Raw genomic sequence first — 820,135 nt, 5'->3', positions numbered from 1 at the left:
CGTTAGTTACCGCACCAGTTCTGCCTGCAACAGTCGTTACCGGGAATGCAATCGCTGCATTTGATGCCGCAGTCAAACGACCTTGAGCATCCACCGTGAAGGTACCAACTGCAGTCGTTGAACCATAGACGGCTGGAGTAACAGTCGTATTAGCTAAAGAAATAGTTCCAGTTGCAGTGATCGGACCACCACTTAAACCAGTACCGGTCGCGATGTTCGTCACAGTACCGCCACCGTTCGTGTCGGTATCATTCGCACACTCCCAACGAGAGTTGGCATTCACCCACTTTATCACTTGGCCATCAGAACAAGCCACGTTGTTGGGTTTATAAGTTAAATATTTCGCAGCCCCGTTATTGATATCACCATAATCTAAAGTCACAGCACCGGTTTTAGTTGCCACCGAAGTTACCGGGAAAGCGATGGCTGCATTTGAAGCCGCCGTCAAACGACCTTGAGCATCCACCGTGAAGGTACCAACTGCAGTCGTTGAACCATAGACTGCTGGAGTAACAGAGGTGTTCGCTAAAGAAATAGTTCCAGTCGTGGTGATTGGACCACCACTTAAACCAGTGCCCGTCGCGATGTTCGTAACTGTACCACCAGTATTACTATCTGCAGCTGGGGCCCAACTAGTTCCGTTGAATTTTAAAACTTGGCCGCTTGTTGGTGCCGTTGCATCAACAGCGACACCCTTAATTTTATCAACGACTGTCGCACCCTGCGTACCGCTGACGTCGCCGGCTAAACTTCCTAAAAAGTTTGTTGCATTCGTGGCACTGCCTACTGCAAGACTTGTTGCATTCGTGCATTGCCAACCCGTTGCCACGTTCCAAGTTAACAACTGCCCGGCTGTACATGAAAGCGGAGCTAGCGTATCTCCGGTTGACGAGTCCGTCATTACCAGTCTGTTAATGCCAGGATTTGCAAATAATTTAGAAGTGGTCACTGCTGTGTCACCGATCTTTGCTGTTGATACAGCTCCGTCAGCTAAACCTGGATTAGGATATGTGCCGGTTAAGGCTCCACCCGCAGAACCATTTGGTGGACGGGAGTTTGTGAAGCGCGCATCATCACCGGCAGCCACAGTGCCAGCCACTGTGCCGACATTTAAAGTGACTACGGGGTTCACTGTATCTGCGGAAACAGACAAGTACGGATTGCTTCCAGCACTCGCCGCTACTGATTGCACGGTACCACCACTAGCGCCAGCCACCCCGGCACAACCGAATTTTTTTAAAGTTGCATCCCAAGTTAAAAAACTTCCGCTACCGCAATTTAAGTTATCATTCACTTCATTTTTTAAAACGAAGTCTGTAGACACATGGGTTCCTAACGTCGCTGCTGAAGATGCAAACCCCGCGTAAGGAACGGTGCGGATTTCGTTGTCTGGAGAAATAGTTTGCCAAGAAACTCCATCATGAAATTTTACGCGTAAAAAACGACCGTCAGTCAGGCCTGGATTGTATGGTGATCCACCATCACACACCAATGCTGTTGCATTACTAAATGAATCAAGAATCGTGAAAGTCGGAGCTGCAGGATAGTTGTGAGAAGCACCAATTTTTACGTCAAACACTCCGCCTGAGTTCGTCATGTCGATATGATTTAATTGTTCGCGATAAAGAACGCAGACTTTATTGGGCGCGAGTATTTCAAATTGAAACGCCACCGCGTTGTATTCAAGCGGTTCACCAGAGCTTTTCACAATGCGACCTTGATAAGTTAAAGCAGCTGGTGCCGCCATGACTTGGCCAGATATGAAGAGCGATAATAAAAGAGTTAACGTTCCAACGATCCTCATAAAAGCTTTATCGGATGATATAAACTAGAACTTTAATTAATTTACTGAATACCTTAGGGCATTCGAATACTTACATTTGTAGGAGGCTAAGTTTTAAGCACCTTTTTTAGGTAAATACTTAATATTCCTTAATTTCATAAGGACAAGCTGACACCAAGCAAATTGGTATATACCTTGCTTTTCCCAGGACCTGGAACGAAATCAAAATTTTGGGGGAACAAAATGCACCGCTTTTCTTTACCTGCTGCACTTTTAAGTGTGCTGTTGATCGCGAATACCGTCTTTGCTGAAACGACTCAAGTCGTCTTAAACCGAAACAGTCAGTCGCAGTTAAGTCTGAATGCGTCCCTGACTAAAGACGTCTATCGTCAGGAACCACACCAGGTTCCTTACACGGTTCAAGAACCTTACGAAACTACTGAAACTTATTATGTTGATGTGCCCTACCAACACCAAGAATTTTATACTGACTATGAAGATTATTGGGATCAGGAATATCGCTGTCACACTCGCACCCGTCATGAGCGTGTGTGCCGAGATAAAGAAGACTGCCATATCGTACCCGGCAACGGGCCAGGAGGAGGTCCTCGCCGAGAATGCACTCGAGTGCCTGTCTGCGAAACCGTACCAAGAACAGAAAGAGAATGTCACTGGGAGCAAGTTCGTAAAACTCGTCCTGTTACAAAATCCCGCTGGGTGACTCGTTATCGCCAGGAAGCTCGCACAAGAACTGTCACCCGTTACCGCGATAAAGAAGTTTGCTGCAAGACTGTTTACCGCGACGTCTTTGATCACACTTACACAGTACCAGTAACAGTGAACTTCCCTGCAGAAACCCAGTTAACCGGACAAGAAAAAGAAACTTTCCAAATCGTGCTAAGTGGTACTGAAGCAAATCCACAAGTCAGCTTTACGGTGAAACAAAGTATTTTTGGATATCAGGTTGACAGCCAAGAAAATCATGGCGGCGGAATTATTATCACTTTAAAAGCAGTTCCTCTTTACAGCGTCGAGCAATTAGGACGAGTTTCAATTAAAGGTCTTGCGCTTGAAGAAACCATCAATGGTTCAATCATCCGTTTCGTTGACCAAGGTTTAAAGCCAAGAGTTTTAAGTCGTTATGCTTATCAAATTCGGGAAGTGGGATCGAATGAATTAATCGTTGCTGGGGAACTTGCTGCATCTTTGGAACAAGTGGAAATTCGTTTAGACCAAGCTCTTGAAGACAATAAAGAATACCAATTGGATTTGCGTCTTCAGCGTCAAGGTTTGCCGTTATCTGGAACTGTGGATGAATTTCTTTCGGCAATAAAAAAAGTGACACCGTTAAAGAACGCAGAACTTCATATGCGCAAAGATCAAATTAACACTTTTGAAATTCGCGGTGAAACTACAGACGCTAAACTTCTTTTCCGTGACCAATCACCTGCAGATGAAGGTGTACATACGATTTATAAGATTGAGATCTTAATTGGTGATGCTAATGGAACCGTTGTAGCCACAAAGGAATTCCTGCGTGAAAGTGCTCCGATGGCGACCAAAGGATTTTTCAAAATTCATTTAGCGCAAGATTTAGGTGTGCCAACTTCCATCTTAAATGAAAAAGTTCGTCACAGAAAACTGGTTACAGCGCGAGTGACAACGACTAGAACAAACCCAAGACTTAATCAGGGCGTGCCAGTGGTTTTGAAACACGTGCATGTTCAAGAAATTGTTCGTTAGAAGAATTTTTAAGTTTTTATTTGTAAGGGGGAATGGACTCCCCTTTTTTATTTCAGCCTTGATTTGGCATCTTCGTATGACACATATTTCGTCAAAATTTTTAAAAGCGTCCCATCGGCTTTAATTTCATCTAAGATAAGCTTCATATATCTTCTTTCATCGTCATTCATTCGTCGCGTTGAAAGTATAGCGCCGACCTCCACCTTATCGGTGCGGTCATAGACCCGGGCACTGTGATTTTCCATTTCTAGTTTTTTAATAAAATAAGAATTTACAATTCCTGTAAAAAGAAGCGCTTGAACCCTTTTTTCTTTAAGCAGACCAAAAGCTTCCTCTGGGCCAGGAATTCCTATCATTCGATTTGCTTTTATAAGTTTGGTTTCTTTTTCGTGATCTAGCGTACTCCACGCACCGATCAGGTGTGCAAATTTTATTCTTGGATCATCGATGTAGTCATTGATGGTTTTATTGGGAACGAAAACACTTTTAGCAACTACGATTTCACGCGTGTTCGTATAAAGAGGAACAAAGAAGTTTGTGGCAGCGATGTCAGATTTTTTTGCCGCAAGTAAAACGATATCTGACTTCCCCCGAACAAGCTTGTCGGCGATTTCAGGCAGGCTGAATTCAGATTCAATAAAAATGCAGCCGGTTTTAGATCTTAATGCGCTAATCAAATCCGGAGCAATTCCTGTGAGCTTCCCTTTAGTGCGAATCACTATAGGCGCAAAGTCAGTCATGTCGACAATATAGCGACGCTCGCAACCCTCTTTCTTTTTTCTTTGTGCAAAAGCAAAGTCAGTTGCAATGCTAAAAATAATAACTAAGACAAGACTGAACTGCGCCATCACTTCAGTGTTAGCGCAATTAGCTGGTTCATTGAAGGAACAACTCTACTCTTGCGAACGTTTAAGTCTGTGGTTCTTAAAAGCTAAATGCTCCAACTAGCGCCCAATTATTTACATAGTCGTGGTAGATATTAAGTTGTCCAAGGGAACCCTTAATTGCTACGCCAAACCACACATCATCTTCATAGACTTTACTTTCATCATTTAAGTACATGTCATATGAAATCGATACGGCGATTTTGCTAATATCTACTAATAATCCTGGAGTCACCATAACCACATCGTTACTTGTTCCACCCGACTCATCATCGCGCTTAGAAGCATCAACGACAAAGGTGAACGAACTTCCCTGGTAGGCATAACCCACACCCATGGTGCGTAAGTCTTGACCTTCTTCTTCGACATCTTCAAAGTCAGCGGTGACACCAAAACGGTGGGTTCCCGACTGATTAAATAACAAACCTGCGGAGTAATTATTCTCTTCGCGATATCCGATACCGAACGCGAATGAAGATGTGCCGACACCTAGTATACCGCCGGCGCGACCTTCACACCCTTCGCAGTCTCTTTTATAATAGCCTGCCATAGCTCCGGCATTGCCGTTTCCATAACCAAGCTCTACGCCAAGACCTGATTGATTGTTTTCATCATTATCTTTTCCAGTGTCATATTCTAACGACAATTGTCCACCCGACAACGTCGCTGCCACTGCCGGGTTTTCATGAGTGAAGCCATTTGAATAGTTTATCGGTGAAGTCACCGCCGGAGCTGCAATCCCCTGCCCAACGGCCAAAGTGTTAGCATCTGATTTTGCGAAAGCACGAGTTGATAAAAGCAATAGTACAGTCACTAAATGATAAATGCGCATGAAGCCTCCTGCCGCACGTTTCTTTAAGTATTCTAACAGTCCGTTTTTTGAAAGTGACTAAATCCGTTTATGCATTTTAAAATGGCACATCTCAAAAATGGTATGTTTGATGAAGTGAAAAACTTTTTAACATATTCACTTCGTCCAAAAGTTAGGAGCCTTCGTGCAAAGTAAAGCCATTCGTTTCCACAGCACTGGTGATGTTGAGGTTCTAAAGTATGAATCTGTTGAAGTTCCTGAACCGAAAGATAATGAAGTCACAATTCGCCACGAAGCCATCGGACTAAACTTCATCGACACTTATTATCGCGGTGGGCTTTACCCAGTCTCCTTACCAAGCGGCTTAGGAAACGAAGCCGCCGGAGTGATAGAGAAAGTAGGAAGTGCCGTTAATCACCTAAAAGTCGGCGATCGCGTGGCCTATGGACAAGGTCCTTTGGGAGCGTATTCGCAAAAGCGCACTATGCCAGCTCATCATTTAGTAAAAATCCCCGAAGGCATTTCTTTTGAAGAAGCCGCAGCAGTTATGTTGAAGGGTTTAACTGTTCAGTACCTCTTTCGCCAAACTTATAAAATCAAAGAGGGTGAAACGATTTTATTCCACGCGGCTGCGGGAGGCGTGGGATTGATTGCGTGCCAATGGGCAAAAGCTTTAGGAGTAAAACTTATTGGCACGGTTTCTTCCGAAGAAAAAGCGGCAATAGCAAAAAGCCACGGAGCCTGGGCCACAATCAACTACTCAAAAGAAAACGTCGCCGAAAAAGTAAAAGTGCTAACAGAAGGAAAAAAAGTTCCGGTCGTGTACGATGGTGTCGGCAAAGACACTTGGGAAACTTCTTTAGATTGCCTAAGCCCACGCGGACTCATGGTAAGCTTCGGCAACGCCTCAGGCCCTGTGACTGGAATCAACCTCGGCATTCTATCACAAAAAGGATCGTTGTATGTCACCCGCCCCAGCCTTGGCGGCTACATAGACACCCCAGAAAAACTTCAGGCCGCATCAGAAGAAGTTTTCGAAATGGTCCTGACTAAAAAAATAAAAATAGAAATCAACCAACACTACCCACTAAAAGAGGCAGCAAAAGCCCACGAAGCCCTAACATCACGGAAGACCACGGGAGCCACTATCCTCATTCCATAAAAAAAACCCACTCCTGAAGGTGCCTGCTTCTTTTTACGGTTGCACCGCAGCAAGCTATAGGGAAATGGCACGCCGCAACCGTAAAAAGAAGCAGGCACCTAGAGGGATTTGGCCGTGGTTCGGAAGGTTAGTGGGGTTTTTTTGGTTTTGGTTTTGAAGAATCTTGAAAAGTAATTGGCGTCTTCGTAGCCGAGTTGGCTTGCGATTTCTGCTACCGTGAAATCGGAATAGGCTAGCAATCTTTTTGCTTCTAGTAGCAATCGATCTTGGATTAAATGTCTTGCTGATTTTCTTGTTCTTCGTGACATCTTCATCGTCAAGGCTTTGGCGGTGATGTTTAGTTTCTTGGCGTAGAATTCGACATCGTGGTGTGTGCGGAAGTTCGCCTCAAGTAAGTTATTGAATCGGGATTCGAATGATTCAATGGGTGATACCAGGGGTTCACTTATTTTGTTAATCTTTGAAAAACTAAAGAGCATTAAAAAGAGACTTAATAAAGTCGACTCTTCAAAATACTCCTCTTTGTCTTGGTATGTCGTCAGCATCTTGTCACAATCGGTTTTTATCTTATTCAAATTTGCCGTAGGGATCAAAAAACTGTCAGGCAAAGTTTCAACTAGGTTTTTTATTTTTCCGTAAAGTGTGGGATGACTTTTCAGAACGTCTTCTTCAAATTCGATAACATAACCAGAAGCGCCTTTTTCTAAAACCCATGAATGCACTTGCGCTGGTTTCATCAAGAACACCCGGCCTTTTTCAAAATTATACTTATGGAAATCGATCTCGTGCCATCCTTTGGCCTTCATCACAATGACTAGATGATAGAAGCTGTGCTTGTGAGGAAACGGAACCAGGGGCTTTAAACGATCCTCCAGCTTTTGGATTCTTAGTGGCGAATGAAGACTGGGCACAACGCCAAAATCTTGCATGGGATGGAGTTTTTCGAGGTTCTTATCAGGCATGATGTTTCTCCTGGGGGGTATACTAGCAACGATGTCTGCAAATTCAAAGGATTCGGGAAGTTTGTGCTATAAGTTAAGAACTGGGTCTCTATGCTCTAAGTGCCAAAGAAGTTAGAATTAAACAAAAGAAAGGACACAATTTTTATGAGCACTTGGTTATTTTTTGGAATGGGCATCGTATCGTTAGTTTCGATAATGGTTTATGTGGCCTTTATGTTCTTCCTGCCTGAATGGGTCGGCATCACGGGTAAAGTCGCTAAAAAGGCTATTGAAAGCCACGTGGAACCCTCAAAAGACGTTTAAAGCTGTTTAAACAGTAGACGATCTTTTACTTTATTCTAAGAGTTTCGTGACATAAGGATCATTTCCCTAGTTTCACGGAAAACCTCAACAGCTTCTGGTATATTCGCCCCATTAAATAAATGGAGCTATCTATGAAGCTTAAGCTTTCTTTCCTGTTGTCTGTTGTTGCATTAGCGCTGTCTGCTTGCGCCCCATCTAGCGACTTCAGTTCTTTTGATCTTGAAAATTCAAGTGGCATTATTAATGGCGAAAAAATCACTGAAAGAACTACGAAGGCCGCACGAAGCGTGGTTCTACTTGAATTCTACAATGGCGTTGGCTCTACGATATCTATCTGTTCTGGCACACTGATTTCTGAGCGCAGCGTTCTTACAGCGGCTCACTGTTTAGATAAAACTAAAAATCCGAACATTGCGGGCTTTCGTATCAACTTCACTAATAAGAAAAATGCACTTGGTGTCAGCATGGGTGAAAAAAGAATCGGAACCGTCTTTGTCGGTCACCCCGATTATAAGATGACTAAGATTTCTATTCACAACGATATCGCCATTGCCTTTTTCTCTGGCGGCATCCCGGCTGGTTACAACACGATGGCTTATGATAGTGACATCTATGCTAACCATGGAAATAAAACAGTTTATGTCTATGGGTACGGCAAAACTAAAGAACACGGTAAAGGTATCGTGACTGGCGGAGCAGGAACTCTTCACAGAGGTGTGATTAAGTTAGCTGACAACTGGAATGCAGCTCCGGATCGCTATTTCACAAGCCCAAAAGATAATAAATCATTCATCTGCAGTGGTGATTCTGGTGGCCCGCAGTTCCTTGATGAAAATGGTTCCGTGAAAGTGATCGGCGTTGTGTCTGGAGTTGTGGGACAATATTCTTGGAATGGAAAAGTAAAGTGCATCAGCACTTCGATGGCGGCAAAGGTGGGAGTCTTCTCTCCGTGGATTGCAGAACAACATCGCCTTCACTAAGCTTGTCTACACTCCTGCTTCGCAGGAGTATTTTATCTACACTCCTGCTTCGCAGGAGTATTTCATCTACATTCTTGCGAAGCAGGGATATTTCAAATGCGAGTCCGCGATCACTCGCATTTTTTCCTAATTTTCTCTCTACTTTCCTCTGTAATTTTCTTTAAATTCTCCTCTGAAAAACTAGGTTTTAACCTGAGAATCCTCTCTATTTTTTAAGCCCTTCGATTAGCATTTTGAGTAAGTCATGAGTGATCTTTTTCTTTCTTAAGAACTAAGTCCTATTTTTAACGCTAGAGTAACGATTTTTTCCTGCGTGTAATTTTTCTTGGATAGTCTTTGTTCATCGCACAACGAATTCCAATGGAGGATTAATGCAAGTTAACGATACGAAAAAAAATGTCTTCTCACGTTTCGCCTCTGTAGTACTAGTTTCTTCTTTCTTAGCGCTTGGTGCATGCGCACAAAACTCAGATGATATGGCTCTTCCTGACGACACGACTCAAGAGCAAGTAGTTCCAAACGATGAGTCAACAATGGCTCCCCTTGAAGCAGATGCTTCAGCAAACTTAACAGCAACTCAACGTGAAGGTGTTTTAGCTAAGTACAACTACGTTGATCCCACAAGAATTGTTCCTACGAAAGCTCTTGCTGACACTTTAGTTTATTTCGATGCGAACAAATCTAAATTTAAAAACCAAGATTATGTAGCAGTTATTAACTTCTCATCATCTTCAAAACAAAAACGATTCTTCATCATCAACATGAAAACAGGTTCTGTTTGGGCCATCCACGTAGCCCACGGTGCAGGTTCTGACCGTGATCATGATGGTATCGCAGAAAGATTCAGCAACACATCTGGAGCTCACGCAAGTTCTCTAGGTTACTACCGCACTGCTGAAACTTATTATGGTAGCAAAGGGTTCTCGTTAAGACTTGACGGTCTTTCTACAACAAACTCAAGAGCACGCTCTAGAGCTGTAGTAATCCATGCTGCGAAATATGTTCAAGATAAAGACGTAAAACAAGGTCGTAGCTGGGGTTGCCCTGCGGTATCCGTAGCTAACAACAAAACGCTGATCAACCTTATTAAAGGTGGCGCTCTGATCAACGCGGTTCTCACGAAATAGTTCTAAATAAGATAGTAAAATCTAGAAACCCGGCTGACAAAGCCGGGTTTTTTTGTTATTTCCAGGCCCATGAAAACCACGATCTCAGTCATTTTATTTCTATTATTCTGGGCCTTAAATACTCAAGCTGCGGTGGTGCATTTTTACTCCCACCCTCAGGTCCCACAGAAATGGTTTCACGTGGCTTTGGAATATAAGGGTTATTTGTATGAAGCTGACACCCGCGTAGGTGGTCGCCGTTTGCCGATCTCTCAAGTTAAAAAGAAAAGCGACGAAACAATTGTTATTTCTGACAGCTTAGTCAGCGAAGAAGGTCTGCTAACTCAAATGGGCCTGCCTTTTGATTATGAATTCATTTGGAATAACCAAAAGACCTATTGCTCAAAGTTAGTGGGTATTGCCTTAAATATGGAACCGACACCAATGACTTTTGCTGGGACTCATTACGTGAAGTATTATCCGCATTGGATTCATCGCAATGATCCGGGTCTTTCACCGGATCAAGTTTATGATTTTGCAAAAAATGTGGAATTAGATAGTAACGAATATTGGTACTAGCGAAGCTTCAATTCGCTGATTTGCTTATTTCCGTTATCACGAAGTTCGATCTTAACGGTGTCTTTTTTCCAGTCAAAATTAATCAAACCAAAATTAATATTTTCTGAAGGCTTGCCAATATAGTGGCTATCTTTTTCAGCTTTTTCAGCGTCACCATTGATCGGACCTGATGTGATGTCATAAAGTGGACCGAATCTTTTTAAATCCACCTTTGCGATGGCGCCGAATCGACGATTGCCTGAAACGAACACGATGTTTTTAACTTTAAGATCACGGATCATATTGAAAAGATTTTGACGTTCTAAGGGATAAAGACCCCATCTTTCACCAAGGTATGAATTAGCACCCAACTGCAGTGGTGAAACTACGATTCTAAAATCAGCTGGCCTAGATAATTCCTCTTTAAGCCACTTCCACTGCTGCGAACCAATCAATGATGCTTTGCTGTTCCAATTCTTCTTGAAACTGCCATCACCATTTGAACGAAGCGCGCTTGAATAATAACGGGTATCTAACATGATGATTTGAACTCGCTTGCCTTCCGGCCCAACAATCACGGAATGTTCAACACCTTTGGCTTCTTTAGCTTGATGCTTAGGAATGTAATTCCAGTATTTTAAAAAAGCAGCTTTAGCGTCATCTTTATCATGATATTCGCCATCCCCGTTTTTAATTCCGTAATCTTGTTCATCCCAGGTTGCCATGAAAGGAACAGCCTGACGAATTTTTTGATAAGAAGAAACTTGATCAAGTTTTTGATACTGCGCCATCAATGGTTTTTCATCGAACCGCACAGAATCCACCGTGTTCCCGGCAAACAAGAAAAGATCTGGTTTTGCTTGCGCAACTTGTTCCCACAAATCTTGCGCTTGGCTTTGGTGAGCACAGCACCCGAAAGCAATAGTATTTACTTGTTTAACAGAAGTAAGATCTTTTAGAGGTAAAGTCGGCGTGTAAGCGACAGATTCGCTTTTTGCTTTTATCATCTTTAACGCCAATGATGGTGGACGTGTTTTCTGAGCGCAGCCACTTAATACAATCAACAAGCAGATCAAACTACGATGCATGGTACCTCTCAAGCTGAGTCTTTATTTTTAGGCAGCAAAATTAGATTGGCAAGAAGCAATAAAAATCCCACCAAAGTCCAGATGCCCTCCCAGCATTACAATCCCCACTTAAGCGAACCGTAATTTGTGTTTTGCACCTCGCCCCTGGTATTTCAAAGAAGCCGTTGCGGAGGTGCGCTTTGAGCATAATTGAAACCTTATTATCTCCTTTATCATTGGAAGATTTCAGTAAGAACTACTTTGATAAAGAGCCCTTTGCAGCGCCATTTAAAGCGGCCACAATGGAAAACTTGGTTTCTTGGTATCTGTTAAGTGAGATTCTGCAAAGTGGACATAATAACTGCTGGCTCCCCCACCAAGGTCGTTTGCCTTCAGAGCCATCTCTGTCATCGGGAACCTTATCGTATCAACAAGCCTTAAAGGGATTTCAAGAAGGGCGAACAGTTTTAGTTCGTCACGCTGAACAAGCTCACCCCATTATGCAAAACATCGCACGGGATTTTCATAATTGCTTTAAAGCACCTATTGATATTCAACTTTACTGCACACCTGCAGGACAAGAAGGCTTTGACTGGCATTATGATGTCGAACAAGTGTTCGTAATTCAAACTGCCGGGGAAAAAGAATTCCGTCTTAGAAAAAACACCGTGAGTGCCCGTCCCTTAAGTATGAAAACTTCGCAAAAAGAAGATTTTTATAAAGAACCACCGGGACCGGAAATCCGTTGTTGGCTTAAAGCCGGAGACTGGCTATATATTCCAGCAGGTTACTGGCATAAAGCGCAGGCACTCACTAACTCGTGCCACATGTCTGTGGGCGTTTTGACCGGTGGAAACGAAATCAATAACGAGGCAAGAACTTTCTATACTGGTGAAGCCTGTAGGGGCACTTGCCCCGTTATTGAAAAGCGCAATCTATTTGAAACCTAAGGATGGCGGTTTGAATCACGATTTTTAAAGTTATCGCTCACCGTCGGCGGCATTAAGTTTGAAATCATCTCTAACGTCGTGCCCATGAAACCTTTGTCTTTAATTTCTTGTTTTTGTTTTTCAAAGGCTTCAGCCATAGCCACCGCTTCTTCATTTGTGAATAAAGCTTGCGCTACAGAGAAAAGCTGGCTTTCTTCTTCATAAATGTGGTGTTCAATCGCTGTGCGAAGTTTACCGGCTGTTTCACGCCACTTGATGTGGGTTTTATCCTGAACTTGCAGCATACGTAATAGGGATTCTGCTTCTAAGTGTTCACGATAAGAATGCATTGCGATTTTTTTCGTATTGTCCATTAAGCGTAGGGAATTATAAAAAACGGATTCCTCAGCACGAGCATGGGGAATAAGCCCATCACGGATCAGTTCAACCAAGCGATGTCTTTGTTCTACATCGTCATCACTTAATTCCATAAGCTGAGAGAAAAGAACTTTTAATTCATTATGATCATTACGAAGAGCTTCGTAAATTAACATGACTGCCTCCCGATTTATGTGCTCATGATTGGAGGATTAAACCGGATGCGCAAGTCAGCGGAGGTCCTAAATGAAAAGAAACAAAAGAATCAGGATTTAGAAATGGACTTACGTCTTTTTAAATCAAAAACTTCATTTTCAGCTAACACATGTAAACGCACATCATGAATGGACATGGTTTGGTCGGCAGAAGCCTCAGAGATGTTGGAATAGGTCACTCCGCGCCCGTCAAGAATGTAAACCGCGTTTTCACCGATGATGGTGAAGTGATCGTTTTCAACAATGACGGCTGTGCCTTCATCAATACCGATTCCTAGAACGCCAGGGTTTAATGCGATGGCCCCTAAGAGGCGACCGATGCGCCCCCGTTGGGCAAAATGCTGATCGATGATAATACTTTCCATAAAACGCATGCCTGGGGCCATCATCCAGTTGCCAACTTTATGGCTATCACTATCACCGCCACCGACAAGCATGATTTCACCCATAACAGAAGCTCCGGCTGAAGTTCCCGCCAAGGTGCCACCCGCTTTATAGACATCTAAAACATAATCCATCAGCAAGGTGCCGCCTAATTTACTGGAAAGTTTTAATTGATCACCGCCGGTGAAAAAAACCACTTTCGCACCAGCAAAGATTTTATTTAACTGCAGACGTCTGACTTCTTCGGGTTGATTGATATGCAGGTGATGCAGCTGTTTTACAGCGATGCCTAAACCTTTAAAAAGTTCTTTGTATTCAGGCCACACTTCATGGGGCAGATCACTGGCAGAGGTGATGATAATGATCTTACCTTTTCCTGCGCGACGAGCGATCTCTTTAAGGATCTTCTTTTCGCCATGTTTGTCTTCTTTACCACCAATAATTATTAATGTTCCTTGAGGATTGATGGCCTTTACATGACGAGCTTCTGATTTATTATTAAGGTGCTTCTTTACTACGGATGCCATAAATGTCGAAGTCCCTTCTTGTGTCTTTAGGTCTATTAGGGAAGTTTAATTTTCCCTCTTTCATCAACACCTGTCCCCGGGAAATAACATGTATCATCTCAAGGTTTTTTTGATCAAAGATAGCCATGTCAGCATCACAGCCTGGTTCAAGCCGGCCTTTGTTATTTAACTTAAGGGCACGGGCCGTGTTCGACGTGAAGTGCGGCAGGATTTCTTCAAGAGTAAAACCATCTTTAATAACTGCAGACCTTAGTTCATAGAAAAGCTCTGCGGGCTCTCCCCACCCGGCATCGGATGAAACTGTGAGCTGTGACATCGGACCATCAAATTCACGGTAAGCTTTATACCAATAAGCAAAATCCTGATCCCACAAATCTAAATCAACAAAACATCCGCGTTTGGCTAGCTCAATGGCTTCTTTTATCAGCTCGCGACTTCGCCCAATATGGGTGATATGAAAGTTCGCCGGAAAAACCGTATGATGAGTGAATAGATCACGCAATGTTTGCAGTCTTCGTTCACCACCGCCTGCGTGAATATGGGTGATGCCTGGTTTATTTGCTAACAAACCCCCAACATAGGAATCAACACAGGCGCGAGCTAAGTCTTTAAGTTCAGGCTCTGGCGCACGACGGTCGGCGATGGCAACCTCTCCGACACCGATAATTTCTGGAATATATAAGATGTCGTTGCGAACTGAATCAGTGATGGTCTTTGGTGGAATGTCATATCCCCCAGTATAACAGTAGGCCGTTACACCCATCTCGGTAAAGCCGCGGGCTTTAGCGACAAGATCTGGCATATTCTTGGTAGTGGTATCAACACCTAAAGTACCAACTAAAGTAGTAACTCCCCCGACCACACATTCTGAAAGAAGAATTTCCAAGGCTTGAGTGTGAAATCCACCCCGCTCCCCACTGCCTCCAGACAAATGCAGATGGGGATCGATAAGCCCCGGAACGATGTAACAACCACGGCAATCAATGATTTCAGCGTCAAACTCTCTTAAGGCACTTGCCGATATCATTCCCAACTTCACAATTTTTTGATCGACCACCAAAACATTGGCGTCGACAAACTTAGTTCCGTCAAAAAGGCGACCATCGACAAGGTATTTTATCATCACTGCCACGCTGCCTGTTCAGGCTGCTGAAAAGTTGGAGTTTCCTTAAATGGCAACACAGACACAGGAACAGGATCAAACTCCCGCATAGCCCGCATCACCATTTGGTGATTTTCATACATGATGACACAGATCTCTTGGCCTTGAAGTTCCGTTAAAGCCTGCATCACCGCGGCATCTTCGTTAAGAATTTCTTCCACAGTTATTCCTGGATATTTCTTAGCGTATAAATCAGCAAGTAACGCTGGAACTTCCCCTGGCTTTCTGCCGCGCAGATCTTCATCATCACGCAGAATCACCTTGTCATAATACTGAGCGATTTTTTCAGCGCTTTGAAGAAGTAAGTCCGTGCTTCTGTCGCCAGGCAATCCCATGACCACAGTCTTTTTGAAATTTGGCAAAGACTGCAGAAGCTTTCCAAGATTATTGATGGCTTCTGCATTATGTCCGTAATCAAGAATGACATAACCCTGATTCACTTTATAAAGATTCATGCGACCCTGATTTTCCAAAGTCGGATTGAAATCTAAAAGTACATCCATCACGGTTTCTGGCGATGCACCTAAACCGACCGCACCCGCGAGTGCTGCCAGCACATTCGCGACTTGGAATTCCGCACGACCTGACACAGTCATTGGAATGTCTTCCACTGATCCTAGATTTCTTACCCGACCATTAAACGACATGATGATATGACGACCCTCAAGCCAACAAGCATTGTAGCCTTTATCTAAAAGCTCCGTGAACTTTTCGCCATCAGGGTTCGTTGAGAACAGCATGATTTTGCATTCATGTTTTTTTACTCGGTTGTTATCAATAAGACGAAGGCAGTTTTCATCATCAGCATTAATTACCAATGTCCCACCCTTTTTCACTCGCTCAGCGATTAAAGATTTAATCCAATACAGATCATCTATGGTTTCAATTCCATCTTGCCCGATGTGATCAGCACTAATATTAGTGATAATACCAACATCAGACCAATCATAGGCTAATCCCCCGCGCAATAATCCACCCCTAGCACATTCTAAGATCGCACAATCAATTGCCGGATCATGCAGAACGACTTCAGCAGATGCAGGGCCTGAACAATCTCCGGCAAAAATCTTTTTATCGTTTATCCAAATACCTTCGGTGCTGGTCATCCCCACATTTGCTTTCCCCGATGCCATCATAATTTTTTGCAGCAATCGTACTACAGTGGTTTTACCGTTTGTTCCAGTGACTGAAGCAATAGGAATTCTGGCTTGTTCAGGATTTTTATAAAGCATGTCGATGATCTTGCTTCCCACATCCTGATTCTCTGGGGTTTTTTGCTGCAAATGCATGCGAAGGCCTGGCCCCGCATTGACTTCAATCACAACAACTTGGCTTTCTTTAATGGACTTGGTTACATCTTTGGCAATTAAATCGATTCCACAAATATCAAGACCTACGATGCGAGCTACACGTTCGCACATGTCTTTGATTTCTTCAGAAGTGATAAAGGTTACGTCCTTAGCAATACCACCGCTTGAAAGGTTGGCGTTCGCACGAAGAGTGATTCGTTCTTCTGGCAAAGGGACTGATCTTAATGACAGTCCTTGTTTTGCAAGATGCTGCATTAAAATCTCATCCACGACAATTTTAGTAAGGAACGCTTCATGACCATCACCGCGCAGGGGATCGGTATTTAGATCAGCGATAAGCTGATCAATCGTCTTAGTCCCATCACCAATCACAAAAGGTGGAACGCGTTCAGCTGCCGCAGTGAACTTGCCATCGATAACTAGAACACGGTAGTCCCGGCCCAGATGCATTTCTTCTAAAACGAAAGTGGAAGAATATTGACTTGCTTGTTGTAACGCCAATCTAACTTCATTTTCATTTTGCAGATTTAAATTCACTCCTTCACCGTGGTGACCATCGATTGGCTTTAAGGCCAACGGGAGAGTTAAAGATTTCATCGCCTCGGCAATTTCACCTTCTTCAGTGATCACTACTCCATGGGGCACCGGAATCATGGCTTTTTTCAGAACAGATTTAGTTAAGGATTTATCTTGAACTAAATCAGCAGCAATCAAACTAGTACTATCAGAAATAGCGGATTGAACGCGACGTGAATTTTTTCCGTAGCCAAGTTGCAACAAACTTTCAGTACCAATTCTGGTAATTGGAATATTTCGCTTCTTCGCGGCTTGATAAAGTGCTTTTGCACTTGGCCCCAATTCGGATTTTTTGATGGCGGCTTTGATTTTCGAAATAGAATTACCAATATCCACTGGTTGATTTTTTAACAAATTGGAAATTGTTAACAAAGATTGCTTAAGACACTCTTTCATTCCAGTTTCGTTAGTAAACCTTGTGACAATGTCATACAAACCCGGTCTGCCTGCGTACCGTGACTTTCCATAAGTGACATCCATGCCCGTAAGGATGCTGAATTCTAAGGCAACATGTTCTAAAATGTGGGCAAGGTAAGTTCCCTTTTCTAATCTTTCATAGAAACCTCCTGGAACACCTGGTGAGCAATGATGATCAGCCATACCTGGCAATTCTCTTTTTAATCCCGCAACAAGTTCAGGCAACTCATCGCTGGGAACGTCAGTCCAGTCTTGCAAATCTATTCTCATTATGATGACAGGGTGATGATGATAGACATTGGGGCCGTTGAGAGTTTTTAAACCAATCACGTGCATACTCGAAGACTCCTCATTGAAGAGTATTAACGGTAACAGTAGATATTTTTTTCTGTTACTATCTAACAAAGCATGATGTGATTTTAATTAATCTTTTGTCGTTCCTTCTTTAGTCTTCCAAATAAGTACGCACTGTTGCGTCTCAAAAAAATATGGCGAAATTGAAATTAGGGACCGCAAAGTAATCTATGTATAGTTACACAAAAACAAAGGATGGTTATGATTATCGCTGCTCACTACTGTGTTTACAAAGAGCTGTTAAGTCAGCAACCTCTCAATAAGGTTGAGGCACAAAGCTATATAAAAAGTCAGTTAAAGGCGCACTTCCTTAACTTAGATTCAAATGCCGTAAAAGCACTGAGCATAATGGGTCTTGAATCCTATGCTTACGCAATTCAGATTCAGTTACTGTCTTTACAATATAAAGTCGTATTACATCCCGTCGGGAGTTATGAATTTATTGGAATTTTAAAAGATTTGGTAACTCAGACATTTCCAGAACTAACAGTCTAGTGTCAGAGAGGGAATGGCCCTCTGACACCGTCGAATTATAAACTTCTTTGAATATTTTGAACTCGTCCTTTTTTAGCAATCGGATTCATTAGAATAGCGATGTCTTCAGCAAGGGCAGCATCCACCATTCCTTTATATCTTTCTTTGAGCTCTTGGAAATTTCGGCCAATCTCTTCAGCTTCTTTATTACTAAATACTTTTTTTGCTTCAGGAAAGATTTCACCTTCTTCCTCTTCCACGTGGTGATCCACTAGCTCACAAAGAACTTTAATTTTAGATTTGTATTCTTCTTCATCAGCTTCAGCTCTAAGACGAGAAAGTTCATTCAGCATAAGTGCGACAACATGATGTTCTTGCTCGCCTTCCCATGCCAAATCTTCACCTTCATCGTTCTTAGCTACCATTTTAAGTGGTTGATAGAAAACTTCGGCCTCTGCTTTAGAGTGAGCAGTCAGTTCTGTTCGAAGGGTGTCAAATAAAGATTCTGCTTGATCGAATTCCTCTTCATCCATGCACTCTTCGATTTGTTTGAAAAGTTTTTCGACTTCGCGATGGTCTTTTTTTAAGAGTTCATAAATTGTCATAAAAACCCCCTTGCTGCCATTTTACCCTTGGGCAACGATCACCCACACACCGAACTTCCTTTAATTTGGCAGTGTATTAATGATCGTTAATATTCTGAGCGAAGGTATAAAAAGCACTGGCCGTCCCTTGAGACACAGACACGCATTTCTTAAAATGTACGTATCTGCGAAAGGAGTCGATATGCCTACTCAAAGAGAACAAGACAAAGGCCATATTAAGGACACTGAGCGGGATAAAAAATCCGATAGTTATCAATCCACCGGGGAACGCCAAAACATGCGGCAAACCCCAGAGAAAAACAACCATAACTATAAACGCGAGGATCTAGGTTTTACCAACCGAGACACCCGCGGTTACGATAAGCAGCACAAAGGAAATTATTAAATTTCCATTTCTGGTGGAGGCAATGGCGGCGGTTGAGGTGCGGAGGTGAGTTCTCCGCGACCGATGCCAGCGCCTCTTGTTGCTCTTGTCATTGCATTGATTGAAAACTTTGGTTTTCGGTCAGCAGTAAATAGTCCATTCGCTTCCTGGAAAGTATCTGTAAATTGCGTGTAACAAAATCCACAGAAAATATCGATGCGGTTGATGGCATCCATCAGCTTCTCGTATCGATCACGGAATTCTTTTGAAGTCCCCGCCGAAGAGTAACCCCACACCTTTGATCTTTCAGAAGGATCAACAAACGTGATTCCACCAAACTCTGTGATCATAACAGGTTTCGTGCCGTGCTCATAACCTTCAATCGCCAGCACCCTGCCCCCAGGACGATACTTGGTTAAGACATCGCCAATATTTTGATGGGTCGTATACTTCTTAATTAATCGATCTGGCTGATCATCATAATCATGAATGCCTAATAAGTCTGTCGCAGTACTTTCCCACCCGTCGTTACCAATACACGGTCTTGTGGGATCTAAAGTCTTAGTAATATGGTAAAGCGCCTGCACACAGTGTTGGTGACTTTCCTTTTCAGCCAAATCCGGCACACCCCATGATTCATTAAACGGCACCCACATCACAATACTTGGATGATTGATGTCGCGGTCAATGACCTCGGTCCATTCCTTTAATATTCTTTCAACCGATTCATGGGTAAATCGATAGGCACTGGGCATCTCTTCCCAAACCAATAAACCTAAAACGTCGGCCCAATAGTAAAAGTCTGGGTCTTCGATCTTTTGATGCTTACGAACGCCGTTAAATCCAGCCGCCTTTACCAACTCAATATCTTTCTTTAAAGCATCTGAATTAGGGGGAGTCATGAATGTATCGGGCCAATAACCTTGATCTAAAAGCAAGCGCATATAGTAAGGTCGGCCGTTAAGTAAAAAGCGGTCGGCATGGAAGGTCGCACTTCTTAATGCCGTGTATGAAGATGCCTGATCTAACAGAATCTCGTTGTGCCAAAGTTCAAGTTCAACATTTATTAGTGTCGGCTTTTCAGGACTCCATAAAAGTTCATTACGATAGTCTTCAATGCCAGGATCTGAAAGAGCAATGCGACGATGAACTTCGTTATGAACCACTTCATAAGTATCGCACGCTAAAACTGTTTCGCCGACTTTCATTAAACAGCGAAGCTGTAAGCCTTTAATATTAGGACCGGCGATGAAGGCTTCAACACCCACTTCCCATCTTTCAATTAGTGGAGCTAAGCGAAGTTTTTTAATATGGATTTCTGAGACTTCCTCCAACCACACTGTTTGCCAGATCCCAGTAGTACGTGGATACCAAATGCTGTGGGGATCCTTTTGCCAGTCTTGCTTTCCTCGGGGCTTAGCAAGATCCAGTGGATCGTCATCCGCGCAGACGATAACGATTTGTTCTCCACTTTCTGACATCACATCAGTGATATCAAAACTAAACGGAGTGTGACCGCCTTCGTGGCTTCCAATGAATTGAGAATTCACCCACACTTTGGCCTCATAATCAACGGCGCCAAAATGCAAGATCACTCGTTTAGAACCTTTCTGAAGTGAAAAGCTTCGACGGTACCAACATCGTGGATGATAATTCGTATCTTCGATACCACTGGCTTTTGTTTCAGGTGCAAAGGGAACCATAATAGTTAAAGGCCACTTTGTTACAGTATCTGGATGAAGATGTTCTTGTTTGTCATCGAACGCAAATGACCACGAACCGTTTAGCGACATCCAATTACTTCGTTGAAAGTTTTTACGTGGATATGAATTCATCAAGTCACCTAATCATTTTTGCAAAAAAAGTTTCCATTATATGAAGGCAAGAGAATGATTTAATCACTATGTATTTATTCAGCCAGACTTTGAAAATTTTGAACATTGAATGATTTCTAGAGTTCAATAACTTTCGCTTCCACATTGCAAATGCAGTTGAAAGGATCTTCTAGCATGAATAACCTATGTGAATCTTCAGACCTTCTTGTGTTTTCTCATTTAAGATGGAACTTTGTTTTTCAAAGACCACAACATTTGATGTCTCGTTTTGCCAATTTCCGACGAGTGTATTTTATCGAAGAGCCTGTGATCGGCAAACTTAGCAATGAACAACTGGATCTGGCCGAAACTCCCGAAGGCGTGACAGTTGTCACTCCAAGAATTCCAGAACACATTCCTGCGAACGAGCGTGATAACGTATTAGCGTTACTCGTAGATCAATTGCTTTCGCAAGAAGCGATCGAAGAATTCTGCGCTTGGTACTATACGCCAATGGCTTTGAATTTCTCTCGCCACTTGCGCCCTGACTTTATCATCTATGACTGCATGGATGAGTTATCCCACTTTAAAGGTGCGCCAGAAGAAATCGTTGAAAGAGAAATGGAGCTTTTAGAAAGAGCGGAACTGGTCTTTACCGGTGGACAATCTTTATTTGAAGCAAAACGCCACCTTCATCACAACATCCATCCGTTTCCAAGTGGAATCGATGTAGAGCATTTCAAAAAAGCTCGTACAAACGCCGAAGAACCTGAAGACCAAAAGCATATTCCACATCCCCGTTTAGGTTATGTTGGCGTCATTGATGAACGCATGGACATTGAACTTCTTAGGGCCATGGCAAGCTTAAAACCAGAATGGCAATTTGTGATGATCGGACCTATCGTAAAAATCGATCCTGCTTCGTTACCTCAGGCACCGAACATTCATTATTTAGGTATGAAGAACTATGCAACTCTTCCTTCTTATTTATCAGGATGGGACTGTGCTTTGATGCCGTTTGCGAAAAATGATTCTACACGTTTCATTAGTCCAACTAAAACTCCAGAGTATTTGGCAGCGGGTTGCCCCGTGGTTTCAACATCCATTCGTGATGTGGTGGAACCTTACGGCAGCCGTCAAATGGTTGCGATCGCGGATGATCCTAAAGATTTTGTGATCCAGGCTGAGCAAGTTATTAAAAAGAATAAAAACAACCAAGCTTGGCAGAAAAAGGTGGATCACTTCCTAAGTCAGCTTTCATGGGATGAGACTTGGAAAAGAATGTCTACTTTAGAAAGCAATATCCTAAAACAGAAAAGAGCGGACGTACGTCCTTCAAAAGTAGATTACAATCTAACTGACAGGATGTAATTCGTGGCTGATCTTAAGCTTTGGGTCGGACTAGAGTGCACCTACAACCGTGTAGGTGCAGTCTATCATAGTCAATTGCATAAAAGCGGACATCATAAGCGTCTGGATGATCTGGATAAGTTTGCGAGCCTCGGGGCTGAACGCATTCGTTATCCTTGTATCTGGGAACTTAATGTCAAAGGTGCCGAAGGCGTCTATGATTGGTCATGGCTTGATGAGCGCCTTCATCGTTTGCGCAAGCTTAATCTAAAACCTATCGCGGGCTTTCTTCACCATGGAAGCGGGCCCAAATTTACTGATTTAATAGATCCGCAGTTCCCGGAAAAGTTAGCACGATACGCCGGGGATTTTGCGCGTCGCTATCCGTGGATTGAAGACTATACGCCGGTGAATGAAATTTTAACCACCGCGCGCTTTAGCTGTCTTTATGGCTATTGGTATCCACACAAAAAAGATGACGTTAGCTTTTTGCAAGCCCTTTACAATCAATGTAAAGGCACCGTCTTAGCTATGCGTGCGATACGCGAAGTAACCCCTAAAGCACGTTTGATTCAAACTGAAGATTTAGGGAAAGCCCAAAGCACCCCGACCGTTGCGTATCAAGCCGACTTTGAAAATCATCGGCGGTGGATTGCCTTGGATTTATTGTGCGGAAAAGTAACCAAGGATCATCCAATCTATGATTTTCTAAAAATCGGTATCACCGATGATCAACTTACCTGGCTTGTCGAAAATCCCTGCCCGCCAGATGTGTTCGGTATGAACCACTATTTATTAAGCAATCGTTTTTTGGATGAAGAACTTGAATTATACCCAGAATTTTTACGAAACACGGGAAATCGTTTCCATCGCTATGTCGATGTCGGCGCCATTGATACCGGAAGAGCTGACACCATTCCACCTGAGGACGTATTTAGAGAAGCTTGGGAAAGATACAAAATTCCCTTGGCAGTCACCGAAGTTCATATACGGGGTCATCGCGAAGATCAAATTCGATGGTTTCATGATATTTGGAAAGCCGCCGAGGACTTAAAAAAAGAAGGTGTCGAGTTTGAAGCCGTCACCTCTTGGAGTTTGCTAGGTAGCTTTGATTGGGACAGTCTGTGCACAGAGCGACATGGCTTTTATGAACCAGGTGTTTTTGATTTACGCTCGCCCAAATTGCAACCGCGACCTACCGCCTTAAGTTCCACAATTAAAAAACTCGCGCTAGGAAACTGGGATAATCATCCGATCTTTGACGAACCAGGGTGGTGGAATAAAGGCCAAAGAAAAATCTTTGCACTGCAAGGGCATGCCCCTGCACAAAAACTTAGACCGCGTCCAGGCAAAGCGCTATTAATCACAGGAGCCAATGGAACTTTAGCAAAAGCCTTTGCAAGAATCTGTGAATTTCGCAATATCCCCTATTACAGCCTTTCACGAACCGAAATGGATACAGCCAATAAAGAAAACGTTAAAAAGGTTTTAAAAGAACTTCGCCCGTGGGCCGTGGTCAATGCAGCTGGTTACGTCAAAGTCGATCTGGCAGAAACTGAAATTGAAAAATGCTTCCGCGAAAATGTGGAAGCTCCCGCAAATCTTGCTGAAGAGTGTGCGTTAGCTAAGATTCCGTTAGTCACCTTTTCAAGCGATCTTGTTTTTGACGGCGCCCAGGATCACCCCTATGTGGAAAGCGATCCCGTATCGCCGCTAAATATTTACGGAACATCCAAAGCCCAAGCCGAAGAAAAGGTTTTAGCCAGTCATAGTGAGGCCTTAGTGATTCGCACGAGTTCCTTTTTTGGTCCGTGGGATCAACATAACTTTGTCTTTCATGCCCTGCGCGCTGTCAGCAATGAAGAACAGTTCGCTGCACTTCAAGATATTAAAATCACGCCGACCTATGTGCCGGATCTTGTGCACTCGACACTTGATTTGCTAATCGATAAAGAGCAAGGAATCATTCACCTTACTAACGAGGCCGACATCACTTGGGCTGATTTAGCGACGTTGGCTGTGGAAGCCAAAGTGCCTGAAAAAAAATCTTTAATACAAAGGTGCACCCTTGAATCCCTGCCGCAAATCGCCCCGCTGCCTAGAAACAGCGCGCTGGTGAGTGAGCGGTGTAAACTTCTTCCGCCCCTGGAAGATGCATTATTTAGATATTTTAAAGAACTTGAAGTGACTATCTAAGGAAAGGACAGTCCATGAAAACCCAAATCGGTATCGCCGGTGCAGGATTTGCCGGCGCCGTGATCGCCCGTGAACTTGCAGAAACAAACCGCTATGAAATTCATGTCTATGATGAAAGAGATCATATCGCCGGGAACTGCCACACCACCCGCGACGATGATACCGGAATCATGGTTCATCACTATGGCCCGCACATTTTTAATACCAGCCGCCAGGATGTCTGGGAGTATGTGCAACGCTGGTCGCAGTTTATGCCTTTTACTAACAGAGTTAAGGCGGTCACCGCTGCCGGAGTTTTTTCACTTCCCGTCAATCTTTTGACAATCAATCAGTTCTTTCAAAAAAAACTGACACCTCTGGAAGCAGAATCTTTTATTAAGGAACTTGCCGACAACAAAATTCAGGAACCTCAAACTTTTGAAGAGCAAGCTTTAAAGTTCCTGGGCTCTGCCTTGTATAAAAACTTTTTCTACGGTTATACGAAAAAGCAATGGGGTGTTGAACCGACCGAGTTGCCAGCCTCCATCTTAAAACGTCTGCCGGTGCGTTTTAATTATGACGACAACTACTATAATCAAAAATACCAAGGTATTCCCGTTGAAGGATACACTAAAATCGTCGAAAGGATTTTGGACCACCCTAATATTAATGTGAAATTAAAAAGTCGCTTAAATCCAGATGATAAGAAAAACTTTTCCCACATCTTCTGGAGTGGCCCTATGGATGGATACTTTCAATACAAATTGGGTCGTTTGCGCTATCGCACTTTAAAATTTGAACGTTTTGTCCAAGACGGCGACTTCCAAGGAAATCCTGTTATTAACTATTGCGAAGAACACGTCCCTTACACGCGTATCACAGAGCATAAGCACTTTGCCCCATGGGAAACCCATGAAAAGACTGTGTGTTTTAAAGAGTACAGCGCGCTTTGTGAGGAAAAGGACACGCCTTACTATCCCCTAAGGCTTAAAAATGATTTGGAACTTTTAAAACAGTACGTCGAACTTGCACAAAGTGAAAACAACACGACGTTCATTGGTCGCTTGGGAACTTACCGTTACCTCGACATGCATGTTGTGATTGGTGAGTCTTTAGACCTCGTTCGCAATTATCTAGGAAAAGAAAACAGTCAATGGCCACGCTTTAGTCAAAATCCACTCTAGGAAGGAGTCGTAACATGAAGGTCTTAGTTACCGGCGGAGCCGGCTATATCGGCAGTCACGCTGTGCGCGAACTTATTTTAGCTGGACACCAAGTGATCGTCCTAGATGATTTATCCCAAGGGCATCGCAGGGCTGTGCACCCGGATGCTATTTTCATTCGCGGCAGCACTTCAAATCCTGAAATGCTTGCGCGCACCATGGGTCTTTATGGTATTGAAGCGGTCATGCACTTTGCCGCACATATCGAAGTCGCAGAAAGTGTGGCGCACCCGAAAAAGTATTACCAAAACAATCTTTCTAACACCCTGAATTTGCTGCAAGCCATGGTGGATTTAAAAATACGCAAACTGGTGTTTTCATCAACCGCTGCCGTTTACGGGGAACCACAAACGGAGCTGCTTGAAGAAGATCATCCTCGTTCACCTTTAAATCCCTATGGCCGTTCAAAAATGATGAGCGAAATGGTCATTGAAGATTTCTGTAAATCCTATGGCATGCACGCCACAGTACTAAGATACTTTAATGTTGCTGGTGCGACCCCGAGTGCAGTGATCGGCGAAGATCATCGACCTGAAACCCATTTGATTCCAAAGATTTTGAAAGCGGCTTTGACGAGCAATCCGGAAGTAAAGATCTACGGCACTGATTATCCTACCTTCGATGGCACCTGCGTGCGTGATTATGTTCACGTTGTAGATTTAGCACGTGCTCATGTCTGCGCACTTGAAGGATTAAATAACGGAATTTCCGGAACCTTCAACATTGGCAGCGAAAAAGGATTTTCCGTCAGACAAGTTATTCAGTCTTGCGAAAAGATCACCGGCAAAAAATTGATCGTGAAAGAAGAAGGCCGACGTCCAGGGGATCCTGCGATCTTAGTTGCCAGCAGTCAAAAAACTGAAAAGGTCCTGGGTTGGGAACGTTTGTATCCTGACTTAGACACTATAATTAAACATGCATGGCAATGGCACAGCAGTCATCCTGAAGGCTACGCTGATATTCTTCCTGAACAGGAATTTCAGTTTTACCAAATTTCTAACTAGGAGTTATGTATGCCACGGAAGTCTACGACGGAAAAAATTCGTTATGCTGTGGTGGGGTTAGGTCATATTGCTCAAGATGCCGTGCTCCCCGCTTTTAAGAACACAAAGAATTGCGAGCTTACGGCCTTAATATCAGGCGATCCAAAAAAACTGAAAGTGCTTGGGAAAAAGTATAAGGTTAAAAATCTTTTTAGCTATGACCAATTCGATGAGTGCATGCAAAGCGGATTGATTGATGCAGTTTACATCGCGACCCCGAACATCAATCATCGCGAATTTACCGAGCGCGCGGCAAGGCAGGGCGTCCACGTCCTTACGGAAAAACCCATGGCCATCGGCGAACAGGATGGTCTTGCCATGGTTCGGGCGGCAAAAAGAGAAGACATCAAACTGATGGTGGCTTACCGCCTTCACTTTGATCCTGCAAATTTGCGCGCCATTGAGATCGCACAAAACGGCAAATTAGGCGATCTAAGAATTTTCAATTCCGTTTTTACTTTTCAAGTGACCGACAAAGAAAACATCCGACTTCAGTACGACATGGGTGGCGGGCCCCTCTACGATATCGGAATCTATTGCCTGAATGCCTCCCGCTACTTATTTCGGGACGAGCCGATTGAAGCTTTTGCCATGGCAGCAAGCACTGAGGATGAAAGATTTAGTGAAGTCGAAGAAATGATGGCTGTGACTTTAAGATATCCCAAGTCTCGCTTAGCAACTTTTGTGATCAGCTTTGGGGCTGCGGCAAACTCCACTTATGATTTGCTGGGGACAGAAGGCACCTTACGTCTAGAAAATTGTTACGACTATGTAGAAGAGATGCATTTAACAACAACAATCAACGACAAAAAAGCCAAACGCACTTTCAAAAAGCACGACCAGTTTGCCCCAGAGCTTGAATACTTCGCTGAATGTATCTTGAAAGATCAGCAGCCAGAGCCTTCCGCTGAGGAGGGTCTATTAGATATAAAGATAATTGAGGCAATATATGATTCTGTACGAACTCGACGACCAGTCAGAATAGACTCGTTTAAAAAAATGACTCGGCCATCACTTCGCCAAGAAATCAGAAAGCCTGCGCACCGAAAACCCGAGACGGTGCACGTGCGTGGACCGCACGATTAACCCAAATACACAGGAGGTTGTATGGCAGCTAGATCAGGGCAACAACGGAGTAGTTCAGATCGTGGAATGGGCGGAGGCCGCTCGCGGTCATCGTCATCACAATATGGTGCTTCAGGATATGGTTCGCAGAGCTATGGCTCACAAAGCTATGGTCCTCGTTCCAATCAAGGAACGCTGGGCACGCAGGGTCGCGCTAGCACTTCTTCTTCTCGTCGCGGCGGCAGCTACAACGAAGATCAAGATCTAGATTGGGAAAGCGGACGGGGCTCTAGCCGCCGCGGTATGCAAAGCCAACGCGGCAGCAGTGGTGGCGGATACCAAGGCTATAGAGATGATGAATATCAATCAAGCAGCCGTGGCGGCGGATCTCGAGGATCCCGCGGTGGAAGCGCTTATGATGAAGACTATTATTCATCATCCAGCCAGTCCACTGGTGGCTATGGCAGTGATAGAGGCACTTCCCGGGGCGGCGGCAGAGGATATGATGATGAATACTATCAGTCCAGCCAAAGCCGTGGCGGAGGCCGTGGTCGCAATTACAATGAAGAAGAATATGGTCAACAAGGATCATCTCGCGGTGGTCGCGGTGGCTACAATGAAGACTATGGTAGCCAAAGCCGTGGCGGCAGCAGCGGTGGTGGTCGTTATGACACTCGCTATCGCGATGACATGAACCAAGACCAAAGAAGAACATCTGGTCGCGGCGGTCGCTCAGGTGGACAAAACTGGGAAAACGAAGATCTTTATTCTGAACAGGATCAAGATTACTACGATGACTCTATTCGCGCGAGAGGCACTTCATGGAGTGACGAGGATGAAGACTCCTATGAAGATGATTTATCAGATCGCAGTAGCAGTTATCGCCATCGCCCAGGTATGTACTACTAGTTGAAATCATCGCAACAAATCTTTAAAGCCAGGTAAGAAATTTTCTTCCTGGCTTTTTTTATACCTCCGGACAGTTCCAATTTATCACTGGTCCTTTGTTCTAAAAAAATTGAATTCTCCTCTTATAACATCCGCACTTAGTCTTATTTTTGGCTTATCCGTAATGAAAAAATCGCGAGGTGAAATTTTCTTCCATTAGAGTTTGTTAACGCACAAATTTCTATGGAGGAATAATGCAAATTGAAAAAAATAAAAGCACATTATTCTCACGTTTTAGTACCGCGCTTCTTATAGCTTCATTTTTGACTCTAGGTGCTTGCGCCGGAGCCGATGAAGTACGTCTTCCCGATGAACTCACTGATGAGCCCGCAGCAGCTCCGGATAACGATACATCTACTACACCAGTAGCTCCGGTTCACACGGTTCCAGAAAACCAAAGAGAGGCTATTCTTAAAAACTACGATTACGTAGATCCTACGCACATCGTGCCTTATAAAGCTTTGTCCGATGCCTTGGTTTACTTTCACGAAAATAAATCTAAGTTCACCAATCAAGACTATGTATCGGTCATCAACTTTGCAGAAAGTTCAAAAAACAAACGCTTCTTCATTATCAACATGAAAACAGGAAGCGTCTGGGCTATCCGTACGTCCCATGGAAAAGGTTCCGATTCTGATCACGATGGTTACGCAGAAAAGTTCAGTAACGTGTCTGGTTCTAATGCTTCTTCATTGGGCTTTTACAAAGCAGCTGAATCATATTATGGCTCAAACGGTCTTTCACTTCGAATGGACGGTCTTTCATCTACGAATTCACGTGCGCGCTCAAGAGCGATTGTGATCCACGGTGCTTCCTATGTTAGAGAAGAAAACGTGATTCAAGGTCGCAGCTGGGGTTGTCCCGCGGTATCAAACTCGAATCGTGATGCCGTTGTTAAGTTCCTTAAAGGCGGAAGCTTAGTTTACGCCGTTCTTGATAAAGGTGGAACGAAGCGTCCTGAGGTTCAACCATCAGAGCCTTCGGTTCCTTCTGTACCAAGTACTCCAACAACTCCGCCAGACACATCTTACAAGATGCTGCCTTTAGCTTGGGAATCACCAAATTATCCGGAACGCACAAAATGGTCTGAGTTCTTGATGAAGGACATCCTTGAAAGCTGGCCGTCATTATTGAACGGTGCCAATGATATGAGAGACTTCTGCCCTCGTTACAACACATTGGATAACAATCAAAAAGCAAATGTGTGGGCGCAGCTTTTCGTAGCCATGGCTAAGTATGAAAGTGCTTACAGCCCGGTTTCAAGAATGCATGAAACAACCATGGGAACAGATCCGGTAACAAAAAAGCCAGTGTACTCTGAAGGTTTGTTGCAACTTTCTTATCAAGATATCCAGTGGGCCCCGTTCTGTAAGTTTGACTGGAGCAAAGATAAATATCTTGCTGCAAAAGATCCTAAGAAAACAATCTTAGATCCTTACATCAATCTTCACTGCGGCGTTGGGATTATGGCTTTACAAGTTAAAAACAAAAGAGCCATCAAGGTTTCTAGCGGTACATACTGGGCTGTGATTAAGCCTGGGGGCCGTTACCAACAGATTTCTGCAATCACCTCAATGGTGAAGTCATTGAAGATCTGTCAGTAAATTGATTGCTTTTCAATTTTGCGAAAGGGATCGTACCAACGGTGCGGTCTCTTTTATTATTTTAGACACTTTTAAGATTGAGAAGTGATTTCACTAATTGAGTTACCCCCACAGGCTTTCCCACGAACAAATTGAATCCTTGGTGAAGAGCTTTCTTTTCATTGCCCTTATCAGCAAAGGCAGAAAGAGCCATCATTGGAATTTTAGATTCAAAGCGGGTCTTCCCGTGTCTAATTTTATCCACGAAAGAAAAACCATCTTCATCGGGCATGCTTAAGTCACACACGATCATTTGTGGCTTATATTCTTGGGGTAAGTTTAAGGCGCCTTGAACCGAATCCGCGCATTGCACATCAGCGCCATGCATTCTTAGCGCCGTCGCCACCACTGTTAGACAATCTTCATCATCATCAATCACTAAAATATTTGTACCCGCCAACGGTTTTGCTGGGCTAGATGACAAAGCTTTAGTAACGCCATCAACCTGCGTGGTGGTTGCCTCTAAAAGTGGTAATGAGATGATGAATGTGCTGCCTAAACCTTTACCCGGGCTTTCCACCTGCAAATTACCCTTGTGGGCTTCTGACAAATACCGGGCTATGGACAATCCCAAACCTAGCCCCCCATATTTTCTGGTCAAAGAACTGTCAGCCTGACGGAAACGATCAAATATCAAAGGTATGAGTTCGGCTTCAATGCCCTCGCCAAAATCTTTGCAACTGATTTTTAGGGTAGGACCTTTAACTGAAATATCAACTATGATGATATTTTGCGGTGGTGAAAATTTGATTCCATTCACCAAAATATTATTAACAACTTGTTTTATTCTTTCTGGATCCGCAAAGACCAAGGCACAATCAATTTCACTATTAAAGACGATCGAAAGTTTTTTACGTTGCGCTTGCACCGAAATATCATTGATCACTTCTTTAACTATTTTAACGATATCGACCGGAACTTTTTCTAAGTGGAAATTCCCTGAAACAATTCTTGATGAATCAAGCAAGTCTTCTACGATGCGCATTTGGTTTTTTGCGTTTCGTTCAATTGTTTCTAGTCCTAGTTTGTTTTCAGCAGGATCGCTATTTGCTTCTAATAAAATTTCAGACCAACCTAAAATCGCATTCAATGGCGTACGCAGCTCATGGGAAACCGTCATTAAAAATTCATCTTTCGCACGATTTGCCGTCTTAAGATCTTCAATCCGAGATTGCAAAGATGAATACAGATTAAGATTTTCAAGAGCTACTGATACCGAGTCCGCTAAAGCTTGTAAAAGCTCTAACTGTTCTGCACTTGGTTTTCGTTGATCTTTCCAATAAGTACCAATAACTCCGATCGGCGATTCTTTTCTAATAGGCGTGATCGCCAAACTTTTTACGAAGGTCGGACGATAAGCATCATGGGGAATACGCGGATCTTTATAAATATCTTCGATGATCACCGCTTGTTTATTGAGCATCGACCAACCGCTGATACAGTTGATCATAGGAAAGCGTTGGCCCTTCCACAGCGGAGCGATGGCGTCTTCATCAGCATAAAAACACATGTCATTATCACGCAGAACGAAAGTGGCGCCGTCAGCTTGCGCAAAATCCCTTGCAGCTGTGCGAACAATCGCCATGACCTCATCAAGAGTGCGTACCGCTGATAGGTCTTGAATGACTTGAACCAGTTTTTTAATACTGCCGTCATACATAACAAAGCGCTCCTTGGTATCCCACTATACATCTTACGGTTTATTAGATCTAATTACGAGCAATGTTGTGTGTAAAGACATGTTTTCTTTTGCAAAGAATTTTGGTACCGAAAGATCTTTTATTACATTCTGAAAATCCGCTGTTAAAATAAAAATTGCGACTCATCCAGAGACTCTATATTTTCAGATTCCATCTTAAATATTCTTAAATTCGCTATGAACCAGGAGTGAACTATGAAGTGCTTACGTGCGTTTATCTTATGTCTTTTCTGCGTTAGCTTTTTGTCCCTAGCAGAAGCGGCCCCCTCTGATTTCGTAGGAACTTGGATCAACGTCAACCCCCACAGTCGTGGAGTTGTTCGCATCGTCGTTTCACCGAACATGAAAATGCGTATGTTCGGAGCTTGCACGCCAAGTGCTTGTGATATCGGCCTAGCGCCCTTATACACCTATGGAAAAAGCGTTGAAGATGCCGATCACCGCCAAGGCACCGCCCACTACACTTTAGATTTTAAAGAAATTGATGCAAAATTAACGTTGGTCAGCCGTCAGCGGATTGACTTAGAACACTTCAATCGTTTTACCGACAATAGCAATCGTCAAAACTATTTGATGAAAGAACGTTTCCGCAAGGCTACGAATTTTGAAATTATGAATATGCCTTTATCACCAGAAGACTTTGAGAACTAAAATTTTTGCTTAGAGCGAATCCACAGCCGTAAAGGAGAAAGTTCTTTTTCGGTTAATCCCACAAACTGCGCTTGGATTTTATATGTGGGTTCGCTCCCTCCCCCTTCTTCGCAAGAATCAATTCTTAGCGGCAAAGACGGAATTCCAATATCATCAAAGACTGTGCTTTTAATTTTCAGGATTTTCCCCACCGGCATGGGGAAGTTGGAATTTAATTGCAATCCTAATTCTGAAACAGAAGTGATTTCTGTTTTACTTTCCCATTCTGCCTTGATGGAAACGGCGGTTGAGGCAAATTGCACTGAATCTTCCGGTTTCGTGACAAGTAAGTTTTTTATTTTTGCGGATAATAGTTCCGGGTCTAAGGGTTTCACCACGTAATCACTGACACCGGATTCAATCCCTTTTTCGATATCGCTTTTTTCACGTTTACCAGTTAGCAGAATAACTGGAAGTTTTTGTAAAGCAGGTTGCTTGCGAATGGTGCGAGTCAACGAATATCCATCACTGCCCCCGGGCATGATGGCGTCCGTGATGACTAAATCCACTTTTTCAGTTGCTAATACCCGTGTGGCATCCACCGCATTCGAACACGCCACGACCGAATGACCTTCTTGGGTAAGTAGGGCTTCTAAAGTCATCAGCACACTTTTTTGGTCATCGACGATGAGGATCTTAGCCATATATTGCCACTTACGCCACTTGTTTGCGGGTTTTATATAGTTTCAACTCTTGCAGGCTTGCGGTAAATTGTTTTTCAATTTCAGTAATTAAAACATCAACTCCGCTAATATCGTTGATTGATTCTACCTTGGCGCAAAGTTCTGACAGTTTTTTTGCACCTAGGGTCGCGCTGGCAGATTTTAAGGCATGGGCTGCTTCAGAGATTCCTTGAAGGTTGATTTCGTTAAAGGCTTCTCTCATCGCTTCAATCAACTGCGGCGCTGAAGATTCTAAATCTTCAATAAGGGCTTCAATCAAACTTTGGTCATTCACCATCAGCTTTTCAAGCTTCCCCAACATTGCCGTGTCTAATAGCAATCCGCTATTAGCAGGCATCCACTGAGTTAAACACGCCATCAGCTCATTAAGTTCCAAAGGTTTGGTTAAACAAGCATCCATCCCGGACGACTGATAGTTCTTGCTGTCGTTTTGAGTCGAATCAGCCGTTAGTGCGACGATAGGTGTTCTTTTGCCACCGGCTTTTTCCATAGCTCTGATTTTTTTGGTCGCTTCAAAGCCATCTAAAATCGGCATCTGACAATCCATAAAAATCAGATCAAAATTTTTGCTTTGATATTTTTCAACGGCAACAAGACCGTTGTTAGCCACTTCCACATTTAGACCCAATTTTTTTAAGTAACTTACTGCCACCCTTTGGTTCACGATCTGATCTTCAACTAAAAGGACAGTTCCAGAAAAGACTTCAGCGAACTTAGATTCTTTCACTGGTGTTAATGCTTGGCCTTCAGCAACGGGAACAGAAATTGTAAACCAGAAAGTAGAGCCTAGGCCTACAACACTTTCTACACCGATTTCACCCTGCATTAGATCGACAAGCTGTTTGGAAATAGATAAGCCTAAACCTGTGCCACCAAATTTCATTCCCGTTTTTGTTTGGAAATATTTTTGGAACAGGTTTCTGCGCTCTTCTTCTTTTAAACCAGGACCGGTATCTTTGATTTCAAACTTAAGCAACAATTCCTTGCTGGATTTTTGTAGGCACGATACGTCTAAGGATACAGTGCCTTTTTCGGTAAACTTCACGGCATTACCAATCAAGTTCACAAGTATTTGGCGCAGACGTCCTGAATCACCGACCACGAATGGTTTTTCACCGATGTCAAAATTCAGACGAAGACCGACATTTTTTTCAGCCACCGTCGCTTTGAAAATCTCAATCACATCTTGGGTAAGGAACTTTAAATCAAAAGGCTGGGGATCTAAAACGATCTTACCTGCTTCGATTTTTGAATAATCCAAAATATCATTAATCAGCATCAATAAAGATTCAGCAGAACGTTTGACCGTTCCAACATATTCTTTTTGTTCATCATCTAGACGAGTATCAGCTAACAAAGTTGTCATACCAATAACGCCGTTCATAGGCGTTCTGATCTCGTGGCTCATGGCCGCTAGGAAGTCCGACTTTTTAACCGAGGCTTCTAAGGCGGCTTCCCTAGCTTTAATCCACTCTTGTTCGATCATCTTACGGCGAGTGATGTCTTTAAAGACCACCAAGGTCCCAGAAATACCGCCATCAATATCGCCGATACTGCGACTGCTTAAAGTGATATAGACACCTTCGGGATGGGTTTCGTTTTGTACGAAGATTTCTAGGTCTTCGACTTCTTCCCCACGCAAAGCTCGAATCAATGGCAAAGTGGATTTGCTATAGGCCTCACCATTTTGCATGTTGAAAAAGCCCAGTTGTTGAATCGTGATATCAGCGGCAACTTCTTTAATTTTGGTACCGATGATTCGCTGGGCAGCTGCATTGTAGTGAGTGAAAAATCCGTCTTTGTCGATCACGATCAATGCTTCACCCATGCTATTTAAAATCGTATCTAGAAGGATCGAACGGTTTTGTAAGTTGTAGGATTTTTTTCTTTGCGCTCGTAAGTACTGACCTTGCCAGTAGCGACTGAATGCTACTAACAGCGCTAACGCTATGCTTAGTCCAAGGATCAGCTCAAAAGAAACTTTCGCAGCAGCAGGAACAGTTTTGAAATCATAAAAGGCTTTAGCCAACTGATCTTCTTGAGCCGGATTTCTAGATTTAACTACCACGCCCTGCTGTCTTTGCATTAAAGCCTGGTTCACAGAATCAAAATGCGCTTTTAGCAAATGGTTCAACTGAGTGATTTGATTTGCGTAGGTTGTATCGTAGGCAGCAAGTTTGTTTAACTGGCCCATCTGTAAATTCAGGTTTTGAACTTGCTTATTGTATTCCTGAAGATCACGTTCCTGTTTACTTTTTAGAAAAGCTTTTTCAGCAACGCTTGCATCATTCACAGTCTTTTTGATATTTGCAACAGCGGCAGTGATGCGTTTGAAGTTTTCGGATTCAACCCGCGAAGCAATTCTTCCTGGATCTTTAAAAATATAAAAACCTAAAGCAATGGCCACGATCAACGCGACCTCTGCCCCGAAACGTGACACTAGGTTTTTAAATAAGGATGCCGAATTCATAAGTATTTATTCGGCATTTCATTCGGGGATTTGTATCTTATGTTTAGTGTTTTGGACGATGGTCAGAGCCGATTCTTAACTTTCCGCTAGACCTTGTTACTGACGAGGCCCACTTGGACAAGCTTGGGGTTTAAAACTCGTACGATTTCCTGAGGTTTCATTGAAACAAGAAAGCCGCGTTTACCCCCATTTATATAGATCAAATCCAAATCAAGAATGGTCTTTTCCATATAAACTGGCATTTTTCTTTTCGTCCCAAACGGCGAAGTTCCACCCACTTGGTAACCCGTGTGCTTATCGGCAACCTCAGGCTTGCACGGTGAAATCGATTTCACGCCCAAGTCCCGCGCTAGCTGCTTGGTTGAAACCTGTAAATTCCCATGCATTAAAATCACGATCGGAGATTTATCATCTGTTTCCATGATGAGCGTTTTAATAACAGCGTGTTCATTGACGCCCAACTCTTTAGAAGAATGGGCCGTTCCGCCTTTTTCTTGGTAAGTAAACACATGCGCAGCAAAAGAGACTTTTTGATTCTCAAGCTCACGCACGGCCATGGTCATTGGATAATCAGACTTTTGCGACATGCTTGCAGCCTAGCAGTGTCGCTTTGACGTGGCAATTACTTGGCGCACAAGACTTGCGGAAGACTTCCTGCAGGCTCAACGCGATATTTTGTTCCAAACATTTTTGCGGTATGGGCCAGGATCTCTTTAGAATTGGTAGAGCCGATGGGATACACCACCGTGCCGTCACGGTAGGTCGGTGTATAAGCGACACCAACAATCTTAGCCTTTTGATAACCTTCTTTAGATAAACCCATATAAGCCACCGTCCCCGTCTTTCTTGGAAGACCGGCTTGCCCCGCTACAAAATTTCCCAAAGAGTAAATAATGAAAGTTTCGCGACCATCACTAGTCACATATTTTTGCCAAGGTTGCAAAACGTGGGGATGGGAACCGACAACCGCTGTCGCTCCCGCTTCTAAGTATTTCTTAGCAAAGTTTTTTTGACTATTATCTGGGTTGTGCGTGTATTCCGAACCCCAGTGAGGCAATACGATAATCGCATCGATCTTTGGATTCTGCGCCAATTCTTTAATGATAGTTAAGATGCGATCTGGGTTTTTATAGCAGAATAGAACTTGGTCTTTCTTATCTTCTTTCCCATTGGTCATTTCCGTGCAGCCAAGAAAAGCGATCTTCATGTTTTTCACTGTCACGACCTGATGGAAAGGGGCATTTCGTTCGTGGGCCATGCGAGTTCCCACGATTGGCAGATTTATTTTACGAGCCGCTTCGTGGGTGCGATCGACACCAATAGCGTATCGATCCAACGTGTGATTGTTAGCCACAGTCAAAAGATCGTAACCAGAATTTTTTAGGTCAAATAAGATGCGTGGATGATAATTAAATTTAAAGTTCGTTCCGGAATAAACTTCGCCATCATAGACAAAACCAATGTCACCACGGTCTTTGCCATCCATATCAATCCCTAAAGCGGCGGGCCCCTCTAAATTGCCAACTGAAAAATCAGCTTTTTGAATAAGGCTGTCTGATTTTCTCCAGATCTGGGCAAAGTTTTTTGTTTCACGTGCGACAGCTTCATAAAGCATTTTGTGAACAAGGATATCGCCGACAAAAGAGATGGTCGCGATTTGATTACGACTATCACAAGCCGTGGAATAAGAAATGTCCAAAGCGCCGGGAACGGTGCTTCTAATAATCGGATCGCCATAATATTCTTGTGAAAAGGCAGTAACAGAGAACACCAGTGTGATTGATGCTAAAAATGTTTTCATGGGCCCATTGTTAAGAGCCCTAATTAGATAATCAACTTAAGATAAGGGTGCGATAAAAAATTACAGGGACCTGTCGACTGTAGGCTTGATGCCAGTCTTCAGTTTTTCGGCGTATTTTAAGAACAAGCTTTCATCCCCCAAGGCATTTTGTAAATGTTGCTGGGCTTTGATCGGATCGATGTTTTTGGATTTTAACCATAAATCCTCAAACATGCTTTCGGTAGCTGCCATATTCAACGACGGAAAGCTTGAATCATTCACCTCGCCATAGCCTACCAGGAATAAATAATTCCATAGCGGCTTCATGGCGCGGTTATAGTGGCTTTCCATAAGCTTTCCCTGCCAGCCAAGGTTCTCTTTAATAATCTTCGTTGATTGCGGGGAATCCATTAAAAAACTCTCCAAAGCTTCGCGGGACGCCGATGGCAATTGGATTTGATCTCTTGATGAACCAAAGAACGCTAAAAGATTTGTAAACACGTCTTTTGAAAAAAATGTCGCGCGATTGCGGAACCATTTCGCATAAACCACATCCCCACTACGGGAAAGTTCTTCGCGCATGATCCACATTTCAGCCACGCGATTGTCCGCTCCTTGATCCCACTCCCAGCGCATTTTGGTGCGCGGGTAAAGCTCTGACCATAAGCTTGGTGGCTCTTTCTTATTTTCAAGCGGATACACCAACAAAGCCCCACGGTTGTTGATGGCGTCGATCATTTTTTTCTTTTTTGCTTTAGAACTCATTGTACATAGATTCTAGCTCTTCCCACTCTGGAGATCCAGCTTCTAACCAGGCCTTTAAAAGATTGTATTGTCTGGTGGTCAAAGTATCATTCTTAGGCATTCGCTTTTCTAAGATGGCTGCTTGATAGATCTTGGCTGAATTTGCGCGAACTTCGATCAAGGTGTCTAAGCCGATACCGCCGTTGGTGACACCATTAGCGCGGTTATGACACTTATAACACTTTGGTGTAAAGACTTCGTTAGTGACAGTTGTAAAGTGTAAGTCCTCGGGACCCACAGGTTTTGATGGCAAGTTGACTGGCGGATTATTGGGATTGGAGCTTCCACCTGAATCTCCGCAACCGTTAAGCAGCGCTAAAAAGACCATGACGACAAGCAAGAGGCGCCCACTCATAAAACCTCCTTTTAACGATCCTATGTTAGAATCGCTGACGGAAGGGTCAATCTGTAGTTCTGCAGCTATTCTTCGTCTTCAGAATCAAACTTCAAATCAAGGAAATCTAACAAGGATGCATCGGCGGACTTAGGAATTTCAGGTGCCACACGATTTAAAATTCGGCGCTGTCTAGCCATGACATAGATCGAGGGACGATCGATACGAAAGCGGCGCGGGTTCGGCAATACAGCTGCAATCAACGATGCCTGGTGCGGAGTTAAATTCTTAGCGCTTTTCTTGAAAAACTTTTTTGAAGCCGCTTCAACACCGTAAACGCCGGGACCCATTTCTATGACGTTCAGATAAACTTCTAAAATGCGTTCTTTTGGCCATACAAATTCAATTAAAACCGTGAAGTAAGCTTCAAAACCTTTACGAACCCAGTCTCTTCGCGGCCACAAAAAGACGTTTTTGGCTGTTTGCTGGCTGATGGTGCTAGCACCCTTTTTTCTTTTGTGGGTTTGATTGTACTTCATCGCTTTTTGGATGGCTTCATAATCAAACCCATTGTGTTCAAAGAAACGATAGTCTTCGGCTTTAAGAACAGCTCTTTGGATGGAAGGTGACATCTCTTCCAAGGGCACCCAATCTTTTTCGATACCAACGAACTTATCGCCCCACAAGGATTCCACCGATCTTAAGACCATCAGAGGTGTAATAAAAACGGGAACGAAACGATAGACTAAAACCCCACCTATACTGCTTACGAAAAACAGTAAGATAAACTGCAGAATCCATTTGCGAATGCGGGACCACTTTTGGTTTTTCATTGAGTCCTAAGAGATACCACGATTTTTACTGCACTTCAAAGTTCGGATGAATAAAAACTTAGAGAATTATTGAGTCTACCCTGTAAGCCTTATACAGTGGCCTTCATGGGAAAAGCTTTTTGGAGATCGTGGATAGCTCAAACCGCATTAGTGGCAGTTGCCTACTATGTGGCGGGTTATTTAAGTCTTTTTCTCGCTTTACCTCCTGGGTATGCCTCTCCTGTTTGGCCATCAACGGGCCTATGTATAGCCGCTTTACTAGTATTTGGTTTAAATAGATTCCCTGGAATTTTTATTGGGGCACTATTAATCAACCTGCGCACGCCTGTAGATTTTGCCGATTATATTCCACCGACCCTTATTGCGACCGGGACCGCGTTCAGTGTGTGGTTGGCAGCCTACCTAATCAAACGTTGGGTGAACTACCCCCGCTCTTTTTATCGTGAAAAGGATATTTTCTTATTCCTTTTTATCGCGGGGCCTTTGGCAGCCACCATTTCTGCAACCACCGGTTCACTTTCTCTTTACAGCTTTGATTTGGTCAGCGCCCAGAATTTAGCGCTAAACTGGATATATTGGTTTATCGGGGACGCCACAGGAAACATTTTATTCAGTCCCTTGGCTTTGATATTTGCAATCCCTTCTAGAAAGTACTGGATTCGTTCGACTAAAACAATTTTAGCTCCGTTATTAATCCTTTTATCGTTGATCGTCTTTGCCTTGAATTATGTCGGGCGCACAGAACGTGATAAAATCGTCAGTGAGTTCCACCGTCGATCCGAGCTTGTTTCGAATTTGTTTGAAAAGGATTTGCAGGCTTACCAGTCCATGATGGTGACGCTGAAAAGCTTTTATGAAAGCTCTCAGGATGTCACAGAAAAAGAGTTCAAGGATTTCACCCAGAGCTTTTACATCAATTATCCTGAGGTACTTACCGTCGGCTGGATTTCGGTTTCGCCAAATTCTTTTGAGTATCCCCTGGTCTATGCTGAACCGCGAGATAAAAACCGCTCGCTGATAGGACAGAATTTTGCCATTCCACCGTTAAAACAAATCGTGGATTCTGCGATGACAGGGCCGCACATCGTTGTCGCAAATGCCGGTGACTTAGGAAGTTTAAAAGTTCCTCCGAAAAGTTTAGTCTTTGCTTTGTTAGGCCAAGGTGGACGAGGCGTCTTGATTGAAATTATCGAGCTCGATCACGTCATCGCGAATTTAAATAGATATCTTAATGATGCCAGTTACCGCTTTATCCTAAGAAACGTGACGGATCGTAATGCTCCGAAAGATTTAGCTGATACTTGGAAAGATTCCCCGTTTAATTCGCAAATGCAGCGGTCCTACATTCTAAAAGTTGCGAATCAGAAATGGCAGCTTTCAGTTTATCAAGATCCAAGTTTAAGTCAGGGTGTTTCAACTAATGCCAGTATTTTGCTTATTACAACCTTAGTGTTCACTTATTTGATTTGTTCGTTGTTGCTGATTATTGCTAATCGCATTTTAAGTATTGAAGATGCCGTCAACGAAAAGACCACCCACTTAAATGACGTTAATAGACAGCTGCAAAAAGCTTCCCAGGCTAAATCAGAGTTCTTAGCGAACATGAGTCACGAAATTCGCACTCCATTAAACGTTCTTGTAGGGATGACCGACCTGCTTGAAGACACCCAAATTGACGACGAACAAAGACACTATATTGAAATTTCTAAAAAGGCCGGTCATAACCTTTTAAGTATTATCAATGACATCCTTGATATTTCAAAAATTGAAGCAGGCCTGATCAGCCTTGAAAAAACCGAAGTGGACATGCCTGAATTGGTCAGTGATTTAAGTGCGATGTTCAAATTAAAAGCTCAAGAAAAGGGCCTTGATTTAAAAGTCGAGATCGCAACGGAAGTTAATAATATTTATGAAGGCGACCCAACCCGCATTCGTCAGATTTTGACCAATCTTTTATCAAACGCTTTAAAATTCACCTTCCAGGGCGAGATCACTTTAACTGTCACTGCTAATGATAGCTCTACACGCCCAGGAAATATTTTATTTGAAGTCTCTGACACGGGGATTGGAATTCCACAAGATAAACTGAGCCAGTTGTTTCAGCCCTTCACGCAAGCTGATTCAACGATCACTAGAAAATTCGGCGGCACGGGTTTAGGGCTTTCGATTTGTAAGCGTTTAACTGAAATGATGAACGGAGATATTAAAGTAGAAAGCACGGAAGGACGCGGCAGTATTTTTAGCTTCACTTTAACATTAACGCAGCTTCGACCGATTGAATTCAATCTGCGCCCGTATGCGGTGGAAGTTCCTACGACTGCGAGTCACACTGATTCTGCTATAAAAATTCTTATCGTGGACGATGTCGAAGACAATCGTGTTTTAATCAAAGCTTATTTAAAAGATTCGCTTCATGATGTGCAAGAAGCTGAAAACGGCATTCAAGCTTTGCAGTTAGCAAAGGAAAAAAACTTCGATATTATCTTAATGGATATGCAGATGCCGATCATGGATGGCTTCACTGCGACCCAGGAAATTCGCCGCTGGGAAAAGGAGCACGATAAAAACCCTGTTGAAATTTGGGCGCTAACGGCCTACGCCTTAAAAAATGAAATTCAAAAAAGCATTGAGGTGGGTTGCGATTTGCATTTAATCAAACCCATCCGTCGCAATGATTTGATCAATCACATAAACGCGTTCGTCCAAGCGCAGCAAAAAAATCCATAGGCGTTCGGTCCCAACTCGGCACCAAATTCGTTGGCACCCCTCTTGCTTTACCCTCTTTCGTGTTCAACAGCGGTGACAATGTCACCAGAGTTAACGAAGGATTTATTATGTGGCGTAATATTGCTCAACTCAGTTTTGCGACTCTTATGTTTGCGGGTTTAAACGCAAATGCACAAACTCCACCGGGCGTGCGAGTGCAATCACTGCAAGCATTAGGCAGCGGCTGCCCAGCGGGATCTTACAGCGCCAATATCTCTCCTGACGGACAATCCTTTTCACTTCTTTTAGATAATTATGTTGCTAGTTCGACAATGCAAAATCCAATTTCACGATTGATGTGTGAATTGCGTGTGAATTTCCACGTGCCTCGCGGTTGGTCTTTCGCAGTGGTGTCTGCTGACTACCGCGGTTATGCCTATGCAGAGGCTGGCACTTATGCTGTTCATCAAGCCTTGTATTCTTTTGATGGCAGCAAGCCTCGCAACGAACGTCCGGGTTATGAAAACGGCAGCACTTACAACTTCCGCCAACAAGAATTCCGTGGGCCTTACAATGACAACTACTACATCCGTCATGACATCGATCCACGCTTAGCGCACTGGTCACCTTGCCGTAACGATGATACGCAAACTCTTTTCTTAACAACGTTCTTAATGAGCCGAAATTTAAATCTTTCATCTCTAGTTCAAGCGCAAATCACATTGGACAGCGTGGATGGCAGAGTTCAATCGCAAAATTATAGATTCGCTTGGAAACGCTGCACACCGGGTAATGGTGGTGGTTACAATCCAAATCCAGGCCCGGTAGATCCTGGCAACGGTCGACAGCCGCGCAATCCGGGAAGACCTCCGCGCTTCCCGTAAAAGAAAATAGAACTGAAAATTGAAAATAGATTTTAAGACAACAGAATTTTAGAAACGTAAACATAAACAAATAACGGTTTAATATAATTAGACCAAAAAACCAAACCATAAGGGGGAACCACATGAAATCAAAAATGCTTTTAGCAATCCTAGGAATGTTGACTGCAATCAGCTTCGAAGCGAATGCGAACCAACTAAGACTTGGTCAACCAGCATACGGCGGAACAGGCTGCCCTGCAGGATCAGCGAGTGTCACTTTAAGTCCTGACCAACAAGCGGTCAGTATCTTATTCGATAGCTATGTTACTGAAGCCGGCGGTGGTCGTCGTGTGGATCGTAAATCTTGTAACATTTCTGTTCCTGTTCACGTGCCACAAGGTTACAGCGTTGCTGTATTCCAAGTAGACTATCGCGGTTTCGTGTCTGTACCTCGCGGCGCTATGTCACGCTTTGACGCTGAGTACTTCTGGGCAGGCGCTAGAGGACCTCGCGTTTCTAGAACTTTCTCTGGTCCAATCAGCGACGTTTACACAGTGTCTGATGGTCTTTTGGCTTCAGCTCTGGTTTGGACTCCGTGCGGTGCTAACGTGAACCTTCGCGTAAACACTTCTATGATGGCGCAAACAAACGCTCGTAACGAACAAACTCTTGCGACTGTGGATAGCGCAGATATCTCTTCAGGTCTGATCTACCACATTCAATGGAGACGTTGCCACTAAGCTAAACGCCCTTTTCCACCTACTTCGGCGCGGTGCCGCAGTAGGTGGTTTTTCATTTGGGCCTCTGGTAAGCTCCATTTTGACAACGCCAGGAGCCCTTATGACCCAATCACCGCATCAATCAAATTCCTTAGTAGTTCGCCAAGCCCTTTGGGCCCTGCAAAAAGAAGTTCTTAATTCTTTAAAACAACAATTTGATCGTGAAGTGGGTTACAACGCGGCCCCGACGGAATGGTTCCAAGTTCTGATGACTGCGGAAAGATATGTTTGGTTAAGAGAGTTAACCTCCTTGATGGCCGATATCGACATCATGACTGAACTTGAATTCATCACTGAACAACATGCTGGAACTGCGAAATCTGAAATTGAAAGAATGCTTTTTGAACAACATTCCAGTGATAGTTTCAATAAGCACTATCGGGACTTGATCATGGTCGATTCTTCACTTTTGCCTTTGCACAACACTTTGCGTGCCGCTTTACAAAACTTGCCGCAGATGAGTTTGACTAAAGAGCAGGCCCTTGCGGAAAGAAAATCTTGGCAGGAAGAACACCGCCAACAGTCCCGTAAGAAAAGAAACTAATCACGGATGGCTGGCCATACCCTGGCCCCGCAAATGAAATTGCCAGCCAAAAACTATCCGAATTTAAATTAAACATTTAAGCGAAATGGAAATATCCTATTGCGGAAACGCGGTTGCTTTGACGGATCCAAAGCACAGACCGCTCACGGAGGAGTTATGTTTCGCGGGCTATTCTTTACAGCCTTACTAGTTGGCGGGTCTTTAGTTATCTTCACTGCGATGAATGTAATTCGGTAAGAATGTATGGTACCACCGCTTCGGTGGTGGGTATTGTATGGATTCCATGTCCGCTTGTTTGAAACTGTGACGCCCTACCAAGCCTGGCTCAGCAATAGTTTGATACTTAATTCCGGTATGCAGTTCTCAACGGCAAAGCCAATATTTTGAGAAAGTGAAGCAAAATCTCACCGGGCTTTCAAAGCGGGTAAAAATGAGGGCGGGATATTCTTATCCACTTAGAATGGGTGCAGCAGGATTAACCGGACAAAGCCTGACAATGTTACGTTAAGGCATTTCCCTAAATCTAAGATTTACCTCTCTTCTATATTTTTCACGATTATGTTGCCCACATAATAGCTGAAGATTTTCATGGTGATTTCTTCCTCCAGCCCACTTTGATATTTTGTGATCAACTTGCAAAGCAAAAGTGCTGGTGCATTTATGCCCTGTTTTCAAATCGATAAACTGACAGCTTTTATCTCTGTTGAAAATAAATCGGCGCAATTTTGGAGTTACTGATTTACGTTCTACCACCGCATCGGTGGTAACTATTGCAAGATTTAAATCTTTAAGATGGTCAGGTTTATTTTCGTTTTTCACTAACGAGTTCTTTTTCGCCATAGGTTCATTCAATAAAAGCTTATTGCTATGACTAGCTTTAACATTTTTCTCGGCGACTTTTTCGGAGGTGTGATTTCCAACCTTCTTATTTCTTCCAAATTTTTCGTCCAAATATTGATTCGCAATAAATTCGATTACTTCACTTAAAGAAACTGTTCCATTTTCTTGCAACAAAATATGCGCTGCCAAATCTTTGCATTGCATAAGCTTTTCATATTGTTCTTTAGATAGCGTAAGTTCCAATCGAACAGACTCGTCTTTTTGAACTTTTTGAGTGTCATATTCCTTAATAGGTAAATCCAGAACACGGGCCAATTCATGTTGCGTTTGTTTTATGGTTTTACCTGACACAACCGAGACCAATTCCTGCTTTTGAAAAGCAGTAACCTTTTGCCCACTGACCTTTTCTTTTTCTTTGATCGCACGAGACAATTCACCAATTTGTGAAAGATTCAATGCACCTTCTTGGATTCTTTCAGCCACCACCGGAACTTCATGAATAAGACGAGCAGCTTCAAGTCGTCGCATGGCCGCCGATCCAGAATAACCAAGCTCTTTAGTAAGATATTCGTAAATAGAAGAATAAGCTTTTCCCAGATAAAGTTTGCGCACTTCAATTTCACGGATATGTTCCAGAATCACATGCAAAAGTTTTCTTTCCTTTTGCACAAGATCCTTCAAACGAAATTCCAACTCTTGATTCGATAAACGCGAAAGGGAATTCATGAAAAACCTCCTAAAGAATGAAGAAGGTATACCACAGTTTTTTAAATCGGATTTTTCAGGGGATGCGAAGACCAAACATAAAAAAGCACTGAAAGGCTCAAATCTGACCTACACAAAGAGATAAATTGAAAAACGAATTTTAGAAATTAGAATGTAGATTCGGTTAACACAATCAATTCAATCGCATCAAAAAACTCGTCAATTAAATATCAGATGACATTTTTGATATGACATATTGAGCAACCGAAGCGGTGGTAAATTTTTAAATCAGAAGACTTTAGTTTTAATTCCTCATTCAGAAATTACATGAGGACTACACATTCCCTGTTTCTGGTTCTGGATCAAAGGCCAAGCAACCCGGGCAAATTTTTTGGCTCTTAATGTTTCGCTTCAGGGTTGACTTCCCCCTTACCCCTTCACACAAAGCACCTGTTTTAAAATCGCAACCACTTCGACCAGATCATTCTGATTTTCCATAACTTTATCGATATCCTTGTAAGCGCTAGGTATCTCATCAATAACACCCGCATCTTTTCTACATTCAACACCGGCAGTTTGTTCGCGTAGATCATTGATCGTAAAACGACGTTTGGCTTCCGAGCGAGACATTCTGCGCCCGGCACCATGGGCGCAAGAATTAAAAGATTCTGGATTGCCTTTGCCTCGCACGATGTAGGATCTAGCTCCCATAGAGCCAGGGATGATTCCCATATCTCCACGCTGTGCGCGCACTGCACCTTTACGAGTCACTAAAACGTTTTCGCCATAGTGAACTTCGCGCGTCGCATAGTTATGGTGACAGTTCACCTTCAAGGAATAAGGAAGTGGTGCTCCTTTTAATCCCACATGAAGTGAAACTGCATGCAACACTCGTCTTAACATTTCTTCACGATTTTCCAGGGCATAACTTTGCGCCCATTCTAAATCGCGCATATAGTTTTGGTACTCGTCTGTCCCTTCCACGTAATAAGCAAGATCCGGATCTGGAAGTTTTGTAGCCAGTCGTGCTAAATCACTTTTCGCGTGGCGAATGTGTTCTTCAGCTAAACTTTTACCGACATTGCGCGAACCAGAGTGAAGCATCACCCACACCGAACCATCCTCGTCCGTGCAGATTTCAATAAAGTGGTTCCCACCGCCCAGTGTTCCAAGCTGGTGGGCCGCTTTATCTTTTAAACGCATCAAAGACACTTGTTCAGGCATAGTTTTCCAGCCCGCCCAGTCTTTCACTGATTGCGTAAGGTGGTCATTGGATTCAGTACCAACGGGAATTTCTCTTTCAATTAAAGTTCTTAAGCGATCAAGGTCATGAAGGATTCTTGCAGGTTCAATGTTTAAGCGCGCAGCGATCATACCGCAGCCGATATCAACACCTACGGCAGCAGGGATCACAGCCCCTTTCGTTGCAACGACAGACCCCACAGTAGCGCCAATACCTAAATGCACATCCGGCATGGCAGCCACGTGTTTAAATACGAAGGGCAATGAGGCTACGTTTTTTAGTTGTTGCAGAGCCTGAACTTCAACTTCTTGTTCAGGCGACCAGATTTTTACAGGCACATGGGGCGAGGTCACACTTGTGAGCACTGGCATATTATTCCCTCCATCGATCAAGCAGTTCAGTATACCACGCATCGACGCAAGAGCTGCAATTTCACGCCTTTTTCAGGACTAATGTTCTAAAAACCCGATGTATTTAGGATTTAACAGATTTTCAGTCGAGAAGATTTCATCAAGTTGTTCTTGCGTCACTACACCACGCTCTAACGCCACTTCTGCGACGTTGCGGCCTGTGGCAGCGCAGATCTTTCCTATCTTATCACCTTCTTCATGACCAATAATTGGATCAAGGTAAGTGACGATACCAATACTGTTCATCACGTAATTGCGACAACGTTCTTTATTCGCCGTGATTCCTGTTACACACTTCGTAGTTAAAGTGTTGCAAGCATTTGTCAGTAGACTGATGGATTCAAAAATAGAAGAAGCAATCACTGGTTCCATGACATTCAACTGAAGCTGTCCTGCTTCAGCGGCCAGGGTGATCGCCAAGTCATTACCTATAATTTTAAAACAAACTTCGTTTACGACTTCAGGAATTACGGGATTTACCTTCGCAGGCATAATGGAAGAACCGGCCTGCATCGCTGGAAGATTGATTTCTTTTAAACCTGCGCGAGGACCAGAACTTAAAAGTCTTAGGTCATTACAAATTTTCGAAACCTTAACAGCCGTGCGCTTCAGAGCACTTGATATAATGATGTAAGCACCGCAATCGCTGGTAGCTTCAATCAGATCTTCAGTTTCTACAAAAGGATGACCTGTGACTTGCACCAGACGTTTGACGACGGTCTTTGGGTAACCCTCAGGCGCATTGACTCCAGTTCCAATCGCCGTCGCCCCCAAGTTCACTTCAAGAATTAGTTTTTGCACAGAGGCTATAAGCTTCACATCCTCTTTTAACAAAGTAGCAAAGGCATTAAACTCTTGGCCTAAAGACATAGGAACCGCATCTTGCAACTGCGTGCGCCCCATTTTCAAAACGTCAGAAAATTCTTTCCCCTTGGCTTCAAAAACCTTCGCCAAATCCGAAACGGCTTTAATCACCACATCAAGGCTTTCATACAAAGCCACACGAAAAGCTGTCGGATAAACGTCGTTGGTAGATTGGCATTTATTCACGTCATCGTTAGGATTGATAACGTCGTAAGTCCCTTTCACCAGACCTTTTTTCTCTAAAGCAATATTGGCGATAACTTCATTGGCATTCATGTTAACCGAAGTTCCCGCCCCGCCTTGATAGACATCGGAAGGAAACTGTTTTCCCCATTTTTTTGGATCGTTGATGATTTCGTCACAGGCATCAACAATGGCATCGACAGTTTCTTTAGATAACGTTTTTAAATCACGGTTGGCTAAAGCACAGGCTTTTTTAACTAAAGCCAAGCCACGAATGAATAAAGCATTGTCGCCGATGGTTTGGTTTGAAATCTGAAAGTTATCGATGGCGCGTACCGTATGAATTCCATAATAGGCTTCGGCAGGGACTTTCATTTCGCCAAGCAGGTCTTTTTCAATTCTATAGTTTTCCATTTGCGCTTCTTTCCCTTATTTCGACGAAGTCGGCGTGTAGATCAATATTTCACCGTGCTTCATAACACGGAATTCAGAAGGCTTCACATTTTTATGCGCCAGGGCTTTTTCTAAATCCTGCGGCGGAGCAGCCATCGCCTCATCACTAAGTCTAAAGGTTCCCCAATGACCACCGATGGAAAGCTTCGCTTTAACGTCTAAGTGGATTTGCACAGCCTCTTCAGGATTAACGTGCTGCTGCTTCATAAACCAGCGTGGTTCATAGGCACCAATGGGAATAAAGGCAATATCAACAGCGCCCAACTTTTCTGCAATATCCAGGAAGTCTTTTGAATAGCCCGTGTCCCCGGTATAAAGAAAACTGAAATTCGCGGAACGAACATACCAGCCACCCCATAAAGTTTGGTTGCGATCAAACAGCGAACGCGCTGACCAATGTTGTGCCGGAGTGAAAGTGATCGTCAAACCTTTGACCGTCACGTTTTCCCACCAATCCAATTCTTTGACGTTCTTTATGCCTTCACCTTGCAAAAGTTCTGCGTTTCCTAAGGGAACTAAAAACAATGTTTGGGGATTTCTTTTCGCTAATTCTTTCAAAGTTGGTAAATCCAAATGATCATAATGACCATGGGAAACAACTACGGCGTCTATCGGCGGCAAATCTTCCATCTGCATCGGAAGCTTCACGACGCGGCTAGGACCGGCAAAAGAAACCGGTGAAACTCGTTCACTGAAAACAGGATCGGTTAAAACATTAGCACCCCCGGCTTGCAGCAAGGCTGTCGCATGACCAATCCAGGTGAAAGTGTTTTGGGACTGATTTGATTTTAAAAAGGCCGAATCTGTTTTTAAAATTTCGGGTTCAAACTCAGGTTCTTTTGGTTTGTCTTTAATGAATCGTTCCCACTGCCACTTCCAAAAGCTTTGTTTTTCAGAATTGTCGTAGTTATTTAAAAAAGACTTTTCGCCATGATGAGGCTTCGCTGGGTCGTAATATTTAAAACTTTGGCAGCCCGATGTCACAAATAATCCCGCTAGTGCTATTAAGATCGCTTTCATGACCTGGAGGTTCTCACCAGCAAAGCTTAGTGGCAAGAAGCCTAGAAATTACACATTCTGTCATTAGCGGGAAATGTGCTATGTTCCTGCCAATTGCCAATGAAACTAAGGATGCAACAGTGATTCGCGATTTTTGGAAACAGCAAAATCTTTCGCAAAAAGTTACGATCTTATTTATTCTAACTATTTTTTTTAGAGCCTTTTTTTCTTTAAACATCGGTCTGATCGATGATGAGGCTTACCACTGGTCTTGGGCAAAGTGGTTGGAACTTTCTTATTTCGATCACCCGGCAATGATCGCATGGATGGAAGCCATCACCACGCAAATTTTCGGCGACACCTATTTAGGGGTCCGCCTGCCTGGCTTCCTATGTTTCATCGGAACAGTCGTTTTACTTTATAAACTTACTAAAGATCTTTTTGATGAATGGGCTGCGATCTTTGTCGGCTTCATTCTGCTGTGGTCCCCGTTCTGGGGCTTTGGCGGTTATGTCGCATCACCTGAACCACCTTTCATGCTGACTTGGGTGGCTGCGGCTTACGTATTCTGGCAAGGCGTTCGTGAAGATCATAAAGCTTGGACGATCAAAAAAACTTGGCTGTATCTAGGTGTGATCATGGGTCTTGGATTAAATTCCAAGTTTATCATCGCACTTCTGGCGCCGGGTTTTGCGCTTTATTTGCTAAGCACGCCCGGTCACCGTAAGGATCTTTTAAGCCCGTGGCCATGGATTGGATTCTTAATCGCGACAGCGATCTCAATGCCCATCTTTGTTTGGAATCACTTGCATGAATGGCCAGGGTTTAAATACCAATTCCACGATCGCCACCAAGGCAGCACTTTTAGTCTGAATCGCTGGTCGGTGTTCTTTGCTGCACAGCTATTATTCTATACTCCGTTTTTATACGTATTAGTTGGATTAACCTTCATCACTTCATTCTTAAGATTCAAAGATCCGCGCTGGAGATTTCTATTCTGCTTAGCGGCTCCATCTATCTTCATATTCTATCCACAGCCATTATTTGCTGAATATAAACCTCACTGGAGTGGCGCTGCAGTGACGCTTTTATTGATGGGAGCTGGTCACATTTGGTCGCAGGGTTTAACCTGGGGGCAACGCCAGATCGTAAAAGCACGAAGCAAAGTTTACACTTACGGAATTTTGGCTTTCTTTGTTCCATTGGCGCTAATCACTTACACGCCATTTGCTTATCCGTGGATTCCAAAAGCGTACAAACTTTTTAATCCTAACGGTGAATGGAAAACCACTTATGACTTCAGTAATGAATTTACGGGCTGGGAGGAATTAGGAACTTACCTAAATCGCCGTCAAAGAGAAATCCACGCTGAAAGTGGAAGAAAGCCCTTCTTAGCAGCTCATCGTTATGAAACAACAGCTCAGACAACCTGGGGAACAAAACAAAAAGTGTACATGCTCAGCTCAACAGTGAGCCACTACACTGTGATGCAAACTCCAGAAGAGATGAATAATCTTAAAGGCCAAGACGCAATTTTTATCAGCACAGAAAAATATCCTGCCATTGCAACCGAATGGGCGGCCTGGGATTCCTGTGAAAAGGAAGAATTAAAAACCTTCCGTCACGGCATTCACGCCCGAACGTTTAACATTTATTACTGCAAAAACTTCCAGGGCATCATCCAGTAGCGGTTGTTCAAAAGTGGCAATATACAAGGCGGAGGTGCTTCCCGCAGAGGAGGCGTGGCAGCGCCACGTCGGATCGAGGACAAGCGCCGACAACGCAGTCAGATTGCCGCTTTTCAACAACCGTTTAATTTAAGACGTATTCGATAGGTACTGTGATGGACCAACTGCCGCGTTGGATTTCTTTCGGGAAGGGCTTCATGCCGTCGATGCCTTTTACTAATTCAACGGCGGCTTGATTTAAAGTATCAAATGGTGATTTTTCAATGATCTCACTTGCAGACAAAGACCCGTCAGCATTCAAAGTAAATCGCATCGTTACTTTTCCTGATTGGCCCATTCTTTTTGCCATCATGGGATAACGTTTGCGACGCTCTAACAATTTTTTTAGTTCATACAAGTAACGATCTTCAGGACTGACTTCTGCACCATCTGCTACACCTTCACGACCCGATACAGCTCCTTTTGAAGAACTTCCTTCAGCACTGCCTGCTGTTTGTGATGCTTGAACCGGTTGAACCGCAACTGGTTTCACTTCTTCTTTAATCGCAGGGCCATCGGAATTATCAACCACCGTCGTCGTTTGTGCTTGTTCAATCTGTGGAGCAGCGACAGGTGCCGAAGATTTGGGAGCTGCGGAATCGCCCATCATCAGTTCAACCCCAATTGGCGCTTTGATAATTTGCGGAGCTGTAAGTGTGAAAGCCAATAGTAAAAGCCCTGCGTGCAGAAATGCAGACAGACTTACGGAGCTTTTAGAATTGAGAGATAACTCACTTATTTTCATCGGCTTTGGCTTTCAAGATTGTTTATAAGAGTTTCAGAGGGAAAATTCAACCCGGGCTCGACGAAAACTGCTTAAGTGGGATAGGTTTGAGATCAAATCGAAATAAGAGGTAATTGATACGACAAAGGGGCCTTAGAGGCCCCTTTGTTTTGAAAATTTTCTTTAAAAACCAGAGCTGCTTCAGTTCCGCGGCCCGAGGCCGCTGCACTCTGCGCGCCTCCGCGCCTTAAACGTAGCTTCCGCGTTTGATCTTCTCAAGAATCAACTTTTCAGTCTTAATTGGATCGTTAGGATCTACTGAGAAGAACGACTGTTGCTCGCAACGTACTTTTTCTTTGATCAACCAGCGCAAAATATCCGCCAAGTTTTTGTTCTTTTTATCCAAGAAGAACGGATCGTTTTCTAAGGCATCCTTGGCTTTTTTCAAAGCGCGGGCTTCAGCTGGATCTGATTCTTTCACTTTGTAGTGAGGCAAATCGTATTTCTTAACGTCTTCAGGCAATACGCCCAAGAATTTTACTTCTGGTGCAGAGAAATCGGCATTTCTTACCAAAGAAGCTGCAGATCCCGCTTTCAACGTACGATAGATATTTTGCATCGTGTACGCATCCAGATCCCCGAAGAAGTACAAAGGCACATCTAATTCGTTTTGGATCAGTTTACACCATCCACGAACACCATTTGATGGAACGCCCCCGGCACCCATTAGGATACAGTTGTTACGTTTTGTGAAACCCATGCTCACAAGCGTATTTGCTGTACCTTCTGATTCCACGATCAAGCAGAAATCGATTTTCTTTTTAGCTTTCAATTTCAAAGCTTGAGGTCTGTTTTTCGGTTGGAAAGCAGCCGTACCTAAAGTTGAAAGATCAACAGTGGCTTTATCACCATCCGGCATCGTTTCAGTTACGATCAATTGTTGAGAATAAGTCTGTCCACCACGTTCATTGGCAAAACAGTTTAATTCTTCACGATACACTTCAAGCATATCGCCGATGAAATCGATGATCGCATCAGATTCTGGCTGATCTTCAAAATCCAAAGGCTTTAAACGAGAGTTCCCTTTAATCAAGCCCTTACAGATATAGTACAACTCCCTTTTTGTATTCACGGAACCGATGTCCATGTTACGCAAAAGGATTTCAAGCATGAACACCACACGCGCCAGCTTTTGTACCGAAGACACGTTCAACTCTGTACGAACGACTTTATCACCAGGAGTCAGGTAACCCACTTTGGCGTTATAAAGAGAGTTGTCTAAAGAAGTTTTTACCGCTTCTAAAACCGGGCGTTTTGAGTTTTCAAGGTCCTTCAACATCTTGTCAGCCAAGATGCGGGCCTCTTTTGGGATATCAATTTTTAATTCACGGATACTTAAAAGTTTTGCCATCTACACACCAGCCTATTTCTTTTTACCGGTTGTTTTTTTAGTCGTTGTTTTCTTAGTTCCTTGGGGAACTGAGGCTTCTTCGACCAGGTCTTCACTGCGAATGACATCTTCTTCGATATCATCGTGATCAATACCTTTTTTCTTTTCACGTTTCTTCTGCTCTAAAAGCTTCGTTTCCGCTGCTTCTAGATCTGCCATCGCCTCTTCAGAATCACGGCCTAGAAGTTTTCTTAAACCTTCTTCGGCTTTTTTCTTACGAGAATCCGGAGCTTTGATAATTCTTGCTAAACCTTCAACAAGGATTGGACCGAATTGTTCGATGTGCGCTAGTTTTCTTTCTAGATCTGCCTCTTTCACTTCTTTTTTGATGTGACGAGAAAGTTTTTGACCCGCTTGGATCAAAGCTAGACGAATTTCAGCTACTAGCTCTTCAGAAGCATCGATTGTTTCTTTAGAAGCATTTTTAAACTTAATGAATGGACTGACGATAGACACCGCGAAGACATATTGGCCTAGTGGCAAGCTGTCTTTCGGTTGTGCTAAACCGTAAGATTTCCAGTTTACAGACTCAATCGCCCACGTGATCGCGCAACCTGATTTATCAAATTGCAAAGGAACACGGTTTGCAAAACGAAGTAAAGTCACTGGAGAATCTGCTTCTTGATTGCGATCTTTAAAACGGGCCAGTGCAACTTCAACCACAACAGGTTTAAAGTCACAAATAGTCGGTTTACGAGTCACAACAGCGAAGAAGTCGATCTCACCCAAACGAGTGATGGATTTGGATAAAGATTCCTCACCCACAGTTAAAACTGACTTCGTCGAAGGCGCCATAAGCTGAGTATTTTGAACCGCCATGAACGCTTTTTTGAAATCATCTTCATTCAGTGAAGTGATTGGCTTTTCAAGCAGGGATTTTGGCAATCCTTGCTTAGTAAAATCACTGATAGATTGATCAGAAATACGGGAAAAACCCGTTTTTAAGAACTTAGAAAGGCTGATTTTACCGAATAAAGTCGAGTGAGTGATGAACTCACCGAGTTTAAACGTATGAGGATGTGGCAAAGAAGCTTCCGGAATTTGCGGCACTTCTTGGCTAACACGATTCACTGTGACGAAATCATTTTCCATCAACTTGTAAGTGATGGTCATGTGCGGATTTACAAGGATAGTTCCTTCTAAATAAGTCACTAAACCACCGTCACCATTTAACTGGATACGGCCGTCTAAAACGAATTCAACGCGAGTTCCGTGATCGCGATCCCAATCAAAAGTCTCTTTGTTTTTAAGAATACCTGTGTTGGATTTGATATCGACGTCGACTTGCGCCGAGATCGCTTTACGCATCTTTTTAGTCTTAGAAACAACGTTTACACCGCGGGCATTGGTCATTTGTGCCCAAGTAGTTGCTGCAGAGATACCGATACCTTGTTGACCGCGTGAACACTGACCACGACCGAATTTAGAGGAAGCTAGATACTCCCCGTAAACCTTCGCTAAGTCTTCACCTTCGATACCAGGGCCGTTATCTTCAACAACGATGCGAATTAAATCAGTATTTTTGGTTGAACCCGTTCCTACTTTAGAAACTTCAACTAAAAGGTCAGGAAGAATTCCCGCCTGCTCACAGGCATCTAAAGAGTTGTCCACAGCCTCTTTTAAAGTCGTTAAAACGGCCTTTAAAGGCGAAGAAAAACCCACCTGTTGCAGGTTCTTCGCAAAATATTCAGCGGTACTACTTTTAGTAATCTTACTCACGGTCGCTTACCTTCACGAGATGTTAACTAATTTTAATGAATAACTTTGATAGGTTAACGCGAACGCATAGAGTCAAAGCAAGACTAAAGGCTCAACGCTGCTTGGCGTAAAAGTGAATATGAGAAAGTTCAAATTGTTTCAAATGGCGCCATCATCCCTTTACAACTCCACTTTTACAGCATTTTGACTGATACTTTTGGATATGAGTCTGAACGTATGTGGATCATTAAAAGCGTCTCATTATAAGGCGGCCACCGGTGAATAGCCAACGCCCCGAAGACCTATTTAAACACTATAGCCATAAAATCTGCGGCTTAATTGAAAACGAAGGCGTTATCATTCGCCCCTATGCAAACGCGTCTTTATCCTACTTCAATGTGCTGACTGAAGGTGAAAAAGCCGAAGTCCTGCACAATTTAGAAAGTTACTACCAGATTTGCTTAGACGTAAAAAAAGCGTCGCGCAGTTTGCGTGATACCCGCTATTTCACCGAATGTGCCCTTAAGAACCTGGGTTATACAGTAGATCCAAAGATGCTAGATGAAATCGAAGATCACCATCTAGTAGAAATATATAGTTATTCCCAGACGCAGATGTTCCGCAGCCTTTTATTTTTTGATGTCTGCAGCTACACGCTTGAAGATCTGTACTGTCGCAAATGGTATTCACTTTATGAGCGCACTCCGGAAGACCATAAACTTGTCGAAAATTTAGTTGTTAAGTACATGGGTGCTGAAAAGAAAGTGCCTATAGAGGTAGAAAATCCCCAGCACGTAATCAAAGAAAAAGACTCTTTAGAGCGACTTTCAATCATTAATAAAATGCTATGGCTGGTGCCTTTATATAAGGATCAAAAAGACGTAGCGATGCTACTTATCTCTACTGTGGTGCTGCCTTAATTAATCGCCTGAATCTTCGCTATTATCTGTGGTCAATGGATCTTCGCTGACAGCCGTTGAACTGGTTAATTCTTCTAAAGCCATTTCAGCCCGGGTTTTATAACCCTTTTTAGAATTGCAGTCCTTGCAAGACGTAACGCAGTTATTTTTATTAGATTTTCCCCCGCGAGCGATGGGAATTAAATGGTCCATTGTTAGTTCTGCCGGCTTAAAGCGCAAACCACAGTGGTAACAAAGTCCTTTTCCTAGCTCTTGCTTCCACCACTGGCTTAAGCGTAATTCGCGAGCCTTGGCTTTTTCGCGCTTTTGGTGTTCTGAAGAAGCTGGGGAAAAGAAGTAATCCATAGGGGAGTTATAGCTTAAAACCCGCGGAAAAGTCCAGTTTGCCAGACCAAAGCTTAGGAATCTCGTCGCTGAAATTGATTAAAGCTGTAAAAGAACCACGCCAAAGCATTAAAAACCCCGGCTTTTTAACCGATAAAGCGTTGAGAAAATCAATTCAGAGCGAGGGCTTTTCATGTCGGTAAAAACCTTTAAAAAAGGCGAAGTTATCTTTAAAGACGGAGACAAAATCACTTCCGTTTTCCTGATTCAATCCGGCGGTGCCAATCAGTGTCTAATTCGCGGTAAGAAGACCATCGATTTATATCAATTGGGAGCTTCCCACATCCTTGGCGATCAAGTGATCTTAGGACAAAGCACCCACCCGACCTCTGCGATTGCCACGACTGAAACTAAGGTTCTTGAAATCCCCGTGGATGCTTTAAAACAGCAGTACGAAGGGGCCCCGCAAATGCTAAAGGTGATTATTAAGTCGCTAGCAGATCGTTTGCGTTTGGCGATGAATGATGTGCGTTCTGGTAAGTTAGAAAAAGATTCTTCACCGTGTCCTGAGGACCAAGTTGCTAAAACTTTTGGTGCTGTTTTCCATACTGCAAATCACAAAGGCGATCGCTCGCAAGCGGGTCGCGTGATTTTAGAATGGAGCATGATGAAACAGTACTCTCAACGTGTGTTTGGCGAATCACCAAAGCGCATGGAGCAAGCGATTAACATTCTGGTGAAACTTAAAATGGCCCTGTATGAAATGGGTAAAGCTCCAGATAATCCAGATGGACCAGACGAGATTCAAAGAGTGCACTTCTTAGATCTTCCTTTGGTGGAAAGCTTTTTTGAATTCTATCAATATTATTATTTTAAAAGTGGGCGCTCTGAAATCCTTAAAGTGGATGAACTTTGCAGTCAGATGTTGGATTGCCTGTTAAAACTGGCTGAAACCGAGCAACCGGATCGCTTTGGCATTGTCAGCGTCGACTTCACGAAATTTTCTGAAATGTGCAAAAACGAAATCGGTCTTAATATGAATAATGACCATTTCAACCGCCTTGAATCTAAAGGCGTGTTAATGAAAAGAAAAAATGCAGGAACTGGCGTTTTACTTCAGTTTGAAGTGAAAGAGTTCCGTTCCATCTTCCAAAGCTGGAAGATGATTAAAGAAATCGACAAGTGGAATGAAAAAGGCTTTGTCGATATGGATGAAAAAGAAGAAAAACCTAAGAAAAAATCTGGTGGCCCGTGCTGCCCTGGCTGCGCTGTTGAAGTGCAAGCCGGCGCTAAATTCTGTCATGAATGCGGGCATAAACTAGTTATGGCGGCGTAATGAGTGAAGCATTAGTTATCTTTAAGTCCATAAACGACAGTGCTGAACAAGAAAAACTTCTTCAGCGTTTGCTGCAATCAAAAGAATGCATCACGCTTAAGGATAAATATGATCGCTTGATTATACTAAAAGCTGTCACAACCAATGGCACCAGCCTTACTTGTGAATTTTCAGAAGAAGCTGCCATGAATCTTCCTGGCACTGAACTTTTCATGGGAAGCTTTCAATTCGGTGGCGACAAATACATTTTTGAAACACGCCCCGTGGCCCACGGTAAAGAGGTCATAGTTTCGCTTTTAAATCTTTTCCACTTACAGAAACGTCTTAACTATCGTTACGTTCTTCCGTCTGACTACCCTGCTGCGTTTGCGCTTTCATTTGTAAATGAAACCGCCTGCCAGGTTCATTGCCGATTATTGGATCTAAGCACCGAGGGGTGCGCGGTGGAGGTGACTCACGATGCCCTTAGCTGCAATTTGGAAGATGAAATTAAAGCCTTCGTACACTTAGGTGATCGTGAACCGATTCTAGTACAGGGCTTAATTAAAAATATTCGCCTTAAAAGCGATAATTCATTGGTATTAGGTGTGAAATTCAATCATATGGCCGCAGCCAGTGAAGATAAGATTGTGTCTTCCATAACCGACCTGCAACGGGAAGTTTATTTCCGTAAAGCGGCTTAGTTTATCTGGTGGGATAATAAAGTTTATTGTCCCACATCCCTTCATTAAAATATTGAACCGTGGCTTTAAGCTTGCTTGTAAGTTCTGACTTACGCACTCCGTTTTCAATAATTTCTTTTGTGCTTTCACGATCATTGATAGCGTACATCTTTGCTTCAGGCTCCCCGGGGACCCAACGCAGGTAATGGTCCTTTGCAAAAAGCAGATAGCGGCCATCGTTAAAATTCACCGCCACTTTGTCGGCGACCGCAAACAAAGAGCTGCCTAGATAGTTCTTTTCTTTTTCGGGGATACCTAAAAAGTCTAAAACCGTCGGCAGAATATCAATTTGTTGAACGATCATTTCAGTGTCGGTTTCAGGGAATTTGAATGTCGGATGATAAAGCATTAACGGAATGCGGTAAGAACCAATATCGTTCTTATACTCCTCACGATAATGCATTGATGCGTGGTCCGCGGTGATTATGAATAAAGTGTCCTTAAACCACGGCTTTTTTTCAGCCTCTTCAAAGAATTTTTTTAAAGCAAAGTCCGTATAAGAAACAGTTTTCAGAATTTCAATTGGACCTTCTGGGAACTGCGCTTTGTACTTTTCCGGAATTTTGTAGGGCTGATGGGACGTTAAAGTGAAGACCGAAGTCATGAATGGCTGTGGTATTGAATCCATCTGCGCCACCATCCATTGTAAGAACGGCTCGTCCCAAATTCCCCAAACACCGTCATCATCAGCGCTGTTACCGTACTCTTTAGAACCAAAATACTTTTCAACCCCAGCACTTTGCATGAAGGAGTCAAAGAACATCGTGCCGTTATGCCCGCCATGGAAAAAGGCTGAGGAATAATTTTTTTGATCAAGCAATGTTCCCAAACCCACGAAATAGTTTGCGGTAAAGTGGGACGAGATAAAAGGCTCTGCCATTAATGCAGGAATTCCTGCCATTACGGCCCCCACCCCTTCAATAGATCGGCGTCCGTTGGCGTAGGCATTTTTAAAGTTCAAAGATCTTTGCTGAAGCGAATCTAAAAACGGCGTGTAGGAAGGCTTCCCCGCCACCGGTCCCAGATATTCTTCGCCAAAGCTTTCAAGGATGATGATCACGACGTTTTGGGGTTTAATAGGACGCCTACCATCTAAAGAAGATGTTTTATTGACGCCATTCAGGTTTTTAAGCATCTCGTTTTTATCCGAGAAATACTGGGCACGTACTAATTTTTCTGTTCCAAAACTTTTCACAAAAGTGAAAGTGGAATTAAGGATCAGGTTGTTTAAAAGTGGCACGGTGAAGACATTGGCATTTACAAAGCTGATCGGCTTACCTTGCAAACCGCCGCGAATTCCAACGACCGCTAGAACTAAGGCAACAAAGCACAGGAAACCGTGGGCGAACCACAGCTTTAAACGCTTCCCTTTTTCCGACCACTGCAGGGTCTGAGTCTGCAAGGTCTTTTTCATCATCCAACGAACAGAGAAAATAAAAAGACCCACGATGATGGTGTTCGCTACAAATAAAATCCAGTAGCTGGTGAAGAAATTAAGGAACTTTCCTTGGGCTTCATTTACCACGAACAAACTGTCATAGGTCGTTCTACGCCCTACGAAGTTAATAAACTCTGTGTCGATCAGATTTAAAATTAAAAATGGCGTCTGCAGCACGCTGAATAAAATCCAAGTTGTTGTTGAATAGTATTTTTCCCAGGCCTTGGGCCACGGTAAAAAAGAAAGAAGTAAAAGCGGAGACGCCATCATCAGGATGGCTGAAATGTCAAAGCGCCAGCCCACCACGAAGGACCACAAAATATCAGCGAAGGGCTTTGTGCTAAATAGGTTCCAGTTCCAAGCTAAAAACTCCACCCGCGCAAGGGTGTAAAAAACCATAGCAACCAAAATCAGGGCACAAAGCTTTACTAAACGAAACGAGGGTCCAAACATGGGATCATACTACAGCGACTACTTGCGTCATTCAAGTCGACTTCCGGTGCATGATCTGATAATTTCCGCGCCTATGACAGCAGAACAAATGAAAGAACGTTTAGAGCAGAATTATTCCGAGGCTAAGATCGAAGTTTACGATCTGACCGGCACTCAAGATCACTGGGAAGTTTACGTAGAAAGCCCGGTGTTTGCGGGAATGACTCGTATTCAACAACACCAGCATGTGATGGCTTGCTTTGGTCCAGAATTAAAGACCGGCGAGGTTCACGCTCTCTCAATTAAGACTAAAATCAAAGCCTAAGTAAGAGGTATCCATAATGACTACACACGAAAAAATTGATTCCATCGTCACTACAAATAAAGTTGTTCTTTTCATGAAAGGAACTCAACAGTTCCCTATGTGCGGATTTTCAGCTCGCGCTTGCGCTATCTTGCAAGACATCGGCGTAAAATTCCATGACGTGAATGTTCTTGATGATGAAGGCATCCGCCAAGGCATCAAAGATTACGGCAACTGGCCGACGATTCCACAACTTTACGTTAACAAGCAACTTGTTGGCGGCAGCGACATCATGATGGAAATGTATCAATCTGGTGAACTTCAAGAATTGTTAAAAGCATAATATGAGATGCAACGTAGCCCTGTGGGATCGCATTTTACGGTTTATTTTGGGTGTGGGTTTAACCGCCTACGCTTTTGCCGGCGGTCCTTTTTGGGCCTACGTTGGTATTTATGGCCTCATCACTTCAGCTTGGGGCTTGTGTCCTGTTTATGGGTTCTTTAGAATCAGAACTCTGAAAGATTATCATCGCGCGACTCACAACGAATAAGGTTTAAAAAATGTCGAACCAACTCCTCGAACTTGAAAGCTTTTTACAAAAAGACCAAATCAAAACTGACGAGGAAAGCCTCAAATACTGGGGTAAGGATTGGACGACTTATTTTGATATCAAAGCCTCTGCGATTGTTTTTCCAAGATCCACTGAAGATGTTGTCGCTTTAGTAAAATGGGCGCGCAAAAATAAAATCGCCCTTGTGCCTTCAGGGGGGCGCACGGGTCTTTCGGGATCTGCAGCTGCGACTCAAGGTGAAGTTGTTGTGTCGTTTGATCAAATGAATAAGATCAAAGATTTCAGTCCCATCGATCAAAGTGTCATCATTGAACCAGGCGTTGTGACTGAAGCCTTGCAAGAGTTTGCGCACAAAAATCAACTTTTCTATCCCGTAGACTTTGCTGCTACGGGCTCTTCGCAAATGGGCGGAAATATCGCAACGAATGCGGGCGGTATTAAAGTGGTTCGTTATGGTTTAACTCGCGACTGGGTTGCGGGTCTTAAAGTGGTTACTGGAACTGGTGAAGTTTTAGAATTGAACAACGGTCTTGTTAAAAATGCCACTGGTTACGATCTACGCCACTTGTTCATCGGGTCTGAAGGTACTTTAGGTTTCATCACTGAAGCGACTATCAAACTTGCGCCAGTGCCGCCGCCGATGAAAGTGTTGGTCATGGCAGTGAGTGGTTTAGATGCCGTCATGAAAATCTTTGCAGAGTTTAAAACCAAAACCTCGCTTGTCGCATTTGAAATGTTTTCTGATAAAGCCTTAGCAAAAGTTTTAGAAAATACAGGCTTGCCTGCTCCTTTGGAAACTCAATCTCCATTTTATGTTCTATCTGAAGTTGAAACTAGAAACGAACAAGATGAAGAACATGTTTTAGGTGTGTTTGAAAAATGTTTGGAAGAAGGTTGGGTTGTTGACGGTGTTCTTAGCCAGTCCGACGTGCAAGCGACAACTTTCTGGCGCTATCGCGAAGACATCTCTGAATCTTTAGCTAAGTATTCCCCGTACAAAAACGATATTGCGGTGACTATTTCTAAAGTTCCACCATTCATGGCGGATCTTGATAAAGTTCTTTCGACAGCCTACCCTACTTGGGAAGTGGTGTGGTTCGGGCATATCGGTGATGGCAACTTGCACATCAATATCTTGCGCCCAGAAGGCATGAGCAAAGAAGAGTTCGTCAAAGAATGCCGCAAAGTGGACGTGATGGTTTTTGATACTGTGAAAAAATATAAAGGCAGTATTTCTGCTGAACACGGTGTGGGTTTAACGAAAAAGTCATTCCTAACCTACACCCGATCTGAAGCAGAAATCGGCTTGATGAAACAAATCAAAGCGGCCTTCGATCCTGATAACATTATGAATCCTGGAAAAGTGATTTAAAAAAAAGCCCGGCGCCCGGGCTTTTTTTAGTACACCACTCGAGTTCGGATCGATCGTTTCAGTTGACCTATGTCAGCCGCAAGTTCTTTGGCATGATCAGAATGAACGTCCATGATCAGATAACCGATCTTTTCGTCTGTTGATAAATATTGACCTTCGATGTTGGCACCCGCCTTAGAGATAAGGCTGTTGATTTCTCCAAGCACACCGGGCTCATTTTTATGCACATTTAAGATGCGTGAAGCGCCTTGTTTTACCGGTAAATCCACATTCGGAAAATTCACGGCTCCTGAAGAAGACCCAATTTTTAAGTATCTTCTGAAACTTTCGGCAACCTCCATCCCGATAGCGTACTGAGCTTCCTCCGTACTGCCACCAATATGCGGAGTCAAAATGACATTAGAAAGTCCTTGAAGGGGACTTTTAAACTTTTCTTTATTTGATGCTGGTTCTTCGGGAAAGACGTCAATGGCACAACCGGCGATGTGTTTGGACTTCAAAGCCTCTACTAAATCTTCAATCACGACCACAGAACCGCGACTGGCATTGATTAAGTAGCTGCCTTTTTTCATCGCCTGTAGTTCTTTTTTAGTGATCATATCTTTGGTTTCAAGTGTTTCAGGCACGTGCAGGGTAACAAAGTCTGACACTTTTAAAAGTTCTTCTAACGAAGATTTTACCACCGCATTTCCCAGCGGAAGTTTTTTAATCACATCGTAAAATACAACTTTCAAACCAAGGGCTTCAGCAAGAACGCTGACTTGGCTTCCGATATGACCGTAGCCCACAATGCCCACTGTTTTTCCACGCACTTCGCGGGATCCATCGGCTGACTTAATCCACTCCCCGACATGGGCTTTGGTGTTTCTATCGCCTAGCTGACGAGATAGGGAAATCATCTCTGCAATCACAAGTTCCGCGACAGACCGGGTATTTGAGTGAGGAGCATTGAATACGGGGATTCCCATTTCTCTTGCAGTCACTAAATCAACTTGATTTGTACCGATACAAAAACAGCCCACCGAAGTGAGATGAGGATTGTTTTTTAAAACGTTCGCCGTCAGTTCCGTTTTAGAGCGAATGCCTAAGACATCATAGTTCGGAAGAAGCTTAAGAAGCTCGTCTTCAGAGGGAGCGTGGGTGATCAGATCCACTTGGAACCCTTCACTTAGCAACGTTTCTTTGGCTACGGGATGAATGTTTTCAACAAGAAGAATTCGTAGTGCACTCAAAGGCACCTCCAGCTTCTTAAAGCTTAAACATAAACTTTGTATTCGTCACTACTGACTATGCGCACCAATCCTAGTCAAAGAAGAAGCTAAGAGAGAGACTTAAAGCCTATGAAAAACACTCGAGTATTTTCTCTATTAATCGTCGACGATGATCAACTTGTGCACCAAGCTCTAAAAATGAGTCTTCCGAATCACTGGAAGGTGTTTTCAGCTTCTAAATTAGAAGCCATCCAATATGAAAGATTCTATCACGCCGCTTTCGTAGATATGCATCTAGAGCCAGGCGCTAAAGCCGTTGGTCCACAGATCATTGAAAAACTGGTTAAGCACAACAACCAACTTGAAGTCGTTGCGATGTCGGGTGATTTAAGCCGCGCTTTAATGGAAAGCTGTCTTAAAGCCGGTGCGCAAAGATTTTTAGCAAAGCCATTGATGCCTGAAGAAATTCTTTTGATCTTAGAAAAGATTGAAGCGCTTTGGGATTTACGCAGCGTTGATCCTGCTTCCAATCGCGGAACTATTCGCTGGGTTGGAAATTCTTCAGCTTCGCAAAAAATTAAAAAACGTATCGCGGATCTTCGTGGCGAAACAAATCCTGTTTTAATCGAAGGCGAAACGGGCTGTGGTAAAGAAGTTGCGGCCCGCCTTTTACATGAACAAGAAGGTGACCGTCCTTTTATCGCCGTGAATTTAGCCAGCATCCCTGAAAATCTTTTTGAGTCAGAAATGTTTGGTCATATTAAGGGTGCGTTCACTGGCGCTGATCAAAACAAGGTCGGTCTAACTGAAGCGGCCCACGGTGGTGATTTGTTCTTGGATGAAATCGAGGCTTTGCCACTTTCGCAACAAGCAAAACTTCTTCGTTTCCTAGAAACTGGCGAAGTACGTCGCGTAGGGGCTAAAGAAAGCACCCAAGTAAAAACCCGCGTGATCGTTGCCAGTAATAAGCCGCTAGACAAAATGGTCGCCGCTGGGGAATTCCGTGAAGACTTATTGTACCGTCTGGCTTCTCAGCGCATTGAACTGACTCCGTTAAGAGATCGTCTTGAAGATATCGACGAGTTAGCAAAACATTTCTTGGCAGCGGAAAGACCTCGTCGCAATAAGTCCATTGCTGACGATGGCTTAGAAGCGCTAAAAAAATACAACTGGCCCGGAAACGTGCGTGAACTGAAACGCGTATGTGAACAACTTAGCTTAACTTCGCCTTTACCGTTTATTCGCGAAGAAGACGTGAACTCTTGGCTTAAACCGGCAGCGACACCCGCAGGAGCCCCCTCATACACAATGATTGATTTCAACAAGGGCTTAAACACATTGGTGGAAGATTTTGAGGCCCATGTGATTCGCACGTGTTTAAAGGAAACCGCTGACATCGAGCAGGCCGCTAAGGTTTTGCAAATCTCTCGCTCTAATCTTTATAAAAAGATTAAAGACTATAAATTGGACGAGGACGTACCTTAATGGATTTTTTTGATTTTACTTTTCCCATTCGCATCGCGATGCCTACGGCGTGGGAAAGTCATATTTATCGCCAGACCGTTTTGATTGTTCTTTCTATCATCTTTGTTTCTGGCGCCATCGTTTTCTTTTTTAGAAATAAGAACTATTACTTCGTTCAATCTTGGGCGAGCATTAAAAGCTGGCTGATTGCCGCCCCGTTGATGTTTATCGTGATGGGGATGCCAGAGCCTTGGCCTTTAGTATTTCTAACTTTGCTGGCGATTCTGGGAGCGAAAATCTTCTTTCAGATCATGGGAATGTTTCATCGCAGTTACTTTGTTTTGATCTGTTATGCCGGGATCGTGGGTTTGGGGGTTGCGACTTGGTATGACCGCTTAGATATTTATAACTTCATGCCGATGATCGTTTTAGGCGCAGCGTGCTTAGTACCGCTGATTCGTAATTCCTATAAGCGCATGATTCAATATATGTCCTTAACCCTTTTAGGATTTATCTTCTTGGGTTGGTCGTTCATGCATTTGGGTTTGATTTTAAAATTCCCGAATGGCGTTTACCAAGTGATGTATTTGATCATCTTGACTGAGTTTTGCGATAACACGAACTTAGCCGTGGGTCGTTATGTCGGCGGCTGGAAGTTGTTCCCTGGAATCAATCCTCGCCGTACTGTCGGAAGTACGGCTGTTGCTGCCGCTTTGACTATCTTCCTTGCGGGCTCAATGCGTTTCCTTTTGCCAGATGGATCTGACAAGTACTGGTTAGCATCGGGATTAGTGGCTTCATTGGGTGGTTTCTTGGGCGATCTAATCATGACAGTTTTACGTCGTGATGCGGGCATGAAAACTGTCGGTCCGTTCATTCTAGGCCGCGGGGACTTTTTAAATCGCGTGGATAGAATGATCTTTGCTGCCCCGATTTATTATTATGTCATGACGGTTATTCTATGAAGGATTGGAACTACGATAACGAGCAGTGGACCAAACTGCCGACGTATTTGAAACACCTGCCCCTTTTTACCCGCCACATTGATCTGTTCAGCGTGGCCATGCGTTTTGTGTGGTCGGTGTTTTTAAAGAATATCGTTTTTAAGTTTTATATTCGCCTTAAAGTAAAAGGCACGCCGTTTAAAGAAATTTATCGCACGCAACCTAAGTTGATTATTATCAGTAACCACGCAAGCCACTTAGATGCCGTATCCATTGCGGCTTCAATCCCTCGTCGCTTTTGGTTAAGTCTTTATATTGCTGCTGCCAAAGACTATTTCTTTACGAATGCGCTGTTCACATTCTTTTCAAAGCACTGCCTAGGTGCTATTCCCATTGATCGTAAAGATCGCAAAGGCGAAGCGATCAACCTGATTTTGAAATTACTTACCGAACTTCCACGCATGTGGTTAATTATTTTTCCAGAAGGCACACGGTCTAAAGACGGAAAAATTCAGGAATTTAAGCGAGGCGTTTCTATATTTTCAGAGCGCACGCAAACCCCGCTTTTATTCACCTACCTAGAGGGAAATGCGGAACTTTGGCCTAAGGGTCAGCCGATTCCGTTACCAGGGAAATTAGTTTTGCACGTAGGTCCTGTGCACCCGCCAGGTCCGATTCAACAGGTGTATGCTGCTTATAAAGAGTGGGTGGTTACGATCAATCCTGATGCTTTCCAAGCCATTCCAAGTGAGCCATCAAATGAGCAAGAATAATTTTGAAGTCGAAAAAACTCACCTAAGAATTGGTAGCTTTGAAGTCTGCCCTATTCCTACTGGAATATTTGGTTTAGATGGTGGCGCGATGTTTGGGACTGTTCCTAAGGTTCTTTGGGAAAAATCAAATCCTACCGACGATAAAAATCGCATCGAAATGGAAGCTCGCGCTTTGTTATTAAAGTCTTCTGGTTGCAACATTTTGATCGACACAGGGAACGGTAAAGATTTTATTGCGAAGTACGGCGATAAGCTGGGTGGCAAGTTTGCTGAGCTTTACAATATTCATGATAAAGGACCTTCGTTATTAGGCTCTTTAGATAGAAACGGTATTAAGCCCGAAGACATCCACCACGTGATCTTGACTCATTTGCATTTTGATCATGCGGGCGGAGCGACGACGGAAAAAGATGGCAAGATCGTTCCGACTTTCCCGAATGCACAGTACTGGGTTCAGAAAAACAATCTTGAAACGGCAAGTAAACCCAACTTGCGTGAACGCGCAAGCTACCTACCTGCTAATTATCAGCCTTTATTAGATAGCGGTGTATTGAAAGTGATCGATGGTCCCCAAGAAATCCTGCCAGGCGTTTTTGCCGAGATTTCGAATGGTCACACCCAAGGTCAACAAGTGATTCGCGTGACTGACGGTACGAACACATTGTTGTATTGCGGAGACATGGTGCCAACCAGCTCCCACGTGAAAGTTCCTTGGTTGATGGGTTACGACTTACATCCATTGATGTTGATGGAAGAAAAACAGAAATTTCTAAGCCAAGCTGCTGACCAAAAATGGTATTTGTTTTTTGAGCACGATCCTTATTGTGATGCTGCTTTGATTGAACGAAGTGGACACGATTTCAGCGTGCAAAAAAGATTCTGGTTATAAAAGCTTCAACCATGGTATGTTCGAACCATGGCTTGGCGATTCAGCGGCAAAATTCGTTTTGAAAAATTAAAAAGCGTTACCAAAGATACTCTTCAGCAGATGAATGATGGAGAGTTGCAATTGGTAGCGGCTTCTTTGGCTTTTTCTACGGCCATTGCCTTAGTCCCCTTTTTAGCCGTGGTACTGGCAACTTTTCAGTCCATCGGCGGCTTAGAAGTTCTTTATCCCAAAGTGGAAGCATTGTTGCTACGAAACATGCGCGAGGCCGCCGGCAGTGATGTAACAAAATTCATGCGCATCTTTTTACAGAACATCAACGCCGGTCGCATGGGTGGAACGGGCGCGGTGTTTTTATTCATCACTTCTTTGCGTCTTTTGCATGATATGGAAGTGGGTATTCATCGCGTGTGGAATCAGCGCAATACCCGTCCGTTTTATAAGCGTTTGATTTATCAATGGGCTTTGATTTTGGCGATCCCGGTGTTCTTAGCAATTTACGTCGGTATTATGACGTTGGATCAATTTCAGTTTGTGGTGCTACTATTGCCGGCGGGATTTGCGAACTCGACTGTTTTGATTGGCTCGCTTTTCTTAATTTACAAATTTGTTCCGGATGTGAAGGTTCACTCGAAGGCGGCGTTTATTAGTGCGCTGGTTGCTTATGTTGCCTTGTATGGAGTGCATAAGACCTATGCAGCCATGGCTTTGCGGTTTTTCAATTACTCGAAAATCTATGGTTCCTTCGCCGCTTTACCGCTATTGCTGCTTTGGATTTTGACTCTTTGGTATGTGATCCTGGGTGGCGTCGCTCTTTGCGCCTCCCTTCAGAAACGACACGTTGCGTAATTTAACTTTTTCGGACGCGCAGTCTTGGAATTTTGAATTAGATTTGCTAGTTTGTGCCTCTTCTAAGATACTTTCTTGCAGTGGTCGCGTAGCTCAGCTGGATAGAGCAATTGCCTTCTAAGCAATAGGTCGTACGTTCGAGTCGTACCGCGATCACCATTTCCTTCTCTTTTGCTTCAGACAGTCCTCGCTCTTTGTTTACAAATTCAGTTAAGTTGATTTCGTGGTTCGATGGGGATTCTTGCCTTCGTATCTGTTGATCATTCCTGTGGAACTCGCAAAAGAGAAGGAAATGGTGACTGGGCTTGGGGGGTCTGGTCGCTAGGCGACGCTACGAGGCTGGTCGCTTTGCGACTTCGCTGACAGAGTATTGTTGGGTTGCAGTCTGGTGTTGGTGTGGGGGGCTTTTTAGAAAAGGCTTTTCTAGATGGTTGGGGTCCTGTAAAGATTTATTGTGGAATTTGATTATTCGGTAAATCCATTTGGTGAGCTTGCTCGGACCAGTTTTATGGTTCAAACCACTTTGAAATTTGATTGGTCGCAAACTGAGTTGGGTCCTATTGAAAATTGGGATATTGGTTTAATCAATTCTTTACGTCTTGTTTTTAGTTGTCCGATTGGAATGTATTGTACTTGGGGTCCCCAGCGTCGTGTCTTTTATAATGATGCCTATATTCCTATTTTAAAACATCGTCATCCTCGAGCGCTTGGGTCTAAGCTTTCTGAAGTTTGGCCTGAGGTTTGGGATCAGGTAGATGCTATTGCTTCGAAGGTTGAAGCTGGTGGTGTGGTTCGTGAGGCTGACGTGCAGTTCGACATTGATGTCGATGGGAAGCCTCAAGGGAATTATTTTACTTACGGAAATTCCCCGCTATTTAATGCTGAAGGAAAAATTTCGGGGATGCTTTGTACAATCCTAGATACGACGACTTCGGTTCTTCGCAATCGGGCGGCTGAAGAAAGTTTGGCTCGCTCTAATGAAATTGTGAAAGCAGAGCGCAGAAAACTTCGTATGATTTTAGAAAAAGCTCCTATTGCCATGGCGGTTCTTGATGGGCCTGAACATCGTTTTTCAATGGTGAATGATCTTTATCGTGGACTTTTCCTTGGCAGTACCGATGTAAGCGGACAACGAATTAAGGACGTTTTTCCGATCATGGAAAAGATTGGCATGCTTGCTGACCTTGATGACATCTATCGTACCGGCAAAACATTTGAAGGCAAAAATTTTGAGGTGCATGATCGTCGCGCTGACGGTGTCACCTATTCAGCTTTTCTAGATTTTGTTTATCAGCCCGTTTACGACGTCAATGATCAGATCGAGGGTATCGTTATTGCAATTAATGATGTCACCGACCGCGTGAAGGCAGAGCGAGCTTTGCAATCCGCTAAAGACGCTGCTGAAAATGCCAATCATGCTAAATCGAACTTCCTTGCAAATATGTCCCATGAGATTCGCACTCCCCTTGGGGCCATTCTTGGCTTTTCTGAAATGATCGGGACCCAAGAACTAGAATCTTCGGAAAGAGAAAAATATCTTGAGATAGTTCGTCGCAACGGTGTTTCGCTTACTCGTATCATTGATGACATCTTGGATTTATCAAAAATTGAAGCTGGTAAATTCCAAACAGAGTTGGCCCCGGTCCGACTTAAGATTCTGCTTCAGGAAGTTGTGGCCATGTATTTGGATCACGCTGCGGAAAAAAATATTCAACTGAAATATGATCTAAACGGAATCGCTGACCTAAGTGTTGTGACCGATGCCGTTCGTATTCGCCAGGTTTTGTTAAATCTTATTGGCAACGCGGTTAAATTTACTTCTGAAGGCCTTGTGAAGATTTCTTCGCGGGCGGAACAAGTGACTGGAGCACGCATGAATGTAACTTTTAGAATTGAAGATACTGGTATAGGCATGACTGCTGAGCAAGCAGAACGATTGTTTAAACCGTTTACTCAGGCAGATGTTACCTCCACTCGCCGCTTTGGTGGTACGGGCTTAGGCTTAGCACTTTCAAAAAATCTCGCCCACGCTTTAGGTGGCGATGTTCGCATCGTTCACTGTGAACCGGATAAGGGCTGTATCTTTGAATTTTCATTTGAAGCGGAAGATGCCAACAAACTTGCGGCACCTACGTCGACAGAAACTGCGACCGTTGAAAAGCAAAATCCTTTTGCTGGTTTTAGCGTACTAGCTGTTGATGATGCCCCTGATAACCGCGAACTCATTAAGGCGATTTTGAAAAAAGCCGGTCTTGATGTGACAGTGGTTGATAGTGGTGAAGAAGCTTTAAACCTGGCAAAGCAAAAACACTTCGATCTTGTCCTAATGGATATCCAAATGCCTGGTCTTGATGGCTATGGGACTTTGTCTGAGCTTCGCAAAAGCGGTTTTGAAGAACCGATCTTGGCCTTAACGGCCCATGCCATGAAAGAAGATAAAGCGAAGGCATTGGCTGCTGGCTTTGCTGATCATCTAACCAAACCTATTAATTCAAAAGTTCTTCTGCAAACCATTCAGTCTTATTTGCAGCATTAAAAAAGGCCATTTAAGTGGTTTGAATGAAAATGTCCAAAAGATTGCCATTTTAATGATAATTGCGGAACGGCACAGTCTTTAATCGTGTCAGCGTATCATGGTGGCATTCTTAAAACTGGTCTGGTGAATTCAACTGTTCATTCGTATCTGCATTTCTATAATAAGTTCTATGGAATATTCACGACAGCTTTGGGTCTTCTTTGTTTTCTTCCTAGGACTAACTTCTTTTGGACGTGCGGAATGGAGTTCGCGAAATAGGTTGGAAGTCGGGATGACGGACAATGCACAACGGACAGATGCAAATAAAGAGAGTGATTTCTTTTTCGCTCTGGGTACTTCAAATCGCTTCACTATGCCCGGTCATGTGTTGGGTTTGAGATTAAAATATCAGGATTATAGTAATGAAAATCCCAACGACGTTTTGTCCTATGGAATTTCTGACGAAATGAAATGTCTTGGTGATAAGACCTGTGAGTTTGAATTTAAGGGTCAAGAGTATGTTTATGGCGAACCTGCGACCACGGACTATTCTTTTACTAATTATGCTTTAGCGGGTGCTGTGACTAAAACTCAGGGTCTTAAAAGAAACATGGATCTTGATTTAACGGCGGCTGCGGAAGTGCGAAACTACCCCTCTTTAAATCGCTTAGACACCACCGCTTATTTCCGTGCGACTTTGGGTTACGATGCGACGACATTGCTTTACTTAGAAGCCAATGGCGAAAGTGGTTTGGTGATTTCATCTGCCAGTGAATACAGCCTGATGTATTTCGATATTTCGGGTATGGCAGAATACGCAGTTGATAGAAATTGGACAATGACGGGCGAGCTTGGGGTAAAACAAACGGTCTTCTTAAACCGTGACTTAACAACGGAAACCACAGTGACTCGCCGAAATGGCAGAACTGTGAGCTTGGTGGATACTTCTAAAGAAACGTATAATGCTTTGTATTTATCTTTCGAGGGCAATTACACCGTTTCCTTAGATCATACTGCGGGTATTGGTTTGCGATCTTTTAAACAGAACTCGCGCAGCGGTTATCAAGATTATACCGAAAACGAAATTATAGCGAAGTGGTTGGTCACTTTCTAACGAAGGAGTGTTAAATGAACAAGAAATTAGTTCTTTCCGTCTTACTAGTAGCTTTGACGAATCCCCTGCTTGCCAAAGCTGAGGATGAAATCACAGCAGCAGAAACGCAGATTACGGAAGAAGCAACCAAGCCGGACTATGAAGCGCGCTTAAAAGAAAAATACAGTCTGACTGATGAACAGCTTCAGGCGATGAAAGATTCTAAAATCTCGGAGTCGCAATTTGCTGTGGTCGGAGCCTTAAGTAAAGCTTCTGGCAAAACCGTGGATGAAATTTTAAAGATGCGCACTGAAGATAAAATGGGTTGGGGTAAAATCGCCAAAGAACTGGGTGTAGCCCCGAAAGAAATCGGCCAGGCCGTGTCAGGCATGCACCGCCAAGACGAAAAAGCCCATGAAAAGCATGCAGAGAAAAAAGAAATGCGCGAAGCCAGAAAGGAAGAGCGTAAGCAAATGCGTGCTGAAAAAAAGCAAGACCGTAAAGAGGCACGCAAAGAATCTCGCTCTCAGAAAAAAGATAAAAAAGTGCAATAGCCTCTTTGGGGCGGCCTTCGGGCCGCCTGTCTATTTCTTAAACAGCCTAATTCTGTATAAATCCCTTAAATTCGCATTGATCGACTTAGAAAATGGCACTTCCTTCGCAGTTAAAACACCTGCGGAGGACTATGAAGATCAAAGCCTGTTTTTCATTCTTAATATCAGCCTTGCTGATCACAATGGCTTCAGTGGCCTTTGCCTCCCCCACTGCACCTATTGATATCGTTTTTGATATCGATTGGACGACCTTTTATACCGCTCATCCAGACAAACCAAATCAAGGTGATGACAAAGTTATTATTGTCGAAGGCAAAGCCTATCGTCCCACAGATCATTTAGGTGAAGTGCTTGAAAAGATTTCTTCACGTCCCGATGTTCGCATTAGTTTTTTTAGCGGTGGCGAGCGCTCGCGCAATGAAACTTTATTGAAAGCCTTCAAATTGCCATCGGGTCGCAGCGCTTATGACATCGCTTACAAAGTATTGTCGAAGGAAAACTTAACCACTGTTTCTGAAGATGCTTCTTTGGGGTTTTCTGAAAGATATAAGAAATCCATGGCTGGCATTTTGCCTGGAGCCACGGCTGAAAGAACCATTTTAGTAGATGACCAGGTGAACTTTAGTGTGAAACCGTGGAAAGCCGTTGCATCCCTGGGGGTCTTTAATTTTCAAAAAGAATTTGATGCTTCTAAAGCCAATGAAGCCTATTTCCCGAAGTCTAAGGAAGAGTGGCGCGCAGAACGGGATAAAGCTTTGATGTGGCAGGCATTGCTTGAAGAAGCTCTATCATCCAGCAATGCCCATAAGAAACAGTCCTTTGCCCAAATCGCGGAGGATCTGTGGGCACAGAAATCCCATCGCGGACTTTGCAAGAACATTTTTGCTGACTAGAACTGGTATTGGAATCCGACCCCAATACTTTCACCGGTATAACGAAGTCCCGCTGCCCAATGCCAGTTCTTGCCATACATCAGATTCACAGAATATTCATTTCCTAACTCTTCATCCTGGCGCCAGATATATTCAGCCTCGGTGAATAGAGTGCTGGTCCATTGGAAGCGTTTTTCTAGGTCAATTCTTAGCTTGCCTTTTGAGTCCACCAATAATTTGGATTCAAGAAGCATAGGCAATAAATAACCAACACCCAATTCCGCACGATAATCGTGGTGAACTGCCGAAGCACCTACGATTAGGTTTAGATAGTTATTGAACCAGCGATGATAGAATAGATCACCTGAACCGTCCCACTCTTCATCTTTGCGGGCTTCCGCTTTGAATGTAAGTTCATTCCAAGTTTGGGTAAGGCGATACTTTGCTTCAACAATATTAGTCGCCGCTTGCAAGCTTCCTGCTTGATACCAGTGATCATGCAAGTGAGGATCTTGCTTATCCCAAACCGCCATCTTAGGGCTTGGCTTATAGGTCATATACTTCACCACTCGCGCCATACCGGTTTTCATATGGTACAAGTTATGGCAATGAAGCATCCATTGACCGGGTTCATTTGCATAGAATTCGATAGTACGAGTTCCCATTGGCGGAACATCGACCGTGTGTTTTAGTGGTGAGTATTCGCCGTGTTTGTTTAAGACGCGGAAGAAATGACCATGCAGATGCATCGGATGATGCATCATCGTATCATTCACGAAGGTAAAGCGAACCACATCATTTTCGTTAATAATGATGTTTCTATCTTCGTGTATGGCTTTCCCATTGATGTGCCAAACATAGCGTTCCATGTCGCCACCAAGTACTAGTTTTAAATCTACAACTTTTCCTTTTGGTAGCGTGGTGGGCGCAGGAGATTTAAACTCATCCACTGTCAAAGTTTCGACATCAGCACTTTGTACTTTAGGAGCAGCAGCATGGGCCGCATGACCATGATGAGCGTGATACTCCTCAGTTTTTGCGGTTTGATGATTTTGATGCGTTCCATGGTTTGAATGATCATTGTGATTTGCATGTTCACCATGAGCTGGGTGATCTACCTTACCATGCTCACCGTGCCCACTATGCGCACTATGATCCATGGGGGCATATAGGTCCGGGAGTGGTTTGTCTTTAGCATGTACTTTTTCTCCCATTCCAATCCAAGCAGAAGCATACCCAGTCACGTCTTGAACTGTCGCACGCAATTCATAATTCTTATGTTCAGGTACGGTGAAAAGAACGTCATAGGTTTCTGCCATGCCCATCAAAATTTCATTCGTATGAATGGGCGCAATATCCAACCCGTCCGCTGAAATAACTTTCATCGGTAAACCCGCTAGCGAAACATAGAAATAGCTGGAAGCCGCTGCATTAATGATACGCAGGCGAATGGTTTCACCCGGGTGCGCTTCAATTAATTGCAGATTCTTTTTACCATTAATAAGAAAGGCATCATAACCTACATCCGATAAGTCCATGCCACCCATGCGGTCCCACTCATTTTTAAAATAAGTTTTCAGCTCGCCGGCTTTTGCAGCACCGACGATAGAACGAATGGAATTTTTCTTATAAAGATAATAGTCACCGTCTTTGCGCAAATTCTTAATAATCTGATCCGCATCTTCATCGGACCAATCACTTAAAACTAAAACGGCCTCTTTATCAGCCTTAACCGTTGGCTTTTTCGGGTGAATGATTAGACCACCATAGACACCCTTTTGTTCCTGCACCATGGTGTGGGAGTGATACCAATACGTACCACTTTGTCTTAAGCGAAATTTAAAGGTATGGGACTTACCCGGAAAGATGGGCGGAGTATTTACATAAGCAACACCGTCTTCTTCAGGCGGAAGCAAGATACCATGCCAATGCAAGGACACTTCTTCGTCAGAAAGTTTATTGTGAACCGTGATTTCAGCATCGTCACCTTCCGTGAATTCTAAAGTCGGCGCGGGAATACCGCCGTTCACCGTCAAAGAAAAGTCCACTTCCTTGCCAGTGATATTTACTTTTTTATTTTCAATAACCAGCTCATAGCGAACAGTTTTTGCGTGAACAGTGCTTAATAACAAGAAAGCTGTGAACGCTGCAATAAGTGAAAACAGTTTTAAATTCTTAGATTCCATATATCCTCTTAGTACCACGATAAACCTTCCCATATTTGGAAGGTCAACTAGTGTCCCGCTAAATCATCTAAAATTGGACAGTCGGGGCGGCCATCACCGTGACAGTGACGCGCTAAATGCTTGAGGGTCTTAACCATTTCCTCAAGCTCTTTAATTTTCTGTTCCATTTCTTCGATATGCTTCGTAGCCAGAGCTTTTACTTCTCCACTGGCGCGGTTTTTATTGCGCCATAGACTAACCAGCTTCTTTATTTCCTTCATAGAAAATCCGAGGGTTCGTGATCTTTTTACGAATGATAGGATATGAACATCGTTTTCAGAATAAATTCTATAACCTGATTCACTTCTTTGCGCTTTAGGTATGATGCCTATGGATTCATAATGTCGAATCAATTTGTCGCTGACTCCAGAAATTTTGGCGGCATCGCCGATACTCATTTGTTTCATCTTATTTTTCCACCCTTTTCTGACTGGCTGGTTTCCATCGACGCAATAATAATGCATTTGAGATAACACTCACGCTGCTAAAGGCCATGGCTGCACCCGCAAGCACTGGACTTAAATATCCGGCCGCCGCCAATGGAATTCCAATAATATTATAAATAAAGGCCCAGAATAAGTTCTGTTTAATTTTGCTATAGGTTCTTCGTGAAATCTCGATGGCATCAGCAATCAGTAATGGATTACCTCGCATCAAAGTAATTCCCGCAGTGTGCATGGCTACGTCAGTTCCAGTAGCCATGGCGATTCCAACATGGGCCGCAGCAAGCGCCGGAGCATCATTAACACCGTCCCCCACCATAGCCACTCTTTCGCCTTGGACTTTTAAACTTTCCACCACCTGGGCTTTTTCACCAGGCAAGACTTGGGCTTTAACTTCATCAATACCAAGAGCTTTTGCTACTTTTAAAGCACTTCCTTCGTTATCTCCGGTTACCATCATGGTTTTGATGTTAAGCTCATGAAGCTTCGCGATACTTTCTTTACTTTCAGCTTTAGGTTGATCGCTGAAAGAAATCATACCTAAAATTTTTCCGCTGCTGGTATTGGCGATAAACGATACAGTTTCGCCTTCATTCATTCGCTGTTCAAAACGCTGCTGTAACGAACCTAAATCAATATTTCGTTCTGCCATTAATTTGAAAGTTCCTACAATGATGTTTTCACCATTCACGACACCTTCTAAACCTTTGCCTGGAATTGCTTTGATGTTTTGCGCAGGTTCATATTTTATTCCATGATTTTTCGCCCAAGCTAAAGTCACTTTAGCCAAAGGATGTTCACTTCCTGATTGCACACTTGCTAACTGAGCAAACACGGCACTGTCACTACCCTCAACACTAACGAAATTGCTGACTTGAGGCTTTCCTTCAGTCAACGTACCCGTTTTATCAAAAGCAATTTTAGTTACTGAGTGAGCAATCTCTAAAGCCTCCGCATCCTTGATTAAGATACCCACCTTAGCGGCCACGCCCGTACCCACAATAATGGCGGCGGGAGTTGCAAGCCCCAAAGCACACGGACATGCTATTACTAGGACAGCAACACCATTAATAATGGCTTGCTCCCAATTCCCCGTAGAGAGTCCCCAAGCAAGAATAGTAATTAAAGCTAAAAGCATCACTACCGGCACAAAGACAGCGCTTACTTTATCAACAAGTCGCTCTACCGGGGCTTTTGCGGCTTGGGCATTTTCAACCAAACGAACGATTCTTTCCAAAGTACTTTCTGCGCCAATGGCCGTGGTTTTAACATGCAACACCCCAAAGGAGTTTATAGACCCACCAATAACTTTACTGTCAGGTGTTTTAGCAACAGGCAGACTTTCACCTGTTAACAATGACTCATCGACTTCACTGTTTCCGTGAAGGACTGTTCCATCTGTGGGGATTTTTTCCCCAGGCCGGACGATGACGACATCGCCCACTTTAACTGCGTTAATTGGTATTTCTTTTTCTTCTTCAGCCGTTTTAATTCGCGCCGTTTCCGGCCGAATCGATTGTAGGGCACGAATGGCTTCAGAAGTTTGCAGTTTTGCTTTAGCTTCTAAATATTTCCCGAAAAGGACTAAAGTGACGATGACCGCCGCAGCTTCAAAATAAAGTTTTTCCGCGACGTGTTCGCTTCCTGAGAACAACCATATATAAAGACTTAGACCAAACGCTGCAGAAGTTCCCAAAGCAACTAACAAATCCATGTTGCCGGAAAAATTCTTAATAGCTTTTAGGCCCGTTCCGTAAAATCTTGCGCCTAACCAAAATTGAATTGGTGCTGCCAATATAAATTGAACAAACGGTGACCAATGAAACGAAATTCCGAAGGGTTGCAAAATCATAGGCAAAACCAAGGGCGCCACTAGGCCAAAAGCAATAAGAACTTTTAGTCCCTGACGGCGCAAACTTTTTTGTTTGTCTTCACCTGGCACTTCGCCATGGTGCATGTGATTTTCTGTATGACGATCTTCATTTTTAAACTTTACTGAATAGCCCGCTTTTTTAACGGCCTCAGACAGATCTTTATGCCCAGGTCCATGCCCTTTAAAAGTGACTTTAGCTTTTTCAGTGGCAAGATTGACAGCAACGTCTTCTACGCCGTCGACAGATTTTAGCGCCTTTTGAACTTTATTAACACAAGAGGCACAGTTCATTCCTTCGATTTCTAAATGAAGTTCCTTAGAGTGTTCCTGGCTTCCGTGATTGTGGTGGTTATGTTCGTTTGTATTCATACTGGCCTTCCTATAAGACTATCCTAAACCCTCCAATCATTGGAGGGTCAAGACTTTCAACACAGATTTATAGTCTGGCAACGCAACTAAACTAAAACCCAACGACCCACATTCGCTAAGTAATTAATTTCTCTGCACAAATACAGCTCGCCTAAAACCAGCTTGCTATTGGTACCAAATAATAAAAGTCTATTTAGGTGAAAAAACCTATTATACGTGTTCGATTTTATGTGGGGTTCTTAATAGCGAGTTTGCTGGTTGCGTTCATCACTATAAGTTCAGACCGTAGTACAAAAAAGCTTTTAGAAAGCTCCCACGGGATTGTTTCCTCTTATCATATCCAACGGGAAATAGAACGACTGGCCTTAAACATCTCCAATGCACAAACCCATACTCGCGGTTATTACATTACTCACCAATCGGCTTTTCTTGACGAATACCAGGCAGAAAAAAGAAAGCTATCTACTAACATTCGCCGCTTAGAGGAATTAATTAAAAGTAACCCACAACAAATTGCACAGTTGCGAGAATTAGAAACAGTTCTATATGTGCGAATTGGTCAATTGGATTCCGTAGTCAAACACGTGTCACAGAAAAAAGAAGGTGACATCTTTACTGCTGAAAACGTGAAAATTTTTAAAAGCCATGAGCATAAAATTCAGACCCTGTTTGCGGGCATGTTACAAACCGAAGAAAATATACTTGCTGCGCGTATGGAAGAATCAAACCGCCTTAGCACCCGCACCTTTTCAATCGTAACTGCCGGTGGAACTTTGGTTTTAGTTTTAATGAATATCGCAGCTTACGTAGTCTACCGCGATAGCACTCGCAGACAGCGCGCTGAAAATGAACTGGACAAATTTTTTGAATTTTCACTGGATCTGCATGTCTTAGCTGACATGAATGGCAACTTTACAAAAGTAAATCCGGCATTTGAAAGATTGCTAGGATATTCAGCGTTTGAACTGACTTCAAAAACTTTCTTTAACTTTATCCATCCGGACGATCTTGAATCGACTCGCATAGAAGCGAACAAACTTGCAACAGGGGAACCTGTGATCCATTTTGAAAATCGCTACATCGCCAAAGATGGCAAAGTGATTTGGCTAAGTTGGATTGCCGCGCCCGTGGGTCACAGCATTTATGCAACGGCCAGGGACGTATCGGATCTGCATAAGACACAACCTAAAGTTATGACCGACGACGAACGTCCCCCTGAGACTAACGTTTAAATCTTACTTCGCGATATAGAAAACGCCATCTTCTGGCCAACGGCACTCGTCTTTAAATAATCGACTGTGGGAAGGCACTAGATAAACTCGATACCAGGTGTAGCCGTCTTTAGTCACTGTTGCATTCGCACGCGGATCAATTGAAATAATATCACCAGATAATAGCTGACCACATACTTTCCCTTGGGTACCCGGAACCTGGCGAACATTGCGTTTTTCTTTTAAGGTAAATCTGCTGTGGATACTTTCAATATTTGCTGGCAACAGGTTCAGCCACTTTTCAACAATCTTATTTAAACGCACCCCTTCCGCTGTTCCGAAAAACTGGGGTTTATCTGCTGGAGGCATTGGAGTGTAACCCTCTATGCGTGCGATGGAGCCATAAAGTTTACTATGCTCTAGGTTTTTAGGCACAACCCATTCATTCTTAACTAAGAAATCCAAAGTGCTAAAACGATCTTGAACGATGTCGTTACTTTGCACATTGCCGTGACAACCCATGCAGTTTTTTTGAATAACTTCAGAAACCACTTCTTTATAGCCTTGCTCTAAAGCCGGCTGACTGCGCACGATGGATCGCCATGCTAACAATTGCACTTGGGGATCCACGGCATCTGCTCTTGAGTCACAACTTTCTTTGTAATTCGCTTTTTGACTTCTGGCCAAACGTAAGATCGTGCGACTTTCGCGATCTTCAACAATCCAGATAGATCCATCTTCCGCTTCGGTAAATCCCACCGGCGCCCCTTTAGGTCGAACGCCTTTGACTTCATTCCATTTCGAAATGATTTCTAAATATTCCCCGTGACGATCCATCCCGCCATGGGGTTGGAAAGGTTTCTTCACCGGACATGCTCCAGCGACATTGAAATTATATGTCGATGACGTTGCTGACTTCTGCTCTAAGGGTAAACCTTTTTCATCAACGGAATAAGCCACAAGTCTTTGCCCTGCGGGTTGATAACCATGCCAGCTAACGATCAACCGACCGCCAAAAAGGTCTTTAAACAAGGACCCTTTATAGTAGGCCATATGTAAAGGCGCCACATGCGGGGGCATCAACAACCAAGGTGCTTGATATTCCCCCACGGTTGAAGGATTTTTTAAATTACAATCAACGGGTTTAGTGAATTGCTTATGCAAAGGAAGATCTTTGTTTTCAGGAAACAACCATTCTGGCGAAGTCGCATGAAAATCATAGCAGTAGGGCCAACCGTAGTGGAAACCACGATGCTGATCTAAATGAATGACGTTCATTTCTTCATAGGGTTCATCAAGTTCAGGGAAGTCGCGGCTATTTTCACCTTGCACTAAAACACCTGCATCGGAAACAGCCATGGCCATGGAATTCCTAAGACCTAAAGCAGACACTTCAAAATACTTGATCCCCCCTGGCGGAACTTTTTTTAGAAGCTGAGCTGGAATGCGATAAATGGCGCCATTACCTTGGGCAGAATCCTCGGGACAAGTTTTATATGCGCCCGTTCCTTGAACTACGCAATGATCACTGGGTGACCCGGAGTTAATATAAAGATCGCCATTCCGGGGATCAAAAACGAATTGAGATAAGGGATGCATGTACCCTTCTTTTCGCACTAGGTTCCCAATCACGAGCTGCCAGTCCGCGGGTTGCAAATTTGCATTTAATTGGAATTTTGAAATCTGGGTACGCTCGCCGATGTAAAAGTATTTATCCGGCCCTAAAGCCAAACCATGGGGCGTTTCAAGTTGTGCTTTTAACAACTGAATTTCATAGGGACCTTTTGCTGATTTTTTTAACAAAAACAACCGACCGTTTTTAGGGGACCATCCGCCCATATCCACCACTAAAAAATTCGGTGTCCCAGGAATTTGCACAATCGTGCGAGGTTTAATAAATCCTTTATCAGTTGCCCGGTCTAAGGCGCGTTCTCGTGGCAGCACCAAGCCCAAACATGTACCAGGCATTGTTTCCACCTGCACCCTAGGATATCCATCACATGAAGTATCTAAGGGATCATAAAGATATCCGCTTTTATCTAAAACCAAATTACTTCCAGCCGTAGTACGCACCGCTGGAAAATTTTTGATAGAAGGGCTTGTACACTGAACCAAGAACAACGAGCTAAAAATTAAAATTAAACGCATACCCCATGTTGACAGTTAGATCTTAGTGGTGCAAGTCCCCGTCCTGCCGTTGGATGCTATCAAAGTTTGAAATCAACTTTTCATCAAACACAGGTAAACTTAATAGGAACTTAGAGCCTCTGTTTAAACCTTCGCTGTGGGCTGAAATAGTGCCACCATGAAGTTGCACCAAATGTTGGACGATGGAAAGTCCCAGTCCTAAGCCTGTATGGGATCTAGCCAACGTAGAGTTCTGCTGCGTAAACGGCTTAAAAATGTGGGGTAAGTAATCTGGAGTGATTCCTTCGCCGTCATCAATCACAGAGACATTAATAAAACCTTTATTCTGAACTGCTTCTATTAGGATGTGTCCCCCAGGATGGGTAAATTTAATAGCGTTAGAAATCAAGTTGCCTAAAATCTGTGACAGCCGCACTGGGTCGGCCCATATCGGTGGCAAGGCTGGACCCGTTTTAAATTTAAGCTCCACGCCTTTTTCTTTTGCAAAATAGTTTTGTGACTGCAGCACTTCTTGAAGCACGTCTTCAAAAAGTATCTTTTCTCGAGCCAGGGAAATTTTTCCTTTCATACTACGAGCGATATCAAGCAAATCAGACACTAAGCGAAGCTGCATTTTGGCGTTACGATTCACAGCCTCGATTGCTTCTATCATAAATTCACTTTCTAATTCTTCTTCTTTTAACATTTCTGAATAACTGAAAATGATACTTGCCGGAGTTCTAAGCTCATGGGACAGGGTCGCCAAGAATTCATCCTTCATTTTACTAAGACGTTTTAGTTCCTGATTGGCAGAGGCCAGTTCACGCACCATTTCGTCTAGGTCTTCACCTTGCATTTCAAGTTCTGTTTGCAAAAGTCTTTTAGCACGATAATAACTGACATGATTACGCACGCGCACAAGCAGCTCTTCAGGCGGAAATGGTTTTAAAAGATAATCAGCAGCCCCGCGGGATAATAGATCCATTCTTAACTTATCATCTGCGCGTGCGGTAAGCACGATGACGGGAATATCTTTAATCTCTTGATCCAAACGCAGATGATCAATTAAGTAGGTTCCATCGTATTTAGGCATCATTAAGTCCGTCAGGATTAAATCAGGCTTAATCAATTGCGCTTGCCGATAGCCTTCAAGGCCATCGCCCGCAGTGACGCAGCGAAATTCCGCACTTAAGCAGCTCGCGACAAAATTTCTAAGGGCTGAATTATCTTCGACCACTAAAATCACGGCCTGATCAGATTCTTCATCCTTATAGAATTCAGGAGTCGTTTCTGATTTTTCTTCAATTAATTCTGAAATCATTTGTTGCTGAGTCAGTTCTTGGCTGCCTTCATGAATCGAAGTAAAGACTTCAGTTTTTTCAGGGGCAATCATTGGAATTTCAATGATAAATTGAGCCCCACCTTCCTGGGCTTGGGACACTTCGACCTTACCTTGTAAAAGGTCGGTGAAGTCTTTAACAATAGAAAGGCCCAACCCAGTTCCACCTTTTTGCCGTACCTTTGAATCCTCAATTTGAAAGAATCGTTCAAAAATATTTTTACGCTGATTTTCAGGAATCCCTGGTCCGCTATCCGCCACGCTTAATACAAAATACGGTCGACCTTCCTTCACCTTGTTTTCAAGCGAAATACGAATTTTACCGTTAGCAGGAGTGAACTTAAAAGCATTACCCAATAAATTCATCACTATTTTTTGCAGCTTATCTGGATCCACTTCGACTTTTAACTCTTCCGGAAGATCCAAAGTAAACTGAATATTTTTTTCCTGAGCTAAGACGCTAAAGTTATCAGCAATACGTTTTACGAATTCATTAAGTTGAATTTGTTCATAATGGGCCGCTAACTCCCCAGCATCAAATTTCGCTATATCCAGCAAGTCATTAACTTGCCTTAAAAGAGCCATGGCATTTTTACGAATCAGTTCTAAAAGTTCTTTAGTCTTGGCGGTTATTTCTGGCGACTTTAAAAGCTGGTCCACAGGGCCAATTATTAGTGTCAGCGGGGTTCGTAGTTCGTGACTGACGTTTGCAAAAAATTGCGTTTTCTGACGATCAAGCTCTGTCAGTTTTTCATATAATTTGCGCAGCTCCCGTTCTTTTGCCGCCAATTCTTTATTGGCTTTTTGTATCTCTTGAGCTCGCTCATAAATGTCAGACTCAACTTGAATGGCACGACTGCGCCACTGCTCGGACTCTTGGGTGCGCCACTGCTCTTGTTTTTTTAGGTTGATAAAGTCAGTAACATCTTGCGCTTTATGAAGAAGATAAATGACCTCGCCCTGTTCATTTAAGATTGGCGTGTTGACAGGGCTCCAGTATCGCTCTTCAAAACCACCGCCTTCTTCTTGAGGTCGGCGGATGTCATATTTTTGCACCGCCATCGAATCAGGTTGTTTTGTACGTAAGGCCGTTTCTAATGAATGGCGAAGATTCGTGACGCCTGTAGCGTTCGGATCATCGGGATTATCTGGAAAAACTTCGAACATGGTTTTTCCGATCATTTCCTCACGACGGGTTTTAGTAGCGCGATTGTAGGCATCCGAAACAGCAATGACGGTAAAATCAGGAAGAAGTACACAGTATAAATCTGGTGCCTGTTCAAACAGAGTTTTAAAGTCCACTCTTTCATCTCCTGCCAACTAAGGTAGTTAACATAGATTAGTTTAAGATAGAGCGGCCATCACAGGCGATATTTGAATTCTCGAAATGTAATTATGCAGGATGGAACTAGCACTTCCAGTCTTCGATAGTAAGAGCAGCCTCTAGACGTCCTTGGCGTGTCAGGGCACTTAAAGTTTTGATCTTATAATCAAACGATAGCTTTTGTCGGGAGTTTACTTCGGTCACCCGATGATAAGGAAAGTCTAAGCGGATCTTGGTGAACTTAATAAGCTTTAAAGCCGTCGTCGCTAAGCCATAAAGAGCGTAATAAAAAAGGCTTTCGCGTTCCCATAGATCATACCAGGGACGTGTAGTTAGCTGTTCTAATGTAAATGAACACTTATCAAAGCAATTCAGGCTGCGGAAGACTTGGAACTGTTCGCGATTAAATATCTGGATGTACTTTTCATTGCTAACAGTTTCAGAAACTTCATCAGAAGGCACTAGTCCAATACGGAATAGAAACTGCACGACAAAACGTTCATTTGAAAAATCTTTGCCTAAGTATTCGGATTTCAAGGTTTGTGCGTAGGCAGTTAAAGTCCGAAGAACTTCAGCTTTTTGTTCGACGGTCAATTTTTGAAACTCTGGCAAAGAGGCATGGTGGTACGGGATTACATTATAACCATAGCAGCTTAAAAGACCTGCAAGCTCTTCTAATTGATTTCTAAATAGATGCAACTGAGCATCTGTACTGGCTAATACAACTTCCATACGACGTCCTGAATATCCCTCTGTTGTAATGGAAGCCGGATTTTTTTTAAAGTTCGACCGGCAAAATAAAAAAAATTTCCCGTAAAAACTTTTGACAGTTCGCTCTTACGGGATTGCTCGGAGGCACTCGGAGCAGAAGTTAGCTACCTAAGAAAGACGATAAATACGGCTTTCAAACGGCTTAAGCTCAATAATCTGTAAAATTCCATGTTTGGGAACTGGGTGGTTAGCTAATAGCAGGTTGTCACCATTCAACTCCATCCCCGATTCTTTAAAGAACGCTGATTTGTTAGAAAGGTTGCTTATCACTAGCATCTTCTTACCTTGATAAGAGCGAGTATAGGCATAAACTTGCGGATCTTCAGCCATTAAAAGGTCGTAGCTGCCATAGATAAAAACCGGGTTGTCTTTTCTAAGCTGAATTAGCTTTTTATAAAACTGAAAAATAGAGCTTTGATCTTCGATTTGAGACTGCACATTGATCTTCGCAAAGTTAGGATTCACCTTCAACCAGGGTTTGCCTGTGGTAAACCCTGCATTGGTTTCACCATTCCACTGCATCGGAGTCCTTGCATTGTCACGGCTTAGAGGCGTGAGTTCCGCAGTGATCGCGGCATCGCTGACCCCCTGTTTACGTTTAATTGTGAAAGTGTTTTTAGCAGACACATCGTTAAAATCCTCTGGGCCACCGAAGACTGTATTGGTCATTCCGATTTCTTGGCCTTGATAGATAAACGGAGTTCCTTGCATCATAAAATACATAGTCGCTATAGAGGTGGCGCTTTCTTTCCAGAAGGTACCGACATCTCCCCATTTAGAAATAATTCTTGGAACGTCGTGGTTTTCAACGAACAACGCATTCCATCCGCGATTTTCTAAACCTTTTTGCCAACGAGTGAAGACTTCTTTCACCTTTGATAGATCAATGCGTTTTTCGGGATTCGTATCCCAAAGACCGACGTGTTCAAACTGAATGATCATATTCAGTTTCTTTTGATCCTCCCCCACCCACTGATAAGCATCTTTTGTAGAAACTCCGTTCGCCTCACCCACCGTCATGATGTCGTATTTCACGAAAGTGTTCTTACAGATGTCAGTCAGATATTCCATGATACCAGGGACATTCATGTGTTTATCATAGGAAGGAACGTACTCAAGGTTCTGAGGGTTCGGCATATCGGCCAATCCCGGCTCTTTTTTCATGTGGCTGATAGCATCGATACGGAAGCCATCAATCCCCTTATCCATCCACCAATTGATCATGGAATAAACGGACTTTCGCATGTCCAAGTTTTCCCAGTTCAGATCAGGCTGGCGGCTTGAAAAGACGTGCATAAAATATTGCTTCGTCAATTCATCGTACTTCCAAGCAGAACCGCCGAAAATACTTTCCCAGTTGTTGGGCTCTTTGCCGTCTTTTCCATCGCGCCAGATATACCAATCACGTTTTGGATTGTTTAATGAACTGCGGGACTCAATAAACCATGGATGTTCATCGCTGGTGTGGTTGATCACTAGATCGATAATCAGTTTCATTCCACGGCGGTGAACTTCGGTTAACAATTGGTCAAAGTCTGCCATCGTTCCGAATTCATCGTGGATATCTTGGTAGTCACTGATGTCATAGCCGTTATCATCCTGAGGAGATTTGTACATAGGACAAATCCAGATAACATTGATCCCTAGGTTTTTGAGATAATCCAATTTCGAAATGATGCCTTGAAGATCACCCACTCCATCGCCGTTTGAATCCATAAAACTGCGGGGATAAATTTGATAAACGACGGCTTCTTTCCACCAGATGTGGGAATTCATGGGACCTCCAAGAAACGTTGACAGAATTTAAAGCCCAATTTTGCCAAACGTCAAGGCAACCAGTGATAACAAACATACCGACAGCAGAACAGAACATGATAAAATTGCAATAAAGGATCAATAAAAGAAGGAGCTTTTATGGGGAATCGTTCATCGCAGGTTCAAGGAAGACAAGTTCGAACGGAAGAGATGGCTTCAACCATCATGCAAGAATGTATTAAAAACTGTATGGAGTGCTTTCAAACCTGCACATCACTTGTTCAGCATTGCTTAGGAATGGGCGGCGAACATGCCGAGCCATTTCATATTGGCGTGCTTCAGGCCTGCTCCTACGTCTGCGAAACAAGCTCCAAACTTATGCTTATCAATTCAGAATTTCATAGCGACATGTGCCGCATTTGTGCAGATATTTGCATCGCCTGCGCTGTGGATTGCGAAAAACTGGGGCCCAACGACCCGATGATGAAACACTGTGCAGAAGTTTGCCGTCGCTGTGCGGAAAGCTGCAGCAAAATGGCAGCTCATTAATTAAAAATCCGGAATCCGGAAAAACAATGTTAAAAGAGCGTTCATAATAAGGGACGCTCTGTAAATATTCAGTCAACCCTGTTTTGCTTTGTCGCTGAAACCGCAAGGTCGGTATAAAAAATCACGACAAACCAACGGAGGGTTCTATGAAATCATTATTAGCAAGTGCACTTATTCTATTTTCGACTTCTCAAGTTTTTGCAGCGCCAATCACTCCAGAGAATCTGATCGGAAAATATAAAGTAGAAGCTCGTGCGGGCTTCCAAAAAATCTATGTCAATTTTCGTGTCGTCAGCACTTCGGAATTCGAATTGCAGCGCACTTATACGGATGGACGAGTTGATGAGCTTTGCAACGGCAAATACACTATCAACCCCACTCTGCTATGGACGGACTTTGAGACCTTGGCTGCCGGGAAAACTTTTAGCGGCTTAGTAAGCTGTCCGAGCGACCGTTCACGCACGCAAAGCTTTAATATCGAATTTATTAATAAGACGACAGAGGATCTTGTTCGCGGAACCAACGTAACCGTAGAAGCTCGCGGGATGCGTTTAAATGCTTATGTGAAAAAGCAGTAGATCAAACTTGAAATGAGTAAAAGAAAAAGCCCCTAAGTTTTCTTAGGGGCTTTTTGCTTTTTAAAGATGAGGTGTCTTAGTAAGCAGAGATGTGTAATCCGTCAATGCCCACTTGCACGCCGAAGCCTTTAAGTAATTGCAAAGACACGTTGGCTGCGATTTGTGGAACTCCGACTTTTACAGCCGTGAATGCGCCCACACCACCGATGATGGCTGCTTCGCCTTGAGCAACAAGGTATTTACCTAGAATTGCTTCTGGATGTTTATTGAAGAGGCTGATTTCAGATGAAACCCCTGCCATTTTGAAATAGCCGATACCTGCTGTTGGGCCAATCCAGTGATGGCCGATGCTGACCATAACTCTTTGAGAATAAGTTTTGCCTAGTAAGCCCTTACATTTCAAATGGCCGTAAGCGACAGTTTTGAAATGTCCCACGATGATTTTTAAACCTTTCGATGTGCCTTTGAAAGCAAGGCCGCAGACCCAAGTTCTTCCGGCAGCGGAAACTTCATCTTGGTTTGTTTGTAAATCAGTTGTGTCTGCATGGGCAAACATGCCCACAAAGCTGAACGCTAAAATGAGTGCTAACTTCTTCATAGGTGACTCCTTTTGGTAAAATGGTCCTTGTCATTAATGACGAACCATTCACTTCCTAGAGGCAAGTCATCGGTTGAAAGACATACAAGGGACGTTCCACGATGTTACTTTTTCCTGACATAGTTGGTAACGTGTGAAATGACTTTGCTAAGGAGCAGCTAAGGAATCTAGCGTTTCCCCGACATAAGAACTATCAATCCCACAATCATAATTCCTACACCCGTAAGATTTGAAATCGACGGAATCGATTTGTTCGAAAAAGAATCCCACAACATACTGAACACAAGTTGCGTGATGATCACGGCGGCGAAAGTTAAATTCGCACCTAAAAAATTAATCGCTAGTGGAGTACACAACACAATCACAAAACCACAAATGCCCGGAAGAAATTGCCACCATTGCAAATCAGTGAATGACTTTGCGGACAATGAAGCGAACTCTGGGAGATACTCATATTTAAAGGCAATCCAGAGGATTCCCGATAGCACAGAAAACACAATAGCATTTAAAAAAATGGCGGAAACAAGACCAATGTGGAAGGAAGAATTTCTGTTTAAAACACCCTGCAAGACAATGGAACAACCAGCTAAAATCGGAAGAAATAAATTAAGTACCATAGTCTCAAGCTAACTGAATAAGTCTAGTATTGATAGTCATTTTATGATAGCAATTTAAAATGACTCACTCGACAGAACGCCAATCAATTCATATCTTTATCAACGGCCGCCAGCACCAGATTTCCGGGGATGATGCTTTTCTTCCTCTGGCTCAATATCTGCGCTTAAAAGCGGACCTTCCGGGAACAAAAGTAGTTTGCGCTGAAGGCGACTGTGGGGCTTGTACGGCCCTCGTAGCAAAGTGGAATAAAAATAATTGGTCTGCTTTTCAAACTTTAAATTCCTGCATCGCGCCAGTTTATCTTTTTGATTTAGCTTCTGTAGTAACCGTTGAAGGTTTGACCTTCGAAGACGAGTTGAATGAAGTTCAAACAAAGATGCAGCAGTTCCACGGTGGCCAATGCGGTTACTGCACTCCGGGAATGGTTTGCGCCCTTTCAGGCCTTGCTGAAAGTTGCTCTAAGAGTGGCCAACAGATCACAGAGAAAAAAGCTCGCAATCACTTAACTGGAAACCTGTGCCGTTGTACGGGCTATGAGCCGATCTTAAATGCAGCAATCAATGTTGATTTAACCAAATGGATTTCTTTAGCTGAAAGATATCTAACTACTTCGAATAAAGAAGTGTGCCTGCAGTTAGCTGCTGATAGCATCGCGATTCAAGGCACTAACAAGGAACTGCACGTTCCTACTGAGCTTGCTAAAGCCTTAACACTTAAAAAACAATCTCCCGGCATTCGCATTGTTTCTGGCGCCACTGATCTTGGAGTTTTGCATAATAAGGGAAAATTCTTTCTTGATAAGGTTTTGGTGTTAAACCGCATCCCTGAATTATCTAAATTAGAAATGAATGCGCAAACAATCGAAGTTGGAGCAGGTGTTTCTTTAACACAATTTGAAAACTTCACAGAAAATCATCACGCGGAACTAAGCCGCTTATTGCGTGTGTTTGCTTCGCCGCAAATTAAAAACCAAGGGACTTTAGCTGGGAATGTTTTAAATGGCTCTCCGATTGGTGATTCGATTCCTGCTTTATTGGTTTTAAATGCGCAGTTAAATTTAGCGTCGACGCAAGGTCAGCGTCAGGTCCCACTTACTAGCTTTTACAAAGCTTATAAAACTTTTGATTTAATGCCTGATGAAATTGCCACGCATATTTCGGTTCCGCTTTTAGATAAAAGTTGGCTTACGAAATACTATAAAGTTTCTTTACGTAAGGACTTGGATATTTCTGCTGTCACCTTTGCAGCGGCAATTAAGCTAAAAGACGGTCTTATCACAGAAGCTAGAATTGCTTTAGGGGGCGTAGGCCCAACGGTTGTGCGCATGCCAGAAATCGAAAAGATGTTAACAGGCCAAGCGATGACTGAAGCCTTATTTAAAACTGCGGGGCAAAAAGCTCGCGCTTTGATTAAGCCCTTGTCTGATCTAAGAGCCACCGACGAATACCGCTTAAAGGTTGTCGAAAATCTTTTCCATAAATTCTTTATTGAATATCGCAACGAAAATGAAACAGCCGTATCTAGTTCTGAGGAGCAAGCCTATGTCGGTCGGTAAGAATATTCCCCACGATTCTTCCCGCGGTCATGTGACCGGGGGAAGCGTTTTTATTGACGACCGTGGTCTGACGCAAAAAGAAGTTTTCGTTTTGCCAATTGGTGTTCCTGCAGCTGCCGGAACTTTGATGGCCATTGATGCTAGCAAAGCCTTAGAATGCCCCGGCGTTCTTGCCGCTTTCACCGCTAAGGATTTCCACCACAACCACTGGGGAACGATCATCCCTGAGCAACCTATTTTGGTTCAAGATAAGATTGGTTATTACGATGAGCCCGCAGTGATTCTAGTGGGCACCTCGATGGATGCTTTGTTTCGTGCAAAGCCCTTCGTAAAAATGGAGATTGAAAAAGCTCCGGCAATCCTAAGCATTGATGAAGCCATTGCAAAAAATAGTTTTATTTATAAAGCTAACGCCTTCCGCGTCGGGGATGCTGATTCTGCGTTAAGCCAAGCTAAGCATAAACTTTCTGGTGCCTTTGAATGTGGGGGCCAAGAACACTTCTATATGGAATCGCAAGCTTGTGTCGTTTACCCGATGGAAGACGGCCAAGTTGAGGTTCACTCGAGCTCTCAACATCCTAGCGAAACCCAACACGTCGTAGCCGAAGCTTTAGGTCTGCACCTGCATGAAGTTGTGTGCGTGGTAAAAAGAATGGGCGGAGGTTTTGGTGGTAAAGAAAGTCAGGCGGCACCTTTTGCTGCTATGGCTGCTTTGGTTGCCCAAAAAATGCAACGCCCTGCTCGCTTGTGTTTAACTAAAGATGACGACATGGTGATGACTGGGAAACGGCATCCCTTTAAAAACTTCTATGAAGTCGGCTTTGATGACGACGGTCGTATCTTAGCTTTAAAAGCACAACTTTATGCCGATGGTGGAGCTTACGCCGATCTTTCAAGTTCGATTCTAGATCGAGCGATGTTTCATATTGACGGCGCTTACTATTTGGCAAATGCCCATATTGAGGGTTTTGCCTGCCGTACGAACTTTCATTCAAATACGGCCTTCCGTGGTTTTGGTGGCCCCCAGGGAACCATGACTATTGAAAGCATTATCGAGGATATCGCGGCTTATCTTAAAAAAGATGCCTACGAAATCCGCCAGTTGAACTGTTATGGCAAAGAAAAAAACAACGTGACCCACTATGGTCAGAAATTAGATCACAATCCGTTGCCGGAACTTTTTGCGCGTTTAAAAAATGATTCTGCTTATGACAGTCGTCGCAAAGAAATTGATCAGTTCAATTTAAATCATCAATCCACTGGGAAACTAAAAGGTCTTTCTGTCACCGCTACCAAATTTGGTATTGCCTTTACGGCCCGCTTTTTAAATCAAGGTAACGCCTTGGTGAATGTTCATAAAGACGGAACCGTACAAGTTTCAACGGGCGCTACTGAAATGGGTCAAGGGATCAACACCAAGATTCAACAGATTGTTGCCCACGCGTTTGGCATTAACCCGCAAGACGTTAAAGTGATGGCGACTTCAACAGAAAAAAACCATAACACCTCACCAACGGCAGCTTCAAGTGGTAGTGATATCAACGGAGCCGCGGCTTTAAAAGCTTGCGTGGAGCTTCAATACCGTATCGCCTGGTTGTTCCATCACATCATTATGGGTACGACGATGAACGATATCGCCGAATGCCCGCCGCTAGAAAAAGATAAATTAAAATTAGAAGAGTATCTTTTTGAAAACGGCCAAGTGACCCATTTGCCATCTAAAAAATCTTTGCCTTTTGCAGACCTAGTGAAGCGCGCCTACCTAAATCGTATGTCTTTAGGTGAATACGCCCACTTTAAAACCGAGGGCCTGGGTTTTGATAAAGCCCGCAGCATGGGAACTCCATTTAATTACTTCACCAATGGTGTGGCTTTAAGCGAAGTGCAAATTGATATCTGGACTGGCGAATACAAAGTTCTAAGAACAGATATTCTTATGGATCTTGGACGACCCTTAAATCCTGGCATCGATAAGGGCCAAGTGACTGGCGCCTTCGTTCAAGGTATGGGCTGGGTGACGTCTGAAAAACTTTATTACAATAAAGACGGTCGTTTACTAAGCCATTCACCGACCACTTATAAAATCCCGAATGTTCAAGATACGCCAAGGGTGTTCAATGTCGAATTTATTGAAAACCACGAAAACACCCAAAACGTTCATCGCAGCAAAGCTGTGGGTGAACCACCCTTCTTATTAGGGATTAGCGTATGGACGGCGTTAAAAGATGCCCTTCGTTATAAAGCACCTAACACTGTAGATATCAAATCACCCGCAACACCCGAAGAAGTTCTTATGGAGCTTTCAAGTTATGAGTAAAGGCAACTTTGAAGATTTCTTATCCGCGATCACTCAACTGAAATCCGGCAGCAAAAATTTTGTTGTCGTGACTTTGGTTAAACAAATTGGTTCTTCCCCGCAGGATGTAGGGGCACGGGCGATTGTCACTGACACAGGCCTTGTCTATGGAACTGTCGGGGGTGGCAAGGTAGAAAATCGCGCCATTCAAGAAGCACAAAAAATGCTGCAAGAAAAAAGACATCACGAGCTGGTCGACTGGAATCTGCAAAAAGATATCGGCATGACCTGCGGTGGGGTTGTCAGTTTCTTTTTTGAACTTTTTGAAGTCGATCATCCCTTTCATGTAGCTGTATTTGGTGCTGGCCACATCGCCCAGGAATTCGTTCCGCTCTTGTTAAAACTTGATTGTCGCATTTCTTGTTTTGATTCACGCCAGGAATGGTTAGAAAAAATGCCTAGCTCTTACAAGCTTAAGACCATGTGTACTGAAGACATGGCGGGGCAAGTAAGCAAACTTCCAAACAACACTTATGTCACAGTCATGACAATGGGGCACGGGACGGACCTGCCAATTTTAACTGAAACTATGAAGCAGCGTCATCGCTTTAGCTATGTCGGCAATATCGGCAGCGATCAGAAACATGTGCGCTTAAAAAATGATTTACGAAGTGCAGGTCTAAGTGATGAAACCATTGCGCAATTTCATTGTCCGATGGGGGAAAGCTTTGGCAGCAATTCACCCGTAGAAATTGCATTTAGCATCATTGCACAGCTTTTAAGAACAAAAGACGAAATTTCTGCTAAGACCGAGTAACTAAAGGAAATCACCATGGCAGCCCTGGGCAATAAAAAGACTCAAAAAATTTCTTCTTTGGAACTTCCACAACGTTTAGCCCAAGCCCGTGGCGATGCCGAGTTAGATCTTCTGATCACAAATGTTCAGTTGCTGGATGTTATCACTGGCGAAATTTACCCGACGGCGATTGCGGTTGGTGGCCAATACATTGTCGGTGTTGGGTTAGAATATCTAGACAGCCCAGCAAAAAGAATGATCGATGGTGAAGGTGCTTTCGTAACGCCTGGATTTATCGACGGCCACCTGCACATTGAGTCATCTATGATGTCGCCATTTGAATTTGAAAAAGCGACTTTGCCATTAGGAACAACCACAGCGATTTGTGATCCCCATGAAATCACGAACGTGCTTGGCGCTAAAGGATTTTCCTGGTTTCTGCGTTCGGCTGAACTGATGGAACAAAACCTTTTTGTTCAGATGTCTTCGTGTGTTCCAGCTTTGCCTGGTTTTGAAACCACCGGCAGTGATTTTACTTTAGACGAGATGAAATCATTTAAAGATCATCCTTCTGTTTTAGGCTTAGCCGAAATGATGAACTTCCCAGGTGTCATCTACGCTGACAAAAATGTTTTAGCTAAAGTGGAAGCCTTTGATGATTTAAACCTTGATGGGCATGCTCCCCTTTTGCGCGGCAAACAGCTTAATGCTTATCTGCTAGCCGGGATACAGAACTGCCATGAAACTGTGACCTTGGATGAAGGAAAAGAAAAACTTCAAAAAGGCATGGGGCTTATTATTCGCGAGGGCAGCGTTGCGAAGAATTTAAAAACTCTGGCTCCGCTTGTGAATGATTTTTCTTCAGCTCAATGCCTATTGTGCACTGATGATCGTAATCCCTTTGAAATTTCCCATGAAGGTCACATTAACTTTCTGATCAAAGAACTTATAAACAAGCACAGTGTCCCCGTGCACGTGGCTTACCGACTTGCCACTTACTCTGCAGCGAAACACTTTGGTTTGAAACGCTTGGGTTTGGTCGCCCCTGGAAAAAAAGCAGACATCGTGTTGCTTAAAAATCTTGAGCAGGTCGCAATCAAAGATGTTCTTATTGGTGGGAAGTTTGTTTCTGAATTGAAGTTAGAAAACCATATTCAGGAAAAACTAACAAAATCCCAGCCGCCTTTAGAAAACACCATGAAACGAAAACCGCTGGTATCGACAGATCTGCAATACGATCTGAAAAAAGGAAGCTACAACGTCATTGAAATCGTTCCTAATGAGATTATCACAAAGCATTTGTTAGTGGGCTTTGATGGACAGAATTTTTCAGAAACTGATGTGCTATTCATGGCCAACATTGAACGCTACGGAAAAAATCTGCCGGCGGGCTTAGGATTGGTTAAAGGTTTGGGCCTTCAATCAGGGGCGATTGCAAGTTCCGTAGCCCATGATTCCCACAACTTGATGGTGATCGGTACCAATGCTGCTGATATGGCCTTTGCCGCTAATACTTTGATTGAATGTGGTGGTGGTTTTGTTGTCGTTGATCAGGGAAAAATCCAAGCCCTTGTCAAACTACCGATCGCAGGACTTTTAAGCTTAGACAGTGCTGAAGAAATCAAATCAGGCATTGAAAAGCTAAAGGTGGCATTCCGTGCTCAAGGCGTTGTTTTGGATGAACCATTTATTCAAATGGCATTCTTAGCATTACCCGTCATTCCGACCTTGAAGCTGACTGATCGTGGATTGGTGGACGTAAGCAAGTTTCAGTTCATTTCGCTTTTTCAAGAAGCTTAAAATAGCCCTCCCCGGGCTATTTTCCTGTTTTCTATCACTTTGTTTTCTTCAAAAATGCTTTCCCCATTCGGGCCCTCCATAATCAAAGGACACGAAAGAGGAGCCCTATGGAACTTGAAAGAGAACCCAGAAGAAAACCGACTATTCCTCCCCAAGCTCAACGCCCTGAACCTTCGATATCCCGCGCTTACAAACCTGCTGCTTCCACTCAGGTGGCAGCACCAACGAAAAAATCCTATGCTCAGGAAGTCTGCGTGGTCCTTGGAGCTTCTTCTGTGGTGATAGGTTTAATTGGTTTTGTGGCTGATAACTTTTTAGGCGCGCACTTAAGCTACACCCACAATGTGATTCACGTTGTATCAGGGGCTGCGGCGATGTGGTTTGGCTTTGATAGCTTAGCTAATGCTCGCCGTTTCAGTGTTATTTTCGGTGCGATCTATGGTGCTTTAGGCCTTTTAGGTTTTATTATTGGAACTTCCGGAATTCCTAGTCATGGCGCCATCCACCCAGATCGCTTTCTTTGGAAGCCAGCGCCAGAGGTGCTTGAGTTCGGCACTTCAGATCACATTCTGCATTTACTTATTGCCGGGGCATTTTTGATTGGAGCCATGGTTAGCTTTAAACGACGCATCCCGAAGACATAATGAAGAAATAAAAAAAGGACCCCTTAGGGTCCTTTTTAATTTTAAAGTCCTTTTTTAAGAACTTCTGTCACCCAAGGGACATAAGTTGCAACGTTGGTGTAAACACCCGTTGTATCGCAAAGGATACTTCCTCTGCTTGTGATACCGGCCAAGAATAATTGACCGTTTACTTTCACGTAAGCCGGACCACCAGAATCGCCAGAGCAAGTGCCATGACCTTTTGATTCATCAAGGCGGAATTCAGTTTCTTGAACTGAACCCACTGGCGCTTGCGTTTCTCTTAACTCTCCGTCCCCGGACATTTCGATTTGCAGACAATTTTTTAAGTCATCGTCACAGATAACTTCGCCATATTCCATGGCCTCTTCTAGGTTTTTAACTTTGCGAGCTTCAACTGGTTCAGCGTGAACAAGGGAAACACCGTAACCAGCCACCATCACAGAAAGACCGCGACGAATAATGCTGTCATCTTTCAACATTGGAACTGCCTTAAATCCTGGAGGCAAAGCACCTGAGAACTTAAGGATAGCGATATCGCCCCAATCTGTTTCTTTAGTTTCTTGCTCTTCAGGTTTCCAGTTTTTGTGGATTTGGATGTGAGTCACTGTACGCGTGTACATTTGAAGAACGTCTGGCTCGCGAGTCGCCATAACTTCGTCGATATTAAGACCGAATACCAATTTTAACTTTGATGGCTTGGTTTGCACACAGTGAGCTGCAGTTAAAATATAGTTTTCTGCGATGATTGAACCAGTGCAGATAGCGTTATCTTGAGTGTCATAGATACCGACGATCACAGAAGCAATCTGAGATTCTTCAGCAACCATGGTGCCACCCATGATACCTGTCGTAGATTTTTTAATTGCGATTTGCGTACCAGTTTTAGGTGCGCAAGAAACCAATAAACCAAGGCTCAAAATCAAAGCAAAACGGATCAAGATCCCTCCCTGTAAAACGAGGGGGTCTTATAGATATAAGCTTACAAAACAGCAAGACTTTTTTCTAAAAAGGCGAGTCGATTGACATATTGTTGTCCTGGCCCCTCTGAAAGCCTAAACTCAGGGGTATGAAAAACTTTTATCAAGAGGGCCCCGTCCTCACGAACACTTTCCGCTCTGATGAAACACTTCAAAAAGTTTTAAAAAAACTTTTACCTGAAGAGGCGCAAAAAACTGCACTTTCCCATCTTGACCATCTCGGCGAAAGAGCAGTGACGGACATGCTCATTTGGGCCCAAGAGGCAGAGGCAAATCCTCCTCGCCATATTCCCTTTGATCCTTGGGGCCGTCGCATTGACGAAATCGCCACTTCGAATGGTTGGAAAGAACTTGAAAAAGTAGCAGCAGAAGAAGGTATCGTAGCTACGGCCTATGATCGTAAGCTAGGGGCCTTTTCCCGCGTTTATCAAATGTCTTTGCTGTATTTATATTCCCCAAGCTCAGCGATCTTTTCTTGCCCGTTAGCGATGACCGATGGTGCAGCAAGAGCCTTAGAACTTTATGCGCCAGATGATTTAAAAGCCCGCGCCCTTCCCCACCTACTTTCCCGTAAATCCGGTCAGTTTTGGACCGCAGGACAATGGATGACGGAAAGAACTGGCGGATCAGACGTCAGCGGCACTTCGACCGATGCTCATCCATTCACGGGAAGCAGCCCATTTGGCGCCACCCATGCCCTTCATGGGACGAAGTGGTTTACATCGGCAACGACATCACAGATGGCGCTGACCTTGGCTAGACCGGATGGTGCACCGGCAGGTTCACGGGGTTTAAGCTTGTTTTACCTTGAACTTCGTAACGACCAACAACAGCTTAACAATATCCAAATTCACCGCCTAAAGGACAAGCTGGGAACAAAAGCCCTTCCAACTGCTGAGCTAAGTTTGCAAGGCACCCCTGCCCGCATGATCGGCGGCGAAGGTGAAGGAATTAAAAGAATCGCGAGCGTTCTAAATATCACTCGCATTTACAATTCAATCTGCGCCGTAGGCCACATGCGCCGAGCACTTGATTTAGCAACCGACTATTCAAAGAAAAGAAAAGCCTTCGGCAAAATCCTAATGGATCACCCTTTACACCGAGTGACTTTGGCAGAACTAGAAGAAGACTTCCGCAGATCTTTTACTTTCTGCATGTACGTATCCCACTTACTAGGGAAAGAAGAAGTCGGCGAGATTTCAGCTTCTCAAAAAATATTGTTAAGAGCACTTACACCGATCCTAAAACTATACACAGCTAAAAAAGCCATCCAAATTTCAAGCGAAGTAGTAGAAATGTTCGGTGGCGCAGGCTATGTCGAAGACACAGGCCTACCAAGATTGCTAAGAGATGCCCAGGTCTTTTCAATCTGGGAAGGAACAACAAACGTTTTATCTTTAGACATGCTAAGAGCTTTCGAAAAAGAACAAGCTCTTCCCGTCTTGATGGAGTATTTCAAAACCTGCAAATCAATGAAGGATAATAATCCGGCATTTGTTGAGAAATTCACTAACCTGCAAAACATATTAAGCAAACTATCAAAGGGAACTCCCGAAGACTGGGAAACCCATGCAAGAAAACTAGCATTCGCAGTAGCCGACCTAATCTCAGAAAACTTAATGTACGAATACGCAATTTAAAATAAAAGCCTACTTCTAAAACTCCCCCGAACAACCGGGAAAACCCGGGTTGGCGAGAAGCGGGCATATGCAAGGCGGAGGATCCCGAGCGAAACGCAGGCGTACCCGTAGGGTACGTCGGAGAGAAGCACGGGACCGCACAACGCAGTCAGATGCCCGCTTATCGACGACCCAGGTAAAAAAAAGGCCGCTGTACACCAGCGGCCTTCTCTTCCTTTAAGGACAAAAGGATTAGTAGTTCACAGTAGTCAGATGAGGAACTTTGCCAGCATCTGAGTTACCGATGATCATACCACGCACTCTTGAGTGGCGAGTTGCAGGTTCAAATGGCAAGCCTTTGTATTTAGGCGCCACAACTGCAGGAACCCAGCGACCTTTAGAGTCTACGTTCCATTCACGGAAGTACATAGATACGTGAGTACCTTCAATTAGGTAGTCAACACCCACGTTCGGACCAGCAAGTTTCATCGCTGCTCTGAATGTGAATAAGTTTTCTGCCATACCTTCACCGAACGCACCGTATGCAGCAGCGAATGCTTTAGCATCTGAAGTCATGTGTCTGTGCATGCTTCTTAGAGCGTAGTACATTTTGCTTGCAGCGTTTGCAGTCGCTCTAGTCACTCTGCTTACGCATGGGCCAGCATCGATCATGCAAAGTTTGTATGGATCGTTGTTCGCGAAGTAACCGCTGATTTGATCAGTAGATACGTCGATGAACTCGTCTTGCGACATACGTTGAGCCGCAGACATCAATCTCATAGTGTTTTCTTCGCTGAAGTTCACGTTGAACTCTAAACCAGCGTAGCCAAGATCACGGTCAGGGACACCAACCATCAAAGTAGATAGACCTGTTTTTCTAACAAGTTCTGCCATACCTTTTCTTAGTTTGCTGCCGTTCGCTTTCTCATGTCTGAATGAGTAGCTGTAAGTACCGAACATGCTTTCTAAGTGAGATTTAGTATCCCAGTTATCAACAGAGTACTTAGCACCGTAGAACATAGTCGCCATTTCTTTATGAGTCGTCCAGAAGCGAGAATCTACGCTGTCTGAGAAGATACCATAATGAACGCGAGCTGTGTTGCGATCCAAGTGAATGTCAGATGAAGTAAACGAGTTGATACGTCCTTTGCTGTAAGTCTTATCCCAAAGAATTGGAATTGCTAAAGACTTGCTGACGATTCTGCCCGTAGATACGTTTCTGAATGTCTCTACTTTCACTACCGGAGCTCTTTCAACCAAGTTCATTGGTTTGTTAGCTGCGAATTGTTCTGAAGAGTACACGTTACCACGAATCATGTCTTCGTATGCCTTACGACCCGTATCCGTAGATAGATCGAATAGGAATGAGAATCCATCGTCCGCGTATTTGAACTCGTTCATGTTCAAAGTAAGGATTGAAACGTTTGTGAATAGGCTAAGGCTGCTTAGTTTACCTTTAGACATTTTCACGTACGCTTTATCAGAACCTACTTTTTCAACATAAGTTTCCCAAGTACCTTGAGCAAGTTTAGCTACACCCACACCGATTGGACCAACACCTGCACCAGCAGAGAAGATGATACCACCGTGACCGATGTATGTGATGCTGTCACCTGGATCCCATCCATCAAGAGTGCCTGCATCTTTAGGTACGCTCCAACGGCCACCGATAGCATAAGCTTTATCTAGGCTGCTGACATAGCGAACAGACTCAGTGTCTTTACCAAGAATTGGTAATACACCAACGTATGCCCAGAAGTGATCTGCAAGTCCGCTGGCGTTTTCGAACCAGAATTGAACTTGAGCTCCAATACCTACTTCGATGCTACCGTAAACAGTTTTTTGGAAACCATCTGTGTAGTCGCCGTAGACCAATGAATCCGAAGATGCCAATGGTTTAACGTCGTATTTCACCATAGAAGAAGGCTGAACGTCTCTAAACTGAGGAGTTAAGTTCACGATATAAGAACCGTAGTCGAACTTAAGGTGGAATAGAGGTTTCAACTTAGCTTTTAATTTTTTACCGTCGTCGTCATCGTCGCCAGTAGTAGATGTTGAGCTTGTTGAAGTTGAAGTACTTGTAGACGTTGTATCGCCTTCAGTAGTTTCTTCGCCTGTTGAGGAACTGGAAGATGTTGAAACTGTGTCAGTACCTTGAGTAGTCTCGAAGGTCGTTGCAGTGTCGTCCCCGGCAGTAGTTTCAGTGGTAGTCGTATCACCGAAAGTAGTGTCGCCGAATGTTGTGTCACCGAACGTGGTATCACCGTGAGTAGTGGATCCGCGGGTTCCATGGGTACCGTTATTTCCGTTGTTCCCATTGTTGCCGTTGTTTCCATTATTTCCGTTGTTACCATTGTTGCCGTTATTCCCATTGTTCCCGTTGTTGCCGTGAGTACCGTGGGTGCCGTTGTTGCCGTTGTTTCCGTTATTTCCGTTATTTCCGTTATTTCCGTTGTTGCCGTTGTTACCGTTGTTGCCGTTATTACCGTTATTTCCGTTGTTACCGTTATTTCCGTTGTTACCGTTATTTCCGTTGTTACCGTTATTTCCGTTGTTACCGTTATTTCCGTTATTACCGTTATTACCGTTATTACCGTTATTACCGTTATTACCGTTATTACCGTTATTACCGTTGTTTACGTTATTACCGTTGTTACCGTTGTTACCGTTGTTGCCGTTATTAACGTTATTTCCGTTATTACCGTTGTTGCCGTTATTAACGTTATTTCCGTTATTTCCGTTATTTCCGTTATTTCCGTTGTTTACGTTATTTCCGTTATTACCGTTATTGGTGTTGTTACCATTGTTACCGTTATTAACGTTGTTTCCGTTATTTCCGTTATTGGTATTGTTACCGTTGTTACCGTTATTAACGTTGTTTCCGTTATTACCGTTATTGGTATTGTTACCATTGTTGCCGTTAATTACGTTGTTACCGTTATTACCGTTGTTGGTATTGTTACCGTTGTTACCGTTATTAACGTTGTTTCCGTTATTACCGTTATTGGTATTGTTACCGTTGTTGCCGTTAATAACGTTATTTCCGTTACTACCGCTGCTACCATTACCGCTAACTACGTTGTTACCGTTATTGCCGTTATTGGTATTGTTTCCATTGTTACCGTTATTAACGTTGTTTCCGTTATTGCCGCTACTGCCGTTGCTAGAGCTGCCGCTAATAACGTTATTTCCGTTATTACCGTTATTAGTGTTATTGCCGTTGTTGCCGTTAATAACGTTGTTTCCGTTATTGCCGCTGTTTCCAGCGAATGGCTTGCTACCTTTAAGGTCCGCACACTTCACTAATTGTTTGTTAATCAAACACATGCCGTCGGCACGTTGCTCAGCAGAATTCAGATTAATAAATCCGCCTTTTCCGCCTAGATCTACTATTGGTTTCTTCCCAGAGCCCGATGGATTATTCGCGAATGCGAGATTTGCCACCAATGAGACCCCAGCCAAGAAAACCATCTTTCTTGACATCCCTACCATTGTGATTCTCCTTTGTTGTGTACCTCAAGAACTGATGAATTCAGAAAAAGAAGTACTTAAGTTTTTGTTCAAATTTTTATTTGCAGATCAAAATTTGATTGGATGGTGAGAACGATGGCACCTTACATTAACAACAGTTTCTTTCTTTTAATTGACACTGGGCTGAATCCTAACATTTTCTGCGAAATGACATTAGTTGGCGTGCGGATCGACAAACAATTGTAAAAACATTCTTTCCGGCAAGAAATCATCAATCAAAAACACTTCACGTTAGTTTCACATCAGTAAAGAAACTTCCCTTAAGTCTTATGTTAATAACCATAAAGAACAAAAATTAAGGAGGATCACCGTGATAAAAAACGAAAATGCCATTCGTTATTGTTCGCTCGGAAAAAAAATCGTGATTACTGCATTCTTCACTCTGAATGTTTCGATCATGATCGTAGATGGACTTCCAGATAAAAGTCTTCTGGGCAGTCGCTTTTTAAAATCGGTCGCGCAATATCAGGCATGGTCTATGTTATACCAGCCATGGGCGATGTTCGCTCCTAACCCGATGAACACGACAGCTTTCGTGGAAGCGCAAGTAGAGTTCACTGATGGAACTTTCGACACTTGGCAAATACCTCGCCCGCAAAATGCAAAGGGATGGCAGCGACTTGTAGCAGATCGCTATCGTATATTAGGACAGGAAACACTACTTCCTAATACCAATGAACTTGTCTGGTTCGACTTTTCTAAATTCGTGACCAATCAAGTTCAGCTAAAAGAAAAAGAAGGAAAGAACAGAACTGTAAAGAATCTTTCTTTCCATCGCAAATTCAGCCGCGTGATTCCACCTCCACAAGGGCCGCTGATTCCGCACGGCCAATTGTCGACTTCGTTTGAATCAGAACCTGTTTTCGCATACCAACCAAACCTGGAGACGCAACGATATGAAGCTAACAACTCTAATTAAATACATTGATGATTTTTTATTTAAGCCAACCCCCGTGCACAACGTTGCTTTCTTAAGAATTGGGTTCGGGATTTTACTTTTATTTAATTGGTTCATGATCTTTGCCGATATGGATACCTTCTTCGGTCCCAATGGATTGATCTCATTATCCACGGCTCAGCAGTACGGAAATCAACTGCGCTTCTCGCTATTTGATTATTTACCCCATACTGAAAAGGTCACTACTACACTGGCTATTATAAATCTAATTGCGGTCGTAGGTATGACTATTGGCTTTTGGACAAAGACATCTATCGCCGTGGCATTTATCACGTTGATTTCGTTCCACCACCGTAATGGCTTTATCCTTAATAGTGCCGATTCAGTCCTGCGTGTATTTTTGTTTCTTATGTTTTTCACTCATTGCGCTGATATGTTTTCAGTGGATCGATGGATGAAACTTCAAAAAGGCAAAGCTGCGCTTGTGCCAGAAGAAAAAAGTCCTTGGGCATTACGCATGATTCAAATCCAGTTCTGCATCATTTATATTGCTACGGTGATGTTTAAGCTGAAAGGTGAACGGTGGATTGATGGATCTGCAATCTATGTAGCGACCCGCCTTGATGATTTTGTTCGCTTCGAGTTTCCCCTGTTGAATAACTTAATATTAGTAAAATGGATGACCTGGGGAACATTGGCCGTTGAGATTGCCCTGGGAACCTTGGTTTGGATCAAGGAACTTCGCTATTGGGTTTTACTAGCCGGGATTGGACTGCACTTAGGCATCGAATACACGATGGCCATTCCAGTTTTTGAATGGGCGATGATCGTCTTAATGATCAGCATGGTAGATCCCCACGATTTAAAGAAAGTCTGGGAGTCATTTAAAGACAAACAACTGCAAAGACTTTCCCGCAAGCAAGTGACTGTTTAAATAAGATAGTTCAGAAAAATAAAAAACCACGGTTTCCTCAACCGTGGTTTTTTTTATTTTCAACATTTGAAAAAATCATTAAGCCTGAGCAGGTCGATTCCATTTCATGCGATAAATTCTCGCTGCCTCTATGACTTTTTGAATATCTCGTGAATCCACCATAACAATCATTGTCACGATCATGATCCACTCAAACAGCGGAATATGCATCGTAATTTCAATCCCTAGATGAAGCCCCAGGCCGGCTAATAGAACCCAATAGCGAAGCTCTTTGATCCAAATAAGCGTCCCTAAAGCAAACTCCACTACCAGGGTTGACCAAGTAAGAAGCTTAATCACCAGTATACTATTAAGAATACTTAGCGGAACTCTGACAAACTCGTCCAAGCGAGTCGCAATGTAAATGGCCGTACCATCAGCCCACAAATTTCCCTTCATCTTGAACATCACAGTCGAAATATAAATGATGGAAAACTGGATCTGCATAAGGCGTAAAGCCCATGGACTACACTCTAACGACTTTTCTTTCTTGCGGTTTAACCACGCATCAACGGAAAAGATCTCTCCACTGGGGCTAAAAAACAGCAAGAATAGAAAGTTTCTCATCACCACGTCCGCACTGTTTAAAATAAAGTGGTTACGACTATGGAAAGAAACCAGGGTGAAAAACGCCAGCACAATCGAAGTTCGGGTGTATAGACCTAAAGTCATCCCCACAATGCCCACTAAGTGAATCACTGCAATCAATGCCACAATCTTAGGGTCATTTGGCAGCAACTCAAATATATTGAAACGTAACGGGTTCCCCATCTTGACGGCAGTTTCTAAGGAAACAATGGCATCGACACCCCAGAAGAATTCCAGGTGCTTCCAGATCGAAAACCAATTCAGTAAAAGAATAATGCCAAGGCCGATACGCAAAAGTGCGACCGAATGAATCGGTTGCGGCAGAAAAAAGAAATCATTAACTGATTTAGTAATTGTTTTTAGCTTCATGTCTTACTCCGTCTGCGGCTTGGTATTTAAAAACTGATTCGGTCTGATAGTTGTTACTTGGTTTTCCGTGTTCCAGGAAAACTTCTGTCGGTGGCTTCACAATGTTGTGATGACGGAAGAACTGGACACTTTCCAAAACCCGGCCTCGCCCCCCCTGCTTTTCAAGTTTAGTTATTTCTCTTTCTAAAAAGCGTGAAAGATCAAACCATAAATCTTGGCGTTCCAATGAACGAAGATTTTCTTGTTGATACTTGCGCATTCTTTCACCCGAAGTAAAACGATCCCAACTGGACATGTGCGATGAGCGTGGAAAGGTCCACTTTTCTGACGTTCCATCTTTGAAGGTGATAGTGGCATCAAGATAAGAATTCACGGCAGATGGATTGGGCGCAAACATACTCCACGTCTGATCCAAACCAAAAAATATCTGGTACCATGCTATTGATTTCAGGATGCGCTTTCCTACCGCACTCTTATCGGGCAGTCCCGCCGTCACCATCACCGTGACATGCAAGGCGATAAACATTGAAATCAGTATCTTCTTAAATACTCCCATAAAGTTGTCTCCTGTTGGCTAACAAGCATAAAAACGTACTAAGGGAGTTTTAGAGCGGCAACGCGATTTCCCTCTGTGGAGATTAAATAAAGAGAACAAAGATTTCCGGCGCTTAAGAAATTCCCGTGTCCTAAGAGGTGTCGAAGTTGTCACCAGAGTGCCACGCACGGGCACCGATCCCACCCTAAGAACCAATATATTCAAGGACGTCTCAAAAAGAGCTGGCACATGCCTTGTATACCAAGGACTCGGAACTAAAAGACATTGGAGCCCTTCATGAAAGCTGTTTTGAGTGCAGTACTGACTACTCTGTTGAGCGTATCAAGCTTTGCTGGATCTTTATATGATGTGAAAATCAAAGATGTCTCTTTATATGATGTCTTTAAAGAACAAGGCGTTCCTGAAGCTGCTTTACAACGAAGTTTTGAATTCCTGGATGTGAATGCCGGCAAAACCATTCGCGTAAACGCAAAGTTCCGTACCAAAACTAAGACTTATATGGATGAACGTGAAATCACTATTAAAGAAGATTCAATGGCTATCATTGACTTTTCAAAACCATCCAATGAGCGTCGTCTTTATATTTTGAATTTAAAAACTGGCGCTGTTTCAAAACATTTCGTTGCTCACGGAAAAGGTTCTGGCGTGCGCGTAGCTGCGAAGTTTTCAAACATTGATGGCTCTAAGATGACTAGCTTAGGCTTGTACATTGCGGGAAACACTTATTACGGAGGTCATGGAGAGTCTTTGAATCTGCATGGACTTGAAACTTCAAACAACAATGCAGCTTCCCGTGATATCGTTATCCATGCAGCGAGCTATGTTTCTGAAGATTACGTTAAAAGCCAAGGCCGCCTAGGACGCAGCTGGGGCTGCCCGGCGGTAGCCCCTGGGATTATCAAAAAAGTTATCACCACCTTTAAAGAAGGCGGCTTGATTTATGCGTATCACAAAGATTTGATTTCATCGGCGGTTAAAAATCCGGATCTTCAAGAAGTCCAACCTGAAAATGACGATGAAGATATCGATTTACCGGAAGAAGAAGAATCCGTTCGCAAAGCTGCGAAATAGAAAAAGGGATGCTTGAAGCATCCCTTTTTCTTTTTAATTTCTTTTATAATCGTCTTGATATCGAACGATATCATCTTCACCGAAATAAGTGCCTAGTTGCACTTCCACGAACTCTAGCATTTCATTGCTAGTGTTGCGCATACGATGTTTTGCTCCGAGTGGGATATGAATATGCGTCCCGGCCGAAACAGGAATGACTTCATCGTTTAAAACCACTTCGCCAGAGCCTTTTGTGATGGTCCAATGCTCTTCACGTTTGGCGTGGGACTGATAAGACAATTGCGACTGTGGGTTTACGCGAATCACTTTTGATTTAAATGTCTCTGTATCTTTTAAAATCTCAAAATATCCCCAAGGGCGGTATTCGAAAACATGGTCTTTGACCAACGCTGATTTTTGTTGGTTCAAGGCATCCACCACATGGCGCACATCCTGGGAAAGACCTTTTTTAATCAGCATCAAGGCATCTTTGGTGTCCACGACAATCACGTCTTCCATGCCGATCATAGAGTAGTGTTTACCCTGCTCCCCAAACACAAAGTTTTCTTGGCCAAGAACATTCAAAACATCTTTTCCCTTCTGCAGTGAAGACACTGCATCCCAGGAACCTACGTCACTCCAGCCGAATTCTGCAGGAATACATGCTAGCTCTTCGCCATTTAATTTTTCCATGATCGCATAGTCGATGGAAATGCTTTGCACTTTGCTATAGATTTCGCCCAAATTTGAAGAGTCTTCTTTAAGATTAGAAATCTGCTTCCACATTTCGGGCTGATGCTTTTCAAACAGACTGATCATGTGTGAAACTTTGAAAACAAAAATTCCGGCATTCCAACTGAAACTGCCTTGAGAAATAAACTCTTTGGCTTTTTGTAAATCTGGTTTTTCGTGAAACTTTACCACCGAGTACGCTTTTAAAGTTCCGTTTTCTTTTAGACCCACGGCACGAGTTTGGATATAGCCATACCCAGTTTCCGGGTAAGAAGGCGTGATGCCCAAAGTAACAACGCGATTTTCAGCTGCCACTTCTGCCGCAAAGTGAACAACCTTCAAAAAGGCTTCTTCTTCTTTGATAAGATGGTCCGATGGAAAAATAGCGACGATCTCGTCATTGTGACCTTGCGACTGCAAAAGCTTACACAAAGCTGCAATGGCAGGCGCGGTGTTTTTACCAACAGGCTCATAAACAACTCTGACTTGTTGGGCTTGATTTTGTTTTAAATTAAGCTCTGTCAGCGTTTCTAGCGCCTTCGATGTCACAATCCACGGTTGACCCAGCTTTAGCGAGCGTTGCAGGGTCAATGTTTGCAAGGGCTGACCGAAAATATCGCAAAATTGTTTAGGCATGTTTTGGCGCGAAACGGGCCATAGTCTTGTGCCGCTGCCACCTGATAAAATAACTGGTATCAAAACAACCTCCGAATGAAGTTCGTATCTCTAGCACTTTCGCTTGTGAGGGTGTAATTAATGTCACAGCATGGCTCGAGTCGTCAAAAAAAATGAGGCTTTTTGTAAACATCTTCCGTGTTACTTTAACCACACTGGCCCTAAAAGGTTTCGACCCAAAGCCGTAAAAGCGTGTGTAGATGGACTTTTCATATGCAAAAGTTCATACTTTGCCCATTAGTAATCAACTACTGGAGGCCTTCACAATGTCCATTCCTTTTATCGATCTTAAAGCGCAATACAAAGCCCTAAAAACTTCAATCGATTCCCGCATTCATCAAGTTCTTGAACATGGTGTTTACGTCAATGGACCTGAGGTTGTTGAATTAGAAAAAGCTCTTGCTGCTTATGTCGGCACAAAACATTGTTTAACTATCGCCAATGGAACAGATGCATTGTGGGTTCCGTTGATGGCTTTGGGAATCGGCCAAGGTGATGAAGTTATCACAACTGCTTTTTCTTTCATCGCAACTGCGGAAGTGATCGTGCTTGCTGGCGCAAAACCAGTTTACGTAGATATCGATCCTAAAACTTTCAACATCGACGTTAACAAAATTGAAGCAGCCATCACTCCAAAAACTAAAGCGATCATGCCGGTGTCTTTGTACGGTCAAATGGCTGACATGGATAAAATCAATGCTATCGCGAAAAAGCACAACCTTCACGTGATTGAAGATGCTGCACAAAGCTTCGGTGCTAAATACAACAACAATCGCAGCGGCAGCATGTCTATCGCAACTGGTACAAGCTTCTTCCCTGCTAAGCCTCTTGGTTGCTATGGTGACGGCGGTGCGATCTTCACAAACGACGACAACTTGGTAAAAGTAATCAAAGAAATTCGTGAACACGGTTCTGAATCTCGTTACTATCACACTCGTCTAGGCATCAACGGTCGTCTTGATACTATCCAATGCGCGATCCTTCTTGCCAAAATGGACAGATACGATTGGGAATTGGATCAACGTCAACGCGTTGCTGATCGTTACAACGACGCGTTTTCTTCAATCAAAGCTGATGGCTTCTCGACTCCGTTTGTTGCTACTAACTGCAATTCTGCTTGGGCTCAGTACACATTGACTGTAAAAGACCGCGCAGCCTTCCAAAAGAAAATGACGGATGCTGGTGTTCCAACATCGATCCACTACCCGCGCATCATGCCAGATCAACCTTGGTACAAAACTCACACAGCGGATCCAAACCAAGAACTTCCAGTTGCTCGTTGGGCTGCTGAACATGTTATCAGCTTGCCGATTTATCCTGACATGGATGATGCAACTCAAGATAAAGTGATCGCTGCAGTTAAAGGGGCATTTTAATGAATACAGGATTCGGTCCTTTAGCAAAACCCGTCGTTCTTAAAAACGGCAACGAAACCATCACCTGGGGTGATGGCAAAAATTTCGTTCTTTTTGCGGGACCAGATATTATCGAAGACGAAGGCATGGTGCTTGAGACTGGTAAAGAAATCCAGCGCATCACGAAAGCTTTGGGCATTCCTTGGATCTTGAAATGTTCTTTCGATAAAGCCAACCGCCAAAGTGCCGCAAGCTTCCGCGGCCCTGGTGTAAATTCAGCGCTGAAAAGTTTAGAAAAAATCAAAGGCGAGCTGGGTTGTGCTTTATTGACAGACGTTCACGAAACAATCCAAGTAAAAGAGACTGCGGAAGTTGCAGATGTTTTGCAAATCCCAGCCTTCCTTTCACGCCAAACAGATCTTTTGGTTGAGACAGCTAAAACTGGCAAAGTGATTCACATTAAAAAAGGTCAATTCCTTGCACCTTGGGATATGAAAGCTATTGCCGCTAAAGCTGTGAACGCTGGCAACGACAAAATCTTGCTTTGTGAACGCGGAACTACATTCGGCTACAACCGCCTTATCAATGATATGACGGGTTTAGTTGAAATGCGTCGCCTGGGCTTCCCAGTGATCATGGATTGCACTCACTCAACACAGCTTCCAGGTGCCACTGGCGAAAGCAGTGGTGGTCGTGGTGACATGGTATGGCCGTTGGCTCGTGCTGCTATGGCTGTGGGTGTTGATGGTATTTTCTTAGAGACTCATCCAAATCCTGAAAAGGCACTTTGTGATGGTCCTACTTCATTGCCACTAAAAAATCTTGAAACAGTTTTAACGAACTTAAAAAAGATTTGGACAACCCATTTCTAGTAGAGTTCCCGCGCAATTTCATATAAGACTGAACCATGGTTAAGCATTCAAAAAAGCTCCTGGTTCAGTCTTTAAAACTGCTGGTTTCAGCAGGCATCATCTTCTGGCTGATCCAATCTGGTAAACTTAATTTCGCAGCTTTAAAAAACTTGCTGGCCCCGGGGCCGGCTTGTCTTGCTTTGATCTTGGTTTTTTTAAATTTGTACTTTGCTAGCGAACGCTGGCGCATTCTTATTCGCTCACAAGGATTACCAGCTTATTCTTGGCCCGTTTACAAGCTAAGCCTTATCGGAGCTTTTTTTAACTTCGCTATGCCCGGAGGCGTGGGTGGCGACGTGATTAAGGCGTATTACTTCACACGCGAAAATCCTGGCAGCAAAGTGGTGGCAGTGACAAGTGTCTTGATGGACCGTGTTCTGGGACTTTTTGCAATGCTATTAATGGCTTTGCTTGTGATGATTTACGATATAAAGCACATCCTTAATATTCCTGTTCTTCTGACTTTGTTTTACATTATCGCCGGTCTTAGCTTTGGCTTTTTAATAGCGCTTTCTTTGATTTTTTCACAAAAAATTTATGCAAACGGAATGCTTACTAAGATTATTAACAAGCTTCCCCTATCGCATAAATTTTCAAAGCTTTATGAAAGCATGCACCTTTACGGTCGCGATGGAAAAAGATTCGCCCAAGTCATCTTCTTAAGCTTTTTTGGCCAACTATGTTCTATTATGTTTTTGTATCTGGCAGGAACCATGGCCGGTTTTTCTGCGGTTCCTTTAAAGACTTATTTCCTTGTCGCACCTTTGGGATTCATGGCGACGGCCATCCCGATTTCTCCTGCAGGCATTGGCGTCGGACAAGCTGCTTTTTATTTTCTATTTAATCTTTATACGGGTACTGAAAGTGAATTAGGTCCCACGGTCATCACGGCTTTCCAAGTAGGAATTTTTCTAGTCAGTCTTTTGGGCGCTTTCTTTTACCTGCGCCGAAAAGATAAAATTGAACCCGCTAAGATTGAAGAAGCAGGCTAAAGCGAAACGTCGCTGAACTTTTCAGCGACAGAAAACTTAAACTTTTCAAATTGTTTTTGAAATTTCGCTAGCTCTGCTTTTTCTTGATCAAGTTTTGCTGAAGACAACAAATACAAGCCTTTCACGCCCGAGGCGTAGGCCGCGATTAAATCCGAAGCACTGTCCCCAACCATAATTGATCTTGAAAGATTAGGTCTTAGTTTTTCTTCGACCAGTTGAAACATGCCATTACGTGGCTTTCTAAGGCTTGCCATGCGTTCCCCGGCTGGCACTCCGCCCTCGTAGAAGGCTGCCCAAACCCACTCATCAATCCAACACCCTTGTTCTGCTAACAACTTAAGAATGCGTTGGTGTACCGCTTGATATTCAGGCCAGGTAATCCAGCCCCTGCCAAGGCCTGATTGGTTAGTGACAACGGCTACCCAATATCCCAACTGATGGGCCTTGTTAATCAACTCTGTTATGCCTGGAAAAAGCTCTACCTTTTCAGGATCTTTATTATAAGGAACGTTCTTCACCACGACATCATCTCGGTCTAAGAACAGACAGGGAGCCTGGGATGAACTTGCAAACTCTTGCAGTGGCTGGACTTGGTTCCACTTCGCAGACAGATTACTTACAAGATGCTTCCATTCATTCAGACTTGCACTCGTCCAGATATAATCAGTGTGCAGGACCTTATCCATCTTATCAGACTGGGCAATCACCCATCGCTGCCCTTGCACGAAAGGATTCAGCTCTTCAATCAGAGTTTGTTGGGATTCAAAGAATATAACAAGGTCCTGGGATTTAGTTTGAAAGGCACGGCGGCAAAGTTGTTCTTTGGAACGCACCACAAAGGGCACCATTCCATGGCAATTTTCTGTAAGCGCTTGAATCCACCCGCCTTGAAAAGAAGGGGCCTTATCGGAAATAAACACCAGGCTGCCGCCGATTTGTGTGGTTTGCAGAATTAATGTTTCCCACTGCATCATCTTACTTCCTTAAAAGCTAGTGTCATAAACCAGAACCAGTGCCCTCAATTTACGTCAACTTGCTTGACCTGTCCTCGGGTTTCTACTTGCCGCCTTGCATTTATACTTATTAGAATTTTGTTCGTAGATGGAGGAAACCCATGACCCTTTTGCTGAAGCAAATTTTCGCGTTCTTTCGACTTCTTAATTCCGATACTGGAACTAATCAATTGGCAGCGGGACTTTCCCTTGGATTGATTTTAGGCTTTGCACCGTTCTTTTCGATCCAAACCCTTTTAGTGTTTGCGATCATTTTCATTTTCAGGGTGCAATTGGGTGCAGCTTTTCTGGCTGCTTTCTTTTTTAAATTCGTCGCTTTTTTATTCGATACTCCGGCACACTACCTGGGAAAGTCCGTTTTAGAAAACGAATCCCTGCGCCCCCTTTTCACGACAATGTACAATATGCCTTTAGTACCTATGACCCGTTTTAATAACTCGATCGCCATGGGTTCAATGATTGTTTCTTTAATCCTGCTTCCTTTTGCTTACTTTGGTTTCAAAGTGGCGATCATTAAGTACCGCGCCACTGTTGTTGCACGCTTTAAAAGTTCAAAATTCTGGAAAGCCTTCACCGCTACTAAATTTTATAACTGGTATCTTACTTACGAAAAACTTTACGGCTAGATTTTGCCCGACTTTGACTTAGCAGCTTTGAATAAAAATTTTTCGAGGAAACTTTCATGACGACAACCAACCAAGAAAACAGCAGCAAACCGCAAAAGAAAAAAGGCATCATCCGGTGGGAAGCAATCATCCCATTTACAATCATCTGTGCGATCATTGGCCTTTATTTCCATTTCTTTTTTGATGCACATTTAAAAGCAGGAATGGAATGGGTGGGTTACAAAGCCGTTGGCGCTGAAGTCAACATCGCTAAAGTAGAAACCAGTTTCTTTAATGCAAGTTTGCGCATCCAAGGCATTGAAGTAACGAATGCAGAACAGCCTACCCACAACTCGATCAACATCGGTGACATTCGCTTTTCAATGTTATGGGATGCCTTGTTACGCGCCAAAGCCGTTATCAATGAAGCTGCCGTGGAACAAATCGCGTTTGGCGTAAAAAGAAAATATCCAGGCAAAGTGAAACCGCCGGAACCTCCATCCTCCGAACCCGGCATGGCAGAGCAATTAAAAGAACAGGCCTTAAAAGAAGCCCAACAACAGACCGGGGAAAATATTCTTGGCGATATTATTGCGATGTTGGGTGGAAGTGATTCCCAAGCCCAAGTTGATAAGTTGCAAGCGAAACTTGCTTCAAAAGCGATGATCGAAAAATTCCAAGTCGATCTTACTGCAAAACAAAAAGTGTGGGACCAAAAGATTAAAGCGCTTCCGCAAGAAAAAGATGTTCGTGCTTTGAATGAACGTTTGAATAAAATTAAATATCAAGACTTTAAAACTCCGCAAGAGCTTCAAACGTCTTTACAGGCCCTAGACAAAGTTCGTAACGATGGCGACGCCATGGTCAAACAGGTTCAGGCCACTTCTACCGAACTGCAAGCCGATCTAAAAGCTTTCGAGCTGCAATATAAAGAGATCGACAAGCAAGTGAAGGCCGACATCAAAGCCTTAGAACAGCACTTCCGCATTCCTAAGTTTGATGCCAAGGCGATTACTATGGGTGTTTTTAATCATTACCTTGGACCCTATAAAGCGAAGTTTTACAGGTACAAAGCTATGGCGGATCGCTACATCCCGCCTGGATTAAAAAAGAAAGATCCCGCGGATGATGCGATTCCTATTCAACCTCATCCTCGCGAAAAAGGTATTTCTTATGAGTTTGGTCGCTTAAATGCTTATCCATTATTCTGGATTAAAAGAACGGCTGTAAGCTCTCAAGCTGGTACGACGCCTGAAGCTGGGAATATTAAAGGTGAGATCCTGGATATCACCTCTAATCAAAAGGTCACGGGTCGTCCGACAGTGGCTTCTTTATCGGGCGATTTCCCGGGTAAAGAGATCTTTGGCTTCCTTGTGAAAGTTTCCTTGAACAATATCAAGCCCGAAAGCGAAATCGACTATGTGTTCAAAGTCGGTTCTTATTCCATCTTAGCAAGACAGCTTGTTAACTCTCCGGACGTACAGATCGGGTTTAACCGTGCGACTGGAAGCCTAGGAGTTGAAGGAAAAATCGTGGGCCTGAAACAGGTTTCCGTTAGCATGAATAACACGTTTAATAAGATTGATTACTTGGTTTCTTCTAAAAATGAAATTGCTGATCAAATTTTGAAAGCGGTTTTTGCCGGAATCCCAGAAGTGAATCTGACAGTTACTGGTGAAGGCGTGATTCCTAATGTTCCACTTTCCATCAATTCTAATTTAGGACTGGAACTGCAAAAGGGCTTTGAAAAACAGATACAAGCCAAGATAGACGAGGCTCGTAAGAAAATCGAGCTGATGGTTGAAGAAGAGATCGGCAAACAAAAGAAACAAATCGATGCGCAGATGGCTCAACTGCGCACCCAACTAGATGGCGAAGTTAAAAAAGTTCAAGCGCAGCTAGAAGATGAAAAGAAAAAAGCTGAAGCCCGCGCAGACCAAGCTAAGAAAGATGCTGAAAGCCGCGGCAAAAAACAACTTGAAGGCGAAGCGAAGAAAGCTGCTGAAGAGTTAAAGAAAAAATTTGGTTTCTAGAAATTGCCTGAAGGCCTCTGAGTAAGAGGCCTTTTTTATTTCCTCGTTTCATTTTTTAAAAATACGTCTACTTCTAGTTTTTTAAAATCTGTAAAACTTGTTCTAAACGAAATGTCGAAGCTCTTTGCAGGACCTGCTTAATTCTTCGACATATTATCTAACTTACTGTTATCACTTCAAAATTTTCGTCGCTTTTTGGGTCCTGCCTCTTTTTTTTGCAAAGGTTTTCATGTTAGCCTGACGATGAGGTGTATATGAAAGCTTTAATTCTAAATTCCAAATTAGTTTTAAGCTGTGTGATTGCCACCCTTTCCACGGCTTGTGCGAAGATTGAATTCGCACCCGTTCCAGAGCAAGAAGCAGCTTCTGTGGTTCCTGCTCCCGCCCCGGCTCCGTCGAAAACAATTTCTTCGACAGAGGTTGTTGCCTATGGGAACAAGCAAGTGGATTTCCTATTAGTCTTAGATGATTCCAACTCGATGCTACCTGAACTCAAAAAACTCGCAGCTAGAATGTCCAGCTTTGTGAACTCTTTAGATGCAAGCAACATTGATTGGCAAATGTGTTTGACGACAACCAGAGGTTCCACATCAAACGGTTCTCTAATCTATGGAGAACCTCAGCCATGGAAGAACTACAACGCAGCGGCAGGGACGCCGTCTTATTTACTTAAAAAAGGTACGGCGAACTTAAACCAGATTTTTACTTCAACGGTTGATACTTTAGCTATCGGTGGAAATAATTCGGGCGACGAACGCGCTATTAAGGCGACTTACGAAAACTTTGGTGAGCTTGCAAGCCACAGCTGTTACCGCCCGGGTGCTGCGATTTCTGTCATTGTTATTTCTGACGAAGACGAAAGATCTTTGGGTGGAGATGTTCGCAACAAAAAACCAAATGATACGGATTCAGCTTTTCAGCCCCTTGAAGAGGAAGATAAGCCAGCAAATCTGATCGCGAAGGCAAAGTCGACGTTCGGTGAAGATGTGCGTTTCACTTTCAGCTCTATCATTGTGAAACCTGGTGATAAAGTCTGTGAAGCTGAACAAGATAAAGATCCATCACCAAGCCACGCCGGCAACGTTTATGCTGAAATGTCCCGTTTGTCTGACGGTGGCATTGGAAGTATTTGTGATGCTGATTACAGCGGGAACTTGAATACTTTTAAAGACAAAATCGTAAATTCACTATCTTCATTGAACTTGGCCTGTGAACCAGACCCGAAAACTTTAAAAGTCAAAGTGGATGGAATCCCAGTTCCTGGTATCAAAGTCGACGGCGCAATTTTGAAGTTCACGTATGCTTTGGTTGAAGGCACGCAGATCGACTTGATGTACGACTGTAAGGATTAGTCTTTCCGCAGACGGCGACATGCCGTCTATACAATCTTGAGTATTTAATGAAAATCCCGGTTGCTACCGCATCGGTGGTGACTAATGTAGTTTCAGCAGGATTTACCACCGCTCCGGTGGTAACCATTGCAGAATTCACAGACTCACTACCGCTCCGGTAGTAACCATTGCAGAATCCCCAGATTCACCACCGCTCCGGTGGTAACCATTGCAGGTTCCGCAGACTCAACACCGCTCCGGTGGTAACCATTGCAGAGTTCACAGACTCACCACCACCCCGGTGGCAACTATTGAAGAATCCACGAACTCACCAGCAGATATCGTGGTCGTATCATTATCTAATATTACCGCTAGATCGGAACATTGCCTGCCTGCGGATATTTCCCTGGCTTTCACAATAGTGGTTCGATGGACTCTGAACCTTACTTGGCGATAAGAGCTTTCATATAATCGATAGAATCTTTATTGTACCAATCAATGGTTCCCACGATCTTTTTCACGAGCTTCTGATCTTTTCCAACCACTAAAGATTCCGGCAGGCGCGCCACCTCGAATCGTTTCATCAGACTGCGGTCTTCATCGTACACGATTTTGATGTTTTCGGTCTTAAGCTCTGGGAAAGACTTTAAGAACACATCAATGTCTTCCCTGCTGCTATCCCCAGAAATCGCAATGAGTTGAACGTCACCTTTAAATTCTTTTACTAGCTTAATCAAAGAGGGAACCTCTTCAATACAAGGTGTGCACCAAGAGGCCCAAAAATTAAGAATAACCACTTTGCCGGTAAGCGCTTTGAAATCCACTTCGTTACCATCAAGATCTTTAGTAACAAACGAAGGGACGCCTTCAGTCTCCATAGCCGCGACTGAAGCCACTGTTGAATTTGCACTTGTGCTCTTCTTACCAAATAAAGCGTTATAACCAGCTACCAAAATGACAGCCACTACTAGAACGATAATCAAAGCTTTTACGTGCAATTTCATTAAACCCTCTTCAGTCCGTGAGTACTAAAATGACTACTCAGACTAGCTAATGTCAATGGAAGCATAGTCAAATCCTGATACAAATGGATCACTGGAACCTTATTTAGAATTGAAAGTTAGAAAGAAGACTGGAGAGTTAGAGCTATGAGCCAAGAACTTGGAACTTGGTGTTTAGAACTTAGAGTTTAAAGTTTAAAGTTCAGAGTTCAAAGTTCTGAGTTCAGAGTTCTTAGTTCAGACCCGACAGCTAAGAATAAGAATAAGAATAAGAATAAGAATAAGAATAAGAATAAGAATAAGAATAAGAATAAGAATCAAGCATCAAGCATCAAGCATCAAGCATCAAGCATCAAGCATCAAGCATCAAGCATCAAGCATAAGAAACAGAAACTAAGAATATAAAGTAAAGGTTCAAGAAACATATAAAAGTTACCAGATACAAAAAGAAAAAGGGCCCTGGTTTCCCAGAGCCCTTTTTTTTAATTTTACTATTTTAAAAACCCGGAAGATTAAGCGCGTGAAGCAGCTCTATCTTTCTTTTGGATTTTCTTAACAGCTTTTTTCTTAGCAGCTACTAGTTTAGTAGAAGCTTTTTTAGCTGTTTTTTCTGCTTTAGGAGCTTTGTCAGCTGCTTTACCTTTTGCTGCTTTAGCAGGTTTAGCAGTTTCTTTAGCTTGTCCTTTAGCTTCGAAATCATAGTCTACGAACTCAAGGAATGCCATCTCAGCAGTGTCACCTGGGCGACGACCGATTTTGATGATACGAGTGTAACCACCTGGGCGGTTAGCAAAACGTGGAGCAAGGTCCTTCATGATAGTTTGAACTGCTTCTTTGTTTGGGTAACGAGAAAGCAACAAACGAGTTGTAGCCAAATCACCTTTTTTACCAAGAGTGATAGCTTTTTCAACGTGACGGCGAGTTTCTTTCGCACGGTCAACAGTTGTAGTGATACGGCCGTGCTCGATAAGAGAAGTAACTAAACCTCTCAAAAGAGCTTTTCTAGGGCCAGATTTACGATCGAAATGTTTTACTCTTCTTCTGTGTGAACTCATTTTGTTCTCCGGTTTTTACACACTGACCGTATTAGGTATCAGTACATAGGACACTATGATCAGTGTCACATTTTAAAGGCTCCGTGCCTCTGCAACCCTTGTGGGCCGCGTGAACTACCATTCTGGTATAAAAAGCCCTTTCGGGCTTTTTTTGTTTCGGGTCTTTCTTTTGGAAAGACCCTATTCAATTACTGTTGGGTCTCTCTTTTTTGAGGTGGTTGGCTTGGATCCCAACCAGCTGGAGGCCAGCCTTCGATTTTCATACCGAGGCCAAGTCCCATCTCACCCAAAATCTCTTTGATTTCGTTAAGTGACTTACGACCAAAGTTTTTCGTTTTAAGCATCTCTGCTTCAGAACGAACAACTAATTCACCGATGTAACGGATGTTAGCGTTTTTCAAGCAGTTAGCTGAACGAACAGAAAGCTCAAGGTCATCCACAGAGCGGAAAAGGTTCTCGTTCAAAGAAGGAGATCCGATTTCGCGTGCTTCTTCCGCAGGCTCCATTGTTTCGTCGAAAGTTAAGAAGATTTGTAGTTGTTCTTTCATGATTTTAGATGAAAGAGCTACAGATTCTTCTGGCTTAAGAGAACCATCTGTCCAAACTTCAAGAGTCAAAGCATCGTAGTCAGTTCTTTGACCAACGCGTGCATTTGAAACGTTGTAGTTAACTTTTCTGATTGGGCTATAAAGAGCGTCAACGCCGATAAAGCCAACAGGAAGGTCAGTTTCTCTATTCTCAACAGGTACATATCCACGACCGAAACTTACAACGATTTCGGCGTTAAAATTCGCGTTACCACCCAAAGTAGCGATATGTAGATCTGGGTTCAAAACTTCGATCTTATCAGTAGTTTGAATATCTGCTGCAGTTACTTTACCTGGACCTTTTTTGTTGATCTTCAAAGTAACAGCGTCAGAAGTGTATTGTTTAAAGCGAACTTCTTTAAGGTTCAAGATGATGTCAGTAACATCTTCCAAAACGTCAGGGATAGTTGTGAACTCATGCAACACGCCTTCGAATTTAACAGCTGTAATTGCAGAACCCATCATTGAACTAAGAAGAATTCTTCTTAGGGAGTTACCAAGAGTAACCCCGAAACCTCTTTCGAGGGGACGGATAATGAATTTAGCGTAGTCATCACGAAGAGTGTCACGATCAACCTCAAATCCCTTTGGTTTGATCATTTCTCTCCAAAACTTATAATAATGCTCTTGCATGGCGGCTCCCCCGAGAAGTTAAATTATCTTGAGTAGTATTCAACGATCATGTTCTCTTCAACTGCTACAGTTACGTCTTCACGTGCTGGAAGATCTTTAACAGTACCAGAGAATTTCGCATGATCAGCTTCAAGCCATGCTGGAACAGAGCGTCTAGCAACAGATTGAATTGCTGCTTGGATCTGAACTAGTCCACGGCTCGCTTCCGCAACTTGTACAACGTCACCTTTGTTAACAATGATGCTTGGAATGTTAGCTCTCTTACCATTCAACAAGAAATGATTGTGTTTAACAAGCTGCCTTGCTTCACGACGAGAGTTAGCATACCCCAAAGAGTAGACAACGTTATCAAGTCTTGTCTCGAGGAACTTAAGAAGCGCAGTACCAGTCAATTCTTTTGAACGGTTGGCTTCAGATACATATTTTACAAATTGTTTTTCAGAAACACCGTAGTATCTCTTAGTTTTTTGTTTTTCACGCAATTGAAGTGCAAATTCAGAGAACTTCAAACGAGATTGACCATGTTGTCCTGGAGGATAAGGTCTTCTTTCGAAAGAACACTTATCAGTGTAACAACGGTCACCCTTCAAGAAAAGTTTTACGTTTTCGCGACGGCAAAGCTTACAAACGGATTCGTTAATGCAGCTCACGATATACTCCTATTAAATTCTTCTACGCTTAGGTGGACGGCAACCGTTGTGAGGTACTGGAGTGATGTCTTTAAGAGACAAAATTCTCATACCTGTAGCAGCTAGTGCACGGATTGCAGGTTCACGACCAGCGCCTGGACCTTTAAGATAAACGTCCACAGATTTCATTCCTGCTTCCATTGCTTTTTTTGCAGCGTCTTCTGCCGCAACTTGAGCTGCAAATGGAGTACCTTTACGGCTTCCTTTGAAACCAAGGTGACCCGCAGATGACCAAGAGACTGTAGCTCCGTTTGGATCAGTCATAGTAACGATAACGTTACCGAATCCAGCAGAGATGTAGCAGTTCCCTTGAGGAACGTTTCTTTTAACTTTTTTCTTAGCAACAACTTTTTTATTATCAGTGTTCATTTGCTACCTACCGATTAAACGGCTTTTTTCTTGTTAGCTACCGTCTTCTTAGGACCTTTACGAGTACGAGCGTTAGAACGAGTGTTCTGACCACGTACAGGCAAGCCTTTACGATGACGGATACCGCGGAAGCAGTTTAGATCCATAAGACGTTTGATCGACAATCCGATTTCACGACGCAAATCACCTTCAACTTTGAAGCTTTGCTCGACGATGCCACGGATTTTAGCGATATGCTCATCAGTAAGACCTTCAGTTCTTAGCTCATGAGAAATGCCAACTTGCTTACAGATCATCGCCGCGCGAGCGCGTCCGATGCCATAGATGTAAGTCAAAGCGATTTCAACTCTCTTATTTCTAGGTAAGTCGACACCAAGAATACGTGCCATGATTAACCCTGCCTTTGCTTATGTTTAGGGTTTTCGCAGATTACGCGAATAACGCCTTTTCTTTTAATAACTTTGCATTTGTTACAAATTTTCTTAACTGATGGTCTTACTTTCATAATGTCTTCCCATACGCTTAGTTTCACCCCCAAAAAAGGGATGAAAATTCAGCAAAAACACGAACGCGGTTCGGCACGCTAACACCGATAAACATTAAAGTCTAGAGATAAAAATAATACAGCCGTCTTATTTTATTATTTTTTCGATCTCTGTATAGACTTCTTCGGTGCCTCTATTGCCGTCCACTTCAATGAACTTGCCTGCTTTTTTATAATACTCTTTTAAAGGGCTTGTGAATTCTTGGTACGTTTTAAGGCGGGTTCCAATAACCTCTTCCTTATCGTCATTTCGTTGAATGACTTCCGAACCGCAAACATCACATTCGCCTTCCTTCTTGGTAGGCTTTCCGACGATATGGTAAACGGCTCCGCAATTTTTACAGACCCGTCTGCCCGTCAATCGATCCATCAAAACCTGCATTGGAACTTCTAAAAAGATAGCTTTTCCAATTGATAGGTTCATTTTTTTAAGCAATTCCTCTAAAGCCTCAGCTTGCGCTACTGTTCTAGGGAAACCATCTAAAATAATATCTTTAACACCCTTAGCAAGAACCTCTTCTACCATGCGGATAACAACGCTATCCGGCACAAGTTGTCCTTTATCCATATATCCTTGGGCTTCTTTTCCTAGGGCAGTCTGACCTTTAATCGCCGCTCTAAATAAATCACCAGTGCTGATTTGTGTCATGTTCTGGCGTTTAATAAGCAATTCAGACTGAGTACCTTTACCGGCCCCTGGGGCACCAAAGAGGATCAAATTCATTAGAACTGAACCCTTCTGCTACGGATCTTAGCTCCTTTTAGGAAGCCCTCATATTTTTGGGTGATCATATGAGATTGAATTTGCTGTGCTGTGTCTAAAGCAACCCCAACCAAGATCAACAAGCTTGTTCCACCGAAGAAGAACGGAAGGTTGAATTGGCTAGAAAGAATACCTGGAAGGATACAGATCGTAGAAAGATAGATACAACCAAGTACGTTTACGCGCTCAAGAACCTTTTGGATGTAATCAGCAGTTGTTTTACCAGCACGAACGCCAGGAATGAAACCACCGTACTTTTTAAGGTTTTCAGCAACATCGTTCGGGTTGAAAACGATTTCTGTATAGAAGAAAGAGAAGAATACAATCAAAGCAACAAACAAGATGTTGAAGATTGTGCCTGAAGGATTCAAAGAGTCCTGAAGGGCTTTCAACCAAGGAACGTTTACGAACTGAGCCATGGTCGCTGGGAACATAAGCAAAGAGCTCGCAAAGATTGGCGGGATAACGCCAGAAAAATTGATCTTGATTGGCAAGTGGCTAGAAGGAGTTTGCATAGATTGCATTCCGCCGCCGCCTTGTCTTTGTGAATACTGAACAGTGATACGACGTTGTGCCACTTCCATGTAGATAACAGCCGCGATGATCGCAACCATGAATGCAACTAGAAGAAGAACCAACGCAAATTTCATCTCACCCGTGCGCACTAGTTCGAAAAGTTGTTGTGCGCCACCAGGAATCGCCGCTGCGATACCAGTGAAGATGATCAAAGAAGAACCGTTACCGATGCCTCTTTCAGTGATTTGTTCACCCAACCACATGATAAAGCAAGTACCTGCAGTCAAAGTGATGATCGTCATGATTTGGAATGGGAGGAATGCCACAGTCGGAGCCGTAACAAGAGCACGGCCATCTGGGCTTGTCGAATTCATCAACCATGTGCTGATACCGTACCCTTGGATAACTGCCAAAGCCACAGTCGCATAACGAGTGTATTGGTTGATTTTGCGACGACCTTGTTCACCTTCTTTTTTCAAAGATTCCAAGTAAGGAATCGCTGAAGTTAGAAGTTGGAAAATGATCGATGCAGAGATGTAGGGCATGATTCCCAATGCAAAGATAGAGAACTGAGACAAAGCACCACCGGTAAATGTATTAAATAGACCGAAGATGCCTTGGCTTTGTGCTTGGAAAAATGAGAGGACCGCAGAACCGTCAACCCCAGGAGTCGGAACATGCACCCCAATTCTGTACACTGCTAACAAGGCTAGAGTGATTAGAATACGTTTACGAAGATCGGAATTCTTTGCGATACTCTCAATTGCAGACACTACTTGATTACCTCGACTTTGCCGCCAGCAGCTTCAATAGCTTTCTTAGCGCTTTCTGAAAATTTATGAGCTTTTACAGTCAAAGCTGCTTTTAGCTCACCTTTTCCCAAAATCTTAACAGCGCCTTTGGATACAAGTCCAGCAGCGTGTAGAGTTTCAGGAGTTACTTCTCCAGAAAATTTAGCAAGTTGTTCAAGATTAACAATCTCAAATTTGTTAGCAAACGCGACGTTGCTAAAACCAAACTTAGGAAGACGACGGTGCATAGGTGTTTGACCACCCTCGAAGCCTCTACGCACAGTACCACCGGTACGAGCCAATTGACCCTTGTGACCTTTGGTAGAAGTGCCACCCATACCAGAACCGATACCACGACCGATTCTTTTTGGGCTGTGCTTAGATCCCGCTTTTGGAGCTAGAGTTTTAAGCAAGCTCATGGATTACCCCTTAACTTCAACATCAATAAGATGTTGAACTTTCATAATATTGCCACGGGCTGCTGGAGAATCTTTCACTTCAGCAGTGCTACGAATCTTTCTTAGCCCTAGGCATCTAACTGCATCCTTTTGGTCTTGGGTGCATTTGTTAGTTGATCTTTTTAATGTAAGTACAAATGTTTTAGCCATTTTTGCCACCGTTCCGATTAAAGCTGTTGTTTCAACTGCTTTAAGCCGTCGATTGTTGCTCTTACAGCATTGTGAGGGTTACGAGTACCAACACATTTAGTAAGAATGTCTTTTACGCCAACAGACTCTAGAACCGCACGAACCGCACCACCGGCGATAACACCAGTACCAGGAGCAGCAGGTCTCATGATGACTTTTGCAGCGCCAAATTTACCGATTACTTCGTGAGGAATAGTGCGACCGTCTTTAAGAGCTACGGATTTAGCAGATTTCTTTGCAGATCTGCTAGCTTTACCGATAGCCTCAGGAACTTCGCCTGCTTTACCAGAGCCAAAACCTACGTCACCAGCCTTATTTCCAACAACTACTAGAGCTGCGAAAGAAAAGCGACGACCACCCTTAACAACTTTCGTTACGCGGTTGATCGCAACTACACGCTCTTCTAATTCAGCTGCTTGAGCTTGAACTTTCTCCACAGATCACTCCTTAGAAATTGAGGCCGCCCTCACGAGCGCCTTCAGCTAGAGATTTAACACGGCCATGGTATAGATATCCGTTTCTATCGAAAACCACGTTAGTGATGTTCTTAGAAGTAGCTGCTTTAGCTGCTTCAATACCAACAAGTTTCGCCATTTCGATACCAGATTTGTCGTCTTTACCAATAGAAGAAACTGCAACTAGTGTCGTGCCTTCTACGTCATTGATGATTTGCGCGTACATGTGCTTACCGCTACGGAATACGCAAAGACGAGGTCTTTCCGCAGTACCATTTACGGTTTTGCGGATTCTGATTTTCTTTTTGAGGCGATTTACTTTTCTATCGCTTGTATGTTTACTAAACTTTAATTTCATATCTTACCTCAATTATTTACCAGCCGACTTACCAGCTTTACGTCTGATATGCTCACCTGCGTAGCGAACACCTTTAGCAAGATAAGGCTCTGGTGGACGGAATGAGCGAATTTTCGCTGCAACTTGTCCAACTAGCTCTCTGCTTGCGCCAGTGACCGAAATGTTAGTTTGCTTGTCAACTTTGATTTCGATTCCTTCAGGGATATCGAAGATCACTGGGTGAGAGAAACCTAGAGAAAGCTCTAGCTTCTTGCCAGTTACGTTTGCACGGTAACCAACCCCATGAAGTTCAAGGCCCTTAGTGAAACCTTTTGTTACGCCAGTTACGGCATTTTGAATAAGCGCTCTGTAAAGACCATGCAACGCACGGCTTTCTTTAGAGTCATCTTTGCGAGTCAAAACAACTTTGCCGCCTTCTACTTTCGCAGAAATAGCTGGTTGCATACCGATTTTCAAAGAAGACTTTGCACCTTTAACGACAACTTCGTTAGCAGGTGAAACGCTTACTTGTACTGTGTTATCAAAAACAACGGGTGCTTTTCCAATACGTGACATTTTTCACCTACCAAAGTGTAGCTAGCAATTCGCCACCAAGTTTTTGGTCAGCTGCTTGCTTGCCGCTCATGATACCTTTGCTAGTGCTAAGAAGGGTCATACCCATTCCAGAACGAACAGTCGGAATCTTATCAGATTTAACATAAACTCTGCGACCTGGACGAGATACACGGTCGATAGAGCTGATTACATGGTTTCCAGCTTCGTCGTATTTCAAGTAAACACGCATGATGCCTTGTTTGCTATCTTTAGCGACTTTAAAGCTTCTGATCAAACCCTCGTTTGCAAGGATTTGAGCAATACCCGCTCTTACTTTTGAAGCAGGAAGATCCACTTTTTCGTGTTTCGCTGCTCCAGCATTTCTAATCATTGTAAGGAACTGAGAAATTGTATCCATTGTGTCCTCTACCAGCTAGCTTTCGTTACGCCTGGCAATTTACCGTCAAGCGCAAGTTGTCTGAAGGCGATACGAGATAGTCCAAACTTTCTGTAGTTACCACGAGGGCGACCAGTGATTTCACAACGAGTGATCACGCGGTTTGGATTTGTATCTTTAGGAAGAGCTTGAAGCTTTTTACGAGCTTCAAATCTTGCTTCATCAGAAAGCTTCATGTCGACAGCTTTAGCTCTAAGTTCCGCTCTGTATGCAACATACTTTGCAGATTTAGCTTTACGTTTATTATTTTTTTCAATACTTGCTTTACGAGCCAATTTACACCCCTCTTACTTTCTGAAGGGCATGCCAAGTGCTTCAAGAAGCGCTCTGCCCGCAGCGTCGTTAGTAGCAGTTGTACAGATAGTGATGTTCATACCACGAACTTTATCTACTTTATCGTAGTTAATTTCCGGGAACACGATCTGCTCTTTCAAGCCCATGTTGTAGTTACCACGGCCGTCGAAACCTTTATTTGGCAAACCACGGAAGTCTCTTACGCGAGGTAATGCCAAAGTGTTCAAACGATCCATGAATGACCACATTTTTTCTCTTCTCAAAGTCACGCGAACACCCAATGGGATGCCAGCACGCAATTTGAAGTTAGAAATAGCTTTTTTAGCTTTAGTGATAACAGCTTTTTGACCAGTGATCGAAGTGATCTCGTCAACAACAGTGTTCAAAATTTTTGGATTTTGAACTGCTTCGCTCAAGCACACGCTAAGAGTGATTTTCTCTAAGCGAGGAACTTGCATCACGTTTTTTGCGCCCAATTCTTTTTGAAGAGCGGGAGCGATCTCTTTTTTGTATTTTTCATGTAAGCGATTCATCTCATAACCCCTTATAGAACTTCCGGAGCCAAAGATACGATCTTAACGAACGACTTTGCTCTCAATTCTCTGGCAACTGGGCCAAAGATACGTGTTCCAATTGGTTCCTTAGAAGCATTGATAAGAACAGCAGAATTGTCATCGAAACGGATGTAAGATCCATCAGGACGACGAAGTTTAGCTACAGTTCTAACAACTACTGCTTTAGCAACATCACCTTTTTTAACTTTAGCGTTTGGCAAAGCTTCTTTGATAGAAACAACGATAACATCACCGATAGATGCTACACGACGTTTAGAACCACCAAGAACTTTTACGCACATAACTTCTTTAGCGCCAGAGTTGTCAGCTACATTTAGTCTAGTTTGCATTTGAATCATGACAATCCCCTACGCCTTCGCCGTTTCAACAACAGCTTCTAAAGTCCAGCGCTTAGTTTTGCTAAGAGGGCGTGTTTCACGGATCTTAACGATGTCACCAACTTTTGCTTGGTTCTTTTCGTCGTGAGCCTTGAATACAGATGTCTTCTTAACATACTTGCCGTATTTAGCGTGTTTAACCATGCGGTAGATTAGGACAGAGATGGTTTTATCCATCTTGTCACTGATAACTTCACCTACGACTTCAATTTTACGTCCTCTAGTATTAGTTTCAGTACTCATTTCCTACCTCTATCTCGCCACTTTTTTAACAATCGCTGTGTTGATTTTAGCGATGCTGCGACGAAGATCACGAATTTCAAGTGGGTTCGAAAGTTGACCAATTGAATTCTTGATACGTGCTTGGAACAACTCTTCAGAAAGAGTTGCTCTTTTCTTTTTCAATTCAGTTACAGAAAGATCTTTAACTTCATTAAATTTCATATAACTACTCCCTTACCAAGAAACGAGTTTTGAAAGGAAGTTTGTGAGCTGCACGTTCGAAAGCTTCTTTAGCTTGTTCACGTGTCACACCGTTCATTTCGAAAAGTACTTTTCCAGGAAGAACACGAGCAACCCATAATTCAGGGTTACCTTTACCGCTACCCATACGTGTTTCAGCTGGCTTTTTAGTTACAGGTACATTTGGAAACACACGGCACCAAATTTTACCACCACGCTTAACAGAACGAGAGATAGCAATACGACCAGCTTCTAACTGACGAGCAGTCAGACGACCTTCCTCGATTGCTTGAAGACCGTAGTCTCCGAAATCAAGGTTAGCGCCTCTTACTGCAAAACCAGTAGCGCGGCCTACAAATTGTTTACGCCATTTTACTCTTTTAGGACTTAACACGACCTGCCTCCTCAACTTCGCGAGCAGATAAGATATCGCCTTTATAGATCCATACTTTTAGACCGATGATACCGTATGCAGTTAGAGCTTCAGCAGTACCGTAGTCGATATCTGCACGCAATGTATGAAGAGGAACGCTCTTCTCATTGTACCACTCTGAACGAGCAATCTCTGCACCATCAAGACGCCCTGAAACACGGATCTTGATACCTCTCACGCCGCCTTTGATCGCAGCTGCAATAGATTTTTTAAGAGCTCTTCTCCAAGAGATACGTTTCTCAAGTTGTTGAGCAATGCTCTCAGCAACGAGCTGAGCATCGAGGTCTGGTTTGCGCACTTCTTGGATGCTCAAGAAAACTTCGTTGGGTGTAAGTTTTTGAACTTCCGCTTTAAGTGAATCAATACCAGTACCTTTTTTACCAATAACAACACCTGGGCGCGCAGTAGAGATGATGATTTTAATCTTCTTCGCTGCACGTTCCATTTCGATTTTTGCGACACCAGCATGTTTAAGCTTAGTTTTTAAATACTTTCTTAAACGGATGTCTTCGTGAAGATTGTCAAAATAGTTTTGACCTTTCGCATACCAGCGAGAATCCCACGTTCTGATCACACCTACTCTAAGACCAATTGGATTAACCTTTTGTCCCACGACTATTTCTCCTCGAGTACTACGTTAATGTGGCTGGTCTTTTTACGAACGCCGAACGCGCGACCTTGAGCACGTGGACGGAATCTTTTAAGAACAGGACCTTGATCAACCCAGATAGATTTAACATAAAGATTATCTACATCCATAACCTTTTTGTACTCTGCGTTAGCAACAGCTGATTCGATTAACTTTTTTACCATTCCTGCAGTTTTTTTGTTCAGGAAAGTAAGAGTTTTAACTGCCTCGTTCACGTCTTTACCGCGAACTAGGTCAACTACCAATCTAGCTTTCTGTGCGCCTACTCTTGCATATTTCAAGCTTGCTTTAACTTCCATAATCAACCTCTATTACTTCTTAGCAGCAGCAGGAGCAGCTGCTTTCTTCTCGGCGTGACCGTGGAAAGTTCTTGTTGGAGCAAACTCACCGAGTTTGTGACCAATCATGTTCTCAGTAATGTAAACTGGAACGAACTTTCTTCCGTTGTGAACCGCGAACGTTAGTCCGATAGCCTCTGGAAGAATTGTTGAGCGGCGAGACCAAGTTTTAATAACTTTTTTATCATTTTTTTCGATCGCATTATCGATTTTCTTTTGAACATGTAAATCGACGAATGGACCCTTTTTAATCGAGCGTGCCACCTTATACTCCTACTTACGTCTCTTGATGATTGAAGAGTTGGTTCTCTTATTGTTTCTAGTTTTGTAACCTTTACATGGTTGACCCCATGGAGTTACAGGATGATGACCCTTACCAACGCCTTCACCACCACCCAATGGATGGTCAACTGGATTCATGTGCATACCGCGAACTGAAGGGCGAATACCTCTCCAGCGAGAACGACCTGCTTTACCAAGTTTGATGTTTTCGTTGTCAGTGTTACCAACTTGACCAATTGAAGCCTTGCACACAGACAAGATTTGTTTCAATTCGCCAGATGGCATACGTACTTGGCAGTACTGTTCATCTTTACCAGCCAAAGTAGCGGAAGCACCAGCTCCACGGCATACTTGACCACCTTTACCAGGACGCATTTCGATATTGTGAATTACTGTCCCAACCGGGATCGCTGCTAGAGATAAGCAGTTACCTGGTTTGATATCGGCTTTATCAGAAGAAACAACTGTATCACCAACGTTTAAACCAACAGGAGCAAGGATATAAGCCTTAGCGCCATCAACGTAAGAGATTAGAGCGATACGGCAAGTTCTGTTTGGATCGTATTCGATCGCAATAACTTTTGCTGTAACGTCAACTTTAGTTCTTTTGAAATCAACCAAACGGTATTTTCTCTTATGACCGCCACCTTGGTGACGGATAGTGATTTGACCGTGATTGTTACGAGCTGCTTGTTTTTTAAGAGGAGCAAGTAAAGACTTCTCTGGAGATGTCTTTGTGATTTCTTTGAAATCGAAACCAGTCATTCCTCTACGACCATGAGAGCGTGGGGCAAATGTTTTAATACCCATCTTTATACTCCCTCAAAAAGAGCGATCTTCTCACCTTCAACAAGCTTAACGTAAGCTTTTTTCCAGTAAGGGATCTTTGTTAATCCGAATTTAGTGTACTTAGAGTGACCGCGGCAAACGCTAGTTCTAACGTTGTCTACTTTCACTTTAAAGTTCTTCTCTACCGCAGCTTTGATATCTGTTTTTGTAGACTTAAGATCTACTTCGAACACATATACGCCAGCAGCGTTATGATAAGTATTTTTCTCTGTAATAAGAGGAGCTTTAATTACTTGTTTCATTACGCTTTCTCCAATGAGCAACGATCTACGATTTTTGCTACTGAATCTTTAGTGATTACAGCTGCGTCGTATTTCAATAGATCGAACACATTCAAACCTTCTACTGGGAAGTATTTGAATGATGCTAAGTTTTTAGAAGCTTGGTTGAATTTGTCATTAACAGTTGAATCAACCAAAACAGCCTTAGTTAGACCGAAAGCTTTCAAGCGTTTGTTAAGCTCAGCAGTTTTACCTTCAGATTGCATGCTGTCTACGATGAACAACTTGCCTTCAGCTTGAAGGTGAGAAAGAGCCATGCTCAAACCTAAACGACGAACTTTTTTAGGTAGAACGAAAGCGTAGCTGCGAGGTTGTGGACCAAACATAGTACCACCGCCAGGCATAAGAGGAGAACGAGAAGAACCTTGACGAGCTCCACCAGTTCCTTTTTGTTTGAATGGCTTTTTACCGCCACCAGACACAAGACCTTTTGTTTTAGTCATGTGTGTACCTTGACGACGAGCCGCCAATTGCCATTGAACTACAGTGTGAAGAACTTCCTTTTTAACGGCAGTTTCAAACACGTCAGCAGCCAACTCAACTGATCCAACTTTTTCTTTTTTCCAGTTTAATACGTTTACAGTTGCCATACTATTCTCTCACCAACTTAACCAAAGTGTTTCTTGCACCTGGAACTGGTCCCTTAACCATAAGAACGTTTTCGTCAGCAAGGACTTGAACGATCTCAACGTTACGAACTGTTACATTCTCAGCGCCTAAGTGACCTGGGAATTTCTTACCTGGCATTACGCGACCTGGCCAAGTTCTGTTACCAGAAGAACCAGGGCGACGGTGGAATTTAGATCCGTGAGAAGCAGGGCCTCCCGCGAAATTCCAACGCTTCATTGAACCCGCAAAACCTTTACCTTTTGATTTAGAAGTGATTTTTACAACATCACCTTTAGCCAAAGAGTCGATAGATACTTGCGCGCCAACTGCAACGCCTTCTGGGATAGCTTGACGAAGTTCTTTTACGAACTGAGCGCCATTTTCAAAGCCAGCTTTTTCAAGGTGACCTTTTTCAGCTTTATTTGAGTTTTTAGCTTTTTTAGGATGACAAGCAACTTGAACTGCTTCGTATCCGTCAGCTTCGTTTGTCTTGATTTGTGATACAAACCAAGGCTCATAACGAAGAACTGTTACAGGAATGGCTTCGCCCTGCTCATTATAGATTGTAGCCATGCCTTCTTTGAACGCGAACAGGCCGTTCAGCTTAAGGCCCTGCTCTGTAGTATTTGTAGTTTGTGTAGTTTCGCTCACTTGTTACTCCTAGATAGCTGAAAGCTTGATTTCAACATCAACACCAGCAGAGAGGTCGAGTTTCATGAGCTGATCGACAGTCTGTTGAGTGGGTTCTAAAATATCGAGCATACGCTTATGTGTTCTCACTTCGAATTGTTCACGAGATTTTTTATCTACGTGTGGAGAACGCAATACCGTGTAGCGATTGATGCGAGTAGGCAAGGGAATTGGACCCGCAACTTTTGCGCCTGTACGACGAGCAGTCTCAACGATTTCTTTCGTCGACTGATCAAGCAATTTATGATCGAATGCCTTCAATCTGATTCTAATCTTCTGACTTTGCATATGGACACTCTTCTTCTTTTTTGTAAAGTATCGTAATTACTAGCAAATTTGTTAAAAACTGCAACTTCATCCCATCGAAAACTTACTCCGAAATAGCCCTTGCGGCTGCGATGTCGCTTCTACGCGGAGAGTTTTTTGTAAATTTAGTTGCTACGAGTGCGCGAGTATGCGCACGGGTAAACTCTTTGTCAAAGGGAAATTATTATTTTTTTAATATCTTCCCATTTTATGGAGAATTTCGGTTTTTACCTTCGCAGGCACCACCGCATATTCTAAAAATTCCATGCTAAAACTTGCACGGCCTTGGCTAAGGCTGCGGACGTTTGTGGCATAACCAAACAGGCTCGCTAGAGGGGCTTCGGCAGAAATAACCTGGCCGCCGCCGACCTTCGCGTTCATAGTAAGGATTTTTCCACGGCGAGCATTTAAGTCCCCGACGACGTTTCCTACGAATTCGTCAGGGCAGCTCACTTCGACCTTAAACATCGGCTCCATCAGATTTACGGAAGCATTTTTTACAGCCTCACGGAAAGCTAACGAAGTAGCCGCTTTAAATGCCATTTCACTAGAGGCATCCGGGCGGGTTTCTACCGAGTTTAGAGTACCGCGGATTCCGATCATGGAGTAACTAGCTAGAGGACCCACTTCAGACGCTTCTTTAAAGCCATTTTCGATGGCCTTTAGGAAGCTTGCAGGGAACTCCTTCGTCACTGACACTTTGGATTGGAATTGGATTCCGTCATGTTGAGAGATTGGGTCAATCGTCAAATTAACTTTGGCGTATTGAGCTTCTCCACCAACTTCACGCTCATAAACATATTCAACAGTCGCTGGAGCAGAAATCGCTTCACGGTAAGAAACCTGAGGGTTACCCACGTTAGCTTGCACTTTGTGTTCGCGTAAAAGGCGATCCACAAGGATTTCCAAATGCAGCTCCCCCATACCCGACAATAAGATTTGCCCAGTCTCAGGGTCATTTCTTAGACGGCATGAAGGATCTTCTTTACCCAGCTTATCTAACCCTTGAAGCATCTTTTCTTGGTCAGCTGAAGACTTCGCTTCGATAGCCACCGAGATAACCGGCTCAGGGAAAGTAATAGATTCTAGAACTACAGGATGAGAAGTTTCACAAAGAGTATCGCCCGTCGCTGTGAACTTAAGCCCAACCACCGCTCCGATATCACCTGCTTTAAGGGAAGTGATTTCTTCACGAGAGTTCGCATGCATTTTCACTAGCTTTTGGATGCGTTCTTTTTTCTCTGTGCGAGGATTTAATAATTGATCACCAACCTTTACTTCACCCGAATAAACACGGATGTAAGTCAAAGTACCTGCGAATGGATCATTGGCAATTTTGAACGCCAAAGATGCGACGTGGCCTTCGAAATCTGTTTTACAAACGATCTCTTTTTCTGGTTTTGCAGGATCATGTCCCACGATAGCAGGAACTTCGATTGGAGAAGGAAGGTAGTCAATCACACCATCAAGTAGCGGTTGAACACCTTTGTTTTTGAAAGCAGCTCCGCAGAAAACTGGGAATGCTTTTAGTTCAAGAGTTCCTTTACGAAGAGCACGCTTTAATTCGGCAACAGTTACTTCTTCGCCGTTAAGGTACTTCTCCATAAGTTCGTCTTCAAACTCAACGATCTTCTCAATGACTTCGATGCGGAAGCGATTTACTTCTTCCTTCATGTCATTGGGAACATCGGCAACTTCGAAATGGTCACCCATTCCTGATTGATCCCAATAGTAAGCGCGGTTTTCGATTAAATCGACAACGCCGCGGAAGGTATCTTCCATACCAATTGGAACTTGAACAGGGATTGGGTTTGCATTGAGTTTGTCTTTGATTGTCCCGTAAGACATCACAAAGTCAGCACCCACGCGGTCCATTTTGTTAACGAAACAGATTCTTGGAACTTTATATTTATCAGCTTGTTTCCAAACGGTTTCAGACTGAGGCTCTACACCGTTTACACCGTCAAATACAGCGATTGCGCCGTCAAGAACGCGCAATGAACGTTCAACTTCGATTGTGAAGTCAACGTGTCCTGGAGTATCGATGATGTTAATTCTGTGATCTTTCCAGAACGCCATGGTCGCGGCAGAAGTGATTGTGATACCACGTTCTTGCTCTTGAACCATCCAATCCATGGTGGCATCGCCATCATGGACTTCTCCGATTTTATGACTTTTACCTGTGTAGTAAAGAATGCGTTCGGTGGTGGTCGTCTTACCGGCATCGATGTGAGCCATGATGCCGATATTACGAGTGAACTTAAGATCAGCTATTGTTTTAGGATCTTTAGCTGACATGTAACTAGATTACCAATTGTAGTGAGAGAAAGCCTTGTTCGATTCAGCCATTCTGTGAACATCGTCTTTCTTCTTAATAGAGTTACCTCTATTGTTGTAAGCATCGATGAATTCACCAGCCAAACGCTTAGCCATATCTTTTTCACCGCGCTCGCGAGAGTACTCAACCAACCAACGCATAGCTAGAGCTAGACGACGAGAAGGACGAACATCTACAGGAACTTGGTAAGTAGCTCCACCTACGCGGCGAGAGCGAACTTCGATAGAAGGCTTAACATTCTCAAGAGCTTTTTTGAAAACAGCCATTGGTTCTTCACCTTGGATTTTGCCTTCAAGCTCTTTCAATGCTCCGTAGAAAAGCTTCTGTGCAGTAGCTTTTTTACCTTGGATCATCATTTTATTAACGAATTTAGCAATTACTAGATCCTTGAAAACTGGATCTGGAATAATTTCTCTTTTAAAGGTCTTTTTACGACGTGACATCTCTCAATCCTTATTTCTTAGGTCTCTTAGTACCGTACTTAGAACGAGCGCGTAGACGGCCATTCACACCTTGAAGATCCAATACACCACGAACGATATGGTAACGAACACCCGGCAAGTCCTTAACACGACCGCCACGGATCAAGACAACGCTATGCTCTTGAAGATTGTGACCGATACCTGGGATGTAAGAGATAACTTCAAAACCGTTAGAAAGACGTACTTTTGCTACTTTACGAAGAGCTGAGTTCGGTTTCTTTGGAGTTGTCGTATAAACACGAGTACAAACACCACGGCGCTGAGGGCAAGATGCCAAAGCTGGTGACTTTGTTTGGTTCTTTTGAACTTTACGCTCACTTTTGATGAGCTGGTTAATTGTAGGCACTTTAAAACCCCTTAAACAATATTTTCGAATCCAAGGACGATGGAAATTACTTACCAAAACCGCCCTGGTCAAGACTTTGTTGTTAATTTTTCATTTCATAAAGGGGTGTGAGCTCCCCTTTATGTTCTTTTTACAGTTTTCCGCCCCGGGTTAGCGGGGCAGAGTTCGTTTTAGCCCTGGTGAGGTTGAGCTGAAGCACCCATTCCTGGCAATGCCACGAATGAAGTATCATCGTCTTCAGCTACAGACACTTTCCAGCGTTTGTACGAAGTCAAACCTGTTCCGGCAGGAATCAAGCGACCCATGATGATGTTCTCTTTCAGGCCACGTAAATGGTCTGTGCGAGAATTGATCGCTGCTTCCGTAAGAACTTTAGTAGTCTCTTGGAATGACGCTGCAGAAATCCAGCTGTCAGTGCTCAAAGAAACTTTCGTAATACCTAGAAGAAGTGGGTTGCATGTAGCAGGTTGTCCACCTTCACGGTTGATACGTTCGTTTTCTTGATCGAAAGCATATCTTTCAACTTGTTCACCCGCCAAGAAACGGCTGTCGCCAGCGTCCTTGATTTCTACTTTACGTAGCATTTGGCGAACGATCACTTCGATGTGCTTATCGTTGATACCAACACCTTGAAGTCTATAAACTTCTTGGATTTCGTTTACAAGGTATGCAGAAAGGGCTTTAGCACCTAGAACCGCCAGAATGTCATGAGGATTTGTTGGACCATCCATCAACGCCTCACCGGCTCTTACGTACTCACCTTCTCTTACAGCAACGTGCTTACCTTTAGGGATGAGGTATTCTTTTTGCTCACCCACTTCAGGAGTAACGATCACACGTTGTTTACCTTTTACGTCTTTACCGAATGTCACATAACCATCGATCTCAGAGATGATAGCTGCTTCTTTCGGTTTACGAGCTTCAAATAATTCGGCAACGCGCGGAAGACCGCCCGTGATGTCTCTTGTTTTAGAGGCTTCACGATGCATTTTCGCGATAACGTCACCGGCATGAACTTCCTGCTGGTCAGCAACTAGAAGTTGCGCACCCACTGGGATCAAATATCTCGCAGGGATGTCACGGCCAGGAAGATTCAATGTTTTACCATTGGCATCGACTAGGAACACAGTTGGCTTAATGTCAGAAGACTTAGACTCCATGATAACTTTGGTCGCGAAACCAGTTACCGCGTCGACTTGTTCCTGCATTGTCGAACCTTCTTCGATATCGTGGTATTGGATCTTCGCAGAAACCTCTGCAATGATCGGATTCGAATATGGATCCCACTCAGCTACTGTTTGTCCTTTAGCTACTTTGTCACCTTCTTTGAAGTTCAAAACAGCACCGTAAACTAGTTTGAAATTTTCTCTTTCACGACCAGTTTCGTCGATAACAAGGGCATTACCGTTACGATTCATCACAGTTAACTTACCGTTACGGTTTGTCACTGCATGAACGTTTTGTAGTTTAATTGTACCATCATAACGAGTTGTATGAACTGATTGCTCAACCGCACGAGAAGCCGCACCACCCAAGTGGAACGTTCTCATCGTCAACTGAGTACCCGGCTCACCGATGGATTGAGCTGCGATAATACCTACGGTTTCACCAAGGTTCACAGTCGCGCCACGAGAAAGATCACGGCCATAACATTTTACGCAAACGCCACGGTCAGATTCACACACAAGCGCAGAACGGATTTCAACTTTGTCGATACCCAATTCTTCAACGCGCTTAACGTCGTTTTCAGTGATTTCGTGACCCGCTTTTAGGATCACAGTGTTTGTCATTGGATCAACAACTTCTTTAAGAGTTGTACGGCCCAGGATACGGTCACCGATGTTTTGGATGATTTCACCAGCTTCGTAAACTGGAGTGATTTCCAAACCGTCGTCAGTTCCGCAATCTACTTCTGAAACAACCACGTCTTGAGCAACGTCAACCAAACGACGAGTCAAGTAACCAGAGTTCGCTGTTTTCAATGCGGTATCGGCCAAACCTTTACGCGCACCATGCGTAGAAATGAAGTACTGGATGACTGTCAAACCTTCACGGAAGTTCGCAGTGATCGGTGTTTCGATGATTTCACCAGAAGGTTTCGCCATCAAACCACGCATACCACCAAGCTGACGGATCTGAGCTGCGGAACCACGGGCTCCGGAGTCAGCCATGATGAAGATCGGATTGAATGAAGGTCCAACCGTCTCTTTGCCATCAACTACGAATTTTTGTTTTTCGATCGCGTTCATACCTTCTTTTGCGATCTTGTCACCCGTCTGAGCCCAGATATCCACCACTTTATTGTATCGCTCACCATCTGTGATCAAACCTTCATCGTACTGAGATTGGATCTCTGTAACTTGTTTCTCTGCGTCTGCGATCATTGTCGCTTTCGCTGCAGGGATTACCATGTCGTCGATACCGATCGACATACCCGCTGCTGTAGAATATTTGAAACCAAATTCCATGATCTTGTCAGCCAAGATACAAGTCGCTTTAGCGCCCGCAAGACGGAAAGTCTTATCGATCAACGCTGCGATTTGTTTCTTATTCATGTTCACGTTCACTTCATTGAAAGGAACTTCTTTAGGTACGATGTCTGAAAGAATCGCACGACCTACTGAAGTCTCTTGAAGCTTACCGTTGATACGTACTTTACAAGCTGCTTGAAGGTCTACTAGGCCTGTTTCATAAGCGTAGTTCGCTTCTGCAACAGTAGAGAATGCCTTGCCAGATCCTTTTGCGCCAGGACGGATACGAGTCAACCAGTACAGACCCAACACGATATCTTGTGATGGATTGATGATTGGCTTACCGTTCGCTGGAGAAAGGATGTTGTTCGTAGACATCATCAATACGCGAGCTTCAACTTGTGATTCCACAGAAAGTGGAACGTGAACCGCCATTTGGTCACCGTCGAAGTCGGCATTGAACGCCGTACACACTAGAGGATGCAATTGGATTGCTTTACCTTCGTGAAGTACCGGTTCGAAAGCTTGGATACCAAGTCTGTGAAGAGTTGGCGCACGGTTTAGAAGAACTGGATGTTCTTTTACTACGTCAGCCAAGATATCCCAAACTTCTACTGTCTCTTGATCGACTAAGCGCTTAGCTTGCTTAATCGTCGTCGCCAAACCTTTTTCTTCAAGTTTGTTGTAAACGAATGGTTTGAAAAGTTCCAAAGCCATCTTCTTAGGAAGACCGCACTGGTGAAGTTTCAATGTAGGACCAACTACGATAACCGAACGGCCAGAGTAGTCTACACGTTTACCAAGAAGGTTTTGACGGAAACGACCTTGCTTACCTTTAAGCATGTCAGAAAGAGAACGTAGAGGACGTTTGTTAGGACCAGTGAAGGTCTTACCACGACGACCGTTGTCCAACAATGCATCAACCGCTTCTTGCAACATACGTTTTTCGTTGCGGATGATGATGTCTGGAGCATTAAGCTCCTGAAGACGTTTCAAACGGTTGTTACGGTTGATAACACGACGGTATAGATCATTTAGATCTGAAGTCGCGAAACGACCGCCATCAAGTGGAACCAACGGACGAAGATCAGGAGGCAATACAGGTAGTGCTTCCAACATCATCCATTCAGGTTTGTTGATAGAGCCTTTGAAAGCTTCAACAACGCGAAGGCGTTTAGTTAATTTTTTGATCCCTGCTTCTGATTTTGTGTCTTTAACTTCTAGACGAAGTTTACGAGACAAATATTCAGGGTCAATTTTGCGAAGTAGATCGCGAACCGCTTCACCGCCCATACCGGCTTTGAAACTTGGGCCGAACTCATTAAGAGCGGCTTGGTAAGCTTCTTCAGTCAAAATTTGACCTTCTTCCAATGTAGTTTCCATTGGATCGATTACAACGTGCGCTTCACAGTAAAGGACCTTTTCAACGTCTTTCAAAGAAAGATTCAAAAGGTTACCGATACGAGAAGGCAATGAGCGCAAGAACCAAATGTGCGCTACTGGCGTTGCCAATTCGATATGACCAAGGCGCTCACGGCGAACCTTAGTTTGTGTCACTTCAACGCCGCACTTTTCACACACGACGCCACGGTACTTCATACGTTTATACTTACCGCACAAGCACTCGTAATCCTTAATAGGACCGAAGATTTTCGCACAGAACAAGCCATCACGCTCAGGCTTGAATGTACGATAGTTGATAGTTTCAGGCTTCTTAACCTCACCAAATGACCAATCACGAATCATTTCAGGTGACGCCAACGATACTCGTACGGCGTCAAACGAAAGTGGATCTTTTGGTTTATCGAAAAAATTCAACAAGTCTCTCAAAGAACACCCCTGTTGTTAAAAATTAATTAGTGTTGTCCAGATTCGTCAGTTGAAGCTGACGGAGTCGGAACAATTGCTTCTTCAACCTCGAAACCTTCGTCGCCAAGATCTTCATCTTGGTCACGTAGGATGTCAGATTCCATCAACTCTACGTTAAGTGCTAGAGACTGAAGCTCTTTCACTAGAACGTTGAATGATTCTGGAAGACCTGGTTCAAGGATGTTCTCACCTTTCACGATGCTCTCATACATACGTGTTCTACCTGCTACGTCATCTGACTTAACAGTTAAGAACTCTTGTAGTGAGTAAGCAGCACCGTAAGCCTCGATCGCCCAAACTTCCATCTCCCCTAGACGCTGACCACCGAATTGAGCTTTACCGCCCAAAGGTTGTTGCGAAACGAGAGAGTAAGGTCCGATAGAACGAGCGTGGATCTTTTCTTCCACTAGATGGTGAAGCTTCAGCATGTACATGATACCGACAGTAACTGGGTTCGTGAACGGTTCACCTGTACGGCCGTCGAATAGGATCGACTTACCAGATGTAGGAACTTGAGCTTTTTCAAGCAAGCCCTTCACGTCAGATTCACGAGCACCGTCGAATACCGGAGTACCCACGTGGATACCGTTCTTCATACGAGTTACCATTTGTTTCAATGAACCATCGTCTGCTTTATCAAGTTTCGCAGAGATGTCAGCGTCATTGAAAATGTCTTTCATGTCTTTACGAGCATTTTCAGCATTCCACTTATCAAGGTACGCACCTAATTGCTTACCAAGATTGTGCGCAGCCCAACCCAAATGCACCTCGAGGATCTGCCCGATGTTCATACGAGAAGGAACGCCCAGTGGATTCAGAACCATGTCTACTGGAGAACCGTCCGCTAGGTACGGCATATCTTCAGCAGGCAATACTTTAGAAACGACACCTTTATTTCCGTGGCGGCCGGCGAACTTGTCACCGACTTGCATTTTACGTTTGATAGCAACGTAAACTTTAACCATTTTGATAACGCCTGGAGGAAGCTCGTCACCTTTACGAAGGCGATCGATCTTCTCGTTGAATACCAATTTAACTGCGTCAAGTTGGTTACGAGCGTTGTCGATGATTTTGTTCACTTGGAACTCAAGGTCTTGTTCAAGAGGGATATAGTTCAACAATTCAAATGGAATTGTTTCTAGATCCGCCTCAGTGATGATTTGACCTTTGTTCAATAGTTTTTGGCTACCATCTTCGTTCAATAGAACGCCAGTAGTTGTTTTACCAACCAAGATGTCGCGAAGTTTTGTGATCGCGTTGTTGCGGATAACGTTTTGCTCAACTGCCAAGTCTTTTTCAAGCTTGCGTTTTTTCTCTTCGATGATTGAAGACAAACGCTCATCGCGGTCTGCGCCTTCACGAGAGTAAACTTGAGCATCGATAACTGTTCCGTAAACGCCAGACGGCGCACGAAGTGAAGTATCACGAACGTCACCAGCTTTTTCACCGAAGATCGCTCTTAAAAGCTTTTCTTCAGGAGAAAGTTGAGTTTCACCTTTTGGAGTTACTTTACCAACTAGGATGAAGCCAGGGCGAACTTCCGCACCGATGCGGATGATACCAGAGCTATCAAGGTCTTTAAGAGCCTCTTCACCTACGTTAGCGATATCGCGAGTGATCTCTTCTTTACCTAATTTCGTGTCACGCGCTACACACTCGAACTCTTCGATGTGGATAGAAGTGTAAACGTCGTCTTTCAACAAACGCTCAGAAATAAGGATCGAGTCCTCGAAGTTGTAACCTTGCCAAGGAGTGAACGCTACCAGGATGTTTTGTCCAAGAGCTAACTCACCAAGTTCTGTAGAAGGTCCGTCAGCAATGATATCCGACTTAGAAACCTTATCACCTACAGTGACGATTGGTTTTTGATTGAAGCAAGTGTTTTGATTTGTACGTTGGTACTTAGTCAAATTGTAGATGTCTACGTTTGCACCAAGTTCGCCACCTTTTGCGAAACGACGGATAACGATACGAGAAGCATCAACTTCTTCAACGATACCATCGTTTTGCGCAACGATTGACGTACCAGAGTCGCGCGCAACCAAACGCTCAACGCCTGTTCCAACTAGTGGAGCGCGTGAACGAAGAAGCGGTACTGCTTGACGTTGCATGTTCGATCCCATCAAGGCACGGTTGGCGTCATCGTGCTCTAGGAATGGAATCAATGAAGCTGCGATAGAAACTAGCTGAGATGGAGAAACGTCCATCAATGCTACTTTTTCTTTATCTACGATTTCGTACTCACCATCACGACGAGTGATTGTAGTCGCAGTTTGGATTTCTTTGTTACCAGCTTCGTCACGTGCCGCAGGAGCGATGTAGTGACCAGCCTCTTCCAAAGCAGACAAGTAGTTGATGTCTTTGGAAATAGAACCAGCTTCAACTTTACGGTATGGAGTCTCAATGAAACCATAGTTGTTAATGCGAGCGTAAGTAGCTAATGAGGCGATCAAACCGATGTTTGGTCCCTCTGGAGTTTCAATTGGGCAGATACGACCGTAGTGCGTAGGATGTACGTCACGTACTTCGAAACCTGCACGGTCACGAGTCAAACCACCAGGTCCAAGAGCAGACAAACGACGTTTGTGCGTGATCTCAGAAAGTGGATTTGTTTGATCCATGAACTGTGACAATTGAGAAGATCCGAAGAATTCTTTAACAACCGCGTTCACTGGTTTCGCGTTTACTAGATCGTGAGGCATCATTGTTTCTACGTCTTGTAGAGACATACGTTCACGGATCGCGCGTTCCATACGAACTAGACCGATACGGTATTGGTTCTCAAGCAACTCACCAACGGAACGAACACGACGGTTACCCAAGTGATCGATGTCATCGATGATTCCACGACCGTTTTTAAGGTCGATCAAAGTTTTAATAGTGCTTAAGATATCTTTGTGAGTAAGTGTTCTGTGCGATGGAGGACACTCATCCATAGAAATACCGAATCTGTGGTTGATCTTAATACGACCAACTTCAGAAAGATCATAAGTCTCTGGATCAAAGAACAAACGACCGAAGAATGTCGTAGCAGCTTCCAAAGTTGGAGGCTCACCAGGACGAAGACGTTTGTAGATTTCGATGAGTGATTCTTCTTTGTTAGTTACTTTATCAACCAACAATGTGTTGCGAAGGTAAGGACCTACAGTCAAACCGTCGAAGAAGATCATGAAGAAACGATCGATACCAGATTCAACAGCGCGTTTGATGATTGCAGAGTTCAACTCAGCATTCGCATCCGCGATGATTTCACCAGTAGATTCATCGATAAGAGGTTTCGCCAAAACTTTACCTTCAAGGTCTTTTGGCTCAACTTCAAGTTCAGTGATATCAAGGTCTTTGATTTTCTTAACGATCGCGCGAGTGATACGACGGCCAGCTTTAACTAGCGCCTCACCAGACTTTGGATCAACGATGTCAGCCAATGCTCTTTGACCAGACATTCTTTCGATATCAAGCTTACGGTAAAGCTTTCCATCGCGAGCATAAACTTCATCAAGATCGTAGAAGTACTCAAGAAGTTGTTCCGCATTGTAACCAAGAGCTTTCAAAAGAATAGTTACAGGGAACTTACGGCGACGATCGATACGTACGTGGATTAGATCTTTTTGGTCAAACTCAGCATCCAACCAAGAACCACGGTAAGGAATCACACGTGCAGAGTAAATTAATTTACCAGAAGCATTGTTTTTACCACCGTCGTGATCGAAGAACACGCCCGGAGAACGATGCAACTGAGATACGACAACGCGCTCAGTACCGTTGATGATGAAAGAACCGTTTGCAGTCATCAATGGGATTTCGCCCAAATAAACTTCTTGTTCTTTTACGTCACGGATAGAACGTGCTTCAGTTTCTTCATCAACATCAAACACGATCAAACGAAGAGTAACTTTGATTGGCGCAGCGAAAGTCATACCACGCTGACGGCACTCATCTACGTCGTATTTTGCTGGCTCAAGAGTGTATGATACGAACTCTAAGCTTGCTGTGTTGTTGAAATCTGTGATTGGGAAAACAGATTTGAAAACGCCATTGAGACCAGCTTCGCCACGGCGATCTGGATCCATATCTTTTTGAATGAAAGCTTCGTAAGAAGATTTCTGCAATTCAATCAAGTTTGGAATATCAATGACTTGCTTATTTTTAGCGAAAGACTTTCTAACTCGAATGTTAGAAGCCGTAACTGGAGTTTTTTCCAATGTACATATCTCCGTAATAAGAAAATCGGAACTTCACTTCGGGGGGAAATTTCCAAGGCCCACATTAAATAAAAGGGTAAGCAGTTTAACCTACCCTATGTTTTGGGAAAAGCAAGTGATTATAAGGGTTTTTGTATGGGTTTCTACTGTGAGTTCCACTTGGAGTTTTTTCGCGAAATGCCTTCGAATTAAGCAGGAATTTTGAACGAATGACCCACGATGGAGGATGATGCGAAGAAATAGCGGAAAGGATTGTTCGAAAAAATTTTGGGAAAATAAAAATATGAAACCGAATAGTTCAAAAATTCAGTTTAAATTTTGCGAAGACTTTGGGGACCAAGGCAAAAATTTTTGTTCGCAATACCGGAACAAAAAATAAAAATCCAAAAATATTCTTCGAATCCAGGAAAATCGTGACTAAAAAACAACAAAACTACGCCTTTAACATCTGACACGGAGAATAAAGGTTCCATTCATACTCAGAAAAAATACCAACTCCCCGACCGAGTCAGCAAAGCTGACGAGCAGCCTGCGGCCTTTGACGCGGTGAAACCGCAAAAAGAAGCAGGCACCCCCAAACGAGGCAGCGAAGCTGACGAGCGCCCGGCGGCCCTTTGACGCGGTGAAACCGCAAAAAGAAGCAGGCACCTTTAAGCGCCGGAGGCGCCAGTCCTTAGAAAAAGGTTTAGTAGTTGGAGTCTCTAAGATTCCCAAAGCGAGTAGATTCCCAGGCTTTTTGCATTTCTGAGCAAGTTTATAAACAGGAGCCTTGAAGGCAGAAGTGGGGGTGGGCTCCTTGCCTATGTTGCAAGTTCCGCAGCTATTGCTAATCAAGAAGAAAGCAAAAGAAAAACATCGAACCAAAAACCATCTTAACCAACAAAAACAAAAGAGAGCGAGGACTGTCCGAAGCAACACAGGCAAGGAGCCCACCCCCACTTCTGCCTTCAAGGCGGCCCGGTTTAGAAACAGGGCCCAGAAAAGCAAAAAGCCCCTGGAATAAACCAGAGGCTTTCGGCAAGAACTCGTAAGAGTTAGGGGAAAACTACTTAACAGTAACTTTCGCGCCTGCTGCTTCAAGAGCTTTTTTGATTTTTTCAGCGTCTTCTTTAGTAGCGCCTTCTTTAACAGCTTTGTTACCAGCTTCAACAAGGGCTTTTGCTTCAGCAAGACCAAGACCAGTCAAGCCACGTACTTCTTTAATAACGTTGATTTTGTTCGCACCAGCGTCAACAAGGATAACGTCGAAAGCAGTTTTTTCTTCAACAGCAGCAGCAGGGCCAGCGCCAGCAGCAGCTACAGGAGCAGCAGCAGAAACGCCCCATTTTTCTTCAAGCATTTTTACAAGTTCAGCGATCTCAAGAACAGTTTTTTGAGACAACGCATCAACTAATTGATCGTTTGTTAGAGACATTTTGAAATCCTCCAAAGGATAAAAAAAATTTATTTAATAATTCATTTGTGTCTACGTTAAGTAGACGGCACCAAAAACGTAACTACTACGCTTGTGGAGCTTCTTCAGTACTAGCAGCACCGCCACCAAGTTTCTCGGCGTAAGCGTTCAAGCATCTTGCAAGTGCAGATCCTGAAGCCAATAGCGTACCAAGGAACATAGCGCGTAACTGATCTTTGCCCGGAAGTGTAGCTAGGAACTTGATTTTAGCATCGTCCAAAGCTTCGCCATCCATAACACCAGACTTAATTTGCAGAACTTCAACGTCCTTAGCAAAATCAGCCAATGTTTTAGCAGTCGCGTTCACTTCACCGTATGAGAATACGATGGCGTTAGTACCTTTCATTGAATTAGCAAATGCCTTTTCAATAGCTGGGTGATCTTTGAACGCTCTTTTTGCAAGAGTGTTGCGGACAACCTTCATCTCTGATTCAGCAGTATTAAGTTTTTTACGCAAGTTAGTAACTTGCTCAACTTTGATACCTTTGAAGTCAACGATGAAAGCTCCTTTAGCTTTTCCGAATTTCTCCGTGATTAGCTTAATCTCTTGCTCTTTATCTGCGCGAGTGATCATAAGTGAGCCTCCTTTCGTTAGAATAAGTGCGAATCAGGTTGGTTTGGAGTCATCTCCGAAGAGAAAAAACTTTTTGCCTTATCTCGGTAGGCCCTGCTCATATGCAGGATTAGATCCACAAAAGAAAACCTACTGTCTCTGATCGCAAGAAAAATAATTTAAAAACAAAAGCTCTGATCAATTAAGACCAGAGCTATAAAAAATCTAGTTCAAACCAGCTGCAGAAGCTGCTGCGTTTGGCTCGATCTTAATACCAGGACCCATAGTTGAAGCTACGGCGATAGTTTTAAGATAGATACCTTTAGAAGAAGCTGGTTTCGCTTTAACGATCGCGCCCAAAAGGGTCATGAAGTTATCACGAAGTTTAGCGTCTCCCATAGATTTCTTACCGATACCAGCGTGAACGATACCTGCTTTATCAACGCGGAAATCCAACTTACCTTTTTTCTCGGCAGTTACAGCTTCACCAACGTTCATAGTTACAGTACCGATTTTTGGATTCGGCATTAAACCACGAGGCCCCAAGATCTTAGCAACTTTAGAAACAGTCGCCATCATATCTGGAGTTGCGATACATTTATCGAAATCTAACCAGCCACCTTGGATTTTAGCTACTAGGTCGTCAGCGCCAACAAAGTCAGCACCAGCAGCTTTCGCTTCAGCCTCTTTCGGACCTTTTGCGAAAACAACAACTTTCACTTCTTTACCAAGACCGTGCGGAAGAGCGATAGCTCCACGTACTTGTTGATCAGATTGTTTTGGATCGATACCCAAGCGCAATGCTACGTCGATAGATTCATCAAATTTAGCTGGAGCAGCGTCCACCACAAGTTTGAATGCTTCTTCAACAGAGTATTTTTTTGTAGAATCAACCTTCTTAGAGGCTGCTTCAAATTTTTTACCTGCCATACATCACCCCTATGCGATATCGATGCCCATGCTCTTAGCTGTACCAGCAACTTGTGACATTGCGGATTCAACTTTCAAGCAGTTCAAATCAGGCAATTTCGTTGTAGCGATTGCTTTGATTTGATCGTTATTGATTTTGCCTACTTTGTCTTTTTGCGGTTGTTTTGAACCAGAGTCCAATTTCAACGCTTTTTTGATCAAAGAAGACACCGGAGGTGTTTTCGTAATGAAAGTAAACGATCTGTCCTGATAAACAGTGATGATGATAGGGATGATGCTATCACCCAACGCTTGTGTACGAGCGTTGAACTGCTTACAGAATTCCATGATGTTTACCCCGTGCTGTCCAAGTGCCGGTCCAACGGGAGGAGCTGGATTAGCTTTCCCTGCCGGTATTTGCAGCTTGATCATTCCTGTAACTTTTTTTGCCATGACCCACTCCTGCAAGAGGTTTGTTAATAAGAAACGGAACCCCTCGGGTCCCGTTTATGTTTAAAGTGCCACTTATGTAGCGCTAAAATTAATTTTTTTCAACCTGAATGTAGTCCAATTCCACAGGAGTTGGTCTACCGAAGATGCTAACAAGAACTTTAAGTTTACCTTTGTCCTCGTTCACTTCTTCTACGTTCCCTTGGAAGTTGCTGAATGGACCGTCAATAACAGTCACATTTTCGCCAACTGCGAATTTAACCTTAGGCTTCGGTTTTTCTGCAACGCCAGCCATTTGCTGAGTTACACGAAGAACTTCGGCTTCAGGAACTTCCGGAGGACGTGTTTTTGTTCCACCTACGAAGCCCGTCACCTTAGACGAGTTACGTACTAAATGCCAAGTCTCATCATTCAAAAACATTTGAACGAAGATATAGCCCGGGAAAAATTTACGTGATTTGGTCTGTTTTTGACCCTTTACTAGCTCCACTACGCTTTCCGCAGGGATTAGGATCTCACCGAAGAACTCCTCCATTTTATTGGATTTGATTTTTTCTTCGATAGCTTTTTTCGCCGTGTTTTCACAGCTAGTTTGAACGTTAACGATGTACCATTTTTTATCCATGTTTTACGTCCTTACTTCATTAGAAAGTTGATGAAAAAGCCTGAGATCAAATCAAAAGAGCTGATGATCACGCTAGAGATAAGAACCATAACTACGCAAGCGATAGTCATAGCAGTTGTGTCCTTACGAGAAGGCCATACTACTTTACGCACTTCAGTTACTACATCTTCACCCCAAGCCAAAACTTTTGGATTGAATTGAAGAACCGCAAATACCACGAAGCCTACTGCCACTGGTAATCCGTGTCTTACGATGTCGGAGTCAGCAAATCTCGCAACGATACCAAATGCACCCGCAAATGCTTTGATAAGAAGAGAGATCGTCAAACCGGCCAAGAAAGCTGCTACTGCAAAGCTGATAGTCAAGATCTTAGAGTTGGTTTTTTCCATAGTTCCCCGTCTAATGAAGATCAAAATTGGCAGGGGCGGAGGGATTCGAACCCACGACCTAACGATTTGGAGTCGTTCGCTCTACCACTGGAGCTACACCCCTGCACTTTTTCATGATGACAATTGGCCAACTGACTTCGTCGGCTGCGTCGGCGGCCTACAATAGTAGGGCCTTCTCCTTGCTCCTCGCATTTGACCAATTCTCATCATGAAAAAACCGTGTTATTCACTTTGGTTTTGGACATGTCAAGAAACACCGAGGGGGACCCTTTTGTCAAGGAGTCCCCCGGGTGATTATACTTAGCAGTTACGCTGCGTTACTACTCAAGGATTTCAGTAACAACACCCGCTCCAACTGTACGACCGCCTTCACGGATCGCAAAGCGAAGCTCTTTTTCCATAGCGATTGGCGCGATAAGTTCAACAGAAACTTCTACGCGGTCGCCAGGCATAACCATCTCAGTTCCAGCTTTCAAAGTACAAACGCCTGTTACGTCAGTTGTACGGAAGTAGAATTGAGGACGGTAACCGTTAAAGAATGGAGTATGACGTCCACCTTCTTCTTTAGTAAGGATGTAAGCCTCAGCTTTGAATTTTTTGTGAGGTTTAACTGAACCTGGTTTAGCCAAAACTTGACCACGTTCAACTTCTTCTTTTTTAGTACCACGAAGAAGAACACCGCAGTTATCTCCAGCGCGACCTTCATCAAGAAGTTTACGGAACATTTCGATACCAGTAACAGTCGTTTTTTGAGTTGGACGGATACCGATGATTTCGATCTCGTCACCAACTTTAACGATACCACGCTCAACACGGCCAGTAACAACTGTACCACGACCAGAGATAGAGAATACGTCCTCTACAGGCATCAAGAAAGTTTTGTCAGTTGCACGAACTGGTTCTGGAATGTAAGTGTCGCAAGCTTCCATCAAACGCATGATTGAAGGACGACCGATTTCAGATTGGTCACCTTCCAAAGCTTTAAGAGCAGAACCCTTAACTATTGGAATCTCGTCACCAGGGAATTCGTATTTAGAAAGAAGTTCGCGAACTTCAAGCTCAACAAGCTCAAGAAGTTCTTTATCGTCAACCATGTCTACTTTGTTCATGAAAACAACTAGAGCAGGTACACCTACTTGACGAGCAAGAAGGATGTGTTCACGAGTTTGTGGCATTGGACCGTCAGCAGAAGAAACTACTAGAATAGCTCCGTCCATTTGAGCAGCACCAGTGATCATGTTTTTTACGTAGTCAGCATGGCCTGGGCAGTCAACGTGAGCGTAGTGACGATTGTCAGTTTCGTACTCAACGTGAGTTGTAGAGATCGTGATACCACGTTCTCTTTCTTCAGGAGACTTATCGATTTGATCGTAAGACATCGCCTGAGCTTTACCAGCCGCTGCAAGAGTTGTAGTGATCGCAGCAGTCAAAGTTGTTTTACCATGGTCAACGTGACCGATTGTGCCGATGTTCACATGCGGCTTATTACGGTTAAATTTCTCTTTAGACATTATTCCTCCTGCAGAGATTTTTTATTTAAAGTCTTAAAACTCGTTTTCAAAATTCAAATCAAAAATATAACTAAATAAGTGGAGCCCATGATCGGAGCCGAACCGACGACCTCACCCTTACCAAGGGTGTGCTCTACCACTGAGCTACATGGGCCCATGGGGCACCAGATAAACCCTCTCTGCGTCGCTCAGTCGTCGGCGTATAATATACGCTTTCCTCCATCGCTCCTTGATAGGCTTTATCTCGTGCCCCATGCGAAGTTCTGATTATTTGGAGCGGGAGACGGGTCTCGAACCCGCAACCCTCTGCTTGGAAGGCAGATACTCTAGCCAATTGAGCTACTCCCGCCCATCAGAACGCCCGAAAAAAGTTATTCTGGAAAAACCAAAACAAAGCTTTTTTCCCAAATTCTCAGAGTAGAAATTTAAATGGTGGGTAGGGAAGGATTCGAACCTTCGTAGACATAAGCCAACGGATTTACAGTCCGTCCCCTTTAGCCACTCGGGCACCTACCCATTACTTAAATGTCTACTCAGAAAATTTGGAGCTGGTTATGGGACTCGAACCCGCAACCTGCTGATTACAAATCAGCTGCTCTACCAATTGAGCTAAACCAGCCTTACTGAGATAACCGGAATGTTTTACGGAGAAAATCTTGATCGGTCAAAGACAATTATTCGACAGATTACGATTTTTTACGATTTCCGCGCGCCGCGTGCTGCCTCAAAGTTTCAGTTAACGCCATCGCTGTTGCAACGGACGCATTGTAACTAGCGCTTGAACTTGCCTGCGGAATGAAAACTAATTCATCACAGAGTCTTTCTGTTGTCACTCTTAATCCTTTATCTTCTGAACCCACCGCCCAAACAACTTTTTCGGGAAGGTCTAATTCAAAGATGGATTTGGTGCCTCGCGGACTTAATCCGAAGATCCAGTAACCCTGTTTCTTTAGTTCTTCTGCGTACTTACCAAAATTTGTAGTTTCCTCAACCGGGACATGTTCAACGCCCCCGCAAGCAACTTTGTGAACTGTCGGAGTTAGACCCACCGCGCGGTCTTCTGGAATTAGGACCCCGTGGGCGCCAATCAACCAAGAAGTTCTTAGGATCGCACCTAGGTTATGAGGGTCTTCGATACCGTCTAACATCAATACGACGGATTTCTCGAATTTTTCTAGCGAGGCGATATCTAAATCAGGAGCTCCATCGACAAACACGGCAGCACCTTGCTGAGAGGGACCGAATTTTTCGATCACCTGGTCTGCTTTAATGTCGATTTTAATGCGAGCCTTTTCGGCTAGGGCCTGCATATCGCGCAAGTCATTGGAATTTTCCCAACCTTGGCGCAACCACATGCCTTTTACTTCGCGGGGACGTACTTTTAAAACTTCATTGATAGCGTGAGTGCCGATAACGATGCGCCATTCACGAGGTATATGATTTTCAGAGCGGGAAACCTGATTTTGCTGAGGACGACCACCCGCCTGAGGTCGTTGTTGGCGACCTTGTGAAGGACGTTGTTGCGATTGAGATTTACCAGAAGGACGAGAATTATTTTTCTTCATATACTGCCATCACAAAATCAGTTGCTGTTTCCTTGATGTCTTTTGCTTCAAGGATAGGGCGACCTACTACTAACGCTGAAGCCCCTTTTCTTAGAGCTTCTTTAGGATCCATAATGCGTTTTTGATCGCCAGAATCCTGCATACTAAAGCGAATTCCCGGAGTGACAAGGTAAAGATCCTGGTTTTGTAAAAGGTCTAATTCATGAGGGGAACAAACCACGCTGGTTAGTCCCGCTGACTTTACTAAACTTACTAGTTCAGTTACGTGCTGTGCGATCGGTTGAGTCTTCATATTCCCAGGTAAAGAGTTTTGATCCCAAGAAGTCAGAATAGTCACCGCAAGAATTTTAAAGGGGCGAATTTGGTTCAGCTCTTTTTCTACGGCGGCCATTCTTTTTAGGGCTTCAAGGCCACTCAAAGCATGAACCGTTACAAGGGAGGCGCCTGCATCGAAGCTTGCGCGAACGGCAGCTTCCATTGTTGAAGGGATATCAAAGTGTTTATTGTCTAGAAAAATGGGCCCTCGCTGGGCGACCTCTTTTACAAATTCCATTCCGTAGCGCAGGCACAGACGTGGCCCTAATTTAAATCCGCCTACAATCTCTCTGAGGTCGTCGGCAATTTTTAATGCCTGATCACGAGTGTCGACATCAAGAGCTAGAATGATCGGATTTTTCATGGGGCTGGCGCGGTGGTTTTTATTCATAGGGCACTCCGAGCGATTATGTTCGCCAGCTTCTCATTGACTTTGGAAAGTGGCAAGGCACCTCACTGTGCAAAACGGAATTTTCAGTATGACTTAAAAGCCATCAAGCTTAATCAAAAACAATTCTAAAAAGACAGAGCTTCACAAATACCAAGGCTTGCATCTAGATGAGATCACGTTTGACAGCGTTCCGGACCTTACTTTCTATTGCAACCTTTGAATGCTTGGAAAAATATTTTGATACTCATTTTGCATTCCTAAAAAATGAAGACAACAAGGAGGTGCTCATGAAATATTTCCTTTTAGCTCTACTAACTCTTTCGCTGTCGGCGCCGGCACTGGGGAATGAATCCCCTACTGAAGCGTCAGGCCCGTCGCCCCTGAGTGCTAATCAAACGTTAGAAATTAATGGCATTGAAGAAGAAGATGATGTTTCGGCGCAAGTCCGATACCTTTTCTACAACTTCGGGCGGGTTCAACTTTATGATTCAGAATCTCAAAGATTCTATATCAGGAATACGGGGCGATTACCTGTATATATCAACGACATCGACGTCAATGGCAGCGGTTTTTGGGCAAATGAAAACTGTCCTAGTCTGCTTTGGCCCGGCTTTCGATGTTCTATTCGGGTGACTTTCCGACCTAACCATATCGGCATTCACAACGGCCGTCTAAACATCTGGCTTACCGGAGCCGAAGACGTAGTCATTTACTTACGAGGCCGAGGTGTCTGGGGATTCTAAAAATTAAATACATAAAAAAGAAGGAAGGTGATTCCCCTTCCTTCTTTTGAACTTAATTTAGTTTCCATTCCACGTTCATGTTTAGTTGGCCACTCCCCGATTTGATGTCACCCAGAGTCCACGCTTTGATTCTGTTTTCGTGGAGGTGATTTAAAACTTCTGTCGCTACTTCTTTTTTCACTAGGATTGTTAAACCGATTCCCATGTTGAAAGTTCTAAATAACTCTTCCTGACTTAAATCTACTCTTTGCAAAATAGGCTTAAATACCGGAGCAAGCTCTGTGACTGCGGGCCAGAAGTTCACGTTGAAATCGAAGTTTTCGCTCATGCGTGGGATGTTTTCAACCCCTCCGCCGGTCATGTGGGCTGCGCCTAAAAAGCCCTGGGGGAATTTTTTGCGAAGCTGGCTGTAGGTTTCTACGTAAATCTTTGTTGGGACTAAGAGCTGTTCTTGCAGTTCTGTTTCGCTGTCGTCGACGAGCGTTCTTAATAGTGAATAGCCGTTCGAGTGGAAGCCGCTAGAGGCGATACCGATTAGAACGTCACCTTCCGACATATTTTTATCATTGAACATTTCTTGTGGAGTTAAGTCGCCAACGCTGAATCCAGCTAAGTCGTATTCGCCGTCTTGGTAAACCCCTGGCATTTCTGCAGTTTCGCCACCGATCAAGGCCATACCCGACTGACGGCAACCATCGACCATGCCCGCAATCAGTTCTTCACTGACTTTGGTGTCGAGTTTTCCGAAGGCCATGTAATCTAAAAAGAACAAAGGCTTTGCGCCTACACATAAAAGGTCATTCACGCACATCGCGACTAGATCAATACCGATGCCGTGATGTTTGTTTAATTTCTGCGCTAGTTTAAGCTTGGTTCCTACGCCATCAGTACATGAAGCCAAGTATCTGTCTTCGCTTAGTTTGTAAACTGCAGCAAAGCCACCGATGCCTTGTAGGACTTGGTCATTGAAGGTTGTTGGCACTAGGTTTTTAATTCTTTCAACGAAGGCGTCCGCTTTTGTGATATCGACGCCAGCTTCTTTATAGTCTACGGATTTCATAGGCATTTTCCTTTAGTGTAAAAAGTGACGGCGACCTGTGAACATCATGGCGATACCTAAGCGGTCTGCTTCGGCTATGACTTCTGAATCCTTCACGGAACCACCTGGTTGAATGATGTATTTTACCCCCAGTTTTGCTGCTACTTGGACCGAGTCAGCAAAAGGGAAAAAAGCGTCAGAGGCTAGAACCACCTCTGAAACGTCTGTGATCTTTTTATCTTCTAAGCGCGAAGTGATTAGCTTTTCGATGCAATCGATACGATTGGTTTGGCCTGAACCCATGGTGGTTAATTCGAACTCTGGTCCGTCTTGGCTGCAAATTGCGATGGCATTGCTTTTAAGGTTTTTCACTGCAAGCATCGCGAAAGAAGCCAGGCGCTTTTTATCGTCAGCGAACGTTTTCGCAGTAACGACTTTCATATTTGAAAGATCGAAGGTGTCTTGCTGTTGAACTAAAAGTCCGCCTTCGATGCTTCTTACTTGCCATGAATTCTTAGCTTGGGTGCCGACTTCCATGATTCGGCAGTTCTTTTTAAGTTTTTCGCGGGCGCTGTCGGTGAATGACGGAGCTAGGATCACTTCCACGAATTTTTCGGAGAAGAATGCTGCCAGTTCGTCAGTCACTGGGAAATTTAAAGCTATGATACCACCGAACGAGCTTTTCTCGTCACCTTTCCAGGCTTTTTCTAAAGCGCGCAACGGAGTTTCAGCTAAAGCCAATCCGCAAGGCGTATTATGTTTCACCACGACCGCAGTTGGTAAAGCCTTTCCACCTTGCCAGCTATGCACGTCTTGCAAAGTCTTTAAAGCAAAGTCGGCATCAAGGTAATTATTGTAAGACATTTCCTTACCTTGTAACGAGCGACTGTGGGCAAGGCCCTCTTGGAATGGATCTTTTAGAACAAAAGCTTTTTGGTGAGGATTTTCGCCATAGCGAAGCCCGGCTCCCGCTTGCTGGTTTAAGTATCCGGCGATAGCTAGATCATAGAATGCCGTCATTGTGTAAACTTGAGCAGCGCATTTTTGGCGGAATTCAAAAGTTGTTGCGCCTTTGCTTTCAGTGAACTCACTAATAAATTGAGGATACTGAGCGGGTTCGCAAAGTACTGTGACAGAGCGGAAGTTTTTCGCCCCGGCTCTAAGCAATGTTGGTCCGCCGATATCGATGTTTTCAATGCATTCTTGGAAGCCGCCTTGTTTTGCCAAGGTTTCATGGAATGGATAAAGATTTACCACCAACAAATCAATCGGCTCGATATTTAAATCTTTTGCTTGGGCGATGTCTTGGGGGTCTTCTCTTCTGAAAAGTAAGGAAGAAGCGATTTCAAAGCTGATGGTTTTCATGCGGCCTTGGAAGGCTTCGCCTTTGCCGCTTAGATTTTCTACGGGAGTAACTTGGTAACCAGCTTCTTGCAAAGTTTTGGCAGTTCCTCCACTGGCGATAAGCTCTACGTTTTGTGCAGCTAAGGCTTTTGCTAAATCTAGTAAGCCTGTTTTATCAGAGACGCTTAAAAGGGCGCGACGGATTTGAGCCATTATTTACTCCTTAAAAATTCAACAGCACTTTTAAAAAATTCTAAGCCCCAAGCTTTACCTGCGAAGGGCAGGTGCCAGTCGTGAAGGGCCGCTTCCGGGTGAGGCATCAAAGCGAAGACAAGACCTGAACTATCGCAGACGCCGGCAATTTGGGCTTGGGCTCCGTTTACGTTTTCGGTGTATTTCAAAACGGCTTGATGTTTTTCTAGAAGGCGCTTTAAAGTGCTTTCTTCTTTGCAGATAAAGCGGCCTTCACCGTGGCGAATTGGCAAAACGAAATTTTTAGGTAAAGACTTCGTCCATACACACGAGGACTTTTCATCCCTTTCCATTTCCACCCAACGATCGATAAAATGACCTTGTTCGTTTTTTACCAGCGCGCAGGTTCTTTGAAAGTCAGCATCAGGCAAAAGGCCAAGACGAATCAAAGTTTGAAAGCCGTTGCAGATTCCTAGAACGGGTTGCGTTTTTACGAACTTTTGCAATTCTTCTTTTAAAGTGTTTTCTAGTTTTAAAGATAAAATTTGTCCGCTGCCTAGGTGATCTCCGAAGGAAAATCCCCCGGGGAAAACCATCGCTTGATAGTCGTGCAGACTTTTTGGATTTTTCAGAAGTTCATTGACGTGAACCTTGCAAGCTTCCCCACCCGCTAGATCGATAGCGCGCGCAGTTTCATTTTCACAATTAATTCCATCACCCCAAAGGACTAAAAACTTAGGCTTCATAGACATTTTCTACCCCCTTAGACCAAATATTTCTTAATTCGGAAATCGATACTTGTGCTGATGTATTTGCGAAATTCCATTCAAGGTTTGCCGTGTTTGTGACTTCACCCAGTTTTAGACAAATCCCTGCGAAATGCTGTTCAAAGGCCGCTTTGTTTTCAGGTGCAACGCTCATAACAAACAATGAACCTGTTTCAGACCATAAATGATTCCATTTTAAGTTTTGCAGGTTCAACTTTGCGCCTAGATTATTTCCGAAGCAGGATTCAGCTATTGCTGTCATCAATCCGCCTTCAGAGATGTCGTGGCAGGATTTAATTAGAGTTTTTGAATTTGCTTGGAATATCTTTTTGTAGAGTTCTTGATTTGCGTTCAGATCAGGATACTCAGGATTGGTTTCTTGAGTTTTATATTCCTGAGCCAGCGCAGAAGCGTACAAACTTTGTGTCAATTTTCCGACAAGGTAGATTTCATCGCCTGCCTCTTGGAAAAATCCGGGAGTTACTTTTTTAGCGTCAGGAATTTGACCGATGGCTGTTACTAATAACGTCGGTGGCACCGAAATTTTGACAGTGTTGCCGTCTTTGGTTTTACCAATGAAATCGTTTTTCATACTGTCTTTGCCGCTGACAAATGGAGCTTTGAAAGACTGAGCCGCATCGTAAAGTCCGGCGCACGCGCGCACTAACTGCGCCATTTTGTGTTGGGCATCGGGATTGCTTGCTTTGCCAATGGGATCTGGCCAGCAGAAATTATCCACCAAGGCCATTTTTTCTGGATTTACTCCAGTCGCCACAAGATTTCTTACTGACTCATCCACAGCTTTTTGCGCCATAAGATAAGTGTCGTAATAGGAAAACTGAGGGCAAAGACCATTTGAAACTGCTACGGCATTATTTTCTTCACCGCCGTGTACACCTAGATCAATAACACCCGCATCGTTGGCACCTTGTTGGGTCAAGCCGCCGTAGGGTTTTAATCTTGTAGCACCTTGAACTTCGTGATCGTAGTATCTGACCAATGGTTCGCGGGAAGCTACGTTTGGTGAAGCTAGAACTGTTTTTAAAGCTGTGACAAGTCCTTCACTATCCTGTGCTGGAATTTCTTTTTTCGGGGTCGCTCTAAAGTACTCTTTATATTCTTTCGCACCCTCGAAGTGCGCTGGTACTTTCATGCGACTTAAACCTTCATGCAAGAAGTGTAAGTCTAAGGAAGCTAGCATGGTTGACCCGTGATGAACTTCGAAGCTGCCAGAGTTTGTAAATTCACCTAAAACGCTGGCTTCCACACCCATGTCATGGGCAAGCTGCATGAAGGCTTTTAGATCAGTGGGTTTGATAGCGTAGGACATTCGCTCTTGGGATTCGCTCACTAGCATTTCCCAGTATTCTAGACCGTTATATTTTAGGGGATGCTGACTAAGATCTAATTTTGCCCCGCCAGAGAATTGGGCCATTTCACCGATAGAGGAACTTACGCCACCAGCGCCGTTGTCTGTGATGGCTTGGATATAACCTTTATCACGAGCCTGTAGTGTGAAATCTAAAAGACGCTTTTGAGTGATGCTATCGCCGATTTGTACGACGTTTGATGAAACTTGATCGTGAAGTGCAAGGGAACTGAAGGTTGCACCATGAACGCCGTCTTTGCCAAGACGACCACCAGCTACGACGATAAGATCACCAGCTTCAATTCTTTTTTCTTCTGAAGGACGGTTGTCCACTTTCTTCGGCATGATTCCTAAAGAGCCCACGAAGATTAAGGGTTTTGCCGCGAATTCAGAGGCGAAATAGAAGCTGCCGTTGACAGTCGGAATACCGCTTTGATTTCCGCCTTCTTCAACACCTTGATGGACACCGCGGAAAATAACGCCTGGATCTTTTAGAAGTTCAGGACGTTGTGAGGCCTCCGTTCCTGGGAATAAATCTTTTTTAGAAAGACAGAACACGTCGGTGTTAGCGATGGGTTTTGCACCAAGGCCGCAACCAAGAATGTCGCGGTTGACGCCTAAGATTCCGGTAAGTGCCCCACCGAAAGGATCAAGGGCCGAAGGACTGTTGTGGGTTTCGACTTTCACACATACGTTAAGGTTTTTGTCGAAATCTACGATGCCGGCATTGTCTTTAAAAACAGAAACTAGATAACCGCAGCTTTCAAGGTCCTTAGTCGCTTTTTGAATATAGCTTTTATAAAGACTCGTGATCTTTTTGGCTCCTAGGGCTGGGAAGTCCCCCTTTTCTTCTGTGTAGTCCACTTCTGCAGCAAAAATTTTGTGTTTACAGTGTTCGCTCCAGGTTTGCGCCAGGCACTCTAATTCCACTTCGGTAACTTTATTGGCCCAGCCTAGGGCTTGGCGTGACTTGGTTAATTCTGGATTAGTGAAATGAGCGATGATGGTTTGAATTTCTTCATCGCTAAGGGCTAGGCCGCGCTCTGAATTGATTTTGTTTAAAACCTCTTCAGTTAGATCAAAAAGCTCTAACTTACGGTTTTCGATCTTTGGCGAGTTCCAGAAATTAGTGAAGTTTTGCCAAGGATTGTTTTTTTGAAGGTCACCACCTCGGGCGATTTCAAGTTTATTTAATAAGGGATTTGCCAGGGATTGAAACATGATCTTTTCAATTTGAGCTTTCGAGTAATCCCCCTGGATTTCCACTTGCCAGCCGCTATGGGCTTCAATTCCAAACTCTTGCCATGAGTTTGCAGTATTGGGCGCAAACAGCATTAAGGCTTCTGTGGCAGAGCGAGCCAGGTTGTCAGTGACCCCGGCTAAGAAGCGAATTTCTACATATGTAGCTGCTGGGTTGAATTCTTGAAAACCGTGTTCGATTTCTTCAGCAACCGGATCAAAGAAAATTTTATCCATTAACGTTTCAAGTTTTAGTTCTTTAGCAAACCCAGGATTTTTTTCTACGAGCCAGTATACGCGTCTAAGGCGTAAATCACTTAGTGGAGCTTCTTTTTCGAAAGCCTTTTTAAGGGCGTTTTCAGTGCTGTGGTCGTAAAGACTTCGGACTGAGATTCTTTTCATTTAATAAGTCTCCTGAAAATGATTTGTCGGATGTTTTTTAAAGGCAAGATCCTGTAAAAACCTGGTGTACATTTTATGTTCTAGACGATGAATTTCTTCAGCCCATGTTTGCAGTGGATGGTGTGGATTTAAAAATAGGGCTTCTTGTAAAAGAATGCTTCCGGTATCCATGCCTTCATCAACGAGATGAATGGTTACGCCTGTTTTTTCTGCTTTATCTGTGTGGGCACGGGCTATGGAGTCTTTGCCTGGATACTCTGGAAGCAAAGAGGGATGAATGTTCACAACTTGCGAATGACCGTCATGCCACTGGCTAAGTTGCTTTAAAAAAGAGCCAGAAACCAGGCGCATATATCCCGCTAACAAAACCCAATCAACATGGTGTTCGCGAAGAACGCCAAGAATTTCTGCTTCATGTTGTTCGCGGGTTTGCTTTTTTTCGATCAGATAGGTTCTTACACCCGCATTTTTAGCTTTTTCCAAAACAGGAGCATTTAATTTATCGGAAAGGACGAACTCGATCGTCAAAGACGAATTCGGAAGCTCTTTTGCTTTATTAATTAAGGCCATGGCATTGGAACCAGTACCCGAAGCAAAGATAGCTACACGAACTGGATTCATTGACCGATGTCCTTTCTGAAGTACATGCCTTCATAGGCAATTTTTTGGATATCATCATAGGCTTGAGTGCGCGCGGTTTCTTTAGATGAAGCAAGGGCTGTGACCCCTAGGACGCGGCCGCCCGAATTCACAAGCTTCTGATCTTTCTCGCTGACGCCTGCAAAGTACAATTGAGTATTAAGGGTTTGAGGAAGATTCAACTCCGCGCCTAAAAGCATTTTTGCTTCTGGATAACCCTTACTGACTGCAACTACATGAACAGACACTTCTTCTGAAAGTTTGCATTGTTTGCCAGCCAACTCATGCTTTGTCGCTGCCGAAATCAGCTCTAACAAATCACTTTGGATTCTTGGCACCAACGCTTGGGTCTCTGGGTCCCCCATGCGCACATTGTATTCAAGAACATAAAGCCCTTTTGCGGTTTTCATTAATCCCGCAAATAAGAAGCCTTGGTAAGAAAGATTTTTTTCGTGCAGACAGTTTAAAGTTTTAACAAAAATCTGATGGATGGTTTCTGTATCTTCCTGGGTAATAAAATCACAAGGACTGAAGGCACCCATGCCCCCGGTATTGGCACTGAAAAGATCTGGTGTAATGCGCTTATAATCACAAGCAGTACCCAAGATCACAAAGTCTTTGCCATCGCAAAGAGCGAAAGCAGAGAGTTCTTTGCCGATCAGGCATTCTTCAATTAACAGCGGAAAGCCAAACTGAGTGGTCAAATTTGTTAGACCCTCTAGAGCCTGTGCTTTGTTTTCACAAACCCAGACACCCTTGCCTGCCGCGAGTCCGTCGGCCTTTAGAACCAAAGGACTTGCGAAATTATGGGCTTCAATTGCGGCCATTGCTTCATCGATGGCATGGGTGACAAGCACTTTTGCCGTGGGAACATCGGCATCATGAAGAATATTTTTACAGAAAAGTTTTGAAGATTCTAATTGGGCTACATTTTTTGTCGGAGCAAAACAAGGAATGCCCTGCATTTCTAGGCGAGCTTTTAAGTCTGAAAGAATTAAGGCCTCTGGTCCGATGACGACTAAAGATACATTATTTTCTAGACAGAAAGCTTCTATAGCTTCAGCAGTTTCCACTGGCGCGCAGTTGATACCAGCTTTGGCCATGCCCGGGTTACCGGGACAAACCCACAATTCCGATAGCAGGTTTGATTCCTTGATTTTCTGGGCTAACGCGTGTTCGCGTCCGCCCTTACCGACAACAACGACTCTCATTAAACTAACTCCAAAGCTTTCTGAGCTTTTTGATGCCACAGTTTTAAATTCAATTCAGAGGCAAATGGTTTTGTTCTGCCAACAACGCCTGCAACTTCATTTGCTAAGGCTTTATAAAGCAAAGAACTAACTTCAATATGTTCAGTAGAAAGCGTTTGCGGGTGCTGTCCAAGCTCATCTTTGCAGATGGCTTTCCAATCCTGGGACTTACGTTCTTGCGCAAGTTCCTTTGATTTTTTAACGGCATCGTTCCACGGAGTATTCGCATAAAGTTGGCGAAGGAATTCTTTTGATAAAGGCAAACCTTCGTAAGTTAAACGAAGTTCATCTGGTCCGATAGAATCGACTAATAAAAGCTCGCGGTCGCCGTTAGCTTTTCTAGCCCCGAAAGCAAATTCTAGTTTGCCGTCCCAAAGCTTCACACCGAAAGAAGCAAATAGCTTTTCAAGTTCAGAACTGATGATTTGCGTTTGCTCCCTAAGAGCTTGCAATTCAGTTTCAGAAAGAATGTTCATTTCTGAAATTTCTTGGCGACTTAAGTAGCGATCAGAAGTTTCAAGCTTTGTAGAAAACTCAACAAGAGCCGGAGTGAAAGTTGTTTCACCATTTGGCACTTCGTTTAAACCTAAGTCTTTAAGATACGCCGGATTCTTTTTTAAACGGCCCTCTAAAGAGTTTCCTTGCCCCAAGTGTTTACGGAAGATGACTTCCAAAGGAACCAGACAATGAGTTGGGTTGTCTTGATAAATCGTATAGTCGTACTGACCTTCGACCCATTCAGGTCTTAACACGTTCACAGATTGAACTTCAATTGAGGTCGGGCTTGCCGCAGCTACGTAGTGAGAAGAGTAACCCTTCTTAGCTAAATATTCGAAAAACGAAGCCGCCATGGAAGCTAACGCCTCCCCTTTTTGCGGGATTTCATTGGGCATTTCACCCCAATCAAAAATGGAATATCGGTTGCTGTATTCAAAAACTAGATTGTCAGAGTTTTTCTTATAAAGATCTTTGACTGAACCTTTGTAAATTAGTTCCATGCAGAAGCTCCCATTTCAGTCAGTTTTTTCCATTGAAGTACGAAGTTACCGATATTGTTCGCGCCCACCCACATGCCGCCTTGTCTTGCTTTATTGAAGAAGTCCAGTGCCATTTGGGTGCTTGCCAGTTGTTCTTTTTCGCAAAGGAATAGGTTCAACCCCGTAACCTTTGGAATTTCAAAAGGGCTTACGATTTCACCGACGCATTGAGGGTTTGAGCTTTCAGCCCATTGAACATCTACACCACTTTGCGTACGGATATCTTCAAGTGCCTTTTGAATTGGTGAATAAGACTCTAGATCTTTATTCCAGTGCATAAGGATTTTATCTGTTGGCATGTTTTTCCAACGCAAAAGATAGTCAGAGATTTTATGTGCGTTTTCTTCTGTTACGCACATCACCGGAACACCTTTTGGCATTTGCACGATAGCTAAGAAAGCATCAAGTCCTGAGAAAGCGCCATTCACTGCAACACCGAACACAGGTTTTTGCGTTAAGGAAGCAACAACTCCTGGTAAGTGAGCTGCCAGGCCTGCGCCCGCGACAAACACGTCGGCCCCACCGGTTGTTACGATTTCACGAACACGGTCTGGATTGCGATGAGCTGAGGCCACTTCCATTTTCACATCGCCGGATTTTTCTAATGAGCGACATAGGGGGCCGTAAACTCTTTCATCACTGGCGCTGCCAAAAAGAACTTGGATTTTCATAGTGCGTTCTCCTTTTTTCCATCTCCGCCGATATTGACCTGGCGAGTTTTAAGAAAGTTTTCGGTTGAAACAGGAACTGGGTAATCACCGTCTAAGCAAGCACTGCAAAGACTTTCTAAACCCAATCCTTCTTTTAATCTGTTCAAAGGTAAGAATACGAGGCCGTCGACCTCGAGGACTTTAGCCACTTCTTCTTCTGTTTTTTGAAAGGCCACTAAAGATTCCCCTTCAGGGAAATCGATGCCATAAAAACAAGGATGACGAATGGGCGGACAGGTGCTGGCAAGATAAACTTTTTCAGCACCCGCTTCGCGAAGTAACCTAATAATGCGAGCTGATGTAGTTCCGCGCACGATACTGTCGTCTACTAGAAGAATTTTTTTACCGCGAATTTCACTTTCAACCGGGGAAAGTTTTAAATTCACCATCATCTTGCGCAGCTCTGGCTGATTGACGATGAAACTGCGTTGCACGTAGCGATTTTTAATTAAAACTTCGCGGTATGGTTTTTCTAAGACTTCGGCAAGTCTGCAAGCAGCCGCTCTTGAAGTGTCAGGCACCGGAGCCACCACATCTATATCCAAGCCTTTTTTCATGCACTCTTCAGCCAAGATGCGCCCTAAATTTAATCGCACCTCATAAACAGGGCGACCGTGCCATTCTGTTTCTGAGCCAGCAAAATAAACCCATTCAAACATGCACGGACGGGCCTTTTTTTCGCTGAGGAGGAAAGAATGCAAATTTAAATCTTTATCGACGAATACTAGCTCCCCCGGTTTTAGATCACGCCAGTATTCATAACCTAAACCAAAGAAAACCTGTTTTTCAGAGGCAAAGCAGTAACTGTATTTGTTTCCGTTTTTTCTGCGGCCTACAAGCAAAGGTCTGATTCCGTTTTTATCACAGAAAGCAAACATGCCTTGATCGGCCAACATAGCGATAGCGCTGTAAGCGCCATGAACTTGTTCTAACAATTCTTTAATCGAAGCTGCTAGATTTTCAGATAACGAAGCCGTGTCTTTGCGTGAAGCCAAACCCACAGCCGTCATGTGCAAAAGAATTTCTAAATCATTGCGGGAGAATGTCCAACGCAATTTGCGGTTGCGAAGGTAGTCGACAACTTCGTCATAATTAGTAACGTTCCCGTTATGGATCATTCCCATCCCGTAGGGATAACTTAGAAACAAGGGCTGAAGGTCTTCTTTGTCGACAGTACCGATGGTTGAATAGCGGGTGTGTCCCAACGCCATAGAACCCTTCAGTCTTAGACGGCGTTCCGTACTGAACACGTCTTCGACCAGTCCCAAATCTTTTTCTAAATGAAACTGCGAGCGATCAAAGTCGTAACTTAAGATTCCCGCGGCATCCTGCCCACGATGTTGTAACGCGAATAGCGCGGGATAAAGTTTTTCTCCGGCACTGTCTTCTCCGATAAGGCCAACAACTCCACACATGGGCTATTCTCCAAAAAAAAACGGAGTCATATAGACTCCGTTTTCAAAAATAATATTCAAATTTTGCTGACACTTCGGGTATCCGAGCGCATTTCTCTTGGCACGCCCTTTCGAGGGCCAATGGACCGGCTTATCGTTATCAAACAATCTGTGTAACAGTCGTTGAGTCATGGATACTCTTTTAAAAAAATGTTTGGTGAGTCCAGAAATTATCGAGACGTACAGAGTTTGGTCAATACCCCTAACAGAATCCTGACAAATCTGTTCAACACAGCAAGCCACAACTATGTTTTTTTGACCAGAATTACTGCGATAAATGAAGTGGTTATACCGATTAAAACCAAACTTGAAAGAGTGGTAGCGTTGATTAAACCTGCATTATAGGCAAAGTTTGCAGCAATAATTTCCATGGCTCCGCGGGCATTTAAAAGAGATGCTAAGTTAAGGGCCTCTCGGTGGCTTTCACCGCTCCATCTTGCAGTGACATAAGTTCCAACTAATTTTACAAAAATGGCTACCAAAAATAGACTCGCAAATTCTTTAAAGGAAAATGAAGATTTAAGATCTATTTGCCATCCTAAGGCCGCAAAAAACAAGGGTGCGAGAAGCCATTTCTGCAATGAGATTGCTCGCATATTTTTTGCGCGATTAAAGAAATGCCCTAGGATGATCCCGGCGAAAAATGCCAAAACCACCCAGTGAGATAATATCCAAGAACGAAGGTCGCTTGCGGGGATTAAAAAAGCCATCCCGGCCCAGGCACAAATATCAACGAGGCTTGCTAGTGTGACGGTTTTTCTTGCAAGGTCAGTTTCATACAGATCTTTTTCTTTAAGAATTTGAATCGTTATAGGTAGGGCCGAAATCGCTAAAGCAAGGCCAATGAAATAATTTTGCTGAAAACAAAAATAAGAAAAAAAGAAAGGAAAAATAAAAGTGCCAACGAAAACCTTTGCATAGAAGTTTTTGTTGTTCTTGAAATCTAGAAACCGCAGTTCCCAACCAGCCAATGCTAAGAACAATGCACCGGCTAAGGATGATAAGGGCTTAAAGAAGGCAGGCATGGTTATACCAAGCAGCGAGGGACCTAATACCAAACCCACCACTAGCCACAACACCAATTGCATTCTTTAGTCCTTGTGATTTTTCCGGTATTTTCGATAGCCGAACCAACTTAGTGATACCACTGAAAATATCAGTGCTAAAGTCACATAGATCTGACCTTCGCTGGTTCCTTCTTCAGCGGCTTTAATTCCCAAATAAAAAACAGCAGTCTTGGTGATGAGCATCGCTTGAATCAAAATCCAGATGTAGGAAAACAGCTCCCAAAAAATTTTTTGTTCTTCGGTCTTGGGTTTTATTTCCTTTTTTATAAGTCGTTTTTCACCCCAGCACTGTTGACTGTGAAAATCGCGCACAACGGATTGCCACGCCTCTGGAAAGCTTTGGCCAGCACTTTCACTGACCCCCATAGAAAGTTTCGCCATGGCTGTTTTACGGAAAAATTCGATGGACTGAGAACTCCAGTGCCCTCCGGCACTTTCCCAAAGATCCTGGGCAATGGATTTTTCTAAATGCTTTAGAAAATCCTGACCTTCAGCGGATAACTGTTGATGGGATTGAAATTCAGCAGCAAGGGACTTTGACATGTTCCCTTTTTATTACAGATCAGGTGGACAAACAAGAAGTAGAAAGATGCAGGCCCTATAATTAAAAGGCCCTGCTTTAAAGATTTATTCGTTAATAACTACGATAAGGGTTTTCCACTTAATCGCACGAACTGGATTGCCCCAACGATCTTTTGAAACAGTGCCGTCTCTTTTAATCACAGGCATGAGACCCTTCCCGTGGGCTTCAATTTGTCTATAGAAGTATTCTGCATTTTCCTTCAATAGTCTTACGCAGCCGCCAGAAGCTCGGGTGCCTAATTCTTTATAGTGATCAGGAGTTGTCGCATGCACTGCCACCCCACCATTAAAGAATACAGAAAATTCCATATTGGCTTTCCAGGTGTGGGAATAGTGATTACGCACTAATTGGTAAGGATAGAAATAACCCACTGGAGTTGCACTAAAGTATCTTCTGCCACTCTTAGCCAGTTCCCATCTTTCGCGGCCGGTTGAAACCTGCCATACACTAGTTTGGAAACCATTTTCATACATAACCAAAGTTTGCGCCGTTGGCCCACGGTTTGATTTATTAATAATCACAACCAGCGGGTATTCAGAAATAAAGTCAGCGGCCTCTGATTTATAGAAATCGTCATATGACAGGACATCAACGCCCATCTCTGTACGCGGGAAACCTAACTCTTCTGCGATTTCATCAGGTGAGATTAAATCGTCAAGTTGTGGCTGCGAAGACAACTCCTCAGCATTTGCACCCAATGTTGAAACCAGCAGTAAAGATAACAAGAAGAACTTTTTCATTGGACCCTCCTCCGTGAAAGGTAGCTATTTATAATCGTAGACCTGTCGTAATTGTGGTCAACTGGGCTTGACTGCACAGAAGACAAATCACTTCTTACGATCGACGTTAACCAACACCAGCCTAGAACTTCATGACGGAAAATAGATTACCAATTCAGGAATTTTCCAAACCATCGTTGTGAAAAAGGAGTTTCATATGAAAGGGATCACAAAGACAACGGTGTTTAGTCTGTATCTTTTCAGTTTTATTTTGTGAATTAAAAGTAGGCGCAAGCACAAAGGATCTTAATAAAAAAAGGAGAGTCGATGACTCCCCTTTTTAAATTTCAATTAACAGTTTCTTACTACTTAACACCAAGAAGTGATTTTAATTCTGACATCAAGTTATCAGGATGAACCTTCTTCATTTCTTTGGTTTTTCTTTCTACGACTTCGATCTCGTTATTATCAAGACCGCGCTTACCAAGAACCATACGAACAGGCATACCTAACAAATCAGCGTCTTTAAACTTCACACCCGGACGCTCGTCTCTGTCATCCATCAATACTTCGATACCTTGGGCGTTTAACTGATTATAGAATTCGTCAGCTTTCGCCATGATCTGGGCATCTTTTGGATCAAGCACACACATGTGCACATGGAATGGAGCAATCGATTTTGGCCAGATGATTCCATCTGCATCATGGGACTGTTCGATAGCCGCTTGAACCGTACGAGTCACACCGATACCGTAGCAACCCATTTCAAAGGGTTGAACTTTACCTTGTTGATCAAGGAAGGTAGCACCCATTTTCTGTGAATACTTTTTACCCAAATAGAAGACGTGACCCACTTCGATACCGCGGTAAGATTTCAAACGACCGCCGGATTGAGGGTCTTTGTCCCCAGCTTTAGCCATTCTAAGATCGCCAATTTTTGTGATATTGAAATCACGTCCATGGTTTACGTTCTTTAAGTGGAAACCGTCTTCATTGGCACCCACGATGAAATTCTTAAGACCTTCAACCCCGTTATCCATGTAAACAGGAATATGCAAGCCCACAGGTCCACAGGAGCCCGGTGAAGCCCCCGTTACTTCTTTAACTTCATCGTCAGTCAACATCAGCGGAGGATTTGTCATACCCAGCATGTTTTTAACTTTAACTGGATTTACTTCATCAGAACCGCGCAACAAGACTGCAAAGGCTTTGAGGGATTTGTCTTTAGGATCAAAACCTTCGTTGCCGCTGAAGTATAAAGTTTTAACCAGCTCTTTCGCTGCAATGCCTGTTAGCTTTTCTAGATCCGCAATTGTTTTTGCGCCCGGAGTTGCAAACTTTTCTAGCGGTTTTAATTCAGTCTCTTTGCTAACGTGTGGCTCAGCATCGATCGCTGGGCACACTTCCACGTTGGCCGCAAAGTCTGTCGTATCAGATACTAAAAGCGCATCCTCGCCCGCGTCCGCCAACAACTGGAATTCATGGGTTTGTGATCCACCGATATTACCCGCATCCGCTTGTACGATGCGATAATTTAAGTTCAAACGATCAAAAATCGCCTTGTAAGCATCATACATTGAATCGTAAGCCTTCAGAGCGCCGGCTTGGTCAGCATCGAAGCTGTAAGCGTCTTTCATGATGAACTCACGACCGCGCATCAAACCAAAACGTGGACGGATTTCATCGCGGTACTTCGTTTGGATTTGATAAATATTTTTTGGCAAATCACGGTAAGATTTTAGATCGTTACGAACATAATCTGTGATTGCTTCTTCGTGGGTTGCACCCAAGCAGAACCAATGTTTATTGCGGTTTTGGAATTTCAAAAGACCATCGCCCATTTCATTCCAACGGCCGGTTTCTTCCCACAATTCGCGCGGGTGAACCATAGGCATTAGAACTTCCAGGCAGTTTCTTTTATTAAGCTCATCACGGATGATGTTTTCAAATTTACGAATCGCACGCAAACCCAAGTTGCCATAGGTAAAAATACCGGGCGCTAGCTTCTTCATGAATCCGCCACGGATCAATAATTTGTGGCTGATGATTTCAGCATCAGAAGGAGCTTCTTTCATAGTATAGATATGGGATTTGGACCATTTCATAGCTGTCTATTTCCGTTCTTTTAGTTGTCTTTTGTATCAATTCCGTAGGCTTTGATTTTTCTATGAAGATAACTTCTTTCTAAACCAATCACTTCAGCTGTTTTACTGATGTTGCCGCTATTTTCGGAAATTTTACGTAATAAATAATCTTTTTCAAATTGCGCACGAGCTTCGCGGAAAGTGGAAAGATCCTGCATTTCTACGGCCTTTTCATCTTCCTTATCGATAAGACCCGCAAAGCGCACATCGTGCACATCTACAAACTCGCCAGGAGTTAGAATGTATACACGCTCAATAAAGTTTTTAAGTTCGCGCACATTGCCTGTCCACTGATACGCGAGCAACTTTTCAATGGCTTGTTCAGAGAAGGCCTTTTTCGGATAACCGCTTTCACGGGATACGTTGTCCGAGAAGAAAGACACCAATACTGGAATGTCTTCTGGGTGTTCACGTAAGGCAGGAATGCGGAAAGGAATCACGTTCAAGCGATAGTAAAGATCTTCGCGGAAGCGGCCTTCTTTAACTTCTTTTTCTAAGTCTTTAGAAGAGGCTGCAATCACGCGCACGTCGTTTTCAATGAACTCTGCACCACCGACGCGAGTGTATTTTTTGTCGTCAAGGAAACTTAGAAGCTTTGTTTGCGTCGCCATATTCATATCCGCGATTTCTGCGATATATAAAGTTCCGCCTTGGGCTAAATCAAGCTTCCCTTTTTTCGTGCGGTCCACACCTGGCATAGCGCCCTTTTCGATTCCGAATACTTCGCTATCAAGCAAATCTTCAGGAATACCGCCGCAGTTGATTTCAACGAACGGACGGCTGGCCCTAGCGCTCATATAGTGAATGTTTTGGGCTACGAGCTCTTTTCCAGTGCCCGCTTCACCTTGGATTAAAATCCAAGAATTGGTTGGTGCCACACGCGCGATGATTTGTTTTGTTTGCACAATCGAAGACGCTTCACCGATAAGGGCGATGGATTTTCTAAGTTTATTTAACAACAAAACTTTTTCTTCTTTTTGTTGTTGGTAGCTGATGATGTTTGAAATCACAATCAGGATCTTATCCATTGAAAGCGGCTTTTCAATAAAGTCCCAAGCGCCAAGTTTTGTCGCCTTCACCGCAGTTTCAATAGTCCCGTGACCAGAAATCATCACAAATTCCACGTGGGGAAACTCTTGTCTTGCGCGAGTAAGAACTTCGATACCGTCGTACTTACCTGGCATCCAGATATCTAAAAACACAACATCCGGTTGCACATCGCGAACAGCTGCTAAACCTGACTCTCCGTCATGAGCTAATGAAACTTGATAGCCTTCGTCCTTTAAAGCCGCAGACATCACATCACGGATGGGAGCTTCATCATCAATAATTAGAATTTTAGTTTCGTGAGTCATGATGACCTCTTTCTATTCACCTGCGGGTTTCCACGCATCGACTTCGTTCACTGGCATTTCGATGACCATTTTTACGCCTCTAGGTTCGTTGGCGGTGGCGCGGATAAAACCACTGTGATCTTCAATGATCCGTTTAACGATCGCTAAGCCTAGCCCAGTTCCGCCATCTTTTGTAGAGTAGTATGGCTCAAAAATACGACTTCTATCCGCCGCAGGGATACCTTCCCCATTATCAGCCACCGTCAGGCGCACGGTTTTGATGTCTCTGTCGTACTGAGTCATGATTTTCACGGCCGGTTGTTGCTCTTTAGCCACAGCAGACACCGAGTTATCCACAAGATTTACTAAAACCCGTTGGATTTGTTCGGGGTCAAATTTGAAATCAGGAAGCTCTTCATCTTTGGCAAAATCAAAGCGGATGTTCGGGTGGGCTTGGCGATAAAGACGTAATGATTCATCAACCACACCGTTAAGATTTGCAACCACCGGGCGAGCTTGCGGTAAGCGCGCAAAGTTGCTGAACTCGTTCACTAGATTTTTTAATCCATCCACTTGTTTTACTATCATCGTCGTACATTCACTGAATGCCGGATCCGTGATGCTTGTACCGAACTTTCTTTGCAGCCGTTCTGCAGAAAGTTTAATGGGTGTTAAAGGATTTTTAATTTCATGGGCAATACGACGAGCCACCTCAGTCCAAGCTGCCGCACGTTGGGCATTCACGATCGGAGTCATATCGTCGAACACCAAGATCTTACCGATCTCTTGGCCTTTTTCATCCTTCAGCAAAGAAAGATTCATCATTAAAGGCACGGCCTCACCTTGAACGTTTAGGCGCATTTCTTTTTGAATACTTTCGATCTTGTGATCAACCATGGTCTTTTGCAACTCTGCAAAAGTTCTGAAGTATTCCAAGGTCAGAAGTTCACGCACGGACTTACCGATGAATTTTTCAGGGTCAATTTTTAATAACTGAGCCGCGTGACGATTAATAGTGGTGACAATCCCGTGTTCATCGACCGAAATAACGCCAGCACTGACGTTACGAAGAACAGTGTCAGTATAGCGGGCGTGTTGATCCAGCTCTTGCAATGTTTTTTCCAAGGTGACGGTCATGGAGTTAAAACTTGTAATCAAATCATTGATTTCTTCAGAACCCGCTTGAATCTGCAATGGAGTATAATCCCCGCCTGCGACCCGTCTGGTGGCGCGACCTAACTGCACGATGGGAATTGAAAGCTGTTTAGCTAGATAGAATCCAAACCACGTCGCTGCTAACAAGATCACGAAAGTCATCAAAACCAGAATATAAAGATAAATCGACTTTAACGGATACTCGAGCGGATTGATGTCGCGGAATTCATCGTAGGCTGTTGAGATATCATTCATCTTGGTGATGAGTGACAACGGCAGGAAGCTTGATACGACGATGGCGCCTTTTTCGTTACCCTCTTGAACCGGAACGATAACTCGAACCAGGTTACCATCACCGAATTGATGGATGATACTGGCCTCAGCTTGCAACTTAATTCCTTTTTGCAAGAACTCTAAGCTAACTGGCGGAACTGTTGGCACTGTTTCATCTTCAGCAGAAACCACCACGCGTTTTCCGAACAGCGATGGATAGTATTCAACTGAATCTAAGCTAAATTCTTTACGAAGTCGTGTAACACGATTTTTTATTTCCGCCTGATTGTTTAAAGGTCTTACCGCATCCGCAATCTGATGGGCGAAGTGATAATTCTTTTTCTTCGCATTGAAGTAATAAGCATTGGTAACTTCAATGGAGCTTTTTAAAACCCCTGCCATCTTCGCACTGAACCACTTATCAAAACTGGAGTTGATGTAAAACACCGAAATGATGAACATCAATACCGTGGGAACGAAACTGAAAGTGACAAACGCGGCGATCAGTTTTGCTTTAAGACTGCTACCAAAGACTTTCCCTTGGCGTTCTACGAAAACCTTCACGACGTTGCGGAAGATCATAAACAGAAGCAATAACAAAAGAATGATATTGAAATTTACAAGACCGAAGAAAAAGATACTGTGAACAAAAGGAAGCTGTTGGCTAGTCGCAAAAAGCCTGATTTCAAACCAGGTTAATAATCCAAACAAAAACGACACCACAAGAACCAAAAAGATCTCACGGCGTCGTTTTCTGAATTCCTGATCATCGGCAGGAACAAAATCATCTTTTAAAGGCGGTGTATTTTCCATCACGGCCTATGCTAGTTTACTTTCTAGCTTTTTTCTTCTTTTTTTGTGTTTTATTTGCAGCTTTCGCGGCCTTGACTGGCTTTTGCTTTGCCATCATCGCAGCGGTTCTTAAAGCCGCTCCGATTTCTTGATTAAGGCCGATCATCTCCATAACAACTTGCGCAGCTTCTGCACCTTTGTTGCCATGCTTGCCCCCGGCGCGGTCCAAAGCTTGTTCGTCACTTTCAGTCGTTAATACACCAAAACCCACAGGCTTTTTGTAATCAAGCATAAGACGAGTCAAACCATCCGTCACCGAGTTGCAAACGTAATCATAGTGAGAAGTCTCACCACGGATAACAGCACCCAATGCAACCACTCCATCACAGCCAGCATCAAAGAATGCTTGAACTGCCAATGGGATTTCCACTGCACCCGGAACTAGGGCTGCAAAGATTTCAACGCCTTCACAAGACTCAAGATAGCTGATCGCTCCCTCTTCAAGTTTTTCAGTAACTTCGTTATTCCAACGAGCTGTGACTACGCCAATTCTAATTGCCATTTTTGTGCCCCTTTACATTCTCAATTGCCACGATTTCTAAAATCTCAATACCGAAAGCTTTTAAGCCCACTTTTTTCTCTGGCTTATTCGTCAATAGACGAATTCTGTGGGCACCAATTTCGCGCAGGATTTGCGCGCCGATACCGTAATCACGTTCATCCATAATCGGAGACGTCGGTCTTACATCATCCATGCCCATTAGAACTTGGATTTCTTGCGCTAATCCGTGAACGCGGTTGTTACCGCGAAGTAAAACGAAAGCTCCGCTTTTTTGTTGGTTGATAAGCTTTAAGCTTTCTGCAACGGTTGAAGCACCTCTTTGCAACACAGCCATAAAGTCACGGGTGAAATTATCGACATGCACGCGCACCAAAGTTTCCTGGTCCGGGGTGATCTCGCCTTTTTGAATTACCAAGTGCTCTAGTCCGTCAACAGTGCTGCGGAATACGCGCGCCTTTAAACCTTCACCGAAAGACGCTGGCAACGGAATGTTCGCAAGCTCTTCCACCAATGTTTCATTCGCCAAACGGTAAGCGATCAAATCAACGATTGTGCCAATCTTGATATTATGTTTTTTTGCGAATTCTTTAAGATCACCCACGCGAGCCATTGAACCATCTGGGTTCATTACTTCACAAATAACTGCGGCAGGATTAAGTCCCGCAAGACGAGCTAAGTCGACGCTCGCTTCAGTGTGACCCGCGCGCTTTAGGACTCCGCCTTGTTGAGCACGGATTGGGAAAATATGTCCTGGCATGTGAATATCAGAAGGTTTCGCGTGGGGATTCGCAGCCACTTTTAAAGTGTGCGCACGATCTGCAGCAGAAATACCTGTTGAGATTCCTTCAGCCGCTTCGATACTTACAGTGAAAGCTGTTTTGTTAGGCGCAAAGTTCATGTCATCACGAACCATCAGCGGTAACTGCAAGCGCTCAATTTGTTGGGCAGTTACAGTTAAGCACACTAAACCGCGGGCTTCCGTGATCATAAAATTGATGGCTTGTGTGGTGACGTGATCCGTAGCAAGAATCAGGTCACCTTCATTTTCACGATCTTCGTCATCAACTAGGATCACCATTTTACCGGCGCGGATATCATCGATAATTTCAGGAATTGTATTGAATGACATTTTAATCTTTCCTCACTTCAAGGGAACGCTGAATCGCTCGAGCCATATAATCAGGTTCGACGTTGATCATCGATCCTGGTTTTAAATCTCCAAGGTTAGTTCGCTTCAGAGTTTCAGGAATTAAACAAACAGATACGATATCGCCCTCAAGAGCGTTCACAGTCAGGCTCACTCCATTAAGGGTGACGCTGCCCTTTTTCCACACAAAGGGAAGAACTGTTTCAGCCACTTTAACGTCTAAGAAAAAAGATTCCCCGAGCAGTTCGGCGCGGGTTACTTTTCCTAAGCTGTCGACATGCCCCGTCACTAAATGACCATGGATGCGATCGCCGAAACGCAAAGATCTCTCTAGATTGACCTTTTTACCCAGCCAAGTTTGTGGATTCCACTGCAGAACTTGAATGGTTTCGGCCGCCAAAGCAAAGGTCATTGTAACTTCGTCGAAGGCTTCTACGGTCAGACAAACGCCGTCGCAAGCGATGCTGTCGCCAAGCTTTATATCATTGAATTCGCTAGGTTTTTTGATTTCAATACGATAGGCATTATGCAGCTCTTTTGAGCTTATAATGGGCATCACGGACTCAACGATTCCAGAAAACATAAGGGCCTCAGGTTTAATGGCCGAGAACCTACACTTTTGACCTTGGAATGGCAAGTTTAGTGGTACTTTTACAGAGAGATACTCCGGCGACGCCGGAGTGAAGGAAAGTTATTTTACCCAGAGCTCCACTCGCGGAACCCCTACGCCGGAACCGGCCACTGTGTCAGAGGCAGGGATACCAACCGGAGTTCCCCAGGTGGCCTCTTTCATCCCGATTGCGTAAAACCAGTTTCCGCTTCCTACAGAACCTTCCGCTAAACTAGGAGTGCCATTGTATTCAAGCCCTCCCCAATAGTTCGAAGTCGAATCAATTGCTACGGCTACGTATCCTGCCGCTGGCTGGCTGGTGAAGTTACTTGTCTGAGTCCACCAGTTACGTAAGCTGCTGGTGCCCGGCCAATTGATTTTAAGTTCGTACTTTCCGTTTCTTAAAAAACCCGAAAGACGACTTAAGATTGAATATTTTGTCGCGCGCGGATCTGAAGTGTTCACACTAAGAGCTTCCGCATTGCTTGCAAAAACACCGGCCGCTGCGTAGTCATGAACAAAGATACGAGTCCATCCTCCACCATCTGTCGTCATGTCACAGTAAACTGGAATTGCGCCAGTCCCTCCGGGATTGATTGTGTAAAGGCCTGTTCCGATGGAAGCACCGCTATCAAGAATGTCTTTGCAGGAATCGTAAGTGGTGTAAGTATTGTCTTCTTTTATCCAAAGATTTACTTCCGCAACGCCTGCACTTGGTCCTAAAATTGCGCCATCAGCAGGGATACCCGCAGGAGTTCCGTAGGAAACTATCGTACCGACTGCGTACCACCAATCCGTTTTTTGCACCGAACCATCAAGTAAAGAATTACTACTTGTTGGACCATGGGTTCCGCTGGACAATTCAAGTCCACCCCAACTATTTGTGATTGAGTTCACCTTGATTGGAATAACCCCCGCAGTTACGACGTCACTAAGTGGGTTCGTCGACTGAATCCAAATATTTTTATTCGTGTAGCCTGGCCAAGTTTGGCGGAATCGATACACGCCCCCTACGGCGAAATCAGGAATTTTATTTAAAACTGAATACAGGTTTCCTGTCGGCGCACTGGTGTTTTTAGTAAGCGCATCGGCTGTACTTGCAAAGTAACCGCCGGCAATATTGTGACGGAAGATTCTTGTCCATCCACCGCCATCAGTGGTCATATCACAGTAGGTTTGGTATTGGGCATTCCCACCCACTCCGTCAGAATCGATGGTGTAAGAACCATCACTAGGACTTCCCATCATGTTTTTAATTTCAAGACATGATTTTGGATAACAAATTGTTTGAACGATGAAAGCTGGCTTTGAAGCTCCTGTAAAGCTCGTCCACTCCGTCGCTGTTTTAGTAGGAACAAAAAGATCACTGCTAGCGTGATTGTTCTGAATAGAATAACACGACCCTTGACCACCACCGTGAGGAACGTAAATTCTCATGCTGGTTGATTTTGGAACTCGATACCCTTCAGATAGGGTGTTGATTCCAAGGAGGAATGGAAGAGTCGTCAGCAGTAATAAAGAGGCGATTTTACGAAGACGTACCATACGTTTCTTAATGATACTCTACTGGTTTGTATTTAGGGAAATTAGAAATTATCCGGTCTAGATGTGAGACGTAAAAAGGGCCTAAAGCTTCTGTTTTAGACCCTTACTTTTGTTACATGCTCGTGTTTTTAATTATCTTCTGCCTGGCTTGGAAGGATTTGCCGGAACAGGAGTTGTTGGCGCAGGCTCCGAAGGATTTGAAGGTTGCACACCTGGATCCGCTGGTTTGTAAGAAGCATCTTTAAACTTAAAGAGTTTTACTTTCGCACCAACAACCGCGTTTTCATCATTTTGTTCGATCACTTTACCGCGGGAAATTTCGTCACCCACCCAGTCGATCTCGATTTTTGCTACTGCTGAACTCGCTTGAGCTCCACCGCCAAGGTATCTTGAATCACAGGGCTCACCTTCCCAGTAGTATTCTTCGTTATAAACTAAAAGCTGATCGCCCACTTCTAATTTCACGTCTGTACCACCCACCACGATTAAGTGAGTGTCGTGATTTGCCATCACGCGCGTGTACCATTCTTCAGTCTTAAGTTGTTCGTTCAAAGAAGAAACTGATTTCACCAAAGCGTTTTTAGTAACTTGCGCCAGCGGAGTTTGGTAGTAAGCGCTTGGGCCCACCGACCACACACCGAAGTTGATGCTCATGTTCACTTTTGTTTTTGTCTGCTTTGATGTTACGTTCGCTGCTGCCATTACTTTGTCAGTCAATGGGCGAGTTGCCACCATCGATAGATCTAGCTGAGCCCACTCTGCATTAAATCCTGCAGTGCCAGAAACTGAATGAGTTCCTGCTGGAGTATAACCTAAAGTCAAACCACCGCCGCCGATCAATTCAAACGCATTCACCGCGCCAGAGATTTTTGCCTGCGGCAAATTCACCATACACCAAGCTGTTTTTGCATATTGCAGATTATAGTTATCTTTACCCGCCGCTTGAGCGAAGGCCTTCATGGCAACACCGTCAGCTTTAGTAAGATTAAAGAAGTTATTATCACCAGAGCGTACTTGTTCAGGCGGCACCGCGATGGGCGGATTATATTTTAAAGTGAATTCAGAACTTTCAAGAAGGACACCATATACTTGTTGATTCGCTACGAATCTAAAATCAAATGCACTTCCACCCGGAAAAGCAATGGGGCTAGCTGCGATAGAGCCTAACTCAACAATCTTTTTAAGTGTGCGAGTTTGTTCTTGTGGTTTTTGTTCACACTTTTGATTTCCCATGGTCATCGCTGCCCCAGCAATCAGAACCGCGATTTTCAAAATCTTCCTTGACCAAATTTTTCCGTGCAATTTCATGAATAATCCCTTCATCGTCGCGTTCAGTATACGGAGAGAAAGTTGGGATGCTGAAATTTCAGCTAAGTGTTTAAACTCGTTTAAGAAACCAAAACAGGTCTTACTATGAGACACGCTAAGTGTTTGATTTTATAAGAAAGAAGAAAAATCAGCACATTCGAAAAAAAATCGTCCTGTAAAAACATTAGACTCTTTGAAAAAAACTTTAGACAGTCGGAAGGCTAGCGTTCGTCGTGCGTGTAAAAATATTTTTCAGAAAAATTTAGATTTGGAAACTGAAAGCGATTGATAGCCTTCTTCCATGCGACCTCCCGGCAGCACCAATAAATTCTATCTTTTCATCTGAAGGTTAGTTTCTCTTCTATATTTTTCACGGTTGTGTTCGGCACAAAGAAGCTGCAAATTGTTTAGTGCATTGCCACCACCGTTCCATTTAGGTATTTTGTGATCAACTTGAAGAGCAAAAGCACTGTTGCATTTCTCTCCTGTATTACGATGAATAAACTGACAGCGTTCATCTCGAGCAAATACCAATCGGCGCAGTTTTGGTGTGACTGACTTTCTTTCCACCGCCGCATCGGTGGTAAGTATTGCTGGCTTTTCATCAGAAGCGTTAGCCGAATCCAACCTCCCTTCTATTTCCCCGACTTCTTCCTCATTCAAGAGTTTTTTTGCAGACGACTTTTTTTTGAACTTTTCATCTAGATAACGTCCAGCTAAAAACTCAATGACTTCAGGGAAACTTATAGTGCCGTTTTCTTGTAACAAGATGTGCGCCGCTAAATCTTTACAACGTAAAAGTTTTTCGAACTGTTCTTTTGATAAAGTAAGCTCCAGTCTGACCGATTCATCTTTTTGCAAGCGATGAGCATCGTGTTGTTTAAGGGGCAAATCGAGGCAGCGAGACTCATGCTGTGTAGACTGCGTTGTTTTACCGAGTACTACTTCTACCAGTTCCCGCTTTTGCTTTGGCGAAACTTTATCCCCACTTAATTTTTCTTTTTCCTTAATTGCTCGCGCAAGCTCACCGATTTGAGAAAGATTTAATAAGCCTTCCTGAATTCTACTAGCTACTTGGGGTACATCGTGAATCAAACGAGCTGCCTCAAGTCGGCGCATGGCTGCTGAGCCAGAATACCCAAGCTCTTTAGTAAGGTATTCATAAATGGAAGAATATGCTTTTTCTAAAAACAGTCTGCGGGAATCAATTTCGCGAATGTGTTCTAAAATCACATGCAGAAGCTTTCTTTCCTTTTGCACAAGGTTCTTTAAATTCGCTTCAAGTTCGGAATTTGATAGGCGCGAAAGTGGATTCATAAAATCTCCTCATTAATGAGGAAGTTATAACATGGGTTTTAACCTAAAAATTTTGAGCGACCTTCAGACATATAAGTTTATACTGTTTAAACGCGCTAAAATGAGTTTTACGAATAGAAGAAAGTAGAAACCTCAATTTGAAATTTCAAACCCAAATTCGTCAACTAAACCGCAAGCTGGAAACGACTAAAATCCGTCAATATTTTTACGAATGACAAATTAGACATGACGACATGAGTAACCGAAGCGGATGTAAAAGTTTGTTGATTCTAAATTAGACTCGCCCGCCCTAGACTTAGAACGAACCGCCACCGGAAATGGTGATGAAGGTTTGAGTTTCGTCTTTATTTAATGTGTTACCGTCTTCATCTACGCGATCTTCTAAATAGTGGAATGTCTGAACACCGCCACCCAAGCGGATTCCAGCCAGAGCAAACGTCACGCCCGCTTTACCGAAAGCGGCGTTGGATTTTTCACTAGCTAAGCGCACACCGGGACCGGCGAAGAATTCAATTCCGAGGCCACGACCTTCTGTGTAGGCTTGAAAATTAAATAAAGCTGCAGAATCCAAACCATTCACCGTCTTCATTTTTGATCCGAACTGTGTAAAGACAGAGTTTCTCCAGTTAAACCAATCCGAAACATGCCAGTTTAAGCCCAAGTGAACTTCACTAAATGATTCCCCATCACGAGTACCAGAAGATCCTGTTACGTCGTAAGTAACGTCTGCTAGGGAAGTGTTTGATAATGAAAGAAGAGAAACCAAGGCTAATAAAGAGATTTGTTTTTTCATAAACATATTCTGAAAACTTAAAAGAACCCGGTCAAGAAAAAGTCCCCTGACTTTTTGTCAGAGGACCTTAACATTTTTAGAATACTAGTCTGCCGCCTTCGGCACGTACGCTAATTAAATCCCCGGCTTTGATTTTGCCCGAGATGATTTCTTTAGAAAGCGGATTAAGCAATTCTGTTTGAATCACGCGTTTTAAAGGTCTTGCTCCATAAATGGGGTCATAACCTTTTTTCGCCAAAAATTCGACAGCGGAATCAGCAAATTCGATCGCGATTTTTTTCGCTTTCAATCTTTGCAGAACTTGCTCGATTTGCACTTTCACGATGCCAGTGATTTGATCCTCTTTTAAAGAGTTGAACATCACGACCTCGTCGATGCGGTTTAAGAATTCTGGACGGAAGCGTTCCTTCAAAGCATCCTGCACAGCTTCGCGTTTTTCCTCCTCTGACATATTGGCATCAAGGATGGAAACAGATCCAACGTTTGAAGTCATGATAAGAACAGTGTTTTTAAAGTCCACTGTGCGACCTTGCCCATCCGTCAGACGACCATCATCCAACACCTGCAATAGAATATTGAATACGTCATTGTGGGCTTTTTCAACTTCGTCTAAAAGCACCACGCTGTAAGGACGACGGCGAACGGCCTCAGTTAACTGACCACCTTCTTCATAACCAACGTATCCCGGAGGCGCCCCGATTAAGCGAGAAACGGAATGTTTTTCCATGTACTCACTCATATCAATACGCACTACCGCATGATCATCGTCGAATAAAAATTCAGCCAAAGCTTTTACCGTTTCGGTTTTACCAACCCCGGTTGGACCTAGGAACATAAACGTTCCGATCGGACGATTCGGGTCTGAAATTTCCGCACGAGCTCTGCGAATAGCATCCGCTACTGTCGTTAAAGCATGATCTTGACCGACAACGCGTTTTTTCAAAGCATCTTCCATGTTTAAAAGTTTTTGTGATTCACTTTCAAGCATTTTGCTAACAGGAATTCGGGTCCACTTCGCGACAACCTCTGCAACGTCTTCAGGACCGACTTCCTCTTTTAGCATGCGGTTTTCTTCTGTAGACTTTTGTTCCTTACTGCGCTCTTCAAGTTGTTTTAACTTTCTTTCGCTTTCAGGAAGTTTTCCGTATTTTAGTTCCGCTGCCTTACCTAAGTCCCCGTCGCGTTCCGCTCTGGAAATAGCGAGTTTCAAATCTTCGATATCTGATTTCAGACGTTTGATTTGATCAATGCCGCCTTTTTCAAATTCCCATTGTTCACGTAACAATTGGTTTTTGGCGTTCAATTCACCCAGTTCTTTTTCAATGACGGTCAAACGCTCTTGCGAAGATTCGTCCTTTTCTTTTTTCAAAGCTTCTTTTTCAATACGAAGCTGCATCATCTGACGTTCAATTTGATCGATCTCTTCAGGAACTGAACGAGCTTCAATTCCAAGTTTACTTGCGGCTTCGTCGATTAAGTCGATGGCTTTATCTGGCAAGAAACGATTGGTGATGTAGCGATGTGACAACTTCACCGCCGACACTAAGGCTGCATCGGTGATACGCACCCCGTGATGCACTTCATATTTTTCTTTTAATCCACGCAAGATTGTGATCGCATCATCAACACTTGGCTCTTCGACCATGACTTGTTGAAAACGACGCTCTAACGCCGCATCTTTTTCAATGTACTTGCGGTACTCATCTAGGGTCGTAGCACCAATACAGTGCAACTCACCACGCGCTAGGGCGGGTTTTAGAAGCTGACCTGCATCCATAGCGCCCTCAGTTTTACCGGCACCAATCAAAGTATGAAGTTCGTCGATGAAAAGAATCACTTTGCCGTCACTGTTAATGACTTCTTTGATCACCGCTTTCAGGCGGTCTTCAAATTCACCACGGTATTTGGCACCAGCAATCAAAGCACCCATATCTAACGAGATTAATTTTTTATTTACTAAATTGTCTGGCACGTCGTGCTTGATAATTCTTAAGGCCATACCTTCGGCAATGGCAGTTTTACCTACGCCGGGCTCACCGATAAGCACTGGATTATTTTTGGTACGGCGGGAAAGAACCTGCATCACGCGACGAATTTCTTCATCACGGCCTATCACCGGATCAAGCTTTCCTTCAGCAGCTAAAGCCGTCAGATCGCGACCGTATTTATTCAAAACTTCGTATTTATTTTCGGGATCTTCATCTGTCACTTTTTGTGAACCCCGGATTTCTTCAAGAGCCAGTTTTACAGAGTCCGCAGAGATTTTATATTTTTTAAAAATAGCACCAAGTTCAGAGTCATTGGACTTAACCATGGCCATGAAAAAGTGCTCAGTGGAAATAAAAGAATCTCCCCACTGTTGAACTTCATCTTCAGCTAACTTAAAAACTTTTTCTAAGCGCGGGCTGGCGAAAAGTTTTTGGTTGTCGCCGGTGACTTGCGGGAATTTATCTACGCGGGCTCTAAGGTCCGCTAAAAATTGAGCTTGGGGTACCTTCATTTTATCAAGAATGCGGGGAACGATACCCTCTTCCTGTTGCACTAGTTCTAAAAGAACGTGTTCAGGCTCCACGGAAGGACTGCCCTTGCGCTCCGCAAATTTGGCGGCGGCCTGCATAGCTTCCTGGCTTTTTCGCGTCATTTTTTCAATATCATTGCCCATAGGAACTCCTTGAAATAAGGATGAGGCTTATATTGCTATTGTCAACGTCCCAGAAAGCAGTTTTAGAAGGTTATGGCAGGAATTTTAAATCCTAAAGGCAAAGGAAAAACACCACCGCGCATTACACCGTCGATTAAAAAAGAAACGGTGAAAGCCCGTGATTTTCTGAGCTATGACACTCGCTTTTCCTGCGAAGATTGTTCCCACTTTGATAGCGAAAAAGTCGTTTGCACTATCGGCTACAACCCGCGCCACCACTTAAAATCCGAACAAGAGCATCAATTTTATTTGGGCGGAACCATGGCCTTTTGTCGCTTCATAGAAATTGACTGAGCTTCCGTCTAGAGAATTTTAAATTTTCAATCTAAAGGTATTGTATCCAAGTGATTCAGGACAATCTTACGTCTTGAAATCAAGATCCGTCATTGGGCCAGTAATATAAATGTTCTAGAAAACTCGCCTCATGTCCTGTCAAGACATCGTCCCAAATCCCGATCAATTCACTATCAATGATTCACTCAGAAGGAGTCAAGAGAGATGGTCACTCTCTTGCTAGAACCGAAAGGAGGGCCTTCAAGGATGACATAAAGAACAACAGATTGTTCACTGCTGAGCACGGGAACATTCAATAAAACAGCTCAGCAATTTTGCTCTTAGGTTTATAAGACAAAGGCCATTAACAGCACAGACTCGGATGTCAGTGCCGGCTAAAGCGAAAGTAGGTTTCGCTTCTAGCCAAAAAAACAAATCAAGGAAGGTAATGAATATGAAAAATAAATTTTAACGGAGGATTTTGAAATGGGAATGAGAGTAACAACAAACGTAGCAGCACTTAACGCACAAAGAAACCTAGTTGGTTCACAAAGACAAATCAACGATTCTATGGCGAAACTTGCTTCTGGTAGCCGTATCAATAAAGCAGCTGACGACGCAGCTGGTTTGGCGATCTCTGAAGGCTTGAAAGCTCAAATCCGCTCTGCGGCTCAAGCTTCAAGAAATGCGAACGATGGTATTTCAATGGTTCAAACTGCTGAGGGTGGCTTGAACGAAATCGGTAACATCGTAGTTCGTCTTCGTGAGTTGGGTATCCAGGCTGCTTCTGATACAGTTGGTGAAAACGAGCGTGGCATGTTGAATAAAGAGGTTCAGCAATTGAAATCTGAAGTTCAACGTATCGCTTCTGTTACTACATGGGGTACTACTAAATTGTTGGATGGTTCTTCTCCACAATTTGATTTCCAAGTTGGTTTGTTCAATAACGCTGAAGAAGATCGTATCTCTTTCAACGCTTCTGAGAACGTAGCTACTTTGGATTCTTTGGGAATTGGCGGTATTGACTTCTCTACTAAAGAGGGAGCTCAAGAAGCTTTGAGCATGTTAGACAGCGCTCAAACTTCAATCTCTGGTACTCGCGCAAACCTTGGTGCCCTTCAGAACAGATTGACTTCAACTGTAGACAACTTAGGTGTTGCTCAAGAGAACATGTCTGCTGCTAACAGCCGTATCCGTGATACTGACGTTGCACAGGCTTCTTCTGAGATGACTCGTAACAACATCTTGTTACAAGCTGGTACATCTACTTTGGCTCAAGCTAATGCTTCTAACCAACTTGCTCTTAAGTTGATTGGTTAATCGCTAAGCTAGTACAAAAAAGTTAAATAACTTTAGAACCCAGGAAGCAATTCCTGGGTTCTGTTTTTTGTTCTGCATTGGGCTTCCGCCTTCGCCCTTTGGGCTTCGGCGTGACAAGTCGGCGTGACAGGCCTCCTTCGCATTTTTCGATCCTTTCTTTTTTTAAAATTATCGATCAGTCCTTTTACACTCCCCTGACCAAACTTTATCTTCCTTCAAAAAGTGTATAACTTTTTTACCAATAATTTCAAATATTTAGCTAAAGATGCCTGATAATTAAGCCGAAATATTATGTATGAATTATGGAGGATATTTTATGATCACAGCGAAAACCACGAGTCTAATGATAGCAATCCTTAGCTCGGCTTTGCTTGTAGGTTGCAGTAAAGGCGGATTCGAAGCTGCATCGACAACATCGACTTCAAATAATAGTGGGCAAAGCACGACGACGCCTGATGAACCAACTCCGACGACTCCTAAAGAACCAACTGCGTATGACAAAATGGACATGAATGCGTTCGTTGCTTCGGGCAGCTACGAAAACGAACAGGTCATAAGCATTGATAAAGCTAATAACGCGTTACTGCTGTTCTTACCTATGCCCCCGGGACTTCCTTTTAGTGGCATCAATATAGATGTGCCCCAAGCAAAAGGGGTCAAGCTAGCGACGGTTCTGGACTCTCAACAAAAAGCGCGAGTGGCTGTTAGCATTCCCTTGAATCTTATTATTAAAGGTGGAGTTTCTTTGCCTGCAGCAGGCACCCTTCCTGGGGGGCGCCCCCTACCGATGATGCCTAGTGGAGAGTTCCCATCCCTAGCACTAGGGCTTAATCAAAATTCGGACAATAAGATCTATATGTATTTTGGGGTGAATGCGGCCGGTTTATTTATCGAAAGCAGCTATTTCCCCCAATTTTTCGGCATCACTGCACCGATTCGCAACAAAGCTAAGACCCGCACACTTGGGTACTTCACAATCGTCCCCAAACAAGGCGTAAATAATGGTGGCTTGTTCCTTTCCTTCATTCTTCCTAACGATCTTGCAAAGATCATCGACGATCACTTAAGTGGGATCATCAACTAAGCAAGACCTCGATAAACTCATTTCATTTTGATTTGCCTGCCCCCTTAAATCTCGCTAGTCTAAGGGGGCATTCATTTTTGAACCAGGACATTCCAGGGAGCGAATCATGGCTAAGAAAAAAGCAAAAGCAAAAGCGACTAAGAAGGTAGCAAAAAAAGCAGCTAAACCTGCTAAAAAATCAACTGCGAAAAAAGCGACTAAAAAAGCTGCGCCAAAAAAAGCAGCTAAGAAAGCCGCTAAGCCAGCTAAAAAAGCGGCTGCTAAAAAAACGACAGCTAAAAAAGCTGCTCCGAAAAAAGCCGCTCCTAAAAAAGCTGCTAAAAAAGCAACAAAACCTGCTGCGAAAAAAACGCCAGCTCCGAAAGCTGAAAAAGCACCAAAATCAACTGAAACTAAAAAAGCTCAAGTTGCTCCAGTAGTAGACGAAGACATTTCTTCTGATTTCGAAGATGAAGCTGAAATGGACAACATGATCGACATCGAAGAAGAAGGCGCTGAAGACGACGAGTGGGGCGCAGAAGACGACGAAGAAGGTTCTGAGTCTGAAGTTTCTGAAGATGAAGAGGAAGAAGAAGATCAGATCGGTTCAGCTGAAGTTGATAACGATGATGATGACGAAGATGATGAAGATGAAGACTTCGGTGATGACGAAGGTTACTTCTAATTCTAAGATTCTTTGAATAGAATTTAAAAGCGCTCTTCCTTGAAGGGCGCTTTTTTTTTGCTTATACTCTGGACCATGTATAAGCACCTTTATTCCCGCTTCTTAAACGCCCATCCGAATGAATACCACTTTGCTTGCCACAGCCATCACTATTGGCCCGATGTAAGCCGTGAAGCACATTTACAATACTGGGATGATTCCTGCCAGTACGTTGATGATAAATGGGGGCATATTTTTTCTAAGAAAATTCCGGCAGCGCAAAAGCTGATTGCTGAAACCTTGGGGATTTCCCATTCTGAGCAGATCGTTTTTGCACCGAATACCCATGAGTTGGTGTTTCGCCTGTTAAGTTCTTTAGATTGGAATAAGAAGATCCGCGTTCTTACGACGGATTCGGAATTCTATAGCTTTGATAGACAGATTAACCGTCTTTCTGAATTTGCGAATTTTGAGATAGTCAAAATCCCCACACTGCCCTTTGCAACTTTCAATGAACGCTTTGCTTCGGCGATGGATCAGGCCGAGTTTGATCTGATCTTTTTAAGCCATGTGTTTTTTAATTCCGGCGTAGTCAGTGATGTGGTGGGACTTGCGAAGAAAGCTCCCACAGATACGATGTTTGTTATTGATGGGTACCATAGCTTTATGGCAGTGCCTGTGGACCTTTCGAGCATTCAGGATAGAGCCTTTTACGTCGCGGGGGCGTACAAATATGCCCAAGGTGGGGAAGGCGCATGTTTTCTTTATGTGCCACCCGCTACCCGCCATCGTCCTTTTCATACGGGATGGTTTGCTGAACTATCGCACCTGTCTGCTGTAGGAAATCAAGTGGGTTACCCCACCGATGCCCTTCAATATGCTGGCAGCACCATGGACTTTTCTGCGCTTTATAGACTGATTGCAGTTTTTGAAAAATTTAAGTCGGAAAATTTAAGTCCTGAAAAAATCCACGCGGTTGTGCAGAAAAATCAGACGCTGTTTTTGGAACTCCTAAAAAAGAAAAACTCTAAAACTGTAAACGCCCATAAGCTGCTTGCGAATTCTTTGGATTTACACGGACACTTTTTGACGTTTGATCTTGGATCAACAGAGGCAACACAGAAAGCCGTAAAGGATCTGCAGCAAGCGGGAATCAAAACGGATTCCCGCGGCAGTCGTTTGCGTTTTGGCTTTGGTCTTTATCATGATGCTAAAGACCTAGAGAAAGTCACAGATCTAGTTTCACAAATATAAAGGGGAGCCAAGCTCCCCTTCTTTTTAGGCTTCAGTTTCAGCCAGTTCCATTTCGTTTTCTTTTTTGTCGTTAGAGATTTTAACTTCCACGTGGCGATCTTTATGCTCTTTTTTGTGAGAAGTAAATCTTGCGCCAAGATCATTGGCCCAGAGGCGGAAACGATCTACGTAGGTGAAAACCGCTGGCACTACGATCAGGGTTAGGATTGTCGAAGTGATCATACCACCGATAATTACCACACCCATTGCTGTGCGGGATTTAGAAGCTTCATTTAGACCTATAGCAACTGGAATTGTACCAGCGATTAAGGCAAACGAAGTCATCAAGATCGGGCGAAGACGAGTTTTACCAGCTTCTACCAAGGCATCAGCGCGGCTTTTTCCTTCAGCCATCAGCTGTCTTGTGTAGTCTACTAGTAAGATACCGTTTTTACCGGCCACCCCGATAAGCATGAATAGACCAAAGATCGCGAAGATTGTGATCGTTTCATTCATCAAGTAAAGCCCTAAGAAACCTCCACAGAGAGCCAATGGCATCGCGATCATGATCGTGATTGGCGTGATGAAGGATTCATAAAGACTTGCTAGGATCAGGTAAATAAACAGAATCGCAAAGCCCAAGGCAAGAACCGTGGAAGTCACAAGTTCTTGCATATTTTCGGCGTCACCAGCGAAAGCATAGCGCACACTTGGAGGCAATGCGCTTTCACCTGCTGTCATTGCTTTTACAGCGTCGTTAACAACATCACTTAAGCCCGCCCCTGGCGCAAGGCCAGCGGTGATTTGGATGTAACGACCACGATCTTGACGTTCAATAGATGCAGGGCCCGTTGTCTCATCGCCTTTAGCGATGTCAGAAAGTCTTACTAGTTTTCTATTCACGTTCGGAACGTAAACGGCGTTGAAGTTTTCTTTTAAGTCCCTTTGTTCAGGAAGCAAGCGCACGCGAACGTTATACTCTCTGCCTTTTTCACGGAACTTCGCTGGGGTATAGCCTTCGATTTGGGCACGTAATTCGCCGCCCATAGTTGAAGTATTCACACCGTACTGTCTTGCTGCACCTGGTTTTAAGATGACCTGCATTTCAGGTTTGCCAGGGCGATAGTTCGAGTTGAGGTCTTTTAGGCGTGGATCTGTTTTTAAAACAGCCATTAATTTTTCAGCGGAAGCATTTAATGCCTCTGGATCAGCTGATACCAAATTCAACGTGAATGGCTGAGCACCCATACCACCTGAAGCATCATACTTTTTAACCACTGGATTAGCAGTCGCTGCAAATGGAGTCAGTTGTTGTCTGACTTTATCGCGGAATTGTTCCGTCGTTAAACCACCGCGCTCTTTTTTAAGGCGAACATAGTAACTTGCTTTGTTCGATTCACCGTACTGGGTTCCGATAATCATCGTTGTGTAGTCAACTTCGCTATTAGCGCGAATGATCTTATCAACTTCATCACCGACCTTATTCATGCCATTTAAGCTTGTTCCTGGGGACATTTCTAAGGTCACGGTGAATTCACCAGCATCATCGTCTGTGATAAAGGCACCTGGCACCTTGGTAACTGTATAGATACTTAGAACAAACACTAAGAACGTAGCACCGATTGTTTTAAGAGGATGGTTTAAAGTCACTCTTAAGAATTTTTCAAAAACCGTTTCAAGACTTGCCTGGAAGCGGTCAAAACCACGGACCATGCGACCTAGGGTTTTATCGTAAAGCGAGTTTGATACTGGCTTGTGCGTGCTATGACCTTCACCACCGAAATAAGCCGTCAGCATTGGGATGATGGTCATCGCGACAAACCAACTGATCGCCATTGAAAACACCACAGTCATACCGAATTGTTTTAAGAACTGACCAATAGTTCCTGACATGGTTCCTACTGGAACGAACACGGCAATAACCACCAGTGTGATAGCCATAACGGCCATTTGGATTTCGCTCGTTCCTTTTTCAGCGGCGGTTAATGAATCTTCACCCAACTCCATACGGCGATAGATGTTTTCAATAACCACGATGGCATCGTCGATCAGAAGACCCACTGCCAGGGTTAAGGCTAACATTGAAACGATGTTGATTGAAAAGCCTGCAAGCTTCATGACCATGAACGAGCCAATTAAGGAAATTGGCAAAGAAAAGGCAGTGATTAATGTAGAACGTGCGCTTCCTAAAAAGAAGAACACTGTGATCACTGTCAGAATAATACCAATGATGATGGTTTCATTTACGTCGTAAATATTGTTTTTAATTTTAGTGGAAGCATTTGTTACCAGTTGAACTTGAGGTGCACCTTGCATCTTTTCAAGTTCAGGTTTTAATTTTTCCATTTGTTTTAAAACGTCATCGGCAACTTTGACGGTGTTAGAACCCGATTGACGGTACACTTGTAAGAAAATGGCTTTTTGCCCGTTCACGTAGGCGCGGGATTTTTCATCTTCTAAAGTATCAACGACTTTACCAAGATCGGCAACTCGGGTTGGGACTTCGTTACCATAAAGGTTCACTAAGGTGTCGCCGATTTCAGAAACAGTTTTAAATTCACCCAAACCTCGGAAAACAAGTTCTTTGCCACCCTGTTCAACTTTACCACTTGGAATGTTTTCACCGGAAGCGCCAACTTGACCTGCAACCTGACTTACTGAAATTTCACGGGGACGAAGTTTATTGCGATCCAAGATGACATGGATTTCTCTTTCACGACCACCGAAGATTTCAATGGCTCCGACGTTACTAACCTGCTCTAGGCGCGGCTTGATGTACTGATCGGCAATATCAAACAATTGCGCATCACCCATGTCTTTCGCCGTTAACGACAGCATTAGGATTGGGGTGTCTGAAGGGTCGAATTTTTTAATAACCGAATCTTCAACTTCATCAGGAAGTTTAGCCTTCGCAATATTCACTTTGTCGCGAACTTGTTGTTCAGCGTCCTTAGAATCAACCGTACTGTTAAATTCAACGATAACTTGCGAAACACCTTCTAAACTTTTTGAAGTCAGACGTTTGATCCCAGCGATGGTACTAACTTCTTCTTCGATGGGACGGCTTACTAGGGTTTCAATTTCAGAAGGACCAGCACCTGGATAGACAGTTTGAACTGATACCACCGGGACGCTGACATCTGGGAATAAATCCACACTCATGGATTTGAATGAAGCCCAACCCACCACGATGATCGCAATGGTGATGCAGGTAATGAAAATTGGACGGCTAATGGAAATCTTTGGCAGACTCATACTATTTCCCACCTTCTAAAGAAGCTTGGTAAAGTTTAATTTGTGAATTTAATCCTAAAATCAAAGAGGCAGCCTGAACGCGGTTCACTTCAGACTGCGAAAAATCCTGTTCAAACAAAAGAACCTGGTAAGTCGTCGTACGACCCTGCTTCAGACGAGTTCTTTCATTTTCAAGTTTGGCTTTTTGTGCATTAACGATATTTGTCGCAAGCTTCAGGTTTTCTTTTGCTTCGGATAGTTGTTGAACCAGATTGTTCCAATCTTGTTCTTGCAAGAACTTTTTATTTTCATAAGCAAGCTCGGCAGCCCGTTCTGCCTTTAAAGCACCGGCCTTAACGTCGGATGTGACAGAAAAGTTCAACGGAATATTTAGTCTTACGCCAACAAAGGCTGTGTCCTTTTCAGGTTGGCCCGCATTGCTCATCGCCTCATTTAATTCTTCGTCGCGTCCATTGAATGCATAGGACCCGTAAAGATCTAAGTTAGGTTTGTTTCTTTCAGCAACCACTTTAGCAGAGGCTTGCGCCAATTTAGATTGTGCTTCCGCAGCTAAAACGTCTGAACGATTTCCTGGACGCTGAGTTGGCACTGCCACACTATTTAAATATTCAAAATTGAAACCTTCTAACTTTGCGACGGGTTCTTCAGCATTTTTATGAATATATGTATTGAAATTTCTGCGAGCTGCCTTTTCTTGATTTTTCGCTAGCTGCAATTGAAACGTTGTCGCTTCAACCATGGCCTTTGCCTGAAGGACGTCGGCATTTTCCCCTAAATTCATGCGCGCTTTTCGACTGACATATTCCAAAATACTTTGTGCTTGGGTCAGCGCGCGACTTTGAACTTCAACGATTTGTTGAGAGCTGACTAGTTTCCAGTAAGCGGCTTCTGCCTCTACTAATAAAGCTTTTGCTTGCGCTTCAGAGGCAAATCTTTCAGCGATATTTTGCTGACGGGATAATTCTTGATTCGCACGGGCTGTTCTACCAAAACCGTTGGCCCACAACGGTAAAGACAACTCTAAAGTCGGCGTTGCTGTCCAAAAGCTGTTACCAACACCCGCCGGTAATGTTGCGCCTTCGATTTCTGTACGATCAAGGGCGTAACTAAGTTTGGTTTGTAAACCAAAGTTGAAATCTTGGGAAACTCCTAAAGAATAATTTTGCAAGTTCAATCGATCGTAGGTCAAAGTGGATCCAAAGGACTCTTTACCATCATGCCCTACGCGAGCGTTCGCGAAAAATCGTGGAGCAAAAATTAGATCTGCCTCGCGCGATTTTAAATGAGCCGCTTCTGATTGAGTTTCACTTGCTTCGTAACCGGTATTTTCTTTTTTAACTTCTTCTAAGTAATCTTGAAGGTTCGTGGCCTTGGCATAACTTCCCGCTAATAGCGTGAAAAACAAGGCGCTTAGAGTGATCAATTCCCAAACATCAAATCGCTTCATATCAGACTCCAATAAGTAATCGCTTACATACTTAATCTAAACCAACCCTGATAAGTATGCAATCAATTACTTTATTGAATTTCTAGAGTCTTTATGTTAGGCTTGATTTATGTAGTGGTTTCGGATATTTACCATTTCAGACCGAGGAGGTCTTAATGAGCGAAGTATCTCATACAAAAGTTCTAAATGAGACTGATGGGGTCCCAAGCAAACCAAAAAAGAGGGATCGTTCTGCTTCAGAAGAAAAGCTAATGAATGCCGGGCTCGAGATATTTTCTAAGCACGGTTTTGATGGTGCGACTACCAAGATGATCGCAAAAAAAGCCGACGTGAATGAGTCACTTATCGGTCGTTACTTCGAAGGCAAATCAGGCTTGTTAGTTGCCATCGTCACGAAGTTCATTGAAGAGATGTCACAACTAAGTCTTCCCTACGCTCCGCAAGCAAACTTGGCTGATGAACTTACAGAGTACGTGAAATTTCGTTTGCATAACGGCTGCATTCGCGAGGAATTTGCGCGCATTATTTTTGTTCAGTCATTAGTTGATAAAAAATTTAAAAAGCAATTGCGTGAATCAGTGACATTGCAACTAGATCCAAATCTTGTAGAGCGTGTTCAACGTTTAAGTGACTTAAAAAAACTAAAACCTGGCACTGACGTGCAGAGACTTTGTCAGCATGTTGATACTTACCTTGACGGTGTTTTCTTCTTTGATCGCATTCTGATCGAAGAAAAACAAGAAGTCATGCTTGCCGATACAGAAGGCTTTGTGCGCACCTACGCAAAACTTTTTGACGTCTAATTTTTTAAGCGAGCCCACAGCATTGTCGGAAAATATTTGTAGATAGCTGCGTGCTCGCGAAAGATATAAAACCAGCTTCTTTCCTTTTCTTCCAATTCTTCAGAAAATGAATAAGCATCAATTCCTAGTGATCTAGCCATCGCCAGTGATCTGCGGCGATGAAATGATGAAGTCACGATTAACACTGAAGCCTGTGCCGGAATCATCTTTTGACTAAAGCGCAGGTTGTTCCAAGTTGTTGTGCTTTGCGGTTCTTCAATATAATCGGTGATACCTTTTTGATTTAGCATACTTTTATAAGTGGAAATCTCTCCGCGCTTTTCATTTCCCGACAACAACAGGGGCGCCTTAGGATACTTACTCTTCGCAAGCACCGCCATTTCAATTCGATCTATCACCATCAACACCTGGCTGTCTCCGGCGGCTCCTAAAACTAAGATATAGCCTACAGAAGCTGGCACTTTGTCAGAGCTGATCGCCGACACATAGACTTCGGCTGCAACGATATATAGAGCTAATAAAGTCATTAAAACCAACAGCATGCCTTTTCCTTTATTATTCTTAAAATACATATTTTATTCATGTCTATGCATTTGGGCGATCTTGACTGCTATGTTAACTTGCCGCCATCAATAAAACATTAAACCAGAAACCGGAGCTTTCAATGACTAAAATGCTTACTTTGACTATGACTCTTTTTCTTTCTTTTGGCGCTTACGCACAAGTTCCCCAACACGTGGAATTATGCGAATTAGAAATCTGGGACGAGCGTGAAGCGGCTTTCGCTCAAGAAGACCTTCTAAACATTAAACAAGAAGCAAACCCTTCAGCGATCTTCGCTAAACTTGTAGAGCAGCACTTTGCAACTCAGTACGAACAAACACTTCCTTACGCTGAAATTAGACAGCAATTTCTTGATGGTGGCGACAACGATTACAATGACCTTTACATCCACCGACTGACTCACAAAGCGTCTGGCAAAGTGTATTTAGAAGTTAAAAGCTATCCAGGTGATAACCCCTACGGAGCGATCTACACAGCTGACGGATACAAAATGCTTGCGACGAATTCAGATTCAAGCATTGATCTGATCACTAAAAATGGAACGTTTTCTTGCTACGAAATTAATAAAGATAAGTACGAATAGTCTTCTTATTAGCTCCGAATATTCGGAGTATTTTAGACAAGAAAAAAGCCGCGGATTCCGCGGCTTTTTTTATGCCTGAGCTTTACTAAGCATTGATAAATTCTGTATCATTTTGCCCATGAGCTGATTCATTCCACTCATCTCTTCTTGGGAAAATGTGTTCCAGAATGCCGCCACTTCGGGCGCCCATTGTGGAAGAATGTGCTTAATTAAATTCTCACCTTTATCGGTGATCTTAATTACAAATGATCTTCTGTCATTCTGGTGCTCTTCACGACGGATAAGCTCTGCCTTTTCAAGACCATTTAATAAGCCTGACATAGTCGCTTGAGTGATACCCACTCTGCTAGCAAGTTCCGTTGGAACAATTCCTTCGGGGGTCGACGAAAGTAACGCCAGCACTGTAAAACGACCGAACGATAAGTTGTGGGGCAACAGGAAGTTATCGAAATGATTTTCCAAAGCCGTTGCAATCTTTAAGAAAACCAAATTGGAATACATGGCTTTGGAGTCAGCGCCCTCGAACAACTTCTGGAATGAGGTATGAAGTTCTTCTTGAGACGGTAGAGACTGCACAAATAACTTAGCCATAAAATCTCCTTCGCACCGCTATTGGATATAAACATGAATACATTTGTCTAATGTAAGCGATTGCATACTATAAGTTACCATTAAGGACCCTAAGGAACAATTGAAAAAATTAAGGTGACCATGTTAGTCTTAAAAGGTAAGTGATCCTATAGATTTATAACTCTAACGGGAGAGTCTCATGAAGACGGAAACCCCCGAAGTTACTGCGAAAAGACCCAAACGCAAGGATCGCTTAGCATCCGAAGAAGCCTTATTAGAGGCGGCCTTAGGTCTCTTTTCTAGTCAGGGTTTCGAAGTGACTACGACAAAAATGATCGCGCAAAAGGCTGACGTGAACGAAGCTCTTATCACTCGTTATTTTGGCGGCAAACAGGGTCTTTTCATTAGTTTGGTTGATAGATTCATCACGGGGATTTCAACAAGACAACTTCCCTACCCTCCTCAAAGTACTCTGACCCGCGAACTTGAGCGCTACGTGATTGATCGTATCCAGCAGTACCGTTCAAGATCTGAGTTTTCAAAGGCCTACTATGCCCAGGCACTTATTGATAAGAAATTTAAAAAGAAGTTTTATCAAACGGTATCCGTCAATTTAGAACGCAATCTTTTAGAGCGTTTGCAGATACTTAATAAGGAAGAAAAAATTCGCGGTGGTTGTGTCGAAGAAATCCGCCAGGATATTTCTACTTACATGAGTGGATTATTTTTGCAGGATCGTCTTTTGCGCGAAACTCCTGAAGAAGAAACGATAAGAAAAGCTCTGCGGTTTGTTCGGAAATACGCCGTAGCGTTTGAGACATAAAAAAAGCCGCGGTTATCGCGGCTTTTTTCGTTTTAACTTTTAGAAGTTAGGAAGATCCGTGATTTCGCCATCCACTGGTGGTGGAGTATTTCTTCTACGTTCTTCTTCTTTTTTACGTTCTTCTTCTTTCTTGCGAGCTTCTTCGGCTTTTTTACGAGCCTCTTCTTGTTTTCTTAGCTCTTCTTGCTTTTTCGCTTCTTCTTGTTTTCTAGCTTCTTCAGCTTTTTTAGCTGCATCTTGAGAAGCCTTTCCGTCGTTTTGTTTCTTAGCTGCTTCTTGCTGACGGCGAAGTTCTTCTTGTTTGCGGGCTTCTTCTTGCTTACGTAACTCTTCTTGGCGGCGGCGGTATTCTTCCGCTGCTTGTTGTCCTTGTTTAGCACGAGCTTCATCAGCGCGTCGGATCTCTTCAAGTCTGCGCTCGTCGGCGCGTCTGATTTCTTCTAGACGACGTTGATCTGCAGCTCTGATTTCTTCAAGACGTTTTTGTTCAGCCGTTTGCTGAGACTGGCGGCGAAGTTCTTCTTGACGACGAATTTCAGCTTGGCGTCTTTGCTCTGCAGCTTGGATTTCTTGACGACGAAGCTCTTCTTGACGGCGGATTTCAGCCTGACGTCTTGCTTCTGCTTCTTGGCGAGGGTTTCTGCCATAAGCATCAAGTTCACCGCGATTAAACTGAGCGTAACAATCTTGAACTAAAACTTCGTTGTTTTTTCTAGTTGCTGGATTTTGGTAATTTAAAACCACGCACTGTATGATTTGACGATTCGTAGTCCACTCACACAACTGAGTCGCGCGAGTTTCATTGAATGCTGCTTTCTTAAGGTCAGCGATACAAGTTCTTTCTTCTAAGGATTGGGCTGGAACAGCCATGCAGCTTTCAACGGCGTCTTCATGGGAATAACGTTCCCAGCGATAACGGTCCGTCACGCAACGAACATAATTTTCGTCACTGCGCTTTTTACAGATCTTGGCAGCCTGTCTTTGTCCACGAGGACCCCATTCAGTACCACCTTCAGTATAGATGCGCATTTCGCATTCCTGGATAGGAAGTTGTTTCGCGACGGCTATACCCGAAGTTAATAATGTTGAAGCAACTAATAGCATGATTTTTTTCATAAAATCCTCGTCCTAAAACGTAAGAAAATCCCGGAGTGGTAGAAGAGAGGAAACCACTCCGGGTGCTAGTACTATTTCATTGGTTTTGTGTGTACCGCGAATTTTTCGAACTCACCGTACTCATGAAGTTTGTTATAAAGAGTCTTGATCGTAATACCCAAGTTGTTAGCAGCTTGCGTTTTATTACCACCAAAGTGCGCTAAAGCCTTAAGGATGTAGCGCTTCTCTAGATCGTGCAAAGTCATTGTTGGATCGTATTCGATCACGTCTTTTTCTTGTTCGCCGTTACGGATGTTTTCTGGAACATCGTTAAGCATAATCATGTGACCTTCAGAAAGGATCTGAAGTCTTTCGCACACGTTTTGAAGTTCACGGATATTTCCTGGCCAGTCATAACGAACCAAGGCTTTCATCGCTTCTTCATTCACAGTACGGCCACGGTTTAAGTAAGCGTGCTGAGAGTTATTCAAGAAATGGTTGATAAGTGCTGGGATGTCTTCTTTACGACGGCGTAAAGGCGGAGCGCTTACAACGATTGTGTTGATTCTATAGAAAAGGTCTTCACGGAAGTTACCTTTTACTACTTCTTGGTCCAACTCGCGGTTCGTAGCACAGATCAAACGAATATCAACTTTGATTGGCTCTTTACCACCTACACGGTACATCTCGCCTTCTTGGATGAAGCGAAGAAGTTTAGCTTGGATAGCTGGATCAAGTTCACCGATTTCATCAAGGAACAATGTTCCGCCGTTAGCAGCTTCAGCCAAACCGATTTTGCGAGTGTAAGCGCCAGTGAAAGAACCTTTTTCGTGACCGAAAAGTTCTGACTCTAACAAGGTTTCACGAAGAGCACCGCAGTTGATCGCGATGAAAGGTTTGTTCTTACGGCCTGAACGCTCATGGATTGAACGAGCGATAAGCTCTTTACCTGTTCCAGATTCACCAAGAACCAGGATGTTTGCAGAAGATGGAGCCACACGGTCGATCATCTTCATCAAGCTGCCCATAACTTCAGATTGGTAGACGATGGTCTTGTTTTCGACTACTTTTGAAGTTGTGTTTGTGTTCCACATAATTTGGTTTGCATTCTGTGAAGAGGGCAAAACAGTTGTTGAGTTGTTATCGTTCATCGGGGGCCACCTTTCGGCACAACGTGCTTCAATTTTTAAACTTGGGTGGGCGTCTCAATTTGATTATCTCGCTTTGATACGCCGCAGCAACGCATTGAGTTATAACCTTGGTCGTGTAGGATTTGCAAGATAAATTTTGCATGGCGTTAAATTATTTTTAGGGCATTTTGGGGAAATCGGACGATGGGTAAAACCTTTAAGCTTTCCGAAAATATCGATAAGTACCTGAATTTCATGACTTTTATTAAGTCAGCATCCCCACTTACAATAAAGCACTATAGGCTCGATTTAGCCCAGGCTTTTAAAGATGATAATGATTCGCAATTTAAAAGCTCCTTAAACGAGGTCGAGGTCCTAGCCATTGCGCGGGCCGCTTTCAACCGCTGGGCCCACCTATCCTTGGCTTCTAGAAATCGCAAAGCTGCCACTCTTAAGAGCTTCTTTTCCTGGGCCTTTGACGAGGGGTTGACTGAGAAGGACCTCTCTATTCAGATCACTTGCCCAAAAGTTCCTAAGAAGCTTCCACACTTTTTAAGCGTGGATGAGGTGCTATCGGTACTAAAAAGCTTCGATGAGGAAACCCCGCCGCGTGAAAAGATCCTGTTTCTGCTTTTATATGGTGGTGGTCTTCGTATTAGCGAAGCCTGTGGTCTGCAGTGGAAAGATGTTTTGCTTGAACAGAAGGTCCTGCGCGTAAAAGGAAAGGGTTCGCAAGAGCGCCTTATTGCAATTCCCGATATAACTTTGAAGGCATTAAAAGCTTGGAAGAAAGAAGCTTCCTTTAATGATTTTGTTTTTGGAGAAGCTGCCCTTAACACCCGAACAGCTTATGAAATGGTTCGCCAAAGTGGCTTGCGTGCGGGATTATTGAAACCACTTCACCCCCATGCTCTTCGCCATAGCTTTGCGACTCATTTATTATCTAGCGGGGCTAACTTAAGAACACTGCAAGAGCTATTAGGTCATAAAAGCTTGCAGGCGACTGAGAAATACACCCATTTGGGAATTGATCAGTTGGCGCGAACGATGGAAGGTATTCACCCGTTAGGAAAGGGCAAGTAGTCCTTTACCCTTTTTCTTCGTTGCTAACGACTTTTTCTTCGTTGGAATGTTTTAGACGTGTTGAAAGAGTTTTAACCAGCGCCTTTGACCAAGCTGGTTTCGAGAATAAAACCGTATCAAGACAGTCATTGGGAATTTCAATCAACTCACAATCAGTTAAGCTCATCACGTGGGCGTTGCGGTCTTCACCGTTGATGTAAGCCATTTCGCCAACGAACTCTCCTGCCCTGATCATTCCTAATAGAACTTCATTTGATGAATCATCTAACCTGAAAGCTTTAAGTTCGCCTCTTTTAACTAGGTAAACGCATTTTGCCTTTTCGCCTTCGCGAATAAGAAGTTCATTCGGAGTTAAAAAGCACATGCGGTAACCAGAGTTATCGCCATGGGCAATCCAGTTCATCGCCCGAGTCATATGTTGCAAGAATGTTTTTTCGTCCGTTGGACGAGTTAAGATATGCACTTGCCCCGTTACGACTTCATTAACGAAGGACTCATTGTCCGGAAGCGGAGATACAATGATCACCGCAATACGTTCTTTGCGATGGATCAGTTTTTCAGTCACTTCAACCGCAGAAAGCTTTTGAACTTCAGCATCAAGAATCACAATATGTGGCGGAACGTTTTCAGATTTGAATAAAGCTTCTTGCCCATCAGCCGCAGTGAAAATAGTTGCACCGGGAACAGAGCGTTCTACCAGGCTGACCATCGCCTGCATTTCTTCAGGTTTGCCAGATACAATCAGAAATACTCTTTTATTTTCTAATTCTGCCATTGGATTCTCTCTTAATTTGCTAACCTAAATAATAAATTTTGAAGAAGCAAATTTGCAATAAGACTCCGAGAGAAATTCGAAGTCTCGACTATGGGAGAGTTGTTTTGAGAATTTTAAAGCCCGGCATGCTCTAGGTAATGTTTTACCATCTGCTCTACGTTTTGAAGCTCGTCATCCACGGTCTGGCGATAGGATGTGAGCTGATTTGTGTCCGCAATATTAGTACGTAAGAATGGCGTCATCCAGGGTTCTGCGTTCACGACCCCTTGTTGCAGTAAGAATTTTAAATAAAAATGCATTTTCAAAACCAAGGGATCACTTGCAGTTTCGATGGCTTTTAGCGTGTGGCCAAGAAGATTAAACAAAAACTCAGAGTTCTTATCTCCCTCTTGGCTGACCTTGCTTACACATTCTAAAGCATGCAGGGCTAACTCGAGATGTTCATAATCCTTGCGAATGCCAGCAAAGTCGTTAACAAGTGTGGCTTCTTGCAAGATATTTAGCTGTCCTTCGCTTGATGACATCTTGTAGGTGAAGGTCACAAAGTGAGTGGGCTCTAAAACTCCCCCGCCAAAGCGTTTTTTACTTTTTAGGGCACCCCTTGCAATGAACGACAGTTTTTCACCTTGCGGTGAAAGAGCATGAAGAATTAAATCGGCTTCCCCGTATTTGATTTTTCTTAAGATGATGAAACGATCTTTACCTTGGGTCACAGACTCCAACTTTGTTCGGCTTTGATTTCTTCATACGAAGTAATCACAAGCTTGGCAAAGTCTTTATTTTGAAGGACCTCGGGGGTGAAAATCAGCATGCCGCGCAGCTGTTCTAAGCTTGGTGTTGGATCCCACCAATGACGGAACATTTTAATCACAGACCAGTGACACATATTTGGGGTGAGGATTTTTTGATAACCCTCTTTTTTGGAAATCTGAAGTTTTGCAAAGATCTTTTCAGCCAGGGCTTCAGCACTGACGTCATTAAAAATGCAAACGGCACGATCAAAGAGACGGCTTTGACTTTTGGTGAAAAACGAAGTGGCGATTGTCGAAATTTCTTTTTCAAAATTTTCAATCAGAAGCGGATCCACTGCAGTTTTGGTAACTAGATTTTCTAGGAACGTTTCCTCATCCCAACTTTGACTGTGGGCCAAAAGTGACGGGGATCTGAAACGCTCGCCTAAAATTGCTACGGCCGTATTGGGATCAAACGAACAAAGTCTAACACTGTAAGGCCTTACTTCGTTTGTCGAATGCAGATGATTTGCGTGGGAAACTTTGAAAGAAAAAATGCGCTTTTCATTTAGCAGTTTATCTAATTCATCGGCGAAGGGATAAACCTCACCTGTCACTGGGTGATCTTCGGCGAATAGGACAAAGCACGTTTCTTTTTTTAAACCGTCAACCCACTCTTTTACATTATCTAATTGAGTGTGGGACAACGTCGCGACTTCGTAAGTTTCTTTATAATAGTATGGTAGCAACCCCTCAAAGGCAGCGGTTTGGCCTTGAATGACTCCGATGGCTTTTTTGTGGGACATGAACTGCGCTGTTCCTTGGGAAATTTCAAACACCGCTTGATTGATGCCATTAAAACATCGGGCGCGGATTTTCGCGGAAAGCCCTAAGGAAGTTTTAACTTTATCATTTAATTCTTCCCAGTTTTCCGGGCGCACAACATCGATGAACATACTTATAAGAATCTATCAGATTTGTTTTTAAATAGGGCTCGGACTTTGGTCTTAATTTACGCACCGAATTGTTTCTGATCATCGAACTGTTAAACTTTAAGAAAACTTTTGGGAGATTTCATGCACAGGATTTTAAGGTTTTCGGTTTTGGCTTTATCTCTTTTAGCTTTCAGCAAACCTGCTGTTGCTCTTGTTGAAGCCCGTGTTTCTTATGGTCTACTTGCAACCACCGCAGATCTGGGACCACTGTGCCCCACTTGTACGGCAGATGCTCCGGCGATTGTGCCAACAATTGGTTTGGGTGCAGATGTCATCGTGACATTACCTGTTCCACTAGTTCCTGGGATCGGTCTTCGTTATGAAAAAATGGGGCTGTCTGCGTCAAGTAACGGTGTTGAATTTGATGCTGAATATACTCGCACTGCGATTCTTTTTAACTGGCGCCCGATTGATACCATCTTGTATTTAGGGCCGATTTTCAGTTACGGAATTTCTCACAGCACTAGTCTGAAGGCTGTGGAAAACGGTACCACAAGAGCTGATTTTTCTGCTGACAGTGTTACGTCTTACAGTGCTGGTTTAGAGGCTGGCATCAAACTTATCGGCTTCCAAGTTGGAGCTGAGCTAGGCTACATGGACTTTCAGTGGAAAGATGCAAAAGACAAAGCTGGTAACGCGCCTATTCAAGACATCAATATGAGCGGAACTTACACCAAAATTCTTGTCGGAATTTCTATTTAATTATTGATATTTGGTCACCTCTGTTAGACTTATTAGCACGAGGTGCCCATGACTAAAAAACGTATCGAATGGCCGGTGGCTTTATTCCTCACCATCAATCCCCTGGTCACGCTAATTTTGACTCCGGTTTATTTTTATTACTACGGGTTTCAATTAGACATTTTGCTTTTCGCTTTGATCTTTGCTGCGGCTACAAATCTTAGTATCACTGCGGGTTATCACCGTTTATTTTCTCACAAAAGTTATGATGCTCATCCGGTTGCGAAGGCGCTTTTCTTGTTAGTAGGCGCTTCAGGCTTTCAAGGTTCAGCTTTGAAATGGTCTTCAGATCACCGCAAACATCATACGCACATTGATGGCGAAAAAGATCCTTACAACATCAATGAAGGCTTCTGGTATGCCCACATGGGTTGGTTGTTCTTTAAAGATTCTGTGGATCAAAAAATCGTCGCTCCAGATCTTGAAAAAGATTGGATGGTTCAGTTTCAACATAAGTACTATGTCGCACTTGCGATATTAACTGGTTTTGCTGTTCCAACTTTGATTGGCTGGATGATGGGCTCTGCACTTGGTGGTTTAGTGATCGCTGGCGGACTCCGCATCGCTTTAACTCAACAAAGCACTTTCTTTGTGAACTCGCTTTGCCACACTTTGGGTAAACAGACTTATTCAAAAGAAATTTCTGCACGTGATTCTTGGTTCGTAGCGGTTTTGACTCATGGTGAAGGTTACCATAACTTCCATCATAAATTTCAAATCGACTATCGTAACGGCATTAAGTGGTACCACTGGGATCCAACTAAATGGGTTATTAAGACTTTGAACATGATGGGTCTTGCGACAAAGCTTCGTCAGATTTCAAATACTGAGATTTTGAAAGCTCGCTTACAGACGGAAGCTGCTGAGCTTTGCAACAAGGGTCTTTGTGCAGACAAGCTAACTGCAGTCAGAGAAAAAATCATCGAAGCGCAAAACAAAATGAAGAAGCTTCGTGACGATTATGAACAGTTCAAAGTCGACGCTGGCAAAAAGCGTGCGGAACTGCGTGAAGCTTATGACTTGAAGCTTATCGAGATCAAGCGTGAGATGGAAATCGCTAAGCTTGAATTCCACATGGGAATGAAGCAGTGGCGTGTTTACGCTCGATCTGTGTAGTTTGAAATTACATTAAAATTGAAAGGGAGCTTTTAGCTCCCTTTTTTTATTTTTGGACTGAGACGACTTTAAGGCGCTTTTCTTTGCCGTTGGGTAAAGGCCAATTGATGACCTGCCCTACTCTTAATCCGATCAATGCTGAGCCTACTGGGGCAAGTACTGAGACTTTGTTTTCGTTGATATTGGCTTCGTGGGGATATACGAGCGTTACCGATAGCTCTTTGCCGCTATCGATATCTTGAAAGCTTACTTTTGAATTCATGGCTACTACATCGGCGGGCAGCACTTCGTTTGGGACGACAGATGCACGGCTCAGTTCTTCTTGCAGCAGTTCTGCTAATTCGCCTTGGGCCGCGTTTAGTAACGTAGAGATTTTGTGAAAGTCGTCGCTTGCAATAATTAAGTTGCTTTGGTTTTCCATAAAGGAACTCCTTTGTTCTTGGATTCCCAAGAATGGATTCATGACTTAGCCTTCGGCTAAGTGCGGTTTCATTTAGTGTGTGTGGAGAATTTGAATGTGTGTGGGCGGCTGAAGTCAGTAGAAGATCTTAATCCTCAACCGCCAATAGAAATAAACTTCAAACTCAATAGCACTGTATTGAAGCGCGCGAAGTTTTTTGAAATGAAATGGCGGTATGATCTTTTCACTGAATAAATAGTACCAAAGGGTTTATGATTTTTCAATTTGATCTTGTTTGCGGTCCGAACGGTCTTGCTTACTTACAGAAATCTTTATCTTTCTTGCAAAGCGCCTTCTTAAGCATTTGATTTTCTTCTTTTAGCGAAGCGATGTCGCGTTCTTGCTTTTGCAGCTGGGCGCGGACTTCTTTTGATTCGCCTTTGAACTGTTGTTGCAGTTCTTTAATAGCTTCAATGATTGGCGCAACAAGGTTTTGGTAGGCTACTGATTTATAACCTTGGTTGTCCGTGTTCACAGCTTCTGGGAAAACTTTTTCGACGTCTTGGGCGATAAGACCGATCTGTTTCTTTTGGTCTTTTTCTTTGTCTTTCCAATAGTAAGTCACAGGTTGAATTTTGGTGATGGCATCAAGAGCATTTAAGATGGGTTGAATGTCTTTCTTTAAACGGATGTCTGAAGATTGAGTTAAGGTACCTGCTAAAGTCGCATTGCCTGAGGAATAAAGACTGAAGTAACAAACGCCTAAGGCAAAACACATTGAGTTTGCGCCTAGTGGGGCTGCGGTTGATGAAGACAACCATCTCCACGCCTGGCCGCCAGCTGAAGTGTTTGTATTGTAAATCATAGTGTAGCCAGCTACGGATGAGGATACTTCTAAGTTACCGTTCGTAGCCGCAGTACCAATACCTACTTTTCCGTCAGCACCGATACGCATGGCCTCCACTGCACTGACTGTATTATTCGGTGTCGTAAGAAAGCGGATACCCGATCCATGCGCGGTACTTGTCCAAGCTTGAGTAGCTAATGCGCTTATTCCCGTTGGATAGCTTTGTGCTGAAAAGGCAGTTCCATCGTGGCCAGCAAATACAAACCATCCAAAGACGTCGCCAGAATTTAAAGCGGCTGGTGAGGCTGGAGTTCCGCGCGCTCCTCGAGTCTGTACCAGACCCGCTGGATTGGTTGAATACGTGGTTGACGTAATCCCGCGACTTGTGACACCTGTGCTGTCTGAAACTTCTAGAAGTGTGACCGGCGCAGAGGTTCCAATACCCACAAAACCATCATCGCCGATCGACATTCTTTCGAAAGTATTAGTCGTACCTGATGCAGTTGTTGCAAATGCAATCCGCGAACCTTGTGCCGTCGCCGATAAGTTTTCGGCAGCATGAAAATTAATTGCTGTACGACCGCCTGTTTGAAACGCGGAGCCCAAATAACCCATGGCAGTTATTTGACCAATCAACTCCCCTGACAAAATAGCTGTGGGCGCTGCTTTTGTTCCTCTAGAACGAAGTAAAGATAAAGTCGGAAGTTCTGTATCTGAATACGTGACTGCATTTACACGACCGGAAACGGAAGTGCCTTCACCTTCTACTAAAATACCTCCGCGATAAGGCCATACAGCAGAGGAAGAAACAGAAGAGGTGATATGAAGTGGAACTTGTGGGGAAGTATTGCCAACACCAATATATCCGCCTGTAGGTGCGATGATTATATTTCCCTTTGTAGAATTCGAAGTAGAATCAAGAGTTAAATTATTACTAGCGGCAGTTCCACCGTTCAGTGTTTGCCCGCCCGAGCGACCTGCAAGAAGAGCATATTGCGTGAATGTGTCGCCAGAAATTGCCGACCAAGATGGAACTCCAGCCCCATTGGTCACTAACATTGAACTATTGGCAGTTGCTAGTCCGCCGACAACGTTGTTAGCAGACGAATATAGTAATTGATTTGCCGTCGTTGTTGCTGGGAAAGTTGCAGTACTCCAAACTGGGCCGGTCGCGCTGTGCTGCAGAACCGTTCCGGCAGTAGAACCCGATACTGCAGTTAAGTTTCCTGAGTTGTTTGATGCAATTACTGAGTAGTTAGCAAATGAAGAGGCTCCAGTACCTCCGTTTGCTACTGGCAAAACGCCTGTTGCATCGGCTGTTAGACTGATTTGATTTCCGCCAGATAAAACACCTGAAGCATTATTCTTAACAATTCCGGCTGAATTCATACCTGATAAAGTTAAGCCAGTGAAAGTCGGACTTGCTCCTGAATGGATATTTTGTGGAGTTGAGAATGTGACTGTGCCTGCACCGTGAGCCACGTTGACTTGGTTTGTAGTGCCGCTGATAGACTTGTATTCATAAGCTGTTGCACCGTTATTCATTCCAAGGATTTGGTTAGCTGTACCTAATCCTGTTAATCCCGCAAGTGAAATAGCCGGTGTCGCACCACCTGAGGAACTTAATGGTGAAGTAGCCGTTACAGATGTCACTGTCCCGGCATTCACCGAGTCAGCCGCCGGTGCCCAGTTCGTACCGTTGAATTTTAAAACCTGACCAGTGGTTGGTGTTGTAGCGTCAACAGTAACGCCTTTAATTTTATTTACTGTCGTCGCACCTTGAGTTCCTGAAACGTCACCAGCCAATGAACCCGTGAATCCCGCAGCGTTGCCAGAAATATTACCGCTTATTTTTGAACCCGCAATCGTTCCTGAAATCTGTGATTCAGTGATTGAAATGTTATAACAATCAAAGGTGTTCGATGGAGTTACAAAGACCAACGATTGTCCCGCAGTACAGCTCGTCGGGAACATAGAAGCATTTAATTTATTAGATAACTGGGTAGAAAGGCCCGTTATATCAGCAATGGCTAATGAAGCTGGGATGTAAGCGGTACTGCCATCATACTTCAGAACTTGACCCGTCGTTGGTGCGGTCGCATCCACTGCCACATTTTGAATTTTTGTGGCATTACCAAAGCGCGAATCGTTACCAGCAGCAACGGTTCCTGCAGCAGAACCCACACTGATACCCAGTACCGGAACAGAAACTGTTCCGCCTTTAGTAAGTGGAGCGGTCACATTCACATCACTCACCATTCCTGCACCACCGGCATCGGTCGCACAGCTAAAAGTCGTTCCATCAAACGTTAAATATTGACCCACAGAACATGTGGTCAGTGCTGTCTTTAGAACGAAGTCTGCAGGCACATTGTTACCTAAGCGACCTGCGGAATAAGAGAAAGTTGCAAAAGGCACAGAGCGGATTTCATTATTCGGCGTGATCGCCTTCCAGCCTGTACCGTCATAGAATTGAACTTTTAAAAGTCGTGTTTCATTTTCAGCAGCCGTGTGGGTACCACCACCCGCGCAGGGTAATGCGATAGAGTTTTTAAACGCATCACGAATGTCAGCACCAGCGCCGGTTGGGAAAAGACGGGTTCCTGATCCAATCGGAACGTCAAACACACCCTTTGATCCCTGCATATTCACGCTGTCTTTTTGTTCACGATAAAATACGCAGTTCCCGGCAGGATTTGTAATCTCAAAAGCAAAGCTAACATTGTTATGCTCAAGCGGAGTTCCGTCGCTACGAATGATGCGCCCTTGATAAGTGAATGAGTCAGGCGAAGCTGAAGCAAAGCTAGCGGAAAAAACCGCAAGTATGATTAGAATATACGTTCCTAAACTCATACCTCTTTATCGGTCGATCCTTAGGAAATCTAAAGACAATGATGTTTCAAATTGAGACGATATGAAGATAAAAAAAGGGAGCTTTTAGCCCCCCGTTTTTACTCACAAGATTTTGAATCGTTGTGAAAGAAGAAATGGAATTTCGAATCATTAAACGGAGGTGGTTCATCACGCACATGATCTCTTTGTGCTTTGATCCACTCTTTTTGTTTGATGCAGTCTTCTTTGCGGAACTGTTCGTTAATGGCAAGCATGTCTTGGAAGCTTGGAAGGTAGCCCTTCTTTTTATAGAATTCAGCTTCTTTGGCGTAGATGTTTTTTTCCAATAACGCCGCCACTGCTTCAAACTGCACTGTCGTTTTGATTGCTTGCACTGGCATATATTTCGGCAAAGTCTCTTTTGCTAGACCGAACTGACGCACCAATTTTGCAAAGTAGGACTTAATCGAGTGTTGTGGGGTCCAGTGAAAATCATATTTCTTTTCAATCATCCAGCCATAGACACTTTGTAAAACAGCGTCTTGCATACGCACTTGTCTTAATAATGGGTTGTAACGGTGTTCTGCGATGAAATCAAAACGCGGGTCCACTTCGATATCATAAGGAGCGAATAAAGAAGTCTTCGTCACACCCAAACTTTTTGGATATTCGTTATTCTTAAATTTAGAAACGGAGCTGCGGTATTTTGGAACTAAGAACTGACCGTCAGAAGCCATGTCATAAGCATAACGGATCACTTCAGAGCAGAACAATGTCGAATAGTCCGAATCATCCATGGCAAAGTCATACTTAATACCTTTTTTAGCATCTAACGCTTGGCGGGCTTTGTCGTAAATTCGGCGTGCCGCTTTCTTAGCTAAAGCCTCATCAGGTTGACGGTATAAAGCCACCCGCGCATCAGCTTCTTTACGCCATTTTTCTAGTGGAGTAATAATAGTTCCGTACTGGATTAACGCCTCAACAACGTATTTCTTACCTAACTTGTCTTCAGCAACAATGGCTAAGTGAGAGAAGTTTCCTTCTTCATCAGCAATACGCGCGATCATTGCAGACACATAGGACTTACCGCGCACAAGCATCACGTCACCACTTTTAAGTGCAAAGCCTGTGTATTTAGGATTTGTCCAAGTATTGGGTTTTTCATTAGACATGAGCGGCGTTTGCTTAAACTCAAAGACTTTTTGCGAATACAGCCATTCTAATAGATATTCCTCTGAAAAACGCGCGTATTGAAAGCCTTCGCGGATTTCCTGGATACAGTCTTTGCTTAAATCTTTTTTAGCATCAAACTCTTGCAGCTTTTCGTGCAACACCACGCGAATTTGGAAGATCGTATCCATCACTTCAGAACCACGGGTTCTTAAAGCTTCAACCTCTATCGGCGTTTTCGGCACAAAGTGGTCCGCCGGAAGATTGTATAAATAATCCGTCACTTTGTTGATGAACTGAGTACAGGTTTTCGGGTTGAAAACTTGAGGATTTGATAAATCATTTAAGACCTGTTGGCTTCCCGCAATCAACTCTTCTGTGTTTGCTGGACGGCGATAAGATTCCAACGTTTGTGGTTGAGGTTGAGGGCTCACGCAGCCAGAAAGAAACATCAATGCTGAAACGCTACCAAGTAAGATCTTCTTCATAATGTGAAACTCCTGAGTATTCATACCTTTCGGCTAGAAAGTTCCAAGACATTACCCAGACGAAAGCCTTATATTTCACCCAACAAAATTTTGTTAAAAGAGATCTGAACTAATCTTTGGTCCATAAACTTCCAAAGGACCGCAGTCGATAAGGAAATGCTATTATTCATCACTTTAAATAAACAGGAGCCACCATGAGCCGCGATTCCGCAATGAAACAAGAATTTTTTCACATCGACGAAAATAGTCGTAAAAAAGTCGTTCGTCAGGATCGAACAGATGTGGAACCTCGTTCTTGCTTTATTGATTTCAATGGAAAACAACTTGAAGTTCTTAACATCAGCTCGTTTGGTTGCGCAGTGCTCGTAAGCCCTGAAGAATTCACAGAATTAAAAAACTGGTTTGATAAAAACAATCACGTCGAAGCCAATGTTCTTTATAAAGACATCCAAACTCAACACGTAGCCTTGCGTTGGGCTCGCGCCGTAGAGCACACGAAATCCGTGACTGGCGAAATGATCGTAGGTTTCGAAGTTCTTGGCGAACCGTTAAAAATCGAACGCATCAAAGCGTTGGAAGTTTCTGCCCAAGTTATCAATGACCAAACAAAGTATGCAATGGATCTAGGAATGTTGCCTGCAGAGTTTAAAACCTTCGTTTACGAAATGAAGGACTGGTTAGAAAAACTTAAAAATCGCATCGATGCTTTGGAAGCAAACTCCCCGGTGGATAACTGGAAGGAAGCTCAAGACTATCGCATGACGATTGCAGATACGGTTTCAGAATACTTAGGTCAGGTGATTCCAGCTAAATATTCAGATGTTCCAAGATTAGTTAAAAACTTTACTCCGGAACAAATGAAATGGGCGACTCAGTTTGCCCGAGAACAAGTAGGTCACCTAGTTTACGGCGCTCCATTTGCAAATCGTGCTTACTTTAAACCTCGCGGCTATGCCGGTGATTATGAAATGATGAATCACCTTTACCGTGATGAACTTGTTGGTAAAACTCTTTTTGATCAATGCATGCACAAATACTTTATCGATGAGCCAGCAGGCGTCGCAGTAAAAAACCGTGGTCAGTATTTATTTGAAAAGATCACACAACTTTTTAATGCAACTTCACCGACTCAACCACTGAAAGTTTTATCTGTGGCCAGCGGTCCGGCAATGGAACAGCAAATCTTTTTGCAAAACAGTAAACCGTTCCACGGTCGTAATGTCGAATTCACTTGCTTAGATCAAGATGAAGAGTCTTTAAAACACGCCCAACGCCAATTGCACTCTGTTGAGCGCTTTGTGAAATCCGGTTTCAAGTTCAAATTTAACAACATGGCGATCCGTAACGTGATTGCTGGTGGTTGCCCAGAGCAAGATTATGATCTGATTTATTCAGCGGGCCTTTTTGATTATTTCACAGAGCCGGTGGCGCAAATGGCTGCTAATAAAATGTTAGCTTCAGTTAAACCAGGTGGCGTTGTTGTCATTGGGAACTTCAGTAAAGACAACCCAAGCGTTCCTTTCATGGAGCTAGTTTTAGATTGGCATTTGATCTATCGCTCTGAAGAAGATCTTTTAAGAATCTTTAAAGGCCTGGGATCAAAAATCTGGGTTGAAAAAGAACCTCTTGGTGTAAACCTTTTTGTTTGCATCCAAAAATAGGAAGCCTTGATTGAAATTTCCAGGAAATGAGATCTCGAGCGCTCACCTTCGTGAGTCCGAGATCCTAGAAGAAATTAGATCTGTATTAAAGGTGATCGCCAATTGGATGGCGGTGCCATTATTTATGGCGTTCTGGCTTGCAGATCTTATGTATGTGCCGCAGTTTAAGTGGCCGTTCCTGGCATTGCGCCTAACAATCATTCCCGTGTGTTTGTTAGCCCAACATGAAATTAAAAAAGAACAGACTCCCCGACGGGCGCAGGTATTTGCGGCCCTTTACTGTGGGCTTGTGGCGCTGCCGATCAATATCATGATTGCGCTGATTCCTGACGTGGGCACCTCTTATTATGCAGGATTAAATCTGGTGGCCATCGGCGGACTGTCATTCATTCCATTTTCATTTGCATTCTTTATTTGTACCGCTCTAGCTATTTATTTTCCGTATTACGCTATCGTTTTATCTAAGGCGCAAGGCTTAGATGACTTTAAATCCATCGCCTTAAACTCTTTTTTTATCGTTGGTGCCATTGTAATTTGTTTTTTGATCCGTTTCTTCCATGAAAAACTTAGAGTTCGCGAAATCAACAGCCGCTTGGCTTTAAAGACTGAAATTTCGAATCGCGACGTCATGATTCGCTCGAAAACCGAGGAAGCTGTTCGTTTAAATTCTTTAAGTACTCAGTTCAGCCCCCAGGTTGTTCAAGCTATCCGCGATGGCCGCGTGGACTTAGAAAAAGGCGTCCGTCGTGCGCAGATTTGTGCGATCTTTGTCGACATTGTAGGCTCAACAGAAAGAGTCGTTCGCTTAGACCAAGCCAAAGTGGATCTGGTTCTAGCTCGATTCATGGATACTGTAGTGACGATATTTTTAAAATACGACATCACCATTGATAAGTTCCAAGGCGATGGTATTCTTGCCTTTGCCAACGATCCTATCCGCTATTCCGATTATATTCAGCGCACTTGCTTAGCTGCGATGGAAGTTCGTACGGCTTTGGCCCAAGACCGTGAGTTCTACTTGATGAACTGGAAAAAAGAAATGCAGATTCGCATCGGAATTTCTGCGGGCTACGCAAACGTTGGTTTTTACGGAAACAAAAAGTTCTTCCGGTCTTACACAGCCATCGGTGCGCCACTGCCATTTGCTTCCCGCTTAACCAACTTAGCAGAGCCAAATCAAATTTTGATCGATTCAGACATCGCCATGTGCTTGATGGCTGAAAAATATTCGGTTAGTAGCATTGGCGAAAAAGTGATCAAGGGGTTTGAAGGCGATCAGCATATCGTTTTTGAACTTGTCCAAGCGCCACTGACGAAGCAAGAGACCGGTACCAACCACTGCCCTACTTGTGCGGATTCAGTTCTTTATTTAGATACAAATGCCCAAGGTATTTACGTCGTGAAATGCCGTCAATGCGGCTATGAATTAGACGATGCAGCCGTTTCACCAGCTGCATCAGCGTAATAATATTTAAGGATTTTCTGGAGCAATTAACGGAAGATCCTCTTTTAAGGTGTATTCCGCACCGATTAGATCGCTTTTCTTCACTTTGCCTTCTAAGCCAATTGCTTTAAACAAAGCTTTACGGGTCGCGATGTTAGGTCCGACTTCTCTTTCAGTGGTAATGACGACTGAAAAAGTATCAGACTCTGTGTAATACTCTTCGATCTCAATGACAGCGCCTTTTTTTATGGGTGGTTCAGAGCGTACTTTATTCGCGGCTTTCTGGCCGTTTGCATTTAGAGAAAAAATCAGAATAAAACCTATTAAATATTTCATATTAAATCCCGCCTCCATCAATTCCAACATCATCATCTTCAGTTGCTTCAACCGGTGCTCGTCGTTCAGTTCTTTCTTCTTCAACAACCACTTTTTCTGTTTTTTCAGGAGCTGGCGTTACCTTTTTCTCTGCTGGCGGGGATGATAAAACAAACTCTTTAGATCGAGGTACTTCTTTACCTCCCCCGGAATTTCTCAAGGCTTCGCTAGCTCTTTGTTCTGGGTCACAAGTGTGCTTAACCCCGGCAGGATTGCTACAATCGCTTTGCTGACGGTCGCCTGAATAATTATACACTAGCGAACCATGACCAAGTAGGGATTTAATATCTTGTAGTTCGGCATCGGGAACTCCAATGCAACCATACGTGTTGGCTCCATCAGTATACCATTTACCATGAAGTAAGATTCCACGGCCCAAACTGTCTTGGCCCGACAATCCTCCCAAACCTAAACTGTTAGAATTATCATACTTAACACCACTGTAAGGAGTCGTGATGTGGAATCCTGGCGGCGTCTTAAGCGAACCATACTTGCTGCACATATTTATAGAGTCTCTGCGAGGAATTCCACGTCCCCAGGAAATTCCTGTCGCTCTTTTACAATTGCCTTGAAGATCGAAAATATAAATCATGGGTTTATTCACACCAGAAAAGTCATTTATGGCGACCATCTTGTTACTTGCGATTCGCGCTGCACTACATGACTTAGTAAAAGCTATCGATTCATTAAACGCTTTTTTAATATGAGCAGGAACATTGCCACAACTGCCAGAAGGAAGATCGTTATACTGAGAGTTTCCTCCCCCACCGCCTCCGCCAATACGTCCGTTTAGTGTCAGAAGTTTCGTAGCGCTACTTTTTGAAAAAGCGAAGGCCTCAAAACCTATCAACAGCGATAACAAAATTATTTTTTTCATAAGTCTCTTTTTGGTGAACAATTGCATGTTTATAATGAACGCACAAAAAATCCCAACCGAAGCTGGGACTCTAAAAAATTATTTCTTTCTAGCCGCTGCTTCTTCCTCAGTAAGCAACTTCAATTCTTCTTTCAGTTTAAAAGTCGAACCGACTAAATCCTTATTCTTTTTATTTTCTGGATCGATCCCGGTAGCTTTAAAAAGATCATCGCTGGTGGCGATATTGGGTCCCACACCAGGCTCTTTCACAATAACGACTTCAAACGTGTCAGTGGGCGCATCATAGGAATCAACTTCGATATCTGTGCCTTTAATAATAGGCGGTTCTGTTTCAGCTTCCACCACTGCAGCTTTTGGTTTTTCAGCAACAACTGATTTTTCATTTTCAGCTGCGAACGCGCTCATTGAAAAAAATAAAGTTAGTATTAATAGTGCTTTCATTAGCGGGCTCCTCTTTTGCCACGGCCACTTCCATTCGCCCTGCCACTTGATGAACCGCGGTATTCACGTGAAACGCCCCCACCATGGGATTCATTGGCGGCTTGGTAAGCCAAAGCTTCTGGTTCACAACGCGGCTCAAATCCCGATGGATCACTACAGTTATTCTGTCCCTTACTGCCGAAATAGTTATATACCAACGAGCCAACGCCTAAGAGCTGATTGACTTCACTGAAGTTTGGTACGCCTGTACAACCCCATGAAGATCCACGGCCGACCCCGCGCGATCCGTGAATTAAGATTCCACGCTCTCCTAAACTGTTCTGGCCACAAAGACCTGCTAAGCCTAAAGAATTATATTGGTTATATTTAGCGCCGTTCCTGTGTGCCGCTGTGATATGAAATCCTGGTGGAGTTTTACGTGAATTTTCAGTACTGCAGGCTTCCATTCTTCCCGTGCGCGGATTACCACCACCCCAAGAAATTGGAATCGCTTTGATACAAGATCCATTTTGATCGAATATGTACATCAACGAATGTCCTTGGCCTGAATAATCATTGATGGCAATTTTTTTACCCGGAGCCAATCTAGCAGCTCCGCAGGATTTAGAAAAATCCACGGCTTCAGAGAATGCTTTTCTTACTTGAGTAGGTACATGATCACAGCTTCCTTCTTGCGCGAAAGCATTTCTGAAGGGTTCATATCTATTAAGTTCATCATAAATGCCAGGACCTGTGCTCCCGCTTCCGCCGCCACCACTTGTTGCTGCCGGTTTTGAAGTATAGTTAGAAGTGTAATCCGTTCCATCATCATCAAGCATGCTGATCGAATTACTGCGTGTAAAAGCGTAAGCACTACTACTAGATACAATAACGATAAAAAGTATTAGTTTTTTCATGTTTTTTAATTGTAGAAAAATTGTGGAATTTAGCAAGTGACACAGAAAATACTGAAGATACTTAGGGATTTAAGTCTAAGTCTGTATAAAGGATCTGCATCAGGAAGAATAAGATATATCAGGGACTTGTCATATTATTGATAAGTCTATGAACACCCGCCTCCATATATTAGTCAGAAATTTAAATGTCTCATTTTGAAATCATCAGAACGAAATTCATGTCTAGACCTTGATCAGGACAGTGACACTTTTCCGTTTCAGGGCTGTTAGAGGTGTTTTCAGATTTTGCAGTTAATCAGCTTAAGCCGATGAAAACAAAGGCGAAACGTAAAATCGAAAGATCTGTATCAAAGCTTGCATAGTCTTTTTCTTATGATGAGCAAAAAGATTATTAAACCCATTATTTCAAGCCTGCTTTGCACGGTTTTTCTGGCAGGATTTACCGGCAAAGAAAAGTACGTTGAACTTGAAGGCGCCGTGAATGCCCGAAGCTCTGCTAATTTTGTTGGTTCAAACAATGTGCGCACAGTTTTAAATAAAGGCACTCGCGGGGAAATCCTTGCTTACACAAAACTTCCTTCAGGAAATTACGGCATTAAGATGAAAGTAAGCGCGGGCCCTCGCGCTGGTGAAGTTTTTTGGGTTTATCACAAAGTCGGAAATTCTGAGTTAGCACTTTTTGAAGAGGTTCCGAATGGGAAAGGCCCATCACGCAGCACTTCATCTATTGAGAAAGCAAAAGGTGCGGAAACTAGAAAAGATGTTCCTGCGACACAGGTTCCAGTTCCCAGCCCTGCCCCGCGCGGCGAAGTCAGTGACGCTATTGATTTAATAAATAACACCAACAGCCGTGTGAATGGCCAAGGTCAGAATTGCACGCAGTGCTCTTCGAATACAACAACTGGTGCTCGCTCCACTTTAAATGGTTATGGCGTAGCCAGAGCTTGCAGTGCTCTTATGAATTCACAAGGTCAGCTGGGTGAACATGGTCAAAGTTTAGTTTCTATTATGGCAGAACCTAATTACGCTCGTCACTTTTTAGGAAGTAACGCCTTAGGCAGCTTCTGCCCGAAGTTTAATACTTTATCGACAGCGCAAAAACTAAATGCATGGGCTTGGTTTTGGACTGTCCTTGCTCACGAAGAATCGAGCTGTAACGTCACGCAACTGCATGGCACACACATTTGGAGAAACGGAAAATTAAGTCGTTTAAATCCCTACCAAGGTTACGGCTTATGGGCGTTAGAAAAAGATGCGAACGTGCGCGCTTGGCGAGGAGCTGCTTGCCGCAGCATCAACACCGCTGCGAAACAGGCCCGCTGTGCGGTTGACATCCTTGCTTCGACTTCGCTAAGTAAAGGCCGCACTGGGGTCAGTTCATCAAGTTACTGGGGTCCGGTAAGAAGAGGTGCTGACCAAATCAGACCACAAATGAGGAGATTTGCTTTATGTTTCTAAGAAATATAGTTTTAGCTTTATCTTTGTTCATGGGTTTTTCAGCGCAAGCGCAAACATTGACTTTACTTGAAGCTGGCAGATACGAACTTGTTGCTGGCGAAAAAGACCTTTGCGCTGATGAATTAAACTTTAGCGCAAAAGCGGTTTCACAAAAATATTTAGCCTTGGGTGGTTCCTACCGCTTTGATGCTAAGAACTCACAAAAAGTTGTAGAGTCTGATTTAGATGCGAACTGTGAGTTCCGCGAACAAACAATTCACGAAAAGAATTCTGCTGATGAAACGACTTTAGTAAGAATCAATCAAGAAGTTTGCAGTGGTAAGATTACATCCAACATTAAATCTACTGCGACGGTCAGCAAATTGAAGCTAGAACTAACACACGATATTCAAGGTTCTTTGCCTTACACTTGTGTTTGGAAAAAAGCTGATCGATAGTCTGGCGCAAGTGTTAAAGATCCTTTTTTAAAAAAACCTAAAAGTCCCTACACTGTTGTGATGGAGGACTTTTGGTGGACCAAGCCCCTTTGTTATTTCCCATAAATGATTACTGGTGGTTTTACGCAGCCTTCATTGGCTTCGTGCTGCTAATGCTCGTCATTGACTTAGGTATTTTCCACAAAGACTCCCACACCGTTTCATTTAAAGAAGCCGGTTTATGGTCGATTGCTTGGGTTACTTTAGCCATGGGTTTTTGTGGCATTCTTTACTACTACACCCTTCATAAATTTCAGGATGCAAGCGTTGCTAAAGAAGTCAGTTTACAATTTCTGACCGGCTACGTGATTGAAAAGTCTTTATCCGTGGATAATATCTTCGTCTTCGTGGTCGTCTTTGGATTTTTTGGCATCCCCCCGAAATACCAACATCGTGTGCTGTTCTTTGGGATTTTAGGTGCGTTGATTTTCCGCGCGATCTTTATCAGTTTGGGTGCTTTGTTAATGCAATATAAAGCCGTGGTTTGGATCTTCGGTGCTTTTTTAATTTTTACCGGAATCAAGATGATGATCAGTGAAGAAAAAGCTATTGATCCAGAACAGAACTGGTTAATTAAGTTTTTAAAAAAACATCTGCGGGTCACTCATCAATTTCACGAACATCATTTTTTTGTTAAGGAAGGGGATTTAGTTTTTGCCACTCCTTTGTTTATTGCCTTGGTGTTTTTGGAGTTTACCGACGTGATCTTTGCGGTGGATTCAGTGCCAGCGATCTTTGCTATCACCAATGAACCGTTATTAGTCTTCACTTCCAACATCTTTGCGATTCTGGGCTTACGGTCCCTTTATTTTCTGTTAGCTGGAGTCGTTGATAAGTTTTATTTGCTCAAATATGGTCTAGCTGCGGTTTTAATCTTTGTTGGTTTAAAAATGGTTTGGCTTAATGATCTTTACGATGGCCACTTCCCGATATTGCTTTCGCTTGCGATCATCACGGTATTTATTGGTAGCTCCATTGTAGCTTCTTTAGTTTTTCCCGCAAAGAAGACATGACAAAGCCTTCTTCCCAGTAAATACTAACTTTAGGGGGCTTCTATGACGACGCGCAGATTGTTCCTGGCTCTGAATGCAACCGATCCCTTGTCCCAGTCTTTTCTTCCGACCTATAAGAAAATAAAAATCAATTTTGATAAAAGAGAAATCGATGTGAAGTGGGTGCCGATTGATAACTTCCACGTCACGGTTACTTTCTTCGGGGATACGCCAGAACAAAACATTCCGCGCATCGAAGAAGTTTTAAATCAAGTGTGCGCGAATTTCGCACCATTTGATTTAAAGATCGATGATGTCGGAGCCTTTTCAAATGAACACGACGCCAGAGTTTTATGGTTGGGTGTTCAGAAAAAACGCCGCTTTCAGGAGCTCAAAGAAGAACTTGAACACACCTTCTTAGAAGCTGGGTTATTAAAGCACAAAGAAGAAAGAGATTTCTCGCCCCACTTAACCTTCGGTCGCTTACGTAATCCACGAAGTGTGAAAGATATGATTTCGCCATTTAAAAGAAAAAGCTTCGGCAAGATTCACGTGAACGAAATAGTTTTGTACGAATCAAAACTGCAAGGCCACTACCCGGTTTACATTCCGATTTATCGAGCAAAACTAACCGGAGAAGAAAAGCCCCTTGAAGAAGAGGCTTATTCGACAAATGATTTTCAAATCTAGTTAGCGAATAGCGTTCGCAAACAAACGAACGTAGATATTCTTATTATACAAGTGGAAGATCAGGTCGCCATGGTGGTGACCGGTAAAGCTCGGTCTAAAATAAACACGAGCAGTACAGAACTGACCCGGGAACAGAGTCGGAGGACAGTTAGTCTCCCCCCAGAATCCATTTCCATACAATGCTACGCCACGAATTTGTGTTGGTTCGGGCCCTTCCGCACGAAGTTGGAAATCCACAAACTTAGTTGAATGCACAAATGAAGTACCAAAGTTGTAGTGAAGATATTCATCACGGCTATCACCTGGAACCGGAGTTACCGACAAAGTCTGAACCGGTTCAGCAAAAGATACAGCCGAAACCAAAAGCATCATGATGACTAAAAGTGATTTCATAAAAGTCCCCCTCATAACTAAAGTCTGGGAGACGAACCGGAATTGCTCAAGAAAAAAGCATAACGCACCATGGGCCTAAAAAAGAAGCAGGCACCTTAAAGGCGTCGACGGAGCGAAGCGACCGTCCAGCCCTAACGAACAAAAAAATAAAGGAGCCTCGAAGGCTCCTTTATTTTTCCCGATCATAGCAATGAATAAGGGTTGGCGAGAACGGTTCAAATGCAAGGCGGAAGGTTCTTCGCGAAACGCAGGCGTACCTGTAAGGTACGTCGGAGAGAAGCGAAGGTTCTTCCAACGCAGCAGTTGGGCCGTTATCGACGACCCGACGGCCTTTAGATACCGCTCTTGTTGCGTTCCTCATCATCCACGTGTGTCTGAATACCGCCCTTTAGGTTCGGGCGATATGCCAGATGGTTGATGTCATAGATGAAATTTCCACCGTTAACTGCTGGCGTTTGCCATTCAGGGCCTAAGCGGATTGCATCCACTGGGCAGGCTTCTTCGCAGTAACCGCAGAATACGCAGCGTAGGATATCGATTTCGTAGCTGATTGGGTATTTTTCAACGTGCGGATCGTTATGTTCCGCTGCCGTGATTTTAATACATTCAGCTGGGCAGTTCGTCGCGCACAACATACAAGCTGTGCAACGAAGTGAGCCGTCTTTTTTCACAGTCAGAACGTGATTCCCTTTGAAACGTGGAGAGTATTCATACTTCTCCTCTGGATAGTTCAAGGTCATCATCTTCTTACGGTTAAGAAGGTTCTTCACCAAGTGCTTCATGGTGATACCCATACCACCAAGGATACCCGGCAAATACCACTTCGCCTTTTCGGAGTTATTTTGCATTACGCTCATAAGCTACCTCTTCTAAATACAAACTCGTTCTTTTTACGAGCTTCCAAAGTCACTTGGTCAGAGCGCTGATTTGTCGGCATGAACGGAGTCGGAGTTGGCATCACAAGGTTTTTACCTGCAAGCAACAACGCCGCTTCAGTCAAAGTCAGAGCTTCAGACACCACTGTCGTCACTTTTTTGAACTTTTGTTCAAGACCTGCGTGGTTGATGAAAGTTCCGTCTTTTTCAACGTAAGACTTCGTTGGGATGATCCAAACGTTGCCAGTCAAACCAGATAAAGCTTCGTTCTTACCCGCTTGCATCCAGATGACGTTTTGAGCTTTTGAAATCTCTCTTACGCGATCTGCGAAGTCAGGGAACACCACTTGGTTTTCAGGACCTGCAACAACCACAGTTTTAACTGCACCGCTTGAAAGACCTGAAGACAGATCGTTCCAAGTTGCTGTGATACCGTGTTTTTCAAGAACTTTAAGAAGACCTTTTGTGTTCGGATTTTTATCTCCACGAAGAAGAAGTCCGTCGAAAGAATCAAAGTTCTCTTTGTTGTTAATCCAGAAATAGATTTTCTTAGATTTGAATTCATTTACGAATGTAGAAACAATCGCATCGAACTCTTCAACTGTGTATTGAGCTGTAAGAACTAGTGCCAAAGAATCTGCAGAAGCGGATTTAAGCACTTCGTTAGCAGCCTTCGCAGCAGCTCCCGCAGTCATTTCAGTTTGAACACCATTTACGCGAACAGTGGCTTTCAAGATACGTGCATCTTTGTTCACGAACTTATAAAGATCGCGACCTTCATCACACATCCAGTAACCGTTAACTTGTTCGTTATAAACCGGCTTAACGCGGAAGAAACCTTCCTTGTTATAGTAAGTTTTTACAGAACAACCCGTAGAACAACCGTTACAAACTGTTTCAGCATCTTTTAGATACCAAACGCGCTGACGGAAGCGGAAGTCTTTAGAAGTCAAAGCTCCCACCGGGCAGATGTCTACGGTGTTCATAGAATATTTATTATTAAGCTCAACACCTTCATGGGTGCCGATTTCAGAGCGGTCACCACGGTTGAAGATACCAAGTTCATTCGTTTTAGAAACTTCTTCAGTGAAACGAACACAGCGAGAGCAAAGAATGCAACGCTCAGAATCCAACACCACTGTTGGTCCAAGATCTACAACCTTGTGCTTTTTAACTTTCGCTTCAGCCATTTCTGGATCGTACTTACCGTACTCCATGTATTGGTCTTGAAGTCCGCACTCACCGGCTTGGTCACAGATAGGGCAATCCAAAGGATGGTTGATCAAATGGAAGTCTAGACCCCATTTAACTGCATCACGCACTTTTTCAGACGTGTTGTTAACCTTCATGCCTTCCGTGCACATAGTGTTACAAGCGATCTGTACACGTGGATTTCCTTCGATTTCCACCATGCAAAGACGACAAACACCGGCAACGCTCAAACCTGGATGCCAGCAATAGTGAGCGATACGATCGCCAGACTGTTGCATGGCTTCGATGATCGAAGTGCCTTCTTTTACTTCGATTTCTTTGCCATTAATGGTGACTTTCATATGTCGCTCCTTTTACTTTCGAGCGTCCTTCACGAACGTAAAACTCAAATTCATCTCTATATTTTGTTACAAAGCTAAGAACTGGCAACGCTGCTGCATCTGAAAGGGCACAAATAGTTTTACCCTTCATGTTGTCAGCAACTTTGATCAATAGATCGATGTCTTGCAAACGACCGCGGCCTTCTAGGATTGAATGAAGTACTTTATCCAACCAACCAGTACCTTCACGGCATGGAGTACACTGACCACAAGATTCATGGGCATAGAAGTGAGTTAGAACTCCCAACATATCCACCATACATTGTGAATCATCTAGTACGATAACCGCACCAGAACCCAACATCGTGCCAAGACCTGCCAAAGATTCATAATCAAGATTTGCTTTCGCAACTTCTTCAGCTGTTAACACCGGAGCAGAAGATCCACCCGGGATACAAGCTTTCAACTTACGGCCAGGTTTCATCCCGCCGCCTTCTTTCATGATGAGATCCATCAATGGGTAACCCAATGGAACTTCATAGTTACCTGGCTTCATCACGTTACCAGATAAAGAGAACAATTTAGTTCCCGCTGATTTTTCAGTTCCATGTTTACGGTAAGTAGCTGCGCCATCTTTAACGATGTAAGTAACAGCTGCCAAAGTTTCTACGTTATTTACGATTGTCGGTTTTCTTAAGTAACCCTGAACCGCTGGGAATGGAGGTTTCAATTTTGGTTGGCCTTTAAGACCTTCCAAAGAAGAAATCATGCCTGTTTCTTCCCCGCAGATATAGGCGCCGGCACCACGGTAAACATCAAGGTCAAAGTCAAAGCCTGAACCCAAGATGTTTTTACCTAACAAGCCTGCTGCGTAAGCTTCTTTGATCGCTTTATATAGACATTCAATTGGGAAAACATATTCACCACGAACGTAGATATAACCTTTATTAGAACCGATCGCGAAAGCAGAGATGATCATACCTTCGATCAATTGGTGAGGAGCACGCTCCATCATCATACGGTCTTTAAATGTACCTGGCTCACCTTCATCGGCGTTGCACAGAAGGTAACGAGGTTCTCCGTTTTTAGGAAGGAAGCCCCATTTCATACCCGTTGGGAATCCCGCACCACCACGACCGCGAAGACCCGAAGCCTTCACTTCATCGATGATTTGTTGAGGTTGCATTTTAAAGGCTTTGTGCAAAGTCTCGTAACCACCCTTTGCTTTGTAACCAGCAAGAGTTTGGTACTCATCTAAATGATAGAATTCTGTAAGTACTTTTACTTCAGCCATTATTTCATACCTCTAAGAAGATTCATCGCAGTCTCTGGAGAAAGCTTTTCGTAGTAAGTGTCATTCACTTGCATCATTGGAGCTGTTCCGCATGAACCAAGGCATTCCACTTTGCTTACTGTGAAACGACCATCTGCGCTGACTTCGTTGAACTTAACGCCCACTTCGTGGCAGATGTGTTTTGCCAACTCACGGCCGCCTTCAAGAGCGCAAGAGATATTCGTGCACACTTGAACGTGGTATTTACCCACCGGCTTTTGGTTGAACATAGTATAAAACTTAAATACTTCGTTAATGCGCGCTTCAGGAAGCTCCATCACTTGCGAAAGATATGAAATCATACCTGGAGTGATGAAACCGTTGTTTTCTTTTTGCGCGATATAAAGGCTTGGGATGATAGCAGACTCACGCGCTTCGTAACGAGCGAGTTCTTTTTTTACTTCTGCCAAACCTTGGTCACTCAGTTTAAACATTGTCGCTTCCTCTTAACGATCTAATTCGCCGGCAATAAGGTTCATGGATGCAATCGTCGCAATCGCATCCGCAAGCATCGCGCCTTTAACTACAGTCGGATAAGACTGATAGATCGCAAAGCATGGTGGACGAACTTTCAAACGATATGGATTTGCAGAGCCGTCAGACACTAGATAGAAGCCCAACTCTCCGTTAGCCGCTTCAGTCGCATCGTAAACTTCACCTACTGGTGGACGAAGACCTTTAATGATCAACATAAAGTGATTCATCAAACCTTCAATGTTTCCGTAAACGTCTTTTTTCTCTGGAAGAACAATGCCTTTGTCACGGATGGTGTAATCACCACCTGGAACGTTTTTACAAACTTGTTCGATGATACGAATAGATTGGCGCATTTCTTCGAAGCGAACTAGATAACGATCATAGATGTCACCGCTAGTTCCAACTGGAACGTCAAAATCAAGAGCGTCGTAACCATAGTAAGGTTTTGCTTTACGCAAATCCAAGTTCACGCCCGATGCACGAAGCATTGGACCCGTGTAACCCCATTGGATCGCATCAGCTGCAGAAACCGGGCACACGCCACGAGTACGTTGGATGAAGATTTTATTATCTACAACCATTGCTGCCATTTCGTCAGTACCACGGCGAAGTTCTTTACAAAGTGCAAGAACTTCATCGAACCAACCTTCAGGCGCATCTTGAGCCATACCACCAACGCGAGTCATGGATACAGTCAAACGAGCTCCGCAAAGTTTTTCGAATAGACCGTAAACTTCTTCACGAAGTCCGAACATATAGAAGAAAGATGTCAATGCACCCAAGTCCATCGCGCCAGTACCGATTGAAATCGTATGGTCGATGATACGAGAAAGTTCCGCCAAGATAACACGCATTGCTTGTGCTTTTGGTGGGATTTCAACGCCCAAGATTCTTTCAACCGCTTTACAGTAACCAATGTTATTCATTGGCGCTGAACAGTAGTTCAAACGATCTGTGTACGGGATCACTTGGTTGTATGGGTGAGTTTCCGCCATTTTTTCAAAGCAGCGGTGAAGATAACCGATTTCGCAGTTCGCGCGAACGATCGTCTCCCCGTCCATTTCAGCCATTACACGCAAAGTTCCGTGCATCGCTGTATGGGCAGGACCGATGTTCAATGGAACATACTTGTCATTCAATACATCCCCAGGAGAGCCGGGCTCATTTAGGAAATGGATTGGCAATGAAGTCGTGCACGACTGTTGGTGATCAGCTTCATAGTCTTTACGAAGCGGATGACCTACGAATTGGTGGTGAGTCAAAATCTTGCGAAGATTCGGGTGACCATCAAAGATGATACCGAACATGTCGTAAGCTTCACGCTCAAACCAGTCTGCGCCTTTGTAAGCGTTGATCGCAGTGCCGATAGATTCGCCTTCACCGACTTGCGCTTTGATACGCAAACGAGAAGCGTCTTTAGAAGAAAATAAATTGTAAACAACGTCGAAACGTCTTTCGCGAGCTGGGTAATCAACACCGCAAACGTCCATCAAGAAATCAAATGCGCCACTTTCACGTAAGTGCATCAAAAGCGCTGGCACGTCTTCTTTAGGAACTTCAAGAACATCATCGCCCACAGCGTGGATGAACTTGTAGTTTTCGATTTTAAATTTGCCGCTTAAGGCCTGTTTTAAATTCTCAAGCTTGTTCATATGGGTTTTTCCAATTGTCCTTCCAAGGACGTGGAGTGTTTGTCGCAATCATACGTTGCAATGCCATGATACCGTCCATCACCGCCTCTGGAGTCGGAGGGCAACCTGGAATGTAAACATCCACTGGGATTACTTTGTCGACGCCTTGAAGAACGTGATACGCGCGGTAAAAACCACCAGAGCTTGCACAAGCTCCCATGGAGATAACGTATTTTGGTTCAAGCATTTGTTGATAAATACGAGTGATAACGGGAGCCATCTTTTCAGTGATAGTTCCGGCAACAACCAATAAGTCAGCTTGGCGAGGAGAGAAACGTGCCACTTCGGCACCGAAGCGAGCCAAGTCATATTTGGGTCCCATCACTGACATGAACTCGATACCGCAACAAGCAGTACCATAAGGCATTGGCCACAAAGAGTTCTTACGTCCCCACGCTACCAAAGCATCGAGCTTCGACGTGAAGGCGAAGTCTCTAGACATGTCATCTACAGCTTGAGTTCCTGATGCGCCTTCATGGGACGCGGAACCCTGCACTTGATTCTTGTGCATAAATACACCTCTGTAATTTCAATTAGCTATCATTAAGTGTTTAATGAAAATCCATAATCCTGACAACTAGATATGTATTATAGGCGCGGCGGAAGAATTCTACAACGCGGCTTTCCATAAATGGGCAAATGAAATTGATTCTCTAGTCTCGTCACTTCACACTAAAAGTTCACTCAACATCAGTCGAGGAAAGGTTTTGCAGGCATCCCTGTTTGCATTTCCACGAGGGGCCTCGAAAGGAGAAACAATATGAATAAAGTGATGAACAAGATGTCCTTGTTCCTGGGAATGACTGTCATTTCCCTAAGCTTCGGAGCGCAAGCAAACTCTAAAAAACAAGATTTGCTCATTAAACTAGCACCTGGAGTGATGGAATTCCAAATGCAAGGCGCGAAAGTTGAAAAACTTAACGATTCTTGGGTTCGCGTTCAGACTTCTTCAAAAGTGAGCGTACAAAGTTTAGAAAAAAATCCTGCTGTTGAGTACGTTCAGCCAAACTATAAAATCACTTTGATTGAAGATTATAAAATCCAAGATCCATTGCGCAGAGCTGCTTTGGCAAAAATGCTAAGCCGCAACCCACAATTCGTAAGTCTTGCTCGCCCAGACAACCCGGCTATTCCTGACGCCCCGCAATCGGTTTCTGGCGCGGATCCATTATTCAACAAACAATGGGGCATGTTGGATATCGGCGTGGTTGAAGCCTGGAAAGTGACTCGCGGAAATCCAGAAATGGTTGTTGCTGTGATCGACACAGGTGTTGATTACACTCACGAAGATCTTTTGCCAAACATGTGGAGAAATCCAAAAGAAATCGCTAACAACAACATCGACGACGATAACAACGGATACGTTGATGACATCGTTGGTTGGGATTTCGTTACTAACGATAACAAACCTTACGATCTTTCTTTTGACAGCATCAATCAGCTTTTCAAAGGTGGAAACCCAGGTCACGGAACTCACGTTGCGGGTTGTGTAGCAGCTGCGGGTAACAACTCTAAAGGGGTTGCAGGTGTGGCTCCGAATGTAAAAATCATGGCTTTACGTTTCATCGCAGAACGTGGTGGCGGTACAACAGCTGATGCCATCAAATCCATCACTTACGCTGTTGATAACGGCGCTAAAGTTATGAACAACTCTTGGGGTTCTGAAGGTGAAGAGCCAGGTGCTCCAGAAAATAAAGCACTTCGCGATGCAGTTCAGTACGCACAAGACAAAGGTGTTTTGTTCATCGCCGCTGCGGGTAATGGCCACAAAGGTGTGGGATATGACAACGACACTGACAAGTTGCCTGCTTATCCAGCATCTTATGATCACGATATTATCATTTCTGTTGCTGCTTTAGATGTTAAAGATCAATTGGGATCTTTTTCGAACTGGGGCGCTAGAGGTGTCGATATCGGTGCTCCTGGCGTGAAGGTTTTCTCTACAACTGTTGGCAACAACTATAGCGATACAGTGATTGATAAATTCGGTATCAAAGCTACGTGGGATGGCACTTCTATGGCGGCCCCTCACGTTGCAGGTGCTGCTGCTCTTTACTGGTCAGCAAACCCAACGAAGTCATGGCAAGATGTGAAAGCTGCACTTCTTGGTTCAGTTAAAAAAGTGAACTCTCTTGCGAATAAATCAGTGTCAGGCGGCAAGCTTGATGTTGAAGCTTTGATGAAATACTAATCTTTCAGAACCTTAATTTGTAAAAGTTTAGTACATAAAAAAAAGTAGAACATGCAACACCCACGGAGGGACTATGCGTGTTCTACTTTTTTCATTTTTAGCATCTTCTATTTGTCTTTCTGCTCAAGCGACAAAATTCGAACTCGATAAAGCCCATACAGACGTGACCTTTAAAGCCCCCCACTTAATGGTTTCAAAGGTCAAAGGTCGCTTCAATGAATTCTCTGGCAGCTTTGAATTCGATGAAAAAACCATGAAGGTGGATAACGTCATGGTGACTATCAAAGCCAACTCCATCGACACCAATGAAAAAGACCGCGACAAACATTTGCGCAGTAAAGATTTTCTTGATGCCGACAAGTTTCCTGAACTGACTTTCAAGGGAACTAAAACAATCTATGAAAAAGACAAGCCAGATAAAATCGAAGGTGATCTAACCATTCGCGGAATCACTAAAAAGGTGATTTTGGATGTCGATTACAATGGTGCTGTCACAGATCCCATGGGTAACAGAATCATCTCTTTCGATGCTGAAACCAAAATCAACCGTAAAGATTTCGGACTTAATTGGAACAAATCTTTAGATAAAGGCGGATGGGTTGTCGGCGACGATTTAGAAATTGAAATCGACGGCGAAGCCAAAGAAGTCAAAGCTGCTAAGGCTTCTGAACCAGCTAAAAAATAAATCGGTTACAAAAGGGATCACAAATGCCATCAAAATCTTTTTCGCACAAGGTGGGCTTAGGCCTTAGGCCACCCCATTTTCCGTATTTAGAACAACGTCCTTCAACAGAGGTGGCCTGGTTTGAAGCCATTTCAGAAAACTATATGGATACGCGCGGGCGTCCGTTAGAAATGCTGCAAATGATTCGTCAGGACTACCCGCTGGCTCTGCACGGTGTTTCTATGAACATTGGCTCCCCTGGTGGAGTTCGTGTGGATTACTTGCAAAAACTGCGTGAACTGATTGAACAAGTAGAACCCTTCATCGTTTCAGATCATCTTTCTTGGACCGGCGTTGAAGAACAAAACCTGCACGGGTTGCTGCCATTGCCATTCACGGAAGACAGCATTGAAACCCTTGTTCACAATATTGATTTCGTACAAAACTTTTTAAAGCGCCCGCTGATTCTTGAAAACGTCTCCACTTACATCAGCTATCGCCGCAATGAAATGAACGAATGGGACTTCGTTGCTGAAGTCAGCCGCCGATCTGGTTGCGGAATTCTTTTAGATTTAAACAACGTGTATGTGAATTCCTATAATCACGGCTTTGATCCTCGCTATTTCCTAAATCACATTCCGATGGAACGTGTGGCACAGGTTCATATGTCAGGTCCTGCCGATTACGGGGATTTCTTGTTTGATACACACTCTAAAGAAATTCCTGAACCGGTTTGGAATTTATTTAAGATGACGGCGCCACAAATTCGCCATTTGCCAATCTTGATTGAGCGAGATGAAGACATTCCTGATTTTAACGAACTAGAAACTGAAGTCGCAAAAGCTGTCAGCATATTGGAGAGTTCATATGAATCTGAACGAAGCACAGAAGCTGTTTAAAGATGGAATGCTAAACGCCAAAGCCGATCCGAAAACGGTGGAAGAACTAAAACCGGTCGGAAAACTTTCTTTGGATGCAGCCTTTGAAGTTTACAATCGCGGTTATATCGCCCGTCTGACAGAAGCTTTGGGTGAAACATTTGAAGCTGTTCGATGGGTAGTCGGCAAAGATCTTTTCAACGATCTGTGCCGTGGATTTATCGAAAGCGAGCCTTCGATTTCCTACAACCTGGCTGATCATGGCAGAACGTTTCCGGAATTTGTGAAAAACTCCCATGCGTCGAAAGGCATTCCTTTCTTGTACGATCTTGCACGCTTTGAATGGTCCTATAAAAAAATGAACGATGCACCGACGCCGCATCCGTTGCCAGCAGAACAAATCAAAGAGCTTTTACATTCTGACGATTTCAAAATTCAATTCATCGAAGGTATGGATATTTTTGATAGCCCTTATGCAGTTTACGAATTGTGGAGTCGTCGCAAAGAACCTGCCTATGAGTTTGAAGACATCAACTGGAACCACGCAGAAAGTCTTTTGTTTTACAAAAAGCAGTCCAAGATTTTCGTGCAAAGAATAGATGTGGTTGAAGCCCAAGTGATCATGGAATTAAAAGAAGGTTTGTCAGTGAATACTTCCTTGGCGGATTTTTCTACTTCGATGACCCCGGATAAAATTGCTCAATTATTTGAGATGATGATGAAGGCCGGAATCATTGAAGATGTTTTGGTATTGGAAACCTAAAAAATCCACGCCACCGCCTTCACCCGGCACTCGCTGTTGATTCACACCCGCAGGAATATACTCATCACCAAGAAGAGCCTGTTCCTGTGGGTTACGGCGCGCATATTTCATCAAATCCTTATGATACGATAGAATCAAACTTCCAGTCTGTAAGGCTGTAACTATGTAATTTAAATGTTCAATGCTGACAGCAAAACAGCCTTCGCTCCAGCCCAGGCGACCGTTTTGTCGAATGAAATCTTCACTGACATATTTGGCGCCATGTAAAACGATGTTTCTAACACGAGCGTTGTCGTTGGATGCATCAACCCCATCTAGATACAAAGAAAGTCCATTCTTTTTTCCGATGAAAGTGCCTTTAGCAAAATAAAAACCTAAAGAGCTTTTCCAGGTTTCAGAAAGATTTGAAAAGTTGCGCGCCTCTAAAATTCCAGAACGAATGCCATGGGCGACATAAAAAGATTCGAAGGTACCTTCCACTAAGTTCAGTAAATAAAGTCGTTTAACAGTAGAAGGTTTTGAATAATCAACGATCACTGCGGAATCGATGTTGGGAATAATCCCTTCGTTATAATCAAACATTCGAAACAGAAGATCCAAAGCTTCATGGGGAAGTCCTTGTTCAACAAGAGAATCAAAAACCAAACGGCCGTCAGAAGTGCGACGATCGAACATGCCTGCATAGGTGTAATTTAAAAATCCCAAGTTCAATAAAATTGGGAATGAGATTTTAAGAAAAGTTAAGAAAGGCATCTCTTAACTCTTCACTCTTAAAATAGCTTCAGCAAATTAATATTAGGAAATTAAGGAACGGGAATGAAAGGAACATCCTGACATACAATTTGAATTCCATCTGCTTGCATTGGTGCTGCAAGCACATCAATTTCAGAAGACGTATCAAGCATGTTTATGTGGTTTCTCAAAACGATCTTTGAAAGAGTGATCGACGGAATTTTGATTCTTTTTTTAGCTAAAGCATTGTGGCGCGGAGCTAAAATCGCCATACGCCGAATGGATTCTAAAACGTGTTTCACCATGCAATTGTATCTTGGATTCTTATCCATCTCTTTTATTTGCTCGTCAGCATAATTCGCAATAGAGGTATAAAAGTTGTTATCTAGTAGATAATCAAGATCTTGGATGATCGGCTTCACATCTACGGCTTTAAAGTTAGCGACATTATCTTTGCCATCAGGATTCATCGTTTTAAAAGCCGGCGTTTCAGACATATCGATGAAGTCATCACACAAAATATTTACGCCTGCTTTTTGATAAGGAAGTGCCCAACCATCAGCAAAAGGCACTGCGAACATGAGCCAAGTTTCCATACGAATCAGCTTTTTTGAAACCGCTTTGCTTTGACCGTGGGTCAATTGATCATAAACGACGGCACGTTTTTTATTTAACTGGATGGCATCTTTGATGTGCGCAGTTAAACAAGCCTTTGCAGAAGAAACTGCAGGTATGAAGCTAACCAGGACTGCTAGAAGCAAGGCTTGAAAAAAAGATTTCATAGGGCCTATTAATACCACAAAAGTTCTTAGTCCCCTGGACCTTCCTGAAATCCTTGGAAAAATCTAAAGAACTGTCTAACAGTTCGACAAAAAATCCAACATCCCCCGCGAACTTAAGTAGGGGTTCCCGGTATCATCGCGGAACACTATCATTAAGAATCCCTAAGGACCTCTCTTTTTGGGAGTTCTTTCTGCCGATAAATACCTCATGAAAACGCAAATTTATCACGGAATGTTCTTGGTTGTTTGTTTGCTACTTGTTCCCCAACTTTCGTTGGCGGCACCAGCCTCGCTGACCTATCAAGGTCGAATCATAAAATCAGATGGGATACCTTTAGAACATTCCAATGTGAGTTTTCAATTTGAAATCACAAACCCTAATGGTCAGTGCATTATCTATCGCGAACAAATCGATAATATCGACCTGACCAATTCTAACGGTGTGTTTGATGTTCCCATTGGTGGTGGCACGCAGACCCATCCTAATAACGGCACTTTTACTTTAACTGATTCATTCAATAACTCTGATACTTTCAACTGTGCTGGCGGTGCGACTTACAATGCTGCTTCTGGGGATCTTCGTCGCCTGCGCGTGCGCTTTCATGATGGCACCGGATGGAAAACCATTGAGCCTGATAACGTGATTCGCTCTGTGCCTTATGCTTCTTATGCAAAGTCTTCAGAAAAGTTAGGAACTCACACTGCTTCTGAATTCGTTTTGAAAAATACGGTTTCAGCCTGTGCGGCTAGTGAGTTTTTAACTTTCGATGGCACCGCATTTACCTGCGCCGCTGTTTCTGGTGCAAGCGGTGGTACCGTTACGAATGTTACTTCAGCAAATGCTTATTTATCAGTAGCTAGCGGAACTTCGACGCCGCAACTGACTTTGAATGTTGGTACGGCTGCAAATACCGTGGCCGCGGGTGATGATGCTCGTTTCACTGATTCTCGTGCACCGAATGGAAATGCAGGTGGCGACCTTACTGGAACTTATCCTAATCCTGGTGTTGCAAAAATTCGTGGCGTGGATGTGGCAAGCTCTGCACCAACCACGGGTCAGTATATGAAATACGATGGCACTCAGTGGGTTGGTTCTGCCGTGGGTATTTCTGATGTCACAGGGCTATCTGCGAATCTAGCAACTTATCAGACGACAGCGGCATTCAATGCGGCTGTTGGTAGCGGAAACTGCGCCGCTCATCAAACTCCTTATTGGAATTCTGTTTCTGGATCCTTCCAGTGTCAGGCCATCAACGTTTCGGTTGCTGGTGATATCAGTGGAACCATTGGTGCTGTCAGTGTTGATAAAATCAAAGGTGTAGCGGTTGATGGAACAGCGCCGACAAGTGGGCAAGTGTTAAAATATGATGGCACTAAGTGGATAGCATCGGCAGATTCAAATGCGGGCGGAACAATCACTGGTGTTACTGCTGGAACTGGTTTAACGGGCGGTGGTACGACGGGGGCTGTGACTTTGAACGTGAACGTTGGTACGGGCAATAATCAGATCGTTCAGCTTGATGGCACAGCAAAGTTGCCTGCGGTTGATGGTTCTGCTTTAACAAATTTAAATCCTGCGAATTTATCAACAGTTGTTGCTGTTAATAAAGGTGGTACCGGTCAGTCCTCATATACCGATGGTCAAATTCTCATTGGTAACTCTTCTGGAAACACTTTAACGAAGTCTACTTTGACCGCGGGAACTGGTGTTACGATTACGAATGGCAATGGCTCAATTACCATCGCTACATCTGGTGCTGCGCCGACGGGTTCAGCGGGTGGAGATTTAAGCAGTACCTATCCAAATCCAACCGTGGCGAAAATCCGTGGAGTGGGTGTTGATGCGACTGCGCCTACCAATGGACAAGTTCTTAAGTATAACGGCACAAACTGGGCGCCAGCTGCTGATACAGATACAAATGCTGGTGGTACTGTTACTAACGTAACAGCTTCCGCTCCATTGTCTGTGGCGACGGGTTCAACGACGCCAGCGATTTCCATTTCTCAAGCGACCACTTCAACAAATGGTTACTTGTCTTCGACTGATTGGAATACGTTTAATAATAAACAAGCTGCAGGCAACTACATGTTGAATGCAGGGGGCACTCCTTCAGTGCAAACGGGCCTGGATGCAAGTAAACCCGCCTCCCCTACTGCAGGTGCGATTTATTTTGCGACGGATACAAAAGTTATCTATCAATATAATTCGGGTGCTTGGGTTGGTATCGCTTCTTCTGCAGGTTCTGGTGGTACGATCACTGGCGTAACTGCGGGTACAGGTCTTACTGGTGGCGGCACAACCGGTGCCGTGACTTTAAACGTGAACGTAGGTACGGGAAATAATCAAATTCTACAACTTGATGGAACCGCAAAAATTCCTGCGGTGAATGGTTCTTTAATCACGAATTTAACCCCAGCGAATTTAGCCAGTGCTGTCCCTGTAAATAAAGGTGGTACGGGTCAAACTTCCTATGTGAACGGTGAGCTTTTAATTGGTAATACCACCGGAAATACATTAACCAAAGCGACACTAACAGCGGGCACAGGTATCTCGATCGCGAATGGCACTGGTTCAATCACAATTGCAACAACAGGTGCCGCTCCGACTGGATCAGCCAGTGGTGATTTAAGTGGATCTTATCCTGGTCCTGCAGTCGCAAAACTGCAAGGTTATGCGGTTGATACTGCCGCTCCGACTGCAAATAAAGTTTTGAAATGGGATAACACTGCCAGTAAATGGACTGCGAACTTTGTAAAATTAAGTGAGCTTGTGAACTCTACCGGTGGCAGTGCCTTTGACGTGGCTTCATGTACGGCGGGTCAAACAATGAACTGGAGCGCCATCACAGACAAATTTCAGTGTCAGACGATCGCTATCGCAAACACTCAAGTTTCTGGTCTTGGAACGGCTTCGACAAAGGCAGCAGGGACAGCCGCTGGCGAAGTATTGCTACTTGATGGCAACGGCAGAATTCCAGCTTCCGCTTTACCTGCAGGCACAAGCAATCCCGTGGTCCTTGGCGGGAATACGACGGGCGCTGCTATGTCTGTCGGTGCGGCCGATGCTTATAGCTTGAACCTTATCACCAATAATACAGCTAAGATGACGATTCTTTCTACGGGCCAAGTGGGCGTTGGCACAACGTCGCCACTAGCAAAGCTTGATGTCAGAGGTGAAATCGTCACTGGCGTACCAGGCAACTGTTGGACGTTTAATAATGCAGTGATGTCGCACAGTACTTTGGCTTCACCAACGATGTTGTTGGGAAGTGAGGTTGATTGCGGATCTATCAACGTGACAATCGGTGGACAACCTACTTTTGGACCGACTTCAACTAAGATTCCTGCGCAAAATATTTTATTCTATACCGGTGCTGCCTCTGCGGGTAACGGTACGGAGCGTATGCGTATAGATACCAATGGTAACGTCGGTATTGGTTTCAACGCCCCAACAGAAAAATTACATGTGGTTGGTTCAGCGACGTTAGGTACTTATACGACGACAACTTCAAGTGTTGTGAAGGTGGGCTCTAATGCTGCTGATAACAAACCTGCCCTTGTGGTTGATGGCGGTGGTGATGGTGGTGCCGGTGAAGACGTTTTAGTTGCAACCGGAAGACATGCCTCAGCCTTCATTGGCGATGTTATTCGTGCGGCTGTTAATAGAACCTCAGCTACGACATTTAAGCTTATCAATACCGTGGTTGATGCTGACGGTACGCCAAGTTATCCATTTGTCGTGCGCGGTGATGGTTACGTTGGTGTTAACACATCAGCACCTGCTGCCCAGGTTCATATCGTAGAAAAAGATGATTCTTGGCTAAGTGCCTTTACGATGTCTAGATCTTGGGAATCCACTGTCGATTATTTCCAAATGATGTATGACTATCAAGGTCTTAAAATCCGTACGATGGCCGATGATGCTGATGAAGCCCACATCATCTTTAAACCTAAAGATACAGAAGCTGTGCGTATCACAGAGACTGGGAAATTAGGTGTTGGTGTGACGGCTCCGGTAGAAAAAATGGAAGTCAGCGGTAACTTAAAAGTGACTGGTGAAATTTATGGACAGAAAAGTTGGGGCATGAAAGAAGGTCCTACATCTTGGGTGTCTAACTATAAAAATGCCTGGGATCACGGTCACCACGTGGGTACTAGTATTGATTGTACGAGCAATGCCAATGGTTGCATCATTTTAAAAGCAGGTACCTATGAGATCCGTTGTGTACAACGGGGTTCTGGCACTGGTTCTTCCTATGTTGGTATTGGTGTAGATGGTGACCGTTCAGTCTTAGATAGCAGAACGGATGCTATGTGGAATCATGACCACGTCACGACCGCTGCCTCTTTTACTGAATCTAATTTCATGGGCACGTTATCAGTCGGCAATTTGATTACCTGCGGGCCTCCGACAGGCGTTGAAACTTATCTTCAGTACGCTACTGTCGGTTATGCTGGTTCTTTAAGTATCAAACGCATCGACTAATTCACTCCGGCATCGCCGGAGTGAGCCCGGAACAAAGTTAGTCTTTTTTCTTAATCGCACCCATGTACGAATATTGCCATGGGCGGAACGAAAGCAGTACGCCCGTTTCAACTACTGGCACATTATGCTCCCCTTCAAACCTAGATTCTTCTTGCAACTCTAAAAGCAGTCTTTCTAACTTGGCTTTGTATTTAGCTAAAGTTGGAGGACTGACTTTTAAGAATGAAAAACGAATATAGTCTTCAGGACGAAAATCGTAATTTAAATAGCTTGATTTAGTTTGTTCAAACAAAGCCTTACCAACGGGCCCATCACGATGGAAGCGTAGGAAGCCAGTTTTTTTAAATTTCACTTTATCACGTGGGTGCAGTTCTAAAAGTTTGAGGCGATCCAACTGGAACAAATACTTTTTAGATTCAGCCGGAGTGATCTGATATTCACGTTCGATTTTTTGCGGCGTCTTTCCTTCATGCAACATCATATAGTAATGCAGTAAGCGGATGTTTTCAGCTAAGGCGCGCTCTTGGTCGTCCGTTAAGATGACGACCTGGTTGGCCTCTTCTAGATTGGCTGACTTCACTACTTCTGAAAAACTGATATCAGCAACTCGACAGATTTCTTCTAAACGCTCTAGGCTTAAGCTTTTGCTAGAAAGAATTCTTTTGACGCTGGATTCGCTCAGATCCAGGGCCTTAGCAAGATCGCGGTACAAAACATTTTTGGCCTTCAAAGCTCTTTTTAGCGCGTTAAGGAATTGATCTATTTGCGACATTCCACACCTCAAAACGAGAGTATTACTAAATGCTACTTTAAGCAAGGGTATTGAAATATGCACCCGCAATGCCGATCTTAGAGTCTAAGGATTGAAGGAGCACACTATGGGCTTACTAAGATTTTTAATAGAGCGTTTTAACAATAAAAGACCCTTTTATTACCTGTGGGAAGAAAGAGCCTTCGAGCGCCGCCTAGAACGACGCTTTGAACAACAACATGAATCTTATTCAGGCCAAAGTACTTGCAGGATCAAGTGGGATTAACTAGAGTTTGCGGGAATGCAAAGTTCATCAGATAACACTATTCTTTATAAGCGTCCCCTTTGGTACTACATCAAAAACAACCCTCGAGCTTTCAGCTTGGGTATGCTGTTTTTGCTGGTCACAAATATTTTGGACGGCGTCTATCCGCTGATCATGAAGATAGCCATCGATCAGATTGAAACCATGGCGCCGTTAAGTGCCATTGGCAAAACCTGTGCAATGTTTTTTGCAATTATGGCAGGACTTGCATTCACTCGTTATGGCTGGAGAACCAACTTCGGTCGCTTCCATACTTTTGCAGCTGAACACATTCGCCAAAAGTTATTCCGTCATGTCACTTCATTGGGCCCGAACTTCTTCCACAAAAACCAAGTGGGCGAATTGATGAGCTTAATGACCAATGACGTTCAATCCTTCCGTCAAGCAATTGGCCCAGGATTATTAATTCTTGCCGATGGTATCATTATCATCGCCGTGGTTTTACCAATTATGGTTGGATTAAACTGGGAATGGACTTGGAAGACATTGGTGTTCTTGCCTTTAGTTCCGTTTTTAATTTGGAAGGTCATGCGCTTGATCCATTCCAATTACAAAGTTCAGCAAGATAAGTTTTCTGAACTTACCGGTGTTGCCCAAGAAACCGTGGGTGGTATTCGCGTTATCAAAAGTTTCGCTCAGGAAGATAACAGAACTTCTTTGTTCAACGCTGTCAGCTCGGCTTTTGAAAAAGCTTGTAACAAAGTGGCGCGCATTGATGCGTTCTTTGTTCCGGTGATGGAGTTCGGTGTTACCTCAGGCAGTGTGATTCTTTTATTCATCGCTAAAGATGATATTTATTCCGGTGCGGTGACTATTGGTACTTTCGTAGCCTTTCATCGCTATATTCAAAAGATGGTTTGGCCAATGACTGCTTTGGGAATGGGCTTTTCATATTTTCAAAAAGGTTATGCTTCCTTTGATCGTATTAAGGATGTGTTGAAAACAAACAGTGACATTCCTGATGATGGAACGATTGAAATTCAAAAATTCGAAAGTCTTGAGTTTAAAAATGTATCCTACAAACACCAAGACAGCACTGTTTACGTTTTAAAAGACGTTTCATTCACTTTGCATGCAGGTGAAAGTCTTGGAATCATGGGACCTGTGGGCGCAGGAAAAACAACGCTATTGCATCTGTTGTCGCGTATGTATCCTTTGAAAGAAGGTCAAATTTTAGTAAATGGAATTTCCATTGAAAAGATCAAACAAGAATCTTTGCGCAAAACTTTCTTACTAGTTCCCCAGGAAGCTTTCTTATTCAGTGACTCTATTTCTGAAAACGTCAGCTTCGGCTTGCATGCTCGCGCTACTGAAGGCGAAATCATGCGCATGGTGGGGATCGTGGATCTGAATAAAGAAATCGATGCCCTTCCGCACAAATATGACTCTCAACTTGGTGAACGAGGCGTGAATCTTTCTGGTGGCCAAAAGCAACGCCTGACAATTGCCCGTGGCTTGATTATGAAAACCCCGGTCCTAGTTTTAGATGACTCGCTCAGTGCGGTTGATACAAGAACTGAAAAAGCGATTGAGGCGGAGCTTTCAAAAAGCGATTCGACGACGACTCGAATTATCGTAGCTCACCGCCTGTCTTCTTTAAAAGGCGTTAATAAGCTGCTTATTTTAAAAGATGGACAAGTAGAGGCTTTAGGCTCTTACATGGATGTCTTTAGAACCAGCCCGACCTTCCAAAAAATTGTGCATATTCAAGGAAAGGGGGAACATCATGAGTGATAATTTCATGCATGAGGATCTGGTTAAGACTAAGATCACTTACCCTGGATTATTTAGACGTCTTTGGCCCTACGCTAGAAAAGAAAAGGGACTTTTGTTCGCGGCGATCTTTGCTGTTGCCGGTGGAGCCATTGTTGCCCGTCTTGTGCCTTTCCTGATCGGTTATGCTATTGATCACGGTGTAAAACAAAAAGACTATCAAATCTTCACGAACGTTGCGATTGCGTACCTGATCCTTGAGATCATGCGTTCTATTTTCTCGTTTGCGAATGCTTACCTGTTCCAGCTTTTCGGCAACCGCATGTTATTCCATTTGCGCGAAGCTTTGATGTCTCACGTACAGCACTTGCCGATGCAGTTTTTCAACAAAACGCCCACAGGTCGTATTGTTACTCGCTTAACCAACGATGTGGCTTCATTGGGTGAGTTGTTCTCTGAAGGCGTGATCTCTGTATTTACCAATGCAGTTATCATCTGCTCGGTCGTTATTGCGCTTGCAGTGATTTCTTGGAAGCTGACTTTGGTTTCTTTGATCTTGGCGCCGATCTTTATCGGGGCTTCGTTTTACCTGAGTAACAAAATCCGTGAAATCCTAAGTGAGCAAAAAAAGAAGTTATCGTTGATCAACGCTTTCTTGGCTGAAAACTTAAACGGCATCAAGGTCGTTCAACTTTATAACCGCTTAAACCGCAACCGCGAAAAATTCGGTGGTCTGTCGGTTGATTACCGCGACACAAACATGCGCTCAATCCGTGCTTATGCACTGATGCAGCCTATTATGAACTTGTTTAATGCAACCACAATCACCTCAGCTTTGTACTTCGGTGGTATGTTAAGCGCTGAAAACGCCATCGGCATCGGTGCCTTGATTGCGTTTTTAATGAACATTCAAGATTTCATCCCACCTTTAAGAGAAATCTTAGAGAAGTATCAGCAGTTCCAAAACTCGTTAACCAGCGCGGAACGTATTTTCACACTGATGGATGAGCAAGTGGAACAAGAATTCCAAGATCTATCTAAACCAGAAGGCCTGCATGGCGAAATTAAGATTCATAATCTTAACTTCCGCTATGAGGACAACCTGCCGCTAGTTCTTAAAAACATCAACCTGCACATCAAAGCCGGTGAATCCGTAGCTTTGGTAGGCCGAACTGGCAGTGGTAAATCGACGTTTATTTCTTTGCTCCAGCGTTTTTACGATGCTCCTGAAAAAACGGTGTTCGTTGACGGTATGGCTTTAGAACAGATTCCTCGTGGTGAAATCCGTCACCATGTGGGCGTAGTTCAACAGGACAACTTTATTTTCAGAGGCACCATTGCTGATAATATCGGGCTTGGTGACCCGGCCGTCAGTGCTGAACAAATTGAAAAGGCCTGCGCGAAAACAGGATACATGGAATTACTTAAACGCACCGGCCGCAACTTACAAAGCCCTGTGGCTGAGCGGGGTTCCAACCTTTCTGTGGGTGAACGCCAGTTGATCGCCTTTGCGCGTATCCTAGCGTTTAATCCAGACATCCTGATTTTGGATGAAGCAACAGCGAATATCGATTCTGAAAGCGAACACATCATTCAGGAAGCGACGAAAGAAATCACCCGTGGCCGCACAAGCATCATCATCGCCCATCGTCTTTCAACGATTGAGCAGTGCGATCGTATTATTGTTTTAGATCATGGCGAAGTGCTTGAGATGGGCTCTCATTCTGAGTTGATGAAAGCCCAGGGACTTTATTATCAGTTTGCTTCTCTAGGTTTGAAATCCACTTTGATGGATGCATCTGCTGCGGGAACCGCGGATCCGTAGAAGCGGATCAAATTCCCTGCTTCGATATAATCCCAACCGTCAGTTTGATTGCGTGGGACTGAAACTCCATTGATTTTAACCGTGATTGATTCTACTACCGGCTTTTTCGTCAGTTTAAAGTCGGTAAGAATTTGATATATGCGCGCGCGGATATTGCCCACGGCCATTGAAAGATTTGTGCTGCAAATTGATTCCTGCACACCTTTAGATTCAGCGACGATATCCATGAACGTCAGACCTGATTCAGCATAATCATTAAATGTCTTACAGTTAATGCTTGAAGGAATCACACCAATAAAATTGAACACCCAAGATCGCGTGCCATCCACCCATGGGGCTTTGATGCTATCTAAGAAATTTGTGTAATAGCTTGCTGGACTAGATACAGCACTCTTGTCGTTTTCATCTGATAAAGCGATCACCACTAACAAAGCATCGTTACGGAAAAAACCTTTTCCTTCGTTGGCAAGGTAGCTTGGTGATAGGGCGGTTTGCATCGACTCTAGGCCGCGCTCGTTGTTACTGCCCGCTTCGCCCACGATCATGCGGCTTTTTAAACTATTCACAAGGTCTGGCGTTTTAGAAGTCACATATTTTGGCGAACCGATAAACTTACCCCCATCAGGCAATGCTCCACCCATGCTGGTAGTCACTACGGCCATATGGTAATCCATTTTTAATGAATTCAGTTTTGCGACAAGATCAGGGACTTGGGCACTTAAGTTTTGCTGATGCTTCAACATCGATGAAGAGTTGTCGACGATCCAAAGTATATCCACTTTGTTGTTGTATGTAATATTTTGATCGAAGTTGTCTGAAGTGGCCGGAAGATCAAACTTAACATCTTGAGCGCAAGCCATGAGCAATGTTGATAAAGTCATGGCTGCGATTAACTTCGGAAATTCCATCTTCGGTCCTTCAGGGCTTCTTCGCCCAAAAAAGCGCCCGGAATTTCCGGGCCTTATGATTATGCTGCTTTGCTAGTAAAATTCTTAATTGATTCGCGCACTGATTGGCTAAGGTTCGTAAACTTAACGCCATATTTTACAGATTCGTTTTCTCCTGAAGAAGCGACGAACTGCTTACTTACGACCTGGCAAACAGCATTAAACGGAGGAACACCGTTGCCTGGTTGAAAGTGCAAGAATAATGACTGACCCGGTTGCAAATTTGCTGAATCAATCAGTACACCCGCCCCACCTGCGCTGATTTCCAAAGCCTGGCCACGGAAAACAGTTTTATTATTGTGAACGATCAAAGAAGCACCATAGGCTGCACGGGCATGACGACGACGGAAAAAGATTTCTGAAAGATCGGCATCTTTTGAATTCTTTAATGCACGGATCGATGTGGCAGAAAAATCTTCCACTTCAGCAACTCGCTTCCAAGCCGGAAGTTTTGCGTGCCAAATATAGTCGTATTCAAACAATGCTTTTTCTTGAAGCATCTGAATCAGCTCTGCCTGGCTAAAAGGTCCGTAGTTGTTACCCTCTTTAAGGATGAACCACTCTTTGTCTTTTACTTGGCTTTTTAATTCTGTCGGAGCTGTTTGAGGCGCGGTCGCGGGTTTTTGTGCAAGCTTCACTGAAAACTCGGGATGCTCTAATAGCATCAACCATTCGCCAATAGACTCATCAAAAATATAATCAGTCCACTGATGCTCTTTGTTTTCGATCTTTTTTAGGATCGTCTCAAACCCGAAAGGTCCAATATGAGTGCCGTTGTTTGAAAGATAGTATTGTTTCATCATGGTCCTATCTGCTCCTCTTATTTGAGACTATCGGCACAAACAAGACCTGACTTAACTGTAGGAAATTAAACGTTTTATTGCGAAAAAACCGTGTTTTTTCGTCGAACTTTTAGGCAAAAAAAGCAGGAAAAAAGACCTGGACGAATATATACTTGTTAACAGGCCCGCAGTTGTTTCCTATTATAAATGTTCTAGATACAAAAGCGAGTTTATGACCACTACAATAAAAGCAACAACTCCGAAGGTCAGAAAAAACATCCTCTTAGTTGATAACAAGACTGAGCTTGAAAAATCCCTGCGTGAGCCTTTATTTGATCATTTAGAAGCTTCAGGCTTCACCCCTATCATGGTTCGAGCGAAAGACGGTGCGGAAGCCGCAATGAAATCAGAGAACCAGAAATTTGATATGGTTCTAATTGATACAGATGTCCCGCGCTTAATGGATGGCGGTTTCGTTTACGGTATTAATACTTTCAGAAATACTCAGGACGCTAATTTGATTGTGATGTCGAATAAAGACATCGATGAAATTCCTGAACAACTTCGTCGTTCCCGCTTTTTTAAAAAACCAGTTAATGCTGAAGAGCTAATGAGTACGATGGTTACGTTGATCAATACTCAACACCACGGTGGAAAACCTATTCCTCCCCCGCCGCCGAAGTTCGCGGTGGACGTGCGAGTGATCAATGCTCTTCTAGCTTCAACCACAAAAGTAATGGCTGAGCTTGGAATGACTTCCATGAAAATGGAAAAAGCAGGTCCACGGTCTCCGCAAGAGCCAATTCTAGGTGAAGTCTCTTCAATCATTGATATTAAGAGCGCTTCTTTCCAAGGCTATCTTTGTGTTTCTTTTGATAAAGCTTGTTATTTGGATTTAATTTCTAAAATGTTTGGTGAAGTTCAAGAAGATTTCACCCCTGACAATCAAGACGCTGTTGGTGAAATTAACAATATTATTTTAGGAAATGCTAAAGCGGATCTTGAGGCCTATGGTGTTGAGATGACCGTTCCCCGTGTGATCATGGGCGCAAATCAATTAATCCTGAGCCCGCAAGGGGCCGCTGGGATGATGATTCCTTTTGCTACTGAAAAAGGACGATTCTATCTTCAGGTGGTAGGTTATCCAGTACCGAAAAAAGGCTTAAATTCCTAAAGCTTTTTTCCATTTTTCTGTGGGCTCGATTAGCTTTCGAGCCTTCATATCAAAAAGTCCAAAAGTAAAAACCGCTTCACTGGCTACTGTGCCATCTTCTTTCATCATCTTTTGTAAGAGTTGTCCGACCTTGCCTTTGTAGTTCATCACTTCTGTGGTGACATCGATCTTTGATCTAAGTGGGATTTCTTTAAAGAATTTTACGTTCACTTCTAAAATCACGGGGCCTTGTTGCAACTGATGCACTTCATGAAATCCATAACCCTTTGAAGTGATAAGTTCCCAGCGCGCCTCTTCGTAAATTTGCAAATAGGTGGCGTTGTTCACGTGTCCATAAGAGTCGACGTGATATTCTTTAATGGTGATATTGTAGTGGCTTACATCTGACATTTTTGCCCCCTGGGACATTATAAAAAATCACAAGACAGCGGCAACAAAAGTCTTTGATTTCACTAGACTTGTAAAGTCTGGCAGAGTAATTTTCCCCTATGCTAAGCCAAATTATTGTTAACATTCAGGCCCTATCCGAACGTGGTCTTAAAAGCCTGGTGGTTTTCGATTTGGACTCCACATTATTCGATGTTAGTCCTCGTTTAGAACGCATCCTTTTGGACTTTGCTGCCTCCCCGTTGAATCAAAAAAAATTTCCTGAACAGGTGGCTTTGCTTAAGAACATTAAAACCTTGCGCACGGACTGGGGCATTCAAGGTGCTTTGCAAAGAGCAGGACTTGATGGCCACCATCCTGAATTTCAAGAAGCCATTCGCATCTATTGGCAAAAAAACTTTTTTTCCAATCACTATCTTCAGTTCGATGACTTGTACGAAGGTGCCTTGGAATTTGTTTTAGCTTTAGAAAAAGCGGGCGCCGAACTTGCTTATCTTACGGGGCGTGATGTGGAAAGAATGGGTGTTGGCTCTGCAGAAATTCTTCGTCAGTGGGATTTCCCTTTGCACGAAAAAGCGACCTTGGTGTTAAAGCCCCATCGCAGTATGGATGATGCCCAATTTAAAACCGATTGGTTTATTGAAGCCGACAAAAAGGGTTACGAAAAAATTTATTTCTTTGAAAACGAGCCGGTGAACCTAGTTCATCTTTCACAATTCTGCCCCCATGTTGAAATGATTTTCTTTGAAAGCACCCACGCAGGCAAAGCACAACCACCGGAAGCTTTGCCGCGAATCATGAATTTCTTGTTAAACCAAAAGGAATCCTAATGCTTTATCTGGTAGCGACCCCTATTGGCGATACAACTGAAATCACCCTGCGTGCTTTAGAAATTCTAAAAACCTGTGATGTGGTCATTTGCGAAAGTACGAAGGAAGCATCCAAACTTCTTCGCGCCCATGGCATTACTGGCAAGACCTATGAAACTTTGGATGAACACTCTACCCCTGATGATAAAGCGGCCTTAGTGCCGATCTGTGCGGAAAAAACCGTGGCGCTGGTAACGGACTGCGGGACTCCGGGATTTTGTGATCCAGGTGCTGACTTAGTTCGTCTTTGTCGCCAAAAGAATATTAAAGTTAAATCTGTCTTAGGTGCTTCTGCTTTAATGGGTTTGCTTTCATTAAGTGGCCAGCGCATTGATGAGTTTTTATTTCGCGGTTTTGTTCCTGCTGAAAGCGAAGCCCGCGCGAAGGCTTTAAAAGACCTTACTAAAGAAAAGCGTGCCATTATCTTGATGGATACCCCTTACCGACTTAAAAAAACCTTGGGCGATATGAAAGAGCACTTTTCTAATCGCAAGTTTCTGCTAACACTAAATCTTTCCCAAGAAGATGAAACCATCCTTGAAGGGAATATCGATAAACTAATTTCGGGTCTTCCCTATGATAAGGCCGAGTTCATGTTGTTAATTTATCCGGCATAATATGGCAGAGCTTGTTCATCTTCCCATTGATGATTTTATTCCCGAGATTAAGAGCAAGCTTCAAATTAGCAACAATTTAGTTATTACCGCCGCACCGGGTGCCGGTAAAACCACACGACTTCCACCCGCATTGCTTTCTGAAGTTAAGAAAAAAATCATCGTGCTTGAGCCACGAAGAATGGCCGCTATTGCCGCTGCCCACCGCATCGCTGAAGAGCAAGGCTGGGAAGTGGGCAAAGAAATTGGCTATCAGGTGCGCTTTGCAAATAAGACGTCAAAAGAAACACGTCTGGTTTTTATGACGGAAGCATTGCTTGCACGGCAGATGATTGATGATCCAGAGCTTAAAGACGTTGATCTAATTGTTCTAGATGAGTTCCATGAACGTTCTATGCATGTCGATGTAGCCTTAGGGTTACTAAAGGAACTGCAAGAGCTAGGACGAGAAATTAAAATCGTCATTATGTCCGCAACCCTTGAGGCAGAAAAGATTTCTAGTTACTTAAGCGATTGTCCTATTGTTAGCGTGCCTGGAAAACTTTTTGAGCTTGAGGTCAAGTATCAAAAGTCTTCTCAGAGCTTACAAACATTCCCTGCTTTCTATGAAAACCTTTTTCAGACCGTGAAGGAAGCACAAGCTGCGACCCAGAAAGATCTTTTGGTTTTTTTGCCTGGTGTAGGTGAAATCGACAGAGCAATTTCTACGTTGCAGATTTGGGCGGACGTAAAAAATATTGAACTTGTGCCTTTGCATGGGTCCTTAAATTTAGAAGATCAAAGAAGAGCTTTGCAGAAATCAAATAGGCAAAGAATTGTGCTTTCGACGAATATCGCAGAAAGCTCGGTGACCTTAGATGGCGTGAATACAGTAATCGATTCAGGCTTAGCGAAAAGCATGAAGCAAGATCATCGCACGGGCTTTTCTCGCCTTGAATTAGGTCGTATAAGTCTTTCTAGCGCCATTCAGCGCTCTGGCCGTGCTGCCCGTCAATACCCCGGTGTTTCTTACCGTATGTGGAATAAAATGGATGAACTGTCTTTCGCAAAAAGCGAGACAGCAGAAATCCAGCGTGTGGATCTTTCAGAAACTCTATTGTTTCTGAGCGCCCAGGGTGTAACAGATTTTAATTCCTTTAGCTGGTTTGAAAAACCACCAGCAGTCGCCCTAAAAAATGCAGAAAGATTTCTTCAGCTATCAGGTGCCATTGATTCCCAAAATAAAATTACTTCATTGGGAAAAAAGATTCTGCACTTCCCATTGCCAGTGCGTTTAGCAAAACTGATGTTGGTGTCCTTAGAAATGAAAGCGCCAGAACTGGGATCAGAGATCGCAGCATTGCTTCAAGATCGCGATATCTTAAGACGAGATGCGGTTTCGGCGTTCATTGGCGACAACCTAGAATGCGATTTATCTGCCCGCCTTTATGTATTAACTCAGTTCCGCAGGGATAAGCGCGCACCTAAAGAGGCTTCTTTCATTGCTTTACAAACAGTCGATCAAGGCGCAAGGCAAATTGCTGAACTTGCTAATCGCTTAAAAGATTCAAATAGCGATAAATCGTTATCAAAAGCGGAACAGCATGACCTAACCAAACACATCCTAGCTTTATCTTACGCAGATCGCCTGTGCCGCCGTCGTGGAAAATCAGATCGCGCGCTCATGGTGGGTGGACGCGGCGTAAAGCTGCAATCCGAAAGTTTAGTTAAGACTTCTGAATTCTTCGTCGCTTTAAGTGGTGTTGAAGGAAGTTCTGATGCAGAAACAGTGGTAGGCCTTGCATGCGGTTTTGAAAAGGATTTCGTCGTGCAGGTCTTCAAAGACCAAATTCAAAAGGTTCGCGATGTTGTCTTTATTGAAGAAAAGGGACAGTTTTTCACTCGAGAATACCGAGCTTTGCATGGACTTCCCTTGGATGAACCTTCATTAGTTCCAGCGACAGCAGCAGAAATTTCCGAAAAGCTTCCGCAAATCATGACAGATCGTTTTGATTTTGTATTAAAGAATAACGAAGTCCTGGCTGATTGGTGGACTCGTCTGCAATTCCTGGAAAGACTAGAATCACTGAATCTAGATTTTGAAAAAGTAAAACTAGGAGCATTCACCCAAGCTTGTATGGGCGAAACCAAAATGGCTGCTGTAATGGAAAAAGACTTAGTCTATTTTTTCGAAACCGCATTACCACAAGTCCAAGTGCAAATCTTACGCAAAGAAGTCCCAGATAAAATTCAAGTCCCAAGCGGAAGTAAAATCAAAGTCATCTACCCACAAGACAAAGCACCGTACTTAGAAGTTAGAATCCAAGAAGTCTTCGGAATGATGGAAACTCCGAAAGTCTATTTCGGAAAAATCCCATTAACATTCCATTTATTAGGTCCTAACTTCAGACCCGTTCAAGTAACAGCAAATTTGGAAAGCTTTTGGAAAAACGGATACCCAGAAGTAAGAAAAGAACTAAGAATCAAATACCCAAAACATCAATGGCCAGAAGACCCCGCGGAGGGCACTCCAGAAGCCAAGGGAAGAAGAAGACAATAACTAGAGAGAATCAAAACGGTTCATATGCAAGGCAGAAGCCTCTGCCCGCAACGCAGGCGTACTTGTAAGGTACGTCGGAGAGAGGACCAGAGGATTCCAACGCAGTCAGAGGGACCGTTTTCATTCGCTCGGGTCATAAAACAATCCCCTCCATCGTTATAAGACGCTGCATTCGTCTCGCATGATTTCGGGGACTTTAAAAATTAATGTACGTTTTCTTTTTGGCAAAGGCATTGAGCTTCGCCAGCTTCGATTGCTGCCATTTGCTCTTCTTCTTTGCCTTCTAAGAAAGCTAGAAAAGCGGCACTTCTAAAAGCTAGATCATACAAAGTGTCCATATCGAAAACGAATTTCTCGTCGTTCAATTTCATAGACACTAGATTTTCTGCAACTTCTTCGAAAGCAATGTTTTCTGCTTCTACAAATTTAGTCTTCATTTGAAGTACTAGCCTCTCATTGAGTAGTAACCGATGACCAAGCCTGGTTCGAAGGCAAATGGTACGGCTTCAAGATTTGGTTCATCAGTCAAACGACCCATTTCAGCGCCAGCAGCTTCTTCTTTCACCATGAAAGTTGGAAGTGGCAAGCGTGGAGTTTGTTTTGCCTGAAGGTAAACTTGGTTCGTGTAAGCTTCTGGTTTCAAAGTGATCTTTTCGCCAACTTTAATGATTTGCGAACCGATGTTTACTTTTTTACCGTTCACTAGAACTTTCCCGTGGGAAATCATTTGTCTAGCTGCTGGAATGCTTGGTGCAAAACCAAGACGGAAAACAACGTTGTCCAAACGCTTTTCAAGAAGGTTCACCAAAGCTTCTACCCAATTGGTAGCTTTTGATTTTTTTGCTTTAGCGATCATGCGGCGGAATTGTTCTTCGTGCAGACCGTAGTGGAAACGAAGTTTTTGTTTTTCTTCTAGTTGCAACGCGAACTCAGAGTATTTGCGACGTTGTAAACCGTGTTGACCTGGAGGATATGGACGGCGCTCTAAAGCTCCCGCTTTGCCCATTCCAGGAAGTTCCGTCAAAAGTCTGCGCTGTCTTTTAAATCTTGGCGTTTTGCCTTCTCTATTCATAATTACTCTCTATGGTAATAAGTTTAAAGTCGTCTATTCTGGTTCAACTACCCGATGAATCCCTTAACGACCGTTGCAAAGCTATTTAAAAGCAGTCTTGAACAAACTCCAGCGAATCAAAAAAAATCATACGAACTGAAAATATGAAGAAAGTCCCTTGAAAAGGAATTGAGAACGAAAACTTATTGATAGTGAAACGTGGCTTTGCTATCTAAAGCCCTCGAATACAAAAGGAGTATTTCTTATGAAAGCAATTCTTGCTCTTCCTGTTTTGTTTTTCGGCCTTCAATCAGTCGCTGCGACTGAAATCGTTCTTAACTGCACATCATTGGGTCTAGATGATATCTCAACGGCGATCGTGCGCACTTACGAAGACTCTGCTAAACGATTCTCTTATGAGATGGTTTTGACTTCGGCAAAAGGTGAAGTGTCTTCTTTTGAAATTGAAACTGAAGATTATTCTGAAGGTTACATTCAACTTCCACACGACGGAATGACTGAACGTTATTTGAATCGTGAACAAGATGGCTGGTTTGTTGTGAACTATCTTGGGGATTCTGGCTTTGTTACGAAAGCTCAGTGTGAAGAGGCCCCCCTATACTAGGAGGGCCCGCTTAATCACCTACCATCCGGCAAGGTGACGACGGCGACTTCTTTTACGAACGGGAGCAGCCGTTTTGCTGCTCTCGCCTGGATGAGTGCTCGAAGTTGGCACCGTCTGAATCGTTTCTGTCTGCTTCATAGCCGAACTCCTTTCGAACTAGATTAAGAACATGATCATTCTCTCAGAGATGCGGCGCGACACGCGACCACTTAATTGTTAGTTTTAATTCATGCAAACCCGATGAGAAAACCGGCGCAATAGCCAACCAATAGCTTTTTATCTCAATTTTACGATTCTATGACGCGGCGTAGACTGAAATAAGTGCCAGCCACCTTAATGCCAACCTAGGAGCGGTCAAAAACGGACAGATGCGAGGCGGGAAGGCCTGACAACGAAGTCAGCTGGCCGTTTTTCACCGCTCCGTCGCGATGGGGCCTACCATTGTGGTTCCTGGGGGGACGTCTCTCATGACGACGGCGTTGGCGCCGATCAAGGCACGATCACCGATGGTGATGGGACCTAGGACTTTAGCTCCTGTGCCGATCATGACTTTGTTGCCTACTGTGGGATGGCGTTTTACTGGGTCGAATTTAACTCCGCCTAAAGTAACTCCGTGAAAGATGATGCAATCGTCGCCGATCACTGCGGTTTCACCGATGACGGAGCCCATGCCGTGGTCGATCACCAAGCGTTTGCCAATAGTTGCGCCAGGGTGGATTTCAATCCCCGTTAACAAGCGAGAGATTTCTGCTACCAAGCGCGCTAAGAAAAACATATGTGCTTTATAAAGTCCGTTAGCGATGCGGTGAAAAAGAATGGCTTTGGGACCTGGATATAATAAGCCGATTTCCCACAATGATTTCGCTGCGGGGTCGTAGTTTTTGTAGGTCTTTAAAAGTTCTAGGACTTTGTTGATCATTAATATTTCTCGTTTAAATCTTCGAGCAAAAAGTAACGATCAAAGAGGTCATTATAGCGGGACCATTTTTCACCGGATCCTCTTTCGCTATCAATCACTGTTTTAAGTGTGGCTACTTTGCTATCGAAGTCATCAATCATCGCGACCACCATCGCTTCCAAAAATTTTGGACGCTTTGGAGAGCCGTACTCCAACTTGCCATGATGACTTAAAATAATATGCTTACAGATGTCACGCAGTTCTTCGTTAAATCCTAGTATGCGAGATGATTTCTTATCAATCAATTCACAGGCAATTTGCATGTGCCCGATCAATCGACCGCGGTCCGTGTAAGAAATTCCGTTATCGTAAGAAAGCTCCCACAGCTTACCAATGTCATGGAAGATTCCACCGAAAAGCAAAAGATCGCGATTTAAGAACGGGTAATGAGTCCCCATGAAGTCCATGATTTTGCAAATAGACAAGATATGCTCTAGCAAACCACCCAGCCACGCATGGTGAATGGTTTTAGCCGCTGGAGCTTTTAAAACCATCGGTCTTATTTCGGGGTCCTCAAGTGTATCTAAAGTTAGCTGGCGTAAATGATCGTTCTTCATGGTGCGAACCATCTGCAACAATTCAACGTACATGTCTTCGACGTTCTTAGAGGCTTTAGGAATGTACTCTTCAAAGTTCACGGTGCTGGAATCGACTTTTTCTAAACGGTGTACGATCAACTGTTTGCGATTTTGAAAAAGCTGAACCAGCCCCTTCACACGAATCACATCACCCACATCAAATTCACGGGAAAGTTCATCGACTCGGTCCCATAATCTTGCGTCAATAGAGCCTGTCGCATCACCTAACTGCAAACCCATAAAAGGCCGGCCGTTTTTTCCAACTGCTACGTGCTTTTCTTTTACTAAGAAAAGGGAATCAACATTTTCTTTATCTTGAAGGGCCTGAATGTTTTGACGTTCCATCAGTTTTCCTCGCAGAAAAGGTGGTTGTATTTAGAGTTCTTAAAGGTGACAGCAGCGACCTGCACATCTTTATTAATTTCTGCGGAAAATAAAAAGGTTCCGCCTAAAACACTAAGATATCTTTCTTGAGTGGTGTTGACCTTTAAGCCCTCACCTTGCATGTTTTTTAAAAACGAATCCGTGATGTCGACGAATTGATTGCAACCGGCACCAATAACCTTATCACCCAGTTTTCTTTTTTTAGCACCGCTGACAAATAGAACTTTTTTACTGACAGCTTCAGCAAGGCCAGGAACTTCAAATCCCACGTAAAAGGACCCCTGTTTGTCAGTAATAAACTGTGCTAAATCAATGGTGCCCCCGCCTTTCGGAAGAAGGATTTTAACAGCTTCGCTTTTTACGATGCCATCATTTTTTTGCACCAGAAAGACAGCGACATCACCGAAGATAATATTTTTTGCTGCAGGTGTCGCTTCACCCGCCGCAGCACCATGGTCGCCCCCACCTTCACCGTGGGCCGCCGCTGGAGCTTTCAGCTCTAGCAGATCCCAAGCCTTCGTCGGAATTTTTACATCTACTGGAAGGTCAGAGAATTTAACTTCGTGGTATTTTTCAACGTGATACCCTGGGGACTGTGTGCATGCTCCCAAGGCTAAAGGCATCCAAATTAAAACAACCTGGACGAATCTTTTCATCACTCTGACTCCAACTGATCCCGCAGTTCTAACAGTGGAAGGAACGTGGGTTCTGATTGCAATCCAGCTCTGACATAATCATAGGCGGCCGCGCGATCCTGACTGCGCATCATCACCCATGCTAAACCAAACAGTGCTGTCGCACTTTTTGGATCTTGTTTGAAAGCTTGATTGTAAGCCGCTCGTGCGCAATTCAAGTCTTGGGTGTTAATACAGATATCACCCATTAAAAGGTTTTTCACCGATAACACGGAAAGCTCTGGCATCTTTAAAATCACTAAAGCTTCTGGCAAGCGTCCGCTTTTAGCTAAGTAACTTGCTTGAGTCGAAAGCACATACGGATCTTTTGGAGCTTCCGCAACCGCCTCTTGTAAAAGCTTTGAAGCTTCACCATCGCGGTTTACTTCCATCAAACAAATAGCCCTTAAGGCTTTTAACTCAGGATGCGGAATCTGTTTTTGATAGATCTCGGCACAGTATTTTTCTAAATAATCCCACTGTGTAAAACGCCATTCGACATTCAAAGGATGAATATAGTTTCTTGCCAATCCAGGAACTTGATTTAAAAACTGAACCACAGCTTGGTTTACGCCATCCACATCGCCAAGAAGGTTGTGGGCGTAAATAACAAAAAGGCTTAATTCTTGACGAAGGTAACCATTTTTTTGGTTGTGGGATTTAATATCGCGAATCAAGGACTGCAAATTGTTTTCATCCGGCGTTTGTTTTGCTTGCTCTACCGTTGCAAGAGCACGCCCGTATAATGCCAATGATGAATTTGGATTCTTTTTGTAGATGGCATCAAACTCTCGTGAAGCTTCGGTGTAGTTTCCTTTTTTAAGCTGAATGATCGCAAGATTTAAAAGAGCAGATAAATTAAACGGTTCATGGCCGATGGCTTTTTGCAAAGTATCTTCAGCCTGCTTTAAATCCCCGTCCATAATATAAGAAACTGCTATACCCAAATAAGCTTCAACGACTTCAGTGCGGCTGCGACCTTCTTGGACTAAGGCTCTTTCAAGAATGCGACGGCCTAACAAACTTTGACGGTCTTCAGAAATAAGAACTGGCGCCATTTGAATTTGCGCTTCTTCATCAGGCTCTTTTAATTTTGCAGCTTTCATATAGGTCTGCAATGAACGCTCGTAAAGACCTAAGTTTTTATAGCGCACAGCCTGACTGATCATTTCGCTGTAGCCGATATTTTTCTTTTTATCTTTTTGCGTCAGTGAAAAGGCGACAAAACCCACAATAGCCACAGCACCGGCAATCATTCCCCAACGAATCAGACTTGATTTTTGCTGAAGCTGGGCACGCAATCTTGAATCATCCGCAGTGCCATAACTTTTTGAAACCGTCGCGGCACCGGGATTATAAGACTTATCTGCGGAAGGAGTGATATCTTTAAAAGTTTCACGCACCGGCGGCGGAGTAATATCCATACGGTGTGGAGCTGGTGTCGGCGTCAAAGTCATTTCATCAGAAACAGGCAACACATCCGTTTTAGTCATCGTGTGATGAGCAATCGACTGAGTCATGGTCTGCTCTGAATGAGAGTCCTGTTCATCGCGAATATTGCGAACGACTTCCATGAACAACTGATTTTCGCGGATATAACTCCAACGGCCTTCAGGCTGTCGGACTTCATCAATGATGGAAACCTGCTTGGATTTTAAAAGCTCTGTAACTTCAGACAATGTGAACGGCCCCAGGATCCTTGTTGAGGATTTTACGAGCCAATTTTTTTCGTTTTTGTTCACATTTTCTGTATTCATAAGGGATTAAAACGGAGCCTTAGTTAAGAGCAGTTTCAAGTCATCATTAGTTAAGAATAGACCTGCTCCAAGGTAACCAGTTTGCGCGTTGCCTTTGTTCAAAGCATCGTTCACACCACCTGTGACGTAAATTCCGCGATACAAGGTATAAGTTAAAGAGCTACGAATATTCGTTTTGCTGAAATCAAATGCTTCCACAGAGAACTTCAACTTACGACGGAAAAAGTGGTAATCAACCCCAAACCCGCCCGAGTTTTCAATCAAACCACCCTTGATCGTAAGATCCCAAAAATTCTTAGCAAACAAAACCGTGAATTTGATTTTGTTTTGGTAGGTTTTCTTTTCTGTGTAATCGGCTGGTGAACTTGGGTTGGTGCTGTCACCGCTAACTTCAGTTCTTGTTGTTTCAACCACCCCTGCCGGATCATCAACGACGGCGATATAATAGTAACGATCAAGGCCCGGTTGAATTTGCACCCCGATATATGATTTTGTCGCCTGGGCATCACTTAAGTATTCGGCACGGTAATCAAAGGCTGTTTGAATACGGCTTGCAGTATCAACCAGGCCACTTAAACCATCGATCGCGGAAGTCACATTTTCAGCAGTGGCTTCATCGCTGACAAGTTTACCAATGGCACCTTCACCTTTGTTAATTTTGCTTGTGATTTCATCTAGGTTTTTAACTGAATTAGACAGACGCTTCCAAGTTTCCTTTAAGCCTGTATCACTTTTATCGTTCATGACTTCACGCAAAGAGGCTGTCACTTCGTGAACGTCATCAACGATATCACCGATTTTATCTCTGTTTTCGGTGGTCATGTGGGCAAGGTCTTCGGTCAGTGTTTCGATATTTTTAACAATTCTTCCTAAGACATGGGCGCGTGTGCCGTCCGCTGAAGTCGCTTCTTGCAAGTTCTTAGCAACCTCTTTTAACGAGCCGGTCACTTCAGAGATCTGGCCCACGACATTATCTAACGATCCAGAATCTTTAACGGTTAAAATTTGTGCATTATCTTCTAACGGCGGATCAGTTGGGGAGCCTGGGTAAACTTCAACGTGCTTATCACCTAAAATACCTTGGGATTTAATTTCTACTGACGCTGATGTCGTTAACGGCACATCCGATTTAACAGTGATTTCAATGCGGGCTTTCCCGTCTTGCAAGGTGATGTTTTTAATCACACCCACAGGGATACCAGCGGAACGAACTGCCGAGTTTTTTACTAAACCACCTGCATTTGGAAGTAAGAACCAGGCTTTTTTAGAACGACCTAGATAAGAAGGGTCATCGCTTACTTGCATAGACATGACGGCGATCAACGATCCCACCACAATCACTAACATTCCTACTTTAAATTCGGCAGCGCGAAGCCAATTCATTGATGTTTCATCCCTTTATTCACGAACTTTTTAACCAGTTCAATTTCGGTTTTAAAAAAGTCCTCCGGAGTACCAAACAGAAGAACCCGGCCACTATCTAACATTGCAATATGGTCTGCAATCCTGAACGCGGCGGACAAATCGTGGGACACCATGATAGAAGTCACACCTTCTCTCAACTTATGCGTACTCAGAATCAAATTATCCACCATTTCCGTTAGAATGGGATCTAATCCCGTCGTCGGCTCATCGTAGATCAAGATTTCTGGATCTAGGGCGAGAGCCCGAGCTAAGCCTGTTCTTTTCTGCATTCCACCGCTAATTTGGCTTGGCAATTTATTAAAGTGTTTTGGATCAAGTCCTACTTGCTGCAGTTTTTCTTCAGCTATACGAAGGACCTGGGCCTGCTTTAATTCTCGGCGATGTTCAAACAGTGGAAAACAAACATTTTCCATTACTGTCATATCGTCGAACAAAGCTGCTGATTGAAAAAGCACGCCGAATTTTTGGCGCAACTTTGTAAGTTCGTCTTCAGACAAAGTGGAAAGATCTGTTCCCAAAACTTCAATTTTACCAGACGTCGGCTTGAACAATCCTAAAAGATGTTTCAACACCACACTTTTTCCAGTTCCAGAAAATCCAATGATCGCAGTTAAACTGCCCTTAGGAATTTCAAGATCAATTCCTTTTAAGACGAATTCTTTTCCGTCAAACGTCTTTTTTACATCAGTTAAGCGAACAGCAGCTTCTTGTTTCATTAGGAAATCCCCATAACGTTGTAAAAGAAGCGAATCAAATTAGACACGAAGTAATCTAAGATAATAATACCAACCATACTTTGTACGACGCCTTCATTGGTGGCATCACCCACTCCTTTGGCGCCACCCTTAGTATAGAAACCGCGATAGGTGCAAATAGTAGCAAAATAAATTCCGAAGATCATGCCTTTTACAAGGCCCTCGTTGATGTGTTTAACTTCGATAAAATCAGATATCTTTTGCCAGAAGATCGCTTCATCTAACTGAACTAACTTTACACAAAGGAAGTAACTTCCCATCATCGCCACGAAGTCAAACACGGCAACAAGTAACGGCATACAAATAAAAGCGGCCACGATACGCGGGGAAATCAAATACTGCTTGGTATTGACTCCCATCACATCAAGGGCATCGATTTGTTCGTTCACTCGCATCGTGCCAAGGCGAGCTGCCATCGCACCACCCGCTCTTGCGGCCACGATCAAACCGGTTAAGACCGGGCCTAATTCACGAGTGATCCCTAAGGCTACAGTGGGTCCCACCATATTTACGGCATTAAAAAGTTTAAAACCAAGATAAAGTTGAAACGACAGTGCAAGACCAGTGAAAACTCCGGTCAAACAAATGATACCGACAGATTGATTGCCGATGAATTCCATATGGCGAATGATTTCAGGAAACCTTGATGGCTGGGCAAAAATCAAACGAACGCTTTCGTTAAAAAAGATAACGATATTACCCGTTTCGCCGATTAACCTTTTAAGAGAGTTAATAACAAACGCACCCAGATTTGAAATCCATCGGTAAAGTTTTTGGGTCAAATTCATTATTGCCCTCCAATTTCTTCGGCAATAAAGCTTGCATCAAGGCCAGTATAAACTCGCGGAACCCGTTCACCGACGCTGGTAAGCATTTCCCAAGTAATACTTTTTGCAAGTTTAGCAAGCTCTTCCGGAGATAAAAAACTGCCGTCAGATCCGTAACCAAACAATGTGACTTCGGCATCTTTGAAATCAGCAAGGTCTTTACCTTGAACAAATTCAGTCACATCTAACATGAGATAATCCATGCACACATTTCCAATCACTCGCGCTCTTTGGCCAGCAAATACGGCAGAGCTTTGATTGGATAAAATACGGTGATAACCATCCGCATATCCCACTGGGACAACAGCTATAACAGAATCTTTTTCTGCTTTCCAAGTGCCGCCGTAGGAAACGGTTTCACCCGCTTTAAGATGCCGGTAGGTGCCGACGTGGGATTTAAAACTCATCACCGGTAAAAGATCTAATGGATTATCCTGAGGTAGCGGATTATACCCGTAAATCATCAAACCTGGGCGCAGACCCCAGTTTTGCAAAAACAGCGGATGATCTTTGCTGACACCTTTTTTCAGTAAAGCTGCCTTACTTAAAATCCCCGCACTATTTAAAGCGTGGCAGAAAATATTGAAAGGCTTAAAGATCTTGCTGATTTGATCTAAGGTTTTAAGCTGCCTTGCACTTTGCCCGTTAGGATCAACACCGTCTTCACCATTAAACAGGTGTGTCGCAATAGCCTTTAAACGAATGTATTTATTCTGCCAAAGACGATCAAAAACTTTCTGCGCTTCTTCGGGTCTGAAACCAAGACGGTTCATGCCCGTATCAAACTTTAAATGGATGGAAACCGGTGAAGAAGCCACGGATTCAAGATGCTCAATATGATCCCAGCTACTTACCACCGGAGTCATATTGTATTGGATGATTTTTTCAGCACCCTCACGATCAAAGCCACGGAATACAAGAATCTCTGCTTTAACGCCAAAGTTTCTTAATAGCAGACCTTCTTCGATAAGACAGACACCCAGGTGTTGAATTCCTAGGGTTTCAAGAAATCTTGCTAATTGAACGTCACCATGGCCATAGGCATTAGCCTTCACCATAGGACATAAAAACGGCGCATCTGGAAATGTCGTCTGCAAGACACGAATATTGTGCCTAAGATTATCTAAGTTAATTTCCGCAAAGGTTCGTCGGTACATTTCCATTATTTTTTTAATCCAATGTCACTTCAAATTCGGGTTTGTGACTGTCTGGCGCTTTATAAAGGCAAATTTTATTTCCACCCTTGTCAGCAATATGCATAAGCGCCTTGCTTGCTGACTCGTCCAAAGTTTTCGCGGAATCACATAGCGAAGGATATTCACTAATACCTAAGCTAACGGAAACCTTCATGCCGTTATCTAGGAAGCTTGTCGCTTCGATGATACGACGTAAACGTTCTGCCCTAAGGGCCGCCCCTTTTTTAGAACAGTGAGGTAAAACCATGGCCATTTCGTTAGCGGCCGTTCGGCAAGTCACATCGTTACTGCGACTTGTTTTTACAATCACAGTTGCTACGGATTTTAAAAGTTCATCACGAACTGCTTCGCCTAAAGAAGTTTCAATCTCGTAGAAGTCGTCTAACGCCACTTTAACCACGGAAACGGGCTGCTTCACACGGCGAGATCTTGAAACTTCATCGGTAATAATCTTTGAGTAATAATTACGGTTGTAAAGCTCTGTAACGAAGTCTTGAACTTCTAAAGAGTCTACTTTCTTTTCTAATGCGAAGTTCGTGTAGCATACAGACATCAAAGAAAACTCTTCGCCTAAAAGCGCAGCTTCTTCTGGTTGGATATTACCAGAGTAAACGAAGATACCCTCTAAATTATGATGAGCGTATAACGGCAATGCTTTCGGTGGATTTAAATGAAAAGCTTCAACCAGCATTTCGTTAAAACGTGCTGGCAATAATCCCATTGCAAGCTGCGAACCCAACTCTTTCATGTCGTTAGATTCTAATTGCACTCCGACACCTTGGATATCGGACGCCGGAATTCCTTGGGCATGGGTTGCTACAAACGAGCGAACCGATGGTAAAAATTTAAAGAACACGCAAAGCACCGGCGGGATATGAGTCAGATACTTCTGAATCAAGTCTTCTTTACTAGCCGCCGAACGGTATTCACCGATGCGCATTGAGATATTTACTATCGGCGCTTTTTCTTCTGCTTTTTTCATCGCCGAAAGAGCAGCGGTGTGAACTTCTTCTTTTTCAGCAGTAGTTTTTTGAAGGTCGTCAAAAAGTTGTTCGTTTTGGTAAGTCAGATACAACTTTTCACAGGCCCGGTCCACCGACCACACGATGCGGGATTCTAAGGCTGCGACTTCATCAGAAATAACATCCACGAAACCGTGGTTGTTGTACTGAGCTAATATATCGAACTGGGAAATAGAAGTGATCGCGATAAATTTGATATCATCATTGTGCCCATGGATCTTTTCAACGAAATCACTTAAAGCACCCGAAAGCGCGGACGTCGCAAACACGATAAAGTGCGGAGCATTTTCTTTCACTCGCTCTTCTAGGGTTTGGACGTCTTGAAAGAAATAAGCATCATAACCGGCTTGAGAAAGATAAACTTTCGCCGACGCCCCCAGATCCACACCTGTGGTAAAAACAAAAACTGAAAACTGAGAGCTATGATCACGAATATTCAATTAAAGCCTCTTTCCAGGACGACGAATTTCAACATGATATGAATCAAGCTTAGAAACCTTTTGTCGCATTGCCATTTTCGGAGGATTGATTAGGTTCACTGGAGTTAATTCATCATCCATAGTCGCAAGTTCTGCACCCGTTGGTCCTGAAGCGCCAACTTCGGCAGTTTCAAGCACTGGAGCTTGAACTGGTGCCGCTGCTTTTGCTGGTTCATTAAAACCATCGATGAAAGAAAACTCATCATCGTTGAAGCTTGAAGAATTTGCTGGCGGCGGAGGAATTGGTTTTTTTGTTTCTGCAACTTCCGAAGCCGCAGCCACAGGTTCAGAAGGTTCAACTGGCGCAGCCACTTCGTGGGCCTCGGGGAACTCGAGCATTTTATCAATGTTCACATCTAACGGTGAAGCAGGAGCTGGCGTTGATGGCGCCAACTGCACTTGTGCGAATTCTTCTTCGGCTTCAACGCGCGCTGGGGATTCGTCTTTAAGCTGTGGTAACTCAGTCGCAATAATCACTTCGTCTTCCTTCACTTCTGGAGCTTTCAATACGCTTGCCGTTTGCACCTTTTTAAAGATCACGCTCATCTTTGTGCCTTGGCCCTTTTTCGATTCAACTTTGACGTCAGCGCCGTGTTCTTTGAAAATCCCGAATGCGACTGAAAGTCCCAAGCCCATGTGATTATGGAATGAGCGTGTAGTGAAAAACGGATCAAAGATTTTTTCTAGGTTTTGGGCTTCAATGCCTTCGCCTGAATCTTCTATTTCTAAATGAACGCCATCGTTTTCTTCAAACAAGCTGACTTTGATTTCTTTGTTGGCCATTCGTTCCATGGCTTCAACCGAATTGTGCAGGATATTTGAGATCGCGCGAATGATGGCGTCAGCGTGCAAGTCCAACGCGGAAGTGTCTTGAATGTTCTTAGTAAGCTTCACCCCTTTTTGTGATAGCAAGCCTTCAACAGACTTTAACGCTTTCACTAAAGGGCCTTCGACTTTTAAAGAATTTTTTTCTTTTACTTCTTCACCAGCAAAACCAAGCAGTTTATCAAGGACACCGCGGGCGGCTCTGGTTTCACGCAAAATGGAATCTGTGCTTTGCACGATGTCTGATTCCGGAGTCTTCGCCAGAATCATTTGTGAGTAACCTAAGATTGAAGCCAATGGTCCACGCATTTCATGGGCTAAAGCTGAAGCCACACGCATTGAGGCTTCGACTTTTTCTTTTTGCACAAGTTCTGGATCGTGGGTCATTACTTTTTCTTGTACAGGTGCCGGCATTGGTTTTGCTTTTAAAGCCTGCAGTTGCGCTTGCAGATCTTCAGATTCTTTATCTGCTGAAGAAGTCACAAATAAAATCGCAGCAACACCCACAGCGACAAGACCAAGTCCCATCAGTAGGTATTGCCACCACAAGCCACTGCGACCCTTCATGGTTTCAGTTAATGGCGCTGAACTTAAAACCACCAAGTTTGTTGCTGGGATTTTTTCGTACATGCCATAAAGTTCGCCAGATTTTAACTTGAAAGTGTTGCTTCCATGGGACGCTCCGCTTTTCTGCGCGTCTCTAAAAACAGGATCATCGCGCATCACCGTGCCTAGGTATTCTGGAACAGAGTGGCCTACAGTAAGACCCGTCGTTGTAACGATGGAAAAAGAACTGAGGGCGCCTCTTTGGGCATCAATCAAACTTTGAAAAATTTCACCAGAACCAAAAAGACCGTAAGCGCGATTGCCTTCGATGAAAATCAAAGCAACATAACGACCTTGTTGAGAATCTTGAAAAGGTTTTACAAAGAATCGAAGATCCGCGGTTCTTTCAGGAATCGTTCCGACAGCGGCCTTTACAAATTCAGGTGTCCAGTTTGCTGCTTTGGAATTTTCTTTTGCTAAAATAGTTTGGGGTTCTAATTCAGAACCATTCAATGAAAACGAAGCGGCTGCATAGTAAGGTGAAAGCGAACTGAAATTCAGTTTTCCTTTTTGAAAATTTTCCGCATTGAAGGTGGTGATCACTCTTTGCAGGGATTTAAATTCAGCTGCAAGGGAGTTATTGATCGAACCAAGTTGAGTGCGCGTTTGCGCCTCGACCCAGCTTAAGCGATCCCCATAAACGAAACTGTCGGTTCGCCATAAAACAGCGCCAATAAATACCGTCGCAATAGCAACGAGAACGGCGATAAGTTTTACTTTCATTAAGACCTTCCCTGCACAAAAAATTGCCGACCTTCCGAAGCCGACATCCCTGATTTTATTGTAGTTTTAGAAACTAGTAAGAATCAAGCAAAGGTGCTTTGCAAATGTGAACAAAAGGAGTAGAAGAGTCAGCATATGAGTACTCATCGTTGTGACGTTTTGATTGTCGGCTCTGGCACTGCGGGCCTTGCCCTGGCACTGAAGCTTTCCTCATTCGGAAAAGTGATTGTCCTCGCAAAAGAATCTGCGGGTGGCACTAATAGCGCCATGGCCCAGGGGGGCATTTCTGCCGTCATGTCTGAGGAAGACAGCTTTGATTCTCACATCCAAGATACGATCATCGCCGGCGCTGGCCTTTGCAAAGAAACTGTCGTCACCAATTATGTTAAGCAAGCCCCTGAACGCATTCACGATTTGATAAACTGGGGCGTGAATTTCGACGTCCGTAAAAAAGGCTCTGAAGAAAGCAATGAGATCGATTTGACGCGCGAAGGCGGACACAGCTTCCGTCGTATTTTGCACTTCGAAGACCAAACTGGTTTAGAAATTCACCGCACTCTTTTAGCTCGTGTTCAAGAAAATCCCAACATCCAGATGATGGAGCGTTTTTACGCCATCGACTTGATCGTTAATAAAGAAGTAGATCCTGACGACATGAGCCCTGTGACCTGTATCGGCTGTTATGCTTTGAACAAAGAAACCGGCGAAGTGCACACTTTCTTAGCAAAAAATACCGCATTAGCTACTGGTGGAGCGGGCAAAGTTTATCTTTACACTTCCAACTGGGCTGGCGCTTCGGGCGATGGAATTGCCATGGCTTACCGAGTGGGTGCGCGCATTTCAAATCTTGAATTCATGCAGTTCCACCCCACTTGCCTTTATCATCGTGAATCTAGAAATTTTCTAATTTCTGAAGCTTTGCGCGGTGAAGGAGGCGAACTGATTGATTCCCAAGGGCACGCTTTCATGCACAAGTATCATCGCCTTGGGTCCCTTGCCCCGCGCGATGTTGTCGCTCGTGGCATCGATAACGAAATGAAAAAAACCGGTGCCCCGTGCGTGTATCTGGATATGACGAAATTGGATCGCGAGTTTTTAAAAAGCCGCTTTCCGACGATATTCAATAAGTGCTTAGAGTTCGGCATCGACATGAGCACTCAACCGATTCCAGTCGTTCCCGCTGCCCACTATCTTTGCGGCGGCGTCGTGACAGACTTAAATGGCCAGACGGATATTCCGGGTTTATGGGCCGTTGGCGAGACTGCGTGCACAGGCTTACATGGTGCTAACCGTTTAGCTTCCAATTCTTTACTTGAATGTCTGACTACAGCCCATAACTGTTCTGAACATTTAAAGCAGCATTGGGATGAATATCATTTCTTTGAAAAAGAGCCGAAGGCGTGGACCCATCCGCAAGAGGCCAATGATGACGAGATGATCGTGATCAACCACATGTGGGATGAAATTCGGCGCTTGATGTGGAACTACATGGGGATTGTTCGCTCTAACAAACGTCTGGCACGGGCCCAACACCGTCTTAAAAATATTTTAGCGGAAACCAAAGAATACTATTCCAACATGAAAATCCATTCTGACATCTTAGAGCTGCGCAATATTGCGACAGTCGCTGATTTATCAGTAGAATGCGCGCTTCGCCGTCATGAATCCCGCGGTATTCATTACAACATCGACTATCCAGAAACTTCATCCTACGCACACGATACAATCGTGGTCCGGGGCTTGATTTGAACTTGCCCCGTAGTTGCTCTCGCGGCAATCTAATGGGGTATGTACAATCGATCTGAAGGTTTTTTTAAAGGCTATAAAGATATCAACTTGTTCTTCCAGGTTTGGAACAATCCAGAAGCCATCGGCACTGTGATTGTGACCCATGGACATGGCGAACATTCCGAATCCTATCACCGCTTGATTAAAGCATTTGAAAACGACAAATGGAATTTCTATGGCTGGGACTTACGCGGCCATGGACGCTCTGAAGGTCGTCGCGGATTTGTCGCAAACTTTGATGACTATTGCGAAGATTATAAAATCTTTTTAGAGATGGTTTTAAAAAATGAAAAGATCAAAAATGGTCCGGTGATTCTTTTTGCCCATTCTATGGGTGGATTGATTCAACTAAAAACTTTGATCCGCAATCCTGACATCAGATGTGATGCGATTGTCATCAGCTCTCCGTTGTTAGGAGTTTCTGTTCCAGTACCTTTATTTAAATCTAAAGGCGCGGGCTTACTGAATGCGCTAATTCCGCAAATCACCATGAGTAACGAACTTACTAACGACATGCTGACTCGCGATCCAGACGTGATTCGTGAATATGAACAAGATGCTTTAAGACATGGGCGTATTTCACCTGGATCATTCCTTGGAATGTTAGAGTCTTTTGATTTTGTTCGTCCGCGCGGAAGCCATATCACGAAGCCGGCGTTATTTATCTTAGCTGAAAATGATCCGGTGGTAAGCACTGCTGAAGCGAAGAAGTTTTACGATGCCTTGGGAAGTTCTAAAAAAGAATTGTACGTCTATCCTGATGCCAAGCATGAACTTGTGAATGATATCATTCGCAACACTGTTTTTGCTGATATTAAAAAATTCATGGATGGTTTTTTGGAGTCTAAATAATGAAATATCTTTTGTTAGCTTTACTTTTTCTATCAGCTTGTGCGACTAATTACGAAGTGACTCCTTCGGGCCACACTATCAAAACCACGGGCGATTATGCTTCGGTCATTGATAAAAATTCTGATAAAGTTCGACGTTATTCAGGTTTTTACAATACCCTAGAAATGGAAGGCACCGTTTTAAATTCGGCCGTTTCCCAAGCGCAACTTGAACAAGGTGCGATGTTATATCAATGGGATGAAAAAAAGTTCGCTGAAGAAAAAGCGAAAGTCGAAGATCGTTTAAGCAAACAAACGGATTTCTTTTTAAGCTTTTATACGCCTGAACGTAAAAACGATGATCTTTCTAAGCCCAACACGATGTGGAAGGTTTTTTTGGATGTAGAAGGTCGTCGCTATGAAGGCAAAGTGACTAAACTGAAGTTGCAGCTAGCAGAAATCGAAGGACTTTATCCATATCACAACCGGTTTTATTCGCCATATTCCGTGGTCTTCCCTGTGACGATGAGATCTATCGAGGGAAAGCCTTTAAAACTGACTGTGACTGGCGCCGTCGGTTCTGGGGTTTTAGAATTTAATCCTTAGTTTCTTTTAAATCTTCTTGCGACTTCGATTTCAAAAAGTGGCTTAACAAACTTAGCCACTTTTAATCCCACACCAGTCAATCCTGACGGCTCAAGCACCGGCAAATCATGCAACACAGCTTCACGAATCATCTGCGCATACTTATGGGGCGAAATGGTGTCTTCTGGAATTTGGAAGTTCTTGCCAAAGACTGTTTCAACTTCATCAAACATGCGGGTGCGAATGCCTGGTGTAATTAACAATAATGTGGTCACGCCGGTTTCTTTTAGTTCAATGCGAATGCAGTCAGTGAAAGCTGCCACCGCGGCTTTACTTGCGGCATAGGTCGAAGCACAAGGGAAATGCATATACGCTGAAACGCTAGAATTATTGATGATCTTACCGCGCTTGCGGGCAATCATCCCTGGCAATACACCATGGGTCAGTTGAATTAAGGAATTCACATTCACTTGCAACATTTGATAGATGTGCTCAATGTTTTGTTCCTCAATCAAGCCGCCGGTTAAAATTCCAGCGTTGTTAAAAAGAATATCTACGGGGATTTCTTTAAGCTGCTCAATCAACGCAGTGACAGCCTCGCGGCTGCGCAGATCGGTTTCAAAAACCTTCACCGATTTCGCGCCGGCCTGCTGCAGTTCCTTGACGATCTCTTCGTCGTTTTTTCGCAAGATCAAATAAAGATTGGCTTTATCTTCAGCACACATTTTTGCGAAGGCTTTGCCAATTCCGCGACTGGCACCAGTGACTAGGATGTGGCGGTTTGCAATTTCCATTTGCTATCCCTCTTTAATTTCTGTGGCGGGACTTAATCCCCAGGCTTTTAAAATCTCAAACTCTTCTGCTTGGGACATGGCTTTTTTAAATTTTGCACCGGATTGACCGCTCACTCTTTTCTGACAAGAAGGCCAATTTCTATGGCGATACACCAATCCACCCAAATTGCTCAAATAACTGAACGCTTCTTTTTTCGCAGCTCCAGCTTGACGCATTTCTGGTAAAGAGTGATCGCCAGGGACATCCAGCAGATTTACTGAATAAGTATTGTAAGGCCCTGTGTACAACTGCACATGATCGTTTTTAGAAAAACCAACGGCGATACGATCACAACGTTCATTACCCGGGGTTCCAATGTGACCACGGGAATATCGCCAGTCAATTTTTCCCATGGCGCTGCGAGCTTGAACGACTTTGGCGATTTCTTCCCACAGGTCCCGGTTAGAAACGTCTTCGCCGTCTGCAGTTTTCCAGTTGCGCTTGCGCCAGCCCCAGATCCACTGGGTGATTCCGCGAATCAGGTAAGTAGAATCCGTGTAGAAGTGAATGGGCTCTGCGCGGTGGGAAACTTGTCGTAATGCCTCAAGGGCGGCCATCATCTCCATGCGATTGTTGGTTGTGGAATATTCACCACCACCCAGTTCGATAACTGAATTTTCTGGAAGCAGGATCACACTCCCCCACCCACCAGGGCCAGGATTACCAGAGCAAGCTCCGTCAGAATAAATCAGCAAATAGTTTCGATGTTGGTTTTCCACGGGGTTATCCTCGCGAGGGATGGCAGTGGTGTCAATGCTCAAAGCGGCGATGTGGCCATCTGCAAATATAGGAACAAACTTGGTCCCTTGATCAATTCTTAAACACCAGTATTACAAACTGGTGCGCAAAAGCCCTGGCACTTTCCCTGCAACCTTTTTGTCTGAAGGAGTTTGCAATGGCCCTACGATCAATACTTGGATTTTTAGTGACCCTTAGCTTAGCGGCTCCTGCATTGGCTAATACTTCTAAAAAGGAAGCCAAAGCCCCACCCAGTTCTTGGAGCGGTTTTGTGAACGTCAGTCGGTCTACAAGCCTTTATGATTTTCAAGATGGCACCAAACGTGACGGCATCGATTACATGGGCCGCGTGTCCTATCGTATTTCAGAAAACTATTCGACACGTGCCCAGATTGGATATAGCCAAGATCTTATCGATTATGAAAATGATGATGTATCAAATCTTTCATTCAACTTTTCTAGAGCCGCGGTTTCAGTCGGAAAATACCTTAAAGGTGGATATTTATTGGGCTTAGGCCTTCCCACGTCCCGTGATGCAAGCAAGTTCCAAAGCTTGCAAGCAAGCGTTTCTGGGGGCGTAACTGCGGCTATCAATCCTGATCTTTTACTAACAGGTTTTTCGATCAGCGGCAGTGCCATTTTTGTTCGAAATTTCCATCAATATATCACTCGCGCTGATGGGCCGGTGAACACGGAATATGCTGCGAATCAAAGCTTAAGTTTTGCCTACAACTTTAGCTCTGGCGTGTATATTTCTGCTAGTTTTGCGTATGTTTCGGTGTTTTCTTATCAAAATGTGATGCGCAATTCTTTTGAAATCAGTCAGGATATTGGATACCAAGTTCACGACCACTTATCGCTTTCCGTGGGCCACACTAATGGCGGATCAGCTTTAAAGGCCAATGGAACTGATTCCAATATCCAAATCCTGAATGAAAATGACTCTACCGTTTACGCTTCTGCTACGGTCTTATTTTGATTCCGTATTCTTCATAGTGACATAGTAAACTTTTTCGATGCTGTTAAACGTAACGCTGTAAGAAGTTGGATAAATTCCATTCTTCGCATAGTGCAACGGCGTCGGAATATTCGCGTGGTGGGATTTTTTAGACAAGAAAAAATCTCGGGTGATCATTGGTTCCACGAAGTTCATATCGCCTGCATAAAATCCATAAATCATGGTTGATGTGAATTTTCCGCCGTTTAATTCTGGAGATCTGCTATCCACCCAATGCCAGCCCATACCAGGTACTCCTTCGGGAGTCGGCACGTAGAAGGGCGGGATTTCTTCAGGTGATGGCTGAGTCAAACAAACCGCTCTATCATCTCCCATGCAAGTAATAGCCTTTTGCACTTCCGGTGGAATAAAGAAAAAATGAAAATCAAAGTGAGGCACGTTATAAACGCCATCAGGCTCATGCCCGTGGGGATTCCAATCAATGTTCATATGCGAATAGGGCGGAATGTTTAAAACCGATGGCAAGAACAACTCAAGGATAAACATATCAGGGGGTAACCCCTGCAATGCGCCTTCTGTAAATGCCATGCCTATGGCTTTAGGGAAGCCATCGCTGGTGATATCTGCAAAGGCCCAGGCCGAACCATTGCCGATACTTTTTTCTTCGCCGTTGATTATGAATGCTTGGGCATTAAAGCCGGCGAATAACAAACAAAGAAATAATACGAACTCCTTCATGAACCCTCCGTGGTCTTTTTTTATGCATGATTCTTTTAAAATTTCTGACGGACAAGAACTTGTAAAGATGGCTGCGTGAATACAACTGTTTCGTTTTGAGACGCTTTCCCTTAATTGTCCTGTGTTAAAAGTTTAAACGCATTTCTAACCTGAAATGGAACCTATTCAACATGAGAGTTCTCTACAGATGGCACCGTCAGTGCATTTATAACCTATTAGGAGAGAGTCACTGTTCCATAGCCTATATATTAGATATGGGTTTTGGGTGGTGACAAAAAGGGATCGGAGAACTCAATGACACCTAAGTCTCAATACGCAAAAGCCTTCATGGCCTTAGTTGCTTTGACACTGTTCGTATCAGGTTGTACGAAAAAACGTGATGCCTCGTTGTCTGAAAGCGAAGAGGAAACAATCTTTGCGATCTCTGAGTTTGGGCAGTTAAACCTTGATAACAGCTCACAAAAAGTTCAAACCGACGAGCGTTTGACTGAGTTGTCTTTAGGCGAAGCTTCAAAAGCGACAGCTGAAAAAGGCATGGTTGCAGTTACTGACGTTGAAGTTCCAAAAAGACTTAAATTCATGTTCAAAGGCTTGCAAATCACGGGTCAAGCAAACCGTTCTTACCCGGTTGTATTCTCTGTAGATAAAAAATATGTTACTGCTTATAAAATTGTTTCTGACACGACAGAACTTTCTATTTTGGAAAAGGAACTTGCAGTTTCTAAAAATGAAGTTCAGTTGCAAAAACAACTGCAAAAAACGTCTGACAACAAAAAAGTAAAATCATTGTTAGCTAGCCTTAAAGAGGCCCGCGCTCAAAAACAAGCGAAAAAGCAGGCATTGCTAGTTCCAATTTTTAAATACTCTGTAAAAGATTTCGGTACTTTGAACCGCACTAAAAATCAGTTGGGTGAAGAGACTTCTTCTTTAAGACTTAAATCCTCTGAGTGGGCTGAAGCAACACATATTCAAATTTCTAATACTTCGACAGATCGTTTGGCTGTTGGTGTAGATCCTAAAACACGTGGAAGCGAGTTAGACCGCACTTTTGTTATGAATAACATCAATAACAAAATCATGACGGCTGAAACTTTGAAAGAAGAATTCCAAATCTCTGTGAACCTTGCAAAAGACACAAAGATTCGTACCCTTCTTGACGTGGACGCTCTTCATATTTTTGAAATCGGTCAACTTGGCAAAACTGTTTTGACTGATTCACAATTGCAACAACTTAAACTAGGTTCTAACAAATCTAACATTCGCCAATGTCCTGCTGACATCGTGCAAGTTCTTCCAAAAGAAGAACAAGCAAACTGCATCATGATCTTGCGTTTTGATATTCCTGTGAAATACGTTCGCCCAGAACTTCCAGTTGCCGACCAAGACGGCAACCAAGATGCAGAAGTGACTTTCCGTGATACTACAGCCAGCAAAAATGTAGGTTTAGTGCAAATTTCTGCTAACGTTGAGCCAAAGAAAATTGAAAGCAACAATGAAATGGATCCTCGCACAATGATCCGCATTGCTGATATCAAAGATAAAGAATTCTTCTTTAAACGCACCCTTGAAGACGCGCCTGTAACTACGATGTTTGCCCCAGGTATGGCTGGCCAATTAACTATTGTGAAGTTCGAATTCCGCGAAACTCGTTTGATCGTACGCAAAGCTGATAAGCTTGTTGAATTCAAATCTGGATCAAATGATACAGATTACGAAGAGCTTATGAACATTCCAGTGAAGTACTTTAAGCATGACACTAAAACCGCGGATGGTTCTGACTATTCTGTAGTACGCCTTGTGCCTGCAACACGTGTGGATGCAGAAATTGTTGAACTTGACTGGACAAACAACTCACTAAGTTCTGATTACTCTCCATTCAGCTCACTTCAGGAAGCTTGCTTCCGTTCCGTTTCAAACACAGAAATTTCTGATGTTGATATGAGACTTGATAAAGGTGTTCTGAACTTTACCCAAGGATACTCTACGGGCCTAGTTGGTGAGTGTATTGCTGAATCAGCATTACCAATCAATGATTACAATGGTGTTGCTGGTTACCAAACAACTGCACGAATTAAGGAACGCATTTCCTTTAAACTAGTAGACCCTGCTACGAACGTGGCTTTTGCGCCGCAAGTTCCATTCCGCGCACAAAATGAACTTGGTTATGGTGTTTGGACAATCGGTAAAATGAACCCAACTGAAACTGGTATGTTGGGACGCGAAGGTCAAGAAACCAACTACTCTGTTGTTCATGATCTACGCGACGGTAAAAAGATCATGTACACTGTGACTGGTCTTGAACCTTCTGTGGACCTAGATCCAAAGATTCGCCAGATTTACAAAGAAACAGCTCGCAAGGTAGTTGATGCATGGGACTTCGCTTATAAACAAGCCTTTGCAGTAAAAAATGAAAAACGTGACGGTCGATATGTAGACATCCAATTCGCTGGTGAAAATGGAATTGAAGCTAAAGTCGGCGACTTAGATAAAAACATCATCCACTTTGAAAACAAGTTTAACGATAACCACGGTGTTCTAGGTGTTTCAATGGTGGGTTACAATCCCCGCTCTGGTATCGTTGTCGCTGACTCGTTAATTATTTACGCAGGTAACTTGCAGCAGTTCGTTGCAGGTTTCCAGCACACCTTAAGAAATAGTCTACAATGGAATGCAATGAAGGCTCACCTGCGCGACACAAAGGCTGCAGAGCTAAAAGCCAAAGATAAGTCTTCTAAAGAAGCGAAGACTGTGGGCGCTGTTGCTGTAGAAAAAGCCAAAGCAGCAAATCAGTTCACTCAAGGAGTTAATGGCTTACTAAAAGGAATTCGTTTGAACGGTAGCTCCTTTGTAAGTGCTAGCAAAGCGAACTTAGTTTCATCAGACATTCAAGCTGCGGTTAAGAATATGCAAGTTGCTGGTGCAGGCACATTTAAATATGCTCCACCACAAATGGAAAGCGCATGGATTGACCGTGTGCTAAGAAAACTTGCTGAAAACAGAAACATGGACGAACAAGAGCTGCAAGGTGTTGTAGCTGCAGAAATGCTTGCATCGAAAGAAGGCACTCTTACATCTGCCCAACGCCTGGATCTTCAGCGCGCGGTTCATACTGGTAAATTGCGTTCTAAAATGAATGCCTTGTTTAAGAATGCGCCTGGCTGTCTGTTAACGTCGACAGCAGATATTGGCCGCGATTTTGCCAATAAAAAATTCGAAGATGCATTAAGAGATATTCTTTACTTCGATCTGGGTCATGAAATGGGTCACTCTCAGGGTCTGACTCACAATTTCATCGCTTCTTTCGATAAAGAAAACTTCAAAAACATGGATGGAACAGATTCAAACAGAAACTATTCATCCATCATGGATTACATGCAACCAGGTAAATTTAACTGGGATGGCATCGGTACTTACGACATCCATGCACTTCGTGCTGCCCATGAAGGTTTGTTAGAGCTAAGTCCAAATGTCATTGAGAATTTGAAAAAACAAAACAAAGGTGGACTTATTGTTCAGGATAAGTTTATCAAAATCGATACTATTAAATCGAGTTTTGCACCTACTGGATGGAACAACTTCAGCAGCCACCAAATCAAGGGCATCTTGAAGCCATACAAATATTGCACTGATGTGCACGTTGGGTACGAACCACAATGTCAACGCTTTGACCACGGTACAAGCGCGACTGAAATCGTAGAAAATATCATTGAAGACTACGAACAAAACTATATCAACGGTTACCACGCTTGGGACAGAAACAACTTCGGCTTAGGCGCTGCGGGTAGAGCTATCGGTTCAAGCGCTTACAAGATGTTCACAATGCGCCAATTCTTTGATGAATTGTACTACAGGGAACAAGTAGGCCCTCACGATGCAGCAGAACTTGCCGATCTAGAGAACGCTGCTACGAAAGTGTATTTATTCTATAACCAAGTATTAAGAACGCCAGATGCAAATCTTGCTTTTAAAAATACAGATCGCTTCCAAGCAATAACTTATTCTTACCCAGAATTAGACAAGAATGGGAATGAGACTGGCGAGATGATTCCTGATGTGGCCCTTGTTGAAACTCGTGCCATTCAAACTCTTTCGGTTAATGAACACCGAATTGATACTGTTGGATACGAAAACGACAAAATCGCTGCGCTTAACTTCTTAACGATGAAAGGTTTCCCGCAGTATAAATACCGGTCTCAAAACATCATTTTCTCGTTCCTTGATTTTGAAAAGTACACTTTAGGAAAGCGTCCTGAAGAAAGCTTGTATGTGAATACTGTGACAGGAATGATGCTAGATGAATTGCAACCAACCTTTACAAACGACAAGGTTGCCTTGCATCCTATCGAAGGAGCAACCTCTACGATCACTCCTGCTATGACAACATATGCAGCAATTTACTCTATCTTTAATCTGGAGGCGGCAACGTTAAGAGATCAAGATAACTTTGCATCCTTGTTTAAAGTCGGCAGCAGTATCGGAAGTGCGCCTACTGATAGAATTGCTCTAAGCCAACTTGGCGTATCCGAAAGCAGCACGACTCGTCTTAGCTTCTGGGCCTTGGATAATGCGACTTCTTCAAATGCAATCCTATCGGTTGCAGCAGCTAAGAACTTCTTCATCCAGTCAGGTAAGGTTCTTGAACCACTTTTTGCGAAACTTTTCATAGCGCAGGTTCAAAGCTCTTTCGGTGGAGAAAAATTTAACGAGATGGTTGCAAAGGAAAAAGCAGTATTGATCGAAAAGTTGAACGAGTTAAATAAAGACGGCAAAATTGTTTCAGCAGACGTGGTAAAAGCGAATCCTGAATTGGCAATTGAAAAACAAATTGAATACATCATCGCTGAAAATAAGGAAGTGATTGCTTTAGCTATCGATTTACAAAATGCAACTGATAAAAAGCAGAATATGAAACCGCATCTAGAAAAATCTCGCTCTTTGAGAACTAAAACTTACTTAGCGGGTCAGGCCCTGCCTCTTCACTCGTTAAGCCAAAAAGCAGTTAAAGCTACTGGCGCGCAACTTGGTGCAGCCTTGGCGGAGCAATCCAAAAATCCATCCTTCAAAGGCTGGGGAAATTGGGCTTCGCAACTGGTGAATGGAATGCAGCTTGATGTTAGCTATGGTGTGATCATGAAAAACATCGAATTCCTAAGCAAGCTTACTTTGATGACGAACCCTGAATACAACAGATAGTCTGAAGCAGAATTAGGAAAAAAAAAGGAGAGCCGTAACAAGCTCTCCTTTTTTTTTAACTTAAGCAAACTAGCTATTCGCGATAGCTGCGATAGTAAACTTTCGCATCCGTGCCTAATACGAACACTAATTCTCTGCCATTGGCGCTGGATGTAGCACCCGGTCCGGATATAAGAGTTCCACCTAAAGAATCCCAACCAGACCAAGAAGATCCGTTCCACCACTTGTGCCAAAGAGCATTGTTACCGCCGCGAGCAAATACATCTATGTGATTAGGTCTCATTGAAGCCGCATCCGGGGACGAAGTTAAGGTTCCACCCAAAGATTCCCAGCCTGACCATGAACCGTTCCACCATTTGTGCCAAAGACCGTTATCAGTTCCACGCACAAACACATCGATGCGATTTGGTCCCCACGAGACAGCGCCCGGATCGGAAGTTAAAGTCCCGCCCAAAGATTCCCATGACCGCCATGAACCGCCAGCATACCAAAGGTGCCATAAGGCGTTGTCAGTGCCGCGAACAAAAACATCCAAGCGTCCGCCAGCCCAAGAAGCCACCGCAGGACCGGAAGTTAACGTTCCTCCTCTGGAAACCCATGCTGACCATGTTCCATGGCGCATTGTACGATGCCATAAAGCATTGTCAGTTCCACGTGCGAAAACGTCGATACGATTTGGACCCCAGCAAGCAGCTGCAGGTGAAGACGTTATAGTTCCACCCAAAGAAACCCAAGCCGACCACGAAAATCCATTCCAATGTTTATACCAAAGAGCATTGTCTGTTCCGCGCACAAAAACATCGGTGCGATAATTAGATCGTGAACAGGCTGCAGGATCTGAGGTTCCCGTCCCACCAATGTGGGCCCATTCATTCCAACCAGGATAGCTTGGGTCATCGTGGAGTGTTGATAAATCTGGCGGGCCCGCCACCACAAAAGCACTTTCATTTGCATCAGCCATCCGTGGCGCCACCGAGGCGACAGCGAACAATGCAAGCATCAATAAACCGAATCTAATACGCATAGCTCCTCCTTATTATTAGCGTAGGAATCATCGCTAAAAGTAACGAAGGAGCTAGTGATCAGCTAGGTTTAACTAAATCTTTGCTAAAAGCTTTTTGATTGTCTGTTATCTGAAATTGCCGTGTTAATTACCCGCGAAATTTCGGGAATAAACCTTCACCTTTAGTGAAAAGTTTTTTGCACCAAGTGACAAAGCTGTCTTCTGGCCCAGGCAAACGTTCAACTACGATCAAACCTTTTTGATGAAGTTTGCTGATCACAAGTTTAGTTTGTTTTTGTGTTTCAGGGCTGTGATCAAAACGAACGCCCACACCTTGTGGACCCTTGTAAACAGCAAGGCCGCTTACTTTGCATTCTTGATTTTCATAATTCCAAGCGACCTCAACCTTGTCGCCCTCATTTAATTGAGGGCCCGAAGTCATGAACATGCCACCTTGGGAAAGGTTTTTAATAAAAGCCGCTTGTCCATTCACAGTGCCTTCATGATTGAAGTTGTATCTTGGCGCCGCTTCCCACCAACGCATTCTTGGATCGAAATAAATTTTTTGAACCGAGGGCACAACGAAGTACGCCACAATTAAAATGTCCACTACAAGAACTGCAACTAAAGCAATCAGAGTTGGCCAGTTCATGCTTGTCCAATAACTATATAAGTTCGAAACAAAGATAAGTGCGATACATCCTAGGTACGCCCAGTAACTCCAACGACGGCACATATAAATGAATATACCTGCTAGAATCGGCAGGCCGATATAGACGAACAATAAATATTTCGGAAGAACATCAAACCAGTAATGCCATTGCTGAGGCAAAGTGCGCCCGGATCGCAAAGCATTTACAAGCATATTTCCGAATGGTGCTAGGATGTGAAGAAGCGCTAGGATGACAAGTGTCCATGGTTTTGTTTTCATACCTAAAATGATAGGTAACACTTAATAACTACACAAGGGAAAAGAGTCGTAAAGTCTCTAACATCCTTAGATCCAATTGTTCTAAACTGTCTAGAGTCTTGACCTTGACCACTTCATCCATTGGATAAACAACGGCCAACCTAATTTCCTGAACTCCTTCAAGGCGATTCATTTTGTAAAGAGCCCAAGCATAGGCTTCAAGCTGTTTAAAGGCAGTTTCTGAATATTTTTGTGACCCCGTTTTGTAATCCACCATCCACAGGCAACCATCGACGATTCCCCAAAGGTCGATTTGCCCCTGCATCAGAGAGTCATCCACCGTCAACGCAAAACCATACTCAACAAAACCTTGTTCAATGATTTTCAAAAGAGGAATCTGTTCGGAGCTGTTCAGGAACTGCAAAGGCTTTTTCAAATCTTCTTCGCAAATTCCCAATAAATCTTCATAGCTCGTATACTTCAAAGCTTCAAACAAACGATGGGCGTTTGTACCCTGTTGAGCGCGGGCCAAGCTTGGGCCAAGTTGTGACGCCTTCGGACTGTAAGCTGCTGCCGATGATTCCTTTTCTAGCGGAGACACCAATTCAGTGACCGAGATGTATTTACGTCTTTCAACCGTTTCTGAGGGCTGCCAAGCAGGACGCAAATCTTTATTGCTGATGCTTTCTTCCTGCATTTTTTCTGGGTGCAAGTTGTCGACGCGAACAACATAGGAAAAATCTTTTTCCTGATGAAAGCCTTCTTCTAAGTTCAAAGGACATTGTGAAGCCCAAGATTTCTTTCCGATATCTTTATCCCACAAAAGTGTCACTCCGGATTTAGCCCGGGTCAGCGCCACGTAAAGAACGCGGTTAAACTCTTCACTTTCACGTTCGCGAAGTTCTTCGGTGATTTGTTCAGATAGGATACTACCTGACATGCTTTGCGTTTCTGGGTCACGAACTTTTAAGGTCCATAGTCCATCAGTTTCGCGAATACTTAAAACAGGTGCGTGGCTAGCGCGGGGATCCTGCCCCATGCCCGGCAAAATCACATGTTCAAACTGCAAACCTTTTGAGGCATGCACGGTCATCAAATTAACCCTTTTAGGTTCAATCACCGGAGTCGCATCAGCATCTTCGCCACCTTCATCCGTAGAAAGAGCATCAAGACTTGAATCCAAGAAATCTAAATAATTAAATCCAGGACGACGTTCTTCCTGGCTTAACATCGCTACGACTTTCCAAAGGTTGGCTTCGCGACGGCCGGTGCCGTCGATGCGCGCGGAATAGTCAAAGAATCCAAGATCAATAAGCGCGCGTTTTAAAGTCCAGGAAAGACCTTTGGTTTCACTAAGAACTAATAGACCTTTCAGGATTTTTAACGGATGCAGATCTGGTAAAGTTTCAATGGTTTTTTGTGCTTCCTTCCAGAACGAGTGGCGATAACTATGGCAGTAAGATGCAATTTCACTATCTGAAAGTGCTAACCACGGCGAACGTAAAAGAGCGATAAAGTTTCCATTGTCATGGGGATTTACTAGAAATTTTAAAATTGCTAGAGCATCCATCACTTCCCGACGTTCATAAAATCCGCTGCCACTATGAAGTTGCACAGGAACACCATGGTCCTGGGCAACACGAGCGATTTGTTCTAAAGTCTTATGGGTTCTGCCAAGAATACAAATTTGCTCGGGGCTGAGGCCTTCTTTTAAAAGTTCTTGCGCGCGGGCCACCGCATTTAAAACTTCAGCAGAAATGTCATCTTCATCGCCCGTTTCTGACAAAAGCACTTGAACGACAGGATCCGCATTCCCTTTGCGCACTTTATCCGGAGCCGGCGTCATCGCCGCAAACTGACCTGAAAGTCGAGTGAAGTAGTGATTGAAGAATTCTAAAACTTCAGGGGATGAACGGTAGTTGGTTAACTTAACCTGAACATCACCTTTTTGGTTTTGAATCGTTTCGACTTTTTCTTGGAACACTTCCGAACGGGCCCCACGGAATAGATAAATACTTTGTTGTGGGTCCCCAACTACGAATAATGGCTTATCACCGATAAGATGATTTAACAGTTCCACCTGAACCGGGCTGGTATCTTGATATTCGTCGACCATCCAGAAATCCCACTCTTGGGAAAACTTTGTGGCTGCTTCAGGCGCGTCTTTTATAATTTTGAAAGACAAAGTTTCAAGGTCACTCATAGACAGCAAGCCTTTTTCAAGTTTGCTTTGCAAGAAATCCTGGCAGAAGTTTTTAGCCAGCTCTTGAAACAAAGCACAGTTTTGCTGATGCTTTTCCCAATATTCCGGGCGATAGCAGGCTTTTTCAGAAAACTTTTTAATTTGTTTTCTGATTTCTTCTAATTCGTCATTTAAATTTGCAGCAAACGGAGGTGTTGCTTTTCTGAATTGCGGCTTTGTTGGCGCATGTTCTAAAAAGCTATCTAAATGCTCAAAGAACTTTTGCCATTGACCGTCTTGAACCTGCCAAGGGAACGCTGCTAAAGATTGGCAGTATTCGATCCATTTATCATTCGTCGTTTCTTGTTGGATTTCAGTACATACCCGTCGCAATCGCGAACTTAAATCAGCAAGAGCTTTTTTAGCTTCTACTTCTTGATCGCCAGCTTCGATAAACTTCATGTCTGGGAAGATAACATTTTCCCCAAAATACTTTAATAAGGCTCCTTCAAGTACGGGGAAGTCATATTCTTCTAACAGCTCTTGAAGCTGCGGATTTTCAACTAGATATTTGCGCATAATCTTACGCGCGTTTTTTCTAATTTCGGATTCGCTAAGGATTTTATAATCAGGCGTCAGACCAATCGAAGCGCCGTAACGAGATAGGAACAGACTTAAAACCCCGTGGATCGTTGAAATCTGTACTTGGGATTTAGAGCTGACGAATTGAAACAAATCATCACGCTTTTCATCTAAGGCTTTTTTAAGCAAACGTTCTTTAAGCTCTTGGGTGGCCTTACGGGTAAAAGTGGTCACCACAATGCGCGGGAACTTTTTGTTTTGTTCTTTAAAGTCGCTTGCGAACTTTAAAAAAGTAGCCGTCAATGTGGTGGTTTTACCTGCACCAGCACCGGCACGCAGAATCGTATTTTTTAAGATAGATGTGGTGCCCGACATTGGCGCCTCCACTCACAGGATGTGCATTGGGTGTGTTCGACAGGTTTTGCTTCACACTCCCCGGCTTTGATTCGTTCTAAGGTTGCCATCATTAACTGGCTGAATTCTGAAAGGTAAGCTTCTTTGGTTTCAGCATTGGCATTTTTATCAGCACGTTTTGAATTCGGGTATAAAAGACCGGCGCGGTCTTCAAGTTTAAAACCCTTCTTACGATCAAACGTTTTAAAGACATAATAGAACAGACCAATGACTTCACCACTGACGTCTTCCATCAAGCCTTTTTCAATCACCCACATATAAAAAAGCAATTGCAGTTCACGGTTTTTAAACCACGAACCAGGTGCAGAGGTTCCACCTGCCGAACTTTTATAATCAATGACCACTAGATCATTTTCATGACCGTCAATGCGATCCACAGAACCAGAAATACAGAAGGCATTTTCTTTAGACTCTTTGGTGATTTCTTGAGTTTGGGGATCAATATAAAACTTAAACTGTTTTTCGCGACCCAGGGTTTTTGTTTTATTAAACTCTTGGCGCCATTTCTTTTCAAAATCCAAAAAGCGTAAGCCCAAAGATAAATGCTTTTTCTTTTGCGGAATCCACAGACGTTCATCAGCAAAGATTAATTTCTTTTCTTTACGAACGTCTTCTAGAATTTTATCTAGCTCTTCAGCGGTCCAATCAAAGCGCATGGGTTCCACTGTCAGCTTTTCAAATAATCCGTGGGCTAGCTGTCCACGCGTACGATGATCAACATCCAAATCTACTTCTGGAAGATCTTTTAGTTTAAAATATCTTTGCGCTGCAAAGACAAATGGACATTCTAAGAATGTTTTTAAAGAAGAGGCTGAAATTCGCGGAAGTTCTTTAGGACTGATTAAATCCTGGGGAAGCTTGCCTAGATCTTGCTGAATGCGCTTTTCAATGATTTCTTTTCGCGGCAACACCAAAGAACGCAAGCCCGGATCCACAGCGTACTGCAGTTCATCCCAGCGGGTTTCAGCAGGAACGGAAAGCACTTCATGCTCGCCTTCTAAGCTCATCCAAAAAGTCGCCGGTGAACATAGGGTTCCACTCAGATCCGTCGCCCCAAAGCAGTACACATCATGGGTGCTATCCGCTTCTGCTAACAGACGAAGTTCAAATGCCAAGTCACTTTGATCAGGGTTATCCAAGTAAAAACCAATATCCTTTGCGAGGTCAAAATAGTCCTGACCAGATAATTGGGTCTTATTGCGACTGCGCAGGGCTTCGTCGGTCATGCCTAAAAAAATTCGATATTGAACCTTGTCGCTGTAAGCAGACATTAGCTTCGTCACCATTAAACCTTGGGGATTGCCTTTTTCTAAAGTGTATTCTTTAGCAGCGACGATACTTTCTAAGTAACTAAGCCATTCTTTCCACACAAGTTTGTTAGAGCTTGTCGCATTCTGCAGAAGTTCGCGCAAAATCACCTGCACGATATCTGTTTCCTGGGAATGCCAATGCATAAGCGCTTTAGCGACAAATTCATCGCGTCCTAAAAGACCGCTCATATCTAGCTGATCATGGAAAACTTTTTGCACGATTTCGTTACGAGCTAAATCTTCATTCACATAAAGACTTTTAAACAAGGCTTTGAATTCTTCATAACGAAGCTGTTGCGCTTCTTCACGTTCAAAAAACGAAATCTCTAGGTCAGAACTTGAAAGGCGACCACTCTTAGAGCGTAAATACGCCAACCACCTTGTTACAGCTGGCAAGCTTTGCGCTTTGTGGGTGATATCTTTTTGAACAGGAATGCCTTCTTCTTCTAAGTAAGCTTGTAAAACGGGCCAATATGTTTCGATATCAGGCGCAATGATAGCGATCGATTCGGCTTTAATACCTGAATCCAACCATTGGCGACTTAGCCCAACGGCATTTTTTATTTCTGCCAACATCCCAGAAAATCTTAAGACTTCCTTACGCTTTTCTTTTTTAGAAACAGGCTTTAACGGTACAGGTTTTGGACTTTGCGCACGCAAGTCTTCGTAGGGCTTAAGAAGAAAATGAAAGTCTTCTTTCCACTCAGGGCTTGGTTCAAGAACAATGACATCCACAGAACGGGAAAGAATTCTTAAGATCTCAGCTTCTACTCTAGAGATCTCGCCACTTAGATCCACGATCAGGGGAATATTCCATACTCTTTCAAGATCATTGAAATTTTGCAAATAAGCCGTAATCCAATCGGCCGTGATGACTCGATGATCTTGCAAAAGTTTGATCGCGCAGAACCGGGCGCGAAGATACCATTCCTTCCAGCGATTCATAGCTTCAGGATGGTTTTCAAACCACTCTTCTAAGCGCTGTGTGCCTTCAGGGTGAAAAATCACTGCCGCCATTTGATCGATGTATGAAAAAACAGTGTCTTCGGCAGACGAATTGACACCCAGGATTTCAGCATGTTCATCCATGATCGTACGCAAAAGTGATCTTGCAAAAGGATCACTTACTAAACGCAAACCCGGATCCAAACGTTTTAAAAGAATTTTCCAAAGATCACTGGCGCGAAGAACGGATTCATCGATGTAGTGGCCTTCGCGATTTAAGATTTTCTGTTGCAGTTCAAATTTAGTGCGCAAGTCAGAAACAAGCCACGACTGAGTCTGTGGACTGTAATTTGCGAAGATCTCCGAAATCTGAGATCGACTCTGAATTGGAATGACTTGCAACATGAACGTACTCCAGCGACGCCGGAGTGTTTTAGCACGTTCTACCGACGCTGTTTAAGCTTTCTTTTCTTACCGCTATTATCAGTGAAATTAAAGTTAGCATCAAAGCCTAAATCGATGCTAAGACCGATCATAACTCGATTATCCGCTGTTTGCCCGGGATAGATGCCAAGCTCTTCTGTGTAACTTGCAGCATCAAGACGGAAAATTAAGAAATCAAAGCCTACACCATAAGTCATGTAACCTTGGTTGATACCCGCTCTTAAATCCAAAAATGGGATTGAGATTTCGGTACCAATGTGAACCTTTTTACCAATCTGCACTTCAGGCTCTAACAAGTGGCGACCTTCCATCGCAAACACCCAATCTAAACCGGGCAAATCCAGGCCTAAGCTGACACCGGCAGAAAGATTCTGGGGAACATGCGGAGGAGCATCCGCCCCACCGGTTTTTGTGAAAGCGGTACTACCCACATCTTGCCACACGACGGTCAGCACAGGACTTAATGGAGCGGGAACCTCCGTTAACAAGGCAAGGTCAATACCATAACCTTGGCCTTTGTTTTCAAATTCATCCATCACACCTTGAATATCACCGGCGTTGGCAACGGTAGTTAAACCTAATTCTTGAGTCTCTCCACCCCAACGAGTCATACGTTTCAGTGCCATACCAATGTATGATTTAGGACCGACGGGATAAGCCGCTCCAATTGAAACTGCCGAATCATTTTTAAAGTAAGTTGTGAATTCGGGATAACCTGGATTGTGCAGTTCTAATGAAAGATCATAATCCGTGTAATAGCCAACCCCGAAGTATGGCAAAGCAAGCCCCAAGGCCCCATTAGCTTTAAAATTTAAGCGCGTTCCAAAAAGATCGTTGTAGGTCGACGGGTCATCACTATCGATACCTTCAATGGCAGCAAGATCTTCTGGAGACAACATTCTTCCGCCCAGACCCAATTCTAAAAGATGGATATTTAATCCCTCTACTCGTCCTAAAGCGGCCGGATTATGAAAGACAGCTTCTGCATCGTTGACGATACTAATGACAACTCCACCCATGCCCAGGGAACGAATTCCGCGGAAGGGTTCGTAGAGTTCCTGGGTATGGCCTACGACTGGACTTAATAAAATAACAAGTACTACATAAATCAATCCCATGGGTTATCAAATCCTGGAGGTAAAGTAGATGGACAGCATAAGCCAGTAACGTCTACATCAACGTCGTCATCTGCAGTATCGGGTTCAGGATCGTCGTCGGCATCACTGCCGCTAAGATAATCATCTACCAAATCTGCAATGTCATCGACTGGCAACGGTGTACTCAACGAACAGGTTCCGAATCCCACATCCGAAGTATCCATGAATACTCTGAACGCATATTTCATCAAAGCATCATCAACATCGTCCGGATCCGTGATGTCGCAAGCAACATCCCCGGAAGCCTCCTGACAATCCGCTTTAAAATCATCTAAAGCGGTGATAGTGTCGCTGTCATTTCCAATTGCAGCGGTTAGAGCAGCGAGATTCTCTATAATCAATCCAAATCCTGAGACTATTTTTCTCATATCAGCATCATTTAAATAATGCGCCGGCACTGGAGTTTGTCGAGGCATGAACTGATATACTGGCATCGGCCAAGGCGAAAGTTGACCTCCAGAATGATCGTTACATACATTGGAATTTGCATCCATCTGCCCGTCATGATCCACTTGATCTAACTTATAACTTAAAGTCACACCCAAACGAGCAATCCCAAGAATCGCTAAAAATAAATTTTGATCTTGAGTTCGTTGCGATACAGTTCCCAAGCCTTGAATGATTTCAATCGCAGTTTCACAGTGTTCAGGTTCTAATTCCATATCTTTAAAAATACCCATGAAGTATTCAAAAAGATTTGAAGATGGAGCATCCGTCATTCCGCTAACGATTTCTAAGAAAGTTAAGCCACATTTGCCAACATAAGCTCCAGCTAAACCCTCTTTCACATCGATACGCTCTTGATATCCCGCGCTCAATTGATTTTCGATAATATCAATCGCGGAATCCCACTCAAGATCATCAATGTGTTTTTTGGCGTCGACCCATAAAGCTTCGTCAGAATCTGTTTCTGAAAATTCAGTCAATAGATTCGGATCACCACACGAGGTGGTTAAAACAGCACTTAAGAAAATGATAAAAATTCTTTTAACACTCTTCATACATCGTCCTTAAAATCTATAGGCAAATTTGAAAGTGTATCTGCGATCTTCGACGGGCGCATCCACAGTTCCGACCTCTTCACCATAAGAAGAGACTTGCCACTGAAAACGTTCTGATGAAAGCTCCATGCCTGCTGTCCAATACCTTTGATTATAACCGGCACGAAAAAAGAACACATCCCCGAAGTTGACCTCATATCCTGCGTGTAACAATTTGGCTTTATCCGGTTCATCTTCTGAGGTTAATAAGCCACGGTATTCCACCGTCCATGTACTGCGAATATTATTTGAATGAATCGGGAAAATCGCCATAGCGACGTCTAAATCTTGTTTTACCATATTGGGACGAGTGGCTGTGTCCATTCGTACACCCTCTGCTGAATCAAAAGTAGTCGTTCCAACGTCTCGAGCTACAGCAGAAATTGTAGGTAATAAAGCCCATGGGGCAGTCAAAATGAGACCCACATCATTTGATAATCCCAGTCCTTCGGCAGCTATGGATTCATAATCCAATGGACCTGTGGCACTTAATAAAGGATCATCCACTTCAATACGACTTACGATCTTCGTCGCTAAACCAATCTTGATTCGTCCATCCCATAAGCGGAAATTGAAACCCAGGGCAAAGGCAAGGTCGTTACGATAAAATGCATCGACAGTACTTCCATCGTCTGCCATCTTCGCATCAAGAATATAATTACTAAAAATACCAACGCCAAAGTTTCTGCCAACAAAGGAAGGAAAGACTTGGGCTTTCGCGTGATAGTGGGCGCCGCGCTTCACGTTCAGTGCAGGAACGATATCGCTTAAAGTGTATGGGTTTGAAAAATTGTGATCTTGATAAATACCTTGAGTTTCAAATCCGAATTCTAATTCCGGATCGAAGATAGTTCCGTAAAAATCACGTAATTTTCCAAGCGCTGCGGGATTCACCAACAGAGCTGTTTCGTCATTCGTGACGGCGATGCACGCCCCGCCCATGGCTTGGCATCGGGCACCACTATAAAAACTGCGACGCTCTCTTGCGCTGACATTGAAGCTCAACGCCGTAAGAAAAATAAATTGTAAGAGCGCGATCCATAAAATCCTTTTCACAGACTACCTCGCTGAAAATTTAGAACCACTTTATATATCGGCAGAATTCGGGCTCAGTTTGAGACATTTCCAATAAATAAGGTCAAAAGTACAGGTTCCCCGTCTCATTTTTAGAGAACCTCGACCTCCGCCGTTAAGGCCCAAGAAGCAATTCCGATAAGTTATATATAAAAGACTCTATGGAGGAGATCTCGATGCGATTCTCTAAACTTACCGCAACCTTGCTTGCACTTAGCTGCACATCACTTTTACTCACAGGATGTGAGGCTGAACAAACTGAAAAAGACATGTTAGCCGAAGCTCAGTATTGCTTGGACGATGCACAAAGCGAATCCGAAGCAGATACATGCATGACTAAAATATCTGGCTTGAATTCTGAAAGAGCTAACGAATTAAGATGTGCTGCAGGGTTTTACCAAGTTGCTAGTCCCGCGAATCTTTCCCAGGCTTTAAATACTATGAATGAGTCTGGCGGAAGTTCTGCTGGTGTTCTTGGGGTTTTAGCTTTTGATACAAGAGAGCGTGCGAATACTACATTTGAATATTGTCAAGATTCAGGAAGCGAAGGTTTACAGTTACTTGGTGCGATGGCTAAAACTGCCACAATTCTAAATGAATATGGTGGAGTTTTAGGTTCAGGCGGTGATCCTGAAGCGCAACTAGCAGCAATCCTACAACAGCTTTCAACTGTCCCAGATGGCCAAGTTGCAGAGGACGTTGGTTCGACTATTCAGGCAGTCTATACAGCTTCTTGCGCGTTGACTGTTTCTAACGAAGACATGTGCGGTTCGATTGATGAAGCCTTAGCACAAGATGGAACTATTGATATCAATGATCCAGCTGATGCTGAAACAATCGGTCAACTTCTTCTTGAACACTGGAATGAAAATTAATTTTCCGATTTGACTGGGAAGAAAATAAAAACGGAGTCTAAAGACTCCGTTTTTTTTATCTTTGAACTTTAAGCTGCTCCAGCTTCCACGCCGGCCGGCGTTCCAGCTCTGCCCGCGACCGCGGATTAAAAATCCAAGCTCAATTTCGTAGCATAGAAACGACTTTCAACCGGCGTATTGCGAGTTCCAACGTCATCAGCATAACTCACTAGATCCAAGTTGAAGATTCCAAGTTCCGCAGAAAGACCCGCGGTCCAGAATCCCTGACTCATACCAAAGCGGTAGTGTCCTTTCCACCATGAAGTCATTGTCCAGTCGAACTCAAAACCTAAGTGAAGACCTTTTCTCCAGCTAAATTCAGGGTGGTTGATGTCTCTGATATCAAGAACACCGCGCCCCCCAAAGATCCACATGCTTGGATATTCCCAGCGGCTTCCTAAATCCACCACGCGGTACAATTTTTCAGGAGTATCGTTTTGCGTTTCTTTGTTAATTAAACCAAGACTTTGACCAAATCCTACTTCACCGACGTTACGAACGACCGCACCGAAAGTGGGGCGAGCCAAACGAAGCACAGACCACATTCCCGAGTCAGGAAGTTCCGGTGTCCACAACGCCCCGATATCAGCGTCAAGAGTATAACCCTCTAAAAGATCGGAAGTCTGAATGACTTCATCTTGAGAAGCGAAATCAGAAGCTGCCACTGACTTACTGAAGAATGCACGATTGACGAATTTTCCTGTGATACCTACAGAAAGACGGCCATGGCTTACAGATTTAATATCATCCGCATAAGAAAGTGCCAATGTCGTATCAGCATACAGAGTCGTATCAATCGCTGGTCCTACTTGGCGATGCATAGCAAAGTCCAAGCTAACGTCAGCAGGAATTAAAGCGATACCCCAGTTAGGACGAACCCACACACCTTCCAGAGGTTGCAGGCGGAATTGCATAGATTCACCGTAATGGTCGTCAATCAATTGCAAAATAGCTTGAGTTTTATCAGACTCAGATTGGCCCGACGATTCAATTTCAGAAAACTCATTGTAAAAATCCATCACACCAGGCGTACCAGCAAAAGACATAGACATGTTGATCTGCCCGTCTTCTCTGCGTGCTAAACCCGCAGGGTTATAAAACATGGCTGTGTAATCATTTGCAACGGCAACGAAAGCGTCTCCCATCCCCAACGCTCGCGGCGCCTGGTAAGAGTGATGGATGGTTGTACTGATGCTTTCAGCAGCCAAAGAAATCGGTCCCGCAAGAAGAGTCATCAATCCTGCTAGAACGACGGTTCCTTTTTTTGACATAAAATCTGCCTCCAAAAAAATTAGGGCAAAGGAGCCCTCGACATTGATTGTAGACATAATTTATACTTTGTCGTATGCGAGTTTTTCTTTCTCTACTTTTTTTGACCTTCGTCTTGAGCACCCCTTACACAATGGCGGCGCCTCAAACAAAAACAACACTAGAAACGACTCCATTATCGACGGAACCAGACCCGAACTTAGTACCCATTGATCCTGAACTCCGAGAGGAAAGTCCGACTTACCTATTAAATACTTCGCTGGGATTTTCGGGTGGAAATTATCTAGAAGCGGATGAAGTTTCTCAAGGGCCCTATCTAGCAATTCGCTATCTTCCCTTGTGGAGTGAGTTTCCGACTTGGGATTATCAAGTTGAAGTGAATTCAAGCAACCTCATTGGCCTTTCTGCAGGACGCCGCTTTTACTGCTGTCCTGAATACGATTACATTCCGTACTTAAGATTATCAGGTGCCTTATTTCTTGAAGGCGCTGGAGAGTTAGCCGGGTTCGTTGAAATACGCCGTTGGCGATTCCGAGCATCAGCGGGCGTGGGTGATACTTTCACCACGGAAGTTGGCATTGGTTACGCCATCACTGGCCCTGATATCTTTGCGCAATTTGGTTACAACTGGGGATTCTAGGTTTGTTTTTTCTGTTCTTCCAACCAGGCTAACAAGCGATGGAATTCCTTCAGCAGATGCTGTTCATCGCGGTTGTTCTCTAGAATAAAATCAGCTTCTTTTTCTTTAAACTGAGTGGGAATTTGCGAGGCAATGCGCATATCGATTTCGTCTTCGCTCCACCCGTTTTTACGGCGCAGTCGCTCTTTTTGTTGTTCTTTAGTGCAAGTTACTACCACAATGGCATCAAACTGATCTTGAGCGTGGGTTTCAAACAGTAACGGAATATCGTAAATCGCTAAAGGCGCGTTCATATCCAGCAGTACTTGGCGACGACGTTGGGTTTCAGCCCGAATAAGTGGATGAAGAATAGATTCTAAGGCTTTCAATTTTTCGGGATGACCGAACACCAATTGGCCAAGCTTGCGTCGATTTAACGATCCGTCTTCATTCAAAACTTCATTTCCGAAGTGATGAACAACCGACTTAAGTCCAGGCGAAGCAGGCCGCACGACTTCGTGAGCAATCTCGTCAGCGTCTATAATCGGAATGGAGTGATTTTTGAGCAGACGGCTTACGGTGCTCTTACCACAAGCTATACCTCCGGTCAGTCCTATCCATCTCATAGACAAATCTCCTTAAGGATTCATTTTATTTTACCGATAGTCCTCACAAAGGGGAATCAGTTTTCATGTCTCAACCTGTAGAGCAGTTTGGTAAATACATCCTTCTGGAACGTCTCGCCGCGGGCGGTATGGCCGAAGTGTATCTAGCAAAGTCTACGGGAGCCGTAGGTGTCAATAAGTTCGTCGCTATCAAGCGAATTCTTCCCCAATATTCGGATCACCAAGAATTTATTGATATGTTTAAAGAAGAAGCAAAGATTGCTGTAAATCTCAATCATGGAAACGTGGTTTCCATTTATGATTTCGGGGTTGAGCGAGGGCAATTTTACTTGGTGATGGAATACGTCGAAGGACGCAATCTTCGCCAGATCTTGAATGAACTAAAAAAATCAAATACGCAATTCACACCAGAACAAGTTGTCTTCATGATCAAAGAGGTGGCAGCAGGTCTTGACCATGCTCACCGTTGTATTGATGGCACCACTGGTAAACCTTTAAATATCGTTCACCGTGATATGAGTCCGCAAAACATCATGGTCAGCTTTGAAGGTGAAGTGAAGATCATCGATTTTGGTATCGCCAAAGCAGAAACTCAATTGGAAGCTACTAAAGCCGGAACCCTTAAAGGGAAATACGGTTACATGAGCCCAGAGCAAGCTGATGGCCAGCACATTGATAACACCACAGATATTTTCTCTTTAGCGATTGTTCTTTGGGAGCTTTTAGCTAACGACCGTCTTTTCACTTCAAACAGTGAAGCGGCGATCTTAAGAAAAATCCGTGAATGCCAAATCCCTTCGATTCGCAAAATCAATCCTTCTATTCCGCCGGAATTAGAAAGAATCGTAAATAAGGGCTTAGCGAAAGATAAAAGCCTGCGCTATCAAAAAGCCGCAGACTTGCATCGTGATTTAAATCGTTTCCTAAATACTCAATATCCTGACTTCTCTCCACACGACTTTAGCGTGTTCATGAAAAACGCATTTTCTGCTGCTTTCTTGGATCAACGCCGTAAACTTGTGGAGTTTGCAAAAGTTCAAGCGTCAACGGCAGATGATAAAACTGTCGTGACTCAAACGGATCTGCGCGCTCCTCCTCGCCCGGGTGCTATGCCAGCCCCTATGCCGATGGAAGATGAAGCAAATGAAAAACTAGATCTAGATACTTCAACTGATATTCGTGTGAACTTGGACGGTCTGAAAGCTCCTCCGAAACCTCCGGGAATGGGTGGGCAAACAAATACTCAGACGAACACCAATATCACGCAAACTCGCACCCATGCGACGGGTATTAGTAACAGCAATGGCACAATGACAAGAACACCTAACGGTCTTCCAACGAATCCCTACCCTTCTTCAAGAAATGGCGGGTCTTCTTCTATCGAAGACATCACCGGTCTTGCGATGAAGGCTGTGATTGGTTTGGTTTTAGTTGTTGGTGGCTGGTGGTTTTATAATAACTTCCTTGGTAAAAAACAACCCAACCGTACTCCGTCAGCGGGCCTTTCGACAGTGACAGCAACCACGGCGACTGGAACTGCAACAGCGGACCCATCTTCACAACAAGTGGATATGGCGGCTACGGCTCCAGCCTACACCGTCACAATCTACTCGACTCCAGAGCGTGCGCGCGTAGTGATCGATGGCGTAGATACAGGCGAATTCACTCCTGTTAGAAAAACTGTAAAAGCAAACACTCCGTTTGGACTTCGTTTGGTTAAAGAAGGTTACACAGACCTTGTAACTACGATTACTCCAACCTATGAGGCTTATTCATTCACAGGAACTATGCAAAGACTTCCGCGTGTGGCTTCGGTGATGGTTAACATCATTAATGGCGGAGCGAATCCTGAGTTAAGAATTGCAGGGGTTCCTGTATCCATCAAACCTTCAGGCGATGCTTATCTTATTCAAGCTGAAGTGGGTGTAAAAATCCAAGCCCTGAATAAGACCACCGGTCTTTCAGCAGAAACGACAGTCACTGTTCCTGCCGACCAAAGAAAAATGATAGATTTATTTTTAAAATAATTTTTCTTCGTTAAGAAATTTGCAACCTTGAGGAGCCACCATGACGAAGTTAGACACCCTGGGCCCATCTATTCTAAGCATGACCAAAAGAAATCCTCATGCCGATGCTGTTCGCTTTAAAGCAGATGGCCAATGGCACAGCAAATCTTGGTCTGAATACTTTCAAGATATTGAAAAAGTGGGGGCAGCACTTCTATCGCTAGGTGTGCAGGCTGGGGACCGCGTTGCCATCATGGCTAATACTCGTTATGAATGGTCTGTTTCTGATTACGCTATCCTTGGGATCAAAGCTGTAACAGTTCCTATTTACCAAAACAACACAGCTGAAGATGTTGAATACATTCTTAACAACTGTGGCGCAAAGATCCTTATTTGCGAAACCCGAGGTCCTTTAAAAGTTTTTAATAGCATCAAAGATAAATGCCCCTTGGTTGAAAAAGTCATTGTTTTTGAAGATAACGCTTCTAACCCCGACGTGATCACTTGGAAACATTTAAACGCGCTTGGTTTTGCTTATCTAAAAGAACATGCAGATTGCTATACTTCAAGAGTTTCAACACTAAAACCTGATGATATGGCAAGCTTGCTTTACACTTCAGGCACGACCGGAAAACCTAAGGGTGTGGTTCTTACTCACCTTCAGGCTTTCAGCGAAGTTTCTGAAGCTTTCCCTTTATGCGGGGTCAATGAAAAAGACGTTTCATTAAGTTTTCTTCCCTATGCCCACATCCTGGGACGCATCGAGCACTGGGGCCATATGTACATTGGTTTTACTATGGCCTATGCAGAAAGCATCGAAAAAATCAGAGGGAACTTGGGCGAAGTTCGCCCGACTATCTTAGTTTCAGTACCGCGCATCTTTGAAAAAATCTATGCGGCTATCTGGGCGCAAGTACAAACCCAACCTTTGAAAATGAAACTTTTCAAGTGGGCTTTGGATGTTGGTCAAAAGGTTGGCGAATATAAATTAAGCGGTCAGATCTTGCCCCTTGATTTGCTTGTGAAGTATGAACTGGCTAGAAAGCTTGTACTTTCTAAGATCACTGAAGCCTTTGGCGGACGTCTGCGTTTTTCCATCAGTGGTGGCGCGCCGATTTCAAAAGATATTGCTTTATTCTTCCACTCTGCAGGAATCTTAATTCTTGAGGGTTATGGTCTTACTGAAACTACAGCGGCTGTGTGCGTGAATACGCCATTCAACTATCGCTTTGGCAGCGTGGGACGTCCTATTGGTGATGTGAAAATTAAAATCGCTGAAGACGGCGAGATTTTAATTAAAAGTAATAAGGTTATGAAAGAATACTTTCATAACGAGCAAGCCACCAAAGAAGTTTTCACTGATGGCTGGTTTCATACCGGCGACATCGGCGAAATCATGCCTGGCGGAGATTTAAAAATCACGGATCGTAAAAAAGACTTGATTAAAACTGCTGGTGGTAAATACGTAGCGCCACAGCGCCTTGATGGATTGTTAAAGATGAATCCATTTGTATCCCATGTGCACATTCATGGCGATCAACGTAAATATATTATCGCTTTAGTGACCTTGGATCGTCCATCGGTTGAAAGCCTGGCAAAAGAAAAACAGGTTTCATTCAGCGATTGGAATTCGCTGGTGCAAACTCCATTTGCCCAAGACCTAGTAAGAAAAGCCATTGCTGATGCTAATGCCCAGCTTGCAAGCTTTGAAAGCATCAAAAAGTATGCAGTCCTTCCCAATGAATTTTCTGTGGAAGGTGGCGAGCTTACGCCGTCTTTAAAAGTAAAAAGAAAAGTATTGGATCAAAAGTTTAAGGATAAAATCGAAGAGCTTTATTTATGAACGCATGGCTTGTCACCTCAGCGGTGACATTTGTCCCAAAGAACTATGATGGCCTGGTTTTACCGCTGGCAAACGATCCACGGATCCAAGGCCTTATCGTCATAGACAACCGCTCTTGGGATATCGTGCTAAAGGCTCTGCTTCTTTTCCTTTCAGGAGCCGCCCCTTTCATGGGACTGCAGCTTCTTAAAAATCAATTTGATAATTCCTTAAAAAGAAAAATCCAAGCGTATCAAGCGGCTGGCAAAAAAATTCTTGTCGTTAAAGACATCAACTCCCCTGAAAGCTTAGAACTTTTAAAATCTTTAAAGTTAGATTTAATTGTAAATGCAAGAACTCGTTCTTTCTTTAAAAAGAACCTGCTAAGCATTCCCAAAATGGGATGCATTAACATCCATCACGGATTACTGCCTGATCAACGCGGTTTAATGTGTGATTTTTGGGCTCATCTTCATAAGACCGAGGCGGGATTTTCCATTCATGAGATGACCTCAAAACTTGATGATGGTGCCTTGTTAAAGGTCGAGGTCGTTCCCTCCGATAAAAAAGACTACTTAGCCTCTTTGGAAATGGGTGCGGCCTTAGAAGCCAAAGCCATCTCGAACGTGTTGGCAGAACTTGAAAATACGGGAAAGATCCAGGGCCAAGAGAACTTAAAAACAACAAGTACCGTGTATCGGAGCAATCCGAAGATCACAGACTTCTATAGATTACGACTTAGAGGAACCAAAATATGAAAACCATCCTGGCACTTCACGGCAATCCTGGTCATTCTGAAGATTGGTCCATCTTGAAAAAGAAACTTGAAGGCCAAGGATATGATTTGCAAGCTGTTGATGCTTATAGTGATCAATGGTTGGAACTTCTAAAAAAAGATAAAACTAAAAAAATTCTTTTAGGCCATTCTTGGGGTGCTTACCGCATTCTTAAAAATCTTCCGCAGTTCAAAGACTATGTCGAACACGTGGTTCTAGTGACCCCTTATATCAAGCCAGAGCGTGAGCTTAGTGGTCTTGCGCAAACCCTGCTTGGATTGCCAGTTCTTGGTGACAAAATCATTCAAGGCAACCATGCAAAAAGCAAAGACAGCTTTTTTGCGGACCTTATTCATCCTTTGCAAGAAGGACATGATAAGTATCTTTCTGAAGTTAAAGAACGGCTGCAGGATTGGAAGTTTTGGCAGAAGACGGCGCAAAACAAAATTCTTATGCAGAAAAATCCATGGTCCAAATCCGATGTGTGCGACATTCCAGTGACAGCGCTATTTGGTACACAAGATAAGATTTCAGCGACCGCTTTTCAAAGTGAAATTTTAAAGCATTATCCAAAGTTTAAATCCGTGGAAATCAAAGATGCGGGTCATGGCCTTTTATGGTCCCACCCCGAAGAGGTGATTAAAGCTATGTCTTCTTCGCAAGGAAATAATAAAATCGGTTATTATCCAGGTTCTGACGAACGCAACAACGTCATCGGCTATATGGAAAAGCATTTGCGTGAGTTCCCTGATCGCATTGCCTTAACCTGGGCAAATCGCGAAGCTTTGCAAAAATGGGATGGCAATCCGCACACGCCTATTGCCCACGATAAAATTACCTTCGCGCAGTTTGCGACAAGAATTAATTCCTTCGCCCGCGGACTATTAGATATCGGCATTCAAAAAGGCGATCGCGTCATCATCTTTTTACCTATGAGTCTTGATATGTACACGGCTATGTTTGCCGTGCAAAGAATTGGCGCCATCGCCGTGTTCTTGGATTCATGGGCACGAAGCCATCACCTTGGTGCTTCAGCTGAATGCGTAAATCCTAAAGCCATGATCAGCTTCAAAATGGCGTTTGATCTTGTTGATCAAGTTCCCGAATTTAAATCAATGCCGATCCGTATTTTATATGGACCGGGTGACAAGTTCACTCACCGCTTTGAAGAGCTTCTTAAAAAAGATCCTTCACCAGTAGCTGCGGTTGAAAGTGAATTCACAGCTCTTATCACTTTCACTACGGGATCAACTGGTAAACCTAAGGGAGCAAACCGCACCCATAGATTCTTGTCTGCGCAACATCATGCCCTTTCCCATGTTATCCCCTATACAGAAGTGGATAAGGACATGCCGGCATTCCCTATTTTCAGTTTAAACAACCTAGCATCGGGTGTAACAACAGTTCTGCCGGCACTGGATTTAGCAGCGCCCTCAGAAAAAGATCCCGCCATCCTAGCTAATCAAATCATCAATGAAAATATCAACTGCACGACATTATCGCCAAGCATGCTTGTGGGCCTTGCTAAATTCTGTAAAGAAAAAGGCATTCAGCTTACAAAACTGCGCCGTGTAGTCACCGGTGGCGCGCCGATTTCTAAAGATGACGTAAAAGCCTTCTATGAGATTGCCCCGCAAACAGATCTTTGGATTTTGTATGGTTCTACCGAGGCTGAGCCGATGGCCCACATTGAAGGCCGTGATATGCTAAAAGAAAGTACGATCACAGACAATGAAATCATCGAAGAAGGTGTGAACGTGGGTCATATCAGCGAAGACATCGACTTTAAGTTTATCCGCATTAAAGATGGCCCCGTGGAACTTCAAAATGGTGATTGGTCAAAAGTAGAATTGCCAGAAGGTGAAGTTGGTGAGTTCATCTGTACAGGTGACCACGTTTGCCGAGATTACTATAATAATCCAGACGCCTTTAAAACCACTAAAATCATGGATGCACAAAACCGCGTCTGGCATCGCACGGGTGACCTTGCTTACATTGATAAGAATAAAGACCTGTGGATCGTAGGCCGTGTTAACAATGCAATTGAACGAGCTGGAAAATACTTTTTCCCGGTGCGCGCGGAAGTCTTATTAAAACGCATGGACTTTACTTATCGCTGCGCTTTCTTGGGTGTTGATCATAGGGATTTAGGTCAGGCAACTTATGCCTGTATCGAGCTTAAAGCTGAAATTTCTAAAGACGGTTTTGATTATGAGGCTGCTAAAAAAGAAATTCGCCGTGTGTTTGATAAAAACAAAATCCCAGTGGACGAAATTAAGTTTGTCCATAAGATACCTATGGATCCGCGTCATCACTCGAAAGTTGAATACAAAGTGCTGCGTGATCAATTAAAAGACCCGGCGGTGATTATTGCGTAATTGGTGGATTCTCATCCAAGAGAGATTCAGTCCTGCTGCCTACGTGCCCATGATCCTATTATTTTCATGGGCTAATGGCCTTTATTTGGTCAAACTTACTAGTGGCACGTGGGATTGGTTGCGTTTTGCTGGAGTCTTCCTGTTAATGCTTTCTTTCTTTTTCCGCATGCGCTTGTTTGATGAGATCAAAGACTATGAAGTGGATTTGAAGGTCAATCCCACTCGTCCCCTGGCTCGCGGTATCTTAAGCGTTATCCAAGTAAAAAAAGCACTGATTGGATTAATCATCTTCGAACTTGTTTTAGCGGCTTGCTTTGGGCGAAATGCTTTTTTGATTCATGCAATGGCTATTGGTTATAGTCTGTTAATGTATGAAGAGTTTTTTATTGGCGAAATTCTTCGTCCTCACCTCACCACTTATGCAGTTACTCACACCTTCGTCAGCGTGCTTTTAGGTCTTTCAAGTGCCGTGGCTATGAGTGGCGTTGATATTACACTCTTATCGCCCGCTATTTTATTTTTCTTTCTAATGAACTGGGCCTTTTTTAACCTCTTTGAATTTGCGCGAAAAACTTTCGCACCGACCGAGGAAAGACCCCACGTTCCAAGCTATTCAAATATTTTTGGCTGCCATGGGGCTTGGGCCCTTTCGATCAGTCAAGTGATACTGGGTGTAGGAATAATTGCCTGGTATTTTTCGCTTCCGCTTTTTGCGGTGGCCGCTGGAATTTATATCTTAATAAGCCTGGGATACCTGCTTAAGAAAACAAACAAAACCGCGAATCTTTTTAGAAATATTTCCGGCGTTTATTTACTTTTGCATTACCTCATTCTTATTTACGTCGTGGGAGCTTAAGCTATGTTAGTAACACCCAAGTCCACCCTGTTTTTTGCTAAGAATGAAGCCGGAGGAAAAGGTTTCAACCTTTTCCTAATGTCGCAAGCAGGACTTCCTGTACCTGAATGGGTGGTGTTTGGGAAACGCTACTTTCATGAATTCTTGCAATCCCCTGGCGTAAAATCAGCACTTGAAATTTCGTTAGATAAATTGCAGCAGGGATCTTTAACGGCAGCGCAAGCTGAACAAGAAATCGTAGCTTTATTTGATAAGACAGCCATACCCACTTCCGTTGAAAAATCTTTGATCGAAGCATTAAAAACTTTAGGTGAAGACAAAGTTTTTTCCGTACGCTCGTCAGCGGCGGATGAGGATAGCTTAGCCCATTCCTTTGCGGGTCAACTTTCTAGCTTCCTTTACGTGAACGGTAAGGATGATATCTTAAAATATATCAAGGGCTGTTGGGCTTCCGCTTTTTCAGAGCGTGGTTTAGTTTATCGCCTTGAAAACAAGATCGACCTAAAAAAGATTTCAGTTTCTGTCGTTCTTCAACGAATGATAGACCCAGATAAATCCGGAGTTCTTTTTACCTGTGATCCGGTGGCGAAGAAAACCGACACCTATGTCGCTTCTGCGGTGTATGGCGTGGGTGAAGGACTGGTTTCAGGCGCCCTTGATGCCGATTCTTTCTGGTTAGACGCAAATCACGGAAAGTTGCTTCGTCAGGAAGTCGTAGAGAAAAAAGAAATGATGAAGAAGTCATCATCAGGGCACTGTGAACTTAAAGTTGTAGCAGAACCTTTAGTAAATACGGCTTCACTGAGTGAGCAAGAATTAAATCAGCTTCATCAGCTGGGCCAACTGATTCACAAGCAATATCACCGTCCACAGGATATCGAGTGGGCCATTGAAAATGGCAAACTTTATGTTTTACAAACGCGTCCTGTGACAAGTTTAGATCAGGATCTTATTGGCTATCCGAACTTATGGGACAATTCGAACATCATTGAATCCTATGGCGGCTTGACTTCACCACTCAGCTTTAGTTTTGCCCTTCGCAATTATAAAGCCGTCTACGTGCAGTTTTGTGAAGTCCTAGGTGTTCCAAACGAGATCATTAAGGACATGGATTCTTACCTTGGCAACATGCTGGGATCGGTAAACGGTCGCGTTTATTATAACCTATTTAACTGGTACAAGCTTGTTGGGGTTCTTCCGGGCTTTAAACAAAATCGTGAGTTCATGGAAACCATGATGGGTGTATCTGAAGCGCTCAGCGATGAAATTGCTAATCGCATTAAACCCCATCCTTCGTGGGATACGCCCATGGGTCGTATCCGCAAAATCGTGACTGGATTTAACTTCATAAAGTATCACTTCACTATTCAAAGTGTGGTTGATGATTTCTTGCAAACCTTCCACCGTGACTATGACCGCTTCCGCACCATGGATTTAAAACGCATGCGCGGCGACCAGTTAGTTCGCGTTTATCTTGATATGGAAAGAAATATGATGGGTCGCTGGAAGGCGCCGATCATCAATGACTTCCTATGCATGGTGCATTTTGGATTATTGCGAAAACTGACTTTGACGTGGCTAAAAGAACTAGATTCAACAATTCAAAATGACCTTTTAGCTGGTGAAGGTGGTTTAGAAAGTGCTGAACCAACTAAAGCCCTCTTGCGACTTGCAAATAAAGCCTCTAAAAATGAAGGCCTTCGCCAATTAATTGAGTCCGTGGACCCGAAAGATGGTTTAGAAGCCATCAGCCAGTCCCCGTACCAAGAATTTTATAAGTCTGTTTTAGATTATTTAGATCGCTTCGGCTTCCGTTGCATGAGCGAGATGAAGTTAGAAGAAATTGATCTATTAACAGATCCAAGCTATCTGTTCGTTTGCCTTAAAAACTACTTAAAATCAGGACAAACTGAAATCCACGATGACACCCATGAAAAGTCACTGCGCAATGGGGCTGAAGAAAAAGTAGCGGCACACTTGACCGGCTTTAAAAAGAAGGTTTATTTCTGGGTGCTTAAGCATGCTAGAAAAGCGGTTAAAAACCGCGAGAACACTCGTTTCGCACGAACTCGCATTTATGGTATCGCGCGCACGATCTTCCAAACCGTTGGTGAAGATTTAGCCTCTGTCGGTGCCATCGAAAACCCGCGGGACGTATTCTGGCTGACAATCGAAGAAGTCTTTGGGATCTATGATGGAACTTTACCGTCGCCGAACTTAAAGGCCTTTATTGATATCCGCAAAAAAGATTATGAACGCTTCCAAGAAGACACCGACCCACGCATTATGACCCGTGGAGCCGTCTACTGGAATAATACGTTTATTAAAGAAGAAGATCTGTCGCAGATTTCTAGCGAAACTGGCGATTGGGATCTAAAGGGTCTGCCATGCTGCCCAGGAATTTTAGAAGGCACCGTGAAGGTGATCTTAAATCCTACAGATAACTTAGAACTCAACGGCGAAATTCTGGTGACAGCGAGAACCGATCCAGGATGGGTACCTCTTTATCCTGCGATTTCGGGGCTTTTAGTAGAGCGCGGAAGTCTGCTTTCCCATTCAGCCATCGTGGCCCGGGAAATGGGAATCCCAGCTATCGTCAGCATTCCTGGTTTAACGAAGAAAATTAAAACCGGAATGAGAGTACGAATCGATGCTAAAGCTGGAACCATCAAGATTCTTTCAGAAGAATAAAATAAAAAACCGGAGTCAAAGCTCCGGTTTTTTTGTTTTCAATCGTTAGCTCAAACTATCTAATTCTTAATTGACCCGCTTCAAGCTGATCTAAACCAATAAAGAAATATCTTAATTGATCACTAAAGCTTGTTGAAACAGCGCTTGAAAGATCCTCTGTCTTACAAGGTGTCGCGCCAAAGATTTTCTTTAAAGCTTTACACTTAATCACCGTTTGGCAGCTGGTATTACCGCAAGCCACCGCAGTACCATTAAAGAACGACATGGTTCTGTTAGATAGGAACGACTTCGTTTCAATCGCCTGCTTACAAGCATTATGTTTCACACTGTTCTTATCACTTGGGCACATCCAATCAACCACAGCTTCAGTAAATTCCGCACGAGAAGATTGAAGAGACAGTTGTTTTATTGAAGGTAACAACAATGTGTAGTGGATTAAAGCCTGTGGGATAAGGGCTTCTTGTGTAGAGAACACTTTATAAAAACCCAGTCCTTTGTCAAATTGACCGAAATCATCGCGGTAAGGAATGTTAGCTGGCTTTAAACGCAGGCACTTCTTAGTCGTGCACTCTTCTGAACTGCGAGTGAATAAAGTGGTCGTACCGATTCTAGTTAAATTTTCTGGGTAATATCCAACGTCGTGGAAATACCATTTTCCGTCAGTCATAGGTTCTTGGAAATCAGAAGAACCTAAGCTGCCAAACACGGGACGATTCCAAAGTTTGGCGCCAGTGATTGCTAAAAACCAACCCGAGTTGCAAGAGTTAAAAACAACGAAAGCAGTAGGAGCCAAGAAGGCACCCAATTGCGCGAACTCTGGATCATCATGCTTTAAACGCTTCATTTTAGATTGAAGACGGAAACCATTATAAGTGTTGGCGTGACCAAAGAAATGCAAAGAAGAAACTGGAGAAGATAAATACTGAATCGCAAGAACCAAGCGTTCCGCTGTTAAATCATCGTCGTCGGCTTTACGAAAGCCAAAACCTGCTTTGGCTAAGGCCGCTTTTTCCATGTGGAAGTCTTCGCTGACTGCACTGATAATAACTCTTTGACGCCCCGGGAAGCGATCACGGGAAACTTTTGCTCCGATAATTGCAGAATGCAGGAATTGTGTTCCTTGGTCACTACCAAATCCAGCAACGAAAACATCTGTAGGCACTCCGGCACGAATTTGCGCTGGCTCTGAAGCGATAAAGTAAGCTTCACCATTTAACGACCACGTAAAGGCAGATAAAAACAAGACCCCTAAAAGAACTCTTAAATTCATAGGTACCCCACTAAAAGAATGGGGAAGTATTTAACACGACTTTATAGGGATCTGAAGGCTGTGGTTCTAATCCACGAATTCGTAATGAAAAGACTTCAGCGGGCGACGAGTTCTGTCTACTTCTTTGACATTCGCGAATGAAAAACGGGGCTATTACACCCCGTTTATTACTGCATTGTTAGGCTTGCTGGTTATGGATATATTTCAATAAACCCGCTGCGAATCGATCGACCATGGGCATCCTTGCTGATAGCTTGAACAAGATAGTACACCCCAGACTGTAAACCACTAATATCTGCAGTGTGCTCGTTCACAAGGGTTTTATCTTCGGTAAGGAATGCTTCCTCGCCAGTGTATAGGTTCACAATTCTAATTTGACTGGTCGCGGGAAGATTTGTTTTCCAAGTCAAGGTGGCATTAGGAATATTAAGATTCGTCATCTGATAATCAGATATGACCAGATCTTCTACCGTACAAGGATTCTGTTTCTGTTCTGGCATCTTGAAATTTGCAGTAGAAATAGCTTTCCATCCCATTTTTTCTAAGATGTCCATAACCGAGATTCTTTTTTTGTGAACCTCGCTGCCAAAGAAACTGTTTGAAGTCATGCCGCAAAATGCTTTTCCGGCTTGGTCTTTCCAGTCTTTCGCTTTTGCATTGGGCTTATGTTTCCAGATTAAAACATTGGCAACATGATAACGTGGCCCTTGGAAATACAAGATCTTTAAAGGTATTTTGCTTTGTTTTGTTAATTCGATGGATCTAAAACCGCAGGCCAATCTGGTTGGATGGTTGCCATCATTATTAATGATCTCGTTCCACTTATCACCTTCTTTTATGAATACGCGGGCACCGTCATCAGATATAGAAGCTAGTTCGTACATCCCCTCTTTATCATCGGCGCCTAACTGAAGTACAGACGTGTATTCAATTCCAAAATTTTCTACGAGCTTATTGCCTTGAGCATCCACTAATTGCTGACCACTTTGGGTAACAAAACCATCAGTGAAAGGTCGTGTAGGCACGTTCACGTCAAAGAAATAAAGATTCTGATCTAAACGTTGACCATGATTGTAGTAATCAAGAGCGGTGCTTTTAGCTGGCATTGCCGGTGTTTTTAAAAAAAGCTTACCTAACAAACCATTTTCTGGTTGGGAGGATGGGGCGCTAAAAAACGGCACACAAACTGATTCGTCAGGATCGGCGAAATCGAAAGTTCCTACATTCGCAGGAGTTTCAGTTTTTATACCTTTAAAGCTGCAAGAAATACCTTTTAACAACCCACGCTTATAGCGAACATCCGTGCTGTTGTTTTTAGCCTGCGCCGTCAGCGAAAAAGCCACAGCTAGAATAATTAGTGATTTACCCATACACGTCCCTCATTAGTTTTTTGCTCTAGATATAAGTTTAACAAATGTGGGAGATTTTAAAAGGGAAGCTATGAATTCGAATTGTTATGAGATGCGAAAAGAAAAAATTAGGACCGAACTGAGATTCTTTTACAGTCCTAATTTTTTCTTTATTAGAATGAGATCCTTTTTTAAATCAGCATTTTCGTTTTCTAATTTTTTAATGCGATCATTCTGTGCTGATTTAGATTCTTCTAAAGAGGCTACTTTACGCTCAAGAAGTTTGATCTGTTCTTGGGAAGCTAGGCACACACCGTAAAGCTCTCGGGTTGACTGAATAAGAGGTGATACTAATTTATTATACGACACGCTCTTAAAACCTTGGCTATCGGTAGTGACCACTTCTGGAAAAACAGTTTCAACTTCCTGTGCGATCAAACCAATATCTTTTCGCAAACTAAAATTTCGGTCGGGAAATTCATCTGTGCGCCAATCGTAAGATACACCACGTAGTTTTAAGATATTCGTTAAAGCATTCGGCAAAGTCTGAATGTTCTTCTTAAAACGTCGATCTGAATTTATATCCCAGCTAGTAGCTACAGCCGTTCCGCCTACAGTTAACTTATGTGCATTACTCGGCGATGTGGTATGGATTCCTACATAACCACCGCTGTTGATACTTATCGGAATTGTATTAAAATCGGTAATTGTGAACGATCCAGCTGCACCATTGAATCCGGCTGCAGACGATCCACCAGTTAATATACTCCATGACTTAGGTGTCCCGGAATTGTTGGTTAGTTTAATAGCTGTCGATGCAGCAGATGCAGAAGTGGCCTCGATCGCTGCACCGTTAGTATCAAATACCGTCAATTTGCTAATGCCGCTTGAGGTACCAACATACACACGACTATTGTGATCGATCGTCATTCCCAAATTGGCCGTGGTAGTAGTATTTTGAATCGTACTAAATTCCAAACGAGTTCCTAAAGCAGACCCGGAATGATTTTCTGACGCCACAACAGACATTCCGGAAAAAATCGCGGTTCCCGCGGATGTCTGGTCTGCACCATAAAAGCCAGCCAACTTATCGCCCGAAGATGCGACTACTGGCGAAGCCTGTGTACCGCGTCCACGTACGCCTACAAAGCTTGGATGATGTAATGAGCTGCCCGATGAATACACACGATTATAAACAGAAGAACTATTGTTATCAGTCGAAATATCGACTCGGGCTAATGGATTCATTGAACCCACTGATAAAGCTCCGCCTGTGATATGCACATCACCGCTAGAAGACACCGTCATACGGTTGGTGCTGTTGGTTTTAATATTAATATCGAAGTTATCGTTGGTACCAAATACAGCTGTAGCCCCAAAGTTATTACCACCATTATTGAACGAATTTGGCGCATTGGCACAAACTGGGATTCCACTGGCATCAAATGAAATGAGCTGACCCATTCCGCAGTTCATGAAGCTCACGGCACTGCCTGAGCCATTCGTAGTTAGAAGTCTGTTTGGTGAAAAAGTAGTAACACCCGTACCACCTTTGCTTACTGGAACTGCAGACGGAAAGTTAGCAGGATCAGCAGCAATAGTACCGGAAACCACAGAGATACCAGCACCCACTTGCACAGCACCTTTAGAAGATGTTGTTGCATCATTTATTGAAATGGACGGAGTCGACGATCCCGTTGCAACTATAATCGGAAGTGTACCACTCACGTTCGTCACCGTCCCACTTGGCAATGACGCCCATTGCAGACCCGATGCTTGCGCAGAGTTTGCAGTAAGAACCTGACCATTAGTTCCTACGGGCAGACGAATGTCGTTCGTTCCATCATTAACAACCAAATCACCTTTGGTGGTTAAAGGTGATAATCCATTAAAGGCAGCTAATGCAGTTGATTGCCCAGTTCCACCATTAGCTAAAGGTAGGGTGCCTGTCACATCGGCGGTTAAAGAAATAGCTGGACCATTATTTGCCGCAGTCAAACGACCTTGAGCATCCACGGTGATTGAAGCACGAGTGTAAGAACCAGCTGTAACAGCCGTGTTATCTAATGAAATTGTTCCGCTGGATGTAATCGGGCCACCACTTAAACCAGTGCCCGTTGCAACGTTAGTAACAGTGCCGCCGCCACCGCCGCCGCCACTGTTATCATCATTCGCAGCAGCCCATTTCGTACCGTCATATTTTAAAACTTGGCCCGCAATCAACCCAGTAGTGTCAACAGCAACACCTTTGATTTTATTAACACTCACGGCACCAATAGTTCCACTTATGTCACCTGCTACAGAAACGTTGATCGCCTGACATTGAAAGGAACTAGAAACACTATTCCAGTATGGTGTTTGGTGGGCTGCACAGTTCGCACTTCCCACAGCCGTATTAAAAGCAGCATTTGTATGATAGGTAGCTAGAGTTGAATTAAGATTTGTAACATCCGTCATTGCAATAGCTGATGGTATCCAGGATGCTCCGTCATATTTTAAAAATTGACCTGAATTCGGTGCCACTGCAGAAACACTCACACCTTGAAGCTTTGAAACCGTAGGATTCGGGAAAGTTCCCGATAAATCCCCACCCGCATTACCGGTTGGAGTTCTTGCGTCAGTGAAACGAGCATCATTACCCGCAGCCACAGTGCCAGCAGTCGTACCTACTGAAATCCCAATAACAGGAATAGAAGCTGTACCACCTTTAGTAAGTGGCGTTGTCACATTCACATCAGAAACCATTCCGGCGCCGCCAGAGTCGTTTTGACAAGAAAAACTTACGCCATCAAAACTGAGATACTGACCGACTGCGCAAGTGGTGACTGAACTTTTCAAAACAAAATCTGAAGCCGCTTTGTCTTCAAGACGATAAGCATTTAGGGCTAATGGAACGTTACCCAACGTCACATCAGGAGATAAATCCGTAGATCCAACTTTGATGTGCAAAGAACGAATCGCCTGACCCGCTGGATTGACAGTGGTCCCATCCTGACAGGCGACGCTACCACTGGTCGCAAAAATTCTGTCAATCGCGTTGGCTGTCGTGTCCGTGCGCGAACCTGTTCCTACGATAACGCTGAACTCCCCATCTGTTCCCGGGGTTACAGATTGAGTTTCTGAATAAACCACGCAAGTTGGTGAATAAAGAATTTGAAAAGTCACTGTTTGCGTTGAAGCAATCGGTGTTCCTGAAGAATCAGTCAGCACACCTTCATAGGTAAAGAGTGAACCAATGGCCGCAGAGGCTGGAAGCGAAAATAAAAATGCGAATAAAGTAAAAATCAGCTTCATTGCTTGATCCTTCCTGTTATCGCAAAACCACCGCCACTAGCGGTAAATTGGCTTTGGGCGCGGGCACGACCGCGCAAAATCATGTTAGTACCACTTTGAATTTGCGAACCCGCCAGTAATTCCTGGCGAATCACTGTCGATGCAGAATACTTCAACGAAACAGATCTATAGATCCAAGATCCCACTTTAGGCATTGCTCGGAATTTGATTTTAATAAGCTGCCCATTTCCAATGGTCATTGCATTTAAAGGGCTAGACGAATTTGAGATATTCATAGTGAAAGAACCATTAGCGCATTCTGATTTCGCCGAAACGTCATGGGCACCGGGATTAATCCACGTCACACCGTCATCAAAACTCATTTCAATCTTGCCAACGTAAGAAGAACACTTTGCCGAAAGCGGAACTGCGGAAAGATTGCTGGTCACGATGCTAGTTTCGTTAAAATCAAAACCTTCTAATGATCGCAATAAGGCAACGGTCGGTGCCGCATCTGAACAACCAACCATAAACAAAAAAATACCTAAGATATTGAAATTACGAACGTCCCTTTTGCTCATCGAAGTATTTATCGGCGAAAAAATGGACAGTCTTAAGACTCAAAACGAGACGAGGAACCCTAGGTCGATGGTGGCTCATTACAATTAATGACGCCAAACTATTTGATCGACCTAGACTCAGAAAACAATAGCTGCCTTAGGATTTTGTATAAATATGAAACTGATAAACACCCGTTCCGTCCTTATGCTGAGCCCACTCATTTTTACCTTTAGCATCAGCCCAGCCCTTGGTATCAACAGCCGTAGGGGCACGCATGAAAGAGCGAATCACCATATAGCTTCCTGGCTTAGTTCCCGCATTCAATCTTTGTAAGATCTGATTGGCATCGTCCGCCGGCAAATAAGAAATAGTGTCTGACAAAGAAATAAAATCGTAGGCGTGCAATGGAAGGTGTTCTAACAAATTACCATGTAAATAGCGCACTTCAGTTTTTGAATTCTTCACAGCTTCAAAAATGTGGCGTTGCGCTTCCAGTGGCAAGCCTTCTTCAAAAGCAATTCGACCTAAAAACAAAATCTGCATGAAATAGTTTTTGCGAACTAGTTGGGTGCGGAAGATTCTATCAAACTCTTCCATGATAAATTGCGAAGGACCACGTTGCTCTGTTTTATGATCGGCCTTACCGCTGAAATGGCCCTTATATAAAAACTTATTAAATACATATTCACTTGCAGCAATACGGATAAAACTATTCCAACGCAGCGTGGGCCAATGTTTTTTATGAAGAGCCACTTGTTCTTCCAACGACTGGGCGGCAAAGATCGGCGTGAAATCACACTTTAAAACGTCTCTGAATAAGGATCCGAGTTTTTGAAAGTGGGATTCCCAACGACCTAATAAAATAAATCCATGGGATTTCCACCCATCAATTCTTTCTGTCCAATATTTGGTGGCTTCTTCAGAAAGTTTCAACTTTCCGAACAAAGCTACACGGTCATCACCCGTATCATCGCCCTCTGGTAAAGCTCCGCGATATCCTAAAAGGAATAAGTATTCTTCATAGGTCAGCGTCTTCATGGACTGCAAGCGAAGTTCACACAAATAAAGTTGGCTAACCGACATATCAATGACATCGAGATATTTTGGATTTTTTGCTATCAAAGGCAAGCAGCGAGCACCGGAGCCTGCAATACTGAAAACGCGATCAGCATTGTTCTGCAGAAGCTCAAATTCAATACGCGTATCTTCGTTTGCTAACGTGTAGTTCAAGTCCGAAAAATACTCTTTAGCCATGATGTCCCCTTAAAATGCCAAGTTGCCTGAAAGTTCCATGCGTAAACCAAACACAGGTCCGCCGGTGATTTCTTCATAAATCTTATAAAGTCCACTTTGCCCGGAATAATTTTGCACAAAGCCTAAGATAGTAAAGTAGTCAGTCCAATTATAACCATAACTTATGCTGCCAAAGGAATCTTCCGTTGTGGTATTGGTAAAAACCTGTACCTGAATGTCATGACGGTTAGGGTTCCATTGCGCTGACAAATAATAAGACGTCTGTTCTTCAAAGATTTCACTGGATGAGTCTGCTTTAAACATACTGATCTGAGGTAACAAAATCCAATTTCCTAAAAAGATATCGCAACCCACGGTTTGGTAATCGCTGTATTTAACAAAGGGACTTAAGATGCTAGAGTTGACCGTGCGCCCTAGTTCAATCTTAGGAACGGCTGTTTCAAAGGCATAATTTGCGGTCGCTCCAAACGTATTTTTCTGAAGAACTTGAGCACTCATGGCAGAAAAGCCAAAGCCGCCCAGGGTCCATTTTGCTCTTGCCCCAAAGCTAGTGTTCTTTTCGTTTTCAACTTGAGGAAGTGGAATAGGATATGTCGTTTCAGCGACTTCACCAATTCCCGCAAGTTCTAATGAAAAGGTATCAGCAGCATAAGTGAAGGTCGCTCCGGTGGGATGGGTCAATTGATCTGCAAGCGGATCAAAGAACAAACGATTAAAGCGTCTTCCCGTCCACACATCAAGCGATGGCAATGTCCAAGATTCACTCCAACGTAAAGCTTGTCTTCCGACCCGTACGTAAAAAGATTCTAACTTAAATTCTAAATAAGCTTCTTGCAGATAGCCTTTAGTTGGCGAGCGGCGAATAAAGGCTTGATCTTCATTACCTTCGACTTCGCCGAAACCTTCAATAAAAATTCCAAAAGGCCCCAGGTTCGAATTCAGTTTTGATTTAACTAATAAGCGATGCGCTAGCTCTTCTTCAGAACCGCGGATGTATTCATAGCGGGCAGCGCCTGTTAGGTCAGCCCGAGCTATGACACTGGATAAAACAAAAATCAGGAAAAGACCAAATCTCACTTCATGCTTTCCATATTACGTACTGTGAAAAACGAATCGGAATAATCCCTTTTTCCCATCGACAGAATACGAATATGGCTGACTTGTTTGTTGGTGTCTTCAATTTTTAAAGTCGTTGGGCGAAGGGCGCCAGCAACGTTTTTATAGTCTTCAAAGAAAGCGCGCTTTAAAACTGTTTTACCATTCAATCCTAAATATTCAGCACGTTGTGGTTGAAAGCTGCCTTTTTTTAGCCATAAACGAATCCAAGCATAAGTAAGATTGTCTTTATTCCCTTTTAACAAAAGCTGAACTTCGTCTGCAGTTTCACTTTCTTTAGTCACAGTGTAATCACCGTACCAGCGGGTTCTAGAGATATCCCCGTTTGCCACTTGACCTGAAAGCTTTTGCGCTAAGGATAATCGCATGGAGCGCTTTAAGTTCGGCACGTAAGCATGGAAGTCGCGATCAAGCATCAACATGTTGCGGCCCTTATCGCGAGCAGGTTCTTGCGTTACAATCAACGTTTTATCTTGGCCTTTTAAATGAACTTGAAATACCGACGTGTTTTCAGGTGTTTCAACTTTGATTTTCATTTCATAAGTCGCTGCGGGATTACGAATATTATCTGCTTTTTTAACCCACTCTGCTGGGTCTTCAGCTTTTGCAGTCAGTGAAAAAGTCAAAAATGAAATCGCCAAAAGTGTCTTCATGACAGCCTCTCTGTTCTGATCTATGCGCCGGCTTTACCAGCTTCATATTACGTTCTACGTTTAGATAATGCCAATTGTCGTGTGAGCTCAATTTCTTTATCAGTAATAATTCCTGTATGACCTTGAATTGCCGCCAACTGAACACCGTGGCGCTGGGCCATTTTATAAATCTGTTTAACCTTGTTCCACTCAATATCACGCCCCATGGTGAAGGCTTCATATTGTCTTTCTAAAGTTAAAAGAGCTGTCTCTGCCAAACAAGCATAGACCGTATTGCCAGGAAGACCCAGATCAAAATCAATTTCCACAGGGCCCGGCAGATTCACTTCACCAGATTCAATTATTAAAACATCCGGTCTTTTCTTAGCGTCTTCAATGTCAAAATCCAAGGGACGAGAACAATCACAGACCACAGCACCTGGTTTTAATCGCATCACATCTACGATCTTATGATCAAAGGCAGACGTCGCAGTGACTAATACGTCAGCTTGTTCAGCCAGTTCATTAGCATCGGTTGCTACCATCACCTGACAGTTTGGCGACATCGCCTCAATGGTTTGTTTTAGTTCTAACAAACGATTCATTCGTGGTGCCACGATGCAAAGTTTATTGAAAGCTAATGATAATAATTTAGCTGAAACCTGGCCGATGGAACCTGTCGCACCAATCACCATGGCCATCCCGTTCACTAAACCGGTATTAGGATCATGATTTAATAAACGCATTTTTTTAACAACGTCATTAAGTGCCCATAAAGTCGCCGAAGCACTTAAACTATTTCCAGTAGTGACTGGAATAGGACTGTTTTGATTAATTGTAATACCTTGGTCACCAACAATCTTAGTGTAGGCACCAAGACCAATCATTTTTGCACCGCGATTGGCGGCATCATAACAAATGCCTTCAATTTTGCGATATATGACTTCGGGATCTGCTTCTTTTAAAACCTTTGGGGTCGCAGGAATGGCATAAATCAAACCATTAATCTCTTCCCCCGTCTGCTGACTGATGATGTGTTTGATCCGCCCATGGGCAAATGGCGGAACCTTTGCAGCTAGACGATCAAAGGGATCGTTCCATTCTTTAGGCATGTGCTTAAGAACAGAAAAACCAGGCAGTCTTAAAAAGTCATTATGGGAAAGGGCGTGAATAACAAAGGCAAAGTCAGGCTTATCTTCTTTAAAGACTTTGTTCTTAACACTGTTAATACCCTTCGAAATTTTTGCTTGCGTAGACACGTTACGAGTCATCACATATTTACGCGTGATCTGACGAAGCTCAACATCATCAGTGATAAGCTGTTCCCATTCTTCAATGGATAAGGGTGCGGTTCTTTCGCGCGATAATCTTAAAGTCGCATCCAAAACAGAATAATTCATGTAAGGATGAATGCGATAATTTTCTGGGAAAAGATTGATCACGCTGCGCGGATTGTATTTCTTAGCTTCTTCTTCCATCAACGGATGGGAAGACCAAATCACCAAGTCCTTACCGCGCACAAAGTCCACGGCGGAATCAAACAAAAGTAAAAACGGCAAATCGCAGAAAACATACTGGATGTTTTCAACTTGCGCCGCTAGCGAGGAACGACTGATCTTTTGCAGCTTCGTTTCAGCCAGGGGCGTGTTATTACGTAGATCTTTAAAGTTAGCGACATTCAGCACCAACTTCGAAAGGGTCATCAATCCCGGAAAAGGTTGAATCAACCATGGCACACCCAAAAGTGAATAAGCATCGCCGATATAAACGGATTTACGATAGCGTTCGCGGATGTATTCTTCTAGTTCTGTTGAAAATACAGCTGAAGGAAAGAAAGTTCCCCGTTCCGGCTGAATGATTCCTGAATCGATATTTTTAATTAATGAATTGATATTGGCAATTTCGCGAAGCCCGGTTCCATCACACAATGGAACTGGACAAGGAATGCCCATGATTTCTAAGTACTGGCGATGCACATAACTTTTCTGATCTAGTTTAATCACTGGCGGCAAACTAGTTAAAGCAAACGCATCCACTTGGTTTCTTAAAGTTTCAATATAGCGACGAACAGCATCCACTGAAAAATTCGCACCAAAGCGTTGCACTTCAAAGTGATTGCCCTCGAATTCAAACTCATAGGCCACGTCCCAGTGCGGTCGGCCAAAGCTGATCTCAGCGATGCGATACGAATGCTTCATAGCCGCTCCAGAAAGTGGATTCATATTCTTTAAATTCAGGGCACCAGTTTTCGCCTAAAACTTTTCTAGTGTCATTGGTTTCATACACTGGAAAGTTCATCAGGTAATACAGTTCTTCTTCAGGAAATTTAGCAACCAAATTTGAAGCTTTTAAAATCAACGCTTCATGAATCTGATCGACTAAGACAATCCCATTATGGGGAATAGCCTGATACTTCAGGGCTGAAATATAGAAGTCCTTCACTCCTAACCCATAGGTCGGCGTGATGTGATAGCTGTGGTAACCTTGGGGTTTTGTGATTAAAGACCATTCAGCAAATTTCACAATGGCTTCAGCGGCTTTATCCACGGGCACTATTGGCAAACGCGTGTCTTCTTTGCCAGGCAAAATCAAAGCCGTCGGAATACTTTCAATCAGTCTGCGGATCTTTTTAAAGGCTTCTGGCGCATGATAAGGTCCATCGACCCTTTCAATAGTACCTTGCTTTGTATCACCAACTAAGACACCAAGACGTAAATTAATTCTGCCTTGAATGGATTTTGCTGCCCAATTATTTAAAAGCTGTTCACCTAAGGCTTTGGACTCTGAATAAGGATCTGGAAAAGGCTTAGAAAAATTTCGATCGTTGGGTTTTACAGAAGTTAGACTAGAATTCACCCCGGCGGCGACAGTGCTGGTATTTAAGAAAAAGGGAATTCCCAAAGCATCGGCTACTTTTAAGGCCGTTCCCATACTAGCGATGTTGTGCTGAAAACAATCCACGTAAGAGGCGGTCAAATCATACAGACCTGCCATATGGATAAACATTTGGTAGTTCTTATCTCTAAGGGAATTAAAATCTAAACCCGCATTCCAATGAGTCAGATCGCCCTGGACTTCCGTCTTGCCAGAACGAGACAACACGTCCACTTCGAATTTTTCACGAAGTAATGGGATAACTCGTTTGCCAAGAAATCCGGTGCCCCCTGTGACGAGGATGCGCGGTTTGGTCACAAAGGACCTCCAAAAATTACCAGTGGTTTCTTATTGTCTGACCATCACAGGCAGCCCTCTGTGAATACAGCGGACTGATAGTTCCTGAACGTCTTTTAGAAGGATCTCGCCATCCCCAAAAAAAGTCAAAGCGCGGCGGGGATTCTGGCTCTTTAGTCTGAACTCTTTAAGTTCAAATGTTTTAAAGGCTGAGTACTTATCAACACTTCCCTTACGAATATGGTAAGCGGCCAATGTGTGCTCAGGAATATTTCTTGTCTCAGAAAGAAGCAGGTTCACTGTTCCATCGGTGTTCGAAGTGTATGGAGCAGGTGTGAAACTTCCTCCGATACTTTGCTGGTTATTGATCAACACTATGGGCGAATTTGTTTCAACGTTCACTTTACCTGGAATTTCAACTTCAAGTCCCCAGCCTTCAGGATTCCACGTGCGAATCGCTTCTGCTGTCATCATTGAATATACACCTGGACCCATGCGCTTCACGGCGTGATAGCTTTTTTGTGCAAGGAATTTATAAGCGGCGGCGGACTTGGGATTGTTTGCAAGCTTTTGCAAATTCGCGCGGAACTTATTTGCTAACTCTGCTGCCATGGCCGGCATGCCTAGGCCACCGTTAGTTAACATAAATCTTTTTTGATCACCGGAACTGATTTCAACAACATCAATATTTTTGATTGTGCCTTCAAAGATATTTCGAACTGCATAATCAATACGTGTAGAAACACCGATTTCGTGGGCAAGATCATTCGCAGTTCCTGAACGAACAATCGCTATCGGTGGAATTGTTAAATGATCACGACACTTCATCAAACATTGTAAAGCCACATTGATGGTGCCATCACCGCCACAAATAATAATGTAATCAGTCTTCTGAGAGCGCTCTTCATGCAAAAAGTCACACATCGCCTCTAATGTCTCTGGCCGACAGAAGCGCAAATCGCAGCGAAACAAAGCTTCGCGCACCTTGGCTTCAACTAGATCTGCATTCACAGATCCAGCTTTAGAGTTAATAAGGACTGACACTCTCATGTTTTGGATTCTCCTAAAAAATTTAGAGAGCAAGTCTTATACCGAGACAGAACTTGTGTGAAATACATTTAGATTGCATTTGAGCGAGTGAAAAGGTGCGTAAAACGTCACTTTGGCACCATTGACTAAAAACTGAACAAATACTCTGGTGTCACCTATCGTATTTGCTAAAACCCATGTGCCCAAGTTCTGAGATCTCGTAATACCATTATGACAAAACGACAAGGATGGTGTTCATGGATCGAGCCCTTACTTATCTTCTTTCTCTGTTTCTTTTATTCGCGCTGACCGGTTGCTGGGGTAGCAGCTCTAACAACGGAAACCTTTTAAATCCTGGTAACCAAAAGCCCGGCGAAGAAAATACCGGCCCATTTCCTTTAGGTGACCCGGGATTCACGGCTCAATACAAAACCTTCTTGCGCTCTACGTCCTTTGACCGCTTTATTTTCGCTGCAAATGGAAATGAAATCCACATCGTCAATGCCAAGGGAATACGCGTACGCTCTTTCATTCCAGAAAAAGTTCACAGTATTTCTGGTTTGTGGGCCGATAATGGTGGCGCCATTTATGTAACGGGACAAGAAAGTGACCCACCAACAAAACAGTTCCTGCGCAAATACGATTTCAATGGAACTTTTTTAGGCGAGCTTGTCAGCTTTGCAGGACCTAATTGGGCTATGCCCATGAATCCGATGGTTGGTGGTGATGGGTTTATTTATTTGTATGAAGCCGCCAATAGTAAAATTCGCAAGTTTGATCTGACGGGAAATCCCGTTTCGTCAGTGGGTGGGAAAGAAGTCATTTCAGGGCCTGCTTCCTATACGGTCGATCGCGACGGTAATATTTATGTCGTCGACATGAAAACGGAAAGTCTGCAAAAATTTGATTCCAAAGGAAATTTCGTTAATAAATTTGATTGGCCTCGCCAAATAAAAGGTTCTGCTGTCAGTGACATGGTCTTAACCGACAATGGATTTATCGTGGCAGAACGAATGGGCTCGAAGGGCCGAGTCACAAGTTTTAGTCACACCGGAACATTAAGCTGGAGTCGCGACGGCAGCGAACATCGCTCCCCTTACTTGGGAAATTTAATGTCTTTAACGTTAAATAAAGGCCGACTATTTCTGGGGGTACAGGATTCTTTAATCGTATATAAAGTGGATGATGGAAGTTACATCACCAAATACGTGAAACGAATGAATTCACCGAAATGTGTAGTGCGTGGTCCATTAGGACAATTCTATGTGGGATCTAACAACGGCATTCATATGTTTGATAGTGCCGGTACTTACGTGAAAACTTTTGGGCCTTCGAACACTCCGATTATGGGACTGGCAATTGATTCGCGTAAAAATCTTTATGCTATCGATTTAAGTGAATCAAACGTAGTTCTGCGCTTTGATTTGAACGGAACACCCTTAGATCCTTTGCGCGTTAAGAACTTATCAAGTCCTTATGCGATGTCTATTGATCGCGACGATTCCCTTTTCATCGCCGACGCTGATGGTGGCGTTGTCAAAGTAAACACGGTCGGCAAAAGTGCGACCGAGTTTAGCTCTGGCAATAACTTTACCTCTCCTGCGGGAATTACAGTGGCAAAAGATGGCAGTGTGATTGTGATGGATTTAGAAAATGGCGTGACCGTCGGAAAAAAATTCAGTTCTTCAGGACAACTTATAAGCACTTTCGGTAAGAACCAACTTTCTACGGCCCTAGGTGTTGCGACTTCAAGAACTGGAAAAATCTTTGTTCCCGATGCCACTAATCACAAAGTCATGGTCTATGATAAAGACGGCACCTTCCTGACAAGTTTTGGCAGCAAAGGGGAAGGTTTAGATAAACTAAATCAGCCCTTAGGAATCTATATTGATCCAGAGGACAATATCTTTGTTGCTGACGGCGCTAATCATGTCGTGAAGAAGTATAGAGAAAACGGGTCACCGATGATGTGGTGACCCGCGACTAAAGAACTTTAGGTAGATCGCAAAAGTTCTGGGATGGATTTTTTAAGTAGCTTAATCATCGGCCACAAGCTTGCTAGAACTGTTGCTATCATCGGCAATAATAATGCTTGAATGTAATGGCCTGGCAGAATTTCTAAAAACACAAAGAACTGACGGGTGATCCCTGGAGCCGGTGGCATAGGGACACCTTTCACCAATAATGTTTTATCTACTAAGATCGCTAGACAGATTCCCAAAAAACCACCCAGCACACCTAACAAACTATTTTCGATTAATAAAATCTTAAACAGGCGACTGCGTTTTTCACCGTTCGCTCTAAGCGCACCCATTTCACCGGCACGTTCAAGCAAGCCCACAGAAATCACATTAAAGATACCCATGGCGACAATGACTAAGATGATGGATCTAATAAAAGCAAACTGAGCATTTAAGAAATCCACCGAGTTTTGGTAATAGTTCTTATCTAGGATTTCAAACGGCACAGCCTCTAAAGTCGCATTGGCCTTACGAATGTCTTTTTCTACCTGAGGCCATGCTTCAACACCCTTTGTTGCTAAGGCAAACATCTCGATTCGATTGGTATCTAAAAGAGCTTGGGCTTGTTTAAGATCTACGCGATAAAAAGAATCATCGATGATTTTTTTACCAGTATAAAAGATCCCCGCGACCGTTAAATCAGCCCCATTAAGTTGCCCATTCACTGTCTGAGTCAAAAGTGTCACTGTATCGCCGACTTTGGCATCCACACTTTCTGCCAAACCTTTACCCAAGATAATCTGATCCTGGCCTTGCAGATCATGACCGGAAATAAAATTCATTTCGGTGAAAAAAGTATTTTCCCTTTCAGGAATGACCCCCTCCCCTTTTCCACCTAAGGTGATACCACCTTTAACAATGAATGAATAAAAAGACACGCGGGGAAAAACTTGGGTGACGGCGGCAGAAGAACGAATTTCTTGTTCCACCTTTTCGCCATCTTCAAACCACAACTTCCAAGGTTGTTCATGAACTTTACCAAAATAGTTGGGTGGGAAAACTTGACCAAACCCGTAATAACCGTGAATCACATTTTCACGGTACTGATTCATAACTCCGGTATTAAATCCTTGGTAAATCAACAGTCCCGCAGATCCTAAAGCGACAGTACAAAGACTGGCCCAAGTGCGGCGCGGGTTTCGAAATAAATTTCTCCAGGCAATTTTTAATAATTCCATCTTAATTGCTTCCTACAATGTGCCCGTCTTTCATGTGATAGACAGACTTAGCAAAACTGACCAGGTGGGAATCGTGAGTCGAAAAAATAAAACTGGTGTTTTCAGTTTTCTGTAATTCTTTAAATGCATTGATTGTCATTTCTGCTGTTTTTGAATCTAGGTTCGCGGTGGGTTCGTCAGCTAGAACCACGGCTGGCTTTTTCGCAATCGCTCGCGCAATAGCGACCCGTTGGCGTTGTCCACCAGAAAGCTCTAAGGGTTTTTTCTTTGCATGATCAGCCAGTCCCAACAGCGCTAAGGTTTCTAATGCTGTTTTGTGGGCTTCATTCGTATTGTATCCAAGTGAAGGTAAAAAATAGGCCGTATTTTCAAGGACTGTTAAGGTCGGAATCAAATAGAAGCTTTGAAAGATGAATCCTACCTTGTGCAATCGCACTTCTTCTTTATCGGATTCTTTTAAGTGGGTCACATCTTCACCAGAAAATTCGATATGACCGCTAGATGGCGTATCGATCAATCCAAGAAGATTTAATAAAGTTGTCTTCCCCGTACCACTAGGACCCACGATACAAGAAAAACATCCTTTTTCTAATTCCAGATCAATGCCTTTTAAAACGGGAACCTGCTGCTTATTCCAAAGATAAGAATACTCAAGGGCCTTGAGTCGGTATAACAAGGTGCTCATCAGTGGTGACTCCTTACATGTAAAAACGGAAGCCGATAGAAATAAACCCGCCAGTAAAATCAAATTCTCTTTTTTCGCCGTCGACCTTTAAGACTTCACTGCCGCTGGTTTTTGCGCCTGAAAACGTGGCTACATCTTTGCTGTATTTCATATTATCGAAATTCAATTGGCGATACCCGAACTCAACTAAAATGGTCGTTGTATCAGTCATAAAGCCTTCATATCCTAACGAGGCGGCTAATAAAGGCGCAGTTCCTTTTGCTTCCACAGAATGATCGGTGACGCCGGCATAGGCAGCACTTCCCGCTGCTGTTAAAGTATAGTCGTTCTTCATGGTCAAATTGGCTGTTCCTGCCGATACTGAAAGAAAAGAGCGATAGGTGTTGGTCCCTTGCAGATTGATTTCGGCAGTCACCTTAGGAATATAACCAAGCAAGTCCACTTTTGCCGTATAAAGATCATCGGTTCCGTTATTGGCTTTAGTTTCTAAAACCCATGGACGAAGGATTTCAAAACCAAAACGCAAGCTTAACCATGGACGAGAATACACAAGACCAAACTCGCCAGTAAAATTATAATTGGTTTCATCATCAAAGGTGACTGTCTGTGATGATTCATCATCCACAGCGCTAGTCCCGATGTTTGAGGCCCCCGTGGTTCCTAAAAAGTAAGCTGCAAAATTTTCTTTATTAATATTAAAAACCCGCGCCTGAGCTAATGGACTTAAAAATATCAATAAAAGAAATAAACTGCTTTTCATGATTTATTTACTCCACCCAAAAATCGACCACGACTTTGCTGGTCTGTTTTTTACCGGCCACTTGATAAACGCGCACCTTCGTATTTTGTTTTAAGTCCAAGGTCAGATTTAAAGAACTATCCACCGGATCTAATGACATCGTCGAAGTTTTTACGGCGAGGGAATTTTTCATGATGTTTTTGATTTTGCCTTGATCAATATGGGCATTTGGCATCTGCGCAAAGTCGATCACTAATCGTGAGGGATTCTTTTTTAGTTCCGCAAAATAATATCCCGGCCAACCACGCAAAGGGGCGCCGTTCATATCACCCACATCAATCACAACGCGTTCGACTTTTTTCTTTGTATCAGAAGTCCGGCGCAAATCTAAAAGAGTAAACCCTGTGCCGGCAAGCCCCCCAAAGGAAATACCCTGGCCAGAAAGAACTTTTGAAACAGTGGCTTTTTTCGATTCTGCGGGAACGGCAGCAAATGAAAATGAATTCCATAGCAGAGCTACGGACACAACACATCCCATGTATTTCATAATCGACTCCCTTCGATTGATCCTTTAAGGGTAAATAAGAAGGTCTTGAATTGGAACAATTTTGCGGCGCAAGGTGACTAAATTCGGCACCCTTTTTGGAGTTTTTTCTTCTCAGCTCAAATATAGGAGCCAACCTCCCCCCTCCCCTGGGGCACGAAACTTGGAACATCTGTCCATGTTGATGAATTTTTTAAAGTGGAGACCCTTATGAAACACTTGGTTTATTTCATTTTTGCTCTGTGCCTGGTTGCCTGTGCAGACGATGGCGGAGGCGGCGGCGGAAAAGTTGCTACGGCTCCGTTGGGATTGAATTGTATTAATGGCCAAGCCAACTGCGACACCACCCAATACAATCAGTATCACCAATATGGCTGGAGACCTTATCCAGGCTTCGTATATGGATATGACTATTCGACTGTGTTCGCGCAGAGTGGTTTTTGTAACTGCCCTACGGGAACAATGCCTGTGTATAACAGCACATTCGGTTTAGGTTGCGTTGAACAATATTGGTTAGAACCTTTCGCGAATGCATTTTTCTATTTTAACTTCAGCATCGGCTCGTTTGTCGGTGGTGGATATGTTGGTGGATACACGGCTCCTCAGTATCCAACAAATTGGCCTCAATACTCAAATGTTGGTGGATCCGGAAATTCGTGCTCGAGAACCCTCACTCAGAGCTGCTTTTTAAACCAAGCTAATTCGTGCGGCGTCGGGGCGACGTGCCGTCCGATTAACAACGGCCCATTAGGTATTTGCAGTAATTAAAAAGAGAGGGCGGCCTCTCTAGTCTTAACGACACATAATATGCCGCATTAAACTCAAGGGCCCTATGGGAGATAACCATAGGGCCTTTTCCACCTTTCCGCCTTTCCACCTACGCTGAAGCTTCGGCGGACAAGCGCCGCGTAACCTTAAAAACCTCTCCCCGTAAGGCTCACATCGCTGTATATTCTGGGTTCTTTAAACACCCCCAGGAGGCACTACTATGAGCACGAATCCTCTTTTACAACCCTTCACAAATAAAGATCAGGCCGTTCCTTTTGATTTGATCAAAGTTGAACATTATCTTCCGGCCCTTGATGAAGCGGTGAAAGTCGCGAAGGAAAATATCGCGAAGATTAAAGCAAACACAGCATCACCCGATTTTGAAAACACCATCGTTGCTTTAGAATCGGCTTCAGAGCTTTCTGATAAAATCGCATCGATCTATAGCAACCTTGAAGTGGCAAACGCGGATGAGCCTTTGCAAGCTTTGGCAAAAGAGATCTACCCTAAACTAACCGCTCTTTCGTCTGATATTTCTTTGGATGACGAAATTTTTAAACGCGTAAAAGCTGTTTACGATAAGCGTACATCTTTGAATTTGAACAAAGAGCAGACTCGTTTGCTTGAAAAAACTTACCTAGCGTTCACTCGCAATGGTGCTTTGTTATCAGCCCAAGACAAAGAAACCCTTCGCCAAATCGACCAAGAACTTTCTGTGCTTGGACCGAAGTATTCTGAAAACGTTTTGAAAGCGACCAATGCTTTTGAAATGGTTTTAGATAAAAAAGATGACGTTGATGGCCTTCCTGAAGGCGTGCTTGAAGGTGCTGCTGCCATGGCTGAATCTAAAGGTCACAAAGGTAAATGGTTATTCAATTTGCAAATCCCAAGCTATTTGCCATTCATGACTTATGCCCACAACCGCCCTTTGCGCGAAAAAATGTGGAGAGCTTTTTCTTCTCGCGCTTACAAAGGCGAGTTTGATAACCAAGAGACAGTTTTAAAAATCGTTGAGCTTCGTAACAAGCGCGCGAAACTTTTGGGCTTTGAAAGCCATGCTGATTTCGTTTTAGCTGAACGTATGGCTAAAGATCCAAAAACGGTGAAAGAGTTTTTAAATAAACTTTTATCAGCTTCAAAAGCCGCGGGCCAAAAAGACGTGGCAGAAATTGCTGATTTTGCAAACAAACTAGACGGTTTAGTTGAAATCAAGCCTTGGGACTTTGGTTATTACTCTGAAAAATTAAAAGAAGACAAATACGCTTTCAATGAAGAAGATTTGCGTCCGTTCTTTAAACTGGAAAACGTAGTTGAAGGTGTGTTTGCCCACGCGAGAAAACTTTACGGTTTGACGTTTAAGGAAAATAAAAACATTCCCGTTTATCATCCAGAAGTAAAAGCTTATGAAATTTACGAAGAACAATCTGGTAAATACATGGGCTTGTTCTATACAGACTACTTCCCGCGCGAAACTAAAAAAGGCGGCGCATGGATGACGCAATTCCGTGGTCAGGGCTTGATTGAAAATGAAATGAAGCGCCCGCATGTCAGCATCGTTTGTAACTTCACGAAGCCGACGCCAACGAAGCCATCACTTTTGACTTATGATGAAGTGCGCACGTTATTCCATGAATTCGGTCACGCTCTTCATGGCATTTTGTCTGAGTGCACGTACCAATCTTTAAGCGGTACAAGCGTTTACTGGGACTTCGTAGAACTTCCATCCCAAATCATGGAAAACTGGGTGGGGGAAAAAGAAGGTTTAGATCTTTTTGCTCGTCACTATGAAACAAATCAACCTATGCCAGCAGACTTGATTGAAAAGCTTAAAGCTTCGCAAAAATTCCAAGCAGGCTACATGTCTTGCCGTCAGTTGCAATTTGGTATGTTGGATATGGCATGGCATTCAACGGATCCAGGTGCGATCAAGGACGTTGATTCTTTCGAAGATAAAGCGACGGCCGAAACTCGTTTGTTCCCAAGAGTTGAAGGGGCGAATTCTTCATGCAGCTTCAGCCATATTTTTGCAGGCGGATATTCTGCAGGTTACTATTCTTACAAATGGGCTGAAGTTTTAGATGCGGATGCATTTGAATATTTCAAAGAAGAAGGCTTATTTAGTCCGGAAGTGGCTAAGAAATTTAAAGACAATATCCTAAGCCGCGGTGGCACTGAACATCCGATGGAATTGTACAAAAAATTCCGCGGTCGTGAACCAGATCCAAATGCATTGCTAAGAAGAGACGGATTGATTTAATGGCTAAGGGACTTGTAAGTAAAAATAAGTTAGTACTGAAGGACAATTGCAATATAGCCTTAGTCTATCGCTTAGAGACAGCAGCCGCTGTCTCTTTGTCTAAAAAAGTTGCTGACCATCTTAAAGAACGCGGCTTTCAAATTTTTACCGCGCCAGAACAAAAGCTTATTCCTGGAACAAAATCTGCGAAAACAAAAAAGCAGATGGATACCATGGATCTTATTATCGTTCTTGGTGGCGACGGAACTTACTTACGCGCCGTGCGTTTGCTTGAGGGACGTAGCGTTCCTATTCTTGGTTTTAATATGGGGTCTCTGGGCTTTTTAACCGCCCACAATGCCGACACAGTTTTTGATATCATTGAAAAAACTTTGTTAGGAAAGATGATCTTAAGCCCGCGCACTATGATCGTGGCAAAGATCTTGCGCAAAGGTCGCCAACGGGCTGAATTCCATGCTCTGAATGATGTGGTGATTGAAAGAGGCGGAATGTCTCAATTAATCAATACAGCGATTTATTCTGAAAAGTTTTTGGTGAGCGAAGTAAAGGCCGATGGTTTCATCGTAGCAAGCCCCTCTGGTTCGACAGCTTATAACTTAGCTGCGGGGGGACCGATTCTTCACCCTGAATCGAAAGTGTTTGTGGTAACACCTGTGGCACCGCACAGTTTGACTTCCCGTCCGCTTATTTTCCCTGATGACAGAGAGCTTTCTTTCCGTCTTGAAGGTAAAACGCAGACAGCGCACTTTATCGTTGATGGCCAGAAGATGACAGAGATCACTGCTGATGATGAAGTGATCTTAACTCGCTCGCATTATGATCATTGGATTGTGCGCGAACAGAACCACAACTACTTTCATTTGTTACGAGAGAAATTAAAATTCGGGGATCGCAGCTGATCTACACTCCGGCTTCGCCGGAGTAAATTGCCTTTCTTCACTCCAGCTTCGCTGGAGTATTGTTTGGAGATATTATGTTACTAGAATTAAAAGTATCGAATTTTGCCATTATCGAAAATCTGCACCTTTCTTTCAAAGATGGATTGAACATCCTCAGTGGTGAAACTGGTGCCGGGAAATCCGTACTTTTAAAAAGCTTAAGCCTTCTGATGGGCGGTAAAGGCTCTAGTGACACGATCAGAACAGGGGCAAGCCAGGCAACCATCGAAGGATCCTTTGATATTTCAAAGCGCGCTGACATCATTCAAAACTTAAAAGACATGGGTATTGAAGTGGATGAAGATCTATTGATCGTCAGACGTGTCTTAAGTGCTGGTGATAAATCAAAAGTTTATCTGAATGGTAGCTTAAGCACGTTAAACAGCTTGCGCGATATCGTGGCCCCTCTAGTTGAATTAGCGGGTCATTCCGCTCCGTTAATTGAAATGACGGGGCAGCATGAAAACCGCAATTTGATGTCTAAGAATTATCATTTGGACCTTTTAGATCAGTACGCTGGGACTTGGGATAAACGTTTATTATTCACTGAAAAATTCAATCGCTATCACGGTATTTTTGCTGAAATTAAGAAACTAGAAAGCGATGCCAAACAAAAAGCGCAGCGCCTGGATTTTTTAGTTTACCAACGTGATGAAATTGCGAACTTGGATTTATCACCTGGTGAAGATCAAGAATTAGAAATCGAAGTTAAAAAACTTAAAAATGCTTCGCGTATTGGCAGCTTCGTGGACCAAGCCGAAGAAGCTTTGTACACCGATGATGATTCTGCGATCAGCCGCCTTAATGCCGTTCTAAAAAAAGGGGCCGATTTAGCAGCTTTAGATCCGCAGATCGCAAGCAAGCTTGAAAACTTAGAACAAGCCAAAGCTTTGATCGATGAAAGCATTTACGAATTCCGTCAGTATGCTGCAAAGATCGATGCGGATCCGCAACGTTTGGAAGAAGCTGAAGGTCGCTTAAGTGATATGCGTAAGCTTCAGAAAAAATACGGTCCTACGGTCAATGATATTTTAAAAGCCTTAACCGACATGGAAACAGAAATTTCCAATCTTCAAAATTCTGAAACCAAAATTGAGAGCCTTAAAAAAGAAGCCACTATCTTGCTTAAGGAACTTGAAAGCCTGGGACAAGATCTTCACAAACGCCGCCAGAAGGGGGCCGAACTTTTAACTCAATCTGTGAATTCAGAGTTGTTAGAGCTAAATATGAAGGGTGTGACCTTCCACGTGATGGTTGAAAAACTTCAGGACTTAAATTCAACAGGTTTAAGCGATGTCGAGTTCCTAAGCCAAACTTCTGCAAAAGATGTCAAACGTCCGTTAGCAAAATTTGCATCTGGCGGTGAGCTGAGCCGTATTCTTCTTTCTTTAAAACGTGTGGTGGGATCTTCAAATCAACCGCGCACTTACTTGTTTGATGAAGTCGACACCGGTGTTTCTGGTGAAACGGCAGAAAAAGTCGGAAGAAAACTAAAGACGATTGCCAAGGGACAGCAAGTGATTTGTGTCACTCATCTGCCACAGGTCGCTGCTTTTGGTGATATCCACTTCTTTATTCAGAAATCTCCACAGAAAGATTCGGTAGCAATGCTTGTGTCAGAACTCAGAACAAAAGATCGAGTTCAGGAACTTGCCCGTCTTATCAGCGGCGAAAAGATTTCTAAAACATCCGTAGCCCATGCCGAACAGTTGCTAGCAGAAGCTCAAGCCTAATTGCTCACTTGTAAGTACGACCTCCTGTTGTGAATTAGTTACGATGAGTAATTCACAAATAGGGGGTTTTTTATGATTCTGGTGATGGGAGCAACAGGAAACATCGGCTCCAAAATTACGACTCATCTGTTGGCCCACGGTCAAAAAGTTCGTTGCGTGGCTCGACACTTTCCAAACAAAGAAGCCTTTCGTGGTGCAGAACTGCTGCAAGGGGATGCGAATAACGTCGGCTTTCTAACTGATGCCATGCGCGGCTGTTCAGTGGCGTTCACCATGATTCCCTCTAATGTTAAAGCTGCCGAAATGCGCTTTTATCAAAATAAATTCGGTGAAGTGACGGCTGAAGCCATCGAAGAATCAGGCATCAAAAAAATCGTCAACTTAAGTTCTGTCGGTGCCGACTTAGAAGGTGGAACAGGTCCCATTTTAGGTTTGCATGATCAAGAAGAACGCTTAAACGATATCTCTGGCTTAGATATCATGCACTTGCGTCCTACTTATTTTATGGAAAATCTATTAGCAGGTATTCCTACGATCATCAGCATGAGTCGTTATTTTGGTACTATCCCAGGGGATTTAGAAATGCCGATGATCGCAACCCGTGATATTGCAGCTCGCGCCGCATTCCTATTAATGAATCCGACCTTTAAAGGTCACAACGTGGAACATCTTTTAGGCGAAAGAAATATTTGCCACGACGAAGTTATCAGAGTTCTTGGTGACGCTATCAATTGGCCAAATCTAGAATATGTGGAAGTGCCACCTGCTGAAATGAAAAATTATTTTGTTGGTGCGGGCTTAAGTGAAGATTGGGCCAACGGGTATAACGAACTTTCAGATGCATTTACCAATGGCAGCATGAAAGCTTCTTTTCAGCGCGATAAAACAAACACGACGGCGACATCGATAGAAGAGTTTGCACGTACGACTTTTCAAGACGCCTACAGTAAGGCCCTTGTTGGTGCTAACAAAAGCCGTCCTCAACCTGAAGGTGAAGCTCGCATTTAATTATCAACTTGCCCTTTGGTGCAATGCCAAAGGGCTTTTGACTAGTTTTCCATTTCTTCGAGTGCTAACGTCCTTTTCATGAAAAAGCTTATACCCTTAGTTGCTTTGCTCGGAGTTTCTTGTATGCATAAGATGCCAATCGATTATCCTCATCCCAAAAAACAACCTGTGACGTTCACTAAACACGGCGATACCCGCGTGGATGAATATTTCTGGATGAAAGAACGAGAAAACCCGGAAGTTATCTCCCACTTAAAAAAAGAAAATGACTATACCGCAGAAGCGATGAAGTCAGTGAAGAAGTTAGAAGAAAAGCTATTCACCGAGCTTAAATCACGCATTAAAGAAGATGAATCGTCAGTGCCTGCTAAAAAAGGGAACTATTATTATTCTGTTCGTTATGAAGCTGGACAACAGTATCCCCTTTTCGTGCGCATGATGGATTCCGAAAAAGGGCCTGAAGAAATTTTGGTCAACGTTCCTGAATTGGCAAAAGGACATTCTTTTTATCAAGGCAGCTCTCCACGAGTAAGTCCTGACCAATCACTGCTGGCATTCGGAGCCGACACTGTCGGTCGCCGTTTTTATACTTTTTATTTTAAAGATCTGAAAACTGGCAAAATGCTGCCGGATAAACTTGAAAACATCACGCCCAACTTAGTCTGGGCGAATGACAACGAAACGGTTTTTTATTCTCAGCAAAATCCAGAGACATTAAGAAACGAAAAAGTATACCGCTATAACCTGCGCACGAAAAAGAAAGATCTGATTTACGAAGAAAAGGACGAAACTTTTTCAGCCTACGTTCATGGTTCTTTGTCGCAGAAGTTTATTTACATTATGTCACGCAGTACATTGACGTCGGAAGTTCGCTATATCAGTGCGGACCACCCCGAAGCTACATTCAAAGTATTTAACCCACGTAAGCGTGAGCATGAATATTCTGTGACCGATGATGGTCGTCGTTTTTATATCCTTACAAATAAAAACGCTAAGAATTTCCGTGTCATGACAGCAGAGCTTCAACATACAGACGATAAGAACTGGAAAGAGCTTATTCCTCATCGGGAAGACACCTATGTCGAAGATGTCACTGTCTTCAAAAATCACGTCGTGCTTGAAGAAAGAAAAAACGGCCTTACACAAATTGAAATCACCGGTTTTGACGGGAAAAATTCGCACTTTATTCCATTTGCTGATGAAAGCTATTTGGCGTCTGTGGGTGACAATCGCGAATTTGATACTGAATGGTTGCGCTTTGATTATGAGTCTATGCGTCTGCCGCCCTCAGTTTATGATTTCAATATGAAAAGCCACCAACAGGTGCTTAAGAAAATCCATGAAGTCCCAAACTATAATCCGGAAAAATATAAAACAGCTCGCGTTTTTGTTACGGTTCGTGATGGCACCAAGGTTCCTGTATCTTTGATTATGCCCAAAGATCACAAGCAAGATGCTTCAGCTTCAATGCTGGTTTATGGATATGGATCTTACGGGGCCAACATGGACCCGTGGTTTAACAGTGATATTTTCAGTCTTGTGGATCGCGGTTTTGTTTTCGCAAAGGCCCATATCCGCGGTGGATCTGAAATGGGTCGTGAATGGTATGACAATGGCAGAACAAACCATAAGAAAAATACATTTTATGATTTTATCGACGTGACTGAATACTTGGTTAAAGAAAAGTATTCTTCAGCGAAGAACGTGTACGCTATGGGTGGAAGTGCCGGGGGCCTATTGATGGGATCCGTGATGAACTTGCGTCCTGACCTTTATAAAGGCATTGTGGCGCAAGTTCCTTTTGTTGATGTAATCACGACGATGCTAGATCCAAGTATTCCGTTAACAACCGGAGAATACGACGAATGGGGTGACCCTAATCAACCAGAGGCATACAAATACATTCGTACCTACTCCCCTTATGATAATGTTGAAAAGAAATCCTATCCGAACTTGTTGGCAACCACGGGCTTGCATGATTCCCAAGTGCAATACTGGGAGCCAGCTAAGTGGGTGGCTAAACTTCGCGACCACAACTTAAGCGATAATTTGATCCTTTTAAAAACGGATATGGATGCGGGTCACGGCGGCGCTTCAGGACGCTTTGATCAATTGAAAGATACAGCGACGGAATATGCATTCATCTTAATGTTGGATGAAAAAGACTAGATTTTAAAGCGCAGAAAAAACAAACCCCTTTTGTGTTATCAAAAGGGGTTTTTTATTTTTAAACTGACAGGAAGACCAACTAGTTATCTTCTACGATGATCAAAGTACCGAATGTATTAAACTTAACAGCCTCACCCGTTCTTGGATTCACCCAAGTTTGTTGAGAGATATATTTAACATTCCCTGATTCATCTAAAACCGGTGTCCCATCAACATTGATTTCTGGAATCATAGCGTACTCAGTCGACTTGACCGCATTAAATACGAACTCTGCGGTCCCAGCATCTTGACGAACGCAACCACCAGAAGCTCTGCCACCTAGATAGTCTTTATATTTCGAATAAACTTCGTGCAACGCTAAACCATTTTCAACATCAAAGAACACCGCAAATGGCATGCTTGAATCCCAAGAGCTTGATTTGTGGTCTTTCGATAAAAACTTCGGAGTGTAATAACCTGTCGGTGTTTGCGACCAATAAGATTTTGGCGGGGCCCCCGTGCACTCTTTATTTTTACGTTTAAGTTCTAGGTTTTCGCGCCCCGTAGATACCTTGGCTGTGTGAATTAGAATACCGTGATCATAGATGCGCAAAGTTTGCCCGTAAAGACCACCTTCGCCTTTGTTCACAACCAGCACGTATTTAAAGTCTCTCATCCAAGGCTTCGTATTAAAGTCGGATTCAGAGAAGCGACCTGCGAAATGTTCCGGCAGTTTGTTGGTAATAGATTTTTCGTACTGATAAATAAGTGGATAATCTTTTTCATCATACTTACAGTCATTAAAGGCGTTTTTCACCTTACCCCAAAAAGAGGCTGATGCCATAGGGCCTGCAAGAAGGCTTAGAACGATCACTCCGTACTTCAATGCTTTCATAAACTCTCCGACTTAATTGGATTATGGGAAGCTTTAAAGCAAGATCCCGGCCAGGGGTTTTAAAGCCGGTAGTTGGGCTATAAACAAATATAGGCACTATGAACGGGGGCGACAGGGGGAGTAATGAAAAAAATGCTGTCTAAAGCATAACTTGGCCATTATTTGACCTTGAAATGAGTGGATTGGCTCCATGGGGATTGTTGGGTGGGGCTTCTGCCGCGCACGCGATAATACCAGGTGCCCTTATCTAATCCCGGTCGCATGGTGTAATCGCGGGCTTCTACTTTGTGTAAAGTGGATTTCGTAAAATCAGCACTGCGCGATAATTCTAATTCATACCAAGCAGCCCCTAGAACTTGCCCCCACGAAAAGCGCACTTGCGGATCGGTGAAACTTTCGCCGGTGCCTGGTTGTTCAAGGGCAGCAATGCTTAATCCTTTTTCTTTGCGATATTCAATTCCGTACACCTGCGAAGGCGCTTCAAAGAATTCTGCAGAGTTTGAAATAGGACGAAGACGGAAGTAATACCAGCCTTCAACTTGCACGGGTTTAAAGAATTCGATGTTCACAGTTTCGAATTTTTCTGCATCTTTTAAGTCTTCGCGACGGCCAATTTCAACGATATATTTTTTGGCGTTCTTACGATGCGACCATAGAATATGAACCTTATCTGAGTCTCCTTTTTCATCAAGCTTTCCATAAGAAATTTCATAGCGGTCTACTTTAGGGCCGGGCAAAAGACCTTTGATTTTATAGATTTTTGATGGCGGTGAGATTTCGCCTTCTGCGGATTTTGCCATGATACGCAGATAAGCCGGTTCAAGGGTTCCGTGTTGAACTGTGTATTTCTGATCACGCACTAAGAAAGACTTCTGCACGTTACCAAACACAGCCGTATCATCAATTTCAAGAATATATTCTTTGGCGTTTTTTACTTCACCCCAAGAAAGGGTTAAATTGATGGATGTTGAACTTGCTAATATTTCTTCATCTTTACCTAATACGGGTGTGTCTAAAGGTGGGCGAATGAATTGGGTCGCCACGTTAGACCATTTAGAAATATCCTTCCCTTCCGCTGTTCTTTTGGCGCGGATAAAGAAAGTTCCTTGCTGATCCACGGCTAGGCCTTCAGAAAGATTTCCTAAAACTTCAACGGCTTGAGCAAAGTCAGAAGACTTACCGATTTGCACCCGAAAGACTTCGCCTGGCTTAGCCCCTTGGATGCGAGGATGGATTTTCCACTTACCACGTTCGACAAATTTAAGATCCACACTTTCAATTAAGATATCTGACTTTGGCAGTACGCTGAGGGATCTTGAAGGCGCAGTGTTTTGTTTCTTGTGGACCACTCGCCAGAAAAATTTTGTTGGGTTTTTGAAAGTGGTTTCATAGGTGTTTTTACCTTTGACGTTAAAACTTTGCACGTCCTGGGAAAAATTTGAAACCGACGACATTTGCAGGAAATCCGCCGTTCCTTCCCAAGTGAAGACAATTTTTTGTTCAGTATAAAAAATCGCCTTGTCAGCCGGGGCTTGGTTTGCAATCGGCGATGCTTTTTCTTCTACAATAGCTTTAGGTGCTTTGATCGCTGGCGCTTCTTTCGCTGAGGCAGCTAACTTCTGAGCAATTAATTTTGAACCTTTAATCACTACAGAGTTCGAGGCCAGCGACATTTCACCTTCCGGCGATTGCGCCAGGACGCGGTAATAGATTTGGTTTGATAAGTTATTGTTTAAAATAAAATCTTTTTTTCCATCCACGACTTGGGATTGAAACGAAGTGAAATCTGCAAATTTAGAACTGTGTAATATAAAGACTGTTGCTGCAGGATCGGCTTCCCAAGATATTTGAGCTACAACCACACCTTGAAGAGATTCCTCTTGGGAGTCCAATTTTAGCACAGGGGTACTTAATGGAGGTCTTACCTGTACTGTTTTAGGTGAAGACCAAGCAGAGACAAGACCACTGTCATACACGCGACGAACACGCACAAAAAGGTCGCCGCTCACATCCACCATGGACTGCATTGGTTGTTTTCCTAAATATGCATCATAGGTTTCTTTAAAATCCGCCGCCTGGCTTACTTGAAATTCATAATTATTTTCTTGTTCTTCTTTAACACTTGCGGTGAGCTGCCATTTTCCTTTTGAAATAAAGTTCAGGGCCACCTGGTCAATAGCTACTTCGTTGATGTCAGCGACTTTAAAAAAGCCCGCAGTTGAATACTGCGGAAGACCTTTATAGTAAGAAACAATTCGCCAGAATACTTCCCCACGAAGCGCCGCTGGAATTGTATATAGATTAGCACCCGTGACATCCACCTCTTGATATTCAGCGAAATCCAGCATGTAAGAATATTGTACTAAGGTTCTTTCATTAGAACCCCCACTCCACTGGAATAACTGAGGCTGCTTACTTTGGTAAACGATTTGATTATTAGAAGGATGAATAAGTTTTACCGAAGAATCTAAAGTTTGTTCGATATAAAATTCAACTTTTTCGCTAGCTTGGTTAACCGCGAACTGGCTATTGCGTTCTTTAACAACGATGGTTTCACCTTCTTTAAGATCTTGCTTTTCGCTGACCCCGCCTATGCCAAGATTGCCTGAAGCCATGGCAAGTCCAAGTCCCCCTTCACGTTTTTTTACGAAAAGGTCAAAACGTTTATCCGTTCCAATATTTAACCCAGCTTCATCCACCTTAAGAATGAAACTGACCTGACCGTCATCGCCGTTACGAAGATTGAAAGAACCATCATCTAAAGCTAAGACCAGCGATTTGCTATCATTAGGATCCAACGAGAGTTTTAATAGTGTGTTTGCAGCAAGGCGAGCCCGACGGTTTCCCGAAAAATAAAGGGCCGCGCGCGAAGCTTCATCAACGAAAACTTCAGACTTGTTATAAAGTTTTTGGCCATCAGTTCCCGTTTGCCAGAAGATATCACCAGGGTTTTTATAACGAACTTGGTTTTTGATTTCACGCAAGACTGCTAACGGAGGGCCTAATGCAGTTTCGTCCATAAGGCTTGCGCTTCTGTGCCTTTGTAAATACAAAAGCACTGCGGAAGCAGCTAGACCTATAATGCATAAAGCGACAAAAATGCGTTTCATCATTTGGTGTATCGAATGTTTTATCGTGAAGCTAAAGTATTCAGTCCTGTTTAGTACCTTGGTCTAACAAAAGTCTAAATGATTTAAATCAGGCAAGTTTTGCACTTCCCTGATTTAAAAGGGGAAAGTTGTGGAACAAATATTTTGTCGCCCACACTAATATATATATATATAGGGAACAGGTCTAGTTACATCAGCTTACGCAAGACATAGTGAAGTATTCCACCATTCTTATAGTACTCAAGCTCAACAGCAGTATCGATTCTAGAGCGAACTTTGATTTCATGCTTATGGCCATCTTTGTTTGTAATCACTAATTTCAAGTCTTGTTGCGCTTGCATTCCTTCTTCGATTCCCACTAGGTCAATGGTTTCTGTGCCATCGATTTTTAAACTCTTACGATCTACGCCGGAATGAAATTGCAATGGCAATACGCCCATCCCAATTAGATTGGAACGATGAATGCGCTCAAAACTTTCGGCGATGACCGCTTTGACTCCTAAAAGCCGCGTACCCTTGGCAGCCCAGTCCCGCGAAGAGCCGGTTCCATATTCTTTTCCTGCAACCACTACCAGAGGAGTATTTTCCTTTTGATATTTCATCGCAGCATCATAGATAGACACGACTTCGCCAGAACTATCTTTGGTTAAGCCACCTTCAACCCCGTGAAGCATTTCGTTTTTAATTCGGATGTTAGCAAAAGTTCCGCGCACCATGACTTCATCGTTTCCTCGGCGGGCTCCGTAAGAATTGAAGTCAACGGGATCCACACCTTTGCCAATGAGGTATCTGCCGGCGGGGGAATCTTTTTTAATACTTCCTGCTGGGGAGATATGATCCGTCGTTATGGAATCACCAAGCACTGCTAAAATCCGCGCGGACTTGATATTACTCATGCTTCCTGGCTGTTTTTGCATACCCTTAAAGTAAGGCGGATTTTTTATATAAGTACTTTCATCCCAAGAATATGTTTGTGATGTGGTTGTTTCGATTTTCTTCCAATCCTCGGTACCGTCAAAAACATTCCCATAGCGAGAATCAAACATTTTTGTTTCAACGGTTTTGTTGACGAGTTCTTGGATTTCTAAAGTGCTTGGCCAAATATCTTTTAAATAAACATCATTTCCATCAGCACCTTTGCCTAAAGAATCTTTAGTAATGTCTATCTGCATACTGCCCGCTAAAGCATGGGCGACCACCAACATGGGGGACGCTAAGTAATTTGCTTTTACATGGGGATTGATACGACCTTCAAAGTTGCGGTTGCCAGAAAGAACCGAAGCGACGACTAGATTTCCACGCTCTACGGCATTGGCGATCGGCTGCGGCAGCGGTCCTGAATTTCCAATGCATGTTGTGCAGCCATATCCCACAAGATTAAAACCGATTTGATCTAGATACTTTTGCACACCAGATTTTTCTAAATAATCAGTCACGACTTGGGATCCTGGCGCTAAGGAGGTCTTTACCCAAGGCTTCACTTTTAAACCTTTTTCGACCGCCTTCTTTGCCACCAGCCCCGCACCAATCATCACGGATGGATTTGAGGTGTTCGTGCAACTGGTGATTGCCGCAATGACGACATCGCCATGGCCTAAGCTATAGTTACTGCCATCCACTGAAACAGCAGAAGAATCTTTTGAAGTTTTTTCTGCAAGAATCTGAAAACCAGACACTAACTGCTGGTTAAAATCCTGCGCCGCTTTTTTTAGCACCACACGATCTTGGGGACGCTTAGGCCCGGCTAAAGCTGGTTCTACTTGCGAAAGATCTAGCGAAAGGGTGTCTTGATAAAGATAATGCTTTTCACTTTCTTCAGAGCGCCATAGCCCTGTTTCTTTAGCGTATTTTTCTACTAAGGCCACTGTGGCAGAATCCCTGCCAGAAAGTCGCAGGTATTTGAGGGTTTCATCATCAACCGGGAAAAACCCACAAGTCGCCCCATATTCCGGAGCCATGTTAGCAATAGTCGCCCGATCGGCTAAGGACATGGAAGCAAGGCCGTGACCGTAGAATTCAACGAACTTTCCGACAACACCTTTTTTTCTTAGCATCTGGGTGATCACTAAAACTAGGTCCGTCGCTGTGACGCCTTCAGAAAGTTTACCTTCGATTTTAAACCCAATCACCTCTGGCACTAACATGCTTAAAGGCTGTCCTAACATCACTGCTTCAGCTTCGATACCACCTACTCCCCAACCAAGAACCGAAAGTCCATTGATCATCGTGGTATGACTGTCAGTTCCTACTAACGTATCTGGGAAAGCGTAACTGCCAGAATCAACTTCCTTAGTCCAAACTGTTTTACCCAAATATTCTAGATTTACTTGGTGGCATATTCCAGTTCCGGGTGGAACTACTTTAAAGTTCTGAAAAGCCTTCTGACCCCACTTTAAAAACACATAACGTTCGTGGTTTCTTTGAAACTCCATCTTAACGTTTTCATCAAAGGCTTGAGGCGTCCCGAAAGAATCCACCATCACCGAGTGATCAATAACTAAGTCGACAGGAACCAGAGGGTTGATTTTTTTGGGATCCCCTTGCAAGGACGCCATGGCATCTCGCATGGCTGCTAAATCTACGACCGCAGGAACACCCGTAAAGTCTTGCATCAGGACTCGCGCCGGAAAAAATGAAATCTCGCGGGTGAAGGTGGCCTTATCTAAATTTAAAAAAGCTTGGATGTCTTCAGCCGTGACGTGCAAACCATCTTCGTGTCGCAAAAGATTTTCTAAGAGCACTTTTAATGACACCGGCAAGCGACGAATATTGGGATGGGAAATTTTCTGTAAGTTAAAAATCGTATAATCACGATCGCCGGATTTAAGAGAGCCTTTAGTTTTAAAACTGTCGTTAGATTGAATATGCATTGAGAGGATCCTCCCCTCAATAATTCCACTCCCCGCGAATTATTTTATCAAGCCAAAAAGCCCCGATTTGGGTCTTCACATCGCTGACTTGTCCTGCAGCAACCTTTTGCATTAGTTCTGCTGGAGTAAGTTCTACAACTTCTAGAAACTCACCATGATCCAGAGTTTGCTTTGTCAAAGTTAGATCCTTGGCCAAATACAAATCAATATGTTCATTGGAATACCCGATCACTGGATGAATGGTTGTCAGAAATTTCCATTCTTTAGCTTCATACCCGGTTTCTTCTTTAAGCTCGCGCTTTGCTGTCAAAAGACTGTCTTCATTGTGATCGCGTTTTCCGGCGGGAAACTCTAAAAAGACTTGGCGAGGAGCATGGCGATACTGGTGGACCATAACCACTTTTCCATTGGGTAAAAGCGGAATCATCATCGCAGCGCCCGGATGCAAAATGTATTCACGGGTATAGATTTTTCCGTCGGGAGCTTGGACTTGGTCCCGTTCTACCTTAAGAAAACGTCCTTTAAATATCTGCTCACTAGACAAAGTTTTTTCTTCTAAATGCTTCATGACTTACAGAATCGCATAGGGAATTAACTTTGTCTTGTCTGGACAAAAGCTAGGTTAGGCCAAAGTCTATGGTAACGAATGTTAGTTGCCGATTATTTGGGAATCAAAGAACCTATGAGAGGTAAAAAAAGCAGTATTATTTATGGCCCATGATCAGGAGGATCTTGCTATGAAAAACTTCAACCGTTGGGGGTTCTTTGTCTCAACAACCCTACTTGCTTCGTTTCTTTTAATACAAGACGCCAATGCCGCTCGTGGCGGTGGAATGTCTGGCGACATGTCGTTAGGAATCGGCATTTCAACTGTGTCTTCTTCCCAGGATGACATGAATGGCGCTATTGATGACGCTAACACGACAGCGAATGCCACAACAAAAAATCTTGGCAGCGCTTGGGAATTTTATGCTAACTGGGGCTGGAGATTTTCTGGCACTTCTTACGCTATTCTTTTCCGTCCTTCATACTTTACCCAAAAAGCAGAAGGCTCTGGCACGGGCGGAAGCTTTGATTATTCATTGTCAGGTTATACGGTTTTCCCGATCTTCCGTCTTTATCCCTTAGAAAATGATTTCATCAAATTTTATATGCAAACAGGACTAGGTTATGGAAGCTTAAGTGGGGATATCACGGCGGCCTCTAAAACACTTGCGTTTAAAGGCAGTGCTTTTGGTGCTATGGGTGGTATTGGTGTGGACTTCTGTTTTACTGCAAGCCATTGCGTATCTATTGAAGGCAATATCCGCTACATGCCGATTGAAAGAAATCTTTCAACGGGTGGTAACTGTACTGCTTCCGGAGATATTCCAGGCATCAGTCAATGCGGTGGTACAAGCGAAGTTGAAACCGGCGGTTCAGATTTAAGAACCACGATGTCAGGTGTCCAAGGCCTTCTTGGTTACACTATGAATTTCTAAGCAGCTACTGCACGATATTCACGAAGGTGCGAAAGAAATCTGCACCGCAGTTCTGAACATCTTGATACATTTTAGAAGCCTGTCGAGCCCTATAATCGACAGGCTTTTCTTTTGCTGCCTCAACTGCAGGGGACTCGTTATTTGACACAACTTTATTTTCTGCGGCACTTGAGGAAGGCTTTTCAGGGACCTCTGATTTTGCAGACTTGTCCTGTTTGCTTGTTTCATCAGACTTATTCGTAGTCTCTGCCTTTTCTTCTTTTTTCTTTTCTGTTTTAGAAAATTCCTCTGGCTGCCACTTTTTCCAAGCGCTTTCTTGCGGTTTAGCTGTCGGCTGCTGTTGTGGTGAAGGTTTGCTAGCAGGTTTGGTTTTTAAATTTGCATCATATCTTTGCCGCGAAGATGAATCTAATAAAGTATCTCGGGTCGTATTAAGTTTCTTCATAACTTCAGTTGCAACACGCAACTTTTGCGGCTCATTCAGATAGCGATCCGGATGAAACGCCTTCATCAATTTGCGATAAGAACCACGAATTTCAGCTTCCGAAGCATTTTGACTTACACCAAGCACTTCATAAAGACTGTTGTTTGAATTCATGATTCGACGGATTTCATCTGTCGTTTGGGCTTGGGTGTGCAAACTGAACAAGAATGAAAGAATCAAAATGGATTTCATCGGCAGACTCCCGCTTTTGACGATTCACGGATGGCTTCTGGAACTTTCTCGGGCTTTTTCTTAATAAGTTCCATCACCTTTTCACGCTCCCCTTTTGGTAAGTGAGAAAGGTAACCTAAGAACATGCCCATCTCTTCGGAATCCACTTGTTTCTGACTATGCTCTAAAACTTTTAAAACATCTTTATCAGCGGAAACTTCTTTTAAGGAAACCGCTAAACCCTTCACACTCTCTGCTTCGACTTTGGAACCTTCTTTAGCTACGCGTGAAGCAGATCCCAAGCGTGAAGCTTGAGCAGAACTTTTCATAACCTTTAAGCCCGCACCAAAAGGAATAATCGAGGCGGCTGAAAACCCTGCATCGGCTAAGTCTGAGTACGCTGCTTCTTTTGCCTTATCAGCTTTAGTAAATGATTCTTGCGAACTGCCTTCAGCGAATGCCGAAGCCCTTAATTGGCGAGCTTCATTAAACGATTCATAGGCCCTGGTTGATGAATATATTGCTTCACCACCACCGGCAACCGTTCCTGCTAAGGCAGCACTTGCTGCCACCGTCGTCAAAGTTCCGGCCGTCGCTGTTCCTGATAAAACCATAGCACCAACTCCAGCACCGATTCCAGTGGCTAACAATACCCCACCCACAACAAGACCGCCCCAAAACATTGCCTTATCAACAAAGTCTTTGTTCTGTGCTTTTTTGTCATAGTCTTGCAAGGTCCGGCAGATTAAGTCCAAAGATCCTGGGTTTTCCATCAGGTAATGGGCTGCAGCTGCAGGATTCGTCACTATAAGTTTTTGTAAAGCTTCTTCTGCGTTTTCGTCGCTTACGTCCTTAAGATAGTCTTCATGGGCTTGCAGTTCGCTTTGCACTTCGGTGAACGCTTTTTTCACGTCGGCTATGCGAATGACTTGCTTATTTCTTCTGTCACGCAAAGCTTTGGTGTAAAGCAAAAGCTCAGTCCCCGTTTGCGGAGGCTTAGATTTCATTTCCCGTTCGCGGTCTGTAAGTTCAACCGCTAGATCCAAAGGATCTTTTTCCGTCTGAGCCTTTTTCCAGTAAGAACGCGTTTGCCCAAGCTGTTTCGTCGCTAAATCTAAAATTTTCTTTTTAGCGTCATCTTTGAAACTGTTTTCTAAGTCCTTAGCGAAGTTCTGCATTTTCTTAGTTTCATCAACGCTGACTACGCAAATATCCGCATCCATGACTTTCGAGTTCATAGCGCCAGTCAAAGACGTCACAGCTTCTTTGGCCGAAGCGTGCTTAAGAACACACTTATCAAGACGTTCTTTTAGCTGAACCACACCCAGCAAGTTAGTACCTTGCTGCAGAAGTTTTTTACCCTCCGCGGTTTGCAATTGTGCGACTTTGTTCTTATCAGCTAACAGGTTTTGAAACGATTCACGAAATGCTGAAACGACTTTGGGATCATCGATATTGGCCGCAGTCCATGCGATTTGCTTACCATAAAGCAGTTCAATATCGGTTGAACCGAATGCGATTACTGGAGATATAAAAATAAGCGCTAGGACTAAAAAACTCATAGCAGCCGTATCGGCAAATTTCGTGAACTTCATTCCCGACTTAAGGGAAGTTTGTGAAATAAAAGTCCGCATAGACGGGTTAGAAAAAAGCAAAAAAGCAGTGGCACTTTCAGCAGGCGATCGTAAGATATTTTCATATAGTGATCAACCCATAGGCGCTTAATGAAGAATCCAGGTTTAATTAAAGCAAATATCTTTCGCATCCCTGAAAAGGTCGAGTTAGCAGCCATCTCAACTGCGGGTCACTATATTCTGGCGGCGCATTTAGTTGTGACTCTGACCAAGCTTGATAGTTCTGGAAATGTGGAACCCGGTCTGGCTATTAAGTGGAGTCACACTGAAGATTATAAGCAGTGGCATTTATGGCTGAAGCAAGAAAGTTTTTCAAACGGCGCTGCGATTAAACCATCAGACGTGGTCGCATCCATCCAACGACAGACTGAATTAAAAACGGGCGTACATTTTCCTTTTGCAGAAATTGAAAAGGTCTATGTTGATGGTGAAGATTCCGTAGTCTTCCACTTAAAAAATTCCCGTACCGGATTTTTATATGACCTATCCAAACCTGAATTTGGTGTTTTACATGAATCGGATGTGATCTCAAAAAAGGGTGAGTCTAAATTTTCTGTCTCATCAGGACCATATTTTTTAGACAGAAAAGATAACAATACCTACTTCCTTAAAAGAAACCTGTTTTATAAATCTAATGTAGAGAATGAACATGACCTTATTTTGGAAGGATCAATCGACGAACTTTCATTGAAGAATCTTTTAAATGGATCTATTGATTTTTTAGCGACCCAACAAAACCTGTCCTTAGAAGCTCATCAGCAGATCGAAAGTAATGATTCGCTTTTGGCGGCGAAGCCGCAAATTTCCTTTAGTTATTGGCTTTCGATAAATCCCAATAGCGATTACTTTCAGAATCTACAAAACCGTGCGAAATTTCAGGTAATAACAAAAAGTTTTACCAGTGCCGAATTGAATGGTCATATTTGGGAAAAGGCGGATCAGCTTTATCATCCTATTGGTGACGGCAGACCTACTATTGAAGATTTGAAAAGCATATGGTTCACAATTTTAGCTAATGCCTCAAAATCTACAGGTATTGAGAAAAGAAAACTTAAAATTGTTCCTTTAAAGATATCAAATTCATTAATTGTAGATTTTCTGAAATATTTGAATGGCTTTTATCAAGTGGAAATTGTTTCTTATGAAACGGAAGAACAACTGATTGAAATACTTCAATGTAATAAATTTGACATCAAGATATCCTCAAATGATTTTTCTTCAAACGACCTTTCAGGAAGTTTAATAACCACTTTCAATACCAGCAGGCCGTATATCTTCTTAGATTCTAAAAGCCGCATTAACGATCTAATGCATGAAGCGGCGTCATCAACAGATACGAAATTAAAATCGAATATCTTTAAAACAATTGGCATAAACTTACTTGAAGAAGGCTTAATCGCCCCCCTCGCCTACCAAACAGTTTGGTTTTATCATAAAAAAACTTTAGATATTTCTCAATGGTCGAAAGTATTCCCGGAAATTTCATTCTGGAAGGCAATAATAAATGATTAGGCTTACTTACACATGAAAGCAAACTACACCTTTACTTCGAATGAAAATACTATCAACTTAAATGACTTTCAGCCCCGTAAAGATGAAGTTTTAACTTCTTTCATAAACCAACATTCCAACAAAAAAATATTCTATCTGCAAAAGTTCAAAGAAGGCTTCATGCATGGTTCCCTGTTTTCATATATCCTTTATTCTCCAGCAATAAATTTTTTCTTAGACGAATCAGCAAGTCTTTCTGAAAATGTTACCCTTGAAAATGGGCAACCTAAAGATATAGAAAAAATTAAAAATCTTCTAATCAAACACAATACTGACAACATTATTTTTCAGCCGGAAGCCTTGGTAAATTTTGAAAAATATACCGCTGAAATCACAAAAAATGGCTTTAGCTTCCAGGTTTACATTCAGGATAACCTTATTGCTCATGCATCAGTTGCTAAAATAAAGGACACTATTTTTTGGAATCAGGAGATTTATGTACTTTTAAGATTTATTGTCGATGAAAAACATAGGAAAGAAGGAATTCAAAATTTCCTAATGAACAAAATTAAGGAACAAATTCCACCCAATTCACCTTTGTGCCTTCAGGTCTTTCCCAATAATAGTTCCGCGTTGAAGTATTTCTTAAGAAACATGAACGTACAAATAGCTTTTGAAAAGTGGATGGTGAACTAACTTTCTAACTCGATCATTTCAAAAGGCAGTGAAAATAACCCCATTTGATGATCGGGAATCACTTTTATCCGTGGGGACCAAAACGCGGCGTTTTTACCACGAGCGAAAAGAGGAATGAAGACCTTTTCTTCTAAAATTATTTTTTGAATTTCAGCAGATATAAGTACATGTCTTTCAGTATCTGACGCTTTTAAAAGATCATCTAAAAGTCCGTCAATTTTTCTATTGTTTACGAAGAACCTATTTGCTTCAAAACCAGAACGAAAATAAGAAAGCATACCGTAAGCATCAGGATAATCGATAACCTTAGGAACAAGTCTAATATCGAAATCTTCGTTTTGTGATAGCTGAATAAGGTCCCTAATTTCTTTTTCCTCAAGAATTAGATTTATTTGCTGTTCGTCTAAAAGCTTTTTACAAACTGGGGCCAGGACCTGGGAATAGAGGGAATCCTTGGTGCAAAGTATCTTGTATGTTCCGGGCACATTGTTTTTTGAAGTTTCAGCAGGGAAATACAATGGCTTTTGAAGTGCGCCCTCAACCACAGGAGGCACCACCCCATAGGCACTAAGCAAGTTGTGTTCACTTAAATTTACCAGTTTGCCGTAGAAATATTCAAAAATAATACTTCGATGTAGAAAGGGGATTCTGCTGGGATTCATCGATAGGCCAAAAATATTAGCACTTCCGGTTCCCTTGTCCTTCCATCCGGCCTGTTTGAATTCTTCTAAAAGTTGTGAATCCAAGAAAGATTCATCAACCCTGTCGACATTTCTCGAAATGCTATCGAATGAATGACCCACGTCTTCATTTTTTAGAAAGACGATTTTTTGAGGAGCATTAGATAACGCTACTGCTTGAACTCGTTGAAGTACAACTTCGCATTCATTGAAAGACTGCAGTTGGTATGGCCCTGAGAATACATTTGGAATAAGATTTAGATTCTCATCCAATTTTAGGATGCTTGCATCGACAGTGGCGATCTGCTTAAAAAATAAACTGCATGGGTGACGCAACTTAAAAAGTACTGAATTCGTAGAGTGAGCTTTAATTTGCAAAACAGAGAGATCATTTTCTTCAGCACCCACAATATAGCTAAGATCAGCAGCTATGGTAGTTTTATCCTTAAAGATACGTTGAAAGCTTTTTACAACATCATCGGCCGTTATTGAGGTTCCATCACTGAATTTACGTTTTTCATCTAATAAAAAAAGAATTTCAGTGCCGTTCTTCGATGTTTTAAAATCTTTTGCTATGTCGAATGTGGCATCTGATGAAGAAGAAAATCTTAATAAACTTCGATGAAGCTGAAGGTTTGCGATCATCGAATATGTATCAGACATGTTATGTGGGTCAAAGTTCGAAGGTAAGCCTTTCAAGGGAATTCGTAATACAGACATCACTTCTAACCTCGGCTTACTTACAATTTTAATCTAATATTACCCAACTACCCTGGCCGTTTTGAATACGAAACACTTTCACAGTTTCTTCAAACCACGACCCCAAGTTCACCGATCTTACCGGGCGGCCATTCACGTTCACCACATGGTCATCAAAAACATGCATGTGACCTGAAATAATATAATCAAAAGGTGCTTGCTTATAAGCGACCTCGATGTGATCGCGAATCATCGTGATCAAAAAGTCTTCATTTTTTACGCGGTAATGGGCGCTGATAGAGCGACTTTTTTTACTAGCCTTTTCCCCGATATAGTTCCAAAAGCGTCCAGGTAGATGGATCGCTAATTGTTTTACCAAAGGATTACGCACGAACGCACGATAGCGTTTATAAGCGATATCATTCTGATTGATCTTATCACCATGTTCGCAACGAACTGTGATGCCATCAAATTTAAAGTATTGAGCTTCGACAAACACATCAATCCCCAACTTCTTTTGAAAGAAGTTTTCGATGTGCATATCATGGTTGCCTTCAATGAAAGTGATCGAGGCGCCGGCAGTTTTTAAATCTTTAAGTGCGCCGACCAGGTCTTTAAACTTTTCGGCGAAATAGTCATGACCGCCAACCCATAAATCAAAGATGTCACCCAGTAAAAACAGGTGAACCTGTTTAGGATTTTGCGCCAGCAAAGAACGCAAAAAGCGCAACAGGATTTTCCCATTGCGCTCTTCTGCGTCTTTTAAGTGAATGTCCGATAAAAACCAGGCTTCCACTATTCTTTATTCAATTCAAAACCTTGTTTCTTGCGGATGAAAGCAGGAACTTCTAGGTTTTGGCTAGAAAATGGAGAGCTCAATACTTCGCGAGCCATGCGGCGCGCTTCTTCTAAAGATTGTTGCTCATGATCCACGTTCATCGACAACTGTTCAGGGTTGGTATGACGTGCTTTAAGATCTTGGCTTTCTTTAAAAGCGCGAGCTTTGGCTAGCAACATATCGCGAGGAGAAACTGCCGTTTCAACTTGTGGTTGAATCGGAGTTGCCATCTCTTGAACCGGCATTTGAGCTATCGTGTTCTGAGCAGCTTGTTGTGCCACTTGTGGAGTCACTGGAGCTACTGGAGGAACTACAACAGTCTCAGTTACGGTTGCCGAGAGACCCTCCTGTTGTTGAGGTTGCGTAAAATTCATCACTTGCGACTGAACCGCAGCGATCGGTGGAAGTTCCATTGCAGGAACTGCCATTTGTTGCTGAGGCATTTGTGGCATAGTTGGCATTACCGGCATTTGCGGGAACTGAGGCATTTGCGGCATGCTTGGCATTTGTGGCATTTGCGGCATATGCATAGAATTCATGTTCATTGAATTCATATTCATGTTGTTCATGTTTTGCATTTGACCAAAGTGAGCCGCATTTTGTTGGTTCAAGAAATTTTGCATTTGGTTAACTTGAGCCATGTCGTTCACAAGTTTCACATCGTGAGAATCAAAACCTGTCGCGATAACAGTTACGCGCACTTCATCACCCATTGATTCATCGATAACCGCACCGAAGATGATTTCTGCGTCTTCGTGAGCAGCTTCAGTGATCAATGTAGAAGCTTCGTTCACTTCGTATAAAGAAAGGTCCGTACCACCAGTTACGTTGATGATAATGCCAGTCGCGCCATCGATTTTTACATTCTCTAATAAAGGAGAAGAAATCGCTGCCGTCGCTGCTTCAACCGCACGGTTGTCACCTTTAGCGGCACCTGTACCCATGATCGCGATGCCTTTAGAAGACATAACAGTACGGATATCTGCGAAGTCCAAGTTGATCAAACCACGGATATTAATTAGGTCAGAGATACCTTTAACCGCTTGAAGAAGAACTTCGTCCGCTTTTTTAAAAGTCTCAAGAAGTGGAGTTCTTTCAGCTGCGATAGAAAGAAGTTTTTGGTTAGGAATAACGATAAGAGTATCTACGTTTTCCTTAAGGTCTTGCAAACCGCCTTCAGCGTGTTTACCGCGTTTTTTACCTTCAAACAGGAAGGGCTTAGTGACAACACCGATTGTTAATGCGCCAAGTTCGCGCGCAATCTTCGCAACAATCGGAGCGCCACCTGTACCAGTTCCGCCACCCATACCCGCAGTGACGAACACCATGTCCGCGCCTTCCAATTTCTCAACAATCTCATTATATGATTCAATCGCAGCTCTGCGACCCACATCCGGGTTTGCACCTGCGCCAAGACCTTTAGTCAAATCAATGCCCAATTGAATTTTGTTAGGGGCCTTGCTTGCATTCAAAGCTTGAATATCTGTATTGGCAACGATGAACTCTACGCCCGTCATTTCAGATTCGATCATTGTGGAAACAGCGTTGCTACCGCCACCACCTACGCCTACGACTTTAATGTTTGCACCGATATTGATATTTTCTTCTAACTCAAACATATTTCTCTCCCCCAAAAAAAGTTTGTGCGCCATTTTGCATTACAGCGGCGCTCGCGTAATAAATTTAAAAAATCTGTCCAAAAAAATCTTTGATCTTCTTAGTGATGCCATCAAGCGATTCGCCAATGTTCACTTCTTGCTGGTTGCCTTGATGCAAATCTTTTCTTTGCCCCAATGCATGTAACAAGAGACCGACCGCTGCAGAGAATTCTCCAGACTTCACTACATCAGTCAGGCCACCAATTTCACGAGGCGCACCTCTGCGAACTGGAATATCAAAAATAAACTCACCCATTTCGACAAGACCATCCAGCTGGCTTGCACCACCTGTAAGAACGATGCCTGAGCCAAGCATTGGCATAAGACCGCTCATGCGAAGATCATTAGCCACCAAGTTCATAGTCTCCTCGGCACGGGCTTCAATCACATCCGCAAGATCTTTACGTGGAATCACGCGCGCCTTACGTCCGCCCACGCCTTCGACTTCGATTGTTTCGTTTTCATTCACCATAGAAGCCATGGCACAACCATGCTTCTTTTTTAGATCCTCAGCTGCGAACTGCGGAGTACGAAGACCCACAGCCACATCATGAGTAAAGTGTTGGCCACCCACTGGAATTGTTGAAGAGTGCGCCACACTGCCATTCACGAAATAAAGAGCGTTACAAGCGCCGCCACCCATGTCGACAACACTCACGCCCAGATTTTTTTCGTCATTAGAAATAACCGCTGTTGCAGAAGCCAGTTGGTTAAGAACCAAGCCCGCTACTTTCAAGCCTGCTTTTTCTACGCATTTAACTGAATTGTTGATAGCACTTTGGCTGCCAGTCACGATGTGCACATTCGCCTCTAAACGAATGCCTGACATTCCGATTGGATCGGTGATGCCGTCTTGACCATCGACTTTGAATTCTCTTGGAAGAACGTGCAGAACTGTACGATCCGCAGGAACAGCGACAGCTTTAGCTGCTTCAATCACGCGCTCAATTTCTGAAGCTGTGACTTCGCGATTTTTAATTGCAACCATGCCTTTGGAATCAAATGAAGAGATATGTGTACCAGCAACTCCAACCCATACTTCAGAGATGGAATAGCCTGACATTAATTCTGCTTCTTCTTTAGCTTTTTTGATGGATTCAGTTGTGGCTTCAATATTAACGACAACACCTTGGCGAATGCCGGTGTTTGGAGCTGTGCCTACTCCTGCCACTTCTAATTTACCGTCGGGATTGACTGTTCCGATTACGAACGAAACTTTAGTGGAACCAATGTCCAATCCAGCCAATACCGGTACTTTCGGTCTGTTTGATGTACTCATCCTTAAGTCCTCGCGGATGCCTGTAAGGTAAGTGAAAAAGCATCATCCGACTGCGTTGTCGGCGGGTCTCCTCGCTCCGATGTGGCGCTGCCACACCTCCGCTGCGGGGACTCACCTCCGCCTTGCGGCTGATACTTTTTGACTTACCTTTAGTAAGTTGAGGACCTCTTAAAATCATTTTAAGAGCTATCAAAGGCGGCTCGACCCGACTTTGATCTGTCCTCCAGACTTAAGCTTAGGGATCCTTACGCAACCTGACAAGGACTTTCTTTGACAGATTCGCGTCTATGACGCGCGCGTCAAATTGGCGGGAATCAAGATAGTCGACAACTTGTGAAACTCGTGCAGCCTTTAGTGCCACTTGATCTTCACCCATTTTCACTTGAATGCCTGACTTAATCAGAGTCATCCAAAAACCTTCTTTGTTGTCGTGACGAATTTCAGAAATTGTTTTTTTACTGAACGATCCTTCAGCAGGAATTTGTTCAATCACATCCACAGCTTTTTTTCTAAGCGCGGATTTTTTAACGAAAGTTTCTCCTTCAAGCAAAGCAACATCTGGAGCTTGTTTTGCATCAACAGGATTTAAAAAGCTTCCGTCTTTTATAATAGGAACAAGTTTTCCAGTCTTTGTTAGAAACAGAAGTTTTACCTCGTGAGGGCGCAAGCGCACTTGCAGCGTTGAAGGCCAACTGCGTTTGATATTTAAACCGTCCACCCAGTTATTCGCTGAGATTTCTCGAGAGATTTTTTTAAGTTTAATGTTCCACAAAGATAGACCTTTGTATTTTTTTAAACCTTCTTCAACTTCATCCACCTTCGGCTTTAAGAATTGCTCTTGGCCTGGCGTGGGATTTTCTAAAACCACTTCGATCTTAGAGATATTAAAGAAACCATTTTTATTTAAATAGTAAAGAGTGCCAGCAAGGGTCCCAGGTAAAATGATAAATCCAAAGATGAGTTGTAAAACGAGCTTCTTCATCCGCGCAAATCCTTTGCTGTCGTCACTTTGAGATTAGCAATAAGGACCAAAAGAGAGTACGACTTTTCAACAACCCGACCTAGGCATAGGCCGTTCGGCCATTTTCGGAGTTATCTGGCATAGAAAGTGATGAATGCCTCCTCGGAGACATTTTAAACGAATGAGTTACTTCGGAGCGGCTGAAGTGCCGCCCACAATTGTTACTCGTCTAAAAACTATACAGGAGCGTCCTATGAAAAAAACGATCTTAATGTTAGCAACAACCCTGCTAACGGCGAATGCATTTGCTACCAGCTATCATTTCAAAAAAATTACTTATAAAGGAACCACTCAAAAAGGCGCTGAGTGTTCAGTGGTGTTTGACCTTGCAAACAACAACATTAGCTTTTCATTTGAACGCGACGGTTTTGGTTTCTCAGTAGATCCATTGGATATCCAAGATGCTTTTGCTCAGAATGTAAGCCCTATCGTTCTTAAAGGCAGCGATGGCCACGTGAGCGCTCGCCTTTCTATAACCCGCGAAGAAGGTAAGACGGTTCGCGCTTCCTACACTTCTAAGGCTTTCTTAAACACTAAGAGAGTTCTTTGCTCTAACTTAGTAAAAGTAGTGGAATAATAAAAAAGGGGAATCAGTTCGATTCCCCTTTCCTCAAAGGCTTTTTTTAAAAAATCTCATAGTAGTACGCCTTGCCTATTACAAAACATTCATCAACAAGATTCTGTATACAAACTAAGATCAATTTTACCGTTAGTTAACCAATACCTGGAGTACGTATGTGCAGAGCTGGTTTGGTTGGAATCGTTTTTGTTCTGTTTTTGTCAATAGCAGGCGCCTCGCCAAGTTTTTTAACTTATCAAGGTCGCATCTTGAAATCTGATGGTACCCCTTTGGAATATGCTTCCACTCAGTTTCGATTTTCAATCAAGGATGCAACTGGAAAGATCATTTACGAAGAGCTTTCTGCCACTGTTGATCTTACTGGATCAAATGGAATCTTCGATGTCTCAATTGGCTCAGGAACAGTCCAATACCCCATTGCTGCCGACACGACGGCTCTTTATGCTGGCGGATTTAAACTTGCGGATGCTTTTAATAACAGCCGATCTTTTTATTGCAAAGGCCAGGCTAGTGCTACTTGTTATCAGCCTACTTCCGGTGAAAAACGTTTTTTAAAGGTTCAATTCTTTGATGGTAATTCTTGGAATACAATTTCTCCTGACATGGAAATTCGTTCGGTCCCTTTTGCTGCGTATTCTTCCACTTCAGAAAAACTGGGCTCTTATTCGCCGGCCGATTTCTTTTTAAAAAATGGAATGGCTGCGTGTAATGCCAATGATTTTATAACCTATGATGGAACAAACCTGTCGTGCGCTACCCCAGCTGGCGGCGGCGGAGCTGTCACTGGCGTGAATGCCCCGTTAGCAATTTCGTCAGGCACATTATCGATACCAGCAGCTACAAATGCACAGAATGGTTACTTAACAAGCACTGACTGGACAACATTCAACAACAAACAAAGTACTGCCTTAAGTTCGGCGAATATTTACGTCGGTAATTCTTCTAACGTCGCTACGGCTCGCGCTGTTTCAGGCGATCTTAGCGTGACTGATTTAGGGGCTTTCAAAGTTTTAAAAATTCAAGGACAGGCTGTTAATTCAGCAACCCCGTCTTCGGGTCATGTTTTAAAATTCAGTACTGAATGGACACCAGGGTATTTCAACATTGCAGACCTAAAAACCTCAAGCGGTGCCCAGCAATTTACGGGATCTGCTTGTGCTGCCAACACAACTCTAGTCTACACTTCAATCACCGATACTTATGCCTGCGCTAGTGTCGCCATCAGTGATTCACAAGTTACCAACTCTGTATCAAGAACAGCCAATACATTTCTTGCTGCACCGAATGGAAGCAACGGTGCTGCCTCTTATAGAACCATCGCCTCTGCCGATATCAGTCCCGTGGCCTTCATTAACGGTGGTCAAACGGACTTCGGCGCTACTGCCAAATTGGGAAACAACACCGCAAACGGAGTGCTCTATTTAAGAGCGAACAATCAAGATAGCGCATTACTTGAAGGTGATGGCGATTTCTTTGTTAGAGGCGACATGTTCGCTGACGGTGGAGAATTTATTTTAAGAAACTCTGCCGGGACCTTTGGGATGGCAGATTTTTACACTTACTTTTCTTCGGGTGGATCATCCACGCAAGGTTCTGAAGACACGGCCATCGGTTTTTCATCAAAAAGAAATGGGGCATGGAAGGATTTACTTTATTTAAATCCCTATAACGGACTTGCGATATTTGAATTAGATTTATTTGTTAGCAGAACCAATCGCCCTTATCCCGCGTTTTTCTCTAACTATAATCAAGCTGGAGACAGCAGCAACCAGGGCACCTATGTAAATATCAATCACTATCGTGGAACCTATACAAGCGGAGGAGCGACTCTTAGCATGGCCACCTATGGGGGCACTGATACTGCAAAAACCGTGGTGGGAGGAAACAACCCTATTGGAACGATTTCCTTTAACACGGCAAACTCATCAGGTAATAACTATGAAGGTGCAAAGGCCATGGGTTGGACCGATGCCAGCTTCGACGGAAATGCAAACAAAGGTGTTGGCTTTAGAATTGTGGGATCATCTACGGCAGGTACGCAATTTACAATTATCGATGCAAAAGCGGACGGTTCTACCACCTTCGGAAACACCAATGCGACTTACATGAGTGGAACAGCTACTGTCGCCCGCTTCTATAATTCAGGGGCCCAATCCTGCACGGTTGTTCCGAACAATGGTGGCTTTGCATGTTCTTCAGACGGGCGCTTAAAAAGAAATATTGCAGCCATCAGCGGACCTGAAGCTTTGGGTGTCATTGAAAAATTAAATGCAAAAACTTATGAGTGGATCAACGGTGATGGTTCTCGCCACACAGGATACATCGCTCAGGAAGTTGAAAAAATTCTGCCGGAAGCTGTTCACGAAGATGAACAGACCCAATATAAACAAGTTGGTTACTTTTCGTTTATTCCATTGATAACGGAATCTATAAAAGAAATTTGGAAGTCATTAAAACATCAAAACGCGGAAGTCGCGATTATGAAAAAAGAAATCGCAGCGCTTAAAAAACAAAATCAGGACTTAACCGATAAACAAAGAACCCTCACTGAATATCTATGCAAACAGGATCGGTCGGCACCATTCTGCCAATAAAAAAAGGGACGTTACCGTCCCTTTTTCATTTTCGCTCTTATTTTTGACTAAAGATGATTCAAAACATCCAATCCTAGTTTCCAGCCATCCCCGGCCCCCAGGGTCACAAACACGTCGCCTTCTTTTAAAATGCCCAAAACTTTTTGCGTCGCTTTATCGTCGCGTAAGAAATACTGTGCATGTTCATGCTTCATTTCTTGCGCAAGCTTTTCGCTGTTCACACCTGGAATTGGCGCTTCACCCGCTGGATAAATATCAGTTAGTAAAACTTCGTCCGCTTCCATAAATGCCGTCGTAAAGTCATGCCAGCAATGTTGCGTTCTTGTGTAACGATGTGGCTGGAAGAATACAACCAAACGTTGATCCGGATATTTTTCACGGAAGGCTTGCAAGACGGCACGCACTTCCGTCGGATGATGTCCGTAATCGTCGTAAACTTTAATGCCGCGTTTTTCACCTTTAAAGTGGAAGCGACGGTCAACACCTTCAAATCTTTGTAAGCCCTTAGCACAAGTCGCAAACGGAATACCCGCTGCCATACCCGCGCAGATCGCAGCCACTGCATTTAAAGCATTATGACGACCTGGAACATTTAATTTAAATTCACCCACCAGGTGCTTTGTTCCTAATAGCAGGTCATTGCGATGCAATTTATATTGGCCGTTTTCGCCACTTAAAATCAGATCGTTTTTTTCACCAAAGCCATAGAACAAGATGTGCTTTTGGAAATTATCAAAGATAGAGCGGATAATGGGATCATCACCACATGCTATTACTTTGCCATAGAACGGGACTTTCAAAGCAAAGTCATAGAAGTTCTTTTGCAAGTTTTCAAAAGTTTTAAAGTGATCCAAGTGATCAGAATCGATATTCGTGATGATCGCGATTTCAGGAGAAAGCTTATGGAAGCTTCCATCTGATTCATCTGCTTCAGCCACCAACCAATCACCATTACCCAGCATCGCTGTTGATTTGATCAATTCAAAGCGACCACCCACCACGATTGTAGGGCTAAGGTTCGCTTCTAAGAAGATCGCTGACGTCATTGAAGTCGTCGTCGTTTTACCGTGGGTTCCCGCTACAGCGATACCGCGTTTTAAACGCATGATTTCAGCTAAAGCTTCCGCGCGAGGAATCAATGGAATTTGGTGAGCGCGAGCCTCTGAAATTTCTGGATTCCCGTATTGAATGGCGCTGGAATAAACGACAACGTCAGCGTCCCCTACATTGGAAGCAGCGTGCCCTTTAAAAACCTTGATGCCCATTTCTTTAAGACGTTCCGTATTGGCATTATCGGCAATGTCACTGCCGGTAACTTTAGCTCCGATATTATGCAATAACTCTGCAAGTCCGCACATACCGATTCCGCCGACACCTACAAAATGAAATTTGGCGTGCTGAAGCTTCATTGCAAGATTTCCTTTGCGATTGTAGTCGCTGCTTGAGGAATATAAAACTTTTTAATATTTTGCGCCATTTGCTCGCGCAATGCTTGATCATGGCGCAACACTTGAATCTCAGAAATCAACCTATCTGGAGTCAAATCTTTCTGCAAGATCATACGCCCCGCATTTTTAGCGACAAGACTTTCAGCATTTTTTTGCTGATGATCGTCGGCTGCTGGCAAAGGTACGATAATAGGGATAATTCCGAATGCGGCCGCCTCTGCAATGGTGCTTGCGCCACCACGGCTAACAATGATGTCAGCCCATCCATAATATTTGGGCATATCAAAAATAAATTCATGGGGATGAACTTCGCAAGGGGCGTTGTCATATTTTTTTGATACCGTGGCGAAGTCCCATTGTCCTAACTGATGAACAACAGAGAGATCTTGAGTCCACTCTCCGCCCCTTAAGATGGCGTCGCTAAGACAATAATTGATAACTCGTGAACCTTGGCTGCCACCGAAAGACAACAAATGGAATTTTGAATCGCGGGTTTCATCGCGTTGGCCATTTTCTATTTCTTCACGAACCGGCATTCCGGTTTGCAAAATGTCGTCGCTTTTTAAATAGTTTTTTGCTTCGTTAAAAACGACGAAACATTTATCAACAAATCTTGATAACAGGCGATTGGCCATTCCTGGCATTGCATTGGGTTCCCAGATTGCAGTATTAAAACCAATCATGCTGGCAGCTAACACAAATGGACCCGACGCATAACCGCCAACACCAATAACATACAAAGGCTTTAACTGACCTAATAAGCGAATCGATTGCCAAAAACCCCAAGGAATTTTCAAAAGGGTTTTTAGCTTTTGCCAAGGACTGCGAACATTCAACTTACCAGATTCAATCAAATGCAAAGGGAAACCTTCGCGAGGAATGATCTTGGTTTCTAAACCTTGCGAAGTGCCGACGAAATGAATTTCGACACTGGGATCTAATTTTTGAATAGCCCGGGCAATTGCGATCCCAGGATAAATATGACCGCCGGTACCACCCCCTGCGATCACGATAGTTTTTTTACTCATGAATAATCACTTTCGCTGCAAATCAAATCGCGAACCAAAACGGCGAGAAAACTTATCTTCTTCAAACGAATTTTCGATATTGAGAATCAAACCGAACATAAAGCACAAAGAAACTAAAGAGCTTCCGCCGTAACTTAAAAACGGCATCGTCAAACCTTTAGTAGGAAGCAAGCCCATCACCACGCCCGCATTGATAAAGACACTTAGCCCAAAAGTCACTGACAAACCTAAAGCCAACGCTCTTTTGAATGTTTCTTCTGCTTTCACGGCAATCTGAATTCCACGGAAAACCACAAATCCATACAATGCTAAAATCAAAACGAAACCGACAAAACCCATTTCTTCACCCAAAACGGCCATAGTGAAATCGGTGTGGGCTTCTGGTAAGAAGAAAAGCTTTCCTTGCCCTTGCCCTAAGCCGACTCCCGTTAAACCGCCTGAATGGAAACTCAACATACTTTGAATGACTTGGAAGCCTTTTGAAGCAGGGTCCGCCCAAGGATCAAGAAAGGCAAGAACGCGGGCACGGCGGTAAGGAACTGACATAACTAAGAAGTAAAAAGCGGGAATCATGACGGCCATAGAAGCGATGATGTACTTCCACTGTAAACCAAAGGCAAAAAGCAAAGTCACAGCGACCATCAGAATGATCGCGAAGGTTCCGAAGTCAGGTTGCTTTAACAACAACCCTAAAGGAGCCAAAACAAACAAGGCCAGCCAGTGCCATTTAATACGGGAAAGATAGTTTTGTTTTCTTACCAAGAGACTTGCGAACAAAAGCGTAAAAGAAATCTTTAATAGCTCCCCTGGTTCCATGCGGAAACCCAAAGGCAATTGAATCCAACGGATCGCTCCACCCACCTTCACCCCGATACCAGGAATGAGGGTCGCGGCAACCGCAAGGCTTGATACGAACCACATCAACCAGCCATATTTTTCGATATAGCGAAAAGGAATATGAATCGTCCCGACTAAAACTGCGAAGGCAAGAAGTGCAAAAAATAGCTGCTTTTTAAAAAAGAAAAGTCCGTCACCATAGGATTCGATCGCGAAAATGAAACTGGACGAATAAACTTGAACCAAACCAATTCCAAGAAGAGCGATGATGGCAAGAAACAGGCTGCTAGACAAATATCTCAACATAAAAAAGGACTCCTAGATCAAAGTTAATCAGAAGTCCTTTTTATCGTCTATGACTCTCAAAGAGGCCCAAGAAAAGCTAGACCGCGCAGTGCAGTCTAATTAGTAACGACTAATCAGCAATAATTTCGTCGTCGTTGTCTTGAGTGGATGGCTTTTTAGAAGAAGTCGGCGCTGCTGCCGGAGTAGAGTTCGCAGCTTTTTTACCAACAGTTGAACAGCAGTAAATCACGCCCGCTTGATCAGAAGAATTTTTGTAGTTAGTGATAGAGAAATTTTTTGCAGAGTCACAACGACGAGCCATTTGCATGCTTAGTTCAACGTCAACGTCAGGATGAAGATCGCCACTTACGAATTCACAGAACATACCTGTGCTAGCTGCCATTTTTTCACGTTGTTCTTGGCGGGCTTTGAAAGTGCCTGAAGCACAACCTGATAACAACAAAGCAGATGAAGTAGCGAGAATAAATAGACGTTGAGAAAACACGGGCCCTCCTGGCTAAAAAAAGGGGCCTACCTCGGCCCCTTTAATATTTAAATAGAATGTCGGAAGAAAATTAATTGCTAACTTAATTAGCTCACTAATTTAGCCCTCGGGCCGGAATCAATGAAACTTTCTCACGATCTCTTTAAAATAATCTCCGCGCTCTTCGAAACTGTCAAACATGTCGAAGCTTGAACAGCCTGGAGAAAGCAGAACTGTGTCACCAATCCTAGACTTTTGGTAAGCAATAAGAACGGCTTCTTCAAAAGTACCGATTAGGAACGTTTCAGAGAAGTCCCCAAGGTCACGGTTGATTCTTTCCTTCGCTTCACCGACCAGGATCAAAGTCTTGACCTTACGCTTAACTGCCGTGCGCAGAGGCTCGTAATTCAAATTGGTATCTTTACCACCGGCGATCAAGATCACGTTTTCATCGAAAGTGTCTAAAGCGCGAAGTACAGCGTGTACGTTAGTTGCTTTCGAATCGTTGTAGAACAAAACCCCGCCCACTTTACGAACGTATTCAATACGGTGAGGAAGACCATTGAAAGTATTAATAACTTTTTGCACGGCTTCGCGAGTCGCACCGTGTTCGCGCGATGCTAGAATCGCCGCCATGATATTTTCAACAGAATGTTTGCCGCGCATTTTCATCGTTTTGATTGAAAAGCTTTCGATCTCTGGACCCGTACGAACACGGATTTCATCGCCGATGTTCACTGCTCCACCGATGTTCATGATTTGTGGTTCCAAAGCGGGCTTGCGAGAGAAGTAAAAGATTCTTCCGCGTTGAACCGCTGGATCACGTGCTAATTCAACAACCGCGTTGTCGTCCGCATTCAAGATGCTTGTTGTCGCTTGGTTGGTATTTTTGAAGATACGGCGTTTTGCGTTTACGTATTCTTCCATGGAACGATAACGATCCAAGTGATTTTCAGCCAAGTTCGTGAACACGATGTTCATTGGTGTGAAAGTGTCACAGTGTTCAAGCATGAAGCTTGAAACTTCAGCGATGACCACTTGAGCTTTTTCTTCAGAGCGCAAGTAATCGACAAGTGGCTTTTCATTCGCGCCACCAACCCAAGTTTTTACACCAGATTCTTTCAAGATTGCTTCAGTGATTCTTGCTACTGTCGTTTTACCGTTGGTACCAGTAAGGCCGATGATCGGCTCTTTAATGAAGCCTGCAGAAAATTCAAACTCACCTGTGATTTTGATCCCTTGCGAACGGGCATAATCAAAGATCTTTAGATTGCTTGGAACGCCTGGAGACAACACCACCAAATCCTGAGCGATGAAAGTCTTCGGGCTGTGACCACCTAATTCAAACTTGATAGGAAGATCACCCAACTGTTCAAGCTGAGTTGAAAGTTCAGGCTTTGATTTGTGATCCGTCACCGTTACTTGGGCACCATGCTTAGTCAGGAAGTGCGCCAAAGACGCTCCTGTTTTACCCAAACCTACTACTAGGATTCTTTTATCTTTTAATTCACTAAACTCTTTATACATTTCCTACCTCAATTTCAGGGACGCAAGACTTAAAACTGCAAGCAAAATAGAAATAATCCAGAAACGAACAATAATCTTCGTTTCGGTTAAACCACCTAATTCAAAGTGATGGTGGATCGGCGCCATTTTAAATACGCGCTTACCAGTCATCTTAAACGAAATCACTTGAGTGATTACTGAAAGAGCTTCAACAACGAACACCCCGCCAAGAACAACCATCAACAATTCACTTTGAGTGATCACGGCCATAGAACCTAGGAAGCCACCCAAAGAAAGTGATCCCACGTCGCCCATGAAGACCTGCGCGGGATAGGCGTTAAACCACAAAAACCCCATGCCTGCAGCAACAATCGTCGCAGCCACCGGAGTTAATTCACCAGCGCCAATCACATGGGGGATTTGCAAGTAAGCTGCGATCGAAAAGTGTCCACTAACATAGGCAAACAAACCCAATGTCGCCGCTGAAATCATCACAGGCACAATCGCCAAGCCATCAAGACCATCCGTCAAGTTCACGGCATTGGCTGTTCCTACGATCACTAACGAAGCAAATGGAATATACATATATCCCAGGTCCAAACCTGCAGATTTGATAAATGGAACAGTCACGATCGTGTTTAAACCATAAAAATGAACCAGGGCTGCGACCACACCCCCGCTAATCAAGAACTCGCCAGCAAGACGGATTTTTCCAGACAGACCTTTAGAGTTTTTCTTACTTACTTTAAGCCAATCATCCATGTAACCGATCAGACCAAAACCCCAAGTAATGATAAGCACCGCCCACACCAATGGATTTGCCATATCAACCCACAACAAACACGGAATCAGAGTTGAAAGTAGAATCAACCCACCACCCATTGTAGGTGTGCCCGCTTTTTTCTTATGTGTTTGAGGACCATCGTCACGAATGGCTTGGCCAAAATGTTTTTTCTGCAGGCGTTTGATAAAGTAAGGCCCCCACATCCAGCACAACAAAAAGGCAGTGAAAAAAGAAATGAAAGTTCTAACGGTAATATATCTAAAGACATTCAATGGAGAAAACTGGTCGGCCATTGAATAGAGCCATTGGTAAAGCATGCTGCGTTCATCCCCTCTAGATGCAAAATTTAAATTTCTGTGGAACTTTAAGGGTTTAGCACAGGCACCTAGACGAAAGCAAGAAAAGATTTATAAGTATATGATTTAACTGAATTTTTACCAATCCAGTGTAGCCCAGCAACCTTCACCACTTTCACAGTCACCAATGCTAAAATTTTAATTGGCGGACTCTATCATCGCCGACTTGTCCGCCGAAGCTTTAGCGAAGGCGGAAGCTTCAGCGAAGGAGGATTGTGTGAGAATCGCATTAAAAGACCACATGAGCAGAAAGCTTATCACAATCAATCAAGGAGCCACAGTTGCTGAGGCTTATCGACTGATGTCGAACTTTTGGATTCGTCATCTTCCCGTGATGGATGAAAAAGAAGAATTCATCGTCGGAATGCTTTCTGACCGAGATCTTTTACGTGCAACCAACACTAACACGCCTGTTGAAAAAGTAATGACCACACCCATTCGCACTTTCAGCGAAGATACGCCTATTAAGGCTGTGGTTGAAGCGATGATTGAAGAAAAGATCTCTGCTTATCTGATTACTAAAGACGATGAGGTCATTGGTATTGCAACCACTGAAGATATGATGGTCTTGCTAGATCAAATGCTGAAACGGGATGATGCGGGACACGGTTGGGTATTAAATGAAATACTTATCAACCCTGCCCTGCAAAGAACTGCCTACATACTAGGTCAGGCGGGAATATAAATTATTTCTCGCCAAAATCCAAAGGCTCACAAGGATAAACGAAGCGTTCAAGCTTGGTTCCTCGGGATGCTTTAACGACGGCAATGTCGCCTTCGCGCAAAAGTTCCGCAAGATCTTTACCTGAAGATTCCTGGAAATCTTTTTCTACCGAAGCTGGTTTACTAAAGCCTGATTTAGAAAGACCATTTTTGAAGGCAGAAAAATCATCTCCGATAAAATAAACTTTATCGAAACCGGCAGAACCAACCCAAGTCCCTAGTTCTTCATGTAAAGCCGCTGACTCGTTACCAAGCTCACGCATTTGCCCGAAGACACCCACTTTTTTACCTGGCACTGACAACAGCTTCATATTATCGATCAACGCCTTCATGCTGTCTGGGTTTGCGTTATAGGCATCAAAGATCATTTGCGCTCCGGACTTTAAATGCACTAACTGGTTACGACCCCAATTTGTTTTGCATTGTGGAAGACCGTTCCAAATCTGTTCTGGGGTTAACCCAGCGGCTAAAGCAACGGAAGCAGCTGCCATTAAGTTTGTGAGGTTTTGCGCACCGAAGACTTGTACTCTCGCTGCGCCCTCTTTGCCTTTAATTTTTCCTTTGATCGTCAGTTCCGTCATGCTCATCGAAGAAATCACAAAGTGCACGTCAGCCCTTGGATCTTCAGAAGAAAAAGTGATCAGCTTTTCTTTTGGATATTTCTCTGAAGCTTTCACAAACATATTGTGAGTTTGGGCATTGTCTAAATTGTAAACTCTTAAAGTGTTCGTGCTAGCTGCTTCGTAGATTTCCTCTTTGGCCTCAGCTACTTTTTCGATGGAGCCAAAAAATTCCATGTGGGCTCTTCCCACCATGGTGCACACTACAACGTCAGGCTCTGCAATTTTAACAAGCTCGGTGATTTCGCCTGCGTGATTCATACCCATTTCAACAATGGCTACGTCTTTGGTTGGTGGCAATTGCAGTAGTGTGAAGGGAACTCCCCAATGGTTATTAAAGCTTCCCTTGTTATAGTGAACGTCTTTAACTGTGCCGATCAATGCGGCAGAGAATTCTTTGGTCGTGGTTTTTCCATTCGAACCTGTAATACCGATTACTGTGGCTTTGGCTTCACGGCGCGCGTAGGTGCCAAGTCTTTGCAACGCTTTTAAAGTGTCAGGCACTTTTAAGATAGTGACTTGGCCTTTAAGTTTATTGGTCTGTTCGTTTTCTTCATGAACCAACAAAGCTGCGGCACCTTGCTGAACGGCTTTATCCAGAAACTTGTGGGCATCAAAAGCTTCACCTTTTAGCGCAATAAAAAGCTGGCCTTTTAAGTCCACGCGAGTGTCAGTGCCGATGCCGGCAAAGTTTTTTTCTTTCAGGCTGACTGATTGCGCACCGGTGACTTTGATGATGGTTTGCACGTCCATGGCTCTCATTTAGATTCTCCCGTTTAACGCCTCTTGCGCCACCTTCACATCACTGAAGGGGAATTTTTCTTTACCGATAATTTGATAATCTTCATGGCCCTTGCCTGCGATCAAAATCACATCGCCTGAAGCCGCTTTTTTTACGGTTTCAAAGATCGCGTCTTTACGATCAATAATCACCGTTGTTTTTTCTGAATCATTTGCTGATAAACCCGTCACAACATCGTTGATGATGGTTTTAGGGTCTTCTGTTCGCGGATTATCTGAAGTAACAACAACATGATCAGAAAATTTTAATGCCATTTGCGCCATCAACGGGCGCTTTCCTTTGTCGCGATCTCCACCGCAGCCAAAGATAGTCCAAATACGCGCGTGCGAGTTCAAATTTTCGCGAACTTGCGTTAACGCCGTCAGCACATTTTCTAATGCATCCGGCGAGTGAGCATAATCGACAAAGATCGAAAGATCTTTCGAATTAGGCACCGACTGCAATCGCCCCGGCACGCCTGTGAAACTATTTAATGCCTTGATACATACTTCTAGTGGAACGCCAGCAGATAAACCCGCTCCCAGTGCTGCCATTGCATTCATCACATTGTGATTGCCTGACATTGGCAGTTCAACTTCACCTTCGCCCTTTGGCGTGATGACTTTAAATCGGGTCAGCGCAAAATCCATTCTTAAAATTTCAAAGCGAAGATCTGAATCATCCGTTCCATAGGTCCACAACGTCGCAGGGTCTGCAACCTTTAAGCGGCGGCCGTATTTATCGGCGATATTGACGATGGCAAAAGTCGATGGTTTTGAAGTTTTCCAAAGCAAGTCTGTGAAAAGCTTTTGCTTGGCTTCAAAATAGTTTTCCATGGTTTGGTGATAATCCAAATGATCACGGGTCAAATTCGTAAAGATCACCGTGTTAAATGGAACACTGTGCACGCGTTTTTGGTCAAGAGCGTGAGAAGATACTTCCATCGCGACGGCTTTAGCTCCGGAATCACGGAATTCGCGCAATCTTTTTTGTAGGAAAATAGGATCCGGCGTCGTCATATCTGACGGCCATACTTTGTCTAAAAGGTGATGGTTCACGGTGCCGATGACTCCAGTGGGGATGTTTCCGGCATTTAAAATAGCTTCGGTCATATAGGTGACTGAAGTTTTTCCGTTGGTTCCCGTCACCCCCACGCAGAATAATTCTTCACCTGGATCGTTTTGAATTCGGCTTGATAAAAGATCTAAAGCTTCGCGGGTGTTTTCAGTTTTTACAACCAGGCCTTGGAAGGTTGCAGGAACTAAACTTGTGTCTTCAACCACTAATACGGCAGCCCCCTTGTTCGCGGCATCGCCAAGAAAGGAGTGGCCATCGTGCTGGCTTCCGCGAATCGCAACGAACACAGAATCTTGCGTTACTTTTCTGCCGTCGTTGAATAAGCCAGAAACTTCCAGCTCTGAAGAAAGAGCCGCATCCGGAACACCAGGAATGACTGAAAAAAGATCTTTTAATTTCATTGTATTTCGCCCTAGACCTGCATTTAAGAGTAGCGTATGACGAAGTTATGAGACAACTCGGAAAAATACATTGCCAAGAAATAAATAAGGACGATAACGCACCTTGGGTTATCTTTTTTCACGGATTCGGCGCTGATGCGAATGATCTTTTTTCGCTAGCCGAAATGATCCCTCAAAAAAAGACCTTCAATTGGCTTTTCCCCAACGGAATTTTAGAAGTTCCCATTGGCCCTGCGTGGATGGGACGAGCTTGGTGGACCATCGATATGATGGAAATTCAACGAGCCGCAGAACGTGGCGAGCATCGTGACTTTAGCAATGACACTCCAAAGGGAATGTCAAAAGCCTTTGACATGGCTTCAGAAATGCTAAAACAAATGAAGATCCCATGGAGCAAAGTGGTTCTTGGTGGTTTCAGCCAAGGCGCGATGTTAGCAACAGAAATTTATCTTAGAGCCCCTGAGAATCCAGCGGGTTTAATTATTATGTCAGGAACCTTAGTTCACCAGGAAGAATGGAAAAAACTAATCCCTGCCCGCGCGGGTCAAAAGTTTTTCCAAAGCCATGGTGAGGGTGATCCAATCTTGGGCTTTAAACAAGCGCAGAAACTTGAAACCCTTCTTACCCAAAACGGCATGAAGGGATCATTAAGTGGTTTCCGCGGTGGTCACGAAATCCCGCCAGGAGTCATCACAAAGATCGGTGAATACTTAAACAGCTTGGAAATTTAGTTCGACATGAAAAGTTCGGAGATAACTTCTTTTCCGAACTTTTCTAGTTTGTGATCGCCAACACCGTGGACAGCTCTCATATCATTCAGATCTTTTGGATTTTTAATAGCCAGATGTTTCAGCGTTTGATCACTAAACACAACGAAGGCCGGCGCATCTAATTCCTTAGCTTTTTCTTTACGCCATTTCTTCAATAATTCAAAACGCGCTTCTTGCTTGGCATCCATAACCAAATCTGCCTCTGTGGCTTTTTGTTTTTTGGATTTCTTTAGCGTCGTTTTTATTTTATCCAGGGTCTGATCAAACATCATCGCAGGTATTGCAGGCTTCACGACCTTGCGATGGGACTTTGGATCGCAGTTATCGCAATGACCACAACGTTCAATACGTTGGGAGTCTTTGTAATAAGTTAAAATCTCTGCATGACGGCATTCGCTGCCTTCAGAATAATTCACTAAGGCTTCTAGATTGCGCCAACGGGCACTTTTAATTTCTTCTGGTGCTTCAGAGCTATGGATAAAGTAAGACTGCAAACCTTTATCTTTTTTCGAATAAAGCGTCAGACAAGTTGAATTTGCACTGTCACGTCCAGCACGCCCCATTTCTTGGTAAAGGGCATCGATGTTGGCTGTAATTTGATAGTGCACCACTAAACGCACATCGGGCTGATCGATTCCCATGCCAAAGGCATTGGTAGCGACTAAGATTCTTAAATCACCCTTCGTATAAGCGTCTTGGGTTTGCGCACGGACTTCTGGCGAAAGACCGGCATGATAAAAACCAACTTGTTTAAATTTTTTCTGCAAAAGTTCCGCAGTCGATTCGGTCACACGCCGAGTTCCGCAATAGATGATGATACGACCTTCTGGAGTTTGTTTAAGGCTTTGTAAAAGGAATTCTAATTTGGCTTCTTCGTTTTCACAAAGTTCTACTTGGTAATAAAGGTTTGAGCGATAAAACCCATGGACCATGCGTTCAGGTGTCTGAAGCTTTAGATGCTTAGAAATATCGTCAAGTACTGTGGGTGTTGCCGAAGCTGTCAGCGCAAGAATCGGAACTTCAGGACAAAGTTTCTTTAAAACATTGAGCTGGGCATATTCTTCACGGAAGTCATGACCCCATTGCGAAACACAGTGCGCTTCATCCACTGCGAAAAGAGCAATTGGGCGCTGCTGAATCCATTTCTGGAAACCTTCTTTTTGCGCCCGTTCTGGTGAAAGATATAAAATGAAGGGTCCGCCTTTATTCAGCTCTGCAAAAACTTCTCTTTTTTCATCATCTGACTGGCCGGAATGCAAACATCCCGATGGAATACCTAATCTTTTAAGGGCTGTGGTTTGATCTTTCATCAAGGCAATCAGCGGAGAAATAACGATCACTAACTGTTGAAAGTGCACGGCCGGATATTGATAGCAAAGCGACTTTCCACCACCCGTGGGAAGCACTGCTAGTACATCCTTTTTTTGCAGAACGGCTTCAATAATTTCTTTTTGACCACGGCGAAACTGGGGCAGATTAAAATATTTATTTAAAATTCCTGCATCCGCAGATGAAGAACCGTGCACAAAAGAATTGGATTGCATGGTTGACACTTTCACTTAGAACACCCCTTGCGGCAACTTGAAACGCGTCGCCTCACAAAGCGCGCTAGCAAAGGAATGCCCATACTAAGGCCAGGGAATGCTTGACTCGCGGGGTTTTGCTGAATCCGAGCTTCGATTTTATCCAGTTGTCATCATGCCGCTAGCAATACCTGTCACGGTTTCTCTTAAAAGAGGAATATTTTTTTCTTCTAAAGCTAAAAGCTGCAGAACATTCAACGGATGAATTAACGGAGATCTTAGTCGGATGCTGGTTTCAAGCCAGGGGCGATACCATAAAAGACTTTGCTTTTGCGATATTTCTTTAACGGCAACCTGGCAGCTTCGGTATTCGTCGTTGAAGCGCTTCATGAATTTCTGAACTTCATCATCCGGAAGTTTTGACGACTTCAGATACATTTCAAAAATATCGAGTTCAATTTTTTCTAGAGTGAAGCCAAGGACTTTGATGTAAGACCGGAATAAAGCCGATTGCTTAAAAAGTTTTTTGTATTGAGTCTTTTCCATTGAAGATAGAGCGCCCCAGAAGGAGCCAACCCCCCACCAACTTGGAAAAAGTGTGCGCGTCTGTGTCCAGCATAATACCCAAGGGATGGCGCGCAGACCTTTTAAGTTTACGGGGCCTTGGCGCTTAGCTGGCCGCGACCCCAGTTTCAAATTTTTCAAATAAGAGTACGGCGTCGCTGCTTCAATAAGGTCTAAGAACTCGGGTTCTTTCAAAATGCTTTGATAGGAATCCTTCACACTCTCAGCTAGGACCGCTAAAAGTTTCGCGTGATTTTCCCTGGCCTTATGTTTTGCTTCATCCCTAGCGACAGTGAAACGTTGCAACTGACGCTCTAAAATTTCTGGCTGAGAATAATTGCGATAGATCATTTCACCTTGCACGGTTACTTTGACGGTGGTTAAAGCTGACTGTGGCCACCATTCAGTTTGTTCTTGAATAGAGCCTCCACCCCGTTCAACACTGCCACCTGATCCATGGAAAAAAATAGGATTTAATCCGTAAGAGGAAATAGTTTTTTCTAATCCATGCAAGGCTGAGAAAATTAAGTAACGCGAGGGCCATGAGCCGTTTTCTTTAGCTGAGTCAGAATAACCCAGCATCACTTCGACGTTTCCCGACCAATATTCCTCTATAAGTTTACGACGAGCAGGAACTTTAAGAAATTCGCTGATGATCGCCACTGAGTTTTGCAGCGAATGGGCACTTTCAAATAGAGGAACTACCGGTAAGCGCGCTATACCCAGGTGTTTTTTTACTAGGGCCATACCTGCCGCGATATCGTCAGCGGATTCCGTTTGGCTTAAGATAAAACCCTTAACATAAAGCCTTGGATCATGTTTCGGAGCAATTGATGATAATAGTTTTAACATCCGCGCTATGGCTAAACGCTTTTTTTGTTTCAATGCTTCATGAACTAATCCACTTTCCTCGCGAATTTCAAGCGGCACCACCAAACCTGGAAACGTATCAATTAGAATGCGCAAATCGATCAGGGTTGCTGAATCAACATTGAATATTTCATGGTAGCTTTCTGTCAGGAATATAAGCTGAGCGCGAACATCATGAACCTTTTGCGCATCTCCGCGCTTAATCGTCTTTAAAGAAGTCAGATCTTTCTTAAGATTTTTTATCTGGGTGTAAAATCGATCTATTTGCTTTTTATTTTGATTTGCAGAGTGCTGCAGAGGCTTTAAATCTAAAAGCAGATGTGCAATACGCTCTTGGAAGTATTTTAAGAAGAACCCCCGGGCCATTTGTAAACTGCCAAGCATGGTTTTTTCATCGACGCCAGGATGACCATCTTTATCTCCGCCGACCCACGTACGAAGATAGAAAGGCTGTTTTGCCTTAATCCTTGAAATCGCAAGATCTAAAATTTCCTTCTGTAAAGCCAGTGTGTAAATATATTCAGCTTCGTCCATGACGGTGGGCTTACGTTGCTTAGACATCGGCAAGCGCCATAACCACTTAAGAATTTCTTCCAGCTGTTGCAGGTCGACGCTAGTTGGATTCTCTAGATGCTTTTCTAAAAGCGTTTGCAGTTTCTTAAAATAATAAATCACATCTGAAGATCGCGATTCCGTTGGATGCGCTGTTAACACATGAACTGTTCGTCCATATTTATGATGAACGTTTATAGCCTCTTCGGGTTCCGCTTCAGATCGTAACCGATAAGTTCGGTAAGCAGCCTCGCACGAATTAATAATCTCAAGCATCAGGGAAAATGAGTGGGCGATTTGAAACCGCTGATCTTCGGTTAAACCTGACATTTCTTCTTTTAAATGCATTAGGCCTGAAACTTTTTGACCTTTTGGGGATTTCACAAAAATTCGAATCCGCTCAATACGTCTGAATTCTTGTACGCCTAGTTCATCACGAATGGTTTTACCAAGTTGTGTGACTGCCCAGTCAACTAACTGAGTCAGCTCTTTAGGAAGTGTCTTTGTCATTCACTAACTATCCGTGAGTGAATAACAAAGAACACCTTATGTTTGTGAAATAACTAACGAAGGATTACTGTGATTTCTTTTGTCGTTGGTAACTGTGTTCCTACATTTGGAACTACTTCGCTAACCACGCCCTGGCCTTGGAACTTTACTTTGATATCTTGGCCACTTACACGGCGAAGGACTTCGCGGGTTGTTAAGTTCATGATATCTGGAACCGTTTCACCTACTGGAACTTCTGTGACTTTATCTAGTTCGTTTGCGGTGATGATGACTTTGTTTTCAACTGGTTTTTCCATTGCAGGTTTCGTCACCGTTGCTACTTTGCGTTTTATCACTGGTTTAGCCTCTTCAGCTAAAGGCAATGGCGCAATTCCTTCTTTACGAACGGCATAAGAAGCAATTCTTGAAAAGATCGGAGCTGCTACTGTCGCACCGTAATAAGCTTTTCTTGGGGTGTCGACCGCAATGTAAATCACAAATCTAGGATCATTTGCCGGAATGAAACCACCAAAACTAGAGATGTAAGCACCTCTTAAATACCCACGACCATTTGGATTTACTTTTTGTGCAGTACCCGTTTTACCACCCACCATAAATCCATCAACGCGAGCATTACCACCTGTACCGATACCCGTCGTTACACCAACAAGCATCGCGCGCATTTGCGCTGCTTGTTCAGCTGATAAAACGCGGCGGATGGGCTTCACTTTTGTTTCTGTTAATTGACCGGTTTCAGCATCGCGGATGGATTGCACGATGTAAGGGGTATTTAAAACACCCCCATTTGCAATGGCCGCAAAAGCGTTGGCCACCTGAAGTGGGGTGGAAGAAATACCGTGACCGAAAGAAATATTACTTAATAAATGCTGACGCCAAGGCAGAGCTTGCACCATTCCGCGGGCTTCACCTGGCAGATCAATTCCATTTTTTTGCCCGAATCCAAAATCTAACAGTCCCTGACGTAAACGGTCTGCACCCATTTTAAAGGCGATTTTCGTTGTGCCTACGTTTGAAGACACCGCAAGGATCTCACTCACTGTCAGGTCTTCAAATTTCTCTTTTGTTTCAGCTTCCCGAATAATTCTGTCGCCGACTTTAAAGCTCCCCTTTTCACAGTAAAACTTCGTGTTGGGTTGAATTAGATTTTCACGAAGAGCTGCTGCGATAACAAAAGTCTTCATAGTTGAGCCTGGTTCGAACGCATCCGTAAGGATTTTATTTCGCCGAAACTCTGCCGGCGTTTTCATGGCTTTATTAACGTCAAACGTAGGCGCTGATGCTAATGCCAAGACGGCCGATGTTTTTGCATCAAGGACTACGCCGACGGCATGATCCGCTTCGAAAGTTGATACCGCATTCGCAAGTTCACTTTCTAAGCGGTATTGCAACTCTGTATCCACGGTCAAACGAAGTTCGCTGCCTTCGGGATTTTCAATAAACATCAGGCCATCATTGATCAATGGTCTGCCGCGCGCATCACGTTTCACAGAAACTTTTTTCTGATTCCCTGCTAATAACTGATTATGAGAAAGCTCTAAACCTTCAAGCCCCTGCCCTTCGCTGCCAAGAAATCCGATGGTCTGCGCCAGCAAAGTTTCGTTTGGATAAACACGGCGCCACTCTTCAACAAAAGAAAGACCGCGAATATCCCAGGATTTGATTTCATCGGCTTTTGCTTGGTCCAACATGCGGTGAATCCAAACAAAACGTCTATGACCATCTTTGATCTTAGCAAAAACAGCTTCAGGCGACTGATTTAAAACCTTCGCTAGTTTTTTAGCGACGGCTTTGCGGTTTTCTAAAAGCTTTGGGTCCGCATACAAAGAATAAGCCGTTGTCGACATCGCCAGGTCACGGCCGGTGCTATCAACAATCGCCCCACGGCGCGCTTGCAAGGTCACTTTGGTTTGGAACTGACGGTTCTGCAAAGAATTCAAACGATCATTCGGAGCAAATTGAAGGTAACCAGCGCGCAGAATAAGCGCCGACCACAGAAATAAAATTCCGACAAAAATAATAACTATACGTGATTTCAATTACAGGTCCTTTTTTGCAACGTTCTTAACTACAGGATCCATGTTCGTAGATACCGGGCCACCCAAATGGATGATCTGATTTGCTTGTACTTTTTTAAGAGTGAACTTCTGCTGAGCCACAGAATCCAACAATTGCGGACGAGTGACTTTTGCTAAAGCAATTTCTTTGACTCTTTTTTCTTCCCACACTTTTTTATGTTCGCGGGTCAGTTTTAAAACACTATAACCCATGCGTCGCTCTTCCATTTGCAGGAAGACGATGGAAAACAAAGTAAAGATAATGACTAAAATACTTAAGAAGGGTTTGAGCTGCTTAAAGCTGTTTGAGTTCATCCTGAACGCTCCTCTCAAAAACCCGTAGTTTCGCTGAACGCGAACGGGAGTTCATGTCACACTCTTCCTGAGTCGGTACAATCACTTTTTTATAAACAGATCTGCCAAAATCCTCCGCGGCGCGGAAGATGTTTTTTACTATGCGGTCTTCTAATGAATGAAAGCTGATGACGGCAAGGCGTCCTCCGGGATTAAGTGCTTTCATCATGGAAGGTAATGCTTCAGCTACGACTTCAAGTTCTGAATTCACAGCCAAGCGTAATGCCATAAAATATTTTGTTGCCGGGTGATGGCCTTTTACCTGCCAACCATCGACTCTTTCGATAAGACCCGCTAGCTGACTGGTAGATTGAAATGCTTTGATTTTGCGATCATGAACAATCGCGCGCACGACACGAGACGGACGATACACTTCGCCGTACTCTTTAAAGATTCGAATGAGTTCATCCTCTGATGCCGTATTTACTAACATCTCAGCCGTCAATCCTTGTTGCTGATTCATTCGCATATCCAGGGGGCCATCGTGATAAAAACTAAAGCCTCGTTCCGCCTGGTCCAACTGCGGGGAACTGACACCTAGATCTAAGAGCATCATATCAAACTTATTTAGATTGTGATCTGAAAACTGCGAGAAATTTCCATGAATTACGTTTAACTGGCCCTGCTCGACTTCGGTCTTGAAGCGCTCTTTTGCAAAATTAACCGCCACTAGATCTTGGTCCATGACAGTGGCTTTCATCTGGGGGATCACAAATTTCATTGCTGAATAGTGACCACCGCGCCCAAAAGTTCCATCAAAATATTTTGGTTCTGGTTTATCACGATACGGATAAAACGCAGCGAGAACTTCTTGAAGCAGAACAGGATAGTGTTCAGGCCAAAACTCGAATGGCAACTCGACCTTTGGCGGGATCACTTCAGTGACGATTTCCACTCTCTCGCCTGATTTTGGTTTATACTTTTTCATCGTCCCTGCCTGTCTTCCATGGAAATCACAGAGTAGAAATGGCATTGCAGACTCTGTGGCCACTTTCAAGCTATGAATAATTTAATTGAGCGTCAAGTCGCTTTGCCTTAGTCTTGAAGTATAGATTTCTTCGAGAATTTATCAGGATGTGAATTTCGATGTTAATTAACTGTCCACGGTGTGGGTTTCAACAACCTAAAGATAAGTACTGTGCCCAATGCGGCGTAGATATGGAGACGTACCGTCCGGCAGCTCCCCCAGCATGGAAAAAGTTTTTTGGTAATCCACTAGTTCAATTGTCATTATTAGCTGTGGTTGCGGGTGGTGTTAGCATCACTCTTTATCAAAAAGGCCAACAAAGTCTTGAACGCCGGGTTTCTTATTTAAAATCCACTGTACAGATAAACCAAGGTGCACAAAATCTTCCGCCGGCTGAAGTCAGTGAATTAGAGGAACTGCCAACAGCAACAGACCAAGCATCTCAAAAACCCGACAGCGATGCCAGTGATGGAACTATCACAGCGACAAAAGTAACTGCCGCTGGATCGCCAACAGCTGATAAATCCGATACTGCTGCACTGTCTGCGGCAGCCACCCCTGGGAAAGAAGGTCGTGCGGTTGCTAAAACCACAGGACCTCGTTTAGTGGTTTATTATGCAGAAGTAGGACGTGGCACTTTAAATCGTATCGTCAACGACAGCCGCTCTACTGGTCAGTACATGAACTTCAATGATTACTCTGCGGGTATTCTGCCGAATATTTCAAGATCCATCACTTCTCCGCAAATTTTGATTCTTCATAAAGAGGAACGCACGGTCGATAACTCTAAAACTTTGCAATGGTCTTATGGTTTAAAAGATCGCCGCGATCCTTCCGTTGAAATTGGTCTAACGACTTTCTTTGAGATCAATGAAATGGAAGGCAACAACCTGCGCGGCAACATGGAGATTCAAAGAACCTGGAGAGAAATGGGTTCATCCGGCGGCTTTGAGATCCAACGCAAATCCTTTCCGGCCATTTTTGAAATCGGCAATGACTCTGGCTTCTTTATGGCGGGAGTGATGCCGACTCAGTCTAATCTTGAAAATGAACAAGAACTCACGGCAATCGATATCTTTAAGATCTTGCGCTCCCCTCGCTTCAGAGACGGAAACAGCGAGTTCGTGATTTTTGTAGAGTTCGCAAAGGGCAACTAACTGCCAAAGGCCACCACCATGGAATTTCAACGGGAGCTTGACCATCGTTATGGTCCGCAAGTTCATATTATCGACAGCCCTTTTTTAAATGGACTGCTAGCGCAACTGTGTTCACCTCAGTGCTTTCAACCCGACGTAAACCGCATTGTTGAAATTCTTTATAATCATCTGATTTCAATTACAGTTAACAACGAATTTGCGATTGAAAAGTTTGAAAGCATCACGCGCATGAATGAATATCATCCTGACGTGAGGCTAAAAACCAGTCGAATCGCGCCAGAACAAAAAGCCGTGACAGTGAATTTAGCCCGTGCGGGAACTTACCCAAGCCACATTTGTTACAACTTTCTTCACTATGCTTTGCCCGCTTTAAATATTCGCCAAGATCATATCTTTTCAGCTCGCGTGACAAACAACAAAGAGGTTGTGACGGGCGCCGAATTTGGCGGCATGAAAATCGGTGGAGACGTTAAGAATGCCCACGTGATTTTTCCTGATCCGATGGGTGCAACTGGTAACACGATGGTTACGGCCGTAAATCATTATAAGACCCATATCGCAGGGCCGGCGCGTAAATTTATCGCCTTAAACTTGATCGTGACGCCAGAGTATTTGAAGAATGTACTTAAAGCCCACCCCGACGTCGTAATCTATGCCTTAAGACTTGACCGAGGACTATCCCCTCAGGCAGTTTTAGATGCAATTCCTGGCCAATTTTGGGATCAGGAACGCGGCTTGAACGATAAGCAATACATCGTCCCAGGCGGCGGCGGATTCGGCGAAATCATGAACAACTCTTTTGTATAAACGTAGACTTATACGAGATTAGGAAACGAAGATGACGAACTTGACCTTGAAACCATACATCACTGAAGAACAAATCCAGGAAAAAGTAAAAGAACTGGGCGCGCTTCTTTCTAAAAAATATAAAAATGAAAAAGTAGTCGCAGTGTGTGTTCTTAAGGGTTCTTTCATGTTCTATTCTGACCTTATCCGCAACATCGAAGCTGACATCACTTGCGAATTCTTCGGTGTGGCTTCTTACCACGGTGGAACTTCATCATCTGGCGAAGTGAAAGTAACTTTGGATCTAGCAAGCCCCGTTGAAAACTGCCACGTTATTCTGGTTGAAGACATCATCGACACAGGCTTAACGATGAATTACTTGAAAAACTCAATCAACTCTCGCAAACCAAAAAGCCTTACAACAATCGCGCTTCTTGAAAAACCAGATGCACTCAAAGTGAAATGCGATATCGACCACGTAGGTTTCAGAATTCCTAACGACTTCGTAGTTGGATACGGCCTTGATTACCAAGGTTACTACCGCAACCTTCCATACATCGCCCAAGTTCAAAACTTCCAATAACGGCGGACGCTGGAGCAGCACCGACATTTAGTGAATAGAAAAGGGAGCTCTAAAAGCTCCCTTTTTTTATTTCTGACGCTGTGTAGACCCAAAAAAGAAGCAGGCACTTTTTGGCGGGTGTTAGGGTTTTAGACAGCGGGATTGGGGTTTAAACCAATAGGTTGTTTGGGGTGCTGGGTATGGGGCTTGCTTTAGGTTTCGATGGAATAAAAACCTAAGGAGCCTTCTATGAAAATCAGCTCGATGTTATTGAGCGGTCTTTGTGCAACTTTGATCCCAGCGATGAGCTTTGCTGGGCAGATTTCTGGAACTATCGGTGTACGCCTGGTTATTACTGCGAACGGCGCTACTTCATCTAGCCTATCTTCAGACCCAGGTGCCTATAGCAATTATCAAAGCATGGCTATTTTAACTAACGCTGCTAACGGCGAAACGGTTGATATCTTGGTCAATGGTCAAAAAGTCGCTTCGGCTATTTCACAAAACGGCACTATCCATGTCGAGATCAGCTGGAAACAAGAAGACGCTGTAAATCTATCTTTCCGCTCTGAAGGTAAGGAACTGCAGGTTCTGCAAACGGCTTACGTGAACGGACAGACCATGGCGCCCAAGATGACTCCACAAACTTATACACAAAAAGTAACGACTGAAAATGCAGACGGTACGACTTCAACTAAGAACGTTGAAGTGCAAACTGTTGTGATCGAGTACTAAAAATAAAAAGGGCTGAATTTCTTCAGCCCTTCTGCCCTATTCCGACGGAGTCGGAGTGAATCAGGCATTGATTATTTCAAATCAAACAATAAAAATTCAGTTTCTTTATTAGCACGGATCTTTAATAGATCCTCTTCTTGAACGGCCAGCCCGTCACCGGATTGCAATGTTTTACCATTCACATCCAATTCACCTTCAGCTAATTGCACCCAAGCTCCACGGCCTGGTCGCATTTTAAATTCCAGGGTTTTACCTGGCTCTAAAACCGAAGCGTACATATCAGCATCCTGATGAATTTTCTGACTGCCATCGCGGCCGTCTTTAGAAACCAAAAGTTTTAACTGATTTAGTTTCTGCTCTTTCGTGAAAGACTGCTGAGTATAACCAGGTTGCACACCCACAGTGTCAGGTTGAATCCAAATTTGGAAAAGGCGTAAGTCTTCATCTGGTGAAGGATTGTATTCACCATGACGAATGCCCGTTCCAGCGTGCATCGTTTGAATTTCACCCGCTGTGATCTGGCCCACGTTACCAAGGCTGTCTTTGTGTTCAACACGGCCCTGTAAAACGTAAGTAATGATTTCCATATCGCGGTGAGGATGCATTGGGAAACCTGAAGCTTTTGCGATCCAATCTTGGTTAATAACTCTTAAATCACGAAATCCCATAAATTTTGGATCGTAATAATCACTGAAAGAGAAACTGTGATGGGATTTCAACCATCCACCAAATTCGGCATAGCCTCTTTCTTCTGATTTTCTTAAGTAAAGCATAATTGTCTCCTTGGGGCTTTGCCCACAGTGCTGATTCAAATTGCACTCGTTGAAGTGAAATCAGTATACAAAACTAGACGATCTAAAAAAATTATAATTTTTTTATTAACATGATCTAATTTTTAGATATACTTAAAAGCGATGACATTAGACCAATTGCAAGTCCTTCAAACTATCGTAAAGTTAGGAAGCTTCAGAGCAGCCTCCCAGGAGTTGCATCGCGCGCAAAGTGCCGTCAGTTATGCCATCAGAACCTTGGAATCCGAGTTAGATTTTAAATTATTCACTCGTGATCAATATCGCCCGCAGCTCACTCCGCAAGGGCGCGCGTTCTTAAAAAAAGCCGACGACCTTATTTTTCAATTAACCGAACTTCAAGAAACAGCAGAGTTTTTAAAACGAGGACATGAACCGATCATTCGCTTAGCCGTCAGCGCACTGTGGCCCCTCCCGTCATTGATCAGTGCCCTGAAGGAATTTAAAACGAAGTTTCCCCACACGGAAATCAAGATCATTCACGACGTTCTTAGTAACGATGAACAACTGTTGGAGGACCATGCCGATATAGCCCTGGGACATATCTTTAACGAACAAAGCCTTCTGGTTGCAGAAGAGCTTTTCACTGTGAATATGGTCGCCGTATGCTCTGCCGATCATCCTTTGGCGAAATTCAAAGGAAAGGCAACCCCGCAAGAGCTGGCAAAACATCCCCAAATCATTATGTCGAGCACAGTGAAAAGTTCCAAACGATCCGCTGCGATTATCAATCCTGATAACGTGATTTCAGTGCAGGATTATTTAACCAAAAAAGAGTTTTTAATAGCCGGCTTAGGCTGGGGAAGAATGCCTGAACATCTTGTTAAAGAGGAAATCAAGAAAAAATCCCTGGTGACGGTGATAAATAAGCCCCATGTCACGACGGTCCACATCGCGCGTCACTCTCAAAAAGAGTTGGGCCCCTGCGGTAAATTCCTTTGGAATTATTTTTCGCATAGACAAAAAAAGGGCGTTAAATAAACTACAACCAGCCACTAGGGTTGGCGAGAAGTAGGCATATGCAAGGCGGAGGATTCTTCGCGCAACGCAGTCAGATGCCTGCTTATCGGCGACCCCTCCCCGATGGAACGAGGTCACCCGTATGAAGCAGTATCACGATTTACTTAAAGACGTCCTTGAAAATGGAATGAAAAAAGAAGACCGCACTGGAACTGGAACTCTTTCCATGTTCGGTTATCAAAGCCGTTACAACCTTGAAGAAGGCTTCCCTCTTTTAACAACTAAAAAACTTCATACGCGTTCTATCTTTCACGAGCTTTTGTGGTTCTTAAAAGGTGACACCAACATCAAATATCTTCACGACAACAAAGTGACGATCTGGGATGAATGGGCCGATGAAAACGGCGATCTAGGCCCGGTGTATGGGAAACAATGGCGCTCGTGGGCTACGGCTGACGGTCGCACCATTGACCAAATCACGAACGTCGTTAATCAAATCAAGAACAATCCAAATTCTCGTCGCTTGCTAGTAGTCGCCTTCAACCCTGGTGACGTAGATAAAATGGCGCTTCCACCTTGCCACGCCTTCTTCCAGTTCTACGTGGCAAACGGAAAACTATCTTGCCAGCTTTATCAAAGAAGCGCGGATATTTTCTTAGGCGTTCCATTTAATATCGCAAGCTATGCGCTTCTTACTCACATGATCGCGCAAGTTTGTGGTCTGGGCGTAGGTGACTTCGTTCATACATTGGGTGATGCTCACTTGTACTTAAATCACTTGGAACAAGCGCAACTGCAATTAAGCCGCGACTTCCGCCCGCTTCCGCAATTGAAACTAAATCCTAACGTTAAAGATCTTTTTGATTTCACTTATGAAGATATCGAAATCGTAGGTTACGATCCGCATCCCGCTATTAAAGCTCCGGTGGCAGTATGATTTTAACCCATGTTGTAGCTTGCTCTGAAAATCGCGTGATTGGCACCCAAGGGGGCCTGCCTTGGAATATTCCAGAGGACATGAAGTTTTTCAAAGAAACTACCAAGGGTCATATTATGATCATGGGTCGCAAGACCTTTGATTCATTTAACGGCAGAGCTCTTCCTAACCGCTACCACATCGTGATCACACGCGATCCAAGCAAACATAGCTTCCCGTCGACGGAATCAAGCCCGGTGGTTTTCGTTTCTTCGATTGAAGAAGCCATAGAACACGCAAAACCATTAACTGCAAAATGGGGCGATGAAGTTTTCATCATCGGTGGCGGTGAAATCTATAAGCAAGCTATGCCTGTCACTGATAAGGTCTATCTAACCCTTATCCACCGCGAGTTTCCGGGTGATACGTATTATCCAGAAATTGACGAAAGCAAGTTTAAACTGACGGAACAGCGTCGAGTTGAGGCGACTATTCCTTTTTCATTTCTTACATACATTCGAAAATAACGTCTAGATTTGAGTCTCAAAATGAGAATCTTCAAAATAGCTCTCTACGTAGAGCTATTTTTCTCCGAGAATAAATTATCGCATTTATTTTTGGAGACCCGATGTCAGCCGCTAAACGCTTTCTAACAAGAGAAACTGCCCAGATTGAAGTGTACGGCCACGTGGGTTTGTTAGTTGCCAGCCTTAGAAACCTGTCAGAGACCGGGGCCTTCCTTGAAGTTGCCAAAGGTGATTACGTTCCTAAAAAAGGCGATCTTTTAAATATGACTGTGAATTTAGACACATTAGATCGCATCCATAACGTCGCTGCAGAAGTCGTCTGGAGCAAGGGTATGGGTCTTGGCATCTGTTTCATCAACAGAGACCAAGTTCTAGAAAGAATGATGGCCAAAAGTAGCTCCTTCTAATACAATGTCTGCAGCAAATGCAGGTAGAATCAAATATCTCTCTTAATTCTTATAATACCCTTGGACTGCGCTCTGAAGCTGAGCTCTTTACCGAACTGCATTCGCCTGAAGATCTGCAAAAACTTATCAATGACACTTCTATCAGAAAACTGCCATGGAACATCCTTGGTGGAGGCAGCAATCTTGTTCTTCCTTCTTTAGTGCGTGGACTGGTTTTAAAAGTCGCTAACACTGGCCATGAAGTTTTAGGTGACGATAAAGATTATTGGTTTGTGAAAGTGCAAGCCGGTGAAGTTTGGAATGATTTCGTTCAAGGCACTTTGCAAAAAGGTATCTACGGATTAGAAAATCTGTCTTTGATTCCAGGAACTGCCGGAGCCTCCCCGATTCAAAACATCGGCGCTTACGGAGTCGAAGTTAAAGACAGCATTTTTGAAGTTCACTGCCTTGATTTAAAAACCGGCGAAGAAAAAGTATTTAGCAATAAAGAATGCCGTTTTGCTTACCGTGATAGCTTCTTTAAACAGGAAGGTGCCGGTCGTTACCTAGTTTGGGATGTGACCTTCAGACTTCCTAAGAACAACGTTATGCACCTTGAATATGGCGATATCCGTAAAGAGCTAGAGCGCTTGGGTTTAAGTAATGAGCCCCGCCACATCGCCAATGCCGTAATTAACATTCGCCAAAGCAAACTTCCAGATCCAAGAGTCATCGGGAATGCTGGAAGCTTCTTTAAAAATCCCATTGTGCCAAAGTCCACTCGCGACGCTTTGTTAGAGCGCCACACGGACCTTGTCAGCTTTCCCTACCAAACCGAGCACTTTAAACTTGCCGCTGGCTGGTTGATTGATCGCGCGGGTTGGAAAGGCAAGATGCTGGGCCCTGTGGGCATGTATGAAAAGCAAGCACTCGTATTAGTAAACCATGGCGGCGCTTCTGCTGATGATGTTTGGAAGCTTGCTAACCAAGTTACCACCGACGTGAAATCCATATTCGGCGTCGAAATCGAACCAGAACCAATTCGCTGGTAGAAGGTCTAGTTCCAAGACTAAAGACTGTACCTTAACAATAAACAAAGCCCACAATAAGATTTGGAATTGTCCCCACCAAATGACAATTCAAATCCCAAGGAGGGCGTTTGTGAAATTAACCATGATGGTTACCGCAGTCTTTATTTTTCTAAGCCTTAGCTTTTTCCCTTTCCAAGAAGCGCACACAGTATCAAGCACCCAATACTGGATGAAGATTCGCGCCACTGATGCTTTTCAAAGAACGCTGGTTGCAAACACGGGCGCATCGATTGAAGCCACCCGCGAAGACTTTGTTGTCGCGATTGGTACCTTAGAAGAAAAAGCCGCTATCGAAAAAATGGGACTGCTTGAAGTCAGTTTTCCGTTAACTAGTGAAATGGACTTCCCTGCTAAGGACGCCATTTATCACAACTACGCTGAAATGACGGATAAGTTGAACAAGCTTGTTTCAAATCATTCCGATATCGCGGAATTATCATCCATCGGCAAATCCATTGAAGGTCGCGAAATTTGGGCCGTAAGAATTTCAGGAAACTTAAGCCAAGCAGAAACTTTACCGGCGGCGATTTTCATGGGTGGTCATCACGCCCGTGAACATTTATCGGTAGAACTTCCTTTATATTACATCGAATATTTTTTAACAGAATATAAGAACGGCAACCCCCGCATCCAACGTTTGATCAACGGTCGCGACATTCACATCATCCCAATGGTAAATCCTGATGGTGCAGAATTCGACATCTCGACCGGTTCTTATAAAGCATGGAGAAAAAATCGCGCGATCAACGGCGACGGAACCCAAGGTGTGGATTTAAATCGTAACTATGGTTTTAAATGGGGCACGGGCGGATCCAGCAGCAGCGGAAGCAGTGACACATTCAAAGGACCCCACCCCTTCAGTGAACCTGAAACCCAAGCGATCAAAAGATATATCGAAGCCCACGAAAATATCACTGTGCTTTTATCGTTTCACACTTTCTCTCAGTTGATCCTTTATCCATGGGGACATGCTAACTCAGGAATTCCCATAGCACGCGATCGCCAGGTGCACGAAGTGATGGCAAAGAAGATGGCTGAATGGAATGGGTATAAACCCCAACAAGCTTCTCAGCTTTATATCGCTAGTGGCGATACGACAGATTGGGCTTATGGTGAACACAAGATTATTGCCTTCACCTTTGAGCTTGATCCAGGCAGTTCTGGATTTGGGCCCGGTGGCTTTTACCCGGGAAGTGGAATCATTCCTGAAGTCCAAAGAAAAAATCTGGAGCCCGTTTTGTATTTGATTGAATACGCGGATAATCCTTACCGCTCTTTAGAAGCTGGTGGCGGCCCCATCTTTAAACCTTAAAAATCCTATGAAGCTGACGAAAGACCTTCGTCAGCTTTTTTCTTAATACGCATTTGCTACCTGATTGCAAATCGACACCTGATTAATCATCGCCATATAAAAAAGAATCACAGATCGATCCGTCGGCGAAAAATACTTCTTCAATGAACCGTTTGAATTCACCATTCCGTACAAATAGGTATTCACAAATCGATAGACCGCAGGAGTAATGCGCATATCCGTTCTGCATGCCACATTCTTATAAAAAACGGAAATAGCCACGGAACCGCCATCCCATCCATGATCGCTATCCTTACCACTAATTAAAATGGTGTCGCTTTTTCCGCGATTACGTTCGCCATAGGCGACCTGAAAAGAAATGCTCCAAGCATTGCCTTCAAAATCAGCCCCTACAATTTTACAAAGATTTTTAAAGCAGGCGACAATTAGTTCTTCTTGAACTTTGCGCTGAAAATCCGGATCATCTTCCGTCTTGATTGCGTTTGCAGCCCATGAAAATGAAGCAAAACAAAATAGCAGCAGACAAAGAGCCGTTAAAAATCTTTTCGCTGCCATTGGAACACTCCATTTCCATGTGTTAGTTGACCTACCTAAAATTTGTATTCGATAAAAAACGGTTAAATAAGTTATGAGCGTTTAATGAATGTCTTTTAATCGGTAAAAATTTAAAAATTACATCGGCTCACAGAATCATGAAGCTCCACGATGAGTGACAGAATTTGAAGGGTGTCTTAAAGTTTTTCACCGACCGATCAATTAGAACAACCAGAGTGGCTTTTCATGTTGTGCCCTGGAATTGCAATGATCGGCGCAGATGATTCAGGTGAGGATGTCGGTGCAAAAATTCAAGTTTATCTTAATCGCAGCTTTCTTGTTCATGCACTTACCGTTTTTAAGTGAAGCTCAGCCGTTATGTGCTGTTTCTAAAAACTCGAACCTTGCCATCGATCAAAGAGATGACCAGCGTTTGAAATGTCTAAAATCTAAGAAGTCGACAATCAAAGTAGCCCAATGCTTGGAGGCTGCGAAAACCATGGAGTATTCAACGAACGCCGAAGAGGCCCGTTTACTTTGCCTGTATGACCTTCGCCAACAGCCTTCAAAGAAAGAATGCCTGCAAATCGTGAAAAATATGGAGTACCCAGATTCTGGCGACGAAGTTCGCTGGGAATGCCTCCGCCGCTTTTCAAATTCCCTTAAGCCCGCTGAATGCCGTCAATTAGCTTCGGGAATGGCTTATCCTGCAAATGGAGACCGCGCTAAGCAATTTTGCGAGCAATAGCTCGGATTTTCATTCCGAGCATCCATCCGTCGCATGGCCTCCCATATTACAAACATTACAAGTTTGTAAAAATCCAGACTTGCCCTTGTGTCCAATGCTCCTTATTCTGTCCCTATCAATTTTGTAATGTTGTAGATCGTGAGTAGAAATAATGAGCGTAATTGAAGAAAAAGAAAAAACGAAAAAAACTAAGATTATTGTGAAAGCTCCTACACAAGAGCGTTCCCGCCAAACGGTAGCTACCATCTTAGAAGCTTGCTCTCGCCTTTTAGTTTCTGAGGGCTTTTATTCCATCACTACCGATAAGATCGCTAAAGAAGCTGGCGTCAGCATCGGTTCGCTTTACCAATTCTTCGGTAACAAAGAATCTGTGGTTCAAGCGGTCGTAAAAAATGTCCTTGAAGAAGATAAACGCATCATCAGCGAAAGAATGCGTACAATCTCCCCGCTTCCTCCTGAACAAAGAATGAAAGCTATTTTTGAGTTGGCTGTTGAAGTCGTGCGCAGAAATTCAGAACTTCGTTCGAAGCTTTCAACGATTCAGTACTACGTTGCTGAAGCTTCCTATGTTTCAGACATGATCCAATTCTTCCAAGAAATCATCCGTTACAATTTGCCGCAACTTCCAGGTCGCGACATGGATAAGGTTTCTTACGTTATCGTGAATGCCTTCATCGGTATGATCAATACAATGTCTTTAGATAGACCTGATTACATCCACGATTCCCACATCACAGCAGAAATGGCACAACTGTTCCACCGCTACGTGGACATGACTGTTGCTCAACCAGCAATGCCAGCTTCGGCATCGATGAATCGCCCAAAGGGTGACTTCATCTAATTCTGAAATCTGATTTTAGAATAAAAAAAGGGAGCTTTCTAAGCTCCCTTTTTTATTTTCCGCTTTCGTTCTGAATATTAGCGGGTTTTCTTTTCTTCCATCGCTATAGAGCGATCTCTTCTAGCTAACGAAATCAAAGCCACATTGTATTTGTCTTTAGGAACGGCAATCACAGTCGAAGCTGGGATTGGATGCCCTTTGCGAGCTTTTTGCGTTAAGTGCGGATTAAAGATTTGCGCTTTCAAATCATTACCATCAAACCAAGCCAGGATGTCTTTGTAACGAACTGGCACTGGAAGTTTCAAATCTTGTGCTTCCAAAGGTTTTGACCAAACTACTGAACCAAAATATTTAGACGCATTTCTTTCAACTTCTAAAGCCGCTAGGAAACATGCATAGAAGTTTCTTGAAGCAAACCCGAAGCTTTTGCGAGAGCTGACGTTTTTAATAAGCTCAGGAAGTTCGCGAGTTTCATAGGACTTCGTCATTTTATAAACGCCCGTCGGTCCGTGATTATAACCGGTTACAGCTAAAGGCCATGAATCAAGCATGCCATAGTTGCTGCGCAGAAGTTTTGCCGCAAACTTAGTCGCTTCCATCGGGTGATTACGTTTATCCACCACTGATGAAATCATTTTATAAGGTCTTGCTGTGTAAGGCATGATTTGCCAAAGACCGCTTGCGCCCACTTTAGAGCGAGCCATCACGTTAAATGAACTTTCAACAAATGCCAAACGAGTCAACTCGATCGGAAGTTTGGCATCTTTAAAGATTTTTTCCATGTCTTCGATATAGCGACCAGAATAAAAGATCGCATCCATCATCTTGTCTTTTTGCCCAAGTTGAAAACGAAGACGGTCTTTTTCTTCTTGAGTTGAAAGACGAGCGGCGATGACTTTTTTAGCTTCATCGACTTTCTTCTGTTTTTCGCGTTCTGATTTAAGGCCTTTAAGATCAACGACCTCATACACGATATCAACGTTTTCAGAATCGTGGATCACGCCCTGCTCTGTCGAATATTTGCTATAAATATCAACCCAGAACTGAACTTGTTTTTCCATTCCTTTCGGAGTGGCAAAAACAGTGTCGGAATATCCTAAAGCATTGCTTTGTGATGAAAAGCTTGGCGCTCTCCACGGACGAATCTCTTCAGGTGAACGACCCAAAACGTGGGGAACTACCTGATCTGAGATATCTGTTTGGTTAGCAAATGCTACTTGAGAGGATAAAACTACAACGTATAATAAAGAGACACACAGCTTGTTCATCAAACGTCCACCTTCCTGGTTCCCATCGGATTATTTTACTAGATAGATAAGTAGATTGTCGAAAAACGCGCGAATCTTTGTTTCATCTGTAGACCCATTGTAAACAAAAGAAAAGGTCACAACTCGCCCGTCTCCAAGACCAGCATATCCGGCCAGGGACACTACATTATTTAAATATCCAGTTTTGGCACGAACCCAACGTTCTGCTGGGGAATTCTTCATGCGTTTTTTAAGCGTGCCATCAACGCCCGCGATGGGCAAGGAAGTCAGGAATTCAGGCTGCACGCGTAAATCTAAACGCAAATGCTGCAGCACTTTCCACATAGCATAGGAAGACATTTTATTTTCGCGCGACAAGCCCGAAGGCGATTGCAATTGATATTGCTCAGATGGGATCCCTAAACTTTGCATATGCTCATTAATAATCTGCATCCCGTCTGCCAAAGTTGCACCCTTTGTCTTTTTCACCGCTCCCAGGTTCTTAGTCAGCATTTCAGCGACAAAGTTGTTTGAAAACTTATTCATGTCGGCGACAACGTGTTCAACGGCTTTGCTTTCCGATTCCGCTAAAACATCGGCCTTCTCTGGTGTGACACCGTTTTTAATTGTTCCGGTGAATTCAATTCCTCGTTGTTGCAAAAAAGATTTCAGATTGTAGCCGGACCAAAGATCAGGCTGCGTGATGTTTTTAAATACCACGATCTCTTTGGCACCTTTGCCAATCGAGCCACCCACTAAAATAACGTCACCATTTTTTTCGTCTTCGCGATCCGCCAAAAGATTATTCGCGTTTCCACCAACGGTTTTGGCTTTGTTCACCAAACGGATGTATTCGTTTTGTGGATCAATGAAAACTTCCGCTGTACCGCTGTCTGTTGGGCGCACAAAAATATTTACGGAGTTCCAGTTAAAGCTCATCGCACCAACCGGGGCATCGTAAGCACGATCCACACGTTCTTTTTGACGACTTAGATCAAAACGGATTTTATCGAAAAGTGAATCATCAACAACGATATCACCTTCAATTTTTTTGATTTTGTTGCGCGTGAATGAATTCACCAAATACCAAAGATTTTCGGAAACAAAAGATGGGTCACCGCCACCTTTTAAATATAGATTTCCCTTAAGTACGCCGTTTTTAGGGTCAGTATCACCTAACAACTGAGTCTTAAATTTATAACCCGGAGGAAAATGTGCAAGCACCGCAGAAGCGGTCGCGATCTTCGTGATCGACGCAGGGATCATCACTTTATTGCCATTCACATCTAAAAGCTTTTTTGCATCGGGTCCGTCACCTAAGGTTGCATAAATACCGACATCTTGAATATTGACGCCATATTTTTTTGCAAGGCTTTGCAGTTCTTTTTGGATGTCAGCAAACTTATCTGTTTTATCAAAAGATTTTGAATCTTGCGTGGGAGCTGTTAGTGGCTGGGCGTGAGTTGATAGAGTGAAAAACAAGAGAGAAACAATCGCGAAAGTGGTCTTCACTTAAAACTCCGTTTTGCTAAGTGGTCTAGGCGGTCTGGCCGTCGAGGTTCAGATAATATTAGCCAGTGAATTTTTTCTTCGCAAGACGCGAACTGCATTGTTAGACTGAAGTTCATGAAAAAACGCGAATGGTTAATAGTGATCCTGCCCCTTCTTGCAACTTGGTCAATAGACCGTATTACAAAGCTTTGGGCGACGGACATCACTCAGCTTAAATCTTTTGGTCCACTGCACTTTGTTCTGCATCACAACCATGGCGCGATGTTGGGTCTGTTTTCTGATTTACCCACGGTCCTGCGAGTAGTTTCACTTTCAACTGGTGGCGCGTTCTTACTTTGTACTTACGCTTTGATTCAATACCTCTTACCAATTAAATCCCTGACGTTACGAAGTGGACTGTCGATTTTAATTGGCGGCATCATCGGGAATGTGACGGATCGTATTGTTTGGGGCTACGTTGTTGATTTTATCGTGATTGGAACTCCGTCGCTATCAAGTCCAGCCTTCAACCTAGCCGATGCCCTGCAATGGGTGGGATATGGTTTGATCGTTTACGCGATCATTCGTGAAGGTGAATTACTGTGGCCGGAAAACAACTTCCGCAAAAAGTACTGGGTGAACCTGCCGTTTCAGATCAAGTACTGCTTAATGTTGATGGCGGTTGGTTTAAGCCTGACTTTGATCAGTCTGGTTTTTTCGTACACTTATATGCGTGTGACGATCCAGGAACTAGTCGGTAACAACATCTTTTTAATGAATAAGTTTTTAGTGCCTTACGTGATCACCTTTGTGATTATCTGTGTCGCATTCTGTGCGATTCTTTTTGCTGTAGGCCGAGTGATTTCCCACCGTATTGCAGGACCACTTTATGCCTTTGAAAGATATTTGAAAGATGCCTTAGATGGTAACGGGGCTGCGTCTTTAAAACTTCGCCAAGGTGATGAATTTAAACATCTTGAAGAATTAGCAGAAGAAGTAAATCGTCGCCTAGTGCAAATTAAAAAAGAGCGCACCGTGAACGTGATCGAATATAAAGAAGAACAAGACTAGTAAACGACTTCTACTTCGCCAATGCGGTTTAGATAATAGCGCTTGGCGACTTTTTCCTGATGACAGAAGGCTTGCAGATAATCCCCGTCTGGATTTCTAACAATGCCAATTGGCGTGATTCTGCGAGTTTCACCTTTTTTAGATCCCCCGCTATAAATCATGTCGATGTCTTTTTTAGAGTAAATCGCCGTTTTTAGATTTGAAAAACGCGTGTCGTTTAAGGCTAATAACGAATAATCTTTCCACCACAAACTCTTACCTTGGCTTTTAATCGCCTGGGACAAAGTCATCTCTGCACCCATTTTTTCAAAGCACGCTTGCGCTACAAACAGACAAGATTTTGCGTCATCATAGGCACGGTGCGCTTGGCCGCCGTCTAAGTTCAAATGTTTCACCAAAGTTTGCAGCTTGTGATTTTCTACTCCATGAATCCATTTGCGCGAAAGAAGACTTGTGCAAAGAGCGGGTTCAGTCGGTAAAGGCAGGATTGCTTTTTCAAATTCAGCGGCAATAAATCCTAAATCAAATGGAGCATGGTGGGCCATGACGATGGCACCTTTAAAGAACTCATGAACTTCGCGGATTTTTTCTGCCATAGTAGGTGCATCGACCACCATTTCGTTAGTGATACCATGGATGCCGATAATGAACTCAGTCATCATCTCGCGGGGTTTTAACAAAAACTGCAGACGCCCTACCTCTTGACCCTTATGCCATTTCACCGCGCCGAACTCGACCACATCGTATCCCACCGGATAAGCTCCGCTAGTTTCGGTATCAAATGCGACATATGTATATTCGTTTAATGGCAGATCAAGATTCATTCAGGCACCTTATCCCGAACTGGGCTTTTGGTCCAGTTCGATGGCAGATTGCCTTGTGAATTCTTTGTTTTTCTAAAAATATTGCTTCACAATGAAGCGAACTATCTATGCGAATACTCCTTGTTTTTATCATTATTCTGGCAGGTCATTGTAAATCCTTTGCAGCAGAGGGCGGCGGAAGAACGCCCACATTTGCACTTGAAGGTGATGTCACCCTGACTTCCCATTATGTGGAATACGGGCTTTCGCATTCAGATAATTCCCCGGCTTTACAAGGGTCCTTTTGGTTTAACTTTGGTTCCCAGTTCCGTTTAGGTCTTTGGGGTTCCAACACTAACTTTGAAAACAGTGATGATCATTTCAACTTGCGCGGAAATGCGGAAATCAAAGTGGATTTCACGCCAAATTCGCATGCGATCATTCATTATAGCCAAAACACTTATTATAATGGCGGCGACCATAATGGAAATATCTTAGGGCTGCATTTGCATTTCTGGGACTTCCGCGTTCTTTATGAAAATAATAGTAACTGGGAAGCGACTGATGATGCTTCCACTCGTTTTGCGATGGGTAAACTTTCAACGGTGATGGGTAATTGGCGCTGGAACAATGAAGCTGGTTACAACATGCCTGAAAACGAAGCTTACAACGCTTATTTCGATGTGCGCACAGGATTAGGAAGAAAAGTGGGAGTGATCTTTGTTGAAGGAGCCCTCACTGGAACCAGCGAGAGCTCTCAATTTCACGGAGCCGGCGACTTCTTTTTTATTCTGACTGCGTCGACGGATCTTTAATTCCGGTCGCTTCTTTTAATTCTTCGTCCACTTGTTTTTTCAAATCTTTCGCAGGAGCTTTCGCCGCCTCTGCCGCTTTTTTGCGGTTGCTGATTTGATGAACGAAGTTGTCGTAAACGGACATATCCACTTTTGAAGGACCAAACAAAGTATCTAGCTTACGTGGCTTACGGCCATCGGAAGTAATTTCTTTTTGCATGATCTTCACACGGATGAAACCAACAAGTTTTGCTGGATCCACTTCACCGCGTTTTTCCTTCACGTTAATACCGCCCACAACTGTGACCGTATTGTTTTCAAGGGAAGCTAAAACTTTATTGCGGATCATATCAAAGCGCTCTGAAGCTACTTTGTTTGCAGACATCACACTGCCATCAGGAACTGCTTGAATGAAAAGTCCTGACGTGATTTTGATGTCAGCATCTTTTAAACCCACAGTGACACCCTTGATCTTATCCATCACTCCGACGAAGTTTTCATTCGGTGTTGATGTGCCTCTTTCAAAAAGCATGTAATCAGGGATATCAAAGTCATAACCTTCCGGGGTCACCACCACGTTTTTCGCCACATCACTCATTTGATCTGCCAAATAAGCTGCGACTACCTTTGTGGAACCTGAATCCAAAAGATTTGGAGTTTTATCAATCGGCTCCATGAAACTTTGGAAGGCTTTTAATGGCTCATTTAAGATATCCAAGAAAAGTTTTTCTAAAGTTAACTCTGCACCGAAGTTTTGAAAGTTATATTCAATGATCGACGGCGTAGAGAAGTAATCCGAAACCGCTTTTTTGGTTTCTTCGGATTGACCCAAAAGCCACATAACCAGGAAGAAGGCCATCAAGGCCGTCATGAAGTCGGCCAATGCCACCTTCCACGATCCCCCGTGGCCACCACCGCCAGCGACGGTGATTTTTTTGATTACAATGGTCTGTCCTTTATTCGCCATCTTTCCTACCCGGTCGTCAATAAAGGCTCAGCTGACTGCGTTGTGCGGTTCTTTCCTCCGCCCTGCATCTGAACCTTTCTTGCCAACCTCCCCCGTGTTAAATTGGGAAATTATTTTCTAACTAATTTTACTAAGCGGCCTTTTTGATTTCTTTAGTAGCTTTATCTACTTCACTGAAAGTCGGTCTTTCTTCCGGCATGATGGAACGACGAGCGTATTCCACACACACGATTGGAGGAGCACCTCTTTGCAATGCAATCATAGCTGCTTTAATACATTGTAAGTAACGGCCTTCTGCTTCGATATCGGCATTCATTTTTGAAGCGGTTGGCGCGATCAATCCGTAGGCACAGAAAACCCCTAACATCGTTCCCACCAGGGCGCCCGCAACGAGTCCCCCGATAACCTCAACCCCTTCAGTCAAATGGGCCATGGTTTTAACGATACCAAGTACGGCGGCAACGATCCCTAGTCCTGGGAAACCGTCGGCCACTGTTTGCACGGCATGTGAAGCCATGTGTTCTTCGGCGTGGATTGCTTTAATATCTGCATCTAAAAGATCATCGACGTCATACGGAGACATCTCTGCTGACAAAGTAATTTTCATCGTATCGCAAAGGAAGTCTACGGCATGGTGATTATGCATAAAGCTTGGGTAGGCTTTAAAAATGTCACTCTTTTCCGGTTCCTCGATATGCTTCTCGATACCTTGGGGTCCTTCTTTTCTGAAAGCTTGGAAAAGCTGGAACATCATTTGTAGCAACTCGATATATTCTTGCTTGCCCGGCCCCTTCGCCGTCATAGCTTTAATACTGAGTTTGAATCCGGCTTTGATGATCTTCATTGGATTCGCGATGATGTACGCCCCTAAGGCGGCACCCGCGATAATCATCATTTCGATAGGAGCCGCCTTCAAGATCACCGACATGTGACCGCCGGCTATAATGAAGCCCCCGAAAACCATCACGAAAACGACTATGATACCTACAAAACCCATATAGATTGACCTCTTCAGTTTCTCTATCGGACTGATACGTGTTAAGATTAAGAGATCACTGAATAAACTTGCCCATGGTCGGGACAAGGCATAAGAGGAAAAGGTATGAATTTCTGCATGAAGTACTTTGTGATTGTGGCGCTTTTTCTTTCTTCCAGCCTATGGTCTGGCGTATCTGCGCAGTCTAATGAAACTGATCCGTTGTTAGTAGAGACTAAGGTACTTCCCTATGACTGGAGTCCAGGTCAGGGTGGCTCGTTAGAAATTAAAATGAAACTTCCTGCCGGTTACCACGCTTATGAAGATAAATTTCAAGCCGTGATCCTGGAACCAGATGGATTCAAAGTTGCTCCATTAAAAATAGAACCCTTAAAAACTTGGTTCGATAAGTTTTCTAAACGCGAACGATCAGGAATTGAAAAAGAAGCAACGCTGACTGCGCATATTGAAGCCCCTTCAAGATTTTTAAAACGTTATGACAAAATGAAATTAGAACTGATTTATCAGGCGTGCACGGATCAGTTCTGTTTGTTCCCAACGACAAAAGTGATCGATGTTCCTATTTCTGTTGCTTACGTAGAAGGTGAACCGCAAATCAAAGAAGGTAAAGCTAGCACGACGCAACCTACCTCTTCTTTTTTCGGCAGCGAAAACTTTGAAAAGTTTTTGGGCACCAGCATGGCCGCTGGATTGTTGTTTGTATTCTTAGCCGGCGTTTTCACAAGTTTTACTCCGTGTATCTTTCCGATGATTCCAATCACCTTGGCAGTATTAGGTAATCGTGCAGAAACCAGAACGCGCAGACAGAATCTTTTAGCAAGCTGCATTTACGTTCTTGGTATTGCAACGACCTATTCGGTTCTTGGTTTGATTGCGGCTTCATCGGGTGGGATTTTTGGTGCGACTTTAGGCAATCCCTATGTTCTAGGTGCTGTGACATTGATCTTCTTATTAATGGCATTAAGCATGTATGGTCTTTTTGAACTGCAAGTGCCTGCGTTTATTCGCAATCGCCTGGGCGCTGGTAAGACCAAACAAAGTATTGGCGGCATTTACGTCACGGGTATGATCGCTGGGGTGGTTGCAAGTCCTTGCGTGGGGCCGGTGCTTGTGGCGATTCTGACTTATGTGGCTTCAACACAGAACATGCTTTTAGGTTTCTTATACTTATTTACTTATGCTTTGGGTTTAGGTTTGATTTTTATCGCCCTTGGTTTTTCTGAAGAGCTGCTTAAAAAGCTTCCGCGTTCGGGCCCTTGGATGAATGGTTCTAAATTTATTTTAGGAACATTGATGCTTTCAGCGTTTTATTATTACTTAGATCTTTTAGTCCCTGCCCGTCTTTTTGATTTAGCTTTCGGCGTGGGATTGATTGTTCTTGCAAGTGTGTATGGTGCGTTTATTTCTGGTGCGAACCTAACGGCGATTCTGCGAATTCGTAAAGGCCTGATGCAGGCAATATTAGTTGTGGGCATTGGGTATCTGGGCTTAGCCGCGTTCGATTTACGCCCTTATTTACATGGCCGCTTGATGGCGACAGACAGCTTAAATAAAATCGACAGCATTCAGTGGCAGCCTTATTCTGATCAAACTTTAGAACAAGCAGCTAAGGACGGAAAGCCGGTGATCATCGATTTCTGGGCGGATTGGTGTGCCGCTTGTCACGAGCTAGAACAACAAACCTTCACGGACTTGCGCGTTCGTGCGATGGGTAAGAAATTTGTATTTTTAAAATTCGATGCGACTAAAGATTCTGAACAACTGAAAGCTTTGAAGAAGAAATACAATATTCAAGGTCTGCCGACAGTGATTTTCTTAAATCCAAATGGCGTGTGGATCGATGCTTTGACTCTGACTCAGTTTGAAAAACCAGAAGAGTTTGTTAGAAGAATGGAAAAAGGGGCTCAGTAGCGGCGTATGCCGGCAGAGCTGGAGCGACGCAACCGCGGAAGCTGAAGCAGCTTCCGCAACCCTACTCCGACGAAGTCCGAGTACAGACAAGCTACAGTCGTTTCAATCTCGCGATTTCCATCTTCGCTTCATTCAAAGCGGCTTGGCTAGAAATCATTTGTGCTTCTTTTTCTGCTAAAAGTTTTTGTAAGTGGTTCATGCGCACTTCAAAACTTTTGATCACGTTGTTATGGCGATCCACCATCTCTTGAACCTTTAGATCCAGGCTTTTTCTTTCGTTCACTCTTTGTGCTAATTGCGTGATTTTTTGACCGGCTTCAGTGGCAAGGCCATTGTGGCTTTGCTCTAAGCGGCTGACCAAAGATGCTTGCTTATCAAACTTCATGTTTGATGTTTTGATCAACTCATTCACTGTCGCAACGACCTTGTTCATCTGATCTGCCAAAGCTTGATTTTGCGCTTTAAGCTCGAAAATCTGACGGTCGGTATTTAGGTAGTTTCCAGAACTGGCTTGGGCTCCAGCCGCGCCAGAGTACATTCCGGTATCCATCAGAGGGGTTTTCACCGCCTTCTTTTCGCCAAATAATTCCGGGTTTAATTCTTTATGCATAGAGGCCCCTCCTAGGACTTTGCAACATTCTGCAAACACCATCATATTTTTTCTGGACTAAAATTTCAAATGTTCATACTTTATGCGCGTAGGAAAGGGGACCGACGTGCTTAAGGTTGGACAACTGTTAAAATTTGTATCTGATCTTAATCCGCAAAACACGCCGACCCGTCTGTCGTTTTATAACTTCCTAAAGGGCTTTCCTCACCCTGACGACGCTCTAAGCCCTGAACTTATTGAGATGTTTTTCAATTACTGCATGGATTACCCTCATTGGGCTTCCAATAAGCAGCAATTAGGTCACGAAGTTCAGTTTTTGTTAGAGAATTTCAATAGCTTCTACCAACAGAAGTTTGATCTTAGTCCAATCCGCTTCCCGCAAAACATGCAGATGATCGAGATTGAGCACTTTTCTGATCTTATTGACGCAGTGAGTAGCTACGTTAAGACAACTTGCGGCGAAAATGACAAGTTCCGCGTGCTGCCGGATCAGAACAAACGCGCGGTTGTTATCATCTTGCGTGAAGATAAAACCCTTGAGGTCCGTACTTTCGATCGCAAGTTCACTATCCGTGATGGCTTGCTAGAGCCTTTGCGCAAAGATCTGGTAGTTTATTATTCTTCTGAATTGGAACTAAGCCCTCACCACACTCACAAAATTGAGGTCGCCCCTTATATCACGGCTCAGTTTCGCGTGGTGGCTGACAAAGTGACGGGCTCGTTGTTGCGTGGTTATGTTTTCCAAAAACTGCAAGAGATGAAGAATGAGCCTTTGCAGGAGCAAACTCGCATTTTGTTCCCGATCAAGCGCTTAGAGCAATTCTTTGTAGATCGTCGTACTGATCCTTATTACCAAGATTTAGTCAGTCAGCTTGAAAGAACCTGTGCTCTGATCCAGCAAGGGGACTCGGATGCTTTGAAGTGGTCATCGATCATTTTGGATAAAGCCGAGACGGCAGTAGATAATATTTTCCTAGGCGATAAGCTTATGACCCTATTAGTTCGAGATCTGCGCCATGCGATCCGCGAATATGGCTCCTTAGGCTCTGTCGGTAAGAAACTCTCCTCATCTGCGCTTAGTGATGATATATTGTCAGCTCAACAATTACCTGAGGCTGATGAAGAATGTCTGAAGATAACTCCACTCAAAGAATTAGACTTAATAAACTAATCGCGGATAGCGGTTTAGCGTCCCGCCGTCATGCCGACCGTATGATCGAAGAAGGCCTGGTTACCGTAAACGGTAAAAAGGTGTACGAGTTGGGTGTTAAAGTTGATCCTGAAGCCGATCGCATCCTAGTTGACGGCAAAGTCTTGCGCAAAGCCCTTAGCCAAAAACTTTACCTTATTATGAATAAGCCTAAAGGTGTTCTAACAACGATGGAAGATCCGATGGAGCGTCCAACGATTGCTGAATACTTGGTTGATGTTCCTACCCGCGTATTCCCGGTGGGTCGTCTGGACTGGGATTCTGAAGGTATGTTGCTTCTTACGAACGACGGTGATTTCGCGAACAAAGTTATGCACCCGAAAGCGGAAGTAACAAAAACATATCTAGTAAAACTAGATGGCAAACCTGAACCACAACATCTGCAAAAATTAAAAAACGGTGTTTCGATCATTGGTGGTAAAGTTTCTGCCCGTCATATCGAGCGCATTAAAAAACAAGGCGACAACAAATCTGATAAGTACGAATGGTACAAAATCGTGATCACAGAGGGTAAAAACCGTCAGATCCGTCAAATGTTCGCTAAGGTTGGTTTTGACGTTTTGAAACTTCAACGTGTGGCGATTGGTCGCTTGCGTATGGGTGCTTTAAAAACGGGTGAGTTGGTTTACTTAAATGAGGCTGCTGTTGAACGCGTGTTCTTGGCGGATGATCCGGAAGAAGTAAAAACAAAACGCACTTACAAGGGTCGCGCTACTACAATGAAGAACAAAGGCCCTGGCGCTGCAACTGGTTCTAAGGGAGCTAAAAAAGCTTCTGCAAAAAAACCGACTCGCGGTAAAGCTTTGTACGAAAAAGGTGTAAGAAAATAATTTGATGATGAAAAACAACCCACGCTTAAGAGGAATTATTGAAATCTCCATCGCAAGCCTGGGTTTTGGTTTTTTAGGGATCTTTGGTAAATGGGCCTTTGCTTCGGGCCTTTCAGTGGGCGAGCTTCTTTCTTATCGTTTCGCCTTAGCCGCGGTATTAATCTGGATATTTCTTCTTCTGTTCAAACCTGACTGGGTTCGTCTTTCCGCAAAACAAATTGGTTTGTCTGCCCTTCTGGGAATTTTCGGTTACGCGGTTTTTTCCACTTTATATTTTGAAGCGATTAAAGGTGTGAGTGTCACTTTAGCAGCGATGCTTTTATATACTTATCCGTTTTGGGTGAATATATTTTCGCACTTTTTCACCCACGATAAAATATCTAAAAAAGAAGCGCTTTGTTTGGCCGCTGCTTTAATAGGATTGGTTTTACTTTTGTGGGGGCATATCGAAGTTCAAAGTGTGTGGGCTGTGGCTGCGGGATTAGGCTCTGCCATTGCTTACGCGATTTATGTTTTACTTTCGGGACGTTACCAACAAAGTGTCAGACCTATCACTTCAACTTTATATGTGATCACCTTTGGTGCTTTAGCTTTGGCTGCTTTTCATCAACCTAACTTTGCGGAACTTAAAGAGCTAAGTCCGTATCAGGCGACCTATGTATTAGGAATCGCCATTGTTTGCACGATCATTCCGTTAACCATGGTCCTATCTGCTTTACAAAAATTAAGAAGCAAAGAAGTCGCTCTCTTAACAATGATGGAACCGGTGACTGCTGCATTTATGGGGGCGATTCTTTTTCACGAATCTCTGTCAGCGTCTCAGCTTCTTGGGGCTCTGATCATTGCGGCGGCACTGGTGTTTAATACTCTTTCAAAAAAGAAATACTGAAATAAGTCCTACATTTATTCGATCGGTCTCGTTATGAGACACTCTAACTTCCATTCATTCCATCTAAAGTCTTGAAATCAAACTTGAAGCAGTTTGATTTTTTGATGAAGAAAATCTCTTGTGTCTTCCTTATACCCTGAAAGGTGTTTCGTTGCTTTAGTTGGTGGACCGAAATACCGAAAAGAAACTCATGAAGTTATTAGGGATTATTCAAAACTTAAAAAATGTTTCGCAAAAAATGAAAGGTTGCTTATTCATTTTGGCAGCTTTGTTTCTTGCGGGATGTAGTTTAGAAGCCAAGCTGATCCCTCCAAAGGATATTGCAAGCATTGTTGATGAGGTTGAAGATTCACTTCCTAATCCGCCTGCCTCTGCATTTATCCCCGTTGAAAAAGTAACGACCTCGAATGGTTACGAGCTCAACACAACGGTTTCTGACTTCAACGAAACAGTGACGACATCGAATGGTTACACCTTTAAGGGAGTTCTTTATGAATAAGCTTATCTGTACGTTAGCTTTAAGCTTAACAACCACTTTGGCTCACGCGCAGGTAGCACACAAAGGTTTTACCTTTATGTCTTACATTCGAAATCCCGGCGGTACGGCAGTCAATCTTTCAAATATCTCCGTAAAAGTACAAATCATTTCAAACAACGATTGCGTGTTGATGGAAGAAGATCACGCCAATGTTAACGTCGCTAATGGCTATTTAAGTCTGACTGTTGGTGATGGCACTCGCACTGCCGCTGAAGATCCAGGTTTTTCTTTTAAAGAAATTTTTGACAACGCCACTGTTCGCAACGCTTTAAAAGATATTAACGGAGCTGCTTGTAATTATACTCCCGCAGCCCAACACATTCGACGCGCCCGTATTTCTTTAAGTGATAGCGGAACGCCGGTTGTAGCCACATTCTCTTTACGTGGAACTGCATTTGCTGTTCAGTCTGAAAATGCACTGACTGCCGGTGATGCTGCGAAATTAGGTGGTAAAGACGCCACCGAATATGCGCAGTTAACTTCTGGTAAAGTGGCCGACTCTGTTCTTCCTAATATTCCGGCAGCTTTATTACCAAACATTGATTACGCTAAACTTCCAGTGGGTACTGGTGCAAATACAGTGGCTGCGGGTGATGATTCGCGTTTTGGCAATGCTACGAAAATTCAAACTAAAGATGTTTCTTCTACCGCGCCGACGAACGGTCAGATTCTTGTTTATAGCACTGGATCTTCTTCGTGGGTGCCGACTTCGGTAACTACGGGTGGTACAGTGACTTCGGTCAGCGTGTCTGCTCCGCTAGGTGTAACCAATGGTTCAACGACCCCGGCGTTAACGATCACCCAAGCGGCAACAGGTGCTGATGGTTATTTGTCGTCGACGGATTGGAATACTTTTAATGGAAAATTATCATCTGCTTTGGCTGATGGAAAAATGTACGTTGGTAATGGTTCAGGCGTTGCGACAGCTGTGACACCAAGTTTAGATGTGAGTGTTTCAAATGCGGGTGCCTTTCAAGTTAATAGAATTCAAAATAACCTAATTAATGGTGCCGCTGTTACAGGTGGACTGATGAAATGGGATGCGGCTACTTCCACTTGGAAGGGCGCTGCCTTCCCTGCTTGTACGACTTCGCAAACAGCTTATTGGAATTCAGGGACTGATACGATTGCGTGTCAGAGTATTTCTTATGCTCTTTCAAATTTAGGCAACCAGGCGGCTAATAAAGTTCTTGCTGGTCCGACAACGGGTGCGGCGGCTGATCCTACTTTTAGATCTTTAGTTAGCGCCGATGTGAATTCATTTGCTTACGTTAATGGTGGCAACTCGTTTGGTGGGGCTGCGACTATTGGTACTGGTGACGCGAACTCATTTACAATTAGAACCAATGGTACTTCTCGTATCGAAGTTGAATCTGACGGTAAAGTCGGTATCAACACGACTTCACCGGGAACTCTTTTTGAAATTGCGTCTAACGTTTCAGGCAGTCCACTGCGAGTTTCTCGTTCAGATAATGCTGCTCATAAAGCTTCTACCGGTTATTTTCCGGCATCAGTGGGTTCAGGCACGCCTTCTTGGGCTGTGGGCCTTTTAGAAGGCTCAAACAATTTTAGTGTTTTAGCTTATGATGGCACTACGGCTATCACCCCGCTGACGGTTGCAACTACGGGTCGAGTAGGTGTGAGTACTGATACTCCTCGCGGCGCCTTGGATGTGAATGGGGTTATTTTAGGAAAAACGGCGACATCAGGCACCGGTGGTACTGTTGATTTTGCCGGAACGAACTTACGTTATACTTCTGACAGTTGCGGAGCTTTCGCTTTCCACAATATGAAAGATGGCGGTTCCTATATGTTTGCGGTTCAAGGAACTTCCGCTGCTACTTGCACTTTCACTGCGTACAGTGATGCGGGATCTACAGCACTCACCGTCAAAATGCCACCTGATCATGGCGCCACAACGGCATCTAAACATACGATTTATAATATGGTCGTGATGGGTTCATTCGTATATGTGGCATGGACACCGGGATACTAATCCAGTACCATTTTTGTACTGAGAGGCTTCCTTATGGTCACAGCAAAATCGAATCATCTTTTGGATCAGCAAGTCGCCGCCGGTCTTAATGGCGACTTCGCTCGCGGCTGGGCAATTGCCGAAGAGCTAAGACAATTAAATCCTCACTGCAATCGTTCAAAATTCAATCGCGCTTGGTATGAAATGATGCGCGGAGATTTGCTTGAAGGTTTGACATTGTTAGATGCCGGTCGCTGGGAAAATGCCTTTGGTGACAAGCCCCTTCCTACGAATAAACCAATTTATCGCAATGAAGATCTTAAAGGTAAAAACCTACTGCTGACCAGTGAAGGTGGTTATGGTGACGAGATCATCAATGTGCGCTTTGCCAAAGACTTTGCTGATCGTGGCGCTAAAGTCACCGTGACATGTGATCCTTCTTTAAGAAGTGTTTTTGCCAGAGTCCCTGGCGTTGTTTCCGTTGTCGGTCATAAAGCGGCGCCGGATGTGTACCATGACTTTTGGGTTCCGGGGATGAGTGCGGCACGTGTTCTTGAATATAGCTACCAAAAGCTAACTGGCGAACCGTATCTTTTTGTTGATCCAACCTACAATGCAAAATGGAAAGCAATGTTTGATGCCCGTTTTGCAAATGGATCTCGCCCCCGGATCGGTTTACGTTTTTTCGGAAATCCGAAATTTGAGCATGAACAGTTTAGAAAGTTCCCGAAAGAAGACCTTATCAACGCTGTCGGTGATCGCCCGTGGATTAATTTGCAAAAAGAAGAAACCGATCTTCCCTTAGAAACTTGGGAAGACACTTTAGCGGTTATCAGTCAGTTGGATTTAGTTATTACTTCTTGCACGAGTGTGGCCCACGCCAGTGCCGCTTTAGGTAAAGAGACTTGGGTGATTACTCCGGTGCTTCCTTACTACATTTGGGCTTTACCTGGGGATAAAACACCTTGGTATAAAACCGTAACTTTATTCCGTCAGGAAAAATTCGGTGAATGGCATCAGGTCTTTGCAAAAATCAAAACAGCTTTGAACGAAAAAGGATTTTAGTATGAAGCTTAATTTGGGCTGTGGCTTTCAGAAAAAAGAAGGCTTTGTAAACGTGGATATTTCTGCGGGTTGCAATGCGGATGTAGTGTTAGATTGCGCTACAGAAAAATGGCCGTGGGCGGATAGTTCTGTTGATGAAGTTCATTTTGATTTTTCGTTAGAGCAGATGGGGGAAAGCAAAAAAGATCTGCAATGCATCCTGCAAGAGTTATATCGTGTATGTAAAAACGATGCTGTTATCAAAATCGTCTTCATTCATCCTCGACACGATCAATTTGAGTTAAATCCTTTGTGCAGTCATAGATTGTCTCCTGAGTTCTTTAACTTACTCTCGGTGAGTAATAATCTGAGTATGATTGCAAATGGATCCTTTGATACCTCACTTGGACTTGCATGGGGGGTTAATTTCAATATGGCCCGCCATAAGTATTTAGTAACTTCTCAATTAGGACAAGAAATGGAAGCTGGTCGAATTTCCGAAGACCAAATTCGACAGCGCATTCCATTTGATAATAATATTTGTCATGCTGTTGAGGTCGACTTAACCGTTATAAAAAATGTTATAGAGATTCCTGTAACCTGAAAACTTACGGATCGTTTGGCCTCCTAGACTATCACATTCAATATTGCTTTGATTAGAAGATAGTCTGAAAATTGATTTAATGAATTGAGGATTTTATGTCGGACCGTTCTGATTTCAAAAACAAGCTTTCTCGCCGAGCGTTTTTACTAAATTCTTCAGCAGTTGCTGCCAGCTCACTTCTAGAAATTAATAAAGTCTACGCCTCACCATTTCTCTCTGGAGCATTCTGGAAAAAGCACTCGAGCAATCTTTATTTGTGGGGACAAAACGATACAGGGCAAGTTGGTGACGGGACTACCCTTACCAAAAATACTCCAACAGGACTTGGAACGAAAAGCGAATGGCTGAAAGCCTCTGCAGGAACGAGTTATTCAGTAGCAGTTAAAAAAGACGGAACACTTTGGGCGTGGGGTAGATATACGTTAGCGGGCTTCAACCCTTTATGGAACGTGAATGCAAGTTCACCCGTGCAAATAGGAACAGATACCAATTGGTCTGCGGTTGCCGCTGGTGCAACTTTTGTTCAAGCGACTAAGACTGACAACACTTTGTGGGCTTGGGGTTTATGCAATACCGGCGCTTTGGGGATTTTTTATTGGACTCCAACAGCGATGAATGCTGCCACTGACTGGGCCTATGTTTCAGCCACACCGACAGCAAACCTATCATTCGGAATTAAAACTGACGGCACTTTATGGACTTGGGGATTTGGCGGTAGCGGTTCTATGGGAGGAGTTACCGAGCAAAATACTTACTCTCCAGTTCAGGTAGGATCTGCAACGGATTGGGCTAAAGTTTTCAATGCTTATAACGTTTCAGGTGGAATAAAAACCGATGGCACACTTTGGATGTGGGGCGCCAACAATGTTGGTCAACTCGGAGATGGAACTACTACTACCCGTAGCACGCCGACTAAAATCGGGTTGCTTACAGACTGGGCTAGTGGTGCAACCAATGGAAATACCTCGAGCTTCATTAAGACTGATGGAACTTTATGGAGTTGTGGCAATGGCAATAATGCGCAAATCGGGCTTGGTGATTTTACAAGCTACAGTTCTCCTGTTCAAATTGGCAGCGCCACAAATTGGTCATCGGTTTCAGTTGCATCTTTTCACTCAATCGGACTTAAAGCCAATAACACCATTTGGGGATGGGGAACAATTCAGTATGCACAACTAGGAATTCGGTATTCGAGCCCTACCCAGTTAGGAAGTTCCACTTATATAACGATGACGGCATCACAAAATTCTGGATTAGGAATTAAAAGTGACGGCACACTTTGGGCATGGGGAAGTGGAAGCGAAGGGACTCTTGGACTTGGAAGTACTGCTACTGCCTCCTCGCCCACCCAAGTGGGATCTAGTACATGGACTACAGTAGCCTGTGGATATCTAAACACGTATGCAATTCGTTCAGATGGAACTCTTTGGGGATGGGGATATAACGGAACCGGCAATATCGATGGAACTGGCACGCAAAAAAATGCTCCGGTGCAAATTTCAACAAGTACTGACTGGGTAGAGATCATCCCAGGTAACTATACTGCCTTTGCTAAGAAATCTGATGGAACCTATTGGGGATGGGGTTGGAACGCTAACTACAATCTAAACGATGGCACTACGACAACCCGAAGTTCACCTATTCAAATTGCAGGAACATGGAGTGACTTGGCTCAAGGGCAAGATCATGTATTAGCAGTTAAAACCGATGGCACTCTTTGGGCCTGGGGCGCAAACGGCAGCTATCAAATAGGCGACAACGTGGCGTCCAGCACGACCCGAAGTTCACCTGTCATGATCGGAACAGCAACGAACTGGAGCAAAGTATTTTCTGGATACAGAGCCAGCTCTAGTTTTGCTACGAAAACAGATAACACTTTATGGGCCTGGGGACAGGGATCATTTGGAGTCTTAGGTAACAACAGTACAAACCCTACCTTTAGTTCTCCTGTGCAAATTTCAGGGACGAACTGGAAGAGCGTTGCCGTAACTCTTTATAGCACCGTGGCACTAAAACATGATGGCACACTATGGTCTTGGGGGAGCAATACTTGGGGGCAACTGGGAGATTCAACCTTTAACAGCCGTTCTACACCAGGCCAAGTCGGGACCGGTACTTCTTGGACGAAAATTGCATCTAGCCTAAGCTTTAACTACGCAATGAAAAGTGATGGAACTGTATGGGCATTCGGTCAATGCTCAGACAAATACGGAATAGGATTAAATCAATTCTCGCCTGTCCAACTTAATTCAGACAGTTGGACAAGTGCAACGGCAAATGGAAGTCGTACGATGGCAGTCCGTTCTGATGGAAGTTTATGGGCTTGGGGTTCTGGATCAGGTGGAGAGTTAGGGATAATTGGCTTAACCGTCACGAGTTCACCAAGTCAGATTGGAACTGCAACTAATTGGTCAAAAGTATTTTCAGGTTTAAGCCATTCGGCAGCTATAAAAACGGATGGTTCATTATGGAGTTGGGGAGGAAATGCAACAGGTCACTTAGGCGATGGAACTTCGACCAATCGCAGCTCACCTATTCAAGTTGGAACCGGATATACGAATTCGCAGCTGGCCCTTGGATATGATTATACGTTGATAAGAAAATCGGATGGTACCATTAGAGTTTGTGGCGCCAACGACAAGGGCTCAATAGGTATTCTGAATAATACGCCACAACAGGTAGGAACATTAACTAATTGGAGTGTTGTCGTAGCGGGGCACTCTGGCGGTCATACACTAGCGATAAAAACTGATCAAACATTATGGGCATGGGGACAGGGATTTTTTGGACAACTCGGCAATGGAACCTCCCCTTCTAATCAATCTTCGCCAGTTCAAGTTCCCGGTTCTTGGCTTAAGGTTTCGGCAGGAAACTCTCACTCTTTAGGAATTAAGGCAGACAATACCTTATGGGCTTGGGGACAAGGCTCAAGCGGTCAAATCGCAAACAATCCTGCAGCAAATACTAGCTCCCCCATTCAAATCGCTGGTACTTGGAGCAACATAGCTGCTGGCAATTCTTTTTCGTTAGGTGTACGTGCCGATGGGACATTGTGGGCATGGGGCCTCGGAACGAGCGGACAATTAGGCGACAGTTCTTATAGTACAAAGAGCTCGCCTGTACAAATTGGAACTGCAACCTACTGGAGTAATGTCGCCGCCGGAAATACCACCGGCTATGCATTAAGAAATGATGGGGTCTTGTTTGCTTGGGGAGTTAATTCCTCTGGACAGCAGGGAACGGGTGGGGCTTCAAACAATTCGCCGGTTCAAGTTGGTACAATGGCTGATTGGACCGAAATTTCTGCTGGCAATTCTCATGCTATTGGCAAGAAGTAATCTCTATTTTTTACTGTAAAAATTAAATGGGTTTTCATTGAAAAGCCCATTTCTCATTTTGGCTCATTAATTTAAAAAACAAATCATGATTTACCTATCATAATTGGTATTCATTATTCCGATACGTATCTTGAACATGGGGAACATAAGGTACGTTGTTTTTATTCTTAGCATCGCTTTGGGCGGTTGCCATTTGAAGGGCAATCTTGATCAGTCTTTATTGACCCCTGAACTTCAAGTCGTTGATGGCGCTAAATCTTCTAATGGTGACGTTCCTTTAAAAGGTGTTTGTTCTGCGAACCTTGAAGTTCGTATTTACACCGAAGACGGCAGCATCGATAAAACGGTCCCATGTGTTAATGGCGAGTATTCGACAACTGTGACTTTAAGTGGAGCTGAAGGCCCCAAAACTATCTTTGCTGAATATAAAGAAAAACAAGAAAACATTCCATCTGCTGAAACAGAAGTTATTTATGATCTGACTCCACCGGCAGGGTCTCCGTCATTCACGGGCTGGGCTGGCGGAGATAGCAATGATGTTTCTGCACGACTGGTTTCTGTTGGCTCCGCTGACACTTCGGTTTCGGGATTTAAATACATTTTAAGTCAGAATGCGAATTGCTCTACGCAACTGGCCGCCTTGCAAGCCGCGCCTGAAAACGCGATCAATGCACAAGTTAGTTTAAGTGCAACCGCAGAAGGCACTTACTATGTTTGTACTTTATTAAAAGATAGCGCAGGGAACTGGCAGACTTCTGCAAATCAAAGTGCTCCTTTAAATATTGATCTTACTCCGCCTGCTCCGGTAACAGGCTCCCCGGCTTCCAATGCGCAGGTTCGCACGACGAACACGATTTCTGGATCTTGTGAAGATAATGGCAACAATGTCGTTATCACTGGAGATATTGCAAATGCTCCGTTGTACTTTCCCTGTATTGCAGGAAGTTTTAGTGGCAGTGTTGACTTAACTGGAAGCGACGGCGTTAAGACAATTAACTATCAACAACTTGATGATGTTGGAAATACTGGGACTGGAACTTTATCTTTAGTGAAAGATACAACAGCACCCGTGTTATCAGTGACATCACATACAGCAAACCAACAAGTTTTAGCCAGCATCACACTTACTGGAGCTTGTGAAAACAATGGCAATGTCGTCACTGCATCTGGTGATTTTACTGGAAGCCCTGCGAATGCAAACTGCGTTGGCGGAAATTATTCTTTACCGATAACTTTATCGGGTGTTGATGGCAGCAAAAGTATAACTGTACAGCAGCTTGATATCGCTGGGAATACAGGATCAGTCACTCACTCGTTAGTGAAAGACACCACCGCCCCAACAGTGGCTGTAACTTCTCACTTAAATGATGCTGAAACTTTAGCAACAGTGACTGTTGCTGGCACTTGTGAAAATAACGGATTTAATGTTTCAGTGACGGGCGCTGTTGATGGTGCTCCGGTGACTTTAACTTGTACGGCTGGTACGTTTTCAGGAAGTATTACTTTATCAGGCGCTGATGGAGCGAAGACTTTCACTCTTATGCAAAGTGATACTGCGGGAAATACGGCCTCTGTGAATCATCGTTTGGTGAAGGATACGACGGCGCCAGTAATCACAGTAACATCTCCGACCTACGATCATGGCGTAGCGCCAACATTTACGATTTCAGGAACGTGTGAAGACAATGGCAATAACGTCACTGTTACAGGTGATATCACCGGCGGCCCAGTAGTCTTTGCTTGTGTCGCTGGAGCTTTCACTGGAAGTCTTTCCGTTCCTGGATCTGATGGTTTAAAAAATCTAACATTAAAGCAATTAGATGATGTGACTAATGAAGGCAGCTTAGCTCATCGTGTGGATAAGGATACTACGGCTCCGATAGTTACAATCAGCTCACCGACGAACAACAGCACCATTGATCCCGTAGGAACTAGCATTGGTGGTAATTGCACTTACGGTGATACGTTGACATTGGGTGGGACCATTGCAGAGGCAGGACAAACCATCGCTTGTGCCGCCAATGGCACTTGGTCTACTTCAGTGAATTTCACTCAAGAAGGTGAAAACCAAACATTAGTTATTACCCAAACTGATGATGTGGGATTATCTGATTCTGAAACTTATAATTTAATTGCCGATCCTCCGGTGTTCACAATCACGGGGGCACGTCCCGCTTTAGCCGTACGCGGAGTTGCATGTGCAATGTGCCACGCGAAAGTTAAAGGCGATATCGTGACTGACTTCGGTCATGGCCAATCTTTCTTCTTAGGAAATGGTTCGTCGGCAGATTCACGCTATCGCCCGTATGAAGCTGGAATCTATGCCCATGACTGGCGCGACGGCGTGCAAATTGATGGTAACCTTTATACTAAAAACGCAAGCGTCACTGTCACAGACTACGTGAATGCTTTACAAGATCCTGCCGCAGGAAACTCGACACCGGGTGGTGGCTGGACACTAGCCGACGTTGTGACGAAGCAAATGTACAGCACTGTGCGCGCTACCTTGATGAGGCTTATAAGTTTCATCGGACAAGCTCCGACGAACGCTGTTCCTGGGATGTATGGTTCGATCGTTTATAAAAATAATATTCTTATTGCGTCGCCGACGGCGGCTCAGATCAATGCTTTAACTGGCAGTATGTCCCTGGTCGCTACTGATTCTGGTGTTTCGATTTACAAAAAATCCACTGCGACTTTAGCAAATTTAAATATAGTAGCGGGTGTCGGTGGAAAGTATGTGCGAAACTCAGGGAATGTAGATTGCTGGGGGGACGTTGTTATTCAAGGTCCGTTGTTCCTAGATAATTTGCAGTTAAATTCTCGCGCCGCTGGGTGCCGCTTACATGTAAACGGCACAGTCTTTATTCGTGGCGGAATCACCTATTTAAATGAAGCGACTTATCCTAAAGTGAATGTGCAGATTACTAGTTCTCGCGCCATTATTGTCGGTATGAATCCAAATTTCGTGTTTGAACGTTTTAGCAGCTCAGTTTGGCCGAAGGTTCCAACGGGCTCATTCCCTGACGAAACTTCGACACTTAATAATATGACCAATATTCTTAGCGAAGCTTCGCGAATTGCCGACCTCGACAATGATGGCGGTCCCATGATGGTCGCTCAGTATGTGACATATTCTGGTGGCGCCATAGCTACTCGTACCAATGTTGGTTATGCCTATAATCAGACTACGGATCTTTCGGCACAACCCGCGCGCGTAGCTGCAAACAATGGTTGGGCTGCTATTCCAGGACAAGAAACGACATACAATGCTGTTCGTGGAAATTGTACGGTTGATACTACGGATGCGATCACAAATTCTAGACCTTGCATCCTAACGTGGGCTGGTACTTACGGTAAAAAAACTGTCAACTTTAACCACCTGTTATTGAATGCTCCGATCGTTCATAGCCGTTACTTTGGTTTGTTTAAAGGGATCGTTATTGCTGACTTCTTTATGCCAGCCGTTGAACACTTAGAGTACGAGTACGACAGCACCTTTGATAGCGTTCCAGTCCTGCCTCTTGTAATCCAAAATGTTTATAGCATCTCAAATTAGATCTTTGCTTAGTTCTGGCTAGTTAACTCGTTTCATTCTGAGACGATTTTCTTACTTTTCTAAAGAGTTTGCTTAGTTAGACTCCATAAAACTCATGTTTTTGCCGATAAAATTAACATGAGAAATTGCACGTCTATGCTCTCAATTTTACTTCTAATATTTGCGCCGCAAACATTTGCTGCGCCCAACTCTCTGACCTATCAGGGTCGAATCGTAAAATCAGACGGCACACCTTTAGAGCATAACAACGTTAGTTTTCTTTTTGAGATCACAAGCCCTAATGGTTCTTGCGTCATTTATCGTGAACAAAAAAATGGCATCAACATGGCCAATAGCAAAGGTGTGTTTGATGTTCCAATTGGTACAGGAACAAAACTTTTCCCTCCGTCACCGACTGCTACTTTGTTAAGTGCCTTTGATAACTCTGCTGTTCAAGATTGTGGTGATGCCGATAACAATGTTGCTAGTACTTACACCCCTTCTGCTAGTCATACGCGTTTATTGCGCGTGCAATTCCACGATGGTACGGGTTGGAAGTTGATCAGCCCTGACAATGAAATTCGTTCAGTACCGTTTGCTGCTTATTCTTCTTCTGCTGAGACTGCAAAAAAAGCAGCTGATGCAGATACTTTAGGTACTCATCCTTTAGCTGACTTCGTTTTGAAATCTGGTGTTACCACTTGTGCAACTGGACAATATTTAACTTATGACGGAACTACTTTTGCCTGCCAAAACGATGCGGGTGGCGCGGGAATGGTTTCGGATGTTAACGTGACTGCCCCCCTTACTAAAGGTGGAACGACTTCAATCCCTGTGATTGGTATTTCAGTGGGCACTAGCGCTGGTACCGTAGCTGCTGGTAACGATGCTCGCTTTACAGATGCACGCGTTCCGATGGGAACAGCGGGTGGAGATCTGAGCGGTACTTATCCTAATCCATCTGTTGCAAAAATTCAGACGATCGCGGTTTCTGCCGTGGCTCCAACAAATGGTCAGTTCTTTAAATACAATGGTACAAACTGGATTGGTTCAGCTATTGCGATGTCAGATGTTACAAATCTGAGTGCTACTTTAGCTACTTACCAAACTACGGCTGCATTTAACTCTGCGGTTGGAAGTGCGAACTGTGCCGCTCACCAAACTCCTTATTGGAATTCTGTTTCTGGATCTTTTCAATGTCAGGCGATCAACGTTTCTATCGCTGGTGATGTGAGTGGTACCATTGGTGCGTCAGTTGTTGATAAGATTAAAGGCGTTGCTGTAGATACAACTGGTTTAACTTCTGGCCAAGTTCTTAAATATGATGGCACGAAGTGGGCGCCAGCAAATGATATCAATGCTGGCGGTACAGTAACAAACATCGCAACTGGAACAGGTCTAAGTGGTGGACCAATTACTTCGACAGGAACTATTTCACTTGCGAATACAGCGGTCACCCCAGCCGTATACGGCTCAACGACAGCAGTCGCTACCTTCACAGTTGATGCTCAAGGTCGCTTGACGGCGGCATCAAATGCGGCGATCGCTTTCCCTGTGACTTCGGTTGCAACCAAGACTGGCGCTGTGACTTTGGATGTGGGCGATATTGGCAATGCTGCTTCTAAATATTTTACTTACAGACCTAACAACGTGGCTTGTACTGATGGACAAGTTATGAAGTGGGTTACTGCAAACTCTCGTTGGGAGTGTGCTTCGGATACGGATACTTCTTCTGGTGGTACTGTTACAAGTATCGCTACGGGCACAGGTCTAAGTGGTGGCCCGATTTCCACTACTGGCACTATTTCTTTAGCTAACACGGCTGTGACTGCAGGCTCTTACACCCGCGCTTCAATCACAGTAGACGCTCAAGGGCGTTTAACTGCTGCAAGCAATGGTGCTGCGATCAGTTTAACCGCAGATGTGACTGGAACTTTACCTATTGCAAATGGTGGCACTGGTCAAACAACTGCGACTGCGGCGTTTAATGCGCTTTCTCCGTTAACGACGAAGGGTGATTTAGTCACTCGTGATGGAACTAATAACATTCGTTTACCGGTGGGAACAAATGGTCAGGTTTTATCTGCGAACTCTGCGCAAGCTTCGGGCCTTCAGTGGATAACTCCGACTAATGGAACAGTAACTAGTGTTACTGGGACTGCTCCGATCGTGGTAGCTACAGGCACTACGACTCCTGCCATTTCAATTGATGATGCAACAGCATCAACCAAAGGTGCTGTTCAAGTGGGTGCTGGTATTGCCGTGACATCTGGAACTATCAGTGCGGATCCAGCAAACTTCCCTTCTGCTGTTCCGGTTACAAAGGGTGGTACTGGTGTTACTTCGTTTACTGCTAACAGATTGCTGGCGTCTAACGGAACTGGCACTGCTTTAACCTATTTCAATTGTCCTGTGGGTCAGATTATCACGTTTGATGCTTCTGGCATTATGGGATGTTCTTCGCTCACTACAGCTGGCGTTTTTGTAAATGGTGGTAATAGTTTTGGTGCTTCATCCTCTTTAGGAAATAATGACAACTATGATCTGTCGATTAAAACAAACAGCCTTACGCGTATCACAGTCAAGGGCTCGGGTAACGTAGGAATTAGCAACTCTTCAGCGCCGCACAAACTAAGCGTTGGTGGAGGTATCTTCTTACAACCGACTCCACCAACTCCTACAACTAATATGAGTACTACAACCGACATCGGTGTTCACTTGAACGCTGATAGTGATGCTGGCGGTCTTGCATTGGTTGATTACGGTTCAAATCGTAAAGACTTAGCTCTTTATTTCGGTGACGATGCTGCAGATAACTTACGCTTCATGAGTTTTAATTCAAATAACGGTTGGGTGCCTGAAGATCGAATGATCATCACGAACGCAGGTTATGTAGGTATTAATACGACGACGCCAACAAAAGTTCTAGATGTAAAAGGTGATGCTCAGTTTGGTTCAAATTCCGCGACAAGTTCAAATATTATCTTGTCACCAAGTGGTGCTGCTCAAGGTACAATTCGATTAACTACGGATGCTAACGCCAACTATCTGCAGTCGGGCCTTGATTCTTCTGTCAATAGTGCGAAAGACCTTCGCTTCGGTCCTGCATTTTCATCGACTCCGTGGATGACGATTGCCGGTTCTACTGGAAATGTTGGTATTGGTATTACGAATCCTGGTAAACTTTTAAATATTCAAAAAGACCAAGCAGCTGACACTGCTATCTTATTAAAAAATGCCAGCACAGCAGACAATGCTATGGCTGCTGTGGATGTGGAAAGTGACGCAGCCGGCGTTCAGTTAGCGGTCTATGGAACTGGTGCAACTGGTAACTGGGGCGCAAGCTCAATTCCTAAAGCAGATTCAGCAGTGCTAAGAACTTACACTGGGTCTCCCGTTGCGAATTTTGGCATCGGTACTGGAAGTGCTAACCCCGTTCATTTGATCACATCAGACAGTCCTCGCCTTACCGTCACTGGTGCAGGTGATGTGGGTATCGGAACGACTACAACCAATTCTAAGTTTGATGTACTGACCGGCAGCACATTCACTAACCTCGGAGCTGGTGGTGCGGCACAATTTAGAAGTTCCGCTTCTGCTAACGCAGACTACATGGGTACTGGTTGGTTGGCAGAAGATCTTTGGGGCCTCATGGTCGGCGATGGGGCGACTTATCGCAATTTAGTTTTGCAACCTTGGGGTGGTAGAGTTGGTATTGGTACGGGAACGACGGCACCTGGAACTACGTTAACTGTAAATGGTAGCGCCCAGATTGACGGTGGTGCTAACTTCATTCTTCACGCATCTTCTAGCACAACTACCGACGCTGGAGACATCGTATTTAATAACTACGACAATTCCCAGATTGCGCGCATCTGGACCAATGGTGGCGGAACCCAATCTATCCAGTTTAGTGCTGGTACAGACACTACACCGGAATTCACTATTAACAGTAGCGGTGCTGCGACCTTAACAGGAACTTTGACTCAGAACTCGGACCGTCGTTTGAAAAAAGATATTCAGACTATTCCTGATGCCTTAAGAAAGATCTCTTCTGTTGATGGTGTGACTTATCACTGGAAAGATTCCAAGAAAGAAAAAGAACTGCAGATGGGTCTTATCGCTCAACAAGTTGAAGCGGTATTCCCTGAAGCTGTTAAGACCGATGATAAAGGTATTAAGTCCGTTGCTTACCAAAACTTAGTGGCTCCGATCATCAATGCGATAAAAGAGCTCTATACTTTTGTATTAAGTAACGATCAAAAACACGACCGCGAAATTGCTTCATTGAAGTCTGAGAACGCACAGCTTGAAAACAAGGTGGATGCGCTTTCCAAACAAAACGAAGAGTTGCGCTCTGCTGTTTGTGAGATCAATCCTAAAGCCAAGATCTGCGTCTCAAGATAAGACTGCAGGTCTTCGCTCAAGTTCACTCCCCTAAATATTTGTCTAAATATTCCGATAAGTTGGATATGAGAAGCTGTACGTACATGATCTCATTTCTAATGGTTTTATTTTCAAGCTCAGTGCAAGCTTCGCCAAGTTCATTTACTTATCAAGGCCGCATCATCAAAACTGATGGCGAAGCTTTAGAATACAACAACGTAAGTTTTCTTTTTGAAATCACAAGTCCAAATGGCAACTGCGTGATCTATCGTGAACAGCGCGATGGCGTGAACATGCAAAACTCTAAAGGGATTTTTGATGTTCCAATTGGTTCAGGTACAAAGTTATTTCCGGCGGATCCTCTTTTTAGTTTATTAGATGCTTTTAACAACACACCTGTGCAAAATTGTTCGGGCGGTGCTACTTATACGCCTGCTGCCGGCGACACCCGTCTATTAAAAGTTCAGTTTCATGACGGCACTGGATGGAAAGTTATTTCTCCAGCCAATGAAATTCGTTCTGTTCCTTTTTCGGCTTACGCTCTTTCATCACAAAAACTTGGCACACGAACTGAAGATGACTTCGTTTTGAAATCTGGAGTTCCTGCTTGTGGTGCTTCGGAGTTTTTAAGTTTCAATGGTACAGCGTTAGTTTGTGCTCCTGTTACTGGGGCTTCAGGCGGGACTGTTACCAACGTCACTTCTGCTAATGCTTATCTTTCTGTGGCAAACGGTACTTCGACTCCTGCTTTAACTTTGAATGTTGGTACAGGGGCAAATACAGTCGCTGCGGGTAATGACTCACGCTTTACAGATTCAAGAACACCGACAGGTGCTGCAGGTGGAGATTTATCCGGAACCTATCCAAATCCAACCGTTGCGAAGATTCAAACCATCGCTATAGCTAGTGCTGCCCCATCCACTGGGCAATTCTTTAAGTACGATGGTTCGCAGTGGTTAGGTGCAGCGATTGCAATGTCTGACGTAACAAATCTAAGTGCTACTCTTGCGACTTACCACACGACTGCGGCATTTAATGCAGCTGTTGGAAGCGGAAACTGTGCGGCTCACCAAACGCCCTATTGGAATTCTGTTTCTGGTTCCTTCCAATGTCAGGCGATCAACGTTTCTTTAGCTGGTGACGTAAGTGGAACTATTGGGGCTTCGGTTGTTGATAAGATTAAAGGTGTTACGGTTGATACAAGTGGTTTAGCTGCTGGTCAGATTCTTAAATACGATGGAACGAAGTGGGCTCCAGCTTCTGATAACAATTCTGGAACTGTTACTAACATAGCCACTGGCACTGGTTTGACGGGTGGTCCTATTACCACAACGGGTACTATTTCCTTAGCAAACACAGCAGTGACTCCCGCCGTATATGGATCAACGACGGCAGTTGGCACTTTCACAGTGGACGCTCAAGGTCGTTTGACTGCGGCTTCTAATGCTGCCATCGCCTTTCCGGTAACTTCTGTTGCTACTAAAACTGGTGCTGTCACTTTGGATTATGGAGATATCAACAGTGCTGCTTCCAAATATTTAACTTACAGACCCAACAACGTCGCTTGTTCGGATAATCAAGTGATGAAGTGGGTGAATGCGAATTCTCGTTGGGAGTGCGCGAATGATACAGACACCAACTCTGGCGGCACGGTCACTAGCGTTGCCACTGGTACGGGTTTAAGCGGTGGTACTATTACTTCAACTGGTACTATTTCTTTAGCGAACACTGCTGTGACTGCAGGCTCTTATACTCGCGCTTCTATCACAGTCGATGCTCAAGGTCGTTTGACTGCAGCCAGCAGCGGCGCTGCGATCGGGTTAGCGACTGCTGACGTCACTGGGACTTTGCCGATTACTAATGGTGGTACAGGTCAGACATCAGCTGTTGCTGCATTCAATGGTTTATCTCCGTTAACTACTAAAGGCGATATTGTTGTTAACGACGGTACGAACGATATTCGGTTGCCTGTTGGTTCTAACGGTCAGGTTTTGTCAGCCGCTTCTGGGCAATCTTCTGGTTTGCAATGGGTGACCCCAACGAATGGCACCGTGACAAATGTTACTGGTACTGCACCGATCGTAGTTGCTACGGGAACTACGACCCCAGCAATTTCCATTAGTGATGCAACTACCGGAGCTAAAGGTGCTGTGCAAGTGGGGGCCGGTATTGCGGTTTCTTCGGGTACAATCAGTGCTGATCCAGCGAACTTCCCTTCTGCTGTTCCTGTAGCTAAAGGTGGTACGGGTGTTACTTCAATCACTGCCAATCGCTTGGTCGCTTCTGATGGCACTGGTGCCACGCTGATTCCATTTACCTGCGCAACTGGTCAATTAATTACGTTTGATGGCACAGGCATCATGGGTTGCACTACGTATGCTTCGTCGAGTTTGTTCACTAATGGTGGCAATACTTTAGGAGCGGCCGTTACGTTAGGCACTACCGATGCATTCAGCTTAGGATTTAAAACTAATAATTCGACGCGTGCTACGGTCACCTCTGGTGGTAACTTTGGTATCAACACTACGACGCCGCAAAGTAAACTGAGTGTTAGCGCTGACGACTATCTGAATACGGCTTTAAGTGTTAACACTGGTCTAAGAGGAATTACCGTGATGGGTTCTGCGAGCGACGTCGTTGGTATGGCGATTTGGGATCGCGACAATTCTTCTGCGACGACTAACGATGGTGACGGACTTATCTATTGGGGTGACGATGCCGGTGAAAACTTGCGTTTCGGTAGCTTCATGAATAATGCTGCCATCACTGAGCACATGAGAATCCAGGCAGATGGTAACGTGGGTATTGGTACAACAGCTCCTCTTGGTAAATTAGTTGTAAATAGCTCTAGTTTCACGAATTTTATCGTTCATACGACTGGCACCACTTCTGATGGTGATATCTGGAGTTCAAACCCAACCGGAGCTTGGCGCATCCATGGAGATCAGGATGATAGCAATAACTTCCGCGTCTCTTATTGGACGGCACCTTCTGGTATGGGTGGTACTGTTTCCACATCCCCATTTAAAATGAGTACCGGCGGTCTGACGACAATTTCAACTTCCGCAGTAGGTACTGATTTTCTGGTAGACGCCACAAACAGTCAGGGTGAAATCAAACTTAAGTCCACGGGTGATTTAGTCTACACAGGACAGAATGCTTCGTCGATGGCTCACCTTATTGGTCTATACCCTGGGTGGGACACGGCTGCTGTATATATCGGTGGTTACCACAATGGTAACAACGCCAGCTTAACCACAACGAAAGTAGTTTTCGGTACTGCCTCTTCAGGCTTGTACTTACCTACTTATGCGGCTTCATTTAACGTGTCTTCAGATATACGCTGGAAAAAAGATATTAGTCTGATTCCAGATTCATTGAACAAAATTTCGCAACTAAATGGTTATAACTACCGCTGGAAAAACAAAAAAGATCAAAAAGTTGATTTAGGGGTCATCGCGCAAGAAGTGGAACAACAATTCCCTGAAGCTGTGAACACTGACAAAGATGGTTTTAAGACTGTAAACTATCCTGGTTTGATTGCTCCAGTGATTAATGCGATTAAAGAACTTTACGCTAAGTATTTGGCACAAGATCAAAAGCTTGAGCAGATGCAATCTAAGATGGAAAGTTTAGAATCTAAGATGACTAAACTTATCGAGCAGAACGAGGATCTTCGTCGTCAGAACGAGGAACTGCTGAAAAGAAGTCCAGCTTCGCATAAATAAATCTCAAACTGAGACGACGGCCAATAAAAAATTAATTTAAAATCCTAAGTGTTTTGATTTTTTACTCTGGGGAACTTACCGCAATAAGCCGATAAGATACACATGAGAAACTGCACGTCTATTCTCTCAATTGTGATGATATTACTTGGCTTTACCTTTGTTGAAGCTTCACCAAAGACATTCACTTATCAAGGTCGAATTATCAAATCTGATGGAACGCCATTAGAGTACAACAACGTCAGTTTTATTTTTGAAATTACTAATCCCAACGGCACTTGCGTTATTTACCGTGAACAAAAAGACGGTATCAACATGGTGAACTCTTCTGGGGTATTTGATGTACCAATTGGTTCAGGCACTAAGCTTTTCCCTGCGGATCCTTTTTATACTTTGTTAGATGCTTTTAATAACTCTGATACCCATGATTGCGTCGGCGGTGCGACTTATACATCTGTCGCAGGCGATGTGCGTTTGTTGAAAGTGCAGTTTCATGATGGCGTAGGTTGGAAAGTTATTTCTCCGTCTAATGAAATCCGCACGGTACCTTTTGCAGCTTATGCTAATTCAGCAGAGCGCTTGGGTACTAAAACGGAAAATGATTTTGTTTTAAAAACTGGTGTTCCAACGTGTACTGCTTCTGAGTTTTTAAGTTTCAACGGAACTGCTTTAGTGTGTGCTCCGGTAACTGGAGCTTCTGGTGGTACCGTTACGAATGTAACTTCCGCTAATGCTTATCTTTCTGTAGCGAATGGAACCTCGACACCTGCTTTGACTTTGAATGTTGGTACGGCTGCAAACACAGTGGCTGCAGGTAACGACTCTCGTTTTACTGATGCGCGCACACCAACAGGTTCTGCTGCTGGTGATTTAAGTGGAACTTATCCAAACCCTTCAGTTGCAAAGCTTCAAGGCGTGGCTGTATCAGCAGTAGCTCCAACTTCTGGGCATTTCCTAAAGTACAACGGCACTGACTGGCTCAGTTCAGCTGTGGCCATTGGTGATGTTTCAAGTCTTAGTGCTACTCTTGCTACTTTTCAGACAACTTCTGCATTTAATACAGCTGTTGGCAGCGCTAACTGTGCTGCACATCAGACGCCATATTGGAATTCTGTTTCAGGATCTTTTCAATGTCAGGCAATCAACGTTTCATTAGCGGGTGATGTAAGCGGAACGATTGGCGCTTCGGTAGTTGATAAAATTAAGGGTGTTGCAGTTGATACAACGGGTTTAGCTTCAGGGAACGTTCTTAAATTTGACGGAACTAAGTGGGCTCCAGCAGCTGACAGTAATGCTGGTGGTACCGTTACTAACATCGCAACTGGCACTGGATTAAGCGGCGGACCGATTACTTCAACTGGAACAATTTCATTAGCAAACACGGCGGTAACTCCAGCAGTATATGGTTCAACGACAGCAGTTGGTACCTTCACGGTGGATGCTCAAGGTCGTTTGACTGCGGCATCAAATGCAGCGATTGCATTCCCGGTAACAAATCAATCAATCAATCAATCAATCAATCAATCAATCAATCAATCAATCAAGCAAGCAAGCAAGCAAGCAAGCATAACCCATCTATCTATTAGCTATCTAACTAACCAACTATCTATCTATCTATCTATCTAACTAACCAACTATCTATCTATCTATCTATCTATCTATCTATCTATCTATCTATCTATCTATCTATCTATCTATCTATCCATCTAACTAACTAACTAACTATTAACCCAAAAAAGGAAGAACAATTCATCCGCAAAATAGACTCTTATAAGCTTCCTTACTTAAACCTAACTCCAATTTCCGCTCTATATTTTCCACGATTATGCTGAGAACAAAGCAACTGAAGATTCTGTAAACTATTGCCCCCGCCAGCCCATTTCGAAGATCTATGGTCGACCTGCAAAGCAAATGAACTTCCACACTTCTTCCCTGTCTTTAAATCCACATACTGACAACATCTGTCTCGCTCGAAAATCAAACGACGCATTTTTGGCGTCACCGATTTCCTTTCCACCACCGCATCGGTAGTAAGTATTGCAGACTTGGAATGTGTTTGCGCCTTGCTGGATTTGGCTGCCGCAGCTCTAACAATACTTTGACTAGTTTTATTTGATGCGATCAGCTTCGACTGTTCATTCTGTTCGCCATCTATAATTAATTCAGCTTGAGGAACTAAATTAGTCTTAGAGATTTCTTTTGGTTTCTTAAATTTATCATCCAAATACTGATTTGCTAAGAATTCGATAACTTCAGGGATAGATACCGAACCATTCCCCTGCAAAAGCATATGCGCAGCTAAATCTTTGCATTGCATGAGCTTTTCGTATTGCTCTTTGGATAATGTTAATTCCAATCTAACAGATTCATCTTTTTGCACTCTTCGTGAATCGATTTCCTTAATTGGCAGATTAAGCTTCCTTGAAAGTTCATGCTGAGTTTCCTGAGTCGTTTTACCAGATACCATCTCAATCAGTTCGTGCTTTTGGAATGACATGACCTTTTCGCCACTGATCTTTTCTTTTTCTTTGATAGCACGGGAAAGCTCACCGATTTGAGAAAGGTTTAATGATCCTTCCTGAATGCGCTCAGCAACTTGAGGAACATCGCGGAGAAGTCGCGCCGCCTCAAGTCTACGCATAGCAGCCGAACCTGAGTAATGAAGCTCCTTAGTCAGATATTCGTAGATAGAAGAATAAGCCTTTCCAAGGTAAAGCTTACGCGAATCCACTTCCCGAATGTGTTCCAAGATCACATGCAAAAGTTTGCGCTCCTTCTGCACCAAATCTTTCAAACGAGCTTCTAATTCATTATTCGATAAATGCGATAGTGGATTCATACTTTCTCCTTTGAATGAGAAAGATATATCACGGGTTTTTAATCGTAATTTCTTAGACTGTTCGATCCATTCTTTAAAATGCCATTAAAGCTCTAAAACTGCTTTATAGAATGAGATCGGTGCGTGTGATTCGATTTTTTTATTTTGCTGGAATATCGCCAAACACAACGAATGTTAAAGCAAAGAAAATCTCGTCAACTAAATCACACATGACAATTCGGACATGACAAGATGAGCAACCGATGCGGAAGTAAATCGGCATCTACTAGCGAAGCAGAATCAGATGGGAGTAGCGGATTGATAGATAAACTCTTTAATAGCGAACCTATTTTCTTGTTTCATTGTTTCATTGTTTCATTGTTTCATTATCTCTTTCGTTTTTATTCTTTGTTCTATGTTCATTGTTCTATGTTCTTTTTTTCTTTCCTTTTCCTCCTTTTCTTCCTTTTCTTCCTTTCTTCCTTTCTTCCTTTTCTTCCTTTCTTCCTTTTCTTCCTTTTCTTTCCCTTTTCTACCTTTCCTTTTCCTCCTTTTCCTCCTTTTCTTCCTTTCTTCCTTTTCTTCCTTGTCTTCCTTTTCTTTCCCATTTCTACCTTTCCTTTCCTTTTCTACCTTTCCTTTCCTTTTCTACCTTTCCTTTCCTTTTCTACCTTTCCTTTCCTTTTCTACCTTTCCTTTCCTTTCCTTTCCTTTCCTTTCCTTTCCTTTCCTTTCCTTTCCTTTCCTTTCCTTTCCTTTCCTTTCCTTTCCTTTCCTTCTCTTCTTTTTCTTCTCTTCTCTTCTTTTTCTTCTCGTCTGCTTTCGTTCTACGTCTGCGTTCCGCTTTTCTCTTTCACTTTCTTTGTTTATGTTTATTTCTTTTCATTCTTTTTTATTCTTTCCTCTCGAATTCGGTTTCATCTCTTTTTATTGCGATGGAACCCATATCTATCTATCTATCTATCTATCTATCTATCTATCTATCTATTCCCAGATCTCCCCTCTCCACCTACCCCAGACCAAGGGCCGCTCAAAAGTAGTCAGATGCAAGGCGGAGGACCTTGGGCGCAACGGAGGCGTAGCAGCGCTACGGCGGAGAGCAGCCCAAGGTCCGACAACGCAGTCAGCAGGCTGCTTTTCAGCGGCCCGCCCTTTAGTTTCATAATGAGAATCCCGATAGAGAGACTGATCCACTAGAACTTTGAAGATAACCATGGAAGGGTTTCTCAAATGATTTTACTTTTCACTCTATTCATAGGGTTGTTCCATCAAGCCGCAAGCGCTGCAGACATCACGGTTGTTGATGTGCGCAGAAATATTACTTTGGCTGAAGACGATCCGGTTTATAAAGATTTTTACATTAATGCGGGACCAGGCTCAGGCCTTAAAAAGAATCTCGTCGTTACCGCAGTTCGCAAAATAAATATTCGCGATGCCAGCGGAGCAAGTGCAGTTGGGGAAATATTAGTCCCTGTCGGCCAGCTAAAAATCATTGCGGTTTATGATCGAGTTGCAGTTGCGCGAGAGTTCACTCTGCTTTCAAGAGACGAACTTCCAATGCTTGAACAAACCGGCATCATGAGTGGCGATCGCATCGACCTGCAAGGTGCCTTCATCGACACTTCAAAACCAAAATATAAAAAGAAAGTCGCTGAAGTTGAGATTGGAACTTTGACTACTACAGTTGCGATGGTGACAAGGCCCGTTTCGGATTCAGTATCTGATGCCGCTTTCCTAACCGCACCGATGGTTGCATCGGGTTCAACGGCGACAACAACGGCTACCGCCTCAACCAACTCAACAGTAACCAATCCTCAGGCTACAGCACCAACTAGTTCAGCGGCAGCACCTGCAACCGCTGCTCCCCTGCCTACTCCGACAGCAGTTGCACCCACCGAAATCCCCGTCACCGTGGCAAACCCTGTAGAATCTGCAAACAGCCACGCAACAGAAGCTTTAAAGCCCACACCCGTAGCAAGCGCAGATGCGAAGACTATGGAATCACTTGAAAAAACGGCGGTTTCGAGTAACAACACTCAGCATGAGTGATAATTCTTATTTCCGCGTTCGTTTAAGCCAGGTCCCAGCCGACCTTGAAGACATCATTACCACACACTGTTTCGAATCTGGAGCTTCGGGAGTCACCGAGGCTCTTCATTTTACCCAGCCAGATCTTACTTACGATCCCACGATCTTGCATGTGCGCAGCCACGAAATGGATGTTTTCTTTCAAGAAACTCCGTCGCAAGAATTTTTCGATGGTCTTAAAAACCTTGATGCCCAAATCCGTTGGACCATCAACGAAGAAGAAAACAAAGACTGGTTAGCAGAGTGGAAAAAAGGCTTTAAACCTTTCAAACTTGTTGGCGACTTCTGGGTTGTTCCGTCATGGCTGACTCCCCCACCAGAATGCAAACACGCCATCTATATCGATCCAGGCATGGCATTCGGTACTGGTACCCACGCCACAACGCAAATGATGGCTTTCTTCATTCATAAACTTGCAGAGAAATATCCAAAGCAAATCGCTGACTGGGCTTTACTTGATGTGGGCACTGGAACTGCCATCTTAGCAATGCTTGCGCAAATGAGCGGCTTCGGCTTAGTAACAGGAATCGAAATCGATCCTGAAGCTCGTCGCGTAGCTCGCGATAACGTAAAATTGAACAAGCTTAACGACATCGACGTTCCTGAAACGCAAATCGAAGACATGCGCCAACAATACGATGTGGTTGTTGCCAATATCATCGATGGTGTCTTGATCAATATCAAAAAAGACCTGATGAAGGTTCTAAGACCCGGCGGTCACATGCTTCTAACTGGAATTTTAGAGGAGCGTGACAATCACTTCTTTGAAAAATTCATCGAAGGCTCTGGCCTTACAGTGATTCGCCGTCTTGAAAAAGACGAATGGGTTGGTTACTGGGTTCAATCAAAAGCAGATTAGAGCAGAACTATGAGAAGATATTGGATCGAAAAGAAAGACCTTTTCCAAGATCAGGTGAATTTCACGGGCGATGTGTTTCATCACATCTTTGATGTCTGTCGCCAAGATGTCGGTTCAAAATTCGAAGTGCTAACTGAAGACAGCAAGGCTTTCTTCGTTGAAGTGACTCAAGTAACTAAAAAATCTGCGACAGCGCGAATTTTAGAAGAACGCACAATTCCCGCACTGAAAACCCCCCATTTGCATTTGGCCCTTTCCATTTCTCGCTTCCCGGTGATGGATTCCATCATGGAAAAAGCTGTAGAGATGGGAGTAAAAAGCATTCAGCCGTTCTTTTCTGAATTCAGTTTCGTTCGAAAAGACGAAAAGATTTCCGCTAACAAAACTGAACGCTGGGATAAGATCGTTCGCTCTGCAACCCAACAAACCGGTCGCGGCGATTTGATGAAAATCCACCCGGCCATTACCTTTGATAAGCTATCAACCTTGATTAACCCAAACGAAGGGCACGTGGGTCTATTTGCTTATGAGGGTTCATCGACTCTAAGCATCAAAGAATACGTCAGCACAATTCGTGGGCAGTTCCCTCAAGGGATCAAAGATATTTGGGTTATAGTCGGCAGCGAAGGCGGTTTTTCGCACAAAGAAGTCGAAGAACTGACCAAACTAGGCCTTCATCCAGTCACCCTGGGGCCTCAAGTTTTGCGAGTTGAAACGGCTTGCATGGTCCTGGTCTCCGTCCTAAAATACGACTTTGATCTGATGTGTTGATACCTCGGCTTCGGCCTAGGTTCAAAGTTAGAAAGGACAAGGAATGGATCCCTTTGAAGAGTTTGAATTTAAGCCCCTCACGGATGGTTTGGGTTTCCACAAAAAGAAAACTCCTGCTCCTGAAAAACAAAGCACACCTATTCTTAAAGATCAGGGTTTAGAACTAATTGAGGAAACAGATCCTTTACGTTCTCCACTTCCACGCAAAAACCGTAACACTCAACTTCCCGCAACTCCGGGTGGTTTGACTGAAGTTGGTGGAGACGGAACGGCAGCGGTTGATGAAATCTTAAAGACACTGCAAAAGAACCGCCGTTTGGATTTCGACAAAGGTGTTTCTGAAAAGCCTTCTCAAGCAAAAGCTAAAACTGAATTCAAACCCACGACATGGAGTTTCTCTGCAGCAATGCTAGATACCATGTTGGTGGTAGCAGCAAGCTTGCTTTGCATGATCATTCTTTTGGTAGTTACTAAAGTTGATTTGATCGGCAACCTTTCAAACCCTGACGCTCAAGGTATGATCTACCTTTCAACAGCAGCTATGTTTGCGATGGTGACTTTCATCTATCTAACGCTGAATCGCATGTACATCGGCTGCACTCCGGGCGAGTGGGCTTTTGATCAAAGAATTGGTAAGCCTGAAGAATTAAACAAGGCCTCTTATTCTTTGAAAGTCGTAGCAAGATCTTTGGTCGTGATTGTAACCGGATTTATTGTGTTACCGGTTCTTTCAGCTATCTTAGGTCAAGACATCGCGGGAACCATCAGTGGGGCCCGTCTTTATAAGAAAGCTTAATTCCCATGGGGCAAGTTAAAACATCTGATACTATCGAATCCACACTTGCCCCTCTTCGCGCCCAAGGCAAAAAAATCGTTTTCACAAATGGCTGCTTTGATCTACTTCACGTAGGTCACGTTAGATACCTGCAAGAGGCTCACTCTTTAGGCGATGTCTTGGTTGTTGGCGTGAATTCAGATGCCAGCGTGAAGCGTTTAAAAGGTCCAACCAGACCTGTGCAGAATGAAAGCGACAGAGCGGAAATTCTAGCTGCTTTGGGAGCTGTTCAATTTACCGTGATCTTCACCGAAGATACTCCAGCGAGTCTTATTGAAAAAGTTCGTCCTGATATTTTAGTAAAAGGCGGCGACTGGAAAATCGATCAGATCGTAGGCGCCCCTTTTGTTATGTCTTACGGTGGTAAAGTGATGAGCTTGCAGTTCGTCGACGGAAAGTCCACCACCAAGATCATCGAAAAAGCCCAGCAATAGCCGGACTTTTGAAGTAATTGCTACGGACAAATCACATCTCGTTCAGCTCTAGTGATGGAATACTTCACTAACGGTTTAAACGCCTTTAACCTATTACGAATCGTTGTAAAGCCACTAGAATTACCGTCGGTGTTTTGCACCCAATAGGCATCGGCTTTTGCATCACTCCAACCACAGAATTGCTTAAGCGCCATTCCGGAAATCAAGCCCGAAGAATGCCATCCATTCCAACAGTGAGCATAGATCGGTCCATCCAAGCGTCCTTTGATTCGTTCATAGATCATGCGCAGAATTTTTTCGTTTTCACCATAAGCTGCGTATTGTTTGTAACTGAGCTTTTGATCTTGATGGGACGTATTTTTACAGCTTACTGCCTTCGGGGCTTTTTCAAAGTTTTCTGAATAAAGATAAATCGCCGTCGAAAAATCCTCTTTACAAAGATTTGTTAAACCCACTGTTGGCAGTGGATTTGTGTTACTGCGGGCTCCGACATCTAAATAGGTATTATTAGCACCGCCTCTGTAAAGCACGCCATGCAAAACCACCCTGAAATTACGAGTGCCGTAAAGATCGCCACTGCCGCCACCACGGTTATCAGTTACTTTTTCATTTAAGGTTTCTAGGGTGTAGCGGGTTTTATATTTATGCACTTCCGCTTCAAGATTGAAACCAGCTACAGGAGGATCTAACGAGATACCTTGGTTAGAGTTGCCTGAATCCAAACCTAAGTTTGTGATCGTTGCATCGGCACAGGCAAGCAACTGTGAGGTTAATAACAGGACTACTACGCTTTTTAAGTTTGATAGTTTCTGATTAAGCATCCGTTGATTGTGCTTTCGTCTGCAGCTCTACACAAGACTTCTAGACTCATAACTGTCAAATGCGAGTGAAAGCCGTTTATCAACTGGATTTATGTCTTTTCATTTTACAAAAATTCCGCACATTTTATTTCAGTCCACATAGGGAATTTCGCTGAGGTTGTCTTCATATAAGTTTCTTTTTCTAATAGGAAGCTTGAAGGGGGAATATCATGAATCTATGTGCCGTTTCAGTCTTAAGCTCTATGACTCTTATTAGTTCGTTCGCCATGGCGATTTCCTTAGGGAACTTCGAAGGTGAATCACGCAAAGAATTTAAATCACCGCGCAATTTAACAGAATTATGCGTGATCGGAAAAAAATGGCCAGGAGCAGACTACAGAACTGAAGATCAAAAAAAAGAAGGCACCTTATGTGGTTATGATTTCTATACCAACATGGGTGTTTGTCCTAAATACAACTCGACGAATCCTGCTATTCTTTTGCTTGAACCCAATGCCCAATACACGAAACAGCAGATTGATGCCTCTAATTGCGATGTCAAAAAAATGGGCGTGAAAACAGAAGCGAAGTTTAAGCAAAGTATCACTTGCTCTTACACTCCTGCGATTCTTGCCTATTATCATCTTTCAAGAATATTTGGAAATGCCGGGCGGGTTCCCCCAGCAGTTATCAGAACCATGGATATCACTATTCATAAAAGACTGACTGATAAAGCCATCAATACTTTACAAGGCACCAACAATCCCATCTTAGCTTCGTGGGAAAAAGTTTTAGAAGTACACCAAAGCCCCCGCTTCTTTCCAGCCGTAGTTGATGCGCAAGCGACCCAGTTCTATGGAGCCTTAAGCGACAATCCTAAAAATGAAGAACAGTATGTGGATGTAAGTGGTGTCGGAAAGTACGACACTCGTTACGAGCGCTTTATGAATCAAGATCCTTTTAAACGTCTTATTAGCTCCGCATCCGTAAGCCAAATGGTTGGGACGACTGATTTTGCCCAAGTGGCGCAAACAGCTCTGCAACTGAAAGACGTTTCTGACATGATTTTGATGGATACACTTTTAAACCAGCAAGACCGTATCGGAAATATCCACTATAAGTTCTTCTGGTATTACATCGATCCCGTTGCAAAAAAAGTTGTAAGACAAAAATCAGACGCTAAATGGGTGAACGATGTGATTCAGGTTCCTGAACAAGAAACATCAGCCATGGCCGGCAAGAAAGCAGCGCTAGTAAAAGAAATGCTACTTAAAGATAACGACTGCGGTGTTACTAAAACCAATATGATGAAAAAATATAAAGTTTTAGAGCAAATTCGCCATATGAGCTTCCACACCTACAAAAAGTTTATGGCTTTTGAACAAGCTCTTTCAACCCCTGCGGGACAAGACTATTTTGTTAAAGAGCTTTTGTTTTCACCGTCAGAATTTAGACATCTGCAAAGAAATGCAGCGGAAGCAAAACAGATCCTGAAAACAAAGTGTCAGGCCAATCAATTGCGCTTTGATGTCGACCTTGAACTTTACGTACCAGGTGCGGCGGCCCCAGCACCAAGCTGTTAAAACGAAAAAAGGGAGCTTTCAAGCTCCCTTTTTATCTATACAAAGTCCCGGCGGCCATAACCTCCGGAATCGTATAGTGAGTCAGCATAGAGTTCCCAAACTTAGAAAAGGACCCCCGCTGCAATTGAAACTTCCTAATTAAGTCCACGATCCAGTATGGAATTTTCTTTTCGCATTTCAACTCTAAAACCACATTTTTCCCAGGCTCTTCAAAGATATCAGGATGGTCGTAGTTGCACATCATCTTATCATCGGGTTTCACGTTCCATTCAAACATTTCCTGGTATCTTAAAGACATATCAAACGTCACCCGGGCATAATCATCCACCTCTGACAAATAGGCCTTACGCTTATACTGAGTTAAAATAACGGGCCCCACGTTGTAGGTCATTTTCATAAACAAAAACTCTTCCAGGTTGTCGACGGACATTCCCTCTAGATTTTCAGGAATAAGTCCATACTCCAAAATGTCTTGCCAGTTTTCACACGTGACCTTAGCCCTCTTTTTACGCACGAACTCGCGCAGCTTGTATTTAATTTCAAAAAAATAAGGCGGCTTTAGACCTTCTCCATAGGAACGAACCCGCATATTAAAATGAAAGGCTTCCGCGGTTTCCTTAGAACGTAAAATATAAAGCGACGGTGAATCTAAATAAAGACTATTGATTTTGTAGCACTTATCCGGCGCGATCTCAGAAAAATAATCCATTTTACAGTAGGCTTCGACGTATTTTGAAATCGGCTCGACCATATCCGGAGAAATCAAATACTTCAGTTCGTATCTTTCAAGATTTAACGGCGAAACTTGAATGCTCATAAAGCCGCCTGCAGTGATTTTTCTAAATAATTCTTTTCAGGATTTTTAACTAAAAGTTCGCTTTCCAATAGATAGTCTAAATAGAGATAACAGATTTCTTGATGCTTATTCAAAAGATCAATTTGCTCTTGTTCCATCGCGATTTTTCGTTCGATGTTAGCAAGGGGGTCTAAACTCCCCACCTTCAGCTCGGATAATTTGCTTTCGTTTTTATAAAGCTCAATCAAGTTTAAGATCTGCACCTTCAGATTTTGCAGCTGATCGCCTGCTTCTTCCGCTTCTTTCTGTTTTAAAGCGCGCTTTAAAAGCAGATCGTTTTGCTTTTGTTTCGCTAAAACGTCGTGGCCCAGGGTTGGAATTTGAAAAGTCACACCAATTTTATACTGATCTTCTTCGTCTTTGCTTACATGGGCGACGTCAAAACTTTTCACCCACTGCCGTTCGCGGCCCTTGACGATGGCAAGCTCTTCGCTCATCAACTTAATTTCTTGGTCTGACAGCTTTTTAGATAAGGATTCTGATTCCGTGGGATTGGTTTGTAACACTTGGCCAATCTCTTCAACGCTCACTAAGTTATAAGAGGTCAGTCCGGAAGAATCAGTTTCCTTCACCCAGGTTTTAAGTTTTTTCTCTAGCTGACTCTGTTCCTGCTGCAATCCGCTTTGATAGCGTTTCAATTTATAAAGCTCATTTTGGGCGCTAAGATAGTTTTTAGACGTCGCTTTGCCTGCGCGTAAAGAAAGGTTCTGAGCTTTAAGGTAGCCATCGGATAATCGCAGCGCCTCTGCGACCCTCTCTAATTTCCGGCGATTCAGTTCATACTGCAAAATCACACTGTAACGATTCTTCAAGGCCCAACCAAGACTTGAAGCCTTTAATAAGTTCTTTTGATTTTCATGGCCGTTGCCGATTTTCCATTCAGGGTAGGATTTAAACTGAAACTTCACTTCCGTTTCAAAAGAGCTTTTAGAATCTTCCCGTTCATCTGTAAAAGAAACTTCCACCGCTTTAAACGGGTTTTTAGAGCTCGTTGATTGCACCTCATCTAAAGCCATATAGGTTTTTTCTGTCCAAGCAGATTTTAATACTTGGTCAGGAGTGACTGCTTCAGCCACAGAGGCGCAAAAAAGGATCAAGCACAAAAAACTCATTCCACCCTCAAAGAATCCGGCATCGCTAGGGAAATAAATTTGCTTCCCTTTTTTTGATCAAACACACCAAAAAGCTCCCCCGTCGGCGGATAAATCGTCAGACCTTCAAGACCTTTGGTTTTAAATTCTTCAACCAGTTCTGCTTTTGTTTCACCCGGCTTTAACCTCCAGATGGCACTGCACTTTTCTTCGCGGCAAGAACTTGAAATAAAAATGGTATCTTCAGCAAAGATCATGTCAGAGTGGTACGCACCGCTATGATCAGTTCCCGCCGATGCGGTAAACTGAACCGCCACAGAAAGATCGCCGTTAGCAATCTTTCCCGTCTCTAAAAGGTCTTCAAGATTTTTGATCTTTAGAATCACACCTTCGTTATTCGAAAATTGGGGGCGTTTCAACAACAAGAACAGCTCATTGCCTTTTACCGCATGGCCTTCTACCTCTAGATCGCTTTCTTGGGTCCCTTGGGCAGCGGCGTAAAGTTTATTTAGAACAACATCTTTTGATTTCTTCGACGCTTCCAAAAGGGCCAAGCGCAGATCGATTTTTCTTTCGGCTGTGAACGTCAAACCACTTCGTTGAACCTTCACAAAAAGTTGTCTGGTTTTCTTCAGTTTATTTTTCTTAGTCCCTGAAAGACTTGAAAGAAGGTAAATATCAGAACCTTGTTGAGAAATAGATTCAATGTCCTCCATTTTATCCAAGTTCAAGATTGGCAACATTTGTTCCGTCACTTCCCCGCGGGAGTTCATTAACAACAGATGTGGCACATCCCCCGGGTAATCATCAGATACCAGTGCAAACTGATGAATTTCTGGCAGATAAGCAACCCCCGAAATTTCTGGAATGAATTCTTCACGAACACTTGGCGGAAAAGTAATATCTTGAACTGGTTTATGCTGAATCTCGATCCCGGTATCAGCTTCAGCTTGGGCGGTACTAAATAAAGAAATTCCCCAAGATTTACGAACAGTGACTTTTTCACCTAAAAGAAACTTATTTTCATCTGGAATCTTAACGACGACTTCACGACCCCAAGCAGGCAAAGTCTGAATACGCAACAACCGCTCTGGGATGGGAACGATGCGAGCACCTACGCTAGTGACCTTGCCTTGAACTGTCAGGCCCGAACTTGAATACACATTAACCGTTTGCCCAACTTCTACCATAGATTGCAGGTTTTCATTCACATAACCGTTCACATAGCTTGGATTCAATGGAACTAAGGTCAACAGCGTGGCAAAGGAAGGGGCCTTTTCGCCATCTTTAAAATTCACAGTACCGACGGATCCTTCAACCTCAGCAAAAACAAAAAGATTGCGCATGCGCCGCTCAATAACTTCAATTTCTCGTTTCGTATCGATGATGTCGACTTGCAAGGGGTCCGAACCCGCCGGCAAACGGGTCACATCTTTTGTCAGTAAGGAAATTTCTTGGCGCAGTTTATATTCTGCTAATAAACGGTCCATGCGGGATTTTAAAACCCGCAGTTGCATATCAAGGTCCGCCTGACTGAGCTCAATTAGCAAATCGCCTTTTTTAACAACTTGGTTTTGTTGGACGTGAACTCTTTTAATTTCCACAGGATTGCTAAAGTTCACCTGATATTCCCGGGATTCGGCTACCCCCAGTATACTGACCGGTTCTGTGCCTAAATATAAGCCCAGGCTTAGGACCGCAATAACGGCGCCACTCCAAAAGAAAAATAAAAACTTGTTGTCAGCACCAACGACGTCAAAAAAGAAAGAATGAATCAAGCTTTTGAGGGTTTTCATTTTTTTACACCTCAATCACTGATTCTTGGTTCATGAAATTCAAACCGCGAACTGTGTGCACTTTTCCAAGCTCTTCGATCAACTGCGCGGAATTAGCCTGGGGTTTCAAACGGACTTGGTACGAAAAATCCAAACGCTCCCCCTGTCCCATTTCACGAATAGTCGCTAAGGCAAAGTGGCGGCATTTGTTTTCTAAAACAGATTCAATCGCGCGTTGATGATCCGGAGACCGCTCTAGATTAAAGCGCAAAAGTCCATCAAATTGAGGCCCCGATGCGAATGAAGAGCCGTTTAGAACAAGCAAAGCCAAAACAAAACAAGCTGTTCCCAAAATAGCCACACCATAAGCGTTCACTCCGCTAGCAAGGCCCACCGCTAAGGAAGCAAAGATAAAGAACATGTCCCTTGGATCTTTTACGTTGGTTCTAAATCGAAGAAGCGAAAGCGCACCAATCATACCTATGCCGCGCGCCACATTGTCGCCAATGGCCTGCATCGCGATGGCAATCACAATGGGAAGTAAAACTAAGCCATGAAGAAAATTGATTGAATAAGACAATCCCCGAAACGTCTTCACGTAAAGCATCGCCAATACCGTTCCTAAGATGAAACTTAGTAAAAACGCGTAAATCACAGAGATCCACGTTGGATTGGCAAACGATGAATTTAGAACAGAAAAGTCCAACATAAAGCCTCCCTAGACCGCTAAGGCGTATCTATTTTGGATCATGCAGAGGCGATAACAATGATTTTCAGGATTTTGTTAAGATGGATTGTCTTTCGACAACCCACCCTTACACTAGGGAAAACTTTGTAATTCGAAATATAACAATCATCTTTTGTTTGTCAGAAACGGAAGCCCAATTTGGTGGAATAGATTGAATCTGAGTAACGATCAATCTCTAGTGCCACAAAGAAACGAGCGATATCAAAGCTTACACCGAACACCGTGTGATTTTCAGTTTCGTCTTGTTCGACGGTCTGTGCATCGTCTGTGATTCCATCAGCGCCACCGATAAATTTTCCGATAGCTCGAACCCTGCCACCGCCAAAATATATAGCGACGTTGTCCATGGATACCGTTGCCACTAGATCCGTCCCGATGGTCGAAATATTTATAAGGTTAGAAAAGTTCGCACCACCCGTATACAGAATGGCCGTAAGACTTAAAGGAAAAAACTTAGCCTCATAAAAACCCCAGCGAAGCTGTCCCCCGAAGGCTTGAACTTTTTCGGACTGCAAAGAGGGAGTGAAATACAAATGAGTATCAACGTTATAATAAAGGCCCTTACCGAAAGTCAGAGTGTAGTAGTTAAGTTCTCCACGGTCCGTGGTTTTGGTACCTAAGCGGGCCAAATCTTCGATGGGGATAAATTCCGAAGAAAGTCCCACTTCGATCCCCGAATACCCACCTAGCGGATAAGGGTTGTTCAGAATCTTAGAAGCCGAGCCAAAGCCTAAAATCTGTAAGGCGCGAATACGGTCTATATCGTCTAAGCCCCTAGGTAAGGTCGTCGCTGCCCAAGTAATATTGGAAAAAAAGATCAGGAATAAAGCGGCATATTTTAAAGAAAACATCAGAAATATTCTGACTGACAAAACCGGAAGCTGTCCATCTTAAAGAGCAGCTACAGCTCCCTGAATTTGGCTAAGAGCAGAGTTTGCTAAACCCGAGATCGACGAATCAGGATATTGCGCAAGTTGTTGAAATACGGGAAGGAATTTCGCATAACCTGAAATCGAATTTGTCGTCACGTCACCACGCTGGTTGCGCGGATCCGCCGAAGTCAAAACACCTTCTTTCGCTTTTTGATGACCTTCCATCACGATCTGAGTAGCTGAAGTCACCACCACCACATCACGGCTTTGCAAAGCCGCCATTAAAATGCCCATGCGGCTGCTAACTGCATAAGTCAGAAGATAATTATGCGCCTGGGATTGAAGTTCTGGCGTCAGTTGGTTGTAGCTTTGTGAAACTAAAGCAAAGCTTTTCACTGAATAAAACGATTGAACTGCAGCAAGACCTAACTTCTGCACTTCAGCTTGGTTGTTGCGCAAAAGTTCAGAGGAAATCATATAGAACGTTTGATCATCGATTTCCTTATTTGAAAATGCAGCAACAAGCTTGGTCACATTTTCTTTTGTTGGTTGCGCTTGCAGCAAGGCTCTCCATTGATCTGCAGTCAGACCGGTTTTAGCTTCTTCTGCGGGAATATTGTTCTTTTTATTCGCAGCTCCCACGTCGCTATAATTACCTGGAACTTGTGAATTGTCGGCCATCTTATCAAAGTCGCCAAGATCCACCGATGGATCAGAACCAACGACTTGAACATCCACATTTTTCTGCCTTTCATCCGCTTTTTTATCAGCTTGTTTTGGTGCTGGCGCTGGCGCTTTAGCTACGTTAGTTTTTGCAGCCTTAGGGTCCACCGCTGCTTTTTTCGCATCGGCCTTTTTCTTATCAAATGGATTTACGTATTTTCGTTCAATTTCACGATCACCTAGATCAAATAATGAGGCTAAGAAGGACGCTTTAGGGCGTGGCATTTCGTAAGATACATTTTGGTACCCTAGTGCAGATTGAACAGGGGTTTTTAAAAGAAACCCTAGGCCTGCCACCAAGACGATGGAAAAGCCGATAATCGCAGTTTCTAATTTGTTATCATCGAAGCCCATAATAGCCTCCTGTTCTTACAGTTAGTAAGAGCAGCGCTTATGCCACTTCTAATGCGATATAAGGCTCCTAGCACAGCTCAGACTGAGACAGGGCCGTTATTGCGTCCTTGGCTGTACAGAGCTTCTACAGTCTCATTTTAAGACGGAAGAAGCAGAGGTCCCAGGACAGAATCCCGGGCGAGGTCCTATAGAAGGGAATTGACGACAAGTATCCGGGCGCTTTTCATAGACCGTGCAAAGACGTGTTTTCGAGTCGAGATAATAACAATCGCGGTTGGCTTTTTGGGAAAGCATGAAAAATTCAGTGCCCGCGCGATAGGAAGTTAAGATGCCTTCCTTGATCAGTCGTTTTGCTAACTTTTTGATGGAACCAGCAGCTTCGTCTTCGTCTGTAACACCAAGACGAATCAGATCAGAAAGTCTGATTTCTACCGGCATCGTGCAACAGCCGCCAAAGCAGCCATTGCACATATTGTTTTTATAGGGTTTCCAAGTCGAAGGACGATCAATATCAGGGCGTTTCATTTAATACCTACCCCGACAAAATCGGAGTGCAGACCTACGGAGTCGGCTTTCTTACCAGTTTGCTGTTGTATCTGACATTAAGGTCAGCGGGTTGAAGTAATACAACACTGTAACCACGAATGTAAAGCTCGCGAAGGAATTGCGGCATAATCTCTGCCGTTTTTCTTTGCACGTCGTGGAAAAGCACTAGGCCTGTTCCCAAAGCTTCAATCTGTCTTAAAGTATTATCCAGTACAGTTTGCAGTGACGTGGCTTTCCAGTCCTCACTATCAACATTCCACATAAACTCGCCCGTAGATTGAGTTTTTAAGAAATATCTAAGTTCTGGGCTTTTCTCGTCGAATGGAAAACGAAAGAAAGGATCAACCCATCCAAGGGTGTCATAAATGGCCTGATGACCGCCGCGGATTTCTGCGACGGCTTCATCATAACTCAAATTACGACCGTTAAAGCGCTTACAAGCTGCACTTGGTCCCAAGCAAGAATGCGAAACAGAATGGCTACCAACAGAGTGACCATCAGCCGCTACTTTTCTAACAATCGCAGGATTCATGCGTACGTTTTTACCTTGGTGAAAGAAGATCGCTTTCGCATTAACTTCTTTAAGGGCTTGTAAAATGGATTCTGTATAAAGGTTGCTTGGCCCATCATCAAAAGTCAGAATGACTTCTTTACGGCCGATATCACCTGTCTTCGCTCTATAGCCATTTGTAGTATCGCGCTTTTGCACGTTATCAGCGAATTTAAAATTGTTAGTCGAAGCTTTTGGCATTATAGCATTCGTCGCGGCCACCAATCCACTGCGTTCTACATCGTAGTACGCTTCAATCTTAGCAAGAAGATCCGTTTTGCAATCAGCAAGAAGAGCGCGGTTTTGTTCTTTGCGAATTTCATTTTCGAAAAGAGTCAGCTCCCGAGTTTCAATCTCATCCAAAGCTGTACATACATCTTTTTTAAGTTCTTCGCGCTTAGAAGAGTCGCGCATAAACTGCTCTTGCCATTGCGGGAACAGAATTTCTGGATTTGCCTCAGATTGATCCCACTCAAGACTGGTCTTTGCATTTTGATTATCGACGATAGCTTTATTGACACTTTGACTGACCTGATTTCCACAGGCTACCAGTGAACCCGCGACAAGAATGACTAAGCTGTTTAAAATCTGCGTTTTCATAAAAAACTTCCTATTGCGAGATATCTGTACCCTGACCTACATTCAGCACATTCCAGGCGATTTTATCTTGTTCTTCGCCAGGCTCACCCTCTTTTTTACCTTCAGGTTTTTTTAAGCTGAATTTGATTTTAGAGTTTTCAATGATAACTCGCGGATCGACAGAATGATTATCAAAGATAACCAAGTTGCGCGATGTTTGTGCCGTAACCACATGCGGATTCCAAAGGTATTTAAAATAGATGATCAAAGAACCAATCACCTGGCTAAACAGCAACGACAGAAGTCCTAGGCTAAGCAAACCAATTTGCGGCAACGTATTTTCCCAGCGGGCTCTTTCTAAAACTTCAAAACGAGTATCGATAGAGATCTTTTGTGCTTCAAGTTTAGCTAGGTTCGTAGTCAGCTCTTTATAACGAGCGAATTCAAGTTCGGATTTCTTTTTAAGGTCTTCCACCATTTGTGCGGCAAACGGCAAAGCCTTCACTTCTTTTTTCAAACGATCAATAGAACCTTGAACCTGACCCAATTTTCCCAGCAAAAGATTGTTTTCGATTTTAAGCGCTTCGATTTTTCCGCCGACACCATAAAGCGCACTTTCTCTTTGCCCAGTACGACCACGTTCAAGATACTCGATCATTTTTTTATTTTCAGAGATCTTAAGTTTGATTTCGTTGGCGCGAACTAAAAGTTCCGTTACGTAGTCGCCCATTTTTTCTTTTGAAGAAAGCGGCAATAAGTTTTCATCTTTGTTTTGTAGCTCAGCAAGTTGTTTACTGAAAGTCGCAAGCTTTTCATCCGCATCAGCTTTTTGCTTCGCCATGAAGTTTTCAACTTTTGCGATCTCGCCCAACTCGCGGGCTTTTAAGGTCTGAGCTGCCAATTCAGAAATCGTATTAGATAGGAATAAAGATACGGCCTTAATCGGAGTTACTGCATCGATTTGAATTTCGAAGTCAGAATCCAGTTGGATGCGAGTCCATGAATCCAGGCGCTGCAATAACGCGATTTTGTTTTCAGGCTTTTCTAAGTTTTTAAAGTAGGTGGTGCGAAGAACATCGTAGCCCTTACGTTCTTCCATCGTTAAAAGTGGACTGCTGCCACGTTCTTGAATACGCGTTAATAAAGTTTCGTAAAACTCCCGTGTTTTCAAATACTCAATGTGTTTTGAAAGAAGGCTGCTACCCTTTTTAGATTCTTGGACGGATTTGGAAAGACCAAAGAATTGGTTAGAAAACGCCTGCATAGACGAGTTCTGTGAATCGTTGATGACAATAGTCGACGATGCAACAAAGGGAACTTTTAATACGTATATAAGAACGCTGATCGCAAATAAGCCTGCAGTAAAAAAGGCAAACATGCGCCAGTGGGATAGGTATAGCTTAATGATTTCACCCACTGTTAATTCAGGTTCAATATGCTGATCACTCATATTTCCACCTTCCAAGTCATTTTCCCCTGCAAGCATTCGTTGTGCCACTGAAAGAAGGGCTTGGCCTGTGTTTAATCTGTAATGAGGATTAAGACTTTGAAATTACTTCAGAGTTGTGCGGGCATTTGACAGCTTCTTGAGGATCAAAACCGAAACAATAAAAAAGCAGCCAACTAAGGGACCAAAAGCTAAGTTCAGACGTAAATTAGCAGTCAACAGATCATCAACACGGGACCACGTTAAAATTTGCCCTGTAACAGCCAAGGCAAGACCTCTAGAGATCTTGCCGATCATCTTCCATACGCCAAAATAAAGACCCAATTCATCCTTACCAGTACGCTGCTCTTCTTCTTTCACGATATCAGTCAGCAAGGACTCCAATAGCACGACAGAGCCCACGAGCGCACCACCTAATACCGAAGCGAATAACACCGTCCACGTCAGTTCCCGCGGAGGTAAGAACGGGTAAATTAAAGCGGCAGAAAGTCCCATCATCCCCGCCCCGATCATCAACGCATGAATCTTTGAAATAAAGCGAGCAGCGTAGATCCAAAAAGGAATTGAAACGGTGAACACCACCAGAAAAGTAAGCAACACCGTTTGAATTTGTTCTTCATCAAACTTTAACCGCAACCGATAAAAATAAAGTGCCAGTGAAGAATTGAAAGTAAGCCCCATGTTAGCGATGAAGTAAGCGGCGACTAGCGGCAGAAATACTTTGTTCTTTAGCGGAGCAACCAAGGAAAACCTGCGCGCAGAAGTTTTATCCGTCGGTGGCCGATTGTATTTCTTCGCTGTCTGCCAAGAAATAAAGGTTCCCAAGGCCAACAACGCCATTATCACCCAAGCTGTTGAGCCATAGGGATTGATTTGTTTGCGAATCAGAAAATAACTGGGAATAGCGATTCCAAAGATGGCCCCCAAATTGCCAAAAGCCAAACGCCATCCAATTAAGTGCGAGCGTTCTTTAGAATCATGGGAAAGATCACCAACCAAAGCGGAATAAGGAACACTTAAGGTTGTGTAGGCAGAATTCAATAACAAAGCAAACACTAATAGATAAACGAATTGAGCTGCGGGTGTTTTTAATTCCGGAGGATTTAAGATGGCCCATATGCAAAATGCCAAAAACAAAAAACCAAATGGAAGGAACGAAAACCTCTCTGCTTTTTTTGCCCTGAACCAGTCTGAAAAATAGCCGACGATGGGATCTAAAATAGCATCCCAAAAAATAGCCAAGCCCAAGGCTAAGCCTGCCAAAGATGAATCCAGACCCACATAATCCGTATAAAAAACTAAAAGATGAATCCTAACGAAGATCTCTATACAGTTAATGCCGAGTTCTGCAAAACCGTATCCAACACCCTTCATGACTTCCCAGTTCGAGTTGTTGATGCCGCTACAAAGCCGATAACCAACCAATAAAGACGATCCGCCATACCACCAATGGAAAGATGGATGTGATAGATCAAAAGAATTGGTAAATGCGCTAAAAGATAAACTGCTATTTGGCGTTTAGAAATGTCGTGGGACTTCACGGCCTTCAAAGCGCCAATCAACATAAAGATCACACCAATCACGCTGATCACTAACAATGGCCAGCCGCCAACAACACCTGCGGAAATAAAGATATTATGGGGATCTTTCATTGCATTGTAATTTGAAACATCCACATCGTTACCGGCAGCAAACTTTGATAACAGGCCATGACCTAACCAAGGTTCCTGCAAAAAGATTTGGCTTCCGCGTTCGACTTCCTCCCATCGGGAAGCGATACCATCCTGTGCTTCACGGCCGCCTAAGGCGGATTGCCCTGTCGCTACTCCTCTTGCGAAGTCATAAGCTTGCGCGCCAAAGAACGTGGTAAAAGTGATCGCAAAAGAGATAAAAGCAAACTTGAATATGCGCCCCTGATTTGTTTGGGTCTTATGCAGAATCATTGTCACCACAAAGGCCATGACAGCGGCTGCGGCTGATGAACGAGTTCCCGTTAAAATTATGGCAAGGAAGCTAGCAAACAATATCACCAAGTTCCAAATCTTATGTTTCGCTTCCTGTGCCTGCAAAAAAGTACCAAGAGAAAAAACAAAAGCCACCGTCGCACAAGTCACCATATGTGGAATATGCTTAAAGATACCTACGAAGCGACCGCCTTTAAAAACTTGGCCGCCTGCCACGACAAACAAAATCAATGAAATCAGAACTAAAATTCCTGACCAGCGCTGTACAAACTTTAGGAAGTCCTCAGCGTCCCAAAGACTTGGAATGATCAGTCCATAAATACCAATCATGAACAGCGACGAAAACAAAGCCCCCAACTGCATGATCATGGATTCGCCAGAATTCACGTACTGAGTCTGCAAAAATGTTTGTACGAACAAAGTCGACATCATCACTAATATAAAGAGCTTATAAAAACCACTTAAGTGATGCCGCCCTCGAACTCGAAGCCACAAAAAAACCAGCGGCATACCGAACAAAAAGCACAGCAGCACATTCATGAACGGATGAAGACCCTGCTGAAAAATAAAATAAGAAAAGCTGCGAGGAATTGGCAGAATACTGCCTAAAGAAATTTTAGAAATAAATAGCAGGGCTACCAGAGCTTTTATTAGAAATAAAATGCGTCCGTCGTTAGCCCTAACCATTACTTATTGTCCGTATTTTTATCGATAAGGATGGCTGTTAAAGCAATACCCAAAACGACAGAAACAATAGTAATACCGCGAGCCGCCTCGTTACTAACCCACGGAGTTTTGGGTGGGACATAGATAAAATCATCCTGTTGCAGTTTTAAACTGCGGGCGCCGCCAAATTTGATCAGTTTTTCAGCATCCACTTCAAAAGCCCCTTGATATTCGCTCACCGCTTTGGACTTAATTTCGCTCCAACTTTTTGGTTCTAGTTTACGCACCAAAACCTCGGAAAGGTCTCCCCCATTGGTTGTCCCGCCCGCTAAGGTAATTAACTTTAGCAAATCTGTGTTCGCAGGAACATAGTAGATCCCAGGTTTATTAACAGCGCCCAAAAGTTGGACCGCAATCAGCGATTCTTTTTGTGAGGATCTAAAGATGTATTCAGCAGCTTGCTGAGGTGGTTTAATGTCGCTCAACAAAAGTCCAGACTCTTGCGCAAAAGCTGTCTGGGTCGTTGTAATGATCAATACAACAGACATTAAAAAACGAACGGCTTTGTTTAATACCATGCTAGTCTCCCGAATGAAGATAATCACTGGACCTAAAGCTAGAGCCTCGACTCTTGTCAATTTATTTCGATGACTCTACTTCAGTCTATGTTCACAATGGATTCTATGACGAACCAAGTTCAGGATCACGAAAAACTTTTTGATGAAATTTGTAATAAACTGAATGAACTAAGCACACATGCTGAGGATGGCCAAGTACCGGCCCAACCAAAGTATGAACAGATGCAAGTTCAGATGAAGAAGTTCCATTCAGAACTTCAAGGTTCCCAAGAAGTTTTAAGGGAAAAAATCAAAAGCCTTGAAAACGTATCTTACGGTCCTGAAACTTTGGATGCTCAGTTAAAACAGCTATCTGATTTGCTTTCAGCGGAACGTGCAAATAACACAAAACTCAGCGCTGATCTGGCAAAGTCGTTAGAACTTAGCTTGCAACTGCAACTAGAGATTCAAGGTCTTAAAGCCCGCGCGATGCAAATTCAAAGCGAAGAAAAGAAATACAGCCAAGCTTTGTTTGAAAAAAACAAAGTTCTTTCTCGCGATCTTGAATTGAATCAGGCTTTGAAAGATGAAACTGCCATGGAGCTGATGAAAGCAAAATCTGCTTTCAACAAAGAACAGCAATTGTGGGAAGAACAACGCGAGCAGTTTGAAGCACAAATCATGACGCTTAAAACTGAAAAGCAAGAGTTGATCCAAACCGTAGAAGAACTTCAAGAAACAATCGTGGTCCGCGACGGTACTATTTCTTCGTTAAACGAAGAAATTGAAAAGATCTCTACGTCATTTAGCGAAGTGGAATCTTCCGCTCACCAGCAGCATGATGTTCTTAAGAACCTAATGTCTGTAGCTGAAACTAAGATTGTTGAAATGAAGCTGGCTTTGGATAAGAAGGCCTTGGAAGCTCAAGACTATTATAGCCATCTGCAACAGGCTTTAACTCAGCTGGGTGTTCTTAAACAAGAAAACGCCGCTTTAAAAGAGTATGTCACTAAGTTGAATTATTATCACCAGCAAGCGCAACAAGCGCACATGGTGGTGGCTCAGATGCAGCAAGTAGCTGCTGCCCAAAATCAAACAGCCGCTCCGACGGCGACTGTTCAACAAGTTCAAAACTAAGATTTAAACTCCGGGACCTCCCGGAGTTTTTTTATTTATCAGATCCGACAGCATTTACAGGCAAACGCGGGAAATCACGGCTAGCTAAAACAGCTTTCGCTGTTTCGCCTTTCACTCTGTAGTACGGCACGTTGGTAGTTACATCCGCAAAACCAATTTTCGCTAAAGAATTATTCTTCTTATCATTCCAGTGATATTCACCCGAATAGAAGTCAAAACGGCCACGCCCAATGATGCCACGACCCTTATCGCGGATAATAAAATATCCACTGTGCTTAGAACCATCCGGAAGTTCCAAACCTACTACTGAAGGAATAAAGATCACTTCACCTGGTTTATAAATCGTTAAGTCCGCTGCCAAAGTATAAAAAGGATCAAGGCACGAACTATTCACGCCATAACCATAACGGCAGCCACCCTTTTCGATTTCAAAAAAGCGTTCTTGGTTTTGAAAGCGGCCAATGATGTTAAAGTAGTGCATTCTGCCATTTTGAATAACACCGCACGAACCTTGAAGAGCACAAGCTTTATGGGTTCTTTTGCAAACAGTTAAAAGCTTCTTACCACCCTGACCGTGCAAGCCCATTCTATCGTCGCACTTTGATGCTTTATCTTCGTTGATCACCACGAAATAATAAATAGTCGGTTTTAACTTACCTGGGCCTTCGAAATCTTCCTTAGGCGGAGTTTTTTGCACAGTCGAAGCAACGCCACCCACAGAACCAGCACCCTCTGTCGGTTTTACTTGCGGAGCAGGAATAGTCTTTGGTTGTTCTTTTTTTGGCTCTTCTTTTTTAGGTTCTTCTTTTTTAGGTTCTTCTTTTACTACCGGCTTAACTTCTTCTTTCTTTGGTTCAGCGGCTTTAGGAGTTTCTACTTTGGGTTCCTGTTTTGGTTCAGGTTTAGCGGCAGCTTGTTCTTTTTCTTCTTTATTTTTTTGTGTGGTCTCTGCGTGGAAATCTACGACTGAAGCAACAGCTTCTTTGTAAAGTAAATTATTGATAAGCTCATCTAGCTCATCAGCGTCCTCTTCGGTCACCATCTCGACCGTGCGAATAGCGTTTGAGCTAGCCAAATCATTAGACTCGATTTCAGTATTAATACGTCCTTGCATATCACCGCAAGCCACCGTCACAGTCAAAGCACCCAAAAGTACCAAGCGGAGAGAAATGGTAGTAAGTCCCGACATAAACACCTCTAGTTAATGGGGCAAATAATACCAAAGCTCATTACGGAACAGGCTAAAATCACCGACCCGATGAAAAGAAGAAACGACTGTCAGATTTTTAGTCAGAAGCCCCGCCTTTAGTGACTTCCATGATTTGTGGAAACCCTTGAAATCTGTTATCTTTTTCAGATGAATCAAGACACCTTCCTATCCATCGATTTCGGCACAAGTAACTCGTTAGTAGGCGCTTTCCACCAAGGAAAGCGTTACGAAGCTTTAAGCATTGACCCCAGCGCCACCGATCCGACGATGATGCGAACTCTTTTATATTTTCCTAACCCTGATCTTTGTTACTACGGCAGCCAGGCGATTCAGGAATATATCGAGCAAGATATGGAAGGCCGACTTTTTCGATCGTTCAAGTCCCACTTGCCTAATAAGAATTATCTGGGAACAGTGCTAGACAATCGCATTCTTACTTTAGAAACGCTGATTGGCGTTTTTCTTTTAGAACTTAAAAAGCGCGCTGAAAAAACCTTAGGTGTACCCGTTGAAAACGCCGTGGTTGGCCGTCCAGCCAGATATTCGATGGATCCAGTGGCTGATGGTTTCGCCCTTCACCGTATGCAAAAGGCAGCAACCTTTGCCGGCTTTAAAGAAGTTCAATTTGTCCCAGAGCCTTTAGCTGCCGCGTTTGATTATCGCCGCCAAATCACTTCAGAAAAAATCGTTCTTATCGGCGATTTCGGTGGTGGTACTTCGGATTTTACTCTGATCAAACTGCGCCCAGAAAATTTTAATAAAGAAGACGTCTTAGCTATTGATGGTTGCCCATTAGCGGGTGATGCCCTTGATAGTGTTTTTATGAGCAGCAAATTAAATGAATATTTTGGCGCTAAGTCTCGCTATCGCCTGCCGATGGGAAGCAATGTTCTAACTATGCCCCCAGCGATCACGCAGCGTTTGAATCACCCAGCACACATCGTACACTTAAAAGAAAAAGAAACCTACGAGTTCATTCGCGAAGTTAAAAAGTGCTCGTTAGCCGCGAAAGATGCGGAGGCTGTTGAAAGATTATTTATCTTAATTGAAGATCAACAGATCTTTCCGTTTTTTGAAAACATCGAAAAAACGAAACGTCACCTTTCAAGCGAAGAAAAGGCGAAGTTTGAGTTTGATTATCCAGGATTAGAAATCAGTGAATCGTTTTCAAGCTTTCAATTTAAAGAACTTGCGGCGCAAACCAAAGAAAAGATCTTTGCTTCGCTTGATACCTGCTTAAGTGCAGCGGGCGTTTCCCCAGAACAGGTAGATTTAGTTTGTCTGACTGGCGGTACTGCGAAAGTACCATTTATCCAAAAAGAATTCGAACAAAGATTCGGCGGCGAAAAGCTGCAAACCCAAGCCCACTTCCATTCAGTCCTTTCAGGACTGACGGAATCTGCGAAATTTTGGGCTCACGGACAAAAAGTAATCTAGATTACGTAGTGAACGTACATCTTAAGGTAAAAACCTTCCGGGAATTGCATTAAGGTCGGATGATCGGCCGCATGCCCACCACGAAGTACACTGCGCACTTCAGAAAAGTTTCTTAACGAAGCTTTTCTGATAGCATCACGGAATTCTTCTTCTTCAAGCAAACCAGAACAAGAGCAAGAAGCGACAAAGCCGTTCTTTTTAACCACTCTGAAGGCTTGCGTGTTCATTTTAAGGTAAGCGTGCTTACCAATAGGAATGTCTTTTTTAGATTTAATAAATGCCGGAGGATCGGCGATCACGATGTCATAGTGAGTACTTGGCAGTTCGCCAAGGCCTGTTGATACGTCCATTTCATGAACGATCACTTCAGCCCCTTCGCGTTCCGCATTTTTCTTAGCAAAAGCCAAGGCTGATTTAGAAACGTCCACCAAAGACACTTCCACTTCAAAGCCCGCAGCCTTTAAAGCGCGCGTAATTTGCGTTGACCAGTGACCAACATAGCAACACAGGTCTAAAACACGTAATTTACGTTTTTCTTGAGTCATTGCCCAGTTTTTATAAAGCTCTACAGCTAAATGAATATTGTGGGTTTGATCTAGAAAAAATCCAGTCTTCTGACCTTCCTTTAGATCACAGCTCATGTGGACTAAGCCAGAATCAGTTGCTGCATTTAAAAGAATTTCGACATCGGTTAAATCAAAGTCAGAAAGATCTTTAATAACTTTTGGCTCTTCAACGTTTAGACCTTCAAGTTTGCGGATGTTAACGTCGTTACGAACTACGACAGCGGATTTATCCCAACCAAATTCTGAAAGACCTTGAGCCTTTGCTTTTTCAACTAAGCCCTTAAAGAATTCTTCAACATTTTTTAAAGCTTCATTCATACCCGCAGTTACCAATTGAGCGGCAAAGACTTGCGCCTTCTGCCCTTTTTGTTCAACAACGTAGTAGTCTAAAACTAAACCAGGAATATAATCAGACTCTCCGAAAGCCAAACGGAAGCTACCACGAAATCCAGCCGCCTTGCGAACTTTCCAAGAATTCAAAACTTTGTTTTGCAGGAAATCTAAACTGGTAGGCTCTTCATCTTGGCTATTAAAACTAAGTGCACGGAAGGCAATCAAAGAATGGGGATTGCCGTAACCTCTTGCTAAGAATGCACCTTTTGCATCTTGAAGCTCAACCGCTGATCCCGGTGGAAGACCCTTTGGACTTTCCGCAAGCTCATTTGAAAACACCCACGGATGGCCACTGCGAATTCTTTTATCAGCTCCAGTGCGGAGTCTCCAAACGGTCGTCATCTACTTACTCACCTTCAACAGCAAAAACTAAAAGCTCTGTGATTTCTTTTTTCGAAAAATTATTGTCTGCCATCACTAACAAACTTTTACGTCCGTCAGCAAGAACAGGCCCCCAGGCCAAAGCTTCAAAATTTTGTACAGCTTTACCAGGGCGTTCTTTAGTAAGGTCTAATTCGAAATCAAGCAATTTGGTTTTAGTGGCTCCCGTAAATTTTCCATCAGCTAGCTTCTGAAGGCCGCTCACATCAGAGGCTTTTGCAAGATCTACCAGGTAAATAGCCACAGTATTAGACCAAACGGTCTTAGAAAAGATTCGGACCCCACGCTCTAGGACTAAAAGCTTCGTTTCACTGATAGCTAAAATCTCTGAAACCCCACGGAAAAGTTCTTTCCCGGTTTGGGCATCTCTGAAGGCTTCGATACGGTAAGGGTATTCTGCCACCGCCTGGTAACCAGCCTGATTTTTATTTTCATATTTAATAATACGAATCCAATCGCCTTCAGCTTCATGATCCGCGATCACATCTTGCTGTAACGCGCTTTCGGTAGTGGCAAAAACAATTCGTCCACCGTCAAAAGACGTTAAGCTTTCAAAAGCAGCGTTACCTTGAATCCCCTTTTTCTGTTGGCCAGTGGCTTCAGGTAAATATTTATCAGCAAGAGGCAGATCAGATTTCCACGCTCCACTCGGGCCCGCACGGAAAATACGTGGCATCTCACGCGGTTTAGAATCGTTATTACCCTCTGAAGAAATTAAGATGTCGCCACCAGGAAGTTTCACAAAACCTTCTGGATCAAGTCCTTGCTTCTTTCCAGCCTGGTCAGGAATTCCCGTGATGAAGTGAACTGCCCGTGGCGTGATGCCGACGGTTTTTTTATCGATCGTCAGATCAAATTCGTAAAAGCGCGGCTCCCCTGCTTTGCCTTTATCATCAGAAAGTGAATACAAAGTATTGTCGGTCCAAACGATGGCTGATAATCCACCGACATTGGTGCTTTTGAACTGCATTCCAGTTTTTAAAAACGTCTCACCGAGATATTGAAGGGTCATTGCTGATGCCACAGAGGTCATCAACAAAGTAGAAAGGAACAGGATTTGTTTTGCCATACTTAAGCTTCTCCAAGCGGATTGGAAGCCTTAGCGCAAACCTGCCCTTTTTTCTGCAAGCAAGCAGGTATTCTGCAATAAGGTCGCAATAGTCATAGGACCGACCCCGCCAGGAACAGGTGTTGCGGCCTGGGCCCATTGGGTAAGTTCCTCAAAACGCACGTCTCCACACAGTTTCCCACCAGGTCCGTCCCTGTGGATTCCGACGTCGATAACGATAGCGTCTTTTTTAAAGTCCTCTTTACCTAACATACGAGCCTTACCGGCTGCAACAACCACAAGATCGGCTTGGCGAGTAAATTCAGAAAGGTTCTTTGTGCGGGAATGACAAACAGTCACAGTGGCGTTTGCATCAGTGAGAAGCTGCGCCATAGGTTTTCCGACGATATTGCTACGTCCAACCACCACCGCACGTTTACCTTCCACTGCGATGCCATAATGACGAAGCATGGTCATCACACCTTCCGGGGTACACGGTTTCACATCCGCACGACCGGCAAAGAAAAGGCCCATGGATTCGTAAGTTAAACTGTCGGCATCTTTGCCTGGGGCGATTTGGCGCAAAACTTCATCTGAGTTAAGGTGCTTCGGCAGTGGAAACTGAACCAGAATTCCATCCACCGCAGGATCTTGATTCAGCTCTTGAATTTTATCATCAAGCTCTTGCTGGGTTGTGCTAGTCGGCATGTTATGAATGGTTGAAGACATTCCAATGGATTCACAGGCGATTTTTTTATTTTTCACATAAACATGGCTGGCGCCATCATCCCCAACCAGAACGACAGCTAAGTGAGGGGCTCTTCCGAATTCTTTCATAAAGCGAGTCACTCGAGGAGCAAGGGAAGAACGAACTTCTTTGGCGACTTCTTTTCCATTCAGAACCAACATAAAAGCACCTCCGACCTAGAGGTTTAAATTTGAGCTATTTGATTAGGAAATTCAATGGTTTAATAAACCTTGGCACAATCCTGACAGAAGCCTAAAGCGCTGCTTTTGCACAGATGCCCAAAGCCTTTTTTGCTTGATTAACAAGGCCTCGCCGGTATACAAACCCTTTAAAACATTAGAAAATCTGTTGATTTAATCTTGAGATTTTTAAGGGGCAAGAATGGCTGAAAAAGTAAAACTCTCCAAAGATGGTAGCTCAATTGACTTCGTACAATCTGACAGCCTTCCTACGTCGCTAAAAAAATTCCGCCAAAGCCCAGAGATCGAAGGTTTTTACCGCTTCATCTTCGAAAACGACCTACAAAAAGAAGCTTACGAAATTCTTGATAGAATTATCATCCAGCGTAAGGCTAAAAAAGCCGGCGCTAAAAAAGAAGCTGCTGCTGCCGCTAAAGAAGAAAAAGCAGCTGCTGCGAAAAAAGATCTTAAAGCTAAAAAGAAATAAGTGTCCCATAATCCATTAGCTTCATTTTTGAAAAAGCCCGAATATTCGGGCTTTTTTTATTTCGGCTGTTTTATCGTCCTTCGGACGGTTAGTTCTTTTTAATTAATCACCGCCTCGCCTTCAACTTTGCTTTGTCCCTGTGAACCTAATCTGGCAGCGCCAGAGAGTTGACCGGAGGAGATTAGAGTGAAAGCAAAAACATTATTAATAAATAAAAAGGGCCAAGGCTTAGTTGAATACTTAATTATCGTAGCCATTGTTGCTGTAGGCGCTATCGGCGTAATCAAAGTCGTAGGCGGAAACATCAATGTTCAGTTCGCCAATGTGGCCCAGGCATTGACAGGTTCCGGTACAAAGAAACAACATCATGAAGTTACAGAGACATTATATAAGAAAAAAGACTTCAGCGATTTTTTCGAAGGTTCCGTAAATCCGGAAAAATCAAAATCCAAATAATAATGAAACTGTCACGACAAGGCCAAGGGGCCCTTGAAGCTGTTTTATGCCTCCCGATCCTTTTGGCGACAGCTTTCGCTTTAGGGCTTCTGCTTTATCGGGGTCTTATCTATTCCTATAGCGATTACCAGCTGCGGGAAGCATTGATTTGTGCTGATGGCTTTTCCATAAAACATTGCGAAGGCCAATTAAAAAAAAGAATCAAGGCCGTGCTGTTAGATCAATCAAAACTGACTATCGACCTTAAGGATCGCGCCGACAGTTTTTCAGCGGAAATAAAAATTAAATTTCATGCAGGTGATAGTGGGGTTTCCGAAGTGTTTAACAAGCTATCACCAGAATTTTATCTAAAAAAAGAAACCACCAAAAAACTATGATGGTACAAAATCAAAAAGGTTTTGCCTTAGCTTTAATGACCGCTTTTTTACCCATCTTACTTGCAGGCTTTTTCGTGGTGTTTGCTATCAGTGGTTTTATTAACAAAGACCTTAGCGTCAAACATGAATGTCGCAAGGGCGGCCTAGAAGGACAGCGAGCCGTGGGAAAAATCCTGACCTCACTATTAAAACTGAATTCCAAAGCACGAAAACTGAAGCGTGATTTAGTCACAGCCCAGGAAAGATTGGCCGCCGCCATTAAGGTGCAAAACTATCCTGTAATCGCAACTTCGTTGGCTAAAATATCAAAACTTGAGATAGCCCGTTCAGAGTTGGATGCTAAGCAGCGGCAGCTGATTCGCGAAGGCGACCAGCTACTTAAAACATCCCATGCCAAAACCAAAGCGAACATTCAAACCTCTTTACCCCTCGAAAGCATTTTATTCGCGACACGTGAAGTTTCTGTTCAAGGTAAAGCGTCGGAACTGGCAGTTGTTGCGGATTATGTGGACATTGCACCCACGTATAGCCCCGTTCCGGGATTTAGCGAAAAGCAGGCGCTGCAGCACCAATGGTCGTACTCTTTATCTTTGAAAAAACCTTACAGTTCTTTCGTTCATGGAAAATTCAAATTTAAAAAAGCCTGCGCTGTCAGCTTAGAATCCGAAGGTTCAACTTGGGTTCCGCAGATAGTTCAGGGAAGCTTATCCCAAAACGAACTTTGGTAACGTCCGACTGGTTTTTTTAAAATCCGACATTTATCTGTGAAAACAAAAAATAAAAAAACAACAAGGGGGCTAGAGTTTGCTAACTAGCGATTATGGAGGCCCGATGAAGAACCCCTACGGACAAATCTACATAGAGGCGTGTTTTATTTTATTTTTCATCGCTATAGTGATGTTTGGTGCCTTAAACGGCCTGTCTTCGCTTCCCCACTCTAGAGACAAATATAATCTTTCAAAGGACAAATCCCATGGGCGAAAAACTTTTTCAGTTCGTTAAAAAGAATCTATTAGTGATTGCATTCATAGTAATGGGTATTGCTTCGTGGATTGCTTCATCGAACCAAACTCCTGAAAATCAGGTCGAAACCACCTTCCATAATCAGCCGACACCTCGGTCCGTTGACACTTACATACCTAAGGGACTTGCACTTATTACTATAGATATCGCCAATGCCGAAGGGCTTTCATCGCTGATTGGGGATCAAGGTGGCGTGGTCGATCTATATTTAGCCACTACTGAAAAACAAAAAGGCGGCCTTAAGGTCGCCGAAAAAGTGAAATTAATGCGCGCACCACTGAATCCGGATCTTTTTGCGGTTCTAATAAAAGCTTCCGAAGGGCCTAAATTACTGAGCTATCAGGGACCATTTATCGCTGTCGTCCAAAATCCCAATGAAAAAGGAAGCCTTTTGCCTGCGACGGTTTCTGCAAAATCTAAAATCCGTGTGGACTATCAGAACTAAGGAAAATTTAAATGAATGCTCTTATATTTCTTTTACTATTTTTTCCAAGCTTGGCTTTTTCCCAAGAGGTCTTAATCAAAAGCTTGGGCAGTTCACCATTGCAGTACCAAATATTTTTAAATGAAAACAAAAAGTTCATTTCATTTATCGACTACAATCACGCCAAACTTCAAAGAAACCCCACACAAGAAGAAGCTCTTTTTCAGTTAAGCGAACTGTTTCATCATGAACCAAAACTGGTGGTGGAAGAGATTAAAAAAATCCAAGCGCAAGGACCCTTAACTTTAATAAGCTTACGTTTTATCCGTGACCTTAGCGATAAATTACTTAACGAAAAAATCAAAGCTGACCTTAAAAAAGACATCTTGGGGATCTACTGCAAGACGATTTCAATCTTAAATGAAGGACCGGCTTTACACCCTTGTGTTTATGACACTGTTTCTGCGTCCTTACTGCACAAGCGTTTTCCGCAAATAGAAAAGATTGCCATTGAAGGTTTAGTTTTTGATTTCCAAGATAACCTCGTCCTGGGATCCAACAATCCTTATCAGTGGACGTTGTTATCTAATTCCCATAAAGCCGTTCGATTTTATGGCACCTTTTCACAGCTGTTAAATCAGCATTTCGTATTTGAATCTTTGGCAGAAGGATCCTGTGAACAGCACAGTCTTCCAACGGATCTTGATTTTGAAATTATGGAAACTTCCACGGTGTTTTTCGCAAAAGACTGTTTAGTAAAAACATCTTTAGCAAATAAAAAATCCAGTTCGCTAATTGCAAAGAAGTCATTGCTTTATGTCACCGGGATTGCGGTGCTGACTGGAATTATTTATTCCATGAAAGATAAAACCGTTGTTATCGATGCGCCGGCATTAAAATAACTTCTGCCCGTTAAAAACGATTTCCTTTAATTCCCCTTCTGCAAAAACAGAATAAGAATCAGCAGCGAAGTTGGTATCAGGATGGGAATGAACCTGGGATAAATCTCCTGTGAATTTACGAATCCCGTGTTGAGGACTTTCTTCCAAAGCTTGTTTGTTGCGCCAAAAGGAAGGGGGCTCAATGGGACTGTCACACCCAAATGACATTGGAATTTGCGCTAACCGAAGTGCTTCCCACGGGAAGACGTGTTTGTATAGGTCCCCCAATTTCTGTTTTAGCCACACCCTATCACTAAGCCAATGGCAAGGCTGCATGTGACAGCGCACGTGCAAAGGCTTCATCATTTGGATTGTTTCTGGGCGAAGCATCTGCGCATGTTCTAAATTAAATCTTCCGACAAAACCTTGCGCCGATACTTTGCGCACCAGCTGCACCATTTGGTGGGCCGCTTCATCGCCAATTGTGTGAACCGAAAAATCCAATCCAGCAGTCCAAGTTTTTTTAATGACCTCTTCAACCTCTGACAGTTCCCACAGGGTCATACCCCGAGTACCATCAGGAAGCCCGTTATAGGGCTTTGACAGGAAGGCGGTCTGTGAACCTAAAGACCCATCATAGAAAAGTTTGATCCCTTTCATACGAAGTAAAGTGGTTTCTGCTTTCTTCATTTGAATAGCGGACTGCAATGTTTTGTCGAAATCATTTAAATCATGGGTCGTGCAGTTTTCTTCGATTGCTAAAGTGATTTCTTTCTTTTCACCCATCTCGATTAAAAGATTCCACAGATGCTCAGAACAAGTCATGTCCCGCACGTGGGTGAAACCTGCTTTGTTGTAAACCTGGCAGGCAGAAAGAATGTGATGACGATCTTGTTCTTTTGAAAAAGAGGGCAGCATTTCCCAGGCGCGCAGGTGATCTTTTTCAATTAAGATCCCGTCTTGCGACGTCGCACCTAAAATATCCAAAGCGCGAGAGTTCACCCAGGAACGGTGACCATCCATGCGGGCAAAGAACACAGGGTTATTTGGGAACGCTTTATCTAAGATATTTTTGTGAGGTTCTTCGCTCCAACCTTTTTCATTCCAACCAAATCCCACAAGCCAGTCGCCGCGGAAATAGCTCGGTGATAATTGAAGTGATGAGACGTCGTTTGCGTTTTTAAGACTTCCTAAATGCAAACCAGCGGCAAATTCTCCGGTGGCGAGGAAGTGAGTATGGCTATCGTAAAGACGCGGGATTTTTAAAAACATAAGGCCCTCTGTTTTAGCAGAGAGCCTTAGGAAATTTAACTAAATTGTTTTTATTAGCGAGGTGAAGTCGCTGGAGTCGTAGTATTGATTGTACCTGAACCAGAACCTGGAAGCGGAGTAATAACTCCTGTGCCAGTGCCCGTTCCGATACCAACGGATCCGCCAATACCGATTGTTCCACCGATAAAGCCGCCGCCACCTAATGAACCGCCAAGATAGTTTCCGCCACCACCATATTGAACTTGTTGGATTCTATACATCAAACCATAAAGTTCTTGTTGCAAGCTTTGGACAACTTGTTGTCTTTGCATTTGTTGTTGCATGTAAGACTGTTGCTGTTGGATGTATTGGTTATAGGCTTGCATCTGCATTTGCATCATTTGTTGGTACATTTGACCGCCCATAGCAGCCATACCCATACCACCCATCATCGGCATTCCCATGCCGCCCATTGCAGCCATACCCATTCCGCCCATCATTGGCATTCCCATGCCACCCATCATAGGCATTCCCATACCGCCCATCATCGGCATACCGCCACCGAGTGCGCCACCAATGGCTCCACCGATAGCTCCGCCCATAGGCATTCCCATGCCGCCCATCATTGGCATTCCCATTCCGCCCATCATCGGCATTCCCATGCCACCCATCATAGGCATTCCCATACCGCCACCGATCACGCCACCAAGTGCGCCACCCATTGGCATTCCCATTCCACCCATCATCGGCATTCCCATGCCGCCCATCATTGGCATTCCCATGCCACCCATCATAGGCATTCCCATACCGCCACCGATCACGCCACCAAGTGCGCCACCCATTGGCATTCCCATTCCGCCCATCATCGGCATACCCATGCCGCCCATCATTGGCATTCCCATGCCACCCATAGGCATTCCCATACCGCCCATCATCGGCATGCCCATAGCGCCACCGATTCCGATAGCTCCACCCATGGCCATACCCATGCCGCCGCCGAATGGTCCACCCATTCCCCACGGACCAGCTGCGCCCCAAGGACCCATACCAGGCATATACATTCCGCCACCAAGACCGCCACCCAGGCCGGCCATGCCATATGGGTTACCCCACATGCCACCACCGTTCATGCCACCGAATGGACCCATCATACCCATTGCGCCACCGTTCATACCTGCGCAACCGAAACCACCAGCGCCGATTCCGCCGCCCATAGCTCCGTAAATTCCCGCACCACCACCAAGAGCTTGAGAGATTCCCGTTGCGATGAACGGAAAGCCATAACCCCAAGCTGGGTACGGATTCGTCGGCCAACCAATGTTTGCATTGTATTCAGCCGTCATTTGATTTGTTTTATGACCCATGTAAGTCGCCGCAAGACCAAGTCCCACGTTTGCGATCACAGAACCCCAGTTTGTTTCTGGTTTTTCATAAGAATAACCAGAGCCTGAAGCCATACACTCGATACACACGCCACCTTCAGACATTTCACGCTGTCTTTCGCGCATTTCTGAAGCGTAGTCTTTTTTCGTATCACGAAGATCTTCTTTTGCAACTTTAATATTAGTTTCTAATTCAATGATTCTTTCTTGAAGTGCCTTTGCATCAGCAATACCGCGTTGAAATTCAGTGATACCTTTTGCACAGTTAGCTGCACCACCCACACTTCTTCTTGATGTGGTACCAGTTGAATTTTCTTTCATATAGTGAGTTACAGAACAAACGGAAGTGGAAACAGTCCCGGGCTTTCTACCACAAAGTGCCTTCCAAGCACTACTATCGAAAGCAGTAATTTCTACCATTTCCTTTGTACCAGCATTTTTGCCACCTTCAGAAGCAGATACTTGTGATTCTTCAGTGTCTGTGAACTTATAATCACTGCATGGAATGGTATTTTCGATATGATTAGTTACGAACGCAGCATGCTCGCTACTCAGCGTTTTCTCAATGTCACGCTTAGCGCGATCATTATCTCTCTCAAGCTTCCTTCTATCGGATTTCTTTTCACGCAGCTCAGTTTCCATTTCACGAATGTTTGCCTGGATCTCTTTCATTTCATCTAGATAACTAGAAGAGCCAGCTGCTGCTGAGTAACCATATGGGCAAGATTGCATACCGCCCCACATACCAGTTCCCCAGTTCGCCTGAGCATTCAATGCAAAGCTCGTCACCAACGTGGTAAGAGTTGCAATGCGCATCGAAAATTTCATACTCGATCTCCTGAAAAGGATAAAAAACACTATTATCGTTTCACTGATCGTCAGGAGATTACGCGGACTTGACTCATTTCTGGTCAAAACTGTGGAAAGAATGTGAAACTAGACTTAAGCCCCAGGACTATGATCCTGTAAACTAGCACTGTTCACAAAAATCCCCTCTGCCATCTTCCATGACTGCTTCAGGGCCCGTGCAAATTCCTTTGCACTGCACTTTTTCAAATCCTACACTACCATTTATGAGTAAGCACACAATTCTTTGCGTGGATGATGAAATAGACAACGTCGATGCACTCGAGCGACTATTTCGAAAAAAATATTCCGTACTAAAGGCCACTTCCGGAAAAGAAGCGCTAGAGGTTCTAGCCAAAAATCCAGGGCCTCTTGCTCTTATTATTACGGATCAACGAATGCCAGAAATGACGGGCGTAGAGTTTTTAGAGAAAACTGTTTCGTCTCATCCCGATACAGTTCGAATTTTACTAACTGGTTACACCGATCTTGAATCTGTAATCACAGCTGTAAATAAAGGACAGATATTTCGTTATCTGACGAAGCCCTGGGACCCGACGGACCTTAGCAACACCGTTGACCATGCAGTTGAAAGATTCGCCGTGGGCCAAGAACTAAAGGTTAAAAACCAAGAGCTAGCAAAAGCTTTAGATGAACTAAAAAGTCTGGATGTCGCTAAATCAAATTTTATGATTCTGATAAATCATGAGTTAAAAACACCACTGACTTCGATTTTAAGTTTTTCATCACTGCTGTCTGAATCAAACTTAGCAGACGATGACCGCTTAATGGTGAATCGAATCACCAAAAGTGCGGAACGATTGAAAAACCTTGTTGAAGATGTTTTGCTTATTGTGCGGGCTGAAACGAATCAATTAAAAATCGATCAACAGCAAGTGGCTTTCACTCAGTTTGATGAAGGACTTAGTAAAGACCTAACGGACATGCTAGCGAAAAAGCATCAAAAGCTTATTAGTAAGCTTGAACCATTGAACGTAAAAGCCGATGTGCGTTTGATCAAACAAGTGATGTCACGATTGATTCACAATGCCGCTAAGTTCGGAAATGAAAGCTCTGAGATCCACATTGAAAGTCTGCGCAACGGAAACAACCTGCGCTTTTTAGTTCATAATCGCGGGCCGCAACTTCCGACTTCGGTTATTGATAAAATAACGAAGCCCTTTTACATCGATGAAGATGTCATGCATCACTCGTCAGGAACAGGTCTTGGTCTGACAATTTGCCAATCCATTTTGAAATCCCATAATTCAAATCTGCAATTCAAAAATACAGATCAAGGGGTCATGGTATTTTTCGAATTACCTTTGGCATAGTGTCCGGCCTGCGGCGAAACCTTCAGGATTAAAAGATTTAAAACGGAACCTTGAACTTGCTTCATGACCTTTTCATGAAGAAGTTCTTTCTTATTTTTATTTTCCTTTACTCCCCGGCCTTCGCTCAAAAAACTTTGGTGTTAAGCTTAGGGGAATCTTACAAACTTCCTTTAAAAGGATCCTCATCGGTATGGATTCAAGATCGCGACATTCTGCAAGCCGACGGCGGTGCCGGAAATCTTTCCGTGAAAGGGAATAAAGAAGGCAAAACCACCGTCAAAGTAGGATCAGACATTTACTATGTCCATGTCGTTCATCCGGTAAAAAAAGCTTCGCTTAAAGAACTTCAAGACATGTTGGGTAATATCATTGGTCTTAATACAGAAATTTCTGAAGGGGATCTTTTAGTCCGTGGCCAGCTTTATCGATTAAAAGATTGGATAAAACTGTCTCAGTTTGCCGAAGATAGAAACCTGGGTTTTCAGATGCGTGCGCGCATGTCAGCAGAACTGCAAAACGAAGTGCAAAATCATTTTCAAGAACTTTTAAGTACAGCCAAACTGCCGCCACAAACATTGATTTTTGAACCTCAGCTTGAAGTTCGCATCAGTGCTGCTGACTTGTTGGTTAAGAAATATCAAAAGCTTTTATCGCCTTACGGGATTGCTATCATTAAAGATGAATCAAGCCTGCAAGTTGAACCCACCGTCAAAGTTCAAATCACTGTGGCAGAAATCCGCCGGGATCTTAGCGTCAAGTACGGTCTTAAATGGCCACAAAGCTATACGGCCACTATTCTTTCTGATGGGTCTAAGGAAGTATCAGACTTGCCGTTCAGTCTAAACGCTTTAGAAAATCAAGGTCAGGCAAAAATTTTAGCTAGTCCCAATATTTTATGTCGCAGTGGCAAAGAAGCTGAGTTTCTTGCTGGCGGCGAATTTCCAATCAAAATTCTGAACTTTAAAGCTCAAGACGTTGTTTGGAAGCGTTACGGAATTTTATTAAGAGTAAAACCAAAAGCAGATGCCGCTGGCAGAATCAGTCTTTCCATTGAAACTGAAGTCAGTACTTTGGATAAATCCATGCAGGTTGATGACATCCCGGGAATTCTTACCAACCGAGTTTCTAGTCACTTTGACTTAACTAAACCGCAGACGATTGCCTTATCAGGACTTATTAAAAGCGAAGATGGTAAAGCTTCTGAAGGCTTGCCACTTTTATCTCGCCTTCCCATTATCGGCGCGTTGTTTTCAAGTAAGGACTTTCGCGAAAATCGCACTGAATTAGTTATCTTTGTACGACCTACTATTTTAGGCGAACAAGAACAAACGATGCCGCAGGCAGAACATCTTCGACAAGGGACATAATATGAATCAAACAGCGGCCGAACTTTATTCATTGATTCAAGAAGATATTCAAAAAATCCCCTATAATGAATTTTTGCTGACCCCTGATGAACAGAACAATTTACGTTCGCAAAAAGTTGATCACATCTTTCGCCAGCGCACAGCCGACACAGACCCCGTCAGCCAAAAAAGAATTTTAGCAGAGTATTACTCTTGGGGCCCCCTAGAAGATTTAATTGATGATGAAAGCATTACCGAAATCATCATCAATGGACCTGGTTCTATTTGGTTAGAAAAGCAGGGGCGCTTGCAACCCCACGGCGATTTCTTCTTTTCAGACCTTAGTTATCGAAATTTTATCGAGCGCCTTTGTCAGCATGCCCAGGTGCATATTACCAAGGAACACCCTAGTGCAGATGGGAACTTTAAAAACTTTCGCCTGAGCCTTATTGGTGAAGATCTAACCCATTGCGATGTCCACCTTTCACTTCGTCGTCATCCTAAGAATCCATGGAACTTTGAAAAACTGAATGCCAAAGGTTGGTGCAGTTCTTCATCCGTTGATTTTTTTAAAAGCCTTATTGAAAATCGTAAGAACTTTTTAGTAATTGGCCCTACGGGCGCCGGTAAAACTTCAGTGCTGAATTCATTTTTAAAGCTCTTGCCCGAAAATGAACGGGCTGTGGTTTTAGAAGACACTTCTGAAATAGTTTTGCCTAATTCGGCCAGTATGAAACTTTTAACCCGCGACGATCCCCACGGGATTTTACCTAATATCGATCAAAATCATTTAGTTAAAAAAGCTCTTCGCCTTCGCCCCGATAGAATCATTATGGGTGAAATCAGAGGCGCTGAAGCCAAAGACTTTTTAATGGCCATGGCCACAGGTCATGCCGGAAGTTTCGGGACCTTACATGCGCAAGACGCAGGGCAAGCCTTGATTAGGCTAGAAATGCTAATTCAAATGGGCGCCCCGCAATGGAGTTTAACGGCTATTCGCCGACTCATTCAGCTTTCCATTGATTATATTATAGTGACGGGAAAGCTACCTTCCGGGGAAAGAACTTTCAAAGGGGCTTATCGTTTGTGCTCTTTAGAAGAACATGGATTTTTGCTTGAGCCTGAAGAGCTCTAGTGAGTTCTAGTTTCTTCTTCGGGCTCAATGACCAATTCTGTACGAACCGCTGCTTTGAATTTCGCCGCATTTAATCGGTGATAAATGATTGCACTTACAATACCTAGAAAAAAGCCGATGAAGTGCGCCTTATAACTTATCTGCGGATCAAAGGCTGTGGATGGAAAAAACACGGCAAGGGCAACACCGATACTGCGCAAGGCTCTTTGCAAGACAGTACGCTGAATATCTAATAAAAGATACAGCACCAGCCACATGCCGCCCATCCAATAAACGACTCCAGAAATTCCGATCAACTTCATATCCGGGGCATAGGTCGCAACCGTCAGCGCATTAGTCAGACCACCCAGCAGAATCGCCAGAAACGGAAAAACAAAAAGGCCAAAATAGCCTGAAAGAAAATATCCGAAAATAAAAAATAACAGAGAGTTTGAAGCTAAATGCGCAAGATCCGCATGAGCAAATAAAGATGTCCACAGTCGCCAAAGCTGACCATTATAAAAAACCTCTTGCTTGGAGGATGTCATCCATTGGGATGCGAAAAAATAATTTTGCCAAAAAAGAATACTGCAGATGATTAAAAAGATAACAGACCACGTGGCGATAAACCACGCACGAGGATGGGGCTTACGAGTGAGCCAAGTGGCACGAATCACAGAATAAGACCGGCCTATGGGTTCCATGAAGCCTCCCGTTTAGAAGGTGTATTCGAAACGGGAGCTGTCAAGACGGGTGCCTTATTTATTTTCTTTGGCGTCTGCCACAACTGGAGCTAATGCAGCTTGTGGACGCATTTCTGGTTCAACGACGAAAAGGCTTTCGTTATCGGTCGTTTTACCTAAAGCTTCCTCAGACTTCGTCTGATCGCCTTCTCTAGCTACTGATTTTGGATTGTTGAAAAATTTAGAATTCAAATCTTGAATCACCTTCAACTTCTTAGCCTCAGCAGGGTTTGTATATGCTGCTGCTGGTTCTTGTTGAGGTTGATCAAGGGCTACGCCTGCAGCTCTCATCTCTTCAAGTTTTTTACTAAGGATCACACGATCCCCTAAAGAGTTTTTGCCCATCGGTCTTCCCAAAGCAGGAGCACCGGGACGCGCTGGTTGCGAATTTGAAGTGTCAGCCGTTCTTGTACGGGCACTTGCTGGAATAATTCCGCTGATTTTATCCATACCACACCTCCGTGTGTGTTTTTAGAAAGCCATCCTGGCTATCTACACAGATGTATCGGAATTAGACGTCACAACTTGAGACAGAATGTGGAAATCAGGAGCTAGGTCCAGGTAAAGAACTGCCAAGGGCTTGCAGGGTGGCCTAAAAGACGTTCGCAGATGCCCTTAACTTCAGGATCATCCCCGCCCGACCAGAAAGTTCGACCGATTAAAAAGCTTTGGGAAAATTCCATCCACGAATTGAAACTAGTTTCCGTGATCGGAGCGAGTTTTAAAATCTCGGCCCAAGCTTCGTTGTCGGTAAGATAGCCAGCAACAAATGAAAGGCGAACTAGCTGAATGTAACGAGCAGCATCCCAGGCAAGAATCCCCGCCTCTTTAAGATATTTGTGTGTTCGTTGCACCCACTGCCCGAGTTTTAAAAAATCCTCGTCGCTCATCTGCATATCTTGTTGGTCTTCTAGATCGAAGGAAAAGATTTGTTTGAATCGCTCCATGGACATCGCATCGATGTTCCCCTCGCTTGGCAGTGAGGAACGAAGCACATTGAACTTCGTGCGATGGCCTTGGGTGCGGATATCTTCTAAATTCTTTAAAGCAGATGTTTTATCCATCACCTTCCAGAATTCTTCTAAGATGCCGATGCAATCAATTTTAATCTCGGGCCCATAGTTCATATCTAAGCGGAAAAAGTATTCCCCTATTTCATTTATGATCTGTTCGCGAATATCTGGGGCCAGTTCATTGCCCTCGACAAGATCAGACCCGACAACTTGAAACACTTCATCAAGGACTTGGTTTTCCTCGATAAAAATGGCACCCATGCACATCATTTTTTGTTCTAATGTAGTTTCAGGTAAAATTCGCTGCATGGATGAACACCTCTTTACCTTATTCAATTACGTTTCACTTTAATTTTCAATGTGTTAAATATAAAGCATGTTGAAGAAGCTGTTGCTAGCACTGGCTGCTCTTTTCTTAGTTTTAGCAGGATCACTTATTTTGATCATGGGATATGTATTTAATAATCCCGATTCAGTCTTTAACGCCTTTAACACCGTTACGCAAAAGTTCCTGCAGGGACAAGCCTATGAAGAAAATGGCGAATTCTTTTTGCAAGGAATGGATGAAATTATCATTTCTTCTCGCAGCACAGACGTGCAAATCAAAACCTATGCAGGCAGTACTTTAAAACTCAGCCTGAAAGGGAAAGTTCCCCGCTTTGAAAATGGTCCCTTCATTTTGCAGACTCCAGAAAAAAATCTTTTGCATGTAGAACTGCGCGAGCCATTAGCAAGCCAGTGGATTCAGATCACTGTGAACGGAGAAGAACACACGCAGGAATCGGATGCTCAACTTGTGGCAGAAGTTTTCATTCCTGAGTCATTCAAGAAGAAAATCACTGTGGAATCACGCAACGGACATCTTCATTTGCAACTGCCAGAAGAAGTTCTTTATGAGCTGGATCTGCAATCCATATCAGGAAAAATTACTAACAACTTAAAACAAAAACCCACTTCTGATTTAGTTCCTCAAGAAGTGGGTCAAATAAAATTGCAAACTGCGGAAGGCTCTATTTTGGTAGAGCCCCAAGATTAAGATTTCTTCAAATCTTCAATGTGCTTTTCAGCTAGCGGACTTAGGCGCACACCCACTTCAGCCAATTGATCACGACTTACTTCACTTGGACAATCTGCCATAAGATCAGTCGCTTTAGCCGTTTTCGGGAAGGCGATAACTTCACGAATCGCATCGGTTTCACAAAGAAGCATAACCAAGCGGTCCATACCCCAAGCGATACCACCGTGCGGAGGTGTTCCGTATTTCAAAGCATCCAGGAAGAAGCCGAACTTGTGTTGAGTTTCTTCATCGCTCATACCCAATAAGCGGAACATCGCTTGTTGGATTTCGTTACGATAAATACGGATACTTCCGCCACCCATTTCGTAACCGTTACAAACAAGGTCGTAAGCTTTTGCCAACATTTTACCGTAGGCTGCTTCGTTGTTGCTTAATAGGTCTTGAGCGAATTCATCTTTTGGAGATGTGAACGGATGGTGACGAGCCACCCAGCGCTTTTCATCTGGAGAGTACTCTAGCAATGGGAAGTCTACGACCCACAGGAATTTGTATTTGCTTGAATCGATCAAGTTCAGTTCGCGACCGAAGTGCAAACGTAAAGTTGATAAAGCCGCACAAGCTGTGTCGTAGTCATCAGCGATGATCAAAGCCATGTCGCCAGCTTGGGCGCCTGTTGCTTTAAAGATTTCTGCTAATTTTTCTGGAGTGAAGAATTTAGAAGCGACTGAAGTTAATGAACCATCCGCTTCAGACTTAATCCACACCATGCCTTTAGCGCCAGCGCGTTTTGCCATGTCAGTCAGTTTATCCAACTGACCACGTGAAGAACTGCCGCCTTTAGGAATAGCAATACCACGCACGATTCCGCCACGGGCAAGAACGTCGTCAAAAACTTTAAAACCAGAACCCGTCACTACATCTTTAAGGTCATGGATTTCTAAACCGAAACGAGTGTCAGGTTTATCAATACCATAACGGTCCATGGCTTCTTGATAAGTCATGCGAGGAATTTCGCCAACATCAATGCCTTTGATTTCCTTCCAGATCGTACGCAGAAGTTTTTCATTCATCGCCATGATGTCTTCTTGATCGATGAAAGACATTTCCATATCGATCTGAGAGAATTCAGGCTGACGGTCCGCACGCAAGTCTTCGTCACGGAAGCAACGAGCGATTTGGAAATAACGATCGTAACCAGAAATCATCAACAACTGTTTTAAAGTTTGTGGAGATTGTGGAAGAGCGTAGAAGTGACCAGGATTCACACGTGAAGGAACTAGATAGTCACGAGCACCTTCAGGAGTCGATTTATACAAGATCGGCGTTTCAACTTCGATGAAACCATTTTCAGATAGGAAACGACGAACCAGTTGCGCTACTTTATGACGAGTCATCAAGTGATGAGTCAATCTTGGTGAACGAAGATCCAAGTACCGATGTTTCAAACGCAATACTTCATTCACGTTTTCATCATCGCCACGGAATGGCGGTACTGCGGATTCATTTAAGATCTCGCAGCGAACGGCTTCGATTTCTATTTCGCCTGTTTTAATTTTTGCGTTCTTCATTCCGTCTGGACGAGCACGAACCACACCTTCTACGGCAATGACGAATTCGCCACGTAGATTTTTTGCAGCGGCTGTTTCAGTCTTATTTGGATCCAAAACAACTTGAACGATGCCTTCACGATCTCTTAGATCAATAAATACAAGGCTTCCGTGGTCGCGACGCACGTCGACCCAACCCATGATGACGACCTTTTGGCCGACTTGGCTTTGCCCAAGATTTCCGCAATAATGTGTTCTTTTTAGTTCTTTAACAAACTTCATAAATCTACCTTGTTCGTGAACGACAGATTTACATAATGTGCCAACACAGTCAAAAGCCATATTTTTATATCCCCCATAACTCGTCTGTATACGTCGGTATTCACTTCCATTTTGGAACCACAAAGATTTATAATTTTATGATGGAAACTGTCGTCTTAAATAACTGCCATTAAAGCGCGTTTAGGGACGAAGTCAGAAACCACTAAAGGCCACGAAGGCTAAATGAAGGTAAACAATGCCGAAATTTACTATCGATCACCAAACCTCAAGCAATGTTGACGAAGCCTATCAAAAAATTAAGGAATTCTTGGAAAAGGATCAGGACATTCGACGCTTTGACCCAAAACTTCAGTGCTCCTTTGATGATGGCTCTAAGAGCGCAAATTTAAAGGGCTCACAATTTAAAGCGGATATGGCGGTCTCTGCTGCTGGTGCGGGAAGCAAAGTTTCTGTCACAGTGGATCTTCCGTTGATGTTGACCCCCTTCAAAGGTAAGGTCCAAGAGACTTTGCAAAGGAAACTCGCTAAGTACTTGTCGTAGTCATACCTATCGTAGTTGACCAGTAACTTAATCAAGGATTACTCCGGCGAAGTCGGAGTGTAGACCAGATGGCAAAAACTAAAGCTAAAGAGTCTTCTGAAAAATCAAAAGGCGTCGCTAAAAAAACGACGCCTAAGAAAAAAGCCACGTCTGAAAATAAATCAGCTACTATAGAAACCAAAAAAGTCGTCGCAGAGATCGTTGATCCCAACGAAACCCAGGACGATTTGCATCCTTCGATCGAAACCGAAAAAGCCTATGCGGTCCCTCAAGATTCTGAATTCACTGCAGATGAGACCCTAGAAGACAGCAAGAACCTTCTTCCGCAAGAAGCTACAAAAGCCATCACCTCTGCCGATCCGCTGGTGATGTACCTTAATGAAATTCGCCGTTATAAAGTCCTTTCCCGTGAAGAGGAAATGGCCATTGCTAAAAAATATTTTGAATCCAAAGACCCTGCTGCTGCAGAAGCTTTAGTAAAAGCAAATCTTCGCTTCGTAGTTAAAGTCGCAGCGGAGTATTCTAAATTTGGCGCAAAGATGATTGATCTTATTCAAGAGGGCAACGTCGGCTTAATGCACGCCGTGCGCGAGTTTAATCCTTATAAAGGTGCTCGTCTGATCACTTACGCTGTTTGGTGGATTAAAGGTTATATTCAAGAATATCTGATGCGCCAATACTCTATGGTAAGAATTGGTACGACCCAAAATCAGCGTAAGCTTTTCTATCAACTGCAAAGAGAAAAAGAAGCTTTGGATGCGATGGGGATTGAACCGAATGCCGCTCTTATTAGTAGCCGCTTGGGAATTCCTGAAGACGAAGTTCGCGACATGGCAATGCGTATGTCTGGCAGAGACGTCAGCTTGGATCGCCCTTTAGATGATGGCTCTGGGGCTAGCCTAGGCGATCTTCAGCGCAACACTTCAGATCAACCTTTGGATGAAGCCTTAGCTCGCGAAGAGCAACTGGATATTTTGCGTAAGAAGATTGAAGAAATTCGGCCTGATTTATCAGAGCGTGAAAAAATCATTCTTGATGAAAGAATCCTGAATGATGATCCATTAACTTTACAAGAGATTGGCGAAAAATACGGCATCACCCGCGAAGCCGTTCGTCAGATGGAAGCTCGCTTGATGAAGAAAATCAAAGCCAAGATGGATGAGGACGTATGAGCCATCCCATCTTCGCTGATCTAGAAATGGAACAGCTTCGCCCCGACACTTTCGACAGTAAATTAGAACAACATGCAAACGAGTTGGTGGGAGTTTTCTTCTGGGGACACGACTGCCCTAACTGTGAAGTCGCTAAGAAAATGATTCACCAGGATTCCTCGGATGTGAAGTCGTTGGGACTTAAGTGGTTTCATGTAAACACCTATGAAGATTTCGATCTTGCGACTCGATTTGGCTTACACGGAATTCCTACTTTCATCTTTTTTTATCAGGGAAAACGCTTAGGAAAGATCTCTCCTTTTCCAGGAATGACTCCATTTATGACGGCACTTCGCGAGTTGCGGGCGAAGTACCCTGGGTAAATTTTGCCATCATTAACTGCCAAGTAATTAATGCTCGGGACCCCTAAGTTATTAATTTAAATGCGGTATTTTAGATTTATTGGGTTCTCAATAAGCTTTCATCTTCATTGCTTTCTCATTTAAAAAAAGAAGCGCCGTAAGTCTTGTGGTCCCGAGTAAATTTAGTTATCTCCTGGCCCATCAAAAAAGGAGATCTCATGAAAAAGCTCGTTGTAGCATTGCTTGTGTCTGTATCTGCTGTTGCTAACGCAGAAACTTTGACAATTCTTACTGACCGTCCAGCGGTTCGTCTTCAACCTCTTGTTGAACAATTCAAAAAAGAAAAAGGCGTAGACGTTATCGTAGTTGAAAAAGCTTACGCTGACATGGAAACTCAATTGGTTGCTGAAGGTACAGCTCCAACTGCAGACCTTATCTACATCAAAGACTTAGTTCTTTTAGACAAAGCTGTTAAAAAAGATCTTTTCCAACCATTGACTAACGCTTCTGTAAAAGCTCGCGTTCTTCCTGCAATGAAAGATCACAATGACAACTGGGTTGCTGTATCATACAGAGCTCGTACTCTTGTTTACGATGCTTCTCGCGTAGACGTTTCGGATATCAAATCTTACGAAGACTTGGCTGATTCTAAATTTGCTGGTCGTATCTGCTTGAGAACTTCAGGTGGTACTTACAACGTAGCATTGATTGCTAACCTAGTTGTTAACAAAGGTGAAACGGCTGCTAAAGACATCTTTGCTGGCATCCTTTCTAACCTAGCAACTGACGTTTTCAAAAACGACACTTTGATGATGCAAGCTATCGCGACTGGCGTATGCGACATCGGTATTGCGAATACATACTATTTGGGCCAAGCAGTAGCTGCGAACCCTAACTTCCCAGTAAAACCTCTTTTTGTGAACCAAGATTCAACAGGTGTACACACTAACGGTACTGGCGTAGGCGTTGTAAAACACTCTCAAAAAGCTGCTCTAGCTCAGGAATTCATCGCTTTGATGTTGACTGACTCTGCGCAACTTCACCTATCTAGCCAACACATGGAATATCCTGCGGCTGTAGGTTTGACTGCAAACACTCTTATTGCTAACTGGGGTACTTTCAAAGTTGACGCTGCTAACTGGTCAATCGTTGGGGAGCAAGTTCCTGCTGCTGAACGCATCATCAAGGAACTTGATTACAAATAATCATGATTAATTTTGTCCTTATAGTTTTGTGTGTGTTCTTCGGCCTGAATTCTCAGGCCGAAGGCGTTTCTGAGGTCTCAGCAAAAATGTCTGAGCTGGGCCCTGTTAAAATCATCGGCAGTTCTGAAGAAGAACTTCTGCAGCCGAATTCTGCTCATTTCATTGATAAACAAAAGATCGAACAGCAGCAACAAAGCGACGTGAATCGCGTGTTAAAGCAGGTTCCTGGTGTTTACGTGCAAGAGGAAGATGGCTTCGGTCTTCGTCCTAATATAGGTTTGCGCGGCACCCATCCTCATCGCAGTCGCAAAATTGTTATTCTTGAAGATGGTATTCTGATTGGTCCTGCACCCTACTCGGCTCCGGCGGCTTATTACACTCCATTCATGAGTAAAGTAGAGTCGATGGAAGTGTTTAAAGGTGTTGCTTCAGTTCCTTACGGACCAAACTCCATCGGTGGCGCTATCAACTACATCACTCGCAGTCTTCCTAAGGAAAACCGCACAGAGTTGGATTTCGCCGGTGGAACTTATAATACGCAAAAATATCGCGCTAATTTGGGTCGCGTTTGGGATCAAGGGGCCATTCTTTTTGAAGGCGCCCATTTGCAAACTGATGGCTTTAAAAAATTAGATAATGGTAAGAACACAGGTTTTGATAAAAACGATTTCCTTGTTAAGGGTGAACAGCGCTTAACAAGTGACCGCAAACAATCCATTGAATGGAAAGTAGGCTACGGCACTGAGCTTTCTGACGAATCGTATTTGGGTTTAACTCAAGACGATTTTTTTAGTTCGCCATACCGCCGTTACGCTGCTTCTGAAAATGATTTGATGGACTGGCAGCATGAACAGTATCAATTGACCTATAAGTCTCAGTTGCAAGAAAACTTAGGCATTTGGGCTACTGGGTATCACCATAAATTCCATCGTAACTGGTCGCGCTTTAATAACTTTAGAGACACAACAGTTGATGTGAATTCTGTATTAAGAAATCCTGATCAAGGCGCAAATCAGCTTTATTATGACGTATTGTCTGGTAACGCCGATTCAGCAAGTGTCGGCGCGGGCGCTGATATCGTTGTTACAAACAATGATCGCTACTTCTATAGCCAAGGTCTGCAGCTAGGATCGTTTTCTTACTACACTGTGAATGATTGGACTCACCAACTAAGCTTGGGTCTTCGTTTGCACGAAGATCAAATCCGCCGCAATCACTCTGAAGATATTTTCTCAATGACTTCGGGGAATATGGTTCGCACGGCTGATGCTCGTCGCAAAACTGCGATCAATAAAGATAACACTCAAGCGGTTAGCGTTTCGGCAACAGACGAGATGATATGGCAAGCTTGGAAGTTTACGGTTTCTGGTCGTTTTGAAAATGTGACCTACGCATCTGAAGACGATTTGACGGCAGAATCATCAAATGGCACTGAAAACGTGTTTGTACCGGGTGCAGGCGCGCTTTATCAAATCAATGACAAGTGGTCAGCCCTTCTGGGTGTAAACCGTGGCGTGACGATCGTAGGCCCTGGGCAAACTTTAAGTGAAAAACCAGAAGAAAGTATGAACTACGAAACTGGAGTTCGTTACTCTAATCCGGACCAAGAGTTCTTTGCTGAAGGTATTGCCTTTGTAGCTGATTATCAGAATATCAAAGGGACTTGTTCATTTTCTTCAGGTTGCACTGGGAACACCTTAGATCAAGAGTTTGATGGCGGTAAAGCGATGATCCGTGGTTTGGAAACTCGTTTTGCTAAAGGATTCATGTACAAAAATGTTTATATCCCAGTGAACTTCAATGTCACTGTGACTAAGGCTGAATTTGCGGCTGACTCTTACACTACAAACCCTGAATGGGGCGTGGGTGATATTCACTCTGGGGATCCGTTACCTTATGTTCCTGAAGCTCAATACAGTTTAGGTGTAGGAACTCAGTACAAAAAGTATTCTCAGGAATTTATTCTTTCTTGGACTGGGAAAATGTATGATCAATCGGTTGAAACAAATCGCCAAGAAATCCCCGCTTACGGTGTGATGGACTGGACGATGAAGTATCAGTATCAACCTCAAGGCTCTGTTTACGCTCGTATTGATAATATATTGGATCATGAGTACTTGGTGTCCTTAAGACCGTTCGGGGCTCGCCCTGGCAAAGCACGTTCGTTGCTTGTAGGTCTTAAACACACTTTCTAATCTTCTTTAGATTATGAAAAAGAAAAGGGAAGCTTCAAGCTTCCCTATTTTATTTGTTCTTTTTAAATGCCGTCGCGAATGGCTCTAGATAATGCCGCCACAATGCGCTTCGATAACGTTCGTTGATTCCGAATTTTAATTTTCCAACACTCTTTGAAAAAACCAAGGTGCCGAATAAGGCATCCCACACCGCTAAGCTGACGCCGAAGTTTTTATCGTAATGCTCTTGGTTCTTTGAGTGATGCACTTGATGCTGAATCGGACTGATTAAAAGCCACTCTAGCGGACCAAAGCTTAAAGGAATATGACTGTGGCGCAGGTTCGCCCCTACAAGATTGAATATAAATCCGAAGCCGTTAATCCCTAATAGTGTCCAGACTGAAAAACTGGAACCGAAAATAAAAATGAAAAGGCCGATACTTACTCCCAGGCTTAAGCTGTTACGAAGAATGGCCATAGCTGATTCCACCGGATGAGTGCGATATAAAGTCACTGGCGTTAAAACCCGAGCGCTGTGATGAAATTTATGAAACTCCCATAGGAACGGGAATTTATGCATCAGCCAGTGATGGAAAAACCTCAGGAAATCATCCCAGGCAAAAACACCTAAGGTGAAAAGCAGAATAAGCCCACTTGAAGTCGGAGTATTCATAACATCGCCGTTATTTAGAGGGGCTAAAAGGCGAATGACGAATTGAGAGATTTGAAAGCTGAATTCAAATAGAGGTACTAACAACAAGCTCTTTAAACCCGCATTAATCAGGTAAATCAGGTAATCCTGCTTGGTCGAGCGATTCCACCAGTATCTGCGGCGAAGAACCCATTTTTTAAACAAATGGCTTAGGGAAACATTCTTCTGTCTGCCTACAAGCCAGATCACTATAAGAATGAAAATAAGACTGGAAAGGACATTCACATGATAAAGCCTTGAGGTCGGCTCATCGAATTGAAAGAGTAATTTTTGCAGACGTGTCCAAGAATCAGTCATACTTACCTTTCGGTGGATTTTAACATACTCTAAAGAAATCCTCATTGCGTTTTCAATTTTGCCAAGGGCGCTATGAAAACTTGTAACAACCGTCATTTTAAGGCACAACTGCCTCATCAAAAGTGAGGATTTTATGACTGCTAAAAATCTCGTAAAAGTGTGCCTAGCTGCGACCTTCCTACTCACTGGCGCATGTGCTGATTTCTTTGAAAACAATCAAATCAAAAACCCTAAAAAAGGAACTGACGGCACTCAGTCTAATAACGAACAAACTCTTCCAGGTGATTTCCAAAAACCTAATGAAGGTGTTTTCACTGAACAAAAAATGCTGATCAATATTGGCACCAACGTGATGGCTCGCGCAGTTGAAAAATTCGCAAATGCTGTTCCTTCTTTAAAAAATTCTGTGCGTGAGTATTGCGAAGCTTTGCCTTCCGGCCTTCCGACAGATCGTTTGGAAGCTCAAGCTAAAAAAGACTGGGAACGTGTAGCTCTTGCCTTTCATGAAGTTGAAGCAGCACCGATGGGCCCTTTGACTGACAATACTTCAGCGTTGAATGTTGTTATCTACTCTTGGCCTTTATTGAACACTTGTGGTGTTGATAAAAAGGTTTTTGAAAATGCCAACTCTGCTATTAGCAGCGAAACACTTCCGTACAACACTCGTGGCATCGGTGCGATTGAATACCTTTTGTTTGAAACATCCATGAAAAGCACGTGCAACTTGCGCGCACACAAAGAAATGGAAATTTGGAACGCTCGTTCTGCTGAACAAAAGAGGTTAGATCGTTGCCAATGGGCTTTGACTTTGACAAAGGACCTTGAAGGTAAAGCGGCAGAGCTAAACAACAAGTGGAGCGTGGCTAAAGGCAACTTCACTAAAAACATCATCGATGGTTCTCGCTATAAAACTCATAAAGAAGCTATCAACGCTTTAACAGATGCGATGTCTAACATTGAAAAGCTTAAAGATGTAAAGCTTGGTAAACCAACTGGCCGTCATGCCACTTGCTATGATGAAAAGTGTGCGAAAGATGTTGAGCATATCTATTCAGGTCTTTCTTTGGCTTCTGCTGAAGCTCAGTTAAAAGCTTTTAAAGCGCTTTTCACTGGTAGCTATACTAAAGATCCAGCTTTCGGTATTGACGACTTGTTAATCCAATCTGGACGCCAAGATGTTGCGGATAAAATGGTTGCAGCTTTAGATACTGCGATTGTTTCTGTAATCAAAGCTCAAGCGGCTGGTAGCTTATATTCGCAAATCGAAGCCGTAGATCCGACGCTTTGCAAAGCTTCGACTATGACAGATCGTAAGGAAGAAATCTGCGCTGTTCACGCTGACGTCCGTGAAGTGGCATTCTTGCTTAAAACTGAAGTCCTAGCGGCTTTGGCCCTTCGCGCTCCACCGACGAACCAAGGGGATTCTGACTAAGATTCAGATTCGCTACTTCATAAAAGTCTGGAAGTTTAAGACTCCATTTAATTTCTGTCCTCTTTTTGAGAACATAGAGCATTAAATGGAGTTTTTTTGTGCCTGAAAGATCTGCTCTTATCCTCGGTGCTTTGGAAGAATGTATTTCTGAATACGTTGAAGAAAAACGCGCCTGTATTGATTCCTTTATTTCTAATCAGTACTCTATGCAGGCCACGCTTGATGTTCAAAAAAAGGTCCTGGCCTTGGATCTATTACTCAACCCCCTTAATTCGCTCTGGTCTATCCCCTATTTAACGATCAAGAAGATCGTAGAGACTTTAGAGCAAGTCGGCTGGACGGCTTTAGTGCCTTTCTTTGAAGTCCTGCCATCGGGGATTAAAACGGCTTACCAACGCCATATTGAAAAGCAGATTCAGACTGAGTTTTTAGGTTTTGGTGGCAAATACAGCGAACGCGATTCTGAACTTTTTAAAAAGATTCAGGATCATAAAGTCCTTGGGCCTTTGCTTGAAAAAAACGAGATTTCTCTTTCAAATAGGCATATTAATTTAGCCTTAAATAAGGAAGTCGAAAAATATTGTGCGAATCAGAATACGATCAGTGATTTATTGGGAAGTTTCATCACCCTTGGGACTGGTTGGTATTTCTTTGGCAAACAGAACTTAAGTGTTTCTGCGATGGGCGATCAGATGGCCAGAAAATGGGCCCATGATGATGCTTCTACTAAATTCATCTTTGGTAAAAAAGCGGGCTCAGCTTTCTATAATCTTTTTCCGCCCCAACCTACTGGCAAAGACATCTTCATCGCGACGGTTATTATCGGTGCGCTTTTGATGATCGTCACCACGGCTGTCACTGTGGCAAGTGATCCAGTACGGTTGAAGCTGGGATTGCACAGAAAAAGAATTTCGATCCTACTTGATAAGATTGAAGAGAGTTTGTTCACTCAGCTTAAGAAGCAAATCAAAAGATCTTACAAAGAAAGCAAAGCGGCTTAATAGGCCTTTTTTTTCAGCTCCGTTCATACTCTTCAGCATTACAAGCCTCAACCTCACAACAATACAGTTCGTCTCTGCATTAAATCAGTCTTCATTTTTTCATCTTCAATTCATTCTCATTCTTATCTAAGAACTTCTATATTCATTCTTTTAAGATCACCTCAATTTGCCCCTACTAATTATCTCCATCCTCTGGTTATAAAAATATCGACTTTATAAGGAATAGTTTCTGCGATTTTGACATAGGAGAACTGGCTTTGATTTTTCACTTTCAGATCTTTTAGACAGAGCGCCTTTGGCTTCCGCGTTTTTCTTTCACACTGTTTGCGACTACACTTACCTAGTTATCTATCCCCCTGGCCTGAGGCGTTTTCCCATTTTAAGTATTCAGTTCTTTCAAAAAGGTTTCTTGTAAAACATTTTCCATCGAATAAAGGCCTGACTTTTTATCCTTTAACCATTTAGCGGCAAAGATGGCCCCTGTGCCGAAAGCGGCGCGATTGATACTTTCGTGAACCAAGCGAATGGTTTGATTTGGTAAGCCGAAGATCACTTCGTGCTTTCCTACGATTCCCCCGACGCGAATTGAATTCACGTGTTCTTTAGCGTTTAGGTCCAAGTGCTTTGCTAATTTCAATGCCGTTCCGGAAATATCTTTTTTAGCTCTGAAATGCTCTTCCACCACTTCGATGTCGGCATGGGGAATGATTCTTTTTAACATCTTAGATGCCATCATCAGCCAGTTAATTCCCAACGTGATGTTGGGCGAATAAAGTACCGCTGTATTTTGCGCTGCTTTGCTCAGTAGCTCCAATTCATGGGGTTCATAATTTGAAATCGCACTAACAATACGAACACCTGTTCGCGCTAATTTCTCGTAAGCAACACTGGTGCAGTTAGAGGAAAAGTCGATAATAAGATCAACGGGGGATCGCCTAAGAAATTCTTCATCAATATTTTCAATGGTAATAAACGGAGCAAAGTCTTCGTGATACCCAAGAAGATGGCTAGCAAAAGGTTGGCTATCATCGACAGTCTTTCTGCAAACCCATTCTAAAGACAATCCCGGGTCCTTAGAAATTTCCTTAGCAACAACAGAACCAGTCCTCCCAAAACCTAAGAGCCCTACCTTAAGTGGCATAATAATACTCCTTAATGAAAGTGCCCCTATAAACTTGGGACCTCCCCCTGTGTGTTTCTTTTTGTTCACCCTATTTTGGTTAACAAATTCGGCGCAATACGCACTGCGCACACTAAGGATACTAAATTGGTTTGAAAAATAAAAAGAGAATCCTAACGACTCTCTTTTGCGATGATCATTTTTAGAATTTTAAATCTATTTTCTTAAAGGAATGAACGACGTTGCTTTTCTTGCATCCTTCTTATCGACTTTGAAATCAAACCTAACTTCAGAGTTAAGATAGTCCTCTTGAGTTGCAGATCCCAAGCTTACTACGATGGCATCAATCGACTTCATCTTATGGCCTATAACTCGGTCATTTAAATCCATCGCTAACTTCTTAAGATCGTTCTCATCGGCTTCAAACCTAGTTTTGCTTTTTTCAGAGTTAAAATCAGTCCATTGAACTAAGAAATGCTTAAATAATTCCAGTTTCATTGTTTGTTTCATTTTCGCAGCGATGGTGACATCTTTAATAGTCTCATCCACATCGAACTTAACGTTTTCTTCGTTTTTAATATCCTTATAAAGATCATTGATAGCTTTCGAGGTGATCTCACCTGCGTTCAATTTGGACGCGAAGTTTGCAATTATATTTTTTCTAGTGAAGACCGCTTTCCCAGAAGCATAATTGAATGTGGAATAGTGCGCATCTATTTTAGTCGATAGATTCTTTACACACATTCCCAATCTAGACAGACGCAATTCGATGTGTGCTTTATTGCTTCCAGAAAAATATTTTGTATCGATCTTAGAAAGATCCGCTGTTTTAAAATTCTGACCCGCAATAGATGCGCCCAAAACCAATGAATTCTGCTTACTTGCTTTGTCATCCAAGGAAATAAGGGACAAGCCATAAGCATCGATATGAACCGGTTGGGGATTTAATTTCGGATTGGCCGCTTGAAGATGCGCCGTTTGTGCAGCCATAACATTTGATATTGCTAAAGTGACAGTTCCACCTTCTTGAGCATTCAAATCAGAAATATTCTTATCAACCTCGCTTAACTGTGTGATAACTTTCGCGAGTTCATCCGCGCGCTTCAAAGTATCTTGTAATTTGATGGCATCCTGACAAACTTCGTGGGACCTAAATCTAAGATTCATAAGTTCCCGTGACAACTCTACTTTCTCATTTGTCAGTTTTTCATTCTCTTCTTTGCGAGCCGCGATTAACTTTTCCTTTGTCTGTACTTCACAGGCTGCTGCCTCTTTTTCAGCAAGGCACGTACTTAAGTCATTTTTCATTTTAACAAGATCTTCGTCTCCCTTCTTTTCAAGGGCAGCAATTTCTTGGCGACGAAGACCTTTACTGTCAGTCTCACTTTTTAATTGCGCGCAAATATAGTCCTTGAATTCCTTTTCTTTATGTAAGTCTTCCAGAGACTTTCCCGACGCAGAAACCAAGGATTGAAGGTATAGTTTTTTGTATTCCAAATCCCTTTTGATACTTTCCATATCATCAATTCGTTCACAGTTTTGTTCTGATTTATGGACTACACCTTCCAACTCAACCTTTAAGCCATTAGAAACAAAGAAAAATGAATTGTTTGAAACAAGCTGCCCTCCTTTGAAAGAAGCTGCAGGAATTAATAAATGACCCTCAGGATTTACAATATCTTCTGGCAGTGACACTCCATACATCGGAACAACTTCTAGTGTACTCCCCACTTTTTGCTGCTCAGATCCTTTTTTAGCAACCCCGTCCGTCTTCTTTTTCGTTGTCGCTGACCTAGCGATACGAGCTTTCTTGCTCCATTCGCCTTGCCCTTGTGAACATGCAGATAGCGATAAAAGAAGAGGGATTGAAAGAAGCAAATAATAAGTCGGTTTCATGGGTTACTCCGTTAAGGTTCAATTACGGAGATACTTAGTAGCAATTCCGTTGCCAAATAATGGGGGCTTAAAAAGCAGTATATTCGAGCTGAGTACGCTGTCCCGTCTTGGATCCGAGAATCAAATCTCAAAACAACGAAAAAAGGGGGCCATAAGGTCCCCTTTAACAATGCGATAGATATGTGACTTAATTTTGGTTAAGCGATTTCAAGCTCTCCTGCACCGATGGTGGCAGCGAGCTTAGCGCGCAAACGAGTGACTGCTTGGGCATGCAACTGAGAAACGCGGGATTCAGTCACACGAAGAACTTGACCGATTTCTTTTAAGTTCAAATCTTCATAGTAATAAAGAGAAAGCACCAAGCGTTGTCTTTCAGGCAATTCTTCAATGGCTTGAGCTACGACTTCTTTGATGTTTTTTACGTTTAATTGATTGAAGGGGCTGTTTGTTCTAGAACCTTCCAAGATATCCATGATGGATTTCTTGTCAGTGTTACTGAACGTTGTCGCCTGATCGATGGGTAAAAGACTTACAGGGCGAACTTGGTTCACAAGGTCATGGAACTCATCAATATTGATATTCAATGCTTTAGCAACTTCTTCATCCGTTGGTGCACGGCCCAGATCGGCTTCTAATTGCACCATTGTTTTATCAAGAAGTTTGGCTTTATCACGGATTGAACGCGGCACCCAATCTTGCGCACGTAATTCATCAAGGATTGCTCCACGGATACGGAATTCAGCGTAAGTTTTAAATTTATTATCACGGGATGAATCATATTTTTCGATAGCATCCATCAAACCGATAACGCCTGCAGAGATCAAATCGTCTAATTCGATATTAGAAGGAAGGCGGACTGCAATCTTTTGCGCGATAAATTTAATTAGCGGCGCGTATTCGCGGATCAATTCATCTTTTTGGTTAGCAGCAACTTTACGAGGTTCTTCCTTGTACTTCTTCAACAACGCCGCATTTTTCGCCATTTTTTTTCCCTCTTGAACACTATGTTAACAAACAGACCAGTGAGCTGAAAGTCCAATTCTAATTTCAATGATTAAGCAAATCCAACGACCTGATCCCAGAACATTTGCATGCCACCGGTGCTCTCGATTTGTTTGGAAGATTTCTCGATGTGATTAGAAATTTGACGAATTGCCTTAGTTGATTCTGCACCCGCATCGTGTCTCACGATGAGACGTTGCATTTGTGTTGCTTTTCTTAAAACAACGTCGTTGGGAACTGAACCCCAGTAGTCCAGACCAATGTACAGAAACTTATTCACGACATCGTTAAAGCGTTGGTACAGGCCCAATCCCTCGTTTTCATCACGCACTTGATTGCAGATGATAGAGAAGTGATTCACCTTGTAGTTCTTATTTAGAACTTTAATAAGCGCATAAGCATCAGCGAAGCTCGCAGGGTCTGGAGTGATCACTACAGATACCGACTGAGCCGCAGAATTTAAGAACAAAACATTTTCAGCGATACCAGGAGCAGTATCAACAAGAAGATAATCAAAACCGTGAGGCAAAGCGCTCACCGCTTCCACCATGGCTCTGCGCTCGAAGTGATTCATGTTATTGAAATCAACAACTCCGCTGCCACCAGGAATTAAGAAAACATCCTTAGAAACTTCAACTAGGATGTCCTTCATTTCTTTACGGCCAGAGATAATATCGTGAATGTTTCCTTGGGTTTTTACACCAAACATAATATCGACGTTGGCCATGCCTAAATCGCCATCAAGGATTAAGACCTTTTTACCCTTTTGCGCCAAAGTTAACGCCAAATTCGCCACTAGTGTGGTTTTACCAACGCCCCCTTTACCAGAGGTGATGCTAATTGTTCTTGTGCGGTTCAGGTGGAAAGAATTCATGCTTCTCATACAGCCTCAGAATCCTGTTGTTTGAATTTTGTGATTTTAAAAATAAGGTCTAGAAGACGTTCTTTTGTCGCGAATTCGAAATCTTCTGGAACTCTTGAACCAATACCGAATGAATGCAATGGCACATCAAAACGCTTCATAAAGTTATAAATCGTTCCGTGCTGAGTTGATTCATCTAAGGATGTAAAGATCACGTCTTTATATCCCAAAGCAGCATAACGACGACCTAGTTCAGTCGCATCGCTGTCTTTGGCATTGGTAGAAAGAACCATATGAATATTTGGATTCAACGCCTGAGGTGGAAGCAAGCTTTTTAGCATGTTCACTTCATCGTTATTTTTAAGACTTAAGCCAGTGTAGTCGACTAATACGCAGTCAACATTTGCAAGGTAACGCATCAAGTTTGTCCAATCGTTCTGTGAACGGATCACAGAGAATGGAACATTCAAAATTTGCGCGTAGATTTTCATTTGGTCAGCAGCGCCGACTTTGAAAGTGTCTGTGGTCAGTAAGGCAATTTTCTTACCTTCACGTACCACCATCTGACTTGCCATTTTAATTAATGCAGAAGTTTTACCGCTGCCCGCAGGTCCCACGAAACAGTGGATTTTACCTTGCGTTGGGTGCGAAACCACTTTCGTAGTATCAAGCACGTGACGAGCCACCCATGCTTCAACCAAAGATTTATTTTTAAGTTTCAGCGCAGGCAAAGTGTCTTGAGCTTTCGTTAGGATTTCAGCTGCAATTTCTTGAGCCATACCCGCCGAAGTCAATTTATCGTATACAAAACTTAAATCGTAATTGATGCCATAATCAGCGCCCGGATGAGTGCCAACAAAGTTTTGAGGCATTTGCTGGAACTGAGTGATGACTTGCTTCAAACTTGCGATTTCATTTTTAAGAGCCAAAATCTCTGGAGATTCAGTTGCAGCGACTGGAGCCGCAGGTTTAACCGCTTGCACTGCTCTGACCGCAGGAGCCTGAGCTTGTGGAGCTTGCGCTACAGCTTTTTTAGAGTAGTTGCCTTTAGCTGCAAAGATTTCTTCCTGCTCTTGGAAAGCATGCAATGCACGTTGAGCAGCATTACGAACTCTTTCATCAGAAACAGTTTGTTGACGATTGAATTCAGCTTCGTCTTCGATATCGATGTAGCGACGTTGAGTGATGGGTGCAGGGCCTTGAGATTTTTGCACATGCTTTTCCACCATTTTGTGGATCAGCTCTTTTTGCTGGCGTGCTGAACTTTGTTGGAATCTGGCGCGATCCTGTTCACGAAGTTTGCTTTCCGCAAATTTCTTTTTCTGCAAAGTTTCTTCAGAAACTGCCGCAGTGATTTCAACGCTACCCTCGCCTACAAGCCCGTAACTTTTGTTGTTGTCACGAGCTGATAGAATGATGGCGTCAGGACCCAATTGGGTCTTAACCATTTCAAGAGCTTCTTTCATTGTTCGAGCTTCAAATTTCTTAACCTGCATGGCTCATCTCCACAAGTGCTACTGACTGAACATCGGCGTCTGAAGTAAGTTCGTTATGCGAAAGCACAACTAACTGCGGAATAAATCGAGACGTTAATTTATATATATGGCGGCGCGAAGTTGGGCTGGTCAGCAAAATCGGCTGACTAGCAACTTCAGGATGGTTTTCCACAGTGCGCGCGATTTCGTTAATCAAACGATGGGCACTGTTTGGATCCATCACTAGTTGAACCCCTTGCTCTGTTTGCAATAGGGAGTTTGCGATAAGCTCTTCGATGATCGGATGAAGAGTCATCACTGGGATGTTTCCTTGATCCGTAGTGTACTTCGCCGTGATACCACGAGCTAAACCACGACGAACTTGTTCAGTAAGAACTTCGATATCTTTATTTCTTGGAGCTTCATCTGCCAATGTTTCAAAAATCGTTAATAGATTACGGATTGAAACTTGCTCTTTTAACAAGCTTTGCAATACGCGAACCACAGATCCCAATGGCAATAGATCTGGGATAAGCTCTTCAACCACTTTTGGATGTGATTTTTTGAAGTTCTCAATAAGAGTTGAAGCTTCCTGACGACCCAACAATTCATGGGCATGGGTACGAATGATCTCTGTAAGATGAGTCGCCATAACTGTTGGAAGATCAACCACTGTGTAACCAGCGATCTCTGCATCTTCTTTACGACCAGGCGAAATCCATAGAGCATCCAAACCAAACGCAGGTTCTTTTGTCGGAATACCTTCGATGCGTTCAGCAACGTTACCTGGATCCATGGCAAGCAAGGATTCTGGACGAAGCAGACCACCACCAACGCGGTTACCTTTGATCAATAAACGGTATTCGCCCGGAGCCAACTGCAAGTTGTCACGGATATGAATACTTGGAACAACGATACCCAAATCCAAAGCAAATTGCTTACGGATACTGACGATACGTTCTAACAAGTCACCGCTTTGATCTGATTCAACGATATTGATAAGGCCGTAACCAACTTCCAACTCAACCATATCCAATGGAAGCATGGTTTCGATGTTTTCTTTTTTCGGCGCATTAAGTGATGCTTCACTTGCTTTGCGTTCTTCAGCGGCCATTTCAGCTCTGTATTTTCTAAGAACCCATGAAAGACCCGCAAGCAAACCACCCATGAATAAGAATGGAATTGTTGGAAGACCTGGAACCAAGCCCAAAAGAACCAACACGCCACCAGAAATCATAACGGCACGTGGGTTTACTAAAAGTTGGCTTGTAACCTCTTCACCCATGTCTTTATCAGAATTAGAAGTACGGGTTACGATGGCACCGGCTGCGGTTGAAATGATAAGAGCTGGAATCTGTGCAAGTAGACCGTCACCGATGGTCAACATCGTGTAATACTTCGCAGCTGTACTGATATCCAGGCCCTTTTGCATGACGCCAATCGCAAGACCACCCAAGATATTGATGATCGTGATGATGATACCGGCAATGGCATCACCACGTACGAACTTCGAGGCACCGTCCATCGCGCCGTAAAAGTCGGCTTCTTGTTCAATTTGTCTGCGGCGTTTACGAGCTTCAGCTTCTGTGATGTGACCAGAGTTTAACTCCGCATCAATCGACATTTGCTTACCTGGCATAGCATCCAAGGTGAAGCGGGCAGCAACCTCGGCCACACGACCCGAACCTTTGGTGATAACGATGAAGTTGATCACGATAAGGATCATAAACATGATGAAACCGATGACGTAGTTTCCGCCGACAACGAAGTTCGCGAAAGACGCAATAACATCACCGGCTGCTTTTTCACCTTCATGACCGTGGGTCAGGATCAAACGAGTCGTTGCCACATTCAGTGACAGACGGAATAAGGTCGTCATTAACAGCAACGACGGGAAGGATGTGAAATCCAAAGCTCTTTGTGTATAAAGACTTACTAGGAGGATTAAGATACTGATGGCTAAAGAAAAAGTTAAGCTGATATCAAGTAAAAGCGGTGGCAATGGAATGATCATCACCGCCAGAATTGCCAGCATACCAAAGGCAATAAAAAGATCCGTATTCTTCGTATACTTTTCGAATCTTTTTAAGAATTGAAATACTTGATCCATTATCTTTTCTTCCTACGTAAACGGTAAACATACGAAAGCACTTCAGCCACAGCGACAAAAAGCTCCCGAGGAATAACTTGTCCAATTTTCATTGTTTTAAAAATAGTGCGGGCTAACGGCTTGTTTTCCACAATTGGAATATTGTGTTCACGGGCCAGTTCCTTGATTTTTTCCGCTACGTGATCAGCACCCATAGCGATCAATTGCGGAGCCGGTAAATTATCAGAGTATTTTAAGCACACAGCAATGTGGGTTGGGTTCGTGATGATAACGTCAGCCTTAGGAACTTCTGACATCATACGCTTAGAAGCCATTTCCCTTTGGATACGACGAATGCGTGATTTGATCATAGGATCACCCTCACGCTGCTTGTGTTCTTCTTTGATTTCTTGTTTCGTCATCATCATTTTTTTTTCAAGATCCCAGCGCTGATAAAAATAATCAGCGACAGCGATGACCAACATAACTGTTCCTACACCGCCCAATAGTTTTACAACCACGGTGCCCAGGTACATTAGGATTTGTTCTACAGAGAAAGTAACCATGTATGGAACTTGCGACACTTCACCGCGCAACAAGAAGTACAGCACCACGCCCACAGCAGCCATTTTCAGAATGGACTTCACTGCTTCCATTACGGCACGCATGCTCATGATACGTTTCGCGCCTTCCACTGGATTTAACTTATCAAACTTCGGGGAAAGAGCGTCTTCCACTTGCAGGAAACCGATTTGCAAAATCGAAGAAGCAGCCCCGATGATTCCGGCCATGCCAAGAACTGGAGCCATTAGAATTAAAGCTTTGGAACCGCAGAAATAAAAGGCATCAGTGAATTTGCCTTCACGAACTAAGTGAACCATGTCTGGTCCGAATGCATAGTGGAATACTTCGTAAAGATTTTGGAAAAAGAAACGGCCCGTTGCATACAAACCACCCGCAGCAGCAAGTAAAACTACTGCTGACGCAAGTTCCTTTGTATGGGCAACGTTACCCTGCTTGCGAAACTCTTCCCGTCTCGCGTCCGTTGCCTGTTCGGTTTTTTCGCCGCTCTCGTCTGACACCTAAAGTTCCTTCCTAGAACTAAAAAGCTTTTCAAAGATCCCGAATCCTTCGGGGTACTCTTTATAATTGTTTCATCACATCGAATAGTTTTCCAGCCGTGATTTCCACTAGCCCGTTCATCTCAAGGACTAGTAGAGGAAGGCACAGGAAAACCACTGTCATACCCAATAGGATCGTTACGGGCATGCTTGTTACCAAGACATTTATCTGTGGTACTGCACGACCTAAAATACCCATCGCTAAATTAACCAAAAGTATAGTCACCAAGACCGGAGCGCACATCTTGATCGCCATTATCATGGCTGTTTGCCCATACAATGCGACGTCTGCAAAAGCAGTTAAATTTAAACTCAAAGAAGCCACCGGAACGATGTCATAGCTCTGTGCAATTGCACTGATAAGCATGTGATGGCCATTAATCGCAAGGAACACCAAGGTTCCCACAGTCGAATAGAATTGATCGATGGTATTACCATGGGAACCGAGCATTGGATTGTATAATTGCGAAGCGCTCAATCCCACAGACATGGATACTAGGTCCCCTGTCATTGTGACGACAAAGAAGAACAGACGGGTTAAAAATCCCAGGGATAATCCGATGATCATCTCGCGGATAGCTAAGCCGATGATTTCATTTGAAATAAGGGCATAGTCGACGTTGCCGACTTTTACTAAAGGGAACAAAAGAATGCTAAGAACGATGGATAGTAAAACTTTCACCGGAGTATTCACTGTCGGCGAACCAAACACCGCTGACGAAAACACATAAGCAATCATGCGCAGAAGAATCAGCGCAAAAAGCAAAATTTGTGCTTCGGTCATCGTGTTCCAGTTGATCAAGCTATTCCCTTACCATCACAGCGATGTTATCGAAAAGATTCACAGTGTAAGCGCTCATCACGTCCATCATCCACGGACCAGCTAACACGATCACCAAGGCAACGACGATCATTTTTGGAATGAAAGTTAAAGTCGCCTCATTGATTTGAGTCAAAGCTTGAAAAATACTGACAGCCAAACCCACAACCAGGGTGCTAATAAGTAACGGAGCCGCCAGCATCGCAGTTGTTCTTAGGGCATCTTGTCCAAGTTTAATCACTAATTCTTCAGTCATTTTTCCCCTCTAACCGAAACTTTTAACCATCGAACCAATTAATAATCCCCAACCATCAACCAAAACGAACAACATGATCTTGAAAGGTAATGAAATCACAACTGGCGGAAGCATCATCATACCCATGGCCATAAGCACACTGGCTGCCACGATATCGATGACCAGGAACGGAAGGAAAATGATGAAACCAATTTGGAAAGCCGTCTTAAGTTCTGAAACCACGAAGGCAGGAACTAAAACCATCGTCGGAACATCCGCACGGGTTTTTGGCTTTTCAACTTTTGATAATTTAATAAACAAAGCTAAGTCAGAATCACGGGTCTGATGAAACATGAATTTACGAAGCGGAGCCAAAGTATTATCAATCGCCACTTCTTGAGAGATCGTTCCCGCAAGATAAGGCTGAATACCTTTCGTATTTACTTCGTTAAATACCGGTTGCATCACAAAGAAAGTCAGGAATAAAGACAAGCCCACTAGCAATTGATTTGGCGGCATTTGTTGCACACCCATCGCTTGTCTTAAGAAGGATAGAACGATGATGATGCGAGTAAAACCAGTCATCATGATCAAGATCGCCGGTGCCAAAGTTAGCACTGTCATGATCAGAATCAATTTAACCGCGTTCACCACTTCATTTGGATTGTCTGTCGTTTTAAAACCAAGATTTACAGTTGGCAAAGTCACTTGCGCAAATGCGCTAGAGGCTACCAACAAGAAAAAAGGAATAAGTAATAAACTCCAGCGGGACCAATTCATTTTAATCACTGGAAAGACCTCATTCCCTTAAGTCTTTTAGAAACGATATCTTTAATACCGCTGATCGCGAATTCTTCATCGCTATCAAGGTCACGGGAAGCACGTTTTGCTACTGGAGCAGCCTCTTCCGTCTCATCGTCATTCGTGAAGCTTGCTTTTGGCGACATACCACCAAGAACTTTACCGAAATTTTGTGGAGCTTCTTCTGGAACTTCATCGTCCATCAAAGACAAAGGCTTGATCATGGAAATATTGTGATCAGTGATACCAATCAGGATCGACTCACCGGCAACTCTTACAATTGCCAAGCTTTTCTTAGGACCCAAATAGTGCTGTTGCAAAACTTTGATTTGAGTTTGGTGCTTTTTAGCTTTTGGAACAGAGTACTTACGCAGGAAGAAGTAAGCACCCGTACCCACCAAACCTAAAATCGAAAGTGTAAATAGAATGCGGAAAAGGCCACTGCCTTCTGAAGCTGCTTTCTTATTTTTATCAAGATTCAAAGGAATCTCTGACTCATGACGGTTGTCGATTTTATTTGTTTCAACAGCAGTAGCGGCTTCTTCCGAAACTGCTGCTGATGTTGTGTTTTCCGCAACCACTGCTGCCGCCGCTGTTTTTTCAACAACTGCTTCACCAGCTTGCGCTGAAACCGAAACCATAAAAATGAAAGAAAGCAACAAACGCATCTAATACCTCTTACTTAAGCTGCTCTACGCGCTCAGCCGGAGAAATAATATCAGTTAAACGAACACCGAATTTTTCATTGACCACAACCGCTTCACCGCGGGCGATCAATTTGTCATTCACGTAAACTTCCATGGGCTCACCCGCAAGTTTGTTAAGCTCAATAACACTTCCTTGCGTTAAGTTTAAAAGTTCGCTGACTGGCATTTTAGTACGACCCAGTTCAACGGAAACTTTTAATGGAATATCCAAAATTAAATTTAAATTTCTATCTTGGCTGCCGCTAAGGTCTGCTGCTGCAGATTTTTTAGCTCCGCCGCCGCCGCCTTCTGCCATGCCGGTTGCTTCCGCCACCAGCTGTTCAGCCAAATTATCTAAAGAATCGTCTGTCATCTATTCCCCCTGCTCTTACTTCTGCACCGGACGAGTTACTTGAACTGCCACTGTGCCGTGATGTATTCCGTAATAACCTTTAAATTTTTTAACGCCTTCAACTGTCACATCAAACTCACCAGAAGCATCCTGATCTAAAGGAAGCACGTCGCCCACTTTAAGATTCATCATGTCTTTAAGTTTGATCTCTGTTTCACCAAGATTCACTTTGATTTCCATGTCAGTTTCTAAAAGCTGTTCATGGATGATCGAAGTCCAAAGTTTTTTATCTGTTTGGTCTGACTCTACTTGGAAACCAGTGGAAAGTTTTTGTTTAATCGGCTCGATAGTCGCGTAAGGAATAACGATGGAAATAGTTCCTGTCGCGTTTTCCAATTCCACGTCAAATGTAGAAGCGATAACCACGTCTGTCGGAGGCACGATACCTACGAATTGTGGATTCACTTCGGTACGAACAAAAGAACAACCGATTTTTTCAATCGAAGCCCACGCTTGCTCTAGATCGTTGATCGCAAGACCCACGACTTTTTGCACGATGGAAAGTTCAATCGGAGTAAAATCTTTACCGTCAATTTTTGTATAAGGACGATCCGCGCCACCAAAGAAGCTATCTACTAATGCGTAAGCAAGCTTACTTTCGATAACGAAAAGGGCCGAACCACGCAAGTTACCAAAACGCAGAACGCTCATGCATGTTGGCATTGGCAATGTATTGATAAACTCACCGAATTTTAAAAATTCTGTGGACGTTAAAGTGATCGAAGCGATTTTACGAAGTGCTGAAGATAGAGAAACGCGGAAAGCTCTCATGAACTTTTCGTAAATAACTTCAAGCTGTGGTAGACGACCACGGATAATACGGTCTTGGCTGGTAAGATCGTAGGAAACAATCTTACGCTCATCGACCTTACCCAAGTTCTGCGCTGTTTCGGCCTTCGGCGAATCCGACGAGGCGACGTCGCCATCAGAGACGGCGGCTAACAGAGCATCTACTTCACTTTGCGATAGAACCTGATTCATAGTCCTGCCTTAGTTATAGATAAACTCAGTGAAGAACACGTTAGAGATCTTTCCTTGAACTAGGAAAGAGTTGATGGTGTCCTTGATTTCATTTCTTAGATTGTCTTTACCTTCACGCGATGAAACGTCTTCAAAGGACTTTGAAGACAGAATGATAATGATGATATCGCGTATTTGCGCTTTACGTTTTTCGATTTCTTCTAAAACGTGTTCACCTTGAACTTCAAGCTCCATATTCACTTTGGCAACTTTACGTCCTTTAGATCCAGCAAGATTCACGATAAAGGTTTCAAGTGGAATCACCTTACCGATAACTTCCTTTTGTTCAGTAGCTTCATGCGCTTGCGCCTGAGCTTCACCTTTAATAACGTGTTCGATTTTTGGTTCAGCCGCTTCTTTTTGGCGTCCTTTGTAAAGCATAAATCCAACGCCAGCGACGACGAGCATATTAATCACAGCTAAAGCAATTAATAGGATAGGCTTTTGTCCAGAACCGCCACCGGCTCCGGCACTAACTTCTGCTGCTGCTGCTTTTTCTTCAGCCATTCATCCTCCATGATGATGACCCACAAGGTGGTCCTTACGAAAAGGTAAGCAACTGGAATGCCAACAGGACTGTGGTCTAGACGGACAGACTGCGGTCCAACATATTTGATCTCAGGCAAATTTTGCCTGGGGGGAAAATGTTTCCGGTGCAATTTTTCTCTGACAGTAGTCAAAGTTTTGGCGGGAAGATTTGACTGTCCAGTATCAAAAAATAACGTGAGTGTTATAATTGAAAGCAACAGGAGGTCTTTATGAATAAAGATATCTTCGAAGGAAAAATCAAAGAGATTTCCGGTGAGCTCCGTAAAAAATGGGGTGAACTCACCGACGATGAGATCCAAAGAACTAAAGGTAATACGGAAGCTCTGCAAGGTCTAGTACAACAAAAAGTCGGACTATCTAAAGACGAAGCAAAACGTCAAGTAGATGATGTTATGGGACGATTTGAAGACTCTGGCGATACACTTTCCGACAAGCTCAACAGAGGAATTGATAAAGCGAAAGACAAACTTTCTCATTAGATAAAATATCAATCCAATCGAGGGCAAAACAAAAAGAGGATCATTAAAGATCCTCTTTTTGTTTTACGCCACTGTTGATTGAGCCCCTTGGTGGCCGCGCTTATCCTTAAGCCATGCCAAAGAAGAAGTCCATAGACGTTATTATCATTGGTGCAGGAGCGGCAGGCCTTTCCTGTGCTGCAAACCTTCTTGAGCAAGGTAAAACAGTCTTACTTTTAGAAGCTCGGGACCGCATAGGCGGAAGAGTTTATTCCGACAATCATTTTGAATATGGCGCTGAGTTTATTCACGGTGCTACGCCGGAATTTATTGAACACTTCGAAAAACATGCTTTGCCGTTTATAGATTCCAATGACAACAGTGCTACATATCAAGCTGGAAAACTGACCGAGAAAAAGGACCCTTGGAAAGATATTGAAATCATCTCTAAGCGCTTAAAAAAAGATCGCGAGCCCGATCAAAGCGTCACGGATTTTCTGCATCACCACAAATTTCCAGCGAAATCCGTCAATCAGTTCAAAGCTTATGTCGAAGGTTTTTATGGTGCTGACACGGATCTAATGGGCGAACGCTATTTGGCGCTGGCTGAAAAAACTGAAGATTCAAAACTTAATAAGCTAGACACCTTTCGTCCGGCGGTTCCCTATGTAAAAGTGCTTTCGCACTTGCTTACCGAAAAACAGAAGAAGCGCATTAAGTTCAAACACGTGGCAAAAACCATTCACTGGTCCAACTCCGCAGTCCAAGTTGAATGCTTAGCAAGCGGCAGGAAAAAGGTTTTAACTGCCAGCTATGTCGTTGTTACGGTTCCCCTAGGTGTGCTTGTAGGTGAACATCCTAAATCAAAAATTGAAATCATTCCTGATATCCCTGAAATAAAAACGCAACTGAATGTTTTTGAAATGGGCCATGTCCAAAAAATGGTTTTTAAGTTTAAAACCCGCTTTTGGGAAACTTTGACTGAAGCCGCCCCTGCGTTCTTAAGAGCGGATCCAGAATACTACTTCCCCACTTGGTGGACTCAAAATCCTGTGCGCACAAATTATCTTGTAGCTTGGCAAGGCGGACCGAAGGCTTTTGAAATGTCGAGATGGAGTGCGGATAGAAAAATAACCGCTGCTTTAACGACATTGGCGGAAGTGACCGCCAAGAATGTGCAATTTATAAAAGACCAAGTGCTTGAATCTCACAACCACAATTGGAGCGCGGATCCCTACACTCTCGGCGCGTATTCTTATACCCGAGTTCAGCATAAGAAAACTCCCCACAACTTTTCTTTGCCATTTGAAAAAAGAATCTGGGTTTGCGGAGAAGCCACAGCAAAAGGTTCTGCACAGGGAACAGTTCATGGTGCCATTGAACAAGGAAAGAAAGCGGCCTTACAGATTATAAAAACTTTGTAGTTTAAAACTACTATGTATGTTCGCTGAAATTAAATCAGAAACTTGCTCAAAACTGTATAAATGGGCGAGGCTGCCAAAAACAAACCACTCTTTTTGGAGGATTATAATGAACTTTAAGTTATTGGTAATTCCAGTTATAGCATCTCTTTCTGTATCGTTTGCCCATGCACAAAGTGGTCAAGGTGGGGGCAGCATGCAGGCTCCGTCGGCTACGCAAACAACGACGAACCTGACACAAGAAGAAGTCGCTGAAATCTTAAAAACAGCGAACGATGCAGAGATCGACATGGCTCAGGCTGCAAAACGCAGAGCTGAAAATAAAGAAGTAAAAGATTTCGCTAAACACATGGAAGAGCAACACAAAGAAAACAACAAAGAGGCAAAAAAGATCACAAAGAAAGCGGACATCGATATGAAAAATAACGACACTGCAAAATCTTTGAAAAAAGATGCTAAAGATAAATTAGCTGATCTTAAAAAGAAAAAGGGTGCGGACTTCGATAAAGCTTACATTGAAAACCAAATCGCAATGCATGAAATGGTTTTACGTGATCTTAACGAAAAATTTATTCCTGCGGTTCAAAACCCAGAGTTTAAAGCTTTCCTAGAGACAACCAAGTCCCACGTGCAAGAGCATCTTTCAAAAGCTCAGCAAATTCAGCAAAGTTTGAATCAATAAGCCGCCTGCATTTTGCGAATGGCTTATTGAGTTTCCTTACTTAAATGCTTTACGAGGACCTTTTGCATGCTGTGCACAAGGTCCGCATTTCCCGCCACGATCGAATTTTTATAAGGATCGTATTTTTCTCCGCGATAGGTTTCGACAACTCCACCGGCTTCTTCCACTAACAAGATTCCGGCACCTGCATCCCAGGGTTGAATATTTCTTTCCCAATAGCCGTCAAACACCCCACGAGCCACTTGCGCAAGATCGTAGGCAGCAGCGCCAGGACGACGAACGCCACGGCATTCGCGCACCATTTCATCGAAAATTTTCAACTGTTCAGCGATCACGTGTTCATGCTCTGACACAAATCCTGTAGCTAACAACGCTTTTTCAAGATTTGAATTTTTGCTGACCTTCAACGGACGCCCATTAACGAAAGCACCTTGTCCGCGAATAGCCGTGTAGGTTTCGTTTAACATCGGCACATCTATCACCGCGATTTGAATTTGTCCTTGGTATTCCAGCGCAAGGCTGATGCAGAAAATGGGGAACCGATGAATATAGTTCGTAGTTCCATCAAGGGGATCTAGAATCCAACGCCCGTGGGGACCCGCAGGCTTCCACTCGACCTTGGCCCCGGGAGAATTCGTCGCAGCAAAGGTTTCCTCGCCGAGGAATTCAATCTCAGGAAAATTTTTCTTAAGATGCTCTGCGATGACTCTTTCAGATTCTTTATCAGCTTCACTGACCAGTCCTGCTTGGAACTTTTCTTCAATGTGCTCTAAGTTACCGAAATAATTAAGAAGGACTTGCCGTCCCAAACTGACAGCCTTGATAGCTTGACCTAAGACTTGCTTCCAATCGTATGATTTTTCGCTATTTCCCACGAACACTCCTTTGGGCTAGGGCTCTGATCATTGACCAATTCCGGGACTTAAAGCTAACATGAACTAGGGGTCAAAGGAAGGGCCCTAAACTAAGCATTCACGCGAGTTTAATACTATGAGGATTGAAAAAATGAGTTCTAAAACTGATGCCGTCGTAAAACTAGCGATAGTTTTCTTTATCTCTTTGCTTTCTTTTTCTGTAGGTACCTTTGTAGGCAAAAAGTATAGTGACAATCAACATCAGCTTGCAGCTCTTGAACCGCAAAAAAATACTCATGGCACTGAGCGTGAAGTCGCTTCTGTTCATGGTGAAGAGCGCACGGGCGCAATGACCGATGAAGAAATCGCAAAACTTGCTGAAGAGTTTGTAGCTGATGAAACTGTTCCTGCGACAGCTGACGCTGGCCACGGCGAAGCACACGGCGAAACAGCACATGGAGAAGAACCAGCCCACGGCACTGAGCATTCTCCAACTCCGGGTCATGCACCTGCTGCTAAAACAGCGGATGCTCATAAGCCAGCAGCGACTGTTCACGAAGCTCCTACAACGCACACAGCTCCTCACGCGGAACCTTCAACGGCTGCTAAAAACATGGTTGAAGGTAAAAATCCTTCTTCTCACTCAGCTCCAACATCGAAGACTCAACCTCGCGTCCCAACAGCTTTACCTAAAGATGTGGCGCAATACGCTGTAGGTAAATTCACCGTGCAAGTTGCTTCTTATGCTGATGAAGCAGAAGCACAAAAAATGGCTTCAGGCCTTAAAACTCAAGGCTACAGCGCATTTTATGTACCAGCAAATATCAACGGTAAAACTTGGTTCCGTGTAAGCGTAGGTCAGTTTGCTACACAAAAAGAAGCGCAAACTTACCGCACTGAACTTTTAAGCAAAACAAAAGTTGGTTCTGCTATCGTTCAAAAAATCACTGAGTAATTTATAATCCTCTATTTTCAATTCCTAAAAAGCCCAACCCACAAGGTTGGGTTTTTTTATTGTGCGCCATAAAGACGATTGGCAAATGACCACGCAGATTCACCTTTAAGATCTTTCTGATTGTGACTGACGCCTCGTAATAAAAAAGTATGGGTCACGCTTTCTGAAATCCACGTTTCAACATTTGCATGCAGTTTCGCTGCAGCTTGAATACCCTTCGGCCCAAGCACTAAAGATCTATGGGCATCTGGGGAAATATCGCCAAACACCATCGACATCACAAGATCCTTTGTTCCTTGTAAAATCCCTATTTCCCAGGCGAAAAGTTTTAAAAACACCGGTCCCATATAAGGGGCTAACAAACCTTCATCCGAAGGATAATTTAAACCGGCCCTATTAAATCCATCTTTATAATCTTGATTTAACCTAGCTGAAAATTTATCCCAAAAAGTATTACCGAAATGAAGACCGGGACTGTCAGCAATAAGCAACTTCTTTGCTAAGGGATTTAAATAGGGCTCAATCGTAGATTTGCCATGGACAAAAGCCCCCAGCGCGCCTGCTGAAGATCCATAAACCGTGACCTTAAAAATTTTTGCGAACTGAATGACCTGATTTCGATGCAGATGTTCAAAAGTTAAAAGGATATTTCTGTAGCCATTATGATGAAGCGCAAGCTGCGGCTTGTAATAGGCCACATGATTACCTGAATGAACGTCGCCTGTACAATACGGAAGGTATAAAACAGAATGATCCGACCAGGGGTTCGTTGCAGATTCTTTTGCTATGACACTGGTTACGGGTTCCTTCAAAGGATTTAAAGAAGTCAGTGGAGTATTCCCGTAACAAGTCGATTCACTCCAACACGCGCCCCCACCCATGAATTCAATCAACAGTTTGTCTGAATTCTTCCGATCTAAAAAGACACTGTACTGTGCGCCGTTACCACACACGGCCTGGGGTATATCGATCTTTTCCCAAGTGCGCGCATGAACAAGTGAACAAAAGCCAACGATAAAAATTAATGTGTATTTTAATGTTGTCATGACACCGATTCTAAAAGGCATCATCCGAATTGAAATTATGTACTTTGATGACACAAGGCCAGTGTCTAGAAATTAAATTCGATTCCAATCCTTGCTAGAAGACTCCAGATAGGATTGGGATCAAAACCATCTCCCATCAGGGCTCTTCCTTCTGCGCCTGCAACCAACCCGACGGACTTATTGATAGGTAAAAGAAATTCTGTGCCGACCGCTAAAGCTGACATGAACTTCGCATCGGAACTATCTGTACGCCTTTCTGTGAATAAAGTCGAAGTCACTTCTTCTTTGAAGGCTCCAACACCACCCGCAGCATAAAGAGTTGAAATCATCTGTGGCGAAGAATGTTTAAAGAAATGATATCGTGCAAACAAAAGCGCATCCGTATGCATTCGGCGAAGCGATGAAGTCGCATTTCCCGATTCTTCTTTAAAGGAAGCATATTCTAACAACACGCTGTATTGCTGAAAATAATAAGCAATAGAATAATTCTGAGGTTTACGATCTTCAATTTCTTGGGATCCACTGCGCTCATAGCGCAACTCTGGATTCAGCAGAAAAAACACGAAGGAATTTTTCGGTGTTACCGCGGTTTTTTTCTTTACCGTCTGCGCACCGGAAAACACACCGCCAAAAATAATAAAAAGAAAGATTATTAATTTCATTTTTGGACTTCACTAAAAATAGCGGGAATACCTGTTTCTTCCCGGGATTCCGTAACTGCATCATCTTTATTTTGCTCAACTTTTTTTTCCTCGGATTGAATCTTCCAACCTTCTTCATTTTTGCAAATGTAAGTCTCTTTACGGTCGCTTGCAGAATTGCTCATTAAAGTCGACAGAAATCCGCACTCAGCTTCAGACATATCCGAAACAGAAGCCTGCAGGGTTTTCAAAAACTGAAGCGGAGAATAAAATTTTAAATCACCCAGCTGTTCAAAATCTTTTTTCATTTGCGGCAAAACTTTGATCACAAGTTTAGCCACCTGTCTGCGAGCCTGGCGGTCTTCTAGCTTTCTAGATTTGGCATACACATCAGTAAAGCTTTTCATCGTACGCGCAAAGCTTGTACCGATAGAATAGGAACCGCCCGTAATAAGATCTGACATATGACGGTTGCCGCCGCGGGCATGAAGCACAGAAATAAAGTTTTTAATTTGTGCTTCCGTAGGCAAAGCCAGTTTATCGGCCTTCTGATAACTTTTTAGACTGCGACTTGATTTTTCACTTGGCAGCGAATGGGAAATAAAATCTGTATCCCCGGTATACATCCATCCCCAGAAATCAGCTAAACCTTCATTCATACCGCGAAGAAGCGCCATATGATAATACAGATGAGCTTGAGTTTCAGAAAGCTCACTTACATCAGAATCTGCTGGCATCCCAATGCGATCACTCATCGCACGTTCTTCAATAAATGTTTTATCAAGGAAATCTGCACGATCATGGACTTGGGCAGAGGGCGTATTCAAGACAAGTTTATAAAACAAGGAATGAAAATGTTCGTGGGCTAGAATTCCGCCGTTTACCGCAATCGGCAGACCTTGATTTGTGAACGGAACAAAAAGCATGGAATCCGTTTTGCCATCGTAAAATGCATTGTTATTTCGGTTTTTACCTTTCACTTTGACGGCAACACCGACATCACGAGGATAAGTAAGCAATCCGGCCAGTCCTAACTCTTTATCAAGTAATGCTAGATTTTGAATATGACCATAGATAGTAACTAACTGTTGGGTCATTTCATTTGCTGGAATATAATCGCCATTTACATTTCGGATAAACCTTGATTTCGGTGCGACTCCATAAAGTTTTTGATCAACAACCTTTGGACTAAAAAAGAAGCGTGCAAACTTACCTGCCAGACTTTGCAGGTCATTAATCCCTAAAAGCTCCATAATTCCTAAGGAATAACCACCCTTAGAATTGTTTAACGGAGCCAACACCTTAATTGAACCTGATGGCGAAGACGAATCGGATTGCGGCGCGCAGGCGGACAATAAACCGCCACACAAAATTGCTGCTATGAACCAGGTATAAACGCGCTTCACAAAGTCCTCTCTTCGCACTATAAAACGGAGGGTCCCTCTCGCTTATTGACTTAACGCGTTATATTTGTAGTGTAAAGTTAGGAAAAACTCAATAAAAACTTAGGGATAGACAAACTTTGTCAGTCTCACTAAAGGTTCGACACTTCTATTGAGTCCCCGACAGATCTGAAGGTAAGGATGTAAACATGGATGTACTTGATTTTGTTACTAAAGATCTAAACCCACCACAAAAAGATGCGGTAGTAACCTTAGATGGCCCCGTTCTTATCCTTGCCGGCGCAGGATCAGGCAAAACCCGTGTACTTACCCACAGAATGGCCCACATCATTGGCCAAGGTGTTGCCTCAGCTGACGAGATCCTATGTGTGACCTTTACCAACAAAGCCGCCAAAGAGATGGAGCATCGCTGTTATAAGATTCTTGCAGATATGGGCGCTCGCATCCATTCCCAGCTTTGGATAAATACTTTCCATAGTTTCTGTGTGCGTATTCTTCGTCAGCACATCACGATGTTAGATTATAAACCGTTCTTTGGTATTTATGATTCTTCAGATACGTTAAGCCAAATTAAAAAAGTTATGACGGCTTTGGATATCAACGACAAAATGTATCCAGCTAAAAACTTTCAAAGCCGCATCAGTCAGGCGAAGATGTTGGGTCTGACTCCGGAAGGTTTAGAAAAATCATCCAAACGCTTGATGGATCAAAAAACTGTTGAGGTTTACAAAGCCTACGAATCAGAAATGCGTAAAGCCAACAGTCTTGATTTCGACGATCTGTTGATGAAGACCTATGAACTTTTCCGCATGTACCCTGATCTTTTAAAAATGTATCAGGAAAAATTCAAATACATCATGGTGGATGAGTATCAAGACACCAATCACATTCAGTATCTTTTAGTGCAGATGTTAGCGAAAGCCCACCGCAATTTGTGCGTGGTGGGTGATGAAGATCAGTCCATCTATAGCTGGCGTGGTGCGGATATTAAAAACATCCTGGATTTTGAAAAGGATTTTCCTGAAGCAAAAATTATCAAGCTAGAGGAAAATTATCGCTCAACTGCAAACATCGTGAATGCCGCGACCGCCGTTATTAAAAACAACACCGAAAGAAAAGATAAAACTCTTTTCACTTCCAACGATGCGGGCGACAAGATCCAAGTGCGTGAAGAAAAAAATGAATACGATGAAGCTCGCTTCGTCGCAAAAAATATTCAGACGATGATGAATGAAGGCGAAGGCACGTATAATGACTACGCCGTATTTTACCGCACCAATGCCCAATCCCGCGTACTTGAAGAACAACTTCGCACCTTAGCGATCCCTTACCGACTTGTCGGCGGCGTGCGCTTCTATGAGCGCATGGAGATTAAAGACATTCTTTCCTACATGAAGCTTGCAATCAACCCGGCTGACGATATCGCTTTAAAACGAATCATCAACGTCCCTGCCCGCGGCATCGGCAAAACGACAATTGAAAAGATCGAAGAATTTGCAAGCAAAAGAAATATCAGCATGTTTGAAGCTGCAAGCAAGGCCTGTGAAGAAAGAATCTTCAACGCTGGCACTACAGGCAAGATCCGTCGCTTTATCGAGCTGATGGAAGAACTTCAAGGAAGTGCTGTCAGTTTCCCTAAGCTCAGTCAATATTATGCGATCGTTTTAGATCGTTCTGAATACTTGTTGAACTTAAAAAAAGATGAATCACCAGAAGCTCAAGCTCGTATTGAAAACTTAGAAGAACTTGATAATGCCATTGCACAATTTGAAAAAGAGCGTGGTGACGAAGCGACCATCCGTAGTTTTCTAGAAGAGATGGCTTTAGTCAGCGATGTGGATACTTTAAACCAAGAACAAAACTCTGTGACCTTGATGACTTTGCATATTTCTAAAGGCCTAGAATATCCTTATGTGTTCGTCGTCGGCATGGAAGAAAATCTTTTCCCTAGCAGCCGCAGCCTTGATAACGATGGTGAAGAGGATGTCGAAGAAGAACGTCGTCTTGCCTATGTGGGCATGACTCGTGCGCGAAAAAAGTTGTGGCTGACCTTCACAAAAATGCGTCGCGTATGGGGACAAGAGCAAATGAATCCGCCGTCAAGATTCATTCAAGAAATTCCTCAAGAACTTAAGGATTTCAAAACGGCAGCAGAGGGCCCACGCTTCATCAATCGTTATGGCTCTAGCTCTTATGATACCGATGAGTCATCATACGCAAGTCCACGCTGGGGAAGTCTAAGTTCTGATCGCAATAAGGCCCGCCAACCAAGCTTTGATGATGCTCAAGATTTCCCAGATTACGAAAATGAAGGGTCATCCAAAGCCGCTTTCAGCAAAGGAATGCGCGTTCGTCATCCCACTTTCGGTGCCGGAACTATTTATGCTACCGAAGGAACTGGAGAGAACTTTAAAGTCAGCGTAATGTTCACTGATAACACCGTTAAAAAGTTCGTCGTGAAATACGCACGCCTTGAACGAATTTAATTTCAGATTGACTCCTTTTGCAGATCAAACAATTATTTGATCGTTAAACAACAAGGAGTCTTTAATGAAGTTATTTACAATCGCCGCGTTGGTATTGGCTTTCACAGTAAGTGCGCAAGCACAAAAAAGAACAAAAGCACCTGGAACTCGCGTTTCTAAACAAACTCAAACTGAAAGAAGTTATACAACGACTTCTAACAATTCTTATTCTTACGGTGGTTCGTTCACACACGAAATTTTCTTTAACTTAACTGGCAGCCGTTCAGGTGGAAGCTATCTTTCATTCAAAGAACACAAGGATGGTGATACAGCGACTGTTCTTGATGTTGGTGGTACTTACCTTCGTTACTGGAAAGACAATATGCAATACGGTGTTGAGGCCCGTTTCCGCAGTCTTTCTAAAGAAGCATCTGCATCCCAAAAAAGTGCAACTCTATTCGATGCACTTGGTGTTGGTGTTTATAATTTGAATAGCGATCTAGATGATTCAATCTATGCGAAAGCAGGTTTCGGCTTGTATTCGGTACTTAATGATGACGGCGATGGCTACGAAAACAAATTCGGCTTCTTCTTAGGTGCCGGTAAACGCTTCGCTTTGTTCAACAATGTCGCGTATGCTCCTGAACTACGCTTAGTAAAACGTGGCGACATCGATATGGCGATTCAAATCGATTTCTTGAATGCATCTCTTCACTGGTAATTTGAAAAAAATTAGATAATTAAAAAACCCGGGCATAAGTCACACAGCCCGGGTTTTTTAATTTTATTAATACAACTTTTCTTTCTTCGTCTCTTTGATCACCGAACAAATCAAACGATCCTGATCAGGCACTCCATTTCGATAGAATTTAAATTCACCAAAATACGTCCCATCAGAAGCGACACTGTTCACATGAAGAGTCAGCTCAACCTGTTCACCTTTATAAATAACTAAATTTTCGGCACACACAACTTCGCCATTCTTTTTAGGAACACAACGGTGCCTTTCGCCAAACACTTTGACGGGATGACTTTCATAAGTGGTTGCACCATGTTCGAAATGTTGAATTTGAAGATAAGTCTGAGCCACTGAGTAACCTGGAATTGTGATCACCTCATAGGCCATGTCAGGAATAGAAGGATGGGGATAACACGAAATTTGAAAGGCCCTGCCCAGGCTAGGTGCCAGGTTTAAAAGGCAGACCATCGCGAAAATTAGCTTCTTCATAAAACTCCTTTTTTAGGTTCGTTAAAAATAGCCACGCCAACCTAGTGCAAGCGGCAAACCAAGTTTCGTCTTCTTCAAAGGCGTTTCATTTTGAGATTAGGCATTGATGTGCGCCGAACCCGTCCAAAATCGTGGACACAGACTCTTAGCGTTTAGAATAAATCTTGGATTTGAAAACTGTATTCCATTTTAAATGATTTTCACGGTGTTAGCGCGTTGGCCCTGCGGTTGCAATCTGATAAAGGCAGGACGAGCTAAGAAAGCCCGAAACCTTGTCAGAGGAATCAAGAAGATCCCTAGCTCAGGAAGAGCACTGACAATAATAGTAGTGAGCAAGCATGCTCGATCGTCCATGGAATTTAAATTTTGAAGATGTACCCCAACATCTTTGCCACATGGAATGTGGCTCCTGAACCGGGCCTCATTTTCCTAAGTTCTCTCCCCTTAGGTTAGGAAAGTGAGGCCCCAAGTATGGGACTGAATCATCTTGAAACAAAATCATTAAGCAAACCTTAACGAATTAATTTAACTCAGTATTTTCTGTCAAAGATCCGATAAGAAGTTCATGAAAACCGGAACTTTCTTGTCCATTCTAATTACTTTTTTAATCCCTGCATTTGTATTTGCGGCACCAAAGAACTTCACCTATCAAGGTCGAATCGTAAAATCGGATGGTCAACCGCTTGAATACAATAACGTCAGTTTTCTTTTTGAAATCACCAACCCTAACGGAAGCTGTGTCATTTACCGTGAACAAAAAGACGGTATCAACATGCAGAATTCTAAAGGGATATTTGATGTTCCCATCGGTAGCGGCACTAAGCTTTTCCCTGCAGATCCAGTGTTCACCTTGCTTGATGCTTTTAATAACTCGGAAGTTCAGAACTGTTCCGGTGGCTCAACTTACACTCCAATTGCTGGCGACAACCGTGTTTTAAAAGTTCAATTCCATGATGGCACCGGCTGGAAAGTTATCGATCCTCCCAATGAAATTCGCACCGTTCCTTTCGCGGGATATGCTAGTTCAGCTGAAAAATTAGGTAATAAAACGGCGAATGATTTCGTTTTAAAAACGGCTTTGCAAACGTGCGCAGTCGGCCAGTACTTAACTTTCGACGGCACAAACTTCGTCTGTCAAAACGATGCCGGCGGAGCTGGAATGCTTTCAGATATAAACGTTACAGCCCCTATCACTAAAGGTGGTACTGCAACAATCCCAACTATTGGCATCTCTGTTGGTACGACCGCAGGTACAGTTGCTGCTGGTAACGACGCGCGCTTCACTGATGCTCGTACTCCGACGGGCTCTGCTGGCGGTGACCTTGGTGGCCTCTATCCAAATCCATCGGTGACGAAAATTCAAAACATCGTAGTTTCTTCAACGGCGCCAACAGTCGGCCATTATATGAAATTCGATGGCGCACAATGGTTGAGTGCTGTTATCGGAATGGCTGATGTGACGGGCCTTAATGCCACTTTAAATACTTATCTTTTAAAATCGACTTTTGACGGTTACGTTTCCGCGGCTGGTTGTGCTGCTCATGAGACCATGTCTTGGAGTGCGATTTTTGGTTTTCAATGTATTCCTATTAACGTTTCCCTAGCTGGTGATGCGAGCGGTGCTATTGGTGCTGTGAGTGTAAATAAAATTAAAGGTATCACTGTCGATACCACCGGTCTTACTGCGGGTCAGACTTTAAAATACGATGGCAGTAAATTTGCCCCAGCCAATGATAACAACACTGGTACTGTCACGAATGTCGCTACTGGCACTGGTTTAAGCGGTGGTCCAATCACTTCTACTGGAACTATTTCCTTAGCTAATACGGCAGTCACTGCGGGTTCTTATACTCGTGCAAATATCACGGTCGATGCTCAAGGTCGTTTAACAGCAGCAAGCAACGGCGCATCGGTAAATCTAGCATCTGAAGTGACTGGCACCTTGCCAATCGCAAATGGTGGTACTGGAGCAACGTCAGCTACGGCTGCTTTCAATGCGCTTTCTCCTTTAACAACTAAAGGTGATATCGCAGTCAACGATGGAACTAATGACATCCGTTTGCCTGCTGGAACCAATGGTCAGGTGCTTTCTGCAAACTCAGCGCAAGCTTCGGGTTTACAATGGATCACTCCGACTTCGGGTACTGTAACAAGTGTTGCAACTGGCACTGGGTTAAGTGGTGGTCCTATTACTTCCACTGGAACTATTTCTTTAGCAAATACAGCGGTCACTGCGGGTTCCTATGGTTCTGCGACTCAAGTTCCAACTTTCACAGTGGATGCCCAAGGTCGTTTAACTGCGGCTTCTAATACTGCTATCACCTTCCCGGTGACTTCGATTGCGACTAAAACCGGAGCTGTCACTCTTGATTGGGGTGATATTAATAACAACACTGGTGATTACTTAACTTACCGTCCTAACAACGTCGCTTGTACCGATGGACAAACTTTGAAATGGATCAATGCAAACTCGCGTTGGGAGTGTGCTAGTGATAACAACGCTGGTGGAACTGTGACTAGCGTTGCTACTGGCACGGGCTTATCGGGTGGACCAATCACGGGTTCAGGAACAATTTCTTTAGCAAACACAGCGGTCACTGCTGGTTCTTATACTCGCGCAAGTATCACTGTCGATGCTCAAGGTCGTTTGACTGCGGCAAGTAACGGTCCCGCAATCAGCTTAACTGCGGATGTGACAGGAACTTTGCCTGTGGCAAATGGCGGTACAGGTGCAACGACTGCGGTTGCTGCATTTAACGGTTTATCTCCACTAACTACCAAAGGTGACATCGTTGTTAACGATGGAACGAATGATGTGCGCGTGGCAGTTGGAACCAATGGCCAAGTGTTATCAGCAAACTCTGCACAGGCTTCAGGCGTACAATGGATCACTCCTACATCTGGAACTGTGACTAGTGTTGCGACTGGCACTGGCTTGACTGGTGGACCTGTCACTTCAACTGGAACTATTTCTTTAGCCAATACTGCAGTGACCCCGGCTACCTATGGCTCAACTACTGCAGTGGGCACATTTACAGTCGATGCTCAAGGTCGTTTAACCGCAGCATCTAACGCGGCAATTGCTTTCCCAGTGACTTCTGTTGCCACTAAAACTGGCGCAGTCACATTAGACTGGGGTGATATCAATAATAACACCGGCGATTATTTAACTTATCGCCCAAATAATGTGGCGTGTACGGATGGTCAAACTTTGAAATGGATCAACGCGAACTCACGGTGGGAGTGTGCGGCTGACAATAATGCCGGCGGTACTGTGACGAGTGTTGCGACAGGCACAGGCCTTACTGGTGGTACCATCACTTCAACGGGCACAATTTCATTAGCAAACACAGCGGTGACTGCGGGATCTTATACTCGCGCCAGCATTACTGTAGATGCTCAGGGTCGTTTGACCGCGGCTAGCAGTGGTCCTGCGATCAGCTTAACTGCGGATGTGACTGGAACTTTACCCGTAGCAAATGGTGGCACGGGTGCGACCACTGCGGTTGCTGCATTTAATGGCTTATCTCCACTGACAACTAAAGGTGACATCGTTGTAAACGATGGTACGAACGATATACGCGTTGCCGTTGGTACGAACGGACAAGTTCTATCAGCAAACTCGGCACAAGCTTCTGGCGTACAATGGATCACGCCCAACGCAGGAACTGTGACAAGTGTCGCGACTGGAACTGGCTTAAGTGGCGGTCCTATCACGGGCTCAGGAACTATTTCCCTTGCTAACACGGCGGTCACTGCGGGTTCTTATACTCGCGCTAGCATCACTGTGGATGCCCAAGGCCGTTTAACTTCAGCAAGCAGCGGTGGCGCCATCAGCTTAACTGCGGATGTCACCGGAACTTTACCTGTTGCTAACGGCGGTACTGGCGCTTCTTCCCTGACTGGTGATCGCTTGATGGTGACGAATACAACCGGAACTGCATTAATTCCTTTCACTTGTTCGACGGGACAATTGATTACGTTTAATGCGTCTGGAGTAATGGGTTGTACAACTTATTCTTCATCAACTCTTGCTACTAACGGTGGTAACACTTTAGGTGCTGCTCTTACGCTGGGAACAAATGATGCGCAAAGCGTAGTTTTAGAAACAAATGGCGTTGGTCGCTTAAGTATCAACTCTGCTGGATCCATCAGTATGCCAGGCTCAGTCGCTACCGGTAACATCACTGCTGGCAGCCGTATTGAGATGGCCCGTGATGGAGCCGCAAACGGCATCATCCAAGCTACCGGTACTGGAACTGATGGCCAACGATCTGCAATCTCGTTCAACTCCAACAGTACCACTGGCGAAATTCAAAACATTAAGTTCCGTATTTTTGACTCTGATATGATCCAAATCATTCAGCAATCAGCCGGTTCAAGATGGATGAAAGTATATGGAGCAGGCGGAAATCTCACCTCACCTCCGGCTTGGGCTGGTGGTTTATGGGCGTGGGATGCCTACGTCGAAGGTTCCATCGCACTTGGCACAAATGGTGGTACGAATGTCATGTTCCAATCAACAGGTCACGGAACCATGGCCGGATCACTGACGCAAAATTCAGATATCCGTTTAAAAGAAAATATCGAACGCATTCCAAGTTCCTTAGAAAAAATTGAACAATTAAATGGTGTGACTTACTATTGGAAAGACCGTAAACGCGATCCAGACAAGCAAATTGGTTTGATCGCTCAGGATGTTCAAAAAGTTTTCCCAGAAGCGATCCGCGTTTCAGATAAAGGTATCTTGTCGGTAGCCTACCAAAACTTAGTAGCTCCATTGGTTGAGGCCGTCAAAGAACTTCATAAAATGTACATAGATCAACAAGCAGAAGTGGATGCACTTAAAGAAGAAAATCGTTTGTTGAAGGAACGTTTGGATCGTCTTGAAGAAAAGATGAATGCGCAATAGCGAACTGCCCGCAGGCACTTTTAACGTTTACTGTTTTTTAGATCAGACCATTCTTTTTCAAAGCCCGAGATATCGGGCTTTTTTATTTTCTCAGGTGCAGGGCTGACGTACTGAGCTTCCACCCCGTCCCAGCCTAAATAATGCCTCACTCTTCCCTCCTGCTTCGTTTCGAAGTTAGGAACGAGATAAGTTTTGCCACCACCATTTGGAATATCGACTGAAAGATTTGGCATCGCTAAACCCGATAGATGGCCCCATAGTTCTTTTTGAATTTCTAAAGAGTCTTCAATCGATGTGCGTAAATGGTCGGTGCCCATCGAAGGATCGCATTGGAACATGTAGTACGGCTTTACACGCAAATATAAAAGTCTGCGGTTTAAAGCTTGGATAAGTGCGGGATGATTGTTGATGCCGTTTAATAGCACCATCTGATTCATTACCGGCACTCCGTTATCGACAAACTTTTCTAAGGCCTCTGCTGCTTCCGCCGTCAGTTCGTTAGGGTGATTAAAGTGTGACATCAAAAAAACGGGCTTATTCTTTTTTAATATCTTCACCAAATCATCTGTCACACGCATTGGGCACACCACCGGCATGCGACTGCCTATACGAATGATTTCCACATGGTCAATACGGCGAAGGTCACTGAGTACACGATCTAACTGCGCATCGCTGATAGTCAGCGGGTCGCCGCCAGAAAGAATCACTTCACGAATGCCCGGATGAGATTTGATATAAGCCAGGGCCTTTTCATATTCCTCATTTTTGATAAAAGCTTGCTCTTGTCCCGTGAAATGCTTGCGTGTGCAGAAACGGCAATAAACACTGCAAATATCGGTCACTAAAAAAAGGGCGCGGTCTGAATAACGATGAATAATTCTTGGTGCAGGGTTATTGCGCTTTTCACCCAAAGGATCCAGCATCTGCTGACTGCCCTCTTCGATTTCAAATTTATGAGGCATCAGTATTTGGCGAATAGAGCTTCCACCGTCTTGGGCCAAACTTGCGTAATAAGGTGTCGTGCGAATATTAAATAATTCCTTACCACCTTGAAAAGCCGCTTTTTCATCGGCCGATAATGCAAAAACACTTTCAAAATCTTCCTGGGTCTTTAAGGAATGACGAAGCTGCCACGTCCAATTGTTCCAATCGGATTCACTAATTTCAGGTGGTTTTGGACTGCGGGGAAAATGAAACTTCATCGAGGGAGGTTATGAATGAATCCCATTAAATAGGCAAGATAGCATTTAAATGGTGCCCAAATTGGTCGTTTTTTTGGTGTTTTTAAAAAGGATCGCCGTCGGTGCTAAGTCATTAAAATTCCCAGGCTTTAATGCATTCCCAGGCTGAGACACCAGATCTTTGACAGTCAGGGGTTCCAGCCACCCTCATCTCAACATGAGAAGTCTTAATAATTTTAGCGGCTTAGATGCCCACTACAAACAGGGCCCGGTTGGCTCGTCCCTCGCTTTAGTAATAAGTAGAAAAAAGGGACGGGATGTTCCCTATAACCAGGAGGACTTTATGAATTTCACTTACCCTAAAAAACAATGGGTTATGACGACAGCTTTACTAGCTGTTTTAGGCTTTAATGTGTCTTTTAATTCTTATGACAAAGTGGCTTCTGCCGATTTCGCATCTGTGGAATCTGTTGAAACTAAATTGGCAACTGCAGACGGCGTTCTGGCAGTGACATACTTTAAAGTAGATGAAAATGATAAAGTTACCGCGCGAATCAAACAACTTACTGAAGGTAAAATCTGCGACACGTGTGAAACACGTTCTATCCAGTTAAATTCTACAAGCCTACAAAATGTTGATGATCTTAATGTGTTAGTAGCTAAAGCACTTGTCGCTGAAACTACGACTGCAAAAAAAGAAACCAAGAAAGACAAAAAGGACAAGAAAGACGATAAAACTGAGATCCTAGAAAAAATTTCAGAGAAATGCGAAAAGCACGATGAAGATGCTGAAAAACTTCAATGCTTAACTCCAAAATTCTTAGATGCTTTGAAAAAAGATAAAGAAGACATTTCTGAAGCTGAAGCAATGGATTTCTTCAAAGATGAAATCGAAAAGCTCATCAAAAATGAAATGCATGATTCCCACAGAATTGCCATGAAAAATCTTAAATCAAAAATCCGTGGTTCATCATGGGACTATTATGATGAAGAAGACGAATCAAGAGATGCTTCAGAAGTTCTTGAAGAAACTCTTGAGTTAGTAAAAGAGCTTCACGGTAAAATTCCGTCAAAATATAAAGATGTAAGAAAACGTCTTTTCAAGATCCAAACGGAAATCGTTGACGAAGAGGCGTTACAAGTACAGCGCACTATCGTTCAATCAAGTCGCCAAACGGACCCACGTGAAAGACTTTTATTGCACCAAGAAGCTGACGGCAGAAATTACTACTTAAACGAAATCCTTAAAGGATTGAATCAAAGTTCAGTAGAAGGTATGTCTGATGCACGCAGATCAGGATTCTTATCTGCCTCTGACCGCGATATTTTTGGCGACACTTGGGGCAACTACGCATCTGAAATCAGACGTAGCATGAACCAATTCCTTTACGAATATGCAGCAACTGGCAAAACACCTTCTTCGCTTGTAGCAGGCGCTTACGACTTAGGATCTGGGTATGGAACTCGCCTTGCAAACCCAGGCCGCAGTAGTGACTCTGTTCTAGTGAACACAAGAACAGGGACTCGTTTAGATGGCCAAACAACGTCGTCAGTAAACATCCCTAAAGATAACGTGAATATCACTTTCGGAGAAATGACTGCGATTTCCGACGCATCAAAAGATATGAGAACTAAAATCCGCAAAGTTTTCGGCAAATAGTTCTAAGATAAAAATTGAAAGTTTCCTCCACGGGTCCATGCTGGGCCCGTTTTTTATTTTTATCGCATCATCACTTTTATCTGCACTACCTCAAATGGCTGCAGGGTGGTTAAGTACATACGGATCGTACGAACTCGCATTAAAGGAAACCTATCTGCTCGCTCCATACCCGCACTATAATCCCCTTCAACTTGCCAGATGGGCATAGACATGCGGCTAAAGTTAACCACTTCCGCCCTTTGAATTCGCGCCCCAGAACTAAGAATTTGCACGCGAACTTCAGAATATTCCGGGGTGTTTTTTTTATTCGATAATTCAGCGAGGGTCATCGTTTCAGCAACTACAAACTGATTCACGACTTCCACCCACGGGGCTTCATTGGGGGCATTTTCTTCAGCAAAAGAATTAAGGACGAAAAAAACGGGCATTAAAAATAAGACGATTTGTGATTTCATTGCATCCCCCTACCTTCCTGGCTAGGAAACGAAGACTCTTTCATCATAATCTATTTGATAAAAATTGCCGCACGACTCTTAACACCTGTTTTTAGGCAAAAAAAATCCCGGGGGACTTTCGCCCCCCGGGCCCTGCTCACCACCAAACAAGAAGAATCAAGTAGTCATCAAGCTGTCGTACAAGTTGCAATCACGTCGTAATCAAAAGCTGATGGCGGCTTTAGATGCAAATCCATATGTAAAGTCACTTCCCAAACCTTCAGCACCGTTTTTCCAAGCGCTGCCAGGGAAAAGAAGTCCTAGCTGATTCACCCACTGAATTTTTTCAGATGGTTTGTAAATCAACTCGATATCCCATTCTAGACCTAGATCTTTTGTGGAATCAACTGAGTTTTTTACGCTGTTCAATAATTGTCCGTACACCAAAGTGTTGCGAACATCGAAGCGTTCATTCCAAACATAGTTTGCTGAAGGAGCGATGTAGATCGCGTTGCTGATGGATTCATCATCAGCGGAGTTTCCGACAGTAAGATTAGAATTTGAGCGTCCAACATTCGTGTTTAAGAAGTCATGCTGGCCCAATCGATGATTGAACATCAACATCGCCACATCATAATTTTTATTAAATGCGTAACCACCAAACTCAGTGGATTCAGCATCATCTCCAGTGGCCATGCCGGCTTTCAAAGACCAATCCCATTTAGATTCTAATTTCGGGATATAGAATTCAGCAGCGATACCATAACCATTTACGCTGATATCTTCTGTGCCATTTGAAATTCCCGTTTCGCCAGTTTGAAAACCTGCCTCGACTTTAAAACCAAAAGAATCAAAACCGCGACCTAAAACGAAGTTAGTTCGTTGGATGTTAAGATCAGAGGTTGCCACAGCACCAACACCACCGTAAGCAGTGATTTGATCAGCACTGTAATCAAGGGCTGACTGAGCCCCACGGATATTTTCCTGAAATACACCGATTGTTGATTTATTTTCTTCGCTTTCATACTGAAGTTGGAATCCAGTTGATGAAATAGTCTTACCTTGGCCAAAACCAGATCCAGATTGTTTGCGGCTTAACACCGGCATAAAGAACCAGTCGCCGACAACAATTTTGTAGGCAACCATGTCACGGCTATCATACCAGTGATCGAAGGCCCCTTTACCTGCACTATAAGTTAACCCTAAACCAAATTCAAAAGGAGCACGTCCTACGATCAAAGCCCCATACTCTTGATTTACATTTAGGTATAAATGACTAGTTTGAATGCTTGTAGTTCCTTGATTATTAGAAACAGCTTTTGAACCAGTGGTGTGATTGTTTAATCCCCAAATTTCACCTAGCTGTGAGCCTTCGTAAGAAGTGTTAGTCAGCAAATCAAAACGAGAAACAACATTCACACCATCAGCAGCAATAATTTTTGGGCTTAGGTACAAAGAGTTTAAACCATAAGCTTTGCGTTCCCCAGGTGTCCCTAATGTTGGGCGGTCTACTTCCGTCCATTCGAAGCGATATCCACCAGTCCAATCAAGTGTCATGGCTTGCGCACTGCTAGCAAATACCGTCAATGCCAAACCCAATACTTTAACTAAGTTCTTCTTAAACATTTAAAATCCCTTTATTTGGTAACAACGCCCAAGACATCCGACTCGCGAAGGATGATTAGATCTTCATTTTGAATTTTGATTTTAGAACCCGCGTATTCAGAAAACACCACGCGGTCGCCAACGACAACATCCATAGCTAGGATATGGCCTTTTTTATTCATATGACCGCGGCCCACAGCAACCACATAACCTTCAAGGTTCCCAGACACATCAGAAACAGTATCCGGGATGTACAAACCACCCGCCGTCATTTTTTCAGTACCAGAAACTTGCACCATCAAACGATCATCCAATGGAGTTACAAAACCGCTAAGATCTAAAGTTTTAGCCGGTTTTGCGGCCGAAGCATTGAATGCTAAATGGCCAGGAACTTTCATCGCTGTTTTTGCTGACGCTGCTTTCTTTGGAGTCACCGCTTTTGCCGAAGCTTTTTTCACTGCTGCTTTTTTCGCAGGAGCTTTCACAGCGGCTTTTTTAGCAACCGGCTTTTTAGCAACCTTCGCTGTGCTTTTTGAAACGGCTTTTTTTGCTGCAGCTTTTTTAGCTACCGCTTTTTTCACCGTTTTAGTTTTTTTAGTTACTTTTTTTGGAGATTTTTTTGACACAGCCTTTTTAGGGGCTTTCTTAACATTGGCTTTTTTAGCAGAAGTTTTCTTCTTTGCCACAACCAATCCTTTCTTCAAAACGAGCTTTGCAAAATATAGAGAGGCTCATTTGCTTCAGAGAGAGTTTCGTACTACTCTTAATGTATATGTTGCGACCACGATTAAAGACTATTTTAATTGCTTTTACAATCCTTCTGACGCTTGTAATCATCTCTGGCCTAGGCGTTGGCGTCTATTCGTACTTTGCCTTAGAGAGGGAACTTTCTGAAAAACTTGAATCAAAAAAGTTCATCGTGCCGACAGAATTTTACGCCGCACCTGTAACTTTTTATGCAAAGAGTTTGCTGAAAATTTCAGACGTAGAAAGACAGCTGCAACGACAAAATTACCGTCGTCGTGACTATGATCAACGCATTCTTCCCGGGGATTATTTTATTGCTGGACGCGAAGAATGCGCGGCGCGAATCCAAGTGGGACTAGATGAAAACCAAGAAGCTTGTATTGGTTGGGTGACGTTAGATACTCCGGTTCAAGATGTTGATAGCTCTATCCAGATTCTAATCATCCAAAAAGACAACACCGTATCCCAAGTTTTTAAAGGCTTTCCTTTTGTCACAGTTCCTGAAGCCACAATTGAAGCGCCTTTACTTGCACAATACATTGGCAATGAACCACTGATGCAAAGAACAGTGGCATTGGGCGAAGTTCCACCAATCTGCCTTAATGCGATCATGGCCATTGAAGATTCAAGCTTCCTTGAACATGGCGGAGTCAGCTACAAAGGGATCTTTAGAGCGTTAGTTAAAAATATCGCTGCCGGTCGCAAAGCCCAAGGCGGCAGCACGATTACTCAGCAACTTGTTAAGAACTATTTTTTAACACCTGAAAGAACCTTAAAACGAAAATTCCAAGAATTTGTGATGTCGATTCTTTTGGAGTCACGTTTTTCTAAGGATCAAATCTTTGAAACTTACTTAAACGTCATTTACATGGGCCAGAACGGTGCCTTTCAAGTCCGTGGATATGGTTCTGCTTCTAAGTATTACTTCAATAAAGACGTTGCTGATTTAAATCTAAGCGAGTGTGCTTTGTTAGCAGCCATCGTGAATAGCCCAGGTTTGCACAATCCGTTTAAAAAACCGGAAAATGCCACTCGCCGTAGAAATCTAGTTCTTGAAAAGATGCAGGGGCTAAATTTCATCACAGCCGAGGAATTCGCGAATGCGAGCACAGCAGCTTTACCGCAATCTCCAAGAACTTTGGCTTCAGAAACCGCGCCTTATTATCTTGATGCCGTAAGAAAACAACTTTTAGAAAAAGGCATTAATCCTGAAGGGCTTAAAATTTTCACAGCCTTAGATTTAGAAGCCCAAGATGTGGCGCAAGAATCACTTCGCCAACATCTAGAAAACTTGGAAAAAAATAACAAGTACATCAAAGGCCTAAAAGAAAAAGGCAATTCATTAGAGGGCAGCGTTCTAGTTGCTAATAACGCCACTGGATTAGTCAGTGTCGTAGTGGGTGGTCGAAATTACCGTATGACTCAATTCAACCGCGCTATCGACGGTCACCGCCAAGTCGGCTCGATCATGAAACCTTTCGTGTTTTTAACTGCCCTACTAAATAATACACCTGAAGGCGAACCCTATAACCCAGTGACTTTGGTAAGAGATGAAAAGGTCACGCACAAATACGAAGGTCAATCTTGGTCGCCAGATAACTATGGCAAAAAATATTTCGGCACTGTTCCGATGTTCTATGCTTTAAAAAACTCTTTAAATGCAGCGACCGCTTCCTTAGCTATCGACGTGGGTTTAGGAAACATCATCGATGTGACTCACACGATGGGTGTAACTTCGGCTTTGCAAGCAGTCCCCTCTATGAGTTTGGGCGCCTTTGAAATGTATCCAAAAGAGGTTCTGCAAAGTTATGTGACCCTAGCGAATTTAGGACAAAAGCAAAATCTATCTTTCGTAAGAAGAGCTTTGAATTCCGACGGAAATGAAGTCTTTGTCCACGTCATCTCACCCCAAGCAACGGTGGATCCTGCCGCGGTATCAAGCCTTGTCAGTATGATGAAACAGACGGTTCTTTCAGGAACTGCCAGAGGAATTACACTGAGTGGTTTTGTTAATCCAGCAGCAGGAAAAACTGGAACAACCAGCGACAATAAAGATGCTTGGTTTGCAGGCTTCACACCTTACCTAACCAGTGTGGTGTGGGTCGGCTATGACAACAATCTTCCCCACAAACTCACTGGCGGAAGTGGCGCTGTGCCGGTGTGGTCGCAGTTCATGAAAAAAATCGGAACGCGCTTTCCTGCAGATGATTTCCCATGGCCTGAAAACACTAAAAAGATTCTTTTAGATGAAGAGACTTTAAAGTCTTTGAATGCTTTAAACGAAAACGACCCCACCGAAGTGGAGCTCGTTGTTGATAGCGAAAAAATACCTGACGGATTTTAGATTGTGATTTCTAAGCCTTCGTGGGCGAAATCCCAAAGGATGTCATTTTTGTGTGCTCTCGAACGCGATTCATAGTATTCGCGAGTTTGGCGCTTTAATTCCAAAACTTGCTCAATGCGAGCACCCGGATCGTGATGGGCAAAGATTACTTTCTTAATCCCTTCACGAATGGCGATATCCAAACCAACTTGGGCAGCACTGTGACCCCAGTTTGCTTTTTCAGCTAGTTCAGGCAACGTGTACTGCGCATCGAAATACATAAGGTCGATATCTTGATAAAGCGGAAGATCTTCACCCAACTCTTCACGCGTCACACGAGTTCCCTCTGTATCCACGCAGTGAGCGTAAGCTTTACCGCCGGATTCCACTTTCAATCCCCAGCAAGGATCTGGATGATCTAATTTATAAGGAGTGATCGTAAGATCATCAATTTTATAAGGCTTGCGCGGTTCCAAAACATGGAACACGATTTTTGCCTTCAAAGCTTCAAACGGTACCGGGAAATAAGGTTGTTTGAAAATGCCGCGAATTAATGACTCTAGTTCCGGTTGCACGGCATAGTAATGCACTTCACAACCGGGAATAAAATGAGGCGTAAAAAATGGCAAACCAATCACATGGTCCCAATGAAAGTGAGTCATGAAAATGTGAAAAGGGCCTTTTGCTCTGCCCGTGGTGCCAGTCATAATTCTTTCGCTTAAATTACGAATGCCGCTACCACCATCAACGATCAATTGGGATTTAGGACTGTTGATTTCCACACAGGTAGTGGCTGCTCCATAACCACCTAAAAGAGGAACTTCGATTCCTTGAATGTACTTGGAAATTTGTGAAGGATCACGGTAACCACTAGAGAAGAAGTTTCTAAGAACTCCCTCGATGTGGTAAGTCCAATCTATTGGTGGTGGGGCCGAGGGTAATGAACCACGAACTCCCCAGAATTTTATTTGAAGCGACATATAAAAATAGGATGCAGTGTTTAGAAACACGAATCAAATACATATTATTTAGTTAGGCCCTTTATCATAGGCGATAACTACATATTCGGACGATGGTATAGCTTGGCAAGTGCGAACTGTTTGACTGCCCTCTTTGTCTTCAGAGGTCTGGCCCTGCAAAACCTTGGCTTCACAGGTTCCGCAGTGCCCATCCATGCATGAATAAGGCGGAGAAAGTTTATTAATTAAAGCAATATCCAGGATGGATCGCCCCTCTTCACCTTCGACTTCATATTCTTCTTTATTAAGTATGAACTTAATCTTCATACATTTATCTGAACACTGCGCTTCTAAGGGAACAATGCTTTTCTAGTTTTCTAGATCGTATTTACCGATTTTTCCTGGAGAAATACTGTTCCATCTAAAGCCGACGGTGCAGGAAAATTTAATGCGCACCGCTTAGTTGTCAAACCCACATTAATCTGCCTTAATGGTCCACCTTGCGAGCAGAACCGGCTTCGGCAAAGTCGAAGTTTAGATGGAACGCAATGAAAGGGATTTATCATGATGTTCAAAAAAAGCTTCTTGGCACTAATGATGGCGTCAAGTCTTTCACTCTTCGCTAACCAACCAGCACAGGCCGGATGGGATGCACTTCAACCTGCTAACATGTGGGAAACAATAAAAAATGAAGTCGCCAAACAAGAAATCAGTGGCACCGTTACTTTGGTGAATGCTGACATTCTTGCAGGGTTGTCGACTTCACTTCGTTATAAAATTGAATCTGAACCTTCTTATGTCGAAGGCTATTACACTCGTATAGATAAATACATTTTGAACTTCGGTTTAAATCCAGGGGACTTCATTGAGGCCTTGGATTCTCCGGTAGGAATGAAGCTAGAGAAAAATTCAGAAATCATTTTTGCGCGCCAATTTAAATCGCAAAAAGAATCTTTATTGTCTCTTCCGTACACACCACGTAACTTGCCGTTCACTGCAAAAAAAGCCATTGAACGTTTAGTTCCTGGTGACTTCGTAGCGTTCCAGGGCCGTTTGTCTTTCGTGGTTTCATTAAGCCACGATTTGCTTCAAGGCCAATTCGATGCAGGCGTTTCTACCCATGCTTATGTTTCTGGTGAATTCATGGTTCACCTTTTCAGAATGCCTGATAATAAAATGCGCGTAAAACTTATCGCCGTTCGCGGTAAAGGAGTGGGCGCTGGCGCGGGTGTAAAGCTTGATGATCTTGAAGTTCTTGGCTTCTCGCTAATAGATAATCGCATTGAAAAGTGGTTAAACCTAACGCCGCTTGATTTGCGCGCAGGTAAAGGCAAGCACGACGTTATCATGCTTGATTATGTGTTTGATCTGAACGATCCAGCAGCAGCACTTGCTTATGACCACCTGATGCATAAGAAAGTTCTTCTAAAAGATATTAAAGTAGCAAACCCAACACTTTCTAGAAACGATCTGACCCGAGAGCTTCTTACCGATCTAACGGATGTAGAGCTTATCGCTATGGCTGATGCGGCTCTTCCACCATCAGAACGTCGTATTGACCGCGTTTTTAAGGGCTCTTCTGAAGGTTTCTTAAAAGATGCACGTTTAAAAGTAGGATTAACTTTCTGGAAATTTGAAGCCGGCAGAGCTTATGGGGAAAACAAAGTTCTAAGCTATGATAAAAAAGACCAGGAACAAAAATTCCTTTTAGACACTTTATCTCGTTATAAAAAAACAAAGATCCTTTTTGGACTCTTCGGCGAAGAAACTTTAGTGACTTCAAACTTAATGTACACGTCTGATGAAAACTGGAATCCAGTGCGCTTCGTGACTTTAACTTCCAGTGCCGAAATGAAAATGCGCGACTTAAGCGAAAAGGATTTCAAAGAAATCCAACGCCTAGTTCGTGACACTATCGGCCACCAAGAATTTAATAAGATCGCTTGGAACAGCTGGGATTTTTCAAACGGGAAAATCGTCAATGGTTACTTTAAGCAAGAAGTGTTCTTCAACCCTGAAGCTCTTAACGCTTTACCGCACATGACACCGAAACAAATTTCGGCGTTGTTTGAAAAGTATATTGAACTAAAAGGTCGTCCACGTTCGCGCCCACTGGTTGGTGGCAATTCACCTATTGATTATATCTTAAATTGGACTGCGGCATTCACGGGCGATATTCGCAGAGTGGGTGTGAAATTAGCAGTGATCGTCGATGTGAAAACGACGGCTGAACAAAAATTTGAAGCCTTCGAAGATTTGCAGCAACTTCCAATTTGGAAAGAAAGAGGCATTGGTTTCTTGATGTCATTCCTATCAGAGGAACAACGTCCTAAATTGTTAAGATATGAAATGGTTCTTTCTGGTAAAGGTGTGCCGCAAATCACTCACTATTACGGCAGCTTTGCTGAAGAAAAATTATACCGTTCTTTGATGTATATCCAAAACATCATCAATAATCGTTCTTTTGATTTACGTTTGTACACAGACGAAGATGGCGAGTTTAAAGCCACCGTTCGTCCTGCACCATTGATGTAATTATTTGCGTAAGCTAATAACCACGGTTTCCATAAAGGCGCTGCTAACCAAGCTAGCGCCTTTTTTATTGGCTAGGTCTTGAATTTCTGCACTGTCGACGAGTGACGTACAAAGTACCATCTTGAAAATCGGCTTATTGTCGCAGGCATCTAAAACATCAAATCCGGTTTCTTCTGCAGTGGAAAACATCAAGTCACTTATTACCGTAATCGGTTCAATGAATTTTTCTTTCTTTATAAAGTCGCTAGCCTTAGAAACGTCATTAAAATATTTTACATCGGCTCCGCTGGCTTCTAGCTTTCTTTTTAACTCCCCATTATTTTCTGTGTTTTGCACCAGTATCACTGCGGAACTAATCATAAATTTCACCGGATCACGGGCTGCAGGAATAAGAATCGTAAAGCAGGCACCTTGTTGCTTTTGGTAAGTAATGGTTCCACCGAAGAATTCTAAATCTTTTTTAACTTGGAACAACCCTAACCCTGTCCCCTGTTCTTTGCCAAAAGTGCTACCTTCTAGAAAAAGTTTTGGGATGTTTTTTTCTGAAACCCCAGGACCATTATCTTTAAAATCGATCCTAATTTTTGCATCAACTTTTGCGGCCAGGATTTCGATTTCTGGTTTGATGTTATTGGCATAACACGCTTCTAAAGAGTTATTAAGTAGGTTTGAAAAAGAACGCTGGATAGAGGCTGCGCCCCAATTGACTTCAATTTCTGATGGAACGTTCACCGTAAATTTCGCTTGCGGGTGAACGTGGATATATGAATCGATAAGCTCGTTCACCACCGGTCCTAAAAAAGTTTCGGTATCTTTGGCATCGCCACTTTTTGACTTGTATTTTTTCAGCAGGTCTTCCGCTATCCCGTTAATGCGTGAAATAGAATTGCTGATTAAGTCCCGAAGCTCTGGATTAACTTGGTTCTTTAATAAAGAATGCGCCACATGTAAGGCCATCAAGGGGCTGCGGATGTCGTGGGCCATTTTCCCTAAGGTGCGCATCGTGGATTCCATAGTTGCGGCGCGGACCAAAATTCGACTGCGCAATCTTTCTTCGGTTGCTTGTTTTTCGCGCTGAAAGTTTTCTTTATCCAACCTGCGAACCATTCTAAAAAACCGCGTCGATAAAATGGCGTATTGTCCGACAAAACCCAAAAGAAGCACTTTGCCCGTGTCTAAGTTTAACGACGCCGTCCTAAAGACCATCAGTCCTAAAATTACATAGGCGAAAATTATAAAAGTACTAGCGGCAAAAGCCGCCCTTACAGGGAACAAGGTCAAGCTGCTTAACAAGCAGAAAAGCGCAATTCCCATCCACAACCAGTTCGCTTTTGGTGGTGGTGTTTTTACGTATTCGCCGCTTCGCAAATTCGTCAGATAAGTAGCTAAAAGATGGGAAACCGGGACGTACTCTTCAGCCGAAGAAGCGATTCTTGGTGTGGAATTGACGGAATAAATTCCACTCGTACCTAGAATGACGACTTTGTCTTTTATTTGTTCTAACTTTTCAGCCGAAACCCCACCAGGGTCGATGGCAAGTTCGGAAAAGTTTCCCGGATTCCAAACTTTCATAAATACCTGGGATGTTCCTTGATAAGGAAAATCAAAATGAAATTTTTCTGGCGATTGTGCTCGGCCGAACATTCTATCGATCACCGCAAAATCAGGGTTGGCGTTTTTATATTCTAAATCAAAATAAGTAATGATCCTTCGTGAAACTAAATCGATTTTTGCATCATAGGTCAGATGCAAGAATAAAGGCTCAGGATAACGTTCAAACCTTTTATGAAAATCAAAAGTGGTGTTCTTAAAAATAGTGGAATTAGAAAATAAATAAAGTTTAGAAATATTTGATAAACGCTTTGAAAGTTCCTGTTCAGAAATATCGAACTGCACTTCTTCAGGTGAAACGCTTAAGATCATCGCTTTAAATGGGGTCTGCGAGATAGTTTCAATCACATCTAAAAGTTTAGATGCAGGTATCTTTAAGCCTTCAGCCGTTTCAGTCTTAAGCGCAGTGACATCTAAAATTTGAATATCGTTAAAACTGGGTTTTGCGCCTAGAAAGCTAGCTATCATTTGCTTTCGATCTAGGAAGAAAGATTCAAAAGTCGGCAGCCTTAAATTGGTAAGTAACCCAGACAATCCAAAGCAAACAACAACGATAACAGCTAAACGAATGAACATCTTTTCCCCTGATTGATTTTGATTTTAGCCAGTTGTTACGCATTGTTTAAATCTTTTTTAGTCCTGTAGTAGTTACATTTTGACCCCAGGACCGTGAGTTCCGCCACTGGGTCGCCTGATCTAAATAGCTGATTTTACTAGAGGTTATATGCAATTTTAAAGTGTGCTTTTGGCCCATCTATTGCAGAAAAGGTGTTGGACTCATAGGAAATGGTGACGAAGGGAAACCGTTCATGCAATTGCGCAGACATAAAGACATTATAGCCATAAAAAACGGAGCCAATGCGCCCGTGGCTTTCCATGCGCGCAATCTGGAAGTAGCTTCCGTTTCGGAAGAGGTCTGGGCCTCCATGGCGCCGACCACTTTTGATAATGGCTTTGTGATGAACATGCTTTCGTCTGAAAAAGGAGTGAATGCTGAAGCCTATTCTTCACTTGAAGGATGGGACTTAGAAAATAGCTCTTCTGTAGCTACTCGCAATTTCGGCTCGTCCGTAACTAGCATTACTTTAAACGTCACCCAACTGTGCAACCTTCATTGCACTTATTGCGCGGCCGGCGGCGACGGCACTTACGGGGATCCAGTCACTAAGATCACTGTTGAAAAAACGTTGCCACAGATCGAGTTCTTTTTAAATAAACTAGGTGGGAATTCTAGCTTCACAATTACTTTTCTGGGTGGTGAACCGTTGTTGTACCCAGATGCACTGAAGGCGATTGCTGACCATGCTAAAACTGTCGGTGCTGCAAAAGGCATTAAAACTAATTTCAATGTTATTACTAACGGTACGTTAATTAACGATAAATGCCTTGAGATTTTAACCTCGATTCAAGCCAACATCACTGTAAGTATCGATGGTCCGCCAGAAAACCAGGATAAGGCGCGTCCGCAGAAAAATGGCGAGGGCTCTTCTAAGGCTGCGTTAGCGGGCTTAGAAAAACTTTTATCCCGTCAGTCCGACCTGGGAAAAATTCTGATTCATGCCGTTTTTAGTAAGAAAAACTTAGAAGTCGAAAAGGCTTATCGCTTTTTTTCGGAATTCCCGGTGAATGCCTTTGAATTTACTTTTGATATTACTGAGGCCGATCCTTCTGCCAACAGCATCTTTATGAATGAAATGGCCCGCGTTGCGGAACTTGCTTATTCCCGCGGTGGCGAGGCAGAGCTACGTAAAATTAGCCTCTTTGATGGCTACTTTAACGCTTTAGATGAACAACAAAGAACCGAGAATCACTGTGGTTCTGGCAAATCCTTATTAAGCATTGATTCAAACAATAAGATTTTCGCTTGTCCCCTGGATGTGGGACAGAAAAACAATCAAGTGGGATTAGCTCAAGACATCGATTCTGACAAACTCGCAGAATTGCAAAGTCCGTTGATTGAAAAGAACAACTGCCAAACCTGCTGGGCTCGTTATTTATGCGGTGGCGGTTGTATGTTTGTTCATAAAACCCTTACGGGGAACAAACACAGAAAACATATTAGCTTTTGTGAAAGAACAAGATACTTGATTAGCCTAACTGTGTTGTATTATGAACATAGTAGAGGCTTGAAAGGGTGAATATTATGTCAGACAAACACATTAAAAAAGTAACTCCTAAGAAGACTCAACCTGTGGGCATTGCTCAAGGTCCTAAAGACTGTCCTCCATTAGGTACGTAGTCCCAAATTACTTTTTAAAAAAGCGAGAACCCAATGTCTCTTCCTCCCTCCCTTGGAGAGAACATTTCATCTTTCGGTCAACGTCGACAGCTTGCCATGCTGTTGCTGCGGGTTCTTTTTGCCTCTGTCTTTGCTTTCTTAATTTCACAGACAAATTTAGATTACCTTGAATCCTACTTGTACGATCTGCGTGTGCGCTTTGCACCGGCTGAAGAAGTTTCTGAAAATATCGAGCTTGTTCTTTACGACCAAAAAAGTGTCGAAAATCTTAAGACGAACTTAGACTTGAATGTTCTTGGCAAGATCGTCAGCGCGGTCGCTAAGGATCAACCGAAATATATTATGCTGAATGTGGCCCTGACAGAAATTCCTGGGACACCAATTGAGAAAAAAAATCTAGCCCGCATTCTTGAATCTGTCCCAAGCCTGGCTGTCACAAGCGACGACTTGCCTTTGAAAGGCGATCAAGAGGGACTTTCATTAGCTGCTCCCTACAATAATGTTAAAATTGTTTCGGCTCCACGCACTGCTGATTTAAAAGTGAATGCGAAAGATGGCGTGACTCGCAGGATGCTGGTTTCATATCAGGATCAGCCCTTGTTTCATGCAGAGGCCGCAGCCGCCTTCAATCCTGAAGTTAAATCTTTAGACAAAATTTCAGGCCAATTTGAATTTGCCCGTTCTAGCCAAGTCTTCATCAACTTCAACCGTCCCGGAACTTACCCACGCATTTCTGCTGGCGACATTTTAAACCAGTCGCCCACTGGCAAATTTAAAAATAAAGTCGTTATCATTGGTAATGATACCGGTCAGAGCAATCAAGATTATATTCTTACGCCGTATTCCCGTGAAGTGATGGCCATGACTACTTCAGAGATGCATGCGAACATGATCGATACGATTATTAAAAATGCGGCTCCGACCCCTATTCCTAAATGGATTAATTTTTTAATTATCTGGCTTGTGTCGGTTTTCACTGTTCATGTTGTTCTTACGATGAGTCCTGCTAAAGGCATTTTAACTTTAGGCGGAACTGTTGTTGGTTTTATCTTGGCTTCGGTTGCGCTGTTTTGGACCGCGAATTTATGGATCGGTCAGGCAGCTCCATTACTGGCTATCTTCCTTTGTTATTACTTCTTTATTCCTTACCGTTTGATTGTCGAAAACCGCCGCAGTTGGGAATACTATCAAAAAAATAAATTGCTTAGCCAAGTCGAAGAATTAAAAACGAATTTTATTTCGATGATGTCCCATGACTTAAAAACGCCGATTGCGCGCATTCAAGGAATGACGGATATGATCTTAAAAGACTCGGTGGCCTTAAGCACGCAACAGCGTGAAGCCGTTGATACGATAAAACATTCATCCGATGATCTATTAAAGTTTATTAATGCTATCTTGAATTATGGCCGTATCGAAAGCCAAGGTGTCCAACTGAATTTGCAAAGCAAGGATATCAATTCGTTGCTTCAAGAAGTCATTCGTAAGCATGAATTCTTAGCAAAAGTAAAACGCATTCAAATCGTTTCTGAACTTGAACCTTTGTTCCCAGTTCCTGTCGACTCGGATCTGATGAAGCAAGTGTTCTCGAACCTAGTGGAGAACGCGATTAAATACAGCCCTGAAGACACTAAGATTCTAGTTTCAAGCGAAGAGTCTGATACGAAGGTCGTCGTGCAAGTGGCCGACCAGGGCCCGGGCATTCCTGCTGACGAATTACAAAATATTTTTATGAAATTCTTCCGTTCCAAAAATGTGAAAAGCTCGCCAATCAAAGGGTCTGGTTTGGGATTATACTTAGCGAAGTATTTTACTGAACTGCATGAAGGACGCATCTTTGTAGAATCTTCCCATGGCAATGGCTCGACATTTACGGTAGAACTACCAATCGAGCAAGGGGGCACAAATGCTTAAGGTTTTGGTTGTTGATGACGATCAGGGGTTAAGACTCTCGGTGAAATCTGCATTGGCAGTCACCCAACGTTTCGAAGTCGATGAAGCTTTCGATGGCGTCAATGCCATGGAAAAAGTTAAAGGTGGCGAGAAAAAATATGACGTTGTGATTTTAGACGTCGATATGCCGCGCATGAATGGACTTGAAGCTCTTCGCCAAATTAAAGAGTTCGACCCCGGCATCATTGTCATCATCATGACAGCCCACGCGACCTTAAACGATGCAATCCAAGCAGTTAAAGACGGTGCTTACAATTATTTGCAAAAACCAGTTAGCAGCGAAGATTTGCTGCAACTGATTGATAAAGCCGTTAATGCTCACAATCTTATTTCAAATATCGCAGCATCCGCTCCAGTGATGGTTGAAGCAGGCCGTAAAATTATCGGTCACACGTCACAAATGCAGAAGGTGTTTAATATCATTCACCGTCTGGCGAAAGTAGAAACACCGGTTTTAATTCGTGGTGCTTCTGGTACAGGTAAAGAGTTAGTTGCAAAAGCCATTCACTATAATTCTGCTCGCAAAGACGAAAAATTTGTTGCGATCAACTGTTCAGCGATCCCGGAAAATCTTTTCGAATCTGAACTTTTCGGCCACGAAAAGGGCTCATTCACAGGCGCTGATCAACGCAAGATTGGTAAATTTCAGTTTGCTGAAGGTGGAACACTTTTCTTGGACGAAGTCGGCGATATGCCGCAGTTGATGCAAGTTAAAATCTTACGCGTCCTTCAAGAAAAGTTATTTACGCCAGTGGGTTCCAACCGTGAATTCCCAACTAACGTAAGAATTATTGCAGCGACAAATCGCCCGTTAGAAGAAATGATTAAAACGGGTGCTTTCCGTGAAGACCTTTTCTATCGTTTGAACGTTGTACCTATATTCTTGCCCGCTTTGGCTGAACGTAAAGACGACATGGAACACATGGTGAATATCTTTATTAAGAAATTCAACCTGGCCCATGGTAAACGCATTAACGGTATCGCGGCTGACGCCATGGCGGTTCTTAAAAAGCATTCTTGGCCAGGCAATATCCGTGAATTAGAAAACGTGATTGAACATGCCTTTGTTCTAGAGATGACGAACATCATCACTATTGCGTCTTTACCTGAGGCTTTGTTAATCGCTACCGGTACAAATCTGATTGATCTTCAACCGCTTGAAACAGCTCAGAGTATTGCATCTGCCGGCGTAAATGCTGCGGTTCAAGCCCATGCAGATCTTGACGATGACGGCTCTGATTCTGATGACTCCCTAGAGTCTGATGATGCTGACGGCGATATGGTTATTAGTTTTTCTGGCGAAAATTTAGACTTTAACGCGCAAAAAGAGGCTTTTGAAAAAGAGTTTATCATTAAGGCGCTTAAAACTTTCAGAGGAAGAATCAACCAAACTGCATTGCATGCAAACATTCCTAAAAAGACTTTGCTTCGTAAAATTGAAAAATACGGGATCAATGCAAAAGACTATGTGAACTAGTTTTTTCGCACTTAGAAAAAAAAAGCCGCGGCACTGATCAGTACTACCGCGGCTTTTTTATTTTTAGACGTCTTAATTTAATAATAAGGAACTGATAGATCAGCCATTCGGGCATGGTCATAGTACGACTCTAACGCCGCAACTTGTGGGGCTGTGGCTGTAAAACGATTTAAGCTTAATGGAACTTTTTGCCCGGCAAGTTTAAGAACAATGGGGCTTGCTGATGACTCTTCATAAAGAACATCAATAACCAAATCTTTCTTTGTGATTTGTGTTAAACGATTTCTGTCATCGTACTTATAAGTGACTTTAACTTTATCAGGCCCAGTCACACCGATCATCAGATCATTTTCGTTATAGGTGAAAAGATATTCTTCTGATCCCACCGACTTTCCGAAGGCTAGCATTTCTTTAACAACCTTCACAGTCAAATCTGTGCTGCCACCCGTTTTATAAACGTAACTTCTTGCTTCAAACGAATTACTTACCTTACTGATCAACCCCTTGTTATTTCGCTGAACTTTTGTCGTCACACTTCCACGAGGTCTTTCTTCAGTAACTTCAATTACGTTTCCTTGGTCGTCAAACTTGTAACGTCTTTGAATTCCTTCGTTATCACTTTCATGGGCGATCACTCGTCGTGTATCCCCAGAAAACTGATAACTATAAGATTTTTCAATTGTGGTGTTATTCACACAAACCTTCTTCACAACAACAGCATACTTTGGCGGAGTTTTTGAACTGTCTAGTTTGTAGTCGTAAACTTCTGAACAGATGCCATCGCCCTTAATACCCGTGATCCAATCGCTTGAAGTGCTATAGGTCATTTCGACTTTTTGATTCCCCGGCCACACCGCTTTCACCATGTTTTTATCTTTGTCATAGGCATAGCTGTAAGCATTTCCCCACGAATTCACGGTGCGCACCAAAAGATCGTCTTTGTATTCGTATTTTCCTAGATCATTTATTAACGGCGTCGTTCCGTCTTGCTTTTTCGTAACAAAAACAGCTTTTGTCACAAATGCTTTTTGGGTAGTGAATACTACTTTTCTTCCCTCGTTATCTACGATTTCTTTTGGCAGGCCATTTTCTTGATACTTGAAGAAAAGTTTCACTTCGCCTTTAGCAATTTCAGTCAGCACACCGTTGTTATACTTTTCTCGAGTTCCATCTTTTAAAGTTCTGATATAGGTAGAACCCTCTTTAGTAAAGACTCCCATTGACGGATCTTTACTTACAAAACTAGATCCTTTTTTGCGGAAAGTGACATCTCGGCCAGCGCCACAATAGACAAAGTGGACACCATTTTCACTGACATCAATTGAAGTTTCTAAATCCGTACACCATCCATAACCAAACCAACCGGTACGGTTAGAACGACTGTTATAGGTTCTTTCAAGTTTCATCGCAAGTTCTAGACCTGGCTTTTCAAAATCAATCCAGGAATGAATATAAGATCCTGATGAGGTGTCCACCATGGCTTGCGCTGTAATGGAAGATGCTAAAATAAACAGACTCACACAAAGGTTTTTCATCAATACTCCACCATATTAGTATCGAATTAGTTTTATAGTCCTGTAAAAGAAAAACTTTTCGACTTAGACTGAAGTGTTAATCTAAAATGGTTTATAAGAGGCGGTCTGTTATGTTGCGTGGAAGTTTATTTTTTCTCTTCGTATTCTTCAATATTTCAATTTCATTTGGTACTGGAGATCCAAATCTTAACAGCTATCTTCGCGCCGGTGAATGCTCTGATATTTCGAATAACAACACTTGTGGCGAATGCCCTCTTAAAAAGTTAAAAATTACTTTGCCGACGAATACCACACAGGCGACTCCAACAGATGAAGGTTTTGAAGTCGAAGAAGAAGTGACTGAAGAGGGAGTCAATTAATGCCAAGCTGGAATAAAAAAATCCTTCTTGGGCTGTGTCTTGCTTTCAGTTTGCTTGCGCTTACTGGGATGTCTAAAAAGCCGATGGGTGAAGGCAAAGTAGCTAGCTTTTTTAAGTCCCTGTTCGCGCCGTTTTCTAGAGGTTTTAATACGATGGGTTGTTCGCAGTGTACTGCGAATCGAACTAGATATGAAACTCCTGAGCTAGGGTCCAATGCGCCTCAATGGCATTATGCTCCGGGTGGCGCTAGTTACACAGAATACACCATGGCCGCGATAAAAAAAGAAGGCCTGGGGCAGCTGAATCCGATTGATGGTCAACACTACTGTCCAAATTGGAATAAACTATCCGTTGCGCAAAGGGAACAGTTCTGGCTTCAATTTGCTTCAAAACTTGCAGAAATCGAATCAGGATTTGAGACCAATCTTTCCTTTCGTGAAACAAGGGGTGCTTCTACAGGTGATATGAGCATCGGGCTATTTCAGATGTCTAAGGGAAACTGCCCTTGGCTTCGCACCCATGATGATTGTCGCGATCCCAAGAAAAACATTGATTGCGCCATCAACCGCATGAAGTCCATTGTTTCAAATAATGGATACATTGGTAGTGATTACAACAAGGGCCTAGGGGTTATGTGGCAACCTATCAATGATCATCCGAAGCACTATGTGAATCAGACCAAGGCCAATAAAGCAGCCATCCTGCGGTATACAAGAAATCTTCCAGTCTGTACTGGGAAACCTGCAGTTCCTTTAAAAGAAGAACAAGCTGCAGAAAGAGCCGCGGCAGAAGCGGCGGCGAAGAAAGCGGCGGCTGATAAAGCGGCTGCCGATAAGGCCGCTGCAGATAAAGCAGCCGCAGATAAAGCAGCTGCCGATAAGGCCGCCGCAGAAAAAGCAGCGCAAGAAAAAGAAAACGCGGTAAAAGAGAATAATTAAAACAGAAAAGCGGCTTAATAAGCCGCTTTTTTGTTATCGGCGACAGTACAGAAGTTGTTTCGTGTAGGCTTTTAAGTTCGCTCCACTATCACGTCCCGGGCGAAGGGGACCCCAGTAAGCACAAAGTCCTTTATCTAAACCTTTGCAGACGTAATTGTTTCTTTGCAAGTTATAGCGCATGGTTCGGATCGCGCAATCAATGTTCTTTTTTTCATCAAAGGTGTCTTTCGGTTCGTGCATCATGCCGCACTCATCACCGACGGACATACTGAAAAGTCCGTTACTCAAAGTCCCGTTTTTTTCCCTGTAAGTCGCCGTGGGCGTAAAGTCAGATTCAATTTCGCAAAGCTTGGCAGAAAACTGCAACCAGAAAGTTCGTCGTTGATCCTTGGTAAGACTGTTCCAGTTAGGACAGTACTCTTCCATATCCTTAGGGCTAAAGGCAGTAAGTCCTTCCCTGTCAATCGCCGCTAAAGTCATCTCAGTCCATGCGGGTCCACGATCAACATAATGCCATAGTGGAAGTTCGCTGTTATCTGGTGGTTTTCTGCCTGCATAACCTTTGTAACAACTTGCACAGGATGTGAAAGTGGAACGAGCTTTTCCAAACAGATTAGACGTCTTAGTACCGATGGCTGAAAAAAAGCTTTTAGCACGCGCCATTCCTTGAGCGTCATTGACAGTAAAAGATGCCACTAACACTAAAAGCATCAAAATAACGAGGGTTTTATTTTTCATTATCTGTTGCCTTCTTTTGTTTCAGAGCCATCTTCAATGACTTGCTGTTGGGCAGGGGCACTTTGCGGTCTAGAGTCTTGTGCTAGACTGATAAACTTTTTTTGCTGGGGGCAGTAAACGCAGTCTTTGTTTTTAGTAAGGTCTAAACACTCCCCTGCGCGTTTATAGGAATCCAAGTTTGGATCCGTAGCAAAACCTGCAATCGGGAAAATCAATAGCATAAAAGTAACCACTAGAATTTTCATAAACTCACCCGTCCTTGCCTTATACAATTTTATATTAGCACCTCAGTCCAAGTCGAAAATAATTTCTTTTACAGGACCACAAACTAAACAGATAATATTCTATATAGGGAGTTCCCATGATCAGGCACTTAACGTTTTTGTCCGCACTGGTTTTTTCCTTTCACGCTTCTGCCCTAGTCGATTCTTCGTCTGGATCGTTTATGGAATCTTGGATTGATTACCAAGGTAAAGGCCTGGATCTAAAACTCACTCTTGAAAGAACTTATAACAGTCGGTCCACTTATGTCGGATGGTTTGGTTATGGTTGGTGTTCTGATTTAGAAACTAAACTTATCGCTGATAAGGAATCAATTTTAGTTAAACATTGCGGGGACGGTGCAGAGACTGAGTACTCAAAAAAGGGCTCTGTCTTTAAGTCACATTCTGATGCCAATGGTACTATCGTAAAGCAGGGTTCTAATTTTTTGCGCAGCTATAAAGATGGAACTGTCGATGTCTTTGATAAAAACGGAAGACTGACTGAAATCAAAAAAGGCTTAGACTACGTTTCATTAAAGTATAACGAAAAAAAGCACCTTAAAGAAGTCTCCGATGGCAACGGGCGCAAAGCTTTGGTTAACACCAATGATGAGGGGCGAATCACGCAGATCACGTTCTTAAGCAAAAAGATCGGTAACAAAGCGATGAAGGAAGTTATCGCCTCTTACACTTATAAAAATAATGACTTAATCAGTGCGACGAACTACTGGGGTAATACCTACACTTATCAATACGATACTGAACACAACCTTGTTAAAGCCACCTGGCCCGGGCAAAAAAGTATCGATATCACTTACAATGGCAATGACTGGGTGAAAAGTTTAAAAGGCACAGATATCTGTTCTGAAAATTATGATTATAAAACAGATACAACGAAATCCCCTGCGCGCTATGCAGTCAGTATTTCTAAAAAATGTGACGGTGGCGTGATCATTGAACGAAGTTATGCCTATTCTTATTCATTAGATAATCGGCGCATCGTTGCTGCCGAAGTGGATGAAAGCGGAATTCGCAGAGAATATAAATACGATGACCATGGTAATGTCGTCACTGTTACTGAACACCGTCCGCGTGGTACCGTGATTACAAAGATTGAAAGAAATAACAAAGGTCAGATCGTAAAAGTAAGTTCGCCATTTGAAGCACGTACTTATAGTTACAAACAAGGTGCCAGCCGTGACTTGGTGGTTGCAGTTTTAGTCGAACAAATCGCTTTAGGACATGTTGCAGATAAACTTAAATACGCCCTGTCTTATGATCAAGAAGATCGCATGATCAGCGCCTCAAAACCCGGTGGCAAAAAGATCGAATTCTTCTATGACGAAGAAAACCGTCTTAGCCGTGTCTCACATAAAGACACTGTGGTTTACCCTATTTATCCTGAGGGAAAGCTTCAAGCCCGAGCATTAAAGTACAACGATAAAGAATTGCCATTAGAAATTTACAGCAAACGATCCACCGCGAGTGAAACGGCTGCTGTCGAGCTTTATTATGACCATCAGCGAATGGCGCAAATAACATTGCCGTCTTACTAGAATCAAAATGAGACACAGATATTAAATGATTTTTTATTTGCGAGACTTTGCAAAGATCAATGAAAAGCCGATAAGCACCTTAATGAAGTCTTTATTTTTTTTCTTCGTTCTATTCGGCTTCAACTATACAGCTTCCGCTTATGATGCTGCTGCTTGCGCAAACTATTGTACAAAGAAGCTGGGCGATGTGCCAGACTCCCAACTCGCGGACTGTATGGATACTTGCCCAGACGACATAGCCTATGGAAATATGGGCGACCTGCCAGGACCTATGGGAAATTCGTCTGGCGAAGGTGCGGAGTTCGTACCTACTCCTCCGGGAAAAGATATTGAAATTAAATGCGAAGAAGTATGTCCTGGCGACAAATGCCCCACAAGATGTCATGACAAGTATCCGCCTCCAAAAAAACAAGAACCTGGTACTGGAACTGGCAGTGACGACAGCAGTGCTCACTCAGAGGTAATAGATACAAAGCCTTGTGAAGAAGACTTTTCTCCGGTTATCGAGGCTTGCGAATCTGCGGTTAACGACACTTCCGCTAGTTGTGATGAAAATAGCTCTTCACTTAGTAAGGTTTCTGATTTAGTCAGTCAGGCCGCCGTTTACATCGGCCAAAAATCAGCCTCGAGTGTGAATGAAAGTTGTTCCAAAATGGCTACCTTAAGCAAAGGAGTCAGTGCAGGTTTAATGCTGTACCGCCAAACTTGCAACTCAGGGATAAAAAACTGTGTCGCAACCTGTTCGGTGACTCGCATCGTTCCTATGTGCGGCGATCAAAAGTCATTAGCTGCACAAACTGCAGCGCGGAAGGCTTTAAACCAGAATCGCAACACCTGCTCTGGCTTCACAGGGAAAATGAACGACGCGCAGGCGGCGGCACAAAACTATTCCCAGATCACTATGAACTCGCAAGACTGTGCTTCACTGACTGCAGGTGCTGGAACCGGTCCAACGGAACTTTGCATGAAAAATCCAGATTATCCTGGCTGCGGCAGTTCAGCCCAAGAAAAGATGGATTGCACTCATCCAAGCATGGCTAACAACAAAGTTTGTGTATGTCGTGGAAATCCAAATCATTCTATGTGCAGATCATCAGCTGCGAGCAATTCGTTGGATGCAAACTCCGAACTAGCTAACCGCCAGCCAAAGAGCTCCAAAAACAATTTAGATCTTTCAGACATGGATCAGTTGAAACACCGAGATCACGTTGGTGTACCTGACGATCCGGCTGCAGATGGCAAACAAGGTAGCGATCCTTCGTTGAGTTCTAAACTAGGTGCTGCAGCTGCAAACAAGAAACTGAAATCACGAAAGAACATCAGTGATCGCAGCGTACTTGGTGGATTTTATGGCGGCAGCGCTGCTGCGAAACCGAATACCGCCGAGCCTGTTGTCGCGATCGAGTCTGCAAAAAAGACGATTGCTACGGATGAACCTAGTGAAGAAATGACTGAAAAAGAAAAAATTGCGCTTGAAGAGCTAAGAAAATTTCTTCCTGGTCAAGTGAATGCTCCCGCGAGAGGTCTTGCCGGCACCACAGAAAAAGTAGGTGAAGACGGCATTACTGGACCCCACAGTAATATATGGGAAAAGGTTAAAAATCGGTACGAATCTGTAAAGTCGACTTTACTGCCTTAAAATGAGACGGCAAAAGGGCACAAATTAGTCAGCGCTTTTCCATATTTCCAGTAATCAAAAATTAAATAAAAAGTTTCTCGGTTCCGATAAGATCAACATGAAGTTGTTTTGCGCGTTGATCTTTGGATTTTCCATATTTTTCGGTAGTCAGTATACCTTTGCCCAGGAACATACAGATATAAATGCGGATTGCTGGCGCGCCTGCGAAAAAAGAGCCAAAAAGCCAGAGGCTGGTTGTCAACGATACTGCGAATATCATCTTGATCCCCGCGTGGATGAAGAGACGATCTGCTATGGACGTTGCGCTATTGCAGGGAAAGATGGCCCTACTTGTAAAAAGGAATGCTATCCAAACGGTACAAAAACTGTACAGACAACTTTTGAATACCTTTTACCTCGTGAGCCCGAGGATCAAATCATCAGAACCGATAAGCCAGGCTCTTCCCAGACTCCTGGGGACCAAACATCGGCGGACGGGACACCGATTCCTGACGAAGCTATCAGTGAGTTGAACGAAGATACGTGTGAAGAAAATTTCGAACCAGTGATTACTGCCTGTGAAACAGCGGTCAATGAAACTGCCAGCTCATGCGATGAGAATGGCTCTGCAATGAGTAAGGTGTCTGACCTTGTAGGCCAAGCGGCGGTCTACATGGGGCAAAAATCAGCCTCTAGTGTTAATGAAAGCTGCTCAAAGATGGCAAGTCTAAGTAAAGGAGTCAGTGCTGGGCTAATGCTTTATCGACAAGTGTGCACTTCCGCTATCAAATCTTGCCATGCTACTTGTTCCACGACTCAGATTGTTCCTATGTGTGGAAATAAAAAATCGCTGGCTTCGCAAGATGTAGCTCGCAAGGTTTTAAATCAAAATCGTACCACCTGTTCTGGCTTTACAGGCAAAATGGCTGACGCGCAAGCAGCCGCACAAAACTATTCACAGATCACCATGAATTCCCAAGACTGCGCTTCGCTGACTGCCGGTGCTGGTACTGGCCCAAGTGAATTGTGCATGCAGAATCCGAACTATCCTGGTTGCGGTAACTCTGGCCAAGAAAAGGCAATGGATTGCAGTCATCCAAGTATGGCTAACAATAAAGTTTGTGTGTGTCGCGGGAATCCAAATCATGCGATGTGCAGATCATCGACTGCAGGTGGCAACTTAGATTCAAGCTCTGAATTAGCAGATCGACAAAAAGGTGCCAAAGACAATTTAGATCTTTCAGATATGGATAAATTAAAACACCACGATCATGCGGGCGTTCCCGATGATCCAGCAGCAGAAGGTAAACAAGGTGGCGACCCGTCATTAAGCTCTAAGCTGGGTGCCGCCGCACTTAATAAAAAAACCAAAGGCAAAAAGAACATCAGCGATCGCAGTGTGCTAGGTGGATTTTACGGTGGTGGTGGTGCTGCTGCAAAACCAAATGTAGCAGATCCCGTGGTCGCAGCCGAGGGTGCAAAAAAACCTGGGAAACCGGATGAAGCTGAGACTGAAGAAACCATGACAGAACAAGAAAGAATTGCCTTTGAAGAATTAAGAAAATTTCTTCCAGGACAAGTGAATGCGCCTGCGCGCGGGCTTGCGGGAACTACTGAAAAAGTAGGTGAAGACGGTATCACCGGCCCCCACAGCAATATTTGGGCAAAAGTTAAAAACCGCTACGAGTCCGTAAAATCAAGCCTTCTGCCGTAAACTCTAGAAAAAGAAATCAAGAAAAACCGTCGCCGATTTTTTAATTTCTGCGACGCCTCTAGTTTTAAAATCCACTTTAAGTACTGTATTTAGAGATGCACAAATTATGGGCAAATAAACCTGCTATTTTTCGGGCACACTGGATTGACTCACAGTAATGGAGTCGGTACTTTCAATCCCCTGCCCGGAGAGCTTCTTAAGATGACAATGAACCCATTACCGCCACAGGCTTATACGAAAGATACTTTGCTTAAAGCCTATCAATGGCTGATGAGTCAAAATTCTTCGATCAAAGAGATGGCCACAACTCCGGATATCTTAGTGAGCCTTTTCTTAAAGGCGACTCGCGATGGGGACCACGCTTTAGAGCGTCCAAGTATTAAAAACTTCAAAAATGAACTTAAAAGTCTTGCCGGCATGATGGGAGAGTTAGACCGTCCGACTCAACCACCGATTCAGCCCCAAGCACCTGTGCAAATGCAACAACATGTTCCCGCTCAGCACGTGCCGGTTCAGCATGCACCGGTCCAACATGTTCATGTTCAGCAAGCTCCTGTTCAAATGGCAATTCCGGTTCAAACTGCGTATGTGCAACAACCAGTAGCAGTTCATGCTCCAGTACCGACGCAAACTCAGGTTTCATATACTGAAAAAACCATGACGGCGATGACTCGAAATTCTGACATTTCAGAGCTTTTGGATCCTGCTTCCCATGAGATGATTCAGGAAGTCAAAGAGGCTTTCAATCTGAGTTCGGATCTAGAAGTTTTAAGAATGCTTATTAAAATCGGCTATACCCGCGCTCGCGGCCTTACGAAGTAGGCCTTTTTCAGAACTGTACAAAGTCCCTTCAGAACCATCCGCTTCTAAGAGGAAACCATTTAATTTATTTAGCAAAATAAGCTATACTGCCCATCTTTAGTGCTTTCTCCAGATTAGAGGAATATTGGCATGAGCGAAACTCCCGACTACAAATCCACGATCCGTTTGCCACAAACTGACTTTCCGATGAAAGGGGACCTTCCAATCAAGGAACCTAAAATCATCGATAATTGGATAGACAAAAAAATCTATCAAAGAATGTCTAGTAAGAACAAAGGGAAGAAAAAATTCGTTTTCCCTGATGGACCTCCGTATGCAAACGGTGGCATTCACTTAGGTCATGCCTTAAATAAAACTTTAAAAGACATCATCGTAAAATATAAAAACATGCGCGGTTTTCAATCTGTGTTCATTCCAGGTTGGGATTGCCATGGTTTGCCGATTGAACACAAAGTTTTAAAAGACCTTCAAGCTAAGAAGATCACAAAAACAGATCAAGAGATCTTGGCACTTTGTCGTGAAGAAGCGACGAAGTGGGTGAACGTTCAGCGTGAAGACTTTAAACGTCTTGGCATCTTGGCTGATTGGGAAAATCCTTATTTGACGATGCAACCTGCTTACGAAGCTGAAGAGGTTCGTGAGTTTGCTCGTTCATATTCAAAAGGCCTTATCTATCGCGGTGTAAAACCAGTTTATTGGAACTGGGTTTTGAAAACCGCTTTAGCTGATGCAGAGATTGAATACCACAATCACAAATCCCCTTCGATCTATGTGAAGTTCAATATCACCGATGCAGCAACTCTTGCAAAGTTGGGTAACCCAACGAAAGCAACTAGCATCGTGATCTGGACGACGACTCCATGGACGCTTCCTGCGAACACGGGTATCGCTTTACATCCTGAACTTGAATACGCTGTTTACGATACTGGTTCTGAAAACCTTGTGATCGCAAAAGGTCTTAAAGAAGCTTTTGAAAAAGACAATGGCTTGAATCTGACTGAAGGCTTTACTTTCAAAGGTCAAAGTCTTGAGCTTGGTAAAGCTCGCCATCCATGGATTGATCGCGATTCTATTTTTGTATTGGGTGACCACGTCAGTCTTGATGCCGGTACTGGTGCTGTTCACACGGCTCCGGGACACGGTGCTGACGACTTTAAAGTGGGTCTTAAATACAAACTTCCAATCATCAATCCCGTTGATGACTCAGGTCTTTACACAGACGAAGTTCCTGAATGGAAAGGTATCAATATCTTTAAGGCCAACCCTTTGGTTGTTGAAAAAATCAAAGAAAGCGGTCATTTAATTTCTCATAAAGAAATTGAGCATAGCTATCCTCACTGCTGGCGTTCAAAAGCGCCGCTTATTTTCAGAACGACTCCGCAATGGTTTATCGGTTTGGATCTTGAAGGTTCAAACATCCGCGCTAAAACAATGAAGGCGATTGATGATATCAAGTTCGTTCCGCAATGGGGTGAGGCTCGCTTCCGCGCGATGATGGAAAATCGTCCTGACTGGTGCTTAAGCCGTCAACGCCTTTGGGGTGTACCAATCCCAGTATTCACTTGTAATGCCACTGGCGAAACTTTGGCTGACGTTGATGTGATGATGAAAGTAGCTGACGTGATTGAGTTTGAAGGTGGCATCAGTGCCTTTACTTCAAATGATCCAACGAAGTTCATCACGGCTGAAGCAGTTGAAAAAGCTCGTAAGCAACTAGGAAACCCCGCGTTTGGTACTCAAGGCTTTAAACATGGCCGTGATATCTTGGATGTGTGGTTTGACTCTGGCGTGTGCCATGCGGCTGTTCAGAAAAAACGTGACGGCATGGGCTTCCCTGCTGATCTTTACCTTGAAGGCAGTGACCAACATCGTGGTTGGTTTAATACTTCTTTGCTTTCTTCAATGTGCACAAACGGTGAAACTCCGTTTAAGGCGTTGTTGACCCATGGATTCACTTTGGATTCTCAAGGTCGCAAGATGAGTAAGTCGCTGGGTAACACCGTTGAACCTCAGGAAGTTTCATCTAAGAGCGGTGCTGAGATCATCCGTCTTTGGACTACTTACGGTGATTACGGTAAAGACATCGCATGCGGTAAAACTGAACTTGATCGCGTGACTGAAACTTATCGTCGTATTCGTAACTCTATGAGATACTTGTTGGGCGCAACTAGCGACTTTGATCCGTCTAAAGACATGGTCCCATACGAGAAACTGACTTGGGTTGATAAATGGGCTTTGTCTCGCTTGGCCTCTTTACATAAAGAAGTGACTGAAGCTTACGACAACTATGAGTTCTACAAAATCTATCACGCCTTGAATTTGTTCTTTACGGTGGATTTGTCAGCGACTTACATGGACGTACTTAAAGACCGCCTATACACTTGGAAACCAGATGGCGTTGCCCGTCGTGGTTCCCAAACGGTGCTTTATTATATGGCGGATTATTTGATCCGTATGATGGCTCCGGTTTTAAGCTTCTTGGCTGAAGAATCTTATGTTTACTTGAAGGCGCCTAATAAAGAAGATTCAGTATTTTTGTTAGATTACCCTGAACTTCCAAAAGAATGGGCAAACACTGAAATCGCTGGAAAGTTTGAAGACTACTTGAAAGTTCGTGGCGATTCTCAAAAAGTACTTGAGGGCTTACGTTCTGAAAAAGTCATCGGCGCAAGCTTAGAGGCGAAACTAACTATTTCTGCGGAAGGCGATCTATTCACGAAGCTGCAAAACTATGCAGACCTTCGTGAGTTCTTGATTGTTTCAGCAGTTGAGCTTAAAAACGGCCCTTACAAAATTGAAGCCGCGAAAGCTCCCGGTGAAAAATGCGTAAGATGCTGGGTTTATTCGACTGAAATCAGTCACGATCCAAAACATCCTGGAATCTGTCCTAAATGTGTAGAGGCACTAACATGAAGAAAAAATACATCTGGCTTATCTTAATCTCTGGAATTCTAGTGGCAATGGATCAACTGGTTAAGATCTATGTGCACACTCACTTCCACTTGGGTGAGTCAGTGATCGTGATCCCGAACTTCTTTAACCTGACTTACGTAAGAAACTTTGGCGCGGCTTTCGGCTTCCTAGCTGACAGCCACCCGTCTTTCCGTGAGTTGTTCTTCTTATCTATGCCGCCAGTTGCTTTGGTGATTATCCTTGGCATTTTACGTGGCGTGAAAGATGACGATACTAAACAGATCTTGGCACTTTCAAGCATCTTTGGTGGCGCTATTGGAAACTACATCGATCGTATTCGCTTCCGTTACGTGATCGATTTCTTGGATTTCCATTTATACAACCGCTGGAGCTGGCCTGCCTTTAATATCGCTGACATGGCGATTGTTGGCGGCGTAGGGATGCTTTTGATTCTGATGTTCATCGGAAATAAAGAAGAAGAAAAAGAGAAAGAAAAAGGCGCTTTATAAGCGCCCTTTTTTTTACTCGACTGCGGCGGAGTTTAAACAAGCTTATTTCGGGATGTTCTTACGTAATTTTCTTTGTAAGCTTTGTCGGTGCAACCCCAGCTTCTTTGCCGCTTGGGTAATATTGCCATCTGAACTTTGCAAAATATAATCAATGTACTCACGTTCCATTCTTGCCAGCGAGATTTCGTTTTCGGGGATTTCTTCCCCTGCCGGTTCTTCAACAAAAGCTTTGATAATCATGTCGGCCGTTACGGGCTTAGAGATAAAGTTGTGGGCACCAAGCTGCATGGCTTTCACTGCCGAAGCGACACTTCCGTAACCACTCATCATGACCACTTTTGGTTGTGGATAACGGGCTTTGATCTCTTTTAAAAAATCCATGCTGTTTTCAGAACCCACGCGCAGGTCTAATAGAACCCAATCGACATCGTGAACAATGCTGACACCGGGAGCAGTAGAAAACGAAGTCACTTGAATGCCACGCTCTTGCAGCTCTTCAGTTAAAACATCGCGCAGGTTTTCATCGTCTTCAACAAGGATTAGTTTTTTACCTTTGAAATCGCTCATTGTTCCTCCAGGGGGAGGCGCAGTCTTGCTGTAGCGCCTTCCGCAGGATTGTTTGAATTATTATTATAAATGCTAAACTCGCCGCCCGCAGCTTGGGCCATCATATTTGCGGAATAAAGTCCTAGGCCGTTGCCGTCTGGTTTATCAGTTACGAAAGGCTCCCCTAAGCGAGATAGAATTTCCGCACTTAATCCTGAACCTTTATCTGTGATTTCCAGCTGGGCCCAATTATCTAGTTTGTATAAACGAAGGTAAACTTTTTGATTAGCAGTGGACGCTTCCTTGGCATTATCTAAAAGATCAAAGAAGGTTTGGGAAAAGGCCAAGAGCTGAATACGGCAATGCAAAACTTCATTGGTCAGAATTGCTTCTACCTCTGCACCAGGATTTTCAACTTTCCATACTGCTAATAAGTCATGAACCAATTTAATAAGCTCGACTCGAGTCAAATCAGCTTGGGCTGAATGGGAAAAGATCGAAGCCATGTGTTGAAAAACGCTAACGCATTCATCAAGGGAACCTTGCGCTTTTTCAAATTCTTCCTTAGCTGAAAAATCTTGGGCAGCAAGTTTGCGCAAGCCCCTTTCCATTCTTAGCTTTAAGGAATTCATTGGCGTTGCCATCTGGTGAGAAAATCCCGCAGTTAACGCTCCTAGGGATTTTAAGCGATCCGCTTGGTGTTGGCGATCTTGCAACATGCGAATGCGTTGCTCGTTCTTATCCAAGAGCCTAGAGAAATACAGACTTACAAAGTAGCTTGCAAGAATAAGCACCCACTGAGAAATGAATGGCAGGGCAAGTTCAGTTTTCTGGAAATCCGTGGTTTTAAGAAGATCAAAATAGGTTTCAAACTGCAGCAAACCAAGAAGAGCCGATACCGCCGCCGCAAAAACATAAGAAATCTTATTACGTAAAAGCATCCCGCCTAAAAAAGCGTGAATACATAAAATACTGATAAACGGATTTAAAGCAGACCCACTTACAAACAGTAAACCAACTGCTGCTAAAAGATCGATAAGCAGATTGATTAGGATAAACTTTTGCTTAGATCCAAAGTCCTTTTCCGTCAGGCCTTGGGCGATGACATTGAAAGTTCCTAATAGGGCCAAAACCAAAATGAAATAAGGAATGTCACGGGTACGAAGATGCCCCCACTGTAAAAGCGGGAACATTCCAATCACCAGAAAAACCATCGCGATCCAGCGAAACCTTACTAATCCAGACATGCCCCTTCATAGCTGAGACTAGGGCTTGCCGCAATAAGACTATCAGCAAGGGCAACTTTTCGCTGCATGAGGCAAATGCAAAAGACTTGCATTTAAAAAAGCCCAATGGTACCTGCCTTTAAATGATGAGGTTTAGAATATGAAACTACTAGTAGTGCTAAGTTGGTTAGTCCTTTCCTTAAACGCTTTTGCCCAGGAAGAGGATCATGAACACTTTGAGACCCGTGGCGCCTTAGATCTTAGACTGCCCTTCGATTTTGAAAACTCTAGCGGAAACACCCTTAATGTTCAGGCTGCAGAGTTAGTCATTCAAGGACCAATCAATCATCATTTTTCAGGGTTAATCAACCTAACTGCCCATGGCCATGAGGATGATTTTAAACCGGAACTTCACGAAGCATATGTGGTTTCTAAAAATCTAATACCGTCATCAAAATTTAAAATTGGTAAATTCCTATTAGATGTTGGGGGCTTAAATAATACCCATCCGCACGATTGGTTCTTTACCTCAGCTCCGAAGGTGCACAATGATTTTTTTAGTGAAGAAGGTTTAAACGATACTGGTTTTGAATATAGTTTCTTGCATCCTGCTGGAAAGAATAGATTTACCTTCACTATTGGCGTTTCAAACGGTTATCACTTTGGCCATACGCACGAAGAATCAGGAGAAGAAGAGGCAGATGAAAGACCCCATGTTCCAACTCACTATCTTCACCCTTCTCAGCTATTTGCTACAGAAAATGGTTTCATTAAATTCGGCGCAACTTATGTAGGACGTACCGATGCGCAAGGTATTCAGACACAAATTTATGGTTTTGATTTTACGAAGGTAAATGGTGAAGTCGAAAAGCCCCAGTCTTTAATTAAATCAGAACTTCTGTATCGCAACCTAAGTGCGCCAGGCGCCTCAGCAACCGAAGAACTTGGAACATATGTTTATGCGGAACAATCACTTAATGAAAAATGGTCAGCAGGTTTCCGTGTAGATCTATTCACTGAGCTGAGCCGCACAGAAGCAGATTTGTCTAAAAAGGAAAACCTGAACTATGCACTGACTCCGTCCATGATTTATCGTACGGGACATTCTAGTGTTGTGAGATTTAACTACTCCTACGAAGTACAGACAAACCAAGGTGAAAATGATCAGTTAAATCAAAAATTGGAACTGCAACTTGTTGCATACCTTGGCGATCACTACCACGAAGATTAATTTTTATACGAAGAAATAATGGAATGACGGCTGGGCTTCGCGCTTCTGGCCGTCGACGTTAAATAGACAGATCACTTCAGTGCGAACACCTTTTTTCACATTGAATACAGTAAGGTCCGCGTTTTCGATGATCTGATGCAGACCACGGCCTGCCCCACCCTTGTTGGTGTTTAGACTGCCGGCTTGGCCACCATAACAGCTCATTAGATAATCAATAATGATGTCTTTGGTTAATGAACCAAATGGATCTTTTACGGAAACCGCCAACATAACTCCGTCGCTGCCATAACGAAGCACTGATTGTTGGTGAGTATCTAGCTGAATTTCTTCTTTACGGGAAATATGGTTAAACAAGGACTTTCCTTGAGAATCCACTGGTGCATCATAGATCGCATTCATCAGCATTTCTTCAACCACCGTGTTCACACGGTCTAAAACGGTGCTGCGAATTCCCATCTTTTTAAAGTAAGCGAAAATATCTTCACGCAAAGATTCTCTTTGTGCGGAGTGAGTGACAGTGCGGCTTTGCACGTCGACTCCCCAAGTAAGATATTTTTCTACTCCGAATAGGTCTTTATTCAAAAGTTTACTTAATGCCGTCAGCACGTAACGAATGGTGGCGTTCTTATCTTCCGCATCGCGGGAAATAATATGATTTACGAATCGATTGTGCTCTAGGATTTTTAGATTGCCTTGAACGTCTTTGCTTGTCAGAAGAACCGGGAAGGGAGAGGATTTTTTATCTTGGACTTCCTTTAGAACATCAACGCAAGCTTCTTCACACAGAACAATGTCGTAAGTGTTTTCTGCTAAAAAGGCATTCCCCATGGCAGAGTCACTGGCGATATCCAGTTGAACTCCGGTTCCACCTAAGGCCATGCGAATTGGAAGCTGCTGCTTTTTATCTGGCTCTACTAAAAGGACTTTTCCGCCGCCGCTTTTTTCAATGGCACTTTGTGCTTCATGAAGTTCGCGATTGAGGATTTCAAAGAGCCTGGCCTTTTCATTTGTACGCATTAGGCGTTCAGTCAAGATGAAGCAATAGATTTGAAATAGTAAAGCTTGAAAACGATCTTTGTCTTTAGGATGAACGTGGGCAAAGTCTTCCGTTTTTATGATGTAACATTCAACCGGGGAAAGCGCCTTCACTGTGGTGGAAGTCAGATTGGCCGTGATAACACTCATCTCACCAAATACTTCCCCTGGAGTTTCTAATGTCGCAATCACTTCGCCAGATAATGAAACTTCGACTTTTCCAGAACGCAGGAAGAATAAAGAGTTATTCTTCTTGCCTTCTTGAAGAACGAAACTGCCTACAGCAAAGGACTCTGTATGAATCATCGTGGCAGTCTGCAAAAGCAGATCTTCACTAAATGATTTAAAGAAGGAAAACTGGCGTATTTCCTTGGCGATTTCAGCAGGATGCATTCTCATGGATTTAATTATGTAATTAGTTGTCAGTTGTTGACCAGAATCGTGTTGAATATTTAGGAAAACCAAAGAAAATTAAGTCAATAGTCGGTATAAATGGAGGCTTCGATTTGTATCCCTTAATTCCACTGGGTCCAACTTTAAATATTCCGACGTACTATCTAGTGATCAGTCTTACGATTTGTATCTGTCTTTATTGGTCCACGCGCAGAGCTTTTGCTTACGATCTTTCTAAAAAACTCACCCTCGACCTTGGTCTTCTGATCATGGTTACTGGTTTTATCGGTGGACGCTTGTTTCATGTGTTGTATGAGGACATTGCTTACTACCGCGAATCTATGTGGCGAATTTTTGAATTCTGGAATGGTGGTTTTGTTTTTTATGGCGGAGCTTTGTTAGCGGGTCTTTGTGGATATTTATTCTTACGAAAAAAAGATTCCCATCGCTTGCCAACTTATTTAGATATGCTTGCGCCCCTTCTATGCTTTTCTTATGCCGCCGGAAGATTGGCGTGCCTACTTGCAGGTTGTTGTTTTGGAAAATACTGCGAGCTGCCTTGGGCTATTTCCGGAAGACACCCTACCCAAGCCTACGCAGCTTTATGGGAACTAGGTGTATTATTTATTTTATTGGGGATTGAAAAGGGCGTTCGTGAAAGTGGCCAGCCAAAGATATTTAAGAAATCAGGCAGTCTTTTTTATCTGTGGATGATCCTTCATTCTCTGGGTCGTTTTATTGTGGAATCTTTGCGTGATGATTTTCGCGGTCCTGAATTCGGTATTTCCGTTTCGTCGTGGATCAGCGCTGTCATCTTTATCTATGGCTGGTATCTATTATTAGCCAAGCCACGACAAAACTAGTTCTGATTCTGGCGACTAGAAACTTTGGCTAATGCGGGTTTGCTTTTTAAAAGTGCTTTTTGAGATTGCACCATACCTACAAGAAGTAGAAGTAAAACACCGGCTAATATGAATGGAAAAGCTTTTTTCTTTTGCATAGGGGCTCAATATACCCAAGTATCGGCCTCCTCGGGGGAATCTTAACGGCCCCTGAAATCAATATAAAAGATGTAACAAAATCCGCGTCTCATAATGAGACACCCAGCACTTTTCTAAAAGCGCCCTCAACTTCAGAAACTATTCCGGCGAAGCCGGAGTGCTCACCAGTGACACAAATTGGCCCCTCTTTGAAATTTTTAAACATCATAAAAGCTTTTAGCTCTGACCTATTCGAGTTGGCCCTCCTATTCCCGTGGCACAGCTCGTGAATTGCACTGTCAGTGATGAAGAATTTTTTAAAGAGAGGTCTGTCATGAAAAAGCTTTTTGTATCTTTGATGGCGATTTATTCAGCCTTCTTAGTTACTGGTTGTGATAAGGGCGGTGGCGGCGGAACTAACGTCGTTCAAGTTCCTGTTTGTGCTGCTGGTTCAGTATGGAATGGAACATCTTGCGTAGTCGGTGTTAACGGCTCAGCAAGTACTGCATTCAGATATAAAGTTAGTAGCTATTCAAGAGGTGATTCTTCGGGCATCAGAAACTTCCTTGAGTACGGTCTTGATGTGTGCCGCGAGAATAACTCTACTGGTTATTATGATTGCGGTAACTGGGGCGCGAACAACTTCCAGATCAATATTGCTGGTAACATCAATAATAGTAACTATTGTGCTCCGAAGCAGGTGACTCCCGCTCAAGTCACAGTAAATATTGCGATCCAAGCGCCACTGAATATGTACGTGAACTATGGAACATTATTTGGGACATGGCCTACATATCGTTATAACGGTGCAAACATGACTGGTGTGGGCAGCAATATTTCCGACTGTAACTCAGCGAGTATTGAAGTTCAGTACGGCTTGGGTCGACTTACTTTACAAATCGTAAACTCGAACTTAAATCAAACTACAGTGCCGTTTAAGTTGTGGTGGGCGCATACATCAGACCCTACTCAACGCTTGATTGGTTCAGGTAATTTAGTTCGTTACTAAGACTGTTACACGCCGACGTCTCATCGGACTATTTTCTTGCACTGGTTAAAAGTTCAAGATTAGATCTAAAAATTATGACCGATACAAAAGCTAAACAGGTCAAATGCCCGCAGTGCGGGCGTTTGGCTTTGTACACACCAGAAAATCCTTATCGTCCGTTCTGTTCCGAACGCTGCAAACTTATTGATCTTGGTGAGTGGGCCAGCGAAGGATACAAAATTCCTGTGAAACCTTCTTCAAGTGATTCTTTAAGTATAGATGATGACTATCATGAGCCATCGGACGATCATTCAGAAGATGCTCACTAACTAGTCTGCACTTCGGTTCACTCGCGTAGCTGAACCGCTTTGCCCGAGCGCCTTTCACATTTTACTATTGACGAACTTCTGATTTTGGCTTTTCATGATCCGGTCATTGGATGACGAAGAGTTATCAGCAAGATTTATTTATACAACGACGGACACATATATGTGTCTAAAACAGGAGTTAACAATGAACAAAGCACAACTTATCGAAAAAATCGCTACTGAAACTAAAGTTTCTAAAGCTCAAGCTGAATCAATCTTGGATTGCGCTGTAGAAAACATCAAAAAAGCAGTTAAAAAAGGCGACGATGTTAAATTGGTAGGCTTCGGTACTTTCACAAAAGCTAAACGCAAAGCTCGCACTGGTCGCAACCCACAAACTGGTAAAGCAATCAAAATCCCAGCTTCTTGGGCTCCAAAATTCCGCGCTGGCGCAGAATTCAAATCAATGGTTAAGTAATCGTTCTTAAAAACGATGCTAACTTAAAAGGCGTTCGCAAGAACGCCTTTTTTATTTTGAACCCATCTATCTATCTATCTATCTATCTATCTATCTATTAATCCACCTGCATATTTGGCTATTTCAGCAAAGAAGTTTTGAGTGTCTTTTCTTGCATGCAGCCAACAAATCTTTTCAATTCACCGGAAAAAAGCCAACAATACTGCCATGGAAATCTCTTTCCCGGGAACTAAGAGTGGAAACTAAGTCCTGCCTCTCTTCTGTATTTGCTTCTATTATGTTGTGCGCAGAGAATTTGCAAATTTCCTAATGTGTTTCTACCACTGGCCCATTTTGAAGTTTTATGATCGACCTGCAAAGCAAAAGTAGTGCGACACTGATTACCAGTCTTTAAATCAATATATTGGCAACATTTGTCTCGTACCAAAACCTCTCGGCGAGTTTTTGGTGTCACCGATTTATTCTCCACTTCCGCATCGGAAGTGATTATTGAACCTCTGTTAGTATTGAGAATTTCGATCTTGGGCTTAAGCGATGTGTTCTTTATTTTAGAGTTACGTGACTGCGTGCTATTGCTTTGAAATTTCGTAACCTTTTTAAACTTTTCATCCAAATAACTGTCAGCCAAAAACTCAATCACTTCCGACAATGAAACGCCCCCGTTACCTTGTAAAAGAATAGGTGCAGCTAGGTCTTTACAGCTAATAAGTTTTTCGAACTGTTCTTTTGAAAGCGTCAGTTCCAACCGTACAGATTCATCCTTTTGAACTTTTTTAGTTTCGAATTCCTTTAAAGGTAAATCCAAAATTTGCGAAAGCTCATGTTGAGTTTCTTGAGTAGTTTTACCAGAAACAACCGAAACTAATTCGTGCTTTTGCATAGGAGTAATTCTATTACCGCTGACTTTCTCTTTTTCTTTAATTGCTCTAGAAATTTCGCCAATTTGGGAAAGATTTAAAGATCCTTCTTGAATTCGTTCGGCCACTTCAGGAACATCACGTAGAAGTCGCGCTGCTTCAAGTCGTCGCATAGCCGCAGCTGCGGAATATCCAAGCTCCTTAGTAAGGTACTCAAAAATCGAAGGGTAAGCTTTTTCCAAATAAAGTTTTCGCGAATCAATTTCGCGAATATGTTCCAAAATAACATGCAAAAGTTTGCGCTCTTTTTGCACGAGGTCTTTAAGACGAAATTCAAGCTCATCATTTGTGAATCGAGAAAGTGAATTCATAAAAACTCCTGGGAATAATGACTGTATACCACAGGTTTTTTGGAGCACATTTTCCAGAAGGTACAGGGAAATTAATAACATCGCTTTAAATAGCTTAATCAGGCCATTACAATCAGATCTTCGTCAAAAACAGGTTTTAAAAGATTCAAGCCAAACAAACCAATCAGAGCGAAATTTAGAGACACAAAAATCCCGTCAATAAAATCACGAATGACAATTTAGATATGACTTCATGAGCAACCGAAGCGGAAATAACTTTTTATTTTAACTTAATTTTTCCTTGGTCCGCACAAGATCTGCTGGAAACTCTAACAGACGGCCCGCCTTGCACGTCCATCTATCTAAGGCTTAGCGGTTGCCTTGACACCGTAAGCTACCGATGCGGAAGTAACTATAACAAACACCAGTTGCTCAAAGACTTGGTGATTTCAATTCTGATTTTTTACCGAGGGCTCATACCTGCGCTAACAAGAGGTCTGTTAATCCAAATTTCTGAACCGACTTTTTGACATAACGAGCTACCGATGCGGAAGTGAAAGTAAAAAGCAACCCAAGTGTCCCTGCTCACTCGGTCACTTTTATCACAGTAAAAGTTCATTGAATTTGGAGGACTGTTTCCCAACTTTCGAATATTGAAGTTAGATGCAAGGGCGCATGCATAAGCACACATCCTTCGGATAATAAATCCTGCGATCCTAGATTTATTCTGTATCAACCAACTTTATTTCTGCAGGATAGTAAGCCTGAAGACTGCATGGCCGAGTTTGACATAACGAGCTACCGATGCGGAAGTCAAAATCCAGGAATGATCGACCTGAAATTTTCAGATCGCCCGACAACCAAAGCCTCTCCCCAATAAAAAGAAACCCCCGCAAAACAGGATTGATCAAAACAATCTAAGCCCGAGGCGTAGGAACTTCCCGCAGCGCAGGCGTGGCAGCGCCACGTCGGAGCGAGGACAAGTTCCGTACAACGAAGGGATTGGGTTGTTTTCATCAATCCCTTCGTGCTAGCGTTGATCTATGGCTCAATTTTCTCAAAAAGTTACTAAAATCGGCGTCTACACCAGCGGTGGCGATGCTCCTGGAATGAACGCAGCAATTCGCGCCGTCGTGCGTGTGGGTATTGCGCAAAATCTTGAAGTTTACGGAATTCATAACGGCTATGTCGGTATGATGGACAATAAAATCGAACGCCTGCAACTGCGTGATATGGCCAACATCATTCAACGTGGTGGTACAGTTTTAAAAACAGGTCGCTCGACTGAGTTCATGAAACCTGAAGGCCGCGTAAAAGCCGCCCAACATTTAAAAGCTTTCGGCATTGATGCACTTGTGTGCATCGGTGGTGACGGATCTTTCCGCGGTGCCCACGCACTTTGGGAAGAACATCAAATCCCATGCGTTGGTGTTCCAGGCACTATCGACAACGATATTTATGGCAGTGATAAAACCATCGGCTTTGATACGGCAGTAAACACAGCACTTGAAGCGATTGATAGAATTCGCGATACCGCTGCTTCCCATGATAGACTTTTCATCATTGAAGTGATGGGCCGAAATTCTGGTTTCATCGCCTCGCACGTGGGCCTTGCTGGTGGTGCCGAAGAAATCTTTGCGCCAGAAGGTAACACCACTGTTGATAAAGCTCTTGATCGAATCAAAGAAGCAAAATCCAGAGGGAAAACCAGCAGTATTATCATCACTGCCGAAGGACAAAAGCCTGGTCGAGCGTACGACCTTGCAGAAGCAATCCGAAAAAAATCGGGTATTGATGCGAAGGTTTCTATCTTGGGACATCAACAACGTGGTGGATCGCCAACAGCAGCCGATCGCATTTTAGCAAGTCGCATGGGTGCGGCCGCGGTGGATGCTCTTTTAAAAGGTTACTGCGATATTATGATCGGCACTGAAGGAGAAAGATTGATTCAAGTGCCACTTGATCTCGTCACTAAACATGAGAAAAAAGCACAACTGGATTTGATTTCTCTAGCGAACATTCTCGCAACTTAATTCGAGAATTCCTTTTTTATCTTGACCTCTTTTTTTCTTCGCAGAATATAGGTTATCCTAATTAGCATGAAGAAAAGAGGTCCTAATGAAACGCCTTCTCCTAGCGCTTGTCCTTGTTTTACCACTTGTCAGTGGTTGCACAAAAAAACAAAATGAAATTGTTATCGGTGAGTACGATTCTTTAACTGGAAGTGATGCCACTTTCGGATTGAGTTCAAACAAGGGTGTACGTTTGGCCCTAGATGAAATCAATGCGGCTGGCGGAGTTAAAGGTAAAAAAATCAGCCTAGTGACTCTTGATGACCAAGGTAAAAACGAAGAAGCAGCAGCAGCAACGACTCGCTTGATCACGCAAAATAAAGTTGTAGCGATCATCGGTGGCGTAGCTTCAGGTCGCTCTAAAGCAGCAGCTCCGATTGCACAAACTCACAAAGTTCCATTTGTTTCACCGGCTTCCACGAATCCAGATGTAACAAAAGCGGGCGACTATGTTTTCCGTATTTGCTTTATCGATCCATTCCAAGGTTTTGTGATGGCGAAATTTGCCAATGAAACTTTGAAGCTTAAAAAAGTAGCGATTTTGCGTGACGTGAAAAATGACTACTCTGTAGGTCTTGCAGACGTATTCAGAGATGAGTTCAAAAAACGCGGTGGCGAAATCGTGACTGACATCAGCTACCAAGCAGGTGACATCGATTTCAAAGCGCAATTGACTGAAATTCGCTCTAAAAATCCAGATGGTATCTATATTCCAGGTTACTACACTGAAGTTGGTTTGATTGCTCAGCAAGCAAGACAATTAGGTATCAAAGCACCTCTTATGGGTGGCGACGGTTGGGATAGCGACAAGCTTTCTGAAATCGGAAAAGATGCTATCAACGGTAACTACTACTCTAATCACTACACGACAGAATCTTCTGATCCGTCAGTGACTGAGTTCATTAAAAAATTCAAAGCGAAATACAACGAAACTCCAGACGCGTTGGCGGCTCTTGGATACGACGCTGCAAAAATCCTTGTAGCAGCAATGGAACGCGCTGCCGACTTGTCAGGTCCAGCAATCCGTGATGAACTAGCAAAAACGAAAGATTTTGTGGGCGTTACGGGTAAAGTTTCTTTGAACGAAAATCGCGATGCAGTGAAAAGCGCTGTAGTTATCCAAGTTGAAGGAAAAAACCGTAAGTACGTATCCACAGTTACTCCCTAACTGTTAACTCCGGTTTCATCGCCGGAGTAAGGAAATGTGCATGCATGATTTCATACAACATATAATCAATGGCATCAGTCTTGGTTCAATTTACGCTCTGATCGCCCTTGGTTACACGATGGTGTATGGAATCCTAAAAATGATCAATTTCGCCCACTCTGACGTGTACATGGTGGGCGCATTTGCCGCCTACTTCGCTGCCCGCCTTCTGAATATCGAAAACAATCCGGGCATCCTCACTTTAGTCATTCTTCTTATTGTTTCCATGGTCAGCTGCAGTCTTTTGGGACTTGCAATTGAACGCCTTGCCTATCGCCCGCTTCGTGGCGCGCCTAAATTAAACATTCTTATCACTGCCATTGGTGTCAGTTTATTTTTGCAATTCGGTGGACAGTTGGTTTTTGGCGCAGATCCAAAGGTTTTTCCTGATGTGATGAAAGACTTTGTTTTGTTCAACATCGGTCCGGTTGAATTAAAATCTTTCGATGTGACCGTTTTAGTAGTCAGCATCATTGCGATGTTTGGACTGCAGTTCTTAATTTATAACACCAAACTGGGTCGCGCCATGCGTGCGGTCAGCGCCAATGCCTCTGTCGCAAGTCTTTTAGGCGTAAACCCAGATCGTATCATCGCTTTCACTTTCATTGTGGGTTCATCACTTGCTGGTATCGGTAGCGTTCTTGTGGGGATGAAATATCCAAAGATCGAACCACTGATGGGCATGATGATCGGCCTAAAAGCTTTCGTTGCCGCCGTTCTTGGGGGCATCGGTAACGTGCGTGGCGCTGTTCTTGGTGCCCTTATCATGGGACTGTCTGAAGAAATGGTCGTGGCTTATTTATCCAGTACTTACCGCGATGCTTTGGCATTCGGAATCTTGATTGTTATTTTGATCTTTAAACCCGCAGGGCTTCTAGGCAAATACACAGTGGAGAAAGTCTAATGCATTTTTTAAAAAAGCCCCTTCTGTCTTTTTTGGGTCTGTGTGTTTTAGGGTTTCTATTTGATATCGGCTTAGACGCCTATTATCAGCTGATCATTTTATTTATTTTGGTGAACTGTTTAATGGCCATGAGTTTAAATCTTATCAACGGCTACACCGGACAGTTTTCTTTAGGTCATGCCGGTTTCATGGCGATCGGCGCTTACTTTTCTGCTTATGCAAATACCCATTGGGATATTTTGCCGCCGACAGTGCAATTCCTTGAATACTTTATTTACGCCCTTTGCGGAGGAGCCTTAGCCGCCGCCGCAGGTTTTTTAGTGGGCCTTCCGTCGTTACGTTTAAAAGGTGATTACCTCGCTATCGTGACTTTGGGATTTGGTGAGATCATTCGCGTGGCTTTATTAAATATGGATTTCCTAGGCGGACCGCGCGGCTATGCGAATATCCCAGGCTTTGGCTCTTTCTTGTTTTCATTTATTTTCGCCAGCGTCTGGATCGTAATTTGTTTCTTCACCATCTGGAGAGTCATGCACTCTACTTTCGGTCGCGGTTTCTTAAGCGTGCGCGAAGATGAAATCGCCGCTGAATCGATGGGTATTAACACCACACGAATGAAAGTTCGCGCTTTCGTTCTATCAAGCTTTTTTGCGGGCGTAGCGGGATCTTTGTTTGCGCACTTTACGAACTTTATCAATCCGTCTTCTTTCACCTTCCTGCAAAGTGTGAATGCCGTGATTATGGTTGTTCTTGGGGGCATGGGTTCCATGACCGGAGTCATCGTCGCTGCCGCCTTAGTTACTATTTTGCCTGAAGCCCTTCGCCCCTTGCAGGAACTGACCGGTGTAGATTTGCGCATGATTATTTATTCTTTGTCTTTGGTTTTAGTGATGATCTTGCGCCCTAAAGGACTTTTCGGCGACATGGAACTTTCAGATGTATGGAGAAAATATGTCCGACGTTCTGCTTGAGGCAAAAACCATCACCATGCAGTTTGGCGGTTTAAAAGCCGTCTGTGCGTTGGATTTCAAAGTTCACCGTGGGCAGCTTGCTGGTCTTATCGGACCAAACGGTGCAGGCAAGACCACAGTATTCAATATGCTGACTGGCGTTTATCAACCCACCCAAGGCGAAGTGATTTTAGAAGGCCAGTCCCTGAAGGGTTTAAAACCCTATGAAATTTCAAAGCGGGGCATGGCCAGAACTTTTCAAAACATCCGCCTTTTTAAGGGTCTGACTGTTTTAGATAACGTGTTGATCGCTGGCCATCAGCACATGAAATATATGATGGTTGATTCCATCTTGCAAACTCAGCGTTTTGTGAAAACAGAACAAGAGCTGCAAGAAAAGTGCATGAACTTACTTAAGATCTTTCACTTGGAAGAAAAAGCCCATAAGCCTGCAAACAGCCTTCCTTACGGTGAACAGCGCAAGCTTGAAATCGTCAGAGCTTTAGCAACAGATCCAAAGATTATTCTGTTAGATGAACCCGCAGCGGGAATGAATCACTCTGAAACCCACCATCTGATGGAAACCATCGCAAAAATTCGTGAACAATTTAAACTTACAGTTCTTTTAATCGAACACGATATGAAGCTTGTAATGGGAATTTGTGAAAACATTTTCGTGTTAGATCACGGCGTGAAAATCGAAGAAGGCACCCCAGAACAAGTGCAAGGTTCTAAAAAAGTAATCGAAGCTTACCTGGGTGTTGAGGAGCATGCATGAGTGCGCCACTTTTAACAGTTGAAAACCTGGAAGTATTTTACGGCGCCATTCAAGCCCTTAAAGGTGTCAGCTTCACAGTTCATGAAGGTGAAATCGTTTCATTGATTGGCGCTAACGGAGCTGGCAAAACCACGACGTTAAGAGCGATCTCTGGCTTGGTTCCAAACATTGGTCAGATTTCTTTTGCCGGTGAAAACTTAAACTCCGTTCCCACTTTTAAACGGGTCAGCCTTGGCATCGCCCAGTCCCCCGAGGGCCGCGGCGTATTCCCACAAATGAGTGTTCTTGAAAATCTAGAGATGGGCGCCTATTCCCGCAAAGACAAGGCGCAAATCAAAGCGGACTTTGAGATGTGCTATCAGCTTTTCCCACGCCTTAAAGAACGACTGCACCAAATGGCAGGGACTTTATCGGGTGGCGAACAACAGATGCTGGCAATCAGCCGTGCGCTGATCTGCCGTCCGAAATTGTTATTGCTGGATGAGCCTTCATTAGGCTTAGCACCAATCATCGTTGCGCAAATTTTTGAGATTATTAAAAAACTGAATGCCGAAGGTATGACTATTTTGCTAGTAGAACAAAACGCGCGTATGGCTTTAAAAATTTCCCATCGCGCTTATGTTTTGGAAACCGGCCGAGTCGTTATGCAGGACTCAGCCCAAAATCTTTTGAACAACGACGAGGTCAGAAAATCCTATCTTGGTGTATAGGCTTTTTTGACCCGGTTCTTTTCAACCACCGCCATAATAATTCCCATAAACGCAACTAGCCGAATGAGGAATACCCAAGTGTGGGCCTCGTTTTCAGCATTGATGAAAAGAAAAATACAGCGCTCAATGGCCAACAATAGAAATGATGCAGAAAAATGAGCAAAAAACTTATCACGGGTTTTCAGCCAAAATCGCGCAAAGAAAAGACTTATGATGAGGAAATTCATCATAACAGCACCATAAACGAACTGATTTACAAGATTAATCTGCATTAAATAGTCTCCTCGATCAGGCCATACACAAGAAGACTTGTCGCTGCCAAAATTGTTAGAGAGCGCACCAGGCTCAAGTCATACAGATCACCAATGTGATAATCCACCGACAACAAGAAGTTGTTCCAAGCGATCCCAACAAAACACAGACTGCTCCAGAAAAGCAGGCGGGTCCTATTATTTTTATAAGCGCGCATTAGCACAAAAGCGCATCCCAAACTCATCAATGAGCATAAAATATAAACGATAGAAGCCATTCTTCAGTCCTTTTTAATTTTGAAGGCATCGGCAAAGCCACGAATGCTATCAATAGGTTGGGAGTATATGCAGTTAATCACCGAAGGACGGTGAAGATTGTAGTATTCTTCGAGCTGATCAACCATGGGCTTGTATGGAGATTCAGAATGATATTTATAACAAACGTCGTCCGTGGGATTAATGAAGCCTTTATAGGCCAGGAAAGCTAATTGCGAGGCTGCATAATCTACGTTAGTGCGCATTTCCTTACTAAGGTCACGCGCACTCCACTCCCTATCTGGGTTTTGCTTCATCATCAAAAGCATCTCCAGAAGGGCCACAGAATGAACATTCTGTTTTATAAATTCATATACATCGTCTGGAATCTTAGTGGACACGCTCTTCACCTACAAATCTCATTTCAGACCGCAGGTCCAAAAGCAGTTCCACCAACTCATTAAACTGAATAGGCTTAGTTATATGTTCATCACAGCCGGCTTCAATACTGCGATCTTTTTCTTCGGGCAGAGCATGGGCCGTTAAGGCAATGATCAGTCCATCATAACCCTTATCACGCAGTTGACGAGTCGCCTCGTAGCCGTCGATATGTGGCATCTGCACGTCCATCAAAATAACGTCGTAATAATTCGATGAAGCTTTTTCGATGGCTTCAATTCCATCGCTGGCGATTTCTACGTCTGCACCTGCGATATTTAAGAAATGCAACATCAAGGCTTGGTTGTCGGCAACGTCTTCCACCAAAAGAATTTTCATTCCGTGCAGACGGTTGTCCATCTTAATGCTTTTTCCGCCGCGGCTTGAAATATTGAATTCAAGATTTTCCAAGAAAGGGGCTTCTTTAGTTGAAGTCGTTTCAATTTCAATCATGAAGTGGCTGCCTTTGCCAGACTCAGAAGCGATCAATTTAATATCGCCACCTAATGCTCTAGCTAATTCGCGAGAAAGCGAAAGACCCAAACCAGTTCCACCGAACTTTCTGGTTGTAGAAGCATCTTCCTGAACAAAAGGTTTAAATAAGCGTTCGACGTTTTCAGGCTTGATTCCTACACCCGTATCGATCACGTGGATGTGTAAAAGGCTACGGCCGTTTTGCCCCTGATCCGGAAGCCATTCCACACTGATAGTGACACTTCCATGCGGAGTAAACTTAATCGCATTACCAATCAGGTTATTCATAATCTGACGAAGACGAGTCGGATCACATTTAATGAACCTTGGAATTGGCGAACGCAGATTAAACTTTAATTCAATGCCACGATCTTTTGCCGGTAATTGCATCAAGGCATTGGTATCAGATAAAAGCGTCGCGAAATTAACGTCGATATTTTCTATCGTCATCATTCCTGATTCGACTTTAGAAATATCTAAGATTTCGTCGATAATTTTTAAAAGGTGACCCGCATTTCTTTGGACCGTGTGAATGCATTGAGTGCGCTTTTCGTGTGTCTGATTGCTATCAAGCATCAGTTCCGTGAAACCTAAGATCACGTTCATCGGAGTTCTTATTTCGTGGCTCATGTTTGCTAGGAAACTTGTTTTCGCACGATTGGCAGCTTTTGCTTCCCGTTCTGCTGTGACCAACCGGATTTCCGTCATCTTCCGGTCGTGAATATCAGTACAAGTACCTAACCAGTTCATGATTTGCCCAGCAGAGTTCAGCTCGGCAACAGCTTTAATCCAGAACCAACGATAGTTACCATCTTTGTCGATAATTCGGCATTCCGATTCAAACGCACATCCCTCAGTCATGGCACCAAGCCAAAGCTTTAGAAAGTTTTTTAAATCATCGTGATGCATGGCTAGCTGCCATCCTGATCCCACGCTGGCTTCTTGCGAAAAACCTGTGTAGCTAGACCAAAATTCATTGAAGTATTCCATGCCGCCATCCGCTTTTGCTCTCCATACTACATGGGGAATCGCATTGGCTAGATTGCGGTAACGTTTTAAGCTTTCAAGTTCAAGTTCGGTTAAGCGCAAATATCTTTCACGACGTTCGCTTTCGCGAATGATTTCGGTTTGTTCTCTAAGACGTTGAGCTTTGCGATAAAGATCCGCAAAAACCTGAACTTTGGATCTTAAAATCTGCGGCTCAAAAGGTTTAAAAATGTAATCGACACCACCGACTTCGTAACCCTTGTAAATGTACTGATCATCTTTGTTAATAGCAGTGACAAAGATAATCGGGCGAAGTTTATAGCGGGGATGCTGACGAATTCTTGAAGCCGTTTCGAAACCATCCATGCCCGGCATTTGCACATCAAGCAAAATCAACCCGAAATCATAGTGATCAAGTAAATCTAGGGCTTCTTGCCCTGATTGAGCTTTTACTAACGTGATATCCGGCTGATTTAAGACGGCTTCAAGTGCGATCAAGCCGTCTATTCTATCGTCTACTATTAAAACATCGACATTAGACATAAACATTCCTAGTTCACAGTCAATGTGACTTTAGAATTAAGCCAGTTATACATCACTGATAACAGATGGCCTTCATCCACAGGTTTTGTGACATAGTCGGAAGCTCCCGCCGCCAGACATTTTTCACGATCGCCTTTCATCGCTTTAGCAGTCAAAGAGATGATCGGCAGATCTTCGAAACCTGGTAATTGACGAATAGCTGAAGTTGCTTCCAACCCATCCATTTCTGGCATCATGGTATCCATCAACACCAGGTCGGTATCAGGATTTTCAATCAACGTATTCACACCTTGACTGCCGTTTTCAGCAAAGATCACTTCCATTCCACGCATTTTTAGAACGCTAGAAAGTGCGAAGACGTTTCGAACGTCGTCATCAACGATGAGGATTTTTCTACCGGTAAAGTCAGCTCCTTCGGGAAGCTTCGACGTGTACTGCAACTCTGCTTTTGATTCTTTAGCGGAAAATTGATCTAAATTTGTGTACTTCACTGGCAAGTAAAGACTGAATGTACTTCCTTCACCTGGTGAACTTTCAACTTCGATCAATCCACCTAATAGACGCGCAATTTCCCGGCTGATTGTTAAACCAAGTCCAGTACCACCGTATTTACGGCTGGTCGTACCATCGGCCTGTTGGAACGCTTCGAAAATTAGCTTTTGTTTTTCAAGCGGAATACCAATACCTGTGTCAGTCACTTTGAATGCAATAAGATCCGGATGAGATTTTTCAGTCGTAATCTGCAGTTTCACTTCACCACGATCAGTGAATTTGAATGCATTAGACAATAGGTTTTTCAGAATCTGATGAAGTCTGTTTTCATCCGAAATCAATGTTTTCGGAAGATTTGCATCCATCTCGATAGTGAAATCCAAGCCTTTGTGTTCTGCCACCGGTCTGAAAGTTTGGTCGATGTATTCGCGAATCTCATTTAAGTGAACGGACTTAGGCGCAATAGGCATTTTGCCAGCTTCCACTTTTGAAAGATCCAGGATTTCGTTGATCAAAGCTAACAAGTCTTGACCTGCTGAATGGACTGTCGAAGCAAACTTCACTTGTTCTGTGCTTAAGTTTTTATCGCGGTTGTCAGCCAATGTCTTAGACAGGATCAACAAGCTATTCAGTGGCGTGCGCAGCTCATGGGACATATTTGCCAGGAACTCTGACTTATACTTAGAAATCAGTGAAAGTTGTTCTGCTTTTTCTTCTAGGGATCTAGAAGCAAGTTCCACCTCTTGGTTTTTCACTTCAAGAAGTTTTGCTTTATCTTCTAGTTCTTTTGCTTGCGCTTCAAGTTCCGCATTTGAACGTTTCAGTTCTTGCAGAAGTTGTTCAGTACGCATGCTTGAAGAAATCATGTTCAAGATAACGCCGATGGAATCCATCAACTGATCCAAGAAGTTGATATAGTTCTGACTGAAAGGCACTAGTGATGCCAATTCAATCACCGCTTTCAATTCACCCTCGAACAGGACCGGAAGCACGATAATGCTGCGTGGTTTTTCTTCGAAAGTGCTTGAGCTGATGACGATATAATCGTCTGGCGTACTAGTTAACAAGATACGTTTTTTCTCAAACGCACATTGACCCACCAGGCCTTCTTTAAGGCGATACTTATTAGAAACGTGCTTTCTTTCCGTGAAGGCATAGCTAGCGATAAGATTCAGAGATGGCTCCCCTTTATCATCGCTATCAACCATAAAGAAGGTGCCTTGGCGGGCCCCAACTAGTGGAGTCAATTCAGACATGATCAACTGAGCCACTGAAGTAATACTTCTTTGACCTTGCATCATACCCGAAAACTTAGCGAGGTTGGTTTTCAACCAGTCCTGCTCATTATTTTTCTGTGTGGTATCTTTAAGATTCGCGATCATCTGATTGATATTTTCAGATAACGCTGCCACTTCGCCTTCAGCTTCAACCGTGATTGAACGAGTTAAGTCCCCTTTTGTTACCGCCGTAGATACTTCTGCGATGGCACGAACTTGCGTCGTTAAGTTTCCGGCAAGCTGATTCACGTTGTCGGTTAAGTCTTTCCACGTACCAGATGCACCCGGTACGCTTGCTTGACCGCCCAGTTTACCTTCGATTCCCACTTCGCGGGCAACCGTCGTTACCTGGTCAGAGAAAGTACGAAGAGTGTCGGTCATAGAGTTGATGGTTTCAGCTAGGGCCGCAACTTCCCCTTTTGCTTCAAGGACGAATTTTTGATTCAAGTCACCATCCGCAACCGCAGTTACGACTTTGATGATACCACGTACTTGCGTCGTTAAGTTTGACGCCATGATATTTACATTGTCTGTTAAGTCTTTCCAAGTTCCCGCAACACCGGGCACGTGGGCTTGGGCACCCAGTTTACCTTCGATACCTACTTCACGAGCAACTGTAGTTACTTGATCCGCGAATGTACGAAGCGTGTCAGTCATAGAGTTGATGGTTTCAGCTAATGCTGCCACTTCCCCTTTTGCTTCAAGAACGAATTTTTGATTTAAGTCACCGTTTGCTACGGCAGTTACGACCTTAACGATACCACGCACTTGCATCGTTAAGTTTGATGCCATGATGTTTACGTTATCAGTTAAGTCTTTCCAAGTACCAGAAACACCACGCACTTCCGCTTGTCCACCTAATTTACCTTCAGTACCAACCTCTTTCGCAACACGAGTCACCTCGCCCGCGAATGTGTTTAACTGATCCACCATCGTATTGATCGTGTTTTTAAGTTCTAGAATTTCACCTTTGGCATCAACCGTGATTTTTTGTGATAAGTCCCCAGTCGCAACCGCAGTGGTTACTTTTGCGATGTTACGAACTTGGGCAGTTAAGTTACCCGCTAGACCGTTTACGTTATCGGTTAAATCTTTCCATGTACCAGAAACACCGCGAACTTCAGCTTGTCCGCCTAGTTTTCCTTCAGTACCTACTTCCTTCGCCACACGAGTTACCTCGGCAGCAAATGAGTTTAACTGATCCACCATGACGTTGATGGTATTTTTAAGTTCAAGGATTTCGCCTTTGGCATCAACCGTGATTTTTTGTGACAAGTCACCTTTTGCTACGGCTGTTGTTACTTTTGCGATGTTACGAACTTGGTCGGTTAAGTTACCAGCTAAGCTATTTACGTTATCAGTTAAGTCTTTCCAGGTACCAGAAACCCCTTTTACATCGGCCTGTCCACCTAGTTTTCCTTCAGTACCTACGTCTTTTGCCACACGAGACACCTCGGCAGCGAATGAGTTCAACTGATCCACCATGACGTTGATGGTATTTTTTAATTCGAAGATTTCACCTTTGGCATCAACGGTGATCTTTTGTGACAAGTCGCCCTTCGCAACCGCTGTTGTTACTTTCGCGATGTTACGTACTTGGGCAGTTAAGTTACCGGCAAGACCATTCACGTTATCCGTTAAGTCTTTCCAAGTTCCAGAAACCCCTTTTACTTCCGCTTGTCCACCTAGTTTTCCTTCAGTACCAACCTCTTTTGCCACACGAGTCACCTCGGCTGCGAACGAGTTCAACTGATCCACCATGATGTTGATGGTATTTTTAAGTTCTAAGATTTCGCCTTTCGCATCAACAGTGATCTTCTGGGATAAGTCACCTTTTGCAACGGCTGTTGTTACTTTTGCGATGTTACGTACTTGGGCTGTTAAGTTACCGGCAAGACCATTCACGTTATCAGTTAAGTCTTTCCAAGTTCCAGAAACTCCGCGAACTTCTGCTTGTCCACCCAGTTTACCTTCAGTACCTACCTCTTTTGCCACACGAGTTACCTCGGCCGCGAACGAGTTTAACTGATCCACCATCGTATTGATGGTGTCTTTCAGTTCAAGGATCTCACCTTTGGCATCAACCGTGATTTTTTGTGATAAGTCGCCCGTCGCAACCGCAGTCGTTACTTTTGCGATGTTACGAACTTGGGCTGTTAAGTTTCCTGCTAGACCGTTAACGTTGTCTGTTAAATCTTTCCAAGTACCAGACACACCTTTTACGTCGGCTTGTCCGCCCAGTTTACCTTCAGTACCTACCTCTTTCGCCACACGAGTTACCTCTGCTGCGAATGAACGAAGTGTATCCACCATTGTATTGATGGTGTCTTTTAGTTCTAAGATTTCACCTTTGGCATCAACCGTAATTTTTTGTGATAAGTCGCCGTTTGCAACCGCAGTTGTTACTTTTGCGATGTTTCGTACTTGCGCTGTTAAGTTATTCGCAAGACCGTTTACGTTGTCGGTTAAGTCTTTCCAAGTACCAGACACGCCTTTTACGTCTGCCTGACCACCAAGACGACCTTCAGTACCCACCTCTTTTGCCACACGAGTTACCTCGGCTGCGAATGAACGAAGTTGGTCCACCATGACGTTGATTGTATTTTTAAGTTCTAAGATCTCACCGCGGGCATCAACCGTGATTTTTTGAGATAAGTCACCGTTTGCTACGGCAGTTGTTACCTTCGCGATGTTACGAACTTGCGCTGTTAAATTATTCGCAAGACCGTTTACGTTATCCGTTAAGTCTTTCCAGGTACCAGAGACCCCTTTTACGTCCGCCTGCCCCCCCAGACGACCTTCAGTACCAACCTCTTTTGCCACACGAGTTACCTCGGCTGCGAATGATGAAAGCTGATCCACCATGACGTTGATAGTGTTCTTAAGTTCGAAGATCTCGCCCTTAGCATCAACCGTAATTTTTTGTGACAAGTCACCTTTCGCAACGGCTGTGGTTACTTTTGCGATGTTACGTACCTGGTCCGTCAAGTTGCCGGCTAGGTTGTTCACGTTATCAGTTAAGTCTCTCCAGATACCGCTGGCACCGCGAACGTCTGCTTGTCCGCCGAGCTTTCCTTCAGTACCTACCTCTTTCGCAACACGCGTTACCTCAGAGGCGAATGAATTCAGCTGATCCACCATCAGATTTACCGTGGTACCGATACGCAGGAATTCCCCTTTTACCGTACGGCCATCGATTTCTAGGGACATTTTTTGTGACAAGTCTCCCTTTGCCACCGAGGTGATTACGCGGGCAACCTCTTGAGTTGGTTGCACCAGATCCCCGATCAGAAGATTCACAGAGTCCACGCTTGTCGACCAAGCGCCCTTGACCGAACCCATGGAGACACGTTCGTTCATTCGACCTTCTTGACCTACTGTGGAACGAACACGGACAAATTCGTTGGCCATGTTTTCGTTCAGTTCAATGATGTCGTTTAGAACTTCTCCGATTTCGGCGATGATTCCTTCATTTTCCACAGGCATTCGCACACTGAAATCACCGCGACGCACAGCTTTCACTGTGAACAGAAGCTGTCTTAACTGTTCTTTAGATTCAGACGTTGGTTTTAAATTGGCTTGAATGGCGTTAAACGCCTTTGCTTTCAATTTTTTTGCAGGAACGGTTTGCACGACTACATCAGTATCAGATTTCGCCACAGGGAGCCTCCATGAGGCTTATCGCTTAACATCCCTCTATATAGATGCAGAAAACAAAATACTTTGATGGGAAAACAGAATGAAAAACTGCGGCATTACCAAAGCATCATTTGAATACATCGTACCGTTGGGCAGGTGCTACTTGATAAAAGTAAACTCAGATATTTCAGTTAAGTTTTAGTGAATCGGGAAAAAATTTAACTTAACCGATGTCCTCAATGTAAAAGAATTTTTATCTTGAAGTTTTTTTTGTTTAAAAAAAGTCTGTCATTTGAAACAGAGCTGCAAACTTTAATGACCGAATTATTTTTTGAAGGCCTCTACAGGACAGAGCAGCAATGGTGCTTTTAAAGAGTCTGTAAAAAGCCATTCACTTCGTCCCAATATTCTTCAAAATCCGAAAGATTGTTATGATCGCCACCTTGGATCGTCACAAATTTTAAAGCTTGGGCCGTAGGAACTTGGGAAAGCTTTAGCCCTTGAGAATAAGGTACAATCGAATCCTCCGTACCGTGCAGAATAAGTATTTTACCTTGTGATAACGACAGCCATTCATCGGATCTAAACGCATACCGAATTAAGAACGAAGGCACTTGTGGGAAAAGTATTTTTGCCAATTCAATTCCACTATAAAATGGAGTTTCTAAAATCACTCCATCACAAGGATTTTTCGCTGCTAAGAACGTGGCAACGCCACTGCCAATAGAACGACCGAAAATCACCATCTTCGTAGAAATATTTTCGGTCACGTGATTGATGAACAGTTGACCAACATTGCGTAAATCTTCTTCAGACTTAACTCGTCCTTGGCTTTTGCCATAACCGGGGTAATCAATAACAACAATGTCCCAAGAGGTTTTTGCTGCGAATTCTTCGCCAAAGTAACCCCAAGAATCCAGGGCACCCGCATTGCCGTGGAAAAAGAAAACAATTCCCTTAGATTCCCCTGGTGCCTTAAAACGAAGGGCATAGACGTCTTTTTTGTCGTAAGTAAGTTTTATTTCTTCAGGGGAGCTTGCAAAAGAATACTTATAATCTTCGGGCAAAACCGTAGGGAAAAAGATCAAGCGTTCTTGATAATAGTAAATCCCCGCTGCAAAAAGAGCGAGGACTAGTAAGATAAGAAGTGCGATCTTTAAAATGAACCCCATGGAACTTAAGACATTTTCTGAAGAAGGATTTCAAACTCAGTGCCGCGACCGTCTTTAACCGGGCTTTTCACTGAGGCTTTTCCGTCATGGGCTTCAACCACTGCTTTGACGAAAGTTAAGCCTAAACCCATGCCATATTCTGTGCGGCTCTTATCGCTGCGATAAAGTTTTTGCCAAATCATCGTGTGCTCATCCGGTGAAATCCCTGGGCCCGTATCGGTGACTCTTAAGATGACGTTTTCAGTCTGATTGATAGTCTCAATCGTCACTTCGCCACCTTCTGGAGTGTACTTGTGGGCATTATCCAAAAGATTTGCGATCACGCGGCTGATAAGACGCGCATCCACCATGGCCCAGTCATGACTATCTAACTTCTTAATGACCTTGATGTTTTTTTCTTCAAAAGCCATTTCATACAAATCCATGATCTCGTTCACCAGATCACTGATGAACTTCTTTTCAAGTTTCAGTTTTTTACTGCGGTTTTCTGCCTCAGTAATATCTGTTAAAACTTGCAGGAAGTTCAAAATCTTATCTGAGTTTTCAAAGCAGCTTTGCAAAGCTTCACGATAAGTATCCGCATCAGAGTCAGCCATAAGAGCAAGCTCTGCTCTGCCACGCAGTCTTGTTACTGGAGTTCGAATATCATGGGCTAAATGGTCAAAGGCTTCGCGAAGACCGTTCACCAGGCCTTCAATCTTATCGAGCATCTTATTATTTAGAATTTTCAGCTCTTCAAGTTCGTCATCACCGCCGCCAATTGGAACACGCGTTGATAAAGACCCACTTTCAATCTTCTTCATTGACGTAAGAAGCTCGCGGACTGGTGTCAGAGTTTTATTAGAAAGAAATAAACCACCCAGGAATCCGACAAGTGCAACTGGGAACAAGATCCACCAGAACACTCTTTGAATATTGCGAAGTTGTTGGCCCATAGCCACAGTACTTTTACTGACAGCTAAATAGTTTCCATCCTTAAGCTGCTTACCCAATACGAAGATTGGAGTGTCGGCACCTTCCTCAGCGATGGTAAAATGAAACGTGTTGTTCGTTTGATTCAGAACTTCCGTTCTTAAAGCATCGATATCTATTTTAAAGACATGGGCTTCAGGCTCATGAATAAAAAGCAACTCCCCGCGCGGAGAAAGCAATGCCACCAACAGAGCATGATCATGATCATCGTTGGGAACTTTTTTAAAATAATCTTCTAGATTTTTTGTGCCTTGGCTCTCTACACGACTGCTGTATTCAGCTAGGTTTGCACCAAGCAAAGCCAGTTCTTGATCTTCAAAAGTGCTATAAATTTGAAAGTAAAGAAAGCTGAAGATGATCGTTGAACTAAGAATCAGCACTAAAGAGTACGCGAGCGTCAGTTTAGTGCTGATTCTGAAGAGAGTCGGCTTAAGACGACTTAAGAACATATCCTACACCTCTGACCGTATAAATAAGTCGTGTAGGGAAATCTTTTTCCAATTTGTTGCGCAAACGACATACTAAAACGTCTACCACGTTTGTTTGCGGATCGAAATCATAATTCCAAACTTCTTTTAGAATAGTTTGTTTTCCGATGATCTTGTTGGGATTGCTCATGAATAAATCAAGAAGAACGAATTCTCTTTCTTGAAGATCCAATTTGCGACCGGCACGAACGACATCACGATTTAAACGATTCAATTTCAAATCTTGGAAAACCAACTGAGTAACTTCAGAAGCCTTCTGCGCGCGCTTTAACAAATTCTTTACGCGAATTTGCAACTCTGCCATTGCGAAAGGTTTTGTAAGGTAATCATCGCCACCCATGCTTAGACCTTTAAGACGGTCATCAAGTTCGCGTAGGGCGCTAAGAATTAGGATCGGTGTGTTTACTTCTTTTTCACGCAAAGATTTGGCGAAAGTGTAACCGTCCATTTCAGGAAGCATTAAATCTAATACAATAATATCGTACTGATTTGTAAGAGCGCGTTCGTAAGCGCGACGACCGTTGGATTCAACTTCCACGTCGCCTTCAAGCTCGCCCAATCCTTGTTTCACAATCGTTGCGATCTCGTTATCGTCTTCTACAACTAAGCATCTCATTGCAGTATCCCCCATTACGTACAGTTAATTCGTGGGCCCAGCATATATCAGGTTTGTTTTAAAACAGAAGCCACAAATTTAATTATACCCACTAAACAGACCTTTATTACACACTTTTAATAGCAAGCCCCTCTAGAATTGCAAAGATGAAACACCAACCCTCCACATAGGCGCTTGACACCCTAACACTAGTTACAAATCAGGCAAAAATGCAAAAAAATCGTCTCAAACGGGGTCGTTAAAAATCTTTGATTTCAAAGCGAAAAGCTAACAGCAAAAAATAGCAATCTTCTCTATGGGAACCAAAAAAAAACAGGCTCCCGGGTCAGAGGAGCCTGTTCGACATGGTATTAGGATTTAGAACTAGGAACTATTAGCGTTTCAACTGAATCACTTCGTTAAGAAGTTCATCTGTCGTCGTGATTGTCTTCGCATTCGCTTGGAAACCACGTTGGTTTTGGATCATGTTTACGAACTCTGTCGCAAGGTCCACTGTCGATCTTTCTAAAGATTTAGCGAACAATTTACCGCGACCAGCAGCGCCTGGAGCACCCATAGAAGCTGCACCTGACTCACGAGATTCTTTCAAACGGTTGTTACCAACTTTGAACATCGCTTCTGGATTTTCGAATTTCGCAAGAGCGATTTGCGCTAAGTCAGCAGCTTGTCCGTTCGAATAAACCGCTGTCAAAGTACCTTCGTCATTGAATGAAAGACCAGTGATAGTACCGGCAGCCGCACCATCTTGATTCCAAGAAATCAAGTCAGAGTTTTTACCGTATTGTTTTGTACCATCAAGACCTTTACCGCCGTCTTTAATCGCGTCACCGAAGTTCAATTTCACTTGTTGGCCTTGAAGAGCACCACCCGCGAAGTTGAAATTAGAATCAGTTGTCTCTTGGCTGTCTAATTTACCGTCAACAGTAAATTTCAATTTACCAGCGCATACTTGAGACATCATGCCTTCTTCGCCACCGGTAACTTCTTTACCGTCAACCAAACCTTTGAATTCCCATTCACGGTCAGCAGTTTTATTGAAGAAGAAGCTAACAAGGTGTTTGTTACCTTGAGAGTCATACATCTCAACACCAGTAGAATAGTGCGAAGTTGAATATGGATCTTTGATATCGAACTTCTTAGTCGCTTCCATGCGCGAATCCAAGTTCAGATCCATTTTGATTTCTTTTGTACCTTTCGCTGGAACTAGAGCGCGAGGGAATTTGATATCAGTCATTTTGTTAACGATATTGCCCTTTTCGTCTGCCGCGAAACCTTGAACTTTTTGATTGTCGTTAGTTACTAGGTAACCTTCTTTATCAAAGTGGAAAGAACCGTCACGAGTGTAAGACTCGCCATCAGAACCTTTAACTTTGAAGTAACCGTCACCAGAGATAGCTAGGTCCGTTACTTTTTCAGTAGCATCTACGTTACCTTGAGAAAGGATTGGGTTTACTGCACCGATCTTCACACCACGACCGATTTGGTTACCACCAAGAATACCTTTTAAGTTTTTAGAAATAATATCTTGGAATTCTGCACGGCTGGCTTTGAAACCAATCGTGTTAGCGTTGGCGATATTGTCCCCGATAACTCCCAAGGCTTCGCCTTGCGCAGTCATACCAGACACACCCGTGTAAAGAGATGAAAGAATACCCATGTGACCTCCATGTCGTTGACGTCTTCAATCGGAATCCGTCGTTTGGAGGGCCTCCTCTGCGAGGACCAGCCCTAAATTATTTAATTTTTAAATTCGTTAGTTAACTAAGCCCTTCCACTCTGCTAACTAATTTTCTAGCTATCGGAACAAGTCCAGCCTTCGAGCTCCGCTCTATGGCCTCCTCGGCGTCCGCCGGCTAGATAACCACTGTTGAGTCGATGTTCGTGAATACATTTTCTTTCAATGCATTCTTGTCCATCACAGTCACAACTGTGTTGTTCTTCACGCTAACGATCAGTGCCGAGTCATTCATTAACACTAATGAATCCTTGGAACCTTTCGCCGCCGCTCTCGAGATCGCGTCTGACAGCTTTGAGATATCCTCTGGAGAATAACTTATTCCCCGGGTTCTCATACGCTCAATCGCGTGGTTCGAGAACTTCACTCCTTCCACAGCCTTGTTAAGAGCTTGGGGATTTACTTGTCCAACACCTTGGGGCTTTACGCCTGCGATGTCGCTCAAGGTATCCTTGAAGGAAGGTCCACCGTCGTTCAGGTTTGGTTGTTTAACCTTGCCTGGCGTCTGTGGAACGAGTTGATCAAATGTCTGAATCTTCTTTAAATCGACCATTACCTCGCTGTCTCCTTAGCCAGCTTCTCCATCATGCCTCTGTCTAATCCGACTGATTCCATGATATTCGATTTTGCTATAGGAGCAGAGTTAGTAGAAGTCTTTTGTGCTTCAACACTTGCCTCTTTCATAGTTTGTCCTTTAGCATCATCTTTCTTCAAGTCTAGGTTTGTAACATCATTTATTTTCTGGTCGTTACTCATAAGACGAGGGTCCGTAATCTTTTTCACGTCAGAGAAACGAATCGCTTGGTTTCCTACGTGAAGAACCGGTCCTTCACTTGAATAACTTACGCCTGTGATCACACCGTCGAAGTCAGATTTGATACCGATCTTTTTACCATCCGCAGTTTTTCCTTCTGCGATGAATGAATATTCTCCTGCTGGAGATTTCATTGCTCTTTCGTCTTCACCGTTCCAAGTAAGTTTGTTTTCACCTTGTTTCAAACCGCGAAGATTGTAAGTGCGAACGATATTTCCCTCTGGATCGCGAACTTTCACAGACACTTCTGCAGCGTCCATCGGTAAGCTGAATTTGAAATCGTGTTCTTTATCATTTGGTCCGCGCACAACTTTCGAAGAATCACCCGCAACTGCTTTTCCGATCAAGTTCAGAGCTTGGAAATTTTCAGTCGGCTTTTGACCTTCTTTCATTCCTTCCAATGTTCTGTTCATGTTCTGCATTTGCTCTAGTGAAGAGAAGTTGGCAAGCTGTGCTGCCATCTCATGACTCTTCATTGGGTTCGTTGGATCTTGATTCTTCATTTGTGTCAGCATCAATTTAAAGAACGCATCTTTATCCAAATTCGGATTACCAGCAACACGCGCTTTCTTAGATGGATCCGTCCAATTGGCATCGGCGATTTTATTTAAGACCGCACCAACGTCTTCTCCACCCAATTTATCTTTGTCATGGGCACTGATATTAGACGCACCTGGGTTTTCCGCTTTTGCTTGCGTTTTTCCGAAGGCGTTTACTCCTAATTTTGTACCTACGACTGTCATGCGTTCTCCTTTATGTTTTAAGCTGCTTCAGCCTACGCGCCCAGCGCTCCGGCTCTGCCGGCTCCGCCGCTATGCTACTAAATTTAAACCCGATCCTTTACCTTCTACACCGCGAACGCGAGCTGATGTGCTTGCGACTTCAACAGGTTGAAGAGGATCACGTTGTTTTGCACCATAACCTTTTAGGTTCGGAACCTCAGAATAGCCTTCGCGACGTCCTTGTGAACCGAAGTTCTCATTGAACTGATTCCAGAACTGGCGAGTTTGCTGATGCTGATCTCTTCCGTTCATATTAGGTTGGTTTTGCGTAGCAGTATCCGCAGATGTCGAGTTAACCACATCCACCTTTACATTTTCCATTGAGAGCTTCTGAGCAGCAAGACTGGTTTTCAGTTCAGCTAGACTAGACTCGATGGCCTTCTTGGCTTCTTTGGTATCAGCCGCCATTTCTAGATTTACTTTTCCGTCTTGAAGCATGACTTTCAGGTGGATTTTTCCCATCCCCTCGGGAGTCATTTCAACCTTCATCTCGCCGCCACCTTTTTTAATCAGGTATTGCGCTTGATTCATCAGTTGCTTCACTGCTGCATCATGTTCGGCTTGATTCACTGGCGCTTGAGGAGCCGCAGCTGCCGCCATTGGCGTTGCATTCTGCATTCCTAAAGTTTCGCCCTTGATTGGCGCCCCATGAAGCCCCTCTAAGCCTGTAAGGCTTTGCTTAAAGTCCGCTGCCTTTTCAGTCAGCTTCGTTGCCGCTTCACCTTTGCTTAAACCTTGTTGCGCAAATTCTTTGGTATTTTGCTGCATCCAAGATTGGCCTTGGGATTGGTTTTGCTGGAAGAATTCCTGAGCGGCCTTGCCATTCACTTGCGCAGCTTGCGCATTTAGTGGCGCAGCCTTATCAAGTTTCGGCGCTTGGGCTGCTTGCTGAAATTCATTCATCAATGCAGCTTCGTCACTTCCTTTACCTTCTGCGCTTGCAGCCGCTTCAGCCGCTTTTTTCGCAGCCAAGGCAGCAAGAAGTGCCGGAGGCATTGCCGACTTCATTTGACCTTGCAAATGCGGTGGCAACTCTTCAAGTTTCGGTCCTTGCGGAGCCGGTGCTTTAGGAGCCTGCGGTGCTTCAGGAGTTTCCATTCCTGTTAACTCCATGCCGTCCTGCTGAGGAATCATTTCCTCTGACAACATAGAATCTTCATCGATAGAAATGTTTTGTAAAAGCTTGCCTTCCAATGAGGGTGCGGCACCTGGCATTTCTTTAGGTTGGTTGGTCATCCAGAAATTTTTATTCAGACGATCCACCGACGCACCCATAGAATCCTGCTTGCCTTGGGCAGCAGCCATGCGCAGATCCATGTTCTGTTTGGACATAACACCAGCTCCAGCGACCATTTCTGGTTGCTTAGGCTGTTGAGGCAATTGATTTAACTGCGCTAGCAAAGCAGCATACATCGCCGCAGCTTTGTCTGCTTCTGCGTCAGGCAAATCCAATTGATCAATCACAGCTTGGGCTGTGATTTCAGGGGATTGTACAAGTTGGTTATTGTCCAGCTGGGCCATCGCCTCCACAAGTCGTGTGGGGGAGATATTGAATTCACTCTCGAAGGAGTCCATGAACTCTTGAATTGCCTGCTGTCGAACCGTCGCCTTCTTGGCTACTTTCCCGTCTGGTTTGACGACTTCTTTTTCCGTCTTCTTCGCATCAGGTTGAGGCCGTTCATTTTCTTTTTGCCTCATCTCTTTTTGCGCTGATTCTTTTGTGTCTTTCGGAAGAGCTTTTGAAGATATCTTTTCTTCGAGAGCTTTACCGAAGGCAGAATCGGAGCCGGAACCTTTGAAACCTTTTTCCTGCGCTTTTTCGCTCAGGGATTTCAAATCCGTCGTCGCACCCACTATGGGAGGGCCGACTATATTTGTTAACAAAACCTTCCTCCTTCCTAGAAAAAAGTTTTTTTAAACCTGCAAGCTATTTGCTGGCAGGTCTTCTTTTATAACCCGCAAACATCTCAGACAAGATCTGAGCTTTTTCCGGTTTTAGTAAATTCATAATATCAGCAGCATTCTTCTTTTTCATACGTCCAAGTATTTCAACTGCCAAATCCTCGTCCATCGTCTCAAAGACTTTAGCCGCTTGGGGTGCCTTCATATTCGAATACATCTGTACCAAGGTATCGACTTTTTCGTCGTCAACCTTCACGCGGTCTTCAAGCATGCCGGAAATTTTGCTGCGCATTTCTTCCAGTTCTTTAAGACGCTTTTCTAGTTCTACTCTTTGCGTTTGTAATTCTGTCTCGACGCGATTCAGCTCTTCTTCTCTCGCATCCAATTCTTTTTTGCGATCATTCAATTTTTGCAGGTGATCAATTTCAACACTGCTAAGAGCTGCTGATTCTTCTTTTGGAGTGGCTTCAGCAGGAGCTGCCACTGCTGGTTTTTCAGCTTCTGGTTGAGCGATCGCTTCGCCTGTCATCTGAATTTCTACACGCTTAACAATGTTTTCAACTTGTTCGTAGTTTTGAAATCCCCAGATAGCAACAATCAAACCCATGAATGAAACACCCACAAGTTTCCAAGGAATTGTCGTGCGTTTTTTCTTTTTTGCCTGAGTCATGCGCATACGACGGCGAAGTTGTTGTTCAACGTCTTCTGATGCTAGATCCAATTGCAATCTTGGGCTTGCTGGTTTCTTTTGAAATTTCACAGGGCCGCCATTTTGATCAGCAACTTTGCGAGCATTTTGGAAGAATTGATCGTATCCGCTTTTCATTCTATTCCTTCACAGATTTAAAGCGCAGGATGCTTTGTTCATCCATGTCTTTTTGGTCCTGCGCGAGTCTTTCAAGACGGTACTCTTGAAACTTATTTTCGCGCATCTTATCCATGATTTTATATTCCTGAGCCGCTTGTCGCAAAATCTCTCTTTTAGCCTCGACCAATTTTTCGATTTCTTGAATTTTTTGCTTTTGCCTGTGGATGCGGATTTCCTGGCCCTTTAGGAATTCATGGATTTGGCTTAGAGCTGGACCTTGGGCCCCGCCTTGTTGGGATAACAATCCAGCCTGCTCGTGAGCATTGGTTTTTTGCTGCTCCATCTGATCAAGCTTATCAGTTTCTTGATTCATCAGGGTCATAGCTTCTTGAAAGTCTTTTTGCGCTAGATTCTCTTTGATCTTGCGATGCTCTAACACCTTTTGCAGGGGGAATTGGAATTTCATAATTAGTCTCCCGGGCTGCTTTAGTTACGCTCTGCGGCCTGTCGGCCATCAGGCGTTCATTAAAATCTGCTGCATCTGACGGACGGTTTGCGTGAAGTTCGATGGATCTTCGACTCTTTGTTTTAAGAACTCGTTCACCTGGTCAATGACCTTCACCGCTTTATCAATTTTTGGATTTGATCCTGGCTTATAGGCCCCGATGTTGATCAAATCCTCGGCGTCTTTGTAGACAGCTAAAGTTTCTCTTAATTTTTGCGCAAGCTTCGTGTGTTCAGATGATGAAACGGCTCTCATCACACGACTTGCACTTTGCATGATATCAATCGCAGGGAAATGACCCTTTTGCGCTAAAGCACGGCTTAGTACGATGTGACCATCCACGATAGAACGAACGGAATCCCCGATAGGATCGTTCATGTCATCCCCTTCAACCAGGGTCGTATAAAAACCAGTGATACTGCCTTCGCCTTCAAAAGACCCGGCACGCTCTAAAAGCTTTGGTAAAGTCGCAAAAACACTCGGCGTATAACCTTTTTGAGATGGCGGTTCACCAGTGCTAAGACCGATTTCACGTTGAGCCATCGCAAAACGAGTGACTGAATCCATCATCAATAAAACATTCTTACCTTGCGCGCAGAAATACTCTGCCAAGGCTGTTGCCACGTAAGCACCACGCATACGTAATAGCGGGCTTTGATCACTGGTCACACAAACCACAACGGATCTTGCCATGCCTTCAGGGCCCAAATCGTGTTCGATAAACTCACGAACTTCACGACCACGTTCACCGATCATGGCGATGACATTAACATCGGCGTTGGTATTTCTAGCCATCATCCCTAAAAGCACAGACTTACCCACACCCGAACCCGCCATAATAGCGACACGTTGGCCCAGGCCAGAGGTTAATGCGCCATTAATAGCGCGAATACCAAGGTCAATAGGTTCACGGATAGGACGTCTTTCTAAAGGATTACGAACTTCGCTGTATAAGGGAACTTCTCTAAAATTTTCTACTTCACCTTTAGAATCTAAAGGACGGCCTAAGCCATCCACCACGCGACCTAAAAGTTCATCGCCCGCACGGACTGTGGCGATTTGGCGGGACATGGTGATCTTAGATCCCAAAGCCACGCCTCTCATGTCGTTTAGTGCCATCATCAAGACGTGCTTATCTTTAAAGCCAACAACTTCGGCTAAGAAAGACTTATCAGTTCCACTTGGATTAATCGTGACGATACTGCCAACACTGGCACCCGGAAGATAACCTTTGATCAACATGCCATTTACTTCTGTTACTTTGCCGCTATCGCGGGTCAAATGGGCAGAATCAATAACATCCATGTATTTTTCAAGATCAAGTTCCAAAGAATGCATTAACTGGCAACCTTATCTTTCACTTTAGGAAGATTGTCGGAAAGAATGGACCAAAGCTGCTCCACTCGTTGTTCGATGCGGGCGTCGACTTCACCGTAGTTTGTTTCAACGATACAACCACCATCAACCACAGTTTCACTTGGTTCAAAGCGGAGCTTTTTAATGAATTCAAACTCGCGGGACGTTTCTTTTTTAAGTTCTTCAAGGAATTCAAATTGATTTGGCGAAACTTGCACAGTCACGTTTTCTTCGTCACTGGCTAAGCTAACTGCATCGCGCAGAATCTGAACCATGGCATCGGTATTGTTTTGCAATTCCATTTTTGCAAGGCGCGAAGCCATTTGATAGCTCAGTTTAATTAAATGAGCTTCATTGAAAGTCGCAAGTTCAGACTTCAGATCTTTTAAACCATTTAACAAAGTATCTAATGCCGTCATCTTTTCATTGATATCAGCAGAAACTTGATCGAACGCCTGTTTACGGCCTTCTTCCAAACCCAGGCGGTACGCTTCTTCATAAGCGCCTTCCTGGATTTCTTTAAGCTTCTCTAAAGCAGCTTCTTCGATTTTTTCTTCTTCAGATACTTTTTCCACTTCATCGATGCCCGTTTGTACGCGGACAGCGTTATTCATACGGAAATCAGAACCCTTGCTTTTTTCCGCTAAATAATTAAGGGCCTGCTCTGGAGTTCCCAAGTCAAACTTGACTGGTACGAACTCCAGAACCGTTTTTTCAGCGACTTCCTTAGGCAATACCGCACGGGAAGTCCTAGCTGTTGCGGGAGAATTAGACCATGGCATCTTCTGATCCGCCTCTTGCGATTAAGATTTTTCCTTCTGCTTCCAGACGACGGGCAACGTTGACGATTTCTTGTTGCGCGCCTTCTACGTCTGACAAACGCGATGGTCCCATATTGTTCAAATCCTCGCGTAACATCTCGGCCGCACGGGCAGAGATGTTTTTGAGAATCTTCGAACGAATCTCTTCGCTGGCAGTTTTTAGTGCCAATAGAAGTTTTTCGTTTGGTACCTCTTTGAGAAGAGCTTGAATACCGCGGTCGTCGATTTTGACGATATCGTCGAAAACGAACATAAGCTTGCGGATCTCTTCAGCCAATAAGGGATCTTTTTCTTCAAGGCGAGACATGATTGCAGTCTCAGTGTTTTTGTCCATAACGTTGAGCATTTCTGCCACCGGTTGAACACCACCCAAGGCAGCTTGTTCAACAGTTGCAGTATTGGACAATTGATTTTTTAATACTTTATCGATTTCAGCGATCAATTCAGGATCCACGTGCTCTAAGTTTGCCATACGCAGAACCACTTCGGCTTGAAGTGCTTCAGGAAGACGTTTTAGAACCTCGCCCTTTTTCTCTGGCTCTAAGTGCGCAAGAATTACGGCAACAGTTTGTGGATGTTCATTCACTAGGAAGGTCGCAAGGGATTTAGCATCCACCATCTCTAAAGATTCAAGTGAACGTGAACCACCTGTACTGATATTCAAACCACCCAGGATACCGCGGGCTCTTTCTTCACCCAAAGCATCAACGATGGTGTCTTTATGGGAAATAGTTTCAGAGAAGATATAATCTTCTGTTTCAGAGATCATTTCATAGAACTCTTCAAGCACACGTTTTGTAACGTGAACAGGCACTACGCGAAGCTTCGTCATTTGATTGATCAGCTTACGAATATCAGCGTCATCCATACGGCGAAGCAAAACCTTCACCGCGTCTTTACCCAGGTAATTGATTAGGATGGCAGCTTTATCGAATCCTTTTAGATTTTCGTATTCGATATTTTCTGTTTTATAGATTTTCATTAGCCATCCTTTCTAACAAGCCACATACCAAAGGCATTTGCAGCTTTTTCTTCGTCACGGCCCATGTTTGCCATAATACGGTCTTTCAACAATTCACTTTCAGCCTTCTCTGGATCAATAGATTCCTGAAGGACAGGAAGTGCTGTCGACATACCTGGAAGCGTGTTATCAACAGATTGCAGTTCTTCCAGTTCTTCGATTGTACGTGGCAACATTTCCTCCACTGAATCTTGGAAGCTGTCGGTAATCCATTGCATGAATGGACGAACTACGATGAAGAAGAACAAGGCCAAGCTGAATCCAAGCAGCGCCCACTTGAACAACGCATGGATAAGTTTCTTACGCTCAAGCGTAGTTAAGATCTTTTCAGCCTCAGAAAAGTCTTCAGGTTGGAACTGAAGGTTTTCAATTTTAACACTGTCACCACGAGCGGCATTAAAGCCAATCGCGTTCTTGATTAGATCTTCGTACTTTTTAAGATCTTCTGCTGAACGAGGTTGATATTTAGTTTCAGTAGTGCCGTCTTCTTTCGTCGTCGTCACCATCATACCGTCAACCATGACTGCCACACTCACGCGCTCTAGGTTACCTGCAGCTTCGCGGATGTTACGAACCGTTTTTGGAACTTCATAGTTTGTCGTTTTGATTTCTTTTTTAACGTCTTGACGGAAACCCACTTGGCCCGCGTCTTCAGCGCCGGGCAAGTTCGCACGGGCACCCGGGACACCAGCAGGGCTTGTGCGGGAACCATCCAAAGATTCCTCTTCAGATTGTTGTGAACGGATCGCTGTTTTATCTGGATCTACTGATTCTTCCACAGAAGAAATGATTCTGTGATTTAAAGTAGCATCTACTTTTGCTACAACTTTTGCGTGACCCACAGTTTTAGAAAGAATGTCTTCGATACGGTTTTCTAGGTCACCTTCGATTTTTGCTTTTAAATCTAAAAGCTCGTTAGAACCACCGGTCATACCGTTTTCTTGGCGAGTTAATACTTTACCACGTTCATCAAGAACTGTGACTTTATCCGCATCTAAGCCTTCAACCGCGTTAGCAACTAGATAACGGATACCGCGAACCTGGTCAGCACCAAGTTCTTTGCCTTGATGAAGTTCAACGACAACGGAAGCTGTTGCTGCCGCACCTTCTTCAAGGAAAGTCTTTTTGTTTGGAAGCGCTAGGATAACTTTAGATTGTTTTACCGCTGTCAAAGTGTTGATGGCTCTCATCAACTCACCTTGAAGGGCTCTTTGATAATTGATTTTTTGTGCGTAAGAGTTCATGCCGAAATCTTGCTTATCGAAGATCTCTAAACCGATTGAGCCCATTTTAGGTGAACCGATTTCCGCCATCAAAGTCATTTGCGTTGAATGCAAAAGCTCTTTAGGAATCGCTACCGTTTTACCGTCGTCACGCAAAGTGAAAGGAATGTTTTTTTCATTCAACTTAGCAACGATTGATGAAACTTGTTCCGTCGGAATGTTTGTGAATAAAGGTACATAGTCTTTGCCTGACGCCATGAAAACCATGGTAGCCACAGCCACAAGCGCGATAACTGATACCGTGATGACTGAAAGCCTCTTAGTTGGCCCCAGATTCTTAAAGAACTCACGAAACTGGATGACCAATCCACCAAAAATTTTATTCAAGAAACCCCTCCGACCTAAAAACCAAATTCAAAACTTTTAAATACTGCTCCAGCCTACGCGCAAAGCGCTTCGGCACTGCGGCCTGCCGGCCTAAACCTGCATTTTCATGACTTCTTGGTACGCATCAATAATCTTGTTACGTACTTGCACCATCACCTTTAAGGCGATGTCAGCTTTTTCAGCTGCGATCATGACGTCAGCGACGTTATCTGTTTTTCCAGTCGCGAGATTTTGCATAGCCTTGTCTGAAGACTTTTGCATTTCATTCACGTTGCTAACAGCATCTTTCAAAGTGTCAGCGAAGCTTTTGCCAGTACCTGATGTTGAACTTGATGATGAAGGGTTCTCGATCGTTAACGACTTGGAATCTCTTACGAGTCCAGTGTCAAGAAACCTATTCGCATTTGATACAGTAAAACCTTCCATGGCTTCACTTCTCCTCGCTATATAAAAATTGTAGCCAAACAAATCCAAAAAGTCTTAAAAAACTGACTCAGTCTAGGAAAAATACTCCTCGACGAAAACCGCTACCTACCTATCTCTAGGGCCGATAGAGCCATATCTTTTGACGCCTGTACCGCAGTTACATTCGCCTCATAAGAACGCGATGCCTGTATCATATTGGTCATCTCTTCCATAAGGTTGATATTTGGGTAGGCTACATAACCATCTGGATTTGCATCTGGATGATCCGGCTCATACTTAAGCAACGGCGCTTTACGATCAGACAGTACGTCAGTCACCTGGACGCGTTGAAAGCCGCTAGCTGGATCGCCTTGTGTAATAATCTCGCCAAAGTTCTTGGCGTCAGGCATGGCCTCAAAAACCACGTCTTTACGACGGTACGGGCCGCCTTCAGGAGTCTGGGTTGTATTGATGTTGGCAATATTACTAGCAATGGTATTCATGCGCATTCTTTGCGCCGCCATACCGCTGCTGCTAATTCTCATCCCGGTTAAAAAATCAGCCATCCTTGGCCTCCATTATTAAAACAAAAAGCTGCTTCAGCCTACGCGCCTGCCGACACAAGGCTCTTCAGGGCCTACCGGCCACCGTCAGTAGCTGCGTATTTTAACGCTGCCATTTTTTTATTAATCAATTGCAGAGCTGTTTTATACATGATGGCGTTTTCAGAGAGTGCCGACATTTCTTTTTCAAGATCGACAGTGTTGCCATCGTTGTTCACTGCACCTTCTGGATCGTCGTAAATATCGGGGCGAGTTTTAGTAACACTCACGCCACCGATACCGAAGTGTTTTGAATCGCTCGTGCTAAGGGCACTTTGACCATCCAGGTCCAAAGCTCTTTGTAAAGCTCCTTCAAAATCCATTTTCTTGGCGTGATAGCCAGGCGTTTCTGCGTTGGCGATATTTGATGAAATTACGTTGTTACGGATCTGGCGCATCGCAATTGAACTTGCTAGCGCGTTGGTTGTTTTATCGAACAAGTTACTCATAAAACACCTTCTTCTTTGTATTCGTTTAATTTATTTCTTAATGTTCGAATGCTGATCCCTAGCATCTGAGCAGCCCGGGTGCGGTTTTGTGCCGTCAACTCCAGGGTCTGTAAAATAAGACGCTTTTCGACCTCAGAAAGGGACATGCCTGGAGCAAAATCCAGCTCTAAATCTTCAACTGCCACCTCAAATTGAATATCAGAGGGCTGAATCATTGAAGATTTTGCAAGAACCACGGCTCTTTCTAGCACGTTTTCAAGTTCACGGATGTTGCCAGCCCAGCTCCAAGAGTTTAAACGAGCATAGGCTTCAGGGCTTAAACGAAGACCTGTCTTACCGTGCATGATTTGCGCAACTTCCAAAATAAAGTTCACAATCACTGGGAAATCAGAAACACGGTCTTCCAAACGAGGAATTTCTAAGTGAACTACTGCCAACTTGTAAAACAGATCTTGACGGAAAAGTTCTTGCTTCACCATCGCACGGACATCACGGCGAGAAGTTGAAATAAAACGAGGACGCGTGCCATCTGTTCTTTCAACAAGTCTCATCAATTCGTTCTGCAAAGCGGTTGAAGCGCAATCCAAATCTTCAATAAGTAAAGTTCCACCGTCGATTCTGCCAAAATCAAATCCCGCAGGATTTTTGCAATCAAGACAGTACAAACGCGGTGAACGACTTTTGCCGTAAACATAACGAGCCAAACTAGTTTTACCTACGCCCGCCTCACCAACAATTAAAAGACTTGCCTGAGTCGCTGCTAGTTGAAGACTCAACTGCTTCACTTCATGCATTTTTCTGTCTTCAATTTGTAAAGCATCAAAATCAAAGTACGACATTAAATCTCCTACTTACCTTGCTCGTTCTCAGACATGGCTGGAATTCTTTTGATATATTTCTTATAACCATCGCGCCATTCAGAGTTTTTCAATTGCTCCTGGGCCAAGTTTTTCCAGAACTCACTTTTTTCACCTTTAAATTCGTTCCAAACAGTTGCGGCTTTTTGAATTTCACCTTTGTTAAAGTGAATCTGACCAAGTTTGTAACGTATGGAAGACAATGGACGTTTGTCTTCGTATTTTTCTAAAAGCTTTTCATAGGAAGCGATGGCCTCTGATGGTTGGCCTTTTTCAAGCTGAATATCGCCTGTCATTTCAAGCGCCTTTGCGTGAACGACTGGTGAAACTTTATCTGAATCACTTTGTAACTTATCGATCATACCCAAAGCTTGAAGAGCATCAGCACTGCGGTTTTGTTTCATTTGCAGTTCGGCTAATTTTAAATAAGGCTCTGCCACTAACTCTGGCTGACCTTTCCATGTGCGCAAAAGTTCACCCAAGTACCGAATAGCTGATTCATTATCACCACGCTTTTCAAGAAGACGAACGGCGATGTTCACTCTTTCAATTTGCGCTTCTTCAGTTAACGTTTCTGGGTTTTTGATGTTCTTTAGAAACTCATAAGCCTGATTGTACTTTTGTTCGTTCGTGAAAACCGCGGACAGACGCAGGTTTAACTCATCTTCTGATGGAAGATTTTCTTTAGCCTTAATCTCTTTAGCTTCTTGGGTTCCGCGAATAGCGTAAATACGATTTAAAACATCTTTATAGTATTTTTCTGCTTCAACCGGAGCCCCACCCATTTCAAAAGCGCGACCGACATTGTATTTCGTGTCTAGACGTTTTGAGTTTTTCAACCAGTTGTCAGCAAACTTGCTATGGGTTTTTAAAGCCGCAATAAAATTACCCTGTGCAACTTCACTGCTTAATTTTTCATTGATGTTCGCCACAATACGATTGGTCATAAGTGGCACATCCACTGAAGTTGGATGTTCTTTATAATATTTAGAAAGTAAATCAATGGACTTCGGGAATTCACCACGGCTGGTATAGCCATCGCCCACCATCACCGTTGAGAATTGTTCGATGTTAGGTAGATCAATCTTTTTAGCTAAAGACATAATCTCGCCAACCGCGTGATTCACTTCCTTTGGTTTCATCCCTTTCATACGCGCACTTAGTAGACGCAAACGAGCCACAACCGCACTTGGAGATTCACCATAACGGAAGAATGTTTCAAGGTACGCACCCATTACGCGGGACTTATCAGCTCCGAATATATCAAGAAGCTCCCCCATACGAGTCATCGCAAACGCAGCATGATCATCGCTTGGGAATTTTTTGATATAAGTGCGATAAACATCCAAACTTTCAGGATATTTCTTCATCCAGAACAAAGATTCGGCCTGGTTATAGAATGCATTTGGATAAAAGTTCTGACCTTCTGGATATTTCTTTAAAGCTGCTTGGTATTCAGCAACTGCTTTATCATAGTTCTTAGCCCGAGCCCAGATGTCACCCTGACGGAAAGCGGCTTCCACTTTCAAGTCACGGTTTTGCGTGTTCTTTTCGACCTCAGCAAACTGGGCAGCAGCATCATTCCACTTATTTATTTTCATGAATGCTAGACCTGTACCCACGCGAGCTAAATCTTTAGACAAAGAATTCTTTGCGCCAAAATTTTTATTTTCAATGTGATCGTTAAATAAACGAAGTGCATTGATGGCATCGCCTTTTTCTAAAGACAAGAAACCTGTCTTAAGCGATGTTCTTTCAGCTAATGGCGATTGCGGATATTTGGCGATAGCATCTTTATACCTTTGCATCGCTTCGTCATAACTGCCGCCGCGATTTTCATTTTGCCACAAAGACAAATGAACATCGGCCGTCATGAAATCAATCATTTCGTTGTATTCAGAATTTGGATATTTCTCTTTAAACCAAGCTTGGGTTTTTAAGTAAACCGCATATCTTTGTTTTTCAAATAATGTAAGTAGCAAACGAGCTTGTTTGTTTTCTTCTGTCGCTTTCGGCGTGATTTGATAAATCGTCGGCGTGACTTTCAGCTTTTCCCAAAAGCTGACCGGAGTTTGCAACATCGGAAACGGAATATAGTAGTTATCTTTCGCGCGAATGATCGCATCTTCTTTAATCTGATAATCCTTGATTGCAAAACGATCGTATTCTGGATCACCACCATCAAAGATCCCGGCTTTTATCGGAGCCTCGTCGTTCGCTGCTACGGCGATGCCTTGGTTGGAGAGAGCCAAGACATCCGCCGTAGCTGGATTTCTTTTTTTGTTTGTTTTAACTTTTGCAACTGTATCTGTGGACTTAGCTTTATCAGCGACTGCTGCTGGTTCAGATTTTTTTGCTACCGCTGGAACTTCTTTTTTTGCATTTGGATTTAGATAAAAATCCATGATCAAACGCGAAGGTTGGTCCGTTAGATAATCAAAGGTATCAATATTTTCGCCAGCTAAGGTGAACTTCACCACAGATTTACCGTCTGGACCTTGGCGATCTACGACGATACCTGTAACGAACTCACTTTTAAATGCAGACAATGCCTGAATAGTAGAGTCATCTAAGGCCGGAACAGCCATCTCAACAACGGTTTGGCCTTTCACCTCAAGGCGTTTAACGTCATAATCCCAGTTTTGTTGACCGGTAAACTCTAAGTGAACAGTGTCACCTTGAAAATTGATTGAGCCATTGACCTTGTTTGCAGCATGAGCCGCAGTAACTAGACCAATGATCAGGCATCCTGCCATTATGATTCTTTGCAAAGTGTTCACTCCTTGAACCCCTTCTTCTATCTTCTTTGTGCTGTTGCACATACGGTGCCAGGCATTCCAAGGTCTATTGGCAAATTAGTTCAAGATGGGCAAAAAAGTTCATTGGATTTCTGTCAGGCCTGACAATCTGATGACACCGACTTAGGCCGTGATTCACTTGCGCACACTGAATTTTCCATGAAGAGTTTCCGATAGATAGGCGTTATGAGAAACCACTACTTAGTTATATTCATCTTGGGTCTTTTGCTTAGCGGCTGTGTAACGGTTCAACTTCCCGGCGGTAAAGTCACGTCGGCAAAAGACGTTGAATACAAACAACCTGCGGGAGCTTTTAAAGAAATCGCAAGTGCCGACGCTGATAAGTCATGGATCAGTGCAAACACTGGCAATACCATTTCCTATTTTTCCGAATGCGGTGGCAAATCAGAACCAACACTTAAAGATCTAGAAAACGACGCCTTCGCGGCACTGAACGAAAGCAAAACGCTTTCTTCTGAAGAAGTAAACTACAACGAACGCGCTGCTAGACAATCCCGCGCCAGTGGAAAACTTGACGGCGTTCCCGTTGAACTAGCTTTGATCGTATTTCAAAAAAATGGCTGCAACTACACTTTGACCTATGGCGGATTAGCGAAATCTTTTTCAGCCGAGGCAGCCGCGTTTGAAGAATTTAAAAACAATTTTAAGGCGCCTTAATGAACCAATTTGCGTTGCCGTTCACAGTTTTTATTTTAGAGATCATCCGCTTCCTAGGCGGAACGGGTCTGCTATTTAAAGACGTTGTTCGCGAAATCGTAAAAGGGAAATTTTACTGGAAGCTTTTAATTGAGCAGATCTATCACATTGGTCTGCGCTCGTTACCACTTGTTGTGATCACCGCGATGAGCACCGGCATGGTGATGTCCCTGCAGTTTGGTATGGGTCTAGAAAAATTCGGTGGTAAACTTTATGTTCCTAAACTTGTGGCGGTCACGATCTTACGTGAAATGGGTCCGATGTTCACTAGCCTTATGCTAGCAGCCCGTGTGGGCGCCGGTATCGCCAGTGAAATTGGCAGTATGGTCGTAACACAACAAATCGATGCAATTCGTGCCTTGGGAACTTCACCGATTAAAAAAATCGTGATTCCAAGAGTCCTTGCGTGTTTGATCACCTTACCGATCCTTGCCACTGTTGCAAACATCGTAGGTAACGCAGGTGGTTTGATTATTGGCGCCACAGAATTAAATCTTGATCCCAACTTCTATCTTTTGAAAGTCATGTCCACTTCAAACATCGTCGACTATCTTTCTGGATTCGGTAAAACCTTCTTCTTTGCTTTATTTATCGCGATCCCCGCTTGTTACTTTGGTTTGACCGTACAAAATGGAACTAAAGAAGTCGGTATCGCTACTACCAAAGCCGTTGTCGTCGCTTCCATCATGATTCTTGTGGGGGATTTCTTCTTATCAAAACTTTTCTGGATCGTGGAGAAGATGATATGAGCGAAAAGCGCAGCGGTGTGATTGAAGTCGTTAACTTCCATAAATCCTTTGGCGGCAAAAAAGTTCATCAAGGTGTCAACTTTTACGTACGTAAAGGTGAATGCTTGGGATTGATTGGCGGCTCTGGAACAGGAAAGAGCGTCTTACTGCGCAGTCTTGTTGGTTTAGAAAAACCAGATTCAGGCAGTATTCTTATTGATGGCGAAGATATTGCGCCGATGAACGAAAATGAACTCATCAATATCCGTAAGAAAGTAGCCTACGCTTTTCAAGGTGGCGCACTGTTTGACTCAATGACGGTTTATGAAAACCTCGCTTACCCTTTGCGTGAACACTTTCACTATTCAGAAAAAGAAATAGCTTTAAAGATCCGCGAACAGCTTGCGGAATTTGGTTTGCCTGAATCTGAACATCTTTATCCAGGAAATCTTTCTGGCGGCATGCAAAAGCGTGTGGGCCTGGCTCGTGCGATGATGATGCATCCTGAAGTTGTTTTATATGACGAACCCACCGCGGGTTTAGATCCTTACAATACCAAACGCATTCAAGAATCTATTCTTTCGCTAAAAGCCAAAGGTGTTACGTCAATCCTCGTAACCCACGATATGCCCACTGTGTACGCCGTGTGCGATAAGGTCGCTCTTTTGCAAAACGGTCGCATCGGCGAACAATACACAATTGATAAATTAAAATCGGAACCTGAAGGCCCAATGAGCCTGTTCATAAATGGAGAAAGTGCTTAATGGAATCACACACTAGCACCCAGCTAAAAGTTGGAATCTTTTTAGCCGTGGGCGCTGTCCTAATTATGGCTTCGTTGTTTTTCCTGGGTGCAGACCGCGCACTATTTACTTCTTACGTAAGACTGCACGCACACTTTGATCAAGTTCAGGGTTTGTCAGTAGGTAGCGTTGTTTCTTTATCGGGCGTGACTGTTGGTAACGTTGAAGCGATCACTTTTCTTCCGGAAGTTAATGCGCTAGATGTGAAAATGAAAGTGGACGCTGACTACATCCCACGTATCCGTCAAGGTTCACAAGTGGAAATTCGTACCCAAGGGGCCTTGGGTGATAAGTTCGTATTCATTATCCCAGGTGATCCACGTGCTGAAGTTGTTAAAGAAGGTGAAGTTTTGCAAATCGCTAAAGCCACCGACGTTCTAGGAATTATTTCTGAAAGAGGAAATGAAACCAACCGCATCTTTGATATAATCAATGAGCTTTACAAAATGACCCACGCGATGAATGAAAACAATCGTATGGGAAGACTGATGGGAAATCTTGAAACTGCGAGCACAAGTTTGACCTTGGCAAGTAAAGAAGCGCAGAAGCTTGCGACTCAGTTAAATGAAAGTGCAACGGGCGATAAGTTCGCAAGCTCCCTGAACAAACTAGATTCGATTCTTACCAAGATCGATAAAGGTCAAGGAAGTCTAGGTGCGCTTATCAACGATCCAAGTCTTCATAATCAATTAAAAGCAATGGTGGGAGCGAATGATAGGAAAGATCACGTAAAATCGCTTCTACGCCAATCTATTGACCAAGGCACCAAAGCGACAAAGGATTAGTTCACGAAAATGTGAGCGTGTAGAGTTGGTAAGAAACTCGAAGACAGTCCGGAAAATAAAAAAATTGGGTGGAGAATTTCTTCAACAATTTTTACCTTGGGTACATGGAAAAATTAATTCAAGCTTTAACAATAGCAGTGAGTCTTTTATTAACTTACCAAGCTACATTGCATTCAGAAGAATCCAGTCTGTATACAGTGACTAGTGTTGAAGCTTCTTCGTCACCCAAAATCCCCCTTACCTTACCTCCATTTTAGGTTCTTTCTTTTGGCATAAAACTGGCTAACAAGGTCACTGAAAATCCACGTCCTTCGCTGTATCTGAACTGAAAGGGTTCTTACGTGAGATCATTGGTGGCTCTGCTAACATTTTGCGCGTTATTAGGCCCATTCTGCGCCCAGGGCCTGACGTCGACCAATGTTCTTCCAGAAGGTATTAGCAGCCCCTCATTCCGCTTTGGCTACATCGATAAGGTCGGAGAAAAATATACCGAAGACGGCACTTTGATGAATCTTGGAGATTATAAATCCGTCATTTTTAACGCCCGGGAACTAGTGAAGTTCAATCCTGAGGCTAAAAAACTTGTAGATGCTTTAAACAGCTTTGGCGCTTCCCAACTTGGCGACGAATTCAACCTGGGAGTTCTAAGAGTTAAAACCGAGCCTGTGATAAAGTACTTTGCCCCGGTCTTCGCCCGCGGGCTTACTAAGAAATGGACCGTGGGTCTGGGTATTCCTCTAATCACCTACGATAACAAAATTTCCATCGACCAACAGTTTTCTAATATCGAATTTTACCGCCAACAGTTCTCGGGATTAAGCCCTGAACTTGACCAGGCTTTGAACACAAATCTTGCCACGGCCACCCACCAAACTTTGCACCAAAAGGGTTATAAGCCCATCGAAGACCGTCACGAATCCTTTGTCGGCGATATTCAAGTAGCCAGCGTTTATAAGCTTTATGAAAACCGCAACCAGGCTGCTATTTATCAGGCGCAACTCAGTCTTCCGACCGGACCCAAATATGATGCTGATGATTTGGCTGCTTTAAATATTTTCGGAAGAACCAGCATTAATAATCTTTTTGCTTACTCGCATAGATTTTTTGGCAAGTTGACTGCGGTTCCATTTATTTCTTACTTGGTAAACATCCCAGATAAAGTTACAGCGCGCGTTCCGAAAGATGAAAACGACTCCCTGCCCGACGCTTCTGCCAAAGAAGATGTGAATAGACACATTGGGAATACTGTTTCCTTAGGACAGAATACCTTTTTTGAATTGAATGATGCATGGACTTTTGGTGCGGGCTACGAGTATGCGGTAAAGTCGCACGATGAATACACCGGGCAAAAAAATTCCCGTTATGATTTGTTAGCGGTAAATACGAATACGCAAGCGCATAAGGTGAAAGCGGAAGCTTCTTACAGCACGGTAAATTCGTTCTTTAAGAAAAAAGCCCTGATCCCAATGATTCTAACCGTCGAGATCAGCGATGTGATCTCGGGGCAAAACGTGGAAAGGCAACTCGCGCAAGAAATGAATGTGATGGTGTTCTTCTAATGAAAACACTTTTACTTCATTCCTTTTCATTGGTTGTCTCATTAAGTCTTCTAGGAGCCTGCGCGCCTAAGCCCGAGGACCGCATTTTCCCTGCTGGCAAAACCAGTTTTGGTCCGCGACTTTCAGATACGGATCTATTTCAAAAAGGTTTAAAGACCCACGGTCAAGAAGTTAAAAATCTTAACTGGCAAACACAAGTTTCCACTGCGGACTTCTTTCAGTCAGCAGAACATCTTGTCCATCTTGGACAGACCACTGAAAACGAAGCTTTGAAAAATAAGGGCTTACAATGGATTGAGCGCTTTTACGAAGCAGAAGGCTCTTCAAGCTTTGTTGAACTTTCGCAAAGTCCCTTTGCTAACCTTGCAGCAGCGCAGACCCAAACAGAAGTTAAAAAGACTTTAGAAGAAATAAATTTAGAAATCGCAAGATCCCAAAAAATTATCAAAGAGCAATTTGAAAGAATCGGCGCACAGTTTCCATGGCCGGCAAAAACCGAAAATCTACCAAAACTTTTAGCTTTCGCGCGAAGCTTCACCGACCGTGTTCAAAATACCCTTCCTGAAATGGGTTTAGAATCTGTTATTGAAGAAGGTATCACTGAAGAACTTAAAGCTGAAACCGACCCCTTGTTTGTTGAGTTTGAAAACCTGATCCATAAAATGCAAAGAGCTGTGACGTTGTCGCAGAATCTGACCATCATTGAAGCCGTGATTGCGAAGTTTCAAATCACTCTAGATCCTGAACTTAACCGCAGTCTTGCGCAAGGGAAGCTCATCGCTTCAGGGCTTGATAATATGCACGATGCTCAAGGCGGATTGACGGTTATCGTCGACATTTGGAGAATTCTGACTCCAGAAGAAAAAGCGACCTACATCAAAGACGGCAATGAAGAGCTTTACGATTTCCTATCACGACAAAATAACGATGAACTTGAATGTTTAAGAACATCGGGTTGCGGTGGTGGCATCTTTGATGGCATCGCAAAAAAGCTTTTCGTACTGCCTAAGATTAAAAAATACGGCCTAGAAAAACTGCAAGCAGAAATGAATGAAAAAACCCGTGGCTACGTGATTTCCGTGATTGAAACTTTTGGTACTAACTTCATAAAAGAACTTCCGAAGTTGTTCATTGAAAAAATCAATTTAGGTCTTCAGGAAAAAGGGAAAGAAGTTCTTTCGGTTCGCAATAACTATCCTAATTATTTAAAACGACTTTTAATGGCTTGGTCTAAGAAAGTTCTACCTTCCATGAATGGAAAGATCCGTGGTTTTGAAGTAAACCAAGTTTCAGTGAAAATCTCTTCACAAGGTTTTACGCTAGAACCACAAGGGAATTTTAAGGTTTTAAAAGCAACGACTGTGGGAAGCTCCCTTGTCGCAAATTCGCTTTTAATGGAAAACGCCAATGAAAAGAATCCAGAAAGTCTGCAAGGGGCACTGACACAAGTGAATAAGCTTGTTAGCATCGGTGGATACCGTGATGGCGCCAATTACTTAATCCCTGCACTTCTGACGCCGGTTAAAAAAGGAAAACGAAACTTAGACATAATGGACTTAGCTCTGATGCAAAGTTCTTACGCGATTCCTGATGAGGTTCCGTTAAAGGATGCCTTTCACGGCGATGGCAAAGCTTCTGTGACCCGCAATTTTTCAGCTTCATCGTTTGCAAATCAACTGTACGGCATCAGTCGCATGATGCGCTTAACTGCGGATTGGAAGCACACAAAGTTTGATAAAATTCTTGGTAACATTCAGGCGCAAGATATCACTCAGGATATTGAATCCGATGCTCTTCATCGGCCGTTATTCCCGAAGGATATGCTTTTTGCTTTGAACCTGGGCGAAGCGGCCGTGCTTTTACAAAATATCACTAAAGAAGATACCCCCGTGTTTTTAGTGACACTTGAAAACAAAATCATGGGTGCAGATAAATTCACAACCAGTGATGAGACAGCCGTGATGGCTGCCATTCAGGATATTTTAGATACTGGAAAAGGTAACGTCGTAAAAAGCCGTGACGTTGCTCATTTAATTTTAGCGATCGCCGAGTTCCTGGAAGCTACTGAGGGAGTTGAAAACACGCGCTCTGAAATTTTACTGGAAGTGGATAAAAGAGGCCTTCGTCCTTTAGACATTCTTTTGGAAGGCCGCGAAGATCTAAAACTTCTAACTTTGGGCCTAGCGAATTTCCTAACGAACAAGTTTACTTCCAGTACTGGTTTGATCCAGGAAAAGTACGACATTGAAAAACAAAGCATCCTGAATCCAGGGTTGAACTTAGAAGATCAAGCCTATGCGGTCCGCGCTTTGTTAAAAGCCTGGAAGTTGACAAACCTAGAGGTCTATCTGTGGGCCGCCCAGGATATTTATTATTCCTTAAATAAAAATTCCTTTAATAAGGATGAATTTTTCTATCGCAACAGTGACGGTTCGAACTTGGAGTTTCCACAAAAACTTCATATCATAAGAGCATTGACGGATTTACGCCCCCACTTGGATGCTAAAAGCCAGCAACAAAGTGATAAAATCCTAAAACCATGGCTGGAGGCCTTGGGAAAACTAAAATAGGAATCTTTATGTGTCAGCTTCTTGCGATGAATTGCAATACTCCTACTGATATTTGTTTTTCGTTCACGGGTTTCCAAGCTCGCGGTGGGTTGACGGATTCCCATAATGACGGTTGGGGTATTGCATTTTTTGAAGATCGCGGTGTTCGCCAATTTCTAGATACCGCTCCTTCTGCCCATTCTAAAGTCGCTGAACTTGTTCGAAGCTATCCAATCAAATCTAAAAATGTTGTGGCGCATATTCGTAAAGCGACTCAAGGAAAGGTATCGTTAGAAAATACTCATCCTTTTATGCGTGAACTGTGGGGCCGATATTGGATCTTTGCCCATAACGGGACACTTGTAGATTTTAATCCAGAACTTGATGGCAGCTACTTACCTGTAGGCAACACCGACAGTGAGTTCGTGTTTTGCTGGATTATGCAGGAGTTAAGAAAACAATTTGGCAGTGTATTTCCTGGCACAGAGAAATTATTCGCAGCACTGACAGAACTATCCAAAGTTGCAGGCGATCATGGGAAGTTTAACTTCCTACTTTGCAACGGCAGTTTATTGTTTGCCCATTGCTCTACGAATCTTACTTATGTTTTGCGTAAAGCTCCGTTCCCAACGGTGCAATTGAAAGATCAGGATGTAACGGTGGATTTGAGCGCGCAGACCACAAGTGAAGATCGTGTGGCGATCATTGCGACAAGTCCTTTGACTCACAATGAAGTTTGGACTGACATGAAACCGGGAACATTAAGTTTGTTTGAAGAAGGTGGAATTTCAAAAACGGCCGACACCGTGGTGGGCGTTCCAAGGGGTCTGAACTACTAGTCGTTATCGCCTTCGGGTGCGATTTTCTGAATCATTTCTTTAAAGCCCTCATTATCTGACGACGGGACGTCACGGCGATCCAGTGTGAACTTGATATATTTTACAAAGTTAGATTCGAATTTCTGATTGATGGTGTTGCGCATATGATCTTTCATAAAAATCATCTGTTGCATCCAGGTTGAGTTTCGCACCCACACGAACAAAACTCCCCTTTGAAAACCTACGGGTTCCGCATTTTTTGCAATGGTAGGTCCCACGACTTCTTCCCATTTAGCCCACAATTTCCAACGCATAAATTGCTCGGATAATGGTGACTTGCCATTTTCAAAAAGACTCTGTAGTACTTCCGAGCCGATTGATAATTTGCCTTTGGGTTTCTGATTGGAATCCATACTTGAAAAGGTCTACCACAAAGATGACGAATTTCACCCAAAATCATTCCATGAAACAAATTACCGTCGTTGGCGCAGGGCTTGCGGGTTCTGAGTGCGCACTACAGCTAGCTGACATGGGTTATCAAGTTGTTCTTTATGAAATGCGCGATAAGACTATGACTCCGGCGCATAAGACCCACAAATTTGCAGAACTTGTTTGTTCGAATTCTTTCGGTAGCATGGGCGAACATTCAGCTCCGGGCCAATTAAAATGGGAAGCAAAAAAATTAAACTCTCACATCCTTGAAGCGGCTTTTCATGCACAAGTTCCAGCAGGACAAGCATTGGGCATGGACCGCGAGGTTTTTTCTGCCTACATCACTGAAAAAATCCACAATCATCCTCGCATCGAAGTTCGTAACGATGTTGTAACTTCATTAGATCAAATCCCAAGACCGGCAGTTATTGCGACGGGTCCATTAACGCATGATCAGTTGGCTGAAAGCATGCGCAAACACTTCGGCGACGAATTCCTTTATTTCTTCGATGCGATTGCGCCGATCATTGACGCTGATTCCATCAACACTGAAATTGCTTGGAAAGCGGATCGTTACGACAAGGGCACGGGTGATTACTATAACTGCCCGATGAATAAAGAAGAATACAATCGCTTCATCGAAGAAATTAAAAATGCTCGCAAGATTGAGCCTAAGCATTTTGAAACGACCGATTTCTTTGAAGGCTGTATGCCGATTGAAGTGATGGTGGATCGTGGCCCGCAAACACTTCGTTTTGGTCCAATGAAACCGATCGGCTTAGATGATCCAAGAACAGGCCGCTACCCATGGGCCGTGGTTCAACTTCGCCAAGATAATAAAGAAGGTACTGCTTACAACATGGTGGGTTTTCAAACTCGCATGGCGTACGGCGAACAAGTGCGTGTTTTCAGAATGATTCCGGGTTTAGAAAACGCTGAGTTTTTAAAACTTGGAAGCATTCATAGAAATCTATTCATCAATGCTCCGAAGCGACTTAACAAAGATCTTTCTAGCAAGAATGATCCTTGGTTGTTCTTCGCAGGTCAAATCACAGGTGTTGAAGGTTACTTTGAATCAACTTGCACTGGCTTGATGGTGTCACGATTCTTACATCAAAAACTTTCTGACCGCGTGTTCACTCCCCCGCCAAGAGTCAGTGCCATGGGTTCTTTGTTAGAAGCCATCACGGATGAAACCCGGGCTGAACACTTCCAACCGACAAATATCAATTTTGGTTTGATGCCACCGCTAGCAGAAAAAGAGCGCGATAAAGAGATCCGCAAACAAAAGCAAATCTCTTTAGCTAGAACTGAATTTGAAAACTGGAACGCTTAGACCGAGAAAACTTCTTCGCGTTTTAGTTTCCAGTCTTCAGTTGGTTTATCAACTTCTGGTTTAAAGTGCTGACGGCAACGAGCCTCATAGGCATCGTGGGTTCCCACTAGAACCTGGCCGTCGCCGCCAGATGTTCTTTGGGTGCGACTAGCTTGCGCCCCGCACACCACACACACTGCGTGTTGCTTAGTAACACTTTCAGCAATGGCCATCAAAGTCGGCATTGGTTCAAAGGGTTTCCCCTGCCAATCAGTATCCAGCCCCGCGATGATCACGCGGATTCCACGATCAGCCAAGTCTTGCACAACTTGAACTAGGTTTTGTGAAAAGAATTGGCCTTCATCAATCCCAACAACTTTCGTTCCTGGTTTTAAGTGATTCCAGATCTCTTCAGCATCATGGATTGGCAAAGAGTCGATGGTTGTCAAATCGTGGGATGTGACTGCCATCTCGTTATATCTTTTATCGATGATAGGTTTAAAAACTTGGATTTGCAGGCGTGCGAATTCGGCACGACGCAAACGACGGATCAACTCTTCGGTCTTTCCACTAAACATAGAACCGACAACAACTTCGATCCACCCTCTAGGAACAACATACGAAAACTCAGACACTAAACCCCTCCAGTGACTGTGGACGTACACGATCTGTGAAGATGGATTTCGTGTCAATCAACGCAACGGTGCGATTTTTTGGATTGATTGAAAGCAAAAACCAGAGAGCTTGCGTCAGAAATTCGAGACAAATTTGGGGACGTAACGCCATACTGTAAGTCCAACGGCATGCTGTAGATTTTACCACCTGGGACGCAGTTTGCCTGTAAAAGTAGCTGTTTTTCATATTCTTAAGGTGTTCGGGGGTTCATTAAGCTTGCGCCTGCATCGCGCCATCAGATACCAAGGCCATATATATGGGAATGATTTTAAGATTTCGACAGAAATTAACCCAAGGTGCCTTAATCGTACTTTTGGGAATCACGACCATCGCAATGAATGGGTGCGACGCCATTTACTGGGATGAACAAGCAAGTCTTGCCAAGGTTAAAGCCAAAGGTGAGCTGCTGGTTCTTACAACCCAAGATCCTCTTATATATAGTCAGTCCAAAAAGAAGAACGAAGCTTACGGAATCGACCACGACCTGATCGAAGCTTTTGCCGGTTACTATGACCTTAAAGTAAAGTTCGTGGTTCTTCCTGATGAAGACTCAGTTTTGCGGGCCCTCTCTAAAGGGGAAGGCGATATCGCGGCGGCCCGCTTAAAAACTCCGCAGAATAAAAGCGGCTTTTTGGCAAGCCCGGCCTATGACGAATCTTACCTTAGCCTTTACTGTCATAAGAAATCCCAAGTTCAGAATATCAAAGACCTAGAAGGCAAAAGGGTCGCGATCCTTAATAAAGATAACTTCCAGGGGCTTTCACAAAGATTGTCGCAATTGTCCCCTAGCATTTTCATTCAAGTGATCGAAAGTGCTAAAACTCCGGATCTATTTGCTTTAGTGAACCAAAAGAAACAAGACTGCGTGATCCTTGAAAACTATAGCGGAGACTTCTATGCCCGTTATCAGTCGCAAATTGAAAAGATCACGGTATTAACTGAAGCCTTCTCAATGAGCTGGTTGTTTACGCCAGAAAGCCAAGACCTCTTATTATTAGTGCAATCGTGGTATCAAAAAGCTTCCCGTGAAGATGAGATCATCCGCGTACTTGACCGCTATAAGACTTACTTAAGTGAGTTAGATAAGCGTGACATCCAACAGTTCTTTAAAAAAATCCGTTCGACTTTGCCTGATTATAAAGATGCGTTCATGGATGCCGCTGAAGAACATGGGCTTCCGTGGCAATTGATCGCTTCTGTGGCTTATCAAGAATCCCACTGGAATGCTGATGCCGTTAGCTTCACTGGCGTTCGTGGATTGATGCAATTAACTGAAGATACGGCGCTTCATGTGGGTATCGAAGATCGCAATGATCCAGAACAGAGTATTTGGGGTGGAAGCAAATACCTTCGCTCGTTACTGGATAGAACCCCGTCTTATCTAAATTCAAAAGATCGCCTGGCCTTGGCATTAGCAGCTTACAACGTAGGATCTGCCCACTTAAAAGATGCCCAAAAGCTTGCAGTGAAAATGGGAAGAAATCCTAATAGCTGGAAACACCTTCGCGAAGTTTTACCTTTGCTAGCTGATCCAGAATACGCCGACCAACTTGAATATGGTCCTGCCAGAGGCTACGAAACAGTCGAATTCGTAGAGCGCGTAAAATCCTTTTATAATCTGATGATCACATCCGGGTAAACCTGAACTAAGGTTGATCAAAAGGGTTCGTATGCGAGGCGGAGGGTTTTTCGCGAAACGGAGGCGTACCTGATAAGGTACGTCGGAGAGAAGCGAAGGGCCCGACAACGAAGTCAGACGGGCCCTTTTCATCAACCGATTATTCTACCGTTACTGACTTCGCCAAATTTCTTGGCTGATCCACGTCGTAACCTAGGTTGCATGCAAGATGGTAAGACATCAACTGCAATGGGATCACTGTCAGAATTGAATTCGTTGTCCAGTGCGCTTTCGGAATTGCCAAGTAGTGCTCACTGATCGCGCGAAGTTTTTCATTATCGCCAGTACCAATTGAGATCACTTTACCGCCGCGGGCGCGGGCTTCTTCCAAGTTACTGATGGTTTTTTCATATAGGTGATCTGTTGGAGCCACCATGACGATTGCCATGCGCTCATCGATCAACGCCAAAGGACCGTGCTTCATTTCGCCGGCTGCGTAGCCTTCGGCGTGCATGTAAGCTAGCTCTTTTAATTTCAAAGCGCCTTCCATTGCGATTGGGAAGCTTGAACCACGACCCATGTACAAGAAGCCGCGGAAAAGTTTTAGCTTCGATGCTGCTTCTTCAAAGTATTTATCGTAAGCAAGGACACCTTCCATTTGGGATGGAACTGCTAAAAGAGATTTAACTAATTCTTTTTCTGTTGCTTCATCCATTGTTCCACGCAGACGCGCAAAACCGATAGCGAAACAATTTAGAACCGCCATGGTGCTAGTGAATGCTTTTGTTGAAGCTACACCGATCTCTGGACCTGAGTTCATGTACAAGTGTCCATCAGCCTCACGATCGATGGTAGAATTGCGCACGTTACAGATGCTTAGAGTTGTTGCGCCCATTTCTTTAGCCATACGAATCGCAGCTAAAGTATCCGCTGTCTCACCGCTTTGAGAAATCGTCATCACCAAGCTTTTTGGTGGGATCACTGGGTTGCGGTAACGGAATTCACTTGCGATATCCACTTCAACAGGAACTTTTGCAAGTTGTTCGATCAAATATTTACCAACCATTCCTGCGTAGTTTGAAGTTCCGCAAGCGATGATAAATACGCGATCGATGTTTTTTAAAACTTCTTTGGTTTTTTCCCAATCCGCTTTGCTATCAAGTTCTTCTAACTTTTGCACTGACTGACCAAAGCCGATATTTTTTAAGGCAACGCTAAAGAACTCCGGATTTACGTGAGGCTCAATCGCTGCCGCTACGGCACGCGGTTGTTCGTAAATTTCTTTAAGCATGTAGTGAGTGTAGCCCTGCTTTTCAACCATTTCTGGATTCCAGTTAAGCTCCACAACTTTTTTCTGAATTGGAAAACCGTTAGCAGAAAAGAACTGAACGTCAGCACCACGGATGGAAGCCACTTCGCGGTCTTCAAGGTAAACGAATTTCTTCGTGTACTGGATAAGAGCTTGCACGTCGCTAGCTACGAAAACTTCTTTTTCGCCAAGACCCACAACTAGAGGTGGACCGTCTTTGAATGCAACCAAACGATCTGGTTCTTGTTCCCACATCACAAGGATAGAAAACGCACCACGAAGTTTGTTCAACGTTTTTTCAACCGCTTTGAAAAGGTCTTTTGTTACTTCCACTTCGTTAGCGATCAAGTGCGCCACCAACTCAGAGTCAGTGTCAGAAGTGATTTCTGCACCTTGAGCCAATAGCTCTTCACGGATATCAAGGTAGTTTTCGATGATACCGTTATGAACTAGGTTGATGCCGCGAACTTGGTGAGGATGGGCATTACGTTCTGACGGCTTACCGTGGGTCGCCCAACGAGTGTGACCGATACCGATGTGACCATCGAATTTTTCATTGACCAGTTTTTCTTCAAGAGCTTTTAATTTCCCTTGAGCGCGCACGCGTTTAGTTTTGCCATTATCTAAAATCGCAACACCGGCGCTGTCATAACCGCGGTATTCAAGTTTTTTTAGACCGCTGATAATAATGTCTTTAGGATTTTGTGGACCTAAGTAACCTACGATTCCGCACATATATTCACCTATTTTTTAACTTCTTCAGTTTCAGTTTCTACTTCGACAGCTTTTGGGGCGTAGTTTTCTTTTATAAACTGTTTACCACGGGCCACTGCCAGGGCCTTTGCAGGAACGCTTTTTGTGATGGTCGATCCAGAACCGATGATTGCATCATCGCCCACTTCAATCGGCGCCACAAACTGAGTGTCACTGCCGACAAAGACGCGATTACCGATCTTCGTTTTATATTTCTTTCTGTCCGCAGCATAGTTGCAAGTTATAGTTCCGCAACCAATGTTCACTTCTTCGCCGACCTCAGCATCACCCAAGTACGTTAAGTGTCCTGCTTTTGATTTTTTACCAAATTTTACTTTCTTCATTTCTACGAAGTTGCCGACGTGGGCCTCTTCAAAGATTTCCGTCTCTGGACGAAGGCGTGCATAGGGTCCTACAGAAACCTTGTTATGCAAGCGAGAGCTTTCTAAATAGCTGCCAGCGCGGATTTGCACACTGTCACCTACTTCTGAATCCGAAATAAATGAATTTGATTCAATCACTGTGAAAGAACCGATTTTAGAGCGACCACGAATAAAGACATTCGGGTAAACCACAGTGCCAGCGCCAATCTCCACACTTTCTTCCACATAGGCAGAACGTGGGTCGATCATCAAAACACCTTCTTCCATTAAACGCATAGCCTTGCGTTTAAACAAAAGACGTGTCGCTTTTGCAAGTTCGGCCTGATTATTCACACCCACAGCCACTTTCGGCGTTGAGATGATCGGTTGAACTTTGCATTTGTCAGCGATGCACAGAGAAATCAAATCCGTGATATAGAATTCTTTTTTAGAATTGTTGTTCTTAATCAATGGAAGATACTTCGCTAAAATAGAAGCTTTCACAACATAGATGCCGGTATTGATTTCTTTGATTTTCAAAGTATCAGCAGAAGCGTCTTTCGCTTCAACAATAGCAACTAGGTCACCACGGTTTCTAACAATACGCCCGAACTCCCCTGGATTTTTTACGTTTGCAGTCACCACCGCAAGATCACACTTTTCATCACGGAAGATGCGCAAGAATTCTTTGATGTCAGATGCTTCAATCAAGGGATGATCACCATTCATGATAACAACATCACCTTCGATGGTTTCAGGTTTCGCGCATTTAACCGCGTGGGCAGTTCCCAATTGTTCATCTTGTACGTAACAAGCAACGCCCATGGGTTCTACAACTTGGCGAACAAGATTTTGACCATGACCTACGATCACGCGAACTTCCGCAGCGCCAGCACCCTTAGAGGCTTGAATGACTTTTTCAATCATAGGGCGACCTGCTACGGGGTGAAGAACTTTTGGCAAAGGTGATTTCATACGAGTCCCTTTACCAGCCGCTAGTGCGATGACCGTTAACTTTTCTGTATTTACAGACATTCCAGATCTTCCTTTTAAAAGCTTTTCTTCCTAGAAAAAAACAGGCTTAATTATCACATGCAAGGAAAAATATTTCACCAAACTTCTTGGGCAAAAACCACTCTGGGGACGCCGATTGAGCTGTATAAAAAATCACACAGTTTAGAAGGCTATAATGAAGCTCCTTTGTTATTTATCGGTGGTGTCCATGGGGATGAACCCGAAGGAGTCCGCTTAGCCGAGGAGTTTTTGGCTTGGCTGCTTCAACAAGAGACCGAAGAACCTGAGAAAATTCGTCCTTGGATTTTAATTCCCTGTATCAATCCTGATGGATATTCGAAAAAACAACGCACAAACGGCAATGGTGTTGATCTGAACCGCAACTTTCCTTGTCGTGACTGGAGCTCGGAAGCTAAGGCTCCACGCTATTATCCCGGCCCTTCGCCCGGAAGCGAAGTCGAAGTTCAAGCCTTAGTAAAACTGATTGAGGACGAAAAGCCACAGATCATAGTACACTTTCATTCGTGGGAGCCTTGCGTTGTTTATACAGGCGCACCCGGTAAAGAAGCGGCTGAAACACTTGCTACCGGAACGGGCTATGAGTGCCGCGAAGATATCGGCTATCCCACCCCGGGCAGCCTTGGTCAGTACGGCTGGCTAGAGCATAAAATCCCGGTGATCTGTATTGAAGAACAAGAAAATATTGATTTGAATTTGGTATGGCCCCATTTCAAACAGGGACTTGAACTTTTGGTTAAGGTTAAGTGAATGGCAAAATATAAATCCATCGCCTTTGATTTGGATGACACATTATTAGACACATCCGGCTTGCTTGTGCCCCGAGCGGCGCAAAGAGCTTGTGAAAAAATGATTGAAGCGGGAGTGCGTTGCACTTTGCAAGAGTGCTTGGATATGCGCCAATCATTGGCGTCGGATTATTCACACACCGAGATCTTCACGCAAATTGCTAATCACTATGGAACCAATCAACCCGGCCGCGCGATTCACGATGCTCTTCATGAATTTTACAATCCTGAAGTTCCAGAACAGCTGCCTTTGCTGCCAAAGGCTTTAGAAAATTTAGAAAAACTTTCTGCGAATTATAATTTGTTTTTAGTCACCATGGGATCATATGAATCCCAGGTTCGAAAAATCAAAGCGCTTAAAATCGAAAAACATTTTAAAAAAATTTATATTTTAAATGGCTTTATCGGAGAAAAAAAAGACATCGCCTTCCGCGATATCGTGCGTATTGCTAGCCACTACCCCCACGAGCTTTTAAGCATTGGCAATCGTCTTTCAAGCGAAATTCGCGATGGAAAACGTGTTGGTGCTGACACTTGCTATTTTGCCTATGGCGAACATGTGGGCGAAAAGCCTTTGTATCCTGAAGACCACCCTGACTTTACGATTTATAATCACGAGGAATTAATTCCTAAATGCGGACTTTAAAAGCCAGCTTTTTACTTATTGGTCCTTGGGATTCGCGCCTGCAAGAGCTAGGTGCGCATATTGCCACGGACTTATCGCAGGCTTGGCATTGGATCCATGATTCCACCTACGATGTGGTGGCTTTATCTATCACTTTAATTTTAGGAAAAAAGTTTCCAGAATTTTATCACGAGATTAAAAGAAACTCGCCATCGACCCAGTTCATAGCTGTGGTGCCTGAAGATTTTTCGGCGACCCAGCTAGCTTTGTTGCACGAAGAGTTTTCTTTTTTCAGAGTGATGTCGAGTTTTCAAGATGCGCAGCTTGAAAGCCATTTGTTTTCAGCTTTGGAAGAAGCCAATCAGCGTAAGCAAGATGAAAACTTAGCTTTCTTGATTCGCGAACAAACTGGGCAGCTTAAAAGAATTCAGATTGAGCTTGAAGAACGTGTACAGAAAAGAACTCGTTTCTTAACTGAGGCACGTCGTAAATTATTTCTTACAAATTCCCGCATTGAAGGTTTTAAACGCGCCTTAATGGCTGTGCATCAGGCAAGTTCTGTTATTGAAATTGAACAGCTTTTAAATGAATCCATGGCTGCGACCGTGCAAACTTCGTGGATTCGCCTTTTCTATCATCCCCAAGATGAGTTGTTTGCCCGCCAAGTGCAAACGCAGCTGGATTTTACTCAGTTGCAAGTGCCTTTGTTCAGGCATCACGAAAAAGTGGGATCGATTTTCTTTTTGCGTGCCCCTGATCACCCTTTTACACGTGATGAAAGTGATTTTTTAAATCGCGTGGCTGAAGCTGTGGCCTTAGCCATGGACCGTATTCAAAAACTAAAAGAGTCTGAAGATTTAAAAGAACAATGGGAAGCGACCTTTAATGCGATGTCGGATCCCGTCGTCTTGATTGATACCAACTACGATATTATTCAGTCGAATAAAGCTTTAGACGAACGACTGCAAGAACAGGATCGCGAGCACACATCTAGAAAGTGTTTTCAAGTTTTGTATAACCGTGAAGAACCTTGTCCTGGTTGCCAACGCGGGACGAACTTCCGCGTGCAATCGCAGAACACGGCGGCGCCGCGAAGTTATGAAGTTTATAGTCAAAGTTTGCTTTTAGATCCAGAAAAGCCACCGGTGTTCGTGAATCTTTATCATGACATCACTCAACAGTTAAAAATGGAAAGACAGATCGTTGAATCTGCAAAAATGGCAGAGCTTGGGACTATTGGTTCAAGTATTGCCCATGAACTAAATAATCCATTAGGTGGTATTCTGTCTTTCACTCAGTTGATTAAAATGGATATGAAGCCCGACAATCCTCTTTATCCAGACATCGTCGAGATGGAAGCCGGCGTTCAACGCTGTAAAGAAATCGTGCAAAATCTTTTAGGCTTCACTCGTAATCCTAATGCTGATCAAGAAGGTGTTGTCAGTCTTAAGGAAGTCTGCTTGCGTGCTTTAAAAATCGTGGAACTTCAAACGAAGTCCCAGGGTATTGAAGTGAAGTTGCACTTTCCTGGCGAAGAAATTTCGACGATTGGCCATTTAAACTTATTAGCGCAAGCTTTGAAAAATGTTTTGCAAAACTCGATTGATCGCCTGACCGATCGTATTCGTCATGTAAAAGGCTTTAGGGCCCTGCTTGATATTGAAGTGGCCGTTAAAGATGGTCTTGGGCAGATTCTTATTAAAGACAACGGGACGCCTGAAAAAAATCCGACCTCTCCTTTAGGCTTAGGTGTTTCGGTGGCCGCGCAAATTCTTCGTGACCATGAAGCGGTCTTAGAGTTTTCATTAAGTGATGCTCAAGAAAATTTAGCGCTCGTTACCTTTTCTGCCCTTGAAAAATAGATTTTAGTCGAGACCTGGCGAAGTTGCGAAACCACAGGCTGTTCTTTATTCTTAAAAAATGGCTTTTTCTGAAATTAAGTATACTAAGGCTTTTACATTCAGTGTTTTTGCTGCGGGTTTAATTGCGACCTTGTCTATTTTCGTGGTGAATCTATCCACGATGAACACCCATAAAAGATTGTTAGTTCAGCAACAACATATTGAAAAAATTCTGATGACCTTGGATGAAGTGGCGACACTTTTGGTGGATGTGGAAACTGGGCAGCGTGGTTATGTGATCACTCAGCAGAAAAATTTTCTTGAGCCCTATCACAGATCTTTAGTCGTTATTGGTCCTAAACTGGAAGAACTTAAAGGCTTGGCTTCTGCCGAGTTTTTAGAAAACCCAAACTACAAAAATCTTTTGCCGCTAATAGATCAAAAACTTAAATTCACGACCGAAGTGATCGAGTTTGTAGATCAAAAAAAGTATGTCTTAGCCCAAAAAAGCATTCAAAGTGCTAGGGGTAAGGACCTGATGGATGAAATCCGTCTGCGTATAGATAATCTAAAAAGCATTAAAGGTAAAAAGTTGCACGCAACCAAGGACCAGGCAAACGTGGCTTCGTCAAGGAATCAAGGTTGGCTGATGCTAGGAAGCGGTCTGAGCTTTGTCCTAATTGTCTTGGCATTTCTATTAACGGACATGGAATCTAATCGGCGCGGCCAAGTTGAAGAAGAGCTAAGAGAAGCAAAGGATAAGGCTATTGAGGCTTCCCGCCTTAAGTCAAATTTCCTTGCTAATATGAGCCATGAAATCCGTACGCCCATGAATGGTATTCTGGGTATGACTGAAGTTTTACTGTCGCAAAAAATCGAAGGTGATGTAAAAACAAAAATAAATGTGATCCGAGATTCAGCGATTTCCTTACTATCATTAATCAACGGGATCTTAGACCTTTCTAAAATTGAATCAGGAAAGCTAGAACTTGAACAAGTCTATTTAGATATTCGCAAGATCATTAAAGAAGTTACCGACAGTTTAGACTATTCAGCAAAAGCCAAAGGCCTTACTTTAGAAGCCAACGTTTCAGCGCAAACCCCGGTGGCTTTTTCTGCTGACACCTTACGTCTTCGTCAAATCATTATTAATCTTGTCGGAAATGCGATTAAGTTTAGCTCTCAAGGCAAAGTGTATATCAATGTCAGCTCTGAACGCCTTGAAAACTCTAAAACTTTATTAATGATTCAAGTTAAAGATGAAGGCTTAGGAATGAGCCCTGAAGTCCAAGAAAAAATCTTTTCGCCGTTTGAACAAGGCGACAGCAGTACCACCAGAAAATACGGCGGCACTGGCCTTGGACTTTCGATTACCAAACAGCTTATTGATCTTATGAAGGGCGAAATCAAAGTGGAAAGTGCTGAGGGGCAAGGAAGTACCTTTACAGTCACCGTCCCACTTGAAGCCATTAATGCGATTCCCAATAAAGAAGTGGCGCAAACCGAATTTGTTTCTTCCTATGCGCCGTTAAATATTCTGGTGGCTGAAGATAACCTAACCAATCAAGAAGTTATTAAGGTCATGCTAACGCGTTTGAAACATCAGTTTAAGATTGTAGGAAATGGCAAGTTAGCTATGGAAGCTGCCGCGGCCGAAGACTATGACGTCATCCTTATGGATTGTCATATGCCGGAAGTGGATGGTTATCAAGCTGCACGAAATATCACTTTAGCTAAAGGCTTATGGTGGAACTCTTCGCCAATCATCGCTGTGACTGCTAATGCCGTGAAAGGTGATAAGGAAAACTGCTTGTTCGCGGGAATGTGTGATTATTTATCTAAGCCGCTTACGATGGCTGAATTGGATGAAAAATTAAGCCTTTGGTCACGCAGAATTGATTTCTCAGATCCTCAAGTGATCGATCCTAAGGCGCTAGAACGCCTAAAACAGATTAGCGAATCCCAAGCTGAAAATATGATGAAACAAATCGTGGCGCAGTGGAATAAAGAAGCCCCGACGGTTCTGCAGGATTTAGAATCTAAAGTTCAAAACAATCTTTTTGCTGATTCCGTATCGCTAGTTCATCACTTAAAGTCGACTTGTAACAATGCAGGTTTGCGCCGTATGGCACAGGCTTGCGGTCGCCTCGAAGAGGCGGCCCACAATAAAAACGCCGAAGAGCTTCCTTACCTTTACCTGCAATTGCGTGCAGAGTTTAAGCTTGCATCCCTGCACTTAAATCGCGCTGGGATGATTGAAACTGTTTAATCGTTTTTTTGGGTTAATCGGTAGCCTGAACCGTAAACGGATTTGATCGTCCAATAAGTGCCATCTAATTTTTTTCTTAGCTTTGACATATGCGTGTCGATGGCGCGATCTTGAACGTTTAAGTTCCCGCCCCATACATTTTCCATTAATTGGTCGCGGGTTAATAAAATATTCTTGTTCTTAGCTAGGTACAAAAGCAATTTGAATTCAAAAGAAGTCAGCTCAAGCTCACAAGGGCCGCTCGGTGATTCTACAGTGACTTTTTGTAAATCCAGGTTTAGCACCATATTTTCTATGCGGTGTAAACGCTGGGAAGAATCCTTATTAAGCTTCTTTAAGCGTGAATCCACGCGCACGCGGAATTCTAAAGGCTCAAAAGGTTTTGTGATATAGTCATCGGCCCCTAAAGTATAACCGACAACTTTATCTGCCGTTTCTGATTTTGAAGTTAAAAAGATGACCGGAGTGTCGGGCAACTGCTTTTGTACTTTTAAAAAGAAATCAAAGCCATTTCCATCTGGCAGATGCACGTCCAATAATACAAGATCCACGGCAGTTTTTAAATATTCAGTGGCTGCTTGCAAAGTGTCGGCTATGACAAGCTGGTGGTGCGCCAAAGTTTCTTTGACGAGGATTTGATTTGTCACGTTGTCTTCAACTAAAAGTATTCGCGCCATAGAGATGTTCCGTTTCAATCTTAAATAGTTTAGCAACAGAATCTCGTAGTGATACAGCATTATGTTGAAAGAAACACAGTTCCTTTATATTTGCCTGACTGTTAGGGCCGATAATTATTCTATCAGGTGATCAGATCGTTGAAACAAAGTACTCGGAACCACTGGAATATATTTTTGAAATGATCTGATAAAGGGGTCTAGGTGTGAAACCGGCCCCGGTTCCTGACACTGGATTTGTTGTTTGTGTAAGTGTTTTTTAAACGCTTTTAACAGGAGGCTTTCATAGTCTAATACTGTCCCTTGCTCTGTCCTCAAATAAGCTCTGCAAAGGGAATCCCCACTGGATTCCCTTTGTTTTTTTGGCATTTCTTGATTTCATTTTCTACTTAGGCAGACCACGTCAGTTCCACGGATTTCAAAAACTTTTTTTAAAGTTATCGACTGATCTAAAATTTCTTGAGCCTCTGCAAATGCATTCCAGCCGTGATCTGAAAGATCTCTTAAAAGGATATAGGCCTTACCCTGATCTGATAAAACGTTCTGCAAGGCAAGCAGCAGCGATTTAAAATCGGAATCTAAGTAAAAGCGACAACGATTTTTAAAATCGGAGGGGGACAATTTGCCTTGCCCTGCGCGGAAATACGGGGGATTGCATAAAACTAGATCGTAGCGTCTATGAGACTCTGATTTTAGCAATTCTGTATAGTTATGATTTAGGAAGTGGATACGGGTGCTGACTGTTCCCAAGCTCTGCACATTGGTTTCGAAATGATTTTTATAGATATCCTGAACTTCAAGAAAATCAAACTGTGCAGGGACAGGGATTTTGTTTTGCTTACAATGATATAGAAAATCTAAACCAATAATCCCGCAGCCGGAACACAGATCCAAAGCGCGCGTGTCTTTAAGATTGTGGTTTTGCACGAGTTCAAAAACTTGTCGCGCTAAAAAAACCGAGTCGTGGGAAAAATGATAATCCTCGGGCTGGGAATATTGAAAAGTGAAATGAGGATTGATGGATGACATTCCTTCTTTCTAGTATTCAAAATCCGTGCTGTCCATCTTCATGAAGTTCGAAAAGGATTCGGGATTTTTTGGGCTCTTCGACAGAGGGTGCTTAAGTCTTCGACAAATTTCTTTGGGCGTAGAGAAGTTCTTATAGTGTTCTTATGTAGTTAGCGAATTCCGGTTAATTTTTCCGTGCATTTTTTTGCGAAAAAATCCTCGAGATTTTAGGGTCTAGTTTGGCTTTTTTATGGCAAAAATTTCCCGTTGGCGTCCAGTTTTATGGTCCTGAAAGCCTTACCAGGCGCGGATTTTTTGACAGTACCGTCAAAATCACTCTATCCTAAATCTAACTAACGAACCCACCATGGAAGGAAGGTTCATGCGAAGCCAGCGAGTCCTTATATTAGATGACGAATCATCACTCCGCACCGCTCTTTTTAGAGTTCTTGATCGCAAAGGTTTGAACGTCATCACCGCCACCAAAATCGATGAAGCAAAGATTTTGTGCCAAGGCGAAACTCCCGTTGATCTTGCAATTGTTGACCTGAATCTTCCCGATGGCGATGGCATTGAGTTTATGACTTATTTAAAGTCACTAAGCCCCGCAACGGAAGTTATTATTCTTACTGGTCACGCGACAATTGAATCAGCGATTCGTGCGACCCAAAAAGGTGCCTTTCACTTTGTCACTAAGCCTTTTAATTTAGAAGAGCTAATGAGCTTGATTGAAAAAGCTTTGACCCATAAAAAGCTGCAACAAGAAAACCAACAGCTTCGTTCTGAACTGAATAAGAAATACAAGTTTGATCAAATCATTGGAAACAGTGAACAAATTCAAAACGTATTGCGTTTAATTGAAAGAGTCGCTGATTCTGATTCTACAGTTCTTGTGACTGGTGAATCTGGAACCGGTAAGGAACTTATCGCCCGCGCGATTCACTATAACTCCCCACGCGCGCAAGGTCCTTTTATTCCAATCAACTGCGGTGCAATCCCTGCAGAGCTTTTAGAAAGTGAACTTTTCGGTCACATCAAAGGGGCTTTTACGGGTGCTATCGCCAATCGCGTCGGCCGTTTTGAAATGGCTGACGGTGGAACGATCTTTTTAGATGAAATCGGTGACCTTGAACCTTCTTTACAAGTAAAACTACTACGTGCTTTGCAGGAGCGCAGTTTTGAGCCTGTGGGTTCAACAAAAACTGTAAACGTGAATGTACGTGTGATTGCAGCGACAAATATCAATTTAGAAGAAGCTGTGGAAGAAGGCCGTTTCCGCGAAGATCTTTTCTATCGTTTAAACGTGATTCCGTTAACAGTTCCCGCTTTGCGCGAACGTAAGACTGATATTCCATTGTTGTTAAATCACTTCATGGAAATCTTCAATAAAAGCAAAGGCCGTGGCTTAACTGGAATTACCGCTGACGCATTAGAGTGTTTGGTGAATTACCCGTGGCCGGGAAATATCCGCGAGCTTGAAAACTTAGTAGAACGCATGACGATTCTTAAAGGGCAAGGTCAGATTGATGTGTCTGATTTACCTGTGAAGTACAAGTCAGGAAAAACCGCTTCTGCTGAAAGCACGGGATTAGAAATTCCCGATCAGGGAATGGACTTTAACTCTGCTGTCGATGCTTACGAAAACGCTTTGATCTTGAAGGCTCTTGAAAAAACCGGCTGGAATCGCAACCAAGCCGCGGCGTTGTTGCGATTGAATCGGACCACGCTGGTGGAGAAGATTAAGAAGAAAGGTCTTACTCCTCCGAATGAGATTACTCCTTCTTAAAAAGAAAATCCCCACTGCTTGGTGGGGATTTTTAATGACTTAATATTTCTTTTTAAGGATTAAATGTGCCTTTATTTTGTCCACCACGAAAGACCGCCCTCTTCGATATTATCTTTTCCAAGCAGAGTCTCAGCATCAACCCAGCCATCATTGTTTTCTCTCTGCCACTCTTCGCCCCAAGAATTCTGAACTCGTACCACTTGTCTGCATTGAGAGTTGTCCTTTGTACATTGTTCGCGATATCCAGTTATAACTAAAGAATGAAGGCCTTTGCATTCCCCGTTTATCTTGATGGGACAAATGCCATCTAATGCAAGAGGATAACCTTCTTGAAGAACTTCACGAATTTTATCTATAGTTTCCTTCGGCGAAGCGGATTTATTCTTATCTGGATAAAATTTAAATTTAGCAGGCGGGTCTATCTCTACGAGATCTGAGCAAGCGGATATTTGATCGGTTCCTAAAGTTAAATAGTACAAAAATTCTTCAAATGTACCTTTTGAAAGAGCCCGCTTAATATCTGAAAAATTTGTGTTGGACTTTAGATCCTCTTGCGCAGCTTTGCTAATACATTCCAAACAAGCTTCACCTTCGGTTTTTTTCTTGTTAGTTTGATACAGGTCTCTAAGTCGCTTCAATACAGCATCAGAAACTTTTGGATCATCCCCATGTTTATTGACGACTCCATCGAAAGGATAGCAACTCTCGGCAAAGCCACCACCAAAGTATGCCATGTTTCCTAAAGCAGCTATAGCTGCGCCTCCAAATTTGATATTGTCGTGATTCGCAGGATCAAGATCGTGACTTTTATCGCTTGTACGATTCGCATAACTGATCATGCCAATGGGCGAAACCTCGTTTTGGGGTTGCGCCCCCGAACAAGGTTCTATTTTTTTCTTGCTCATATTACAGTGATAAAATTGAGCCACGGTCGCTGACGCATACCCAAAGCAAGAGTTAAAGCCACCCTGGGATCGTATACGGGGCAAGTTTTTAAGGTTTAGATCGCCTTGAGACTTAGGAAAGGTGACAGGATCAACTGTCGCGAAACAGGATTCGACATCTGCCCCATATGAAGCACCCGACCAAAGTAAAGCCGTAAAAAGAAAAGTATATTTCATGATTTCTAGTCTATTTTAATTTATTTTTTTTATCTATGCTAAACGAAATGGCCACATCGAAAGACCTGCTCACAATATCTGTTTTGTTTTCCTTAAGTACCCCCGCAAACGCAGGAACTCATGTAAGTAGAATTGCACAATATCGAACAATATCTAATGACACTGGCATAGCACTTACGATTAACACAAAGTTAAGATCTGCGGTCCTTCGAAAAAATAACGGTTACTTACGACTTTTTTTTGTGGACGACACTCCCGTGTACACCTTTGTAAGCGATAAAAAACGCGATTCTTACACTTTTTTTTATAAAAAAAAGAATGCAGAACTATCAGTTAATTTTATCAGAGAGCCAAATGAGGAACTTTACAGTGACAATTGTAATGCAGAAAATAAAATTGATCGGCTAGCAAAAAATATAGATGCGATTGCCACTTTTGAAGGAATAGAAGATTCTCCCTCCCTCGGGCGAGCTATGCTGGATGTCTCCTGTAAAGAAAAGCTGGTTCCTACCGAGCAGCTAAAAATAAAAACTATTGCTGCAGGGTTGTTTAAGGGTGATTCTTATCTTGCTAAATGCCTCTCAGATAAGTCTGCACAGGATAAGTTTTCTAAAATTAAAAATTTTGATGAAGACCTAGAACTTATAGTAAATGAAATGGCCAATTCGCAAAACCTCGCAAAACAAATGAAAGCACCAGTTCTTATTTCTTGCGAAGATTCTCAGATACCTTCAGCCTTTAATGCAAAATTCATTAACGGAACAATAACACTGCCCGTATCAGAAAAAAAATTTCTCAAAAACGAATGCATGACGACGGATGCTATTTTGAGCCACGAGTTATTGCATAAAGCAGGCGTAAAAGATGAAAAAAGAGTAGCAATTTTCGACGCGATTTGTGCTTCCGTTTCAAATCCAGAAGCCGTTGAAAATAAATCTTGTGAAAAACAATACACAATGAAGCGATGTATTAAAATGCCAAACGACTGCGGTGGAATCCCAACACAACTAGCTGTGAAAAACACTATCAAAAGTGCAAAAGAGCAAGAACACAAGAAAGCCGCGGCGGTAGCAAAAAAAGAAGTGGAAAAAGCGCCGATTAAAGAAGTGACTCTCACTGAAAAAGATTGGCAGGCTCTGGAATCGCCCGTCGATACCCCGGAGTCAACTGCAGCAACTCGTTCGATCGCCTCTACAATGTCTAGTAACTTTGATTCTTTCGCGGGCGCAGTCAACCGAACTATCGGCATAATTGAAAGTCCTGCATATGCCGCCTCTGCCAAAGGCGACACTTCCACCAGCAGTTCTAATATTAGCGCGCCTTCGATAAATACTGCTGCGGCTTCTCTAGAAACATCAAAATCGACTTCTGGCATTGGATCAAAATCGAAAGCCAGTGATTCAACTGATGATGATACCTATTATACAACCGAAGAATACTTAGCCGACAAATATCCTGTCGCGAAAACCAGGTCAGTCGCTTCAGCAAGTAACGAACCGAAGGCCGGTTCCTCATTTGAAGTCAACGCTAGCGCTGGAGCAAAAAGTCCAGATGGTTCAAGTTCTGCGGAAACTGCGGGAGCGGTCCTTGCGCGCGGCACGTTAGCTAAAAACGGTGAAATCGCAGAACCGAGCCAGCGATCTATGCCGTCAGCTAGTGGCGCCTCAGGTACATCTTTAAACAGCTCTTTAAATTATTCATCGCCAGCTATGCGCCCTGCTGGCAATCGTACCCCGAATGAGTTTAAAACTTCAGTGCCGATTACGACCTTACAAAGAAATGACACCATCACTGGGCAAGAATATAAAGAGATCACAGCCTCCTACGATAACCCGCAATTTTCTAAAGACCTTCGCAATGAAGGCGTCAGTATTACGTTATCTCAAGAGGGTTCTAACCTGGGTCAGGTACCAAGTAAGGCGTCACTTCGCTTTGTCGATGATGGCCAGTCGCTTAAACGAGTTAAAGGAAAATAGAAATGAACAAGTATGTTTTAGGCTTTCTTATATTAACAGTTTCTTTACCTGGATTTTCAGCTCCGTCGCGTCCCAAGAATTTAAAAGTGAATGCGCTTGCGGTCTTTTTAGAAGATAAATATCAAATCGTTCAACTAAAGAGCTTTGATAAACTAGAGTTAAGTTCGAACTGTTTTAAATCTAAAGATGCTAAACCTAGGTGTCAGGCGCACACTTTAGCAGTGCAAAAGTTTTCGTTCCCCACGGAAAGTTCTGAATATGTCGGCAACCCATCAGCTTCCTACTGCAAGAAAATGGGCGGTAAAGCCGTTGTCGGTGTTGCAAATAACGGAAATGAAAGCGACCTCTGCTATTTCGGCGATAAAAGCTTTGTAAAGTCTTGGGGCGCCTTCTATCTTCATTATCCTAAAAAAGTTATCAGCAAATAATTATGATGATAAAGAAAGCTCTGAAGGTCATTCTCATTGTTATCCTGCTGTTTTGGCCGCCGACTTTCTTTTATCTTGCGTACTACACTCATCGCGCTAACCAACAGACAAATGAAAAGTCTGGAAATGACATTTCATTTACTGAAAAACACACCGTTTCGCTTTTAAAAAATGAGATGTATCGCGAAGCTTGCAGTTTCCTAAAGCGAGCCTACGACCGTAACGAAGTCACCATTTATGGTATCGAATCAGAATCTGTTCAGTGCTATATGCCTGAAGACGTGGACATCGCAGCGTATCCAATCCATGAAGAAGGTAAGATCCATACAATTCGAATTTCAACCGGAACCCTGGCCTATAAAAAACAAACTATTGGACAAGCGAAGCTTTTATTAGCACAAACCGTAGGCAGCAAACTTTCATACTTTGAACTTTTCCGCCAAAACCCCTTCGAACTTTCAATGGGTTTACTAGTCGATACTTTGATTGCTGCGTGGCTTGTTATCGCGATGTGGGCGATATTCGTATTAAGAAATATAGAACACATGCGCCAGCTCTACCGACGTACCCATAAAGTTCCTTTTTGGTATAAACCGATCAATCGCTTGGCAGCGATTTTAGAAATAGAACAAGAAGCTAATATAACTTCAATTCAACAAGCTTCTGCACGCGAGCTTAGCTATCTTCGCAGCGAGCTAGTGTACTATGCTGACACGCTTGAATACGCGCTTTTAGAGGAATTAAAACTTAAACACGATGTCACTTTCCCCTTTAGCTTTAAAGGCACAGTCGCCCGAGTCGATATCAACGAATACGGTTCCTACAACTATGAAGGCAATGATGCCTATCTTTTGAAGGTGAAAAAAACCTTTGCCTGGCTTTCAGCTGAGTGCGCCTACAGATATGGCGGGCTTTTTGAAGAACGCGTTGGCGATATGGTTGTCTACGTATTTCTTGGTTCAGATGCGGAAATGCGAGCAGCAGCCTTCGTACGAGATTTTTCTGCGGAGTTTTCTGCTTTAAAGTTTGAATTTCTAAATCATCGGGATGTCACACTTCATGTAAAATCCAGTATTGTCACATCGCCGATTGAAATGGACGTAGCACCATCAAAGTATGATTATTCTGGGCCAGCACTTTACCTATCTGATCGAATGTTGGGAAATATTGATGAACAAGAAAAAAAGAAAAATATTCTTGTGATGTTGCCAGAAGAATTTTCTGAAGTCAGTTCAATAGCCAAGCAACCTTACCTTGAAAGGTCCGTTTCAAGAAAAGAGGCCACGCTAACAGTCTGCTATATCAATTCATTCTACGATTTTAATGACAACATTTCTTTAGGCACCTATCACCTTGGCGAAGAAGGGATTTCGCAACAACTGAACTTTCTATTAAAAGACGCTGAAGACAGCGTTACAAAGATTAAAGTTGCAGAAAACTTATTAAAAAATCTTCGTGTAAAAAGAGTCAGCCCTGGAATTTCAGAAAAGTGGCTTCACACGACTCTTTCACTACTGCGAACGAAAGCATCAGATCCTAACGTTGTTGCGACAGCCATCAGCTTAGGTAAAACCTTAGTTCCAAAAAATAACTGGAAACCGGAATACTCGGCTGAACTTCTAGCGAACTCTGATGCCATGGACGGTCGAATGATGGCAAACTCTGTAGAATTATTTGCTAAGTGGAATGATTTCGAAAGTGCCCAAGTATTAAATCAAAAAGTTGAAGACGACCCAGATCCGTACCGCACCAAAGGAAATTATATTTTAGCCGCAGGCTTGAACGGCTTAAGTGAAAGTATTTTTGATCAAATCATAGAAATGATTAAGTCAGACGATGACCGTTTAAAAGACAGCGGTATCTATGCTGGTGCCATGCTGATTATCCTTTACCGGGAAAAGGATTATACCGCCATTGTTACTTATAATGGGTATCATCGCTTGCTAAAGGTTTTAAATGAAACTTCGATAAAGTCCGCGCGGCTTAATCAGTTGGCTTCTATAGTGCGAGAGGAAAAATAAAACCTTTTAATCAAAGCCGATTGCACCTACGGCGCCAATAATTCTATTTTCATCAGTAATCCGTAAGATGGTTTTAATGATTGCTTCATCAAAGCCACCGATGGTTCTGTAGGACGCACCATAACTAGTTGATGATAAATGAAGACGATCAAGCAATCCACCGAGGCCAAGGAACGCGAACCGATGGCTCCGGCTTCCGTACTTCGGACTCATTTCGGACAACTTCAAAACAAATAAAAAGTAATTCGTGCAATCTTTAGTGTACTCCTGACTGAAGGCACTCTCCCAGATTGCCTTTGTGTAATCATCAGTGCTTATCTTTTCCCATTCCGATTTATAAGAAAAAATTCTATAGAGTCCACGATCTAAATCTTTTAATCCGGAGGTAGCAAAATATATTTCGAAATGTTGAAAGCCACCAGCAGTGGCGACCGGAAATTTTCCTTTTTCATTAAGATAATAACAATCACGTAACAGAAGATCGTAATCACCTTTAAATCCAACGGTCGTATTTTTGTATGCTACTGCAGATTTCCTTACCGCTATCAAATCGGCGAAAGAATGTATGTTGCGGTTCTTATTTGGCAATTCAAACTTCGGTAAGATATGGGATGTCGGGGAAAACTTCCAATCTGAATGGGAAAGTCCAAAGTATGACCGTTCCTGAAGACTCGCAAATTGAAAGTACTCCTTCATACCAAACGAAATAGGATGTCTTAAAGATGCAGGCTCAATAAAAAATAATAGTCCTTCTGAAGAGACTTGCTCTTTGTAACCTAGAGCTAAAAGGACACCACAGAACACAGAATTGTTTGGCATCAGAATTGCAAAATTCGCTTCGGCTGATAAGAGTTGAGCGGAAATGTCTAGCAGTGGAAAAGTGAAAAAAATAGGAAAAGGTGTCAACACTTCGAGACTGAAAATTTTTGTACCATCCATGTCTTTTTCAGAAGTGGCACAAAGATATTGGTTTCTAAAATTTTGACTTTCACGAGACATCTTCATTCCTGCTCATAGAGAGTGTACTGAATCTAATTTTAAAGAGTTTACAGCACTAAGCTCTATTTTTAAAAATTTATTTTATTATAAACAGGATTCAATTAACATCCTGTTTCAACAAGGAGGAACATATGTCTAAAAAAACCCCGGCAATTACGGCAGGTGTTGCGTTACTGGCAGGCATAACTGTCCAAGCGTCAGAAATAGCCACCCCAGATGTAAAAGCTGAAATTTCAGCTGATATTATTGAAGAAATGGTGTTCGAAAAACAATTATCAATCGATCAAAATGGCGTTGTCCGCGTTGATAAGGGTCTTTTTGAGGTACTTAGGGAACGTGGGATTTTGAACGAAAAAGAAGTTCTTTCTGATAGCTCTAGTGGAATTCGATGTGGTGGAGTTCCAAAACCAAATTAACTAAATGAATTTATCATGTTTTAAACTCGACAAAAAACTAAGTTTGCTTGTGCTGGTGATTCTTTCCAGCGCGAGCATCTTTCTTTATTTTAAAAAAAACGAGGAACAATTGAATACTATCGTAAGAATTCCCTTCTATTCGACTTTAAACATCGAATCCCTTGATCCCTCAAATATTACTGATGGTGTACAATACCAAGTTTTGAATTCAATTTATTCATCTCTGCTCTACTATGATTCCGCTGGAAGACTACAGGGTGCTATTGCTGAAAGTTTCGAAACTAAAAATGACCGTATAACATTCTCCATTCGACGAGGAATAAAAACCATTGATGGAGATGAAATAACAGCGGAAGATGTTTATCTTTCCTATAAAAGGCTGCTAATTCTCAATAGAAATTTTCATGGACGCTTGATTGATTTTCTTGATTGCGAAATTTTGCCTAAAAGACTTTCAGATTCTTGTTCTGGTTTGAATTGGAGAGACAACAAGGTTGAATTCAAACTAAAGTCACCAGACTATATAGTTTTTTTCCTACCTTTAGTTGCCGGTGCTGACTATTCGATTATTCCAAAAAAATCATTAGATCCGGTTACGCTAAAAATAATTGATTATAAGAATACGTCTGGTCCCTATTTTGTATCCTCTACAAATAATGAAAAGACCATATTTTCAATAAATCTTTCAAATCCACTTGCAAGCATGAAGAATCCCACCCACGTTCATCTCCTTAATGAGATCGGCGCCAATAAGATTGAAATGCTTAATAGGGGAATTGTTGATATTTTACCGACTTTCACTTTAGTCTTTAAAAAAAATCTCGAACAAATTAGCGCGATTGAAGAATACAACCTATATAAAACATTACCTATACGCCTTACCGTATTGGTTTTTACTGATATGGGACTTAAAAAGCTTAGCAGCGAGCAGCGAATTGTAGTTGGTAAAATACTAAAGGCAGCCTATTTAAACAAGTTCAAAGACTCTTTAGAATTAACAGAAACGCAAGAGTATTTTTCAATAGTGGGTGAAGGAGCCATAGAACCTGAGCAATATGAGATAATAAAAAATACTTTTGAAAATGCCCCCACCCATATAAATGAAACTGTTACTGCCGATTTTGCAGATTTTCTTTCGAGAAAAGGAAAAGAAGAAATTATAAATTCGCTTCCTAATTTTAAATTTAAAGAATTGGGAGAGGTTGAGGGGCTTAAGTCTCCTGATGCGCCAGACGTATTTTCAATTGCTACGGACGCCGGGGGATTCGATAACCTTTCCCTTCTAAATTATACGCATTCCCTAAATGGATTCGGGATGAGTGACGACGAGTTTACAGTTTGGTTGTCTGACTATCTCAAGACCTCAGATAGATCCGATAGACTACAGAAATTCAGAAACCTGCATTTTAATATGCTAAATAATGGACAGATAATCCCGGTTGGTGTCTCGTCTTTCTTAGCGATCGCAAAAAAACCATGGAAATTTGATGGGAATCCAGCATTTGCTGTAACTCCTTTTTGGACAATTAAGCATGAATAATAACCAAAACACTATTCAGTGGATTTTGGACAACTCTGAAAGGCTTAACCTTTCAGTTAATGCATTTAAATGGAATCTACCTTTTGAGACAAATATTTTTGACTGCAGAGTAAGTATAAAAGTAAATGGCGAAGTTCGCGAGGGAAGAGGATCTGCTGATTCAGAGGAACTCTCTTTCTTAAAGGGTTTTAGTGAAGCGATAGATAGAGTTACATTTTTTGAGAGCATGAAATTTCCAACAACCAATGGCATGGCTGTCCATACTTCGTTAGAAAACGCCGTTTTGGCCGCGCGTTGCGAATTGATTGAGCGTGACGCCTTCTTCTGTCACTACTTAACAAAAACCCCGTTTCTAATGGCTGCAATAAGAATTGAGAACCTTGGTTTTAAGCCTGAAATTTTTGAGTTTCTTCTTAGTCAGGGGATTTGCTTTCAGCTCTCTGAAATGATCTCGGCGAATGAATGTAGTAGTTTTATATTTGTAGCACACGGTTTGAACGCGAACAAAAAGCCTTTGGGTCTGATGTTTGGTATGGGATGTGATATCGATCCGATTAAGGCCGCTTGTTCTGCCGTGTACGAAGGTTTAAGACAGATTATAGCTAATCTGATGTCCAACAATTTGCCAGTTCTTGATATCGCCAATTTCCAGGCTCAGTCGTTTTGGGGACCCGATACCCACATGGCGCTTTGTAATGATCTAATTTATACAGAGAGTGTGATTTCCTTTTTCTTTACTCAAGGGCTAGAGACTCGAACTAAAGCTAGCCAACTAAAAACGGAAACAATTCCTTACGAAATTCTTCAATTAACGGGAGAACTTAAAGGTGCTCCCTTCTTAGTGGTGAAAGCTACCGATCATAGGCTGCAGGACCTCTATTTTGGACCGACAGAAAAAGACAATGTTAATTTAACGCGCTTAACGCAGTTCACAGGGAAGTCTTGGACATGGAACATGGTCAACAAAACTCCACATCCGCTGGCGTAAACGATTTAAAATATCGCCTTAGACGTCTTTGGGTTTTTTTTGCTGTTTTTCAGGTTCTCTCGCTAATTGCGATTCTAACTGCAATTGAATTCGCTACATACAGAAATAAAAAGTCATTGGCTTATAGCTTGACGGATTCTCTTTCTAATTCCTTACTGGTAAAAGATTATAGAAGAATCACTGAAGCGTTATCTACGCCTTCAAAAAATGAATTTAACAAAATTTTTTTGCAGGATTTTTCGAACGGCAAAGATATTACCCTCGGAAATGAATCGCAGATTTACTTTCAACATAAAATTACAGTTCCGATCTATTTTGATTCTGAACGCCGGATAAAGATCGCTCATGCTACATACTCGTACAAACTTTTTTCGCTAATATTAGAAGTCCTTTTTGTATGGTGTATATTATTGCTAATATCATCTGTTTGGTTATACCAGTTTCGAAAAAACACAATAAAGGCGTATGAACAAGAAATTGAGACAAAACTAGCACGGGAGATGGCAGAGATGGCCAGAAGAGTAGCCCATGATATCCGTTCACCATTATCCGCACTAAATATGCTAGTTGGATCATCGCAAGAAATTGCTGGAGAACCTAAGACAATTATTAAGCAGGTTTCCCAAAGAATAAATGATATAGCGGATGATCTTTTATCCCACACAAAAAAGCGGAATTCTCACGATGAGTTCTTAAAAGCAGAATCACACCCCATAGCACGACCAGTGAGCACTTATAAGATAATTCCAGCCCTAAAATCATTAGTGGTAGAAAAACAGCTCGAATTTAAAGGACATGAAAAAGTTAATATTTCCTTAAGACTAAATAGTTTGCCCGACGAACTTGAAATAGGTGTCCCAGAAAAAATATTATTAAGAATTATTTCAAATCTGATTAACAATTCAATTGAAGCTATAGTCGACGATGGCTCGCTCTTTATTGAAACACAACAGCGAAATAATAATTTAATTATTTCGGTAATCGATTTTGGAAAAGGTATTCCGCCAGATATTCTGGAAAAATTCAGAAATAAGGAGTTTGCTAGCTTTGGAAAAAGTGATTCTCAAAAATCAGGATCTGGCATCGGTCTTAAAAGCGCCTATGAGCAGATTGAAGACGCTGGCGGAAAGATGTCAATCGATTCAAAACTTGATATTGGAACGAGAGTGAGTATCGAAATTCCTGTTAAATCATGTTGAAGTTCGGTTTATTGCTTGAGGACAATAAGAGGAGTTTAATATCCAACCCAAAGTGAACCACGGAACAATCATCACGTTAACTTTCAATCGAATTGCTACTGTTTAAGAACTAAAAGAAAACAGTAGCAATACTTTTTACAATGACTGATTTATTTCGCCTCAAACAAATGCAACATCTCAAACAACGCATCCAATGCAGCTAATGCTGTGATGTCGCTGTTATCAAACGCTGGGCATACTTCCACGACGTCCCCGCCTATTAGGTTTTTAATCTGCAGGGCGCGGAAGATTCTTTGTGCTTCGTAAGTTGTTAAACCGCCAGGGACTGGAGTTCCTGTTCCCGGGGCGCAACTAGGGTCCAAGGCATCGACGTCGTAACTAATATAAGTTGGAGTATCGTCGAATGTTGGGAGTGTTTTTAAGAAATCATTTAATGTCTGATTGCGGATTTCATCGACAGTAATTACGCGAATGCCGTGTTTGTTCACGAAATCTAAATCATCACCACCTGCTAAGGGGCCGCGGATTCCGATTTGTATCATCTTTTTTGGATCTACTAAGCCTTCTTCAACTGCGTGACGAGCAAATGCCCCGTGATGGTATTCTTGCCCCCACGCTGCAGGGTAAGTGTCTAAATGCGCATCCCAATGTATGAATGCCAACGGCTTTCCGTATTTTTTTCTTAAGGCCCGCAACACTGGTAGCGTTGTTGAATGGTCACCACCCACCGCTAAGAAGCGTTTGTTTTTAGCGACCAGCTCGCCAACGAACTTTTCAATTTTTTCGTAAGTTTGTTTTTGATCAATAGGAACTGTCGGGCAATCGCCGATGTCAGCGACTTTTAATTTTTCAAAAAAGTTTTCAGCGCGGGTCATGTGGAAGCCACGGCCTAAACTTGATACTTCACGCACTTTAGCAGGCGCAAAACGGGAACCTGGTCTGTAAGAAACTCCCCCGTCGTAAGGGATTCCGAAGATTCCTACTTCATAGTCTGCATCAACTTCAACGTAGGGCAGTCTAAAGAAGGTTTTAATCGCGGAAAATCGGGGAAACTCGCGTCCGCTTAAGGGTTTGTATTCCATATTGACTCCTCAATTATTCGAAGAATACATTACCGCGGATGACGGCACAATACGACTATAAACTCGATCATAAACAGCTTACGCAATGGTACAAAAAAAACCACCGCGACCTTCCTTGGCGAGCTAATAAAGATCCCTATCGCATCTGGCTTTCCGAAGTTATGTTGCAACAAACCACCGTCGTTGCGGTCATTCCTTATTTCGAAAAATTTCTTACGAAGTTTTCAACCGTGCATAAACTTGCCAATGCACCTGAAAATGAAGTTTTAGAAGCTTGGGCGGGTTTGGGTTATTATTCCCGCGCGCGCAACCTTCATAAAGCTGCCAAAGCACTTTCTGCACAAGGGTTCCCGCAAACAGCCGCCGAACTTTTAGAGCTTCCTGGTTTTGGGCCCTACACTTCCCGCGCGGTTGCAAGTATCGCCTTTGGGGAAAAGGTCGGCGTTTTAGATGGCAACGTGATTCGTGTTCTATCCCGTCGCTTTGGTTTAAAACTAGAATGGTGGAATAACAAAGGTCGCGAGCAGTTACAGAATATTTCTGATGAGTTGTCAAAACTGGGACAAGCCGATGTCGTCAATCAAGGTTTGATGGAGCTAGGGGCTACGGTTTGTACCCCGCAAAAAGTGACTTGCATTCTTTGCCCGTGGGCAAGTGCTTGTGTGGCCCGTGAAAAAGGTTTGATTGAAACGTTACCGCTAAAAAAGCCGCGCAAAGAATCGGAAGTCTGGGTGTGGAAGCCGCAAGTTGCGATCAAAGATAAAAAGGTCGCCCTTATAACAAATGATTACACCCCATTCCTTAAAGGGCAGATGATTTTTCCTGGGGAGATTTCTAAAGAAAAAAGCAAGCCTAAGGCCTATGATGCTAAACACAACATCACTCATCATGATATCTTTATTCAAATCACAGCAAAGAAATCCCTGACTGGAAAAAACCTTCAGTGGGTGGCTTTAAAAGAGCTAAAAAAGGTCAATCCTTCTTCGTTGCTGCAAAAAGTTTTGAATAAGGTTGAAGCATGAAGATTCTCATCTCGATTGGCAGCTTGCTTTTGTTTCTTGGCTGTTCGCACATCAGTGTCACTAAAAACTTGCTTACCCCTGATTATCTTTTAGCGAAGGATTCAAAACAGCTTACCTTCATTGGTGACCATGCTCATCCGCGCTTTTCTTTGGATAATAAGAAGATCCTTTTTAGCCGCTTAGATAAAAACAATCACCGCGGCTGGCAGATCTATGAACTAGATTTAACTTCTAACAAAGTTCGCAGAGTCACCTATTCAGATGGCGATGCGTTTGATGGTAGTTACATCAGTGAATCTGAAATCATTTACGCTTCAACCACAGATGAAATTAAAGAAAGTCCTTTGTTAAATAAGACTTTCGATAAAGAATTTCCGCCTTCAGATCTTTATATGAGTGATTTATTCGGAACAGATATTCTGCGTATCACTCATCAGCCGGGGTATGACGGCGAGCCTATGTTTGTTTCCAATCCCACCCGCCCTGCGATTTATTTTAGTTCCCGCCGTGATGTTGTCGGTATTTATCGCATTGATTTAAAAAGTCTTCCGGTCACCGTCGTGGCTTCAGAAAAAGATAAAGAAAAAAGATTTGCAGCTATAACGCCCGATCAGAACAGTCTTGTTTGGGTCGATAAAAATTTAAAAACTTCAGAACAGAAATTACGTTTTTACGATTTAAAAACTAGAACAGCCCAAGATTTAAAAGCTAATGAGGGTGATTATAAAGACCTGATCTTTGCACCACGACCACCGGCAAGGCTTTTTTATAGTATCCTTCGTAAGGGCGAAAAGTATTACCAGATTGAAGTTTATAATCTTGAAAAAAAGTGCACTCAGGTCGTATTTAAGGGAACAGATTCACTCACAGCCCCTGCTATATCTTCAGAAACCCCCGAGAAATTGGCTTTCTTACGAACATTTGAAGATAAAAAACAAATTTACATTCTACAGTTGCCCGACGATTTAGGGCCTTGCCTAGAAGGCGCAGCCCAAGCTACTCTTAAAGAGTGAAGACTTTCATTGGCTTTATTCTTTTATTAAGCTTTCAAGTATTTGCCGCCCCTTATCCGGCGACGAGCACGTCGGCTTTTACTGCGCCTGAAAAAGGTCTTTATTTCTTGCACAAAGGTTTTAGCCTAAAAACCGAAGGCACTGATTGGATCCCCGTAGCTGGATCAGAAAGCAGTCTGCTTGATACAGTCCGTTTTGGCGCAAAAAACGCCAAAGATGGCAGCCTCAGTATTCGTACTGACAAAGTAGCTAAGGATGCTTCTTTAGAACTTTATACCCGTAAGTGGATGCGTGATTATCCTAGTTATGGTTTTGAAGTGATCTCTGCTAAGAATTTTTCTTTAAATGGCAGTCCGGCATTGGTTGTGGATATGCTTTCTAGATCTAAAAACAAACAGATTCGCCAAGTGATTTTGAAAAATGAAGATCGCGTGGCCATTCTAACTTGTCTTGCTGATAAGCCGGTTTTTGCGAAATCCCTGCAAAGCTGCAATCAGATTATGAAAAGCTTTTCTTGGAATACCGCACCCCAAGAAAAAGCTGACACTTCGATCAAAAAATAAATTATTTAAATTGGATCGCTTTTACTTTGCTGGCGATCACATCAGGATTAAACGGTTTTACGATAAAATCGTTCACGCCTAGTTTTAGCGAACCTTCGATATTTTCTAAACTTGCTGTTGCCGTCATCATGATCACGTAAAGGTCGTGGGTTTTTGAGTTTGCACGAAGACGGTCAAGTAAAGATAGGCCCCCTTGACGAGGCATGCGAATATCTAAGAATACCAAATGAAATGGATTTTTTGTCTGAACTGCGTTGTCGATCTTACTTTCAGCAATGGCGCCGTCTTCAGCTTCCTGAATATCAGTAAAGCCCAAACCTTTTAACATCTCTTTGAGGATAAGCCGGTCGGTGAAATTATCATCGACAATTAAAACTCGGCGGCCCATAAAAGGTAATTGCGTCATGCTTTTATCTTTCCATCTTACTTATACAAAAGATATTTCTTTCGCTCTTTAGCCCAGGATTTTTCATCGGCACTTAATGCTTTTTCAAGATCTTTAACAGTGGCTTTTTTATCTTCAATCCAATCTTTCAAAGCCGGTCCACCGTTGATCACATCAAACGCCAAACGGTCACGAACATATTCATAGGCGAAATCACGATAGATTGGATAGTCTGGATGCATTTCGCGAATCACCTTCAGCATCAGTGCAGTCAAACGGAATGGTTTAAACAAGTCATGCTTGTACATCGGAATATCCGTGTGGAATTGGAAACCATGACAAAGTTTTCCGACATGTTTATGGAAAGTGGGTTCAAAGAAACATTCACGCAGAAGAACTCCCTTAAACCATTGCGGCGCTTTCTTTTTCATGCGCACGAGGACTTCGGCAAAATCGATATCAGAAGCTCCAATGATTTCTAAAGCTCTGGTCGTACCGCGTGCTTCAGATAAAGTGGTTCCTTCAATTAATACAGTTCCTGAATAAGCGCGGGCCATGTTTAAACTTGCTGCATTCGGTGAAGGATTCACCCACGCGCGCTTCATGTCCCAACCAAAACCCGGTCCTTTAGAAGGTGCATAACCTTTCATTTTCACGACCTGAAGTTTCAAATCCATTTTGTAGTAATCTTTAAAGTATAAAGCCAACTCACCCACAGTCAGACCGTGGCGCATAGGGATTGGTGCTGCTCCGACGAAGGACTCCCAACCAGGTAACATTTTAAACCCTTCAATCGGGCGACCTGCGGGATTTGGACGATCAAGCACGATAACTTCTTTACCTAACTTCGCACACTCTTCCATCACGTAAAGCAAAGTCGTGATAAAAGTGTAAATGCGGCAGCCTAGATCCTGTAGATCAAATAGCAGAACATCAAAGTGTTCCATCATTTCAGGTGTTGGTCTGCGAACTTCACCATAAAGACTGAAAATAGGAATATTGTGAACAGGATCAACAAAGTCAGGGCTTTCAATCATGTTATCTTGCTTATCGCCGCGCACACCATGCTGAGGACCGAACGCACAAGAAAGTTTTATTTTTTTAGAAAGCAGATCCAAACTGTGTTGCAGGTTTTCATCAACACTCGCTGGGTGACAAACTAAACCCACGCGTTTGCCTTTAAGGCTTTTAAGCATTTTTGGATTTGCTAAAAGAACTTCTACACCTAACTTCATAAAACATCCTTGTTAATGAAAAATTGTAAACACAGGTTTAAGCCAAGTACATGATTTAATTTAAGACAGAAAGACTTAATGATCCTTATTGAGATTAAGGATTATTTAAAGATTTCAATGAATTAGGTTAGCTAATCCAAGCTCATACAAGGTTCCACTTTCTCTCAATATTCTAAGCCGAAACTAGATTTATCGGAGGAATTTATGACTTTAAAAAAACACTGTGAAGAGCTTGGAAAACAGATCAAAGAAATGACGGAAAAAAGTATTGAAGCCTCAGTACGAAGTTTTCATTACTCTCAAAAAGCAAAAAGGCTTGCGCAATCGGCAAGCCTTTTCAATTAAAGATCGATCAAAATGGTTCAGCAACAAAGCGCGGAGGATCTTTTACGAAACGGAGGCAGCGCTACGCCGGAGAAAAGTAAAAGACCGCACAACGCAGTCGGATGGGTCGTTTTCATCGATCGTTTTTACGAAGCCATTCTGCCATTGGTAATGCGAAGTAGGTGAAGATCACATCAGCACCTGCACGGCGGATGGAATAAAGTGTTTCAACCATCGCGCGGGTTTCATCAATAATCCCAGCTTTGGCGCCTGCTTTGATAAGCCCGTACTCACCACTGACATTGTAAGCTGCGACCGGCAAGTGAGTGTGGGATTTTACCAGACTGATGATATCAAGGTAACTTAGCGCTGGTTTTACCATTACCATGTCAGCACCTTCCATCTCATCAAGTTCAATTTCTCTTAGCGCTTCACGGGCATTGCGAAAATCCATTTGATAAGTTTTCTTATCACCAAATTTTGGTGCTGAATCTAAAGCCTCGCGGAATGGACCGTAAAAGCTTGAAGCGTATTTTGCGGAATAAGAAAGAATGCCGGTGTTGGTGAATCCTGATTCATCAAGGGCATCACGAATCGCACCGACTCTGCCGTCCATCATGTCTGATGGTGACACGATATCAGCACCTGCTTCAGCATGAACGATCGACATCTTTGCTAAGATCTCAACTGTTTCATCATTTAGAATTTGGCCGTTTTTTACGACGCCATCGTGACCGTCTGAAGAATATGGATCCAGTGCCACGTCAGAAATCAATGTCACTTCCGGGTACTTATCGCGAATCATTTTCAATGTGGTAGGCAACAATCCGTTGCGGTTTAACGATTCCTTACCGTAAGAATCTTTCAGTGTCTCAGAAAGAGCCGGAAAAAGGTCGAAGGTTTTAATCCCCAATTGAACCGCTTTACCAACCTCTTCCAACAAAATGTCAGGGCTCATTCGGAAGATGCCTGGCATAGAATTGATGACTTGGCGCTCCCCTTTTCCCTCACAAAGAAATAAAGGCAGAACGAGCTGAGAGACTCTCAAATCTGTCTCTGCAACCATTTGTCGCAGGGCTTCAGTTTTGCGATTTCTTCGTGGGCGTTGGGTGAGCTTCATAATACCTCCGCTTGTCGCTTAATTAATAAGCATTATCAACATTACAAGCATGACAATTCAATGACACTTTATTGAAAGTTTAGTGATAAACCTATCTGTACATGGAAGATATACTTCTCGTTCACAGAAAATCCAATAGAAACTTCAGCGAGTCTCTGCAAGATACAGCAGTCTGGAAAACGTGTTTACGCCAGATTCTTTTTTGCACAGAGATGGAACTGAACACGATTGGTGATGTTATTGAAAAAGATGACATCATTCTTCGTGGCGAAAATGCGTTGGGTCTTTTGCTTGAGATTCTATGTGGCCTGCATTCACCCATCGTTGGTGAAACGGAAGTCTTCGGTCAGTTTAAGGCGTTCGTTGATTCCCGAAAACAACTTGGCGATACCCTTTTTGGTGACCACCAGAAATGGTTGAACTTCATTTTCGCTGAAGTCAAAAAAACTCGTTCTGAACATCTGGTGGGCTTAGGTTCACAAAGCTACGGCAGTCTGTTACGCCGTTATACTAAAGATTATGATTCAGTGACCCTTTGTGGTTCTGGTCAATTGGCTTTGGAAATCCTTCCATGGCTGGCTCATAAAAAGTCGATGCAAATCGTCTGTCGTGAACCTGCAAAACTTCAAGCGTTTGCAGAGAAGTACAACAACTTGAGCATTTCTACTTACAATCAAGCTTACATACACGGCGAAGCGATGGTGATCGCAGCCCCTTTAACTGATGCCCGCATTTTGGAACTCATGAATAAACAGGACAACCGTCCTTTAGCGATTTATGACCTACGTGGTGAAGAGAACAATCTTCCTTCACTAGTTGCAGAACAATTTCCGAATGTGCAAGTCATGGGACTGCACCAATTCTTTGCAGAGATCGAAGAAATGAAAAAAGATACGGCCACAAAGATCTCTGCCCTGAAAGCGATTCTACTAGAGAAGGCATTAGCCTTCATGCAAAGAACGGAGCTTCGTCCACTTGGGTGGGACGACATATGCGCTTAAAAATTTCCGCAAGGAAAAGTGACTTGGCCCGTCTTCAGGCCTACATGGTTGGAGACGCTCTTAAAAAAAAACATCAGAATCTTGAAATCGAATACCGTTTCAAAGAATCCTTGGGTGATAAAAACCTAACGGAACCTCTATGGAAAATTCCTGAAAAGGGAGTTTTCACGGAAGACTTTTATGGTGAATTGATTCGTGGTGAAACAGATATGGTTGTGCATTCTTGGAAGGATCTTCCGACTGAGTTTAAAGATGACACTGTCATTGCTGCGACTTTACCTCGCGCGGACCAACGGGATCTTTTACTTCTTAAAAAATCGCATTTTGAAAAAATCAAAGCGGCGCGTGCATTACGCGTGTTCAGCTCTTCACCCCGTCGTGAATACAACCTGACTGAGTTTTTCAAAAATCATCTGCCGTTTGGCTTAGAGTCTGTAAAGTTTGAAAGTGTGCGTGGAAATATTCCGACGCGCATTCGTAAGCTTCTTGAAAGCACTGAAACAGATGGCTTGATTGTGGCGAAAGCAGCCTTAGATCGTCTTTTGACTGCAGAGGCTGACGAGTTTAATGAAGTTCGTGGATTATTACGGGGTTACCTTCAAGAGCTTACTTGGATGGTTTTACCTTTAAACGTAAATCCAAATGCGGCAGCTCAAGGTGCTTTGGCGGTTGAAATTACCAAAGGGCGTTCTGATTTAGCTCAGCTGCTTTCAGCGATTCATGATCAAAGTACTTTTGATTGTGCGCAAAAAGAACGTGATATTCTTTCTAGCTTTGGTGGTGGTTGCCACCAGAAGATCGGCGTTGCTGTTCTTCATCGTTCTTATGGCGAAATCACGATATTAAAAGGCCTGACTGATCAAGGGGTTGTCCTTGAAAAACGTGATTTAGCCGGCGATTCCCCTTCTACCTTTGTTGCAAACCAATTGTGGTCTTCTGACGTGAAAGCAGACCGCGTTCCTTTGGAGAATGTGAAGATTCCTGCAGGAACTTCCGCTCTTTATGTCGCGCGCAGTGAAGCGTGGCCAGAAGGATTAAACTTTGCTGGTTTTGTTTGGACTGCGGGGCTTAAAACATGGAAAAGCCTTGCGCAAAAAGGTATATGGGTTCACGGCTGCTCTGAAAGCTTAGGGGAACAAGAAGATGCTCGCATGGATATCCTTGCTGGCAACTCTTTAGCTTGGGCGAAACTTTCCCACGAAGAAGGTTTTGAAAGAGATGCGGGTGTTATGCCTTTAGTTGCTACTTATAGCTTAAAGCCCCAAGGAGTTTTAAATTCCTTTACTGGAAAAGAAAGTTTCTTCTGGAGCAGCGGGAGTCAGTTCTTGCAAGCCATGCAGGAAGCTCCTGAGATTTTAAATAAACATCACGCCTGTGGGCCAGGGAACACTTACAAAGTAATCCGCGCCTATATGGAAAAGAAAAATGCATTTGATCCAAAACGCTTAAATATTTTCTTGGATCAAGACGACTGGAGAAAACAATGCACAAAGTAACCTCGGAAGAATTATTTCAACGCGCTTTAAAAATCACTCCGGGTGGAGTTCATTCTCCGGTTCGTTCTTTTAAAGGTTTAGACCGTGCGCCTGTTTTCTTTACCAAAGCTGAAGGTGCATTTTTAACTTCGGTTGAAGATAAAAAATATATCGATTTCTGCCAAAGCTTTGGACCTTTAATTTTGGGTCACTTGGATCCTGAAGTGAAAGAAGAAGTTCATCGCATGGTGGACACAGCTTGGACATTCGGTGCGACTGAAGTTTATTCTTTGGAATTGGCTGAATGGATCACGACGACTTTACCGTTCATGCAAAAGCTTCGTTTCGTATCTTCTGGTACTGAAGCTGTGATGAGTGCTTTGCGCGTGGCTCGCGCGGCAACGGGCCGTAATAAAATTTTAAAATTTGAAGGCTGCTATCATGGTCACGTTGATAACTTGTTAGTAAAAGCTGGTAGCGGCTTAGCCGGAACTGCGGCGTCTTCTAGTGCAGGTATCCCTGCTGAAGTAGCAGCGCAAACAGTTGTATCACCTTTGGATGATGAAGCGGCTTTAGAGGCTGTGTTTGCAGCCCAAGGTAAAGACATCGCCGCTGTGATCATTGAACCGTTGCCAGCAAACTACGGTCTTTTAGTGCAACGTCCAGAGTTCCTTAAAAAAGTGGCTGAGCTTTGCAAAAAGAACGGCAGCTTATTGATTTATGATGAAGTGATCTCTGGATTCCGCGTAGGTCTTGGCGGCATGGTTGCTGAAACCGGAATTACTCCAGATTTAGTGACTTACGGTAAAATCATCGGTGGTGGTTTCCCTGTGGGTTGCTACGGCGGTAAAGCTGAATTGATGAACATGGTTGCGCCAAGTGGTGATGTTTACCAAGCTGGTACATTAAGTGCGAATCCTGTGGGTATGCGTGCGGGTCTTACGACTCTTAAAAAAATGCAGCGCCTAGACGGTTGGAATCTTTTAAATAAACGTACTGAAAAATTCGCGCAAACTTTGCGTGATGGTTTAGCGAAGAAAGGTTCTGACCTGCAAGTAAGCCAAGTGGCTTCTTTATTCTGGATTCATGGCAAAACGCCAGCGCCAATTCGTTCGATTGCACAAATCCCTGCAAACCAAGGTGGCACTTTCAAAGGTCTTTTCTTAAAAGCATTGGATAAAGGTGTTTACCTGGCTCCAAACGCTTATGAAGTGGGATTTGTGTCTTGGGCGCACTCTGATGAATTGTTAGAAGAAGCAGCTCACATCATTATTTCTGCGGCGGAATAAAGAATGTATAAGAAACACCTTAAACCCCATGTGAAAACGGCGTTAGCGATCATCTGGTTCGTCTTTACGTTTTCGCTTGTGGCTTGGTGGTGGGTGTTTTTCTTAGTTCGGCTTAATCCTGACAATGTCAGCCTTGAAGAACTTAAAACCTCTCATCGCATGTTTGCTTGGGAAGGCTCAATTTTACTTGCGGCTATCTTGTTTGGTGGTACGGCTTTAGTGATCTTTACTTACCGTGATCAAAAGCGCCATGAACGTCTGCGCTTCTTCTTTTCTACTTTCAGTCATGACATTAAGACTTCCATTGCAAGACTTCGCCTGCAGGCCGAGGTTTTGGAAGAAGATCAAACTGTGGCGAATCCCGTGATGAAGCGCTTGATACAAGACATTCAACGGCTAGATCTGCAGTTAGAGAATTCTTTGTTGTTGGCGAATCTCGAAAGTGGTGAGCTTTTACTAGAAGAAGTTTCTTTAAGCGGTCTTCTTTCAAGTCTACGTAACGAGTTCCAAGAGCTTTCTTTAGAACTTGAAAAAGAGGCTTTCATTCGCGGTGACCGTCGTGCGCTTTTAAGCATTCTTAAAAACCTTCTGCAAAACTCCGTTTTGCACGGCAAAGCGCAGAATGTACGTATTAAAGTCAGCACTTCTGGTGCTAACCGCTTGGAATTAAGAATCCAAGATGACGGTTTAGGATTTAAAGGCCCTTTGGGAAAACTTGGATCTGAAATTTTGAAATCCCGCGACACTCGCAGCAATGGCATTGGTCTTTTAATCACCAAACGTCTTTTAGAAAAGATGAAGGGTGATATTTCTTTTGAATCTAACGGCAGCACGGGCTTTACCTCTATTCTTTTAGTGGAGGGCCGCCTGCCATGAGAAAAATTCTTTTAGTTGAAGATGATTTGTCATTAGGTGAAACCCTGACCGATCGACTTAAAAAAGAATACCAAGTCACTTGGGCTAAAAGCTTAACTGAGGCTTGGACTGAATTTACTAAAAACAAAGATACGGACTTATTAATCTTAGACGTGGGCCTACCAGATGGCAGTGGCTTTGAATTAGCGAATAAGATTAAACAAATCTCTCCGGTCCTATTTTTGTTCCTTACTGCGCAAGCCGACGCTGAGTCCCGCCTTACTGGTTTTGAGTTAGGTGCGGTTGAATATATTCCAAAACCATTTCACTTAAAAGAGCTTTTGATTCGTGTGAAGCACGTTTTAGAATCCCACGCTCCGACTCGTGAAATTGAACTGCAAGACTGCGTGGTTAACTTCACTAACATGTCTGTCAAAAAGAAATCGGGTCAAATTGAGTACCCGCCTGTGACTGACATGAAGATCTTGCAGCTATTAATTGAAAAGTCCCCGCGTATCTTAAGTCGTGATGAAATCATGAATGAAATCTGGGGCGTTGATAAGAACCCAAGTCATCGAACTATTGATAATATTATTGTGCGCTTACGCCAGCTTCTTGGCGACGACGGAGAAAAACACATTCGCTCTGTTCGTGGTGTTGGCTACCAGTGGTCTACGGAGGAAACGATATGAATCCATTATTTAAAAACGCTCTACAAAGAACTCCGCAAGCTGTACCCCCGATCTGGTTCATGCGTCAAGCTGGTCGTTACCACAAACACTATCAAGGTTTGCGAGCACAGAATTCTTTTGAAGATCTTTGTAAAAAACCTGAATTAGCAGCTCAAGTAGCATTGGGACCTGTGGCTGAGTTTGATTTTGATGTGTCGATTCTATTTAGCGATATCCTTTTCCCGCTTGAAGCTTTGGGAATGGGCTTGGCTTATACAGATCATGGCCCACAATTGAGTTTTAAATTAAATCCTGAAACTATTGGAAACTTGGGTCCTGTTGATAAAGCTGTTGAATTCATGGGTTTCCAAAAAGAAGCGATGATGGCGACTCGTGCCGTATTGCCTTCAAATAAAAGCTTGATTGGCTTTGTTGGCGGTCCTTGGACTTTATTTGTTTACGCGGTTGAAGGCTCCCACGCTGGCTCTTTGATCCAATCTAAAACTTTGATCAATCTTTTCCCTAAGTTCTTAGAAAAAATGTATCCGCTTTTAAAAGAAAACATCAAATTGCAATTCGAAGGTGGTGCTGAGGTTGTGATGGTGTTTGATACGGCGGCGGGTGAAGTATCCCCGCTATTCTTTAAAGAATTTATTCAGCCGGTCCTTGCGAAGATTGCGCAAGATTATCCTGGTAAGATTGGATACTACTCTAAAGGGACTCAACCTGTGTTCTTTAATAAGGAATTCGTAAGTCTTCCTTGGGCGGGACAAGGTTTTGATCACCGTTGTTATATTCCAGATTCTTTTGCGGTTCAGAATAAAGGTTTTGTTCAAGGGAACTTCGATCAAAGCTTGTTGTTCTTAGATGATGCTGACTTTAAGAAAGCTTTGGACACGTTCTTAGCTCCGATGAAAGAAATGACTCCAGCTCAACGTGCTGGTTGGGTTTGTGGTCTTGGTCATGGGGTTTTACCAAAGACTCCTGAAAAAAATGTGAAACTCTTCGTGGACACTGTCCGTAAGGAGCTTTCGTAATGAAAGATCTATTAGCTAAATACGACGTACCAGCTCCGCGCTATACGTCTTATCCAACAGTTCCCTATTGGGAAACAAATCCTACTCAAGATCAGTGGGTGCAGCATTTGCGTGCGACTTTGCAAGAGACGTCAGGATCTTGGTCTTTATATTTGCACATTCCATTCTGTGAATCGCTTTGCACGTTCTGCGGTTGCAATACGATCATTACTAAGGATCATAAAAAAGAATCTCCGTATGTGGGGATGATCTTAAAAGAATGGGAACTTTATATTGAGAAAGTTCCTGAGCTTCTAACGAAACCTTTAAAGCACATCCATTTGGGTGGCGGGACACCGACGTTCCTTTCTGCTGAGACTTTGATTGATCTTTTAAAACCAATCATGTCTCGCGTGAAAGTGGATATGAATGACTTTGAAGGATCGATTGAAGTGGATCCGCGTCGTACGACGCCTGAGCAATTAAAAGCTTTGCGTGAAATGGGCTTCACCCGTGTAAGTATGGGTGTGCAGGATTTCAATCCTGAAGTTCAGCGCTTAGTAAATCGTATTCAGCCTTTTGATATCACTGCAAACTTAACCCAAGCTGCTCGTGATCTTGGCTACACTTCTGTGAACTTCGACTTGATTTATGGTTTAGCGAAGCAGACAGCAGAATCTTTTGCTGACACTGCAAAAGCAACTGTGCAACTTCGTCCCGATCGCATTGCGCTTTATAGCTTTGCTTTAGTTCCTTGGATTAAACCGGCTCAACGTTTGTTCAAGGATGAAGATCTTCCTAAGTCTGCTGAAAAGCGTGAACTTTATGAAATTGCTCGCGGTATTTTATTAGAGGCAGGTTACGTTGAAGTGGGCATGGATCACTTTGCTCTTCCGACAGACAATCTTTGTATTGCGATGAATGAAAAGCGTTTGCACCGTAACTTTATGGGCTACACGGATCATCGCACGGATGTTTTGTTGGGCTTGGGTGTTTCTTCTATTTCTGAAACTCCTTATAGCTTCCATCAAAATGAAAAGGTTTTGCCGTTGTATGAAGCGACTTTAAATGAAGGTCGTCTTCCGACATTGCGTGGGCATGTTTTGACTCAAGAAGATCAAGTTCGTCGTGAGCAAATCTTAAAACTTATGACTGAATTTGAGGTTTCTTTTGTTGATAACGAACAAGAATCTAAATCTAAAGAGTTTTTAGCTGAAATGATTAAAGACTCTTTAGTTGAAGTTCGAGATCATAAATTGATCGTCAATGAATCAGGCCGACCGTTTTTGCGTAATGCTTGTGTGTTCTTTGATGAAAGATTAAAAAGCAAACAACCTCAAACAAAGATTTTCTCTCAGTCTATATGAAAAAAGTCAGTGTTATCGGAGCAGGTTTTGCGGGTATGACAGTCTCTTTGCGTTTAGCGCAGGCGGGATTTCAAGTGGATCTTTACGAAAGATCGGATCGCTTGGGCGGATTGCTTGGAACTGATAACACTGAGTTTGGGATTGCAGAAAAGGCTGCTAATGCGCTTATTCGTACGGATATGGCGGATGCCCTTTTTACAGAATTAGGCTTAACGCCAAGTCTGCCGTTAGAGTCTTCTAAGAAAAGATTTTTCTTTCGCGAGCATCCACGTTCTTGGCCATTAACTTTTGTTGAAAGTGTGACAACACTTTTTAAAGTGGTGCCGAAGCTGCTTTTTGCTAAGAAGAAATTAAAACCTCAAAGAAATCAGACTTTGCAAACTTGGGGCGAGGCTCATTTAGGTTCTTCGGCAACAAGGTTTCTTTTGGGCCCCGCGATGCAGGGAATATATGCCAATGATATTTCTGGATTAAGTTCTGCCTTAATTTTGGGTCCTTTGTTTGGGAATCGTAAACGCAGCAAGTATAAGGGACTTCTAACCAGTTCTTCTGGCATGCAAGGGTTGGTTGATAAGCTTGAGCAGAAAATCAGAGAAGCTGGCGTCAATATTCATCTTAATAGTGAAGTGAACTTGAACGATCTTACTGGTCCTGTGGTGGTTGCGACTTCCGCTTCGGGTGCTGCGGCTTTGACTCGTGAAGTTCATCCGCGTTTATCAGCGGTGCTTGCCAAAATTAAGATGAGTTCCCTTATGAGTGTGACGGTGTTTTTCGACAAAGCTCAGGCTCAGTTTAAGGGATTTGGCTGTTTGATTCCTCGAGGCTATGGTTTAAAGACCCTGGGAATCTTGATGAATTCATATATCTTTGAAAAGCGCGATAAAACTTATAATGAAACTTGGATAATGGGTGGCCATGATCAGGAAGATCTGTTGAACCTTTCAGATGCAGAATTGCTAAATTTGATTCGTGCGGAACGTGAAAAGGTTCTGGGTCTTCAAGATCAGATTTTAGGTTATAAAATAAATCGTTGGCCTTTAGGTTTGCCTTACTACGATTTAAATCTTGAAGGCGCCTTGGCTGATCTTCGCGATGCAAATTTACCTAAGAATCTTTATTTGCATGGCAATTATCTTGGTGGAATCGGTTTAAGTAAAATTCTAGAACGCAGCCAAATGCTTGCAGAAATTATTCGGAAAAAACATGGCTAAAACAGGTGTTCTTCTTTCTAATATCGGCAGCCCTAAATCTTATTCTGTCAGTGACGTTAAGAATTATTTAAATACGTTTCTGATGGATCCGGATATCATTAAGCTGCCGTTCGTATTTCGTTGGCCTCTTGTTCATGGAATCATTGTTCCTCGTCGTGCGCCCTATTCTGCTGGGAATTATAAAAAAATCTGGCTTGAGGGTGAGGGTTCTCCGCTGACAGTTTATACTCAAAGGTTTTCTGAAAAATTGCAGGAACAACTTGGTTCTGATTATTTGGTTAAGATCGGCATGCGCTATTCTGATCCTTCTATCGATAATGCCTTAAAAGATTTTAAAGCTGCTGGTGTTGAGCGAGTTTTGATTGTTCCCCTTTATCCGCAGTACGCTGAAGCCACAACTGGATCGACTGTTAAAGAAGTTCGAAGAGTTGCAAAGCATTTGAAGATTTCTTTTGATTTTGAGGTGTTGCCTCCGTTCTTTGATGATAACGCCTTTATTGATCCTTCTGTGCGCATGATGAACGAGTCTTTGACAGGTCAGTCGGTCGATCATTATTTATTTTCTTTTCACGGGCTTCCTGAAGAACAAATTAAGCAGGTTGAAGGCTGTTTGGTTACCCCGGACTGCTGTGTTCAGAAGAACGCTTGTGCGAAAAATTGTTATCGCGCGCAGTGTTTTGCTACGGCGGGAACAATTGCTAAGCGCCTGGGTTTACAGTCTTCCCAATGGACTTTGGCATTTCAATCTCGCCTAGGTCGTGCGGAATGGTTGAAACCTTCTACAGATAGCATTCTTGAAAAGCTTGCTAAAGAAGGTAAAAAGAATATCGCTGTGATTTGCCCATCGTTTGTCGCTGATTGCTTAGAGACTTTAGAAGAAATCGGCATAGGCGGGAAAGAACAATTCCAAGAGCATGGCGGGGAAAATTACTTCTTAATCCCGTGCTTGAATGCGGATCCAGAGTGGACGGCGAATTTCGCTAGTCTGATTAAGGGATCAAAAACAAAAGAAGCGGAATTAAAATCGCTGTCATAAGACCGTTCAGGGCCATCGCAAGTCCTGCGAAGGCTCCAGCTAATTCACTGATTTGAAAAGCTCTGAAAGTTCCAAGACCGTGGGCGGAAAGTCCCATGGCGAATCCCTTTACTAATGGGTCTTGTACCTTCGTTATGCGCATGACTGAACCTGCGACGATAGCGCCGACGATTCCTGTAATCATGACGAAAACTGTGGCTAAGGCTGGTGCTCCACCGATTTTTTCTGATATCCCCATGGCGATGGGAGTGGTTACGGACTTCGGTGCTAGCGATAATAGGATGTCGTGATTTAAGCCAAATGCGTGGCCGACGAAAACAGCGGCAAAGATTCCTGCGAATGATCCTACAAAAAGCGCCAGCATGAGAGGCACTAGGACTCTTTTTAGTTTTGTGAGCTGATTGTAAAGAGGTAGTGCGAATCCTACGGTTGCCGGTCCTAGCATAAAGTGAATTGGGCGCACGCTTTTAAAATATTCTTGGTATGGAATATTTAAAGTTAGCAGTGTGATGACGATCGCAAACATGGCTAGAACTGGCGGGCTTAGGAACGGATTGTTGTTTCCTTTTTCGCTGATCTTTCTTGCAAGCAGGTAAAAACCAAAAGTGATGATAATTGAAAAGAGCTCAATCATGGGTTTGGCCCTTGTTTTTTCCGTGCAAAAGGATGTTAAAAAACCAAGCTGTCACCGCAAGAGTGATTGTTGTGCTGATGACCAAGGTAAGGACCATCGCGACACCGAATTTAGTGAATAGATCGAAGTACTCGATGATGCCCACGCCTGCAGGGACGAAGAATAAAGCTAAATGTTTATTCATGAAACGACTCAATGATTCTACTTTTTCTTTAAGTTGCGGGAATAAGAGGAGTGCTATGAAGAAATAAACCATTCCTAGCACGGGGCCTGGAATAAAAAGATTAAGAAGGCGAACGGTGCCTTCACCCATCAGTTGGAAAAAAATTAAAATCAATAAAGCTAAAATCACGGACTGACTTTAGCTTTTTCGGGTTGTTTCGGCAATGGATTTACTTTTGAACAGGAACCACGCAGCGGAAGCCGACGTTGTTCGTGTTTAGGCTCCATGAAGCGGGGGCTTGCATTTCATTAGCTGTGATATCGCCGATGTTCGCTGCAAAAATTCCAGTGAAGCCTTTGCCGTGCATGCACACGGCTCCGCCACGAATGACTTTTCCTGTGCTACCACCGAAGAATTGCCCCATGTAGACGTCTTTTTTATCGACAGAAGTCATGCCTGTGAAGTCGAAAAGTTGTTTTGACCCCGGAGCCATATCCCAATTGTTATTGTGATAAGTGCGCGCGTAGTTCGAAGATAAATCTGGCGTGTAGGAGTTTCCGTAGATGGTGTCACTCACCCACTCCCACGCGTTTCCGCCGAAGTCCCAAATAATTTTGCCGCTTGCTAAAGTGAATGTACGTTTTTCAGAACCTTTTTGTTGGCCAACGCCATTATAAGGATCGCTTTCGTCGGTCACTTCAATAGGTTCTTCCCAACCGGAATAATAACCTGTGATCAAGGTTTCTTTTTTAGTATCCCAGTTAGCTGTGGTGCTAAAGATTTCAAGCGCAACAGCGTTCCATTCGCTGTTTGTCGGAAGACGATAACCCACATTTGCGCATGCTGCTGCCGCGGTTGTTTTATCCGCAAGCCAAGGTTTGCGATTCGGAGTAGAAACGGCTAGACCCGAATCGCTTTTTTTCATTTCAAATTTTGCAATACAGAACGCGCTTGTTCCAAGAGTTGTGTTTGCTGCTACGAACTCGAAGTTTGCAGGGCAAGTCGCAACTGGTGGCGGTTGCGGCGTGGGAACTGGTTCTGGAGTCGGTGTTGGAGTTGGAACCGGCTCAGGCACAGGCACTGGAATTGGTTCCGGCGCTGGTGTCGGAGTTGGAGTTGGCTCTGGTGTCGGAGTAGGCGCAGGAGTAGGCGCTGGCTCCGGAGCTGGAGTCGGTTCTGGTTTTGGATCTGGTGAAGGCGTGGGCGCAGGCACTGGAGCTGGCTCCGGCGTTGGCGTCGGTGCAGGCGTAGGTTCTGGCGCAGGAGTAGGACTAGGAGTAGGAGGCGGCATCGGAACTGGCGACGGCGTCGGTTCCGGAACAGGAGCTGGCGGAGGCATTGGCACCGGCGACGGTGCTGGCTCTGGCTCAGGAAGAGGAATTGGATTTGGAATAGGCCAAGGCTCAGGTGCTGGTGTTGGAGCAGGCTCCGGTGAAGGAACTGGAGAAGGCGTGGGCTCTGGAACTGGCACCGGTGACGGAGTAGGTTCCGGAATTGGCGATGGAGTTGGTGCCGGCACAGGAGATGGTGTCGGTTCCGGATTGGGAATTGGAGAAGGTGTAGGTTCAGGAACAGGCGCTGGTGTTGGTGCCGGTGATGGCTCTGGATTTGGTTCTGGTGAAGGCGCAGGAGCTGGATCATCAGGCAACGGATTTTCCGGCGAAGGCACAGGTGCAGGAACTGGAACTGGCGCTGGAATTGGAGCTTCAGGATTTTCCTGCGGAGCTTGCGGAGTCGGAGTTACTTGGCCTGGACTTTTAGGAGCTGTTGACGAAAGAATATCACCGTCATCACCAGATGAACACGACACTAGCAATAGAATCATTGCTATATGAATTAATAAGCGGTGTGCGATGTTCATCAATCGATCCTTAACCATTTTTTGTTTAATAACTGAAATTCCTTCATTAAATTTGTCGGATGATTATGATTTCTATCAAGGGTCGCGAACGAAAATCTGGCCTTCAGAAATTTCGTTTATCAGTCAAAAGTCTAGCGCAGAATGACGGAGCAGCAACAATGCTACTGAAGTTCGAAAAATTTAAACCGCAACTTGTGTGAAAGATAAGCGGAGAGTTTGGATTTAATAATCCAATAAATATTTAGCATCTATTCTCTATTCTCTATTCTCTATTCTCTATTCTCTATTCTCTATTCTCTATTCTCTATTCTCTATTCCGAGAAAGATCTGCTCATCTATAACGCACATTCAACTCCTTTTTATACTTTTCACGGTTATGCTGCGAGCAGAGTAATTGCAAATTCGCCAAACTATTTACTCCCCCGGCCCACTTAGAAGTTTTATGATCAACCTGCAGAGCAAATGAACTTTTGCACTTCCGCCCCGTCTTCAAATCCACATACTGACAACATTTATCCCGCTGAAGAACCATACGACGAAGCTTCGTAGTAACCGATTTTCTTTCCACCACCGCATCGGTGGTAACTATTGCATCTCTGGAATCTTTGCTTTCCTCGGCAACAGTGTTTAAATTCACTGATTCTTTTTTCTTTTTTCCTGGCTTAAATTTTTTATCCAAATATTGATCAGCCAAAAATTCAATAACATCAGTTAAAGAGACCGATCCAGAATCCTGTAACAAGATGTGCGCGGCTAGATCTTTACATTGAAGAAGCTTTTCGTATTGCTCTTTAGACAAAGTGATTCCAAGACGAACCGACTCATCCTGTTGAACTTTCTTAGTGTCAAACTCTTTGACCGGGAGATCTAAAACACGAGTCACCTCTTTCTGAGTTTCACCAGCGGTTAAACCCGACACCTGATCCACCAACTCTTGCTTTTGCAGAACGGAAACTTTAACGCCACTCACCTTCTCTTTTTCTTTTATTGCGCGGGAAAGCTCGCCTATCTGCGAAAGATTCAATGAACCTTCTTGAATGCGGTCCGCCACCTGCGGAACTTCCCGAAGCAGTCGAGCAGCTTCAAGTCGGCGCATGGCCGCTGAACCCGAGTATCCCAGCTCCTTAGTAAGGTATTCATAAATAGAGGAATAAGCTTTTTCGAGATAAAGCCTACGAACATCGATTTCACGGATATGTTCTAAGATCACATGTAAAAGCTTTCTTTCCTTTTGAACTAAATCTTTCAGTCGCAATTCCAGCTCTTTATTTGATAAAAGTGATAGAGAATCCATGAAAACCTCCGCGTTGAATAAGGTATAACACGAGATTTTTGATCTCTTTTTTCAGGCGAACGCCAACGCTAAAAGCCTAGCTTATCAAACGCTTTAAGCGACTCATAGCTGAGTGAATTTCAATCAACGAGACATTTTTCATAAAACCGACAAAGGCAGATTAGCAAATCGAATTTTAACGAGACAAAAAACTCGTCAACAAATTCACACATGACAATTCAGTTATGACATACCTAGCAACCGATACGGTGGTAAGAAGGAAAACCCAAAATCCAAACCTGTTTGCCCTCTTTCGTCCCTTGTTAAATCTTTAGTCAGTGAAACCGCATAAATCCCCGCTATACCTGCGGCATTATTTGCATTTCTAAAGGTCAGATGAAAACCTCGTCCCGCATTCTCATTTTGAGACACTTGATTCTGGCTGCCATTTTCCTGGCGGCGGGGGCTTGTTCGTTTAAAAAGAATCCGAAGACGGGACAGGTAAAATTGGTAGTAGTTGAAGAAACTAAAACAGTCATACCTACCCTCAAAATCGCTGACATAATTAACCAACCGGATGAGGATCGGGCGATACGCGAATTAAAAGGTTTAGGAAAAGCTTATAACGAGTTTTCTAATAAAGAAGAATCTCTTCTAGATATCACTATAAAATATAATAAGCCGAAAGTTCTTAATCACCTGTTGATTATGGGACTAAATCCGTTTCACTTGAACGAAAAAAGTATTTCTGATCTACAGTTTAATGAAGATCTTAATGATATTATAACAACAGCGCAGAAAGATCGTATTCTCGGTATTGTGCATTTATACCCAAGACCTATCGGATATGGCGATCCAGATGATGGCTATTCCATACAAAAGTTTTTTACATCCATTTCTGACCTAAAATTAGATGTTCGAGGCTGTCAGAAGTTCACCGGCTTTCTGATGGACATCAAATATTTTCAGACAACATCTGAATTTCCAGGATTTTATTTTAGAGCAACCCATCTTCTCCCGACAGAAACAGTTATTAGAGACTTCTTAACCAAGTCTGCTTGCGCTGACAGTTCCCGCCAATTCTCTAAGGAAAAGATTTCTGAGTGGGCCTCTTTGGAATTCTTTAGCCAATTTCAAAATAACTTCGAATCAAATGACTTTATGGCTTTCATTCTATCTTTGAATAAACCAAAGAATATTACCATCAATCTAAGTTCTGTTAAAAAGTACCGCGATGCTAGCCAGCACAAAGTAAATCCATTAACCCTTCTTGCACTAAAATCTATCTGCGTTGATGATGAAGAAAAAATTTTGCAATGGGTAAATGTATTAAGAGATTATTCTCAAAATGGTAAAGATTTTAACTCTGAAAAGTACCAACTCAAAACCCATATTTTAAATTATGAAGACCGTGAAAGGTGTGCCAACGAGTTATGCACTAACTATTATAATAATGCTTTAGCAATAACTGAAGCTCATCAGTTTCTATATCCAACGTCACAATTCGAGGATTTCACTGTCACCACCATTTTCAATCCGATGGATAATCTCAATGACAATCCCGAGGAACTAAAAGAGCACGAGAAAAGCTTATCAGCGCTAAAAGCTGAAGTTTGTCCAAATATTGAAAAGAACAATTCTGTCGGCGAAAATAAAGAGGAAGTTTTATGATAAAGTTTATCTTAATCATCCTTTTTAGCTTATTTACAGTGGGATGTACTTTTTCAAAAGATCCAACTGAATCGGTAGCGAAACTCTATACATTTAAAAAGTCAGATAAAAATGTCCTTACAAAGAACCAACAAAATCTACTAAATTCGATAGAATTCGCTACACACCAGGAATTCTTAAATGTTCTTGGCGAAATGAGTGCCGCAGATTCAAACTTTGAAGGTGAATCATCTACACCTGCTGGTCTTGCTATAAAATTTAACAAAGTACAAATTCTTGAAGAAATCATCAAAAGGAACATAGATCCGCTGAATATTGGAAGTTTCAATAAAAACTTCGATAAAATCTTTTTTAATATCAAATTAAATGAGATTTTGATTTCCCTGAATCATCCACGTGCTGCAAGTGAATTAAATATAAATCCAACAGATACTGAGCTACTGTATATTTCTTTTATCGAAGAAAAATTAGAAAGTGCATTTGCTGAATCGGGATCCATTAGTAACAATGCTATAGGTTCATCTTATCTTAAAGAAAAACTTGGTTGTGCTGTAGTTGAATCATTCGCAATTTTTCAACAGCTAAACACGATCGAAAAAGAGTTTGACGGCAGCTTAAAAAGCCTTAACGAAACAGAGTGCAGCAATTCTTTAGATCATACTCAAATTGAGCAAGTATACCAGGCAGAATTGATCCGTCAGTTTCAGAATTATTTCAATGCTCCTTCAATTCTGCCTTATCTAGCAAGACACAAGTCATTCAGAAGCCCATTATGGAATATAGACAATTCGGGCATTTATGTAGCACCTAGCTTGCTATTAAGAACAGCCTACGAATATGGCGACACATTTAAACCACGGGTTAAATGCAAAAGCAAAACCTGTCCTAACTACAGAAATAGCGACATCGACAACAGGTTTCAACAATCAGTACAATACTTTAATAGTTTAGGTCTTGCGCCCACGGAAAAAGAGTTGATATACACGCAGGCCGGAAAAATTATTTATACCTTCAACTATTTTCCGGTCGAAGGAATAAACGATAGTTACAACTTGCATGAGAAAATCGCAGCCTTCATGCATGGCCAATCCGATAAAAATAGTGAACGAACGTCTTGGGATATTGGCGCGCAGATAATGGAAGATGGCGTAGTTGATTGAAAATATTTTTAGTGAACGGCTTTTTTTGGCAGTGTTAATTTTAATGACACTTTAAAAAGATTATATGGCCGATAATGCCATAATTGGTAAGCACAGAATTTGAAGAATGTTTGAGAGTTCAAAAGTAAGGAGCACGTAGATGGCGCAAAAATTATTTGCTAGAGGATTGGTTTGCATCTTAGGAGTATCAATTATTTCCTCTTATTCCTTTGCTGGATATTCAGTAAATGCCATGTGCTATCTGGAAGACAAGAGCGGAGCAGTCACGCAACCATTAAACATTACTGCCGCAGAGGCCGCAGAAGAAAAAGATGACCAAGTCACCCGACCAACCAAGGTTACGGCAGAAGATACACGTGAGAAGTTCCGTATTGCCTCACTCTCTAAGATTTTGGTGACCCATTGGGCAGTTGCAAAACTAGGCTTGGAATACAGGTTCAAAACCAAGGTTTCTATAAGTGCCACTGCTCCAGATAAGACCTGCCATGTTCATTTCTCAGGCGATCAAGACATCTTCTTCGGAAAGGAAATGCTTCAAAAAGCTTTCACACAGCTCGATGAAAAGGCTAAAGCTCAAGGTTGCGCTACAGTAAAACAAGTTTCCTACGATGAAAAACTGGTTATTCCGTTTCATAAAGCGACAGGTACTTACGTCATTCAGCATCGCGATGATAGAGCTGATGGATTTAGAGATGGAGACCCAGATAATTGGTATGGACCAATTACTACTCAATCAGCCCTTTTAAATTATGTAAAAAAATTCGCTCCTGCTAGATTTAAGGGTTCGTCTGTAGGTCCGGTTAACTCTGTCTCTTATGAAGAGTATTTAAAAACGGCAACAGTAAAATCTTATTCATTTAAGTCACGTCCCTTATACATGATGATGAGAGAGTTCAATGCCTATTCGTTCAATATACCACCAAATATATTGTTCGAAAAATTAGGTGGTACAGAAGCTTATTCAAACTTTATAGAAAATAGACTTGGGATTAGAAGTCAGGTTTCAGTAAAAAATGGTTCAGGATATCCGATAAACTCAACAAAGCCGGATCGATTTGACAACACGGTTAGCTGCAACGCTTTTGTAAGAATTGTCCAAGATCTAGATCATATGATTAAAGCGTATAAAGGCTCCAAGCAATTTCAACTCGCTGACGTCATGCCTGTAGGAGGAAAAGAAGAGCTGAATTCCACACTTAAGCACTATTATGGTGGTTCGGTTTTTCAGAATACCATCGCAGGAAAAACTGGCACTGCAAATGAAGCGATTACTTTTGGTGGAATGCTATCGACAAGCGAAGGCGCTATTTACTTCGCTGTATATACTAACCCTGACTCTCTAGACCGAACCAATGCGGGTCTGGCTAGATCTTATATTCGTGACGTAGTGACTTTATTTATTGGGAGACTGAAACTTAAGGCGTTCAACTATGAACAAATTGGCGCAATGACACCAACTGACGATTATGCTAATTTCGTAGAAGAAACTAAGCTGAACAATAAGTTGAACTAGGGATGCAACCCATGAAAAAACTGTTACATTTAATTTGCGCCATTCTTATAGTACCTGTTGCCGGCTTCGGAGCGCAGAAGAAAACCGTTGATGTATTTCAAGCCGCCTACGAAGGCAAATTTTCGATAATTTCTCAAGCTATCGAAAAGGGTTCAGACGTGAATCAAACTAACGGTAAGGGTGAAACTCTACTAATGATTGCTGCAGCTAACGGGCAAAACAAAGTGGTTAAGTTTCTAATCGCTAAAAAAGCGAAGTTAAATCTGAAAGACAAAGAAGAAAAAACAGCTCTGTACTATGCAATAACAAACACGCAGAATGAAACAGCAAAGTTATTAGTGAACGCAGGTGCCGAACTTTCTGATCAAAGTGAGCATTCTGATACGGCACTTATTCTTTCAACTTCTGTGAATATGAACGAGTTAATGGAACTTATTTTAAAAAGGGATCCAACTCTAATAAACAAGACTAACAAGTACGGAAAAACGCCTCTTCATGAAGCAGCTAAGCACGGAAACGAGGAAACTGTGAAGATTCTAAAGTCCTCAGGTGCTGATCTTCAGCTCAAAGACGAAAAAGGCAGAACGCCTCTAGACATAGCAAACAAGGCACAAAACCACGCTGTTGCAAAACTACTAACCACAAAATAACCGCTCCAGCCTTGCATTTTAAAATACTAAACCGACCATCCTTGTCGTAATCTCATGCATTCCCTAACATTTTAGTTTCAGGGGCCACGATCTAAATCCGGCCCTGTCGTTGCACAGGAGTGACAATGAAACTTCAGGGAAGATTTCTGATCGTTGTAATATTCATCTCTCTACTTACAAGTTGTACTTCAAATGGCACTGAGGAAACTGATCCCGTCGTCGAAGAACAACAAGGCAAGGCCGAAGCCTTTTGTTATCAGAGCGAGACACCCAATTCTCCCATCGAGGGAGATTACGTTAAAAATCGTAGACAACCATTAGCATCCGTTTCCAAGATTATGACTTCGCTATGGGCGATGGAACGACTGGGAATTAATCATAGATTCATTACCAAGTTTCATGTGACCCCAGTAGGAGGTGATTCAATAGACATTCATATGGAGGGCTCAAAGGATCCTGCCTTAGGACAAAGAGCAGCGTACTATATAATGTCTGAATTGAGTCAGCTTGGCTTTAATATCAACAGAATAGAGACATTAAGCTTTGATGAAAACGTGCTATTTGATTGGCGTCTGGAACAACCTGACCGAATAGGTGGAAATACCCCCTTTTTTAAAACACAGAATGATCAGAATGCAGCAACTGAAAGAAATCTAAGCTATGGCTTTGGTATACAATTGGACCAAACACAGTTTAGACAGCTTCAATCAGAAGCAAATGATGATGGTATTCTGATAGCGCCCATTTCAAATATAAGCGCTCGTAGAGTAGAATTTAAACCCAGATCTCAATTCTATAGAACTGGACAAACTAGAACGTTTATATATAGATCCTCACCCCTTCACCGCATCTTGAAGAACATGAACAACAAGTCTAATAACTATATCGCAGATCATCTCTTCTGGAACCTTGGTGGAACTAGTGAATTTAATAAATTTATTCAATCATCATTAGCTGTCAGTCCCGCGGAACTCGAATTCCACCTTGGTTCGGGTAACAATGCACGCTATCTGAATGGTTCAGGTAAAGACACTTATAATACAGGCACATGTCCAGCGGTTATTAAAACTATGGTAAAGGTCGAAAAGTATTTGAAGAATCAGAATCTAAAATTAACAGACATAATGGCTGTTGCTCGCACAGACAATCAATCTACACTCGAAGACTTCACTGGATTATTTGAAAATGCGGTTATCGCCAAAACTGGAACAGTAAATATAGCAAAAACATTAGCTGGTGTTGCTTCAACAGCAAGAGGAAGATTCTATTTTGCCGTTCTATACCAAGCAGAAAGCAAAGAGGATGCAGACCTAGCAATCGGTCCAATTAAAGAAAAGGTACTTGAGTTATTAAGGAACAATGGTGGGCCGCAACGTTTGAACTATAGAAAACTCATTCCACTACCTTTTGATAAAGACTCAAATCTCATAGAGCAATTCGCCATATCGGCAGGAGACGAAAAATGAAATCTGTATTCACCCTTTTCATTGCTGTTATCACGCTAAGCGCATTTGCACAAAACTCTTTTTCCAAGTCCGAAGTAATTAACTCAGCAATCGAGGCTGCGCGAACTGGAAATATGGAGTCAATAAAGGAAAGCTTAGAACAAGGAAAACTTAATATTAATTCTCAAGATGAAGAAGGCTACACCCCTCTTATCAGTGCCGCGGCTGGTGGACAAATAGATGTCGTCGAACTCTTGTTGAAAAATGGAGCCGACATAGAACTGAAAACTAAAAAAGGTCAAACAGCACTGTCTGCAGCCATCAACGGAGATCATTATGAGGTAGCACAACGACTCATTGGCGCGGGTGCAGATGTCAATCAAGTGATTCCTAATTCTCGAAAAGATACTCTACTCATTGGCTCTGCCGGTAACAATCTTGAGACGACAAAAATGATCTTGGAAAAAAATAAAGAACTCTTGAATAAAACAAATGCAGAAGGAGAAACGCCTCTTTCACGCAGTGTTCGTTTCGGCAATCACGAGGTGACAAGATATTTAATTGACCAAGGCGCAAAAAGGAATATTAAAGATAAAAAGGGCCTAACAGCCCTTGATATCGCACGACAAAATAAAGATCAAAGAACGGTTAATCTTCTTTCAACAACTGAGTGAGTCTTTACTGACTCACCTTCGTCTCATCCGGCCGTTTAATCTCACCACAAGCAATTCTTTTACCCGAACCACCCGAAGGCTGAGTTTTATAATCATCAGCCTTTTCATGCACAACAATCGCAGTGCCGCCTGACTTCAATAGTGAGTTAGGCCCTTCACGTAAAGAAACTTTAGTATTTAACTCGGCTATCTCTCCAGTGCCATCCGCCTTCACTTCGATGTTCTTTAAGTCCCCCGCATGGGCACCATGCTTTTGTTTATTCGGATTAAAATGCTCGCCAGCAGATTTAAAATCCGCCCCTTTGCAGGACCCGTTTTCATGAAAATGAACAGCATAAGTCCCAGGCTTCATCATTTTTAAATTCACTTGCACGCGCACGCCATCTTTTTCCTGGGTCATATTCAATGCGCCGACCTCTTTGCCTTCGGGATCATTTATAATAATCGCAACTGGTTTATCATCCGGTGTTACTGCCGCCACAGCTGCGAGCGGAAAAGAAAGAGAGACCAACGTCATAATGACTGCTTTCATAGATCCTCCAAAAAGTTTCATTACTCACAGTATGATTAATAAATCCGTAAGGCAGGTATTTGTATTTTGATAAGTTTTCCCCCGCGGGTTGTTCCCCTTGCGAAGCCCCGTTACCGTTTTAGTAGCGGCAAAAAAGCTTAAGGAGATGTATGAGCAATCACAATTCAGATCGCCCAAGATACAATAAAGATGATTATCAACACTTCAATCCCGATGAACGCAACAACTACCAATACAGTAAGATCGCCAACGAAAACCGCGCCTTCCGAGGCCCACCAGAATCCGATTGGGAAAGTGAATCCAATCATCGCAACCAACCTGACTTTCATCAGTCAGAACGCAGAACACCTTATGGGCAATTCCACGGCGCACCCTACAGCGCGTTTTATGATAAATCACAACATCCAAAGTCTTCTTCTGAAGGCCGAGACTATTTGCACGAAAATCTGCTGCCTGAAGATATCAGCCGCCACTATGCGGGACGTGGACCAAAGAATTTCAAAAGAACCGATGAACGAATCCGTGAAGAGATTTGCGACAAACTAACTGACGATCCCCACGTCGACGCCCATGACATCGAAGTGCTTGTGATGGAAGGCTACGTCACCCTTAACGGGACAGTGCCTGAAAAAAGAATGAAACGCATGACTGAAGAGCTGATCGAACAGATCCGCGATGTGAAAGACATCCATAATAATATCAAAATAAAAAAAGACGAAGAACGAGAACAGACCCCATAAAAAAAGGGGCCTTATAAAGCCCCTTTTTATTAAGAGAAGATTCGTTTAAAGAACCCTGTGATTTTCTGACCCAGGGATTTAGAAGCCACCACTGCAGGCGTCTTCTTAACGTGCCCCTGTTTGCGGTGATCAGGACGTTTACCACCCTGATGATGTTTACCACCGTGCTCAGTACGTTTTGCGTGAGCATGCTCTGGACGCTTGCCACCTTCGTGACGTTTGTGTTCAGGACGCTGAGGACGACCGCCATGCGCAGACTTCTGCTGTTGATCGCGCGGTCCCTTGCTTTCGTGATGACGACGTTCGCCGCCCCCACGATGTTCACCACGCTGTTCACCAGATCTTTCACCCTCACGACGAGGACCACGAGGGCCACCACCACTGCGACGTTCACCACCACCTTGGCGAGGCCCACGACCACCTTCACGAGGCGCGCGAGCTCTGTCCAAAGATTTTGGATAATGACCTTCGAAGTGGGATTGCAAAGGTTTGAAATCAGTCACTAGTTGATCGTTTTCTAAATAACCAACTTCAATTTTGTGTTTCAAGTATTCTTCAATTCGCGCCAAAGACTCGATGTCTTTATCGCCCACCAACGAAAACGCCTGACCCGTCGTTCCCGCACGACCCGTACGGCCGATACGATGAACGTAAGATTCGCTGTCCATTGGAAGTTCATAGTTCACAACCATATCAACACCCTTGATGTCCAAGCCGCGAGCCGCGACGTCGGTAGCCACAAGAATGTTCATGTTGTTTTCACCTTTAAACTGCTCAATGACTTTATTACGCTGAGCTTGAGTCAACAGCGAAGAAATCGCCACTGCAGGCAAACCATTGTCGTTTAAGAATTTAGCAATTCTTTCAACACTCATTTTGAAGTTTGTGAAAACTATTGATTGCTTTGGATTGTGCACTTTTAAAATCGACAACAAATGCTGAGGCTTTTCATCACCACCCACGTGGAAGATCTGATCTTTCACGTTTTCAGCTTTGGCTTGATCACGGCTGATGTTGATTTCAACAGGCTCTGAACCAAATTGGTAAGCCGTATTTAGAACATCAAAGTTCAAAGTCGCACTGAACACCAGGAACTGACGCTCGCGAGGCACCCTTTGCAAGATGTACTTCATGTCGTCTTTAAAGCCCATATCAAACATACGATCCGCTTCATCAAAAACGATGGCGCGAACTTGTTTCAAATCGACAAGATGTTCTTTGTAAAGATCGATCAAACGGCCTGGAGTCGCAACGATGAACTCAACTCCATTTTTAAGCGCTTCTTTTTGTTTGTCGTAACCAGTTCCGCCGTAAATAGCAAAACCACGCAAACCTGAATCCACGCTGAACTTTGTGATGTTATCTTGAACTTGTTCTGCAAGTTCGCGAGTTGGCACCAAGATCAAAATAAAATTTTGTGGCTTCCAATCTTTGAACGCGCGTTTTTCGATAATTGCTTTTTGATCTTCGCTTACATCACCAGCTGCAGGACGAGCGCGCAAGATGCGCTCCATAAGTGGAATTACAAATGCTGCTGTTTTACCTGTACCTGTTTGCGCAAGACCCGCAACGTCTTTGCCATCAAGAATCGAAGGCATCGCTTGCTCTTGAATCGGCGTGCAATCTTCATAGTTCATTTTCTGGATTGCTGACGATAAACTAGACTCTAAATTTAACTCTGAGAATTTCAACTTTAACTACTCCGGTCTGAAGCTCCCAAACTACTGATCAGGGAGCGAAAAGTCAAAAAAAGTGCTTAAAAGCCACCCACAAACAATTTCAAAGCCTCGATAAAAGGCTGAGCTTGATCTGAGTGGACCCAATGGCCCGCATTAGGGATTACGACGCCCTTAATCATCGAGTTGCTGGCCAGCATTTTCTCGTAATTTTCAGGGCTGAGCTCCTTAGAGTTCTCGCCACGAACCAGTAAAGTCGGCACTTTCAAAGCGTCAACTTCATGCCAGCGATCATCTGAACGCCCATAGCGAACAGAATCGATGATGCCTTTTTTAGAAAAACGCCAATCAATGGTGCCATCCACTTTTTCCGCCATGTTGGCGTAAAAATAGTTCGCCATAACCGTGACATTTTCTCTGGTTTTTGCGGTTTTAATAAAATCTTCAAAAAAGAAGCGGCGCGCCTCTTCGCGGGTCACAAAAGGAGTGGGCACCAAGTTCAGCAAGTATTCATAATACTCGTGGGCCAAAGGGTTCCCTTCTGGGCCAATGTCTTCAATCACAAGTTTTTCGACTTTTTCAGGGAAGCGAGTGGCAAAATTTAAAACATTGCGACCGCCCATAGAATGCCCAACCAGAATGATTTTGTCCCAGCCAAGCTCTTCTAAGATTTTGGCCAGATCGTTGGCATAATCTTCAGGCGAGTAACCGAATTCAGGCTGAAAAGAGCGACCATGACCACGTTGATCGTAGGTCAAAACTCGTTCGGTGGACTCAAGACTTGCGACAATCTTGCGCCAGTTTTGGCCATAACCCATCAAACCGTGCAAAAACACCCATTTTCGACCCGTTTCAGGTCCATAAAACTGATGATAGAAATTATCTAAATAAGCCATGGGTTTCATTACTCCGCCAAAGCGGTAGTGTAAACCTGTTTTCCGGTTTGAATTTTGATGCGAAGGGGTATAGATTCACCCCGATGAGTACGCAGCAAAAGCCCCACCTCCATGAGGACTGGATTGATTCCTATGCATTACGAATAGTTCGCAGCCTGCAAGACGCAGGATTTGAAACTTATTTAGTGGGCGGTTGCGTGCGCGATTTGCTTGTAGGCATTCATCCAAAAGATTTCGATATCGCGACCAGTGCTTTACCAAACCAAGTTCGCAAAAAAGTTCAGAATGCTTATGTCATTGGTCGCCGTTTTAAACTGGTTTTAGTAAAACGTGGTGACCAACAGTTCGAAGTCGCAACTTTCCGTCGCAACATCACGCCAAAAGAGGCTGATGAAATGGGCGATGATTCGGTTGAGGGCGATAACTATTTTGGTACTTCGGAAGAAGATGCCCAACGCCGTGACTTTACTTGCAACGCAATCTTCTATGATCCAGGTGAACATAAGCTGATCGACCACTGCGGTGGTATTCAAGACGTTCAAGATCGCGTGCTTCGTATGATCGGCGATCCAAAAGAGCGTTTGATCGAAGACCCAATCCGCATTCTTCGCGCCATTCGTTTGTCGCACAAATTGCATTTTTCAATTGAGACTACCATGCGCGCAGCAATTGCTGAGTGCAGTGCTGAACTAAAAAAATCAGTACTTCCGCGCCGTCGTGAAGAATGGCTTAAGTTCTTGCGTTTGAAAGAACCACATTTAGCCTTCATGGAACTTTTTGATTTGCACATCATGGAGCAAATCCTACCAGGAGTTTATTCTATTTTTACTGATCCAGTTAAAATGGAAACTTTTGAAATTCATTTAGCAAGAATTGATTCTTCAGGCCTTGATAAGAGCAATCCGACAGAGCTTTTTGCGGGATTCATGATCGCTTTCATGAAAGCGCAATATGGTGAAGAACCTTGGAATCATGACGAGTTAACAAACGATCCAAAACTTGCGTATTTCATGCGCGAAGAAATCGGTATCTTCAAACAAGAAGCCGCCGTGTTCTTTAAAGCCCTGCATATCATGCAAGGACTTCACCGCATTGAAAGTTATGCGCGCAAAGGTGAACGCCGTCAGATGGCTTTCGTGCAAAACGAAGCTTTCGGTTTGGCATTAAAACTAGCTCACTTAGATTATTCTTTATCAGGAACGCAAATGCAGTACTGGATTCAGCAAGCTGAAAAGTACAGTCGCATGCCCCAACTTAGATCTGCTGAAGAGTCCCACCACTAGTTTAAATTTTAGGCATATTCCCAAGGTGATACGCGCAGTTTCGATTTGAGGCTGCCGACTTGCTGTCGTCATACGAAGATACGATAATAGGAGTGTCTCACCATTGACCGGGTCGTCCGGTTTAATTAGGGAAGGTTTTAGCGATGGGACAGGAAAAAAAGTGTAACTTCTTAATTATTAGCGGCGATAAAACGCGCATTCAAAAATGCACGGATATTATTAACCGTCACGTACCAAATTCTTCAGTCTTCTGTGCTGCTGAGTGGTTTGAAATCAAATACAAACTAGCTAACGTTCATCCCAAGGCTATCTTGGTGGATGAGTATTTGCCAAAAGGCTCTGGGCTTGATGTCGTATCCAGAATCATTAAAGACAAAAACAATAGCGATATCAGTCTTATTATTATGTCCTATATCGCTGATCACGAAGTGTTCGCTAACGAAGTGAATTCGGGCCAAGTACAATTCTTAACTGAGCCTGACCGTGAACACGCTTTGATCGAATGCCTAAATAAAATTATCTCTCCAAAAAAAGAAGAAAAGTCGCCACAAGAAAATTACGAAATCAAACAGCTTAAGCCAGGCGATATCTTATTTAAAGAGGGCGAAAAATCGGAAGAAGCCTATATCGTCAAAAACGGCTCTTTAAGAGCTTTCTGTTACGACCACGACGGCCAAAAAATTATCTTAGGTGAAATCAAAGCCGGTGAATTCGTCGGCGAGATGGGTCACTTTAATCACGAGCTTAGGTCAGCAACAGTAGAAGCTGTAAGTGATGTTGAGCTTATTGCAATTCCAAATAGTGCGATTGATAACGTAATCTTTGCGCGACCGTCGTGGGCGAAAGCATTGGTGAAGACACTTTCAACCCGCCTGCGCAAAGCCAATAAAGCACTGACGGGATAATTAGCGAACACCCGTGCGAGAGTTCGGACCATTGCTAGCACGAATTTCCGAAGCCGCCGTTGAAGACGGAGCGCACGCGATGGATTTCGCTGATTCAGCCTCTTTAGCCATGCAATTCAAAGTCTTTTCCGTCACATTACTTGAACTTATGTTGCCGTTTTTAATTAGGCAGTCCGTCACAAATTTATCTGATACATCACGGTCGCGCAGAATGTTTTGGCAGAAGGCGATGTTGTTTTCTGATAGATTTATATATTTGTAGCAATCGCTTAATGACTTTTTATTGTACTTAAAATTCGTCGTCGCTAAATGATTTAAACAATTTGCTTTGGGTGACCATTTCTTATCGCCATCTTTCATGGGCTTACAAAAATCATAAACCTCTTGCGGGATATCAAGACCCTTAGAAGCAGCTAGGCATTCAAAAAAGAAAAAATCAGAACCTGCAGAGCAATTTTGTGCGGCAACCTTGCTATAATGATCTGCTGACACTTTGGCGATGCATTCTTTTGCGCCCATGCTTAAACGATTCACCACGTTCATGTCGTTGCAGCGAGCTTCTAGGATTTTTTGCGCGCCTTTAAGTTCATCATTAGTCAAAGAAAGCTTCTTTGATCCGCCTTGAATCAATTCCCCAGCGAAAGCGAAATGTGTTACTAAAATTGAAGCTGCAAAAATCAGTTTTTTCATATGAATGCATCCCAGAGTTAAGTAAATTCTTTTCGGCATTTCTTAAACACGCTTCTACTGGACCTTTGACTTAAAGTATCCAAGTTTATCCCACAGATACGTGAACTCGAGACTTGTCCAAAGAATACTTTGTTCTAAGTTCGCGCTGCCAGCGTGTCCGCCTTCGATGTTTTCATAATAGTAAATATTGTGTCCCTGATCTTTCATCTTAGCCACCATCTTTCGGGCATGGCCTGGATGAACGCGGTCATCCTTGGTGCTCGTCATAAAAAATACTTCCGGGTAAACGGTGTCTTTTTTTACTCGTTGATAAGGCGAGTATTTTAAAATAGCTTCGCGCATTTTTGGATCATCAGGACTTCCATATTCAGCCATCCAGCTCGCCCCAGCTAAAAGCTTGTGGTAACGGATCATATCTAATAATGGAACTTGGCATAAGACCGCCTTAAATAATTCAGGTCTTAACGTGAACGTAGCACCAACCAGCAAACCACCGTTAGATCCACCTTTAATTCCTAGGTGCTGTGGCGAAGTAATCTGTTTTTGAATAAGATCTTCAGCGATCGCAATAAAATCTTGATAAACCTTATAACGATTTTCTTTTAATACCGATTGATGCCAGTCTGGTCCAAACTCACCTCCGCCGCGCAGATTTGCTAAAACATAAACTCCGCCACGTTCTAACCAAGCTTTACCGATTACGCTTAAATAAGTAGGTTGCATCGCCACTTCAAAACCACCGTAACCGTAAAGCAAGGTTGGATTTTTGCCGTTCATCTTAAGGTCTTTTTTACCAACGACGAAATAAGGAATCTTAGTTCCATCAGCACTGATCGCCTCAAAACGCTCTGTTTTTAAACCTGCAGCATTAAATCGTTCCGGCGCTTGTTTGATTTTTTCAAATTGGTTTTTGCTATCACCAGCATCACCTATGTAAATGGACGGTGGTGTAAAGAAGTCCACATACTGCGCAAGATAAGTGTCATGTTCATCTTCAGTCGAAGTAATGTGGGCCATGCCTTCAGCGGCCCCCAGTGAAACCGGAGTTTGGGTCCACACATTTGGTTCTTTAAATTCAACCTTAATAAACTTTGCTAGCACGTTATCTAATGCTTGAATGAATAAATAGTTCTTAGACGTGCTGACATAATTAATAAATTTTTTATCTGTTGGCGCAAAGATCAATTGCAAGGAATCAACAGCCTTTTCGCCGTCGTTGATATTTTTTAATGGCAACGCCACAAGGCTGCCCTTTTTAAAACCTTTTAAATCAGAGCGAAGAATAAATAAGAAGTGGGCTTTAAAGACACCATTAAATTCCGCATCATCGGGCATCGGCAATAAAATTTCTTTACCCGAATCATCTTCATACCAATCTTGGCTTTCATAAAAAGCAATACGTCGGGTGTGGATGACATATTTTCCTTCAGGATTAAAAATCGTATAGCTATAGGCTGACATATCTGTTTGTTCTGCTTCGAATGCTATTTCTGCTTGTTCTAAAGGGGTGCCGCGCTTCCAAACTTTGGTGATTCGTGGGTAACCGGAATCTGTTAAAGAATCCTTACCAAAATTCGTACCTACCAGGACCGTATTTTCATCTTTCCAAGAAATATTGTTCTTAGCTTCTTTTAAGTAAAAGCCATCCGCCACGAATTCTTTTTTTACTAAATCAAACTCTCGCACGACGGTGGCGTCTTTTCCACCTCGTGATAAATAGACGATAGCCTTTTCGTGCTTCGGCGGTAAGGTGTAAGCCCCTTTCCACACCCAGTTTTCATTTTCTTTTTTAGCAAGTTCATCTAAATCTAAGATCACGTCCCATTGGGGATCCGCCGTTTTGTAATTGGCGATCGAGGTTTTGCGCCAGACCCCGCGCACATGTTTTTCATCTTGCCAGAAATTGAACAGCTCGCCTTTTTTAAGCGATACTCCCGGCACGCGATCTTTTGCTAAGATGATTTTACGCACTTCTGATTCGATGACAGGGAACTGCGGTAAGGATTTAAAATGATCAAAAGATTTTTGATTTTCTTTTCGCGCAAAGTTTAAGGCCTTTTCGCCTTCAACTTCTTCTAGATAAAGATACGGATCAGAATCTGCATGGTGTTCTTGAACTGGTTTAGTTTTGCAAGCGCCAAATAAAAGGGGCAAAAAGAATAAGGACCAGCGTGGAAGTGGCATAATAGACTCCTTAAAGTTTCCAAGAAGTCTATTATCGCCATTGTTTTTAAAATCTGTCTATGCGAATTAGTTTAGGTCAGTAATAGATTGTTCAATCCAAGTTTGGTAAGCATCGACACGAGTGAATACTGAAAACAGCATGCATTTCGGAGTTAAGAAACCTGGTAACGAGTCACCACGGCTTGCCACACCCCATACGTGCAATTGACCATTTATACTTACATAAGCAGGTCCGCCTGAATCACCACTGCATATACCCCGACGAAGTGACTGACCTAACAACGCTTCTGTTTGCGAATAATAAGCCTTATCAATTGTTAAAGTCGTAGTACGTAACGTCCCTGCACCGCGCTTTAAACCAATTGTCCAATTAAGGCCGTAACCCGCAACAATCGTACGCACATCATTTTGAATTAATTGAGAACCAAACAATAACGGAGCCACTTGGAATCCTACTGGTGCTTCACCTTCAATTTTAACAATGGCGATGTCGGCCATATCACGCTCTACGATTTCGGTGGAATAATTTGGATGAACAATCCACTTCGTCACTTTGCGGATGTGTTCTTTTTTTGCTTTTTTCATTTCAGGGGCAAAGATTGCCACTAAATTTTGAGACTTCGGATCAACACAGTGACCTGCTGTTAGAATCAAATTTTTAGCAATCAAAGTTCCAGAACAGATATAACCAATTTTAGAATCATAAAGACCGACCGTGCTTCGACCCACAGCAGATGCGCTTTCAACCTGCTCGCCACCAACTATACCGGTGCTTTCAGTGTCAACTTCTAAATCTTTGGAATTTTGCGGGCTACAAGCCGTTAAAAATAATGCAGCTATAAGAACTAATTTTTTCATAGAAACCTCGCTTTGATAGGCAAGGTTTCTATAGCAGTTAAAACTTATTCTCTACTGTATTCATAGACAGATTTGGCCCCTTTTTGTCTAAAAGGGGATTAGAACGAAATTAAGCGGCATTCCTTTGACGAACGCACTCTAAAAGATCACCAGCAATTTTATCTAGCGGCAAAATTTTATCAGCCGCACCTAGGGCCACGGCAGCGCCGGGCATACCATAGACGACACAAGTTTCTTCACTTTGTACGACTGTGTATGCACCTGCTTTTTGCATCTCAAGTAAACCCTCTGCACCGTCTTTACCCATACCGGTTAAAACAACCCCTAAAGCATTTTTACCTACGTATTTAGCAACGGATTTCATTAAGTAATCAGCAGCAGGTCTGACACTGTGAAGTGCCGGGCCTTGATGAAGTTTCACGTGATAGAAAGCTCCACTGCGCACGATTTCCATATGATAGTTCCCCGGCGCGATAAGCACCCGGCCAGGAACAACTTGGTCACCTTCTTCAGCTTCTTTGACTTCAAACGGAAACATAGCGTTTAAGTTATCCGCAAAAGACTTCGTAAAGCCTGGCGGCATGTGCTGCACAATCAAAGTTCCTGGGATATCCGCAGGCATTCCACTTAAGAACACTTTCAATGCTTGAGTTCCACCTGTTGACGAAGCAACCGCAATCAATTGATGGGTCGTTCGCGCCAAAGAAGTTGAAGTCTGGGCAGGTTTAGCCACGGTTGAAACAGGTTTTGTTGACTGCAAACGGGCTTTCGCCACCGCTTTGATTTTATCAACAATAGTCTGCGATAAAGACTGTAAAGTCTGACTGACATCCAAAGAAGGTTTTTCTAGGATCTCAATCGCACCGGCCTCTAACGCTCTAAAATAAGTTTCAGACCCTGTCTTCGCTAAACTAGAAAAAATAATCGTGCGAGTAGGAAAATGCTGCATGACTTTTTCTAAGAAGCTAATTCCGTCCATGCGTGGCATTTCTACGTCCAAGGTCATCACATCAGGTTTTAATGCGATTAATTTATCCCTAGCGATATAGGGATCAGAAGCAGTTCCCACCACTTCAATATCTGGGGATGAACTGCAAATCTTTTCTAGCATTTTACGGATAACCGCTGAGTCATCCACTATCAAAACTCGAATTTTTTGCGCCATACTTACCACCTTAAAGCTTTTGGTAAACCGCTCGGGACATCGGTTTTAACTGCGGGTGTTTAACATTGCCTGATTCAGAGTGACCTAAAATCAAGTAACCACCCGGAGCCAAACACGATGTCAAATTCTCAATCACGCGCTTGGTTGTTGCTTCATCAAAATAAATCAAAACATTCCGGCAAAAGATCACATGGAACTTGTGCTGAAATTCAAATTTTGGATTCATCAAATTAAACGGAGCAAAACGAATCATCGAATGAAGATCATCTTGGGCTCTGAAATACTCTTCCTTGGTTTTTTGGCTTTGAAAGTACTTCTGTCTTAGCACTGGGCTAAGACCTTGCATTTCACGCTCTTCATAGATCCCGGCCGAAGCTTTCTTAAGAACCTCAAGATCGATATCCGTTGCTAAGATGCGCACTTTTTTTGCATTGGCCTGCAAAGCCTCATTCACCGTGATTCCGATTGTATAAGGCTCTTGCCCAGTACTTGCTGCCGCACACCAGATACGAAGTTCAGCAGGGAATTTATTTAAAAGGGTCGGCAAAACACTTGAAAGAAAATCAAAATGCGAAGACTCCCTATAAAAAGAAGTCATGTTCGTCGTTAATGCAGAAATAAATTCTGAAGTGATTTGCGGCCCCCCCTTTTCAAGAAGTGCCCAATATTCTTCGTAAGATTTTAACGAATGACGGCGTAAAAGCTTAACAATGCGGTTACGAATTAAAGCATGGTTCTTTGAAGTGTTGGGTAAATCAACCCCTGCAAGCTCATACATATGCTTTGAAAGTTTATCAAACATCTTGTCTGTTAGATTGATCTCTTCAAAATTCGCTATGAAAGAGACAGCTTCTTTTTTAACCGCCGTCATGCTACGCCCCTGCCTTTAGAAGCGCGGTGAACTAGGGCACCCGGTTCTAGGATGAGGACGGTTCGACCATCACCAAGAATGGCAGCACCCGCCACCTCTGGAATATCTTGGCCTGTCGTGATTGGTTTTACCACCACTTGGGCTTGACCTAAAACGTCGTCCACGGGGAAAGCCACCTGGCCTGTGAAAGATTCAATGATAACAAGCATTGTTTCTTCGCGTCGGGCACTTAAAGAGTTTTCTTTTCTTTGCCCAAAAGAATCATTTTTTTTGTTAAATGCTTCTTTAATAAATCCTAGGCTTGCACCGACGTCGATCACCGGTAATAGACTGCCACGGATGCTTGCCACTTTGCCTGCACCAGAAACATTGGTATAGTCTTTCGGTTGCACGCGCACGATTTCACGAATGGAGTGAATCGGCAGAATGTATCTTGCGCCATCTAACGCGACAATAATACCGTCAGTGATTGCAGTCGTTAATGGAATAGTTAAACGGAACGTCGAGCCCTGTCCTGCTTTAGAAAAGATATTGATCTTACCATTGATTTTATCAAGGTTTGATTTCACCACATCAAGACCAACTCCACGACCAGAAAGGTCTGAAATTTTATCGGCAGTAGAAAAGCCTGGGAAGAAAATATATTGGAATACTTGTTCATCAGGAATCGTCGCTGGATCAACACCTGCAGGAACAAAACCTTTTTCAATGGCTTTCTTCAAAACTTTTTCACGGTTAATACCACCACCATCATCGATGATTTCAATAATAACGTTACCACCCGATTGACGGGCAGATACCACCACTTTTGCAACGGCCGGCTTATTACGTTCTAGGCGAACATCTTTTTTCTCTACACCGTGATCCATAGAGTTACGGACCAAGTGAACTAAAGGATCACCTAAAAGCTCAAACACGGTTCTTTCAACCTCTGTGTCTTCACCGATTAATTGCAAATCTACGGGCTTATCTAAAGTGATAGAAACATCGCGCACGATTCTTTGAATTTTAAGAAACATGGACTTTAACGGCGTCATGCGAATGCTTAGGGTTTTTTCGTAAAGCTCACGCACCGCTTTATCTAGCTGATCAACGATAGCTTCTAAGCGAAGGTTCACGCCACTGCGAACAGTTTCATCGTGAACTAGCTGGTTTTTTAAAACCACAAGTTCGCCCACAGCATCTAATACGGAATCAACCCGGCCCGTATCCACTTTGATCGCACTATTTTGCGATTTCCCGTTAGCCTTGTTTGCACCACCGCCACCATTGCCGCTAGATGCAGCTTTGGGTTTTTGTGGCTCTACCGGTTCTTGAACGACTTTAAGCACAGGTTCTGGTTTAACTTCTAATTTCGGAGTGCATTTTTCAGCTACAGCAATTGCTTCAACTGGAGCAGCTGTTACTTTTTCAGCAGCTTCTTTAGCCATGAACTCAGCCTGATCTTCAGGGGATAATTGGGCTAATAGTTCTGCTAACAATTCATGGTTGGTGTGATCTTCTGATTCTGCACTTGCCGTGGCCATAGGAATATCTGCAGGCGGAACATCAAAAAAATCATCAGGCACAGTTTCTTTAATTTCAAGATCTTCAACGTTCACCATTTCTTTACGTTCTTTACCACCAAGATCTGCTAGCGCCACTTTCAGTTCGCTAACTAGTTCTGATGTATCCCACATACCGCATTGACCTTGCTGCAAGAACGCAACACGGTTTTTCAGTTCGTCTCCTGAACGCAACAACAAGGAAATAATATTAGAGTTTACAAGCTCAGGACGTGAACGCAAAAGATCTAAAAGATCTTCCATCACGTGGGCAAACTTGCTTAAATCTGAAAGACCTACTGCTGCCGCACCACCCTTTACTGAATGGGCTACACGAAAAATATCAGTTAAATCTTCTGCAGGATTTTGGCTATTTTCTAGCTTCATCATCGATTCTTCATACTGTTCCAGCATGAAGGCAGATTCGCTTAGAAAGTCAGCTTGCAGTTCTACGAAAAAATCATTTTCATCACTCATAAGACGCTCCGTTAATTTGATCAGCTAACTAGTCGGCACAACTTGAGTCGAAGTAACCGCACCAAAGGTATAGAATCTCAGAATGCGAGCGCTCCCATGATTCTTGGCCGAGCCGTGCTCATGTTCTAGCCAAAAGAGCTAAATCTTCTAAAGTCCTAAGCAGTTTTTCTCGAAGAGTAGCTGGTCATCATTTTGGAAAGGTCTTGTATGAACGACACATCAACAAAAGCGAAACCCGGGCAGTATCTTACGTTTCAACTTATGTCAGAACAATACGGTGTAGCGATCGAAACCGTCCGTGAAATCAATCAATTTGGAGAAATCACTCCCGTTCCGCGCACACCTGACTACGTAAAGGGTGTTATGAATCTTCGTGGTAAAATCATTCCTGTAGTGAACTTGCGTATCAAATTTGGAATGGCTCCCCAAGATTCTACACGTGACACTTGTATTATCGTTATCGACACTGAAATTGGCCAAGTAGGTATGATTGTTGACTCGGTAAAAGAGGTTGTCGATCTTCAAGATTCACAAATCGAACCCGCTCCAATTTTGGGTAACCAGGCTGCGATGTCTTTTGTTCGCGGCATGGGTAAAGTTGATAGCAAGGTTGTGATCTTGGTGGATATCGTATCTGCATTCTCAATGGATCAGATGGGTCAAATGAGCGTGATGACTGCCGCTGAAGAAGCAGCTTAATCCGCATTTAAAACAAATTTATGCATAAAAAAATCCCCTGTTTTTGACAGGGGATTTTTTATTTTAGAAACCATCAATACTGCCAACTTTTCTTGGCGCATCTACATCCCCGAAAGGGATTATTGTTTCCGCCTTCGACTTTGTTCTTAATTGATGGACATTGGAAACAACTTTCCTGGCTTTTGCAGCCGATTCAACCGCTGGTTTCTTTACCTCTGTCTCACCATTTTTACCAAAAACCAAATCTTCAAGTGTATGCACGATATCCACCAAGGATGTGGCCTGCACCGAAAGTTCTTCAGCAGAAGCTGCAGCCTCTTCACTAGAAGCAGCATTATGCTGAGTCACCTGATCTAATTGAGTCAAAGCCTTATTGATTTGCATAATCCCTGTACTTTGCTCTTCACTCGCGTTCGCAATTTCAAAGTTAAGATCCGCGACTTTTTTAACTGACGTCACGATTTCACTAAGCACCTGTCCACTTTGCGCTGCTTGTTTACTGCCGTTTTCAATTTTTTCCACACTATTTCTAATAAGATCCGTGATGTCTTTAGCAGCATGGGAACTTCTTTGCGCTAACGAGCGAACTGCTTCAGCAACAACCGCAAAACCTCTTCCTTGTTCACCCGCTCTTGCTGCTTCTACCGCTGCATTCAACGCAAGTAAGTTTGTTTGAAAAGCGATATCGTCAATGACGGCTGTGATCTGTTCGATTTTTTGTGAATCTGCGGAAATGCTATATATTGCATCAATTAAGGTTTTGATTTCTTTTTCGCCTTTTAAGGCCACATCCCTAGTGCTCGAAGCCAAAGCCGCTGCTTGTTTTCCATTTTCAGTATTTAATTTCACCATGGCTGTGATTTCCTCCATGGTAGAAACGGTTTCTTCGAGGCTGGTTGCCTGCTCGGTGGCTGCTTGTGAAAGGCCTTGTGAAGATTCAGAAATTTGCGTTGAGGCTTGCTGTATTTGGTTTGATCCCAAAGCAAGTTCACTTGCCACAGCACCGATTATTTTAGAAACTTTTTGTGAAACCAGGTATCCCATCGTCATACCAAAAAGAACGCCGATAGCGATAATTGCAATAATAAAGTAATCAGCCATTTGCGAATCATGTTTCGCTGTCTTGATGCTAGCCTTCATGGCTTTGTCATTGTATTCAAGCAAGGCTGCCATAGCCTCAGTATAAATTTTGGCTTTTTCAGGTCCGTCTTTAATTAAAATGTCATGAATCTTTTCATGGGCTTCAGGCGTCCCTTGTTTATAAAGATTAAAAACATCTTCCCCCGTTGTTCTGTATTCCTGCCAAGTGATATGAACCTTTTCATACAGCTCTTTTTGTTGCGGAGAGATTAGATATTTAAGATACTTTTTTTCTTTTTCTTCATAATCATGAATAGCAGCCTGCACTTTACCCCAAGCCTCTTTGGCTTGTTCCGGGGTTAAGTCTGTGAAGCTAAAACTTCTTAAGTTAATTCGTACCGAGCGGTAATCGAGCATCATTTCATAAGTCAGTTTAAATTTCGGAATAGAGACGTCAGCGATGACATCATATTCTGAAGTGACTTTGTGAAAGAAAATATTGGATGTGAAGCCCACCGCCACACTGATGGAAAGTAGAAAACACGATAATAATAGAAGCTTAGTTTTAAGACTGATTGAACTAAACATGTTGTCCCTGCTCTGTATGATAGTTATCCGAACGTGAGGCATACTTCGGGTAGCTAAGCAGGGAACTTTAGAGGTTCAACGTTACTGAAAGTACAGAAACCTAACCTATGTAAGCAGTGTTTAGGTTTTCTGGCCTAAACACTGCTCGGTTTTTCCTACGATTGTAGAATGAATTTACTAAAGAAAGTATGGGCTTTTATTTACCAAGCGCCACTTTTTTGAAAGAAACTAGCTGTGGCATCAACGATCGCGCCCGCATCCACTTTATGTTTTTTATAAAGTTCTAATGCCGTGTAAGCGCTTTGCCCGAACTCACCATGCACACCCAAACTTCTAAGTGTGAACTTAGCATCCGCTTGCAACAAAGCATGGGACAACATCTGACCAAAGCCACCAATAACTTGATGATCTTCTACGGTGACAAGATGACCTTGAGTTTTTTCAACCGCACCTTTTAATGTCGCAACATCCACATGGTTCATGTTTGCGCAGTTTACAACAACAGCGCCAACACCTTTAGCTTCTAGAGTTTGTACAGCTGCTAAAGCTTGCGGAACTAATGAACCGGTCGTCGCAATCGTCACAGATTTAGATTTACCGTTCGTCGTATCTATCAACACTTGCGCTTTTTTCAAATCGTATGCCGCTGGAGTCACGTAAGATTTTGGGAAGTTCTCACGACCTAAGAAGAAGATCGAAGAATTTGGAACTGATCCTTCTTGGCGAGCTTTAGCGAAATTTTCCATCGCCGCATAAACCAAATTATCTGCTTCTTCACTGCAAGAAAGTGAATACACATCCACGTGGGGAATTGAAGACACCATAGCAAGATAACTTAAAGCTTGGTGGGAAGCCCCGTCGGCCGCATCTTGAAAGCCTGTGTGCGAGAAGATTGCAATGATTGGCGCTTCAGAAAGGGCCCCCATTGTTAATGGCAACGCACCTTTAGTCACACCGAACTGCGCGAAGGTATCTACAACTGGGATATAACCCAACTTAGATAAGCCCGCTGCTGTAGAAATCATATTACTTTCTGCAACACCCACGTCGATAGAATCTTGCGGGAATTCTTTACGAAAACCAGCAACACCTGTTGAACCTGGAAGATCCGAAGTCACGCTTAAAACTGGCAAACCCGCTTTACGCGCGCGCACCATCGCAGCTGAAACACCTGTTTGAATTTTTTCGCCCGTGTCTTTCACTGCTTTAGCTTTGATGTCTGCTTCCCATTTATTAAGTTCATCAATCCATGAATTGAAAACTGGCGGGAAACTTTCGCCGTTATAAATCTCAGTTAAAAACGCAGGAAGCTCGCTTGGGCTCTTAAGTGGGAAACCGTGACCACCGCTTGCTGACTCTGCTGTTTTCTTTGTGCCAATACCTTTAACAGTCTTAGCATGAATCACAACCGGAACTTTTGGATTTAATTTCGCAGTCTCAATCGCTGACTCAATGGCATCGTAACATTTCTGTAAATCGTTGCCTTCTGCCAATGAAATCACATTCCAACCCAAAGTTTTCAAAGACAAGAATGTCGGAGTCATAGAGAAACTCTCGGTATCAATTCTGCCCGTCAATTTGGTGTTATTATCACTGATGATCAAAACATAAGGACCCATCTTACCGGTTTGTGCTAAGCCCGGAATGGCTGCGAAAGATTCTTTCGCTTCACCTTCCATACAAGCGCCATCAGAAATCGCAGTGACCGTTACACGGTTACGCCCTGAAAGGGCTTCACCCATCGCTAGACCTTGCGTCTGAGGAAACGCTGAACCCAACGGACCGTTAGAAACAAACACACCTTCAGCAAAACAGTGAACTTCACCGTGTCCTGTCAGTCCGCTTTCAATGGAGCGGAATTTTTTAAGGCTATCTAGGTTCAAGCCCGCCATTTGATAGTTGGCCTTCAATGCGTAAAGTCCGTTTTCACAGTGACCGGCATCGTTGACGATGTGGAACATATCAAACCATTGTTTTTTTGATTTCGTCGCTTCATCAAAAACAAAACCATGAAGTGCAGACATTAATTCAGCAAACGCCGCAGGGCCGCCGTAATGTGAAGCTGCACCGCCGAGGACGGCATTCATGTCCATCAAAGACACAAGCGCACGTGTTGAGCGTGGATCTACAACAGGAATTTGTCGTCCGTCTTTACTTTTGACATAGGTTTTAAATTGAGGTTCCTGAGAAGGGTTCCCCGCGAGTTTTGTTTTGATTTGGATGGGTTCTGTCATAGGATAAAGTTTTACTCTGGAAGCCCAAATGGGTAAAGGGAACTGGCTAGCTTACCGGGAGCGTTAAACATGGAAAAACTCTATTCCCATAATATTCGCGACTTAATCAAAGTGGATTTACATCGCCATCTTGACTGCTCAGTGCGTTGGAGCACCTTGATCGAGCTTGCGCCCCTAGTCGGAATCCCCTTGGCCGACACGGTTCAAGGGCAGAAGGACCAATTCCTAATCACCGGGCCGATGACCGACCTGGGATCGGTATTAAATAAGTTTCTAAACGCACAAAAAGTCTTAGCGAGTGAAGAGATTCTAACTCGTATCGCATATGAAGCCTGCGAAGACGCTTTTAACGATGGCATCCGCGTTTTAGAACTACGCTACGCCCCTACTTTTATCGCCGATGGACATAGCGAACTTAATTTTGAAAAGATCCATCGCTCTTTAGCTGAAGGCGTTTTGTTAGCAAAAAAAACTTATCCCATGGCCGTGGGATTAATCTGCATCGTGCAAAGAATTAAATCCTACGATGTCGCCGCTGAAGTCGTTGACTTCGCCATTGATAAAAAAGGTTCTTTTGTAGCTTTAGATCTTGCTGACAACGAAGACGGCTTTGATCCAAAAATCTTTGCACCGCTATTTCAAAAAGCGAAAAAAGCGGGCCTTCACTTGACGGTGCATTCAGGTGAAACACCAAATTCAGCCCCGTGGGTAAAAGACAGTATTGAAATTTTAGGCGCAGAACGCATTGGTCACGGCATTCAAATCATCAATGATCCTGCCGTACTAAATTTTGTAAAAGAAAAAAAGATTCCCTTAGAAATCTGTCCGATCAGCAACTACCTTACGCAAAGTTTTAAAACCTATGAAGAGCATCCGATCAGAAAATTGATGGAAGCTGGAGTGCAAGTCACAGTGAACTCGGATGATCCGGGCGTGTTTGCTACAACCTTAAGTGATGATTACGAAGTCTTGCACCGAGTGCATGGCTTTACCAAAGCTGACTTTGCCCGTTGCAATCAGATCGCTTTCAACGCGAGCTTTATTTCTGAGAGCGAAAAAAATCAGTTTAAAAAGGATTTCTTTTAAGTGAACGAAAGTTTAAATCTGCCTGAAGAGTTATTACATCTAATGCGCGAAGATGAAGTCGTGCGTGAAGCGCTAGCAAGTACCGGTGAACTTTTCCACGGATATCATCCCCAGATGGAGAAAGTTCACTTAAGAAACGCCAAAAGACTTAAAGAGCTGATTGAACTGAACAAGGGCTTTCCCACTATTGGCGAAGTGGGTGAAGAAGCTTGCGTGGCTGCCTTAAGAATTGTTCTTCATGCCATTAGCTGGCCTGATTTTATGCGAGCACAAGAAGAAGTCTTAGTGGATCTAGCGAAAGACGGCCGGGTGCCAAAAATGTATGTGGCTTTCTTGATGGACCGCATTCGTTTTTACGAAGGAAGAAAGCAGATCTATGGCACAAATAGCGACTGGGATGAAAACGGAATTTTGCGCGTCACCGATGTTGAAGATCCAGAAAACTTAAATAAACGCCGTGCCGAAATGAATCTATTCCCATTAGAAAGCCTGGTCATCACTCAAAAACTCGGTGATTTCCACCCCACCGATCCAGTGAAGCGACATGCTGAATTCCTAGAGTGGACGAAAAAGGTTGGCTGGCGCACGAATTGACCTGTCCCTGATTGACTTTTTAGCGTTCGAGTTGATTATAGAGGCATGGAAAACAAATATCTTTCAGGCTTTGGAAATCATTTTTCTTCAGAGGCGCGCACGGGCGCTTTGCCACTTGATCAAAACTCTCCACAGAAAGCTCCTATGGGGCTTTACCCAGAACAATTAAGTGGTTCTGCTTTCACAGCTCCCCGCCACACGAATCTTTATTCTTGGCTTTACCGCATTCGTCCCTCGGTCATGCATAAGGCTTTCAAACCTTTAAAAGAGCTTACACTAAAAACTTTCTTTAAACCTTTGCACATCAATCCAAATCAAATGCGTTGGAATGCTTTGAAAGAAGAAAGCGGAAACTTTATTGAAGGTATCCGTACTGTATGCGGCACAGGGATGAGCCACGAGCAACGCGGCCTTCAAGTTCATCTTTATTCATTCAACCAAGGTATGCAGAACAAATACCTAATGAATGCTGATGGTGATTTTCTTTTTGTACCTCAATCAGGAAGCCTGCAAGTAAAGACAGAACTTGGCTTCATTGAAGCTGAGCCTGGTGAAATCGTTCTTGTTCCTCGTGGAATGAAATTTCAAGTCAATCCGTTAAAACCAGGGAACTGCAAAGGCTACATCGCTGAAAATTTTGGTAGCCCCTTCCGTTTACCTGAACTAGGTGCGATTGGCGCAAATGGTTTGGCTCACCGTCGTCATTTCTTGACCCCGGTAGCAGCGTTTGAAGATCTTGAAGGGCCGTTTGAACTGATCGGAAAATTTAACGGCGAATTATGGTCAGCAGAAATGGGCCATTCTCCATTGGACGTCGTTGCATGGCACGGGAACTATGTGCCTTTTAAATATGATCTACGTAAATTCAACACCATCAATACCGTAAGCTTCGATCATCCAGATCCGTCAATTTTCACAGTGCTTACTTCACCCAGCGATACACCCGGCGTCGCCAACGTCGACTTTGCGATCTTCCCGCCACGTTGGATGGTGGCTGAAAATACTTTCAGACCTCCGTATTTCCATCGCAATTGTATGAGTGAATACATGGGTCTGATTTATGGGACTTACGATGCAAAAGAAGAAGAAGGATTCGGCCCTGGCGGCGGCAGTCTTCATAACTTTTATTCGGCCCATGGACCTGACGTAGAGGCTTTTGAAAAGGCTTCTGCAGCAGAGTTAAAACCATTTAAAATCGACGGCACCATGGCCTTTATGTTTGAATCTCGCATCCCCTACATGGTGACCGACTTTGCAATGACAAAAAACTTCCTGCAGGAAGACTATCAAGAAGTTTGGCAGGATTTTAAAAAGAACTTTAAATAAGTCGTTACATTGAAAAATATAGAACTATAAAAAAGCGCAAGTTTAAATACCTGCGCTTTTTTTATTGGACGGTTTTTTTAGACGGTTTACAAAGCCATTTTTGCAAAAGCTCTATCAGTTCGTGGCGTCGAGTGGGCTTTGTTAAAACCGCATCAAAGCCAGAATTCATGCACTTATGAATTTCATCACGCATGGCATGGGCTGTAAGCGCGATAATGGGAATATCGATATTATTTTTGCGGATTCTGCGGGTCGCCTCATGGCCATCCATGGAAGGCATTTGAATATCCATAAGAATAAGGTCGACCTTATTTTTTGAAAACAACTCTAGGGCTTCTGGGCCGTTTGAAGCTTGAAGCAGCTTCACCTCATGGCTTTTTAGATAGCGTTCAATTAAGAAGCGGTTGTCACTGACATCATCAACAACCAAGATCGTCTTTCCAGATAAACTGATTTTCATCTCAGTCGCTACCGGTGTCCCAAGAGCCTCTTTTTTTTCCGCCTGTTGGCTTTGAGTTTCTAAATTTAAAGTGATTTCAAAAACAGATCCTACGCCGACCTGGGATTGCACTAAACGCAAATCCCCACCCATCAAACGCGCTAATTGGCGAGAAATCACCAAGCCCAACCCCGTGCCGCCAAATTTACGGGTCACCGAAACATCAGCTTGGGTGAACGGTTGAAATAATTTTTGTGATTCATAAATAGAAAGACCCGCGCCCGTATCGCTGACCGTGAAGATCACGTTTGTGGTATTTTTCTTTCCGGTGTCAAGAGCATCAAAGATTTGCGTGCGCACGTGCACTCCACCACAATCAGTAAACTTCACAGCGTTACCAATGATGTTCAAAAGAATCTGTTTTATGCGCAAGGTATCGCCGTAAAAGGAAAGGTTCTGTGGAAGATCTACGGTCAGCTGAATTCTTTTTTCTTCTGCCTTACTTGCTAATGTTTTTTTCACATCATCAAGCAGTTCATGCAAAACGAAAGTGGACTTTTCAAGTTCGATTTTTTGCGATTCGATTTTAGAAAGATCTAAAATATCGTCGATCAGACGCATCAGCATTTCGCCATTGCGACGAATGGCTGCAAGATAATCTTTGCGTTCAGAATCAGTCAGGTTTTCTTGCTGAAGTTCATCAGCGAAACCTAGAACTGCCGCCAGCGGCGTTCTGATTTCATGGGACATATTTGCCAGGAAATGACTTTTAGCAAGGTTTGATTCCTCAGCAGATCTTTTCAGAACCTCTAATTCCCGCAAATGAGAGCGAATAAGAAGGCGTTGCTGTTCAAGCAACTCTCCTGCACGACCCTGATTAGCTGAATCAATGAGCTGATTATTTTCCATTTTCACCTTACGTGTCAGTTACACAGCGACGATGTCGAAGTGTATAAATTTGTGTTCTAACAATAAGTCCGAAAAAAATCTGTGAATTCGTTCAACACAACTAACACAGCGAAATTAAGAATATCAAAGGCATTCCGTCTGAGGACTGGTTCCCTACAAGAACTTAATCATTATTCCGACAAAGTACGTAATCCTTATATAAACAAGCATCTGATTTGCAACTTCAGAGGGAAAAACCGTTTTAAAGTGATAATTGCCATCCCATGTTTCTAGCCACTTCTAGTCATTTTTGGCAGCCCCGAAAAACCTGTTCTGTTAGTTTTTGGTTATGAAAATCAAACAAGTCATTAACCAACTTAAAAGCTCAGAATTCACAGACAAATTAAGCAAAGATAAACTTATGGATATGGCCGCAGCCCTATCTTATTACTCAGCCCTTTCCCTAGCACCCTTGCTTATTATTTTAATTTTTGGGGTGTCATTTTTAGGAGAGGATTTTAAGAACGAGTTGATTGCGCAAATTCAAGCTCTGGTAGGGAAACAAGCCGGTGAAACTATTGGTGTTATTGCGAAAAATGCAGACAAAACTCCCACTGCGCGTAATGTTGCCGGAATTGCCGGTATATTAACCCTCCTTTTTTCTGCCGGGGCCATCTTTGGTCAACTGCGAGCCTCTTTAAATGTTATTTTTGAAACAGCAGACCAATGTGAACCCAAAAAGGAACAGAAAAAATCTTTTCTAAGATCAGCCTACGATTTTATTAAAGAAAAAGTATTCACCATGGGCATGGTTCTGACATTCGTTTTGATTTCAGTAATCTCGCTTGTCGCATCTTCGGCGATAGCTGTGATTTTTCAAGGAGGGGAAGCTTTCCTTGGTCAAGCCCTTGCTTTCCTAGCTTCTCAGGTCGTTTTCAGTTTTGTTTTCGGTGCTATTTATTATTTTGTTCCGGAAATAAAAATTAAACCAAAAATCGCTTTCGTCGCAGGACTGGTGACTGCTTTTCTGTTCACCATCGGTAAACATCTGATCGGGATCTATCTTGGACAAAGCGCCACAGCCAATATGTATGGCGCTGCGGGTTCTTTAATTCTACTTTTAATGTGGGTCTTTTATTCGTCTTTGATTATTTTTATCAGCGCAGAAATCGCCAACGAAATCAATAAAATCTATTTAGCGGAAACAAGAGGCGAGGTCTACGGACAAGCCGAATCTCACCGCGACGGTCGCGATCTTTTCCACTAGTCACGCACAGCACTTTGACAATGAACTTCACCCGGGATTAGCCTCTAGCTTTGAAAAAAGGGAGGCCCCCGTGCGTGAATTTTATCCTGTGATTGAACCTTATAATAAAGGCATGTTGAAAGTTTCCGATCTTCATACTCTTTACTTTGAAGAGTGCGGAAATCCTGAAGGTCGCCCGGTGGTTTTTCTTCATGGCGGTCCCGGCGGCGGCATCGCCCCTGACCATCGTCGTTTCTTTGATCCCAAGGCTTATCGAATTATTTTATTTGATCAACGTGGCTCAGGAAAGTCCACGCCGTGCGCTGAGCTTCGTGAAAACACCACCTGGAACTTAGTGAAAGACATTGAAACCATACGGACTCATTTAAACATCGACAAGTGGGTTGTGTTTGGTGGTAGCTGGGGTTCAACGCTAGCCCTTGCTTATGCGATAACTCATCCAGAAAAAGTGAGGGCGCTAGTTTTACGTGGGATTTTTCTTTGCCGTCCTTCTGAAATTAAATGGTTTTATCAAGAGGGCGCTTCGCAAATTTTCCCTGACGTATGGGATGAATATTTAAAACCCATTCCTGAAAACGAACGACATGATATGGTGACTGCGTATTATAAACGCCTGACCCACGACAGCTCAGAGATTCGCTTAGAGGCCGCCAAAGCTTGGAGCAAGTGGGAAGCAGCAACTTCAAGATTGATCATTGATCAAAATGCGATCGACGATTTTGATGATCCTGATTATGCGCTTAGTTTTGCGCGCATTGAATGCCATTACTTTACAAACAACGCGTTTTTTGAAACCGACAACTGGCTGCTTGAAAACGTTCAGCGCATTCGTCACATTCCGTGCGCGATTGTTCAAGGTCGCTATGATGTGGTTTGCCCGGCTCGCTCGGCGTGGGATCTTCATAAAGCATGGCCAGAAGCAAAATTTACATTCATCGCTGACTCGGGCCACGCTGCTGCTGAACCTGGAACCCGCTCAGCTCTAATAGAAGCGACTGACAGTTTCAAAACACTGTAAAGAATTCATCAACTGTGCCTGCTTATGGCAGGCATAAGTATTATAATCTTGTAAAGTGGTTCCAAATTGGGTTTATTGGCTTTCACGCGATCAGGGGTGATTGGCGTAACTCGGGGGGATTACTGTGAAAAGAAATAAGTTGTTCTTAGCAGGTTTGTTTTCAAGTTTGGCGCTGACAGCGTGTGCTCCACAAAATCAAAATCCAACTTCAAATTTAATCGAAACGGCAGACAGCGCTATTATCGGCGGGTCAGTGGTTCAAGCTGGCGATAAAATTACTGAAAGCATCGTTGCAGTTTACGATGCAGCAGAAGGCCAACTTTGCACAGGCTCTTTACTTCCAAATAATCTAGTTCTTACAGCAGCTCATTGCGTGGGTGCTTATACTGAAGAAATGTATGTTTTCTTTGATCTTTCACTTTCAGCAACAAGTGAACGTCGCAAAGTGGATAAACTTGAAGTGTCTCCGTACTGGCCATCTCGCCAACTAAAAGAAAAAAATACGGGCGACATCGCGATCTTGCATTTCACAGGAACTGTTCCTGCTGGCTATAAACCCGCAACTTTCTTAGCGGCTTCGCAAAAGTCTTTACTAAAACGCGGTTCAACAGTAGTGCTTGCAGGTTACGGCATCACGAATGGCGTGACTGGTGAAGGTGCTGGTACTTTGAAAATGACTTCAGTCAAAGTTGAAGATCCTTTGTACAGCGTATCAGAAGTAAAATTAAATCAAACGCAAGGCACAGGCGCATGCCACGGTGACTCTGGCGGCCCTGCGTATGTTGAAGTTAAAGGCAAATACTACCTTTGGGGAGTTACAAGCCGCGGTGTTAACGACGAAGACAACGATTGCTCTAAATACTCAGCATACACAAGCGCGTTATATTACAAAGTATGGATCAACCGCATGGCCCAAAAGCTTTCGGTTTCCTTAACCGCTCCGCAAGTTTCTAAATAATTCGTATTTAAAAATTTTTTTCAAAATCAAAAAGGGCTGCTACCTAAATAGCGGCCCTTTTGTTATTTTGGCACCTCACAATTTGGGGAATTATGCTTACTTGGTCGTTCTTCAGCATCCTGCTTTGCTTCGTATTAGCGTCGATGAACATCGGCTGTGGCGTGCAAAGTTCTGAGCTAAGCAATTTTCCAGACGCTGGGATAATCGGCGGCTCTCAATCGACTCAAGATCAATCTTGGTCTAAAAACGTTGCGCTTATTTATAATAAATCAACGAACACCCATTGCACCGGTTTTTTAATTAAAAAAAACATCATCCTCACCGCCGCCCACTGTCTTGGTATTAATGAAAAAGATATGACTATTGCTTTCGGCATTCGTCCTATGGATGGCAATTACATCAGACGTGATGTGCACTCTGCGATTCACCATGAACTTTATAAAAAAGATGGGACCAACCGTCATGACGTGGCTTTGATTCGTTTGGTGAACACTGCTCCTACTGGGTACTTTCCAATCGCACTTCCGCCAGAGGATTTAGACATTGTGGCTGGTAACGAGTTCATAGCTACTGGTTATGGGCGCATTTCCGGAAAGTCTGACATAAACCCCAAAGCCAACTATGGCACGGGTTACCTTCGCCATGTTCAGACTAAAATCGAAAGTATCAGCCTTGATCAGTCAGAGTTTTATGTAAACCAAACTTTTGCTAAAGGCATCTGCAATGGTGATTCTGGGGGCCCGGCGATTTTCCGCTATAAAAATAACGATTACGCGATTGGTATTGCTTCTGCCATCTCTTGGACGACTCCGGTTGAAATGACCGAAGAAGAACGTAAAGCCTTTATGCTAAATAAAGATCTATGTGCAGAAAAATCGATTTACATGAACATCAAAAAATATATGCCGTGGATTAAAGAACAGTCTGAAAAACTAAGCCAATAAGCTTAAGATCTTCTCGCTTAAAAGTTTCGGACAATCAAAAAGCACACGGTGGGAAGCCCCTGGTATCACCGACACATTTAATTTCGGGATGTCTTGAACCAGACGGCGCGAAAGATCTAAGAACTTTTCATCCCTTTCGCCCACAAGCCACAAAGCCTTTTCGGCTTGGTTTTGTAACACCGGACGCATGTTCTGTTGTTGCGCCAAAGACCACTGGGTCAGGGCAAGGCTTAGGTTTTCTCTAGAATAATCTTTTTCTAATCGCGCTGGTTCTTCAGAGCCCCCACTGAACACAGCCTGGGAGTTCCAGTTGCGCAACACCGATTCCCACGGGGCTTTTAAAAATTCTTCGGCCCAGTATGAATCATTAATCCATCTTTGTTTTCGCTCTGGTGATTCTGGATCAAAAGTGGCTAATTGGTCATTGAAACCGGGGTTCGTGGAAACAAATAAACTTTTCGTCCAAAGTTGTGGTCTATTTTTAAGGGCATGAAGTGCTAACCTGCCACCAAGCGAGTACCCGACAAGAATGTTTTTATCTTTAGAACATCCCTGCAGATCCACCCAGCGCGTGAAGTTTTCTGCCCAACTTTCAAAACTGTGTTGAGGATTTAATAAAGCTTCTTTGAAATAGTCGGGAACAAAAATTCTTAGATTTTCATTCAGACTTAAGTAGCCCTTTACAGAAGACCAATCAGCGGGTCTTCCTAAAAATCCATGCAGTAAAAACAGGTTCACTCTTTCCAAAGGGCCTCGTATTCCTTCCAGAAACTTTGAGTTTGATCCCAGTCAGGCACTATCTCAAGCACCTGGCGATCGGTAAACTGTGTGGTATCTGGAATCTCAGTCCATTTCTGATAATCCCAGTTCCACATCTTAGCCCATGATTCGAAAGAAATCTGATGTTTGTTTATAAATATATCTTTATTAAACATACGCGAGAAAATTTGACCTCCGCCGTTGTTAATAACAACAACCCGGAGCTTGCGCGCATCAAGTTGAGAAGTTGCCCAAAGTGACGATAAATCATACATCGCCGTTAGATCGCCTACTAAGCACCAGTTTTCAGTTTCCGGATGGGCCCAACCTAAGAACGTCGATATCTGTCCGTCGATCCCATTGGCGCCACGATTGGCCGCCACACGCACTGGCATTGATTCATGGGCTGAACAAGAATCCCATTCACGAATCGGTAACGAGTTGCCTAAGTAAACCGATCCGCCCTTCATTTTGTATGAAAGACCAAAAATTAAACCCTGTTCAGACTTAGGGTACTTCATTAAAAGCGCACGCACTTTTTCAGCAAGCGCCAAATCTTCGATATTAAGTTTTACGTTTTCACGGTGCGGGTGAGTGAACTCTACCTGACTTAAAAGATCTAACGAATTGCAATGCTCAACCGGACGACTCAGGCCCGTGTAGTGATTAAAACTGACAGAGAATACCGGAATGTTTTTATATTTATCTTCCAAGTCACGCCAGAAACGTGTCGTTGGCACCCCGCCGATTCTTAGAACCGAATCACAAATGCCTTCTTTGAAAACTCTGTGAATCATTTGTTCGCCCGAGCGAATTTCAAAATCTTTTAAATCTGGGTGACCACGCAAGCTAGAAATACCTTCACAATAAGTTGGTGCCTTATACTGTTTTAGAAATTCTAGAACGGTATTATGGGCTTTTTCCGGAAGAATACCCACCATCACTAAGGGCTGGTGAGTATTTAAAAAATCTTCCATTTCTTTTAACGTCCCTAATGGCAACTGCCCTGGCAGCTTCGTACGTTCTGATACAGTTGGGATTTCAATTTTTGGAATGGGGCCATCAAGTAAGGGCTCTTCAAAACAAACATTCACGTGAATTGGTTTTTTCCAAGACAAAGACTTAAATGATAGATGGGAATTTTCCGCATCTAAATCTAACGCCACTTCGTTGTAGTAAGAAAAGATTCCGACTTGTTCAATGGTTTGTGGAGCCCCTGTTCCGCGGAAATGTTTTGGGCGATCGGCTGTGACCATAATCAACGGTAACGAAGAATAAGTTCCTTCTACAGCTGCAGGAATTAATTCAGCAACCGCCGTTCCTGAAGTCGTGATAATGGCAACAGGTCTTCTTGTGCTAGCAATACGACCTAAACCAAAAAAAGCGGCCGAACGTTCTTCAAAAAACGAATACACTTTTAGGTTTTTATTTTCATCAAGGATGTTAACTAAGGGGCTGTTTCTGGCGCCAGCACACAGGATAAATTCTCTCACTCCGGTGCGTACCAGCTCTTGAATGACCTTCCCTGCTAATTCCATATTTGTCATGCTTCAAGCCCCAAAATCTTTCTTACAGACAGACGTTTTTGATACAACTCTTGCCATTCCCGTTCAAGCTCGCTGGCAGCAAGCACCCCGCAACCTGAACCAATCATGCATTCGGTATTATTCCACTGTAAATTGCGAATGGCTACAAGACAGAGAGCTTCTTTGCGAGTCAAAAGTGCAAAGGGTGCCCCGAATGCTTTTCGGCTTTCCTGGCCAGGCAATTCCTTCATCCATTTGTAACCGAACCCGCGCGGAGCCACCCCTAAAGCAGGGGTTGGATGCAAATTATTTACTAGCGAGATAAAGTCAGGATCCTGGTTGCAGTGAATCTCGATATCCGTTTTTAGATGATACAAAGTCGGCAGTTCTGCAATGTAAGGCCCGCGGGTTTTCGCTTCACCCAAGTCTTTTAGCACTTCTAAAATATCCTCTAAGACAAGGCCGTGTTCTTGCATTTCTTTTTTATCAGCCAGCAGACTTTCTCGATGGGCAGCTTCGTTTTTTGGACAGGTTCCAGCTAGGGCCATGGTCTTTAAAACCTGGTTTGAATAATCAAATAAGACTTCCGGGGTCGCCCCCAATAGACCATTTTCACTTTGCCAAAAACCATAGACATAAAGATTCGCCGGCGCTTTCAGTAAGCTCAAAATCATCTGTGCTTTTTCTTCGCGCAAAACTTTTTGTGAAGATCTTGCGAAAACAACGGGCACGGCTTTTTGAATTTCTCCGTCATGAATGCGTTTTTGGATCTGCAAAAGGGCTTTGCTAAAGTCGTTTTTTGCAGGCTCTTGCCAAGACGCTTTCAGTAAGGGGGGCACACTACTGGGAGATTGCTTTAAGAATTCCTGCAAAATCTGGTGGAACTCTGGGGTGGAAAGCCTGTAAGTTCGCGCGCCCCGCCAAAAAGAACCTGATGGAAGATCGTAAAAATCAGGGCAAAACACTGTAAATTCATCATTATTCGCATCTGAGGCGGCTTTGAAGGGACCTTCAATAAGAATCCATTGGCTCTCATGGCGCAAGAGGGCCCCTGCTTCCAAAAAGTTTGTAATGCCTGAGAGCGTTATGCTATTCTGCCGTTCCACTAAAGAAGTCGTATTATGGAAATGCAAACTATGCAAACAAGTCCCTCAACCCAAATTGTCAATGTCGGTGGGTTCGATATTGGGGGTCCCCAATTCACAGTGATCGCTGGGCCATGCTCCATCGAAAGCTATGATCAATTTTTGGAAACTGCGAAAGGTGTAAAAGCTTCAGGCGCGCACATCTTGCGTGGTGGTATTTGGAAGATGCGCACATCTTCTAAAGCGTTCCAAGGTTTGGGATCTTCCTCTTTTGATTTCATTAAAGCGGTTTGCAAAGAAACCAATATGACTTTGATTTCTGAAGTCACTGATGCACGCCAAATCGAAGAAATCTATGACATGGTTTCGTGCTTCCAAGTTGGTTCACGCAACATGCATAACTATTCTTTGCTTAAAGAATTAGGCATGCAGAAAAAACCTGTGATGTTAAAGCGCGGTTTCGCAGCTTTAATCGAAGAATGGGTGAAAGCAGCGGAGTACATCACTGCAGGCGGAAACCCGAATGTAATTTTATGTGAACGCGGTATTCGTACTTTTGAAACTGCGACTCGCAACACGCTTGATATCAATGCTGTCGCTTTCGCTAAACGCAACACTCACCTTCCGGTGATTGTGGATCCTTCCCACGCTGTTGGAATTCGCGCCTTGGTTCCAGATCTTGCTTACGCAGCTGCGGCTGTGGGAGCTGATGGTATCATCGTAGAGGTTCACCCTCGTCCAGCAGAAGCTCTTTCTGATGGCATGCAGGCTCTGACTTTGAATGACTTCAAAGTTATGATGAATAAGCTTGAAAGAATTTTGACTGCTGTTGACAAACCTCTTCATAAGGAGCTGGTTTATGCAAACTAAACATTCTCCGAATCCAGAAGTGATCCGCAGCATGTTTTCTAAAGTGGCTGCAAACTACGACAAAGGGAACAACGTTTTGTCGATGGGTATCCACCACCTTTGGAGAAAAAAATTAGTTAAGTACAGTGGCGTTTCAAACGGTCAAAAAGTTTTGGACTGCGCAACTGGCACTGGTGACTTAGCGATTGAATTTAAACAAACAGTGGGTGCCTCTGGCGAAGTGGTCGGTACTGACTTCTGCGCTGAGATGTTAATTCCAGCCCCAGGTAAAGCGAAAGCTCGCGGTTTAGAGATTCAGTTTGAACAAGCTGACGTCACTCAATTGCAATATGCTGATAACAGCTTTGATGTTTCTAGCATCTCTTTTGGTATCCGCAATGTTGGCAACCCTGTGAAGGGTCTTAGCGAAATGGCGCGCGTGACCAAGCCAGGTGGCAAAGTCATGGTGCTTGAATTTGGCCAAGTGAACATTCCGGTTTTTGGTGCCCTTTACAATTTCTATTCGCAAAATATCTTGCCTAAAATTGGTGGTCTTGTGACTGGCCAAAAAGAAGCCTACGAGTATTTGCAAAAATCTTCTGCAGCATTTCCGTGTAAAGAAGGTTTCGTAGAAATGATGAAAGAAACTGGCGCTTTTTCTACTTGCGAATACATCACATTAACTGGTGGTATTGCTTACATCTATAAAGGCACTGTTAAATAAACGGCGACCTTCTTGTCTTGTGTTTCCGCAAGCATTCGTTTGAACATCACGCGCGACCCTGCAGGGGGAGCGCGACCTTCCAAACTCAACAATTCATCGTATGAACTTCGCACCTGAGGTTGAGGTGGTGTTGGGTCAGGAATATACTTCTTCGTTGGGCATCCCCAGAATGCCAAACCTGCGAAAGTTAGCAATAAGAAGAAGATAAGTGCTTTCATAGCTACATCATCCTCCTGCTGTAGAAATGCGGGTACTTGCATTCTTGAAACACTACCTTTTACGGACTTAATCCCGATGCTTAATTTCCTAATAAATGTGGAATGATTTAATTGCATTTATATCTGTGCAATAGAACACAAATTTTGTTTTGAACTGATTCACATTCTTGTCGATTCTCAATTTGGCTCTCTAGTGGGACGATGTGGTGGCCGAAGAATATTGGGTCCCTAGTTGTACGTAAATATGGAGGTCCCTCAATGCGTAAAATGAAACTATTGATGGTGGTATCTGCAATGCTGTTCCTTTCGGCATGCGGAGATAAGCCGGAAGAAGAATCTTCCGCTACGGCAGGAAGCCCACTTCCTGAAATCGAAGTCCAATGCGGCGAAACGTCGTGTATGTAGGAAGGACGATTATGAATAACTGGATTAAATTCACACTTATATTCGCGCTTTCTTTACCAATGACGATTCGTACATCAGATTCTTATAAGAAATATTCTGTTGGTACGCGAATTCAAAAAATGCGTTCCGGGCTTTTGGAAACCCAAAAAGCTTTGGCAACAACAACATTGGATCCTGCAAATATGAATACAGGCACGGTTGCAGGACGCGCTGACTTTATTAGATTTTTATACTTTTTAGTGGTGGGGCCCACTGCTGAATACGTGATTCCAAATGGACCTGAAGGTGGTTTGGTGGGAATCATCAAAAATCTTATGAGTGAAGAAGGACTGGGCGGTGGTCTTTACCAAATGGGATACACAACATGTGCATCTATTCCAACTTCAGGATCGGAAACGATTAATGAAAATGGAGAGACGATTGTGATTTCTTTTGCCACTCCGGCTAAGACAGTTCCAGCTCATTATGGAGCCCACGCTGGCAACAGTTTTGAGAAGTCCGTAAGCATTTCTTTTAACGCTGTTCCAATGCTTAAGGTTGAATTTACCTGCGAAGCCGATGGGTTGAATTCGGGCTATGCCCGTTTGCATTCCGCTGAAGACGATCGCGATATCGAGATGTACTGGTTGCGTGATGCAAGCGAACAAGATGCTTATCTAGATTTCTACATGACCGCTGATGGTGCTAGTTCTGATGAAAAGGCCGCTGTTCAGTTTAGAACTTTAGATGACAATGTTTATGACTTGTTCTTGTTCCGTAACGAAGACGGTGCTTCTGTAAGTGGTGGTGCTTTCGGTCTAAAGGGCGATGCTTCAACAGGCCTTGTGAAAGTTCACTATCAGTTTGATAACGACGGGACACTGGATAACACCACTGCCATCGGATCAGCTGCGAGTGAGTGTATTGATCTTTCAACGAATGCTCTTGGCGCAGGTTGCGGCAATATCGTAGCCCCAAGCAACTTTACTGTAGGTACGGCGTTCACTTGGACGATTGATAGCTTAAACGACATGACTTTGAATAGTCTGTAAGAATACTTTAAAACAGAATAAAGGCGGAAGTTGCTTCCGCTTTTATTATTTCCTTTTAAGTTCTTTTTCTAAAGCGCTAATCTGTTTTTCTAAATCAGCTTTTTTCTTGGTCAGTGTTTCAGAATTTTTTGCGCGCACTACACTGGGTGTTTTGATTTCATTATTCACTTTTTCAAGTTCCTGACGCAAATGATGAAGCTCGCCTCTTTTTTTAGCTTCTGCCATTTGCTGTTCATGCATTTGGAAGTTTTGCATGTGCATCTTATGTTGCTGCATAAGTTGTTGGGAACGTTGTTCCGGAGTCAACTGAGGTGGTGTGGCTAGCTTTGGATTTTGAGCTGATGCAAATTGAGTAAAAAACAAAGTGGAAATAATCGCGATGAGAAATTTCATAAACGCCTCCATAATAAATTATTAATTCACTGGGTAAATCTTGTCTACAAAAAGCAAAAGGCCTCTTGCGAGGCCCTTCTGCATAATTTAGAAAGTCTACACTAAATTATTTGTTCAAATAGAACATGAAGTTTTGACCATTTTCACTTAGACGCCAGTGAAGCTCACAGTTTGGACCGCCATCAGCATGTCCATCGTTGTTAGCATCTTCTTCACACTTAGGAACTTTAGCGTTTGCCATACAGTTTGGATCGCTTGTATTAACAAGACGAGCTAAACGTTTCATATCAACGATAACTTGAGAAGAAGTGACCTTCTTGAAGTTAAGAACCATTCCAGTTTCAACTTCACAAACTGATTCAAGTGAACCAGAGCGAACAGTTACAGAGCTGTGCTCTTTGCTGCTTACTACTGCGCCGTTACCATCTGGTGTGTACATGATTTTTTCAGTCATGTGGTTGTTTTTTGGTTTATCACGGCCTTCAGTTTGCACGAAGTTCGCGATGCTTGTAGCGCTCCAGTCAAAATGATAGCGTTTGTAGCAACCATTTCCTGAGATATCAGTTTGCCAGTAAGCGTTTGCATAACAACGGTAACGAGTCATATCGTCTTCGATTGTTTTGCAATCTGCATTCGCGTTTACCAACGACTTAGGCGTATAACCGCTCATATTAAAGTTTTGAGCTTTTGGATCAGACAAAGTTGTACCATCAAAAGTATCAAAGTTTCCGTGAGTCCAAGTACAAGTGAATGTCTGAGAAGCTGCACCTTGAGTTGGTGCTCCAGTATAAGTACATGAACCTGAATAGAAACCAGTCATGTCGCCAGTTAAAGCAGTTTGGCTATTGCAGTTACCAGTGATATTAGCCCAGTTATCAACCATCAAAGGCTTACCAGTTGAAGTGAAGCAACCGCCACCCTCTACGTGCGCTGAGTATACATCTGCAGATGTAGCGTGATCCATAGTACAAACGCCGACGTTATTAGAACCAATAGTGATACGGCTGCACTCACTCATAGAGAACTGTGCTTTTGCGCCAGTCGCCATCCAATGAGCATTACAGATACCGTTACCAACTTGAGGACCAGGATTGTTGTCACAGTCGTCGCCACCAAAACCAGTTGGCGCCGTGAATACGAAACCACCGAAACCTAAGTTTCCAGAAGTTGTGCCATCAGTATAAGCTTGAGGGAAATTCAAAGCGATACGACCTTGGAAAAGAGCGTCGTCTTCTGTGAACCCTACTTTATTTCCGCAAGCAGCAATTGAAGCCGCGTCTGACCAGAAAGAAAGACCGTAAGCAGGAGTTGATGAAACAGTACCTTCTGATTCAGTACAGCTTCCATCAGTACAGTTCACACCAGGTGTAAATTCATTACCTGAAAGTCTGATCAAGAAAAGATTTTCGCCGTCAGCAGGTCCGTGACAGTCATTATCACCTTGAGTACAAGCCGTGTAGTAGCCAGTAGGCAATGTTCCAGTGTACTTAGCGATAGTCCAGTTACCACCTAAATCCATAGCTGCAGAAGCTGCAGGTGGAGTTGTATCAGCAACAGATGCGATGTCTTGAACGTCTACAACAACTTTACCTTCTTCAGAAATAGAAAGTGAACCTAGGTTCACACTGTCAGTAAGAGTCAAAGATGAAGACTCTTGCGGATTTCCATCCATATCTTTTTTAGAAGTATCTTGGAAAGTAACAGTACCGACAGAAACCAAAGAAGTTTTGTCACGGAATACTGCCATGATTTGCGAACCTTTTGCGCCCTCTAACTCAACAGAGAAAGATCCATTAGCGCCAACGTTTGCTTGTCCAATTGTTGGTGGAACTGTGAATGCAATGGCATAGATTTCTAAGTCAGAAAGATTGATAGCGTGCGTGCGCAGCTCGCCACTCATCTTATGCATTGCAAATGAGGAACTTAAAGATCCTGAGATTGTTAAATCGTCATCTGTTGTAGATGCCGCAGAATCGCCACCGCCGCCAGAGCAGGCAACAAGCGTCGTGCCCACTAGCAGGGCCATCATAGCTTGGACCAGCTTCATTTTTGTCGTCATTACTTCTCCTTGTAGTTAGACAAAGTTTTTTTGTTTTTCGCAAAAACTTCCCTGGCAGATAGAGCGCGCTGAAAATCACGCAAGAACTGTTAAAGAAATTTTATTGGTTTGGAGACTGAAGAATAACAACATTGTTTTTTGAAATGAAAAAGGATTCATGTTTCCTAGACCATTTAGGGACCCTAGGTAAATCTATGGAAAGCAAAGTTGTACGCAAATGTATCGTAAATAATTGAAATCACGATGCGTACAACTGCATTAAGACTTTAGTTGCATCAATTTATTTTAGTTTAATAATGCCAAGGAAACTTAGAAAAATCTTTGTCGCGCTTTTCAACAAAAGAATTTCGACCTTCTACAGCTTCTTCGGTTCCGTAAGCTAAACGAGTCGCTTCGCCCGCAAAAAGCTGCTGTCCTACCAATCCATCGTCACAAAGGTTGAAGCCATATTTCAACATGCGCATTGCTGTCGGAGATTTCGAATTCATTTCATAAGCCCACTCAAGCGCTACTTTTTCTAAATCTTTGTGCGGGATCACGGCGTTCACCATGCCCATATCGAAAGCTTCTTGAGCCGAATAATTTCTGCCTAAGAAAAAGATTTCGCGCGCTCTTTTTTGTCCAACCATGCGAGCTAGATAAGCTGAACCGTAGCCACTATCAAAACTTGCTACGTCTGGATCTGTTTGTTTAAAGATCGCGTGCTCCTGACTTGCTAAAGTAAGATCACAAACCACGTGCAGTGAATGACCACCACCGACAGCCCATCCTGGCACAACTGCTACAACGATTTTAGGCATGAAGCGAATCAAGCGCTGTACTTCTAGAATATGCAAACGACCTAAACGAGCTAGGTCCATTTTACCTTGAGCTTCTTTTTCTTCGTACTTGTAACCGTCTTTACCGCGAATACGTTGATCGCCGCCAGAACAGAAAGCCCAGCCACCGTCTTTCGGTGAAGGACCATTGCCCGTAATTAAAACGACACCCACATCCGCAGAAATTCGAGCATGTTCTAATGCCGTGTAAAGTTCATCGACTGTTTGTGGGCGAAAGGCATTACGTACTTCAGGACGGTTAAAGGCGATGCGCACAGTTCCCTGATCTTTGGCGCGGTGATAAGTAATATCTTGAAACTTAAAACCAGGAACTTCTGTCCACCACTCAGGATTAAAAATATCAGAAACCATGTGCCCACTCCCTTAACGCCTTACTCCGATGAAGTCGGAGTGCTAATCAGATTCTATCGGTTCTAGACCATAAGTAATGATCTGCCAACACCAGATACGTCATGGCCTCTAGCACCGGAATAGCGCGAGTCACAATACAAGGATCATGACGCCCCTTTTTTGCTACATCTAAAATTGAGCTGGTCGGTTTAAAAGAAACTCGTAAAAGAATATTTTCACCCGTCGAAATTCCCCCGCGAATGCCACCGTACTGGCTTTGTTCCCGGGTGCCATGAAAATCAGTGCCTTTAATACTTGAAGACTCAAAACCCAAGCCTAATTCAAAACCATTCGTCGCACCCACGGAAAGAAAAGCTTGCGCCAAATCACTTTTAAGTTTGTGAAAAACAGGCTGCCCTAAAAATGCAGGGGGATTGGTGATCAGAATTTCTGCCACACCCCCGTGACTATCACCCTCTTCTTGGGCCTTCTTTAAAAGATCGGCGACTGCTTGATCATTTTTAGAGGGGAAGCGCGCCTGAAATGAATCGATATCTTTATTTATAACCTGGGCTTTTTCTTCAGCTGTCAACGTCAGAGGCCCAATCTGGGAAGCATAACCTATGACTTTCATGGGCGCACAAACCTGCTTAAGCATCATTTGTGCGACAGCACCTGCCATCACACGACTGACAGTTTCCCGACCTGAAGAACGACCACCCCCACGATGATCACTGTGACCAAATTTCTGCTTCCACATATCATCAGCATGACCTGCCCGGGATTGTTGTTTAATTTGAGTATAATCTTGTGAACGTGCATCTTGATTTCTTACAATCATCGCAATGGGCGTGCCCAAAGTTTTTCCTTCAAAAATGCCGCTAAGAATTTCTGCCTGATCAGCCTCTTGACGACCTGAAACGATCTGACCTGAACCATGATGACCTGGACGACGGCGTTCAAGTTCCTTTGTCAGAATCATTTCATCAAAGCTGACTCCGGCAGGGCATCCATCAATCACTACTCCTAAAGCGGTGCCATGGCTTTCACCAAAACTAGTTAAAGTGAATCGAGATCCAAAAGTATTTGCACCCATTATCTATTCCTCACACTTCTTCCAGAAAGTTCTTTGCCCCTGTGCTTGAGCGGTAAACATGGTTAAACCGGATTGGTAATTAGCAGCGCACAGTTGCGCGTATTCCCTGCCTGGGGAATCTTCTTTATAATTCAAATCAAACACCATTGCTGGTTTCCATTCTAGTGGAGGCATTAAAGTTTCAATGGATCGTGGCGCGGCCCAAACAAGTACTTTTGGACTTTCAGGAACTTCAAAAGATTCATCCCGGGGCTTTCCACTGCGTGAAGAAAAATAAGTCGCGTGTGGAATGGCTTTCTTGATCATCTCTAAAGTTCCACCACCGCCCCAAACAAAGATATGCTTTTGCAGCGGGGCAATCATGCCGACACCTTCGATCAACTCAAAGAACCCCTGTTCATCCGTGGAAGTGCCCTTCCACGTTTTCGAAGTTTCATCGAAAAATAATGTGTTTATCGCTTGCAAATTTTTTTCAGTGACGACCTCAGCTGCATGCTCTTTATGTGGAGCTGTCACTGCAGCATAGCCTAATCCCAATTTTGTTAAAATCGGAAAAGCCTCATCCCATTCATCCCTGCGAATCGAAACAGCATAAACAGGAACATTTTTACGATTAAAAAAATCGGATTGTTCAACCGGCGTATAGCTATGGCGAACAGGATCACCCAGGACTGCTGCAAACTTGTTTTTAAGTTCAGGATTAGCTAACCACTTCCACAGTGAAGGCTGGTCTGAAGCGGTGCCATCACCTTCTCTCCAGAAATTTATTTCCTGGTGGCCTTTTTGCAATAAGCGATACCATTCCCACCGACCTTCTTTGGATCGTGGCAGGTAACTGCGCTTTTTATCGTTTTCTTTTTGCCATTGGTGTCCTGACAATAATTCGGAATAAGAATTCACTTCCGGAGCAAACTTAAGATGACCTATCTTAGATTCGTATCCTGACCATTCGTAAAACTGACGGCCATCATGCAAAGATAAGATTACTTTTTCTGCCGGGATAAGTTTTAAAAGCTCGTCAGGTTTCCCCAGCTCCCACGCCCAATCCACCCATTTTGCTTTTTGTAAAATTTCAGTGCTAGTTGGGAAGGAACCTTCCAACGGCAAACGAAAAGAATAAATGAATTCTTCGCCAGGAAGTTCTGTTAGAGCTTTTTGGATCTGCTCAGGACTTAATAAATCATCACGCAGTTCAAAGTAACTAATACCTTTATTTGCAAAACGGTTTTTGAACAACTGCCAGCGATGTTCATTAAGAATGTGTTCTGATAAAACTGTGATCGCTCCACCCACATTTAAATACGTATGGGTCAGAACGGACTTTTCAACAGTCATCGCATGGTGATGATTTTCAAAAATACCTTCAGGCATAAGGTAGACTTCATCGGCTCGGTTTTTGTATTTTTCTTCACGGATGACACCGCGTTTTTGATATTCTTCAATCGGTGAAACCTCAGGATTTAGGCGAGGCCTATTTAAAAAAATACGTCCATCAAGATCCGTGATTCTTTTTACCCATAAAACTCTTACGGATTCAGGAATAACAGAAAGATCAAATCCTGCCCCCAATACTAAATACATATCCTTTTGTGGCTTCTGCAGGGTTTCTAAAAAAAGCTGTCTTTCTAATTCACGAAAATAATCTTCGCCATGATCAAAAAAAAGATCACCAATGCTTTTACCAATCTTTTTTTCAATCTCTTCATCTAAATCAACAAAATCGACGTTTTGATCGCGCAGATAGATTTGCAGACGCTTCATCAACTCAGACTTACCGGTACCGCGGTGACCAACAACTGCTGTAATCATGGTTTGATTCCTATCATCTGCCAAAACTCTGGGAAACTTTTGTTGATAACTTCAGGCTCTTCAATCTTAATTTCATGACCCTTCAAACGCATAAGTGTAGCTGCCATGACCATGCGGTGATCTTTATCGGGATTAAACGTCACACGCTTTTTAAGAAGTTGGCGGGGATTGCCCTGAATGATCATGCCATCAGGTAAAACCGTGTGTGCAATTTCAAGAAGGTTAAAAAGATCTGAAATTTTACTAATACGGTTGGATTCTTTTTTTACCAAGTGAGGTGCCCCAAATAATTTGGATTCCCCATCAGCCCAGCTGCAAAGAACTGCTAAAACTGGGAACAAATCTGGGGACTCAGCTAAATTGACTTCCGCTTTTTTTAAATCCTGAGCGTGGGTGATAATAAGGTTTGAACCATCTACTTTTAGCGGCACGTTCATTTGCTTAAAGATTTCTAGAAACACTAGATCCGGTTGCGCACTTTTAAGCGGAAAGTTTTCTAAAATAACTTCGCCGTTTAAGGCCCCTGCCGCTGCCATAGTAAAGGCTGAACTTAAATCAGATTCTACGCGGAAGTTTTTGATTTTTAAATTTTGATTTGCCGGAATTAAATATCCATTTTCAGTTTTAACGAATTGCATGCCAAAACTTTTCAGCATTTCCATCGTTAAAAGAAAATAGGATTCAGAAACCTTAGCCCCCACCAAATCAAAATGCAGATCAAAGGGAAGATTCCAGGCATTTAGAATTAATGCCGAGGCATATTGGCTTGATTCTGAAATATCTACTTGCAAAGGCTTTGCTGGCTTCAGCCAACCATCGCCGTTTATTACCAGCGCTTGGCCTTGAATATAAGCCTCAACTCCCAACTGCTTAATCAAATCTAAAAGACCTTTCTGGGGTCTTTGTAGCAGCCTTGTTTCTGCATGAAGATGGTGTTCCCCCTTTTCGCGGGCAAAGCGAAGGCTCATAAACCGAAAAGTTGTTCCACCTTCACCGCATTCAACGTGGCTTTTTGTGGAAATCATTTTAAGGCCTTCGCGCATGAAACGAACATCATCGCATTCAGACTCACCCTCAATAACGAAATCTGGAAAATAACTTTGCACTATCAGCGCGCGATTAAAGACCGATTTTGAACCTGGAATGGTGCCTTGAAAATGCAAATCAGCCATCGATGTCTTCTTCTTCAGCCTGGCGGCACATTTCATTTAAGATATCATCAACGCCCACTTCTTGGATCACACATTGGCCCGGGGCTTTGACAAAAATAAAACGAACCGTTTCCGTTTGGGTTTTCTTTTTATCGCTTAGCAATAGACTTCGATATTTTTTAATTTTAGAAGGACTGGTTGAAATCAACTGGTCACGATGTGGGGAAAGCAAATAACCCATTACAGCAGCTGACATCATTTTGTTGTAAACTGACTGAGACATTATTTTCTTTTCTAGGCTCCATTGAAGCGCGAAAGAAAGTCCATAGTTAATGGCCACGCCATGGGGAATCTGGCCATCCGCCTCAAAAACATGTCCTACTGTATGACCCAAGTTCAAAAGGTGACGATGCCCTGATTTTTCTTCAGGGTCTTTTTGTACGACTCTGTTTTTCGCTTCAATCGCTGCCTTTAAGTGCTTCCAAAGAACGTCGTGAGTGATCTCTCGGTTCTGTGACAACTGCTTCCACAAAACGCCACCTTGAATAATTGAGATCTTTAAAAGCTCGCCAAAGCCTTCAAAACTTCGCACCGCCGGTTGGGCTAACAATAGTTTTTTAACTAAAAAGATTTTTTCAGCAGGATAAAAAGTACCAATCTGATTTTTAGCGCCCCCAACATTCAAAGCGGTCTTACCCCCGTGGGCTGAATCAATTGCAGCAAGCCAGGTGCTGGGCATGTGGACCAAGCCAACACCGCGTTTAAGGATGCTTGCTACAAAACCGGCAAAATCGCCGACGCTGCCGCCGCCGATAGCTAGCACCTTCAATTTTCTTGAAGAAGCATTTTCGCAAATCTTGACGATACTAGAAATATGCTTCGGAAAAGCTGCTACGGATTTTAATTCTTCACCGGCACTGACTGGATAGCTAAGCGGAAAAGACTGAATCCATTTTTGAAAGTCTTTAGAACGTTTTGCTAAAATCTGATCATAGATAACTAAGACTTCGTCGCCGATATCTTTCGCTTTAGGAAAATTGTGGGCAAATACCAGCGAACTTTTCATTATTTCGACTCGCTAAATTCAGATTTCGCTTTAGCGTAGGATTTAGATAAAGAATCCCAAGCGGCATTCATTCCAGACTTCATCTCAGTCCATGCTTTGCCAGAACTTTTTTTAAGTTTAGCTAAATCTTTTTTCATCTCGTCTTGTTTTGATTCTAAAGCAGCGATTTTTTCTTTCATACCTGCTTTTACCTTGCCCGATTTTTCGCTTGCTGATTTTTTCAAGTCGGCAATTTCAGATTTCAGATCTTGAAGTTTCACTTCCATGTCTTTTTGAAATTGTTCTTTTTGTTCAACAGAATAATCAGCAGCTGCAATGGCTGCAGCCTTGGTTTTTTCAGAGACCTCTTCTTTAGTTGTAGCTAAGGCTGAAAAAGAAAAAGTAAGTGAAATAAAAAGGATGAATGCTTTCATTTTTGGACTCCTTAAGAAGGAGTCCAGCTTATAACGGAGCTTGATTTCACTTCAAGAATTTAAATCCCAGTCGATGGCCTGAATCCCGTGACTGCGCAGGTAATCATTGGTTTTTGAAAAAGGTTTTGTTCCGAAAAATCCACGGTGCGCCGATAAAGGCGAAGGATGCACAGTTTCAATCACCAAATGCCTGTTCCGATCAATGAAAGAACCCTTTTTTTGCGCGTAGGCTCCCCACAGAATGAAAACAACATGTTCGCGCTCTTCATTTAAGGCGTGAATGATTTTATCCGTGAACTCTTCCCAACCCTTACCTTGATGAGCCGCAGCTTTCCCATCCTCTACAGTAAGCACCGCATTCAACAGCAGCACACCTTGCTTAGCCCATTTTACTAATGAACCACTTTGTGGAAGTTCGATTCCTAAGTCACTACGAAGTTCTTTAAAGATATTCTGTAAGGACGGGGGAAAACGAACTCCATCACGCACCGAAAAAGAAAGTCCATGGGCTTGTCCCGGGCCATGATAAGGATCTTGTCCTACGACGACCACTTTCACTCTGTCGAAAGGAGTTAAATTCAAAGCTGCAAAATACTCATCATTTTGCGGATAAATAATTTTTCCGGCTTTATATTCCGTCGCTAAAAAAGTTTTTAGCTTCTGCATTTTCTCGGTTGCGAACTCACCGTGCAGACGTTTTTTCCAGGAATTATCTAAGTGGGAATCAATATTAATATAAGCCATCTCATTCTGACACATGACAAAGGTCTAGGTTCAGGATTCTAAAGCAATCCTATTAGTTTTCAAATTATTTTTAACAAGTCCCATATCTTGACCGGACAAATTAAAGACTCATTGTTAAACTATAACCAGAGGAATAGGAGGACGCCCATGACGAACCTTCCAAACCCCACCATTGAACTTATTGAGAATAATCCAGAGGTTAAATCCTACATCTATCAAATGATCGCGGAGTTCGAAGGATTTGTGACTCAACAGACCGTTATCTCGGTTGTTGCCCGGGATCCTAAGAAACTTGCGATTCAATACGAGACTGAAGGAAAAGAATTTACCAAAGAGGGATTAAAGAAGCTGTTTAGAATTGCGATAGTTCTAAATGAAGCTGACGCCTCTGTGGAGGCCGAAGGAGTTCATGAGGATATTTACCAGGCGATAAAGCTTGCTAAAGACAACCTCATGCTGAAGCTTGTTGAAATTCAAGACTCCGTCGTCAGTCAGCAAGATCGAATCATAGAAATTAATCATTACTTGCAACACCATAACCTTCATTAAGATAATGGGGCTTCTGACACAGGAGGCCCTTTATGTTTCATCCCAACATGCCGTATCGCAGTCTTGGAAAATGCGGACTTAAACTAAGTTCGTATGCACTTGGCGGATGGACTACGTTTGGTGGGACCGTTAAAGATTTCACTTCAGTTCGCAGCATCCTGCGGCTTGCCTACGAAAACGGAATTAACTTTTTTGATATAGCCGACATTTATGCCAAAGGTGAATCCGAACGCATCATGGGTTCTGCCTTAAAAGATTTCCCCCGCCATGAACTTGTGATCTCTTCAAAAGTTTTCTGGCCGATGAGCGACGACATCAATGACAAAGGCCTTTCCCGCAAACATGTTTTGGAATCCGTGAATAAAAGTCTGCAAAGAATCGGCACTGATTATCTAGATATTTATTATTGTCATCGTTATGATCCTGAAACTCCGGTCGAAGAAACTGTGCGTATTATGGATGACCTTATTCACCACGGAAAAATTCTTTACTGGGGAACCAGCGAATGGACCGGAGAGCAAATTCAAGAAGCCATGGATATTTGCGATCGCTGGGGTTATTACAGACCTCAAGTAGAACAGCCGCAGTTCAGTCTTTTAGCTCGTCAGGCTTTCGAAACAGATGTTCAGCCCAAAGCGCTGGAACACGGCATGGGTTTAACAACTTGGTCCCCGCTTGCTTCAGGAATGCTTACTGGTAAATACGATCAAGGGGTCACCGATGGCCGCCTTTCGCGAATCGATTGGCTAAAAGAAAAGTTCTATACGAATGAAAATATCAGTCGCGTGATTGATTTCAAAAAAATAGCTGATGAATTGGGATGCTCGCGCACTCAATTAGCTCTTGCATGGGCAAATGCGCAACCTGGTGTATCCAGCGTGATCTTAGGAGCCACCAGCATCGAACAACTTCAAGAGAACCTGGGTTCATTGAAAATTTCTTTATCGGCAGAGATGAATGAAAAGATCAAAAAGCTTTTTTCTTATAGCTAAGTCTTAGGGCATTAGTTTAGTTTTTTGTCTTCATATCTAACGTGGGCTTTTCTGGACAAAATCGTCTAAAAATTGATGCTTGTTAGCACTGGCTGCTCCAAATATTTTTTTTGGGTGTACTATGAACTTGTAAATAGAAACGATCTCTCGATGATCTAAAAAACGATGAAGTGAGAAATCTCAGATTCGTAAAAGAAATTTCGAGAGTCGTCCGAGACAGGATGTGGAATGTATCCATATCCTGTTTCCATTTTAAAAACCCACCTCTCGGTGGATTTTTTATTTTATCGCCTTCGTTTTATTTATCAGTGTTCTAAGGCTACCGGCAGCATTGTTGTAGGTGTTGCTGTGGATTTGGTGGCTTTGCGTTCTTTTTCGAAATTCACAAGTGTTCCAATAATGTCTTGCAGTTTTTCGAAGGGCGCAAGATTCGTTGGTAAACTTTCTTTAAGCTCCATTGTTAGTACTGGAGTATTTCTTTCAAACCACATATAGCGACCTAAACTTCCTGGGTAATTGCCTAATGATTTCCATGGAAGATAATCATACTTAGGTGGCGCGCTTATTTTTGGTCCGTCGTAGTCTAAAACTTTTAACGGTGTGTGAACTGATACGACGAAGTCTGGCTGGAAGTCCTCTAAGTGATTCATAGCACATTTAGTTTCCGGCTCTGAGGCGGCTTCGTTGCCCGGGAATCTTCTTGGATTTGATTTTGTTGTACGCTTCCAGTTTTCGATAGCTCCCGCAGCCCAATCTTTTGTTGGGAAGTTACGGTTGATATCAATCTTGTTCGCGTTAGTGCGGGTCTTATATCTTACACCGTCTGGATTTAGAACTGGGATCACTCTCCATGAATTGCGTGGATCGATGCCTTCTAATCTTTCCATCCAGTAGCGACCAACAGTTCCTGCTGGCGTTTCATCGCCGTGTATAAGACTGAATACGATCACCTTCTTAGCACCGGGCGCGGTCGACATTTTTTCGTAATGGAAAATAGGACGACCCTCTGCACTTACGCAAAGTGATTTCACCGCGACCCTGTCACATGCTTGCTTAAGAAGCTTATCATCCCAAGCGCCGGGGAATTTTTTAAGTTCATTCATGCAGTCCTGTTGCAAATTAGAAAATTCAGCTAACGCTGATCCGGCTGACATGAACATCAGAATAAATAATGTAGTTTGAAAAAACCTCGTCATCACATCCCTATTATCACCAGCTCTGTGGATTCTCTCAAGATGAGAAAGCAGCTTTTTATGCGCCCCAGTTTGAGAATACATCATGTTCCCACAGAATTATTGTGAAACTGACTAAAGTCTTAAGGCCTTTCGTCCGTAATGTAAAGGGTGTGACATTAAGGACTCAGTTGGAGGCTCCGATGGTTCAAAGAGGCGGTTTTAGTTTCGTAGCAATGTTGGTGATAAATCCAGTAGTAATACTGTTTTATCAAAACTGCTCAATGGCGCCTATAAGCTATGCGAAAAACACCACACCGAACGTGGTCATTTCGAGACAAATTGCCTCTGAGGCACAACCCATCGTGGCCGAAATCACGAAGCCTGGTTGTGAAGAGTCCAAAAAAGAATGCGTTCGCGCTGAATAAATCGACTTCAGTATTATTCGTTAGATGAATATCTGAATTCTTTCTATGTCTTTTACTAATCATAGGCCCCTTGTTAGAACAATAGCTTGAAGCTAGTTCCCAACAAGGAGGGCTCTATGAAGTTTCTAATTACAATCTCTCTGCTGCTGTCAGCTCCTTCTGCATTCGCTTTTCTATCAAATGCTGAAGAAGAACTTCTTTTACAGAATTTGAATCAAAAACAAAGTGCTGTGACGTTTGAAGAAATCCGCTGCTCATTGCGCAATCGTTTGTGCTTGGTGCGCTACGAAGCCAATCGCGTGAATAAGGCGTGTTTGATTGAACGAATCAGTGATGCTTCTGAATTGTATTATTCTGAAGTGGATTCGAACGGCAAAGTAAGTTTGAACTTATCAAACTACGCGCAGAGAGAAGTAGAAAGCTGCCTACAGTAGGCGCGCCAAATCACCATCGCTTCGGTGCTGCTGTGAATAAAAAAGCCAGTAAGTTTTCTTACTGGCTTTTTGTTTTTCGGGGTCAAATCTTATCGTCCGAACATCAGATCGAAATCGATGCGTGAGCGATATTTGTAGGCGTCGTCAGGACTTGGAGGATAAACATCAGCATCATCCAAATGATTTTTCCAAAGATAGTTTGTCGCTTCAGAAATAACCGGTAAATAACTTGGCGAAGAAACATTGCGATTCTTAGGCTTCATCAAAACAACCTTATAGCCGTTATTAGCCAAATAATTCAGAATACCCGGAAGCGCCTCAGCCGAGTGCATATTAATATCATGCATTAACATGATGCCGTTTTTATATGATTTAAATCCGTTAACTAGAGTATCAAGCACAGACCTGTTTCTCTGTGCGATAGACAGCTCCTTCGCATTAAATCTCCAGTCTTCAGTATCAAGTGTCCAATGGAAGATTTTAACACCAGCATCGCGAACTTCGCGCGCAATTACATTGTTCTGATCGCCATTTGGAAAGCGGAAAAAAGGATCCACATAGCCAGCGCCACGATACAGACTTAAATGGCCACCGACGAATTCGGACATAAAATAGTCTTTGGTTAAATTGCCTTTTAAATTCTTCGAACCCATCGCATTCGTGTGTGAATAAGAATGGTTCGCTAAAATATGGCCTTCAGCGAGAATTCTCTTAAGAATGCTTTTTCTTTCTTCTTTCAATTTTTTCTGAGACGGGCCATCGCTTTTATCAGATACTACTCGCTTGCCTACATGGAAGAATGCGGCTTTTACGCCGGCAGCTTTTAGAGCATCCAAAATGTAAGGAGTTGCTGCAGATGGACCGTCATCAAAAGTTAACATGATTTCTTTGTCTTTAAGATTCCCGCTAAATAGTGGCCTGATTGTTCCGTCAGGCTTAACCGTCATTTCAGGAACTTCTCTTTCCTCAAACGGGATTTTTTTAATAGTTTGAATACTTAATTCCAACGCATCGGTAGACCAACTATTACTAAATGCAACTTTCGCTAGAATAAGTTCTTTGCAATCGTCAGCGAAAGAACTTGAACTTTGGATCGCATCCTCAAGGTATTTTAACTCGCCAATAGAAAGAGAGTTTAAATGACTGCAAAGTTTTGCAGCTGAAGATTTAGATCCAGGTTTATCAAATAAGTCACTTAATTGGTGATAATAGCCATCGAACTCATCGGCATTTTTACTATTCTCGATGCCCTTCATAAGGGCAGAATATTTTTGAATCACATCTAGATTTTTGATTTCCTTTTGTGGTCCATGCGCATGCGCCGCCATTGTTGTGGTAATGAATAAAAATAGGGGCAACGCAGTCTTATAAATAAAATTGGCTTTTTTCATACGGGAGTTTATTTACAAAAGGCGTTCCAGTGCCTAACCGCTTTAGGGTGGCAAACATATTGTGATAGATGACTGTAGAGTAGACAGAGGACAATTTACGTCGCCCTAGTGGCTTAGCGCAGGACCCCCAAAATAATTTTAAAATACAGTATTGACTTACACATTATTTACACTGTAAGTTCATATGTAACTTATGACGAAAAAAACGCCCCTCCCCCCACTGACGCCTAAAGAAAAATCGGTCCTCGAGTTTATCGAGAGCCATATCTTAAGTTCAGGAGTTTCTCCGTCATATCAAGAAATTAAGGATCATTTCGGTCTGGCTTCGTTCAATTCGGTTCAGAACTATCTGAAACAATTAACAAGCAAGGGATATATCGAAAATCCCCAAGGCCAGAAACGAGCGATCCAGGTGCTCCACTCAGCTTCGGCTGTGCAGGATCAACTACATAAAAAAGTCTCGACGACGACAGGGTCTCCTCGCTCACAGCTCCTCCAGGCCCGTGATGAGATCCTGTCACTTCCCCTTCTAGGGAAAGTAGCCGCAGGCCAACCTATTGAAGCATTAAAACACGACGAATTCGTAGATGTACCGCCATCAATGGTAAGAAACCCATCAAAGTCTTTCGCATTAAAAGTGCAAGGCGACTCAATGATCGAAGATGGCATTTTTGACGAAGACATCATCCTTATTCAAAAACAAACATCCGCAAGCAACGGCGACATCGTCGTAGCCACAGTAGAAAACGAAGCCACGGTAAAACGAATCTACATCCGCCCACGCCCTGAAGGCGACAAACACAACATGGTGGAACTAAGACCATCAAACAGCACCATGAAATCAATGTGGTACGAGCCAAACGAAGTAGAAATCCGCGGAATCGTGGTAGGACTCATTCGTAAGTTTTAAAAATGTGTGCTATGGCTATGCCCATGCACACACCAGCAAAAATAAATTACGCAGACAAAGAAAAGTTCTACAAAGAACTAAAAAGTGAAGCAGAAGGCATCCTAGAAAAAGAATGGTTCGTAAACCTAGCGAACCTATCAGCCCTATTGAATCAACATCTCCCACAAATTAACTGGGTAGGCTTCTATCTAAATCACAAAGAAGAACTCTTACTAAGTTCCTTCCAAGGCCTACCAGCCTGCACAAGAATCAAAATGGGCAAAGGCGTCTGCGGAACATCAGCCCAACAAAAAAAATCATTGCTAGTACCGAACGTCGACGAATTTCCAGGCCACATCGTGTGCGACAGCAATTCGAAATCAGAATTAGTTATTCCAATTATCATGAATGATAAAGTACTAGGTGTTTTAGATATTGATGCTCCAGTGCTAAATCGCTTCGACGAAGTTGATCAAAAACACCTAGAAGAAATAGTAAAAACACTGATCCAAAAAACAGAATGGCCAGACTCTTTCACATAGTTCTGGCACTTCTCAGTCCGAAAGAATCCAGCAAAAAACCAACAAAGCTAAATTCTTTTATATTTTAGTATTAAAGTGAATCCGGCCAGCAAAGCGCCGCTGTTGCATTTCGACTGATTTTGACTTCGAACAGTTTTGGATTGTGGGAAGGGCTACTTCACTTCTCATTCGGAGTGGGCCTTAGCCGGCGCCACGATGGCGCGAACCGCAGCAAAGCTGCGGCGGCGATTGAGCCCAGATGGCGTGACCACGCAGAAGGGGAAGTGAAGTAGCCCTTCCCACAATCCAAGACCCTCGTTCGATAGCCAAATCCCAGTTCCAAAACGCAAAAAGGGAACGCTGCACGAAGCAACATTCCCTTTAACCCCTCGAGAAAATATAAGCCAATTAACCGCGAGCGTAGCGTTTATTCATGGATTCGCGGATTTCAGCACCTTCGATGCTTAAGCGAGTCCAAGGAATCGCACGAAGTCTTTCCGGTTCGATTTCTTCTTCTGTTTCTTCACAGTAGCCGAATGATCCGCCTTCGATGCGCGCCAAAGCGCTTTCGATTTCCATCAATTGCGAACGAAGTCTTTCGTGCATGCTTAGGAATTCCTGTTCAGCAAGTACGCGAGCAGTTTGATCCCCTTCATCACCGCCCTTTTCTTCGTTCTGATCCAGGTTTGATCGAGCCTCTTTCACTCTATTTAGAATGTCTTGCTTCGATTGCAAAAGCTTCTGTCTGCATTCACCAATGAGCTTTTCAGAGATAGCCATAGTGCCCCCCGTTCCTTCCAGCTTGAGTGCCAATTTGGAACTGACTTATTAAGTTCTAGCCGTGTAAGTTTTGCAAGAAAAAAATCTTACATTAACTTAAAATTAAACAAATCTTTGGAAATCCTAACGAATATCAAGATGCGGTCATGGATGCGCCGACGCCATCGTCCACAATAAATCAGCCTCGAGTCAGAATCTTACATGAATTCTTAAATTGGATTTCCACCAAAACTCAAACTTGCAATGCGTTAACTAATAAAGCGACCACTCTGATCGCCGGAAGATATTCTAGCGCCGTCACTCTGAAAACAAAAGAGCTACTGGAATTTGGCCGCATTTATCTCTTTATGAGACATGAAACTCACAACTGGCGCGACTCTCGGGCTGTCGAACGACAAACCTCAAAAACACAAATGGCAAAAGGCGATCTTCAACAAAGAAGATCGCCTTCAAAGAAAACACGAACTCTCCCCCGAGCGTTCGATAAAATTTTAGAAAATTATTTTAAACAAGAAGCCACGCGTGCAAGTAAATCAGTAGAAGCATCATTCAACTTCTTCGCGATTTTCTTACCTTGAACTCCACGAGTACGGAAAGCTTGTGCTGATGTTTTCATTTCGCCAGCAACACCTTTAATTTGTGAACCTTGAGAAGTTTGAACAACTGAAGAGTACTCTTCCATAGAGGAAGCAAATGATTCGTGATTGTTCACAAGACTTGCCATGATCTGCTGTTGTGCAGTTTGCATTTGCTTTAGTTCGGCTTTTAATTGCGCGCACTCAGAAGCAGCAAAAGACTGGGAAGCAAACAAGATGATCGAGATAAATGCGACAACAGACTTCATTAGCACCAGCCTTTCACTCACGTTGACTGGCACTAAAGCAAAGAGTTTGCCTGCTATAAACCGGTTTTATTGATTCTCAGGTGACGTTTTTGGCTTGGACTTAATAAATTTTTCAAACTCGTTCTTTGTTTCGCCAGCTGTATAAGGCAAAAGCAAACGCGCTACGTGGTGCTTTCCACGTTCAATACTGCGTTTACCGGGCTGCTTTTCAGCGGATTCAAAGAACTGCAAGAAGGTCGTTGCCATTGCTAAAAGCGACTCAGCGATATACTGCATCTCTGAAACTTCGTCGATCTTAGCCATTTTGCCGTCCTTCACCCATTGACGGTACAAGATGACCATCAACTTCATCATTTTCTGAATATGGGCGCGCCACATTTTAGCAAGCTGCTGGTCTTTGCGGCGAAGGGCGTACATCTCACGGTGGAAAAAGCGATAGCGCCAGTAAAGTTCAAAATTCTCGCTAATGAATTCCAAAGGAGTCACCTTGCGTGTACGGCGCGGACGCCAAACATCGTAAGTCTCTTTTGCCATGCGCTTAAAAAGCTCAACTAGAATTTCTTCTTTGTTGTCATAGTGAAAATATAAATTTCCAGGGCTGATATCCATGGCTTTCGCGATGTGATTGGTTGTGATAGCCACAACACCACTGCGATTGAAGAGATCGACGGAAGTGAGCAGAATTCGTTCTTTGGTCTTCATGCACTTAGTCTTTAGTCTATGTTCATTCGAGAGTCACTAAAGAATACGAAGGAACTCCCCAGTCAAGAGGCCGTCAAAACAGCGCAAGGAGCGGCTCTTAGAGTGTTTTCTTTCGAGAATGGCCTTGAAAGCGTTGAAAATTTGGTGCTACCATCAAATAATGCGCGCAAAAAACAAAAGTAAGTTATTAAAACTATTCGTATTTTCTGGAGCTTGTTTATTTGGTATGTATTCTCTTTTAGGGTTTACTGCTTCAGAAAGTCAGGAAGTCCCTTCCAATCGAAAAATTCAAACTCAACTTGATCAACGTACATTGATTGCAAAAGCGTTGGGTGAAAACGTTCGTTCAAATAAATTGCCTGAAAAGATTCAGTTAGATTGGGATGGCGACAAAAAAGACGTCAGCCTGAAATACACTATTGATGAAAATCTGCAAAAAGAAGCCGACCGTTTACTGAAGTCATACCGCCCAGATTACGGCGCCATCTTTATGATTGATGCAATGACGGGCGAGGTTCTGGCGATGTCGAGTTATCAACGCGACAATCCCCAGGCTCCGAACCTGAACTTGCAAGCGACCTTCCCTGCCGCTTCTGTATTTAAAGTTGTTACGGCAACAGCAGCGGTTGATAAAGCTGGTGTAACCCCTGAACACAAGATTCGTTACAACGGCGGAGCGTACACTTTATATAAAAAGAACGTTCTTTCTGACAAAGTCACTCGTTGGACCCACGAAATCACGCTTAAAGACGCTTTCGCAAGATCCATCAACACGGCTTTTGGTCGTTTAAGTATCGAAAACCTTCATCCTGCTGATCTGAACGATTACGCGAACCGTTTCATGTTCAATCAGGAAATCCCAGCAGACTTCCCGGTTGAAATGGGTGTTGCCTACGTTCCTCCAGGAAAAGGCTTTGAAATGGCTGAGGTTGCGTCTGGTTACAACAAAACGAACCGCATGAGCCCAGTTCAAGGCGCGATGATCGCAGCGTCTGTAGCCAACGACGGTAAAGTCGTAGTTCCTTACTTAGTTGACGAAGTGAAGGGCCTTGAAGGCGAAGCACTTTACACCGGAAGCACGCTAACTAACGGCGAAATCATGAGCAAGGAATCTGCTGCAAAAGTGCGTGAGCTTATGGAGCGCACCGTAGTTGCAGGAACCTCTCGCCGTTCATTTAGACCAATTACTAAAGACCGCAAATTCAGAGAAATCGAAATGGGTGGAAAGACCGGCCACTTAACTGGCGACAACCCACGCGGCCGTGTTGACTGGTTCGTAGGTTATGCTCTTGATGATGAGCGCAAGATCGCAGTCGCTGCCATCACTGTGAATAAGAAATTCTGGACAGTGAAGTCAGCCCACTTGGGACAAAGCATGTTCCGAAAATATTTTGGACCTGTGATAGCAAATCAATCAAAAGGAAGAGTGATCTCTTCTACCAAATAAAGAAAAGGGGCTTACGGCCCCTTTTCTTTTTTCTCGTGCGTGATCTCTAACGGAGTCACATCTAAAACTTCAGCCTCACGAACTTCACGTTCTTCATTCTGTTCGCCGAAACCGTTTTGCTGACCGAAGCCTTGGCGACTTGAATAGTATTTAAATCCACCCGTGCCCCCGCCGAAACCAAAAGGTCCGCCGGAGAAATTAAAGCTGCTGGCACCCTTCGCAATTTGTTTGGCCATATAGAGTTTAAATCTCCACACCGCTAAATGTCTTAGACCCGGTAAAAATAAAACCAAGGCAACGACACGGGCAAAAAATGATGGAATTAAAAACAGCAACCCAGAAAGAAAAAGCGCGCCGGAATGAAGGATTTTTGATGCTGGCAACTGCCCACGCAAAACTGAAGTTTGTAAGCTTAGAATCGCCATTCGCCCCAAGGTCGTTACAATAAATAGACCTAACAAACACGGCAGAAGGTAAAGACCCAAAGTATTTAAAAATCCCCACTGTTTTGAAGCGAAAATAAAAATAATAATTTCAGCGATAAAAAGTGGGAAAGGAATGGCCAACATATTTTTCCTTTAGAGGTCCAAAGTCGCTACTACAGGGCAGTGATCTGAACCCTCAACTTGATCGAGAATATCTGCCGAAGATAGATATTTCTCAAGTCCTTTTGAAATACAAATGTAGTCGATTCGCCATCCGCGATTTGAAACCCTTGCTAGAGTGCGGTAATCCCACCATGAGTAACGCTTCGCTTCGGTTGGTTTAAGATGGCGGAAGGTGTCGATAAAGCCTAAATCGACAAAATCATCAAACCATGCACGCTCTTCTGGGAAAAAACCACTCACCTTGGACATGCGGATAGGGTCATAAACGTCAATGGACTCATGCGCCACATTGTAATCACCGACAACAACGACTTCGCGTCCCGTCTGTAATTTTTCTTTTAAATGAGCATACAAATCTTTAAGAAACTTCTGTTTAAATAAATGGCGTTCTTCACCAGAACCTCCATTAGGAAAATAGATATTGTACAGGTCAAAGGGCCCATGATCAGACATGACAATGCGGCCTTCAGATTCATAATCAGGAATACTATTAAAATGATACTGAACTGCTTTAGGCTCGACGTGTGTGAACGTTGCCACACCTGAATAACCCTTTTTAATCGCCGAAGACCAATAAGAATATTCCCAAGCAAGTTTACGTGCTTCGTCCTCAACTTGATCGATGTGAGCTTTAGTTTCTTGAACACAAAAAATATCTGGCTTTTCTCTGTTCACGAAATCCATTAGACCTTTTTTGTAACAAGCTCGGATTCCATTCACATTCCAAGAGACGATTTTCACAGTTTCTCCTTGTGTTTCGGTTCAGCGTCACTATAAATAGCAGATGCAAGGAGAAAGTGCTATGCCAATGATTAATCAACCCGCGCCTCATTTTAATGCCCAAGCTGTTTTTGACGGAGGCGAAGTAAAAGATATTTCCCTAAGCAACTACAAAGGGAAATGGGTGATTTTATTTTTCTATCCTCTAGATTTTACTTTTGTTTGCCCCACTGAATTAACTCAGTTCCGTGAACATTTAGCAGAATTTACTGCATCTGGCGCAGTGGTTCTTGGCTGCAGCGTTGACTCCGTACATTCACACAAACGTTGGTTGCGCGATGATCTTGGTAACCTTGGTTACCCACTTATTGCCGATCTTACAAAACGCATCGCTAAAGATTACGGTGTTTTGTTTGAAGACCGCGGTATCGCGACTCGCGGCACTTTCATCATCGATCCAGATCAAAAAGTTCAGTACATGGGAATTCACAACACTTCTGTGGGCCGTGATGCAAAAGAAATTTTGCGCGTTCTTCAAGGTTGCCAATCCGGAGAGCTTTGCCAAGCTGGCTGGAAAAAAGGTGACATGTACATCACTCCATTGAAGTAATCATGGAATTGAAATCAGATTTTATTCAGCAACTAAGAACATCTTTCCCGGGGCTTAAGAACGAGCCCCTTGAAACAATTGTTGCTGAAAATCTGATTTCCCCTTTTTCGGTTCAACTTCCTTCACCCGTTCTTAAGCAAGCCCAAGACGTTGTTTCATTGTTATTTTCAATGCGTGAAAAACAAAGTTACCGCGATCATTATAAAAACCTGCTTCAAGAAAAAGGTCTTACCGATCCTGGCAACAAATCAATCATGATGAGTTACGATTTTCATTTAGACGAAAATGAAAACCTCAAATTGATCGAAATCAATACCAATGCCGCATTCCTGGCACTGGGTTCAGAGATGTATAAGATGAAAGGGCTTCCTCAGCCGGTTGCAGATTTCACAATGGATGAAATTCGCTCATGCATCGAAACAGAACTGAAGCTTCAAGGTAAAAATGTCGCCGCGAACTTGCCCTTAGCAATCATTGATGAAAAACCTTCGGAACAAAGATTGTTTGTTGAATTCTTGGTCTATAATGAACTTTTCAAATCCTGGGGTTGGGATTCGCGCATTCTGGATTACCGCGACACTTTTAAAGATTTTAAACCTGACTTCATCTACAACCGCTATACAGATTTCTTTTTGAATGATGCTAGCAGCACTGAGCTTAAAGAAAGTTATCTATCGAAAAAAGTCTGTCTGTCGCCCAACCCTTACGAATATTTTCTTTTGGCGGATAAGCAACGTCTTATCGATTGGGCTCAACCGGGATTTTTAGAATCCCATGGATTTTCTAATAACGAACTAAAATTGCTCCGCACGGCTTTACCCAAATCATTTGATCTACGCTCTGAAAACGCTGAAGAACTTTGGGCTCAACGTAAGACATTGTTCTTTAAACCAAAGAACGCCTTTGGTTCAAAACAGTCTTATAAGGGTGCTTCGGTAAGTAATAAAGTATTTAAAGAACTCATCGATCAAGACATCATCGCACAGGAATACATTCCAGCGCCGGAAAAGAATTTTGAAACGCCGAACGGGCCTCAAGATTTTAAATTTGATCTGCGCTGTTATGCTTATCAGGGGCGCTTGCAGCTAATTGTTGCTAGACTATATCAAGGTCAGGTTACTAACCTTCGCACACCTTTTGGCGGGTTTGCCGCAGTGATCTTTAGCTAAAACTTAAAGATCACTTCTTTGCCAATTACCATCCAGTTTTGGCTTTTTACCTTGTAGTCCATTAGAAAAACTCTACAGTGGAATCTAATGGAACAGATACTAAGCTTTACTAAATATTACTCAGACGTTCGCCAGGGCGATGAAAAGAACAACGGCTAATCCTTGATTCTGCTAACGGCATCGTAACGAATCGACAAATACTGAGTCACCGTCTTGTCTTTTCTAACAATCAACAATTCGTACTCGTCATGGGATCGCTGATAAATCTTATAATTCGCGCCCGAATTTTTTAACCAAGCCTCTAAGCTTTCTTTCTTTCCGTTCGTTCTACTTTTCAAATTCCAAAATGAAAATTTAGATCCTTCAGCCATCATCTGAAATTGCCACAGACTTTGGCCCACCTTCATTTTCTCATGAGTATCAATAAGTGTCGGAGCCATTAGCGCAAACCGGTTTCTGACTGTATCCGCAGAATTTCCACACAGCACCTCAGCTTCAGAGTTAGATCTTAAAAAGGATTGATAGCCGTGAAGCTTAAGCGGAACTCCTGCTTGTTCACCTTCAACATAAAATTCGGCATTACGGGCCACCAGAACTGTTTCCGGAAGGCTTGCAAGGTTGCTAACAAACTCTGCCCGCATATCTGTAAGGAATTCCGGGCGTTGATCACAAGGTGGAGCTTGCAGAAATTCAGGGCGCAGCAATTTCCCTGCGGTTTCATTCTTTACAGCAAAGGAAGATGTCGACAGCAGCACTAGAAGAAGAACGCCAGATGTTTTCATGAAAACCCCTTACAATGTCCAGTCCAGTATTCGGAAGAAATATTTTAGGGCTTAATATTAAAGTGCAGCTAAAGTTTGCCGATATTTAGAGTGTCTCATTTTTCTACAAGGAGTGTGGAAACACCATGACGATGAAACATAGTGGCGCTCGCAAATTAAAAGAATCGACAAACTTTTATTCATCTTTCGATCAAATCAACGGAGTTCATCCGTGGATGGATGCAGTCACTGACGGATATGTTTCATACAAAGTGCGCGAATTGCGTTCCGGTAAAGTCGCATACTTCAACTTCATTCTCGCGAAAGAAATGGGACTGATTCCTCCGGATCATCCAAATCAGATGACGGAAGACCTAGAAAATAAACTGATTGAAACTTTCTCTTTGCAAATCATTAATGAATACGACGAACTTGTGCAAAGAAGAGTTGATCCTGAAACTGTCCGCCCCCACCGCTACATGGCCACTCGCTATTTGCAACTTCAACACGCAAACAAACAAGGTAAAACTTCTGGTGACGGCCGCGGGATTTGGAACGGAACAGTCTATCACCGTGGCATCACATGGGACGTTTCCAGTCGCGGAACGGGTGTGACCTGTTTAGCTCCGGGTGCAGTTGAAGCAAAAAAGCCGTTAAAGACTGGTGGCACTGAATTCGGTTATGGCTGTGGTCTTGCTGAAATCGATGAGCTATTTGGCGCTTCGATTTTAGCAGAGATCATGCATCTGCAAGGTTTAAAAACAGAACGCATGTTGTGCGTGATTGACCTAGGAAAAGGCTACGGCATCGGTGTTAGAGCTGCGCAAAACCTAATCCGCCCTGCCCATTTGTTCTTATACTTAAAACAAGAAAAATACGAAACCCTGAAAGCGGCGACTGATTATCTGATCGAAAGACAGATCTCTAACAAAGCTTGGAACATCACTGCCAGAGGCATGGCAAAATACGACGAGATGCTAAGTGCCGTATGTAAAGCCTTTGCAGAGTTTACGGCCCAGCTTGATATTGATTATATCTTTGCTTGGCTTGATTGGGACGGCGACAACGTATTAGCAGATGCGGGTATCATCGACTACGGCAGTGTACGTCAGTTCGGTATTCGCCACGATAAATATCGTTATGATGATATTGAAAGATTCTCTACCAACTTAAATGAACAAAAACAAAAGGCGCGATTGATCGTGCAGGTTTTTGTGCAAATGGTGGATTACCTAAAAACTAAAAAGAAAAAGCCATTGCGTGAGTTTGCCAACCATCCGCAAGTAGAAAAGTTTAACGAACTGTTCGATGCGAAAAGAGCAAATCGTATCCTTTACCGTATGGGCTTTAACGAAACTCAAAGAAATAATATCTTTGCGCAACCAGGTTTGTTTGAAAAATTCGACAAAGAGTTTTCTTACTTTGAACGCGCTAAAATCAGTGGATCTAGTGAAAGAGTGGCTGACGGTGTGAACCACGCAGCCCTTTACAACATGCGCACGATCATGCGCGAATATCCACAGTTCCTTTCAGAAAGTCCGCTGCCATTTGATAAACGCTGGATGCTTGAAAATACGTTCTTTAAAAAAATCCTTTCTGGCTTTGCGAAAGCTAAAGACGCACGCATGGGCGAAAAACAACGTCGTCACATTGAAAGCTTCCAAAAGACCTATCGCGAACTGGTTAACGTTGCAGCGGGCAAACAAAAACCAGAAGGCATTCTTAAAGGCATTTGCGAACGCTCTGAAAAATTAAATACCGACAAACGCATCACGGGTAACGCTCTGATTGAAATGGTTGAAGAAATCATCTCTGAAAAGAAAAAGGGCTTATCCATGGAGCAAATCCAAAAAATCATCGACCGCTTGGTCTTTGAACAAAACGGCAACCCAGAAGTGCCAGTAAGTCGCTACTATCGCGAGCTTCAAAGCCGTCCAGCCGTAAAAATGGATTTGTTCGCGAAGTTGCTAAGCTTGGTAGAAGAAAACAGCGAATCAATTTAATATTTCTTAAATGTTTCAGTTTGGGACTCGTCCGCCGTAGCTTCCAGCGAAGGCGGATGTTCACACAATAAACGCTGTCAAATCCATCAACGTCCGTCTGATTCCTATTTGCAGCTCATATATGGCATGGACTTGCATAAGAACCTCTTCAGGGGGAATTTCATGGGATCTATTGTTGTACGTCTGTACAGGGGCAGCCGATGAAGATATTGATTTATACTTCATCAGCCATAGCAGCCATAATTACATTGGGATTTGTCTATTGGGCCATGGGAGGTTTAGGACCTAAAGCAGCCCAAGCCAGCAAAGTCATTGTTGAAAAAGTCTATGTAGAGGTGCCAAAGGCCGGTAGGACCGATGCACCCTCTTTAGAAGGCGTTAAGGCTCAAAAGTAGCTAATTGGTCACGCACCCAGCGTCTGATCAAAGGGTACTCTTCCTCTTGTAAGGAATGGTCTTTGTTCATTTCAACCCAATTAACTGCAAGACCTGCGTCTTTTAATTTCTCAACGCCATATTTAGTTTCTTCCAACGGAAGAATATCGTCTTGGTGCCCATGGGTGAAAAGCCATGGGGTGCGCTTTGCTTCGAATGACAAGTTATTACGCCAGCGGGGATAGAAATTAAAATATCCGCTGATACCAACAACGCCACCTAATTTCTTAGGATAGTTCAAACCCACATCGGCGCTGATTAAGCAGCCTTGGGAAAATCCAAATAAGAAAATCTTCTCACTGCTCCAGCCCTGATTTTCTAAATCATTCAGCAAATCAAAAAGTTTTTCGCGGATTTTAAGGACACCGTTACTTTGAAATGGCGGCTCTCCATACCAAGTATATCCGTCCATAAATTTTCTTGGAGCATTCAGCAAAAGATAATTCATCTCGGGGATGTTCAGCTCATCGTTGAATGAATAAAAAGGCTTAATGCTATCGCCACGCCCGTGCAGAACGATCATTAAATAATCGGATTTCTTTTTTGCCGGAATAAATTTATGCCTAAATAATGGAGTTGAAATCATAGTCCTGCCCCCGCAACAGATCCTGTACAAAATAAAACCTGGCGTGCTTTCACTAGTTGCACGTCTTCAGAAGACTCCCCGTCTTCTAAATCCAAACAGTCTTCACTTGAAAGCAAAGTATCCAACGAACGAACTTTTCTTTCTGGTGCTCTTAATGGATTCATAAACTGATCAGATTCACGTGCTGTTGCGATATTATCAAATTGCACAGTCACATCCGGTTCTAACCCACGCATTTGTGGCGAGCGTCCTGAAGGAAGATAGTAGAAACCTTTAGTCTCAAACAACGCGATCTTTTTATTTTGCGACCAGAATTCACCCTCTTGGAAAGAACCCTTACCGAAAGTTCTTTCGCCGACTAAAACCGCGCGATTCAAATCACGCAAAGCACCAGCAACGATTTCCGCCGCACTTGCAGAACCTGCGTTGATAAGAACAGCCATAGGCAAATCAAACATTTGCTCTTCGCCGCCATAATATTCTTCAGGAGTTTTTTCTGGCTCCATGTAGCGAACTTCAAAAATTTTCTTTTCTGCACCAACGAACAATCCAGAAATACATGCAGCTTCTTCCATTTGGCCACCTGGATTGTCACGCAAATCCAACAACAAACCGCGAACGTGGGATTTTTTAACCAGGGTCAAAGATTCTTTTACTTTTTCGCAGGCACCTTTCGCAAATTTATTAATGCTGATAACGCCAATAGGTTTGATGCCTTCAATGATTTGCGTAGAAACTGTGGCAACAGTGATTTCTTTTCTTAAAAGTTTGGATTTCTTAACTTCACCGTCCCGCATGTAAACAAGAGTTGTCCAGTCGCCGACTTCGCCCTTTAAAAGTTCACTGATGCGAGCATGCAAAAGACCTTTGGTTTTTTTACCGTTGATAGCAAGCAGGATATCGCCCTTTTTAATTCCGGCTTTTTTTGCGGCACTACCTTCAGTCACTTTACGAACGACGAAATTGCCAAGCCAAGGACCCAAGGTAATACCTAGCGAAGTAGAGCGATTGTCAGCCTTAGAAACCACTTCGCGGAACTGGGATACTGGCATCAAATACGTGTGAGGATCCCTGAAAACAGAAATAAAGCCGTTAAGTCCCAACCCCACCATCATAGATTTTTGATTTACTTCGATGTGCTTTTCTTCAAGTTCATTCCACAAATTTAAAAATGAAATCTTTGAAGCTTTACGATTTTCAGCCGTAAAAAGCTCTTTCCACGGAGTCAGTTGGTTTTTTTCAGAACTCATGTCGGTGGACAGAGCTTGAGATAAGTCGACGAGCTTACCGTCAGCATTCACACTCAGGTTATAACGATTGGCAACAGTCAAAACAGAGTTCGCACAAGCAAGAAAATAGCGCTCTGAACTAGAGCAAGTTTGATCTTGCAGCAGATCTTCAAGGGCTTCAGGGCCTAGGTTCGTTTCCGCCCAATAAGCCTCAGAGGATTTTACCTTCGCCGGTTTTGCAGAACCCCAATCACGTGACAATGAAAGACTGACCCCTACGGCCAATACCAACAATGAAACTAAGAAAAATCGAGGGGAATAAAACACGTGAACGTCCTCCGACTGGTGACATTCCTGAGCAACGCCCATGCCGCCCCAGATCGAATTAGTTCCAACTAGACAGTGATTTTCCAGGGTTTTTGGAATTTTTTTCTGGACTGATTAGGGGTCTAACACGGCCCCCCTTCCCTTGAGAAAAAGCCCCCCTTGTAATAGGTTGAAAATATCAGAAAAAGTGAGTGAAAAGTTATGGTTATAGTTACTGGTGCAAACGGATTTATTGGCAGTGTGATGGTATGGGAACTCAACCAAAAAGGAGTCACCGATATCGTTGCCGTGGATTCAGTTTCTCTTTCTGAAAGAAATCTTCTGGCCAAAAGATCCATCAAAAAATTTCTGCTAAAAGATGAGCTTTGGGCTTTCCTAGACAGTGATGAAGCAAAGAAAAATGTGACTTGGATTATTCACATGGGTGCTTGCTCTTCAACGACAGAAACCAACAAAGAGTTCCTTTGGGAAAACAACACTTACTACACGCAAAGAATTTTTGAATGGTGCACGCAGCATTCAAAATCCATGATCTATGCCTCTAGTGCCGCAACTTACGGAGCTGGTGAACTTGGTTTTGATGATACGACGGATCCAGAAAAACTTCGTCCCCTGAATCTTTACGGTGAATCCAAAGTTCTTTTTGACCGTTGGGCATTAAAACAAACGAAAACTCCTCCGCACTGGTATGGGCTTAAGTTCTTTAATGTGTTCGGTCCAAACGAATACCATAAAGAAGCCATGTCCAGCGTTGCTTTTAAAGCGTACAACCAAATCAACAGCACGGGCGTTTTAAGCCTATTTAAATCCGCTGATCCGAAATACAAAGATGGCGAATTCATGCGCGACTTTGTTTACGTTAAAGACGTCACAGGTTGGATGGCTGAACTGATGGACAAAAAACCAGCTAACGGTGTTTACAACATGGGTTTCGGTAAACCGCGCACATGGCTTGATCTAGCAGGCTCTGTTTTTTCTGCGATGAAAAAAGACATGAACATCAATTGGCTGGAAATGCCTGAAAATATTCGCGGACAATATCAGTATTTCACGGAAGCAAAAACAGACAAGTGGTTAAAAGCAGGAATGAGTCCTGCAAAATGGCCTTTAGAAAAAGCAGTTGCCGATTATGTGCAAAACTATCTTTCTAAAGACGATCCATCGCTTTAAGGAAGAATGATTTATGGAGACTGATTTTTTACCGCCTCACTTAAGAAAATACGTCGTAGAACAGCACTACGAAAAATACACTCCTGTAGATCAAGCAGTGTGGCGTTACATCCTTAGACAACTTCGCGCCTTCTTATCAAAACACGCCCATGAATGTTATGCAGAAGGTTTAGAAAAAACCGGCATCAACGTTGAGCGCATTCCACGCATTGAAGACATCAGCGCAAAGCTGCAAAAATTCGGCTGGCGCGCTTTACCTGTCAGCGGATTCATTCCGCCAGCAGCGTTTATGGAACTTCAAGCTTTGGGTGTTCTACCGATCGCATCTGATATGCGCACTTTGGATCATTTGCTCTATACTCCTGCGCCTGACATCGTTCACGAAGCCGCAGGCCATGCGCCCATCTTAGTTCATCCAGAATTTTCTGCTTACTTAACTCGTTATGCGCAAGTGGCGAAGAAAGCCATCATCAGCAAGGAAGATTTGGATCTTTACGAAGCAATTCGTGAACTTTCTGATATCAAAGAAAATCCAACCTCTACGCAAGAACAGATTAGGGCTGCTGAACAGACTTTGGATGAAGTAAGCAAAAGTATCACCCATGTTTCAGAAGCTTCAGAACTTTCGCGCATGAATTGGTGGACTGCTGAATATGGATTGATCGGAACACTTGATAATCCAAAAATTTTCGGCGCGGGTCTTCTTTCAAGTGTGGGTGAAGCTAAGTGGTGTTTAACTCAAAAAGTAAAAAAGCTTCCTTTGACAGTCGATTGCATTAAGACCACTTACGATATCACTGAACCGCAACCTCAGTTATTTGTGACACCTGACTTTGAAACTTTATCGAAAGTTTTAGATGAAATGTCTGAACAAATGGCGTTCAAAGTGGGCGGCTTAAAGGGTTTAAATAAAGCCATCGAAGCTAAGTCGGTGAACACGGCTGAACTGAATTCCGGAATTCAAATTTCAGGAGTTATCACCGAAGCGATCACTGCCAATGGTGAAGTTGCTTACTTACGTTTTGAAGGCCCCAGCCAACTTAATTACAAAGACAAGGAACTATCGGGCCACGATAAATCGTATCACGCCCATGGATTTGGAACCCCAGTTGGATTTTTAAAATCAAATCCGTCCAAATGCCCATCTACGTTCAGCGATCAAGAATGGCAAGACCTAAAAGTCCAAGTAGGTAACACCGTCCGCCTTGAATTCGTTTCAGGTGTCGTGGTTGAAGGAAAAGTTAAAGGCCGTGGAGTCACTGATGGTAAAACGATCCTTCTTGCTTTAGAAAATGCCACAGCAAAATTAGGCGATCGTGTTCTATTCGCGCCTGAATGGGGAATCTACGATATGGCCATCGGCTCTAAAGTGACTTCCGTATTCGGAGGTGCTGCAGACCGTGAAGCTTACGGAGAAACCTCGGATTTCGTCGCTAAACGCGTTCCAGTCCCTCAATACTCTGCCAAAGAACTTTCACGCCACCAAAGCTTCGGGAATCTTCGCAAAGTGCGTGAAAGCGGCGTACAAGGCGCAGCCTTAAGCCAAGCCATTGAGCAAGTTATGGCCGACCACCAGGAATTTTTCCATGAAGAATGGCTGTTAAATCTGGAAGCCTTGGAATTAATCCATGCACGTGCTAAAGACTCTGCATTAAAAGCCAAGCTTGAAAACGAGCTTTCACGCCTTTCACAGCGTGATGAAAAAACCAAAGGCCTTATTGATGAAGGCCTGGCCCTAGTTGGAGTTCCTTAGAATGAAGCGTCCTTTTGAGGTGCGAATTGTTTTAGTTCGCACGATTTATGAAAGAAATATCGGTGCCACGTCTCGCGCTATGAGCAACATGGGCTGTGATAATCTGATCTTAGTAAATCCTGCGTGCGAAATTACGTACGAAGCTCAACAAGCGGCGGCCACTGGCCAAACGGGTTTACAAAATCGTACCACTTATGCTTCGTGGGATGAATTTTTAGAAAAAGAACCGGAAAGCATAAAGATCTGCTTCACGGCCCGCGACGGTAAAGGTCGTCAGGTGCGTGACATTGATGAAGTTCTTAACGACATTTCTGACCATGCCCCGCAATTCCAAATTGAAAGCGAAACGCCTTTCGTTGTTCACTTAGTATTTGGGCCCGAAGACTGGGGGTTATCAGCGGATGACCTTGAACATGCGAATTTCTGCGCCTGCCTTCCAACCTTCGGCGAAAACTGGAGCTTGAACCTAGCCCAGGCGACTTTATTAGGAATGTTTTCTTTAAGAAAACTATGGGGTGGCAATCGCACTCGCTTAGATGGCGAAAAATTGCGTCGCGCGCCTCAAGGCATTAAAGGCATTGATCCCGATGTGACTTTAAAAACATGGTTAGAAGAAATGGGTTTTGATTTAACCCGCCAAAGAAAGATCAACGTCTACACAGTTCTTCGCCGCATGCTTTTACAAAATACTCCGACTAAAAAAGAACTGGTGATTTTAGAAACAGTCTTACAACAAAGTATTCGCAAGCTGCGCGAATGGAAGAGCTTTCAGAAAAAAGACCTACAGTAACGCCTTGCAGGTCACGATCTTTTCAAGCTTCACATCAAAAGAAAACTCGATATCTTTTTGTGAACTTAAACCATCACGTACGCAATTATATAGCGGACCTCTGTCGACCATGAGCGGCTTTGAATACGTATCAAAGCTAACTAGATAATTACCCTGCAACTGATTTTTCTGAAGGCTTTCAACCTTGCCGCTAAAGACAAGGTGGGCTGCTGCGGGAATAGAAATCAGCAACAGCCACGTCATTTTAGGTAGTGATTAGATCTTCTTGAATTTGAATTTCTTTATCGCGGAACTCTTTAAGCTTTTGATCAAGCTTGCTAAGGGCATTGGACATGCTTTGACCCAAGTCACTTAGTTCATTGATCCGATTCAAAACCGGCTCTTCTTCGCCACCGACTAGTCTTAGACTTTCAAGTTTTGCCGAATTCAAATCGATCTCTTTATAAAGAGATTCCATCTTTTGATTTATTTTTTTGCGATCTTGAAGAAGGGCTTTTGTGATATCGCGGATTTCATCCAGCGATAAAATTTCAAGCTTTCCAGTTTCGAAGGCGTTTTGCGTTTTAGTTTCTGCGTCGCCTTGGAAGGCTTCCCAGAATAAAGACCATTCGTTTTTTAGGGACTGAACCAGCGACTTACCGCTACTACTACCATCACCCATAACAATTAAAAGACTCCTGCGCTCTTTGAGCGACTTGCAGGTTCATCAGCCTTAGGAACAAAGAAATAGCAAAGGCCGTAACCCAGGATCGCAGCCCCGAAAGTGATCAGTGCCAAAAACACAAAGCCGGTTCTTACCAGCCCCACTTCGATGCTGTATCTCTTAGCAATTCTAGCACACACCCCAAGAACCTTGCCATCTAGAGCTTGGTCTAGCTTATCTGCCCGAGGTAAACACACTGCTAGGATCAAATAAAACAACACGCCAGAGCCGAACCATAAAATTGCTACAATCCAGATGACGCGCAATATCCAAGTTTCAATACCTAAGGCTGTACCTAGGCCCTTACAAACTCCCGCTAAGGCCCCATCGGGTGCCCGAGTCCAACGGTAATTGGCTGTGAATGATTTGCTTGCTGAAAAGGCTTCCTGATTCATCATATCTCCGTACTAACTTAAGTTTGTGTACGAATTCTTATTTGTCCAGAAAGCTTAAAAGGTTCCTGTCACCATGAAGTCAGTTCCGAAGGTTAAATACCGAGGATTTTTCATGTGAATCTTTTCTTTCATGGTCGGAATTCGAAGGGTTTCAGTCCAAGAACGTGATCCCCCAGAGCCCATAATCATAGGAGCCTGGAAAAGATAAAGTCGATTTACAAGCTGGTAATTGACAAAGGAACTGGCGGTGAACGCACCACCTTCCACCATCACTGAACGCAAACCTTGAACGTAAAGTTGTGCCAAAAGATTTTCTAAATCGAGCTCACCGCCCACCAAAGTTTTGATGAATAAAACTTTTGGCGCCAACGCCAAGCTAGAAAGTTTCTTGGTCACGTCTTCTTTTAAATCTTCCGCCACACACCAGAACACATCACCACTAGCGTGAACTTGCGAAAGTTTTAGCTCTGAATATTTATAAAGAAGATCTGCTTCAGCATCTAAAACTACCACCTTATTGCGCTTATCAAGCTCAGGATGACGGATGTTAAGCGAAGGATTATCAAACTGCACAGTGCCTTTACCCACTAGAACCGCATCATAACAAGCACGGATGTAGTGCACATATTCACGGGATTCAGGACCGGTGATCCACTGGCTTTCACCTGACTTTAAAGCAACTTGTCCATCAAGGCTTGAAGCCATTTTTAAAGCGACGAAAACTTTTTTCTCTCTGAAATTCCAAAGAAAGGTTTCGCAGACTTCTTCCAGTTTAATTTTAATTTCGTGATCTTCTTTGCCGTCGCTTGAAGAAAAAACTTCGGTTTCAATTCCAGCAGCGCGCAAGATATCCGCGCCCTGCCCTGCAACTAGAGGATTTGGATCGATCAATCCGAAGGTCACTTTTTTTAAAGGAAGTTTAGCCATCATCTTTGCACATGACGGTGTTTTTCCTTCATGGGCACAGGGCTCTAAGGTCACAAACACATGAGCATCGCGCAGTTCTTCATTGGAAAGATTTTTAAGCGCGTTCACTTCAGCATGGGGGCCACCATAGAATTCATGATAGCCAGAAGATAAAAATCCGCCGTTTGCATCCAACACGACAGAACCCACCAAAGGATTGGGGCTCACTCTCGTCGCCCCTTTGTAAGCTTCACTGATCGCTAAGCGCATTGCCGATTCAGGTGAAAGCTTTGTTCCTCTTGCCGGTGGTTTGATGTGATGGATATGTTCCATATTGTTAAGTTAAATAACCGCGTTCTTTTTGATCGCGCTCGATAGCATCAAACAACGCTTGGAAATTTCCATCGCCAAAACCATCGTGACCTTTACGTTGAATCAATTCGTAAAAGATCGGACCAAAAGTATTCTTAGTGAAAATTTGCAGAAGGTAACCGTGAGCATCACCATCAACCAAGATCGCGTTTTTCTCTAAGCGATTTAGATCTTCAGACACGTTCGGTACGCGATCATTCAACATTTCGTAATAGCTATGCGGAGGTGGAGTCAAAAATTGAATCTCGCTGCTTTTTAAGCTTTCCAAGCTATCAACGATATCGTTCGTCAATAAAGCGATGTGCTGAATGCCTGAACCTTTATATTCATCCAAGTACTCTTGAATTTGAGATTTTGATTCAGTCGGTTCATTGATTGGTACAGAAAACTTACCGCAAGGTGATCTCATCACCTTTGAAAGAAGACCGGTTTTAGCTCCGCGGATATCAAAGTAACGAGCTTCACGGAAGTTAAGAACTTTCGTATAGAAGTCACACCACTTATCCATTTCACCTTTTGGTACGTTGTTGGTGAAATGGTCGATAACTAAGAAGCCGACGCCCTTAGGAGCTTTGTCTTCTTCTTTTACTTGAAAGATTTCGTTATAAAGTTTGTCTTGGTTTTTTTGATCCATGAAATAGATCAAAGAATCACCAATGCCATAGATAGCCGGGAATGGGGTCGCACCACGGTGATGATCGTCACCTTCGTAAGGACGGCCACCACGTGCTACCGCCGTTTCGAAAGCTTGTTGCGCGTCTTTTACGCGGAAACCAGTAGCACATACAGAGGGTCCGTGAGCCTTCGCGAAATCAGTCGCGAACGTCTGCGGTTCACAGTTTAAAATATAGTTAATGTCACCTTGGCGAAAAAGTTTGATGTTTTTGCCGTGAACTTGACCAACTTCTTTGAAGGCGTAACGTTTGAAAACTTGCTCAAAGAAATGGGCGTCGGGTCCTGAGTATTCAATAAAGTCGACGCCATCAAGGCCCACTGGATTTTGCTCAGAATATTGAGCCATACTTCCTCCTAAGTCAGAGTAATCATTAGATTATTTAAACCCACAGACAGTAGCCGCATTTCAGACATTATTCAAGCTTGAAGAATTTCAGTAATATCAGATAGTTGGGACCCAAATCAGTTAACACATTTAAGCTCAAAATTACCAACAAACAATTAAAGATTTGTTTATGCGATCCGAAAAAGTAAATATGAGCAGGCCTCCCAAATACAAACAACCACCTTGGTACTACTATATGATCGGAATAGCTTCGATCGTCGTCATTGGGATGCTTAAAGATATCATCTGGATTTTGCTTTAGTACTCTACGTTGGAAGAAAAAATAATTCCGTAGGTTGCTAATGAACCTTCCGCTTCATCATGGGGGCGATTATTTAACTGAAATGCGCCGATAATGAATTCGTTATTTCTTTCAGGCAAAGCAACACCCAACGTGATTAAATCAGTATCTGAATGTTCCGATGTGTTCTTTGCAAAACCAAGCATAGGCTTGATGTTTTCAGAAGCATCCATACGAAAACCCACAGCATAGGTCCATGCGGCGGCTGTTTCATAAGAGCCCGCATAGTTTTCAGACTCTGTTTTTGATTGATAAGCAACATCAACATTCAAAAAATTATTTTCCCCTAGGCGCAACTCTTGACCCATGCGCGCAGAGATTTCCCCTTTGGTTTGCGGATCAAAATCAATCGTTTCTTCTTGAATATTTGTCGGGTCATCGGATGTTAACAGGCTCGCCATCGCTGTTCCCTTAGAAGAAATTTTAAACGGAGAAAAACCTAACGATCCCCCAACATTCCAACGATCCGTCACTTTCGCCATCACACCAGCGACAACGAAAACAGAGTTGGTCTTTGCATCCGCTTGAATGAAGCGAGTACCTGCAGAAACACCTGCTTGGGAGCTTGTCGTATAGCCATGGGTTTTTTCTGAAACGGTGGAAACACCCGCAGAGATTCCCAAAGCCACATTTTCATTGCCTTCCCAAGGTCGCGCATAGGAAACGCCCGCCACTAAATCTGTTTTTTCAGTGCGTACGATGCTTTTGGTAAGAACCCCGGCCGCTTCTGAATTTGATGCTGCAACAACTTGATAGGTTAATGGACTGCTAATGAAAATCGCTTTGCTGCCGCGATCTGCGGGATAAATACCGGCCGCTATTAGAGGACGGACTGCGATCTCTTCAGGTTCTACGGCCACTCCCGGAATTGTAAACTCTTGTCTAGCAATGGCGTTACCGCTGACGGTTAAAGAGGTTTTATCAGAGGCACGGAAAGCCAATCCTGCCGGGTTGATCAAAGTATTCCCTGGGGATTCTGGCATCGCTACGCCCGTATTAGCGATAAAGGCTTCGCGATGGCCCACTGGCAATGGCAATTCAAGAGCGAAGGATTTTAAGGAAATAATTGAAAATAAGAATAAAAATTTAAACATGGCAAAATAATGCTTCTGCCATGTTTATTGATCAAGTTCGAAATTTAAGAAAACTAAAATGAATAGTTCACTTCAACAATAGAATTCGGAACAAGACTTACACCGTCAGCCAATGTCAGCGCTTTGCCGTCAAAGGAATAATCTGCTTTAGCCAAAACGACCCCATCAACGCGAACATCAATAATTTCTGTTACGCCCGCAGTTTTCAAAGCAAAACGGCGAACGGCCTTAGCAACTGATCTATCAATAATATCATTGAAAGAACCCGTCCAATTCGCATCACAAATATTATAAGTATGTCCGCCCGTCGCAGTCGCTAATTCACCATAGATCGCACCCGCTTTAAAGCCACAGGGGCTTAAAGCCTTAGTAACCGTGATGAATGAACTGATGCTTAGATCCTGCAACTTGATGTTCTTTGAAGCAGCTAAAGAATCCAAAATGATTTTAGATCCCCACATAGATTCATCATCGGTCACAAACACGATGACTTTCTTTGAGCTTTCTCTAAAAAAATCCTTAGCCGCCCCGGATAAATTACCAGACAGAAGCGCCGGTCCATTCGTAGAGTTTACAAACATATCCAGTTGGGAAAATGAAGATGCTGGCAAAGTCGGATCTAAAGACACGCTTGTGCCAGTGGAACCTTTTTTACTAATTAGCATAAATTTAAAATCAGTGCTGGTTCTAAGAACTGCAATAAATGACTTTAAATTATCACGAATAATCGCAGCCTCTTGAGTCATTGAGCTTGAATTATCCACAACCCAAATCATATCTAATGGAGCAGTCTCGTGATTAAAAGTTACTTTGAAAGTTTGCGACGTTTCAGTTGCTTCAGTAGAACCCAGGTCTTCAGACCCCGAAGCCTCGACAGGAACTTCAACGAAAGAAGGATTATTAGGCGCACAGTTTTGAAAGAAAAGTACAAGCGTACTTGCATAGGCAAGCAATATCCCTTTTTTCATTTCGTTCCCCCCAGAACTAGCGATTCATTATTAGCTTAGCAGGTCTAATAGAAAAGATATTAAAAAAGTCTATGAAGTGATCAGCCGTCTCAGGTTGATATAAAAATACTATCGATGTGTCTCAAAACTAAATGCCGTTAAGGCTTTTATAAAATTGTAAAACCTTGTTATCCACAATAATGGATCGTGGGTTCCAGCCAATAAGGTGCAATCCTTCGGAAGAACGCAAACGACTTAACGCCACGTAGGCATGCCCTGGTTCCCACAAAGAACTTAGATCACACCATAAATCATCCAGTGTAGCTCCTTGGCTTTTATGAATCGTCGTAGCATAGGCAAGAGTCAGTGGAAACTGAATCACCGAAGCCATAATATTGCCTTCGGCATCCTGAACCGCGAATGAAGTTTTATCCACTTGCACTTCCCGGCCATTATCTTTTTTAACGACTATTTTATCTGTGGCAATATCTGTGATGTAGCCGCGAGTCCCATTGACCCATCTTTTTTGCGGATCGTTTTGTAAGAACATCACTCGGCACCCAAGTTTCAGCACTAGTTTTACTGGAACAGGTGCCGCCTTCATCAGCATTTCGATATGTTTTTCGGAACCAAAATAAATGGAATCAATCGTGACTTCTTCGTCATTGATCTCGTCTAATTTCTTTTGATTGAATTTTTCAGCGTTGATTTTTCTTGGGAAAAGTCTTGTCCCCGGATGATCTTCATCGTGTTCTTTAACGTGATCATTTAAAAATTCACGCACTCGAGGTGAAACAGATCCATGACGAACATCGCTTAAGATATCCAAAAACAAGTTTTCTGAAACTCGCTGGTTGTGCGAAAGAAGAACATTTTGAAAGCCACTGTTTTCCCAAACTTGATTTAAAAAACACCAGTCACGTTGACCGGTTTGCGTGACCGGCGGAAGTTGCGCAAAATCACCGACAGCGATGATTCTCATCCCTCCCCAGGGAAGTTTAGATTCACGCGCCCTTTGGCTTAAGGCTTCTGCAATCATGAGCGCTTGGCCGGGGATCATTGAAATTTCATCGATGATGACGCCTTCCACGGTTCTTAGACGAGTCATTAGACGTTTGTCTTTTGAAGCTCTCTCGAAAGTCGCGTCGGGGCCGCCTTCCATAATTCCTAAGCCAAAAAAGCTATGAAAGGTTCGTCCTCCAAGTAAAACTGCCGCAGCTCCTGTACTAGCTAGAATCGGCATTTCCTTGGAATCTAGTTCCTTCATGTAGTGGCGAATAAGAAAACTTTTTCCGCTGCCTGCACCGCCCGTTAAAAAGACGTTTTCACCAGATCTTAATAGATCCAGGGCACTGTCTTGTTCGGCTGAAAGTTCTACGGGGGCACGGCTCATAGGGACAGATCATGCCAGCAGAGTGGCTTTGACACAAGGTGTGGGTTAATTATGGAGCCCCCGCGCCCTTCGCTAAAGCTACGGAGGACAAGACGGCGGGCAAGACGGTGGGCGGGCGTCCAAATTCAAGTAGGATTCATTTCTAAATGCGGCTTGCTGTAAATTTGGTCAGATGTTATTTTAAATCTCTTTACCTGCTTTGACGCTGGAGGCTTCAGTGACGGAAAAGATCGTAAAATTCCAAACTAAATCTGCAAATCCCTTTTTTGAAGGCGTTTTTGATATTGCACCGGCTGAGCTTCAGCAATTCATGCAAAACGTGAAAATGATCGATGTTCGTCAACCCGACGAGTACACAGGTGAGCTTGGCCACGTACCAGGATCTGAACTTATGGTTCTAGATACTTTACCAGATCATCTTGAAAAACTTCCCAAGGATCAGTCTGTTGTTTTCATCTGCCGCAGTGGCCAGCGTTCAGCTAAGGCAACAGCTTATGCACAGATGAATGGTTTCACCCATGTTTATAACATGCAGGGCGGAATGCTTCTTTGGAACAACCTACAACTTCCTACAGAAAAATAATTTAGCTTCCACGGATTAGGAAAAAATATGCCAGGAAAAGTTTTTGTAAACAGAACATTGAATCTTAAAAAGATTCGTTACATCGGCGTCGACATGGACCACACGTTGGTTCGTTATAACAGTGAAAACTTCGAAAGACTTTCGCACACGACGATGATTAACAAACTAGTTAAACGCGGTTACCCTGAAACTTTGCGCAAATTGACTTTCGATTATAACTTCGCGATTCGCGGACTGGTTATTGATCGCAAAATGGGAAATCTTTTAAAGCTGAACCGCTACACGGCGATTCGCGCTAGTTACCATGGCTTAAAGCCGCTAGATTTCAAAAGCCATCAAAAGCTTTATAAATCGACTTACATTGACCTTAGTAATACTGATTACTTGGCAGTAGATACTTCATTTTCTATCTCGTTAGCGAACTTGATTGCCCAAATTGTTGAACTTAAAGATACAGACGTTGGTAACAAGTATCCTGAATACTCGCAAATTGCTGACGACGTTCTTGATGCTTTAGATGAAGCACACCGTGATGGTTCCTTAAAAGATGAAGTTAAAAAGAACCTGGAACATTTTATTATTAAAGATCCAGAACTGGTGGCGGGCTTAGAAAAGTTCCGTCGTCATGGAAAAAAGATTTTCGTTCTTACGAACTCAGATTTCCATTATACAAAACTTCTTTTGGACTACGCTGTTCAACCCTTCCTAAAAGAACACCAGTCTTGGCAGGATTTGTTTGAAATCGTAATTACTTTCGCTTCAAAACCTAAATTCTTCTATGAAAGCCAAAAGTATCTGCGCGTGAACCCCGCTGATGGCACCATGACGAATATGGAAGGCAAACTGACTCCGGGAATTTACCAGGGCGGTAACGCTAAGAAATTCACCGCGGACCTAGAGCTTGCCGGTGATGATATTCTTTATATCGGGGATCATATTTACGGCGATATCCTACGCTTGAAAAAAGACTGTAACTGGAGAACAGCTATGGTCATCGAAGAGCTTAGCGTTGAAGTTGATAACAATAAAGCGGCCGAACCGTTGAATCAGGAAATCGAAATCCTGATGAGAAAAAAAGAGCCTCTTGAAGATGAATTGACTGACTACATGACTCGCAAGATTGAAAAAGTCGGCACAGTCAGCGAACAGCAAGTTGAAACTTTGCAAAAATCAATTTCTGAAATCGATTCGCAAATCAGCCAGCTGATCAAAAAGCAGCAATTAATGTATAATTCAAACTGGGGTCAGTTGATGAGAGCGGGTAACGAAGAAAGTTATTTTGCTTACCAATTAGATCGCTATGCTTGCGTGTACATGGAAAAGCTTGCAGATCTTCTAGAGCTTTCCCCGCGCACCTACTTCCGCGCACCAAGAAGACCTCTAGCCCACGAAATCTACTAGCCTTCACGGGCCCGCTTCAACAGCGGGCTCGTCACGCCGTTGCTTCAGCGAAGGCGGATCACCATTCAATAGCTTCTTGATCCCTAAAGAACTTCCCGTTGGGGCCGCCTTTAGGCAGTGTTGCCGCCCAGACAATTCCTTTAATTCCCTGTTCAACCGTTCGATCCGCATTGGGCCCACCCATATCAGTCCGCACCCAACCCGGCGAAACAGAATTCACACAGATGTCGCTGCCTTCAACTTCGCTAGCAAAAAGATTTGTAACCATATTTAGGGCCGTCTTAGACAGCCGGTAAGCTGCTGAGGCCGACTGGCTATGACTTAGCTGAGCCATGCCACTAGAAACATTCACAATGCGACCGTAACCCTCTTGTTTCATCAATGGGAAAATTTTTTGAGTTAACAAAAAAGGTCCCAACGTATTCACCGCAAAAGTTTTTTGAATGGTCGAAGATTTGGTTTTAAAGATCGATTGGTTGCCGCCATCTTCCTTATCAATCAAGATACCGGCATTATTAATAAGCACATCGACAAAGCCATATTCTTTACGAACATGTTCAACGAAATCGTTAATGCTTTTTTCCTGGGACACATCAAGCTTCATCGGCACGACATCCAGGTTTTTCATTTTTAAAGCATTTAACGTCTTTTGTTCTTTATCGGGGTTGCGCATAGTCATTAGGACTTTAAATCCCCTTTGCGCCAAAGCTTCGCTTGTTGCTAAGCCCAATCCCCGATTTGCTCCCGTGACGATGGCGATTTTTTTCATATTATGGGCGTGGCACCGGACGTTCACGGTCCAAAGGAACTAATACGCCCGTTGTCCAATTTTTTTGAACGATGACACACTCTGAAGAAATCACGCGCCAACGTTCTAATGGAAAGCGGTAAACTGTTTCAACCCAGCCCCAGCCATTCCAATCGACAACACGGCGGTAACCGCTGCCACGGGAATCACGTACTGAGCGAGTTTCACGGTGGAAAGTCAAAAGAGGATAATGAAGTTTTAAATTTCCATTTGCTTCTAACTGCGCTTTTGCTGGCTCATCAAAAACGCAACCATAATAACCATCAAGACTGCGCAGACGACCATTTAGGATTTCGCCAACTTGAACATCGCGATTTACTGGAACCTTAAATTCAAAGAAATAATCTGAAGGCGCCCCATTCGGATAATAACTGCGCGTATTTAAAGTAAGGCGACCATCAAACTCGTGCAAACGAACTTGATATGTGCCCTCAAGATTTGAATACTCCCCTTCAAGGTTGCTTGCCGCAAAAGAACTTACGCTTACAAAAGTTAACAAAGATAAAACTAAAGATTTCATATTGTCCCCTTATCTTGGTCCCTGGTTACGATTAAACAGGATCAAATAATCTTTTCCGCCTGTTTGTTCCATCATTCCGGAATATTTATTGCTTTCAAATTGCTTACGATACGTTTTTCTTGCGATGTTTTGGATCATGCACCCCAAAGCCGCTGTGCCCGCAGAATCCGTGCCCTCTTGCAAAAAGCACTTAGGCTCAAAAGTGGCTTCCTGAGCGCGAGTCACCGGGAATTTCGTCACAGAAAAACTCATCACATCGAGCTTGTACTCTTCTTTCAATCGATATGCAGGATTATTCTTTAATAGTTGCGAAGAATAAATATTAGGAACGATGACTAGAACCCTCAGTCCTTGTTCACGGGCTTTTCTCACTCCCTCAACAAAACGCTGCATTTCTTCTTTGATATCAATACGCATGGAAGAAACGAATAGTTCAACATAAGGAAGCATTGGTTCAACTACGATCACATCATACTTAGAACCCGGAGTTTGGTTGGCTTCAACAAAGCCACGCACAACTTCCATATCTTCGACAAAGTTTGGCGTCACCCCGAACATCACAATCGGAGCCGCTTGAATTTCCATGCGCAATCGTTCATAGATGCCTTTGCCAAGCTCTTCAGGAGTTTCAACTTGAGAGAATTTGATCTTTGGAATTGATTTCGGCTCCAAAGAGAAATTCAGAGCGAAATAAACGCCAGTTGCGAGGAATGCAGCACCACACAGCCAATAAAAGTATTTCATGTCACGGAACTTACCTTAGTTAGGAAGTAAGTCCAGTCAGCCCTCACGCCACGCCGTGGCATTTAGCTTTGTAATCTGTTAGAATTATGCTAGGTTGCGAACCATTACAGAGGACTTGATCCCTTAAAAGACAGGTACCCATATTATGCAGGCGACAGAAAACGTATCTTCTATTTCTTATTTGCTTATTGGCTCTGGCCGCGTCGCCCGACATCTCGGTCATTACCTTCATTTATCTAATATAAACTATCAATCCTGGGACCGCTCGCAAGACCCCCATGCTTTGGGACGAAAAGTTGCTGGCGCAAGCCACGTTTTATTGGCGATCAGTGATTCCGCGATTGAGGGTTTTTACCGTCAGCGCCTCGCAGGCCATGACATCACGGTTGTCCAGTTTTCCGGAGCCCACCACTTTGAAGGCATGATCTCTGCCCATCCACTTATGACTTTTGGGCCGGAACTTTATGATCTTAGCTTTTATAAAAAAATTCATTTTACTTTGACTGGTGCGGATCACTTAAACAAAGCCCTACCTGGTTTTGAAAATCCATTTAGCGTTATCGAAGCTTCTGAAAAAGCCCTTTATCATGCTTACTGCGTTTTAGGTGGGAACTTCACGACTCTGCTAGCCGCAAAAATGCTTTCCGGCTTTGCAGAGTTGAAAATCCCTGCAGAAGCCGCCGAAGTGTATTTACAGAAAGTTCTAACGAATACGTTAGCTGCACCAGATAAAGCCTTAACAGGTCCCCTAGTTAGAAAAGACGCCGCAACCGTTGAAGCTAATTTAACAGCTTTAAAAAACGATCCCTATCAAGAAGTGTACAAAGCATTTTTAAAAACTCTTTGGCCCGAATATCCGCGAAAGTGAGGCCGCTATGAAAACTATTTTAGACTTTCATGAAAAGAAAATTAAAAACCAAAAAATCTCAATGATCACTTGTTACGACTACACTTTTGCGCGGATTCTTTCGCAAAGTAATATTGATTGCCTACTAGTGGGTGATTCCTTAGCGATGACAATGCATGGTCATAAAACAACATTGAATGCTTCCGTGAATATGATGGCGCTACATACTGCGGCGGTCGTGCGCGGAGCTGGAGATAAATTTGTAATAGGTGATTTGCCATTCATGAGTTACCGCAAAGGCCTTACTGCCAACATGAATTACGTAGAAAAAATCATGAAGGCCGGCGCCCACGCTGTGAAACTTGAAGGTGCCGCTGGAAATATTGAACTAGTTCGCCATTTAGTGGATTCAGGTGTACCAGTGATGGGACATCTTGGTTTAACACCTCAATCAGTGAACCAACTTGGCGGGTTTAAAGTTCAAGGCCGCGATGAAAAAGCGCAAAAGAAAATCAAAGAGCAAGCTTTGCAATTGCAAGATGCCGGAGCTTTTTCCATCGTGCTTGAATGTGTTCCTTCAAAACTTGCTAAAGAAATCACGGCTTCCTTGGAAGTTCCAACGATCGGCATAGGTGCCGGTCCTGACTGCGACGGTCAGGTGTTGGTATTGCAAGACATGCTTGGGATGAACGAAGGATTTAAACCTAAGTTCCTAAAAACATATTTCAATGGTTTTGAAACTTTGAAAGATGTTTTTAACGACTACCACCAAGAAGTAACTACCGGTGCCTTCCCGACCGAGAAAGAGAGTTACTCATGACAACGGTATTAAAATCCCCCCAAGAATTTAAATCCTGGCGTAAAAACATTAAAGGCAGTGTTGGCTTTGTGCCCACCATGGGGGCTTTACACGCTGGTCACGAAGAGCTTTTAAAGAAAGCCCGCAAGGAAAACGATGTTGTCGTTCTTTCTATTTTCGTAAATCCAACACAGTTCAACGATCCAAATGATTTACAAAAATATCCAAAGACCTGGGAACAAGATTTAGCTATGGCCGAACGTAATGGCGTTGAAGCGATTTTCTATCCCCAGTACGAAGAGATGTATCCGGATAAATATCGCTATAAAGTTAGTGAAAACGACTATTCAAACTTACTAGATGGCCAGCACCGCCCAGGTCACTTTGATGGTGTGCTATCGGTGGTGATGAAACTTTTTAATGTTGTCGCGCCAACTAAAGCATACTTCGGTGAAAAAGATTATCAGCAAATGACTTTAATCAAAGGCATGGTTGAAAGCTTTTTCATGGATCTTGAAATCGTGCCCGTTCCGACGGTGCGAGAAAAAGATGGTTTGGCCATGAGTTCTCGCAACACCCGTTTGACCGCACAACAACGAGAGTTAGCGCCAGCTATTTATAAAAGCCTAACTGAAAGTAAATCCGCTGGTGAAGCGGCTTTGAAATTAGAAAATCTAGGATTCGTCGTGGATTATGTGACGGATATAGGTAAACGCAGATTCGCAGCGGCCAAACTCGGCGACGTGAGGTTGATAGACAATGTCGAAATCTAAAGTTCTATTTATGCTTACGGGATCTATTGCCTGCTACAAAGCTTGCCATGTTATTTCACGACTTGTGCAGAACAACTGCGACGTGCAAGTTGTGGCTACACCGTCAGCTTTGCAATTTGTTGGTAATGCCACCATTGAAGGCCTTACGGGTAAACCCGTAGTCAGTGATATGTATGCTTCTGGCAATGTGATGGATCATATCCACCTTATGCGTTGGGCTGATTTAATTTTAGTTGCACCAGCAACAGCAAGTTTTATTAATAAAGCCGCACAAGGCGTTGGTGATGATTTAGTTCAAACTTTATTCTTAGCCCATGATTTCAAAAAACCGTTCTTAGTAGCACCGGCGATGAATACAAGCATGTATCTTCATCCGGTAACGCAAAAATCACTGAAAACTTTAAAAGAGTTGGGAATTCAAATTCTAGATACAGCGTCCGGGATTTTAGCTTGCGGTGAAGAGGGCTGGGGAAAACTTTTAGATCCCGATCAAATTTTGAAGCTGACTCTAGAAGCTTTAAAGCAGCCTCAAACAGCAAGCGCTTCACCTGCTGCAAAGACAGCTACCCAAAAAGTAAAAGTGCTTGTCACTGCTGGTGGCACACAAGAACCCATTGATACAGTTCGTACGATCACGAACCTAAGTTCTGGCAGAACTGGAATCAAGTTAGCAGAATACTTAACCCAAATGGGTTTTGATGTAACTTTGTTGCAAGCCCACGGTTCCAAAAAAACTTCCAATGTCACCCGAAGTGATGTCTTTGTTAGTTTTGATAGCTTAAACGCAAAAATGAAGCATTACCTGCAGGGCGAAAATTTCACCCACGTGATTCACGCAGCCGCAGTCAGTGATTATTCTGTGGATTTCATTGAAGTCGCAGGCGAAAAACATCGTCCACTTGAAGTTAAAAAGGTCAGTTCAGACTCTGACAGCATGAGCATTCACTTAAAGCGCAATCCAAAAATCGTGGATCACTTAAAGGAATATTCTAAGAACAAAGACCTGCAGGTGATTGCATTTAAACTTACCAGCCATGCAAGTTTTGAAGAAAAGCTGACAGCAGTGAAAAAGCTCTTCACAAACTCCCACGCAGACTTAGTCGTTCATAATGATATGACTGACATTGATATTTCTAGCGGAGCACACAAATTTACTTTATACAGCCCCGAAAGCTCCGTCCCATGCGAAAACCTAGACCGTTTGGCTAGTGAATTAGCCCAAGCTATTATACCGAAGGATACTATATGATCTTATGTCTAGATGTCGGAAACACCCAAATATACGCAGGACTTTTTGACAAAGACAAAATGCTACTTTCATTCAGAAAGAACTCTAAAAGCGGAGCTTCGTCGGATGAAACAGGAATCTTTTTAAGAAGTGCGATACGTGAGAATGGTTTTGATCCGTCAAAAATTACCAAGATCGCGATCTGCAGTGTTGTGCCAGAAGTGATATACTCATTACGTGGCGCTTGTATGAAGTATTTTAATATCAATCCATTCATCCTTCAGGCCGGAGTTAAAACGGGATTGAAAGTAAAATACAGAAATCCAGTGGAAGTAGGTGCTGACCGAATTGCGAATTCAATAGCAGCGACCCACCTTTACCCTGGTAAGAATTTGATATTAGTAGACTTAGGAACAGCGACAACATTCTGTGCTGTGACTAAGGAAAAGGATTACTTGGGTGGTTCTATTGTTGCGGGTTTACGCCTGAACATGGAAGCCTTAGAAAGCAAAACCGCCAAGCTTCCTTCAGTTGAAATCATCTCAATGCATGAAGCCTTGGGAAGATCGACAATCGAAAGCATTCAGTCAGGTCTTTTTTACGGCCACCTAGGAACGATTAAAGAACTGAGTGAAAGAATCACCAAGGAATGTTTTCAAGATGAAAAACCTTTAGTGATCGGCACTGGCGGTTTTGCTTATTTGTTTGAAAAAGAAAAGATATTCGACGAGATCGTACCGGATTTAGTTTTAAAAGGTATGTTGATCGCTTTGCAGTACAATACGTAAGGAATAAGAAAATGAATGTTTCAATGATGCGCGCAAAAATTCACAGAGCCACTGTTACAGGCGCTGATCTTGCCTACGAAGGCTCTGTTAGCATTTGTCCTGATCTAATCAAAGCGTCAGGTTTATTGATCAATGAACGTGTTGATATTTACAACTGCCACAATGGCGCTCGTTTTTCTACTTACGTGATCTTAGGTGAAAAAGGCGAGATCTGTCTTAATGGTGCAGCTGCCCGCCACGTTCACAAAGGGGACCTGGTTATCATCGTAGCTTATTGCGGACTATCTATCGAAGAAGCCCGCGATCACAAACCAGCTGTGGTTTTCGTTGATGAACAAAATCGCGTAACTGAAAAACGTTCTGAAGATCGTAAGAATAATAAATAATCAGATTTTTTCAGGGGAAGAGGACCTAACCTCTTCCTTATTTCTTCTTGTTTGAAGATTTCTTTTTAGAGTCAGCTGATGATCCCGCGGCCGGAGTTCGAGCTTTGGCCCCTTTAGTGGTCTTTGTTTCGGTGACCTCTGTAATTTTAGTCACGGTTTTCTTAGTCACAGTGACATCTCCATCTTCATCTTCAGAAGTTTCTGTCGTTGTTGTTGTCGCAGAACTGTTTTGATTGTTTGAATTTCCAGATGCGCCAGTCTCTGTGGAATTAAAATTAGAATCGTTTGCAGCCGGCACATTAAAATTAGGATCATTGGCGGCTGGTGCAGTTTCGACGACGCCTTCAACTTTCACCGGATTTGCGACGCCATTGCAAAAAGGGTATTTTCCCATGATGGCTCTGGTTTTTTCAGCTCCGCTGATATCCCCACCCCGGGCTTTATTCCAGTCATCATTTCGTAACGGCCCCCAATAGGTTCCTTGTCTTCCGCGCGAAGTAGGAGTCATTAACGTATCGCGGTTTTGCAGTTCTTTTGCTAACAGATCCACTGCGCACTGAATGTTTTCATTGGGACGATGAAGATCGCGGGCTTTTGGACAAACAGGTTGCCACACTTGAAACAAACCCACTGCAGTACCATTGGGTGCATTGCGATTATCATTCGTCGGATTGCAGGAAGATTCTGAAGACGACATCGCCATCAACACCCACACCCAATAAAGCTCGCGCTGGTCTTTGGACATTTTGCCGTAGTCTTTACACCAGTTCGTGATATCGCCAGGGAAGTTTTCGCCAAAAGACTGCGGCTTATCTTTAATTTGTTGAAGAGCGTAAGATCCCCACGGACCTAACTCCCCTTCCTTATTGATAAATTGATTGCAGCCTGCACTAAAGTTCCCCGTTGCAGCTGAACTTCCGACTCTTCTTGCTAGCTCACGGTCTATGCCTTGTTCATATTGGAAACCTTGACTTTCACGGGCGCGATAAGCGGCATCACCGATACTATAAGCATCATCAGAAAGTCTTTTTCCCTGTGATCCCATCGCGGTATTCGGCGACCCTCTAAACATGTTCGAACAAAAGCCAAAGATCAGTTGAAAGATGCCTTGTTTTTTCTGGGCACTTGCAGCCGCTTCGGCTTGTGCTGCTTGTTGTTCCGCCAATTGTTGAGCTTGCAGTTGTTGTTGTTGCAGCATGTATTGCTGTTGCGCCTGCATTTGGGCGAACGCCGCATCCGCATTGACGGTTTGCGCCAAAGAATTCAGCGGAAGAAAAAATAGCAAAACTGCTAGGCGTTTTATGTACATAGGAACTTTATCGGGTTCTTAGGTACGCATCATGAGCTTTGCGCAGAATAACAGGACTAAAGTAATGAAAGTGCGAGGAATTATAGGCTCTGCAACGCATCGCAGGGATTTGTTGGGATCACGTCAAGATCCACAAATTTTCTTGGAAGATGAAAGCTAAAAGACTAAGTTTACGAAAGTTTCATCATTCTCGAGGGGGGAATTCATGAAGACGTTGCTTCTTTTTGGCTTGGCGTTTGTCACCACTTTACTTGCATCGGTTCCAACACTGGCTGCAAATTCTAGCAAAGAAATCCCCTACTATGGCGAAAAGTTTTACAGAGATCTTTCTAGCGGTGTTGCTAACGATTCTTTAAAGTTCAATATCAAAGCAGTTCTTAGAAGTTTCCACCTTACAGTTCCAGGCACATACGACCAGATAGTGGATCAGTGTTCAGGCAACAATTGTTATGCACATGTATCAGTCGGATACGACGGGGCTCGCGTGTTCTTGATGGGTAAACACTACCTAATACAACACGGAAACTCTTACGGTGTTTTTGATGTGTACTGTGATAAAGAAAGAAACGAGAGCGAATTCACCCACGGTCATGAACCAGGTCCAGGACAAGTACCAGACAACACTATCGTAAATATCGAACACACTTGGCCACAAAGCAGATTCTCGGGCCGCCACGCTAAAGGCACTCAAAAAGCCGACATGCACCACCTTTACCCTACTGATTCTCAACTTAATTCAATTCGCGGAAACAACAACTTCGGCGAAGTTACTAAAGACACTCACACACTTAAATGTAGTGCTTCGCGCTTCGGTCGCTCTGCAAACGGCAACAGAGAAATCTTTGAACCACCTCAAAATCACAAAGGTAACGTGGCCCGCGCCCTTTTCTATTTCTCTTTACGCTATGACCTTCCAATTGATTCAAATGAAGAAGCTTTCTTAAGAAAGTGGTCTAAAGAAGATCCAATTGATGAAGATGAAATCAGACGCAATGAAGAGATCAAAGAACTACAAGGCAACAGAAACCCATTTGTAGATTTCGCAAATCTTGAAGACAGAATTAACGACTTCTAATTCTAATTCTAAGAACAAATAAAAAAAGCGCCTACCAGGGCGCTTTTTTCGTTTCAGGGATCTAAAAGTCCAAATACTCTTTAAGTTCTTTTAAATGGTACTGCCATCCAACTTTAAAGTCTTTCATCACCTTGGCTCTGCGGTCTTCAGGCAATGTTTCCCAGCCACTGTGCTTAACGGTTAAAAAAGACTTTTTCTCTTTAGTTCCTATAGTAAATTTACACTCAGTCACAGCTGATCTTGGCCAGTCCTTTTCTTTCCACGTAAAGGTGATTTCTTTTTTATCTTTCACAGATAGCACTTTCCCTGAAGCGACCTGATCGTTGCCATCATCATCTTGCCATTCTTCACGGAACGAACCGCCAACTTTAGGTTGAAGTTTGATATCTTCGCCCCACCAGTTTTCTAATTCGTCAGAATCGGTCAGCGCGTGCCACAGTTCACCCGTTGTACATTTAACTATGATGGAAAGTTCGATGACTTCTTTCATAAAGGCTCCTCAAGGTCGTTAGACCCATTCTAGCCTAACCGCTTGACCTGACAATGCTTTTCATGGAACTTCACGGGCATGGCACTGACACTTCTGCAATTACAATCCGGTTTTAAAGCTTATGGCGCAAAAGTTCTTTTTGAGGATGCCACCTTTGCCATTAATGAAGGCGAACACGTCGGTGTCATCGGTCCCAACGGCGCAGGCAAAACCACCTTGTTTAAAATCTTAGTTGATAAAGAACATTTGGACTCGGGCATTGTCACTAAATCGCAACAACTGCGATTGGGTTACCTTGAACAAGAATCCGACTGGAATGTGGATGAGAAGGTAGAAGACTATCTTGCCAAGAACTGCATAAAGCCGCTTTGGGAATTAAAACAGTTCGGCCTAAAATTAGGCTTAAGCGAAGACCATTTTCAGTCACACTTAAAACAACTTAGCGGTGGGTACCGCATGAGAGTGAAGTTGTTGTACCTTATCGGCCAGGAACCGAACTTACTTTTACTGGATGAGCCCACAAACTTTTTGGACCTTGAAACTTTGTTAGTCTTAGAAAGTTTCTTGCAAGAATTCAAAGGCGCTTTTCTTTTAATTTCCCATGACCGTGAATTCCTACGACGCGTGACGGATCATATTTTAGAAGTAGAATCTGGCGACATTGTTAAATTCCCCGGAAGTTTAGATGATTATTTCGAGCAAAAACAAATGCTCGGAGAGATTCTGCAAAAGCAAATCCTAAGTCAGCAGGCTAAAAGAAAATCCATAATGGATTTTGTTACACGCTTTGGTGCGAAAGCGACAAAAGCCCGCCAAGCACAAAGTCGACTTAAAGCCCTTGAAAAAATGGAAGTGATCGAGATGAAAGCGGCACCCACGCATTCTCACATCCACATTCCACCACCCAGTTCCACGGGAAAAACTATTCTTGAAGTTGAAAACGTCAATTGTGGTTATGGCGATAAAGTGATTTTAAAAAATGTGTCTTTACGCCTAGAGCGCGGCAATCACCTAGGCATTGTCGGCTTAAATGGAGCAGGTAAATCGACCCTGTTAAAATCCCTTGGTGAACAAATTCCGCTGGTGACTGGTTCGATTAAATGGGGCCATCAAGTCAGCTTTTCGTATTTTGCTCAACATACTCCAGAAGCCTTGAATCCCCAGCACACCGTTCTTGAGGCCATGGCTTCAGCCGCTCACAAAGAAGTTACACAACAGGAAGTTCTAAACATCGCTGGCAGCCTATTATTTTCTGGCGATAATGTTCATAAAAAAGTGCACGTGCTTTCGGGGGGCGAAAAATCCCGCGTGGCTTTAGGGCAAATTCTTTTACAAAAATCCCCGCTGTTGCTGCTGGATGAGCCTACGAATCATCTGGATTTTGATACTGTGGAAGCATTGACCACGGCTTTAGAAAAATACGAAGGCACGATTATCACCGTTAGCCATGATCGTGGATTTATCGGTCGTGTGGCGAACAAAATTCTTGAAGTGAACAATGGCTTACTGACCTTGTATCCAGGCACCTATGATGAATACGTCTGGAGTTTACAAAAGGGTTTCCTAGCAGATCGTGATTTTGAAAAGTCCGAATCCTTAGTCCGAGCTGTCCCCAAATCGGACGAACTCCTTGGCTCAAAATTTAATTATAAAGAGGAACGAAAAAGGCTTGAGGGCTTAGTTAAGAAAGCTCAGAAGCGAATCGAAGACAGTGACAAGAAGATTGCAGAATTGAGCCAATTAAGAGATTCTTTAAACAATTCCTTGATGACCGCAACGGGAGAGAAAGCCGCATCGCTGGCCAAAGATCTTCACCAACTTGGAAGTCAAATTGAAGAACAAGAAGCTTCGATGTTGCAAGCCATGGAAGAACAAGAAGCCTCTGAACAAGACTTAAAGAAACTGACGGGGATGACCTAAATGAAATTGCTTTTTCTTATCCTGATTGCCTTCAACCTAAGCGCATGTTCAAGCTACTTTAAACGCCAAGAGTGCGAAAGCATCAACTGGTTTGAACACGGTAAAAAAGTAGCGATGTCGGGTAAATATTTAAATGCGGATTCCACTTTAAATGAATGCCGCAAAGTCGATGCTGAAATGTCGGAATCCCAGTTAGATAAAGGTTTCAAAAGTGGCGTCGCAGCTTACTGCAGCAACTCAAACGCTTATTCTACCGGAAGAGCCGGTGACTTCTTTCCACGAGAAATCTGCGAAGGCCCCCAGATCAATGTTCTTGTTGCAGAACACAACCGAGGTATTCGCGACTACTGCATGAAATCCAATGGATTCCAAGCCGGTACATCAGGAAAAAAATATTTAAATATTTGCCCTAAGGAACTTGAGCCCGCGTTTTTACCTGAATATCGCCGGGGTCGTTTGAAATATGTGAAAGCCCTTATTATCGTTAAAGAAGGTGAAGTGACTCAACTTGAAAACAAGATGAGCAACATTAAATCCTCTTTAAATTACGAAAAGGGTAAATTAGACGGGCTTGAAAGACAGAAAAATTACTTAGAGTCGACACGCCCCTTGATGGCTGACGAAAAGTCATTGCAACGCCAACTTTTAGAAAAACAAATTTCTAATCTAGATTCAGATGTTTCTACTTTAAGATCTAAAGTTCAAAGCACTGAAAGCGACGTTTCTAATATGGAAAAAGAAAGAAACGAAAAACTGCACGATATTACAGCGCTTAAGACTGAAATTCCAAGTTTAGAAGATTAGGATATCACCTAGTTGGGAACCCGGAACCACTCAATGGCATCAACAAATGCTTTTGGTTGGTAGGCTTTAGCTGGTTCGCTCCACAGAATTTCTCTCCAGCCAAGGCTGCGGAAAGAAGGGTTTTCTAAGTCCCTTTTTTGAATGAACTCAAATACGTTCACCACTTGCTCAAGCTCAGCTTTTTTAGTTAATAGCGATGGCAAGTGGAATTGCACGAAGGCCGTTCCTTTGTTTTGGGCACCAAACCCCTCGGCTCCGTGCTTCAGAAACTTAGAATAGAAAATTTCTTTTTTAAGATCACAGTGATCCACCACCAAAAGTTTTTCAGTGATGTCAGCGTAATCCATGACGTATGAAAAATTATATCCCCCGCACTTTTCAACAACAGTTCTGCTGGCTTTGATCTGCCCAAAAGATTTTAACGGAATAGAATACCGCGAAGGCAGCATCCAAATTTGGTTCTGATCGCGCAAAGCTATTTGTAATTGCGGTTCGGCTTTCGCAATTTTTAAAAACTGCTGAAACACCTGTGACTTTTCTGTCAGACCTACGGAACTGACATAAAGAACGTCAAAAACGGCTTCCGCAAATGCTTGCTGAAATCCGTTAGACTGAAGTTCATTCGTAAAGCTTGTAACAAACAGGCGATGGACCTCAGAAGTCCTCATCAGGCCCCCTGTTGAAACAAAAGCACTTACGTTTTTTATAGCCTCAGCAGCTTTTAATAAAGCAATGCCCGAGCCCGCACTATGATTGATTAATGGTAACTGAGGTGATTGGTCCGCATTTAATAAGCTCGGCAGATCGCGAACGAAATTATACCGTTCTTTTGATGAAAGGGACTTATAGGATTCAATCCAAGAGGTTACCAGCAAAGGTCTTAGGCTCATTTCAACGACCTGTGGTTCGATGGATTCTAGGTTCCCACTATCGCAAGCTGCATGGTGCTCTGACTGCTTCCATGGGGACTCACAATAAGCAGGGGTCGACTTAATGACGTAGGGCCATTTTACTTTTCTTAAAGCCGTTTTAATTTTGGTCTTAGGATCACCAATATTAAGATCGCCCTCATTTAAAAAAATAATAAAGTCGGTGATCACTTCTTCCATCAAATCCTGTTGGGCAAAAAGTGATTCATTATTTTCACGGTACCAGATTTTTGTAAGTGCTTTTTCTAAATGCCCCGGAGCTTCTAATAGGCTTTCACCCATATAGATATGATTTCCCTGAACACGGAATAAATAGGGTCTATCGCCAATGATAGTTAACTGAACTTTGCGTTTAAAGGGCGCAATACTTTCTAAAAGACGTTCGGTTTGTTGAATGCGATAAGCAATGTCAGCCGTTTTTTCACCGAAATAAGTGCTGTAAGCAGTTTCCTTATTTATGGCACAGCGATAGATCGTTTCGGCGCTATCTATACCTAGCCTGTCTATTCTTTCGACAACCTTGGATTCAATACAAAGCGGCCTCTTCGTCATGTGAAGAATAGTGAGGCTAAGTAGCCCAAAACACATAAAACTAAAAAAGGTCAGCCAACGAGCAAGCATCACTGATTGTGATTTGCAAAAGACAGACCTGTTTTAATGGGAGTGATTGTTGGTTTTTACTAGAAGATCCGCCAAGGCATCGCGGGATAGAGGTTTTTGTAAATATCCATCAAACCCTTCAGCTAAGCACTTTTCTTCGTCACCCTTCATTGCATGGGCGGTCAAAGCAACAACCGGTCCTTCATAACCCTGGGAACGTAGCTGTTTCACGGCCTCAAAGCCATCCATCACAGGCATTTGAATGTCCATAAGCACAAGGGAGTATTCATTACTACCGCATTTTTCCACTGCTTCCTTTCCGTTTTGAGCCACTTCTATTTTATCAGAGGTGATTCCCATTTTTTGTAAGTAGCGGACGAAAAGATTTCGGTTGTCTGGGGCATCGTCGACGATCAAGATTCTTTCAATATTTTCTAGGCCTGCAATAGGTCCTTTAGGTGGCGCTTTTTTCGGTGGATGAACTTCTTCCACTTCAGTGTACCCAACAGAAGCAATAAAAGTAGTTCCCTCGCCAAGGGTGCTATTATCTAAAATGACATCGCCACCAAGTAGGCGGGCTAATTTACGAGACAGATATAGTCCTAGGCCCGTGCCACCAAAGCGACGGGTTGTAGAGGTTTCCGCCTGAGAGAACGCTTGAAATAATTCAGTTCGCTTATTTGGAGGAATACCGATGCCTGAATCCTTAATGACAAATTCTATAAGGTGTTTTCCGGGTTTAACTTCCAGTTCGACATAACCTTTTTCAGTAAACTTAATAGCGTTACCAAGCAGATTAATCAGAATCTGACGAAGTCGCGTGGGATCCGTTTTTATATAATGAGGCAGATCATGGTAATGAGTTTTTAGCTCTATTCCTTTTTCTAAGGCACGAACATTTAAAAGCTGAATAATATCCTTCAATAAATCAGGCAGATCGAAATTAATTTTTTCGATCTGAATTCTTTCTGATTCAACTTTTGAAATATCTAAAATTTCATCGACGATTTCCATAAGCTGCTGTCCGTTTCTTAGGACCGTCGTAATTAACTCTTTTTGCGGATCATCGAGGAAATTATCTTCTTTAAGAAGTTCAGCGTACCCTAGCATAGCTCCTAATGGTGTGCGAATCTCATGGCTCATGTTTGCTAGGAATAGGGTTTTAGATCTACTGGCTTCTTGAGCTTTCAGATAAAGCCTAGAATTTACAATGGCAGACGCTAAGCGACTGCTTAAATCCTCGCCGAATACCAAGTCCATGTGATTATAGTTTTTAGTTTTAGAAATATAAGACACAAGGCCTATAGGACTTTGCCCAGGGATCTTGATTGCATTGCGCAGAATTGAAGCGACTTGAAATGCATTCTCGGTCTTAGCAGCCTCAGTACTGAAGGTTTCCTTTATATAGGATTTAGCCGGAGTTCCGAAATCAATCGTTGATTCCCCCGTACGCAATACATTTGCGGGACCGACTTGCGCATCCCAACGCATGGGATGGTCTTTTACCCATTTAGCAATAAATTCTTCGTCTGCAGGTTCTTTACCGCCAACATAAGTCACTTCGACATCATTTCTTTCTTCGTTTAGAACCTGAACGACGCAGACATCGCACATGAACTCAACACTTTTTCTGATGAATTCTTGAATGGCAGAATCAATATCAAAGTTTTTCGAGATCGCAGCACTGACGCTTGATAGGAAACTCATCTGTAGGGCGCGCTCTTCGGCAGCTTGCCGCGCAGCTTGTTCTTGGATTAAAGAAATTTTTTGCAATTCAGTTTCTTTTTTTTCTGTGATGTCTTCAGAGATACCTAAAAGGTATTCCGCCCTGCCATCTTTATTTAGCAAAGGAATCTTCTTAGTGTGCAGAACGCGCGTACCTTTGTTAGTTTCGATCGGCTCTTCGGCGATATCAACCACACGGGCTTTCTTCAAAACATCTTTATCTTTAGAGGTAAAAAAATCGGCTTGATCCTTTGGAAAGAAATCGTAGTCGTTCTTCCCCATCATCATGGTGCGCGGAACACCAATAAGTTCTTCGCCTGCTTTATTAAAACGCACGAACCGCAGGTCTTTAGCATCCTTTACAAAAACCATGTTAGGAATGTTTTCGAAAATTGCTTCGAAGAAGGCTTCTGACCTTCTTAGTTGTGCAGTCCGTTCCTGAACCCGTTCTTCAAGCTTATGTTTGGACTTTTCTAATTCTTCTTCCGCTTTTTTGCGCGCAGTTAAATCCAAAATCACGCCGATGATTTTGTTATCATCGATATAACTAAGACCGACTAACACAGGAATAATAGTTCCGTTTTTATGGACATATCTTTTTTCAATGGGTTCGGTCGATGTCTTTATGTCCGAAACTTCTTGCGCTCTTTGCACGGATTTTTCTAAATCTTCAGGTACGGTGATCTTGGACCAATAAAGCTCACCTCTTCCAACTTCTTCACGGGTGTAGCCTATAAGATTTAAAAAGTAAGAATTGGCTTCAGTGATTTTACCCGACAGATCCCCAAGAACGATACCAACAACGTTGGATTCAAAAATCGTCCGATAATTTTGTGCAATGCCATTATTCGAAGATTCTGCCATAGACTCAGTCTACGCCTGCGAATAGGTGCTTTCAAATCAATTGCCCTAAAGGTATTGAATGGGACTCAGTGGCCGCATTTTTTGCTGTAAGACAATTTCCAAGGTTAATTCTGGGCGCTGACTTTTCCCAGAGGCTTTAAAACACCCACTTTGCCTACTTTAGAGGGAAGTGGATGTTGAATTTTCTCAGCTACCATCGGATTTAAATCAACTAACTTAGAAAGATCTAAGCCCGTTTTAATTCCCATACCGTGGAACATGTAAACCACGTCTTCTGTGGCGACGTTTCCAGTCGCACCAGGAGCGTAAGGGCAACCACCCAGTCCACCTAGACTTGTGTCGAAAATTTTCACTCCAACCTTATAGGCAGCAAGGATGTTGGCTAAGGCTTGTCCACGAGTATCGTGAAAATGCCCTGCTAATTTTTTAACTGGAACAACTTTTTTGAGTTTTTTAAACATCAATTCAACTTGGCCCGCGTTCGCTACACCGATGGTATCGCCAATGGAAATTTCGTACACGCCAAGCTTATACATTCTTTGTGCAAGCTTGATCACTTTTGCTTCAGAAACTTTTCCTTCAAACGGACAGCCAAAACATGTCGACAAATAGCCACGAACTTTAATTTTGTGCTTCTTTGCTAAAGCCATCACAGGCTCAAAGCGCTTAAAGCTTTCGTCGATGGAACAATTGATGTTCTTTAAAGAAAAAGATTCAGAGCAAGCCGCAAAGATCGCAACTTCTTTTACACCACTGGCGATGGCATCAAGCATGCCTTTTTCATTAGGAACTAAAACTGAAAATTCAGTTTTCTTAGGAATCACACCCTGCTTTACCAAAGCAAAAGACTGTGCCACGATTTCAGCAGTTCCCGCCATTTGCGGAACCCACTTTGGTGAAACGAAAGCTCCGACCTCTAGGCGTTTAACGCCTGCATTAGTCAGACGACGGGCAATTTCCACCCGCGTTTCAGCATCCAAAACGGTTTTCTCGTTTTGTAAGCCATCTCTTAATCCCATTTCAACAATCGTGACTGCGTTTTTCATACAGGCTTTCTTTTAACTATGCCTTCTCTGGTTGAATCTTAACTAACAATTTACCTAGGGCTACTTGTTCGCCCACTGTGCATTGAATTGAATCAATAACACCAGCAATATCAGCCTTTAGAGTATACTCCATCTTCATCGCTTCCATGACTAAGACAGATTGGCCTGCTTGAATACTAGCCCCTGGGCTAACTAAAATTTTAGTCACTTTGCCTGGCATTGGTGAAACGATCTGATCAGAGGAACCTGAAGCGCCACCCTTTTTGCGACCTTTTTTCCCGGCTGCCGTATCAATTGTGAAAGTTCTACCGTTTAAATGAACCCACATAGTTCCTTTAAGAAGCTGAGCTTGAACTTTGTGATCTACACCATCTACGCGAATTTTCATTTCCATTAGATACCTCTCCAGTAAGAAGTCCATGGTGATTGGGAAACTGTTCCTTGATCACTTCCCGCACCTCTTAAGTGTGCTAAAGCGCCGTCCGCGATTTTCTTATCAAGCTCTGACAAAGCAGGCTCTTTAATCGGCTCGCTAAAATATGTTTCAATAAATCGCGTCGTCATTGTGCCCATAACAAATTCTTTATGGGACAGAATTTCGATCAAATATGGAATGTTCGTGTGAACACCGAAAACCACAGAGTCTTGCAACACCTTGATCATTTTCTGAATCGCACGTGGACGGTTTTCATCCCATACGATCACTTTTGCGATCATTGGATCATAGTAAGGAGTGATAGTGTCGCCTTCATCAAAACCATATTCGTAACGGCGACGCGGACCCTCAGGCCATTGTACTTTTCCTAGTAACCCAGTTGATGGAACACCACCAAGATAAGGATTTTCAGCATAGATACGGCATTCGATAGAATGTCCGCGAGGAATGCGAATCGTTTTAGGATCATGCACGAATTCACCCTGCGCCGTTAGGATTTGCATTTTTACTAAATCCACACCCAAAACTTCTTCAGTCACTGGATGTTCAACTTGCAAACGCGTATTTACTTCTAGCAAATAGAATTCACCGTCTTGCAATAGGAACTCAACTGTTCCTGCACCTTTATAATTACCTAAAGTCGCAATGGCGCAAGCTGCTTCGCCCATACGACGGCGAAGATCTTCAGTTAATGAAGGCGAAGTTGCTTCTTCGATGATTTTTTGATGGCGACGTTGAACAGAACACTCACGGTCAAAGAAATGTTGAACGTTGCCAGTGCTATCACCGAAAACTTGGAACTCAATGTGTTTAGCGCGATCCAAATATTTTTCCAGAAAAACTTTCGGCGAACCAAACGCACTTGCAGCTTCACGTTGCGCTGATTCAATCAGTTCACCCGCTTCCGCAGATGATTTGATTAACTTCATACCACGACCGCCACCACCAGCAGCGGCTTTTACGATTACCGGGAAACCGATTTTTTCAGCTTGAGTGATAAGGTGAACGACATCTTGGTTTTCACCTTGATAACCTGGCACCAAAGGAAGTCCGGCTTTTTTCGCTAATTCTTTACAGTGAACTTTATCACCTAAAGAGCGAATTGAATCCGCAGAAGGACCAATAAAGACCAATCCTGCTTTAGTTACTGCTTCAGCAAAGTCAGCATTTTCAGAAAGGAAACCAAATCCAGGATGCACAGCTTGTGCTCCACCAGCTAAGGCGCCATCAATGTTAGCTTTGATGTTCAAGTAACTTTCAGCCGTTGCTGCTGGACCGATGCACATAGTTTTAGTCGCCATACGGTAAGCACGCGAATTGATATCTGCTTCTGAATGTAAAAGAACTGTTTCTATTCCTAATTCTTCGCAGGCTTTAATAATACGAACTGCGACTTCACCGCGATTTGCGACGGCGATACGGGTAAACTTAGCCATTATTGAGATCTCCATGAAGGTTCACGTTTTTCAAGAAAGGACTTTAAACCTTCTTGGCCTTCGGCGCTGGCGCGACGTTCAGCAATCAAATTCGTTGTGGAATTGCGCTGCTGATCCCACGTCATATGATCGATATTGTTCAAAAGTTTTTTAGTAGCTCGAACAGCTTCAGGTCCACATTGCAAATAAGCATGCAAAACTTTTTGCACGGCCGTGTGACCTTCACCTGCCGGCACTACTTCGGTTACTAATCCTGCTTGATGGGCCACATGCGGGTTAAACACCACGCCTGAAAGCATCAACGGGCGGACTTTACCTGGAACTGCTTTTTTAGAAACAAATGAACTGATCACTGCCGGAGCAATGCCAAGTTTCACTTCACTAAAGCAAAACTGAGTTCCCTCTTCAGCAATGACTTCGTCACAAACAGCCACTAAACCCAAAGCACCACCAAAAGCAGCGCCGTGGACTAAACCGATAACAGGCAAAGTGCAGTGCGCGATAGATTCAAACATGTGAAATAGTTTTAAAGAGTCATCCTGATTTTGGACGAAAGAAAAGTTCACCATTTCTTTCATCCAGTTCAAGTCAGCCCCAGCACAGAAGACTTTTCCTTCCCCTTGTAATACCACTGCACGTAAATCAGTGCGCGCGTTCAGGTCGTGGAAAATTTTTGTGATTTCAGCGATCATCTCGGGGTTAAAAGCATTACGCACTTCAGGGCGGTGCAATTTAACGTAAGCGACGTGATTAAGTTCTGTAACAACAACAAAAGACATAATTACATCCTAAAGACACCTTGGGATTTTTCGCCCCAAGATTTGTTTAAGCTCGCAGCAATACCCAATGCTAGAACACGACGCGTGTCCGCCGGATCAATAATGCCATCATCCCACAGACGAGCTGATGAATAATAACAAGAGCTTTCTTTTTCGTATTTCTCTAACGTCGGACGTTTGAATTCAGCTTGTTCGTCAGGTGACATCGTTTGTTTTTTCGCTGCCATCTGATCCATTTTTACAGTCAATAAAACGTTCGCCGCTTGTTCACCGCCCATCACGCTGATCTTAGCATTAGGCCACATCCACATTTGGCGAGGTTGGAAGGCTCTGCCGCACATACCGTAGTTACCGGCACCGTACGATCCCCCAATCACCACTGTGAATTTTGGAACGTGGGCATTAGAAACGGCCATAACCATTTTTGCCCCGTGCTTAGCGATACCTTCGTTTTCATATTTTTTACCGACCATGAAGCCAGTGATGTTTTGCAAGAAGATCAAAGGAACTTCGCGTTGTTCACAAAGCTCGATGAAGTGCGCTGCTTTCTGTGCGCTTTCGCTGAACAACACTCCGTTATTCGCGATGATACCCACAGGCATACCCCAGATGTGAGCAAAACCTGTCACCAATGTTTTTCCGAACAATGGTTTAAATTCATGGAAGCGAGAACCATCCACAACGCGCGCGATGATTTCACGCACATCAAATGGAACGCGGCTGTCTTTAGGGATAACACCGTAAATTTCTTTGCTGTCAAATTGCGGCTCTTCCACCGGCATCATTTTTAATTCAACTGCACGCTTGTGATTTAAGTGCGCTACGATGGAACGAGTGATTTCAATAGCGTGTTGATCGTCTTCAGCAAAGTGATCCGTCACACCACTGTTTTCACAGTGCACTTGCGCGCCACCAAGTTCTTGCGCATCAACCACTTCACCGGTCGCCGCTTTAACTAATGGCGGACCACCTAGGAAAATAGTTCCGTTTTCTTTTACGATCACAGTTTCATCACTCATCGCTGGCACATAGGCTCCACCCGCGGTACATGAACCCATGACCACAGCGATTTGCGGAATGTTTGCCGCCGACATGCGAGCTTGATTATAGAAAATACGACCAAAGTGGTCTCTATCAGGGAATACATCCGCTTGCATTGGCAAGAAAGCACCACCAGAATCCACAAGATAGATACATGGCAGACCGTTTTCAAAAGCAACTTCTTGGGCGCGCAAATGCTTTTTCACGGTCATTGGGAAATAAGTTCCCCCTTTAACAGTCGCATCGTTGGCTACAATCATAACCTCAGTGCCATGAACAACACCGATACCAGTGATAACACCAGCTCCTGGCGCTTGGCCTTCATACATATCCCACGCTGCTAATGATGAGAATTCTAAAAATGCCGTGCCTTTATCTAGCAAAGCTTCAATACGTTCGCGAGCGGTTAATTTACCGCGTGCTTTATGTTTTTTGGTCGCGTCTTCTCCGCCACCCTGTTTTACCAAGTTCACGCGCTCACGCCATTCGTTCACAACATTCATCATCGCTTCGCGATTGGCTTTGAAATCAGCAGAGCCTGTATCAATATGACTTTCTAAAATTTCCATTTACTCTAACCTTGGCCGCTCAACGCAGGCATGTGTTTAAAATTCAAATTCAAGCGGATCTCAGCGATGGCTTGTTCGTGTTCGTCAAAAACCTTCACTTCAGCTTCAGCCTTGGCTTCGCGGTTATCCCGAACTTGAGTTAAAATAATTTCGCGGCTTTGTTCGGAAAGTTCCAAGCGCAGACGGCATTCTTCACTGCAAGTTTTAAAGAAATTTGCTTCTGTGTGCGTAACAGTGATTTGAAAACCACCAATCGGCGCATGTCGCATCCACAAAAGTTTAGACGCCTCAACCGCTGCAGTGATCAGCGCACCTTCATGCAATGCATTTTCTTCGCTCATGTTGCGAGTGCGAGCTGGAATGACCATCTCAACTTGCGTGTCTGACAGACGAGAAATTCTTAAACCCATCCCTGCAGAAAAAGGTCTTACGATATCAAGCGCATAACTAAGCGCAGCATGAGAGGCCTTCGGAGAAATCTCTTCTAACAACGCCGCCAGATCAGCGGCCCCTAAGCGAATTCCGCGTTCTTCGAGCTGGCTTTTCAAACCGTCTTTTGCACTTTGCAACTGTTGTCGCAAGTTTTGCTCAAGCTCAATCCCCTTTGACATTAAGATTGTCAGCCATTGCTGATTCATGAGATATCCTCTCTGGTCTACATCGGAGTACCGGACACGATAGTTGAAAAAAACGAAATATCATGCTCGGATAAGGTTGTCAGTTTTAGAACACTGAGTAATAGAGAGAGGACTCTAGAAATGAAGAAAATTGTTAGTCTCATCGTTTTCGTTGCCGCCCTCGTATGGACTTGGAACGTAATTCACACTTCAGAAGCCGTTGGATTTGAGACGCACTCCGGCATTCAGGTGAAATTGGCTGAGCTTATCGGCAACACTTTGGTTACTAAAAAGCCCAACGCTAAAGACCTTACAATCATGAGACTTTGGACTGAAACTTTAAGCGACAACAAAGTGCGCGCCACGTTTGCTTACAAATTTGTTGAGCCAACTGAAGACGGCGAAGAGTTAGAACAAGTTATCGAAGGTGAAGCTGTTCTTTACCGCGAACCATCTGAAGATTCAGACGTTGATAAATGGACTTTGCAATCAGTTAAAACAACTAACGACATCGTAGTTTTCACTGAAGGTTCGACTATCACTCCGGGCGAAGAAACTGAAGAAGCAGAAACAGCAACTACTGGCGAAACACCAGCGGCCACTCCTGCTCCGACAGCCACTCCTGCTGTAACACCAGCAGCCCCTAAAACAGAGCACTAATGCCTATTCCCACTCAATTTGTACAAATTGATGAAGAGGGATTTGGACTGAGCCGCGAGGTTCGCATCCAAGACCCTCTAGTGGGCCAAGAACTTCTGCAAAATTTAAAACTTCACGAAGGTGGCACCTTAGTTTCCACTATCGGCGCAACACCAGTCATCGTTGAAGCTTTCGACGAACCTTATATCGCTACCAATGTTCACCTTAAAAATAATTCTTGGGAAATCAGCCTTCCTTACGGTGTTCATTATGCGTTTGAACTTGAATCCCTATCACTTGATGAATGGGATCGTTTCCACGGATATGCTTCGAATAAAATTCCTTTTGTTTTCTCGCGCAAAGCCCAAGCCGAATTCTTTAATTTGCTAGATGAATACGGCGACGATTACGTCGAGTTTCAAGGGAAGCAGATTGAAATTCCAAACTACTGGCAGCCTAAAAAAGAAGTCGAAAAAGAAAAATTTTGGACTTCGATTTATGAGGAAGAAAAAAATCCCGGCTGGAATTTAGGCGAACCCGCTGAAGCCTTAAAAGACATGATTCCGCGTCTGAAAATCTCCCGTTCCCGCGTCCTGGTTTTGGGTTGCGGTGAAGGTCACGATGCCGCTTTATTTGCAGCGGCAGGGCACTTTGTAACGGCGGTGGATATTTCCCCAGTGGCTTTAGAAAGAGCAAAAAAACTTTACGGACACTTGGAAAATATCACGTTCATGGAAGCGGATCTTTTCAAACTTCCACAGAACATGGATCAATCTTTTGACATTGTTTTCGAACACACGTGCTATTGCGCTATAAACCCAATCAAAAGACAGGAATTAGTCAAAACCTGGAATCGTCTTTTGGTAAGTGGCGGTCATTTGATGGGTGTTTTCTTTGCCTTTGAAAAACGCCAAGGCCCCCCTTATGGTGGAAGTGAATGGGAACTTCGCCAACGCTTAAAAGGTCACTATCACCCGATCTTCTGGGGCCGCTGGCAAAAGTCAGTCCCAAGACGCCAGGGAAAAGAGTTCTTCGTTTATCTAAAAAAGAAGTAGGAATTTATGCATATCGAATTCACTCAAGCCGATGACAGTCATGTGGAAAGTCTTGTGCAGCTTGTGAATTCAGCTTATCGCGGTGATAGCTCGAAAGTGGGCTGGACCACGGAAGCTGACATTCTTGGCGGCCAGCGCGTCGACAAACAGGGTATCACCGATCTCATTCACAAAGATGGTTCGATTGTTCTTATCGCTGAGGATGACGACACCGGAAATCTTTTGGGCTGTGTTCACTTAGAACACCAAGATGAAAAATGCTACTTGGGAATGTTAACCGTCGATCCGAAACTGCAAAAAAAGAGCATAGGGAAAATGCTTTTGGCAGAGTCAGAAGCACTTGCACAATTTTGGGATTGTAATACCATTTTTATGACGGTGATTTCTGTGCGTAAGGAACTGATTGCTTGGTATGAAAAGCATGGGTTCCGCCTAACTGGAGAAAAGAAACCTTTTCCATACGGTGACGAACGCTTCGGAATTCCGAAAGTGGAAAATCTTGAATTTGTGGTTCTTGCTAAAAAAATCTAGGGCCTTATGCACTTCGACTTTGTCTGAGTATTCACTGTTTTTCCAAGGAGGGAAAAATGATGATCAAGGGATGGATCCTTTGTCTTCTATTGCTTTGCTGCGTTCAATCTCAAGCTAAAATTCATATCCCAAGCGACAAGAATGTTTTAAGTGAATTCGGGACCTGCAAACCTGATTACCTCCCCGCTAATTTTCAAATCTCAGTTTGGAATATTAAAAAAGGCTCTGAAGGTGCCCGTTGGGCCCGCGATTTTACTTCTTTAGTTCAACGTTCAAACCTAGTCCTGATTCAAGAATCCATGCTTGATGCTTTTGTTCCAGCGATTGCCTTAAACCAAAAAGGTTTTTGCTGGAACTTCGCAACAAGCTTCATTGATAACGACAATAATCCAACAGGCGTCATGAGCGGTGGTCGCATCAAAGCTTTATCGGTCCACTACTTAAGAAGCCCTGGCAGAGAACCCATCCTGAACACCCCTAAGATGACTTTGATTGAAGAGTACGCCATCGCCAATCACCCGCAGACTCTATTGATTGCCAATATCCATGCTTTGAACTTTGTCAGTAACGAGACTAATCGCGAACACATTGACCAGGCTGCGGACTACTTGAAAAAGCACAAAGGCCCCATGATTTTCGCTGGCGACTTTAATACTTGGAACGGGAACCGCCTTTCAGCTACAGATGCGATTATGAACTACCTTAAATTAAAGAAAGTAGTTCTTAAAAACGATAGTCGTGGTCGTAAGTTAGATCACATCTATATTCGCGGGTTTGATACCTTAGAGGCTGAAATTCTTAATGATGTCGACAGCTCTGATCACAAGCCACTGACAGCGGTTTTACGCCTTAAATGACATCGTTTTTCGAAATTCATTTTCGGCATAATAACTTTAGATCTATGTATTAAAAGTTTTCACAGATTCAGCGCATAGTCTCCTTTTTGGAGGTAACCATGTCTGTGAAAACTGCCTTAGTCGCACTTTTGGGAATTTTCGTTACTTCATTTTCTTTCGCCGACCAAATGGGACCTAACGGCGATAAATTCTACGAAGAAGCTGCGCACTTTGAAAACGCGTGCAATGCTGATTCGTGCAAAGCTCCTTATTCAAAACAAGTCGTCTATAATCAGAAAGCCAAGCTTAGTAAACTTTCTGAGCCTGTAAAAGGTGTCCTTCGTGGCATCGCCGCTGAACAAGCGCAAATCTGGGGCGATACTATTTTGGAGGGCGATTATTATTCTACGGGTCGCACTCGGTTGGATGGCGTCGTTGCTTACTTTAAAAACGACGTTTTAGTTGGTTATAAAATCCAATACTCTGAAAAAGCTTGGTACACAGGTGACTGTGGCTTTGATGGCTCTAGAGAAACTTTAAAAAATTGCAAAGAGGGCCGAATTGTCGAAGGAAGTTACGTTTCCTCTGACACGCAAACCTATTTTAGCGACGAAGAACGTTACGCTGAGTTTTCTTTTCAAACAAACTAGAATCTAGAATATAGTCGCCGCCATGGCGATAGTAATTGAAACCGAGAATCTAAGCCGCGTTTATACGACCTACCAGAAACCTGAAGGCTTCGTAAATTCCCTACGCGGATTTATCAATCGAAAGAATATTTCTAAGGTGGCTCTTGAACCGACCACCTTGAAAATTGAATCAGGCCAGATCGTGGGCTTAGTCGGCGCCAATGGTGCCGGCAAAACCACTTTGCTTAAAATGCTTTCTGGGCTTGTAACTCCGACCAGCGGTGATGCTAAAGTTTTGGGCTATCGTCCGTGGGAACGAAAGAATGAATATCTTCGCCAAATCAGCATCTTGTTAGGTCAGAAAAATCAGTTATGGTGGGATATCTCGCCTGCAGATTCATTTTCTTTACTTGCAAGAATCTATGATCTTGATGTGAAAAAAGCCCGCGCCCGCGTCGATCATTTAGCTCAAATGCTTCATTGCACCCATGTTCTTCACACGCAACTGCGCCGTCTAAGTCTGGGTGAGCGTATGAAAATGGAAATCATCGGCGCTCTTTTACATGAACCACAAGTGTTGTTCCTAGATGAACCCACCATTGGTTTAGACATCGTCGCGCAAGAAACTATTCGTGAATTCTTAGATGAATATGTGAAAGAAAAAAGCCCGACAGTGATTCTTACCAGCCACTATATGGACGACATCGCTAAGCTTGCTGACAAGCTTTTACTGATCAGCAAAGGCAATATTGTCTATGAAGGTACAGTTCCTGATTTCGTAACCAAGTCCAATGCTGAATTAGCACAAAACGAAGAGGTAGATTTTGAAGACGTCATTCGTCGCTTTTTGGAGACGGAATCTCGCATTCGCTAATCTAGCGATCGTCTCTAATTTAGAATATCGCCTTAACTATTTCGTTGATGCGATTTTGCAACCCATGCTGACCACAGGTATTGAAATGCTGTTGTGGTTTGCGATCTTTGCTGGTGCTGCCACAGCAGAAATCGCCGGCTTTGGCAGAGAGTACTATCTTTCCTATGCCCTTTGGGGTGCCTTCTTTGCTCGTATTTGCACGAGCTGGATGTATGAATACCGCATGATTCAAGAAATTGATTCAGGCACGATCAACAGTTTACTGACTCGTCCGATGTCGTTTTATGAATATTATTTCTCGCAGCTAATGGGATATAAATTCATCACGACAATCGTTTCTATGACCATCCCTGTGTTGGCCGTGATGTTTTTTGATTTGCCAACCCACTTTGAACGACTGCCTTTAGCTTTTGCCCTGGAATTCTATTATTTAATTCTGGTGCATTCTTTAAGTTTCCTAGTTGCGACTTTAGCTTTTCATTTTAATAAAGCCCACGCCCTTACGGGTGCTAAGAACTTAGCCTTGTGGCTATTTACTGGTGAACTTTTCCCATTAGATTTAATGCCAGAGCCTTTTAAAAGTATCGTCCTTGCTTTGCCTTTTAGCTCTGGAGTGTACGTTCCGGTGGGCTACATCACAGGACGCTTAGAAGTTGGATCCGTCATGCAGGCCTTTGCGTCTGTCACAGCCGGCATTGTGGTGATTAATCTTTTGGGCCTATGGATGTGGCGCCGTGGAGTTAACACCTACGCGGGAACAGGTGCTTAAAGCATGGCTCAACTAAAAAAATATTTGAAGCTTTACCTAGCCTTATTCCGTACAAGCTTTATTGCTGATCTAGAATATCGCGTGAACTTTCTAACAAGAATTGTGACGGATATTTTCTGGTATATGGCGCAAATTTTAACCTACGAAGTTTTATTTCATCACACCGAAAAGATTGGCGACTGGAATTTAGCGCAGATGCGTGTATTTCTAGGAATCGTTTTTGTCGTTGATGGAATTTATATGATCATATTTTCAGAAAACCTGGATTCCTTTTCAGAAAAAGTTCGTAAAGGTGATCTAGATTTACTGTTAGCAAAGCCAGTAAACTCTCAATTCATGCTCAGCTTGCAAAAAGCTTCTACGGCGATGATCGGAAATCTTCTGTTAGCGTCAGGATGGTTTATCTATAGCCTGGTTCACTACCCTGACTTCCAATGGATTCGTTTGTTGTGGTTGCTGGTACTTATTCCGTGCGGTCTTGCTGCTCTTTACACAGTCCGCTTTATGATTGCTTCAACGGCTGTGATTTTTGCGCGCTCTGAAAACTTGCAGTTCATCTGGTTTCAACTTTATCGCTTAGGGATGCGTCCTGATTCCATTTATGTTCCGTGGTTTAAATGGATTCTTTTGACCGCCCTTCCCGTGGGCGTCATTGCCAGCGTGCCATCTAGAGCTTTGCTCGAAGCGCCGGATTATCTGTTATTTGGCTGGGCTATTTTACTTTCAGTGATTTTGATTTATTCATCTAACAAGTTTTGGAAATATGCGCTGAAGTTTTATTCAAGCGCTAGCTCCTAAAGAAAGGTCGTTCCTATGATTAAAATTTATGGATCCGCAAGATCAAGCGCAGGCCGCTGCTATTGGATGCTTGAAGAGCTGCAACTTCCCTATGAAGTGATGCCTTTAAACATGAAGGAAAGAGAACACAAGTCTGAAGATTATTTGAAAATCAATCCCAACGGAAAAATCCCTGCTATCGTTGACGGCGATGTGACTGTGTGGGAATCCATGGCAATCACAAGCTATTTGGCGAAAAAATATCAATCGCCGTTAGCACCCAGAACACCGGTTGAAGATGCACATATGATGCAATGGAGCTTCTGGGCCTTGGTTGATTTGCAAAAGCCAGCCGTAGATTGGCTGATTCAAGAAATGTTCGTTCCTGAAGATAAAAGAAATCATCAGGTGATCGAAGATGCTAAAAAGATCATTCCAAATTATCTGAAAACTTTAGAAAGAGGCCTAGAAGGTAAAACCTATCTAGTCGATGAAAGATTCACAGTGGCTGATTTGAACGTCGCTTCGGTTGTACACTTGGTAAATAGCTTAGGTATGGACTTGGCTCCGCACAAAAACATCGACAGATGGATGAAGGCTTGTAAGGACCGCCCTGCTTTCCAAAAGTTAGCGAAAATGCGCGAAGCTTAAAGATAGTTAAATCGCAGTTTCCTGTGAATGCAGGAAACTGCTTTTTCTTAGAACGCTAGTTTTTCAAAAGCGTTTACTTTTTGATTGATCACTTGAATAGATTTTTTCCAGAACTCTGGCTTACGAATATCTTCACCTAAATGCTTTTGCACTAAATCTTCAGCACTCATTCTGCCCGTATCACGCAAAATATCGATATAAGTTTGCATGAAGTTTGCGCCCAAGTCTTTACGACGAGCATAGATACTCATGCTGAATAGATACCCAAAGGTATAAGGGAAGTTATAAAAACTTGTCCCTGCCATAGCGAAATGCAGTTTTGAAGCCCAGAACATTTTATCATTTTGACTTAATGTCGGACCATACCATTTCGTCCAAGCATCATCTGTTAGCTTAGAAAGTTCATCGGCACTTAGGGCACGCTTAGCTCTTTGCTCATAGAAGCTTTTTTCAAAGTCAAAGCGCGCAGGAATATTTAAAAGGAAGCTTGTCGCTCCTTCGATTTCTCCCCAGGCAAATTCGATTTTTTCTTCTTTGGTTGATGCTTCTTCGATCAAAACATCATGCAAAACAGCTTCAGCGAAAATACTAGCAGTTTCAGCCAACGTCATAGGATAGTAGGTTTGCTTTCGAGGCAAATCACGCATCACCCAAGAATGGAAAGCATGACCAAGTTCATGAGCAAGCGTTGAAATATCGCTGTTAGAACCCATAAAGGTCATAAACACACGGGGCTCACGCTTCTTAGGGAAACCTGTGCAATAAGCACCGTTACGTTTCGTCGGAAGAACGCGGGCTTCAATCCAACGGTTGTCGGCCATCATCTTAACAAACTCACCCATCTTCGGATCAATTTGTCTGAACGAATTTTCAATCAACACCAAAGCTTCATCATAAGACCGTTCTTTTTTACCACCAGAAACCGGGCTTTGCGCCAAAAGATCCCAAGGATCTAATGCAGACTTACCCATCACTTTCGCCATCAAAGTGGCAGCCTTACGACTTTCGTGAACGTTGTCGTAACAAGCCGTCAACATTGCCTCTAAAGTGTCTTTTTCAATACGAGTTTGTTGAAGAGCGGTATCTAAGAAATGAACTTGTTTAGAATAAGAACGTTTCTTATTCACTTCATGTCGCCAACCAGAAATAGAATTCAAAATAGAAGCCGCAGTTTCCTTTTGTCCATTCCAAGCTTCTTGAATACTTTCCCAAGCCACACGACGAACTTCAGGATCTTGATTACGAATCAAAGCACTGGCATGCGCTAGCCCCACAGTCTCAGTACGATCAGCAAACTTCATATGACACTTCATAGTGCCGCTTAAAGTAGTATAAAGCTCACCCCAAGCACGAAGCCCCGGGGTACTAACCGCTTCAAGCAAAGCTTCTTCATTATTAGATAAAACCGTCTCACGAAGTTTACGAGAATGACGCCACAAAAATTCACTAGGCGCCACTAGCGGATGCGCCAGCAAAGCCATCAAAGTTTTTTCAGAACAACGAATAATAAAATTATCGACCGGCACAAACGCCTGAGAACTACGAGAACTTAAAGCACTCAACTCTGAACGCTTAGCCTTAGCCCCTTCATCAGTAGAATCCACCGACAGCACACAATTAAGGTAAGTCCCCATATTCCAAGCCAGAACCCCAGCTTCTTCAGCATCAATAACAATAGCCTGAAGCTGGTCAACTAAAGCACCAGACAGGTCTTTGCCATTATCAAGAGTAGAAGAAAGTTCTGAAGAAATCTGAGCAACTCGCTTTTCCAGCAAAGCCACCTTTTGCGAAACCAATTCAAAATCAGCCGCAAATTCAGAAGAATTATAAGAAGGATATTCCGATTCAATATTCCAAGCCATTTTTTCCATAGCCAAGAACCCTACTCCTTCGAGGCAGTTGAGAAAACAAAATAAAGGATAGACTGCAAAGTCCCAAACCACGAGGCCCAAAGGGACGAGCAAACGCGACTTCCGAAGGAAGAGCCAGAAAAAAAACCAGGCATAACAGGGTTGGCGAGAACGGTTCAGCCGCAAGGCGGAGGTGTTTTTCTGCAGCGGAGGTGTGGCAGCGCCACATCGGAGCGAAGGAAAAATGCCGACAACGCAGTCGGATGGGCCGTTATCGACGACCCCTAGGAGGAAGGTGGGAGTTAGGTTTTGCTGTAAGCCGGATTCTGTCTTAGTCACCAGGTCCCATAATTTTACCCGATAACCATAGATGATCATTCCTCTGGGAGTGACATTACTGACACCCTCAAGCGATCTTACCCGGTGACTACGAGCTGGCCGCTCTACTAATGTCACCCTATTTGATCTTGCTCCGCGCAGAGTTTGGCTGTTTTCACTCCAGCGACTCCCCCAGAAGCTCCCGTTCCCGCTTCCGGGCTCAATGCCCTGGACATTCTCTCTGTTCCACTGTTCCTTACGTTACCGTAGAGGGGCGTTACCCCTTGCGCTGCCATATGGAGTCCGGACTTTCCTCTTTAATTTCAATGTCTTACGACATCTTTTAAAGCAATCATCCGCAAAACCGTGGGATTTTTTAACACCCTCCGGCAATATTCGCAAGAGGGTTTTCTAAATCCACATTTTATTTTACTTTCAAAGCATTCATTACAAAAGGAATTATACTATGAAGATCGTCGTATCCCTATTCGCATTTGCTATGACTTTAGCTTTAACTGCACCTGCTATGGCTGAAGAAGGTGGCCACGGTGGTGGCGGTCACGGTGATCTTTCAGCTCAAATGAATGCGCTTTTTCCACAGCCTATGAGCAATCCTGATAAACGCAAAGTTCCTGCTGTGGTTGAACTTACAGGCCCTGCTTACAATGAAGCAGTTACGGGCGGAAAAGCAGCTTTAGCTTGGAAAGCAAATCCAGATGCTAACGAATACCACGTACAAGTGGCGACTGATCCAAACTTTAAATGGTTGGTTGCGAATGAATACCACGTGACTGATGCTAAGTTTGAAGTTTCTGGCTTAGAAGCTGGTAAAAACTATTTCTGGAGAGTCGCTCCTGTAAGATCAGGCAACTGGTCTACTTTCCGCAAAGGTTTCTTTGCGACTTCAATGTTCACTGCGAAGTAATTTTTCAAAGAATCAAAACTAAAAAAGCCCTCTGCGAAAACAGAGGGCTTTTTTTTATTCCCTAAACTTATTAGTGAGAAGCCTGCGTCGAAGTTTGAGTGCGGGGAATTTCTTGGAAAGGCACTCGAACTGTCATGCCTGCTAATCTTCGGCACAGCTCTTGAGTTTCTCTGCAGATTTCTGCGCAGCGAACGAATATATCATCACCCTCATAGCGTTCGCATTCAGCTGCAGTTGAAGAGCAAAGTTCGAAAGTAAGTTCGCACGCTTGATGGAAATGATTTACATCGGCCATCAAAAGCTTTGCAGATAAGTGACAGGAATCCGCACAGAACTGCAGTAAGGAAAGATGTTTGCCTGAAAAGGCGGTCCCCTTTTGTTCCACACAATAATTAAATGTTTCAAGGCAGCTGCGTTCGCAGCTTAGGCAAAGATTAATACATCGTGAGATGTCACTGTCCTGTATTTGGGTGATAGGCATAACTTCCTCCTTAGAGCCTAAGTCTCTCTTTATCTTTGAAAAGAAAAAACTTATTCGATTCAAAGTTGTTAGAGTTCATAGGCTTGCTAAGGATCAGTTACTGTATAATTTCAAAGTGCACATTTGTTTCAGTTTTAATTGAATTTAAAACCATAGATTCCCTGATCGTCTTTTTGATCAATGCCTCTGCTTTTTCTTTAGAACTTGGATGATACAGCTGTACGTTGATATCTACTTTTGACATCCACGGCACACCTTGTTCATTACGATCGACATCTAAAGTGCAATCGCAGGTGATTTCTTCAAACTGCAGAGAGGATTTTTCTGCGTACACCTTAAATGTTCCAATTAGGCAGTTTGAAATCGAAAGAGCGTAAAAATCCTCAGGCGAGAATGCCCTGCCTAATCCACCGAATTGCACGGGCACTGCACTGGGTAACGCTTGATCCGTAGAGATGGTGGATGTTTGCCAATTAACATGGATCCCTGGTTGAGCAGCACTTTTCACGGAAAACTTCATAGGAAAATTCAGCATCACTAACCTCCTGAAAACCTTCGTGCATCTAAAATATAGGGATTTTTTCTGAACTAATCATCCGCGAAGCTTATAAACAGAAGGTGAATTACAAAACTTTAATTTTAAAGTGATTTTGTAATTTTATTATCAACCCGCAATGTAGATAGACTTGTTGTATGACTGAGTCCGTTTTTGAAGCTTTACTAGATTCTAATGCTGTCATCGAATTCGATGCCCGCGGTTATATTCTGTGGGCAAATCAGAATTTTCTGAACCTATTTGGATACGCGTTTGAAGAAATTGTAGGCAGACATCATTCGATGTTCTTACCAGAATTTCAGAATCATGAACTGTCGTATTTAGAAATGTGGACTCAACTTGCCAATGGACATAGTCAAGCCGGAGAGTTCCGAAGAGTCACCAAATTCGGTGAGCCTATTTGGATTCAAGGAGCGTACACTCCAGTGCGCAATGCTCACGGAAAAGTCGTTAAGATCGTAAAAATGGCCATGGATATTACTGAGAAAAAAACCTTGGCTGAACACTTAGAAAAGAAAAATCGCGAGCTGCTTTCGACAGCAGCCAAGGCCAAAGCTGCAACTCATGCGAAATCCATTTTCTTAGCAAACATGAGTCATGAAATTCGAACTCCATTAAATTCAATTATTGGTATTACCGATACTCTTGCTGAGACTTCTTTAGACGATCAGCAAGCAAACTTCGTCGAAATTTTGCAAAGAGCGAACAATCAGTTGATGACTATTATCAATGATATTTTAGATCTTTCAAAAGTAGAGGCCGGCGAAATCGAATTAAAACTCATCCCTTTTGAACTTAAAAAACTTTTAGATGAGTTGGTTTCTGTTCTTGGTTTTAGAGCAAAAGAAAAAGGATTGCAGTTAAAACTTTCTGTAGACGCTGATCTAGACACTTTTTTTATCGGCGACATCGATCGTCTGCGCCAAGTTTTAATGAACTTAGTTAATAACGCGATTAAATTTACTCACACAGGTGAAATCACGTTAAGAGTGGCAAAGAACCACACATCGCGCCCAGGAAATATTTTATTCTGTGTGGCTGACACCGGAATTGGCATTCAGAAATCTAAATTTAAAGATATCTTTAAACCTTTTACGCAAGCCGATTCTGCGACAAACCGCCGGTATGGCGGCACGGGCCTTGGATTATCGATCACAAAAAACATCGTTGAGCTTATGAGCGGTCAGATTTGGCTAGAAAGCGAACCGAACACAGGAAGTGTATTTTACTTCACAGCTTCTATGCCGGTCACGACAGAGCGTAAAACGCAAATGCACAACCCGTTTCAGGGTCGTTATAAGTTAAGTGATTTATCTCATACTATTATTGATTCACGGCTAAAGATTTTAGTCGTTGATGACGTTGACGATAACCGCAATCTTTTTGGTATCTACTTACAAAACAGCATTCACCAAATTAGCTATGCTGAAAGCGGGGTTGAAGCAGTCAACATGGCCAAAGAACAACGTTACGATATTATCTTTATGGACGTGCAAATGCCTGAAATGGATGGCTATGAGGCCACCAGACAAATTCGTGACTTTGAAGCCTTCACCGGTCGAACTCCGTCGCATATTTTTGCGTGTACAGCGAATGCGTTTTCAGAAGATGTCGCGAAGAGCTTGCAATCGGGTTGCGATATGCACTTATCAAAACCAATTCGTAAAGACACATTGATCAAAGCGATCAAATCAACTTTTACGGCTGAACCCCACCCGACCTTCAGGGATGCAACAACAGCCTAGAAAAGGAAATAAAAAAACCCGCTATTTTGAAGCGGGTTTTTACTTTTCTAATTATTGGCAATTAATCTGTGCCCAAGCATTCACAAAATAGGATGGATAGCTCGTGTATACGTAAGCATAAGCATATCCGCCTGCAGGAACGTAGCTAGCAAACCAGCTATTTACAAGCGAACCCATTTGCGTTTGGCCGTAAACATAACCTTGGCAGTAAGCATTGTACGGAGTTGTATTAATCACCTGAACTACGGCGTTATAGTGAGTGATTTGAAACTGCATGTTTGGAATCCATGCAAAGCTTGAGATTGGTAAAAGCAAACTTGCTGCTAATACTAAAAGACCTTTTTTCATAAATTCTCCAGGTAGATTAATAAAAATCGTGATAATCGCAGCCCTGATAAATGCCAAGAGCTTTATCATTTGTGCGGGAAGACGAAAGAAATATTTTCACTGGTTTAAGGAGCGATGATGGCTCTATTGAGTTTAAACCGATCAAGAACCGTGTGACGGGAAAGTCCGCCGGATTCTTCAATGCCGTAAAGGACTTCAATCGCCATAGGGTTTTCACTCCAATGGTAAATCATCCCGGCACACATTTTACAAGGCTTGTGGGTTGAAAATATTTTTGCGCCAACAGGAATTTTTCTACCTTTTGAAAGCTCGAAATATTTCTGGATCAAGTTCACTTCTGCATGCAAGGTTTTATTCTTCGAATTGGAATTGATGCCGTAACTTAAAAGGCGTTGTTCTTTATCAACTAAAATCGCTGCAATATTGCGATCATAGTCATGCAGAATTTCACCGCGACGAACTTTGGTTGCTAATATCTTAGTGAAATCAAAATAACTGTGACTGTCTTTTGCGGATTGAAAAAGACTTAAACTTTGAATTTCAGCTAAAGAGATTTTATTCTCATCATTCAGCTGAGAAACAGAAACGACAGGATCTATTCCGCCCACGTCTTGAAATTTAACTACGATTTCTATTTTATGGTCTTGAGGTTTTACAAGTTCGCTAGCCCTTTTCGCTACCACCTTAAGCATTCCCTTGCACATTTCGCTTAAGGCGTCAGTTGAGTAAATCCGTTGGCGCAGAATAAAAAAACTGTGATCCAAGAAACAATCAAATAAGCCTTGCAGCAGTTTTACTACAGCGGACGATGGCGCAAGGTGACCCTTTGGATAATGGGCATAATAAACTACACCCTGATATTCGACGAAGGCCAAATCCATATCGGGTTTGTTAAGTAAAAATGCTATATTTTCAGCCCTTTTTTCAGTGAACATCAAAGTTTTGTTACCATAAATTGCATTTAATGTCTAAATTGCGCAAAAGCACTCGGAGCCCATCTATGAACATGATTAAAAATCGCCTGGAAAAGAACTTTAAAAAGCTTAAAGCCTGGTCCGAGCGCCATCAAATCGAAGCCTTCCGCCTTTATGACCGTGATATCCCTGAATATCCCTATATCGTCGACATCTATAAAGACAAATACGTAGTCTACGATAAGTCTGATTTTGTAAAAGACAAAGACAAAAACCATCTTCCCCACGTGCTTCAAGCATTGCAGGAACTTTTCAATTGTTCCGAATCCGACGTCGTCATCAAAAAAAGAGAACGCCAGGAAGGTTTAAAACAGTACGAAAAAATGGATATGCGTAACGAGACTTTTCTTGTGCGCGAATCGCAAGCCCAATTGAAGGTAAATCTTCATGATTACTTGGATACGGGTTTGTTTTTAGATCACCGCCCTATGCGCCAGAAAATATTTAAAACTGCGCAGAATAAAAAGTTTCTGAATCTTTTTTGCTATACGGGATCTGTCAGTGTGTTTGCTGCTTTAGCCGGAGCCCAAACCACCAGTGTAGATATGTCACAAACTTATTTACGATGGGCCCAAGAAAACTTTGAAAACAACGAAATCAATTTAACTCCCCATAATTTTATTAATTCTGATGTTTTGGATTGGTTGCGACTTAACAAAAATCAGAAGGCCTTTGATATTATTTTTTTAGATCCTCCGACGTTTTCAAACTCAAAGAAAATGGAAGACAGCTTCGAGGTAGAACGTGATCAGGACTTCTTAGTAGATGCCTGCATGTCGATGTTATTGCCAGGAGGCACTCTTTATTTTTCAAATAACAAACGGAAATTTAAATTATCCGACAAAGTTTTGTCGACCTACACTGTGAAAGACATCACTGAAGAAAGCATCCCACAGGATTTCCACGACAAAAAAATTCACAACTGTTTTGAGATTAAAAACAAGTAAAGTGATCACTGCTCTGTGACCTGATTAAGATTGACCATTCCGACGAAGTTGGAGTGTCGACAAAATTCATTCACAGTGAGGTGATAATATGTTCCGTAATTGGCAATCGCTCTCTATGAGCGCGCTTCTGACCGTTTCTATGGCGATCCCTACTTTAGCGCAAGCTGCGCCGAAGGTGCCAAGACCGACACAATACGTGATGGTGGGATTTGATGGTGGCCTCAACCTAACTCAATGGCAGGCGACCCGTGCATTTGCCGCTGATATGGCGAAAAATAAAAAGCCTATCAACTTTACTTACTTTATTAGCGGCGTTTACCTTCTTCGCGAAGCCAACCGTCACTTCTATGCTCCACCGAAACATGATGTGGGTTATTCACAAATTGGTTTTGGCGCGAACATCGCTGATATCTCTGCTCGTATTGACATGATCAATGATTCTTTCATCGAAGGCCATGAGATCGCTTCACGCGCCAACGGCAACTTCAACGGTATGGAAGATCTTTGGAACCAAGCTGACTGGGAATCTGAGTTCCGCCAATGGAACGACTTTATTTTCGGCGCATACTTTAATAACGGAATCTCTCCGAACACGAAGTATCCTCAAGGTTATGCTTTAAGCGAAAAAGACATCGTGGGTTTCCGTGCGCCTTACTTGGCTCCGAATGAGGCTACATATCCAGCTTTAAAGGCAATGAACATGAAATACGACGTTTCAACTAAGGGTGAAATGACCGTATGGCCAAATAAAGACCAATCAAACATCTGGCGCATTCACGTTCCAATGATCGAATTAGCCGGAACAGGCCGTCGCATCACTGGCATGGACTATAATTTCTATGCAGTGAACTCTGGCGCGAAAGAAGATCTGGCAAACCGCGAAGTTTATCGCAAACAAATGGTTCAATCTTACATGAACTATTTCAACTTAAACTACTACGGACGTCGTGCTCCTGTGACTTTGGGTCACCATTTGGCTCAATACAACGGTGGAGCTTACTGGGATGCTTTAAAAGACTTCACGTCTACAGTTTGTGGTATGCCTGAAGTAAAATGCGTCAGCTACAAAGCTTACGTAACTTGGTTAGACACTCTGACTCCGGACGTATTCAAAGCGTACCGCTCTGGTCAGTTCGATATGATGCCTCGCCCACGCCGCTAAAAAAATTCATTTTAAATTAGCGCGTACATTTTTTCTTGTCAGGGGGTTCAAAAGGTCCTAGAACCCCCTTTTAATTTTTAAAAAACGCTAAACCTTATTAGAGGTTGGCGAGAATGGTTCAGCCGCAAGGCGGAGGATCTTTTATGAAACGCAGGCGTGGCTGCGCCACGTCGGAGTGAAATAAAAGACCGCACAACGCAGTCGGATGGGCCGTTATCGACGACCGGGAGTTATAAGTGAACGCTTTGGGTCGTCATATCCTTGTTGAGTTTTCTGGCTGTAACGCTGAAGTTTTGAACGACGTTTCTATCATCGAAAGAAGCATGATTGAGGCGGCACAAATCGCGGGCGCTACTGTTATTAATTCAACTTTCCACCACTTCTCTCCATGGGGTGTAAGCGGTGTGGTTGTGATTCAAGAAAGCCACTTGGCGATTCATACTTGGCCTGAATACCGATACGCAGCGGTGGACTTATTCACATGCGGTGATTCAGTAGATCCTTGGGTTTCTTTCGAACACCTTAAGAAAGCTTTCCAAGCTAACTACTCTGCGATTGAAATGAACCGTGGTTCGCTTCACGTCATTAAAAAATCTGATTTCCAACCTCAGCATATTCGCACTAAACCTTCCTTCGATTTAGAAAAAGGCTTCCAAATCGAGCGCAATGTGTGGTTCACAGATAAAGACGAAAACCAGGCGTTGTCCTTGCGTTACACTGGCGAAGTTTTGTTTGATGAAACAAATCCGTTCCAACGCGTGCGCGTTTTAGATTCTTATTCCCACGGCAAATTCCTAGCGATCAACAACATGGTGATGTGTACAGAGCGTGATGAATTTCATTATCATGAAATGATCTCTCACCCGATTATGCAGGCCCATGGAAACGCGAAAAATATTCTGGTCATCGGTGGTGGCGACGGCGGAACCATTCGTGAGCTTTTCAAATACAACCAGGTTGAAAAAGTGACGATGGTTGAAATTGATGAATCTGTGATCCGTGCTTCGAAAGAACATCTTCCTAATATCGCTAGCGAATTCGGTAACTCTAAGTTGAATTTGATCATCGGTGACGGGATCCAATTCGTAAAAGAAGCGGCGGCAAACTCTTACGACGTTATTATCGTAGATGGTTCTGACCCAGTAGGACCTGCGCAAGGTCTTTTCACTGCAGAGTTTTACAACAACTGTAAAAACGCTCTTAAAGAGGGCGGCATGATCATCACTCAAGGTGAGTCACCAATGTTCCATGAAGGCACTTTTGTTGAATTAAATCAGTGCCTAAAAGGTATTTTCGGTAAATCCCAAGTACACACGATGCTTTTCCACGCGACAACTTACCCGTCTGGAATGTGGAGTTTGCAAATGGGTGTTAAGGGCAACACACACCCAGCTAAAGACTTCAATAAAGACAAAGCGCGCCAATTTTCAAACGATAAATCTTTGAAATATTATAACGAAGATTTGCACGCAGCAGCTTTCGCGTTACCTACCTTTGTACGTAAGATGCTAGGCGAAAACGCTTAAATAATAGACCGCCTCCTATTTTCATTATAGTTTCATCTAGAAATATAAACCAGGTCGCGCAACCTTAACCAAGGTTGGCGAGAAGGGTTCAAGCGCAAGGCGGAGGATCTTTTACGAAACGCAGGCGTAGCAGCGCTACGCCGGAGAGAAGTAAAAGACCGCACAACGCAGTCGATTGGGCCCTTATCGGCGACCGCTATTAGGAGGCGTAAATGTTTAAACTACCTACTCTGCCGTACGCAAAAAATGGTCTTGCTCCTTTGTTCAACGAAGAGCAAATGACTTACCACTATGACAAGCATCACAAAGCTTACATCGACAATCTTAACAAGTTCATGGAAACAGATGCTTCCCTTAAAGGTAAATCTTTAGAGGAAATCACTCTTTCTTCATCTGGCGGCGTATTTAACAACGCGGCTCAAGCTTGGAATCACACTTTCTTTTGGTTCAACATGGCTCCTGCAGGTCAAGGTGGTGCACCTTCCGCGGATCTAGAAGCAGCAATCAAACGTGATTTCGGTTCTATGGATGAACTTAAAGCTAAGTTCGTTGATGGCGGCGTTAAAACTTTCGGATCTGGCTGGATCTGGTTGTGTACTGATGCTTCAGGCAAATTAAGCCTGGTGTCTACTTCAAACGCAGCGGTTCCGTTCACAAACAACGGCCCAACACCAATCATGGTGGCTGACGTTTGGGAACACGCTTACTATATCGATTACAGAAATCTTCGCGCAAAATTCCTTGAGACATTCTTCACGCAAATCAACTGGGCTTTTGTTAACGAAAACTATGCATCGAAAAAAGTTCGCGATCTTACAAAATCAATGACGTAGTCATTTGCATTTTGCTTAAGAAACTTAAAAAGGGATTGTCGCTGACAGTCCCTTTTTTTATTCCCGAATTAGATCTCGTAAAATGTAGTGGATAAAAGATAAAGAGTGTTGCTGGTTTCTGGCGTGTAGTAGACACCCACTGAAGGACGAGAGATCAATTCTTTAGGACGGAACTTAGACCAAGCAGCACCAAGCCCGCTGTGCAATTCTTCATAGGGCGATAAGCCCGTGTCCCTTACATTCCCTACTGCAAAGGTGATCCACTCACGATCTTTGATTTGCCACTGCAGATCCACGCCTCTTTCAACTTCACATTTTAACGATCCAACAAAAATCATAGCATTCGCAGAATCAACATGCGCACAAACCGTTGTCGTAAATGGTGAAATCGTTAAATCACTAAAACGTGGCGGACGATAGTTCACTGATAGATGAGTCGACTGCAACACCAATGCTGGAGTTTCAATCTTACCTTGATATTCAACTCTAGTTAAAAAGCGTGCTTCAGAAACAGAGACAGCGGCATCGAAATCCTCACCTTTATAAAAATGAACTTTAGCACTGAAGTTAGAACTGCCCGGCACCCCGATATAATAAATCGGAACCACTCCAAACTCTAAACGCGGCAAAACTCCGACCGTTAAAGCATTGGCTAAAAGATGGGAATTAATGTTAGCACCTGCAGTCCGCTGAAAACCAAACTGCCACTGTGGCAGGGTGCGCGCTGAAGAACCCACGACCGGGTTCACAATAACCCTGGCTGGCGGCGGCAGATCCTCAGCAAATGCTAAGGATGTGAAGGTAAATGCTAGAAGGAAGGATAAAAAACGCATCCCCTAGGACCTTACAATTTAGATGCCACAGGTTTGAGTTCTCAAGTCCTTTTTATTTAGTTTGAACCTAGGGATCTCGCTAAGAAGGGACCAATTCTGCCCCTTCTGCGAAATTTGTTACATCCTTATGAGCGAAGCCACTTGCGGGTGGGATCGTTTTTATCCACTGGCCAAGACTGCCAATCAATCTTAAGATCGCAGGCTATCAAGAAATTCTGAAGAATAAGTTCCGCGTCTTCCTTTTGCCAGAAGTCTTTTGCGTGGGTGCTTTTGCTTTTCAGTGCGATATCAGAAACTAGCGAATAAACCATTCCGCTCATAGGCGGAATTAAAAAGCCCATCGTTGAAAGCACACCTTGAAGGCGTGATAAAACACCCTTACCACCCACGGAATGCATGAGGATAAAGACCGAGGCAGGTTTCCCAACAAGGCTTGGTGAAGCTTCAAGATCAGTCATATCTTCTAAAAGTTTTTGCAAAGGACTGCCCCACGAATCCCAATATGTACCACTGACAAAAACGACGCCACTGGCGTTTTGGATTTTCTTTTTTAAAGCACTGCCATATTTGCTCTTCGCCAAATGAACCACTTCGGGGTCAGCTTCTTTTTTAATTATTGAATTCAAGCCGCGAATCCAAACAGCACAGTTGCCGATATCACCCGACGGGCTGCCGTTTAAAATTAAAATCTTTTTCATGGGAACTCCTAAAACGATGATGCTTAGGAAGTATATAAGATAAAAAAGAAACAGGACGCCTTTTTTTAGAGTAGGTAAGGCGCCCTGTCATGGAGGGATTAGGAAATAGACCGCACATTATCAATGATCACTATTGGACCTCCTTTAGTAAGTCATCTAGTGGAACGTTGGTTCCCGTATGTGGAAACCGCGATATAAGTTCAAAATCAACAGACAACGGCATTCTTTGAGGAGGAGACTTTACTTCAATGAAGTTATTTACATCCTTCACTCCCGAAAGCTCCCAGGCAAAGGCTACGGCCATCGCTTTCATACGAGGTCTAAAGACTTCACCTTGAAGTTTTACAATGCCATATTCACATTCAATTTCGATATGTTCACCGTCCAGCATTAGCATCTCTTGAATTTGTTGCTTCAGAATTTTTACGATCTCGTTATCCGACCGGTAAAAGTCTGAAGGCACATCAATTCGATCTTCAATATTCCAAACACCTTCAGTTTCAGAGATGGCCTCAATGGCGGCATGTTTGCGATAAGCAGAATCCACTTCACCGCTCACAATAACTTCACCACCTCGTACGTCGATTTCAATATCGGCGAGACTGATACGTTTATCCCATTTTATTCGATCCATTATTTTACGCGCCAGTTCGCTATCTGATTGGTGCTTTTGTAAATGACAAGTCATACAAGCTCCTGGTTCTTACTCCGACAAAGCCGGAATGTAGAGACAGACTTAGCTATCTATAGTCCACCGTTGCTTCGTACCCATATTCATACTCTGCAGGTGTAGGGATGTTGTTCAGGAATCGGTCGTGACGACCATGTTGTTTTTTAAGAGAAGATTCCTTACTTAAGATCACTTTCAAAGCATTCACGGTACGGGCTACACATCTTCTGAAATTCGAATCGGACTTTCTGACTTTAAAAACTTTTCGCAGATAAGAGGGTTTTAAGATGACCTCACAAGTGTAACTAGGTTTTCTGCGTTCAGTGCGGTGTCTTTCTTCTTCCACACGCACAGTGAGGTGGGCGCCACTGTCGTACTTAAAGATCTCTTCACAAGATCCTTCGACCTTCTCTAGAAGATAATCCTCAAGATTTTCTGTTCTAGTGACGTCTCTATAATGAATGTCTGTTTGCATACAAGGCCTCCTTGTTCTGTATCCCCATTATTGACGATTGCAAAAGATTCGTTAAATATATAATTTCGATATCATAATTAGCTTTAAACTATATATTTATGAGACTGAGTTTTTTCTTTTTCAGTATTTCTGATAAGATATAAGCAGTTAGGCAAATGGCTGGTATCAGTATGACCCCCATTTACGCTTGTTAATACTCTCCAAACGAGGTGTTAAATTATGTTTAACTACAACCATCTCTATTACTTTTATATAACCGCGAAGGTTGGTGGCGTTAGTAATGCAGCTAAGTATCTCCATATAAGCCAACCCTCTTTAAGTTCCCAGCTGAAGGTGTTGGAAAGCACCACAGGAAAAAAACTTTTCGAAAAAAAGGGGCGACGACTACAGCTTACTCCCGACGGAGAACGCGCTTTTGCCTATTGTAAAAAAATTTTTGATATCGCGGCAGAATTTGCTGAAAGTCTCAAATCTCCGACAGACAAACAAAGTCAGCGCATTCGAATCGGTGTCACTGATCAGGTCGAACGTCCTTTTATTGCCGATCTACTTAGTCCGCTGATTCGCGAAAAACAGAAGAAAATAGATAAGACGTTTTTTGTGAGTTCTGCGCCCTCTGAAGTTCTGATGAATCAATTAAGAAGTCAGGAAATTGATTTGTTGCTAACGAATAAGCCCATCTATTCAGAGGATGTGACTGAACTTGCCAGCGCTTCAATGTCAGTAAACTTGCTAGTCTCAACCAAACTTTTAAAAGAGATGAAAGCAAGGATCACCAGAAACACTTCCGCTTTAGAATTCCTGAACGGAATTCCTTCGGGCCTAATTCTGCCTTCCTATAAAATGAAGTTGCGCCAGGAAACAGATATTTTCTTTCAAGAAATCAAAGCCCGGAAAAAAGTCGTTTTTGAAAGCGACATTCTTTCGGTTGTGGGTCGCGCGATTCTTGACGGAGCGGGCGTTGGATTTTTACCGCTTCCGTATGTTTATGATGAAGTGAAGCGTGGTCTTTTAACGGTGATAGGTCCTAAAGAAGGATACTGGAAGCATTCATTATATCTTTTAGGCCGAAACGAAGACACCCATGATGAAACCATTGATGATGTCATCATGAGTGTAAATAAATTAGAAAAGATCAGCTAGTAAGGCTGGCGAGCGTCGCTGTTCGCTAAGTCCATTGCCATAACAATTGCGATTTTTGTGTATAAAGCTGAATGTTTAAAGTTCAGTTGCGGCGAAATCACATCTTTTGAACTGTGAATGCTGCCGTTCTTGCCTCTAAAGTCTGCTTCAAACGGCATTAGCGCAGGGTAACCTTGGCGATTCCAGGATGCATGATCACTGCAACCGTATCCACATTTATCATCTACGATTTTAGCGTGAAGATATGTGTCGTTCATCGCTTTTAGGTAATCTCTTAACCAAGCACTGGTGAAATCGGTCATGCTGCCGATAACAAATTCGCCTGACCCTGGATACAAAGTCATATCCAGTTGCAGAACTGCGATCACATCTTTGTTACTAGCTTTGTAAGATTTTGCGATTTCAGCAGAACCAATCAAACCTGACTCTTCGGCGGCATACCAGAAAAATTCAATAGTGCGCTTTGGTTGTGGTTTTTCCATGATGATTCTTAGAGTTTCAATCAAGTTCGCAGAACCGGAAGCATTGTCATCCGCACCCGGAGCATTCTTTCCACCACCCCAAGACTGATTGATGGAATCAAGGTGACCACCAAGAACGATGATCTCGTTTGGTTTTTCACTTCCTAACAAACGCACATGCAACGTGTTTTGTTTAGTGCCAGAATGTTTGATCTCTGAAATTTCATATGGAATGGTTGCGCTACCTAGCATAGCCTCTAAACGCACTTTCATTTCAGATACGTGACGATTCGGTTCCGCACTTTGACTGCCACGACTCGGGAATGACGTTAGCCATTGCACGTAGCTACGCAAATTGCTTTCGCTGACTTCTGTAAGAGCTGCTTCGATCTCTGGCTTTTTGTTCAAAGCCAAAAGTTTAAACGGAACTTTTTCGTAAAGCTCGTTTTTAGTTTGAATATCTGCCAGGTCATTAAGAACTTTTTCAAAATCCGTGGAAAAGAATAAAGCTTCATGGCTTAAATCTTCAAAGCCGCCGCACTTACCAACTTTGTGTGCGCGTTCTTGAATTCTTTGCTGCATCAGCGGAGTGATATGGGCATAACCCACCTGCACTTCTTCATTTTTTGCAAACACCGGAATGTTCAACGCACGCAAATCGCGTAGGTCTGCTAACACTGGTTTTGAAGTGAAGTCTTCAAGTGCGGTCACATGGGCATTCGCCGTCGATGCGACGAATAAAAGAGCCATCATGGCGGTTTTCATATTCAATCCTTTGAAAAAATTACCGTACAGTAATCGTACGAATTTGTCCCCATGTTGGCAAAGATAATTCGCTTATTTTTTCAACATGTATTAGGATCCCGCACCTATGATGAAGGACATCTTACTAGTCACTTTGAATTCCTCTTATCCCCACAGCTCTTTTGGTTTGCGCTATTTGCTGGCGAACCTCGGGGAACTTCAGCCCCGCGCTGAAATCATGGAGTTCACTATTCAACGTGACCCGCGAGATATCGCAGAAACATTGTTAAAACAAAAACCAAAGATCATCGGCCTTGGCGTTTATATTTGGAATGCTCAGGAGTCCTTAGAACTTGTCTCGTTGCTAAAGAAAATCAGTCCGGAAACTTTGGTCGTACTGGGCGGCCCCGAAGTCAGTCACGAGGCTGAAGGAAATCCAATCTGCCAGATCGCTGACTTCACCATCAAAGGCGAAGCGGATTTCTTGTTCTATCAGTTCTGCAAAAACTATTTTGAAAACGGCGTTCTGCCTGAAAGAAAAATCATCGCTGGCATTTTGCCAGAAATTAAAGAGATCAAACTTCCGTATGACCTTTACACTGACGAAGATATTCAAAATCGTGTGATTTACGTCGAAGTATCCCGCGGCTGTCCTTATCGTTGTGAATACTGTCTTTCTTCTTTAGATAAATCGGTAAGAAATTTCGATGTTGGCCAATTCCTACTAGAAATGGAAAAGCTTTTAAATCGTGGAGCACGCCAATTTAAATTTATCGATCGCACTTTCAATTTAAGTCCAACCACATGCACTCAGATTCTGCAGTTCTTCTTGGATCGTATTCATTTGGGACTCTTCCTGCATTTCGAGATGGTGCCGGATCGTTTGCCAGTTGAACTTCGTGATCTGATCAAAAAATTTCCGGATGGTGCTTTGCAGTTTGAGATCGGTATCCAGACTTGGAATCCAGTGGTTGCCCGCAACGTCAGCCGCCGAAATGACTATGAAAAAGTCAGAGAGAATTTTAGATTCCTCGCTTCTGAAACTGGAGTCCACACCCACGCGGATCTTATCGTGGGTTTACCCGGTGAAGACTTACAAAGTTTTGGTAAAGGCTTTGATACCTTGGCGGAACTTCGCCCGAATGAAATTCAAGTGGGTATTTTAAAACGCCTGAAAGGCGCGCCGATTGCTCGTCATGATAAAGAGTTTGAAATGGTTTACGCCAGCAATCCACCATTTCAAATCTTACGCAATAAAGACGTCGACTTTGCTACTTTGCAAGTGATGAATCGATTTGCAAAGTTCTGGGATCTTTACGCTAACAGCGGAAGCTTTAAACATTTCGTCGCGACTTTAAGAGATCGTGCCACCCGCAGGGAAGATCAGTCCTTCTTTTGGGAGTTCTTTGAGTTTAACGACTTCCTGAGCGCGCGCTATGCTCAGTCTTATGGAATTTCTCAGTTAAGTCTTTTTGAAAGTGCTTACGTCTATCTTCAAGAAAAAATGGGCTGGCCAAAAGAAGAAGCCAAAGCACTTATTCTGCAGGATTATACTTTAACTGGAAAAATAGATCTGCCGAAGTTTCTTAAAGACTATGTGGCAAAACCAAAAGCACCCGTTGCCGCAGAAGATGCGATGAAAAGTGCGATTCCAAAACGACAGCAACGACATCTGGCAGGTAAAGCGGAAACGACATCTTCTTAAAGCAAAAGCCCCGTGACGAACGGGGCTTTTAGTCCTACTCCGGCGAAGTCGGAGTGTCGACCAGCCCAGCCCCAGCTAGTGCTCTCTTAATTTTTTCGCGACACCAATATAGGCAATCAATGGCGATCGGCTGAATTTAAACTTAAAGTCACTTGGAACGACTCCCGTGGCTAATAGTTTGAATAAAGCTTTTTGCGCAAATACGGGTCTAATGCCACGAATCTGCATGGAATCTAACCCGACATCATCCATCCAACTTTCTAATTTCTTAGGTCTGATGAAAAGAGAATAAACATGGTAATGGTCCGGAGTATTTTTCACGAACCACTCCATTCCTTTAATCACTACCAGCCATGCCAGGGGATTTTTATGGAAAGTGTTATAGAAGAAAAGTCCGCCAGGACGTAGAACTCTAGTAGCTTCAGCTAAAACCTTTTTCGGATCAGAAACATGCTCTAGCAAATCCATCGCGGTAACGACATCAAAACTTTCCCGTGGGAAAGGAACTTGGTAGACGTCGCCTTGTCTATATTTGACTGAACGAGTTCTGTCTCGTGTCTCTGCAATTTTCAAACTTGAAGTAGATAGATCAATTCCCGTCACACTGTGCCCTGCTGCCGCAAGGTCATTAGAAAGAAATCCCGCACCACACCCCATGTCTAAAACTTCAGCGTGATAGCCGATATTGCGACGAATCTCATCTAAGATCCATGGCACTTGGGTTTTATGTTGGTTGCGTAAAAGTGCTATTGGATCATCCTGCGCTTCGTACCAGCGATCCGCCAAAGAGTCATAGGCATCATTATTAATGATCTCTTTATCTAGCTTTGCTAAATCCAAATCCATTTCCATCAATAGCCCCCTTTAATAAAGAAGTTAGCAAGAACCTTGACCTGTACGGAAATCAAGCGAAGTCCAGTGGTAACAATCATCCGTTCTTGCGGCCCACCACTGACGGAAATTCTTGTTTCATTCTGTTTGTATTCAGGGAATACTTTTAAGCCATGAGCTATTACTTGGAAATTATCTGTCGGTGGTCGTTTGGTTTACAGATGGTGTTTTGGGGATTGAACGCCATTTTTAATTGGATCAAACCTCCCACGCCAAGCCCACGCATGGACGCATTTATTGGGTCCTGTGTTGATACTCAATTTATCATGCCCACTGTGAAGTTCATTGAAATCGTCTTCGGTGCTTTTTTAGTTCTAGGCTTTTTGGTTCCCTTAAGCTTGATGGTGTTTGCGCCTTTAATGTTTGTGTTGACGGGATTACAGATATTTTTAAATCAAAGACCTTTTGGGTTTATAGCTACGTTTGTTGTCCCCTACGCAATTCTTTTAATACTTCACAGCGAAAATTTATTACGAGTTATCCACTAATGTTTTCGTAACTTGAGCGCCGGACGATTGTTTTTATAAATGGTCCGCAAGCTTATGGAAAAATCTAAAATCACCGCTCGCATTTGTACGATCATTGGATGTTTGTTCTTCATTTCCTCGTTGTTGTGGTTAAATTACCTGACGCCGATTCCTGAAAACATTCGCCTAATCAATCCTAACTTATCAACTACCGAAAGGGCCCACTCAACGGTTTCGCAAAGTCGTACCCGCGAAGGTCTTTACTGGGTTAGCTTTGAAACCAAGGGAACTTTCTTTGCGTTAGACAGACTTAAAATTAGAACTATTAGCTGCGTTGATAGTTTAACAACTTCAGTCCTAGGTGAAGTGGCCTTACCTAAGGATTCCAATGAAAGATGTCGCAATTTTTCAGGATTTAAATTAGCAAACACATCCGAACTTTTACGCAATAACAATCAGTGGCATTTCGCGGGGAGTTCTAACGGCTACGGCATGGGAGTTGTGCTTGATAAAGATTGGTCTGAACCAAAACTGATCTTTGGCTTATCTTGTCTAGGAATCGGCTTGCTCTTTTTACTTTTGGGACTACTGCCAAAGGCGCAACTTAATGAAAAGATATTTGTTAGCATTCTACTGATTGGCGCCTTCTTCTTGCGTTTTTATGGCGTCTTCATCCTCTCCCCTCCGGAGATGACAATTTTTTCTGATATGCTTGCTTATTTCCACAGGGGTTGGGAACTGACTCGTAACTTTTATGAAGACAGTCAGCTTTTTCAGCCCGTGGGTTTCACGTTATGGTCTTTGCTTCTAAGAAAGATCGGAGGCTTTGATTTACTAAACTGGGCCCAAGTTTTCACTTCTTGGGGAATAGTAGTTTTAGCTTTTCTAATTTCAAGAAAATATTTCGGAAAAATTGCTGGAATTGCGGCAATCATTATTGCTGGGATCCACGCGCCGCAAATTGCACTGGCTTCTTTTCATCTTGCAGAAACGACCTATGCTTTTATTATCACATTCTGTCTATGGCTGATGGTCACCAACCAGCATAACCAAAAAATTAGAAACTATTTTATAATTGGATTTCTTTTAAGTTTGGCTTTTTATTTTAAAGGAAATCATGCGTTCTTCATTCCTGCTTTTGCATTTTGGATTTTATATAAAGAGCGTAAACACTTCTTCCAAGGTTTTAAAAAGATTGCTGTGATGGGTGTGGGCTGCGCACTTGTCGTATTGCCCCACATGGTTTGGACTGGGATGAAATACTCTAAACCTCATTTCGGGCCAACTGCAGGGGCCTTGAACTTCGTAGAAGGTAAATGCCCTTCAAAAAATAATATGGATTCTACCGGCACTAGCTGGATGTCTCCGCTTTTTGTACAAACCGGAGAAAATACTTTTAAAAAATGGCCAAGACCCTTCACAGATCAAGCTTACTTTTGGAAAGAAGGTTTTAACTGCATTGTGGAAAATCCAGCAGTTCTGCTAGATAGCCTTCGCTTTGTTCACTATCTTTTCTTTGGTAACGAATTGTGGCCCGCTATGACGTCCCCAGTGCGACATATGATGAAGCTTTGGAATCCTTTATCTACGTATTTCTTATTACCATTCGCACTTTTTGGGGCTCTGGTCATGGCTAGAAGAAAAGATGCATTTACGGAAATAGCCGCATTAATGATGTTAACGCTGTTCTTCACAGTATGGTTTTTCAAGTCAGAGATGCGCTTTAGAATCCCATTTGATGGCATTCTATTTATCTGGAGTTCCGTAGGCGCTAGCTGGGTGATTCAATGCATAGCCCTGCCTGCGTGGCGCAAAATCAAAGTCGATATACTTTCAACCCAAAGTGAGACTCAGAATCAAACCTAAGATAGCCGGTAGCGCTTGCACGAAGAAAATTTTTTTATTCGCCGTAAGCGCGCCGTAAATTCCAGCAATAATCACGCATACATAAAAGAACACCCTGATTTGAAATGCAAAATAATTATCAGGGTGCACGATGGAACAAACTAAACCTGCTGCTAAGAAACCGTTGTAAAGTCCTTGGTTGGCAGCAAGGATTTTAGAATCTTCTGCTTTTTGCGGGGTATTTCTAAAAATCTTTAATCCTTGTGGCTTGGTCCAAAGAAACATCTCAAGATATAAAAAATAAAAATGCAGTAAAGCAACTAAGCCAGCAAAAATATTTTCAGCAATCATGATCAACTTTCTTTATGTCGGAGTTTTTTGACTTAAATACTTTCCAAACTGTTTCATCACCCACAGATGAAACAAAGCCTGGCTCCAGCGGTAAATATACCATGGCATGCGTGGTTTGAAATCATGAATTGCAGCGATCACAGCCTTACCACCCAAGATTTCGCGGAATTCTAAACGGCCTCGCTCTGTCGTCAACGCCAGTAACCCGCCACGCACATAGAACAATTGTCGATTCAACCAACTACGCTCTGGCGAATATTCAAGAATCAAAAGTCGAACATAAGGAAAGCGCCAAGAAAAGTAAATCCAGTTCCCCGCTACCTCAACCCGCAAAAAAAATGGCTGGGTTCGGGGAAGGAATTCCAAATAGGCATGGGCCACTTGTTCAGCATGGATACCATTTGGTAACGGAATCCTTTGCACTGAGCGAACGACATGGGGGCCTGACGGACTGCCTTGAAAAGCTAAGGGGCTTTTCTTTCCACTATATTCTTTCAAAGCCTCATCGACGGCTTCATCGATGGAAAGATATTTATGGTTTGGAATTTTTAGTTCCCATTCCGCACTGACTAGCAACGGCGCCTTAAGACCTACAATCAAAGGTTTAACTAATGCACTTGGCGCACCCGTGATTAAACACACCCACAACGTGGAAATTCTTGGCGTCACAAATGGAAATGGAAGAAGTTTACGTTCTAATCCCATGCGCTTTGCGATTTTCAACATGACCTCGGAATAACTAACAATCTCTGGGCCACCCAAATCATAGGTTTTTGAATATGTCTCTTCATTACCGATGCAGTAACTAATGCTTGCAACCACATCTTTTAAAGACACGGGCTGACTTAAAGTTCTTGTCCATGCTGGCGTCACCATCACAGGCAATCTTTCAACAAGTCTTGCCATGATGTGAAACGAAGAGCCTTCAGCACCTAAAATGATCGGCGCACGTAAGATGGTGAATGGGATTCCACTATTCCTAAAAACATCTTCGACTTCTAAACGGCTGCGTAAATGAAGAGATAGATCTTTTGTGTCTTCAGGTCTTAATCCACCTAGATAGATTATCTGCTTAACCCCACATTTTATTGCGGCCCTCACAAAATTATCGGCTACAATAAGGTCGAAATCATCGAAAGTCCCTTGAGTCAAATGAGCCGAAGGTCGCATGGAGTGGACAAGGTAGATAGCGACATCAACGCCAACCAGAGCTTTTTCTGCATCCAGAAGACTAAATAAATCACAGGCCCGCCACTCAAGCTGAGGACTGTCGGTTTTCTTTGAAGAGCGACTTAAGGCAACCAGGCTATGGTCTTTTTGTAGTTCTAAAATTAGAGCCTTTCCTACAAATCCACTCGCTCCTGCAATCGCTACCTTCATTTTTTCCTCCGGAAATATGAGCCTATCACAGCAAATTCATAAGTCTAAAAACATCTGACAAAATACAGATGTTGACATCCCCACAACAAGAAACAGGTTTAGAATGTACCTATGGAAAGGAGGTAGTTATGAGACATCTAACACCATGGTCGGAAAGACGCTTGTCTACAGGCGACTTCTTTTCTGAAATGGAGCGAATGTTTGAAGACTTCACTCGCAATTCAGACTTCCCAGTTAGTTCCGGCTTCAATCCGGTAACAGATGTCGAAGAAGAAGAAGGCCATTATTTAATGACAATCGATCTTCCCGGTATGAAAAAAGACGACATTAAGATCGATGTTAAGAATAATGTACTTACTATTTCTGGTGAACGTAAACGTGAAACCAATGTAACTGAAGGTAAAAAAGGTCAACGTTTTGAAAGAAGTTATGGCTCCTTCACAAGAAGCTTCACTTTACCTTCAACAGTAAATGCTGATGACATCGAGGCTCGCTATGAGGATGGAGTTCTTTCGCTTTTCTTGCCAAAAACTCCAGAAACTCAAGCGCGTAAAATTGAAATCGAGTCAAAAGCTGGTGGATTCTTTGATAAACTTCTTCATTCCAAAAAGGATGAAGTTGACGTAAAAACGGATACTTCAAGAAGCCACTAAGTAAGACTGTTCTACAGAAGGCCTAGTGAAAGGCCTTCTGTTTTATTTAAGGAAAAAGATGGATCCACAGAAAATATTAGATTTTTGGTTTGAAGAAATTGATCCAAGCTTGTGGTTCACAAAAGATGAACAGTTCGATGCGCACATCCGTAAACGTTTTACCGAAACGTACCACTATGTGGTAGAAGGCCATTCTATAGAATGGCGCAAAACTGCGAAAGGACGTTTGGCTGAAATCATCGTTTTAGATCAATTTTCAAGAAATATGTTCCGCGATGATAAAAGAGCTTTTGCCATGGATGATCTTGCCCTGCACTTGGCAAAAGAAGCCGTAAGAAATGGTGATGATCGCAAGCTTAATGCAACCCAAAAAGCTTTCTTGTATATGCCATTCATGCACAGTGAGGCTAAAGAGGCCCATGAAGAGGCACTGCATTTATTTTCCCAACCTGGATTAGAATACAATCTAAAGTTCGAAAGAGCACATAAGGCTATCATTGACCGTTTTGGTCGCTATCCCCACCGAAATAAGATTTTAAATCGCACTTCATCTGCAGAGGAAATTGAATTTTTAAAACAGCCTGGCAGCTCTTTTTAAAAAGTCTGTTGCCTTGATTTTGTCTTCCAATATAATTAGTCCATTACGAGGTTTGTCTTGGATAAAAAGAAGCTTGTTGAAGCTTTATGCACACAATTAGAAGCCGATTTAACAGTATTAAAAGATGCTGCTATTGCCACTTATGAAGCGGCTACAAGTGAAGAAAGCAAACCTGAAAATGAATACGATACCCGTGGCCTTGAAGCTTCTTACTTAGCCGGGGCACAAGCAAAACGTGTCGGAGAGGTCGAAGAAATTATATACTTTCTGAAGCACGTGAACGTCAGGGACTTCGGACCTAAAGACAAAATCAATTCCACAGCTTTAGTAGAAGTTGATTCTGATGGTAAGAAGAACACCTTTTTTATTTTAGGAAAAGGTGGCGGCATCAGTATTAAATTTGAGGGTCGCACAATTCAAATCATCACGCCAAATAGCCCTTTAGGCGAAGCACTTTTGGATCAAACACAAGAAGGTGTCGCCGTTGTTGAAACAGGCGACAACTTCCGCGAATACGAAATCCTGAAAGTTTGGTAATTACTGCTGATCTTGTTGCTGTTGTTGCGCCATCATTTTTTTCGCGCGCCGTGTGACTTCTTCAGCAGAAACATCTTCTTTGTGGGAAGCAATCCACCAAATATGCCCAAAGGGATCTATAAACTTTCCGCCGCGATCGCCGTAAATTTGATTTTCCACTCTTCTATCCACAGTGATTCCGGCTTTCACCGCTCTTTCAGTAAAAGCATCTACATCTTTAACGTAAAGATGAAGCATCACCGGTGAACCGCCGATGGATTCTGGGCCCCGCGTATCCATTTCTGGAAATTCATCGCACAAATAAATATGCGCATTTTCAATTTTTAGTTCAGCGTGCCCTATCTTTCCCGAACCGGACGGGTCATCCATGCGAAAAATCACCTTTGCACCAAATGCTTTTTGATAAAACTCGATAGCCTGGGCCGCATTGCGAACGCAAAGATAAGGAGCCAGCGGAGCTTCAGGAATAGGAACTGGTTTAACAGTAGCCATACGTTTCTCCTATGTGGTTGTACAATTAAGGTAGTTGAACGTTGCCGTTTTCATCCAAGGGAAAGTGTGGATTCCATGCTATTTCCCATAAAAATCCGTCGGGATCTTCAAAGTAGCCGCTGTGCCCGCCCCAGAAAACATCCTGGGCCGGTTTAATAATTCGCCCCCCCGCTATTTCAGCTTGGTTCAGAACTTCGGCGACTTCTTCTTTAGTGCGAACATTGTGAGCTAAAGCAAAATCTCGAAAACCGCTACCTTGGCCATCAACTTGGGCATCTTTGGCTAATTCCTGTTTTCCAAATAAAGAAATCACTGCGCCTCGTGTTTTAAGAAAAACAACGTTTTCGTTGCTTGCCGAAGATACATTCCATCCCAGGCCTTTTTCGTAAAACTCTCGGGAAAGACTGATACTGTTCACTCCCAAAGTTATTAAACTTAAACGAGCATCCATGTCGCAAACCTCTATATTGGCTATATGCTACATGAGCACCTGCCACCTTGCTACTTAAACCACAATGGCATAGGATCACTTTGCATGAGCACACCAATTAAAGACGTAATTATCATCACTACCGGTGGGACCATTGAAAAAACATATAATGAATTCGATGGCTCTTTGGAAAACCGCGGAACCAGTATTAAAAATCGCATTCTTTCAAAAATGCGACTGCCTTATACCAACATCATGGTCTACCCGCTATTAAGCAAAGATTCATTGTACATGACTGACGGTGATCGCAGTTTGATTGCAGCTACCGTTAAAGATCAAATGCAAAGAGGCAGTCCTATCGTTGTCCTGCATGGTACAGACACCATGCACGTTTCTGCAGAATACTGTTTTAAAGAAATGGGAACACCGAAAGTTCCGGTGGTTTTTACGGGAGCTATGATTCCGATGGGATTTGATGACAGTGATGCTACTCAAAATGTAACAGAGGCGTTACTGGCAGCAAAACTTTTGAATCCAGGATTTTATATTTCATTCCACAACCAGGTATTCTCGTTACCGAATGTTAGAAAGAATAAGGAAAAAGGAACTTTCGAAAGCTTCTAGATTTTTTCTTGAAATTTTGGGCATTAAAAAAGGGATCTTCGCAGATCCCTTTTTTAATTTTTTAAAACCAAGTTTCAAACTGGTAGCCGACGTTTGTGCCGGAAGTTTTATCAGCAAAAGCTGCTGCAGGCCCCACCGCAACTTTTGATTTATTGGATTCAGACCAAGTTGAATGAGCCACATAGAATCTCATCACTGGACGACCCCATACTGATTTCTTGAATGAAATTTGCGGAGCAATTGTAAAGCGAGAAAGATCGCGATTTTCAAAAGCTGCACCTTCAGATTCGTCATTGACGCGAGAGAATCCCGCATCAAAAACCATTTGGAAACGATCAGTCACATAATACGTTGGACGAACACCAATGATTTGCATTTGGCGGATACTATTAGTGTCTGCACCGCTGTCAGAATGTTCGATCGCTGCTGTGAACATAACGGCCCATTTGTCAGTCACATCGCGAACCCAGTCATCCACTACACGCACAGTCCAAGCGTCATTCAAGTGATCTTGTGCCACTGGCAATGTTGACGATCCATAGATATTAAAATCACGCATCAAGCCTGTGCCGTAAAGAACTGCGAAGTTGTTGTTACCAGTGTAAAGCGGACCATTTAATCTTGTCGCTAAAACAAAACCACTGCGATCAGCGTACTCAGTTGCACCATCAGTGCTTTCTTGACCGAAACCGTATACGGCCCAGAAGTTGATGTTTTGATCTTCCATCACTGGTACCGACTTATAACGAATGTCTAAAAACTGATTTACCGGAGTTCCGTTGTCAGTAGTAATAGCCGGATCATCATTACCTTGAATAAGATGAGCTACTGCAAGTTTACCAGTACCAACTGAAAGATTATCGATACCTGCACCAACACCACTCATGTCAGCATAGTAGAACCAATCCATAATGTGCGAATCAGCGTCACGGTAAAAACGTTTACCAATCCAGATTTCACCAGGGATTTCATTTAGGCCACCAACGGTAATAAAGGCTTCAAGCTGCTGAGCGATCGAATTTGTCGCAGACTCCCATTGACGTACCCCTGGGGACTTTGCAACCAGGCGGAAGTGCGTCTTAAAATAGCTTGTATCTTGTTCATCAGCTTTTTTATGAGGAAACGTGATTCCAAGCTCTGTATAGAATTCGCACTCGTTACCTAAACGCATGAAATTACCCGGGATTCCTTGGTTGTAGAAGCAGTTATTTTTACCGCCCTCAAGGTTGATTCCTGTTCCACCACGTAGATAACCAATAAATTCCGGCTCGATAGCGAAACTGGTCGAAACCCACAGTAAAGAAATAACAAACCACTTCAAACTTTTCATTGTCGCTCCTTGAAAAACCCGAGGCTAACCACTAAAGTCTGCGCCTGACTAGCAATTACGCAGAGAGACTGAATACAGAGGGGTGTTTTCTGAAAAATATCTGCTGGGTTTTACTATGTTTTTTCTTCATCTATTGCGGACAAGCAATGGCTGCAGATGCTCGAGCAAATTGGATTAATTCGACTCAGTTGAAGTTGAAACTACCTCCTGGATTTTACGTTAGCGCCAATACTCAATTCTTCTTTATGGAAACGGCGACGCCGCTAAACAGTGCGACTTCGGTAAGTTTACCATTGCTTGCAGTTGAAAATTCCCACGCAGTTTTAAGTACTGGACACCTTTCGAAAAACGAAATCGATGAACTTATTCGTCGTCCTTTAAAGGTCGTTATTTCTAATAACAATCGCACGATACTAGATACAACCTCTGTGCAGTACTCAGGCTTGTTGGATGATTTATATTTTTATAACGCCGGCGATTTAGGCGGCCAGTGCGGGCTTAAACAATGCTCGATCAAACTGTGGGCACCAACAGCTCAGTCCGTAAAAATTCATTTATTCAAAAATAGAACGACGAATGCTGCTGAAGCTGAAGTGCTAGCTTCTTCACGCAATGAATTAGGTGTTTGGGAATTAAATTTACCTGCTTCCTATGAAAACTATTTTTATCTGTTTGAAGTTACAGTTTTCCAACCGCTTTTAGATCGTTTTGAAACTACGCTGGTGACTGATCCTTACAGTCTAAGCTTGGCATTAGATGGTGAAAAATCCCAACTAGTGAACTTAAATTCTGCAAAGACAACTCCACCTTCATGGAGCAGTTTACAAAAGCCACGTCTAAATTCTTTAAATGATTCTGTGATCTACGAAATGCATATTCGTGATTTCAGCGCTATTGAGGAAAATATCCCAGAAACGTACCGCGGAACTTATTTGGCGTTCACTCAGCATAATTCTTCAGGCGTAAAACACCTAAAAGAGTTAGCGAATGCTGGACTAACTCACCTGCACCTTTTGCCTTTCAATGACTTCGGTAGCGTCAAAGAAAAAAAGTCTGAATGGGAAAATTACGACGGACCAAGTTCAAATCTGCAAGAACCGCAAAGCGTGATTGGCGGTATGAGAAAAACAGATCCCTTTAACTGGGGATATGATCCTGTTCACTTCTTAACTCCTGAAGGCAGCTACGCTGTTGATGGCGATGGCGCGAACCGCATTCGCGAAGTGCGCCAAATGGTGCAAGCGATTAACGGCTTAGGTTTACGAGTTGTTCAAGACGTGGTCTTTAATCACACCTATGAACAACAGCTAGAACCTTATTCTGTGTTTGATAAGATAGTTCCGCTTTACTACTACCGCCTTGATGATGAAGGCAAAGTTCACAAAAGCTCTTGCTGTAACGACACTGCCAGCGAAAATCGGATGATGGAAAAACTGATGATAGATGCGGTTCTGTACTGGGCAAGAACTTACAAGATCGATGGCTTCCGCTTTGATTTGATGTCTTTCCATTCAAAAGCCACTATGGAGCGCATTCGTCAGGCCGTAAGATCATTGACGATAGCTCAAGATGGCGTTGATGGTTCAAAAATTCTTCTTTACGGAGAAGGTTGGACCTTCGGTTCCTTTAACGAGAAATATCCCCGCGATTCAATGACCCTAGAAAATTCCTATGGCACAGACTATGGTTTTTTCAATGATCGTTTAAGAGATGCGGTTCGTGGTGGGACTACTAATTCCCATGAAAAATCAGATCAAGGTTTTGCGACGGGATTGTTCTTTGATTTCAATTTCGATCCAGCCAATCGCAACTCCCCTGTCGAACCTGACCATCAGCGCGGCAAACTTTTGCACTATGGTGATGTGATCAAGGTGGGCCTTGCAGGTAACTTGCGCGATTACCGATTCCGCGAACACCTAGGCACCGTTATCAGAGCTGGGGATCTTCGCTTCCGTAACAGCCCTGTGGCCTTTGCTAAAAACACGGTTGAAACCATCAATTATGTTTCTGCCCATGATGGTTACGGTTTGTGGGATGCGGTTCAAGCAAAAGCTCCCCACGGAACCAGATATCGCACACCAAATACAGCTAACAGTGAAGAGCGCCGTCGAATTCACCAATTAGCTTTATCATTCCCTTTATTAGGACAAGGAATTCCGTTTGTTGAATCAGGCACGGAATTATTGCGTTCCAAAAACGGCGATCAAGACAGTTACGATTCAGGGGATTTCTTTAATCGCATCGACTGGACAGGCACTACCAATTTCTGGGGCGAGGGACTTCCTCCAGCTTGGAAGAATTTAAATGACTGGGGATTCTGGCAACCGCGTTTGCAAAATCCTGAAATGAAAGTCACTTCAGAACAAATTGCAAAAACCAATGCGTACTTTAAAGCGTTATTACGCCTTCGTTGCAGCAGTGATTTATTTAAATTAAACTCTACAGCGGATGTAACAAGAACTTTGCAATTCATAGATAACGACCATCAAGCAGAGCCCGGTCTTATCGCTATGCTTTTACAAAACAACTCTGAAACTTTGCTGGTGTTCTTTAATGCTTCCCGTGAAGCACGTAATTTCACTCACCCTGTACTTGAAAACACTTGGAAGCTTCACCCGTTGTTTGATGAAAAAATCGATTCCGTTCTTTCCCAGGTCGTACTTAAACCTGAAATGAAAAGCGTACAGATTCCTGGTCGCACCACTTTAGTCCTTCAACTTCAAGCTCACATTCGGAACCGCTGATGAAGACATTTATTTTCCCGCTTCTTTTTTCTGCCCTGCTGTTTGGCTCTTTTTCTGAAGCCAAACCCATCCGTATCCAGTTATGGCATCAAATGATCTATGGACACCGGGTGGTGCTGTCTGATGCCCTAAGAGCTTTTGAAAAAGAAAATCCTGATATCTACATTCAGGAAACTTACCGTGAAACTGAAGAGCTTCGTTCAAGTTATCAAGCAGCAGCCATGGGCGGAAGCGGACCCGAATTAGTTTTTGGTCCCAGCGACCAAATCGGACCGTTCGCTGCAATGAATATCATCCGTCCATTGGATGAGGTTTTAGAACCAGAATATTTCAATCAGTTTGATCCACTAGCGACGCCGATTTACAAAGACAAGCATTACATGATCGGTGGTGCTGTCGGTAATCACTTGATGCTGATTTATAATAAAAAGCTTCTTACAAACCCGCCTAAGAATTCTGATGAATTGATCGCACTAGGAAAACAGCACACCTTAGATACGAATGGCGATGGCAGTATTGATCGTTATGGTTTGGTGTTTAACTATACTGAGCCTTTCTTCTTTGCCCCGTTTATCCCGGCCTTCGGTGAACCATTCATGACGACGGATGGAAAGCCCCAATTAAACACCCAAGCACTTCGCAAGACTTTTGAATTTATCCTAGAACTTCGCGACAAACATAAAATCATCCCAAAAGAGTGTGACTACGAAACAGCCAACGCTTTGTTCAAGCAGGGTAAAGCTGCGATGTTGATCAATGGTGACTGGTCTTGGGGTGACTATAAAGACGCGAAGATGGATTTCGGCATTGCCCGTATTCCAATGATCGTCAGTACGCAAAAATGGCCAAGTCCTTTGGTTGGAACAGCCGGGTATTCACTAAATGCCAATATTAAAAATCCCGAGCATTTGGCTGCAGCAATCAAAGTTCTTAAGTATTTAACTTCAGACAAAGTTCAAATGATGTTCACAGAGCGTGTAGGCGTTCTTCCATCGAATTTAAAAATCCGTGAAACTGAAGCCGTTAAAACAAATCCTTTATTGCAGATCTCTTCAAACATCATGGAAGTGGGAACTCCGATGCCGGTAGTACCTGAAGTGCGTGGCGTCTGGGATAGCTTGCGTATTCAGTACCAAAAACTTTTAGCTGGCACTTTGACTCCTGACCAAGCAGCGGAAGGCGCACAGAAACTTGCTGAAGAGCAAATCTCTGCGATGAATGAAGTTGTTCAGCCAGATTTTGGTTCTACTGTTATTAAGGTTTTAAGTCTGTTCTTGGTGATTGCTTTAATTTGGTTCACCCGCAATTCACTGATGACATTCGTTAAAGGTTTCCAGGGCCCACAAAAATTCGTGTACTACATGATGCTGCCGGCTTTCATCGGGATCTTCGCGGTTATCATCTACCCGTTCTTTTATAACATCGCGATTTCGTTTTCTAACTTCAGCCTTTTGACTTTCCAGAACTGGTCCATCGTTGGATTTCAGCACTATGTTGCTGCTTTGGGTGATGCTAAGTTTTATTCGCTATTATTAAAAACTGTAATTTGGACTGTGGTGAACGTGTTCTTCCACGTTAGCATCGGGATCTTCTTAGCGGTGATTATTAATCAAGTTCTTCCGGCGAAAGCGTTCTGGAGAACTTTATTTATTATCCCGTGGGCCGTTCCCCAATACATCACAGCCTTAACTTGGCGTGGAATGTTCAATCAGGAATACGGTCCGATTAATCAGTTCCTGCAGCAGTTCTTACATATGTCCCCGGTGCAGTGGTTAAGTCAGCCATTCACGGCGTTTGCGGCGTGTATCGTAACGAACGTGTGGTTAGGCTTCCCGTTTATGATGATTGTTGCTTTAGGTGGTTTACAGTCTATCCCGCACACTCTTTACGAAGCGGCGTACTTGGATAAAGCCAATGCTTGGCAGCGTTTCAGACATATTACTTTGCCTTTATTAATGCCGGTCATGGTTCCAGCAGCATTGCTTGGCTGTATTTGGACGTTTAATAATTTGAATATCGTATGGCTTGTCAGCAACGGTGGTGAACCGGGCGATCAAACTCACATCTTAGTGAGCTACGTGTATAAGGCTGCCTTCAACCTTTACCGTTATGGTTACGCGGCGGCTGTTTCTGTTCTAATTTTCCTAATCCTGGTTGGGTGGAGCTTAATTTCCTTAGCGAACCACTTTAGAAAGGAAATGAAATAATGATTAAAAAGATGCTTGCTTGGTTTAGCATTCTCTTATTTGCGATTTTCTCGATTTATCCGGTGCTGTATGTGTTGTCGGTGTCATTACGTGGCGACAACGCCTTTCAATCGCAATCTTTAGAGATCATCACATCAACTTCCACAGTTAAAAACTTCATCGACCTTTTCACGGCGACGAACTTTTTATTGTGGCTTAGAAATTCTCTTTTCATTTCTTTTGTCACAACGTTATTGGGTGTTACTTTCGCTTCAACCAGCGCTTATGCCCTGTCTCGCTATCGATTCCGCGGCAGAAATCTAATGTTGTTTTCATTGCTAGCAACTCAGATGTTCCCGCCAACAATGTTGATCCTGCCATTTTATATTATTCTTTCTAAAATGGAGTTGATCGATAGCTTCTGGGGCTTATTCATCATTTATTCTTCTACAGCCCTGCCTTTCTGCGTGTGGCAGATGAAGGCGTACTACGACACTATTCCTAAAGAACTTGAAGAAGCAGCCCTTCTTGACGGCTGCAGCCGTTGGAAGACTTTTTATAAAATCATTTTACCCGTTTCTTCACCGGCCTTGGTTATCACCGCGCTATTCAGTTTCCTTGCTAGTTGGAGTGAATACGTTATCGCGGCGGTAGTCTTACAGGATCCGCAACTTTACACATTGCCATTGGGACTTCGTTCTTTCCAAGCAAGTCTTGCGACCCAGTGGGGTCTTTATGCCGCTGGCGCCTTGATCGTCAGCGTTCCAGTTTTAGTTTTATTTATCAGTATCTCTCGTTACTTGGTCTCTGGTCTTACTATCGGCAGCGTGAAGGGTTAAAATGGCAACAATTCAATTTAAACAATGCTCTAAAAGTTTTGGTGATCTGCAAATTCTAAAAAACATCAATTTAGAAATTGCGAGTGGTGAATTTCTTGTTCTTGTAGGTCCTTCAGGTTGCGGTAAATCCACGCTCCTTAGAACTCTTGCTGGCCTTGAAACTTTGGACGGCGGCGATATTTTAGCTAAAGGCCAATCCATCGCTAAACGCGAGCCTCAAGATCGCGACATCGCGATGGTGTTTCAAAACTACGCTTTATACCCGCACATGAACGTCGCTGAAAACATGGGCTTTGCATTAAAGCTTCAGAAAAAATCTGCTGATGAAATTAAAAAACGCGTAAATGAAATTGCAGATCTTTTGCAAATCTCTCACCTGCTTGAAAGAAAACCAAAAGAACTTTCAGGCGGCCAACGTCAGCGTGTGGCTTTGGGAAGAGCTTTAGCTCGTCAAACTTCTATTGTCTTGTTTGACGAACCTTTATCGAACCTGGATGCGCACTTAAGAAGCCAAATGCGTGTTGAAATTAAACGTCTTCATCAGAACTTAAAATCCACGATGATTTACGTTACCCACGATCAGATGGAAGCAACCACTATGGGTGATCGCATCGCGGTTCTAAAAGATGGTTCTATTGAACAAGTTGGGACCCCTTCTGAAATTTATCACAAGCCTAAGAACCTCTTCATCGCAAGTTTCATTGGATCCCCTGAAATGAACTTTATTGAAGGCAATGTTGTGAAAAAACTTCCTTGGAAAGAAGCCCAAGAAGGTGAGAATATCCTCGGAGTTCGCCCTGAAGCCCTTCAGGTTGGAAACGGCGTTATAGGACCAAACGAATTTGAGTTGGGCAGCTATCAAATTGAACTTTCAGAGAATTTAGGCGGTCAGCAAATGTTACACGGTACCTTGGACGGCCAAAGCGTCAGAATTCTTGTGGATTCTAGCTTTACCTTTACAAAAAATCAGAGCGTAACGCTGAAGATCGACCTGACAAAGGGTCACCTGTTTGATAAGAAATCGGGACTAAATAAACGTTTGTAGGGAGACTTCATGTCCTTCCAAATCTGGGCCCGGATCTTGAGTTTTTTAACTCTGTTCTGTGCCCTTCAAGTTCAAGCAGGGACCCGCACGGTGTACATACACCTGTTTGAATGGCCGTGGAAAGACGTTGCTCAAGAGTGTGAATCTTATCTTGGTCCCGCTGGTTTTTCTGCAGTTCAAGTTTCCCCACCCCACGAACACATCATGTGGCAAAACAATCCTTGGTGGGAACGTTATCAAGTCGTCAGTTATAATTTAAATTCGCGCAGCGGTAATGAGGCTGAATTTGCCGACATGGTTCGCCGCTGCCAAAAGGTCGGCGTCGATGTTTATGTCGATGCGGTTTTAAATCACACCACGGGAATTCCTGGTGGTATTGGTTTTGGTGGCACGCGTTTCACACACTATGATTATCCAGGTCTTTATAACTATAATGACTTCCACCACTGCGGCAGAAACGGCAATGACAACATCATTAACTTTAACGACCGCTATGAATTGCAAAACTGTGAGCTGGTAGATTTAGCGGATTTATCGACTTCATCAGAAAATGTGCGCAATCGTTTGGCTCAGTATTTAAATCATCTTCTGGATTTGGGTGTTGCTGGTTTCCGCATAGATGCTGCGAAACACATTCCATCTCAAGATTTAGCGGCCATTTATTCTAAGCTAAAGCGTTCAAGCTATATCTATCACGAAGTGATCTATGATCCCCGTGGACCGGTAGAATATAGCGAGTACCTTCCCTATGGTGATGTCATGGCCTATGACTATCCACGCGCGATTTCTCGCAATATCACTCAGAAGAACATCAGCGGTCTTTTGCATTTGGCTCAAGGTTTCCCGCGCAGCGAAGATTCAATTGTGTTCGTGACGAATCACGATCTAGAACGTCACGGCGATGCAGAAATTCTTGGCTTTTACAATAATCGTAAAGCCTATCGTTTAGCGCAGATTTTCATGCTGGCTTGGCCTTATGGATATCCGCAACTTTATTCTGGATATAGTTTTGGCAGCTTTGATCAAGGTCCGCCATTAACTAGCGATCTTAAATCGCACCCAGTGCTTGATAATGGTTTGAATTGTCTTGCTAATTGGACTTGCGAACACCGCATGCCTGAAGTGGCAGCAATGGTGAATTTCCGCAATCAAACCGACAAAGCCTTTTACGTAAATAACTGGTGGACCAACGGAACAGATCTATTGTCCTTCGGTCGCGGTGGTCTTGGCTTTGTAGTGATGAATCTTGGCGGTCAAACAGTTGCAAGAGAGTTTGAAACGTCACTTCCCCAAGGTGAATACTGCAATATCGTTAGCGGCAGTTACAATCCTCGCACTAAAACATGTTCTGAAAGCTTTGAAGTTGATAACCGTGGCCGGGTTCATGCCACCATTCAACCTATGTCAGCAGTTGTTCTATTAAAAACGTCTCCTTTTAAATCTAAAATCAAATAATATGAAAAAAAAGACTTACACCATTGGTTTTGATCTTGGCGGTACTAAATTAGCGGCAGCTTTACTTGATAACAACGGCACTATGCTTGATTTCATCAAAGTGCCTGTTGATATGAAACGCGAAAAATCTGCCGTGCAAACTCAAAAAAGAGTTATTGGCCTGATGGCTGATATTGCCCTGGATTTCAAACAACGCTTCCCTAAAGAAACTACTGGCAAAAACTTTTTAGGAATTGGTTTAGCAAGCGCGGGTCCATTGAACGCTGCTGAAGGGAAATTGATTCATCCGGTGAATTACCCTGGCTGGAAAATCGTTCCTATCCGTGACTTGGTTGAAAAAGAAGTCGTAAAACGTGGCTTTAAAACAAAAGTTTACTTCCAACACGATGCCACTGCAGCTGCATTAGCTGAAGGCTGGGTTGGCGGCGGCGCGGGTATGAGCTCTTTTGCTGTCGTGAGTGTGGGCACTGGCGTTGGTTCAGGCGTCATTTTTAATGGTTTCCCAGCGCAAAGCCGCGGCATGGGTTCAGAGTATGGTCACACCATCGTTGATTTTAAAAAGCTTCAAGAAAGCCCTGATAAACTTCACCATTGCACGGTGGAAGGTGTTGCTTCAGGCACGGGTCTTTTAAGAAGAGCGAAAGAAATGGGTTTTCAGGGAAGCTCAGTTGAAGAGTTGGTGGCTTCAAAAGATGCAAAATACCAAGTTCTTTTTAAAGAGATGTCTTGGGCCTTAGCTTGTCTTTGTTATGATCTTTCTATTGGTTATAACTTAGAACGAATCTTTTTATCTGGTGGTTTGATTAAAATTAAAAACCTTTATTTTAACGATCTAAAAAGCCACTACAAACGCATGATTCAACAAATGAACCCTGCTTTTGAATGTAAGATCGAAGTAGCTAAGACGAAAAACCACGCGGGTGTTCTAGGTGCTGGTTATCTTCCGTATTTAGCTCTTAAAAAATAGTCATTAGTCTTTATTCTCGCCTTCGAAATAATCAATGTTGGGTTGGTCTTTTATCATCATTCTGACCCAAGCACTTTTCTGAGGCCACTCCGCGGGATCTGGAGTGGCATAAAAGCCAATCTTCTTTGAATCAGGATAGCCCATGATATCTACATGGGAATGATTTGAAAAACATAAGTACTGCATGGGCTCAGTTCCTGAATTAATCAAGGTGTGGGCATTTTCAGGGCCTGCTGGAAAAGAAAGAAAATCACCCTCTTTAACTTCCACTTGGTCTTTGCCGATTCTTGCGGTGCCTTGACCTTTTAGTATGTAGATCGCTTCTTCAATGCCTGTATGAAAGTGATATGGAAAAGAAGTTTTCCCCACCGGTAGTTCAAACCAATTGCATCCAAGTTCTTTTGCCCCAGCAGGGATTGACAGATTCTTTGCGGTCACACTAAATCGGCCATTCGTAGATTCAAAGGGCTTCATTTCTGAAAGACTAGCTACATTCTTATGTCGTTTGTTAGTTTCCATTCTTACTCCGAAATATTTCAAAGCACTTTAATGACTTTTTTAAAAAAGCTCGCGACGATTTAATTATGAAACTAACTATCCATCATGAAGAAGAAAATGAAGTGCGTCTGCTTTACTACAAATTGATTGAGGCTTGGAACAATCGAAGTGCAGCAGATATGGCAAACCTTTTCCAAGACGAAGGAAACCTTATTGGTTTTGACGGCAGCTTCATTGAAGGTCAGTCAGAAATTGGAAAACATCTTGCGACTGTTTTTTTCGATCATCCCACGGCTTCGTTTGTGCAAAAGATCAGAAAAATTCAGTTCATTTCTGCGCACGTGGCGAAACTTCACGCGATTGCTGGAATGGTTCCTCCTGGCGGTAAAGACATCAACCCGGCAGTGAATGCCATTCAAAGTTTAATCGCGACTAAAGAAAATGATGTTTGGAAAGTGGCGTTATTTCAGAATACGCCCGCGGCTTTCCACGGCAGACCCCACATGGTCGAAGAAATGACGGAAGAGCTGCAAGAAGAACTCACTGAAAATTCCCGGGCACCCGAAGGCGCCCAAGGTTTCTAAATACAGTCTTCGATGATATCAAGCCCTGCTTTGGCGGTTTTAAAATCGATATCCAAAGCCGGGAACATTGTAAATCCACTGTCAGATTCGGATAATAAAAGTTCACGTCTACGGGCCTTTTCGACAATGTCTTCGCCATAGTTTTTATTCTTTAAATGCACACCAATCGCTAAACCCATCACGTTGATTTCGACTTTGCCCTTAAAGTTCATTTGATTCAGTCGCTCCGAAAAATAAGCGCCCATGTCCAGAGTGTTACTTTCTAAACGCTCCTGATGCTTTAAAAGAAATTGAATTGTAGCTAAGGCTGCATCCACACTACGCGGATGCCAGCCATAAGTAGAATAGTATCCGGTTTCATGACTCATCATGGATTTAGCGACTTCTTCCGTAGTGATCGTAGCTCCTAATGGCGCAAATCCCGCGGTGATAGCCTTAGCGACGCATAAGATATCTGGTTCTAGATTAAAATGTTCACTTGCAAACATTTTACCGGTTCTACCAAAGCCTGTAGCAACTTCATCAACGATGAACAATGTTCCATATTTTTTGCACAACTCTTGGATACGTTCCATGAATTTTTGCTCAGGGATAAGAACTCCAAGATTGCAGATCACAGGCTCCATAATCACAGCTGCAATGTCGCGATTTTTCAGCCATTTTTCCGCTGAATCTGCGCAAGCCTCATCTAATGGAGGTGATAACCGGTAACACGGAAAAAGAGGATGCCACCTCCCAAAATCTGGTGAACCCACACTGCGGGCAGCGATCGAGTCGCCATGATAAGCACCTTCAATCGAAATAAATTTATGTCTGCGCGTATGACTGATAGCTGCTTGCAGTGCAAGCTCAACAGCTTCTGTGCCGCCCGTAGCCCTAAAGCTTTTCTGCAATTTCCCTGGGGTGATTTGAGCTAACTGTCGTGCTAGTTCTACCCAGGACTTATACAAATGATGAGGGGTTACATACTCAGGGCCATTAAAACTTTTTAGTTTGCGGCGAATTTCGTCGTTATTCCAACCGACGTTTCCCACACACCAACCCATGGTAAAATCGATATACTTTTTACCTTTGGCATCGTAGATAAAACTGCCTTTAGTTTTAATAACTTCAATATTTTCAGGATCTGAACTGCGGGATAAATATTTTTCGTCGAGTTGTCTTAAATTCATAGATTTACCTCTTTAAGAGGTAGTCTAACTGACTTAAGAAATAAACTGACGATGACCTTTAACGGTCTAGGTCTTTAGCAAGTTACCTGCGCGCCTTTGTATTTGCGGGTAACGCTGTCCCACTCCAGTTCAATGTTTGATAAGAACCGTTTCTGATTTTTTCAGAGCGCAAATCAACGTCAATTAAGGCGTTGTAACCGTCTTCAACGGCAAAAAAAGCCAAGCGCAACAAAGTCTCTTCACGATCCGTGCATTTAGGGATCTTGTAGCTTGGAACGTCTCTTTTAAAATTGCGGGTTTCTTTGCCTTGATCTTTGAAATAAACCTCAAGGTTTTTTGCCTGCTTCATCATATCGTCGTACTTCGCAATAGCGGGTTCGACTTGTGAAGAATAACAAGGCGAACAGTAAACATTGTGTTTCAACTGTTCAGGAACCTTTCGCATGAAGGAAAAAGTATCTTCTTCCAAAAACTGCGCACAGTTTTTACATAAAGAATCAGAACAAATACCGCAAGTATGCGGAGCTTTCGGACTATGGCAAATGGCGCATGAGGAATTATTCATCCGCAAAACTTTACCACACTTCCCCGCCGAAATATAATTATTCAGTTTAAATCATCAAAATTATAGAAAGTTCTAAAGCTAGACTTCAGAAGAAATTCTTTCTTACTTGCCATTCCAAGTCGAGTGCGACCTCCGCACTGAATTCAGTAATTTCATGTCACCTACCCATCTTTTTCCAGAATTCACCAACGTTTTTGACCGCACGTACTAAAATAAAAGCCAGATAACACTTGTTGAAATGAGGTGTGACATGAAAACAAAACCTTCAACCCTAGTAATGAGTTTCCTGCTTTCCCTAATACTTTCCCCGAATGTAAATGCGCAGGGCGAGCAAACGACAAGGGCAGATGTGCAAGAGGACAGAATTCCTAACATGATCGAAGAGCTAGATCCATTTGATCCCAACGTTGAAGAAATATTAGAGTACTACGATAGAGTTTATGAAGAAGAGACTGGGAAATCCGCTCATCTTGAACCATCAATTAATGAGATCATCGGTTTAGCTACCTGCTATCGCAGCAGCTGTGCTGTATGGATCCAAGTGGTGAAATCATCACAACGTGCTTACCTTTACCAAAACGGTAGTTTAAGAGGTTCCTGGTTAGTATCTACTGGCATTTCAGGACGAGGCACACCTAACTTTGATAAACATCCCAACGGACGTATTTACGATCGCTATACATCCTCTAGATATCCAGGTGGAGATTATAATGGCTTAGGCAATATGCCTTATGCTGTCTTTATTAGCGGTGGTTTTGCTTTGCATGGAACGCCACAAGGCAACTGGCCAAAACTTGGAACAAGAGCTTCCCATGGTTGCATCCGAATGCATCCTAATAATGCTTATATGTTCAATCGACTCGTAAGAGCTGTAGGTAAAACAAACGTGTGGATCACAGTTCAATAGAGATTTAAAAAAAGAAGTCGTTCCGCGGGGGATGACTTCTTTTTTTACGTGATCGCTAGAACAAATAAAAAGGCGACCATCGCGATAAAGACTGTTTGAGAGTGCATCGCAGGGATCACTCCTCTTCTACTAATATCTGTTTTGATAAATGTAATTTCGTTTTTGCGCATGGCTTATTGTTATAGGAAATGACCTCCCTTTAAAATAGACCAGACCCCTGTTAACGGACATTTCTAGACGAAGGAAAAGATACGACTGATTCAGAATTTAGGTCTATTCACATTCAGGCAGTAAATTTTGACCTTTTCTTCATCAGCCGGAAACTTCCACCGATAAGGTTTAAGCCATGGTTTTTAAAAGATTATTCAACAGTTCAAAATCTCAAGAGATCAAAGAGCTTTCTGAGATCATTCGCTTGCAACAAGAAATTGCAACGTCGGAACTTGAACTGCGCCAGCTAAAAAAACTGATTTGTTTGCGTACCCAAGAGATCACACAAGCAAAAGGTGCCGTCGTGGAAATGGCGGAAGAAGACTCCATGGTGTATGTGGCCTGCACTGGTTCATTAGAAAACATGTTGGGCGTAAAGCTTAAGATCGTTTCAAGTCTTTCGGGTCAGTCTGTTCTATCAAGAAAAATTCTTTACTGTTCTGATTCAGAAACTGATTACCGCGTAGACCGCGAGGCTTGCCGTCGCGTCGGCGCTAGATCCATGATCTGCGTTCCGCTATTTCATAAAAGCCATGTTGTTGGAGTTTTAAAAGTTGTTTCCACTGAAGTAAATGCTTTCAATGAAAAACAAATCAATACGCTGACTTTGATTGCCGGCTTGTTAAGTGCAGTTATCGCCATCAGAAAATCTGAACAGGCCGCCAACCAGGGTGCCAAAATTAAGTCAGAATTTTTGGCTAACATGTCCCATGAAATCCGCACGCCCATTAATGGGGTTGTGGGAATGACTTCTTTACTTAAGGACACTCCGCTAAATTCTCAACAAAAAGGATTTGTAGAGATCATTGATACTTCAGCCAAAATTTTATTGGGAATCATCAACGACATTTTGGATTTATCTAAAATTGAAGCCCGTAAGCTGAATTTGGAAAATATTGATTTCGATTTGCATCAGACTTTAAACGAAGTGACTCGCGCTTTGGCCTTTGAAGCTGAAAAGAAGACGTTGAAGCTTGTGTTGACGATTAAGGCAGAGGTCCCTCAGTTTGTAGTGGGTGATCCGATTCGCTTCAGACAGATTCTTATTAACTTAATCAATAACGCCATTAAGTTTACAGAATCTGGCACAGTTGAAATCACGGCTCAAAAAGTTGGAAGTGTAGATTTAAAAACCGCTAAAGTTCGTTTTGACGTGAAAGACAGCGGTATTGGTATGTCTGAAACCACTGTTCAAGAATTATTTAAACCATTTACCCAGGCTGACAGTGCGACCACCCGTCGTTTCGGCGGTACGGGACTTGGTTTATCTATCTGTAAACAACTAGTGGAACTAATGAATGGCGATATTTCAGTGAAGAGCGCGCTAAATGAAGGCTCGCTGTTTTCATTTACCTTGCCGATGCATTTAAGTGCGCCGAAGGCCGAAGTAAAGACTGTCACTAAGTCTGTGGATCTAAGCACTCGTAAACTGCAAATTCTTATTGCTGATGACAACCTGACCAACCGCTTGGTTGCTGGCCAAATGGTAGAAAAAATGGGACATCAACCCACCATCGTGAGCAATGGTAAAGAAGCCATTGAAGCCCTTCAGGTAAAAACCTTTGATCTAGTGCTGATGGACTGTCGCATGCCGGAGCTTGATGGTTATCAAGCCACACGCTTGATTCGCGCTTCGGGAAAAAACTTCAGCCAGATTCCTATTATCGCTCTTACAGCGGGTGCCATGGATGAAGATCGGGAAGCATGTAAAGCGGCAGGCATGTCAGGCTACCTTGCTAAGCCAATGACCTACGATGATCTGGTTGCAGCCATTGAAAACCAGATGTCTAAAGTCGTTGTCTAGTGCCTTTTATCAAATAGGTCCTTTCAAAATTTTAAACTAAAATATGACATGGCCAATTCTGCTGAAAAGCCCCGTCATATTTGTCGCATCTGTGGATTTCCTCAAAACCCAAACAGGAATGAACGAAGTTTTATTTGTGAACGCTGTGGCAGTAAGAACAAAGTTTACTCGCCCATGTCAGAGCGACTTACCTTTGCTTTCTCATTAACCGCTCTGATCTTTTATTTCCCCGCGAACATGTTTCCCTTTATGACTTTAGAACTTTACGGCAACCGCCAGTCAGCGACGGTGTGGGGTGGTGTTGTGCAGCTGATGGATAAGGGGCATTGGCCCATCGGACTTGTCGTTTTTTTGGCGAGTATAGTTATTCCTCTGATCAAGCTTGCGATCCTTTTTTATCTTTCACTCACGGCTAAGAACGGCAAACACACAAAACTGAAAACTCAATTATATCTAATCGTTGAGGTCATCGGGCGCTGGTCGATGTTGGATATCTTTTTACTGGCGGTGCTTGTCGCTGTTGTGAAATTGGGTTCTTGGACAAATGTGGAACCCGAACCTGGTGCATTGATGTTTGCTTTAGTTGTGATCTTCACAATGATGGCCTCCGCTTATTTTAAACCAGAAATCCTTTGGGAAAATCATAAGGAGCAAGAAGGTGGGTAAGAAGTTAGAATCTCTTAAAACCGGATGGTATCTTTGGCTTTTTCCAATATTTGCCCTGCTGATTTCAGCTTATCTGTTCTATGGTTGGGTGCAAGAATCTGGAACTGAGATTAAAATAACTTTCGATGATGGATCTGGGATCGAACCGGAAAAGACAGAGATTCGTTATCGTGGAATTGAAATCGGATCTGTGAAAAAAGTCGAGCTTGCTGATGATAATAAATCTGTCAAAGTCCACGCGACTCTGATTCGCGATATTAAAGGAATAGCAGTTAAAGGATCGAAGTTCTGGATTGTTCGTCCGCAAGTCACCCTTCAAGGAATTTCCGGTTTAGAAACTATTATTGGCGGTACTTATATTTCTGTGCAACCTGGTAAAGATGATGCGCCCGAAGAGTTGGACTTTAAAGGTCGTGAAGGATCTTCCTCAAAAGATCCCACCGAAGATACGGCCACTTATTACTTAGAAACACCGTTTGTATCTTCCATTTCAGTAGACGACCCGGTCACTTTTCGTGGAATGAAAATCGGGTCTGTCACCAACGTGAATATCTCTAAAACGGCACAAAAAGTAATTGTCCAAATTAATCTTGCCTACAAGTTCATGCGGCTGATTAGAACCAATACGCTATTCTGGGAAAAAATGGCAGTGCAGGCAAAACTGGGGCTTTTGAAATCAGAAATTAAAATCAGTTCCTTTGAAACAGCTTTACGTGGAGGTATTGAACTTTCTACCCCCGACAATCCAGGCCCCATGGCAAAAAGCCACACCCATTTTCCTTTGCACGGAAAGCCGCCCAAGGATTTTGAAAAGTGGAACCCTGTCTTAGAGTCTAAGTAAGGGGCCGCCCATGAATGAAGTCATCTCGGTCAATGACCTTAATAAAACTTATTCCTCAGGGTTGCTTGCCCTAAAAAATGTGAACTTAAAAATCAACCGCGGAGAGATCTTTGCATTGCTTGGTCCTAATGGTGCTGGCAAAACGACACTGATCAACGCGATTTGCGGCATCGTGAATCCAACTTCTGGAACCATTTTGGCGGACGGCTTTGATGTCATCAAAGAATATCGAAAAGCGCGAGCAAAGATCGGACTTGTGCCCCAAGAGCTCACTGGCGATATGTTTGAGATCGTGTGGAATACTGTGCAATTCAGCCAGGGGGTTTTCGGTAAACCCCGTAACAAAGAATATTTAGAAAAAATACTTCGTGATCTATCGCTGTGGGATAAAAAAGATTCAAGGATCATGGCGCTTTCAGGAGGCATGAAACGCAGAGTGATGATTGCTAAAGCCTTGGCCCATGAGCCAGAGATTTTGTTTTTAGATGAACCCACTGCCGGGGTCGATGTTTCCCTTCGTCACGATATGTGGCAGATGGTGCGAGGACTGCGTAACAAAGGGGTCACAATCATTCTGACCACTCATTATATTGAAGAAGCCGAAGAGATGGCGGATCGGATTGGCGTTATTAATAAGGGTGAGTTGATTGTAGTGGAAGAAAAGAATCGTTTGATGAAGAAGCTTGGAAAAAAGCAGCTTACTTTGCAACTTTTAAAGCCATTAAGTGAAGTTCCATCTGGACTTAAAGATTTTCAAGTGGAGCTATCAAAAGATAAAGAAACCTTGGTATGCAGTTTTGATTCGAAAAAAGAAGAGACTGCCGTTCTTTTATTCTTAAAACAAATAATTAATAACGGCATTGAGTTTAAAGACATCAAATCCCGGGAAAGCTCCTTAGAGGAAATTTTTGTTAGGCTTATTGGAGGCAGCAAATGAATATTTATGCCATCAAAGCGATCTTCACTTTCGAAATGACTCGCTTCTTTCGCACTTTGTTTCAAAGCATTGCCTCCCCGGTTCTTTCTACCTCTTTGTACTTTATAGTTTTTGGCGCTGCCATCGGTTCTAAAATGGAAAACATGCAAGGGGTTAGTTACGGAGCTTTTATCGTTCCCGGGCTAATTATGCTTTCGATCATGACAGAAAGTATTTCTAATGCTTCGTTTGGTATTTATCTTCCTCGTTTCACCGGCACCATTTATGAAATTCTTTCTGCACCTATTTCGGCTTTTGAAATCGTCGTGGGTTATGTCGGTGCGGCAGCCACAAAGTCACTTATATTGGGCCTAATCATTCTTATCACGGCAAAATTCTTTGTGAACTATGAAGTCGAACATCCTGTTTGGATGCTTTCTTTTTTGGTCTTGATCTCTGTGACCTTTAGTCTTTTTGGCTTTATCATAGGTCTTTGGGCGGATGGTTTTGAAAAACTGCAAATCATTCCACTGATGATTATGACACCGTTAACTTTTTTGGGTGGCAGTTTTTATTCTATCGAAATGCTTCCACCCGTTTGGCAGAAAATTTCTTTATTTAATCCGGTAGTATATTTAATCAGCGGCTTTCGCTGGAGTTTTTACGGAGTTTCCGACGTTGGCGTCACAACCAGTTTGATATTAACCCTGGTATTTTTAGTGATCTGTTTAATTTCAGTTTGGAGAATCTTTAGAACCGGATACAAAATCAAAGCGTAAGGTGGATTCTTTAACAGAATCCACCTGTTAAGATTTACTTATATACTTGGCGATTAAATAGTGGTCTGTACATTGGCCAGTAAGCCATTGCAGCAGTCACATGCAGAATGATCATCAATAGCGGGATCGCGAAATTTTCTAGGCCTGGTGTCAGGATCCCATGAAAAAGTGCAATTTGAATTGTGATCGGAGCCAGGACCACTAATGCTAAAGGTGCCGCAAATCCAGATAACAATAGCAAACCACCGATAGTTTCAGTCGCCTTTAATACTGGAAAGAAATACCCCGTCGACATCATGCCGTTAAAGAATGCCACAGTGGCTTCAGGCATAGTTGGTGGTGCCGGGATAAAGTTCAGAAATCCGTTTAATCCGAACACAAAGTAAATAAGTCCTAAAATAATACGTGCGATTAAAGGTAATTTGTTTTTCATTGATGCTCCTTTTTACCTTTAATATTGCAAACGGATTTCTGATTCTTGGCAACAGTTAAGTGCTTCGATCCACACTTCAAGAAAGATCAACGATTGTTTTGAAGCCGCCGTAGCTCATCTTTTTCATATCAAAAGGCATTTCTGTATAAGCATGAAGCCTTGGATCCGTCATGACCTTTTTAACCACGGCGTTTCTGTGGGCTTTGCTTTTATAAACCACCCAGGAAAAACAAACATAATCAGAGGGTTTTGCTTTCGTCATTTTTGGAAACGGAAGAACATCACCTTCAGTCTTTAAATTATCACTGACGGTTTCTCGGTATTCCAGGGCGCCATGTTCCATCCAGACCTTGCCCGCCAGCTTTGCCATTTTTTTATAGATGTTAATATTTTTCTTAGGAACTACTAGTACGAATCCATCAACGTAAGCCATTTATTATCCTTTTTTTGTTAGTGCGCCTTTTCTAAATTAATCATCCAGTTGATACCGAACTTATCTGTGAACATGGCAAATTTCTCTGCCCAGAAAGTTTCCTGCAGAGGCATCTTAACAATCCCCCCTTCTGAAAGACTGACAAAGAATTTTTCTGCCTCTCCAGCATTTTCGCAAGTCAGAGAAATTGAAAAGTTATCACCCTGTCTGCACTGCATGCCCGGCATTGTGTCGGAAGCCATTATTAAAGTCATGCCACCTTTAAACATACGCGCATGCATGACCCGATCTTTGGCTTCTGGAGGTGTAGGCATATTAGACTCGCCAAAAGTCGTCATCTGCAGTTCACCTTCAAGACACTTTTGGTAAAACGACATAGCTTCTTTGCAACTGCCATCGAATGTTAAATAAGTATTAACGTCTTTCATGCGCGCTCCTTTAGATTGAATGGAATATCGAAAAATTTTGAATCGCTTTTCATATTTTCTCAACCAAATCCAGACTGCTTAAACACATTCAACGCACACCCTCGTTTGAGCCCCAGTCTTGGGAATGATAAACTTTAAAAAGTGTCAACAGGAGGTAGCTTATGGAAATTGATCGAGTCATTTCTAATGACCCCAAGGCCCATGCCAAAAACATGGCAAAGGTGCTTCATGAGCTGCAAGAACACCTGCGTGAAGACGTGCAAAAAATGGATGATCTCAGAGCCAAAGGGTTGTTTGAAACCGCTATAGAGGTCCTGGGAGGCTTAGAGAACGCCATGAACAATTATCGCACTGAATTCGAACGTGAATGGAGTGAACCGCATTAGAATATTAACAGGTTTAATTCTTGACCGGATGCCTGAATCTTAATACAGGTTTAGGTATGAACAAGGCACTTGTCCGCTTAATGGCGGGTTTCAGACGATTCAAAGAAAAGTATTTTCAAGAAGAACTTGAAAATTCCATTTACCGTCGCTTGGCTTCTTCAGGCCAAACGCCTAAAACATTCCTAATCGGTTGCTCCGACTCCCGCGTAGACCCTGCGATTTTAACAGGAGCTTTACCGGGTGAGCTTTTCGTTGTTCGTAACGTAGCTAACCTTGTGCCTCCGTGCGAACCTTCCGCTGTTGGTTTCCACGGTACTAGTTCTGCGCTGGAATTTGCGGTTGTAAACCTAAAGGTGGAAAACATCATCATTCTTGGTCACCGCCAGTGCGGTGGGATTCGTGCTTTGATGCGCGGACCTCAAGAAAATCCAGATAGTTTCGTTAGCCAATGGATGAATATCGCTAAAGACGCTCGCAAAGTTGTTATGCAAGAACATGGTAACGAAGATGAAGAGACCAGAATTCGTTACGCTGAAATGGAATCGATTAAAGTTTCATTGCGCAACCTTATGACCTTCCCGTTTGTTCGTGAAGCCGTCGAATCAGGACAATTAAGCTGCATCGGTGTTTATTTCGATCTTGAAGAAGGCGAACTTTGGGAGTTTGACCAAGACACAAATAAATTCAGACAGCTTGAACTTACCCGTCACGGTGTGACTTAGTTTTTACTGATTAATTCCAATGTGCTTAGCTGTAGAGTTAAGCACTTGTTCCAAGCGATCAAAATTTTCTTCATTCGCCTCTAAGACAAAACTTCGCACTAAGTCGCATTCATCTTTCGAAGTAAACAACATCTCAAAAATCAATTTGCAGCGTCCCTCCAATACCTTTTGAAATGTAGCTGTCACTTCAAACTCATGTCCCGGTTGCAGATGCGTGAAAATGATTCTTTCTGGCTTGATGACTTCTTCAAATACGCAGCGGTTTTGGTAGTTCATGCCATCCGGGCCGTGCATGGTGAAATCCCACTGACCACCCGCCTTGGGATCAAATTTATGAAAGGTATTTCTAAAACCTTTAGGCCCCCACCAGCGGGAAAGTTGTTCTGGATTTATCCACGCATCAAAAACAGTCTCGCGAGGATAATCAAAAACCCGTGAGCTAACGATAGATCGATCTGTTACACTTATTGCCGGCATTTCAGTCCTCTTTTTAACTATCATGACATTTACAATGCCCTTCCCAAAGAAAGTCTTCAGTGCCATGCTAAAAGAAATATGACAGACGCAGGCTCAAGGTTTCAGATAAAGAAATTTATAAATTTAGTGCGTGTTTTATTTCCAAACTGGAACTTCTTTAATCAGGTTGCCTATGAGTTCAGTCTTTGGGTTTTGGCGCCTGGTGCGGCGGAATGGACCCTATTGCCGTTTCACCAGGAACGACAACCTCTGGGTTTTTTTGTAAATTCGGAAGTGAATTTAGCTTTAGCAGAACTAAATCTCTTGGAACATTTTGCCCAGGATTTGCAAAGTGACTTAGCTGAAGAAGATGTGACCCAGCTGACTACTTTTAAGATGGTCAGATCCCTTGTTACCGAAAAACTTATAGAATTTAAAATTGATCCCCGCGCAAAATTTAAACTCGTGGCAAAAAGTCCTTCGGAAACCTTGGACCTTTATGTTTCAGAAGAAACGAGTCTTGTATGAGTTTAGTGATCGCGATTGGTTTAATTTCAAAACTCTTAGCCGTGACTATGGCATTTCAAGCTTTAGAGATTATTCTTTTAACAAAAAATAGCACTTTTTGTGCTGTCTGGAGTTTGGAAAATCTATTGCCTGACCTGGAAATGGGTCTGCCTCTTTCTCGTAGTACCATCGAAAAGATTTTTTCTATAGAAAGCCTAAGGCTTATCTCGTTATTGCAAATGTCCCTGGCAGTTGTAGGCATTTTCATAAATCACCCCATTGTCTTTTTATTGCTACTTTTCACCCATCTTTTGATCTGCATTCGCTTTCGCGGAAATCTTAATGGCGGAAGCGACATGATGACCGTTGTGGTGCTTACGGGTTTGCTGATAAGTCTTTTTGCAACTACGGAACTTTGGCAAAAATTAGGAATGATTTATATTTCCATTCACCTGATCTTTTCTTACTTTAAGGCGGGCTATAAAAAGATCCTTGAGATTGAATGGCGTACAGGGAAGGCTCTTTCAATATTTTTAAATCAGAGCATTTTTCCTGATGTGAAGATGTTTTCCGCATGGTTAAAATCAGCACCTTTGGTGGCTCTTGGAATAAGCTGGTTGATTTTGTTGTTTGAACTTTCTAGCCCGTTGGTCCTTGTAAATCCATCCTGGGTTTATATTTATGCTGGTGCTGCCATTGTCTTCCACTTCATTAATTATCTAACATTTGGATTAAACAGATTCTTTTGGATGTGGTTAAGCGCATGGCCAGCGGTATTTTATTCTGTAAACTTGCTAGCCAATAAGGCTTAAGGGTATTAAGATCGCCCCATGCAAGATCCAACCAACTGCCCAAAATGCAATTCTGAAAATATTTACGCTGATGGAAATCTTTGGATTTGTCCAGAGTGTGGGAACGAGTGGAGTGCCCACGCTTCTGCTGATAATGCAGCTGAAGACGTTCAAGATAGTCTTATTCGCGATGCCAACGGCAATATTTTAAATGATGGTGATTCAGTCACAGTCATTAAAGAATTGCGTATCAAAGGTTCTTCAAACGTCGTTAAAGTTGGAACGAAAGTGAAAAACATCCGCCTGACTGACGCGGGTGATGGCCACGATATCGCTTGCAAGATTGACGGCATCGGTTCAATTAATTTGAAATCCGAATTCGTCAAAAAAGCTTAGAACAAACCGTTTTCATTGGGGCAGTCTTTCAAAATCTCCTGCCCTAGATCCCATAGCTCAGTAATTTTTGAGTTCTCAAAACGCATGATGTGCACGACGGCGATTCCGGCCGCTTCAGGGTCTTTTCTTTTCACCAGAGAATGGCAAATAACTGTATTGCCATCTTCATATGAATATTTCACTTCAATGGATTTATTCGGGCTTACTTTGTTGGCTTCTTCCATGGCTTGAAGCAACGACTGACGATCGCCTTTGAAATACTGATTGTGATGGATAAACCCAGGGGCCACAAACTTATCGTAGGCACTTTTAACATCACCACTTGCAGCTTCTTTTAAGAATGATATTGCGATCTCTTTTTTAGTCATGGATCTTCCCTCTTTTGGCTAGTATCTGTCCAATAGAACGTGAAGACCAGCTATAATACCAGTGTAAAGCCACATTTCTTTTGTTTCTTTAAAGAAAAATAATCTGCGTTGCTGGGGGCAAAGAAACCAAACAGTGCGACAATAAGGGTATACAAAGGAACATCTTATGGCACGCCTACTTATTGTATACGCATCCAAACATGGTCAGACGGAAAAAATATCTAACTTTATATCAGCAGAGCTCGTGCAGATGGGACACTTCGTAGATATTTTCGACGTCGAATCAATTCCCGAAACCGTTTCAGTGAAGAACTATGAAGGCGTGATAATCGGAGCACCGGTTTATGTCAGTGGCTTTCCGGCTCACTTAAAAAAATGGGTGAAGTCGCACAGTGATATTCTAGCTATCAAACCATCGGGGTTTTTTTCGGTGTGTTTGGGGGTTTTGGAAAATGATGAAAGTGCCCAACGGGATGAACGTCACATTGTCCAGAAGTTCTTTAATGAAACCAACTGGCATCCAAAACAATGGACGATCTTCGCCGGGTCCATCACTTATTCTAAATACAATTGGTTCTTAAAACGCATCATGCATGCACTTGCAAAAAAATCCGGAACCGACACAGAATATGATCACGACTATGAATACACCGACTGGAACAAGGTTCACCAGTTTACAGAAAACCTGCTGCATGATCTAAGCGGCCCAAGGTAATGAGGAAAGCATGAACGTTAAAGACAGTGAGTTTAAAAGTTTACTCCAAGCTCATAAGAAAATTGCAGTGTATGGACTAAGTCCTGACCCAGGAAAAGCCAGTCACTATGTTCCTAAGTACATGCAGGATCAGGGTTGGGATGTTGTGGGTGTTTATCCAAAACTTCACGATACCGGTTTTAAAATCTATCAGACCTTAAAAGAAGTGCCAGCAGAGTATCGTAAATTCATAAATGTCTTTCGCCGCTCTGATCACTTGCCAGAAGTGATGGATGAAATTCTTGAACTTGATGGCGTTGAAGTCGTTTGGATTCAGCTGGGTATTGAACACGAGGAAGCAGAGGCTAGAGCTGAAAAGGCAGGGATCAAGGTGGTTTCAAACCGCTGCCTTATCATCGAACATAAAAAATGGTTCTAACTTTTTTCAGCTTAAAATAGGCTGCTGAGTTGGAACTTCGGAATAGCCATCGAGTAATACGCTAAGCCTAAGATTCCAACAATAATCACAAAGTTTACCGCTGCAAAGGCCGCCCTTAGTGGAAGCTTTTGATGGAACTCAATTGGAGCTGGATAATAGTGACCCGGGCCCACCACCGCGAACACCAATAAAGCTCCATGCAAAATAGTATGCCCAATGACTTCTGTCTTTCCAAAGAAAGCTGACGTTGTAAAGAACACCAAAGTAATAACCAACGCTAAAGGCCTTTGCAAAAGGCCTATGATCAGCAGGTAACCTAAAGCCAGCTCAACAAATGCGCAGGCCAGTAAAAAGAACTCATGTGGCAGACCCATAGTTAAAGCAGGCTTCTGACTTAAGATATCCAGACCCCAGTGCGGGAAGAACACTTTTTCCAAAGCCGCCCAGCAAAGTGAAAAACCTAAACCGATGTACAGAGCGGGAATTCTTGTGTGGGAAATTTTAATCGAGTTCGAAGCATTAACAAGTAAGTAATAACCAATGGCTGGATACACCAGGTAATCAAGCATGTGGAAAAATCCGTATTCGTTGATTGCATACAGATACAGTCCAATCATACCCAATCCACCAAGAGGCGCCGTTTTACTTGTCAGCATTAGAATAGCTAACAAGAACTGATACCATCCGACTTCCCCAGAATGTATTTTAAGTTCAGGGGCAATAATCGAATCAGCTTGCCACGATAGTAATAGCGAAGCCCCCGTGAAAACTCGTAAGATCACTGGCGCACGATCTGCATAACTTTCAAGATACGCACTGAATTTTTGATAAGAAGGCCATTTTTCCAAATATCGATCGGCATAGACAATGACCGCCAACGTAACCACTGTCAGAGAAAATAAAAACCAGAAGACGGGACGATTTAATTCATCCAATGTGAAAATGGAAGGTTCTTTGTTTTGGGTGAACCACTTAACGTGGGCGTAACTTGAAGTTGGAAAGATCAGGAAACTTAAACACCAATATACAAAGTATTTTATTTTCATATAAAAATCCTGCCGCCATTACGGCAAGATCACAATCTTAGAATCAATGTGACAAAGCAAATCTTAAGTTAGAAGTGCAACAAAGGCCTGCGCCTGGCGTGACAATTGATGGGTTCCGCGGTGGATCAATAGGACGCGATACTTTTGCTTTTCCGCTAACGGCTGCAACTCTTCAATCACACGAATTCCATCCCAATGATGCAGCATTAAATCGGGAATAAATCCAATCCCAAGACCGAGAGTCACGTATTTCGCAATGACCTCCCAGCTTTCTACTTTCATAGCTATTGGTGCGGGCTTAGAAAACTTCTTCTTATAGATTTTCTGTAGTTCCATTTCGCCCGGCGCTTCTTGGGTAACAATGAAACCAAGATCATGAGAGATGCGTATGCCTTTTGCAAAAACACAGCAGAAACTTCCCTCATGCAAGACACTCATATCGACGCCTTGGATTCTTCCATCATCTACAACGATACCAAGCTCTGCCTTGCCAGTTTTTACTAAACTTAAAACTTCAGCGGCATTGCTAAAGCCTATTTCAATTCCCAGTTGCGGATGTTTTTGTTTTAGTTTTAGCAAGGATTTCGGAAGTAAGCTTTGTGCAAGGGTATCGGCCGTAGCGATGCTAATAGTTCCGGACAGTTCTGCTTTGGATCCCTTTAGGTCTAATTTAATTCCCTCTAAGGTCTGAAATAGTTGCCCAGATCGTTGAACTAAGAGCTTTCCTTCTTCCGTTAGCTTAAAGCGGTTTTTCGTATGAATCATAAGGGAACACTCAAGGGATTCTTCCAGCTTGCGAATGCCTTGGCTGATTGCCGGCTGACTGACGTTATGGGCTTTTGCAGCTGCTGCTACACTCCCTAACTGAGCTGCGGAAACAAAATATCGTAGGTGGTATAAGTTCGGCTCTGAAGACATAATAATTTCTTATTATAATAATAGAAATAATCCAATTTTATTATGTTGTTAAATGATTTAAATACCCGCAAGCGAGGTAATTATGAAAAATCTAGTTGGATTGTTTGTTCTAGGTGCTTTATTTTCAGTTCAAACCGCAGGTGCTGCAAACTTCCCAAAATGTTCAGTGATCTTGAAAGATAAATCAGGAATTTCAGAAACTACAATTGAACTTGCGCTTGTGATGTATCCCAAATCAGATCTTGCGGCCTATGTTTATCATGGAACTGTCGGTTCATTTGATATCAATGTGTCTACTTGCGATGGCACTTACAATGCTTTTATTACCGGCAAAAATGGGACTAAAAGTTCAGTGTCGACTGAAACTAGCTTTAAACTAGGTTTAGCATTACCTAGCGAAAGCATTCAGGTTTCTTGTAACCAATAGACTAAACCGTGGGGATCTGAATTTCCGTGATTAACTGCTCTTCAGGAGTCACCCGCGGATCGTTGACATAGTTTTCGATAAAGAAATCATCTCGCACCGGCATCTTGGTTTTTTCAACGATTTCAAAAACTTTTCCGCAAGCTTCAGGCAGGTTCTTATAAGGACCTGTCATGATGAAGCGCGAATATTTCCCGCCTTGGAATTGGGTGACTTGATAACCTGCAGGTAACACTGCGGGCTTTGCATCGATGGTCGCGCCAGCTCGATAAATCATTTCAGGTTTTACTTTATAAAAACTGGTGTACCCTGTGATCTTTACTTGCTTCAGAAGCTCGTCGATATTTTCATGAAACTCTTTCCATGCTTTCATGGCGGTTTCTTGAAACGGGCCTTTCTTTTCTATGTATACGTAATAAGTTGCTGGCCAATTTACTGTGTCAGGTGTTTCAGTCAGTTTCATTTCACTACCCATGGACTTTTTCCTCATTAAGTTTTCTAAGTTGCGCTGCCTGATAGCCGCCGAACACGCCAGTGAATAAACAGCGGATCAGTGGATCTTCGACAACGTCAGCTTCTTGAACTTCTTTTTCGACTGTGGAATTAAACATTCGATCGTTAATCCGTACATACATCGAAGTTAAAGATTCGCCTTCTTCTATAGCTGCATAAAGTTTCGTCAACGGAACTTCGGTGAGCCACTCTATGGGATCGTCATTGATTGGAACTTCTTCAATCTTATTTCCTTCAAGCAAATAGCGAAAAGTTTTTTCTTTGCCATTTTCATCGAACACTGACAACTGCCAGAGTCTTGGTCTTGCAAAGAAGGGATCTTCTGATTCAGCAAGGATGCCGAATTTTTCAATAAGTCCTTTTTTGCAGTAATTCAGTGTGAATTCTTTTTGGGCGACAGAAAGGCCTGGAAATTTTTTTGCGATCTCTGCAGTGCTTGGAATTTTTAGTGATGGATTAAATTCATAATCGACATCTTGCTCACCTTGGGGAAGAACCCAAGTTAGGGCTTCTGCAGAATTAATTGAATTCTTCGTTAACTCAAATGTCACGGAAGGGTTCATTCGCACCACTTGGCAATTTGGCAAAGCTGTTTTCACTTCTTTTTCAAATTGCCTATAGGTGATTGGAAAAAAGGCGTGATTATACCAAGACCAACTTTCTTGCGTGAACTGGCAGGAACTTGGAACCACGTATCTAGGATTTAAAGCCCTTAGCTGCTCTATCCATTCTGGTGGCAACTCTAAGGACGGAGCTGGCACTCGATGCGGAGAAAGTACGTCAATTTCTCGCATTGTTTGAAATGGCCACAGCACCATATCCCACGGACCCTTCTTGACCAGTAAATCCAGAGTGTCGTAATCAATCCACGAATCAACAACATTTAATACATTTAAGCCTGCAGCTTTGATTTGAAACAAAGAATCAACGTCAGCATCTAAGGCTCGTCTTGGAATGATTTCGAGTGATCCAAGTTTCACGGGCTCATCTATCGCCAACGGAAAGACATTTTTAAATCCAAGGTTTTCAATGAAACCAAAAATTTCATCATACAAACAATAGATGTAAATGGGCGTATCACGATCTAAAAGATTTAAACTTTCTAAAGAGCAGTGGTCGTCGTGATAGTGGGAAATAAAAACTGCAGAAAACTTTTGCTGTTTTATTGCTTCGATATCAAAGCGCACACTGGGAAAGGCATAACAGTTTCTGCTAAAGGGATTTTCAAATATAGGATCAAAGGCGATCTTAGTCCCGTCGCAATCAAAGACGTATCCAGCATGCAAAATTCGCGAAATCTTTAAAGGCATATGGCTTCATACCGCATATATTCGTTTATGGGCAATTAATTAGGTCGGACCTTGAAAAATGCAGGGAATGTCTTTATCCTGTAATCCTCTGGGCACAAATCCAGAGTCTATGGAAGCATAAATTAATCAATACTCCTTTTTTATCTAACTCTCTTAAATAGGCACAATGTGCTGAAGGTTTATTTATGCAATCCCTTGTCACTGCAAGTGGCTTAACGTTTGAGTATGCAAACGGCCACACCATTTTTAAAAATCTCAACTTTTCCATCACCTCCAAGACTTCGGCACTTGTTGGGCCTAATGGCGTAGGCAAAACCACCCTCGCAAAACTTTTGGTGGGTGAACTTGAGGTTACGTCTGGATCGATTATCAAACGATCCTCGGTGACCTTCTTTCCCCAGCGTCTGACTCCAGAAGCATTCAGCGTCGATGAATTTCTCGCCTTAGATTACGAATGGTCTAAGCTTGGTGAAAAGTTATTAGAAGGAATAGATAGATCCAATCTTTGCACTACCTTAAGTGGCGGTGAATGGATGCGCGTTCGTCTGGCAAAGACGCTCAATGACGATTTTCTGATTTTAGATGAACCTTCCAATGATCTTGATCGCGAAGGCCGTAAGGTCCTCATTGAATTTTTGAATGCTCGTTCGGGCGGAGTTCTTATTATTTCCCATGATCGCGAGCTATTAGCCATCTGTGAAGAGATACTGGAACTTTCCAATCAAGGATTAGCCAAATATGGAGGCGATTTTTCCGAATATGAACATACGAAAGGTCATGAACGGGATAATTTGGCTCAGCAATTGTCCACTGCCAAAAACCAGCGACAAAAAGCCAAAGCAGAGCGCCACGAACAAATACTTCGCCAAGAAAAAAGAAATCAACGTGGTGCTGAACAAGCCGCCCGTGGGGGAATACCAAAAATTCTTCTTGGTGCACGAAAAAGAAAAGCGGAAGCTACAACTGGAAAAGTGGATACCTTATCTTTCGAGAGAAGTAATTCTGCCGTTACAGCCGCATTTGAAGCCTATAGCGAAATGAAAATAGATCCGGTGATGTATGCAGACCTTATGGGACAGGAATTGCCTGCGCAAAAGCTTATAGCCGAAACCAGCGGATTTAACATTCGCTTTAAAGATTGGCTTTATGGTGAAGACCTTAACTTTTCCTGGCGCGGGAATATCCGCTTGGCACTTAAAGGCCTGAATGGTTCGGGCAAATCCACTTTATTAAAAGCAATCATGGGTCAAAAGTTTGAAACGAAGGGTCAACTGCGAGTCGGTGATGTCTCGACTCTTTACGTAGATCAACAATGCAGAATCTTAGACGATACCAAAACTGTCTTAGAAAACGTCGCTGATTCATCTTTGCTTACAGAAAGTGAGATCAGAAATGGTTTAGCCAAGTTTCTGTTCGCTAAAGATGCGGTTTTTCAAAAAGTATCTTCCTTAAGTGGTGGTGAACGCCTAAGAGCGGCCTTGGCAAAAGGAATTTTAAGTAACAAAAAGCCTGAATTATTAATTTTGGATGAGCCTACAAATAATTTAGACCTGGTGAATATTCAGTTTCTTGAATCATTAGTAAAAGAATTTAAAGCAGCTGTCTTAGCCATTTCCCATGATGAGATCTTTTTGCAAAACAGTGGCATCACGGAAGAGTTTAAAATCCACCGGGAAAAGTTTCCGGGAATTCCCGACGATCCACACTGACAGAAAGCGGAGTCAGCCCTCGAGTCTGATCTATGAATAAAAAACCATCATAGCGAGAAGCTAGTTTCGTCGGAACGTAGTTGCCGAAACTTTCAAAGCGCGGATCGTAAACTACACCTATGGCACGGTGACCACGGGTTTGGTTTAATTCTAAATCCGTGCTTCCCTGCAGCCAGGAAAATATATAATCCGATTTTTCATTCAGACATTTCTGATGAAAGAGATCTTCATAACTTCCGCTTTTTCCTTTCGGAACTTGCATAAGTTGCACGGGACCATCCCAGGCGCGAGAGGCTACAACTGATCCCTCGTAGGTACCAAAACCTAAAAGAGCTATCTTGTTAATTCCCCACTCTATTCTAGCCAAGCCGCCTAGATTCACTTGCCCTTCGTCAACCATGGAAGTTGCGCGATAATCTCCGATGTGGGTGTTATGGGCCCAGACAATGGCCTTTGCATTGTCACCATGATGGGAAAGCAAAATGTTTAACGTCTCCATCATATGGCGATCACGAACATTCCAAGAATCTTCATCACCGTGTATCATGGTGCGGTAATAGTCTTCGGCATTCTTTACGATACGCGCATTTTGTTGAGCGTCAAATAACGTTTCCCCTGAAAGCTCTAGGTGTTTTGCCTTTAATAGATCTTGTAGAACAAGAAGCACTTGGGTTTCACAGCCAGAAGAAAAATACAGAGATTGGGCATATCGTTTTTCATCCCGATGGAATTTTTGAAAACAGGCGTATTGCTCTTTTGCGGCTTTAGCTAAGGCTGGATCTAATTTTTTCAGAGTACTTAGGACTTCGTCAATGGATTCAAACAGGGAATAAACATCAAGCCCATAAAATCCCACGGGCTTTTTTGCTTTCAATTTCTGATTGTGGCTTTTCATCCAATTTAGAAGTTCAACGACTTCCGTATTCGCCCACATCCATGAGGGCCAGCGATGAAAATGATGGATTAATTCTTTTTCGGCATAACTTCGCTTTGAAGTGATCAACCTGTTAGCCGCATAACAAGGCGGCCAGTCGCCTTCCACAGCGATAAAACTAAATCCGTGATGGGTGATAAGCTCTTGGGAAATAAGTCGTCGCCATTCATAAAATTCATGGGTGCCGTGACTTGCTTCACCAAGCATCACAATCTTGGCATAACTTAACTTTTCAGCGATTTCCTTAGCCGCGCTTGTAATGGAATTTTTCATTATTGATCCTAAGCGTGCGCAGACCTAGTATGAGCTGCCTTCTTCGCCGCACGAACAAGACCATGCTTACCTTTCGTTTTAACAGCCTTCATGGCTGAACGATGGCGATCTTGCGAAGATCTTTTTTTCGCTGCCTTCTTAGTAAACTTAGAAAGAGACTTTTCCGAAACGGTCGAAGTAGGTTCTTTTTTCAAAGCATTCAAAGTTGCTTTTGCTCTTGTCTTAGAAGTTTTTGGCTGCGCAATTCGCTTTGATTTCTTCGCTGTTTTCTTTTGTCCTGCTTTTTCAGGAATATTTACACCTGCTCTTCGTGCCTCAGAAAGTCCGATGGCAATAGCTTGCTGCGGATTTCTTACGCCGTGTTTACCTTGGCGCACCTTGTGAATTTCCTCACGAACAAATTCGCCAGCCTGAGTAGATGCTGATTTTCCTTGGCGTGCCGCCTTCTGAGCGCGCTTTACTGTCTTCTTGTCGGGCATAAGAACCTCCTCCACAGGAAAAGTGTGGGTGATAGATATGAGACAGAGTAGCGATTCAGACAGAATCCGCTAAAAATCAGAGCTAGCCTTGACCCCAGTCCATGGAAACGCCTATGGTGGGTCTATGAAATTAATCTCATGGAATGTTAATGGTCTTCGTTCGGTTCATAAGAAAAACTTTCGCGAATGGTTCGAGAATGAAAAGGCCGATGTTGTTTGTCTTCAGGAAATTAAAATTTCTGAAGAAGCCATTCAAGAGGATGAAACATTCTATCATCCGGCCCGTTATCATTCTTCTTGGGCCTTTGCTGAAAAACCCGGATATTCAGGCCTAGCACTGTATTCTAAAAAAGCACCAGACGACGTCCGTGTTGGCTTAGGAATTTCAAAATTTGACAATGAAGGCCGTTGGTTAGAGGCCGATTTTGGTCCCATCACAGTCGTTAACAGTTACTGGCCAAACAGTCAGCGCGATCACGCAAGATTGCCATTCAAATTAGAATTCTGTGCCGCTGCTGAAAAGCGTCTGCAAGCTTTACGAAAAAAAGGGCGCGAAGTGATGATTTGCGGTGACTTTAACATTGCTCATAAAGAAATCGATTTAAAGAATCCAAAAACCAATATGAAAAATGCGGGCTTCCTTCCTGAAGAGCGCGCATGGATGGAACGCTTTTTAAATAAATTGGAATGGGTCGACAGTTTTAGAAAGTTTGAACAAGGACCCGAGCATTATACCTGGTGGAGTTATCGCCCCGGTGTTCGCGAAAGAAACATTGGATGGCGCCTAGATTACTTCTTAGTGAATAAAGAGGCGTCCGACCGCTTAAAAGCGGCAGTGCTTTGCCCAGATGTGATGGGCTCAGATCACTGCCCTGTTCGCTTAACCTTGAAAAAATAATTTATTCTTTAGTTTCAGGCTGCTTAGTCGTTGTTGAGTCTTTAGAAGTCTTTTTGCCGTGATGATCACCCATCATGTGATGGTCCTTCATGCCTTTATGATGACCCATCATTGCACAGCTTTCTTTACCCATGCCTTCACAGTTTTTCATCATTTCATTCTTACACTCAGTCATAGGCTTCGTAGTTTTAAGACAGTCCGCCATCTTCATGTGCATATCAGCCATTTTTTGACGATCTTCTTTGCTCATCTCTTTCATGTCCTTGCCCATCCCCTTCATTTCGTTAGCGAAGGCAGAACCAAATACAAGCATTGATGCAGCGACTGTGATGATGATTGCAGTTTTCATGAATACTCCTTATTCACGGTTTTATTAATGTCGTTAATTCGACGAACGCATTCATGATACAGATTCGTTAATAGCACTCAAATGCTCGCGGATAATTGCATTAAAACGAATATGATTTTTAGTGATTTCCTGTCATATATCGCTAAGTCCAGTGCTATTTACCGTTACGAATTTGGAAAACCTTGCTAATATGACCCCCTATTTTTGGATTCGGAGATTGAATGTCAGCACGTTATACCACTCTATTTTTTCTAGTCTCGTTAATGCCACTTTTCTCTTTCGCGAAAACAACGACGCCAGTTGGCTGCGTGGGTAAGAATAACATTTCCCCCGATGCCCACGCCGCTTGGATACTTCCGGCGAAAAATATTGTCGCTTCAGAAAAGGCTGAAGGCAGTCCAAACTTGGAAATTGGTCAACGCACGGCTGTGATGCTTAAGAATAACGGCAAGACATCTTCAGGGTTTGTGGGGTTCAAAACAAAAGATGCCGGAGATTACTTTTTATCTTCAGACTTCTATCCACGAATGAATGTGACTGATTTAGAAAGTAAAAAAGAGATGCAGGTTGAAACCTATGGTCCCGTGCGCGAATGCGACACAATTCGCAAATCCTTACGCTTTAAGTTTAAAGGAAATCATAAATATTCGTTAGAACTTATCAGTAAAGATAGCAAAGAAATCAATGTCTTAGTCATTAAGGCTAATAACTAACTTCCCAGGTCTTAGTGACTTCCGTCGGCCTCAGTCATTTTTCGTATGACTTGGCCGATGGTTTTTGCATCGATATCAGCTCTTTTCATCAAAGCTTTGGCTTTATCAAAATCGTCAGAATCAATGGCCTCAAAGAAGGCTTCGACCTTTCCGATCTCTGCAAGCTTTTCTAGAACTAAAGTTCCTTCAAAATCAGATTCATCCACAAGTATTAGCCTTCATCCGGAATATTAGGTTCTACCAATTGAACTAACAATTCTAAACATTGTTGCCAGCCCAGGTAACACGCTTCCACCGGAATCACATCGGGAATGCCTTCTTGGGTTACGTTAAGTTCCGTTCCGACACTGACTTTGCGGAAGGTGATCGTATTAGTCATTTCCCCTGGTAAATTTGGATCATCAAATTTATCGATAAAACGAAGTTTTTCGTTTTGTTTTACTTCAAGGTACTTGCCACCGAAAGAATGACTTTTCATCGTGGTGAAGTTCGTGAAAGACATTCTGTATTCACCGCCTTCTTTGACATCGAATTTATCAACTTTGGCGACAAAGCCATGCGGGGGGAACCATTTAACAATGGCATTCACATCGGTAAAGGCCCGAAATACTTTTTCTGGTGGCGCCGCAATCACGCGATGAAGTTTAACTGTTCCAGGCATCTTGATCCCCTCGTTAAAGTGGTGAACTAGAAAGGTAACTATTCCTTTTTATAATTGCTAATGTTTTCGAACAGCTTTTCGATTCTGTGATAAAGATCAGCAATATATTTTTCAGGATTTTTTCCGCCCATAGCGGTCATGTCCTCAATTTTTTCAATGCATCTTAAATCACTGCACAGAAAATAAGAACTGCTGACAGTTGAGCTCATTGCGACCGACAACATTCCAAGTTCTTGTGCTGAACCGAAGGCATTGCACCAACTGCAAAGTCCGCCCACGGGTTCACCGCTGGTACGCTTAAAAGCCACGCCTCGCGCCAAATCCCAGTTCGGAGCTTTAAATACAAGATAGACGTAGTTCCCAGAAGGTTCCTTCCAAGTAAAGTAAGAGCGTACGTTGAACGGAAATTTCAAGTTTTCAGGAAGAATAAGCTTCTTTTGGTCGCGCAAACGGAATGACTCGATCAGTTCCTGTTCTGTCGCAATTGAAAAACTAATTTCTTTTTGAAAGGTACTTTGTTGAGAAAGCAATAGACAACTCCTTAAGAAATTCTAGAACCAGGCCCATGTGAGTGTCTATAGAGATATTGGCCCTTGGGCCAAATAGGGTCGCCTTGTTTTTTATTTAGAAATAAGAATGAAGCTTGGCTTCTTCTTTAAGAGCAAATGAACTGAGTAAGAATAAAGAGAGGTTTCCGAAATGAGAAAAATAATTGGTGGAGTCTTTCAATCACTCGATGGAATCATGCAAGCGCCTGGCGGACCGGATGAAGACAAAACCGGTGGATTTGGCTTAGGTGGTTGGGTTCAGCCCTTCTGGGATGAAAAAATAAATACGGTTATGGAACCGCTCTTTAGCGGGAACTTTGATTTACTTTTAGGAAGAAAAACCTATGAGATATTTTCTGCCTACTGGCCCTATATTCCTGAGAGTGATCCGATAAGCTCTGCGTTTGCCAAAGCTGATAAATACGTCTTAACCCGAGGCGATACACCACTTGAATGGAAAACCAGCCATCGTGTTAAAAACGTAGAAGAACTTAAAAAGATAAAGGCAGGTAATGGGAGTTCGCTTCTTATACAAGGAAGCTCCACTATATATCCAACACTGCTTGCCGCTGATCTTATTGATGAGATCTTGATTTTGACCTTTCCTATTACTCTAGGAAAAGGAAAACGATTGTTTGGAAATGGAACTCCTCCAATAGGTATGAAACTAATTAACACCGAAGTTTCACCATCTGGAGTTATTATGGCGAGATATCAGCCCAACGGAAAAGTTCCGACTGGAACCTTTGAAACTCAGGCGCCCTCTGAAGCTGAATTAAAACGCCGCGAACGTTGGGCGCGAGAGGGATAAAAAAGGAGGAAGCAAAAGCTTCCTCCTTTCAAATTACTTCGTAGCTAAATCATAGCGATCAAGATTCATCACCTTAGTCCAAGCGTTGATGAAATCTTTTACGAACTTATCTTTGCCATCATCACTAGCATAAACTTCAGCGAAGGCACGAAGCTGTGAATGATAACCAAACACCAAGTCCACAGGTGTGGCAGTCCATTTAACTTTTCCCGAGGCACGATCTTTTCCTTCGTAAATTCCAGGCTTAGCGATGTCCCACTCAAGCCCCATATCTAAAAGGTTCACAAAAAAATCGTTAGATAAAGTACCTGGTTTATCAGTGAATACACCGTGGCGAGTTCCCTGGTAGTTTACATCTAAAGAACGCATACCCCCGATGAGGACTGTCATTTCTGGCGCTGTCAGTTTTAAAACGTTGGCGCGATCTAACAAAAGTGTTTCCGGAGAAAGTTTTGTTCTGCTGCTAATGTAATTTCTAAAGCCGTCAGCTCTTGGTTCTAAGACAGCAAATGAATCGGTATCCGTTTGGTCTTGGGTAGCGTCTGCCCGCCCTGGAGAAAACGGAACTTCGACCGTGTATCCGGCTTTTTTAGCCGCACTTTCAATACCTGCGCATCCACCGAGAATAATTAAGTCAGCTAGGGATACTTTTTTTCCTGACTGTCCTTTATTAAATTCATCTTGAATTTTCTCTAAGGCTTGAAGCGTTTTAGAAAGTTCACCGGGTTCATTCACTTCCCAATTTTTTTGCGGTGAAAGTCTAAGGCGTCCACCGTTAGCTCCCCCACGCATGTCGGTTCCCCTAAATGAAGAAGCTGCGGCCCACGCCGTAGCAATCAAGCGAGAAGTACTAATCCCTGACGCCAAGATTTTATCTTTCAAAGATTTTATTTCTTGAGCTTCAATCAGTGGATGATCGACTTTGGGAATTGGATCTTGCCACAATTGCGCAGGTGGAACATAAGGGCCCCAGTAGCGAGAAACAGGTCCCATGTCGCGATGAAGAAGTTTGTACCAAGCTTTGGCAAAAGCATCGGCAAATTCCTGATGATTTTCATGAAAGCGTTTAGAGATTTTTGCGTAATCAGAATCGGCTTTAAGTGCCAAATCTGTCGTCAGCATTGTTGGTGCATGCTTTTTAGACGGGTCATGGGCATCAGGAACTGTGTTTTGCGCAACTGCATCTTTAGGTTTCCATTGATGAGCCCCTGCCGGACTTTTAGTTAATTCCCATTCGTACTTATGAAGATGTTCAAAAAAACCATTCGTCCACTTCGTTGGTTGAGTCGTCCAAGCACCTTCAAGTCCACTGGTGATGGTATGTCCACCTTTTCCCGATCCATAAGTATTCTTCCAACCAAATCCTTGCGCGTGCATTGGACAACCTTCTGGTTCTGGTCCCACGTGATCGGATTTTGCAGCACCATGGGTTTTTCCAAATGTATGACCACCGGCAATTAGGGCAACCGTCTCTTCATCATTCATTGCCATTCGCGCGAAGGTTTCACGAATATCGCGAGCTGCCGCTTTCGGATCAGGATTTCCATTCGGCCCTTCGGGATTCACATAGATAAGACCCATTTGCACAGCACCAAACGGAGCAGCCAACTGGCGGTCACCGCTATAGCGTTCATCTCCAAGCCACGTGTCTTCTGGCCCCCAGAAAACTTCCTCTGGCTCCCAGACATCCTCTCGGCCGAAACCAAAACCGAAAGTTTTAAAGCCCATAGACTCTAAAGCGCAGTTACCGGCAAAGACTAAAAGATCGGCCCAAGAAATTTTTCGACCATATTTCTTTTTAATCGGCCAAAGTAAACGACGGGCCTTATCTAAATTGGCATTATCTGGCCAGCTGTTTAACGGAGCAAAACGTTGAGCTCCGTCACCCGCTCCTCCTCGGCCATCTTCAATACGATAAGTACCAGCAGCATGCCAACTCATCCGAATAAAAAGTGGACCATAATGGCCGTAATCAGCAGGCCACCAGTCTTGGGAAGTCGTCATCACTTTAAAGATATCTTGCTTTAAAGCCTCCACATCCAATTTTTTAAATTCCTCAGAGTACTTAAATGAACTCTCCATGGGATTTGAATGAGGTGAGTGGGTGTGCAAAACCGAAAGATCTAATTGATTCGGCCACCAGTCCCTGTTGTTTCTGGGGCGACTGATTTTTGGCTGGGGCGAGGGTATGGCGGGGTTTTCACTTTCACTGCGTGGTTCAGACATAGGTGGCTCCTTAAAAAGAAACTATTTATGACTTTGGTTTAAAGTGAAATTTTCAGATTGAATACGCCGAGTTCCAAATGAAATTGGAAAGTAAAACTTGAAAGTGTTTTAAATCAGGTATGGGAACAAATAGGCCAAGTTGCTAATTCGCAAACGTTAGCCATCAGAAGTTAACGAGTTACCTCAGCAATCAGGCGATCTAAATTTTGTTCATTCGCGGGAACAACAATATGGGCAATCGCTTTTGCTACTTCAGGTTTATCAAAAGTTTGCGCCCAAGAAACTAATGTTTCATTTTTTTCAGAAGCTAAAGTGATAACCAATGTGTATTTCGGTAATGAAGCATGTTGGATAACCACTTTTTTTGGTGATTCGATTTCTGCAAAAACAGTTTCATTTGGATAATCACGTCCATCAGGTCCATGCATGATGTATTTCCAAAGACCGCCGGGTTTAAATTCACAGATTTCAAACGTGTTCGTAAAACCTTCTGGTCCCCACCAGCGAGCTAAACGTTCTGGAGTGCTGATAGCAGCAAAAACAGATTCAATCGGAGCGGCAATTTTTCGAGAAGTTTGAAAAGTCGACATGCATTCATCTCATTCTAATTCGGGAATGAAAGCAATCAGGCCGAGCGCCTGGCCTTTCGCATAAACCTTGGGAACTCAATAGTTGCGTTTAGGCCAGGAAGTTTCATGGTTTTACTCGCATTCAGAGCTTTTTCTTGCGAAAAAAGGATATGTAAGTAATATGTAAATTAATGAGCCTTCCCGACTGGAACTCCCTAAAAAACAAGCTTTCTATCTTAGCAGATGCCGCTAAGTACGATGCCTCTTGTTCAAGCAGCGGATCACAACGAAAACGTGATCCGAAAGGGATGGGAAATGTTGAAGGAATGGGTATCTGCCACAGCTACGCTCCTGATGGTCGCTGTATCAGTCTTTTAAAAATCCTAATGACCAACTTCTGCATATTTGATTGCAAGTATTGCATCAACCGAGTTTCAAGTGATGTCAAACGCGCGCGCTTTTCGCCGGAAGAAGTTGTCACACTTACTTTAGAATTTTATCGTAGAAATTATATCGAAGGACTTTTCTTAAGCTCGGGCATCATGGAAAGTTCTGATGCCACCATGGAAAAACTTATTCAGGTGGCAAAGACCCTACGCCAAGTTCATAAGTTTCAAGGCTACATCCATCTAAAAGTTGTCGCTGGCTCATCGCAAGAATTAATTGAAGAAGCAGGTCTATGGGCAGACAGAGTCAGTGCAAATATTGAAATGCCTGTTCAACCTGATTTGGATCTATTAGCTCCAGCAAAGACCATTGATTCAGCGACCACTTCGATGAATCAAATTGCCGATAAAGTGGCGGAATCAAAAGAAGAACAAAAGAAAACTTTTAAAGCGCCGAAGTTTGCTCCTGCAGGACAGACGACGCAAATGATCGTTGGGGCTACACCCAGCTCTGATGCTTTGATTCTTTCTTCGTCGCAAAGCCTTTATAAAAAGTATGGACTGCGCCGAGTTTACTATTCTGCTTACAGTCCGATTCCCCACGCCGATGTTCTACTTCCCCGTGAGCAACCTCCGTTGATTCGCGAAAATCGCCTTTATCAAGCTGACTGGCTATTAAGATTTTATAAATTTGATGCTTCTGAAATTGTTGATGATAGTTCACCAAATCTTGCCTTAGACATGGATCCAAAGACTGCTTGGGCCTTAAGAAACCGGGCTTTCTTTCCAGTCGATGTAAATACAGCTAGTCGGGAGGAATTATTAAGAGTTCCTGGCTTTGGTGTTCGCAATGTCGAGCGCATTTTACAGATGCGGCCCCACCGAAAAATATCTTTAACTGATTTAACTAAATTAAACGTGTCTTTAAAACGCGCGAAATATTTTGTCGTTACTTCAGATCATAACCCCGATGTCTTACTTTTAGATTCGGCAAATTTAAAAAGCTCCATCGTCCCTGAGCATACTCAACTTTCACTTTTTGATTTGGCGACCACTGCTAAAACTGGGGAGTTATGAGTTTAGATTCCCTTGATTTTGAAGGCTGGCGAAGCAAGGCTCGAGAATATCTTGTGCAGGGAACTCTGCCGCAGGATACATCCTGGGGAAGCGAACTTGGTTTTGTCTTTGAAAGTGCAAAGAAAACTCCCGTCACTGCACCCAAAGTTCCGAAAGAATTTTTAGAATTAGCCCAGGCCGTATCGTGTGCCCGGGATGATGACCGCTGGCTTCTTTTATACCGCCTGCTATATCGATTGAATGTCGAAAATCCACAACTGCTCAATATTCTTGTCGATGACGATGTTCGCAAAGCTCAGCTTCTTGCAAAATCAGTTCGCCGTGACATTCATAAAATGCATGCCTTCGTGCGATTTAAAAAAACCTTCATTGATGGCGAAGAAGCCTACGTAGCCTGGCATAAACCGGAACATTTAATTATTAAAATGGCGGCGCCGTTTTTTGCGCGAAGATTTGGTGATAAGCCTTGGTCGATTTTTACTCCTGATGGTTCAGCGCACTGGAATTTAGAAGAATTAAGTTTTTCTAAAGGCATGCCCCAAGAAGAATTTGAACACGAAGATCCCTTTGATGAGGTTTGGAAAACTTATTATAAGTCCATCTTTAATCCTGCTAGGCTGAAAATCAAAGCGATGAAAGCAGAGATGTCGCCCAAATACTGGAGCAGTCTGCCAGAAGCTGAAATCATTAAAGATCTTATTCGCGATACACCAAAGCGCTTACAAGATATGGCAGAAGCCCCGAAATATTTGGCGCAAGTGCCGACATCTTACTCTTGGCAGGATCTTAAAGATGCTGCTGCGAAATGCAGCGCTTGTCCCCTTGCTAGTAAAGCTACCCAAACCGTCTTTGGTGAAGGAAGTCTTGAAGCTGACTTAATGATTGTTGGTGAACAACCTGGGGACGAAGAAGATTTATCCGGGAAAGCCTTTGTCGGTCCTGCCGGAAAAGTTTTGGCTGAAGCCTTGGAAAAAGCCGGCATCATTCGCGAAAAAGTTTATGTCACTAACGCTGTAAAACATTTTAAGTGGACTGCGGGTGAATCCCCTGAGGGAAAGGCGCGAATCCATAAAAAACCTGGCGGCACTGAAATGCACGCTTGCAAACCTTGGCTAGAAGCAGAGATTGCCTTAGTAAAACCAAAAGTGATAATCGCTTTAGGTGTGACAGCCGGAACGGCTCTTTATGGGCGCTTGGTGCAGGTGCAAAGTGAACGGGAAAGAATAAATACGAAAAGTGCTTTTGCTGAAGCTCTGACAATCACTTGGCACCCCTCGGCGATTTTACGCGCGATGAGCGAAGAAGAAAAATTAGAACGTATGCAGAATCTAATTTCTGATTTAAGAAAAGCATTCGAACTAGCAACTTTAAAGAAGTTAAATCTATGAGTATGCAGCGTTTCGTGGCTTGCTTACTCTGACTAATCAATTATTGTAGGCTCCATGTACAAGTTACGCGATTATCAACAACAAGCCGTGCAAAATACCATTCGGTATTTTCAAAAAAAACGGGAACCTGCCGTCGTAGTTTTACCTACGGGCGCCGGGAAAAGTCTTGTTATCGCAGAACTTGCGCGAATTGCAAAAGGCCGCATTCTGGTTTTAGCCCACGTTAAAGAGTTGGTTGAACAGAACTATGAAAAATATAAAAGCTACGGACTAGAAGCCGGAATCTTTTCTGCAAGTTTGGGAAAAAAGGAGCGTACACAAAAAGCGATCTTCGGCAGCGTACAATCAGTCGCCCGCGCATCAGATGATTTTTTCGACAATTTTTCTTTGTTAGTCATCGATGAATGTCACCGCGTCGCTGAAGAAGGTGCAACCCAATATCAAGAAGTTATAAAAAAGCTTCAAGATCGCAATCCCGGTCTTTGTATCTTGGGATTAACGGCAACACCTTATCGCCTGGGTGTGGGTTGGATTTATGAATTCAATCAAGGTGGGGAACTAAAGACTGAACAGAAAAGATTTTTCAAACAGTGTGTCTATGAACTTCCACTAACCTATATGATTAGGCATGGATACCTGACTATCCCTGTGAAAGTGGATATTCCGGTTACTTGCTACGACTTTTCAGATCTATTAGGAAAAGATCGTGCCTACACGACGGCGGAAGTCGAAGAGGTTTTACATAGTCAGAAGCGTCTTACCCCGCTGATTATAAATAATATTATCGATATTACTGAACGCTATGATCGCAAAGGGGTCATGATCTTTAGTAGCACGATTAAGCATGCTGAAGAAATCATGACTTATTTGCCAGCGGATCAATCGCGTGTTGTGCTTGGTGATACTGATATTAAAGAGCGCGAAGCAATCATCAAGGATTTTAAAAATCGCAAATTCAAATATCTGGTGAATGTTTCTGTTTTGACGACGGGGTTTGACGCCCCACACGTCGATGTAATTGCGATTCTTCGCCCTACGGAATCGAACAGTCTTTATCAACAGATTGTCGGCCGTGGTCTTCGTTTATCTGAAGATAAAAAAGACTGTTATGTTCTAGATTATACAGGTGTCGGTCTTGATATTTATGCACCTGAAATTAGCGATAAAAGACCCGCCAAGGACACAAGTCCTGTAAAAGTCACTTGTCCAAAATGTTCGTTTGAAAACGATTTCTGGGGTTACGCGGATGATGACGGAAACGTCTTTGAACACTTCGGCCGTAAGTGCAAGGGGGCTTCGCAAGATCCAAATACTTTTGAAATCATTCCCTGTGGCTTTCGCTTCAGATTTAAACTTTGTCATAGCTGCAGTTCTGAAAATGATATCACCGCAAAAGAATGCGAAAAGTGCGAAGCCGTGCTTATCGATGCTGAAGCCAAGTTAAAACAGGCTAAGCTGTCGAAGAATGCCCACGTCATGACTCCGGATCGTATTACCTTTGAAGAACGCAAAGATAAAAATTCGAATCCATTCTTAGAAATTCGTTATTACGATCTTGAATCGAACTACTTAAGCGAAGTGCACTTCTTTAATAACTCGTCGGCTATTAAAAAATTCAATATCAACTTCCTTCGTTCGCATTTAAGACAGCCAGAACTTGCGGTGGATTTAATCTCTCCTCAGCAAGTCATCAGATTCCAAAAGCTCTTCCGCGCCCCAAGCTACATCATCGCCCGTAAGCAGGACAAATTCTGGCGAGTGACCGAAAAGATTTTCGCTGAAGAACTCACTCCTTGACTATTTACCTCGATTCGTGAATTTTCGCGGAATAAGTTCTTACCCATGTCCGTTTCAATTCATCTTTTGTAAGTATGACTTATGAACCTGTTACTTTATATATTCTCAAATATCGAGAGGTTCATAATGAAAAAATTCTTTTCAACTTTATTGGTTCTAATGACTTTATCTTCGGCTGCTTTAGCTTATGAGGGTATTGCGGTTCTAGGTCTTGACGGCAAAACGACTATTCAGCAATTGAATGGCAGCTGTGATGAAGATGCTCCGCAACCTACAAACGGAAAAGCCGATACCTGTGATTCAAAAGGCAAAGGTTGCCCAAGTGGATACGTAGCTTTGAAGAAATACTGCTGGGGCGGATGGAGACACGGATTCTATCACTGCGGTACAGCTTGCAAAGAACGCCAACCTGACTGCGTTTGGGGCCACAACAGCTATATCTGCAATAATGGTATGGGCCCTCAATAAAAAAGTTCTAGGAAGTTCAAAAAAGCCAATCCAATAAGATTGGCTTTTGAGCAACCTATTGACCATCCATTCTGGTCTTACTCCCGTTTGACCTACAGGTCTCCACGCTGATTCCATCATTTCATAGATGATCCTGCCAAAGATAAGCGCATCGGCTTGTGCTATATTGTTAGCAGCGTATTGGTGTAATTCTTCATCAGCTATTCCCACTTGATGATCGCAACAACCATCTAAGGTCACATTGATTGAATCTTTTGCATTCTATAACTCTACCAACAATTCTTTCATTTAAGGATAAGCTCAGCAATTGCAATGCCATCAATCACAAAAACCCGCTTTTGTGAAAATCCTAATTTTTGATATAGTCAAAAACTGGCCTACTTATTTGTTCATGCCCAGCCCGACTTCTAGATGTCTGTATTAACAATCTTTATTTTGCCAACCCAAACTAAATATGTTGAGATTTACAAAAGCAAAACACAAGGAGTTGTTTTAAATGAAAAAATTAGTTTTTGCTGTCGCTATTCTTCTAGCGTCAGTTTCAAATGCTCAAGGAAAAAAGGCATCATTGCATGATCAATATTCCGGCACTGGTTACGGCGTGGCTGGTTGTGGATTAGGTTCAGTTATCTTCGGTGCTAAACCTGGTATGATTCAAGTCCCTGCAGCAACTACCAACGGTATCTACGGCATCCAAACGTTCGGAATCACTTCAGGAACTTCTAACTGTGATATCCCAAAAATGGGTCAAACAGCAGCAGTTTACCTTGAAGCAAACCAAGAAGTTGTAGCAAAAGATGCAGCTCGCGGTGAAGGCGAAACATTGGTTGATCTTGCCGTGATCTACAACTGCCAAGATGCTGAATTGTTCTCTTCTAAAGTGAAAGCAAACTACAAAGAAATTTTCACTTCTGACAATGGTTACACTCAATCATCTAAAATTTTATCAACTATTAAAAACGACTCTGAGCTTGCAAAAAACTGCTCAGTAGCTGGTTAATTTAAGGAATAAAAATAATGAAAACATTAATCTTACTTCTATCTCTTATCTCTACTAGCGTATTTGCTGCACAAGGCGAAGTTGGTCCTGCAGGCTGCGGATTGGGTAACCAAATCTTCGGTACTGACAATCAAATCCTTGCATCAACAACTAACGGATCTTCTGGCACACAAACATTCGGTATCACATCAGGTACTTCAAATTGCATTGATTCTTCAAGACAAGCGCAAATTGAAAATTTCATTGATACAAACAAAGTTGCTTTGTCGAACGATGCAGCTCGTGGCCAAGGTGAAACTTTAGCTAACCTTTCTGAAATGATGGGTTGTGATAAAGGTTCCTTCGGTGGCGTTGTAAAAACTCACTACAAAACTATCTTTAATTCTGAAAATACTCAGCAAATCACATCTCGCTTGATGATGGTTGTTGAAAATAATGCTTCGGCTGCAAAGTGCGGAACATAGTTTTAAAATTGATAGCAAATTATATAAAAGAGCAGTCTTACGGAAGACTGCTCTTTTTCATTTCTGCAGTTCTGTTTTCGCAGTTAACTTATGCGGCATCTATTTCGGAATCTGATCTTAAGCAAATCGCTGAATCCCGAGAATGGACCACGATCATTTACTACACCGAAACAGACTGGACTTTGACAGTTCAATCAAGATCAGATTCACCCAAATTTTTTGTAAGTAAGCGCGGCAAAAATTCTGCCATCGATGAATTAAAAGAAAGCTTAAATCTTTTAACCACTGAAAAACCCCCATTTAGTGACCAAAACTTCGTTTGCAGATTTCCAGCCCGCGCCAACTATCTAAATGAAGTGTTAAAATTAGGATTTCAATTCGATCGCAGTGGATGCAAAGACTATCAAGCATGGCGGCAACGTATTTCAGCTGATCGCGCAAGCTTGGTTTTTTCATCTTATTACCTCGGAAATCCTTCGTCCTCCTTCGGTCATATCCTTTTAAGAATGGGAAAGAAGCAGTTAGGTTCTGAAACGCAAAAAGAACTATTAGATCAAGGTATTAATTTCGGGGCTTCTCCATGGACTGAAAATCCTTTCCTGTATGCTGTCTTAGGAATGTCAGGGGCCTTTCCAGGGAACTTCATTGCCATTCCCTATTACTACAAAGTCCGTGAATACAATGACTATGATTCTAGAGATCTGTGGGAGTATGAACTTAATCTGACGCCAGCTGAAGTTTCAAAGATGACAGACCTGCTTTGGGAGCAAGGTTCAAATCATTATGACTATTATTTCTTAACCGAAAACTGTGGCTATTACATCGTAGCACTAGTCGAAGCTGCAGCCCCTAGATACAACCTGACATCAAGACTTAGAAAGTGGGTCATTCCCTCAGAAACATTAGCGGCGTTAGCGCAAGAAGGTGCGCTACAAAAACCCATCTTAAGAAAGTCCATTCGTACTCAGTTTTATGAAAAGATTGAAACCTTAAACTCTGAAGATCAGGATTTAGTTTCAGAACTGTTTAACGAAATGACTAATGCAGTAATGCAGGATCAGACTTCCTTTTCCTTACCAAAAGCACTTACCGCGAAATCAGAACTTGAACGCGCCAAAGTTCTTGATGCTGCTATCGACTATTACGACTTTCGCTATAGCAAAAAAGTGATCTTAGGGGAAGAACCCTATATTAAAGTAAAAAGATCTTTGCTAATCGCACGAGCAGAGCTACCTACCTATGATTTATCACCAAAAACAACACTTTCTGAAAACTCTCCGGATAAATCCCACGGAAGTGGTCGTGTGGAACTTGGTTACAGTGAGGCTAAATCTAATGATTATAATGAACATAGCCTTTTACTTGGCTATAGATTTGCATTTCATGATTACTTAGATCACCAACAAGGGGCGCCACAGAGAGCGCACATCGAGATCTTTAAGATTCAAGGCGCTATCGAAAATGAAGATCTTAAACTTCTTAATTTCTCTCCGTTTGATATAAGGTCATCACCATTATGGAATCGCTGGGATCGCGACATCAGTTGGAAAGTCAGATTAGCTTTGGAAGAAAGCCCTTATCAAACGTGTTCCAGTTGCCTTGCCACGAATTTAAATTTAGGAGTGGGACTTACTACGGGCCTAAGTAAACTGGACGTTTCATTAATGGCCGACGTCAATGGGCTCTATGCAAATGATTACGATAGAGCTTTGCAAGCTCTGGTTGGCCCTAGCTTAATTATTAAATCTATACCGTTTAAAAGATCCTGGGGATGGTTATTAGAAGGCAAATACTTTCCTAATGAAATTAATGAATTTCAAAATTTATATTCTATAAGCGCTAACGTACGATATCATTTTGAAAAAAACCTGAATGTCGATTTCGGATATGTACAAGAAAAAGACCGTGAAATATTTAAAATTAATTTTCTTATTTATCACTATTAATTTAACCGGCTGTTCAAGCTTTCTGTATTGGCCGACTAGCGATGTCTACGTTGATACCTCGGCAATGCCGATTAAACCCCAGGAAGAACGGGTGCAGGTCAATCCGTCAGAAAGTCTGAACCTATGGATTTTGAAAACACCCGCTAAGAAATCCAAAGGTGTCTTTGTCCAATTTCACGGTAATGCCCAGAATTTAACTGCTCACTTTCAATTCTTATATTGGGTATTAAGTGAAGGTTATGATCTTGTCACTTTTGATTATCGCGGTTATGGGCAAAGTACACCGTATAAACCAACGCCTGAAAGCACCACCGAGGATGCCAAAAAAATCATTGAATACGTGTCTTTAAAGTTTCCTAAGCAGAAAAGAATTTTCGTTGGTCAAAGTTTAGGCGGAGCTGTGATGCTTAAGGCACTGTCTAATGCGCCAATAAGTCAGCACCCAGAGGTTTTGGTTTTAGATTCTTCATTTGCATCTTACAAAGCTGCTGCAAGGTCGGTTTTAAAACAGCGATGGTTTTTGTATCCTCTCATCCCCTTCTCATACTTAGCTTTTTCAGATGAATACGCGCCAAAGGATCATTTGAAACAGCTTGGTTCAATGCCCAAAGTGGTGATCCACGGTAAAAAGGATCCCGTCATTCGCTATGATCTTGGCGAAGATCTTTTTAACCACCTTCCAGAACCAAAAGTCTTTTGGACGATTAATTATGGCTATCATACTGCTGCATTCACTCAATTTTATGTGAAGGAATATTCCAAAAAGCTTATCGATGTTATCGAAGACCCAAAATCCTACGAATAGTGCTTCTTACCGCTCTTTCGGCAACGTTATCCCTAAAAGGATAAGCCGACGCTTGGTCGGCTTATTTCTATAAAAATCTTTAGTTAGCTAGAAGGTTGCAGATACACCTAACTCAAGGGCTGAAACGGTCATACCAAAACCTGGCAGCTCCGTCAGGAAGTGAGTGCTTGAATAACCAAGCTCAAAAATCGTGCTGTCGACTTGATAACCGACGCCAACTTGCAAGTCATAACCTGTCTTAAGTGATTCGCCTTCTTTACCAATAATTTTAGTACCGTTTAATCCGCCTTTAAAATAAAATTTCTCATTCAGAGCGTAAGCCAGATTACCGTCTAAACGGATATAGTTTAATGAAAGTTGTTCTTTTTTGGCTTGGATGAATGAAAGATTCGATGTCCAACCTAATTGTTGAACTGGAAGACTAACATATCCAATACTTAGACCCATTGCGGTGTCCATTTTTACAGAATCACCAGCTGCTTTGCAGGCATCTCTGCTGTTGAAACGTTTTGTGCGAACGATACGGTGGAAATAAGCGCTGTTACTAAAAAGGGGTCTCATCGATTCATAGTTAAATCATAATTCTTCTGACCTTACATTACTTCGTCTTTGTAGGTTCGTAGCTCAATACGAATGCCCCAGATTTGAATTCCTTCTTATTAACAAGTTTCAAATCAATAGCTTTTGAAAGTCCGTCCAACAATTTTGGACCATGACCAATAAGTCTTGGGTGAACAATGAATTCATACTCATCGATCAATCCAAGCTCTGCCAATTTTAATGGAAGAGTCACCCCACCAGTTAAGATTCCCCTACCTGGTTGTTGTTTTAACTGCAGAACTTTATTCTTAAGTTCATCACCACGAATTATTTCTGCGTTCCAATCAACTTGCTTAAGCGTATTGGAAACAACATACTTTTTTGCTTTATGGATTGTATGAGCGAAAGGCACCATCCAGTCATCCATCCACTCAGGCTTTACACCCGTTTCAGCAACTGGTCGCCATGCGGATTCCATCATGTCATAAACGATCCGACCAAAAAGAAGGATAGAAGCCTGTTCGATTCCATTAGCTGCGTGTTCATGCATTTCTTGGGTAGGAATAACGGATTCATGATCACAACAACCATCAAGAGTTGTATTGATAGAGTATTTTAACTTTTGCATTAAAGCTCCTGCGCTAAGGCCACGATGATGCCATCGGGTCCGCGAAGATAACAAAGTAAGTAAGCATTTTCGTACTGAACTATTTCGTCTAACATCTCCGCGCCATGACCACGCAGACGTTCTATCGTTTCATTAATATCTGTGACGGCGAACATGATTCGATGCAAGCCCGCTGTATTTACTGGAGCAGGCTCCCCACTTATCGCTTTCGGTCTTTTGAATTCACTTAATTCAAGTCGCACTTCGCTGCCTGGGGTCTGCATCATGACGATGTCGCACTTCACATTTTCAAGTGCGAGAATTTTATCAACCCACTTGCCTTCAACGGTGGCTTCGCCTTGTACTTCTAAACCAAGTTCTTTAAAGAAGGCCACCGTCTTTTTCATATCGCTGACCATGATTCCGATGTTGTCCATTCGTAGCAGTTTACTTTTCGCCATGATTTCTCCGTTGCTATTTTTCGATAATGACGTGGGTTGCATTTTCGCCGTTAACCGTTTCTTTCACGGAGTAACCTAATTTTAGCAGATCAAGGCCAGCAAAAAGATTTTCTCCCGAGCCTAACAACACCGGGGAAATAGCCAAATGCATGTAATCGACTAAACCTTTAGATAAATATTGGCGAATCACCGAGGTGCCACCATTTAAACGAATGTCTTTGCCACCTGCAGCCTTTTTTGCTTTTTCAAGCGCGGACTCGATTCCATCTGTGACGAAATAAAAGGTAGTTCCGCCTTCCATCACAATCGGTTCGCGCGCGTGATGAGTCAGGACAAAAACTGGCGAATGATACGGAGGATTCGGCCCCCACCACCCTTTCCAATCTTCATCTTTCCAAGGACCACGGATCGGACCAAACATATTGCGCCCCATGATGTTGGCGCCAATATTATTAAAGCCGCGTGAAGCGAACTTTTCATCAATCCCGGTTGTGCCTCCGGGTTTGCCGATCATTTTATTAAAGGTTAATGTAGGAAAAAACCAGTTATGCAGAGTCTCACCACGCAGACCTAAGGGATTATCAAGAGTTTGATTTGGACCAGCCCCGTATCCATCTAGGGAAATGGCAAAGCTTTCTACGCGTAGACGACTCATGAGCTCTCCTTTGTTAGCGATCGTTAAGGCCAATGCCCTTCATTATTTTTGGAATGTATTTTTCAATTCGCGCTTCACGGGTTGAAGCTTGTTTCGCGCTAGAAAAATGCATCAGGTAAGCCCTTTGACGGCCCGGAGTCAGTGATGCAAATGCTTTTTTTAAAGCCGGCTTTTTTGCAAATGCTTTTTTAAGTTCATCAGGAACAGTCTGAGGTTTCTTCTTTACCTCAAGCTTTACCCCCGAATTTTCAATCGCGATTGCTTCTTTAATATAAGATTTAATTGTGGTCTTTAAGCGTTTAATTTCTTCTAAAGAACGAAATTCAAAACGTTTTGGTGAACTTGAATTAGGCCCATTGTCGACCAAAATGTTTTTGGGATCTTTTAATAAAGCACCTTTAAAAAACATCAGACCAAGGTAGTTTTTAAAGGGCTGAATGATAACGATGTTACTATCTTCATGAGTGTAACACGGAAGATTCCACTTTAAGTCCTCTTCCAGTTTTGTTTGAAGAAGAATGCCACGTAATGCCTTCGTTTCTTCCTGCCATTTCTTAGACTTTTTTAGAAACTTATCAACTTTAGAATCCATTATGGGACCTTCTACCTATTTACTAAAATTTATTAGAACATTGTATACACCTTCAACGACTTCAGCCATCGATTTATAATCTAAGGTATCAGCGGTATCGCCTTTAGTGTGATAGTGTGGGTTCCGCATGAACGCGGTATCTGTCAACATTATCGCCGGATAACCGTACTCCCAATAACTACTATGATCTGAAAGACTCACACCCGGAAGTTCTCGCGGAGCATTCAGTGCCTGAACATCCACTTTAGATGCCTGTTTCATAAGACGAGTCACCTGCGTTACCAGTGCTTTACTTGTCGGATCGCCGACAACCCCAATAAAATTCCCAGTGGAAGGATAAATCTTGGCAAGTTCAGGGATAGGAAAACTCTGTGAGTTCTTTTTATCACTGAAGTAGCCGACCATTTCTAGGCTCAACATAAAAAGTACTTCTGCTTTTAATTCTTTCAATGACTTCGCATGCACCGCACTTCCCATTTGATCTGATCCAAAAAAAGGTGGCTCTTCTAAAGTATAAGCTACCAAATCAATGCGATACTTAAGCGTGGGCTTTCGCTGTTGTATGAGCCTTGCTATTTCAAGTAAACCAGCAATCCCACTAGCATTATCATCAGCCCCAGGCAGAGGACCTGCCACATCATAGTGCGCCCCTATTACTATGCGTGGACCCTTGCTAGGGCCCATGGTGGTCACAACATTTTCGTAAGTATTTTTGCCAGCCTTAAACTTTTGATACGCAACCTTTAAGCCCGATTTTTTCCATTCATTTTCAATATATTTTGCAGCTTCCTTTAATCCGGCTAAGTTTTCATAAGAGCGAGGGATTTTTGTTGAAGTCAGAGCAGTCACATCAGCACGTAAACGATCTATGTTCGCGCGCGGTTCAGCGCCCTCGGTCTGGGGAAATGCAAAGTTCATAAATATGGCTCCTAGAATTTGTAGAAAGAAAAGCATACAAACCTCAAGGGCTGAAAAACGCCCACTTTGGGCTTTCAGAAAATGGAGTTAGATTGAAGAAGAAAGAGACTGGTCTGTTGCCTTACGCTCTTAAGGGTGCCTGCTTTTTTACATTGAGCCTTGGTTAATGCGAAGACTCTGCAGATAATGATCCAGAACAAATCTATCCGGAAGGTTTAGATGGAAGGTCCATCCATAGTAATAGCTTGCGAAGAGTTAAAACCGTTCCTAAAGAAAAAAATTAAAAAAGCTACAGGTACTGCGAAGATTCCACTTCGAGCTATCAGTGGCTCAACACTTAAATCAGCTAGAAGCTGGGGAAAACACCTGCTGCTGTTTTTTTCGGATGTTAACTTAAGAATACATTTTTTGATGTTCGGAAGTTATCGCATCAATAATCCCCGCGAAAATCGGATTCCCAAACTCGAGCTCGATTACGGGGATTCTAAAATTTATTTTTATAGTTGTGCTATCAAGGAACAACCCAAGGGCTTTGAGAAAAATTATGATTGGAGCATAGATCTGATGTCCCCTGAATGGGACAGTAAGAAGGCACTAAAAAACGTCCAAGCGAACCAGGACGCGCAAGTCTGTGATGTTCTTATGGATCAGGATATTTTTGCTGGTCTTGGTAATATCATGAAGAATGAAATTCAATTTAACACGCGTCTTCACCCCGAAACCAAGGTGAAAGACCTTTCCCTACCTCGCCTGAAAGCTTTGGTGAAGGAAGCAAATCGTTATGCATGGCAGTTCTACGAATGGAAAAAAGAGAATGTTCTTAAAAGGAACTGGCAAGTAATGCGTAAGAAGTCCTGCCCCATTTGCGGGAGGAACATAAAAAAGAAGGTCACAGGAAAGTTAAAACGGTGGAGTCACTTCTGCAACCACTGTCAGAAAAAGTAGGACGAGAACTCTCGCCCTACTTTTGATAATTAATTTTCAAAAGACATTGGCAGCTTTTCGTAGCATTTCAAATTGTCTTGCACGATGCTGTTTGGTCCATCTTGAAGAAGTTTGAAGCTTCCTTCTAAGAAAGTACCACGGTCAGCAACAGCTAGTTGAATAGTTCCAAATTTATCTTGGAAAACAACTTCGCCATTACTATTGGATTTAGTAACTACGACTGAGGTAACTAATTTCGCACTTAGATCGTCATCGTTATGCGCAACTACGTAAGCACGCAAGCCCGGGCCATCATTCAAACCAATGCCCACTTCAATCCATTGGTCGCCATCGTCTTGTTGGCACTTTACTAACGTTTCAACAGTTGTTGTCTTTGCCTGAGCTGAAAATCCCAATAAAAGAACTAATAAGAAAACCAGTTTGTTCATAAATTCTCCTTAGTGTTTTTGGTGACCGGCGCATCTTAATGTGAAGCGAAGCCTAAAAGCGATAGGTAGAATTTATATGTATATGGTTGGACGGTGCGTCCCTATTTGGAAATCAAAGTCTTAACCCTCGAGTCTCTAAGGTAAAGTCCGAGCCAAATGAAGATGGCGAGGTATATTGGAAGTAGAGTATGGGTAAACAGAGGACTACTAACGCGCACGTGGCTTGCGATCGCTCCGCCCAGGTAACCCGTAAGCAGGATTGCCCCAAGCACTGCAGTTCTTGGAATCACGTATAAAAGTAAGCAGGTTAAGAGAATTGTGCCTACAAGTGGCATTTTTTCGATCGGCCATTGAAGAGCAGCGCCTGCTTCCAGAGCTTCGGGTGGGAGTTTATCCATGAAGAACTTTGTAACGCCGTCAAATGATAAAAATAGAACTGCCAATCCGCTTAGTATTCTTCCGACCCAAATTTTTAGTTTTGTGTTTTCGACTGCCATATGACGTTCCTCCATGCTGCTGATATGAAGATCTTAGCAGCATGGCAGAAGGCAGTCTCGGATAATCACAAACAGAGATCTCGGTGGGTCGGCGGGGGGAATGGGGCTCGGTCCATCCTGGCCCTCGGCGCCTTCGGCGCTGACTACGTCACCCCAAAAATGCCTTCGTGGCATTTTTGCGAACCCCCTGAACACTTTGAGTCCAATCACTCAGCTCTCGAACAATTTAGAAAATAAAAAACCACCCGGTGGGTGGTTCTTTATTTTCTAAATTGGTGGAGGCGGGGGGAATTGAACCCCCGTCCGCAAATGATCCGCGATAAGGCGCTACATACTTAGTCAGTGTTTTAGATTGGTCCTCGGGCTTCCACAGACAAAATCCCTAAGACCTCTCCCCCAGTAAATTTAAGAGTGTCTGCTGGAGAAAACCCAACACTCCGAGGTCCCTAAATGACGATCAATCCAAGAGCGGAACCACCTCAAGGTTGATCGTGCAGGCTAATTAAGCTGCAAGTGCGTAATCGTTGCCAATTACAAAATGGACGTTTTTAACGAGGTCCTCATCCGCCCCGGTATGCTCCTTATGTTTCAGCATCCACGTCGAAGCCAGTACGCCCCCATGATTTGCAAAACATAACCGTTTTATTATCGCTCAATTTGAACGGAATAAAAGTCGTTTATACTTCCGATTTTTCGATTCGCTTTCAAGGTGAATAAAACCAATGACGCAAACTTTTTAGGCATGCTTGCCTAAACTTTGGTCCAGGCATTATTGCACCACCTTAACGATATCCTAACTTAAGCAAGAGACAATTTACGCCAAAAGGGAAAGATATCCACCATTTATGGGCCTATTCCACAGAGTTATCCACAGACCTGCTTAAAAAATGGGGTAAATGTGACACTAAAATTTAAGAATCTTAAATTAATGTAAAGGAGCCATCGCATTTTACGATGGCCCATTTTTTAGGCAAAACTATCTGAAAAGATCAGCAGCGGACGCTGCGGTTGCAGCCAAGGAACTTACATTTGAACGGTTGTTTTCAGCGGCTTGAGCTTGCGCTTGAGCAGTTGCTGCTACTTGCGCTGCTGCCACAGAAACAGGTGTTTCAACGATCGTTGGTTCAGGTTTGATGTCCAATGATGGTTTAAGAACTGGAGCTTGAGTTTTCTCAACCCCTGCAACGGCATTTGTCACCGGGAACAATTGAATGTTCAATTGGTAAACTCTTTCGCCTTTTTCTTTCATACGGGCGATAGAGTTATCTTTATGAAGATTTTTGCGCATTTGACGAAGCTTGAATTTAATTTCTTCAAACTCAGCTTTCGTTAACGACAACGTCAAAGTTCCAAACTCACGCTCAGTCGGTTGATCTTGATACAAAGACTCTAGGCCCAAGTACATTAACTGAGATTGAAGTTTACGAACAAGCGCTACCGGAACTTCTTCAGGCGATTCAATCAAGCTTCTGTTCTTTCTAATCTCACCCGTAGCTTCATCACGACGAAGCTCGCCAGAGGCGATTAAAGTTTCAAGAGCTGTTTCGATTTCGTCTTCCGACGCTTTTCCGCGCAAAAGTTTTTTCAATGACGAGGTATCAAAGCGAACACCTTCTTGGTCAACCATGGCATAAATCATCCATGTCACCCAGTTCGGAACTTTTTCCCAAGTCTTACGATCAATTTCACCAGATTTAAGTTTTGCACCTACACGGTGTTCACTTAATTTCTTAAGATACATGTTACGTTCAGCAGGATCCGTTGCCTGAGTAAAGTGCACAAGCAAACGGAACTCTTCAGTTTGATCCTTCATGAAGCCAAGGGCTTTACCAAATTTAGAAACCATATCGTCAGAAAGATTTCTCTTACCTTCGATGATCATTTTTAAATAGTTTGGCGATTTGATGTTCGCAGCCGCAGAAAAAACCGCGTAATTATAAGCTCTTAGAGAACCCTTTGAACTCTTACGCTTGAATTTATAGAAATCTCCGAGGAATTCGCGATAATTCATGTAATCAGCAAGAACGGGAGGTTTCGCCGAACCCATTGAAATTTCTTTGCCTTTGTTAAACTCTGGATGAACGTTCTGCATAGAAATCAGATCTCCTTGTACCCAAATAGTTCACCTGAAATAAATGATCAAAACAAGGCAATTTGTGCCGAAGAAGAGTTACCTTATTGCAAGGCATAAAAAAAGGACTCCAAAAACTGGAGTCCTTCGTGAATGTAAAATTCTGAAAAAACCTTTCTTAGTAACGAGATAAGCGCAAAGTGACCGCGCGAATATCAAGATCACCGCGAGTTACGAACACGATGCTATCAGCGCCTTGACCGAGTACGGCATTTTGTAGATGCACAACTTGTCTGTATCCACCGCGATTGATTTGCAGAGATGGACCTTGAGAGAAACTATTCACAAGTACATCAAGCAACGCAGAATCATAAACTGCAGTAGCATCAATCTCGATCGCTTCGATTCTGTAACCGCGATATCTATACATATCGATGTATTGAGTAAGATCTAAACGATCCGTTCCATAAAGACGGCGATAGATTCCTAAGTTCACTGTTTCTGTTTGATGATAATCACCGTGACCTGGGCGACCGGGTCTGCCAGGGCGATCTGGACGATCATTTCTATTTTCAGTTAAGTGAATAATCACAGTGTCTATTGCAGCATTCCCACGTACTTGCAATTGCAAGGCGCGGAAGTCTCTGCCAAGAACAGCACCATAGCGTGGGCGCAACTGAATGCGACCTTGCGGGGAAAAAGCACTGTCTTCTTGTCGACCA

General features: G+C 43.2%; 741 protein-coding genes, 6 tRNA genes, 2 other RNA genes and 2 pseudogenes (1 of these 751 only partly in view). 335 read left to right on the top strand and 416 right to left on the bottom strand.

Annotation, left to right across the window (positions count from 1 at the left end; genetic code table 11):
• Positions 1 to 7: 7 nt before the first annotated feature.
• Positions 8 to 1,804: pseudogene (locus MNR06_RS00005) on the bottom strand (tail fiber domain-containing protein); the annotation flags it as partial.
• Between the two features lie 222 nt (positions 1,805 to 2,026).
• On the opposite strand from MNR06_RS00005, the gene MNR06_RS16695 reads away from it, so the two are divergent.
• The gene (locus MNR06_RS16695; RefSeq protein WP_243537770.1) at positions 2,027 to 3,526 is read left to right on the top strand and encodes a hypothetical protein; all 1,500 of its coding nucleotides are present in this window, start codon (positions 2,027 to 2,029) and stop codon (positions 3,524 to 3,526) included.
• A 47-nt stretch (positions 3,527 to 3,573) separates the two neighbouring features.
• Here MNR06_RS16695 and MNR06_RS16690 read toward each other — a convergent pair whose 3' ends face one another.
• On the bottom strand, positions 3,574 to 4,374 hold the full coding sequence (locus MNR06_RS16690) for a transporter substrate-binding domain-containing protein (RefSeq protein WP_243537769.1): 801 nt from the start codon (positions 4,372 to 4,374) through the stop codon (positions 3,574 to 3,576).
• Positions 4,375 to 4,450: 76 nt separating this feature from the next.
• Positions 4,451 to 5,242, bottom strand: a complete 792-nt coding sequence (locus MNR06_RS16685) for a hypothetical protein (RefSeq protein ID WP_243537768.1) — start codon at positions 5,240 to 5,242, stop codon at positions 4,451 to 4,453.
• Positions 5,243 to 5,405: 163 nt separating this feature from the next.
• On the opposite strand from MNR06_RS16685, the gene MNR06_RS16680 reads away from it, so the two are divergent.
• Positions 5,406 to 6,383 carry a quinone oxidoreductase family protein gene (locus MNR06_RS16680; protein WP_243537767.1) on the top strand — a complete coding sequence of 326 codons (978 nt, stop codon included), beginning with the start codon at positions 5,406 to 5,408 and terminating at the stop codon, positions 6,381 to 6,383.
• Positions 6,384 to 6,481: 98 nt separating this feature from the next.
• On the opposite strand, the gene MNR06_RS16675 is transcribed toward MNR06_RS16680, so the two are convergent.
• A complete protein-coding gene (locus MNR06_RS16675; protein WP_243537766.1) occupies positions 6,482 to 7,345 on the bottom strand; it encodes a helix-turn-helix domain-containing protein in 864 nt (287 codons plus the stop codon).
• Between the two features lie 144 nt (positions 7,346 to 7,489).
• On the opposite strand from MNR06_RS16675, the gene MNR06_RS16670 reads away from it, so the two are divergent.
• The 4 genes from MNR06_RS16670 to MNR06_RS16655 all read left to right on the top strand — a co-directional run bounded on the left by MNR06_RS16670 (position 7,490) and on the right by MNR06_RS16655 (position 10,313).
• Positions 7,490 to 7,648 carry a hypothetical protein gene (locus MNR06_RS16670; protein WP_243537765.1) on the top strand — a complete coding sequence of 53 codons (159 nt, stop codon included), beginning with the start codon at positions 7,490 to 7,492 and terminating at the stop codon, positions 7,646 to 7,648.
• Between the two features lie 131 nt (positions 7,649 to 7,779).
• Complete coding sequence (locus MNR06_RS16665) at positions 7,780 to 8,628, top strand: S1 family peptidase (RefSeq protein WP_243537764.1); 849 nt, start codon at positions 7,780 to 7,782, stop codon at positions 8,626 to 8,628.
• A gap of 371 nt (positions 8,629 to 8,999) precedes the next feature.
• Entirely contained in the window at positions 9,000 to 9,755 is a 756-nt protein-coding gene (locus MNR06_RS16660) for a murein L,D-transpeptidase catalytic domain family protein (protein WP_243537763.1), read from the top strand.
• A gap of 69 nt (positions 9,756 to 9,824) precedes the next feature.
• Entirely contained in the window at positions 9,825 to 10,313 is a 489-nt protein-coding gene (locus tag MNR06_RS16655; protein WP_243537762.1) for a hypothetical protein, read from the top strand.
• On the opposite strand, the gene MNR06_RS16650 is transcribed toward MNR06_RS16655, so the two are convergent.
• The gene (locus MNR06_RS16650) at positions 10,310 to 11,380 is read right to left on the bottom strand and encodes an alkaline phosphatase D family protein (RefSeq protein WP_243537761.1); all 1,071 of its coding nucleotides are present in this window, start codon (positions 11,378 to 11,380) and stop codon (positions 10,310 to 10,312) included. The two genes, MNR06_RS16655 and MNR06_RS16650, sit on opposite strands and share 4 nt — an antisense overlap.
• Before the next feature lie 179 nt (positions 11,381 to 11,559).
• Here MNR06_RS16650 and MNR06_RS16645 point away from each other — a divergent pair, with 179 nt between their 5' ends.
• Complete coding sequence (locus MNR06_RS16645; RefSeq protein WP_243537760.1) at positions 11,560 to 12,309, top strand: cupin domain-containing protein; 750 nt, start codon at positions 11,560 to 11,562, stop codon at positions 12,307 to 12,309.
• On the opposite strand, the gene MNR06_RS16640 is transcribed toward MNR06_RS16645, so the two are convergent.
• The 4 genes from MNR06_RS16640 to cphA form a co-directional block, all read right to left on the bottom strand.
• A complete protein-coding gene (locus MNR06_RS16640) occupies positions 12,306 to 12,842 on the bottom strand; it encodes a hemerythrin domain-containing protein (protein WP_243537759.1) in 537 nt (178 codons plus the stop codon). The two genes, MNR06_RS16645 and MNR06_RS16640, sit on opposite strands and share 4 nt — an antisense overlap.
• An 89-nt stretch (positions 12,843 to 12,931) precedes the next feature.
• Positions 12,932 to 13,792, bottom strand: a complete 861-nt coding sequence (locus tag MNR06_RS16635) for a cyanophycinase (protein WP_243537758.1) — start codon at positions 13,790 to 13,792, stop codon at positions 12,932 to 12,934.
• Positions 13,764 to 14,915 carry an amidohydrolase family protein gene (locus MNR06_RS16630; RefSeq protein ID WP_243540795.1) on the bottom strand — a complete coding sequence of 384 codons (1,152 nt, stop codon included), beginning with the start codon at positions 14,913 to 14,915 and terminating at the stop codon, positions 13,764 to 13,766. The genes MNR06_RS16635 and MNR06_RS16630 overlap by 29 nt, the downstream gene beginning before the upstream one ends.
• Positions 14,915 to 17,593, bottom strand: coding sequence for a cyanophycin synthetase (gene cphA, locus MNR06_RS16625; RefSeq protein WP_243537757.1), 2,679 nt, complete (start codon positions 17,591 to 17,593; stop codon positions 14,915 to 14,917). Before cphA ends, MNR06_RS16630 begins: the two co-directional genes overlap by 1 nt.
• Positions 17,594 to 17,812: 219 nt before the next feature.
• Between cphA and MNR06_RS16620 the strand changes: the two genes are divergently transcribed.
• Positions 17,813 to 18,106: a hypothetical protein gene (locus tag MNR06_RS16620; RefSeq protein ID WP_243537756.1), complete on the top strand. Its 294-nt coding sequence runs from the start codon at positions 17,813 to 17,815 to the stop codon at positions 18,104 to 18,106.
• Positions 18,107 to 18,141: 35 nt separating this feature from the next.
• Here the strand turns inward: MNR06_RS16620 and MNR06_RS16615 are convergent, their stop codons facing one another.
• Positions 18,142 to 18,690 carry a hemerythrin domain-containing protein gene (locus tag MNR06_RS16615; protein WP_243537755.1) on the bottom strand — a complete coding sequence of 183 codons (549 nt, stop codon included), beginning with the start codon at positions 18,688 to 18,690 and terminating at the stop codon, positions 18,142 to 18,144.
• Between the two features lie 181 nt (positions 18,691 to 18,871).
• Here MNR06_RS16615 and MNR06_RS16610 point away from each other — a divergent pair, with 181 nt between their 5' ends.
• A complete protein-coding gene (locus tag MNR06_RS16610; protein WP_243537754.1) occupies positions 18,872 to 19,075 on the top strand; it encodes a hypothetical protein in 204 nt (67 codons plus the stop codon).
• Here MNR06_RS16610 and MNR06_RS16605 read toward each other — a convergent pair.
• The gene (locus MNR06_RS16605; protein WP_243537753.1) at positions 19,072 to 20,889 is read right to left on the bottom strand and encodes a glycoside hydrolase family 2 protein; all 1,818 of its coding nucleotides are present in this window, start codon (positions 20,887 to 20,889) and stop codon (positions 19,072 to 19,074) included. The two genes, MNR06_RS16610 and MNR06_RS16605, sit on opposite strands and share 4 nt — an antisense overlap.
• 174 nt (positions 20,890 to 21,063) lie before the next feature.
• On the opposite strand from MNR06_RS16605, the gene MNR06_RS16600 reads away from it, so the two are divergent.
• The 7 genes from MNR06_RS16600 to MNR06_RS16570 all read left to right on the top strand — a co-directional run bounded on the left by MNR06_RS16600 (position 21,064) and on the right by MNR06_RS16570 (position 30,276).
• Positions 21,064 to 22,239 (top strand): glycosyltransferase family 1 protein, encoded by a 1,176-nt coding sequence (locus tag MNR06_RS16600; protein WP_243537752.1) that lies wholly within the window; start codon positions 21,064 to 21,066, stop codon positions 22,237 to 22,239.
• 3 nt (positions 22,240 to 22,242) lie between these two features.
• Positions 22,243 to 24,414: a sugar nucleotide-binding protein gene (locus MNR06_RS16595; protein ID WP_243537751.1), complete on the top strand. Its 2,172-nt coding sequence runs from the start codon at positions 22,243 to 22,245 to the stop codon at positions 24,412 to 24,414.
• A 14-nt stretch (positions 24,415 to 24,428) separates the two neighbouring features.
• Entirely contained in the window at positions 24,429 to 25,577 is a 1,149-nt protein-coding gene (gene glf, locus MNR06_RS16590) for a UDP-galactopyranose mutase (protein WP_243537750.1), read from the top strand.
• Positions 25,578 to 25,591: 14 nt separating this feature from the next.
• Entirely contained in the window at positions 25,592 to 26,620 is a 1,029-nt protein-coding gene (gene galE, locus MNR06_RS16585) for a UDP-glucose 4-epimerase GalE (protein ID WP_243537745.1), read from the top strand.
• 9 nt (positions 26,621 to 26,629) lie between these two features.
• On the top strand, positions 26,630 to 27,745 hold the full coding sequence (locus tag MNR06_RS16580; protein ID WP_243537743.1) for a Gfo/Idh/MocA family protein: 1,116 nt from the start codon (positions 26,630 to 26,632) through the stop codon (positions 27,743 to 27,745).
• A gap of 21 nt (positions 27,746 to 27,766) precedes the next feature.
• Positions 27,767 to 28,633: a hypothetical protein gene (locus MNR06_RS16575; RefSeq protein ID WP_243537741.1), complete on the top strand. Its 867-nt coding sequence runs from the start codon at positions 27,767 to 27,769 to the stop codon at positions 28,631 to 28,633.
• A 233-nt stretch (positions 28,634 to 28,866) separates the two neighbouring features.
• Positions 28,867 to 30,276, top strand: coding sequence for a murein L,D-transpeptidase catalytic domain family protein (locus MNR06_RS16570; protein ID WP_243537738.1), 1,410 nt, complete (start codon positions 28,867 to 28,869; stop codon positions 30,274 to 30,276).
• A gap of 61 nt (positions 30,277 to 30,337) precedes the next feature.
• Here the strand turns inward: MNR06_RS16570 and MNR06_RS16565 are convergent, their stop codons facing one another.
• The gene (locus tag MNR06_RS16565) at positions 30,338 to 31,975 is read right to left on the bottom strand and encodes a hybrid sensor histidine kinase/response regulator (protein ID WP_243537737.1); all 1,638 of its coding nucleotides are present in this window, start codon (positions 31,973 to 31,975) and stop codon (positions 30,338 to 30,340) included.
• A 234-nt stretch (positions 31,976 to 32,209) separates the two neighbouring features.
• On the opposite strand from MNR06_RS16565, the gene MNR06_RS16560 reads away from it, so the two are divergent.
• Positions 32,210 to 32,665, top strand: coding sequence for a DUF2147 domain-containing protein (locus MNR06_RS16560; RefSeq protein WP_243537735.1), 456 nt, complete (start codon positions 32,210 to 32,212; stop codon positions 32,663 to 32,665).
• On the opposite strand, the gene MNR06_RS16555 is transcribed toward MNR06_RS16560, so the two are convergent.
• The 7 genes from MNR06_RS16555 to mtgA all read right to left on the bottom strand — a co-directional run bounded on the left by MNR06_RS16555 (position 32,662) and on the right by mtgA (position 39,608).
• A complete protein-coding gene (locus MNR06_RS16555) occupies positions 32,662 to 33,348 on the bottom strand; it encodes a response regulator (RefSeq protein WP_243537733.1) in 687 nt (228 codons plus the stop codon). The genes MNR06_RS16560 and MNR06_RS16555 overlap by 4 nt on opposite strands.
• 10 nt (positions 33,349 to 33,358) lie before the next feature.
• Entirely contained in the window at positions 33,359 to 35,857 is a 2,499-nt protein-coding gene (locus MNR06_RS16550; RefSeq protein ID WP_243537731.1) for a PAS domain-containing sensor histidine kinase, read from the bottom strand.
• An 86-nt stretch (positions 35,858 to 35,943) separates the two neighbouring features.
• Positions 35,944 to 36,444 carry a Cys-tRNA(Pro) deacylase gene (gene ybaK, locus MNR06_RS16545; RefSeq protein ID WP_243537729.1) on the bottom strand — a complete coding sequence of 167 codons (501 nt, stop codon included), beginning with the start codon at positions 36,442 to 36,444 and terminating at the stop codon, positions 35,944 to 35,946.
• Between the two features lie 35 nt (positions 36,445 to 36,479).
• The gene (locus MNR06_RS16540) at positions 36,480 to 37,658 is read right to left on the bottom strand and encodes a CapA family protein (RefSeq protein ID WP_243537727.1); all 1,179 of its coding nucleotides are present in this window, start codon (positions 37,656 to 37,658) and stop codon (positions 36,480 to 36,482) included.
• 60 nt (positions 37,659 to 37,718) lie between these two features.
• Positions 37,719 to 38,402 (bottom strand): AlkZ-related protein, encoded by a 684-nt coding sequence (locus MNR06_RS16535; protein ID WP_243537725.1) that lies wholly within the window; start codon positions 38,400 to 38,402, stop codon positions 37,719 to 37,721.
• Positions 38,392 to 38,796 (bottom strand): hypothetical protein, encoded by a 405-nt coding sequence (locus tag MNR06_RS16530; protein ID WP_243537723.1) that lies wholly within the window; start codon positions 38,794 to 38,796, stop codon positions 38,392 to 38,394. Before MNR06_RS16530 ends, MNR06_RS16535 begins: the two co-directional genes overlap by 11 nt.
• A 65-nt stretch (positions 38,797 to 38,861) precedes the next feature.
• Complete coding sequence (gene mtgA, locus MNR06_RS16525) at positions 38,862 to 39,608, bottom strand: monofunctional biosynthetic peptidoglycan transglycosylase (protein ID WP_243537722.1); 747 nt, start codon at positions 39,606 to 39,608, stop codon at positions 38,862 to 38,864.
• Between the two features lie 105 nt (positions 39,609 to 39,713).
• Here mtgA and MNR06_RS16520 point away from each other — a divergent pair, with 105 nt between their 5' ends.
• From MNR06_RS16520 to MNR06_RS16505, 4 genes are all read left to right on the top strand, one after another.
• Positions 39,714 to 42,335 carry an ATP-binding protein gene (locus MNR06_RS16520; protein WP_243537718.1) on the top strand — a complete coding sequence of 874 codons (2,622 nt, stop codon included), beginning with the start codon at positions 39,714 to 39,716 and terminating at the stop codon, positions 42,333 to 42,335.
• 107 nt (positions 42,336 to 42,442) lie between these two features.
• On the top strand, positions 42,443 to 43,198 hold the full coding sequence (locus tag MNR06_RS16515) for a DUF4360 domain-containing protein (protein ID WP_243537716.1): 756 nt from the start codon (positions 42,443 to 42,445) through the stop codon (positions 43,196 to 43,198).
• Between the two features lie 122 nt (positions 43,199 to 43,320).
• Complete coding sequence (locus MNR06_RS16510) at positions 43,321 to 43,917, top strand: DUF4360 domain-containing protein (RefSeq protein ID WP_243537713.1); 597 nt, start codon at positions 43,321 to 43,323, stop codon at positions 43,915 to 43,917.
• 100 nt (positions 43,918 to 44,017) lie between these two features.
• Complete coding sequence (locus tag MNR06_RS16505) at positions 44,018 to 44,500, top strand: hypothetical protein (RefSeq protein ID WP_243537711.1); 483 nt, start codon at positions 44,018 to 44,020, stop codon at positions 44,498 to 44,500.
• 504 nt (positions 44,501 to 45,004) lie between these two features.
• On the opposite strand, the gene MNR06_RS16500 is transcribed toward MNR06_RS16505, so the two are convergent.
• The 4 genes from MNR06_RS16500 to MNR06_RS16485 all read right to left on the bottom strand — a co-directional run bounded on the left by MNR06_RS16500 (position 45,005) and on the right by MNR06_RS16485 (position 50,218).
• A complete protein-coding gene (locus MNR06_RS16500) occupies positions 45,005 to 46,009 on the bottom strand; it encodes an HNH endonuclease (protein WP_243537709.1) in 1,005 nt (334 codons plus the stop codon).
• Positions 46,010 to 46,474: 465 nt separating this feature from the next.
• Complete coding sequence (locus MNR06_RS16495) at positions 46,475 to 47,659, bottom strand: RtcB family protein (RefSeq protein WP_243537708.1); 1,185 nt, start codon at positions 47,657 to 47,659, stop codon at positions 46,475 to 46,477.
• Between the two features lie 78 nt (positions 47,660 to 47,737).
• A complete protein-coding gene (aspA, locus tag MNR06_RS16490; RefSeq protein ID WP_243537703.1) occupies positions 47,738 to 49,159 on the bottom strand; it encodes an aspartate ammonia-lyase in 1,422 nt (473 codons plus the stop codon).
• Between the two features lie 15 nt (positions 49,160 to 49,174).
• The gene (locus MNR06_RS16485; RefSeq protein WP_243537701.1) at positions 49,175 to 50,218 is read right to left on the bottom strand and encodes an MBL fold metallo-hydrolase; all 1,044 of its coding nucleotides are present in this window, start codon (positions 50,216 to 50,218) and stop codon (positions 49,175 to 49,177) included.
• A gap of 80 nt (positions 50,219 to 50,298) precedes the next feature.
• On the opposite strand from MNR06_RS16485, the gene MNR06_RS16480 reads away from it, so the two are divergent.
• Positions 50,299 to 51,885, top strand: coding sequence for an ArnT family glycosyltransferase (locus tag MNR06_RS16480; protein WP_243537699.1), 1,587 nt, complete (start codon positions 50,299 to 50,301; stop codon positions 51,883 to 51,885).
• A 124-nt stretch (positions 51,886 to 52,009) separates the two neighbouring features.
• On the opposite strand, the gene MNR06_RS16475 is transcribed toward MNR06_RS16480, so the two are convergent.
• The 3 genes from MNR06_RS16475 to MNR06_RS16465 all read right to left on the bottom strand — a co-directional run bounded on the left by MNR06_RS16475 (position 52,010) and on the right by MNR06_RS16465 (position 55,817).
• A complete protein-coding gene (locus MNR06_RS16475; RefSeq protein ID WP_243537697.1) occupies positions 52,010 to 52,591 on the bottom strand; it encodes an energy transducer TonB in 582 nt (193 codons plus the stop codon).
• Between the two features lie 304 nt (positions 52,592 to 52,895).
• Entirely contained in the window at positions 52,896 to 54,059 is a 1,164-nt protein-coding gene (locus tag MNR06_RS16470; RefSeq protein ID WP_243537694.1) for a DNA topoisomerase VI, read from the bottom strand.
• Positions 54,060 to 54,071: 12 nt separating this feature from the next.
• Positions 54,072 to 55,817: a DNA topoisomerase VI subunit B gene (locus MNR06_RS16465; protein ID WP_243537693.1), complete on the bottom strand. Its 1,746-nt coding sequence runs from the start codon at positions 55,815 to 55,817 to the stop codon at positions 54,072 to 54,074.
• A gap of 257 nt (positions 55,818 to 56,074) precedes the next feature.
• Between MNR06_RS16465 and MNR06_RS16460 the strand changes: the two genes are divergently transcribed.
• Positions 56,075 to 56,716 (top strand): hypothetical protein, encoded by a 642-nt coding sequence (locus MNR06_RS16460; RefSeq protein WP_243537691.1) that lies wholly within the window; start codon positions 56,075 to 56,077, stop codon positions 56,714 to 56,716.
• Here MNR06_RS16460 and MNR06_RS16455 read toward each other — a convergent pair whose 3' ends face one another.
• A complete protein-coding gene (locus MNR06_RS16455) occupies positions 56,717 to 57,061 on the bottom strand; it encodes an HNH endonuclease (RefSeq protein ID WP_243537690.1) in 345 nt (114 codons plus the stop codon).
• A 172-nt stretch (positions 57,062 to 57,233) separates the two neighbouring features.
• Between MNR06_RS16455 and MNR06_RS16450 the strand changes: the two genes are divergently transcribed.
• Together MNR06_RS16450 and MNR06_RS16445 are read left to right on the top strand one after the other, a co-directional pair.
• Positions 57,234 to 58,376 carry a cyclic nucleotide-binding domain-containing protein gene (locus MNR06_RS16450; RefSeq protein WP_243537689.1) on the top strand — a complete coding sequence of 381 codons (1,143 nt, stop codon included), beginning with the start codon at positions 57,234 to 57,236 and terminating at the stop codon, positions 58,374 to 58,376.
• On the top strand, positions 58,376 to 59,059 hold the full coding sequence (locus MNR06_RS16445; protein ID WP_243537688.1) for a PilZ domain-containing protein: 684 nt from the start codon (positions 58,376 to 58,378) through the stop codon (positions 59,057 to 59,059). Before MNR06_RS16450 ends, MNR06_RS16445 begins: the two co-directional genes overlap by 1 nt.
• 1 nt (position 59,060) lies before the next feature.
• Here MNR06_RS16445 and MNR06_RS16440 read toward each other — a convergent pair whose 3' ends face one another.
• Positions 59,061 to 60,989, bottom strand: coding sequence for an LTA synthase family protein (locus tag MNR06_RS16440; RefSeq protein ID WP_243537687.1), 1,929 nt, complete (start codon positions 60,987 to 60,989; stop codon positions 59,061 to 59,063).
• On the opposite strand from MNR06_RS16440, the gene MNR06_RS16435 reads away from it, so the two are divergent.
• Genes MNR06_RS16435 through MNR06_RS16420 form a run of 4 tightly spaced genes read left to right on the top strand, consistent with a single transcriptional unit; the run spans position 60,988 to position 63,216 of the window.
• Positions 60,988 to 61,293, top strand: coding sequence for a BolA/IbaG family iron-sulfur metabolism protein (locus MNR06_RS16435; RefSeq protein WP_243537686.1), 306 nt, complete (start codon positions 60,988 to 60,990; stop codon positions 61,291 to 61,293). The genes MNR06_RS16440 and MNR06_RS16435 overlap by 2 nt on opposite strands.
• Before the next feature lie 13 nt (positions 61,294 to 61,306).
• Entirely contained in the window at positions 61,307 to 61,615 is a 309-nt protein-coding gene (grxD, locus tag MNR06_RS16430) for a Grx4 family monothiol glutaredoxin (protein WP_407933230.1), read from the top strand.
• 1 nt (position 61,616) lies between these two features.
• Positions 61,617 to 61,823 carry a YgaP family membrane protein gene (locus tag MNR06_RS16425; RefSeq protein ID WP_243537683.1) on the top strand — a complete coding sequence of 69 codons (207 nt, stop codon included), beginning with the start codon at positions 61,617 to 61,619 and terminating at the stop codon, positions 61,821 to 61,823.
• Positions 61,824 to 61,833: 10 nt separating this feature from the next.
• On the top strand, positions 61,834 to 63,216 hold the full coding sequence (locus MNR06_RS16420) for an FAD-binding oxidoreductase (protein WP_243537682.1): 1,383 nt from the start codon (positions 61,834 to 61,836) through the stop codon (positions 63,214 to 63,216).
• 26 nt (positions 63,217 to 63,242) lie between these two features.
• Here MNR06_RS16420 and serA read toward each other — a convergent pair whose 3' ends face one another.
• Complete coding sequence (gene serA / locus MNR06_RS16415; protein ID WP_407933229.1) at positions 63,243 to 64,460, bottom strand: phosphoglycerate dehydrogenase; 1,218 nt, start codon at positions 64,458 to 64,460, stop codon at positions 63,243 to 63,245.
• A gap of 96 nt (positions 64,461 to 64,556) precedes the next feature.
• Here serA and MNR06_RS16410 point away from each other — a divergent pair, with 96 nt between their 5' ends.
• The 10 genes from MNR06_RS16410 (at position 64,557) to MNR06_RS16365 (ending at position 74,398) form a co-directional block, all read left to right on the top strand.
• Complete coding sequence (locus MNR06_RS16410; protein ID WP_243537678.1) at positions 64,557 to 65,912, top strand: sigma-54-dependent transcriptional regulator; 1,356 nt, start codon at positions 64,557 to 64,559, stop codon at positions 65,910 to 65,912.
• Positions 65,912 to 66,856: a phosphatidate cytidylyltransferase gene (locus tag MNR06_RS16405; RefSeq protein WP_243537676.1), complete on the top strand. Its 945-nt coding sequence runs from the start codon at positions 65,912 to 65,914 to the stop codon at positions 66,854 to 66,856. Before MNR06_RS16410 ends, MNR06_RS16405 begins: the two co-directional genes overlap by 1 nt.
• Positions 66,853 to 67,608, top strand: a complete 756-nt coding sequence (locus MNR06_RS16400; protein WP_243537674.1) for a lysophospholipid acyltransferase family protein — start codon at positions 66,853 to 66,855, stop codon at positions 67,606 to 67,608. Before MNR06_RS16405 ends, MNR06_RS16400 begins: the two co-directional genes overlap by 4 nt.
• Positions 67,595 to 68,497, top strand: coding sequence for an MBL fold metallo-hydrolase (locus MNR06_RS16395; protein WP_243537672.1), 903 nt, complete (start codon positions 67,595 to 67,597; stop codon positions 68,495 to 68,497). Before MNR06_RS16400 ends, MNR06_RS16395 begins: the two co-directional genes overlap by 14 nt.
• 27 nt (positions 68,498 to 68,524) lie before the next feature.
• On the top strand, positions 68,525 to 69,343 hold the full coding sequence (locus tag MNR06_RS16390) for a YihY/virulence factor BrkB family protein (RefSeq protein ID WP_243537671.1): 819 nt from the start codon (positions 68,525 to 68,527) through the stop codon (positions 69,341 to 69,343).
• An 82-nt stretch (positions 69,344 to 69,425) separates the two neighbouring features.
• A tRNA-Arg gene (locus tag MNR06_RS16385) sits at positions 69,426 to 69,502 on the top strand.
• Positions 69,503 to 69,797: 295 nt separating this feature from the next.
• Positions 69,798 to 71,879 (top strand): PAS domain-containing hybrid sensor histidine kinase/response regulator, encoded by a 2,082-nt coding sequence (locus MNR06_RS16380; RefSeq protein WP_243537669.1) that lies wholly within the window; start codon positions 69,798 to 69,800, stop codon positions 71,877 to 71,879.
• A gap of 271 nt (positions 71,880 to 72,150) precedes the next feature.
• Complete coding sequence (locus tag MNR06_RS16375; RefSeq protein ID WP_243537667.1) at positions 72,151 to 72,972, top strand: hypothetical protein; 822 nt, start codon at positions 72,151 to 72,153, stop codon at positions 72,970 to 72,972.
• A 14-nt stretch (positions 72,973 to 72,986) separates the two neighbouring features.
• Positions 72,987 to 73,505, top strand: coding sequence for a hypothetical protein (locus MNR06_RS16370; RefSeq protein WP_243537666.1), 519 nt, complete (start codon positions 72,987 to 72,989; stop codon positions 73,503 to 73,505).
• A gap of 131 nt (positions 73,506 to 73,636) precedes the next feature.
• Positions 73,637 to 74,398, top strand: a complete 762-nt coding sequence (locus tag MNR06_RS16365; RefSeq protein WP_243537665.1) for a hypothetical protein — start codon at positions 73,637 to 73,639, stop codon at positions 74,396 to 74,398.
• Here MNR06_RS16365 and MNR06_RS16360 read toward each other — a convergent pair.
• Genes MNR06_RS16360 through MNR06_RS16350 form a run of 3 tightly spaced genes read right to left on the bottom strand, consistent with a single transcriptional unit; the run spans position 74,395 to position 79,287 of the window.
• Positions 74,395 to 76,563, bottom strand: coding sequence for a multicopper oxidase domain-containing protein (locus MNR06_RS16360; RefSeq protein ID WP_243537663.1), 2,169 nt, complete (start codon positions 76,561 to 76,563; stop codon positions 74,395 to 74,397). The two genes, MNR06_RS16365 and MNR06_RS16360, sit on opposite strands and share 4 nt — an antisense overlap.
• A 47-nt stretch (positions 76,564 to 76,610) precedes the next feature.
• The gene (gene cueR, locus MNR06_RS16355) at positions 76,611 to 77,000 is read right to left on the bottom strand and encodes a Cu(I)-responsive transcriptional regulator (RefSeq protein WP_407933228.1); all 390 of its coding nucleotides are present in this window, start codon (positions 76,998 to 77,000) and stop codon (positions 76,611 to 76,613) included.
• Positions 77,001 to 77,010: 10 nt separating this feature from the next.
• Positions 77,011 to 79,287 (bottom strand): heavy metal translocating P-type ATPase, encoded by a 2,277-nt coding sequence (locus MNR06_RS16350; RefSeq protein ID WP_243537659.1) that lies wholly within the window; start codon positions 79,285 to 79,287, stop codon positions 77,011 to 77,013.
• A 197-nt stretch (positions 79,288 to 79,484) separates the two neighbouring features.
• On the opposite strand from MNR06_RS16350, the gene MNR06_RS16345 reads away from it, so the two are divergent.
• Positions 79,485 to 80,519, top strand: a complete 1,035-nt coding sequence (locus MNR06_RS16345; RefSeq protein WP_243537657.1) for a PAS domain S-box protein — start codon at positions 79,485 to 79,487, stop codon at positions 80,517 to 80,519.
• 3 nt (positions 80,520 to 80,522) lie between these two features.
• Here MNR06_RS16345 and MNR06_RS16340 read toward each other — a convergent pair whose 3' ends face one another.
• The 4 genes from MNR06_RS16340 to MNR06_RS16325 form a co-directional block, all read right to left on the bottom strand.
• A complete protein-coding gene (locus MNR06_RS16340) occupies positions 80,523 to 82,646 on the bottom strand; it encodes an L-sorbosone dehydrogenase (protein ID WP_243537656.1) in 2,124 nt (707 codons plus the stop codon).
• Between the two features lie 22 nt (positions 82,647 to 82,668).
• A complete protein-coding gene (locus MNR06_RS16335; protein ID WP_243537655.1) occupies positions 82,669 to 85,266 on the bottom strand; it encodes an ATP-binding protein in 2,598 nt (865 codons plus the stop codon).
• A gap of 106 nt (positions 85,267 to 85,372) precedes the next feature.
• Positions 85,373 to 86,020 carry a hypothetical protein gene (locus MNR06_RS16330; protein ID WP_243537654.1) on the bottom strand — a complete coding sequence of 216 codons (648 nt, stop codon included), beginning with the start codon at positions 86,018 to 86,020 and terminating at the stop codon, positions 85,373 to 85,375.
• Between the two features lie 147 nt (positions 86,021 to 86,167).
• Positions 86,168 to 87,835 (bottom strand): glycoside hydrolase family 13 protein, encoded by a 1,668-nt coding sequence (locus MNR06_RS16325; protein WP_243537653.1) that lies wholly within the window; start codon positions 87,833 to 87,835, stop codon positions 86,168 to 86,170.
• A gap of 138 nt (positions 87,836 to 87,973) precedes the next feature.
• On the opposite strand from MNR06_RS16325, the gene MNR06_RS16320 reads away from it, so the two are divergent.
• Entirely contained in the window at positions 87,974 to 88,363 is a 390-nt protein-coding gene (locus MNR06_RS16320) for a four-helix bundle copper-binding protein (protein WP_243537651.1), read from the top strand.
• A gap of 146 nt (positions 88,364 to 88,509) precedes the next feature.
• A complete protein-coding gene (locus tag MNR06_RS16315) occupies positions 88,510 to 88,941 on the top strand; it encodes a hypothetical protein (protein WP_243537650.1) in 432 nt (143 codons plus the stop codon).
• 76 nt (positions 88,942 to 89,017) lie between these two features.
• On the opposite strand, the gene MNR06_RS16310 is transcribed toward MNR06_RS16315, so the two are convergent.
• Positions 89,018 to 89,539: a hypothetical protein gene (locus MNR06_RS16310; RefSeq protein WP_243537648.1), complete on the bottom strand. Its 522-nt coding sequence runs from the start codon at positions 89,537 to 89,539 to the stop codon at positions 89,018 to 89,020.
• Between the two features lie 167 nt (positions 89,540 to 89,706).
• Positions 89,707 to 90,156, bottom strand: coding sequence for a DMT family transporter (locus MNR06_RS16305; protein ID WP_243537647.1), 450 nt, complete (start codon positions 90,154 to 90,156; stop codon positions 89,707 to 89,709).
• A 59-nt stretch (positions 90,157 to 90,215) separates the two neighbouring features.
• On the opposite strand from MNR06_RS16305, the gene MNR06_RS16300 reads away from it, so the two are divergent.
• The 5 genes from MNR06_RS16300 to MNR06_RS16280 all read left to right on the top strand — a co-directional run bounded on the left by MNR06_RS16300 (position 90,216) and on the right by MNR06_RS16280 (position 97,248).
• Complete coding sequence (locus MNR06_RS16300; protein WP_243537645.1) at positions 90,216 to 91,712, top strand: xanthine dehydrogenase small subunit; 1,497 nt, start codon at positions 90,216 to 90,218, stop codon at positions 91,710 to 91,712.
• Positions 91,699 to 94,029, top strand: coding sequence for a xanthine dehydrogenase molybdopterin binding subunit (gene xdhB, locus MNR06_RS16295; RefSeq protein ID WP_243537644.1), 2,331 nt, complete (start codon positions 91,699 to 91,701; stop codon positions 94,027 to 94,029). Before MNR06_RS16300 ends, xdhB begins: the two co-directional genes overlap by 14 nt.
• On the top strand, positions 94,022 to 94,825 hold the full coding sequence (gene xdhC / locus MNR06_RS16290; protein ID WP_243537643.1) for a xanthine dehydrogenase accessory protein XdhC: 804 nt from the start codon (positions 94,022 to 94,024) through the stop codon (positions 94,823 to 94,825). Before xdhB ends, xdhC begins: the two co-directional genes overlap by 8 nt.
• 15 nt (positions 94,826 to 94,840) lie before the next feature.
• Positions 94,841 to 96,604: an adenine deaminase gene (adeD, locus tag MNR06_RS16285; RefSeq protein WP_243537642.1), complete on the top strand. Its 1,764-nt coding sequence runs from the start codon at positions 94,841 to 94,843 to the stop codon at positions 96,602 to 96,604.
• A 107-nt stretch (positions 96,605 to 96,711) separates the two neighbouring features.
• Entirely contained in the window at positions 96,712 to 97,248 is a 537-nt protein-coding gene (locus MNR06_RS16280; protein ID WP_243537641.1) for a DUF4383 domain-containing protein, read from the top strand.
• Positions 97,249 to 97,289: 41 nt separating this feature from the next.
• Here MNR06_RS16280 and MNR06_RS16275 read toward each other — a convergent pair whose 3' ends face one another.
• On the bottom strand, positions 97,290 to 98,186 hold the full coding sequence (locus MNR06_RS16275) for a S1 family peptidase (RefSeq protein WP_243537640.1): 897 nt from the start codon (positions 98,184 to 98,186) through the stop codon (positions 97,290 to 97,292).
• Between the two features lie 128 nt (positions 98,187 to 98,314).
• On the opposite strand from MNR06_RS16275, the gene MNR06_RS16270 reads away from it, so the two are divergent.
• Complete coding sequence (locus tag MNR06_RS16270) at positions 98,315 to 99,865, top strand: acyl-CoA dehydrogenase family protein (RefSeq protein ID WP_243537639.1); 1,551 nt, start codon at positions 98,315 to 98,317, stop codon at positions 99,863 to 99,865.
• 231 nt (positions 99,866 to 100,096) lie between these two features.
• On the opposite strand, the gene MNR06_RS16265 is transcribed toward MNR06_RS16270, so the two are convergent.
• Complete coding sequence (locus MNR06_RS16265; protein WP_243537638.1) at positions 100,097 to 103,336, bottom strand: hypothetical protein; 3,240 nt, start codon at positions 103,334 to 103,336, stop codon at positions 100,097 to 100,099.
• A gap of 349 nt (positions 103,337 to 103,685) precedes the next feature.
• Between MNR06_RS16265 and MNR06_RS16260 the strand changes: the two genes are divergently transcribed.
• Together MNR06_RS16260 and MNR06_RS16255 are read left to right on the top strand one after the other, a co-directional pair.
• The gene (locus tag MNR06_RS16260) at positions 103,686 to 104,294 is read left to right on the top strand and encodes a hypothetical protein (RefSeq protein ID WP_243537635.1); all 609 of its coding nucleotides are present in this window, start codon (positions 103,686 to 103,688) and stop codon (positions 104,292 to 104,294) included.
• A complete protein-coding gene (locus tag MNR06_RS16255; protein WP_243537633.1) occupies positions 104,272 to 105,207 on the top strand; it encodes an HTTM domain-containing protein in 936 nt (311 codons plus the stop codon). Before MNR06_RS16260 ends, MNR06_RS16255 begins: the two co-directional genes overlap by 23 nt.
• Positions 105,208 to 105,285: 78 nt before the next feature.
• On the opposite strand, the gene MNR06_RS16250 is transcribed toward MNR06_RS16255, so the two are convergent.
• Complete coding sequence (locus MNR06_RS16250; protein WP_243537631.1) at positions 105,286 to 106,203, bottom strand: HTTM domain-containing protein; 918 nt, start codon at positions 106,201 to 106,203, stop codon at positions 105,286 to 105,288.
• Positions 106,181 to 106,759 (bottom strand): hypothetical protein, encoded by a 579-nt coding sequence (locus MNR06_RS16245; protein ID WP_243537630.1) that lies wholly within the window; start codon positions 106,757 to 106,759, stop codon positions 106,181 to 106,183. The genes MNR06_RS16250 and MNR06_RS16245 overlap by 23 nt, the downstream gene beginning before the upstream one ends.
• 276 nt (positions 106,760 to 107,035) lie before the next feature.
• Between MNR06_RS16245 and MNR06_RS16240 the strand changes: the two genes are divergently transcribed.
• Entirely contained in the window at positions 107,036 to 107,830 is a 795-nt protein-coding gene (locus tag MNR06_RS16240; protein ID WP_243537629.1) for a murein L,D-transpeptidase catalytic domain family protein, read from the top strand.
• A gap of 33 nt (positions 107,831 to 107,863) precedes the next feature.
• Here MNR06_RS16240 and MNR06_RS16235 read toward each other — a convergent pair whose 3' ends face one another.
• The gene (locus MNR06_RS16235; protein WP_243537628.1) at positions 107,864 to 109,240 is read right to left on the bottom strand and encodes a mannose-1-phosphate guanylyltransferase/mannose-6-phosphate isomerase; all 1,377 of its coding nucleotides are present in this window, start codon (positions 109,238 to 109,240) and stop codon (positions 107,864 to 107,866) included.
• Between the two features lie 248 nt (positions 109,241 to 109,488).
• Here MNR06_RS16235 and MNR06_RS16230 point away from each other — a divergent pair, with 248 nt between their 5' ends.
• From MNR06_RS16230 to MNR06_RS16220, 3 genes are read left to right on the top strand one after another with little or no spacing between them, the layout of a single operon-like run.
• Entirely contained in the window at positions 109,489 to 110,592 is a 1,104-nt protein-coding gene (locus MNR06_RS16230; protein ID WP_407933227.1) for a DegT/DnrJ/EryC1/StrS family aminotransferase, read from the top strand.
• Positions 110,592 to 111,443, top strand: a complete 852-nt coding sequence (kdsA, locus tag MNR06_RS16225) for a 3-deoxy-8-phosphooctulonate synthase (RefSeq protein WP_243537626.1) — start codon at positions 110,592 to 110,594, stop codon at positions 111,441 to 111,443. The genes MNR06_RS16230 and kdsA overlap by 1 nt, the downstream gene beginning before the upstream one ends.
• 35 nt (positions 111,444 to 111,478) lie before the next feature.
• Positions 111,479 to 112,474: a lysylphosphatidylglycerol synthase transmembrane domain-containing protein gene (locus tag MNR06_RS16220; protein ID WP_243537625.1), complete on the top strand. Its 996-nt coding sequence runs from the start codon at positions 111,479 to 111,481 to the stop codon at positions 112,472 to 112,474.
• Here MNR06_RS16220 and MNR06_RS16215 read toward each other — a convergent pair.
• Positions 112,471 to 113,448, bottom strand: coding sequence for a D-glycero-alpha-D-manno-heptose-1,7-bisphosphate 7-phosphatase (locus MNR06_RS16215; RefSeq protein WP_243537624.1), 978 nt, complete (start codon positions 113,446 to 113,448; stop codon positions 112,471 to 112,473). The genes MNR06_RS16220 and MNR06_RS16215 overlap by 4 nt on opposite strands.
• Before the next feature lie 140 nt (positions 113,449 to 113,588).
• On the opposite strand from MNR06_RS16215, the gene MNR06_RS16210 reads away from it, so the two are divergent.
• The 3 genes from MNR06_RS16210 (at position 113,589) to MNR06_RS16200 (ending at position 117,477) form a co-directional block, all read left to right on the top strand.
• A complete protein-coding gene (locus MNR06_RS16210) occupies positions 113,589 to 114,113 on the top strand; it encodes a TIGR03546 family protein (RefSeq protein WP_243537623.1) in 525 nt (174 codons plus the stop codon).
• Positions 114,114 to 114,169: 56 nt separating this feature from the next.
• Positions 114,170 to 116,125, top strand: coding sequence for a TIGR03545 family protein (locus MNR06_RS16205; protein WP_243537621.1), 1,956 nt, complete (start codon positions 114,170 to 114,172; stop codon positions 116,123 to 116,125).
• Between the two features lie 254 nt (positions 116,126 to 116,379).
• Positions 116,380 to 117,477, top strand: a complete 1,098-nt coding sequence (locus tag MNR06_RS16200; protein ID WP_243537619.1) for a hypothetical protein — start codon at positions 116,380 to 116,382, stop codon at positions 117,475 to 117,477.
• 422 nt (positions 117,478 to 117,899) lie between these two features.
• On the opposite strand, the gene MNR06_RS16195 is transcribed toward MNR06_RS16200, so the two are convergent.
• The 48 genes from MNR06_RS16195 to pyrF all read right to left on the bottom strand — a co-directional run bounded on the left by MNR06_RS16195 (position 117,900) and on the right by pyrF (position 152,869).
• A complete protein-coding gene (locus MNR06_RS16195) occupies positions 117,900 to 118,460 on the bottom strand; it encodes a TlpA disulfide reductase family protein (RefSeq protein ID WP_243537618.1) in 561 nt (186 codons plus the stop codon).
• Between the two features lie 509 nt (positions 118,461 to 118,969).
• Positions 118,970 to 119,512 carry a 50S ribosomal protein L17 gene (rplQ, locus tag MNR06_RS16730; protein WP_330220894.1) on the bottom strand — a complete coding sequence of 181 codons (543 nt, stop codon included), beginning with the start codon at positions 119,510 to 119,512 and terminating at the stop codon, positions 118,970 to 118,972.
• A 188-nt stretch (positions 119,513 to 119,700) separates the two neighbouring features.
• Positions 119,701 to 120,732 (bottom strand): DNA-directed RNA polymerase subunit alpha, encoded by a 1,032-nt coding sequence (locus MNR06_RS16185; protein WP_256461058.1) that lies wholly within the window; start codon positions 120,730 to 120,732, stop codon positions 119,701 to 119,703.
• Positions 120,733 to 120,755: 23 nt separating this feature from the next.
• On the bottom strand, positions 120,756 to 121,382 hold the full coding sequence (rpsD, locus tag MNR06_RS16180; RefSeq protein ID WP_243537616.1) for a 30S ribosomal protein S4: 627 nt from the start codon (positions 121,380 to 121,382) through the stop codon (positions 120,756 to 120,758).
• 12 nt (positions 121,383 to 121,394) lie between these two features.
• Positions 121,395 to 121,790: a 30S ribosomal protein S11 gene (gene rpsK / locus MNR06_RS16175; RefSeq protein WP_243537614.1), complete on the bottom strand. Its 396-nt coding sequence runs from the start codon at positions 121,788 to 121,790 to the stop codon at positions 121,395 to 121,397.
• A 14-nt stretch (positions 121,791 to 121,804) separates the two neighbouring features.
• Positions 121,805 to 122,179, bottom strand: a complete 375-nt coding sequence (gene rpsM, locus MNR06_RS16170) for a 30S ribosomal protein S13 (protein ID WP_243537612.1) — start codon at positions 122,177 to 122,179, stop codon at positions 121,805 to 121,807.
• 2 nt (positions 122,180 to 122,181) lie between these two features.
• A complete protein-coding gene (gene rpmJ, locus MNR06_RS16165) occupies positions 122,182 to 122,295 on the bottom strand; it encodes a 50S ribosomal protein L36 (RefSeq protein ID WP_080683743.1) in 114 nt (37 codons plus the stop codon).
• 127 nt (positions 122,296 to 122,422) lie between these two features.
• Entirely contained in the window at positions 122,423 to 123,058 is a 636-nt protein-coding gene (locus MNR06_RS16160; RefSeq protein WP_243537610.1) for an adenylate kinase, read from the bottom strand.
• Positions 123,058 to 124,386: a preprotein translocase subunit SecY gene (gene secY, locus MNR06_RS16155; RefSeq protein ID WP_243537608.1), complete on the bottom strand. Its 1,329-nt coding sequence runs from the start codon at positions 124,384 to 124,386 to the stop codon at positions 123,058 to 123,060. Before secY ends, MNR06_RS16160 begins: the two co-directional genes overlap by 1 nt.
• Positions 124,386 to 124,823, bottom strand: coding sequence for a 50S ribosomal protein L15 (gene rplO, locus MNR06_RS16150; RefSeq protein ID WP_243537606.1), 438 nt, complete (start codon positions 124,821 to 124,823; stop codon positions 124,386 to 124,388). Before rplO ends, secY begins: the two co-directional genes overlap by 1 nt.
• Before the next feature lie 3 nt (positions 124,824 to 124,826).
• Entirely contained in the window at positions 124,827 to 125,012 is a 186-nt protein-coding gene (gene rpmD, locus MNR06_RS16145; RefSeq protein ID WP_243537604.1) for a 50S ribosomal protein L30, read from the bottom strand.
• A 17-nt stretch (positions 125,013 to 125,029) separates the two neighbouring features.
• Entirely contained in the window at positions 125,030 to 125,488 is a 459-nt protein-coding gene (rpsE, locus tag MNR06_RS16140; protein ID WP_243537599.1) for a 30S ribosomal protein S5, read from the bottom strand.
• Between the two features lie 10 nt (positions 125,489 to 125,498).
• On the bottom strand, positions 125,499 to 125,864 hold the full coding sequence (rplR, locus tag MNR06_RS16135) for a 50S ribosomal protein L18 (RefSeq protein WP_243537598.1): 366 nt from the start codon (positions 125,862 to 125,864) through the stop codon (positions 125,499 to 125,501).
• 12 nt (positions 125,865 to 125,876) lie between these two features.
• Positions 125,877 to 126,419 (bottom strand): 50S ribosomal protein L6, encoded by a 543-nt coding sequence (rplF, locus tag MNR06_RS16130; RefSeq protein ID WP_243537596.1) that lies wholly within the window; start codon positions 126,417 to 126,419, stop codon positions 125,877 to 125,879.
• Positions 126,420 to 126,426: 7 nt separating this feature from the next.
• Positions 126,427 to 126,816, bottom strand: coding sequence for a 30S ribosomal protein S8 (gene rpsH, locus MNR06_RS16125; RefSeq protein WP_243537595.1), 390 nt, complete (start codon positions 126,814 to 126,816; stop codon positions 126,427 to 126,429).
• 8 nt (positions 126,817 to 126,824) lie between these two features.
• Positions 126,825 to 127,130: a 30S ribosomal protein S14 gene (rpsN, locus tag MNR06_RS16120; RefSeq protein ID WP_243537593.1), complete on the bottom strand. Its 306-nt coding sequence runs from the start codon at positions 127,128 to 127,130 to the stop codon at positions 126,825 to 126,827.
• Positions 127,131 to 127,142: 12 nt separating this feature from the next.
• The gene (gene rplE / locus MNR06_RS16115) at positions 127,143 to 127,682 is read right to left on the bottom strand and encodes a 50S ribosomal protein L5 (protein WP_243537592.1); all 540 of its coding nucleotides are present in this window, start codon (positions 127,680 to 127,682) and stop codon (positions 127,143 to 127,145) included.
• An 11-nt stretch (positions 127,683 to 127,693) separates the two neighbouring features.
• Complete coding sequence (gene rplN / locus MNR06_RS16110) at positions 127,694 to 128,062, bottom strand: 50S ribosomal protein L14 (protein ID WP_011165342.1); 369 nt, start codon at positions 128,060 to 128,062, stop codon at positions 127,694 to 127,696.
• A gap of 9 nt (positions 128,063 to 128,071) precedes the next feature.
• Positions 128,072 to 128,344 carry a 30S ribosomal protein S17 gene (gene rpsQ, locus MNR06_RS16105; protein ID WP_243537591.1) on the bottom strand — a complete coding sequence of 91 codons (273 nt, stop codon included), beginning with the start codon at positions 128,342 to 128,344 and terminating at the stop codon, positions 128,072 to 128,074.
• 9 nt (positions 128,345 to 128,353) lie between these two features.
• Positions 128,354 to 128,545: a 50S ribosomal protein L29 gene (rpmC, locus tag MNR06_RS16100; protein WP_243537590.1), complete on the bottom strand. Its 192-nt coding sequence runs from the start codon at positions 128,543 to 128,545 to the stop codon at positions 128,354 to 128,356.
• Positions 128,546 to 128,549: 4 nt separating this feature from the next.
• Positions 128,550 to 128,957: a 50S ribosomal protein L16 gene (rplP, locus tag MNR06_RS16095; protein WP_243537589.1), complete on the bottom strand. Its 408-nt coding sequence runs from the start codon at positions 128,955 to 128,957 to the stop codon at positions 128,550 to 128,552.
• Complete coding sequence (gene rpsC / locus MNR06_RS16090) at positions 128,944 to 129,609, bottom strand: 30S ribosomal protein S3 (RefSeq protein ID WP_243537587.1); 666 nt, start codon at positions 129,607 to 129,609, stop codon at positions 128,944 to 128,946. Before rpsC ends, rplP begins: the two co-directional genes overlap by 14 nt.
• Before the next feature lie 2 nt (positions 129,610 to 129,611).
• Entirely contained in the window at positions 129,612 to 129,944 is a 333-nt protein-coding gene (gene rplV / locus MNR06_RS16085) for a 50S ribosomal protein L22 (protein ID WP_243537584.1), read from the bottom strand.
• Between the two features lie 12 nt (positions 129,945 to 129,956).
• Complete coding sequence (gene rpsS, locus MNR06_RS16080; RefSeq protein WP_243537582.1) at positions 129,957 to 130,247, bottom strand: 30S ribosomal protein S19; 291 nt, start codon at positions 130,245 to 130,247, stop codon at positions 129,957 to 129,959.
• Between the two features lie 9 nt (positions 130,248 to 130,256).
• Positions 130,257 to 131,075, bottom strand: a complete 819-nt coding sequence (rplB, locus tag MNR06_RS16075; RefSeq protein WP_243537581.1) for a 50S ribosomal protein L2 — start codon at positions 131,073 to 131,075, stop codon at positions 130,257 to 130,259.
• 2 nt (positions 131,076 to 131,077) lie between these two features.
• Entirely contained in the window at positions 131,078 to 131,356 is a 279-nt protein-coding gene (gene rplW / locus MNR06_RS16070) for a 50S ribosomal protein L23 (protein WP_243537579.1), read from the bottom strand.
• Positions 131,356 to 131,985 carry a 50S ribosomal protein L4 gene (gene rplD, locus MNR06_RS16065; protein ID WP_243537578.1) on the bottom strand — a complete coding sequence of 210 codons (630 nt, stop codon included), beginning with the start codon at positions 131,983 to 131,985 and terminating at the stop codon, positions 131,356 to 131,358. The genes rplW and rplD overlap by 1 nt, the downstream gene beginning before the upstream one ends.
• A gap of 1 nt (position 131,986) precedes the next feature.
• Positions 131,987 to 132,655 (bottom strand): 50S ribosomal protein L3, encoded by a 669-nt coding sequence (rplC, locus tag MNR06_RS16060; protein ID WP_243537577.1) that lies wholly within the window; start codon positions 132,653 to 132,655, stop codon positions 131,987 to 131,989.
• A gap of 9 nt (positions 132,656 to 132,664) precedes the next feature.
• Complete coding sequence (gene rpsJ / locus MNR06_RS16055) at positions 132,665 to 132,982, bottom strand: 30S ribosomal protein S10 (RefSeq protein WP_025308875.1); 318 nt, start codon at positions 132,980 to 132,982, stop codon at positions 132,665 to 132,667.
• 210 nt (positions 132,983 to 133,192) lie between these two features.
• On the bottom strand, positions 133,193 to 135,298 hold the full coding sequence (fusA, locus tag MNR06_RS16050; RefSeq protein WP_243537575.1) for an elongation factor G: 2,106 nt from the start codon (positions 135,296 to 135,298) through the stop codon (positions 133,193 to 133,195).
• A gap of 9 nt (positions 135,299 to 135,307) precedes the next feature.
• Positions 135,308 to 135,781, bottom strand: coding sequence for a 30S ribosomal protein S7 (rpsG, locus tag MNR06_RS16045; protein ID WP_243537573.1), 474 nt, complete (start codon positions 135,779 to 135,781; stop codon positions 135,308 to 135,310).
• 10 nt (positions 135,782 to 135,791) lie between these two features.
• The gene (gene rpsL / locus MNR06_RS16040) at positions 135,792 to 136,166 is read right to left on the bottom strand and encodes a 30S ribosomal protein S12 (RefSeq protein ID WP_243537572.1); all 375 of its coding nucleotides are present in this window, start codon (positions 136,164 to 136,166) and stop codon (positions 135,792 to 135,794) included.
• A gap of 170 nt (positions 136,167 to 136,336) precedes the next feature.
• Positions 136,337 to 140,467 (bottom strand): DNA-directed RNA polymerase subunit beta', encoded by a 4,131-nt coding sequence (rpoC, locus tag MNR06_RS16035; RefSeq protein ID WP_243537571.1) that lies wholly within the window; start codon positions 140,465 to 140,467, stop codon positions 136,337 to 136,339.
• A 26-nt stretch (positions 140,468 to 140,493) separates the two neighbouring features.
• On the bottom strand, positions 140,494 to 144,708 hold the full coding sequence (gene rpoB, locus MNR06_RS16030) for a DNA-directed RNA polymerase subunit beta (RefSeq protein WP_243537569.1): 4,215 nt from the start codon (positions 144,706 to 144,708) through the stop codon (positions 140,494 to 140,496).
• A 1,045-nt stretch (positions 144,709 to 145,753) separates the two neighbouring features.
• A complete protein-coding gene (gene rplL, locus MNR06_RS16025; protein ID WP_063204871.1) occupies positions 145,754 to 146,122 on the bottom strand; it encodes a 50S ribosomal protein L7/L12 in 369 nt (122 codons plus the stop codon).
• 85 nt (positions 146,123 to 146,207) lie between these two features.
• A complete protein-coding gene (rplJ, locus tag MNR06_RS16020; protein WP_243537567.1) occupies positions 146,208 to 146,735 on the bottom strand; it encodes a 50S ribosomal protein L10 in 528 nt (175 codons plus the stop codon).
• Between the two features lie 204 nt (positions 146,736 to 146,939).
• Positions 146,940 to 147,644, bottom strand: a complete 705-nt coding sequence (rplA, locus tag MNR06_RS16015) for a 50S ribosomal protein L1 (RefSeq protein WP_243537565.1) — start codon at positions 147,642 to 147,644, stop codon at positions 146,940 to 146,942.
• Between the two features lie 9 nt (positions 147,645 to 147,653).
• On the bottom strand, positions 147,654 to 148,076 hold the full coding sequence (rplK, locus tag MNR06_RS16010) for a 50S ribosomal protein L11 (protein WP_243537563.1): 423 nt from the start codon (positions 148,074 to 148,076) through the stop codon (positions 147,654 to 147,656).
• Positions 148,077 to 148,164: 88 nt separating this feature from the next.
• A complete protein-coding gene (gene nusG, locus MNR06_RS16005) occupies positions 148,165 to 148,698 on the bottom strand; it encodes a transcription termination/antitermination protein NusG (RefSeq protein ID WP_243537561.1) in 534 nt (177 codons plus the stop codon).
• Between the two features lie 11 nt (positions 148,699 to 148,709).
• Entirely contained in the window at positions 148,710 to 149,087 is a 378-nt protein-coding gene (gene secE / locus MNR06_RS16000; protein ID WP_243537560.1) for a preprotein translocase subunit SecE, read from the bottom strand.
• Positions 149,088 to 149,114: 27 nt separating this feature from the next.
• Positions 149,115 to 149,190, bottom strand: a tRNA-Trp gene (locus MNR06_RS15995).
• Positions 149,191 to 149,407: 217 nt separating this feature from the next.
• A complete protein-coding gene (gene tuf / locus MNR06_RS15990; protein WP_243537559.1) occupies positions 149,408 to 150,598 on the bottom strand; it encodes an elongation factor Tu in 1,191 nt (396 codons plus the stop codon).
• Positions 150,599 to 150,677: 79 nt separating this feature from the next.
• Positions 150,678 to 150,752 (bottom strand) — tRNA-Thr (locus MNR06_RS15985).
• A gap of 118 nt (positions 150,753 to 150,870) precedes the next feature.
• A tRNA-Gly gene (locus MNR06_RS15980) sits at positions 150,871 to 150,947 on the bottom strand.
• A gap of 81 nt (positions 150,948 to 151,028) precedes the next feature.
• Positions 151,029 to 151,114 (bottom strand) — tRNA-Tyr (locus tag MNR06_RS15975).
• A 27-nt stretch (positions 151,115 to 151,141) separates the two neighbouring features.
• A tRNA-Thr gene (locus tag MNR06_RS15970) sits at positions 151,142 to 151,217 on the bottom strand.
• 67 nt (positions 151,218 to 151,284) lie between these two features.
• The gene (locus tag MNR06_RS15965; RefSeq protein ID WP_243537557.1) at positions 151,285 to 152,163 is read right to left on the bottom strand and encodes a TrmH family RNA methyltransferase; all 879 of its coding nucleotides are present in this window, start codon (positions 152,161 to 152,163) and stop codon (positions 151,285 to 151,287) included.
• Positions 152,150 to 152,869 (bottom strand): orotidine-5'-phosphate decarboxylase, encoded by a 720-nt coding sequence (gene pyrF / locus MNR06_RS15960; RefSeq protein WP_243537556.1) that lies wholly within the window; start codon positions 152,867 to 152,869, stop codon positions 152,150 to 152,152. Before pyrF ends, MNR06_RS15965 begins: the two co-directional genes overlap by 14 nt.
• Before the next feature lie 167 nt (positions 152,870 to 153,036).
• Here pyrF and MNR06_RS15955 point away from each other — a divergent pair, with 167 nt between their 5' ends.
• Positions 153,037 to 153,612 (top strand): choice-of-anchor D domain-containing protein, encoded by a 576-nt coding sequence (locus tag MNR06_RS15955; RefSeq protein WP_243537554.1) that lies wholly within the window; start codon positions 153,037 to 153,039, stop codon positions 153,610 to 153,612.
• Positions 153,613 to 153,664: 52 nt separating this feature from the next.
• Here MNR06_RS15955 and purM read toward each other — a convergent pair whose 3' ends face one another.
• The 23 genes from purM to clpB form a co-directional block, all read right to left on the bottom strand.
• Positions 153,665 to 154,672: a phosphoribosylformylglycinamidine cyclo-ligase gene (purM, locus tag MNR06_RS15950; RefSeq protein WP_243537553.1), complete on the bottom strand. Its 1,008-nt coding sequence runs from the start codon at positions 154,670 to 154,672 to the stop codon at positions 153,665 to 153,667.
• Positions 154,673 to 154,684: 12 nt separating this feature from the next.
• A complete protein-coding gene (gene purH, locus MNR06_RS15945; RefSeq protein WP_243537552.1) occupies positions 154,685 to 156,208 on the bottom strand; it encodes a bifunctional phosphoribosylaminoimidazolecarboxamide formyltransferase/IMP cyclohydrolase in 1,524 nt (507 codons plus the stop codon).
• A complete protein-coding gene (locus tag MNR06_RS15940) occupies positions 156,208 to 156,939 on the bottom strand; it encodes a phosphoribosylformylglycinamidine synthase subunit PurQ (RefSeq protein WP_243537551.1) in 732 nt (243 codons plus the stop codon). The genes purH and MNR06_RS15940 overlap by 1 nt, the downstream gene beginning before the upstream one ends.
• Positions 156,923 to 159,964, bottom strand: a complete 3,042-nt coding sequence (locus MNR06_RS15935) for a phosphoribosylformylglycinamidine synthase subunit PurL (protein ID WP_243537550.1) — start codon at positions 159,962 to 159,964, stop codon at positions 156,923 to 156,925. The genes MNR06_RS15940 and MNR06_RS15935 overlap by 17 nt, the downstream gene beginning before the upstream one ends.
• Positions 159,965 to 160,585: a phosphoribosylglycinamide formyltransferase gene (purN, locus tag MNR06_RS15930; protein WP_243537547.1), complete on the bottom strand. Its 621-nt coding sequence runs from the start codon at positions 160,583 to 160,585 to the stop codon at positions 159,965 to 159,967.
• Positions 160,582 to 161,814 (bottom strand): phosphoribosylamine--glycine ligase, encoded by a 1,233-nt coding sequence (gene purD, locus MNR06_RS15925; RefSeq protein ID WP_243537545.1) that lies wholly within the window; start codon positions 161,812 to 161,814, stop codon positions 160,582 to 160,584. The genes purN and purD overlap by 4 nt, the downstream gene beginning before the upstream one ends.
• Positions 161,814 to 162,851, bottom strand: a complete 1,038-nt coding sequence (locus tag MNR06_RS15920) for a phosphoribosylaminoimidazolesuccinocarboxamide synthase (protein WP_243537544.1) — start codon at positions 162,849 to 162,851, stop codon at positions 161,814 to 161,816. Before MNR06_RS15920 ends, purD begins: the two co-directional genes overlap by 1 nt.
• Entirely contained in the window at positions 162,842 to 163,561 is a 720-nt protein-coding gene (locus MNR06_RS15915; protein WP_243537541.1) for an AIR carboxylase family protein, read from the bottom strand. The genes MNR06_RS15920 and MNR06_RS15915 overlap by 10 nt, the downstream gene beginning before the upstream one ends.
• Positions 163,558 to 165,015 (bottom strand): amidophosphoribosyltransferase, encoded by a 1,458-nt coding sequence (gene purF / locus MNR06_RS15910; protein ID WP_243537540.1) that lies wholly within the window; start codon positions 165,013 to 165,015, stop codon positions 163,558 to 163,560. Before purF ends, MNR06_RS15915 begins: the two co-directional genes overlap by 4 nt.
• Positions 165,016 to 165,299: 284 nt before the next feature.
• Complete coding sequence (locus tag MNR06_RS15905) at positions 165,300 to 166,142, bottom strand: cation:proton antiporter (protein WP_243537538.1); 843 nt, start codon at positions 166,140 to 166,142, stop codon at positions 165,300 to 165,302.
• Between the two features lie 3 nt (positions 166,143 to 166,145).
• A complete protein-coding gene (locus tag MNR06_RS15900; protein ID WP_243537537.1) occupies positions 166,146 to 166,664 on the bottom strand; it encodes a hypothetical protein in 519 nt (172 codons plus the stop codon).
• A gap of 84 nt (positions 166,665 to 166,748) precedes the next feature.
• Positions 166,749 to 167,444 carry a L,D-transpeptidase gene (locus MNR06_RS15895; RefSeq protein WP_243537535.1) on the bottom strand — a complete coding sequence of 232 codons (696 nt, stop codon included), beginning with the start codon at positions 167,442 to 167,444 and terminating at the stop codon, positions 166,749 to 166,751.
• A 344-nt stretch (positions 167,445 to 167,788) separates the two neighbouring features.
• Positions 167,789 to 169,528, bottom strand: coding sequence for a proline--tRNA ligase (locus MNR06_RS15890; protein ID WP_243537534.1), 1,740 nt, complete (start codon positions 169,526 to 169,528; stop codon positions 167,789 to 167,791).
• Positions 169,529 to 169,548: 20 nt separating this feature from the next.
• Positions 169,549 to 170,922, bottom strand: a complete 1,374-nt coding sequence (locus MNR06_RS15885; protein ID WP_243537532.1) for a sigma-54-dependent transcriptional regulator — start codon at positions 170,920 to 170,922, stop codon at positions 169,549 to 169,551.
• Between the two features lie 12 nt (positions 170,923 to 170,934).
• Positions 170,935 to 173,142, bottom strand: coding sequence for a sensor histidine kinase (locus MNR06_RS15880; RefSeq protein ID WP_243537531.1), 2,208 nt, complete (start codon positions 173,140 to 173,142; stop codon positions 170,935 to 170,937).
• Positions 173,143 to 173,158: 16 nt separating this feature from the next.
• Positions 173,159 to 173,683, bottom strand: a complete 525-nt coding sequence (gene ribH, locus MNR06_RS15875) for a 6,7-dimethyl-8-ribityllumazine synthase (RefSeq protein WP_243537530.1) — start codon at positions 173,681 to 173,683, stop codon at positions 173,159 to 173,161.
• The gene (gene ribB / locus MNR06_RS15870; RefSeq protein WP_243537529.1) at positions 173,673 to 174,812 is read right to left on the bottom strand and encodes a 3,4-dihydroxy-2-butanone-4-phosphate synthase; all 1,140 of its coding nucleotides are present in this window, start codon (positions 174,810 to 174,812) and stop codon (positions 173,673 to 173,675) included. Before ribB ends, ribH begins: the two co-directional genes overlap by 11 nt.
• 1 nt (position 174,813) lies before the next feature.
• Positions 174,814 to 175,413: a riboflavin synthase gene (locus tag MNR06_RS15865; RefSeq protein ID WP_243537528.1), complete on the bottom strand. Its 600-nt coding sequence runs from the start codon at positions 175,411 to 175,413 to the stop codon at positions 174,814 to 174,816.
• A 108-nt stretch (positions 175,414 to 175,521) separates the two neighbouring features.
• A complete protein-coding gene (locus MNR06_RS15860; RefSeq protein ID WP_243537526.1) occupies positions 175,522 to 176,985 on the bottom strand; it encodes a fibrinogen-like YCDxxxxGGGW domain-containing protein in 1,464 nt (487 codons plus the stop codon).
• 132 nt (positions 176,986 to 177,117) lie between these two features.
• Positions 177,118 to 178,293: a hypothetical protein gene (locus tag MNR06_RS15855; RefSeq protein ID WP_243537525.1), complete on the bottom strand. Its 1,176-nt coding sequence runs from the start codon at positions 178,291 to 178,293 to the stop codon at positions 177,118 to 177,120.
• Between the two features lie 330 nt (positions 178,294 to 178,623).
• Entirely contained in the window at positions 178,624 to 179,610 is a 987-nt protein-coding gene (locus tag MNR06_RS15850) for an HNH endonuclease (RefSeq protein ID WP_243537523.1), read from the bottom strand.
• Positions 179,611 to 179,905: 295 nt separating this feature from the next.
• A complete protein-coding gene (locus MNR06_RS15845) occupies positions 179,906 to 180,403 on the bottom strand; it encodes a hypothetical protein (protein ID WP_243537522.1) in 498 nt (165 codons plus the stop codon).
• A 76-nt stretch (positions 180,404 to 180,479) separates the two neighbouring features.
• A complete protein-coding gene (gene clpB / locus MNR06_RS15840; protein WP_243537520.1) occupies positions 180,480 to 183,065 on the bottom strand; it encodes an ATP-dependent chaperone ClpB in 2,586 nt (861 codons plus the stop codon).
• Positions 183,066 to 183,137: 72 nt separating this feature from the next.
• Between clpB and MNR06_RS15835 the strand changes: the two genes are divergently transcribed.
• The 5 genes from MNR06_RS15835 (at position 183,138) to MNR06_RS15815 (ending at position 187,678) form a co-directional block, all read left to right on the top strand.
• Positions 183,138 to 183,398 (top strand): hypothetical protein, encoded by a 261-nt coding sequence (locus MNR06_RS15835; protein WP_243537518.1) that lies wholly within the window; start codon positions 183,138 to 183,140, stop codon positions 183,396 to 183,398.
• Positions 183,399 to 183,863: 465 nt separating this feature from the next.
• On the top strand, positions 183,864 to 184,697 hold the full coding sequence (locus tag MNR06_RS15830) for a flagellin N-terminal helical domain-containing protein (RefSeq protein ID WP_243537517.1): 834 nt from the start codon (positions 183,864 to 183,866) through the stop codon (positions 184,695 to 184,697).
• A 316-nt stretch (positions 184,698 to 185,013) separates the two neighbouring features.
• Positions 185,014 to 185,781, top strand: a complete 768-nt coding sequence (locus tag MNR06_RS15825) for a hypothetical protein (RefSeq protein WP_243537515.1) — start codon at positions 185,014 to 185,016, stop codon at positions 185,779 to 185,781.
• Positions 185,782 to 185,887: 106 nt separating this feature from the next.
• A complete protein-coding gene (locus tag MNR06_RS15820; protein ID WP_243537513.1) occupies positions 185,888 to 186,445 on the top strand; it encodes a hypothetical protein in 558 nt (185 codons plus the stop codon).
• A gap of 57 nt (positions 186,446 to 186,502) precedes the next feature.
• The gene (locus MNR06_RS15815; protein WP_243537512.1) at positions 186,503 to 187,678 is read left to right on the top strand and encodes an aminotransferase class V-fold PLP-dependent enzyme; all 1,176 of its coding nucleotides are present in this window, start codon (positions 186,503 to 186,505) and stop codon (positions 187,676 to 187,678) included.
• A gap of 24 nt (positions 187,679 to 187,702) precedes the next feature.
• On the opposite strand, the gene MNR06_RS15810 is transcribed toward MNR06_RS15815, so the two are convergent.
• Positions 187,703 to 190,912, bottom strand: a complete 3,210-nt coding sequence (locus MNR06_RS15810; RefSeq protein WP_243537511.1) for an efflux RND transporter permease subunit — start codon at positions 190,910 to 190,912, stop codon at positions 187,703 to 187,705.
• A gap of 1 nt (position 190,913) precedes the next feature.
• Positions 190,914 to 192,359 carry a TolC family protein gene (locus tag MNR06_RS15805; protein ID WP_243537510.1) on the bottom strand — a complete coding sequence of 482 codons (1,446 nt, stop codon included), beginning with the start codon at positions 192,357 to 192,359 and terminating at the stop codon, positions 190,914 to 190,916.
• Positions 192,360 to 192,514: 155 nt separating this feature from the next.
• On the opposite strand from MNR06_RS15805, the gene MNR06_RS15800 reads away from it, so the two are divergent.
• Positions 192,515 to 193,162: a TetR/AcrR family transcriptional regulator gene (locus MNR06_RS15800; RefSeq protein WP_243537509.1), complete on the top strand. Its 648-nt coding sequence runs from the start codon at positions 192,515 to 192,517 to the stop codon at positions 193,160 to 193,162.
• On the opposite strand, the gene MNR06_RS15795 is transcribed toward MNR06_RS15800, so the two are convergent.
• Positions 193,159 to 193,734: a YdcF family protein gene (locus MNR06_RS15795; protein WP_243537508.1), complete on the bottom strand. Its 576-nt coding sequence runs from the start codon at positions 193,732 to 193,734 to the stop codon at positions 193,159 to 193,161. The genes MNR06_RS15800 and MNR06_RS15795 overlap by 4 nt on opposite strands.
• Before the next feature lie 92 nt (positions 193,735 to 193,826).
• On the opposite strand from MNR06_RS15795, the gene MNR06_RS15790 reads away from it, so the two are divergent.
• The gene (locus MNR06_RS15790; RefSeq protein ID WP_243537507.1) at positions 193,827 to 194,309 is read left to right on the top strand and encodes a hypothetical protein; all 483 of its coding nucleotides are present in this window, start codon (positions 193,827 to 193,829) and stop codon (positions 194,307 to 194,309) included.
• A 69-nt stretch (positions 194,310 to 194,378) separates the two neighbouring features.
• Here MNR06_RS15790 and MNR06_RS15785 read toward each other — a convergent pair whose 3' ends face one another.
• A complete protein-coding gene (locus MNR06_RS15785) occupies positions 194,379 to 194,900 on the bottom strand; it encodes a MarR family winged helix-turn-helix transcriptional regulator (RefSeq protein WP_243537506.1) in 522 nt (173 codons plus the stop codon).
• A 178-nt stretch (positions 194,901 to 195,078) separates the two neighbouring features.
• Between MNR06_RS15785 and MNR06_RS15780 the strand changes: the two genes are divergently transcribed.
• Positions 195,079 to 195,702: a TetR/AcrR family transcriptional regulator gene (locus tag MNR06_RS15780; RefSeq protein WP_243537505.1), complete on the top strand. Its 624-nt coding sequence runs from the start codon at positions 195,079 to 195,081 to the stop codon at positions 195,700 to 195,702.
• Positions 195,703 to 195,741: 39 nt separating this feature from the next.
• Here the strand turns inward: MNR06_RS15780 and MNR06_RS15775 are convergent, their stop codons facing one another.
• Both MNR06_RS15775 and MNR06_RS15770 read right to left on the bottom strand, forming a co-directional pair.
• Entirely contained in the window at positions 195,742 to 196,818 is a 1,077-nt protein-coding gene (locus MNR06_RS15775) for a hypothetical protein (RefSeq protein ID WP_243537503.1), read from the bottom strand.
• Between the two features lie 71 nt (positions 196,819 to 196,889).
• Positions 196,890 to 197,948, bottom strand: coding sequence for a sigma-54 interaction domain-containing protein (locus MNR06_RS15770; RefSeq protein ID WP_243537501.1), 1,059 nt, complete (start codon positions 197,946 to 197,948; stop codon positions 196,890 to 196,892).
• A 183-nt stretch (positions 197,949 to 198,131) separates the two neighbouring features.
• Here MNR06_RS15770 and MNR06_RS15765 point away from each other — a divergent pair, with 183 nt between their 5' ends.
• A complete protein-coding gene (locus MNR06_RS15765) occupies positions 198,132 to 199,010 on the top strand; it encodes a tyrosine-type recombinase/integrase (protein ID WP_243537499.1) in 879 nt (292 codons plus the stop codon).
• A 4-nt stretch (positions 199,011 to 199,014) separates the two neighbouring features.
• Here the strand turns inward: MNR06_RS15765 and MNR06_RS15760 are convergent, their stop codons facing one another.
• The 3 genes from MNR06_RS15760 to MNR06_RS15750 all read right to left on the bottom strand — a co-directional run bounded on the left by MNR06_RS15760 (position 199,015) and on the right by MNR06_RS15750 (position 201,472).
• Positions 199,015 to 199,785 carry a cyclic nucleotide-binding domain-containing protein gene (locus MNR06_RS15760; RefSeq protein WP_243537498.1) on the bottom strand — a complete coding sequence of 257 codons (771 nt, stop codon included), beginning with the start codon at positions 199,783 to 199,785 and terminating at the stop codon, positions 199,015 to 199,017.
• Between the two features lie 113 nt (positions 199,786 to 199,898).
• Positions 199,899 to 200,498 carry a DNA repair protein RecO gene (gene recO, locus MNR06_RS15755; RefSeq protein WP_243537492.1) on the bottom strand — a complete coding sequence of 200 codons (600 nt, stop codon included), beginning with the start codon at positions 200,496 to 200,498 and terminating at the stop codon, positions 199,899 to 199,901.
• The gene (locus MNR06_RS15750; RefSeq protein ID WP_243537491.1) at positions 200,495 to 201,472 is read right to left on the bottom strand and encodes a hypothetical protein; all 978 of its coding nucleotides are present in this window, start codon (positions 201,470 to 201,472) and stop codon (positions 200,495 to 200,497) included. The genes recO and MNR06_RS15750 overlap by 4 nt, the downstream gene beginning before the upstream one ends.
• Before the next feature lie 120 nt (positions 201,473 to 201,592).
• On the opposite strand from MNR06_RS15750, the gene MNR06_RS15745 reads away from it, so the two are divergent.
• Together MNR06_RS15745 and MNR06_RS15740 are read left to right on the top strand one after the other, a co-directional pair.
• Complete coding sequence (locus MNR06_RS15745) at positions 201,593 to 202,213, top strand: hypothetical protein (protein WP_243537489.1); 621 nt, start codon at positions 201,593 to 201,595, stop codon at positions 202,211 to 202,213.
• Between the two features lie 48 nt (positions 202,214 to 202,261).
• On the top strand, positions 202,262 to 203,368 hold the full coding sequence (locus tag MNR06_RS15740) for an acyl-CoA desaturase (protein ID WP_243537488.1): 1,107 nt from the start codon (positions 202,262 to 202,264) through the stop codon (positions 203,366 to 203,368).
• Between the two features lie 46 nt (positions 203,369 to 203,414).
• Here MNR06_RS15740 and rnk read toward each other — a convergent pair whose 3' ends face one another.
• The 3 genes from rnk to MNR06_RS15725 form a co-directional block, all read right to left on the bottom strand.
• Positions 203,415 to 203,789: a nucleoside diphosphate kinase regulator gene (gene rnk, locus MNR06_RS15735; protein WP_243537484.1), complete on the bottom strand. Its 375-nt coding sequence runs from the start codon at positions 203,787 to 203,789 to the stop codon at positions 203,415 to 203,417.
• Positions 203,790 to 204,084: 295 nt separating this feature from the next.
• Positions 204,085 to 207,468, bottom strand: a complete 3,384-nt coding sequence (locus MNR06_RS15730) for a tail fiber domain-containing protein (protein ID WP_243537482.1) — start codon at positions 207,466 to 207,468, stop codon at positions 204,085 to 204,087.
• 98 nt (positions 207,469 to 207,566) lie between these two features.
• A complete protein-coding gene (locus tag MNR06_RS15725; RefSeq protein ID WP_243537481.1) occupies positions 207,567 to 209,105 on the bottom strand; it encodes a YiiX/YebB-like N1pC/P60 family cysteine hydrolase in 1,539 nt (512 codons plus the stop codon).
• Positions 209,106 to 209,299: 194 nt separating this feature from the next.
• Here MNR06_RS15725 and MNR06_RS15720 point away from each other — a divergent pair, with 194 nt between their 5' ends.
• Together MNR06_RS15720 and MNR06_RS15715 are read left to right on the top strand one after the other, a co-directional pair.
• Positions 209,300 to 210,766 (top strand): class I SAM-dependent methyltransferase, encoded by a 1,467-nt coding sequence (locus MNR06_RS15720; RefSeq protein WP_243537479.1) that lies wholly within the window; start codon positions 209,300 to 209,302, stop codon positions 210,764 to 210,766.
• Between the two features lie 10 nt (positions 210,767 to 210,776).
• The gene (locus tag MNR06_RS15715; protein ID WP_243537477.1) at positions 210,777 to 212,231 is read left to right on the top strand and encodes an adenylate/guanylate cyclase domain-containing protein; all 1,455 of its coding nucleotides are present in this window, start codon (positions 210,777 to 210,779) and stop codon (positions 212,229 to 212,231) included.
• 6 nt (positions 212,232 to 212,237) lie between these two features.
• Here MNR06_RS15715 and MNR06_RS15710 read toward each other — a convergent pair whose 3' ends face one another.
• The 4 genes from MNR06_RS15710 to MNR06_RS15695 all read right to left on the bottom strand — a co-directional run bounded on the left by MNR06_RS15710 (position 212,238) and on the right by MNR06_RS15695 (position 214,799).
• The gene (locus MNR06_RS15710; RefSeq protein ID WP_243537476.1) at positions 212,238 to 212,546 is read right to left on the bottom strand and encodes a hypothetical protein; all 309 of its coding nucleotides are present in this window, start codon (positions 212,544 to 212,546) and stop codon (positions 212,238 to 212,240) included.
• A 1-nt stretch (position 212,547) separates the two neighbouring features.
• Positions 212,548 to 213,462 (bottom strand): hypothetical protein, encoded by a 915-nt coding sequence (locus MNR06_RS15705; RefSeq protein WP_243537474.1) that lies wholly within the window; start codon positions 213,460 to 213,462, stop codon positions 212,548 to 212,550.
• Between the two features lie 78 nt (positions 213,463 to 213,540).
• Positions 213,541 to 213,903 (bottom strand): hypothetical protein, encoded by a 363-nt coding sequence (locus tag MNR06_RS15700; protein WP_243537473.1) that lies wholly within the window; start codon positions 213,901 to 213,903, stop codon positions 213,541 to 213,543.
• Complete coding sequence (locus MNR06_RS15695) at positions 213,903 to 214,799, bottom strand: hypothetical protein (protein WP_243537472.1); 897 nt, start codon at positions 214,797 to 214,799, stop codon at positions 213,903 to 213,905. Before MNR06_RS15695 ends, MNR06_RS15700 begins: the two co-directional genes overlap by 1 nt.
• 372 nt (positions 214,800 to 215,171) lie before the next feature.
• Here MNR06_RS15695 and MNR06_RS15690 point away from each other — a divergent pair, with 372 nt between their 5' ends.
• From MNR06_RS15690 to thpR, 4 genes are all read left to right on the top strand, one after another.
• A complete protein-coding gene (locus MNR06_RS15690) occupies positions 215,172 to 216,257 on the top strand; it encodes a hypothetical protein (protein ID WP_243537470.1) in 1,086 nt (361 codons plus the stop codon).
• Complete coding sequence (locus tag MNR06_RS15685) at positions 216,248 to 216,694, top strand: hypothetical protein (protein ID WP_243537469.1); 447 nt, start codon at positions 216,248 to 216,250, stop codon at positions 216,692 to 216,694. Before MNR06_RS15690 ends, MNR06_RS15685 begins: the two co-directional genes overlap by 10 nt.
• Before the next feature lie 74 nt (positions 216,695 to 216,768).
• Positions 216,769 to 217,746: a TerC family protein gene (locus MNR06_RS15680; RefSeq protein ID WP_243537468.1), complete on the top strand. Its 978-nt coding sequence runs from the start codon at positions 216,769 to 216,771 to the stop codon at positions 217,744 to 217,746.
• Positions 217,747 to 217,788: 42 nt separating this feature from the next.
• The gene (gene thpR / locus MNR06_RS15675; RefSeq protein ID WP_243537467.1) at positions 217,789 to 218,415 is read left to right on the top strand and encodes an RNA 2',3'-cyclic phosphodiesterase; all 627 of its coding nucleotides are present in this window, start codon (positions 217,789 to 217,791) and stop codon (positions 218,413 to 218,415) included.
• Here thpR and MNR06_RS15670 read toward each other — a convergent pair whose 3' ends face one another.
• The 7 genes from MNR06_RS15670 to MNR06_RS15635 form a co-directional block, all read right to left on the bottom strand.
• Positions 218,416 to 218,808 (bottom strand): hypothetical protein, encoded by a 393-nt coding sequence (locus tag MNR06_RS15670; RefSeq protein ID WP_243537466.1) that lies wholly within the window; start codon positions 218,806 to 218,808, stop codon positions 218,416 to 218,418.
• Between the two features lie 332 nt (positions 218,809 to 219,140).
• Complete coding sequence (locus MNR06_RS15665; RefSeq protein WP_243537465.1) at positions 219,141 to 219,665, bottom strand: NuoI/complex I 23 kDa subunit family protein; 525 nt, start codon at positions 219,663 to 219,665, stop codon at positions 219,141 to 219,143.
• Positions 219,662 to 221,236, bottom strand: coding sequence for a 2Fe-2S iron-sulfur cluster-binding protein (locus MNR06_RS15660; protein ID WP_243537459.1), 1,575 nt, complete (start codon positions 221,234 to 221,236; stop codon positions 219,662 to 219,664). The genes MNR06_RS15665 and MNR06_RS15660 overlap by 4 nt, the downstream gene beginning before the upstream one ends.
• On the bottom strand, positions 221,220 to 222,509 hold the full coding sequence (gene nuoF, locus MNR06_RS15655) for an NADH-quinone oxidoreductase subunit NuoF (RefSeq protein WP_243537458.1): 1,290 nt from the start codon (positions 222,507 to 222,509) through the stop codon (positions 221,220 to 221,222). The genes MNR06_RS15660 and nuoF overlap by 17 nt, the downstream gene beginning before the upstream one ends.
• Positions 222,509 to 222,982, bottom strand: coding sequence for a complex I 24 kDa subunit family protein (locus MNR06_RS15650; RefSeq protein ID WP_243537457.1), 474 nt, complete (start codon positions 222,980 to 222,982; stop codon positions 222,509 to 222,511). Before MNR06_RS15650 ends, nuoF begins: the two co-directional genes overlap by 1 nt.
• Before the next feature lie 12 nt (positions 222,983 to 222,994).
• Positions 222,995 to 224,677 carry an NADH dehydrogenase (quinone) subunit D gene (nuoD, locus tag MNR06_RS15645; protein ID WP_330220893.1) on the bottom strand — a complete coding sequence of 561 codons (1,683 nt, stop codon included), beginning with the start codon at positions 224,675 to 224,677 and terminating at the stop codon, positions 222,995 to 222,997.
• Positions 224,664 to 225,227, bottom strand: coding sequence for an NADH-quinone oxidoreductase subunit B (locus MNR06_RS15635; protein ID WP_407933187.1), 564 nt, complete (start codon positions 225,225 to 225,227; stop codon positions 224,664 to 224,666). Before MNR06_RS15635 ends, nuoD begins: the two co-directional genes overlap by 14 nt.
• A 249-nt stretch (positions 225,228 to 225,476) precedes the next feature.
• Between MNR06_RS15635 and MNR06_RS15630 the strand changes: the two genes are divergently transcribed.
• The 4 genes from MNR06_RS15630 (at position 225,477) to MNR06_RS15615 (ending at position 229,212) form a co-directional block, all read left to right on the top strand.
• Positions 225,477 to 226,907: a S8 family peptidase gene (locus MNR06_RS15630; RefSeq protein ID WP_243537456.1), complete on the top strand. Its 1,431-nt coding sequence runs from the start codon at positions 225,477 to 225,479 to the stop codon at positions 226,905 to 226,907.
• A gap of 73 nt (positions 226,908 to 226,980) precedes the next feature.
• Positions 226,981 to 227,592: a YceI family protein gene (locus tag MNR06_RS15625; RefSeq protein WP_243537455.1), complete on the top strand. Its 612-nt coding sequence runs from the start codon at positions 226,981 to 226,983 to the stop codon at positions 227,590 to 227,592.
• A gap of 23 nt (positions 227,593 to 227,615) precedes the next feature.
• Positions 227,616 to 228,470: an MNIO family bufferin maturase gene (bufB, locus tag MNR06_RS15620; protein ID WP_243537454.1), complete on the top strand. Its 855-nt coding sequence runs from the start codon at positions 227,616 to 227,618 to the stop codon at positions 228,468 to 228,470.
• Positions 228,439 to 229,212, top strand: a complete 774-nt coding sequence (locus MNR06_RS15615) for an HvfC/BufC N-terminal domain-containing protein (protein ID WP_243537453.1) — start codon at positions 228,439 to 228,441, stop codon at positions 229,210 to 229,212. The genes bufB and MNR06_RS15615 overlap by 32 nt, the downstream gene beginning before the upstream one ends.
• On the opposite strand, the gene MNR06_RS15610 is transcribed toward MNR06_RS15615, so the two are convergent.
• Together MNR06_RS15610 and MNR06_RS15605 are read right to left on the bottom strand one after the other, a co-directional pair.
• Entirely contained in the window at positions 229,153 to 229,965 is an 813-nt protein-coding gene (locus MNR06_RS15610; protein ID WP_243537452.1) for a murein L,D-transpeptidase catalytic domain family protein, read from the bottom strand. The genes MNR06_RS15615 and MNR06_RS15610 overlap by 60 nt on opposite strands.
• Positions 229,966 to 230,015: 50 nt before the next feature.
• Entirely contained in the window at positions 230,016 to 230,726 is a 711-nt protein-coding gene (locus tag MNR06_RS15605; protein WP_243537451.1) for a hypothetical protein, read from the bottom strand.
• 208 nt (positions 230,727 to 230,934) lie between these two features.
• Between MNR06_RS15605 and MNR06_RS15600 the strand changes: the two genes are divergently transcribed.
• The gene (locus MNR06_RS15600; protein WP_243537450.1) at positions 230,935 to 235,212 is read left to right on the top strand and encodes a beta strand repeat-containing protein; all 4,278 of its coding nucleotides are present in this window, start codon (positions 230,935 to 230,937) and stop codon (positions 235,210 to 235,212) included.
• 37 nt (positions 235,213 to 235,249) lie between these two features.
• Here MNR06_RS15600 and MNR06_RS15595 read toward each other — a convergent pair whose 3' ends face one another.
• Positions 235,250 to 235,984 (bottom strand): helix-turn-helix domain-containing protein, encoded by a 735-nt coding sequence (locus tag MNR06_RS15595; protein ID WP_243537448.1) that lies wholly within the window; start codon positions 235,982 to 235,984, stop codon positions 235,250 to 235,252.
• Between the two features lie 280 nt (positions 235,985 to 236,264).
• Between MNR06_RS15595 and MNR06_RS15590 the strand changes: the two genes are divergently transcribed.
• Together MNR06_RS15590 and MNR06_RS15585 are read left to right on the top strand one after the other, a co-directional pair.
• A complete protein-coding gene (locus MNR06_RS15590) occupies positions 236,265 to 238,022 on the top strand; it encodes an ABC transporter ATP-binding protein (protein WP_243537447.1) in 1,758 nt (585 codons plus the stop codon).
• Positions 238,015 to 239,826, top strand: coding sequence for an ABC transporter ATP-binding protein (locus MNR06_RS15585; protein ID WP_243537446.1), 1,812 nt, complete (start codon positions 238,015 to 238,017; stop codon positions 239,824 to 239,826). Before MNR06_RS15590 ends, MNR06_RS15585 begins: the two co-directional genes overlap by 8 nt.
• Here MNR06_RS15585 and MNR06_RS15580 read toward each other — a convergent pair.
• Both MNR06_RS15580 and MNR06_RS15575 read right to left on the bottom strand, forming a co-directional pair.
• On the bottom strand, positions 239,757 to 240,734 hold the full coding sequence (locus tag MNR06_RS15580; protein WP_243537445.1) for a hypothetical protein: 978 nt from the start codon (positions 240,732 to 240,734) through the stop codon (positions 239,757 to 239,759). The genes MNR06_RS15585 and MNR06_RS15580 overlap by 70 nt on opposite strands.
• A 59-nt stretch (positions 240,735 to 240,793) precedes the next feature.
• A complete protein-coding gene (locus MNR06_RS15575) occupies positions 240,794 to 241,576 on the bottom strand; it encodes a GYF domain-containing protein (RefSeq protein WP_243537443.1) in 783 nt (260 codons plus the stop codon).
• Positions 241,577 to 241,787: 211 nt separating this feature from the next.
• Between MNR06_RS15575 and MNR06_RS15570 the strand changes: the two genes are divergently transcribed.
• A complete protein-coding gene (locus MNR06_RS15570) occupies positions 241,788 to 242,729 on the top strand; it encodes a chemotaxis protein CheX (protein ID WP_243537442.1) in 942 nt (313 codons plus the stop codon).
• Here the strand turns inward: MNR06_RS15570 and MNR06_RS15565 are convergent.
• Positions 242,718 to 243,119: an acyl-CoA thioesterase gene (locus MNR06_RS15565; RefSeq protein WP_243537440.1), complete on the bottom strand. Its 402-nt coding sequence runs from the start codon at positions 243,117 to 243,119 to the stop codon at positions 242,718 to 242,720. The two genes, MNR06_RS15570 and MNR06_RS15565, sit on opposite strands and share 12 nt — an antisense overlap.
• A gap of 98 nt (positions 243,120 to 243,217) precedes the next feature.
• Here MNR06_RS15565 and MNR06_RS15560 point away from each other — a divergent pair, with 98 nt between their 5' ends.
• Genes MNR06_RS15560 through hrpB form a run of 3 tightly spaced genes read left to right on the top strand, consistent with a single transcriptional unit; the run spans position 243,218 to position 247,138 of the window.
• Positions 243,218 to 243,946: an HAD family hydrolase gene (locus tag MNR06_RS15560; RefSeq protein ID WP_243537439.1), complete on the top strand. Its 729-nt coding sequence runs from the start codon at positions 243,218 to 243,220 to the stop codon at positions 243,944 to 243,946.
• Positions 243,946 to 244,602: a 16S rRNA (cytidine(1402)-2'-O)-methyltransferase gene (gene rsmI / locus MNR06_RS15555; protein ID WP_243537438.1), complete on the top strand. Its 657-nt coding sequence runs from the start codon at positions 243,946 to 243,948 to the stop codon at positions 244,600 to 244,602. The genes MNR06_RS15560 and rsmI overlap by 1 nt, the downstream gene beginning before the upstream one ends.
• A 1-nt stretch (position 244,603) precedes the next feature.
• Complete coding sequence (gene hrpB, locus MNR06_RS15550; RefSeq protein WP_243537436.1) at positions 244,604 to 247,138, top strand: ATP-dependent helicase HrpB; 2,535 nt, start codon at positions 244,604 to 244,606, stop codon at positions 247,136 to 247,138.
• 203 nt (positions 247,139 to 247,341) lie between these two features.
• On the opposite strand, the gene MNR06_RS15545 is transcribed toward hrpB, so the two are convergent.
• A complete protein-coding gene (locus MNR06_RS15545; RefSeq protein ID WP_243537435.1) occupies positions 247,342 to 247,575 on the bottom strand; it encodes a hypothetical protein in 234 nt (77 codons plus the stop codon).
• An 8-nt stretch (positions 247,576 to 247,583) separates the two neighbouring features.
• On the bottom strand, positions 247,584 to 248,210 hold the full coding sequence (gene rpsD / locus MNR06_RS15540) for a 30S ribosomal protein S4 (protein WP_243537433.1): 627 nt from the start codon (positions 248,208 to 248,210) through the stop codon (positions 247,584 to 247,586).
• Between the two features lie 244 nt (positions 248,211 to 248,454).
• Between rpsD (MNR06_RS15540) and MNR06_RS15535 the strand changes: the two genes are divergently transcribed.
• Entirely contained in the window at positions 248,455 to 248,814 is a 360-nt protein-coding gene (locus MNR06_RS15535) for a hypothetical protein (protein WP_243537431.1), read from the top strand.
• A gap of 412 nt (positions 248,815 to 249,226) precedes the next feature.
• Here MNR06_RS15535 and epsC read toward each other — a convergent pair whose 3' ends face one another.
• Genes epsC through MNR06_RS15485 form a run of 10 tightly spaced genes read right to left on the bottom strand, consistent with a single transcriptional unit; the run spans position 249,227 to position 261,023 of the window.
• The gene (gene epsC, locus MNR06_RS15530) at positions 249,227 to 249,733 is read right to left on the bottom strand and encodes a serine O-acetyltransferase EpsC (protein ID WP_243537430.1); all 507 of its coding nucleotides are present in this window, start codon (positions 249,731 to 249,733) and stop codon (positions 249,227 to 249,229) included.
• Positions 249,733 to 250,695, bottom strand: a complete 963-nt coding sequence (locus tag MNR06_RS15525; RefSeq protein WP_243537423.1) for a 3'-5' exoribonuclease YhaM family protein — start codon at positions 250,693 to 250,695, stop codon at positions 249,733 to 249,735. Before MNR06_RS15525 ends, epsC begins: the two co-directional genes overlap by 1 nt.
• On the bottom strand, positions 250,695 to 251,390 hold the full coding sequence (locus MNR06_RS15520; protein WP_243537421.1) for a hypothetical protein: 696 nt from the start codon (positions 251,388 to 251,390) through the stop codon (positions 250,695 to 250,697). Before MNR06_RS15520 ends, MNR06_RS15525 begins: the two co-directional genes overlap by 1 nt.
• The gene (locus MNR06_RS15515; RefSeq protein ID WP_243537419.1) at positions 251,390 to 253,165 is read right to left on the bottom strand and encodes a tetratricopeptide repeat protein; all 1,776 of its coding nucleotides are present in this window, start codon (positions 253,163 to 253,165) and stop codon (positions 251,390 to 251,392) included. The genes MNR06_RS15520 and MNR06_RS15515 overlap by 1 nt, the downstream gene beginning before the upstream one ends.
• Positions 253,166 to 253,171: 6 nt before the next feature.
• Positions 253,172 to 254,548 carry an MlaD family protein gene (locus MNR06_RS15510; RefSeq protein ID WP_243537416.1) on the bottom strand — a complete coding sequence of 459 codons (1,377 nt, stop codon included), beginning with the start codon at positions 254,546 to 254,548 and terminating at the stop codon, positions 253,172 to 253,174.
• Complete coding sequence (locus MNR06_RS15505) at positions 254,545 to 255,306, bottom strand: ABC transporter ATP-binding protein (RefSeq protein ID WP_243537413.1); 762 nt, start codon at positions 255,304 to 255,306, stop codon at positions 254,545 to 254,547. The genes MNR06_RS15510 and MNR06_RS15505 overlap by 4 nt, the downstream gene beginning before the upstream one ends.
• Complete coding sequence (locus MNR06_RS15500) at positions 255,306 to 256,133, bottom strand: MlaE family ABC transporter permease (protein WP_243537412.1); 828 nt, start codon at positions 256,131 to 256,133, stop codon at positions 255,306 to 255,308. The genes MNR06_RS15505 and MNR06_RS15500 overlap by 1 nt, the downstream gene beginning before the upstream one ends.
• A complete protein-coding gene (gene alr / locus MNR06_RS15495) occupies positions 256,133 to 257,335 on the bottom strand; it encodes an alanine racemase (protein WP_243537411.1) in 1,203 nt (400 codons plus the stop codon). The genes MNR06_RS15500 and alr overlap by 1 nt, the downstream gene beginning before the upstream one ends.
• Positions 257,336 to 257,342: 7 nt before the next feature.
• Positions 257,343 to 258,830 (bottom strand): GGDEF domain-containing protein, encoded by a 1,488-nt coding sequence (locus tag MNR06_RS15490; RefSeq protein ID WP_243537410.1) that lies wholly within the window; start codon positions 258,828 to 258,830, stop codon positions 257,343 to 257,345.
• Positions 258,831 to 261,023, bottom strand: coding sequence for a sensor histidine kinase (locus tag MNR06_RS15485; protein WP_243537408.1), 2,193 nt, complete (start codon positions 261,021 to 261,023; stop codon positions 258,831 to 258,833).
• Between the two features lie 135 nt (positions 261,024 to 261,158).
• Here MNR06_RS15485 and nadB point away from each other — a divergent pair, with 135 nt between their 5' ends.
• The 3 genes from nadB to MNR06_RS15470 are packed head-to-tail and all read left to right on the top strand — an operon-like array spanning position 261,159 to position 264,247.
• Positions 261,159 to 262,772 (top strand): L-aspartate oxidase, encoded by a 1,614-nt coding sequence (nadB, locus tag MNR06_RS15480; RefSeq protein WP_243537406.1) that lies wholly within the window; start codon positions 261,159 to 261,161, stop codon positions 262,770 to 262,772.
• Positions 262,773 to 262,811: 39 nt separating this feature from the next.
• Entirely contained in the window at positions 262,812 to 263,663 is an 852-nt protein-coding gene (locus MNR06_RS15475) for an alpha/beta hydrolase (protein ID WP_243537405.1), read from the top strand.
• Complete coding sequence (locus MNR06_RS15470) at positions 263,663 to 264,247, top strand: hypothetical protein (protein ID WP_243537402.1); 585 nt, start codon at positions 263,663 to 263,665, stop codon at positions 264,245 to 264,247. The genes MNR06_RS15475 and MNR06_RS15470 overlap by 1 nt, the downstream gene beginning before the upstream one ends.
• Here the strand turns inward: MNR06_RS15470 and MNR06_RS15465 are convergent.
• Together MNR06_RS15465 and rnhA are read right to left on the bottom strand one after the other, a co-directional pair.
• Positions 264,244 to 265,020 (bottom strand): SDR family NAD(P)-dependent oxidoreductase, encoded by a 777-nt coding sequence (locus MNR06_RS15465; RefSeq protein ID WP_243537401.1) that lies wholly within the window; start codon positions 265,018 to 265,020, stop codon positions 264,244 to 264,246. The genes MNR06_RS15470 and MNR06_RS15465 overlap by 4 nt on opposite strands.
• Before the next feature lie 3 nt (positions 265,021 to 265,023).
• Entirely contained in the window at positions 265,024 to 265,779 is a 756-nt protein-coding gene (gene rnhA, locus MNR06_RS15460) for a ribonuclease HI (RefSeq protein ID WP_243537399.1), read from the bottom strand.
• 176 nt (positions 265,780 to 265,955) lie between these two features.
• On the opposite strand from rnhA, the gene MNR06_RS15455 reads away from it, so the two are divergent.
• The gene (locus MNR06_RS15455; protein WP_243537370.1) at positions 265,956 to 266,777 is read left to right on the top strand and encodes a hypothetical protein; all 822 of its coding nucleotides are present in this window, start codon (positions 265,956 to 265,958) and stop codon (positions 266,775 to 266,777) included.
• Here the strand turns inward: MNR06_RS15455 and MNR06_RS15450 are convergent.
• Complete coding sequence (locus tag MNR06_RS15450; RefSeq protein ID WP_243537368.1) at positions 266,769 to 267,494, bottom strand: DUF5602 domain-containing protein; 726 nt, start codon at positions 267,492 to 267,494, stop codon at positions 266,769 to 266,771. The two genes, MNR06_RS15455 and MNR06_RS15450, sit on opposite strands and share 9 nt — an antisense overlap.
• Before the next feature lie 294 nt (positions 267,495 to 267,788).
• On the opposite strand from MNR06_RS15450, the gene MNR06_RS15445 reads away from it, so the two are divergent.
• Positions 267,789 to 272,687 carry a zinc-dependent metalloprotease gene (locus tag MNR06_RS15445; RefSeq protein ID WP_243537366.1) on the top strand — a complete coding sequence of 1,633 codons (4,899 nt, stop codon included), beginning with the start codon at positions 267,789 to 267,791 and terminating at the stop codon, positions 272,685 to 272,687.
• Positions 272,688 to 272,760: 73 nt separating this feature from the next.
• Here the strand turns inward: MNR06_RS15445 and MNR06_RS15440 are convergent, their stop codons facing one another.
• From MNR06_RS15440 to MNR06_RS15410, 7 genes are all read right to left on the bottom strand, one after another.
• Complete coding sequence (locus MNR06_RS15440; protein WP_243537364.1) at positions 272,761 to 273,711, bottom strand: hypothetical protein; 951 nt, start codon at positions 273,709 to 273,711, stop codon at positions 272,761 to 272,763.
• A gap of 127 nt (positions 273,712 to 273,838) precedes the next feature.
• A complete protein-coding gene (locus MNR06_RS15435) occupies positions 273,839 to 274,642 on the bottom strand; it encodes a PilZ domain-containing protein (protein ID WP_243537362.1) in 804 nt (267 codons plus the stop codon).
• A gap of 7 nt (positions 274,643 to 274,649) precedes the next feature.
• Positions 274,650 to 277,739 carry a UvrD-helicase domain-containing protein gene (locus tag MNR06_RS15430; RefSeq protein ID WP_243537361.1) on the bottom strand — a complete coding sequence of 1,030 codons (3,090 nt, stop codon included), beginning with the start codon at positions 277,737 to 277,739 and terminating at the stop codon, positions 274,650 to 274,652.
• Positions 277,715 to 280,438, bottom strand: coding sequence for a PD-(D/E)XK nuclease family protein (locus MNR06_RS15425; protein WP_243537359.1), 2,724 nt, complete (start codon positions 280,436 to 280,438; stop codon positions 277,715 to 277,717). Before MNR06_RS15425 ends, MNR06_RS15430 begins: the two co-directional genes overlap by 25 nt.
• Before the next feature lie 38 nt (positions 280,439 to 280,476).
• Positions 280,477 to 281,595 (bottom strand): PorV/PorQ family protein, encoded by a 1,119-nt coding sequence (locus tag MNR06_RS15420; protein ID WP_243537357.1) that lies wholly within the window; start codon positions 281,593 to 281,595, stop codon positions 280,477 to 280,479.
• Positions 281,586 to 282,635: an outer membrane protein assembly factor BamD gene (locus tag MNR06_RS15415; RefSeq protein WP_243537347.1), complete on the bottom strand. Its 1,050-nt coding sequence runs from the start codon at positions 282,633 to 282,635 to the stop codon at positions 281,586 to 281,588. Before MNR06_RS15415 ends, MNR06_RS15420 begins: the two co-directional genes overlap by 10 nt.
• A 9-nt stretch (positions 282,636 to 282,644) precedes the next feature.
• Complete coding sequence (locus tag MNR06_RS15410; RefSeq protein ID WP_243537345.1) at positions 282,645 to 283,730, bottom strand: hypothetical protein; 1,086 nt, start codon at positions 283,728 to 283,730, stop codon at positions 282,645 to 282,647.
• A 194-nt stretch (positions 283,731 to 283,924) separates the two neighbouring features.
• On the opposite strand from MNR06_RS15410, the gene MNR06_RS15405 reads away from it, so the two are divergent.
• Positions 283,925 to 284,623 (top strand): hypothetical protein, encoded by a 699-nt coding sequence (locus MNR06_RS15405; RefSeq protein ID WP_243537344.1) that lies wholly within the window; start codon positions 283,925 to 283,927, stop codon positions 284,621 to 284,623.
• Between the two features lie 125 nt (positions 284,624 to 284,748).
• Here MNR06_RS15405 and MNR06_RS15400 read toward each other — a convergent pair whose 3' ends face one another.
• Positions 284,749 to 285,933: a PorV/PorQ family protein gene (locus MNR06_RS15400; RefSeq protein WP_243537343.1), complete on the bottom strand. Its 1,185-nt coding sequence runs from the start codon at positions 285,931 to 285,933 to the stop codon at positions 284,749 to 284,751.
• 131 nt (positions 285,934 to 286,064) lie between these two features.
• Here MNR06_RS15400 and MNR06_RS15395 point away from each other — a divergent pair, with 131 nt between their 5' ends.
• The gene (locus tag MNR06_RS15395) at positions 286,065 to 286,571 is read left to right on the top strand and encodes a hypothetical protein (protein ID WP_243537342.1); all 507 of its coding nucleotides are present in this window, start codon (positions 286,065 to 286,067) and stop codon (positions 286,569 to 286,571) included.
• Here the strand turns inward: MNR06_RS15395 and coaE are convergent.
• On the bottom strand, positions 286,568 to 287,176 hold the full coding sequence (gene coaE / locus MNR06_RS15390; protein ID WP_243537341.1) for a dephospho-CoA kinase: 609 nt from the start codon (positions 287,174 to 287,176) through the stop codon (positions 286,568 to 286,570). The genes MNR06_RS15395 and coaE overlap by 4 nt on opposite strands.
• 65 nt (positions 287,177 to 287,241) lie before the next feature.
• Here coaE and MNR06_RS15385 point away from each other — a divergent pair, with 65 nt between their 5' ends.
• The 6 genes from MNR06_RS15385 to MNR06_RS15360 all read left to right on the top strand — a co-directional run bounded on the left by MNR06_RS15385 (position 287,242) and on the right by MNR06_RS15360 (position 297,705).
• Complete coding sequence (locus tag MNR06_RS15385; protein WP_243537340.1) at positions 287,242 to 289,203, top strand: serine/threonine-protein kinase; 1,962 nt, start codon at positions 287,242 to 287,244, stop codon at positions 289,201 to 289,203.
• A 40-nt stretch (positions 289,204 to 289,243) separates the two neighbouring features.
• Positions 289,244 to 291,025 carry an AMP-dependent synthetase/ligase gene (locus MNR06_RS15380; protein ID WP_243537339.1) on the top strand — a complete coding sequence of 594 codons (1,782 nt, stop codon included), beginning with the start codon at positions 289,244 to 289,246 and terminating at the stop codon, positions 291,023 to 291,025.
• Positions 291,022 to 291,762, top strand: coding sequence for a formyltransferase family protein (locus tag MNR06_RS15375; RefSeq protein ID WP_243537338.1), 741 nt, complete (start codon positions 291,022 to 291,024; stop codon positions 291,760 to 291,762). Before MNR06_RS15380 ends, MNR06_RS15375 begins: the two co-directional genes overlap by 4 nt.
• Complete coding sequence (locus tag MNR06_RS15370) at positions 291,759 to 294,158, top strand: alpha/beta fold hydrolase (protein WP_243537337.1); 2,400 nt, start codon at positions 291,759 to 291,761, stop codon at positions 294,156 to 294,158. The genes MNR06_RS15375 and MNR06_RS15370 overlap by 4 nt, the downstream gene beginning before the upstream one ends.
• Before the next feature lie 145 nt (positions 294,159 to 294,303).
• Positions 294,304 to 295,014 (top strand): UbiA prenyltransferase family protein, encoded by a 711-nt coding sequence (locus MNR06_RS15365; RefSeq protein WP_243537335.1) that lies wholly within the window; start codon positions 294,304 to 294,306, stop codon positions 295,012 to 295,014.
• 3 nt (positions 295,015 to 295,017) lie between these two features.
• Entirely contained in the window at positions 295,018 to 297,705 is a 2,688-nt protein-coding gene (locus MNR06_RS15360; protein WP_243537333.1) for a phosphoenolpyruvate synthase, read from the top strand.
• Positions 297,706 to 297,760: 55 nt separating this feature from the next.
• Here the strand turns inward: MNR06_RS15360 and MNR06_RS15355 are convergent, their stop codons facing one another.
• The 10 genes from MNR06_RS15355 to MNR06_RS15310 all read right to left on the bottom strand — a co-directional run bounded on the left by MNR06_RS15355 (position 297,761) and on the right by MNR06_RS15310 (position 311,381).
• Positions 297,761 to 298,975, bottom strand: coding sequence for a hypothetical protein (locus MNR06_RS15355; RefSeq protein ID WP_243537331.1), 1,215 nt, complete (start codon positions 298,973 to 298,975; stop codon positions 297,761 to 297,763).
• Positions 298,976 to 299,166: 191 nt separating this feature from the next.
• Positions 299,167 to 300,345 (bottom strand): hypothetical protein, encoded by a 1,179-nt coding sequence (locus MNR06_RS15350; RefSeq protein WP_243537329.1) that lies wholly within the window; start codon positions 300,343 to 300,345, stop codon positions 299,167 to 299,169.
• 129 nt (positions 300,346 to 300,474) lie between these two features.
• Positions 300,475 to 303,618: a tail fiber domain-containing protein gene (locus MNR06_RS15345; protein WP_243537328.1), complete on the bottom strand. Its 3,144-nt coding sequence runs from the start codon at positions 303,616 to 303,618 to the stop codon at positions 300,475 to 300,477.
• Entirely contained in the window at positions 303,615 to 304,178 is a 564-nt protein-coding gene (locus MNR06_RS15340; protein ID WP_243537327.1) for a hypothetical protein, read from the bottom strand. The genes MNR06_RS15345 and MNR06_RS15340 overlap by 4 nt, the downstream gene beginning before the upstream one ends.
• A gap of 136 nt (positions 304,179 to 304,314) precedes the next feature.
• Entirely contained in the window at positions 304,315 to 305,412 is a 1,098-nt protein-coding gene (locus MNR06_RS15335; protein ID WP_243537325.1) for a DUF3419 family protein, read from the bottom strand.
• A 9-nt stretch (positions 305,413 to 305,421) separates the two neighbouring features.
• The gene (locus MNR06_RS15330) at positions 305,422 to 306,489 is read right to left on the bottom strand and encodes an alginate export family protein (RefSeq protein ID WP_243537324.1); all 1,068 of its coding nucleotides are present in this window, start codon (positions 306,487 to 306,489) and stop codon (positions 305,422 to 305,424) included.
• On the bottom strand, positions 306,486 to 307,181 hold the full coding sequence (locus tag MNR06_RS15325) for an outer membrane lipoprotein-sorting protein (RefSeq protein WP_243537323.1): 696 nt from the start codon (positions 307,179 to 307,181) through the stop codon (positions 306,486 to 306,488). Before MNR06_RS15325 ends, MNR06_RS15330 begins: the two co-directional genes overlap by 4 nt.
• Positions 307,182 to 307,228: 47 nt before the next feature.
• A complete protein-coding gene (locus MNR06_RS15320; protein WP_243537322.1) occupies positions 307,229 to 309,358 on the bottom strand; it encodes a dehydrogenase in 2,130 nt (709 codons plus the stop codon).
• Positions 309,333 to 310,352, bottom strand: a complete 1,020-nt coding sequence (locus MNR06_RS15315) for an SDR family oxidoreductase (protein WP_243537321.1) — start codon at positions 310,350 to 310,352, stop codon at positions 309,333 to 309,335. The genes MNR06_RS15320 and MNR06_RS15315 overlap by 26 nt, the downstream gene beginning before the upstream one ends.
• Positions 310,353 to 310,382: 30 nt before the next feature.
• A complete protein-coding gene (locus MNR06_RS15310) occupies positions 310,383 to 311,381 on the bottom strand; it encodes a diacylglycerol/lipid kinase family protein (RefSeq protein ID WP_243537320.1) in 999 nt (332 codons plus the stop codon).
• 236 nt (positions 311,382 to 311,617) lie between these two features.
• Here MNR06_RS15310 and MNR06_RS15305 point away from each other — a divergent pair, with 236 nt between their 5' ends.
• The gene (locus MNR06_RS15305) at positions 311,618 to 313,336 is read left to right on the top strand and encodes an NHL repeat-containing protein (RefSeq protein WP_243537319.1); all 1,719 of its coding nucleotides are present in this window, start codon (positions 311,618 to 311,620) and stop codon (positions 313,334 to 313,336) included.
• 17 nt (positions 313,337 to 313,353) lie between these two features.
• Here MNR06_RS15305 and MNR06_RS15300 read toward each other — a convergent pair whose 3' ends face one another.
• The 4 genes from MNR06_RS15300 to MNR06_RS15285 are packed head-to-tail and all read right to left on the bottom strand — an operon-like array spanning position 313,354 to position 316,530.
• Positions 313,354 to 314,559, bottom strand: coding sequence for an ABC transporter permease (locus MNR06_RS15300; protein WP_243537318.1), 1,206 nt, complete (start codon positions 314,557 to 314,559; stop codon positions 313,354 to 313,356).
• 1 nt (position 314,560) lies between these two features.
• Positions 314,561 to 315,244: an ABC transporter ATP-binding protein gene (locus tag MNR06_RS15295; protein ID WP_243537317.1), complete on the bottom strand. Its 684-nt coding sequence runs from the start codon at positions 315,242 to 315,244 to the stop codon at positions 314,561 to 314,563.
• A 13-nt stretch (positions 315,245 to 315,257) separates the two neighbouring features.
• Positions 315,258 to 316,004, bottom strand: coding sequence for a hypothetical protein (locus tag MNR06_RS15290; RefSeq protein WP_243537315.1), 747 nt, complete (start codon positions 316,002 to 316,004; stop codon positions 315,258 to 315,260).
• A 7-nt stretch (positions 316,005 to 316,011) separates the two neighbouring features.
• A complete protein-coding gene (locus tag MNR06_RS15285) occupies positions 316,012 to 316,530 on the bottom strand; it encodes a hypothetical protein (protein ID WP_243537314.1) in 519 nt (172 codons plus the stop codon).
• 207 nt (positions 316,531 to 316,737) lie between these two features.
• Between MNR06_RS15285 and MNR06_RS15280 the strand changes: the two genes are divergently transcribed.
• The 6 genes from MNR06_RS15280 (at position 316,738) to MNR06_RS15255 (ending at position 325,400) form a co-directional block, all read left to right on the top strand.
• Entirely contained in the window at positions 316,738 to 317,295 is a 558-nt protein-coding gene (locus MNR06_RS15280) for a hypothetical protein (RefSeq protein ID WP_243537313.1), read from the top strand.
• Positions 317,296 to 317,515: 220 nt separating this feature from the next.
• Positions 317,516 to 319,552 (top strand): M3 family metallopeptidase, encoded by a 2,037-nt coding sequence (locus MNR06_RS15275; protein ID WP_243537312.1) that lies wholly within the window; start codon positions 317,516 to 317,518, stop codon positions 319,550 to 319,552.
• On the top strand, positions 319,552 to 320,451 hold the full coding sequence (locus MNR06_RS15270; RefSeq protein ID WP_243537311.1) for an NAD(+)/NADH kinase: 900 nt from the start codon (positions 319,552 to 319,554) through the stop codon (positions 320,449 to 320,451). Before MNR06_RS15275 ends, MNR06_RS15270 begins: the two co-directional genes overlap by 1 nt.
• A gap of 74 nt (positions 320,452 to 320,525) precedes the next feature.
• Positions 320,526 to 322,223: a DNA repair protein RecN gene (gene recN / locus MNR06_RS15265; RefSeq protein ID WP_243537309.1), complete on the top strand. Its 1,698-nt coding sequence runs from the start codon at positions 320,526 to 320,528 to the stop codon at positions 322,221 to 322,223.
• Between the two features lie 72 nt (positions 322,224 to 322,295).
• Positions 322,296 to 323,231 carry an NmrA family NAD(P)-binding protein gene (locus MNR06_RS15260; RefSeq protein ID WP_243537307.1) on the top strand — a complete coding sequence of 312 codons (936 nt, stop codon included), beginning with the start codon at positions 322,296 to 322,298 and terminating at the stop codon, positions 323,229 to 323,231.
• Between the two features lie 123 nt (positions 323,232 to 323,354).
• Entirely contained in the window at positions 323,355 to 325,400 is a 2,046-nt protein-coding gene (locus MNR06_RS15255; RefSeq protein ID WP_243537305.1) for a S9 family peptidase, read from the top strand.
• Between the two features lie 79 nt (positions 325,401 to 325,479).
• On the opposite strand, the gene MNR06_RS15250 is transcribed toward MNR06_RS15255, so the two are convergent.
• The 4 genes from MNR06_RS15250 to MNR06_RS15235 all read right to left on the bottom strand — a co-directional run bounded on the left by MNR06_RS15250 (position 325,480) and on the right by MNR06_RS15235 (position 332,822).
• Complete coding sequence (locus tag MNR06_RS15250; RefSeq protein WP_243537304.1) at positions 325,480 to 326,274, bottom strand: L,D-transpeptidase; 795 nt, start codon at positions 326,272 to 326,274, stop codon at positions 325,480 to 325,482.
• 158 nt (positions 326,275 to 326,432) lie between these two features.
• Complete coding sequence (locus MNR06_RS15245; RefSeq protein WP_243537303.1) at positions 326,433 to 329,294, bottom strand: fibronectin type III domain-containing protein; 2,862 nt, start codon at positions 329,292 to 329,294, stop codon at positions 326,433 to 326,435.
• A gap of 278 nt (positions 329,295 to 329,572) precedes the next feature.
• Entirely contained in the window at positions 329,573 to 332,254 is a 2,682-nt protein-coding gene (gene acnA / locus MNR06_RS15240; protein WP_243537302.1) for an aconitate hydratase AcnA, read from the bottom strand.
• A gap of 16 nt (positions 332,255 to 332,270) precedes the next feature.
• Positions 332,271 to 332,822, bottom strand: a complete 552-nt coding sequence (locus MNR06_RS15235) for an NUDIX domain-containing protein (protein ID WP_243537301.1) — start codon at positions 332,820 to 332,822, stop codon at positions 332,271 to 332,273.
• Positions 332,823 to 332,991: 169 nt separating this feature from the next.
• On the opposite strand from MNR06_RS15235, the gene MNR06_RS15230 reads away from it, so the two are divergent.
• On the top strand, positions 332,992 to 333,735 hold the full coding sequence (locus tag MNR06_RS15230; RefSeq protein WP_243537300.1) for a hypothetical protein: 744 nt from the start codon (positions 332,992 to 332,994) through the stop codon (positions 333,733 to 333,735).
• Between the two features lie 4 nt (positions 333,736 to 333,739).
• Here the strand turns inward: MNR06_RS15230 and MNR06_RS15225 are convergent, their stop codons facing one another.
• A complete protein-coding gene (locus MNR06_RS15225) occupies positions 333,740 to 334,411 on the bottom strand; it encodes a J domain-containing protein (RefSeq protein WP_243537299.1) in 672 nt (223 codons plus the stop codon).
• Positions 334,408 to 335,985: a tolA protein gene (locus MNR06_RS15220; protein ID WP_243537298.1), complete on the bottom strand. Its 1,578-nt coding sequence runs from the start codon at positions 335,983 to 335,985 to the stop codon at positions 334,408 to 334,410. The genes MNR06_RS15225 and MNR06_RS15220 overlap by 4 nt, the downstream gene beginning before the upstream one ends.
• A gap of 129 nt (positions 335,986 to 336,114) precedes the next feature.
• Here MNR06_RS15220 and MNR06_RS15215 point away from each other — a divergent pair, with 129 nt between their 5' ends.
• The gene (locus tag MNR06_RS15215; protein WP_243537296.1) at positions 336,115 to 337,536 is read left to right on the top strand and encodes an ABC transporter substrate-binding protein; all 1,422 of its coding nucleotides are present in this window, start codon (positions 336,115 to 336,117) and stop codon (positions 337,534 to 337,536) included.
• Between the two features lie 12 nt (positions 337,537 to 337,548).
• Complete coding sequence (locus tag MNR06_RS15210) at positions 337,549 to 338,211, top strand: GNAT family N-acetyltransferase (RefSeq protein ID WP_243537295.1); 663 nt, start codon at positions 337,549 to 337,551, stop codon at positions 338,209 to 338,211.
• On the opposite strand, the gene MNR06_RS15205 is transcribed toward MNR06_RS15210, so the two are convergent.
• From MNR06_RS15205 to MNR06_RS15185, 5 genes are all read right to left on the bottom strand, one after another.
• Positions 338,208 to 339,611 (bottom strand): ABC transporter substrate-binding protein, encoded by a 1,404-nt coding sequence (locus tag MNR06_RS15205; RefSeq protein ID WP_243537293.1) that lies wholly within the window; start codon positions 339,609 to 339,611, stop codon positions 338,208 to 338,210. The two genes, MNR06_RS15210 and MNR06_RS15205, sit on opposite strands and share 4 nt — an antisense overlap.
• A gap of 28 nt (positions 339,612 to 339,639) precedes the next feature.
• Positions 339,640 to 340,386 (bottom strand): UDP-2,3-diacylglucosamine diphosphatase, encoded by a 747-nt coding sequence (locus MNR06_RS15200; protein ID WP_243537291.1) that lies wholly within the window; start codon positions 340,384 to 340,386, stop codon positions 339,640 to 339,642.
• On the bottom strand, positions 340,386 to 342,047 hold the full coding sequence (gene ftsZ, locus MNR06_RS15195; protein WP_243537289.1) for a cell division protein FtsZ: 1,662 nt from the start codon (positions 342,045 to 342,047) through the stop codon (positions 340,386 to 340,388). Before ftsZ ends, MNR06_RS15200 begins: the two co-directional genes overlap by 1 nt.
• A gap of 64 nt (positions 342,048 to 342,111) precedes the next feature.
• Positions 342,112 to 343,365, bottom strand: a complete 1,254-nt coding sequence (gene ftsA, locus MNR06_RS15190; protein WP_243537286.1) for a cell division protein FtsA — start codon at positions 343,363 to 343,365, stop codon at positions 342,112 to 342,114.
• A gap of 235 nt (positions 343,366 to 343,600) precedes the next feature.
• Complete coding sequence (locus MNR06_RS15185; RefSeq protein WP_243537284.1) at positions 343,601 to 344,347, bottom strand: cell division protein FtsQ/DivIB; 747 nt, start codon at positions 344,345 to 344,347, stop codon at positions 343,601 to 343,603.
• 232 nt (positions 344,348 to 344,579) lie between these two features.
• Between MNR06_RS15185 and MNR06_RS15180 the strand changes: the two genes are divergently transcribed.
• The gene (locus MNR06_RS15180) at positions 344,580 to 344,963 is read left to right on the top strand and encodes a hypothetical protein (protein ID WP_243537282.1); all 384 of its coding nucleotides are present in this window, start codon (positions 344,580 to 344,582) and stop codon (positions 344,961 to 344,963) included.
• A gap of 158 nt (positions 344,964 to 345,121) precedes the next feature.
• Positions 345,122 to 347,560 (top strand): tail fiber domain-containing protein, encoded by a 2,439-nt coding sequence (locus MNR06_RS15175; protein WP_243537280.1) that lies wholly within the window; start codon positions 345,122 to 345,124, stop codon positions 347,558 to 347,560.
• Positions 347,561 to 347,607: 47 nt separating this feature from the next.
• Here MNR06_RS15175 and murC read toward each other — a convergent pair whose 3' ends face one another.
• The 6 genes from murC to mraY form a co-directional block, all read right to left on the bottom strand.
• A complete protein-coding gene (murC, locus tag MNR06_RS15170) occupies positions 347,608 to 348,969 on the bottom strand; it encodes a UDP-N-acetylmuramate--L-alanine ligase (RefSeq protein ID WP_243537278.1) in 1,362 nt (453 codons plus the stop codon).
• The gene (gene murG / locus MNR06_RS15165) at positions 348,966 to 350,036 is read right to left on the bottom strand and encodes an undecaprenyldiphospho-muramoylpentapeptide beta-N-acetylglucosaminyltransferase (RefSeq protein ID WP_243537277.1); all 1,071 of its coding nucleotides are present in this window, start codon (positions 350,034 to 350,036) and stop codon (positions 348,966 to 348,968) included. The genes murC and murG overlap by 4 nt, the downstream gene beginning before the upstream one ends.
• Positions 350,037 to 350,042: 6 nt before the next feature.
• Positions 350,043 to 351,179, bottom strand: a complete 1,137-nt coding sequence (ftsW, locus tag MNR06_RS15160; protein ID WP_243537275.1) for a putative lipid II flippase FtsW — start codon at positions 351,177 to 351,179, stop codon at positions 350,043 to 350,045.
• A 109-nt stretch (positions 351,180 to 351,288) separates the two neighbouring features.
• On the bottom strand, positions 351,289 to 351,663 hold the full coding sequence (locus MNR06_RS15155; RefSeq protein ID WP_243537273.1) for a hypothetical protein: 375 nt from the start codon (positions 351,661 to 351,663) through the stop codon (positions 351,289 to 351,291).
• Positions 351,664 to 351,780: 117 nt separating this feature from the next.
• A complete protein-coding gene (gene murD, locus MNR06_RS15150; RefSeq protein WP_243537271.1) occupies positions 351,781 to 353,169 on the bottom strand; it encodes a UDP-N-acetylmuramoyl-L-alanine--D-glutamate ligase in 1,389 nt (462 codons plus the stop codon).
• Positions 353,170 to 353,172: 3 nt separating this feature from the next.
• Positions 353,173 to 354,249 carry a phospho-N-acetylmuramoyl-pentapeptide-transferase gene (gene mraY, locus MNR06_RS15145; RefSeq protein WP_243537270.1) on the bottom strand — a complete coding sequence of 359 codons (1,077 nt, stop codon included), beginning with the start codon at positions 354,247 to 354,249 and terminating at the stop codon, positions 353,173 to 353,175.
• Positions 354,250 to 354,505: 256 nt separating this feature from the next.
• On the opposite strand from mraY, the gene MNR06_RS15140 reads away from it, so the two are divergent.
• On the top strand, positions 354,506 to 354,973 hold the full coding sequence (locus tag MNR06_RS15140) for a CBS domain-containing protein (RefSeq protein WP_243537269.1): 468 nt from the start codon (positions 354,506 to 354,508) through the stop codon (positions 354,971 to 354,973).
• A 1-nt stretch (position 354,974) separates the two neighbouring features.
• Here the strand turns inward: MNR06_RS15140 and MNR06_RS15135 are convergent, their stop codons facing one another.
• Both MNR06_RS15135 and MNR06_RS15130 read right to left on the bottom strand, forming a co-directional pair.
• Positions 354,975 to 356,393, bottom strand: coding sequence for a UDP-N-acetylmuramoyl-tripeptide--D-alanyl-D-alanine ligase (locus MNR06_RS15135; protein WP_243537268.1), 1,419 nt, complete (start codon positions 356,391 to 356,393; stop codon positions 354,975 to 354,977).
• Positions 356,394 to 357,890, bottom strand: a complete 1,497-nt coding sequence (locus MNR06_RS15130) for a UDP-N-acetylmuramoyl-L-alanyl-D-glutamate--2,6-diaminopimelate ligase (protein ID WP_243537267.1) — start codon at positions 357,888 to 357,890, stop codon at positions 356,394 to 356,396.
• Positions 357,891 to 357,937: 47 nt separating this feature from the next.
• On the opposite strand from MNR06_RS15130, the gene MNR06_RS15125 reads away from it, so the two are divergent.
• Complete coding sequence (locus MNR06_RS15125; RefSeq protein ID WP_243537266.1) at positions 357,938 to 358,621, top strand: alpha/beta hydrolase; 684 nt, start codon at positions 357,938 to 357,940, stop codon at positions 358,619 to 358,621.
• On the opposite strand, the gene MNR06_RS15120 is transcribed toward MNR06_RS15125, so the two are convergent.
• The 5 genes from MNR06_RS15120 to rsmH form a co-directional block, all read right to left on the bottom strand.
• Positions 358,618 to 360,219, bottom strand: coding sequence for a RecQ family ATP-dependent DNA helicase (locus tag MNR06_RS15120; protein ID WP_243537265.1), 1,602 nt, complete (start codon positions 360,217 to 360,219; stop codon positions 358,618 to 358,620). The two genes, MNR06_RS15125 and MNR06_RS15120, sit on opposite strands and share 4 nt — an antisense overlap.
• Before the next feature lie 123 nt (positions 360,220 to 360,342).
• Positions 360,343 to 362,679 carry a phosphoenolpyruvate carboxylase gene (locus tag MNR06_RS15115; RefSeq protein ID WP_243537264.1) on the bottom strand — a complete coding sequence of 779 codons (2,337 nt, stop codon included), beginning with the start codon at positions 362,677 to 362,679 and terminating at the stop codon, positions 360,343 to 360,345.
• Positions 362,680 to 362,732: 53 nt separating this feature from the next.
• Complete coding sequence (locus tag MNR06_RS15110) at positions 362,733 to 364,715, bottom strand: penicillin-binding transpeptidase domain-containing protein (protein ID WP_243537263.1); 1,983 nt, start codon at positions 364,713 to 364,715, stop codon at positions 362,733 to 362,735.
• Positions 364,716 to 365,048 (bottom strand): histidine kinase, encoded by a 333-nt coding sequence (locus MNR06_RS15105; protein WP_243537261.1) that lies wholly within the window; start codon positions 365,046 to 365,048, stop codon positions 364,716 to 364,718.
• On the bottom strand, positions 365,029 to 366,015 hold the full coding sequence (rsmH, locus tag MNR06_RS15100; protein ID WP_243537259.1) for a 16S rRNA (cytosine(1402)-N(4))-methyltransferase RsmH: 987 nt from the start codon (positions 366,013 to 366,015) through the stop codon (positions 365,029 to 365,031). Before rsmH ends, MNR06_RS15105 begins: the two co-directional genes overlap by 20 nt.
• Positions 366,016 to 366,245: 230 nt before the next feature.
• Here rsmH and MNR06_RS15095 point away from each other — a divergent pair, with 230 nt between their 5' ends.
• From MNR06_RS15095 to MNR06_RS15080, 4 genes are all read left to right on the top strand, one after another.
• Complete coding sequence (locus tag MNR06_RS15095; protein ID WP_243537258.1) at positions 366,246 to 367,211, top strand: hypothetical protein; 966 nt, start codon at positions 366,246 to 366,248, stop codon at positions 367,209 to 367,211.
• A gap of 18 nt (positions 367,212 to 367,229) precedes the next feature.
• Positions 367,230 to 368,018 (top strand): uracil phosphoribosyltransferase, encoded by a 789-nt coding sequence (locus MNR06_RS15090; protein WP_243537256.1) that lies wholly within the window; start codon positions 367,230 to 367,232, stop codon positions 368,016 to 368,018.
• Positions 368,019 to 368,049: 31 nt separating this feature from the next.
• The gene (gene hpt, locus MNR06_RS15085; protein WP_243537254.1) at positions 368,050 to 368,580 is read left to right on the top strand and encodes a hypoxanthine phosphoribosyltransferase; all 531 of its coding nucleotides are present in this window, start codon (positions 368,050 to 368,052) and stop codon (positions 368,578 to 368,580) included.
• 228 nt (positions 368,581 to 368,808) lie between these two features.
• Positions 368,809 to 369,294, top strand: coding sequence for a hypothetical protein (locus MNR06_RS15080; RefSeq protein WP_243537253.1), 486 nt, complete (start codon positions 368,809 to 368,811; stop codon positions 369,292 to 369,294).
• 71 nt (positions 369,295 to 369,365) lie between these two features.
• Here the strand turns inward: MNR06_RS15080 and MNR06_RS15075 are convergent, their stop codons facing one another.
• Positions 369,366 to 370,067, bottom strand: coding sequence for a pirin family protein (locus MNR06_RS15075; protein WP_243537252.1), 702 nt, complete (start codon positions 370,065 to 370,067; stop codon positions 369,366 to 369,368).
• A 141-nt stretch (positions 370,068 to 370,208) separates the two neighbouring features.
• On the opposite strand from MNR06_RS15075, the gene MNR06_RS15070 reads away from it, so the two are divergent.
• The 6 genes from MNR06_RS15070 (at position 370,209) to MNR06_RS15045 (ending at position 375,295) form a co-directional block, all read left to right on the top strand.
• Entirely contained in the window at positions 370,209 to 371,084 is an 876-nt protein-coding gene (locus tag MNR06_RS15070) for a LysR family transcriptional regulator (RefSeq protein WP_243537251.1), read from the top strand.
• A gap of 121 nt (positions 371,085 to 371,205) precedes the next feature.
• The gene (locus MNR06_RS15065) at positions 371,206 to 372,000 is read left to right on the top strand and encodes a thymidylate synthase (protein ID WP_243537250.1); all 795 of its coding nucleotides are present in this window, start codon (positions 371,206 to 371,208) and stop codon (positions 371,998 to 372,000) included.
• On the top strand, positions 371,997 to 372,506 hold the full coding sequence (locus tag MNR06_RS15060; RefSeq protein WP_243537249.1) for a dihydrofolate reductase: 510 nt from the start codon (positions 371,997 to 371,999) through the stop codon (positions 372,504 to 372,506). The genes MNR06_RS15065 and MNR06_RS15060 overlap by 4 nt, the downstream gene beginning before the upstream one ends.
• A gap of 101 nt (positions 372,507 to 372,607) precedes the next feature.
• A complete protein-coding gene (locus tag MNR06_RS15055) occupies positions 372,608 to 372,913 on the top strand; it encodes a PilZ domain-containing protein (protein ID WP_243537248.1) in 306 nt (101 codons plus the stop codon).
• Positions 372,914 to 372,930: 17 nt separating this feature from the next.
• Complete coding sequence (gene murB / locus MNR06_RS15050) at positions 372,931 to 373,944, top strand: UDP-N-acetylmuramate dehydrogenase (RefSeq protein WP_243537247.1); 1,014 nt, start codon at positions 372,931 to 372,933, stop codon at positions 373,942 to 373,944.
• Between the two features lie 109 nt (positions 373,945 to 374,053).
• Complete coding sequence (locus MNR06_RS15045) at positions 374,054 to 375,295, top strand: M14 family metallopeptidase (protein WP_243537246.1); 1,242 nt, start codon at positions 374,054 to 374,056, stop codon at positions 375,293 to 375,295.
• A gap of 42 nt (positions 375,296 to 375,337) precedes the next feature.
• Here MNR06_RS15045 and MNR06_RS15040 read toward each other — a convergent pair whose 3' ends face one another.
• Positions 375,338 to 375,850, bottom strand: coding sequence for a protease (locus MNR06_RS15040; protein ID WP_243537244.1), 513 nt, complete (start codon positions 375,848 to 375,850; stop codon positions 375,338 to 375,340).
• A 274-nt stretch (positions 375,851 to 376,124) separates the two neighbouring features.
• Here MNR06_RS15040 and MNR06_RS15035 point away from each other — a divergent pair, with 274 nt between their 5' ends.
• Positions 376,125 to 376,577 carry a hypothetical protein gene (locus MNR06_RS15035; protein ID WP_407933226.1) on the top strand — a complete coding sequence of 151 codons (453 nt, stop codon included), beginning with the start codon at positions 376,125 to 376,127 and terminating at the stop codon, positions 376,575 to 376,577.
• Between the two features lie 151 nt (positions 376,578 to 376,728).
• Positions 376,729 to 377,418, top strand: a complete 690-nt coding sequence (locus MNR06_RS15030) for a TetR/AcrR family transcriptional regulator (protein WP_243537240.1) — start codon at positions 376,729 to 376,731, stop codon at positions 377,416 to 377,418.
• A gap of 77 nt (positions 377,419 to 377,495) precedes the next feature.
• On the opposite strand, the gene MNR06_RS15025 is transcribed toward MNR06_RS15030, so the two are convergent.
• Both MNR06_RS15025 and dacB read right to left on the bottom strand, forming a co-directional pair.
• Positions 377,496 to 378,686, bottom strand: a complete 1,191-nt coding sequence (locus tag MNR06_RS15025; RefSeq protein ID WP_243540792.1) for a lytic transglycosylase domain-containing protein — start codon at positions 378,684 to 378,686, stop codon at positions 377,496 to 377,498.
• Between the two features lie 30 nt (positions 378,687 to 378,716).
• Positions 378,717 to 380,177: a D-alanyl-D-alanine carboxypeptidase/D-alanyl-D-alanine endopeptidase gene (gene dacB, locus MNR06_RS15020; protein WP_243537238.1), complete on the bottom strand. Its 1,461-nt coding sequence runs from the start codon at positions 380,175 to 380,177 to the stop codon at positions 378,717 to 378,719.
• Between the two features lie 114 nt (positions 380,178 to 380,291).
• Between dacB and MNR06_RS15015 the strand changes: the two genes are divergently transcribed.
• Positions 380,292 to 381,227, top strand: coding sequence for a signal peptidase II (locus MNR06_RS15015; RefSeq protein WP_243537236.1), 936 nt, complete (start codon positions 380,292 to 380,294; stop codon positions 381,225 to 381,227).
• On the opposite strand, the gene MNR06_RS15010 is transcribed toward MNR06_RS15015, so the two are convergent.
• Complete coding sequence (locus MNR06_RS15010) at positions 381,224 to 382,051, bottom strand: exonuclease domain-containing protein (protein WP_243537235.1); 828 nt, start codon at positions 382,049 to 382,051, stop codon at positions 381,224 to 381,226. The two genes, MNR06_RS15015 and MNR06_RS15010, sit on opposite strands and share 4 nt — an antisense overlap.
• A 107-nt stretch (positions 382,052 to 382,158) precedes the next feature.
• Between MNR06_RS15010 and MNR06_RS15005 the strand changes: the two genes are divergently transcribed.
• A complete protein-coding gene (locus MNR06_RS15005) occupies positions 382,159 to 382,845 on the top strand; it encodes a TorF family putative porin (protein ID WP_243537234.1) in 687 nt (228 codons plus the stop codon).
• On the opposite strand, the gene MNR06_RS15000 is transcribed toward MNR06_RS15005, so the two are convergent.
• Both MNR06_RS15000 and motA read right to left on the bottom strand, forming a co-directional pair.
• Complete coding sequence (locus MNR06_RS15000) at positions 382,817 to 383,791, bottom strand: flagellar motor protein MotB (RefSeq protein WP_243537233.1); 975 nt, start codon at positions 383,789 to 383,791, stop codon at positions 382,817 to 382,819. The two genes, MNR06_RS15005 and MNR06_RS15000, sit on opposite strands and share 29 nt — an antisense overlap.
• A 130-nt stretch (positions 383,792 to 383,921) precedes the next feature.
• Entirely contained in the window at positions 383,922 to 384,788 is an 867-nt protein-coding gene (gene motA / locus MNR06_RS14995) for a flagellar motor stator protein MotA (RefSeq protein ID WP_243537232.1), read from the bottom strand.
• Between the two features lie 105 nt (positions 384,789 to 384,893).
• Here motA and MNR06_RS14990 point away from each other — a divergent pair, with 105 nt between their 5' ends.
• Positions 384,894 to 386,699: a protein-disulfide reductase DsbD family protein gene (locus tag MNR06_RS14990; RefSeq protein WP_243537231.1), complete on the top strand. Its 1,806-nt coding sequence runs from the start codon at positions 384,894 to 384,896 to the stop codon at positions 386,697 to 386,699.
• A gap of 91 nt (positions 386,700 to 386,790) precedes the next feature.
• On the opposite strand, the gene MNR06_RS14985 is transcribed toward MNR06_RS14990, so the two are convergent.
• Positions 386,791 to 387,309 carry a hypothetical protein gene (locus MNR06_RS14985; protein WP_243537230.1) on the bottom strand — a complete coding sequence of 173 codons (519 nt, stop codon included), beginning with the start codon at positions 387,307 to 387,309 and terminating at the stop codon, positions 386,791 to 386,793.
• Positions 387,310 to 387,415: 106 nt separating this feature from the next.
• Here MNR06_RS14985 and MNR06_RS14980 point away from each other — a divergent pair, with 106 nt between their 5' ends.
• From MNR06_RS14980 to MNR06_RS14925, 12 genes and pseudogenes are all read left to right on the top strand, one after another.
• Positions 387,416 to 388,480: a hypothetical protein gene (locus tag MNR06_RS14980; protein ID WP_243537229.1), complete on the top strand. Its 1,065-nt coding sequence runs from the start codon at positions 387,416 to 387,418 to the stop codon at positions 388,478 to 388,480.
• Complete coding sequence (locus MNR06_RS14975) at positions 388,435 to 389,349, top strand: pseudouridine synthase (protein ID WP_243537227.1); 915 nt, start codon at positions 388,435 to 388,437, stop codon at positions 389,347 to 389,349. The genes MNR06_RS14980 and MNR06_RS14975 overlap by 46 nt, the downstream gene beginning before the upstream one ends.
• Positions 389,350 to 389,353: 4 nt before the next feature.
• On the top strand, positions 389,354 to 390,238 hold the full coding sequence (locus MNR06_RS14970) for an EamA family transporter (RefSeq protein WP_243537226.1): 885 nt from the start codon (positions 389,354 to 389,356) through the stop codon (positions 390,236 to 390,238).
• A gap of 190 nt (positions 390,239 to 390,428) precedes the next feature.
• On the top strand, positions 390,429 to 390,737 hold the full coding sequence (locus tag MNR06_RS14965) for a hypothetical protein (protein WP_243537224.1): 309 nt from the start codon (positions 390,429 to 390,431) through the stop codon (positions 390,735 to 390,737).
• Positions 390,730 to 392,772, top strand: coding sequence for a hypothetical protein (locus tag MNR06_RS14960; protein WP_243537222.1), 2,043 nt, complete (start codon positions 390,730 to 390,732; stop codon positions 392,770 to 392,772). Before MNR06_RS14965 ends, MNR06_RS14960 begins: the two co-directional genes overlap by 8 nt.
• 33 nt (positions 392,773 to 392,805) lie before the next feature.
• Positions 392,806 to 393,816, top strand: coding sequence for a glycosyltransferase family protein (locus MNR06_RS14955; protein ID WP_243537220.1), 1,011 nt, complete (start codon positions 392,806 to 392,808; stop codon positions 393,814 to 393,816).
• Between the two features lies 1 nt (position 393,817).
• Complete coding sequence (locus MNR06_RS14950) at positions 393,818 to 394,399, top strand: class I SAM-dependent methyltransferase (protein WP_243537218.1); 582 nt, start codon at positions 393,818 to 393,820, stop codon at positions 394,397 to 394,399.
• 95 nt (positions 394,400 to 394,494) lie between these two features.
• Positions 394,495 to 397,737, top strand: coding sequence for an RCC1 domain-containing protein (locus MNR06_RS14945; RefSeq protein WP_243537217.1), 3,243 nt, complete (start codon positions 394,495 to 394,497; stop codon positions 397,735 to 397,737).
• A gap of 136 nt (positions 397,738 to 397,873) precedes the next feature.
• Entirely contained in the window at positions 397,874 to 401,296 is a 3,423-nt protein-coding gene (locus MNR06_RS14940; RefSeq protein ID WP_243537215.1) for a hypothetical protein, read from the top strand.
• Positions 401,297 to 401,431: 135 nt separating this feature from the next.
• On the top strand, positions 401,432 to 405,682 hold the full coding sequence (locus MNR06_RS14935) for a tail fiber domain-containing protein (protein ID WP_243537212.1): 4,251 nt from the start codon (positions 401,432 to 401,434) through the stop codon (positions 405,680 to 405,682).
• A 65-nt stretch (positions 405,683 to 405,747) separates the two neighbouring features.
• On the top strand, positions 405,748 to 409,389 hold the full coding sequence (locus MNR06_RS14930; RefSeq protein WP_243537211.1) for a tail fiber domain-containing protein: 3,642 nt from the start codon (positions 405,748 to 405,750) through the stop codon (positions 409,387 to 409,389).
• A gap of 135 nt (positions 409,390 to 409,524) precedes the next feature.
• Positions 409,525 to 410,880, top strand: a pseudogene (locus tag MNR06_RS14925) (tail fiber domain-containing protein); the annotation flags it as partial.
• A 286-nt stretch (positions 410,881 to 411,166) separates the two neighbouring features.
• Here the strand turns inward: MNR06_RS14925 and MNR06_RS14920 are convergent.
• The gene (locus MNR06_RS14920; RefSeq protein WP_243537210.1) at positions 411,167 to 412,225 is read right to left on the bottom strand and encodes an HNH endonuclease; all 1,059 of its coding nucleotides are present in this window, start codon (positions 412,223 to 412,225) and stop codon (positions 411,167 to 411,169) included.
• A gap of 398 nt (positions 412,226 to 412,623) precedes the next feature.
• Entirely contained in the window at positions 412,624 to 412,812 is a 189-nt protein-coding gene (locus tag MNR06_RS14915) for a hypothetical protein (protein WP_243537209.1), read from the bottom strand.
• 622 nt (positions 412,813 to 413,434) lie between these two features.
• Here MNR06_RS14915 and MNR06_RS14910 point away from each other — a divergent pair.
• Genes MNR06_RS14910 through rfaE2 form a run of 5 tightly spaced genes read left to right on the top strand, consistent with a single transcriptional unit; the run spans position 413,435 to position 417,191 of the window.
• A complete protein-coding gene (locus MNR06_RS14910; RefSeq protein ID WP_243537208.1) occupies positions 413,435 to 414,253 on the top strand; it encodes a hypothetical protein in 819 nt (272 codons plus the stop codon).
• Positions 414,246 to 415,151: a 50S ribosomal protein L11 methyltransferase gene (locus MNR06_RS14905; protein ID WP_243537206.1), complete on the top strand. Its 906-nt coding sequence runs from the start codon at positions 414,246 to 414,248 to the stop codon at positions 415,149 to 415,151. Before MNR06_RS14910 ends, MNR06_RS14905 begins: the two co-directional genes overlap by 8 nt.
• A gap of 9 nt (positions 415,152 to 415,160) precedes the next feature.
• Entirely contained in the window at positions 415,161 to 415,922 is a 762-nt protein-coding gene (locus MNR06_RS14900; RefSeq protein WP_243537204.1) for an RsmE family RNA methyltransferase, read from the top strand.
• Positions 415,923 to 415,965: 43 nt separating this feature from the next.
• Positions 415,966 to 416,718, top strand: coding sequence for an RDD family protein (locus MNR06_RS14895; protein WP_243537202.1), 753 nt, complete (start codon positions 415,966 to 415,968; stop codon positions 416,716 to 416,718).
• A 5-nt stretch (positions 416,719 to 416,723) separates the two neighbouring features.
• Positions 416,724 to 417,191: a D-glycero-beta-D-manno-heptose 1-phosphate adenylyltransferase gene (rfaE2, locus tag MNR06_RS14890; protein ID WP_243537201.1), complete on the top strand. Its 468-nt coding sequence runs from the start codon at positions 416,724 to 416,726 to the stop codon at positions 417,189 to 417,191.
• 20 nt (positions 417,192 to 417,211) lie between these two features.
• Here the strand turns inward: rfaE2 and MNR06_RS14885 are convergent, their stop codons facing one another.
• Positions 417,212 to 418,012 carry a hypothetical protein gene (locus MNR06_RS14885; RefSeq protein ID WP_243537200.1) on the bottom strand — a complete coding sequence of 267 codons (801 nt, stop codon included), beginning with the start codon at positions 418,010 to 418,012 and terminating at the stop codon, positions 417,212 to 417,214.
• A gap of 209 nt (positions 418,013 to 418,221) precedes the next feature.
• Between MNR06_RS14885 and MNR06_RS14880 the strand changes: the two genes are divergently transcribed.
• The gene (locus tag MNR06_RS14880) at positions 418,222 to 419,574 is read left to right on the top strand and encodes a hypothetical protein (protein WP_243537199.1); all 1,353 of its coding nucleotides are present in this window, start codon (positions 418,222 to 418,224) and stop codon (positions 419,572 to 419,574) included.
• Positions 419,575 to 419,605: 31 nt separating this feature from the next.
• On the opposite strand, the gene MNR06_RS14875 is transcribed toward MNR06_RS14880, so the two are convergent.
• The 12 genes from MNR06_RS14875 to MNR06_RS14820 all read right to left on the bottom strand — a co-directional run bounded on the left by MNR06_RS14875 (position 419,606) and on the right by MNR06_RS14820 (position 432,323).
• Positions 419,606 to 420,391 carry a polyphosphate polymerase domain-containing protein gene (locus tag MNR06_RS14875; RefSeq protein ID WP_243537198.1) on the bottom strand — a complete coding sequence of 262 codons (786 nt, stop codon included), beginning with the start codon at positions 420,389 to 420,391 and terminating at the stop codon, positions 419,606 to 419,608.
• Positions 420,388 to 421,542, bottom strand: coding sequence for a hypothetical protein (locus MNR06_RS14870; protein WP_243537197.1), 1,155 nt, complete (start codon positions 421,540 to 421,542; stop codon positions 420,388 to 420,390). Before MNR06_RS14870 ends, MNR06_RS14875 begins: the two co-directional genes overlap by 4 nt.
• Complete coding sequence (locus tag MNR06_RS14865) at positions 421,539 to 423,317, bottom strand: HlyD family secretion protein (RefSeq protein WP_243537196.1); 1,779 nt, start codon at positions 423,315 to 423,317, stop codon at positions 421,539 to 421,541. Before MNR06_RS14865 ends, MNR06_RS14870 begins: the two co-directional genes overlap by 4 nt.
• Before the next feature lie 4 nt (positions 423,318 to 423,321).
• Positions 423,322 to 424,005, bottom strand: coding sequence for a DUF4956 domain-containing protein (locus MNR06_RS14860; RefSeq protein WP_243537195.1), 684 nt, complete (start codon positions 424,003 to 424,005; stop codon positions 423,322 to 423,324).
• A 158-nt stretch (positions 424,006 to 424,163) separates the two neighbouring features.
• The gene (locus MNR06_RS14855; protein ID WP_243537194.1) at positions 424,164 to 424,895 is read right to left on the bottom strand and encodes a hypothetical protein; all 732 of its coding nucleotides are present in this window, start codon (positions 424,893 to 424,895) and stop codon (positions 424,164 to 424,166) included.
• Positions 424,896 to 424,934: 39 nt separating this feature from the next.
• On the bottom strand, positions 424,935 to 425,993 hold the full coding sequence (locus tag MNR06_RS14850) for a hypothetical protein (RefSeq protein ID WP_243537193.1): 1,059 nt from the start codon (positions 425,991 to 425,993) through the stop codon (positions 424,935 to 424,937).
• A 132-nt stretch (positions 425,994 to 426,125) separates the two neighbouring features.
• Positions 426,126 to 426,518, bottom strand: coding sequence for a YkgJ family cysteine cluster protein (locus MNR06_RS14845; RefSeq protein ID WP_243537192.1), 393 nt, complete (start codon positions 426,516 to 426,518; stop codon positions 426,126 to 426,128).
• A gap of 34 nt (positions 426,519 to 426,552) precedes the next feature.
• Complete coding sequence (locus MNR06_RS14840) at positions 426,553 to 427,689, bottom strand: polysaccharide deacetylase family protein (protein ID WP_243537191.1); 1,137 nt, start codon at positions 427,687 to 427,689, stop codon at positions 426,553 to 426,555.
• Between the two features lie 10 nt (positions 427,690 to 427,699).
• A complete protein-coding gene (locus MNR06_RS14835; protein ID WP_243537190.1) occupies positions 427,700 to 429,118 on the bottom strand; it encodes a GumC domain-containing protein in 1,419 nt (472 codons plus the stop codon).
• 102 nt (positions 429,119 to 429,220) lie between these two features.
• Positions 429,221 to 430,489: an MFS transporter gene (locus MNR06_RS14830; RefSeq protein WP_243537189.1), complete on the bottom strand. Its 1,269-nt coding sequence runs from the start codon at positions 430,487 to 430,489 to the stop codon at positions 429,221 to 429,223.
• Positions 430,486 to 431,766, bottom strand: a complete 1,281-nt coding sequence (locus MNR06_RS14825) for an O-antigen ligase family protein (protein ID WP_243537188.1) — start codon at positions 431,764 to 431,766, stop codon at positions 430,486 to 430,488. Before MNR06_RS14825 ends, MNR06_RS14830 begins: the two co-directional genes overlap by 4 nt.
• Positions 431,766 to 432,323 (bottom strand): SLBB domain-containing protein, encoded by a 558-nt coding sequence (locus tag MNR06_RS14820; RefSeq protein WP_243537187.1) that lies wholly within the window; start codon positions 432,321 to 432,323, stop codon positions 431,766 to 431,768. The genes MNR06_RS14825 and MNR06_RS14820 overlap by 1 nt, the downstream gene beginning before the upstream one ends.
• Before the next feature lie 105 nt (positions 432,324 to 432,428).
• Between MNR06_RS14820 and MNR06_RS14815 the strand changes: the two genes are divergently transcribed.
• A complete protein-coding gene (locus MNR06_RS14815; RefSeq protein WP_243537185.1) occupies positions 432,429 to 433,439 on the top strand; it encodes a coiled-coil domain-containing protein in 1,011 nt (336 codons plus the stop codon).
• A 31-nt stretch (positions 433,440 to 433,470) separates the two neighbouring features.
• Here MNR06_RS14815 and MNR06_RS14810 read toward each other — a convergent pair whose 3' ends face one another.
• Positions 433,471 to 434,628 (bottom strand): RlpA-like double-psi beta-barrel domain-containing protein, encoded by a 1,158-nt coding sequence (locus MNR06_RS14810; protein WP_243537184.1) that lies wholly within the window; start codon positions 434,626 to 434,628, stop codon positions 433,471 to 433,473.
• A gap of 135 nt (positions 434,629 to 434,763) precedes the next feature.
• Here MNR06_RS14810 and MNR06_RS14805 point away from each other — a divergent pair, with 135 nt between their 5' ends.
• Positions 434,764 to 436,086, top strand: a complete 1,323-nt coding sequence (locus MNR06_RS14805) for an Hsp70 family protein (RefSeq protein ID WP_243537182.1) — start codon at positions 434,764 to 434,766, stop codon at positions 436,084 to 436,086.
• Here the strand turns inward: MNR06_RS14805 and MNR06_RS14800 are convergent.
• Genes MNR06_RS14800 through folD form a run of 3 tightly spaced genes read right to left on the bottom strand, consistent with a single transcriptional unit; the run spans position 436,083 to position 439,383 of the window.
• Positions 436,083 to 437,387 carry a class I SAM-dependent rRNA methyltransferase gene (locus MNR06_RS14800; RefSeq protein ID WP_243537180.1) on the bottom strand — a complete coding sequence of 435 codons (1,305 nt, stop codon included), beginning with the start codon at positions 437,385 to 437,387 and terminating at the stop codon, positions 436,083 to 436,085. The two genes, MNR06_RS14805 and MNR06_RS14800, sit on opposite strands and share 4 nt — an antisense overlap.
• Before the next feature lie 4 nt (positions 437,388 to 437,391).
• Positions 437,392 to 438,495, bottom strand: a complete 1,104-nt coding sequence (locus MNR06_RS14795; protein ID WP_243537179.1) for an esterase-like activity of phytase family protein — start codon at positions 438,493 to 438,495, stop codon at positions 437,392 to 437,394.
• A 30-nt stretch (positions 438,496 to 438,525) separates the two neighbouring features.
• The gene (gene folD, locus MNR06_RS14790; RefSeq protein ID WP_243537177.1) at positions 438,526 to 439,383 is read right to left on the bottom strand and encodes a bifunctional methylenetetrahydrofolate dehydrogenase/methenyltetrahydrofolate cyclohydrolase FolD; all 858 of its coding nucleotides are present in this window, start codon (positions 439,381 to 439,383) and stop codon (positions 438,526 to 438,528) included.
• Between the two features lie 220 nt (positions 439,384 to 439,603).
• On the opposite strand from folD, the gene MNR06_RS14785 reads away from it, so the two are divergent.
• From MNR06_RS14785 to MNR06_RS14760, 6 genes are all read left to right on the top strand, one after another.
• On the top strand, positions 439,604 to 439,888 hold the full coding sequence (locus MNR06_RS14785; protein WP_243537175.1) for a hypothetical protein: 285 nt from the start codon (positions 439,604 to 439,606) through the stop codon (positions 439,886 to 439,888).
• A gap of 186 nt (positions 439,889 to 440,074) precedes the next feature.
• Entirely contained in the window at positions 440,075 to 440,344 is a 270-nt protein-coding gene (locus tag MNR06_RS14780; RefSeq protein ID WP_243537174.1) for a Flp family type IVb pilin, read from the top strand.
• A 2-nt stretch (positions 440,345 to 440,346) separates the two neighbouring features.
• Positions 440,347 to 440,721: a hypothetical protein gene (locus tag MNR06_RS14775; protein WP_243537172.1), complete on the top strand. Its 375-nt coding sequence runs from the start codon at positions 440,347 to 440,349 to the stop codon at positions 440,719 to 440,721.
• On the top strand, positions 440,718 to 441,449 hold the full coding sequence (locus MNR06_RS14770; RefSeq protein WP_243537170.1) for a hypothetical protein: 732 nt from the start codon (positions 440,718 to 440,720) through the stop codon (positions 441,447 to 441,449). The genes MNR06_RS14775 and MNR06_RS14770 overlap by 4 nt, the downstream gene beginning before the upstream one ends.
• Positions 441,450 to 441,694: 245 nt before the next feature.
• Positions 441,695 to 442,189, top strand: a complete 495-nt coding sequence (locus MNR06_RS14765) for a hypothetical protein (protein ID WP_243537169.1) — start codon at positions 441,695 to 441,697, stop codon at positions 442,187 to 442,189.
• An 11-nt stretch (positions 442,190 to 442,200) separates the two neighbouring features.
• Positions 442,201 to 443,070: a hypothetical protein gene (locus MNR06_RS14760; protein ID WP_243537168.1), complete on the top strand. Its 870-nt coding sequence runs from the start codon at positions 442,201 to 442,203 to the stop codon at positions 443,068 to 443,070.
• Here the strand turns inward: MNR06_RS14760 and MNR06_RS14755 are convergent.
• Together MNR06_RS14755 and MNR06_RS14750 are read right to left on the bottom strand one after the other, a co-directional pair.
• Positions 443,062 to 444,321 (bottom strand): amidohydrolase, encoded by a 1,260-nt coding sequence (locus MNR06_RS14755; protein WP_243537167.1) that lies wholly within the window; start codon positions 444,319 to 444,321, stop codon positions 443,062 to 443,064. The genes MNR06_RS14760 and MNR06_RS14755 overlap by 9 nt on opposite strands.
• Positions 444,322 to 444,374: 53 nt before the next feature.
• On the bottom strand, positions 444,375 to 446,510 hold the full coding sequence (locus MNR06_RS14750; protein ID WP_243537165.1) for a hypothetical protein: 2,136 nt from the start codon (positions 446,508 to 446,510) through the stop codon (positions 444,375 to 444,377).
• Positions 446,511 to 446,755: 245 nt separating this feature from the next.
• Here MNR06_RS14750 and MNR06_RS14745 point away from each other — a divergent pair, with 245 nt between their 5' ends.
• From MNR06_RS14745 to MNR06_RS14735, 3 genes are all read left to right on the top strand, one after another.
• On the top strand, positions 446,756 to 447,862 hold the full coding sequence (locus MNR06_RS14745) for a hybrid sensor histidine kinase/response regulator (protein WP_243537164.1): 1,107 nt from the start codon (positions 446,756 to 446,758) through the stop codon (positions 447,860 to 447,862).
• Positions 447,863 to 447,936: 74 nt separating this feature from the next.
• Entirely contained in the window at positions 447,937 to 449,229 is a 1,293-nt protein-coding gene (locus MNR06_RS14740; RefSeq protein ID WP_243537162.1) for a type II and III secretion system protein family protein, read from the top strand.
• Between the two features lies 1 nt (position 449,230).
• On the top strand, positions 449,231 to 450,343 hold the full coding sequence (locus MNR06_RS14735; protein WP_243537161.1) for a CpaF family protein: 1,113 nt from the start codon (positions 449,231 to 449,233) through the stop codon (positions 450,341 to 450,343).
• Here the strand turns inward: MNR06_RS14735 and MNR06_RS14730 are convergent.
• The 3 genes from MNR06_RS14730 to MNR06_RS14720 form a co-directional block, all read right to left on the bottom strand.
• Positions 450,340 to 451,026, bottom strand: a complete 687-nt coding sequence (locus MNR06_RS14730) for a rhomboid family intramembrane serine protease (RefSeq protein ID WP_243537159.1) — start codon at positions 451,024 to 451,026, stop codon at positions 450,340 to 450,342. The two genes, MNR06_RS14735 and MNR06_RS14730, sit on opposite strands and share 4 nt — an antisense overlap.
• Before the next feature lie 54 nt (positions 451,027 to 451,080).
• Positions 451,081 to 451,515, bottom strand: a complete 435-nt coding sequence (locus tag MNR06_RS14725; RefSeq protein WP_243537157.1) for a hypothetical protein — start codon at positions 451,513 to 451,515, stop codon at positions 451,081 to 451,083.
• 101 nt (positions 451,516 to 451,616) lie between these two features.
• The gene (locus MNR06_RS14720; protein ID WP_243537155.1) at positions 451,617 to 452,387 is read right to left on the bottom strand and encodes a DUF1266 domain-containing protein; all 771 of its coding nucleotides are present in this window, start codon (positions 452,385 to 452,387) and stop codon (positions 451,617 to 451,619) included.
• Between the two features lie 67 nt (positions 452,388 to 452,454).
• On the opposite strand from MNR06_RS14720, the gene MNR06_RS14715 reads away from it, so the two are divergent.
• Positions 452,455 to 453,114: a DUF4097 family beta strand repeat-containing protein gene (locus MNR06_RS14715; protein WP_243537153.1), complete on the top strand. Its 660-nt coding sequence runs from the start codon at positions 452,455 to 452,457 to the stop codon at positions 453,112 to 453,114.
• Here the strand turns inward: MNR06_RS14715 and aspS are convergent.
• Complete coding sequence (gene aspS, locus MNR06_RS14710) at positions 453,111 to 454,925, bottom strand: aspartate--tRNA ligase (protein WP_243537151.1); 1,815 nt, start codon at positions 454,923 to 454,925, stop codon at positions 453,111 to 453,113. The genes MNR06_RS14715 and aspS overlap by 4 nt on opposite strands.
• 235 nt (positions 454,926 to 455,160) lie before the next feature.
• On the opposite strand from aspS, the gene MNR06_RS14705 reads away from it, so the two are divergent.
• From MNR06_RS14705 to MNR06_RS14685, 5 genes are all read left to right on the top strand, one after another.
• Positions 455,161 to 455,466 (top strand): polyhydroxyalkanoic acid system family protein, encoded by a 306-nt coding sequence (locus tag MNR06_RS14705; RefSeq protein ID WP_243537149.1) that lies wholly within the window; start codon positions 455,161 to 455,163, stop codon positions 455,464 to 455,466.
• Positions 455,467 to 455,534: 68 nt separating this feature from the next.
• Positions 455,535 to 456,638 (top strand): sigma-70 family RNA polymerase sigma factor, encoded by a 1,104-nt coding sequence (locus tag MNR06_RS14700; protein WP_243537147.1) that lies wholly within the window; start codon positions 455,535 to 455,537, stop codon positions 456,636 to 456,638.
• Positions 456,635 to 457,000, top strand: coding sequence for a thioredoxin family protein (locus MNR06_RS14695; RefSeq protein WP_243537146.1), 366 nt, complete (start codon positions 456,635 to 456,637; stop codon positions 456,998 to 457,000). The genes MNR06_RS14700 and MNR06_RS14695 overlap by 4 nt, the downstream gene beginning before the upstream one ends.
• 197 nt (positions 457,001 to 457,197) lie before the next feature.
• Positions 457,198 to 458,184 (top strand): extracellular solute-binding protein, encoded by a 987-nt coding sequence (locus tag MNR06_RS14690; RefSeq protein ID WP_243537144.1) that lies wholly within the window; start codon positions 457,198 to 457,200, stop codon positions 458,182 to 458,184.
• A 2-nt stretch (positions 458,185 to 458,186) separates the two neighbouring features.
• The gene (locus MNR06_RS14685) at positions 458,187 to 460,379 is read left to right on the top strand and encodes a TonB-dependent receptor family protein (protein ID WP_243537142.1); all 2,193 of its coding nucleotides are present in this window, start codon (positions 458,187 to 458,189) and stop codon (positions 460,377 to 460,379) included.
• Positions 460,380 to 460,428: 49 nt separating this feature from the next.
• Here MNR06_RS14685 and MNR06_RS14680 read toward each other — a convergent pair whose 3' ends face one another.
• Positions 460,429 to 461,367 carry a sterol desaturase family protein gene (locus MNR06_RS14680; RefSeq protein WP_243537141.1) on the bottom strand — a complete coding sequence of 313 codons (939 nt, stop codon included), beginning with the start codon at positions 461,365 to 461,367 and terminating at the stop codon, positions 460,429 to 460,431.
• 133 nt (positions 461,368 to 461,500) lie between these two features.
• Between MNR06_RS14680 and MNR06_RS14675 the strand changes: the two genes are divergently transcribed.
• Positions 461,501 to 462,799 (top strand): imelysin family protein, encoded by a 1,299-nt coding sequence (locus tag MNR06_RS14675; RefSeq protein WP_243537140.1) that lies wholly within the window; start codon positions 461,501 to 461,503, stop codon positions 462,797 to 462,799.
• 98 nt (positions 462,800 to 462,897) lie between these two features.
• Positions 462,898 to 463,800 carry a DUF6635 family protein gene (locus tag MNR06_RS14670; protein ID WP_243537139.1) on the top strand — a complete coding sequence of 301 codons (903 nt, stop codon included), beginning with the start codon at positions 462,898 to 462,900 and terminating at the stop codon, positions 463,798 to 463,800.
• A gap of 379 nt (positions 463,801 to 464,179) precedes the next feature.
• Here the strand turns inward: MNR06_RS14670 and MNR06_RS14665 are convergent, their stop codons facing one another.
• The 14 genes from MNR06_RS14665 to MNR06_RS14600 form a co-directional block, all read right to left on the bottom strand.
• Positions 464,180 to 464,941 carry a 4-hydroxy-tetrahydrodipicolinate reductase gene (locus MNR06_RS14665; RefSeq protein WP_243537138.1) on the bottom strand — a complete coding sequence of 254 codons (762 nt, stop codon included), beginning with the start codon at positions 464,939 to 464,941 and terminating at the stop codon, positions 464,180 to 464,182.
• A 195-nt stretch (positions 464,942 to 465,136) separates the two neighbouring features.
• On the bottom strand, positions 465,137 to 466,816 hold the full coding sequence (locus MNR06_RS14660; RefSeq protein ID WP_243537137.1) for a hypothetical protein: 1,680 nt from the start codon (positions 466,814 to 466,816) through the stop codon (positions 465,137 to 465,139).
• 197 nt (positions 466,817 to 467,013) lie between these two features.
• Positions 467,014 to 467,799, bottom strand: a complete 786-nt coding sequence (locus MNR06_RS14655) for a FliA/WhiG family RNA polymerase sigma factor (RefSeq protein WP_243537136.1) — start codon at positions 467,797 to 467,799, stop codon at positions 467,014 to 467,016.
• Positions 467,800 to 467,870: 71 nt separating this feature from the next.
• Positions 467,871 to 468,701, bottom strand: a complete 831-nt coding sequence (locus tag MNR06_RS14650) for a MinD/ParA family protein (protein WP_243537135.1) — start codon at positions 468,699 to 468,701, stop codon at positions 467,871 to 467,873.
• Entirely contained in the window at positions 468,698 to 470,176 is a 1,479-nt protein-coding gene (locus MNR06_RS14645) for a flagellar biosynthesis protein FlhF (protein WP_243537133.1), read from the bottom strand. Before MNR06_RS14645 ends, MNR06_RS14650 begins: the two co-directional genes overlap by 4 nt.
• Positions 470,166 to 472,265, bottom strand: a complete 2,100-nt coding sequence (gene flhA / locus MNR06_RS14640; protein WP_243537132.1) for a flagellar biosynthesis protein FlhA — start codon at positions 472,263 to 472,265, stop codon at positions 470,166 to 470,168. Before flhA ends, MNR06_RS14645 begins: the two co-directional genes overlap by 11 nt.
• On the bottom strand, positions 472,265 to 473,326 hold the full coding sequence (gene flhB / locus MNR06_RS14635; protein WP_243537131.1) for a flagellar biosynthesis protein FlhB: 1,062 nt from the start codon (positions 473,324 to 473,326) through the stop codon (positions 472,265 to 472,267). The genes flhA and flhB overlap by 1 nt, the downstream gene beginning before the upstream one ends.
• Before the next feature lie 61 nt (positions 473,327 to 473,387).
• Entirely contained in the window at positions 473,388 to 474,167 is a 780-nt protein-coding gene (locus MNR06_RS14630) for a flagellar biosynthetic protein FliR (protein WP_243537130.1), read from the bottom strand.
• A 1-nt stretch (position 474,168) separates the two neighbouring features.
• Complete coding sequence (gene fliQ / locus MNR06_RS14625) at positions 474,169 to 474,441, bottom strand: flagellar biosynthesis protein FliQ (protein WP_243537129.1); 273 nt, start codon at positions 474,439 to 474,441, stop codon at positions 474,169 to 474,171.
• Between the two features lie 9 nt (positions 474,442 to 474,450).
• Positions 474,451 to 475,200 (bottom strand): flagellar type III secretion system pore protein FliP, encoded by a 750-nt coding sequence (gene fliP, locus MNR06_RS14620; protein ID WP_243540791.1) that lies wholly within the window; start codon positions 475,198 to 475,200, stop codon positions 474,451 to 474,453.
• Between the two features lie 5 nt (positions 475,201 to 475,205).
• Positions 475,206 to 475,889 (bottom strand): FliO/MopB family protein, encoded by a 684-nt coding sequence (locus tag MNR06_RS14615; RefSeq protein WP_243537128.1) that lies wholly within the window; start codon positions 475,887 to 475,889, stop codon positions 475,206 to 475,208.
• 10 nt (positions 475,890 to 475,899) lie between these two features.
• Positions 475,900 to 476,280: a flagellar motor switch protein FliN gene (gene fliN, locus MNR06_RS14610; RefSeq protein ID WP_243537127.1), complete on the bottom strand. Its 381-nt coding sequence runs from the start codon at positions 476,278 to 476,280 to the stop codon at positions 475,900 to 475,902.
• Positions 476,281 to 476,295: 15 nt separating this feature from the next.
• Positions 476,296 to 477,300 carry a flagellar motor switch protein FliM gene (gene fliM, locus MNR06_RS14605; RefSeq protein ID WP_243537126.1) on the bottom strand — a complete coding sequence of 335 codons (1,005 nt, stop codon included), beginning with the start codon at positions 477,298 to 477,300 and terminating at the stop codon, positions 476,296 to 476,298.
• Between the two features lie 9 nt (positions 477,301 to 477,309).
• On the bottom strand, positions 477,310 to 477,846 hold the full coding sequence (locus tag MNR06_RS14600; RefSeq protein WP_243537125.1) for a flagellar basal body-associated FliL family protein: 537 nt from the start codon (positions 477,844 to 477,846) through the stop codon (positions 477,310 to 477,312).
• A 251-nt stretch (positions 477,847 to 478,097) separates the two neighbouring features.
• On the opposite strand from MNR06_RS14600, the gene MNR06_RS14595 reads away from it, so the two are divergent.
• The 3 genes from MNR06_RS14595 (at position 478,098) to MNR06_RS14585 (ending at position 480,449) form a co-directional block, all read left to right on the top strand.
• Entirely contained in the window at positions 478,098 to 478,367 is a 270-nt protein-coding gene (locus MNR06_RS14595; protein ID WP_243537124.1) for a CsbD family protein, read from the top strand.
• A gap of 113 nt (positions 478,368 to 478,480) precedes the next feature.
• Complete coding sequence (locus MNR06_RS14590) at positions 478,481 to 479,770, top strand: flavin monoamine oxidase family protein (RefSeq protein WP_243537123.1); 1,290 nt, start codon at positions 478,481 to 478,483, stop codon at positions 479,768 to 479,770.
• 106 nt (positions 479,771 to 479,876) lie between these two features.
• Positions 479,877 to 480,449, top strand: a complete 573-nt coding sequence (locus MNR06_RS14585) for a DUF4142 domain-containing protein (protein ID WP_243537122.1) — start codon at positions 479,877 to 479,879, stop codon at positions 480,447 to 480,449.
• A gap of 23 nt (positions 480,450 to 480,472) precedes the next feature.
• On the opposite strand, the gene MNR06_RS14580 is transcribed toward MNR06_RS14585, so the two are convergent.
• A complete protein-coding gene (locus MNR06_RS14580) occupies positions 480,473 to 481,324 on the bottom strand; it encodes an inositol monophosphatase family protein (RefSeq protein ID WP_243537121.1) in 852 nt (283 codons plus the stop codon).
• A 130-nt stretch (positions 481,325 to 481,454) separates the two neighbouring features.
• Here MNR06_RS14580 and MNR06_RS14575 point away from each other — a divergent pair, with 130 nt between their 5' ends.
• Positions 481,455 to 482,258, top strand: coding sequence for an SPOR domain-containing protein (locus tag MNR06_RS14575; RefSeq protein WP_243537120.1), 804 nt, complete (start codon positions 481,455 to 481,457; stop codon positions 482,256 to 482,258).
• Positions 482,259 to 482,314: 56 nt separating this feature from the next.
• On the opposite strand, the gene MNR06_RS14570 is transcribed toward MNR06_RS14575, so the two are convergent.
• From MNR06_RS14570 to MNR06_RS14560, 3 genes are all read right to left on the bottom strand, one after another.
• Positions 482,315 to 483,304, bottom strand: coding sequence for a pectinacetylesterase family protein (locus MNR06_RS14570; RefSeq protein WP_243537118.1), 990 nt, complete (start codon positions 483,302 to 483,304; stop codon positions 482,315 to 482,317).
• A 65-nt stretch (positions 483,305 to 483,369) separates the two neighbouring features.
• Complete coding sequence (locus tag MNR06_RS14565) at positions 483,370 to 483,966, bottom strand: hypothetical protein (RefSeq protein WP_243537116.1); 597 nt, start codon at positions 483,964 to 483,966, stop codon at positions 483,370 to 483,372.
• Complete coding sequence (locus tag MNR06_RS14560; RefSeq protein ID WP_243537115.1) at positions 483,963 to 485,351, bottom strand: hypothetical protein; 1,389 nt, start codon at positions 485,349 to 485,351, stop codon at positions 483,963 to 483,965. Before MNR06_RS14560 ends, MNR06_RS14565 begins: the two co-directional genes overlap by 4 nt.
• Positions 485,352 to 485,536: 185 nt before the next feature.
• On the opposite strand from MNR06_RS14560, the gene MNR06_RS14555 reads away from it, so the two are divergent.
• Both MNR06_RS14555 and MNR06_RS14550 read left to right on the top strand, forming a co-directional pair.
• Entirely contained in the window at positions 485,537 to 487,834 is a 2,298-nt protein-coding gene (locus MNR06_RS14555) for an ATP-dependent helicase (protein ID WP_243537114.1), read from the top strand.
• 64 nt (positions 487,835 to 487,898) lie between these two features.
• The gene (locus MNR06_RS14550; protein WP_243537113.1) at positions 487,899 to 488,534 is read left to right on the top strand and encodes a hypothetical protein; all 636 of its coding nucleotides are present in this window, start codon (positions 487,899 to 487,901) and stop codon (positions 488,532 to 488,534) included.
• Between the two features lie 66 nt (positions 488,535 to 488,600).
• On the opposite strand, the gene MNR06_RS14545 is transcribed toward MNR06_RS14550, so the two are convergent.
• A complete protein-coding gene (locus MNR06_RS14545; protein ID WP_243537112.1) occupies positions 488,601 to 489,041 on the bottom strand; it encodes a hypothetical protein in 441 nt (146 codons plus the stop codon).
• 565 nt (positions 489,042 to 489,606) lie between these two features.
• On the opposite strand from MNR06_RS14545, the gene MNR06_RS14540 reads away from it, so the two are divergent.
• A complete protein-coding gene (locus tag MNR06_RS14540) occupies positions 489,607 to 493,953 on the top strand; it encodes a tail fiber domain-containing protein (protein WP_243537111.1) in 4,347 nt (1,448 codons plus the stop codon).
• 20 nt (positions 493,954 to 493,973) lie between these two features.
• Here the strand turns inward: MNR06_RS14540 and MNR06_RS14535 are convergent, their stop codons facing one another.
• Positions 493,974 to 495,155: a KamA family radical SAM protein gene (locus MNR06_RS14535; protein WP_243537110.1), complete on the bottom strand. Its 1,182-nt coding sequence runs from the start codon at positions 495,153 to 495,155 to the stop codon at positions 493,974 to 493,976.
• Between the two features lie 322 nt (positions 495,156 to 495,477).
• On the opposite strand from MNR06_RS14535, the gene MNR06_RS14530 reads away from it, so the two are divergent.
• On the top strand, positions 495,478 to 496,794 hold the full coding sequence (locus MNR06_RS14530; RefSeq protein ID WP_243537109.1) for a hypothetical protein: 1,317 nt from the start codon (positions 495,478 to 495,480) through the stop codon (positions 496,792 to 496,794).
• Positions 496,795 to 496,853: 59 nt separating this feature from the next.
• Here the strand turns inward: MNR06_RS14530 and MNR06_RS14525 are convergent, their stop codons facing one another.
• The 3 genes from MNR06_RS14525 to MNR06_RS14515 form a co-directional block, all read right to left on the bottom strand.
• Positions 496,854 to 497,249, bottom strand: a complete 396-nt coding sequence (locus MNR06_RS14525) for a hypothetical protein (protein WP_243537108.1) — start codon at positions 497,247 to 497,249, stop codon at positions 496,854 to 496,856.
• Positions 497,250 to 497,450: 201 nt separating this feature from the next.
• Entirely contained in the window at positions 497,451 to 498,854 is a 1,404-nt protein-coding gene (locus MNR06_RS14520; RefSeq protein WP_243537105.1) for a hypothetical protein, read from the bottom strand.
• A gap of 11 nt (positions 498,855 to 498,865) precedes the next feature.
• Complete coding sequence (locus MNR06_RS14515; RefSeq protein ID WP_243537104.1) at positions 498,866 to 499,519, bottom strand: co-chaperone GroES; 654 nt, start codon at positions 499,517 to 499,519, stop codon at positions 498,866 to 498,868.
• Between the two features lie 86 nt (positions 499,520 to 499,605).
• Between MNR06_RS14515 and MNR06_RS14510 the strand changes: the two genes are divergently transcribed.
• Positions 499,606 to 501,924: a transglycosylase domain-containing protein gene (locus MNR06_RS14510; protein ID WP_243537103.1), complete on the top strand. Its 2,319-nt coding sequence runs from the start codon at positions 499,606 to 499,608 to the stop codon at positions 501,922 to 501,924.
• Here the strand turns inward: MNR06_RS14510 and MNR06_RS14505 are convergent.
• On the bottom strand, positions 501,921 to 502,883 hold the full coding sequence (locus MNR06_RS14505; protein ID WP_243537102.1) for an MBL fold metallo-hydrolase: 963 nt from the start codon (positions 502,881 to 502,883) through the stop codon (positions 501,921 to 501,923). The two genes, MNR06_RS14510 and MNR06_RS14505, sit on opposite strands and share 4 nt — an antisense overlap.
• Positions 502,884 to 502,931: 48 nt before the next feature.
• Positions 502,932 to 503,189 (bottom strand): 2Fe-2S iron-sulfur cluster-binding protein, encoded by a 258-nt coding sequence (locus MNR06_RS14500; protein ID WP_243537098.1) that lies wholly within the window; start codon positions 503,187 to 503,189, stop codon positions 502,932 to 502,934.
• A 237-nt stretch (positions 503,190 to 503,426) separates the two neighbouring features.
• On the opposite strand from MNR06_RS14500, the gene MNR06_RS14495 reads away from it, so the two are divergent.
• The gene (locus MNR06_RS14495) at positions 503,427 to 505,397 is read left to right on the top strand and encodes a hypothetical protein (protein ID WP_243537095.1); all 1,971 of its coding nucleotides are present in this window, start codon (positions 503,427 to 503,429) and stop codon (positions 505,395 to 505,397) included.
• Here the strand turns inward: MNR06_RS14495 and MNR06_RS14490 are convergent, their stop codons facing one another.
• Positions 505,398 to 507,584, bottom strand: coding sequence for an ATP-binding protein (locus MNR06_RS14490; protein WP_243537093.1), 2,187 nt, complete (start codon positions 507,582 to 507,584; stop codon positions 505,398 to 505,400).
• A 233-nt stretch (positions 507,585 to 507,817) separates the two neighbouring features.
• Between MNR06_RS14490 and MNR06_RS14485 the strand changes: the two genes are divergently transcribed.
• The 3 genes from MNR06_RS14485 (at position 507,818) to MNR06_RS14475 (ending at position 512,677) form a co-directional block, all read left to right on the top strand.
• Positions 507,818 to 509,146: a radical SAM/SPASM domain-containing protein gene (locus MNR06_RS14485; protein ID WP_243537092.1), complete on the top strand. Its 1,329-nt coding sequence runs from the start codon at positions 507,818 to 507,820 to the stop codon at positions 509,144 to 509,146.
• A 134-nt stretch (positions 509,147 to 509,280) separates the two neighbouring features.
• The gene (locus MNR06_RS14480; protein WP_243537090.1) at positions 509,281 to 511,161 is read left to right on the top strand and encodes a CHASE2 and HATPase_c domain-containing protein; all 1,881 of its coding nucleotides are present in this window, start codon (positions 509,281 to 509,283) and stop codon (positions 511,159 to 511,161) included.
• Positions 511,154 to 512,677, top strand: coding sequence for a sigma-54-dependent transcriptional regulator (locus tag MNR06_RS14475; RefSeq protein WP_243537088.1), 1,524 nt, complete (start codon positions 511,154 to 511,156; stop codon positions 512,675 to 512,677). Before MNR06_RS14480 ends, MNR06_RS14475 begins: the two co-directional genes overlap by 8 nt.
• Positions 512,678 to 512,754: 77 nt before the next feature.
• Here MNR06_RS14475 and MNR06_RS14470 read toward each other — a convergent pair whose 3' ends face one another.
• Positions 512,755 to 514,212 (bottom strand): RHS repeat domain-containing protein, encoded by a 1,458-nt coding sequence (locus MNR06_RS14470; RefSeq protein ID WP_243537086.1) that lies wholly within the window; start codon positions 514,210 to 514,212, stop codon positions 512,755 to 512,757.
• Positions 514,213 to 514,322: 110 nt separating this feature from the next.
• Between MNR06_RS14470 and MNR06_RS14465 the strand changes: the two genes are divergently transcribed.
• Positions 514,323 to 514,571, top strand: coding sequence for a hypothetical protein (locus tag MNR06_RS14465; protein WP_243537084.1), 249 nt, complete (start codon positions 514,323 to 514,325; stop codon positions 514,569 to 514,571).
• Complete coding sequence (locus tag MNR06_RS14460; protein ID WP_243537083.1) at positions 514,571 to 515,509, top strand: transglycosylase SLT domain-containing protein; 939 nt, start codon at positions 514,571 to 514,573, stop codon at positions 515,507 to 515,509. Before MNR06_RS14465 ends, MNR06_RS14460 begins: the two co-directional genes overlap by 1 nt.
• Before the next feature lie 33 nt (positions 515,510 to 515,542).
• Here MNR06_RS14460 and MNR06_RS14455 read toward each other — a convergent pair whose 3' ends face one another.
• Both MNR06_RS14455 and MNR06_RS14450 read right to left on the bottom strand, forming a co-directional pair.
• Positions 515,543 to 516,247 (bottom strand): hypothetical protein, encoded by a 705-nt coding sequence (locus MNR06_RS14455; protein ID WP_243537082.1) that lies wholly within the window; start codon positions 516,245 to 516,247, stop codon positions 515,543 to 515,545.
• A complete protein-coding gene (locus MNR06_RS14450; protein WP_243537081.1) occupies positions 516,247 to 516,492 on the bottom strand; it encodes a hypothetical protein in 246 nt (81 codons plus the stop codon). Before MNR06_RS14450 ends, MNR06_RS14455 begins: the two co-directional genes overlap by 1 nt.
• 116 nt (positions 516,493 to 516,608) lie before the next feature.
• Between MNR06_RS14450 and MNR06_RS14445 the strand changes: the two genes are divergently transcribed.
• From MNR06_RS14445 to lspA, 6 genes are all read left to right on the top strand, one after another.
• Positions 516,609 to 518,066 (top strand): DUF6531 domain-containing protein, encoded by a 1,458-nt coding sequence (locus tag MNR06_RS14445; RefSeq protein WP_407933186.1) that lies wholly within the window; start codon positions 516,609 to 516,611, stop codon positions 518,064 to 518,066.
• 82 nt (positions 518,067 to 518,148) lie between these two features.
• The gene (locus MNR06_RS14440) at positions 518,149 to 519,705 is read left to right on the top strand and encodes a hypothetical protein (RefSeq protein ID WP_243537079.1); all 1,557 of its coding nucleotides are present in this window, start codon (positions 518,149 to 518,151) and stop codon (positions 519,703 to 519,705) included.
• Positions 519,706 to 519,802: 97 nt separating this feature from the next.
• Positions 519,803 to 521,398: a hypothetical protein gene (locus MNR06_RS14435; protein WP_243537078.1), complete on the top strand. Its 1,596-nt coding sequence runs from the start codon at positions 519,803 to 519,805 to the stop codon at positions 521,396 to 521,398.
• A 207-nt stretch (positions 521,399 to 521,605) separates the two neighbouring features.
• Entirely contained in the window at positions 521,606 to 522,220 is a 615-nt protein-coding gene (locus tag MNR06_RS14430) for a hypothetical protein (protein WP_243537077.1), read from the top strand.
• A gap of 129 nt (positions 522,221 to 522,349) precedes the next feature.
• Positions 522,350 to 525,133: an isoleucine--tRNA ligase gene (gene ileS, locus MNR06_RS14425; RefSeq protein WP_243537076.1), complete on the top strand. Its 2,784-nt coding sequence runs from the start codon at positions 522,350 to 522,352 to the stop codon at positions 525,131 to 525,133.
• The gene (gene lspA, locus MNR06_RS14420; RefSeq protein WP_243537074.1) at positions 525,130 to 525,642 is read left to right on the top strand and encodes a signal peptidase II; all 513 of its coding nucleotides are present in this window, start codon (positions 525,130 to 525,132) and stop codon (positions 525,640 to 525,642) included. Before ileS ends, lspA begins: the two co-directional genes overlap by 4 nt.
• Positions 525,643 to 525,684: 42 nt before the next feature.
• On the opposite strand, the gene MNR06_RS14415 is transcribed toward lspA, so the two are convergent.
• Both MNR06_RS14415 and MNR06_RS14410 read right to left on the bottom strand, forming a co-directional pair.
• Complete coding sequence (locus tag MNR06_RS14415; protein ID WP_243537072.1) at positions 525,685 to 526,209, bottom strand: response regulator transcription factor; 525 nt, start codon at positions 526,207 to 526,209, stop codon at positions 525,685 to 525,687.
• A complete protein-coding gene (locus MNR06_RS14410) occupies positions 526,206 to 527,435 on the bottom strand; it encodes a sensor histidine kinase (RefSeq protein ID WP_243537071.1) in 1,230 nt (409 codons plus the stop codon). The genes MNR06_RS14415 and MNR06_RS14410 overlap by 4 nt, the downstream gene beginning before the upstream one ends.
• Positions 527,436 to 527,574: 139 nt before the next feature.
• On the opposite strand from MNR06_RS14410, the gene MNR06_RS14405 reads away from it, so the two are divergent.
• Positions 527,575 to 528,645, top strand: coding sequence for a hypothetical protein (locus MNR06_RS14405; RefSeq protein ID WP_243537069.1), 1,071 nt, complete (start codon positions 527,575 to 527,577; stop codon positions 528,643 to 528,645).
• A 3-nt stretch (positions 528,646 to 528,648) separates the two neighbouring features.
• Here the strand turns inward: MNR06_RS14405 and MNR06_RS14400 are convergent, their stop codons facing one another.
• Positions 528,649 to 530,079 carry a cyclic nucleotide-binding domain-containing protein gene (locus MNR06_RS14400; RefSeq protein WP_243537067.1) on the bottom strand — a complete coding sequence of 477 codons (1,431 nt, stop codon included), beginning with the start codon at positions 530,077 to 530,079 and terminating at the stop codon, positions 528,649 to 528,651.
• A 107-nt stretch (positions 530,080 to 530,186) separates the two neighbouring features.
• On the opposite strand from MNR06_RS14400, the gene MNR06_RS14395 reads away from it, so the two are divergent.
• The 4 genes from MNR06_RS14395 (at position 530,187) to MNR06_RS14380 (ending at position 532,827) form a co-directional block, all read left to right on the top strand.
• Entirely contained in the window at positions 530,187 to 530,936 is a 750-nt protein-coding gene (locus MNR06_RS14395; RefSeq protein WP_243537065.1) for a prolipoprotein diacylglyceryl transferase, read from the top strand.
• A 451-nt stretch (positions 530,937 to 531,387) separates the two neighbouring features.
• Complete coding sequence (locus MNR06_RS14390; protein WP_243537063.1) at positions 531,388 to 532,062, top strand: hypothetical protein; 675 nt, start codon at positions 531,388 to 531,390, stop codon at positions 532,060 to 532,062.
• A gap of 74 nt (positions 532,063 to 532,136) precedes the next feature.
• Positions 532,137 to 532,370, top strand: a complete 234-nt coding sequence (locus tag MNR06_RS14385) for a DNA gyrase inhibitor YacG (RefSeq protein WP_243537062.1) — start codon at positions 532,137 to 532,139, stop codon at positions 532,368 to 532,370.
• Between the two features lie 160 nt (positions 532,371 to 532,530).
• Complete coding sequence (locus tag MNR06_RS14380) at positions 532,531 to 532,827, top strand: HU family DNA-binding protein (protein ID WP_456237215.1); 297 nt, start codon at positions 532,531 to 532,533, stop codon at positions 532,825 to 532,827.
• Positions 532,828 to 533,056: 229 nt separating this feature from the next.
• On the opposite strand, the gene MNR06_RS14375 is transcribed toward MNR06_RS14380, so the two are convergent.
• The gene (locus MNR06_RS14375) at positions 533,057 to 534,055 is read right to left on the bottom strand and encodes an HNH endonuclease (RefSeq protein WP_243537058.1); all 999 of its coding nucleotides are present in this window, start codon (positions 534,053 to 534,055) and stop codon (positions 533,057 to 533,059) included.
• Between the two features lie 1,022 nt (positions 534,056 to 535,077).
• Between MNR06_RS14375 and pfkA the strand changes: the two genes are divergently transcribed.
• From pfkA to MNR06_RS14345, 6 genes are all read left to right on the top strand, one after another.
• A complete protein-coding gene (gene pfkA, locus MNR06_RS14370; RefSeq protein WP_243537057.1) occupies positions 535,078 to 536,067 on the top strand; it encodes a 6-phosphofructokinase in 990 nt (329 codons plus the stop codon).
• A gap of 85 nt (positions 536,068 to 536,152) precedes the next feature.
• Positions 536,153 to 537,274 (top strand): ABC transporter substrate-binding protein, encoded by a 1,122-nt coding sequence (locus tag MNR06_RS14365; RefSeq protein WP_243537056.1) that lies wholly within the window; start codon positions 536,153 to 536,155, stop codon positions 537,272 to 537,274.
• A gap of 40 nt (positions 537,275 to 537,314) precedes the next feature.
• Positions 537,315 to 538,217: a branched-chain amino acid ABC transporter permease gene (locus MNR06_RS14360; protein ID WP_243537055.1), complete on the top strand. Its 903-nt coding sequence runs from the start codon at positions 537,315 to 537,317 to the stop codon at positions 538,215 to 538,217.
• Positions 538,217 to 539,188, top strand: coding sequence for a branched-chain amino acid ABC transporter permease (locus MNR06_RS14355; RefSeq protein WP_243537054.1), 972 nt, complete (start codon positions 538,217 to 538,219; stop codon positions 539,186 to 539,188). The genes MNR06_RS14360 and MNR06_RS14355 overlap by 1 nt, the downstream gene beginning before the upstream one ends.
• Entirely contained in the window at positions 539,169 to 539,945 is a 777-nt protein-coding gene (locus MNR06_RS14350; protein WP_243537053.1) for an ABC transporter ATP-binding protein, read from the top strand. Before MNR06_RS14355 ends, MNR06_RS14350 begins: the two co-directional genes overlap by 20 nt.
• On the top strand, positions 539,942 to 540,655 hold the full coding sequence (locus MNR06_RS14345; RefSeq protein ID WP_243537052.1) for an ABC transporter ATP-binding protein: 714 nt from the start codon (positions 539,942 to 539,944) through the stop codon (positions 540,653 to 540,655). Before MNR06_RS14350 ends, MNR06_RS14345 begins: the two co-directional genes overlap by 4 nt.
• Here the strand turns inward: MNR06_RS14345 and MNR06_RS14340 are convergent.
• The 23 genes from MNR06_RS14340 to MNR06_RS14230 form a co-directional block, all read right to left on the bottom strand.
• The gene (locus MNR06_RS14340; protein WP_243537051.1) at positions 540,640 to 540,927 is read right to left on the bottom strand and encodes a DUF5985 family protein; all 288 of its coding nucleotides are present in this window, start codon (positions 540,925 to 540,927) and stop codon (positions 540,640 to 540,642) included. The two genes, MNR06_RS14345 and MNR06_RS14340, sit on opposite strands and share 16 nt — an antisense overlap.
• Positions 540,927 to 541,184, bottom strand: a complete 258-nt coding sequence (locus MNR06_RS14335; RefSeq protein ID WP_243537050.1) for a DUF5985 family protein — start codon at positions 541,182 to 541,184, stop codon at positions 540,927 to 540,929. Before MNR06_RS14335 ends, MNR06_RS14340 begins: the two co-directional genes overlap by 1 nt.
• A 3-nt stretch (positions 541,185 to 541,187) precedes the next feature.
• Complete coding sequence (locus tag MNR06_RS14330) at positions 541,188 to 541,481, bottom strand: hypothetical protein (protein ID WP_243537049.1); 294 nt, start codon at positions 541,479 to 541,481, stop codon at positions 541,188 to 541,190.
• A gap of 70 nt (positions 541,482 to 541,551) precedes the next feature.
• Positions 541,552 to 543,603, bottom strand: coding sequence for a response regulator (locus MNR06_RS14325; protein ID WP_243537048.1), 2,052 nt, complete (start codon positions 543,601 to 543,603; stop codon positions 541,552 to 541,554).
• Positions 543,604 to 543,611: 8 nt separating this feature from the next.
• Entirely contained in the window at positions 543,612 to 548,957 is a 5,346-nt protein-coding gene (locus MNR06_RS14320) for a HAMP domain-containing protein (protein ID WP_407933225.1), read from the bottom strand.
• Positions 548,958 to 549,379: 422 nt separating this feature from the next.
• Positions 549,380 to 550,183, bottom strand: coding sequence for an alpha/beta hydrolase (locus tag MNR06_RS14315; protein ID WP_243537046.1), 804 nt, complete (start codon positions 550,181 to 550,183; stop codon positions 549,380 to 549,382).
• Positions 550,184 to 550,188: 5 nt separating this feature from the next.
• Positions 550,189 to 551,604 (bottom strand): sensor histidine kinase, encoded by a 1,416-nt coding sequence (locus tag MNR06_RS14310; RefSeq protein ID WP_243537045.1) that lies wholly within the window; start codon positions 551,602 to 551,604, stop codon positions 550,189 to 550,191.
• The gene (locus MNR06_RS14305; RefSeq protein ID WP_243537044.1) at positions 551,585 to 552,259 is read right to left on the bottom strand and encodes a response regulator transcription factor; all 675 of its coding nucleotides are present in this window, start codon (positions 552,257 to 552,259) and stop codon (positions 551,585 to 551,587) included. Before MNR06_RS14305 ends, MNR06_RS14310 begins: the two co-directional genes overlap by 20 nt.
• Before the next feature lie 373 nt (positions 552,260 to 552,632).
• On the bottom strand, positions 552,633 to 553,916 hold the full coding sequence (locus tag MNR06_RS14300) for a flagellar hook protein FlgE (protein ID WP_243537043.1): 1,284 nt from the start codon (positions 553,914 to 553,916) through the stop codon (positions 552,633 to 552,635).
• 196 nt (positions 553,917 to 554,112) lie between these two features.
• Positions 554,113 to 554,547 carry a TIGR02530 family flagellar biosynthesis protein gene (locus MNR06_RS14295; RefSeq protein ID WP_243537042.1) on the bottom strand — a complete coding sequence of 145 codons (435 nt, stop codon included), beginning with the start codon at positions 554,545 to 554,547 and terminating at the stop codon, positions 554,113 to 554,115.
• Complete coding sequence (locus MNR06_RS14290) at positions 554,547 to 555,551, bottom strand: flagellar hook assembly protein FlgD (protein ID WP_243537041.1); 1,005 nt, start codon at positions 555,549 to 555,551, stop codon at positions 554,547 to 554,549. The genes MNR06_RS14295 and MNR06_RS14290 overlap by 1 nt, the downstream gene beginning before the upstream one ends.
• 69 nt (positions 555,552 to 555,620) lie before the next feature.
• Positions 555,621 to 557,474: a flagellar hook-length control protein FliK gene (locus MNR06_RS14285; RefSeq protein WP_243537040.1), complete on the bottom strand. Its 1,854-nt coding sequence runs from the start codon at positions 557,472 to 557,474 to the stop codon at positions 555,621 to 555,623.
• 43 nt (positions 557,475 to 557,517) lie between these two features.
• Positions 557,518 to 558,318 carry a magnesium transporter MgtE N-terminal domain-containing protein gene (locus tag MNR06_RS14280; RefSeq protein WP_243537039.1) on the bottom strand — a complete coding sequence of 267 codons (801 nt, stop codon included), beginning with the start codon at positions 558,316 to 558,318 and terminating at the stop codon, positions 557,518 to 557,520.
• A 1-nt stretch (position 558,319) separates the two neighbouring features.
• Positions 558,320 to 558,766 (bottom strand): flagellar export protein FliJ, encoded by a 447-nt coding sequence (fliJ, locus tag MNR06_RS14275; protein WP_243537038.1) that lies wholly within the window; start codon positions 558,764 to 558,766, stop codon positions 558,320 to 558,322.
• A gap of 48 nt (positions 558,767 to 558,814) precedes the next feature.
• Positions 558,815 to 560,143 carry a FliI/YscN family ATPase gene (locus MNR06_RS14270; RefSeq protein ID WP_243537037.1) on the bottom strand — a complete coding sequence of 443 codons (1,329 nt, stop codon included), beginning with the start codon at positions 560,141 to 560,143 and terminating at the stop codon, positions 558,815 to 558,817.
• Positions 560,143 to 560,943: a FliH/SctL family protein gene (locus MNR06_RS14265; protein ID WP_243537036.1), complete on the bottom strand. Its 801-nt coding sequence runs from the start codon at positions 560,941 to 560,943 to the stop codon at positions 560,143 to 560,145. Before MNR06_RS14265 ends, MNR06_RS14270 begins: the two co-directional genes overlap by 1 nt.
• On the bottom strand, positions 560,930 to 561,964 hold the full coding sequence (gene fliG, locus MNR06_RS14260; RefSeq protein ID WP_243537035.1) for a flagellar motor switch protein FliG: 1,035 nt from the start codon (positions 561,962 to 561,964) through the stop codon (positions 560,930 to 560,932). The genes MNR06_RS14265 and fliG overlap by 14 nt, the downstream gene beginning before the upstream one ends.
• On the bottom strand, positions 561,964 to 563,613 hold the full coding sequence (gene fliF, locus MNR06_RS14255; protein ID WP_243537034.1) for a flagellar basal-body MS-ring/collar protein FliF: 1,650 nt from the start codon (positions 563,611 to 563,613) through the stop codon (positions 561,964 to 561,966). The genes fliG and fliF overlap by 1 nt, the downstream gene beginning before the upstream one ends.
• 90 nt (positions 563,614 to 563,703) lie before the next feature.
• The gene (fliE, locus tag MNR06_RS14250) at positions 563,704 to 564,039 is read right to left on the bottom strand and encodes a flagellar hook-basal body complex protein FliE (protein ID WP_243537033.1); all 336 of its coding nucleotides are present in this window, start codon (positions 564,037 to 564,039) and stop codon (positions 563,704 to 563,706) included.
• 101 nt (positions 564,040 to 564,140) lie between these two features.
• A complete protein-coding gene (flgC, locus tag MNR06_RS14245; RefSeq protein ID WP_243537032.1) occupies positions 564,141 to 564,584 on the bottom strand; it encodes a flagellar basal body rod protein FlgC in 444 nt (147 codons plus the stop codon).
• Positions 564,585 to 564,655: 71 nt separating this feature from the next.
• Positions 564,656 to 565,069 carry a flagellar basal body rod protein FlgB gene (gene flgB, locus MNR06_RS14240; RefSeq protein WP_243537031.1) on the bottom strand — a complete coding sequence of 138 codons (414 nt, stop codon included), beginning with the start codon at positions 565,067 to 565,069 and terminating at the stop codon, positions 564,656 to 564,658.
• A complete protein-coding gene (locus MNR06_RS14235; RefSeq protein ID WP_243537030.1) occupies positions 565,066 to 565,908 on the bottom strand; it encodes an AAA-type ATPase lid domain-containing protein in 843 nt (280 codons plus the stop codon). The genes flgB and MNR06_RS14235 overlap by 4 nt, the downstream gene beginning before the upstream one ends.
• An 8-nt stretch (positions 565,909 to 565,916) precedes the next feature.
• The gene (locus tag MNR06_RS14230; RefSeq protein ID WP_243537029.1) at positions 565,917 to 568,706 is read right to left on the bottom strand and encodes a tetratricopeptide repeat protein; all 2,790 of its coding nucleotides are present in this window, start codon (positions 568,704 to 568,706) and stop codon (positions 565,917 to 565,919) included.
• A 204-nt stretch (positions 568,707 to 568,910) separates the two neighbouring features.
• On the opposite strand from MNR06_RS14230, the gene MNR06_RS14225 reads away from it, so the two are divergent.
• The 7 genes from MNR06_RS14225 to MNR06_RS14195 all read left to right on the top strand — a co-directional run bounded on the left by MNR06_RS14225 (position 568,911) and on the right by MNR06_RS14195 (position 576,704).
• Positions 568,911 to 569,402, top strand: a complete 492-nt coding sequence (locus tag MNR06_RS14225) for a hypothetical protein (RefSeq protein WP_243537028.1) — start codon at positions 568,911 to 568,913, stop codon at positions 569,400 to 569,402.
• Positions 569,402 to 570,190 carry an MlaE family ABC transporter permease gene (locus tag MNR06_RS14220; RefSeq protein WP_243537027.1) on the top strand — a complete coding sequence of 263 codons (789 nt, stop codon included), beginning with the start codon at positions 569,402 to 569,404 and terminating at the stop codon, positions 570,188 to 570,190. Before MNR06_RS14225 ends, MNR06_RS14220 begins: the two co-directional genes overlap by 1 nt.
• Positions 570,187 to 570,933 (top strand): ABC transporter ATP-binding protein, encoded by a 747-nt coding sequence (locus MNR06_RS14215; RefSeq protein WP_243537026.1) that lies wholly within the window; start codon positions 570,187 to 570,189, stop codon positions 570,931 to 570,933. The genes MNR06_RS14220 and MNR06_RS14215 overlap by 4 nt, the downstream gene beginning before the upstream one ends.
• Positions 570,933 to 571,757 (top strand): MlaD family protein, encoded by an 825-nt coding sequence (locus MNR06_RS14210; RefSeq protein WP_243537025.1) that lies wholly within the window; start codon positions 570,933 to 570,935, stop codon positions 571,755 to 571,757. Before MNR06_RS14215 ends, MNR06_RS14210 begins: the two co-directional genes overlap by 1 nt.
• Positions 571,758 to 572,110: 353 nt before the next feature.
• A complete protein-coding gene (locus tag MNR06_RS14205) occupies positions 572,111 to 573,316 on the top strand; it encodes a hypothetical protein (protein ID WP_243537024.1) in 1,206 nt (401 codons plus the stop codon).
• Positions 573,316 to 575,886 carry a hypothetical protein gene (locus tag MNR06_RS14200; protein ID WP_243537023.1) on the top strand — a complete coding sequence of 857 codons (2,571 nt, stop codon included), beginning with the start codon at positions 573,316 to 573,318 and terminating at the stop codon, positions 575,884 to 575,886. The genes MNR06_RS14205 and MNR06_RS14200 overlap by 1 nt, the downstream gene beginning before the upstream one ends.
• 8 nt (positions 575,887 to 575,894) lie before the next feature.
• Complete coding sequence (locus tag MNR06_RS14195) at positions 575,895 to 576,704, top strand: class II glutamine amidotransferase (RefSeq protein WP_243537022.1); 810 nt, start codon at positions 575,895 to 575,897, stop codon at positions 576,702 to 576,704.
• Here MNR06_RS14195 and MNR06_RS14190 read toward each other — a convergent pair.
• Complete coding sequence (locus MNR06_RS14190) at positions 576,701 to 577,096, bottom strand: DUF721 domain-containing protein (RefSeq protein WP_407933184.1); 396 nt, start codon at positions 577,094 to 577,096, stop codon at positions 576,701 to 576,703. The two genes, MNR06_RS14195 and MNR06_RS14190, sit on opposite strands and share 4 nt — an antisense overlap.
• Between MNR06_RS14190 and trmFO the strand changes: the two genes are divergently transcribed.
• On the top strand, positions 577,012 to 578,451 hold the full coding sequence (trmFO, locus tag MNR06_RS14185; protein WP_407933183.1) for a methylenetetrahydrofolate--tRNA-(uracil(54)-C(5))-methyltransferase (FADH(2)-oxidizing) TrmFO: 1,440 nt from the start codon (positions 577,012 to 577,014) through the stop codon (positions 578,449 to 578,451). The genes MNR06_RS14190 and trmFO overlap by 85 nt on opposite strands.
• On the opposite strand, the gene MNR06_RS14180 is transcribed toward trmFO, so the two are convergent.
• A complete protein-coding gene (locus MNR06_RS14180; RefSeq protein WP_243537019.1) occupies positions 578,448 to 579,065 on the bottom strand; it encodes a thymidine kinase in 618 nt (205 codons plus the stop codon). The two genes, trmFO and MNR06_RS14180, sit on opposite strands and share 4 nt — an antisense overlap.
• Positions 579,066 to 579,361: 296 nt before the next feature.
• Here MNR06_RS14180 and mltF point away from each other — a divergent pair, with 296 nt between their 5' ends.
• Positions 579,362 to 580,744, top strand: a complete 1,383-nt coding sequence (gene mltF / locus MNR06_RS14175; protein ID WP_243537018.1) for a membrane-bound lytic murein transglycosylase MltF — start codon at positions 579,362 to 579,364, stop codon at positions 580,742 to 580,744.
• Between the two features lie 139 nt (positions 580,745 to 580,883).
• Here the strand turns inward: mltF and glmS are convergent, their stop codons facing one another.
• Both glmS and glmU read right to left on the bottom strand, forming a co-directional pair.
• Positions 580,884 to 582,767 carry a glutamine--fructose-6-phosphate transaminase (isomerizing) gene (gene glmS / locus MNR06_RS14170; RefSeq protein WP_243537017.1) on the bottom strand — a complete coding sequence of 628 codons (1,884 nt, stop codon included), beginning with the start codon at positions 582,765 to 582,767 and terminating at the stop codon, positions 580,884 to 580,886.
• Between the two features lie 8 nt (positions 582,768 to 582,775).
• Positions 582,776 to 584,182, bottom strand: coding sequence for a bifunctional UDP-N-acetylglucosamine diphosphorylase/glucosamine-1-phosphate N-acetyltransferase GlmU (glmU, locus tag MNR06_RS14165; RefSeq protein ID WP_243537016.1), 1,407 nt, complete (start codon positions 584,180 to 584,182; stop codon positions 582,776 to 582,778).
• 57 nt (positions 584,183 to 584,239) lie between these two features.
• Here glmU and MNR06_RS14160 point away from each other — a divergent pair, with 57 nt between their 5' ends.
• From MNR06_RS14160 to MNR06_RS14145, 4 genes are read left to right on the top strand one after another with little or no spacing between them, the layout of a single operon-like run.
• Positions 584,240 to 584,929 carry a DUF2817 domain-containing protein gene (locus MNR06_RS14160; protein WP_243537015.1) on the top strand — a complete coding sequence of 230 codons (690 nt, stop codon included), beginning with the start codon at positions 584,240 to 584,242 and terminating at the stop codon, positions 584,927 to 584,929.
• On the top strand, positions 584,930 to 585,613 hold the full coding sequence (locus MNR06_RS14155; protein WP_243537014.1) for an HAD family hydrolase: 684 nt from the start codon (positions 584,930 to 584,932) through the stop codon (positions 585,611 to 585,613). It abuts the gene before it with no gap.
• Entirely contained in the window at positions 585,601 to 587,454 is a 1,854-nt protein-coding gene (locus tag MNR06_RS14150) for a PAS domain-containing sensor histidine kinase (RefSeq protein WP_243537013.1), read from the top strand. The genes MNR06_RS14155 and MNR06_RS14150 overlap by 13 nt, the downstream gene beginning before the upstream one ends.
• Before the next feature lie 58 nt (positions 587,455 to 587,512).
• On the top strand, positions 587,513 to 589,702 hold the full coding sequence (locus MNR06_RS14145; RefSeq protein WP_243537012.1) for an ATP-binding protein: 2,190 nt from the start codon (positions 587,513 to 587,515) through the stop codon (positions 589,700 to 589,702).
• Here MNR06_RS14145 and MNR06_RS14140 read toward each other — a convergent pair.
• Together MNR06_RS14140 and MNR06_RS14135 are read right to left on the bottom strand one after the other, a co-directional pair.
• The gene (locus MNR06_RS14140; RefSeq protein ID WP_243537011.1) at positions 589,699 to 590,379 is read right to left on the bottom strand and encodes a response regulator transcription factor; all 681 of its coding nucleotides are present in this window, start codon (positions 590,377 to 590,379) and stop codon (positions 589,699 to 589,701) included. The genes MNR06_RS14145 and MNR06_RS14140 overlap by 4 nt on opposite strands.
• Before the next feature lie 375 nt (positions 590,380 to 590,754).
• Positions 590,755 to 591,405 (bottom strand): RsmD family RNA methyltransferase, encoded by a 651-nt coding sequence (locus tag MNR06_RS14135; RefSeq protein WP_243537010.1) that lies wholly within the window; start codon positions 591,403 to 591,405, stop codon positions 590,755 to 590,757.
• Positions 591,406 to 591,766: 361 nt separating this feature from the next.
• Here MNR06_RS14135 and MNR06_RS14130 point away from each other — a divergent pair, with 361 nt between their 5' ends.
• Entirely contained in the window at positions 591,767 to 593,170 is a 1,404-nt protein-coding gene (locus tag MNR06_RS14130) for a sigma-54-dependent transcriptional regulator (RefSeq protein ID WP_243537009.1), read from the top strand.
• A 71-nt stretch (positions 593,171 to 593,241) separates the two neighbouring features.
• On the opposite strand, the gene MNR06_RS14125 is transcribed toward MNR06_RS14130, so the two are convergent.
• A complete protein-coding gene (locus MNR06_RS14125; protein WP_243537008.1) occupies positions 593,242 to 594,075 on the bottom strand; it encodes a C1 family peptidase in 834 nt (277 codons plus the stop codon).
• A gap of 263 nt (positions 594,076 to 594,338) precedes the next feature.
• Between MNR06_RS14125 and MNR06_RS14120 the strand changes: the two genes are divergently transcribed.
• From MNR06_RS14120 to MNR06_RS14110, 3 genes are read left to right on the top strand one after another with little or no spacing between them, the layout of a single operon-like run.
• Positions 594,339 to 596,267 (top strand): hypothetical protein, encoded by a 1,929-nt coding sequence (locus MNR06_RS14120; RefSeq protein WP_243537007.1) that lies wholly within the window; start codon positions 594,339 to 594,341, stop codon positions 596,265 to 596,267.
• 2 nt (positions 596,268 to 596,269) lie between these two features.
• Positions 596,270 to 596,695 carry a DUF333 domain-containing protein gene (locus tag MNR06_RS14115; protein ID WP_243537006.1) on the top strand — a complete coding sequence of 142 codons (426 nt, stop codon included), beginning with the start codon at positions 596,270 to 596,272 and terminating at the stop codon, positions 596,693 to 596,695.
• A gap of 2 nt (positions 596,696 to 596,697) precedes the next feature.
• Positions 596,698 to 598,716, top strand: coding sequence for a nucleotidyl cyclase domain-containing protein (locus MNR06_RS14110; protein ID WP_243537005.1), 2,019 nt, complete (start codon positions 596,698 to 596,700; stop codon positions 598,714 to 598,716).
• Positions 598,717 to 598,722: 6 nt separating this feature from the next.
• On the opposite strand, the gene MNR06_RS14105 is transcribed toward MNR06_RS14110, so the two are convergent.
• Positions 598,723 to 599,721, bottom strand: a complete 999-nt coding sequence (locus MNR06_RS14105; RefSeq protein ID WP_243537004.1) for a nitroreductase family protein — start codon at positions 599,719 to 599,721, stop codon at positions 598,723 to 598,725.
• Between the two features lie 125 nt (positions 599,722 to 599,846).
• Between MNR06_RS14105 and MNR06_RS14100 the strand changes: the two genes are divergently transcribed.
• The 4 genes from MNR06_RS14100 to MNR06_RS14085 all read left to right on the top strand — a co-directional run bounded on the left by MNR06_RS14100 (position 599,847) and on the right by MNR06_RS14085 (position 603,858).
• On the top strand, positions 599,847 to 600,131 hold the full coding sequence (locus tag MNR06_RS14100; protein ID WP_243537003.1) for a hypothetical protein: 285 nt from the start codon (positions 599,847 to 599,849) through the stop codon (positions 600,129 to 600,131).
• Positions 600,132 to 600,240: 109 nt separating this feature from the next.
• Positions 600,241 to 601,671, top strand: a complete 1,431-nt coding sequence (locus MNR06_RS14095; protein ID WP_243537002.1) for an ABC transporter substrate-binding protein — start codon at positions 600,241 to 600,243, stop codon at positions 601,669 to 601,671.
• Entirely contained in the window at positions 601,664 to 602,659 is a 996-nt protein-coding gene (locus tag MNR06_RS14090; protein WP_243537001.1) for a YcaO-like family protein, read from the top strand. Before MNR06_RS14095 ends, MNR06_RS14090 begins: the two co-directional genes overlap by 8 nt.
• Positions 602,620 to 603,858 carry a sensor histidine kinase gene (locus MNR06_RS14085; RefSeq protein ID WP_243537000.1) on the top strand — a complete coding sequence of 413 codons (1,239 nt, stop codon included), beginning with the start codon at positions 602,620 to 602,622 and terminating at the stop codon, positions 603,856 to 603,858. Before MNR06_RS14090 ends, MNR06_RS14085 begins: the two co-directional genes overlap by 40 nt.
• A 149-nt stretch (positions 603,859 to 604,007) precedes the next feature.
• Here MNR06_RS14085 and speB read toward each other — a convergent pair whose 3' ends face one another.
• Complete coding sequence (gene speB / locus MNR06_RS14080) at positions 604,008 to 604,940, bottom strand: agmatinase (protein ID WP_243536999.1); 933 nt, start codon at positions 604,938 to 604,940, stop codon at positions 604,008 to 604,010.
• 38 nt (positions 604,941 to 604,978) lie between these two features.
• On the opposite strand from speB, the gene MNR06_RS14075 reads away from it, so the two are divergent.
• The 3 genes from MNR06_RS14075 to MNR06_RS14065 are packed head-to-tail and all read left to right on the top strand — an operon-like array spanning position 604,979 to position 607,538.
• Positions 604,979 to 605,962, top strand: coding sequence for an A/G-specific adenine glycosylase (locus MNR06_RS14075; RefSeq protein ID WP_243536998.1), 984 nt, complete (start codon positions 604,979 to 604,981; stop codon positions 605,960 to 605,962).
• Positions 605,959 to 606,975 (top strand): TolB family protein, encoded by a 1,017-nt coding sequence (locus MNR06_RS14070; protein ID WP_243536997.1) that lies wholly within the window; start codon positions 605,959 to 605,961, stop codon positions 606,973 to 606,975. Before MNR06_RS14075 ends, MNR06_RS14070 begins: the two co-directional genes overlap by 4 nt.
• Complete coding sequence (locus MNR06_RS14065) at positions 606,972 to 607,538, top strand: hypothetical protein (RefSeq protein ID WP_243536996.1); 567 nt, start codon at positions 606,972 to 606,974, stop codon at positions 607,536 to 607,538. The genes MNR06_RS14070 and MNR06_RS14065 overlap by 4 nt, the downstream gene beginning before the upstream one ends.
• Before the next feature lies 1 nt (position 607,539).
• On the opposite strand, the gene MNR06_RS14060 is transcribed toward MNR06_RS14065, so the two are convergent.
• Together MNR06_RS14060 and MNR06_RS14055 are read right to left on the bottom strand one after the other, a co-directional pair.
• A complete protein-coding gene (locus tag MNR06_RS14060; protein WP_243536995.1) occupies positions 607,540 to 607,944 on the bottom strand; it encodes a response regulator in 405 nt (134 codons plus the stop codon).
• Positions 607,945 to 607,961: 17 nt separating this feature from the next.
• Positions 607,962 to 609,158, bottom strand: coding sequence for an exo-beta-N-acetylmuramidase NamZ family protein (locus tag MNR06_RS14055; RefSeq protein WP_243536994.1), 1,197 nt, complete (start codon positions 609,156 to 609,158; stop codon positions 607,962 to 607,964).
• A gap of 204 nt (positions 609,159 to 609,362) precedes the next feature.
• On the opposite strand from MNR06_RS14055, the gene MNR06_RS14050 reads away from it, so the two are divergent.
• Positions 609,363 to 609,503 carry a hypothetical protein gene (locus MNR06_RS14050; protein WP_243536993.1) on the top strand — a complete coding sequence of 47 codons (141 nt, stop codon included), beginning with the start codon at positions 609,363 to 609,365 and terminating at the stop codon, positions 609,501 to 609,503.
• 112 nt (positions 609,504 to 609,615) lie between these two features.
• Here MNR06_RS14050 and hemB read toward each other — a convergent pair whose 3' ends face one another.
• Complete coding sequence (gene hemB / locus MNR06_RS14045) at positions 609,616 to 610,602, bottom strand: porphobilinogen synthase (protein ID WP_243536992.1); 987 nt, start codon at positions 610,600 to 610,602, stop codon at positions 609,616 to 609,618.
• Positions 610,603 to 610,703: 101 nt separating this feature from the next.
• On the opposite strand from hemB, the gene MNR06_RS14040 reads away from it, so the two are divergent.
• Genes MNR06_RS14040 through hemH form a run of 9 tightly spaced genes read left to right on the top strand, consistent with a single transcriptional unit; the run spans position 610,704 to position 620,523 of the window.
• Positions 610,704 to 611,603, top strand: coding sequence for a Rossmann-fold NAD(P)-binding domain-containing protein (locus MNR06_RS14040; RefSeq protein ID WP_243536991.1), 900 nt, complete (start codon positions 610,704 to 610,706; stop codon positions 611,601 to 611,603).
• A complete protein-coding gene (gene hemC, locus MNR06_RS14035) occupies positions 611,594 to 613,099 on the top strand; it encodes a hydroxymethylbilane synthase (RefSeq protein ID WP_243536990.1) in 1,506 nt (501 codons plus the stop codon). Before MNR06_RS14040 ends, hemC begins: the two co-directional genes overlap by 10 nt.
• On the top strand, positions 613,087 to 614,367 hold the full coding sequence (gene hemL / locus MNR06_RS14030; protein ID WP_243536989.1) for a glutamate-1-semialdehyde 2,1-aminomutase: 1,281 nt from the start codon (positions 613,087 to 613,089) through the stop codon (positions 614,365 to 614,367). The genes hemC and hemL overlap by 13 nt, the downstream gene beginning before the upstream one ends.
• A gap of 3 nt (positions 614,368 to 614,370) precedes the next feature.
• On the top strand, positions 614,371 to 615,243 hold the full coding sequence (locus MNR06_RS14025; RefSeq protein ID WP_243536988.1) for a sensor histidine kinase: 873 nt from the start codon (positions 614,371 to 614,373) through the stop codon (positions 615,241 to 615,243).
• Positions 615,240 to 615,914: a response regulator transcription factor gene (locus tag MNR06_RS14020; RefSeq protein WP_243536987.1), complete on the top strand. Its 675-nt coding sequence runs from the start codon at positions 615,240 to 615,242 to the stop codon at positions 615,912 to 615,914. Before MNR06_RS14025 ends, MNR06_RS14020 begins: the two co-directional genes overlap by 4 nt.
• Positions 615,911 to 616,930, top strand: a complete 1,020-nt coding sequence (locus MNR06_RS14015) for a uroporphyrinogen decarboxylase family protein (RefSeq protein ID WP_243536986.1) — start codon at positions 615,911 to 615,913, stop codon at positions 616,928 to 616,930. Before MNR06_RS14020 ends, MNR06_RS14015 begins: the two co-directional genes overlap by 4 nt.
• Positions 616,930 to 618,276 (top strand): oxygen-independent coproporphyrinogen III oxidase, encoded by a 1,347-nt coding sequence (hemN, locus tag MNR06_RS14010; protein ID WP_243536985.1) that lies wholly within the window; start codon positions 616,930 to 616,932, stop codon positions 618,274 to 618,276. The genes MNR06_RS14015 and hemN overlap by 1 nt, the downstream gene beginning before the upstream one ends.
• Complete coding sequence (locus MNR06_RS14005; protein ID WP_243536984.1) at positions 618,273 to 619,487, top strand: protoporphyrinogen/coproporphyrinogen oxidase; 1,215 nt, start codon at positions 618,273 to 618,275, stop codon at positions 619,485 to 619,487. Before hemN ends, MNR06_RS14005 begins: the two co-directional genes overlap by 4 nt.
• Positions 619,480 to 620,523: a ferrochelatase gene (gene hemH / locus MNR06_RS14000; protein WP_243536983.1), complete on the top strand. Its 1,044-nt coding sequence runs from the start codon at positions 619,480 to 619,482 to the stop codon at positions 620,521 to 620,523. Before MNR06_RS14005 ends, hemH begins: the two co-directional genes overlap by 8 nt.
• Here the strand turns inward: hemH and MNR06_RS13995 are convergent.
• The 3 genes from MNR06_RS13995 to MNR06_RS13985 are packed head-to-tail and all read right to left on the bottom strand — an operon-like array spanning position 620,477 to position 622,245.
• Positions 620,477 to 621,157, bottom strand: a complete 681-nt coding sequence (locus MNR06_RS13995) for an LrgB family protein (RefSeq protein ID WP_243536982.1) — start codon at positions 621,155 to 621,157, stop codon at positions 620,477 to 620,479. The two genes, hemH and MNR06_RS13995, sit on opposite strands and share 47 nt — an antisense overlap.
• Positions 621,150 to 621,509: a CidA/LrgA family protein gene (locus MNR06_RS13990; RefSeq protein ID WP_243536981.1), complete on the bottom strand. Its 360-nt coding sequence runs from the start codon at positions 621,507 to 621,509 to the stop codon at positions 621,150 to 621,152. The genes MNR06_RS13995 and MNR06_RS13990 overlap by 8 nt, the downstream gene beginning before the upstream one ends.
• Before the next feature lie 40 nt (positions 621,510 to 621,549).
• Positions 621,550 to 622,245, bottom strand: a complete 696-nt coding sequence (locus tag MNR06_RS13985) for an SUMF1/EgtB/PvdO family nonheme iron enzyme (protein WP_243540807.1) — start codon at positions 622,243 to 622,245, stop codon at positions 621,550 to 621,552.
• A gap of 40 nt (positions 622,246 to 622,285) precedes the next feature.
• On the opposite strand from MNR06_RS13985, the gene MNR06_RS13980 reads away from it, so the two are divergent.
• Entirely contained in the window at positions 622,286 to 623,155 is an 870-nt protein-coding gene (locus tag MNR06_RS13980) for a hypothetical protein (protein WP_243540806.1), read from the top strand.
• Positions 623,156 to 623,512: 357 nt separating this feature from the next.
• Here MNR06_RS13980 and MNR06_RS13975 read toward each other — a convergent pair whose 3' ends face one another.
• A complete protein-coding gene (locus MNR06_RS13975) occupies positions 623,513 to 624,475 on the bottom strand; it encodes an HNH endonuclease signature motif containing protein (RefSeq protein WP_243536980.1) in 963 nt (320 codons plus the stop codon).
• 375 nt (positions 624,476 to 624,850) lie between these two features.
• Here MNR06_RS13975 and MNR06_RS13970 point away from each other — a divergent pair, with 375 nt between their 5' ends.
• From MNR06_RS13970 to MNR06_RS13945, 6 genes are all read left to right on the top strand, one after another.
• Positions 624,851 to 626,125 (top strand): hypothetical protein, encoded by a 1,275-nt coding sequence (locus MNR06_RS13970; protein ID WP_243536979.1) that lies wholly within the window; start codon positions 624,851 to 624,853, stop codon positions 626,123 to 626,125.
• On the top strand, positions 626,122 to 627,285 hold the full coding sequence (locus MNR06_RS13965; RefSeq protein ID WP_243536978.1) for a hypothetical protein: 1,164 nt from the start codon (positions 626,122 to 626,124) through the stop codon (positions 627,283 to 627,285). Before MNR06_RS13970 ends, MNR06_RS13965 begins: the two co-directional genes overlap by 4 nt.
• Positions 627,286 to 627,424: 139 nt before the next feature.
• Positions 627,425 to 628,798: a hypothetical protein gene (locus MNR06_RS13960; RefSeq protein WP_243536977.1), complete on the top strand. Its 1,374-nt coding sequence runs from the start codon at positions 627,425 to 627,427 to the stop codon at positions 628,796 to 628,798.
• 11 nt (positions 628,799 to 628,809) lie between these two features.
• On the top strand, positions 628,810 to 629,448 hold the full coding sequence (locus MNR06_RS13955; protein ID WP_243536976.1) for an ankyrin repeat domain-containing protein: 639 nt from the start codon (positions 628,810 to 628,812) through the stop codon (positions 629,446 to 629,448).
• A gap of 125 nt (positions 629,449 to 629,573) precedes the next feature.
• Positions 629,574 to 630,914, top strand: coding sequence for a D-alanyl-D-alanine carboxypeptidase (locus MNR06_RS13950; protein ID WP_243536975.1), 1,341 nt, complete (start codon positions 629,574 to 629,576; stop codon positions 630,912 to 630,914).
• Entirely contained in the window at positions 630,911 to 631,567 is a 657-nt protein-coding gene (locus MNR06_RS13945) for an ankyrin repeat domain-containing protein (protein WP_243536974.1), read from the top strand. The genes MNR06_RS13950 and MNR06_RS13945 overlap by 4 nt, the downstream gene beginning before the upstream one ends.
• Before the next feature lie 4 nt (positions 631,568 to 631,571).
• On the opposite strand, the gene MNR06_RS13940 is transcribed toward MNR06_RS13945, so the two are convergent.
• Positions 631,572 to 632,099 (bottom strand): superoxide dismutase family protein, encoded by a 528-nt coding sequence (locus MNR06_RS13940; RefSeq protein WP_243536973.1) that lies wholly within the window; start codon positions 632,097 to 632,099, stop codon positions 631,572 to 631,574.
• A 149-nt stretch (positions 632,100 to 632,248) separates the two neighbouring features.
• Between MNR06_RS13940 and MNR06_RS13935 the strand changes: the two genes are divergently transcribed.
• The gene (locus MNR06_RS13935) at positions 632,249 to 632,839 is read left to right on the top strand and encodes a BON domain-containing protein (RefSeq protein ID WP_243536972.1); all 591 of its coding nucleotides are present in this window, start codon (positions 632,249 to 632,251) and stop codon (positions 632,837 to 632,839) included.
• 29 nt (positions 632,840 to 632,868) lie between these two features.
• Here the strand turns inward: MNR06_RS13935 and MNR06_RS13930 are convergent, their stop codons facing one another.
• Entirely contained in the window at positions 632,869 to 634,530 is a 1,662-nt protein-coding gene (locus tag MNR06_RS13930; RefSeq protein WP_243536971.1) for a DEAD/DEAH box helicase, read from the bottom strand.
• Positions 634,531 to 634,595: 65 nt separating this feature from the next.
• A complete protein-coding gene (locus MNR06_RS13925; protein ID WP_243536970.1) occupies positions 634,596 to 635,420 on the bottom strand; it encodes an alpha/beta fold hydrolase in 825 nt (274 codons plus the stop codon).
• Positions 635,421 to 635,494: 74 nt separating this feature from the next.
• On the opposite strand from MNR06_RS13925, the gene MNR06_RS13920 reads away from it, so the two are divergent.
• Positions 635,495 to 636,694, top strand: coding sequence for a poly(A) polymerase (locus MNR06_RS13920; protein WP_243536969.1), 1,200 nt, complete (start codon positions 635,495 to 635,497; stop codon positions 636,692 to 636,694).
• 143 nt (positions 636,695 to 636,837) lie between these two features.
• Complete coding sequence (locus tag MNR06_RS13915; protein ID WP_243536968.1) at positions 636,838 to 637,599, top strand: cyclic nucleotide-binding domain-containing protein; 762 nt, start codon at positions 636,838 to 636,840, stop codon at positions 637,597 to 637,599.
• On the opposite strand, the gene MNR06_RS13910 is transcribed toward MNR06_RS13915, so the two are convergent.
• From MNR06_RS13910 to MNR06_RS13885, 6 genes are all read right to left on the bottom strand, one after another.
• Positions 637,600 to 638,289 (bottom strand): hypothetical protein, encoded by a 690-nt coding sequence (locus MNR06_RS13910; RefSeq protein WP_243536967.1) that lies wholly within the window; start codon positions 638,287 to 638,289, stop codon positions 637,600 to 637,602.
• A 54-nt stretch (positions 638,290 to 638,343) separates the two neighbouring features.
• A complete protein-coding gene (locus MNR06_RS13905) occupies positions 638,344 to 640,473 on the bottom strand; it encodes a prolyl oligopeptidase family serine peptidase (protein ID WP_243536966.1) in 2,130 nt (709 codons plus the stop codon).
• A gap of 66 nt (positions 640,474 to 640,539) precedes the next feature.
• Positions 640,540 to 641,331 carry a S1 family peptidase gene (locus tag MNR06_RS13900; protein WP_243536965.1) on the bottom strand — a complete coding sequence of 264 codons (792 nt, stop codon included), beginning with the start codon at positions 641,329 to 641,331 and terminating at the stop codon, positions 640,540 to 640,542.
• A gap of 109 nt (positions 641,332 to 641,440) precedes the next feature.
• Positions 641,441 to 642,496, bottom strand: a complete 1,056-nt coding sequence (locus MNR06_RS13895) for a protein-glutamate methylesterase/protein-glutamine glutaminase (RefSeq protein ID WP_243536964.1) — start codon at positions 642,494 to 642,496, stop codon at positions 641,441 to 641,443.
• Positions 642,497 to 642,506: 10 nt separating this feature from the next.
• Positions 642,507 to 643,367, bottom strand: coding sequence for a CheR family methyltransferase (locus MNR06_RS13890; protein ID WP_243536963.1), 861 nt, complete (start codon positions 643,365 to 643,367; stop codon positions 642,507 to 642,509).
• Positions 643,364 to 645,388: a chemotaxis protein CheA gene (locus tag MNR06_RS13885; RefSeq protein WP_243536962.1), complete on the bottom strand. Its 2,025-nt coding sequence runs from the start codon at positions 645,386 to 645,388 to the stop codon at positions 643,364 to 643,366. The genes MNR06_RS13890 and MNR06_RS13885 overlap by 4 nt, the downstream gene beginning before the upstream one ends.
• 207 nt (positions 645,389 to 645,595) lie before the next feature.
• Here MNR06_RS13885 and MNR06_RS13880 point away from each other — a divergent pair, with 207 nt between their 5' ends.
• Entirely contained in the window at positions 645,596 to 646,087 is a 492-nt protein-coding gene (locus MNR06_RS13880; RefSeq protein ID WP_243536961.1) for a chemotaxis protein CheW, read from the top strand.
• A gap of 63 nt (positions 646,088 to 646,150) precedes the next feature.
• Here MNR06_RS13880 and MNR06_RS13875 read toward each other — a convergent pair whose 3' ends face one another.
• Both MNR06_RS13875 and MNR06_RS13870 read right to left on the bottom strand, forming a co-directional pair.
• Complete coding sequence (locus MNR06_RS13875; RefSeq protein ID WP_243536960.1) at positions 646,151 to 647,755, bottom strand: methyl-accepting chemotaxis protein; 1,605 nt, start codon at positions 647,753 to 647,755, stop codon at positions 646,151 to 646,153.
• Positions 647,756 to 647,955: 200 nt separating this feature from the next.
• Positions 647,956 to 649,989, bottom strand: coding sequence for a transketolase C-terminal domain-containing protein (locus MNR06_RS13870; RefSeq protein WP_243536959.1), 2,034 nt, complete (start codon positions 649,987 to 649,989; stop codon positions 647,956 to 647,958).
• Positions 649,990 to 650,058: 69 nt separating this feature from the next.
• On the opposite strand from MNR06_RS13870, the gene add reads away from it, so the two are divergent.
• Genes add through hmgA form a run of 3 tightly spaced genes read left to right on the top strand, consistent with a single transcriptional unit; the run spans position 650,059 to position 652,995 of the window.
• Positions 650,059 to 651,075, top strand: coding sequence for an adenosine deaminase (gene add, locus MNR06_RS13865; RefSeq protein ID WP_243536958.1), 1,017 nt, complete (start codon positions 650,059 to 650,061; stop codon positions 651,073 to 651,075).
• Complete coding sequence (locus MNR06_RS13860) at positions 651,076 to 651,669, top strand: DUF6624 domain-containing protein (RefSeq protein ID WP_243536957.1); 594 nt, start codon at positions 651,076 to 651,078, stop codon at positions 651,667 to 651,669.
• Positions 651,670 to 651,714: 45 nt separating this feature from the next.
• Positions 651,715 to 652,995, top strand: coding sequence for a homogentisate 1,2-dioxygenase (gene hmgA / locus MNR06_RS13855; protein ID WP_243536956.1), 1,281 nt, complete (start codon positions 651,715 to 651,717; stop codon positions 652,993 to 652,995).
• 61 nt (positions 652,996 to 653,056) lie between these two features.
• Here the strand turns inward: hmgA and MNR06_RS13850 are convergent, their stop codons facing one another.
• Positions 653,057 to 654,343, bottom strand: coding sequence for a response regulator (locus tag MNR06_RS13850; protein ID WP_243536955.1), 1,287 nt, complete (start codon positions 654,341 to 654,343; stop codon positions 653,057 to 653,059).
• Between the two features lie 328 nt (positions 654,344 to 654,671).
• Between MNR06_RS13850 and MNR06_RS13845 the strand changes: the two genes are divergently transcribed.
• From MNR06_RS13845 to MNR06_RS13830, 4 genes are all read left to right on the top strand, one after another.
• Entirely contained in the window at positions 654,672 to 655,589 is a 918-nt protein-coding gene (locus MNR06_RS13845; protein ID WP_243536954.1) for a YihY/virulence factor BrkB family protein, read from the top strand.
• A gap of 70 nt (positions 655,590 to 655,659) precedes the next feature.
• Complete coding sequence (gene pip, locus MNR06_RS13840; protein WP_243536953.1) at positions 655,660 to 656,607, top strand: prolyl aminopeptidase; 948 nt, start codon at positions 655,660 to 655,662, stop codon at positions 656,605 to 656,607.
• 124 nt (positions 656,608 to 656,731) lie between these two features.
• Entirely contained in the window at positions 656,732 to 657,565 is an 834-nt protein-coding gene (locus MNR06_RS13835; protein ID WP_243536952.1) for a S1 family peptidase, read from the top strand.
• Positions 657,566 to 657,657: 92 nt separating this feature from the next.
• Positions 657,658 to 658,509 (top strand): S1 family peptidase, encoded by an 852-nt coding sequence (locus MNR06_RS13830; protein ID WP_243536951.1) that lies wholly within the window; start codon positions 657,658 to 657,660, stop codon positions 658,507 to 658,509.
• Here the strand turns inward: MNR06_RS13830 and MNR06_RS13825 are convergent.
• The 3 genes from MNR06_RS13825 to MNR06_RS13815 are packed head-to-tail and all read right to left on the bottom strand — an operon-like array spanning position 658,498 to position 661,633.
• Complete coding sequence (locus MNR06_RS13825) at positions 658,498 to 659,247, bottom strand: alpha/beta fold hydrolase (protein WP_243540790.1); 750 nt, start codon at positions 659,245 to 659,247, stop codon at positions 658,498 to 658,500. The two genes, MNR06_RS13830 and MNR06_RS13825, sit on opposite strands and share 12 nt — an antisense overlap.
• A complete protein-coding gene (menD, locus tag MNR06_RS13820) occupies positions 659,244 to 660,815 on the bottom strand; it encodes a 2-succinyl-5-enolpyruvyl-6-hydroxy-3-cyclohexene-1-carboxylic-acid synthase (RefSeq protein WP_243536950.1) in 1,572 nt (523 codons plus the stop codon). The genes MNR06_RS13825 and menD overlap by 4 nt, the downstream gene beginning before the upstream one ends.
• On the bottom strand, positions 660,812 to 661,633 hold the full coding sequence (locus MNR06_RS13815) for a chorismate-binding protein (RefSeq protein WP_243536949.1): 822 nt from the start codon (positions 661,631 to 661,633) through the stop codon (positions 660,812 to 660,814). Before MNR06_RS13815 ends, menD begins: the two co-directional genes overlap by 4 nt.
• 282 nt (positions 661,634 to 661,915) lie before the next feature.
• Between MNR06_RS13815 and aroF the strand changes: the two genes are divergently transcribed.
• The gene (gene aroF, locus MNR06_RS13810; RefSeq protein ID WP_243536948.1) at positions 661,916 to 662,749 is read left to right on the top strand and encodes a 3-deoxy-7-phosphoheptulonate synthase; all 834 of its coding nucleotides are present in this window, start codon (positions 661,916 to 661,918) and stop codon (positions 662,747 to 662,749) included.
• The gene (gene ubiE, locus MNR06_RS13805) at positions 662,739 to 663,452 is read left to right on the top strand and encodes a bifunctional demethylmenaquinone methyltransferase/2-methoxy-6-polyprenyl-1,4-benzoquinol methylase UbiE (RefSeq protein WP_243536947.1); all 714 of its coding nucleotides are present in this window, start codon (positions 662,739 to 662,741) and stop codon (positions 663,450 to 663,452) included. Before aroF ends, ubiE begins: the two co-directional genes overlap by 11 nt.
• Here the strand turns inward: ubiE and MNR06_RS13800 are convergent.
• Positions 663,431 to 663,670 (bottom strand): hypothetical protein, encoded by a 240-nt coding sequence (locus MNR06_RS13800; protein WP_243536946.1) that lies wholly within the window; start codon positions 663,668 to 663,670, stop codon positions 663,431 to 663,433. The genes ubiE and MNR06_RS13800 overlap by 22 nt on opposite strands.
• A 416-nt stretch (positions 663,671 to 664,086) precedes the next feature.
• Between MNR06_RS13800 and MNR06_RS13795 the strand changes: the two genes are divergently transcribed.
• On the top strand, positions 664,087 to 665,106 hold the full coding sequence (locus MNR06_RS13795; protein WP_243536945.1) for a hypothetical protein: 1,020 nt from the start codon (positions 664,087 to 664,089) through the stop codon (positions 665,104 to 665,106).
• 45 nt (positions 665,107 to 665,151) lie between these two features.
• Here MNR06_RS13795 and MNR06_RS13790 read toward each other — a convergent pair whose 3' ends face one another.
• The 9 genes from MNR06_RS13790 to ung all read right to left on the bottom strand — a co-directional run bounded on the left by MNR06_RS13790 (position 665,152) and on the right by ung (position 675,006).
• The gene (locus MNR06_RS13790; protein WP_243536944.1) at positions 665,152 to 665,499 is read right to left on the bottom strand and encodes a hypothetical protein; all 348 of its coding nucleotides are present in this window, start codon (positions 665,497 to 665,499) and stop codon (positions 665,152 to 665,154) included.
• A 106-nt stretch (positions 665,500 to 665,605) separates the two neighbouring features.
• Complete coding sequence (locus MNR06_RS13785) at positions 665,606 to 667,558, bottom strand: hypothetical protein (RefSeq protein WP_243536943.1); 1,953 nt, start codon at positions 667,556 to 667,558, stop codon at positions 665,606 to 665,608.
• 290 nt (positions 667,559 to 667,848) lie between these two features.
• Positions 667,849 to 668,748, bottom strand: a complete 900-nt coding sequence (locus MNR06_RS13780; protein WP_243536942.1) for a 1,4-dihydroxy-2-naphthoyl-CoA synthase — start codon at positions 668,746 to 668,748, stop codon at positions 667,849 to 667,851.
• A gap of 46 nt (positions 668,749 to 668,794) precedes the next feature.
• Complete coding sequence (aroC, locus tag MNR06_RS13775; RefSeq protein ID WP_243536941.1) at positions 668,795 to 669,823, bottom strand: chorismate synthase; 1,029 nt, start codon at positions 669,821 to 669,823, stop codon at positions 668,795 to 668,797.
• A 3-nt stretch (positions 669,824 to 669,826) separates the two neighbouring features.
• Entirely contained in the window at positions 669,827 to 671,632 is a 1,806-nt protein-coding gene (locus MNR06_RS13770; protein WP_243536940.1) for a shikimate kinase, read from the bottom strand.
• On the bottom strand, positions 671,629 to 672,804 hold the full coding sequence (locus MNR06_RS13765; protein ID WP_243536939.1) for a 3-phosphoshikimate 1-carboxyvinyltransferase: 1,176 nt from the start codon (positions 672,802 to 672,804) through the stop codon (positions 671,629 to 671,631). Before MNR06_RS13765 ends, MNR06_RS13770 begins: the two co-directional genes overlap by 4 nt.
• The gene (locus MNR06_RS13760; protein WP_243536938.1) at positions 672,797 to 673,849 is read right to left on the bottom strand and encodes a 3-dehydroquinate synthase; all 1,053 of its coding nucleotides are present in this window, start codon (positions 673,847 to 673,849) and stop codon (positions 672,797 to 672,799) included. Before MNR06_RS13760 ends, MNR06_RS13765 begins: the two co-directional genes overlap by 8 nt.
• Positions 673,849 to 674,262 carry a sll1863 family stress response protein gene (locus tag MNR06_RS13755; protein WP_243536937.1) on the bottom strand — a complete coding sequence of 138 codons (414 nt, stop codon included), beginning with the start codon at positions 674,260 to 674,262 and terminating at the stop codon, positions 673,849 to 673,851. The genes MNR06_RS13760 and MNR06_RS13755 overlap by 1 nt, the downstream gene beginning before the upstream one ends.
• A 51-nt stretch (positions 674,263 to 674,313) precedes the next feature.
• Positions 674,314 to 675,006, bottom strand: coding sequence for a uracil-DNA glycosylase (gene ung / locus MNR06_RS13750; RefSeq protein ID WP_243536936.1), 693 nt, complete (start codon positions 675,004 to 675,006; stop codon positions 674,314 to 674,316).
• A 147-nt stretch (positions 675,007 to 675,153) separates the two neighbouring features.
• Here ung and MNR06_RS13745 point away from each other — a divergent pair, with 147 nt between their 5' ends.
• Together MNR06_RS13745 and MNR06_RS13740 are read left to right on the top strand one after the other, a co-directional pair.
• On the top strand, positions 675,154 to 675,555 hold the full coding sequence (locus MNR06_RS13745) for a hypothetical protein (protein ID WP_243536935.1): 402 nt from the start codon (positions 675,154 to 675,156) through the stop codon (positions 675,553 to 675,555).
• A gap of 32 nt (positions 675,556 to 675,587) precedes the next feature.
• A complete protein-coding gene (locus tag MNR06_RS13740; RefSeq protein WP_243536934.1) occupies positions 675,588 to 676,547 on the top strand; it encodes an aldo/keto reductase family protein in 960 nt (319 codons plus the stop codon).
• Between the two features lie 305 nt (positions 676,548 to 676,852).
• Here the strand turns inward: MNR06_RS13740 and MNR06_RS13735 are convergent, their stop codons facing one another.
• Complete coding sequence (locus tag MNR06_RS13735) at positions 676,853 to 677,743, bottom strand: M14 family zinc carboxypeptidase (protein ID WP_243536933.1); 891 nt, start codon at positions 677,741 to 677,743, stop codon at positions 676,853 to 676,855.
• Between the two features lie 179 nt (positions 677,744 to 677,922).
• On the opposite strand from MNR06_RS13735, the gene MNR06_RS13730 reads away from it, so the two are divergent.
• Together MNR06_RS13730 and MNR06_RS13725 are read left to right on the top strand one after the other, a co-directional pair.
• Positions 677,923 to 678,147 carry a hypothetical protein gene (locus tag MNR06_RS13730; protein WP_243536932.1) on the top strand — a complete coding sequence of 75 codons (225 nt, stop codon included), beginning with the start codon at positions 677,923 to 677,925 and terminating at the stop codon, positions 678,145 to 678,147.
• Positions 678,148 to 678,263: 116 nt separating this feature from the next.
• The gene (locus tag MNR06_RS13725; RefSeq protein WP_243536931.1) at positions 678,264 to 678,581 is read left to right on the top strand and encodes a hypothetical protein; all 318 of its coding nucleotides are present in this window, start codon (positions 678,264 to 678,266) and stop codon (positions 678,579 to 678,581) included.
• Between the two features lie 89 nt (positions 678,582 to 678,670).
• Here MNR06_RS13725 and MNR06_RS13720 read toward each other — a convergent pair whose 3' ends face one another.
• Complete coding sequence (locus tag MNR06_RS13720) at positions 678,671 to 679,972, bottom strand: polysaccharide deacetylase family protein (RefSeq protein WP_243536930.1); 1,302 nt, start codon at positions 679,970 to 679,972, stop codon at positions 678,671 to 678,673.
• Positions 679,973 to 680,165: 193 nt separating this feature from the next.
• On the opposite strand from MNR06_RS13720, the gene lexA reads away from it, so the two are divergent.
• Positions 680,166 to 680,882 (top strand): transcriptional repressor LexA, encoded by a 717-nt coding sequence (lexA, locus tag MNR06_RS13715; RefSeq protein WP_243536929.1) that lies wholly within the window; start codon positions 680,166 to 680,168, stop codon positions 680,880 to 680,882.
• A 17-nt stretch (positions 680,883 to 680,899) separates the two neighbouring features.
• Positions 680,900 to 681,403, top strand: a complete 504-nt coding sequence (locus MNR06_RS13710; RefSeq protein ID WP_407933224.1) for a GAF domain-containing protein — start codon at positions 680,900 to 680,902, stop codon at positions 681,401 to 681,403.
• Between the two features lie 387 nt (positions 681,404 to 681,790).
• Here the strand turns inward: MNR06_RS13710 and MNR06_RS13705 are convergent, their stop codons facing one another.
• The 3 genes from MNR06_RS13705 to MNR06_RS13695 form a co-directional block, all read right to left on the bottom strand.
• The gene (locus MNR06_RS13705) at positions 681,791 to 682,162 is read right to left on the bottom strand and encodes a TraR/DksA family transcriptional regulator (RefSeq protein ID WP_243536927.1); all 372 of its coding nucleotides are present in this window, start codon (positions 682,160 to 682,162) and stop codon (positions 681,791 to 681,793) included.
• Between the two features lie 499 nt (positions 682,163 to 682,661).
• Positions 682,662 to 683,006 carry a hypothetical protein gene (locus MNR06_RS13700; protein ID WP_243536926.1) on the bottom strand — a complete coding sequence of 115 codons (345 nt, stop codon included), beginning with the start codon at positions 683,004 to 683,006 and terminating at the stop codon, positions 682,662 to 682,664.
• Between the two features lie 66 nt (positions 683,007 to 683,072).
• Positions 683,073 to 683,708, bottom strand: coding sequence for a TetR/AcrR family transcriptional regulator (locus MNR06_RS13695; RefSeq protein ID WP_243536925.1), 636 nt, complete (start codon positions 683,706 to 683,708; stop codon positions 683,073 to 683,075).
• A 226-nt stretch (positions 683,709 to 683,934) separates the two neighbouring features.
• Between MNR06_RS13695 and MNR06_RS13690 the strand changes: the two genes are divergently transcribed.
• Positions 683,935 to 685,155, top strand: coding sequence for a penicillin-binding transpeptidase domain-containing protein (locus tag MNR06_RS13690; protein ID WP_243536924.1), 1,221 nt, complete (start codon positions 683,935 to 683,937; stop codon positions 685,153 to 685,155).
• Positions 685,156 to 685,166: 11 nt separating this feature from the next.
• Here the strand turns inward: MNR06_RS13690 and MNR06_RS13685 are convergent, their stop codons facing one another.
• Together MNR06_RS13685 and MNR06_RS13680 are read right to left on the bottom strand one after the other, a co-directional pair.
• Positions 685,167 to 685,724, bottom strand: a complete 558-nt coding sequence (locus MNR06_RS13685; protein ID WP_243536923.1) for an FxsA family protein — start codon at positions 685,722 to 685,724, stop codon at positions 685,167 to 685,169.
• Between the two features lie 9 nt (positions 685,725 to 685,733).
• Positions 685,734 to 686,504, bottom strand: a complete 771-nt coding sequence (locus MNR06_RS13680; protein WP_243536922.1) for an exodeoxyribonuclease III — start codon at positions 686,502 to 686,504, stop codon at positions 685,734 to 685,736.
• Positions 686,505 to 686,565: 61 nt separating this feature from the next.
• Between MNR06_RS13680 and MNR06_RS13675 the strand changes: the two genes are divergently transcribed.
• Positions 686,566 to 687,093, top strand: a complete 528-nt coding sequence (locus tag MNR06_RS13675; RefSeq protein WP_243536921.1) for a peroxiredoxin — start codon at positions 686,566 to 686,568, stop codon at positions 687,091 to 687,093.
• A 2-nt stretch (positions 687,094 to 687,095) separates the two neighbouring features.
• Entirely contained in the window at positions 687,096 to 688,262 is a 1,167-nt protein-coding gene (locus MNR06_RS13670; protein ID WP_243536920.1) for a hypothetical protein, read from the top strand.
• A gap of 155 nt (positions 688,263 to 688,417) precedes the next feature.
• Here MNR06_RS13670 and MNR06_RS13665 read toward each other — a convergent pair whose 3' ends face one another.
• Entirely contained in the window at positions 688,418 to 689,044 is a 627-nt protein-coding gene (locus MNR06_RS13665; protein ID WP_243536919.1) for a hypothetical protein, read from the bottom strand.
• Between the two features lie 125 nt (positions 689,045 to 689,169).
• On the opposite strand from MNR06_RS13665, the gene MNR06_RS13660 reads away from it, so the two are divergent.
• Together MNR06_RS13660 and MNR06_RS13655 are read left to right on the top strand one after the other, a co-directional pair.
• A complete protein-coding gene (locus MNR06_RS13660) occupies positions 689,170 to 691,026 on the top strand; it encodes a hypothetical protein (protein ID WP_243536918.1) in 1,857 nt (618 codons plus the stop codon).
• Between the two features lie 200 nt (positions 691,027 to 691,226).
• Positions 691,227 to 691,421: a hypothetical protein gene (locus MNR06_RS13655; RefSeq protein WP_243536917.1), complete on the top strand. Its 195-nt coding sequence runs from the start codon at positions 691,227 to 691,229 to the stop codon at positions 691,419 to 691,421.
• Here MNR06_RS13655 and MNR06_RS13650 read toward each other — a convergent pair.
• Positions 691,405 to 692,046, bottom strand: coding sequence for an alpha/beta hydrolase (locus MNR06_RS13650; RefSeq protein ID WP_243536916.1), 642 nt, complete (start codon positions 692,044 to 692,046; stop codon positions 691,405 to 691,407). The two genes, MNR06_RS13655 and MNR06_RS13650, sit on opposite strands and share 17 nt — an antisense overlap.
• Positions 692,043 to 693,644 carry a S41 family peptidase gene (locus MNR06_RS13645; protein ID WP_243536915.1) on the bottom strand — a complete coding sequence of 534 codons (1,602 nt, stop codon included), beginning with the start codon at positions 693,642 to 693,644 and terminating at the stop codon, positions 692,043 to 692,045. The genes MNR06_RS13650 and MNR06_RS13645 overlap by 4 nt, the downstream gene beginning before the upstream one ends.
• Before the next feature lie 159 nt (positions 693,645 to 693,803).
• Between MNR06_RS13645 and rfaD the strand changes: the two genes are divergently transcribed.
• The 3 genes from rfaD to MNR06_RS13630 are packed head-to-tail and all read left to right on the top strand — an operon-like array spanning position 693,804 to position 697,315.
• Positions 693,804 to 694,772, top strand: coding sequence for an ADP-glyceromanno-heptose 6-epimerase (gene rfaD / locus MNR06_RS13640; protein ID WP_243536914.1), 969 nt, complete (start codon positions 693,804 to 693,806; stop codon positions 694,770 to 694,772).
• Between the two features lie 13 nt (positions 694,773 to 694,785).
• Positions 694,786 to 696,525, top strand: coding sequence for an aromatic amino acid hydroxylase (locus tag MNR06_RS13635; protein ID WP_243536913.1), 1,740 nt, complete (start codon positions 694,786 to 694,788; stop codon positions 696,523 to 696,525).
• A gap of 1 nt (position 696,526) precedes the next feature.
• Positions 696,527 to 697,315: an RNA methyltransferase gene (locus MNR06_RS13630; protein WP_243536912.1), complete on the top strand. Its 789-nt coding sequence runs from the start codon at positions 696,527 to 696,529 to the stop codon at positions 697,313 to 697,315.
• Here MNR06_RS13630 and MNR06_RS13625 read toward each other — a convergent pair.
• From MNR06_RS13625 to MNR06_RS13590, 8 genes are all read right to left on the bottom strand, one after another.
• A complete protein-coding gene (locus MNR06_RS13625) occupies positions 697,307 to 697,558 on the bottom strand; it encodes a hypothetical protein (protein ID WP_243536911.1) in 252 nt (83 codons plus the stop codon). The two genes, MNR06_RS13630 and MNR06_RS13625, sit on opposite strands and share 9 nt — an antisense overlap.
• Before the next feature lies 1 nt (position 697,559).
• Positions 697,560 to 697,976, bottom strand: a complete 417-nt coding sequence (locus MNR06_RS13620; RefSeq protein WP_243536910.1) for a hypothetical protein — start codon at positions 697,974 to 697,976, stop codon at positions 697,560 to 697,562.
• A gap of 5 nt (positions 697,977 to 697,981) precedes the next feature.
• On the bottom strand, positions 697,982 to 698,416 hold the full coding sequence (locus tag MNR06_RS13615) for a PspC domain-containing protein (RefSeq protein ID WP_243536909.1): 435 nt from the start codon (positions 698,414 to 698,416) through the stop codon (positions 697,982 to 697,984).
• Positions 698,417 to 698,467: 51 nt separating this feature from the next.
• Positions 698,468 to 699,652: a bifunctional diaminohydroxyphosphoribosylaminopyrimidine deaminase/5-amino-6-(5-phosphoribosylamino)uracil reductase RibD gene (gene ribD, locus MNR06_RS13610; RefSeq protein ID WP_243536908.1), complete on the bottom strand. Its 1,185-nt coding sequence runs from the start codon at positions 699,650 to 699,652 to the stop codon at positions 698,468 to 698,470.
• A 4-nt stretch (positions 699,653 to 699,656) separates the two neighbouring features.
• Entirely contained in the window at positions 699,657 to 700,712 is a 1,056-nt protein-coding gene (gene hppD, locus MNR06_RS13605) for a 4-hydroxyphenylpyruvate dioxygenase (protein WP_243536907.1), read from the bottom strand.
• Between the two features lie 297 nt (positions 700,713 to 701,009).
• Complete coding sequence (locus tag MNR06_RS13600) at positions 701,010 to 702,146, bottom strand: hypothetical protein (protein WP_243536906.1); 1,137 nt, start codon at positions 702,144 to 702,146, stop codon at positions 701,010 to 701,012.
• Positions 702,147 to 702,199: 53 nt separating this feature from the next.
• Positions 702,200 to 703,114 carry a VWA domain-containing protein gene (locus tag MNR06_RS13595; protein ID WP_243536905.1) on the bottom strand — a complete coding sequence of 305 codons (915 nt, stop codon included), beginning with the start codon at positions 703,112 to 703,114 and terminating at the stop codon, positions 702,200 to 702,202.
• A 127-nt stretch (positions 703,115 to 703,241) separates the two neighbouring features.
• Positions 703,242 to 704,486 (bottom strand): DEAD/DEAH box helicase, encoded by a 1,245-nt coding sequence (locus tag MNR06_RS13590; RefSeq protein WP_243536904.1) that lies wholly within the window; start codon positions 704,484 to 704,486, stop codon positions 703,242 to 703,244.
• Positions 704,487 to 704,703: 217 nt separating this feature from the next.
• Between MNR06_RS13590 and MNR06_RS13585 the strand changes: the two genes are divergently transcribed.
• The gene (locus MNR06_RS13585) at positions 704,704 to 705,069 is read left to right on the top strand and encodes a rhodanese-like domain-containing protein (RefSeq protein ID WP_243536903.1); all 366 of its coding nucleotides are present in this window, start codon (positions 704,704 to 704,706) and stop codon (positions 705,067 to 705,069) included.
• Between the two features lie 27 nt (positions 705,070 to 705,096).
• A complete protein-coding gene (locus MNR06_RS13580; RefSeq protein ID WP_243536902.1) occupies positions 705,097 to 706,470 on the top strand; it encodes an HAD-IG family 5'-nucleotidase in 1,374 nt (457 codons plus the stop codon).
• A 58-nt stretch (positions 706,471 to 706,528) separates the two neighbouring features.
• On the opposite strand, the gene MNR06_RS13575 is transcribed toward MNR06_RS13580, so the two are convergent.
• From MNR06_RS13575 to MNR06_RS13565, 3 genes are read right to left on the bottom strand one after another with little or no spacing between them, the layout of a single operon-like run.
• Positions 706,529 to 707,239 carry an SDR family NAD(P)-dependent oxidoreductase gene (locus MNR06_RS13575; RefSeq protein ID WP_243536901.1) on the bottom strand — a complete coding sequence of 237 codons (711 nt, stop codon included), beginning with the start codon at positions 707,237 to 707,239 and terminating at the stop codon, positions 706,529 to 706,531.
• Position 707,240: 1 nt separating this feature from the next.
• On the bottom strand, positions 707,241 to 707,798 hold the full coding sequence (locus tag MNR06_RS13570; RefSeq protein WP_243536900.1) for a hypothetical protein: 558 nt from the start codon (positions 707,796 to 707,798) through the stop codon (positions 707,241 to 707,243).
• Positions 707,799 to 707,807: 9 nt separating this feature from the next.
• The gene (locus MNR06_RS13565) at positions 707,808 to 708,542 is read right to left on the bottom strand and encodes a hypothetical protein (protein WP_243536899.1); all 735 of its coding nucleotides are present in this window, start codon (positions 708,540 to 708,542) and stop codon (positions 707,808 to 707,810) included.
• A gap of 145 nt (positions 708,543 to 708,687) precedes the next feature.
• Between MNR06_RS13565 and MNR06_RS13560 the strand changes: the two genes are divergently transcribed.
• The 6 genes from MNR06_RS13560 to panD are packed head-to-tail and all read left to right on the top strand — an operon-like array spanning position 708,688 to position 713,363.
• The gene (locus tag MNR06_RS13560) at positions 708,688 to 709,410 is read left to right on the top strand and encodes a DUF2520 domain-containing protein (protein ID WP_243536898.1); all 723 of its coding nucleotides are present in this window, start codon (positions 708,688 to 708,690) and stop codon (positions 709,408 to 709,410) included.
• Positions 709,411 to 709,417: 7 nt separating this feature from the next.
• Positions 709,418 to 710,209 carry a 3-methyl-2-oxobutanoate hydroxymethyltransferase gene (panB, locus tag MNR06_RS13555; protein WP_243536897.1) on the top strand — a complete coding sequence of 264 codons (792 nt, stop codon included), beginning with the start codon at positions 709,418 to 709,420 and terminating at the stop codon, positions 710,207 to 710,209.
• Positions 710,206 to 710,961, top strand: coding sequence for a pantoate--beta-alanine ligase (panC, locus tag MNR06_RS13550; protein ID WP_243536896.1), 756 nt, complete (start codon positions 710,206 to 710,208; stop codon positions 710,959 to 710,961). The genes panB and panC overlap by 4 nt, the downstream gene beginning before the upstream one ends.
• Positions 710,948 to 712,210, top strand: coding sequence for a bifunctional phosphopantothenoylcysteine decarboxylase/phosphopantothenate--cysteine ligase CoaBC (gene coaBC / locus MNR06_RS13545; RefSeq protein ID WP_243536895.1), 1,263 nt, complete (start codon positions 710,948 to 710,950; stop codon positions 712,208 to 712,210). The genes panC and coaBC overlap by 14 nt, the downstream gene beginning before the upstream one ends.
• The gene (locus MNR06_RS13540; protein WP_243536894.1) at positions 712,207 to 712,977 is read left to right on the top strand and encodes a type III pantothenate kinase; all 771 of its coding nucleotides are present in this window, start codon (positions 712,207 to 712,209) and stop codon (positions 712,975 to 712,977) included. Before coaBC ends, MNR06_RS13540 begins: the two co-directional genes overlap by 4 nt.
• Positions 712,978 to 712,988: 11 nt before the next feature.
• The gene (gene panD / locus MNR06_RS13535; protein ID WP_243536893.1) at positions 712,989 to 713,363 is read left to right on the top strand and encodes an aspartate 1-decarboxylase; all 375 of its coding nucleotides are present in this window, start codon (positions 712,989 to 712,991) and stop codon (positions 713,361 to 713,363) included.
• A 37-nt stretch (positions 713,364 to 713,400) separates the two neighbouring features.
• On the opposite strand, the gene MNR06_RS13530 is transcribed toward panD, so the two are convergent.
• Positions 713,401 to 714,672 (bottom strand): hypothetical protein, encoded by a 1,272-nt coding sequence (locus tag MNR06_RS13530; protein ID WP_243536892.1) that lies wholly within the window; start codon positions 714,670 to 714,672, stop codon positions 713,401 to 713,403.
• Between the two features lie 205 nt (positions 714,673 to 714,877).
• On the opposite strand from MNR06_RS13530, the gene MNR06_RS13525 reads away from it, so the two are divergent.
• On the top strand, positions 714,878 to 715,747 hold the full coding sequence (locus tag MNR06_RS13525) for an endonuclease I family protein (protein WP_243536891.1): 870 nt from the start codon (positions 714,878 to 714,880) through the stop codon (positions 715,745 to 715,747).
• Between the two features lie 61 nt (positions 715,748 to 715,808).
• On the opposite strand, the gene MNR06_RS13520 is transcribed toward MNR06_RS13525, so the two are convergent.
• The gene (locus MNR06_RS13520; RefSeq protein WP_243536890.1) at positions 715,809 to 716,237 is read right to left on the bottom strand and encodes an SRPBCC family protein; all 429 of its coding nucleotides are present in this window, start codon (positions 716,235 to 716,237) and stop codon (positions 715,809 to 715,811) included.
• A gap of 78 nt (positions 716,238 to 716,315) precedes the next feature.
• Here MNR06_RS13520 and MNR06_RS13515 point away from each other — a divergent pair, with 78 nt between their 5' ends.
• Positions 716,316 to 718,157: an ABC-F family ATP-binding cassette domain-containing protein gene (locus MNR06_RS13515; protein WP_243536889.1), complete on the top strand. Its 1,842-nt coding sequence runs from the start codon at positions 716,316 to 716,318 to the stop codon at positions 718,155 to 718,157.
• Entirely contained in the window at positions 718,158 to 718,961 is an 804-nt protein-coding gene (locus tag MNR06_RS13510) for a DUF2799 domain-containing protein (protein WP_243536888.1), read from the top strand. It begins immediately after the preceding gene.
• A gap of 8 nt (positions 718,962 to 718,969) precedes the next feature.
• On the opposite strand, the gene MNR06_RS13505 is transcribed toward MNR06_RS13510, so the two are convergent.
• The 8 genes from MNR06_RS13505 to MNR06_RS13470 all read right to left on the bottom strand — a co-directional run bounded on the left by MNR06_RS13505 (position 718,970) and on the right by MNR06_RS13470 (position 729,024).
• A complete protein-coding gene (locus tag MNR06_RS13505) occupies positions 718,970 to 720,442 on the bottom strand; it encodes a hypothetical protein (RefSeq protein ID WP_243536887.1) in 1,473 nt (490 codons plus the stop codon).
• Positions 720,443 to 720,544: 102 nt separating this feature from the next.
• A complete protein-coding gene (locus MNR06_RS13500; protein ID WP_243536886.1) occupies positions 720,545 to 723,079 on the bottom strand; it encodes a PAS domain S-box protein in 2,535 nt (844 codons plus the stop codon).
• A 104-nt stretch (positions 723,080 to 723,183) separates the two neighbouring features.
• Entirely contained in the window at positions 723,184 to 724,125 is a 942-nt protein-coding gene (locus MNR06_RS13495) for a hydroxymethylglutaryl-CoA lyase (protein ID WP_243536885.1), read from the bottom strand.
• Positions 724,126 to 724,141: 16 nt separating this feature from the next.
• Positions 724,142 to 724,519 carry an acetyl-CoA carboxylase biotin carboxyl carrier protein subunit gene (locus tag MNR06_RS13490; protein WP_243536884.1) on the bottom strand — a complete coding sequence of 126 codons (378 nt, stop codon included), beginning with the start codon at positions 724,517 to 724,519 and terminating at the stop codon, positions 724,142 to 724,144.
• Positions 724,519 to 725,997, bottom strand: coding sequence for an acetyl-CoA carboxylase biotin carboxylase subunit (locus tag MNR06_RS13485; protein WP_243536883.1), 1,479 nt, complete (start codon positions 725,995 to 725,997; stop codon positions 724,519 to 724,521). The genes MNR06_RS13490 and MNR06_RS13485 overlap by 1 nt, the downstream gene beginning before the upstream one ends.
• Positions 725,997 to 726,776, bottom strand: coding sequence for an enoyl-CoA hydratase-related protein (locus MNR06_RS13480; RefSeq protein ID WP_243536882.1), 780 nt, complete (start codon positions 726,774 to 726,776; stop codon positions 725,997 to 725,999). The genes MNR06_RS13485 and MNR06_RS13480 overlap by 1 nt, the downstream gene beginning before the upstream one ends.
• Before the next feature lie 2 nt (positions 726,777 to 726,778).
• Positions 726,779 to 728,386 carry a carboxyl transferase domain-containing protein gene (locus MNR06_RS13475; RefSeq protein WP_243536881.1) on the bottom strand — a complete coding sequence of 536 codons (1,608 nt, stop codon included), beginning with the start codon at positions 728,384 to 728,386 and terminating at the stop codon, positions 726,779 to 726,781.
• Between the two features lie 5 nt (positions 728,387 to 728,391).
• Positions 728,392 to 729,024: a hotdog family protein gene (locus MNR06_RS13470; RefSeq protein WP_243536880.1), complete on the bottom strand. Its 633-nt coding sequence runs from the start codon at positions 729,022 to 729,024 to the stop codon at positions 728,392 to 728,394.
• A 120-nt stretch (positions 729,025 to 729,144) separates the two neighbouring features.
• Here MNR06_RS13470 and MNR06_RS13465 point away from each other — a divergent pair, with 120 nt between their 5' ends.
• From MNR06_RS13465 to MNR06_RS13425, 9 genes are all read left to right on the top strand, one after another.
• Complete coding sequence (locus MNR06_RS13465; protein ID WP_243536879.1) at positions 729,145 to 729,663, top strand: hypothetical protein; 519 nt, start codon at positions 729,145 to 729,147, stop codon at positions 729,661 to 729,663.
• Entirely contained in the window at positions 729,663 to 730,697 is a 1,035-nt protein-coding gene (locus MNR06_RS13460; RefSeq protein ID WP_243536878.1) for a class I SAM-dependent methyltransferase, read from the top strand. Before MNR06_RS13465 ends, MNR06_RS13460 begins: the two co-directional genes overlap by 1 nt.
• A gap of 6 nt (positions 730,698 to 730,703) precedes the next feature.
• Positions 730,704 to 731,228, top strand: a complete 525-nt coding sequence (locus MNR06_RS13455) for a GNAT family N-acetyltransferase (RefSeq protein ID WP_243536877.1) — start codon at positions 730,704 to 730,706, stop codon at positions 731,226 to 731,228.
• A 56-nt stretch (positions 731,229 to 731,284) separates the two neighbouring features.
• Entirely contained in the window at positions 731,285 to 732,085 is an 801-nt protein-coding gene (locus MNR06_RS13450) for an endonuclease/exonuclease/phosphatase family protein (protein ID WP_243536876.1), read from the top strand.
• 98 nt (positions 732,086 to 732,183) lie between these two features.
• Complete coding sequence (locus tag MNR06_RS13445) at positions 732,184 to 732,714, top strand: hypothetical protein (protein ID WP_243536875.1); 531 nt, start codon at positions 732,184 to 732,186, stop codon at positions 732,712 to 732,714.
• 22 nt (positions 732,715 to 732,736) lie between these two features.
• The gene (locus MNR06_RS13440) at positions 732,737 to 733,567 is read left to right on the top strand and encodes an ATP-binding cassette domain-containing protein (protein WP_243536874.1); all 831 of its coding nucleotides are present in this window, start codon (positions 732,737 to 732,739) and stop codon (positions 733,565 to 733,567) included.
• A complete protein-coding gene (locus MNR06_RS13435; RefSeq protein ID WP_243536873.1) occupies positions 733,518 to 734,336 on the top strand; it encodes an ABC transporter permease in 819 nt (272 codons plus the stop codon). The genes MNR06_RS13440 and MNR06_RS13435 overlap by 50 nt, the downstream gene beginning before the upstream one ends.
• Before the next feature lie 3 nt (positions 734,337 to 734,339).
• On the top strand, positions 734,340 to 735,134 hold the full coding sequence (locus MNR06_RS13430) for an ABC transporter permease (protein ID WP_243536872.1): 795 nt from the start codon (positions 734,340 to 734,342) through the stop codon (positions 735,132 to 735,134).
• 15 nt (positions 735,135 to 735,149) lie between these two features.
• Positions 735,150 to 735,764, top strand: coding sequence for a glutathione S-transferase family protein (locus tag MNR06_RS13425; protein WP_243536871.1), 615 nt, complete (start codon positions 735,150 to 735,152; stop codon positions 735,762 to 735,764).
• A gap of 47 nt (positions 735,765 to 735,811) precedes the next feature.
• On the opposite strand, the gene MNR06_RS13420 is transcribed toward MNR06_RS13425, so the two are convergent.
• Positions 735,812 to 737,635: a M3 family oligoendopeptidase gene (locus MNR06_RS13420; protein ID WP_243540789.1), complete on the bottom strand. Its 1,824-nt coding sequence runs from the start codon at positions 737,633 to 737,635 to the stop codon at positions 735,812 to 735,814.
• Positions 737,636 to 737,913: 278 nt separating this feature from the next.
• Positions 737,914 to 738,300: RNase P RNA component class A (gene rnpB / locus MNR06_RS13415), an RNA gene on the bottom strand.
• A gap of 98 nt (positions 738,301 to 738,398) precedes the next feature.
• Here rnpB and MNR06_RS13410 point away from each other — a divergent pair.
• On the top strand, positions 738,399 to 738,857 hold the full coding sequence (locus MNR06_RS13410; RefSeq protein ID WP_243536870.1) for a fibronectin type III domain-containing protein: 459 nt from the start codon (positions 738,399 to 738,401) through the stop codon (positions 738,855 to 738,857).
• Between the two features lie 70 nt (positions 738,858 to 738,927).
• On the opposite strand, the gene MNR06_RS13405 is transcribed toward MNR06_RS13410, so the two are convergent.
• Positions 738,928 to 739,338, bottom strand: coding sequence for a four-helix bundle copper-binding protein (locus tag MNR06_RS13405; RefSeq protein ID WP_243536869.1), 411 nt, complete (start codon positions 739,336 to 739,338; stop codon positions 738,928 to 738,930).
• A gap of 97 nt (positions 739,339 to 739,435) precedes the next feature.
• Positions 739,436 to 739,873, bottom strand: coding sequence for an OsmC family protein (locus MNR06_RS13400; protein ID WP_243536868.1), 438 nt, complete (start codon positions 739,871 to 739,873; stop codon positions 739,436 to 739,438).
• Between the two features lie 158 nt (positions 739,874 to 740,031).
• On the opposite strand from MNR06_RS13400, the gene MNR06_RS13395 reads away from it, so the two are divergent.
• The gene (locus MNR06_RS13395; RefSeq protein WP_243536867.1) at positions 740,032 to 741,639 is read left to right on the top strand and encodes a PAS domain-containing hybrid sensor histidine kinase/response regulator; all 1,608 of its coding nucleotides are present in this window, start codon (positions 740,032 to 740,034) and stop codon (positions 741,637 to 741,639) included.
• Positions 741,640 to 741,690: 51 nt separating this feature from the next.
• Here the strand turns inward: MNR06_RS13395 and MNR06_RS13390 are convergent, their stop codons facing one another.
• Entirely contained in the window at positions 741,691 to 741,987 is a 297-nt protein-coding gene (locus MNR06_RS13390) for a hypothetical protein (protein WP_243536866.1), read from the bottom strand.
• Positions 741,988 to 742,091: 104 nt separating this feature from the next.
• Positions 742,092 to 742,922 carry a Bd3614 family nucleic acid deaminase gene (locus MNR06_RS13385; protein ID WP_243536865.1) on the bottom strand — a complete coding sequence of 277 codons (831 nt, stop codon included), beginning with the start codon at positions 742,920 to 742,922 and terminating at the stop codon, positions 742,092 to 742,094.
• Between the two features lie 65 nt (positions 742,923 to 742,987).
• On the opposite strand from MNR06_RS13385, the gene MNR06_RS13380 reads away from it, so the two are divergent.
• The 4 genes from MNR06_RS13380 (at position 742,988) to MNR06_RS13365 (ending at position 747,429) form a co-directional block, all read left to right on the top strand.
• On the top strand, positions 742,988 to 743,908 hold the full coding sequence (locus MNR06_RS13380) for a class I SAM-dependent methyltransferase (protein WP_243536864.1): 921 nt from the start codon (positions 742,988 to 742,990) through the stop codon (positions 743,906 to 743,908).
• A gap of 88 nt (positions 743,909 to 743,996) precedes the next feature.
• On the top strand, positions 743,997 to 745,070 hold the full coding sequence (locus MNR06_RS13375; protein ID WP_243536863.1) for a polysaccharide deacetylase family protein: 1,074 nt from the start codon (positions 743,997 to 743,999) through the stop codon (positions 745,068 to 745,070).
• Between the two features lie 236 nt (positions 745,071 to 745,306).
• On the top strand, positions 745,307 to 746,596 hold the full coding sequence (gene speE / locus MNR06_RS13370) for a polyamine aminopropyltransferase (RefSeq protein WP_243536862.1): 1,290 nt from the start codon (positions 745,307 to 745,309) through the stop codon (positions 746,594 to 746,596).
• A 212-nt stretch (positions 746,597 to 746,808) separates the two neighbouring features.
• Positions 746,809 to 747,429: a superoxide dismutase gene (locus MNR06_RS13365; RefSeq protein WP_243536861.1), complete on the top strand. Its 621-nt coding sequence runs from the start codon at positions 746,809 to 746,811 to the stop codon at positions 747,427 to 747,429.
• 68 nt (positions 747,430 to 747,497) lie between these two features.
• Here the strand turns inward: MNR06_RS13365 and MNR06_RS13360 are convergent, their stop codons facing one another.
• From MNR06_RS13360 to MNR06_RS13345, 4 genes are all read right to left on the bottom strand, one after another.
• The gene (locus MNR06_RS13360; RefSeq protein WP_243536860.1) at positions 747,498 to 748,262 is read right to left on the bottom strand and encodes a hypothetical protein; all 765 of its coding nucleotides are present in this window, start codon (positions 748,260 to 748,262) and stop codon (positions 747,498 to 747,500) included.
• Between the two features lie 125 nt (positions 748,263 to 748,387).
• Positions 748,388 to 748,960 (bottom strand): flavodoxin family protein, encoded by a 573-nt coding sequence (locus MNR06_RS13355; protein ID WP_243536859.1) that lies wholly within the window; start codon positions 748,958 to 748,960, stop codon positions 748,388 to 748,390.
• A 130-nt stretch (positions 748,961 to 749,090) separates the two neighbouring features.
• A complete protein-coding gene (locus MNR06_RS13350) occupies positions 749,091 to 749,648 on the bottom strand; it encodes a BON domain-containing protein (protein WP_243536858.1) in 558 nt (185 codons plus the stop codon).
• 52 nt (positions 749,649 to 749,700) lie between these two features.
• Positions 749,701 to 750,105 (bottom strand): hypothetical protein, encoded by a 405-nt coding sequence (locus tag MNR06_RS13345; protein ID WP_243536857.1) that lies wholly within the window; start codon positions 750,103 to 750,105, stop codon positions 749,701 to 749,703.
• Positions 750,106 to 750,324: 219 nt separating this feature from the next.
• Here MNR06_RS13345 and MNR06_RS13340 point away from each other — a divergent pair, with 219 nt between their 5' ends.
• Complete coding sequence (locus MNR06_RS13340) at positions 750,325 to 751,248, top strand: LysR family transcriptional regulator (protein ID WP_243536856.1); 924 nt, start codon at positions 750,325 to 750,327, stop codon at positions 751,246 to 751,248.
• On the opposite strand, the gene MNR06_RS13335 is transcribed toward MNR06_RS13340, so the two are convergent.
• Positions 751,245 to 752,474 carry a M28 family peptidase gene (locus MNR06_RS13335; protein ID WP_243536855.1) on the bottom strand — a complete coding sequence of 410 codons (1,230 nt, stop codon included), beginning with the start codon at positions 752,472 to 752,474 and terminating at the stop codon, positions 751,245 to 751,247. The genes MNR06_RS13340 and MNR06_RS13335 overlap by 4 nt on opposite strands.
• A gap of 106 nt (positions 752,475 to 752,580) precedes the next feature.
• On the opposite strand from MNR06_RS13335, the gene MNR06_RS13330 reads away from it, so the two are divergent.
• Positions 752,581 to 754,158, top strand: coding sequence for a B12-binding domain-containing radical SAM protein (locus MNR06_RS13330; protein ID WP_243536854.1), 1,578 nt, complete (start codon positions 752,581 to 752,583; stop codon positions 754,156 to 754,158).
• Positions 754,159 to 754,233: 75 nt separating this feature from the next.
• On the opposite strand, the gene ubiG is transcribed toward MNR06_RS13330, so the two are convergent.
• Complete coding sequence (gene ubiG / locus MNR06_RS13325) at positions 754,234 to 755,010, bottom strand: bifunctional 2-polyprenyl-6-hydroxyphenol methylase/3-demethylubiquinol 3-O-methyltransferase UbiG (RefSeq protein ID WP_243536853.1); 777 nt, start codon at positions 755,008 to 755,010, stop codon at positions 754,234 to 754,236.
• 152 nt (positions 755,011 to 755,162) lie between these two features.
• Between ubiG and MNR06_RS13320 the strand changes: the two genes are divergently transcribed.
• Both MNR06_RS13320 and MNR06_RS13315 read left to right on the top strand, forming a co-directional pair.
• Entirely contained in the window at positions 755,163 to 755,537 is a 375-nt protein-coding gene (locus MNR06_RS13320) for a DoxX family membrane protein (protein WP_243536852.1), read from the top strand.
• A gap of 54 nt (positions 755,538 to 755,591) precedes the next feature.
• Positions 755,592 to 757,382, top strand: a complete 1,791-nt coding sequence (locus MNR06_RS13315) for a glycosyltransferase family 39 protein (protein WP_243536851.1) — start codon at positions 755,592 to 755,594, stop codon at positions 757,380 to 757,382.
• Here the strand turns inward: MNR06_RS13315 and MNR06_RS13310 are convergent.
• Positions 757,350 to 757,712, bottom strand: a complete 363-nt coding sequence (locus MNR06_RS13310) for a DUF1304 domain-containing protein (RefSeq protein WP_243536850.1) — start codon at positions 757,710 to 757,712, stop codon at positions 757,350 to 757,352. The two genes, MNR06_RS13315 and MNR06_RS13310, sit on opposite strands and share 33 nt — an antisense overlap.
• A gap of 12 nt (positions 757,713 to 757,724) precedes the next feature.
• Complete coding sequence (locus tag MNR06_RS13305; protein ID WP_243536849.1) at positions 757,725 to 759,092, bottom strand: NAD(P)H-binding protein; 1,368 nt, start codon at positions 759,090 to 759,092, stop codon at positions 757,725 to 757,727.
• A 128-nt stretch (positions 759,093 to 759,220) separates the two neighbouring features.
• On the opposite strand from MNR06_RS13305, the gene MNR06_RS13300 reads away from it, so the two are divergent.
• From MNR06_RS13300 to MNR06_RS13290, 3 genes are read left to right on the top strand one after another with little or no spacing between them, the layout of a single operon-like run.
• Positions 759,221 to 759,745, top strand: coding sequence for an Hsp20/alpha crystallin family protein (locus tag MNR06_RS13300; RefSeq protein WP_243536848.1), 525 nt, complete (start codon positions 759,221 to 759,223; stop codon positions 759,743 to 759,745).
• 58 nt (positions 759,746 to 759,803) lie between these two features.
• Entirely contained in the window at positions 759,804 to 760,343 is a 540-nt protein-coding gene (locus tag MNR06_RS13295; protein WP_243536847.1) for a DUF924 family protein, read from the top strand.
• 57 nt (positions 760,344 to 760,400) lie between these two features.
• On the top strand, positions 760,401 to 760,880 hold the full coding sequence (locus MNR06_RS13290) for a GreA/GreB family elongation factor (protein WP_243536846.1): 480 nt from the start codon (positions 760,401 to 760,403) through the stop codon (positions 760,878 to 760,880).
• Here MNR06_RS13290 and MNR06_RS13285 read toward each other — a convergent pair whose 3' ends face one another.
• Both MNR06_RS13285 and MNR06_RS13280 read right to left on the bottom strand, forming a co-directional pair.
• Complete coding sequence (locus MNR06_RS13285; RefSeq protein ID WP_243536845.1) at positions 760,881 to 761,372, bottom strand: VOC family protein; 492 nt, start codon at positions 761,370 to 761,372, stop codon at positions 760,881 to 760,883.
• Positions 761,373 to 761,397: 25 nt separating this feature from the next.
• Positions 761,398 to 761,823: a VOC family protein gene (locus MNR06_RS13280; RefSeq protein ID WP_243536844.1), complete on the bottom strand. Its 426-nt coding sequence runs from the start codon at positions 761,821 to 761,823 to the stop codon at positions 761,398 to 761,400.
• 84 nt (positions 761,824 to 761,907) lie between these two features.
• Between MNR06_RS13280 and MNR06_RS13275 the strand changes: the two genes are divergently transcribed.
• Complete coding sequence (locus MNR06_RS13275) at positions 761,908 to 762,426, top strand: asparaginase domain-containing protein (protein ID WP_243536843.1); 519 nt, start codon at positions 761,908 to 761,910, stop codon at positions 762,424 to 762,426.
• Positions 762,427 to 762,487: 61 nt separating this feature from the next.
• Here MNR06_RS13275 and MNR06_RS13270 read toward each other — a convergent pair whose 3' ends face one another.
• Positions 762,488 to 763,756: a carbohydrate porin gene (locus MNR06_RS13270; protein ID WP_243536842.1), complete on the bottom strand. Its 1,269-nt coding sequence runs from the start codon at positions 763,754 to 763,756 to the stop codon at positions 762,488 to 762,490.
• A 146-nt stretch (positions 763,757 to 763,902) separates the two neighbouring features.
• Between MNR06_RS13270 and MNR06_RS13265 the strand changes: the two genes are divergently transcribed.
• From MNR06_RS13265 to MNR06_RS13240, 6 genes are read left to right on the top strand one after another with little or no spacing between them, the layout of a single operon-like run.
• The gene (locus tag MNR06_RS13265; RefSeq protein ID WP_243536841.1) at positions 763,903 to 766,500 is read left to right on the top strand and encodes an alpha-1,6-glucosidase domain-containing protein; all 2,598 of its coding nucleotides are present in this window, start codon (positions 763,903 to 763,905) and stop codon (positions 766,498 to 766,500) included.
• Positions 766,500 to 768,707 carry an extracellular solute-binding protein gene (locus MNR06_RS13260; protein ID WP_243536840.1) on the top strand — a complete coding sequence of 736 codons (2,208 nt, stop codon included), beginning with the start codon at positions 766,500 to 766,502 and terminating at the stop codon, positions 768,705 to 768,707. Before MNR06_RS13265 ends, MNR06_RS13260 begins: the two co-directional genes overlap by 1 nt.
• Complete coding sequence (locus MNR06_RS13255) at positions 768,707 to 769,525, top strand: sugar ABC transporter permease (RefSeq protein ID WP_243536839.1); 819 nt, start codon at positions 768,707 to 768,709, stop codon at positions 769,523 to 769,525. Before MNR06_RS13260 ends, MNR06_RS13255 begins: the two co-directional genes overlap by 1 nt.
• 1 nt (position 769,526) lies before the next feature.
• Entirely contained in the window at positions 769,527 to 770,570 is a 1,044-nt protein-coding gene (locus MNR06_RS13250) for an ABC transporter ATP-binding protein (RefSeq protein WP_243536838.1), read from the top strand.
• Positions 770,571 to 770,579: 9 nt separating this feature from the next.
• On the top strand, positions 770,580 to 772,025 hold the full coding sequence (locus MNR06_RS13245; RefSeq protein WP_243536837.1) for an alpha-amylase: 1,446 nt from the start codon (positions 770,580 to 770,582) through the stop codon (positions 772,023 to 772,025).
• Position 772,026: 1 nt separating this feature from the next.
• A complete protein-coding gene (locus tag MNR06_RS13240) occupies positions 772,027 to 772,992 on the top strand; it encodes an ROK family protein (RefSeq protein ID WP_243536836.1) in 966 nt (321 codons plus the stop codon).
• 3 nt (positions 772,993 to 772,995) lie between these two features.
• Here MNR06_RS13240 and MNR06_RS13235 read toward each other — a convergent pair whose 3' ends face one another.
• On the bottom strand, positions 772,996 to 773,511 hold the full coding sequence (locus MNR06_RS13235) for a cupin domain-containing protein (RefSeq protein ID WP_243536834.1): 516 nt from the start codon (positions 773,509 to 773,511) through the stop codon (positions 772,996 to 772,998).
• A gap of 65 nt (positions 773,512 to 773,576) precedes the next feature.
• Here MNR06_RS13235 and MNR06_RS13230 point away from each other — a divergent pair, with 65 nt between their 5' ends.
• Positions 773,577 to 774,074 (top strand): SgcJ/EcaC family oxidoreductase, encoded by a 498-nt coding sequence (locus tag MNR06_RS13230; RefSeq protein WP_243536832.1) that lies wholly within the window; start codon positions 773,577 to 773,579, stop codon positions 774,072 to 774,074.
• Here MNR06_RS13230 and MNR06_RS13225 read toward each other — a convergent pair.
• Positions 774,071 to 775,246, bottom strand: coding sequence for a class-III pyridoxal-phosphate-dependent aminotransferase (locus tag MNR06_RS13225; RefSeq protein ID WP_243536830.1), 1,176 nt, complete (start codon positions 775,244 to 775,246; stop codon positions 774,071 to 774,073). The two genes, MNR06_RS13230 and MNR06_RS13225, sit on opposite strands and share 4 nt — an antisense overlap.
• A gap of 82 nt (positions 775,247 to 775,328) precedes the next feature.
• On the bottom strand, positions 775,329 to 775,811 hold the full coding sequence (locus MNR06_RS13220) for a hypothetical protein (protein ID WP_243536828.1): 483 nt from the start codon (positions 775,809 to 775,811) through the stop codon (positions 775,329 to 775,331).
• Positions 775,812 to 776,061: 250 nt separating this feature from the next.
• Here MNR06_RS13220 and MNR06_RS13215 point away from each other — a divergent pair, with 250 nt between their 5' ends.
• From MNR06_RS13215 to MNR06_RS13190, 6 genes are all read left to right on the top strand, one after another.
• On the top strand, positions 776,062 to 776,718 hold the full coding sequence (locus MNR06_RS13215) for a L,D-transpeptidase (RefSeq protein ID WP_243536826.1): 657 nt from the start codon (positions 776,062 to 776,064) through the stop codon (positions 776,716 to 776,718).
• 346 nt (positions 776,719 to 777,064) lie between these two features.
• Positions 777,065 to 778,732, top strand: a complete 1,668-nt coding sequence (locus MNR06_RS13210) for an ATP-binding protein (protein WP_243536824.1) — start codon at positions 777,065 to 777,067, stop codon at positions 778,730 to 778,732.
• Between the two features lie 174 nt (positions 778,733 to 778,906).
• On the top strand, positions 778,907 to 779,398 hold the full coding sequence (locus MNR06_RS13205) for a paraquat-inducible protein A (protein WP_243536822.1): 492 nt from the start codon (positions 778,907 to 778,909) through the stop codon (positions 779,396 to 779,398).
• On the top strand, positions 779,391 to 780,239 hold the full coding sequence (locus MNR06_RS13200) for an MlaD family protein (RefSeq protein ID WP_243536820.1): 849 nt from the start codon (positions 779,391 to 779,393) through the stop codon (positions 780,237 to 780,239). The genes MNR06_RS13205 and MNR06_RS13200 overlap by 8 nt, the downstream gene beginning before the upstream one ends.
• A gap of 10 nt (positions 780,240 to 780,249) precedes the next feature.
• Positions 780,250 to 781,176, top strand: coding sequence for an ABC transporter ATP-binding protein (locus tag MNR06_RS13195; protein ID WP_243536818.1), 927 nt, complete (start codon positions 780,250 to 780,252; stop codon positions 781,174 to 781,176).
• The gene (locus MNR06_RS13190; protein ID WP_243536816.1) at positions 781,173 to 781,934 is read left to right on the top strand and encodes an ABC transporter permease; all 762 of its coding nucleotides are present in this window, start codon (positions 781,173 to 781,175) and stop codon (positions 781,932 to 781,934) included. Before MNR06_RS13195 ends, MNR06_RS13190 begins: the two co-directional genes overlap by 4 nt.
• A 34-nt stretch (positions 781,935 to 781,968) precedes the next feature.
• On the opposite strand, the gene MNR06_RS13185 is transcribed toward MNR06_RS13190, so the two are convergent.
• The 3 genes from MNR06_RS13185 to MNR06_RS13175 all read right to left on the bottom strand — a co-directional run bounded on the left by MNR06_RS13185 (position 781,969) and on the right by MNR06_RS13175 (position 783,228).
• Complete coding sequence (locus tag MNR06_RS13185; RefSeq protein WP_243536814.1) at positions 781,969 to 782,367, bottom strand: DoxX family membrane protein; 399 nt, start codon at positions 782,365 to 782,367, stop codon at positions 781,969 to 781,971.
• A gap of 76 nt (positions 782,368 to 782,443) precedes the next feature.
• A complete protein-coding gene (locus MNR06_RS13180; protein WP_243536812.1) occupies positions 782,444 to 782,800 on the bottom strand; it encodes a DUF1428 domain-containing protein in 357 nt (118 codons plus the stop codon).
• A 17-nt stretch (positions 782,801 to 782,817) separates the two neighbouring features.
• Positions 782,818 to 783,228: a VOC family protein gene (locus tag MNR06_RS13175; RefSeq protein WP_243536810.1), complete on the bottom strand. Its 411-nt coding sequence runs from the start codon at positions 783,226 to 783,228 to the stop codon at positions 782,818 to 782,820.
• Between the two features lie 161 nt (positions 783,229 to 783,389).
• On the opposite strand from MNR06_RS13175, the gene MNR06_RS13170 reads away from it, so the two are divergent.
• The gene (locus tag MNR06_RS13170; protein WP_243536808.1) at positions 783,390 to 783,614 is read left to right on the top strand and encodes a hypothetical protein; all 225 of its coding nucleotides are present in this window, start codon (positions 783,390 to 783,392) and stop codon (positions 783,612 to 783,614) included.
• A gap of 56 nt (positions 783,615 to 783,670) precedes the next feature.
• A complete protein-coding gene (locus MNR06_RS13165; protein WP_243536806.1) occupies positions 783,671 to 784,336 on the top strand; it encodes a carbonic anhydrase in 666 nt (221 codons plus the stop codon).
• Positions 784,337 to 784,339: 3 nt separating this feature from the next.
• Here the strand turns inward: MNR06_RS13165 and MNR06_RS13160 are convergent, their stop codons facing one another.
• Entirely contained in the window at positions 784,340 to 784,813 is a 474-nt protein-coding gene (locus MNR06_RS13160) for an SRPBCC family protein (RefSeq protein ID WP_243536804.1), read from the bottom strand.
• Between the two features lie 126 nt (positions 784,814 to 784,939).
• Here MNR06_RS13160 and MNR06_RS13155 point away from each other — a divergent pair, with 126 nt between their 5' ends.
• Genes MNR06_RS13155 through MNR06_RS13145 form a run of 3 tightly spaced genes read left to right on the top strand, consistent with a single transcriptional unit; the run spans position 784,940 to position 786,486 of the window.
• Positions 784,940 to 785,320, top strand: coding sequence for a hypothetical protein (locus MNR06_RS13155; RefSeq protein WP_243536802.1), 381 nt, complete (start codon positions 784,940 to 784,942; stop codon positions 785,318 to 785,320).
• Complete coding sequence (locus MNR06_RS13150) at positions 785,317 to 786,111, top strand: HTTM domain-containing protein (protein ID WP_243536800.1); 795 nt, start codon at positions 785,317 to 785,319, stop codon at positions 786,109 to 786,111. Before MNR06_RS13155 ends, MNR06_RS13150 begins: the two co-directional genes overlap by 4 nt.
• A gap of 18 nt (positions 786,112 to 786,129) precedes the next feature.
• On the top strand, positions 786,130 to 786,486 hold the full coding sequence (locus MNR06_RS13145; protein ID WP_243536798.1) for a zinc ribbon domain-containing protein YjdM: 357 nt from the start codon (positions 786,130 to 786,132) through the stop codon (positions 786,484 to 786,486).
• Here MNR06_RS13145 and MNR06_RS13140 read toward each other — a convergent pair.
• Complete coding sequence (locus MNR06_RS13140) at positions 786,483 to 786,854, bottom strand: nuclear transport factor 2 family protein (protein ID WP_243536796.1); 372 nt, start codon at positions 786,852 to 786,854, stop codon at positions 786,483 to 786,485. The two genes, MNR06_RS13145 and MNR06_RS13140, sit on opposite strands and share 4 nt — an antisense overlap.
• Positions 786,855 to 787,020: 166 nt before the next feature.
• Here MNR06_RS13140 and MNR06_RS13135 point away from each other — a divergent pair, with 166 nt between their 5' ends.
• Together MNR06_RS13135 and MNR06_RS13130 are read left to right on the top strand one after the other, a co-directional pair.
• Positions 787,021 to 787,569 (top strand): flavodoxin domain-containing protein, encoded by a 549-nt coding sequence (locus MNR06_RS13135; RefSeq protein WP_243536794.1) that lies wholly within the window; start codon positions 787,021 to 787,023, stop codon positions 787,567 to 787,569.
• Between the two features lie 10 nt (positions 787,570 to 787,579).
• On the top strand, positions 787,580 to 787,987 hold the full coding sequence (locus MNR06_RS13130) for a CoA-binding protein (protein ID WP_243536792.1): 408 nt from the start codon (positions 787,580 to 787,582) through the stop codon (positions 787,985 to 787,987).
• 11 nt (positions 787,988 to 787,998) lie between these two features.
• Here the strand turns inward: MNR06_RS13130 and MNR06_RS13125 are convergent, their stop codons facing one another.
• Together MNR06_RS13125 and MNR06_RS13120 are read right to left on the bottom strand one after the other, a co-directional pair.
• Positions 787,999 to 789,033 (bottom strand): DoxX family membrane protein, encoded by a 1,035-nt coding sequence (locus MNR06_RS13125; RefSeq protein WP_243536790.1) that lies wholly within the window; start codon positions 789,031 to 789,033, stop codon positions 787,999 to 788,001.
• A 63-nt stretch (positions 789,034 to 789,096) separates the two neighbouring features.
• The gene (locus MNR06_RS13120) at positions 789,097 to 789,951 is read right to left on the bottom strand and encodes a LysR family transcriptional regulator (RefSeq protein ID WP_243536788.1); all 855 of its coding nucleotides are present in this window, start codon (positions 789,949 to 789,951) and stop codon (positions 789,097 to 789,099) included.
• An 82-nt stretch (positions 789,952 to 790,033) separates the two neighbouring features.
• Between MNR06_RS13120 and MNR06_RS13115 the strand changes: the two genes are divergently transcribed.
• The gene (locus MNR06_RS13115; RefSeq protein WP_243536786.1) at positions 790,034 to 790,378 is read left to right on the top strand and encodes a hypothetical protein; all 345 of its coding nucleotides are present in this window, start codon (positions 790,034 to 790,036) and stop codon (positions 790,376 to 790,378) included.
• Between the two features lies 1 nt (position 790,379).
• On the opposite strand, the gene MNR06_RS13110 is transcribed toward MNR06_RS13115, so the two are convergent.
• Together MNR06_RS13110 and MNR06_RS13105 are read right to left on the bottom strand one after the other, a co-directional pair.
• Positions 790,380 to 790,850: a GyrI-like domain-containing protein gene (locus MNR06_RS13110; protein WP_243536784.1), complete on the bottom strand. Its 471-nt coding sequence runs from the start codon at positions 790,848 to 790,850 to the stop codon at positions 790,380 to 790,382.
• Positions 790,843 to 792,198, bottom strand: coding sequence for an MBL fold metallo-hydrolase (locus MNR06_RS13105; protein ID WP_243536782.1), 1,356 nt, complete (start codon positions 792,196 to 792,198; stop codon positions 790,843 to 790,845). Before MNR06_RS13105 ends, MNR06_RS13110 begins: the two co-directional genes overlap by 8 nt.
• Before the next feature lie 185 nt (positions 792,199 to 792,383).
• On the opposite strand from MNR06_RS13105, the gene MNR06_RS13100 reads away from it, so the two are divergent.
• Entirely contained in the window at positions 792,384 to 793,907 is a 1,524-nt protein-coding gene (locus tag MNR06_RS13100; protein WP_243536780.1) for an ATP-binding cassette domain-containing protein, read from the top strand.
• Here MNR06_RS13100 and MNR06_RS13095 read toward each other — a convergent pair.
• Entirely contained in the window at positions 793,858 to 795,114 is a 1,257-nt protein-coding gene (locus tag MNR06_RS13095; RefSeq protein ID WP_243536778.1) for an erythromycin esterase family protein, read from the bottom strand. The two genes, MNR06_RS13100 and MNR06_RS13095, sit on opposite strands and share 50 nt — an antisense overlap.
• Before the next feature lie 8 nt (positions 795,115 to 795,122).
• Complete coding sequence (locus MNR06_RS13090; protein WP_243536776.1) at positions 795,123 to 795,593, bottom strand: DUF6496 domain-containing protein; 471 nt, start codon at positions 795,591 to 795,593, stop codon at positions 795,123 to 795,125.
• A 124-nt stretch (positions 795,594 to 795,717) separates the two neighbouring features.
• Between MNR06_RS13090 and MNR06_RS13085 the strand changes: the two genes are divergently transcribed.
• Positions 795,718 to 796,491 carry an exodeoxyribonuclease III gene (locus MNR06_RS13085; protein ID WP_243536774.1) on the top strand — a complete coding sequence of 258 codons (774 nt, stop codon included), beginning with the start codon at positions 795,718 to 795,720 and terminating at the stop codon, positions 796,489 to 796,491.
• Between the two features lies 1 nt (position 796,492).
• Here the strand turns inward: MNR06_RS13085 and MNR06_RS13080 are convergent, their stop codons facing one another.
• A complete protein-coding gene (locus MNR06_RS13080; protein ID WP_243536772.1) occupies positions 796,493 to 796,840 on the bottom strand; it encodes a hypothetical protein in 348 nt (115 codons plus the stop codon).
• A 221-nt stretch (positions 796,841 to 797,061) separates the two neighbouring features.
• Here MNR06_RS13080 and MNR06_RS13075 point away from each other — a divergent pair, with 221 nt between their 5' ends.
• Positions 797,062 to 797,553, top strand: a complete 492-nt coding sequence (locus MNR06_RS13075) for a hypothetical protein (RefSeq protein WP_243536771.1) — start codon at positions 797,062 to 797,064, stop codon at positions 797,551 to 797,553.
• A gap of 11 nt (positions 797,554 to 797,564) precedes the next feature.
• On the opposite strand, the gene MNR06_RS13070 is transcribed toward MNR06_RS13075, so the two are convergent.
• The 3 genes from MNR06_RS13070 to MNR06_RS13060 are packed head-to-tail and all read right to left on the bottom strand — an operon-like array spanning position 797,565 to position 798,744.
• A complete protein-coding gene (locus MNR06_RS13070; protein WP_243536769.1) occupies positions 797,565 to 797,759 on the bottom strand; it encodes a hypothetical protein in 195 nt (64 codons plus the stop codon).
• 5 nt (positions 797,760 to 797,764) lie between these two features.
• Positions 797,765 to 798,214 (bottom strand): SRPBCC family protein, encoded by a 450-nt coding sequence (locus MNR06_RS13065; protein ID WP_243536767.1) that lies wholly within the window; start codon positions 798,212 to 798,214, stop codon positions 797,765 to 797,767.
• Positions 798,215 to 798,252: 38 nt separating this feature from the next.
• Positions 798,253 to 798,744, bottom strand: a complete 492-nt coding sequence (locus MNR06_RS13060) for an FBP domain-containing protein (protein WP_243536765.1) — start codon at positions 798,742 to 798,744, stop codon at positions 798,253 to 798,255.
• A gap of 169 nt (positions 798,745 to 798,913) precedes the next feature.
• Between MNR06_RS13060 and MNR06_RS13055 the strand changes: the two genes are divergently transcribed.
• Positions 798,914 to 799,573: a dihydrofolate reductase family protein gene (locus MNR06_RS13055; protein WP_243536764.1), complete on the top strand. Its 660-nt coding sequence runs from the start codon at positions 798,914 to 798,916 to the stop codon at positions 799,571 to 799,573.
• 33 nt (positions 799,574 to 799,606) lie between these two features.
• Here MNR06_RS13055 and katG read toward each other — a convergent pair whose 3' ends face one another.
• On the bottom strand, positions 799,607 to 801,799 hold the full coding sequence (gene katG / locus MNR06_RS13050; RefSeq protein ID WP_330220891.1) for a catalase/peroxidase HPI: 2,193 nt from the start codon (positions 801,797 to 801,799) through the stop codon (positions 799,607 to 799,609).
• 170 nt (positions 801,800 to 801,969) lie between these two features.
• Positions 801,970 to 802,389 carry an SRPBCC family protein gene (locus MNR06_RS13045; protein WP_243536762.1) on the bottom strand — a complete coding sequence of 140 codons (420 nt, stop codon included), beginning with the start codon at positions 802,387 to 802,389 and terminating at the stop codon, positions 801,970 to 801,972.
• 170 nt (positions 802,390 to 802,559) lie between these two features.
• On the opposite strand from MNR06_RS13045, the gene MNR06_RS13040 reads away from it, so the two are divergent.
• The 8 genes from MNR06_RS13040 (at position 802,560) to MNR06_RS13005 (ending at position 811,699) form a co-directional block, all read left to right on the top strand.
• On the top strand, positions 802,560 to 803,831 hold the full coding sequence (locus tag MNR06_RS13040; protein WP_243536760.1) for a putative DNA modification/repair radical SAM protein: 1,272 nt from the start codon (positions 802,560 to 802,562) through the stop codon (positions 803,829 to 803,831).
• Entirely contained in the window at positions 803,828 to 805,219 is a 1,392-nt protein-coding gene (locus tag MNR06_RS13035; RefSeq protein WP_243536758.1) for a UdgX family uracil-DNA binding protein, read from the top strand. The genes MNR06_RS13040 and MNR06_RS13035 overlap by 4 nt, the downstream gene beginning before the upstream one ends.
• Before the next feature lie 54 nt (positions 805,220 to 805,273).
• Positions 805,274 to 807,016, top strand: a complete 1,743-nt coding sequence (locus MNR06_RS13030) for a DEAD/DEAH box helicase (protein WP_243536756.1) — start codon at positions 805,274 to 805,276, stop codon at positions 807,014 to 807,016.
• A 126-nt stretch (positions 807,017 to 807,142) separates the two neighbouring features.
• Positions 807,143 to 807,484, top strand: coding sequence for a hypothetical protein (locus MNR06_RS13025; protein ID WP_243536754.1), 342 nt, complete (start codon positions 807,143 to 807,145; stop codon positions 807,482 to 807,484).
• A gap of 496 nt (positions 807,485 to 807,980) precedes the next feature.
• Entirely contained in the window at positions 807,981 to 808,484 is a 504-nt protein-coding gene (locus MNR06_RS13020) for a DUF3015 family protein (protein WP_243536752.1), read from the top strand.
• Positions 808,485 to 808,501: 17 nt separating this feature from the next.
• Positions 808,502 to 808,948, top strand: coding sequence for a DUF3015 family protein (locus tag MNR06_RS13015; RefSeq protein WP_243536750.1), 447 nt, complete (start codon positions 808,502 to 808,504; stop codon positions 808,946 to 808,948).
• Positions 808,936 to 810,894: an Lnb N-terminal periplasmic domain-containing protein gene (locus MNR06_RS13010; protein ID WP_243536748.1), complete on the top strand. Its 1,959-nt coding sequence runs from the start codon at positions 808,936 to 808,938 to the stop codon at positions 810,892 to 810,894. Before MNR06_RS13015 ends, MNR06_RS13010 begins: the two co-directional genes overlap by 13 nt.
• Complete coding sequence (locus tag MNR06_RS13005) at positions 810,854 to 811,699, top strand: alpha/beta hydrolase (protein ID WP_243536747.1); 846 nt, start codon at positions 810,854 to 810,856, stop codon at positions 811,697 to 811,699. Before MNR06_RS13010 ends, MNR06_RS13005 begins: the two co-directional genes overlap by 41 nt.
• Positions 811,700 to 811,786: 87 nt before the next feature.
• On the opposite strand, the gene MNR06_RS13000 is transcribed toward MNR06_RS13005, so the two are convergent.
• From MNR06_RS13000 to MNR06_RS12975, 6 genes are read right to left on the bottom strand one after another with little or no spacing between them, the layout of a single operon-like run.
• Positions 811,787 to 812,260: a porin family protein gene (locus tag MNR06_RS13000; protein WP_243536745.1), complete on the bottom strand. Its 474-nt coding sequence runs from the start codon at positions 812,258 to 812,260 to the stop codon at positions 811,787 to 811,789.
• Between the two features lie 37 nt (positions 812,261 to 812,297).
• Positions 812,298 to 812,867: a dihydrofolate reductase family protein gene (locus tag MNR06_RS12995; RefSeq protein WP_243536742.1), complete on the bottom strand. Its 570-nt coding sequence runs from the start codon at positions 812,865 to 812,867 to the stop codon at positions 812,298 to 812,300.
• Positions 812,867 to 813,307 carry a VOC family protein gene (locus MNR06_RS12990; RefSeq protein WP_243536741.1) on the bottom strand — a complete coding sequence of 147 codons (441 nt, stop codon included), beginning with the start codon at positions 813,305 to 813,307 and terminating at the stop codon, positions 812,867 to 812,869. Before MNR06_RS12990 ends, MNR06_RS12995 begins: the two co-directional genes overlap by 1 nt.
• 13 nt (positions 813,308 to 813,320) lie before the next feature.
• Complete coding sequence (locus tag MNR06_RS12985; RefSeq protein WP_243536738.1) at positions 813,321 to 813,962, bottom strand: dihydrofolate reductase family protein; 642 nt, start codon at positions 813,960 to 813,962, stop codon at positions 813,321 to 813,323.
• A 13-nt stretch (positions 813,963 to 813,975) separates the two neighbouring features.
• Positions 813,976 to 814,554, bottom strand: a complete 579-nt coding sequence (locus tag MNR06_RS12980; RefSeq protein WP_243536736.1) for a YdeI/OmpD-associated family protein — start codon at positions 814,552 to 814,554, stop codon at positions 813,976 to 813,978.
• Between the two features lie 15 nt (positions 814,555 to 814,569).
• On the bottom strand, positions 814,570 to 815,472 hold the full coding sequence (locus MNR06_RS12975; protein ID WP_243536734.1) for a M28 family peptidase: 903 nt from the start codon (positions 815,470 to 815,472) through the stop codon (positions 814,570 to 814,572).
• A gap of 219 nt (positions 815,473 to 815,691) precedes the next feature.
• On the opposite strand from MNR06_RS12975, the gene MNR06_RS12970 reads away from it, so the two are divergent.
• Positions 815,692 to 816,417, top strand: coding sequence for a DNA-formamidopyrimidine glycosylase family protein (locus MNR06_RS12970; RefSeq protein WP_243536733.1), 726 nt, complete (start codon positions 815,692 to 815,694; stop codon positions 816,415 to 816,417).
• A gap of 29 nt (positions 816,418 to 816,446) precedes the next feature.
• Here MNR06_RS12970 and MNR06_RS12965 read toward each other — a convergent pair whose 3' ends face one another.
• The 5 genes from MNR06_RS12965 to MNR06_RS12945 form a co-directional block, all read right to left on the bottom strand.
• Entirely contained in the window at positions 816,447 to 816,845 is a 399-nt protein-coding gene (locus tag MNR06_RS12965) for a hypothetical protein (protein ID WP_243536731.1), read from the bottom strand.
• A gap of 101 nt (positions 816,846 to 816,946) precedes the next feature.
• A complete protein-coding gene (locus MNR06_RS12960; protein WP_243536728.1) occupies positions 816,947 to 817,342 on the bottom strand; it encodes a DoxX family protein in 396 nt (131 codons plus the stop codon).
• A gap of 273 nt (positions 817,343 to 817,615) precedes the next feature.
• Positions 817,616 to 817,961, bottom strand: a transfer-messenger RNA (tmRNA) gene (gene ssrA, locus MNR06_RS12955).
• Between the two features lie 357 nt (positions 817,962 to 818,318).
• On the bottom strand, positions 818,319 to 819,434 hold the full coding sequence (locus MNR06_RS12950; protein WP_243536726.1) for a TIGR02147 family protein: 1,116 nt from the start codon (positions 819,432 to 819,434) through the stop codon (positions 818,319 to 818,321).
• 157 nt (positions 819,435 to 819,591) lie between these two features.
• A protein-coding gene (locus MNR06_RS12945; protein ID WP_243536724.1) for a hypothetical protein crosses the window boundary here: on the bottom strand, positions 819,592 to 820,135 show its 3' portion. 365 nt of this gene lie beyond the right edge of the window; the window shows 544 of its 909 coding nt (coding positions 366-909); its start codon lies off the right edge, out of view — the gene reads right to left on this strand; it ends in the stop codon at positions 819,592 to 819,594.

It is taken from the genome of Bdellovibrio reynosensis, from assembly GCF_022814725.1.
GTDB lineage: Bacteria > Bdellovibrionota > Bdellovibrionia > Bdellovibrionales > Bdellovibrionaceae > Bdellovibrio > Bdellovibrio reynosensis.
Note: the sequence above shows the minus strand (reverse complement) of the source record. Positions and strands in the feature narration are given on the sequence as shown.

Excerpts from the sequence above, each read along its gene's own strand:
- MNR06_RS13800 (WP_243536946.1), bottom strand. The coding sequence starts at position 663,670 with ATGAAAGCACTTATCTTCTTCTTATTGCTAACTTTCGCAGGTTTGGCA.
- MNR06_RS13905 (WP_243536966.1), bottom strand. The coding sequence starts at position 640,473 with ATGCCACTTCCACGCTGGTCCTTATTCTTTTTGCCCCTTTTATTTGGC.
- ribH (WP_243537530.1), bottom strand. The coding sequence starts at position 173,683 with ATGGCAATTAGAATTGGCGTAGTCACAGCTCGTTGGAATAACGAAGTT.
- MNR06_RS15510 (WP_243537416.1), bottom strand. The coding sequence starts at position 254,548 with ATGAATTGGCTTCGCGCTGCCGAATTTAAAGTAGGAATGTTAGTGATT.
- purF (WP_243537540.1), bottom strand. The coding sequence starts at position 165,015 with ATGTGTGGAGTTGTTGGCCTTATCGGAGAAGACAGTGCCGGAGAAAAA.
- MNR06_RS15125 (WP_243537266.1), top strand. The coding sequence starts at position 357,938 with ATGAGACAACTCGGAAAAATACATTGCCAAGAAATAAATAAGGACGAT.
- secE (WP_243537560.1), bottom strand. The coding sequence starts at position 149,087 with ATGGAAAAAACCAACTCTAAGATCTTGACTATCAGCTTTGCAGTAGCA.
- lspA (WP_243537074.1), top strand. The coding sequence starts at position 525,130 with ATGAAGAAAAAATACATCTGGCTTATCTTAATCTCTGGAATTCTAGTG.
- MNR06_RS16195 (WP_243537618.1), bottom strand. The coding sequence starts at position 118,460 with ATGAAATTGCACGTAAAAGCTTTGATTATCGTTCTAGTAGTGGCTGTC.
- ubiE (WP_243536947.1), top strand. The coding sequence starts at position 662,739 with ATGCAAACTAAACATTCTCCGAATCCAGAAGTGATCCGCAGCATGTTT.
- motA (WP_243537232.1), bottom strand. The coding sequence starts at position 384,788 with ATGGGTTTTGTAGGTATCATAGTCGTTTTCGTGATGGTTTTCGGGGGC.
- MNR06_RS15005 (WP_243537234.1), top strand. The coding sequence starts at position 382,159 with ATGCGAATACTCCTTGTTTTTATCATTATTCTGGCAGGTCATTGTAAA.
- MNR06_RS15835 (WP_243537518.1), top strand. The coding sequence starts at position 183,138 with ATGGCAGGAATTTTAAATCCTAAAGGCAAAGGAAAAACACCACCGCGC.
- fliM (WP_243537126.1), bottom strand. The coding sequence starts at position 477,300 with ATGAATCAGGTTCTATCGCAAAGTGAAGTAGATGCTCTGTTAGCCGCC.
- MNR06_RS16365 (WP_243537665.1), top strand. The coding sequence starts at position 73,637 with ATGAAGATCAAAGCCTGTTTTTCATTCTTAATATCAGCCTTGCTGATC.
- hrpB (WP_243537436.1), top strand. The coding sequence starts at position 244,604 with ATGGCAGAGCTTGTTCATCTTCCCATTGATGATTTTATTCCCGAGATT.
- MNR06_RS15280 (WP_243537313.1), top strand. The coding sequence starts at position 316,738 with ATGAAACACTTGGTTTATTTCATTTTTGCTCTGTGCCTGGTTGCCTGT.
- MNR06_RS13380 (WP_243536864.1), top strand. The coding sequence starts at position 742,988 with ATGAACATGATTAAAAATCGCCTGGAAAAGAACTTTAAAAAGCTTAAA.
- MNR06_RS15205 (WP_243537293.1), bottom strand. The coding sequence starts at position 339,611 with ATGTCTGTATTACGAATTCCCTTGAAAGGCTTACCTTCGAACTTTGAC.
- MNR06_RS15235 (WP_243537301.1), bottom strand. The coding sequence starts at position 332,822 with ATGAAGCATTTAGAAGAAAAAACTTTGTCTAGTGAGCAGATATTTAAA.
- MNR06_RS16215 (WP_243537624.1), bottom strand. The coding sequence starts at position 113,448 with ATGATGCAGTGGGAAACATTAATTCTGCAAACCACACAAATCGGCGGC.
- rpsJ (WP_025308875.1), bottom strand. The coding sequence starts at position 132,982 with ATGCAAAGTCAGAAGATTAGAATCAGATTGAAGGCATTCGATCATAAA.
- MNR06_RS15800 (WP_243537509.1), top strand. The coding sequence starts at position 192,515 with ATGAGCGAAGTATCTCATACAAAAGTTCTAAATGAGACTGATGGGGTC.
- MNR06_RS13625 (WP_243536911.1), bottom strand. The coding sequence starts at position 697,558 with ATGACGTGGCTGTTGCTGATTTCTATTCCCGCAGCAGCCCACCTTGTC.
- MNR06_RS14800 (WP_243537180.1), bottom strand. The coding sequence starts at position 437,387 with ATGACGACCGTTTGGAGACTCCGCACTGGAGCTGATAAAAGAATTCGC.
- MNR06_RS15820 (WP_243537513.1), top strand. The coding sequence starts at position 185,888 with ATGGCTAAGAAAAAAGCAAAAGCAAAAGCGACTAAGAAGGTAGCAAAA.
- MNR06_RS13025 (WP_243536754.1), top strand. The coding sequence starts at position 807,143 with ATGAAAAAATTCTTTTCAACTTTATTGGTTCTAATGACTTTATCTTCG.
- MNR06_RS14725 (WP_243537157.1), bottom strand. The coding sequence starts at position 451,515 with ATGGATAAAATCAGCGGAATTATTCCAGCAAGTGCCCGTACAAGAACG.
- MNR06_RS13975 (WP_243536980.1), bottom strand. The coding sequence starts at position 624,475 with ATGGATTCTCTATCACTTTTATCAAATAAAGAGCTGGAATTGCGACTG.
- MNR06_RS15705 (WP_243537474.1), bottom strand. The coding sequence starts at position 213,462 with ATGAAAAAAATAATTTTGTTATCGCTGTTGATAGGTTTTGAGGCCTTC.
- MNR06_RS15415 (WP_243537347.1), bottom strand. The coding sequence starts at position 282,635 with ATGAAGAGTGTTAAAAGAATTTTTATCATTTTCTTAAGTGCTGTTTTA.
- MNR06_RS14460 (WP_243537083.1), top strand. The coding sequence starts at position 514,571 with ATGCCAAGCTGGAATAAAAAAATCCTTCTTGGGCTGTGTCTTGCTTTC.
- MNR06_RS13045 (WP_243536762.1), bottom strand. The coding sequence starts at position 802,389 with ATGTCGACTTTTCAAACTTCTCGAAAAATTGCCGCTCCGATTGAATCT.
- MNR06_RS14070 (WP_243536997.1), top strand. The coding sequence starts at position 605,959 with ATGAAGATTCTCATCTCGATTGGCAGCTTGCTTTTGTTTCTTGGCTGT.
- MNR06_RS14305 (WP_243537044.1), bottom strand. The coding sequence starts at position 552,259 with ATGAGATGCTTAGTTGTAGAAGACGATAACGAGATCGCAACGATTGTG.
- MNR06_RS14495 (WP_243537095.1), top strand. The coding sequence starts at position 503,427 with ATGATGTTCAAAAAAAGCTTCTTGGCACTAATGATGGCGTCAAGTCTT.
- MNR06_RS13925 (WP_243536970.1), bottom strand. The coding sequence starts at position 635,420 with ATGAAACCCATGGCTTATTTAGATAATTTCTATCATCAGTTTTATGGA.
- MNR06_RS13880 (WP_243536961.1), top strand. The coding sequence starts at position 645,596 with ATGAACGACACATCAACAAAAGCGAAACCCGGGCAGTATCTTACGTTT.
- rsmI (WP_243537438.1), top strand. The coding sequence starts at position 243,946 with ATGCTTTATCTGGTAGCGACCCCTATTGGCGATACAACTGAAATCACC.
- MNR06_RS15400 (WP_243537343.1), bottom strand. The coding sequence starts at position 285,933 with ATGTCAAAAAAAGGAACCGTCGTTCTAGCAGGATTGATGACTCTTCTT.
- MNR06_RS13655 (WP_243536917.1), top strand. The coding sequence starts at position 691,227 with ATGAAGATATTGATTTATACTTCATCAGCCATAGCAGCCATAATTACA.
- MNR06_RS14410 (WP_243537071.1), bottom strand. The coding sequence starts at position 527,435 with ATGTCTGGATTAGTAAGGTTTCGCTGGATCGCGATGGTTTTTCTGGTG.
- MNR06_RS14325 (WP_243537048.1), bottom strand. The coding sequence starts at position 543,603 with ATGTCTAATGTCGATGTTTTAATAGTAGACGATAGAATAGACGGCTTG.
- MNR06_RS14295 (WP_243537042.1), bottom strand. The coding sequence starts at position 554,547 with ATGGTCGATTTAAAGAAGATTCAGACATTTGATCAACTCGTTCCACAG.
- MNR06_RS14695 (WP_243537146.1), top strand. The coding sequence starts at position 456,635 with ATGAGCCATCCCATCTTCGCTGATCTAGAAATGGAACAGCTTCGCCCC.
- MNR06_RS16280 (WP_243537641.1), top strand. The coding sequence starts at position 96,712 with ATGGAACTTGAAAGAGAACCCAGAAGAAAACCGACTATTCCTCCCCAA.
- murB (WP_243537247.1), top strand. The coding sequence starts at position 372,931 with ATGCAGGTAGAATCAAATATCTCTCTTAATTCTTATAATACCCTTGGA.
- MNR06_RS14985 (WP_243537230.1), bottom strand. The coding sequence starts at position 387,309 with ATGCATAAAGAATTAAACCCGGAATTATTTGGCGAAAAGAAGGCGGTG.
- MNR06_RS15545 (WP_243537435.1), bottom strand. The coding sequence starts at position 247,575 with ATGAAGACTAAATTTGTAGAAGCAGAAAACATTGCTTTCGAAGAAGTT.
- MNR06_RS13915 (WP_243536968.1), top strand. The coding sequence starts at position 636,838 with ATGGGACAGGAAAAAAAGTGTAACTTCTTAATTATTAGCGGCGATAAA.
- MNR06_RS13985 (WP_243540807.1), bottom strand. The coding sequence starts at position 622,245 with ATGAAAAAAAGCGATTCGGGTCTAGCCGTTTCTACTCCGAATCGCAAA.
- MNR06_RS14215 (WP_243537026.1), top strand. The coding sequence starts at position 570,187 with ATGAGCGAAAAGCGCAGCGGTGTGATTGAAGTCGTTAACTTCCATAAA.
- MNR06_RS13205 (WP_243536822.1), top strand. The coding sequence starts at position 778,907 with ATGTCAGAGCGACTTACCTTTGCTTTCTCATTAACCGCTCTGATCTTT.
- MNR06_RS13150 (WP_243536800.1), top strand. The coding sequence starts at position 785,317 with ATGAGTTTAGTGATCGCGATTGGTTTAATTTCAAAACTCTTAGCCGTG.
- MNR06_RS16655 (WP_243537762.1), top strand. The coding sequence starts at position 9,825 with ATGAAAACCACGATCTCAGTCATTTTATTTCTATTATTCTGGGCCTTA.
- MNR06_RS13360 (WP_243536860.1), bottom strand. The coding sequence starts at position 748,262 with ATGCGTTTTTTATCCTTCCTTCTAGCATTTACCTTCACATCCTTAGCA.
- MNR06_RS14840 (WP_243537191.1), bottom strand. The coding sequence starts at position 427,689 with ATGAAAACGCAGATTTTAAACAGCTTAGTCATTCTTGTCGCGGGTTCA.
- murG (WP_243537277.1), bottom strand. The coding sequence starts at position 350,036 with ATGAGTAAAAAAACTATCGTGATCGCAGGGGGTGGTACCGGCGGTCAT.
- MNR06_RS15725 (WP_243537481.1), bottom strand. The coding sequence starts at position 209,105 with ATGAAGAAGATCTTACTTGGTAGCGTTTCAGCATTGATGTTTCTTTCT.
- nusG (WP_243537561.1), bottom strand. The coding sequence starts at position 148,698 with ATGGATAAAAAATGGTACATCGTTAACGTTCAAACTAGCTGTGAAAAC.
- MNR06_RS14355 (WP_243537054.1), top strand. The coding sequence starts at position 538,217 with ATGCATTTTTTAAAAAAGCCCCTTCTGTCTTTTTTGGGTCTGTGTGTT.
- MNR06_RS15880 (WP_243537531.1), bottom strand. The coding sequence starts at position 173,142 with ATGGAAAATACACCGCCTTTAAAAGATGATTTTGTTCCTGCCGATGAT.
- MNR06_RS13395 (WP_243536867.1), top strand. The coding sequence starts at position 740,032 with ATGACTGAGTCCGTTTTTGAAGCTTTACTAGATTCTAATGCTGTCATC.
- MNR06_RS13490 (WP_243536884.1), bottom strand. The coding sequence starts at position 724,519 with ATGGAAATGAAAATTCGCGTAGATGGTGTAGATCACAAAGTTCAAGCT.
- MNR06_RS14900 (WP_243537204.1), top strand. The coding sequence starts at position 415,161 with ATGAGAAGATATTGGATCGAAAAGAAAGACCTTTTCCAAGATCAGGTG.
- MNR06_RS14975 (WP_243537227.1), top strand. The coding sequence starts at position 388,435 with ATGTCTGAAGATAACTCCACTCAAAGAATTAGACTTAATAAACTAATC.
- MNR06_RS16470 (WP_243537694.1), bottom strand. The coding sequence starts at position 54,059 with ATGGCAAAACTTTTAAGTATCCGTGAATTAAAAATTGATATCCCAAAA.
- MNR06_RS12995 (WP_243536742.1), bottom strand. The coding sequence starts at position 812,867 with ATGCAAAAGTTAAAATACTCTATCAATACAACTCTTGATGGTTGTTGT.
- MNR06_RS14825 (WP_243537188.1), bottom strand. The coding sequence starts at position 431,766 with ATGGTTAGGGCTAACGACGGACGCATTTTATTTCTAATAAAAGCTCTG.
- MNR06_RS16480 (WP_243537699.1), top strand. The coding sequence starts at position 50,299 with ATGTTCCTGCCAATTGCCAATGAAACTAAGGATGCAACAGTGATTCGC.
- MNR06_RS14850 (WP_243537193.1), bottom strand. The coding sequence starts at position 425,993 with ATGGGCTTCGATGATAACAAATTAGAAACTGCGATTATCGGCTTTTCC.
- rplO (WP_243537606.1), bottom strand. The coding sequence starts at position 124,823 with ATGAGCTTGCTTAAAACTCTAGCTCCAAAAGCGGGATCTAAGCACAGC.
- MNR06_RS15670 (WP_243537466.1), bottom strand. The coding sequence starts at position 218,808 with ATGAAATCACTTTTAGTCATCATGATGCTTTTGGTTTCGGCTGTATCT.
- MNR06_RS16240 (WP_243537629.1), top strand. The coding sequence starts at position 107,036 with ATGAAAGCTGTTTTGAGTGCAGTACTGACTACTCTGTTGAGCGTATCA.
- MNR06_RS13510 (WP_243536888.1), top strand. The coding sequence starts at position 718,158 with ATGAAATTGCTTTTTCTTATCCTGATTGCCTTCAACCTAAGCGCATGT.
- MNR06_RS15825 (WP_243537515.1), top strand. The coding sequence starts at position 185,014 with ATGATCACAGCGAAAACCACGAGTCTAATGATAGCAATCCTTAGCTCG.
- MNR06_RS13310 (WP_243536850.1), bottom strand. The coding sequence starts at position 757,712 with ATGATTGCTGAAAATATTTTTGCTGGCTTAGTTGCTTTACTGCATTTT.
- MNR06_RS14385 (WP_243537062.1), top strand. The coding sequence starts at position 532,137 with ATGACCGATACAAAAGCTAAACAGGTCAAATGCCCGCAGTGCGGGCGT.
- MNR06_RS15260 (WP_243537307.1), top strand. The coding sequence starts at position 322,296 with ATGATTCTGGTGATGGGAGCAACAGGAAACATCGGCTCCAAAATTACG.
- rpmJ (WP_080683743.1), bottom strand. The coding sequence starts at position 122,295 with ATGAAAGTAAGACCATCAGTTAAGAAAATTTGTAACAAATGCAAAGTT.
- MNR06_RS14555 (WP_243537114.1), top strand. The coding sequence starts at position 485,537 with ATGGATGTACTTGATTTTGTTACTAAAGATCTAAACCCACCACAAAAA.
- clpB (WP_243537520.1), bottom strand. The coding sequence starts at position 183,065 with ATGGGCAATGATATTGAAAAAATGACGCGAAAAAGCCAGGAAGCTATG.
- MNR06_RS15665 (WP_243537465.1), bottom strand. The coding sequence starts at position 219,665 with ATGAGCGTAATGCAAAATAACTCCGAAAAGGCGAAGTGGTATTTGCCG.
- MNR06_RS16360 (WP_243537663.1), bottom strand. The coding sequence starts at position 76,563 with ATGGAATCTAAGAATTTAAAACTGTTTTCACTTATTGCAGCGTTCACA.
- hemH (WP_243536983.1), top strand. The coding sequence starts at position 619,480 with ATGGCTAAAACAGGTGTTCTTCTTTCTAATATCGGCAGCCCTAAATCT.
- MNR06_RS14450 (WP_243537081.1), bottom strand. The coding sequence starts at position 516,492 with ATGAAAATTCTAGTGGTTACTTTTATGCTATTGATTTTCCCGATTGCA.
- MNR06_RS14280 (WP_243537039.1), bottom strand. The coding sequence starts at position 558,318 with ATGAAAAGCGGATACGATCAATTCTTCCAAAATGCTCGCAAAGTTGCT.
- MNR06_RS15790 (WP_243537507.1), top strand. The coding sequence starts at position 193,827 with ATGACTAAAATGCTTACTTTGACTATGACTCTTTTTCTTTCTTTTGGC.
- MNR06_RS14920 (WP_243537210.1), bottom strand. The coding sequence starts at position 412,225 with ATGAATCCACTATCGCATTTATCGAATAATGAATTAGAAGCTCGTTTG.
- MNR06_RS13355 (WP_243536859.1), bottom strand. The coding sequence starts at position 748,960 with ATGAAAAAGATTTTAATTTTAAACGGCAGCCCGTCGGGTGATATCGGC.
- MNR06_RS15340 (WP_243537327.1), bottom strand. The coding sequence starts at position 304,178 with ATGAGCAAAAGGGACGTTCGTAATTTCAATATCTTAGGTATTTTTTTG.
- rplK (WP_243537563.1), bottom strand. The coding sequence starts at position 148,076 with ATGGCAAAAAAAGTTACAGGAATGATCAAGCTGCAAATACCGGCAGGG.
- MNR06_RS13745 (WP_243536935.1), top strand. The coding sequence starts at position 675,154 with ATGACGAACCTTCCAAACCCCACCATTGAACTTATTGAGAATAATCCA.
- MNR06_RS16685 (WP_243537768.1), bottom strand. The coding sequence starts at position 5,242 with ATGCGCATTTATCATTTAGTGACTGTACTATTGCTTTTATCAACTCGT.
- MNR06_RS13030 (WP_243536756.1), top strand. The coding sequence starts at position 805,274 with ATGTACAAGTTACGCGATTATCAACAACAAGCCGTGCAAAATACCATT.
- MNR06_RS14365 (WP_243537056.1), top strand. The coding sequence starts at position 536,153 with ATGAAACGCCTTCTCCTAGCGCTTGTCCTTGTTTTACCACTTGTCAGT.
- MNR06_RS13705 (WP_243536927.1), bottom strand. The coding sequence starts at position 682,162 with ATGGCTATCTCTGAAAAGCTCATTGGTGAATGCAGACAGAAGCTTTTG.
- MNR06_RS13580 (WP_243536902.1), top strand. The coding sequence starts at position 705,097 with ATGCCAGGAAAAGTTTTTGTAAACAGAACATTGAATCTTAAAAAGATT.
- MNR06_RS13540 (WP_243536894.1), top strand. The coding sequence starts at position 712,207 with ATGATCTTATGTCTAGATGTCGGAAACACCCAAATATACGCAGGACTT.
- MNR06_RS13335 (WP_243536855.1), bottom strand. The coding sequence starts at position 752,474 with ATGAAAACCGCCATGATGGCTCTTTTATTCGTCGCATCGACGGCGAAT.
- recN (WP_243537309.1), top strand. The coding sequence starts at position 320,526 with ATGTTACTAGAATTAAAAGTATCGAATTTTGCCATTATCGAAAATCTG.
- MNR06_RS14965 (WP_243537224.1), top strand. The coding sequence starts at position 390,429 with ATGAAGTTATTAGGGATTATTCAAAACTTAAAAAATGTTTCGCAAAAA.
- MNR06_RS14090 (WP_243537001.1), top strand. The coding sequence starts at position 601,664 with ATGAATAATAACCAAAACACTATTCAGTGGATTTTGGACAACTCTGAA.
- MNR06_RS15765 (WP_243537499.1), top strand. The coding sequence starts at position 198,132 with ATGGGTAAAACCTTTAAGCTTTCCGAAAATATCGATAAGTACCTGAAT.
- MNR06_RS15090 (WP_243537256.1), top strand. The coding sequence starts at position 367,230 with ATGGAATTTCAACGGGAGCTTGACCATCGTTATGGTCCGCAAGTTCAT.
- MNR06_RS14665 (WP_243537138.1), bottom strand. The coding sequence starts at position 464,941 with ATGCCACTTAAGGTAGGGCTCTTAGGTTTTGGGAGGACTGGTTCTGTT.
- MNR06_RS15915 (WP_243537541.1), bottom strand. The coding sequence starts at position 163,561 with ATGAAAATCCAAGTTCTTTTTGGCAGCGCCAGTGATGAAAGAGTTTAC.
- adeD (WP_243537642.1), top strand. The coding sequence starts at position 94,841 with ATGGCAGCCCTGGGCAATAAAAAGACTCAAAAAATTTCTTCTTTGGAA.
- MNR06_RS15185 (WP_243537284.1), bottom strand. The coding sequence starts at position 344,347 with ATGAAGAAGCTCGTTTTACAACTCATCTTTGGATTTATCATTTTACCT.
- MNR06_RS13710 (WP_407933224.1), top strand. The coding sequence starts at position 680,900 with ATGCCCATGCACACACCAGCAAAAATAAATTACGCAGACAAAGAAAAG.
- MNR06_RS16495 (WP_243537708.1), bottom strand. The coding sequence starts at position 47,659 with ATGCCAGTGCTCACAAGTGTGACCTCGCCCCATGTGCCTGTAAAAATC.
- MNR06_RS13390 (WP_243536866.1), bottom strand. The coding sequence starts at position 741,987 with ATGAAAAAAGGTCTTTTAGTATTAGCAGCAAGTTTGCTTTTACCAATC.
- MNR06_RS15385 (WP_243537340.1), top strand. The coding sequence starts at position 287,242 with ATGTCTCAACCTGTAGAGCAGTTTGGTAAATACATCCTTCTGGAACGT.
- MNR06_RS13300 (WP_243536848.1), top strand. The coding sequence starts at position 759,221 with ATGAGACATCTAACACCATGGTCGGAAAGACGCTTGTCTACAGGCGAC.
- bufB (WP_243537454.1), top strand. The coding sequence starts at position 227,616 with ATGCCATCAAAATCTTTTTCGCACAAGGTGGGCTTAGGCCTTAGGCCA.
- MNR06_RS16325 (WP_243537653.1), bottom strand. The coding sequence starts at position 87,835 with ATGAATTCCCACATCTGGTGGAAAGAAGCCGTCGTTTATCAAATTTAT.
- MNR06_RS13945 (WP_243536974.1), top strand. The coding sequence starts at position 630,911 with ATGAAATCTGTATTCACCCTTTTCATTGCTGTTATCACGCTAAGCGCA.
- MNR06_RS13280 (WP_243536844.1), bottom strand. The coding sequence starts at position 761,823 with ATGGATGCTCGTTTAAGTTTAATAACTTTGGGAGTGAACAGTATCAGT.
- MNR06_RS16400 (WP_243537674.1), top strand. The coding sequence starts at position 66,853 with ATGAAGGATTGGAACTACGATAACGAGCAGTGGACCAAACTGCCGACG.
- MNR06_RS14020 (WP_243536987.1), top strand. The coding sequence starts at position 615,240 with ATGAGAAAAATTCTTTTAGTTGAAGATGATTTGTCATTAGGTGAAACC.
- MNR06_RS14810 (WP_243537184.1), bottom strand. The coding sequence starts at position 434,628 with ATGTCGGGACTTACTACCATTTCTCTCCGCTTGGTACTTTTGGGTGCT.
- hemB (WP_243536992.1), bottom strand. The coding sequence starts at position 610,602 with ATGAAGCTCACCCAACGCCCACGAAGAAATCGCAAAACTGAAGCCCTG.
- MNR06_RS15605 (WP_243537451.1), bottom strand. The coding sequence starts at position 230,726 with ATGAAATCTTTTTTTCAAGCCTTGCTTCTAGCAGTCCTGGTTAGCTTC.
- MNR06_RS13970 (WP_243536979.1), top strand. The coding sequence starts at position 624,851 with ATGAAAACCTCGTCCCGCATTCTCATTTTGAGACACTTGATTCTGGCT.
- MNR06_RS14785 (WP_243537175.1), top strand. The coding sequence starts at position 439,604 with ATGGCTGAAAAAGTAAAACTCTCCAAAGATGGTAGCTCAATTGACTTC.
- ftsZ (WP_243537289.1), bottom strand. The coding sequence starts at position 342,047 with ATGTTTGAGTTAGAAGAAAATATCAATATCGGTGCAAACATTAAAGTC.
- fliE (WP_243537033.1), bottom strand. The coding sequence starts at position 564,039 with ATGGAAGGTTTTACTGTATCAAATGCGAATAGGTTTCTTGACACTGGA.
- MNR06_RS13850 (WP_243536955.1), bottom strand. The coding sequence starts at position 654,343 with ATGGAAAATAATCAGCTCATTGATTCAGCTAATCAGGGTCGTGCAGGA.
- xdhB (WP_243537644.1), top strand. The coding sequence starts at position 91,699 with ATGTCGGTCGGTAAGAATATTCCCCACGATTCTTCCCGCGGTCATGTG.
- MNR06_RS14835 (WP_243537190.1), bottom strand. The coding sequence starts at position 429,118 with ATGAGTGATCAGCATATTGAACCTGAATTAACAGTGGGTGAAATCATT.
- MNR06_RS13095 (WP_243536778.1), bottom strand. The coding sequence starts at position 795,114 with ATGAAAAATTCCATTACAAGCGCGGCTAAGGAAATCGCTGAAAAGTTA.
- MNR06_RS14700 (WP_243537147.1), top strand. The coding sequence starts at position 455,535 with ATGGCAAAAACTAAAGCTAAAGAGTCTTCTGAAAAATCAAAAGGCGTC.
- MNR06_RS16450 (WP_243537689.1), top strand. The coding sequence starts at position 57,234 with ATGTCGGTAAAAACCTTTAAAAAAGGCGAAGTTATCTTTAAAGACGGA.
- MNR06_RS15015 (WP_243537236.1), top strand. The coding sequence starts at position 380,292 with ATGAAAAAACGCGAATGGTTAATAGTGATCCTGCCCCTTCTTGCAACT.
- fliJ (WP_243537038.1), bottom strand. The coding sequence starts at position 558,766 with ATGAAATTCCAATTCCCCCTGCAAAAGGTGTTAGAGCATCGCAAGATC.
- MNR06_RS15965 (WP_243537557.1), bottom strand. The coding sequence starts at position 152,163 with ATGAAGAAAAATAATTCTCGTCCTTCTGGTAAATCTCAATCGCAACAA.
- MNR06_RS14100 (WP_243537003.1), top strand. The coding sequence starts at position 599,847 with ATGTCTAAAAAAACCCCGGCAATTACGGCAGGTGTTGCGTTACTGGCA.
- MNR06_RS14340 (WP_243537051.1), bottom strand. The coding sequence starts at position 540,927 with ATGCAGATTAATCTTGTAAATCAGTTCGTTTATGGTGCTGTTATGATG.
- MNR06_RS15750 (WP_243537491.1), bottom strand. The coding sequence starts at position 201,472 with ATGTTCATCGATGTTGTGCGCCCGGAAAACTGGGAAGAATTAAATGAT.
- MNR06_RS15700 (WP_243537473.1), bottom strand. The coding sequence starts at position 213,903 with ATGAAAGCACTATTAATACTAACTTTATTTTTTTCAATGAGCGCGTTC.
- MNR06_RS14130 (WP_243537009.1), top strand. The coding sequence starts at position 591,767 with ATGCGAAGCCAGCGAGTCCTTATATTAGATGACGAATCATCACTCCGC.
- MNR06_RS13590 (WP_243536904.1), bottom strand. The coding sequence starts at position 704,486 with ATGAGCCGTGCCCCCGTAGAACTTTCAGCCGAACAAGACAGTGCCCTG.
- MNR06_RS16665 (WP_243537764.1), top strand. The coding sequence starts at position 7,780 with ATGAAGCTTAAGCTTTCTTTCCTGTTGTCTGTTGTTGCATTAGCGCTG.
- rplA (WP_243537565.1), bottom strand. The coding sequence starts at position 147,644 with ATGGCAGGTAAAAAATTTGAAGCAGCCTCTAAGAAGGTTGATTCTACA.
- trmFO (WP_407933183.1), top strand. The coding sequence starts at position 577,012 with ATGGTGACTTGCCATTTTCAAAAAGACTCTGTAGTACTTCCGAGCCGA.
- MNR06_RS16455 (WP_243537690.1), bottom strand. The coding sequence starts at position 57,061 with ATGGATTACTTCTTTTCCCCAGCTTCTTCAGAACACCAAAAGCGCGAA.
- MNR06_RS14830 (WP_243537189.1), bottom strand. The coding sequence starts at position 430,489 with ATGAAGGGTGTTGGATACGGTTTTGCAGAACTCGGCATTAACTGTATA.
- pfkA (WP_243537057.1), top strand. The coding sequence starts at position 535,078 with ATGGCTCAATTTTCTCAAAAAGTTACTAAAATCGGCGTCTACACCAGC.
- MNR06_RS16570 (WP_243537738.1), top strand. The coding sequence starts at position 28,867 with ATGCAAATTGAAAAAAATAAAAGCACATTATTCTCACGTTTTAGTACC.
- MNR06_RS14075 (WP_243536998.1), top strand. The coding sequence starts at position 604,979 with ATGACGGCACAATACGACTATAAACTCGATCATAAACAGCTTACGCAA.
- fliQ (WP_243537129.1), bottom strand. The coding sequence starts at position 474,441 with ATGACTGAAGAATTAGTGATTAAACTTGGACAAGATGCCCTAAGAACA.
- MNR06_RS14445 (WP_407933186.1), top strand. The coding sequence starts at position 516,609 with ATGATCAGGCACTTAACGTTTTTGTCCGCACTGGTTTTTTCCTTTCAC.
- MNR06_RS13285 (WP_243536845.1), bottom strand. The coding sequence starts at position 761,372 with ATGGCTACTGTTAAACCAGTTCCTATTCCTGAAGCTCCGCTGGCTCCT.
- MNR06_RS16565 (WP_243537737.1), bottom strand. The coding sequence starts at position 31,975 with ATGTATGACGGCAGTATTAAAAAACTGGTTCAAGTCATTCAAGACCTA.
- tuf (WP_243537559.1), bottom strand. The coding sequence starts at position 150,598 with ATGTCTAAAGAGAAATTTAACCGTAATAAGCCGCATGTGAACATCGGC.
- fliG (WP_243537035.1), bottom strand. The coding sequence starts at position 561,964 with ATGAAAATCTATAAAACAGAAAATATCGAATACGAAAATCTAAAAGGA.
- MNR06_RS15350 (WP_243537329.1), bottom strand. The coding sequence starts at position 300,345 with ATGGGTAAATCACTAATTATTCTAGCTGTGGCTTTTTCGCTGACGGCG.
- MNR06_RS15810 (WP_243537511.1), bottom strand. The coding sequence starts at position 190,912 with ATGAGTCTGCCAAAGATTTCCATTAGCCGTCCAATTTTCATTACCTGC.
- MNR06_RS16485 (WP_243537701.1), bottom strand. The coding sequence starts at position 50,218 with ATGAAAGCGATCTTAATAGCACTAGCGGGATTATTTGTGACATCGGGC.
- MNR06_RS13345 (WP_243536857.1), bottom strand. The coding sequence starts at position 750,105 with ATGCAAACAGACATTCATTATAGAGACGTCACTAGAACAGAAAATCTT.
- MNR06_RS14290 (WP_243537041.1), bottom strand. The coding sequence starts at position 555,551 with ATGACAGTCGTAGGTACAAAATTAGGAGTAAACGCCTTCGGAAAAACG.
- MNR06_RS16535 (WP_243537725.1), bottom strand. The coding sequence starts at position 38,402 with ATGAGTTCTAAAGCAAAAAAGAAAAAAATGATCGACGCCATCAACAAC.
- MNR06_RS12960 (WP_243536728.1), bottom strand. The coding sequence starts at position 817,342 with ATGGCAGTCGAAAACACAAAACTAAAAATTTGGGTCGGAAGAATACTA.
- MNR06_RS14310 (WP_243537045.1), bottom strand. The coding sequence starts at position 551,604 with ATGTTCTTAAGTCGTCTTAAGCCGACTCTCTTCAGAATCAGCACTAAA.
- fliP (WP_243540791.1), bottom strand. The coding sequence starts at position 475,200 with ATGAATTGGTCCCGCTGGAGTTTATTACTTATTCCTTTTTTCTTGTTG.
- MNR06_RS15275 (WP_243537312.1), top strand. The coding sequence starts at position 317,516 with ATGAGCACGAATCCTCTTTTACAACCCTTCACAAATAAAGATCAGGCC.
- MNR06_RS14050 (WP_243536993.1), top strand. The coding sequence starts at position 609,363 with ATGACTTTAAAAAAACACTGTGAAGAGCTTGGAAAACAGATCAAAGAA.
- MNR06_RS13615 (WP_243536909.1), bottom strand. The coding sequence starts at position 698,416 with ATGATGAATCAGGAAGCCTTTTCAGCAAGCAAATCATTCACAGCCAAT.
- MNR06_RS14140 (WP_243537011.1), bottom strand. The coding sequence starts at position 590,379 with ATGGCGCGAATACTTTTAGTTGAAGACAACGTGACAAATCAAATCCTC.
- MNR06_RS13460 (WP_243536878.1), top strand. The coding sequence starts at position 729,663 with ATGCCTATTCCCACTCAATTTGTACAAATTGATGAAGAGGGATTTGGA.
- MNR06_RS15375 (WP_243537338.1), top strand. The coding sequence starts at position 291,022 with ATGAACGCATGGCTTGTCACCTCAGCGGTGACATTTGTCCCAAAGAAC.
- MNR06_RS13105 (WP_243536782.1), bottom strand. The coding sequence starts at position 792,198 with ATGCCTTTAAAGATTTCGCGAATTTTGCATGCTGGATACGTCTTTGAT.
- MNR06_RS13620 (WP_243536910.1), bottom strand. The coding sequence starts at position 697,976 with ATGGGTGATGGTAGTAGTAGCGGTAAGTCGCTGGTTCAGTCCCTAAAA.
- MNR06_RS15595 (WP_243537448.1), bottom strand. The coding sequence starts at position 235,984 with ATGTCGCAAATAGATCAATTCCTTAACGCGCTAAAAAGAGCTTTGAAG.
- MNR06_RS14455 (WP_243537082.1), bottom strand. The coding sequence starts at position 516,247 with ATGAAAAATAAAACCCTCGTTATTTTGATGCTTTTAGTGTTAGTGGCA.
- MNR06_RS16405 (WP_243537676.1), top strand. The coding sequence starts at position 65,912 with ATGGATTTTTTTGATTTTACTTTTCCCATTCGCATCGCGATGCCTACG.
- MNR06_RS16340 (WP_243537656.1), bottom strand. The coding sequence starts at position 82,646 with ATGCGTTTAATTTTAATTTTTAGCTCGTTGTTCTTGGTTCAGTGTACA.
- MNR06_RS13910 (WP_243536967.1), bottom strand. The coding sequence starts at position 638,289 with ATGAAAAAACTGATTTTTGCAGCTTCAATTTTAGTAACACATTTCGCT.
- MNR06_RS14160 (WP_243537015.1), top strand. The coding sequence starts at position 584,240 with ATGCAAGGAAAAATATTTCACCAAACTTCTTGGGCAAAAACCACTCTG.
- MNR06_RS16425 (WP_243537683.1), top strand. The coding sequence starts at position 61,617 with ATGAGATGCAACGTAGCCCTGTGGGATCGCATTTTACGGTTTATTTTG.
- rplR (WP_243537598.1), bottom strand. The coding sequence starts at position 125,864 with ATGAAATTAAAGTTTAGTAAACATACAAGCGATAGAAAAGTAAATCGC.
- MNR06_RS14415 (WP_243537072.1), bottom strand. The coding sequence starts at position 526,209 with ATGAGCGATTTCAAAGGTAAAAAACTAATCCTTGTTGAAGACGATGAA.
- MNR06_RS14265 (WP_243537036.1), bottom strand. The coding sequence starts at position 560,943 with ATGCCATGGTCTAATTCTCCCGCAACAGCTAGGACTTCCCGTGCGGTA.
- MNR06_RS15450 (WP_243537368.1), bottom strand. The coding sequence starts at position 267,494 with ATGAAGGAGTTCGTATTATTTCTTTGTTTGTTATTCGCCGGCTTTAAT.
- MNR06_RS16390 (WP_243537671.1), top strand. The coding sequence starts at position 68,525 with ATGGCTTGGCGATTCAGCGGCAAAATTCGTTTTGAAAAATTAAAAAGC.
- alr (WP_243537411.1), bottom strand. The coding sequence starts at position 257,335 with ATGGAAATGTACCGACGAACCTTTGCGGAAATTAACTTAGATAATCTT.
- MNR06_RS13130 (WP_243536792.1), top strand. The coding sequence starts at position 787,580 with ATGAACGTTAAAGACAGTGAGTTTAAAAGTTTACTCCAAGCTCATAAG.
- MNR06_RS15290 (WP_243537315.1), bottom strand. The coding sequence starts at position 316,004 with ATGAAAAGCAGTTTATTTCTTTTATTGATATTTTTAAGTCCATTAGCT.
- rpsG (WP_243537573.1), bottom strand. The coding sequence starts at position 135,781 with ATGTCACGTCGTAAAAAGACCTTTAAAAGAGAAATTATTCCAGATCCA.
- MNR06_RS14845 (WP_243537192.1), bottom strand. The coding sequence starts at position 426,518 with ATGAAACGCCCTGATATTGATCGTCCTTCGACTTGGAAACCCTATAAA.
- cphA (WP_243537757.1), bottom strand. The coding sequence starts at position 17,593 with ATGCACGTGATTGGTTTAAAAACTCTCAACGGCCCCAATGTCTATCAT.
- MNR06_RS14600 (WP_243537125.1), bottom strand. The coding sequence starts at position 477,846 with ATGGCTGAAGAAAAAGCAGCAGCAGCAGAAGTTAGTGCCGGAGCCGGT.
- MNR06_RS13560 (WP_243536898.1), top strand. The coding sequence starts at position 708,688 with ATGCAGGCGACAGAAAACGTATCTTCTATTTCTTATTTGCTTATTGGC.
- MNR06_RS16550 (WP_243537731.1), bottom strand. The coding sequence starts at position 35,857 with ATGAATTCGGCATCCTTATTTAAAAACCTAGTGTCACGTTTCGGGGCA.
- MNR06_RS13255 (WP_243536839.1), top strand. The coding sequence starts at position 768,707 with ATGATTAAAAAGATGCTTGCTTGGTTTAGCATTCTCTTATTTGCGATT.
- MNR06_RS15355 (WP_243537331.1), bottom strand. The coding sequence starts at position 298,975 with ATGAATTTAAGAGTTCTTTTAGGGGTCTTGTTTTTATCTGCCTTTACG.
- MNR06_RS13465 (WP_243536879.1), top strand. The coding sequence starts at position 729,145 with ATGAAGAAAATTGTTAGTCTCATCGTTTTCGTTGCCGCCCTCGTATGG.
- MNR06_RS15895 (WP_243537535.1), bottom strand. The coding sequence starts at position 167,444 with ATGAAAAAGTTCTTCTTGTTATCTTTACTGCTGGTTTCAACATTGGGT.
- MNR06_RS14870 (WP_243537197.1), bottom strand. The coding sequence starts at position 421,542 with ATGAGTTTTTTGTGCTTGATCCTTTTTTGCGCCTCTGTGGCTGAAGCA.
- MNR06_RS16640 (WP_243537759.1), bottom strand. The coding sequence starts at position 12,842 with ATGTTAATTTACGAAGCTCTTCGTAATGATCATAATGAATTAAAAGTT.
- MNR06_RS13480 (WP_243536882.1), bottom strand. The coding sequence starts at position 726,776 with ATGTCTTTTGTTGTTGTTACAGAACTTAATCACGTCGCTTACGTTAAA.
- MNR06_RS15890 (WP_243537534.1), bottom strand. The coding sequence starts at position 169,528 with ATGAAATGGTCCAAATCCCATATCTATACTATGAAAGAAGCTCCTTCT.
- MNR06_RS14945 (WP_243537217.1), top strand. The coding sequence starts at position 394,495 with ATGTCGGACCGTTCTGATTTCAAAAACAAGCTTTCTCGCCGAGCGTTT.
- MNR06_RS15935 (WP_243537550.1), bottom strand. The coding sequence starts at position 159,964 with ATGAAAAGAATCTCAGTCCGAAGTCTTTACGACCACAGCACTGAAAAC.
- MNR06_RS13795 (WP_243536945.1), top strand. The coding sequence starts at position 664,087 with ATGAATAACTGGATTAAATTCACACTTATATTCGCGCTTTCTTTACCA.
- MNR06_RS15220 (WP_243537298.1), bottom strand. The coding sequence starts at position 335,985 with ATGAAGTTCACGAAATTTGCCGATACGGCTGCTATGAGTTTTTTAGTC.
- MNR06_RS13210 (WP_243536824.1), top strand. The coding sequence starts at position 777,065 with ATGGTTTTTAAAAGATTATTCAACAGTTCAAAATCTCAAGAGATCAAA.
- MNR06_RS13225 (WP_243536830.1), bottom strand. The coding sequence starts at position 775,246 with ATGAATTTAAGACAACTCGACGAAAAATATTTATCCCGCAGTTCAGAT.
- MNR06_RS14740 (WP_243537162.1), top strand. The coding sequence starts at position 447,937 with ATGAAGAAGTTCTTTCTTATTTTTATTTTCCTTTACTCCCCGGCCTTC.
- MNR06_RS15745 (WP_243537489.1), top strand. The coding sequence starts at position 201,593 with ATGCACAGGATTTTAAGGTTTTCGGTTTTGGCTTTATCTCTTTTAGCT.
- MNR06_RS14720 (WP_243537155.1), bottom strand. The coding sequence starts at position 452,387 with ATGCAGCGAATTTTACCTGAAACTACATTAGAACAAAAAATGATGTGC.
- MNR06_RS14820 (WP_243537187.1), bottom strand. The coding sequence starts at position 432,323 with ATGGTATTAAACAAAGCCGTTCGTTTTTTAATGTCTGTTGTATTGATC.
- MNR06_RS13995 (WP_243536982.1), bottom strand. The coding sequence starts at position 621,157 with ATGATTGAGCTCTTTTCAATTATCATCACTTTTGGTTTTTACCTGCTT.
- MNR06_RS14545 (WP_243537112.1), bottom strand. The coding sequence starts at position 489,041 with ATGAAGAAGCTAATTTTCGCGATGGTCTGCCTTTTAAACCTGGCACCT.
- MNR06_RS14705 (WP_243537149.1), top strand. The coding sequence starts at position 455,161 with ATGCCGAAATTTACTATCGATCACCAAACCTCAAGCAATGTTGACGAA.
- MNR06_RS15500 (WP_243537412.1), bottom strand. The coding sequence starts at position 256,133 with ATGAATTTGACCCAAAAACTTTACCGATGGATTTCAAATCTGGGTGCG.
- glmU (WP_243537016.1), bottom strand. The coding sequence starts at position 584,182 with ATGTCTGTAAATACAGAAAAGTTAACGGTCATCGCACTAGCGGCTGGT.
- MNR06_RS14575 (WP_243537120.1), top strand. The coding sequence starts at position 481,455 with ATGAGTTCTAAAACTGATGCCGTCGTAAAACTAGCGATAGTTTTCTTT.
- MNR06_RS14105 (WP_243537004.1), bottom strand. The coding sequence starts at position 599,721 with ATGAAGATGTCTCGTGAAAGTCAAAATTTTAGAAACCAATATCTTTGT.
- MNR06_RS15560 (WP_243537439.1), top strand. The coding sequence starts at position 243,218 with ATGCTAAGCCAAATTATTGTTAACATTCAGGCCCTATCCGAACGTGGT.
- flgB (WP_243537031.1), bottom strand. The coding sequence starts at position 565,069 with ATGAGTAACTTGTTCGATAAAACAACCAACGCGCTAGCAAGTTCAATT.
- MNR06_RS14190 (WP_407933184.1), bottom strand. The coding sequence starts at position 577,096 with ATGGATTCCAATCAGAAACCCAAAGGCAAATTATCAATCGGCTCGGAA.
- MNR06_RS15270 (WP_243537311.1), top strand. The coding sequence starts at position 319,552 with ATGGCTAAGGGACTTGTAAGTAAAAATAAGTTAGTACTGAAGGACAAT.
- MNR06_RS15520 (WP_243537421.1), bottom strand. The coding sequence starts at position 251,390 with ATGAAAAGATTCGTCCAGGTTGTTTTAATTTGGATGCCTTTAGCCTTG.
- MNR06_RS12990 (WP_243536741.1), bottom strand. The coding sequence starts at position 813,307 with ATGGCGAAAAGTAAACTGCTACGAATGGACAACATCGGAATCATGGTC.
- MNR06_RS13250 (WP_243536838.1), top strand. The coding sequence starts at position 769,527 with ATGGCAACAATTCAATTTAAACAATGCTCTAAAAGTTTTGGTGATCTG.
- rfaE2 (WP_243537201.1), top strand. The coding sequence starts at position 416,724 with ATGGGGCAAGTTAAAACATCTGATACTATCGAATCCACACTTGCCCCT.
- MNR06_RS16185 (WP_256461058.1), bottom strand. The coding sequence starts at position 120,732 with ATGCAAGAGCATTATTATAAGTTTTGGAGAGAAATGATCAAACCAAAG.
- MNR06_RS16615 (WP_243537755.1), bottom strand. The coding sequence starts at position 18,690 with ATGACAATTTATGAACTCTTAAAAAAAGACCATCGCGAAGTCGAAAAA.
- MNR06_RS13785 (WP_243536943.1), bottom strand. The coding sequence starts at position 667,558 with ATGACGACAAAAATGAAGCTGGTCCAAGCTATGATGGCCCTGCTAGTG.
- MNR06_RS14270 (WP_243537037.1), bottom strand. The coding sequence starts at position 560,143 with ATGCATTCTTTGGAACTTGATCTTGAAAAATACATGGATGTTATTGAT.
- MNR06_RS15940 (WP_243537551.1), bottom strand. The coding sequence starts at position 156,939 with ATGTCTATGAAGCCTAAGTTTTTAGTCCTTTGGGGTGATGGAATTAAT.
- MNR06_RS15225 (WP_243537299.1), bottom strand. The coding sequence starts at position 334,411 with ATGAAATCCATTTTGATTCTTTCATTCTTGTTCAGTTTGCACACCCAA.
- MNR06_RS14675 (WP_243537140.1), top strand. The coding sequence starts at position 461,501 with ATGACTGCTAAAAATCTCGTAAAAGTGTGCCTAGCTGCGACCTTCCTA.
- MNR06_RS13895 (WP_243536964.1), bottom strand. The coding sequence starts at position 642,496 with ATGGCGCAAAAAATTCGAGTTTTGATAGTGGATGACTCAGCGGTTATC.
- MNR06_RS15180 (WP_243537282.1), top strand. The coding sequence starts at position 344,580 with ATGAAAAAAACGATCTTAATGTTAGCAACAACCCTGCTAACGGCGAAT.
- MNR06_RS14525 (WP_243537108.1), bottom strand. The coding sequence starts at position 497,249 with ATGAAATCACAAATCGTCTTATTTTTAATGCCCGTTTTTTTCGTCCTT.
- MNR06_RS15115 (WP_243537264.1), bottom strand. The coding sequence starts at position 362,679 with ATGACAAAGACACTTCCTAAAGAGCTGACTCAGTTAGTTGACTGGGCA.
- MNR06_RS14360 (WP_243537055.1), top strand. The coding sequence starts at position 537,315 with ATGCATGATTTCATACAACATATAATCAATGGCATCAGTCTTGGTTCA.
- rplJ (WP_243537567.1), bottom strand. The coding sequence starts at position 146,735 with ATGATCACTCGCGCAGATAAAGAGCAAGAGATTAAGCTAATCACGGAG.
- MNR06_RS16675 (WP_243537766.1), bottom strand. The coding sequence starts at position 7,345 with ATGCCTGATAAGAACCTCGAAAAACTCCATCCCATGCAAGATTTTGGC.
- MNR06_RS13365 (WP_243536861.1), top strand. The coding sequence starts at position 746,809 with ATGTTTAAACTACCTACTCTGCCGTACGCAAAAAATGGTCTTGCTCCT.
- mltF (WP_243537018.1), top strand. The coding sequence starts at position 579,362 with ATGGGAATGATTTTAAGATTTCGACAGAAATTAACCCAAGGTGCCTTA.
- MNR06_RS14615 (WP_243537128.1), bottom strand. The coding sequence starts at position 475,889 with ATGCGTTTGTTGCTTTCTTTCATTTTTATGGTTTCGGTTTCAGCGCAA.
- MNR06_RS15685 (WP_243537469.1), top strand. The coding sequence starts at position 216,248 with ATGTTTCTAAGAAATATAGTTTTAGCTTTATCTTTGTTCATGGGTTTT.
- MNR06_RS16580 (WP_243537743.1), top strand. The coding sequence starts at position 26,630 with ATGCCACGGAAGTCTACGACGGAAAAAATTCGTTATGCTGTGGTGGGG.
- MNR06_RS16600 (WP_243537752.1), top strand. The coding sequence starts at position 21,064 with ATGAATAACCTATGTGAATCTTCAGACCTTCTTGTGTTTTCTCATTTA.
- MNR06_RS16520 (WP_243537718.1), top strand. The coding sequence starts at position 39,714 with ATGGGAAAAGCTTTTTGGAGATCGTGGATAGCTCAAACCGCATTAGTG.
- epsC (WP_243537430.1), bottom strand. The coding sequence starts at position 249,733 with ATGATCAACAAAGTCCTAGAACTTTTAAAGACCTACAAAAACTACGAC.
- MNR06_RS13055 (WP_243536764.1), top strand. The coding sequence starts at position 798,914 with ATGAGAAAAATAATTGGTGGAGTCTTTCAATCACTCGATGGAATCATG.
- MNR06_RS16255 (WP_243537633.1), top strand. The coding sequence starts at position 104,272 with ATGAAGCTAACAACTCTAATTAAATACATTGATGATTTTTTATTTAAG.
- MNR06_RS15295 (WP_243537317.1), bottom strand. The coding sequence starts at position 315,244 with ATGAGCACCTTGTTATACCGACTCAAGGCCCTTGAGTATTCTTATCTT.
- MNR06_RS15425 (WP_243537359.1), bottom strand. The coding sequence starts at position 280,438 with ATGTTGCAAGTCATTCCAATTCAGAGTCGATCTCAGATTTCGGAGATC.
- MNR06_RS13690 (WP_243536924.1), top strand. The coding sequence starts at position 683,935 with ATGTATTCTCTTTTAGGGTTTACTGCTTCAGAAAGTCAGGAAGTCCCT.
- MNR06_RS15070 (WP_243537251.1), top strand. The coding sequence starts at position 370,209 with ATGACATTAGACCAATTGCAAGTCCTTCAAACTATCGTAAAGTTAGGA.
- pyrF (WP_243537556.1), bottom strand. The coding sequence starts at position 152,869 with ATGAATAAAAACCACCGCGCCAGCCCCATGAAAAATCCGATCATTCTA.
- MNR06_RS16560 (WP_243537735.1), top strand. The coding sequence starts at position 32,210 with ATGAAGTGCTTACGTGCGTTTATCTTATGTCTTTTCTGCGTTAGCTTT.
- MNR06_RS14125 (WP_243537008.1), bottom strand. The coding sequence starts at position 594,075 with ATGAGCAAGAAAAAAATAGAACCTTGTTCGGGGGCGCAACCCCAAAAC.
- MNR06_RS13740 (WP_243536934.1), top strand. The coding sequence starts at position 675,588 with ATGTTTCATCCCAACATGCCGTATCGCAGTCTTGGAAAATGCGGACTT.
- MNR06_RS16250 (WP_243537631.1), bottom strand. The coding sequence starts at position 106,203 with ATGAAGCTAAAAACAATTACTAAATCAGTTAATGATTTCTTTTTTCTG.
- MNR06_RS14955 (WP_243537220.1), top strand. The coding sequence starts at position 392,806 with ATGGTCACAGCAAAATCGAATCATCTTTTGGATCAGCAAGTCGCCGCC.
- hemC (WP_243536990.1), top strand. The coding sequence starts at position 611,594 with ATGCGCTTAAAAATTTCCGCAAGGAAAAGTGACTTGGCCCGTCTTCAG.
- rplE (WP_243537592.1), bottom strand. The coding sequence starts at position 127,682 with ATGAATCGCTTACATGAAAAATACAAAAAAGAGATCGCTCCCGCTCTT.
- MNR06_RS16200 (WP_243537619.1), top strand. The coding sequence starts at position 116,380 with ATGAAAGCTTTAATTCTAAATTCCAAATTAGTTTTAAGCTGTGTGATT.
- cueR (WP_407933228.1), bottom strand. The coding sequence starts at position 77,000 with ATGAGTATCGGCGATGCCGCCAAAATTTCTGGAGTCAGCGACAAATTG.
- MNR06_RS14470 (WP_243537086.1), bottom strand. The coding sequence starts at position 514,212 with ATGAAAAACCTTTGTGTGAGTCTGTTTATTTTAGCATCTTCCATTACA.
- MNR06_RS13500 (WP_243536886.1), bottom strand. The coding sequence starts at position 723,079 with ATGGCAGAATCTTCGAATAATGGCATTGCACAAAATTATCGGACGATT.
- MNR06_RS14315 (WP_243537046.1), bottom strand. The coding sequence starts at position 550,183 with ATGGGGTTCATTTTAAAGATCGCACTTCTTATCTTACTAGTCCTCGCT.
- MNR06_RS16505 (WP_243537711.1), top strand. The coding sequence starts at position 44,018 with ATGACCCAATCACCGCATCAATCAAATTCCTTAGTAGTTCGCCAAGCC.
- MNR06_RS13350 (WP_243536858.1), bottom strand. The coding sequence starts at position 749,648 with ATGACTTGTCATTTACAAAAGCACCAATCAGATAGCGAACTGGCGCGT.
- MNR06_RS13845 (WP_243536954.1), top strand. The coding sequence starts at position 654,672 with ATGAAAATCAAACAAGTCATTAACCAACTTAAAAGCTCAGAATTCACA.
- MNR06_RS14880 (WP_243537199.1), top strand. The coding sequence starts at position 418,222 with ATGAATCTATGTGCCGTTTCAGTCTTAAGCTCTATGACTCTTATTAGT.
- MNR06_RS15325 (WP_243537323.1), bottom strand. The coding sequence starts at position 307,181 with ATGAAGACACTTTTGGCGATTTCATTTTTGACTTTTTCACTGACTGCA.
- MNR06_RS14595 (WP_243537124.1), top strand. The coding sequence starts at position 478,098 with ATGAATAAAGATATCTTCGAAGGAAAAATCAAAGAGATTTCCGGTGAG.
- MNR06_RS13720 (WP_243536930.1), bottom strand. The coding sequence starts at position 679,972 with ATGAAAAAAGCCAATTTTATTTATAAGACTGCGTTGCCCCTATTTTTA.
- rpsH (WP_243537595.1), bottom strand. The coding sequence starts at position 126,816 with ATGGATACAATTTCTCAGTTCCTTACAATGATTAGAAATGCTGGAGCA.
- murC (WP_243537278.1), bottom strand. The coding sequence starts at position 348,969 with ATGAAGCTTCAGCACGCCAAATTTCATTTTGTAGGTGTCGGCGGAATC.
- MNR06_RS13330 (WP_243536854.1), top strand. The coding sequence starts at position 752,581 with ATGATGAAGGACATCTTACTAGTCACTTTGAATTCCTCTTATCCCCAC.
- MNR06_RS14855 (WP_243537194.1), bottom strand. The coding sequence starts at position 424,895 with ATGTTTTCTTTAAAATATGCCGCTTTATTCCTGATCTTTTTTTCCAAT.
- ftsW (WP_243537275.1), bottom strand. The coding sequence starts at position 351,179 with ATGTTGAGATATTTGTCTAGCAGCCTGTTTCTTGCCATCATCGCTCTT.
- MNR06_RS15590 (WP_243537447.1), top strand. The coding sequence starts at position 236,265 with ATGCAAAGTTCATCAGATAACACTATTCTTTATAAGCGTCCCCTTTGG.
- MNR06_RS16695 (WP_243537770.1), top strand. The coding sequence starts at position 2,027 with ATGCACCGCTTTTCTTTACCTGCTGCACTTTTAAGTGTGCTGTTGATC.
- MNR06_RS14475 (WP_243537088.1), top strand. The coding sequence starts at position 511,154 with ATGCTTAAGGTTTTGGTTGTTGATGACGATCAGGGGTTAAGACTCTCG.
- MNR06_RS15245 (WP_243537303.1), bottom strand. The coding sequence starts at position 329,294 with ATGGACGAAACTGCATTAGGCCCTCCGTTAGCAGTCTTGCGTGAAATC.
- MNR06_RS15470 (WP_243537402.1), top strand. The coding sequence starts at position 263,663 with ATGAAATATCTTTTGTTAGCTTTACTTTTTCTATCAGCTTGTGCGACT.
- MNR06_RS13955 (WP_243536976.1), top strand. The coding sequence starts at position 628,810 with ATGAAAAAACTGTTACATTTAATTTGCGCCATTCTTATAGTACCTGTT.
- MNR06_RS15690 (WP_243537470.1), top strand. The coding sequence starts at position 215,172 with ATGATGAGCAAAAAGATTATTAAACCCATTATTTCAAGCCTGCTTTGC.
- MNR06_RS16320 (WP_243537651.1), top strand. The coding sequence starts at position 87,974 with ATGGGGAATCGTTCATCGCAGGTTCAAGGAAGACAAGTTCGAACGGAA.
- MNR06_RS14520 (WP_243537105.1), bottom strand. The coding sequence starts at position 498,854 with ATGTTTAAGAAGAACTTAGTTAAAGTATTGGGTTTGGCATTGACGGTA.
- folD (WP_243537177.1), bottom strand. The coding sequence starts at position 439,383 with ATGTTGGTTCTGAATGGAAAAGAAGTCGCCAAAGAAGTTCGTTCTTCC.
- MNR06_RS14435 (WP_243537078.1), top strand. The coding sequence starts at position 519,803 with ATGAAGTTGTTTTGCGCGTTGATCTTTGGATTTTCCATATTTTTCGGT.
- MNR06_RS14645 (WP_243537133.1), bottom strand. The coding sequence starts at position 470,176 with ATGCAGGTTAAGAAATTTGAAGCTCGAACAATGAAAGAAGCTCTTGAA.
- MNR06_RS15430 (WP_243537361.1), bottom strand. The coding sequence starts at position 277,739 with ATGTCGGGCACCACATCTATCTTAAAAAATACGATTCTGCGTGCCGGT.
- MNR06_RS13420 (WP_243540789.1), bottom strand. The coding sequence starts at position 737,635 with ATGGAAAAAATGGCTTGGAATATTGAATCGGAATATCCTTCTTATAAT.
- MNR06_RS14875 (WP_243537198.1), bottom strand. The coding sequence starts at position 420,391 with ATGAGCATTCAAGTTTCGCCGTTAAATCTTGAAAGATACGAACTGAAG.
- rpmD (WP_243537604.1), bottom strand. The coding sequence starts at position 125,012 with ATGGCTAAAACATTTGTACTTACATTAAAAAGATCAACTAACAAATGC.
- MNR06_RS13115 (WP_243536786.1), top strand. The coding sequence starts at position 790,034 with ATGAAAAATCTAGTTGGATTGTTTGTTCTAGGTGCTTTATTTTCAGTT.
- MNR06_RS14815 (WP_243537185.1), top strand. The coding sequence starts at position 432,429 with ATGACGAACCAAGTTCAGGATCACGAAAAACTTTTTGATGAAATTTGT.
- MNR06_RS15535 (WP_243537431.1), top strand. The coding sequence starts at position 248,455 with ATGAAAGCAATTCTTGCTCTTCCTGTTTTGTTTTTCGGCCTTCAATCA.
- MNR06_RS13685 (WP_243536923.1), bottom strand. The coding sequence starts at position 685,724 with ATGTTGGCCATTCCTTTCCCACTTTTTATCGCTGAAATTATTATTTTT.
- MNR06_RS15230 (WP_243537300.1), top strand. The coding sequence starts at position 332,992 with ATGAAAAACTTCAACCGTTGGGGGTTCTTTGTCTCAACAACCCTACTT.
- MNR06_RS16300 (WP_243537645.1), top strand. The coding sequence starts at position 90,216 with ATGACTCACTCGACAGAACGCCAATCAATTCATATCTTTATCAACGGC.
- MNR06_RS13015 (WP_243536750.1), top strand. The coding sequence starts at position 808,502 with ATGAAAACATTAATCTTACTTCTATCTCTTATCTCTACTAGCGTATTT.
- MNR06_RS13085 (WP_243536774.1), top strand. The coding sequence starts at position 795,718 with ATGAAATTAATCTCATGGAATGTTAATGGTCTTCGTTCGGTTCATAAG.
- MNR06_RS16515 (WP_243537716.1), top strand. The coding sequence starts at position 42,443 with ATGTGGCGTAATATTGCTCAACTCAGTTTTGCGACTCTTATGTTTGCG.
- MNR06_RS14405 (WP_243537069.1), top strand. The coding sequence starts at position 527,575 with ATGAAACTACTAGTAGTGCTAAGTTGGTTAGTCCTTTCCTTAAACGCT.
- hemN (WP_243536985.1), top strand. The coding sequence starts at position 616,930 with ATGAAAGATCTATTAGCTAAATACGACGTACCAGCTCCGCGCTATACG.
- MNR06_RS13770 (WP_243536940.1), bottom strand. The coding sequence starts at position 671,632 with ATGATTACAGCAGTTGTTGGTCACCGCGGTACCGGTAAGTCTGAGTTG.
- MNR06_RS13270 (WP_243536842.1), bottom strand. The coding sequence starts at position 763,756 with ATGAAAAGTTTGAAGTGGTTTGTTATTTCTTTACTGTGGGTTTCGACC.
- MNR06_RS13595 (WP_243536905.1), bottom strand. The coding sequence starts at position 703,114 with ATGAAAAAAGGGATATTGCTTGCCTATGCAAGTACGCTTGTACTTTTC.
- aroF (WP_243536948.1), top strand. The coding sequence starts at position 661,916 with ATGGAAATGCAAACTATGCAAACAAGTCCCTCAACCCAAATTGTCAAT.
- MNR06_RS13020 (WP_243536752.1), top strand. The coding sequence starts at position 807,981 with ATGAAAAAATTAGTTTTTGCTGTCGCTATTCTTCTAGCGTCAGTTTCA.
- purH (WP_243537552.1), bottom strand. The coding sequence starts at position 156,208 with ATGGCTCAAATCCGTCGCGCCCTTTTAAGCGTCTCTGATAAAACAGGC.
- MNR06_RS12980 (WP_243536736.1), bottom strand. The coding sequence starts at position 814,554 with ATGGATTCTAAAGTTGATAAGTTTCTAAAAAAGTCTAAGAAATGGCAG.
- MNR06_RS15710 (WP_243537476.1), bottom strand. The coding sequence starts at position 212,546 with ATGAAATATTTAATAGGTTTTATTCTGATTTTTTCTCTAAATGCAAAC.
- MNR06_RS14715 (WP_243537153.1), top strand. The coding sequence starts at position 452,455 with ATGTTGAAGAAGCTGTTGCTAGCACTGGCTGCTCTTTTCTTAGTTTTA.
- MNR06_RS14655 (WP_243537136.1), bottom strand. The coding sequence starts at position 467,799 with ATGGCGAAAAATGCGGCGTTGTTGAAGAAGTACAAGGAAGAACCTCGT.
- MNR06_RS13430 (WP_243536872.1), top strand. The coding sequence starts at position 734,340 with ATGGCTCAACTAAAAAAATATTTGAAGCTTTACCTAGCCTTATTCCGT.
- MNR06_RS13525 (WP_243536891.1), top strand. The coding sequence starts at position 714,878 with ATGAAGACGTTGCTTCTTTTTGGCTTGGCGTTTGTCACCACTTTACTT.
- MNR06_RS14540 (WP_243537111.1), top strand. The coding sequence starts at position 489,607 with ATGAAAACCGGAACTTTCTTGTCCATTCTAATTACTTTTTTAATCCCT.
- MNR06_RS15105 (WP_243537261.1), bottom strand. The coding sequence starts at position 365,048 with ATGAACTCAAACAGCTTTAAGCAGCTCAAACCCTTCTTAAGTATTTTA.
- MNR06_RS16690 (WP_243537769.1), bottom strand. The coding sequence starts at position 4,374 with ATGGCGCAGTTCAGTCTTGTCTTAGTTATTATTTTTAGCATTGCAACT.
- MNR06_RS15380 (WP_243537339.1), top strand. The coding sequence starts at position 289,244 with ATGACGAAGTTAGACACCCTGGGCCCATCTATTCTAAGCATGACCAAA.
- MNR06_RS14015 (WP_243536986.1), top strand. The coding sequence starts at position 615,911 with ATGAATCCATTATTTAAAAACGCTCTACAAAGAACTCCGCAAGCTGTA.
- MNR06_RS15445 (WP_243537366.1), top strand. The coding sequence starts at position 267,789 with ATGACACCTAAGTCTCAATACGCAAAAGCCTTCATGGCCTTAGTTGCT.
- ribB (WP_243537529.1), bottom strand. The coding sequence starts at position 174,812 with ATGTCATTCAATACAATTCCTGAAATTATCGATGATATCCGCGCCGGT.
- MNR06_RS13885 (WP_243536962.1), bottom strand. The coding sequence starts at position 645,388 with ATGAGTGATGAAAATGATTTTTTCGTAGAACTGCAAGCTGACTTTCTA.
- MNR06_RS15600 (WP_243537450.1), top strand. The coding sequence starts at position 230,935 with ATGAAAACGCAAATTTATCACGGAATGTTCTTGGTTGTTTGTTTGCTA.
- MNR06_RS13600 (WP_243536906.1), bottom strand. The coding sequence starts at position 702,146 with ATGTTTAAATTTTTATTCTTATTTTCAATTATTTCCTTAAAATCCTTC.
- MNR06_RS16310 (WP_243537648.1), bottom strand. The coding sequence starts at position 89,539 with ATGAAGAAGTTAGCACTCATTTTAGCGTTCAGCTTTGTGGGCATGTTT.
- MNR06_RS14755 (WP_243537167.1), bottom strand. The coding sequence starts at position 444,321 with ATGTTTTTAAAAATCCCGCGTCTTTACGATAGCCATACTCACTTCCTC.
- MNR06_RS16435 (WP_243537686.1), top strand. The coding sequence starts at position 60,988 with ATGGGATCATACTACAGCGACTACTTGCGTCATTCAAGTCGACTTCCG.
- MNR06_RS13120 (WP_243536788.1), bottom strand. The coding sequence starts at position 789,951 with ATGTCTTCAGAGCCGAACTTATACCACCTACGATATTTTGTTTCCGCA.
- MNR06_RS16370 (WP_243537666.1), top strand. The coding sequence starts at position 72,987 with ATGAACAAGAAATTAGTTCTTTCCGTCTTACTAGTAGCTTTGACGAAT.
- MNR06_RS14330 (WP_243537049.1), bottom strand. The coding sequence starts at position 541,481 with ATGATGAAGCAAAACCCAGATAGGGAGTGGAGTGCGCGTGACCTTAGT.
- MNR06_RS13215 (WP_243536826.1), top strand. The coding sequence starts at position 776,062 with ATGAAAACAAAACCTTCAACCCTAGTAATGAGTTTCCTGCTTTCCCTA.
- MNR06_RS13065 (WP_243536767.1), bottom strand. The coding sequence starts at position 798,214 with ATGCCTGGAACAGTTAAACTTCATCGCGTGATTGCGGCGCCACCAGAA.
- MNR06_RS15065 (WP_243537250.1), top strand. The coding sequence starts at position 371,206 with ATGAAGCAGTATCACGATTTACTTAAAGACGTCCTTGAAAATGGAATG.
- MNR06_RS14905 (WP_243537206.1), top strand. The coding sequence starts at position 414,246 with ATGAGTGATAATTCTTATTTCCGCGTTCGTTTAAGCCAGGTCCCAGCC.
- MNR06_RS13385 (WP_243536865.1), bottom strand. The coding sequence starts at position 742,922 with ATGTTCACTGAAAAAAGGGCTGAAAATATAGCATTTTTACTTAACAAA.
- MNR06_RS15860 (WP_243537526.1), bottom strand. The coding sequence starts at position 176,985 with ATGGTACGTCTTCGTAAAATCGCCTCTTTATTACTGCTGACGACTCTT.
- MNR06_RS14155 (WP_243537014.1), top strand. The coding sequence starts at position 584,930 with ATGGCAAAATATAAATCCATCGCCTTTGATTTGGATGACACATTATTA.
- MNR06_RS16510 (WP_243537713.1), top strand. The coding sequence starts at position 43,321 with ATGAAATCAAAAATGCTTTTAGCAATCCTAGGAATGTTGACTGCAATC.
- MNR06_RS14570 (WP_243537118.1), bottom strand. The coding sequence starts at position 483,304 with ATGACAACATTAAAATACACATTAATTTTTATCGTTGGCTTTTGTTCA.
- MNR06_RS14400 (WP_243537067.1), bottom strand. The coding sequence starts at position 530,079 with ATGAGAATGCATCCTGCTGAAATCGCCAAGGAAATACGCCAGTTTTCC.
- MNR06_RS15465 (WP_243537401.1), bottom strand. The coding sequence starts at position 265,020 with ATGGAAATTGCAAACCGCCACATCCTAGTCACTGGTGCCAGTCGCGGA.
- MNR06_RS15760 (WP_243537498.1), bottom strand. The coding sequence starts at position 199,785 with ATGGCAGAATTAGAAAATAAAAGAGTATTTCTGATTGTATCTGGCAAA.
- MNR06_RS14440 (WP_243537079.1), top strand. The coding sequence starts at position 518,149 with ATGAAGTCTTTATTTTTTTTCTTCGTTCTATTCGGCTTCAACTATACA.
- MNR06_RS13965 (WP_243536978.1), top strand. The coding sequence starts at position 626,122 with ATGATAAAGTTTATCTTAATCATCCTTTTTAGCTTATTTACAGTGGGA.
- MNR06_RS13230 (WP_243536832.1), top strand. The coding sequence starts at position 773,577 with ATGAAACTAACTATCCATCATGAAGAAGAAAATGAAGTGCGTCTGCTT.
- MNR06_RS14380 (WP_456237215.1), top strand. The coding sequence starts at position 532,531 with ATGTGTCTAAAACAGGAGTTAACAATGAACAAAGCACAACTTATCGAA.
- MNR06_RS13295 (WP_243536847.1), top strand. The coding sequence starts at position 759,804 with ATGGATCCACAGAAAATATTAGATTTTTGGTTTGAAGAAATTGATCCA.
- MNR06_RS13755 (WP_243536937.1), bottom strand. The coding sequence starts at position 674,262 with ATGAAAGCATTCATCCTTTTTATTTCACTTACTTTTTCTTTTTCAGCC.
- MNR06_RS12950 (WP_243536726.1), bottom strand. The coding sequence starts at position 819,434 with ATGCAGAACGTTCATCCAGAGTTTAACAAAGGCAAAGAAATTTCAATG.
- MNR06_RS15305 (WP_243537319.1), top strand. The coding sequence starts at position 311,618 with ATGGATCGAGCCCTTACTTATCTTCTTTCTCTGTTTCTTTTATTCGCG.
- MNR06_RS13900 (WP_243536965.1), bottom strand. The coding sequence starts at position 641,331 with ATGAAAAAATTAGTTCTTATAGCTGCATTATTTTTAACGGCTTGTAGC.
- MNR06_RS15780 (WP_243537505.1), top strand. The coding sequence starts at position 195,079 with ATGAAGACGGAAACCCCCGAAGTTACTGCGAAAAGACCCAAACGCAAG.
- thpR (WP_243537467.1), top strand. The coding sequence starts at position 217,789 with ATGACGACGCGCAGATTGTTCCTGGCTCTGAATGCAACCGATCCCTTG.
- MNR06_RS15485 (WP_243537408.1), bottom strand. The coding sequence starts at position 261,023 with ATGAAAGTAAAACTTATCGCCGTTCTCGTTGCTATTGCGACGGTATTT.
- MNR06_RS14690 (WP_243537144.1), top strand. The coding sequence starts at position 457,198 with ATGAAAAAGCTCGTTGTAGCATTGCTTGTGTCTGTATCTGCTGTTGCT.
- MNR06_RS13730 (WP_243536932.1), top strand. The coding sequence starts at position 677,923 with ATGGTTCAAAGAGGCGGTTTTAGTTTCGTAGCAATGTTGGTGATAAAT.
- MNR06_RS15505 (WP_243537413.1), bottom strand. The coding sequence starts at position 255,306 with ATGAAACAAGAAGCTGCTGTTCGCTTAACTGATGTAAAAAAGACGTTT.
- MNR06_RS15920 (WP_243537544.1), bottom strand. The coding sequence starts at position 162,851 with ATGGAACTAATTTACAAAGGTTCAGTCAAAGATCTTTATAAGAAAAAC.
- MNR06_RS14345 (WP_243537052.1), top strand. The coding sequence starts at position 539,942 with ATGAGTGCGCCACTTTTAACAGTTGAAAACCTGGAAGTATTTTACGGC.
- hppD (WP_243536907.1), bottom strand. The coding sequence starts at position 700,712 with ATGGCTCAATATTCTGAGCAAAATCCAGTGGGCCTTGATGGCGTCGAC.
- MNR06_RS13450 (WP_243536876.1), top strand. The coding sequence starts at position 731,285 with ATGATGATCAAGGGATGGATCCTTTGTCTTCTATTGCTTTGCTGCGTT.
- ribD (WP_243536908.1), bottom strand. The coding sequence starts at position 699,652 with ATGGAACATATCCATCACATCAAACCACCGGCAAGAGGAACAAAGCTT.
- MNR06_RS14085 (WP_243537000.1), top strand. The coding sequence starts at position 602,620 with ATGGAACATGGTCAACAAAACTCCACATCCGCTGGCGTAAACGATTTA.
- MNR06_RS13000 (WP_243536745.1), bottom strand. The coding sequence starts at position 812,260 with ATGAGACCCCTTTTTAGTAACAGCGCTTATTTCCACCGTATCGTTCGC.
- MNR06_RS14485 (WP_243537092.1), top strand. The coding sequence starts at position 507,818 with ATGCAATTGCGCAGACATAAAGACATTATAGCCATAAAAAACGGAGCC.
- rpmC (WP_243537590.1), bottom strand. The coding sequence starts at position 128,545 with ATGAAATTTAATGAAGTTAAAGATCTTTCTGTAACTGAATTGAAAAAG.
- MNR06_RS16440 (WP_243537687.1), bottom strand. The coding sequence starts at position 60,989 with ATGTTTGGACCCTCGTTTCGTTTAGTAAAGCTTTGTGCCCTGATTTTG.
- MNR06_RS13695 (WP_243536925.1), bottom strand. The coding sequence starts at position 683,708 with ATGAAGACCAAAGAACGAATTCTGCTCACTTCCGTCGATCTCTTCAAT.
- MNR06_RS13505 (WP_243536887.1), bottom strand. The coding sequence starts at position 720,442 with ATGACGAAGAGGCCGCTTTGTATTGAATCCAAGGTTGTCGAAAGAATA.
- MNR06_RS13100 (WP_243536780.1), top strand. The coding sequence starts at position 792,384 with ATGCAATCCCTTGTCACTGCAAGTGGCTTAACGTTTGAGTATGCAAAC.
- glmS (WP_243537017.1), bottom strand. The coding sequence starts at position 582,767 with ATGTGCGGAATCGTAGGTTACTTAGGTCCACAAAATCCTAAAGACATT.
- MNR06_RS13530 (WP_243536892.1), bottom strand. The coding sequence starts at position 714,672 with ATGTACATAAAACGCCTAGCAGTTTTGCTATTTTTTCTTCCGCTGAAT.
- MNR06_RS13305 (WP_243536849.1), bottom strand. The coding sequence starts at position 759,092 with ATGAAGGTAGCGATTGCAGGAGCGAGTGGATTTGTAGGAAAGGCTCTA.
- MNR06_RS14300 (WP_243537043.1), bottom strand. The coding sequence starts at position 553,916 with ATGGGTATTCTTTCATCTCTTTACACGGGTGTGTCTGGTATGACTGCG.
- MNR06_RS15440 (WP_243537364.1), bottom strand. The coding sequence starts at position 273,711 with ATGCGTATTAGATTCGGTTTATTGATGCTTGCATTGTTCGCTGTCGCC.
- MNR06_RS12970 (WP_243536733.1), top strand. The coding sequence starts at position 815,692 with ATGGAAGGTCCATCCATAGTAATAGCTTGCGAAGAGTTAAAACCGTTC.
- rplB (WP_243537581.1), bottom strand. The coding sequence starts at position 131,075 with ATGGGTATTAAAACATTTGCCCCACGCTCTCATGGTCGTAGAGGAATG.
- MNR06_RS13315 (WP_243536851.1), top strand. The coding sequence starts at position 755,592 with ATGGAAAAATCTAAAATCACCGCTCGCATTTGTACGATCATTGGATGT.
- MNR06_RS14200 (WP_243537023.1), top strand. The coding sequence starts at position 573,316 with ATGAAAACACTTTTACTTCATTCCTTTTCATTGGTTGTCTCATTAAGT.
- MNR06_RS13515 (WP_243536889.1), top strand. The coding sequence starts at position 716,316 with ATGGCACTGACACTTCTGCAATTACAATCCGGTTTTAAAGCTTATGGC.
- MNR06_RS14885 (WP_243537200.1), bottom strand. The coding sequence starts at position 418,012 with ATGCTTAATCAGAAACTATCAAACTTAAAAAGCGTAGTAGTCCTGTTA.
- MNR06_RS13075 (WP_243536771.1), top strand. The coding sequence starts at position 797,062 with ATGTCAGCACGTTATACCACTCTATTTTTTCTAGTCTCGTTAATGCCA.
- MNR06_RS16350 (WP_243537659.1), bottom strand. The coding sequence starts at position 79,287 with ATGAATACAAACGAACATAACCACCACAATCACGGAAGCCAGGAACAC.
- rpsK (WP_243537614.1), bottom strand. The coding sequence starts at position 121,790 with ATGAACACTGATAATAAAAAAGTTGTTGCTAAGAAAAAAGTTAAAAGA.
- MNR06_RS15250 (WP_243537304.1), bottom strand. The coding sequence starts at position 326,274 with ATGAAAGCATTGAAGTACGGAGTGATCGTTCTAAGCCTTCTTGCAGGC.
- MNR06_RS13135 (WP_243536794.1), top strand. The coding sequence starts at position 787,021 with ATGGCACGCCTACTTATTGTATACGCATCCAAACATGGTCAGACGGAA.
- MNR06_RS14145 (WP_243537012.1), top strand. The coding sequence starts at position 587,513 with ATGGCTTTTTCTGAAATTAAGTATACTAAGGCTTTTACATTCAGTGTT.
- MNR06_RS14060 (WP_243536995.1), bottom strand. The coding sequence starts at position 607,944 with ATGACGCAATTACCTTTTATGGGCCGCCGAGTTTTAATTGTCGATGAT.
- MNR06_RS13735 (WP_243536933.1), bottom strand. The coding sequence starts at position 677,743 with ATGACGAGGTTTTTTCAAACTACATTATTTATTCTGATGTTCATGTCA.
- MNR06_RS16660 (WP_243537763.1), top strand. The coding sequence starts at position 9,000 with ATGCAAGTTAACGATACGAAAAAAAATGTCTTCTCACGTTTCGCCTCT.
- MNR06_RS15135 (WP_243537268.1), bottom strand. The coding sequence starts at position 356,393 with ATGAGAGCCATGGACGTGCAAACCATCATCAAAGTCACCGGTGCGCAA.
- MNR06_RS13185 (WP_243536814.1), bottom strand. The coding sequence starts at position 782,367 with ATGAAAAACAAATTACCTTTAATCGCACGTATTATTTTAGGACTTATT.
- coaBC (WP_243536895.1), top strand. The coding sequence starts at position 710,948 with ATGTCGAAATCTAAAGTTCTATTTATGCTTACGGGATCTATTGCCTGC.
- MNR06_RS15955 (WP_243537554.1), top strand. The coding sequence starts at position 153,037 with ATGAGATCACGTTTGACAGCGTTCCGGACCTTACTTTCTATTGCAACC.
- MNR06_RS15695 (WP_243537472.1), bottom strand. The coding sequence starts at position 214,799 with ATGAAAAAACTAATACTTTTTATCGTTATTGTATCTAGTAGTAGTGCT.
- MNR06_RS13455 (WP_243536877.1), top strand. The coding sequence starts at position 730,704 with ATGCATATCGAATTCACTCAAGCCGATGACAGTCATGTGGAAAGTCTT.
- MNR06_RS16220 (WP_243537625.1), top strand. The coding sequence starts at position 111,479 with ATGGTTAAGCATTCAAAAAAGCTCCTGGTTCAGTCTTTAAAACTGCTG.
- MNR06_RS13260 (WP_243536840.1), top strand. The coding sequence starts at position 766,500 with ATGAAGACATTTATTTTCCCGCTTCTTTTTTCTGCCCTGCTGTTTGGC.
- MNR06_RS15455 (WP_243537370.1), top strand. The coding sequence starts at position 265,956 with ATGGCCCTACGATCAATACTTGGATTTTTAGTGACCCTTAGCTTAGCG.
- MNR06_RS14750 (WP_243537165.1), bottom strand. The coding sequence starts at position 446,510 with ATGAAATTTTCGATGCGCATTGCAACTCTTACCACGTTGGTGACGAGC.
- MNR06_RS14390 (WP_243537063.1), top strand. The coding sequence starts at position 531,388 with ATGAAAAAGCTTTTTGTATCTTTGATGGCGATTTATTCAGCCTTCTTA.
- MNR06_RS16210 (WP_243537623.1), top strand. The coding sequence starts at position 113,589 with ATGACCCTTTTGCTGAAGCAAATTTTCGCGTTCTTTCGACTTCTTAAT.
- fusA (WP_243537575.1), bottom strand. The coding sequence starts at position 135,298 with ATGTCAGCTAAAGATCCTAAAACAATAGCTGATCTTAAGTTCACTCGT.
- nadB (WP_243537406.1), top strand. The coding sequence starts at position 261,159 with ATGAGTACTCATCGTTGTGACGTTTTGATTGTCGGCTCTGGCACTGCG.
- MNR06_RS13170 (WP_243536808.1), top strand. The coding sequence starts at position 783,390 with ATGGAAATTGATCGAGTCATTTCTAATGACCCCAAGGCCCATGCCAAA.
- MNR06_RS13575 (WP_243536901.1), bottom strand. The coding sequence starts at position 707,239 with ATGAAAAAAATCGCCATCGTCACGGGAGCAAATCGGGGATTGGGCTTA.
- purN (WP_243537547.1), bottom strand. The coding sequence starts at position 160,585 with ATGAATCCAGTTCGTGTAGCTATCTTTGCTTCGGGTACTGGTTCCAAT.
- MNR06_RS16635 (WP_243537758.1), bottom strand. The coding sequence starts at position 13,792 with ATGGCATCCGTAGTAAAGAAGCACCTTAATAATAAATCAGAAGCTCGT.
- MNR06_RS13410 (WP_243536870.1), top strand. The coding sequence starts at position 738,399 with ATGAAGATCGTCGTATCCCTATTCGCATTTGCTATGACTTTAGCTTTA.
- MNR06_RS15335 (WP_243537325.1), bottom strand. The coding sequence starts at position 305,412 with ATGGCTAAAGAGTATTTTTCGGACTTGAACTACACGTTAGCAAACGAA.
- MNR06_RS14120 (WP_243537007.1), top strand. The coding sequence starts at position 594,339 with ATGGCCACATCGAAAGACCTGCTCACAATATCTGTTTTGTTTTCCTTA.
- MNR06_RS15570 (WP_243537442.1), top strand. The coding sequence starts at position 241,788 with ATGACCACTACAATAAAAGCAACAACTCCGAAGGTCAGAAAAAACATC.
- MNR06_RS14650 (WP_243537135.1), bottom strand. The coding sequence starts at position 468,701 with ATGAGAAGCATGAATTCTTTCCACCTGAACCGCACAAGAACAATTAGC.
- MNR06_RS13110 (WP_243536784.1), bottom strand. The coding sequence starts at position 790,850 with ATGGGTAGTGAAATGAAACTGACTGAAACACCTGACACAGTAAATTGG.
- MNR06_RS15850 (WP_243537523.1), bottom strand. The coding sequence starts at position 179,610 with ATGAATCCACTTTCGCGCCTATCAAATTCCGAACTTGAAGCGAATTTA.
- MNR06_RS15845 (WP_243537522.1), bottom strand. The coding sequence starts at position 180,403 with ATGAAAAAACAAATCTCTTTATTAGCCTTGGTTTCTCTTCTTTCATTA.
- MNR06_RS14915 (WP_243537209.1), bottom strand. The coding sequence starts at position 412,812 with ATGGGAAAGAAAAGGAAGACAAGGAAGAAAAGGAAGAAAGGAAGAAAA.
- MNR06_RS14770 (WP_243537170.1), top strand. The coding sequence starts at position 440,718 with ATGATGGTACAAAATCAAAAAGGTTTTGCCTTAGCTTTAATGACCGCT.
- purD (WP_243537545.1), bottom strand. The coding sequence starts at position 161,814 with ATGAGAGTCGTTGTTGTCGGTAAGGGCGGACGCGAACACGCGTTAGCC.
- MNR06_RS15575 (WP_243537443.1), bottom strand. The coding sequence starts at position 241,576 with ATGATGAAACAATACTATCTTTCAAACAACGGCACTCATATTGGACCT.
- MNR06_RS15525 (WP_243537423.1), bottom strand. The coding sequence starts at position 250,695 with ATGGAACGTCAAAACATTCAGGCCCTTCAAGATAAAGAAAATGTTGAT.
- MNR06_RS15055 (WP_243537248.1), top strand. The coding sequence starts at position 372,608 with ATGTCAGCCGCTAAACGCTTTCTAACAAGAGAAACTGCCCAGATTGAA.
- MNR06_RS14505 (WP_243537102.1), bottom strand. The coding sequence starts at position 502,883 with ATGTCGCTTCAAATAAAATTCTGGGGAGTTCGTGGTTCATTACCCTCG.
- MNR06_RS14055 (WP_243536994.1), bottom strand. The coding sequence starts at position 609,158 with ATGAAGTTAGGTGTAGAAGTTCTTTTAGCAAATCCAAAAATGCTTAAA.
- MNR06_RS16530 (WP_243537723.1), bottom strand. The coding sequence starts at position 38,796 with ATGAGTGGGCGCCTCTTGCTTGTCGTCATGGTCTTTTTAGCGCTGCTT.
- MNR06_RS13485 (WP_243536883.1), bottom strand. The coding sequence starts at position 725,997 with ATGGCTAAGTTTACCCGTATCGCCGTCGCAAATCGCGGTGAAGTCGCA.
- MNR06_RS13040 (WP_243536760.1), top strand. The coding sequence starts at position 802,560 with ATGAGCCTTCCCGACTGGAACTCCCTAAAAAACAAGCTTTCTATCTTA.
- MNR06_RS13470 (WP_243536880.1), bottom strand. The coding sequence starts at position 729,024 with ATGAATCAGCAATGGCTGACAATCTTAATGTCAAAGGGGATTGAGCTT.
- MNR06_RS13340 (WP_243536856.1), top strand. The coding sequence starts at position 750,325 with ATGTTTAACTACAACCATCTCTATTACTTTTATATAACCGCGAAGGTT.
- hemL (WP_243536989.1), top strand. The coding sequence starts at position 613,087 with ATGCACAAAGTAACCTCGGAAGAATTATTTCAACGCGCTTTAAAAATC.
- MNR06_RS16575 (WP_243537741.1), top strand. The coding sequence starts at position 27,767 with ATGGCAGCTAGATCAGGGCAACAACGGAGTAGTTCAGATCGTGGAATG.
- MNR06_RS16650 (WP_243537761.1), bottom strand. The coding sequence starts at position 11,380 with ATGCATCGTAGTTTGATCTGCTTGTTGATTGTATTAAGTGGCTGCGCT.
- MNR06_RS13405 (WP_243536869.1), bottom strand. The coding sequence starts at position 739,338 with ATGCCTATCACCCAAATACAGGACAGTGACATCTCACGATGTATTAAT.
- MNR06_RS14940 (WP_243537215.1), top strand. The coding sequence starts at position 397,874 with ATGGGGAACATAAGGTACGTTGTTTTTATTCTTAGCATCGCTTTGGGC.
- MNR06_RS12975 (WP_243536734.1), bottom strand. The coding sequence starts at position 815,472 with ATGAACTTTGCATTTCCCCAGACCGAGGGCGCTGAACCGCGCGCGAAC.
- MNR06_RS16420 (WP_243537682.1), top strand. The coding sequence starts at position 61,834 with ATGTCGAACCAACTCCTCGAACTTGAAAGCTTTTTACAAAAAGACCAA.
- MNR06_RS15805 (WP_243537510.1), bottom strand. The coding sequence starts at position 192,359 with ATGAAGCGATTTGATGTTTGGGAATTGATCACTCTAAGCGCCTTGTTT.
- MNR06_RS16265 (WP_243537638.1), bottom strand. The coding sequence starts at position 103,336 with ATGGTAGGGATGTCAAGAAAGATGGTTTTCTTGGCTGGGGTCTCATTG.
- MNR06_RS14500 (WP_243537098.1), bottom strand. The coding sequence starts at position 503,189 with ATGAAGATTAAGTTCATACTTAATAAAGAAGAATATGAAGTCGAAGGT.
- MNR06_RS15585 (WP_243537446.1), top strand. The coding sequence starts at position 238,015 with ATGAGTGATAATTTCATGCATGAGGATCTGGTTAAGACTAAGATCACT.
- MNR06_RS14765 (WP_243537169.1), top strand. The coding sequence starts at position 441,695 with ATGGGCGAAAAACTTTTTCAGTTCGTTAAAAAGAATCTATTAGTGATT.
- MNR06_RS13570 (WP_243536900.1), bottom strand. The coding sequence starts at position 707,798 with ATGAAATCTTTAGTTTTATCTTTGTTAACTTTTGTAAGCGTAAGTTCT.
- MNR06_RS13635 (WP_243536913.1), top strand. The coding sequence starts at position 694,786 with ATGGAGACTGATTTTTTACCGCCTCACTTAAGAAAATACGTCGTAGAA.
- MNR06_RS15075 (WP_243537252.1), bottom strand. The coding sequence starts at position 370,067 with ATGCTTTACTTAAGAAAATCAGAAGAAAGAGGCTATGCCGAATTTGGT.
- MNR06_RS13725 (WP_243536931.1), top strand. The coding sequence starts at position 678,264 with ATGAAGTTTCTAATTACAATCTCTCTGCTGCTGTCAGCTCCTTCTGCA.
- menD (WP_243536950.1), bottom strand. The coding sequence starts at position 660,815 with ATGACAAATATGGAATTAGCAGGGAAGGTCATTCAAGAGCTGGTACGC.
- MNR06_RS13165 (WP_243536806.1), top strand. The coding sequence starts at position 783,671 with ATGAACAAGGCACTTGTCCGCTTAATGGCGGGTTTCAGACGATTCAAA.
- MNR06_RS15775 (WP_243537503.1), bottom strand. The coding sequence starts at position 196,818 with ATGAAAAAAATCATGCTATTAGTTGCTTCAACATTATTAACTTCGGGT.
- MNR06_RS12985 (WP_243536738.1), bottom strand. The coding sequence starts at position 813,962 with ATGAGTCGTCTACGCGTAGAAAGCTTTGCCATTTCCCTAGATGGATAC.
- MNR06_RS15030 (WP_243537240.1), top strand. The coding sequence starts at position 376,729 with ATGAGCGTAATTGAAGAAAAAGAAAAAACGAAAAAAACTAAGATTATT.
- MNR06_RS14110 (WP_243537005.1), top strand. The coding sequence starts at position 596,698 with ATGATGATAAAGAAAGCTCTGAAGGTCATTCTCATTGTTATCCTGCTG.
- MNR06_RS16555 (WP_243537733.1), bottom strand. The coding sequence starts at position 33,348 with ATGGCTAAGATCCTCATCGTCGATGACCAAAAAAGTGTGCTGATGACT.
- MNR06_RS13160 (WP_243536804.1), bottom strand. The coding sequence starts at position 784,813 with ATGCCGGCAATAAGTGTAACAGATCGATCTATCGTTAGCTCACGGGTT.
- MNR06_RS13935 (WP_243536972.1), top strand. The coding sequence starts at position 632,249 with ATGAGCAATCACAATTCAGATCGCCCAAGATACAATAAAGATGATTAT.
- MNR06_RS14590 (WP_243537123.1), top strand. The coding sequence starts at position 478,481 with ATGCCAAAGAAGAAGTCCATAGACGTTATTATCATTGGTGCAGGAGCG.
- MNR06_RS13890 (WP_243536963.1), bottom strand. The coding sequence starts at position 643,367 with ATGACGGCGGTTAAAAAAGAAGCTGTCTCTTTCATAGCGAATTTTGAA.
- MNR06_RS13875 (WP_243536960.1), bottom strand. The coding sequence starts at position 647,755 with ATGTTTAGTTCAATCAGTCTTAAAACTAAGCTTCTATTATTATCGTGT.
- nuoD (WP_330220893.1), bottom strand. The coding sequence starts at position 224,677 with ATGAACAAGCTTGAGAATTTAAAACAGGCCTTAAGCGGCAAATTTAAA.
- MNR06_RS13445 (WP_243536875.1), top strand. The coding sequence starts at position 732,184 with ATGTCTGTGAAAACTGCCTTAGTCGCACTTTTGGGAATTTTCGTTACT.
- MNR06_RS15095 (WP_243537258.1), top strand. The coding sequence starts at position 366,246 with ATGGAGACGTACCGTCCGGCAGCTCCCCCAGCATGGAAAAAGTTTTTT.
- MNR06_RS15060 (WP_243537249.1), top strand. The coding sequence starts at position 371,997 with ATGATTTTAACCCATGTTGTAGCTTGCTCTGAAAATCGCGTGATTGGC.
- ftsA (WP_243537286.1), bottom strand. The coding sequence starts at position 343,365 with ATGAGTACATCAAACAGACCGAAAGTACCGGTATTGGCTGGATTGGAC.
- MNR06_RS13090 (WP_243536776.1), bottom strand. The coding sequence starts at position 795,593 with ATGCCCGACAAGAAGACAGTAAAGCGCGCTCAGAAGGCGGCACGCCAA.
- MNR06_RS13790 (WP_243536944.1), bottom strand. The coding sequence starts at position 665,499 with ATGAAATTTCTCATCGCGATTATTTCCACTTTGTTTTTTACTCAATTT.
- MNR06_RS15025 (WP_243540792.1), bottom strand. The coding sequence starts at position 378,686 with ATGAACAAGCTGTGTGTCTCTTTATTATACGTTGTAGTTTTATCCTCT.
- mtgA (WP_243537722.1), bottom strand. The coding sequence starts at position 39,608 with ATGAAAAACCAAAAGTGGTCCCGCATTCGCAAATGGATTCTGCAGTTT.
- MNR06_RS14210 (WP_243537025.1), top strand. The coding sequence starts at position 570,933 with ATGGAATCACACACTAGCACCCAGCTAAAAGTTGGAATCTTTTTAGCC.
- MNR06_RS15175 (WP_243537280.1), top strand. The coding sequence starts at position 345,122 with ATGTGCAGAGCTGGTTTGGTTGGAATCGTTTTTGTTCTGTTTTTGTCA.
- flhA (WP_243537132.1), bottom strand. The coding sequence starts at position 472,265 with ATGGATCAAGTATTTCAATTCTTAAAAAGATTCGAAAAGTATACGAAG.
- MNR06_RS14535 (WP_243537110.1), bottom strand. The coding sequence starts at position 495,155 with ATGAAGTTTCATTTTCCCCGCAGTCCAAAACCACCTGAAATTAGTGAA.
- MNR06_RS13195 (WP_243536818.1), top strand. The coding sequence starts at position 780,250 with ATGAATGAAGTCATCTCGGTCAATGACCTTAATAAAACTTATTCCTCA.
- MNR06_RS15035 (WP_407933226.1), top strand. The coding sequence starts at position 376,125 with ATGTCGGTGCAAAAATTCAAGTTTATCTTAATCGCAGCTTTCTTGTTC.
- MNR06_RS14490 (WP_243537093.1), bottom strand. The coding sequence starts at position 507,584 with ATGTTCATTCGTTTAGCTGTTATCGTTGTTGTTTGCTTTGGATTGTCT.
- MNR06_RS14795 (WP_243537179.1), bottom strand. The coding sequence starts at position 438,495 with ATGGCAAAACAAATCCTGTTCCTTTCTACTTTGTTGATGACCTCTGTG.
- MNR06_RS15610 (WP_243537452.1), bottom strand. The coding sequence starts at position 229,965 with ATGCCTTTCTTAACTTTTCTTAAAATCTCATTCCCAATTTTATTGAAC.
- MNR06_RS15770 (WP_243537501.1), bottom strand. The coding sequence starts at position 197,948 with ATGAACGATAACAACTCAACAACTGTTTTGCCCTCTTCACAGAATGCA.
- MNR06_RS14950 (WP_243537218.1), top strand. The coding sequence starts at position 393,818 with ATGAAGCTTAATTTGGGCTGTGGCTTTCAGAAAAAAGAAGGCTTTGTA.
- glf (WP_243537750.1), top strand. The coding sequence starts at position 24,429 with ATGAAAACCCAAATCGGTATCGCCGGTGCAGGATTTGCCGGCGCCGTG.
- MNR06_RS13565 (WP_243536899.1), bottom strand. The coding sequence starts at position 708,542 with ATGAAATACTTTTATTGGCTGTGTGGTGCTGCATTCCTCGCAACTGGC.
- rpsM (WP_243537612.1), bottom strand. The coding sequence starts at position 122,179 with ATGGCACGTATTCTTGGTGTCGACTTACCTAGAAATAAGAGAGTTGAA.
- MNR06_RS15405 (WP_243537344.1), top strand. The coding sequence starts at position 283,925 with ATGCGATTCTCTAAACTTACCGCAACCTTGCTTGCACTTAGCTGCACA.
- MNR06_RS13440 (WP_243536874.1), top strand. The coding sequence starts at position 732,737 with ATGGCGATAGTAATTGAAACCGAGAATCTAAGCCGCGTTTATACGACC.
- MNR06_RS16395 (WP_243537672.1), top strand. The coding sequence starts at position 67,595 with ATGAGCAAGAATAATTTTGAAGTCGAAAAAACTCACCTAAGAATTGGT.
- acnA (WP_243537302.1), bottom strand. The coding sequence starts at position 332,254 with ATGCATATTCAATCTAACGACAGTTTTAAAACTAAAGGCTCTCTTAAA.
- MNR06_RS14530 (WP_243537109.1), top strand. The coding sequence starts at position 495,478 with ATGAATTTCACTTACCCTAAAAAACAATGGGTTATGACGACAGCTTTA.
- MNR06_RS16270 (WP_243537639.1), top strand. The coding sequence starts at position 98,315 with ATGAAAAACTTTTATCAAGAGGGCCCCGTCCTCACGAACACTTTCCGC.
- MNR06_RS13960 (WP_243536977.1), top strand. The coding sequence starts at position 627,425 with ATGGCGCAAAAATTATTTGCTAGAGGATTGGTTTGCATCTTAGGAGTA.
- coaE (WP_243537341.1), bottom strand. The coding sequence starts at position 287,176 with ATGAGATGGATAGGACTGACCGGAGGTATAGCTTGTGGTAAGAGCACC.
- MNR06_RS13870 (WP_243536959.1), bottom strand. The coding sequence starts at position 649,989 with ATGACAGAACCCATCCAAATCAAAACAAAACTCGCGGGGAACCCTTCT.
- ubiG (WP_243536853.1), bottom strand. The coding sequence starts at position 755,010 with ATGGAAATGGATTTGGATTTAGCAAAGCTAGATAAAGAGATCATTAAT.
- MNR06_RS14865 (WP_243537196.1), bottom strand. The coding sequence starts at position 423,317 with ATGAAAACCCTCAAAAGCTTGATTCATTCTTTCTTTTTTGACGTCGTT.
- MNR06_RS13035 (WP_243536758.1), top strand. The coding sequence starts at position 803,828 with ATGAGTTTAGATTCCCTTGATTTTGAAGGCTGGCGAAGCAAGGCTCGA.
- MNR06_RS14910 (WP_243537208.1), top strand. The coding sequence starts at position 413,435 with ATGATTTTACTTTTCACTCTATTCATAGGGTTGTTCCATCAAGCCGCA.
- MNR06_RS16610 (WP_243537754.1), top strand. The coding sequence starts at position 18,872 with ATGCCTACTCAAAGAGAACAAGACAAAGGCCATATTAAGGACACTGAG.
- MNR06_RS13760 (WP_243536938.1), bottom strand. The coding sequence starts at position 673,849 with ATGAAAAGTTCGCTGGTATTTGCCCACAATTTTCCTAAAGCGAAAGAT.
- MNR06_RS13145 (WP_243536798.1), top strand. The coding sequence starts at position 786,130 with ATGCAAGATCCAACCAACTGCCCAAAATGCAATTCTGAAAATATTTAC.
- MNR06_RS13275 (WP_243536843.1), top strand. The coding sequence starts at position 761,908 with ATGAGCACACCAATTAAAGACGTAATTATCATCACTACCGGTGGGACC.
- nuoF (WP_243537458.1), bottom strand. The coding sequence starts at position 222,509 with ATGGCTGAAGTAAAAGTACTTACAGAATTCTATCATTTAGATGAGTAC.
- murD (WP_243537271.1), bottom strand. The coding sequence starts at position 353,169 with ATGTATAAAGAGTTTAGTGAATTAAAAGATAAAAGAATCCTAGTAGTA.
- hmgA (WP_243536956.1), top strand. The coding sequence starts at position 651,715 with ATGGAAAACAAATATCTTTCAGGCTTTGGAAATCATTTTTCTTCAGAG.
- MNR06_RS15730 (WP_243537482.1), bottom strand. The coding sequence starts at position 207,468 with ATGAGTTTAGGAACGTATATTCTAATCATACTTGCGGTTTTTTCCGCT.
- rplF (WP_243537596.1), bottom strand. The coding sequence starts at position 126,419 with ATGTCACGTATTGGAAAAGCACCCGTTGTTTTTGATAACACAGTACAA.
- MNR06_RS14685 (WP_243537142.1), top strand. The coding sequence starts at position 458,187 with ATGATTAATTTTGTCCTTATAGTTTTGTGTGTGTTCTTCGGCCTGAAT.
- rplD (WP_243537578.1), bottom strand. The coding sequence starts at position 131,985 with ATGGCAACTGTAAACGTATTAAACTGGAAAAAAGAAAAAGTTGGATCA.
- MNR06_RS15865 (WP_243537528.1), bottom strand. The coding sequence starts at position 175,413 with ATGTTTTCTGGAATCGTTGAGTCCGTGATGCCCATTATAAGCTCAAAA.
- MNR06_RS13700 (WP_243536926.1), bottom strand. The coding sequence starts at position 683,006 with ATGAAGTCTGTTGTCGCATTTATCTCGATCATCTTGTTTGCTTCCCAG.
- MNR06_RS14135 (WP_243537010.1), bottom strand. The coding sequence starts at position 591,405 with ATGTCATCCATCAATCCTCATTTCACTTTTCAATATTCCCAGCCCGAG.
- MNR06_RS15010 (WP_243537235.1), bottom strand. The coding sequence starts at position 382,051 with ATGAATCTTGATCTGCCATTAAACGAATATACATATGTCGCATTTGAT.
- MNR06_RS15310 (WP_243537320.1), bottom strand. The coding sequence starts at position 311,381 with ATGAGAGTGTCAGTCCTTATTAACTCTAAAGCTGGATCTGTGAATGCA.
- panC (WP_243536896.1), top strand. The coding sequence starts at position 710,206 with ATGACAACGGTATTAAAATCCCCCCAAGAATTTAAATCCTGGCGTAAA.
- MNR06_RS13520 (WP_243536890.1), bottom strand. The coding sequence starts at position 716,237 with ATGAAAGAAGTCATCGAACTTTCCATCATAGTTAAATGTACAACGGGT.
- rplW (WP_243537579.1), bottom strand. The coding sequence starts at position 131,356 with ATGAAACAAGTAATTAAAGCTCCTCTTATTACAGAGAAAAATACTTAT.
- MNR06_RS14935 (WP_243537212.1), top strand. The coding sequence starts at position 401,432 with ATGCTCTCAATTTTACTTCTAATATTTGCGCCGCAAACATTTGCTGCG.
- MNR06_RS14895 (WP_243537202.1), top strand. The coding sequence starts at position 415,966 with ATGGATCCCTTTGAAGAGTTTGAATTTAAGCCCCTCACGGATGGTTTG.
- rplV (WP_243537584.1), bottom strand. The coding sequence starts at position 129,944 with ATGGAAGTTAAAGCAAGCTTGAAATATGCAAGAGTAGGCGCACAGAAA.
- MNR06_RS14235 (WP_243537030.1), bottom strand. The coding sequence starts at position 565,908 with ATGTCGTACTTTGATTTTGATGCTTTACAAATTGAAGACAGAAAAATG.
- flgC (WP_243537032.1), bottom strand. The coding sequence starts at position 564,584 with ATGGCTGATTTTTTAACCGGGATGAGAATTAGCAGCAGCGGTATGGCG.
- MNR06_RS14565 (WP_243537116.1), bottom strand. The coding sequence starts at position 483,966 with ATGAAATTAATAATCTTTCTTTTTATTATTTTTGGCGGTGTGTTTTCC.
- MNR06_RS14930 (WP_243537211.1), top strand. The coding sequence starts at position 405,748 with ATGAGAAGCTGTACGTACATGATCTCATTTCTAATGGTTTTATTTTCA.
- aspS (WP_243537151.1), bottom strand. The coding sequence starts at position 454,925 with ATGAAGTTTGTTAAAGAACTAAAAAGAACACATTATTGCGGAAATCTT.
- MNR06_RS14040 (WP_243536991.1), top strand. The coding sequence starts at position 610,704 with ATGGAAGATATACTTCTCGTTCACAGAAAATCCAATAGAAACTTCAGC.
- MNR06_RS15900 (WP_243537537.1), bottom strand. The coding sequence starts at position 166,664 with ATGTCAAAGTCCCTTGCTGCTGAATTTCAATCCCATCAACAGTTATCC.
- MNR06_RS13320 (WP_243536852.1), top strand. The coding sequence starts at position 755,163 with ATGAGCTATTACTTGGAAATTATCTGTCGGTGGTCGTTTGGTTTACAG.
- MNR06_RS15040 (WP_243537244.1), bottom strand. The coding sequence starts at position 375,850 with ATGGCAGCGAAAAGATTTTTAACGGCTCTTTGTCTGCTGCTATTTTGT.
- kdsA (WP_243537626.1), top strand. The coding sequence starts at position 110,592 with ATGAATACAGGATTCGGTCCTTTAGCAAAACCCGTCGTTCTTAAAAAC.
- MNR06_RS13765 (WP_243536939.1), bottom strand. The coding sequence starts at position 672,804 with ATGGCTGATTTGCATTTTCAAGGCACCATTCCAGGTTCAAAATCGGTC.
- MNR06_RS15365 (WP_243537335.1), top strand. The coding sequence starts at position 294,304 with ATGCTTTCTTTCTTTTTCCGCATGCGCTTGTTTGATGAGATCAAAGAC.
- MNR06_RS15360 (WP_243537333.1), top strand. The coding sequence starts at position 295,018 with ATGTTAGTAACACCCAAGTCCACCCTGTTTTTTGCTAAGAATGAAGCC.
- MNR06_RS14375 (WP_243537058.1), bottom strand. The coding sequence starts at position 534,055 with ATGAATTCACTTTCTCGATTCACAAATGATGAGCTTGAATTTCGTCTT.
- MNR06_RS16540 (WP_243537727.1), bottom strand. The coding sequence starts at position 37,658 with ATGAAAACATTTTTAGCATCAATCACACTGGTGTTCTCTGTTACTGCC.
- MNR06_RS15615 (WP_243537453.1), top strand. The coding sequence starts at position 228,439 with ATGAATCTGAACGAAGCACAGAAGCTGTTTAAAGATGGAATGCTAAAC.
- MNR06_RS15720 (WP_243537479.1), top strand. The coding sequence starts at position 209,300 with ATGAGCCGCGATTCCGCAATGAAACAAGAATTTTTTCACATCGACGAA.
- rnk (WP_243537484.1), bottom strand. The coding sequence starts at position 203,789 with ATGGAAAACCAAAGCAACTTAATTATTGCAAGCGACGACTTTCACAAA.
- MNR06_RS13830 (WP_243536951.1), top strand. The coding sequence starts at position 657,658 with ATGCTTACTTGGTCGTTCTTCAGCATCCTGCTTTGCTTCGTATTAGCG.
- add (WP_243536958.1), top strand. The coding sequence starts at position 650,059 with ATGGAAAAACTCTATTCCCATAATATTCGCGACTTAATCAAAGTGGAT.
- MNR06_RS15345 (WP_243537328.1), bottom strand. The coding sequence starts at position 303,618 with ATGAAGCTGATTTTTACTTTATTCGCATTTTTATTTTCGCTTCCAGCC.
- galE (WP_243537745.1), top strand. The coding sequence starts at position 25,592 with ATGAAGGTCTTAGTTACCGGCGGAGCCGGCTATATCGGCAGTCACGCT.
- MNR06_RS13375 (WP_243536863.1), top strand. The coding sequence starts at position 743,997 with ATGTTCCGTAATTGGCAATCGCTCTCTATGAGCGCGCTTCTGACCGTT.
- MNR06_RS15285 (WP_243537314.1), bottom strand. The coding sequence starts at position 316,530 with ATGAAATACATGGGATGTGTTGTGTCCGTAGCTCTGCTATGGAATTCA.
- MNR06_RS14335 (WP_243537050.1), bottom strand. The coding sequence starts at position 541,184 with ATGGCTTCTATCGTTTATATTTTATGCTCATTGATGAGTTTGGGATGC.
- MNR06_RS14730 (WP_243537159.1), bottom strand. The coding sequence starts at position 451,026 with ATGGAACCCATAGGCCGGTCTTATTCTGTGATTCGTGCCACTTGGCTC.
- MNR06_RS15515 (WP_243537419.1), bottom strand. The coding sequence starts at position 253,165 with ATGAATACAGAAAATGTGAACAAAAACGAAAAAAATTGGCTCGTAAAA.
- MNR06_RS13940 (WP_243536973.1), bottom strand. The coding sequence starts at position 632,099 with ATGAAAGCAGTCATTATGACGTTGGTCTCTCTTTCTTTTCCGCTCGCA.
- MNR06_RS16205 (WP_243537621.1), top strand. The coding sequence starts at position 114,170 with ATGACGACAACCAACCAAGAAAACAGCAGCAAACCGCAAAAGAAAAAA.
- MNR06_RS13645 (WP_243536915.1), bottom strand. The coding sequence starts at position 693,644 with ATGGGCGTTGCTCAGGAATGTCACCAGTCGGAGGACGTTCACGTGTTT.
- MNR06_RS14115 (WP_243537006.1), top strand. The coding sequence starts at position 596,270 with ATGAACAAGTATGTTTTAGGCTTTCTTATATTAACAGTTTCTTTACCT.
- MNR06_RS13240 (WP_243536836.1), top strand. The coding sequence starts at position 772,027 with ATGAAAAAAAAGACTTACACCATTGGTTTTGATCTTGGCGGTACTAAA.
- MNR06_RS12965 (WP_243536731.1), bottom strand. The coding sequence starts at position 816,845 with ATGAACAAACTGGTTTTCTTATTAGTTCTTTTATTGGGATTTTCAGCT.
- MNR06_RS15395 (WP_243537342.1), top strand. The coding sequence starts at position 286,065 with ATGGCGGCGCCTCAAACAAAAACAACACTAGAAACGACTCCATTATCG.
- MNR06_RS14510 (WP_243537103.1), top strand. The coding sequence starts at position 499,606 with ATGTTGCGACCACGATTAAAGACTATTTTAATTGCTTTTACAATCCTT.
- MNR06_RS15130 (WP_243537267.1), bottom strand. The coding sequence starts at position 357,890 with ATGAAATTAAAAGATCTTTTTTCAGTCATTCCTGGTGTTCCGGATGCG.
- MNR06_RS15475 (WP_243537405.1), top strand. The coding sequence starts at position 262,812 with ATGTACAATCGATCTGAAGGTTTTTTTAAAGGCTATAAAGATATCAAC.
- MNR06_RS13780 (WP_243536942.1), bottom strand. The coding sequence starts at position 668,748 with ATGGTTTCTGATATTTTTAATCCTGAGTGGTGGACAGAAGTTCCTGGT.
- MNR06_RS15660 (WP_243537459.1), bottom strand. The coding sequence starts at position 221,236 with ATGAAAGTCACCATTAATGGCAAAGAAATCGAAGTAAAAGAAGGCACT.
- MNR06_RS15905 (WP_243537538.1), bottom strand. The coding sequence starts at position 166,142 with ATGCAATTGGTGTTGTGGCTAGTGGTGGGTTTGGTATTAGGTCCCTCG.
- MNR06_RS14220 (WP_243537027.1), top strand. The coding sequence starts at position 569,402 with ATGAACCAATTTGCGTTGCCGTTCACAGTTTTTATTTTAGAGATCATC.
- MNR06_RS13180 (WP_243536812.1), bottom strand. The coding sequence starts at position 782,800 with ATGGCTTACGTTGATGGATTCGTACTAGTAGTTCCTAAGAAAAATATT.
- MNR06_RS15740 (WP_243537488.1), top strand. The coding sequence starts at position 202,262 with ATGACTAAAAAACGTATCGAATGGCCGGTGGCTTTATTCCTCACCATC.
- MNR06_RS15210 (WP_243537295.1), top strand. The coding sequence starts at position 337,549 with ATGAAAGCAAACTACACCTTTACTTCGAATGAAAATACTATCAACTTA.
- MNR06_RS13950 (WP_243536975.1), top strand. The coding sequence starts at position 629,574 with ATGAAACTTCAGGGAAGATTTCTGATCGTTGTAATATTCATCTCTCTA.
- MNR06_RS15300 (WP_243537318.1), bottom strand. The coding sequence starts at position 314,559 with ATGGAATTATTAAAAATTGCCTGGAGAAATTTATTTCGAAACCCGCGC.
- MNR06_RS13400 (WP_243536868.1), bottom strand. The coding sequence starts at position 739,873 with ATGCTGAATTTTCCTATGAAGTTTTCCGTGAAAAGTGCTGCTCAACCA.
- MNR06_RS15080 (WP_243537253.1), top strand. The coding sequence starts at position 368,809 with ATGAAAATCAGCTCGATGTTATTGAGCGGTCTTTGTGCAACTTTGATC.
- MNR06_RS14005 (WP_243536984.1), top strand. The coding sequence starts at position 618,273 with ATGAAAAAAGTCAGTGTTATCGGAGCAGGTTTTGCGGGTATGACAGTC.
- MNR06_RS16245 (WP_243537630.1), bottom strand. The coding sequence starts at position 106,759 with ATGGGAGTATTTAAGAAGATACTGATTTCAATGTTTATCGCCTTGCAT.
- MNR06_RS14660 (WP_243537137.1), bottom strand. The coding sequence starts at position 466,816 with ATGAAACCGACTTATTATTTGCTTCTTTCAATCCCTCTTCTTTTATCG.
- MNR06_RS16330 (WP_243537654.1), bottom strand. The coding sequence starts at position 86,020 with ATGGAAGTTGTATTAGCCAGTACAGATGCTCAGTTGCATCTATTTAGA.
- MNR06_RS13670 (WP_243536920.1), top strand. The coding sequence starts at position 687,096 with ATGGAATTGAAATCAGATTTTATTCAGCAACTAAGAACATCTTTCCCG.
- MNR06_RS13080 (WP_243536772.1), bottom strand. The coding sequence starts at position 796,840 with ATGAAAACTGCAATCATCATCACAGTCGCTGCATCAATGCTTGTATTT.
- MNR06_RS16375 (WP_243537667.1), top strand. The coding sequence starts at position 72,151 with ATGACGGACAATGCACAACGGACAGATGCAAATAAAGAGAGTGATTTC.
- MNR06_RS13630 (WP_243536912.1), top strand. The coding sequence starts at position 696,527 with ATGAAGCGTCCTTTTGAGGTGCGAATTGTTTTAGTTCGCACGATTTAT.
- MNR06_RS14960 (WP_243537222.1), top strand. The coding sequence starts at position 390,730 with ATGAATAAGCTTATCTGTACGTTAGCTTTAAGCTTAACAACCACTTTG.
- MNR06_RS16410 (WP_243537678.1), top strand. The coding sequence starts at position 64,557 with ATGAAAAACACTCGAGTATTTTCTCTATTAATCGTCGACGATGATCAA.
- MNR06_RS14990 (WP_243537231.1), top strand. The coding sequence starts at position 384,894 with ATGAATTTCTGCATGAAGTACTTTGTGATTGTGGCGCTTTTTCTTTCT.
- rfaD (WP_243536914.1), top strand. The coding sequence starts at position 693,804 with ATGGTTATAGTTACTGGTGCAAACGGATTTATTGGCAGTGTGATGGTA.
- MNR06_RS16620 (WP_243537756.1), top strand. The coding sequence starts at position 17,813 with ATGATTATCGCTGCTCACTACTGTGTTTACAAAGAGCTGTTAAGTCAG.
- MNR06_RS14745 (WP_243537164.1), top strand. The coding sequence starts at position 446,756 with ATGAGTAAGCACACAATTCTTTGCGTGGATGATGAAATAGACAACGTC.
- rplQ (WP_330220894.1), bottom strand. The coding sequence starts at position 119,512 with ATGAGTTCACACAGAAGAAGAGTAAAACATTTCGATCGTAAATCTGGC.
- MNR06_RS16630 (WP_243540795.1), bottom strand. The coding sequence starts at position 14,915 with ATGATAAAATACCTTGTCGATGGTCGCCTTTTTGACGGAACTAAGTTT.
- rpsD (WP_243537433.1), bottom strand. The coding sequence starts at position 248,210 with ATGAATAGAGAAGGCAAAACGCCAAGATTTAAAAGACAGCGCAGACTT.
- MNR06_RS14775 (WP_243537172.1), top strand. The coding sequence starts at position 440,347 with ATGAAACTGTCACGACAAGGCCAAGGGGCCCTTGAAGCTGTTTTATGC.
- MNR06_RS14195 (WP_243537022.1), top strand. The coding sequence starts at position 575,895 with ATGTGTCAGCTTCTTGCGATGAATTGCAATACTCCTACTGATATTTGT.
- MNR06_RS15785 (WP_243537506.1), bottom strand. The coding sequence starts at position 194,900 with ATGGCTAAGTTATTTGTGCAGTCTCTACCGTCTCAAGAAGAACTTCAT.
- panB (WP_243536897.1), top strand. The coding sequence starts at position 709,418 with ATGAAAACTATTTTAGACTTTCATGAAAAGAAAATTAAAAACCAAAAA.
- lexA (WP_243536929.1), top strand. The coding sequence starts at position 680,166 with ATGACGAAAAAAACGCCCCTCCCCCCACTGACGCCTAAAGAAAAATCG.
- rplL (WP_063204871.1), bottom strand. The coding sequence starts at position 146,122 with ATGTCTCTAACAAACGATCAATTAGTTGATGCGTTGTCTCAAAAAACT.
- rplN (WP_011165342.1), bottom strand. The coding sequence starts at position 128,062 with ATGATTCAAATGCAAACTAGACTAAATGTAGCTGACAACTCTGGCGCT.
- MNR06_RS15000 (WP_243537233.1), bottom strand. The coding sequence starts at position 383,791 with ATGGCGAATAAAGGACAGACCATTGTAATCAAAAAAATCACCGTCGCT.
- MNR06_RS14465 (WP_243537084.1), top strand. The coding sequence starts at position 514,323 with ATGTTGCGTGGAAGTTTATTTTTTCTCTTCGTATTCTTCAATATTTCA.
- MNR06_RS15580 (WP_243537445.1), bottom strand. The coding sequence starts at position 240,734 with ATGGAATTTCCGAAGTTAATCGCAGCCATGACTTTATCAACATTGCTC.
- mraY (WP_243537270.1), bottom strand. The coding sequence starts at position 354,249 with ATGCTTTACCAATGGCTCTATTCAATGGCCGACCAGTTTTCTCCATTG.
- MNR06_RS14860 (WP_243537195.1), bottom strand. The coding sequence starts at position 424,005 with ATGTTGGACTTTTCTGTTCTAAATTCATCGTTTGCCAATCCAACGTGG.
- MNR06_RS13175 (WP_243536810.1), bottom strand. The coding sequence starts at position 783,228 with ATGAAAGACGTTAATACTTATTTAACATTCGATGGCAGTTGCAAAGAA.
- MNR06_RS13660 (WP_243536918.1), top strand. The coding sequence starts at position 689,170 with ATGACGATGAAACATAGTGGCGCTCGCAAATTAAAAGAATCGACAAAC.
- MNR06_RS15650 (WP_243537457.1), bottom strand. The coding sequence starts at position 222,982 with ATGTTTAAACTGAGTGACCAAGGTTTGGCAGAAGTAAAAAAAGAACTC.
- rpsQ (WP_243537591.1), bottom strand. The coding sequence starts at position 128,344 with ATGAGTACTGAAACTAATACTAGAGGACGTAAAATTGAAGTCGTAGGT.
- MNR06_RS14430 (WP_243537077.1), top strand. The coding sequence starts at position 521,606 with ATGAACCCATTACCGCCACAGGCTTATACGAAAGATACTTTGCTTAAA.
- panD (WP_243536893.1), top strand. The coding sequence starts at position 712,989 with ATGAATGTTTCAATGATGCGCGCAAAAATTCACAGAGCCACTGTTACA.
- MNR06_RS14225 (WP_243537028.1), top strand. The coding sequence starts at position 568,911 with ATGAGAAACCACTACTTAGTTATATTCATCTTGGGTCTTTTGCTTAGC.
- MNR06_RS16445 (WP_243537688.1), top strand. The coding sequence starts at position 58,376 with ATGAGTGAAGCATTAGTTATCTTTAAGTCCATAAACGACAGTGCTGAA.
- MNR06_RS15565 (WP_243537440.1), bottom strand. The coding sequence starts at position 243,119 with ATGTCAGATGTAAGCCACTACAATATCACCATTAAAGAATATCACGTC.
- MNR06_RS14680 (WP_243537141.1), bottom strand. The coding sequence starts at position 461,367 with ATGACTGATTCTTGGACACGTCTGCAAAAATTACTCTTTCAATTCGAT.
- MNR06_RS15830 (WP_243537517.1), top strand. The coding sequence starts at position 183,864 with ATGGGAATGAGAGTAACAACAAACGTAGCAGCACTTAACGCACAAAGA.
- purM (WP_243537553.1), bottom strand. The coding sequence starts at position 154,672 with ATGAAATCCGTAGACTATAAAGAAGCTGGCGTCGATATCACAAAAGCG.
- speB (WP_243536999.1), bottom strand. The coding sequence starts at position 604,940 with ATGGAATACAAACCCTTAAGCGGACGCGAGTTTCCCCGATTTTCCGCG.
- MNR06_RS13475 (WP_243536881.1), bottom strand. The coding sequence starts at position 728,386 with ATGGAAATTTTAGAAAGTCATATTGATACAGGCTCTGCTGATTTCAAA.
- MNR06_RS14550 (WP_243537113.1), top strand. The coding sequence starts at position 487,899 with ATGAAGTTATTTACAATCGCCGCGTTGGTATTGGCTTTCACAGTAAGT.
- MNR06_RS13190 (WP_243536816.1), top strand. The coding sequence starts at position 781,173 with ATGAATATTTATGCCATCAAAGCGATCTTCACTTTCGAAATGACTCGC.
- katG (WP_330220891.1), bottom strand. The coding sequence starts at position 801,799 with ATGTCTGAACCACGCAGTGAAAGTGAAAACCCCGCCATACCCTCGCCC.
- MNR06_RS13665 (WP_243536919.1), bottom strand. The coding sequence starts at position 689,044 with ATGAAAACATCTGGCGTTCTTCTTCTAGTGCTGCTGTCGACATCTTCC.
- MNR06_RS15795 (WP_243537508.1), bottom strand. The coding sequence starts at position 193,734 with ATGTATTTTAAGAATAATAAAGGAAAAGGCATGCTGTTGGTTTTAATG.
- MNR06_RS16605 (WP_243537753.1), bottom strand. The coding sequence starts at position 20,889 with ATGAATTCATATCCACGTAAAAACTTTCAACGAAGTAATTGGATGTCG.
- ileS (WP_243537076.1), top strand. The coding sequence starts at position 522,350 with ATGAGCGAAACTCCCGACTACAAATCCACGATCCGTTTGCCACAAACT.
- ybaK (WP_243537729.1), bottom strand. The coding sequence starts at position 36,444 with ATGTCGCAAAAGTCTGATTATCCAATGACCATGGCCGTGCGTGAGCTT.
- MNR06_RS13495 (WP_243536885.1), bottom strand. The coding sequence starts at position 724,125 with ATGAAAAACGCAGTCACGATTGTTGAAATGGGATTAAGAGATGGCTTA.
- MNR06_RS16160 (WP_243537610.1), bottom strand. The coding sequence starts at position 123,058 with ATGAATTTGATCCTCTTTGGTGCCCCAGGGGCCGGTAAAGGTACTCAG.
- MNR06_RS13265 (WP_243536841.1), top strand. The coding sequence starts at position 763,903 with ATGGCTGCAGATGCTCGAGCAAATTGGATTAATTCGACTCAGTTGAAG.
- MNR06_RS13425 (WP_243536871.1), top strand. The coding sequence starts at position 735,150 with ATGATTAAAATTTATGGATCCGCAAGATCAAGCGCAGGCCGCTGCTAT.
- MNR06_RS13675 (WP_243536921.1), top strand. The coding sequence starts at position 686,566 with ATGCCAATGATTAATCAACCCGCGCCTCATTTTAATGCCCAAGCTGTT.
- fliN (WP_243537127.1), bottom strand. The coding sequence starts at position 476,280 with ATGACAGACGATTCTTTAGATAATTTGGCTGAACAGCTGGTGGCGGAA.
- MNR06_RS16670 (WP_243537765.1), top strand. The coding sequence starts at position 7,490 with ATGAGCACTTGGTTATTTTTTGGAATGGGCATCGTATCGTTAGTTTCG.
- MNR06_RS15370 (WP_243537337.1), top strand. The coding sequence starts at position 291,759 with ATGAAAACCATCCTGGCACTTCACGGCAATCCTGGTCATTCTGAAGAT.
- MNR06_RS16315 (WP_243537650.1), top strand. The coding sequence starts at position 88,510 with ATGAAATCATTATTAGCAAGTGCACTTATTCTATTTTCGACTTCTCAA.
- MNR06_RS13125 (WP_243536790.1), bottom strand. The coding sequence starts at position 789,033 with ATGAAAATAAAATACTTTGTATATTGGTGTTTAAGTTTCCTGATCTTT.
- MNR06_RS14150 (WP_243537013.1), top strand. The coding sequence starts at position 585,601 with ATGCGGACTTTAAAAGCCAGCTTTTTACTTATTGGTCCTTGGGATTCG.
- rsmH (WP_243537259.1), bottom strand. The coding sequence starts at position 366,015 with ATGAAAAAGTATAAACCAAAATCAGGCGAGAGAGTGGAAATCGTCACT.
- MNR06_RS15885 (WP_243537532.1), bottom strand. The coding sequence starts at position 170,922 with ATGACTCACGAAACTAAAATTCTAATTATTGATGATGAAGCTCCCATC.
- MNR06_RS14760 (WP_243537168.1), top strand. The coding sequence starts at position 442,201 with ATGAATGCTCTTATATTTCTTTTACTATTTTTTCCAAGCTTGGCTTTT.
- MNR06_RS15255 (WP_243537305.1), top strand. The coding sequence starts at position 323,355 with ATGCATAAGATGCCAATCGATTATCCTCATCCCAAAAAACAACCTGTG.
- MNR06_RS15625 (WP_243537455.1), top strand. The coding sequence starts at position 226,981 with ATGCGTGTTCTACTTTTTTCATTTTTAGCATCTTCTATTTGTCTTTCT.
- hpt (WP_243537254.1), top strand. The coding sequence starts at position 368,050 with ATGACGAACTTGACCTTGAAACCATACATCACTGAAGAACAAATCCAG.
- MNR06_RS14735 (WP_243537161.1), top strand. The coding sequence starts at position 449,231 with ATGAATCAAACAGCGGCCGAACTTTATTCATTGATTCAAGAAGATATT.
- MNR06_RS16305 (WP_243537647.1), bottom strand. The coding sequence starts at position 90,156 with ATGGTACTTAATTTATTTCTTCCGATTTTAGCTGGTTGTTCCATTGTC.
- MNR06_RS15420 (WP_243537357.1), bottom strand. The coding sequence starts at position 281,595 with ATGGGATTGATTTATGTAGTACTTGTTATTTTATTAAGTCCAGTCGTA.
- MNR06_RS15320 (WP_243537322.1), bottom strand. The coding sequence starts at position 309,358 with ATGAAGCATTCGTATCGCATCGCTGAGATCAGCTTTGGCCGACCGCAC.
- MNR06_RS14350 (WP_243537053.1), top strand. The coding sequence starts at position 539,169 with ATGTCCGACGTTCTGCTTGAGGCAAAAACCATCACCATGCAGTTTGGC.
- MNR06_RS14970 (WP_243537226.1), top strand. The coding sequence starts at position 389,354 with ATGATGAAAAACAACCCACGCTTAAGAGGAATTATTGAAATCTCCATC.
- MNR06_RS13920 (WP_243536969.1), top strand. The coding sequence starts at position 635,495 with ATGAGTACGCAGCAAAAGCCCCACCTCCATGAGGACTGGATTGATTCC.
- MNR06_RS13220 (WP_243536828.1), bottom strand. The coding sequence starts at position 775,811 with ATGAATAATTCCTCATGCGCCATTTGCCATAGTCCGAAAGCTCCGCAT.
- xdhC (WP_243537643.1), top strand. The coding sequence starts at position 94,022 with ATGAGTAAAGGCAACTTTGAAGATTTCTTATCCGCGATCACTCAACTG.
- MNR06_RS14585 (WP_243537122.1), top strand. The coding sequence starts at position 479,877 with ATGAACTTTAAGTTATTGGTAATTCCAGTTATAGCATCTCTTTCTGTA.
- MNR06_RS14480 (WP_243537090.1), top strand. The coding sequence starts at position 509,281 with ATGTCTCTTCCTCCCTCCCTTGGAGAGAACATTTCATCTTTCGGTCAA.
- MNR06_RS13650 (WP_243536916.1), bottom strand. The coding sequence starts at position 692,046 with ATGATTTCAACTCCATTATTTAGGCATAAATTTATTCCGGCAAAAAAG.
- MNR06_RS13140 (WP_243536796.1), bottom strand. The coding sequence starts at position 786,854 with ATGACTAAAAAAGAGATCGCAATATCATTCTTAAAAGAAGCTGCAAGT.
- MNR06_RS15215 (WP_243537296.1), top strand. The coding sequence starts at position 336,115 with ATGAAGAATCCAGGTTTAATTAAAGCAAATATCTTTCGCATCCCTGAA.
- MNR06_RS13235 (WP_243536834.1), bottom strand. The coding sequence starts at position 773,511 with ATGGAAACTAACAAACGACATAAGAATGTAGCTAGTCTTTCAGAAATG.
- MNR06_RS15635 (WP_407933187.1), bottom strand. The coding sequence starts at position 225,227 with ATGCACAAGAATCAAGTGCAGGGTTCCGCGTCCCATGAAGGCGCATCA.
- MNR06_RS13245 (WP_243536837.1), top strand. The coding sequence starts at position 770,580 with ATGTCCTTCCAAATCTGGGCCCGGATCTTGAGTTTTTTAACTCTGTTC.
- MNR06_RS15855 (WP_243537525.1), bottom strand. The coding sequence starts at position 178,293 with ATGAAATTGCACGGAAAAATTTGGTCAAGGAAGATTTTGAAAATCGCG.
- aspA (WP_243537703.1), bottom strand. The coding sequence starts at position 49,159 with ATGGAAAACTATAGAATTGAAAAAGACCTGCTTGGCGAAATGAAAGTC.
- MNR06_RS14025 (WP_243536988.1), top strand. The coding sequence starts at position 614,371 with ATGTATAAGAAACACCTTAAACCCCATGTGAAAACGGCGTTAGCGATC.
- MNR06_RS15630 (WP_243537456.1), top strand. The coding sequence starts at position 225,477 with ATGAATAAAGTGATGAACAAGATGTCCTTGTTCCTGGGAATGACTGTC.
- ung (WP_243536936.1), bottom strand. The coding sequence starts at position 675,006 with ATGGCTTATATTAATATTGATTCCCACTTAGATAATTCCTGGAAAAAA.
- aroC (WP_243536941.1), bottom strand. The coding sequence starts at position 669,823 with ATGGGTGCAAATACTTTTGGATCTCGATTCACTTTAACTAGTTTTGGT.